We start from the raw sequence: 922,746 nt of genomic DNA, 5'->3' as shown, positions 1-922,746 counted from the left end.
GGTCCGCATAGCACGGCCACTCGCCGCCGTGGAGAGGGGCGGGGTCGATGCGCAGGCCGTCGGCAAGCTCGGTGACCTTGCCACCCAGGGCGTTGATATTGGTTGCCAGCGCCTTGAGGCGGTCGGTCTCGTGGCCGCGCAGGTGGGCAATGCCGGTGAGCGTGGAGCGGGTTTCTGCCAGGGCACACAGCGCCGCGACGGTAGGGGTGAGCTCACCAATGTCACCCATGTTGCGCTCGATGCCCTGCAGCGCGCCGCCCTTGGCGCCCTTTGCGGTGACGAAGCCCGGCTCTTGGGTGACCATAACACCCATATCCACCAAGATATGGCGAATAGCGTCACCCGGCTGGGTGGTATTGGCGGGCCAGCGCTTAATGGTCACGCGGCCGCCGGTGACAGCAGCGGCGGCAAGGAAAGGCGTGGCATTGGACAAATCCGGCTCGATGGCCCACTCCCGGCCGGCGATCGGGCCAGGGTGCACGGTCCACGTATTCTCGCCGGAATCTACGCGCACGCCGGCTTGCCGTAGCATGCCCACGGTCATTTCCACGTGCGGCAAAGAGGGCAACGGAGCGCCCTCATGGGTTAGGGTGATGCCCTCATTAAAACGTGCGCCGGCTAGCAGCAGTCCGGAGACGAACTGCGATGACCCAGAGGCATCGATGGTGACCTCGCCGCCTTCTGGCACCCCGTGCGAGCGCACGGTAAAGGGCAGGCTATCGCCGTCCACCTCTACGCCAAGCTGGCGCAGCGCATCGAGGGTGGTGGACATGGGCCGGGCGTAGGCCTGCTCGTCGCCGTCGACAAGCACGGCACCATCAGCCAAGGCCGCAACCGGCGGGATAAAGCGCATCACCGTGCCTGCTAGGCCGCAATCTACCGTTGCGCCCTTGAGCGGGCCTGGGGTGACGTGGATGTCCTCGCCGTCGTGCTCGAAGCGCACGCCCATAGACTCCAACGCCTTTTCCATCAGCTGCGAATCCCGCGAGACCAGCGGAGCGCGCAGGGTAGAGGGGCCATCGGCCAACGCGGCCAAGATGAAGGCGCGGTTGGTAATAGACTTCGAGCCCGGCACGTGCTGGGCCCACGTAATGGGGCCTGCCGCTTGCGGGGCGGACCATGGTTGAGACATATCGTCCATAATAGAGGGCATGTGCGGAAGATTCGTTCTTTTTACCGAGTCCCTCCTTGATGAGGTGGGAGAGCTGCCCGGAGTCACCGAGGTACATGCCCCGCAAGGAACCCCAGGACCCCGCTACAATATTGCGCCCACCCAGCCGGTGGCCATCGTGCGCGTGCGCGAAAGCCTTGCTCAAGTCGATCCTGCGCGGTGGGCGCTATTGCCGCACTGGAAGAAAGATCTTGAAGGCCCGCCGCTGTTTAATGCGCGGGCGGAGACCGTGGCCTCCAAGCCTTCTTTCCGGCACGCTTTTAAGGGGCAGCGCTGTCTCATCCCGATGAATGGTTACTACGAGTGGCGCCAGGAAAAGGGCGGCAAACAGCCCTACTTCGTGCGCGCGGAGGAAGGCCTGTTGTGGGCCGCAGGCCTCTGGGACACCGGCTTAGACCGCCTGTCCGCCACGATCATTACCACTGCAGCCACGGAAGAAATGGAGTGGCTGCACCACCGCCTGCCGCGCTTTTTGGCGGCCGAGGAAATGCGCACCTGGCTAGAGGGCAGCCCCGAGGAGGCCGCCGAGCTGCTCTTGCCGACGCCCCTGCGGGGCTTCCACACCCACCCCGCCGACAAGGCCGTGGGCACTGTATCCAACGACTATCCAGAGCTACTCGGCGAGTAGATCGGCAAAGCTGGCGTCACACAGCTGCGCGAGGTCCTCCGCATTGAGTTCGATATCTAGCCCGCGGCGCCCGCCAGAGATGAAGACGGTATCGAAAAGGATGGCGGTTTCCTCGATAATGGTGGGCAGTGGATTCTTCTGCCCGAGCGGGGAGATGCCGCCGGGAATATATCCGGATGACTTAGAGGCGTCGTGCGGATCGGCCATGGCGGCTTTGGAAACATTGTGTGCGACTGCGGCTTTTTTCAAGCTCAGGTGGTGGGTAGTAGGGATAACGCACACCGCCAATTTGCGCTTTGGTCCCTTGCCCGCGGTTAAATCGATGACCAGGGTTTTGAGCACGCGCTCCGGCTCTACGTCTAGAGCTGCGGCGGCGTGATCACCGAAGTGATCGGTGCCCGCTTCAAAGGTGTATACGTGGTGCTCGATACCGGCGTCTTCTACAACTTTGAGCGCTGGGGTGGCTGCGTGCGGGGACTTTTTAGACATGACTGGGATTCTAACGCTAGGCGTTAGTATGGAAATTGTGGCTAAAGAAACAATCAGCGAAAAGGAGCTGCAGCGCCGCTTTGAAGCGGAAGCGCTGCCCTTGCTAGATCAGCTCTACGGTGGTGCCTTGCGCATGACGCGCAATCCCCAAGACGCTGAAGACCTAGTGCAGGAGACCTACCTCAAGGCCTATAAGTCCTTCCATTCCTTTACTCCGGGTACGAATCTCAAGGCATGGCTTTATCGCATCATGACCAATAACTACATCAACTCCTACCGCAAGGCGAAGCGCCGGCCAACGGAGTCCTCGGCTGATGACTTGAGTGATTTTCAGCTCTATACCACCGCCGGACATGATTCCACCGGTCTGGAATCCGCCGAGGTAGCCGCGCTCAAGGACATGCCGGATTCCACCATTTCAGAGGCCATGAATGACCTGCCCGATGATTACCGCATGGTGGTTTACTACGCGGATGTGGAGGGCTTGGCATATAAAGAAATTGCGGAAATCATGGACACTCCTTTGGGCACAGTGATGTCTCGGTTGCACCGGGGAAGAAAACTACTCCGAAAAGCGTTGAAAGACGTGGCACGAGAACAAGGTATTGGATTAGAACACCCAGACATGGAGGAGAAGTAATGGAACGCGCAACGGAACACAACTGTGGTGCGTGTAGCTCCCCAGAGGTACAGGCCCTCCTGTGCGAGCTTCTCGATGAATCCACCACCTATGCCCGCGCGCTCGCCATCCGCGAGCACATCGCCCAGTGTGATTTTTGTCAAAAGCGCCTCGAGAGCGAGGAGATTATTCGTTCGCTGGTGCGCAACTGTTGTAACGGACAGGCCAAGGCGCCGCAGGCGTTACGCCGCCGCATCTCGGTTGAAATCACCCGCATCGAGACCACCTGGTAGTGCGGACATACGGCACGGGCTGCTAAGCGGCCTGCGCCGATTCGGCAAAGCAAAAGCCCGGCTCCTACGGTCTGTGATGACCGAGGGCCGGGCTTATGTGCTGTGCGTTATGCGCCAGGACGCTTGCCGTGATTAGCGGACTTCTTGCGGCGATCCTTGCGCTTGCGACCACGCTTGCTCATTGCGCACTCCTTCGTTGAGGGTAACTGAACTTTATTCAACTTTAGCGGCTAAGGGCGCCGAAACGAAAATTGGGGGCCGATGATTAAGCGGAAACGCGGGCGCGTCCACGGCCGCGGTTACGGCGGCGCTTGAGGGCGCGGCGCTCCTCTTCAGATAGACCGCCCCAGACGCCGGCGTCCAAGCCGGACTCCAGTGCCCACTTCAGGCAGGAAGAGGCAACGGGACAACGGTTGCAGACCAACTTGGCCTTAGCGATTTGGGTAAGTGCAGGACCAGAATTGCCTACTGGGAAGAACAGCTCGGGGTCTTCGTCGCGGCAAACAGCTTCGTGGCGCCAATCCATGATTGATATCTCCTAACAAAAATTCGACAGCAGAAAGCACAAGCACTTTTCATAAATGAAAAGCAACCAATGCCATGGGTGGGTGGTTGTGTGAACTGGTCTGCGCGCAGTGGGGCCCGGTCTCGAGGTCGGGCCAGCGTCGCCGCCGCCAATGGTCCACATTGTGGTTACTTGAAGTTTCCTTCAAGTTAAGAAGAGGTTTACGTCCTCTTTCTTTTTGCTACCCAAGAATCATGACATGTTTACTCAGGCTCCGCTAGGGGTAGAGGCGAAAATGTGGTAAACATCACTGAATGGAAAGTGATGTGGGGGTCATTTAGATAGACGCTGGAGTTGAAAGAAGCCTGTGAGAAACGCGCTGAACTGGCGCATTGACTGAAACTACTTGAGTGTGGTGACTGGAGAAGCGTCAAATCTGTCCGGTTAGCCCTTGCCCCCGCGAAACCTGAGTGGCGCACAAGAAAATGGCGTTGCCCGTGAGTAGACTGTGGGCTTGTGTCCAAACAAAACAAGAAGGTAAACACAAAGCAAAATGCTGCCTCCACGCGGTCGATTAGTGGGGAAAAAAAGACCCAGCACGGGGCGCCGCAACCAGTCCTCGTGGCCGCAGCACTCGCCGTGATTCAGTCCATCGCCGTAATCTGTTTTGGCATCTTCCTGATCGTGCGCGAATTGACCGGTGCGGAAAACGGCTCCATGGTGTCGGATTCGGGCTCTGGAAGCTTTGTGGGGCTAGGCACCGCACTCTTTATCTTTATCGTGTTTGGTTTTGTCATCATTGGCGCTTGGGCCATGGTCAAGGGAAAGCGCTGGGGTAGGGGAGCCATTATTTTGGTGGAGCTAATCTTGGCGGCTAGCTCCTTCCAAATGTTTAGCGGTGGATCGCCGCTACTGGGCGCGGTGACATTGCTGAGCGCCGCAGTGGTCATCTTCTTGCTGATGTTCGTACGCGCCTCCACTGAGTGGGCGGCAGCAAACTTCTAAAGTCATCTTCACGTGTAAAAAGGCCGCGCCCGGGAAAACCCGGAATGCGCGGCCTTTTTATGCGATGGTGGGGTACTAATCGGCGCTAAGGCCCACTACCTTATCGCCGCGGGCTTCCACAATGGTCTCGCCCGCTAAAGTGAGATAAACGGCACCGTGGTAGGCGCCGCGGTCAACCGGGATGGTTCGCAGGGTCTTGCCAGTGGACCAGTCCATGACTGCAATTCCTTCTTTGGTAGGCACCAGCATCTGCTCGTTGACAGCGATGGGGGTGCCGATGGCCTCTTCCACGATGCGATCAACCGAGAGGTCGCTCGGCTTAAAGAGGTAAAGCCGGGAGCCATCAAACCAGGTCATATGGTGCGGCAAGTCCGCAGTTGCCGGCGCGAAGGGGGAGTCGCCGGTGTCTATAGCCGGAGAAGGCTCTGCTGGGGAAGAGTCGAGCTTTTTACCTTCATTGTTATATGACTCGATGGAGGGGTGTGGTCCTGGCCGGTATACGGCGGCGGCCTTTTGGCCTACGGCGACAAGGCGGGCGCCATCGGTAGCAATGTCCACATCGGCGGCGATGTCCGGTTGACGGGAATCATCGGGGGTGGTGTCTTGGAAGCGCAACCAGGTGGTATTCGGCTTATCGGGGCAGGACTCGGTCAGGGCTAAGTTCTCGGTACGGGTAAGGGCCGAGCTGAGCGTGCAATCCTCATGCGGTTGCTTGTCCGGTTCTTGTTTTGCCTCCACGTCACCGTATTCCACGGTACGCACCATATCCGAGCGCCACAGATCGATGCGGTCGGTGGAGGCCGTTCCTACCCGGTCATTGGAGGATATGGGTACTACCTCGTCCGAATTTATGGCACTACGGGTGCTGTCATACTCACCAGTCGCGGCATCAATCGCCACGGTATCTCCGCAGCCCACACCGGTCTTATAAGTAGCTACTATCTTGCCCCATGCAGCAGACAGTGAGCACAGTTCGGCGTCAGTGCGCTCATAGGTCCATGCTTCGGAACCGTCCGGATTGGTAGCCGTGAGCGTGTGATCCGCATGCGTGATGGTCAGGCCGTGCGCCGAAACCGCCCGGTATTGGCCAGGCACCGGTTCATTGGGGAGGCTGAAGGACTCGTGGAGGTTAGTCGGAACTGTGGAAAGTGCGGGTGCATCCTTTTCCCCAGGAACGGCCGCCTGGCTCAAATGTGCCTGATTGATATTGGCAGTGACGGCTGCACCGCCTACCGCGATGGCGCAGACCACGGCAATGATGCCGGTGGCCTTCCAATCAGAGAGCGTGGAACGCAAAATGGGAGCCTTAGTCATCGGCGGCCTCCTCGTCGGCGCCGGGAGCTGCCGCGGCGCGCAGTGGTACGGGTGGGGGATTTCTCGCGGACTGAAACCTGGCCTACAACCTTGGTCTCGGGGCCTACGGTCTCCTCAGCATCCGCGGGGATGTCTAGCGCTTGGGCCAGCTCTGGGGAAGTAGAAAACCATTGTGGCGGCTCCGGCTCTCCCAAATCCAGCTCATCGTTAATGACTTGCCATTTGCCCAGCTCATCGTAGCCCACCAAGGTGATGGCGGTACCGGTATGCCCGGCGCGACCCGTGCGACCAATACGGTGGACAAAGGTCATTGGATCATCTGGTACCTGGTAGTTGATGACGTGAGTGACATCATCGACGTCGATACCGCGGGCAGCAATATCGGTGGCGACCAGGATGTCTACCTGGCCGGAGCGGAAGGCCTGCAGGGATTTCTCGCGGGACTTTTGCCCAAGGTCGCCGTGGACGGCTCCCACGCGGAAGCCGCGCCGGGCGAGATCATCGGCCAAATGGGCGGCCGCTCGCTTGGTACGGGCGAAGATGATGGTGCGCCCGCGGTCGGCAGCCTGCAGGGCGTGCGCGACGATGGCAACCTTATCCATGCGGTGAGCTTGGAAGGTGACCTTGCGGGTGGAGGAATGAGTGAAATCCTGCTCGCCCGATTCGGCGCGGATATGGATGGGCTTATCCATAAAACGGCGGGCCAGCGTTAAAATCGCGCCCGGCATCGTAGCGGAAAAGAGCATGGTCTGGTGCGCATTGCCATCCAGAGCCTGCAGGATGGCCTCCACCGAGGGTAAAAAGCCCAAATCTAGCATCTCGTCGGCTTCATCGAGTACCAAGATGGCCACGCGGTCTAGTTGCAGATTGCCGCGCTCGTGGAGATCGAGCAGGCGGCCAGGTGTACCGATGATGACATCGGCGCCCTTATTGAGCTTTGTGATCTGTGCCTCGTAGGGCCGGCCTCCGTAGATGGAAACCAAACGCACCGGTATGTCAGCGGCGGCTACCTGCAGGTCTTTGGTGACCTGCTGGGCAAGCTCACGGGTGGGGACCACCACGAGGGCGCGCGGGGTGCCATCGAGCTCTTCGATATCGGCATCATCAAAGACACGATCCAAAAGCGGCACGCCAAAGCCGTAGGTTTTGCCCATGCCGGTGCGCGCTTGGCCAATCAAATCCTGACCGGACAAAGCGATGGGCAGGGTTAATTCCTGGATTGCAAAAGTACGCGTGATGCCACGGGTGGCGAGTCCATCGCAGATTTCGGCCGCAACGCCGAGTTCCGCGAAGCTCGGTGGCTGGGATTTTATGTCAGACACACCTTGATAGTAGCCGGGATGGTTATAGTGGGGCCATTGACAATAAAACTCTAGTTAGAGGAGGAACCCTCATGGATATCAAGTTTGGCTTCGCAGACACCGCTCGCGAGCTGGTCATTAGCGCTGCAGGTGACCAGGCTGACCTGACGCAGAAGATCAATAGCGCCCTGGCGGATAACTCCACCTTGGAACTGGAAGATGACAAGGGCCGCAAGTACCTCGTGCGCACTGACCGCGTGGTCTACGTTGAGGTGGGCATTGCGAAGAAGCACGCCGTGGGATTCGCCGGCGCCTAAAGACGAGCGCACCGGTCTGCTGATTCAGATTTTTAAAAATAAACGGGTAACCTAAGGCCCCATGGAAGACAGGGAGACTCGCCACGCTCACCGGAGCCAGGGCCATTCGCCGGACCACCCTAATGCGGTGGTCCGGTTTGCGCGTCAATATGGCTGGTGGCGCGTGGTGGCTATCCCTTTGATGATCGCCTTGACCATCTGGTTCATTGTCGATATCGCCACCGCTTCCTCCTCTGAAGAAGGGGCGGAAGAAACTACCACAGCTGCCCCGACGAGTGCCGAGAAAATCGGGCCTGATCCGGCTGATGCGGAAGCGGTCAAACGGGAAATTAGTGAGATGCCGCCCGGTGGGGCGTTTACCAAGCAGGGAAGGGGCACTTTCCATGAGGTGGGCGAGCCCGGCGCCGTAGCCGGTAAGGGTGGCGCGCAGAAGGTGCGCTATTCCATCGAGGTGGAAGATGGCCTCAATACCGCACCGTATGGCGGCGATGATTCTTTTGCAGCCATGGTGGAGGCCACCCTTTCTGATCCGCGCGGCTGGACCGCGCACAAGGACTTCGAGTTCGAGCACGTGGCCTCTGATGCGGATCCAGATACCCGTATCCAGCTGACCTCCTTGGGTACCGCCGCGGAGCGGTGCGGGGAGAAAATTGAAACGGAAACTTCCTGCCATACCACCATTACTGGCGAGTCCACCACGGTTATTAATGAGGCTCGCTGGGTGCGCGGTGCGACGCCGTTTGAAGGCGATATGGGTAACTACCGCCAGTACGTTATTAACCACGAGCTGGGCCACGCCATTGGCTATGCGGCCCACCAGCCGTGTGGTGGGCAGGGCAAGTTAGCTCCGATCATGATGCAGCAGACCTTGGATCTCAATAACAAGGCATTGCACGATCGCAAGCCCAGCGAGGTCTATCCTGATGAGGACGTGACCTGTGCAGCTAACCCGTGGCCTTTCCCCAACCCGGATAATAAGGATCCCCACCAACCCGAATAGGAGTTAAGGATGCCGCTTCCCCCAGAGCATGTTTTAAGCGCCTTTCACGCGGAAACTGGTGCTACCGGTACTCGCCGCGCTCAGGGCGATCAATTAGGCCCGGTGTGGGATAACGGCATCAAGGTGGGGGACGTGGTCTATTCGCAGGCCGGTCCTTTTGCTGCATGGTCCGCCAAGACGCGCGAGCGCCTAAGCGTGCAAGGCGCCCGAGTTTCCCGGCCATTTTTATCTAGCGATGGCCGTCATACGGCCGCTGGCTGGAAGGCCACGCAGTTTATTCCGGGGCAGGTCCGGGGGCGCATTGATGAAACCGCACAGATGGCGCTGCGCCTTGATACGGCTATGGCCGAGGTGGCACTTCCCACCGGGCAGCGTGACGATGTCTTTGCTCGCGCGGAGCGCGCCGCGTGGGGAGAAACGGGGGAAGCCTATCGCCCAGCTCTGCTTGCCGACGTCCCTCTTATCCCCGCCCACACCGCTCTTCTCACCACCACGGTCTATCACGGCGCCAACCCGCCGGGAATCGTGGACATTGTGCCGAGCGAATTTCCGCGCCCAGCCGGTTGGAGCGCCGCCCTAGTCATCGTCGACGGGCTTATTGCTCAGGCGGTTGATGATGAGATCTGCCAACGCTTTAGCCACGTGCCGGGCATGCAGGAGCTGCTCTTGCGTGCAGTGTCGTATCGTCGTCATATCAACGATCTGCATCCTGCTTCGCGTTCAAACACGCGTTCGCACATTGAACGGGTGGAGCAATATCTGGTGTCGCGGGCATCTGCCATACTGGAGCGGTGAGTTACGACCCCCATTCCACCGCGCGTGCGGGAGTGGTCCTCCCACCGTCCCCGCAAGTGCGCCTCGTTCCCCGTACCCCGTCCGCCACGGCCCGCAGCTGGCCGGTTGACCTGCCCGAATCCGGTTCCTGGAAAGTAACCGGTGCGGCAGGCAGTGGCGTGTCGAGCTTCCTTATCGATACCGTCATTCATGCCCTGGACAGAGCCCAGGAAACTGGCGCGGATCCCTCCGGCATTCTCGTTATTGCGCCCTCGAAGGAATCCGGTGCCCGATTGCGCCGCGAACTTTCTGAACGCCTCGAGAATTACGCCGCACAGACCTCAATGGTGCGGTCTGTGCACTCCTTGGCTTTTGCGTTACTGCGCACGGCGGCCGAGGAAGAGTTGCGGCTCATTACCGGTGCGGAACAAGATGCCGTCATTCGGGAGCTACTTATCGGTCAAGCAGAGGACGGCCACGGATCCTGGCCAGAAGAGATGCGCCCCGCGCTGGAATATGTGGGCTTTGCGCGGCAGTTGCGCGATTTCCTTTTGCGCTCCATTGAACGAGGTCTGGGCCCAGGAGACCTGGAGCGCCTAGGCCACGAATATGGCCGCCCTATGTGGTCCGCCGCGGGCGAATTTCTGCGCGAGTATGAGCACGTGCAGCTCCTCTCCCGTTCCCATTCATACTCTGCTGCAGAGTTGGTTACCGCGGTTCTCCAACGCCCTGAATTACTGCGCGATCATCCCTTCCACACCATTGTCGTCGATGATGCTCAACTGCTCGACCCCACCGCAGGAAAGCTCATTCTTGGGCTAGCTGCGCAGGCCAACCTCGTAGTTGTGGGTGGAGATACAGCCCAATCTGTCTTTGCCTTTCGTGGTGCTAGCTCGCGCTTTTTGCAGGACTTTCCAGCCGAGCATGACATTGAGCTCACCGAGTCCTACCGCAGGCCCACACCGGCGTGCATCTCTATCGTGGATTCGGACGGTCGGCTGCGCGACGTCGTAGCTAATACCGTGCGCCGCCGCCACTTGGAAGATGCCGTGCCCTGGCGCGACATCGCTGTCATTGTGCGCTCTACTAGTGACATTGGCCAAATGCGCCGCACCCTCCTAGCCGCCGGTGTGCCCGTACATATCAATCCCACCGACGTTGTCTTGGCCGAACAGCGTTTGGTCTCCGCTGTGTTGCTTGCGCTGCACGCCTTGGAGGAGGAACTATCTAACTCTGAGTTGGAAGAACTACTCACCGGACCTGTGGGTGGCGCCGATCCTGTCACCCTGCGCCGACTGGTCCGTGGCTTGCGCCGCTGGGATTCCACCACTCGGGGCATCGATAGCCTCCGGGGCCTTCTCTACGGCGAGCTCCCAGACTTCAACGGACAGCTCACTGAACGGGAATATTCGATCCTCGAACGCGTTCGTGCAGTGCTCAGTGCCGGCCGGGAAGCGCTCACTTCCGGCGCTTCGGTGGAGGAGATTCTGTGGGCTGTGTGGAGTGCTACCGACCTGGACAACCGTCTACAGGCCTCGGCCTTGCGCGGTGGTGCAACGGGCTCGCAGGCCGACCGCGACCTAGATGCAATGATGGCGCTTTTTGACGCTGCTGGAGACTACGTAGAACGCCGCCCGGATTCTTCACTGAGCGCGTTTTTGACCCATATCACTGAACAAGAACTTCCCACCGGCGTGCGTGACCGCCGTACCGCCATTCCGCAGGCCGTAGAAATCCTGACCGCGCACGGTGCAGTGGGCCGCGAATGGGATACCGTCATCGTGGCCGGCGCCCAGGAAGGCAGCTGGCCTTCGCTAGGAGAGACTGGCTCCATCTTCGGGCAAGAAGATCTTATCGATCTCCTCGACCACGATATTGTTCCCGATACTCCCGTCAGCCACATCGCCTCCCGCTTGGCAGAGGAGCGTCGTCTCTTCCACGTCGCTACCACCCGCCACCGAAAGCGCTTGCTCATTACTGCCGTGGAGAATCCAGAGGGCGATACGGTCTCCGAGCCTTCTCGGTTCATCGACGAATTCGCCGGACGTGGTGTCGATGTTCCCGGTCAAGCTGCGCGTCGCCAAGCAAAGCGGGCGCTGCGCCGCGCCCAACTCCCGCGCGAATTGGGCCTCGATGTGCCCGAACCCGCACCCGTTTCTTTGCGCGATGGTCTGGAGATTGATCCACTCGATGTTGCGGTGTTGTCCGTGCCGGCCTTTGTCGCGCAGCTGCGCCGGGTAGTTAGCAATCCGGAATCTGGTGAGGTTGAACGCAAGCAAGCTGCCCGCCAGCTCGCGCGGTTAGCGGCGGCCGAGATCCCCGGCGCCCACCCGGAGCAGTGGTGGTCGGCGCGTTCCGTTGCGGCTGAACTGCCGTTGCATACCAGCGGCAGTTTGTCGCCCTCCCGGGTAGAAGCGTTGCTCAACTGCCCGCTCAAGGCTGTGCTGGGCAATGTGGCTGAGGATCCAAGTACCGAGGAACACCTGCTCCGCGGTACGTTGGCCCACGCCTTCTTTGAAGCCATTGGCCGCGGTATGGATGCGGAAAAGGCCAAGCTTTTGGTGATGGAGGCTTTCGAGCGCATTCAGGACGTGCCGCAGTGGCAATTGCGATTCAAACTCGATGAGTTTTCCGCCTTGTTGGACCGCGCCCGCGAATGGGCGCGCCAATCTGAGGTCAATCAAGAACTAGTGGGCGTGGAAATTCCTGTGGGCGTACGTGTCCGTGAAGGCGTGCGCATCGGCGGCTATATGGACCGTCTCCTTCGCGATGAAGAAGGAAACTACTTGGTCGTGGACCTCAAGACCGGGAAAAACCAACCGGCCAAGAAAGAAGCCGAAGACCATGTGCAGTTAATGACCTATCAGCTCGCGCTTGCCCACGGTGCATTCGACGGCCATCAGGTCCACGACGGTGAAGGAATGCCGCGCCAGGGAGGAGTGCTGGTTTACCCGGGCGCAACCACTAAGAAGATTGGCGAGATTTGGCAAAGCGATAAATCTCCGGAAGCACTCGAAGAATTCGCCGCACTTCTGCCCCCGCTGGTGGAGGAAATACGTGGTCCGCGCATTACTGCGCGTACCAATAAAGACTGCGACAAATGCCCAATTCGCTCCATCTGCCCCGTGCAGGAAGAAGGAAGGATGACCACCGATGCCTAAGAGCAACTTTTCCCCACAGCAAATCGCTGCGGCCTTGGGCAAGGATTTCCCGCCTACCGACGAACAAGCCCATGTCATTGAAGGCCCATTTAGCCCTAAACTCGTGGTTGCCGGCGCTGGTGCTGGCAAGACAGAAACCATGGCCTCGCGCGTGGTGTATTTGGTGGCCAATGGTTATGTGCGACCTGAACAGGTTCTTGGCCTGACCTTTACCCGCAAAGCCGCGCAACAGCTGGAGCAACGCATTCGCAAGCAGCTGATTCAACTGCGCGATTCCGGTCTCATCCCACCAGGCAGCGATGTGGCAGAAGCATTAGAAAACATTGCGCCGAAGGTATCCACCTATGACTCCTACGCCGGAGAACTCGTTCGTGAATACGGCCTATTAGTTCCGGTTGAGCCCACCGCGCGCATCATTACTGAGGCCGAGCGCTATTCCTTAGCCTACGATGTGGTGCGCAATTACACCGGCCAACTAGAAGACGATCGCACCCTAGCCACAATCACCGAGACCCTGCTGAGCCTCAGCCAAGATATTGATAACGGTCTCAAAGACACGAGCCATATCGCTGAGCATGCGCGCGATTTTCGCGCAGATATCGATAACCTTGACAAATCGAAGAAGAATGGCCCCGAATACTCTCAAAAACTGCTGGGCTATATACAGACACAGGAACGCCGTGTGCAGTACGTACCGCTGCTGGAGGCCCTGAAAAAGGAACAATCCGAGCGACAAGTCATCACCTTTGGCGAGCAAATGTCTGTCGCCGCCCGAGTAGCGCGTGATTATCCTGTTGTGGGCAGGCAACAATCCCAGCGCTACAAGGTTGTCATGTTGGATGAGTACCAAGACACCTCCTATGCCCAGCGCGTTCTACTTCGAAGCCTTTTCGGCGGCGAGAAAGATGAACTGTCTGTTACGGCTGTAGGCGATCCAATGCAGGCCATCTACGGCTGGCGCGGCGCGACCTCTGAAAACCTCACCGCCTTCGTGGAGGATTTTCCAGTCGCGCCGGGCACACCTGCTCCGAAGGACCAATTGACCACCTCGTGGCGCAACCCTTCGGGTGCGCTGGATTTGGCTAACTCAGTGGCGGAGAGGGTATTTGAAGGCGTTGAGCGTCCCGTGGATGAACTTTCTGCCGCCCCACATAAAGGCGAGGGTGAAATCCAGCTGGCCTACTTTGAAAGCGAAAATCGCGAGCGCGAATTTATCGCCGAGCATTTGAAAAAGCAGTGGGACAAACGCGAGGGAGACACCTTCAGCGCAGCGGTTTTGGTGCGTAAAAATAGGCAGTCCGCGCCAATCGCTGCGGCCTTAGACAAGGCGGGCGTACCTAATGAAATCATCGGTCTCGGTGGTTTGTTGTGGCAGCCAGAAATCCAGGATCTCGTGGCCATTGCCACGATGCTCGTACGCCCAGAAGATCTGTCTGCAGCAGTGCGGGTACTGGCTGGCCCTATGTGCGGTTTGGGGATTAGCGATATTCAAGCCCTCGCTTCGCGTCAACGAAACCTCGCCGGAGCAAGGGAGGAGCGCTTGCGTTGGGAACCAGGAATGGACCCGGAAGATTACCTGCGAGCGCAGTTGGAAGATGTCACCGCAGAAGAACCGGATCAGCGCGTTGGCCTTGCCGACGCCCTGGCTGACTTGGGGGAGAGGGACCGCTATACCCCACAGGGCCTTGCCCGCATGGAAGAGGTATCTGCCAAACTGCGGCACTTGCGCACCTATTCGCTATCCAAGCCGCTGGTGGACATCTTCGCTGATATTGAGGCATTGTTTAATATCCGTACCGAAGTCTTGGCGCGCGGAAGCGCGGGGGGAACGGCCCACTTGGATAAATTTGCCGATATCGTCGCTAGCTTCCACGGTGATTCTTTGTACGCACTCTTGGACTATTTTGCGCTTGCACTCGAAAAGGAAGACGGTTTGGACATGGGCGAGGTGCCTGCCGCAACGGACCGTGTGCAAATTATGACTGCGCATAAGGCCAAGGGCCTGGAATGGGAGCATGTCTGCGTGGTGCATGCTGATTCTTCTAGCTATAACGCGCAAGCGGAGACCTTCCTTAGCAGGATCGAAAAGGTCCCGGGGGAGGACGACTATATTGAGGTCCCAGAGGATGCCGAAAAGCGCTCGCAGTTCCAAAACGCCTGCGAAGAATTTAAGAAAGCAGATAGTGCCCTAAAGGCGGAAGAATCTGCGCGCCTTTTTTATGTTGCATTGACCCGTACCGAATCCACGCTGACCGTTACTGGCTCGGGAACCAATAACGCTTCTGGGAAGAGCAAGAAGGCGCCCTATGAATACCTAGAGCGCCTGAAAGAGCAATTCCCGCAGTACGTGGTGGAATGGTCCGTGCCAGATGAACCGTCCGAGGAGGACTTTGGTGAGAGCGCACAGTTCCCAGCGCTGAAGGCTAACCCTGAGGCAGTTGCCGGTGCCGATGCGGTGCTTGAGGCAATGGAAGAACTTCCAGACCTCAGCCACGGTGAAACCTTTGAGTTGTGGGAGCAGGAAGCTGGCGCTCTTATTGAAGAATACAGGGCTCTGCAACAGCCGGTGGTAGACGTTGAGCTACCCAGCGAGCTGACTGCTTCTGACATGGTTGCGCTGCGGGCAGATCCACTCCAGTTCGCACGCAGGCAACGCCGTCCAGTGCCGTTTAAGCCGAATGCTTATGCCAAGCGCGGTACCGCCTTCCACGCGTGGTTGGAGGACCGCTTTGGCAGCCCTGCACTATTGAGCGAGGAAGAGCTGCCGGGTACTGATGAGGCGGCGGACTATGACTTGGAAGAGCTGAAAAAAGCTTTCTTGAGCTCGGAGTGGGCGCAACGTCAACCGGAATACGTAGAAGCGCCCTTTGAAATCACCATCGGTGAGGCCGTGGTGCGCGGGCGCATGGACGCGGTATTCCGCTTGGACGACGGCACGTGGATGGTGGTGGACTGGAAGACAGGCCGCCCACCCCAAGGGGAGGCTATGGACGCCGCCAAGATACAGCTTGCGGTTTATGCAGAGGCATGGCGGCGTATCCATGGCGGAGAGAAGATTCGCGCTGCTTTCTACTATGTGCACGATGGTTATACCTTTGAGCCAGCCCGCCTTCCACGTGGGGAAGAGCTAAAGAAACTCCTTGAATCGTCAGTTGAGCACCAAAAGGGCTAAGGTATGTGAGCGGTTGCGTAAGCACGCAATCTCTTGAGCAATCATTCGAGACCAGAAAAGGCGGGGCTAGTGGGCAAAAATCGTGCGCGAGCTATGAAGTCGCACTTTAAGAGTCGCTTCTTGCCGCAGGTTGAGCTGTCCTCGCAGCCGGACCACGCGCTCATTGACGTCATTACGGTGCCGAGGGATGAAAATTCCAGCCCGTGGCGTCAGTTGGGCAAGCGTGTGCTGTGGGCTTTAGGCATTGTTGTCTTCGTGACAGTCGTGGTCTATTTGGACGGCGGTGGATATAGCGAGGACATGTCGCTTTTGGATTCCGCCTACTATGCTGCGGTGTCGCTAACTACAGTGGGCTACGGCGATATCGTTCCTGTGTCCCCGCAGGCCAGGTTCATTAACTTAACGCTTATTACACCTGCCCGCCTGATCTTCCTTGTTTTATTGGTTGGCGCGACCTTGTCCGTGCTAACGGATAAGGCCCGACGTACTTTCCAAATCCAGAACTGGAGAAAGCAATTGCGTAACCACACCGTCGTTATCGGTTATGGCACCAAGGGCGCCGGAGCGGTGGCCGCGCTGCTGGCCGATGATGTTCCGTCCTCCCAGATCGTGGTCATCGATACCAACCGTGCGTCCCTCGCTCACGCCGAGCACCACGGATTGGTCACCATCTTTGGTTCCGGCACCAAGCAGGACGTGCTAAAGATCGCTGGGGTAGAGCACGCCAGCTCCGTCGTCGTTACCCCATCCACGGACGATACTGCGGTGCTGTGCTGCCTCTCCGTGCGAGAGCTTGCGCCCAAGGCCAAGATCGTGGCGTCGGTGCGCGAGTCCGAAAACCGTCACCTGTTGCTCCAATCCGGTGCGGATTCCGTGGTCACCTCCGCTGAGACGGCCGGTCGACTGCTAGGCCTGGCCACCGTCACCCCGACGGTGGTGGAGATGATGGAAGACCTGCTTTCACCTAATGAGGGCTTCTCCGTAGCCGAGCGCGCCGTGCGCGAATTCGAGGTTGGTTCTAACCCACGCCACCTGGCAGATATCGTGCTTGCTGTCCTGCGCAATAATGAGCTGCACCGAGTGGATACCGCGGACGCCTCCGCGTTGAAGCCGGGAGACCGATTGCTGTATATCAAGCATGAGATGGAACAGCCCATTGAGGTCATGGACGATGATGACGAGGACTAAATGTTCCTCCCAGTAACTCCTAGTGGCCTCGTTCCGGTTACGGGGGTGGGGGAGCCGGTGCTGGTGAAAGAGGTTCCCGGGGGCGTCGGCAAGCAGGTCGTGGTGGACCTAGGCACCTTGCAGGCATGCTTGGTCTCGGAGGATAGCGCCGGGAAGTTAGGCCGTTTGGAAAGTGCAACCTTTTTTGCAGACCAGCCGGTTATCCTGCAAGCCATTGCGCTGATCCGCAATCGGCGCGAGCAGCGCTTTGATCCGCGCACCGGTAACAAGCTGGACTACCCAGCACCGGGAATCGTGGGGCGCGATCCTTTGGACGAGCGCCGGATGGTCTTCCCGCGCCTAGATCCTGCCGTTATCGGGCTTATTCGCCTCAGCGGCGCCGACCGAATTTTGTTGGCGCGCAATCGCCGCCGCAATAGCTTTTTCTCCCTGATCGCCGGTTACGTTGAGCCGGGCGAGACCGCAGAGGCTGCTTTTGCACGCGAGACCCTGGAAGAAACCGGGCGCAGGGTGGACGATATTCGCTATTGGGGCTCGCAGGCGTGGCCACCGAGTGGCTCCCTTATGCTGGGCTTTTGTGCACGCACGGCTGATGTCCACCCCACCTGCCATACTGATGGGGAACTGGAAGAGATCCGGTGGGTGGAGCGCTCCGAGCTGCCTGAGCTTTCGCTTCCTCGTCCGGGTTCAATTGCACACACGATGATTATGGAGTGGTATCACGGTGACTAAGCCGGATTTGTCCCTGCTGGATGAAGATCAGCTGCGCGCGGCCACGGCACCGCGCGGGCCCGTGTGCATCTTGGCCGGCGCGGGTACGGGCAAGACCCGCACTATTACCTATCGCATTGCCAACTTGGTGGACCAGGGTTTTGTGAGCCCGCAACGCGTGCTCGCGGTGACCTTCACGGCGCGGGCAGCCGGAGAGATGCGCGATCGTCTGCGCACAATGGGTGTGGCCGGCGTACAAGCGCAGACCTTCCACGCCGCGGCGCGTCGCCAGCTGAAGTATTTCTGGCCCCAGGTAGCGGGGGACCTTCCGTGGCAGTTGCTGGATAATAAATTCCCGCTGGTCGCTCGCGCGGTGCGTTCGGTGGGGTTGGATAATTCCAAGGATATGATCCGTGACGTCCTAGCGGAGATCGAGTGGGCTAAGTCCGCGCTGGTGAGCGCCGAGGATTATGAGTCTGTGATCGCCACTACGGACCGCAGCGCTCCGGCTGATCCCGCCAAGGTGGCAGAGGCCTTTCGCCGCTACGAACAGTCCAAGGCCACACCGGACATGATGCACCTGGATTTCGATGACCTGCTCATGCACATCGCGGGTGCCATTGAAAATGTGCCGGCAATTGCAGAAACCTTCCGGGAGCAGTATCGCACCTTTGTGGTAGACGAGTATCAGGACGTAACCCCGCTGCAGCAGCGGGTGCTCAATGCCTGGTTGGGCGAGCGTGACGATCTCACCGTGGTGGGTGATGCAAATCAGACCATCTATTCCTTCAACGGCGCCTCCCCGGACTACCTGCTCAATTTCTCCCGCACGTACCCGGATGGCACCGTGGTCAAGTTGCAGCGTGACTACCGCTCGACGCCGCAGGTAACGGACTTGGCCAATCGGGTCATTGGCAAGGCCACAGGGCGTGCAGCTGGCACACGCTTGGAGCTGCAGGGCATGCGCGAGCCTGGTCCGGAGCCCACCTTTAAGGCCTATGAGTCTGAAGAGACTGAGGCCCAGGAGGTTGCCGGCCAGGTTCTCACACTGCTGGATCAGGGCGTGCCGGCCTCTGAGATTGCCATCCTCTACCGCATTAACGCTCAGTCAGAGCAGTTTGAGCAGGCGCTTGCTGACGCCGGAGTGGTCTACCAAGTCCGTGGCGGCGAGGGCTTCTTCCGTCGCCCGGAGATCCTAGAGGCCATTCGCGTTCTCATCGCCGCGACCCGTCGTGAGGACTTGCCGGATGATCCGGTGGCAATTGCTCGCGCAGCCTTTGTCGAGTTGGGGCTAAGCGCCACCGAGCCGCAGGGCGCGCAGGCCCGCGAGCGCTGGCAATCCCTCAACGCATTGGTAGGGCTCATCGAGAAGATTGTGGAATCGGCTCCTGGCATAGATCTCAACGGGGTGTTGGGGGAACTGCGCCGGCGCTCCACCGATAAACAGGCCCCAGCTATGGAAGGCGTCACGCTAGCTACTGTGCACGCTGCCAAGGGCTTGGAATGGGATGCGGTGTTTCTCGTGGGGCTGACAGAAAAGCTCATGCCTATCAACCACGCTATCAAGGCGGGCGATGAGCAGATTGAGGAAGAACGTCGTTTGTTCTATGTCGGCATTACCCGCGCCCGCGCGCACCTCGCACTGTCGTGGGCGTTGGCGAAGACCACTGGTTCACGAGCCTCGCGCGAGCGTACCCGCTTCCTCGATGGAATCGTGCCGGCGGCCGAAGACGCCTATGGCAAGGGGACTCGCTCGCGACGCCCGAAACGCTGCCGCGTATGTTCAGGTCTGCTGGGAACACCGGCCGAAAAGGTTATCGGCCGCCACGAAGACTGCGAGGGAGGCGGAGATGAAGAGGCCTTTTCTGCCTTGCGCTCGTGGCGTTCCCAGGTTGCGCGCGAGGAAAAGGTGCCGGCCTATGTTATTTTTTCCGATGCCACCCTGCAGGCCATGTCGGAGGAGCTTCCTGCCGATGAGGCAGAAATGCTGTCCATCTCTGGTGTAGGCCCCAGCAAGCTGGAGCGCTATGGCGCCCAAGTACTCGAGGTCATTCGTTCGGTGCGCAGCTAGCCAGGTTGGTTTTCCCGCCAAAACATACTGGGCAGCGCGGATGCGCAATGATGGTGCGCTGCTGGTGGTGACCGTAGACATCGACCTCCCACTGCTGCCCAGGGCGCGGCTTCGCGGTCGGCGCTCCCGGCGGCAGCGGCCGCCCCATAAGCCGCCGAATGATCACCTGCGTATGCGCCGCGACCGCATCGAGCACTACGGCTTCTGGCGTGCGGCGCACGCGGGGTAATTGGGTGCTGATGATATTCCAGCGCGGGTCCGTATCCACGCGGGACAGGTGCGCACACAGTGGGCACGGGCCTCGGCCCTGCACGCGTACCGGCCCAATGATGCCACGATTGTCCAATAAAGACACCGGAAGCCACGTGGTCTCCGTTCCCGCCAGCGCATTGGCGCAATCCAGCGGGCAGTGCAGCTGGTCTACGGCCAGGACCGGATACATGCCGTCGAGGTCGTGGATATAGGAAAAGATATTGTCGTCCTCTAACGGGATGCGAACTTGGAATCCATCTGCCTCCAGGCGTGCGCGTAAGCCTTGCGCCAGTGCGGATTCTCCCATTAAGACAAGAGTGTCCGATTTCTCTACGGCATCTTTATAAGGCCAAAGGATGCCATAGTCCAGTGCGTCCTCGATAAGGCTAAGCGCTGCGGCCTCATCTAGACCTGCGGCGCATAGTCTCCCAGACAAATCTTCTGGCCTCACTGGCTCGTGAGCGGTATTGAAGGCCGCCGCGACGGAAAGCGCGCTGCCCGTTTCTGCCACTCCAACGCGGGTGGCATCCATGCCAAATTGAACCACCGTTTCCTCGCGGCAAAACACTGCGCTGCCCGGCGCCAAAACTACCTGGGTGACACAAGCCCCCACGCCTATACCCCTTTCCCGATGCATGTGGATTCCATTGCACCACAGGTACAATCACCTGTCATGTCGAGCACGCAGCCCCCCGCACCACAAACCCCAGAGGTCAAAGTCATTCGTTCCGCCAAGCGGAAGAAAACCGTGCAGGCTCGCATGGTCTCCGGGGTACTCGAGGTACGCATCCCCGCCTGGATGTCCGCTCGCGATGAACGCGAGGCAGTGGCGGATATGTTGGCGCGGGTAGAAAAGAAACAGGGCAGTAGCCGCCGCTCGGACGCGCAATTAGAAGAGCGTGCTCGGCGGCTTAACGCGGCTTTCTTAGACAGCCGCGCTACCATCGGCTCTATTCGTTGGGTAAGCAATCAAAATACGCGGTGGGGTAGCTGTACTACCTCCACCGCGAATATTCGGCTGAGCGACCGGCTACAACACGTGCCGGACTATGTGCTGGATTCGGTAATCATTCACGAGCTCACCCACACCTTCATCCCGCGCCACGGGCGGGATTTTTGGCAGTGGGCGGACAGGGCGCCCCACGCTGAGCGGGCGAAGGGCTATCTTGAGGCCTACCAGCGCTGGGGCTGCTAGTTTTCGTCGTCCTCGTTGCCCTTTTCTTTCTGCTCGTCTTGACCATCGGCTTCCCCGGTCTCATCGCCCTGAGTAGCAGAGGAATCCTCACCGTTTTTGAGCATTTCCTCCAGCTTGGCAAACTCTTCCTCAAAGCCCTCATCAGGGCCGTCATCCAATAGGGAGTCGATAAAGGCGGCAGGGTTATCTAGGTGCTCTGCAGTTGGCAGGAAGTCCGGGTGGTCCCACGCCTTATCGCGTTTTTCCGCACCCACGGCAACGGTAGCGCGGCGCCACAACTCAGCGGCCTCAGAAACCTTGGGGGCGTTGAGCTCGATACCAACGACCTTGCTGAAGGCGTTTTCGGCAGAACCACCAGTGCTACGGCGGTGCGCCCATGCCTGGGTTAGCTTCGAGGTGGATGGGATGCGCTCGCCCAGTGCCTCTGTGACGACGTGCTCGGCCCAGCCTTCCACCAATGCCAGTAGGGTTTCTAGGCGAGAGGCTGCCGCAGTGTTCTTGGACGTGATGCGTGGGGAAAGGTCCATGCCTTGCAGCTTGCTCATCGCATCCTGGATTGCCTGGGGATCGCCGGACTCTAGGTTGAGCTCGCGGGTGACTTCCTCCAAGTGGGAGGTGTCAATGACCAGACCGATGGCATATTCCTCCACAGAGGAGACGATGCGCTCTACCAACCACGGCACGTGCTTGAACAGGCGCTGCCGCGCGGCCTCGCGCGCTGCAATATAGACCAGCACCTCTTGGCCAGGAATATTGAGCTCCCGGGCGACCTTCTGAATGGTCTGTGGCAATAGTGCCACGGTATTGGCCGGGGCGATGGGAAGACCGAAATCAGAGCCGGTCAACGCCTGCGCAGCCAAATCACCCAAGGCGTGACCGAGCTGCATGCCAAAGTTCATGCCAGACATCTGACTCATCATCTTGGTCATCGGGCCCATCATCTCGCGGGCTTCTTCCGGCATCGATTCCATCTGGGCATCATTCATATGCTCCGCCACCGGAGTGACCATGCGCTGCCAGGCCGGCATGGTTTCTTCCAACCACTGCTTGGAATCCCACGCCTTGGCCGTGCCGGAGGCGGTGGGCAGGTAGGTGGCGTCATCGAGCCACAGCTCCGCTAGGCGGACGGATTCCTCCACTGCCTTGGTATCGTCCGCGCTCACACCCTTTGACTGGGAGATTTGCTGCAGGGCGATGCGCTTGGCCATGTCGTAGTTAACAGGGCCGGAATTTTCCGGCGAGTTCATAGAAGAGCCCATGCCGGACAGCATCTGACCGAACTGGTTCAGCATGTCACCGAGGCCGCCACCATTAGCGCCGCCGAATGCGCCGAACGGGTTCTGGTCACGACGTCCGTCATTATCGTCGTCATCATTATTGGGGAAAGAAAAACCGAATCCGTTGCTCATGCGTCCTAATCTACCGACACCATCCGGCTAGTTTCCATGATCCCTGCTACGCTGACAGCGAACACGACGGCAAAGGTTGTAGGGTAGTGATTCGTGAATTCTCCTGCTAGCCGTCGCGTCCGCACCATCGCCTGGGGTGCTATCCCCGTCGTCTTAACCGGTGCGTTGGTATCGCTTGACCATATTCCCGGCACCGATGTGTCTTTGACCGTCCCCTATGCTGCCGAAGGCCCAGGCCCCACGGTAGACACATTGGGGGAGGTAGACGGCACCCAGGTCGTTGACGTTCAAGCCCCGAAAACCTATGACACGGATGGTCACCTCAACATGACTACGGTCTCCGTGCGTACCAATATGACCTTGGCCCAGGCGCTGGGACGCTGGATGATGACCGATGACACCATCGTGCCCATCGATACCGTCATCCCACAGAACATGAGCGATAAAGAAGTAGAAGAGTCCAATAAGCAGGCCTTTACTCAGTCCGAGTCCGCAGCGACTCTGGCAGCCATGGACTACCTGCATTTGCCGGTAAAGATCTCCATCGCAGAGGTGCTGGATAAGGGTGCTGCGCAGGGCAAACTGAAAAAAGATGATGTCATTACCGCCGTGGCGGGCAAGGAAGTCTCGGAGCCGGGTGAGGTTCAAGACATCATCAAGGAAAAGAGCCCCGGCGATAAGGTCACGATGACCGTGGAGCGTGGCGGCAAAAAGCACGAAGAAGAAATAGAGCTAGGGGAAAACCCCCACCAGAAGGGGCAGGCGATGCTGGGCATCGCCATGCTCTCGGTCCCTAAAGACGATATAGAGGTCACATACAACCTGCAGGATATCGGTGGTCCATCCGCTGGCATGATGTTTACCCTGGCGGTCATCGATAAGCTCAGCGAAGAAGACCTCACGGGCGGCAAATTTGTGGCCGGTACCGGCACCATTCAAGAAGATGGCAAGGTGGGCCCCATCGGCGGCATCCAACATAAAATCGCCGCCGCCCACGCAGCCGGCGCGGAACTCTTCCTGGCGCCACAAGATAATTGCTCCGAAGCCGCGGCGAGCGACCACGGGGACATGCCCATCGCGGAAGTGTCCAACCTGGATGAAGCGGTATCCACGATGAAAGACTTCGCGGACGGCAAGGAAATTAAAACCTGCCAATAAGCGGCCTACTTAGCTAGGCCCAGTTCCTTGATCTTCTCTTCCGGATCTTCCTGGTCTGAGGAGATCATCTGCTGCATGACCATGCCTTCTTTATTGTCCACCACGGTAATAACCGCCGTGGTGCCCAGCGTGGACCAGCCCACAACGCGGTCGCCGCTATCCTCAATGACCTGCGAGCTGCGCAGCTCAGTAAGCACCTGCGTGGTCTGCTTTGCCTTGGAGTGTGAGCGGAAGAACTGGAACTGGCCTACCTTCGGCCCAGAGCAGTTATACGAGTCATCCCCGCCCGTGGAATCGCAGCGATCGAAGTGCGCGAAAAGCTCTTGCGGTGCCACGGGCGCGAAGATGTCATAGGCCTTGGACACAGACTTTTCCATTTTTTCGCTCCCAGGCTCTGTGCTTTCCGACGCCGCCTCCGAGCTCGCCGCCGCACTCGACTCGATGCTGGATTCAGCGGCGGACTTGGAGCTGGATGCGGTGCTGGTTTCCTCAGTGGCATCCGCCGCAGTGGGAGCGGACTCGGCGCTGGCAGTGGTGGTATCTACGGGGACGTCGGCAGGCGCGGCATCATCCGAGGAACAGCCGGCAGCGCTCACGCCTACCCCCAGCAGGAGTGCTGCTGCGGTAGCGCGGGTAGCGGTCAGGCGAGTGAGAGTAAAGCGTCGCACGGTAGGAAACTGCTCCTTAGTCGCAAGCGAGAATTGTCTTTCCAGTCTAATCTAGTTCATCCGGGTCCTGGCTCAGCCCATAGCGCAGGGCCGCGATAATCCCGGGTGCTACCTGGGGGCCGCCGCGCAGCTGGATGTCATCCTCCGCGAATGGCCCGGCTGCTTCCAACTCCTCTTCGGTGGGGCGCAGCTGCAGCAATGTGGTTTCAATCCCTTCCTCACGCAGCGCACCGGAAAACAGGCGCGCCGGGCGAGGGGAGGGGTCCTCGCTGGAGGTATCGCGGAACCTAATCTCTTGGGCCAGGATGACGCCGGCCACCTCCCGCGGCCAAGCCAAGCGGGAGACATAGTCGGCCAACTGCTCAGAACCGGGCTCAATGTTTTCAGGCACATTATCCTGCACGATAAGGGTAAGCGGCGCCGCATCTTCCTCATCGAGGGCGGCAAGCTGGTCTGCTACCAAGTGGGTAGGAACGAGCGCGAAGATAGTGGGGCGGGCGTCCCAGCCCTCTGCATGGACGAATTCCACGGCTTCGGTCATCGCGCGGTTTAAAGCTGGCTGTGATAATTCGGGGGAACTCATAAACATCCTTATTCGTTATCTGTGTATTGCTTCCTTAAGCTGGAAGAAGTCTACAGGTTTTAAATTTGCACTATTTGATTGGAGCTGGCGTTGTCCTTAGGGTCATCCACACCAGCCGCCCCGTTGAAGCGGCCCCCGCGGGTCGCGACAATCATTGCGGCCATCATTGCCCTCCTTTTGTTCATCGGCCCCATGTTTGTGGGCCTGTACACGGATTGGAGGTGGTTTGGTGCGATTGAATACCGGAACGTCTTCACCACCGCGATTATTGCGCGGATAGTGCTCTTTATCATCTTCGGCTTCATCGCCGCTGCCGTGGTGTGGGCCGCGGGCTTCTTTGCCTGGCGCGGGCGTCCGGATTCGCTCGACCTTGGGGACTTGAACTCGCCGGTGTATCAGTACCGCAAGTCCATTGAAAAGTCTATGGGCGTCTTCTTCAAGGTCATCCCCGCCATCGTGGGCATCATTGCCGGTTTCATCGGCCAGGCTAATTGGCGCACGGTCCTGCTATTTTTAAACGGCCAGGAATTCGGCCAACAGGACGCCCAGTTCCACCACGACCTAGGCTTCTATGCCTTCACGTTGCCGGTTTTGAAGATGGTGGTCAGCACCCTATCTATCCTGTTGATTTTGGCGTTCCTCATCGCGCTTTTCGGTCACTATGTGCTGGGTGGCATCCGCATTGGCAATAAGGCCGCAGGAGTTCGCGGCTCCATTTCCCACTCGGCTCGCCTGCAGCTGGCGATTACTGCCGGCCTGTGGATGGTTGTTCAGGTCATCGGCTACTGGTTGGAGCGCTACGAGCTCCTATATGCCCAGCACGATCTCTTTACCGGTGGTTCCTATACCGATATTCATGCCTACCTGCCGGCGAAAATCATCTTGATGATCATTGGCGTCTTTGTGGCGGTGGCGTTGTTTATGGCCATCGTCATTAAGGACCTGCGCATCCCGGGTCTGGCCGTGGTGTTGATGTTGCTGTCCTCGCTGGTTATCGGCCAGGCATGGCCGCTGCTGATGGAACGTTTTTCCGTGCAGCCAAACCGTCAGGCAAAGGAAGAAGAATCCATCGCCCGCAATATTGAGGCCACGCGCTATGCCTATGGGCTTACCGATGACCACGTCACCTATGAAGACAACTGGGGTGGGGACGAGGTCTCTGATGACAAGGTGGCTTCTGATAACGCCACCATCAATAACCTCCGCCTGCTGGATCCGGAGATTCTTTCTCCTACCTTCACCCAGATGCAGCAGCTGAAGAATTTCTACGGCTTCCCAGAGACGCTATCGATGGACCGCTATGAGATCGATGGTAAGAAGCGTGACTTCGTCGTTGCTGCGCGCGAGCTGGATCCAAATGAGTTGCGGGAGAATCAGTCCGACTGGATTAACCGTCATACCGTCTACACCCACGGCAATGGCTTTGTGGCAGCGCAGGCCAATAAGGTCGATGAGGTAGCCCGCGATGCGGGCTCTGCCCGCGGAGGCTTCCCCATCTTTACCGTTTCTGATCTGCAGACCCAGGCCGGTGAGTCGGAGGGCGAAGGCGAAACCCAAGACGCCGAGAAGTCTCTGGGCATCAAGGTAGACCAGCCGCGCATCTACTATGGCCCGGTTATTGCTGGCGCTGCCGATGGCATGGATTACGCCATTACCGGCAAGACTGGCGATAACCCGGTGGAATATGACACCGATAGCTCCACCTATACCTATGACGGCAAGGGTGGCGTCGGCATTGGCAATATCTTCGACCGCACTATGTACGCCGCCAAGTACCGCGAGCTGAACTTCTTGCTTTCTGACCGCGTCGGCAGCGAGTCAAAGCTCCTCTACGACCGCGACCCGCGCGAGCGCGTGGAAAAGGTTGCTCCGTGGCTGACCACCGATTCTGCTACCTACCCGGCCGTAGTGGATGGCCGCCTGAAGTGGATCGTCGATGGCTATACCACTTTGGAGTCCTTGCCTTATTCCCAGCGCGCTTCGCTTTCCGACGCCACCCAGGACACCCTCAATCCTGATGGCACGACCCAACGCCTTGTCAATGACAAAGTGGGCTATATCCGTAACTCGGTAAAGGCCACCGTCGATGCCTATGACGGCAGCGTGGATCTCTACGAGTTCGATAAGAATGACCCAGTGCTCAAGGCTTGGGAGGGAGTCTTCCCGGACGTCGTCAAGCCAGAGGCAGAAATCTCTGACGAGCTACGCCAGCACTTCCGCTATCCGGAAGATATGTTCAAGGTGCAGCGTGACCTGCTGGCGCGCTACCACGTGGATGACCCGAATGTATTCTTCAACAACGATGCCTTCTGGTCCGTGCCGAATGACCCCACTGCGGAGGAATCTCGCCAGCTCAACCAGCCGCCTTACTACGTGATGGCCGCAGATCCAGAGACCGGCAAGCCCAGCTTCCAGCTGACGACCTCTTATCGCGGCTTGAACCGCGAGTTCCTGTCCGCACACATGGCTGTCTCCTCCGATCCGGAAACTTATGGCGATATCACCGTGCGGGTGCTGCCGACCAATACGCAGACTCAGGGCCCGAAGCAGGCGCAGGATGCGATGATGTCTTCTGACCAGGTCGCCCGAGACCGCACCCTGTGGGAAGGCACTAACGACTTGCACAACGGTAACCTGCTGGCCCTGCCAGTAGGTGATGGCGAAATCCTGTACCTTGAGCCGATTTACTCGCAGCGCAAGGACCAGGCCTCTGCCTTCCCGAAGCTGCTGCGCGTACTCGTGTCCTATAAGGGCCGCGTAGGCTACGCCCCCACTATCGGTGATGCCCTTGAACAAGTTGGAATCGATGCCAAGGCTGCTCAGAATATTGAGGAAGTCGACGGCGATTCTGGCGAAAAGACCGACACCAAGGACGACAAGAATAAGAAGGATGCCAAGGAAGATAAGCAGTCGGCCCCAGCCTCCGCTCCTTCCTCTTCCGACCAGGCAGGCGCCATCGATGACATCAACAAGGCTTTGAAGGGCCTAGAGGATGCTCGCGATGGTTCCTTCGAGGAATACGGCCGCGCCCTGGATGAACTCGATAAGGCAGTTGAGTCTTATCAGAAGACGGAAAAGTAGTTCTTTCACTCTTTAAAAGCAGCGATTAAGGCACCTGCCCAGCGGATTTGGGTAGGTGCCTTTCCCTATGTATAGTTACATGAGTCGCCAGGACAGAGCGAATACACTTAGTGTTAACGTACTGTTCAAGCGCAGATGATGGAAGTCATCTCGACGCGGGGTGGAGCAGCTCGGTAGCTCGCTGGGCTCATAACCCAGAGGTCGTAGGTTCGAATCCTGCCCCCGCTACCAACTTCCAAGCCCCTACCAGTGGAAACGCTGGTAGGGGCTTTAGTTATTTCTCTTAAGGAGCACGTCCTGGGACTCAAATCGGGACTTTAGCGATGGCATTTTGTCACTTAAGCCGGTTTGGAAGTGATGCTGCCTTGCTGTGGAAGCTTAAAAATAAACGAAGGATCCTTGCTTCCACAGCAGGACAGCATAACCACTCCGGCACCATCGAAGAACGCAGGAACAAAGACAAAGTTAATAGAGCGCGAAGATGGCAACCAGCTAGTTAGCACTAGTGATGGAGACGCCCCTTTGGAACTTTCTTTTGAGTTCTCAGATTCCTTTCTTGAAAAGCTTCCAAGCGGACACATTCTAGTACGTCCAGCAGAAGGTGAGGAACCTAGCGCATACATTGAACCTGCCTGGGCCAAAGACGTAGATGGAAACCAGGTAAATACTCATTTTTCAGTTGATGGAGATAAGATAATCCAGCACATCTCGTCGAGCCCTGCCGGCAAGCCGGTTATTTCAGATCCCTATATCCGAGACGTTCATGGCTGGGGAAAGAAACTCGGACAAGAGCTAGTCTTTTCCAAGGACGAGACGAGCGGGATCGTCATAGGAACTGCTTACTGCGCCGGTAAATTAGCAGGAGTTGGCCTAGGCTCTTGGCTAGCCAAAGGTGCGTGGGCAGGCGTTTCCGCAGTAGCAGGTCACGCCACTAATACAGGTCGATGCCTTACCATCCGAGCCCTCGGAGGAAAGTACTCCCCAAACATCGTATTCCCGTATGCAACTCGATGCTAGAATCTAGAATCAAGAAATACAGTTGCGCATTTCACCGTAAGTAGACATGGAAAATAGCCGAGTTCTAGTTTTAATTGGAATCACCCTAATTATTTGGTGCGCGCTATACAGGTACAGAAAAACTACCGCTAAATGGGTTTTTATTGCAGCCTCTTTAAATACCTGTCTAGCGTTTGTCCTAGGCCTATCAGGATTTTTAGGTCTAGGACATGATTCCATCGATTTGTTGTCTCTAGTAAACGTATTTTTAAACACGTTTATATTGTTGGCCATAGGCCAGTCCCGCAATCGAAGTAAATCGACCCGCATTAAGGATGTATAAATCGATGTTCCCCGATCGCGACATTAACCCGCGCCAATTTTACTAACACACACCTAGCACCTGTTGCCGCCAAGCCAAGGAGATTCTCTGAAAGTATAGGTTTGGATGCAAGTAATATGATCTTTTATAGTTCCTGATTGTGCCCACATAGATTCCGTCCCAAACCTACCGTGTATCGGGCATTGAAGGTGCTATAGGTATACAAATCGTCGTGCTGGTGTAAAGTTGGGTGGAGAGCAGTGAAGACTCAGTTTCTCGTTCCCTGATGGCCGCTGCGTGTGGGCGTTGTTAGGCCGTCTCGAAGACCTGGTTGACGATTACCGCGTCCGGGTTCGGTTGCCTGTTGGCAAACATCGTGCCTTGCCCTTTCCGCACTGAGTGCATCGCCTCCCATCCCTTTCAACGTCCGATATACAGATGTCCGGTTCTTAAACGCGCCTTTCGGCCCGAGGATCCGCTTCAGCCGACCATGGTCGCCTTCCAGGATGTTGTTGAGGTATTTCACCTGCCGGTGTTCCACTGTTGGCGGGCAGATTCCCTCTGACTTCAACTCGACGATTGCCCTGGCAAGGGAAGGTGCTTTATCGGCGTTGATCACTCTGAGATACCCGGCTGACGCATTGGATTTGAGGGCCTTGGCCAGGAAACACTTCGCTGCGGCCACGTTCTGATTCGAAGAGAGGTAGAAGTCCAGGGTCTGGCCACCGGCGGTGATCGCCCGATAGAGGTAGCATCACCTGCCGCCGACCCGGATATAGGTCTCATCCACCCGCCAGGAACTAGCTTGCCAGTCAGGTACCTGTCGGTACCGCCGTGTTTGCTTGTCCAGCTCAGGGGCGTATTTCTGGACCCAGCGGTAGATCGTGGTGTGATCGACCGGCACGCCCCGCTGAAGTCATCATTTCCTCCAGAGCGCGGTAGCTTACCCCGTAGCGGCAGTACCACCTACTGTCCACAGAATGATGCCACGGGGGAAATGACGACCGGAGAAGATACCTGTGGCTGTGATTATTTCACGTCGCTCTTCCTACTACCCCAACTTTGCAACAACGCCGTTTCGAGGAAGTGCATGGTGCTGAAGTCGATGGCGGCACCGATGACTCCCACGATGCACAACAACACCACTGCCCGGGCGTTTTTCGTGCACCTGCCCGTCGGCCGTGGTCTATCTTGGGAGTCGTCGACTGTCTGGCTTGGGATGAGGTGCGTCTGCGGGGGTCGGGTAGGCCAGCTGGGGCTTTTTATAAGGTGAACTAGATGAGGCCATGAATATGGGCGAAGGGGTCGACAGTGCTGTCTGTTTGTGGCTGATATTCCGCTAGCGTGGTCGCTTCTTCAAAAGCTTCTGCACCGAAGAGGTGCTGGATCAGCGAGGCGGTCATGTCCAAACCCGCCGCAACGCCCGAGGATGTCCATATTTTTCCATCCTCCACCCAGCGGGCTTGAGATTGCCATTCAACATCATCATCCAAGGAAGAAACCCAACCGAATGCCCTCTTGTTGCTCGTTGCTCGGCGCCCTTTAAGGAGACCCGCGGCTGCCAGTAGGGCTGAACCAGTACAGACCGATGCCACTATCTCGGCACGCTGTCCCGTTTCCTTTAACCAGGACAGGAAGGTGGTGTCTTGAACTAGGGTTCGCGTACCCGCACCCCCGGGGATCAGGAGAATATCCGGATTCTCGAGGTTTGTGTAAGGCAGATCTGTCAACACACGTACGCCCTGGGCGCTCTGGACGGGCTCTTTTTCCTTTCCTAAAAAACTTATACGCATGTCCGGAACCTGACTCAAAAGCTCCACCGGCCCAAAGACGTCTAACACCTCGAATCCTTCAAAAAGGATGACGGAAACATGTCGCTCCCCAATCAGCTTTCCCATAGTCATAGATTACATGGTAGAGGGTGTGTCAGTGTGGTACACCTTACTTGTATCACCTGCGGCTAGCCGTGAGCGTTTTTAAGAGTATTAATTTTTTGGCGCTTTAGAACGACGGTTATAGCCACTATCAAAAAAATAACTGCTGTAACACAGCGAGTAAAGGTACTTGGATGCCAAACTGCTGCGCCAAAGGAGAGGAGGCTAAGCAGAATCCCGTAGGCGTAGGAAGTTACGACCTCGTGTTTTACGGTGCAATATATCAGCCCTAATCCCCCAAGGACGGAAGGTGCCGCCCATATAACGAAGTTCTCTGGAGAAAGAGCCGAACTCTCTTCATGAAACTTCGACAACAGGACGGATCCGCTTAAGATTAGCGCAAGCGAAAGGATACTGGGCCAAGTAATGTTCTGTCTTGTCAAGATTCCCTCTTTTGTTAACAGTAGTCTGCGTATACTGGCGGATAATCCGCATGTACACCAATTTTCAAGCCTCGCCCTGATACTGCAGCCTTAGCTGCTCGTCCTCCTATCTCAATTAGAGAAACTGATAAGGCAATGCGCCGGCGCATTGCCTGACACAAGCGACCTGCTATCTGGTCACCAGTGTTCACACCCTCTGACCATGACCTATGGTCGCTGGTGCACCTAGTTTCATGGAACAAAGAGCAGGTCGATGAGTAGATTGAATTATACTGGGACGACATAGCTGAGCTGCGTAACGAATTTTCTGAACTAAAAGAGGAAAATAGTCTTCTAAAGAAAAAGGTAGATTAGTCGAGTTAGTATTAGCTTTGTTTATGACTTCATTCGGTATGTGATATGTGTCTTCTATAGTGAATAGAAGGTTTCGTATATCTTTTGGTCCTTGGAAGGCGTGATGATATCTGCGCTGCGCCTGGGAGGTTGAATATGAATTATAACCTTGAAACCTTAATTGTTGCCATACCGATGATGATAGCAATGGTTGCAATGATAAATGATATGCGGATTGAGTTTGATAACAGTACTCCAATGGCCGCCGGGCCGACGACTTGCCCTAGGCTATACCAAGTCGTTAGACGTGCAGCTCCTCCGTTTATTCTATAAGCGACTCCCGTTGAAATAGTAAGCATCGTAATTCCCATGAAAGTAGCACCAAAAAGAATGGCAGCAACCATCAGTAAAACAGTCGAATTGCCAAAAGTGGCGGCAATTGCTCCAGCTATTTGGAGTGTATAGCAGCCAAGTAATGCACGACGTCGGCCAAAACGCTCTGCAAGTGCTGACCAGAAATAGGGAGAGGGGATTGCTGCGACACCAGCTACGGCCCATGTGATGGCAGCTGCTGATGAGCCGAAAACAGGGCCGGCCAGCACAACGAGATATGTGCCAATAATAATGTATCCGAAACCTTGAAAAAAGTATCCCGCATTCAGTAATCGAAAAGCTTGATGAAGTTCTGGGGTGGATCGTTCCGTAGAACTGGCCAGTACCTTGCGATCCTTAGTCTTCTCTTCAGAGCCAATGGGCCAAGTCCAAGCGATGATGCTAAATAGCGCACTGATTAGGGTAGCGATACCCCACAAGTGTGTCCATGCCAAGGTTTGACCTAGTGACCACACCGTTAGTCCAGAAACGGTAATGCCTAAGCCAACACCACCATAAACAAAGCCAACTAGAGAGGGGGACTGTACATTCTGGGTAACAAACTGAGTGATGCATACAAAAATGAATGCAGACGCTATGCCGGCTAAGAACCGTAGTAAAACATGCATTCCTGGACTATCTGTCAACGCCATTGCAGCAAGCAGTAGAGTTGAAAATATTAAGGAACTGCGATAAAGAGTTCTCGTTTTAGATAGCCAGTTTTTAGAAAGAGTCAAAGACCCGAGCAGATAGCCGAGATAATTTGATACTGCAATCCAAGACGAGATGGAACTTGACCAGTGTAAAGCTGCCATCATGAGGGGAAGCAGTGGCGTATAGAAGAACCTGCCGATCCCCATTGCCACTGCAAGTCCAAGTGTGCCTTGAATGCTTGAATACGTTGCTCTCATCTATCTGAATCCGGTTACTTATGAAGTTACTTATTGCTCGGGCCTGACCCCCGACGTGTCCACTTTCTGGGGGTCAGGCCCTATGGTACGAGTTCGTCAATGATTTGTTTGGCAGTTGCTTCTCGGCAATTAGCGAATCCTTCGCCTGCCCACAGGTTAAGATATTCGGGATCCTTTGCGTTATTGGCCTCAGCTCTCATTCCCGCAGTTAAGTAGTGGATTTCGGGGTAGATGTAGGGCGCCTGTGGTGTGAATGTTTTGGTGAATGTATTGGAAATTGCTCGAGCCGGTTTCCCGGAGAAAGCATGGGTAATAACAGTGTTTCGGTGAGTTAGCTCCAGAAGTGCATGCCGGTGTGTGTCTTTTGTGCCTGCTTCCTGCGCAGTGAGGAAACGAGTCCCTACGATTACTGCGGTTGCGCCGGATCTGAGTAGGTCTAGTGTATCTTCTGCTGTACCTACGCCCCCGCCGGCAAATACAGGTTTTTCTGTCTTCGCTACTGCATGGTGCAGGAGAGTTTTTGCATCGTAGGAAGATCCCTCTATGTTATTGTCTAGGACTGTTGCCCGGTGACCGCCAGCAGCCTTTCCTTGAAGAGACAGAATATCGCAGTCGAGCTGGATGATGTGATCAATTTCTCGTGGAGTTGTGGCATTGAGAACTACTTTCTTGCCTGCTCGACGAATCGTTTTTAGCGTATTTTCGTCAGGGTATCCGAAAGTTAAGGAAATGAACTTAGCGTTGGACTTCAGCGCAATATCGAGCTTTCGATCGTAATGATCATCTGACCACTTAGGGCGTGAAGGAAAATCGGAGTAGCTTACGCACTTTTTAGTCAGTGCCTGATGATACTTAGAGTATTCGGCGTACTGGTCAGAATTGGGATGGGAAGGGTAAAACAGGTTAATCCCGAACGGCTGAGTAGTTAAAGACTCAACAGTGCTTACTTGTTCTTCAAGCTTCTCTGGAGTGAGGTAGCCGCCGGCGAGAAAGCCTAACCCGCCCGCATTGGTTACTGCTGCGCATAGCTCAGGAGTTGACGGCCCTCCTGCCATAGGCGCAAGAACGATAGGTTTTTCGAACAGAGTCACTGGAGATCCTTTCCAAGTGAATGTGGTGCGATGTGCATGGGATAAAAGCGAGCAGTGGTGGTGCTTTGAGCGCTTCTAGCAGTTTGCTATCTTGCTTGGATAGAGGGATTGGCTTTTGGATGTAAAGTTTTCACCTTGGCCTGACGGCGGAATGGTGTTAGTTCCCTGTGAGAGGGTTTCGACATCCGCTGTAATCAAGGCGCTGTTGCTATCTTTACCATAGATCCATGTTCTTAGCAGAGAGTGAGAGAAATAGGCTCTCTGCTGTGTCTCGTTTGGGCCTGGTGCACGTTTAGGCGGCAGATGCTTTAGGCAATGTATATTGCCTCATTGACCCTCATGTACTCTAGGACCTGACCCCCTGGTGGTGGACACGCTGAAACCAGCATGTCGCTGGGGAAGTGAGGTACCTTTCCACCATGCCACGCAAGACCTACACCGAGCGGTTCAAGCATGACGCAGTCTCGTTGTACGAGTCGACTCCCGGAGCAACGATCAACGCGATCGCCTCCGATCTCGGGGTCACCCGCAACTCGCTGCGCAGCTGGCTCGATGCCTTCGGCACACGCACCAAAACCAATGCCAACGGTGAGAAAGTCGCCAGCCTCATCGCCGCGTCGGACTCCGCCACCGCTGCCTGACTCCGCCACCGCTGCCTCAGGACTGTCGGACGCCGAGCGCATCCGCGTACTGGAACGCGAAAACGCCAAACTCCGCGAGGAACGAGAAATCCTTCGTAAGGCGGCCAAGTATTTCGCGGAAGAGACGAACTGGTGAACCGCTTCCGGTTCGTTGACGACCATCGAGACCTCTACGAGGTCAAGCGGTTATGCCAGGTCCTGAAAATCAATCGGTCCTCTTACTACGCCTGGAAATCAGCTGCCCCTGCCCGCCGGCAACGCCTCGTCGATGACGCGGTGCTGGGAGCGCAGATCAAGACCACCTTCAACGCCGAGAACGGCTGCTACGGCGCGAAACGAGTGACTGCGGCGATCAACTCCGATCCCGTCAACGACCGGGGCAAGGGCGGCCGTCTCAATCACAAGCGCACCGCCCGGCTGATGCGGCAGATGGGCCTTTTTGGTTTCACCAGGAAACGCCGGGTGAAAACGACGACGTCGAGTAAACGGGCCCCGAGGTTTCCGGATCTGCTGCAACGCCGGTTCACTGCGGACAGGCCGAACGCGGTCTACGTCGGCGACATCACGTACCTGCCGATCGCGGACGGGTCGAATATGTACCTGGCCACGGTTATCGACTGCTATTCGCGGCAGTTGACGGGGTTTGCGATCGCTGATCACATGCGCACCGAGTTGGTTGAAGAAGTCCTGACGATGGCCCGGAAGGTTCGCGGGAGCCTAGACGGGGCGATCTTCCACTCGGATCACGGCAGTGTTTATACCTCTGATCAGTACCGGAGACTATGCGTGCGCTTCGGTGTCACCCAGTCGATGGGCGCGATCGGGACGAGTGCGGACAACTCGTTGGCGGAGTCGTTCAACGCCTCGTTGAAGCGGGAAGTCCTGCAGGATGAGTCTGTTTTCACTAGTCAGTTGGCCTGCCGCCAGGATGTGTTTCGGTGGTGCACGCGGTACAACACCAAACGATTGCATTCATGGTGAGGTTACCGCTCACTGAACGCCTTCGAAGACGCCGGGTTAGCTACACTTACTATCGCATCGTGATTAAATCCCCGTGTCCACTTTCCTGGGTTCGGGCCCATTGAGGGAGATCCCCGCGTCGTTGAGCGCTGCCCGCCCGGCGGGAGTGAGACGCACGGCCCGGGTACGACCCCTGCGGGAAAGCCATTCCTTATCCAGCAGAGTCTTGCAGATTCCCGTGCCGAGAGGGCCGGCGAGGTGGAAGCGGCGTTCGGTGGAGTCCATGCACGACCTGCCCGTGTCGAGCATCTTCGGGGGCACACCCCACTGTATGAACAAGCGATGACCTTGATTAGTGACCTGACAGTGCGAGTCGATGAACTCGTGCTCTTCCAGTTGTTCAGCCAGGCGCACCCCGAGCTTACCGGCGAGGTGCTGATAACAGGTGCGGCCTTCACGTAGGTTCGCATTCGCCCGTGACGCGCTGAGGCTGTGAGGAGTGGGCAGGGGCGAGCGGGCGACCACGCCAAGGCTCTCGACCACTCGTGCGATGTCTTCCCCGGCCAGGCGAATGTAGCGGTGCCGGCCCTGCCGAATGTCGTGGACGAGACCGTGGGTGACGAGCACGTCAACATGCTCGCTCGCCGTCGACCGGGCCAGGCCCGCGTACCTGCCCAGTTCACCAACCGTCCAGGCCCGCCCGTCCATGAGCGCAGCACACATGGCCGCCCGCGACGAGTCAGCCAGAGCCGACGCGACTGTCGAGATATCCGGGACCGCTTCAGGAAACACGCGCGCAACCATGCCTCCAGTGTGCACCCGGAACTGTTCGGTGACGACCGAACAATCGCAGGCATAGTCTGAACTCACCAGATTCATTGCATCAGGAGACGAAGGGAGCGATCGCGATGAACGGGGACCGCCAACGGCTACGCGGGCACTACGATGAGGACTTCTACTGGGAACGCGTTGACCGCAACCTGGGTTGGCTCGGCGACACCACCGAGGAACAGCGTGAACGCCAAGCACGGTTGCGCGATGCCGTGATCGGCATCGTCGGCACCGGGGGCATCGGCGGTGCCGCAGCCGCCCGCCTGGTGCGCATGGGCGCACTCAACCTGAAACTGGCCGATCCCGACCACTTCGACCTGACTAACGTGCAACGCCAGTACGGCGCCGGGCGAGACACGATCGGCCGCAACAAGGCCGAAGTCGTCGCGGAGCAGGTCTTCGCACTGACCGGGGATGCCCACATCGATGTCTTCCCCGAGGGCATCACCCCGGACACGGCTGAAGAGTTCATGGACGGCTGCGACTATGTGATGGACCGGTCCTACCGGACCTGGGATCAAGACCTGAGCAAGCGCACCTACTTCGGCCACCCGCCCGCCGAGGCTTCGCTGGAGTCTCGCGTATGACCGCGCATCGGCGCACGGCGCTGGTCGCGACCCTCCTCGGTTTCTTCATCGTCATGCTCGATACGACCATCGTCAATGTCGCCCTCGCCGAGATCGGCACTGACCTCGACACGACGGTGGGCTCACTGCAGTGGGTCGTCGACGCTTACACCCTCGTGTTCGCCGCGTTCCTTCTCACAGCTGGGGCCGCATGCGACCGTCTCGGGGCCCGCAGGGTCTACCTCGCTGGCCTGGTGGTCTTTGCTGTACTCTCGGCCGTGTGCGCCCTCGCTCCCACAGGCGGGTTCCTCGTCGCTGGTCGCGCCGTCCAGGGCGTGGGCGCGGCAGCGATCGTGCCGGGCTCTCTGGCATTGCTGTCGGCTGTGTACGACGATCCGAAGGAACGAGCACGCGCCATCGGGCTGTGGGGCGGCGCAGGAGGTGTTGCCGCCGCGATCGGACCGGTCCTGGGCGGAGCGCTGGTGTCGACGATCGGGTGGCGGGCGGTGTTCTGGGTCAACCTCCCCATCGTCGCTATCGGCTGTCTGCTCACCTTGTGGGCAATTCCCGCGCTCACGGGCAGTCGCGCGAGACGGGTGGACCTACCCGGACAGGTGCTCTCCGTGCTCACGCTGGTGGCAGTAACCTATGCAGTCATCACCGCAGGCGAACACGGATGGTCACCCTGGCAGGTAGCCGCGCTGATCGCCGGGGGCGTCTTCCTCGCCCTGTTCATCATCGCAGAGCGACGACACCCGGACCCGATGCTGCCGATGGCCTCGTTCACTCGTGCCCGGTTCTCCGTGGCCGCAATGGTAGGGCTCGCGCTCAACATCAGCTTCTTCGGACAACTCTTCGTGCTCTCCCTCTTCTTCCAGCAGTACCTGGGATACGAGCCGTGGCTGGCAGGCCTCGCGCTGGCACCACAGGCGTGCAGCGCCGTGGTCGCGTCACCGCTGGGCGGCCGTGCCGTCGCCCGGTGGGGCGCGTTCCCCACCATGCTCACCGGCCTGGTAGTCGGCACGATCGGCTTCAGCAGCCTCGTGCTGCTCACCGCAGAAACCCCTTACGTGGTGGTCGCGGTGTTGACCTTCACAGCTGGATTCGGGATGGCCTTCGCGATGCCGGCCGCGACCTCGGCCGCAGTGGCCTCGGCCCCGCCGGAACATGTCGGCATTGCAGGAGGAGTCATCAATGCCGCCCGCCAGACCGGCAGCGTCGTCGGCGTCGCAGTCTTCGGCGAAATGGTCGCCAGTGGAGCGTTCCTCACAGGCTTCCACACAGCCGTCGCGGTCGCCGGTGGAGTCTTCGGTGCCGCAGCGCTCGTAGTTACTGCCACCATCATCAGTCACCTACAGGAGCCAGTTACACCTGAAGTTTAGAATCATTGTGTGATGAAGCACCATCGGAGGAGGTCGAAGAAGCCGCCAGTCGAACGCGTACTGTGCTCCGAAACTGGTAAACGCGAATACGAGCACTATGATGACGCCGTGCATGTAGCACTGAAACGGTCGCGACGGGCAGGGCCGCTGCGGATCTACGAATGCCCCTCGTGCGGGTCGTGGCACCTAACCAAGCGCCCTGACTGGGGCAAACCACCGGCGAACTAATGACACTGTACGGGTCTGTCTCGGCGAGGAACGCTCCGGAGCGCGTCTTTCCTGGACGCTCCAGGAGTTTCGTTCTCATGCATAGGCAGCCGAGGCGCGCTGCAAGGCTTGTAGCCCTGAGGTCAGTCGCCTAGGGCTTTGTACAACGTGAGGGCCAAGGCTGTGCGGTCTCTCGCATCGAGTTTCCGCAGGAGGGCCGAAACATGGTTCTTGACGGTTCCTTCGGCGAGAACAAGAGTTTCGGCGATCTCGGGGTTCGTCAGCCCACGGGCGACGAGTTCGGCCACTATGCGTTCACCGCGAGTGAGTATCGCCAGAGGCTCATCTCGGGAGTCTTTAGTTCGCATCGCTGCCTTCGCGACGCGCGGATCGATCACCATCCCACCGTCAATTACCGCATGCAATGCAGCTGTGAGTCCCTCGACAGATGTGTCTTTCGCGGGGAAGTTCCTCACTGTCTATCCCAGCTCCGACGAGGAGTTCGCATTCGCTCTCGACGAACTTAACGGTCTCCTCGCTGGAGGTGAAGGACCGTATATCCTCTCAGACAAGCGATGGAGATCAGGGCCTGTCTACTTCCGATACGGTGCCTTCGTCCCGCCATCCGATGACGCACCCTTCGTCTCAACGTTGATCGACCCTGAAGGCAACGAAGTCGAAGATCCACGTCGGCCCACGTACACCCTATTGTTACGCCGGTCTGGGGCAGAGTGTTTCCTGTAAAATAGGGTCATTCCTAGCATTGTTTTACATGTGCATAGTGGGGTCTAGGCCTTATGTTTACAGAAAGTGGTGAGTATGGTGTTGTCGCCTGATGGTTTCCATATTGAAAGTCATATTGACGAAGTGCCCGCGTTGGCGCGGGTGAAAGATCTGCATGGTGGACTTTCGTCGGGGCAGCAGGCGTTGGGCAGGATTGTGAAGTCTTTACTTGCTGACGCTGACGCTGACGCTCTCGACGGCATTCAGCTTTATGCCCTCACGGATGCAATTGAGTCGTATCGTGATGCGGTCATAGAACAGGAGAATGCTGCCTTTACGCCCTCGCGGGGCGAAGACTAATGGCCAAAAGCTCTGGTTCGCGTGGGCAGCGGGTGGGCTATATCCGTGTCTCGACGGTGGAGCAGAATAATCAGCGCCAGAAAGAACTACTCAATGCTTCTGGCAGGATTGACCGGTTCTTTGAAGATAAAATTTCCGGCCGCACCAAGACTGCGCGCCCAGGGCTGGGTGAGTGTATGGCGTATGTGCGCGACGGTGACGAACTCGTCGTCTCATCGATTGACCGCCTCGCCCGATCGCTGACGGATCTGCGCGGGATTGTCGATGAACTTACCGGCAAAGGTGTAACTGTTACTTTCCTGCATGAGAATCTCGCGTTTGCGAAAGACACCACGGATCCACGCGCGGATTTAATGCTCGGTATTTTGGGTTCGTTTGCGGAGTTTGAGCGGGCCATTATCCGCGAGCGGCAGGCGGAGGGGATTGCGCTGGCGAAAAAGGCAGGCAAGTACAAAGGCCGCAAACCAGCTCTAAGCACAGAACAGGTAGCGGAGATTAAGCGGCGCACACTGGCGGGGGAGTCGAAAGCAGCCTTGGCGCGGGAATTCGGGGTGACTCGCCCTACGGTGTATCGGGCGTTGAAAAACGCCTAGGGCGGTGCAGTCGTATCGGTAAATCTGCGCACCTGTCAGTCCCGCCATACGGCAGAAAATACGCTAAAACACCCTCTTGGCACATGCCCGATATGTAGGGAAGTTATTCCGCACAGATTGTTCTCCTGTTACGAAACTCTCGCGATACAGATTGGCCACTCATCCAGTTTGTATTTCATATCACGCATATGAGCATTCCCTTCGTTAATTAGAGAAGGTACTTTTAGGATAAGTAATTTTCTACGAGTGGGAGACTCTATCATGCGGAAATACTGGACCAAAAACGCACTAGGCAAGACAATGGCTGCTCTACTTCTAATGGCTAATTTGTCTTAACCAGCTGCCAATGCATCTACCTCTGCCCCTACAGAAGATTTCGGGGTAATCCCAGGAACAGTGGAAAGCTATGACTCTACAGCGGAGGAAATCTTGTCAGAAGCTGCCGCTTCGAAGAACTTCGACACTTCTGTCGACTCGGAATTATCTTTCTTTGGAAATAAAGGCCCTTACACTATCGTGTCGCAGTGGACGGATAAGAATGGAAAGCTGGTTTACCTTCGGGAGAAGGCTCGGGCGAAAAACCAGAACAAACACGGTCTATCCATTCGTGCTTCACAAGCTTCAACAAAATATGCGCCAAAAATTAAGCGCTCCGGCGACCGCTATGAATATCGCCTGCCCATGGATCATATTTCCTGCTCAGGTTGGGGACCTTTTAAGAAGTGCCGGAAAGTTGAAACCACAGACATATTAACGGTGGTTGGTTTCAACAAGATAAGGGACGGCAAACCTTACGGAGTTGTAACCACCCACTGCCTTGGCTACCAAGGCCGTTGCCCGCAATGGATTATCAATTCACCGCAGATTAAATAGCAAATGTACAAAACGATGCCTCAATCGTGGGCCACGGAGCTCGCTGGGAAAGACATTTCCGGGAAAGATATGTCCAACTATGACCTGACGGATATCAATCTCGAAGGAAGCATATGCAAAGGATGCTCGTTTCGCGGCTCCATGGTGGCATGGGCTAACTTGAAATCGGCAGATTTCACCGACGCAGATTTTACGAACGCAATTCTTAGCGAGTCAGACCTTCGTGGAGCGACATTAACGCGCGCGAATTTTACGAACGCATATCTGGTACCTGTTACCGCCAGTCCAAGGCAATTCTCTGAATGTACAGGTTTGGATGCAAGTAATGCGATACTTTATAGCCCCTGATTGCGCCTACACGAATTCCGTTCAAGCCCTACGGTGTATCGGGCGTTGAAAAACGCATAGCTACCGCTGTGGGGCGGGTGAATATACGCCCCACAGCGCTTGCCATATGTTTAACCATATGGCAATACATATGTTTTAGCATATGTACGACAGAACTATCTCTACCTGCTTATCCTTTCAGATAGACCGGCGGCAAACATGAGAACCCACAAGGCCAGCAAGCCGAGGGACACGATAAGTGCGGTAACAATTAACGGCAGCTCCGCGAGGGTGAAGATGAGATAAGCACCCAGGATCATTACCGCGCTGGTTCCGCCTCCAATCGCAGCGAAGCGCATACGGTTTTGCGGCTGTTCGCGGCGGACGGTCTGGACGGCCAGGACGGCGGCACACACCAATGCAGCCAGGACGATGATTATATACATTCCTCTTCTCCTTTCTCGGGCTGGCGCTCATCTTATCGGGAGGGCGCGCACGGCTTGTGTACTGCACAAGAGTTAGGGTGTGTTAGTGTTACCTCTCGTAAGATCCTGATGCGCAAAACGCACAGTCTCAGTAGGAAGTCTGAGCGATAGCACTAGCTAGTGCTATCCGTCGCTTTAGCTCTTGCTCTCATGAAAGCTAAGGAATCCAGCGTCGTCAGGTCCGCTTTAGCGTACCTGGAGACAACTTTGCCTGCTCAATTCACCCTTTTCCACGATGGTCAATTTTGGTGCGGAGTCTACGAGACTTCCAGCAACAACCAGCTCCGCGCCGTCCGTGTAGTTTTCGGTCCAGAACCTAATAATGCCGAACTCTATGAGTGGTTACTCGTCAATGGTTCTTCCCTAGTCAAACGGGCCCATCGTTCCGTACCTATACCTGGCGCTATTGAAGAGCCACAGCGAGGAAATCCCAAACGCCTGCAGCGGAAAGTCAATAAGGAGCAACGCAAGACCGCAGGGGTGTCCTCGAAAGCCCAAGAAGCAACAAAATTAAATTTCGAATTAGCTAACGCAAACAAGAAGAAAGCTTCGCGGATCGCTCGGCGCGAAGAAGCACAACGGAAATTTCAGATCCGTGCCGCTAAAAAGAAGGCCAAACATAAAGGCAAGTAACCGAAGGCGTCAAAGCGAAGTTGCCATACTGCGGGAGTAAAGCCGCCTATCAAGCTATACGCAGTCGTCAGGCCTGCCTTGTGGCGCAACATATGTCCCGCCGTATGCCTCAACATATGCTTTAGCATATGTTTAATTACATATAGTTCTACCGAGAAATAAGAAGCGCTCCGCGAGAGGGATACGCGCGTTTCCCACTACGCGCATAAAGTAGAAAATCAGGTCTCTGAGGGCGCTTTTAGGCTTGGAGGAGATTTCTTCGAAAACGGGGAAACTTCCCGCGCGATTGGGTTTTATTCTGAATAATGGCGCTATGGATAAAGTGCAGAAGATAAAAATCGGCGTTTTGCTCGCCTTGGCGGTCATCTTCATAATTACCCTGACTGCTGCTTCTGTGGGAGTGCGTGTGAGGGCAGAAAACGCAGGGCGCCAGCCGGAGTAAGCGAGATACTGTAGTGGTAGTAGATGCGCCCCTTTTTCTTCTACAACCACCAGAAGACGTGGGGTGTGGGCGCGGCAGCTCCGCAGGCGACCACACCCCTTTTTCTAGTTGTCCTCGCCCAGAAGGGTTTTCACGGCTGTGTTCATTGGCTCGGTGATCCCGGCCTTGGCGAGAGCGTCGCGCACAAGTCGGCGGTGTTTCTGGAAACCGTAGGTTCCCGCGTCCACCCCGGCTGTGACTTCCTCGGCTTTGGCTGCGAGGTCAACCAGCTGCATGTGTAGTGGGTCAGCTGGGTCGAATTTCGGGATTGGCAACCGCCACACGTTCTTGTCGAAATCACGTCCGCCGAACAAACCACGGGACTGATATACCGCCACCAACTCGGTTGTTACCGGCGCGTTAAGAATCGCGGTAAGGTACCTCGCTTCTTCCTTGCCGTTAGCGGGCATCCAGTACAGCTTGTGTTCGATTACTGCTCGGGGGTCAGCGATTCGAGCAGCAGCGACAGTGTTTCCGGATGCGCTGTAGAGCACGCGGTGTTTGACGGCGTCGAGCTGTTTTGATAGCTTGCGCTGGTAGTCCAAGTTCTCCAGCAATGACAGCTTGGATTGCTTGGTTTTGTTGTCCTCCCAGCGTTGGGAGACGTCACGCCACCAGTCCCGTATGCCGTTGTCCGCGTTGTTGATCTGCTGCTCGTCCATCAACTGCTGTCGATCAATAGGCAATACGGCTCGCCACGGCTCCAGTAGGCCGAAGGGGACAAGCGTGGAGCCAAGGTGAACGTCGAAGATGTACCTGCTGGGCAGGGTCGCTGACCAGGATGGTTGGGACTTCCACGGTTCTTTTTCCAGCGAAGTGCGGTAGGACTCCACTGTGGTGGTTCCCTGGGAGCGGCCAAGACGAGAAGCTTTTTGATCCTGTTCCATGACCATAAACACCATTCGTGGAGTGATAGTGGCCCCCTGCGTTACGGTGGCGTTGTAATCAGAGTTTTTTGCATCCGCCGAGCTGATTTCAATGTTTTTCGCTTCGGTGACGGTCAATGCTTCGTAGGTGGCCGACCAGTCGTTGCGGACTCGCAGGCCTGACAGCACCTTCTTGGTGGGAGGGAACCCGCAAGCGGGTTCCTCGCTGCTCTTGGTTGGGTCATGAAAAGTATGCCTCGTGCCGAACACCACTGCCGAGGGGACGGGGAAGAACCCGCGTGGGCGCATCTTGTCCAGGTCCCAGGTTTCGGTGAACTCACCGCGTAGATACGTCCCCCATCGACCGGCCCGGAAGCCTTCGTAGGCTTTCCGCGACAGGACAGCCAGTGGAGTGACGAAGCCGAAGGTTCCACCGTCGTTGAGGTACTTGGCGACACTGCGGGTGATGAACAGTCCCACCAGGTCTTGTTGGGTAGCGACTTCACCGCCGTGCCATAGGTTGTAGCGGTTGGCGAAGGCTCGGTATTTCTCCTGAAGATCCGGGGTCATGTACCGGTAGGCCACCCACGGTGGGTTGCCGATGAGTACATCGACTCGCCTGCTGGGCATGGATAGCCACAGGGGGCGGACTTGGTTGCGGATGTAGAAGCCCCAGATACTGTCGCGGCCTTCGGCATTGAGGTCGCAGAGGGTAGTGAAAGTTTCCGCCAGTAGGCTGTAGTCCTTGCTGCTCGGGGTGATTCCGAACTTCTTGAGGACCGAATTAATCTCGGGTCGCGGTGCTGTGGGGTCGGTGTGTTCTTTCGCCCGATCGGTCATGGCGGTGACCAGCTGGTCGAAGGTGTCCGTGTCGCCCATTGAGTCTAGGGGGAAGGTCAGGGTGCGGGCGATGGAGAACAAGGTGGCGTTTTGAACATCGGCTAGGTCAACGCCTTCGGTGTTGATGGTGACGACGTTTGCCTCGTGGTCGCCGGGTTGGTACCACTGCATCGAGTCCCCCAGGTGTACCGGTACCCACACGTCCCCACGGTCGTGGAGGTGCTCGCCGAGCGCAAGCAAGTAGGTTACACGGGCCAAAAGTACGGACACCGGGTGGATGTCGAGGCCAAAAACGTGGCTTTGGACGTGCTCGACGATTGTGGGAGAGTCCCACCCGGAGGCTTCGGCGGCAGTGATAATCCGCCGGATTGCCTGGAAAAGAAACGTGCCTGAGCCGCAGGCCGGGTCGAGGGCGGATTGTTCCAACGGTTTATCCAGCACCTTGGCGGTGACACCTTCAGCCAACCAGTTGGGGGTGTAGTACTCGCCCATACCTTTACGCACATCGGCGTTGATGACCGACTCGTAGAGGATTTTCAGCGCATCGTGGTCAATGTCTGACCAGTCGAACATTTGAATGCGTTTCACGATGCGGGAGAGGTACTGCTGGCCTCCTTCGGCAAGAAGAATCCAGTCGAAGAAGCCGGACTCGATAACGTTGTAGATCCCGGCCTGCCGGAACTCGTCACCGCTAAGCAAGCGCTCGGGGTGTTGGAGCAGATCGTCGAGGGGAAGCTCCATCACGGCGTGACCGATCACGGAGGCTTCAACCACTAGCAGGGTGTGGTCGATGAACAGTTTGTCGTTGTCCGTATCGAAGCCGGTACCCAGCGCACTGCGTAGCAGACGTGCCCACAGGTCGCGTTTTAGTCCCACCGTGGGGTTGGTGCGAACTTGGGCATACAAATCCAGCAGGTAGGCCACGTCCTGTCCGTAGGCGGGGGAGGAGGCTCCGAGCAGGCTTTCGATGTTCGCGTGGGTGGGGGTGATGTTGCTCCGAGTAGCCAGCACGGCTTGGAGCCATTCAATAAGTCCGACCCCGGTTGCTCCGGGGGCAAGCTCGAAGGTGCTGCGCCGGGCGAAGGAGCCATCGGCGGGGGATTGCTCGAATAGCCACCAGGTTTTCCCGTCGGTGAGGATTCCGTTGTAGCGGGAACCATCCTGGCTCATGCGAGTGGTGACGTAGCCAGCGAGTTGGTCGATGTAGTCCGCGTCGGCGGTCTCATTGGTGAGCCGTTTCTTTACTTCGATGACAGTGGCGCCAGTGGCGATGTCGATTCGTCGGCGAGAACCGTCACCGACCTGTTCTTCCAACCGTGGGGTGTCTAGGTCGAAGTCGGCGGTAGTCAGCAGGGTCTTGATGTCGGACTGAATATCAGCTTCAGTGCGTCCAGTGGCGTCTGGAGACGCCAGGCGAGTAATTAGAGACTGTGGTGTGGTCATGGCTTTCTAAGATGGGTAGGTGAATCTTAGTTGTTGATTCTTTCACAACGCACCCGTAATAAGGATTGTTTGGTGGCAACCAAATCTTTGATTTGGGCGGCAGCCCAACGAGTCGCAAGGCGAGGCGGGAGTATAAACCGTAACCCACAATGTGCCGGTTCTGTTGGTTGATCGACTGGGGATATAGATTTACAGGGATATAATTATAAGCCACCAGGGAAAATAGGTAAACCCGCAGGTAAACCCCTGTGGGTAACTAGCAAGATGATGGTAGATCAGCGCAGCCTGACCTGGTCTTTTAATTTGTGATGGTAGATCAGCGCAAAGTGGTTTCAGGTAAAAAGAAAGCGCGCTGGAGGGCGCTAGTCTTCTGTGTTCTGTCTAGTCGAGTTCTGGACGAGACGGCCGCTGTCGGACTGAGGTGAATGTCTTGATCAACGTGACACCGGTCAGCATCGGAGGTAATTCCAGCGTTAGGCCACACACAGAATGTCATGAATGGCCTTCTTGATGTCGTTGCGAAAGTTTCTTCGCTCTACCGCAGTAGTCAATTTTTGTCGAAAAGTTGTCGGCGATCATATTCCAGGTGAAGGTGTCGGCTTCCCGATTGTTTTTAGCGGTGCTGTTGTAAAGTTGGGCGGAGAGCAGTGAAGACTCAGTTTCTCATTCCCTGATGGCCGCTGCGTGTGGGCGTTGTTAGGCCGTCTCGAAGACCTGGTTGACGATTACCGCGTCCGGGTTCGGTTGCCTGTTGGCAAACATCGTGCCTTGCCCTTTCCGCACTGAGTGCATCGCCTCCCATCCCTTTCAACGTCCGATATACAGATGTCCGGTTCTTAAACGCGCCTTTCGGCCCGAGGATCCGCTTCAGCCGACCATGGTCGCCTTCCAGGATGTTGTTGAGGTATTTCACCTGCCGGTGTTCCACTGTTGGCGGGCAGATTCCCTCTGACTTCAACTCGACGATTGCCCTGGCAAGGGAAGGTGCTTTATCGGCGTTGATCACTCTGAGATACCCGGCTGACGCATTGGATTTGAGGGCCTTGGCCAGGAAACACTTCGCTGCGGCCACGTTCTGATTCGAAGAGAGGTAGAAGTCCAGGGTCTGGCCACCGGCGGTGATCGCCCGATAGAGGTAGCATCACCTGCCGCCGACCCGGATATAGGTCTCATCCACCCGCCAGGAACTAGCTTGCCAGTCAGGTACCTGTCGGTACCGCCGTGTTTGCTTGTCCAGCTCAGGGGCGTATTTCTGGACCCAGCGGTAGATCGTGGTGTGATCGACCGGCACGCCCCGCTGAAGTCATCATTTCCTCCAGAGCGCGGTAGCTTACCCCGTAGCGGCAGTACCACCTACTGTCCACAGAATGATGCCACGGGGGAAATGACGACCGGAGAAGATACCCATGGCTGTGTCTATTTCACGTCGCCCTTCCTACTGCCCCAACTTTGCAACAGCACCAGAGAGAGCATAAAAGAAACGTAGCGGTTAACCGCTACGCTGTGTTGTGGGGCTTTTACTTTTTTACGGTGCACTAGTGGTTCGTTTCTTTCCTCGGGTGATTGCGACGATATTCCTCGACCAAGTGAGCAATACCCGGCGCAGCCTGGGACAACATCCAACCCATAAGCCCTATAACAAACCCTATAACGATAAGGGTGAGCAGCAGCCAGCCCAGTGTTGGGCCGATGCCGTTGGCCTCCTGGACGTGACCCCACAAGGCAGACACGCCGTCGGGTATGCCGAGCATACTCAGTAGCCCCTTCCCTAAGGCTCCGACAGCAACGAGTGCAGTAGCAACGACGAGGACACTGGCTGCAATCCACGAAGCAGACTGGCAAGCCTTGATAAAGTTCCTGTTCGACTTTTCCATGTCGTCGTTGTACTTTTTGCGCTCTGCACGTATCTTTTCCAGCAGCTTTTCGTTGGCCTCCTTCTCCTGGAGCAGGTCGTTGCGAGCCTTCTTAGAGGCTTTTGCTGCCTCGCGCAGGCTTTCAGACTCTTTCGACATTGCCTCAGATACAGCCACCTCTACCAGCGGTTCCAGGCTAGAAGTCAGGCTGGACGTCATCTGAGCATTCAGGCTCTGGGCTACTGCTTGGCTGGAATCCTTGTCGAGATGGATGGGGCTTTCGGCTGCTTTGAGTACCAGCTGTTGCATCCTTGTGAGACGCGACATCTGCTCGCTTATCTCGATTAGGTACCCTTTTACCCCCTCCAGGCCGTTGGGCAGATCCTCGATGTTCTTTATCAGACCCAGGATCATCTGCTGCACGTCCACCATCGCTATCTGGAAGTGACTGCTGCTCACGTAGTTCTTGTTCGCGGCGAGATTGCTTTTTACGTTCCTTAATTCGCTTTCCGCTTGCGTCAACCTCGTCGAGAAGTCGCTGGGTAGAGAACTGAGAATATCCCCTGTATTCTCCGGCAGACTCTTCAGTTTCTCCTGCAGCGTCTTGATAGACTTCTCCACCGTGTCCAGGCGCGGGCTGAGAACCTTCCAGGCGCTGTCCATCTTGCCCTGTGCTGCTTCTTTGGCTATCTGTGTAATCTGGGTCACTGAAACCATAATTGGGTTCCTCCTGTGCATAGTAGTTTTCCTCCTCGTCATCGAGGAGGCTGGAGCCGTATTTCGCCTCCAGGTCGTCATCATCGGTTGCATTAGCTTGAAGTGCTGCAAGCTGCCGCGCAATAAGGGCTGATTGAGCCTCGTTAACGCGCTCGGTCACGCCCTCTAGCGAGTAGCTGCGGCCCAATTTTGAGCCGGCCTTAGCTGCCTTACGCTTTCGAGTACGCCCGGCCTTCGTGGTGTTCGTGAAGTAGGCATCCTCTCCGTCATCGTCGACCAGGGCCACGGTTAGCGACTCACCCTCGGTTTTTGAGTTGGGCTGCACCTTTAGAGACAGGTTGTATTTGCCAGCAATCTCTACTGCCTTCTCCAGTGGGTCGCCAGCATCTGCCACCCGTTCATCCGCGCACAGCTCATCCATGCGCTTGCGGGCAAAATCAGCCCACGTGGCTGCGGTCAGCTCATCCACGCCCAGGCCCGTCGAGTCTGTGGACTTGCCCTCCTTGCGTGCCCTGCGCTCGGCAGGAAGCAGCGATATTTCCGGCTCCCGCTCCAAGGCACGCATCCCCAAATCGCGCATCAGCTCGTCGTTGATATTGCGCAGCTTGTACCAGTTGCGCATATCCCGAGGTGCAGCCTTCTTCGTCTGCGTATCGTGGTTGGCAAAGACGATATGGTTGTGGACACAGCCGCTTTTACTGTCGGTGTGCGTAGCTACGGTAAACGGAACTCCCGTGCCCTGCGTCAGCCGCATCGCCAGCTCTGAGCCAGCCGCATTAGCCCGAGCTACATCAGCCGGGTCATCCTTATCCAGCTCGTCTTTAGCCCACGATTGGATATAAATAATTGCTTCGTCAGTGCGCTGAGCCGGAGCATAACGCTCCATTTCTTCCACACTGGCTTCCATGAAGTCCACACCCGACCAACGGCCAGCTGTAGCCTGTGGCGAAAAAGATTCAGCGTTAGGTTGAACCGTGCATAAAGCATCAGCTCGCACCTCACCCTTGCGGGCATTGTCTGCCGTTCCATAGACGGCGTAGACCGTTGCCGCGCGGATGTCCTGGCTGTAGTTAATCTTGATTGTGGACAAAGTCCTTCACCTCTTTACGAAGAGAAGAAACCTCGGAGCCAATCGTCTCTACAGCCTCAGACACGGGGGCCACGCCGTCGATATTCGCGCGGCGAGCCAACTGGTTTAGATTGACGCCAATCCGCCGCAGTTGGTCGTTCATCTCGTCAAGGCGGCGCAGCGTGTCCGGGGCCAAGCGCTCTTGCGTCAGCACACTCTCCTCCTCTGCGAGGACGTAGAGAGCTTCCCGGAACACGACGGCCTTTTGCACCCCTACGACCCGTGCGACCTCCTCGACAAATCGGTCTAAATCCTTATCGAGGCGCACGGTGGTGCGCGAATATGTCGAGAACTTGTCTCGCATATCCACCTCCTACTTATCAGGCTTACTGTGGCAGGGTGGCCCCAACTGCTTGTCGCAGCCGGGGCCACAGTCTGTTTGTAAGGGTCACGCTTCTCCGGTGTCGGCCCCCTGAATCTGCTGCGCATCTTCAGGCGTACTCGCCACCGTCAAAGACGGCCCTCACAAACAGGCGGCCAGCAAGCCACTCGGGCACCTCCGGTGCCTCGTGGCGCTGGCGAGGGAGATTCTCTCCCTCGACCCTCTGGCCCTACGCTTGCGGGCCATTCTGGCCCGCGTGCTTCGGGCCTGCGGGGGATTCCTCTGACTCTGTAGAGTCAGAGGAATCGACTTCGAAGCCTTCATCGGCTCCTTCGTCCGCCCCGCGATGTGCGCTCTCGTGTTCCTCGGACGCTTCACAGGAGGTTTCCTCCCGTATACCGATTTCTGCGAACAGTTCCCTTACGGAACCGCCGCGAAATTTGGACCACTTGCTTGAAGGCTCATAAGCGCAGGCGTAGAGAACTTCGCCTAATTGACGCTTAAACTCCTCAACCTTCTTGGCTTCTTCGGCTTCTTTTTGCTCCCGCTCCTGGCGGAGAGCTTCAATCTTTTTTACCGACGAAGCGGTCTGAGACTTCGTAATCATAGTTCTGGTTCCCATCCTTTACTGGTGTCTTTTTCTTCTGGTTCATTCTGGAAAAGTGGGGTGAATCGCGGGTTTTTGACCCGAGGGACACGAGGCTTCTTTTCCCGCGGCGGCTGCGGTGGGTAGCCACCTTGATTCTGCTTTTTCCGCCGCGACTGAGCGCGCTCATCGAGGGTTTGCTCTAGCTGATCAAGCTCAGCGTCAACCTTTTCTCCCTCCGCTTTAAGCTGCTCCAAAGACACTTCTTCTTTTGGGGCGTGCTGGGCAAAATCGTCCAGAATCTCCTGGACTCGGTTGGAACGACGGATAATATCGGCGCGGTCTAGACCAACCAAACCGGCGATAAGCCCCTTCGCAGACTCCTCCGCGGCGTACCTGCTCTCCTCCATTTCCGCGCCTGTTTTAGCTCCACTGCGCGGCGCTCGTGGGGCGCTCGGCATCCGTGGTGCTCGGGGCGATTGTGGCTCCATATGTTCCTCCTTATCTTGGGTTGCGGTGTATTGGTGCCATCGGGAACTCGGTCTAAGCACCCGATGGTTCAAGACTTAGCTGGGGTGCTGTTGCTTGCATGGTTAGCGTCTCTGTGACGATAAAAGTGCCTATAGGAGGGCCGCGAGAAAGCTTCATACCAAACCGACCAGGGGGAGGGGTGCTAGACATAGCCATCACCGCGATTCAGCTCATCGGCAAAGGCACGAACAGCATCCATATCGGCATCGCGTAGCACCGTCGAACGCCGAACCTTCTTGCTCATGTGATCCCACTGCGCCCGGGTGAATTCACCCATCCCCAAAGAGGACAACCAACCCACCTTCTGAGCCACGGAAACGCGAACAGCCAAACGGTCAACGACGACAAGACCAGCCTTATGCGCGGCAACGAGTTCGGTGAGTAGGGCACTGTCAGCCGTACGGATACGACGACCCCGAGCAGACTCAAAACGCTTAAACCAGGTCTCCCAATCATGACCCGTGCGCAGACACCCAGTAGGACGGTCAACACCTGTGGTCCCATACCGAACCAACTGCATGTGACCAGCGATCCCACGTGCATGCTTATAGTCGTCGACTGAGTCCCACGCGCAAGTGTCGAACCCCGCCATTTCGTTGCCGTCAATCACATCAACCCGGAGCGTGCCACGTAGAGGCTGCCGTTTTAGGTCAAAGTCCACCGTTGAGACCTCAGGCGTGCGATCCACCGGGTGGAAGTCCAACCGGTTTACGGACCGCGACAACTCCCGAAATGTTGGGAAAGACGTGTAGGGGTTAGGTATCTTTCCCCGGCGTGAAAGAGCGGTATCGCGAAACCAGCGACGCTCCGCGACGGTCCCACGTTCAACCTCCTCAGGAACTTTCAACCCAGCCTTAGCGAGCACACCGTGTTCCAGCAAGGACACATTGCCACGCGTCGAGAAATTCACTAGATCGTCCTGGTAGTGCTTGATCTCCCAGACCGTCGGATCACCTACCAACGCACGACGAGCGGCACGGAACACATTCGCGATGCCAAAGCAATCAAAGTGCTCAATCTCTTCAACAGGCGTGATGAAGCCGTCAGTCGTGACAGACAGAATCGGAATCGTATTGGCCATCGCCAGAAGAAGAGCGCGAACAAGCGACGTTGTCATCGACGCGTGATAGGGAGAGGTTACGGACGACCCACCAATAGACTCCATCTCCTCAGCCCATGCACCCCACCCGTTACGCTCGGAGACGTCCTGGGCCAGCTTCCCGTAGACCGAGTTTGTCGCAACCTTGACGGTCTGCTCTTCCAGCGACCCCTTGCCGAAGATCTTCTTCGCAGTCGCACGGTCTTCAACCATCTGTCGGAGGGCGAAGCGCAGTGATCGGGACGGAGTACTATCAGACTGCATGCGCAACCTCATGCGGTAGCCAATCTGAACACGCACCGTCGCCCCCAGCTTCAACGCAAGGTACAACTCAGGTCCAGCGCACCAAGCACCATGAAACCCGTCATACCCCCCAACATCGTCACCTTGCGCGGCTCCAGCACCGTCAGACGTTCGTGGATATAACACGCAGTCACCGACGACCACCGGCAAGCAAGGCGCAACAACATCATCCGGGAAATTCCAACTCACATAGGCAACTAACGGGGTGATGGGACCTAACGGAAAGTCGTCCAGTGTAAGTACCCGGTCCTTCACAACCTCCTCGATACAACCGCCCACATAATCCACATCAATCACCGATGCCATCGCAGATGGGTACGCAGATTGGATATCGTGATCGAAGGTCGGGTAAGGGTGGTGACCAGGAGACAGACAACTGTTCCAGCCTCCGTGAAACGCCATTTTCCACGCAGTGTGGGATTGATTGGCATCGCCGTCCACGGGTACCAACTCTCGTGTGGTGTAATACGAAAGTTGGTCATGGTCTAAAAACGGTTCAGGGTCCGTCAACCGCACGAGACCGCGAAAGTTGATGAGGAAGTCCTTCACCACCTTGTCGCCCATGTAGCGCATGATTCCGTCGCGGACAGCACTGGCACCCGCACCCGAAAGGGTGACAGGCGGAACGATGTTGAGACCCCACAGCATCGCCAGATACTCAACAACGATGACCGCGTCATTCACCCCATATTCGAGGAACGACGTCAGATCGTCACGACGCATTGAGGTCATATTCTCGATTGAGGAACCAACATCAAGCTTAGGAACACCGCAAACATCGCCAAGAGCAGCGAGACTCTTATGACCGGGTGCAGCCTGACACATCGTGTCACGAACGGTCACAGAGAACGGCAACCAGCGATAGCTGTTGGAGCCTTTGCCAGACTTGCGCATGAAGCGGGCAGGTTGCAGCGAAACTAAGCCCCCCGAAGCAGAGGTCACGCGGCGGAGGATGTCATAATGTTTTTCCCCACCATTGCGCTGCTCGGGAGGGCGCCGAAAAGCGGTCAGATCGGCGTTGCCGAAATGACACGCCAGGACGACGGCAATGCGAGCCTTGAACGCCGCATCTCGCGTGGCGGAGTAGTCAAATTTTCCCCGAGGGTTGAGTTTCCTTACATCGCGGACGAGCACGCCACGAGGATCGATAGGCTCCCGAGAGGGTGACAGGACATGCAGACCGCCTGCAAGACTGACGATGTAGAGAGCATCCTCAAGGTAGATGCGATCACCCGCCAGAGGCAACACAACCACCTGTACGAGAACACCATCATCGAGAGCATCAGTACAGGCGAACTGATAGCTATCGATGACGCGCTTAGCGGGGTCATCTTCGCGGTAGGTGAACTCAGTATCAAACCCGATCACTTGAGCCCGGCGACCGCCACTACCCATCGACCTCACAGTTGGTAGCTGGCCGAAACTCTTAACATCGACACCGGCATCAACCCCTGCAACCGCAGCGGCTTCCACCGCTGCTGCTGCTGCGGAGTCACGGTGGCCGGAGTCACGATGGCCGGACTCTCCGGTCCGGCCATTCTGCCTCTCCCCTAGGGGATTTTGGCCTGAAACGACTTTAGGGTCTTGACCAGCAGGAACGTCCGTAGAACTGCCTGAAATCGTGGCCAAGGTCTCCGAGACCTTAGCCACAGATCGAGGTTCACGACGTACCAAAACGGTGAAGTACGACGGGTCAGAACGCCCAGGAACGTCGACGGCAGTGTCGACGAGGCGTGATTGCCACTCGGTGCCATTCACGTCAAGCTCGATGAGTTCATGCTCATGACGCACCGTGTCGGGCGCGTCCTTGGGGGAGATCTCTATGCTCCACGCCTCGTTCGCTGTCGTCATGGCTTCTCACCACCGACAACATGCTCATCTAGCCACGCCTCAATATCAGCGATTCTGTAGACGACGAGGTTGGTACCCACGCTGGCGTATCTGGGCCCTTTGCCCTGAACACGCCAGTTGTTGAGAGTTTGAGGGGCAATTCCGATCAGGGATGCCGCTACCGAACTTTTAACCGCAATAGGCTCGGCATGATCGACCAGTTTTAAATTAGAAACACCTTTCAAGGTTTGCTCCAGACATGCTGAAAGGGCCCCGGCCTAGCGGTTATCCGCTTTGGGGGCCTGCATATCCGAGTTGCAAACCTTGGGTTCTTATTGTACCCGGTGCCTCGGTGGCCAACCGTCGCAGGTACGGCTGGTTATATTTTAGCCTACTTGTGAGGGAAAATCAAAGACCGGCGGAAACATCGTAGCCACGACACTGTCCGGTACAGGGTCGATAAGATCCATCGTCAGTCCTTCACCTGCGGCGAAGCGTCGTCCTGCGTTAGGCCGATAAAAGGTGAACGGCAACGTTCGATCAGCTTCGTTCTCCAGAAACTCGAGTCGTGCCTGGAGGTGTTTGCGGACAGCGTGCAGACGCGGGTGTCGCTTCTGACGACCTTTCGTATCATTTTTCACAATGGGGTCCAGATACCTTAGTTCACGAGCTACCGCGCGGATTTCACAGTAGGTTTCAAGGGCGGTAAGCAAGAGCTGTGTGACCTCCTCGCGGGAAAGTGGGGGAGTGAACAATTCGCGAGCGTCAACATAAAGCGGGTGATTATCGTCAACCAACGTGCACAACACTTCCTGGCGTCTGCGCGCGACGTCATCGGTAGACCAAATTGGAAGACGTTCTGAAGGATCCATACCAGCAATGATAACAAATTCGAACCTATTGCAAAAGTGGGTCTATAGTGGTGTGTATGTCCAAGCAAATACGTGCCGCCAGAACGAAACTAAGCCTTGGGGAAGATTCCATCGACCGCGTCGTTGATGCTTTACCGCCGCGAGGTCCATACGAAGCGAAAATCACGGTCCGACTATGGGACGGAACGACTTACCGCCCGACAATCCGGGCAAGGACAAAGGGGGAATTCCGGCGAATTGCCGTCGAGAAGCGGGATAGCAAGCTCAACTCGACGTCGACCAATTGGGATAAGAGCAAGAACTTCTCGGCGTTCATTACCGACGTCTCTAAGCCGGCCATCCGGGCGGCACGTCTGCGACCGAACACGCGCGCCCGGTATGAGCTCGCATTAAAGCAGGCCGAAGCACAGCTAGGAAAACACGCCATTGGCGAAGCTGTGAAATTCCGAACTCTCGAACACGCATTGCAGGCCATCGCCACCGCAAACGGGTCGGAATCTGCACGGCAGGCCCGCACCGTCGTGAGCAAGTACATTCTGGATCAGCTCATCCGCGAGGGTGTTATCGACCACAACCCGTTACGCGGAATCAGCATCGACCTCGGCGAGGTCAAGAAGGGCAATAAACCACAAGGTGGTCACGCCCTGACGAACGCCCAATACGACGCCGTTGTAGACCATCTCATTGCACGCGATACCGCCAGACCGTTACCACCGGGCACGGACAGACGAGCAAGCTCCATCGCAAAACATGACAACGTGGTCGCGCTGGCACTACTGCAAGCGGGGACGGGACTTCGCATCTCCGAGGCACTGGCAGTGACGAGGCATTCTGTAAAAGTCGCTAATGGGCAGATCGCTATCAGCATTACATCTGAGCAATCCAAAACGCACAGAGGCCGTTCTATCCCGTTCCTGGACAAGCGTGTCGAAAAGTTTTGGTTAAACCGGCTCGACGGACTAGGAACGGCCGACCCACTGATCCCTTCGCCAGGAGACAAGCAGGCGCACTGGCGCACCGACAACGCCGTGAAAGCGTCAGCGACTCTGTTTAAAGATGTCGGCGCGCAGGTCCAGGACGACCACATCGCTTTAATGAGATCCCATGACTGGCGCACGGTGCTCAATAACCGGGCCATCGCGCGAGGGGTGCCCGCCCAGGTGCGTGCAGCCTACTTCGGGCATGACGTCGACGTGAACGCGCGCAACTACACGGATTGGACTGATGTCGACGCTATGCGGGGAGCCTTGAATCTCGGTGAAGAAAGTGGGACTCAAAACGGGACTTAAGAGTCGGTAATCCGCGGTAAGGCGCAGTAAGGCCCAGTATGCTTATACCTCTCTAATCAGCAGGTAAAAGGGTAATAACTGCAGGTGGCTCGAACTTGAGGGTGAGAACCCAGAGGTCGTAGGTTCGAATCCTGCCCCCGCTACCAACTTCCGGGCCCCTACCAGTGGAAACGCTGGTAGGGGTCTCTTTCGTTTTATGCTGAAATCGCCATTTGGTGCACTAGTCTCAAAATCCTGCACCGCGCAATCCCGCAACCGGATCTGCGCTTCACAAAGAGATCACTGCAGCACAACGACGCGGATATGATGATTTTGCCAAGAATTTCGGTCCTGACGTCGATACCTATACTCGGAACGAAGTGAGAGCCATCGAGGTAGAGGCGCACACCTCGGTCGGATTCAGCCAATCTGAAGCGGAAGCACTAACCGATTATGGTATCGAGAAGCTCAAGCAACAAGGCTTGTCTCAACCTACAAATATCCCGTGGAACCCTGGAGTGTTATAAGAGTGTTAACGCAGCCCACCAACGAACAGCTGACGCAATTTCAATCGGACCTCGAAGACATCGTCACGCCAACCATGGAACAGCTTCACACGCGAATCCAGGAAACAGGGCCCCTGTCATCTGATGACGCAATCAGATTCGTTGCAGATATCACTGCGCTGACAATATTCGAGCTGGCCGAGCGACTTGACGGAAACGCTGACAAACCCGGCGCCCTCAGCTACAGGTTCGCTGCAGCAGAAGGGGAAGAAGTGCGCCTGCCTGCCGAAGTGCTCAGCGCCATCACCGGATGGCTTTCCGCTCTACAGGATCGAAACCCCCTCGCCGGGAAGATCAGCCACCCGTACCCCTTCGACTTTTACGGAGCGAAAGACTATGCATAGCGATTCCGCACTGCTGCTCATCGGACGACTGTATGCGAAAGTTTACGACCAATCCATGGACTCGGATGCCGCTGAGCACCTCCACCACCTGCTGAGCAATATTCATGACACCACCGCCATCGATGAGGCCATCTACGCCTACCAAGGCGAAATACTCGGCATCCTGCTGGATTCAGTGAATCAGTCCGACTCGCTCGAGTTGTACACGGCGAGTACGTCGCAGCGCGAGTCTCTTAACTTGGCCATCACCGCCCTCGAAGATACACCTCAGTCTATGGTGGCACTCGACGCAATTGCGCAGTTGGCGCAGGTTGAACCACCAGCTCCCGGCCAAGCCAAAATCGACATCCCCACGGAAAATCTCTCGAGCGACGCCCGAAAACTTTCAGCGCTCGGCCTCCACCAGGGCATCGCCATTTCGGTCCCGCATTTGGGCATTCCGATCTTGGAAGGCGACGAAACCACTGACATCTCCACCTCGTCTACCGTATTGGGCGAGCAACGTTACGCCTCTGCCAAAGCCGTACCCAAGTGGCTGACTCACTTGTCGGAGGCTCCGTCCGCTAGCTTCGTTACGTACCAGAATTCGCACGGCGAGACCCTCCAGGTCAAGTTTAATGCCAAGGGAAACTACTTCCCGCTTCTTCTCACGAACCATAACGGAGACCGCCGCCTCGACAAACTACCGTCCGCGAGACAAGCCGAAAACCACATCGTGGCCTGGCTAGACAATTCACAATCACCGATCATCTAGCTGCCACTCAAAAGCGGTTTGGGTCTGTTTACTTTGGAGATAGAAAACTGGGGCCTGACCCCCCGACGTGTCTAATTTCCGGGGTCAGGCCCATGAATGTCATGCGCAGGCTAAAAACGGTGGCCTGATTAAGATAAACTGATTGGTAAGGAATTTGTTGTGAAAGAAAGAACGATCATTCCGGGAATACTTTTTGGAATTGTCTTGGGCGTCGCAACCCTTTATGGCGGAGTGCTCCTGTCCACATGGCTTCCAATACCTTTCGTCTTCTATGGGCTACCTCTACCTTCATTGGTGGTGTTGGGTGTATTAGCCATATCTGTCTACATGTTGAAAAAGGATCGGCTTAGCGACCGATCATGGCGTGCTTTTGCCTTCACATTCGCCGCGGCTTTCGTCGTATCAGCGTTCTTATGGGTGAGCACCATTTCTGGCTATGGAAACTTCGCATAGCCTATAGATATGGAACCGTTGTAAGGCCAATGACAGTTAGCCCCTCTAGATTGATGAACTGCTCCCCATTCGCCGATGAGGGCCATTTTCGTTTTCTTCGGCGGCCAGCGGCAATGGGCACGGCTTGCACTGGCTCTGGCTCAGGGCGCGCCGGTGCCGCTGCTCGACGAGCCTACGACCTTCCTTGATCCCGCCCACGCGATTAGTGTTTTGGAGCTCGTTCGCAAGCAAGCCCGCGCTGGTAAGACAGTCGTTGTTGTGCTGCACGACCACATGTTGGCTGGTCAGTACTCCGACACCAGGGCGGTTATGAACAACGGCGAGGTCATAGCCCGGGGGACTCCCAAGGAAGCACTGCGGAAGGATATTTTAGCCGCAGCCTACGGTATCGATGTAGAAATCTGGGACGATCCTTTCAGCGACGCCCCCCGTCATCGTTTCCCGCGCTGTGCTCAAGGGCTAGAGCATTCGAAAGATGAACACCAAAGACCGCAGTTTGGAGTTCGTTCGCAGAGGCTGTAGATGATCGTGGCTAGAGCGGATTTCGGTTTCCGCTCCTCACCGCTATCCCTCATGGAACTCATCCTGTGGCTGCATGGTCCGTCATGGAGAGGGAAGCAATCAGGCTCTAGACAGTAAACCCTTATAAAGCTAAGGTAAGCCTATGCAAAAGAGAGACTTCATGAATGTGCGTGCAGTTATCGCACTTGTAGCCACCCTAGCCCTAGGCGCAGGCCTTGTTGCGTGTTCTTCTGATTCTTCTCAGGGACCGGGTGAAGATAGGAAAATCGAGCGAGTTGTGGCGCTCGATTGGCGCTATGAGGAAATTCTCAAGGCCCTCGATGTGGACCCAGTGGGAATCGTGGAAATCGGCAAGTCGGAGGCACCAACTACGTTGAAGGGACAGTTAGGTCAGGCGACCTCCGTGGGCCAAGCCAAGCAGCCGAACCTAGAAGTTATCCAGTCTTTGGAACCAGATCTGATTTTGGCTAGCCCTACCCGTCAAGCTGATATCATGCCGCAACTGGAAGAGATTGCGCAGACGGAATCCTACCCAGATGAAACTTACTCGGACGTGCTGGACTCGATGGATGAGATCGCGGCCAAACTCGGCAAAGAGGAAAAGGCTAAAGATGTCCGTCAGCGCATCGAGGACAAGATTGCTCAGACCAAGGACACGGTAAAGCCGGGTAGTCGTGCTGTCGTGGCTGGCTGGTCCAGCGAGATGCTCTATACCTGGGTCAACCCCTCTTTCTCTCAGTCGCTACTGAGTAAAGTGGGCTATGACTATGCCTTCGAAGGCGAGAAGTCTTCTATCGAATCTAAGACTGATGTAGCGGAACTGACCGGTGATAAGCTCCCTGGAATGAAGGCTGACCGAGTCTTTATGTACAAGGACGTCGAAGCGTTTAAAAAGACGCCCTATGCCAAGGGCAGCGGTGACATCGTAGAGGTAGACCAAGATATCTGGTCGCGCGCCCGCGGGCCATTATCTGCCGAGCATATGCTCGATGACATTATCGCCGCTGAAAAGTAGTGGCACCTCGAACTAAAGCCAGCGTCTGCTTGGTCCTTGCAACCGCTGCCGCTGCCTTTGTGTGGTGGTGGCGGCTCCGCCATGTTCAGGTGCCAGTTGATACCCCGTGGTTAGAAGAAGAGCTGCATAGCGTGGCTTTTGACCGTCTCCTTGCTACCACGGTGGTCGGTATTGCACTAGGTGTAGGTGGGTTATTGCTGCGCACGGCAACCGCGAATCCGCTCGCCGATCCGTCCATCACTGGTGTGAACTCCGGTGCGGCACTCGGTGCAGTCGCAACCGCAATGTTTTTAGGAAGCGAAACCTCGAGCGTTGACCAGCTGCCCGGTGCGCTGCTGGGTGCGGGGATTGCTGTGGGGGTGACGGTGGGCGTCGGCAAGAGCGGTGCGATCCAGCGCATGGTACTCGTTGGCGTTGCCGTTTCCGCACTGTGTAGCGCCTTGACCTCCATTTTCCTGGTGGTGGATGAAGCTCAACTGGCGACGGTGATGTCGTGGCTTTCTGGCCGGCTTGCCGGTGCACGCCTAAGCGATACTATGCCCGCGCTGATCGCTGTGCTGGTCGTGGTTCCCTTGACCTTAATCGGTGCGAAAACGCTGGACTTGCTCGTAGCTGGCGATGCCGTGGCTGGTGCTGTGGGGGCGAAGCCGGAGCGCATTCGGTTGGCTGCCATTGTGGCGGCGGTAGTGCTCGTTGCTCCTTCGGTAGCCGCAACCGGGCCGATTGGATTTTTGGGGCTGATGGCCGCGACCGTAGCGTGGCGGGTGTGCGGCCCGCACCATCGCATGGGGCTATGTGTGGCTGGAATTGTAGGAGCAGCGGTGCTTCTGGTGGCCGACTCGGTTGGGCAGGCAATCTGGGCGCCAGCCGAGACCCCAGTGGGCATCGTGACTTCTTTGGCTGGCATGCCCTTAGTGCTGTGGTCCGTCCATGCGCTAGGGAGGAGGAGACATGCGGCATAAGAGAATTGTAGGGGTTCTAGTAGGACTCATCCTGGCGTTGATATTGAGCGCAGTTATCGGCATGGGCGTCGGTGCGGTGATGAAATCGCCGGGCGAGGTGACCACTGGCTTCTTTACCGGAGATCCGCTCATATGGAAGTACCGCGCACCGCGGATCTTGGTGGGTATTTGCGCGGGCAGTGCCATGGCTGTTTCTGGCTGTATATTGCAATCCGCGCTACGCAATCCCTTGGCCGCACCAGATACGGTGGGTATTACCTCCGGCGGTGGGCTCGCGGCCGTTGCGGTACTTATGGGAGCAGGCGCCCTGCCGGCCCACCTGCTGACCTTTATCGCCTTTATCGGCGCGTTGGCTGGAACTGGGTTGGTTCTCCTTCTCGCCGGACGCGGGGCAAGCGATCCGGTGCGCCTGCCCCTTACCGGGGTGGCGGTATCTTTTGGGCTGGGTGCCATCACCGAATTGCTCCTGGTGCGCGCCGCGCCAGAGGCAGGAGCGGCCATGACATGGCTGAAAGGTTCGCTTTACGCCCGCTCGCTTGGCGACGCCACTATTGTCGCCCCCTTTATCCTTCTCGCCCTAACCGCCGCGATGGTGGTGGCAAAACACCTGGATATGCTCGCACTGGATGGTTCCACCATGGCCGGCATTGGAGTGAACGCCAAGATGTGGCGCCTCATAGCAATAGCTTTGGCCGTTATCCTCGGCGCAGCGGGAGTCGCCGCGGCTGGGGTCTTGGGCTTCGCCGGGCTCATCGTCCCACATGCTGCCCGCTTGATGGTTGGTTCGAACCTGCGCCGGCAAATGCCCGTGGCGGCCCTAGGCGGCGCGACCCTCGTGACTGTATGCGATACGTTCGGTCGCTGGGCCTTCGCCCCCACGGAAATCCCCGTTGGCGCGCTCATCGCGCTGATTGGCGCACCCTATTTCATTTTCCTATTGACTGGGCTAACCCGAGTGCGAAATGGAGGCTAGACATGACATTGACATGTAGCGGATTGACCGTGGGTTACGGTGGTCCCGATGTGGTCAAAGATGTAAATCTCCGCTTATCTAGCGGTCAAGTAACGGCTCTGATCGGGCCGAATGGCTGCGGCAAATCGACGCTTCTCAAAACATTGGGGCGCCAACTTACGCCCAGCGCAGGCGCGGTGTACCTCGCGGACCAAAAAATTAGTGAGTATTCCTCGCGTGCCTTTGCCCGTGAAGTTTCTTTTCTGCCACAACACCCTGCGGCTCCGGAAGGGGTACTAGTGCGCGACGTTATCGGCTACGGCCGCTATCCCTATACAGGGGCGCTAGCGACGATGCGGGCCGGAGATCATGCAGCGGTTGAGCGTGCTGCCTCGCGTGCTGGGGTGAGCGAGCTTCTCGACGTCCCTGCTGCAGACCTTTCCGGCGGTCAACGCCAGCGTGTTTTCCTCGCCATGACCTTGGCCCAAGAAACACCAATTACCTTGCTTGACGAGCCGACTACTTACCTCGACCCTGCGCACCAACTGTCCATCTTGGAGCTCATCCGAGACCTCAATGGTGCCGGGACCACAGTGGTCATGGTGGTTCACGATATGGTCCATGCTGCGCGTTACGCCGATCGAATCGTAGCCATGCGTGAGGGGCGCATTGTGGCCGAAGGGCCTACCGAGGAGGTGATGACCGCTGAACTCGTACGCGAAACCTTCCAAGTTGAGTGTTTAGAGATGACTGATCCATCCACCGGTAGACGCTTTCCTATCCCCATTTCCGTGCACGCTCCTGAACTTTCTGGAACCCTAGAAGGAAGAAGATAAATCTATTAAAAGGAGTAAGTAGCAATGGCGAACGAACTAGGCCACGAGGTCGACTTGGACCGTAACGAATACAAGTACTTAGCTTCTGAGGATTCTGTGTCTTCAGCTGCTAAGTCTGACAAGTCCTCCGGGGCGGCTACGGGTGTCGCTGCTGGTGCAGCTGCTGCGGGCGCCGCAGGTGCTGCCGGCCTGTCCAAGCCGGTCGGTAAGCCATCTGCGGACGGAGATGAGCCCACCGCAAGCAAGTATGAGCCGCAGAACCACGTTGTCGCTGGTGCGGAGGAAGAACATGTTGGCAAGGCCGCAGAGCAGCCGGACCTGCAGGAAGCGCTGGATGAGAACAACGCGGACTATGCACCGAGCCAGCACATCGTAGGTGAGGCAAAGGAAGAGCACATTGGTTCTGCCCCACAGCAGCCGGACCTGCAGGAAGCGCTGGATGAGAACAACGCGGACTATGCACCGAGCCAGCACATCGTAGGTGAGGCAAAGGAAGAACACATTGGTTCTGCCCCACAGCAGCCAAACATTGATCTGGAAGCCTCGGGCGAGACCCCAACCTCTGTCAATGATCTGGATGTAGATCCAGAGATGTCTGGCGATGACCGAGACGAAGCAGATGACGTCACCGGCGAGGCTGGCAATGAGCGTTTGGACCAGCTGAAGGGTAAGGCATCGGAGGCAGGTAGCGCCGTAGGTGATGCCTTCCAGCGTGCTAAGGGCTTTGTGGAAGATAAGGCTCACGAGTACCAAGAAGAGACCACGAAGAAGGGCGGATTCTTCGATCGCGTCAAGGGCGCTGTTCGTGACGCACGCGAATCCATCGAAGATAAACGCAAGAATTAGATCCACGTTTTCTTCGGATTAAAGGGCCGTCTCCTTACAGGGAGGCGGCTTTATTTGATCGAAATATACTCGGCAATCATCCGATCTTTTGTGGATACCGTAGAGGAAAAAGTTCTCTTAACGTGATGGGGGAGAAGAGGTTGCACCCTTAGTAGAGGATCCACAGGTGCTGCTTGTCAACGAACCCACGGCTGTCCTAAGCTGCTGCCGCTCCCAGCATGACCTGATGTTCAATTCCTGGTGAGCACCACAAAAAGGTAGAACGGACAGCTTAAAGGCGAGATGAATGCGGCTATCGTTGCCGCTTAGTCCAGCGCGTGGAGATATAGCCTGCTGATAAGCAGGCGCCTCGGCACGTCCACAAGGGGGCGCAGGAAGGGTAGGAAGGGCTCTGAGGCGGCGTCGATAAGCAATACCGTGCGACCATCGCGCAGACGCTCTAGGGTGAAGGTCTCTTCGCCGCGCTCGAGGTGTCCAGGGAGGGTGCCATAGGTGAATCCGCAGCGGCCATCCTCATGGAAGACATCGACTACGCGGCAGTGAAAATCCCATGGACCCAAGCCGAGGGTGACCTCCGCGCCGAGCTCCACAACCTCATGGGTCGGGCGGACACGGAAAAGGCCGCTGCGTTGTACTGACCAGCGGAAAAGTCGGTGTGCGGCGGCGTCAAAGTCAGCATCGATAACCCGCGACATATGCAGCTGTGGAAAGTCGGAGACATCAGAATAGGACAGCGGTGTGGGCATGTTCTCCATGATAGGGGAGGGGTGATCACCCCCGAAGTCTGGAAGAAATATAACGGCTTGGACACAGTCACAAGAGTTTGCTGTTTCCACAATTTTTTCGTGCCACTATCGAGTTTGCACGATGTTGACAACTGAAAGTAGGTACCTTGATGCTTCGCATTCCGCACCTCAAGAAAGTCCTAGTGGGCTCGGCTTTCGCTGGTGCGTTTTTCCTGGGTTCCCCGGCCGCAGGCGCCCAGGAATTGCCCCAACCGGATTTCGACTCCGCAGGGATTATTAACCAGGTCCGCGATAACCTAGCGGGGGTCGGCATCCAGACCCCGCAGGTGGATAAGAATGTTACCGATGCCGTGGATTCCTCTGTGCGCAACGCGCAGCAAGCCGTGCAGCAGAACCTGCAGCAAGGACAGTACGCGGAGCCGATGACTAATCCGAATCCCATCGGTCTAGCGGAGCAGGCTACCCAGCCGGAGTTTAAACCGAAGGGAACCAATCCGAACTATAAGTGGAAAAACGATGGATTTTCCAAGGTAGCCGCCGGAAAGCCACAGGCTGATTACGTCCTGCACCGTGTGCCGGGTTCCATGTTTGATGCCCCACGCATTCCAGAAGAGTCTGTTGCAGCCATGAATCAGGGTGACTCCCTCTATGGTCCAGGCACCCCGCTCTACGTCAATGACAAGACGATGTGTACTCTGACCGCGGCAGGCAACGATAATGGTGGCCGCAAGGTGGGGCTGACCGCTGGCCACTGCGGCAATGTGGGCGATTCAGTTACCTCCGCTGATTCGGAGCAAATCGGCCCGACGGGCACCGTGGTGTCTAAGAACGAGGACTTGGACTACGCCGTCATTGAGTTCGGCTCCAAGGCTAAGGTGTCCCGTTCCTACAATGGCGTAACTGTCAATGAACTAGGCGGTGGCGTCAAACCGGGCCAGCAGGTGTGCAAGCAGGGCGTTGCCACCGGCAAGACCTGCGGTATTACCTATCAGCAGGCAAAGAAGATTCAGGTAAACCAAGTCTGCGCCATGATGGGTGATTCTGGTGCGCCGTTGCTCGTCAATGGCCGCCTCATTGGTTCCATTTCCGGTGGATTCCTGCCGGTGAATTTCCCGTGCCGTACCCCATTGCAGGGGCCGGTTCATAACCCGACTGCTGCCACCAATATGGATGCGGTCTTGGCGGATATGAACCGCCGCGGTGGCGTAGGTGCCGGTTTCACGCTGCCTGAAGACTAGCTGTACTGAGGCATTCGCCCGCTCCCCAGCTCGGGGAGCGGGCTTTTTGCGTCCCTGCCCGGTGCCGATAATCACAACTAATCGGAGCTTGTGTGAAAAGCTTAGGCGGACTAAGGTTAGCCTTATCTAGTAGCTACTTAGGTGTGGCTAATATCACCGGCATGGTCCGGTCAGAGAGAACTGAGGTAACCGCGCGATGTTGCAGCTGTCCTTATTGTCCCGCACCCGGCGCAAACCGGGGTGCGAAAAATCCGAGTGTATGCGCGCCGATCAGGCACCGGTAGACGCTTTGGTGGAACTTCCTGAGTGCTGCTTGCAGCACGCCATCGACGAGCGGCCGGCGTTGGCGCTGCGCTTGCGGGAATTAGGTTTCCGCCCAGGTGTGCGCGTACAGATCGGCCGCAAGGTAGCCGGCGGCGCGCGCCTAGTTACCGTAGGCACCGCCCACTATGCGGTGGATGCGGCTACTCTTCGCCAGCTCGAAGTCATCCCGGTGGCAGCATAATGGCACGGAAAACCGCTGCGCCGAGCTGCCATTCCACCTCCTCGATGCGCATTGCGAAGGAGGGAACGCCGGTCCTCGCATTGGTCGGGGCTCCAAATTCCGGCAAATCTACCTTGTTCAATGCGCTAACCGGAGCGAAGGTGCAGACCGGAAACTGGCCAGGTACCTCCGTTGAGATAAGCCGTGGCTTGTGGAATGCGCAGCCAGAGGCCTTTGACATCATTGATCTTCCTGGTGCTTATTCATTGGATCCAATGAGCCCAGACGAGGAATTTACCCGCGATATGCTCGTGGAGGCTCCGCCGTGTGAGCGCCCCGATGTGGTTGTGGTGCTCGTGGACGCCACTGCGCCGGCGCGCGGACTGAACCTCGCTTTCCAGATTGCGGAGCACCCATACCGGGTAGTGATTGGGGTGACCAAGGAGGACATCGCCAAGCAGCAGGGCATAAGCATCGATACGTCCGCGCTTTCACACGAGGTGGGCATCCCGGTGGTCAGCGTTAACGGTCGGCGGCGTGAAAACTTGGATGCGCTCGAGCGCGAGGTTGCCCGTGCAATGCACACTGATCCGCGGACCATCCGGCCCAATGCTGACCTAGACCAGCGCTTTGTGGATTTGGACGCGGCGGAAAAGGCTGCCGTTTCACGGACGGATACTGGCGAACCGCTCAGCCACCGCGCGGACCGCCTAGTCTTGCACCCAGTGCTCGGGCCGATTCTGTTTCTGGCGGTGATGTGGGCGGTCTTCTTCATCACCACTACTGTCGCGGGTCCGCTACAGGACGGATTAGAAGCATTCATCACCGGCCCGGTCTCCGCCGCTGCGCGCAGCATCCTCCCGGATAACTGGCTGCTCACAGGCTTGTTGGTGGATGGTCTCATCGGTGGTGTAGGCATGGTGCTCACCTTCGCGCCGCTTCTTGCGCTGATGTTTTTGTGCTTGGCGGTGCTGGAGGATTCCGGCTATATGGCGCGCGCGGCCGTGGTCACTGACCGCGTGATGCGCGCCATCGGCCTGCCGGGTAAGGCTTTTATCCCCATCGTGGTGGGCTATGGCTGCAATGTACCGGCTATCTCAGCCACGCGCGTGCTTGGCGACGTCCGCCACCGCATCCTCACCTGCCTGCTTATTCCCTTTACTTCATGCTCTGCGCGTCTCATCGTATTTATGATGCTGGCACAGGTATTTTTCCCTGCTCATGCCGGTTCCGCGGTATTTGCCATGTACGTGCTGTCCATCGCTTTGGTGGTGTTGGTAGGCCTGGCGCTGCGCCGCACGGTGTGGCGGGCCATGCCGGCCGAAGCCCTCGTTATCGACCTTCCGGCCTATCAGCTGCCCACCTTTAGACTCACCATCTCAGTAATGTGGGTGCGCCTCAAGGGCTTCTTACATACCGCCGGCGGCATCATCGTGGCCACGGTGGTAGTCATCTGGCTGCTCATGTCCATCCCGGTCACCGGCGGGCACTCCTTTAACGAAGAGGCAGTGCCGCCACAGGATTCCGCCTATGGTGCCGTTGCTCAGGCAATGTCTCCCGTCTTTGCCCCGGCAGGCTTTGGTTCTTGGTCGCTGACCGGACCCTTGGTCACCGGATTCGTGGCGAAGGAAACCCTCATTTCCACGTGGGCACAGACGTACGCAGTCGAAGACGTCACTGACGATGCACCGGAAGAGCAAGCAGAATCCCCACTGGCCAGCCATATCCGCGCTGATTTTGATGCGGCCTCTGGCGGGCACGGGCTCGCGGCAGTATGGGCGTACATGGTATTCCTGCTGGCCTACACCCCGTGCGTAGCCACGGTAGCCGCGCAGCGGCGAGAAATAGGCTGGAAGTGGACACTCATCGGCTTCGCCCTACAACTCGGCTCCGCCTGGATCCTGGCGGTGGGAGTTTTCCAAGTCCTCAAGGTCTTCCTATGAGCCCCACGGAGCAGGTCAAGGAGGCCATTAAACAGGGAAAATCCAACCCGGCTGACATTGCAAAAGCTACTGGGTTAGGGCAGGGGACCGTGGAAATCATCCTCGCCCACCTCGAACGCACGGCGGAGCTGGTGCGTGAATCGCTCACTTCGTGCCCCACCGGCGGCTGCGGCAGTTGCGCGCAGGCGGGTGGTTGTTCCGCTGCAGCTACCGAGCACCGCGGTCCGGTGCTGCTCCAGCTGCGGAGAAGACCCTAGCCCTGTAGCGCGGCGAGGGCGTGCTTATGAAGCAGTCCGTTGGAGGCTACGCCGGATCCGCCATGCGGGCCGGGGTTTCCTTCAAGGTCAGTGAAGGTACCGCCGGCCTCGGTCACGATGAGCGAGGGCGCAGCGAGGTCCCACAGGGAAACCTCCGGTTCGGCGGCGATATCTACTGCGCCTTCGGCGACGAGGCAATAGGACCAGAAGTCTCCGTAGCCGCGCAGGCGCCACGTTTTATCCGTTAGCGCGAGGAATTTATCGCGCAATCCGCGCTCAGCCCATCCGGTAAGCGAGCTCATCGCCAGCGAAGAATCGGAGAGCTTTTCTACGTGGGAAACGCTCAAACGCTTCGGCTCGCCGCCGAACACGCGGAAGGCACCCGCGCCCTTGGCCGCGTACCAGCGGCGGCGCAGGGCGGGAGCGGAGACGACGGATACCACCGGTTCGCCGTCTTCCAAGAGGGAAATGAGCGTGGCCCATACGGGCACGCCACGCACGAAGTTCTTGGTGCCGTCGATGGGATCGATGACCCACTGGCGGCCTTTATAACAGGCCTCGCCGCCGTATTCCTCGCCCAGCACCTCATCGCGCGGGCGGGAGCGCTTGAGGGATTCGCGGATTTGCTTCTCACAGGTGAGGTCCGCATCCGATACGGGAGACATATCCGGCTTTTCCTTAACGGAAAGATCCGAGGCCTCGAAACGATGCATGGTTACCACATCGGCATGGCCCGCCAGCTCGAGCGCGAGGCCCAAGTCTTCTTTGAACTTACCCACGGAGCCAATCCTCCATCTGATCCACTACCAATTTATTGCCGGCGAGGCACCATTCGACACCGCCGGCTTCTACCTTGCGGGCGGCACCACCGGCTGCTTCAACGAGAGCTTTGCCGGGGAACCAATCCCAATCCGCTACCGAATGCTGCATCCATGCGCCCCACGTGCCATCGGCTACGGAGGACAGGTCAACAGAACCGGCACCGAGCATACGGACTGTAGCAAAGTTTTCCGCCACGCGCTGCCATGCCCCGCGGATATCCGCATCCATCAGCGAGGTCGGGTGCAAATAGGTAGATAGCGAAATCTGCTTGGCTGGCTGAGCCGCAAGGCGGGAAACTTCTTTGCCGTCCAGAGAAGTGGGGTAGTCGCGGCCACCGAACCACGTATAACCCATGGCGGGGCGGTGGACGGCGCCGAGGGTGATCCCGGTGGCGTCGGCAAGCGCGAGGGCAGAGCACCAATAATCGGAGCCGGAAGAGAAATTGTAGGTGCCATCGACTGGGTCAATGACCCAGGTGCGGCCGGACTGGGATTCGCGGGCGGCGCCCTCCTCACCCAGGATGCCGTCCTCCGGGCGCACGGCCTCGAGCACGCCCGCGACGAAGCGCTCGGCCGCGCGGTCTGCATCCGTGACAACGTCCGAGATGGAAGTCTTTTGCTCCACGTCAACGCCCATCTCGCGCAGGCGCCACGCCAAGCGTCCGGCGTTATAGACGAGGGCCTGCGCAAGGTGCGCATCCCCGTCATCCGCATGCGCGACAATAAAGGTCTTGATGACCGCGTCGATCATCTCCTGCAAGCTCGGCTTTTGATCCATGCCCACCATTGTCACCCTAAACGCGGCCGATGGCTAATTGTGATGGCCCGGTGGGTAGGATTGGGGCCTATGCGTCCCGAAGTAACAGCACGGCTCAAGCAACTAGAATCCACCCTGACCACCATTGAGAAGGTCATGGACCCAGAGGCTTTGGCTGCCCGCATTCGGGAACTAGAGGCCCAGGCCGGGGATCCATCCCTGTGGGACGACCCCGTACATGCCCAAAAGGTCACCTCTGAGCTTTCCGCAGCGCAGGCGAAGGTTCGCAAGCTAGAAGCGCTGCGCGGGCGTCTCGAGGACATGCCCGTCATGTACGAACTTGCGGAAGAGGAAGGGGATTCTTCCCTGGCAGACGAGGAGCTCGATTCCCTGGAGTCCGCCATCGAATCCCTAGAGGTCACCACCATGCTTTCCGGTGAGTATGACCCGCGTGAGGCGGTTATCAATATTCGCTCTGGTGCCGGCGGTGTGGATGCGGCGGACTGGGCTGAAATGCTTATGCGCATGTATACCCGCTGGGCAGAAAAGCACGGCCACAAGGTGGATGTATATGACATTTCCTATGCGGAGGAAGCGGGCATCAAGTCAGCCACGTTCGTAGTCCATGGTGAGTACATGTACGGCCAGCTTTCCGTGGAACAAGGCGCGCATCGCTTGGTGCGCATCTCGCCTTTTGATAATCAAGGCCGACGCCAGACCTCCTTCGCCGAGGTGGAAGTCCTGCCGGTGGTGGAACAGACCGACCACATCGATATCCCGGACAATGATGTGCGCGTCGATGTTTATCGTTCTTCTGGTCCGGGTGGCCAGTCCGTCAATACCACCGACTCGGCGGTGCGTCTAACCCATATTCCCACCGGAATCGTGGTCACCTGCCAGAACGAAAAATCGCAGATTCAAAATAAGGCCTCGGCTATGCGCGTGCTGCAGGCAAAGCTCTTGGAGCGCAAGCGCCAAGAAGAACAGGCGGAGCTCGATGCGCTGGGCGCTGGTGGTAACGCGTCCTGGGGCAACCAGATGCGCTCTTACGTGCTGCACCCGTACCAGATGGTCAAAGACCTGCGCACCAACTTTGAGGTGGGTGATCCCTCCAAGGTGCTTGATGGCGATATCGATGGCTTTCTTGAATCCGGCATCCGCTGGCGCATGCAGCAAGAGCAGGACTAGTTAGGAAAACAACGAAGGCCGAACTGAGAGGATTGTCTCTGCAGTTCGGCCTTTGTCTTGAGCTCGCGGCGAAATCTTATGCGGGGAAGTGCATCGGTGCACCTGGTCCCAGCGGGAGACCGATGAGGTACCAGATGACAAAGAAGATGAACCAGCCCACCAGCATGCATAGCGAGTAAGGAAGGGCGAGCGACATCAAGGTACCCACACCCGTGTGCTTGTAGTAGCGCTGCAGGAAGGTCAACGCCAGCGCGAAGTAGGGCGACATTGGGGTGATGATATTCGTCGGTGAGTCACCGATACGGAAGAGCATCTGGGAGACCTCGGGTGAGACGCCAACATACATCATCATCGGTACGATGACCGGGGCCATAAGCGCCCATTGGGCAGAGCCAGAGGTAATGAATAGGTTGAGCAGTGCCACCATGGCGACCAGCGCGGCGAACATGAGCAACGGCGGCAGGGACCAGTGCTGGAGTAGCTCGGAGCCCTTAATAGCGGTCCATACGCCGAGGTTGGACCACTCGAACCAAGCGAGGAACTGGGCGACGGCGAAAAAGAGGACCAGCATGGGAACGAGAGTCTCGATGCCCTTGGCCATAAACGTCGGCACATCAGCAAAGGACTTCACGGTGCCAGCCGCCAAGCCATAGGCAATGCCGCATACCAAGAAGGCCAAGGCAATGGGCACCGCGATGGCGCTGATGAGCGGCGACTCCATAAAGCTGTCTTCTTGGCTCGCCAGCGGGGAACCAGGGATAAACAGCAGGGCGAAGAAGGCGGCGAGGAAGATCGCCAGGGTGACGCCGGACGCTATCAAACCACGCTGTTCATTGGGTTTGATGCGCATGGCCTCTTCATCATCCGTGAAGTCGTATTCTTCCTTTTCCCCTTCCGCGTTGGAAGGGCCGCCAGCGGCTTTGGAAAAGGAGACTTCTTCGTAATTGATGTGGTCATGGTCTACCAATTCGCGGGCCTTTTTCACCATGAGGAATTCCGTGACCGCGGTATTGATGAGCGAAAGCACCACGGCGGAAGGGATGACGAAGAAGATATTCGCCAGCGGGCTGACCTCATACTCGGCATCGACGAACTGCGCGGCTGGAGTAGAAATACCAGCCAGCAGGAGGTCGGTGATATTGAGAATCAGCGAGGCATTAAATCCGGCTGACGAGGCGGCAAAGGCCACCATTGCACCCACGATGGGGGAGCGGCCCACCGCGTGGAAGGCCATGGCTCCCAGCGGAATCAGGATGACGTAGATGGCATCGGAGGCCACAGAGCCGGTCACACCGGCCAACGCCACGACGAAGGTAAGCATTTTGGCACTGACCTTGGTGACCATGCCGCGCACCAAGGCGGAAAGCAGGCCGGACTGCTCTGCTACGGCCACGCCGAGCATCACGGCAAGGATGACGCCGAGCGGTGGGAAGCTGGTGAAATTCTCCACGGCGTCTGTAACCATGCGCGAGATATTCTCGGTGGTCAGCAGCGATTCAACCTCAATGGTCTCGCCTGTCTTAGGATCCTCGGCGCTCATGCCAATGAGGTGCCCCAGCCAGGATGTCACAGCAACGATTGCCGCGAGGATGACGAAGAGCCAGAACGGATCCGGCAGCTTATTGCCAATCTTTTCTACAGTGCCTAGGAAGCCGCTTGCAGAACGTGGTTTTTCTTTAGTTTCGGTTTCGGCCATAGTATCGGCACTTTCTGTCGATTGGGTCGGAACAAATTAGTGTCTTAGACCACATTACTTAAATATAGTTCACAGCGCGGTGTCAACTTTGGTTGCTACAGTGATTCGCGTGATTAGATTCGACAACGTGACTAAGGCCTACTCCGCCGAGTCCCGCCCAGCGCTCGATGGGGTGTCTTTCGAGATTACGGATGGTGAATTCGCTTTCCTGATCGGTCCATCCGGTTCCGGTAAGTCCACCTTCTTGGAGCTTATGGTGCGCTATAGCAATGTCAGCGAGGGCGATATTTACTTTGATGATTTCCACGTCAATGAGCTTTCTGGCAAGCAGATCAACGCGCTGCGTCAGTCCATTGGGTACGTCTTTCAGGATTTCCGCCTGCTGCCCAAGCTGACGGTGTATCAAAACGTGGCCTTTGCACTGGAGGTCATTGGCAAGAGTAAGTACCGCATTTCCACCGCGGTCCCGCAGGTATTGGAGCTGGTGGGACTCCACGATCGCCACAACGCCTATCCGCATGAGCTCTCCGGTGGTGAGCAGCAGCGTGTGGCCATCGCTCGTGCGGTAGTTAATCGGCCAAAGCTCTTGCTTGCCGACGAACCCACGGGCAACCTCGATCCCGCCACCGCTGACGAGATCATGGACTTACTGCTGGGCATCAACCGCCGCGGCACCACCGTGGTCATGTCCACTCACAATGCCCGCGCCGTCAATAGGGCGCGCAAGCGCGTGCTGGAGCTGCGCAATGGAGTACTCGTGCGCGATGAGCACGAGGCAACCTATGAGGGGGAAGCATGAAGCTAGGGTTTATTTTCCGCGAAGCCACCAAGGGGCTTGGCCGCAACCTGACTATGACCATTGCCATGATTATCACCACCGCGATTGCGGTCGGGCTCGTTGTCGCCGGCATTATGGTGACCAACCTGACCAAGGACACCAAGGATATCTACCTCGACCGCGTCGAGGTCATGGTTCAGCTCAATGAGGATATTTCTGCCGGAGACCCAGACTGTACGAGTCCGGCCTGCGCGGATATCAAGGATAAGTTGGAGGCGGATGATTCCGTCGAGTCCGTGGAATACCGCAACCGCGCAGAATCCTATGAGCGGTTCAAAGAACTTTTTCAAGACACCGACCCTGTGATGGTGGAGCAAACCTCCCCTGATGCGCTGCCGGCTGCATTCCACGTGCGGCTTGTAGACCCAGAGGATGCCTCCGCAATCGATGCGATTCGGGATAACCCAGCGGTAGAGGACGTCGTCGACCAGCAGCAAGAGGTGCGCAATGCCGCTAGCAACCTCGACTCCATCCGCAATGCCACCTTCATCCTAGCCATCGTGATGTCTGTGGCGGCCATCTTCTTGGTGGCTAATATGGTGCAAATTGCTGCATTCCACCGCACTCGCGAAACGGAGATCATGCGCATGGTGGGCGCAAGCCGGTGGATGACGCAAGCGCCATTCGTCATGGAAGCAGTCTTGGCTTCCCTCATCGGTGTACTCCTCGGCGGGGCCGGCATCTTCTTGGGCAAGTCCCAAGTGGTAGACCCGTCCCTGCAGGGACTTTATGAATCACAGCTGCTTGCTCCTATGAAATCCGGCGATCTCTGGATTGCCCTCCCGCTCGTTGGCCTGCTAGCGCTGGTGGTTACCGCCGTTACGGCCCATATCACCCTGCGGTCATATGTGCGCAAATAGTCTGTTTGCCGGGCCAGTCAAAAGGGCACTACACTGGCATAACTATGGCTAAGAAGGGCAAGAAAAACAAGAAGGCGGCATCCGGCGAGGCTACGCTTGCGACCAACCGCCGGGCCCGGCACGACTACAAAATTCTCGAGGAGTACGAGTGTGGCATCGTCCTGCTCGGCACCGAGATTAAATCCCTGCGGGAGGGCAAAATCTCGCTCAATGATGCCTTCGCCACCATTGACGATGGCGAAGTGTACTTGCGGAACCTCCACATTCCGGAGTACTCCATGGGCTCGTGGACGAACCACAGCCCGCGGCGCACCCGCAAGCTTTTATTGCACCGCCGCGAGATCGACAAACTTTATGGCCAGGTGCGCAATGGCAATAAGACCCTGGTTCCGCTCAAGGTTTATCTCAAAAATGGTTACGCCAAGCTTTCGCTTGCGCTGGCCCAAGGCAAGCAGGACTATGACAAGCGAGAGGATATTAAGCGCCGCGACCAGGACCGCGAAATCTCCCGCGAGCTCGGTCGCCGCGTGAAGGGCATCAATGTTTAAAACAGCGAAAGTCCACGACGTCATCAAGGGTGAGGACACCATCGAAGGCGTCGGGGTGCTGGTGGATCGGATGTGGCCCCGGGGCGTCGCCAAGAGCGATGTGGACTACGAGAAATGGTTCAAGGACGTCGCACCAAGTCCCGAGCTGCGCAAATGGTGGAACCACGACGAGGAGCGCTTCGACGAGTTTGCCCGCCGTTACAAGGCCGAGCTGGATGACAATGACTCCGAAGAGCTCACCCAGCTGCTTGCGCTTGCCGACGCCACCCTTCTCTTCGCCGCCACCAACCGCAAGGTCAACCACGCAGTGGTCCTCAAAGAGTGGCTGGAGGAGCACTTGAGGAAATAAAAGTGGGTGGGGTAGTGTTATACGAACCGTAGGGAAGATGCACTATCCCGTCCCTACCGCATGGGGTTGATTTGGTTTCGACTTCGTGCACTGAGCCAGGGGAAGCGTGCCGGTGCAGGCTAACGACCACCGTATAAGCGTCGTAGCAACCAATAAACGCAGAGAAGAACTCTCAGCGTGACTACGCCCTCGCTGCCTAATTACAGCGACGCGTGTCTGTCAGCCTAGGTTTCGTTCCTGACCTAGAACCTGGCATCGACTAAGGAACTAGCCGGCTGGCCGGGTCATCAGGACCAGTCGGGACTCTTACTGGTGACTGGGCCCATCATCCGGACGTGTTCGCCCGATCCGGAGGGCCGAGGAGAGATCCTGTGCGAACTGCGCACGGAGAAGCCCTGGCAAGGTGACGAAGGACCCGGGTTCAATTCCCGGCAGCTCCACCGATAGGCCCCCGAGAAATCGGGGGCCTTTTTCCATGCAAGGAGCCCGGTGGTCATCTTGCTGTTAATTGTCCGCCCTCCCCAATCCATTTTTGGGATCGCCCACCTAAAGGGGAGCGGTCCACCAGAGAGGCCTTTCAAATATGGGAGAAAGCATCTCGATTGCAGGCTTCCTTGAGGCATTAGTAGCTATGGGGCCACTTAGCCAGGTAAGACTCTGTCATAGTGCCCGTTATCCTGGGGATTTGTGTTGTTTGGTTGTGGTGGGCTAGATTAATCCAAGTCGCCGAGAGGTAGCCGGGAGGTTACTTGATGGTGACATTTTGTACGGACTTGGTTCGATGATTTGACTTTGTTCTTTGAGTTGAGTAAGTTTGTACGGGCTGCCGATGAGAGGTTAACGGGAAGTTAATTTTTTGTTGGTTGGTGGTGATGTTTGAGAACTCAATAGTGTGCCAATGTACTTTTTATTTTTTGTGTGCATGGTTGTGTGTTGATTGGTTTGTCTGCCAGCAGGCTTAGTGGTTTGTTGGTTGGTGTGTGCCGGTTGGGTATGTGAAACACGTACCTTTTTGAATGCTGTTTGGTGTTTCGGCTGCATTGAGATGGATTGGTTGGCATGTGATTGTGTTTACCTTTTTTGGTTTCCTCTTTTTGACCCCGTCGGGTTGAGGGGACTGTTTATTTTTCTTTGTAGTAATTTTTTGGACGCCAGCATGAGCTGCATTTTGTGTGGTTTGTGGTGGTTTGTTCTTTTGTTGGGTTTCGGGCTTTTCACGGCCTGTTTCGGATTTGTTCTGAAATTTTTTTGTGGAGAGTTTGATCCTGGCTCAGGACGAACGCTGGCGGCGTGCTTAACACATGCAAGTCGAACGGAAAGGCCCTGCTTGCAGGGTACTCGAGTGGCGAACGGGTGAGTAACACGTGGGTGATCTGCCCTGCACTTCGGGATAAGCCTGGGAAACTGGGTCTAATACCGGATAGGAGCCATTTTTAGTGTGATGGTTGGAAAGTTTTTTCGGTGTAGGATGAGCTCGCGGCCTATCAGCTTGTTGGTGGGGTAATGGCCTACCAAGGCGGCGACGGGTAGCCGGCCTGAGAGGGTGGACGGCCACATTGGGACTGAGATACGGCCCAGACTCCTACGGGAGGCAGCAGTGGGGAATATTGCACAATGGGCGCAAGCCTGATGCAGCGACGCCGCGTGGGGGATGACGGCCTTCGGGTTGTAAACTCCTTTCGCTAGGGACGAAGCTTTTTGTGACGGTACCTAGATAAGAAGCACCGGCTAACTACGTGCCAGCAGCCGCGGTAATACGTAGGGTGCGAGCGTTGTCCGGAATTACTGGGCGTAAAGGGCTCGTAGGTGGTTTGTCGCGTCGTCTGTGAAATTCCGGGGCTTAACTCCGGGCGTGCAGGCGATACGGGCATAACTTGAGTACTGTAGGGGTAACTGGAATTCCTGGTGTAGCGGTGAAATGCGCAGATATCAGGAGGAACACCGATGGCGAAGGCAGGTTACTGGGCAGTTACTGACGCTGAGGAGCGAAAGCATGGGTAGCGAACAGGATTAGATACCCTGGTAGTCCATGCCGTAAACGGTGGGCGCTAGGTGTGAGGGTCTTTTCACGACTTTCGTGCCGTAGCTAACGCATTAAGCGCCCCGCCTGGGGAGTACGGCCGCAAGGCTAAAACTCAAAGGAATTGACGGGGGCCCGCACAAGCGGCGGAGCATGTGGATTAATTCGATGCAACGCGAAGAACCTTACCTGGGCTTGACATACACCGGATCGGGCTAGAGATAGTCTTTCCCTTTGTGGCTGGTGTACAGGTGGTGCATGGTTGTCGTCAGCTCGTGTCGTGAGATGTTGGGTTAAGTCCCGCAACGAGCGCAACCCTTGTCTTATGTTGCCAGCATTTGGTTGGGGACTCATGAGAGACTGCCGGGGTCAACTCGGAGGAAGGTGGGGATGACGTCAAATCATCATGCCCCTTATGTCCAGGGCTTCACACATGCTACAATGGTCGGTACAACGCGCAGCGACACTGTGAGGTGGAGCGAATCGCTGAAAGCCGGCCTTAGTTCGGATTGGGGTCTGCAACTCGACCCCATGAAGTCGGAGTCGCTAGTAATCGCAGATCAGCAACGCTGCGGTGAATACGTTCCCGGGCCTTGTACACACCGCCCGTCACGTCATGAAAGTTGGTAACACCCGAAGCCGGTGGCCCAAACTTGTTAGGGAGCCGTCGAAGGTGGGATCGGCGATTGGGACGAAGTCGTAACAAGGTACCCGTACCGGAAGGTGCGGGTGGATCACCTCCTTTCTAAGGAGCTTTATTATTCGGGCACAGTTGTGCCTTGTCCTGCCACTTTGTGGTGGGTGTTGGTTGAGTGTGCGAGTGTCATGCTGCCAACGTTGTTTGTTTGAAAATTTCCGGGTGGAAGATACACCTTTAAGACAAAGACCGAGTGTTTGAATGGCGCTTTGTGACACACAGTGTCGTGCACAGTTTGAAAAAAAGTATTTGTTTGTATGTTGGTGCATTGTTGGGTGTCTGGGGCATTATCCCCTTTTTTTGGTGCCTGACCATATGACTGGTGGACACAGTGTGTGTGCTGGTTGATGGTTGGGGTGTTGTGTGAGAACTGTATAGTGGACGCGAGCATTAAACACGTATGACGTGCTGCGCTTTGTGTGTGGTGTGTTGTGTGTGTTTGTGTGATTTCTTTTTTGTGTTTATTTTGTCAAGTTCACTTGTGTGGCCGCCCGCGCTTTTTGTGTGTGGTGGTTTGTGTGTTCGTTATTAAGGGCGCATGGTGGATGCCTTGGCATGCTGAGCCGATGAAGGACGTGAAAGGCTGCGTTAAGCCTCGGGGAGTTGTCAATTAAGCGTTGATCCGAGGATGTCCGAATGGGGAAACCTGGCCCTGGTTATGTGGGGTTACCCTTCAGTGAATTCATAGCTGTTGTGGGGGTTTACGCGGGGAAGTGAAACATCTCAGTACCCGTAGGAGAAGAAAATAATAATGATTCTGCTAGTAGTGGCGAACGAACGTGGATGAGGCTAAACCGTGTGCATGTGATACCTGGTAGGGGTTGTGTGTGCGGTGTTGTGGGCCCTGATGTGCGGTGACTACCATCATCGTGCTTGCGCATTGTTGTTAGGTGAAGTGGTTTGGAATGGCCTGCCGGAGTAGGTGAGAGTCCTGTAGCTGAAGATGATGATGTGTGGGTTGTTGGGTTGCCCGAGTAGCAGCGGGCTCGTGGAATCTGCTGTGAATCTGCCGGGACCACCCGGTAAGCCTAAATACTCAGTGTGACCGATAGTGTATGAGTACCGTGAGGGAATGGTGAAAAGTACCCCGGGAGGGGAGTGAAATAGTTCCTGAAACCATGTGCTTACAATCCGTCAGAGCACCGTGTGTGTGTGATGGCGTGCCTTTTGAAGAATGAGCCTGCGAGTCAGCGGCATGTCGCGAGGTTAACCCGTGTGGGGTAGCCGTAGGGAAACCGAATCCTAATGGGGTGTCAAGTGGCATGTCCTGGACCCGAAGCGGGGTGATCTACCCATGGCCAGTGTGAAGCAGCTGTAAGAGGTTGTGGAGGCGCGAACCCACGTAGGTTGAAAACTGCGGGGATGAGCTGTGGGTAGGGGTGAAAGGCCAATCAAACTCCGTGATAGCTGGTTCTCCCCGAAATGCATTTAGGTGCAGCGTCGTATTATAGCTTGGTGGAGGTAGAGCGACTGGTTGGTTGAGCGGGACTACAATCTTAGCAATGTCAGCCAAACTCCGAATGCCACTAATTGTGTTGTACGGCAGTGAGACTGTGGGGGATAAGCTTCATAGTCGAGAGGGAAACAGCCCAGATCGCCGGTTAAGGCCCCTAAGGGTGTACTAAGTGGAAAAGGATGTGGGATCGCGAAGACAGCCAGGAGGTTGGCTTAGAAGCAGCCATCCTTGAAAGAGTGCGTAATAGCTCACTGGTCGAGTGGTTCTGCGCCGACAATGTAGTGGGGCTCAAGTACACCGCCGAAGCCGCGGCAACAATTTTTTTGTTGGGTAGGGGAGCGTCGTGCATGGGTTGAAGCGTTACCGTAAGGAGGCGTGGACTGTGTGCGAGTGAGAATGCAGGCATGAGTAACGAATTGATAGGTGAGAATCCTATCCGCCGGATGACTAAGGGTTCCTGGGTCAAGTTCGTCTTCCCAGGGTGAGTCGGGACCTAAGGCGAGGCCGACAGGCGTAGTCGATGGATAACCAGTTGATATTCTGGTACCCGTACATGCGCGCCCATGATAAAGCACTGATACTAACCACCGCGGATGCATTGCTGGTCTTCTTTGAAGTCTGGTGGTGTTGATGTCGTGGGGCCTGATGTGTGGTTCAAGTGATGGGGTGACGCAGTGAGGTAGCCACGCCACTTATTGGATTGGTGGTGTAAGCGTGCAGACCGTGTGGTAGGTAAATCCGCCGCACATTTTGGTTGAGGCGTGATGCGTAGACCCATTGGGGTTGATGGTGGTGATCCTGTACTGTCGAGAAAAGCCTCTAGCGATGTGTGTGTATGGCCCGTACCCTAAACCGACACAGGTGGTCAGGTTGAAAATACTAAGGCGTTCGGGTGAACTGTGGTTAAGGAATTCGGCAAAATGCCCCCGTAACTTCGGGAGAAGGGGGGCCCTACGATGTGAGCATCCTTGCGGTGTTAAGCGTTGTGGGGTCGCAGAGAATAGAGGGAAGCGACTGTTTATCAAAAACACAGGTCCATGCGAAGACGTTAAGTTGATGTATATGGACTGACGCCTGCCCGGTGCTGGAAGGTTAAGAGGACCGGTTAGTCAACTTTGTTGGCGAAGCTGAGAATTTAAGCCCCAGTAAACGGCGGTGGTAACTATAACCATCCTAAGGTAGCGAAATTCCTTGTCGGGTAAGTTCCGACCTGCACGAATGGCGTAACGACTTCTCTGCTGTCTCAACCACAGGCCCGGTGAAATTGCACTACGAGTAAAGATGCTCGTTACGCGCGGCAGGACGAAAAGACCCCGGGACCTTCACTATAGCTTGGTATTGGTGTTTGGTTCGGTTTGTGTAGGATAGGTGGGAGACTTGGAAGCTATCACGCTAGTGGTGGTGGAGTCGTTGTTGAAATACCACTCTGATCGGATTGAGCATCTAACCTTGGCCCATGATCTGGGTTGGGGACAGTGCCTGGTGGGTAGTTTAACTGGGGCGGTTGCCTCCCAAAATGTAACGGAGGCGCCCAAAGGTTCCCTCAGCCTGGTTGGCAATCAGGTGGTGAGTGTAAGTGCACAAGGGAGCTTGACTGTGAGACAGACATGTCGAGCAGGGACGAAAGTCGGGACTAGTGATCCGGCACCTACTTGTGGATGTGGTGTCGCTCAACGGATAAAAGGTACCCCGGGGATAACAGGCTGATCTTCCCCAAGAGTCCATATCGACGGGATGGTTTGGCACCTCGATGTCGGCTCGTCGCATCCTGGGGCTGGAGTAGGTCCCAAGGGTTGGGCTGTTCGCCCATTAAAGCGGCACGCGAGCTGGGTTCAGAACGTCGTGAGACAGTTCGGTCTCTATCCGCCGCGCGCGTTGAAACTTGAAGAAAGCTGTCCCTAGTACGAGAGGACCGGGACGGACGTACCTCTAGTGTGCCAGTTATCCCGCCAGGGGTATCGCTGGTTGGCTACGTACGGAAGGGATAACCGCTGAAAGCATCTAAGCGGGAAGCCTGTTTTAAGATGAGGTTTCGTTAAGGTCCCCTAAAGACGATAGGGTAGATAGGCCAGACCTGGACGCACTGTAAGGTGTGAAGGCTACTGGTACTAATTGACCACAACAAACACCAACACACACTATGTGTGCTGGCAAAAAGCAACAAAACAAGAAACAGTCACTGTAGTGACCGCGTCCACTATGCAGTATCTGACACAACACCCGAACACCCATTAAAAAGAGAGGGTAGATGTTCTGAAGGTTTGTCGGTGGTCAATAGCTGCAGGGAAACGCCCGGTCCCATTCCGAACCCGGAAGCTAAGCCTGCACACGCTGATGGTACTGCAACCGGGAGGTTGTGGGAGAGTAAGTCACCGCCGACACCAAACAACAAAAACACAACAAAATACAAACAAGAAGAAGAGGACGGTATACCACCGCCCTCTTCTTTCGTCGTTTTGCTAGTCTCAAACGCATGGACCAAAGGCAGATTTCTACTGTGGTGGAACAAGTAGAGCAAGGAATTCAAGGCTTGCAAGACATCGATAAGCTTCTGGCCTATTTAGACAGCTTGCATCCGGATGATCTGGGCGGTGTAGAGTTCCTCGTTGATCGCATGTTTGAAGACGAGCGTAACCAAATATGGGATCTGACGGAATCTCTCAAGGAATTCCTCGCGGATTTAAAGGAATGCCAGAAGTAAGGCAGACGCTTGCCGAAGCAACCATTAACTTTGTAAAGCCCACCGGACTAAACTTGGCTGACCCCGACGATTCGGGCCAGTACGCCGACCAGGTGTGGAAGGCCGGCGAGCTGCTCCAGACCGCCATGTTTGAACCTCATCTTCTAGCCGGCTATGGAATTGAGCCAATAGAGGTTCACGATATCTTCCTAGTGGCACAACGCGCAGTTGACGAAGTTCTGCAACTGTTGCCGCATATTGAGGATGTCAACGACGCCGTGCGTTGGAGTGCCGAGCGCTTGGCAGAGGAACTACCTCATGCAGCTCAACTATCAAAGATTGACGCGCTGTACTTGGCCCAGTGGCTCTTGGGCATTCTTGAGTCGCCGTATGCGGAACTAATAGATATTGACCCCGTGCAGTACGAGGAATCTTTAGGCGTAGAGGGCGTGAAGGAACTTCGCGAGCGGGCGCATGGCGCGTATGCGAGGCGTCGGCTCGCGGTGCTTTCTGGCTCTGTCGAGGACGTATATCGTACTCATACGGACGGATACGAGCAGCTGATTCGCGGCCTTTCGGAGATAGGTCAGTTTGACCTCGCCTATAGGTACTCAGAGAAGGCCATGCTGGCGTTGCCCACGGAGGATACTTTCCAGATCGTTACTTTTTGGGCCGCGCTTTGCGACGCCCACTTTCCCCACCGCAGCCCCGCCGTGCACCGGATAGCCTTCGATAGTTTTCCAATGCTATCGACTGCGCGTGGGCTTTTTGCGGCCGTAGGGGACACCGCGTCAGTACTCATCCAGACTCGCCTGCGGGATAAACCATGGGACCTAGCGATGTTCCAGTACCTGTGCCTAAATGATCCGGAGGGTGCTTGGGCAACAGCCTCAGACGCTGGAATTGAATGGAGCTTGGCAGAACGGCTTCTTCCGGACTTGCCGGACGAGACCATTCCCATTCTGATGCGAATAATCGAGGAGCAGTTGGAAAACGAGTGTGGTTGCGACCAAGCGTGTGCGTTGCTCGGGAAGGTCCAAAAGGTTGCTGAACCAACTTCTTTTGAAGAATTCTTGGGTCGACTAAAACGGAAGTTTTCTGATTGCCCCGAAATTCGATCCCAGCTTGCCGACGTCGACGAACTCTAAACCATTCCTTTTACCCCCGCCGGTGTGTGGGGTGTGACTCTGGAGATCCCTGCAGGTTTAGGTCACCCTATTCGAACATAAACACCCCCATCAAGAGCATATGTCCGAAAGCCGGGATACTATAAGGCCACTGGTTAGAAACCACGTACGAACCCCTACTTTTTGTTGGAGTACACCCCGTGACTGCCACACTATCCCCACCTCAACCCGATACCGCCCTCGACTATCCCGACACCCTCCTCATTTCCGGCCATCCCGATACTGATCCTCTAGATGAAGGTGATGTGCCCGAAGCGTTCTACACCACCAACGCACCCGGCAACCACATCGGCCAAGCCGGCACCTACACCCGCAAAACCTCCTGGTTCCTCTACCGCGCAATCCTCCCCCAACTAGACGAAGATGTTGATTTAAGCCTGACCAGTCTCGCCAAAGACCTTGGTATCTCCTACTCGAAACTCCAAGGCTTCCTGCGCGCCCACTTCCGCATGCGCCAATTACCTCTAGTCACCGAAGTGCAAGGCCTCCACTGGATCCTCGATCTGACCAAATTGCGCATCATCGACCGCGAACTACACCGATTGGAAAATAACCTAGATGACCTCGAAGCCATCGACGCCGCACTCGCAGACTTCCTCACGCCCACCGCACCGAATCAAACAGTCCCCACTGATGCTGAACTACGCCGCTTCATCCGCGGCTTCATCGACACCCACTTGCGCCCCGGAGACAAAGAAGAAAAGCCGCAACCCACACTCCGGATAAACTACAACCCCGATAACACCACTACACTATCTTTGACCTGCGATAGTGCTACCGCCACAATCATCGCCCGCCATATCGATGTGTACACCAACAAGGCACACACCACCGCAGCGCAGGGCCTTATCGATCTCATCCTCGAAGACACCCATACCAGCGTCGCTATAAACACCTTCACCACCAACGAAGACACCAATATCGTCTTTCATCCCGGCGCAGGTTGGATAAATCTCAACCATGCCCCCACAGACAACACCTTCATCCGCCGGCTTAACGCCGACGAAGTAGACTCCTACATCCCTGACGCCGACATCCGCGCCTACACTCAAGGCAGAGACGCCACCTGCCGCTGGCCCGGCTGCACCGTACCCGCCACACAGTGCCAACTAGACCACCGCATTGAATACCACCAAGGCGGACCGACCAGCCCAGATAATTTAGTAAACCTCTGCCAACACCACCACAACATCAAAACCGACCGCCGCGTCCACTACATCCTCGACCCCATCACCGGCACCATCGCCTGGCTCCACCGAGACGGCACCTACCAACTAGACCACGCCACCGGGCCCCTAGCCACACACCAAACACACTGGAACCACACCTGGGCACAATACCTCGCACTACAACAACAGCGATCAAAAAGAGAGAAAGTGAAAGGATAAAGACGCCCGCCTCGCGGTTTAATTGTGATTGCGCGGGTTGCATATTTAGCGCGTAACTCGGTTTCTCGTTGAGGGCTACCGAGGCGTTGATCTTGCCTCGTGTGCTCACAGGACGAGGCAAGATGACGACCAATCCCTTGCCTAGCGTGGAAGTTTCAGTTGGGTCTGTGAACGGACCTGTATCCGACGTAGCTTATGCAGCTCTAGAGAACCAGCAGGTCGAACTTAGTAGCCTTGACGTCGGAAAGGCGCTTGCGGGCGCGCTCGAGGCGCTGCCACTGGTCTTGGGGGATGGATTTGCGAGCGATGGTGACGGTCTCGGCGTCGGGGGTGCCCCAAGCGATGGGCATCGGGGTGATTTGCTGCCAGTGGTTGTTGTCCGCGCGGCCAGAAACAGCCGCAACGGGAACCTTGGTGCCTACGGTCCGTTGGGTGCCGGGGATGGCGGTCACAGTGCGCAGGCACGCAGCCCAGCGGGGAGGCAAGGAGGGATCCACGTTGGTATTAACCAATGCGAGCAAGACCATATCGCGCTCATTTACTTCGGCGATGACGGCCGGAGCAAGGGGATAGGAGTCATAGAGTTGCTGGGCGGTGCCAACTTTACGAGCGGCGGCAAAGCCGACGATGGCCACCATGATTCCGAATAGAATCATGCCCAGGCCGATAGTGATGCCCCAGGAAAATCCCCACCAGATGGCCGCGCCGCCGATGATGAGCAGGATGCCCAGTACGAGGCCGGAAAGGCGAAGGCGGTTGGAATCGCGCAAGAGCTCGTTATTGGCCTTGGCAAAGGACTCGTCTACGTCGAACTTGAAGATTTTCATTGTTCTAAGTCTAGTGCGTCGATAAGCCGGTAGGCATATCCTTGTTCGGCGAGGAAACGCTGGCGGTGCACGGCGTAGTCAGCATCGAGGCTATCGCGGGTGACCAGCGAATAAAAGAGCGCCTCTTCTTCCTTGGGGCGGAGTAGCCGGCCAAGGCGCTGAGCCTCTTCCTGGCGGGAACCGAAGGTGCCGGAGACCTGGATGGCTAGGGCGGCCTCGGGGAGATCGATGGAGAAATTGGCGACCTTGGACACCACCAGAACGGGAAGGCTGCCATCCCGGAATTGCTGGAAGAGGCGTTCGCGCTTAGCAGTGGAGGTGGAGCCATCGATTACGGGGGCGTCGAGATGCGCGCCAAGTTCTTTGAGCTGGTCGACGTAGCCGCCGATGATAAGCGCCTGCTGCGGGTGGCGGGCCAAGATTTTGTCGACCGCGCGGAGCTTGGCGGCAGCCTGGGCAGCGATGCGGTAGCGGTCGCGAGGTTGGGCGGTGGCATAGAGCATGCGCTCCTCGGCGTCCATGTCTACGCGGACCTCGATGCACTCGGCGGTGGCGATATAGCCGGCCATCTCGAGCTCTTTCCATGGGGCGTCGTAGCGCTTAGGTCCGATGAGGGAAAAGACGTCGCCCTCGCGGCCGTCCTCGCGCACGAGGGTGGCGGTGAGCCCTAGTCGACGCCGCGATTGGAGGTCCGAAGTCATGCGAAATACCGGCGCGGGCAGGAGGTGGACCTCGTCGTAGATGATGAGGCCCCAATCGCGGGAGTCGAAGAGCTCGAGGGCGCGGTATTCGCCTTTGGTTTTACGCGTGACCACCTGGTAGGTGGCAATGGTGATGGGCTTGATTTCCTTCTTCTCGCCGGAGTATTCGCCGATTTCATTTTCCGTCAGCGTGGTGCGGCGCAGGAGCTCGTCGCGCCATTGGCGGCCGGCGACGGTATTAGTGACCAAGATGAGCGTGGTGGATTCCGCCTTGGCCATGGCTGCCGCACCGACGATGGTTTTGCCAGCACCGCACGGCAGCACCACGACGCCAGAGCCGCCGGACCAAAAGGCCTCGGTGGCGTACTGCTGATAATCGCGCAGTTGCCATCCATCATGATTGAGGGCGATGGGGTGGGACTCGCCATCGACATAACCTGCGAGGTCTTCTGCCGGCCAGCCCGCCTTGAGGAGGGCTTGCTTGAGGCGGCCGCGCTCGGAGGGTGGGACGGCGATGGAATGCTCGTCGATGCGAGCGCCAAGGAGTTTTCCGGTTGCGCCGCGGGAGAGTTCTTCCAGGATAGGCGGCTCTTCGGACTCGAGAATGAGGCCGTGGGCTGGGTGGGCGTGCAGGCGAACGCGGCCGTATCGAGACATGGTTTCGGCGACGTCGATAAGCAGGGCTTGGGGGACCGGAAAGCGCGAGTAGTTTTCGAGGACGTCGACGACCTGCTCGGCGTCGTGTCCGGCCGCGCGGGCATTCCACAGCGCGAGCGGAGTAATGCGGTAGGTGTGCACGTGCTCGGGAGCGCGCTCCAGCTCTGCAAAGGGAGCGAGCGCGGCGCGGGCCTCTGCGGCCTGGGCGTGATCCACCTCGAGCAGGACGGTCTTATCCGACTGCACAATTAATGGTCCATTCATGGCTCCAGCGTAACGGAGGTGATCCGGTGCAAGGGAAATCGGATAGTGGAGCCGTCGGATGCGCGGGCGTCGATTTGCCCACCCGCGACCGTCAGCGGGGTAACGGTGCGGTGCTTTTCGTTGCCGTTCTTATCTGCATAGCCAATGGTGATCGGCCGGGCAGTACGAGCGGCCGCGTGGACTATATCGAGGCTGGGAGTGGAAGGCGCGGAGTCATCGCGCAGGTTGCGCATGGCCTTCGCAATGTCCGGGGAAGCGGGGGCCCGACGCGCGGTGGGGGTCGGCAGGGTGGCTGGCTCCGGCGCAACCGTGAGGCTCGCGCCGTTGTGGTCCTCGGCCGCGGGAGAAAGACCGTGATCGCGCAGCCGCTCCAGCAGGTCGTGTACCGGCAGTTGAGAAATAGCGACGGTGGGAGCGAGCAGACGCAAAGGCGCGGCCTTGAGCGCAATCTGCAGGAGGGCTGGGTCCTCGCTGCGCAGGTAGGACAGTGCCGGGCCGGAGCGCAGGGTGCCATGGCGCTTGGCGACGTCCCCAATATGGAACTCCAGTGTCTGCGGCACCTCGCCGTGTGCCGCGAAAAAGGCGTGGATTTCCTCCCCGGTCATCCCGCGATCAAGGCCGCGGCGCAAAGAAGCGTCCGAGATGCGGTAGACACTGGCCAAGCCGGGGGATTCAAGGTCCGCGACGGATTCGAGCCGTTGGTGGGTCTCTGGATCGAGCGGGCCAGGAACTAATACGGTCATATCTGCCTGAATTAGGAAATAGTCAACCGTACCTGGGGTCAGGCGGGCGGCGGCCTCGGGGCCCTCGATAAGCACACTGGTGGGGCGATCGAGGGCGATTGCGCCGATCCACTCGGCTTCCGCGCGGAGATCGGCGATAGTCTCGTCCGCGGTATGCGTGGCAAAGAGTGGGAAGTGGAAGCGGAGGGCTTCTTCGAAGGTGGGTTTCGCCCCACGCAGATAGACCTGCAGGACCTTTTCCCTGAAGCCCGGCAGGCGGTCATTGGTGTGCGCCAGTGTGCGGCCTTCGTTGGTCCACGTGGAGGTTGTCCATGACTCGAGCAGGAGCTGCCATTTTTCGGCGAGGCTGGCGTCGAGCCAGGTTTGGGCGAGCTCCGTTGGGGCGAGGAAATTGCCCTCCATGTTTTTCGGCTCGCCGCGGCTTAGTAGGCGGGCACTCATGCCGAGTTCGATGAGGCGGCGCAACTCCTCCTCGCCAATGTTAAGGGGCTTGCTTAATCCGGTGAGCTGGCGAACGCCGACGGTCTTGTCTTTGAGGAGTTTTATCGGACGTGCGCCTAGGGAGTCAATGACACGCTGCATGCCGCGCACGACGGATAACCCGGCTGCAGTGCCAGCATCATCGGCCTTGGAATCGGGGGAGGGGGATTCGGTGATTCCTTCCATAGGGATAGTAGCGGTGGCTTTGCCGTTCAGCGCAAGATGCACGGCGCGTGGCAGGCGGACGGTGGTTGAGTCAACGCGGTGGAGCAGCTGCTTGGCGATGAGCCGCGAGATCGGCCGGGTCGGATCCGCATCAACGGCTGCGTCCCGCGTGGTGCCGAGGCCATTGGACCGGGACAGAGTCTCGAGGACCTTGCGCTCTTCAGCTGGCAGCTCGGCGATGTCTGCTGGGCTTACTCGGATTTGTTCGAGGAGGGACCAGCCCGTAGGTAGGGCAGGCATGACCTCGGGCGGAATGAGGACGTTGCCGTATGTTAGTCCGCGCTCCTTGAGCTGGCGGGTTATCTCTGGATGCAGGTCTTCTACCTCCTCGAGCTCCCCACCACGGCGCGCGATGTCCTCGATTTCCGCGAGCAGTTCCGCGGAGCAGTCCATAAGGGCTCGTGCGATAGAGGTGCGCAGCAGGAGCCGAGTGGCGAGCGCGGCGATACTTGGGGGTAGTGGATTGAGCACATCCGGTCGGTTGCGGAGGACTGTTGCCAGCTCTTCTTCGTCAAGGGAGGCAAGCCACGTGCGGAAATGCGGAAGATGGGAAGACTGAGTCATGATGACTTCCCAGTTTAGCTATCGATTGAGTTACGTTTTTGCGCAAGGTTTGAAATAATAGGGACTATGTCGAATGAGAAGAAGGGTCACGTTTCCCCGGCTTGGCCGAAGAACGAAAATCGCGAGCACGCAATCACGGAAATCTCTGCGCCTTTTGCTGGTGCATCCAGCCCCTACGGCGATGATCTGATTTTGCCGATGCCGGCAGAGAAGCTGAACTACGTTCACCCTTATACTCGCATCAACCGCTAAAGCATTCCCCCGCCTCGGTGCGGGGGAAGATTTGTATCTAGCGTTCCCTCACGCAGAAAAGGCCCCTTGCATGAGCAAGGGGCCTTTCAGCGCTGTGTCTTAGCGGGTGATGTTCTCAATCATCTGCGCAATCGGGTCGATGACGTTGCGGTTGGCAGAGTAGAAGTTGTTGAAGTCGTGGCGGTTAGCCTTGTACAGCTCGGTGAACTGTGGAGGCAGAGCCAGGCCGTAGGAGTTAGCGGCGTTCTTGATGGTGTTGTACAGGGCATCAACGGCCAGCTCGTCGGACTTCTGGGCAGCAGCCTGCTTAACCGGAGCCGGTGCCTGGGCCGGAGCCTTAGGCGCAGCGGACGGAGCGGTGCGCTGGGTAGGAGCGGAGTTCAGGCCAAGGGAAGCGGAGCAAGCCGGCCATGCGCCCCAGCCCTGGGAAGCAAGCACGCGCTCAGCAACAACGATCTGCTGCTCGCGGGAAGCCTGGTCAGCGGTAGCTGCGAACTCGCCGCCGCCATTAGCCTGCCAGGTCTGCGGGTTGAACTGCAGTCCGCCGTAGAAGCCATTGCCGGTGTTGATGTGCCAGTTGCCGCCGGCCTCGCACTGTGCCAAGCGGTCCCAGTCGGAATCCGGGGCAGCAGATGCGGTTGGTGCCATGATGGCAGCAGCGGCGCCGAAGGCGACGGTGCCGGCGGTGAACTTAGCGGCCATGCGGTTCTTAGCGGAGTGGCGTCCCATGTAGTTAGTCCTCTCTGTGTGCCCGCATTAAGTGCAAAGAATATGTACCAAAAAGAAAGGGCGGGCGAGGGTAACTTTCTTAACGGCTCTTAAATGTCTGGGGGACAGCGTAGCGGTTTATAACGAAAGTGTCACGTTATGGGCACTAAATGGGAAAGGAATGGGGCGAATGTGGCACGTGCGAGGGTATTTGTGCAGGTGAGTGGCCACATGTGATCTGTGGCACATGGCGGAGGTGTGTCGCGTTAGCGTGCGCGACTTCTGTTGTTTTGACCAGGCAGCTAAAATAAAGATTTTCCCCTAGAGAAGAGGTGGGTACCTATGCCTATTGGCAAAGTGAAGTGGTATGACGCCGAGAAAGGTTTCGGTTTCGTCAGCAACCCGGGCGATGAAGACGTCTATGTCGGCCGCAACGTGTTGCCTAAGGGAGTAGAGGAACTGTTCCCAGGCCAGCGCATCGATTTCGATTTCGCGGCTGGCCGCCGTGGTCCGCAGGCGCTGCGGGTCAAGGTATTGGATAAGCCGCGTCGCCGCACGCCGGCCCGCAAGCCCGAGGAACTCGGCAGCATGGTCTCTGATGTAATGACTTTGCTGGAGTCACAGATTCAGCCGGTGCTCAATTCCGGCCGCTACCCGGAGCGCAAGACTGGCCGCCAGGTAGCAGAAATCCTTCGCGCAATTGCGAAGGATTTGGATAGCTAGTCAGAAGCCTTCGTGGATTCCTCCGCGGAGGCTTCTCGTTCTTTATCGGTCATCGTGGTGAGCGACCACACGGTGGCCAAGGGGGTTTCGTCACCGTTGTCATCGGTGCCGATCATCATGGAGGAAATCTCTACCACCTTGAGGCGGGGGCGCTTGCCGGTGGAGGCCTTGATGGGCTCTACGGAGCCGGGGATTGATACCTCAGAAGTTTCGTTCGCGCCGTGTGCGGTTTCATCATTGGCGGCGGGGTCATCGTAGATGGAAAGAATCTTCCATTCATGATCAGAAATTTCTTCGGGGATATCCAACTTGAGAGTGTCGTCTTCTCCCACGGTGAGGTTCGGGACCTCGCCTTCTGGGCAATCGGTGCCGGGCTCGCACGCGATATAGGGGCTGACCTCGAGGGAATTATCGCCCACGGTGGCGGTCACCTTGATGTCGCGCGGATCTGGGCCTGGACGCTGGTTCCACCAGTTCTGGAAGATCACTACGGCCGCGACGATGACTGCCACGACCACGATGAGGGCCAAGATCTGCAGCAGCGACTTTTTCCTTGCTTCCTTACGGGTTGCCATGGGCCTTTACCTTACTCGAACGTGGAAGAGTTCTTTCCACCGCTTGCCGGTAAGCCAGAACTCATCGTCTTTGATGTGCGCGATGCCGTTGAGGACGTCATCGGGGTCGGTATAGCGGGATTTATCTATGGCGTCGGTGGAAATGACGGCGGTCACGCGGCCGGTGGAAGGATCGATGCGGTAGATATTGTCATCCATCCACACATTGGCATAAACGGAATCGCCCACGCACTCCAGCTCATTGATGTCCTCGAGGGGTTTTCCTTCCAAGCTGACGTCGGTGGTCGAGCGCTCGGCAAAAGTTTCCGGATCCATATGCCGCAGGGTAGCGGAGCCATCGGACATGAGAAGATCCTCGCCGTTATTACAGAGACCCCACCCTTCACCGGTGTAGGAGGCGGTATCGATCTGGCGCAGGTCCTGGTCGTATTTCAGGGCCTGGCCGGACTTCCAGGTTAGCTGCCAGATGGAATCTCCGGCCTGAGTGATGCCTTCGCCAAAGTAGCGGTTATCCAGGCGCGTTTTGGCCAAGGTTTCGCCGGTTTCGGGGGAGAAGCGCTCCAGACGAGATTCGCCCCATTGGCCGGTGCCAAGGAGCAGGTTGCCGTCCGGATCCGTCTCAAGGCCTTGAGTAAAGGAATTGGCCGGCAGGGAAGCGGTGCCTAAGACCTCGACGGCGAGGTGCTCAACTTCGGGTTCTGCAGGGGTAGAGGAACAGGCGACGAGGGCGCAGGGCAGGAGAATGCAGGCAGTGCGGGAAAGAAACGACATGCACCATATGTACCACCGTGTACGCCCCATAATGAATAATGAGGGGCGTGAGTAAGCGAAAAGCAAATCCGTTGATCGATTCCCGCGCCGTGCGCATTGCGCGCGAGGCGCTGGATGAGGTGGGGGAAGGGGGCGTCGGCAAGCATATCGGCGTCGCTGGGATGGGCCGAAACGTTGCTACCCACCGATTTGAAGCAGAGATGCCTGGCTACCCCGGCTGGGAATGGCAGGCGGTGCTCGCCTGTGCGGAGGGATCGCGCTACGTCACCGTCAATGAAGTGGCGCTGGTGCCAGGCGGGGAAGCTCTGCAGCCGCCGGAATGGGTGCCCTATGAGGATCGCGTGCGGCCGGGCGACCTTGGGCCGGGCGACCTCATGCCACCGGCCGTAGATGATTCCCGCCTGGACGGCGACAAGCTTTCCAAGTCCGGCATGGAAGACGCCAAGAAGCGCTGGCGCACCGAGCGTGGCCCGAATACGGATATGGCGGCCAAGGCGCGCCTGCAATGCCGCACCTGTGGGTTTTATGTAGAGCTGATGGAAAACTACGGCGTCTGTGCCAATGAGTATTCTGCGGATGGCCGGGTAGTGCACTCGCGTTATGGTTGTGGCGCGCATTCCCAGACACGGGTGCGGGAAGAAAAGAACCCCGAAGTTGCCTTCGATGATGAAAAACCCATCTTCCAGGATTTTGATTTCGAGGATTAAGGCAGCACACTTATGGCGTAAGACTCGCTGTACGTGAAAGGCGCAGGCGTTGAAAGCCACTCTCGATCGCTATTTCCATATCTCTGAACGTGGTTCCTCCATTGGAACCGAGCTACGCGCGGGAACGGTCTCGTTCTTCGCCATGGCCTATATTATTCTCTTGAACCCACTTATCCTCGGCACCACCGAGGACGCAGATGGCTACGCGCTGGGCGTGCCGCAGGTTGCCGCCGCCACCGCGCTGGTCGCGGGCGTAATGTCTATCCTCTTCGGCGCGATTGCCAAATACCCCTTCGCCATGGCCGCCGGCCTGGGCATGAACACCTTCGTGGGCGTGAGCATGGTCGCCACCAGCGGGCTGACCTGGCAAGAATCGATGGGCCTGGTGGTTATCGAGGGCATCATCATCGTTCTGCTGGCCATTTCCGGTTTCCGCACCGCCGTCTTCGACGCCATCCCGCAGTCCATGAAGGCGGCGATGGGCGTAGGCATCGGCATGTTCATCGCCATGATCGGCCTTGTGGACGGTGGTTTTGTCACCCGCGTGCCGGACGCTGCGCATACCACCGTGCCGGTGGGCTTGGGCATTAATGGATCGATTTCCACTTGGCCGGCGCTGGTCTTTGTCATCGGCCTTATTATCTGTTCCTTCATGGTCATCCGGAACGTGCCGGGTGGGCTTTTTATCGCCATCGTGCTCACCACCATCATCGCTTTTATCGTGCAGGTATTTACCGGCTCCGAGGACTGGGGCATGGCCGCGCCCGTCAAACCAGAAGCGCTCGGTGGGATTCCGGACCTGTCCATTGTGGGCGATGTGAACCTGGTAGGCGCATTCACGAAAATCGGCGTGGTTTCCACCGTCTTGCTCATTTTCACCCTGTTGCTTACCAACTTCTTTGATGCGATGGGCACCATGACCGGCCTGGGCAAGCAAGGCAAGCTTGTCGACGCCGACGGCAACCTCCCCGATATGAAAAAGGCCCTCGTCGTAGAAGGCTTTGGCGCAGTGGCCGGTGGCCTAGGCTGTGCTTCTTCCAATACCGTCTTCGCGGATTCCTCCGCCGGCATTGCCGATGGCGCCCGCACCGGTCTGGCCAACCTGATGACCGGCCTGCTGTTCCTCGCCGCGATGTTTTTGACCCCGCTTTATGAAATCGTGCCTATCGAGGCCGCCTCCCCGGTGCTAGTCATCGTCGGCGTGATGATGGCCGCGCAGCTGACCGAGATCCGCTGGACCAAGATGGAAATCGCCATTCCGGCCTTCCTGACCATTGTGACCATGCCCTTTACCTATTCCATTGCCAACGGTATTGGCGTAGGCTTTATCTCCTTCGCGCTCATGTCCACCTTTGCCGGTAAGGCCAAGGAAGTGCACTGGATCATGTGGCTCTTGGCCGGCCTCTTCGTGATTTTCTTTGGCATGGATCCGATATCCAATGCCATCGGCTAGCCTAAAGGCATGCTGATTACTGACCCTGCGGACCCTCGCCTGGACGATATTCGGAACCTCAACAAATCCGATAAATCCGGCGAGGGTCTCGTCATTGCAGAGGGCCCGCTGGTGGTCTCCCGGCTGGCCGAATCCCGGTTCCCCATGCGTTGCTTGGTGGGCTTTCCTAAGAAGCTGGAAGCATACGTTTCCGAGTATGGCGAGCCTGAGTGCCCCATCTACGAGGTCTCCCGCGAGACCCTCGCAGAGGTAGCGGGCTTTGATATGCACCGCGGGCTTGTCGCCGCCGCGGACCGCGCCCCAGAGCCGGATCTGGGAGAGATTTTGAAGACCGCGAAAACCATCGCAGTGCTGGAGGGCGTGGGCGATCACGAGAATATTGGCGCAATCTTCCGCCACGCCGCCGGCATGGGGGTGGACGCGGTGCTGCTCGGCTCAGGGGCCGCAGATCCGCTCTATCGACGCTCGGTGCGCGTATCCATGGGGCACGTGCTGCGCTTGCCCTTTGCCCATTTGGAAGGCGGGTTCACCACGTGGCAGCGTTCCTTGCAGGCGCTTGCCGACGCCTCCTTTACCCTCATTTCCTTAACCCCCAACCCCCAAGCGGTGCATTTGGCCGAGGCCATGCATGGCTTGGATAAGGTGGCCATGCTCGTCGGTGCGGAAGGCCCTGGCCTTACCGAACACGCAATGAAGGCCACCGATGTGCGCGCACGCATACCGATGGCCCCGGGTACGGATTCCCTCAATGTGGCAACGGCCGCCGCCATTTCCTTTTATGAACGCCAGCGCTCCTTGAGCGACCTAAACGTCTGAGCGCCCCAATTGCCGATGAGGGAACCCAGATGCTTCGCAGTGGAGATGATCTCCTCGCCAGTGGATTCCGGCTCGGCGCTGTGGTCCTCGTAATCATCATAATCGTTCAGACCCAGCTTATTGGCCGACTGCGCAGCTAATTCGCCCACGGTCCGCTTCGGCTTCGGCGGGTCGATCTTCGGCTCTGGGCGGCCGTCAACCGCGTAACCCACGACGTCCAGATCCGGGCCATCGTGTCCTACCTCGATGCCGAGCCAGTACTCCTGGGCCGCCTCCATGATGCCCTGCGGCTCGAAGGGCAGGGAAATGCCACCGATCGGTTCGTACTTTTCTCCTGCCCAGTAGGGCGCCTCGAAAGGCTCTGGCAGGCCGGTGTCTTCATAAAGGTGCTCGCGCGTAGCGCACAGGCAGCGCTTGAGCTGGCCACCCTCCCACAGGGCGAAGCCGGCATAGCCTTCCTTTTCATTACTCGCCAGCGCAATGACGCGCTGGGCGGGGACCGCATTGAGTAGGGTTTCCGGCAGCTGAGAGAGGAGGACAGAGTCTCCTTCGCACACCGTCTGTACCACGGTGATGCCGGGGTAGCCGCCGATATAGTACTCATGTGGATCCGTCTGCGCGGAGCGGTTAAGCGGGAATTGCCCAATCGGGGTGACCGGGAATGTCGGGTCTAATTGGGCGAGGAATTTTCGCCCAAAGCCGCGATCCGCCTTGGGCTCGGTCTTTAGCACCTCTTCTGCGTTGGGCTTAGAGATGTACCAGAGAGTGAGTACTGCGTGAGAGATGTCCACGATTAGTCCCTAGGGCGCTTGGTATTGGAGCGAACGCCGAGTAGTACGTCCTCCCAATGCGGAGTGACGGCCTTGCGGCGGCGCTTGGCGGGCTTTTCTTCCGGGGAGGGGTTCTGTAGGAACTCCTCTTCCTCGGGCTCTTCCGGCGGGGTGGTTGGCGCAGTGAGGTCAGTGACGTTGCTGGGCTGATCGCCGTCGATAGCTTCGTCGTAGCGGCCACTGCCCAACGAGGTCAGCGAGCGCACCGGCTGTACGAAGTCCGGGTCCGTTAGGTCTGCGGCCACCGAGTTGCGGGCCTCCACCGTGGCGGGCGAGGACATGGACTGCTTGAAGTACCACTCGGCTTCGTTCTCGGACAGGCCGGCCTTCCACGTCACGCGCACGATCCAGGCCTCGCCCTGGTGGCGGTAGGCGTCCCAGGTGGACTCGGACAGTGAGTGTCCGCGAGCGGCAAAGGCGGTAGCAAGAACCTCCCACAGGGTGAGCTTGGCTGGGCCGTCCTCGCGTACCGGGTGAGCCTGCTTGGCAATCTCCGCGATGCGGTTGCGCTCCAGCATGACCGGGTAGGCGAAGGGTTCAATGCGGGACTCGGGCACGCCCATTTCTTCCGCCACTTCCGCCGCGGAGGCACCGGCGCGGATGCGGTTTTGGATCTCCGCCGGGCGAATCTTTGCCTCTTCAACCGGCTCCGGTTTGGCGGGCTTGGCAAGGCTGATGGCGGGAGCCGCCGGCTCTTCTTCCGGGGTTTCCTGCTGCTCACCCTGCAGGACCTCGCGCAGTTCATCGGTGATGGAGAGGAAAAACTCTTCGCCGTCTTCGGTGCGCAGCACCAAAGAGGTTTCAGTCGATTCGCTGTCAACTGGGAACAGCTCGCGCATAATAGGGCGCTCCTTTTGCCTATCGACGGCGGACAATTCTGTGATGCATTCAACTATAACGTGAAAAGCCCCACGGCCTGCGAGGCGGCGGGGCATGTTGAGTGAGTGATGCGTTACTTTGCATCCAAGACGTAGTCAATGCACTGGGTGAGCTTAGCGATATCCTCCGGATCAATGGCGGGGAACATGCCGATGCGCAGTTGGTTGCGGCCCAGCTTGCGGTACGGTTCCACGTCCACGATGCCGTTGGCGCGCAGGGTGGCGGCGAGCGCTGCGGCATCGACGGAGGCTGCAAAGTCGATAGTGCCCACCACGAGCGAACGAGAAGCAGGATGTGCGACGAATGGAGTGGCCTCTGGGCGGGATTCGGCCCAGCGGTACAGGTTAGTAGAGGACTGCGTGGTGCGCTCTACCATGCCGTCCAAGCCTCCGTTCTCATTCATCCACTGGATTTGGTTATCCAGCATGAGCAGGGTGGCAATCGCCGGGGTGTTATAGGTCTGGTTCTTGCGCGAGTTATCCACTGCGGTTTGAAGGTTGAGGAAATTAGGGATATAGCGCTCAGAGGCGTTGATCCTTTCAATCCGCTCCAGGGCGGCGGGGGACATGGCGGCTAGCCACAGGCCGCCGTCAGAGGCAAAGCATTTCTGCGGCGAGAAGTAGTAGACGTCCGTGTCGGCGATATTTACCGGCAGGCCGCCTGCCCCAGAGGTGGCGTCTACAACCACCAATTGTTGGTCGTTGCGCGGGTGTGGGCGGGTGACCTCTGCCATCGCACCGGTGGAGGTTTCATTATGCGCCCAAGCAACCACGTCCGCCTCCGCGGAGAGATCGCCTACGTCGGGCACGGTGCCCGCGGGAGCCTCCACGATGGACGGGGCATCAAGCCAAGGGGCACCCGCGGCAGACTTTGCAAACTTAGTGGAAAACTCGCCAAAGGTAAGGTGCGCGGAGTGGCGTTCAATGAGTCCGAAAGTGGCGGCATCCCAGAAAGCGGTGGCGCCGCCCACAGAGAGGACAATTTCGTAGCCTTCTGGCAACGAGAAGAGAGCGCTTAATCCTTCCCGTACCGAACCTACGAGGTTTTTGACCGCTGGCTTGCGGTGGGAGGTGCCCATGACTGCAGGTTCTATGGCTGCAAGCTGGTCGGGGCGAACCTTGGAGGGGCCACAGCCAAAGCGGCCGTCGGCAGGCAGGAGATGGGCGGGCAGCGTAAGTTCTGGAGTGCTCATGAGTGTCAGTGTAGGACAGTTCCGGTCGAACGGCAGTTATTTTAGTCGACCGAAACTTGTAGGCGGCGTCACAAAGTTTGCTAAACTGTGAAGAGCTATCCAACTAGCTTCTTTAAGTTAGTGCCTAATAATGACTCTCACAAAGAGAAAGGAACTTCCGTGGCTTCTGAAGACAACAAAGTAGTGCTCCAGTACCCAGGCGGCGAGTACGAGATGGACATCAAGCAGTCCACCGAGGGTGACTCCGGCTTTGACATCTCCAAGCTCCGTAACGAAACCGGACTTGTTACCTTCGACCCTGGTTACACCTCCACCGGTTCCACCGAGTCCAAGATCACCTTCATTAATGGTGAAGAGGGCATCCTGCGCCACCGTGGCTACGACATTGCAGACCTTGCAGAAAATGCTTCCTTCAACGAAGTTTCTTACCTCCTGATCAAGGGTCACCTGCCCAACGAGGAAGAGCTCAGCCACTTTAATAAGGAAATTCGCCACCACACCCTGCTGGATGAGGATTTCAAGGCCGCGTTCAACATCTTCCCGCGCAACGCACACCCGATGGCGGTGCTAGCTTCCTCCCTTAACATTCTCTCCGCTTACTACCAGGACCAGCTCAACCCGCTGGACCCAGAGCAGCTGGATAAGGCAACCGTTCGCCTGCTGGCTAAGGTGCCAATGCTGGCCGCCTATGCCTACCGAGCTTCCCAGGGTAAGCCTTATATGTACCCGGATAATAGCCTGAACGCCCGCGAGAACTTCTTGCGCATGATGTTTGGCTACCCAACCGAGGAATACGAGGTTGACCCGGTCGTAGCTAAGGCCCTGGATAAGCTGCTCATTCTGCACGCTGACCACGAGCAGAACTGCTCTACTTCCACCGTGCGCATGATTGGTTCCGCGCAGGCGAACATGTTCGTCTCTATTGCTGGCGGCATTAACGCTCTGTCCGGCCCACTGCACGGTGGTGCAAACCAAGCCGTTCTGGAGATGTTGGAAGATATCCAGAACAACCACGATGGTGACGCTACCGACTTCATGAACCGCGTGAAGAATAAGGAAAAGGGCGTTCGCCTCATGGGCTTCGGCCACCGCGTGTACAAGAACTACGACCCACGCGCTGCCATCGTCAAGGAGACCGCACACGAGATCATCGATCACTTGGGTGGCGACCCGATGCTGGATCTGGCCATGAAGCTGGAAGAGATTGCGCTGAACGATGACTACTTTGTCTCCCGCAAGCTCTACCCGAACGTGGACTTCTACACCGGCCTGATCTACCGCGCCATGGGCTTCCCGACGGACTTCTTCACCGTCCTCTTTGCTATCGGCCGCCTGCCGGGCTGGATTGCTCAGTACCGCGAGCAGCTGGAGATCAACACCAAGATCAACCGTCCGCGCCAGATCTACACCGGCGAGTCCCTGCGTAAGGTTACCCCACGTAACGAGCGCTAAAGCGCCCCGCGGGTTCGCCGAATTAAGCCGAATCGGGTGGTAGCACCTATAATAGGTGCAGCTCGGTTCGGTTTTTAATGCGACCGCACGAACAAACTAGATTTCCCAAGGAGAATAATCCCCATGGATAAGCCTGTTATTGAAGCCCAGTCTGGCCCAGCGCCGACGGACCTTGTCGTAGAAGACATCGTCGTCGGCGACGGTGCTGAGGCACAGCCTGGTGCCGTAGTGGAGGTCCACTACGTCGGCGCTGAATACGAGACCAACCAAGAATTCGATTCCTCGTGGGACCGTGGCCAGTCCATCGAGTTCCCACTGACCGGTCTCATTGCCGGCTGGCAGGAGGGCATTCCGGGAATGAAGGTGGGCGGCCGTCGCAAGCTCATCATTCCGCCGGAAAAGGCCTATGGTCCTGCCGGCGGTGCGCACCCGCTATCCGGCCGCACCTTGGTCTTCATCATTGACCTCATCCGCGCCGACTAAAAGCGCTCAACCCCAGGTTCGCCCTGGGGTTTCGTCGTTTTCGGCGCGGCTTTAAAAACTGCGGCACAATGGAGGGCATGACTGTGCCAACCGTAACTTTTAATGATGACCGCGAAATGCCCCAGCTGGGCCTAGGTACGTACAAGCTCTATGACGAGGAATGCATCCGCGTTATCCGTGAGGCCATCGATTTGGGCTACCGCCACTTCGATACCGCTACGCTGTACAAGAATGAAGAGGCGGTAGGCACCGCCCTCAAGCAGGCAATGGATGCCGGCGATGTCACCCGTGATGAGCTCTTTGTTACTTCCAAGGTCTGGCATTCCCACCACGGTGCGCACAAGGTAGAAGAGGCATTCCAGCAGTCGCTGAAGGATCTGCAGCTGGACTATCTTGACCTGTATCTCATCCACTGGCCGTGGCCGCAGGGTGGCCTATACAACGAGACCTTTGAGGCTATCGCCCGCCTGCAGGGTATGGGTCAGATTGCGTCCATCGGCGTGGCCAACTTCTACGAGGACGTGCTCAAGGACTTGATTTCCACCACCGGTATTTCTCCGGTGCTTAACCAGGTGGAGATTCACCCGGGCTTTACGCAGTCCGGTTTGCGCGCTTTCCATCACGATAATGACATCGTCACCGAGGCATGGGCCCCGTTGGCACGCGGGGTAGTGCTCAATAACCCAGTGATTGAGCAAGCTGCCGCTGACCATGAGGCCACCGAGGGACAGGTTGTGCTGGCTTATCTCATGTCTAAGGGGATGTCCGTGATCCCGAAGTCCGCGCGCACCGAGCGGCTAAAGGAAAACCTCGCTTCCACCGAGTTGGAGCTTACGGCGGAGGAAGTATCCGCCATCGATGCCCTGGAAGGCCAGGAGGGCTTTGGTCGCATGTTTAATGACCCGCGCGAGTTCCCTGGCGACGAGGAATAGTCTCACCCGCAGTTTAAGCCCCCTCACCGGGGGCTTTTCTTTTGTCAAGCGGCTGTTAACAATCTTCGCAAAAGGGGGTTGTTTCCACCGATGGGGGTAGTTGGCTAAAGACGTTGATCCAGCTCGGCGGAACCTATCAGCTTGAAAGGGTGGAGAGGTGAGGTGTTTTCTTGGCAGAGTTCACAACCTTGCAGAAAATGTTCGGTAACTTACATGGAAACATGGATAGTGATTAATAACACATTATCTCGTGTGACCTAAGTTCCTCTCACCCAAGGAGACGAAGCTCTATGAGTGACGTAGCTGCAACTCCTGTCTCGCGCCGCGAACCCACCGGTAGCGAGTTCATCGCGATGCGCGACTCCGCCGAATTCGGCGAGCTGCGCCGTACCTACCGGAGTTTTACTTTTCCCATGACCGTGGCCTTCTTTGTGTGGTACGTGGTCTACGTTCTAGCTGCCGTGTTTGCCCCTGGCTTTATGGCAATCGAGCTTGGTGGCGGCTGGAATATCGGACTGGTTTTCGGCCTAGCCCAGTTCCTCACCACCTTCATTATCACGTGGATCTACGTGAAGTATGCCAATAAGAATATCGAGCCTAAGTCGGCCGCCATCCGTGAAGAGCTGGAGGGCATGTAATGATTACCACCACCCTCGCCGCCGAATCTTCCGCTGGCAATCCCATCTTGAATATCTCCATTTTCGGCATCTTCCTTTTCATCACCATGGCGGTGGTGCTGCGCGCCGGAAAGACCACGAAGAAAGCCTCGGACTTTTATACCGGCGGCGGCACCTTCTCCGGCCGACAAAACGGCCTAGCCATCTCTGGTGACTACCTTTCCGCGGCATCGTTCCTGGGCATCGTTGGTGCTGTGGCGCTCAATGGCTACGACGGCTTTTTGTACTCAGTCGGCTTCTTTGTTGCCTGGCTGGTAGCACTCATGCTCGTCGCTGAGCCCATGCGTAACGTGGGCCGCTTCACCATGGCGGATGTCTTGTCTTTCCGTTTGAAGCAGAAGCCCGTGCGCGTAGCGGCGTCCATCGCCACCCTCTTTGTCACGCTCTTCTATCTCATCGCACAGATGGCAGGCGCTGGTTCTCTAGTGGCCGTGCTGCTGGATATCCACGATTTTAAGTGGCAGGCGGTCGTCGTGGGCATCGTTGGTGTGCTCATGATTGTCTATGTATTGGTCGGTGGCATGAAAGGCACCACCTACGTTCAGATGATCAAGGCTGTGCTCCTAGTAGCCGGCGTAGTCATCATGTGCTTCTTGGTATTCATTGCACTGCGCGGTGGATTTAGCGCGCTGTTTAACAACGCCATTGATATGCACGCCGCCTCTGAACAGATTAAGGAGAAGGGCTATGAAGCTAAAGACATCATGGCCCCTGGCCTGAAATACGGCGCCACCACCGCCACCAAGCTGGATTTCATCTCCTTGGGCATTTCGCTGGTGCTTGGTGTGGGCGGCCTGCCGCACGTGTTGATGCGCTTCTACACCGTGCCTACCGCTACTGAAGCCCGCCGTTCTGTTACCTGGGCGATTGTCATCATCGGCGCCTTCTATCTGATGACCTTGGTCCTGGGATACGGCGCCGCCGCCTTGGTCGGTCCGGACCGCATCCTCGCCGCGCCGGGCGGGGCTAATGCCGCGGCACCACTGCTTGCGCTGGAGATTGGCGGCTCTATCTTCATGGCGGTTATTTCCGCAGTGGCCTTCGCCACCGTGCTTGCCGTGGTTGCTGGCCTGGCCATTACCGCCTCGGCATCCATCGCGCACGATATTTACCATGCGGTCATCCGCAATGGTAAGTCCACAGAAGCCGAGCAAGTTCGCGTTTCCCAGGCCACCGTGGTGGTCCTTGGCATCGTGGCTATCATCTTGGGCATTCTGGCCATGACCCAGAACGTGGCGTTTTTGGTCTCCTTGGCTTTCGCGGTTGCGGCTTCTGCCAACCTGCCGACTATCTTGTACTCCCTGTACTGGCGTCGCTTCAATACCGCAGGCGCGGTGGCCTCCATGTATACCGGCGTGGTGTCCTGCTTGGTGCTCATCTTCTTCTCCCCAGCAGTCTCCGGTTCTGAGACCTCCATGTTCCCGGGCGCGGACTGGGCTATCTTCCCGCTTTCCTCGCCGGGCTTGGTATCCATTCCGCTGTCCTTCTTCGTCGGCTGGTTGGTCTCCATCATGACCAAGCCAGACGACTTGGAGGAGCTTTCTGCAGAAATGGAAGTCCGCTCGCTTACCGGCGTAGGGGTGGAGGCACCCGTCCAGCATTAATTGCCTAGATAGTGCACTCAACCGGTAACATGTATCGACGTGTTTAGAACGTCGTTGACTCGCAAGGCGGCATCAGCCAAGGCTGGTGCCGCTTTAGCCGTATGTATGCTCGCCTTGACCGCCACCGCGTGCAGCACCAGCGAAAGCGATAGCGGCGCGCTTGCCGACGCCCCTTCGGGATTAACAGACACCAACCGCGACGTCCCACCAGAAATCAATGAGTTTCTAGAAGGCGATGAGGGGCGCTCTGTTACCTATATTCGGCTGCATGATGGCATGCATATGGGTTCTGCCTCGGAGCACGAGGCTCGCCCGGCGCTCAGCCTCATCAAGCTCTATATCGCCACCTACGTCATGGAAAAGGGCGAGTACGAAGATAAGTATGAGGCGCTGGATATGATCGCTAGCTCCTCCGATAAGTCCGCCGAGGATCTCTTTGAAAAGTACCCAGAGTCCATCGACACCATTGCCGATGAATTCAAGTTGGAATCCACCAAAGCCGGCGAGAAATGGGGTTACTCGCAGACCTCTACGTATGACGTTGCCAGCTTCATTTCGCAGCTCATCGAGCGCGATGAAACCCACCCAGTGCTCGTAGCTATGGCACATGCCGATCCCATCTCTGAGGATGGCTACCGCCAGGACTATGGCACCGCCAAGCTCTCTAACGTGGTGGGCAGCAAGTGGGGCTGGTCCAATGATAAGTCCATCAACTCTTCCGTCTCCTTTGGTGAGAACTTCGTAGCCGCAGCCTCAATCAATGGCTCGTCCGATGAGCTTACTGATTACGTAAAAGATGAGGTCACCGGAAAGAGCCTGGGCAAGGCTACCGAGCGTTTCCTCAAGTACAAAGACGGCGAGGGCGTGCCGCCGATTGAAACCACTACCTCGGAGACCTCCACGACGTCGTCTAGCAAGAAGGATAAGGACGAAAAACCCGGCACAGGGAAGAAGGATAAATCCGCGTCGAAGGAACCTACCAGCGAATCCACTACGTCCGAAAAGAAGGATAAAGGCAGCTCCGATAAGAAGTCCACAGATAAAAAGAAAGGCTCAGAGAAAACCTCCGAGCCCTCTAAAAAGTAGTACTACCGCGCCTTAGCAACCGTTTCTGCGACGATCTTCGCTAGCTGGCGAATTTGATCGTTGCTCAACGTTTTACCATTGAAAGTGACGCCATCCGCAGTTACCTGCGGTAGCTCTGGCAGCTCTGGATGTTTGCTCTGTAGCTGCGAGCTCAGCTGATTTACCAGGTCGGACGAGCCATTGCTCGGCGCCGTGGCCTGCGGCTGAGTCTTTGGCTGTGTTTTCTTAGTGGTTGGCTTCTTCGCCGGTGCAGGTGCTGCGGACTTGCCCGGTGTCCACTGGCCCCAGTCATCGGCGTAGACCTCGTTAACGTCTACGATGACGCCACCAATGGTCTGCTGTTTGCCGTGCGGCAGCTGGTGAATAGTGGTGCGCGGGTGAATCTTGCCATTAGAGCCCCAGTCATGCATCCAGAAATACTTGCCGATGCCATCCTGGATTGCCCACTCGATGGTGTTGTAATTGCCGTAGACACCTGTCTGGTAGCCGGCCAGCTCCAGCGTCTTGGAAAACGCCTGCAGGTATGGGCGGATTTGGCGGGTGTACTGCTCGCGGGTGGGGTTATCGTCGATAGCAATGTAGATGGGGCGGTTTGTTGGGCCGCCTGCCTTCTTGTGTAGTGCAATCGCCTTCGGTGCGTGAAATGCAGCACCTGCTGCGCCCTGCTTCCAATCCGCGGTTTCCGCGCGGCCAAACTGGTATACGGAAGCGGTGGGCAGGCCTGCTGCCGCATTGGCCTTGGTCTCTTTCAGGGTTACCGGCTTGCCGGCCATCCACGCTGCATCGGGGCGCTTGTCGGAGACGTACCGAATCGCACCCATATGGCCGGCCTTCTTAATTGCCTGCGGGGAAGGAACGCCGGCAGAATAATCGATGATGGTGCCGCGCACCGGTCCGAGCGCCGCCGCATGGGGAGCGGCAGCACCGATGGCGCATGCGGTCAGGGCGAGAGCGCCGACCTTAAAGAGGCCGCGACGGGAGAAAGATGGTGACATGTTGAGCTCCTGCAGTAATCACATTTGTCACAGTAGTTAACAACTGCACCATAGCAGGAGGTCTAAAGCCCCAGAGGCAGCGAAAGCGCATGTCGCGCATTTACTTCGTAGTGCTATTTCGAGTCATTGCTAAACAACACTCGTGTGGGATTCTCAACCGTGCGCGACACCGTGCAGTCCTTCTCATGGGAGATGCGAATCAGATTGTCCACCAGCTCGCGTGCTTGGTTACCCTCGGACGTATCTGGGAAAGAAAGATTGAACCCCACGCGAACCTCCGACAGGCGCGATGCGCCATCCTCGTTTACGCGGTCGCCTTCTACATGCACATCAAAAGACTCCGGCTCAGCGCGCCGGGAGGTCACCACGTCCACGTCTACTGCGGAGCACCCCGCAACGGCCGCAAGCAAGAGTTCAACAGGGGAGAGGAGCCCCTCGCCACTGCCAAACTCAATGCTTGCTCCCGCGGAATTGGTAGCTCGGTATAGGGCGGTGTCGAGGCGGGTGAGGTCTACGGCGTAGTGTTTAGTACTTTCACTCATGACTTAGAGCTTAAGCAAGAAGCGAGAAACGCAGAAGGAAATGGCGGTGAGGATCGTTCGATGGTCAACGGTCCTCGCTACTTGTGGTCAATATGAGCATAGGATCTTGTTCCAGAAAGCGGGGCAGCTGTCATGGAAAACGAGATCACAGTGAAACCGCCGAGTTGTTAAAAGTTCGCGGAACGTGACGAATTAAAAAATCAAGGGCGGCGAAAAGTGAATCCAAACCGATTGTCCCAATGCGGGTTTGTGGTCCGCAGTGGTGCGGAATATGGTTCCAGATTCATGAGTGGCGGTAACGGAGTAGTGGTCGCCTTCGAAAATTGCGGAGTCCACTATTGCTGGAACCGTGGTGCCTAGATAGTCTTCGTCCACAATCTTTGCGTGGTGCGGCAAGATAGCGGCTTTAGTACCTTCCTCTCGCACGGTTACTTGGCTCAGAGGCCATGAAACACCAAGCGTGGGACACTCGACGCAGCTTCCTGTAGTGGTGGTTTGAACAATTGTCGCGTCCGAAATAAACGCCGCGACCGCCGGGCTAGCAGGATTTTCCAGCAGCTGTTGCGGGGTAGCGATTTGTTGGATTTCGCCGCCGTCTAGGACCACGACTCTATCTGCAATTGCCAGCGCTTCGGCGCGATCGTGGGTCACGTGCACCGTGGTTAGACGTTGTTTTTCCGTCAGCGCCACTAGTTCGCGACGCAAATTATCGCGCAATGGTTCGTCAAGAGCTGAAAGAGCCTCATCCAGTAACAAAAGTTTGGGACTTGCGACGATCGCTCTGGCAAGAGCCACGCGCTGGCGCTGTCCGCCAGAAAGACTGTTCGGAGACCGGTCTTCGAATCCCGGCAGCCCTACGAGGGCCAAAGTTTTAGAAATGTGCTCTTCGCGTTTAGCCTTAGATACTTTCGCTCGGCGTAGCGGATAGCCAACATTCTCTTTAACAGACATGTGTGGCCAAATCGCGTGCTGTTGGAAAACCATACCAATGCCGCGCTCTTCGGGAGGAGTTGAAGTCATCTGTCTGCCATCGATGTCGAGCTCGCCCGATGATGGGGAAATAAAACCAGCGATGGTGCGAAGGAGGGTGGATTTACCGGAGCCTGACGGTCCTACAAGTGCGATGAGTTCTCCTGGCTCGATGGAGAGGTTGATATCGCGTAGGCCAGTGGTGCCGTCCGGAAAAGTGACCGAGAGGTGTGAAGTTGCAATTTTCGCCATTTTAAGTCCTTACCTTAGGGGACTGAATAGTCAGCGCGAGGGCAACGATGCCGACGATCGCGAAGAGTAGGGATAGAGCCGATGCCTGGTTATAATTTCCCGCCTGCTGAAGATTGAACACTTGGACGCCCAGCGTTGTCGTCCCGGGAGCGACAAGTAGTACGGAAATAGTTAGCTCTCGAATCGCAGTCACCGCCACTAGAACTGCGCCGGAAATCGCCGCTGGAATGCTCATTGCACCGACGGTTGAAAAGAGCGCCTTGAGGGGCGTGGCACCAGAAATGCGCGCTGCTTCTTCTATTGTGGTCGGGGTACTTATTAAAGGAGCACGCACGGATTGAACAACGAGTGCGGTAAATGCGCAGACGTAGGCAATAAGTATTATCCAAATCGTGTTATACAACCCCGTATAACGTCCGGCGATAAGCCAGGCTACACCGATGATGAGTCCTGGCAGGGCGCTCGGTAACAGCGTAGAAAGCATTAGAAGCGTATTTCCCCGTGCATGGGTCCGGGAAACTAATATTCCGATGACCCAGCCAAGAATGCCGCAGATTAACGCTGCGGTTATTGAGAGAAGTGCGGAATTGGTTAGCCCGTCGATGACGCGCGGGTTGGACAAAGCATTGGTGAAGTTCGCCAGCGAAATGGTTTCTAATGTAAACGGAATCCCAGGGGCTGGTAGCAATGCGCGGTAGGCCAAACCGAGGATTGGGCCAATGGAAATGGCTAGTCCGCACACCCACATGATGATTGTGACCGGCCAACGCGCTGAATGCAGCGAAAAGCGCGCCGGGCTACCGGAGTCATGGGTAGAAGGTGAGTTTCTTAATGAGGTGAGATAGTCCATGGTGACGGCGCCGATTCCCAAGAACAAGAGAACAACTCCGATGGTGGAGACTACCTGCAGGGGGTTGGATACGGTGCCAGAATCGATGAACCGGTAAATCATCGTTGCCAGGGTTTCGAACCTAGCTGGCGAGCCGATAATCGCGGGAATCCCGAAATCGGCAAGATTAGCAATTGCCGTGAGGGTAAACGCTGACAACAACGCAGGGCGAAGGAGGGGAAGGGTGACCGTACGCAGAACCGTTATTACGGAAGCTCCTGATACACGGGCGGCGAGTTCAAAATCTGGTGAGATTGAGCGCAGGCCCGATGAAATGATTACGTATGCTGTGGGAAAAGAGTGGATAGTCATCAGCGCAATGACCCCATCTGCGCCGTAGATATTCCAAAGTTCGAACCCAATGAGTCTATTTAAACCTTGATTCGGACCGAAGAGCTGAGTCCAGGCAATCGCTCCGATAAAAGGGGGAACCAAGAGGGGCGAAAGTAGGAAGAGCCGCAGTACCGAAGAGCCATAGATATCTGTGCGGTCTATTGCGATGGCAATAACGGTTCCAATGATGACGGCAGCAAGCCCCGAAAGCGCCGTGGTGAAAAGCGAATTCCATGTAGCAATGCCGAGCCCTTGTTCCAGAAGGGTGGGAATTTGGTTTCCTCCCAGTGCGAGGGAGACAACCAGGACCAAAGGCGTAATGAACAGACCAACAGCGATGAACCACACACCAACGCGCAGCGCGGATACGGAGGGATTTTTCAACAAGTGAGCCATCAAGAACTAGGAGGGATTAGAACAGACGGGGACTAGGAAGAAACTGCTTTTTGAAAAGCTTCGACGGCGGCGTTTTTATCCTTGGTAATTTTCTCTAGGTCTTGGTCCATGAGTTCAATGTCTTCAAGTTCTGGGGTGGCTGCTGGAGTTCCCACGTCCTTGCGCACTGGAAGATACGACTGCTCGACTGCGATTTTTTGTGCCTTTTTCGAAAGTAGGAAGTTGATGTACTTTTGTGCTGCTTCTTGTTCTTTGGAATCTTTGAATACACCCGCAGGTTCAGAAATATACGGTGCTCCCTCGGAAGGGTAGGAAAGAGCGACAGGGGAACCCTTGTCCGCTAGGTCTCGCACTAGATAATCGACGACTACACCTACGGGCCGTGACCCGGAGGCGATTTCTTGGGAAGTGGGACCATTGGACTCTGCGATCATCGGGGAGTTCTGGCCGAGATCTTCGAGCCAAGTTTCGCCGAGATCTGAATTGTTCTTCCACGCCGAGGCATTGAATGCCGCCGCGCCAGAGACCGCCGGGTTCGGCATGATGAGTTTGTCCTTATATTTCGGATCAGTTAGATCTGCCCACGACCTCGGGGCTTCGCCTTCTGCAAGTTCGTCGGTGTTATAGGCAATTACCGTAGGGATAATGCGCGTACCGACATAAAAATTCTCGTCGTCCTTGGCCTCGTCGATGATGTTGTTGGAATCAACATCGGCAAGCTGGATGAGGTCACCATCGTCGGCATAGTTTTCAAAGGTAGGTGCATCGGCTGCCCAGAAAACATCCGCTTGGATGTCACCAGATTTTTTCTCTGAAGATATGCGTGCGTTCAAATCTCCGGTGCCCGCGCGGTACACCTTGACCTCGATATCAGGAAACTCTTCATTGAAGGCCGCATTGATCTCATCGGCCTTTTCTTCCGGCTCTGAGGTGTAGACGGTGATCGAAGTTGAACCGCTTTCTGCCTGCGTATCTTCATTCTTGGATGTAGGCTCACCGCACGAGGTAAGAAGTACAGTTGAAGCAAGAACTACAGCAGTAAGAGAAGAGTGCCTAGGCTTCATTTGGGGAATTTCCTCCAGAGAGAGTAGTGATCAGGAGTCTTTATCTAACTGTTCCGAAGTTAAGGAAACTTGGGATCGACGTGAATTCGCAGTTAATTTTTGACTCCCTGAGCGGGTGATTTGGAGGGCGGCGCGGTTAAAAATCCTCATACAAAACTGAATGAAACGTGCTGTCAAGGGGTGAATGCGCCACTTCGACCGGGAGGTAGTTGTGACGCGTTGGACTCCGAAGGATGTTAAGGATGCTGCTGTTGAGCGCGTGGTGGCAGGCGAGGCAGTTAGCCTGGTCGCGCGTGATGTGGGTGTAGGCCCCGAATCGGTTTACGGTTGGTTGAGGGTAAGAGGTGTCGAACCTCCAGGCAGGCGTGCGAGTCGTTTGCGTGATCCGTTTGTCCGTGAGGCTGTTGGGTTGGTGCGTGCAGGTATGTCGATCAGTCAAGCAGCACAGACTGTTGGAATATCGACTGGCTTGCTTCACAGCAGGTTAAAGAAAGCTGGTGTAATCGAAGTGCGGCCTAGACGCGCCCACTTGTCACCTGATGAACGTGCCTAGGCCGTGGAGCGAGTGCTTGCTGGTGAGAGCTGTCAGACAGTGGCTGATGCTATCGGTGTGCATCCTTCTACCGTGTATGGGTGGATAAGGAAGCAGCGGTATGCGAAGTTACGCCGGCAGCGACATCGTCGAACGCCTGATGAGGCGGTGGTGTCTTTGCCAGATACAGGCAAGAAGCTGGGTAAAGATTCTGTTATGCCAGCACCGATGAAAACTCAAGCCGTTGATGGATTTCCTAGCGGCGTATTCGACAAACACGCCTTAGTAGGGCGTGGTCGCAGGCTTACTGTTGAAGACCGTGTTGCTATTGAAGCGGGATGTCGTGTCGGTGATTCGGCACGAGCCATCGCGCAGAAAATAAATAGGCACCACAGTGTCGTCGCTCGTGAAATCACCCGTAATGGTTGGAAGATCGTCGATGAGGACGGCACAGAGCAGCTGCGGTATAACGCCCACAACGCTGCTGTTTCTACTGCTGGTCGGATGGTGCGGCCAAAACTACGCAAGCTCGATGAAAGCCCAACGCTTCGGGGTGTAGTAGTCGATTGCCTTGCCCGCAGGTGGTCACCTGGGCGCATTAGTGCATGGCTTGAGCATGCTTTCAGCGATGATGAAAGCATGCGTATTTCCCACGAAGCGATCTACAGTGCCTTATACATTCAAGGCAAAGGCAGCCTGCGAGCCGAGCTTGAAGAAGTCATGAAGACTAAAGACGTACTTATCCGCGGCGGCTCAACACGCAAGCGTCGTGCCCGAAACGCTGGCGTGTTAACCGGTCGCCCTTGGATCAAAGGTGCTGAGATCACCCACCGCAGCCCGGAAGCTGATGACAGGGCTATTCCCGGGCACTGGGAGGGCGACCTTGTTATTGGTAAAGGTGGCAAAAGCGCGCTGATTACCCTAGTAGAGCGCACCAGCCGTTACACCCTGCTTGGACACCTTCCCGATGAGCACAGTTCACACACCGTGGTCGCAACCCTGCAGGACATGGTCAAAGACCTCAACACCGAGCAGCTAAAGACCATCACATGGGACCAAGGCGCAGAAATGGCTGTCACAGCACAAGTCCAGATTAAAGACGGCTGCCAGGTGTTTTTCTGTGAACCGCACTCACCGTGGCAGAGACCAACCAACGAGAACACCAACGGCGAGATCAGGCGCAGGTTCTACAAAAAGGGCACCGACTTTGCCACCGTCACACCCGAACATGTCGCGTGGGTGCAAAATGAGCTCAACGAAACACCCCGACAAATCCTCGGCGGCGCAACCCCACGTGAAATACTTAACGAACTATTCAAGCGTGGCGCATCCACCGCTTGATTCCGCCCCCCTGGCTTGAACATATGGCGATGAAAACTAGACTTCAAGTAGTTGAACTTTTGGTATGGAGATGCCTATGCGTAAGACCTTAATCAGCCTCACCGGCCCCGCCTTCGTTGCTGCAGTGGCTTACGTCGACCCCGGCAACGTAGCCGCCAACATCAGCGCCGGCTCCCACTACGGCTACCTCCTGGTGTGGGTACTCGTCGTGGCCAACCTCATGGCCATGTTCATCCAGTACCACTCCGCCAAACTGGGCCTAGTCACCCACCGCTCCCTGCCGGAAATCATGGGCGAGCGTCTCTCCCGCCGCGCGCGCCTAGGCATGTGGGCCCAGGCCGAGCTCATCGCCGCGGCCACCGACCTCGCCGAAGTCATCGGCGGCGCCATTGCCCTGCAACTCCTCTTCAACCTCCCCCTGTTCGCGGGCGCGCTCATCATCGGCGCGGTCTCCATCATTCTCCTCATCTTCCAGAAGAAGAACCAGTGGTTCGAGGGGCTTGTCATCGGCCTGCTCCTGGTCATCTGCATCGGCTTCCTTGCCGGCCTCGCCATCGCCCCGCCCGACCCCGCCGACGTGGCCGGCGGCCTCATCCCCCGCCTAGAGGGCAAGGACAGCATCCTGCTGGCCGCCTCCATGTTGGGCGCCACCGTCATGCCGCACGCCATTTACCTACACTCCTCCCTGACCAAGCAGCGCTACCCCGACCTGGAAATCCCCCACGTGCTGGCCGGCACCCGCGCGGACATCGCCGTGGCGCTGTCCATCGCCGGGCTCGTCAACGTGGGCCTGCTGGTCCTGGCGGGCTCGGCCCTCTACGGCGTGGACGGCACAGAGACCATCTCCGGGGCCCACACGGCGATTGCCAGCCACCTCGGCCCGCTGGCCGGCGTTCTCTTCGCCATCGGCCTGCTGGCCAGCGGCCTCGCCTCGACGTCAGTGGGCGCCTACGCCGGCTCCGAAATCATGGACGGCCTGCTTCACATCAAGGTCCCCCTACTAGTCCGCCGCCTGGTCACGCTCATCCCGGCGCTGGTCATCATCGGCTGCGGGGTCGACCCCACTATGGCACTGGTGGTCAGCCAGGCACTTCTTTCCCTGGGCATCCCCTTCGCCATCATCCCGCTTTTCCGCTATGCCGGCTCCCGGGACGTCATGGGTGAGTTCGCCGCGAAACCCTGGTCTATGGCCGTGGGCTGGACGCTTGCCGCGCTGGTCATCGCACTCAATCTCGCCCTCGTGCTCCTGCCGCTGCTCTAGGCCGCCTACAATCAGCAGCCATGATTGAAGTAGCAGCCGTCGTCATCCGCAACCCACAAGGCCACGTGCTTACCGTGCGCAAGAAGTCCTCCACCAAGTACCAACTGCCCGGCGGCAAGCCCGAGGCGGGCGAGGCGCTTGTCGACGCCGCCCTGCGCGAAGTTGCCGAAGAAGTAGGCCTCACCCTCGACGCCGAGAGCCTCAACAAACTCGGCACCTTCGACGCTCCCGCCGCCAACGAACCGGGCGAGGTCGTCGTCGGCACCATCTTCACCTACACCCGCACCGTCACCGCCGACGAACCCCATGCCGCCGCCGAAATCGGCGACACCGCCTGGGTCAACCCAGCAGCCCCCGACCGCGAGCTTGCACACCTGCTGCGCGACCGCGTCTTCCCCACGCTGGCCTAGCGCCAACTGTCAACACTTCGGCGTCATTGACCTCGAAACCATCAAGAGCTACCCTTTTGAACATGTTCACTGAACACGTTCACTCATCGCGCTCGGCCGCCAAAGCTGGCACCGTCAGCAAGGTCCTAGCCACCGCCTACGAACTCTTCCTCACTCAGGGCTACGCCACCACCAGCATCCGGACTATCGCATCCGAAGCTGGCGTTAGCGTGGGAACCGTCATGGGAGTCGGCGACAAACAAACGCTGCTCATCCGCACCATTGGCCAACACATTTCAGAACTCCACGATGACATCCGGGGACAATCCGATAGCCTTCTCGATGTCCTGAGACCTTTCCTCCAGATGTTTACCGGCCACGAAGAGCTCTCCCGCGCCTTTGGCGCAGCACTCATCCAACAAGGCAATCAAGGCGAAGCGCTCACCGCACTCAAAACGCTCCTGACCGATGAAATCACCCTGCGACTCGGCACCAGGCTCAGCAGCGCCGATGCGGCCGAGTACGCCGACCTGCTGTACAACGTCTACCTCGGCTTACTCATCGGCTGGGCCGCCGGAATCTACGACACCGAGCACCTCACATCCCAAGCCGCCTCATCGATCGAACGCCTCAACACCGCATTCGGAGTAACCCAATGATCCTAGAATCTTCCCCAGCCTGGCCCTCCCTTCTACTAGCAGCCATTCTGCTTGGCGACGCCGCCCTCTCCCTCAAACCAGTCCCCTTCATCGAAGCCTGCCTCAGCGGCGTCAAACTCCCCAAGGACTGGTGGTGGGCGCTCATTGTCATCAAGTGCCTCGCCGCCGTAGGACTCATTGCCGGCCTCTGGTTCCCCGGCGTAGGAATCACAGCCATGATTGGAGTCATCGCCTATTTCTGCGCGGCCGCAGCAGCCCATGTCCGCGCCCACTTCCTCGGTAGCGCATTCTGGATCAACTGCTTAGGCATGCTCGCATTCTCCATCGGAGTACTGATCCTGACGCTCGCACTGAATTAAGACACCAGTCAACCTTTCACGGCTTCCTGAAGGCAGATACATCATTGCACCTCTTGAATGATGACTTGATGCTTTCTACCCTAAAGGTATGCGCACGACGATAAACCTCCCGCCGAAACTCCTTGAAGAAACGAAGGTCCAAGCCAAAGCCAACAATGTCACTTTGAGCTCATACGTCGAAGAGGCGGTCCGCGCTGCCCTCAAGAAGGAAGCCCGCATCAGTACCGAAGACACCCCCGTTAACCTGCCCTCCTTCGATTGCGGCGGACCGGCTCTAGTTGATCTCAGCAACAAAGAAGCTGTGTGGGCGGTACTCGATGATCATTCCTGATGTCAACATTCTCGTTTATGCCTTCCACTCCGCTGCACCGCAACATAAACCCGCTCAACAATGGCTAAGTAGTGCTCTAAATCGGCATGAAACAATTGGACTCCTGGATGTTGTGGCAAACTACTTTCGCGTTTTGATCCTGTAAATATGAGCATCACGGCGAATGGATTGGTGCACTTTCGGCACACGCGGTTGCGTCTGGAATCCACGCTGTACCGTCCAACGGCGCCGTTTTGAGGACAACTAGCAGTGCCGACGTTGGTACTGACGACCCCCAGGGAATACCAGATCTCAGCAGTGGACCAAGCGCGAGCTGATGACCACAACCGTTCCGCGCTCACTTCGCTAATGCTGTGGGGCTTGGCGGCCCCCTTTAGATCGGCATGCTTCTCGCCGAGCTTTCCACCGTGGTATGGGATAGTGCGCTCTGAGGGCTACTCCCAAGTCAGTTATGGAGCAATTCCAATCAGAGGCGGGCAAGCGTTTGCTATTCCGCAGGTGTGATTGGAGAGCCATGGAGTTTAAAAGCTCTGCTAGAAGATTAAGGATTCAAAGAACTCGTTCAACTTTTTCCACGGGTCGTTTTGTCTGTAGACATTCTGAAATCGTCAATGTATTGCAGGGAATTGAAAAAGGCACGGTGCGTGGAGGTGGGTTTCGATAAAACTTATAACGGGAAAATCCCGAAACGATCTCTGTTCGAGGGTAAATTTGGCCTATTTGTTAATACTGGGCTTGGCGAGGGACTGGGGAATGCTTTCGTTTTCATTTGCGTCTGTGGTCAACCAACTGGTTGATTGCAGTTTCAACCAGCCCTGCGATTCAAAGCCGGAACAGATGTAGAAAGATGAGTCCTTGGAGTATTTGATTCGTCGCTAATCCGGCCGTGGCAGCGGTTGGGAAGGAGAATGACCATGAAAGCTTTGTATTGGGCATCCATTTTCTACCTTGTCTTGGGATTGGGAGCCGGGGTCTTCTACCGCGAATTCACGCGTGCCAATGATTTCCCCGAGGGTGAGTTCACTCAGTTGAGCGTGGCGCATACTCACTTGCTGGCGCTCGGTTTCACGATGAGCCTTATCTTCTTGGTATTGGAGAAGGTCTTTGGTCTGTCACGCAGTCGTGGTCAGTTCAATGCGTTCTTTTGGCTGTATAACGTCGGCGTGGTCGTCACCGTCGGCGTCATGATCTGGCACGGATGCCTGACCGTAATGGGGGAGGAGTCCACTGCAATGATCTCTGGGATCGCTGGTCTTGGTCATATCCTCATTACGATTGGCCTGATTGCATTCATTGCGGCACTAGGCAATGCCATCAGCGAGGCTCAAGAGGCTTAGGCCCAACCCGTAGCAGGTGACTAATGATGAGCGAGATGGTTACTAAATAGGCGCAGTGTCTCCACGGCGAGACTGGATTTAGCTAAGGCGCGATGGGGCAGGAGTTCGTTTATCGTCCTGCCTGCAGCGCTGTTGTAGGCCTCAGGAAAGATTACCGATAGCTGGGGTCGCAAACGTTCATTTCTGGCGTGGCTGCGGTTGGATCATTGACTTGCCATTGACGCTCTACGGCTTGGGCTTTGTGCCTGTGTAGTTGATGGGTACGCTGCTCAGCGAGATTCCGGTGAATAGTTTCGGTCAGGCTTCGGCTACCCAGAGTACGGTCCGCCAAGTCGGTTCCGCGCTGGGCACTGCGGTTTCTGGGTCGGTATTTTCCATGGCACTTGGGCTAACGCTGCCCAAGACGCTGGAGGCGGCCGGCATCATGGGGCCGGGTGCCGCTGGCATAGCAGAAGCAACGCGCCAATCAGCTGGTTCCGCTATTGCAGAACTGCGCGTTCAAGGCGGGCATAGTCCCTTTAGCGAGCAGACCAGCGTTGTGGTGCAGGCGCTTAGCTACGGCATGACCGGCGCCGCCCGCTACTCCCTTCTTGCTGCAACGGCATTCCTGGCGCTGGGCTTTGTTAGTGCGATGCGGGTTCGCCGTGCCGCGAACGAAAGCAGTTCCATGGAGCAATCGAACTGATTTATTGCCAGAAAGTTAGTGTAAGTCTGTTGTTTTCCTGGGCGGATTAGATGAGCAAAGTTTTTCTGCCTTCAACTAAGAGGGCTTGCCCATCCCTCAGCAGTAGGAGATTCCAATCTTGTCCGTACTGCGCAACAGTTTCACTGATGACGTTTATAGAATAAGGACCAGTCGTTCCTTGGGCGTGGGGAATAATGACATACGGAGTGAGATTTAGTCCTGTGCGGTCGGTGAGCTGCGGTGCCGTCCGCGGATCGTCCATGATTGATGCCGGTTCGATTGAAGGTCCTGCAACCATTGCGCCGGCAGAACTTCCAGCGTAAAGCGTGCCGTTCTGGACCGCTTCAACTAGCAGGTGGTCGGTACCAGTGAGTCTCAGCGCATCAAGGAGACGGAATGCCTCGCCGCTCGCAACATAGATACAGTCGGCTAAGTTGATTTCATTGCGTATGTCGCTCGGTTGCGCCTGCGCCACGGTTAAGGGGATTAGTTCCTCTGCCGCATTGCGAATGGTTGTCAACTCTGTTTGGGCGAACGGGGCTTGGCTCATTCCCGCGGCAGCATCATCGATGTACAGCACTCGACCCGAAATGTATTTGCTGATTTCTGGGTGTAGGTATGAGGCGAGGAGTAAGTGCATAGGCTTAGTCTACGTGAGCGCCTTATATGCTTGGGGCAGCTAGATCGGAGTATTGAATAATCGGAAAAGTCTCGAGACGCCGATCGGAACGATGTCTCGAGACTTCACATTGTGCCCCAGAGTGGATTCGAACCACCGACACCGGCTTTAGGAGAGCCGTGCTCTATCCCCTGAGCTACTGGGGCTGGGAGTTGCTAGTGCAACTTGGCTAATCATAGCAGTGGGGCAGGGGCGCCCCGAAATGGCTGGGGCTTGGATTAGCTCTCGGCCAATTCCTTCTGCTTATTGCGCACGGAGGAAGCTGGTGGGTTGGTCTCGTGGGTACCGTCGGAGTAGAGGACGGTAGGGATAATGCGGTTGCCGTCGTTGACGGATTCAATCCAAGCGTTGATGTCCTCGGTGTTATCGGCCTCGACGTCGACAAGCTCGTATGGGGTTTCGGTGCGGTCCAGGTTTTTAATCAGCTTGGCGCAGAATGGGCACCAATCGGCGTAGAAGATGGTGACGTCGGAGTTGGTTTCTGGGGTAGTAACAGACATTAGGCTGCATCCTTTCGGTCGTAGGTTAAAAAGCGGTATTTGATGGGGAGATCGCTGGCCTCTTGGTCCGGAAGCTCTAGGTGACCGTTGTCGGAGGTGAGCCAGTCGGTGCTGTGGGCGAGGCCGAATTCCTCGGGGATTTCGGGGGCGTAGATGGACCTATCGCCATAAGCATCCCCGATATTGACGCCCATGAGGGTGACCTCAATGCGGTCAACCTGATCCAGGGTGGCGGTGTAGATTTGGCCGCCGCCGATGACCCAGGCGTCGGAAAGCGGGGGCATAGCGGTGATGACCTGGGCGCCGGCGGACCACTGGCCGGGCGTGCGGGAGGAGAGCACGTAATTCTCCCGGCCAGGAAGGGGGCGGAATTTAGGATTGAGCGACTCCCAGGTCTTCCGGCCCATGATGACCGGCGCACCCATGGTTACGTCTTTAAAGTGCTTGAGGTCTTCCGGCACGTGCCAGGGCATTTGCTCGCCATCGCCAATAATTCCGTCCAAGGACTGTGCCCAGATTGCGCCCAACATTAGACGGACACCTGCGCCTTGATGGTGGGGTGGGGGTCGTAGCCTTCAATCTCAAAGTCGGCGAAGTCATAGGAGAACATGTCTTTCGCCTTGTGCAGGTTGAGCTGCGGGTACGGGCGTGGCTCGCGGGAGAGCTGCTCTTTGACCTGCTCTACGTGGTCGTTATAGATATGGCAATCGCCGCCGGTCCAGATAAGCTCGCCCACCTTGAGCCCGGCCTGCTGGGCAAACATGTGGGTCAGCGCCGCATAGGAAGCGATATTGAACGGAACACCTAAGAACATATCGGCCGAGCGCTGGTAGACCTGCATGGATAAGGTGCCATCGGCCACGTAGAGCTGGAAGAGCAAGTGGCAGGGCATCAGCGCCATCTTGTCCAGCTCCGCGACGTTCCATGCAGAGACCAAGTTGCGGCGCGAGTCCGGATTGTCCTTGAGGGTATCGAGCGCCTGCTGGATTTGATCAATGTGCTCGCCATCCGGGGTAGGCCAGGAGCGCCACTGCACGCCGTAGACCGGCCCTAGCTCGCCATTGTCATCCGCCCACTCATTCCAGATGCGGACCTTATTGTCCTGCAGGAACTTGATATTGGATTCGCCTTTGAGGAACCACAAAAGCTCGCCCAATACCGCGTGGAAATAGACCTTCTTGGTGGTCAGCAGCGGGAAAGACTCGGCCAGGTTATAACGCAGCTGCGCGCCAAAGATGGAGCGCGTGCCGGTGCCGGTGCGGTCGCCTTTGGGCGTGCCGGTCTCTAGGACCTTCTTCAGCAGATCCTCATACGGGGTCTCAATCATGCGCACTAGTTTAGAATCCGCCGTGCTCCTCGGCAAAGGCCTGGGCGTGCTCCAGGATTTCATCCTTGAGCTCGGGGCGGCAGATGAGGATATCCGGGATGAAGGTGTCCTCATTATTGAACCGGATTTCGGAGCCGTCGAGGCGGCAGCAGTGCAGACCGGAAGCTTGTGCGACGCCCACCGGGGCGGCCTGATCCCACTCGTACTGGCCACCGGCGTGGATATAACCGTCATAATCGCCGAGCAGCACGTGCATGGCCTTGGCACCCGCGGAGCCGACGCCCACGATTTCATAGCCCATTTTCTCGGCAATGTAGCCGGCTACCTTGGGCGGGCGATTGCGGGAGACGACGAACTTCTTAGATAGCGGGCCGGTGACCGCCCGAACGTCCGAGGACTTGAAGGTAACGCCGAGATCCGGCAGGCCCACCGCCGCGTGGATAGGAATACCATTTTCTACCAGGGCGATGTGCACGGCCCAGTCTTGGCGGCCGGTGGCAAATTCCTTAGTGCCGTCGAGCGGATCCACGATCCACACGCGGTCCTTCTTGAGGCGAGTGAGGTCATCGGAGGCTTCCTCAGAGAGCATGCCGTCCTGGGGGCGGTGCTGTTCAAGCACGCGGGCGATCCATTCTTGGGCGGCTTCATCGCCGGCGTCGCCAAGCGAAAGGCCCCGTAGCAGGCCCCCGTTGCGCACGCCTTTAAGGATCTCACCGCAGCCCTGGGCGAGGGAATTGGTCAGGCGGGAATCAGAAATCTCGACGGTCATGGTGCCCACATTACAACGCGGACTAGAGTGTGGGCATGCCAGAAAACATCCTCGACCGCTTCCGGCCCCAAGTAGCGCAGTGGTTTCGGGATGTATTTGCCGCCCCCACCGCCGTGCAGGCGCAGGCCTGGGAGAAGATTTCCCGCGGTGAGCACGCCCTTGTAGTGGCCCCTACCGGTTCCGGTAAGACGCTCGCTGCGTTCTTGTGGGCGCTGAATAATTTGGTTGAGCGCGAAGGCCAGCTGGCGCTGCCGGTGGGCTCTGGTGCATCGGGATCCGCCGCTGGAGTGAAGGTGCTGTATATTTCCCCGCTTAAGGCGCTGGGTGTGGACGTGGAAAATAACCTGCGCGCCCCGCTGACAGGTATCGCGCGCACCGCGGAGAACCTAGGCCTGGATGTCCCGGATATTTCGGTGGGCGTGCGCTCGGGCGATACGCCCTCCGCGGAGCGTGCGCGGCAGGTGCGCAAGCCGCCGGATATCTTGATTACCACCCCGGAGTCAGCCTATTTGATGCTTACCTCTAAGGCAGCGGGGATTTTAAAGACGGTGGATACCGTCATTATCGATGAGATTCATGCCCTGGCTGGCACCAAGCGCGGCGTGCACCTGGCGCTGACCTTGGAGCGCCTACAGCAGGTGGCAGGGGACTTCCAGCGCATTGGACTTTCCGCCACCGTGCGTCCGCTGTCTGCGGTATCGAATTTCTTAGGCGGCAACCGCCCAGTAGAAATTGTCGCGCCGGCCGCGGAGAAGAAGTGGCAGCTGGACGTGCATGTGCCGGTAGAGGATATGTCCGATTTGCCCACACCGGAGCAAGGCTCCACCATCGGGGAGATGACGGTGGATGATGCGATTGGCATCAGCTCTCCTTCCGTGGATGAGTCCGCGCTGCCCACGGCCAAGTCCATCTGGCCGTTTATTGAAGATGACCTCTATGCGGAAATCATGGCGCATCGCTCCACACTGGTATTTGTCAACTCTCGGCGCACGGCCGAGCGGCTGACCAGCCGGCTCAATGAGCTCTATGCGCAAGAGCATGATCCGGATTCGCTGTCGCCCGAAACCCGCCGGGACCCAGCCCAGCTGATGAAGCAGGTCGACGTCGCCGGCAAGGCCCCGGCGGTTATCGCCCGCGCCCACCACGGCTCGGTGTCTAAGGATGAGCGCGCGATGACTGAAACCATGCTGAAAGAAGGCACGCTCAAGGCCGTGGTGGCCACGAGCTCGTTGGAACTGGGCATCGATATGGGTGCAGTGGAGCTAGTCGTGCAGGTGGAATCGCCGCCTTCCGTGGCCTCCGGCTTGCAGCGCGTGGGCCGCGCCGGGCACTTTGTGGGCGCGGTCTCGCACGGGTCCTTCTATCCCAAGCACCGCGCGGATCTGGTGCAGTCCACGCTCACGGTATCGCGGATGCGCGCCGGGCTCATTGAGGAAATGCATACCCCGCGCAACCCGTTGGATGTGCTAGCACAGCAGACGGTGGCGGCCGTGGCTGCGGCCGGCGAGGACGGGCTCGATGCCGATGAGTGGTACGAGATGGTCCGCCGCGCTTGGCCCTACCGCGATCTGGCGCGGGAGGTCTATGACTCCGTACTGGACCTGGTAAGCGGTGTGTATCCGTCCACGGACTTTGCGGAACTTAAACCCCGCGTGGTCTATGACCGAGTGACGGGAGTGATGACCGCGCGGCCTGGCGCCCAGCGGGTGGCCGTGACCAGCGGCGGCACGATTCCGGATAGGGGCATGTTTGGAGTATTCCTCTATACAGGCTCGGGCGAGGGCTCCGGTGGCGCTCCGCGCCGAGTAGGCGAGCTGGACGAGGAGATGGTTTATGAGTCCCGGGTAGGTGATGTATTTACCTTGGGCGCTACCAGTTGGCGCATCGAAGACATCACGCGCGACCAGGTATTGGTCACGCCCGCGCCGGGGCATACCGGGCGCCTGCCGTTTTGGAATGGTGATGGCGCGGGCCGACCCTATGAGTTAGGTAAGGCGCTAGGTGAGTATCGCCGCGAGGTCTTTTCCTCGCCAGATATCATTGCGGATGCCGACGACAATGCGCGCTCCAATATCGTGGCCTACCTGCAAGAGCAGAACGAGGCCACTGGTGTCATCCCGGATGAAAAGACTTTGGTGCTCGAGCGCTTCCGCGATGAGTTGGGCGATTGGCGCGTGGTGCTGCATACCCCGTTTGGCCGGCCGGTCAACTCCGCATGGGCGCTAGCGGTAGGCGTCCGGGTAGGCGAGCGCACCGGCATGGATCCGCAGGCCGTGGCCGGTGATGATGGCATCGTGCTGCGCCTGCCGGAAGCAGAATCCGAGCCCGATGGGGCCATCTTCGCCTTCGATGCCGATGAGATCGCCGATATCGTGGCCGAGCAAGTGGGCAACTCCGCGCTCTTTGCCTCCCGCTTCCGCGAGTGTGCGGCCCGCGCGCTGCTCTTGCCTCGGCGCAATCCCGGCAAGCGCGCGCCGTTGTGGCAGCAACGCCAGCGCGCCGAGCAGCTTTTGGACGTTGCCCGTAAGTATCCGTCCTTTCCCATCATCTTGGAGACGGTGCGCGAGTGCGTGCAGGACGTCTACGATGTTCCCGCGCTTACGGAGGTCATGCGAGAGTTAGGCCACCGCCGCATTCGCATTGCGGAGGTCACCACCGAACAGCCCTCGCCTTTTGCCTCTTCGCTGCTGTTTAACTACACCGGCGCGTTTATGTACGAGGGAGATTCCCCGTTGGCAGAAAAGCGCGCGGCCGCCCTAGCCCTCGACCCGGCGCTTTTAGCCAAATTGCTCGGCACGGTGGAGCTGCGCGAGTTGCTCGATCCAGAGATTATCTCCGAGGTCCACGCCCAGCTCCAACGCACCGATCCCTCGCGCCGGGCCCGCACCACCGAGGAGGTAGCGGACCTGCTGCGCGTGCTCGGGCCGATTCCCATAGACGAGCTGGGCGAGCACACCGACGTGCCGCTTTCCGCCCTGGACCAGCTGGGCACACGGATAATGCAGGTGCGGATTGGCGGTCGCGAGCACCTGGCTCAGGCCCAAGATGCACCCCTGCTTCGCGACGCCCTCGGTATCCCCATTCCTCCCGGCATCCCCGCCCAAGTGGCAACCATTTCTGATGCCTTGCCGCAGCTGGTCTCGCGCTGGGCGCGCACCCGTGGGCCCTTCGTGTTGCGCGATCTCACCGCGGCCTTCGGCATTTCCGTCTCTGCCGCGCATACCGTCCTCGGCGCGCTTGATGGGGTAGTAGAAGGCCGCTACCGCCAGGGCGTCGACGAGCAGGAATACTGCGCCGCAGCGGTGCTCAAGACCATCCGCTCGCGTTCGCTCGCCGCCGCGCGTGCTGCTACCGAGCCGGTATCAGGTGCCACTTTTGCCCGCTTTTTGCCGGAGTGGCATAGCATCGCACCGGCCGGAAAGCGCCCGGCCCTGCGCGGGGCCGATGGCGTCTTTTCCGTCATCGAGCAGCTAGCCGGGGTGCGCCTGCCGGCCTCCGCGTGGGAATCGCTCATCCTGCCCGCGCGGGTGGGAGATTATTCGCCCACCATGCTCGATGAGCTCACTTCCAATGGCGAGGTGCTCATCCTCGGCGCCGGCAAGGCCGGTGCGGCAGACCCCTGGATCATGCTGCTGCCTTCTGACTACGCGGCCCAGCTAGCCCCGGAAACCGATGGCGAGGGCGTGAGCATGCTGCAGCGCGCCATCCTTGATGTCTTGGGCCGCGGCGGCGGCTTCCTCTTTGCCGATATCGCCGCCGAGGTCCCCGGCACTACCGAGGAAACCCGTGAGGCCCTCTGGGGTTTGGTGGAGATGGGCTTGGTAAGCCCCGATTCCTTCGCGCCGTTGCGTACCCGGTTGTCTTCCGGCGGTTCGCGCTCAGGCCGCACCGCGCATCGCTCAAAGCGGCGGCCCACCCGCTCTCGCCTGCGCATGGGGCGCACCTCTTTTGCCCAAGCACACAATGCTGCGGCCGCGCAGACCCCGCCCGATGTCATGGGCCGATGGTCGCTGGCTGTGTCTGCCGCTACCGATGCCACCTCGCGGTCTGTGGCACACGGCGAGGCTTGGCTCGACCGCTACGGCGTGCTCACCCGCGGCTCCGTCGTGGCCGAAGACGTGCTCGGTGGCTTTGCGCTGGCCTATAAGGTGCTCTCCGGCTTCGAAGAATCCGGCAAGGCCATGCGCGGCTATGTCATCGATGGGCTGGGCGCCGCCCAATTTTCTACCCCCGCCATCATCGACCGCCTGCGCGGCCTGGCCGATTCCCCGGATGTTACCGGCTGGCCGTCTGGAACCACCGAGCCCGAAACCTTTGTCCTCGCCGCCTGCGACCCGGCCAATCCCTACGGTGCGGCCCTGCCGTGGCCGCAGCGCGACGATGCCGACGGCAAAGCCACCGGCGGGCCTACCCGTGCGGCCGGCGCGCTGGTAGTGCTTATCGACGGCCTACCCATCGCCCACCTCACCCGCGGCGGGAAAACCCTCACCACCTTCCTGGAATCGCTGCCGGGAGGCATCGACCCGGCGGAGGTATATCCCCGCCTGGTAGGCGCGCTCACGGATATGGTTGCAAGGGGAGTGCTGTCCCCGTTGGTTATCGAAAAGTGCAATGGCAGCCCCATTCATAAAACCGATGCGGCGGCCCACCTGCGCGACGCCGGCGCCGGCATAACGCCTAAGGGCGTGCGCATCTCTGCCCGCGCCGCCGCCCCGCGCACCCCACGTGCAGGACGCCGCGCGAGCGAGGCCATCGAAGAACTCAGTTTTGATGACCCACCACCCGCTCCGCGCAATAATGGTGGCTTCCGCCCGCGCGGCGGGTACCGTCGCTAAAGATCCACTGGAGGTGTTATGCCCGAAGGCGATTCCGTCCTGCAGCTATCCAACCGCCTGCAGTTCATGGCCGGCCGCGAGGTCACCGGCTGTTCCGTACGCGTGCCGCGCTACGCCACCGCGCACCTAGACGGCATGGTGTGCGAGCGCGTCTGGCCCTACGGCAAGCACCTGTTCATGCAATTCGACCAGACCATCGTGCACACCCACCTCAAGATGGAAGGTACCTGGGCCATCCACTACGCAGGCGATCGCTGGCGCAAGCCCGGACATACCGCGCGCATCGTCCTGCAGCTAGCCAACGCCCCGCGCGATATTGAGGTCGTTGGTCACCAGCTAGGCTTCGTGGATATCTATCCCGCCGACCAATACCACCAACGCATCGCCCACCTCGGACCGGATATTCTCGACCCCGACTGGGACCGCGAAGAAGCCCTGCGGCGGCTCAATAACCGTCCCCAACGCGCCATTGGCGCGGCGCTGCTCGACCAAAAGGTCGTCGCTGGCATCGGCAATGAATACCGCGCCGAGGCCTGTTTCCTAGCAGGGGTGCACCCGGCCACACCAGTATCCGAGGTGGATACCGCCCGCATCCTCGACATCTCTCGGCGCATCATGTGGGCCAACCGCACCTCCCCGGTGCGCGTGACCACCGGCGTGCGCCGCGCCGGGGAGACCACCTATGTCTTCGGGCGCAATCGCAAGCGCTGCCGCCGCTGCGGCACCTTCATTACCAAGGGCGCACTCGGCGGTGTGGATGCCGGCGGCGATGAAGGCGAACTCGAGCGCATCATCTGGTGGTGCCCACATTGTCAGCCACTTCACCCCGCGCACTAAGACTCCCGCGCTAGTGTGGGGGACATGCGTACCTTTCTTAACATCGTTTGGTTTATCACCGGCGGGTTCCTCCTAGCCCTTGCCTATTTCCTCTTTGGCATCATTGCCTGCATCTTCATCGTCACCATCCCCGCGGGCGTGGCGTCGTTCCGCATGGCTAACTTCGCCCTGTGGCCATTTGGCCGCTCGGTGGTGCAGCCGGTGAAGGGCAGCGGCTCCATGTCCACCTTCTCCAATGTCGTGTGGTTCGTAGTCGCCGGCCTGTGGCTGGCCATTGGCCACGTCACTACCGCAGCGGCGCAGGTAGTGACCATCGTGGGCATTCCGGCCGCGCTGGCCAACCTGAAGATGATCCCGGTGACCTGCTTCCCATTTGGCCGCCGAATTGTGAACTCGGAGGACATTCCCTTCGGCTGGGAGCCGATGGTCAAGCTCTAAACCGCATTCCGCTGACAAAACAAGCACGTTCTGCCCAATTTCGCGCTGATTTAGGGCAGAACGTGCTTGTTTTACATCTCCGTGGGGCGAGCGAGGCCATAAAGCAGCCGCGTTATCCGTTCCGCCGAGTGGGTGGGAGGGGATAAGGCGGCTCAAAGTGGGCGTTAGCGGTTGGAGCGATACCAACCGATGAGCTCGTCGGTGGATTGGTCGCCGGATGCGGCTTCTTCCTTGCCGGAGACTGCCGGTGCCAGGTTATTGGCCTGCTGCTTGCCCAGCTCTACGCCCCACTGGTCGAAGGAGTTGATATCCCAGATAACGCCCTGGGTGAACACGATGTGCTCGTAGAGCGCGATGAGCGCGCCGAGGGTCTGCGGGGTGAGTTCCTCGGCCAGGATGGTGGTGGTCGGGCGGTTGCCTGGCATGACCTTGTGCGGCACGACGTCTGCGTCAACGCCTTCGGCGGCGATTTCTTCTGCGGTCTTGCCAAAGGCCAGGACCTTGGTCTGGGCAAAGAAATTGCCCATGAGCAGATCATGCATGGAGCCGGAGCCATCGGCGGTGGGGAAGTCCTGCTTCGGGCGGGCAAACCCAATAAAGTCCGCCGGGATGAGGCGGGTGCCTTGGTGCATGAGCTGGAAGAAAGCGTGCTGGCCGTTGGTGCCTGGCTCGCCCCAGTAGATTTCGCCGGTGGACGGGACGGTGACCGCGGTGCCGTCGCGACGCACGGACTTACCGTTGGATTCCATGGTCAGCTGTTGCAGGTAGGCCGGGAAGCGGCCGAGGTCCTGCGAATAGGGCAGAACGGCGTGAGTCTGGGCGCCGAAGAAGTTGGTGTACCAGACACCAAGGAGGCCCATGAGTGCGGGGACGTTTTCTTCCAGCGGGGCGGTGCGGAAGTGCTCGTCCATGGCGTGGAAGCCTTCGAGGAAGCGCATGAAGTCCATCGGTCCAATGGTGCACATAAGAGACAGGCCGATGGCACAATCCACGGAGTAGCGGCCGCCAACCCAATTCCAAAACGGGAACATATTCTCGGTATCGATGCCGAATTCGGCTACCTTTTCCGCATTGGTAGATACGGCGACAAAGTGCTTGGCCACGGCGGATTCATCGCCATCGAATTGCTCGATGAGCCAGCGGCGCGCGGCGTGTGCGTTGGTCAGCGTCTCTTGGGTGGTGAAGGTCTTGGAGGCGATGATAAATAGGGTGGATTCGGCATCCAGGCCATCGAGGGTGGCGGCCATATCGGCGGGGTCGATGTTGGAAACGAACTCTGCGGAGATGCCAGCGACCTCGTAGGAGCGCAATGCCTTAGCTGCCATGGCCGGACCAAGGTCGGAGCCGCCGATGCCGATATTGACTACCTTTTTGATGGTGTGGCCGGTGTGTCCCAGCCAGGAGCCGGAGCGCAGCGCGGTGGCGAAGTCACGCATGCGGCCTAAGACCTCGTGGACATCGGCGGCAACGTCCTGGCCGTCAACAGTCAAGTCATCTTCGACCGGGACGCGCAGCGCGGTATGCAGCACTGCGCGATCCTCGGTGTTATTGATGTGCTCGCCGGCGAACATGGCATCGCGGCGGGACTCTAGATCGGCAGCCTTGGCTACTTCCACCAGCTGCTTGACGACGTCCCCGTCGATCAGGTTCTTCGACAGATCAACGTGCAAACCGGCGGCGTCGAAAGTGAAGTTGCGGGCGCGGTCTGCATCGGCGGCAAAAAGCTCGCGGAGGTTGAGATCCTTTTTGGTCTCATATGCCTTCGCGAGATCGCTCCACTGGGCAGATGCGGTGATATCCATGATGGTTGGCCTTTCTGGCAACTAGCGCATTGGCAACATTTACCTCTCCCACCGTAGTCCAGAAAGGGCAACCGCGTCGGGCCCTTCTAGAGGATGAGTGCGCCTGCCCAACCGGCGATGAGCAGCGGAATATTGAAGTGGATAAAGGTGGGAATGACCGAGTCGCGGATGTGGTCGTGCTGGCCATCCGCACCCAAGCCGGCAGTGGGGCCGAGGGTGGAATCGGAGGCGGGAGAGCCGGCGTCGCCAAGCGCGCCTGCAGTGCCAATGAGCGCAACGGTGGCCGCGGGGCTAAAGCCTAGCGACATGCACAGCGGCACGTAGATAACGGAAATGATGGGCAAGGTGGAAAAAGACGAGCCGATGCCCATGGTGACTACCAAGCCCACCACCAGCATGGCACCGGCGGAAAGGACCTTATTGGTGCCAAAGAGGTTAGCGGTGGCATCCACCAGTGGGCCGACCTCGTTGGTGGCCGTCATGACCGAGGCAAAGCCCTGGGCGGTGATCATGATGAAGCCGATGAGCGCCATCATCTTCATGCCATTGGTGAAAACGTCATCGGCATGCTTCCAATCCACCGCGCCGGTCAGCAGCAAAATACCCAGGCCGGTCAGTGCGCCGACCATGAGGCCATCGGATTCGAAGTCGAGCGCCTGCATGATAATCTGCACCGCAAAGGTGGCAATGATGGCCACGACGGAGACCCAGATCTTATAGGTAGAAGGGGTCTCTTGGTGCTCCTCAGCGGTGATGGGGAGGTCCTTATAATCACGCGGCTTGCGGTAGCTAAAGAAAATAGCGATGAGCAGGCCTGCGAGCATGCCGAGCGCCGGAACACCCATAACCTGCATGATATTTATATCCGAGGTATCCAACCCCGCCTGCTGGATATTAAATAACAGGATGTCGTTTAAGTAGATGGAGCCAAAGCCCACCGGGATGAACATGTAGGTGGTAATAAGGCCAAAGGTCAGGCAGGTGGTAATGAGCCGGCGGTCTAAGCGCAGCTTATTCATCACCTTAAGCAGCGGGGGAACGATTAGTGGAATGAAAGCAATGTGAACCGGGATGAGGTTTTGGCTCATCACGGACATGGCAATGAGCCCGAGGATGAGCATCCATTTAGTGGCCAGGGCCGCCTTGGGATTTGCTTCGCCGCTGCCGCCGAGCTTGCGGATGAGGAAATTAGCCAGGACCTGGGGCAGCCCGGCCGAGGCCACGCCCATCGCAAAAGCGCCCAAGAGGGCATAGCTCAGCGCAATCTTGGCGCCGCCGCCCAAGCCATCTTGGAAGGCAACCATGGTGGCATCGAGTCCCATGCCGGACATGAGCCCGCCGACGATGGCACCCAAGAAGAGAGCCACCACCACATGCACGCGCAAAAGGGCGAGCACGAGCATGACTATGACGGCGATGAGAACTGCATTCATGCTTAGCCAGGATACTGCATAGTATCGGCTGGCCAGTAATTATTCGGCTAGCCCAACCGGCCGCGGCCCATGCGCAGCAGCGCAGAGGCGATGGTGGGGCCTTCTTCGCCGAGTTCATCGCGGAACTGATTCAAAATTGCGATCTCGCGCGTGTGGACGAGGCGGGTGCCGCCGGAGCTCATGCGGGTGCGGCCAATAGCCTGAGAGACTTCCGTGCGGCGCTTGGCAGCATCCAGGATGATGCGGTCCATGCGGTTGATTTCTTCGCGATACTGCTGGATCTCCGCATCAGATAGGGGATCATCCGTGCCCGAAGGCGTGCGGATGTCCAGGCCGTTATCGACGATGTCCTTGTTATCTTCTGCGGTCATAAGACCATATTGTGCCACCCGCCCACGCAAAAGGAAATAGCAGCTCGCACGGCGGATACGGGGCGTGTCCGGTGGGGCTAGTAGGTTGGAAGGCACTATGAACGAAAACTCTCCTTTTAGTCCTTCCCCGTCTACCGGCGGCGCACCCACACCAAGCCCCTTTGGCGGCTTCGGCGCACCGCGCGCAGCGAGCCCGCAATCCGAATCCCCCGATGCCTTGACCGAGGGCCTCAACCCACAGCAGCTAGAGGCCGTTACCCACTCGGGCAGCCCGCTGCTCATTGTCGCCGGCGCTGGTTCCGGTAAGACCGCCGTGCTTACCCGGCGTATTGCTTATCTCATGCGCCATCGCGGGGTAAATCCGTGGGAGATCCTCGCCATTACCTTTACTAATAAGGCCGCCGCGGAAATGAAGGAGCGCGTGGGCGGGCTAGTTGGCCCTGTGGCCGAGCGCATGTGGGTATCTACCTTCCACTCCATCTGCGTGCGCATCCTGCGTCAAAATGCGCAGCTCGTGCCGGGGCTTAATACCAATTTCACCATTTATGATGGCGATGATGCCCGCCGGCTATTGTCCATGATTGCTAAAGATATGCAGCTGGATCTGAAGAAGTACACCCCGCGCGTGCTGGCTAATCAGATTTCTAATCACAAAAATGAGCTCATCGGCCCCGAATCCGCACTGGAAAAGGCGCAGCAGACCAAAAACCCGTTTGAGACCACCGTGGCCCAGGTCTATGCCGAATACCAGCGCCGCTTGCGCGCGGCCAATGCCGTGGACTTTGATGATCTCATCGGTGAGGTGGTGCGGATCTTCACCCAGCACCAGCAGGTGGTGGAATTTTATCGGCGGCGCTTTAAGCACGTGCTTATTGACGAGTACCAGGACACCAACCACGCCCAGTATGCGCTGGTTGCTGCGCTCGTGGGCAGGGGAGAGCTCGGCCCTGACGCGCCCGAGCTGTGCGTGGTGGGCGACTCCGACCAGTCCATTTATGCCTTCCGTGGTGCGACCATCCGCAATATCCAGGAATTCGAGCGCGACTACCCGCAAGCACATACCATCCTGTTGGAGCAGAATTATCGCTCTACCCAGACCATTCTCAATGCGGCCAACGCCGTTATTGCTAAAAATGAGAACCGACGCGAGAAGAACCTGTGGACGGCCCACGGTGAAGGCGAGCAGATCGTGGGCTACGTTGCCGATAACGAGCACGATGAGGCGCGGTTCATCGCCTCCGAGATTGATTCCTTGGCGGATAAGGGGCGCAGCTATTCCGATATCGCGGTCATGTACCGCACCAATAATGCCTCCCGTGCGCTGGAAGATATCTTCATCCGCTCCGGAATTCCCTACAAGGTGGTCGGTGGAACGCGCTTTTATGAGCGGCGTGAAATCCGCGATATGGTGGCCTACCTGCGCATCCTGGATAACCCGGACGATACGGTGAGCCTGCGCCGCATTATCAATGTGCCCAAGCGCGCCATTGGGGATAAAGCACAAGGGCACATTGCCCTCCATGCAGAAAACCACGGCATTAGCTTTGGCAAGGCGCTTGCCGATGTCCCTCGTGGCGAAGTGCCTGGCCTAGCCACCCGGGCCATTAACGCGGTCACCAAATTCAACGAGATGATGGAGGGCATCCGCAATCAGATCCCTTCCATGCGCGATGAGGTTACTGGCCAGCCGGATTTGGGTGAGCTGCTCACCGCCATTTTGGATGCCACGGGATACAAGGCGGAATTGGAAAACTCGAACGATCCGCAAGATGGCGCGCGCCTCGATAACTTGAATGAGTTGGTATCGGTGGCACGCGAATTTACCTCAGAGGCCGCGAACCAGCTGGCTGCTTCGGGTGCAGATGCAGTGGATCCTTCCGAGTTAGTGGAGGAGGGTGAGGCCGCGCCGGGCTCGCTGCAGGCCTTCTTGGAAAAGGTGTCGCTGGTGGCTGATGCTGATCAGATTCCTGACTCGGAGACTGGCGTGGTCACCATGATGACTCTGCACACCGCAAAGGGCCTCGAGTTCCCCGTGGTCTTTTTGACCGGCTGGGAGGATGGCCAATTCCCGCATATGCGCTCTCTCGGTGACCCGAAGGAGTTGAGCGAGGAGCGCCGCTTAGCCTATGTGGGCATTACTCGTGCCCGTGAACAGTTGTATCTCACCCGTGCCATCTTGCGCTCGGCTTGGGGCAACCCGGTGACTAATCCTGCCAGCCGCTTCCTCGGCGAGGTCCCTGCAGACCTCATCAACTGGCAGCGCGAAGACTCCGATAGTTCCCTAACCGGTGCGTGGGGTGAGGACGATTACCAATATGGTCGTTCCTACGGCCGCGACTGGTCTGGGTGGGGCAGAGGTGGGGCCCGCGGTGGCCAGTGCGCTGCGTCTTCCCCATCGCAACGCACTAGCAAGCCGGCGGCAACCTCAATGCCTAAGAACAATAACTTCAACCTGGCCGTGGGTGACCGTGTCAATCACGCTAAGTACGGGCTCGGTACCGTTATTGAGACGTCGGGCTCCGGTAAGCGTGCCACGGTCACCGTGGACTTTGGTTCTTCCGGTAAGGTCCGGCTGATGCTCATCGGCGGAGTGCCGATGGAAAAGCTCTAGACCGAAATGCCGCGCTCGTTGAACCAGGAGACTGGGTCAACGGGTGCTCCACCACCTGGGTGAATCTCAAAGTGGAGGTGCGGGCCCGTGGAGTGGCCCTCGTTGCCAATGCCGGCGATCTCTTGACCCGCGGTCACGTGGTCGCCCACATTTACCTTGAGCTGGTCTGCCGACATGTGGCCGTAGACGGAGATGGTGCCGTCATCGTGCTGGATGCGGATCCAGTTGCCAAAGCCCTGTGCTGGCCCGGAGTTGATGACGGTGCCGTCCATGACCGCCACAATCGGGGTGCCCACGGAGTTTGCTACGTCGATGCCGTTGTGCATGGTGCCCCAGCGCTGGCCGAAGCCGGAGGTAAGGGTGCCGGAGGTAGGAAAGACCACTGTATTGCCCGCGGAGTCCTTGCCGCGCTTCGTGGTGAGTCCAGAGTGATTTCCCTGGGGAGCGAATGCTTCTTTCAATCCCGGTACAGAACCCGGATCCAAGACGATATTTACTCCGCCGGATTCGTTTCCATCTACCTGCGGGGTAGCCTCGCCGTTGAGAACGCCTACGGTAGTGGTGGCCAAGCCCACGAGGGCGTCGACCACACCGGCGTCATCTACGTTCGTAGCGGTGGGCTCGGAAGAGCCGTCCGATACGTCCACGCTAGCCACTGGCTCTGCAGCAAAAGCGGTGGTGCCGGTAGCAAGTACGGTACCGAGCGTAACGATGCTCAGCGCCACGTTCTTGCGTGCGCGGTTCATGCGCTTCATATCTTAAGTCCTTTTCATGGCTTGCATGGTCTCGGGACGCTTGCGCCCTAGTGAGGGCGGCGTCTTGCAACTGCCAACCGCGACACGCCGAAAGCTGAAATGCTTGCGTTCGAAATCGCTCGTGGCAACGAGTTAAAAGTTAGCCCGCCTGAACGGCCCGCGCAATCTTAAAAAACGCTGGTAGCGGCGGAAAAAATTCGAAATTATTCGAACATGCCAGCTTGTTGCGCGTGTTACGAATGTGACTAGAGTGGCGTGTGTGAAGTGTTGGTTTAGGGACTGGGGGTAGACTTTGGGGGTGGGTATGCCGCTCTGGAAATGGCGTGTTGCGTTCAAACCCAGTGATTAGCGGAAAATGTGTATTTACCTGCGACAAGGCTGAGCGCTGGACTTGCCTGTGCGGCGCAATTTGTGTCTAGGTCCGGTGGTGGAGCGCTTGTCTCGACGGGGCTTGCCATTTGTGGGTTAAGGGTCAAAAAGTGTGTCCGGAATCGCGGATTTTCACGGATTGACCTGTAGGTTTCCGGAAAGTATATGCTCCGGAAGCATATATCTAGCCCCCGACGGGAAATCCTCGGTGTGGCAGCCGTGATGTGCTATGCGCGGCGTGGTGTGGTGTCGCAATGTCGAAGAACCAACCACGCTGCCACTGCGGCGGTGAAATGAAACGCAACGGCACCACCAGCAAAGGCACCACCAGATGGCGCTGCAAACAATGCGGCGCCTCCAGCGTCAAACGTCGAAACGACATCACCAACGCGGCAGTGTTCACCCAGTTCATCGAGCATTGCACCACCGCAATATCACTCGACGACCTAGCCAAACGAAACGGTGTTAGCCGCGCCACCATGAAGCGGCGCTTCAAGTGGTGCTGGCTCGTTGATGTGCCTGACCCCACCGCCGGCCACCACAAGCGGATCTACGACCAGGTATTTCTCGATGGCACCTACACCGCCGGTGGCTGCCTGATCGTCGCGGCGACCATCGACCACGTGATCGCCTGGCACTGGTGCAAACACGAAACCACCCGCGACTACCAACTGCTGCTTGAACGCATCGAAGCCCCACTCATCGCCGTCATCGACGGCGGCCAAGGCGCATACAGCGCAATCAAAAAGTGCTGGCCGACTACGAAAATTCAACGCTGCCTCGTCCACGCCCAACGCGTGGTCCGCCGCTACACCACCACCAACCCACGCACCGATGCCGGGCGCACCATCTACCGACTTGCGCTGAAACTGACCCGGATCACCACACTGGATGAAGCCGCCGCGTGGGGTGTGCAACTGCACGAGTTTTCAACGATCTACCGGGAATGGATGAACGAGAAAACCATGATCAAAGACCCCAAAACAGGTGCATGGACCCGCGTGTGGACCCACCACAACGTGCGCAAGGCCTACAACAGCCTCAACCATCTTTGGCGGTCCGAGATGCTGTTTGTCTACCTCAACCCGCCAGCAGGAGTCCTTGCGCCCGAGCGGATCAAATCCACCACCAACAGCTTAGAAGGCGGCATCAACGCCCAGCTCAAACTGCTCGCCAGAACCCACCGCGGCAGATCAGGCGAACGACAACGCCGCATGCTGGATTGGTGGCTCTACTTAAAAACGGAACTGCCTGACGATCCAGTACGAATCGCCAGGCAGTCCGACTGGGGCCAGGGCCAACTCGCCAAAGTATCCACCCTGACCCAAACCGAGAACCAAGCCGACCACGAAACAGGACGCCCAGCCCTCTACGACAACGCTATCGACACCGACTACACCCACTCAATCGGCATTCAAAAAGGCCAAATCTAACCCCCGCGACACGCCGAGCCAGACACACATTTTGACCCTTAACCCCCATTTGTTGGAGGCGCAATGGGAAGGCTGCGACGCACTTGAGTCGTCTTGGGGAAGGTTGGCTGCAGCCGCGGTGGTCGGGAGCCGGCGCTGGTGTCTTTAGGGGCAATTGTGGACATGAAAAAGCGCCGCAGGAAAGCCACTGCGGCGCTTAACAAGAAGGTGTTTGGGTGGGAGCCTTAGAGGTCGATGCCTCGCTCAGCCAGCCAAGGCTGCGGATCGATTGCCTCGCCACCGTTCGGGTGAACTTCGAAGTGGAGGTGGGAGCCGGTGGAAAAGCCCATCGAGCCCATGCCGGCGATCTTCTGGCCGGCATGCACGTGCTCGCCAACGGCCACGTCAAGGGTCTGCATGTGACCATAAACGGTCATGGTGCCGTCGTCGTGCATGATGCGGATCCACTGGCCAAAGCCGGAAGCTGGACCGGAGTCGATGACCGTACCATCCATGACGGCAAGGATGGGGGTGCCGGGAGAGTTGGCGATGTCGACGCCCTTGTGGAAGGTGCCCCAGCGCATAGCGAATGGGGATGTGAATGCACCCTCGGCTGGGCGGGCTACGGACGGTGCGCGAGCGGCTTCGTCAGCGGCGGCGCGCTCCTCGGAAGCCTGGATGGCCTTGTTGAGCTGATCGGATAGATCTGCAACCGGCTTTGCTTCAGCTACATTGAGGATCTGCGGAGTGGTATCAACGGGGGCCTCAGCAGCGTCCTCAACCTGGGTGGAATCAGAAGCGAGCTCGAAGTCAACGGACTGCGTCTTGGTAGTGGCCGCGTCATCAGACTGGATGTTTGCAGCGGCTGCGCCACCTACGCCGGCGGTGGATACGGCACCTGCCGCAACCGTCATTACGGCGATGCGGCCCTTCGCGGTCTGCGAGGTGACAATCTTGCGATGGCGACCGGCGCCACGCTGAACTTTGCTTCGCATTAGGTCTTCTTTCGTCTTTTTCACAATCTGCGCAATCTGAGTGTTACGTCCCCACCGAGTTAGTTACGAGATTGTGACCTTCTTGTTACCAACGAGATGTAACAGTAGCGTCTCGAAAAGATAACAGCAACCCAAATTAAGAAATTTTTAGGCGTTGCTCGAGGGAATTGCCCACGAGCAGGCAACATAATCCGAATGGCATATTATTACTGCGACCAAGATCCCACTCGGGCTGCGTGTGGGTCGTATAAAACCGATAACTTTCCATTCATGTTACTGTAGCCAGAGTTAAAGGTGTGAAACCGGGGTAGATTTTATACTCCTAATATATATGTGTGGTCAAGGTGCAGGGGTGTCGCCGGTGATTTTATGGCTACCTCGTCGCGCCACCCCAGATCTGCTGCCGGAAAGTGGCAAAGTGGACGCCGATGAACAAAAACACCAGCCCCCATTCTCGGTCAACGCCCCGCCCGCGTAGCCAGGCGCGGGGCAGGACGGTGCGCACGGAGCGCACCCCACGCGCGCCCCATCCCAGCGGGGCCCGCCAGCCCTCTGGATCGGCGCAACGTGTCGCCCGAAAGGCCGGATCTAAAGCCAAAGCGCGCCGTACTCCTGCGCCGCTGACTAGGGCCGGCCGCATCCGACGCATGCTTATCACGGCGGCAGTGCCCAACGTGGTCATTGTCCTTATCATTATGGCCATTGCCCTCGGTGGTCTTATGCTGGCCGGCTCACCCATGGCGTGGTGGTACACCATCGTGGCGGAGTCATGGATGGTCTTTAACCTCGCGCCAGTCTCGGCGGCCGAAGTGCACATGTCTTTCTTGCCCGCCTTACCCGCGCTCATCTTGGCTGCGGTCGTGGCAGTCCGCGTGCGTAACGCGGTTAAGCACAAGGTCAGCGTCAAAGACTTGCTTATTCTTCTTAGCTGCGTCCTTGGCGTGCCAGTGGTATTTACCATCATCGCCTGGCTGATGCTGTGGGACGCGGGCAAGGTCTATGATGTCTCCCCGCCAAACCTGGCACAGGCTTTGCTGCGGGTTATTGTTCTACATCTTGCTGCTATGGCAGCCGGCATGGGCTCGCGCTTGTGGCGGGCATTGGCCAAGCGTTATGGGGTGCCGCGCCAGATTGTCGACGCCACTCAGATCGCCCTTCGCTACCTCGGCTACCTAGCCATTGGTGCCGCCGTAGTCTTTGCGGTGGTTTTCCTCCTCAATATTTCTCGCCAGGGCGAGATGATGGATGAATATCCCACGGTCTCCGGTTTAGGTGTGGCCGGACTAGTGCTAGTGAGCCTGCTATACATTCCCAATGCCATCGTCAGCACCGCTGCGGTGGTGGTGGGCTCAGAGTTTTCCATCGGCGAAGGTTCGGTCAGCCTTTTTAGTGCCCACCTCGTGCCGTTGCCACCGCTGCCGATTACCGGTGGAATCCCGGCCTCCGCGCCTAGCTGGGCCGTAGTGCTTCTAGTTGTCCCGCTCGGCGCCGCAATCTACGCCCTATATAAAAAGCGGCCAAGCTTCCAGGACGTACTAGTAGCTACGGTGGCCTCCGCGGTAGTGATGTTTATTGCCTGCTACCTTGTCAGCGGCGACCTTGGCTACTACGGCGCCACCGGTCCGATTCTGTGGACCGCCGCAGGCCTAACCGCCCTGTGGATGGCCGTTGTCGGCAGCGCCGTTGCCGCAGGTTTTGCCTTTGTGGCATGGCGCGCGGCGCGCACGGCACGTGTCACGGCCCCTGATACTCCCGATTCGGATGCCGCTGAAGACGACGCCCCTGAGGCCGCCGCTGAAACCGACGAGACCCCAGTTGAACCGGAGCGCGAGCCCATCACCGATCCAGAGATCGTTGACGCCGAAGTAGTTGAGAACGAGCCCGATGACTCCGCCCCTGACGCAGCCGCGGATGGGGAAGAAGGCACCCCAGCTGAGGATGCGGCGAAGCAGCAGGAGGAACCGGAGGAATCTGAGAAACACGAGGAATCGGACGAACCTGAGGACGCTGAGGAGAAGAAAAGGGGCGTCGCCAAGCCGGTTAGCCAACAGCTCAAGGACCAAATGGGGGAGAGCGAGCAGGCTTCCTCGAGCGAAAATTCCTCCGCGGAAGGGGAGAGAGACTAGGCTATAGCGCGTGACTTCACCGATGCCTCCGCGCTATACCGCTGACCCTGAACGCCTCCGAGTGGTGGTGCTCGTTTCTGGAACGGGTTCACTGCTGCAAGCCATCGTGGATGCCCAAGCAGGGCACTACCAAGTGGTGAAGGTGGTGGCGGATAAGGAATGCCACGGTATTTCGCGCGCACAGGACCACGGGATCGATACCGAGGTCGTGGCGCTAGGTGCCGATCGCGCCGAATGGAATCAACGTCTGGTTGACGCAGTAGATGCTGCGCAGCCAGACGTTGTTGTTTCTGCGGGCTTTATGAAGATCCTGGGAAAGGAATTTCTTGACCGCTTCGAAGGCCGCACCATCAATACCCACCCGGCGCTGCTGCCAGCTTTCAAGGGAGCGCACGCCGTGCGCGACGCCCTAGACTATGGCGTGAAGATCACCGGCTCTACCGTCCATTTTGTGGATTCGGGAGTGGATACCGGACCCATCATCGCGCAGCGATCCGTAGCCATCATGGCGGACGATGATGAGTCCACTCTCCACGAGCGCATCAAACAAGTAGAGCGCGATCTCATCGTGGAGGTGCTGCGCGCAGCAGACGTCCACAATGAGGAACTTATTATTCAACTCGCAGACTAAGACTTTTCGAAAGGCTTAATCCTCCTCATGAGCGAAGACCGCAAGCAGGTAAAGCGCGCTCTTATCAGCGTGTACGACAAGACCGGGCTGGAGGATCTGGCCCGCGCCCTCGATAAGGCAGGCGTAGAAATCGTCTCCACCGGCTCCACCGCGAAGAAGATCGCGGACCTAGGCATCGAGGTCACTCCGGTAGAAAAGCTCACCGGCTTCCCAGAGTGCTTGGAAGGCCGCGTCAAGACGCTGCACCCGCGCGTTCACGCCGGCATCCTGGCCGATACCCGCAAGGAAGAACACCTCAACCAGCTCGCCGAGCTCGAGGTAGAGCCTTTCCAGCTCGTCGTGGTCAACCTGTACCCCTTCCGCGAGACCGTCGCTTCTGGCGCGGACTTCGATGGCTGCGTGGAACAGATCGATATCGGCGGCCCGTCTATGGTGCGCGCGGCCGCTAAGAATCACCCGTCTGTTGCCGTGGTAGTAGATCCCTCCCGTTATGACGAGGCTGTGGAGGCCATCAACAACGGGGGCTTTACTCTAGAGCAGCGCCGCGGCTTGGCCCGCGACGCCTTCCTGCATACCGCGGATTATGATGCGGCCGTCTCCGCCTGGTTTGTGGACCAGCTGAGCGAGGAAGGCCAAACCACCCCGCTGCGCTATGGCGAAAACTCCCACCAAAAGGCCACCATCACCCGCATCGGTTCTACGGGCCTTGCCAATGCCACCCAGTTCAACGGCAAGGAGATGAGCTACAACAACTACCAGGATGCGGATGCCGCCTGGCGCGCCGCTTGGGACCACGAGCGCCCCTGCGTTGCAATTATTAAGCACACCAATCCTTGTGGCATTGCCGTTTCTGAAGAGTCCATCGCCGCCGCCCACCGCGCGGCGCATGCGTGTGACCCGATGTCCGCCTTCGGCGGCGTCATCGCCGTCAACCGCGAGGTCACCGTGGAGATGGCCGAGCAGGTCAAGGAAATCTTTACCGAGGTCATCGTCGCTCCTTCCTACGAGGACGGCGCCATCGAAGTCCTCAAGGCCAAGAAGAACCTGCGCGTGCTGCAAGCAGAACACGAAGACCAGCACGAAGAGCGCAAGTACATCTCCGGCGGCGTGCTCACTCAAGAGCCAGATACCTACCAGGCCGAGGGCGATGACCCAGCAAACTGGACCCTGGCCGCAGGTGAGGCCCTCAACGAGTCCGATATGGCTGAGCTCGAGTTCGCCTGGCGCGCCGTGCGCGCGGTGAAATCTAATGCGATTTTGCTGGCTAAGGACAATGCCACTGTGGGCGTGGGCATGGGCCAGGTCAACCGCGTTGACTCTGCCAAGCTCGCCGTCGAGCGCGCCAATACCCTGGCCGATGGCGCCAACCGCACCAAGGGCTCTTTCGCAGCTTCCGACGCCTTCTTCCCATTCGCCGATGGCTTGCAGGTGCTTCTCGACGCCGGCGTGAAGGCCGTAGTCCAGCCCGGCGGCTCCATCCGTGACGAGGAAGTCATTGCAGCGGCCAAGGAAGCCGGCGTTACGCTGTACCTGACTGGCACCCGCCACTTCGCCCACTAGCCTAAGCTAGTTTTCATGACGTTCCCTATCCGCCGGGCCTGGGGCCCGGCAGCTGCCCTCAGCGCCTGCGCACTCTCCCTGGGCGCGTGCGCAAGCGCTGAGGATGCAGCGGATAATTCCCCTACTTTTGTCAATACCGAGGCACGCGGCACGGCCGATCCCTTGTACGGAGAGACCACGTCTGCAACGACTGCGTCCTCATCCGCAGCCCCTGCTGCCGAGCGCGCCCCGTCCGACTCCACGGAACCTCCGGTCGCAGCCCCTGCCGATGACGTTCAAGCCGTACTTGATCGCATTGTGGCAGAACACGGAAATGTGGGCATTGCGGTCTCCGATGGCACCTCTACCGTCGAGGCTGGGCGCACCGCTCCCGAAGCCGCGTGGTCAACCTCCAAGGTGCCCGTGCTTATTGCGGCGCATCGTACGGGTGTTGCCGATAGCCAGCTGGTGTCCTCTGCAATTACTTACTCCGATAACGAGGCCGCCAAGGCCGCGTGGGCAGCATTAGGGGAGCCGACCGTGGCCGCACACGCCGCCCAAAGCGTTATTGCGGAGGCAGGCGATACCGCCACCCAAGTCCAATCCCAGGTCACCCGCCCTGAATTTACGGCCTTTGGTCAAACCATGTGGAGCGTGGGCAACCAGGCTAAGTTTATGGCTGGGTTGCGCTGCGTGGCCGGAGCTCAGCCGATTATAGACGCCATGGGAGTCGCCGATCCTGCACAAAGCTATGGCCTACGCACCCAGCCGGGCGCCTTGATGAAGGGCGGCTGGGGGCCGAACCCCGCTGGTGCTTACGATGTGCGCCAGATGGGTATCGTCCGGTTGGGCGGGCACGATGTCGCCGTAGCATTAATTGCCTCGTCTCCTGATGGGCAGTACGCCTCCACCCAGGCGGTCCTTACATCCATTGCCGAAGACCTCGCTCAAGCCAATACGCAGTGGCCCAGCTCGGCCTGCTAAGTCCTAGCACTAGAAAGGAAAGCTAATGTCTTATCGCTCTCGCCTCCGCCCGCTTATCGCCGCGGGGTTCGTCCCACTCGTGGCCGCCAGCCTCGCGCTCAGCGGCTGCAGCAACGCCAAGGATGAAGCTGCCCCTAGCTTTAAAGGCCAGGGTAGTGGAATGACCACGGTCGACAACGCCGATAAAGAAGAGAAGAGTGGCGAGGAAACCACGGCTGCGCAAGAGACCGCAACGAAAGATGAGGAAACCCCCGAGGAGCCACCGGTAGTTACGGGCACGCAGACAGAAAAGCAGGAGTTACCTTCCTCTTCCGGCGGGGGTCAGAAGAGTGGTGTGGGTAACTACATTTCCAACTTCAACGAGTACGGATGGCTGGATGGCGGCTACGCCGACTGTCAGCGCTTTGAGCGTGCCTTGTTCGCCGGCTCTGGTCCCGACGGCAGGGTCATCATTTGTGAAACCGGCGGTGGAGTCAAATTCTATCGCTCGTCGATGTTTGATGGTCAGTTCCAAACGGACGACGTTACCCAAGACGGGAATAACTACTACGTCAATGCGGATCCCTCGATTATCGTGGTGACCCCGAGCGGCGTCAGCGTGCGCGAGGGAGGCGGATTGGCTGCCACGGGAGAGTTCACGGAGTCGTGGCAGCGCTAGTGAGGGGTTAGCGCGACTTCTTCTTGCGGTCGGCTGCTGCGGCGGCGGCCGCAGAGATGGAGTCGTTGCGATTCTTCAATAGCTCGAGGGTGGTTTCCTCGGCGTTATCGGGAACGGAGGCGCCGAGGACGGCTAAGGCGGCGTCGGCAAGCATGGCTGCAGTCTCTGGTACCGACTGGGAAGCATCGAACGGAGGGGTGCCGTTATTGGGGCGCATTTCGATGACGGATAGCGCAATGTGGAAGGGAAGCTCCACTCGGGGATCCTCCTCGCCCACAATGGCGGCGGCGGTAGAGCGGAAATGATTCTGCAGGCGGTCGCGCGATTCGTGGTATTCGGAAAACTCCGGAGAATTAGCCACCGGCAGTTGATATAGGCGTCCCACGTTCCAGCCGCTGGTGAGCAGTAGACGTGATTCCGCGGCGACCAAAGACCACAGGCGTTGAGCCGGATCGGCATCAGTGCCGGCCAACTCATCGGCCAACTCCAAGGATGGTTCGATGGTGGAATTGAGCAGCGTAAGGAAAATCTCCGTCTTGGACGGGAAATGGTAATACAGCGAGGCCTGGCGGATGCCAACCGCATCTGCAATCTGGTGCGTGGATGTAGTAGCAAACCCTTGAGTAGTGAAAAGCTCGGAGGAGGCGTCCAAGATCTCCTCTCGGGCGCTGTTTCCCCTGCGCCGCGGGCTGTGTTTACGCGGCCTACCGACAGTGCCTGCCATGCGGTGGGACGCCTCCTTTCACAAGAAGAAATTGCTTTTAATTACCAACTGTACAATCTTATGCCCGACTAGGTACTGCTTCCGAATCCGCACCTTAGGGACTATTTATATTCTTCTGTCTGCTGGGTAATGGACTCAAATACGGCCGAGACAATACGGCACGCCGAGCCATAAGCAGTGCGGTCCAACGGCGGAAGATCCCGCAGCGTGGCTGGGCGGTCACTGACGCGCTCGTACCAACGGCGCAACTCTAATGCATAGCCGGTACGCCACGCTAGATCCAAAGACTCTGCGTCGGTGGCGGTGAGGACAGCGCGCTCAACGCCAATCGCCAGGCGATCTACCGTCGGGCGAGGCCCCGGCGCTGCCCAGCGAGCGATAGCTGCAATGGGGGAGAGCAGTGTCGCCTTGATGTCCACAGCTGCATCTCGGTCCGGCAGGCCGTCCACCATTTTCAGAGTAGGCGGGCGCTTGGTCAAAGCTTCTTCCAGGAGTGCTTGTTCGCCGCCGTTTCCTAGGGGGAGGCCGGCATCGACGCGCGAGGCAATCGAATCGGCGGCCTCGTGAGCCTGGAGGCCGACATCAGAAAAGACTTCCTGGAGATCGGAGTCCTGGCCAATCCACTCCACAGGCATAGATGGCAGCTGGTCGCCCCGAGCGGCAGCACCGGTAAGGCGTACCGGTGAGTTGACCCCAGGGGAGCGAACGATATCTACCAACAAGTGGGAATACCAGTGAGCCAATTCAATCTCATTATCTTGGTGAGCGACCGCATTGCGCAAGATATCTTGGGCCTCTGCGAGCAGCCCGCGGGCCGTAGCGCGGGACTGGCAGTGCGGGGCAAGCTCGGAGAGATCGAGTAGGGATTGGTGTAGGGCCATTGCTCACTGCCTTTCACTAGTGCGAAGCCGGTGCTTCCCCCAGCGGCTGCGGGGCGCACGAATGCTTTAAATCTAACACCTTGGCCGCGTGGGCTGAATATCTGGGTGCAAAGGCGGGAGTAAGAGGGAGAAAACGACTATCGCCGCCTGCCCTCGAGGAGGGAGGCGGCGATAGTCTATGGATCTTTTACCGTGTCACACTTGCCAGCGGCAAAAGTGCGCTGTTGATACCCAGCTACTGTTTAGCGGGTGGTGAACGGCAGGAGAGCCATTTCGCGTGCGTTCTTGACTGCGGTAGCAACCTGACGCTGCTGCTGCGGGGTCAGACCGGTGACGCGACGGGAACGAATCTTGTGACGATCCGAGATGAACAGACGCAGAGTCTTGGTGTCCTTGTAGTCCACCTTCTCGATGCCCTCAGCCTTCAAAGGGTTCTTCTTCGGGCGACGGCTCTGCTCCATACGGAACTTCTTTTGGTTATTGCGCTTATTAGCCATTGTGCAATTACCCCTTTACCAGCTGGACTTACGAACGCCCGGCAGCTCACCACGGTGAGCCATGCCGCGCATACGGACACGGGACAGGCCGAACTTGCGGAGGTAACCGCGTGGGCGGCCATCGGCAGCGTCACGGTTACGTACGCGGGCTGGGGAAGCGTCACGAGGCTGGCGGTTCAGCTCGAACTGAGCCTCCAGGCGCTCCTCATCCGGGGTGTTCGGGTTCTTGATGATCTTCTTGAGCTCAGCGCGACGCTCCGCATAGCGGGCGACGATTTCCTTGCGCTGCTCGTTCTTAGCGATCTTGGACTTCTTAGCCATTGATTATCGCTCCTCGCGGAATTCGACGTGCTTGCGGGCAATCGGATCGAACTTCTTCAAGGTGATGCGATCCGGGTTGTTGCGCTTGTTCTTACGGGTCACGTAGGTGTAACCGGTGCCCGCAGTGGACTTCAGCTTAATGATTGGGCGGATATCGTTACGTGCCATACTTAAATCTTCTCCCCACGTGCGCGAATCTTAGCCACAACGGACTCGATGCCATCGCGGTCGATGATCTTCATGCCCTTGGTGGAAACATTCAGGGTGATGGTACGGCCCTCAGAGGGCAGGTAGTAGCGACGACGCTGCACGTTGGGGTTCCAACGGCGCGAAGTGCGGCGGTGCGAGTGCGAGACCTGCTTGCCGAATTCCGGCTTGCGGCCCGTTACCTGGCAAATAGCCGACATGGGTCTTCTTTCTCCTAGCCGCCCACATCATGGCTATGGACAATGAAACGCCGACTGCCGAGTGAGGGTGGCAGTGCTCAAAAGTGAGGTGTGAGCGGGTGCGGCGCCATCGTCGAACGCCAGTAGACGGGGCGTAAAACGTATATTTTGACAACAGCAAGGGAAAATCTTACAGCCTTGGGCGCGAATTACCTAATCGCTACCTTGCTGTGGTTAGTGGGGCTGTTTGTGGTTTTGGGGTGGCATTTGGCTGTGGCGTGCCGCCATGCGTAATACAAGAAACTGGTGTGAAATGAGTGGTCGGAGCGGGAAGGGGATTTCGCATCTGGGGTAGTTGACTGTAGGATAATTCAGGTTGTTGACCCGTGCCGCACGGCACGCGGTTAGCAGAGTGAAATTTGTACGTCCCAACTCGGGCACGATCCGCTCCATAAGTGGGTGGAACCGACCTGTAGTCCAACCCTGAGGGAATATATATGAAGAAAGATATTCACCCGGATTACCACCCGGTAGTCTTCCGTGATGCTGGTACCGGTCACTCCTTTTTGACTAAGTCCACCGCTTCCTCCGACCGCACCGTGGAGTGGGAAGATGGCAACGAGTACCCACTGATCGTTGTTGACGTTACCGCTGAGTCCCACCCGTTCTGGACTGGTGCACAGCGCGTTATGGATACCGCCGGCCGCGTCGAGCGCTTCAACCAGCGCTTCGGTGGCATGGCTCGCCGTAAGAAGAAGAACGCGTAAGGAGGAGAATAGAAAATGGCAACTCCTAAGTTTAAGAAGTCCCGTGCGAACACCCACGCACGTCGTTCCCAGTGGAAGGCTGACAACGTGGCCCTCCAGGAAGTCACCATCGACGGACAGACCGTCCGCATCCCGCGCCGCTTGGTCAAGGCTGCCAAGCTGGGCCTGGTTGACGTAGAGCAGTTCTAAGCTCGTTTCGCACTTTCCCCGTTCGCTCTCTGTAGGAGGGTTGAGCGGGGATTTTTGCTACCTTAAGTATTATTTGGGGGGCTATGGGGGTAAATATTTCTCATAACTTCATGAAGTTGCGTTTCATCAGTAATAATTAGGATCATGAAAATCCTTGTGGTGGATGATGAACAACCCGTCCGTGAATCGCTACGCCGTTCCCTACGTTTCAACGGCTACGATGTGCTGACTGCTAGCGACGGCTTAGAGGCAGTGGAGGCGGTGCGCTCTGAGAATCCAGAATTGCTGATTCTGGACGTCATGATGCCAAACATGGATGGACTTGAGGTGTGCCGCACCCTGCGTAGCGAAGGCTGGGACCGTCCGATTCTCGTGCTGACCGCGCGCGATGGCGTATCGGACCGCGTAGCTGGTCTCGATGCTGGCGCCGATGATTACTTGCCAAAGCCATTCGCACTGGAAGAGCTCTTGGCGCGCGTGCGTTCCTTGGTTCGCCGCGCTTCCGCAGATTCCATCGCTGCTGAGGCTCCGGTGGAGAGCAAGCTTAGCTTCGAAGACCTAGAACTCGACGCTGATACTCGTGAAGTAAGCCGCGGTGGCCGCTCAATTTCTTTGACGCGTACCGAATTTTCCCTACTGCAGCTCCTTATGGAAAATCCCCGCAAGGTGCTTTCTCGTAGCAAGATTCTGGAGGAGGTATGGGGCTATGATTTCCCTACCTCTGGCAATGCGCTCGAGGTCTATATTGGCTACCTACGTAAGAAGACGGAGGGAGACGGCGACTCGCGTCTTATCCACACTGTCCGTGGCGTTGGTTATGTCTTGAGGGAGTCTCATCCGTGATCTTAAGGAAGCCCGCTTCCCCTGCAGTGGCTTCCGGGAAAGCACAGCCCACACCTCTTACTGAGTTCTCTGAAAGTCAAGGGAGCTGGGCTTCACGGGCGCCACTGCGGTGGCGCCTTGCTACTGTTACTGGCCTTGTGGTGGCCGTAGCCGTTGCCGTAATGACCTTGGCAACGTACTGGGTAGTATCTATGTCCCTGACTGCCTCCGTAGATGACCGCTTGGAGGCCAAAGCGGATGCCTTGTTGCGCAAGAGCCAGGACCCGCGGTTTATCGACAACGTGGATCAGGAAATTGAAGAATTTAAGTCCTATAACCCTGATACGCGCGTTTCCTTATCGCCGCCCTCAACGAGCTTGTCCTATGGCGATACTATTCCCCTCGGTGGAGACTTCCATCGGACGGAAGACTATACAGACACCTCCGTGCGTACGGTCGGCGGCGAACGTGTTCTGGCCAAACGCCACGATCTAGGCTCTACCGTTATCGTTGCGCAATCTCTGGCTCCGACCCAAGAATTCATCGCCATCCTCGGCACAGTTTTGCTGATTATTGTTGCGCTTGGCATTTTGCTCGCCATCTTTGCTGGTCTCATCGTGTCCAAAACCGGCATGCAACCCATTGCGCGCTTGAAACGCGCAGTGGATTACGTGACGCAGACCAATGATCTGCGCCCCATCGAAGTATCCAATAATGACGAGATGGCTCAGCTGACCACATCCTTTAACCAGATGCTGGAAGCTCTGCAAGAGTCTCGGTCGCAGCAGGCCCAGTTCGTCGCCGATGCCGGGCACGAGCTGAAGACGCCGTTGACCTCAATGCGTACCAATATTGAGCTTTTGATGATGCTTAATCGCGCCGGTGGCGGCTTTGGCATGAGCGATGAGGACCGCAAGGACCTTGAAGATGACGTCATGTCCCAGATGAACGAACTCTCCACCTTGATTGGTGACCTCGTTGACTTGGCGCGTGAGGATGGCAACGAACGAGAACCGGAACCGGTGGACCTGTGCGAGGTCATGATGTCTTCCTTAGAGCGTGCCCGTCGCCGCCGCCCGGACGTGGAATTTCTGGTGCGCTTTATCCCGTGGGAGCTGGATGGTGACCCCTTCGCATTGGGCCGCGCTACGTTGAATCTGATGGACAATGCGGCTAAGTGGTCGCCGGCTACTGGCACGGTACGCGTGTCCATGGAACAGCTATCTTCCCACGAGGTGCGCTTGCGCTTTGATGACTCCGGTCCGGGCATTGCGCCGGAGGAGCGGGAGAAGGTTTTCGAGCGCTTCTACCGTTCGGCAGAGGCGCGTTCTATGCCTGGCTCTGGTTTGGGCCTGGCTATCGTGAAATCGGTGATTGAGCGCCACGACGGCACGATTAAGATCCGTGAGTCTAATGATGGTGGCACGCGCATGGAAGTAGTCCTGCCGGGCAAGCCCGTGTCCGGAGAAATCTTTGTCGATGGTTTGGCAGAACCGCATGAGGGGCAGCCGGGCGGCAATGAAGATTCCAGCGATCGCGGTGAAATCTTTGCTCAACGCTGGTTTAACCAAGGGTAGGCTGCGGCCTTTTATACTGGTGATCGCATACAGCTACCTTTCAGGAATTCCTAGTAGGTTGGCAGATCAGTAACAGTCTTGACTAAGCGAAGTGAGGCATAGTTTTCTCATGAACATGAGGAATGACGATTACCGCGGCTTTGATGGTTCCTTCCCGGAGGGAGCGTCCCAAGAAGGGCCGGGTAAGGCCGAGCCGGTACACGGTGGTCCGAACTTTGGAGACATCGGGCAGCCAAACCCAAACGCTGGCACCGCCGGCCCCTATAGCAGCGACGCCGACGCGCAGGAATATGGGACTGGCTCGTATTCACAAGGCTGGAATCAACCACGCGGCGGTGCAGAAGGAGCTGATCCCAGCGCGCTAGGTTCACAGGCGCCGTACCCGCAGGGCCCGCAGACCCAAAGCTTTAATACTCAGGGCCAGGAAGGTCCGATGGTCACCCCGCTGCCCCCGCAACCGGAACAAAAGAAAAAGATTGGCCTCGGCGCCGCAACTGCCTTGGCTGCCGTAGCCGCAATCGCCGCGGGTTCAATCGCTGGAGCCGTGGTCGGTATGAATTCTGGGGGAGGCAACAACGATACGTCAGTGGTCAATGAGGCGCTCAAGGCCCAGCCGGCCAATAACAGCACCGGCAAAGAACCAGAAAAGGGCTCCGTTGAAGAGGTAGCCTCCAAGGTTTTGCCGGCGGTGGTTTCTATCCAGACGATGACCCGGACGGGCGGGGCAGAAGGCTCCGGTTCCGTTATCTCCCCGGACGGCTACGTGCTGACCAATTACCACGTGGTTGCAGGCGCTGAGCACGGCGGCATGATGCAGGTGACCATGAACGACGGCAGCAAGCATGATGCTGACGTGGTGGCTTCCGATGCGAATACTGACGTGGCCATTGTGAAGATAAAGGATGTCAAAGACCTGCCGTTCTTGCAGTTCGGTGATTCTGATTCCGTCGCCGTGGGACAGGAGGTTGTGGCCGTGGGCTCTCCTCTGGGCCTTAATGCGACCGTGACTTCCGGTATCGTTTCTGCCAAAAACCGCCCAGTGCGCGCCTCCCAAGAAGGCGGCGAGTCTTCCTTGATTGACGCCATTCAGACTGATGCCGCGGTCAACCCGGGCAACTCCGGCGGTCCACTGGTGGACCGGGACGGAAATATCGTGGGCATGAACTCCATGATTGCTTCGCTGTCCAGTAATTCCACCGGGGAGGGCGGATCCATCGGACTGGGCTTCGCCATCCCGTCGAACTTTGCCAAGCGCATGGCGGACGAGCTCATTAATGATGGCAAGGTCACTCACCCGACCCTAGGCGTGAAGGTGCTGGCGCGTGACGACGGCAATGGTGCCCGTATCGCCGGGGTTGAGCCAGGTGGCCCAGCAGATAAGGCGGGCCTGAAGGAAGGTGACATCGTCACCCGCGTCAATGATCGCTTGATCGAGAATGCCGATGCCCTGATTGCGGCGGCGCGGTCGCAAGATTTTGGCGCGACAGTGACCTTGGAGGTTACACGCGAAGACTCGGATGAGTCTCGTCAGGTAGAGGTAACCCTCTCAGGCGAGTAAATTACTGTGCAAGACCTCATTAGGTGCTGAATGCACCGTACCTCACACCGCCGAAAGGCCCTACTGCCTTAAATTAAGGAGAATAATGCCAGATTTGCAGCAGGACTTGACCGACTCCGCGCAACCGGAAGGCGAAGGCAAGCACGATTCCTTGATGGATGTTGCCGAACCCGATGATGCCTTCCTGCTAGCGAGCGAGCAGGAGGATAGCCTAGCCGCGCCACGCCGTGCTCTCATCGTTATTGTCACTGATCACCCTGGGGAGCAATCCGATAGCACCTCTCAGTTGGTCAGTGAGTTGCTCGCGGAAGCTAACTTCCGTGTCGATGGCGCCATCGTGGTGCGTTCCAAGAAGTCCAAGATTCGCCAGGCCATTGAGACCGCCGTGGTCGGTGGCGTGGATTTGGTGCTGACCGTAGGCGGCACCGGTGTAGGCCCGCGCGACAAGACCCCGGAGGCTACCCGCTCCGTCATTGACAAGATGGTTCCGGGCGTGGCCCAGGCGCTGCGTTCTTCCGGTCAAGCCTGTGGCGCGGTGGATGCTTGCACGTCCCGCGGCTTGTCGGGCGTTTCTGGTTCGACTGTAGTGGTCAACCTTGCCTCGTCGCGCGCTGCGGTTCGCGATGGCATGGCTACCTTGGCACCGCTGGTGCACCACCTCATTGAGCAGCTGCAACAATCCAGCGTTCAGTAATCACAAGGCATAGTCTATGACGTTCCGGAAAAATCGTCGGAGAGTCTTCCGTCAATCGGAAGCTGCCGATTATGACCGTAGTGCTGATAAGCCCGGCACATCGGCTGCCCACGGGGTCGATGAGGATCGAATTGTTAACGTTGATGACGCGGAATCGGCCACCGCAGCAGAAGGGGAGTCTGGTCAGCGCGATGAGCAGTTCTACCGCGAGAACCAGCCCCCACACTATGGCGGCTAGTGCGAAGGAGAAGAGTGCAATCACGCACTCAGTAAAGGGATAGATAAAAGCCCGCGGTTCCTACTTCCTCGGAAGCGAAACCGCGGGCTTTGTGCTGCGAACAGCGACAGGCGTATAGCGAAAGGCTACTTGGCCTGGTGGCGGCCGCCGCCGGTGGAACCGTAGTCTGCGTCCTCTGCGGCGTGGGAGGAACGGCTAGTGCCGGTTCCCGGGATGTCCGTATCGGAGACATTCTGGGCTTCGAGCAGATCGCGGATTTCTGCCAGGAGCTCCTCGGAGGTTGGGGCGGGAGCCTCAGGGTCGACACCGTGGCGGCGCTTAGCGGCCTCGGTGAGCTTATTAATCGGCATCACGATGAGGAAGTAGACTACTGCGGCGATAATGAGGAAGTTGATCGCCGCGGAGATGACGGCGCCGAAGTCCACAAAGGTGTTTTTCGCCTCCGTGATCTGGAAGCCAACGGCCCCAACCTCGGCGGAGCCGAGGGAGTTAATGATCGGCTGGATAATAGAATCCGTAATGGATTTGACGATTGCGGTAAAGGCAGAACCGATGATGACTGCGGTGGCAAGTTCGATGACGTTGCCACGCATGATGAAGTCTTTGAAGCCCTTGAGCATGGTGATAAGCACCAACCTTTCTGGGAATAACTAACGGTAGGTAAAAACCATGGACACTGCGAAACCTTAATGGAGCCGGTAACCGACCACAACTGTTGTGGCTGAAAAGGTCTAGTGTTGCTGCGGGTGAGCGCGATCACCAACTATGACCACCGTGAGCGGCTGGCTTAACGACGCCGCGGCAACATCATTAGCGTGATCTTGGGGCAATGCGAGTAAAACGGTCGACGAGGAAGCCTCGCCTTCCGGGCTGGAGGTAGACACCACGCGTCCGCCTGAGGCGATAACGCGTGCGGTAGGGGTTGCGGCGGCCGCCCCCGCCTCAACTGCGGTCACCACGTCCACGGTGTCGCCGTGATGCAAATGGGGGATGATATCGGGCTCGGCAAGTTTGACCGGAATCATCCGCCCGGCCTCGGCCCCTGTGCCACCCACCAAGCTGGAGACAAGATCTTCTCCTAGAAGGCGAGCACCGGTAATCACTTCGCCCTTGTTGGCGGCGGCGGTAATAACGCGGCCACTTAGTTCTTCTGGCTTTTCCGTTAGCGTAGAATCGGGGATAGAGGAGGCAGGAAGCCGGGCTAGGTCGACGTCGGCAAGCGCAAGCTCTGCTCCCGCCGGCAGATCGCGGCTAAAAACGGGAACGCGCGGTAGCTCCTTGGCCGCCGAAAGGGCCGAGGCTAGCGCGGCAATAAGGAGGGCCACCGCAATGGCGCGGCGCACTAGTACGCCGCGGCGGTGGCCAGGGGTGCGGAGGGTATCAACGAGGCGGGGAAAATGAGAAGTGGGCATACTTTTTTAGACTGTCCAAAACCGCTCATGGTTCCCGTACCCCGGAAACTAGAAGCGAGTGATGCCGTGGGCGGTGACGACGGCATCGACCTTGCGGTCGTGGTCCTCGGTAGGTAGCTCATCTAGCAGCTCGGTGGGGTAGACCATGGCGAAGACCGGTGGCTTGCCGTGGGGAAGTGGCTCTAGTGCGCGGTCATAGTATCCGCCGCCTTTGCCCATGCGGTTGCCCTTGGCGTCTACGGCCATGGCTGGGGCGAGTACCAGATCGCACTCGGCCAGGACGCTGCTATCAAAGCTTGGGCCTTGGGGCTCATTCAAACCCATCGCGCTTTCGTGCATTGCTTCTTTGCCGCGGTATTCAGCAAAGGTCAACGTGCCATTCTCGCCGGAAATTGGCAAGAGGACGCGGGAGACATGCTCCTTGAGCCACGGCACAAAATCGGCGCCGCCCGGCTCCGAACCCAAAGGCCAGTAGGCAGCCACGGTCATGGACTCGGTGAGTTCGGACTCGAGATGCTTACGCACGCCAGCAGTAAAGGCGTCGTGGTCTTCGGCGGAAAGTTCGCGGCGGGCCTGGACCAAGCGGGCCCGCAGCTCGTTTTTAGCAGTCATGGAAGAGGTCATAAATTAATCATAACCCCGCGGCGTAGCGGTGCACGGGAAAATAATGTGGCGTTGTACGCTATTACGCATGGCTATAGAACGCGAAGATTCCGCCCGCGGAATCACCACGGTTGTAGTTCCAGCGGCAGGTATGGGCACCCGATTTTTGCCCGCCACCAAGACGGTTCCCAAAGAACTGCTTCCCGTTGTTGATACTCCCGGCATTGAACTCATCGCAGAGGAGGCGGCCTCTGTAGGCGCCCGCCGCCTTGCGGTGATTACCGCGCCCGATAAGCAAGAAGTCATGCGCCACTTCGAAGCTTTCCCAGAACTGGTAGACACCCTTGAATCCCGCGGCAAGGACGAGCAGGTTGCCAAGGTTAAGCGCGCTAATCAGCTCATTCACCCTGTTGCGGTGGAGCAGGAAAAGCCACTGGGCTTGGGCCACGCGGTGGGCCTGGCAGAAGAGGTACTCGGCGAAGATGAGGATTCTTTTGCCGTCATGCTTCCAGATGACATCGTGCTGCCTGCCACCGTCATGGCAGACATGGCTCGCGTGCGCGCGGCTTTGGGCGGTAGCGTGCTGTGCGCCTTCGAGGTCCCGCGCGAGCAGACCTATAACTACGGCGTCTTCGACGTAGAAGATACCAATGCCCCCGGCGTTAAGAAGGTCGTGGGCATGGTGGAAAAGCCGGCGGTGGAAGATGCCCCGTCTAATCTCGTGGCCACCGGTCGCTACCTATTGGATCGCAAGATTTTTGATGCCCTCCGCCGTATTAAGCCAGGCAAGGGCGGCGAGCTGCAGCTTACCGACGCCATCGAGCTCCTCATCGAGGAAGGCGAGCCCGTGCACGTGGTAGTCCACCAAGGAAAGCGTCATGATTTGGGAAATCCCGGTGGGTATATCCCCGCCAATGTGGATTTTGGTCTGCGCGATGAAAAGTATGGCCCCACGCTGTATAAAGCGATTAAGCAGATTGTGGCCGAGTATGAGGATGAGCACGGCCTAAACTAGGGAGATTTCCCAAGGGCAGAGGACATGAAAGCGAAGAAAGGGCTGGCATAGACCTTATGCGTTCAGTTGATGACCAGTTGGCGCTGGTAACGGATGCGGCGAACACGCCGGAGCCGGTGCGCATCGGTATTTCCAACGCGTTGGGGTTAATGTGCGCCGAGGAGGTGCAAGCAAACCAGCCCCTGCCGGGCTTTCCGCAGGCAGCCATCGACGGCTATGCGGTGCGCGCCGTTGATATTGGAGGCGAGCGCGGCCTAAGGCTCCGCCGTCCCAAGGAGCAGGAGGAGCAGGCTGCGGAGGGGGAAGAAGAGAAGGCACCCCAGCAACCGGAGGTCGAGCGTTCCTTGCCTGTGGTGGGCGAGGTTCCGGCCGGCTCCAAGCAGCCGTTGCGCCTGCAGCCCAAGCAAGCCGTGCGTGTGTATACGGGTGCGCCTTTGCCCACGCTTGCCGACGCCGTCCTTCCCCTCGAGTGGACCGACCGCGGCCGCAAGCGCGTCACCGCCCATCGCCCGGTGCGCTCCGGTGACTTTGTTCGCCGGGTAGGCGACGATATCCAACCTGGCGATGTGGCTGTATCTTCCGGCACGGTTTTGGGCCCCGCCCAGATCGGCCTGCTGGCCGCAGTTGGCCGCTCTAAGGTATTGGTCTATCCGCGCCCGCGCATCACCATCATCTCCTTTGGCCGCGAACTGGTTGATTTGGACCAAGAACCGGCACTGGGCCAAGTCTTTGACGTCAACTCTTATTCCCTCGCCGCCGCGGCTCGCGAGGCTGGGGCAGAGGTGCATCGCGTTGGCATTGCCGAGGGGGAGCCGCGCCGCATCCGCGAAGCGCTGGAAAAGCACATCGCTCGCAGCGAGGTCCTGGTCATCTCCGGTGCGGTTGGTGGAGCCGGCGCCGAGGCCATCCGTGAGATTCTTGATGACCTCGGTGATATCGATACCTCTCGTGTTGCCATGCATCCCGGCTCCGTCCAGGGGTTTGGTCTGGTGGGCGAGGAACGCATTCCTACCTTCTTGCTGCCGTCTAATCCCGTATCCGCGCTCGTGGTATTCGAGGTATATATCCGCCCGCTCATTCGTTTGGCACTGGGCAAACGCAATGCGCACCGCCGTGTGGTGCGTGCCCGCGCGCTGAACCACATCGATTCCCGCCCCGGCCGGCGCGGCTTCATCCGCGCTCGTTTGATGCGCGATGCGGAAACCGCGGATTATCTGGTGGAAGGGCTGGGCGGTGCCGCGGGTGCCCCAGCGCACCTATTGGCCGGTCTTTCAGAGGCCAATGCCATGATTCGCGTGCCGGAAGAGGTAACGGAAATCCGCCCGGGCGATGTGGTCGATGTGTTGTTTTTGACCCAGCGTAGCTAATGCTCGATCCCTTCGGTACTGCGGCGGATAGGTTCCGCCTTCCCGCTACCGGCCCCACGGATGACATGCATCCGGGATGGCCGGAATCTACTCCTTTTGTTAGGCTTCCCGCTTCTGCTGTCTTCCCTTCTGGGGCGCGGATGCGCCTGCGGCCGCTGCTGCGATCTGATGGGCATGAGTGGCGGCGCCAACGTATCGAAGATGAAAGCTTCCTCCGCTCGGTCGAGCCGACCCAAGCAGCACCTTGGGCGGCGGCGCATAGCCAGCAGGCGTGGTGGAATCATCTGATGTACCTGCGTACCGCCGCCCGTGAGGCACTGGTGGTCCCACTCGTCATTGAAGTGGAGGGTCAATTCGTAGGCCAAATTACCTTGGGGAATATTCAGCATGGCAGCATTCGCGATTGCTGGATTGGTTACTGGGTTTATTCCGCGATCCACGGCGCCGGGGTGGCTACGGCTGCCACCGCCTTAGGCGTGGACCACGCCTTTGGACGGGTGGGCCTACACCGGGTGACCGCTACCTATCTAGAGAGCAATCCTGCCTCTGGTCGCGTCTTAGCCGCCAATGGCTTTCGACACGAGGGATACTTGCGTCGCAATCTGCATATAGACGGTGCCTGGCAAGACCACCATTACGTGGCTTTAGTCAAAGAAGACTATGCCTCCACGGCTGTCGAGCGCCTGCGCCAGGCTGGCCGGTTGGCGTGAAATAGCTCCACAGTTGCTGGGATTTCGACCTCAATTTTCACAGAAGTCACAACATTGTAATTTGTGGGAATTTGGGGTGCTATGGTGCGGTTTCACCGTTTAGAGTGGAGTAATCATCTGTATTCAAGGGGAAGGTCCTTTTCGTGTCGACAGCTGTGCCGGTTATCGCGATCATCGTGGTGTGGCTCTTCGTCCTCGCACCATGGATTCTGGGTAGGAATAACCGCCCAATGAGCCATACTGGTGAGGCCTTTGAAGATACTCGCGTCCTTTTTGAAGGAGATTCTGGCAAGGTCGCTGGCCGCCGGCGTCCACGCCTGCGTGCCGATGATGTGCACCGCCGCGAGGACCAGGACGAGGCGGACTATGAAGTAGTAGAGGCCGCAGACACCGGCGTGGATGAGTCGGATGCCGAGGCTACTAAGCCCTCTTCGCGCTCCGTGACTATTGCCGGTGCTGCCCGCCGCGCTAAGTCCCAGCCTTTCGGTACCGGCAGCCGTGCGTTTTCTGCGGCGTCTTCCTCCGCAGCTGGTGAGGACACTCAGCCAGAAGCAGATACTATCGACGGCGAACTGGTCGAGGAAGCGACTGTAGAAGGCGACGATTCTGCAGTTCAGCCCCAAGCAGTCGCGGTCCCAGCCTCCCAGCAGGCTGATACGGCGGCAGTTGGTGACGACACCGAATTCGATGATGCCGATGACGTACTTCTTGAGGACGAGGAAGACGCCGCAGACCAGGCCGCAAAAGATGACTCTACCGATATTGCTGCCGCCGAGTCAGAGGTCTTTAGCGCTCCCGCAGTCTCTACCGTGGCGAGTGATGCCTATGACTACGACGAGACTTATACCTCGCCGGTGGACCTTATGTACCCCGGTGCCGTAGATAAGGCCGAGGTCGCTGAGAAGGATTCTGCCGATTCGGAAGGCACGGCTGACGCTGAGCCGGTATCCGTGGACAAGGCAGAGGCCGAGGACTCTGGGGAACTCATGGAAACCGCTGCAGCAGACGACGCCGGTATGGATACCAACCTGTCCGAGGATGAGGTGGAATTCGCGCAGCGTCGCATGGGCCGTGGCGGCTGGGACCCGGTAGCAGAAAAGGAAAAGTCTGTTACTCGTTACCAGCGCCGTCAGCGCACCCTGCTGGGCCTAGCCGTGGCCGTGGTACTCACGGTGGCCCTGGGGATCGTGGCCGGCGGCTGGACCTGGTGGTTGGCTGCGGTGGCCGGTGCGCTCACCGTTGTCTATCTGATGGCTCTTCGCGCTCAGGTCCGTCAGGAGCGAGCCCTGATGCGCCGCCGTGTGCGCCACTTGCGCCGCGCCCGTTTGGGCGTGCGCAACGCAGAGGATGAAGCTTTGAAGATTCCGCGCAACTTGCGCCGCCCAGGCGCTGTGATCGTGGAGATCGATGACGAAAGCCCTGACTTTGTGCACCTTCCGCTGCGCTATAACGATGGGGAAGACGGCGATTTTGATGGCCCCCACGCCGGGCCCGACGGCTATAGCCGGCGCGATGACCTAGCAGCCCGTCGCGCTGGATAGGAACTGGTGCCGACTTAGCAGGCCGCGTTCCGGAGTTCAGTGGAAGGCGCTGACCGCGGGTTCGTGAGCGCGTTGTATTCCTGCGCTAGGCCATAATGCGGCACACCGCTGTCGTGCCATACCCCGGAGGTTCCGCGGCGGTGAGAGCCGATGAGATGGGTATCAATCATGCCGATCGCCTCCATGAGTGCGAAACAGGTGACGGGGCCGACAAAGCGGAAGCCCTTCTTCTTGAGTTCGCGTGACATCAACTTGGATTCGTAGCTCTTTTTCGGAATATCTTCCATTGCGGTGGGGTAGAGGTTCTCCGGCGGTTGGAAGGACCAAATGAACTCCGCCAGCCCGCCCTCTTCGCGTAGGGCGATGGTGGCTTTGGCGTTTGTGATGGCGGCGCGGATTTTGGTCTCGTTGCGAATAATGGAGGCGTCGCCAAGCAATCGCTCAACATCCGGTTCGGTAAATTGAGCGACTTTTTCAGGATCGAAGTCGCAAAAAGCCGCACGGAAGGCCTCGCGCTTTTTCAAAACCACCGCCCAGGAAAGCCCGGACTGGAAAGACTCGAGGCTCAAACGCTCGTAAAGAGCTGCTTCATCAAAAATAGGCAGGCCCCATTCGGTGTCGTAATACTCCTTCAACATCGGCGAGGACATTGCCCAAGGCGGGCGGCCAAGTCCATCATCGTCATAGACTAAGGCGGTGCGCTCTGCGGACTGCGTAGCTGGTTTGCTCATGGTGTTCTCCTTTAATCTTTCTGCCTGGTTCCCATTGAAACAGTCCGCGTGACTATATGCCGTTCCTTCCCCGGCAAAGGGCGAAATTCCCAGCAGTATGGGCGTAGGCCATTGCCTTCGCATCGGGTGAGGGGTTCAGGGTAATCTGTTCAGCATGAATAGACCTGCCGTACGCGATGCCGCTTTGCTTATTTTTCGAGCGGTCCTCGGATTAATCTTTATCGCACACGGCGTGGACAAGATGTTTATGACCGGCATGGACGAAACCGTGGGGCAATTTTCCGCCCTTGGGGTGCCGCAGCCACAGCTTTCCGGCTATATCGCCGCCATCGGGGAGATGGTTGGGGGCGCCTTCCTCGTCGTCGGTTTGCTCACCACTTTTGTGGCCGGCGCGCTTGCCCTGCTGATGGGGTGCGCACTGTACTTTGTGCATTTGGGACATGGTCTTTTTGCTGCCGAAGGCGGAATCGAATACCCACTGGTATTGCTGATGTCCTTATTGATGATCGTGATTTTTGGCTCCGGTCGAGCCAGCATGGACGGGGTGCTCAGCAATGTTGACGCATAGCCAAGTCCAAGCGGCGATTTCTGCGCAGCTGGACGGTGAGCACTCAGATCTGGCAGAGGACGTAATCGATGCACACTTGGAAAGCTGCGCCGAATGCCGCGCCTTTCGCGATAAGGCGGCCGCGCTTTCGCGATCATTGCGTTTTGTGGAGCCTGCGGAATCCGGTATGGCGCCGCCAACGGATCTCTCCGAAGTCATTTTGGCCGGTGTGGAGCCGGAATGGCGGCGCACCTCGAGCGCTCGCCAGGCCAACCTGACGGTTGCGCGTGCCGCCATGGTGCTCATGGGCGCCATCTTTGCACTCTGGGCAGTAGCGCTCATCGTCCATTCCTCCGGGCTCGTACCGTTGGGTGAGGAAGGAAAGGTTTTAGATCCCACGGCGGATCCGGAACGAGCCAACCTGTTGATGGAAGGCGCAGCCGTACGCTTTGGCATGGCCTGTGGCCTATTTTTTAGTGCCTGGCGCCCCGCAGCGCTTACCGGCCTGCTCCCGGTCTCGGCCACGATGTTTGCTTTCCTCTTCGGGTTCGGCATGCGCGATATTGCGCTGGGCACCGTAACCATCGAACAGGTATATTTTCTTATCGCTACCGCGCTGGCGACCTTCAGCTTGGCGTGGGCTTGGGCGGCAGAAAAGGGCTACTTGGTGCGCGCCTGGTGGAAGTCCCTCAACGCACAACCTCAATAAGCCCCGCTTTCGTGCGGCTAGGTCCAGCTAGGCAGCCACATCATGGAGTGGTACCAAGAATCTGGAATCTTGTAGCCGTACAAAATGGGAGAGAAATAGAAGAACATCGCCACTACCAGGGCTAGGTAGAACACGGCGGCGATTGTTCCCCAGCGTACAGGGCCGCCTGCCAAACTCTTGAGCCATCCCCACTGCACTGGCCTGCCATGGCCGATGAGCTGGCCGAGTGCTAAGGCAATGAGCACGATGACAAAGGGGATAAACGCAGTGGCATAAAAGAAGTACATCTGGCGGTCAAAGGCTGCAAGCCAGGGCAAGAAACCTGCCCCAAAGCCCACCAAGGGGATGAGGAAGCTGCGATTGCGACGAATGATAAGTGACCACAGTCCCCACAGGACGGCCGGGATGACCAGCCACCAGATAGCCGGCGTGCCAAAAAGGTAGAGCATCTTGCGGCACTCGTTGCTGCCATCACCGCATTGCAGGTCGGTGGAGGAGTAGTACAAGATGGGGCGGGCGGCTACCAGCCACGCCCAAGGCTTAGAATCCCACGGGTGGTGGTGGCCACCGGAGGAAGTCAGGCTGGCGTGGAATTCTAGGACAGAGGAATGGTAGTAGAACCAGCCTGCCAGGGATTCAGGCAGGTGCATCAGCCACGATCCATCCTCGATCGTTCCATCTACTTTGGCGTGGCGGTACACGGCGGTTTCGGAGGAAAACCACGCTCGCCAGGTCCAGGCGTAGAGCAGCACCGGCACCAGTACGAGGGAGGCTAGGGCAGCAGGAGTATCGCGCACGAGGGTGCCCACTATGTAGCGGCGTACGCCATAGCGCTTGCGCAGGGCAAGATCGCTAAAGACGGACATGAGGCCAAAGAACATGATGAAGTACAGGCCGGACCACTTCACCCCCAGGGAAAGGCCAAGACAGACGCCCGCGAGGAGTCGCCACCAGCGGAATCCAAAGCGTGGTCCGAAGGCGGAGGAGCCCAAACGATTTTTAAGGAAAGCGCTGTGGAGGCGCTCGCGCATCTGATTATGATCGCGAGCAAGTGCCCAGGCGGCCGAGACAACAAAGAAGACCTGGAAAATGTCCAACATGCCGAACTTGGAAGAGACCAAAAGCACACCATCAAAGACGGCGATGAGGCCAGCCAGGGTTGCTACCTGCCAGGATAAAGAGACACGGCGGGCCAGGGACATCGTCAAGAGCACGGTGGCTGCGCCGAAGAGGGCAGTCATAAAACGCCAGCCCAGTGGGGAATAGCCAGCGACCCATTCGGACAGCGCCACAATCTGCTTGCCCAGCGGTGGGTGAACCACCAGGCCATAACCGGGGTTGGATTCTATACCTCCGATGAAGAGGTTATCCCAGCTTCGCACCATGTCCCAGGCTTGCGGAACGTAGTGCTTTTCATCAAAGACAGGAGTGCCCTTTGATACGGGCGCGGTCAATCCGGCAAAGCGGGTAATGAGCGCGAGTACGCCAACGACGCTAGTGCTTATCCAGTCAGCCTTGCCCCACTGATAGGTGCGGGGCGCTGGCGGGGCCACAGTGTCGTGCGTGGTGCGCGATGGGGCAGCGGTAGCAATAGTCACTTGGTTGAGTCTAGGCGACAAGGCACCGCGCCCGCGCATTAGAGAGTATGGAATGCTAGAGATATGTCTGTTTCAGGTCTGGATCCATTACCGCGCGGGGTCATCCTCGCCGCCACGCCGCTGGGAAACGTGGGAGATGCCTCCGCGCGTTTAATGCATGCCTTGCGGCATGCGGACGTCATTGCGGCCGAGGATACGCGGCGCGTGCGGAACTTGGCGCAAGCTTTGGGCATCGAGATTTCTGGGCGGGTGGTGTCCAATTTTGATCACAATGAAAAGGAGCGAGCCCAGCAGCTTATCGACGCCGCCGCAGCCGGCACCGTCCTCGTCGTTACGGATGCCGGCATGCCCATCATTTCTGATCCAGGACTGTCTATTGTGGCTGCAGCAGCTGACCGGGATATTCCCGTGACTTGTTTTCCTGGCCCTTCTGCCGTCCCAACGGCCTTGGCGCTGTCCGGCCTCGGCGTGGGTCACTTCCTCTTCGACGCCTTTCCTCCCCGCAAGCCCGGACCTCGCAAGGCCTGGTTAGAGTCACTGCGTAACGAAAAGCGCGCCATCGTCTTTTTTGAATCCCCACACCGGGTAGCCGAAACTCTAGCCGAGGCCGCGGATATCCTCGGCGCCCAGCGCCCGGCAGCGGTGTGCAGGGAGCTTACTAAAACCTATGAGGAAGTCCGGCGCGGCAGTTTGGAAGAGTTGGCCGAGTGGGCGGCTGAAGGGGCACGGGGAGAAATCACTGTGGTGATCGAGGGCGGAACCGCCGCGGCCGCTACCGCCGCAGATTTGGTTCCCCAGGCGATGGAATTGGCGGCGGCGGGGATGCGGCTAAAGGATGCTTGTAAGCAGGTAGCGAAAGACACCGAGGTTTCCAACCGCGAGCTTTATGACGCCGCTTTAGCAGCTCGCAAGGACTAGCCCCTATCGACGTGCTGATTAAGTCACAACTTTTGGTACCCGCAGATGGCTTCACTAAAGCAAACTTTGTAACTGAATTGTTATAGTGCTCGGGCGTGTGGGTGGCTTAAAGCGCTATTTACATGGGGAAATGAAGCGTAAAAACTGTTCAAATTAGCGTGGAAAATTCCTGGGAAATGGCGCTGAGCAGCGAAGTTTCTTACTGCTTCGTTTGATAATTGAGTAGTTCCGCACCACTGTATAGTTCATGACAAACTCGGAAAATATGGGCACAGGCGTGCCAGAAGAAGGAAAGGAACCGGTCGGCGCACATGCGCAGCCGGCTTCGGCTTCTTCGAGCGAGCAGCCTATTGAGAATTATCAGACTGTAGACGAACAGCTGGACGCACAATCTGCCACCGGCCAGCTGCAGGATATGATTCACTCCGACGGTTTCCACCCGGAGCGCTACGACGATCCTGAGGTAGAAATTGCGGCCGATCGTGACAATATGCCAATCGATTGGTCCATCGTCGGCATCGCCGGCGTGCTTGTTGCCGCGATCGTCGTCTGGGGTTTGGCTGCCCCGGATAACTTTGCCAACTTCTCCGCTTCGGCCCTGACCTGGGTAGTCGACAACTTTGGTTGGGCATACATTCTCTTCGGCACCGTCTTTGTGGTGTTCGTTGTCTTCATTGCCGCCTCCAAGTTCGGCTCCATCAAGCTGGGCCGCATTAATGAGGAGCCGGAATTTTCCACGCCCTCATGGATCGCCATGATGTTTGCCGCCGGTATGGGCATCGGCCTGATGTTCTATGGTGCCTCCGAGCCGCTAGCTAACTACCGTGACGGCACCCCAGGTGAGGGCACCGGCAACGTTGGATCTTCCATGGCCTATGCAATGTTCCACTGGACGCTGCACCCTTGGGCGGTCTATGCCATCGTTGGCTTGGCCATTGCATACTCCACCTTCCGCATCGGCCGTAAGCAGTTGTTGAGCCAGGCTTTCGTGCCGCTGATTGGCGAGCGTAATGCTAATGGTGCAGTGGGCAAGCTCATTGACATCCTGTCTATCTTCGCCACCGTCTTCGGCACCGCCTGCTCCCTGGGCCTGGGTGCCCTGCAGATTCAGGCCGGACTGAAGGCATCCGGAATCATCGATAATCCCACCAACTCCGTGGTTATCGGCATTGTGTTGGTTCTGACCCTCGCGTTCATCCTGTCTGCGATGTCCGGCGTGGGCAAGGGCATTCAGTATATCTCCAATGCGAATATGGTCCTCGCCGCAGTGTTGGCGATCTTCGTGTTCATCTTGGGCCCGACCGTTACCATCCTGAACCAGATTCCTGGCTCCATTGGTAACTACCTCAACTACTTCACCGAGATGATCGGCCGCACCGCCGAGTCCGAAAACGGCGCCGCCGCTGAGTGGCTTTCCGGTTACACGATCTTCTACTGGGCTTGGTGGGTTTCCTGGTCCCCGTTCGTGGGCATGTTCCTGGCTCGTATTTCCCGCGGCCGTTCCGTCCGCGAATTCTGCTTGGGCGTCCTGCTCATCCCAGCCGGCGTATCCACCCTGTGGTTCGCTATCTTCGGTGGCACCGCCATCCACATGGAGCAAAACGGCGAATCCATCACCGGCGAATCTGCCGAGGAAGAGCTGTTTAACCTCCTGCAGTCCATGCCTGGCGGTTTCGTTGCCGGCATCGTTGCAGCAATCCTGTTGGCTACCTTCTTCGTTACCTCGGCAGACTCCGCGTCCACGGTGATGGGCTCCATGTCCCAAAATGGTGCCGCTACTGCTAAGCCGTGGCTTTCCGCCGCGTGGGGTGGATTGACTGCCTTGGTAGGCCTGACCCTGCTCTTGGCCAATGAGGATGCACTGTCTAACCTGCAGAACGTCACCATCGTTGCTGCACTGCCATTCCTGTTCATCGTGGTTGGACTGATGTTCGCCATCTACAAGGCGTTGAGCGAGGATGTTATCTACCTCGAATACCGCGAGGCACAGCAGTTCCAGCGCAAGATGGCCCGCGAGCGCCGCCTGCACCGCGAGTACCAGCGCACGCAGGTTCTGAAGAAGCGCCGCAACGAACGCCTGAAGCACCCGATGAAGCGGAAGTAAATCGCTTTCTTCGCGGCTGCTCTAAAGCGCCCATTGTTTCCTTAGTGGTAGGGAAGCGGTGGGCGCTTTCTGCTGAAAATGCAGTTCACCTGCGGGAGAAATGTCTGCCCTAATCGTGTGTATAGGAGTCGGCTTCGATAAAGTAGAACCCATGACTGAGTCTGTAGTAGTTAATGTTGCTTGGCCCTACGCCAACGGCCCGCGCCACATCGGACACGTGGCCGGTTTTGGTGTTCCTTCCGACGTCTTTGCACGTTTCCAGCGAATGCGTGGCCGCAACGTACTCATGGTCTCGGGTACGGATGAGCACGGCACTCCGCTATTGGTACAGGCGGATAAAGAGGGCGTTTCCGTTCGTGAGCTCGCAGACCGCTATAACCGTCAGATCGTTACTGACTTGGCCAACCTTGGCCTGTCCTATGATCTCTTTACTCGCACCACCACCCGTAACCACTACTCCGTGGTGCAGGAGCTGTTCAAAGGCCTGTATGCCAACGGTTACATGCTCAAAGAGACCACCAAGGGCGCTATTTCGCCGTCTACCGGACGTACCCTGCCGGACCGCTATATCGAGGGCACCTGCCCAATTTGCGGTGCGGATGGCGCCCGCGGTGACCAATGCGATGAGTGCGGCAATCAGCTCGACCCCGTGGACCTTATCAACCCCGTATCTAAGATCAACGGTGAGACCCCGAAATTCATCGAAACCGAACACTTCCTACTGGATCTGCCAGCCATCAAGGATGAGCTGCAAAAGTGGCTTTCTACCCGCGAAGATTGGCGCCCGAACGTACTGAAGTTTTCCCTGAACCTGCTTGAAGATATGCGCCCGCGCACCATGACGCGCGATATTGACTGGGGAATTCCTATCCCCGTCGAGGGCTGGCAGGACAATAACGCCAAGAAACTCTACGTGTGGTTCGATGCGGTCATCGGCTATCTGTCTTCCTCCATCGAATGGGCGTACCGCACCGGTCAGCCCGAGGCCTGGAAGGACTTTTGGCAGAACCCAGACGCCCGCCACTATTACTTCCAAGGCAAGGACAATATCACCTTCCACTCCCAGATCTGGCCGGCCGAGCTATTGGGCTATGCCGGTAAGGGCAACAAGGGCGGGGAACTCCACAAGTACGGCGAGCTCAACTTGCCTACGGAAATCGTCTCCTCCGAGTACTTGACCATGTCTGGATCCAAGTTCTCCTCGTCCAAGGGTGTTGTCATCTATGTCAAGGACTTCTTGGCGGAGTTCGGCCCTGACGCCCTGCGCTACTTCATTGCCGTGGCTGGCCCTGAAAACAATGACACGGACTTTACCTGGGATGAGTTCGTTCGCCGTATCAATAATGAGCTGGCAAATGGCTGGGGTAACTTGGTCAACCGCACCGTATCTATGGCCTTTAAGAACTTCGGAGAGGTTCCCGCACCAGCAGCATTAGAAGAAAAGGACAAAGAAATCCTGCAGCTGGCGGAGGAGACCTTCGACACTGCCGGTGGTTTGCTGGAGCAGTCCAAATTTAAGCAGGCGATTACCACTATCATGCACGTCGTCGGCGAGGCCAATGCCTATATTGCAGACCAGGAGCCATGGAAACTAGCCAAGGATGAGTCTCAGCGCGAGCGTCTAGCCACCGTGCTGTGGACCGCCCTCCAAGTCGTTTCTGACTGCAATGTCATGCTCACGCCCTACCTGCCGTTTACCGCGCAGAAGGTGCACGAAACCTTGGGCCGCAGCGGCGTGTGGGCCGCCCAGCCGGAGGTACACGACGTCAAGGACGATATTCCGGTAGAACTCGTGGGCGCTGGTTTACCGCCAGAGGGCCACGAATATCCGATTATCATGGGTGACTACACCCAGCAGCAGGCGAAGTGGGAGCGCATCCAAGTAGAGCCGGGCACCGCTTTGACAAAGCCTAAGCCGCTCGTCTCCAAGCTGGACCCAGAGCTGGGTGAAACCGGTCCAGAGTGGGCGCCTGTCTCCAAGTAACACCATATAAATAGCCGCGTTATCGCCCGATTTTTAGGAAGTTAAGGGCATAACGCGGCTATTTGTGTGCTCCAGTGCTGAGGGGCGCGGAGCGGCGGGGAAAAACCTGGCGGTTAGCGCTGGAAATCGCGCTGGAGGTGTACCAGGCCGAGGCGGACGCCGTCTTTGGTATGGATATTCGGCATACGGCCGGTCTCGGTAAAGCCGAACTTTTTATGCAAGGCGATAGAGCCTTCGTTGGTATCGACGATATAGGTGATCATCGTCTGTACGTAGCTGTCATCAGCGGCGTAGTCCATGAGGGCGTCGAGAAGCTCGGAGCCTACGCCCTTGCCCTGGGCGGAGGGAGCAATGTAGACGGAATCTTCGACGGTGCCGTAATAGATGGCAGGGGTCACGAACTGGAAATAGGCGGCCCAACCAATGATTTCATCATCGTGTACGGCTACGAAGACCGGGGAGCCGGCCTCAAACATCTCCTTGAGCCACTTTTCACGGTCAGCCACATCTTCTTGCCAGGTGACCAAGTTGGCGGCGGGTTTCGCTGCGGAGCCGGCGTTGTAGATGGCGGTGAGCGCGGGGGCGTCGGCAAGCTCGGCAGGGCGGATATGCATAGAAATTCCTTTACACCAGAAGTTGTAGGTGGGTGAGGCTCAGCCAACGATCGAACTTGTAGCAAACCTCTTTAAGAACACCCACGTTTTCAAACCCAAACTTTTCATGCAACTTAAGTGATGCCGCATTGGTGGAGACGATGAGGGCGAGCAGCGAATGAACCTTTTTATCGGCGCGCGCCGCCTTTACCAAGGCGCCAAGTAAAGCAGTGCCTACGCCTTGGCCCTGAGCGGTGGGGGAAAGATAGATGGTGGTTTCATAACAGCCTGTCCATACCTGCGGATCGCGGTAGGGGTGGTAGAGCGCCCACCCCAGGTAGTCGCCAGAATCGGACTCCGCGACGAGACATGGGCAGTCCTTTTCCCACAGCTCGCGTTGGTAGTCTTCGCGCTCTGCGATGCTGGCCGGGGTAGCGCGGAAGATGGCGTCGGTGTGTGCGATGGCCCAGTTGAGGGTTTCGGTCATGGCGGGCACATCCGCAAGGCCGGCGGGTCTGATCAACATGGCAGCCAATATTACAATTGCGTGCATGGCTAAAAAGAAGCGACGACCCACTCCCGTTCCGGCACCGGGCCTCAGTGGCCTTATTGATGCGCACACGCATCTTTTCTCGCACAAGGACACCGATGAAGTGCTGGTGAATCGCGCACGCACCGCCGGTATCAGCCGCATGGTGACGGTTGGTGATGACCGCCGCGAATCGGCAGCGGCTCTGGCGACTGCACATGCCTTCCCGGATGTTTATGCTGCCTGTGCCATCCACCCAGTGCGCGCTAATGAGTTGGATGCGCCGACCAAGGCAGCGCTGGAAGAGATGGTGGCGGATCCGCGCTGCGTCGCGGTGGGGGAGACAGGACTGGATGCGTACTGGGTGCAGCATGAGCCAGAGACCACCGCGACCATGGCCCAGCAAGAGGAATCCCTGCGGTGGCATATTGACCTTGCAGTGCGCCATGGCAAGACGCTGATGATCCACAACCGCGAAGCGGATGCGGACTTGCTGCGCATCCTTGCCGACGCCCCCGCTCCCCACACCGTCATGCTGCACTGCTTCTCCTCGCCGCTGAAGGTAGCAGAGGAGGCCTTGGAGCGCGGCTACGTGTTGTCCTTTGCCGGCAACGTAACCTTTAAGCGCAACGCCGAGCTGCGGCGGGCGGCTGCCAAGGCGCCGGCCGGCCAGCTGCTGGTGGAAACTGATGCACCGTATATGACGCCAGAACCCTTCCGCGGCCAACGCAATGAACCGGCTCTTATCGGGCACACATATGAATGCATCGCCCGTGTACGCCACCAGACGGTGCAGGCGCTAGCGGCGGAGGTTAACGAAACCTTTGACCGCGTCTACGGCCTGGGCTAACTCCTGGGTGATGGTTTTCACAATTTCAAAACCCGCTGGCCAGGGGTGGCGTGGGTGTTTGGTGTGGCGGTTGTGTGCTCAGTGAGGCATGTGGCGGATTGGTTCTCGACTTTATGTTGCTGTTATCGTATTGTTATTAATCGTTCGTTTAGGTTTTAGGGATCCGCAGCGCCGCCCACGGTGCGGCAGCAGCAGATCTGAGCAATGCAATTGCCTGCGCGGAAATTCTTGCTGGCCTAAACTCTAATAATTGTTGAAACCTGCACTATCGGAGATTCATTCAGCATGTCACCTCATCAAATCAAGCGCATCAATAACTCCCGCTCGCTGCCACTGCGTCTGGCAACGGGTGGCGTCTTGGGTACCTTGGCCGTGGGCGGCGTCGTTGCCGTTGCGGCACAAAAGGATGTCACCGTCGACGTTAACGGCGACAAGGTGGAACTGGCTACCTTTGCCAAAGACGTTGACGGCGCGCTGGAGGCAGCTGGCGTTCAGGTGAGCGAGGAAGACATCGTCTACCCGGCACCGTCCGAGTCTGTGGGCGATGGCGATGAGATCTCCGTTCGCACCGCCAAGCCGGTGGCCGTGACTATCGACGGCGTGCAGCAGCAGTTGTCCACCACCGACCTCACCGTTTCTGACCTATTGGGTAACTTGAGCGGCGTGGCCAAGGGCGCTTCCGTCAAGTCCGGTGACGCTGACGTGGACCAGGATGCCCAGCTGGAAGAGGGCATGGACCTAGAGGTCGTTTCCCCGAAGATCGTCAAGATTAATGATGGTGGCAAGGTAACTTATACCAAGATTGCTGCTAAGACCGTCGAGGACGTTCTTAAGGCGCGCAATATCGACGTTGATGACGATGATCGTGTCTTCCCGTCCAAGGACACCAAGGTTACCGATGGCATGTCCATCAAGGTGGATCAGGTTTCCACTACGACCTATGACTCTGAGGAAGAGTTCGAAGCCGAGCCTAACTTTGTTGATGACCCGGAGCTGGAAGAGGGCACCGAAGAGGTCCGCGAGGAAGGCGTTAAGGGCAAGCGCGTTATCACTCGCAAGCTGGTGATGAAGGACGGCGCCAAGGAATCTAATGACGTCATCAAAGAAAAGGTGACCGTAGAGCCTAAGGCTGCCACCATCGCCCGCGGCACCAAGAAGGCCGAAGAAGAAAAGCCAGAGGAGGGCGGTAACTCTGGTGCTGCTGCTCCGGCTGTCGCCGATGGCTCCGTCTGGGATTCCATCGCACAGTGCGAGGCTACCGGTAACTGGGCTATCAATACCGGCAATGGCTTCTCCGGTGGCCTGCAGTTCACTCCATCCACTTGGGCCGCATTCGGTGGCACCGAGTACGCACCGGAGGCATGGCAGGCTTCCCGCGAGCAACAGATTGCCGTGGCACAGAAGGTGCAGGCGGCGCAGGGGTGGGGCGCTTGGCCGGCATGTACTTCCAAGCTGGGCCTGCGCTAGACTGAAGCGCTTTATCGCCGCACACCTAAGTGGTGTGCGGCTTTTTCATCTCTTCTACTAAGTTAGAAGGCATGACTGATTCCACCGGCGCCGCGCTTTTGGGCCCCGTAGAGATCCGCGCCCTCGCGGAGAAGCTCAACATTGCGCCCACGAAGAAGCTAGGGCAGAACTTTCTGCATGATCCGAATACCATTCGGCGCATCGTCGCTGCGGCCGAGTTGGATCCCGCAGACCGCGTCCTCGAGGTGGGGCCGGGCTTGGGCTCGCTAACCCTCGGCCTGGTAGAGGCTGTGGAAGAAGTTACCGCGGTAGAAATCGACTCACGCCTGGCTGCACAGCTGCCCGATACCGTGGCTGAGCGCGCCCCGGAATATGCCCAGCGCCTTCGGGTGGTGGAAAAGGATGCACTGCGGGTAACAGAAGCTGACGTCACTGAGCCGACCGCTCTGGTAGCCAACTTGCCGTATAACGTCGCCGTCCCGGTGCTGCTGCACCTATTGGAGACTTTCCCTTCCATTCGTCGCGTGCTGGTTATGGTCCAGCTAGAGGTGGCGGACCGCCTAGCTGCGCAGCCGGGCAGCAAGGTGTACGGCGTGCCTTCGGTCAAAGCGGGATTTTATGGCAAGGTCTCCAAGGCGGGCACTATTGGTAAGAACGTCTTTTGGCCTGCGCCCAATATTGAGTCTGGGTTGGTGCGTATTGACGTCTTCGACTCTGCTCCTTGGCCCGTCACTGACGAGTCGCGTGCTAAGGTCTGGCCGGTTATCGACGCCGCCTTTGCCCAACGCCGCAAGACCCTGCGTGCGGCATTGTCGGGTCACTTTGGTTCGGGAGCAGCCGCCGAGGAAGCATTGCGAGCTGCGGACATCGATCCGAAGCAACGCGGCGAAAAGCTCGCCGTGGAGGACTTCGTACGATTGGCAGGAATCTAATGACCGCCCCCATCGATAACGAACCATTCGTCTACACGGCGCGGGCTCACTCCAAGGTCAATATTCACCTGGGAGTGGAGGAACCGCGAGAGGATGGGTTTCATGAGCTTGCCAGTGTTTTTCAGTCCTTAGAGCTACATGACACAGTAACGCTGACTGACTTGGGGAACCCCGAGGTAGATAAGCCACGCATTCAGGGCCTGAAGGTTACAGGCCCTCACGCGCAGGGCGTGCCAGAAGACTATACGAACCTAGCGTGGACCGCGGTAAACCGTATCATGCAGTACCTGTACAGCACCCATGGGCCGAAGGCGCTGCCGGAGGTAGCGCTGGAAATTCACAAAGCCATTCCTACCGCCGGTGGCATGGCAGGTGGTTCGGCGGATGCGGCGGCCGCGCTGCGATTGGCCGAGCGCTGCTATGGCGGCTATTACGGCATCGATTCGGTGGGGGAGCCAATCCTAGACGCGCTGGGCGCGGCATTGGGCTCGGATGTTCCCTTCACCTTGCTGGGAGGCACCGCGCTCGGCACGGGGCGCGGCGAGCAGCTGACCCCGATGATGACGCGCGGTACCTACGATTGGGCGCTCATCGCCTCGGACCGTGGGCTTTCTACCCCGCAGGTCTTTCATAAGCTCGATGAGATGCGGGAAAAGGGCCGCGGAGGTGAGCCACACATGGACACCGCGGCGGTATCGCAGGCGCTCATCTCGGGCGATCCGCACCGAGTGGCGCAGCACTTGCATAACGATTTGCAGCCGGCAGCGCTGTCGTTGCGCCCAGACCTGCGCAAGACCCTGGAGGCCGGTGTGGCCGCCGGAGCCCTAGCAGGGATTGTCTCCGGCAGTGGTCCGACCTGTGCCTTCCTTTGCGCTGGGGCAGAAGAAGCTCAGGAAGTAGTGTCCCAAGTGACGGTGGAGATTCCCGGAACCAAGGGAGTGGCTACCAAGGGGCCAGCTAGCGGCGCCGTGGTGCTGTAGCTAGAGCACCGTCATTTCGGTGGGCTCGATGTCGAGGTCGAAGCGGTTGACTTCCTTTTCCTGCAGGAGGTCAATGACTACGAGCTGCTTCTTCTGGGCGTCAGTGATAAAGGCATAGCCATCGGCAGCCTGAAGGATAGGTCCTGGTTGCTGCCATTCCTTGTTTTCCTTCCACCGGGAGATGGCATCAATCTGCTTGGTGATTTCACCGGAATCTGGGTCGATGACGTTGAGTTTGCCGTCGGTGGTCAGCACAAGTGCCTCGCCCAGCGGGCCGCGGGCTAGGGAGCGGAACCAATAAGAAGCATCGAGGTCTACCTTCTTGGCCGAAAAATCCTTGGTATCTACCAAGGTTACGGAGGTAGGGCGTTCGAGCTCTGCGTCTTTGTCGGTCTTATTATCGGCCAGGATGACATCGGATTCTTCCGAACCGGCGGCATTGCCAGAGCGCTGGTAGCCGCCTGCACCGGCATAAGCAGAGGCGTCTACCTTGTGAAACTCCTTGCCATCAAAGACCACCGGGCCGTCCTCGCAGCCAAAGAAAATATTGCCGTTTCCAGCGGCAGCCTCGCCGTGGACACCAGGGCATTTGGTGGTCTCAGTAAGAACTTTGCCCTCCTTATCCAGATGCTGGATGGTGTGGCGCTCGTCCTCGGTGCCCTTAGTGATGACCACCGAGCCATCCTTCAGCGGTACGGCCACGCCGTGGTGTGCGGCCCCGGTGTCAACGGTATTGACTGGCTGGGCGTCCTTTTTGCCAATGTCTTCGGTCTTATAAATCTTTGCCACGCCATCACCATCGGAAAATAGTGCGGTAAAGCCATCGTGGTGGACCACGTGGCCGGCATGCGGTGCCTTAATGGGGGCGTCGCCAAGCGCGGGCTCAGCGGTGTAGTAGTGGTTGTGATCGCCATGGCCCTTGGTGATGCGCCCAGTGTCGTAGGTGAGGAAGCTATCGCCCTTAGTCACCATGACGTGGCGATTATCGCCGGCATCGCTGAGACGAAGGAAGGCATTCATCTTGTCCTCGCCGATTACTTTGCCCGTTTTGGCGTCATAGGCGGTTAGACCATCCGCATGGGAGATAACGATGCGGGTGGGCAGCTGGGCTACCTCGGTTTCTCCCTCTTCGGCTTCAAAGCCTTCGTGTGAGTGTCCGGCGTGGTCATGGCCGTGCTCGTGGTCATGGTCATGGTCGTGTTCATGGGCATGCTTGGCCTCGCTATGTGCGTGGTCGTGGGAGTGCAGTGAGTCCTTTTCTTCCTCGGTGGGGGCAGAGCAGGAAGCGATGGCTATCGCCGCAGTGGAAAGCACGGCGCAGAGAGAAAGTGTGTAGCGTTTCATACATTGGCAGAGTATTGGACTTGAAAATCAATAGCAATAGGTTGCAGAAATGCGGGGGTACAGGCAGGGAGGTATTAAGATGGACACTCGTTATGGCAAACCTGATTAACCTCGAGCAAGTCAGCAAAACTTATGGATTAAAAACCCTTTTAGACGGGGTGTCCCTAGGTGTGCAAAGCGGCGATCGCATCGGCATCGTCGGCGTTAATGGCGGTGGCAAAACCACCTTGCTGGAGGTACTTACCGGCATCGAACCACCCGATGCCGGCCGCGTATCCCATACCTCTGATCTACGCATGGCCGTGGTCACCCAGCGCTTCGATCTACCCGATGAACTGACCATCGCCCAAGTCATTATCGAACCCCTCGAACTGGAAACCTATGAGTGGGCATCAAATGCCAAGGTGCGCGATGTCTTGGGCGGCCTGGGCATTGTGGATTTGGGATTGGATACCCCAGTTGGCTCACTCTCCGGTGGCGAGCGCCGCCGCGTGAACCTAGCCGCCGCGCTGGTACAGGACTTGGATCTCGTGGTGCTCGATGAGCCCACCAACCACCTTGACGTGGAGGGAGTGCAGTGGCTCGCAGATCACCTCCTTAAGCGCAACTTGGCCGTAGTCGTGGTCACCCACGATCGCTGGTTCCTCGACACCGTAGCCACGTGGACCTGGGAAGTCCACGATGGCGTGGTTGATACCTACGAGGGCGGCTACAACGATTGGACCTTCGCCCGCGCCGAGCGCGCCCGCCAGGCCGATGCCATGGAACGGCGACGCAAGAACCTCGCCCGCAAAGAGCTGGCATGGTTGCGTCGTGGCGCGCCTGCCCGCACGTCCAAGCCGCGCTACCGGATTGAAGCTGCCGAGGCGCTCATCGCAGACGTGCCGGAGCCGCGCAATAAGGTCGAGCTCATGGCCTTTTCTAAGCAGCGCCAAGGCCGCGTGGTCATCGAGCTTGAGGATGCCACCGTGAAGTCCCCAGACGGTCGCACCTTGGCGGATCACCTTACCTGGCGCCTAGCCCCCGGCGAGCGCATTGGTTTGGTAGGCGTCAATGGCTCCGGCAAGACCACGCTGCTGCGCACCCTGGCCGGCGAATACGAGCTGGCGGCCGGCAAGCGCATCGAGGGCCAAACCGTGCGCCTTGGCTGGTTGCGCCAAGAGCTCGATGACTTGGATCCGCAGCGTCGGCTTATCGACGCCGTCGAGGACGTTGCCACCTATGTCCAGCTCGGCAAAAAGGAACTTTCTGCCTCCCAACTTGCTGAGCGCCTAGGGTTTTCCGCCAAGCGCCAGCGCACCCCGGTGGGGGATCTCTCCGGCGGCGAGCGCCGCCGCTTGCAGCTCACCCGCGTACTGATGGCCGAGCCCAATGTGCTGTTGCTCGATGAGCCCACCAACGACCTCGACATCGATACCCTACAGGAACTGGAGTCTCTCCTTGACTCTTGGCCGGGCACGATGGTGGTTATCTCGCACGATCGCTACCTCATTGAGCGCATCGCGGACAATACCTATGCGCTCTTTGGCGATGGCAAACTCACCAACCTTCCCGGCGGCATCGATGAGTACCTGCGCAAGCGCGCCGCACTTGAGGCGCAACACAACTCCGGCGTGCTCAACTTGGGCGAAAAGAAGCCAGACAGCTCTGCTCCTAAGCCGGAAAAGAAGCTCTCTTCCCAGCAAGAGCGCGAAATCACCAAGAAAATGAACGCGCTGGAGCGCAAGATGCACAAGCTCGAGAAGGCGGCCGCGCAGATTAATGAGAAGATGGCGACTGCCGCGGAAAAGGTCGACACTCAAGCCTTGACCGAGCTAGACGGAGAACTAAAGGACAACCGTAGCGCCTACGAGGAACTGGAGATGGAATGGCTAGAGTTGGGGGAGAAGCTCGAAGGGTAGAAGCCCGCATCGCCGATATCGTCGGCCACCTTGACCTGTGGGGCATTATCGGCGCTGCGGCGCTTTTTACCCTAGGCCTTACCCCATCCCTCCTGCCGCGTGACTGGCTCTACCAAGGGCTGGTCTCCGGCATTGCCGCAGGACTTGGTTATACGCTGGGTATTGCCCTCAAACACGTGTGGTACCGCCTCGTAGTGCGTTATGCGGCACCACGGTATTCCTGGCTCGATGCCACCACGTGGCCGCCCCGGCGCTACCGCCTTGCTTCTCGCATCGCCACCGGAGTTTTTGTGCTGTGGATGGTGGGCTTTGCGGTCTTCGCCGTGCGCTGGCAGCGTCAACTTGCAGATGCCCTAGCCGCCCCAGCGCCGACCATTGCCAGCTATCTTCTTGTGGTTCCGCTCGCTCTTGCAGTATTCACTGCTTTCCTTTTTATTCTGCGCGTGCTGCGCTTTTGTGTGCGTTGGCTCTCCAGCCACTTTCCCCACCGCTTTCGCGCCGCCTACCGCGTCGTGGGTGCGGTGCTCATCGTTGCCCTAGTGGGCACGTATACCGTGGAAAACCTCATCCCTGGCGCCATCGTTGGCGTGGGCGAGAGGATCTTTACCGCTCAAAACGCCGACCCCGATCCCGCCATGAAGCGGCCCATGTCCGCAGAGCGCAGTGGTTCCCCGCAGTCCCGTGTGGACTGGAACGGCGTGGGCCTGCAGGGCTCGCGTTTCCTTTCTTCCGGTGCGCACCGCGCGGAATTGGAGAAGGTAAGCGGAAAGCCTGCCAAGGAACCCATCCGCGCCTATGCCGGATTGGGCAATCGTGACTCGAATGAGGAGCGAGCGCAGCTGCTTATCGACGAACTCGAGCGCACCCACGCCCAAGACCGCAAAGCCCTGCTTCTCATTATGACCACCGGTACGGGCTGGGTGTCTTCCTATTCTGCTCAAGCCTTCGAACTACTCTACGGTGGCGATACCGCCATTGCGGCTGCCCAATACTCCGCTATGCCTTCCGCCCTGCACTTCCTATCGGGCGGCGGCCAGGTAGAGCGCGCCGGGGAAGAGTTCATCAACCCCATCGTGGACTGGTGGAACGGTCTGCCAGAACGCAAGCGCCCGAAGCTCTACTTATACGGCGAATCCTTGGGTACTACGGGCATCGAAGCAGCGTTTTCTGGAGTGCGTGATATTGCCAATTCTGTGGACGGAATCCTCCTTACCGGCCCGCCGCACTTCAATCGCCTGCGCACGCAATTTGTGGAAAGGCGTGATCCCGGATCCTCCGAAATTTCCCCCGAATACGCCGGGGGCCTCGTGGTGCGTTTTGCTAACGATGACGCGCAGGTACGCCAGTGGGGACCGGTGCCGGAAGAAGAGTGGGGACGCACCCGCATGCTCTATATCCAACATCCCTCGGACCCAGTGGCCTGGTGGTCTCCACAGATGGCTTTCAAAGAGCCGGATTGGATGCGCGAACGGACGCCGTATTCTGCCGAGCGCGTGATGCGATGGATGCCCATCATCTCCTCTCTCCAAGTGGCGGCCGATCTGCCCGGTGCAAAAGACGTTTCCGATGGGCACGGTCACAACTATGGAGCATCGGTACTTGATGGCTTTGCCGCCATCGCAGGTCCAGACGTGGCAGGAGCCATCGACCCCGATGAGCTACAGCACGAATTCGCCGCGCTCGACGTCGGCGTTTACTAGGTGTTTAGCCAAACAGGGCCGCGATCGCCAACATCGCCGGCAGCGAGAGGAAGGTCGTGAGAAAAACCGTATCCCGGGCTACGGTTTCTCCTACCTCATAGGTGGCGGCATAGTTGTACACGTTCTGTGCCGTGGGCAAGGCAGCCAGAATTAACGCAGCATACAACTCCGCGCCGTCAAGACCTAGCGCTGCACCAACGGCCAGCGCGATAGCGGGCATTCCCACCAACTTCAATACCGTCGCGGTAATGGTGGGCAGGCGGTCTTCCTCCAGCAGCGCGTCGCCCTTTAAAGAGGCACCAAAGCTCATGAGAATCATGGGGATAGAGGCGCCGCCCAGAATCTCCAGTGGCTTCATTACTACTTCCGGTACCTGCCACCTTGCCGCGGAGACTATGAATCCCGCCACCGCTGCCAACACTACGGGCGCGGTAACCCCTGAGACTACGGAGCGCCATATAGATTGCAGGCTTGTACCCTGCGCATTGAGCCCCGCGATGATAAACGGAGAAAGCACCGCCATTTGCAGAACTAAGGCCGGGATAGCATACGTGGCATCACCAATGACATAGGAAGCGATGGGCAGACCGATATTGACTGAGTTGTAATAGCTTGCCGCTGCGGCACCGGCCATGGTTTCGGCACCGCTGCGGGAAAAGAATAGCTGGCTACACAGCCAATACAACGCCATGGTGGCGATGGATGCAGCAGCTATAACAGCCACCACTGGGGACACGAAGGCAGAGGTATCGGATTTAGCCACGCTGGAGAAAATGAGTGCCGGCGTGGCCGCCCAAAAGGCCGTTCGATTGAATTGCAATCGTGCCTCGCCTTTGCCAATAACGCCCCTGTGCGCCAGCACAAATCCCACACCGATGACTACGAAAATGATTGCAAAACCGGTCAATACGTCCAGCAACAGTCAACAACCTTTCGCAGTACTAAAGAAAAATTCGCTGTGGGCAATTGTCCCATTATCTCTGTCGGTCATAAGACACGGGGGACCATAACAAAGTTGTATCGAAATGCCTGAGCACCACGGAAACGCCTTCCACACTGCTTGTGCTTTATGGCACGGTGGAGGGCATGAAGCTTTCTCACCGCGCAATCGTAGCCACCGTATCCACCGCTCTTGTCGTCACCGGTACTTCCACCGTGGCCTCTGCTCAGCCGGCCTTGCCGCCACAGATCCAGCAGGCTTCTTCGCAGGCTCAGCAGCTTTCTTCTGATCCCTTCGCCGCTTTAGAAGATTTCCGCCTCACCCTGCCGCCGCAGGCCTATGAGCTGGCTGAGAAGTACAATATCCCGCTGCCAGAATTCCTCGCCAAACCGGTGGGCCAGGCGCCCAAGGTTGCCGGCCAGCTAGGCGCCGCCACCACCGCCCACCTCGAAAAGGCTGGGCACCATAAAGATGCGCGTGCAGCGGCTATCGCCCAGGAATGGGCCAATCAAGGTGCTGCCGGCAAGCTTGAGTACAAGGGCGGCATTGCTCACGGTTTGAATCACAAGGACGAGGGCCAGGGCACAGTTCGTCGCCTTAGCGAACAGCAGGCGCAAGATCGCCTGAACTGGTTCAACCGCGATGTCCCGGTCAACGCTGCTCCCCAGCACGGCTTTGGCGTGGCAACCGCCTACGACGGGACCTACATCTATGTTGCGGAGTTCTTCCTCAACTAAACTTTTCCCCAAGCCTCGATTCCGCCGCGTTCTTAGCATTCATCTGCAACGATGACGAAGCCGCACGGCGCCGGTAGAATCGGGGCATGATTTTGATCAACGTACAGTTCCACGTCAAGCCCGAATACGCAGAGACCTTCCTCGATGAAATCAACTGGTACACCGAGGCCTGCAATGCAGAGCCGGGCTGCATCGACTTCAAGTGGTTCCGCGATCCAGAAGATCGTCAGCGTTTCTTGCTTCTGGAGTCCTACGCCGACGGCAAGGATGTCGAGCACGTCCAGAGCGAGCACTTCCAGCGCTCGACCGAGGAGTTCCCGAAGTACCTCGTGGAAACCCCAGACATCATTAACGTCCATATTGACGGCCGCACCGGCTGGGACAAGATGGGCGAATTTTCCGTCGACTAATCCTAAAGAGAAAAGGCTCGTCCTCTACCACGTGGTAGAAGACGAGCCTTTTCTCTTTAGCTCACTACCCTTCGCGCTCACTGTGGTCGTTGCTATCCGTGGAGCACGAGCCCTCCGTGAGCGCGAAGGGCGGGGGAGGGGCTAGGCGCTTGCCGACGCCGTTACCTCCCCATATTGCCTTTGCCTTACTGCGGCACGCACTGCGAGGACACGGTCTTGTCGTATTTCGAGTACTGCTGCAGAGCATCGTAGAATGCGTCCGAGTACTCGCCGGTGCGCTCTGGCATTGGGTGAACACCATCGGAATAGAGGATTGCGGGGTCGCTCTGAGCGTGTCCGCACCAGTCAGCGACGTATACATTGTCGTATTCTTTGGCTGCGTCGAGGACATCCTGCTGGGACTGGGACATCCATTCACGGTCACCATAGGGTACAGCCATGACAACGGTGCGGTCTTTGCCGATGATATCGAGAGCTTCCTTGATCTGATCCGGGAAGGCAGGGCCATTGGTACCGAACCCGAGGAAGACGGTATCGCGCAGCTTTCCGGAATCCTTGAGCTGCTGCAGAATCTGAATGCCTGCAGTGTAGTGGCGGGATACGTCTGCGTCGACGTAAATCTGCGGGAAGCGTTGTTTGAGGGCGCCGCTAGAAGCCAGCATCACTGAGTCACCGATGGCGGTAATGTCCTTGCCCTGCGGCATGGGGCGGGTCTTCGTATTCTTCGAGTCATCCTTGTCGGCGTCGCCCGCGACAGGCGGCTGCGGGGCAGCATCATTAGGTTGAGCCGGAGCATTGTTGCTGCTCTGGTTCTGCTGCTGAAGCTGCTCTAATTGCTGCTCCAACTCGGTCTTATCGCTGGAGTTAATTACGCCGTAGACTACCCCGGCCACCGAGGCGATGACGAGGAACGGGACTACCGGCCACATGGTTTTGCCAAATCCGTCGCGCAATTCGCTAAAACCTGGGCGGGACGACCAGTAGGTGTTCCATGTCTTCTTATAGCCGCCGCGGCGGAAAGGATTCTCAATGAACTGGTAGGAAATCTCGGACAGTAGCAGCGAAATAGGTACGGCCACCAGGCCCAGAATCCACGATTTATCGGAATTCTGGTTGCCCTCGAAAAGCGCCTTGAGCATCATGATGACCGGCCAATGCCAGAGATATAGCGAAAAGGACCGCTGACCAAACCAGCGCATGACCTTGGTCCTAAATAGCGGGGTCATAGGACCGTATTCGCGGACCACGCCCCACACCATAAGGACACCGAGCACGCTGGTGAGGAAGAGCCCACCGCGGTAGGTGAACTCCGCGTCATCCGGCATGAGGAATAGCTGCGCACCGTAGCCGATGAGAGCCAAAGTGCCGATGACTCCAGCGATGCGGGATTCAGCCTTGCCCGCCGCGGCCCAAGAATCGGCCTGTGGATTCGATTGGGTAGAAGTCATCAGGAGAGACAGCACGGCGCCAGTGAGCAGGCCAAAAGCGTGGGTGTCTGTGCCGTAGTAGACACGCGTCGGGTCCTCACCGGGCACGAAGATAAGCGCCATGGCCACGGCGGATCCGAGGGCTAAAAGCGTGGACACGAGGATAGGAAGTCGGCGCGGCTTATGGCGAGAAATGAGGAAAATGCCCGTGATAAGGAGCGGCCAAATTACATAGAACTGCTCTTCCACGGCCAGCGACCAATAGTGGGCAAAGACCTGAATCTCATTGTCCGCGAAGTAGGACTGGGAGGTCGCAATCTGTGTCCAGTTATTGACAAAGAACAAAGTGCCCAAGAACTGTTGGCGCAAGCCCACCGCTAAGTCCCCGCCGATCCATGCCACCAGTGCGGTGCACATGACGAGAACTGATACTGCGGCTGGGAGGATACGCCGGAATCGTCGCACCCAGAAGTCCTTCAAGCTAATCCTGCCGGAGGTACGGAATTCACGCACCAGCAACGAGGTGATGAGGAATCCGGAAAGGACGAAAAAGAGGTCAACGCCCAAGTAACCTCCGGGAAGGAGGGCAGGGAAGAAGTGATAGAGCACCACGGCAATGACCGCGAGGCCGCGCAGTCCGTCAAGCCCCTTGACCTGGCGGAGGCGGGCATGGCGCTTCTTCTTGACTACCTTGCTCTCCGGCGGTGTCGCCAGCGCCTCAGGGTCCTTGGTCTGTTTTTGAAGCGGATATTTGGACTTGCCTTCTGACTGCCCAGCCGGAGCCTTCTGAGGTGCAGGTTTATTCGCAGCCGCTGGTGCCTGCGTCGCCACAGCTTGGGCCTTTTTCTTATCGGACGCTGGTTGCTGTGACTGGGGCGACTGCGCGTTTTCGCGCTTCTTCTCTGCGGCGGTAGCGGCTACCGCACCCGAGCCCGCGATGGCGCCCTCAGCCGCGGACTTGCCTGCCTTGGCAGATGCTCCCTTAGAAGCAGCTTGGGGCTTTACCTGCTTCGGCTGAGGCTGTTCAGGCTGTTGCTTATCCTTTGACTTCTGGGCAGCGCGTGCTGGATTTTGCTGAGCCGGGGTGGGAGTGCCTACCTGTTGTGACTTTCGGGCCAATCCGCGGCTGATATCGTTTGGCTTTACCTGTGGACGCAGCTTTGTAGCCTTCTTGGCCTTGCCCTGTGGCATAGACTCCTTGGGCCGTGGCTGCTGTCCCTGCGGCTGCTGCTTGTGGAGGTTGGTTTGTGAAGGGCTGCCTTGCTGAGGCTTTGCTGGCGCTGCCTTCTCCTCCTTGGCGGCGGATTTATTCTGAGCCGGCTTAGTTTGCTTTTGGGGAGCGTTCGCTGCGCCCTTTGGGGTGTTTTCCTGTGGCTTTGGGGCAGTGGTGCCCTTCTTCGGCGCTGGGGCGTTCGATGATGCTGCTGGGGCAGACTTCTGCTGTGGTGCCGTAGGCGTGCGCGATGAACTTTTGCCTTGAGATGGCTGGGAACGATTAGAAGGCTGAGCCTTCTTCTTAGGTGATGATGGCTGTGGCTTGGACTGTTCCTTTGTCGGGTGTGTCTGTACGCGTTTCTGTGGGCCTGGCTTGTGCGTTTGCTGTTTACTTGGGGACGGTTTGGTGGTGGCAGGCTTGGGCTGTTGCGGATGGGATTTTTGTTGTGCGGCCGGTTTAGAAACCGTCTTTGCTTCAGTTGCGGACGAGCGCGGTGCCGCCGCTTTCTGGGAAGCCTTTTTTGCGCTAGGCGGAGTGGATGGCTTGGGAGGCTGCGCTGGCTTTTGCGTGGCAGGCCGAGCCTGCTGTGAGGGCCTTCCGGTCTCTTGCCGAGAAGGCTTTGCGGCAGGTTTAGGGGAAGCACCACGGGCAGAGTCGTCTTTTGAGGCGGCCTGGGTAGGCGGGGTACTAAAATTCGCACCGCGGCGTGGACGCTGAACCGGCTCATGTGCGTTGCGCTGTGGCTTCTTTTCCGGCGCGCGCGATTCTGCCTGCTTCTTTGTAGCTGCTTTAGGAGAAACCCCTGGCGCGTCTTGCTTGGCGCCGGCAGGCTTAGGCGCAGACTTTTGAGTGGCAGGCTTGGCCTTTGGCTCCTTGGCTGCAGGTGTCTGCGCGGACCGCTTAACCTGTTGCGGTTGAGCGGAATTGGTCTGAGAAGCGTGCGGTTTCGCGGTGCTGGGGCGGGGGGTGCCCTCAGCCGCGGGTTTGGCCTCGGGGGCCTTTGTAGGCTTCTCCTTGGCTTGGTCCTTGGACTTGCCTTGCGGCGTCGTGGGCTTTGCACCGGTGGTGGACTCGGTGTTGTCTGATTTTTGGGGCGCGGAGGCCTTGTTCTCAGAAGGGCGAGATGTACTGGTGGAGCCAGCTTTGGGCTTTACTGCCTGATAGACCGATGGGCGTGGTTCATCTGAACGCCCAGGTTTCTTCTTGCCCAGCAGTGAGCGCAAAATCTGCTTCACAAAAACTCCCAAAGCACTACGTATATTTTCTAAACGGACTATTTTAGCCTGCGTACGAGGTTTTCTCCCATGAGGGTGAAGTAAAGAAGCGGCACGCGGGCCGGAGACGAAAATTCGATTCTAGGACTCTTCGCTGTCAAAAAGCTGACGCAGGACTGTCATGACACCAAATTCGGTATTGGGTGGGGCTATGAGATCGGCGATTTCTTTCAATTTTGGGTGCGCATTTTCCATTGCGATAGCAGTGCCGGCCTCGCGGAGGAGCTCGTAGTCATTCAGGAAATCGCCGAAGGCGGCGGTGCGAGACATGGGAACCGCGAGGAGCTCGGCCATGGTGTGTAGCGCTTCGCCTTTATTGACGCCCGCGGCCATGACGTCGAGCCAGACGGCGCCGGAAATGGCGATATTGTGCTCCGGAACGGCCGCGAGGAGAGGCTGGTGGAGGTGCTTTTCGCTGCCGTCGGCGCAGTAAGCCGCGATTTTGATGATGTCCGCGTCGAGAAGGGCACCGAGGTCATCTACCCATTCCACTGACCTGTAGTACTTGGAAATTTCTGCGCGGGCCTGCTCATCGGCGCCCTTGTGGACAAAAGCGGTATCTGGGGTACACAGCACGACGGTATGCGCGGCGTCGACAGTGCGGAGAGCGGCAACGGCAGCGCGGACTGCCGCGGTGGGCAGGGTAGTAGCGCTAATGACCCGATTATCGTGCACGACGACGGAGCCATTTTCTGCAATGAAGGTATCTTCATGCGGAAACATTTCTTGCAGGGTGGCAAGCTGGCGGCCCGAGGCAGGGACAAGGGTGACGCCGAGCTGGCGGGCGCGGGTGCTGATCGCGGAAAAATCTGGCGGAAGTTGGCCGTTGCCGTCCAGTAGGGTGCCGTCCATATCCAGGGCGATGAGCTGTGGGAGCAAAATCCGAACCTATCTGTGAATCAATCAATGGTGGCTAAGGGGGTGAGCTGTGTGTCACACTAGGGGGTATGACCAACGCTTCACCCATCGTGTCCTCAATCCGTAACCATACCGGAGTGATTGAACTCAACCGTCCCAAGGCTCTCAATTCCCTCACCCCGGAGATGGTAGAACTCATCGCGGCGTCGCTAGCGCAGTGGCGTGAAAACGATGAGGTGGAGCAGGTGCTTTTTCTCTCGGCCAGCCCAAAGGCATATTGCGCCGGTGGTGACGTCCGCTATGCCCGCGAAAGGGTCCTGGAAGGAAAATTAGGCGAAGTCGACACGTTCTTTGCGGATGAATACACCTTAAACGGCGATATCGCGGAGTATCCCAAGCCAGTTATCGCGCTCATCGATGGCATCGCTATGGGAGGTGGCCTGGGTATCTCCACCCATGGATCCCATCGAGTAGTTACGGATAAGACCTTTGCTTCTATGCCAGAGATGAATATCGGCTACGTCACCGACGTAGGCATGGCCTATGCCGCCCAGCGCGCGGTGGGAACGCGCGGAAAGGCCTCGCCCGAGCTAGCGAAGTTCTGGGGTATTACCGGGTATCGCATGTACGCCGCAGACCTCCTGTGGAGTGGGTTGGCCACTCACTATGTGGCAGACGCAGAGGCTTTTGCTCACGCGGTAATTGAGCAGGGCATGGCCGCAGCGCTAACCCAGCACGCCACCGAACCCGCGGGTGAGCCCGCTTTGATTGAGCTTATTGATTCCATCGAAGACGCCTTCTCCCACGAGACCTGGCAGGATATCACCGCGGCCTTGGATAGTCACCCAGAGCTCAAGCAGCTGGTAGGGGAGCTGACTGCGCAGGCCTGCCCCACCTCTATCGTCGCAGCCATGGAGCTATTCCGCGCCGAGCAGGAGTGCAGCAGCGTGCGGGAGGCGCTGGACATGGAAACCAATCTGGGCGCCTTTATGTATCGGCGGGCGGACTTCGCCGAGGGAGTGCGTGCGGTTTTGGTAGACAAAACCAACGATGCAGCGTTTGAGCCAGCTGCGCTTGACGACGTCGACGTGGACGCCATCCGCAGCGCCCTACACGTCCACCCCGCGAAATGACGCGTAGGCGGCGCGGGCACGATCTGCATCGAGCCAATCGGGAGGGCTAACTTCTAACGTTGCCGCTGTGGCGGTGGGCGTAGGCTTGGGCAAGTGCAGCTCCGGCGCATCGAGGAGGACGAGGCCCACGCGGCCGTCGGAAAGCGTAGTGCCAGCCAGCGTCCAGATGCCAAGGATAGGCAAAGCCAGGTGGGGCAGTTGTTGCCTGCGCGCCAGCTGGAGCGGAAGGTGTGGGCGAACCAACTCGGGGACGACCTCGTTCATGCCAAAGCGTGCCAAACTGCCTGCCCACCGGGCGGCCGCAGAGTCCTTAAGCGAAGGATCGGCCCAAGCCCAGGTGAATTCCTCAGCGGATATGGTGGCTATAAGCACCGCCTTCGCCGCAAACTGCCCACCGCGATAGGACACGGTAGCGGTGGCCTTGTCTACATCGAGGTCAATTGTGGCGGCGGGGAAACGGCCCTGGAAATAGAGTTGGTTCTCCACACCGAGATAAAAGGCATCCTCGAGGATGCTGGTGGCGCTAAAACCCGGGGTGATGCTGGAAATCTTGTGCACGCCGTGGTCGGCTGGTTCGAAACACACCGTGGTGCCATCGGAAAAATGCACGTACGGCTCTTCCTCGGTGGAGTCCATGTCCAAGTAACGAGCAAGGGTGAGGGTAGGGGCCTTTTCATCCTCGTCCGCTCTGCTGTGCCGCAGGCCGTGCAGCAGGGCCTGGCGAAACTCCAGGCGAGGGTGAAAATCTACCGCAACGATAGCCACGTGCTCACCCTGCTGGGCGGGAAGTATCGGCATATTGCCCACGATGAGGGAAGCTAAAGCAATCATGCTTTCAGGGTCTCTCGTCATCGAGATACTCTGTGGCAAATCAGCACAATTCTCGGTGGCCGTGGTGGTCCAGTGCCAGGTGTCGGCAGAAATGACGGCTAGCCGCACGCCACGGAAATCAGAAACCTGCTGCGTGGAACTTATCCTCGCCTCCACTAGCTGATCGGTGACAAAATCGCCTTTACCATCCGTGGAGGGGCCGAGGAAATTAAATTCCACGTCGGTCGCCTTCCCAATGCGGTCTTGAAATGCGGCATTAACGCCCGCCTGAATGAAGCGGGCGTTATGCGCGGTGCTCGATATAGGGGCTTTCTTATCCATAACTACTGCCGAGCATACGGATTAAAGCGCCCATTAGGCTAGCTAGTCGATGGCGCGCACGGCAGCAAAGGCCGTGCGTACTATCTCATGCTTGGCGTGAGCACTCAGTGATTCTTCGGCCTGGGAGCGGCGGTGGATTTCTTTCATGCTCACCGCGGCGGCGCCCGCACAGGCCTGGAGGATGACCGCGACCTCAAAGCGCGATTTATCCGGAACGCGTTGGTGGAAAGCTTCCAAAACCTGCTCGGATACGACCTGGAATTGTTGGCGCTCTTCGGTGGTATGGCTCAAGTTTTCTAAAGCCTCGCCGATAGTGAAAAGAGAGGTGATGGAATGCAACTCTTTTCCTTCATTTTCGGTGGCATCGAGCGTTACCTGTTCGAAGAATTCAGAAATGGATGAGTTAGGAAAGACGGTGGGCACTTCCTTAGAAAACTCGGCAAGCACATTGGTGCCAAAGGACAACAGCGCATCAGAAACCGAGGAGAAGTAGTTATGGAAGGTGCGCGGGGAAACCCCGACGGCGGCAGTTATGCCCGAAACCGTGGCAGCTTCAGCGCCACCCTCGAGGACGAGGCGCGCTGCCGCATCGGCCATGGCCTGACGAGTAGCTCGCTTCTTTTCTTCGCGCAGACAAGTCACGGTGTGTTTCGCCTACCTTTTCTCGTTGGGTGCGCAAGAGCTCCTCGCGCTCTGAGTGCAAAGCCTCTCCCTCAATATCCATGTTTGGGGTGATCTTATCCAACCAACGCGGGAACCACCATGCCTTCTTATCCAGCACGAACATGGTGGCTGGGATGATCATCATGCGGACCACGAAGGCGTCGATAAGCACGCCAGCAGCCAGGGCAAAGCCCATGGTCTTAATAAACGGCTCGTCCATCAAAATGAAGGCGGCGAAGACCGAAATCATAATCAGGGCCGCAGCGGTTACCACGCGGGCGCCGTGCTTAAAGCCATTGGAGGTAGCGTTGCCAGCCGTTTTGCCATTGACAAATCCCTCGCGCATGCGGGTGACCAAGAAAACCTGATAGTCCATGGCCAGGCCGAAGGTAAGGCCGATGAGCATGATGGGCAGGAAGGAAAGAAGCGGCTGCGGGTCATCGACGATGCCGAACATACCCTCCTGCCAAATGGCTACGGTGATGCCGAAGGTCGCGGCCATCGACAAAGCGAAGCCGGCTGCGGCGATAAGCGGTACCCAGATGGAGCGGAAGACCAGCATCAAGACGATGAAGGCCAAGCCCAGCACGATGGCTACATAAGGAATGAGCACGTTATTGAGGCGCTCAGAAATGTCATCGAAGATGGGGGTGATGCCGGTGATGCCATAAGAGCCGCCGGTCTTTTCAAACTCACCCTGGTAATCGCGCAGGTGGTTGAGGGTCTCGGTGGTTTCTTCATCGGTGGCGCCAGTGGTTGGCGTGATCATGATCTGTGCAGCATCACCGTTGTCAGTGGTCTGCACGATCTGGGCGTTTTCTACACCCGAAGTGCCATTGAATTCCTGCAGCAGGTCCTGGAACGCCGGCATGCGATCCTGTTCGGACACGTTAGCTACGTCAACGAAGGCGATCATTGGCGCATTGCGGCCTGGGCCAAAGGCATCTGCCGTAATCTCATAGGCCTCGCGCTGCGGGGTACCCGGCTTCGCGGTGCCATCGGTGGGCATGGCCAAGCGCAGCTGGGCGAATGGTACAGCCAGGATGCCCAGCAAGATGACGCCGGCGATAAGATGCAGCCACGGATGGGCGCGCACACGGCGCACCCAACGCAGACCCATGGTGGGCTTTTCGTCCTCTGGGTCCGGCACCTTGGGGCCGGGGACGCGGCCGGCAAAAATCTTGGTGCCCAAAAGTCCCAGCAGGGCAGGGATAAAGGTATTGGCAACGAGCACTGCGATGATGACCGTTGCTGCCGCGGCGATCGCCATGGTGCCCAGGAACGGAATGCCGATGATGGTCAGAGCGGCCAAGGCAATGACCACGGTGGTGCCGGCGAAGACGACGGAACCGCCCGCGGTACCCAGCGCCATGCCCATGGCGTGAGCACGGGTGGCCTTATCCATCTTCTTGAGCTCTGCGGCTAGTTCCTTAGGCGAAAGATCATTGAGGCCAGAAGAGGTAATGAGCTCATTGCGGAAACGGTTAACAATAAATAGTGCGTAATCGATGCCGACCGCCAAGCCGATCATGGAGGCCAAGGTCGGGGTCATATCGGAAATGGTATCCGTGAATACGGTGGATACCTGCACGCCAAGGATGCCGATGCCCACACCAATGATGGCGGAAATAAGCGGCATGCCGGCGGCGACGAAGGAGCCGAAGGTAATCAGCAGCACGATTGCGGCAACGATAAGGCCGATAATTTCGGCGCTGCCACCCATCTCTTGACCAGCGGAGTTAAAAGCATTGCCCTGGTACTTGACCGTGAGCTCGCCCTCGTCGTACTTGTTCAACACATCCGTTACCGCAGTCATATCCTCTTCCGGGATGTCCATGACAGCATCGGCGTCGAAGGTAATAGTGACGGTACCGGTAGTTTTATCCTCGCTGAGAGGGGAGAGCTGTTGCAGGTTCTTCTTCACCTGCTCCTCCGGCATGTGCTGGGCCTTCATTTTTTCGCCCATTTGCTTTTCCATGCCAGCGGCGGCCATAACCGGGCTGATCAGCTTGTCTTGGTCCTTGAGCGCACTGGTGTCCTTGAGGTCACCGAGGAGGTTATCCACCTCGCCGGCCACCTGCTTATCGGTGAGGTCTTTGCCCTCCGGTGCTTGGATAACCACTGTGCCCTCGGGAGCGCTCATGGCATCGGTGTCTTGGCCAAAGCGTTCCATCATCTTGTCTTGGGTGGTGGTCGAATCCATCTCCGGCATGGAGAAGTTGGGGTTCGGCGACTTGGCAAAGCCGGCGGTTAGGCCCACCATGGCCACCAAGACGATAAGCCAAAAGGCCAGGAAGGGCCATACCTTGCGGTATGACCAACTTCCTAGTCGGTAGAGAAATTTAGACATATGCGTGCTTTCTAGTCGAGTGAACGGGCAATGTTATGCGCGCGGATAAGCGCGGATATGCGATCCGCGAGCAAAGATTGCATTTCATAAGAAACATTGCACAGTCTATGCAAAATTACTGAGTGTACGCAAAGGTACGTGTGGTGCATCATAAATTGACGCTCTCGAGAGATAAAACATTCAATCTCTGCAGCGTCGGAGATTTCGGCGTGGAGCGGTAGACTATCCGGTATGCTCCATGCCGTTAGTTTCGCCCTTTTGGATTCCGTTAATGCCTTGCTTATTGGCATCCTTGTGGCCATCGGCATCATCTTGCCCCGCGGTAAGTACCGGCGCATCGCCGCATTGGTGGTGGTAGGAGATTGGGTCGGGGTGCTCGTTGCAGCGGCCGTGGTCATGTTTTTGCTGCTTGGGGTAAAAGATCAAATTGAGGCCATTTTGAGCTCGCCCATTGCCGGCTGGGTGCTGGTCGCAGTTGGCATCGCCGTGGCTATCGGCTCGTGGCGCTCCAAAGGGAAACCCAACGCCTTGGTCAACCGGCTACTAGAGCCGCTCCGCACGCCGTCGCTGATTACGGCACTCATCGGCTTTGTGATGGGTGTGGTGCAATCACTGACCTCGGTGCCTTTTTATTACGGGCTCATGCACTTGGCCACAGAAGATATCTCTCCAGCAGCACAATATGGAGGCCTAGTGTGGTATGCCAGCCTAGCTCTATCCTTGCCTACCATCTGCGGCCTATTTATCGCTGTGGTGCGCGCACATCCCGATTCGGCGGCGGGCAGGCTTTTTGCCGCTGCCCGTGCCAATAGCACCCAAGTGGCGCTCTTTGGTGGTTACCTCGTGGCGATCTTTCTTATCCTCATGGGCGTATTGTCGCTCTAATCAAAGAGGACTTCATCCAGGCTTAATGCCTCATTAGATTGGCGCTGGGCGCACTCCACGTAGCGCGCCGCATGTGGGATGAAAGCTTCCGACTCCTCTGGGCTGAGTTCGCGGCGGACCTTGGCCGGCACGCCGACGGCGAGGCTGCGCGGCGGGATTTCTGTGCCCTCCAGTACCACGGCACCGGCGGCGATAAGCGAGCCCGCACCTATAGTGCAGCGCGAAAGTAGCGAGGAGGACATCCCAACTAAAGAACCTACCTCCACGTGTGCGGCGTGGACCATTGCCATGTGCCCCACCGTGACATCATCTTCCAGTACGCAGGGGGTATCTTCTTCCACGTGGAAGACACAGTTGTCCTGAATATTGCACCGCGCACCGATCCGAATTTCCCCAACATCACCGCGCAGCACGCTGCCATAAAACACGGAGGATTCCGGGCCGATTTCAACGTCTCCAATGATGGTGGCATTAGGGGCAATCCACGCGCTGCGATGGATGCGTGGCTTCTTTCCAGCAAAGGGCAACAGGAGCATGTGCGGATTCCTTTCAAAAGTTATTCGACTACTAAAGCCAAGGCGGGGGAGAGCTCATATTCGCCGGGGCGGGGAAGGTGGTCTAAGAGGGCGTCGGCAAGCGCGGGCGTAAGCGGAATAACCCAGCCGCGCCGGGGATCCTTGATGGGCAGGGCATCCTTCTTCGCAGCCGGGAAATGAACCGTTGCGGTGGGAGAAACCAGGGTGGCCGACTCGCGGGAGCGGGCTATCTCGCGCAGAACCTCCGCGCCGGGCTGATTGGTGACCACTATGATCAATGAGCCGGCGGTGTGGATTTCCAGCCTTTCCACCTGGGCAGTGGGGGCAGTGGAATCGGGGTGCGCTAAGCGCGGGGACTGCGTGCCGGTGAGCCGAGCAAGTGCATCTTTTAATCCCATAAGCCTCTAGCCTAGTGAGCGCGCACGGTAACGGTGTGGCCGCGCTCTAGATCGAAGTAGGTGCGTTGTCCCGTGGCGGCAACGTGCTCGCGAGCGAGAGATTCGTCTTGGGTAACCGACGTAGCAAAAAATACTAAAGGGCCGCCTGGGTGGCGCCAGGTACTGAAATAGCGTGCGCCCTCTCGCCTGGCTCGTGCGAGGGCTGTGCGTATCGCGTCCGGAGTGGGCTCATCTGCTTTCAGTAGCGCCGTTGCGGTAGGGGCGTAGGCAAACCCGGTGCGGGGTTGCTGGCCGGTTTCGATATCGAAGGTGCCTTCCTCGTCCGCGAGTAATTGCCGGAAAATGCGCTTCATTGGGTCCAGCGTAGTATGGGGCACCATGATTGATGCCAGCAACACCGCACTCGTTATTGAAGGCGGCGGCATGCGCAATTCCTATACGGCAGCCTGTATGGTCAAGCTCCTCGAAGAGGGCGTGGACTTTGGCTGGGTAGGTGGCGTCTCCGCCGGGGCTTCCCACACCATCAATTACCTCTCGCGCGATGCCCAGCGCACAGAAGAGTCTTTTACGGACTTTGCTCAAAGCCCCAGCTTCGGCGGCGTGGGTTCGCTGGTGCGTGGTAGCGGGTATTTCAATGCCGAGTACATTTATGAGCGCGCCGCGGACAAGGATTTTCCCTTTGATTGGCAGGCTTACCGCGACCATCCGGCCGATATGGTGCTCGCTGCAGCGCGCGCCGATACTGGCGAGTCTGTCTACTGGACGCGCCAGGACATCCACACCCCGGAAGATCTCCTCGTGCGTGTGCGCGCTTCTTCCACGCTGCCGTTGATTATGCCGATGCGATTTATCGACGGCGCGCCGTACGTGGACGGTGCTTTGGGCTCTTCCGGTGGCATTACCATTGCGCAAGCAGAAGAGGCCGGATACGAGAAGTTCCTGTTTATCGGCACTAAGCCGCGTGGGTATGTGCGCCCTGAAGTGGCGCGCCCAGCCTTTGTCCGCCGCGTCTTCCGCAGGTACCCCGCTATTGCCGACGCCCTCATAGCCCGCCCCGCCCTCTATAACGCAGCCAAAGACCGGCTTTTGGAGTTGGAGCGCCAAGGCAAAGCGCAATTATTTTTTCCGGAAGATATGCAGGTGTCCTCTACCGAACGCAATGTGTACAAGCTGCGGGCGAACTATCAAGCGGGTAAAGCCCAGACCTATACGGAGTGGCCGCGGTGGAAGGAATTCCTCCTCGACTAGTTCACTTTGGATAGTTGCTGTGAGATGTACCGCTGCTGGGGGTGGTCGGTCGACGGTGAAACTGGTCTAAGCAGTAGCGATGCCGAGTGCAGGCTTTGAAGAAAGTGTCTTTCACGTGGCACTTTGCTGGAAAATGCCTAAACTATTCCAGCGTGTTAGCAATTTTTGATGGAAATATATGGCTGAGCATCTTTTTCATAGTGCTGCTCGGCACGTTATTTGGCATGATTCCTTTCGGGCCGCTGCGCTTTGGCGCGGCCGGCACGCTTTTTGTGGGTTTGGCCTTCGGCTCGTTTATTGACCTGGACAAAGACATCCTAAGCTCCCTGCAAGAGCTGGGCTTGGGACTCTTTATTTATATGCAGGGGCTCTCCGCTGGTGAGCGCTTCTTCAAGGGCTTTTCCAAGCAGATGAAGCACATGCTCACGGCGGCCATTGCGATTGTGGTGGCTGCGGGCGCAGCCCTCCTCTTTGGTGGCATGCTGGGGCTGGATACCTTGGCTTCCGTTGGTGTATTTGCCGGCGCCACGACCTCGACGCCGTCGCTGGCAGTTGCCCAGCAACAAACCGGTGAAGAGCTACCCGCCGTGGGCTACTCGCTGGGCTATCCCGTGGGCGTGGCGGTGGCCATTTTGGTCGTGGCATTCCTGCTCAAGCAGAATTGGCCCGCCAAGCACGATAAGGACAATTCTGCCTCCAAGATCTTCCGTTCCCGCACCATTCGCGTTACCAAAGACGTGAACTACGATGATTTGGAAGAACAGTTCAAGGATCACTTTGTTATCGCTACCATTCGCCGCGGTAATAAGGTCCGGGTTGCCGGCGATCGCCCCGAATTGCACAAGGGCGATATCCTGCGCGTGATGGTCACCAAGGCTAAGGCCCGTGAGCTCACCCAAATGCTGGGCAAGCGCCAGCCGCAGACTCCGTTCGTGGATAAGCGCCTGGTCATCGAAACCGTGGCTGTATCTAACCAGGATATTGCCGGTCGCACCGTAGAGGAGTTGAACCTGTTTTCTCGCTATGGCGGCCGCATCGTGCGCGTACAGCGTGGCGACGAGGAGTTCCTAGCCAATAATGAAACCCACTTGGCCTCTGGCGATACGCTGGAGCTCATCGTGAAGTTTGACCGTTTGGGCGATATCCGGGATTACTTCGGTGACTCCGTTAAGTCCTACTCCGAGTTGAACTGGGTGGCACTAGGCGGCGGTCTTTTCTTGGGCTACCTGCTCGGCCAGGTCGTAGTACCGATGCCGGGAGGCGCTTCCTTCGAACTGGGCTTTGCACTCGGACCGCTGATTACCGGCCTGATCCTCGGCGCGCTGCACCGCACCCGCCGCATCCCGTGGCAGGTTCCGGCCTCCATTAATACCGCCTTCCAGCAGTGGGGCCTCGTCATCTTCTTGGCATCCGTGGGCCTATCTTCTGGTGAGGCATTCCTGTCCACCGCATTCTCCTGGATGGGGCTGAAGTGCATGATCCTTGCTGCCATTGTTACCTCGGTGGCTGCTGTGTTGTTCGCCGTGGCGAATCGCTTCATGGGGCAATCTGAAACTCGCACCGTCGGCGGACTCTCCGGCATTTTTGCCCAGCCAGCCGTAGTCAATTACGCCACGGGGCTTAGCTCCGACTCGCGTATTATGATCGGCTACGCCGCCACGATTGTGGTGGCACAGGTGGTCAAAATCGCCGTTGTCCCAGTGATGTTGATGCTTTAACCGGGCAACCGAGAAAGGCTGCTTCCCAAGAATGGGAAGCGGCCTTTTGCTTGTCTTGTAGAGAAAAGAAAGCAGTGCTGCTTTAATCCGCCACCAGCGTTTCCATGGTCAGCTCTGGGTGTTCTTTCTCAATGAAGGCGAGCTTCCACTTATCACCAAAGAGCGCGATGAGCTCGCCATCTTGGCGAGTAAAGATCTCCACTCCGCGCTGACGGCCTAGTTCCGGGGCGGATTCAGCATCGGTGCGCCGGGCCACGGAATAGGGGATGGGTTCGGTGACGGTTTCTACGTTGTATTCGAACTCCATGCGGGCCTGCATGACCTCGAACTGCATGGGGCCAACCGCCGCCATGACCGGCGAGGCATCGCCACGGGCCTCGTTCTTGAGAATCTGAACCACGCCCTCGGCTGCTAGCTGATCCAGGCCCTTGCGGAAGGCCTTGTACTTGCCCAGCGACTTCGCGCGCAGAATCTGGAAAGCCTCAGGGGCGAACTGAGGCATCGGCTTGAATTGGACCTTTTTGCCGGAGTAGATGGTGTCACCAGGCGCGAGTGAGCCGGCGTTGACCAAACCTACGATATCGCCCGGATAGGCGGTATCCACGGTATCGCGCGTGCGGCCGAAGACGGTCAGCGCATACTTGGTGGAAAAGCTGCGGCCAGACTGGGCGTGGTGCACCTGCATGCCGCGCTCAAATTCGCCGGAGACCACGCGCATGAAGGCCAAGTTATCGCGATGCTTTTGGTCCATGCCTGCCTGAACCTTAAAGACGACGCCGGAGAATTCATCGCTTACTTCGCGGACCTCGTCGATAGCACTGGTGGCAGCCTCAACCGCCTTAGGATCAGATTCGCGCGAGTGCGGGGCCGGGGCAATGGCACACAGCGTATCCAGGATTTGGTGCACACCAAAGTTCAGCATCGCAGAGGCAAAAATGAGTGGGGAGGTCACGCATTGCTCAAAAAGCTCCTGATCATGCAGGGCACCATCGGCGGCGAGGAGCTCGGCCTCTTCGACCGCGGTTTCCCACACATCTTCTTCCTTCTCACCGGCGGAATCCGGGTCGAAGTGTTCCTCTGGAGCAATGGTGGAACCGCCAGCGGTGCGGATGAAGTGGATATACTCATCGGCCTCGCCATCCTCGTTGATGTGTGCCAGGCCGCGGAAGTCGCCGGCTATGCCCACCGGCCAGTACAGCGGGGTGGGCTGCAGCTGGATTTCGTTGACGATCTCATCAACGAGCTCCAAGGGCTCGCGGCCCACGCGGTCCCACTTATTGATCACAGTGACGATGGGCAAGCCGCGGGCCTTGCAGACGCGGAAGAGCTTGAGGGTCTGGGGCTCGAGGCCCTTGGCGGCGTCGATAAGCATGACTGCCGCATCTACCGCGGTGAGCACGCGGTAGGTGTCTTCCGAAAAGTCCGCGTGGCCTGGGGTATCAACCAGGTTGATCATGTAGGGCTCGCCCTCGTGTCCCTCGGGCGCATACTCGAACTGCAGCGCTGAGGAAGCCACGGAAATACCGCGGTCCTTCTCCATGTCCATCCAGTCAGACACGGTGGACTTGCGGTTGCCCTTGCCGTGGACCGCGCCGGCCTCATTAATAACGTGTGCGTGTAGCGCCAGCGCCTCCGTCAGCGTGGACTTACCAGCATCCGGGTGGGCGATGACGGCAAACGTGCGGCGGCGTGAGGCCTCAGAAACGACAGAACTCATGCGGCATAGTCTAGTGGGTTTGCGCTACCACTCCACATTGAGGCGGCGCCCCAAATCATCAAAGACGCGGCGGGCCACCGATAGCTTCTTCGCAATGGGGCGCTGCAGCCCGGGTTTGCGCTTGTCGTTGTAGTATTCGCCGGACTCAAAATGGATTCCCTCAGTGCCGGTCAGGTAGTAGGCGAGGTTATCGCCGCCTTCGGCAGGCTTGCCAAAGGTTTTGCCTAGAACCCCTGAATAAATCTTGGACATCATGCCCGTCGAGGACTTGGAAAAGTCCGTGGCCAGCACGCCCGGGTGGAAAGAGACTGCATTAAGCCCGTGGGCATCGAAATAGCGGGTAAGCAGGATATCTCCCAACTTGGCGTTGCCATAAGCACGCTCGGGGCTAAAGTGCTCCACGGTATTGGGATCGTCTGGGACAAAGTTGGACATGAGAAAATTGGCCAGCGAAGCGGTCTGGACCACGTTCGCGTTATCCTCGCGCAGTTTGTCCCGAAGCAGGGAAGTCAGCAGAAAGGGCGCAACCACGTTGACTTGCCAGGTGCGCTCAAATCCATCAGCAGTGGTGGAGGGGCCATCGAAAATGCCGCCAGCATTATTGCCTAGCGCATGGATATGCTCCAGCTCGCTCAACTCTCCAGCCAGGCGGCGCACCTGCCCCAAAGACTCGAAATCGGCAAGGAAGTACTGGCCGCCCACTTCCTGTGCCACCGCGCGAGTCTTTTCCGGGTTGCGGCCAATAATAACCAGGTTGTCTTGCAGGCGGGTGCGGTGCAACTGGCGTGCGGCCGCGGCGCCCAGCCCGCCCGATGCGCCCGTAATCACAATCGTCTTGGCAGTGCTATGTGGCGAAGTCATAGCCCCAATCTTAACTTCGCGGCGGGGGTGGTGCTTGCTAGCAGTTTCCTTGCACCCCAAGCAGGTCTATACTTCCGCTCGTGAAACATCTGCTTTCCATACGGCAGTGGGGACCGGCGCGCTTAACCGCCGCCGGCTTTCTTTTGCTCATTTTGCTGGGAACGGTTTTGCTCATGCTACCGTTCGCCGAGGCCGGCACCGCCCGCGCTTCTTTTCTGTCTGCGCTTTTTACCGCTACGTCTGCGGTATCGCTAACCGGACTTATCGTGGTGGATACCGGTAGTTTTTGGAGCCCGGCCGGCCAAGTGGTCATCTTGGCACTCATCCAACTGGGTGGCTTGGGCATCATGTCCCTGGCCTCGCTATCCGGCCTGCTTTTTACCGGCCGGATTAGCTTCAAAGCACGCAAGACGGGTGCCTATGAGGGGCGCCCCATTGCTCCTGGCGGAATCCGCAAGACGCTGATTTTTACCTTTGCCTTTACCGCGGTAGCAGAGATCATCATCGCTCTCATCGTGGCTGCGCGGTTGATGATTGGCTATGGTCATTCCTTTCCGCGCGCGGTATGGGAAGGCATCTTTCACGCCATTTCTGCGTTCAATAACGCGGGTTTTAGCACCAATAGTGATAATCTGGTGCCCTTTGTTGCAGATGCCTGGATTCTGCTGCCCCTGGCCGCCGCCCTGATAGGTGGTGGCTTGGGATTTCCGGTATGGGCAGAGCTGGTACGCCTCGTGCGCCGCAACCGTTTCGTGGTCCACCGCATCTCCATTACCGCGCGCATGACTCTGGTTGCTACGACCGTGCTCTTGGTAGCGGGTGCGGTCTTTTTCGCCTGCATGGAATGGACCGGACTGTTGTCGTCCATGTCGCTGGGAGAAAAACTGCTCAACTCTTTCTTTGCCAGTGCATCTCCGCGCACGGCCGGCTTTAATGCCATCGATTACGGGCAGGCTCACCCCATTACCCTGATGGGCACCGATATTTTGATGTTTATCGGCGGCGGGTCTGCCGGTACCGCCGGCGGCATCAAGGTCACCACCGCGTGCGTGCTCTTGGCGGCGATGGCGGCTGAGTTCACTGGGCGCGAAACCACGACCATCGGGCACCGCAGCCTTCCGCGCTCGGTAACCCGCCAGGCCCTGGCTTTGAGCTTTGCCGGAGTCATGGTGGTCACACTCGGCGTGACGGCCCTGCGCTTTTTTGATCCGGAATTCAGTGGTGACCAAGTCTCTTTCGAAGTGCTCTCCGCATTCGCTACGGTGGGTTTGTCCACCGGAATTACCGCCAGCCTATCTGCACCCTCGCAGATAGTGCTGTGCCTCATCATGTACCTGGGCCGTGTTGGCCCAACCACCTTGGTAGCGGCGCTGGCGGCAAAAACCGTAAGTCGGCGTTTTAGCTATCCCGAAGAAAGGCCGTTCCTTGGCTAATATTCTCAAGGCGCTGGGCCGCACCCGCGCCGGCATCGATATTCCACCCGTCGTCGTCATCGGCTTGGGACGCTTTGGCTCCTCGCTAGCCCATGAGCTGATGGCCAATGGCGTTGAGGTCCTTGGCATTGACTCCAGCGAAAAGCGCGTGCGCGAAGAAGCGCCTTACCTCACTGAGACCATTGCGGCAGATACTACTGACCCGGAAGCCTTACGTCAGCTGGGCGTGGAGGAAGTCGAGCGCGTCATCGTCGCTATCGGCTCCCACCTAGAAGACTCCATTCTTACCGCGTCTAATCTGGTGGAGTTGGGGGTGAAAGATATCTGGGCCAAGGCAGATTCGGAGGCGCATGCGCGCATTTTGAGCCAGATTGGCACCCACCATGTCATCCGTCCGGAGCGCGATACCGGCCGCCGTGTAGCCTACCTTTTGGGCGGGCGCTTTCGTGATTTCGCAGAAATCGCTACCGATTACGGCGTGACCCAAATGGCCGTTCCTAGCTCATTGGTGGGCCGACCGCTCGACCTTTCCGCCATCTGGCGCACCCACCGCGTGCAATTGGTTTCGGTGCGTTGTGCGGAAGGGCAGTGGGCCCCACTTGCCGACGCCACCGAACTTGCCCCCACCGATTTCATCGTCGCCGCCGGCAGCCCGCAGGCCCTAGAGAAATTCTCCCAGTGCTAGCGCGAGTGAATCTGGTTTTGGGCTTTGCTTAGCCCTTCGGTCACGATGAGCCGAGCCGCCTTAGCTGCAGTGGCAATGGCGTCGTCAAAGTCCGCGCCGGTATCCACCGGGCCTAATACATAGTCTGGAATCGACGAGCCCTTGGGCGGCCGTGCAATGCCAATTCGTACACGCAAGTAGTCGCGCGTGCCTAAGCGCTCGGTGAGGGACTTGAGTCCGTTGTGCCCGTTTTCATTGCCACCCTGCTTGAGCCGGACCTTATTGGCCGGCAGATCGAGCTCATCGTGGAGGACAATCACATGGTCTGGAGCGATACCTAATTGCTGCGCTAGCGGTGCCACAGGATCCCCCGACAGGTTCATAAAGGTGCCCGAACGCACGGCAAGTACTTTATGGCCCTCCCAATTAAGCGGAGCTGCCTGGACATCCATCCCGCGCACCGGTTCGAGGACATCTCCACCGGCTGCGAGGAGATCATCGATGGCCATATAGCCCACATTGTGGCGGGTAGCGGCATACTTCGCGCCGGGGTTGCCCAAGCCTACGACAAGCCACTCCGCCTCAAGCTCGGACGGTGTGAGTCCTAGTTGCGGCTTATCCTTCGAGCCAAAGATCCGCGCGAAAAAATCTCCTAAAGCTGCCACTGCGCTAGCTTCCTCTCTCGGTAGGGTGGGGTGTTATGAGTCAGGTTATTAGCTCCCTTTCCCGTAGCGTAATTCCCGCGCCAATGGCCGGTGGCCCCACCACCCCGGAACTGGTGCACGCAGCTTATGCGGCTGGGTCTTTCGGCACCCTAGGTTTGGGCTCTGCCAGCATCGACTCTGCTCGCACACAGATAGAACAGTGCGCCGGAATTCCGTTCGGGGTGAATCTCTTTTGCCCACAGGAACCACTTACCGAGCCGTACTTGGCAGCCGCACGCGAGCTGGCTCAAGCAGAAAACCAGCCGCTACCCGAGCCCGACTACTCCTTTGGCTATGAAGAAAAGCTGGAGCTAGCCCTTCGCGGTGGCGCCCGGGTGGTGTGGTCCATGTTTGGAACCTTTACACCCGAACAGATAGAGCGAATCCACGCTGCGGGCGCAGAGGCGTGGACCACCGTTACCACCCCTACGGAGGCAATTGCGGCCGCACGTGGCGGCGTCGACGTGCTCTGCGTCCAAGGTCCGGCGGCTGGTGGACACCGTGGAACCTGGGAGCTTTCCGCAACCCCGGATTCCCGGGACTTAGAAGAGCTAGTAGCCGATGTGCGCGCCGCTTCTCCAGAACTTCCCCTTATCGCAGCCGGTGGCCTGCGCACCGCGGCTGATGTAGCCAACGCTATGTCCTGGAGCGGAGTTGCCGCCTGCTCTTGCGGGTCCGCCTTTTTGCTCGCTGCCGAGGCTGGCACGAGCGACTATAACCGGCAGCTTCTTCGCCGTGGTGGGAAAACCGTGTCCACCCGTGCATTCTCAGGCCGCTTCGCCCGCGGTTTGGAGACCGAGTACACCCGGAGACACCCTGACTTGCCCCCGGTCTACCCACTTTTGAATCCGGTCCTAAAGAAACGCCGTGCGCAGCACGATGATGCCGTATCCTACTGCCTCGTAGGTACAGAGGTAGGCAAAATAAACGGGGGTACTGTGGCCGACATCCTTAACCGACTATGCCAAAACCCACACTAGTAGGCGCTAATATTTAGGTTTGAAGATTTAATGCCACCCCCGTGACAGAAAAGGAATGAATTTCGTGACTGCGAACGCACATGTTGGCCATGATGATTGGAACGAGCGCCTCGAGCTGGCGCAGCAGATGATTCCACTCATCCACCAGCTGCACCGCAACAATAACGTTGTCACCACCATCTTCGGCCGCCCGCTGGTGGGCCAGACGGATATCGACATCATCAAGTCCCACCGCTACGGCCGCCGCATTGCGCAGCGCCACCTGTCCACGGCGGAGACCCTGCCAATCCTGGTGGAATTGGCGGACATGAACCTAGGCGCCGCCAGCGTTGACCTCGGCCGCTTGGTACTGGGCTGGGAGGAGTCCAACGAGGAAAACCTCCGCATGTACCTGGAAGGCGAGCTATGCGAGATCGTCGGTGCAGGCGTGGATTTGGAAACCACCGACGTCGTCCTCTATGGCTTTGGTCGCATTGGCCGACTGCTTGCCCGCCTGCTCGTCGCCCGCGAGGCAGCCTATGGTGGAGTCCGCCTGCGCGGCATCGTCCTGCGCAAGAAGGGCGATGGGGACATCCTCAAGCGCGCCTCCTTGCTGCGCCGCGATTCCGTCCACGGCGCCTTCAACGGCACCATCTCCGTGGATGAGGAAAACGAGGTCATCTGGGCCAACGGCACCAAGATCCAGATGATCTACGCTAACGATCCCTCCGAGATTGACTACACCTCTTATGGCATCAACGATGCCATCTTGGTAGATAACACTGGCGCGTGGCGCGACCGCGAGGGCTTGTCCCAGCACCTCAAGGCCAAGGGCATCTCTCGTGTGCTTTTGACTGCACCGGGCAAGGGCGATATCAAGAACATCGTCTACGGCATCAATAACGAAAAGATCACCGATGAGGATCAGATCCTCTCCGCCGCGTCCTGCACCACCAACGGCATCACCCCAGTACTCAAGGTCATCAATGACCGCTACGGCGTAACCCACGGCCACGTGGAAACGGCGCACTCGTTTACCAATGACCAGAACCTCATCGATAACTACCACAAGGGTGATCGCCGTGGCCGCGCCGCGGGCCTGAACATGGTGCTTACCGCCACCGGTGCAGCTAAGGCTGTGTCTAAGGCCCTGCCGGAGTTCGAAGGCAAGCTCACCGGCAACGCCATCCGCGTTCCTACCCCGGACGTGTCTATGGCCGTGCTTAACCTTGAACTGGAAAAGGAAGTAGACCGCGAAGAGGTCAACGACTTCCTGCGCAACGTTTCGCTGCACTCTGACTTGCGTCAGCAGATTTCCTATATCGCCTCCCCAGAGGTTGTTTCCTCTGACTTCATCGGCAATACCCACGCTGGCATTGTCGACGGTGTTGCCACCATCGCCTCCGGCAAGCACCTCGTGCTTTATGTGTGGTACGACAACGAGTTCGGTTACTCCAACCAGGTAGTACGCATCGTAGAAGAGCTGGCGGGTACCCGCCCGGTTGTTCTGCCGAAGCGCGTTTCTCCTGCTGAGCTTTAAGGCTCAATGATTTTAAGCCCGCGGTTACCCGCGGGCTATAGTCGTTTTAAGGGCTAAGGGCTTATACGTTTGTGACTCGGCGTGTTGGTGGGGCTAGATTTGACCTTCTTGGATGCTGATTGAATGGTTGGGGCACCCCTAGCCGGTGTAGCTGAAGTCTCGGTTTCACCGCCTTCAGGCGATCGGATTGTCAAAGACTTTCCTATTGCGCAAGACTCCACGCTTGAGGGTGGTATTCAACGATTCTGCTAGGGGTCAGGCCCGGTATTGATGGTGTCTTTGGCTATATGTCGGCCAAGTCTGTCGTAGGTATACCAGTAATAATGCGCAGCACCATTCCAGCCAGCTGACTAGTTTTTAACGTGTCAGGATAAAGCTTCTTTTTAGTCGTCGAAGTCTATTCCTGCTGCTTCGGCTTGCTTGAGCCTTTGTTGTAGGTCGTTTGTGTTGTTGAAGAGTTCTGTGAGTTGGTCGTGGAGTGGTTGCAGGATCTTGGTGGTGCCAATGAGGCTGAACATGCCTGCTTCGCTGTCGAATTCGATGCCGTTGGTGGTTACGTTTGCTTGTCGGAGTAGGTACTTGGCGAGGTTGTCGAGGAAGTAGCCGTTGGGTGTGTGCCCTGCTTGTTCTATGACGCCGGCTGCTTCTTCTGGCATGGTGTCCATGGCGGCGAACAGGGTGGTCATACCGTCGATTTCTGCGAGGTGGAAGAGTGGCTGGTCTTCCTGCTGTGAGTCGGTTTGCATAGTGTCGTGTTCCTGGCTTTCAATGAAGTCGGGGCGCGTGGGGCGCGGGGTATCGATTAGACCGTAGTAAGCTAGTGCGTCTTCAAGGGCATATTCGATTTCGCGGTGCCCGCCTAGGACATCGGTCATAAAGTAGGTGCCTTCTGGGGCTTCATCCGTGGTGCCGCCTTGCGGCGGGTTTGTGTCGTGGATCGTGTAGTTGATGATCCGTCTTTCCTTTGGCATCCATTCATCTTCTTTTGTTGTGGGGACGAATGCTTGCTCCTCTGGTGACCATAAGTCCGCGAGTGTGTAGTGGAAGTAGTTGTCAAAAGGGATGGTATTAGGATGGCTTTTCGCTGGGATTCTCTGAAAAGGTCCGCCTTTTCTGAAGTCACTCTTGACGATCTGAATTGGCGGAATAAGCAGTTCGTTCTTTTCGACGAGTGGAAACCAGGTTGTATCTGATGGATCGCTGATGAGCGCGCGATAAGGGTGGAGCATTGCGGCCGCACCAAAGAATGCTTCGGTGGAGGCGACGCCAACAGGGATGTAACCGAGGGTGGTTTTCATCAGGTAGAGCTGTCCCGCTTTAGGGCGGCTGCCTTTAGGGCTGTCTAAAGAGAATTTTAGCATCTAGGGGGCCTGACCTCCGGAAAGTAGACACGTCGGGGTTAGCTATGCTGCTTGGATCAGCATAGCTGATGTGAGTGCTTCGAAGTCATCGGGAGCTAGAAGGTTGCATCAGGAGTGTCGTCTGCGCGTGTTGTAGCGCATGCACCGAGCGTGTCAAGTTGTTTGGGTCCTGACCCCTGTTTGGTAGATTACCTTTCTTCCCAACCCAACCGGGCTGGATATCAGGTGTCTACCAAACAGGGGTCAGGTCCGCCTGTTTATCCGTAGCTATACACCCACTGCTCGAATGTCTTGAAGGGGCCTTCAACGTAGTCCTTTTCTTGAAAATCGTACATTCCACATATAACCGACCCATTGGGCTTCTGTTCGAAGACGCCCCAGACAAAACCGTCATCATAGGCTACTGGGAAGAAGCGTTTTGAATCGACAAGATCGGCTGACCGGAAATCCTCTAGAAACCCTTCGAAGGCGTTTTCATAGACTCCATATGGGGCAGGTGTGAAGAAATTTAACGATGGCGGAGAAAAGGCCGTGTAATGCTTCCAGAATTGGAAGTATTGTTCGGGAATCCAAGATGGAGCCACCGATTTCAGCTGAGACAGTTCACTTTTACTTAGACCGTGGCCGTACAAGTATGAGAGTAGCTTATCTGAGAGTTTTTTCTGACCGGTCATAAATAGTCCAATGCCTTTTCTTTCCAGTATGTGTGTCTCCACTCCCTAAAGAATGCGCGGTAGACAGGGGGACATCTGTTGGAAACTCGCTCCTATTCATTCCGTGGAATATATGGAGAAATTTAGCGTTTTCTGTGTGTATCTGTTTTGTAATTTCTACCACGGCTGATCGATCATCTTGTCCGATATGGTGCAAATTCACTGTGTTTCCATCTACCCCTATTGGGGCGCGCCCATGCCTCATTAAATCGACATTGGTGCCAATTCCACTACCAATTTCCCGAGGAAGGTACACCTCTTTGTGCGGATTGAATACCTGTCTACCAGTCTGTTGATATACAACCTTCCCTTGAACTTCCTTGGCCGCCCAACAGCCGTGCAGTCCCAGCACGTCGACCCAGTGTGCTGCGTGGTCGACATACCCCTGTGCGGAGGCGAGCCGTGGTGCAAGTCCGAGTGGGTCTTGGGCGTTATAGGTACCCAAGGTGGGACTGTAGTAGCGGAACCGGTTGTACGCCCAGTCTGATTCAGCATCTTCATATTGGCTGGCAAACAGCAGGGGACTGGTGCACCGACCAGATCATGTGCGTGTGCCGTAGAGGGTTTGGGTGGTGTGTACCTCTAAGACTCCAGTGGTGGTGTTGATGGTGCTTTGGGCCACGCGTCGGACGAGTCCGTCGTAGGTGTAGGAAAGGAAGAGGCTTCGGTCGCTGACTCTGCTAGAAACTCACTAGACTTAAGTCTCTGATGCGGGGCTAAATGTTAAGTGCAAACTAAGCGGCACTAACTCGCCCTCACTATTTTTCGTGAAACCTTTCGGGGCACTTAATGCGATTTCTGTGGAGCCGGACCATGGTAAGGAGTAAAGAGCTCCGACAAATCCCTCCGAGCCTGCAACCTGGCTTTCAACTACATCTGATATTTCTATTTTCCCATCAAAAGTATCAATGACATGCTTGGAGAAAGCGTTTTGCTCTTCGATGGGTGTATCGGTAAAGCAAACAGTGGCTGAAAACCTCTCGCCTATCTCTAGATCTGGAAGCGCTACTGCAAATGCGCCCTTGGCTCTACCGACCGGCGGATTATCCGACCAATGAAGTTCGGTTCCAGTAGATTCGTCGCCAAACACTTCAAAAATGTAGTTTGTTGGCTCGATCTTAATGAGAAAGGATTTCAATCGTATACTCCTAATCAGTTAATTTTTCTCTAAAACAGCCACCGTCGCCATTTTTGTTAGAACGGTAGAAACTGGACGATGATCCTCTACTTCTCTGCACAGAACGTGACACTCCTTTTACGGTTGCTCTTGCACCTCCCTGTCTACTTGGTGCGTACGGAAATTCATCGGGGCGCTTCATTGTGCTGATGCGAGGCGTAGGGCGAGCCCGAGTGGGTCTTGAGCGTTCTAGGCGCCCAGCGTGGGGTTGTAGTAACGGAGGCGGTTGTAATCCCGCTCGGATTCAGTATCCCGATACTGGCCGGCGAACAACGGGGGCTCGTGCACCGGCCACTTCAGATGCTTGAGCCTAACCCCTGGCGTGTCCACTTTCCGGGGTCAGGACCCAAAGCAGTTGTGCCCCTGGCGGTAGCCCTATTGATGGTTAATTCTACTGCTTATGCGATAAAATAGACGATCTAGTAGGAAAGATTGGGGGAATTGATGAATTTCTTGCGATTTAAAAAAGGCTTTATTGTTGCAATATAAGCATCTAGATAAAAGGTTCGGTAAGCGCTCTTTCAAGTAGGGTATCGATCAAGATGTATTAGTGGAATTAATCGATAGGAAATAGAGTTGCTGCGACTACTTTTAATGTTCTAGATTGGCATTTGAAAATTCTATATTTTTGACAGTCTTGCTTGGAAAAAAGAATTTTCCAAACTTCTCTGATCGCCTTTGCGGTGCCTTGGGTGCCTTCCCTCGGCTATTGATTAGAAGCGATATGAAGGATGTAAAATCTTTTGATACTTGGAAAACTTTCCCTTCGTCTTCATATAGTATGCTTCCGATTGAAAACTCTTCATTGGAGAGGTTAATTAAAAACTTGTCCTCGGGGGGATTGCTTGCTTCGCAAAAGTAAAATCCCCAGTCATGGAGCCAAGTAGGGTCCAGTTGAATGGCATTTTCCCATATGTCGATTGGTGTCGCGTTTCCAAAAATCATGGTTGCTTCAACTTCGAGAGCAGTTGAGTCGTTTGTCCTGAGCTGTACATGTGAGTAGGTCTCGGAAATGACTCCACCTCCATGAAGGGATAAAAATTCTAGATAGTCTTCAGGCAGAGATGAATCTACGGTTCGCTTTAATTCTGAAATTTCCTCCTCAGTAAACGGATCGCCATTAATTGAGAAAAAGTCTGACGGAAGTTTCATTTATTTATCCTTTCTTGCCCCAAAGCCTAAATCCACCTTTGTGAGATGCTCTGTGTGCGCCTTTTTCAACTAGCTGCATTCTTCCAGTCTCCTGATGGTGGTGCCAGGTCAACCCGTCAGCAGAGCGATACTCTTGCGAGGCTTAGTTTGCCGGCCGCAGCGCTTTAGTTTTAAGCAGCCGGATGACCATCCACGTACCAGCCGTGGCGAAGATTCCTGTCAGCACCACCGCAAGAAAATAGCGGGCAGGGGAATCCGCGTTCATGGGCCATGCGGGGAAGGCGATCAACCACAGCGGGGTTCTAGCGAGGATGTCTCCGCCCAGGGTCACGGAGACGATAGTGCAGACGATGCACAGTGCCAGGCCACTCATGATGCCCAGACGAATCACGATGAGAAGAGAGAATACCGAAATCACATACCCCACCCCAATGGCTAGAGGCAGTTGGATGATCGTCGTTGAAGCCGGGCTGCCAGAAGCACTAAGCGCGAGCGAAGCGCCCATGCATACTGCGGATACTATCCCGAAAAACCACCAGAGGAGGGCGCTGGAACAATGGCGGGATTCCATGTGGCTGAGCGGCCATACCGGCGCGAGTAATGGCCACACCACAACCGGTAGCACACCTGCCCCTACAGGGAGAAGCAGAAAAATAAAGAAACCCTGGACATAAGTCGGAGGATAGAAAAGGGCAAGAAATAGCAATGCCAAGGCACTTAACGCCACGCAGGCGATAACCGCTGGGCTGCACGCCGCCCGGTGGAGACCAACTAGCGCGCCTGCAAAGCGGGGGCGGGCGGTGGCACGCGGTGCTGTGGCTGGGCGCCACGTGGCAGTGGCGCCGCTAAAGGCAGGGGTCGTCTGGCCGCGGCGAGGTAAGGCGAGGCGGCGCAGGCGGCGCGAAGTGACGATGGCCGCATAGATGCCCATTACTGCGAGAAGTAGCGTCAGAGCGAGGGCCGGCAGCGGACTTTCTTGCAGGAGCGGATCGCCTGGATCCAAGGGCACGGAATTTTGATGAATATGCAGTGAATGAAGCAAGAGCCGCATGGGCCAAGCTGGTGGAAAAACCCACCACGTAGGGCCTTCGACGACCTTGGAAGTCACGCTTAAAACCTGCCAGATAACGCTGAGTATTAGTGTCGCGCCAAGGCCATAGCGCCGCGAGCAGGCAGAGGCAAGGCCAGCAATGCCAATAGCACCGAGGAAAGAATAGAGCCCGGCGAGTGCCACAAGGTGGTGCTGTTCGCGGCCTTGTGCGAACACTACTGCCCAGGACACCCCAAAGTTGAGGAGATGGAACGCGGCTAAGCTGGCGAGCACTACCACCAAGCGTGCAGTGTGTTCGTAGCGAGTAGTGAGGCGGCGCCACCAGGTGCCGCCGCCACGGGCGAGAACCTCTCGGCGCTCTGTAACTGCGGCAAATACCGCAATGAGCGGCGCGTACATGCCGGTGACAAACATAGATTGCCAGCCGAGAACACCGGTAGCATCCTTAGCCGGGGAAGCGAAAGCAGAAAAGACTATGGTCATTAGCGCAAGCGGTAAGGCGAGAAGAGGTAGCCACTGCACAGCGCTGCCGCGGCTGCGTATCAGCTCTGCCGAAAGGTAGCGCTTAAACATCGGCCTCACCACCCGGAGAGGTGAGGCGGAAGAACTCGGACTCCAATTGTCCGCTGGGGGCAAGCTCCTGCAAGGACCCGGAGTAGCGAATGGTGCCCTGAGACAAAATGGTGATGTCGTCGGCCAAATGAAGGACCTCGCCAAGCTGATGAGAGCTGACCACAACAGTGTGGCCGGCTGCTGCCAAGTCTCGCAGCAAAGTACGCAGCTCCACTATGCCCTGTGGATCAAGACCATTTTGAGGTTCATCCAGTAACAAGATTTCCGGATCACCTAGCAAAGCCTGCGCCAATGCCAAGCGGGCCTTCATACCAGTGGAAAAGGACTTGGCCTTCTTGGAACCGACCTCGGTGAGCCCCGCAATGGCTAAAACACGCTCTACCTCAGACTCCGGCAGACCTAGCAAGCGGGTATGTACGCGCAGGTTGGCAGCGGCGGAAAGATGCCCGTAGAAGGCGGGTCCATTCACGGATGCCCCCACATGGTCGAGTACTTCACGTGACCACGGGGCACCAGCCACGCGTACTATTCCGGAATCTGCCGGCAGCAGGCCAAGGAAGATGGAAAAGAGAGTGGATTTTCCGGCCCCGTTGCGTCCAAGCAAGGCGTGGACGCGGCCAGGGGCAATGCGAAAGTCCACATCCCGCAGCACCGCGTGGGAACCAAAGGATTTGGTGACGTGTTCAAAGGAGATCTCAAAACTCATACCGCCCAGTCTCGCGGCAGAGCGCCGCAATAACCTCCGCCTAGGCTATGGACCTTAGCGCGAAGTTCTCCTACCACGGTAGGAGGCTTAGGCGATGCCAGCCTTTTGCGCCAAGAGCACTAGAGCTACGCGGTCGCGTGCAGCCAGTTTGGAAAGCAGAGAGGAAATATGTGTCTTGACAGTCGTATCCGCGATGACCATTTCACGGGCAATTTCCGCGTTGGTGGCACCGCGGGCGATGAGGGCTAAGACTTCTCGTTCGCGACGGGTGACAAGGCTTAAGCCTTGGCGCTCTCGCGCGCTCAGCTGTCCGCGCGCAATTGCGGCGCGGTAGGTCTGCAAGACTGGGCCGGTTACCTTAGCAGCTAGGACCGATTCGCCCTTGGCGACGTCCCGCACAGCCCCCACCAGTACATCTGGGTCGGCGTCTTTGAGGAGAAACCCATGCGCGCCAGCGGCGATAGATTGAGCCACCAAATCATCTTCATTAAATGTAGTGAGCATGATGATTCGGCAGTCAGGCACCCGAGAAAGGATGGCTTGAGTCGCGGCAATGCCGTCCATTCCGGGCATTCGGATATCTAGAATCGCGACGTCAATGCGGTGGCTTATCGCCGCGGTAACGGCTTCGTTGCCGGTGTGCGCGGTGGTAACGACCTCAATATCCTCCTGAGCATTGAGGATCGTGGACAAAGCCGCGACGAGCAGCGCTTGGTCATCGGCAAGCAGTACACGAATCTTAGACACGGTTTTCCTTCTGCAACGGAAGTTCGGCGAGCAGGGTGAATTTTGTGGCATCGCCCCAGCTCTCTAGCTTTCCACCCAATGCGTTGGCACGTTCTTCCACACCGATCAGGCCCACGCCGCTACCTGGGACTTCGCTGGGAGTCGGGGAGGGCGTGGAAGAAATTAGGGTGAGTCGGGCGACGTCGGCAAGCGCAAGCTCCACATCCACCTGGGTTCCTGGGCCCTGGTGGCGCAACGCGTTGGTCAAACCCTCAGAAATGATGCGCACCAACGCCAATTGCGTAAGTGCTGGAGCCTCGTAGGCCTCAGGTATATGCGCGTTAATGTCCAAGCCTGCCGCTCGGAAGCCATCGATAATGCCCTCGATGTGCTCTAGCTGCGTGGTGGGCTCCAGTGAGGTAGGTCCGGTGCTTCGCAGTGCAGTGACGATGCCGCGGACCTCTTCCAAAGCAGAATCCGCGCCATCACGAATACTGGCCAGCGCATCGTGGGCAGCCTCAGTGTTTGCACGAGCGGCAATGATCCCGGCGTTTGCCTGAACCTTGATCAACGTGAGGGAATGAGCGAGTACATCATGCAGCTCCCGTGCGATGAGCAGGCGTTCTTCTTCTTGGGCTTGGCGAAATCGCTCTTGCGCTAGCTGCTCGCGCTGGCGTGCTAAATCGAAGTAGCGCGCAGCTATAAAATATGTGCTGCCTAGAACCGCCCAGTGCACGACCAACATGGCCAAGTAGCGGCGGTCCAGTTGGTAATGCAAAAAGAAAGACTCCGGATCTATGCGCCACATGAATGGCGAAATGAAGGAGCCAAGAATCGTTAGAGCCAGTACCGTGCGGGGAATGGCGCGGCGCGTGACATAGCGGGAGGTGGCATACACCGCCATGGGTGCAGTAAGCGCCCACGGGGTAATTCCCAGGTTAGTGGGAAGCTGGCTCATCCAAGCCATCGCCCAAGCCGCGAGAAGCACGATAAAGCCCGTGGCGCTGAGCACGGGACGGCTCCGCCAGACCCACATAAATGGCAGGAATAGTAACGATAGACCTGCCTGAATAATCTCAATTATGCTGGGATTCTTCGCGGCAGAAATGACATAAAATAGCGCAATGAGCACCGCCACCGCAGTGAGGATTTTATCTCCTAAACGCGCTTCCGCGACGGTGTCAGTGCTCATGATTGAAGATAGTAATACGGCCGGTGCTGCTACTTCTTCTTATCCTTCTTCTTGCCCTTCTTTGAGGTTTTCTTCGCCGTCTTCTGCTCGGACTTGCGCTCCAGCTTGGCTGCTACATCAGGCACATAGCGGAACTCTTCGCGGGCGGGGCGCTCGTAGGTCTCGCCATCAGATTCAGGGCGCTGCGGGATTTCAGGCATCTTGCGCTCGATCTTCTCGTAGGGAATGGTGCTGAGAAGGTGCGAGATGACATTGATACGCGAGCGCTTCTTGTCTTCCGATTCCACGGTGTACCACGGGGCGGTTGGGGTATCGGTGTGAATGAACATGGCATCCTTCGCGCGGGAATAGTCCTCCCAGCGGGTAATGGATTGCAGGTCCATAGGGGAGAGCTTCCAGCGGCGTAGCGGATCATTGCGGCGGGACTCAAAGCGCTTAATCTGCTCCTCATCGGAGACAGAGAACCAGTACTTGCGCAGCATGATGCCGTCTTCTACCAGCATCTGCTCAAAGGTAGGTGCCTGGTGGAGGAAGCGGACGTATTCCTGATCGGTGCAAAAGCCCATGACGCGTTCGACGCCGGCGCGGTTGTACCAGGAGCGGTCAAAGATGACAATTTCGCCCTTCGTTGGCAGCTTTTCCACATAGCGCTGGAAGTACCACTGGCCCTGCTCACGGGAGTTCGGGGCGGGCAGCGCCTCGACGCGGCACGTACGTGGGTTGAGGTACTGGGTGATGCGCTTGATAGCAGAGCCTTTGCCGGCGGCGTCGCGGCCTTCCATGATGATGACGACGCGGGCCCCGGTTTCAACGACCCACTGCTGCATGTCCACGAGTTCTGCCTGAAGGCGCTCGAGTTCCTTCTCGTAGGCCTTCTTGTTGAGTTTCTTAGGGGCTTTACTGCTCTTTGTGCTCATTACCCCAGCTTAACTGTCGTTGATAGCAGGGGAGAAAACGGCAACGCCCTCGTTGGAGTGAGAATCTGGGCACAGTCTAAGAGCAGGTACAGCCTGGACCGCAGCCTGGTTCGCCGAAAAAAGTTGTATTGGAAATATGCCCCAAGCCCTCAATAGCAATGGTGACATTTTGACCATCTTGAATAAACTGCTGCGGCTCCCGTGCAAATCCAACGCCCTCTGGGGTACCGGTAATGATGACGTCTCCCGGATTGAGCGGGTAAAGCTGCGAGCAAAACTCGATCAGCTCAGCAACTGAAAAGATAAGGTCATCGGTGTTATCGCGCTGCCTTTCTTCGCCGCCCACGGTAGTAGTAAGTAAAGCACCAGAACCAGGTGCCCATTCCTCCGCGGTGGTGAGCCACGGGCCGAAGCCTGCGGTGCGATAGAAGGACTTACCGGCATGGAACTGGCTCGTCTGACGCTGGAAATCGCGCAGCGTGTAGTCATTCATGATGGCATAGCCGGCGACATAGTCGAGCGCCTCATTCCGGTTCACGCGGTGGGCGCGCTCGCCGATGATGACCGCCAGCTCGCCTTCATAATCCAGCTTCTGTGTGGCAAATTCTGGAATGAAGACATCATCATAGGGGCCGGTGAGGGCATCGGCGAACTTGATGAACAAGGTGGGGTGTTCGGGGAATTCGCGTCCCATTTCGCGTATGTGCTTGGCGTAATTGAGCCCAACGCAGATAATCTTGCCGGGATTCGGGACTACGGCCTCCAAGTCGGCGTGGTCGAAGACCACGGGTTCGCCGGAAAGCTGCGCGGCCTTATGCCAATCTTCGCTGCACAGCAGCTGGCCCACATCTTCATAATCCAGTTCGACACCCACATTGTCCCCATCAATGCGGATAGCGGAGGTGCCAAAGCCAGTGCGTAGAGTAGCCAGTTTCATGGCGACTATCCTACGCGCAGGATCTCATCCACCGCGTTGGCGCAGATGATGGGGATTTCTGCCCGTTCCTGCTTGGCCCAAGGCTTGAGCACAAACGATGCCGGATCCATACGGCCCGGTGGGCGCCCAATTCCTATAGAGAGGCGTTGATAGTCCTTTGTTCCCAGGGACTTGGTGGTGGAGCGCAAACCATTATGGCCGTGGTCGCCGCCGCCGTCGCGGAGTTTAATGGTGCCAAAATCGAGCTCCAGTTCATCGTGGACGACGATGATATCGGCGGCGGAGAGATGAAAATATTGGCTTAGGGCTTTGATCGGCCCGCCGGAGAGGTTCATGAAAGACCGTGGCTTAGCACAGATAATCTTGCGGCCACCTGTCATGCCCTCGGCGACCTCGGTATTGGTCTTCTTGTGCACCGAAAAGCTGCTCTTGAGCTCGCCAGCGAGTTCTACAGCTACATCGAAGCCGATATTGTGGCGGGTTCCTGCGTACCTGGGGCCAGGGTTACCAAGGCCTACTACGAGAAGTGGAGTCACGCGCTCAATTGTCTCATACAGCGAAGGAAAAACGACGAAACCGCCGCGAGATGCACTTCTCACGGCGGCTTACGTGCAGGAGGGGGAGGGGGATTACTCCTCGTCGGAGTCGGAGGACTCTTCGCTCTCCTCTGCGGACTCGGCGCCAGCGTCAGCGCCGCCTTCCTCAGCAGCCTCGGCTGCTTCCTCGAGCTCCTCATCAACCTCAGGCAGGGAGATGGAGACGATAACGGTGTCTTCCTCTGCCACCAGGGTGGTGTCTTCCGGCATGGTGACATCGGCGGCGGTGATAACCGCGCCCTCCTCGAGACCCTCGATGGAAACCTCGAGCTCCTCCGGAATGTTCAGTACGTCTGCCTCAACCAGCAGTACGTCAGCATCCTGGATGTGCATGGTGCCTGGGGCCGGCTCGCCGGTCAGGGTAACCGGAACCTCAACCTCAACCTTCTCGCCACGCTTAATAGCAAGCAGGTCAACGTGGTCGATGTCGAAGGTCAGGACGTTCTGGTCAACGTGCTTAACCATGGTCAGGTACTGCTCGCCGTCGATCTCCAGCTCCAAAACGGCGTTGACACCGTTGTTGCGGACGAGGGACTGGATGTCCAGCAGCGGAACTGCGAAGTGAACCGGCTCCTGGTGGGCACCGTAGATGACGCCTGGGACCTTCCAGTCGCGGCGCAGGCGGCGTGCGACACCCTTGCCAAACTCGGTACGTGCTTCAGCCTTGATTACTGGGCGCTGTGCCATGCTTCATTCTCCTTAGTCAAAGTAGTGCGGCGCGGCCAACGCGATAAAACGACGAAAGCCTGCCGATGGACGTCTTGGACGAGTCATCGCAGGCGTATATAAAAGCAACGTGCTCTAACTTCAATCGCGTCGATAACGGCTTCCTCATCCTGAGGTCGCCCTCGCCGAGACTGGGTTAGATTAGCACGCGTACCGTTAGCAAATCAAAAGCCGCCGAAGTAAATTCTCGGCGGCTAGTGATAGTAGATCATGTTTAGGCGCGGTCAAACAAGGTGGTGACAGAACCATTCTCGAAGATCTCGTGGATGGTCTGTGCCAAAAGCGGTGCGATGGACAGCACCGTGAGGTTGGACCAGCCCTCGGTGGACTGCGGCAGGGTATCGGTGGTGATAACTTCCTCCGCACCGCATTCAGACAGACGCTCGCGGGCGGGATCGGAAAAGACGCCGTGGGTGCAGGCAATGATGACCTTCTTGGCGCCGGCGTCCTTCAGCACGCGCACGGCGCCAGCAATGGTGCCGCCGGTATCAATCATGTCGTCGAGAAGCACGCAGTCCTTGCCCTCAACATCGCCTACTACGCGGTTGGATACCGTCTTATTGGCCTCGGTATTGGAGCGGGTCTTGTGCACGAAGGCCAGCGGGGCATCGCCCAAGTCATGGGCCCACTTTTCCGCAACCTTTACGCGGCCGGCATCCGGGGAGACAACCGTGATGTTATCGGTGGCGTACTTGGACTTGATGTAATCGGTCAGGATGGGCTGAGCATGCATGTGATCAACCGGGCCATCGAAGAAGCCCTGAATCTGATCGGTGTGCAGGTCCACGGAGACGATGCGGTCCGCGCCGGCTGCCTGCAGTAGGTCTGCCACTAGGCGAGCGGAAATCGGCTCGCGGCCCAAGTGCTTCTTATCCTGGCGTGCATATGGGTAGAAGGGCAGGATGGCAGTGATGCGCTTCGCGGAGCCGCGCTTGAGAGCGTCAATCATGATGAGCTGCTCCACCAGCCACTTATTGAGCGGCTGAGTGTGCGACTGCATTACGAAACAGTCTGCACCACGCACGGACTCTTCAAAGCGGATGAAGATTTCGCCGTTAGCGAAATCGCGGGCGGTAGTAGGAACCAGATCCGTCTTCAGCTCCTTAGCCACAGCCTCCGCCAGCTCTGGGTGTGCACGCCCAGAGAAGAGCTTCATGTTTTTGCTGCTACCAGTTACCTTGCCAGTCATGGGAGAATATGCCCCTTACTTTTCGTTGTCCTGCGCACGGGCTGCGGCCTCAGCCGCGGGAGTACCCGGACGCTTCTTTTGAACCCAGCCCTCGATGTTGCGCTGTTTGCCACCGGAGACTGCGAGTGCTCCCGCAGGAACATCGTCCTTAATTACTGTACCCGCACCGGAGTACGCGCCATCACCGACATTGACCGGAGCGATAAACATTGTGTCAGAACCGGTGCGCACGTGGCTGCCGATGGTGGTGTGGTGCTTGTTTACTCCGTCGTAGTTTACAAAGACGGAAGAGGCGCCAATATTGGACTGCTCGCCCACGGTGGCATCGCCGATATAGGTCAGGTGCGGCACCTTGGAGCCGCGACCAATTTGCGCATTCTTTGCCTCTACGAAGCCGCCGAGCTTTCCGTCCTCGCCCACCACGGTCTTCGGGCGGATATAGGTAAACGGGCCGACCTTAGCGTTGGTGCCGATGACAGAATCGCTGCCATGAGTGCGCACGACGGAAGCACCTTCGCCCACTTGCATATTGGTCAGGGTGGTATCGGGGCCAATCTCGGCATTATCGGCGATGCTGGTCGCTCCCCACAGCTGGGTGCCGGGGTGAATGATGACATCGGAGCCCACGGTGACATTGACACCAATCCAGGTGGTCTCCGGATCTACGATGGTGGCTCCGCCGCGCATCGCCTTTTCCACCATGCGTCGGTTGAGCTCGCGGCCGGCAGCGGCGAGCTGCACGCGGTCATTGACGCCCGCCAGTTCGGCCGGATCCGCTGCCACATGCGCGCCGACGCCGTGTCCAGCGGTGCGGGCGATCTCGAGCACATCGGTGATGTATAGCTCGCCTTGGGCGTTATTGGAGTCGAGCTTCTGGAGGGCGTCGGCAAGCACGCGGCCGTCAAAAGCGAAGACGCCGGAGTTGACCTCATCGACTCGGCGCTGCTCTTCGGAGGCGTCCTTTTGCTCGACAATGGCGGACACGCTGCCGTCCTCAGCGCGGATGATACGGCCGTAGCCGGTGGGATCCTCTAAGCGCATGGATAGCACCGTTACCGCATTGCCCTGCTCGGTGTGGGTAGCGCGCAGGCCCTCGATGGTCTCTGGGGTAAGTAGCGGTACGTCGCCATTAGTGACGATGATGGTGCCCTCAAACTCCGGAATCGGCTCCAAGCCGCAGGCCACTGCGTGGCCGGTGCCCAGCTGTTCTTCCTGTACTGCCTGCAGCACCTCGCAGTCCAGCTCCTGGGAGATGGCATCCACAGCGGGGGAGACCTGGTCGCGTTGGTGGCCTACCACCGTGACAATGCGTTCCGGATTAATCCCGGCCGCGGCATGCAGAGCGTGGCCGAGCAAGCTGCGCCCGCCAATCTCGTGCAAGGTCTTTTGCTTGGTGGATTTCATGCGGGTGCCGGCACCAGCCGCAAGGACGACTACGGCACACGGGGTTGTTGCTACCACGGGTTATTGAGCTCCTGGGGGGTCGAGTCTGATTCTTATCCGGACTACATCCTATAGCCCGAGTGCGATTTATGTGTGAGAAACCTCTTTCAGGCCGCGGGCGCGCCACACCCCGAGAAAGCCGATGAGGGCGAGGAATAGCAGGGCCGCCTCTGGCCCGGCCAGCGCCACCACGGAGGAAATGCCACCGACGATGAGCAAGATGATGCCCATCATCGTATTGGCGGCACCTACATACTGGGTGCGCTTATCGCCACCGGCCATATCCACCACGTAGGTCTTTCGCGCCACTCGAATGGCCGTGTGCGCCAGATTCACGGCGAAGAAACCAATCGGCATGACCCAGGCATTGACCCCATCTGGGGCCCAATGTGAGCTGGCGACCAAGAGCACCAGCACGATGGAAGCCACGGCCGCTCCCACCGCCATGGTGTTTTTGGAGGACTTATCGGAATACACCCCGGAGATTCGCCCGCCCACCAGCGAGGCTAGCCCCGAGGCAAGCACGAATCCGTAGAGCCCGGACAGGTTGGTGCTAAGCAGCACGATAAAAGAAGTTGAAAGCGCCGATACCAACAGCAGCGCGCGGACGATGACAAAGTTGCGAAATTGTCCGTCGCTAGTAAAAAGCTGCAAGGTATCTTTCCACCACTGCTTATCGATGCCCCCTTCGGTTTCCTCTGGCACCGGCTCATCCACGCCCGAAAATACCCACGCGGCGATGGCCCACGTGGCCGCGCCAACGCCGAGGACCGTGCCCATCACGGGGATACTGAGCTCACCCAAAAAGTAAAGGATAACGCCGGTCAGCAAAGTGGCACCGCCTCCGAGTGCTGCCGCGCTACCGGTTACTCGGCCGCGCGCACCCTTGGAAATCGTGCGCGCCTGTACGTCCTTGCCCGCAATCGAGCACAGTGCGCGGAAAAGGGAAAGGGCCGCCAAGGCCAGCAGTGTTACTACACCCAGTGCCGTTCCGCGAATAAAAAATGCCGCTAGCGCGATGACCGCGGCGGACAGTGCTTGACCCAGTGAACCGATGATCCACAGGCGCTTGCGGGCCCTATGCGTAGTCACCCACGGGGTCAGCGCCGCCTGCGGCAGCATCGAACCAGATTCGCGAATAGGGGTGAGCAAACCGGTAAAGAAGGCAGGCACGCCGGCTGCACTAAAAAGCGCTGGCAGCACCGTCTTGGCTGCCACAATCTGATCGCCCAAATTTTGCAGGCCATTGGACCAGATGAAATACCGGGCATTGGATTGAGACATGAGAAATTCGATCTTTCAGAGAAACGAGTTGGTTAAATTAAAGCCATGTTGACACGCCGGAGACTAAAACACGGCCGCAGTCACGCCGAAATTCTACCCGCGCGGCAGGAGGCCTAAGAATCATGCATGATGTTGATCCCCTCATCAATTCCCTCTATCAAGCCTTTGACCTCCTTGGCGTGGTGCTAAACGGCATCATTGGTGGCACCATTGCCCGCCGCCGCGAATTCGACATCGTGGGTTTTGTATTCCTCGCCCTCTTTTCTGGGCTGGCCGGTGGCATGATTCGTGACATGCTCATCGCAGATGGGGCAGCGGCTGCGATTTCAGATCCGTGGTACCTCGGACTCGCCTGTGGAGGAGCCCTCGTTGCGTTTCTTATCGATCTTAAGGGCAAGGCATGGGAGCTTTTCCGCGAACATGGTGATGCCATCATCCTCGGCGTGTGGTCCACTACCGGTTGCGTCAAAGCACTCACGCACGGCATGCCACTTATTCCCTGCGTTTTCCTTGGCGTGCTTACCGCGGTGGGCGGCGGAATGGTTCGCGACGTAGCTTCTGGGCAAATCCCCTCTATCTTCGGCGGCAGCCCTCTTTATGCCGTGCCGTCCATCCTGACCGGCATCGTTATGGTGACCTTCGCCCACAACGGGCAATTTGCCCTCGGCATGATCATTTCCCCCATCGTCGGAAGCGGCATGGCCATCTTGTCTTATTGGCGCGGCTGGGTGTTGCCCCGCGCTGGTGTAGCCCCCGTTAATTACACCGCGGCCCAGGTGGCTGCGATTGCGAAGAAAGCCGAGCTCAAAGGCTTTCGACGCGGCAGGAAGAAAAACTAAAAAAGCTTCCCCACCAGGACTCGAACCTAGAATGACGGTACCAAAAACCGTAGTGTTGCCGATTACACCATGGGGAAACACAGCAAATTGCTGTAGGCATAGCGTACCTGACGCACCCGGGTAAATCACAAATTGCGGGGCGGGGGATAGGGTAGAAGGTATGGCTCGACAAAGGATGACCGGCCGAGAACGGCGCGAACAACTCATTTCCATCGGACGCACCGCATTTGCGGAACTAGGGTTTGAAGGGGCCAGTGTCGAAGAGATCGCGGCTCGCGCCGGGGTATCCAAGCCCGTTGTCTATGAGCACTTTGGGGGTAAGGAAGGCCTCTATGCAGTCGTCGTTGACCGCGAGATGTTGGCACTGGAAAAGGTCATTACTGATTCTTTGGAAAATGGCAGCTGGCGCGAGCGCATCGAGCAGGCCGTGATGGCCATCTTGACCTATGTTGAGGAAGAAACCGATGGATTCCTCATTCTGGTGCGCGATGCCAAGCCAGGCGATGAACGCAGTTTCTCCACGCTGTTAAATTCCGCGGTAGGCCAGGTGTCTTATATTTTGCGAGAAGCGTTTGAACACCGTGGTATCCAGCCGGATTTGGCGGATATTTATGGCCAAGCGCTGGTAGGAATGGTATCTACCACGGCGCAATGGTGGTTAGATGAGCGCAACCCGGGCAAGGAAGTCGTCGCCACGCATATTGTCAATCTATGCTGGAATGGTTTGTCCGGTATGGAACTAAAGCCCAAGCTAGGAGGCAAATAGATGGCGACCCCAATGCTGGCCGGCTTGCTCAAGGTAGCAGCCTCGGACCCCAAGCTTAAGGGCATGATTTCTCATGTGGGGGAAGACCTCCACATCACAGGTTTGGATCAGTCTCGGCCGTGGGCCTTGGGAACTTTGGCCCATCACGCCCCGGTGCTGGTGGTGACCGCCACCAGCCGCGAGGCGGAAGACCTTAGCGCAGAGCTTACGGCGATGCTGGGGGAAAAGGTGGCCATGTTTCCGGCATGGGAGACACTGCCGCACGAGCGTTTGAGCCCTGGCGTCGACATCATCGGCCGCCGCGCCCAGGTTTTGCACAACTTGGACAATGTGCAGGTCATCGTCACCGCTGCCCGCGGGCTGTCCCAGCCTATCCTCAAGGAAGTGGAAGGTCGTGCTCCCATTCACATCGAAGAAGACCATGAGTATGACTTCGATGAGGTGGTCCGTGAGCTTGAGTTCCGCGCCTATAAACACGTAGACATGGTGGCCAAGCGCGGCGAGTACGCCACTCGAGGTGGCATTATCGATATTTTCCCCACCACGCTGGACTATCCGGTCCGCGTTGAGTTCTGGGGCGATGAGATTACCGATATTCGCCAATTTTCCGTAGCTGACCAGCGCACCATCCCGGAAATCGAGGTCGGCCGCGTAGATATTTTCCCTGCCCGCGAGCTTCCTATTACGGATGCTATTGCTCAGCGTGCGGCCGACCTTGCCGTCAAGCACCCCGGTAATCCCGCCTTGGTGGAGCTTTTGACCAAGGTGAGCGAGCACATTCCGGCCGAAGGCATGGAGGCGCTTTTGCCCGTGCTTTCCGACGCCCCCATGATCACCCTCCCCGAATTCCTCCGCCCCACCACTCACGTGGTGATGGTTGGCCCGGAGAAGATTCGCCGCCGCGTCGCGGATTTAGAAAAGACCGATGCTGAATTCCTGGCCGCTGGCTGGGAAGCCGCGGCCATGGGTGCTGATGGCCCATTGGCCACCGAAGGACTCGATACCGAGGCCTCGAGCTACCGCTCCTATGAATCGCTCGAGGTTTCCATCGGCGAGTCCGACCTGCCGCTGTGGACTTTCTCCCCACCGGGAATGCTTGCCGCCCCAGAAGAGGAGACCCTCCCACTCGAATTCGAGCCAGGGCCCACCCCGCGCGGCAATATCGAAGAAATCGATGCCATGATGGCCCAACTCCTCGCGCATACCAACGCCGGGGGCCGTGCGGCCTTCATCGCTCCGGCACAGGGCGCTATCAAGCGCATGGTGGATCGCTTCGCGGAAAAGGGCATCCGCACTAAGGTTGCTACCCCTGGCTGGGAGCCCACCGCCGGAGAAGTCACCCTCTATCAGGCGCTAAGCCATGCTGGATTGGTGTTCCCCAAGGTGAAAAAGCCCAAGGACGCCGAGGCCCTCCCGTTGGTCGTTGTCACCGAAACCGATCTGACCGGCAACCGCGTAGGCGATATCGCCGAAGCGAAGCGGCGCCCCGCCAAGCGCCGCAATAAGGTCGATCCGCTTGCCCTAAAACAGGGCGATTTTGTGGTGCACGAAACCCACGGCATTGGCAAATTCTTAAAGATGGCCGAACGCACCATCCAGTCCGGCGATGAGACCAGCCGCCGCGAATATATCGTGCTCGAATACACACCCTCGAAACGTGGCCAGCCCGCCGACCAGCTCTGGGTCCCCATGGACTCTCTGGATTTGCTGAGCAAGTACACCGGCGGCGAATCGCCCCACCTGTCTAAGATGGGCGGCTCCGATTGGAAGAACACCAAGAAGAAGGCGCGCGCCGCAGTACGCGAAATTGCGGGCGAACTCGTTGAGCTTTATGCCAAGCGACAAGCAGCACCCGGCCACCAATTCGCCCCTGACAATCCGTGGCAGGCGGAGATGGAGGATAATTTCCCCTTCGTCGAAACCGAAGACCAGATGCTTGCAATCGACGCCGTCAAACAAGACATGGAATCTACGGTGCCGATGGACCGCGTCGTCGTCGGCGATGTGGGCTATGGCAAGACCGAGGTGGCCATCCGCGCTGCTTTCAAGGCCGTACAAGACGGCATGCAGGTGGCCGTTTTGGTGCCTACCACGCTGTTGGCGCAGCAGCACTTTGATACTTTCAGCGAGCGCATGACCGGCTTCCCTGTCAAGATCGAGGTGCTCTCGCGCTTTACCTCGAAGAAAGAAGCCAAAGACATCTTTAAGGGATTGGCCGATGGCAGCGTCGATATCGTCGTTGGCACGCATCGCCTCCTGCAGACCGGTGTGCACTGGAAGAACCTTGGTCTCATCGTCGTAGACGAGGAGCAGCGCTTTGGTGTGGAGCACAAGGAACATATCAAGGCTCTTAAAGCCAGCGTGGACGTGCTCACCATGTCCGCTACACCTATTCCGCGCACCTTGGAGATGTCCATGGCGGGCATTCGCGAGATGTCTACCATCCTTACCCCGCCGGAAGACCGCCACCCCGTGCTGACCTACGTCGGTGCCTATGAAGACAAGCAGGTCGCCGCGGCCATCCGCCGCGAGCTGCTGCGCGATGGTCAAACCTTCTTCATCCACAATAAGGTCTCTGATATTGAAAAGAAGGCCCGCGAGCTGCGTGACTTGGTACCTGAGGCTCGCGTCGTCGTCGCGCACGGCCAGATGAACGAGGAAGTGCTGGAGCAGACCGTCCAAGGCTTCTGGGACCGCGAATATGATGTCCTTGTGTGTACCACCATCGTGGAAACCGGCCTGGACATTGCTAATGCCAATACCCTCATTGTGGAAAACGCCCACCATATGGGCCTGTCCCAGCTACACCAGTTGCGTGGGCGCGTGGGTCGTTCCCGTGAGCGCGGCTATGCCTACTTCCTGTATCCGAAGGGCGCTACGCTTACGGAAACCTCTTATGACCGCCTAGCCACCATCGCCCAGAACAACGACCTTGGTGCAGGCATGGCAGTAGCCATGAAGGATTTGGAGATGCGTGGTGCCGGTAACGTGCTCGGTGCCCAGCAGTCCGGCCACATTGCCGGCGTTGGCTTCGACCTTTACGTCCGCCTTGTTGGCGAGGCGGTAGAAACCTTCAAATCTCTCGCTCGCGGCGAAGCTCCTACCGTGACGGATGAGGGGCCAAAAGAAATCCGTATCGATCTCCCCGTGGACGCGCATATCCCGGAGGCTTATATCGATTCCGAGCGCCTGCGCCTAGAGGTCTACCGCAAGCTTGCAGCCTCGCAAGATGACGATGATCTCAAGGCCGTTATTGAGGAAATGGAAGACCGCTTTGGCCCGCTGCCACAGGAGGTCTTACGCTTACTGTCCGTCGCCCGCCTGCGTCACCAAGCGCGCCGCGCCGGGGTATCGGATATTACTGTGCAGGGCACTCGTATCAAGTTCCACCCAGTGGAGCTGCCGGATTCCAAGCAGGTGCGCCTCAAGCGTTTGTATCCAGGATCCAGCTTCCGCGCGGCGGCGAAGGCCATCAACGTGCCATTCCCCAAGGCGGGGCGCAATGTCACCTCGCCCAAGCTGCGCGACACGGAGCTTATTCAGTGGGCGGCGGACTTTTTGAGCGCGCTTTTCGATGTCGAATCGATCACCGTCACCGGCGAGAAATCCGCCGCAGGTAGCGTCATCAGCGTAGGGGAATAGCCACTACACCGTCGACTAGGAGCGCGCCGACGAGGACGTCGGCGCCCTTGTCGGCGCGCTTAGGAAAAATCGAGCCCGATGTCTAGCACGCGTACCGAGTGGGTAAGCGCGCCCACCGCAATATAGTCCACGCCGGAGGTTCCGTACTCGTCGGCTTGGTCGAGGGTTAATCCGCCGGAGGCCTCCAGGGCCGTGGATGGGCTGCGCGCGTCGCGGCGGTGGACGGCGGTGAGGACATCGGCAAGCGCGAAGTTATCCAGCAGCACCATATCCGGGTGCAGCGGGAGCACCTCTTCGAGCTGGTCCAAGGTATCGACCTCGACCTCGCAGGCAATGTCAGGGGTATGCTCGCGCACGCGGCGCAGGGCCGTTGCCACGCTGCCACCCACGGCGAGCACATGATTGTCCTTAATCATGGCGGCGTCGCCCAAGCCCATGCGGTGGTTCGCCCCGCCGCCGGCGCGCACGGCGTATTTCTGCAGCGCGCGCAGGCCAGGCAGGGTCTTGCGGGTATCGCGCACCTGGGCTTGCTTAACGCTATTCGGGGTCCCTGTGTCCGCTGCTGCTGCGATGGCATCGACCCAACGCCGGGTCTGCGTAGCGATGCCGCTTACGTGCGAGACCATATTGAGCATGGTGCGCTCAGCGGCCAGCACGAGGAGGGTAGGCGCCTGCACCGTGGCGATGACCTGGCCTGGGGCAACGCGGTCGCCGTCGGTGGAGTGGAGGGTGATGGTAGGGGCTGGGGCATCGGCAAGCGCGGAGCCCGCGGTATCCACGCCCCACTGGGCTAAGCGCTGGGCGGTGGCCTCAAGGACCTCTTCGATAAGGCCCAAGCCTGCGATGGTGCCGGCCTCGCGCGCGGTGAACTCCGCCGTGCAGCGGGCTTCACCCGGCACCGTGGCAAGCGAGGTGTAATCCGGCCCAAAGGCGAAATCCTCCTCCAGGGCCGTGGCAATGAGCGCGGAGCAGTCCGGCAGCAGCAGGCGCTCCATCTACTCGCCCCCGCCGGGGTTGCCAATGGAAATCATGGCCTCGAGGGACTTGCGTGCCGCATTCGCGATATCTTCAGGCACAGTGACCTCATCGGTCTCTTCTACCAGGCAGCGCTCAAGGGCCGCTGGGGTGATCATCTTCATGTACTTGCACTCGGCGTGGTCATTGACGGCCTGAAAATCGATGTCCGGCGCGGCCTGGCGCAGCTGGTGGAGCATGCCGGTCTCGGTAGCAACAAGCACCTTATTCTGCGGCTGCTTCTGGGACTGGGTGATCATCTGCCCGGTAGAAAGCATGTGCACGCGATCTTGTGCCACCAAGCCTTCGTTGGCCAGGTACAACGCGGAATTGGAGCACCCGCACTCCGGGTGGATATACAGGTCCGCGTCCGGGTTATTTTGGGTCTGTTGGGTTAGCTGCTGGGCGCTAATGCCGGCGTGTACGTGGCATTCGCCGGCCCAAATGCGGATATTTTCCCGGCCGGTCTTGCGTTTTACGTAGGCACCCAAGAACTGGTCGGGGCAGAAGAGGATTTCTTTATCCGCCGGCAGTGAGTTGACCACATCGACGGCATTGGAGGACGTACAGCAGACATCGGTGAGCGCCTTGACCTCTGCGGTGGTGTTGACGTAGCTGACTACCAGGGCATCGGGGTGCTCGGCCTTCCACTCGCGCAGCTCCTCGGCCGTGATGGAATCCGCCAGGGAACACCCCGCGCGCTCATCGGGGATGAGGACCTTCTTATGTGGCGACAGGATCTTGGCGGATTCCGCCATGAAGTGCACGCCGCAAAAGACGATGATATCTGCATCGGTTTCCGCCGCCTTGCGGGACAGCGCCAGGGAATCGCCGGTGTGGTGGGCAACGTCTTGAATCTCCGGGATCTGGTAATTATGCGCCAGAATCACCGCATTGCGTTGCTCCGCTAACTCTTTGATCCGCTCCGCCCAGGCCTTTCCTGCCGCGGGGTCCGAACCGGTATGAGTAGCAGATGGCATGACGCTAGCATTGGTTTGAGTCACAAGTGCTCCAAAGAAGTGATAGTCACAGGAATTAGTGGGGTGTTATAACCGTACTAAACTGTCTGTGCGCAAGACCACTTGCGATGGCGGGGTGAGGGTATCGACCTGGCCCGGCTGGCGGGGCAGGTGATTAGAGCTCCAGCGATCCTTGGGCGAGGCCGACCGCGGCGACGGTGGCGGCCACCAGCACCACGATGACGATTGACCACTCAAATCCATTAAAAAGCTTCTCGCGGCGCGATAGGCGGGTGAGCACGTACGGGATAATTCCCGGCACGACGGCGAGGGCGCCAAAGAGAATATAAACCGGGTCGGCGGCATAAATGAGCCACAGCGAGTACACGAAGGCCACCAGCGCGATGCCAAAGTGGCGCCGGTTTTCGCGTCTGGGAATATCCGGCCCAGAGAGATCGAACCGCGTTCCGGCGTGCGGGTGGGTCACACCCTTGCCCCGTATCGCTAGCAGCAGCAGATACAGCGAAGAGAAGATATAGGGCAGGAGGTACATGATGGTGGCGAGCTGCACCATCGCGGCATAAGAAGCCTCGTTGACGTAGAAGACGACGATGAAGATCTGGATGGCAGAGGTGGAAATCAGCTGGGCTACCCACGGGGCGCCGGCCACATTGATGGTGCCGATACGGCGGGGGATAAGGCCATCGATGGCCATCATGACGATGGGCTCAGCGCACAGCATTTGCCAGGAAACGTAGGCGCCGAGGACCGAGAGGCACAGGCCGATGGAAATCAGCGCGCCGCCCCAAGGGCCGACGACCTCTGTGAGCACCGAGGCCATGGAATTATCCGGCAGCGCGGCCAACTCCTCCTTCGTCATTACGCCAAAGCTCAACGTGGAAACCGAGACCAAGAGCGCCAGCACGGAGACGAAGCCAATGACGGTGGCGCGGCCAACATCGGTGCGCTTAGCGGCCTGCTTGGAATAGACGGAGGCGCCCTCAACACCGATAAAGACCCAGACTGTAAAGAGCATGATGCCTTGGACCTGCTCAAAGACGCTGGCCTCGGAAGCGCGTCCCCAGAAATCCACGGTGAATTTATCCCAGCTGAACCCGAGGAAAGCAATGAGCACCACGAAGGCCAGGATGGGCACGATCTTGGCAATCGTGGTGATGAGGTTCATGAAGGCGGCCTGCTTGATGCCGCGGGCGAGTACCGCGAAAATTCCCCACGACAAAAGGGAGACGGCGATGGCGGAGGACCAGTAATGGTCGGCGTCGAAAAGCGGCAGGTAATGGCCCAGCGTATTGAAAAAGAGGGTGGCATACCCCACCTGCGCCATAACGGAGCCCAGCCAGTAACCCCAGCCCGAGGTAAAACCAATAAAATCGCCGAGGCCGGCGCGCACATAGGAATAGACGCCAGAATCAAGGTGCGGCTTGCGGCGGGCCAAAATCTGGAACACAAAAGCCACGGAGAGCATGCCGACGCCCGCTACCAGCCAGCCAATGAGCATCGCGCCTGGGCCGGCAACGGAGGCAATGTTTTGCGGCAGCGAGAAAATACCCGCGCCAACGGTGGAACCGATAATGAGCGCGACGAGGGTCCACAACGTCACGGAGTGGGATTTATTCTGGCTGGAGGTCATTGGCCTAAAATACCTTGAATAGCCCCATAATGGGAACTCGGGCTAGACTTTGTGCACATGACTGTGCTGTTGCTCGATGAACGCTGGCCCACCATGATCCCCATGCAAGCACACGGGAAGCTACGCGGCCCCGTTTACTTCACCGGTGAAGTTCCGGTTTCCGTGCGGTGGAACTTTTCCGATCTCCTCGTAGGGGAGGATGCCATTGGAACCTTGGTCAGCACCGACGAATGTGATCCTGAAACCCGTGCTCGCATAGCTACTGGGGAGACGGTCATTCGGGCCGAATCCCTCGCGGATCCCGTCATGCAGGCGCGCCAGACTATGGCCACTGCGCGGCGCATTGGTGAATGGGAGCGTGAGCAAACCCATGCCTCCCTTTTGCCCTACCTTGAGGAAGAATCCGCCGAATTCGCCGCGGCCGTGCGCAATCGTGAGCCGGAAAGCGAGATTCTCAAGGAACTGGGCGATATCTTCCTGCAGATCCTTTTCCATGCGGAAATCTCTGCCTTTTCGCTTGACGACGTCGCCCAGAGCTTCGTCACCAAAATGCGCGCCCGCGCCCCTTACCTTTTTGATGGCACCACTGAGATAGTCGATGTTGACACGCAAGAGCGGCTGTGGCGCGCCGGCAAGGAGATGTAGGATAGCTTCCCATGAAGAGGCTGCTGCAGATATTCGGGGGCTGCGGGGTAGCCGTAGTCGTGATCATCGCGCTAGTAGCATGGCTATTGACTGGGCACGGTACTTCTCAGCAGCCCGTACCTGAAAACATCCCGCCCGTTGAAGGTAAAGAGGTCGCGCACATTGACGTCAATGCGCCCGGGCGCACCGCAGATAAACTCACCTACTGGGCCTCTGACTTAGCTGATCGCACTGGCATCCCGCCGGCCGCCCTGCGTGCCTATGGCAATGCTGAGCTCATTGCTCAGCAAAAGTGGCCCAATTGCCACCTGCGTTGGAATACCCTTGCCGGCTTGGGCTATGTAGAAACACGCCACGGTACCTATAACGGCAATTGGTTTAAGCACTCCAAGCTTGACGACGCCGGCTACCCCCAACCCCCCATCAACGGCATCGCCCTCGATGGCCTGAACAACACGGCCCACACCCCAGACACCGATAACGGCGATATTGATGGAGACTCCGAATACGATCGCGCCGTAGGCCCAATGCAATTTATCCCCACCACGTGGGAAGCGGTGGGCGCTGATGCCAATGGTGATGGGAAGGCTGATCCCAACCAAATCGATGACGCCGCTGTTGGGGCGGCCGGACTTTTGTGCTTCGGTGACAGAGATCTCTCTAATCCAGATCAGTGGAAGGAAGCAATCCTAAATTACAATCAGTCCAGCGACTATTTGCATAAGGTTGCGCACGCCGCCAATGCTTACTCAGTTCCACAAAGTGCCAAGTAGTGTCACACGGCTACGTTTTCTGCAACAATTGAGAACGTGGCTGGGCCGGCTGGTCCAGAGCGAACATTTTGATGAGGAGTGAAGAACAGCATGGCTGATATCATCCACACTTTCGCCCGCGAGATTCTCGATTCCCGTGGCAACCCAACCGTTGAGGCAGAGGTATTCCTTGACGATGGCGCCCGTGGCGTAGCAGGCGTTCCTTCCGGTGCCTCTACCGGCGTGCACGAGGCTCACGAGCTGCGCGACGGCGGCGAGCGCTACCTGGGCAAGGGTGTTTTGAAGGCTGTTGAGAATATCAATGAGAAGATTTCCGATGAGATTGCTGGCTTCGAAGCTGACGATCAGCGCCTCATTGACCAAGCATTGATTAGGTTGGACGGTACCGATAACAAGTCTGAGCTGGGCGCTAACGCTATCTTGGGCGTTTCCATCGCCGTAGCCAAGGCCGCCGCAGAGTCCGCTGCATTGCCGCTGTACCGCTACATCGGTGGCCCTAATGCTCACGTACTGCCAGTGCCGATGATGAATATCCTCAACGGTGGCGCACACGCTGACTCCGGCGTTGACGTCCAGGAATTCATGATCGCCCCGATTGGTGCTGAGTCCTTCGCTGAAGCTCTGCGCATGGGTGCCGAGGTCTACCACGCACTGAAGGCAGTGCTGAAGGACAAGGGCCTATCTACTGGTCTGGGTGATGAGGGTGGCTTCGCTCCTTCCGTTGATTCCACCAAGGCTGCTCTGGACGTCATCGTTGACGCCATTAAGAAGGCTGGCTACGAGCCGGGCAAGGACGTAGCCCTCGCGCTCGATGTTGCTTCCTCCGAGTTCTTCAAGGATGGTAACTACCACTTTGAAGGCGGCGAGCATACCGCCGAAGAAATGTCCAAGGTTTATGAGGAACTCATCGATGAGTACCCGATTGTCTCCATCGAGGATCCGCTGCAAGAAGACGATTGGGACGGCTACACCGCTCTTACCGCCGCTATTGGCGAAAAGGTACAGATTGTTGGCGATGACTTCTTCGTTACTAACCCTGCCCGTCTGCAGGAAGGTATTGAGAAGAAGGCTGCCAACGCACTGCTGGTGAAGGTAAACCAGATCGGTACCCTGACCGAGACCTTCGATGCTGTCGAGCTGGCTCACCGCAATGGTTACCGCACCATGATGTCCCACCGCTCCGGTGAAACCGAGGACACCACCATCGCTGATCTGGCTGTCGCACTGAATTGTGGTCAGATCAAGACCGGTGCTCCAGCCCGCTCCGAGCGCGTAGCTAAGTACAACCAGCTGCTGCGCATCGAGCAGGAGCTGGGCGACGGCGCAGTCTACGCTGGCCGCTCCGCATTCCCACGCTTTAAGGCTTAATCGCCTCCTTGTGTAGCGCCCTCGTATTACCGCGGGGGCGCTTTCGCATGTCCAGATATTGTTGCCAAGTTTGCTTCCAGTTCACGGTGCGCGGTGCCAAAGGTCCTTGGGCGCGGTCAACCTCGAAGGTGCCGTCCGAAAAGAGCCAGACGACGTCCCCAGTGATCGGATCCATGATGTACTGCGCTCTTCCATCGGTCTTCACGTTGTGGTGGTGCTGACACAGCGTTACCAAATTATCGACGCTCGTCGGTCCACCGTCGGCATACTCCACTCGATGATCGAGCTGGCAATAATGCGCTGGCATTGAGCACCCTGGCCAGCGACATGTGGCATCGCGACCGTGGACCCATGTTCTGATTTGTTCGGTGGGAACGTAAGAAGAAGTTTCTTGCGGGCACAGCTCACGAGTCATGGAGTAACTATTTAATTGCTCCGTAAGTACGCACCACCCCGCCGAAGGGATATACACCCGAGATGCATCATCGCCAGATGCATAAGTATTAATTACTACCTTTGTCTGGGTTCGGTTAAAGATTAACGCCTCCAAAGCCTCTGGTTTGGTGATGTTTTTCTTTCGCGCTGCTTTGTCGATATGGCGGGATATAGCGCTGGCGGTGGCTTTATCCGTTTTTAATGTGATGGTGGCTTGGCCTTTGGAATAGGAGATGGAAACGGATCGCTCGATTTCCTTTTCAACATCTGGCATGAGTATCCCGTCGATATAGTCACGCAAGAACCTCCGGATTTCGGATTCTGTGGGGACATGCTGAGCAGGTTCCTTTGGGGTAAGGAAGTCCGCGAGGGCGGCATCGACTAGTTGGATGCTTTCTGCGTCGTCGCCAAGCGGGGCAAGTTCGGCATCAATTACGTGCAGCCGCGGGAGGTCTAGGATCCAATGTTCGGTTTGCACCGCTGTGGTCAATGGCAATTCCTGCATGCGTAGGTGGGAGCGGAGCGCGGATAGAACTCGCCAGTAACTCAGACCCACACGCTTAGATAGAGCGGCGGTGGTGCATTCGACATCGTCCTCTAATCGTGGAAGCACAGATTGGTACAACTGCCAAGATTGAATGCGCTGGAGCAAGGCCAGGAGGCAGACGGTGTCGTCGAGGTTATTGGTGGAAAAATAGGCCTTCTTTGACGGTGTGTCGGTAGCTGTCACAAAATAGTCCCCCTGAAATAAATCGCACACCTAATCGAATTTACGTCCCTTAGTCTAAAACACTCATTCGAGTCCTGCAAGGTCAAAAGCGAAATTGTGTGCGAAATTGCAGGGGAGGGCTAGAGGCTGAAGATAGCGTCAGCGACTGCTTCGAGTTCTTTATCGGTGTATTTATCACCGCATGTTGCCAGAGAGCCAACACTGGCCATGTATAGGCTGAATAGCCTGTCTTCAGGAGGGGCATCGGCTGATATATCAAGCGCTTCGTAGGCGGGGGCGTATTTCTGATCAAACTCTTCGGGCTTGGCGGCAAGCTCCGCAAGTGCGCCTTCGCCATGGGTTAGCAAATACTTGGCGTCGTCCAGGATCTGATCATTGTTGCAAGCAACAGCACCCGCCTTCTTCAGGGTCGTGGCATTGACCTCGTAGCTGGTGGGGCCTTCTTCGGCCTCGGAAGCTCCGGAGGCGAACACATTCAAATAGTAGTCCGGAATCGTCCCATGCTCTTTGATGTGGTAGATGAAGCCGCTCTTGGTATTGAGATCGTAGCTTCTGCTTGTGGTGGTGGGAACCTCGCTGCTGGTAGTGCTGTTGGGCGTGGAGGATTTAGTCTGGGCGGTAGATTCTTCCTCTTGGTCGGAAATGCTGCAGGCGCTCAGTAGAGTGCCGACGGCTACTAGTAGAAGAAGGCGCTTGAGGGGCATGACTATTCCTTAAGTGAGGGGAATATGATTCGAGCCTTTAGCTCGTGTGCATGGACGCCGCGACCTTTTCCAGTTCTTCATCGCTGAACTCATCGCCACAGGACATAACAGCCCCCAGCGGGGTCATCGCTGCGGCCATATACTTGTCATTATCAGGTGCGTCATCGGGGATGTCGAGGGCCTCAAAAACGTCACCATATTTTTCATCGGGTCCGCCTGCTGACGTTACAGCTTTACCTAGCTTGTCCGTATCGCCTTGGAAGAAGTCCTTTGCGATTTGCAGCAGTTCGTCATTCTTACAGGTAACTTCGCCGGCCTTCTTGACGGACGCTGCGTTGGCTTCAAAGCTCTCCGGCTTATCGTTCCCGTCTAGCTCCTTAGCATCGTGGTCGATGTAATCATCTGGCAGGGTCTTATATTCCTTGAGGTAGTCGGCCATGCCGTCTTGGGTGCTTAGATCGTAATCGTCGCCGTAGACGGGATACTCACCGTCTTGGGCAGAGGGACTGCAGCTGGCGAGAAATAGGCTTGCGGTAAGTACGGGTAGGAGGCGCTTGAGGGACATAAAAATTCCTTACTGGGAGGGAGAATTTCTTTTAGTGTACCCAAAATGCGCGTGCCAAGTCTCTGTTACAGGAGTGACGACGCTAGGATTGGAAACCTATGGCACGCGAAAGAAAGATGCAGCGAAACCGGAGCCGCACTAGGGTTCCGGTAGCCTCGCGTGCTGCAGATGTCCGTAAAGCTCAGCACGCACAACTAAAGCAGAAGCAAAAGCCAGACCGGATGAGTATCGCCGGAGTAGGCGTGATCATGGCTATCGTGCTGGTTGTATTGCTGGTTATCGCTGTTCCCCTGCGCAATTACTATCATGGCCGGTCCGAAATTGCCCGCTTGAATGAGTCAATCGCTGCCAAGCAAGATGAAAAAGCTGCTTTGCTGGAAAAGATTGATAAATATAAATCCGATGAGTACATCAAGCAGGAGGCGCGGCGCCGATTCGGGGTTGTTGATGAGGGCGAAACTGCCTATCGCATCATTGACCCGCAGATTAAGCCGGAAGACCAGCTCACCACAGACGGTCAGAAGGAAGAAGATTCCCGCGACTGGTATGAGGTCTTGTGGGATTCCGTGGCTGAACCCCCTAAAGAAGAAGCGCCATCCGAGCAGGTAAATCATCTTCCGATTGAGCCGGCACCGGAAGAGAAAGCGGATGTGCGATAATTGTCCGCATGACCGTCACTGATGCAGACATCGCTGTAGTAACTGAGCAATTGGGCCGCACTCCGCGCGGAGTGCTGGCGATTTCTTATCGCACGCCAGATGGCCAGCCTGCGGTGATTAAGACAGCGCCCAAGCTTGCCGACGGCACTCCATTCCCCACCCTCTATTACCTCACCGACCCACGGCTTACGGCCGAAGCTTCACGCTTGGAAGTTGCCCACGTCATGAAGTGGATGGAATCCCGACTGCGTGAGGATGAGGACTTGGCTGCTGATTACCAGCGTGCACATGAATACTTTTTGTCCAAGCGCAATGACATCGAAGATCTCGGCACCGATTTCTCCGGTGGAGGTATGCCGGATCGCGTGAAGTGCCTGCACGTGCTCATTGCCTACGCCCTGGCTGAGGGGCCGCAGCATTTCCGGTTGGGAACTGAAGCGGTAGCTATGGCCGCCGACCATGGCAAGCTTCGAGGAAGTGCTATCCCCCAGGATTGGCCCACGGTAGAAGATTTGGGAATTGACCTAGCGCAGTTCGATTTTTCTAACGCGGAATAGGAGGAATGCTATGACTCGCGTTGCTGCGATTGATTGCGGAACAAATTCGATTCGCCTGCTCATCTCTGAAGTTCAAGATGATGGCAAGGTCCGCGATATTACTCGTACGATGGAAATCATCCGTCTGGGAGAGGGCGTGGATGCCACAGGTGAAATCGCCCCTGCGGCTCTTGACCGTGCACGCGTGGCCCTGGAGGGCTATGTTCGCCAAATGAAGTTTGAAAAGGTCTCCCGGGTGCGGATGGTCGCTACCTCTGCTACTCGCGATGCTAAGAATCAGCAGGAATTCTTCGATATGACCGCTGAGCTGCTCGGCCAAATCCAGCCAGGTGCTCAGGCAGAAGTTGTTTCGGGTGAGGAAGAGGCCCTGTTGTCCTTTAATGGCGCTGTGGCCGATTTAGAGCCAGACCGCGGTCCCTTTTGCGTGATTGATCTGGGCGGCGGCTCGACTGAGTTCGTTGTAGGAACGGCGGATGGCGAAATCTTGGGTACTCATTCGGCGCGCATGGGGTGCGTCAGGCTGACCGAGCGCATCATGCGCACCGATCCACCTACCGAATCGGAGATCGAGATCGCTTCGGAGTACGTCGGTGAGCGAACAGCCGAGGTCGAGGACATAGTACCTATTTCTAAGGCTCGTACCATCGTCGGCTGTGCGGGCACTTTCACCACACTGTCCGCACTGGCGCAAGGCCTCGAGCGTTACGATGCCGATGCCATTCACGGCTCTGAGCTCCGTTTCGGTGCCCTGCGCGTGCTCTTGCAGCAGCTTATTGCCCTGCCTTCCGACGTCCGCGCCCTCAACCCCGTCATTCACCCCGGCCGTGCCGATGTCATCGGCGGTGGGGCAGTAGCAGTGGAAGGTATCATGCAACTAATCGAGCGAAATTGCGCTGCGCGTAGTTTCTTCATTAGTGAAAAGGACATTCTCGACGGCATTATTGCAGGTCTCGCTGAAGAGGGTACCCCTCGTTAACTCTTGCGGGGGAAGGTAGCCTAAAATATTCCTTGCCTTGCCCCCATAGCCCAATCGGCAGAGGCAGTCGACTTAAAATCGATTCAGTGTGGGTTCGAGTCCCACTGGGGGCACCGTGTGAAGTCTCGAGACATCGTTCCTATGGTGTCTCGAGATTTTGTTTTGGTAAGTCTCCACAGCCTTTATGCGGAAACTGTTCGCAAAACTTTTAGCTACATGGAAAGACTGCGGAACTTTATAGGGCGGTGTCTCGTTGAACAGGATGAGATAGCTAAATTGCACCTCTCTTAGAAAGGACAACCGTGCGTTCAAGCAATCCGGTAATGAGTTCTCTGACCGAAAATAGTACCCGCCAAAATTCTGGATACGGGGACGAAGCTGCTCGTCCAATGACCGTGGATGACGTCGTCACCAAGACAGGCATCACCCTCGGCGTCATCATCGTCGCCGCAGCCATCAATTTTGGGCTGGGAATGGTAAATCCAGGTATTGCCATGGCTTTGACTCTGGTCGGTGGCATCGGTGGCTTCATTACTGTGCTGGTTGCTTCTTTTGGCAAGAAGTGGGGTTCTGCTGCGGTCACACTGATTTACGCCGTATTTGAGGGACTATTCGTTGGTGGCTTCTCCTTCATGTTTGCCAATGTGAACTTCCAAGGTGAAGGCGGAATGGCAATCATCGGCCAGGCAATCGTTGGAACCATTGGTGTATTCATCGGCATGTTGATCGTGTACAAGACCGGTGCAGTTAAGGTGACCCCGAAATTCACCAAGATCCTCTTCGGCTTGGTCGCCGGAGTTGCTGTCATGGCGTTGGTTAACTTCCTGGGTGCAATCTTCTTCGACTTCAACCCTTTGCGTGATGGCGGCCCGATTGCCATCATCTTCTCGCTTGTTTGCATCGTTCTTGGTGCGCTGTCCTTCCTGACTGACTTTGATCAGGCTGACCGTATGATCCGTGCCGGCGCTCCCGCTAGCAATGCTTGGGGCGTAGCTCTCGGCCTCGCTGTGACCTTGGTCTGGCTCTACACTGAGATTCTTCGTTTCTTGAGCTATTTCCAGCGAGACTAATCAACTTTTCACGTAGGCCCGCACTGAGATGCGGGCCTTTTTGCTGCCATAAAACGCTTACAAGCGTGTAATTAGTGGGGTAGTTCGGGGGATAAAGTGAGGGTTTAGGCTTTATTTGGTCTAGAAGGGCGGTCTCAGGAGTAGTACAGCTAATAAGCAGGAAACTTCGCCTTTTAGGCGTTATGGATGTGACATATGGGGCGAATAATTTTGTTAAATCGCCGTTAACCTTCTTGGTTGCGTAGAAAATTTTTGGAGTTCCGTGCATGCTGTGTACCGGAACAGGAAAACGAAGTGAAGAGTTCTCTTCTTCACTATCTTGTTCCTCTCGTCAGAAAGTGAGTGCGCGAAGGATTGTTGTGAAGCGTCAGGTAACCGTAGCAACGTTGATGGTCAGTAGCTCCGTTGTGCTGGGTAGCTGCGTTGCGGACATCGGTACGAGGAGCGCGTCAGAGGAAACCACGAATGTGGACGAGACTGGCGGCATTAGTTCGGCCGACGGTGCAGGGGGAACCAACGGGGACCTGGGGGATGACGCGGACAGCAATCGGGGGGAATCGGCACGCACCGACGGCGAGAAAAATGTGAAAGGCGCCGGCCAATCGGGGGAGGCCGGCGCCACGGGGTCGAGGGAATCTTCCGGCGTCCTACCGCCACTGGGGGAATTCGATCCGGCTGATCCAAGTTTCGAGCTTTTCGATCCGTGTACGGAGATTCCCGGGGAGTATCTCCAAGCTGCCGGGCTCGGCGAACAGATAGAAGAGTCAGAAAGACAATCTGGATTTTCTTTTTGTGCTTTTAGAGGCATTGGAGGTGCGACGGGGTCTGTCATTGGTTTAACTTCGTCACAGCAAGCCTTTAATGCCTCAGCAACACATATTTCTTCACTATCTGACGGTGAAGGACGCAGTATGCCGATAATGCAGATTGAAAGCGAAATGTTTGGGGAAATGTTTTGTACTGTCGGCGTTTCTACGTCGCGCGGGATTCTAAAAGTTAGTCACTCTGGAGAGCAGCCCGAGGACGATGGCCAAACAAAATGTTCGAAGGCCGAAGAAACGCTAAACAACTTTTACTGAATTAAACATCGGGGGAATTATGGAATTGCGACCGGACAACATCATGGCTACGGCTATGATGACTGCGAATTTAAAGGAAGATATTGCAGCATTTGGAGGAGGTACATATTCACCTCTTAATGCTGGGTTTTCTCCTATTACCGGAATTGACCATGTGGGATCAGTACATCAACGAGTTCTTGAAACTGATCCGGGCTCTGCACGGAACTCTATGAAAGCATTTTCAGAGCAGTTGGAATGGCTTCACGAAAGCCTAGGGAGGGAAGCGCGGGGCTTTCAGGCGCAGGAGGACGCGAATAGTAGGGGAATGGAGATTGCGGATGCGGGTGGGGACATAGGCATTGAGTCTATGCCGATTATGAACCAGCCGGAGCCAGGGTACAGTCCCTTCGGGTTTTCTATGCCGGTGGTGAATGTGGGTACAGACATCGTGAAGCTTGCGACGGACCTGATGTCGACACAGATTTGGAATGTGTCGGAGGCAAATGCGCGGTGGAGCTCATTGGCGTCGGAAGTCGACGATATTGTCAGCGGGTTAGAAGAAGCAGCCGGGTCTTTGGAAAGCGAGAATGATAGCGAGGCTACGTCGAGGGCTGCGGCGAAGATTCGGGAGGTGGCGGCGTCGGGAAGCCATTTTGTGGCAAATGCAAAGGTCATGGGGGAGAAGCTAACCGGATTCCATGCCAAGCTCATGGGGATGCAGCCGGCGGCGATGGCTATGGCTATGGAAGTGATGGCAATCCCAGAACCGGTGGAGCGTGAAATTGCGGAAAAGGCCGCATTGGCCATGCTGCAACCAGACCTGCAGCGGTTCGCCATAGAGGCCATGCCTTACCAGCATGCATTGATGGAGCGATCGCCGGCGTCGGGAGGCGGAGGCGTCGATGCGGGACTCGTCGGAGTAGAAGGTGATGGTCAGCGCTACACTACCGAAGCAGTGGTGTGGCCGAAAAAGATTGCTGAGGCGATTGCGCGAGGCGATTTGGGCCCCGGAAACTTTGACGTTGTCAATGGAAACGTGAACGGGTTGGATGCTGTGGGGATGAGCCCGCAGGAAATCAGCGATTTTCACCAGCAGATGCATACTAGTGGCAGAAATGCGCTGGAAGGGCTGGGGCTGGGAGAACAAGTAACCATTGGGGGCAACGAAGTATCCACCCAAGGGGCATCGATGCCGGGGGCTGTCGCAGCGAATGGGGTGATGGGGCAGGTTCCTAGTGGCACAGCACATCCCGTTGGTGCTGGACTGAGTACGGGGGCGCTCAACGGTAGCGGCCCGGTTGCGCCACCAGCTAATGCGCATTCCGCGAGCGGGAGTATGGCACCGATGATGGCATCCGGAAGGCCTGCAGATGCCGGTCGCGGTGCTCTTGGTAAGCAACAGCCACTGCGTGGTGGGTTCGGAGCCGGCCCGGGAATCTTAAGCAGTAGCGCCGATATAAGGCATGCCGGAAGAGGTGCGCAACTGGGCCAAAGCCTTGGACGCGGAACTGGCGCGGCAATTTCCTACGCTGGAGTTGGTTCGCGCGCAGGTCTTGGCGCCAGTACAGGAACCGTAGGAGGACCCGGTATGCGTGCCGGTGCGGGCGGCAGCCTTGGTATTGGAACCGGAAGCGGCGAAAACAGCGCGGCAACGCGCGGGGGCAATGCCGGTCGTTCTACTGGCGGGGCGCGGGCTTATGGCCCGATGATGGGGATGCGCGGTAAGGATAGTGAGAAAAAGCGCGTAAAGTCCGTGACTACGCAGGTCGAAAGGGACCCCAATAAACGCGACCTATTAGGCGAGCCGCCCGCTGTAGTGCCCGGCGTAATCGGGGACTGGGTGCGGGAAGTAAACGTGGAAAAATAACATGAAAAAGGGCCGAGGAAACCCTCGGCCCTTCCGTCTTTTTACTGCTGCGGCAGCTCGGTGGCGGTACCATTCAGGTGCGGCTGTGCTGGCTCCTCAGGGACACCGGACTCAACTACAGGCTGCTGCTCTTGAACAACGGACTCAGGTGCGGAAGAGCTGGTGTCAGCGTCCTTTTGCATTGGGGCCTCACCAGTGAAGGTAGAAGCATTTTCTACCTTGGAATCAGAGTCCTGCTGGTTGGGTGGGTGGCAAGCAGCGAGGGAGAGGCCGGCGGTGAAGACGAGACCAGCGGCAGCGTAACGGGAGAACTTCTTCATGGGGATATGCTCTTTCTCCAAAGTGGTAATTGGCTTAAAGTTTAGGACTCGCGCGGAGTAGCGGCCTTAGCAGAATCATACGGCGCAGCGGATTCGATGGTGACGGAAATGGTCTTGCCATTCGGAGCGGTGTACTCGCGGGTCTCACCTTCCTGCGCGCCGAGGATGGCAGCGCCCAGTGGCGACTGCTCCGAATAGGTTTCCAAATCCTTGTTGTCAGAAGCAGCGGCGCGGGTACCGATGAGGAAGGTCTCCTTATCGTCCTTGTTGCCGTTGTAGTAAACGTGAACTACGGAACCAGTGTGGGCTACACCCTCCTGAACAGCACCGCGCTCGGTGGTGGCATTCGCGAGGACCTCAGAGATCTGCTTGATGCGGGCCTCTTCCTGGTCCTGCATTTCACGAGCAGCATCGTAACCGGCGTTCTCCTTGAGGTCGCCTTCCTCACGGCGCTCGTTGATCTCAGCCGCGACTACTGGGCGATGATCGATAAGCTCCTGCAGCTCGGCCTCGAGCTTCGCCTTGGTTTCTGGGGTGATGTACTGCTTTTGCTGCTCAGCCATTCTGCAACCTTCCGTAGATAGGAATTGTGGTCAAAGCCCCTAGTTGTCCCTGGGGCCATAAGTAAAAGTGGAACTAGGCAAATGCCCAGTTCTAGGCGCTACAAATCCTAGCACACGCGGCTAGCGGCTTTCCGCGTAGTCAGGGTTATCCATATCCAAGTATTCGGGGATATTGCCAGAGCAACCATAAGCGCCGCCAGCGACGGCGCGGGCGTTGGTCGGGACGTCAACAGCGATACGCTGGGTTTCATTTCCGCCAGCGGGAACAGGAAACTCGCGTCGGCCTACTTCGGACTTGGAATAATCAAAGGCTTGGACAATGCAATAAGCCTCTTCATCGGTGTGGTTACGGGTGACGTCGACCCAGACGCGGGTGGTGTCATCGCTCAAAACCTCTTGGGTCACGATGGAAACCTGCGCGTTCACGCGCTCCTTTTGTTGAAAGTACCGGAAGCCAAAGAAGATGAGCGCGATAAAAATGGCGATAAAGATCAGCACCAGCGCCTTATTAGTCCAGCTACCTGAGTTCTTTTCAGAAGGCCCCCGAGAGCCATAGCGGGCGGCTGAGCGAGATTTTCCGGCGGAAGTCATGCTTCCCACTCTAGCCGAGGACCACTGTTTTCCAATTATCTACTAGGATAATCATCTGTTCAAAGAACCTAGATTTATAAGGGGATGGATTTTCAGTGAGCGATTTTCGCCTACTAGCTATCCACGCGCACCCGGACGATGAGTCTTCCAAGGGGGCTGCAACCACCGCGCGCTATGCCGCAGAAGGCAACGAGGTTTTGGTGCTGACCTGTACCGGCGGCGAGCGCGGCGATGTGATTAACCCCGCCATGGACCGCCCTGGGATCAAGGAACATATGGGCGAGGTTCGTCGGGAAGAAATGGCTAAAGCTGCGCGTGCGCTAGGCGTGCACCATCGCTGGCTGGGCTACGTCGACTCCGGTTTGCCGGATCCGGTTGAAGGCAAGTCTATGGAAGAGCTGCTACCGGAGGGCTGCTTCGCGTTGCAGGGAGACGACACCGTTGCGCAGGAATTTGTCCAGGTGATCCGCGAGTTTCGCCCACACGTCATCATCACCTATGACGAAAATGGCGGGTATCCGCACCCAGATCATTTGATGGTGCATAGGGCCTCGATGATTGCGTGGGAAAAGGCCGACGATGCCGAGTATCACCCAGAGTTGGGTGAGGCGTGGACGCCGCTAAAGCTGTACTACTCGCATGGCTTCGTCTATCAGCGCATGAAGATGTTCCATGATTTGCTCTTGGAGGAGGGCAAAACTAGCCCCTATGGGCCGATGCTGGCGCGCTGGGACACCGCGTTTGGAGATATCATGGCGCGTGTAACGACCCAGGTGGAATGCGCAGACTATTTCAGCAATCGCGAAGAGGCTCTGCGTGCGCATGCCACGCAGATTGATCCGGCTGGTGCTTTCTTGGCGACGTCGGTGGAGGTACAGCAACGCCTGTGGCCCACCGAGGAGTTTGAGCTGGCGAAAACCCGCGTTTCTACCTCCTTGCCAGAAAACAACCTTTTTGCAGGCATCGAAGAAAAAGAGGAGGCTTAAGACATGAGCGTGTATGGCTCTTTCGTTCTAGCCACAAATGATGCATTTGTACTTGCTCAAGGCACCCAGGGCGCCGAAGGCGGTCCAATGGGTCCTGAATTTGGCAAAGCTTCGCCCATCGGCTTGCTGATCTTGGCCCTAATGGGAGTTGCAGTGTTAATCGCGGGATGGAATTTTCACCGCCGTTACTCACGCTTCCGCCGCCGCATGATGTTTGCGGAAGACCACGGTATCGATCCATTTGATGAGGAAGCCGTGGATGAGGCGATGAAAGAAGCTGGCATTTACGATAACCGCAAAAAGTCCATTTTCTAGGCGGATAGACTAATGAGCGTGAGTTCTCTCAAACAGCTGGCTTACCCGGTTTATGAAGCCCGTCTGGCGCGCCTTATTAAAGGCAAGCCGCAGCCCAAACACATTGCCATCATGGCCGATGGCAATCGCCGGTGGGCGCGCGAGGCTGGTTTTACCGATATCAGCCACGGTCACCGCCAAGGCGCGAAGAAAATTGGAGAGATGATCTCATGGTGCAGCGATACCGATATCGAAGTAGTCACCATCTATTTGCTGTCCACGGAGAATCTAAAGCGCAGCGAACAAGAAGTAGAGCTGCTCTTTGACATCATCTCGGATGTGGTTACGCACCTATCCCACAGCGATGTCGGTTGCCAAGTCCGCCTTGTCGGCCACCTTGATCTGCTCCCGGATGATATTCGCCAGCGCATGGTGGCGGCGGCAGCGGAAACTAAGGACAATACCGGAGTCATCGTCAATGTGGCAGTGGGATATGGCGGACGCCAAGAAATCGTAGACGCAGTGCAGAACTTGGTGCGCGCGGAAGCCGAGAAGGGAACCTCTGCTGCGGAGATGGCGGATCGCGTTACCGCGGATTCCATTGGCGAGCACCTGTACACTAAGGGGCTTCCGGACCCAGACCTGGTTATCCGTACCTCTGGTGAACAACGACTTTCGGGCTTTCTCCTATGGCAGGCCGCGTACTCGGAGATCTGGTTTACAGATACCTACTGGCCGGCATTCCGCAAGGTGGATTTTCTCCGTGCCCTGCGGGACTATTCCCAACGTTCGCGCCGCTTTGGTAAATAAGCGCTAGAGCTTGCGCATCCGCACTTGTTCCACCAAGTGATGCGAGCCCTTTTTGAGTACGAGAGAGGCTCGTATGCGGGTGGGCAGGATATTTTCTACGAGGTTGGGCAGGTTGATGGACTGCCAAATTTCACGGGCTTGGGCGCGCGCTTCCTCATCGTCCATATCTGCAAAGGCAGAGAAGTGGGCATTAGGTTCGCGGAAAGCGGTGTGGCGCAGGGTGAGGAAGCGATTAATATACCACTGCTCGATATCATCGGTGCGGGCATCAACGTAGACTGAAAAGTCAAAGAGATCCGCCACGGTGAGCGTAGGGCTTGTTTGCAACACATTGAGACCCTCTAGGATCAGGATGTCAGGTTGATGGACTTCCTGGTATTTTCCGTCCACGATGTCATAGCTGATATGCGAATACAGTGGAGCCTTGACCAGTGGCTTTCCTGATTTTACGTCGGTGACAAAGCGGAGCAATGCGCGCCGGTCATAGGATTCCGGAAATCCCTTGCGCTGCATGAGTCCGCGTTCTTTTAAGGTCTTGGTGGGGAAGAGGAAGCCGTCGGTAGTAACGAGCGCGACCTCGGGGTGAGAATCCCAACGCTGCAGCAGCACCTGTAGGAGACGGGCAGTGGTGGATTTTCCTACCGCCACCGAACCTGCCACGCCGATGACAAACGGAACGTGCGTTGGAGGATTTCCTAAGAAGGATTCAGTAGCTGAGGTGAGCTGCTGGCGCGCTGTGACCTGCATGTGGATAAGGCGGGAGAGAGGGAGGTAGACATCAGCCACCTCATCTAGGTCAATGCGGTCTCCTAGGCCGCGAAGTTTTTCAACCTCGGTCTCCGTGAGCACCTGGGGCATGGATTTACGCAAACCACGCCAGGTCTCGCGGTCAAAATCTAGGTAGGGACTCGAATCCAATGTGCGCGCCATGGCTCTATTGTCGCACTTGCCTAATCCATGGGTAAAAGTATGCCCCCTTCGGGTGCTGGGCACGATAAGATATGCAGCAGCCCATACCGCTTGATATTGAGAAGGGGACCACACTTTATGGCTTCTTTTACCTCTGACCTCCGCGACCTTGACCCGGACGTATTCGGCGCTATCCAGGGAGAGATTTCCCGCCAGCGCGAAACTCTGGAAATGATCGCTTCTGAGAACTTTGTGCCTCGCGCCGTGCTCCAGGCGCAGGGCTCCGTGCTCACCAATAAGTACGCTGAAGGCTACCCAGGCCGCCGCTACTACGGAGGCTGCGAGCATGTCGACGTCGTGGAGGACCTGGCTCGTAACCGCGCGAAGGAGCTTTTTGGCGCGGAATTCGCCAATGTTCAGCCACACTCCGGTGCGCAGGCGAACGCTGCGGTGCTGTCCACCATTGCTGAGCCAGGAGACAAGATTTTGGGCTTGTCCCTCGCTCACGGCGGTCACCTGACTCACGGCATGAAGTTGAACTTCTCCGGCAAGCTTTATGATGTTGCCGCCTACGAGGTGGACCCAGAGACCATGCGCGTGGACATGGATAAGCTGCGGGAGCAAGCGCTGAAAGAGAAGCCAAAGGTTATTATTGGTGGCTGGTCTGCTTACCCGCGCACCATGGATTTTGCGGCCTTCCGTGAAATTGCTGATGAGGTCGGCGCTTACCTATGGGTAGATATGGCTCACTTCGCTGGCCTCGTGGCCGCCGGCCTGCACCCGAGCCCGGTGCCGCACGCTGATATCGTGTCCACCACCGTGCACAAAACCCTGGGTGGCCCACGCTCCGGCATGATTTTGGCCAAGCAGGAGTATGCCAAGAAGATCAATTCCAACGTCTTCCCAGGGCAGCAGGGCGGACCGCTGATGCACGTAGTCGCTGCGAAGGCCATTGCCATGAAGATTGCCGCGACCGAGGAGTTTAAGGAGCGCCAAGAGCGCACCTTGGAGGGTGCTCGCATTCTGGCGGAGCGCCTTACCGCGGAGGATGCTAAGGCGGCTGGCGTGGACGTGCTCACCGGCGGCACCGACGTGCACTTGGTCTTGGCTGACCTGCGAAATTCCGAGTTGGATGGCCAGCAGGCAGAGGATCTGCTGCATGAAGTAGGCATCACTGTTAACCGCAATGCCGTCCCGAATGACCCTCGTCCGCCGATGGTCACGTCTGGCCTGCGCATTGGTACCTCTGCGCTGGCAACCCGCGGTTTGGATGCTGAGGCCTTTACCGAGGTCGCAGATATCATCGGCACCGCCTTGGTACAGGGCAAGAACGCCGATGTGGAGGCCCTCCGCGCACGCGTGGACAAGATTGCCCAGCACTACCCGCTGTATGAGGGCCTCGAGGACTGGAAGCTGGTCTAGTCCTTTACCTCATGTCCACGGGCCTGCGCCATGGTGGCGCGGGCCTGCTGGAGCCATTCTGGTTGCTCTTGGAGGAGCTGATTGATTTCCGCTGTGGTTAGCGGCTTATCCATATCGTTTTTCTTGAGCGCGGTAACAGAGATGCCTAGCTTATGGGCGACTTCCGGGCGGGGGTGAGGACCCTCGCGACGCAAGGTTTGCAGCCACTCGGGCGGGTTATGCTGCAATTCGCGCAGCTCTTCGTGGCTAATGGCACTATTTTGAAACTCGTCCGGCGCAGCGGGCAGGTAGATGCCAAGCTTCTTCGCTGCGGTCTGGGCACGCATGGCGGTGCCGGATGGTTGCTTATGTTCTTCAGTCACGCTTTTACCGTAGCACTTTCAGTAGACTGTCCTCTATGCTGCGCTTAGCTTTTGCCACCGGTACGGAGCCTGGAAAGTGGTTCCGCCGATTCGAAGAAAATACTGCTCATGGTGGTTTATACACCGTTGATGCAGACGATGCGCTAGCTCCGCTGCTAGGTGGAGAGGTGGATGTGGCCCTCGCGCGTCTGCCGGATGCCCGCGTGGATGACTCCTTTCATGTGGTGCGCCTTTATAAAGAGGCTCCAGGAATTGCGGTTCCGAAGGACTCGGTCTATGCCGAAGTAGGCGAGGAACTCACGCTTGCCGACGTCGCAGATGAACACCTCAACTACCGCCTCGCCGATTCCGGGCTCGTTGATGTCCCCGCGGTCCGCGATGCCCTCCAAGTGGTGGCAGCCAATGTGGGAATCGCGATTGCACCGCGCCCCCTGCTCAAGGTGCTCAGCAAGAAACAGGTGGTGCCACTCGGGCTAAAGGATGAGTCCGTGCCGGTGACGGAGATTGCGCTGGTATGGCGCAAGGAGGATGACGGAGAGGCAATTCAGGACTTCGTGGGCGTCGCCAAGGGCCGCACCGCACGGTCCTCACGGCAGGAGAAACCGAAGCGAAGCGCCAGGGAAAAGGCGAGGGCTAAGCAAGCGCGAAGAAACGTTAACAATTCGTTACAAAATAAAAAGAAGGCTTTTAAGCAGCGCAAACGGAGGTAGTACTTTAGTATTTGCTGTCTGCTTCCTGTCCGTGTGGGTGGCGCCCGCTGGGTGGTGTCATTACGGTGGGTTTCGTTCGTCATGAAGGGCGATTTAATAAAAATTAGAATTAACTTACTTTCTTGATGAAAGGATGATGCAGAAATGCAGAAGATGACTCGTCGTATCGTAGGTGGCTTTGCTGCCGCAACCCTGTCCGTTGCTCTCGTAGCTTGCTCCGATGCCGAGGATGCAGCTAACGACGCTAAGGACACCGCCGGTTCCGTAGCAGCTGATGCTTCCGACGCTGCTGGCTCCGCCGTTGATGAAGCTACCTCCGAAAAGGATAAGGACGCGGAATCCTCCGAGTCTGAGGATGCGGATGGTTCCGAGTCTGAGGATGCTGATTCCAAGGACGGCGACACCAAGACCGTCTCCACCGCCAATGGCGACCAGGAGGTTCCGGCAGCTCTGGCGTCTGCCATCGAGGAGAAGAAGGCTGAGTGGGGCGACGTACAGAGCGTAGAGTCCTCCGATAAGGGTTCTTTGGCAACCTTCGATGGCGGCAACCTGCTGGCTATGGCTAAGGATGGCGATGAGGCTCAGCCAATCGTCGGCAAGATCGCTGAAACCTGGAAGGAGCAGGGCGGTCTGGACGCAGAGGTAGGCCTGCCTAAGGCTGCCGAGGAGAAGGCTACTGAGGGCAAGGGCTGGACCCAGCAGTTCGACAATGGCGTTATCTCCTGGCTCCAGGATGAGAGCGGCAAGTTCACCTCTTCCGTAGAGAAGTAAAAAGCTCTTTTTGAGGTAATCCCTTCGCAGCATCTGCTGCGGAGGGATTTTTCGTTTTCTTAAAGTTCATCTTGCACCCATGTAATTTCAACCTTCGGTGCCTACGTTGGGTGGCAACCCCGGAATTTGGGGCTATACGGAAGAAGTTTGATCTACCGCATTTCAAGGGAGAACCCTGCCACCATGACTCGTCCCTCTGTACTTTCTACTCCGCTTGCCACAACCGATAACACCGTCGCTACCAAGACTTATGTAGTGGATACCTCGGTCTTGCTTTCTGACCCTTGGGCTCTGCGCAAATTCGCAGAGCACGATGTGGTCCTTCCCGTTGTGGTTATCTCTGAACTGGAAGGAAAACGTCATCACCCAGAGCTTGGCTGGTTCGCCCGCCAAGCTCTTCGCTTTTTGGAGGAACTGCGCGCTACCTATGAGGCGCTAGACCAGCCTGTCCCCGTGAACGTAGATGGCGGCACCCTGCGCGTGGAATTGAACCATCAAGACCAATCCTTGTTGCCCTCTGCCTTCCGTGGCCCAGAGGGGGACCACCGTATCTTGGCCTGCGCCCTCAACCTTGCACACGAAGGTAAAGATACCGTGCTAGTCACCAAGGACGTGCCACTGCGCGTGAAAGCCGGCGCAGTGGGTGTACAGGCGGATGAGTACCACGCCCAGGATGTGGTTCTGACCGGCTATACCGGAATGGCAACCGTGCAAACCAGCTCGGATGTCATCGACGCCCTCTACCGTGATGGGGAAGTCATGCTAGACGGCATTCACACTGAAAAGGGCACTGCCGTGGAGGAGCTACCAGTCCATTGCGGACTTACCCTAGTAGCGGGAGCGCAGTCCGCGCTGGGGCGCATCACCGCGGAAGGTGTGGTGGAGCTCGTGCGCGGCGATAGCAATGCCTTCGGCCTGCAAGGACGCTCCGCGGAGCAGCGCATAGCTTTGGACTTGCTGATGGATCCAAATATCGGAATCGTCTCCATTGGCGGACGCGCCGGCACTGGTAAATCGGCACTCGCCCTGTGCGCCGGATTGGAAGCTGTACTCGAGCGCGGCGAACACCGCCGTATCGTAGTCTTCCGCCCGATGTATGCGGTAGGTGGGCAGTCGTTGGGATACCTTCCGGGCACCGAATCGGACAAGATGAACCCATGGGCGCAGGCAGTCTATGACACCTTGGAAGGCTTGGTGTCTGAAAACGTCATGGAAGAAATCCATGAGCGCGGCCTGATTGAGGTCTTGCCCTTGACGCATATTCGCGGCCGCTCCCTGCATGATGCCTTCGTCATTGTGGACGAGGCACAGTCCTTGGAGCGCAATGTCTTGCTCACCGTGCTCTCTCGGCTGGGCAAGGGCTCGCGGGTGGTGCTCACCCATGACGTAGCGCAGCGCGATAACCTGCGCGTGGGCCGTCACGATGGCGTCCAGGCAGTGATTGAAAAGCTCAAGGGGCACGAGCTTTTTGCGCATATTACGCTGCAGCGCTCTGAGCGTTCCGCCATTGCAGAGCTCGTCACCGACCTGCTGGAAGGCGGCGATTAGGCCAGGCATGTTCGCGTATGGCGATCGTGATGTGTACAGCGTGGCGAAGCTGGGCATTGCCCAGTAATAATGTTGCATATGAGCGAGAACGCCAAGCAGACGTCTTCGGACGAAAAGAAGAAAGATTTCCGCATCCGCCCCTTTACCGCGGCGGACTATCCCCAGATGCGAGAGATCTATGAACAGGGACTCAATACTGGGCACGCCACCTACGAGACCCGATCCCTGACCTTTGAAGAATTCAAAGCCGGCAAAATCATGCCCTCGGTGCATGTGGCTGTTGAAGCCGATGATGATTCGAAGGTCTTGGGATGGGTGTCTGCGGCGCCGGTATCTACCCGCACCGTCTTCCACGGAGTAGTGGAGGATTCTATTTACTTGGGCTCCGAGGCGCAGGGCCGCGGCATCGGCGGCGCACTTTTGGATCGCTTGATTGAGGTATGTAAGGACCTGCACAAGTGGGCTATCCACTCGTGGATCTTCCCTGAAAACGCCGGTTCTGCGGGGCTGCATAAGTCCCGTGGATTCGTGAAGGTGGGCACTTACTCTCACATGGCGAAGATGACCTACGGCGAGCTTGCGGGCCAGTGGCGAGATACCGATGTGTACGAGCTGCTTTTGCCCAAGCCGGAGGAAAAGAAGCGTTAGCTTTTCCCAGCGCACAGGAATAAAGTTAAGAGAGTATTCGTACGCTATCTCTCTAAGGCTTTTAAATGTCTGTGCGTACTCGTGCCCTTGCTTTGTCCACCGTTGCGGCTATGACGGCAGGGGCGCTTTCTGTTCCTACAACGGGAGCCGTGTCCTATCCCTCCGCAGGCTCGGTGCCTGTTGCCCAGTTGGACATCAACCAGGTTGATGGTGGTGTGGCCTATGTGTTTGCCACTCCTGAGCTACAGTCCCATATCGAGACGGTGACCCGCCAGTTGCATGAGTTGCGCGCCAAGTCCTGGGATGCCAATCTTCCGTTTGCTGGTGCTAGGCTTCGCGACGTCGCACCGGACCGCACCGCATATATCAACGGCATATCCTGGAGCAGGGGATTGGAACACTCCGCGATGCAGCGCGCTGCGGAGGAAAACTACGATTTTGATCATCGCCGTGGAGACGGGGAGGAGCCGTGGACGGTAAAGTCCGGCGCCTTTTTCGCAGAAAACCTCACCACTTCACCGATGGAACGCGCCATTGCTAACTGGTCTACTGATGGCGGTTCTGGCAGCGAGTGGAATCAGCTCATTCGCTCTAACGGTTCCTATTCTGACGGTGCGGGGCATATTTACAGCTTGCTTAACCCAGCCAACCACTATTTTGCCCAGGCACAGGTTGGCAGCACGACGGCCGGCCATTATTCCGAGCACGCGGTGTCGGGCGCCCCAGAGCGCCTCGAAGGACGGCACGCATTTCCCATTGCGGTACCGGAAGCCGCACTGGCAAGCGCGGCTATACGTTTTAGCGGCGGTACCCATGTGGGCGATTCCGGCAGCATTGGTCTCAGCATTGCGGGATGGGACGGTGCCCGGTTAGGGGGTGCCGGGGTCATCGCTAACCTCGTCCGATCCGGAGGTTCATGCGGTGCATCCTGACGGCACATATGAGGCTTTGCAGGAAGGCACGGCTGAGGTGCGTATTACTCCATACCTGCTGCGCAACGGCGAAACTCGCCCGGCCGGGGAAGCACTGAACCAGACGGTAGCGGTCACTAAGAGGCCAGCGATAAGCGGCAGTGGCGGAGGATCGAGCGCCGGCGCGGCAATCGGCATCATTGCCGCCATCGTTGCCATTTTGGGAATTGGGTCCCAAGTTCTGCGGCAGATGGGTTTCTGGCAATAAAAACACCCCGCCAAGGGCGGGGTGTGGGGGCCGCTACATCGTAGGAACGTCCCAGGGGCCGAACCAGCGCTGCGCCGATGAGCGCATGTTATCGCTCAAGCGGCTAAAGCGCGGGATCGGGATACCGTGTGCGCGGGCTAAGGAAACTAGATAGTCCCTAGTGCGCCATACCTCGATGGGGTTGGCATGAACATCCAACGCCGCCTGCAGGCCGCCAGGAGCATAGCCGAGGGCGGATTCAATGGGGGCGTTGGCAAGCGGGAGTGCATCGCGCAAGGCATGCAGTTCTTGGCTTGTAGCCTCAGTTTCTGCAGGTGTGCGCGACATTAGTCAATGGTTTCCTTCAGTCGCTCCTCGCGCAGAGGCAGGAGGAGAAGGAGCGCGACGATGACCAACGGAACCATCAGAGCGATAACCGGGGTCAGGCCGTCATTATAGGAATTGAGGATTGCTTCCTCGATTGGCTTGGGGAAGGACGCGACCAGATCTGGGGTGAGGCTATTGGCACCGCCGTCGGCATTGCCAAACTTTTCTGCATAGGCGGCGCCCTCAGGGCCCATCTTTTGGAAGGCTTCTGGCATGCGGGTGGCCATCTCATCCTTCATATTGTGGATGAACATGGAGCCAACCAGGGAAGCACCCAGTGCGGAACCGATTTGGCGGAAGAAGTTATTCGCCGCGGTAGCGGTACCCACCTGGGACAGTGGGAAGGAGTTCTGGACGATGAGCACGAGGACCTGGATAACCATGCCCAGGCCGATGCCGAAGACCAAGAACTCGCAGCCCAGCTGCTTCAGGGAAGTCTCTACGGTCAGGTGAGACATCCAGAACAATGCACCAGCGGTAATGGCTAGGCCGATGATGGGGTAGACCTTGTAGTGGCCGGTGCGGGCAATGATGAAGCCCACGCCAGTGGAGGTGCCGATAAGGCCCACCATCATCGGAATCATCATCAGACCCGCCTTGGTTGGGGTCAGGGTGTGCACCATCTGCAAGTAAGTAGGCATGTAGCCCAGAACACCGAACATTGCCAGACCCAGCACCACGCCGGACAAGGTGGTAAGGGCCATGTTGCGGTTTTTGAACAGGCGAACTGGAATGAGCGGTTCCTTGGCGCGCAGCTCCACCAGGATGGTGATGATGGCGCCAATGATGGTGATGGCACCCAAGGTGAGGATCATCGACGAGCCCCACTCGTACTCGGTGCCGCCCCAGGTGGTCATGAGGATAAGGGACGCGGTGGTAATAGCGATGAAGGTTGCGCCGAGCCAGTCGAAGCGCTTCATGTCGGCTTCACCGACGCGCAGGTGCAGCACCAAGGTGCAGACGATGATGGCGAGGATGCCCAGTGGGATGTTCATCCACATGCCCCAGCGCCAACCAGGGCCATCGGTGAACCAGCCGCCGAGAACGGGGCCGAGGACGGAAGACAGGCCAAAGACGCCGCCCATGATGCCCATGAACTTGCCGCGCTCACGGGAAGAGGTGACCTCGGCGATGATGGATTGCGAAGAGATCATCATGAATCCAGCGCCAAAGCCTTGCACGGCGCGGGCGATAATCAGCAGCGACATGGAGTTGGCAAAGCCACCGAGGGTGGATCCCACGACGAAGGTGGCGATACCCCCAATGTAGAGCCACTTGCGGCCCAACATGTCACCCAGCTTGCCGGAGATAGGCATGGCGATGGTCATGGTGACAAGGAAGGCGGAGATGACCCAACTCATGTGGTCGACGCCGCCGAGCTCACCAACGATGGTTGGAAGAGCAGAAGAGAAAATCATTTGGCCCAAGGAGCTCATCAGCATGGTGAGCATTAGGGCCGAGAAAATAAGCCCGAGGTTATCGGCGCGGGACTGGCCCTGGGAAGGGGCTTTAGCAGCCGTATCTACCATCGCATTCCTTTCATAAAGTCTGTTATTAGCGTGAGGGAAGTATCGAGACGCGCGCCGAGGTCTAGGCTGCAATCTGCATCCGGGGATGCCATCGCCAACCAGAGTGCCTCACGGACGAGGCCGGCGATGAGCATCGCCTCGGTGCTAGAAGAGCAGTTGTCAAGGACGCGAAGCTCCGGTTCTTTGTTAAGGCGCTCTTCAATGAGATCGATGAGCTCAATGGATTTTGCTCGCTTCCGGCTTATTGCCGCCGCAGCTGCATCTGGATCATTGGAGATGCGTTTGCGGCGATCCCGGATAGTCGGGTTGATGTGGTGGCCTTCCATATGCCGTCTGACCAACTGAAGGACGAGGTCTACCATGCTGGTCGTTGGCTCATTAAGGAAGAGTTCCCGCATCTCTTCCGTAAACTCGGTGCTTGGAGCGCCCAAAACGGCGGATTCCTTGGAATCGAAGTAATTGAAGAAGGTGCGCCGAGAAATACCGGCTACTTCGCAGATCCGCTCAATGGTGACTGCGCTAAAGGACTGTTCATCCACCAGTTTTGTGGCGGCATCCTCTATGCGCAGGCGCGTCTCGAGACGTTTCTGCTCGCGTAGTGATAGTTCTTCTTGCACGCCATGCAACGTTACACTCGGTGCAAACTTGCACCAAGTGCAAAAAGGGTGATTTTAGAGGTGCATCCTTCTTTATGTGAGATGTGCCATTGCTCTTGCCGACGTCCCCCTTACCCCAGGCATGCGAAACCCCGCCCGGGTCCTGCCCGGGCGGGGTAGCGGTGCGGCGGATACTTAGAAGTTATCGCGGTCGCGGTTAGTCATGCTCAGCACATCGAGGTGCTTATCCAGCTCTTCCTCGGTGAGGTTTTCGCCATCGACAAAGCCCAAATCAATGACGGCCTGGCGAACAGTGATCTTCTCATGCAAGGCATGCTTGGCGGCCTTGGCCGCGTTCTCGTAACCAATAGCAGAGTTGAGCGGGGTCACGATGGAAGTGGAAGACTCCGCAAAGTGCTTCATGCGGTCCTCGTTGGCCTCGATGTGATCGATGCACTTATCGGCGAAGACGCGGGAGGCATTGGACAGCAGGCGAGCAGACTCGAGCACGTTGCGTGCCATCATCGGGATGAAGACATTGAGCTCGAAGTGGCCCTGGGCACCGCCGAAGGCGACTGCGGCGTCATTGCCCACCACCTGGCCGGCTACCATGGTGACGGCCTCCGGAATGACCGGGTTGACCTTACCCGGCATGATGGAAGAACCTGGCTGCAGGTCCTTCAGGTGAATCTCTGCCAGGCCGGTCAGTGGGCCAGAACCCATCATGCGGAGGTCATTAGCAATCTTATTAAGGGACACAGCAACCGCGCGCATGGCGCCGGAGAACTCCACCAAGCCATCGCGTGCGGCCTGTGCCTCAAAGTGGTTCTCTGCTTCCTTTAGTTCCGCAACACCGGTGAGCTTCTTGAGCTCTTCGGTGACCTTAGCGCCAAAGTCCGCAGAGGTATTCAGGCCGGTGCCGGTGGCGGTACCGCCGATGGCCAGCTCGCCCAAGCGTGGCAGGGTGGCCTCGATCCGCTCGATGCCCAGCTCAATCTGGCGGGCGTAGCCACCGAATTCTTGACCGAGGGTAACCGGGGTGGCGTCCATCAAGTGGGTACGGCCCGCCTTGACCACGTCGGCGAATTCCTTGGCCTTCTTGCTCAGGGACTCGTGCAGAACCTTCAAGCCCGGAATGAGGTCATTAACGGCGGCCTCAGTAGCGGCAACGTGGGTGGCGGTGGGGAAAGTGTCATTAGAGGACTGGCCCATATTCACGTGGTCATTCGGGTGAATCTCCACGCCATTCTGGTGTGCCAAGGAGGCGATAACCTCATTGGTATTCATATTGGACGAGGTGCCCGAACCAGTCTGGAAAACGTCGATAGGGAAAGCATCATTGTGCTTGCCCTCGGCGATTTCAGTAGCGGCGGCGATAATGGCATCGGCCTTGTCCGCGTCCAACTTGCCGGAATCCTTATTTACCTGGGCGCAGGCTGCCTTGAGCAGGCCAAGAGCGCGAATCTGCGCATTTTCCAGGCCACGGCCGGAGATAGGGAAGTTGTCCACTGCGCGCTGGGTCTGTGCGCGCCACAGGGCATCTGCAGGAACCTTTACTTCGCCCATGGTGTCATGTTCGATGCGGTATTCAGTCATGTGAAGATCACCTCAGTTAATTGGGTAGTGTGTGCTTTCCAGTATGGCGGAGATCTACCAGGAGGGCCGCCTTCGGGGGTGCCCCCTAGTTTTTGGTCGGGGTGGTGTAATCCACTACGGAATATTCCTGCAGCTTGGATAGCTTATGGATGGAGTCGATGTAGCGGATGGTGCCGGACTTGGAACGCATAACCAGTGAGCGGGTAGTAGCGCCGGAATTGCGGTAGGAAACACCGCGCAGCATGTCACCATTGGTCACGCCGGTGGCAGCGAAGTAGCAGTTTTCGGAGGAGACCAAGTCAGTGGTCTTGAGGACGCGGTCCAAATCGTGGCCGGCTGCGCGGGCCTTTTCTGCTTCCTCTTCATCCTTTGGCCACAGCTTGCCTTGGATTTCGCCGCCCATGCAGCGCATAGCGCAGGCGGTGATGATGCCTTCTGGGGTGCCGCCGATGCCCATCATCATGTCGATGGAGTTGGAATCCTGGCAGGTGGCGATGGCGCCTGCAACGTCGCCATCCATAATGAGGCGTACCTTGGCATCTGCGGCGCGAATTTCCGAGATGAGCTGCTCGTGGCGCGGGCGATCAAGGACCACCACGGTCAGATCTTCGGGGCGAATATTCTTGGCCTTAGCCACGGAGTTAATGTTCCACTCCACTGACTCGTTGATGTCGATAGCGCCGACTGCTTCTGGGCCAACAGCAATCTTTTCCATGTAGAAGACTGCGGAAGGGTCATACATGGTTCCGCGCTCTGCGGCCGCGATGACGGAGATAGCGTTGGGGCGGCCTTCTGCCATCAAACGAGTTCCGTCAACGGGGTCCACGGCGATATCCATGGCGGCGCCCTCGCCGGTGCCTACTTCTTCGCCGTTAAATAGCATAGGGGCCTCATCCTTTTCGCCCTCACCAATGACAACGACGCCGTTCATTGCAACGGAGTTGATGAGCTTACGCATGGCGTCGACCGCCGCGCCATCGCCCTCATTCTTCTGGCCGCGGCCTACCCAACGGCCGGAAGCGAGCGCTGCTGCCTCAGTGACACGGACCAGTTCCATCGCCAGGTTGCGGTCAGGAAGATAAGACGTATTTTCGGACATGTGTAGTGGTTGCCTTCCATAGTTTTCTCATCGAGGGGTGTTCCCCTTGATGCTCTACCTTTCCATTCTCGCACTTTTTTGCTCTAATGGGTCTGATTTTGCGCCCCATTTGTGGGGGATTCATCAAACTTTCGGGGGAGAATGGGCCGTGTGGCTTTTTGGAAGCACACCGTGCGATACTAAGGCGCGTGGCTGCAGAAGAAAGACCAAAGATTTTTGAAGGCGCGAAGGATATCTCCCTGTCCCTCGCCGTCGTGGTGATCATGATGCTGCTGGCCGTAGGAGCGACCGGCCTATGCTCGATCAATTCCGAAACTCAACAGGGAGCGGTGCAGGAAGTGGATGAACAAACCTTCCTTGAAACCCAAGCTCGCGCAGGAATTGGCGCTATTCGCAATCCTGATATGCCAGAGGGCTGGGAGGCTAATGCTGCCCGCCGCGTTGATATGGGAGGAGAAAACGCCACCGTGGTCAGCTGGGTGACCGCTGACCAAGGGTTTGTGGAGTCTACTCAGACACAGGTGGCGGCCGATGATGCGGGTAAGGAATACGACGCCAACTACCGCGGCATCGAATCTGCCCGTGAGGTCAAAGGGCACCAAGTGCGGGTACTAGAAAGTGATGACGACTCCGTGCGCCGCCTGTGGGTGACAGATTTGGGCGACGCCCGCCTCATTATCTCCGGTGCCGCAGACGATAGCGATTTTGAGGCTGCTACCGCTGCGTTTATCGACGCCGCACCTATAGCCGAAAAATAACCTCGCCCAATCCTTCTGCCGCAGCGGTGGCGCTAAGACCGTCGCCGGCCTGGGCAATGACCTCTGCGAGGGATTCCTCATCTAAGCCGCTAAGGCGCGTCTTTCCTACAAAAACATCGATGCGCTCACGCTGGGAACGCTGCGGATAAATAGCGATTTCGCGTACCTTATCGCCTGTAAAGCGCAGCACCACGGATTGGGAGAAATAGCTCACCTCGTCATCATCGCGGGTATGTGCTGGGCCAAAGAATTCCTCTACGAATTCCCGGGAGTCTCCCGCCATGATGGAACCGGCGGCCGCAGACCTCGACACAAAATCCACCCGCTCACCTGGATACCCATAAATCTGCACTACTCGTCTCCTTCTGCGTCTGCTTTTTCGGCCCTCTCGAGCGCTGCTTCAACGCGCTTTGCTGCGCCGTCTAGATGTGCCTCGCACGTTCGGGCAAGGGCCTCGCCGCGCTCCCAATACTTCAATGACTCATCCAAGCCCATCTGCCCGAGCTCTAAGATCTTTACGGTTTCAATGAGCTCGTCTCGGGCTTGCTCATAACTCAATTTTTCTACTGGGGTAAAAGCATCCTGGCCTGGTTGACCGGTGCCAATGGTGTCCTCTGACATTGTTTTCTCCTTGTTCGGTGATTAATCGGCGGCCTGGGAGGCCATAGAAACAGCGGTAATAGACCCATCGCCCACGCGGATGCGCAGTTGCGCGCCGGGAGGGGATTGCTCATAAGAGGTGACAACTTCGGGGCCGGAGCCATCTTTGGGTACCACTTGGACGATGGAATACCCGCGGGCGAGAGTAGCTGAAGGTCCCAAAGCTGAAACGCGAGCACGCAGCGACTCCACGTGGCGGGTCTCGCGTTCTACCATGACCTCAATTTCCCGGCGCATGGTGGCACGAGTCCGCTCTATTTCCTCGCGGCGCGTACGAATGGGGGTCATGGGGTCTGCCATGACGGGCCGGGAACGAATATTGTCCAGGCCGCGTCGCTCCCTTTCCACCCAGCCGCGCAAGGCGGCAGCCATCCGGGAGCGTGCCTCTGCGATAACGGCACGCTCCTCGGCCACGGAGGGGACGACGCGCTTTGCGGCGTCGGTAGGCGTGGCAGCGCGCAGATCCGCGACGTTATCGAGCACCGGGCTATCCGGCTCATGGCCGATGGCGGAGACCACCGGAGTGCCAGCAGCCGCGACCGCGCGTTGCAGCGCTTCTTCTGAGAAGGGAAGCAGGTCTTCTACAGAGCCACCACCGCGGGCGATGATGATGACGTCTACCTCTGGATCCGCATCTAGCTGCTGGAGGGCATCGATAACCTCTGGAACGGTATTCGCACCTTGAACCGCGGTATTGAGAACTCGGAATTGTACCGCTGGCCAGCGATCATGAGCTACCGCCATCACATCTCGCTCCGCGGCCGAACCGCGGCCGGTAATCAGCCCGATTTTGTGCGGTAGGTAAGGCAGTGGCCGCTTGCGAGCAGGATCAAAAAGTCCCTCTGCCGAAAGCTGCTGGCGCAATTTCTCAATGCGCGCGAGTAGATCACCTATGCCCACATGACGAATCTCCGTGGTCCACAGTGAAAAAGAACCGCGGCCGGCATAAAAAGCCGGCTTGCCATGGACAATGACGCGGTCGCCGTCTTTTAGCGGTGCTGACAATGACTGCAACATTGATGATGGGCAGGTCAGCTGCACGGACTTTTCCTGCTGTACATCACGCAGCGTGAGATAGGACAGCTTCCAGGTGGGTTTGAAATTAATTTGGGTTAATTGACCCTCTACCCACAGGTAGCCCAGGCGCTCGATCCAGCCCTTGACTTGGTCGTTGACTTTACCAACGGGCCAGGGAGTATCCGGAGTATTTGCCGGTTGATTCACACAGCCTCCCTTTCTTCAGTCTGCCGTATTCTTCCGCCTAGTTTAGGGGCCAGCGCAGATGATTGCCCCGCTCGGGGTAGCCGGAATGGTGGCGGTGGGCCCCACTATTGTTTTGGGTGCTGTTTCGATACTCTGGGAGCCATGACTGAAGGTAAAAATGTTCTCCTCGCGGCGCCGCGCGGATACTGCGCAGGCGTAGATCGCGCGGTTGAAACCGTAGAAAAGGCGCTGGAAAAGTACGGCGCGCCCATTTATGTACGCAAGCAAATCGTGCACAACCGCTACGTCGTAGAGTCTTTGGCAGAACGCGGCGTCATCTTTGTTGACGAGGCCTCTGAAGCCCCAGAAGGTGCCCACCTAGTCTTTTCCGCCCATGGTATTTCCCCGGCCGTTCGGGCAGAGGCAACGCAGCGCAAGCAACTAACGTTGGACGCCACGTGCCCATTGGTAACCAAGGTGCATAAGGAAGCCCAGCGCTTCCAGCGCGATGGCTATCACATCCTCTTGGTTGGCCACGAAGGACATGAGGAAGTGGAAGGAACCGCCGGCGAAGCACCGGAGGTTACCCACCTTGTGGATGGCGTCGAGGGCGTTGCTAAGCTGCCGGATTTCCTGCAGGACGAGAAGCTTATTTGGCTGTCCCAAACCACGCTCTCGGTGGATGAGACGATCACCATCGTCAATAAACTGCGCGAGCGTTTCCCGCATCTGGAAAATCCGCCTTCAGACGATATTTGCTACGCCACCCAAAACCGCCAAGAATCCGTCAAAGCCATTGCCCCCAAGTGCGACCTGATGATTGTGGTGGGGTCTAAAAACTCCTCTAACTCGGTGCGCCTGGTCGAAGTCGCGCTCGAGGCTGGTGCTAAGGCTTCACACCTCGTAGATTTTGCCAAGGAGATCGACGATGCCTGGCTGGAAGGCGTGCGCACCGTCGGAGTCACCTGTGGTGCATCTGTACCAGAATTGCTGGTACGCGAGGTATTGGAATTTCTCGATGCGCGTGGCTATAGCGACGTAGAACAGGTAACTACCTCTACGGAGACGATTACCTTCGCCCTGCCGCGCGACCTGCGCCCAGCACGCACTTAAACAGGCGCGCGCTTAAACTACATCTAAAAAAGAAAGGCCCGTTTCCGGGCCTTTCTTTTGTTTTAGTCCTCGTCATAGAGGTTATCGTCCCAACCTTGCTTGGGCGCTTGCTTGTGCTCCTTAGACGCCGGTACCGAATCGCCGGCGCGCCGGGTTGGATCCGGGCGCATTGGATTTGCGCGTTCCTCTTGCTGGAGGCGGCGGCGTTCCTCTCGGTCGCGCCCACGCAGGCGATCTTTGGGCGTGGGGCGGGACTTCCTTAACGTGTGAGAAGCGCGGGCGCGCTGCGGAGTGGCTGGAGTTTTAGTAGGTTCCTTTGCCAGCCTATCGCGCGCCATCAAGTCAGCGACCGATAAACGCTCAGCGCGATTGCGGCGGTCTTGCTCAGCATCGGAACGGCGGGAGGAAGTTTCCATTTTAGCGGTGCGACGTGCCGTCTTACGGTAGCGGACCCATCGCAACCAGCCGATGATTCCTGCGCCTACTAAAGCGATGAGGAGCCAGAGAAAGCTTTGGACAAGGGGGAAAGCTGCGGTTACGGTAGCCGTCTTGGAAAACGGTGATGCTCCCTCTGGCAAGTTGGCCTTGGTAATAAAGAATCCGGCCAGTACCACCGTGATGGCATACAAGATGGGGATGGAAGCCACCGTGAGGAAGAGGCCGCGTTCTTCTACGATGAGCGCCACCAGCAGCGAGCCGATGACGAGGAAGGCGAGGTAAGCCCACCCGATGGTACCCATCAGGATGGAAATCAACGCGCCGGTGAGCAAAATTGCCGCGAGCAGCCCAAGGCCCGTGCCCAGCGTGATGCTGGGGAGTCCAGAGCTTTGGGCGGCGGAAGACTTTCTTTGCTTGGCTTGTGACACGTCGGAAGATCCTACCGGTTCGTGCCTGCCCATGGCTATTTCCACGCACTAAGTCGCCGGATTTATAGTGGCGAATGCCCGCGCGGCCACGTATCGATGGCTATGGGCTCCCGTGGCGTGCGGTCCGTGCGGCCTGGGATATCCATCTCGTGCAATTTGCGGGCGGTGACGCCGACACGGGAATCTAGCGAGGACAGTGTGGCATTGTAGGCTTCGACTGCCTTTTCCAAGTTGTGGCCCACCCTGCCATAGTGATCAGAAAGTGTATTCAGGCGCGTGTACAGTTCGCGCCCTAGGCGCTGAACCTCCTTTGCCTTGGCTGAGATGTCTTCTTGGTGCCACCCCATAGCCACCGTGCGCAGGAGGGCGAAAAGCGAGCTGGGGGTGGCAATTACTACATTGCGTTCAAAGGCATACTCGATGAGTTCTGGGTCCACTGACAATGCAGCATCGAGGAAAGGATCTGCAGGGACAAACAGGATGACGAATTCGGGTGTAGGTTGAAACGCTTCAATATAGTCTTTGTGCGATAGTGCTTGGACGTGGCCACACATCAAGTGTGCGTGGCGGCGCAAGAAGCCGGCGTGTTCTTCTGGGTCATCGGTCTCCAGCGCGTCGAGGTAAGAAGTAAAAGGCACCTTGGCATCGACAATGATATGGCGGCCACCAGCCAACTTGATAACCATGTCTGGGCGAACGATGCGACCACCCAGCGGAGCAGAAACCTGGCAGTCAAAGTCCACATGTTTGGTCATGCCGCCTATTTCAACCACCCGCTCCAATTGCACCTCGCCCCAACGACCGCGGGTATTGGGCGAGCGCAAGGCACTAACAAGTTTGTCAGTGCGTTCAGTCAGACGAGAGGAGGTACGGGTTACCGCCTGGACCTGGCTAGAAAGGGAAGCGAGCAGCGCGGTGCGGTCTTCCTCAATTTCTTGGAGCTGAAACCCCAAGCGGTCCATGGCCTTTTCCAGCGGCTGGAGCTCAGCTTGGCGACGCTGCGATTCTTGCAGCGCGCGGTGTTCGGCACTTGGCGCCGAACGAGCAGCGGAGTAGGAATGGGCCAACCAACCCATTACCGCGCCGAGGGTGAGGCCGATAAAAAGTAGCAGCACGGGCAATGTGGAAGTCATGGAACCCAGCATGGCACGTACAGCCGACACAGCCCCCTATTTTTTCGAATCTCCGTTCAAAAGGCCCTCGAAGGCATCGCGGGCACGGCGCAGGTTGGAGCGCACGCCGGGCTTCTCATGCTCTTTCGGGGTGGATTCCACGTTGAGGGCAGCGTCGAGGGAATTGGAGTTGCCGTCCGCGGCTACGTCCGCCACTGCGCCTTCTGGGGCTGCGTAGTCCGGCATTTTAAGCCACGCCTCGCGCTTATAGCGCCCTTGTTCCTCCGTATAACGGCCGATGAGGTAGCCAGCTACGGTGGAAAAGTCCAGCTCCGCGGCGGTCTTTTCGCCCGACTGGAGCTTCATCATATCTTGGCTGTAGCGATAGGCCACCGCGAACATCGCGGCTGCCGGAACCGCGAGGAAACCTCCCACCAGGCCAAATAGCGCAGAGCCTACGGTCACAGAAACCAAGACGATGACGGGGTGCAGGTCCATGGCCTTGGACTGCAGCCAAGGGGAAAGGACATTTCCCTCCAGCTGTTGGACCAGCAAGACCAGTCCAAGAACGAGCAAGGCCTTGGTAATACCAAGGGACACCAGTGCGATGGTGACGGAAAGGGCACCGGCCACAATTGCACCGACGAAGGGGATAAAGCCGGCGATGAAGGTGATGATTGCCAAAGCCATGGCCAGGGGGACGCCGATGAGGGCGAGGCCGATGCCGATAAAGACGGCGTCGACAAGCGAGACAACTGCCTGCGCACGAATAAAGCCTCCAAGCGTGGTCCATGCGCGGGTGAGTAGCTCAGTAAGGTGCCAGCCGGCGCGTTTACCGGTGGCATCGCGCAGCCAGGGGAGGAACTTGGCGCCGTCCTTGAGGAAGAAGAAGGTCAGCACCAACACAATGAAGAGGGTGACCAAGATGGAGGTAGCGGTGCCGATACCGGTAAAGACGGAACCCGCGATGGCGCCAGCGCGCTGCTGCAGCCAGGAAGCCGCTTCATCGATGTAGCTGCTCATATCCTCGCTATCGAGGTTGAGGGGTGGGCCCTGTGCCCAGAGCTGCAGGCTTTGGATGCCGGAGACCGTCTGCAAGTACAAAGAGCGGGATTGGCGCATGAAGTCCGGGGCAACGAAGGAAATGAGTCCACCCACTGCCGTGAAAGAAACCAAAATGGTTACGGCAGCCGCCAACGCGGCGGGGAGGCCAATGCTGCGCAACTTCTTAGCCACTGGGGCTAGGACGGTGCAGATGATGAGGGCCAAAAGCACTGGCAAGATGCCCTGCCAGAAATTGCCGAGCAAGCGGTAGAGGGCGTAGAGGAAAACGCAGATGATGAGCAGGCGGACCGCCCATAGGGACGCAGACTTAACTACCTCGCCGGCAATGACAGAGCGATCTACCTGATCGCCCGGCGGATGTGGCGATACATCCTCCAGCTTGCTGGTATCGAAGCTTTCATCAAACTTATCGCCCAGGCCCGTCTTGGGAGCCTCGGGCAGCGGTTGGTTATCAGAACTCACCCCACCATCTTGCCTTAAAAGAAGGTGGGTGAGTTAGGATTGGCCCCGTGAGTCTTACACTAGGAATCGTCGGCCTGCCCAACGTGGGCAAGTCCACATTGTTTAATGCCCTGACCCGTTCCGAGATCCTGGCGGCGAACTACCCGTTTGCCACCATCGAGCCCAACGTGGGCCTGGTGGAGCTGCCGGACTCCCGCCTGACCCACCTGGCGGAAATGTTTAACTCGGAGCGTATCCTGCCCGCTACCGTGTCCTTCGTGGATATTGCCGGTATCGTCTCTGGCGCTTCGCAGGGTGAAGGCATGGGTAACGCCTTCCTAGCCAATATCCGTGAGGCAGATGCCATCTGCCAGGTGGTGCGCGCTTTTTCCGATGACAATGTCATCCACGTTGATGGCAAAGTTGACCCGCGCAATGACATCTCCGTTATTAATACCGAGCTCATCCTCGCGGACCTCCAAACCATCGAAAAGGCTCTGCCGCGCCTTGAAAAAGATGCGCGCAAGAATAAGGACCTGGCTGCTGAGGTGGAAGCCACCAAGAAGGCGCAGGAGATTCTAGAAGATGACCGCACCCTCTTCGCAGCAGCTAAGGAGGGCGAGATTGACCTCTCGCTCGTGCGCGATCTGCACTTGATGACGGCAAAGCCTTTCCTCTATGTCTTTAACTCGGACGAGGCCGTGCTTACCGACGACGCAAAGAAGGAAGAGCTTCGCCAGCTCGTCGCCCCGGCCGAGGCCGTGTTCCTTGACGCCCAGACAGAAACTGAGCTGCTTGAGCTGGAAGTAGACGAAGCGCGCGAATTGCTTGAGTCCGTGGGCCAAGATGAGCCGGGGTTGGCTACTTTGGCCAAGGCGGGTTTTGCCACGCTGGGCCTGCAGACCTATCTCACCGCCGGTGAGAAGGAAGCCCGCGCGTGGACCATCAAGCAGGGCTCTGCCGCCCCGCAAGCTGCCGGCGTTATCCACACTGACTTTGAAAAGAAGTTCATCAAGGCCGAAATCGTTTCCTATGATGACCTAGTAGCCGCTGGCTCTATGGCCGAAGCTCGCGCTCACGGCAAGGTCCGCCAAGAAGGCAAGGACTACATCATGCAAGACGGCGACGTGTGCGACTTTAAGATCGGCGGTTAATTCCGCGTCTTCTAAGTCTTGGGCCTCCTAACGGAGAAGGCACTGCCCGCGCAGGCGGAGAAATTGTAGCGATTGAGAATCTTCCGCGTTATTGTGGGCGGCATACTCAAATAATAGGAGGTCACATTATGGCTGAACTAGACAACAAGATTATTGCTGTTATCGCTACCGATGGTTTCGAAGACTCTGAGCTGACTTCTCCGCTGGAGGCCGTGAAGAACGCTGGCGCCACCGTGCGCGTTATCGCCCCTAAGTCCGGTACTATCACCGGCAAGAACGGCACGGAGATTTCCGTTGACGCCGCTACCGCTGACTCCACTGGCGAGTCTTTCGATGGCATCATTTTGCCCGGCGGTACCGGCAATGCCGACCTGCTGCGCTTGGACAAGGCCGCAGTAGAAATTGTGCGCAATCACATGAGCAAGGATCTCCCGCTTGGTGCCATCTGCCACGGTGCCTGGATCCTGGCTGATGCTGAAGCTCTTAAGGGTCGTACGTTGACGTCCTTCCCCTCCCTGCAGACCGACCTGCGCAATGCAGGCGCTACGTGGGTAGATGAGGAAGTCCACTGCGATCAGGGCCTGGTGTCTTCCCGTACTCCCGATGACCTGCCAGCCTTTAATGCCAAGCTGGTTGAGGAATTCGCAGAGGGCCAGCACTAAAGCTCCTCGCTTACACGCCACGGGTATTACCCGTGGCTTTTTTATCTTGTACCAGAGTCTCGTCCCCTATAGACTTAAACTTTCCTGAAGGGGAGTAGTTCCCTCGGACTATCCGAGATGCCTGGTCGACATACTGGCGTTTAGCCCGGCCAGCCAGCGTTCGCAATTTACGCGGGCGTGAACGAGACCTTCGGTCAGCAACCGCACCGAAGGGAAAGACTATGTCTTCAATTGCCTCTGAACAGCGCATTCTTGAGCGCTTTATGCAGCTTTCCATCGCTGCCGCTGTGGCTACCATCATCCTTAAGGCCTTGGCCGCGTGGTTTACCGGCTCGGTGGGCTTCCTCTCCGATGCCTTCGAATCCATCGTGAATCTCGTCGCGGCCGTCGCCGGCTTTTATGCCCTCCGGATTGCTGCCAAGCCGGCCGATGATAACCACCAGTTTGGCCATGGCAAAGCGGAGTACGTCTCCGCCTTGGTGGAGGGCGCGATGATTTTCATTGCGGCCGGCATGATCATCTATACGGCCATCCAGCGCTTCTTTATTCCGCAGCCGATTGCTGAGGCAGGCTGGGGCTTGGCATTATCTACGCTCTCGTCTGTGCTTAACCTGGCGGTGGGTATCGCGCTCATCCGCGCCGGCAAGCGCTACCGTTCTGCCACCTTGGATGCGGATGGGCATCACCTGCTTACCGACGTCTGGACTTCCGTCGGCGTCCTTGTCGGTATCGCCGCCGTTTATTTAACTGGCTGGATGTGGCTAGACCCTGTAGTAGCCCTCGCTGTGGGTATCAATATCTTGTGGACTGGTTACACCCTCCTGCGCGATTCCGTGAGCAGTTTGCTTTCTGAAGCACTTCCCGCGGATGAGCGCCAGCAGATTCGCCAGCTGCTGGCCCGGTTGGAAAAGGAGCAATCGGTTACCTTCACGGACCGGCGTACTGTCGCTTCCGGCCGTCAGCGCTTGGTCTACCTGACCATGGAGGTGCCAGGAGAGTGGAGCGTTATGCATTCCCACGAGGTTGCTGACGTCGTGGAAATCGCCCTAGATGAGCTGTATCCAAGCTGCAGTGCGTTCATTCACGTGGAGCCGGCGGGCGTGGAAAACCGCCGCCCGTACCTATTTCGCTAGGCCTTAATTTTCTAAGTTTTCGGGCGGTCACTGTGGCTGATTTTTTAGACCGACATGTGTGTAGACCCGTTCGAGTGAATAGGGCCTGTACATAACCTGTGCTTTTCCGCAGAAAGCATACACCCTTCTGAAAGGACTCTGTGGGTTTAGTGGCACCGCCTTTTGGGGGTGGGGTAAGTCTTGAATGATTTGGAGAAAGTCGAGGGTGTTGACTAGGGCGCTGCGGGGTCGTGAAACGACATCTATTTTTTAGATTCGGGCCATTTATGGTGCAGAATTCTTAACGTTATGAAAATGTTATTGATTGCTCTGAGCTGCATGAAGTCTTCTCTGGGTGAATAAAACGGCAAAAATTTCTTGCTGGCGGTCGAAAAATTTTGAATTCTCCGTATGGTGGTTGTCACACCAAGCAAATAGCGATTCTCACCCCCGCATTCCACATGTGGGGGCAAGAATATGTCCTTTTGATTGGCTGAAGAGAGCTATACCAATAGCAGAAAGGATTTACTGACAATGGGTAAGAACATTAAGGATCTGTTTAACGCAACCGCATACGACAAGGACGGCGAGAAGCTGGGCAACGTTAACGAGGTATTCGTTGATGACCAGTCCGGCCAGCCTACCTTCGTTGAGGTTAACCACGGCCTGTTCGGTATGAACTCCAGCCTCGTTCCGCTGCGCGGTCACGACTTCTCCGGCGATGACCTGAAGCTGGGCTTCTCCAAGGACCGCATCAAGGACGCCCCAGACTTCGATTCCGATAAGCCGCTGACCCCAGAGGCACAGTCCGATATCTTCAAGCACTACGGCCTGGATAATGCACAGGACGTTACCGATTACAAGGACTCCAACCTGGACTCCAAGCGCGACGTTCAGGCTGGCGCTGACAAGGACCACAACTTGGCCGCAGGTGCCGGCGTTGCTGGCGCTGGTGCAGGCGCTGCTGGTGCACACGCTAACGAGAAGAAGGAAGCTACCCACACCACTGATGCGGCTGCTGCTGAGCGTAAGGCTGGCGTTGCCGATAACGCTGCTTCCAAGAACACCGCAGCTGCGCACACCAACAATGACGGCGAGCTCATCCGTTCTGAGGAGCAGATGAACGTCAATAAGGAGCGTGTGGCTACCGGCGAGGCTCGCCTGCGCAAGTACGTTGTAACCGACACCGAGACCGTTGAGGTTCCGGTTGAGCGCGAAGAGGTCAGCGTTGAGCGCACTCCGATCAGCGCTGAAGATGCCAAGAACTACAACGGCACCATCTCCGGTGACACTGAGGAAGCTTCCGTCACCCTGCACGAGGAGCAGGTTAACGTGAACAAGGAAACCGTTCCGGTTGAGAAGATCAACCTGAAGAAGGACACCGTTCGCGACACCGAGACTCACACCGAGGAGCTGCGCAAGGAGCAGATCGACACCGATGGTGTTGATGGCCTCAAGAAGTAAAAGCGCATAGCTAAACGCCCGCAAGGTTTTCCTTGCGGGCGTTTATTATGTTTGAGGGCTTATTTAAGCCTTGGCACCGATGGCTGCGGCCGAGTCAGAATCCATAATGTCTTTGACGCCGCTTTCTGCTGCGTCCCAGGTTGCCTTGTCTTGGATGCCGGCACGTTTAGCAACGACGGTGGCGCACAGTACCTGTCCGGTGACGTTGAGTGCAGTGCGTCCCATGTCAATAATCGGCTCAATGGCCAGCAGGAGACCGACACCAGCCAGCGGAAGGCCAAGTGTAGATAGCGTCAGCGTGAGCATAACCGTTGCGCCTGTGGTGCCTGCGGTAGCAGCGGAACCAATGACGGAAACAAAGATGATGAGCAGGTATTGGGTGAAGTCGAGGTTAATGTCGTAGAACTGGGCAACAAAGATGGCTGCGATGGCCGGGTATACGGAGGCGCAGCCGTCCATCTTGGTGGTCGCTCCTAGCGGAACGGCAAAGGAAGCGTATTCAGAAGGAACACCCATGGCCTTTTCGCTAAAGCGCTCGGTAGCTGGCATGACACCCATGGAAGAACGGGTAACAAAGCCCAGCGAGGTGACCGGCCAAACGCGCTTATAAAAGCCCATGACTGGAATCTTGTTGAACTTCAGTACGGCGGGGTAGACCACGACAAAAACCAGACCAAGGCCCACGTACATGGCCAGCACAAACTTGCCCAGCGAGCCCAAGGCGTCCCAGCCGTAGGTTGCTACTGCCTTACCGATAAGGGCGGCGGTGCCAATCGGTGCAAGGCGGATGATCCACCACAAGATGACCTGGATGACCTTGAGGAAGGACTCGGTAAAGTGCAGGAATGGCTCGGCGGACTTGCCGGTCTTGACCGCGGCGATACCGATGGCCAGGGAAATGACAAGCAGTTGTAGCGCGCCAAAGCTGAGGGATACTTCGCCGTCGGAAAGCGAGGCAGAAAGGCCTACGAAGTTCTGCGGCAGAAGCTGCTCAAAGAACGCGGTCCACGAGCCGACGTGGGAAGGATCCTGTGCAGTGGCGGCATCGACGCTCGTGCCGACGCCCGGCTTCATAATGCCGGCAACGAAAATGCCCATCAAGACAGAGAAGAATGCGGTAATGGCGAACCACACCAGTGTGGAAATCGCCAGGGAAGCAGCGTTAGCTACCTTGCGCAAATTGGCGACAGAGGTAACAACAGCGGCGAAGATCAGCGGCGGGATCATCACCTTGAGCAGCTGGACGTAGGCGCTACCGACTCCCGTGAGCAGGGTGGTCAACCAACCGGGATTGTCTGGGTCGGTATCCATGCCGGAGGCGATGAAACCCAAGATGAGGCCGATGATAAGGCCGGCAATAACTTGCGCGCCGAATCCTGTGGCCCAGCCTGGGAGCCTAGAGCGCGGAGATTCCTGTTGAGACATAAAGGTTCCTTTGAAAATAAAAATGGACAGATCGGACTAGTTTTCAGATACTGTCCTGTTCAACTTCAACTTCGCTCAGTTTATTCCTTCGACGTCTTTAGGCACAAGACGTGGGGATTCTCCCGTGGCTGCGACCTCATCCTTCGCGCTCACCGGGTGGCTTCTTAATACCTGGGGTTCTTTTCCCACTGAGCGCGAGGGGGAGGAGGAATTGCGGTGTGCGCCCTCGGCGCTCACCAGAGCGGGGTGGAAGCATCACCTTTACGCTGCTGGTGAGCGCGAAGGGCGGAGGGGGGGAAGGGCGGAGCGCGAGGTGCAGAGCGAGGAGGGGCTGCGATTTCTGGAATACTGGCGGCATGAAAATCCTCGTGACTGCATTTGACGCCTTCGGCGGAGAAAGCATTAACCCTACAGAACAAGCGCTGGAGCTATTACCAGAGGAGGTTGGGGGAGCGGAGCTTGTCAAGACGGTGATTCCGACCAAGTTTGGGGAATCCCTGCGCCGAGTAATTGCACTCGCAGAGGAATCATCAGTCGATGCAATTGTGTGCTTGGGACAGGCAGGCGGCCGGAAACATATCACCCCGGAGCGAGTCGCCATTAATGTGATGGATGCCGAGATTCCTGATAACGCGGGTTATCAGCCAGTGGATGTACCGGTCGTGGAGGGTGGCCCAGCGGCGTATTTTTCCACGCTACCGGTAAAGGAAATGGTCGCGGCGATGGATGATTGTCCGGCGCGGGTGTCGAATACGGCGGGGACTTTCGTGTGCAATCAGCTCCTGTATGGTCTCCTGCATCACTTCGCGGGGACGGAAGTGCGCGCGGGATTTGTGCATGTTCCCTATATTCAGGAGCAGAACAAAGCGGATAAGCCCATGATGGCGCTAGCTGAGATAGTCGAGGGGATAAAGCAGGCACTCTGGGCGGTGCAGGCTAGTTAGGGTAGCCTTTGTGGCTTTTTGAACCAGCGAAATATAGATTTATGGATATGTCTCGCTTTAGCCCTCTCAACTGGCCGGTTGTGCGCCAGCTGCGCAGCGGCGATCCCTTTGGCAGGGACGTCAATACGCAGTCTCAAAAGAGCAAGGATAAACATGGACGCACCGTGGAAGCGGACCGCGTGGTGCAGTCAGTGTGCCCGTACTGCGCGGTCGGTTGCTCGCAGCGCGTGTATGTCAAAGATGACCGTGTCATCCAGGTAGAGGGTGATCCGGATTCGCCCATTTCTCGTGGGCGATTGTGCCCGAAGGGATCTGCGTCGGAGCAGCTCATTAACTCCGCTACGCGCCTGACCAAGATTAAATATCGCGCGCCTTATTCTTCGCAGTGGCAGGACCTTGATGAAGATACCGCGATGGAGATGATTGCGGATCGTTTCTTGGAGGCGCGTCGCAACGGTTGGCAGGATGTCGACGATGAGGGCCGCACCCTCAATCGCACGATGGGCATCGCCGGTTTGGGCGGTGCGACCTTGGATAATGAGGAAAATTACCTCATTAAGAAGCTGTTTACCGCGGCCGGTGCGATACAGCTTGAGAACCAGGCGCGCATATGACACTCCGCCACCGTTCCTAGTCTAGGAACTTCGTTTGGCCGCGGCGGCGCAACCCAACCGCTGCAGGATATGGCGAATGCGGACTGCATCGTCATTGAGGGTTCTAATATGGCCGAGTGCCACCCAGTGGGATTCCAGTGGGTAGTAGAGGCCAAAAAGCGTGGGGCACGCATCATTCACGTGGATCCGCGCTATACGCGTACGTCCGCGTTTGCGAATCGCCATATTGGTATTCGCGGCGGCACGGATGTAGTGCTATTGGGTGCAGTGATTAATTATCTGCTGGAAAATGAGCTGTACTTCCATGACTATGTGGTGGCGTATACCAATGCGCCGATGATTATCTCGGAGGACTACCAAGACACCGAGGATCTAGATGGTTTGTTCTCTGGCTATGACCCAGAGACCGGAAAATACGTCACGGATTCGTGGCAGTACGTGCAGAAGCCCGAGGGTGCGTCGTGGAATGTGGAACGCGATGAATCGCTGGAGCATCCCAATTCGGTTTTCCAGATTCTCAAGCGCCATTACGCACGCTATACGCCTGAGATAGTGGAGGAGACCTGCGGTATTGCGCAAGAGGACTTCTACTACCTTGCGGAGTCGATTGCGCAGAATTCCACGCCGGATCGCACCACGTGCTTTGCTTATGCTTTGGGCTTTACTCAGCACACTCTGGGTGCGCAGTTCATTCGTACCGCGGCAATTTTGCAGCTGCTGACCGGTAACGTGGGCCGACCAGGCTCGGGCATTATGGCGTTGCGTGGACACGCGTCTATTCAGGGTTCTACTGATGTTCCGACCCTGTTCCACTCCCTGCCGGGGTATTTGCCGATGCCAAGCGTCGACAAGCAAAGCTGGCCTGAGTATGTAGATGGCATCCGCAATGAGTCGCAGAAAGGCTTCTGGCAGATCGGCGAGAACTATGCGGTCTCGCTGATGAAGTCCTACTGGGGCGATGCAGCGAGCAAGGAAAACGGGTGGGGTTATGACCTCATGCCGCGTATTTCTGGTGCGCATTCGACCTATGAAACGCTCATGGCAATGCTGGATGAGCAGGTGGAAGGCTATTTTGTCTTCGGCCAGAATCCGGCAGTGGCGCAGTCTAATGGCGGCATGCAGCGCCGTGGCTTGGCGGCGCTTAAATGGCTGGTTGTGCGCGATTTCCAGGAGATTGAGACTGCCTCTTTCTGGAAGGATTCACCGGAGATCAAAAACGGCGAGCTTAAGACCGAAGATATCGGCACCGAGGTTTTCTTGCTGCCAGCGGCAACCCACGTGGAAAAGGCCGGTACCTTCACCCAAACCCAGCGCATGTTGCAATGGCGTTTCCAGGCGGCACCGCCGCCAGGTGACGCCAAGAGTGACCTGTGGTTCTTCTACCAGTTGGGCAAGAAGATTAAGGAGCGTCTGCGCGATTCCACTGATCCCCGTGATCTGCCTTTGCAGAAGGTCACCTGGGATTACGTGGAAACCGAGGAAGGCGAGCCGAATTCTGAGGACGTCCTCAAGGAAATCAACGGCTATTACCTTGAGGGCCCGAAGAAGGGCGAGCTTTTGCCTGCCTTCGTGGAGATGAAAAATGATGGCAGCACCTCGGGTGGCTGCTGGATCTACACTGGCGTGTTTAAGGATGGTATTAATCAGTCCGCGCGCAAGGTTCCTGGTTCGGAGCAAAATGAGGTTGCTCCGGAGTGGGGCTGGGTGTGGCCGGCAAACCGCCGCCTGCTCTACAACCGCGCTTCGGCGAAGCCGGATGGCACTCCGTGGTCGGAGCGCAAGAAGTATGTGTGGTGGGATGCTGACCAAGGGAAGTGGGTTGGCGATGACGTGCCGGACTTCCCGGTTACTAAGGCCCCTGACTACAAGGCTCCGGTCGACGCCGTGGGGCCGGACGCCCTCGATGGCACCGATGCCTTCATCATGCAGGCTGATGGCCGCGGTTGGCTCTTTGCGCCGACCGGGCTTTCCGACGGCCCTTTGCCCACCCACTATGAGCCGCACGAGTCCCCGGTACACAATGTGCTGTACAAGCAGCAGCAATCGCCGACGCGTCTGACCATTAAGCGTCCAGATAACCTGTCGCGCCCCGAGCCGGGCGAGCCGGGCTCTGAGGTTTTCCCGTTCGTCTTTTCCACGTATCGCCTCACGGAGATGTACACCTCGGGTGCGATGTCACGCCGCTTGCCGTATCTGGCGGAGTTGCAGCCGGGCCTATTCTGCGAGGTTGATAAGGCCTTGGCAGAAAAGCGTGGATTGGAAAATGGTAAGTGGGCCACCATCGTCTCGCCTCGCGGCGTGATTGAGGCGCAGGTCTTGGTCACTGACCGTATGCAGATGATGAAGATCAATGGTGAGGAGTTCCACCAAATTGGTTTGCCGTATCACTATGGCGAGTCCGATTCCACAGCCGTAGCTGGCGATGGTGCCAATGATTTGCTGGGCCTCACGCTGGAGCCGAACGTATTCATTCAGAATTCCAAGATCGGTGCCTGCGATATCCAGCCGGGGCGTCGTCCTCGTGGTGAGGCCCGTGTGGAGATGCTCAAGGAATACCAGAAGCGTGCGCACCTGAACCTAGATTCCGGCAATGATCTACTCACCGTGGATGATTCCTTCACCTATAACCCAGAGCCGCAGCAGCCCGTGGATGCGGACACGCCCGGCGAGAAGGGCGAGGAAAGCGAAGAAGGTAAGTAAATGACAAATCTACTGACCGAGAACGCGAGCCGGCACGGCTACGATAAGTACCGCCGCATGGCCTTTTTTACCGATACCTCCATTTGTATTGGTTGTAAGGCCTGCGAGGTGGCGTGCAAGGAGTGGAACCGCAATCCGGTCGAAGGCTATGACGTCACCGGTGATTCCTATGACAACACCGGTGCGCTGGGCGCTAATACTTGGCGGCACGTGGCCTTCGTGGAACAAAATAATGACCGTATCGAGCACGCCCGCGAGGAGGGAAAGAAGCTCATTTCTTTGGGCATGCCTTCGGTCGGGGCGCAGCCGCAGGAAGTTGATACCACTCCGCCGGATACCGATACCTTCCGGTGGCTGATGTCCTCGGATGTCTGCAAGCACTGCACGCATGCAGGTTGCCTTGATGTCTGTCCTACCGGCGCACTGTTTCGCACCGAATTTGGCACTGTGGTAGTGCAAGATGACGTGTGCAATGGCTGCGGGACATGCGTAGCCGGTTGCCCGTTCGGTGTCATTGAACGCCGCGATGATGGCGGTGTGGCGCTGAAATATGACAAGACCGCCACGGTGGATTACGTCGATAATTCCCATGCTGGCGTCAACGTGTTGAAAAAGCTCAAGCAGCTTGCCCCGCAAGGCCCGGACCATACACCGGGCGAGGCGATGCCGATCAAGAACTTGGGCGTGGCCCAGAAGTGCACTATGTGCTACGACCGGCTGAAGCAGGGCGAGCAGCCAGCGTGTTCTAAGACCTGTCCGACGGATTCCATCCAGTTTGGCCCTTATGAGGAGATGGTGGCAGCCGCCAAGGAACGCGTGCGGGTACTGCACGAGCAGGGGATTACTGAAGCCCGGCTTTATGGTGCTAATCACGATGATGGTGTGGGCGGAACCGGATCCATCTTCTTGCTTTTGGATTCGCCAGAGGTCTATGGACTTCCGCCAGATCCACGCGTGCCGACGGCGGATTTGCCGCAGATGTATAAGACCGCAGTGAAGGCCATCGGCGGCATGGCGCTGGCCGTGGCCGGTTCCTTCCTGATTGGGGGACGTAAATGAGCAACTTTGATGAGTACCGCCCGCCGCAGCCGGAGCGTCGTAACCGCTACCGGAAATTTGATGGCACCAAACCTAAAAAGAAGCGCAAGCGCCCGGGCGCGGGCGCGCAGGATGGCTCCAAAGAAGAGCGCATGGCGCAGGATTTCGAGTTCTCGTCCTACTACGGCCGCCCAGTAGTTAAGGCGCCGCCGTGGGAATGGCCAATCGGTGCGTATCTCTTCTTGGGCGGCGTCAGTGGCGGATCGGGGCTTTTGGCCGCCGGCGCACAGGCCGTAGGCAATGCACCGCTGCGTCGTACCACCCGCCTTTCTGCCTTTGGCGCGGCGGCCGCGGGATCAGTCTTTTTGATTCTAGATTTGGGCCGCCCGGAGCGCGCGCTGAATATGTTCCGCGTCTTCAAGGTGACCTCGCCGATGTCTCTGGGATCGTGGATCCTGTCGGGCTTTGCGAGCGCGGCCGCGCTGCCGGCCGCAGCGGAAGTGGATGCAGCGACTGGACATAAGCTGCCCCTGCCTAAGTTCGTGCGCACGGCGCTGCAGAAAGCTGGTGGACCGGCAGGCGCAGTCGCGGGAGTGCTCGGTGGTCCGCTAGCGGGATATACCGCGGTATTGCTGTCGAATACCTCGAACCCGGTGTGGAATGACATGAAAAAGCACCTGCCGTATGTCTTCGTTTCCTCGGCAGCGGCGGCGTCATCAGGAATGGCTATGGTGACCACCCCGGTCGAGCACGCAGGTCCTGCCCGCGTGTTGGGCATGGCCGCCGCGGCCAGCGATCTAGCGGCGACCAAGGTCTTGGAAGAAGGCATGGAGCCGGAGCCGCGCGAGGAGCTGCACGAGGGAAAGCCGGGCATGCTGATGAAGGCTTCGGAATACCTCATTGCGGCCGGTGGCGTGGGGAGCATGCTGGCTGCGGCCACAAAGTCCCGCGCGGTATCGGTGGCCGCGGGGCTATCGCTATTGGCGGGATCGGCGTGCACCCGCTTTGGTGTGCTCAACGCCGGCCTAGAAGCAGTGAAGAATCCGGAGACTACCATCGGGCCGCAAAAGCGCCGGGCGGAAAAGCGCCGGCGCGAGCAGGGCCTCGACCACGATGTGGTGAGCCCGGACTAGTCCACCTCCTGTAGGGCGGGAGCGAGTTCCGCGCCGATATCTTTCCTGCGTTGTTGCTCGGCTGCGGAGCAATAAAACTGCCGGTCGGTGGACCCGAAGGGGAGGGGAGCATGCGCTTGGCGATGCTCCCTCCGGTTGCACACCCCATCAACCCCAGCGCGGCTAGGGGCGCTGGGGAGGAGAAAATTTAGGCCTTGATATAAGCATCGCCCGTGCACTCGGTGGTGTGGCCGATGACGGGGTAGCCGGGGACCTCGCCGATGAGGAGGAGTCCGCCGGAAGTTTGGGCGTCGGCAAGCAGCACCAGCTCTTCCTCGCTCAAGGAGGTTTCCAGGTGTGGGCGTACCCAGTCGAGGTTGCGGCGGGAGCCACCGGGGATGAATCCTTCCGCCAAGGCCTCCTTCGCGCCGTCGATGGTGGGCACGGCGGAAAAGTCGAGCTCCGCGGCGATGCCAGAGGCGCGGCACATCTTATAAAGGTGGCCGAGCAGGCCGAAGCCGGTGACATCGGTGGCCGCACGCACGCCCGCCTCCACCGCGGCACGGGCGGCCTCGCGGTTCAAGGTGGTCATGGAATCGACTGCGGCTTGGGATACCTCGCCGGTGGCCTTGTGTTTATTGTTAAGGATGCCTACGCCGATGGGCTTGGTGAGGGTAATGGGCAAGCCGGGCTCGGCGGCGTCGTTGCGCATGAGCTTTTCGGGCGCGACGATACCGGTGGCGGCCATGCCATAGAGCGGTTCAGGGGCGGTAATGGAATGGCCGCCGGTAACAGAGATGCCGGCTTCGGTGGCTACGTCCATGCCGCCGCGCAAGACCTCGCGCAGCACGTCGAGTCCGAGCTTTTCATTGGGCCAGCCTACGAGGTTGATGGCGGTAACGGGGGTGCCGCCCATGGCATAGACATCAGAAAGCGCGTTGGCCGCAGCCACTCGCCCCCAATCGTAGGGGTCATTGAGCATCGGGGTGAAAAAATCCGCGGTGGAAATAACTGCTAGACCATCCTGGATTTTGACGGCCGCAGCATCATCGCCGTCATCTAGGCCCACCAGTACATTAGGGTCGGCCTTGCCTATCAGGCCCTCGACGGCAGACTCAAGCTGTCCAGCGGGAATCTTGCAGGCGCAACCGCCGCCTGCGGCGAAAGAGGTGAGTTTAATTTCTTCGGTCATAGCGCCATTTTACTCATCTCCAGAGAGTATCTGGCTGCAAAGCTAGGGCGGGAACCCGCTTGCGGCGGCGTGTGGCGATAGGACAGAGGGCGCCGAGGTTTCGCCTTCGAGGGGCTTGGTGGACGTAGGGATGACAGGTGTATTGGCGCCGGGGAATGCGCGTGTAAGGTGAGCACACGGAGGCGTACGTGTCCTGGTGGGCGCCCCGGTCTTCAAAACCGGTGAGGCCGAGCATCTCGGTCTGGCAGGTTCGATTCCTGTCCGTCTCCGCCATTCGCGCGCAAGGAGGAATGCCACAGTGCCCACGCCCACCCCTGCAGCCAGCCCCGATCCCCGTCGGAATATTCCCCGCATGGATGAGCTGCTCCAGCTGCCAGAAGTAGAAACCGCGCGACAGCGCCTTGCCGAGCACACCATTCGTGCAATTGTTCAGCGCACAGTTGCCCAAGCACGCCGCGGCGAGCTGCCTATCAACGATATCCCCACAGAAATTGCGCAGCGCCTGGGTCAGCAGAGGGTGCATTCCCTGCGGCCGGTCATCAACGCCACCGGCGTCATCATCCATACCAACTTAGGGCGCGCCCCTCTTCCGAGAGCCGCAGTAGAGGCCCTTCATGACGCCGCCTCTTATACCGACGTGGAAATGGACCTTGACTCCGGCAAGCGCTCAAAAAACCGCGGAGCTGGCGCCACGGCTGCGCTGCTTGCGGCCTGTCCCGGTGCAGAAGATGCCCTCGTGGTCAATAACGGCGCCAGTGCCTTGCTCTTGGCCACTGCCGCACTCGCCCCGGGCAAAGACGTCATCATTTCGCGCGGCGAACTTATTGAAATCGGTGCGGGCTTTCGTTTGCCGGAGCTCATCGAGTCTACGGCCACGCGCCTCAAGGAAGTCGGCGCGACTAATCGCACGCATCTGGCCGATTATGAGCGCGCGCTGGGGGAAAATACTGGCGCCATTTTGAAGGTGCACCCTTCTAACTTCCGCATTGAGGGCTTTACCTCCGCAGTCGGCGTGGATGAGCTGCACCGCCTAGCAGCGCAGCACCATACTCGGCTCATTGTGGACTTAGGTTCTGGCTTGCTGAACCATGATCCCGCATTGCCGGAGGAACCAGATATTCAGGCCCAGCTGCGCGCCGGCGCCGATATCGTCATTGCCTCCGGCGATAAGCTACTCGGCGGCCCGCAGGCAGGAATTTTGCTCGGTACCAAGGAGGCGATTGCTGCGGTGAAAAAGCACCCACTTGCGCGCGCCGTGCGTATAGACAAGCTGCGCCTCAACGCCTTGGAGGCTGCCATTTCCACGCCTTCGAATGCGGTGCAAGATGCATTGCATCTGGACCGGGAGACCCATCGCGCGCGCACGGAAGCGATAGCGGAGGCAGTCGGTGCGCATGTAGTGCCCCACGATGGCCGCGTGGGCGGTGGCGGGGCGCCCGAATACCCGCTACCCGGTTATGCAGTTAGCCTGCCAGAACACTTTGCGGAAGCACTTCGCCACCACGAACCACCGGTGGTAGCCCGGGTGCATCAGGGCAACTGCTTAGTGGATATACGCTGCGTTCCCGCAGACCAAGACGCCGTGGTCATTGCCGCGATTAAGGCGGTGGGCTAGGTGTACGTCGTTGCTACCGCCGGCCATGTAGACCATGGCAAGTCCACCTTGGTGCGCGCACTTACGGAGATGGACCCGGACCGGTGGGAAGAAGAGAAGCGCCGCGGGCTCACCATTGACCTAGGATTTGCCTGGACCACCTTGCCCTCTGGTGCAGATGTGGCTTTCGTGGACGTGCCTGGCCATGAAAAATTCTTGGGCAATATGCTTGCCGGCGTAGGCCCGGCCCCAGTGGTCCTTTTCGTGGTGGCAGCTGATGAGGGGTGGCAAGCCCAGTCCACCGATCATCGCGATGCCTTGCGGGCACTGGGCGTAGAGCATGGAATTATCGCACTTACCCGCAGCGACCGCGCCACCGTAGATCGCACCGCCGAGATCCGTGCGGAGCTGGCAGATACCCCGCTTGCCGACGCCCCCATTATCCCCGTCTCCGCCCCTACCGGCGAAGGCATTGCAGAGCTGCGGCGGGCGCTGGATGATGTGCTTGCTGAAGTACCTGCTCCCGATCCGACAGCCCCAGTGCGCCTGTGGGTCGACCGGGCGTTTAGCGTGAAGGGAGCGGGCACCGTGGTCACCGGAACACTCGCCGCGGGCAGCTTGCGCGTAGGCGATAGCCTGCAGGTGGTGACAGCTGAGGGCGAAAAGACGGTGGAAATTCGGGGACTGCACAGCGAAAATAGCGCACAGGAATCCCTTGGCCCTGTCACCCGCGCTGCCGTCAACCTGCGGGGAGTAGATGCCGCCGAGATACACCGCGGCGACGTAGTGCTGAGCCCAGGCGCATGGCGACTAGTGGAGCACCTCGATATTCGCCGCACCTTTGGCGCCGAGCTCGATGGGCTGCCAGATAACCTCGTCGTCCACACCGGTACCGCCGGGGTAGAGGGCCACTTGCGGCCCCTTTCGCCCGATTTCGCGCGCCTTAGCTTGGCTCATCCGCTGCCCCTTCAGCTCCTCGACCGCTTCGTCGTCCGCAGCCCCGGCGGCCGCCACGTCGTCGCCGGGGTAGAAGCAGTAGATCTTCGCCCGCCAGAGCTTAACCGTCGCGGTGCCGCTCGCCGCCGCGCAGAAGAACTCAGCGCGCAGGAGTCATTTAGGGATCCTGCCTCCTATCTGCGGCGCGTCGGCTACGCCCTCCTAGAAGACCTCGCCCGCGATGGCTTCGATACTGCCGCGCCACCCGCAGGCATCATCGCCTTCCGCGAGTGGTGGATAGCCGCTTCCCAGGTAACACGGTGGAAGGAAGCACTCAACGATGCTCTGCATGCCCACGCTGCCGCACATCCCTTGGCGCAGGGAATGCCTCGCAAGGCGGCCATGGATGCCCTCGGCCTGCGCGACGAAGGATTGCTAGGGCTTGCGATCGCCGCTGCGAAAGCAGAAAGCAGTGAGGGAGTGCTTCGCTTGCCTGGGCAACGGGTGGATCTCGGCGCGGCTGAGCAGGGCATTGCTGTTATCGAGAAGAGACTTAAAGCGTCACCCTTTGCGGCACCAGAGGCAGATGATTTAGCGGAGCTGGGTCTGGGTACCAAGGAGCTTGCTGCCGCTGAGCGCGCTGGGCGCCTGTTGCGTCTTCAGCCCGGCATCGTGCTTTTGCCCTCGGCACCAGAGGAAGCGCGTCGGAACTTGGCCGAGCTGGAACAGCCCTTCACGCTTTCTGCTGCCCGCCGGGCCTTGGGGACGACGCGACGGGTAGCCATTCCGCTCCTGGAATATTTAGATGCCCAGCGGATTACTCGCCGCGGGGAGGGAGGCTGCAGAACCCTGCGCTAGCAAGGACACTTTGGCTGGGGCCAGTAGCTATTTGCGGTGGTTTCCTCCGCGGTGGTGGGAAGTCTCGCGTGCTACGCGCCGAGCCCGCACGCGCGCGGATTCGGAAGAAAAACGGCCAGGTTCCTCAGCTACCGGGAGCACGCGCCAACTAAAACTTTGCTCGCCTGGGACAGAGGAGACCAATTCTGCAAGCTTGGCGCTGGCTTTAGGCGGCGTGGCCGAGTGAGCAGTTTGTTGTAGCGAAGCTGGCTGGGAAGGCGCAGCGGGTGCGGCTGGTTGCGCGTGCGGTCCTTGCGGACGACGCGAGCCCGTGGGAAGTGCAGTGACGATGGTCTCGCCGGATACTGTGTGATCCCAGACTTCGGGCTGTGTGGGCATGGATGCAGGTGCGGCGGCAGGAATTGCAGGTTGGGGAGCAGGCACGCGCAATGGTGGGACGGCGGGGGAGAAGATTTCCTCGGTGGTGGCCGTATCAGCGGGGATATCGACTGCAAGCATGCCGTGGCTCGTGTAGGCACGGGCGGACAGCCCCGCTCCGGAGGCACTAGCAGCCTCGAATGCGGCACGCAGACCAGGCAGCGAGGCGATATCGCCGCAGGGGCCGAGAACCATATCGTCGCAGGTAGCCACAGCCGTACCGGAAAGGTCTTCCAGGGTAACGAAGAATTGTTGCGTACCCATGCACTGAAGCTGGGGTGAGGAAAGGTCGCCGGCGGCGACGTCGATAAGCACGCCTCGTCCACCGGCTAGCAGCGCGGTTCCTTGGGGCTGGTCATTGACCGGAACCATCCACGGCCACATGCCGAGGGACACGGCAACCTCCACCTTGCCGTCTACTACTTCCACTGTGGCACTAGTCTGTGGCTGGGCAAACGAGTTTTTCAAACGCTCTAGGGCGGGATATTCCGCGGCTTCTACCTCATCCAAAAAACCTAAAAAGCCGAAGTCTGAGCGGATGCGCCAGCCGTTGGTGTAGGTATCGGGCTCTAGGGAGACATCGACAAGCGCTGCGTGCTCGGCCACGCCGGGGATGCTCAACGCGGTGCCCAGCACGGGGTGCTCAAGGACTGCGACATGCTCCACGCCGAAGTAACTAGTCGCGAGCGGGTAAAGCGCCATAGAAAGTCACTCCCAAGGTTTAAGGCCGGTAAACAATGCTGGACCTATTTTACGCATATGGGGGTAAGGCTGATGCCAGCTTTATATCCAGCGAGTTTTTATTAATGTGTAGACAGCTCTTTCAAAGTGACGCCTGAAAATAGAATAGGAGTAGAACCATCTCTTCTTCACCGTCTTCTTCATCCCGCCCTGTGCGCGGGGTAAATAGCTCGGAAGAAAGTAAAAAACGCACCCGTAACGCAAAGCGCATTCTCAAAGACATTATGTACCCGCATAATATCCACCCTGCGCTGGTGCCGGGCGTTTCCATTGAGGATCAGAAGGTTAAATATGGAGTGGATAAGCCGATCCTTGTGGCGGTCGGCGGCCTGGTCATGGCCTTCGTCATTTGGGGTGTGGTTGCGCCCGAGCAAGTCTTTGATGCCTCTTCGGCCGCGCTGGATTGGGTAATGCGCAACTTGGGTTGGATTTTTACTGCCTTGGCTACGTTCCTGATGTTTTTGCTCCTCATCTTGGCCTTTTCCAAGTACGGAAAGATTCCACTGGGGCTCGATGGGGAGAAGCCAGAGTTTTCCACGGTGAGCTGGGCTGCGATGCTCTTTGGTGCTGGCATTGGTATCGGCATTATTTTCTTCGGCCCCTTCGAACCGCTGAGCTACTACCTTTCGCCGCGGCCAGGCGCGTACGAGGCAGCTAGCGATAAAGCCGTGCTTGGGGCAATGGCTCAGGCCGCAATGCACTGGGGATTTAATGCTTGGGCAATCTATGCCATCGTGGGCTTGTGCGTGGCCTATGTGTCTTTCCGCCGCGGCCGCGTTCCCCTGATGAGTTCCATCTTGATGCCGCTTTTTGGCAATCGTTCTACGGATTCCCTGCCGGCGCGCATCATCGACGGCCTGGCCATTATTGCCACGCTCTTTGGTACCGCCGCGACCTTGGGCATTGGTGCGCTGCAGATCGGCCGCGGCGTGGAATTGGTTAGCGGCTGGTCCACCACCGGCAATACTGCGGCGCTGATCATTATCGTGGTGCTGTCTATCGGCACGATTTTTTCGGCCGTTTCGGGCGTGGCTAAGGGCATTCGTTGGCTCTCAAATATCAACCTGGTGCTAGCGCTTGCGCTGGCGCTGTTCTTCTTCGTGGTAGGTCCCACCGCTTTCTTGATCAACATGTTGCCGGCAGTGGTGATTGAGTATCTCGATGAAATGCCGCAGATGCTCTCTGCCAATATGGGCGAGGGCGAAGATATGGTGGCATTCCTCTCCTCATGGACCACCTTCTACTGGGCTTGGTGGGTATCGTGGTCACCGTTTGTGGGTGTTTTCGTAGCCAAGATTTCGCGCGGGCGTACCATCCGCCAATTCGTGCTTGGCGTGCTGCTTATTCCATCGGCCATCATTGTTGCTGCCTTTACCATTCTTGGTGGCACCACCATTTGGCTGCAGCGCCGCGATGGCGATATCGCCCCGGACGGCACTATTGACTCTATGCCGGCGGCAGAAGATATCTTCTTTAAGGTCCTGGACCATTTCCCAGGTGCGGAGTGGATGGCACCCATTGTCATTCTCATGCTGGTTGTCTTCTTCATTACCACGGCGGACTCCGCATCCATTGTGAACTCGCAGCTCACGCAGCGGGGTAACCCCAAGCCAAACCCTATTGTTACCGTCTTTTGGGTGGTGTGCATGGCCGGCATCGCCGTGGTCATTTTGCTCGCTGGCGGACGCAATGCGCTGCAGGGCCTGCAGAATCTTATTACGATTACCTCTCTGCCATTTGCGGTCATCATTGTGCTTATGTGTATCGCGCTGGTGCGCGAGCTGCGCCATGATCCAATCTCTATCCGTCACTTCTACGAGGATGAGGCGGTTTCTAATGCGATTGTGCGTGGCGTGCGCGATTATGGCGATAATTTTGCCTTGTCCATTGAACCGACGGAGGGGGACTATGCAACGGGCGCGCACTTTAACTCCACTGCAGCAGAGGTGACCGATTGGTACGCGCGCACGGACGAGGAAGGCCACGCTGTGGGCTATGACTACGAGACAGGCGAGTACGTGGATAATGATCCTTCTATCAAGAATGGCGAATTTATCTCTCCTGTGCCTGAGGACAAAGATGAGGGTTAATACCTGATAATTATTATCAGGTAGGGTGCCAGCTATGACTCTTAGTACCTTTGTTTTCGCCTTCGCCTTGGTGCTGCTTTCGGGGCTATCGACCTCGATTGGCGGAGCCTTGGCGGTGGGAAAGCGCCAGCCGGGCTCGGCTTTCATGGCTGCAGCTCTAGGTCTTTCGGCCGGTGTGATGCTCTACGTCTCCTTCATGGAGATTCTCCCCGAAGGCATGTCCCAGCTTTCCGACGCCCTCGGGGGAGAAACCGCTGGCACCTGGGCCGCCGTCGGTGCCTTCTTTGCTGGCATTGCCGTTATCGCCATCATTGACCGGCTCGTGCCGGAAGAGATCAATCCCCATGAGCCGGCTACGACGGCTGAAGAAGCCCGCCGCAAAAAGCTGATGAAAACTGGCGTATTTACCGCCTGTGCGCTGGGGCTGCACAATTTCCCCGAGGGGTTTGCGACCTTCCTATCCGGCCTGGAATCTAAGGAAATCGCGGTGCCGGTGGCGGTGGCAATCGCCATTCACAATATCCCAGAAGGCATCGCGGTGGCCGTCCCGCTGCGGGAGGCAACCGGATCACGCACGAAGGCCTTTTGGTGGGCCACCTTGTCTGGACTGGCAGAGCCGATTGGCGCACTCATTGGTTTCGGCCTTCTCATGCCGGTTATTGGGCCGGCCACGATGGGAATCAGCTTCGCCGCCATCGCCGGCATCATGGTCTTTATCTCACTGGATGAGCTTTTGCCCACCGCCGAAGAAACCGGCGAGCATCACCATGCCATTTATGGCCTGATCGCCGGCATGGCCGTAATGGCGGTATCGCTCATGCTATTTATGTAGCTGCTGGGCTGTGGTGATTTAAGCCTAAGCCTCCGCCTGCTTGGCAGAGGAGGCCGAGGACTCGCCAAAGGAGGCCTTGACCGCCATGACGATGGTGGCGATGACCGTGCCGAGAACCAGTCCGCAAACCATGGACATGCCGGTCTCTGCCAGCCAAGCCAGGGCGCCATTAGAAATCTTTTCGGTCACGGAAACGATGAATTCGTGCGGCTGATTCATGCCGAATTCGTGCAGGCCCTTGACCACGATATGGCCGCCGACCCATAGCATCGCGGCGGTGCCGATGATGCCGATAATATCGAGCACAATGGGCATGCCTTTGACAAGCGCGTTGCCCACCGTGGACTTGCCATTGTGGCGCTCATTTAAAGCCATGCCAATATCGTCCATCTTGACCAATAGGCCCACGGCGCCGTAGACACCCAAGGTCAATAAGATGCCGACGAAAATGAGGGCCCCGAGTCGCATCCAGAACGGCTGGTCGATGACCTCGTTCAAGGAAATGACCATGATTTCAGACGACAAGATGAGGTCAGTGGTAATCGCGGACTTGACCAAGCTGTCTTCGGCGTCGGCACCCTTTTCCTGGACTGATTCGGTTTCTTTTTCTCGGTGGGGAAGAAGGTGGTGCAAGATCTTCTCGGCACCCTCGAAGCAAAGGTAGGTACCGCCGCACATCAAGATAGGCGTGAGTGCCCACGGCGCGATCCAGGAGAGGATCATCGCGATGGGCAAGATGATAACGAGCTTATTGATAAGCGAGCCCTTGGTGATGCGCCAAATCATCGGCAGCTCGCGCTGCGGCTTAATACCTTCCACGTATTGCGGGGTTACCGCGGTATCATCGACTACGACGCCAGCGGCTTTCACCGAGGTCTTGCCCGCGAGTGCGGCCACATCGTCGACGCTGGAAGCTGCGGAGCGGGCGATCAAGGCGACGTCGTCAAGCAGTGCAAATAGGCCACCGGCCATAAATTATCCTTCTGGGGCTAGGGTAATGTCATTGGACCACGTCAAGTTTATCCCTTGATGTGCCAACCAAGCCATCGCATCGTCACCACTGCGAGTAATGCCTTCCACTGCGGTTAGGGTGGTGTCGATCGCTTTTTCTGCATCCTCGGCAGTAATCAAGCCAGCGGAGGTGGCGGCAGAGAGCTCATCAATATCGAGCACGGAAATGGGCTCGCCGCGCGTTGCGACCAGGTCCACATAAAGATCGCGGGTGGTCCAGAGCGCACCATCGCGCTGGATTTCGGCAACGTCGATATAAAAATCTTGGTGGACGTCTACGCCCGGACGGAAGTGAAAGATATTGGCACGCAGGTTAAGGCCGGGGAGCAGCCACGATTCTAGGTAACCAAAGCGTGGGTGATCGGCACCGCGCGCCATGTACAGACCAAACTCGGTTTCGGTGTAGGTATCGACCTCGCGCAGGAAACCTTTGGGGTCGGTATTGGTGTAATCGGCGGTATTAAAGGTCTCGCGCTTGACCGGATGGAGGTCCGCCGCCATCTACTTCACCTCAAGGAAAGCAGCAGTGGGGGCGAATTTGCAGTGGGACTCTTGGGTATTAACGCCGCCGGATAGCAGCGCGATAACGGTGCCTTTGCCGGTCTGGGCGGTGCCGGACAAGGTAGTGGGGCCATCCTGGTTGATGCCGTTGTTATTCAGCGGGGTGATGCCGCTGCGCAGGTTATCCAGGTTGAACCACTGCACATTCATTTCGCCCTGCTCGCGCGCGGCCGGAGGGGTACCAAGAGCAGTAAAGAGGAAGACGGTTTCGCCCGGTTTTGCGCCGGGTGCCGGCATTTCCGTGGGGCCAGGTACGGCAATGGCCGAGCCCATGGCATCGCTGGTGCCGCCTATGCAATGCGCGGAGACCGTGGGCCAATAAAACTGCCGGAAATTCGGGTTATTGCCTTCCGGCATAGCCACGCCGCCCTTGCCATCGCCGCCGCCGGCGAAGAATGCGAGGCCGGATAGGATGGCGTTGCGGGCATCCTCTGGAATCCACGGTTGAGCCGCGAAGGCGCGGATGCGATCTTGGGTTTCCTGATTGGGGCGGCCGAGCTCGTCCAGCGGGCTATGGGTCGATGCCTGCTGCACTAAGGAAGAAAGATCCGGTGCGGATGCCTGCGCAGGGGCGACGAGCGGAGAGGCGAGGCCGATGAGCGCGGCCGTGGCAGCGGCGATATAACCGGTACGGCCGGACAGGCGCCAAGTGGTGCGGGCGTGGCTCACGTTATCAATTCCTTGGGTGCGGTCTCGGGAAAGGGAGTTAAACCCCAGTTGTCACATTTGTAACAATATTACCTACAGTAACGATAGTGATGGCAGGGACAGTGTCAAGTATTTTGGCAATCTATAAGAATTCTCGCTCTCCCTATACGGTGCGTTACGGGGTAAAGCCATCCCCAATGCTGCACTTGGCCCTTTAAGGGGGTATCGTGGGAGCTCGTTCAAGATCAAATTCGCGCGCGCAAGCGCTGTAGATCCTCCGAAGGAGAACCCCACTAGTGAGTAATACCGAGTTCCGTAATGTTGCCATCGTCGCGCACGTTGACCATGGCAAGACCACCCTGGTCAACGGCATGCTGGAGCAGTCCGGCGCCTTTGGTGACCACGGTGAACACACGGACCGCGTCATGGACTCCAATGATCAGGAGCGCGAGCGCGGCATTACCATTCTGGCCAAGAACACGGCCATTCACCGCAAGGGCCTAGGCAAGGACGGCCAGGACCTGATTATTAACGTCATCGACACCCCAGGCCACGCCGACTTCGGTGGCGAGGTCGAGCGCGGTATTTCCATGGTGGATGGCGTCGTCTTGCTCGTCGATGCCTCCGAGGGACCGCTGCCGCAGACCCGCTTCGTGCTCACCAAGGCACTGGAAGCCAAGCTGCCGGTTATCATCTGCGTGAACAAGACTGACCGCCCGGATGCCCGCATCGACGAGGTTGTCTCCGAGTCCCAGGACCTCCTGCTGGAAATCGCCGCCGGCCTGGAGGATGAGGAAGCTGCAGCCGCCGCCGAGGAGCTGCTGGACCTGCCGGTTCTCTACGCTTCCGGCCGCGCCGGCGTTGCCTCCACCGAGAACCCAGGCGATGGCAACGTCCCTGCGGGCGAGGATCTGCAGCCGCTTTTCGACGTCATCTATAACGTCCTCCCAGAGCCTTCCGCTACCGTCGACGCCCCACTGCAGGCGCACGTGACCAACCTGGACGCCTCCGACTTCCTAGGCCGTATCGCGCTGCTGCGTATCTACGCCGGCCGCATTAAGAAGGGCCAGCAGGTGGCCTGGATCCACTACGACGAGGATGGCAACCAGCACACCAAGACCGTGAAGGTCGCCGAGCTGCTGCGCACCGTCGGCTTCGAGCGTCAGCCGGCCGAGGAAGCCATCGCCGGTGACATCGTGGCTATCTCCGGCATTTCTGACGTCATGATTGGTGACACCATCGCCGATCCGGAGCACCCTGAGGCTTTGCCGCGCATCACCGTAGACGAGCCGGCCATCTCCATGACCATCGGCGTGAACACCTCCCCGATGGCAGGCCAGGGCGGCGGCGATAAGCTCACCGCGCGTATGGTCAAGGCCCGCTTGGAGCAAGAGCTCATCGGTAACGTTTCCCTGCGCGTGCTGCCCACCGAGCGCCCCGACGCTTGGGAGGTACAGGGCCGTGGCGAGATGGCGCTGTCCGTGCTGATTGAGTCCATGCGCCGCGAAGGCTTCGAGCTGACGATTGGCAAGCCGCAGGTTGTGACCAAGGAAATCGACGGCAAGACCTACGAGCCATACGAGATCCTCACCATTGACTCCCCGTCCGAGCACCAAGGTGCTATCACCCAGCTGCTGGCCGCCCGCAAGGGCCAGATGCAGGCCATGGATGTGCGCGAGGGCGACTGGGTACGCATGATCTTCCGCGTTCCTGCCCGTGGCCTCATCGGCTTCCGCACCCAGTTCATGACCGAGACCCGCGGTGCCGGTATCGCTAACTCCATCTCTGACGGCCTGGATGTCTGGGCCGGCGATATCAAGTCCCGCCCGACCGGTTCCCTGGTGGCTGACCGCACCGGCCAGATCACCCAGTACGCGCTGACGCAGTTGGCTGACCGCGGCAACTTCTTCGTCGAGCCGGGCGCCGAGGCTTATGAGGGCATGGTCGTTGGCGCCAATAACCGTGATGAGGATATTGACATCAACATCACCAAGGAAAAGAAGCTGACCAATATGCGCTCCGCTACTGCGGAGGCCACGGTCACCCTGGCCAAGGCACACACCCTTTCCTTGGAAGAAGCACTGGAATTCTGTGGCAACGACGAGTGCGTCGAGGTCGCCCCGGACGTCCTGCGCGTGCGCAAGGTAGAGCTTTCCGCTACCGACCGCAAGCGTGCGGCTGCTCGCGCGAAGCAGATGAATAAGTAGTGAGCACCGCCTTAGGTGGTAGTGATTGCCGCTGAAGTGGCAACCACTGCCGCTACTGCTGCCGCCTCCTCTACTACGGCCTTAACCGCTGAGGAGGCGGTTTTGTCATATGTCACCTCCTTTTTGATCTCCTGAATGCGTGCCCGCATTTCCCGTCGCTTCATACCCTCCGCATCATTTTTGAGCAGAGTATAGGCACCGGAGACTTCGCGGAGGATATCGAGGATGATGACGTCATTAACCTCGGCTGGACGTTGTGCTTCCAGCACCGCGACCAGCCGCTCGCGCAGTTGGTGCTCTAATTCCAAGTCCGTCATGATGTAGCGGTCGCCGCCCCATTGCCACCACTTGGCTTTTTCTATGTCGAGCTGGCCATTCGCGTGGAAATCCAAGGCGATGATTTCCCGTGGGGTAAACCAAGAAGCTTCCAAGAGCTCCTTCGTACTGGCGGTCTTGCGCTGCTGTAACTCCTCCCAGGCCCAGGCCAAAACTGGGTTCTTCGGGCGCTGGGTGGTAGTTACTACCTTTTTCTTTTCCGCAAGTTCGACGTGCCCGCCCAGCAGTAGGTCCGCGAGGACGGTAGCGCGTAGGGCGGCCTCATTATTGGACACCCAGTCTTCTTTCTTGCCATTGTCTTTAGTTAATAGCAGGAACATTTCTTGGCAAATCAGCATGGTGCCTCCCTCAAAGTTGCGGTCTGAGCCTGAGTCTAGCGCCGAATATCTTCGTTCCGGCGGGGTAGAGGGACTAAAGTAGTCCGCGATGAAAAAGAATCCGGCTTCAACAAGGCGCGCGGCGTCGGCAATGGCGGCGGTGCTGAGCGCCGCTAGCCTTGTTTTCTTAAGCGCTTGCGCGGCTAACCCTGGCCCTCCACCGGTGGTGGAGGATAATGCCTCCGCGCTGCAAGAGGATCAGGCCACCACCACTGCAAAACAGCAAGAAGAGCCACCCCAAGACACCGATTCCGCCAAGCGTCCTACTATCTCAGTGGGCGTAGATCCCTTGCGCGCGGGATTAAACCCGCACTTGGTGGCCAATAATTCCGAGCTGGTGGACCAGATTGCGGAACTGGTGTTGCCTTCAACCTTCCACGGCGGTCAGAGGGACGCCGATATCCTGGAATCCGCCGCCGAGGTAAATGCCCCCAAGGGGGTAGCGCAGCGAGTGCGCTACGTTATTGCTTCACCTGCGCAGTGGTCAGATGGTACGCCTATCTCTGGCGCGGACTTTAGCTACTTGTGGAAGCAGATGACCACGACCGCCGGTGTGCGAGATCCCGCTGGCTACCACGCCATCTCGGCCGTGAATACCTCTGATGGTGGTCGCGTAGTCACGGTGGATTTTTCCCAGAAGGTTAAGGACTGGCACCTGCTCTTCCATAACCTACTGCCTTCGCACTTATTGCAAGATGATAATTTCGGCTCCGCATTAGCGGATAAGATTCCGGCATCGGCCGGACGCTTCCTTGTCGATAGCGTGGACCGCGGCCGCGGAGTCATTACCTTGAACCGAAATGATCGGTTCTGGGGCGCTAATCCGGCCCAAGTGGATGTCATCCAGCTCAGTGAGGTGCGCGATAGCACCCAAGCGCTGAATATGCTGCGCTCCGGACAGATCGGATTCGCGGACTTTACTCCGGACCAAACCTCAGAGGAGGCGTTGGGTCTTTTAGGACATGTCTCTGAAAAAGCACTTACTCGCCCACGCCAATTGCGCCTGCATATGTCTACTGCAGAAGGCGCATTGGAAGAAAGGGCAGAGCGCCGCGGATTAGCCTCACTGATTGATACGGATCAGGTCGCCCGCTTGGCCACCGGCCGCGCTTCCAATCTGGAGCCCGGACATAACCCTATAAGCAAAGACACGGATCTTACTGCGTTGCGCGCACGCGCCAGCAAAAAACCGATTCGCTTTGCGGTAGATCCTACTAGCCCCACTGCCTTGGCCGCGGCAAATACCCTCTACGATGTTCTGGAAGCCCACGGGATAGATGCCGAGGTGGTTTCCGAGCGCCTGACCACAATAACCTCCAAGCTTTTGCCAGAAGGCGATGTGGATGCCGTGGTTACTTGGGAAGATATCTCCTTGAACTCGTTGGCCGCGGCAAATATCTTTAGCTGCGATAATAAACAACCACTGGCAGGCGATTTGTCCGGAATCTGTCCGGAGAATGCGGACGAGATTCGCGAGGAAATCTTGTCCGGGACCATGAGCCCGAAGGAGGCGCTCGGCCGCATTCGAGAAGTGAACTCTAAAGAAGCGCTCTACGTGCCGTTGATGGATGAGACGCGTATCCACGCGCTCGGGAAGGGTATTGTAGGCCCCGGCCAAAGCATTGATGATTGGGACGGGGGTCTTATCACCGCGCCCCGCTGGAGGATAGATGAAGACTAAGGATTTAACCGGCTATCGCGTGGTGGCAGTCCATGCCCACCCGGATGATGAAACCCTTTTTATGGGCGGTACCCTGGCGAGCCTCGCCGCACGCGGCGCCGAGGTCACCGTTATTACGCTCACCTTGGGCGAGGACGGCGAGGTTATTGGTGAGCCCTACCAGGGCCTGGCCGACCATGATCAGCTCGGCGGCTTTCGCGCTCGCGAATTGGCTAACGCACTGGAGGCTCTTGGAGTAAAGGGAATCCAGCTCGGCGGCTTCGGTCACTTCCGTGACTCCGGCATGGCGGGCTCACCCTCCCACGAAGATTCGCGCGCGCTGGTCAATCGCATCGAGGAGGCGGCCGATTTCCTGAGCGACGAGCTCGAGACGATTAAGCCCCACGTCATCTTGACCTACGGGCCTGATGGCGGTTACGGCCACCCGGACCACATTGCGGTGCATAAGGCGGTAATGAAGGCGGCGTCGCCAAGCACACGCATTTGGTACGGCATTTTTGAACGCGCCGCTAACTACGGCGGCCTGGAAACCCTCGATGCCCCAGCTGGATGGACCAAGCCCAGCCAGGAGTACTTGGACAATTTCACCAACGAGGGTGCTGATGTCACTGTCGCTCTTTCTGACGCCGCCTTGGACGCCAAAGGCCGCGCCATGCGCGCTCACGCCTCCCAAATTTGGTTGGCCGATGGCTCCACCACCCGCACCAATCCCGCGTCCGCTGTGGCCGCGCTCCATGAACCTGAGCGCGTGCCCGGCGCCTTTGGCCTGTCCAATCTGCTAGTTATGCCGCTGCTGCCTGCCGAATACTTCCAACTGGGTCAAGGCGAGCCGGCCGATGATTTGCTCGGTGGGCTGTGATGCGCACGGATTTTAGCCGCGGCGAGCAGGTAACCGGCCTGGTGTGGTTGGCTATTGGCGCGTTGCTTTCGGTATTTCTCGAGGTCATTTATCTCACCGCCCGCATCCCGCTATCGAATGGGGCGAGCGTAGCCTTTCCCATTACGATTGTGATCGCGTGGTGGTTCAACTCCGTGCTTACCCGCACCGCCCGCTTGTGGAGCCGCACGCCGGTAGTCAGCGCCATCCCGCTCATCGTATGGTGCTTGGGCTTTTTCGCCTTCATGCTGATGGTGCCAATGACTGGAGACATGCTCTTGGCCAATAATATTCTCAGTCTGCTCCTGCTTTTGGCGGGGATAGGCGGCGGCGTTTGGCCATTTTTTAAGCAGAAGTGACATACTATTAATCACCCCAAATCCTAGACATCAGGAAGTTTCAAGGAATCTCCATGACTTATACGATCGCACAGCCTTGCGTTGACGTAATGGACCGCGGCTGCGTTGAGGAATGCCCTGTTGATTGCATCTACGAGGGCAAGCGCATGCTCTACATCCACCCGGATGAGTGCGTGGACTGCGGCGCCTGCGAGCCGGCTTGCCCGGTCGAGGCCATCTTCTACGAGGATGACGTTCCCGATGAGTGGCTGGACTATAACGACGCTAATGCAGCCTTCTTCGATGACCTGGGCTCCCCAGGCGGCGCTGCGGCCCTCGGCCCGCAGGACTTTGACGTCCCGATGATTGCCGCGCTTCCGCCACAGAATCAGGAGTAAGACATGGCTCGCACACCGCTAGGAAAGACGCTTCCAGACTTCCCCTGGGATTCACTGGCCGGCGCCAAGAAGAAGGCCCAGGCCCACCCGGGTGGAATCGTTGACCTCTCGGTGGGCAACCCCGTTGACCCAGTAGCCCCAGGCGTGCAGCTTGCGTTGACCGCAGCCGCGCAGGCCTCCGGCTACCCGCAGACCGCCGGCACCCCGGAGCTGCGCGAGGCCATCGCCGCCGCGCTGACCCGCCGCTACAACATGCAGGTAGATCGCGTACTGCCGGTAGTTGGCACCAAGGAGGCCATCGCCTGGCTGCCTACGCTCTTGGGCATGCGCGGCGAGACCGTTGCCTTCCCCTCGGTGGCCTATCCCACCTACGAGGTAGGCGCACTACTCGCCGGAGCCACTCCGCTGCGTGCGGATTCCGATTTCCAAGACGCCTCTTTAGTCTTTTTGAATTCGCCTTCTAATCCCACGGGCCGTGTGCTCGGGGTAGAGGAGCTGCGCCGCATCGTGGCGTGGGCGCGCGAGAACGACGCCATCATTGCCTCCGATGAGTGCTATATGAGCTTGGGCTGGAATGACGATAATCCACCGGTGTCCATCCTCGATCCGCGCGTGACCGATGGCGATAACACCGGGCTCATTGCCATGCATTCGCTATCCAAGACCGCGAATATGGCTTCCTACCGCGCTGGCTTCTTCGCGGGCGATAACGACCTCATCGACGAGCTGCTGCTGCTGCGCAAGCACGCCGGCCTCATCGTTCCAGGGCCCATTCAGGCCGCCATGGTCGCCGCGCTTAACGACGACGACACCGAGACGCTTCAGCGCAACCGCTACGCCTCCCGTCGCGCGGTGCTCATGCACGCGCTTGTCGACGCCGGCTTTACCATCGACCACTCCGATGCCGGCATGTATCTTTGGGCCACCCGCGGCGAGAACTGCCGGGAGACCATCGACTGGCTTGCCGAGCGTGGTATCCTCGCCGCCCCCGGCGACTTCTATGGCCCAGCAGGCGAGAAGCACGTGCGCATTGGTCTCAACGGCACCGATGAACGCATCGATGCTGCAGTAGACCGCCTCGCCGGTGCCTAATTCCGGCAGGCCTCCCGCACGCGAGGGCATATCCCCGCGCAAGACGGTCCTGCGCGGCTACGTGCCCGAAAAAGGGGAGTACTTCGCCGCTCGCGCCGGCGATTCTCCCTATCCGCCTGGGGCTTTGCTGCCGGCTGGGGCCGAGCTGCCGCGTCCCGTGCCCGCCTGGTATCACCCCACTGTGCCTGCCGAGCGCCCCATTCCTTTCGACTACTCAGTCATCTACGCCGACCGCGACCTCATCGTGGCCGATAAGCCGCACTTTCTGCCCACGACCACCAATGGCCGATTACAACGCGAAACTCTGCAAACCCGGCTGCGCGTGGACTTCGGTGAAGACGATATTGTGCCTCTCCATCGTCTAGACCGTCTGACCGCCGGCCTTGTGCTTTGTTCTCGCAATCCCGCCACTCGCGCCGCTTACCAGCGCATCTTTGGGGAGGGGAGTGCGGTGAAGAGGTATCGGGGCGTCGTCAAGCGGCCGCTTTATGTGGACCGGGAAATCACCCTGCACATGCACAAGCCCCGCGGCTCGCGCCAGGTGCTCGTTGCTTCCGATGGCACACCCACCTCTACGTATGTGCGCGCCGCCGGCCGAGAGGTGACCATGTGGCCGCGCACCGGCCATACGCACCAACTGCGCGTGCTACTCAATCATCTGGGGCACCCGCTTCTCGGGGACGACACGTATCCCGCCCCGCGCAAGCTCGACCTGTATGATTTTCGCGCCCCGCTCGCCCTACTCCATGAGGCTATCTCTTTTATAGATCCTCTATCACAATCCGAGCGTCAATTTTTCAGTTCGCAGGACTTAAGAACTACAATCGAGTAGTTATTAAATCACTGGCTAGAAAGGCGGCCCATGGCAGACCTCAGCGTCGCGCGCTTTGTGTCCAATTTTGGGCAGTTTCTCAAATTCGGCATTGTTGGCGGCTCCGGTACCGCGGTTAATCTCTTTGTGGTCTATTTGTGCAGAAAGATTACTTGGTGGTCTGGCGGCATCGAGGCGGATGATCCCTTCATCAATCTCTTCGGCTCTGTTTTCCATATCCGTTGGTACCATGTGTTTTTGACCATTGCGTTCTTGGTCGCCAACACTTGGAACTACCAGCTGAATCGCATGTGGACTTTCCGATCGGTGGCGAAGGTGTCTTGGCTGCGCGGTTTCTTCCCATTCCTTCTCGCTGGAATTGGAGCTTTTATCGTAAGTCAAGTTGTGGCGACACTGTTAATGAATCCGACTTCGCCGCTGCACTTGCCCACAGACATTCTGGATGATTCGACCGGTTTGCGTACAAAGGTGTACTGGGCATCAGCCATTTCTATTATTGTCGCTATGCCGATTAACTTTATCTTGAACAAGCTGTGGACCTTCCGCTCGCAGCCGAAGACGCCTCAACTTGTCGAGGAAACCGAGCCGGCCTAGCTAGGTCCCGTGTTCATTTTCATCCCCGCCGCCCTTCGCGCTCACCAGCGCAGGTTGGCGGGGATTTTTCTTTCTCCCAGTGAGCGCGAAGGGGACAGTACCTCCCGTCGCGCTCACGGGGAACGAAATCAGAGAAACCCCGCCGTCCGCGGTGAGCGCGAAGGGCAGGTTGAAGTGCCGGAGTGAAACTAGTCTTCTAACTCGGCATCGAGGCGAGCTTGGTCGCGGCGGTGCTGGCGGCGACGAATGAAGGGGGTCAGGGCGAGCACGGTAATGGCGCCGACTGCGGTACCGATGAGGTAGGAGACGGGGTCGTGGCCGTCGGCTGGCGCATAGGCGTTATAGGCAATGCCGGCGAACATGACTATAAGAGGGATGAGGTAGACAGCGATAGCCGTCCAATTGCGGCTAACAATTGGGGTGGCCACGCGCTGGCGCATCCAAGCAGAACCGATGGAGTTGCCCACGATGGACGGCACGAGCGCGAGAAAGCACAGCATGGACATTTGGCCAGGAAGGACCCAGGCGAGAACTGCGGCGACGACGAGTTCGAGGAACGGGATTGGGGTCATTCCGATTGCGCAGGCCTTGTAAAGAGTGTCGCGTTCGAATTCATCGCGAGTCGCGCGATCGATTTCCTTGAGGGAGTAATTGGCGATGGCGTTAATCATGTTGTTCAGCTCCAAAAATTTCTTCGACGGTTTTTCCTAGTTCGTGGCAAATATCCAGTGCGAGGTGCACGGAGGGCGAGTAGTTGCCGCGTTCGATATTGGCGATGGTTTGGCGGGAGACGCCAACTCTTCTGGCGAGTTCAGCTTGTGATAATTCGAGCCAGCGGCGCCATTTGCGGACCATGTTGGGGTGCTCGGCCACCTGTTCTCCTTTACGGGCTGTCGTTCTTGCATTACCGAGTGTAAAGGAAATTTGTCACCAAGGCAAGGTTTATACGCACAGATGTCACCGCCAATAGGGCACAGTGGCTGAGGTAGGGAGCTGCGGACTACCGCCTTTTAGCACTTCCAACGTGGCCTTGACGAGCAAAACGGCTTGGCTGAGGTGGTGGATGATGTCATCGGCAGTAAAACGCAAAACGGTATAATCGTGAGCTACAGCCGCGTTCTGCTTGGTACGGTCAGCTTGAAAGGTCACACTGTGCTTGTGGTATTTCCAGCCGTCAACTTCCACCAGCAACCTGCCAATCTTCAGGTCAAAGCGGTAGCCGGCGATGAGAACATTGTGCTTGGGGAAGATTCCTTCTGCGCGCAGCTGCCTGCTTAGTGTGCGTTCCGGCGGGCTATCTGCGCCTATAGCAGCGTGTCGTATAGCCTCTTTAAGAGGCTTCGGGACGCGCCTCATTCGCCGACGGTCCTCTTCTAGGCGGTTGGGGCCGTGCTTTCCTTGGTAGTAGTCTTCCAATAAAGGCCTGCATGCACGCGAAATCTTGCGCGCAGCCCATAGCGGTTGCACCACCGGTAGGCCGTTGACCTTGTGTGTGGCCCGGAGGCGCGAGTGCGAAACGCGGAAGCATTTTCCCTTCAACGTGCGGGGTCCCTCTGCTTCCAACGGAAATGTTATTGGCCGGCCCAGATAAATCTCCTGCGCGGTCTTTCCAGTGAAATGGATGCGGCTGAGCCCATGCGCCAAGGCCCGCGCTACTGCCAGGGGCGTCCACGTATCGGTATAAATCCCCCGATGCACGCGGTACAGCTTGCCCTCACGCACCTCGCGGCGAATCGCCTCTTTGCTCAAACCTTGCTCGCGTAGTTCCGCGGTTGTCCATTCCCCCCATGTGATTGAACGTAAACGGCCGCAGTGCGTGATGGCTACGCTTCCCGCTGCAACCTGTGGATAACTCAGGGACGGGGCTCGATTTTCCGCCGCTGGGGCTGGAGCGCTGTGGATAACCGCCCCTCGCGCTCACCGGCAGCCACCCTTTGGCAGAGATCCGTGTTCACAGTGAGCGCGAGGGGAGCGGTGGAAAAGGCTACGACCTTTGCGCTCACCGGCAGTGCTTTCCGACGTCCCCATTCGTTCCCCGTGAGCGCGGCGGGCGGAGCGTAGGGCACCTCACCCCCTCGCGCTCACTGGGAGACGAAATGAGACGTCCATTCTCGCGCCGGTGAGCGCGAAGGGCGGGGCGGGAGGGGGACTAAGTCAGCGGCAGGGTGGAGGTGGGGTCAATCCCGCGAACCTTGGAGTTGATGACACCGGCGACGGCGAGCACCGCGAACATAGCGGCGGCGGAGAGGAGTTGGGTGCGGGCGGTGGCGTCGGTAAGCATGAGCACCGCGATGGCCGCAAAGAGCGCGAGGGCGAACCAAGTCAGGTAGGGGAAGGCCCACATGCGGATGGGAAGGGGATGGAGTGCTTCGAGCTGACGGCGCAGGCGCAGCTGGCTGACGGCGATGAATACCCACACGATGAGCAGGGAGGCGCCGGCGGCATTGAGCATGAAGGTAAGAAGCCAACCCGTATCGGCGTAGTTGAGCACCACCATGACGGCCGAGAGTAGGACGGACAGGGCAATAGCGGTGGTGGGTACGCCGTCTTTATTGGTGGTGGTGAAGATGCGTGGAGCCTCGCCACGGGAGGCCAGCGAGTGCATCATGCGAGAGGAGGCGTAGATCTGCGAATTGAAAGCGGAAAGCAACGCAAGGACGATGACAACCTCCATGATGCCGGCCGCACCCGGGATGCCGGCGCGCTCGAGGACCATGGTGAAGGGCGATTCTGCGGCCGTGGAGGCACCTCCCAAGATGGAATAAGGCAGAAGGAACGTGATGACGAGAACGGAGCCCAAGTAGAACACGGAGATGCGCAAGATGGTGGAGCGCACGGCGTTGACCAGGGATTTTTCGGGGTCCTCGGATTCGGCAGAGGCGATGGCGACGACCTCGATGCCGCCGAAGGCGAAGGCTACGGCCAAAAGGCCGGCCGCGACGCCGCCGAGGCCATTGGGCATGAAGCCGTCTTCGAGGAAGACGGAGGTGCCGATGAAAGAATGGCCAGGCAGGAGGCCCAGGATGAGCAGCACGCCGATGATGAGGAAGGCCACGATGACGACGACCTTGATAAGCGCGAACCAATACTCGAATTCGCCGAAACTACGCACGCGCAGCAGGTTGATGACGCCGAAGAGGACCACGCAGATAGCTGCGGGGATCCACGGCGAGACGTCGAACCAGGAGCCAATGAATCCGGCCGCGCCGGTGATTTCGGCGCCGAGTACGGCGACGGTGGCTAGCCAATAAATCCAGCCCTGGGTAAAGCCCGCCCAGCGGCCGATGCCATGTTCGGCATATTCGGAAAAAGAGCCGGAGGCGGGGATAACGGTGCCCATCTCGCCCAGCATCTGCATCACCAAAATGGCCAGGAAGCCGGCGATGATATAGGCGAGGAGCACGGCGGGCCCAGCGGCGGAGATACCGACGCCGGTGCCGAGGAATAGCCCGGCACCGATGGTGGAGCCAAGCCCCATCATGGTTAGGTGGCGGACCTTCAGACCAGAACCGAGGGAGGAGGAGTTATCAGTCACTCCTCCATCATATTTTCCCCGATTGGTCTATAGGAATCGGGGGTATTAATTCTTGTGCAGCTCGTCGTTCAGCGCGACGGCCTCGGCCTTCCACTCCACGGCCTCAACCGCACCGGAGACGGAGTTGCGGCGCAGCAGCATGCCGGAGGCACCGGAGAGTTGGGAACCCTTGACGTTCTCGCCATTATCAACGCCCAGTGCTTCCGCGACCTTGCCAAAGACGGTGACCTTGGTGCCGGCGGTGACGTAGAGGCCGGCTTCGACCACGGCGTCGTCGCCAAGCGAAATGCCAATGCCGGAGTTGGCGCCGAGCAGGCAACGCTCGCCGATGGAGATGACCTCCTTGCCGCCGCCGGACAAGGTGCCCATGATGGACGCGCCGCCGCCGATATCGGAGCCATCGCCCACGACGACGCCCGCGGAGATGCGGCCCTCCACCATGGAGGCGCCCAAGGTGCCGGCGTTGAAGTTCACAAAGCCCTCATGCATGACAGTGGTTCCCTCAGCAAGGTGGGCGCCCAAGCGCACGCGGTCCGCGTCGCCAATGCGAACGCCAGACGGCACAACGTAGTCCACCATGCGCGGGAATTTATCAACGGAGTAGACAACGACCGGGCCGCGGGAGGCAAGGCGGCCGCGCACCATCTGGAAATCGGAGACGGCGCAGGGGCCATAGTTAGTCCAAACCACGTTATTGAGGTGGCCGAAGATGCCATCCATATTCAGGCCGTGCGGCTTGACCGCGCGGTGAGAAAGGAGGTGCAGGCGCAGGTAAGCATCGTAGGTATCGACGGGGGCGTCATCCAGATCTTTGATGGAGGTCTCGACGGCAACGCGGGCCACGCCGCGCTCCTCATCTGGGCCTGCCAGCGCGGAGAACTGCTGAGGGACCTCCTCCAAGCGCTTGGTCTCGGTGGTCTCTACGGTCTTATCGGTATAAACGGCTGGGAACCAGACGTCCAAGACGCTGCCGTCATGGGTAATGGTTGCCAGGCCACGTGCGGATGCAGAAGTCATGCCCGCTAGCTTAGCAACTACCTCCGCGCCTCTGCGCGCTGGCCGGTGGGTAATACGAAGGACAAGACGACGAGTATCGCAGCGAGGATGAGTACCGAGATGACCTGGTTGCGTGCATCCGGGTCAAAGAGCATGAGCAGGGTGAGCCCGCCCAGCGCCGCGGCCGTGACCCACGGCAGCCACGGGAAGCCAGGCACGCGCAGTTCGGTCAACTCGCCATTTTCGCGCATTTGGGGATGCAGCTTGATAAAGGAAGCCACGATGAAAAACCAGATGACCAGCAGGCACCCGCCCACTGCATTGAAGAGAAATGCTAGGAGCCCCGGAGGGTTCCAAAATTGCAGGCCTACCGAAGCGAAGGCGAAGACCATGGACAAAATGACCGCGTTGATGGGGGAGCCAGCGCGATTTTGCTTGAGGAAGAATCCCGGGGCGCAGTGATCCTTAGCCATGTCAAAGACCAAGCGGGAAGTGGCGTAGATCTGCGCGTTGAAGGCGGAGAGCAGGGCGAGGGCGATAATCGCTTCCATGAAGCCGGCCGCGAAGGGAATCTTGGCGGCCGCAAGCACCAGGGTGAAGGGAGAATCGGCGGCTACGTCGGCATCCTGGATGGAACTAAAAGGCAGAGCCATGGTGATAACCACGATGGAGCCGATGTAGAAGATCATGATGCGCACGATAATGGCGCGGACCGCGGTGGCCACGTTATGTGCTGGGTCCTCGGATTCGGCCGCCGCGATAGTAACCAATTCGATACCGCCGAAGGCAAAGGCCACGGCGAGCAATCCGGCGGCGAAGCCGGGCATGCCATTGGGCAGGAAATTAGCGGTGAAATTGGTCCCGGCCAAGGAGAGATCCATGCCGGGCAGGACGCCCAGCGCCATGAGCACGCCTATGGCAAGGAAGGCGACAATGACGCCGACCTTGATGATGGCGAACCAGAATTCGAACTCGCCAAATCCGCCCACGGCCGCGAAATTGACCACTGCGAAGAATGCCACGGCGATAAGTGCCGGAATCCACGGGTCAATACCGAACCAGCTGGAGATGATGGCGGCCGCGCCGGTGATTTCGGCGCCCATGACCATGATTAGCATGAACCAATAAATCCATCCCATGGTAAAGCGTGCCCAGTGTCCGAAGGCCTGACCGGCGTAGGTGGAAAATGACCCCAAAGAGGGGCGGGCGGCGGCCATCTCACCGAGCATCCACATCACTAGCGCAATGAGCGCGCCGGCCACGGCATAGGAAATGAGCACGGAGGTGCCGGAAATCTGGATGCCGAGGCCTACTCCGAGGAAGAGGCCGGCGCCCACGGCAGAGCCAAGGCCCATCATCGTGAGATGACGGGATTTCAATTGAGCGGTTTCGGCCATTGTTATCACCTTAGGGAGGACGAAATATTTACAGTGAAGTGAACTTTACACAATGCGGGGAGCTACGCGGGGCGCTAGCATGGCGCTTTGTGACTTTAGATCTATATGCAGACCCCATCGAACTAACCAAGGCGCTCGTGGATATTCCGAGCCCCTCCCACCATGAGGAGGCCATCGCAGACGCCGTCGAAGAAGCGCTGCGCGGTTTGGACGTCGAGGTTGCCCGCTACGGCAATACCGTGTGCGCCCGCACGAACCGTGGGCTAGATTCCCGCGTGGTGCTCGCCGGACACATTGATACCGTTCCGTTGGCAGAAAATGTACCGCATCACATGGAAACCACTAAAGACGGGGTGGAGATTATGTGGGGCTGTGGCACCGTGGACATGAAGTCAGGCATGGCCATCTACCTTAATGCCTTTGCCCAGCTGCACGAGTCGGAGGAGTTGAAGCACGATCTCACCGTCATTGCCTATGAGGGTGAAGAAGTAGCCACTGAATTTAATGGCTTGGGCCATCTGCAAAAGGACCACCCGGAGTGGCTCGAGGGGGACTTCGCGCTTCTGGGCGAGCCCTCCGGCGCCATGGTGGAGGCCGGTTGCCAGGGATCCATCCGCCTGCGCGTGACCGCACACGGCACCCGCGCGCACTCGGCCCGCGCCTGGCTCGGCTCCAATGCCGCGCACAAGCTCGCACCGATTATGAGCCGCATCGCCGCCTATGAGTCCCGCGACGTCACCATTGACGGCTGTACTTACCGCGAGGGCCTCAATATCGTTCACCTCGAGTCCGGCGTGGCCACAAATACGCTGCCGGATGAGGCTTGGATGTTTGTGAACTTCCGCTTCGCCCCGGACCGCACGAGCGAGGAGGCGCTGGAGTACATGAAATCCATCATCGGCGAGGAAGAAGATGTCACCATCGACATCGACGACATTGCCCCGGCCGCCCAGCCTGGGTTGGGCCAGCCTGCAGCCAAAGCTCTTATCGACGCCGTCGGGGGCAACGTCCGCGCCAAGTTTGGCTGGACCGACGTCGCCCGCTTCTCCGAAATGGGCACCCCGGCCGTGAACTTCGGCGCCGGTGACCCAGGGTTTGCGCATAAAAAGGACGAGCAGGTCCCCACCGCGCAGATTAGTGAAGTATCCACCGCCCTCCTGAAATACCTGAAGGGATAGACCATGACTCCTGAGCAGATGCGCACTCTGCGCGGCCCGATGCTGCTGCGCACCGAAGGCGAACAGGCCTCCACCTTTGACCAGCGGCTCTTGGAGTCCGGTGCAGACCACGAGTGGCAGCATGCCGATCCGTGGCGCGTGCTGCGCATCCAAGGCGAATTCGTCGCCGGCTTCGATGCGTTATCCAAGTTGCCGAAGGCCGTCACCGTCTTCGGCTCCGCACGCACCACGCCCGAGGACGCGAGCTACCAGCTGGGCGTCGAGGTCGGCCGCAAGCTGGCCGAGCACTCCTATGCCGTCATCACCGGTGGCGGCCCCGGCATCATGGAGGCAGCCAACCGTGGCGCCCACGAAGCCGGCGGGCTGTCCGTGGGCTTGGGCATCGAGCTTCCCCATGAGCAGGGCCTCAACGAGTACGTCGACCTGGGCCTGAATTTCCGCTACTTCTTCGCCCGCAAGACGATGTTCTTGAAGTACTCGCAGGCCTTCATTTGCCTACCTGGCGGCATGGGCACGATGGATGAGTTCTTCGAAGTCATGTGCATGGTGCAGACCGGCAAGGTGACCAATTACCCCATCGTGCTCATGGGCACCGAGTACTGGACCGGCCTTTTGGAATGGATGGACAAGACGCTAGCAGCGGGTGGATTTATCAACGAAAGCGACCGGGAGCTTTTCCTGCTTACCGACGACCCCGATGAAGCCGTCTCCCACATCATTAAGCGTCACGAGGTTATGAGCGATAAGCGCATCAGGGAGCCGCGTTGAGCCTCGCGCGTGTGATGGCGATTGTCAATCGCACCCCGGATTCTTTCTATGACAAGGGGGCAACCTTTGACCTCGACCCGGCGCTGCGCCGCTGCGATGAGGTGATCGCAGCCGGTGCTTCGATCGTCGATATTGGTGGCGTGAAGGCTGGCCCCGGCAAAGCTGTGGACGCGGCGGAGGAAATCGACCGCGTGGTGCCGACCATTGAGAAGGTGCATCAGCGCCACCCGGATGTCCTCATTTCCGTCGATACGTGGCGCAGCGAGGTGGCAGAGGCAGCCATTGCAGCCGGTGCCGGGCTCATAAATGACACCTGGGCGGGTTGGGATCCCGAGCTCATCGAGGTCGCCGGACACTACCGCGTGGGCTATGTCTGCTCTCACACCGGTGGTATCACCCCGCGCACCCGGCCGCACCGTGTCCATTTTGATGACGTGGTGGCCGATGTCATCGCGGAAACCACCCAGCTGGCCGAGCGCGCTGCCGCTCTCGGTTGCCCGGAGGACCTGACCTTCATCGATCCGACCCATGACTTTGGCAAGAACACCTTCCACGGTCTCGAGCTTTTGCGGCGCATAGACGAGGTCGTGGCCACCGGCTGGCCGGTGCTCATGGCGCTATCAAACAAAGATTTTGTGGGCGAGACGCTAGACCGCGGGGTAGGAGAGCGCGTTGCGGGTACCCTAGCCGCCACCGCGTGGTCCGCTGCCCGCGGAGTGGCCGCTTTCCGCGTCCACGAGGTGGCAGAAACCGCTGATGTCATCCGTATGACTGCCGCCATCCAAGGCGAGGTCGCCCCGCTAGCAACCACGCGAGGCCTTGCATGAGCGTCTCCGTTATCATTCCAGCGCTCAACGAGGAGGGCACCGTCGCAGACGTCGTGCGCGCCTGCCTTGCCGATAATCCGCTTGAGGTGCTGGTAATCGACGCCGACTCCTCAGACGCCACCGCGTCTCGCGCTGCGGCAGCTGGAGCCGACGTGCACAATTGGCGCGATATCCTCCCGGTGGAGCCGCGTCCCGGGAAAGGAGAATCCCTCTGGCGTGGGGTCGCCGCAGCGAAGGGAGACATAGTCGTCTTCGTCGATGCGGATCTTGAATCCGCCGCGCCCGGCATGGTCACCGCGCTGGCCGATCCCTTTGCCGACCCCGCGGTGGAAATGGTCAAGGCCCGCTACCGCCGCAGCCTCAACGGACAGCCCACCGGCGGCGGCCGCGTCACCGAGCTGACAGCCAAACCGCTCATTAAGCAATTTTTCCCAGAGCTCGCTCATATCGACCAGCCGCTCGGAGGCGAATACGCCCTGCGCCGCACCACCGCTCTCACTCTGCCCTTTGTAGAAGGCTACGGGGTGGAAGCGGGGCTATTGGTGGACGTCGGCAAGCGGGGCACAATAGCGCAGGTGGACTTGGGAACTCGGGTGCACCGCAACCGGCCGCTACATGAACTCGCGCCGATGGCCGAGGTAGTCGCGCGCACACTGCTCTCCCGCGCCGGGGTTACTGCGCCCGTTGCTCAACGCCCGCCGCTAAAAGGTAAGGTTTAAGCCATGCTGTCTTGGATTATGCTCCTCCTCGTCCTTTTCTCCCTGACCGTCATCGGGACCTGGGTATGGGGGTCGATTTTTGGCCGCGGCGAGGTTATGCACCCGCTCGATGAGCCGGAGAAGGTGCGCGAAAATAACCGCGCCGCTGCCCGCGAAGGGCGCCTTGACCAGGTGAAATTCGAGGTTGTGCCCCGCGGGTACCGCCAGGACCAAGTAGATGATCTCCTCGCACAACTAGAAGAGCAACTATCTTCCGCGCCGAAAAGGTCTAAGCTGGAAGGAAAAGAAGTTAACTAAAGGAGACTCACTATGGCAGCAATGAAGCCGCGCACCACGGGCGGAGAAATGGAAGCAGTAGAGGAGTCCCGCAAAATTGTCATGCGCATCCCCTCCGATGGCGGCGGGCGCATCGTCATCGAGCTGAGCAAGGACGAGGCCGCCGAGCTTGGTTCTCTGTTGACCGAGGTTTCTAGCTAGTCTAGATACATGCTTTCTCATATCGTCGACATTCTGGCTGATCCCAATGATGGCACCGCGCTTTCTGGTGCCGATGATTTCTCTCGCTTGGTCTCGGAATCCGGCCACTCTTTTGATGTGGCCAAGCAGGGCTACGTCACCCTCGCGGCCGGCGCCGGACTCAAGCACAAGGGCGATGACATGGACATGGTCAACGCCCGCGAGACCTATTTGGCCATGGGGCACTTCGCGCCCTTCGTGGAGGCCGTGACTGGGGCAGTCCAAGGTGCGCTGGATTCCGCATCGTTGGCCGAATCTACGCCCGCCTCTCTGCTTGAGGTGGGCGCTGGTACGGGCTACTACTTGGCCCACACCCTCGACTCCATCGCTGAGGCCCGCGGCGTCGGGCTCGATATTTCCCCGCACGCCGCGAAGCACTTGGCTAAGTGCCACCCGCGCGTCGGTGCCGTCGTGGCCGATGTGTGGGAGCGCCTGCCCATTCGTGATGAGTCCGTCGACGCTATTTCCGTCGTCTTCGCCCCACGCAATCCGGCCGAATTCCAGCGCGTGCTCGTCCCAGGCGGCCAGGTCATCGTCTTGACCCCTGATGCCGGCCACTTGGACGAGCTGCGGGAGCCTTTGGGCATCCTCGGCGTGGAAGACGGCAAGGTGGAGCGCATGTACGAGCAGGCCGAGGGATACCTCGAGCAGGCGGCCGATCCGGTGGATATTTCGTTCCCCATTGAGCTCGATAAGGCCTCCGTTGCCGCGCAGGTTGGGATGAGCCCGTCCGCGCGTCACATTAGCGCCGGAGAACTCGCCGAGCGCATGGCAGCGTTGCCCCCGACGCTCACGGTTACCGCCCGCGCTCGACTGGACCGCCTCCGCGCAGTTTAGCCTCGGCCCTTCTGCCTCATCTCCGCCCTTCGCGCTCACTAGCAGCGCGTGGGGCGGTTCTTTTCGTTGTTCCGGTGAGCGCGAGGGGTGGTTCCTCGCCCTTGCCGCTCACCGGGAGCAGCGCAACCGCAGTGGGCGGCTGTGCCGGTGAGCGCGAAGGGCGGGGTGGAGAACCGAGCGGGGCGTCGGGTGATGTTTAGAGCTTGGAGCCGGAGCGCTGCCAGTCCTGCTCGATAACGGCATCGCCGGAGGTTTCGACGCGCAGCCCAGAGCAGCCGCCTTCGAAGTAGACGCGGGAGGCCATGGCGATGAGGCCACCATCGACGAATACCTCGACGGTGGAACCGTCTTGGATAATGGTGAGGGTGTCGGAGTCGCCCTCGGCAAGCGTGGCGGTGGCGGGCTCAGAATCGGCAAAGCAATGATTGAAAGCCTTGTTCATTGAGCGATCGAGGCTGATGTCATCGCCGGAGTGGCGGATGGTGGCGGCGGGGTCACCGGCGCCGTCGAGAAGCGTGACGGTGACGCAGGAACCGGAAGGCACCTCCATGACGCCGGTCCATGAGCGGGCGTAATCGGAAAGCTTAACGGCATCGGGCAAGCCCCGGGCGGGGGCTTGGTAGAGGACGCCGCCCTCGAGGGTAACTCGGCGGGGTAAGGAAAGGGCATTGGCCCAGCCTTCGGCTTCCCACGAGGCGTGCTTGGTGGCGTCATCGCCGCGGCCGTTGCCGTTGAGGAGGCCAACGATAACGGCGCGCTCATAGCGCTGCTCGGGGGTGAGCGTGCCGGTGGTGGTGTTGGTACTGCGTGGGCGGGAGAAATCGTGGCCGAAGTCTACGCGGCGGAAGCCGGAGACCACGGTAAAGGTGGTGCCTTCCAGCCGGCCGACGAGGTAGCCGGAGACGTCGCGGCCGCCACGCTCCAAGGTGACAAAGAGGACGTCGTAGACATTGCCGTCAACCTCATCGCGCAGTCGGACTAGGCGCGGGGAGACGACCGGCGGAATGGGCGAGGTAGCGGGGACCTCGCCCTCTAGGAAGCCAGGGTCGCCGTCGAACTTGAGGCTGCCGCGCAGGCGCCAAGACACGCCGTCGGCGGATTCGAGGATGACGGGAACCGGGGCGTCGGAGTGGCCGGTGAGAGCCAACATGAGCCAACCGTCGTGGCCGTCATCGCGGTCCTCTGAGGCCCAGTCGGGCACCACGGAGGGGGAGCGGAAATGATCGAAGTTGCGGGTATTGCCCACGACTTCGCCAAAACGAACGACATTGGGGTCGAGCGCCTGTGGGTCATCGGAGACCTCGCAGATTTCGTCCACGTTGGCGTAGCGGGCGAGGTGAACGGCGATTCCGGCGGCGGTCACGGAGGTGAAGTAGAGATGGATATCGTCTGGGCCTTGGGCTACGGAACCTGCGCGCAGGGAGAGCTCGCCGCCGACGGGGGCGAGGGCATCGTCACAGTCCAACCAGTCAAAGGGAGACTCTTCGGAGTAGGTGTGTCCCCAGCGCGCCGGGGAGTCCGCGGTGGGGCGGTACTGGTAGAACAGATGCCAAGTATCGCCATCGCGCAGGATTCCGGCGGGGGCGTCGAGGACGCCGTCTTCAGGGACAAAATGCAGTTCGGGGCGGTGGGTTGTCACGGCTATCCTTCCTTAAATCAGACTGCGGTAAATATCGACGGTCTGGGCGGCAATCGTAGCCCAAGAAAAATCACGAATGGCACGCTCGCGGCCGGCGCGCCCAAATTCGGCAGCGCGCTTTTTATCGGCGGCGACGTCATTGACTGCAGCGGCGAGGTCGGCCTCGAAGGCTGCGGTATCGGTGGCGTCGTAATGCACTAGCACGCCGGTCTCACCATCGACTACTACCTCGGGAATGCCGCCCACGTTGGAGGCAACAACGGCCGTGCCACAGGCCATTGCTTCCAAGTTCACGATGCCCAGCGGTTCGTAGATGGACGGGCAGACAAAAACATCGGCACCGGTGTAAATCTGCTGGACCTCGTTGCGCGGGAGCATATCCTTGACCCAGAAAATGCCATCGCGCTGGGCGCGCAACTCATCGACCAGTGCCTCGGTCTCGGCCGCGATTTCGGGCGTATCAGGGGCGCCGGCACACAAGACCAGCTGGATGTCTGGATCGAATTTCTGCGCCGCCTGCAGCAGGTGCTTTACGCCCTTTTGCCGGGTGATGCGTCCGACGAAGGCAGCGATGGGGCGCTGCTTATCGACGCCCAGCTTGTCCAAAACATCGCCCTCTCGCGGCTGCCATAGCTCGGTGTCGATGCCGTTGAGGACGACGTGGACCTTGGAGGCATCGATGCGCGGATAGGCATCGAGGATGGAGTCCTTCATACCGGCAGAGACGGCGATTACGGCATCGGCATATTCCATGGCGTTCTTTTCGGACCATGAGGAGATGTCATAGCCGCCGCCAAGCTGCTCGCGCTTCCAAGGGCGGTGCGGCTCGAGAGAGTGGGCGGTGACCACATGCGGAATATCATAAAGCCGGGCGGAGAGGTGGCCAGCAAGGCCCGTATACCACGTGTGGGAGTGGGCGATGTCGATATCGGAGGCGGCATCGGCCATGCGCAGCCCAGTGGACAAGGTCTGCAGCGCGCCGTTGGCACCCTCGAGTGCGGGATCTACGCCGTGGACAAAGACGTCTTTTTCTTCGCGCGGGGAGCCCATGCAGTGCACGGAGACATCGATGATATCGCGCATGAAACGGGTGAGCTCAGCTACGTGAACTCCGGCTCCGCCGTATATTTCCGGCGGGTATTCTTTGGAAAAGATTCCGGCTCTCATGCCCACCCAGAATACGTATCTCTGCTGTCATGTGCAGAATTCCGATATGGGGGTAAAAATGTGCAAAGTTCTGCTGCGGAATGTGGGATTTGCGGATAGGTTTGAAAACGTGAGAAGCCTGCCGAATGTCCTAGCCATTGTCCTCGCCGGCGGTGAGGGAAAGCGCCTTTTCCCCCTGACCGAAGACCGCGCCAAGCCCGCCGTACCCTTCGGTGGTTCCTACCGCCTCGTTGATTTCGTTTTGTCCAATCTGGTCAATGCCGGTTATCTCAAGATTGCGGTGCTGACCCAGTACAAGTCCCATTCTCTGGACCGCCACATTTCCCAGGCGTGGAACTTGGCGGGGCCGACCCCGCAGTATATTGCCTCGGTGCCCGCCCAGCAGCGCCGCGGCAAGCGCTGGTACAACGGCTCGGCAGATGCAATTGTGCAGTCGCTGAACCTCATCTATGACGAGAATCCGGATTATGTCATCGTCTTTGGTGCAGACCACGTATACCGCATGGATCCGGCACAGATGGTAGAAGAGCATATCGCCACCGGATTGGATTGTTCGGTGGCAGGTATTCGCGTACCGCGCTCGGAAGCGACGGCCTTTGGCTGCATCCAAGCCGATGGCATGGGCACGATTACGCAATTCGTGGAAAAGCCCGCGGACCCGCCGGCTACTCCGGATGATCCGAATATGAGCTATGCCTCGATGGGCAATTATGTCTTTACAGCGCAGGCGCTTATCGACGCCCTTTTGGAGGACGAAAAGAACGAGGACTCCGCCCACGATATGGGCGGTGATATTATCCCGTACTTTGTGGAGCGGGGACAGGCGCATGTGTACGATTTCATGGCCAATGAAGTGCCAGGGGCTACTGAGCGTGACCACGGCTACTGGCGCGACGTCGGCACCATCGATTCCTTCTACGAGGCGCACATGGACATGATTTCGGTGCACCCGATTTTCAACCTTTATAACCAGAATTGGCCGATCCACTCGACGGATGATTCCAATTTCCCACCGGCCAAGTTCGTGCAAAACGGCATCGCGCAGTCGTCGATGGTGGCCCCAGGCTGCATCGTCTCTGGCGGCACTGTGCGCAATTCAGTGCTGGCGTCCGATGTCCATGTGGCCGACGGAGCTACGGTCGAAGGATCAGTGATCCTGCCTGGCGTGCGTATCGGGCGCGGTGCAGTGGTGCGCCGCGCGATCCTAGATAAGAACGTCGTCGTTAGTGATGGCGCGATTATCGGAGTGGACCGCGAGCGTGATGAAGAGCGCTTTAAGGTTTCTGACGGCGGCGTGGTCGTCGTCGGCAAAAACCAAAAGGTCTAGAGCTTCGTCACGAGGGTGAGCCCGGAACCCAGCGGCAAGCGGGTTACGCTCGCCCCCTCGAGCTCGCGCAGGTACTCGTCTGCTTCGCGGGCGGCGGCGGTGTCGCGGTCGGTCCGGGAGGCGTCGGCAAGCGTGCCATCGAGCAAAGAATTAGCCAAGACTAGGGTGCCGCGCTGGTGCAGCAGTGGCCAGGCGGCCTTGATGATGGCTGGTAACTCGAGCGCGGCGACGTCGGCGTAGATCACCTGATAAGCATCGTTGGCAAGGCGACCCATGACTTCGAGTGGGCGCGATGGCAAAAAACGGCCGCGGGATGGCGCGTAGCCGGCCTCGCGGAATGCGGTCTTGGCGCTGCGCTGGTGCTCCGCCTCGGGGTCGATGCAGGTCAAAATGCCGTTATCGGGCATGCCGGCGAGCACATAGAGGCCCACTACATTGGCGGCCGGGGTAATGGCCACAGCTTGAGGACGCTCGGTGGAACCAGTGGAGGCGGCCGTCAGGGTGGTGAGCAGCTGGCCGGTGGATTCATCCGGGACTGGCAAGCCGTACTCTGCGGCGTGGTCGCGTGCGCCACTTAGGGCCGGGGATGCTTCGCTGTTGGTCTCGATATAAGAACGCAGTGCTTCGTATGCGGTATTAGTCACGTAATAAACCATAGGGAAAAGTGTCCGCCAATGTGGCAAAAACGCGCTTAGCCAGCAAGGTTGTGGTCGGTGGGGATAATGTGACGGGTTCACAGGATATTATCAGTACTATGGCTGGAGTTTCTGTGCTGAGTGTAGAAAGATGACATGCATGACAAAGATGAAGCGCGATGCCGAATCCCTTCAACCTGCAACCTCTGAGGCAGAGTTGACCGGTACCGCAGCATTCGATGCTGGCACGGGCGACATGCCCGCTTGGGGTGACCTCGTGGCCGAGCACGCCGATGGGGTCTACCGCTTGGCTTATCGCCTGTCTGGCAATCAGCATGACGCCGAGGATCTCACCCAGGAAACCTTCATGCGCGTCTTCCGCTCCTTGGACAAGTATCAAGCCGGAACGTTTGAAGGCTGGTTGCACCGTATTACCACTAACCTCTTTTTGGATATGGTTCGTCACCGTTCCAAGATCCGCATGGAGGCCCTGCCAGAGGATTATGAACGCGTTCCTGGTACGGATATGACCCCGGAGCAGGCTTATTCCGTGGCTAACCTGGATCCAGCTTTGCAGTCCGCGCTCGACGGGCTGGCTCCCGATTTCCGCGTGGCCGTGGTCCTGTGCGATGTCGTTGGGATGAGCTATGACGAGATTGCAGAGACCCTTGGTGTCAAGATGGGTACGGTGCGCTCACGCATCCACCGCGGCCGCTCCCAGCTACGTGCGGCGCTAGAAAAAGAGGCGCAAACCAATGCGGAAACGCGCATGCTGCTGCGTACGCGCTAAACTTTAGAGAAACTGCATAGTCCCCGCTGCCGGCGGGGACTTTCCGCGTCAATGAAGGCCGAGCAACTAGTGGAGGAGGGATCGATGGACTCGCTGCGAGGACGCCGAACCTTGTCCACGCTGAGCGTGCACGGCGGATTTGATGCCGCCCAAGCAAAGGCTCGCGATAGGGCGAAGGCCAAGGCGCGGCGTAGCGATACCATCGGGCATTTGGGCCCAGAGGCGGTTGTTGCCTTTGTGGACGGCGAGATGGAGCCAAAATTTATGCACCGTGTGCGCATTCACCTGGTGCACTGCGCTGAATGCCGCGCGGATGTGCATCAGCAGCGTCGTGCCTCGGAATGGGTGCGCCACTGCGCGGAGTCCGCAACGGTCAAGGCGCCGCAGTCCTTGCTCGCGAAGCTCGCAGGCATTGCCACGGAGGGGGTAGCGCCCGGGCCTGATGCAGCAACGCCGGCGCACCGGCCCCAGCAGGACTTCTTAGACAAGGTGGAGATGGTGGTTCGCGCAATCAAGCACAATCAGCGCGGCTAAGAGCGAAGGACTAGTATTTAAGCGTGTTTTCTTCCATTGGTTGGCCCGAGATTTTCGTCATTGTGCTCTTGGGCATCATCGTCATCGGCCCAGAACGCATGCCTGAGGTGATTAAGGACGTGCGCGCAGCCATCTATGCGGCGCGGAAGGCCATCAATAATGCCAAGGCGGAGCTCAATGGGGAGATGGGCTCTATTACCTCGGAATTTGATGATATCCGTGGCCCGCTTACCCAAGCCGCGCAGTGGACGCGTCTGGGGCCGAAGGGCGCAATCACCAAGGCGCTTTTCGACGGCGACGAATCCGCCTGGGATGACTTCAATCCCCAGAAGATGGCAGAAGATATTAAGAGCAATACCGCTCCCAAGGAGCCGGAGCAGCAACAACCGCAACAGCGCCCAAGCTTCGACTATTCCCAGGTTTATGCCGAACAGCCGCAGCAGCCACAGCCACAGCCGCACCAGCGCGCCGCAGCTTCGCAACCGCAATCGACGGAGCAACCCGCGACCGAAAAGAAACCGCCGCGCGGTGGGGAAGAATCCACCGGCGGCGGCATGTGGGAAGATGTAACCTAGGGGCTAGTTCACGCCCAAGTTCAGATTTTTGCCCACTAGGGAATCGGAGCGGATGGCCAGTTTATCGGCCACCGCCTGGATCTGTTGGGCGGCGGGGGACTCGGGGGCATCTATAACGATCGGAGTGCCGGCATCGCCACCGCTGCGCAGGGTGGGATCCAGAGGCACCGAAGCCAGCAGTGGAACCTCATGGCCAAGAATGACGCCGAGGCGATCGGCCACAATCTGTCCGCCGCCGGTACCAAAGACATCCATGGTGGAGCCATCCGGCATGACCATAGCGCCCATATTCTCAATCACGCCGGCCACGCGCTGGCGCGTCTGCTGGGAGATGGACCCGGCACGCTCTGCCACCTCGGCGGCCGCGGCCTGCGGGGTGGTTACGATAAGTAGCTCCGCATTAGGGATGAGCTGGGCCACGGACAGGGCGATATCGCCCGTGCCTGGAGGAAGATCCAGCAGGAGAACGTCTAGGTCACCCCAGAAAACGTCGGCCAAGAACTGCTGCAATGCACGGTGGAGCATAGGTCCGCGCCAGACCACAGGGGCGTTGCCTTCGACGAATTGCCCGATGGAGATGTGCTTAATGCCGTGGGAAATCGGGGGCAAAAGCATCTCATCATCGAGAACGGTCGGGCCATCGGTGCAGCCCAGCAAATTAGGAACAGAGTGGCCGTAAATATCGGCATCGACGATGCCGACTTTAAGCCCCTTGTGCACCAGCGCCGCGGCGAGATTTACCGTCATCGAGGACTTGCCGACGCCGCCCTTGCCAGAAGCCACCGCAAAGACACGCGTGGTGGATTCTGGCTTGGCAAACGGGATTTCCGGCTCAGCTTGGCCGCCACGAAGCTTCTTTTTCAGCTCGCGGCGCTGCTCATCACTCATGGCTTCCATCGTCACGGTGACGTTTCCTACGCCCTCAATATCCTCTACTGCTGCGCGAGTATTGGACTCGATGGTGGACTTCATGGGGCAGCCAGCGATGGTGAGGTAAATTTCTACGGCTACATCGTTTCCGGTGACAGAAACTGATTTCACCATGTTGAGCTCGGTGATGGGACGCCCGATTTCGGGATCTTCAACGCGGGAAAGTGCCTCGCGTACGGCGGATTCAGTAATAACGCTAGACATAACCCTTGCCATCTTAGTCGGGCCGCAACAGGAGGTAAACACGCCCTCGGTGTAGAATCATCTAGACGCTCGATCGCCGCCAATCTGAAGGAGAATAGTATCGCCATGCGCAGCTGTGCCCGCCCTGCCCACGCCATTGCTGGCGTGGTGCTCTCTGCCATGCTGCTTACCGGCTGCTCCTCCCAGTTTGATGGAGATCCTTATGCGGATAATGCTAAGCGTGCCCCCGTTGGCATCATGGTAGATGCTAGTGAGACCGACCAAGTAGTGCTGGCGGAGATCTTTCGCCAAGAGCTGATCAGACAGGGGCGTGAGGCCTCCCTTGTTAGGGAGGATATTTTCCAAGAGTCTAAGTCCGGTCGCTATTTGAACCCCAATGGTAATTTTTATGTCGGGTGCACGGGGGCTTTTCTCAGCGTTCTCAATCCCGGTGAGGCGCGGGAAATATCCAAGGACTATAGAAAAGCTCAGCACTCCTCCCAACCAGGCGGTGAGGACTACCTAGCGCGTACTCACATCGCTTTAATGTCTGCACTTCCAGGCGACCTAGGCGCGGTGGAACCATCCAGCGCCACTGGCTGTGAGGACGCGGAGCCAAAGCTCCCCGAGAATTTTGTGGCGCTCTACCAGGATGATCTCTTGGACCGCGAGGAACGCCAATCTATAGCTTCATTGACGAAGTTCATCACGCGAAAAGACATCTCTGAATTGGCGCAAGAGGCAGAGCAAAAAGGCGACGTGGCAAAAGTGGTTCGCACGTGGCTGCACGGCTCCGGCACGAAAATGCTCGATGAGGAAGGCGACTCAGATTCTTCCGGTGGGTCTGATCTCACCGGAGGCTCCAAATAGTTTTTCTTTGGCGGGTAGGCGAAAGTTTCCAGGCGTCGACAACTCGGAAACCACCAAGTCAAGTAAAACCAACGGGCCCGACAGCTCGTGGTTATCTGAACGGCGCCCAAAGCCTTCGAGCTTGACGTAGATGCCAATTCCCGAACATTTCAGCAGATCCGATCAACGGTGCTGGTGCGAACGCGGTCGGCCATAGCACAGCAATACCCTCACCCCCTCCCTTCGCGCTCACCGGTAACGCACCTTTCTCGCAGCGGTCACTCCCCGTGAGCGCGAAAGGAGTGAAGTCTGCGCTAAGAACGTGAGAGGAGAGGAGAATCGAGTAAGAAGAGAGTGCTAGTTGAGAAGCAAGCCGAGTCCGTAGTTCCTGAGGAACGTTGGCCCGCATGAGTAAACCCCAGTGAGGAGTCCTCACTGGGGTTTAAACATTTCGAAGAGCTTTAGATGTCAAAAGCCTCTTCCAGCAGGTTTTTCTGCTCAATCTGGTGCACCTTGGCATTGCCGGTAGCAGTCGAGGACTGGGCACGGCGGGAAACGCGAACCATTTCAGGCATATCTGGGATCAGGGTGCGCAGGTGCTCATTGTAGAACGGCCATGGACCCTGGTTGGCCGGCTCGTCCTGTACGAAGCGAATCTGGGTGGCATTCGGGTAAGCCTCAAATGCCTCGCGCAGGCGGTTGAACGGAATCGGGTGGAGCATCTCCACGCGGACGATGGCGATGTCATCGCGGCCGTCGGCCTCGCGCTTCTTCTCCAGATCCCAGTACAGCTTGCCGGAAACCAGCATGATGGTCTTGACCTTGTCGGTATCGCCAACCTTCTTGCCGTCAACGTCAACGTAGTTCGGATCGTTGATAACGGACTGGAAGCGCTTGACCTCGGTGAAGTCCTCCACGGCGGAGGTGGCCGCCTTGTTGCGCAGCATGGACTTCGGGGTGAAGACGACCAATGGACGCTTCATCTCACCGAGAGCCTGGCGGCGCAGCAGGTGGAAGTGGTTAGCCGGGGTGGAAGGCTGAGCCACGGTCATGGAACCCTCAGCGCACAGCTGGAGGTAGCGCTCGATGCGGGCGGAGGAGTGGTCCGGACCCTGGCCCTCGTAGCCGTGCGGCAGGAGGAGTACCAGGCTGGACAGCTGGCCCCACTTGGCCTCACCGGAGGAGATGTACTCATCGATAATGGTCTGGGCGCCGTTGGCGAAGTCACCGAACTGTGCCTCCCACGCCACGAGGGCGTCTGGGTTGCCCACGGTGTAGCCGTATTCGAAGCCCATGCCAGCGTACTCGGTCAGCGCGGAGTTGTAGACCATGAACTTGCCGCCATTGCCCTTGGAGGTGGCGATGGCGTGCATCGGGTTGTACTCATTGCCGTTGCGTGGGTCGAATGTAACGGCGTGGCGCTGGGTGAAGGTACCGCGGCGGGAATCTTCACCAGCCAGGCGGACGACCTTGCCCTCGCCGGCCAGGGAACCGAAGGCGATGAGTTCGCCCCAACCCCAGTCGATGCCGCCCTCGCGGGAAGACTTCTCGCGATCCTTGGCTACCTTGCCCACGCGCTTGTGGTACTCGAAGTCCTCTGGTGGGTTGCCATAGGCGGCACCCAGCTCGGCGAGTTCCTCGGCGGTGATGGAGGTATCCAGGCCGCGGGTGAGCTCCTGGGAGGAGGTGATGCCAGTCTGCTCCTTCGGGCGAGCCTTGCCAGCTTCCTTGTGCTCAGCAAAGACGGACTCCATCTGATCATGGAAGTCGCGTGCGGCTGCTTCGGCGTCTTCGGCGGAGAGGTCACCACGGCCGATGAGGTCGTTGGTGTAGCGCTCGCGCACTGCCTTGTGCTCGTCGATGACAGAGTAAAGCTCTGGCTGGGTCATGGATGGGTCATCGGCCTCGTTGTGACCGCGCAGGCGGTAGACCATGAGGTCGATGAAGACATCCTTGCCAAACTGGCGGCGGTACTCGGCAGCCATCTGGCCCACCCAGACAACTGCTTCTGGGTCGTCGCCATTGACGTGGAAGACCGGGCAGTCGAAGCCCTTGGCCAAGTCGGTGGCGTAGTGGGTGGAACGGCCGGAATCCGGGGTAGTGGTGAAGCCCACCTGGTTATTGACCACGATGTGGACGGTGCCGCCGTTGGTATAACCGCGCAGCTGGGACAGGTTGATGGTCTCCTGGACAATGCCCAGGCCGGTGAAGGATGCATCGCCGTGGAGCATGACCGGAACAACGGTGTGGCCCTCTGGGCCCTTGTCCAAAATGTCCTGCTTAGCGCGCGCGATGCCTTCCATGACTGGGTCCACGGCCTCGAGGTGGGACGGGTTGGCAGCAAGGGTGACCTTGATTTCGCCATCGCCGAACATCTGGAGGTGGTGGCCCTCAGAACCCAAGTGGTACTTAACGTCACCGGAGCCGCCGAGCTGGCCGCCCTTGTAGTTGCCGTCGAACTCGCCGAAGATATCGGCCAGCGGCTTGCCCACGATATTGAAGAGAACGTTCAGGCGGCCGCGGTGCGGCATACCGATGACGACCTCGTCCAAATCCTGGCCAGCGGCAGTATCGATGATGGAATCCAGCAACGGAATGAGGGTCTCAGCGCCCTCGAGGGAGAAGCGCTTCTGGCCCACGTACTTGGTCTGCAAGAAGTTCTCGAATGCCTCGGCGGCATTAACCTTCTGCAGGATGTACTTCTGCTCCGCGTTGGTGGGCTTCGGCATGCCAGCCTCGAGGCGGTCCTGCAGCCAGCTGCGCTCATCGCGGTCCAAGATGTGGGTGTACTCGGAGCCGACCTTCAAGGTATAGGCGGCGCGCAGGCGAGACAGCACCTCGCGCAGAGTCATCTGCTCCTTGCCGCCAAAGCCACCGACGTTGAAGGTGCGGTCCAGATCCCAAATGGTCAGGCCGTGGGTCGCGATATCGAGGTCGCGGTGATCCGGGTTAGGCAGTCCCGGCTGTACCCAACCCAGCGGGTTGGTATCGGCAAGCAGGTGGCCGCGGGAGCGGTAGGACTCGATGAGCTGCATGACGCGGGTGTTCTTGTCCACGCCGGAGTTTGGCACGTCCTGTGCCCAACGGAATGGCTCATAAGGCACGCCCATGGAGGAGAAGAGGTCGTCCCAGAACGCGCCGTCGACAAGCAGCTGGCCAATGGTGCGCAAAAATTCGCCGGACTCTGCACCCTGGATAACGCGGTGGTCATAGGTGGAGGTCAAGGTAACCAGGCGGCCTACACCTAGGTCAGCCAAGCGATCTGCGGAAGCACCGGCGAACTCGGCCGGATAATCCATAGAGCCCACGCCGATGATGGAGCCTGCGCCCTTAGTCAGGCGGGCGATGGAGTGGCGGGTGCCGATGCCGCCCGGGTTGGTGAGGTTAATGGTCACACCAGAGAAGTCATCCATGGTGAGCTTGTTCTTGCGGGAACGGGTAACAATATCCTCATAAGCCGCAACAAACTCGGAGAAGGACTTGGTCTCGCACTCCTTGATGGCGGCAACGACCAGCGCGCGGGAGCCATCCTTCTGCGGGAGGTCAATGGCTAGGCCCAGGTTGATGTGCTCGGGCTGGATGACATAAGGCTTGCCATCCTTGAGCTCGTAGCGCACGTTCATATCTGGGTGCAGCTGCACGGCCTTGACCATGGCGTAGCCGATGATGTGGGTAAAGGAGATCTTGCCACCGCGGGTGCGCTTGAGGTGGTCATTGATCATGGAACGGTTTTCCCACATGAGCTTGACCGGCATATCGCGCACGGTGGTAGCGGTAGGAATTTCCAGGGATTCTTCCATGTTCTTAGCAATGGCCTTGAACATGCCCTTGAGCTGGCGCTCTTCGCCGCCCTTGTAGTCCGCAATATGGTCCAGCGGGGACTCAGACTTCTTTACGGACTGCTGTGCCTTAGCGGACTTCTCCTGTGCCTTGGACACGGACTTATCCACGTTGGTTTCGCGGACCTCCTGCTTGCGGGCGGTAGTAGTACCCTCAGTCTTCTTCGCGGCTGGCTTAGACGGCTTCGCGGCCTCCTTGGCTGGGGCCTTAGACTTAGGCGCGCCGTTTGCCTCGAAGTAGTCGCGCCACTCCTTATCTACGGAGCTCGGGTCCTTGGAGTACTGCTGGAACTGCTCGTCTATCAGCCACGCATTGGGGCCGAAGATATTCGATGTGCTCACGGCAGGTATTCGCCTCATTTCTCTGCTTTAAAATGGTCGTTTATTCGACTTTAGTGCGGCCTTTGTACGAGCGCATACGTCACCCGCCAAAGAGTCTGCCTACATGATACGGGGCATACCCCTAAACTCACTATGTTAGGGGTATCAATAGCCCCACTTTCCGGTTTCTGGCTACCCCTAGCCTTAGGTAAGGGGGGAAAGCTGCTCGCCGGCGTGCTCGATGACCTGCTTGGCCAGCTTGCGATTGGCGGTGGTGCCTAATACCGCGCCAATGCCCATGGGCATCAGTTTGCTTACCCACGCCCACTTGAGGCGTTTGGTGACTTGTTTGGTAAAAAGCTTGGTCAGGCGGCCGTTGATGCCAGATAGAGTGGGGCCGGAGAATCGGGACAGGCTAGCGGCCGAGCGCATACCAGCAACGCTATTGAGGTCCCCGACAAAGGTATCGACCAAAGCGGACCCCTTCGAGCCGGTGAGCACGACGAGTACAAGGGCGCGGCGGCGCTCGGGGGACTTGATGTCATCGCCACGCAGGTAGGCAGAAGCCAAGATGTACCAAGCTGCGGCCTCTAAGAAAACCACGGACTCGCCTGCGATGGTGGCAGCGCCGGTTACCAAACCAATACCCGGGATGGCGGCGGATGCACCTGCGGCCGCACCGGTACCGGAGGTGATATTAAGGAAGTGCTTGTCAATGAGCTCCTGCAGCTTCTGTGGGCTTGCGCCCTTATTGCGCTTTTTCAGGCTCTCGACATACTTGATGATGACGCCAGATTGTATCGATACCGCGCGGTCCAAAGAGTTGAGCAGGGCAGAGGTAAAGCGGTTGCTGTCCTCCGGATCGATGTCATAGGTATCGACGGTATCCACCTCGGTGGAGTTGTCCTTTTTATCTTTAGTGAATAAACCCATGTGTCCTTCTCTTTCGCTAAAACTTATCCGTGCCCAGCATAGTAAAGGCTGCATTAATGTGCCGCCGCGCCGCAATCAGATCGCCCTGGGCGTGCAGGCCACCTAAGCTAGTGGACATGGTTAGGCCGCACGAGAATTACCGCGATTCCGGGGATGTCTTCCCGGAGGAGTCCTCCGCGGCGGCGCGACTGAAGGCGGAGCAGGCGCACGAACGCGCCCGCCGCGCCTACGAGGAAGCTCGAAACGCCCTGGCAGATGAGCTGACGGTGCGCACCACCTCTGGTTGGGTGCGCGGTGTTATTGAAGAGGACCTGCGCCCCGATCGCCCCATTAGCGCCGGGCCGGTGTTGACGTGGCGCGGTATCCCGTTTGGAGATACCACCGCTGGGGACAATCGCTTCCGCGCCCCGCAGCCCGCGCCGGCGTGGGAGGGCGTGCGCGATTGCAGTCAGTTCGGCCCGCCGGCCCCGCAGCCCACGTACTCCTGGACCGACCGCATTATCGGCTCCGAGGACTGCCTGTACCTCGACATCGTGCGCCCGCGCACCGAGGAGAAGCTTCCTGTGGTGGTCTATTTACATGGCGGCAGCTTCATTATGGGTTCGTCTCATATGCTCATGCTTCGTGGTTTCGAGCTAGCCACCCGCATGGACGTGGTCTACGTATCCATCAATTTCCGCCTTAACTCTTTGGGTTATTTGGACCTGCGCAGCCTAGGCGGCGACTGCAGTGCCAACCCGGCGGTGGCTGACCAGATCTTGGCATTGCAGTGGGTGCGCGATAATATCGCCGCCTTTGGCGGTGACCCTGACTCTGTCACCCTCATGGGCGAGTCTGCCGGCGGTGCGGCCGTTTTGACCTTGATGACGAGCCCGCCCGCGGAGGGCCTATTCCATCGCGCCATCGCCCAGTCCCCGCCGATCGCCATGATTCACTCCCGGGCTCAATCCACCTTGTGGGCGCGCGAGCTGGTTCACCGGTTGGCCTTGCCGCGCCGCACCTCGGTAGAGGATCTGCGGCAGGAAAACTTTGCTGATTTGGTGCGCTCCGGCCAGTCCATGATGTGGCGGGCTGGCGAGCTCATTCACCTTAATTCTTGCTATGCGCCCACGGTGGATGAGGAGCTTATTCCAGAACACCCCATTGCCGCCTTTGAAAACGGCCACCAGCATCAAGTTCCGCTGCTCATCGGCACGAACTCGGACGAGGCTAGCTTTGGCAAATTCCTCTTCCAGCGCCAAAGCTCCCGTGAGCGCGCTGCCTTGCGCCTATTGGCCTCCTTCGATCCCCAGCATGCCCCTGAGGTGGTTGCCGCATATGACGGCGCAGTGGCTCGCGAGGACTTTGCGCACCTGCTTGCCGACGCCCTCTTTTGGGCACCCTCCACCCGCATCGCCGCCGCCCACGCGCAGGTGGCACCGACGTGGATGTACCGCTTTGACTTCGCCTCTGCCGTACTCAAGTGGTTGGGCCTAGGGGCCATGCACTCGATGGAGCTGGGCAACGTCTTTGGTGACCCACATTCTTCGCGCGCGTCCTTCCTTACTAATTGGGGCTCGCGCGCGGAGATGGAAGAACTTACCGCCACCATGCAGCAGCACTGGTCCGCCTTTATCCACGGTGGCCGCCCGAAGATGAGCTGGCCGCGCTACGGGCTCAAGCAGCGGGCCACCATGATCTTTGATGCGGAAGCCTATATTGAAAACGCCCCGCACGAGCTCAAGCGACAAGCGTGGGAGGGATACCACATGTTGGAGTGGGGAAGTGGGCGCCCAGAGCTGGTGAAATCTTTGGGCTTCCAACCATACGGGTGGGAATAGCGGTAGACTCCACAGTGACCGCGGGCGGCGGCTTGCCTACCGTGGGGACCTCTGCTTCCGAAGGATGGATTTTAAACCACCATGAGCTTTTTCGAAGATATTGCTTCTGCATTGGATGCCGAGGGCATCGAGTCCCGCGTCAATGATGACGTCATGTTCGTTCCAATCACCTCTGATCTGGAAATTCAATTTATTGAAATCGATCCGCTCCTGCCTGCAGCAAATGTCTATATCGCTGCGGCAGACGTTGATGAAGACGATGAGGAATTTGAGGCAGTCTTGGTCTCCGTCGCCTTCTCTGTAGATGACGCCGTGGAGGCGGTTTCTCGCCACATCGCTACCGACCAGGTGGTCACCGTCCTGCGCGACCTGCTGGAGGGCACCGATGAACGCATCGCGGAATTAGAATTTTCCCAAGATGAGCTCAACCCACACCTTGTCGTGGCTGAAGTAGCCAATGACTCGGAGCTGCGCGTGCTTGTGGAAACCATAGACGGTGTCCCTTCTGCCATCGTCCGCTTCCTCGCTTTCGACTTCGACGAAGACGATCTAGATGACATGGAAGATGAGGCCGTCACCCTCGCCTGGGAAGTTGATGAAGAGGATGAGGATCTCGATGAGGCCGACCGCCTCGCCCTCTTTGATAACGCCGACTTTGATGATGTCCCCATCGTGGAGGTTCCTGCCGAGGCCCTCGAGCTTGGTACCTACACCGATTTCGATCGCCTCTTCGACGTCCTGGGGCTTGTCTCTGAGCAAGCTTTGGACTGGGAAGCGCAGCTCGTATCCTTCGATGACGAAGACTATGAAGAACCGGACGTCTACGACATCTTCGGTGAGGATGATGGGGACGAAGAGGAGGACTACTTCGACAACGATGATGCCGACGTGGACGATGAATCCGAGGCCGAAGCAGCTGAAGATAAGTAAACCCTACCTCCCATAGCCCAGCTCACCGCCTTCTTGCGGTGGGGCTGGGCCTTTCTCTTTTTCAAAGCATTATTGCAGGTAGGGGTATAGATTATATATTCCTTATTGTCTTGCTACTTTCACGCGCCGGCAACTAGGCTTTAGAAGGTTCCCGGCCTGGGACTGAAAATCCGCCCCAGGCCAAACCTTATGAGGAGTAGAAAACCATGGCAGTGAACCGCGATACTACGTGGCGATACGTTCTTGTCGTTGTCGCCGTAGCACTCTCGCTTGCCGCGTGGTTTTGCACCGTCCTTGGCGTGTACTCCACGGTGACCGAGACTTTTGAGTCTTATCTGACCGCCAGCGTCTGGGTGCTGCTCTTGGTGGCCGCGGTGCTGTTATACACCTCGCAGTATGGGTTGGTGCCCAATTGCATCCTCTTGTATCCCATCTTCGGTGCCTCGATAAATTTATTGCTGGGCTCATTGACGGTGCGCTCGCAAATCCCGTTGTTTTTCGATGCTGTGGGTACCTCCATCGTGGCAATCATCGCCGGTCCTGTGCTGGGCATGGCCACGGGCTTGACCACCACGGTGTTGGGAGGAGTGTACTTTGCCTATGATCTCGCCTTTGCTCCTGTGGGCATCTTTATCGGCGCCGCCGTGGGTTTGATGGCCCGCCGAGGGGTATTTAATAGGCTCTCGTCGATCATTTTTTCCGGACTCGGTATGGGCATCGGCTCCGGCGTGATGAGCGTATATGTCCTGATCTTTTCGTTCAGCGGGCGTCCACGCCAGGAACCGCAAAACCTTACCAAGTTCTATGAGCTGATCTTTCAAGATGAGCGCCTGGCCATCATCCTGCAAGGCCTTACCTCTGACATCTTGGACAAGGTCTTTACCGTTCTCATCGCCTGCTTGGTTTTGCGTTTTATGCCCAAGGCAATCGCTCGACACTACACGGTGACCTTTAACCGCGAAGTATTGAAAAAGATCCTGCACGCGCCTGACCCGCATGCAGCACCGGATGTGCCGGGGCAGCAGACAAAACAGCCCGCGACCGCTTAGGCGGCTTGGGTCAAGCCGACGAATAGCGACTCGGGGGAGCGGACCGGCTGATAAGAGCTATCCACTAGCCACACATAGGTGGCATTGGGGCCGCGAGAGACCTCGTGAACAGCATCCACCATCTCCGCCGGCACAAGCGTGCGTACCCAGCCTTCGGCCACGGCAGGTTCCACCGTTTGGCCAAAGTTCTCGGTTATGCGGATGGTGATGAGGTATGCGGGAATGCGGTCTTGCCCAAAGCCGCGCACTCGGGCCTTTACGCGTGAACCCACGCGGTGGCGGGTAATGCTCATGCAGTAGTCTCCGCCCGGTCCACCCGCGGCCGTCGGCAGCTGCTTGAGTGGTGGGCGCCAGGTGGGAGTAGGGCGGGCCAGGGAACGTGGGTGGTGCAGGATAGCGGTAATGGACTCGATGGTGTCGTATTCGTGGTAGAGCAAATCTGCGGCAATCTCGCTGGCGGAACGTGGGAGGAACATCGGGGTGGACTGGGGAAAGTTCTTTTGTGCTTTGTACATGGCCATCACCTTAGGGTCCCGTGCGGACACAAGCCCGCATCATTAGAACGCACGTGCGACGGGCGATCGAAAATGGCTTTCCCGTAACTGAAGGATTAGAGTTGCAGCCGATATGATGAATACGAAGAGTGGGGAAATAAGCCCAGAACAAAAACCGCACATTCCACGCGAGATCTGGGTTATGGTCACCGCCGCATTCATCATCGCGTTGGGCTACGGTCTCATCGCTCCGCTCTTGCCGCAGTTTGTGGTGAGCTTCGATGTCTCCATGGCCGCCGCGGGCTTGGTGGTTTCCATCTTCGCTGCCTCGCGCCTCCTATTTGCGCCGATGTCCGGTTCATTGGTGGATCGCGTTGGCTCACGCCGTGTTTACCTCATCGGGCTCATGACAGTCGCGGTAACCACAGGACTCGTTTCCATTGCCCAAAGCTACTGGCATATCGTGGCCCTGCGTGCGCTTGCCGGCATTGGTTCGACCATGTTCACGGTCTCGGCCATGGGGCTAATTGTGCGCATGTCTCCGCCGTCGATTCGCGGCAAGTGTTCTGCCACCTATGCCACAGCCTTCCTGCTAGGTAATGTTGCTGGCCCGGTTCTTGGCGCCAGCCTGTCCTTCCTGGGCTTTCGTTGGCCATTTTTCATCTACGGCGTGGGCGTCGCGCTCGCCGCATTCGTTGTCTGGTGGCAAATGCCCCGCGTCAACCACAAACAGGCCAATAAGGATAAATTGCCGCCCATGCGCCTGCAGGAAGCCTGGGGCGATACCGCCTACCGCGCGGTGCTGACCTCCAACTTTGCCCATAGCTGGATCAATATGGGCGTGCGAGTTTCCGTGCTGCCGTTGTTTGCCGTCTCGGTCTTTCATAACGGCGCCGCTGCCTCCGGCTTTGCTCTAGCTGTATTCGCTACGGGTAACGCTGCAGTTTTACAATTTTCTGGAAGATGGGCCGATACTTATGGTCGACGCCCTATGATTCTCATCGGCCTCGTGGGAACTGGTCTTTTTGTGGGCCTTATGGGCTTGGCCGATACTATTCCAACGCTGCTTGTGGTTTCGGCTTTTGCCGGCGCCGCCTCCGGGATTATCAATCCGGCGCAGACCGCTGCCATTGGCGACGTCGTGGGCAACAAGCGCTCCGGCGGTCAGGTGCTTTCCACCTTCCAGATGGCCGGTGACTTTGGCCAGATTCTTGGCCCCATCGTGGTTGGTGGCCTGGCGGATTACTTCGGCTTCGCCAAAGCTTTCGCGGTATGCGCGGGCGTTGCCGCCATGGGCGTTGTGGCCTGGCTGTGCGGACGTGAGACGCTACAAGAGCGTCGCGCTATCGTCCGCCGAATCCCGCTGCGCAAGAAGAAGCGCCTTTAAAACTCACCAGTGTGAGCCTCCCAGATTTCCTCGACTCGTGCGTCGAGAAGGGCGGCGTTGGCAAGCGCGGCGGCATCGCCATCCGCGATGGCCTCGACGATGTGCAAGTGTTGTGCGTTGACCTCTGTCAGAGAGCGCTCGCTACGGACCGTTGAATGGGTAAGTATTCGGGTATGCATGCGCAGTCTTGCCAAAGTATCTTGCGCTCGGGTGCTGCCTCCGGCTTCTAAGATGACGTCATGCAGGCGCTTGTCCCACGAGAAGAAGACTGCTTCATCGCCTGCCTGCGCATGGGTTTGCATGGCTTGCAGGATTTCGCGCATCTGCTCAATTTGTGCTGGAGTGCGAAACTTGGCGGCGCGTGCGGCAATTCGTGGCTCTAATGCCAGGCGCATGTCGAAGGTTTGCGCGACGTCAGAAAGCTTGGTCTCCACAATTTGGACCCCGCGGTTGCGGGAGAACTCAATGAGGTCTGCTTCTTCCAAACGGAGCAACCCGTCGCGAACAGGGGAGCGGGAAATCTCTAGCTCCTCTGAAAGTTAGTACACGCTGTAACACGTACCCGGTGTCATTTCCCCGGCTTGGGCTTGGTCGCGAACATAGTCCATGACCTCGCGTGCGAGGTTCTTCTGTGGTTTTGCGGGAGGGCGTGGCATGGCCGGCTGGGTATACAGCGGGTGCGTCAATTTTTCGACGCGTTCCAGCGGCGGTGCTGAAGCCGCACACGGTGGAGGAAATCTGGGACGGTATCGACGTGGCCAAGGTGCGTGGGTGGAGCGTGGTCGGCCGCGGTGGTGGCACTTCGGTGGCCGGCAACGCTATTGGTGATGGGGTGGTTATCGATACCTCCCGCTACTTCAACCGAAGCCTCGAAATAGATGTCCAGGGCCGGACGGTCACCATCGAGCCTGGCGTCATCGCAGATGGCTTTTCCTGCCGCACTCAGATTGAGCAGGGAACAGGAAGCGATGCCAAGCATATCGCGGAATTAGTCCGCGGAATCTTGGATGACGCGACCTATTACGATTAAAGGATGGTGACGCACAGATGGTGTTCTCAAGCTAGTTCACCATCCAACGAAGATTATAAGTTTTTAATTAGAAACGAGGTGTTTCCGAGCCATAAGGTTCGTGCGGACGACGGCGCTTGAAACCGGTGCAGCGGACCCAAAGATGTTTCGGTGCGATACGCGAAGGGCGGAACCCGATTTCGCGAAAAGGCGTGTAAGCACGCTTAGATGAATGAGTCTCTTTCCTCGACGGTGAGAGAGATTGTCATTTAGGTGGCATATCTCAAATCACGGAAACCGCTAAGTTCTCCAACACTGCCAGCCACAAGAACACATTAAGTTTTCCCAGAAATACGATTGGAGTGACACAACCGACATTCGGATAAAACTATTCATCCTTCTGGTGGGATCCATCAGTGGAATTGAAAGCGTCGGAAGTTGAAGTATTAACGAGGTATTGATCTGTGGTTTGCAAAGATTGCGGGCTACTGATGGGGGTATTGCACAAGCGCTCGCGTGACAAAGCGCCAGGTCTTCGCTCTGTTGTCTGGATATGGGTGTAGATATTGAATCTAGATTGGTGGGAGAGGCCTTTGACTAGCTAAATTATTCATGTGAAAACTGTCGACGAGTACGCCGTCAAACAAATCCGCGGCCCTTATGTGAAGCTTCCGAAGCATCCGGATCACTGCGAGACAGTCGAGCAGCTTTTGGAATACGCCAAGAGGAGGAAAGCAGAGGGAGCAGTCCTCGGCGTCGATCTTTTTGCTGGCGCCGGAGGCTTGAGCCAAGGGCTAACTAACGCGGGCATAGAAGTTGTGCTCGGAGTCGATCACTACGACTACGCAGTCGAGACTCACGCTGCTAGATTCCCCGGAATTTCAGCAAGTTGGGATTTATCAACTCCTGAAAGCCTTGAACGAGTTGCTTCTTTGATGAAAGAAGCTGACATCGATGTCTTAGCGGGCGGACCGCCATGTCAGCCTTTTTCTAAAGCTGGGCGTAATGGCATTCGCTATCTTGTTGAGAAAGGTATGCGTGATCCTGACGATCAGCGTCGAAACCTTTGGCGTGCGTATTTGGAAGTAGCCCTCCTTGCTCGTCCGAAAGCTGTTGTCATGGAAAACGTTCCAGATATGGCTTTGGACGATGAAATGTTCATCATGCGAAGCATGATTGAGGAACTGGAACAAGCCGGTTACAGCGTTGAAAGCCGTGTTATTGATACATGGCGTTACGGGGTTCCTCAATTCCGCCAGCGCTATATTCTTGTAGCTCTTAGAGACAGCGTAAAATTCGATTGGCCAGAGGAAGTGACGAAAAAGGTTACTGTCTGGAATGCAATTGGCGATATGCCTGAAGTAGAAGGTGGTTGGCGTCCTGAGGGAGGCGCTGATGGATGGATTACATATTCAGGTCCGAAGACTGAGTTCCAGAAGTATATTCGCCGAGGTGTTTCGAACGCGGACGCTAGTAGGCTCTACGACCACATCACACGACCTGTGCGTGAGGATGACAAGCTCGCTTTTGAGATGATGACATCAGATACGAAGTACTCAGATCTTCCAGCTCATCTTCAGCGCTATCGATCAGACATCTTCAACGATAAGTACAAGCGGCTAGACGAAAATGATCTTTCAAGGACGATCACTGCGCATATCGCTAAAGATGGCTATGGGTTCATCCACCCACGCCAGTCTCGGACTTTAACCGTACGTGAGGCTGCGCGACTGCAGACCTTCCCAGACGACTTCCGCTTCAGCGGTCCACCGAGTGCTGCTTTCAAACAAATTGGTAACGCCGTCCCAGTTCGATTGGGCGAAAATATCGGAAAGTCTGTACTCGATTCTCTAGAGCGAAATACGAGTAAGCCCTATGACTCAATCGCGACCTCGGAAACCCTTTCTAAGTGGTACAACGAACAGTCCGAAGCTAACCTCGTGTGGCCGTGGATTCGAGAAGGAAATCGTTGGCACGTTCTGGTCTGTGAAATCTTCCTGGAACGAGCAACGCGCGGTCAAGTCCAAATGTTGTGGCCATTGATTCAAAATTTGGAAGGACCAACGCGGGAATCTGGCGTCCCAGAAAGTTCTTTTAGGACGGTCTTGGGTGTGTTCCAAGGCGAGCGTTTTGAGAAACGTCGTGAGAAGTTCTCACAAATCGTAGAGAAAATTAACGAAAAACCTGCAGAGTTTTGGAAGCCAAGCATCGATCCTGACGTATTTCCTGCGACTAATCCTGCGCTACGAAATATCCTTGAGCTTTCCTCGCCTGAAACCGGTGTGGAAGGTAAGAGCGAAGAACCGGTTATCGTCGCGAAGGGTATTTTGCGTGTTACGTCGCGTTTTCAGGGAACTGATACAGAGTCACGTAACAAACAATCCGATGGGCGAATCAGCATCGCAAGATTGCTTGGCCTAAATGAAAATTCTCGCAGTGCTCATTTGGCTCTGTTCGAATTAGGTAGAACCGTGTGCGTAAGCGAAGGTCCGCGGTGCAGCTCGTGTCCGTTGCAGCGGTGGTGCGAATACGCACACACTGCATCGGGCTCAGCTGACGTTCTCTTTTAATCGAAACCGAGGTGCTTCGCTAGTTCCGGCATTTCAGCCTTGAGGAGCTCAGAGATTGCTTCCAAAGCCTTGAAGTTACCGGTTCTAGCTGCCGCGGTTCGGAGAGCTAGGCCGATAGATTCACCGGATTCACTTCCACCAAAGTCAGGTTTGAATTCAGGCAGTTTTTCCTCGTCTACAAGTTTCCGCGCGTTCTCACGACGGTAAGCAGCGTCTGCTGCAATGCAAAGCTCATTGACTGGCCTTGCAAGCATTTTGCGTAACTGGCCTGGAAGATTCACCCGCATTTTGGCGACATTGATGTTGAATGCGTCGTCAAGGGTGGTGCCGAAATCGACAGATGCCCGAGCCAACTTGGTGTGCTCATCAATCGTGCGGATTTTGGACCATCCGCCCCATTGGACCAAGCGGTCAGCTCGATAGATATATAGACCTTGCTGTTTGTTCCATTTGTCAATACCGGAGGCAGCATCGAAAGCTTCGCGAGAACTAAATTCGCTTCGCTGGGGTAGAAGGAATCGCCTGACCGTGACGGTGCCTGTGATGTCACCGTGTTCGATTTCAAATTCGTCTGAATCGAGCTCCTGAGTGTGAGGCTCGGAGCGTGCAAAAGGATCCCAAGGATTCAGCGATTCTCCGTTAACTTGAATGTCCACCTTTGCGTAGGCTTCGCCGGAAAGGAATCGGTGGAAAACCATCGACAAGTAGGAAGAAAGTTTTGGAGCAAGGTTTTCGATACGGCGCCTTGCCCAACCACTGTCAGGAGACTTGGCTGGCAGCAGTCGGTCTAGTTTGTTCCAAATGACTAACGTTCCGCTTTCATCGAAGTGCTCCGCGGCGAGAGCAATTACTTCTTCCTCTTCACTGTGATCAAGTGTGACCCAGTCGTCGACTGTCTGGATGAAATCCAGATCAAGAATCCTTGCTTGGAGTGGAGCGGCGCTCGACTTACTGATGACTGAAAGACGCTTGCATTGCGAGAGCGATGCTGTCTTCAGGCCAAGGCCGTAACGGCCTAGTTCCTGGTCGGCATAGCTACGTCGGCTACCAAATCGCATAGCTTCGTCGATTGCTTGCGCAGTCATTCCATCACCGTCGTCTTTAATGATGACTGAGGAATCTTTGCCATCGAATTCGATATCGATTGCTATCTTTGTGGCGCCGGCAGCAATTGAGTTATCGACAATATCTGCAACTGCAGATTCAAAGCTGTATCCGATATCTCTCAGGGAGGTAGTCAATCGGCGTGCAGAGGGAGCGATAGAAATCTGATTCATTAGTCCTTTGTCCGCCTTTCGTTTTCGTATTCAACGCAGGAATTTTCGATCACTGGAATTAGTAACTCTCGCAGTTCGTCTTCCTTGTAAAAATCGAAGTCTATCAATGGCACTAGGCGCCGGACGTGTAGAGTGGCCAGACGCATGACCTCGGAGCGAGCAAGTTGCGTGTGGTGCTTGTAAACCTCATCGAAAGCCGAAATGATTGCGCGCGCAATAATCGGATTGGCAGACAAGCTCGGACGCTCCATGACGCCTACGGCTTCGTCTTCACCGATCTTTTCGTTAAGGGTTTTCCCTAGCGTGGCTTGTCGCCACCAGAGTTTACGGAAAACATTTCGATCACCGCCGAGCCATCGCTCGAAATCATACTTTGCATCGATATTTGGGTAGCGCCAAGCAGCGATGTCAGGGAGCAGCACTAGAGTTAGAAAGTTCCAGATCTCTCCGTTCGCTGCTTCGGCTGGAACCAGGTCAATACTGTTGTAGAGAATGTCAGCCGCTGGTTGGTCGAAGTTTCTTACCGCCTGACGCCCCAATTGCTCTGGAAAACCAAGTTCGTTTGCGAGCGCAACAATTTTCTTTCTTACCTCCGACAGCTCCGACTCTTCGACGAGCAGGGTCGCAAGTGGATCGTGATACTGCATTTCATGTCGCGTGGCGGCAAATTGCGTAAGTTCACTCGGGTCGCTAAAACGAGAGAAATCCCCGATTAACGAAATGGCGACCGAGTTGGTGAGTCGCGGGAAATACGTGATTGCCATTTATTTGGATTCCTTGAAAGTAAACGCTTGAACAGTCGCGAAAAGGGTGGATGGATCGTTGACGATGTCGGCGTATGGTTTCTCGGGGAATAGTGCTTGGGCGAGATTGAAAATACTTTCTGCTAGCGAGCCAGAAAACAGGCTATGGCTTTCTAAGTTTTCGATTTCGTCCAAGCTTGGAGCGCGTAGGAGAAGCTGCGTAACAATGTCGGTTTGGAGATAACGCTCCCACATCTGTTTTTCTTTGCCAGAACCCTTTTCAAGCATTCTGCGGCTAGTGGGGTGAGCTGTGTTGATGAGGATCCTCAGACCTGCTTGAACAGGCAGGAGAACGTCAGGAGAAACCTGTACTTTCCACATTGCCAGTTGCGGGCGAATTCCGGTTTCTTTGAAATCCAGGGGAGTGATGGACATTTGTGACCCATCGCCCTCTAACCGAATCCGAAGTGGATAGCTGGCCCATAGACGCGCCCCAGGACGCTCTGGCGGAATTAAGTCCTCGTAAGCTACGCCTGGAGTCTCGAGGTCTACGTTGATTGCAATCTGAAGCTCTCCGCCGAGCAACAAACTGTCCAGCTCAATGTGCAACGTATTCTTGCCATCATGAAGCGATTGGCGAGGGCTTGCACCGCGTTGCCTAGTCTTGTTGCAGGACCAAGAGATCAGCCCCGAATATTCCGGTAAGTCTTCATCGGCAGCGAAAGAAATGAACCCCGATTCCTTGGTAAACCGCTCGAAGTCGAAATCTAATTCTGCGAAGACTTCCACTTTGGATTCATAATTCCAAGTCGGGAGCTCTTCCGTTTTGCTGTCGAATGCTTCTCCGTCGATTACGACCTTGAAATCAATTATTTCGATGGAGTCTTGGGAAGGACGGTTGTAGCCAAAACTGACTGCGTTACTCATCTGAATTTTCTCCAATCACAGACGAATTAGGTTTTAGGTTGTACTCGAACTCAAATTGAAGTGAGACGGCGGTGTCGTTTGGTTGCCAAACGTCGACTAGTAACGAAGCCTCTGGCGATTCGTGCAGGATCGGTTCATCAGCGGAAGCTAATGCATTTGATGCTGTATTTTCTTCGTCTGCGGTAAAGGTGATCTTTTCAATCTTCGGAACAGGTACGCCTAGTTTCGACAACTGTTCGTAAAGGTCACCTTTATCGGAGTTTACTGCGGGTCGAATCGTCAATCCCGCGGGCAGTTTATTAGACGGAATTTGTACATCGACGCTGAACGTTGTGCGCTTTCCGCCTTCTGCCTTTCGAATGGAATCGATTTTAGAGTTTGCAGTCGCGCGCGAGGAGGATTTCTTGCGTTGAACAGTTTTCGGCTTTGGCTTGATATAGCGGTTGCTGGTACCGCCTTCTGCGTTAGAAATTAGCGTGCCTAGGGAACTAGACAGTTCCGCCGCCGAGCGGAAATGTTGGCTTCGAGTGGGACGGGCATTCTCAAGTCCGACTGATTGAAGCATTTCTCGCAGTCTCGTGAAGAAGACACTGACAGGGTTGTTTGTGCTTCCCCAAAACTCTTTTAGAAGCTCTACATCGTGGGCAATCGTCTCACGGTTCCACTGGTGGTGCGCAGCCGGCTCGCTTCGGGCAAATACGCGGTCAGCCTCGGGGTCTGCCAAAAAGACTCCACAATACGGTTTTCCGTTTGCAGCTTCTGGAGCTTGGTAATATTCGACGATCATTCGGGGATTTCGCAGCGTGGCAACGTGGTTGGAAATATCTTGCCCGATGACAGTTTGCTCAGAGGAGATTGCATCGTTCAAATTCACGATCGACAACGTGCCTAGATCCTTCTTAGGGCGCTTGCCGGAAATCGTCGTTAGACGACCAAAGTAGCTGTTATTCCAGACATTTGACGGCGGCTTTGGATTAGAAACTGCCTCTGAGTAGGCCATTACGAAAGGACGGAGGCCTTGATCCTTCTTTGGGTCGGGAATCTTCATTTGCTCACGCTTGTAGGAAACACTGAATTCGATCGGATCCATACCCGTGTCGATATCAATCATGTGTGGCCAAGCCCAACGAGTTAGGGAACTTGCGATTTGTTGAAGAACAATGCGGCCGCTGTCTAGGCCGGATTCAACCTGGTCTTCTTGGACAGAGAGATTAGGATTCAAAATCATGATTGAAGTACCGGTCTGCCGATCTTCAGTGAAGTAGCTGTCGAGCCCCAAAACTGCTGCAATTGCATCGGCAACTTGGCCTGTATAGGGTTCAGCAAACTCGGTGCGGTCCGTGCCGGTTTCCTCAACGGCGTGCTCTCCCCACCAGTGCCGGCCGGTGTAAGCGATATTGTCAGCTTGGAAATCATCGGCATTAGACATGGCGATGAGTCGATTAACACGCTGACCATTTTCATCGCTGGTTCGCGTGTAGATGACGATAGTCTTAACCTCGCTGGCGATGAAGAAGACGCCTTTGCCGAAGCCGTAAGTACCTCCGGCTACTTTCTTGGTGTCGCTTCGACCGATGTTCCTAACGAATGAGTTGAAATCGGTAGGTCCGTCTACCGCAGCTGTGGCAATACTCGGGCCGCGAAGCCCGTACGTTCCAGAATCGCTAACAGTCAGTGCGGACAGACCGCCAGACTCAAGCGCGGATTCAAGCTGCGGAATTCCGACAAAGTCGTTGCCAAAGACATCGTTCTTTAAACAATCGATTTGATGTTGGTTCAGCTCTACAAAGTCGATCGCGAAAGTGACGCCGTCATCGTGGGATGCACGATCGCGGGCATCCCAACTGTTTTGCAAAGTCTCGCGGGTGAACATGTCCCAAGCAGAGAGAGCCTGGCTTTTCATCGTTCGAGTCACCGAGTTTGCGTAGACATCGCCGGAAGGATCGAACGGCTTTTTGTGGTGAAAAGGCATGAGTTACTTAATGAAGGAGGGGATTGGTCGGTACCCAGGGATAGAACTTGGGCCGGCTAGGTCAATTTTGTATTGGAGGTCGGAGATTCGGTTCGCGGGGTCTTTGACCTCCACTCGTGGGAACTCCTCAGTGATTTCAAATTCATGGACGTCAACCGCGAAATAGCTATTGAAGGCTTTTGAATGTGCTTCATCGAAAACATCTATCCCGAGGAGATGCATCTTTTCAGTGAAGCTTTCAATATTGAAAGCAGGGTATGTTTGAAGCTCCTCAACGAGGGACGGAATCGATAGCGCTCCGTCAGGATGGCGATTGTATCGACGAAATACGAGGTATAGCGGTTTATTGTTAGGGGTTTCCAGCTGGTTTCTGCCGTGGATAGATAACAACATTCTGTCCGCAGATGCCGTTCCCTTGCACTCAATCGCGCAGTCGTTAAGCAGGAAGTCGTGACGCGTCTTTTCTGGGCCGTACCAAGATTCGACGGCATTGGGCACTTCATCACGAAGCAAACCGAGCAGCACTTCTAGTTCGCAGAGGAGCCCAACTTCAACCTGCGGATCGATAACGAACTGCTTATCGCTGGAGAAGAAGTGACGCCACTTCGCAAGAAAAGCCGACACGTCAGTGATTGATGCGTTTTCTTTCCCGTCGAGGAAACCTAGAAGCTCATCTACAAAGAAATAGAAGATGCTTCGTTGATTCAAATCTCGAAGAATCAGTCGTGCTTGGAAGTCGGTGTCGATTCCATTGTTGACGACCTTTCGACGAGTCAGATGAATTGCCTTGCTCTTCCTGTCATCGACGAAGGTGTCGAATTCCTCCTGGGAAGTAGGTATAATCAGGCCAATTTTTCCTGCGTAACCGGAAAAGCATTGAACGGCGCCGGCAGGAATTTCTACACCAGTACTTAGTGCCCATTCCTCGCCATTGTTGAGATTCTGATCCTTCGAAACCGCCTGAAATAGAAATTCTGATTTGCTCAAAACTGACATTTCTAGACCTCCTCACTTTCGATAGCCTGGAGAACTTCGCTTTCAGCTTCGGCGACTTGTTCCATGGTTTCGGCATCGAGGAAGTCTTGGGCGCTTACATATTCAGCGTCAGGATCTGGGTTGCTCGAAGTCGGGAAGAAGAGACCGATGCCGATCATTACGTCCTCAGCATTCAAATCCTTACGTCGATTTCTCGGAGTGATGAGTTTTCCAACGTTTTTGCCGGACTTGTGTACGAAGTCGGACGACTGACTTGTCTTTGAATCTGGATCGATGGCATAGATGCCTAAATGGGCGACGTCAGTGCCTACAGCTGCTTCGTACGCTTTCAGGAGTTTAGTTTCAGCCTTGGTCGACTGTGTTTCAAACTCGCCGATTAGTTCCTGCAACGCCGGCTTATCCAGATCGGCACTATTCAAGCGATCCAGCGAACCGACGAGGGTCTTAATGTTAGCGACATCTGGGCTTGCTGAAACCACCATCTGGGAACGATTAAGCAAGTTGAGTTCGCTGGTCAGTCCTAAATCGATGGATTTAAGACTGTCTGAGCCAGACCTACCGAAGAAGGAAATATCCCATGCTCGGATAGAGCCTGTTGAGTGTTCCTTCTTGATATATGCCTTGAGCAGCTCCGCATTGTTTCGTCCAAGAGTGGATTCCTCGTAGATGACATATTCGTCGAGGAATTTTTCAACGACGCTTGCAGGGACTTGTTTGAAGAACTTAGTACCGTTCTTCTTTTGATGCTCTTTTAGACCCTTGCCTTGAATGTCCTGGACCAAGGATTCCGTCGCTTGAATATTTTGGGATAACCAGTCTTTATTCTTGTGGCGGAAGAGAATCGTCTGGACTTTCTGGCCGGAATAACTGACTACTGCTGGGCGACTATTCTGCTGCTTTGCACGAGCCGTAACTTCCATCGACGGATGCGTGCGGATTCGCGCTTGGAATGTAAGCGGGGTTTCGCCGTCATCGGCGTAACGTGCTAGGTCTTTTCGCAAGTCCGCTTCCACCAAAGCAAGGTCATGGAACCAATTCTCGAGATCTTCGGTCATCCAAATTCGTGGAAGGTCACCGTATCCGTTTCTGAAACCGAACCAGCGTCCCATCTGAAGAAGGGTGTCGTAGGCAGTAGCGTTTCGAACGAAATAGCTGCAGACGAGGCCTTCTAGAGTCAGACCTCGGGACAAAGTATTGCCGCCGACTGCAATAACAGTCTTCGGCTTCCCGTCTTCGTATTGAAGTCGTTGCTCGGACACACCATTGTCCATTACTACTTCAATTGCTTTGAGGACGTCTGAAATATGTGGCTTGATTTCCTCAAATGTCAGAGTCTCGTATCCCAGTGCTTCTGCGGAAACTTGCTCGGTCTCGTAAACCCATTGTGCTTCGAGAAGCTTAAGCATCTCTGGGGCGTCCTGCTTGCGCGCGAGGAACTTCACTTGTTCTTGAACTAATTCGTGCAAGATCTCATGGGCAGCGGTGCGTACTGCAGTGTGAATCAGCATCGATGAATGCGCATCTTTTTGCCCACGCGCACGGCGAGCTGCAGTGGCGAGGATAAACCAGCGAATTGCTTCATCGAGGGACTTAGGAATTTCAGGCTCCCAGTTTTCGAAGCCTTTCTTTCCACTTGGAGGTCGTGTCGCGCCAATTTCATCTTCGTCGATCGTCCGCACCATAGACAGACCATCCAGCTCTTCGGCGTCTTCGCCATTTAGTGGCTCACGGCCAAAGATAGTCTCTGTGCCGAAATATCCTTCCGGTTTGGGGAGGACATGGATGAAGTCTTTTGGATAGAGATCTGTGGTGTCATTTGGATCGATAAGGATATTTGCAAAAGGAGTCGCTGTATACGCGACGTATGCCGTCTTAGGATTCCGCAGAAGCGTTTTGATCTGGGCGTTGATTTTTGAGGTTTCGGCTTTGGCTTTGGGGGATACATTGATAGAAGCCTGATCAGATTCGTCGTCGATGACGAGAATAGGAAGATCTTTAGTAGCAATTGTTGCGCCCTGGAGGAAATTGTTCAGAGCAGTAAGAATATGGCCGTTCTTCTTCACAACTGCGATATGTCGGTTCGCCGGAGCCCCAAGAAGGGTATCCGAATTCCGATTGTTCGCGTTGAACTGCGAAGCATTGAAGTCGCTATCGATATCGGTGAGTTTTACCCAGTTCGGTGTTTCATCGATGAGTTGTTCATTGATACGTTTCTGAGTCTGAATACGGAGATTATCCGTCATACCTGCCAGGACAATGATGAGCCTGTATCCGATATCTGCGGCTTTAGAAATCAAAGATATGAAGTTCGTAGTTTTACCGCTTTGAACGAAACCGAGTACTAGGCCACGGACATCGAATGCATCTTCAGCGGGCGGTCGAAGTGAGCAAAGCACTTTGCTCGACGCTTTGTCGACGTCGTCGAGCGCGCTGCCGAGTTTGGGTTGAAGCACTTCCTTTACATGAGGCCAATAAATGTGGTTGTCGTAGTCTGGGCCGTCATACCAATCACCGGAATCCACTTCATCCTGAATTAGGGAGTCGACAGCCTTAAACTTTGAGATTTGCCCGGCATTCTGGAGAAAGATGATTCGTGCTTCGTTGAGGAGGTCTTCTGGGGGCTTGACGAAAGGATTGTTGGAAATCCTTTCTACTGCCGCATCTACAGAAACTCCCGTACGGACGGCATTTCGAATTTCTTCTAAAAGCCATTCGATTTTGAGGTTACGGGTAGTAGTCGAATTATCAGTCATTTTTTCTCCAGGGAATTGGGGAGCAAATTTAGCAAACTTGGTTTAAGACTATTCAAGAATAGCGATGGTTTAAATTGCCCACCGGCAATTATTCAAAGTATTTTGTGGCCTTTCCTACATAATTATTTGCTAAATAAACACTGTTTGCCTGGGCGGCGTTGCCGAGAGCTGCTCTACCGCAGGCACGTCTGCCGGAGCCCACTCGAGCTCGAGGGCGTCAGCGATGTTGACCCAGCGGGTGGCGTCGTGGTCGGTGAGACTGAGGTCGTCGGCTAGCAGGGAGGCGGTGGTGGTGCAATAGAAGGTGGTGAGCTCAATGGTGGCGAAATCGTAATGGTGAACGGTTGTCGTTACCTTTTCGCCGACGGTGGCTGAAATGCCGAGTTCTTCCTTAAGTTCGCGCGCGAGTGCTTGCTCTGGTGTTTCGCCGGGTTCGATCTTGCCGCCGGGAAATTCCCACATGCCGGCAAGGGGAGTGCCGGGCTTCTTGCGGAAGGCTAAATGCTGTGTGCGATCTTCATCGACGAAAACGGCGCCGACGACGCGAATGGGTTTAGACATGACTCTATTGTGCCTTGGATCTCGAAAACGTCTAGACAGTGAGCTGTTACTTAGATAACATGTCCCCAATGTTCGCGTAAGGCTGTCACGCGGGCTTGATTTTTGTAGGCAAGCTTGAGGAGACGGTTTTACTGTGACTTCTACCGAATCGGTTTACTCCTCCATCCAGAGCCATGACGGGGAAATCCCGCAGCCTGGGGGACGGTGGAAACTCTTTTTATATAGCGCGATTGGCGCGTTCGTATTCTTCCTGCCGGTGACGTATCAGGATAAGCGCTCCATTCCTTTGGACCACATGGTCACCATGGTGCGTGAGGGGATTCCGCAGGCGGTGCCGTGGATTATCTTCGCCCTGGCCGTGTACGGAACGGTGCGCAGTTTTACTACCGGCGCGTTTAAAGAAAGCGTGCTTCAGGCAGTCTTCGCGGTGCTCAATATTGTGGGCGCGGTGGTGTCGTTCCTGATGGTCATCGACGCGCTGCCGTGGGTGCTCGGTGACGAGGACCTAGTGCCATTCTTGTGGAACTCCATTGCCACTCCGGTAGGCCTTATCGTGCCGATTGGCGGTGCTTTCCTCGCGTTTCTCATTGGCTTTGGTTTGCTGGAATTTGTTGGCGTGCTTATGCAGCCCATCATGCGGCCACTGTGGAAGACTCCGGGGCGCTCAGCAATTGACGCGGTGGCCTCGTTTGTAGGCTCGTATTCGCTCGGAATTTTGGTCACGGACCGCGTCTACCAAAAGGGCAGCTATACCGGCCGCGAGGCAGCGATTATTGCCACAGGCTTTTCGACGGTCTCTGCGGCCTTCATGGTCATCGTGGCCAAGCAGCTTGACCTGATGAAGGTCTGGGGCACCTACTTCATTGTCACGCTCATCGTGACCTTTGTGGTTACCGCCATTACCGTGCGGATTCCGCCGCTGCGGACGATTCCGGACGAGTATTTTGCGGATGCGCACCCAGATCCGGAAAAGCCGGTAGAAGGCTCGCGCATCAAAAACGCGTGGCGCGAGGCGATGCTGGCGCTACAACGCGCACCATCGTTGTGGGAGTCCATCTGGGAGAACTTGCGCGATGGCGTCCGCATGGCGGCGGCCATTGTGCCTTCCATTATGTCGGTGGGTCTCATTGGCCTGTTGCTGGCGCGCTTTACACCCATCTTTGAGTGGATTGGTTACCTGTTCTACCCATTCGCGTGGGTAGTGCAGCTGCCGGAGCCGGTACAAGCCGGCAAAGGTGCGGCCATGGGAATTGCAGAAATGTTCCTGCCCGCCACCGCAGTGGCAGGCAGCGACAGCATGGTGCTCAAGTTCGTCATCGGCGTGGTGGCAGTCTCTGCCATTATCTTCTTCTCCGCGCTGGTGCCCTGCATCCTGGCTACCAAGATTCCGGTGAAGCTGACCCACCTGGTCATCATTTGGTTTGAGCGCGTGGCGCTGACCATTCTTATCGCCACGCCGATTGCTCACCTGCTGTTTTGATTTAAGAGCTAGGCCTTGATGTGGGCCGTGACGATGTCATCGATAAGCCGCGCCGCCGCTTTGGCGGTGCGGTTATCTATGTCGAAGGTGGGGTTAAGCTCGACGACGTCCACCAAGGCTAGCTTGCCCGTCCGTGCAATAGCTATGGCCATGGCCCGGATGCGCTCATAGCTCACGCCCAGAGACGCCGGGGCGGATACGCCCGGCGCGGTGGATGCCGGCAGGACATCGAGGTCGATGGACAAGTGGACCTTGTCCTTGCCCTCGGTGGCGCGGGCGGCAAGCTCGCCGCACTCGGCTGGGGTGAGATTGACTAGTTCCTCGTCCAGGGTGATGGCGACGTTCAGGCTCTCTGCCTCGTCGAAAAGCACAGCGGTGTTATTGGGGCGGGAGATGCCCAGCACGGTGTAGTCGAAGTCATCGGTGAGCTCCGAAATCTGCTTGAACGGGGTGCCGGAGGTAGCTTGGTTCGCGCGGCGCAGATCGAAGTGAGCATCCAGGTTGATGATCTTGGTGGCGCCTACCGCGCGGTAGAGACCACGGTGGGAGCCAAAGGCAGTCTCGTGCCCGCCGCCCAGGATGATGGGGAGGGTGCCGGCCCCGACGAGTTCCTCCACTTTATCGGAAAGAGCATCGTGGGCGCCGTCGAGGTCGTCGGACTGGGTGGTGATCGTGCCGGCGTCGGCAAGCGCATGCTCATGGTGGACTGCCAAGGAACCTAGGGCAGCTCGCAGCGCGGCCGGGCCTGCGGCTGCACCTTGGCGGCCGCCATTGCGCAGCACGCCCTCATCGGAGGCAAAACCCAGAAGGGTTACGGGGGCGGGGGAGTCGGTGGATTGATTGATAACGCTATGCCAGCGCGCGTGCTCTGGTCCCGGGCCATCGGAGCGGCCGGACCATTCGGGGGCGGGGGTGAAAAGTTCAGCTTTTTCAGTGTTCATGGTTTTCGATGTTAGGCGGAAACGACGAGTTCTTCTGGCTCTTCGGTGGGTTCATCCTCATGTGTTACCTCGTGCCGGTTGGTGAGGAAATAAACCGCCGTCATAATGGCGATGAAGGCGACACCCACCACGAGGGAAATGCGGTACTCCTGTTGCCAGACCATGATGCCGAAGGTCATGAGGATGAACGCGATGGACAGGTACTGCCCATAGGGCCAGAAGGGAACTTTGTATTTGAGGTTCGCTACGTCTTGTGTGCTCATTCCGCGCCGGGAGTACAGGTGAGCCAGCAGAATCATAAGCCAGACAAACACGGTGGCGAAGGTAGCTAGCGAGGCGATGACCTCGAAGACATTCTCCGGCAGGAGGGCATTGAGTATGGTGCCAATGATCATGGTGGCGATGAGGATGATGGTGGTCATTACGGGTACGCCACGCACTACCTTGGACATGAACTTAGGGGCGTGCTTTTGGTGGGCAAGGCCAGTGATGACGCGTCCTGCACCGAAGAAGTCGGCGTTGATGGCCGATAAAGCGGCGGTAATGACCACGAAGTTGAGCAAACCTGCAGCCCAGGAAACGCCGAGGGTATTAAAGATTTGGACGAAGGGGGACTGCTCGCCGGTAATCTCGCGCCATGGGGTGATCATGAGAATGACGGCGATGGCAAGGACATAGAAAAGCAGGATGCGCATGGGCACCGTATTGATTGCTTTGGGTACGGATTTTTCTGGGTGCTGGGCGGCGCTGCCGGCAACACCGATGATTTCGGTGCCGCCAAAGGCAAAGAGAACGAGGATGAAAGAAGCGATCATGCCCGTGGGGCCGTTGGGGAAGAAGCCACCGTCGTTGACGAGGTTGACGGGGCCGGTGGTGTGGGCATCAGAAAGCCCAAAGGCTAATACCGCAAGGCCGCCGGCAATCATGGCGAGTACGGCGCCGACCTTGATGATGGTAAAGGCAAATTCCAGTTCACCGAAGGCCTTGACGGTGGCGAGGTTTGCGCCGCCCACGATGAGCAAGGTGGCTGCAACCCAAACCCACTGCGAGACGTCTGGGAACCAAAAGCGCATATAAACGCCGATGGCGGTGAGGTCCGCAAGCGCTACGATGACCATCTCAAAGGCGAACATCCAGCCGGTGATGTAGCCCGCCCATCCGCCCATGAACATGCGGGCGTAGCCGGCGAAGGAGCCGGTGATGGGGTGGCGCACGGCCATTTCGCCTAGGGCGCGGAGCATGAAATACACCACCGCGCCGGCGAGGAGATAGACGACGAGGACAGAGGGGCCAGCGGCTTGGATGGCACCGGCTGAACCATAAAACAGTCCGGTGCCGATCGCGGATCCGAGGGCGATGAAGTGCAGGTGCCTGTGTTTAAGGCCGTGTTGGGACATGGCATCTCCTAGCGTATGAAAAGTTTTATGTAGTCTAAGTCTCTATTTGTCCAAGGTGTGTCATGGAACATATTTATTTGTCTGGAATTTCAGACTTGGTGCCGTGTGCTGCACTGATAAGCGCCACAGTGGTGCTTAAAATTGCCCTCCGTGAGTACCAACAGAGTCCCAGCGGCGCGTCATGCGATGGAGATCCTCAGGCTTTTGTCCACCATCGACGTCCCTATATCCGCCGCCCGCATCCAAGGTGAGCTCAACCTGCCACGCTCGTCTACATACCACCTGCTGGCGGAGATGGTTGATGCTGGTTTTGTAGCCCATTTGCCGGAGCACAAGACGTATGGACTGGGCCTGGCGGCGTATTCCATGGCTTCGGCCTATGTAACGCAGCAGCCCTTGGTGCGCATGGCCACTCGGGATTTGGAACAGTGTGCGGCGCTGGTGGGTGGATCGGGGCACCTGTCACGTATGGCAGGCTCGGAAATCTTGTATTTGCAAGAGGTGCGTGCGGTGGGTGCTACCTCCTTGGTCACTGAGGTGGGTGTGCGCCTGCAGGCACATAAAACGGCGTCCGGGCGCGTGATGCTGGCGCATCTGCCTGATGCGGAGGTGCGCGCCGCCTTTGATACTGCGGGAGGTAGCGGCTTTGCTGCATTGAAAAAGCGCTTGAGTTTGGTGGCTGCACGCGGGTGGGATCAAGAGATCGAAGAGATTACTCGCGGTCAGGCCTCTGTAGCGGCGCCCATCCTGGATCACTTGGACCGCCCTGCAGCGGCGGTGGCGGTGACGTATCCGGTTGGGACGCCGGATGTGAAGGTGGACGCCGCTATTCGGGCCTTGCTAGAGGTATCGGACAAGGTCGCGGCCAAAATGTACCGCAATCGCAAAAAGTGAGGTAGCATACATTCATCGCGTTAGGCTGTCGCGCGACACATCACAATTGTTGATCCCTTATTTAGAGGAGTATTTGCCATGCCTAACGCCTACCCAACCACCGTGACCGTAAACGTCGGCGCGCTGAGCATCGAGGATGTTGTTGCCGTTGCCCGCTATGGCGCGCAGGTGGAGATTGCGCCTGCAGCCCTAGAAGAGGTAGCCGCTACCCGCGAGCGCGTGGAAGAACTAGCACAAGATCCCACCCCGGTCTATGGCATTTCCACCGGCTTTGGCGCGCTCGCTCGCCGCCATATCCCAGAGGAGATGCGCGCCCAGCTGCAGCTTTCCCTGGTGCGTTCGCACGCTGCGGGTACCGGCCCGGAAGTGGAAGAAGAAGTCATCCGCGCACTGATGCTGCTGCGCCTGTCCACCTTGTGCACTGGCCGCACCGGCGTGCGCCCCGTAGTGGTGGAAACGTATGCCAAGGCCCTTAATGCCGGCATTGTGCCGGTGGTGCGCGAGTATGGCTCGCTGGGCTGTTCCGGCGATTTGGCGCCGCTTGCTCACTGTGCGCTGGCCTTGTTGGGAGAGGGCGAGGTGCGCGTGAACGGCGAGCTGCAGGATGCGGGCGAAGCCTTGGCCGCAGCTGGCATCGAGCCGCTGCAGCTGCGCGAGAAGGAAGGCCTAGCGCTTATCAACGGCACCGATGGCATGCTGGGACAGCTCTGCTTGGCCATCACTGACCTGCGCGCGGCCGCAAAGACCGCCGATATTGCCACCGCCATGACCGTGGAAGGCCTGCTGGGTACCCTCGTGGTCTTCGCGGATGACCTGCAGCTGCTGCGGCCGCATCCGGGCCAGGCCGATGCTGCGGCTAATATCCTCCAGGTGGCCGAAGGCTCTGAGATCTTGGAGGCCGCGCTCGAGGAGTTTAAGAAGAACCAAGTGCAGGATGCCTACTCCGTGCGCTGCGCCCCTCAGGTAGCTGGCGGATTCCGCGATACGTTGACCCACACCGCCCAGGTGGCCGAGCGCGAGCTGGCTGCCGCGGTGGACAACCCGGTGGTGACCAAGGATGGCCGCGTGGTCTCTAACGGCAACTTCCACGGCGCGCCGGTGGCCTATGCGCTTGACTTCCTGGCAATTGTCACCGCGGACTTGGCCTCCATTTCTGAGCGTCGCACCGACCGCTTCCTGGACCCGGCGCGCAACCGCGGGCTGAACGCCTTTCTTGCCGACGACCCCGGTGTTGACTCCGGCCACATGATCGCCCAGTACGCCCAAGCCGGCATCGTGAGCGAAATGAAGCGCCTAGCCAACCCCTCTTCGGCCGATTCCATTCCTTCTTCGGCCATGCAGGAAGACCATGTATCCATGGGCTGGTCCGCCGCCCGCAAGCTACGCAAGGCCGTCGATGGCCTGCAGCGCGTGCTTGCCGTAGAAATCCTCACCGCCGCCCGCGCTATCGACATGCGCGAGGGCACCCCAGCCAAGGGAACCGGCGCGGTCATCGCCAAGCTGCGCGAGACCGTCAAGGGGCCAGGTGTGGACCGCTACCTGTCGCCGGAAATCGAGGAGACCGTGCGCCTGGTTAAGGAGGGTGCGCTTGTCGAAGCCGTTGAGAACGCTACCGGAAAGCTGCGTGATTAATATGGCGACCATTTCTTGGCACCCACAATCTGAGCCCAACCCCTTGCCGTTTTCCCCTTTTAAAGCCAGCACAGTGCCGCGCCCCATTGGCTGGCTTTCCAGCGTGGACGGTGAGGGCCGCGAAAACATCGCGCCTTATAGCCAGTGGCAAAACCTCACTTTCGATCCACCAATGGTGATGTTTTCGGCCAACCAATACCCGGATGGTCGCCGCAAGGACACGGTGCTTAACGCGGAGGAAACCGGCTGGTTTGTGTGGAATATGGCCACCTATGACCTGCGTGAGGAAGTCAATAAATCCGCCCAGGTGCTTGACTATGGCGTCAGCGAGTGGGACCGCCTTTCCGTTACTAAGGAGTATGCGGACAATCACCGCATTCCCATGGTGAAAGAATCGCCGGTGAAGTTCGAGTGCCAGTACAAAACCACGCTGCGCGTGCCCGGTAATTCCAAGGTGGGCAGCATCGACCTCGTGGTAGCGGATGTAAAGACCATCCATATCGATGAATCCGTCATCGATGAGGAAGGCAAGCTCGACATCCTCAAGATCAAGCCCATCGCACGCATGGGCTACTTTGACTACACCGTGGTCACAGAAAAGTTCGAGATGCGCGTGCCTGGTTCCGACGACGCCGCGCGCGCCGGGTTAGAGGGCAGCGCGTAGTGCATCGGCCATGGCCTGTTGGCCCGCGTGGGTGGGGTGCATTGGAAAGGAATTAGTCTCCTGGCCCGTGAAATCCACCCACGGTGAGGAGGAGCAGGCGGTGTGGTCTAAGGCGGCGTCGGCAAGCACGTATATAGCCCCATTGCGCTCGGCGGCCTCGCGCACCGCCTGGTTGATGCGCTCGATGGAGCGTGCCAACCATTCCCGGTCACTGGCCGGGATTTTTTCTATGTAGGGGCAGGTCTCGCCGCGCTTAATTAGCGGAAGATAACCAGTAGCCAGGACTTTCGCGTCAGGGGAGCGGCGGTGGATCTCCTCGTAGACCTTGTCTAGCCGGCGGGGTAGATCGCGGATTTCCAGGTCTATCTGCGGGCCGGATTCCGTCTGGCAGATATCATCCGTGGCGCATTGGGTAAGGCGTACGAAGCTGGCGTCATTGCCGCCGATGGACAGGCTCACTAGGTCGGTGTCTTCCCGCAGGGCGTCGACCTGGGCGGGGTGTTCGCCGGCCGAGGAAAGCACATCGAGGGTGCTAGCGCCCTGGCAGGCTACGTTGGTGAGCTCCGCGTCCATTTCCTTGGCTGCAAGCTCGGGGTAGGAATCCTGCGCACGCACGCAGGTATTGGGCGGATCCAGCGGCAGCGTGGTTGAGCCCATGGCCGCATAGGAATCCCCCAGGGCGACATAGTGGGGTGGCTGCGGCTCCTCGGCGGGGGTGGAACAAGCGGCGACGAGGGCCACGGAAAGGAAGGGGATGAACCGGCGCATGCAGGCCATCGTAGATCATCCCGCCTGTGTCTCATATACGAGACAGTTAGGGTTCATGTGGCATGGTACACAGAGCTGGGTCACAGTACTTTATGACATGTGACGCCGAACAAGTCCTCGGGGACAGCCCCGGGACACCGGCCTAGGGGACTTGGGAGGGCGTCGAAAAAGCACGAAGAAAGGAAGCCATGTCTCAACCACGCGAAGTACGCGCCCCGCGCGGAACCGAACTGTCCGCCAAGTCTTGGCAGACCGAAGCGCCCTTGCGCATGCTCATGAATAACCTCGACCCCGAGGTTGCCGAGCGCCCCGAGGACCTCGTGGTCTACGGCGGCACCGGTCGTGCAGCGCGCAGCTGGGAAGCCTTTGACGCCATCGTAGAATCCCTCAAGGACCTCGAATCCGATGAAACCCTGCTGGTGCAGTCCGGCAAGCCGGTGGGCATCTGGAAGACCAATGAGTGGGCACCGCGCGTGCTTATTGCTAACTCCAACCTGGTGGGAGACTGGGCTAACTGGGAGCACTTCCGCAAGCTCGAGGATGAAGGCCTGATGATGTACGGCCAGATGACGGCCGGCTCCTGGATTTACATCGCTACCCAGGGCATCCTGCAGGGCACCTTCGAGACCTTCGCAGCCGTGGCCAAGAAGCGTTTCAACGGCACCCTGGCCGGCACCTTCACCCTGACCGGCGGCTGCGGCGGCATGGGCGGCGCACAGCCGCTGTCTGTCACCCTTAACGGTGGCGCCTGCCTCATTGTGGACGTTGATGAAACCCGCCTGAAGCGCCGCCAGCACAAGCGCTACCTGGACGAGGTCGTCACCGACCTAGATGAAGCACTCAAGCTGGTTCTTGACGCTAAGGAAAACAAGAAGCCGCTCTCCGTAGGCCTGGTAGGCAACGCCGCCGAGGTATTCCCAGAGGTCCTGCGCCGCCAGCGCGCCGGGGAATTTACCGTCGACATCGTCACCGACCAGACCTCGGCCCACGATCCATTGTCTTACCTGCCCTCTGAAATCACCATGGAGGACTGGCATAACGAGGCCAAGGCAGACCCGACCACCTTTACCAAGAAGGCTCGTGAGTCCATGGCGGCCCAGGTCCAGGCCATGGTCGAATTCCAGGATGAGGGCGCCGAGGTCTTTGACTATGGCAACTCCATTCGCGATGAGGCCCGTAAGGCTGGCTACCAGCGCGCTTTCGAATTCCCAGGCTTCGTCCCGGCTTATATCCGCCCACTCTTCTGCGAGGGCCTAGGACCGTTCCGCTGGGCCGCTCTGTCCGGTGACCCAGAGGACATCAAGGTCACCGACCAAGCGCTCAAGGAGCTCTTCCCGGATAACGAGCACCTGCACAACTGGCTCGATGCCGCTGAGGAGTACGTCGAATTCGAGGGCCTGCCGGCACGCATTTGCTGGCTCGGCTATAACGAGCGCCACAAGGCCGGCCTGCTCTTCAATGACCTGGTGCGCGAGGGCAAGATCAAGGCTCCTATTGTCATCGGCCGCGACCACCTGGACTCCGGCTCCGTGGCCTCCCCGTACCGTGAGACCGAAGCCATGCTCGATGGCACCGATGCCGTGGCCGACTGGCCGCTGCTCAACGCCATGACCGCTGTGTCCTCCGGTGCTACCTGGGTATCTTTGCACCACGGCGGCGGCGTAGGCATGGGCCGTTCCATCCACGCCGGTCAGGTTACCGTTGCGGACGGCACCGAGCTTGCTGCGGCTAAGCTGCGCGCGGTGCTGACCAATGACCCGGGCATGGGCGTTATCCGCCACGTTGATTCCGGCTACACTCGCGCAAAGGAGGTCGCCGATGAGCGCGGCGTCCGCATTCCAATGGAATTCAAGGCAAGGGACTAGATGAGCACACTTTTTACCGGAATTTCAGAACTCCGTACGGTCAGCGAGCGCGGCACGCTTAACGACGCCGCCCTGGTAGCCGAATCCGGCACCATCTCCTGGATTGGCCCGGCATCCGAAGCGCCGGCCGCCGATGAGAAGGTGGACCTGGGTGGCCGCGCCGTCCTGCCGGGATGGGTCGATTCGCACACCCACATGGTCTTCGACGGTGACCGCTCCGCTGAGTTTGAGGCCCGCATCTCCGGCGGTTCCTATGAGGCTGGCGGCATCGCCGTAACCATGGACGCCACCCGCCAGGCCGGCACCGACCGCCTAGACAAGCTGGTGGCAGATCGCGTGGCCGCTGGTCGTCGCGGCGGCACCACCACCTTCGAGACCAAGACGGGCTACGGCCTCAACACCGAGTCCGAGGTAGAGGCCGCTAAGGTCGCGTCCCGCCACGTAGATGACGTGACGTTCCTTGGCGCCCACTTGGTGCCGCCAGGGGCAGACGCGGAAGACTACCTCGACGAAGTCGTTGGCCCGATGCTCGAGGGCGTCGCTCCCTATGTGCAGTGGATCGACGTCTTCTGCGAGCGTGGAGCCTTCAACGAGGAACAATCCCGGCGCGTACTGGAAGCCGGTAAGAAGCTAGGCCTTGGCCTGCGCGTGCATGGCAATCAGCTGGGCGAAGGCCCAGGCGTGGCCCTAGCCGTGGAGTTGGGTGCGGCCTCGGTAGACCACGTCAATCACTTGAGCGACGAGGACGTAGAACTGCTGGCTAACTCCGATACCGTGGCCACGATGCTGCCGGCTTGCGATCTGTCCACCCGCGAGCCGCTAGCCCCAGGCCGCAAGCTTCTCGACGCCGGCGCAATCCTCGCCATCGCCTCCAACCTCAACCCCGGCACGTCCTATACCTCCTCGATGAACTACTGCGTGACCACCGCGGTCCTCCAGCAGTACCTGTCCGTCGATGAGGCTATCCACGCGGCGACCACCGGCGGGGCGACCGCTCTGCGCCGCCACAACGTGGGCAATGGTCTCGACCCGCAGGGCCGACCCGCTAAGGGCACCATCGTGGAAGGCGCCGCCGCCGACCTGCACGTGCTCGACGCCCCCAGCGCCGTGCATTTGGCCTACCGCCCAGGCATGCCGCTGAGCTATCGCACCTTTATCGCCGGAGCCTAGCGCTCTTCTAGAAAGGTCGCCGCTATCTGATATAGCCGGCGGCCTTTTTCTTTTGTCATATGTAGCCACGCATCCTTCTTGCCGATAAAGACTGCGCGCGATCCATCCGGATCTTCCACCATAAAGAGGGTTTCTTCGTCTTGTGCACCGTGGACAGTCCACGACTCTGGGTCGTAGAGGCGACGAAAGCGCCCTAGCTCTATCTCTACGTCCCTGCGGGTGATAGCCGGTGGCCGGTAGGGGAGGTTGTCGGGCCCATAGTCCTTTCGCGGTCCTTTTCTTTCTCCGCGTTCAAAATCGCTATAGACCTCGCTCACTTGGGCACGCACCAGCCCATTTTTGTCCTCCGTGGATTCTATGCGCAGGCATAAAGGGTGCCGAGGCCGTGAAGTAAAGCAGGAGTATAGGTGGCCTATCTTAGGCTTATCGACGGCACTAAAGGTCACAAACTTGCCACGGGGTGCGAAATCAAACTCCACCGGAAAGTAGGTTGTGTTCTCGTTGTCCACCACGCTGCCGAGGCTAAGAAGCTTTGGGCGTGCGGCGTATTCCGTGCGGTGAAAGCGCACTGGATCTAGCTCCACCACATAAAATTCAAAATTATCCTCCACCCCGGTTATGCGAAAGACGGGGTTTAGATGAAAACGCCGGTCTGTAATGTGTACATACCCTCCGCTCTGTGGCCGAGGGCTGCGCCTAGGGGGATAGATCAGGCCCGTAGACAGCGAGGACAGATAAAGGTCTACCGGCGGGTCCAGTTCCGTGCTGAACCCTGGATAAGAACTTAGCTTGGCACGGATACGTGCTTGGTCGTCAAGGAATCGTGGGCGTGGATGACTCATAGGCTGCACAGTAGAAGACCGCCCCGACACCACACTTCGGTGTTTTCGAACTGCTTCGAACAGGGCAGGAAATCTGGGCTAGGAAAATCTAGGAGCTGCGCAATGGAGTTTATAGCCGCAATCGCGTAGGGTTGGTGAAGCAATGAGCATTACCGATAACGCCACCGGCGGCGTCAACGAGCCGGAAGATTTTAAAAAGTCGGAATCTCAGGACAACTCGCAAGGTGTCACCAAGGACACCAGGGCTGCGAATACTTCTGAGGACACCGGCGCTGAGTCTCAAGACTCGGCCAACGACAATTCCCAGGGGTTCGCGCATCTTGGCCTGCCAGAGAAGATTCTGGAAGCCGTTGCGAAAGTAGGCTTTACCAAGCCGTCCCCCATTCAAGAAGAAACCATCCCGATCTTGATGGAAGGCCGCGACGTAGTCGGCCTTGCCCAGACCGGTACCGGCAAAACCGCGGCCTTCGCGCTGCCGGTTCTGTCGCAAATTGATGCCAAGGCCCGTCACCCGCAGGCACTTGTGCTCGCGCCAACCCGTGAGCTGGCCCTGCAGGTGGCAGACTCCTTCCAGTCCTTCGCCGAATCTCTCAAGGGCGTCGAGGTACTGCCTATCTACGGCGGCCAGGCCTACGGCATTCAGCTGTCCGGGCTGCGTCGCGGTGCGCAGGTCATCGTGGGTACCCCAGGCCGCGTCATCGACCACTTGGAGAAGGGCTCGCTGGACCTGTCTCAGCTGCAGTTCCTTGTCCTTGATGAGGCCGATGAGATGCTGAACATGGGCTTCCAGGAAGACGTTGAGCGCATCTTGGAGGATACCCCGGACCGCAAGCAGGTGGCGCTTTTCTCGGCCACCATGCCGAACGCTATCCGTCGCCTGTCTAAGCGCTACCTCGACAACCCTGCCGAGGTCACGGTGAAGTCCGAGCGCCGCACCAATGACAACATCACGCAGCGCTTCCTTCTTATCCCGCATCGCGCGAAGATGGATGCCTTCACCCGCATCCTTGAGGTCATTAATTATGATGCCATCATCGTCTTTTGCCGCACGAAGCACGAGACCGAAGAGGTAGCCCAGACCTTGCGGGACCGCGGTTTTAGCGCCGCCGCCATCAACGGTGATATTGCGCAGGCGCAGCGCGAGCGTACCGTCGATCAGCTCAAGGATGGCCGTCTGGACATCCTCGTGGCTACCGATGTTGCCGCTCGTGGCCTCGACGTCGATCGCATCACCCACGTGGTTAACTTCGACATTCCTAACGACACCGAGTCCTACGTGCACCGCATCGGCCGCACCGGCCGTGCTGGCAGGTCCGGCGAGGCGATCCTATTCGTCACTCCTCGCGAGCGGCGCATGCTGCGATCCATTGAGCGCGTTACTAACGCCCGATTGGAAGAGATGGATCTGCCGTCTGTCGACGAGGTCAATGAAAAGCGCAAGGAAAAGTTCGCGCAGTCCATTAGCAACTCCATGGACAATAAGCAGGCGGACTTCTTCCGCTCCTTGGTGCGCAAGTACTCCGAGGACAACAACGCGGCCATGGACGACATCGCCGCAGCCCTCGCTGTCATGCTGCAAGGCGGCAAGAACTTCCTCATGGAGGATAAGCCGCTACCAAAGCCCAAGCGTGATCGCCGGGACGATCGTAAGCGCGACCGTGATTTCAAGGGCGGCGGCAAGGGCCGTGGACCGAAACGACCCGATGGGGATTTTGAGACGTACCGGTTGGACGTCGGCAAGCGGCAGAATGTGCGGCCTGGCGCTATCGTTGGCGCCATTGCCAACGAAGGTGGCTTGTCCGCTAAGGACTTCGGCCGCATCACCATCGCGGTAGGCCACACCTTGGTGGACCTGCCGAAGAATTTGGATCCAGATGTGCTCAAGCGCCTAAAAGATACGCGCATTTCCGGCCAGCTCATCAATATTCAAAAGGACACCGGCCGACCACCACGCCGTGATCACGGCGGTGGACGCAAGCGCGGCGGACGCTGGCGCGACTAAATTTTTCGACTCAATGGGCCTCTTCGGAGGCCCATTTTTTCGTGCCCTGTGACCAGCAGTTTTACTATAAACGGGGGTAGCGTGTCGGAGCGATTTTATATACTAAAAGCGCAAACATGTTCTAGGGAAACTTCTGCGGGGGAAGTCTATGAATGCGCCCTACTTTGCCAATACCAATTCACAAAATTCAACCTCACGAGCAGCTACAACCATACGCAAGGCCGAATACTTGTTATGGAGGCGCCTGCATCCAGATCCGGATGAGGATATCGAAATCATCAGCCAATCGTTGTCGGACCTTACTGGTACGCGGCAGTCTCGAATTAGAAATATTATCTTCGCCTTTGAGCGCTTAAAGGAGCTACCACACCTTCAAGCGCGGCAGGAAGAGCTCTACCACCTAGATTTAGACCGCTTAATTACTATCGACCAGACACTTTCCAAGCTAGGGGAGATTGACGCCGATAAACGGCTGCTTATCGACGCCGAATTAACCACCTACCTCACCCCCAAGCGCCCCAACCAAAAATTGCCGTCCCATCGCAACCTGCGGCGTAAGTTGCGGGAGCTTATTGTCCGCCTCGATCCCACTATCGCCGCGCGCGATCCACGTCGGAAGGAGTCCTATAATCTCGAGCCCACGGGAGGGGAGTGGGCCGCAGTATGCCTCGACGTGGGCCTAGAAACCGCCGAAATCATTGACCGAAATATCCGCAGCGTGGCTACGGAGAAGGACATTTCCTTGGCCCAAGCGGCAGTTGCTCTGCTCACCGGCAAGGCTGAAGCCAAGGCGAAGGTGGTGCTCAATATGTACCGCTGCGATCTTCCTGATGCGCCAGCCTTCGTTCAAAGTTTGGGTTGGGTCTCGCCAGAGGTTGCCGACGACATGCAAAAGCGGGCGACAACCGTCCGCGATATGGAAAAGGCAGCACAGGACGAAAGTGGAAACTACGTAACGCCGCCCCATATCCGTGCCTTTGTGGAAGGACTCGACGGAACCTGCCGATGGCCCGGCTGCACGCGGCCAGCAATGGCTTCCCAGATGGACCATCGACACGACTTTGCCGAAGGAGGGCCTACGGCGGCGGCCAATCTTGCGTGCCTATGCCAACATCACCACAACATCAAGACTGATGGGCGGGCCTTTTATATAAAGGATCCGATTAGTGGGGACATAGTCTGGCTTTTTGAGGATTCCACGTGGGTCTATGACGAAGCTAGCGGGCCACTCGCAGCGAAAAATCGGAGGTGGGCGCAGACGGTGGCGCAGGCGACACAGCGGCGTCGGCACAATGCGCACGAGGATGCACAGAGATTGAAAGAAGAGCTGGAAAACGAGAAACGGGACAGCGAAGAAACTGTCCCGGAAGAGTAGATGGCCTTCTAGAAGACCAATTAGAAGTGGACGTACATCAGGATTAGGCAGATGATCCATAGGAGGTTAAATACGCCACCGAACGCGGACAGTGGCTTCTTTGCCGCCGCGTAGTCAAAGGTTTCGTTTGACTCGAGGGAGGCCATTGCCTTCTTCTGCTTAGGGATGATGACGAAGAAGAGCAAGCACCACGCGACGATGGCAACCAAGATGGCGATGTGGAAGTTTACCTCGGACTTGTAGGCGCTGATATCGGAGAGAAATACGCCGAGCCCGAGGATAGGCACAATAGCGGAAATGTAGCCATAGGTATTGGTTATGTTATGCAGAACGAGGGCGGAGCCTAGTGCTGCGTGCTCACCTTGTGCTGCCTTTGCCATCTGCGTCTGGAAGCTGGAGGTAGATACGCAGACTGGACCGATTAAGAGAATAGCTGCAGCCACGTGGAGGAATACAAGGAAAGTAGTCATTGAAAGAACCCTTCAATCGCGGAAAGTTGCCACATTTACCCTAATCAATTTCCGGTGAGTAGGGCTATCCGACATTGCCTTTGCATGGCGCGCACGTCCGCGGAAGGGAGCGGAAGCGAGTACTTGCGGGCGATGTCTGCGAGGCGGCGAGAATATTCGCAGCGGTTGGTCGGCGGAAGCCATTCGGCAGGAAGAGCATCTGACTTTTCTTGGTTGAGCTTGCGGCTGGTGGCTACGAGATTGAGCGGATCGTTGCCAAAGCGCACTTTGGTCTCGCGGTCCCACTCGGAAGCGCCCATGTCATAGGCCGCGGAGAGCGGAAAGATGTGGTCGATCTCTATGGGTGAAGTGGCAGGAATGGTGGTGCCACTATAAGGGTCATAGACGGTCCCACTGCGGGCATGGCAATCGTGGAGGGGATCGCTGGCCTGGCTTTCCAGAATGGCCTCGCGGGTGCTACAGGCACCGTGGGGCTGCCAGATGCCGAAATCATCGCGATTGTAACCAGCGGCGTTAGGGCGTGCAGCTACGGTATCGACCTCAAAACGTGGAAAAGGCCACGCATACCATGCGCCGATAAGGACGGTGACGCATGATAGCGCGGCCAGATAATAGGACTTCATGTCCTATTGGACTGCGTGGAGTCCGTGATGGTTCCGATTATTTATCGGTGACCTTTTCCGCGGCCTCCTCGAAGTCGAGGCTGGAGTCATTTTCCACGAGCTTGGCCAGCTTGGTGGCCTCTTCAAACTCGCTAACAACTTCCGGTGCTGGCTCCTTGGTGAGCTTGGTGACGATGACCGCCACAATGAGGGCCAGGAAGAAGCCAGGAACCATCTCGTAGAGGGTATCGGAAAGCGGAGACATGCCCCAGCCGATGGCTACGATGGCGCCGGTGAGCATGCCGGCAATCGCGCCGGTGGCGTTGAAACGCTTCCAGTACAGGGACAGCAAGATGATTGGGCCGAAAGCGGAACCGAAGCCTGCCCACGCAAAGCCCACAAGGCCAAGGATGGAGTCAGACGGGTTGATCGCCAAGAGGGCGGCAATGACCGCGATGGCAACGATTGCGGTGCGGGAGAGGTTGATGAGGACCTGTTCGCCTGGCTTCTTCTTGGCAAAGATGAGGAAGAGGTCCTCGATGAGGGAAGTAGAGACGACGAGCATCTGGGAAGACATGGTGGACATGATGGCGGCAAGAACCGCGGTCAGGACGAAGCCTGCGGGCAACGGGTGCATCATGGCCTGTGCCATGTCCAGGAAGATGGTTTCGAAATTGTCCTGGTCGGTGATGCTGTGGCCGGTTTGGGTGAAGTAAACGGTGCCAGAGAGCGCGACGAAGATTGCGCCGATGACGGACAGGCCCATCCAAGTCACGCCGTAGAAGCGGCCTTGGCTGGCGTCGGAAGGCTTACGCAGCGCCATGAAACGGACAACGATGTGCGGCTGGCCAAAGTAGCCCAAGCCCCAGGCCAGGTTGCCGATGATAACGCCGGCGGATACGCCTGCGAACATGGAGAAGTAGCTGTCATTTTCTACTACGCCATCGGTGCCATAGGGATTATTGGCGGCAAACGAGAAGATCGAGGATGGATCGCTGAGAGAGACAATGGCCATGATCGGCACGATCATCAGGGCGACGAACATAAGAACGCCCTGGACGACGTCCGTGTAAGACACCGCCAAAAAGCCGCCGACGAAAGTGTAGAAGATGGTCACCGCAGCGATGACGAGCATGCCGGTGAGGTAGTCGCCACCGAAGGTGGACTCGAAGTAGCGGCCACCGGAAACCATGCCGGAGGAGACGTAGAAGGTAAAGAAGAAAATAATGATGGCTGCGGAGATGATGCGCAGCAGGCGGGACTTATCGTGCAGGCGGTTTTCAAAGAAGGACGGCACGGTAATGGAGTTGGCCGCGATTTCCGAGTAAGAACGCAGGCGCGGTGCGACCCACTTCCAGTTAGCCCAGCAGCCGACGAGCAGGCCGATGGCCATCCACAGCTCGGACATGCCGGAAAGGAATAGAGCTCCGGGCAGGCCCATGAGTAGCCAGCCGGACATATCGGATGCGCCAGCGGAAAGAGCCGCTACGAATGGGTGCAGGCCACGGCCGCCCAAAACATAATCGTCATATTGGTCGGTTTGTTTGTAGCTCCAGTAGCCAATGGCTGCCATTGCGAGGAGATACACGATCATCGCAATGACGTACCAAGTTGAATCTTGCACGTTTTACTCCTTGTAGTGATATGTAGGACATATTCACGTTAACGGGGTCACAAGGTTAACCCAAGCGAAAATACAGGTGTGACGCATGTCTCCGTTTGGATTTTCTATCGTTCAACTGGGGAAAGAGGGAAATATAACGAGCGTGTAACAAACTTGGAAGGGCTGCTATGCTGGCGGTTATGGCTTCTTACCTCGTGCATGGACTGTGGCTCCCCGTTACGGGGCTTGGTCTGTGGATTGAACAGGTAGAAGGGCACAAGATTGTCATGCCCAATGCCGTTCCTGAAGGCACCTTCCCGCCGGCGGTAGAGTCCATCCTGGGGAAGAAATCTTTCCGCAACCGGGCGCGGGTCTCGCTGCGCACGCCCAAGGGCAAGGACGTGTCCTTGATGGTGCCGATGGCAATGTTCGGCCCAGAAGAGGCCGTCGCGGCGCTTACTCAGATGGAACACCTGAATCACAAGCCGCCTGCCACCATCGCCCCTGACCTCCAGTGGCTGCTCCATGCCTACAGTGGCCTATGCAAATTCGTGCGCGCCGGGCGCGTGACGTTCCGGCTGGCCTACCAGGCCAATGAGTGGTTCCCCATGTGGCAGCTGGCCTCCGGCTTGGGGGAGCGCGGGTGGCTTGCAGAGATGATGGCAGCCGCGCCCGGCATCTTGCATGTTAATAATCGGGCACTGTCGGATGACATGGCCGATGAGCTCACGCACTGGATCGCGTTTCGAGAGCTGCGGCCCGTGGCGGAAGCACCGCGGCCGATGCCGTGGCACGAGTTCGCCCGCGCCCTGCTCGATACGCGGCCGATCCGGCGTGGGCGCGCGCAGCTTTTGCGCGGGCTCAATGAGTGGAAGAATTCCATCTACGAGGTGGAACTCCAATTGGTCTACATCGTGGAAGAACCGGCAGAAGATGACCCGGATGCGGCCAAGTGGCCGGTGCGCGTGCGGGTGCGCTCGGGCACGGATGCTCCGCGGCCGGTGTCAGCGCAGAGTCTGGATAGGGCGAGCGTCGAAAAGCTGCGGGAAGCCCACCGCAAGGCTGTGCGCATCGCGCCCACGCTGGGGGAGACCGCACAGCTGCCGCAGCCCGGCGACGGCGACTGGGATGTCTACCTAGAAACCCACCAACTTACCCATTTTGTTACGCACGAGGTGGACAAGCTCAAGGCCAGTGGCGTGACTGTCATGCTGCCCAAGGCCTGGGCGCAGATGGAAACGAAGGCCAAGCTGGAAACCCACGAGGCCCGCGATCCGGCCGAGGCCGCCACTAAAAAGCACATTGGCATGAATAAGCTGGTGGACTATAACTGGCGCATGTCCGTGGGCGATGTGGAGTTGACCGAGGAAGAAATGGAGGACTTGGTCAATTCCAAGTCCGGACTTATCCAGTTACGCGGCAAGTGGGTCATGGCCGATAAGCAGGTTGTCTCCCAGGTCTCCGGATACATGGATGCGCTGCGGGAGAAGTCCCTGGCGCGCAAGAAGAAGGAACTTGAGCAGCTGGCCGCTACCGCGGAGATAGCCAAGCAGCTCGGCGAACCCGGTTGGGAAGCCTTAATGGCGGACGTGGAGCAGCGCCGCCAAGAGTTCAACGAGGGTGGCGAAGAACACGAGCAGGTTACCGTGGCTGAGCTGCGCGAGCTGGCGCTCGAGTCCATGACCCAAGAACCCATCGAGTTCACTGGCAGTACCTGGCATACGGCCCTGCTCGGCGGGGTGGACAAGGTCGCCCCAGAGCGCGTGGACATTCCCAAAACTGTCCATGCGGAGCTGCGCGAGTACCAGCGTCGCGGCGTCGACTGGCTGTATTGGATGTCTCGCAATGGCATAGGCGCCGTGCTTGCCGACGACATGGGGCTCGGCAAAACCCTCCAACTACTGTCCCTTCTCGCGGTGGAAAAGGAGCGCGGTGAGCAGACTGGCCCCACGCTCGTCGTGGCGCCAACCTCCGTGGTAGGAAACTGGGCGCGCGAGGCGCAGCGCTTCGTCCCGGATTTCAAGGTTATGGTGCAACATGGTCCAAGCCGCCCGCGGGGCGAAGACTTCGCTCAAGCCGCTACTGAGTGCGACCTGGTTATCACCACATATGGCACCGTGGGCCGCGATTTTAAGGACATGGGCGAGGTAGGCTGGCAGCGCGTTGTTCTAGATGAGGCCCAGGCCATCAAGAACTCCGCGACGCGATCATCCAAGGCCGTGCGCTCGCTGCCCTCGGAGCACCGCGTGGCGCTGACCGGTACCCCGGTGGAAAATCGCCTCTCGGAGATGCGCTCCATCCTGGACTTTTGTAATCCCGGAGTATTGGGCTCCGCCTCGTTCTTCCGCAATCACTTTGCTAAGGCCATCGAGCGCAATGATGACGAAGAGATGTCTGAACGCCTGCGCCAGCTCACCGCGCCGTTTATCCTTCGCCGTGTGAAGACGGATCCGAATATTATCGACGATCTGCCTGAAAAGTCCGAGCAAATCCTTACCGTGTCCATGACCACCGAGCAGGCCGCCCTGTATAAAGCACTGGTCAACCAGGTGAAAAAAGACCTGCAGGAAGCTACGGGAATGAATAAGCGTGGGCTGGTGTTGTCCTCGCTCACCCGTATCAAGCAGATTTGTAATCACCCCGCGCATTACCTGGGCGATAGCTCGCCGGTGACGCTCAAGGGCAAGCATCGCTCCGGCAAGGTTAAAGAACTCATGCGCATCGTGGACGAGGCCACTGAATCCGGCGAGCGCCTCTTGGTCTTTACCCAATACAAGGCCTTTGGCGATATCCTGCAGCCATACCTTAGCGATCAGCTCGGCCGGGAGATCCCCTTCCTCCACGGCGGGGTGAGCAAAAATAAGCGCGACCAGATGGTGGAAGACTTCCAGTCCGAGGATGGTCCGCCGGCGATGATCCTTTCGCTCAAGGCCGGCGGTACCGGCCTGAACCTGACGGCTGCTTCCATCGTCGTCCACATGGACCGCTGGTGGAACCCGGCGGTGGAAAACCAGGCGACGGACCGCGCCTTCCGCATTGGCCAGCGCCGCAATGTGCAGGTATATAAGATGATCACCGCGGGTACGCTGGAGGAATCTATCCAGGACATTTTGGATGGTAAGACGCAGCTGGCCGGCGCCGTCGTGGGCGAGGGCGAGGGTTGGCTCACCGAGCTGGACCCAGATCAGCTGGCCGCACTCATGAGCTACCGGGGGAGGGAGTAATCCATGGCTGTTAAAGGCGATGACAACGTTATCTATGCCAATTTTGGTACCCGCAAGCGGGTAAGCACCCCGGCTGAGGTCAATCACGTCGACCGCAGCGGGCGCATCCTGTCCACGACGGCCTCGCGTATCGCGGCCTTTACCTCCCACGGTGCGGATCGCGGCCGGATTACCCGCGGCCGCCAGTATGCCGAGGGCGGCCACGTCGTGGGACTGGAGGTGCGCAACGGCGCCATCCACGGCCGCGTGGCCGGCTCCCAGAATGAGCCCTTCGCGGTGCTCATCCAGTTGCCCTACCGCAATAATGACGATATTGCCCAGCTGGCCACCGAATTCGCCCGCACCCCCAACTCCATTGCCAATGCACGCAAAGGCCTGCTTGCCGACGCCGCCCTAGACACCCTTTTCGCCCCCGAGGCCGAAGACCTGCGCCTGACCTGTGACTGCCCGGACGGCGAGTACGTGTGCAAGCACATCGTGGCGGTGGGCGATAAGCTCGCCACCCGGGCGGATGCGGACCCGGCTGTCGTTTTTAATATGCGTGGCTTGGACTTTGCCCGCCTGGAGCGCATGGTCCTCGAACAGGCTAAGACAGTCAGCCGCGAAAGCTTTACCCCAAGCGGGCTGTCCGAGGAAGAAAAGAATGAGATCTTCTGGAACGGCCGCGAGCTGCCGAAGCTGCCGCAGCCCAAGGTCGCCCCGGCCATCGATGACTCCGATCCGGACCTCTTGCGCAAGGCCATGCGTTCGGTTTCTCATACCAACCTGGATCTCTTGCGCGCGGTATCCGATATTGAAGACCTCTACTACCACCTCACGCACTAATGACTGCTACCACGTTTATCCATACCTCCGATTTTCAGCTGGGCATGACCCGCTGGTTCTTGAAGGGCGAGGCCCAGGGCCGATTTAATGATGACCGCGAGGCCGCGATCATGCGGCTGGGCGAGCTGGCCGAGGACACCGGGGCGGATTTCATCGTCGTAGCCGGCGATGTCTTTGAGCACAATTCCCTCTCCCGCGAAATCCTCGCCCGCGCCACGGAAATGTTTAAGCGCCTACCTGTACCGGTCTACGTCCTGCCCGGCAATCATGACCCGCTGGTGGCGGACTCGGTCTTTTATAAGACCAGCGCCGATAATGTTCACGTTATTGCGGACTCCCAGCCGATTGAGGTGGCCCCCGGCGTGGAGCTGGTTGGCGCGCCTTATCTGTCCAAGCGCGCGAACCACGACTTAGTCCGCCACGCTCTCGAGCCGCTGGAGCCGGCCGAGGGCATTCGCATCGCCGTTGGTCACGGGCAGGTGGATTCCCGCTCTGGCGAGGATGACGCCGATACCATCGATCTAGCCTTCGTTGAAGACTGCCTGGATCGCGGGGTGATTGATTACCTGGCGCTCGGCGATACCCACTCCACCGAAAGCCTCGGCACCACCGGCCGAGTGTGGTTCTCCGGCAGTCCAGAAACCACGGATTTTAAGGAAACGAGCACCGGCGGCGGCGAGTCGGATTCTGGCAATGCGCTGGTGGTGCGCGTGGGGGATGAGGTGGACGTCGAGAAGCGGCGCATCGGCCGCTGGACTTTTGAGGCCGTCGATGCCGCCGTGGATTCCGCCGAAGACGTGGACCTGTTCTTGGCACGCTTGGGCGAGTACCCGGACAAGGTGCGCACGGCCGTGAAATATAGCCTGCGCGGCACGCTCGGCATCGAGGCCCACGCCCGCCTGCAGCGCGGACTAGATGAGTACGAGGCCGTATTTGCCTCCCTGCGCCCGCGCGAGCGCACCATGGATCTCTACCTTGAGCCCAGCGATGAAGAACTAGCTAGCCTTGATATTTCCGGCTACGCGGCCGAGGCCCTGCAGGAGCTTCTGGATAACCGCGAGGATCCCGTCGCCCGCGACGCTGCCAACTTGCTATTCCGCCTGGAGGGACAGTCCTAATGCGCATTCACCGCCTAGAACTTAATAACGTCCGCGGCATTGAGCACCTGGTCCTGGATGAGTTGCCAGAAACCGGCGTCGTGGTCATCCATGGTGAGAACGAGGCCGGTAAGTCCACCATCGTGGAGGCGCTCGACGTGGTGCTTACCGAAAAGCACAGCGGCCGGTCCAAACGCATTCGTGCCTTGCAACCGGTGGGCAAAGACGTGGCCCCGGAAATCACGGCTGAACTTAGCGTAGGCGACTACCGCTTTAGCATTGCCAAGCGCTGGCTTTCCAAGAAATCCTGCGAGCTACACATTTCTTCGCCGCGGCCGGCGCAATTTACCGGCAGTCAGGCCGATGATGAGTTGGAGCGTATTCTCTCGGAGCACTTGGACCGCTCGCTTGTCGACGCCCTCTTTATGCGCCAAGACGACACCGGCGAGGCCATCTCGGCCGTCGGCATTCCTAGCCTCACCCGCGCCTTGGAGCGCGAATCTGGCCTGGCCGAGGAAGAGGTCTCCGGCGATGATTCCGCGCTCCTTGCCCGCGTGGACAAGGAATATCAGCGCTACTTCACCGCGGCGAAGGGTAATCCGGCCGGCGAGTACAAGGAGTCCGCTGCAGCTCTAGCGCGCGCCGAAGAAGAATACGCAGAGGCCACCCGCGTGCTGCGGGAGCTGGACTCCGTGGTTGAGCGTTACGAGCAACTCCAGCGCGACCAATCCGCCGCCGAAGCCGAGCTTCCCGCCGCCCGAGCCGATCTCACTGAAAAGCAGAACCAGGCGGAGGAAGCCGCAACCGCGCAGGCCACACTGGATTCCCACAAAGCTACGCTCGAGCGCGCCATCGAGGATCTTGCCCGCGCCCAAGCAGCGGTTACCGAGCGCGCCGGGCTCGTCGCCACAGCCGATGAATCTGCCACGGCTGCCAAGGACGCCGAGAAGAAGCTCACCGGCGCGCAAGAAAAAGCTCAAGAAGAAGCTGCGGAAAAAGAGTCACTGGACAAGCGCCTGGCAGAGGCAAAAGAAGACTATGCCGCGGCCCGCAGCACTCTCAAACAGGCTCGCCGCCTGCAAGATAGGCAGAGATTTGAACAGTTAAGCGCCCGGTTGGAATCACTCGACGCCCTCGCCGCCGAGGTAGACCAAGCCCGCGCGGCCATTGCCCAGCGTGGACGCGAGATCACCGCGGCCGATATCAGCAGCCTGCATAAGGCGGACTCGGCGCTGTCTGTGGCCACGCGCCTGCACGAGGCTGCGGCCGCCAAGGTGCACTTTTCGGGTCCAGATGGTTCTAGGATCCGTGTTGATGGGGAGGACGTCGAGATAGGCGAGGACACCGCCATCGAGCTTGTCGACGCCCGAGTTATCACCATCGGAAAAATTACCGCTCGCTTCTCCGCTGGGGCCTACTCAGCCGAAGACACCCTGCGCGATGTGGAACAGGCTCGCATACGACTGCAGGACCTGCTCGATACCCTTGGCGTGGATTCTGTCGAAGCGGCCGAAAAGACCCATGAGGAGCACCGCGCGCTCAACGACACTCTGGATGCCGCCACCCGGGCTCTTGCCGTGGAACTGGGGCCGGATGATTTAGGTGACCTCCGCGCCCAGCATTCCGCTTTGTCCGAGAAGGTGGCGGACCTTGAAGATGCGGGTGAGGTCGATCTCGCTGCCGCCGAAGCCGCGGAAGAAGCAGCCAGCGAAAAAGTCAATGCGCTCGACCGCAAGCTTGTGCCGTATCGCGAAAGCCGTCTTGCCCACGAGGTAGTGCGCTTAAACGCCGAGCTGACCGCCGCCCGCGAGAATGCACAGCGCGTGACCAGGGAGCTCTCCTCCGCGCGAGAGCATGCCGCCGACGAGGCGCTCCATGCCGAGGTCACCCGTTTGGAGACCGTCGTGGCGGAGCTGCGCGGGCAGCTGGAGCAGATGGAAGCGGTTGATCTTGATACCGCCAATTCGCTGGTAGAAGGCGCGAAGTCCCACCTGGAATACCTCACTGGACGCATCCAGCGTTGTGAGGTGGACCTTGGCAGGCTGTCGAGCGAAATCAACTTCCACTCTGGTGCCGCCGAGCGCGCCCAGCAGGCCACCGCAGCGGTAGAGATGGCTCGCGCGGTGTACGAGAGCGTAGACAAGCGCGCGCAAGCAGCTCGCTATCTGCGCGAACTTTTACTCAAGCACCGCGATGCCGCCCGCCAGCGTTACGCCGCGCCCTTCGTGGACGCACTCTCACAGCTGGCTCGCACCGTTTATGGTGGCGATATCACCTTCGAACTCGATGAAGATCTCCGCGTGACCGCCCGTACCCAGGATAAAGAGACGGTGAACCTGGCCAGCTTGTCCGGCGGTGCTCGCGAGCAGTTGGCCATCCTCACCCGCTTTGCCATTGCGCAATTGGTAGGGGCGGAGTCGGTGCCGGTCATCGTGGACGATGCGCTGGGTTCTACCGACGCGCACCGCCTGCAACTCATGGCTACGCTCTTTTCCCACGTGGGACGGGATAACCAGGTATTGGTCTTCACCTGCATGCCGGAGCGCTATTCTCGCGTGCCGGGGCGCAGCGAGCGCGCCATTGCTTCCCTCAAAGGGGTAATCTAGTGCCATGCCTTCTCAAACTCGCTGGTTAGACGACGAGGAGCAGGAACTATGGCGCCTGCTCCTTGGCGCTGTGCGCAAGATTAATAGGGGAATGGATGAAACGCTCAAGGCCGGCGGCGAGGTATCTGCCTCCGAGTTTGCTGTCCTCGTTGCCTTGTCTGAGGCACCGGAGCAGCACCTGCGCCTGCACGAGTTGTGCACGCAGCTAGAGTGGGATCGCTCCCGCGCCTCCCACCAAGTAACCCGCATGGAAAAGCGCGGCCTGCTTTATAAAGAACCAGACGCGGTAGATGCCCGTGGGATCAATGTGTGCGTTACTCACGTGGGCCTAGAACACTTGCGGCGCGCCGCCCCCGAACATGTGGAATCAGTCCGCCGCATGGTTTTTGACCACCTGCAGCCCGAGGACGTGCCTGCGCTGCGGCGCTTTTTTAACGGCGTTTTGCAGGCCAAAAACCTCCCAGGCTATGAGGGATACGTGCCAGATTCGCTACTACACGGAAGGGATTAAGCTCCATGATGGGACAAGAGCTCTTTGAGCACCCAAAGAAACAATATAAGACCTACGGAATCACCGCGTTGGAGGAGCTTAGTCCACGCATCGGTGACCCCGAAGCGCACCTGGATGATGCCGCCAGCGAGGAACAAGTCTCCGCTATGGAAGAGGCCCTAGAGGCCTACCCAGACTCCGTGTTGACCTATGACCAAGACACCGAGCTATGGATTGTCGGCGCGGAAGAGGACATCGAGCGCATGCTCGCGGACCGCGAGTCTTTCGTAGAGGCACTGCTCAATAACGAGGACCCCGGAATCTAAGGGCGAAATTTCGGCGTCAATCAAAAGTGCGAGGAATGCGGCCTTATAAGCACTTAACTGTTAAGATATCCGTAGTTAATCCTCGGTGGATCGAAAGGTTTTATCATTATGAACGAGCGTGAGGCTCAGGAACAGCGCGAAGCAGCAGCTCGCGATAAGGGCAAGGGCTGGGTTCCCGTATTCCTTCAGTGGATTCCTTCCATGCTGCTAGCCGTAGTGATGCTGGCAGCCATGTTCTTCGGTATGTACTACATCGAGCACGGCACCTTGGACATCACCCAGCCGATCACCAACGAGTTCATTACTCAGTAGCTTCGGCTCATAGAAGAATCCGGCTCCCCCTTGCACACGGCAGGGGAGCCGGATTATTTTTATTTGCCCACCGCCTGGCGCCAGGTCATCTTGCGTCCATTATTCAAAATGGCGCGGCGGTAGATGCGACCGACTAGCACGATAATCAGTGCGGTCACCACAGCCATGAGCACGTAGCTAGCCAGCAAGCCTAGCCAGCTGAGGTTTCCTCCGGCCACCTGCATCGGAGCGACCAGCATGGAAACCGGCGGCAACCAGGTCATGACCTGCATCCACGTGGCATCCAGATGCATCCAGCCGAACATTGGTACATACATGGTGGCAAAGACAAGGAATAAAATAGGTGCCTGCGTGGACTGGAGATCCTCGGTGCGCTGCACCATGGAGCCGGCTGCAGCGTAAAGGCTGCCAAAGAAAAGCAGGCCTAGAATCTCGCCCACAAGGAGGACGGCTACCAAGCCATAATCTAGCTCGAAATCACTAGCCAGGCCGGATGCAGTAAGCGAGATTGCGCCACCGCCCAGAATGAGGAGGGTAGCCAAGAAACCGATGATGGTATTGCCCAAAATCTTGCCGGCCAGGAAGTCTACTGGGCGCACGGAGGACAAGATAATTTCCACCACGCGGGAGGACTTTTCCTCCGTGACGCGGCCGCCAATCAGGCCAGCGAAAGTCATGATGGAAAAGACCACCGCCATTGCGCCAATGAGGACCGTGGCCACGCCGGCCATCTTTTGTTCAGTGCCATCCTCTTCTTCTAGGTTCACCTGATTTACAGCGGTAGAAGGGGTAGCCTTTTCTAGCTCTTGCGGGTCAATATTGAGCCTATCCAGCGCCGTTGCTTGTGCTTGAGAAGAAACGATTTGGTTGACGGTGGTCGTTACCGTGGCAGGCGTATCACCCTTGCTCAAAAGATCCCAGCCGTCGTTTTCTGCCGGAACGAGCGCGGCATCGGCCTCGTCATTTTCTACCAATTGCTGGGCTTCCGCGCGGTCTTTCGCCGCGGTGGCATCGATGCCGGAATCTTTGAAGGCAGTTGCTTCCATCCCCACGACGGCTACGGAATCAGGTTCATCATCGCCGCTGAAGAAGCTGATAGCAATCGGGGCGATAATGGCGCCGAGAATGAGCAGCAGCATTGTGCCCACTACCATCTTCGACTTCAGTGCGACTGCCATTTCGCGCTTGGCTACAACTCCGATGGTCTTCATTGCGGAATACTGCATGGCTTAGGCCTCCTCATTCTGGTTGCTGGTGACGACGTCCTGGAAAAGCTCGGTCAGGTCTGGGATCTTGCGGCCGAAGGAGTGGACTGGGCCAGCGGCTAGGGCAGCCTGCAGGATCGTCTGGTCATCAACGCTGGGATCTGCTTGGACTACCACGGCGTCGGGAGTTTCGGCCACCAGCTCCGTGCCCTCCGGGTACCAGCCGCGTGCTGGGGTAGCGACCTCAAAGCGCGGCGGGCCCTGGCTGCGCAGCTTATCGACGCCCCCTTCGGCCACCATGTGCCCCTTCGTCACAATGCCCACGCGGTCACATAAGCGCTGCACCAAGTCCAACTGGTGCGAAGAAAATATAACCGGTACGCCGCGGGCGGCGCGTTCACGCAGCATGTCAGACATCACGTTGACCGCTACCGGGTCGAGTCCAGAGAAAGGCTCATCCAAAATCAGCATGTCCGGATCGTGGATGAGGGAGGCGGCCAGCTGCACTCGCTGCTGGTTGCCTAGGGAGAGATCATCGAGCTTATCGTCCATGCGCTCACCGAGCCCCAGCTGTTCTAGGAGTTCAGTGCCGGCCCGCTTAGCAGCCGACTTATCCATGCCATGCAGCGTGCCGAGGAAGACCAGCTGGCTCAGCAGGGGCTCTTTGCCGTAGAGTCCGCGCTCTTCTGGCATATAGCCAATGCGGCGGCGATTATCGTCATTAATTGGGGCGTTATCAAAGTAGACTTCGCCGGAGTCTTTAGACAGCACGCCAAGCGCGATACGCATGGTGGTGGACTTTCCGGCGCCGTTGGAGCCGACAAACCCGAAGATTTCGCCCTCGCCAACGCTAAAGGTCATATCCCGCAGGGCTTGCGTCTCCCCGAAGGATTTATTGAGGTGGTCAATGGTCAAGGTGGGCATATTAGTGCTCCGTGTTCTGGTTGAAGGTTAGTGCGTAGCCGACGGCGGGCAGGGTGGTAGAGATGAAGAAGCTAAAAAGCAGAAAATAGCCGGCCCCAAGTAAGTATTTGGTACCAATAGTGCCGGTAATCCCTCCTCCGAGGAACCAATTTCCCACGAGGAGCGTGGCGAAACCGCCGACAAATAGCAGGAAAGTAGACAGCTTGAAGGCCCTGCGGCGCCACTCATCCAGGACCTGGGCTTCATATTCATCGAGAAAAGACAGCGGCTTGCTGTCCTTGGAATCGATGGTTATGCGCAGAATGGTCCACGGGACGCACGAGAGGACCATTGCTACAGACATGGCCAAGAGAGACCAGTAGGAGGAAAACGCTAGTGCGCAGATGAGGGAAATCGCGGAAATGGCTACGCACAGATACATAGACGCGATTAATCCACGGGTGGGGCCTGGTCGGCGGAACCGCTCGGCACGGACCTTTGTAGAAACAGGGTTGTCGTTTGCTGTCATGCACCCAAGTGTTGCATAAACCCAACACTCTGGCAAGAGATTCTGCAGATTTTCTCTGGGTTGACCCTGACGTAGCGTAAGGCGCGACAATAAAATCATGGACGACATCGATGAAGTTCTTTATACCGTTGGCGAGGTAGCTGCGCTCTTCCGTATTACGGTGCGCACGCTGCATCACTGGGAGGCGCAAGGTTTGCTGTCACCCACGTGGCGCAGCTGGTCCAACTACCGGCTATATACCGAGGAGGACTGTGCCCGGGTGCAGAAGATTCTGATCTACCGCGCTACTGGTATGAAATTGACCGATATTAAACAGCTGCTAGATGGCGCTGCCTCCGATATAGAACATTTGCAGAGGCAGAGGGAAAGCTTGCTTGCCCAGCGCGACAACCTCACTGAAATGCTGGCAGCGATTGACACCTTGATGGAGGATGCAATGAATAAACGAAAGCTCACTGTGGAAGAAATTGGACAAATTGTAGGTGATGGAAATTTCGCCGCATATCAGCAAGAGGCGGAAGAGGCCTATGGATCGAGCGAGGACTGGGCAATGTATCAGCAACGCACTGCCGACTGGTCGAAGCAGAACTGGAGCGAAGCTCAGGCGGCAGTTGCTGAGGTGGAAAAGGAGCTGGCCCAGGCTGTAGCCAGTGGAGTGGCACCGGACTCGGAGGAGGCCCAGGGGCTCGTCGAAAAGCACCGCGCAGCACTCAGCGCCTTCTTTCCTGTAACGCCGGCAAAGCACTTCTTAATCTCCCGCGGCTACGTTGCCGATGAGCGCTTCCGTGCGCACTATGAGGCGCAGCAGGAAGGGCTGGCCCAGTGGTTGGCGGACGCGATTGAGCATGCGGCTAAGGCACAAGGGGTGGATACCGCCAATCCGGAGTGGAAATAGCTAGCGGGCCGGAAGATAAATAAACCGCTGGCCACCGGAAAGTACTGGTGGCCAGCGGTAACCGTGTCCCCGACAGGGATCGAACCTGCGACCTTCGGTACCGGAAACCGATGCTCTAATCCGCTGAGCTACGGAGACATCGCTGGGAAAATTCCCAACGATGTGATTTTAGCGCATGGGGTAGTGGGGGACTAAATCAACCCGGGGGCGTCGGTGGTAGTGACTTCACCGGTGCGCAAGTAGTGCACGCCGATGTCATCGACAACCTTATTCCCAGAGGCAAAGTGCGCATGGCCGGGGCCATGGACGGTGACCACACGGGACTGCATCGGCTTGGAGAGGCTCGTGTGGTATTGGTACGGCGTTTGTGGGTCGCCGGTTGCTTGAATCTGGAGGGGCTTGGTGGCGAGCTTGGAGCCGTCGAGAGGCGCCTGGCCCGTGACCGGCGCACGTCCACCACAGCCTGCGCCGGAGCCGTAGAGAGAGTTGACTTGGGTGAAGGGATCAAAGCTGACGAAGTTGGACCACAGGTAGCTCGGGTACAGCAGCGGATTTCCGGGCACGGTGTTTTCATTGCAAACGATGAGGTTTTGCATATTTATTGCTTGCGCGAAGGACTCCTGTTGTTTCTGCACGGCGTCCGGATCGGCCTGCTCCGCATCGATAGGTTCGCTACCGTTGAGGTGCTTGGCAAAGGCATCCCATCGTGAAGGGGTCGGTACAACAAGGAGGCGCGTCATGTTCAGTAACGGGGAGGCTGCCTGCACGGCGTTGGGGTTGTGAATCTTCTGGCTGAGGAACTCCGCCTGCACGCGCAATGGGCCGGTGGCAGTCATGATGTTCGCACCAGGCTGACCGGCAAACTCGAGTCCTGGAGGTAGGTCACCAATCTTGGCGTTCGGTGGCAATACGGTAGGGCGTACACCTGCCTCACGAGCTACCTTTTGAGACCACTTTTCATAGACCTGCAGCGGGGTGGTGCCGAGGTGGTACTTGGCATCATTTTTGGCAATGAACCCGAAGAGATCGTGCAGTGCCTTTTCATAGCCGCGTTGTTGCGAAGCAAAGATGCCATTCCACGCCAGCTTGGGGCTCATTCCGGAATCCAACAAGACCTTGCCGGTGTGCTCCGGATATTTGGTGGCATAAGCGGAACCGAGGTAGGTGCCATAAGAAGTACCAGCGATGTCAATCTTGTCCTCGCCCAAGGCGCGGCGAACCATCTCCCAATCTTCCAAGGTATTGGCGGTGGTTAAAGAATTGGTATAGCCCGGGGTGTTCTTCTCGCAAGCATCGCGAGTGAGTTTTCCTATCTGCAGGCTATCTCGGAGTGGGTCACTAGCAGCCGAAGCATCGCACTTGACTGGAGTGGAGCCAGGCAGGCCACGCGGTTGCACACCAATGGTGTCCCACTCATCGCGTACGGCCTGTGGCCATGGAACGGCGGTATTGCCGGCCCATCCATAGGCATCGCCACTTGGGCCACCAGGGTTGGTAAACAACGCGCCACGGCGGGCGCCTGGGTTGGCGGCGGGAACGCGCACGAAGCCGACGCTAATGGTGCCGGCCTCTGGGTTGTCGTAGTACGTAGGAACCTCGATGCGTCCGCATTCGGCGTTGTCGATGTCTACCTGTTCAGGGCAGTCTTCCCAGGAAATGGTGGGCTTGGCTGCCTGTGGTGCAGGTGCAGGCGCGGCCGTGGCAATCGGTGCAGTGATGCCCATGGTCAGTGCGGCAGCACCAAGCGTGGCCGCCAGCTTCGAAGAAAAAGAAAGCATAGGTTAGGTCTCCAGAATAAGAATTATTGGTAGACCTAGCCTATGCTTTTTTGATGCTTTTGGCATCATATTCACAGTAGGTGGGTGCCCTCACCGGCCGGGGCGAGGGCTATGCACCTACTTGACGATGAGGACGATGAGATCGCGCGGGCCGTGTACGCCCTCGACACGAGTGAGCTCGATATCAGAGGTGGCGGAAGGGCCGGAAATCCAGGTTGCAGGCTTCTCTGGATCCATGCGGGAAATGACCTCGGGGATGCCGTAGACGATCTCATCTTGGTGGACGATGCACAGGTGGCGATCCGGAACCAGGGTGAGCGCGCGACGACCGCAACGTTCATCAGACTCGAGCACGATGGTGCCGGTCTGGGCGGAGGTGACGTGGGAATAAGTGACCACTGCGTCGGTCTCATTGAGGGTGCGCGGATCGACACTCTTATCGTCCGGCTTCGCGTCGAAGCCTTCGAATAGGCTGGCATCTATGCCCTCGGCATAGCGGATGTCGTTGCACTTGCGGTCCTTGAGGATCTTGGCGATGGCCTGCTTGAGCTCGCCTTCCTCGGTGACGTGTACCTCGGCCTTGTAGTCCTCGAGTCGGTCAATGAGCATATCGCGCAGTTCGTCCGCGTTCAGGGTGCCTTCGCGCTGGTAGTCGCGCGGGGCATCAACGTGGTCGGGAAGACCAGCCTGCTTTTGGGCGGAGCGGATGCGGCTTAGGATTTCCTGCTTTGCGTTCACTTTTTGGACTCCTCACGGGCCTCGGCAAGAAGTTCCTTGCCTTCTTCGGATTCAAACCACTGGCGGAAGGACTTCTTCGGCGGAACCGCGGTATCGCGGCCCTCAGACCAACCGGACATAAACAGTGGCAGGGATTCGATGGTCTTGTTGGTGCCACCCAAAATGCGGCCCAAGGCGACCATGTGTGTTGCCTTGTTCCACAGCTTCGGGTTGCTCCACAGCAGCTGGATGGTCTTGAAGAGCTTCGGCTCGATTGGTGGGGTGGCGTGGGTGACCTTCTGGTGACGGTTTTCCAAAATGACGTCAGAAAGCGGAATCTTAACCGGGCAAACCTCGTCGCAGCGGCCACACAGCGAGCAAGCATAAGGCAGGCTGGCGGAAGGATCGTTGTGGTCCTTCATGCCGGTGAGCTGCGGCGTCAGGGAAATACCAATTGGGCCAGGGTAGACCGAGCCGTAGGCGTGGCCGCCGGCGCGCTCGTAGACTGGGCAAACATTCAAGCAAGCCGAGCAACGGATGCACTTGAGGGCCTGGTGGCCAATCGGGGAGGACAGGGCCGCGGTACGGCCGTTATCCAGCAGCACCAAGTGGAAGTTCTGTGGGCCATCGCCCTCAGTAACGCCGGACCACATGGAGGTGTACGGGTTCATACGCTCCGCGGTGGAAGAACGCGGCAGCAGCTGGAGGAAGACCTCCAGGTCCTGGAAGGTAGGAACCAGCTTTTCAATACCCATCACGGTAATGAGGGTTTCTGGCAGGGTCAGGCACATGCGGCCATTGCCCTCGGATTCCACGATGTTGATGGTGCCGCTTTCTGCCACGCCGAAGTTGGCGCCAGAGATAGCAACCTTGGCCTTCATGAATTGCTCACGCAGGAACTGGCGGGATGCCTCTGCCAGCTCGGCCGGCTCGGCCTGCAGGGAGTCATCGGTATTCGGCATCTTGTTGACGAAGATATCGCGAATCTCGGCGCGGTTGCGGTGGATAGCCGGAACCAGAATGTGGGATGGCTTATCTTCACCCAGCTGCACGATGAGCTCCGCGAGGTCGGTCTCGCGAGCGTTGATGCCGGCCGCCTCTAGGTGCTCGTTCATGCCGATTTCCTGCGTGGCCATGGACTTAACCTTGACCACATCGGTCTCGCCGGTGGCGCGAATCAGACCCTCGATGATCTGGTTAGCTTCCTTGGCATCGCGTGCCCAGTGGACAGTGCCACCGCGCGCCTTAACTGCCTCTTCGAACTGCTCGAGCAGTTCTGGCATGCGGGCGGCGACATCTTCCTTAATTGCGGAACCAGCGGCGCGCAGCTCCTGCCAATCATCCAGCTCTTCTACAGCGCCAGAGCGCTTCTCACGAATGGAGGTAGTGGCATGCTGCAGGTTGTGGCGCTGGGTGGCGTTGTTTAGGCCAACGTGTGCGAGGGGAACAAAGGCCTTGCTGCCGCGCAGGTTACCGTAACCTTCCGGCGCACGCGGTGGGGTGGTATCGAGGAAAGAGGTCATTAGAGCATCGTCTCCTTGGAGTAGGCGGCGGAGGTAGGAGTCCATGGGTGCTCCTTGGTGGAAGCCAAGATCTCAGCCATGTGAACGGCGCGGACACCGGAACGCTGGCGGCTCAGGGCACCACCGATGTTCATCAGGCAGGAGGAGTCACCGCCGGTGACGAATTCTGCTTCGGTCTCCTTAACGTGGCGGGTCTTATCCGTGACCATCGCGCGGGATACTTCCGCATTCTTGATTGCGAAGGTACCGCCGAAGCCACAGCATTCTTCCTTATTAGGAAGGGTGACCAGGTCGATGCCCTCTACTTCTTGGAGCAGCTGCAGCGGGCGGTCGCCCAGTTTCAGGAAGCGCAAGCCGTGGCAGGAGGGGTGGTAGGTCACGCGGTGCGGGAAGAATGCGCCCACATTGGTCACGCCGGCAACGTCGACCAAGAATTCGGGTAGATCCAGGGTCTTTTGGGTGGTCTTGCGGGCGCCGTCGACGTCGGCGGAGTTGCCGAAACGGTCGGCGATGCGCTCGTGCTGTTCACGAACGGCGCCCACGCAGGAACCGGAGGCCGCAACTACGTAGTCAATAGAGGGATCTGCGAAGGCATCCGCATAAGAGCGGATCATGCCCAACGTTTCCTTTTGGTAGCCGGTATTGATGTGCATCTGGCCGCAGCAGGTCTGTTCTTCCGGGAAGACCACCTCGTGGCCCAAGCGGGAGAGAACCAGTGCCGTTGCCTTTTGTACGTCCGGGAAAAGGGCGTCACCAATGCAAGTGGAAAATAGCGCAATGCGCATACGGTGCTCCTCGTTGATTTTTGACATGGGGTAGCCACAACCTTACTCCCTTTAAGCAGTACGTGCGTAATGCGTCTCCTCGTTGACCAGCGATTATTTTGCAATATTAGTGTTGCAGAAAGTCTCTATCAGCCGTTTGTGCAGTAAAGGGGACTTTTAGGGCACGGCCCTTTTCACACTTGACTTTTCAGTCCACTAGAATCGTGCGACATGACACCAGCTGATTTGGCCACACTGATTAAAGAAACTGCCACCAAGGTCATGGAAAGCCATGACCTTGACTCCTCCGTCTTGCCCGAAACGGTAACCGTCGAACGCCCTCGCAATCCTGAACACGGCGATTATGCCACCAACGTGGCACTGCAGGTGGCCAAAAAGGCCGGAGCTAACCCGCGCGAGCTAGGAGGCTGGTTGGCAGAGTCCCTGGCGGAAAATGACGCCATTGCGGAGGCCGACATTGCCGGTCCTGGTTTCCTTAATATTCGCCTTGCTGCCGATGCCCAGGGGGAGATCGTCGCGCAGATTCTCCGCGCCGGCAAGGAGTATGGCTCTAATGATTCCTTTGCAGGCAAGAAGGTCAATCTAGAATTCGTCTCCGCTAACCCCACCGGTCCGATCCACCTCGGCGGTACTCGTTGGGCCGCAGTAGGAGATTCCTTGGGTCGCGTGCTGGAGGCATCCGGCGCGGAGGTTACCCGCGAGTATTACTTCAATGACCATGGCGGCCAGATTGACCGTTTCTCCCGCTCCCTCGTGGCGGCCGCGAAGGGTGAGCCAACTCCGGAGGATGGCTATGGCGGAGCCTATATCCAAGACATCGCTGCGGCCGTGGTAGAGAAGAATCCATCCGCCTTGGAGGGCAGCGATGAAGAAGTGCAGGAAGCCTTCCGTGCAGACGGTGTAGAGATGATGTTTGCGCAGATTAAGCAATCTCTGCATGAGTTTGGCGTGGACTTTGATGTCTACTTCCACGAGAACTCCCTCTTTGAGTCCGGTGCGGTCGACGCTGCGCTGGACAAGCTCAAGGCTGAAGGCAATATGTATGAGGCCGAGAATGCGTGGTGGCTCAAATCCACCGACTACGGCGATTCCAAGGACCGCGTGGTGGTTAAGTCCGATGGCAATGCAGCCTATATCGCAGGCGATATTGCCTATGTAGCTGATAAATTCGACCGCGGCCATGATTTGAATATCTACATGTTGGGTGCGGACCACCACGGCTATGTGCCGCGATTGAAGGCGGCGGCAGCCGCCCTGGGCTACGATGCCGATGCTGTCGAGGTACTGATTGGCCAGCTGGTCAACCTTTTGCGCGATGGCAAGCCAGTGCGCATGTCCAAGCGTGCGGGCACGGTTATCACCATGGAGGACCTCGTGGCCGCCATCGGCGTGGACGCCTCCCGTTACTCCCTGGTGCGTTCCTCTGTGGACCAGAGCATCGATATCGACCTCGGTCTGTGGGAATCCCAATCCTCCGATAACCCGGTCTATTACGTGCAGTACGGCCACGCCCGCCTGTGCTCTATCGGCCGCAAGGCAGCCGAGCTGGGCGTTGATGCCGAAGGTGCGGACCTTTCCCTGCTCACCCATGAACGCGAGGGAGATCTCATCCGTACGCTGGGTGAATTCCCGGCCGTAGTGGAAGAGGCAGCGCAGTTGCGCGAACCGCACCGCATTGCCCGCTACGCCGAGGACCTCGCTGCGGTATTCCACCGTTTCTATGACTCTTGCCAGGTCCTGCCCAAGGCCGGCGAGGAAAAGGCTCCTATCCATGGCGCCCGCCTGGCATTGGCGCAGGCAGCCCGCGTGGTCCTGGCTAATGCCTTGACCATGGTGGGCGTAAGCACCCCGGAGAAGATGTAAATGGCGGATTTTAATGAGTTGCCCGCCCATGTCTGGCCGCGCAATGCGCAGCGCGAGGAAGACGGCGTAGTTACCATCGCCGGCGTTCCGTTGCCGGACTTGGCGGAGGAATTCCACACCCCGCTCTACGTTTTCGATGAAGATGACTTCCGGTCCCGCTGCCAGGACATGGCGCGTGCCTTTGGCGGCCCGGAGCATGTGCACTATGCCTCCAAGGCATTCATTTCCAAGAAGATTGTCAATTGGGTCAATGAGGAAGGCCTGTGCTTGGATGCGGCCTCCCTTAACGAGCTCAAGATTGCACTGGCTGCAGAGTTCCCAGCCGGCCGCATTACTACGCATGGCAATAATAAGGACGAAGAGTATCTGCAGCTGTGTGTAGATGCCGGCGTGGGTCACGTCGTCATCGATAATGAGCACGAACTCGAAGAACTCAATCGCATCGCTGGGGAAGCGGGCAAGGTGCAGCCGGTCATGATCCGCGTCAAGCCGGGCGTGGATGCGCATACGCATGAATTCATCGCTACAGCGCATGAGGATCAAAAGTTCGGCATTTCGCTAGCCACCGGTGCGGCTTTCGCCGCAGCTAAGCGCTGCTTGGAAGCCGAGAACCTGCACTTGAGCGGCCTGCACTGCCATGTGGGCTCCCAGGTCTTTAATGCGGAGGGCTTCAAACTAGCTGCCGAGCGCGTCATGGGCCTGTACCGCCAGATTTACACCGAGCTGGGTGTAACTCTGGCAGAGCTTGATTTGGGCGGTGGCTTCGGCATTCCCTATATGCCTTATGAGGAGGCACTGGATATCGAGCGCGTGGCCAGCGATATGCTCGGTGCGGTCAAGCACACCGCAGAGGAGTTGGGCATCGAGGCGCCCTTCCTCCTAGTCGAGCCTGGCCGTTCCTTGGTCGCCGGCTCTGCGGTGACCGTCTACCGAGTGGGTACCGTCAAGGATGTAGAAACCGGCAAGTCCGATCTGCCCCTGCGCCGCTATATCTCTGTCGATGGCGGAATGTCGGACAATATTCGCCCAGCGCTCTACGGTTCGGCGTATGACGTGCGCGTGGTCAACCGCTTTAGCGATGGGGAAGAGGTGCCCTCGCGTGTGGTGGGTTTCCACTGCGAATCCGGAGATATCCTCCTTGAGGATGGCGAGCTGCCCAATGATATCCAGCCGGGAGACTTGATTGCCTTTGCGGCTACGGGCGGTTACCAGTACATGATGTCCTCGCGCTATAACGGTGCGGTGCGCCCCGCGGTCGTCGCCACGCGCGTGGGACATACCAAGCCAATGCTGCGGCGCGAGACCATCGAGGATCTTCTCTCCCTCGAAGTGGACTAGCTGGCACGCGAGCCCCGCCACAAAACCTATTTTAATTCAGGCCTTGTGGCGGGGCTTTTTCTATCTATGGGTCTATTTAGGGCGAAAGTAGACAGCTTGTTCTGTATAGTGTCCTGTATCCGCACTGAGCGGGAACGACACGTTAACCCCAACTTCAATATGGAGACGGACTATGGCTGCATCGACTAGCGAGCTTCAGGCACAAAAGCATTCCGGCAAGGGCGAGGGTGAGACCGTTGGTATCGCGCTGCTGGGCTTTGGCACCGTTGGTGCTGAGGTCTTCCGCTTGCTGGGAGAGAATGCTGATGCCTTTGCTCACCGCATTGGCGGCCCAGCCGAGATTCGCGGCATCGCCATCCAGAATAAGAATAAGCTGCGCCCAGGGGTACCCCAGGAGCTATTGACCGATGATGCCAAGGCACTTGTCGCCCGCGACGATATCGACCTTGTAGTCGAGGTCATCGGCGGCATTGATTTTCCGCGCGAGCTGGTCCTCGCCGCGCTTAATTCCGGCAAATCCGTGGTTACCGCTAATAAGGCGCTGGTGGCCGCGCATGCGGATGAGTTGGCAGAAGCCGCCGACCGTGCCGGCGTGGACCTTTACTTTGAGGCTGCCGTGGCCGCCGCTATCCCGGTGGTGGGCATGTTGCGCCGCTCCTTGGCCGGCGATCAGGTAGAGCGCATCTCCGGCATTGTCAACGGCACCACCAACTTCATCTTGGATGCCATGGAGTCCACGGGTGCCTCTTATGATGAGGCACTGGCCGAGGCCACCCGCCTAGGCTACGCCGAGGCTGATCCCACCGCGGATGTTGAGGGCCACGACGCCGCCTCCAAGGCCGCCATTATGGCATCTTTGGGCTTTCACACCCGCGTGAAGTTTGAAGACGTGCACTGCGAGGGCATTACCAAGGTCACGGCCGCGGATATCGCGGCGGCTAATGACGCTGGTTATTCCATCAAGCTATTGGCCATCTGCGAGCGCCTCCAGCGAGAGGACGGCTCCGAAGCCGTCAACGCCCGCGTACACCCCACTTTGGTGCCCAAGGAGCACCCGCTGGCTTCTGTCAGCGAGTCCTATAACGCCATCTTCGTCGAGGCCGAGGCCGCAGGTTCCCTGATGTTCTACGGCAATGGCGCGGGTGGCAATCCTACGGCTTCTGCCGTGCTTGGCGACGTCGTCGGTGCAGCCCGCAATATCGTCCACGGCGGCCGCGCACCGGGTGAAAATACCTACGCCAATCTTCCTATCGCCGACTTTGGTGAGGTGGAAACCCGCTATCACATCGATATGGAGGTACAAGACCGCACCGGTGTGCTCGCGGCTATCTCTACGGCCTTTGCCAATAATGGCGTATCCCTGCGCACGGTACGCCAAGAGGACGGCGAAGATACTGCTCGCCTCATCGTGGTCACTCATGCTGCCAAGGAAGCCACCCTGGACAAGATCGTGGCTGACTTGGATGAGCTAGATGAGGTCAAGGCCGTCCATTCCGTAATCCGCCTCGGCAGCTAGCCCGACGCAATAGACTGAATAGCTATGAGTATCGAAGTTGAAGTCGGCACCAAAGCAATCGTGACCGTTCCCGCTTCTACGGCGAATCTTGGCCCCGGTTACGACACCTTGGGCATGGCGCTAAGCCTTTATGACACCGTCGAGGTAGAGGTCACCACCTCTGGGCTGGAGGTAGAGATTTTTGGTGAGGGCGCAGAAGACCTGCCGCGCGATGGCTCCCACCTAGTGGTTAAGGCGATTCGCTCCGCGCTTTCGACAGCCGATGCTACCGTGCCGGGCCTGCGGGTGGTTTCGCATAATAATATTCCGCAGTCGCGTGGCTTAGGCTCTTCCGCCTCTGCCGCTGTGGCGGGCGTGGCCGCTGGCAATGCACTGGCGGGAAGCCCCCTTACACAAGAGCAGGTGGTGCAGCTTTCTTCCGCTTTTGAGGGCCACCCCGATAATGCGGCCGCCTCCGTGCTGGGTGATGCCGTGGTGTCGTGGACCAATGTCCCCGTCGATGGTCACTCCTTGCCGGACTATCGCGCTGCTTCCATCAAGGTGCATAAAGATATTCGTGCCACCGCGCTCGTGCCGGATTTCCACGCGTCTACCCAGGCGGTGCGTCGCGTTTTGCCGTCGCACGTGACGCATTCGGATGCGGCGTTTAACGTCTCGCGCACCGCGGTGCAGGTGGCTGCATTGCAAAACTATCCGGACCTTTTGTGGGAAGGCACTCGCGATCGCCTGCACCAGCCGTACCGAGCGGATGTGCTTCCTGTGACCGCGGAGTGGGTCAACCGTCTGCGCAACCGAGGATACGCAGCCTACCTCTCCGGCGCCGGTCCGACCGTAATGGTGCTGCATACCGAGGACATCGATGAGAGCATTCTTGCCGACGCCCGCGAGCAAAGCCTCCGCGTCCTCGACCTCGCCATCGCCGGCCCAGTCAGCGTGGAGCTTACGCAGGCTTAATTTCCAGCCTGCATACGTTGTGCGGCTGGCGCGGTACCAGGTTAATGGTGGTGCCTTCATCGGTAGTTTCTTGCAGGAAGCCAGCGTGTACCGCGCAGAGGAATGGTGAAGGCTGGAGTCCCGAAGACACAAACGGGCAGGCACGGAGCTCCATGTCGGTAGAGTCTGGCTGCATGGCGGGGTCAAAGCCCATATCGCGCAGCGTGGAAAAGAGCGTATCGAGTGCGCGATCGGAGCCCTCCGCGCCTGCAGCGCGTGCCCAGCGGCGCCCGATCTCGATGGCCTTGGCTGACGCGGCGTCGTCAAGCTCTTCCTTGCCCGCCAGCATGGTGGTCAGCACTTCTACCAGGGTGATGTATTCCTCTGCCACGGTCTTATTGTCTGGGACGCGGACTTGGAAAATCAGGGAAGGGCGTCCCCGGCCCTTACTCGGCGCGGATAGCACGTTTATAGCTCCGGCGTTGACCAGCTCATCGATGTGGCCACGGGCGGTGTTGACGTGCATGCCAAGCTCCTCGGCCACGGTGCCAGCTTTGGCGCCATTGGGGTGGCGTTGTAAGGCTGCGAGTACCTCGCGTTGCTTTGGCGAGAGATTGAGGGCCTCGGGGAAGAGTTCGGTGGTGGGCCGGGGTAGTGAGTCAGGCATGGTAGGAAATCCGCCTTGGGGTCTGCATAACAGAGATTTTATTTGGGGTGGACAAAAACGTTTGCTGTAGATATTGCCAAGGATACGGTGCTACCCACCGCAAAACCTAAAGCAGACTCGCGGTCTACCGGTACGGTGGCCTCGTAACCGCCCAGATCCACGCGCAGCTGAGCGGCTGCGAGGCTGGTGGCCTCGACCGCTAGGACTCGCACAGCCCACTGGTTGCAGGCTTCCGGCACGGCACCGATGGTGACCGCATGCGGATCGAATGTCACCGCCACCTCCTGCCCGGGCTGAACAGGCGCGTATTCCGTCGTTGCCAAAATAGTAATCTCCCCGCAGGCGACCTCCACAGTGGAGGCATCTGTGGCGGTCACCGTTCCTTCAATGCGGTTAAGCCCCGCGAGTGCCGCAACGAAGCCAGTCGGCGGGGCATCAAGGAGCCGCGCGGTAGCGCCGTGCGCTCGCACCTGTCCGGCTTCCATGACCAGCATGTCTTGCGCCAGGTTCGCAATGTCGAGCGCGTTATGGGTAACGAGCAGGGTGGTCCTATCCTCGCGGGCAGCGTGCAGAAAGTGGCGCCACCTCTCAGCCGATTTCACGTCGACTGCGGCAAGTGGCTCGTCCAATATGAGAACGGCTGGTCGTGCGGCTAGCGCGCGCACCAGGGCCACGTGGGCGGCCTGGCCGCCGGAGAGGGCTGTTACTGGGACGTCGGCAAGCTCGTGCAATCCTGCTGCCGCGAGAAGCTCATGCGCACGGGTCCTATCGCGGGTAACCATGGCGACCGCTTGCTGGGCCGTCGAGCGCGGCGGCAAGCCCGGCCGCTGGGTGAGTAAGACGATGCCGGTTGCGCCTGGAGAAACCTCACCGCCGCTTAGGCGCCCAGCAATGCGTCCCATGAAAGTGGTCTTTCCGGAGCCGTTCGGGCCCACCACGGCCGTAATGGCTCGCGGAGACAAAGCCGTGCGCACGCCTTCGACCGTCACGGATACCGCCTGCGCATTCGTGGGCTGGGTGAGCTCGCGGAGCTTGTCCACGTCCAGTGAATGCAGCTGCCTTGCCTGCGGCTGGTAGCGCCGCCTGCGCAGGGCCGGCAAGCCCGCAAGCGCCAGGCAGACCAAGGCCAGCCCGATAAGCAGGGCGGAGAGCACGTAGGCGCCGTCCGCGTCGACCTCGCGCTCTAAGTAGATGCCCAGCGGCATCGTGCGGGTAACCCCTGGCTGAGAGCCGGCAAAGGTCAGTGTCGTGCCAAATTCGCCCAATGAGCGCGCGAAGGCCAGCGCCGCGCCGGTAGCCACAGCCGGCGCGATAGAAGGAAGGGTGATCTTGCCGAGTATTTCCCAACGCCCCAAGCCCACGCCCCGCGCAGAAGCGAGGATTTCCTGGTCTAGTTGGCGCAGTGCCGAATCGACCGCTACCACCACAAAGGGCAGTGCCACGAAGGTTTGGGCCACCACGACTCCGGGGAAAGCGAAGGCGAGGTGGATGCCCAGGGCGTCGAGAAGCGGGGCGAGGTAGCCCTTGCGACCAAAGGCTGCGGTAAGGGCCAAACCGCCGACCACCGGTGGCATAGCCAGAGGAAGGTAGACCAAAAGACGGATGATGGTGCTGCCGCGGCCGAGCTGCTGGACCCATAATGCCAGGCCCAAGCCCATTACGAGCGCGAGCAGCATGGATTGGAAAGCCGCCGCCACGGAGATGAGCAGCATGTCTCGAATCTCTTCGCGGCCAAGGTAATCGCTGATGCGCGCCCATGGCACCCGCAGCCCGAGAGCTGCCACGGGAACAATGATGGTAGCTACCGCAATGAGACCAATGAGGCCGATAAGCAGCGGGTACTTGGGGCGGACAGGCTGAGGGGCGGACATAGACTACTTCGCTGGGCTGAAGCCAAGGTGGTGCCAGGTGGAATCAAAGTCGCTGGCCAACAAATTGAGCACCGCGCGAGCCTGGTCGGGATGAGAGGCGTCCGTGGCAACGGCGCCCAGGATCTGATTAGAGAATTTCTCCGCCCCAGGAATATCAATCACCTCAACATCATTGCCGGCCGCGGCGGCATCGGTGGAGTAGACCCATCCAGCATCGGCTTCACCCGAGGCCACCTTTCCTAAAACATCCGCTACCTGGCGCTCCTGGGAGGAGGGGTGCACGTCCAAATGCTGGTCATCGATGATCTGGGAGGAAATATCGCCGCAGGGTACTTGCGGATCGCAGAGTACGAAGTGATGGGAGTGGGATAGATCGTGCACGGAATGGATTCCCGCCGGGTTTCCTTTAGATACCACCATGACCATGACATTCGTGGCGAGCACCTCGGGGGCGGTCACGGTTCCATCCTGGACCGCCTTATCCATGGTCTTTTTGGAAGCCGTGAGGAGAAGATCGGCCGGGGCACCCTCGCGCAGCTTGCTCACCAGATCGGAAGAGCCGCCATTTTCAAAGCTCAAATTCACCGGAGATTCGAGCTGGCCGGCGCGTTCGGTAAGTTCATCATTGATAACGCGGGTGGATGAGGCCGCCAGTACAGTGAGCGTGGTATCCGCCGTATCCTGTGACGACGTTACTGACGTGTGTGGAGCGCAGCCTGAAAGAGCGATTCCCAAGGCAACGAGGAGTGCGGTGACGCGTTTGTGCATCTGCGGAGAGCTCCTTTTCGGCTTCTTTGGCGGTGAGTATGACCTACCTAGAATAGCCCTCCACCGAACAAAGGTTTAGCTCACGCGGGTGAACTTGATGTGGAAGTCGTTTTCTTCCTCCTGGAGGTAGTCGAGCTCGAACTTCTCCTCGCGGGACTCGACTTCTTTGAGCAGCGGAATGGGGTTGTGCGGGGCGATGAGGATCATAGACTCTCCCACGTTAAGGGTGCCCAATGCGCCATGGATGGCACCGTGGCGAACGGCGTGCGGAATTTCTGAGGCGTTGAGGGTGGGGATGGAATGCGGCCTATTGGCATCGGAAATGGGCAGCTGCATGGCAAGTAGTCCTTTCTACTGGGGTGCTAGTTTCGCTCTGACCCCAATATTAGTACGATAAAACTCGTGCAAAATAATAGCGTGGCGCATCGCCTTATTTTTCTCGCCTGTGCAGGGGTATCCCTGCTGGTTGGGCTGGGTGCGGGCGCCTCCCTCCTGGGTTTGAACGCCACCCCGGGAGCATCCTTTGCTGCCGACCACGGGCCGCTAATGGTCTTTGGTTTCGTAGGCGGAGCCATAGGCCTCGAACGCGCCGTCGCCGCGCGCACCACGTGGGCCTGGGCGGGGCCCGTGTGCCACGTCGCTGGCGTGCTCAGCATTCTCGCCGGCCTACCGCGTGGGGTCGCAGCCATGTTCTTTGCCGCCGGATTCCTTTGCCTTGGCTGCATCTATGCCACTATCTACCGCCGTCAGGCGAGCCTCGCGATTCTGGTGCAAGCAGCCGGCGTCATTGGGGGAGTAACTGCCGCAGCCCTCTGGGCCATTGGGCCGGGCTTTGCTACCGCGATGCCATTGTGCGCGCTTTATGCCGTGGCCACCATCATCGGCGAGCGCATGGAATTAGCGCGCATAACCATGGCCGGAACGCGCGCCGAAAATCAGCTCACCCTCTTAGTGCTGGGGCTGGCGGCAGTAAGCGTTATCTATATGCTTTCCCCGGCGGTGGGCTATCGCGCTATGGGGCTGGTGCTGATCGCTATCGCCGCGGCCACCGCGCGGGTGGATGTGGCCAAGAACTTGGTGCGCTCACAAGGATTGCCGCGCTATTCGGCGGCATGCATGCTGGCCGGCTACGCCTGGCTCGCGCTCGGCGGCTACTTGTGGCTGATCCATGGCGAGGCCACCGGCTTTGTCTATGATGCCTCGGTGCACACCATCTTCCTGGGCTTTGTCATGTCCATGATCTTCGCGCACGCGCCCATCATTTTCACCTCTGTAATTCGCCGCCGCTTGCCATACCACAAAGTGCTCTGCGTACCTGTGGGGCTCTTGCATGGTGGCCTTGCGCTGCGAGTCCTTGCAGATTGTGCCCAGCACACCACAGCGCTCCAAAGCGGCGGGGTGGTTACCATTATTGCGGTAATAGGCTTTCTTGCCTGCGGCATTACCTTGACCAGCAAGGAGGCGCGACGTGCGCATTCATGACATTTCACTGGCCGCACGCGGCCGTTGGCATATCTTGACCGCAGCCCTTATCGCAGGATGGATCCTTGTCGGCCTCGGCCTGCTCATCGCTAGCTCTTTGGGCGCACCTGTGGTGTGGTGGGATATCATCCACCCCTTCACGATTGGCGCGCTGACCACGGCGATCATCGTCTTTTCCACCCACTTCACTGAGGCCTTGACCCGGACGGCGGGTGGGGACTATCGGGGCGTCGGCAGTCGCGTGGGGCTGGTACAGCTTGGCCTTATCTTGCTACTCATCGATAGGGCGGGGTATGACTGGGGCCCGCTTGCCGACGCCGCCTCTGCCCTCATCATCGTCGCCCTCGCCTGGCACCTGTGCTTCGTGGCGCGGCGCCTACGCGGCTCATTGTCTGGTTCTTTTGCCGTGACCGTGCCCTTTTATATCGCCGCTAGCGTGTTCATGATTGTCTCCGTAGTACTCGTCATCCTCAGCGGCAACAGGGTAGGCGAGTACTCCCTCCTCATCGGCGCGCACTCGCGCGGTATGATCTGGGGATTTGCCTGGCTGACCGTCATCGGCACGGTGGTCACGCTGCTTCCCACGTTGTCTGCCACTGCGATTTCCTCCACCGCCCGTGCAAGATGTACCCGTGCGCTCATCGTGCATTGCGTGGGGCTGGGATGTGCGATGGCACTATACGCGGTAGGCCTCACCCGAGCTGCAGGCGTGGCCCAGCTGCTCGTGGTCTTGGCAGCCCTGCTCATCATCCAGCCGGTACTCGCTACCGTCATGGGGCGCTCACCACGGCTGACCACCGCCACCGTTGCCGTCATCGCCGGCCTGCTGTGGATGCTGGCGTTGTGCGCCGGTGATGCCATCTCCGCAGCCGTCGGAGCCTACCCGCGCACCATCACCTTGGTTGTGCTTCCCGCCTTCCTCGGTGCTGGCCTCTTGCAGCTGGTGACCGGTGTCCTACACCACCTGCTGCCCATACTTACCGGGGCGCGCCCCAATACCGCCGAGCGCACCGGTTACGCCCGCCTGCTGCTTATCAACGTAGGCGGACTACTTAGCTTGCTCGACGCTACTGCGGCCGGGCTTATCATGATGGGGATAGGGATTGCCGCCAATATCTTCGCCGTCGGCCGCGCCCTCTACTTACAGAAAAGACTGGAGAACTAAATGCTGAGCGTTTCTTCCTCGCAACCCGCGGACAAGCCCGCCTCCAAGGACTCATCTTGGGCTTCGTGGCTACTCATCGGTATCGCGTTAGCGGCAGTTATCGCACTCGCGGTGGTCAATTCCACTGGCAAGAGCTCTCAGTCCGCTACGCCTGTAGCCTCTGGTGAAACGCAGACCATTGACGTTGGTGTGGATGGCATGGCCTTTACGCCCTCGTCTATCGATATCGACCCTGGAACCCATCTGGTGGTCAACTTCACCAACTCGGGTGACCAAGTCCATGACCTGAAGATAGGTGATGCCGAGACCGGCCGCGTCGATCCCGGCGAGACCGTCCAACTTGATGCCGGAGTCATCGACTCCTCCGAGGAAGGCTATTGCACCATCGCCGGCCACAAGATGCAGGGCATGACTTTTAAGGTCAACGTCGGAGATGGCGCCGCCGCAGGGCATGATCACACGGTGGCTTCTGCAAGCAACCCCCACGTAGACGTGCCCACCGCCGCCGAACTCGGCCCCCAGCGCGATGGCTTTTCTGCCTTCGACGCCTCTGTGCAACCTGCCGCCGAAACGAAGACCCACAAAGAGACCTGGACGATGACCGAAGAAGTCGTAGAGGTCGCCCCCGGCATCAAGCAAATGCGTTGGCTCTTCAACGGCCAAGCCCCAGGCCCGACCCTGCGCGGAAAAGTGGGCGATAAATTCGAAATCACCATCAAAAACGAGGGCTCCATGGCCCACTCCATCGACTTCCACGCCGGCGAGGTCAACCCTGATGAGACCATGAAATCCATCCAACCGGGTGAGGAATTGACCTATAAATTCACCGCGCATCGCTCCGGCATTTGGATGTATCACTGCTCTACGATGCCCATGTCCCTCCACATCGCTAATGGCATGGCCGGCAACGTCATCATCGATCCGCCGAACCTGAAGCCCGTGGACGCGGAATACAACTTCATGGCGACCGACGTGTTCCTCGGTGAGGAAAACACTGGTGCCGATGCCCAGCGCGTAGCCGACGGCCGCTTCGACCTCATGGCCTTTAACTATTATCCCGGCCAGTACGACGCAGAACCCATCAAGGCCAAGGTGGGCGATACCGTTCGCCTGTGGCTGACTAATCTAGGCCCCGACCAGCCGCTGAGCTTCCACGTTGTGGGCGAACAATTCGATACCGCCTACAAAGAAGGCGCTTACCTCATCAAGAATGAGGACTCGACCGGCTCGCAAGCCCTGGACCTCCTCCCGGCGCAAGGCGGATTCGTCGAGATGACCTTCAACGAGCCCGGTACTTATTCCTTTGTCAATCACATCATGACTAACGCCGAGAAGGGGCAGCACGGCAAGTTCATCGTCACGGAGTAGGCCAGCCTCGCTCGATACACCCTTCGCGCTCACCATGAAACAAGTTTCATAAATCCGCGGCTTCACGGTGATCGCGAAGAGCGGGGTAGTTCTGCAGCTTCCCCTTCGCGCTCACCGGGACGGTGATTTCGTGCTACCCGCGGCTGCTAGTGAGCGCGAAGGGTGGTGGGAAGAAGACCCTTACCCTTGCCGCTCACCAGTGCGGTGCCGTGGCCTAGTTCAGCGAGCTGCGGTGAGCGCGAAGGGGGAGGGCAGGGTCCGGGAAGCGGAGCAGGGGGAGCTCGCGCAATTCCGCGTGTGTGTCGTAGTCGCGTTCGGCGCCGGTGCCAGGGACCTCGACAAAATTCACACCGCGGATGAGGCGGCGGACGGAGACGTTCCTAGCCGTAGGAAGGGATTCGAGCTGAGTGTGGAGCGCGGGGGCGTGCCAGAGGGAACACAGCGGCTGGAGGTAGCCGTCGGCGGCGCGGGTGAGTACGGCATCGGCCGTGGAGGAGGCGAGGGTCGAGCGCAGACGGGGAAGCAGTAGCGGCGAATCGGGGGCATCCACGGCGAAGAGGGCAAGTTCGGTGCAGTGGGATAACGCTTGTGCGCCGGCCGCGATGCCAGCGACGGGACCACCGTAGAGCGGGGACTCGCACACCTGGGGTAGGCCGAGATAATGCGGTGAGACGGCCACGGCCGGGGTGCCGTAGGGGAGCTGGGCGAGCAGGCGGTCTATAAAACGTGTTCCGTGGGCGGAAAGAGAGGCTTTATCTGTGCCACCCATGCGTCGGCCGTGGCCACCGGCGAGGATTATCGCGCCGAGCATTAGGCCTCCGGCAGGGTGCGGGACCAGTCTCCGGAGCGGCCGCCGGATTTCGCCACGATGCCGCAACGGCGGATATAGGCGGAGCGGTCCACGCCCTTGACCATGTCGATGATGGCGAGCGCGGAAACATTCACGGCCGTAAGCGCTTCCATCTCCACGCCAGTGCGGTCGGCGGTGCGGACGGTGGCGGAGATGAATACGTGGTCGTCGTCAAGCGTGAGCTCCACAGCGCAGCCGTGCACGCCGATGGTATGCGCTAGTGGAAGCAGCTCGGGGACCTTCTTGGCAGCGGAAATGCCGGCGATGCGGGCTACAGCTAGGACATCGCCCTTGGGCACCGTGCCGTCGCGCAAAGCGGTCATGACCTCGGGAGAGCAAGCGACTTCGCCCTCGGCCGTGGCGGAGCGCACGGTCGGTTGCTTCTCGGTGACATCGACCATGTAGGCGGCGCCGTCAGAGTCAAGGTGGGTAAATTTCATGGCTGCTCCTTAATACAGATAAACGGTGATGTCCTCGCCCACGGCGGGCGGTTCGGAGTAGATGAGACAAAAGCCATTGGTACCGGCGAGCGATACAACGCGATGGCTGCCGTGGGGCAGGTGCGAAGTAATGGCGGGCTCCGGCTGAAAGTCTACGGTCACGGGGACAATGGTCGGCCGGCCGCGGGAGGCAGGAAGAGGCGAGTCTACACGGGCGCGCAGGTTGACCCGCTCCCGTGGCGCAGGGTGCCCGGAAAGTGCGGCGATGAGGGGACGAGCATAAAGCTGGAAATCCACGAAGGCAGCCACGGGGTTGCCAGGCAAGCATAGTACCGGGGTGCCTTTCCAATTGGAGTAGCCCTGTGGGGCGCCCGGGCGCTGGTCGACGTGCCCGAACCACGCGGAATCCGTGCGCCCCAGCACAGTGTGGACCACATCGAAGGCGCCGGCTGACACGCCACCGGAGGTGATGATGAGGTCGTGGGAGGAGGCAAGCTCATCCAGTGCAGAGGCCAAGTCTGCGGGGGAATCGCCAACATGGAGGCGCGTGTGTGCGCCCGCGAGCGCGGCGAGCATGGGGCCGTTGGAATCCGGCAGCTGGCCGGGAGCGAGTTCTGTTGGGGAAGAGACGAGTTCTTCGCCAGAAGAAATGATCGCTATGCGCGGGCGGCGGTGGACCGAGACGGAATAAACGCCAGCGGAGGTGAGAGCGGCGATTACGGCGGCGTCGACAAGCGTGCCTGCTGTGGCCACTGGCGCGCCGGACTGGATATCCTCCCCGGCGGCGCGGATATGTGACTTGGTGGGAGCATCGGTGATGGTCACCTCGTCTGGAAGCGCTACGGGGCCGGCCGGGGTGGTGGTATTTTCCACGGGCACGACAAGCATTCCTGCGGTATCAGCTACCGGTGCGCCGGTCATGATGCGCACCGCGTGTCCCGCGGGGACCTCGGTAGGGGCGGCACCGGCTGGTACATCGCCGGCGACGGGGAGGGTCCATGGGCCGGGGGAGGGAAGATCCGCGGCGTGGACGAGGAAGCCATCCATCGCCGCGTTGGCGTGGGGCGGCACGGGAAAGCGCGCGGTGGCATCGGCGGCGAGGACGCGGCCGATGAGGGAGGCATCGACGGCGGCTGACTCGGCCGGCAGGGGGGATGCCAGGGTGAGGACGGCATCGAGGTGCGCGGAGATGCTGCGGGGCGTGGACATAAAAATAAGGTTAGCCGCCGATGGCAGACATCGGACGGTCCGGTTGCAGAAAGCCTTCGTCATCGATGCCATGGCCAGGCTTTTTGCTCCACATTTCCTCAGCCCAGGACTCCATGATCTCCTCATCGCTGGCCCCAGAGCGCAATAGTTCCCGCAGCGGGGTTTCGGAATTGCCAAAGAGGCAGTTGCGCACGGCGCCGTCGGTAGTCAGCCGCGTACGATCGCAGTCGCCGCAGAAGGGGTGGGTGACCGAGGCAATGATGCCCAGTGTGCCGCGCGTTCCATCCGGAGCAGTGGCCTCCCACAGGGCGGCGGGGGCAGATCCCCGCGGTTCGTGGGCGGGCTCCATGGAGAAGTGGGTGCGCAGGCGGCCAAGGATATCTTCGGCCGTTACCATGTCCTCGCGGCGCCATTGCTCGCGGGGCCCAAGCGGCATCTGTTCGATGAAGCGCAGCTGAGCACCGTGGCGGACGGCATAGTCCGCTAGCGGGACGATGTCTTCTTCGTTGACCCCGGGCATGACCACGGCGTTGATTTTGATGGGGTGGAGGCCTGCGGCATCCGCAGCGGCGATGGCCTGGAGCACGTGATCAAGGCGGTCGCGGCGGGTGAGCGCGGCGTAGCGCTCGCGGTCGATGGTATCGAGCGAGATATTGATGCGATCGAGTCCGGCTGCGGCGAGGGCGCCGGCGCGCTTTTCTAGGCCAAGCCCGTTGGTGGTTAGCGCGGTGGACGGGGATCTCCCCTGGTCGGTGCGCAGCTCTTTAGTGGCGGCAATAATCTTTTCCAGCGACTTACGCAGCAAGGGTTCGCCGCCGGTAAAACGCACTTGGCGGATGCCCAGCTTGCCGACGCCAATTCGAATCAGTCGGATGGTTTCCTCATCGCTCAAGGTCTTCTCTGTGGGCATCCACTCTAAGCCTTCGGCCGGCATGCAATAGGTGCAGCGCAAGTTGCAGCGATCCGTGAGGGAGACGCGCAGGTCGCGGGCTTGGCGGCCATAGCGATCCAGCAGTGCGCGCGTGCCATCAGCAGCCGGGGCGGGCAGATCCGCTGGCGACTGCGCCCGGACCACGGTGGGCAGGGGCAGGGAAACTACGGGTCGCTGCGTGGAAGAGGTCATCGGTGCCAGTCTAAGAGAGGGGATGAGGTACACCAAGCTGCAACGGCTTAGAGAAGGATATTATTCCTAGTTTTCCCGGCTTAAATCGGTGGCTTCGGTGGCAGCGAGGCGCTGCGATTCGCCTGGACCCTTGAGCCGGATGATGTTGTACTCGCCTTCTGCCAGGTGGGTGCGCAAATCCTTCTTATCGAATTTGCCCACGGAAGTTTTATCGATGGACTTTACAAAGGTCCAGTACTCCGGCAGCATCCAACTCGGCAGCTCCTTGCGCATGCTGGCGCGCAGGCGCTCTGCGGTTTCGATGGTGGGAGAAGCACCTTCTGCCAAGACGGTAACGGCCAGTGGGCGCTCGACCCATTGCTTATCGGGATAGCCGATAACGGCGGCTTCGACGACGAGTGGGTCAGACATGATGAGGTTTTCGAGCTGGACGGAATAGATCCACTCGCCGCCGGAGCGGATGACGTCTCGGGCGCGGTCCTCTACGGTAAGGAAGCCGTCCTTGGTGACCGAGCCGACATCGCCAGTGCGCAGCCAGCCATCCGCGGTGAACTTGCCCTCTGCAGCCTCGACCTGCTTGCCGCGAAATTCGGAGGCGATTTCGCCCGGCTCAGCGGTAGGCGAGTGGTAGTAAGAACCGGTGACCAGGTTGCCGCGTACCTGCAGCTCGCCCGCGTTGCGGTCGGTTCGGGCCACAACTTGGCCGTCATTGACCACGCGGTATTCCAGCGAGGCGGGGATGCGACCTTGAGAAATGCGGTAGGCCCACCGGGTATCGCCCGAAGCGCCCTGAGGAGGGCGGGCGACGCTGCCGACGGTGGAGGTTTCTACCATGCCCCACACGTGAACAACGTCGACACCGTAGCGTTCCTCCCACATCTTGATAAGAGTTGGGGGAACAGGGGAGCCGCCGGCATAGATCTCCGTGAGGGTCATGCGCTCCGGCGGGTGGTGCATGTAGTGCACAAAGAGTTGGATCCAGATGGTGGGAACGCCGTGGGCCACGCGCGGAGAAGTAGCGGCAATGGCCTTGGCAAGGGTGGGGGCGGATACGTCGGCGTCGGGAAGCACGAGCGGGGTGCCCGTCATGAAGCAGGTAAAGGGAACGCCCCAGCTCAGCACGTGACAGATGGGGATGCAGCACAGGAAAGTCTCGCCGTGGGTGATGCACAGCGAGTCCGAGGAGCGCAGCTGCATGGCCTCCAGATACAGCGAACGGTGCGAATACAGTACGCCCTTGGGGGCACCCGTGGTGCCTGTGGAATAGCACAGTGCCGCGGCCGTGCGCTCATCTAGTTCCGGCCAGTCATAGACGGTGGAGCGGCCATCAATTAAAGCTTCATAGGAATACACTTCAATCCCACGGGGGAAGAGATGGGCAAACTGCTGCGCAGGCTGTGCGCCGGTAATGATGACGCTTTTCACGGAGTCGGTACCCACAAGCACCTTGCCTAGTTGCTGCGCCAGCCGGGGATCGCACACGATGGCAGATATTTCCGCGTGATTAATAATATGGCGAATCTGGTCATTCATCAGCTGCTTATTCAGCGGCGCAAAAATCGCGCCCTTGCAAGCAGTGCCAAACATGACCTCGAGGTGTTCGGCGCAGTTCCACATAAAACTGCCCACCCGCTCATCGCCGGTAATACCCAAATCATCATGAATAGCGTGGGCGAAGGCGGCTGCGCGAGCGGCGATATCGCGGAAGGTAACTTCTTCGGCCGGATCAAATTCAGAGCCGGTGCCCTCACCGTGCCAGGTTGTCACCGTGGTGCTGCCGTGCACCGAGGCGCCGTATTCCAAAATGCGGGTCAGGGAGAGGGGGATATCCATCATCGTGGAAAGCATGCCTCTACTGTAGCGGTGTCATGGTGCGGGCGTTGCGGTCTATGCGTTATACTTGTTCGCGACTGGTAGGAAACCGGAATTTTTAGCTCCCCTTTCCTATGGATTCGGGCCCAGAGAAGTTTTGCCCGCAGTCGTTTCTTGATTTCTTCCGGTTCGTGCACCCGCTGTGCGAATTCTCCTTGAGAACATGGAAGAGGCCTCATACTTATTGCCCGGCAGGACGCGCATGCGCCTTGGCACGAGGGCGAGAAGTCCTAGAAAAATACACATTGGCTTCCAGTGCAACGCCGTGAGCCTAGGCTACGGCGGCTCCCGCATCATCGGACCTGGTCAAGCAACGAAAGGATATCCGTGAGCGAAACGGACAACACCGCAGCACAGGATCTTGCATCCCTGAAGCTGCCGGAATTGCGCAAAATGGCCGCAGAGCGCGGCCTACGTGGTGTCTCTGCCCTGCGCAAGGGGGATCTCATCACCGCCATCAAGACTGGTCAAGTTCCGCCAAAGGCCAAGGCCAAGGTGGAAAAGGCCGCTCGGGTAGAAAAGGCGGAAAAGGCAGAGAAATCTGATAAACCAGAAAAGCCACGCGCGCAGGCGCAGGACGATGCGCCGCAGAAGGCGGAAAAGCAGGAAGAATCCGGCGAGAAGCAGGATAACCGCCAGCAGAACTCTGGCGACGAGCAGCGCTATGAGTCGCGTTCTCAGGCACGCCGCGCTCGCCGCAACCGCGCCCGCCGGCAAGAACGCCAGGAGCGGCAGGAACGTCAAGAGCGCGAGGAACGCAGCCACAACGAGGAGCAGGGCGGCAATAAAGACAACCGCGAGAATAACTCCCAGGATGGCTCCGATAATCAGGGCGATAAGAATGACCGCGGCGATAATAAGCAGCGCGGCAATCGCCACGATGACAACAATAATCACGAGCGCGGCAACCGTCGTGGGCGCCGCAATCGCCGCAACCGCCGTGGCCGCGGAAACAATAATGACAATAACGGCGGCAACGATTTGCAGGTCCGCGAGGGCGATGAGCTGCAGGCCGTCGGTGGCATTTTGGACGTGGTAGACAATAACGTCGCCTTCCTGCGCACCACCGGTTACCGCGCCGCGGCTTCCGACGTCTTTGTCAACAACGGCATTGTCCGCCGCCTGGGCCTGCGCTCCGGCGACGCCATTACCGGCCAGGTTAAGGTCTCCGGCCCGACGCATACGCATGGCAACGGTCGTAACCGCCGCAAGTACAACCAGCTGGTTCAGGTCGATACCGTCAATGGCATCGATCCGGAAAACGCAAAGCAGCGTCCGCACTTTAATAAGCTGACCCCGCTGTATCCGAATAAGCGCCTGCGTTTGGAAACGGACCCGAAGATCCTCACCACCCGCGTGATTGACCTCATCATGCCCATTGGTAAGGGCCAGCGCGCGCTTATCGTCTCCCCGCCAAAGGCCGGTAAGACGACGATTTTGCAGAATATCGCCAATGCGATTTCTACCAATAACCCGGAGTGCTACCTCATGGTTGTCCTCGTAGATGAGCGCCCTGAGGAAGTTACGGATATGCAGCGTTCCGTCAACGGTGAGGTTATTGCTTCCACCTTTGATCGCCCGCCATCAGAGCACACCTCCGTAGCCGAGCTGGCTATCGAGCGTGCCAAGCGCCTTGTGGAGCAGGGCAAGGACGTCGTTGTTTTGCTCGACTCCATTACCCGCCTAGGCCGCGCCTACAATAATTCCTCCCCGGCATCCGGCCGCATCCTCTCTGGCGGTGTGGACTCCAACGCGCTCTACCCGCCAAAGCGCTTCCTCGGCGCCGCCCGCAATATCGAAGAGGGCGGCTCGCTGACAATCATCGCCACCGCCATGGTGGAGACCGGTTCTACCGGCGATACCGTCATCTTCGAGGAATTCAAGGGCACCGGCAATGCCGAGCTGAAATTGGACCGTGGCATTTCCGAGCGCCGTGTATTCCCGGCCGTGGACGTTAACCCGTCCGGCACCCGTAAGGATGAATTGCTGCTCGTACCAGAGGAGGCGCGCATCATGACCAAGCTGCGTCGCATCCTTTCTGCCCTGGATTCCCACCAGGCCATTGACCTGCTCATTAAGCAGCTAAAGAAGACCCGCTCCAATGGCGAGTTCTTGATGCAGGTGGCCTCCTCGGCCCCGATGGCTGCGGATAAGGATGAAGAAGATTATGTCTAATCAGGTTTCCCTCGTTGATGACATTGTGTCCGAATACCAGGGCATTGAGATGCAGATGGGCGATCCGGAGGTGGCCGGCGACCAGAAGCAATTCCGCAAGCTCTCCAAGCGCTATGCGGAACTGCGCCCCATCATCATGGTTAATGATGAATTAACCCAGGCCCGCGAGGATCTCGCGGACGCCAAGGAGATGGCCTACGAGGACCATGACTTCCAAGAAGAAGCGGACCGCCTCGAAAAGTCCGTGGAGAGCTTGGAAGAAAAGCTCGCTGATCTGCTCGCGCCGCGCGATGAGCAGGACTCCGAGGACATCATTATGGAAATCAAGGCCGGCGCGGGAGGCGAGGAGGCGGCCCTCTTCGCCGGTGACTTGGCCCGGATGTACGAGCGCTACGCGGATAAGACCGGCTTTAACTGGGAGGTCCTGGGCCTCAACGAGTCGGATCTGGGAGGTGTGAAGGATATGACCATTTCCTTCCGCTCCAAGTCTCCTTCGCGCGATGGTGCCTGGTCCGTCTTCAAGTTCGAGGGCGGTGTGCACCGCGTGCAACGTGTCCCGGTCACCGAGTCCCAGGGCCGTATTCAGACTTCTGCCGCCGGCGTGCTGGTCTACCCAGAGCCAGAAGAGGTGGAGTCCGTCAATATTGATGACAAGGATATTCGCGTTGACGTTTACCGTTCTTCGGGTAAGGGCGGCCAGGGCGTGAATACCACCGACTCCGCGGTGCGCATTACCCACCTGCCAACTGGGCTTATCGTTACCTGTCAGAAGGAACGTTCCCAGATTCAGAACAAGGCGCGTGCACTGCAGGTCTTGCAGGCCCGCTTGGACCAGATGGAGCGTGAAGCTCGCGAGGCTGAGGCCGGCGAGCAGCGCGCCTCCCAGGTGCGCACCATGGACCGTTCGGAGCGCATCCGCACCTATAACTGGCCGGAGAACCGCATCACGGATCACCGCATTGGCTACAAGGCTAATAACCTGGACTCTGTTTTGAACGGCGATATGCATGACCTTATTAAGGCCCTGCAGGACCAGGAGCGTGCCGAGCGCCTCGAGGCTGAGGGCTAAACGGGCGTGGATAACACGTATGGACAGGCGCTGCGCCGTGGGGTGCAGCGCCTTCGTGCTGCCGGGGTACCAAGCCCCGAGTGGGATGCGCGCATCATTGCCACGCACCTTATTCATTGCGGCCACATGGATATCCCGCTGGACCAAGCTCCTATGCCCGGTTTCGATATGGCCTATGATGCGCTGCTACGTCGCCGCGAGTCCCGCGAGCCCCTACAGTACGTGCTAGGCAGCGCCTGGTTCGGTCCGCTGGAGCTCAAGGTGGGCCCTGGCGTATTTATCCCGCGGCCGGAAACCGAGGTGTTGGCGGACTGGGCGGTGCGCAATGCGGACGGCCCGCGGCTGGTGGACTTGTGCACTGGCACAGGGGCGTTGGCACTATATCTGCACCACTACTTACCTGAGGCGCAGGTGCGGGCAGTTGAGCTTGCCGACGCCGCCTTGGCCTACACCACTGCCAATACCCGCGGCAGCGGGGTAGAGGTCATTCAGGCCGATGCTACGGATGCCACTACCTTGGCGGAGTGGAACGGGACCGTGGACCTTATCGTGACCAACCCGCCGTATGTACCGGAGACGCCGAACCTCGATCCGGAGGTCTACCATGATCCACACGACGCGGTCTTTGCCGGTGAGGATGGGATGGGCGTCATCACCGGCCTCATCCCGACGTTCGCCCGCCTTTTGCGCCCGGACGGCAAGGTGGCCATCGAGCACGATGACTCCACGAGCGAAGCCGTACAAGCCGCAATGGCCCGCCACGGCGGCTTTGAAAGAATTTCGGCGCTGCAGGACATGACGGGAACGCCCCGCTTTGTCACTGCGGTGCGCGCGGTAGACTAAGACACCACTTAGGGCAAGAAGGGGAAAGACTATGCAAGGAAAGATTTTTAACTGTGCCGATGAGGCCGAGCGCGAAGAGGGCCTGAACATTGCGGTCAAGGCTGCACAATCCGGTCGCCTCGTGGTCATGCCCACCGATACGCTGTATGGCCTTGGCTGCGATGCCTTTGATAATGATGCCGTAGCCAATCTCTTGGCTACCAAGCAGCGCGGTCCGGATATGCCGGTACCGGTTTTGGTTGGTTCCTGGGATACCGTTCGCGGTCTCGTGGCTTCCTATACCGATACTGCGCGTGATTTGGTCGAGGCCTTTTGGCCGGGTGGCCTGTCTATCGTTGTTCCTCAGGCGCCATCCTTGCCGTGGAACCTCGGTGATACCCGCGGCACGGTAATGCTGCGCATGCCGCTGCACCCCATTGCAATTGAGCTTTTGCGCGAGGTTGGTCCGATGGCTGTGTCTTCCGCCAATATTTCTGGCCACCAGCCACCAACCACCGCGCTTATGGCTAAACAACAGCTGGGTAAAGCCGTAACGGTTTACTTGGATGGGGGAGAGACGGCCGTCGGTAAGCCTTCCACCATCATCGATCTCTCCGGTGAGCGCCCGTATCTACTCCGTGAAGGCGCGCTCTCGGCCGAGGAAATCGGCAAGGTCATCGGCCTCGATGCCCAAACCCTGCGCACCCGCCCCCAGGCTTAAGGAGGTATTCGCGTGAGCGGCAGTGGTGTCCCGCTGCGCGAGTTGGCCCTTGTCATCCTCGTCGCAGCAGCATTTACGTATCTGACCACCGGTGTGGTGCGCTCCTTTTTAGTGCGCACCGGCCGGGTGGCGGAAATTCGCCTGCGCGACGCCCACACTCAGCCCACTCCCCGCATGGGTGGTGTGGCCATGTTTACTGGCTTCGCGGCGGCAATATTCCTCGCAGCCCAGCTTCCAGCCTTGACTCGCGGCTTTATGCCCGTCACTCCGGAAATGAATGCGGTGCTATGGGCGGCCTTGGCGCTGGTGCTCGTTGGCGTGGTCGATGACCTAGTAGAACTCAGCGCCGTCGTGAAGCTTTTTGGCCAGCTTTTCGCTGCCACGCTCATGAGTGGGTTGGGCCTTACCTGGACACTACTTTTCATTCCGTTTGGCGGCGGCACCACCGTTGTGCTGGACCAATTGCAAAGCACCCTGCTCACCGCATTCTTTACCGTCTTGCTTATCAATGCCATCAACTTTGTAGACGGGCTTGATGGCCTGGCAGCAGGCCTTGGAATGATTGCAGGAGGGGCAATTTTAGTTTTTTCCTTGACCGTCCTCCATGACCAGGGCGGCGCTGTATCGGCCTATCCGCCAGCCATTATTAGTGCCGCACTGGTGGGAATGTGCGCCGGCTTCTTACCCCATAACTTCGAACCATCCCGCATTTTTATGGGCGACTCCGGCTCCATGCTTATCGGCCTTTTGCTCGCTGCGGCCTCAACTTCTGCGTCCGGCAAGATCAACATGTCTCTGTATGGCACGGTGGATATTGTCGCGTTGATGTCACCCATTATCGTGGTCGCCGCAGCGGTATTTATTCCAGTCCTCGACCTTGTCTGGGCTGTTATTCGCCGCCTATCGCACGGCCGTTCACCGTTTTCTGCGGACAAGGCGCACATTCATCACCGCCTCCTCAAGCTTGGGCATACTCATAGGCGTACCGTGCTAGTGCTCTACTTGTGGGTTTCCGCAGTGGCATTTGGTGCGGTGTCCTTTTCCATCGTTCCCGCGCCGGAGGCCATTGGCGTGACTATTGTGGCCCTGCTTCTCGCGTTTGCAGCTACTCTCGTGCCCTTGCGGCAAGGAAAGATTGGCCCTGCTGCTCGAGAGACCGTCGTGGTGGCGGAAACCGAGCCCTCGTGAGGTAGGCTCGGTCTCCGTGAATGATCCTAAAGTAAACTCTGATTTTGATGATCCGCGTCTGCCCCTCAAACGCGCCGTGCAGTTAGGTGTCAAAGCGTTGCTTGTCATTATGTTGGTATCACTTGCCATTTGGGGGGGATTGAAAGGCCTTCCCGGAATTTGGGGCGTCTTAATTGGTGCAGCTCTAGGCGGAGGATTCGTATTGTGCACGGCTCTTTCAGTCCTATTTACAGCCAAGTCAACCCCCTCGACAACAATTGCAGTGGTGCTCGGTGGGTGGCTGCTTAAGCTAGTTTTGCTCTTGGGGGTTTTGGCAGTAATTAGGGAAATGGATTTCTATGACACGTGGGCCTTGTTTCTTAGCGTAGTTGCAGCTCTTGTTGTAACCCTCGGAACTGAAGTCTGGGGGATAGTTACTTCTAAAGTGACGTACGTGGCTTAATCGGCGTCCAAAGAATGCTGCCAAAAGCTTGGGGCAGCTCAGCATCATGGGGGATATCGAGCAGCTCTATTTCATCTGTTACTTGCGGTTATGAGAGATTTATACCCCCGACGAGGGGCGGGTGAGATGTGGTGTGATGAATTCCACGCTTATGAGTTTGGCCAGCAAATCGCAGGTTTATAGCTTAATTACTTACTTTGGAATTGAAGAGTAGCTTCTATGGGGCCCCCACGTGCAAAAACTCAGGATCCAGCTGATACGATTCACTTCGGGTTACCGTGGAAGTAGGCACGTGCTCTCTTCCGGTATTGGTAAATCCCTGTCTTGTTCATGCTGATGTGCGACGGAGTCCGTGAACAGGACAGAAAGTTTGAGACGTCCATCGCACCACAAAAGCTTTTACAAGCTGTGTGGCCCGAACACGGGAGAGAACGCTGAGCGTTACAACATTGGCTATGAAAGGGCACTTCCACACGCCCGATCTAGGTGAAGAATTCTTCCCGGGGCAAATTGATGCCGACCATCTTTTTTTCGGTGACTTCGCCGGCGGATGGTTCGCGCTTGATCGCCTGATGCTGATTCGAATCTTGATGACGCTAATTGTGGTGATCCTTTTCTGGGCCGCCTTTAAGAACCCTAAGTTGGTTCCTTCTGGCATTCAGAATGTGGGCGAGAATGCGGTCGACTTTGTCCGTATTCATATCGCTGAGGACATTTTGGGTAAGAAGGAGGGAAAGCGATTTCTGCCAATTATCGCTAGCATCTTCTTCGCGGTTCTATTCATGAACGTTGCGACCGTTATTCCGGGGCTTAATGTCTCGCCGAACGGACGTATTGGTATGCCAATTGTCTTGGCCGCGGTTTCGTACATTGTGATGATTTACGCGGGTGCCAAGAGGTATGGCCTTGGTAAGTTCATTCGCTCCTCGGTAGTGATTCCGAACTTGCCACCGCTATTGCATCTTTTGGTGGTACCGATTGAGTTTTTCTCTACGTTCATCTTGCGGCCGGTTACCCTTGCTATTCGTCTCATGGCGAACTTCCTTGCTGGACACATCATTCTGGTTCTTCTCTTCTCTGCTACGAACTTCTTCTTCTGGCAGCTGAATGGTTGGACCGCACTGTCTGGATTAACCATTATTCTGGGCTTGGCTATGAGCCTGTTCGAGATTCTGGTTATCTTCCTACAGGCGTACATCTTCGCTCTTTTGACGGCGGTGTACATTGAGCTGTCCTTGCACGCTGATTCGCACTAAGGACGAGGTCGACGAGCGCGACCGAGTAAACCACCTAATTTAAACCATCGACATTCAGTCTTGAGACAGACTGAAATTCTACGAAAGGGAACGACTTTCACCATGAACGAAATCATTCTGGCAGCGGATGCCGCTTCGAAGTTTGAAGGACTGGGCACCATTGGTTATGGCCTGGCGGCTATCGGTCCAGGCATCGGTATCGGTATCGTTGCCGGCAAGACCGTTGAAGCTATGGCCCGTCAGCCAGAAATGGCTGGCCAGCTGCGTACCACCATGTTCCTGGGTATCGCCTTTACTGAGGCCTTGGCACTTATCGGCCTCGTTGCCGGCTTCCTGTTCTAAGAGCTCGAGTTTTCACACCGAATCTTTTAAGACGGGAGACCAATGAATAACGTCGTTTACTTGCTTGCAGCAGAGGGCGGAGATAACCCAGGTTCGGGTAGTTTCTCTGTTCTTCTGCCCAAGAACTATGACATTTTCTGGTCTTTGCTGTGCTTCATCGTAATTCTGTTGCTGTTCTGGAAGTTTGTAATTCCTATGTACAGCAAGATGTTGGCAGAGCGTGAAGACCGGATCGAGGGCGGCTTGAAGCGTGCCAAGGCTCAGCAGGCCGAGGCCAAGGCTGCTCTGGAAAAGTACAATGCTCAGCTGGCTGATGCCCGTGCAGAGGCAGCCGAGATTCGCGAGCAGGCGCGCGAGCGCGGCAAGCAGATCGAGGCCGAGGCCAAGACCAACGCGGAAGAAGAGTCCCGCCGCATCGTCGCCAACGGCGAGAAGCAGCTGGAGGCTTCCCGTTCGCAGGTTGTTACTGAGCTGCGTACCGAAATGGGCCAGAACTCCATCAACCTGGCGGAGAAGATTCTGGGCGGCGAGCTTTCCGACGCCTCTAAGAAGTCCTCCACCATTGATGGCTTCTTGTCCGAGCTCGACTCTGTGGCACCGGCCGGAAAGTAGGCAACTATGAAGGCAGCTAGCCGCGAAGCACTCGCAACCTCGCAATCTCGCTTGGATGAAATCCTTGCTGGCGAGAATAACGTCGCCACCGCCGCACAGGCGGGCTTGGACATCTTTGAGGTTGTCGATGTCTTGGATGATGACCGCGAACTGCGCGTTGCATTCACCGATATCGCCGCCCCGAGCGAGGCACGTAAGTCCCTAGCGGAGAACCTTTTTGGCTCCAAGATTTCTGGTGGTGCGCTGCGCATCATTCAGGAAGCTGCGGCCGTACAGTGGTCCACTCCGAAGGACTTTGTCAAGGGATTGGTTTCCTTGGGCCGCCGCGCACTGCTGCGTGGCGCTGAGGCGCAGGACCAGCTGGGCCAGGTAGAAGACGAACTCTTCCGCCTTTCCCAGATCCTTGACCGCGAGGGCGAGCTCACCCAGCTGCTTTCCGACCGAACTGCTGATTCCGCCCGCAAGCGCGGATTGCTGGCAAACGTGCTCTATGGCAAGGTCACGATGTTTACTGAGGCACTGGTGCTTCAGGCCATCTCCCGCCCAGAGCAGAACCCGATCGATGATGTGGCCGCTTTGGCTGATTCTGCAGCAGACCTGCAGGACCGCACCATTGCGCGTGTTACCGCAGCGGGTGAACTAAACGAAGGCCAGCAAGCAGTACTCGCTGAGAAGCTGGGCAAAATTTATGGTCGTGCGATGTCCATTCACTCTGAGGTTGACACCAGCCTCCTCGGTGGCATGCGCATCCGCGTCGGCGATGAAGTCATTGACGGTTCTACGGCAGGCAAGATTGCTCGCCTGCGTGCCCAGATGGCGTAGCCGAAACGACAGAAACGATTTAAGTAAGTGCTGGAAGATACTACCGAGAGCAGGAAGAACATGGCGGAGCTGACGATCTCCTCCGACGAGATCCGTAGTGCGATTGCGAACTACACCTCGAGCTACTCCGCGGAGGCCTCCCGTGAGGAGGTCGGCGTGGTCATTTCGGCAGCTGACGGTATTGCGCAGGTTTCTGGCCTGCCGTCCGTTATGGCGAATGAGCTGCTCGAGTTCCCAGGCGGCGTGATTGGCGTCGCACAGAACCTTGACACTAACTCCATCGGTGTCGTGGTCCTGGGCAACTTCGAGTCCCTCAAGGAGGGCGACGAGGTTAAGAGGACCGGCGAGGTTCTCTCCATCCCAGTGGGCGAGGAATTCCTCGGCCGCGTAATTAACCCTTTGGGTCAGCCGATTGACGGCATGGGCCCAATCAACGCTGAAGAGGAGCGCGTCCTCGAGCTGCAGGCACCGTCCGTGCTGCAGCGCCAGCCGGTTGAAGAGCCAATGCAGACCGGCATCAAGGCTATCGACGCAATGACCCCGATCGGCCGTGGCCAGCGTCAGCTGGTCATCGGTGACCGTAAGACCGGTAAGACCGCGGTGTGCATCGATACCATTTTGAACCAGAAGGCTAACTGGGAGTCCGGCGACAAGGATAAGCAGGTACGCTGCATCTACGTCGCAATTGGCCAGAAGGGCTCGACCATCGCTGGTGTGCGCCGCACCCTTGAGGAGCACGGCGCACTCGATTACACCACCATCGTGGCCGCACCGGCTTCCGATTCCGCCGGCTTCAAGTGGTTGGCACCGTTCTCCGGTGCAGCGCTGGGCCAGCACTGGATGTACCAGGGCAACCACGTCCTGGTTATCTACGATGATCTGACCAAGCAGGCTGAGGCCTACCGTGCCATTTCCTTGCTGCTGCGCCGTCCCCCGGGACGCGAGGCATACCCGGGCGATGTGTTCTACCTGCACTCCCGCCTGCTGGAGCGTGCTGCCAAGCTTTCCGACGACATGGGTGCTGGCTCCATGACCGCACTGCCGATCATCGAGACCAAGGCAAACGACGTCGGCGCCTTCATTCCGACCAACGTCATTTCTATTACTGACGGCCAGGTCTTCCTGGAGTCCGACCTGTTCAACCAGGGTGTTCGTCCGGCTATTAACGTCGGTGTTTCCGTCTCCCGTGTCGGTGGCGCTGCACAGACCAAGGGCATGAAGAAGGTTGCCGGTAACCTGCGTCTGGACCTAGCCTCCTACCGTGATCTGCAGGCCTTCGCGGCATTCGCATCTGACCTGGATGCTGCCTCCAAGGCTCAGCTGGAGCGCGGTTCCCGTCTGGTTGAGCTGCTGAAGCAGTCCGAGTCCTCCCCGCAGCCGGTGGAGTACCAGATGGTATCCATCTACCTCGCCGAGGCTGGCATCTTCGACGTCGTTCCCGTTGAAGACGTCCGCCGCTTCGAGGACGAGGTACACGAATACCTCAACGCCAACACCCCAGAGGTCTTTGAGCAGATTTCCGGCGGCAAGCCGCTAACCGATGAGTCCAAGGACGCATTGGTTGCGGCAGCTAAGGATTTCCAGCCGACCTTCCGCACCTCCGAAGGCCATAACTTGGGCTCTGAGGCACCGGTAGAGCCTTTGGATGAAAGCGACGTAAAGAACACCGAGCTCAACGTCTCCCGCAAGACGGCTAAGTAGAGTTCAGAACTCATAACTAACCGTCTAGATTAAAGAAGGGAGGAGAAACGATGGCTAATCTTCGCGAACTACGTGACCGCATCCGGTCCGTTAATTCGACTAAGAAGATCACCAAGGCCCAGGAGCTTATTGCTACCTCGCGCATTACCAAGGCGCAGGCCAGGGTAGAAGCATCTCAGCCTTATGCGACTGAGATGACCAGCATCATGAATAAGCTGGCTTCCGCCTCTACGTTGGAGCATGACATGCTGCGTGAGCGCGAAGACGGAAACGTCGCAGCCATTCTCGTGGTCACTTCTGACCGCGGTATGTGTGGCGGCTACAACAACAACGTCTTCAAGAAGGCCGCACAGCTGCAAGCTCTCCTGGAAAGCAAGGGCTACGAGGTAGTTCGGTACGTTACCGGCAACAAGGGCATCGGCCACTACAAGTTCCGCGAGGACGAGGTAGTTGGCAGCTGGGGCGGTTTCTCTCAGGACCCAACCTGGGAGGCCACCCACGATGTGCGCCGTCACCTGATTGATGGCTTTATTGCTGGTTCCAACGGCACTACCAAGGGCCGCGACGGCCTGCATGCGCAGGGTGAAGGCGTAGGTGTACGTGGCTTTGACCAGGTACACGTTGTCTACACCGAGTTTGAGTCCATGTTGACCCAGACTGCGCGCGCACAGCAGCTGTTGCCAGTTGAGCCGGTTATTCAGGATGAGGAGTACCACCTCGGTGACTCCGCTCTGTCCGACGCCGAATCTGCGGAGGATGTTGCCGCCGGATTCGAATTCGAGCCGGACGCAGATACGCTGATGGAAGCTCTGCTTCCGCAGTACGTCTCGCGTATCCTGTTTGCTATGTTCTTGGAGGCTTCTGCCTCCGAGTCCGCTGCACGCCGTACAGCTATGAAGTCTGCTACTGACAACGCAACCGAGATGGTCGAAGACCTCTCCCGCGTGGCTAACCAGGCCCGTCAGGCACAGATTACCCAGGAAATTTCAGAGATCGTCGGTGGCGCTGGCGCGCTATCTGACAGCGCAGAAAGTGACTAGATTATGACTACAGCTCTGCAAGAGCAGAATGCACAGTCTTCGGCAGTCGCCGGTCGTGTCGTGCGCGTCATCGGTCCGGTTGTGGACGTGGAGTTCCCACGTGAGGCACTGCCGGCCCTGTACAACGCACTGCACGTCGACATCAAGCTCGAAGCTGTTGCAAAGACCGTCACCCTCGAGGTCGCTCAGCACCTCGGTGACAACCTTGTCCGTACCGTGTCTATGGCACCGACCGACGGCCTCGTCCGCGGTGCCGAGGTCATCGACTCCGGAAAGCCAATTTCCGTGCCGGTCGGCGACGTCGTCAAGGGCCACGTCTTCAACGCCCTCGGTGATTGCCTCGATGAGCCGGGTCTCGGCCGCGATGGCGAGCAGTGGGGAATCCACCGCGAGCCGCCAGCGTTCGACCAGCTCGAGGGTAAGACCGAGATTCTGGAGACCGGCATTAAGGTCATCGACCTGCTGACCCCGTACGTCAAGGGCGGCAAGATCGGCCTGTTCGGCGGTGCAGGTGTGGGTAAGACCGTTCTGATTCAGGAGATGATTACCCGTATCGCCCGCGAGTTCTCCGGTACCTCCGTCTTCGCCGGCGTCGGCGAGCGTACCCGTGAGGGCACCGACCTCTTCCTGGAAATGGAAGAAATGGGCGTGCTGCAAGATACCGCCCTTGTCTTCGGCCAGATGGATGAGCCGCCAGGAGTCCGTATGCGTGTGGCTCTGTCCGGCCTGACCATGGCGGAGTACTTCCGCGATGTGCAGAACCAGGACGTGCTGCTGTTCATTGACAACATCTTCCGTTTCACCCAGGCCGGCTCTGAGGTTTCGACCCTGCTGGGTCGTATGCCTTCCGCCGTGGGCTACCAGCCGACCTTGGCTGATGAGATGGGTGTTTTGCAGGAGCGCATTACCTCGACCAAGGGCCGTTCCATTACGTCCCTGCAGGCCGTTTACGTTCCTGCCGATGACTACACCGACCCGGCTCCGGCTACGACGTTCGCTCACTTGGACGCCACCACCGAGCTGGACCGTGCTATTGCCTCCAAGGGTATTTACCCGGCAGTGAACCCGCTGACTTCTACCTCTCGTATTCTCGAGCCAGGTATCGTCGGCGAGAAGCACTACGAGGTTGCACAGCGCGTCATCGGTATTCTGCAGAAGAACAAGGAACTCCAGGACATCATCGCCATCCTTGGTATGGACGAGCTGTCTGAGGAAGACAAGGTCACCGTTCAGCGTGCCCGTCGTATCGAGCGCTTCTTGGGCCAGAACTTCTTCGTTGCGCAGAAGTTCACCGGCCTGCCGGGCTCCTACGTACCGCTGTCCGAGACCATCGACGCCTTCGAGCGCATCTGCGATGGCGAGTTTGACCACTACCCAGAGCAGGCTTTCAACGGCTTGGGCGGCCTTGACGACGTCGAGGCTGCATACAAGAAGTTGAACGAGAAGTAGGGAGAGGCACATGGCTGACATCACCGCCGAATTGGTTTCCGTCGAGCGCCTGCTGTGGTCTGGACAGGCCTCCATGGTCACGGCTGAGACCACCGAGGGTGAGATCGGCGTGCTTCCCGGTCACGAGCCAATGATCGGTCAGTTGATCGATAATGGCGTGGTGACCATCCACCCAGTGGACGGCGAGCGCCGCGTCGCCGCCGTGCAGGGTGGTTTCCTCTCCGTTACCCAGGACAAGATCACCGTCCTCGCTGATTGGGCCATCTGGTCCGATGAGGTGGATGAGGAGAAGGCTCAGAAGGACTTTGCTTCTGAGCACGAGCTCGCCAAGTCCCGTGGCGAGGCCGCACAGCGTGCTGTCCGCCGCGCCAAGGCTTAGTACCTTGGATTGATAGGAGAGGGCAGCAATAGCCGCCCTTCCTGCTCTCTAAAGGCGCCCCGGTTTAAACCGGGGCGCCTTTTTGCGTTTTCTTTGCCTTTTCTTATTGGCGTATAGGTCCTGCCAAGCGCTACAATTCAAGAATCAGTTTCTCCACAAAGCGAGGATGGCGTGAAGGCCCATGAATTCAACGGTGGTTACAGTGCTTCTGTGGGCCCTTGGCGTGGCCCTATTGCTGGTTATTTTTCTGGCTGCGCTTCGCTTTTTTACCGTGCGTGCCCGCGGCACTGCCGTCTTGCTACGCCGAGTACCCGCTAGAAATTCCCTTTCTTGGCGCCATGGTTCGCTGCGTTATGAAGGCGAATTTGTGGAGTATTTCAAGCTCCGCTCCGTTTCTCCGCGCTGCGATCTGCGTATCAACCGCCTCGACATCGAAGTAGTAAGCACCCGCTCGCTCGATGATGCCGAGGCTTCTTTTATGTCTGCCGCCACCGAGGTTGTGCGCTTTCGGGTCAAGGGCCGGGAATATGAGTTGGCATCTGATGCCCACGGCATTATGGCCTTCGGGGCGTGGGTAGAGGCCGCACCATCCAAACGTCAGCAGCGCTTCGACTTCCGGCAACTTCGCCAGCGCGCTACCCGTCAATCCAAGCGATAAGGTTACCCGCTAGGGTAGAGGGCATGCGTTTAGTAATCGCCCGATGCTCCGTAGATTACGTGGGCCGTTTGGATGCCCACCTTCCCATGGCAGACCGTCTACTCATCGTCAAGGCTGACGGCTCTGTATCCGTGCATGCTGACGACCGCGCGTATAAGCCGCTTAATTGGATGACCCCTCCGTGCACGTTAAAAGAATCCGCCATTGAGGACCTAGACGGTGACGATACCGGCGAGGTTTTGTGGTTGGTGGAAAATCCTAAAGGCGAGCAGTTGCGCATTACAATTGCTGAGATCCATGAGGAAATCTCCTATGACATGGGTGAAGACCCAGGCCTAGTCAAAGACGGCGTGGAGGCTCACTTACAAGAGCTTTTGGCAGACCAGATCGATACCTTGGGTGATAGCTATACGCTGGTACGCCGCGAATACCCAACGGCGATAGGCCCGGTAGACATTATGGCGAAAGATGAAAACAACAATAATGTTGCCATCGAGGTGAAGCGCCGTGGTGGGATTGATGGCGTGGAGCAGCTGACGAGGTATCTGGAGTTGCTTAACCGTGATGAGCTTCTGGCCCCAGTATCTGGTGTATTCGCGGCCCAGGAAATCAAACCGCAGGCCCGCACGCTAGCAGAGGACCGAGGCATTCGGTGCGTCGTACTGGACTATCAGGAACTCCGCGGACTTGAGTCTAACGAATTGCGATTGTTCTAATGCCACGGCGGAATAGACGCAAACCGCTCGAGCTTCGATCCTTGCCTAAAGATGGGTCGACTTTTCTCGGCTCGCAGACGGTCGAGGGGCCTAGCTGGACGCACGGTGAACCCTATGTTATGCGGCATATCGGTTCTGCGCGTGCCCAAAAGTACTATGTGTGCCCAGGGTGTAATCAAAATATTCCTCCCGGGGTGGCTCATATCGTCGCGTGGCCGCGCGACGTGGGCCGCCAGGGAGACGATCGTCGGCACTGGCACCGCCACTGCTGGGAGCGTAGGTAGACTAGCGGGCATGATTGTTGCATTCTCTGTAGCCCCCGCAGTAGTCAATAATGACTCCCAAGAAATGGCTGACGCCGTCGCTGAGGCCGTGCGCGTAGTCCGCGAATCTGGCCTTCCTAACGAGACCAATGCCATGTTCACCCTGCTTGAAGGCGAGTGGGACGAGGTCTTTGGAACTATTAAGAAGGCCACTGACGCGGTGCGTGCGGTATCCCCGCGCACATCTTTGGTGGTCAAGGCTGATATTCGCGAGGGCGTAACCAATCAACTGACTGACAAGGTAGATGCGGTTAACCGCCGCCTTGCAAAGGAGGACTAGATGACTTCAGCAAATAACGCTTATGTAGGACGCGCGCTCGACCTCAGCCAAGTAAAGGCGCGGGCCGAGGCACGGCAGAAGGCGCAGGAATCTCCGCAGACCACTGCTGGCGGGATCCAGCCCTTCTTCACTGTGACGGAAGCTAACTTCGACCAGGACGTGGTGCGCCGTTCTACGGAAGTTCCGGTGATTGTACTCATTGGCACCGCCCGTTCCACGCAGTCGGAGCAGCTAAAGACCGATCTGCAAGGTTTGGCAGCGCAAGGAAACCGCAGCTTCCTAGTTGCCTACGTGGATGCAGATGCTACCCCACAGGTTGCGCAGGCCTTTGGCGTGAAGAACCTCCCCACTGTGGTGGCCCTGGGCGCTGGGCAGCCGCTGACGAATTTCGAGGGTGCACAACCACTAGATGCGCTAAAACAATGGGTAGATGCCCTGGTGCAGAATGTTGGCCCACAGTTGAAGGGCCTACAGAGCGATGCGGGAGAGCCCCAGACCCAAGAGGAAGAAGAGGATCCGCGTCTCCAAGAAGCAGAGGGCTTCTTAAATGCTGGCGACTTTGATGGTGCTCTTAAGGTCTATAACTCCATCTTGGAGGCTGAGCCCGAAAACGTGCAGATTAAGCAGGCCCGCGATACAACCGTACTGCTCAAGCGCCTTGATCCTGCCAACCAGACTGAGGATCCGATTGCGGCTGCGGAAGGGGACAAGGGGGACGTCGATAAGCAGATGCGTGCTGCCGACGCCGAAGTGGTTGCCGGCGCCCCAGAAAAGGCCTTTGATCGCCTCATCGAGACGATGAAGGCAACGGCCGGTGATGAGAAAGCTCGCGTGCGCGAGCGCTTGCTGGAGCTTTTCGGGCTCTTTGAGGGCAATGATCCGCGTGTGATGGAAGCTCGAACCAAGCTGGCGAGTGCCCTGTACTAGCTTGGGTAGGATGGGAAAGCATGACTTCAGTGCTTTTCCTGTGCAATACAAATCGCGGCAAGTCGCAGATGGCTGCGGCGCTTGCCGCCAAGCATGCGCCTGAGTGGGATATTTACTCGGCTGGGGTGCAAACTACCCCGGAGCATACCCAGCAGGGCATCAATCAAGAGGCCAAAGCTTCCCTCGCGAAGGTGGGGGCAGAAATGACTGGTACTCCTGCTCTAGTGGATCCCCACCTTGCTGCCGCTGTCGACCACGTCATCGTGGTAGGTGATGCGGAATATGACGGGCCAGCGCAGAGGTGGGCCATCGAGGATCCTTCGCTGCGTGGTCTGGAGGGTGAAGAGCGCATGGATGCGCTTCGCGATGATATCGAAGCGCGCGTGGTGGAGTTCCTACGCACGCAGCGATAGGCGTTTTATTGCTCCAGTACGTACCACTGCACCGAGTTGGCCGGTAGGTGAAGCGTGGCGGAATTATCCGCCACGTGAATATGCTGAGGAAGCGGGTTCCCAGCGCCCTCATAAACGGCATCATCGGTGTTAAGTACCATTTTCCAAGCACCATCACGTGGAACCCAGAGGCCGTAGTCGGGAATGGAAGAACCCGAAAGGTTGCACACGGCGAGCAAGGCAGAGCCGTCTGCGCCATAGCGGACGTAACCCAGCACGTTATTGTTCGAGTCATCGGCCTTGACCCATTGAAAGCCGTCTTGGCTGAAATCCTGGCTCCACAAAGCTGGAGTGTCGCGGTAGATGAGGTTGATATCGCGCACGAGGCGCTTAATGCCCCGGTGCCACTCATTGCCCCAACCATCGAGGTTGCCCCAATCCACGGAATGCTCCTCGGACCACTCGGTGGTTTGTCCAAATTCCTGGCCCATGAAGAGCAGATTCTTGCCAGGGTGGGAGAACATGTAGCCATACAAAGCGCGCAATCCGGCGGCCTTATTCCAGTCGTCGCCAGGCATGCGCTGCCACAGTGAACCCTTGCCGTGGACTACTTCGTCGTGGCTAAACGGCAACACGTAGCGCTCAGAATAGGCATACACCATGGAGAAGGTGAGCTCGCCATGATGATAGGAGCGGTGGATAGGCTCGTGCTTGAAGTACTCCAGGGTGTCATTCATCCATCCCATATTCCACTTCAGGGAAAAGCCCAGCCCGTTCTCGGAAGTAGGAGCGGTAACGCCCGGCCAGGAGGTGGATTCCTCGGCGATGGTGAGTACGCCAGGATGGGTGCGGTTGAGGGTGGCATTGGTTTCCTGCAGGAATTGGACTGCTTCTAAATTCTCGCGCCCGCCAAACTGATTGGGTAGCCATTCATCGCGGGAGTAGTCCAGGTAAAGCATGGAAGCGACGGCGTCTACGCGCAGGCCGTCAATGTGGAATTCTTCAGCCCAATACAGGGCGTTGGCTACGAGGAAATTGCGCACCTCATTGCGGCCAAAGTCAAAAACATAGGTACCCCAGTCGGCTTGCTCGCCGCGGCGGGGATCGGGGTGCTCATAAAGCGCTTGACCATCGAAGCGGCCTAAGGCCCAGTCATCTTTGGGGAAGTGGGCTGGCACCCAGTCCACGATGATCCCGATGCCGTTTTCATGCAGTGCATTGACTAATGCGCGGAACTCATCCGGCGAGCCCCACCGCGCTGAAGGCGAGTAATAGCCAGAGACTTGGTAGCCCCAAGAGCCGCCGAAGGGGTGCTCGGCCACGGGCAAGAGCTCGACGTGGGTAAAGCCATGCTCCTTGAGATAAGGGATGAGCTCCTCGCGAAGTCGGTTATAATTCGCCCCGACCTTCCACGAGCCAACGTGGACCTCATAGATGCTCATCGGGACATCTAGGTTGCCGGTGCGCTTGTCCATCCACGCGGAATCAGACCAGCCGAAGCTGGTGGAATCCACGATCGAGTCAGTTTCCGGCGGGCAGGCGGTGCGCTTGGCCAATGGGTCGGCCTTGTCTTTGCGGCCTTCCTGGCTAAAGATGGCGAACTTATAGTGCTCGCCAGCACCGATGCCTGGGACAAAGACCTCCCATACGCCGGTAGAACCGAGCGAACGCATCGGATACTGGGTAGGATTCCAGCCGCAGAAATCGCCCACGACGGCAACACCTTGGGCATTGGGGGCCCATACGGCAAAGGACACACCGCTTACGGGACCCATCTCTGTGTCATAAGAACGTAGGTTGGCGCCGAGGACATCCCAAAGGCGCTCGTGGCGGCCTTCGCCGATAAGGTGCAGATCTAGGGATCCGATGGTGGGCAGGAAGTGATATCCGTCTGCCACGGTGCGGGTAGGGGCGCCGGGGTAGGAGATTTCGAGGCGGTAATCGCAGTTCTCGCCTACTTCCGCTTCCCAGATATCGTCGCCCACCAAATTCATAGACAAGGATTGCGTGGGGGTATGAAGCTGTACCGCGGTGGCACCAGGCTGGCGGGTACGGACGGTACCTTCATGCCAGCCGTAGAATCCGTGTGGGTCATGGTGGCGGCAGTCATTGAGGCGAGCGAGGTCAGCGGCCGGGATGTTCATATAATCAGGGTACCTAGATTGGGCGCGTTCCGGTGGACAAATGTTTACGGGCGATAGTCGGTGACCTCGCGCCAGGTGAGCTGCTCCTGCAGGGCGTGGTCGGCAGGGGGAAGGACGAAGACATGGGCGACGTCGCGAAGCGGCTCTAAGCGCACAAAATTGCGCTCGGACCAGTGATAGGCAGAGCCGGTAATCGTGTCTTGGACGGTATAGGACTCGCCGGGATGGCGGCCGATAGTGCGCATATCTACCGTAACGGTCGCTTCTTGCGCATTGCGCGGATCCAGGTTGACCACGACGAGGACCACATTGCCAGTGGCTGGATCAGCCTTGGAATAGGCAATGATGGCGTCATTGTCGGTGTCATGGAAGCGGAGGGTACGCAGTTGTTGCAATGCGGGGTTATCGCGGCGAATCTGATTGAGCAGCCGGATATAGGACTCTAAAGAGTCTCCTGACGCAACCGCAGCAGCAAAGTCGCGCGGCCGCAATTCGTACTTCTCCGAATCGAGGTATTCCTCGGACCCTGGGGCTACCGGGGTGTGCTCATAGAGCTCAAAACCGGAGTACACGCCCCATAGTGGAGACATGGTGGCAGCGAGGACAGCGCGTATGGCGAACATGGCGCGCCCCCCGGTTTGTAAAGATTCATGCAGGATATCCGGGGTATTGACAAAAAGATTAGGCCGGCAAATATCCGCCTGCTCTACGTGCATCTGGCCAAATTGGGTGAGCTCATGCTTCGTGGTCTGCCAAGTGAAGTAGGTATAGGACTGGGAAAAGCCTGCTTTTGCTAGCCCGAAAAGGCGAGGGGCGCGGGTAAAGGCCTCTGCCAAGAAGATGACGTCTGGGTGGGTGGCGTGTACGCGGGTAATCAGCCAATCCCAGAAGTTGGCGGGCTTGGTGTGTGGGTTATCTACGCGGAAAGTGCTCACTCCGGCTTCGACCCAAATCATGAGCGTTTCATAGATTTCGTGGTAGATGGCATCAGGTGCGTTATCGAAGTTGAGTGGATAGATATCCTGATACTTCTTCGGTGGGTTCTCAGCGTAGGCGATGGTGCCATCAGGAAGGACCGTGAAAAATTCTGGGTGGCTGGTGGCCCACGGGTGGTCGGGCGATGCCTGCAGCGCGAAATCAAGCGCTACTTCCAGGCCAAGCTCCTCGGCGCGAGAGACCAGCTTCTTGAAGTCTTCTATTGTGCCCAATTCGGGGTGGGTGGTGGAGTGGTCCTGGATGGCCCACGGGCTTCCCACATCACCGGGCTCAGCAACGACCGAGTTATTTTTTCCCTTGCGGTGCACCTTGCCAATGGGATGAATGGGTGGAAAATACACCGTATCGAAGCCCATATCGGCCACGCGCTCTAGTGCTTGGGCAGTAGTGTCGAAGGTGCCGTGCACAGGATTTCCCTCTTTGTCCCAGCCACCCGTGGAACGGGGGAAGAGCTCATACCACGAGTTATAAAGCGCGGCCGGGCGCTCCACGTAGACCTCGTGAATGGCGCCTTCTACTAGGAGATCGCGCAGGGGATGGGAGTGCAGGATGTCTGTGACCTCGTCCGAGAGCGCTACCTGCACGCGCTTATCGACGTCCAAGGACTCATCCTCCAAGTCCCGTGCAGCAGCAAAGAGGGGCGCCACAATATCCGAGGGGGTCTGGAGAGCCGCCCGAGAAAATAGATCCGCACCATGCTGGAAGTCATTGGCCAACTCGGCAGCGGATTGCCCAGCCGCCATCTTTTTAGTAACCGCGTTCTTCCACGTAGCAATGGGATCGGACCAGGCATCGACGCGGAAGTACCAGGTGCCTTGGGTGCCTGGGGTAAAGACGCCGTGCACTCGATCTTGGTCTTTGGGGTCTACCTGCATGGTGACAGAGGACGTAGCCGTGGACCGCGCCGCCCAGGCAGACAAAGTGGCTGAGACCGCGTCGTGGCCTTCGCGCCAGACCAGTGCGGTGACAGGAATTACCTCGCCCACAACGGCTTTAGAAGCTACAGAACCGGCGGAGATAAGCGGGCGGACATCGTCAATACCAAGGCGAGTAGTCATGCCCATAAGACTAATGCAGCTGTGTCAATTTCACCGGGCAAAGAATAAATCAGTCACAATGGAGGGCGTGAACGACGTAACTCCTACAGATCAAGATTGGCTCGTAGATTTTCGCGGCGTCGAGTTGCGCCGCGGCGGCAAGACCCTCGTTGGTCCTGTGGACTGGCAAGTGGAGCTCGATGAGCGCTGGGTCATTATTGGCCCCAATGGCGCGGGTAAGACCTCGCTAGTGCGCATGGCCGCGGCCGAAGAATTCCCGTCGAAGGGCACCGCCTTTTTGATGGGGGAGCAGATCGGCAAAACTGATATGCGCGATCTGCGCGCGCTCATCGGCATCTCCTCCGCTGCAGTGCAATCGCGAATCCCCGAAAATGAGCGCGTGGACGATCTCGTCGTCTCCGCAGGCTATGCAGTGCTGGGCCGCTGGCGGGAGGAATATCAGGACATGGACTTCTCCCGCGCTGATGAGATTTTGGCCCAGGTAGGTGCAACCCACCTGAAGGAGCGCACCTGGGGAACATTGTCAGAGGGCGAAAAGAAGCGCGTCGTCCTCGCCCGCGCACTCATGACTAACCCAGAGCTGCTCATCCTAGACGAGCCTTCCGCCGGAATGGACCTGGGAGGCCGCGAAGACCTGGTGGGATACCTCGGCGATCTAGCCATGGATCCAGATGCCCCAGCCATCGTCATGATCACCCACCACGTGGAGGAGATCCCATACGGATTTACCCACGCCATGCTGCTGGATGAGGGTAAGGTAGTGGCAAAAGGTCTGATTAATTCAGTCCTCACCTCAGAAAACCTGACTCGCGCCTTCCACCAGCCCATTCAGGTAGACCGCATTGGACAGCGATACTTCGCCCGCCGAGCTTCTCTATGACCAACCCTTTTCATGACCGTATCGATGCCGTTGACGCCAGCGATACCACCGGCTTTAACGGTGGGCGCTTGGCGGCAACCGTCCTGCTTCTACGGGACGGCACCGACGGTCTTGAAGTATGGGTACAAGAGCGCGTGCACACCATGCACAATTACCCGGGGCATTCGGTCTTTCCCGGCGGCGGCGTAGACCCACGCGACTTTCCGCCGCGTTCCTGGGACTCGGGCGAACTATGGGCCGGAAAATCCGTCATCTCCATGGCCCGACGGATGGGCGTAACAAAGTACAAAGCCCACGCGCTAGTATTCGCCGCTGCCCGGGAGCTCTTTGAGGAAGCCGGCACCCTCTTTGCCATCCGCGAAGACGGAATTGTCTCCAATGCACGGCGGTATCACAAGGAGCGAAAACTACTCGAGAGCCACACCATTTCCTTTACCGAATTCCTCAGCAATAACGGCATGCGTGTCGACGCCGATATGCTCCTTCCCTGGGCACGGTGGGTAGGAAAGGGAAAAAGCCACTGGTTCGACACCTTCTTTTTCGTCGGGGTGCTGCCCTCTGGCCAAGAACCCGATGGGGATACCGACGAGGCGGACGATGCCGGATGGTTTTCTCCCCAGCTCATCCTGGACGGCTGGCGCGCCGGGCTGGTGCGCCTAGTCATTCCTACTTGGGCGCAGATGCAGAGGCTGAGCAGATACTCCTCGGTTCAAGAAGTCCTCGATGATGCGTCCTTTTCTGACCTGCGCCCTGTTATCGGGGATCCGCGCGAGGACCCTCGTTACCGCGAATTCTTTTCCACCACCCCTTTAGACCGCATATGAGTTATACCCCCGCAGAAGTCAGCTTCTTGATTGAGCACCACGAGGAAATTGCTCACCTCGATCTCACCTTGACCAAGGCTTCTCGGCTTAAAGACACCGAAGTCTTGAAAGAGAAGTTCGGCGACTATGGCCGCGCAGTCATGGAGCTGGTGACCGCACGTAGTTCGGGCAAGCTTCCCAGTGATTGGCTGATGGACGCCGACTCAGCCCAACAAGCAACCCCCGTCGAGGTTGCGGCATACCGGGCGGCATTTCTTGCAGAGCAGGGGGTGGGCAGCGTCCACGACATCACCTGCTCCATCGGTACGGAAGGTCTAAATTCTCCGCTCGACTACTTTGGCTCAGACTTGGACGAGTCGCGCGTGAGAATGGCGAGGCACAATCTTTCTTCGACCAAGATCTTTCGCGCTGATGCGCTCACCACTACAACGACTGCCGATGTCCTCCTTGCAGATCCCGCCCGTCGCGCCGGAGGTAGAAGAATCACCCGGCCGGAGGATCTCGTGCCACCGCTTCCAGAGGTCGTCGACAAGCATCGAGACAAGGAATTGGCCATTAAGTGTGCACCCGGCCTTGATTTCAGCGAATGGAACGGCCTTGTTACCGTCGCAAGCGTCGACGGCGGAGTAAAAGAAGCCTGCCTTTATACCCCAGGCCTAGGAACCGGCCGAAGGGCAGTAATGATTCGTGGACACAAGCTAGACGTCCTCGATGATCAAGAAACAAACCTGCCCGAGGCCGGAGACATTGGTAGCTACCTCATTGACCCGGACGGTGCCATTGTGCGCTCCGGCTTGGTGCGGCATTACGCGGCACGGGAAGGGCTGCACCAAATCGATGAGCGCATCGCGTACCTGACAGGGGAGAGGATTCCGGAGGGAGCCTCGGGATTTCCATTCATAGAAAAAGTACCCCTAAAGAGATTAAAATCCGTACTTAAATCCTATGACGCGGGGAGCTTGGAAATCCTCGTGCGCGGGGTAGAAGTGGACCCTGACCAGCTGCGGAAGAAGATGAAGCTCAAGGGGAAGAAGCCTTTTGCGGTAATCATTACGCGAATTGGCGCACAAGGAATCGCCTTGCTGTGCAAACCCCGAGTATCATCGTCCGAGGATAATTACGCAACATAAATATATCGGAAAGGTGAGTGCCCAATGCCAACTATCGTGGCTCTGGTCAAACACGTGCCGGATACGTGGTCTACCAAGTCTTTGGAAGATGACCACACCCTGGATCGCACCTCCGTGGATAACGTCATTGATGAGGTTAATGAGTATTCCGTGGAACAAGCCCTGCGCCTGCGCGACGACAACCCGGATGCGGGTTATAAGGTAGTAGCGCTGACCATGGGGCCGGCCCAGGCAGACGAAGCATTGCGCAAGGCACTGGCTATGGGTGCCGATGACGCGGTGCTTGTCTCCGATGATTCGCTGGCGGGAGCGGATGCGCTGTCGACCGCATGGACTCTTAACGCTGCGCTGAACAAGCTTGACGACGTCCAATTGATCACCGCTGGCACCGAGGCCTCCGATGCCTCGACCGGCCTACTTACTGGATTGCTCGCCGAATACCGCCAGCTGCCTGCCCTTACCGGGCTGCACAAGGTAGAGCTGGCGGGCGGCACGCTGCGTGGCACGCGAGATGATGCGCGTGGCACCTGGGAACTAGAAGCGCCGCTGCCTGCAATTGTTTCTGTGAACGATAAGAGCGACAAGCCGCGCTTCCCTAACTTCAAGGGATTGATGGCCGCTAAGAAGGCGGAAATCACTACTTTCTCCTTAGCTGATTTGGGAATTGAGGCAATTGCGCCCACTACCTCCGTTTCGGCCGCCGAAAAGCGCCCACCGCGCACCGCTGGCGAGGTTATTTCTGAGCCCAACCCGCAAGACGCAGCGAAGAAGATCGCTGACTTCCTAGCCGCAAAGAACTTGATTTAGGAGTCGATATGTCTCACGTTTACGTATTAGTTGAGCACGATGCGGAAAAAGTCCTTCCCGTTACCGGAGAACTGATTACGGCCGCGCGCGAATTGGGTACGGTGTCTGCAGTGGTCGTCGGCAAGCAGGCAGATAAGTTCGATGCTGACCTTGCCGCCCTTGGCGCCGCGCAGGTGGTCCAAGCAACGGCCGAAGACTATGACCAGCGCCTCCTGATTCCAGAAGTCGATGCCTTGCATGCTCTCGGCGCCGCGAACCCCGCACCTATCGTGCTGGCCGCAACTCCCGCCAATAACGAGATTGCCGGCCGCCTAGCTGCCCGCCTCGCTTCCGGCGCACTGGTCAATGTCAGCGGCATCGCCGCTGATGGTTCCGCCCAGATGACCATTTTTGGTGGCTCCTATGAGACTACCTCTACCGCTACCGGCCAGTGCCCGATCTATACGCTGCGCCCAGGCGCGGTAGAGGCCGCACCACAGCAGGTGGAAGCGCAACCAGCCCCGATGCCGTTGCCGGCCGCTACTGGCAAAGATGTCAAGGTAACTTCCTTTACCCCTGCCCAGAAATCTGCACGTCCGGAAATTACCGAAGCCAAGGTGGTCGTCGCTGGCGGCCGGGGCGTGGGTGATGAATTTGGTGATGTTGTCGAGCCGCTTGCCGACGCCCTCGGCGCCGCAGTCGGCGCTACCCGCGATGCGGTAGACGAAGGCTTCTATGACGCTGCCTATCAGATCGGCCAGACTGGCGTTACCGTTTCGCCTGAACTCTATATCGGTTTGGGCATCTCCGGCGCTATCCAACACACCTCCGGCATGCAGACCTCTGGCACTATTGTGGTGGTCAACCAGGACCAGGATGAGCCATTTTTCCAGATCGCTGACCTTGGCGTTGTGGGTGACCTCCATGAAATCGCCCCGGCCTTGACCGAGGAACTGAAGGCACGCAAATAATGCCGCATTATTTTGACTACGCTGCTACCCAGCCGATGCGCCAGAGCGCGATTGACGCGTGGGTAGCTGCGGCTGGCTCCCTGAACTCCGGCGCGCAGTATGGTTCCGGCCGCAAGGCTCGGTCTGTGCTCGATGATGCCCGCGAGAAGGTTGCTTCACTCCTCGGCTGCGAGCCAATCGAGGTGATTTTCACTTCTTCTGGCACAGAGGCAGACAATATCGCCATTCAGGGACTTTATGCGGCCGGTAAAACAAACCGCATAGTTTCCACCGATATTGAGCATCCCGCCGTGCGCGATACCGTGGCTAAGCTGCACAATTCGGGTGCTGCCGTCGAGATTCTTCCTGTCGATCGCTCCGGACACATAGCAGACCTGTCGGCTCTAGACACGCTTGCCGACGTCGCTACCTGCATGTGGGCCAATAACGAAACCGGCGCCATTCAACCCATCGAAGATATTGCCGCCCGAGCCAGCGCAGTGGGTACACCGGTACACGTTGATGCCGTGCAAGCGGTAGGAAAGGTTCCCATCGACTTTTCCCACCTAGGGATCACCAGCCTTGCAGCTAGCGCCCACAAGTTCGGCGGTCCCCGCGGCATTGGCCTACTTCTAGCCAAGCGGAGTCCCTCACCCCAACCCATTGCCTATGGCGGTGGGCAGGAGCGCGGAATTCGTCCTGGAACTGTCGACGTCGCTGGTGCTTCCGGTCTAGCTGCGGCTTTGGAGGAATCCGTCGCGGAAATTTCTACTCAAGGTGAGCGGATTTCCGCGCTTCGCAATAAGCTCCGCGATGGAATTCTCGCCACCATTGACAATGCAGTCATCAATTCCACTGAACCGTGTTTGCCTTCTCACTTGCACGTCTCTTTCCCTGGTGCAGATGGCGATAGCCTCATCATGCTGCTAGATTCCCTGCAGATTGAGGCCTCAACCGGCAGCGCCTGTAGCGCAGGTGTAAACCGCATGTCTCACGTTCTGGAAGCGATGGGAGTAAGCGAGGCTGAAGGAATCGGTTCCTTGCGCTTTACGCTAGGCCGGCTTACTTCGGAAGAAGATGTCGATTACGTGTTGGCTCATCTTCCCGAGGTAATCTCCCGAGCCCGATCCGTCTAGCTTTCATTCCTTTCCTTCGCCGCTGCCCGTCGGGCGGCGATAGCTTGGCCCACCGTTAGCGCCCAGTTCTTGTTCTTGGGTGCTAGCGGTCCTTGGGGCTCGTCATATTCCCAGCGCCCATCATCAAACAGCCACACAATGTCCCCAGTGTGCGGATCCATGATATAAAAAGCACCGCCGTCAGTCTTGACGTTATGGTGGTGCTGGCATAGTGAAGCCAAATTGCTCCCTGCAGTTTTCCCTCCCCGAGCATGGTCAATGCGGTGGTCTTTCTGGCAGCTTTCCGCAGGGCGGTAGCACCCCGGCCAGCGGCACACCCCATCGCGGCCTTCCACATAGGCGCCTATGAGCGGGGGAGTAACGTAGCTTTCGCTTTCCATTTCTTTGGCTAAGTCCATGTCTCGCGTCTGAGCGGGGCGCAGGTTATCCGCGGTCTCTGGGCTTACCCATCCGAATCCCCGGATAAACGCGGGTGCAGACTCCTGATCATGGGCGCGATACATATGCAGAACTACCTTAGTCCGAGACTCAATTTCACCCAGAATCAATTTGGCCAGTGCTTCTGCCTTGGAAAGGCCATGTTCCTCGGCGGCTTTGCTGATGTGTTCGTCGATAGCTATAAGGGTAGTTTCGTCAAATTCAACTGCTAGCCCGGCTTTGCCACCGAAGCTGGAGTAGGTGAAATAGGAGTTATTCTTCGTGGGAGCCTCTTTATTTTCTTCGGTGGATGGGTTTTCAATAGCAATGAGGCCATTGAGTTTTCGCCGTAAATTCGTGTTGGAGGGCAGTACCTGTCCCGGCTTCGAGGGGGTCAAATAACGAGATAGTTCTTGGTCTATCCTCTCGAGGGTTTCCGCAGGGACATCACCGAGCTTGCTAAGTACGGCGTCGATAGTAATGAGGCGAGAGAAATCCAGGAAGTAGTAGGTTTCCTGCAGGGTCATTGTTAGAGGTAACTCAGCCAGCCGGTAGAGCGCCATGGTTATATCGCGCGTGCGCCGCTCACTCAATCCCGTACGGGTGGCAAGGGTATGGCAAGAAATGTCGAAATCGTCTTCTAAGTCTGGTTTGGCATCTTTCCAGAAAAGGTAATCTTGCTTTCTGATTTCGGTAGCTTTAACTGCTAATGGATCTTTAGGATCATTGACTATGTAATAGGCTTCCAAAATTATTTCCCCCGAATATTAGAACTGCTGAACTAATCTTCACGGTGTCTATCTTACGCTGTGGGTGCGCCCGCCACAAGAGGGGGGCAAAAATATGTTCTAAATGGTGAAATTGCCTACGGTGACAGAAATAGAAGAAAAGAAAATTATCTCAAGTGGTGCGTGTTAAAGATGTTGATAGAGTGAAACCATTGTTAGACTCACGCGCATGACTTCAAAGAAGGCACTCCGAAAGAGTATTACTGCGGTAGTTACCGTGGCTGCACTAGCTATTAGTGGTACCGCTGTTGCCCAGGCGGTGAGCTTTGGCGCCCCTAAGGGCGTGGACGTTGCGGCACACCAGCACCCGGGCGGCACGCCCATCGATTGGTCTAAGGTACGTACTGACGGTCAGTCTTTTGCATTTGTAAAAGCAACTGAGGGTGGGGATTGGGTAAATCCGCACTACGTCGAAGATGTTCAGGCCGCCCACGCTGCCGGCCTTAAGACAGGCGCATATCACTACGCTCGTCCATCGACTGACGCCAAAACGCAAGCGGCGAACTTTGCCGCGCAGATTGCGCTGGCGCCAGATCAGACATTGCCTCCCGCACTCGATATCGAGGTGGATGAAGGTAAATCCGCGGCCCAGTTGGAGCAGTGGATCGAAGAATTTACCAGCGAGCTCAAGCGCCTTACCGGCCGCACTCCCATGATCTACACCTACAAGTACTTCTGGATGGGGCAGATGAATAACTCCCAGAAGTTCTCGGATATGCCGTTGTGGCTTGCGGCCTATCAGGATCAGGCGCCCGAGGCCGTGGGTGGCTGGAAGAAGCTATCCTTCTGGCAGCGTTCTGGCTCCGGCAAGGTGGCAGGAATTCCTACCGACGTTGATATGAACCTTTTTAATGGTTCCAAGCAGCAGCTGCAGTCCTTTAGCGATGGAAATTATGTGGATGTCGGCGGCGCGCTCGAACAGCTCGTGGTGGGCGATGGCGTTGACCTAAGCTCGGACAGCACGCCGCTTATCGGCGCTATCCTAGCCCTCGCAGCAGGACTGATTGCGATACCACAGCTTGTCGACGCCGCCGAAAAGTCCGGCCTTGACCCCCAAGCAGCGCAAGGTCTAGCAGGCTTCGTGAAGACCTTGCAGGACAAGGATGCCCTCCCAGTAGAAGATCTGGGTGATATGGCAAAGGGGAACTTCTCTGTCAGTGACCTAGCAATCCTGTTGGACAATGCCGGTCACGTGAACAACGTTAAGTCTGGCAATGTCTCCGAGTCCGAAGTTTCGGAGGCTAAGAACGCGGCCAAGAAGGCTGGCGCTGATGTTCCCGATTTCGATGCGGGCCAAGTAGCCACGCTACTTAATCGCGTGCTGCAGTAGCACCAGCGAAAAACGCGCGGGTCCACGCCTCGTCCTTGTAGTGGGCAGGCACCGCCCCGCCAAGGAGTGCCTTAGCCAGCTGAGCGGCTTCAATGGAGCCCTCGGCTGGCATTTCTGTATCCGAGGCTATAAGGATGATGTTTCCGTAGCGCCGGCCTTTAAGCATTGGTGGGTCCGCGATGACCGCGAGGTGGTCAAAAACCTTGCTTAGTCCGGCCAGTTCGCTTTTTGCTAGCTGCAGATCAGAATGGTCTCCGCAATTGGCAATATAGAGTCCACCTGGCTCTAGTGCCTGCTTTGCAGCCTGGAAGAACTCCACGGTGGTGAGGCTAGCCGGAGTCTTATCGCCAGCAAATACATCACGGATGATGATGTCACGGCTGGCGGGCAGGAACCCCTCGGTTTCTTTGCGTGCTTCGCCGGCGCGGATCTTCACGGTAGGGGAACGGGGGACGTCGAAAAGTGTACGCACCAATTCCCCCAGTTTGGCGTCGAGTTCGACCACCGTGTGGCGGCTACCCGGGAGCTTGCTGGCAAAATAGCGTGGAAGGGAGCAGCCTGCGCCACCTAGGTGGGTGGCACGCAGCTTATTCGCTGGCCGAGTATTGAGGCGTTCGACGGCAGCTGTAATCCAGCGCATGTATTCGAACTCCAATTCTTCTGGCTCGCCCAGCACGATGTGGCTACTCGGCACGCCGTTAACGTTGAGGATATAGGCTCCATCGCGGAACTCATCCGCCACAACCTCGGCTGTTCCGGTCGAGATTTCGTAGGTGCCGGTGATTCCTTGTTCGGTGGAGGCTCGCTTTCTTCCCATGTGACACAAGCTTAGGGAATGGATTCGATTTAAACCGCGTTGGGGCTAGGGAGTAGACTTTCGGGCCTGTAGTCAAGGTGAATTGGGGAGCAAGATGCGAGTATTGGTTGCCATGTCCGGCGGCGTGGACTCATCTGTTGCCGCCGCCCGGGCGGTAGAAGCTGGCCATGAGGTGATTGGCGTTCACCTCGCCCTGCACAAGGACGCGCAGCAAACCAGAGAGAAAGCGCGCGGTTGCTGCTCGCTAGAGGATTCCGCTGATGCTCGCCGCATCTGCGATAAGTTGGGCATCCCCTTCTATGTGTGGGATTTTTCGGAGGAATTTAAAGAAGAAGTCATCACGGACTTCGTGGATTCCTATGCTCGCGGCGAGACACCTAATCCTTGCTTGCGCTGTAACGAGAAGATTAAGTTCCGAGCACTGCTACAAAAGGGCATGGCGCTCGGCTTCGATGCTGTGGCGACAGGTCACTATGCCACCATTGACGAAAACGGCTACATGCGCCGTTCTTTGGATGAGAATAAGGACCAGTCTTATGTCTTGGGCGTCATCTCGGCCGAAGAGCTGGAGCACTGCTTTTTCCCCATTGGCGATACTCCTAAGCCGCAGATCCGTGAAGAGGCCGCGGCGTATGGCTTTTCCACCGCGAAGAAGCCGGATTCCTATGATATTTGCTTCATTCCCGACGGCAACACTCAGGCATTTTTGGGCGCTCGCATCGGGCTTCGCCCTGGCCTGATCGTGGATCAGGAGGGCACGGAGCTTAAAGAGCACGATGGTGCATGGAACTACACCATCGGTCAGCGAAAGGGCCTAGACATCAAGGCGCCGGCTGCCGACGGCCGTCCCCGCTACGTCACCGATATTGATGCTGCTACCGGCACGGTTACCGTCGGCGCCCGCGAGGACTTGGCCGTGACCTCGATTCACGCTGATCGCCTAAAGTACCTCCACCCAGGCATGGATGGGGACTTCGAGTGTGAGGTTCAGGTGCGTGCGCATGGTTCCGTGGTGCCTTGTGTCGCGCACGTCGACCGCGAGGCGGATGAGATGCGCCTTGAGCTCAAGGAGCCGCTTTCCGGCGTGGCTCGTGGCCAGGCGGCGGTGCTGTATTTGCCTTCGCCGGATGAGCTGGGAGATATCGTTATCGGCTCTGGCACCATTTGCGGGACGGCCTAGATGACCGGCTTTGCACTTGGCCCCATGCCCGGCACTTCCGTAGCGGAGGCGGCGGACATCATAATCAGTGAGACTGACCTGCCCGCTATCCCGCAGCTTCCTGATAGGGGACTCGGCTCCGATGCGGTTGGGCGTACGGCCAGCATGCTCGAGGCCATCAATATCGATCGTGGTCCGCGGTCGTGGCGCATGACTGCGCGTCCGCAGCTTTTGACGCGGCGCACCTGGGATCGCTTAGAACGCGACCTCGATGAGGTTCAGGGGGTCTGGGGCGAGACGGTTTCCCACATTAAGGTGCAAGCCTTGGGGCCCTGGTCTTTGGCGGCGAGCATCGAGCTCTCCGATGGCCACCGCGTGTTCACTGACTCTAGCGCTTTCGCAGAGCTTTCCGACGCCCTCTTACACGGCCTCCACACCCATGCCCACGATGTGGCACGCCGTTTCCACGGCGAGGTGCACGTACAACTCGATGAACCGCTACTGGCAGATATCATTGCTGGCCGGATTCCCGGGACTACTGATTTCGACTCGATACCAGCGGTCCCAGAGGAAGTCGTCCTAGAAAGCCTTTTAGCGTTTGAGGCCGACTATGTGCATGCTGCGCCTATTTGGTCGGTGGCGCGCGCAGCGAAGACTTTTTTGGTTGATTCGCGCTTTCGCCAGCAGCTTTCCACCCCACAGCACTATGACGGATTGGGCGAGCACCTCAGTGCGGGCTACCGCATCGGCTTGGGCATTCCCGGCAAAGATGCGAGGGAGGAAGCAATCGCCTTAGCTTCCCACCTTGATCGCATAGGTATGCCGCGCGAGCTATTGGTCGACCACTTCGATGTTTTCCCCAGTGCGGCTTCGGCTAGTTCGCTTCGTTCTGTCACTGAGACCGCCGACATCCTCGTCCGGGACGCCGGCGATCTTTAATCGACACGCCCGCGGCTATCCGTGGCGGTGAAGTATTCGCCCATATAAGGGATGACGTAGCGCAGTTTGCCGTGTGCGGTGGGTTCGATCAGGTCGGCGTCGATAAGCCGCTGGCGAGTGGCGGACAAGGATCGTACAGTGCGGTCCATGTGTCCTGCTATGTCGGCGATGGTGGCCACGCCGTCTAGCTCCACTGCGGCCATTGCTTCCAAAAACTCCCGCTGTGCCGGTGGCAAGGTCAACGTCGCAGGCTGGTGCACCTGCGCGCCCATAATTGAAATCGCATCTGCAGCTATCGAGGCAATCGTCTCCTGAGAAATGCCACTTTCTTGGTTCTGGCGACTGCGCTCCCATGCCAGCGAGCCAACCAATTGCACGAGGTACGGGTAGCCGCGGGTAAGCGCCGCGGCGTCCCTAGTCGCCTCGGGGCTAAACTCTAACCCCGAGCCAGACGCTGTGTGCTCTAGAGCCTGCTGCGAATTGGCCGGAGACAGCGGTCCTAAGACGAACTTCTGGGCCCTGCGCAGAAACGTTACTCCAGGAAGATCTAATAAGTGGTTGACCCCTTGGGGAAGGCCGGCGGCTACCAAAGCGATATCAATTTCATCGCGCACTAGGTCTTGGTAGGCCACGGCGATGGTGGTGAGCTCTTCGACATCGGCGTCTTGCACCTCGTCGATGGTAAGCAGGATTCCGGTGCCTTTTAGCTCTGCGGAAAGCTCACGCAGGCGAGTATTCAGCGTGGGGGTGAAGCGATCTTCCTTTTGATGATCAAAGCCGATTGACCCTACGCCGCCGATGCCGATGCGGCTGACCTTCTTCTTGTCGCTCGGAGAGAGTTGTTCAAGCAGCCTGGGGATGGTGGTATTGACCAGTTCCTCGACCATGGTGGAGCGCCCTGAGGCGCGTAGCGTTACCCACCCTCGGGCCTCGGCGATGTCCTCCAACTCGTTGATGAGAACAGTCTTGCCGATGCCCCTTGCACCGCTGAGCACCATGGAGCGGGAAGCATTGCCTGCCGAGCCATCGAGCGCAGTGCGGAAGCTATCGAGCACGATACCGCGCCCGACCCAGAACAGGGGAGGAGCACCGAATGTAGGGCGGAACGGATTTTCCATATGGCTAGTGTAACCCTTGTTATCGGAGATTTGGGAGACTTTTAGCCGTACTTGGAGATTTAGGAGAATTGGGAGACTTTATCCGATGAGGGGCCATGCAGTCGAGACATCCGAGGCATCGCGGCCCTTGCCCTCTAGGTATTTCTTAAATGCAGTCCGATCCTCGTACCACTTGACCGCCTGGAATTCCATGAGCTCGTTTTCATCCATCTGCGCCAAGTTGGGGTAGTGCTGGCGTACCTGTTTCCAAGCGACGCGGGCGGCTGCGAGGGCGTCGGCAGTAGCTTCGTGGGCGTTGCCCAACTCGACGCCGTAGTGCTCGCACACTGCGCCAAGGGTGCGCTTGCCCTTGCGCCATTTATCGCTGACGCGGTCGATTACATAGGGGTCATAGACCGGGCCAGTGACCGTGAAATCGCCGGTGAGGCTCCGCAGCACGGTGAGATCAAAAGCAGCGTTGTAGACAATGAGCGTTAGACCATCCTCCCAGGCGGCCTTGATGGCCGCGACCGTATCTTTCAGAACCTCTTCGTGCGGTCGGCCCTCGGCGCGGGCTTTTTCGGTAGTGATGCCATGCACGTTGGTCGCTTCCTCCGGGATCTCGATTCCGGGATCGGCGAGGTGCTCCACCTTTTGTACATCGCGGCCATCAATGCGGACTAAGGCAGAGGTGACGATGCGGGCTTCTTTGGGATTGGCCGAGGTGGTCTCAAGGTCGAAGGCGAGCATGCGGGAGGCGTCGAAAGTCATGATCAATACCTTAGTAGCTAGCCCCGACACGAGGGATAGCTACACTTGAGCAGCGTGACTAATCCAGTTGATCTGCACCGTGAATGGAATGACCTTGCGCAGGAAGTGCGCCGCCACCGCAACCTGTACTACAACGGTGAGCCGGCTATTCCCGACGCCGACTTTGATGCCCTCTTCCAACGCCTTCTTGCACTCGAAGAAGAACATCCTGAGCTTGCCGTGCCTGATTCACCTACCCAGCAGGTGGGTGCTGCACCGAGCGCCGGTGAGGATATTGAACACCTTGAGCGCATGATGAGCTTGGACAATGTCTTTAGCGCTGGCGAGATGCAGGATTGGCTCGATAGAACCCCAACAAAGACTTATCTGACTGAGCTCAAGATTGATGGCTTGTCTATCGATTTGGTCTATCGCAATGGGCGCCTGACTACCGCCGCGACCCGTGGCGATGGCACAGTGGGCGAAGACATCACTGCTAATGCACGCGTGATTGAAGACATTCCGCATGAGCTCAAGGGGACAGATGAATACCCGGTCCCAGAGCTGATCGAGATTCGCGGCGAAGTCTATATGCGCCCCGAGGATTTTGAAGAGATCAATGAGGAGCGCGCGGCCGATGGCAAGGAAAAGTTTGCTAACCCGCGCAATGCCGCGGCAGGTGGACTGCGCATGAAGGATCGCGCCGAGGTGAAAAAGCGCCGCCTGAAAATGGTGTGTCACGGGCTAGGCGCGCGCGAGGGATTTTCACCCACTTCCCAACATGATGCTTATAAGGCAATTGCGGCTTGGGGGCTGCCCGTTTCCCCATATACCAAGCAGGTTTACTCGGCTGAGCAGGTCCAGGACGAGGTGGCACATTGGGCAGAACACCGCCACGATGCCATCTTTGAGATGGATGGACTCGTCGTCAAGGTAGATGATTTGGGCTCGCAGCGCGCACTGGGTGCGACTTCCCGCGCCCCGCGCTGGGCCATTGCCTATAAGTATCCACCGGAAGAGGTGACTACAAAGCTTAAGGGCATTGAGGTGGGTGTTGGGCGTACCGGGCGAGTGACCCCGTTTGCCATTATGGAGCCGGTCTTTGTCTCCGGTTCCACAGTGTCCATGGCTACCTTGCATAATCAGTCCGAGGTAAAGCGCAAGGGTGTGCTTATCGGGGATACCGTCATCATTCGCAAGGCGGGCGAGATTATCCCGGAGGTGCTCGGACCAGTGCGCGAGCAGCGCGATGGTAGCGAGTATGAGTGGGCATTCCCGGAGAACTGTCCGGCATGCGGCACGAAGTTGGCCCCACAAAAAGACGGCGACGCGGATTGGCGGTGCCCCAATACCCAATCGTGCCCAGCACAGCTTTCCGCGCGCTTGGAGTATTTGGCCTCGCGCAAGGCACTGGACATTGAGGCCCTGGGCGAGAAGGGGGCAATGGACTTAATTGAAAATGGTATTCTCGTCGACGAATCAGAGCTTTTCGAGCTCACCGAGGAAAAGCTCCTAGCCTCGGACGTCTACACGGCGAAGAAGGATACAAAGGACAAGCGCACCAAAAAAGAAGGAAATGTCAAGGTCAATACGGCCGGACAGAACTTGTTAAAGAATCTGGATGAGGTCAAAGGCCGTGACTTCTGGCGCGTCCTGGTCGCGCTGTCTATTCGTCACGTGGGACCAATTGCCGCTCGGGCGCTGGCCTCCCGCTATGGATCCATGGAAAAGCTACGCGCAGCCAAAACGGAGGAGCTGGCAGAAGTCGATGGCGTGGGTATGACCATCGCACAATCTTTCCATGATTGGTTCGAAGTGGACTGGCACCGCACTATCGTGGACAAATGGGCTGCCGCAGGGGTGGCTATGGAGGTAGCGGTGGAAGACCACAAGGAGCAGACTCTAGAGGGTCTGACCATCGTGGTGACCGGCAGTTTGGAGAACTTCACCCGTGATTCCGCGAAAGAAGCTATTGTTTCTCGTGGCGGAAAGGCTACCGGTTCGGTCTCGAAGAAGACCTCCTATCTCGTGGCTGGCGAAAACGCCGGTTCGAAGGAGGATAAAGCCCGTGAGCTGGAAATCCCGATTCTCAATGAAGCGGAATTCCAGCAGCTACTAGAAACAGGTGAAGCCTAAATCGGTCCGGCTACTTGAGGAAGCTGCCCAAGATAGTGCCGATGTGACCTAGGTGCTCCACCTCGGAGGCTAGGTAGTCAGGGCCGCCGGTGCGGCCCATGGCTATAACTAGGCCGGTATCGCCGAGCGGGGCGGCGGCCAGGGCGGAATCGAGAAGCGACCAACTCTCCGGGAGCCATTCATCGCGCTCGGGGCTGAGCACGCGGGCGCTTTCCACCTCAATATCGTGAGGTACGGTTCCATCATCTTCGGGGGCGGCATTGGAAGAAGCTACGCGGTGGATGGGCTCGTTATTGTCGATGACGATGCACCAGGTGGAGGTTAGAGCCCTTGGGATCGCGGCTACTACCTCTTCCATAGCGGCAGTGACATTCGTGGCATGGGCAACTCGTGCAAGGAGCTCGATTTGCCCGCGGCGGTCTACGCGGCCGCTGAATGGGCGGATGGAGTCGACCTCCACGCCCTCGACAGAGGAGGCGGCGGTAATGAGGACATCGGCCATGGTGCCTTGCGGCAACTCAATGACAATGTCATCCATGACCGTTCCATCGGGAAAGTTTTCTACGATATCGACCGATTGGATATTGCCATCGACGAGTCCAAAGGCGTCGGCAAGCTGGCCCAAGCTGCCAGGAGCATCGGGGAGCAGTACGCGGATCAAAAAGGACATGGTCTTGCACGCTTTCGGTAGTTTGTAGTCCCAGACATGATACGTGCGTCACAATGCGGGCTTCAAGCAACGCAAATTTGGGGTGACGCGGCAACCGTCGTGGTCGGTGCAGTACCATGGGTCGTTAGCAATTCACATAGTACATGCTGTCGGTGAATATTTTTCACCCGCGTGTCAATTATGCAGAAAAAGGATGGAGTTCGCGTGTCTGAGATTTCGCGTGATGAGGTAGCCCACCTCGCCAAGCTTTCCCGCCTAGCCCTGAGTGAGGAAGAGCTAGCCCAGTTCGCAACGCAGATTGATGAAATTGTTGATTCGGTTTCCGCGGTGGGAAACGTTGATACCGAGGGCGTGGAGCCGATGAGCCACCCGCACTCCGTGGACGCCCCGATGCGCGAGGACGTTATTGTGCGCACCCTTACTGCAGAACAGGCCTTGGACCAAGCACCGGCCGTAGAAGAAGAGCGCTTCGTTGTGCCACAGATTCTGGGAGGAGAATAAATGTCTAACCTGACCGTTCCCGCGGAGGGCCTGACCTCCCTGACTGCTGCCGAGCTGGCGGAGAAGATTCACGCCCGTGAAATTACTTCCCGCGAGGTAACCCAGGCATTCCTAGACCGTATTGCGGCAACCAACGAGGAGCTCAACTCCTTCCTACACGTGGGCGCGGAAGAAGCCCTCGCGGCTGCCGACGCCGTGGATAAGGCACTCGATGCCGGCGAAGAGCCTGCTTCCGGTCTGGCCGGCGTGCCGCTGGCTCTGAAGGACTTGCTGGTTACCACCGATGCGCCGACAACCGCCGCTTCCAAGATGCTGGAGGGATACGTTTCTCCCTATGACGCCACCGTGACCAAGCGCCTGCGCGAGGCTGGAATCCCCATCCTGGGCAAGACCAACCTGGATGAGTTTGCTATGGGTTCTTCCAATGAGAACTCTGCTTTTGGCCCAGCGCATAACCCTTATGACACGGAGCGCACCCCGGGTGGCTCCGGCGGTGGCACCGCTGCCGCACTCGCCTCTGGTCAGGCGCCGCTTGGCATTGGTACCGATACCGGCGGTTCCATCCGCCAGCCAGCTGCGCTGACCAATACCGTAGGCGTAAAGCCGACCTACGGCACCGTGTCTCGCTACGGTCTTATCGCTGCTGCCTCGTCCCTCGACCAAGCGGGCCCGTGCGGCCGCACTGTCCTCGATACCGCGCTCCTGCACGAGGTCATCGCTGGCCACGATGCTTTCGATGCCACTTCCGTTGATAAGCCGGTAGCGCCGGTTGTCGCCGCTGCACGCGAGGGTGCTAAGGGTGACCTCTCTGGCATCAAGGTCGGCCTGATTAAGCAATTTGAGCGCGATGGCTGGCAGGAAGGCGTGATGGAGAACTACCATGCCGCCGTTGAGCAGTTGCGCGAGCAAGGTGCGGAGATTGTCGAGGTAGATTGCCCGCACTTCGATGACGCACTGGCTGCGTACTACCTGATCATGCCGTGCGAGGTGTCCTCTAACCTGGCGCGTTTCGATGGCATGCGCTACGGCCTGCGCGCCGGCGATGACGGCTCCCACTCCGCCGAGCAGGTTATGTCCCAGTCCCGTGCAGAAGGCTTTGGCCCAGAGGTCAAGCGCCGCATCATGCTGGGTACTTATGCACTGTCCGTGGGCTACTACGATGCCTACTATCTGCAGGCGCAGCGCGTGCGTACGCTCATTGCCCAGGACTTTGCTCGCGCCTTCGAGCAGGTTGACGTACTTGTTTCCCCGACCACCCCGACTACCGCGTTCAAGCTGGGGGAGAAGGCCGAGGATCCGATGGCAATGTACAACTTTGACCTGTGCACTCTGCCGCTGAACCTGGCTGGCCTGTGCGGCATGTCTGTGCCATCCGGTATGGCAAGCGATACCAATTTGCCCACCGGTCTGCAGATCATGGCGCCAGCCTTCCAAGATGACCGCCTGTACAAGGTCGGCGCTGCCTATGAAGCTGGCCGCAATAAATAAGCCACTTCCTGTGGGGTCCCTGGCGATTCCATAAAGGTTTATCTACCCCCGTTGAATTTATATTCGGCGGGGGTAAAATTATTGGGTATGCATTTCAAGAAGACCGCAATTTTTTCGCTGTCCGCCGCTGCACTCATGGGCGTGGGCGTTGCCAATGCCGCGCAGGTGCCCTCCATCGATCCGGGGTTCAGCATGACCGCGCCGACCAACTCTGGGCTTATTGCCCCGCTGCCGAAGGGCGCGGAGAAGCTGGAGCCTCACATCGAGGGTCAGACCATCACTGGAACTCTCCACTCCATTAAGGAAGAAGGAAAGTTTAGCGTCGAATTTGCCAAGGACCACTCCTTGGTGATGAATGATGGCTGCAATACTTACACCACCACCTACAAGGTGGCTGCGGATGGCACCATCAGCGTCGGCGAGTTTAACTCCACCCGCGCGGCGTGCGATGAGCATACGCAGCAGCTTTCCGACGCCCTGCTCGGCCTCCTTGAGTCCAAGCCTTCCTTCTTTAACCTCCCTGGCGGCACCGTCGCCTTGGGTAGCAAGGAAGCTGCGGCCGAGTTTAGTGTTTCCAAGTAAAAACTCGCAGCACACTAAAACTAAAAATGCGCACCATGTCCTCGGGCATGGTGCGCATTTTGTGTGTGTGGGGGGGATTACTTGGCGTCGGAAAGCGCATAGGCTGCGCCCGCCGAGGCCGCGGTCACGCTAAGGACGGCTGGCCAGGCGCCAATCTTCTTCGCCAACGGGTGGGAGGCGCCGAATGCGCCCACGTAGAGTGCGCACAGGCCAGCAGTGGTAGCCGGAGTGGTTTTCTTTGCCCAAGAGCGACCTGCCCACACGCCAGCGGCGGCGAGGATAACGCCGCCGAGCGGGCGGATTCCGGTTTCGCGGGCGGTCACCCACCCGCCGATAAGGCCGAGGGTGACAGTAGTGGCGGTAGAAACGTCTTGGGGCTTTTTGATATCAATCATGGACATGCGGCCAGTCTAGGCCGATAATTCTGGCCCCGCTAGACTTTATGGCTATGACTGTGGAGACGCACTTGCCGCCTGAGCGCCAAGCATGGCGCGCCATGTTTGCACTGTCCCTCGGATTCTTTGTGTCTCTTCTGGACCAATCCATGGTGGCGGTCGCGCTGCCGAACCTGCAACGCGATCTTGGCGCGGGTGTGAACCAGGCCATGTGGGTATCCGCGTCTTATTTATTGGCCGCAGTGGTACCGCTGCTCTTCGCCGGCCGCCTAGGCGACGTCTTGGGCCAACGCCGGATGTTTTGTCTGGGCGTGGCTATCTTTGGCGTCGGTGCGATTGTTTGTGCCATAGCTCCCCAAGTAGAAGTACTCATTGCCGCGCGTGCCGTGCAAGGCGTTGGGGCATCTCTCCAGATGCCGCAAAGTATGTCCGTCATCAACCGAATCTTCGCACGTGAGCGCCGTGGGCGCGCGCTGGGTGTGTGGGGCGTCATCGGCTCGATTGCAGCACTTGTCGGTCCACTCGCCGGAGGCTTCTTAGTGGGGAACTTCGGTTGGCAGGCCGCTTTTTGGGTACACATTCCTTTCGTGGGGCTGGCCATCGTGCTGGCGCTGTTGTGGGTGCCCGAGTTGCCTACTACCGCGCAGTCTATCGATGCGCCATCGGCCGTCGTTTCTCTGATCGCGTTGGCGGCGATTGTCTTTGGCATCCAACAGGGACCAGTACTGGGGTGGGGCTGGACCATTTGGCTTATTCTGCTCGCCGGAGCAATCGCTAGCGCAGGGTTTATTCGATTGCAGGCTACCGCCGATGCCCGCGGGGCGAGCCCGCTGGTGCCGCTGACGCTCTTTCGCGATCGCAACTACCTTGCCGGCTCGGTGGGCATCATTGCTATGGGGTTTATGGCGGCTGCGGTGATGCTACCCATCATGTTGTGGCTGCAGGCCATGCAGGGCATTCCAGCAGGCGAGGCCGGCATTATCGTGGCGCCAATGGCTCTGGTTTCTCTACTGATATCTCCGCTCGCGGGAGTTATGGCGGATTATGTGAATCCGCGAATTCTTGGGGTGGTGGGATTTTCCCTCCTTATTCTTTCGCTGCTTGCGGCATGGTGGGTGATGCATGTAGACGCCCTGCCGTGGGTGCTCGGGCTGCCCATTGCAGGCCTTGGCGTGGGGCAGTCCTTCATCTGGGGTTCCAACGCAGCGACCACCCTGCGCGATGTGCCGCCGGTCCTCATGGGTGCTGCTTCTGGCGTGTATAACACCTCCCGCCAAGTGGGATCCGTAGTGGGCGTCGCCTTAGTGTCTGCCGTTATGCAAACAGGTGACCCAGCAGTGGCACTTATTAATTCGCTCCTTGTCATCGTGCTTGCGCTGGTGGTGGGCTTGGTTTCTGCTCTCTGCTTTCGGGACACCCTGCAGGGCTAAAAGTAGCGCGCTAGATTGGTAGGTATGCGTCTAGGTGTTTTAACGTCCGGTGGCGATTGCCCCGGCCTCAATGCTGTAATTCGTGCGGTTGTGCGTACCGCATCCAATGAATTTGGAGATACCGTCGTAGGTTATGAAGATGGTTGGGTGGGACTGATGGAGGACCGCCGCCGCGATCTCTATGATGATGCAGAAATCGACCGCATTTTGTTGCGCGGTGGCACCATCCTAGGCACTGGCCGCCTGCATCCGGATAAGTTCAAGGCGGGTCTTGATCAGATTAAATCCAATATGGCCGATGCCGAGGTGGATGCCCTCATTGCCATCGGAGGAGAGGGCACCCTCAAGGGGGCAAAGTGGCTATCTGATAATGGGGTGCCGGTAGTAGGTGTTCCAAAGACCATTGACAACGACGTAAATGCCACCGACTACACCTTTGGTTTTGATACCGCAGTATCTGTAGCTACCGATGCTATTGACCGCTTACATACCACCGCGGAATCCCATAACCGTATTCTGATTGTGGAGGTTATGGGCCGCCATGTGGGGTGGATTGCCTTGCACGCGGGCATGGCCGGTGGCGCGCACTACACGGTGGTGCCCGAGGAGCCTTTCGATATCGCAGAAATCACCAAGGCGATGGAGCGCCGCTTCCAAATGGGTGAAAAATACGGCATCATCTGCGTTGCAGAAGGCGCCCTCCCAAAGGAGGGGACGATGGACTTTGAAGCCGGCGGCGTGGATCAGTTTGGTCACCAGACTTTCAACGGTATTGGTCAGGTCATTGGCGATGAGATCAAGGCGCGCACTGGATATGACGTGCGAACGACGGTGTTGGGACACATCCAGCGCGGCGGTACACCGACTGCCTATGATCGCGTTCTGGCAACTCGATACGGCGTGCACGCAGCCCGTGCTACCCATGAGGGCAAGTCAGGTATGTGTGTAGCTCTCCATGGCGAGGATATTGATCTAGTTCCGTTGGAGGAGGCCGTGGGAACCCTTAAGACAGTGCCGGAATCGCGTTACCGCAATGCACAAGCGCTCTTTGGGTAGAGACCGCGCACATTTCGAATATTAGGATAGCGCTCCCACTGCGTGGGAGCGTATTCTTTTGTCCATGAGTATCGATAGTATGACAGATAATCGGATTGTGGCGGCTACCGGGCCCTCCGCAGCTCAAGACCGCCAAGCATTTATCGCAGCGCTAGGCTTTCCCGTGCTTGTGATTATCGGTGGAGTGATTGGATACTTCGCACCGAATACCGCAGCCTCCTTTGCTCCGCAGGTCACCCCGCTGCTGGGCATCGTCATGTTCGGGATGGGACTTACCCTCAAGCCAGTGGACTTTGCCTTGGTGGCCCGCCGGCCGCTTCCCGTGCTCATCGGAGTAGTTGCGCAGTTTGTCATCATGCCGCTGGTGGCATTGGCGGTGGTAGCAATCATGGACCTCCCAGAAGCGGTAGCGGCCGGGGTCATTCTTGTAGGCTGCGCTCCCGGTGGAACGAGCTCTAATGTGGTGTCTTATTTAGCGCGTGGTGATGTAGCCCTGTCGGTGACCATGACCTCGATTTCCACCCTATTGGCACCGGTGCTTACCCCGTTGCTGACCTTGTGGCTGGCAGGGGAGTATATGCCGGTTTCCGCTTCGTCTATGGCATGGTCCATTGTGAAGGTGGTGCTCATTCCTGTCGTCGCCGGCATCCTCATGGGCATGCTGGTTCCACGTGTAGTGGCAAAGATTAACTCGGCATTGCCTTGGATTTCGGTTGCGGCGATTTCCGCTATTGTGTGCATCGTGGTGGGCGGAGCGCACGACACCATCGCTAGCGCCGGTGCGCTGGTCTTTGCTGCCGTGATCATCCACAACGGGTGTGGCTACGGTCTGGGCTACCTAGCCGGATTGATAACCAAGCAGCCAGTCGCCGCTCGGCGCACGATGGCCGTCGAGGTGGGCATGCAAAACTCCGGATTGGCCACCTCCTTGGCATCGACGTATATGAACCCATTGGCTGCTCTGCCAGGAGCCGTCTTTTCCGTGTGGCACAACCTTTCCGGTGCGGTGCTGGCTGCCATCTGCCGCTATGTGGATTCCCGTAGGCAGGAGAGTACTAGCTAGAAACTAATCGTGACCGCTGGGAGAGACTCGTCTACAAACCAGGGTTCTTCCTGTGCGGTCAGGGGCGGCTGACCTTCTTCGAAGCTTAAGGTGTCGCCGTCCTTGACGGTGGCGCCTTGGAGAACGTGGTCTGCGATATTAGCCAGCTTGTAATAGAGATCGGTGGGATCCATCGATTCGGTGGCCGCCTGGACTTCGGGGTGACCTGCTTGGACTAGCCCCACGGTATAACCCAGAATCTTGTTTCCCTTTTGGGTGAGCCATACTGGCGCAATGTGCATCGGGGCAAGGTTGTCCCGAACGGCCTCGAGGAACGTATTCGGAGCGATAGATACGTTTCCTCTGGGATTGTGGACGATGAGGCATTCTGGGTGATCAGCTACCACAGCGGTGGCTTTGGAGAGCAGCTCTAGGTGCTCGCGGCGAGCCTCACGAAACTGCTTGGCACGGTTCTCCTCTGCATCCCGGGGAAGTACGGAGACGAGGATTTGTGCGGTGGCAGAATCGAGACCGCGTGCGTCCGCGCTCAAAATGGGGTGGAGACCATAACTATCGCGGGTGGGAGGGGTGTCGATGGCTTGGTAGTGCAATAAGAATGAATCATCGAGCTCGGCCATGAGGCTACCGGGATTCTTGCCCGGAGTGATGTCTCCCAAGCGATCGCCAAAAGTGGTGGTCAGACGCTCGCTTACCTCCTCGGGTGTGGGGGCAGTGCGAAAGACTGCGATGTTGATCAAAGGGGCATCGATAAGCTGAGCATCAACGCTATGTGGTGTAGTCATAATATTCAGCTTAGGGGCGTGAGCGCGCGGGTGCATGGACGTATTAAGATGGCACGCATGACTGCTGCGATGTATGACCTGATGGACTTTGATGAGGTCCTAGAAAAGTTCGAGCCGGTAATGGGCATGGAAGTCCACGTAGAGCTGGATACGGAAACCAAGATGTTTTCTACCTCTCCTACGAACTTCAACGCAGCGCCTAACTCCAACGTTGACCCGGTCTCACTGGGTCTGCCCGGTGCGCTGCCGGTAGTAAATTCCAAGGGCGTGGAGGGCGCCATCAAGATTGGCTTGGCGCTTAATTGCTCCATTGCCGAGTCCTCTCGCTTTGCCCGCAAGAATTATTTTTACCCGGACCAGCCAAAGAACTACCAGATTTCCCAGTATGACGAGCCGATTGCCTACGACGGCTACCTGGACGTAGTGCTGGAGGACGGCACCGAGTGGCGGGTGGAAATTGAGCGCGCGCACATGGAGGAAGACACCGGCAAGCTGACCCACTTGGGCGGCGTGGACGGCCGTATTCACGGTGCTACGGCTTCCTTGGTGGATTGCAACCGTGCGGGCATTCCTCTCATTGAGATTGTCACCAAGCCGATCGTCGGCGCCGGCGAGCGTGCACCGGAGGTGGCTAAGGCCTATGTTTCCGCTCTGCGTGAGCTTGTGGCAGCCCTAGGCGTTTCCGATGCCCGTATGGATCAGGGCTCGATGCGTGTGGACTCCAACCTGTCTCTGCGCCCAGTGGGGCAGGAAGAATTCGGCACCCGTACCGAGACCAAGAACATCAACTCCCTGCGTTCTGTGGAACAGGCGGTTCGCTTCGAGATGCAGCGCCAGGCACAGGTACTTGAAGATGGCGGCACCATCGATCAGGAAACCCGCCACTACCAAGAGACCGACGGCACTACCTCCAAGGGGCGTCCGAAGGAGACCGCGGAGGATTACCGTTACTTCAATGACCCGGATCTTCCACCGGTCATCGCCCCACGCGAGTGGGTAGAAGAACTGCGCCAGACCCTTCCGGAGCTGCCATGGGTTCGCCGTGCGCGCATTCAGGAAGAGTGGGGCATCAAGGATGAAGAGATGCGCGACTTGGTCAACGCCGGCGCACTCGACCTCATCGTGGATACCGTTGAGGCCGGCGCGAAGCCGGACGAGGCGCGCTCTTGGTGGGTTTCCTATCTAGCAGGCAAGGCCAACGAGAAGGAAACCGACCTTGCAGGTTTGTCCATTACCCCGCAGCAGGTGGCGCGCGTTATCGCGCTCGTCAATGAAGGGAAGCTGACTACCAAGCTGGCGCGTAAGGCGGTAGATGGCGTGTTGGCGGGCGAAGGCGACGTCGACGAGGTCGTCGAAAAGCGCGGCTTGGAGGTCGTGCGTGACGATGGAGCCATTGAAAAGGCCGTGGATGATGCGCTGGCAGCTAACCCGGACATCGTGGAGAAGTACCGTGCCGGCAATAAGAAAGTAACCGGTGCCATTGTGGGTGCGGTCATGAAGGCCACCCAGGGTAAGGCCGATCCTGGTCAGGTCAATAAGCTCATCGCAGAGAAGCTGAACTAAGCACCACGTTAAGCCAGCCGCGCTCGCACTTCCTCGAACTGGACGCGTGGCTGGCTTTTTTGTGCCCTCATTTCCTGTCAAAATTGGTGATTATTTTCGTTAGGCGAGGTCAGTAGGGGTGGGCGTAGGGTTGTGGGCATGTCAATCAAGAGCAAAGTTTTGCAAAAGGAAAGCCCTGACGCACCCTTTAAGGTCGTAGAAATCGAGCGCCGCGATCCGCGCGAGGATGACGTAGTTATTGATATCAAAGCTGCGGGCATTTGCCACTCCGATATCCACACCATTCAAAACGAGTGGGGCGAAGCCCACTTCCCACTGACGGTGGGCCATGAAATCGCTGGTGTTGTAGAAGCCGTGGGCGATAAGGTCACTAAGTTCAAGGTGGGCGACCGCGTTGGCGTGGGATGCTTAGTAAATTCCTGTGGCGAGTGCGAGCAATGCCGCAATGGACAGGAGCAGAACTGCCTAAACGGCAATGTAGGAACCTATAACTCCGAGGACGTGGACGGCACCATTACCCAAGGTGGCTACGCTCAGAAGGTAGTCGTCAACGAAGGATTCGTATGCACCATCCCAGAGGACATCGATTTTGACGAAGCGGCCCCGCTGCTGTGCGCGGGAATTACCACCTATTCGCCGCTGGCACGCTGGCAGGTCAAGGAAGGTGACAAGGTCGCTGTAGTGGGCCTAGGCGGATTGGGCCACATGGGTGTCCAAATCGCGGCGGCCAAGGGAGCAGAAGTGACCGTGATTTCCCGCTCCTTGCGCAAGGAGAAGGAGGCCTACGAGCTTGGTGCGAAGCACATTCTGGCCACCGGTGAGGACGAGGACTTCTTTGCCAACCACCGCGGCGAATTCGATGTCATCCTGTCCACCATTTCTGCACAGTACTCCCTCGATGACTACCTGCAGCTGCTCAAGCCGCGCGGCATCATGTCCGTGGTAGGGCTGCCACCAGAGGAGCTGGGAATCCATATGGGCAGCCTCGTCAGCGGCGGTAAGGTGCTTACGGGCAATAATATCGGCGGTATCGCCGAGACCCAGGAGATGCTGGACTTTTGTGCCGAGCACGGCATTGGTGCCGTCATTGAGAAGATCGGCGTTAACGACGTCGATGCCGCCTATGAGCGCGTGGTAGACGGCGATGTGAAATTCCGCTTTGTGATTGATACCGCAACCTTCGAAGACTAAGGCGTTTGGTTGATTTCGCTGAATCGGTTTGATGTGATTTAGCACAACATCGGTCTGCCCCAGTAGGTGTTTAGTGGGTCACTTACGTACCATTCCTTATGGAACGCATGCTTGTGATGTGTGGCCCACGTGCTGGGGGCCGGGGGACAAGGGGCCGCGCGCACCAGTATGCGAGAGATATTCGCTACAAAAGTTAGGCAACTGTGTCTTCTAAAAACATTATCGCCATCGCAATGTCCTTCGTGGGCTTGCTGGTCGGTGCAGGCTTTGCCACGGGACAAGAGGTGGTGCAGTACTTCACTGCCTTTGGCACCTGGGGCATTCCTGGCATCATTATCGCCGCACTCGTCATGACCCTCGCGGGTACAGTGTTCTTGCAGCTGGGAAGCTATTTCCACGCCTCGGAACACAATACTGTTTTCCGCAATGTCACCCACCCGATCGTCTCCAAATTGCTGGATGTGGCGGTCATCATCACCCTCTTTGCTATTGGTTTTGTGATGCTGGCCGGTGCCGGCTCTAACATGGAGCAGCAATTTGGCTGGAAGACGTGGATTGGTTCCACGCTCATGCTGGTCTTGGTCTTGCTCGTCGGCATGCTCGACGTGGATAAGGTTTCCAAGGTTATCGGTACGGTCACACCGTCCATCATCATTGCGGTCATTGGCGTAGCCATCTACACCGGACTCAATATGCCGGATGACATTGGGGCGGCCCTAGACGCTTCGAGTCAGATCGATACTCCGATTGGCAACTGGCTGATTTCCGCACTGAACTACAACGGCCTTGCTCTGATGCTAGCCGTATCTATGTCCCTGGTTATCGGCGGCGATAATATTAGCCCGCGCGAGGCCGGCTGGGGCGGCGTCGTGGGCGGCATTATCTACTCCGTCATGATGGGTCTTGCCGGTTTCTCTTTGCTGATGAACTCGGATAAGGCACAAGGCTCCGATATTCCGATGTTGTCTCTGGTCGATGACGTCAATCCCACATTGGGCGCTGTCATGGCGGTCATCATTTACTTGATGATCTTCAATACCGCCATCGGCATGTTCTACGCGCTGGGTAAGCGCCTGTCTGCCGGCCATGAGAAGCGCTACCCGGTCATCTTCGTCATCGGCTGCTTGGCTGGTTTCGCTGTTTCCTTTGCCGGCTTTAAGACCTTGATGAACTACATCTACCCAATCATTGGCTACATGGGAATCCTCATGGTCGCCATCTTGGTTTTTGCGTGGTTCCGTAGCCAGTCCCAGATCCAGGACGAGGCAGTGCGTCGCGAGCGCGTACGTGCCCTCATGCACCTGAAGCTGCACCCGGACAAGGAATATGACGCCGAGCGCTACGACGATGAAATTGGCCAGCACATCGAGGACTCCAATATGGATAACGAGGCCCTCTACGATGAGCTGGTGGAGGAAGTCACCGAGAAACTCGACGGTGATGATGATGTGGACTTTGACAAGGAAAAGTACGAAGAAAAGCGCCACGATTACTCCTACTACACCGAGCGCGATGCGGTAGAAACCGACCGCACCCCGGAGGAGATTGAAAAGTGGGTCGAAGAAACCGGTGCATCCGGCGACCCTGAGGAAGATGAGGAGCGTCCGCAGGCTGACAAACCGAAGAATTAAGCGGACAATGGGTGCCATGAGTTTCTATGCACCCGCACCTGACCGTTATGATTCGATGGAGTACCGCCGAGTAGGTAACTCTGGTCTGAAGTTGCCGGCCATTTCCCTTGGCCTATGGCAGAACTTCGGTGACGATCGTCCCCTGGCCACGCAGCGCGAGATTTTGCGCGCGGCGTATGACCGGGGGATTACTCATTTCGATTTGGCCAATAACTATGGTCCGGAACCTGGCGCCGCCGAAGCTAACTTCGGCCGCATCTTCGCCCGCGATTTTCGTCCCTTCCGTGATGAAATGATCATCTCTTCCAAGGCTGGCTGGGTGATGAATGATTCCCCTTATGGCTTTGGTGGCTCCCGCAAGTACCTGGTGAGTTCCTTGGACGCGTCTCTCGAGTGCATGGGCTTGGATTACGTGGATATCTTCTATCACCACCGCCCGGATCCAGATACCCCGCTGGAAGAAACCCTTTATGCACTGCGCGATATCGTAGCTTCCGGCAAGGCCCTCTACGTGGGCATTTCCTCCTACGGGCCAGAGCTTACCGCGGAGGCCGTGGAATTTATGGAAGAGGAAGGCTGCCCATTGCTGATTCACCAGCCAAGTTATTCCATTCTCAACCGCTGGATTGAGCGTCCGGGCGAAGATGGCGAGTCGTTGCTTGACGTCACCGGGCGTAGCGGATTGGGAGTTATCGGTTTCGGGCCACTGGCACAAGGAATGCTGACCGATCGCTATATCGATGGCATTCCCGCCGATTCCCGCGCGGCACAAGATAAGACCTTGGAAAAGGGCTGGCTCAACGAGGAGAACCTGTCCATGATTCGCGCCCTCAACGATATTGCGCGTAAGCGTGGGCAGTCTTTGGCTCAGATGGCTATTTCGTGGGTATTGCGCGACCAAGGCGATCGCACGCTAACCTCGGCTCTTTTGGGCGCTTCTTCGGTGGAGCAGCTCGAGCATAACCTAGGGGCACTGGACAATCTCGACTTCAGTGCAGAGGAGCTGGGCGCGATTGACGACGTCGCCCATGACGCCGGAATCAACCGGTGGGCCGGTGCGACCGCGTCGCGCGTTCGCGGCAATTAGGCGGCCCTTTGAACCCGGCCCCTAGAGCAGGAGCAACTTGAGCGTTAGGCCAATCATGATGACGCCGATACCGAAGTTGATCCAGCGCCATACCGTGGGTCGGGACAACACATGGGAAAAACGTGCGGCGCCAAAGCCGATGAAGGGGAACCAGGTGAAGCTGGCGCAGATAGCACCCACGGCGAAAAGCCAGCGCCCTGATTCGCCGTATTGGTTGGCGATGCTGCCAAGCATGACAACCACGTCTACGTAGGCGCCTGGGTTCAGCCACGTTAAGGCCAGGGCGGTCAATAGTGGTTTAACCCAGGAGGGGGAGCGCTTTATCTCCACCCGAGTTTTAGTCTTCGTCGTGCTGCGTGAGGTGGAACCATCGAAGGTGGCTACTTCCTGCGGGACCTTAGGCTGTGTGGATTCGACCTCAATGGCCTCACCCTTGGTCTTCAACGCATCGCGGAAGCAGGTAAAAGTAAAATAGGCCAGGTAAGTCGCGCCAACGTATTTCAGGACTTGCAGGGCGTTGGGAAACTTTTCTACCAGGTAGCCCACGCCGGCTGTGCCGGAGGTAATCAGGATGACGTCGGAAAGCGCGCAGACGGCAATGATGAGGCCAATATGGTCGCGGCGGATGCCGAATTTAAGCAGCATGGCATTTTGCGGGCCGACGGCCACGATGAGCGATAATCCCAGAAAGAAACCAGCAAGCACGATGGACATGCCTTCTAGTGTGAATTCTTAGGCTGGATTAGTCCAGTTAATGCTTCTTCAGTTGGTTTAGAATAGCTTCATGAACCCGGTGCACCTAGAAACCTTGCTTGCGATCGTGGACGAAGGCAGCTTCGATGTTGCCGCGGCCGTGCTCGGTATATCGCCGTCTGCGGTGAGCCAGCGTATCAAGGCCTTGGAGTCGAGCACCGGACGAGTACTCCTTCGCCGTGCCACCCCGGTAACCGCCACGGAAGCGGGCGAGATCCTTGTTCAGTCCGCGCGCCGCATGGCGTTAGTGCAGGCAGAAACGGATGCCCGCCTAGGCCATCGCCTGGCCCGGGTCCCGCTGTCTGTCGCAGTAAATTCGGATTCTTTGGCGACGTGGTTTAGGAGGGTTCTAAGCGATACCGCGCGGCGGGGCGACGTCGCCTTGCGCATCCGGATTGAGGATGAAGCACGCACCTTAGCCATGTTGCGGCGTGGCGATGTGCTGGGCGCAGTAACGAGGGAGGCCACACCAGTTTCGGGTTGCGAGTCTAGCTTTTTGGGCACTATGCGCTACTTTCCAGTCGCGGCGCCGCATATTGCAGATAGCTTTCATAGCGGTCGGCTAACCTGGGAAACCATGCCTTTGGTGGGATATGGTCCCAACGATCAGGTATTGGATGATGCCATGCGCGAGCGCTTCATTGATTCGGCCGTGGTGCGTGCCCGGGTGTCGCAGATTCCCTCTTCCGAGGGCTACCTCGAGGCGGTTCGCGTCGGCCTAGGGTGGGGATTGCTGCCCCAAGCCCAGGCACTGCCGCTTTTGGAGGCGAAAGAGCTGGTGCTTCTCGACGGCTCCCCGCTCGATATCGACCTCTATTGGCAGCGTTGGCGTTTGGAATCGGAGGTTTTGGGTGAGCTCACGCGTTCGGTGATTGAGGCCGCAAGCGGCTTGGAAGCACTCTAGCCAGTTTGCTGCAACGGCGCGCCGTGGCGGGTACCACAAAAGCGCAGGCCCGTGCCTTAAATTGGAGCTATGAGCGATAAACAGCCGGATAAAGCCACACCGTTAGATGAAGACATGGGCGTGCCTACCTACAACGCCAAGCCCGCGAGCAAAGATTCCGTTTCCAGCGAGAAGAACTCGAAGCCTGGCCTCTTCGAGCGCGCCGGCCGCGCTGAGCCGCAGGAGATCAAGCCTTCCCAGGCGCGGCAAGACCACCCTGAAACTGAGGTAATGTCCTACTCCAGCGCGAACGAAGCCGCGCGTCAGCAAAGCGGCGCCAGCGAGGAAACTGTAGCGTTTGCGCAACCGGAGTCGGCCACGCCGGTTAGTGCCGAGGAAGAATCGGCACTTGCTACTGCCGACGCCCCTGAAGAAGGTGCCGCCAGCGCAGAAACCGCAGAGGAGCGCGAGGCCCGCCTGCAGGCGGAACAGGAAGAAAAAGAAGGCTACCACCGCTATGGGCGCCGCGGCACTATCGACTTTGGTCTGCTATTCATTCGCATCGCACTGAGCGCCTACCTAATCATTGCCGGTGCAAAAACCTTCTTCGAGCTCGGCGATAGCCAGGGCTTGTCCGGTCTAGAGGGTGATTTTGCCAACTATGCTTGGGATGCCGCGCTGTCGATTGCGGTTCCGACCATGCAGCTTATCGCTGGTGTATTCCTGTTGCTGGGACTCATTACGCCTCTGGCTGCCATGCTGGGCTTGGTAGTGACCGGCTTTAGCGCTGTCCACGAGCTAGCGCAGACCGATGCCGGTTTGGACGTCTTTAGCTGGCCAGATTCCGTCTGGCTTTCTTTGGTCCTCTTCGTTATCGCTGTGGGCCTGCAGTTTACTGGCCCGGGCTTTATCTCCCTAGACTTCAAACGCTCGTGGGCACGCCGCCCGCTGGGCACCTCCTGGGTCTTTGTGCTTATCGGCGTAGCGATTCTCGTAGCACTGTGGTTCTTCGGTGCGGGAGTTAATCCGCTGAGCTAATCGCCAAAAGATTATCCGTCGCGCACGCGGCGGATTTTCTTTTACCCCTTGCTTTCCGGGAGGGAAAGTATGATACTTTCTAAAGTGGAAAACAACGAAATTCGAGGGTGAAAGGGATAGAGACGATGGAAGACAGCGTGCACGAGGCACTGGCATTTAATGAAGAAATGGAGCAAGACCAGAGCGCAGGGCGGAAGACCGCGCTTAATGCATTGTTTGCTGCGGCGTTAGCAGGACTGTGGTTTGGCCTGAGCCAATTTGGGGAAGGTATGCCGCTATGGTTATCTCTCGGAGTCATAATTGCCTGCGTGGGTGTAGGCCTTTGGGTAGGCGCTAAAAAGCGTGACGTACGTGCAGGCTATAGACAAAATCCCTTTGACCAGCCGCAGCCGGATAAGAAATACTATTTCGGATTTTTTCTAATATTTGCCCCTACGTTTTTCCAGACCTTTCTCGAAGGGCACATGGTGATTGCGGCCACCGTATTCACGCTGTGGGGCGTGGGCGTGTTTTGGGCTCTCAATTCGGGAGCAATGGATATGTCCACGCGTGGCCATAGAGACGACAAGCAGGCGAGCGGTGATGAGTGAGCTTGATCCAGTAATTCACCCGCTTAACCGGTTTAAGATTTGTGCGGTACTTAATGCTGCCGGGGCAGTGGAAGGTGCCATTAATAAGGAGATGCGCTTTGCGGCGATCCGGGACAAGGTGAATCAATCCGATGCCACGCTGTCTAAGCAGCTAAGCGCACTGGAAAAAGAGGGGTATGTCAGTCGCTTTCGTGAGTATGGATCCTCACGTGGCAAGGACACGGTATGGGTAATGCTCACAACTAAAGGTAAGGCCGCATTCGATTCGCACCTTGCAGCGCTTAAGACGCTAGCGGGACAGGAGTAGCGGTATTCGCGTTCCGGTTATTGCGCTGGGAGGCATAGAAAGCGGCTGCGAAAAGCGCGACGGACAGTATGGTTAGCCAGACGAAGTCATCTACCCAAAACTTTTGGTAGCGCTCCATGGCGTGGACATCGACTTGGTCGCCCCACCACCATTTGGGTGGAACAGTCAGAAGCATGCCTGCCCAGGCAACGAGAACGGTCAGGAGGCTGCCTGCGGCCCATCCCGTAGAAAGCCAGCTCCAGGCGCGGTAAAGAAAGACTGGGATGATGAGCGTGAGCCAGACCCAGTGGTGTGACCAGGAAACGGGGGAGATGAGCAGGAGGGTAAGGGCGGTGACCAATTGGGCGTCGACAAGCAAATGCTCCTCGCACAGGCGCTTAATAAGCCACGCCGCGAATGCAATGACCACGAGGGAGGCGGCGATCCACGCGATGTTGATGGCCAGACCATTAGCGTCCATGGCCTCGGAAGAAGAATACATGCGCTGAATGGCGCCCTTGATAGAGCTATTGGACTGGTAATCAGTCCCCACGCCGAAGTCGCCGCCAGAGCCCATATCGAGCAATTTGGAACTGAAGAACTCCACGAACGCGTCCCAGCGGAAGGCTGCGGCAAGGAGGGTGGCCGCAACAGCGGAAAGGAGCGCTGTGGCAATCTGCTTCCACTCCTTGCGCACGAGGAAGTAAAGCAGCATGGCCAGAGGGGTTATTTTGATCGCGGCCGCTAAGCCAATCAGGATTCCTTGCGGTAGGAAGCGCCGGCGCGGAACGAGGTCGAGGACAACGAGCGTCATGACCACGATATTGATTTGGGCAAAGCCGTTATTGAGGTCAACCGGCTCAAAGCGCAATACAATTGCCCAAGTAATGGCGGTGATGGGCAGGAGGAACTCTGGCTTTTTCAGCACTGCCTTGAATGCAAGGTAGAGGCAGAGGGGCACGAGAAGGTCAGAGAGGACGACCACGATGTCGCCTGCCATGTCGTGGTCAATGCCATCGAAGGCCGTCAGTGGGACCATGACCAGCGCGCCAAAGGGCGGATAAATAAAGGGCAATTGAATATCGCCAGCCAGCATGGGTTCGCTGTAGACAGAGCGGTGTTCAAGGAAAGCCTTAACGCCTTCGCGGTAGACCACCATATCGATGGGGAAGTCCGTAATGTGGATGTCTTGGACGATCTTCCGAGCGCCAAGAATGAGCCCTAGTAAGGTCAGGGCATAGCGGAATAACGGGGTACGCGCGAATTTCATCGCAGGATATCTTATGCGATTTGCAGGCAAAAGGCGCGCACCCCACCGAGGCACAGCAATTTAGCAGCTATCTCCCGCTAATTCACATAACCGTCAACCACGCGAACCGCGCCGCGGTCAGCTGAGGTTGCCATTGCCGCATATGCACGCAGTGCCTTAGTGATCGGGCGGTTGCGGCTTACGGGGGTCCAAGGGGATTCGCGCTGTTCTTGGGCGGCGCGGCGGCGCTCCAGTACTTCCTCATCCACGTCTAGGGTGAGTTCGCGCTCGTGGATATCAATAGAGATGGTGTCGCCGTTTTCGATCAGCCCGATAAGTCCTTGGTGAGCAGCCTCGGGGGAGATGTGTCCGATGGATAGGCCGGAAGTACCGCCGGAGAAACGGCCATCGGTAATCAGGGCGCATGCCTTGCCCAAACCGGCACCCTTGAGGAAGGAAGTCGGGTGGAGCATCTCTTGCATGCCAGGGCCACCGGCCGGGCCTTCATAGCGGATGACCACGACATCGCCCGGCTGAACCTCTTTATTGAGGATGATAGATACCGCTTCCTCCTGGGACTCTACGACTCGTGCAGGGCCGGAGAAGGTCCACAGCTCCTCTTCGACGCCCGCTGCCTTGACGATGGCCCCGTCGGGAGCGAGGTTGCCGCGCAGGACAACGAGGCCACCGTCGGAAGAAAAGGCATGCTCGGCGTCGTGGATGCAGCCATTGGCGGCGTCGGTATCGAGCTCGTCCCAGCGGTTGGATTGGGAGAAGGGCTCCGTGGTGCGCACGCCGCCGGGGGCGGCGTAGTAGAGTTCGCGGGCCTCCTCGGTGGCGTGAGGGTTGCGGATATCCCAGTCATCGAGCCACTGTTCGGCGTTGTCATATAGCGCTGTATGTACCTTGAGGTTGAGGTGCCCGGCGCGGCGAAGCTCGCCCAAGATTGCGGGAATGCCGCCAGCGCGGTGAACATCTTCAATGTGGTAGGTCCCGTTGGGCGCTACCTTGGACAGGCAGGGTACGCGGTAGGAGATGTCGTTGATGTCATCCAGCGTGAAGTCCACCTCGCCTTCCTGCGCGGCCGCCAAGGTGTGCAGGATGGTATTGGTGGAGCCACCCATGGCCATGTCTAGGGCCATGGCGTTAGTGAAAGCTTCCTTGGTAGCGATATTGCGCGGCAGTACGGATTCGTCTTCTTCGCCGTAATAGCGACGGCACATATCGACGATGGTGGTGCCGGCCTTTTTGAATAGGCCGCGGCGGGCCGTGTGGGTGGCCAAGGTGGTACCGTTGCCGGGCAGTGCAAGGCCGAGGGCCTCGGTCAGGCAGTTCATAGAGTTGGCGGTAAACATGCCGGAGCAGGAACCACAGGTGGGGCAGGCAGATGCTTCGACCTGGGTTAGTCCTTCATCCGAGACCTCATCATTGGCGGAGGCCGTAATGGCCGTAATGAGGTCGGTTGGGGCGTGGGCTACGCCATCTACAACGACCGCCTTTCCTGCCTCCATTGGCCCACCAGAGACAAAGATGGTGGGGATATTCAAGCGCAGGGCGGCATTGAGCATGCCGGGGGTGATTTTATCGCAGTTGGAGATGCATACCAGGGCGTCGGCAGTGTGGGCATTGGCCATGTACTCGATGGAATCGGAGATGATTTCGCGGGAGGGAAGCGAGTACAGCATGCCGCTATGGCCCATGGCAATGCCATCATCGACTGCGATGGTGTTGAATTCCTTGGGCACTCCGCCGGCCTCACGTACGGCATCGGCGACAATATCGCCGACGTTTTTGAGGTGCACGTGGCCGGGGACGAATTGGGTATAGGAGTTGGCGATGGCCACGATCGGTTTACCAAAGTCATTTTCCTTGGTGCCGGTTGCGCGCCACAGGGCCCGGGCGCCAGAGGCCTGGCGGCCGACGGTAGTTACTTTTGAGCGCAGCGGGAACATGGTTTAAAGTCACCATTCCTTCAAGGGATGTGGGGGAGAGCGTCGGTGGCGTATTTAGTTTTCGGCCGAGGGCTTGAGCTCGGGGTGGCGCTCAAGGTAGTCCGCATACTCTTCTTTGCTGAGCAGGACTTGCTGGCCGTCGCGGTGGACGATAACCACCTTTTCATCTGCCGCTTCACGGCCCTGGGTAAGGGCGTCCGGGATGCGGCCGCGGGAGGCCTCTGAAAGGCGTGGGAGCGAGTTAAAGGTGATACCGGGCAGGTTGTGCTCTGCGCCGCTTCTCGTACGAGCAAAGGCGCGGGAGCGTTGGAACCCGATACCGGCAAAATCGCCCCAAGGGATCTGGACCTTTTTCCGGAAAGCATAGGAAATGTCGATCCCTGATTCGGAGACCTTGGTGCGGGATTTTATGACCCACCACAGCCCAAGGGCGGGGATGATAAACAGCCATGCGAGGTATTTGGGGGCCCACCCAATGCTCAATAGCGCAATGGTGGACAGGATAAGGATGCCCAAGATGTGGTCACGGGATGGCTTGAAAACCTCTGCCTGGGTGGTGGACTGATGAGGTTTATTGTCCTTAGGTGGTGGAGTCATAGTGTGCAAGCCTAATTCACAGGGGTGGGTGAGGGCTAACCTATTTTCAGGAATGTCTCACCATGTGGGAAACCGATCCCAAATGGGGGTAACTGTCATAACCGTAATACCTATCGGTGTATAGTCATGCTCATGATCATTATTCGACTTCAGGTAGTACCAATGCGGCGGTGACCGCGGCGCTCATGACGTCGACGCTTTTCGCCCCCGCAGACACACCAGCCCGCGGGGGCTTTGTTCATATCTAAAGGCGTTAACGATGATGATCACGACCAGTATTAGAGCAATCCAAGGAGCACATTAACCGTGGTTACGACAACTTCGCCCACGCCCGCTTCGGTGGCTGCAGCCTCACGCGCCCACGCTCCGGAGCGGATGAGTGGTGCCCACGCCATTGTCCGCACTCTTGAAGATTTGGGAACCGATCTTGTCTTCGGCATTCCAGGCGGTGCCGTGCTTCCGCTCTACGATGCTTTGCATACCTCGACCAAGCTGCGGCATGTGCTCACCCGTCATGAACAGGGAGCTGGACATGCTGCGGAAGGCTATGCGCAGGCTTCTGGCAAGGTGGGGGTGTGTATTGCCACCTCGGGGCCGGGTGCGACTAACTTGGTGACAGCGCTTGCCGACGCCAACCTGGACTCCGTCCCCATCGTCGCTATCACTGGCCAAGTGGGAAGCAATCTTTTGGGAACCGATGCCTTCCAGGAGGCCGATATCCGTGGTGTGACAATGCCGATTACCAAGCATAACTACATCGTGACGGATCCTAGGCAGATTCCCGCTGCTATTGCTGCAGCATTCCATTTGGCTTCTACAGGGCGCCCAGGACCGGTCCTAGTGGATATTCCGAAAGACGTTCAAAATGGCCACTTGGACTACTCTTTCCCAACCGAATTCGATTTGCCTGGATATAAGCCAACGACCAAGCCACACCACCGTCAAATCGCGCAAGCGGTTGAACTCATCGCGCAAGCAGAAAAGCCGGTTATTTATGCCGGAGGCGGTGTCATCAAGGCGGAGGCAGCACAGGAGCTGCGTGCGTTTGCGGAATTTACCGGAATTCCAGTTGTGACCACACTCATGGCCTTGGGATCTTTCCCGGAGTCTCATCCGCTGCATATGGGCATGCCGGGCATGCATGGCACCGTTCCGGCGGTCGCGGCGATGCAACGTGCGGATCTGCTCATTGCCATCGGCGCGCGCTTCGATGATCGAGTAACTGGGGATACCTCAACCTTTGCCCCTGAGGCCCAGGTGATTCATGCGGATATCGATCCTGCTGAAATCGGCAAAATCCGTGAGGTGGACGTGCCTATCGTGGGTGATGCGCAAAAAGTACTAGCGGGACTTTTAAAGGAATACCGTAAAAACTCCTCTCTGGATCTGCCGCAGACAGGTCCATGGCGGGACTACCTTGACGGACTCAAAGAGCGGTTTCCCCGTGGTTATGATCCCACTCCGGATGGGCAGCTAAATCCTCAATTTGTCTTGGAGAAGCTCAGTGAAACCGTAGGCCCCGAGGCAATTTATTGTGCCGGAGTGGGGCAGCACCAGATGTGGTCGGCACAGTTTATTGACTTTGAACAGCCGCGTTCCTGGATTAACTCCGGCGGGGCTGGAACCATGGGCTACGCGGTACCGGCAGCCCTTGGCGCTAAAGCAGCATGCCCAGATAAAGAGGTATGGGCGATTGACGGTGATGGCTGCTTCCAGATGACCAATCAGGAGCTAACCACCGCAGCTTTGGAGGGCTTTCCATTCAAGGTTGCCGTTATTAATAACGGCAACCTAGGTATGGTCCGCCAGTGGCAAAACTTGTTCTTTAATGAGAACTACTCCCATACAAAGCTGCGAGAGCGCGATGTCTATACCCCGGACTTTGTCCGCTTGGCAGAAGCGCTGGGGTGTGAAGCCATCCGGGTCACCTGCGAGGAAGAAGTGGTGCCAGCGATTGAACGGGCCCGTGCAATCAATGACCGCCCTGTGGTTATTGACTTCATCGTTGGAGAAGATGCCCAGGTGTGGCCGATGATTGGCGGTGGGGCGTCTAACGAAGAGATTCAATACGCCCGCGGTTTGCGCCCGCTATTCGATGAAACTGAATCGGCAGCAGAAAGTCCTGCCGATATCGACGAGACCATCCAGGAGGTATAGGCATGGCACCCACTGACGTTTCCCGGCATACCTTGTCGGTCCTGGTGGAAGACGTAGAGGGAATCCTGTCGCGGGTGACCGGAATGTTTTCGCGGCGCGGTTATAGCATCATTTCCCTGGTTTCCGCCCAAACGGAAAATCCGGGTATCAACCGGCTGACTATCGTGGTTGATGCATCCGAGACAATCATGGAGCAGGTAACTAAGCAGCTCAATAAAATTGTTCCGGTCATCAAGATAGTTGAGCTTGAGGCTGACGCAACCGTGGCGCGAGCTCTGATGATGGTCAAGGTGGCTGCAAATAATACCAACCGGCCCCAGGTTGTCGATGCCGTCAATATCTTCCGCGCTCGCGTGGTAGATGTGGCGCAAGAATCCGTGGTAGTAGAAGCGACTGGTACCCCGGGAAAGCTGGCGGCGCTACTGGATGTATTAGAACCTTTTGGTGTACTCGAGCTGGTGCAGTCGGGCGACGTGGCCTTAGGGCGTGGGCCCAAAGCATTGGCTCCGCCCCGAAATTAATGTCTCACTAGGTGGGCATTAAATCCCATACACTGATACAATAGTGGGTGGGACGTTGATTCATTGAACTTTCAATCACTACAGAATTGAGGATTAGGACATGGCAATTGAGACCTTTTATGACGATGATGCGGATCTGTCCATCATTCAAAACCGCAAGGTAGCCGTCATCGGCTACGGTTCCCAAGGTCATGCACACTCGCAAAACCTGCGTGACTCCGGCGTTGAGGTTGTTATCGGCCTGCGCGAGGGTTCCAAGTCGGCGGATAAGGCTGAGGAAGCAGGTTTTGAGGTTAAGACCGTGGCAGAGGCTGCTAAGTGGGCAGACGTCATTATGCTGCTGGCGCCAGATACCTCTCAGAAGCAGATCTTTGAAGAGGAAATCGCCCCTAACCTGGAAGATGGCAATGCACTGCTGTTTGGTCACGGTTTGAATATTCACTTCAAGCTGATTGAGCCGCAGGCCAGTGTCACCGTCGGAATGGTTGCTCCTAAGGGGCCTGGTCACTTGGTTCGCCGACAGTTTGTAGATGGCAAGGGAGTTCCGTGCCTCATTGCTACTGAGCAGGATCCGAAGGGTGAAGGCCATGATTTGACCTTGTCCTATGCCGCAGCCATCGGTGGTGCGCGTGCCGGCGTTATCCCGACTACCTTCGAAGCAGAGACGGTTACTGACCTCTTCGGGGAGCAGGCTGTCTTGTGTGGCGGTGTGGAATACCTGATTCGTACCGGCTTTGAGGTTCTGACTGAGGCTGGATACGAGCCAGAAATGGCCTACTTTGAGGTTCTCCATGAGATGAAGCTGATTGTGGACCTGATGTTTGAAGGCGGCGTCGCCAATATGAACTACTCGGTATCTGATACCGCAGAGTTTGGCGGCTACATTTCCGGTCCCCGCGTTATCAATGCCGATACCAAGCAGCGCATGAAAGACATCTTGTCTGATATTCAGGATGGCACCTTCACCAAGCGCCTGCTGGCCAATATTGAGGGCGGCAACAAGGAATTGGAGGACCTGCGCGAGGAATTTGCACAGCACGAGATTGAAAAGACCGGCGCTAAGCTGCGCGATTTGATGAGCTGGGTCAAGAACCCACTGGATGCTACGGCCTAGCACATAAGGCCACGCGAATAGCGCCAAACCCACGGTGAATTAGGGGTGTTCACCGTGGGTTTTTCTGAATTATCGGCAGGAAAGAATTAATCCTTGGGGGTAGGATGTCGGGCATGGGCTTTACGACGCCAAGTTATGATCTCAAAGACCTCTTTGCACGGATTAATCGCGGGGACATCCAGCTACCTGATTTCCAACGCAGCTATGCATGGGACGAAGATCGCATCCGTTCACTCATTGTTTCTGTGCTGCGCGGCTATCCCATCGGGGCGCTTATGGCACTTGATACTCGAAACGAAAAGATGCGCTTTCGCCCCCGCGCCCTCGCCGGCGCGCCGGATACCGGCGTTGACCCCGGCTTGCTCCTTTTAGATGGACAGCAGCGTTTGACCACGCTGTATCACTGCTTCAACGGCGAGGGCTTTGTAGACACAACTGACTTCCGCAAGAAGAAAATTCATCGCCGTTTCTTCATTGATATTCGAGCTGCCGTGCGGGGCGAGATTATGCCGGATGACGCCATCTTTGCAGTCGATCACAAAGGAAAAATTCGATCGCACTTCGCACCGACGATTGAGGGGGACATTCTTTCACGGGAAGACGCCCTAGAGAATATGTGCATTCCTGTTGCTTCACTATTGAGTGAAGATGGCGTTGGCATGCTCTTTGAGCTTGCATCGACCAAACAGGAATACAGCGCGGAGCTAGCAGCGTTTAATAATCGCATCGTTAGACCATTGTCCGGCTATGACCTGCCGATGATTCGGCTTTCCCGAGAAACAGAGCGAGCCGGCATCGGGTCAATTTTCGCGCAGGCAAATTCGGCAGGCCTGCAAATGGACGTATTCGATTTACTCACCGCAGTATTTGCTTCCGAGGATCCCACGTTCCACCTGGCCACTGATTGGCAAGAAGTGGAAAAGGATCTGCGTACGTCCCCAGCTTTGGACGGAATTGGGCGCACAGAATTTCTTTCTGCAGTATCGCTTTTAGTCTCCGGAGAAAAGGGCCGTGCTGGTGGGCAGCGCGAGGACATCTTAAAGCTGTCCCTAACGGAGTATAAGGCGGCGGCCAATGATTTACGCATTACTTTCCGTGAGGTATCTGAGTTTTTGGCGGAACGATGCATCCTTAATACGGATCAGGTTCCGTTTAATGAACAGATTGTTCCTCTAGCCGTCATCATTGCCCGCCTGGCTAAACGCGGGGGAGCGCTGTCTACCCAGCAATCGTGGGACCGCATGAACCAATGGTTCTGGTGCGGCGTCTTCGGCGAGCTTTATGGCTCGTCTGCAGTGCAGCTGCGCGCCGCTCGCGACGTGGATGAGGTCACCGAGTGGGTAGCGGGCGCAACGGATGAGGCCCCGAAGACTGTCACCGATGCCACCTTCCGGGAATCCCGTTTGCTCTCTGTGGATGATAATGACGGTGTATGGCATGGTCTCTATGCCCTCCTTATGGCGCGCGGCGCAAAGGATTGGCGCACAGGAAAGGCGTTTAATAGGCGCACATTTGAAGAGCTCAAGCCGGGCTTTTTCCCGGTGTTCCCGCTGAATTGGTGCAAGCGCCACGGAGTGGACCCCGTTTTGGCGGAGTCCGTGATGAACTACACCCCAATGGGCAAGCGAACTGAGGTAGTACTCGATGGCTTCGCTCCCGATCGCTACCTGCCGCGCGTTCAGTCCAAGTCCATCATGGAAGACAGGCAATTTGATGAGGTACTAGCGTCCCACGATATGAATTTGAATTACCTGCGGGCGTCACAGCCGCGAGAATTCCTAGCAGACCGTCGTCAACGGTTCCTTGACATCGTGGAATATGCTTTAGGTAAACCTGTCATCCGTGATGTGGATGAAGCAAACCTGTTTGGTGGAGAGGAAGGCCCGCAAGCTTTTGATCGCTAATTCTGTGCGCCTGACTGCCACAGTGCTTGTCGCATCGCTTGCATTAGCTGCCTGTGGCACGCCAGTTACTGAAACCAAACTGGTCAGGCGGGGATTGTCTGATTTGGATGAGTCTGAAATTGACCTCAATAAGGCCAAAGCGGAGAACCAAAACCGGCTGATTGACCCGAAATTTGACGGCAGATTCGTCATTGTCAATGACCCCATAGGCATCGAGGCTAGCCGCCTATTTTTTGAAGATTCCGATTCGCTCGTCCTCTTTACCGCGGATGATAAATCTATTCTGCGTGCAGCAACGTTGGCGGTAAACCAGCATTTGCCTGCGGTGCAGTATGACGACGCTAGGCGTTTGGAAATCCATAAGCTACTCACGGACCTGGGAGTACGACGCTTGGTGATTGTCGGCGATGTGCCGTGGACACAAACATCTGGGGACTTCGAGGTGATTAAGGATCCAGGTACGCACAAAGCGCTGGGAGAGTTTACGGCCTTCCAATACGGCTCCAAGGTGGTAGCTTCCCCTGAGCAAATGGTCAAAGATATTGCGCGATTGGACAAGACTCCCCAAGTGGAGCTGCGGCCCGCATGGGTGCCGTATGAAGGCGAACCTGAGGCTGATGGGAAAAAGAAGAAACCTGTCCCAGCACAGTCCCGCAGGGATGCCCAGATGGCGCCGAATATCATCGCGACAAAAGACAGTCCCATCGCGAACGTCATTACGGCTGCAGCCTATGGCGGCAAGGTGTTGGTGGTGCCGACTGTTGATCCATTGGAGGATAAGCACAGCATGGCCGCTGTTGCTGGCCTTACAGACGGTTCCTTAGTAGCCCTTGGACCGGAATTCGGTCGAGTGAAAGAATTTAAGGCAAAAATCAAGCAAGGCACTCCTTCCTGAACTACACTTCCTTGACACGCGGGAATTCCGCGTGCACCGCATCACACTTAAGCGAAGGAAGATATGTCGAAGCCGGTAGTCCTTATTGCCGATAAATTAGCTCAATCCACAGTTACGGCCTTGGGGGATTCAGTTGAGGTTCGTTGGGTGGACGGTCCAAACCGTGCGGAGTTGCTCGCCGCAGTTCCGGATGCAGAGGCTTTGCTGGTGCGTTCTGCAACTACTGTTGATGCAGAGGTTTTAGAAGCAGCTCCAAAGCTAAAAATTGTGGGCCGCGCAGGAGTAGGCCTAGATAACGTTGATATTCCGGCGGCTACGGAAAAGGGCGTCATGGTGGTAAATGCACCTACGTCTAATATTCACTCGGCGTGCGAACAGGCCATTGCATTGCTCTTGGCGACGGCGCGTCAGGTACCAGCAGCCGACCAGTCGCTGCGCGAGGGGGAATGGAAGCGTTCTTCTTTCAAGGGCGTGGAGGTATATGGAAAGACCATCGGTATTGTTGGTTTTGGACACATTGGTCAGCTCTTCGCACAGCGTCTGAAGTCTTTTGAAACGACCATCATTGCCCACGACCCCTATGCCAACCCGGCTCGTGCGGCGGCACTGGGCGTGGAACTGGTCGAATTGGAAGAGCTCATGTCTCGTTCCGATTTTGTGACCATTCACCTTCCGAAGACCCCAGAGACTGCCGGAATGTTTGATAAGGAGCTTTTGGTTAAGGCGAAGAAGGGGCAGATTCTCATTAATGCGGCTCGCGGCGGATTGGTGGATGAGGAGGCCTTGGCCGAGTCTATCGAACAGGGGCATCACCGAGGTGCGGGATTCGATGTTTTTGCTACGGAACCATGCACTGATTCTCCGCTCTTTAAGCTGCCGCAGGTCACCGTTTCCCCACACTTGGGAGCCTCCACTGTAGAGGCCCAGGACCGAGCAGGAACCGATGTGGCGGCTTCGGTGCTCAAAGCTCTCGCCGGTGAGTTTGTCCCAGATGCGGTAAACGTCTCCGGTGGGGCTGTAGGAGAAGAAGTTGCTGGCTGGCTGGATCTCGCACGCAAGCTAGGACTTACAGCTGGACGTCTGCTGGGGCAGGCACCCGTTGCCGTTGAAGTAGAAGCTTGCGGTGAGCTGTCTACCGAGGATGTAGAAGTTTTAGGTCTTTCTGCTGTCCGGGGTCTGTTTAGCGGCGTGACTTCGGAACCGGTGACATTTGTCAATGCCATGCAGATTGCGCAGAGCCGTGGGGTAGAGGTGGAGGTATCTACCAACGCGGAATCCAAGGGGCACCGCTCCTCCTTGCAGGTGAAAGTTATCGGTGCTGATGGAGAAACTTCCTCGCTGACCGGTGCGCTTATCGGCATCGATGGAACCGAAAAGTTTATCCGCATCAACGGCCGCGGCGTCGATATGCGCGCTACTGGCCGCAATCTCTTCTTCCGTTATGCGGATGCTCCGGGCGCGTTGGGAACGGTGGGCACCAAGCTAGGTGCTGCTGGAATTAATATCGTGGCGGCGGCGCTTACTCACGCTAAGCAAGAGTCTGACGCTGTCCTTATTTTGCGCGTGGATACCGAGGTGCCGGAGTCTCTCATTGCTGAGATTAATGCGGCATTGGGTGCAGAGTGCGAACAGTTAGATATGGACGCATAAAGCTGCTGGTGCAGAATCCGTGGAGCATATCCCGCGTAGTGTCAGGTAACTTCCTGCGCTGCGCGGGTCCTTTTTGATAGAGTTGGTTAAATCCACTCTATGAGAAGGGAATCCTACATAATGAAACTTGCGGTAATTGGTGGGGATGGTATTGGGCCCGAGGTAACGGCTGAGGCTCTCAAGGTGCTGCATGCCGTTCGCTCCGATATTGACACCACCGAGTATGACCTTGGTGCCCGGCGCTACCTACGCAACGGGGAGCTTCTCACGGATGCGGATTTAGCTAGTCTCTGCGAACACGATGCCATCTTATTGGGGGCTATTGGTGCCCCGGGTAAAGTGCCTCCAGGCGTATTGGAGCGAGGGCTATTGCTCAAGATGCGATTTGCGCTGGATCATTACGTAAACCTCCGTCCTTCCAAGCTGTATCCCACTGCTTCTTCGCCGTTGGCCGATCCTGGAGACATTGATTTTGTGGTGGTGCGCGAGGGCACCGAGGGGCTGTACTGCGGAAACGGTGGTACCTTGCGCGAGGGCACTGAGCGTGAGGTGGCTAGTGAGGTATCACAAAACACCCGCTTTGGCGTGGAGCGCGTAGTGCGCGATGCCTTTGCGCGGGCTGAGCAGCGCCGCAAGCACCTGACCTTGGTGCACAAAACCAATGTATTGGTCAATGCGGGTGGGCTGTGGCAGCGCACTGTCGATGACGTCGCCGCTGAGTTTCCAGAGGTTCAGGTGGACTACCAACATATCGATGCTGCGACCATTTATATGGTTACGGATCCGGCGCGATATGACGTAATAGTCACCGATAACCTTTTTGGAGACATTCTTACCGATCTTGCCGGTGCCGTAGTGGGTGGAATTGGCCTTGCTGCCTCCGGAAATATTGATGCTTCAGGAGTGAATCCCTCGATGTTCGAGCCGGTCCATGGTTCTGCACCGGATATCGCTGGGAAGGGGATCGCGGATCCGACAGCGGCTATTTTATCGGCGGCCATGCTCCTTCGGCACGTAGGCGATGAAGCCAATGCGCAACGGATAGAGGATGCGGTAGCGCAAGACGTTGCCCAACGCGGCGATGGGTCGGTGAAGACCACTGACGTCGGCGACCGAATTTCGCGCGCCCTAGCTACATAGGAGCAAACCTGCCCTGCACGATGCGCTTGCCGACGCCCCCGGATCCGAACGGTTGCTTTCATCCCCTCTTCCAAGGGCTTGCAATGGCGTTTGTAAGAACACCGCAATTTACTCAAATTAACTAATTAACACCGTAACCTTTGCACACATGTGAAGGTAACGATTGAGTAGGATTACCGCTATGCGTTTAGGACGAATTGCACACCCAGAAGGAATCTGTTTCGCCATTATCGATGGGCCGAAAGACGCCCCGATGCAAGAGCTAGTAGCAAAAGAAATTGCTGGCACGCCTTTCACTCCGCCGGAGCCAACCGGACGCGAGTGGAAGCTTAACGAGGTTCGCCTCTTGGCACCGACCCTGCCTACCAAGGTTGTGGCGCTGGGCCGCAACTATGCGGACCATGTTGCGGAAGTCTTCAAGAAGTCTGCCGATAGCTTGCCGCCCACCATCTTTATCAAGCCGTCCACCGCGGTCATCGGCCCGGATGCCGCGATCAAGATCCCAGACTATGCCACCAATGTAGAGTTTGAGGGTGAGCTTGCCGTAGTCATTTCCAAACCGTCGAAGAATATCAAGGCCGAGAACTGGCAAGACCACGTACTGGGCTACACCATTTGCAATGATGTTTCCTCCCGTGACCTGCAGTTCAAGGACGGACAATGGGCTCGTGCCAAGGGGATCGACACTTTCTGCCCGCTCGGCCCATGGATTGAGACGGATCTGGACAGCTTGAATCTGGATGACCAGAAGATTAATGCCTACCTGACACACGAGGGCTCTCGTGAGCAAAAGCAGGATTCCAATACGGACCAGATGATTGTGAAGATGGGCGGCATCTTAGAAGAGATTTCCGCCGCCTATACCTTGCTTCCCGGCGATGTCATTACTACTGGTTCACCGGCGGGCACCGCTCCGATGGTGCCGGGGGATACCATCGAAATCGAGATTCCAGGGCTGGGAACCCTGCGCAATTCCATCGACCGTGCATAACTCCCACCAGAGCGAGCATCGCCCCTACGTTCCCACTCCCGCGGAAATGGAGGAGCGGTACCGCAGCACTGATCGCGTGTGGTCAGGAAAGCCGAACTCCACCCTTGTCGATTATGCTGCGGAGCTTGCGCCTGGCTCTGCCCTGGACATTGGCTGCGGAGAAGGCGCGGACGCGCTCTGGCTTAAAACCACGGCTAGGATGTGTTGGGCATTGACTTCGCCCCGACGGCCGTAGCCCGCACTCGCGCCCTCGGCGTTGCCGCACAGGTTGCTATGTTTAGTGGCTTTAGCCATGAGCCCTTTGACTTGGTAAGCGTCCACTACGGTGGGATACGCGCAACGTCGGAAGAGGTCGAAAAGCTTGAGCACTTGGTAGCTCCAGGGGGAACACTGCTTTTTGTTCACCACGATATTGAGTCCACAGAACTGGCGATGCCGGAATGGTTGGCGCACAACCTGCAGGAATTAAAAACTATTACCCTAACTCGCCAGGAGCGCCACCTGGCTGAAGGTGCAGGTGCGCACCACCGCACCGACGTCGTGCTCGTCGCCAAGCGCGTGGGCTAGAGGCTTAGCGCCTTCAAAATGGTGCGCAGCTTAGCGGTGGTTTCTTCCAACTCCGCTTGGGCATCAGAATCGCCGACGATGCCTCCACCAGCCCAAGCGCGTGCGGAGAGTCCATCGCCGGCAACCTCTGCGCAGCGAATGGCTACCATAAATTCGCCGTCACCTGAACTATCGCACCAGCCGACCGCGCCGGCATAGAAACCACGGTCAGTCTCCGCAGTCTCAATAAGGGCTTGGGCGGCTTCGGCCGGGGTGCCACAGATAGCCGGTGTGGGATGGACCGCTAGGGCAAGCTCGAGCGCGGTCAAGTCTTTATCCTTGAGCGTTCCGGAAATCGGCGTGCCAAGGTGCCACATTTCATTGGTGCTTATCAGTTGTGGGACGTCCGGAATATCTAGTCGCTCGCACAATGGGGTGAGCGCCCGGCGCAGGTGGTCGACCACAAAAGCGTGCTCGTGGAGATCCTTGGAAGAATGCAAGAGGTCCTGTCCTGCGAGGTGATCCTCGGCCGCCGAGGCGCGGCGCGGAGACGAACCCGCCAAGGGAAAGGCTGACACAGTCGAGCCTTGACGCTTGACTAGAACCTCCGGGGAGGAGCCGACAAGCATCGCGCCCGGCCTTCCAGCGGGGGAGAGATCAGCAATGAACCCGTCACGGTTGGCAGAGAGATCGATAAGGCGCGCCGCCACGAGGCGCGGATCGATAGCTTCAGGGAATTCGATGTCTACCGCGCGGGCCAGAACTACCTTTTCTAGTTTGGAGGTTTCAATCGTGCCGATGGCTGCCTCCACGCGGCGAAGGTGTTCCTCAGGCTCTGGATCGAAGCCAACTACGCGGGAGCTTAAACTCTGGTTGCGATAATAGGCGTGCGGTTCCAGCGGGCCCTCTTCGCGGATGATGGCCTCCGGTACGGTTAGTGCCGCGGGGGTGTCCGAATCGAAGGGGATCGCACCGACGACCATCTCTACATCCTTGCTGCGGAGAGCGGAAATTGCCGCATCGGCGTCATTAAAAGCGTGGCGCGCACCTTGGGTACGGACAGACCCCGTTGCCCGTGAGAGCAAAAAATCGGGGGCGGTGCTTGGTCTGTCTTCGTGCATGAAAATATAGCTTAATGCCTTGGGCTTTTCTTACAGAATTGAGTGTGCACTGGGCGTGTAAACAGTGTCTTTAGTGAAAAATGTGGTTAGTTTTAACCTTGTGGCTAATGTTACTAATTTTCTTCGCTATTTCCTTTACCTGATTGTTGTTGGTGTGCTGGCTTGCGGGGCGCTGCTGAGCGTGTCTCCTGCCCACGCGCAAGAAGCGCCTGCACCTGCACCTGCGCCGGCCCCAGCGAACGCACCACAGCCAGCACCGGCACCAGCACCGGTACCGGGGCCGGCACCCGAAAACGCGAAGCCGGTTATCCCGCAGCCAGATGGATCCCACCTCGTTCCAGAAGGCGTGAAAGAATCCACCCCGGCACCAGCAGATAAAGGTGCTGACCAAGACAACCCGGCACCTGCTCCAGAGGGATCATCGCTTCCGGAGCCGGCGCCGCGGCCAGCGATGGTAGATGCCAGCATCAACCCCAACCCGCCATTTAAGCCGGGCTCCATACAGTCGCTCACTATGGAGCACGAGGGAAAGACCCGCAGGTATCTATTGCGCATTCCCAATAACTATTCGCCGGAAAAGGCTGCGCCTGTACTTTTCGGCTTCGGTGGATGGGGAGATTCCCCGGAAAACTATTCCAGCTACGCACGCATGCAGACCACTGAAGCCAATAACGAGGCAATCATCGTCTACCCGGAGGGTTTTGAGCGTGCTTGGGAGGCAGCACCTTATGCCAAGACGCGCGATGGTGAGGACATCCGCTTCATCAAACGCATTCTTGACTCTGTGGACAAGGACTACCACGTTGACCGCAACCGCGTGTACGCCATGGGTATGTCCAATGGCGGCGGCTTTACCTCAGTGCTGGGCTGCCACGCCCAAGATACCTTCGCCGCTGTAGCCATGGTCTCGGGTGCTTTTTATAACCCGGTCGAGGTCAACTGTGCCGATGCGCCGATGAGTACCCTCATCATGCATGGCGTCAATGACAAGATGATGACCTATGAAGGCGGTGACCGGCACGAGGCTGGCTACTTGCCGGTGCGCACCGTGCTTGGCGGCTACCTGAAACGCAATCGATGCGATATGACCTTCCAGGCGACTCCAGAGGCTGGCGGTTCCGAACGCCTGAACTTCAACGGTTGCCAAAAGGACGTACTGCTGGTCAAGGTTCCAGAAGACCACACCTGGTTCTGGCAGCCAGATACTCCAAAGGTGGTCTGGGACTTCCTCTCGTCCAAGACCAGGGTATAAAAACAGCGGCTCTTAGCCACGGATGAGGCCCAGAGGAGAGATCCTCCGGGCCTCGTTCTATGGTTGGCCGATAACTAGCACTGCGCTAGTCGACGCGCGGCAAGTGGGCCGTGGCATCATCGGCCGGCTGCTGCGCTGGGGCCTTCTTCTTGCGGAAGAACCGGACATAGACCAGCAGGCCGATTCCGAGCACCAGAGCGAATGCGCCTAGTCCGGCTAAAAGGCCCGCCCAGAAGCTGCTTTTAGCCAGGGTGGCGGTATACGCAGCGGCATTAGTCAGTACATTTCCAGTGTTTTTGCCTTCCGCAGCGCCGGCATCCGGCACCCTCTTTGCACCAGCGGTGCCTGCGGCCTTGCCCTTGGTACGCTTTGCGGACTTTGCGTCCCGAGAGCCGGTGGACTTTTTGGCCGTCGAGTGGGAAGAACCGCTGGTGGAAGCAGAACGGTGCGAGCCCGTGCCAGCGCCTCCGCTTTTTCCGGATTTCGCAGTGGAGGCAGAATCATTGACACGGCTAGTCGAATGGTGGGTCGTAGCCCCAGAACCAGCACCAGACTTTCGCGTAGTACCAGAGGCGTGAGCCGAACCCGTGGACGGCGTCTTATGTGGCGCTCCATCCTTCCCAGCGTCTTTTTCCTTGGTGCGGGAGGGCTGCTTGCGCTTGCCCGCGCTGTCCTCGTCAGAACCCTTCTTGTCTTCTTGTGGCTTGCCACCTTCTAGGAATTTCTGGCCCTCCTGCAGGGTATTGTCGAGTTCTTTGTCTAGCCCGGCGATGGCTTTGTCTACGTCTTTGACGTCTTTTTCCAGTTGCTTGGGGCGGCTATTTGAGTCGCCACCGTTGCCGGAAGCACCATCCGCATCGGTATAGTCCACGCCGCATAGATCTTTCGCATCTGCCTGCTCTCCGACGAGGAAGCCAGTATGCAAGTGGTGTCGGGTGCCGTCGGGAAGCTCAAAGGTAAAACTCACCGCGTAAGTACCCGGCTCGGTAAAGGCAAAGGCCGGGTGGGAATGGGAGTTGCCGGGGTAGTCCCAGGCAGAGCCATCGGCAGTGTCCATAAGCACCTTGGGGTCACCAAGATTCACCTGGTAGGCCAAGATGCGGCCATCCTCGGGGCCCTGTGCGATAGCCATGCTCAAGGTAGCGGTGTCTCCAGCGGCGAGGAGATCCTGAGACAGCTCTTGGGTATTAAAACCTAGCCAAGGAGCATCGGGGTCTTGCGTTTGCGGCAGAATCCAACCTTCATCGGGCAGGGAAGAATCACCGAGCTCTGATAGCGGTTGTTTAAGGTCATCAGATACCTCAATGGCAAAGGACTCAGAGTCATGCTCGACGCCCTTATCATCATCTTTCACCGTGAAGCTGAGATCACCGGAATCGCCGCTGAGCGCCATGTCCTGGTGGCCCTTGGTGATGAGGTCGAAGTCGCTGGAAGAGCATTCCGCGGTGGATTCTTCGGCATATGCGGTGGCGGGCTCGAAGGGTTCTACTCCCGCTCCCGGAAGGGCGCCGAGGCTAATAAGTCCGGCGGCGCCAAGGGCCACCGCGGTGCGGCAGACAGGTTTCATGAGGAGACGGATTCCTTTCGTGGGGTGGGGTGTGGGGCGTCGGAAAGCGAGGCACCTGCGTGCTTGCGGGCGCCGAGCAGTGGGTGGATAGCCCAAACGCCCAAGAAAATGACGGTGAGGGTGAGCACGATGGTGGCGCCGGCCGGCAGGTCAATGGCCCATGCTAGGTAGATACCGAGGAAGCTAGATAGCGCGCCAATGAGGGCGGATAGCCACATCATGGTCGTGAGGTTTGCGCTAAGTAGGCGTGCCGTCGCGGCCGGAGTGATAAGCAGTGCGAGGACCAAGATATTGCCGATCGTGCTTACGGAAATGACCACTGCGGCCGTGACGCACAGGTACAAAATGATATCCAGCACAAAGACGGGCAAGCCCATTGCGCGAGCGGTTTCCCGGTCCAAGCACGTGGCATTGAGCTGGGGGCCAAAGGCTATAACGATGGCGATAACCACGGCACATACGCAGGCCGCGATGATGATATCGGTGCGGGATACGCCGGTGAGTGAGCCGAAGAGGAAGCTTGTCAACGAGGCACTATAGCCATCGGTGCGCGAGATGATCACCATGCCCAAGGCGAAGGCCGCGGCGAAGAAGATACCGATGATGGAATCCGCTCGTACGTGGCGACGCTGCGAAAAGGCGGCGATGAGCAAGGCCACAACCGCACCGGCGACTGCGCCACCCACGAGCACCGAGGCTTGCAGGGCGAAGGCAATGGCTAGGCCAGGAAATACCGCGTGGGAGACGGCATCGCCAATAAAGGCCATGCCGCGCAGCACGACATAGCAGCCGATGACGCCGCACACGATGGCCGCCAGCAAGGAGATGCCTACCGCGCGAGCGAGGAAGTCAAGGTGGGGATTGACCAGGTCGCGCAGGAAATCGAGGAAGGAAATTTCTATCATGCGGAGACTCCAATGGCAGAAAGCAAAGGCGAACCGGCACGCACGCCAAAGGTGTGCGTCCACGGATCCGTCTGGCGAAGAAGGCGCGAAGCGGAATCATCGGCTACCACGGTGCCGTTAAAAAGAATGAGGCGGTGGCAGGAATGTGCGGCTTCAGAAAGGTTATGAGTGGACATAATGATGGAGGTGCCGCGGTGGGAAAGCTCTTCAAAAAGCTCGAGAAGCGATTCGGTATTGGGCGCATCTAGCCCGGTAAAGGGCTCATCGAGCAGCAGCACGTGTGGTTGTGTGGCGAGGGCCCGGGCGATGAGCACGCGCTGGCGTTGACCACCGGAGAGTTCTTCGATGGGGCGGGTAGAAAATTCTTCCATGTGAACCAAACGAAGCGCCTCTGCCGCCGCGGCGTGGTCCGTGGCGCGCGGTCGCTTGAGCCAGCCGATAAGGCCGGTGCGGCCGCTGAGAACGGTGCGATAGACATTGATGGGAAAGCCCCATTCCACCTCGTGGCGCTGGGGAACATACCCCACAGTGCCGGAGATGCTGCGAGTTCCGGAGGAAGGAATAAGCCCTAAAATCGCGCGCATGAGAGTGGTCTTACCAGCACCATTGGGCCCGAGGAGCCCGATGAATTCGCCCGGGCAGACGGTGAGGTTGGCATCGGTGATGACGCTGCGATGCGAGAGCGAGACGTTGAGATCAGCAACGGAAATAAGCGGTTTAGCCACGGTTATCGCCCCGCTTGGCTGAACGCAGGGCGAGTCCCAGGGCCAGTAGCAGTACTACGGCGCCGACACCGGCGAGGACAAAAACCCAGGTGGGAATAGAGGAGCCCGCGGTCTGGGCATCGTCTGGATTCCAGGTGGTGTCCTGGGCCGCTTGGACGTCGGCATCATCACCCACGGCGAAGGTGAGTACGCCATCGGTGCTGAAATCAGCACCGTCCTTGGTCTTGCCCTTTACCCTGATGCCTACCTGATGGGTGCCTGGCTCCGTAAACGTCCAGTTGGCGTGGGTGTGGGTATTGAGGTCTACCCAGAAGTCCTCGTCGCTCTTCTGCGCGGTGGACCACAAGAGCTGTGGCGCTTCGAAGCCGCCGTTTTGCAGGAAGAGGGAGAAATCGCCTGGCCCGGAATGGCCGAGGAATTCCATGGTGACTCCACGATCGGCGGCGTCGACAAGTGAGGGCGCCTGGGTATTCCACCCCAGCCAGGGAACACCGACTTGTTCGGTTTGGGGAACTACCCAGACCTTATCGCCGGATTCAGCGCCAACGAAGCCAAAGTCATCTGTATCGGGAAGGGTTTGCTGTGCCTTATCGCCCACGGAAAACACGAGGTCATCCAGGTGACGCCAGACTGGCTTATCGCCGGCATCATCGCGGGCCATAAGTTCAGAATCCGTGCCATCAAGCAGGGCACCAACGTCTACGTGACCGGTATCGATGACCTTTTCCTCGCCCTGTGGGGCAACGCGTTCATCGGCGCCGACCACCTGGGCGAGGTCGCCCGCCCAAGCAGGACTGGTAGAAAATGCCAGGCCTGCAGTAAGGACGCAGGCGGCGGTGCGGGTGGCGGTACGAGTAGCGAATTTAAGCATTTTTATCTCCATCGGTGGGGTTGGGGGTCAGGCAGCGCTGAAGGGAATCAGCGTTAAATTTCATAAGGTCGATATAGGAGCTGACGGTGTCATCGAACGTGTCGCCGTAGATGGGGCACAGCTCCACGCCTTGCTCCGCTGCAGCCTGCTTCAATGTCTCGGCGCTTGCCTGCTGCACGGGTTCTACAAACACGGCTGGCAGATGTAGGTTCTCCAGCGTGCGACGCAAGGAAATGACCTCGCGCGGGGAAGGCTCGATGGCCGGATTGGGAGTGACGAAGCCGGCCACCGACATGTCATATCCTTGCTCCAGATAGGCGTAGCCGTGGTGGGTGGTCACGAGGTGCCGGTTTTCTTTAGGGATAGAAGAAATGGCGCGGTCAACATAGGTATCCGTATTCCGCAGGCGCTGGGTGTAGGCCTCCGCCCGTTGGCGGTAGGACGCCCCGTGAGAAGGATCTGCTTGCGCCATTTCCTCGGCAATGACATCGACGTAGGCGATGGCGTTGTCCACGTTGTGCCATAGGTGCGGGTCCACCTCGCCGTGGATGTGTTTTCCTAGGACCGCTTGCGGCAATAGGTAGGTATCCGCGCCCGGCCTGCCCAGGAAGCGGTAGGCAGGATCAGGCGGAATGGGCTGCAGCACTGAAGAGGAGATGGACATCACGGTGGTGGCAGGGTCGAAACGCTTGTCCTGATCGCGCAAGTCAATGCTGTGTTTGGCTAGGTCACCTGCAATATCCAGGTGTCCGGAATCTATCACTTGCATGCCTTTAGGTGGGTTTACTCCCACGGCCACAGTGAGGTGTTGGACGTCGGTGCCCTCTGCTTGGAACCCGAGGTGATAGATCCCTGGCTGGGAAAATCCCCAAGAGACATGCGTGTGAGCGTTGGCCGGCAGGGTCACTGAGTCTTCTTTTTCATCGATGCCATCGGCCGAGTTAAAAAGGACCTCCGGGGTGCCGAAGGTAGAGACCACATAGGCGGCGACGTTACCTGGTCCGTCGGCAGAGACCATGCGGAAGTCCACTCCGGAAGAGCGCTGTTGTGCGCCGCTGATACGCAGGCCCAGCCAAATTGCCTCGAGCGAGACATCTTCTACCAGCGGCACGAGAGTGGCACCGCGGGTGGAGGCAGCATCGGCGACTTCCACCACGGGGGCATCGGTGGATTCGTGCAGTGTATCGATGAGAGACTGCGGCTCCAGCAAGTAGCCATTGCTCAGCGCCAAATCGGCATTGGCAACATCGCGGACCGTGCGCAGCGTTGGCTCAAAGGTATGCGGATCTTTTCCACTGGGGATAAGGTTTTGTACGCGGGCATCTTCTCCCGCAATGTTGCGCGCGAGATCCGCGAGGATCGGGGTGGTGGCCACCACGGTGAATTTCTCTCCGTCTCCAGCATCCAACGCGGCCGAGGGGGCACAACCAGTGGCTAGCAGGCAGGAGCCCAGCAGCGCGCCTATGGTCCGAAGCCTGCCTCTATGGGAAAGCGCACGCGCCATTAGTCCGCTGCCTTAGCTACAGCTAGGCGGGCAATGCCTAGGCCGAGGAAAAGCATGCCCAAGCCCAGTGCTCCGATGCCAAAGGGAACAATGGGAGTCCCCGTATTGGCTAAAGAACCGCCCTTGCTAGGGGCCTGCGCGGCCTGGCCAGTGCTTGTTCCGGTGCTTGTGGTAGAGCCACCAGCGCTTGCCGACGCCCCACCTGCTGCAGCACCATCCCCGCAGTCTCCGCCCTCCGGATTTACCGCAGCGCCTAGGTCGAAGTGCCCGTTGTCAAAGGCTTCCGCCGGCTTGTCGCCGCCGACCACGAAGTGAAGTGTCGCTTCGCCGGCGACTTGCTTGCCCTCATCGGTCTTGGCCACCTGGCGGATGGTGACGTCATAGGTGCCCTGCGCACCAAAGACCCAGTTGGGGTGCACGTGCGTATTGGGGGCAATCGAATAGGTGCCCTCCGCCGCATCGGCATTGCCTCGGAACCACTCATCGCCCACAATCTTTCCCAGTCCGCCCTGGGAGTAGACCATCATCGGGCCAGGGCCCTTGAAGCCTGCTAACTCCCAGGTGACATCGCCAGGGATATTCTCGCGCATGGTCGGACTTTGGGTATTAGCACCGAGCCACGGCACGCCATCGACCTGGGTAGAACCAATCATCCACGCCTGACCAGCTGGCACTGGGCCTACCTCTTGGGGCAGATCGACGCTGGATTTATCGGAGAGATAAAAGGTAGCGCCATCAGCATCGCGCCACTGGGAAGGAGAGACAGTATCGTCCTTGATTTGCGGCGTCATACCCGGGGTGCACTCTTTATCCGTAGCTGCACCGGATTTATCTGCGGCTGCAGCGCCGCCCTTGTCTGCTGAACGCGGGGTGCTCGTAGCTTCTTGGTCATTGCTAACCTCGCCAGTATCAGCCGATCGATCCGCTGCGGATGCATCGCCGCCGTCGCCCACCTCCCAGGTGTAGGTCACAGCATTGCTGGATTCGCCGTTGGAATGGGCTTGCACCGTCATGGTGTACGTGCCGGCCTCGCTAAAGGCCCAGTTGACGTGCCGGTGAGCAGGATTGGGCTGGTTGATGACCTCGCCGCTGGTGAGCTCCATTGAGCCGGAATCGGTCACCGTCTTCACATCGCCAAAGCCGCTCGTTTCAAAAACATACACTGAACCAGGTCCAGAGACTTCGGCGAATTCTAGGTCAACGTTGTCAAAGCCGCCATCGCGTGCAGGCTGGGTATCCCAGCCCGGCCAAATGATGCGTTGATCCTGGGTCTGCGGCAGGAAATAGGTGGGCTGGCCGATCTCCGGCACGGCCTCGGTGGCATCGGACCAAGCGTCCTCCACAACCTTGAGCACCACATCATCGCCGGAGCGTGGAACGCCCGATCCAGTGATGTCTTCCTTCATTGATAGGTGTAGCTGACCGTCTGGGGCCGTGACATAAAAGGCGTCTACGTGGCCAGAGTCGAAGACCTCATCAAAGGCAAGTGCCGCGGCGGGGGAGAAGAAGGCCAGTGCTGTGGCAAAGACGGCGGCGAATACGTGAATGAATCGGCGCCGCAGCGGGACGCGCCGAGGGGCAAAGGAGGGTGAATGATGCATTGTGGTTTCCCGTCTAGTTGGTGGGGTAGAAGAGGCTTAGAAGTTGAGGCCGAAGCGTTTGCGGATGAGGTCCTCGTTATCGCGGAAGAAGTTATAAAAGGCCTTGAAAACCACCACGAGAACCGCTGGGAGGACCAGACTCCACGGGCTAAACGAGGACCCTGTGGGCTCTTCTGGCCTTCCGGGGTGAGCTGGCTTGTCCGGCGTATCTGGGGTGGATGGTTGGGTGGAAGGCTCCTGGGAAGGCTCCGCGGAAGGCTTATCCGTTGGATTTTCGCTGGGCTCTCCGCTTCCGGCCGTGCCCGGCGCGCGGAAGGAACAGGAATCCAACGTCTTATCGCCCACGGCAAAGGTGAGGGTTTGGGGCGCGGACTTTAGCTCCTTGCCGTCTGTGCCCGTGGCCGTATAGGTGGCCTCAAAGGTGTACAAGCCAGGCTTGGAAAAGGCCCAGTGCGTATGGGTATGGGCCGGAAAGTTGGTTTCGATGGTGTAGTCTTTAGCCGCAGAATTGGCGAGGACCGAAAAGCCCTTGCCATGGGTGCCATCGATGAATGCGCCCCACTCGGCGCCGTCCGGCGTGGAGGTGGGCTTCAAGTTGAGATTGACGGCATTGTCCTTGGTTAAGGAATAGTCCAGATCCTGGGTGTTATAGCCTGGCCAAATGATGTTTTGGTCCTGGGTTTGCGGCAGGTGATAGAAGCGCTCACCGGGCTTTCCTAGAAAATCAAACTCCTTGCCCGCGAGCTTCTTATTGCGTGGGGTAAGAGCATTATCGTGTACACCGAGTACAACGTCATCGAGTTTGCGGTCAACAGATTTCTTGTCTACCTGCGCCGTGTCATCGCGCAGAACGGTTGCAAAGCCTCCCTCGGCAGGCTGGGCCTTGATATCTACATGCCCACGGTCTAATAGGTACTTCTCGCTGCATTGTGCATTGCCGGTTTGCGGTTTTTCGGTGCCTGGCTGCGGCGCTGAAGACGGAGTACCTTGCTCGCCGGGAGTAGTCTCCGGTTCGTCAGTGGAAGTAGAAAACTTCCCATTGACTTCATAATTTTCGCCGAAAGCAAAGGACTCGGTGATTACGCTGCTGGCATGTCCGGCCTTCAGAGTGGAATGGGGGAAGAGGTCAACCTTGGCAAAATAGCCCTTGAAGTACTCGCCCTCATCAAAGGAGACCTCGCCGTGGCCATTAGTAATAGGGGTTTCCAGATCCACGGTGGGGTATTTCGCCCCTTTGGTGTCATAGAGCCCGCCGGTGAGTAGGCCGTTGAAGTTTTTATCTTCGGTATCCACCACGATCTTGGTGCCGCCATCGCCCTGCTTGCGCATGCGGATGGTGTAGCCCAGTTCCTTTAGCTCGGTTTCCTGGGTGGGGGCAAGCTGGCGCGGCTGGGAGGTTTCCTGCCACGTATCAGCGGCGGCAGAAGAATCGGTGTGGCTGGATTTACCGGGTTGGAAGTCAAGAGGTTGGGATATCCAGCGTGGGGCATCACCCTCTGGGGTAAATACAGCCTGCACCTGGGAAGGGTCGGGGCCCATGTATTCGTCCCACTGAGCATGCCCATCCTTAACGGGAAGGTCGGTGAGGAAGTAGCCGTCGATAAGCAGCGTAAGGGTGCCTTGCGCCTTGTTCTTGGCATCGAAGGAGATGGTGGTGAGCTTGTCATCACCGTCTTTTTCGGGATTGGACTTCGGCGCCATGCGCAGGCTGTAGCCTGCAGCAGCGGCGTTACCGGCTGCGGATTGTGCGAAGCGTTCCTTGAGGCTCGGCGTCTTTTCTTCTTTGGGTTTCTGCCCGCCCACTTGGATGGTGGTGGTCTGTGGCTCATTGGCTATGAGCTGGCCGTCCTTTCCGCGCGCACTAGTGCGGTAGGTCAGGCGGTATCGTCCGGGCTTGGTAAACAGCGTGGAGTTGTGCGTATGCGTGCCGGCAACAAGGTAAGCAGAGTGCGGCGAATCCGGGAAGGAACCGAGCATGCGGTGCAGCTGGGTGCCGGCCTCATCATCTTTATTGGTAAAAAGCTCTACCTCGCCGGGGCCATCGACGCTGAGCAAATCAAGGAACGCGACCCCGTCACGGAATTTGTCCGTGGGCAAGGAGGTATCGGCGCCAAAGCCCAGCCAAATGGGTGAAGTATTGCCGGATACTTGGTGCGGCGCTGTGTAGTAGGTTGTACCAGGTGCCCCAATGTAGTCTTGCGTCCCGTTTGCCGGAAGCGTATAGAGATACTGGTTGCTGTTATCCGTGGCGCTGTAGCCCTTGCCCACCCAGGCAACGGTGTCGGCTATCGGGGGCTCTTGACCGCCAAACTCGGACTTTAGGACGAAATCGTTGTTCTCCCAGAAAGACTTGGGGGAGTCAACGTGGGTATTGGTAGCGATGTGCTTGCCATCATCCGGGCCCGCGACAGCCGTGGCGGGAGCGATTAGCGCCAACGTGCTCAGCGTGGCAAGGAAACGGGTGCGTGGGGAAGCCACAGTTGGGAAGGCCTTTCTACAGTTCTCACAAGTTCACCAGAAACTATAGAAAATGATTCCCATAACCTGTTAGACCTAATGGAAGTCAGTTTCATTGACCTGTGGTTTTGTAGTGAAACCTGTTTCCAATTACCCCAATTTGCGTGTAGGAATAAACTGCAAACCGCTACGCGCCGGGCAGGTTTCAGGGGCGCCTGGGCTGGTGCGGACTGGAATCGGCGGCTCCACTACGATGGTGGGCATGACTGAAGTACGCGTTAGATTCTGTCCATCCCCAACCGGCACACCGCACGTAGGCATGGTGCGCACCGCACTATTCAACTGGGCCTACGCCCGTCATACCGGCGGAAAGCTGGTATTTCGCATCGAGGACACCGATGCCGCCCGTGACTCTGAAGAGTCCTACCAGGCCATCATTGATTCCCTGACCTGGCTCGGGCTGGGCTGGGATGAGGGCATCAATGTCGGTGGCCCGCACGAGCCTTACCGTCAGTCCCAGCGCATGGACATCTACAAGGAAGTCCTAGACAAGCTCATCGAAGGTGGCTTTGTCTACCCGGCATATTCCACCGCCCAAGAGGTAGAGGAGCGCCACAAGGCGGCTGGCCGTGACCCGAAGTTGGGCTATGACAACTTTGACCGTGATCTCACCCAGGAGCAGATCGACGCTTTTGAGGCCGAAGGCCGCAAGCCGGTGTGGCGCCTACGCATGCCGGATCAGGACTGGACCTGGACTGACTTGGTCCGCGGGGAAATGACCTTCAAGTCTGAAACCCAGCCGGATTACGTGGTTGCTCGTTCCAACGGTGCGCCGCTCTACACCCTGGTTAACCCGGTGGATGATGCCCTAATGCGCATCACCCATGTGCTGCGCGGTGAAGATCTGCTGTCTTCTACTCCGCGGCAGCTCGCGCTTTACGACGCCCTGCAGAAGATCGGCATTGCCGAGTTCACTCCAGAGTTTGGTCACCTACCGTTCGTGATGGGCGAGGGTAATAAGAAGCTCTCTAAGCGTGATCCGCAGTCCAACCTGTTCAACCACCGTGATAATGGCATTATCCCGGAGGGCATGCTTAACTATCTCTCCCTGCTAGGGTGGTCGCTGTCTGCAGACCAGGATATTTTCAGCATGGAAGATTTGGTGAAGAACTTTGATGTCCACGATGTGCTGGGGAATCCGGCCCGCTTTGATCAGAAGAAGCTCGAGGCTATCAATGCCGACCATATCCGCCAGCTGGAACCAGAAGAGTTTGCCTTCCGTCTGCGCAACTACCTGACGGAATACACCGACTTTCCGGCCGACTATGACGGCGAGAAATTTGCCTTCGCGGCAGATCTGGTACAGACCCGTATCAAGACGCTTTCCGATGCTTATGGCCTCATGAGCTTCTTGGTTACCCCAGATGCGGAACTTCAACTCGATGAGAAGGCAGCGAAGAAGAACCTCAAGGAAGAGGCCGTGCAGCCTCTGGAGGTAGGTATTGAAACCCTCGAAGGCGTTGCCGAGTGGAAGACCGAGAATATCGAGGCGGCCCTTTCCCAGGCGCTTATTGAAGACCTAGAGCTGAAGCCTCGTAAGGCTTATGGTGCGCTGCGCGTAGCTATTTCTGGTGCCCAGGTTTCCCCACCGCTCTTTGAGTCCATGGAGCTGCTGGATAAGGAATCTACCTTGGCCCGCCTGCGTGCCGCACGCGAGGTGACTCCCTACGTCCCGGCGGCGCAGTAGGTAACGCTGCGGCAAGCGCTGCAGTCAACGCTGGGATTAAGAACTCCTCTCGCGTTAGCGCGGTGGATGACGGCTGAACTACAGCACTGTCATTCACCGCATTTTTAATGCCGCCTTTATGGGCTGAAAAAGCGTTATGCGCTGGCGATTTGGCAGTTTACGCGAAGATCATTATAGTTATTACACGTTGCAGCGAGCAAGGGAGAACGGCTGAAAGGCAGTTAGCTTCCCTAGCGAGTTAGCAAATGGCCTATGGTGTAATTGGCAACACAGCGGTTTCTGGTACCGCCATTCTAGGTTCGAGTCCTGGTAGGCCAGCAGTGAAAATGCTTTAAACGGCAGGCTCACTAGTTCTATGCCCCGTTCGTCTAGCGGCCTAGGACGCCGGCCTCTCACGCCGGTAACACGGGTTCAAATCCCGTACGGGGTACAAAGACCTCCAGCTTAGCGCTGGAGGATTTTTCATATCCGAGTCGGTATCCTTTCGGGGCTTAAAGGGGAAGGTATCGATTGTGAGGTGTCGTCTAAAGGCCACGTGGAGATGTGGTCAAGCATGGGGGACTGGTTATAACCTAACCCCGGACCATTGGTAGCTTTCGCGCAGGCAGCGACGCGCCGCCGATAAGACCAGGGTTAAGACCACCGCGAAGTTGTGCAAACCCCTTCCAGTCCTGCAAGTACAGGCATAGACTGCAAGTACAGCAGAAAACAGACAGAAAGGAGAGCGGGTGACAGAAATCGAAACGCACCACAGCGAAGGCGCACAGGCCGAAAGCATAGCCAGGTAGTAACGCTATAATCCACAACTTCCTTCCCACCAACATTTGTACGAAGTATAGGAGCCTGCAGTATATGCACTTCGACGCACAGCGCCATCCCGAGTCCTACTAGCACAGCGTTCTCGGCCACGGACTATCCACAGATTGCCTGCGGAATAACCACTGATTCGATCCGCACCTCGGCCATGAAGAAACCTCACTGCAGTAGAAGACTCGGGACCCTTTTCGTTTTCCTAGCCTCCGCCCTCAAAACCGCCCCTAAGCGTGCGATTTGTGCTCAGTTAACCCATCGTTTACTCTTAACGAGTCCGCAACGCACAGTGTGTGCTTGCTGCGAACGCGCCCCGTTCGTCTAGCGGCCTAGGACGCCGGCCTCTCACGCCGGTAACACGGGTTCAAATCCCGTACGGGGTACCACTACCAAGCTGCGAGCCTCATGGCTCGCAGCTTTTGTTTTCCCTAGTTCCCAAAGCGCATTCCTTGAGACTGTTGGGGCATATAAGTCGGCCTTTCAGGCGCCTGCATTCTTCAATTCTCGCTCGATTCTCGTCGATCGCCCTAACAGTGCAGCAGGCGGCGTTGCACCTCCCTACAGTGAGTTCTGAGCGGTCAGCTGCGCCCTGCGCTAGACCGCAGCAAGAAAGAAGCCCAACGGGCCGTGAAACGGCTCGCTGGGCTGTGTAGAGGAGGGCGTCGCCAAGCGCTGGCTATGCCATCACCTTCGTCTTCTTAATCGCCTTTTGTAGGCGCTTATGGTAGGCGTCCATGGTGCGGCGTATAAGGAGCCCGACGAGCAATGCTGGGATGGTAAACAGCAGCAGCATGCCCAGCTCACGCCAAATATCGCCATGGTAGATGCCCGCGATGGCGCTGCGGAAGGCATCGATAGCATAAGTAGCTGGCAACCAAGGGCTCACGTTCTGGAACCATTCAGGCAGCAATGGCAACGGGTAGGCGCCGCCGGAACCAGACACTTGTATCACAAGCAGCAATACCGCCAAGGCCTTGCCGGCACTATCGAGTGTGATGACCAGTGAGTAAATGATCAACATGAATACCAGCGAAACTACCCATGCTGCGAACATGAGCATGAATGGATGTGCAGGCTCGATTTGGACGAAGAAAATGAGGCTAAGCACCACCAAGGTGGCTTGAGCCAGACCGACCAACGCAAGCGTGGCAAAGCGACCGAAGAATGCCTGGCCACGGGTGAAATCGCTTTCGTCGTACTTGCCGTTCTCGTCTTTTCGCAAGTACTTGCGCTCGGCGTTGGTATGGACCAGCACGCACGCTAGGAGAGCACCTACCCACAGCGACAGGGTCAGGTAGAACGGTGTCATGCCTACGCCGAAGGCGGCCACAGGATAGACCGGTTCACGGTCCACAGCCACAGGAGCAGCAATGCGGGAGGCGAGTAGCTCTGGGTCAGAGCCAACGATATCGGCCAGTTTGCTTAGGTCGCCGCCATGGCGAACCTCGTCGATCTTGCGTCCCATGTCCGCGAAACGGCCGCTTTGCTCCCGCAGGGTGCCAGCGAGGCCAGCAGTAGTATCGCGGGCGCGGGCCAGGCTTTGTTGTGGTGACTCGTTATTGCGAGAAACCGAGTCGCGAATACCAGCTATGTCCTGCTTAACAGCATCAATATCGCCGGCCACCACAGAGACGCTTTGGTTGAGCTGATCCAGCTGGGGCTTGAGGTTCTCGTTATAGGAAGTGCGCGCCTTCTCTGCGGCGTGCTTCGCATTGGCGATGGCATCCTTGGTGCGCTGGCGCGATTCTTGCGAGGTACCACGGCCCTGCTCAATATCATCGGCGGTCGAAACCAACGAATCATGTAGCGCGTTGCTCTGGGCGATAGAAGCATCAATCTGGCCCATCAACGCCTTATAGCCGCCAGCGACTGGAGCCGGCAGCGCCGCTTTATCGGCTTGCTCCTTGATGGAAGCGCGTACGCCCTCAAAGGCGCTCGTTTGCTCATCTACACGTTCAGCTGCGGTGCGGTAGGTCTGCGCCGTTTGTGCGGTGGCGTTACTTGCGTTATTGAGCAACTCATCCACCTGGGCAGAAAGCGCATCGTAGCTTTGCGTAGTAGCCGCTAAGGAAGCGTCTAATGAACCTGCAGAGTCATTGAGGGTGGAGCGCAGAATGTCGATGGGGTTTTCGCCTTGGGCATTGTCCGTCTCCGTGGCCTGGCGGCCGGCCTCGGCGAGGATATTATCCGCTGCCTGCGTAAGCGGCAGGGTGGAATCGACAAGATTGCTTAGTGCACCTACAGTGCCTGAAGCCGCATCGAGGCGAGTGCTGACATTATTGATGCGGTTGTGAAGGTTATTGAGTGCCGTCTGGGTGTCGTCTTCGTTGAGGTATTTATCTAAATCGGATACGACGCCGAGGCCAACATTGGACACCACGCGGGTGAAGGACTCGTCGATTTTTTGAATGACGCCGTCCGCACTCTTTTGCGTGATGGTGGTAGACAGCGCGTTCTTCTTCTCATTGGTATAGAGATTGAGCTTGCTGGGCTCGGTTCCTTCTACATAAAAGGTAAGCAGATCCGCGCTGAAATCCTTTGGCAGGACGATGCCGGCATAGTATTCACCGGATTTTGTTCCCTCGACCGCATCGGCGCTGTCGGTAATGACCCAATCAATATCGTGATTGCGGCTGAGCTGCGAGAGTACTTCATCGCCCAAATTAAGCTTCAATGAGGCTAGGTCGCTTTCGTGTCCCTCATCTTCGCTGGCAACAGCAATCTTGAGCTGGTTGGTATTGGCAAAAGGATCCCAGCTGGCGAGCACGTTGAAGGAGGTAAAAAGCAATGGAATGATAGCAAGACCGAAGATAATGACTGCGGTCATGACATTGGTGCGAATGGCGTGGAGGTCATCGCGGAGAATGGTCAGAACGTTTTTCATGACTTACTCGCCGCCCTTTCCGGAGTCATCGCCTTCAACGGCGGGTATTTCTTTGGTCTCGGTGGTATCAGCAGGTGCGGATTCCTCGTCCAAATCTTCCAGGAGGTAGCGGTTTGGATGTTCCTGCTGGTGCTCGAGGTTCTCCTGGATTTCCTCGTCGCTAAGATCCGCCAGGCGGTTATCATGTGCGATGCTCTGCTTGACGTACTCGAGGGAACAGATAACACCCACCGCGATGAGCGTAACCAGGCAGGCTAGGCCGAAGATGATGGCCTTTTCTCCAGGGTTAATGCGTGAGTAGATACCCAAAGCGACAACCAGCGCCAGGCCCACCGCCACGGTGATTTTCATCAACTGAGAGTAGTTCCTGCGCACCATGCCCCACTTATTCTCAAGGCTTTGTTGATAAGCCTCGCGGTCGTTCAAGGCATAGAGGAGATCGGTGAAACGGTAGCGGCTTCCTACAAGGTGGACCTGTTCATTGATAACCAATCCACCCTTGCGCAGTTCGTCGTTGACCAACATATTGACGTTGGACAAGCCACGGCGCATCACCGAACCGATGAGGTAAGCAATCGCCGCCATGCCGATGAGGGCGCAGAGGTCACGTGCGTAATGGTTACCGTAGAAACCTCCGACGGTTTCTCGCATGGCGTCAATGCCGTAGGTAAAGGGGAGGAACGGGTGTACCGCACGGAAGAAATCTGGCGTCATCTCAATCGGGTAGAGGCCGGAAGCGCCAGGAATCTGGATGAAGGCAAAGACCACCGCGATGCCTCGGCCCACGTGGCCAAACGTAGACACCAAGCTATAGGTAATGCTCAGATAGCACAGGCCGACGATGACTGCGGTACCGACATAAGCCACTGCATTGGCATGCTCCACTCCAATGGCAAGGTTGCCGATGGACACGATGAGCGCCTGGGCGATGGCAAAGAAGGAGAGTAGGAGGAAGCGGGCAAGGTACGCCTTGGTGATGGTGAGGTTCTTGCGGCCCTGCGGGTCTACCTCAGCGCGGAAGATGATGAGCAGCATGAAAGCGCCGATCCACAACGTGAGGTTGATAAATAGGGAGGACATGCCCGAGCCATAGTGCTTCACCGGGAAGACGGCGTGGCTTTCCATCTCCGCAGGGGAGGCAAGGAAGGAGGAAACCTCGTCGGTATTTAGGCCCTTGACTGACTGCAGGATGGAATTGTTATTGGCGGTATTACTCAACGCCAGCACATCGCTGCGGGAGGCCCGGAGTCCCTGTTCAATGCCATCGAGGTCTACAGAAAAGCGCTCGACCACCTGTTGGGCTTGGTTGAGCTGCTTGTCGACGCCGCCTAAGAGCCCATCGGTCTGGCCCACCAGTGCCTTTTGGCTTTCGAGCGAGGCGGAAAGTTTTCCGGTGGTAGCTGTGACGTCGGAAAGCGCGGCATTGAGCTTGGGCAAGCCTTCGGCCACATTATCGCGCAGCGCGTGGGAGTCATCGCGCGTTTGGGCAGCCATCTTATCCAGCAAGCTCGTTGTCTTATTGAGCGAATCGATGGTGTCGTTGGTATCGCCGTTGAGAGAGTCCAGGTCACCGAGGACTGCGCGGTTCTGATTATTGCGTTCACGCAAATCTCCCACCTGATCTTTAATCTGCTGGGAAACCTGCGGGGGCAGGGCTGGAGATGAGGCGAGCTTATCGAGCTGGTCAATAGCCCGATCCGCTTCACCAACGATGCCTGCTGCGCCAGCAGAAGCGGCATCGACGCGAGTGAGGGCACCGCGTAGCTTGCCAGATACCGAGCCCACGGTAGCGTTGGCAGAAGCAGTGCCGTCTGCCAACGCGGTCGTTCCTTCCACATAAGCGGCCGTGGCGTCATCGGAGAAAGAAGTGACCTCGCGCTGGACCTCGGCGGTAATTGAAGTAACTTCGTTCAACGCGGTCTGCGCGTCATCGACGGTCTGTTGGACTGTACCGAGTGATTCGCGGGCTTGCGCGATAGTCGGGCGTGCGTCATCGATGGTGGCGTGAACGTCGGCCAACTGGCTGCGCGAGTTGGCTACAGTGTCTGCGGTTTCCGAAAAAGAATCCGCGGTATCGCTCGCGGTACGGTTAATCTTCTGGCTTAAATCACCACCGGAATTTTTAAGCTCCGTCGCCACTGAATCTGCCACTTGCTCATTGAAAGTAGTGCTAATAGTGGTATCCAGAGTCGAAGCACCGGTATCAGTAATCTTCGGCGCGATTGCATTGAGCTTTTCGTTAACGTGGTATTCGAGCGTGGGCTGAGAATACGTACCTTTAAACAGGCTGACGAAATCGGCCGAGAAGTCCTCGGGCACTATTACCGAGGCGAAGACGTCGCCCTTCTTAACGGCGTCCTCGGCTTCTTGCCTGTCCATGAATTGCCAGCCAAGCCTGTCGTTATCATGCAGCTTGTCAATCATTTGTCCGCCGACGTCTAAGTGGCCGGTCATCTCCGAGGTGGCGCCCTTGTCCTCATTTACAACGGCGACCTTGAGGTGTTCTGTGTTTCCGTAGGGATCCCAGAAACCGGAGATGTTTACCCAGGAATACAGGGCTGGGGTGATCATCAAACCAATAAGGATCACCCAGACCTGCGGGGTCCGCCACAAGCGGACAAAATCTTGGAGAAAAATCTTCCAACTAGTAATCACTCGAAGAACCGTAGCACCCAACCGGAAAGAACTAATAGTCTGACTGTCAGTTTTAACAGAAATGAGAGAGTGTGTCCTGTCGAGCTCGCAGATATGTTTCTGGTGTGAATTTCGGGGCGCTCTTTAGCGGAAGGGTAGACATAGAAATGGCCGCCGGGACCCACAAGGTGAAGGGCCGAGGCGGCGCATAATGAGGGGCTAAGCCCCGAGCTGCAACTAGTGCTCGTCGTAGTGATCGCCGTGTGCGGCGTGGCGGTGGCCGTCGTGCAGGTAGTCCACATGGTCGCCGTGCGGGATTGCTACGTGGCCGCAGCCTTCACCATGAGTGTGGTCGGTGTGAGCCTCGGCTTCTACGTGCTCGGTGGTCTCGCACTCGTCCCAGTGGCCATCGTGCTCACGGTGGATATGACCTTCGTGGAGGTAGTCGGTGTGGTCGCCGTGTGGGAAGGATACGTGGCCGCAATCGGTGCCGTGGGTGTGGGTGTGGTTCTCGTGGGTGGTGTGGGTCATGATGACTGGTCCTTTCTGGCGGGGATTAGTCCCCGTTGTTTTCAACGTATTTTCATTAAATCGTATTTTCAGTTTGGTTTCAATAGCTGGAGGCGAGTTTCCTCAAATTTTTTTAAATGAGTAGAAAAAGGCAATGCCCGTCTCTGCAACGATTGGGCAGAGACGGGCATGGTGGGGGGGCGAGGGGAAGCTTAAAGCTGGCTGCTCAATTCGCGAGCGGCTGCCGTGAGGGTATCCGCGTACTTTTGGGCGGGTGATGGCTGGAAGCGCTCGACAGATCCGGAAATGGACAAAACTGCCAGGAAAGTTCCGGCTTCGTCGAAAACCGGTGCAGAAATAGAGGCTAGCCCAGCTTCGCGTTCTTCAATGGACTCCGAATACCCTTGGCTCCTTGCCGCTTCGATGTCCTGGAGAGTAAACGAGGCGTCTTCGATATTGACATCTACATAGGCGGCAATGATGCGCGCTGCGGAGCCGGAGCTAAGTGGTAGCTGGCGTCCTACGGGGACGACATTATGAAGGCCAGACTCGGGTTCCCTAGTGGCAATACAGGTGCGGGTATTTCCAGTGACCTCGTAAAGCTGGATGGACTCGCCGGTGTCTTCGCGCAGCTTCTCCATAATTGGTCCCGCCACTTCCAGTAGGTGGTCACGGTTGCCAGGGAGGGCTGGACCGGCCTTCCACTTTCCTTCGGGGGTGCGAACGAGGATGCGGTGCGCTTCCAGTGCGGTGGCTAGCCGGTGTGCCGTCGCCCGAGGTAGGCCCGTGGTTTCACATAGTTCGTTGAGGGTGGAGGGGTGGTTGGCGGCGGCCATCATGATGGCCATTGCTCGATCCAACACTTTAATTCCGGAAACTGCGCTATACTCTCCCATACAATGAAATCTACGTCCCAAATTATGAGATTTCAAGTGTGGAGAGATGTTTATGAACCAGAAGCTGACATTGGCGGAAAAAGTGTGGCGCGATCACGTCGTCCAACCCGGTGATGCTGGGGCACCAGACCTCATCTTTATTGACTTTCAGCTACTACATGAAGTTACCAGTCCACAGGCCTTTGATGGTCTGCGGCTGGCTGGGCGCACACTGCGCCACCCTGAACTGCACTTGGCAACCGAGGACCATAACGTTCCCACGCAAGGCATTAAGTCTGGCAACCTCTTGGAAATCAAGGATGAGGTTTCTCGCACCCAGGTATCGACCCTGCGTAAGAACTGCGAGGATTTTGGTGTGCGCTTGCATTCCATGGGAGATGCACAGCAAGGCATTGTCCATACAGTTGGCCCACAATTGGGTATCACCCAGCCAGGTATGACCATTGTCTGCGGCGACTCGCATACCTCCACCCATGGTGCCTTTGGCTCAATCGCAATGGGCATCGGCACCTCTGAGGTGGAGCACGTCATGGCCACGCAGACGCTTTCCTTGAAGCCTTTTAAAACGATGGCGATTGAGGTGACGGGCGAATTGCAAGAGGGAGTCTCCGCCAAAGATCTCATCCTGGCCATAATCGCCAAAATCGGTACCGGCGGCGGACAAGGTCACATCATTGAGTACCGTGGTGAGGTGATCCGCAGGATGTCCATGGAAGAGCGCATGACTATCTGCAATATGTCTATTGAGGCAGGAGCCCGCGCCGGCATGGTCGCCCCAGATGAGACCACCTTTGAATATGTGAAGGGACGCGAGTTTGCTCCCAGCGGGGCGGACTGGGATGCTGCGGTTGACTATTGGAAGACGCTTCCCACCGACGAGGGGGCGGAATTCGATACCGTCGTTGAGATTGATGGTTCTGCCTTGACCCCGTTTGTTACGTGGGGAACCAATCCTGGACAAGGTCTGCCATTAGGGGAGAGTGTTCCAGATCCAGAAGACTGCGGTGACGACAATGAAAAGGCCACTGTAGAAAAGGCCCTCCAGTATATGGACCTGCAGCCGGGGACTCCGCTGCGCGATATCAAAATAGATACCGTATTCGTCGGCTCATGCACCAACGCTCGCATTGAAGATTTGCGCGCCGCTGCCGGTGTGGTCAAGGGCCGCACCATCGCCGAAGATACGCGGATGCTGGTAGTGCCGTCTTCAGCAGCTGTCAAGGCCCAAGCAGAGGAAGAAGGCTTAGATGAGATCTTCCGCCAGTTCGGCGCCGAATGGCGTACCGCTGGTTGCTCGATGTGCCTAGGAATGAATCCAGACCAACTAGCGCCGGGAGAGCGCTCAGCTTCAACCTCTAACCGCAATTTCGAAGGCCGACAAGGCCCAGGTGGGCGCACACACCTAGTCTCGCCCCAGGTGGCTGCCGCTACAGCCGTGACCGGATACCTGTCTAGCCCTGCTGACCTGAATTAAGCGCTTAGAAAGGCATTGATAATGGAGAAATTTATAACCCATACCGGAACTGGCGTACCGCTGCGCGTTACTAACGTGGATACTGATCAAATCATTCCGGCGCGCTACCTGAAGTCGGTTAAGCGTACAGGCTTTTCTGAAGGGCTGTTTTCTAATTGGCGCTCCGAAGAAAGCTTCGTGCTTAACCAAGAGCAATTTAAAAATGGGTCGGTGCTTTTTGCAGGAAGAGACTTTGGCACCGGTTCCTCCCGGGAACATGCAGTATGGGCGTTGAGTGAATATGGATTCCGTGCCGTGTTTTCTTCCCGCTTTGCAGATATCTTCCGCGGTAACGCAGGAAAGTCCGGCCTTATTACCGGTTTGATGGAACAAGGGGACATCGAGCTTATCTGGAAGCAGCTGGAGGCAGGAGAAACCCAGGTCACCGTTGACTTGGAGGCGCGAACGGTCACGGTGGGAGAAAATACCTACCGCTTTGACATCGATGACTACACCCGTTGGCGGTTGATGGAGGGACTCGATGACATTGGTATCACCCTCCGTAACGAGGACGATATTGCTGACTATGAAAAGCGACGCCCCGGCTTTAAGCCCTCTGTTATCGCCCCATAAATGGGAGCGCGGTTGGGGATGAACTTGCGCCAACACCCCTACAGTCCTTTCTAAAGAAGGGGCGGTGGGGGTGCTTTGCATTTGGGTATGAGTCTTGAGCACAAACCTTGGGGGAGCTGCGGGGGTAAAAATTGGTAACGTAAGAGTAACAATCACCTGCTCCAGTTTCCTGTAACAAAGTATGCCCCTAGCTTTAACTCTATGAGCAATCCCTATTCGAATAATGATTCCTTTAATTCAGGAAACAATGGTCCAGGTACTCCCGGACCTGCCAGTGAATCTGCGCCCTACGGAAACGGCGCGAACGGCCAACCAGGCTACGGGCAGCAGTACGGTCAGCAACAGTTCGGGCAACCCGGATACGCTGGAAGCACCTACCAAGGAGAAGATTCCCCTATTGGTCGTGACGTAGACGCCATTCAGGTCATCGCGGATAGCTTCCGCTACTTCGGCCGCAATTGGGCGCAGTGGATTTTCGGTCCACTGGTGCAGATGGTAGTTCTCTCCATCCTCTATTTGCTGTTGGTCGCCGTCCTAGCAGGCAGCGGTACATCCATTGACGCCCTAGCCAAAAGTGGCTCAGGTTCTGACGCGCTTACCGGTGGCCTCATTGCAGTAATGTTCTTAGCCATTATCGCCATGTTCCTCGTGTTTATTTGGGCAGCTAGCACCTGGTACAAGGCTGCTAATAAACAGGTTGATACCGGGATGCTGGAGATAAAGGACTTTCTGAGCTTTAAAAATGTCGCCGGTCTCATGGCGGTGTATGTGCTTTCGACCCTGGTTATTTCCCTGGGCTTCATTCTCCTGATTATTCCGGGACTCTTCGCCGCCTTCTTCTTTACCTGGATGCCGGCTGTTAAGGCCGCACGCCCTGAGCTATCCGTTGGCGAGACCTTTGGGGCTTCCATCGAAGTGGCGAAGAAGAATGTCGGAGTGACCATCCTAGTAGCCGTCTTGATTGCCGTCCTGTACGCAGTGTTGAGCTTTACCTTCGTCGGCATGCTTCTGTTCCCAGCACTGAACACCCTCATTTTGGTCCTCTTCGTCCGTCGCACGCTTGGCTTGCGCGGTTAGAAAACCCCGCAGCCGCACGATAGTTGCGCAAGTAAGGCCCTGCTCGTCCGCCGCATGAGATGGAAGGCAGGGCCTTAATTGTTGGTCGGGGAGGAACTAGGAAACTAGCGCACCGGCAGTGGGCTAGCCAGGTAATCGGCGCCGGTGAGCTCGCCGTTGTTGAAAGACAAGACCCACACAGAAGACTTCTTGAACTTCAGCTTGTCCACCGGCTTTTTAAGGAACTTTGGGGCGAGGTCCTCGATGATGCCGGGGATGGTGCCGCCTTGGCTGACGATAACGGGCACCCCGCCTTCGTTTACCACGCGGCGGAAGGCCTTCTTGGCTGCTTCTGGGTCGTTTTCCCAAGCCTCGTCGCCAAAGTTTTTGTTGATGGAGATGTCCTTGCCCAGTTCGTCGGCAAGCGGGGCAGCTGTCTGCTGGCAACGTTGGGGCAGCGCAGAGTAAATGGCAGTGGGCTGATAAGCGCTGAGCATCGGGACCAGCATTTCCGCTTGGCGACGCCCCTTCTTATCAAGCGGCCGCAGGTTATCATCGCCTTCCCAGCTGCCGCTTTCATGCGCGTGGGCGTGGCGGACATAAAGAACGCGCGTGGCCGGCGCGATGCGCAGGCGTTTGGCGGCTTTAGCCACCACTGCGGTATCTACGTCGTAGGACAAGAGATTTTGCGCCTCGTCGATAGGCAGCCAGCGCAACTCATCGGTCTCACTATTGGCGGAATAGGTGCCGCCCAAATACTTAGCCACCCAGTAGTAGACGACCTTGGTCCGCCCCTGGACCGGATAGGTTACCTTGCCAATGAGCTTGCCTAGCCGGACGCTGAATCCGGTCTCTTCCAGGATTTCCCTGGCTGCGGTGGTAGGAAGAGACTCGCCGGGATCCACCTTGCCCTTGGGCAGGGACCAATCATCGTAATGGGGACGGTGGATTAGCGCGATTTCCGGTTCCTGCGGAGAACCACGCCAGATAACGGCGCCGGCGGCAAGGGTAGTGCGGTGGAATTCTTTGGCTGGATCTACCGGGATTACTTGATGGCGGCCGGAGATAAATTCCTCGTGCTGTTGATCCTTGTCGGTTTCGTGCATCTTTTTAATATTGGGCATCGTCTGCCTCCACGGGGCCTTTCCACAGTAATTGGCTTCATTTAAACAACGTCTAAGCGCCCATTGTCCCACGGGTTAGGCGCGGTGTGCATCCCTGCCACACGGTCGGACAGACATGCTTTAAAGTTGAGGTTATAGCTTTGCACGTTTGGAGGAGACACCATGGTTAATGTTGCGGTGATGGGTGCCGGTTCTTGGGGCACTACCTTGGCCAAGGTCTTTGCGGATGCCGGAAATGACGTTCGCCTGTGGGCCCGCCGCGCAGAGTTGGCGCAAGCTATCAACGAGACCCACACTAATCCGGACTACTTGCCGGATACCCGCCTACCGGCGGCTGTGCGGGCGACTCATGATGAAGTGGAAGCATTGTCATGTGCCGAGGTCGTCGTATTCGGCGTTCCCTCCCAAACCTTGCGCGGCAACGTGGAAAAGTGGGCCCCGCATCTGCCTCAAAACGCGACCTTGGTCTCCATTTCCAAGGGTGTGGAGACCACCACGCTCAAGCGCATGAGCGAGGTCATCATGGATGCGGCGGGAGTGCCAGCAGACCGCGTGGCGGTACTTTCTGGCCCGAACCTGGCTAAAGAGATTGCCGCAGGCCAAGTGGCCGCCACAGTAATCGCCTGCCCAGATGAGGAACGCGCAAAGCGCGTCCAGGCGGCGGTGGCCGCGCCGTACTTGCGCCCGTATACCAACACCGATGTTATTGGTGCGGAAATCGGCGGCGCCTGCAAAAACGTCATCGCATTAGCCTGCGGTATAGCCTCTGGCAAGGGATTAGGCAATAACACCATGGCCACCATCATTACCCGCGGTTTGGCAGAAATTACCCGCCTCGGCGTGGAGTTGGGGGCGGATCCATTTACCTTCTCCGGCTTGGCTGGCTTGGGTGACTTGGTGGCAACATGTACCTCGACATTGTCGCGCAACCGTACTTTTGGCTATCGCCTGGGCCAAGGCGGCACCATTGAAGAGGCCAAGGCCGCCACCAACGGGCAGGTTGCGGAGGGCGTCTACTCCTGTGATTCTATCTACCGCCTAGCCCAGCAGGCAGACGTAGAGATGCCGATTACCCACGCGGTTTATGGTGTCTGCTACGAGGGCATGGCGGTGGAAGATATGCTCATCGCTCTGATGGGTCGGTCCAAGAAGTCGGAGTAGGTCAAGGGTAAAATCTGCGGGCATGACTGAAAAGACCCGCGTGGCCGTTATCTATGGCGGCCGTAGCACCGAGCACTCCGTATCCTGCGTCTCTGCAGGTGCGATCATGAATCACCTCGATCCTGAAAAATTCGAGGTGGTGCCTATCGGCATCACCCGCGAGGGCACGTGGACGCCCGGCACCACTGAGGGACTAGAGATTGTCAATGGTGTCATGCCAGAAGTCAGGCGAGGGGCGGAACTAACGCTTTCCCTGGATCCTAATGCCAGGGGCCAGTTCCATAACGTCACCGATGGCACGCTCTTTGCTGAGGTTGATGTGGTATTTCCCATCCTGCACGGGCCCTTTGGTGAAGACGGCACCGTCCAAGGTCTCTTTGAGCTCTCCGGCCTGCCCTATGTCGGGCCGGGCGTATTGGCTTCCTCGGTGGGGATGGATAAGGAATTTACCAAGAAGGTGCTGGCAGCGGCAGGCCTGCCGGTCGCGCCCGAGGTAATCCCCAAAGGTCGCACCGAGCTCAGCGAGGAAGAAAAGCAGCACCTAGGGTTGCCCGTCTTTGTAAAGCCCGCCCGGGGCGGATCATCAATCGGCGTATCCAAAGTGAATAGCTGGGAAGAATTCCCCGCAGCCGTTGACCTTGCTCTAGAAGACGACGAGAAAATCCTGGTGGAGCCAGAAATCGTAGGCCAAGAGGTAGAAATCGGTGTTTTGCACTATGCCGACGGCACACTGTTGGCGTCTGTTCCAGCACTGCTGGCGGGCATTGATGATTCTGACGAGGGCTTTTATGGCTTTGACACAAAGTACCTCGATAATGTGGTTACCGCGGAAATCCCTGCGCCTTTCACGCCTGAGTTGACCGAGAAGCTGCGCGACATGGCTGTTCGCGCATTCGAGGCCCTAAATTGTGAGGGCCTATCCCGGGTGGATTTCTTCGTTACCGAAGATTCCGTGTACATCAATGAAATCAATACTCTGCCGGGCTTTACCCCGATTTCGATGTATCCCCAGGTGCTCGCCGCTTCGGGTGTGGAGTACCCCGCTTTGCTTGAGGCCCTCATTGAGCAGGCGCTAGCAAAGTAGGGACGGAGTACTTTCTACTTTTCAGCGGTGTGCTTGGCGAGTACATCGCCAATCTCCACCAGTGCCGCTTGCGCGGCATCCTGTGGGGCGTGCAGGGCTAGGTAGTTTTCGCGGCCGAGGGCGAACCACGTGCCGGCTGTGGTGCCGTGGGCCAAGGTGGTGTCCTCGAACCACGGAATCTCGTTGACTTGCTGCAGCTTGACCCCAGCACGATAGTTTTCGGGCTTGGCCACACCGCAACGGGCCACGATGTCTTCGCGGCCATCGGCGCTCCACACAAAGGTATTCTTCTCCGCAACCTCGCGGCGGTGGTAGCCCTCGGCCACCGAATCAGGCAGGGCCTTTGCGATATCGGCGCACCTTTGCTCATCGCCCGCCTTGAGCTCCTTGAGCGGGGCCTTATGAGCGGGGGCAGGCTTTTCTTTGAGTGCTGAGAGGGCGTCGTTAAGCTCGCCCGGCTCGGCGTCGGTGGGGGCAGTAACGGCGACGATAGGGAAGCGCTGCGCCGCATACCAGGTGGTTAGGTTGGATCCCGGCGTGGCATCGCGCACCTTGTACCACTTTTCTCCCTCTAGGTCTTGGGTCTGGGCATACTCGGTGTACTGGAAAGGCATGTCCACGCCGCAGCGCACGGTGACCTTATCCTCAGAGTTAGCTGCCCATGCAGCGACACCGGAGGGCACAGGCTCGGCAATGTCTGCGCGCGGCTTATCCATGACCTTATCCGGCAGGGAATTGATAAAGCTATGGCAGGCTTGTGAATCTGCTTCCTTGGATTCCACGGGGGAGACCGCCACGGGTGCTTTGGCGATGTTATTGAATACGTACTTTGCGCCGAAGATGACCGCCAGAACCATCACTATGGACAACCCAAGTGAAATGAAGATCGCGGTGCGGTTAAATTGGGATGTCATAAGGGCTCATAGTATCGAAAGGACGCTGGTGAACTTAACTCAGACTCTCGCAGAGGTGGGAGAACGCAACGCCATTCGGGAAATTACCTCTGTGGCCTCGAGCAGGCTCAACGGAGATGACGCGGCGGTATTGCCTAGCGCACCACCGAATTCCCGCACCGTGGCAGCCACGGATTTGATGGTGGAGGGGCGTCATTTCCTGCGCGAGTGGTCTACCCCGCGCGAGATTGGTAAGAAAGCCATCTTGCGCAACTTCGCCGATGTTGAAGCCATGGGGGCGCGACCCGTTGCTGCCCTTTTAGCCATCGCCGCGCCAGGTGATACCCCAGTGTCCTTCGTGCGGGGCATCGCTGAGGGCATTGCGGAGCATAGCTCTTTCTATAATGCCGAGTTGGTGGGCGGTGACCTCACGAAGTCTGATCTTTTGGTCATCAACATTTCGGCCGTGGGTTTCCTCGGCGGCAGCCTTCCTGCCCTGACCTTGGACGGTGCGCGGGCAGGCCAGCACGTGGTAGCGCACGGCAAGATCGGCCACTCGGCCGCCGGCCTGGCCTTGTTAGAGCGCTTCGGCCGACAACTCCCCGCTGGGTACGAGCACCTCCAGCCGCTTATTGACGCCCATTGCGCACCCTGGCTCAATCCCGGTCGCGGTGTCATTGCCCGCGCCGCTGGGGTTACCGCCATGACGGATAACTCCGACGGCTTGATCCAAGACTGCACCACGATGTCTGAACACTCTTGCGTGCATATGGATTTGGATCCGCAGGCTTTGCAGCCGGAAGATTTGCTGTGCCAGGCCGCAGACCTTGTGGACTGTGACCCGTGGGAATGGGTACTAAGCGGCGGTGAAGACCACACCTTAATAGGCACGACCGCGAAAGACACCCCCTCCGGATTCCGGAAAATTGGCACCGTAACTCGGGGCTGCGGGGTTACGGTGGGAGGAAAGACACCGAGCTATCAGAAAGGCTGGCGAAGCTTTTAAATATGCACCCCACCTATCACCCTTCATGGGAGCCGGTGCTGGCGCCGGTAATAGAAGAGCAATGGCCACGGATTTCTCACGCCCTTGAGGGCCAGGAATATCTGCCCCCAGCTGAGGATGTTTGTCGCGCGCTGCGCATGCCACTAGATGAGGTCCGTGTGCTCATCGTGGGCCAAGACCCGTATCCCACCCCAGGGCATGCCATGGGCATGGCCTTTTCTACTCGCCCCGGCGTGAAGCCCCCGCGTTCTTTGGTCAATATTTACCGTGAACTTCACGATGATGTGGGGATCAACGGCCGAGAGGACGGCGATTTGAGTGCTTGGGCTGACCAAGGCGTATTGCTACTTAACAGGGTGCTGACCGTAGCCCCAGGCCAAGCAGGCTCGCACCGTCGCATCGGATGGGAAGAAATCACCGAGGCTGCCATCCGCGCGCTCAACCGCAGCCCCATGGTGGCGATCCTCTGGGGCCGCGATGCGCAAGCGTGTGAGCGCTTTCTTTCCGACGTCCCGTGTATCAAGTCTCCACACCCCTCACCGCTTTCTGCCAGCCGTGGCTTTTTCGGTTCTAGGCCCTTTTCCCGGGCAAACGCCCTTTTGCGGGACCAAGGCGCGCAGGAAATAGACTGGCGCTTGTAAACTATTGCGCATGTCATATCCCAGCACGCTGGATTCCTGCGGCCTGCGCAATTGGGCTACCCGCGCCGTGGGGGAATTAGCCCATCGCCGCGAGGAAATTAACGCACTGAATGTCTTTCCGGTACCGGATTCGGATACTGGTTCAAATATGGCGCACACCATGGAAGCAGCGGTTGCGGAGCTCGACAAAGGTGGCGATGTAGCTGATTCCCTCGCGCGTGGGGCGGTGCGTGGGGCACGCGGAAATTCGGGCATGGTGTTGTCTCAGGTTCTGCGCGGCGTAGCGGAGTCCACGGTGGACTCAGTTATTGACGGCTCCGTTTTTGCCCGTTCTTTGCAGCAGGCCGTGGAGTTGGTGGACCGAGCCATCGCCGAGCCAGTGGAAGGCACGGTTATTACGGTTTTGCGTGCAGCAGCGGAAGCCGCCGACGACTCCGCGGCGCGTCCTGGCGCGACCTTGCACGGCATCGTCAGCGGCGCAATCTCGGCCGCTCGGACTGCCCTAGAGCGCACCCCATCGCAATTGCCAGCCCTGCAGGAGGCTGGAGTAGTGGATGCTGGCGGAGCCGGCCTCGTGATTCTCTTAGAGTCCCTTCTCGCGGAGATTGAGGGCTCTACTGGGCATGCAGGTCTACCCGCCCCAGAGGAGGTCACCGTGCTGGAAGTGGTCTTTTTCTATGAAGGAGATATCGACGCGCTGCAGGCGGCAATTGCACCGATGGGAGATAGCTTGGTCATCGCTCGCGCTACCGAGGACAGCGCTAATGTGCATATCCACTCTCCGCAGGCGGGCGCCGTCATTGAAACCGCCTTTGCTAAAGGAAAGGTGACCAACTTGCACCTTGAGGTGCTGCCGGCTCCCACCGAACCCGCCGCCGAAGAATCAGTTGCTCGCCGAGTATACGCAGCCGCGCCGGCCGGGCCTATTACCGATCTTTTGGAATCTGCGGGCGTTACCGTTGTGCCACCGGAGAAACCCATTGCGGCCGAAGATGAGGACATTGTCCTAGTTACGGGGCTGAGTTCGCAGACTGGTGCCGGGCGAGTAGTGCCTGCACAGTCGCTAGTTGCTGCCTTGGCCGCTATCTCTGTCAATGAACCTAATAACCCAGATACGGGTGCTGTGGTCGCTGCTATGCGCGATGCAGCCAATTCCATGCGCGTAGCTCATCCCAGCCAGGAAACCCTTGCGTCAATCAGCGCCACCTGTCGCGATCTCTTGGCAGAAGGCGGGGAGCAGGTCACCATCTTAAGTGCCCTTGACGTAGATGAGGAGGATTTGGGCCAACAGCTACATGTGGATGTGGTGGCGCTTAACGTTCCGGATATTGCAACCGAAATCGGAGTGGAGTAGCAATGCTCGGCTGGCAGGACAACCGACCGTTGACGGAGGTTCTTGCGGCGAAAGACGCCGCGAAGATTACCAAGGCGTTGGGGTATGAGACCTGCGGTGAGCTTTTGGCTCACTATCCGCGAGACTATATTCGCCACAACAAGGACGTTGGCCTAGGAGACGCTGCGGAGGGCGATATCGTCACCGTTACCGGGACTATTACCGGCTTCAACCGGCATGACAGGGGCAAGACCACCATCATCAATGTGCAGCTCGATGACAGCATTATGGCGACTTTTTTCAATGCCAATTACGTCATGCGCATGCTGCATCGCGGACAGCGCGTCATGATGAGCGGCAAGCTCAAATTCTTCCGCAACCAACCGCAGCTGCAACAGCCAGACTTTGTGGAAATCGATGCGTTCGGCCGTCCCGATGGTGAAGTGGATGGCTACCGCCAGCCGGCGGCCGAATCTGGAAAGAAGAATCGGCCCAAGGCCACCGGCTCATTGCGGAACCTCTCACAGTTTGGGAGGCTCGACCAGCTCCTTTTGGAACGAGAATGGATCCCGGTGTACCCAGCCACGTCCAAGGTGACCTCCTGGTACATCATGGGGGCTATTCACTACGTCCTATCAAAGACCCCGCCCATCGAAGAGCCACTGGATTATCAAATGATAATCAGCCTGGATAAAGCGGTGCGGGAAATTCACGAGCCTGGTAAGGCAGGGCCTTATCGTGCTATCCAAAGGCTTAAATATAACGAGGCTTTGTCAATTGGCTTGGTGATGGCATTGCGCCAGCGCGATGCGGAAGCTCGAACCGCTCCGACCATGCCGGCAACCTTAGGCGGCTTCCGCGAAGAACTGCTAAGCCATTTGCCTTTCGAGCTCACCCAAGGGCAGCGGCGTGTTATCAGTGAGATTGAAGATGACCTAGCCCGCCCATTGCCCATGATGCGTTTGCTGCAAGGCGAGGTTGGCTCGGGCAAAACCATGGTGGCTACCTGCGCTATGCTGCAGGCTGTTGACGCAGGAACTCAAGCGGCGTTGCTAGCGCCTACTGAGGTGCTGGCTTCCCAGCACGCTGCCTCCATCGGAACCGCAGTTCCTGAAGGCGTCACGGTGGTACTTTTCACCGGCTCGATGCGCACTGCGGATAAACGGCAGGCATTGCTGGATATCGTTTCCGGAGATGCGGACATCATTATTGGAACCCATGCCATCATCCAAGACACAGTGGAGTTCTTCAACCTTGGACTAGTGGTAGTAGATGAGCAGCACCGGTTCGGCGTAGAGCAGCGCGATAGCCTGAGACTGAAGGCTAACGAGGGGCTAAGTCCTCACGTACTGGTGATGACGGCTACGCCGATTCCTCGCACCATCGCGATGACCGTCTTCGGCGACCTTGCCGTATCGACCCTTACTGAGCTGCCTGGTGGCCGCAAACCTATTCAGTCAGCGGTGGTAGCTGAGTGGCGCCCTACCTGGGTATTGCGCGCCCTTGAGCGGATTCGCGAGGAAGTGGCCCACGGCCACCAAGCCTATATCGTCTGCCCGCGCATTGAAGGAAAAGGCGGAGTGCTAGAGCTTGCGGAGCAGCTAGAAAACGGGCCGTTTAAAGGGCTGCGCATAGCAATCTTGCATGGAAAGATGCCCAATAAAGACGAGGTTATGACGTCATTTGCTAGGGGAGAGATCGATGTCTTGGTCTCTACCACGGTCATCGAGGTGGGTGTGGATGTTCCCAATGCTACGGTGATGCTCATCCGTGAGGCCGAGCATTTCGGCGTCTCCCAGTTGCATCAGCTGCGTGGGCGTGTGGGACGAGGCGGCAATGCCTCTATTTGTCTTCTGCACACTATGGCAGGCGATAACACTCCGTCCTTCCGCCGCATCAATCAGATTGCCCAAACCTCGTCCGGATTTGAGCTGGCCGAGCTCGACTTGCGTCAGCGCCAAGAGGGAGACATTTTGGGCACCATGCAGTCCGGAACACACCGTACGCTGCGGCTATTAAATCTGGCGGATGACCAAGACATTGTGGAACGCACCCATACGGATGCCCGCGCAATGGTGATGCGCAATCCCGAGTTGGCCGAGGAACTCACGCGCAACTTGAGTGAAAGCGAACAGGAATACTTGGAGAAGAACTAAGACAGGTTAACCTAGAAGCATGAACGTCCTTGTCCCCTTTGCAGGCATCTTCCGCTGCCAGGTGAATGGGGGAGGCACCGTTGATATCGGCGTCGCGCCCGCGATCGTCGACGCCACGGAACTAGTCGCTTCCGTAGCGAGCCCAAGACTAAGCAAGGCATACCGCATTGTAGTCGCTGGCTTGAGGGACGTGGTAGCCGGAGACCTTTTGATGGAGATTGGAGAAATATAAATGACGCGCATTATTGCCGGCGAGGCCCGCGGCCGCACCATTAAGGTGCCTGCCGAAGGAACCCGGCCTACTGCAGACCGTGCCCGTGAAGGGCTTTTTTCATCCCTCGCGGCACGGTGGGGCTTTGCCGGTTCTTCGGTTCTCGACCTATTTGCTGGTTCCGGTGCACTCGGCCTTGAGGCAGCTAGCCGTGGAGCAGAAGAAATTGTACTAGTGGAATCTTCGGCGGATGCGGTGAAGATCATTCGGCATAACATGGGCGTCGTCAAGCACCCCGGCGTGCGCGTGCAAGAGATGAAGGTAGGCACCTACCTGGCAAGTGCCCCGCGGCGGCACTTCGATCTGGTGTTGGCGGACCCGCCCTATGCTTTTGATGAGGTAGATGAACTCATCGCCGCCATTGAACCGGTGTTAAGTGATAACGCCATGGTAGTCATTGAGCGCCACGTTGATTCCGCAGCAACTGCGTGGCCTGCAGGTTTTGAGCCCACTGGTCAGAAACTGAAGAAGCGTACCTTTGGCATCGCGCGCATGGATATGGCGGTCTATACCCGCCCTGGCAGCGAGGAAACCGAAGACTAAACCCCTGAAGAAAAGGAAGCGACAAAAGCATGACTAAGGCCGTGTGCCCAGGATCATTCGACCCCGTGACCTTAGGTCACGTCGACATCATTAACCGCGCTAAGCAAATGTTTGATGAGGTCACCGTATTGGTAACCGGTAATCCTGACAAACCCTCCGGGCTCTTTAGCGTGGATGAGCGTATGGAACTAATTCGCCAGAGCGTGGATTCTTCCATCAAGGTGGACTACTGCTCTGGGCTTTTGGTGGACTACACCACTGAGCATGGGGTGGATGTTTTGGTGAAAGGGCTGCGCAGCTCCCTAGATTATGAATATGAGCTGCCTATGGCGCAGATGAATCGGCGCCTTTCCGGCATTGATACCGTCTTTTTGCTCACGGACGAAAAATACGGCTATATCAGTTCCTCACTGTGTAAGCAGGTGGCGAAGTTTGGCGGGGACGTGACCGGCATGTTTCCTGAAGCCGTAGGCCGTGCGGTAAAGGAGAAATACCGAAAGTGAGCCTAGCACTGGTCATTTTTCTCGTTGTGGTCGTAGGCTCGACCCTCCAGCGAGTATCTGGAATGGGCCTCGGTCTCATCGGCGGTCCTATTCTCATGCTGATTATGGGCCCGGTAGAAGGAATCTTGGTCATCAACGTTTTAGCCTGCATTAATGCGGTGCTGACCACTTATTCCGTGCGCGAGAATGTCAGCTGGAAGAAATTTGGACTCATAGCCCCGGTCATGGTGATTGGTTCCTTAGCCGCGGCGCTGCTCATTAGGCGCATGGATACAGCAGGTCTTATGGTCGTTGTGGGCCTTGCGCTTTTGGCCGCGCTGACGGTAGTGACCTTTGGCAAGAAGTTTGTCCCGGCAATGGAAGGCAAAGGCCCAGCTATTTCCGCGGGCATCCTCGGCGGCTTTACCAATACCTTGGCCGGTGTGGCAGGCCCAGTTATTACCGTCTACGCGCAAGCGGCAAAGTGGCCTCAGCAAGTGTACGCAGCTACGCTGCAACCCATTTTTGTCGTAGGCGGATTCTTTTCTGTCATGACAAAGACGCTTACGGGGGCGGCACACTTTGATGGTTTGCCCTGGGTAATGTGGCCCGCCGGGGTTATGGGAATGTTCGTCGGGATTTGGGCCGGCACCCGCATCGCGCAGCGTGTGCCCCGGGAGAAAGCCCGCGTGCTCTCGCTTAGTGTTGCCGGACTGGGCGCAGCGAGCGCATTGGTTCGCGGCCTGGTGAGCCTCGGTTAAACACCTCCACCATGAACAAGGCCCGTCGCCTCTGCAGAGACAGAAGCTGACGGGCCTTTGCACAGTCAATCATGTGCTATGGGCTTAGAGTAGATTGGCCAAAAAGTCCTTGGTACGTGGCTGTTGCGGATTATCCAGCACTTCAGCGGGGCTACCAGACTCGATGACCACGCCGCCGTCCATGAAGAAGACTTTATCTGCCACCTCGCGGGCAAAACCCATCTCATGGGTGACTACGAGCATGGTCATGCCCTCGGCCGCGAGATCCTTCATTACGCGTAGTACTTCGCCGACAAGCTCTGGGTCAAGGGCTGACGTGGGTTCGTCGAAAAGCATGAGCTTAGGATCCATGGCTACCGCACGAGCGATGGCAACGCGCTGCTGCTGGCCGCCGGAGAGCTGTACGGGGTAATTATTGGCCTTGGAGGCTAAGCCAACATCCTCGAGCAACTCCATCGCGCGGGCGCGGGCAGTTTCCTCTGGGATCTTCTTCACCTGCACCGGTGCCTCAATGATGTTCTCAATCACCGTCCGGTGGGGGAAGAGATTGAAGGATTGAAAGACCATGCCGATATCGGAGCGCTGCTCGGCGGCTTCCTTTTCGCTGATCTCATAGAGGGTCCCGTTTTTCTCGCGGTAGCCAATCAGCTCGCCGTCGACGTACAAGCGCCCGGCCGTTGCTTTATCCAAGTGGTTAACGCAGCGCAGGAAGGTAGACTTGCCGGACCCCGAAGGTCCTAATAGGCAGGCCACCTCGCCGGCTTGGACCTCGAGGTTAATGCCTTTGAGGACCTCAAGCTGCCCGAAGGACTTGTGGACGTTCTGGGCAGAAATCATGGGAGTAGCCATTATTTTTGAGCCTCCGAAATCACGGATACGTTGCGGGGAATGGTTCCTTCAGCATCTGCAAGAGCAGCAAGCTGGCGGCCGGTGAGTTCGCGGGTTGCACCGCGCTCAAAGCGGCGCTCCAAGAAGTACTGACCCACCATAAGTAGGGAAGTAACCACGAGGTACCAAGAAGCCGCGACCAATAGTAGCGGGATGGGCTGGAAAAGGGCGGCGGAAATATCCGTGGTACGGCCGAAGATTTCCTCTGTATAAGGAATGGCCACCACGAGGGAAGAGGTCTTGAGCAAGGAAATAAACTCATTGCCCGTAGGCGGAATGATAATGCGCATGGCCTGCGGAAGGACGGTGCGGCGCATGGTCATCCACCACGACATGCCGAGTGCCTTGGAGGCCTCCTTTTGGCCCTCTGGAACGGAAGTGATGCCCGAGCGCACAATCTCAGCCATATAGGCCGCTTCATTAAGTCCTAGGCCCATCACCGCAAGGAAGAAGGCGTTGGTGAGGATGGTCTGCAAAGACACCTCGGTAAAGCCTAGGTTGATGGACTGGTAGATGGCAGAGAGCAGACCCCAAAACACCAGCTGGACATAAATCGGCGTGCCACGGAATACCCAGAGGAAAATCCAGGACACGGCGCGCAGCACCGGGTTAGGTGACATGCGCATGACCGCAAGCACGGCACCACCGATAACGCCGATGATCATCGACAAAATAGTGATGGCGATGGTGTGCAGGGAAGCGAGCGCGATGCGCTTATCAAAGAGGTACTGGAAATAGGTTCCCCAGCCAAAAGCCTCGTTGCGGGCGGAGGCAATGATGAACCACACTCCCAGCACGATGAGTAGACCAGCGAAGACCCAGCGCCATGGATGGCGCAGCGGGCGGGCCTCGATCTGCGCGGGTTCTTCTTTAGGCTTGGCCGTAGCCGGCGTCGCCGCATTCTCATTAACCATTGATCGGCCTTTCATTAATCATTGCCTGGTCTATTAATCCATCCTCGATGCCCCAGCGGGACAAAATTTCTGCATACTCGCCGGTTTCGATGAGGTGCTGCAGCGCTGCGGCCGATGCCTTGCCCAAATCGGAATCTTTAGGAACTGCGAAGCCATACGGCGAGGCTTGGAACATATCGCCTACCTGCTGCATTTTTCCCTCAGAGCGATTGACCGCCCACGCTGTGACCGGGGAGTCCGCAGACAGGGCATCCGCGCGCCCCATCAGGACGGCCAGTGCGGCGTTATCCCCGGTGTCATAAGACAAGACGGTGAGATCGCCATTACAAGCTTCTTGCTTAGGGCGAACATCATCGGTTTCGGAGACCGTTGTGCGCTGCACTGCGACTGTCAATCCGCAGGGGTTATCGGGGTCGACCTTCCTAGGTCCGTCCACGCGCTCGGCCCACTGGATACCGGCGTAGAGGTGGTCTACAAAGTCGAATTCATTCCGACGGTCTGGGTTATCCGTAAAACCGGATACACCCATATCGATCTGGCCCGATTGCACGGCCGGCAGAATCATGGAGAAGTCCTGCTCCAAGGGCTGGAAATCGAGGCCCAAGACACCTGCTACAGCGCGAGCTAGGTCAAGCTCGACGCCTTGGAGGGCTCCGTGGGAATCCTTAAGCTGAAATGGCGCGTAGGGCGGGTTAGTGCCAGCGGTGAGGACACCATCATTGTCGTCATACATGGCGGCAATCTCCGGTACTACAGAGGTGTGGGGTTCTTCCCAGCCCTCTGGAGTGGAATCTTCCTCGTTGGTGACGCAAGCGCTTAAACCCAAAGTTGGGATAAGGACCGCGGCGATTGTAGCGCGGCGAGACAACGTGCGCGGCATTATTTCTGCGCTGTCCTTTCATTTATGGCGCGAGCTTTCTTCAGGTCAATGAAAATGAACGCGGAAACGATAAGAGCGCCGAGGATGAACATGCCGATGATAATGCCGCTGGAGGCATCCTGGTCAGCACCCCACGGCCACAGTGCACGCAAAGAACCGAGCATGAAACCTGCCATGGCCATCAGCGTAGGGGCTCGGTGATGATCCAGTAAGAAGTTCAAGACCTTGATAAACGCGGCGAGGCCGCACAAGGCACCCAGCGCAAAGACGGCTATGGTGCCGAGATCTCGATCCGATACAGCGCCGATGATGGGTTGGTAGAGCCCCATGGTCAACAAGATGAGCGAGCCGGAAATGCCCGGCAGGATGAGTGCACACACAGCAATGGCGGCGGCAAAGAAAACCACGATAAGGCTGGGGTTCTCATGCGGCTCGGAAGTAAAGCCGGTGATAAAGAAGATGGCAATAGTGGCGATCACAAACGCAATGATGGAAGAAGGGCGCAACCGCTCCTGCTTGGACAGCATAGACAGTGGTACGAAAATAGACACGGCAACCATGCCCAAAAATAGTGCCCCGGACGCGGATACGTGATTTTCCACGAAGTTAGATAGCACGGTGGACATTGCGAAGACTGCGATAAACATGCCGACTGCTACGGAGACAAGGAAGCTCCACTCGACTCTCTTGAAGCGACCAGAGATGAGGTCATTGGCATTGTGGACTGCGCGTTCATAAATACCCACGATGAGCGCCACGGTGCCACCGGAGATTCCGGGCACAAGTTCGGCCATGCCGATGAGGGCACCGCGGATAGCGTTCAAAATGTATTGCATAAATTTAAAATCTACCTGGGAGAGGGCTGGAGTGGCGGGCGACTGGCCTAGGCGGGCGGGGAGAAAGTGCTTCCCGGTGGTGGCCATGTGGACCGCTGTTAATAGTGATGCATATCTTTCATTGAAAGGCGATTGGTTATCCGTCACGGAAAGGGACGTGATTTCTCTAACCGTAGAGGTGAAACAATCATTGAGGCGAATCCTCGTTCATGAATATTCTGTCAGAATAATACACTTAAGTGCAACTATGCAGTTTGGGGCATGGTAGGCGCGGCCTCCTGCAGTCAGGGCTGTTTTATATGGAAGAAACTATAAGTTTCCCATTATTCAGTCTGGTGTTTACGTAGGCGTCAACTAACTGAAAGATTGACTGCCTACTATTTCCTGCGTATTCCCGTCTTTCTCCCGTGCAAATATTCCTTTTCAGTGACCAAGGACTCTCTATGAAGAATCGTTTTGTCCTGCCCGCGGTGACTGTCACCGCGGTGGTGGGAAACCTCATTTTTGTGCCGGCAGCAAGTGCTGCGGAGGGGGCGCCCGAGGGGGCGTCGCCAAGCGAAGGCTCTCGTTTTAGCATCGGTGTACTGCCGGATACCCAGTTCTATTCGCGCTATTCCACCCCAGAGACCGGCAACCTGGCCCAAGCTCGCTACGGCAGCGAACCCTACTTGGCGCAAACCCAATGGTTAGTGGACCATCAAGACGAGTTGAACATGGACTTCGTCACCCACCTGGGTGATGTTGTAGACCAGTGGAACGTGGAGGGCGAATGGCAGGTGGCTGATAAGGCCATGCAGGTCCTCGACGATTCGGACTTGAACTATTCGATCCTGCCAGGCAACCACGATATGGACGTGGAGGGCGCGGCAGCCCACCCGTATGACAAGTGGTTTAGCGCCGACCGCGCTAAGGCCGCCAACTCGGAGACTTTTCAAGAGCGCTACACCGCCGTCAATAATGACTCCGAGGCGCATATCTTTGAAGCCGAAGGCCAGAAATATCTCAATCTAGCCCTGGGCTGGCGCGCTGATGAGAAGGCTATTGCCTGGGCACAAGGCATCATTGATAAGCATCCAGGCCTTCCGGTCATTGTGACCACTCATGAGGCCCTCAATATTGATGGTGAAGGAAACGTCTTCTATTCCGATGACTATGGCAAGGGATTGTGGGATAAGTTCATCAAGAGCAATGATCAGATCTTTCTCGTGATGGGCGGCCACCACCACGGTGCCGGATACCGCGTGGACAAGAACGATGCCGGACATGACGTCGTTTCCATCTTGCAGGACTATCAGATGGCCTACCAGGGCGGCAATGGTTTATTAGGCGTGCTCGAGTTTGACCTTACGGGCAAGCAGCTGGAGATGACCGCGCTTTCGCCGTGGGTGGCGCAAAAGCCGCATGAGGAGCTCACGCAGTTCGATAAGCTCACCTTGGATGATAAGGGCGATAGCTATAGCATTCCGTTCGATTTTGAACAGCGTTTTTCCTCTTTCGCGCCGGAATTCACCGTGGGTGAGGGGCACCAGCCGGACTTAGCGCAGCGCGCCCGCGACATCGCCGCTGAGGGCTATAGGCCCTACACCATTGCGGAGGACGAGCTTCCTAAGGGCGCGGACGATTTTGCCACAAACGACCACACGGTATTCCACTGGCGCCCGGGCGAAGCGCGGGACAAGGATGGGCATGCGCTTGTCGATGGCGCCCCTGCCGGCCGTGGCACCACCATCCCCGATATTGCCAGCGATTCTGGCAGCAACCTGCATCGCGCTGGCGCCATGCTCGGAGACAGGGTGACCTATAGCACCGACCATCACCCGTTGTCCTCTGATGCCGGCTCCCTCTTCTGGTCTGACCCTGCCGGCAAAGTTGGCAATGCCGAGTTCCGTACCGATAAGGGCGCGGCTGCCAATAGCGTCGATACCACCAAGGGATATACCTTCGAATCCTTTGTCAAGATTCCGGAGGATTTCAACGGCGCACAGCATGGTTGGGGAAGTGCGCTCAGCCGTGACTCTGCCATCAATAAACTGGTAGACGGCTCCGAGGACACGGACCCAACCGTCATGTTCGGTATCTCTAACCTCCGCGAGCTGCGCTGGTGGGCGGAGCCGAAGCAGGGAAGCGGCTCTACCGTGTGGTCCCACGAGGTTCCCAAAGACGAGTGGATGCATATCGCCGTGGTCAATGATCCCGAACGCGATAGCGTCGAAATGTTCATCAACGGCGCGCCCATCCTGCGCAATGCCGTAGGCGCCGAGGGACTCCTCCCGCGCGACCTGCAGTGGGTCATGGGTGGTGGCTTTGACAACCAGCGCCCACAAGACCCGTGGTATGGCTGGATCGGCGAGACCCGCCTGACTCAGGGCGTCCTGGGCAAGGACCAGTGGCTTACCGCCCGTGCACACAACGATGGCAAGCCGGCCGATACCGCGCAACCTGCCACGGATGGCTCCGCGTTGAGCTCTAGTACGAGTTCGAAGCCTGGCATCTTAGGAGCAATCCTTGGTATCGCAGGGGTGGCTGGCCTCATTGGACTAGCACTGCCGCAACTGAAGGCTTCCATCCCGCAGATTAACGCGCTCCTGCGTAAGTATCACCTCCCGACTCTGCCCGAGTTGGGCTAAAGCACTGGGTAGAGGGATTTTGCAGTATCAGGCTTTAAAGCTTTAGCTGCACCAAAGCGCTTAGGTTCTTCGCCATAAGGGGAGAGAACCTAAGCGCGTTTTGGTTTTAATCTTCGCCCTGCTTGGAGAGATAATCCACCTTCCACCAAAACCAAGCGGAGGCTCCACCCAACACGACGGGTATCCAGGCTAGGGAAGGGGATTGCACGGCCATCATTGCCAACAATGTAATGAGCGTCAATGCAGTGAAAACTATCGCTTTAATTCTTTCCACTCGCAATCGGTTCATGAAATCTCCTCAATGTGGAAGGTATGCCAAATTTACACAGCCCAAAATAGGAGACTCTTGTCAGAGTGTCAATGATAGTTTACGGTATGTAACGTGAAATGTGCTTAAATTTTGGAATCGATGTCCTAGATTGTTTCGCTGGCGGCTGAAAGGCGCCTCGAGCACAAGGCGGCGAGATGTGAGGTTTGGGAAATGTCTAGTGATCAAACACAGAAGTCTGGGGACAACCTAGGGGATAAGGTCGAAGGAATGTTCCTGGCGGTTGTTGCGTTCGTTCTCATGCTTTCCGTACTTGGCTTAGTTCTGTGCATAGTTCGGTTCGACGATTATGTCGACGCTTTTGTCGTTATTCACCGCAGTTCATTCGACGGAATCGAGGATGCACGCGTGAGGCGGTGGATAATGGGTGTACTTCTACTTATTCGCTCCCTAGCAGCCCTTTCGTGGGTTACATCCTTTTTCCACCTTAAAAAGACGTTAGCTAAGGCGACTAGAAAGAGATTTCTGTTAATGGGGGTGTACTCCATCGCCTCTGCCTGCGGCTTTGGCTATCTCGCGTTGAGGGCGGAGCTGGCGAGCTTGGAAGCCATACGGGTCACACAGGCTAGTATTTGCGGCTTTTTGACGGCCTATCTATGCTTCCAGAGCTTGAAATCCTGGCAAGCTTCTACCCGTTCAACTACACGTCGGTAGGAGGGGCGAACATGAAAAAGACCCCGCATTCCGATTTACCGTACATGCGAGGTCTTTTCTATCTGTGCCCCTGGTGAGACTCGAACTCACACTGGACGGGTTTTGAATCCGTTGCCTCTGCCAATTGGGCTACAGGGGCGCACAGTGCCAAGGCTTGCTGCCTTTGACTGTGAAAATAGTAGCGCAGGGACTAGGGGAATTCCTAATTGGGTAGGGGAAGCGGGGGAATGCCCACGTCATCCAATAAATGTGCACCGGGGTGTTCGTATGTCGGCTCGCTTCTCTAGGATGGGGCAGGTGACTACTAAACAGCCTCGAATTCTGCTCATTGACGGCCACTCTATGGCCTTTCGTGCCTTCTACGCCCTGCCGGTGGATAACTTTTCTACCTCGGGCGGCCAGCACACCAATGCCGTATATGGCTTTTTATCGATGCTTTCCAATATCGTGGCGGAGGAGAAGCCCGATGCCATCGCGGTGGCATTCGATGTAGGGCGAAAGACCTTCCGCACCGAAATGTTCCCGGACTACAAGGCGCAGCGTGAAGCCGCGCCGGAGGAATTTAAGGGCCAAGTTGACATCATCCGCGAGGTGCTCGAGGTGCTGGGGATTACCACCCTCTCCCGCGAGAACTTCGAGGCCGACGACATCCTCGCCACGCTGGCGACCGAGGCGCAGGCTTATGAGACCCTCATCGTCACCGGTGACCGCGATTACCTGCAATTGGTAAACGATTCCACGACGGTGCTTTATCCCATGAAGGGCGTATCCACTCTCCACCGCTTTACGCCCGCCGCGGTGGAAGAGAAGTATGGTCTCACACCTGCGCAGTACCCAGATTTTGCTGCATTGCGCGGTGATCCGTCCGATAATTTGCCGGGCATTCCCAAGGTGGGCGAGAAGACGGCGACTAAGTGGATTGTTAAATACGGGGACTTGGCATCACTGGTTGAGCACGCCGAAGAAATCAAGGGCGTGGTGGGCAATAATTTCCGCGAGCGCATCGATCAGGTGCAGATGAATCGCAAGCTCACCCAAATGATCACGGATATGGACCTAGAGGTTGGCCCTGACGATCTGGCTTTCCAGGAGGCGAAGGTTGCGGACGTTGCCGCTAAGTTCGATGACCTCGAGTTTGGCACCAACCTGCGCGATCGCGTACTGGCCGCCATTCCCAATGACGGCGCTGAGGCAGCGGAGCAGACCGAGGAAATCCAAGAGTTAGAGACAGTCATCGACGATGAGCCATTGTCCCAGTGGCTGCCAGGCCGAGAGCATGTTGCGGTCTATGTCCAAGGCGAGGGAAACCCAGGACAGGGCGATGCTTCTGCCATTGCCTTCGTAGACCAGGAACGCCACGGGCTGCAAGTGGAGTTGGGCGACCTTTCTGCCGCGGACGATAAGGCCCTAGCGCAGTGGCTGGCCTCCGATGCGCCGAAGTATTTCCACGAGGCGAAGGCCGCCTTCCATATGCTTGCCGGTCGGGGTATTGAGCTAGCCGGCATTGCCCACGACACGGCCATTGCCGCCTACCTGCTGCGGCCCGGTCAACGCACTTACGCGCTTGCCGACGTCTACCAACGCCACCTCCAAAAGACCCTCGGCGCCGCCACGGAGCAGCTTTCCCTGTTGGATGATTCCACCTTGGTGGACCAAGCCGCAGCCATTATGGAATTGGCGGAAAGGCTCACTGCAGAGCTCCAAGAGATTGATTCTTTCGAACTTTATACCGACTTGGAGCTGCCCCTGGTGACCATTTTGGCGCGCATGGAAGCTACCGGCATTGCTGTTGACGTAGACATTCTCGAAACACAAAAGGATGCCTTCGTAGAGCAGGTCGCCGAACAAGAGCGTGCCGCCCGCGAGCTTGCCGGTGACGATAAGCTCAACCTCAACTCACCCAAGCAGCTACAAACCGTACTCTTTGAGACTTTTGATCTGCCCAAGACCAAGAAGACAAAGACCGGCTATTCTACCGCGGCTAAGGAGATTGAACAGCTCGCGGTTAAGAATCCCCACCCATTCTTAGACCACCTTTTGGCTCACCGTGAGTACCAAAAGATGAAAACCACCCTCGAAGGTCTAATCAAGACCGTGCAGCCGGACGGTCGCATCCACACCACGTTTAATCAGACAGTGACGTCGACTGGCCGCTTGTCCTCGACGGAGCCAAATCTGCAGAATATCCCGGTGCGCACCGAAGCTGGGCGACAGATTCGCTCCGCGTTTATCGTAGGCGAGGGCTACGAAGAACTCATGACCGCGGACTATTCGCAGATTGAGATGCGTGTGATGGCACACCTCTCGGCAGATCCCGGGCTTATCGAGGCCTATAAGGACGGCGAAGACCTGCATAACTACGTCGGCTCCCGAGTCTTCGACGTCCCCGTCGACCAAGTCACGCCGGAGCTGCGCCGCCGCGTTAAGGCAATGTCTTATGGTTTGGTCTATGGCCTGTCCGCCTTCGGCCTATCCCAGCAATTGGGCATCCCGGCTGGGGAAGCGAAGTCCATCATGGAAAGCTACTTCGAGCGTTTTGGCGGGGTAAAGAAATACCTCGATGAAGTTGTGGTCCAGGCGCGTAAGGATGGGTATACAGCCACCCTCTTCGGCCGCCGCCGCTACTTGCCCGAGCTCAACTCCGATAACCGCCTAGCGCGCGAGAACGCAGAGCGAGCCGCATTAAATGCACCGATTCAAGGTACCGCGGCAGACATTATCAAGGTGGCAATGATTCGCGTTGACCGCGCATTGCAGGGCATGAAGTCCCGCGTGCTGCTACAGGTCCACGATGAATTGGTAGTTGAGGTCGCTCCTGGCGAGGCTGACCAGGTACGTGAAATTCTCGAGCGGGAGATGGACTCTGCTATCGAGCTCAACGTGCCGCTGGAGGTCTCCGCTGGTTCAGGCAAGGATTGGGATGCCGCAGCCCACTAGCGCAGCTTCTTTCTCTCGCCGAGAAAAGGCGCGCCTTAGGCTTGCCTCGCAAGGCTTAACCGTTCAGCGGTGGGAGAGTGCGGAGGAAGTGATCCGGGCTTTCGGCGTTATGCAAGGCCAAGACCTGCACTCCGTGCGCCGATCGCTGGCCTTGCGGGCGCAAGACCACTCAGATGCCGGAAATATTGTGCGTGGGTATCCCATGCGTCATACGCTTTTTGCGGCTTCTGTCAAGGACATAGGCTGGATAACTGAACTCTGTGCTAAACGGCGCAAGGGCGACGCAGAGTTAGTGGCAAAGGTAAACAAGCTCATTGATCGTCCGCTTTCGCGTGCCGAGCTGAAAGAACGTGCTGCCACAGCGTTGCCGGGTGTGCCTTTCTGGCACGTTGTGCGTGTAGCAATGGAAGGCGGTCACGCCGTTTACTCCGGAGCTGATCAGCTGATTACACCGGTCGATTTGCCGGGGTTAGAGGAGATTTACAACGGCAACAAAGTCGCCGCTACCACAGAGTTGATGACTCGGTATTTTCGCACTCATGGCCAAGTCACGTTGGGGGACTTTGCTTGGTGGACAAAGCTACCGCAAAAACTAATTAGACCAGCGGCTGAAAACCTCCCGCCGGACATTGTGCGGTGTGGAGAAGAATCCCCGGACTTTGTCTCGATAGAGGTAATTGATATGGCCGAAGCACGAAAGAAGCGCTCGGTGCTCTTATTGGGAGCCTTCGACGAGTACATCCTGGGATACCGAGATCGGTCATTTGCGATGACTTCAGAAGTTCACGAGATACTTGCCCCTGGAAACCGCGGTGTATTTCGCCGCGCCATTGTGGTGGACGGCCAGGTTCGTGGGACGTGGAATAAACAAGCTATCGAGAATCTGGGTATCCCCGGCTACGCCGAGCCCAAAGTTCAGAAGTTGTGGCGAACTGCGCAATAAGTTTTTAGGTAGCCTTCTCTGTGCGGAAAAAATTATGCGTGCACATGGAGAAACTAGGAAGGGAAATACTGCGCAGTGACTCTGGAAGAGAAAATAAATAAATGGAATCTCCGCTTTTTTGAAAGTTTGTGGGCCATGCAAGTGAATTTCCTTGCAGCCGATATCAATGACCTCGGGCTAGACCAATTCCTTGAAGAGCATAGGGCCTATGGAATCGGGTATGGACTCTTCGCAGTAGCGTATTTTGTGGCAGCCATGAGCATCGCCCGTGTGGCGCCAAACCCTAAGGTCAGGAGATTAACGGCCGCTGGGGTGATGGTCGTTTCCACGGCGCTTGCGTTCCTCTTTCCATCCGAGTGGATGTTTGCTGCGTTGGTTATTTTCGCCCTTGTTTATTACCTCTGGCCACGAAAAGAAGGCGTGTCTATCTGAGGTCGGCGCTCCACCAGGCAATTGGCCAGCATATCGAAGGGAGTTTGGCCAAAAGCGAGCATGCTGATGCTTAAAATTGCCAGTAGCAGGGGCATAACACCCGACCAACCTGAAAGCGTCAGCATTGTTAGCAATAGCCAGGAGTTTCGCAGGCAAGCGGTGAAAAATCCTGGGTGGGTGGCAATGATTTCTAGCTGGAGGGACCACTTACCTAGCGAGGTGGATTTCGCGGCTTCCACCCATACCCGATAGACGTAAAAGACCACGGCGGCGGCAATGGCATTATAGAGTTCTAAGGTCTCTCCAGTAAGCGGATGGTCGGCTGCCGCATTTACTACCCACCGCACCACCATGACGATGGCAGCGGCTAGGAAACTGTCAATCCACCAGGCAATGCCACGTCGTATCAATAAGCCAATCCGGTCCAAAACCATGCCCATAGGTTAGCGGGAATTGCTGCAGACGAAAATAATCGTGCCGGGAAAGATTTCGCCGCGCTCCGGAGACCATTGGCCCCAGGTGATCCTAAGGTCTTGCGGCCACTCGGGTTCAATTATGTCCTCGATAAGGAACGGGCCTTTACTCTGCAGGGCCTGGAACCAATCGGCGATGGTGCGATGAAACTCCGCATACGTGAGGTTGCCATCGCGGTCTTGTTCCAGATAGGCGCGGTCGAAGTAGCTAATATCAGCCGTTAAATCGGTAGGATCATCGGGGAAGATCCAGCGCATGGGATGGGTGACTGAGAGGACAAAACGACCGCCTGGTTTAAGAACCCGGGAGACCTCCTGTAGCGCTAAGTCGAGATTAGCGAGGAAGGGAAAAGCGCCGAACGCAGAGAAAGCAGCGTCGAAGGACTCTGTAGCATAGGGTAGCGACAGCGCATCGGCTTGCGTCAAGGGAAGTGCACCAGCAGCGTGGTTGAGCATGCCGCGAGAGATATCGAAGCCAGTGGCAAAGCGGGCACGCTTTTGGAGCCACTCGGTGCACGGTGCGGACCCGCAGCCAATTTCGAGGACGGAAGAATCCGAGACGTCGCCAAGCAGGTGCACTTGGTCCTCATGGAGCATCTCTGGGCACCAATAGAAGGAAGAAAGATAGTCGGGGTGCTCGGCATGGTAGCTAGCGGCGTCGCCATCCCAGTAGACCTGATTTGCTTGTGATGGGGAAATCACGGTGGGGGAAGAACTCCTTGGAGAAAAAGTTGCGTCTTGTATTTGCCCTTTAAGCTGGACAGATGTAGGGTTGAACGGGCGTGTCTATGCCACGGGTTGTTCTAAGCCGTTGTAGGAAGGCTTTAAGCAATCACGAGGCGGGATCGAATACTTTTCTTTTGCTGCTTTGGGCAGCTTAGCAAGCTTTTTTCGAGAGACGCGCAGTTGTCCAATTTCGATTTCCTACATTTATTCGGAGCATTTCTTAATATGCCATCTTCTAACACCCCGCAGGTTGCGATCAACGATATCGGAACCGCAGAGGACTTCCTCGCAGCTGTAGATGCCACCATCAAGTACTTCAACGATGGTGACATTGTCGAGGGTACCGTCGTCAAGGTTGACCACGACGAGGTACTGCTGGACATTGGATACAAGACCGAAGGCGTTATCCCTTCTCGCGAGCTGTCCATCAAGCACGACGTCAACCCAGATGAGGTTGTCGAGGTCGGCGATGAGGTTGACGCACTTGTTCTCACCAAGGAGGACAAGGAAGGTCGCTTGATCCTGTCCAAGAAGCGTGCGCAGTACGAGCGCGCTTGGGGCGCCATCGAGGAGCTGCAGGCCAAGGAAGAGCCTGTCACCGGTACCGTTATCGAGGTTGTCAAGGGCGGCCTCATTCTGGACATCGGCCTGCGTGGCTTCCTGCCTGCATCTCTGGTTGAGATGCGTCGCGTCCGCGACCTGGAGCCGTACATCGGCCAGGAGCTGGAAGCAAAGATCATCGAGCTGGACAAGCAGCGCAACAACGTTGTCCTGTCCCGCCGTGCATACCTGGAGCAGACCCAGTCCGAGGTTCGTTCCGAGTTCCTGCACCAGCTGCAGAAGGGTCAGGTCCGCAAGGGCGTTGTTTCTTCCATCGTCAACTTCGGTGCCTTCGTCGATCTCGGCGGAGTCGACGGCCTGGTTCACGTTTCCGAGCTGTCCTGGAAGCACATCGATCACCCATCTGAGGTTGTCACCGTTGGTGACGAGGTAACCGTTGAGGTTCTCGACGTTGATCTGGATCGTGAGCGCGTTTCCCTGTCCCTGAAGGCTACCCAGGAAGATCCGTGGCGCGTATTCGCCCGCACCCACGCTGTGGGCCAGATCGTTCCGGGCAAGGTCACCAAGCTCGTTCCATTCGGCGCCTTTGTTCGCGTCGAGGAGGGCATCGAGGGTCTGGTTCACATTTCCGAGCTGGCTCAGCGCCACGTTGAGGTTCCGGACCAGGTTGTCACCGTTGGCCAGGAAGTCATGGTCAAGGTCATCGACATCGACCTCGAGCGTCGTCGTATCTCCCTGTCTGTTAAGCAGGCAGACGAGGACTACACCGAAGAGTTCGATCCGTCCAAGTACGGCATGGCTGACTCCTATGATGAGCAGGGCAACTATGTCTTCCCTGAGGGCTTCGACCCTGAGACCAACGAGTGGAAGGAAGGCTTCGACGAGCAGCGTCAGGCTTGGGAGGCACGTTACGCAGAGTCCGAGCGTCGCTTCAACCTGCACACTGCTCAGATCGAGCGCAACCGCGCCGCAGCCGCTGAGGCTGCTGAGTCTGCAGAGTCCTCCAACTACTCCTCTGATTCCTCTGATGCAGCTCCGGCATCCGAGACTCAGGCAGAGGTTGGCGGCTCCCTGGCTTCCGACGAGCAGCTCGCCGCACTGCGCGACAAGCTCGCTGGCAACTAAAGCTTCCGCTTAGTTCCCTGCTGAGTTTGGAGCTAAGCTTCAAGGCCGCGTTCACTTCGTCATATAGACGGGGTGGGCGCGGCTTTTGTGATCTTTGAGACAGGCCCTGCAAACGTTTGCTGAGCCATTTGAGGTTTTTAAGTGGCTGACCAGCGCAGTTAAGAAGGGGGAGGCAAAAATCTCCTGGCAAGCCCACAAAACGGGCTTTTGTTCATGTGGGAATCCTCTTATACTCAACTATGACGTTATAGCCAGTGCTGCACTGGTTATAAGTGGTATTTGAACTGAGGAGTAAGAAGTGGCATCTACCAAGGACACTTCCGCCCACATCGTTGAAAGTATCGGCGGCGCTGACAATATTACGTCGCTGACGCACTGTGCGACGCGCTTGCGTTTCCAACTTGCTGATGCGGGGAAAGTTGATAAAGGAAAGCTCGACAGCGACCCAGCGGTGCTAGGCACCGTGCCACAAGGCGCCCACGGCTACCAAGTAGTCATGGGTGGCGGCGTTGCTGACTACTACAACGAAATCATCAAGCAGCCCGGTGTACACGCTTCCGGTGAGAAAACGGCGTCCTCCAAGAAGGAGTACGACGGCGTTCGTGGCAAGTACGACTGGGTAGATTACTGCTTCGAGTTTCTTTCTGATACCTTCCGCCCAGTTCTCTGGGCACTGTTGGGCGCCTCGCTCATCATCATGCTGCTGATCTTGGCGGACACCTTTGGTATTCAGGACTTCCGTGCGCCGCTGGATGAGCAGCCGGAAGGCTTCCGTTTGGCTCACGCCATGTTCCAGTCGGTCTTTTACTTCCTCCCGGTAATGGTGGGTGCGACCGCGGCTCAGAAGCTGGGTGCGAACATGTGGGTCTCCGCCGCTATCCCAGCGGCACTTCTTACCCCGGAGTTTTTGTCCCTGGGCGAAGCAGGAGATACCGCTAATGTCTTTGGCCTGCCGTTGGTTATTAACTCCTATGGCTCCCAGGTATTTCCCCCGATTCTGGCTGCAATCGGCCTGTACTGGGTGGAAAAGGGACTGAAGAAGATTATCCCAAGTGCGGTACAAATGGTTTTCGTACCATTTTTCTCCCTGCTAATTATGATTCCGGCAACGGCCTTCCTCCTTGGCCCGTTCGGCATTGGCGTGGGCAACGGCATTTCCTGGGTCCTTTATCAAATCAATGATTTCTCTCCATTCATCTTGGCTATAGTTGTTCCGCTGCTTTACCCGTTCCTCGTTCCCATGGGCTTGCACTGGCCGCTGAACGTCATCATGATCCAGAACATCGCCACCTACGGCTACGACTTCATTCAAGGACCGATGGGCGCATGGAACTTCGCCTGCTTCGGCGTCGTCGGCGCGGTCATGGTCATCTCCTTCAAGGAGAAGAACAATGCTATGCGCCAGGTTTCCATCGGTGCGTTTGCAGCGGGCATCCTAGGTGGCGTGTCGGAACCTTCCCTGTACGGCATCTTGTTGCGCTTCCGCCGCAGCTACTATCGGTTGCTGCCAGGTTGTGCCTTGGGTGGCGCAATCATCGGTCTTTTCGACGTCCGTGCAGAAGCCTTCGTCTTTACCTCGGCGTTGACCACCAGTGCCATGACCCCGCATTTGGGCTATGTCCTTGGTATTACGACTGCATTCCTTACTTCTTTCTTGCTCACCTTGTTCTTCGGCTACCGCACGGCAGAAGAAAAGCAAGCTGACTTGGAGCGCATTGCGCGCGAACAAGGCGAGACTGTTGACGATGCAGCTGCTCGCGCAGAGATGAAGTTCCTTAAGGGCAATGGTACAGACTCCGCGATCGAGGGCGGCGCCGTTCCCGCCAGCTCCGCAGGCGCTGCTGCTGCCGGCGTGGCCACTAAGCAGGCTGGGAAAGATTCTATTGCGCTGGAATCTCCCCTCGAGGGCGAGGCGGTCGCTCTATCGGAAGTTCCGGATCCCATTTTCGCCGCGGCAAAGCTGGGCCCGGGTATGGCGGTCCAGCCGGCGGGCAATGCGGTCTTTGCGCCTGCCGACGGCAAGGTGCTCACCGTTCAAAAGTCTGGCCATGCGGTAGGACTGAGCTTGGACAACGGCGTACAGCTACTCATTCACGTAGGTCTCGACACCGTGGAGCTGGGAGGCGAAGGTTTTGAAGTCCATGTGGAAAAGAAGCAACGCGTTTCCGCAGGCGATAAATTGATTTCCTTTGACCCGGAATTTATCCGCTCCAAAGGCTATAACCTGATTACCCCTGTGGTAGTTACTAACGCCACCAAGTTTGGAACTGTCACCGGCGAGCCTGGCCAGGTTTCCTCGAGCGATGTGTTGCTGCACATTTCTCCAAAGGCGGAGGACGCAGAGTAAAAGAGACGCTTTCTCCTGAATTGCAATGAAGAGCCCCACCATCGCGTATGGTGGGGCTCCTTTTCGCGTAGGGTGGCGACCATGAAACTCATTGGCCTTACAGGTGGCATTGGCAGCGGTAAGTCAACAGTTGCATCCTTGTGCCGTGAACGCGGGTGGCGAGTGGTCGACGCCGATGGCATTGCACGCGACGTTGTGAAGCCTGGGAAGCCTGCTTTATCCGAGTTGGCCGCAGCTTTCGGAGAGGAAATCCTGCTGTCGGATGGCAGCCTTAACCGCAAGGAATTGGCACGCCGGGCCTTTGCGGACAAAGAGCACACTGAGTTGCTGAACTCTATTACCCATCCACGCATCCAAGAGGAGACACAGCGGCAATTTGCGACGGCGCGTGGAGATGGCTGTGACTTCGCCGTTTATGATATGCCGCTGTTGGTGGATAATGGCCTGGACAAAGACATGGACTACGTCATTGTGGTCGATGTGGATCCTGAAGAGCGCGTTCGTCGGCTGGTGGCTTTTCGAGGGATAGAAGAGGAAGATGCGCGCCGTCGCATTGCGGCACAGGTACCGGATGAGGTGCGGCTTGCCGCGGCCACGCACGTCATTGATAATAACGGCACGCTTGACCAGCTACGTGTGCGAACGACTGAGGTCCTGGACCGCATTGAAGCGGAGTCACCGAAGGTTTAACCATTGGGTAGCTAAAGTTTACGCCATTTCGAAGTCTTGTTAACCTGGGCAGCTTAAGCTACCCGCCGTGGGAACGTGGGATACTGGGCCTTTTGATAATCACGCGGCGCGAGAACTACTCGCGAGCTTGCGGGATGGTTCCTTCGATCTCAAAAGCTTTCAGCAATCATGTTCCACAGAGCCTATCGACTCGGATGACGCAGAAACTATGATTGCACTCGGCGCCTTGTTGAAATTAAAGGCTGATGCACTGCCGGAAGGCATCGAGCGCGAGGATCTCGCGCCCCTGTACACGCCGCAGTCAAAGGCTTGGCTGCGCCGCCGCATCAATAGTGCGATGCGGCCCGAGACGTCTTCCGTTTATGCGCTGTGGGAGACCACTGGCGAGTTGGAAGAATGGCTTCGCACCGCGCAGAACTCCTTGCCCTGAACGTAGCTAGGCGCGCCACCTAAACAGTAGAGTAGTGGGTATGGCTTTTGCTGCTGAACATCCCCTTATTCCAAATTCCGAGCACCGCGTTGTCAGCGAGGTCGAGCGCACCCCGGGCGAGTTTCAGGTCGTTTCTGAATATGAACCGGCTGGTGACCAGCCCTCCGCCATCGCAGAGCTCAATGACAGACTCAACCGTGATGAGCGCGATGTTGTGCTGATGGGTGCTACCGGTACCGGTAAATCTGCCACCGCCGCGTGGCTCATCGAAAAGCAGCAGCGGCCCACGTTGGTGATGGCGCCCAATAAAACCCTGGCTGCGCAGCTAGCGAACGAGCTGCGCCAGCTCTTGCCGCATAACGCAGTAGAGTACTTCGTTTCTTATTACGACTACTACCAGCCAGAAGCATATATTGCGCAGACCGATACCTATATTGAAAAGGATTCCTCCATCAATGAGGACGTAGAGCGCCTGCGCCACTCGGCTACGTCGGCACTATTGTCTCGCAGGGACGTGGTTGTAGTCTCTTCCGTGTCCTGCATTTATGGCTTGGGCACTCCACAGTCTTACCTGGATCGCTCGGTAATCATTTCTGTTGATGAGGAGCTGGACCGCGATCGGTTCCTGCGACTGCTGGTGGATATCCAATATGAACGCAATGACGTGGGGTTTACCCGCGGCACCTTCCGCGCCAAGGGCGATACGGTAGATATCATTCCGGCCTACGAGGAACGTGCGGTGCGCATTGAATTCTTCGGCGACGATATCGATTCCCTGTATTACATTCACCCCGTGACTGGCGATGTCATAGAGGAAGTAGATGAGGTTCGCATCTTCCCGGCCACGCACTACGTGGCCGGGCCCGAACGCATGGAAAAGGCCGTGGCAGCGATTAAAGAGGAATTGGCTGAGCGCTTGGAGGATCTAGAAAACCGCGGCAAGCTGCTTGAAGCGCAACGTCTGCGCATGCGCACCGAATACGATCTGGAGATGATCGAGCAGGTAGGTTTCTGCTCCGGTATCGAGAACTACTCCCGTCACGTCGATGGTCGTCCGGCTGGCTCAGCGCCGGCTACGCTACTCGATTACTTCCCAGAGGATTTTCTCACCATCATCGATGAGTCACACGTTACAGTTCCACAGATTGGCGGCATGTTCGAGGGCGATATGTCGCGCAAGCGCAACTTGGTCGAATTCGGTTTCCGTTTGCCGTCCGCAGTGGATAACCGCCCGTTGACCTTTGATGAGTTTGAACAGCGGGTCGGACAAACCGTATACATGTCCGCCACCCCAGGCGATTTCGAGCTTACGTCCTCGGATGGCGAATACGTAGAGCAGGTAATTCGCCCGACTGGTCTGGTGGATCCGAAGGTTACTGTCAAGCCCACCAAAGGGCAGATTGATGACCTCATTGATGAGGTGCGCACTCGCATATCGAAGCAAGAGCGTGTGTTGGTGACCACGCTGACTAAGCGTATGGCAGAGGACCTTACTGACTATCTGTTGGAGCAGGGGATAAAGGTGCGCTACCTGCACTCGGATATCGATACCTTGCAGCGCGTCGAATTATTGCGGCAATTGCGCTTGGGAGAATTCGATGTTCTCGTGGGCATTAACCTTCTGCGCGAGGGCCTTGACCTTCCTGAGGTCTCGCTCGTTGCCATTTTGGATGCGGACAAAGAAGGCTTCCTGCGCTCTACAACTTCGCTCATTCAGACCATTGGCCGTGCTGCCCGTAACGTGTCTGGCGAGGTCATCATGTATGCCGATAAAATCACCGACTCTATGCAAGAGGCAATTGAGGAGACGGAACGGCGCCGTGAGAAGCAGATTGCCTATAACCGGGAACATGGCATTGATCCGCAGCCGTTGCGTAAAAAGATCGCGGATATCCTTGACCAGGTCTATGAAGACGGCGGAGACGAGGAGGCTAATTCCGATCCTTCCGCCATGGTGGAAAAGCGGGATATTTCTAGTATGGCTACCGATGAGGTGCAGGCGCTTATCGACGACCTCTCGGCCCAAATGGGTGCAGCCGCGCGTGAGCTCAAATTCGAGCTGGCCGGCCGCCTACGCGATGAGATTGCCGATTTGAAGAAGGAGTTGCGCGGCTTGAAAGAAGCGGGGATTTAGTTTTCTCCCCCTAAAAGTGTGCTGATTGATTCTGCGGGTGCTTCTCTAAACGGCTGCGCTAGTTATACTGAATAGGTGCCAGAAGCGCCGTTTAGTTGTCACTGTGAAATGGTTCAACTGCAAGGAGAATGATGCTTACCTATAAAAACATTGCCGTCGGCACCGATGGCTCTGAAACCTCCCTGCGCGCGGTTCGCGCAGCGGCGTCCATGGCACGGGCGTACGACGCCAAGCTGATTATTATCTCAGCCTTTTATAACCACGCTGGATCCATGCTTGGCGCTCCGAGGGGCGACGAAGCCGGTCTGCCCGTTGTAAGTGAGGACATGGCTGGGACCTATTTGACCAATGCCACCCGTATCGCCGAATCGGAAGGTGCGGAGCACATTGAAATCGTAGGAAAATCTGGAGACCCAGTAAAAGCCTTGTTAGAAGTAGGCCAGGACTATGATGTGGACCTGTTCGTTGTGGGCAACCGCGGCGTGAATTCCGTCCGTGGTCGAGTCTTCGGTTCTGTGCCAACGGAACTAACCCACAAGTCAACGGTAGACGTCGTCGTAGTTAATACCACCGAGGAACGTTAATCGTTTCTCGTTGTTACACTGGCAGTAATGCCCCTGTAGGCTAAATAAACACACCGGGTACATTCCCACAAAGAAAGGTCATCATGAGCGACTACAACTCGATCGTTGTCGGTACTGACGGTTCTAAGTCTTCCCTCCTCGCTGTAGAGCGAGCAGCAAAGATTGCCGCCGCATTCGATTCCAATCTGATCATCGGTTGTGCTTACTACGAGAACCAGGAGCAGGCTTCCAAGACCCTGCGCCAGGATTCCGTTACCATTTTGGGCGATGAGAAGGCCGAGGCTAACCTGAAGGACGCCAAGGCTCACGCCGAGAAGTTCGGTGCTTCTAAGGTCGAAACCGCTGTTCGCCCTGGTACTCCGGTGCAGGCCCTGATGTCCATCGTCAATGACAACGATGCTGACCTGCTCATCGTGGGTAACCGCGGCATCAACTCCCTGACCGGCCGCCTGCTGGGCTCCGTACCTGCAGACGTTGCTCGCCAGTCGGACTGCGACGTGATGATCGTTCACACTGTCAGCTAAATGTGGTGATTGAACCCGCCTTGGTCTTGTTAAAGAGGCCAAGGCGGGTTTCGTCGTTAAGCGCTGCTTACTCCGTGGGGTGCGCGGCGTTGAAGGCTGCGGCAAGGGCACTGCCGTTTGCGCCCTGAATCAGTGGGATTGTGAAATGGCCCTCTTCATTGGCATCTGCCAGGGGGCTCAGGGAGCCATGCGAGAGCAGCTGCTCCTGCGGGCTTAGATTGCGGATGATCACGGAGTGAATCCGGTCCGGGTGCTCGTTAGCCACATCGCCGTAAGTCAATGGATCGTGCTGTCCGTCATCGCCGATCAGGATCCATTGCATGTCCGGGTAAGCAATGAGTAGATTGCGTAGCTGAACCCGCTTATGTTCTTGTCCGCTGCGGAAAAGGCCCGTCTCAGTTGGGCCCCAGTCCGTGAGCAGCATGGGGCCTGCGGGGAAATTATGATGGGACAGGAATTTTTTCAGCGAGCCAAAAGTATTCCATGCTCCCGTAGAAAGATAGAACACTGGGGCCTTTGGGAATCGCTGTTGCAGCTGAGCATAGAACTCGGCCATTCCAGCAACGGCCTGTCGCTTGCTGGGGCGCTTAGCCCAAGAGTTCCACGCCGCTGTCAACGCACGTGGCAGCCACGTAACTAAAACCGTGTCATCAATATCGCTGATGATGCCAATCTTGGCGCTCGGATCCACGATGAGCACCTGGACTTCCACGGCTTGCGCGTTGGCGGCCTCGATCGTTGCCGTATGCCAACCAGGTTCTAACCCATGTTCGTGAACGAGGATGTCAACGTACCCGTTGCTATTGGTTGTGCCCGCGACGGTCTTTTCACCAATAGTCACTGAAATGTCGTGGTTTCCCACCTGAATAGTAAGAAACTGCTGGTAGCCGCGTTCACCCCAGGAATCCTTTTTGCCTTCATCAGGATCGTGCATGAGTACGCGGCCAACAACCCTTACTTGCTCGGTGGTGCCATACCCGGTATAGCCCACAATCTGGGGCTTCCATCCCCGCCGTAGAGAACGCTTCAAAGTAAAGGTGTTCAGCGAGCTTTCAGTTTTGCGCGCAATGTCAGATAAGGCCATGGCCTAAAGCTTACGGGAGCCTAAAGAACTTCGCCGCAGTCACCGACGAGGGTAAGCGACTGGGTAGCACGAGTGATGCAGACATAGAGATTCTGCAAACCCTGCGGGGAGGCATCGACGATCCTCTGCGGATCGAGTACCACCACATGGTCAAACTCTAAGCCTTTAAAGCGTTCTGCCGTGGCGGCGTCAATAACTGCTGTGAGCCTGCCGTCTGCCTCCCTGTGTACACCAGGGGTGTAGCTGCCCTGTGCAAGTCGGCGCACCTGCACGCCATCACGGATGGCTGTAGCCGGGATGGCATCAGGGTTAATCATCTCTAATAGTCCATTAGCCAGCTCAGTGATGGGCTGCGGGGTGCGATAGTTGACGGTGAGAAAATGGTGGCGGAAGCGCTGCGCCACGAACGGCTCCAGAGCCTCGCCCCAATCATCAACACCCGCCGGTGAGCCGGTCTGGGAAGTATCGCCCACCAAGGTCATCCACCGTGAAGGGCAACGACGAAAGAGCATCCGCCACTCCATGGGAGTTAATTCCTGGGCTTCGTCCACGATGATATGACCATACGCCCACGTATGGTCTTCGCGGGCGCGTTGGGCAGTGGTGCGCTTATCGCGTACCTCCTGACGGTGTGCCAAGGTCTCGGCGTCGATGACATCATGGGCAGAAAGAATTTCCGCTTCAAACATGTCATCGTCATTATCTGTGGACTCGGAAGAAGACAAGATATCTAGGGCGTCTTCTGCTTCTGCCACTTGTTCGCGCCACGCAGCATCATCGGCTGCCTTCTTTTCCTCAGGGTTGGGCAGGCCGATGAGGACGGCTAGCTCATCTAGGAGGGCGGCATCCGAATCTGTCCATGCTCGCCCTTGTTCTCGGTAGAGCGCCTCTTGAGTTTCATCGTCGTACCCGCGGGCAGCAGAGGCAATGCGCTCAGGTGAGGAGAATAGGCCAGCAAGCACGTCGGTGGGGTGGAGCTCGGGCCAGAACTCATCGATCAATGCAGTAACGGCCGTATCTTCTGCAAGGTCATCGTGGAATTGATCGATATCGGCGCGCGAAAGGAGGTTCTTCCCGCCGAGCGGATCCGCCCCGACCTTTTCAGCCATCTGCAATGCAAGGTCTTCTACGAGGTGCTCAATAAAGGCACCGCGAGCCTCATTGTGTGGCTTTCGCGAGCGCCGGGCCCGAGTGCGGGCTCTTTTCACCATGCCGGGCGTAACGCTTAAGCTGAGGCCATCAATTGCCAGCTCGCATGGGGCGGCAGGAAGAAGCTGATAGTCCTTGACCGCGGTGGAGAGAATCTCCACCATGGCGGCACTACCTTTGATTTCGCGAGCGACGAGGTCTTCCTCGTGTTCTGGTTCGATTCCGGGGAAGAGCCCGCCGATGGTTGATAGCACCACGCCAGTCTCGCCCAGTTCTGGCAGCACCCGTGAAATATAGTCCAAAAAGCTGCTATTAGGGCCCACGATGAGGACACCCGTGGCAGAAAGTAGTTCGCGGTGGGTATAGAGCAGGTAAGCCACACGGTGCAGAGCAACAGCGGTCTTACCCGTACCTGGGCCGCCTTCTACTACCATGACGCCGCGGGTGTTATCGCGGATAATCTCGTCTTGCTCTCGCTGGATGGTCTCCACGATTGACGCCATGTGGCCGGTACGTGCCCGTTGCATGGCGTGATAGAGCGCCGATTCGCTCGCGACGCCTGCTTCTTCTTCTCGCACACCGGGGCCGGAAAGTACCTCATCGTGTATTCCGGTGACGGTGCGTCCCTTGGTGCGAATTTGGCGACGGGTGTGGACGCCTTCCGGCTGGGCCGTGGTAGCGAGATAGAAAGGCCGCGCCATGGGGGCACGCCAGTCTAAAAGCAGTGTGCGATAGTCATCTTCGCGTGCATCTAGTCCCATGCGGCCGATGTAGCGGCGGTCTAGGCCTTCGGGGGTGGGATTATCGCCGGGGGCGTCGATATCAATGCGGCCAAAGACCAGGCCCATTTGGGCCACATTGAGACGATCAAGTTTCGCCTGCAGCCCGTGGTATTCGGTTTCTCGGCGCACCAAGGCGTCCGCGTCCGGCGTGGAGGGATCTACATCCGCCTGTACCTCATTAAGCCTTTTATTGGCTGCCGCCACCTCATCGTCGAGGCGCGAAAATAGTCCGTCCACATAATCTTGCTCAGTAGCGATGGCTGTGCGCTCCGAGGAACCTGCAGCCGCCGCGTGCCTATTGGATGCTGAGTTCACGTGACTCCTTGGTAATTGGACGTTGATGGGGATGGGCCGGGCACGCTGTCCGGCAAGGGGAGAGATGAGTTTAGACCCTGCCATGACAAAGAACAACGGCCCAGCATAAGGCTGGGCCGTGTGTCACTGCCGAGTTATTCGGCCGCAGAAGTTGTGGCTACTTAGAGCGCTTTTCCAGCTTCTTGATTGCTGCCTCAATCTTCTTATTTGCCTCTTTTTGCAGCTTCTCAGCATGCTTGGAAGCCTTCTTGCTTGCGCGCTTGGACTTCGCACCATCCAGCTTGGCGACGGCCTTATCTGCACGTGCCTGAGCCTTGGTAGCGGCCTTTACAGCACCGGTACGGGCGGTGTCGCGATTGGCTTGTGCGGCCTCAAGCCAGTCACGCTTGTTATCTTCAACATAGGTCTTGGCATTATCGACAGAGTCCTCAATGAAGGACTTTGCGTTGCCCAGCAAATCGCGGCCAGACTCCTGCCAATCGTCCTTATTGTCTTCAACATAAGTCTTGGCATCGTCAACGTAAGACTTTGCGGTATCGAGCAACCCGCGGCCGGTGGACTGCCAGTCATCCTTGTTGTCATCTACATAAGCCTGTGCCTTTGCAGAGGTTTCGTTGATCCAGTCGCCGGCCTTGGTGGAAACCTCGTTGGCACGGGCGGAGAGCTCTTCGCGCTTCTGCTCGGACTCAGACTTGGTAGGCAGCGCCTGCTGAATTTTCTTGTTCGTGCGCTGACCAGCCTTTTGTGCGCGCCAACGAAGGGAAGGCTTGCCCTCGGTGTCCTGGGTAGCGATAAACAAGGCGCCGAGCAAAGCGGTATTGGTAAGGAAGCCGTTGCGGCGAGTTTCCTTGTCTTCCTTGTTATCTGCAGCCCAGAAGTTGTTCTTAGCAATCAAGTTGGGCAGAGTTGCGGCGGCCAGAACCGCAGCGGAGGTGCGCGGTGCCTTGCCCAGAGCCAAGGTGGAGCCGGCGCCTACCTTAGCGCCGCCAATAGCGCGGGTAACCAGTTCCGGGTCATTGGGAATATAGCCCTGGTACTCAGAAGGAACGGCCTTGCGCACGCTCTTGAGGAAACCTTCGGTTTCCTTTACATGCTCGGACGCGTTGCGCAGGTTGTCTACGCCTTCCCATACAAATACAGATGCCAGCATGGGGCGGGCAAGCTTGCGAATCATAGTCCTTAAAGCTCCTTAGCTCGTTGTTTTAGACCTATCGTGTGCTAGACCATTGTACGCGGAAATTGGCCACTGGATCACCAGCGGCGCTCCCACCAGTCTTCCAGCTTGGGGCGCTCCTCGCCCAAGGTAGTGGACTTGCCGTGACCGGGGCGCACGATCGTATTGTCCGGGAACTCATCAAAGATGCGCGCGGTGACGTCCTTATACAGGCGTACGAAGTCACCTTCAGAGGTGGTCTTGCCCAAGCCGCCCGGGAAGAGTGAATCGCCCACGAAAAGATTAATTACGCCATCGATGTTTGTAACTAGTGCGGCGCCGCCTGGGGTGTGGCCGCGCAAGATGATGATGGGGAGGTCGAGGCCCGCGAACTTGATGGAGTCGCCTTCGCGGAGCTCAACGTCTACCTCGGCTGGGATAGCCGGAGAATCAAGGAAGGACGCGTAGTGGATAGCGCCGGTCTCAGAGAGAACCTCTTTGAGTGCGCGTACGTGGTCCCAGTGGCGGTGGGTGGTTAGTACCGCGGTGATTTTAACGCCGGCCTTCTGGGCCATGTCGAGGAGTGCGGGGGCGTCATCGGCGGCGTCGACAAGCAAGCCTTCTTCGCCCGCCTGCAAAAGGTAGCAGTTATTGTCCATCTCGGACACAGAAATCTGATGTAACTGAAGCTCGTTAGTCATGTGTCCCAGCCTACGGGTACATTCGAGGGAAGATTGCAATCCCTAGTACTGGAGGTCTGAGCACAGTGGCTGATCGTTTGGTGGTGCGCGGTGCCCGCGAGCACAACCTCAAGGGCGTGGATATCGATATCCCTCGCGATAAAATGGTTGTTTTTACTGGTCTTTCCGGATCTGGTAAATCTTCGCTGGCTTTTGACACCATCTTCGCAGAAGGCCAGCGCCGCTACGTAGAATCCTTGAGTTCTTATGCCCGCATGTTTTTGGGGCAGATGGACAAGCCTAATGTGGAGTTTATTGACGGTCTGTCACCCGCAGTGTCTATCGATCAAAAGTCCACCAACCATAATCCGCGTTCTACGGTGGGCACGATTACGGAGATCTATGATTACCTGCGTTTGCTCTTCTCCCGTGCCGGAACGCCACACTGCCCAAAGTGTGATGCCGTAATCGAGCGCCAAACGCCACAGCAAATCGTCGATGCCGTGCTGGCGCTGGAAGAGAAACTGAAGTTTCAGGTGCTCGCACCGGTGGTGCGCAAGCGCAAAGGCGAGTTTGTTGATCTCTTCCAGGATTTGTCCGCTCAGGGCTATTCCCGCGTCCGAGTGGACGGGGAGACCTATCAGCTAAGCGATCCGCCCAAGTTGAAGAAGCAGATCAAGCACAATATTGAGGTAGTGGTTGATCGCCTGCAGGTAAAGGCCTCACAAAAGCAACGCTTAACGGATTCGGTGGAAACAGCGCTGCGCTTGGCAGATGGTCTAGTCACCATTGAGTTCGTGGATAGGGAAGAACTCACCCATACCTATTCGGAGAAGGCGGCCTGTCCGAATGGCCACACGTTGACCATTGAAGAATACGAGCCCCGTGCCTTTTCCTTCAATGCTCCGTTTGGCTCCTGCCCGGTGTGTGATGGCCTGGGTACCAAATTGGAAGTTGATGTTGATCTGCTCATTCCGGATCCAGATGCTCCAGCTGTAGATGCCATTCAACCGTGGCACTCCAGCCCCAATTCGCGCTACTTTGTCAAGTTAGTAGAGGGTTTAGGCAAGGCTATGGGGTTTGACCCCAAAACTCCGGTGAGTGAATTAACCGAGGAACAGCGCCACGCGCTGATCTATGGCACCGATGAGGAAGTCCAGGTTCGATATAAGAACCGTTACGGGCGCCAGCGTAATTGGACCGCCCCATTTGAAGGCGCTACCGGGTTTATTCACCGCAAGCTGGAAACTACCGATTCTCAATCCCAAAAGGATCGCCTGCTGCAATATACCCGCCGCGTGCCGTGTAGCACCTGTAAGGGCACCCGGCTGAAGCCGGAGATCTTGGCCGTCCGCTTGGCCTCTACGACTCACGGTGAGCAGTCCATTGCCGGGCTTTGTGCGCTCTCTATTGAAGACGCCTCTGAGTTCCTAGACTCCCTGGTGCTGGGGAACCGTGAGGAAATCATTGCCGGGGCAGTGCTTAAGGAGACTCAAGCCCGCCTGCGTTTCCTCCTGGACGTCGGTTTGAATTACCTCACGCTCGATCGCGGCGCGTCCACGCTTTCCGGCGGTGAGGCGCAACGTATCCGTCTGGCTACTCAGATTGGCTCCGGCTTGGCAGGGGTTCTGTACGTGCTCGATGAGCCATCCATTGGTCTGCACCAGCGTGATAACCAGCGACTCATCAAAACCCTGCAGCGGCTGCGCGATATCGGAAACACCCTCATTGTGGTCGAACATGATGAGGACACCATCCGTGAATCAGATTGGCTCGTCGATGTAGGCCCGCGTGCGGGCGAATATGGCGGCGAAGTGGTCTACCAAGGCGAACCATCCGGAATCGAACAGGTAGAAGAGTCCCTCACCGGACAATACCTTTCCGGCAAGAAGGGGCTCGCCGTACCGGACCAGCGCCGAGAGATTGATAAGGACCGCACCCTAAAGGTGGTTGGTGCTCGGGAGAATAATCTCAAGGGTATCAACGTGGAAATCCCGCTGGGAGTGCTGGTATGTATTACTGGTGTGTCTGGCTCGGGTAAATCCACCGTGGTCAATGAGATTTTGGCTAAGACTTTGGCCAATAAACTTAACCGCGCCCGCCAGGTTCCCGGCCGTGCCAAGCGCGTCGAAGGTGTGGAGCACCTAGATAAGCTGGTGCAAGTTGACCAAAGTCCGATTGGCCGTACCCCGCGTTCTAACCCGGCGACCTACACGGGTGTCTTTGACAAAATCCGTAACCTTTTTGCCGAAACCCAGGAAGCAAAAGTCCGCGGCTACAAGGCTGGACGCTTCTCCTTTAATGTCAAGGGCGGGCGCTGTGAGGCGTGCCAGGGCGATGGCACCATCAAAATCGAGATGAATTTCCTTCCAGATGTTTATGTGCCGTGTGAGGTGTGTGAAGGAGCACGCTATAACCGCGAAACCTTGGAGGTGCACTACAAGGGCAAAAACATTGCCGAGGTTCTAGACATGCCCATCTCTGAGGCAGCGGACTTCTTTGAACCCATCAACTCCATTCACCGCTACCTTGCCACGCTTGTCGACGTCGGCTTGGGTTATGTACGCCTTGGCCAAGCTGCTACTACGCTTTCCGGCGGCGAGGCGCAGCGCGTCAAGCTAGCTTCCGAGCTGCAAAAGCGTACCAACGGTAGGACGATTTACATTCTGGATGAGCCGACTACTGGACTGCACTTTGAGGATATTCGCAAGCTGATGCTGGTTATCCAAGGCTTGGTGGACAAGGGTAATTCGGTGCTTGTTATTGAACATAACCTTGATGTCATCAAGGCAGCGGACTGGATTGTTGATATGGGCCCGGAAGGCGGTGCGGGCGGCGGTACCGTTGTGGCGCAGGGAACCCCTGAAGACGTTGCGCAAGTAGATGGCTCCTATACCGGTGGCTACCTAAAGGGCATGTTGAAGTAGGGCAAAGCGTGAAAAATATCCGCCTTGTAGTTAGCCTGCTCGCAGCTCTCGGTCTGTGTACCATGAGTGCCTGCTCTAGCGACCCCAAGATAGAAGATGCCCCAGTGTCAACGACTACCTCTGCGGTGCCGGATCCAGCTGAGGTGCGTGCTCAGCTTGACCGTGCGGTGGACAAAACCGCAAAGAAGTATCATGCAAAGGTAGGGGTCGCCATTTCCGCAGGTGAAGACACTTTTGCGTCGGGCGATAAAGGCGAGGGGCCAGTGTGGTCCACCATCAAGGTGCCCATCGCCATTGCGGCGCTTAAAGACGGTGCGGATAAAAGCTTGGTGGACTTGGCTATTAAGGAATCTGATAATGATGCCGCTTTTGCCTTGTGGTCGCAGGTGCAATGGCGCGAGGGTTCGGCAGAAAATGCGGTCAAAGCTTTACTCGACGACTACGGATCACACGCAGATATTCACGACTCCGCTTTTGGCTATTCCACGTGGCCGTTAAAGGACCAAGCAGTATTTGGCGCTGAACTGCCGTGCATTCCAGAAGCGGACTACGTCCACAAGGTACTCAAAGACATTGTGTCTTGGCAAAGGGTAGGCCTGTCTGCGCAGCCGCGAACCCGTGCGAAAAGCGGTTGGGGCTTGGACGAGGAAGAAAACGAGTACACCTACCGTCAATTCGGAGTTCATGAGGTAGATGGAAAGCGCGTGGGAGTAGCGCTATCTGTGGTGATGGACGGAGAGGACTACGCCGATGCCGAACCAGCGGTTAAGTACCTCGCCCATCAGCTGGTAGACATCGTGGATACTGGGGTAGATGCAGGGGACATTAAAGCAGTCACCCATTGTAAAACCCGCTAGGAGCGTAGCAATTTGGTAGGAGTGGAAGGAGCTGCTATTGTCAAAGGCACTACCGCCCATGACGCCTTGTCGAGGTTCGTGGGTCACAAGCGGAGTTTCTCCCACCCGATGCCACGAACACGCTTCGTAGGATAAAGGTAAAGGTAACCAAGCATTCACGCTTGGCACTGTGAGAACTCCCGGCTGTCTATGGCAGACCGGGTTTGCCTCGTTTGTGGTCCCGGTAGGTGAACTACTTACTCATACACCCCCTAATCGAGGAGAACCACAATCAGCGCTGAAGCTCGCATCAATGAGCGTATCCGAGTACCCGAGGTCCGTTTGGTAGGCCCCGGTGGTGAACAGGTGGGCATCGTCCGTACCGATGATGCTCGCAAGCTTGCATACGAGGCTGACCTTGACCTAGTCGAGGTAGCTCCGAAGGCAAAGCCCCCAGTGGCCAAGATCATGGACTACGGCAAGTTCAAGTACGAGCAGGCTCAGAAGGCTCGCGAGGCCCGTAAGAACCAGCAGCAAACCGTGGTGAAGGAACAGAAGTTCCGTCCGAAGATCGATGATCACGATTATGAGACCAAAAAGGGTAACGTAGTCCGCTTCCTCGAGAAGGGATCCAAGGTCAAGGTGACCATCATGTTCCGTGGTCGTGAGCAGTCGCGTCCGGAGCTCGGTTTCCGCCTCTTGGAGCGTTTGGCTGATGACGTTGCTGAAGTTGGCGTCGTTGAGTCGCGCCCCAAGCAGGATGGTCGCAATATGACCATGGTCTTGGGTCCGGTTCGCAAGGGCAAGAAGTAGACCAGATTCCACGTAGGATTTAAGGACTTAATACTCATGAAGCAGAAGACCCACAAGGGCACCGCAAAGCGTATCAAGGTGACCGGTTCCGGCAAGCTGCGCCGTGAGCAGGCTGGCCGCCGCCACCTGCTGGAAGGCAAGCCGTCCAAGCGTACCCGCCGCCTGAAGGGCACCGAGGCAGTCGCAAAGCCTGACACCAAGCGCGTAAAGCGTCTGCTCGGCCGCGCTTAGTAGCGCCGAATCAACCCACATCCGCCATCACAATCTGAATTAAGGAAGTATCACTGTGGCACGAGTAAAGCGCTCAGTTAACGCCAAGAAGAAGCGTCGCGCGATTCTGAAGTCCGCTAAGGGCTACCGCGGCCAGCGTTCCCGCCTGTACCGTAAGGCGAAGGAGCAGTGGCTGCACTCCATGACTTACGCTTACCGCGATCGCCGTGCCCGTAAGTCTGAGTTCCGTAAGCTGTGGATCCAGCGCATCAACGCTGCTGCCCGCATGAACGACATCACCTACAACCGCCTTATCCACGGCCTGCGCCTGGCTGAGATCGAGGTTGACCGCAAGATCCTCGCTGAGCTTGCTGTTAATGACTTCGAGGCATTCTCCGCACTGTGCGAGGCTGCCAAGGCTGCTCTGCCTGAGGACGTAAACGCTCCTAAGGCTGCCTAATCATTAGAGCTTTCGTGCCCGCATTCTCCGGCCTTGTTAACCGGGGTATGCGGGCATTTTGGTTTTCGTTACCTTTGTTTAACTAGGGTGCTCGGCCTCACATGCTAGATTTATCCCAGACCCCGTGAAAGCCGAGACCCAGGAGAACATTTCCTATGACGAATCCAAACGGAGACTACCAACCTGATAATGGCGAGTACTCTGGCCCGTCCGATTACAATAACCAGGGTCAGCAGTACAACCCTTATAACCAGCAAGCTAACTACCAGCCGCAGTATGGCCAAGGCTATGCACCGCAACCCAACATGGGTGCTTACCCGGTGCAGCAACAGTATGTGGCTCCGGGCCAGCAGAAGTCGTGGATCGCCACCTTGCTATTGTGCTTTTTCCTAGGCTCTTTCGGCGCACACAACTTCTACACTGGCCGTACGACTTTCGGCGTGTCACAGTTGGTGCTCAATATCTTGGGCTGGGCTACCTTCTGGTTCTTGCTCGGATTCGCCTTCTGGGCCATCCTCGGTCTTTGGGTGTTTATTGAGTTCATCATGATCATCGCCGGTGCCGGTGATTACGACAAGGACGCCCGCGGCGTCCCGCTCGCTAAGTAGAACTCGCCTATACAATCCTGTTGCCGTGCGGCAGCAGGATTTTTCGTTCCTATAAGGGACTCAGGGGCGAGTCTGAGAAGAGAGAATTGGCAGGTAGGGTAGTAGCCATGAATTTGGATTTTGACTCTGCCTTTACTGAACGCACTCCGCGCATTGTTAACGCAGCTAAGCTGCACCGTGCGGCTAACCGGAAGAAGGCGAAGCAATTCCTCATTGAGGGAGAAAATGCGGTAGACGCGGCGGTATCTACCGGCGCTGCAGTCGACGTTTTTGTTACTGAGAAGGCGGCAGATCGTTTTGGTGACATCATCACTGCATGCGGTTACATGGGAGTGTACGTCCATCCCATCACCGATAAGGCGGCTAAGCATCTTTCCGATACAGCCACGACTACGGGACTCTTTGCGCTTTGCAATCCGGTGCTCTGGTCCGCGGGCAAAATCCTGAACGGCAAACCAAGCCTCGTTTCCGTTCCCGTGCTGACTTCTGAGCCGGGCAATGCCGGCACCTTGATTAGAACCTCGGATGCAATGGGCGCCGATGGTGTCATCTTCGCGGGTGAGACCGTTGATCCCCTCAGCTGCAAAGTAGCGCGCGCTTCGGCCGGCTCGCTGTTTCACGTACCTGTAGCGCGGGACCCCAATATTAAAGACGTGTTGGGTCAGCTGCGTAAGTCGGGCATGCAGATTGTGGCAACTGCTGCCGACGGTGAAGTGGACCTAGCGGAGGCAGACCTGTCTCAGCCAACAGCGTGGCTATTTGGCAATGAGGCACACGGGCTCGGCGAGCTGCTGGAGGAAGCAGACATGCGGGTCCGGATTCCACTGCGTGGACGCGCAGAATCTCTTAACCTCGCAACTGCCGCAAGCATTTGTCTTTATGAGTCGGCTAAGGCGCAAGCGGATAACTAGTGTGACCCGAATGAAAAGGGGGTCCCTGGCGCGGTCGCGCTAGCCGCAACAGAGTAAGATTGCACGCGTTAGTTTTCGCGCGAGAAGAAGGTACGAAATACGTGTCCGATACACCGCAGATCGAATTGACCGAAGAGGCTCTTGGGGCCGCGGCCGATAAGGCTATCGCAGCCTTCGACGCAGCCGAAACACTAGATGAGTTGGCTGCTGCCCGCCGTGAACACCTAGGAGACGGCGGCTATATTCCGCAGGCTCGCCAATCGCTGGGGCAGCTGCCCAAGGACCAGCGCAAAAGCGCCGGCAAGGCCGTCAACATGGCCCGCGGCAAGATGGAAAAGCGCTTTGCTCAGGTTAAGGATGTCTTGGAACAACAAGCTCGCGAGGAGCAGTTGCGAGCCGAGACCGTAGACGTCACGATTCCTACCACCCGCACCCAGACCGGTGCCCTTCACCCGATTACCGCGTTGTCTGAGCGCATCGCTGATATTTTCGTCGGCATGGGATGGGAAATTGCGGACGGCCCAGAAATCGAGGCAGAGTACTTTAACTTCGATGCTCTGAACTTCAAGCCGGACCACCCAGCACGTACCTTGCAGGATACGTTCCACGTCTCGGGCGAGGGTTCTAGGCAGGTGCTGCGTACCCATACCTCCCCGGTACAGGTGCGCACCATGTTGGAGCGCGACGTGCCGCTTTATATTGCCTGCCCGGGGCGCGTATTCCGCACAGATGAGCTGGATGCCACCCATACCCCGGTTTTCCACCAGGTAGAAGGATTGGCCGTGGATAAAGGCCTGACCATGGCTCACCTGCGCGGCACACTAGAGCACTTGGCCAAAGTACTCTTTGGGCCGGAAACTACTACGCGTATGCGCGTGAACTACTTCCCATTTACTGAGCCCTCGGCCGAGGTCGATGTGTGGTTCCCCAATAAAAAGGGCGGCGCTGGCTGGATCGAGTGGGGCGGCTGCGGCATGGTCAACCCCAATGTTCTTCGCGCCGTAGGCGTAGATCCAGAGGAATACACGGGCTTTGCCTTTGGCATGGGCCTTGAACGCACACTGCAGTTCCGCAATGGATTGACCGATATGCGCGATATGGTCGAAGGCGATGTTCGCTTTACTCTACCGTTCGGCGTACAGGCCTAAACCCAGAAAGGATAGACACACTAATGCTTATTTCCCAAGACTGGGTTACCCGCATCCTCGGTGCTAAGAACCCCGGTTGGAGCGTTTCCGCTGCCGATATGGATTCTGGATTCGTGCGCGTAGGTTTTGAGACCGAGGGATACGCAGCTGTTCCAGAGAGCACGGGGCCTCTGGTTATTGGCCAGGTCGTAGAGATTGAAGAGCTCACTCAGTTTAAAAAGCCCATTCGCTACTGCCAGGTTAATGTAGGCCAGGCTAATGGCACGGGCGAGCTGCAGGGCATCATTTGTGGCGCTCGCAATTTTCGCCTGAATGACTATGTTGTTGTCGCGCTTCCCGGCTCGGAGCTTCCTGGTGGCTTCAAGATCGCGGCGCGCGAGACCTACGATCATATTTCAAACGGCATGATGTGCTCCGGCGCTGAACTCGGCTTGGGCGCGCAAGCCAACGGCATCATCGTCTTAGGCGATGAAGTCGCCGATAAGGTGGGCGAGGATGCGCGCCCGATTATCGGCTTGCACGATACCGACTTTGACGTAAACATCACCCCAGATCGTGGTTATGCACTTTCCGCACGCGGTTTGAGCCGCGAGATTGCCTCCGCTTTTGATCTGGAGTTTGCCGATATTGCCCAGGATCCTTCCGCGGCTGGCATAGATACCTCCGCTGTGCCGGAGGCGCAGGGCTCGCTTATCGACGTCACTGTGGCCCCCGAAACCAAGGCACAGCGCTTTGGCCTCCGCAAGGTCAGCGGCATCGACCCGCAGGCACGCACCCCGTTTTGGCTGGAGCGCGAGCTAATGCTCTGCGGCCAACGCAGCGTCAATCTGCCAACGGACATTACTAACTATGTGATGCTGCTTTTGGGCGCACCCATGCATGCCTTTGACGCCAACGTGATTCAGGGGAACCTCGTTGTCCGTAACGCAGCGGAGGGGGAGAAGTTTGAGACTCTGGATCATGTAAAGCGAGAACTTTCTGCAGAAGACGTGGTCATCCGTGATGACAATGGCATCCAGTCCTTGGCCGGCGTGATGGGCGGGACTACCTCTGAAATCTCGGCGGAAACCACAGACGTTGTCTTCGAATCTGCTATTTGGGATCCGATTACCGTCGCGCGTACCTCTCGCCGCCATAAGTTGTCTTCCGAATCCTCTCGCCGGTTTGAGCGTGGCGTAGATCCGGCGATCGTAGAGGTCGCCCTAGACACCGCATGTGCGCTGCTCCAGCAGCTAGCAGGCGGCACCATTGAAAAGGGTCGTACGCTTATCGGGGACGTCGCCAAGCGCGAGCCCATTGCTCTGCGCACCGCAAAGGCCAGTGAATATGCCGGCGTTGACTACTCCCGTGAGACCGTTATTTCCCGTCTGGAAGAAGTCGGCTGCACCGTCGCGGATGAAGGTGAGCAACTGCAGGTAACACCAGCAACCTGGCGCACTGATATTGCAATGGATGTTGACCTCGTCGAGGAGATTCTGCGCCTTGAGGGCTTGGAGGATATTCCTGCCGTGCTGCCTACCCCGGCCGGCGGCCGCGGGCTAACCCCTGCGCAGAAGCGTCGTCGGGCTATCGGACATGGTCTTGCCTATGCCGGCTATGCCGAGGTATTGCCTGCACCGTTCGTGGCTAATAATACGTTTGATGTGTGGGGCCTCGACAAGGATGATGCTCGCCGCCGCACCGTAGAAGTGCAAAATCCGCTTGAGGCGGATAAGGCCATCTTGTCTACGACGCTGCTGCCGAACATGTTGGAGGCGATCGCCCGCAATGTGGCTCGTGGCCGCAGCGACCTCGCACTGTACGGGCTGCAGCAAGTGGCGGTCAAGCGCGCCGAGGCATCCCCTATGCCTTCCGTAGAACAGCGACCTTCTGCAGAGGTGGTTTCTCAGCTCCTTGATACCCTGCCTGAGCAGCCGCTTCACGTTGCTACGGTGGCTACGGGCAATATTGAACATGAAGGCCCGTGGGGCGAGGGCCGTGCATATACCTACGCCGATGCTATCGAATCCGCCCGTCAGGTCGCTCGCGCCGCTGGTGTGGATATTGAGCTGGAGGCAGCACAGGTTCTGCCGTGGCATCCTGGCCGCTGCGCGGCCGTGAAGGTGGCTGGCACCGACGTAGTACTGGGCCATGCTGGTGAGCTGCACCCGCAGGTCTTGGAGGCCCTGAACCTACCTGCGCGTACGTGCGCTATGGAGCTGGACATTAGCGCCATGCCGTTGGAAGAAAAGTTCCCCGCACCGGTGTTGTCCTCGTTCCCCGCATTGCACCAAGACATTGCCTTGGTAGTGGATGAAGACGTACCCGCCGAGCGTGTACGCGCCATCGTGGAAGAGGGAGCAGGAGAGCTCATCGAGTCCGTCGAACTCTTCGATATTTTCCGTGGTGAGCAGCTAGGAGATGGCAAGAAGTCCTTGGCCTTCCAGCTTCTATTCCGTGCCGCGGACCGCACGTTGACGGATGACGAAGTCAACGAGCACCGCATGGCGGCGGCGGAATTGGCTAAGCAGCGCTTGGGCGCAGAAATGCGCGCGTAGTTAAACCCTGCTCAGGGGCGGTGAGATTTAACTCACCGCCCCCTTTTTTCATACATTATTTTCATTACTCGACGTTCATTTACCTGCGGAATCGGACAATCTGACTGAATAACATACGGTTGGGTGTATTTATTGCTATAGTCCCTTCTATGACGATTTCAGTAGCAATAGCAGGTGCGACCGGGTACGCGGGAAGCGAAATCCTTCGCCTGCTGCTGTCGCACCCGGCGTATCTTGGCGGTGAACTACGCATTGGGGCGCTAACTGCCTATTCCACCGCAGGGAAGAAGGTCGCTGAGCTTATGCCGCACCTCCCGCAGCTGGCAGACCGTGCCATTGTGGGCACGACCGCTGAAAATCTTCGCGGGCACGACATTGTATTTTTGGGCCTTCCACACGGTCATTCTGCGGCGATTGCTCAGCACGTGGGGCCGCAGACCACAGTGATCGATTGTGCGGCCGATTTTCGCCTTCGCAATAAGACGGACTGGGACGCCTTTTATGGCGGAGAGTACGCCGGGCATTGGCCTTATGGAATTCCCGAGATTCCAGGCAATAGAGAAGTGCTGCGCCATGCCAACCGGGTAGCTGTGCCGGGGTGTTTTCCCACGGCGGTAACCCTCGCAGGTTTGCCGGCTGTTGCCCACGAACTCATTAAGCCGAGCCTCTCGGTGATTGCTATTACCGGTGTTTCCGGAGCCGGGAAGAAGGCCTCCGTGGCACAACTCGGCGCGGAAACTATGGGAAACCTGAAGGCATATAAGCCCGGCGGCACGCACCGACATACCCCGGAAATCGTGCAAAATCTGCAGTCGTTTGCGCAGGAAAAAATTGACGTCAGCTTCACCCCGGTTCTAGCTCCCTTACCCCGAGGCATCTTGGCGACCATAACGGCGGGGATGAAAGAGGGCGTCAGCAAGCGGGAAGTAGAGACTGCATTCGGTGAGTTTTATGCCCAAGAGCCCTTCTGTCACGTGCTTCCCGCCGGTCAGCAGCCCGAGACCCAAAACGTTGTAGGTACCAATATGGTGCACCTCCAAGCCCATGTGGATGAACGCGCCCGACGCCTCGTGGTTACCGCAGCACTGGACAACCTGTGCAAAGGAACAGCCGGCGCCGCCGTGCAATGTATGAACCTAATACTCGGCTGGGATGAAACCTTGGGCTTGCCGCAAGCGGCCGTGGCCCCATAAAAACTAGGAGAAAATTATGACTGCAGCAGGAATTACCGGCCCGGCCGGCTTTAGCGCCGGCGCTACCACAGCGGGGATTAAACCCTCAGGCAAACCCGATATGGCATTAGTTGTCAATAATGGACCACGCTATGATGCGGCGGCGGTATTTACCCGTAACCGTGTTGTGGCCTCGCCGGTGAAACTCTCCCGCAAGGCGGTGGCCGATGGCCAGCTTGCCGCTATTGTTTTTAACTCTGGAAACGCCAATGCGTGCAATGGCCCGCAGGGTGATGCGGATGCCTCCGCGCTGGTAGCCGAGGTTGCGCACTCCTTGGCCCTTCCAGAAGGAAAAATTGCCGCATGCTCGACCGGGCTTATAGGGGAGCCTTTGCCTATGGAAAAAGCGTTGGCTGGTGCAGGCGCTGTGGCGAAGGCCCTAGGCGGCAGCACGGACCATGCTCACGCAGCGGCCGAGGCTATTTTGACCACCGATACCGTAACTAAGGAAGCCGCCTATGTTGGGGCCGGCTGGTCCGTTGGGGCCATGGGCAAGGGGGTGGGCATGATGGCCCCCTCGCTGGCGACGATGTTGGTGTGCCTTACTACCGACGCCGCCGCAAGCGCCGCTGCCCTCCAGAGCACCCTGGACAAGGCCGTGTCGCAGACCTTCAACACTCTCGACGTCGATGGATCAACTTCTACTAATGACACGGTGATCCTCATGGCCTCTGGGGCCTCGGGTGTTTCGCCCAGCCAAGAAGAGCTTGAAACGGCGGTGCTGGCGGTTTGCTCAGACATTGCGGACCAACTGCAAGCAGATGCAGAAGGTGTAACCAAGCGCGTCAAGATCACTGTGGAAGGCACTGTCACCGACTACCAGGCCCTCAACGCCGCGCGCACCTTGGGCCGCGACAACCTGTTCAAGTGCGCCATGTTCGGCTCTGATCCGAACTGGGGGCGCGTCCTTGCGGCGGTGGGGATGGCAGATGCAGAAATGGACCCGGAAAATATCTCGGTCTATTTCAATGGCCAGCCGGTGTGTCGCACCTCGACGGGTGTACCCGGCGCGCGCGAGGTGGACCTTAGCGGGACTGATATCGATGTCTACGTGGACCTTGGAACGGGAGGTACTGGGTCTGCGTTCGTGCGGACCACGGATCTCTCTCACGCCTACGTGGAAATCAATTCGGCGTATAGCTCCTAGGGAGGAGATGAAAATGTTTAGTGGGCTTAGTGATCAAGAGCGCGCCACCGTCCTAGCGGATGCCCTCCCGTGGCTCCAACATTATCGGGACACCATCGTAGTGGTGAAATACGGCGGCAATGCCATGGTGGACGAAGAACTTAAAGCTGCCTTTGCTGCGGACATGGTCTTTTTGCGCACCGTGGGCGTTAAGCCGGTGGTGGTGCATGGTGGTGGGCCACAGATCAACTCCATGCTCCACAAGCTTGGTATAGAAGGGGAGTTTCGAGGCGGCTTTCGCGTGACCTCTCCGGAGATCGTGGAAGTAGTTCGCATGGTGCTTTTTGGGCGGGTAGGTCGCGGATTAGTCAACCTCATCAATTCGCACGGCCCATATGCGGTGGGGACCTCTGGCGAAGACGCGGGACTATTTCGGGCCACCAAAAGGTTGGTGGAAGTCGATGGAAAACCTACCGATATTGGGATGGTCGGAGACATCGTAGAGGTCAATCCCACGGCCGTGATGGACATTATCGACGCTGGGCGCATCCCAGTGGTCTCGACCATCGCACCGGGAGAGGACGGCGCAATTTATAACATCAATGCCGATAGCGCGGCTGGGGCTTTGGCTAGCGCAATCGGGGCAGAGCGTTTGGTCATTCTCACCAATGTGGAAGGCCTATACACTGACTGGCCAAACCGCGAATCCCTCGTGTCCAAGATCGAACGTGGTCAACTTTCCAGGCTTCTTCCCCGACTGGACTCTGGCATGATTCCCAAGATGGAATCTTGCCTCAAGGCAGTAGAAGGCGGGGTATCGGCCGCGCACGTTATCGACGGCCGGATTGGCCACTCGGTGCTGCTAGAGCTTTTAACCCCGGGTGGAGTCGGAACCATGGTGCTGCCAGATGATTATAAGCAACACGACTACCCCGAAGGGACCATCTTCAGGAAGGATGATGCAGCATGAACAAGCCACAGAGCTTGACACAGCGGTGGTCGGAGACGGTCGTTGATACCTATGGCACACCGTCCATAGGTCTCGTCTCCGGCCAAGGGGCGACGCTTAACGATGAGCACGGTAAGTCCTATATTGATCTACTAGCAGGCATTGCGGTTAATTCCTTGGGATACGGCAATGAGCACGTAGCACAGGCGGTATCCCACCAGGCGCGCACTTTGGCGCATACCTCGAACCTCTTCGCCACTCAGCCAGTGCTGGATGCGGGAGCGAAGCTGATTGAGCGGGTGGGAGACGATAGCGCCCGAGTGTTCTTCTGTAACTCTGGCGCCGAAGCCAATGAGGCTGCATTTAAGCTTGCTCGCCTGACCGGGCGCCGGCGAATCCTCGCTGCCGAGCACGGCTTTCATGGACGAACCATGGGGGCACTGGCCTTGACCGGTCAGCCCGATAAACAGCGCTCTTTCCGCCCGTTGCCGGGAGGAGTGGAGTTCTATCCGTTCGGGGATGTGGAGTATCTGCGTCAGCTGGTGGAACAAGATCCCCAGGACACTGCGGCCATAATCCTGGAACCTATTCAGGGAGAAACTGGCGTCATTCCGGCCCCTGCGGGGTTCATGAAAGAGGTCAGCGAGCTGTGCGATGAATACGGAGTCCTATTAATCGTTGACGAGGTACAAACAGGCGTAGGCCGTACCGGGACGTTCTTTGCCCACGAGGTAGAAGGAATTCAACCGGACGTTATCACTATGGCGAAGGGCTTAGGTGCCGGACTACCCATCGGCGCAACGATTACCCGAGGGCGTGCCAAGGGTCTTTTTGGGCCCGGCTCTCATGGCACCACCTTTGGCGGGAACCCCGTGGCGTGCGCTGCGGCAAACGTAGTTCTTGACACCGTAGATGCGGAATTGCTCGCAGAGGTGACCCGCAAGGGGGACTATGTGCGGCAGAAATGTGAAAAATTTTCAATTGTAGATCGTGTGCGCGGCCGAGGTCTTATGCTGGGCCTTGTATTAAGCGCACCGGTGGCTAAGCAGGCCGTGCGGGACGGGCTCGCACACGGGCTTATTCTCAACGCTCCCAACGAGAATGTTCTTCGACTAACCCCACCTTTGGTCATTTCCCAGCATGAACTCGACACAGCACTATCAACTCTCGGAACCATATTGGAGGAACTGGCATGAGCTTGCGGCACTTCCTAGCTGACGATGATCTCAGCCCACAAGAACAAGCGACGGTTTTAGATTTAGCTGAAAAGCTAAAGAAGGAGCCCTTTGCAGAGCGCCCCTTAGAAGGCCCCAAGACCGTGGCGGTTCTCTTTGATAAAACGTCTACGCGCACCCGCTTTTCCTTTGAAACCGCGGTAGCGAATATGGGCGGCAGGGGTATTACCGTCGACACTTCTACAACCCAGATGGGCAAGGGGGAATCTTTTCAAGATACGGCGGCGGTGCTTTCAAGGTACGTGGAGGCCATTGTGTGGCGTACGTTTGAGCACGACAATCTGCTCCAGATGGCAGAGACTGCTACCGTACCTTTGATTAATGCGCTTTCTGATGACCTACATCCCTGCCAGATCCTGGCTGATTTGCTGACCTGTCGCGAGAATCTAGGTGATCTGCCGGGTAAAAAGGCCGTCTACCTAGGCGATGGCGATAATAATATGGCCAACTCGTACATGATCGGTTTTGCCACGGCCGGTATGGACGTCTCCATCATTGCGCCAGAGGGATTTCAGCCTCGCCAGGAATTCATTGACCGCGCGCGTCAGCGGGGCAATATCACCATTACTGATGATGTCAATGAAGTAGAAGGCGCAGACGTCGTGATTACGGATACCTGGGTTTCTATGGGACAGGAAAATGATGGTCGTGATAGGCACACGCCGTTCCTGCCTTATCAGGTTGACTCGACCATAATGAGCAAAGCACATAAGGATGCAATATTCTTACATTGTTTGCCGGCGTACCGTGGAAACGAGGTCACGACTGAGGTGATCGATGGTCCGCAGTCGCGAGTCTTCGATGAAGCGGAAAATCGCCTGCATGCGCAGAAGGCGCTTCTCGTCTGGTTGCTCGAAGTAAATAAGGAGATCAACTAAGTAATGAACACCCCGACCACCCGCAATGCTCGGCAGGCCAAGATTCTAGAGATTTTGGACCGCAATCGCGTCACCAGTCAGGTGCAGCTATCCGAGCTGCTTCTCGCAGACGGCATTGACATCACGCAGGCCACTTTGTCCCGTGACTTGGATGAGTTGGGAGCGAAGAAGGTAAAGCGTGATGGCGGCCGTTCCTATTACATGGTCGGCGGTGAGCTGGAGCAATTTGAAGATCAGGTGGGAGGGCCCCGCGAAAAGCTGCGACGCATGCTCGATGAATTGGTGGTATCCCATGATTCTTCCGGCAATATTGCGATGCTGCGCACGCCAGCGGGCGCGGCCCAGTACCTGGCTAGTTTTATTGACAGGGTAGGGCTGCACGATGTCATTGGTTGTATCGCCGGTGATGACACCATTTTCGTCTTGGCGCGCGAGGGTGTCACAGGCGCAGATTTGGCCGTGACGCTTACCACGCGGAATCTTTAGACGGTGGGAGTGGAAATTCTTACCACCGTCGTATATTATGTACTTAAATGAATTGTTTCCAATAGATCGAGGAGATTTACCATGTCCGCACGCGTAGTCTTGGCCTACTCCGGTGGCCTTGATACTTCTGTTGCTATTCCGTATCTGGCAAAAATGACCGGCGGCGATGTTGTTGCCGTTTCCCTGGACTTGGGTCAAGGTGGCGAGGATATGGAATCGGTGCGCCAGCGTGCACTTGACTGCGGTGCCGTAGAGTCCATCGTTATCGATGCCAAGGATGAGTTCGCAGAGGAGTACTGCGTTCCCACCATTCAGGCAAACGGCATGTATATGAAGCAGTACCCGCTAGTATCGGCCATTTCCCGTCCGCTCATTACCAAGCACCTTGTTAAGGCTGCCCAGGAATTTGGCGGCACCCACGTCTCCCACGGTTGCACCGGCAAGGGCAATGACCAGGTACGCTTTGAGGTTTCTTTCCGTGCCCAGGATCCTTCTCTCGAAATTATCGCTCCTGCACGTGATTATGCGTGGACCCGCGATAAGGCCATCGCCTTTGCGGAGGAGATCAACCTGCCAATTGAGCAGTCCGCCTCCTCGCCATTTTCTATCGACCAGAATCTGTGGGGCCGCGCCGTCGAAACTGGATTCCTAGAGGATCTGTGGAATCCACCGACAAAGGACCTATACGCCTACACCGAGGACCCGGGTCTGGGCAATGCCCCGGATGAAATTATCCTCTCCTTTGAAAAGGGCATCCCCGTGGCGGTAGATGGCCAAAAGATGTCCCCGCTGCAGATCATTGAAGAGGTCAACCGCCGCGCAGGTGCACAGGGTATTGGTCGCCTAGATATGGTCGAGGACCGTTTGGTGGGCATTAAGTCCCGTGAGGTCTACGAAGCTCCGGGTGCAATGGTCCTTATCCAAGCGCACGAAGCGCTAGAGGATGTCACTGTGGAGCGCGAGTTGGCTCGCTACAAGCGCCTCACCGATGCTCGTTGGTCCGAGGAGGTCTACGACGGCCTCTGGCATTCGCCGCTGAAGCGTTCCCTGGACGCTTTCATTGCGGAATCTCAGGAAAACGTCACCGGCGATATTCGCCTAAGCATGCACGCCGGCACCGCCACGGTGACCGGGCGCCGCTCTGGCCAGTCGCTGTATTCCTTTGATCTTGCCACCTATGACACCGGCGATTCCTTCGACCAAACCGCCGCAAAGGGCTTTGTTCAGCTGCACGGCCTGTCTACCCAGATTTCCAATCAGCGCGACCGCGATGGCGGTTTCCCGACCAGCGCCCAGAAGTAGAAGCATATGGAATCACATAAGACTAATGAAGGTGCCCTGTGGGGCGGCCGCTTTTCCGGCGGACCCTCCGAGGCAATGTTTGCCCTCTCTGTATCCACCCACTTTGACTGGGTCCTCGCGCCTTATGACGTATTAGCCTCCAAGGCGCATGCCAAAGTGCTGCACAAGGCAGGCTTGCTATCCGACGCCGACCTGGACACCATGCTCGCCGGTCTCACCGAGCTAGGGGAGAAGGTGGATTCTGGCGAATTCCGCCCGGCGCCGACAGATGAGGACGTCCACGGTGCGATGGAACGCGGGCTCATTGAGATTGTCGGGCCGGAAGTAGGCGGTCGCCTGCGTGCTGGCCGCTCGCGTAATGACCAGGTAGCGACGCTGTTTCGCATGTGGGTACGCGATGCCATTCGTGATACCGCCGCCCAGGTGAGCGACTTGGTGGATGCCTTGGCCGATCAAGCCGCATCCCATCCCGATGCCATCATGCCGGGCAAGACTCACTCGCAAGCCGCGCAACCAATTCTGCTAGCTCACGAACTTTTGGGCCATGCGCAGCCGCTTCTGCGCGATATCGAGCGCCTGCAGGATTTGGACAAGCGCCTAGCCGTGTCTCCCTATGGCTCTGGCGCGCTTGCTGGTTCATCTTTGCAGCTCGACCCAGAGGCGATTGCAGAAGAGCTAGGGTTCGACTCCGCTGCTGAAAACTCCTTGGACGGCACTGCGGCTCGTGACTTCGCATCCGAGACTGCCTTCGTTTTGGCGCAGATCGCGGTGGATATGTCCCGCCTCTCGGAAGAAATCATCTATTGGTGCACACCGGAATACGGCTATGTCACGCTTGATGATGCTTGGTCGACGGGTTCGTCCATCATGCCGCAGAAGAAGAATCCGGACGTGCCGGAACTTACCCGCGGCAAGACTGGCCGCCTTATTGGCAATCTCACTGGGCTTTTGTCCACGCTGAAGGCTCAGCCGCTGGCCTATAATCGCGACCTGCAGGAAGACAAGGAGCCTATCGTTGACTCGGTGGCGCAGCTAAACCTGCTGCTGCCGGCGATGACCGGTCTTGTATCGACGCTGACGTTTCATGAGGACCGCATGCGCGAGTTGGCTCCGCGGGGGTTTACGCTGGCTACCGATTTGGCCGAATGGATGGTCCGTCAAGGTGTTCCTTTCCGTGAAGCGCACGAAGCCTCCGGCGCCTGCGTACGGATTGCTGAGGAACGTGGGGTGGACCTAATCGACCTCAGCGACGAGGACCTAGCGGGCGTCGACAAGCGGCTAAAGCCGGGCGTCCGCGAAGTGCTCACCATCGATGGAGCAGTGGCTTCTCGTGACACCAAGGGTGGCACGGCCGGCGCTCGGGTGGCTGAGCAACGGGAAAAGGTACGTGAACGGGCCGCCGCTGCCCGTACCTGGGCGCAGACTCCACTGCGCTAACTAGTTTTCCCTCGGAATACCGCATGGCCGTAGGCCATGCGGTTCTTTTGTGCCTAGATGTGGGGGTAGGGGATTAGCCCCTATTCCCAACCCCCCAACTGCATTGTTGAACACAATGGGGGTGCCGGTGACGTGGGTTACAATGTGGTGCGGTACTATCCTTGCAGAGAATGTGACCTAACAGACGCATTCATGTCAATGAAAGGACGATCTCTCCCATGACAGTAAATTCGCCGCCGCCCACAGCGGGGCCGCACGAGCACGAGAAGGCGGTCTACGCTTCGGAAGACCACGGCCTGCAAAAGGGGATGGGCAATCGCCAGCTCCAGATGATCGCCATCGGTTCTGCCATTGGTACCGGTCTTCTTTTGGGTACCGGTAGCCGCTTGCAAGACGCCGGACCGTTCCTAGCGGTGCTGTACCTTATTTGTGGCTTCTTTGGCTATATCATCCTGCGTTCTCTTGGCGAGCTCATTGTCTATCGCCCCAGCTCCGGTTCCTTCGTCTCCTATGCCCGTGAGTTCTACGGTGAGAAGACCGCTTTTGTCACAGGCTGGTTGTACTGGGGAAACTGGGCGATGACCTTGGTGGCGGACGGCACAGCCGTAGCTATCTACATCAAGTGGTTTAGCCAGTACACGTCGTGGCTCGACGCCGTTCCGCAGTGGGCACTGGCCCTCGTTGTTATCTGCGGCATCCTTGTATTCAACATGCTCTCGGTGAAGATCTTCGGCGAGCTGGAGTACTGGTTCTCCCTCATCAAAATTGTCGCGTTGATCATCTTCATGTTGGTGGCCATCGGTGTCCTTATTCTTGGCCACCCGAGCGGCGATCCCACCGGCTTTAGCCTCTTTTCTGATAACGGTGGCTGGCTGCCCAATGGCCTCATGCCTGCCGTCATCGTTGTCCAAGGTGTCGTCTTTGCCTACGCCGGCATCGAGCTTGTTGGAACCACCTCCGGTGAGACTAAAAATGTAGAAAAGCATATCCCGCGCGCAGTCAATAATGTGCTGCTCCGCATCTTGATTTTCTACTTCGGCTCCGTGCTATTGCTGACCTTGGTGTTGCCATACACTAACTATGTCGCAGATGTTTCGCCGTTCGTGACCTTCTTTGAGTCCCTGGGCGTTGGCGCGGCGGCTCCGATTTTCCAGCTTGTCGTTATCACCGCTGCGATTTCCTCGCTCAACGCTGGCCTGTATTCCACCGGCCGCATTATGTACAACATGTCCACCTCCGGCTCCGGCCCGAAGTTTGGCGCTCGCATGTCCAAGTCTGGTGTTCCCTACGGCGGCATCGTCATGGCGGCCATGGTGGGCTTGGTAGGCGTCTTCCTCAACTATGTGGTGCCGGAGATGGCGTTTGAAATCGTGCTCAACCTGGCAGCCTTGGGTACATTGGCGTCCTGGGCGGCAGTTGCGCTCTCGCACCTCAAGTTTGTACACCTGGCTAAGAGTGGACGCTACACGCGGCCGGGATACCGATCACCATTCGGTCAAGGCGGCGACTGGGCCGTACTCATCTTCATTGGCCTAGTCATTATCCTGATGGCCTTTGACTATCCAATCGGAACCTATGCGCTTGCTTCCACTCTGCTCCTCGTTCCGGTCTTTATGGCAATGTGGTACGCATGGCGCGACCGTATTCGTACAATCGCGGAAGAGAGGAAGGCCAAGCACCTGCCAACCTCCAGCTTCCCGGCCGCACCGCAAACAGACCTTCACCCGAAGAATTAAAACTAGGAAAGGAATTCTTATGAACCACGCTGTTAAGTTCGTAGACGTAGAAAATATGGCGCGCTGGATTCAGCGCGAGGGCGTTGAAAACATCATTACCGGAATGGTGGATTACCTCGAGGCTGACTACCGCGAGTGGGAGCGCTTTGACAAGATTCCGCGCGTTGCCTCCCACACCCCATTCGGTGTCATCGAGCTCATGCCGACCTCTAACGGTAAGGAGTACTCCTTCAAGTACGTCAACGGCCACCCGTCCAATCCGGCCCGTGGTTTCCAGACCGTTACCGCCTTTGGCGTGCTTGCCGACGTCGACAATGGCTACCCCACCTTCGAAGCCGAGATGACGCTGCTTACCGCACTGCGTACTGCCGCAACCTCCGCCATGGTGGCAAAGCACCTAGCACGCAAGGACTCCAAGCGCATGGCCATGGTCGGTGCCGGATCCCAGTCTGAATTCCAGGCCTTGGGCTTCCGTGGCGTGATGGGCATCGAGGACATCACTATTTATGACATTGACCCTGAGGCGGTAGAGAAGTTCAAGCGCAATCTGGAGCCACTGGGCTTTAATATCACTGCCTGCTCTAGCGTCGACGAGGCAGTTCTTGGCGCAGACATTATTACCACCTGCACTGCAGACAAGGCACAAAACCAGATTCTGGCCGAGCGCCACGTCGCCCCAGGTGTCCACCTCAACGCTGTTGGCGGTGACTGCCCAGGTAAGACCGAGCTGGAAAGCTCCATTCTGGACAAGTCCAAGGTCTTCGTGGAGTTCCCGGAGCAGACTCGCATCGAGGGCGAAATTCAGCAGAAGCCCGAAGACTTCCCGGTTGTCGAGTTCTACCAGGTGCTCACCGGCCAGGCCACCGGCCGCGATGACGATGAGCAGATCACCCTCTTCGATGATGTCGGATTCGCAATCAACGACTTCTCCGCGCTGCGTTACCTGCGTGATTCCGTCAAGGGAACCGACTTGGAGTCCGAGATCGACATCATTGCCAACCCGGACGATCCTAAGGATCTGTTCTCCTTGGTTGCTAACGTTCCGTCCTTGCTTTAAAGCAAAGGTGGGGTAGAGGGATTTTACTTCTCCCTCTACCCGCTGGGATTAGATGTAAGAGTCTTGACCCAAAGTTGCTCGAGGTACTTGTCCGTCCGCAGGACAAGGGCCTGTTGATATATCCGGAAGATAAGCAAGTCCTTGTCAATGAGCGTTCCTAGCATTGCCTATCCCATTGAAGATGACGTTCCAGTAATTCTGGTAGGCCACGCGATGAAATGGCCCTCCTGAATCTGGATTCTATGTAAAGTCTGGATACTCTGTGCTAAACAGGTGACTCCCCAGCACCTTTTTATGAATCCAACGCGAAGTTCAAGGTGGACCTACCGGAAAACCCGAATCACCTTGTCATCGACATCATTGTCTAGCTAGTGCTTAGGTATTCCGTGGAACGCTGCGGGCTGGCTTGTTATGCCGCCTGCGACGTTTAGCATATTAATACCACGCTGTTTTGCATCCGCGGCGAAGGTCGAGATGAAGTTGGCCGATCGCTTGCCGGAAGCACAGTATACCCACGCTTTGCGCTGCCCTTCGGCCTGCAGGGAATCGAGCAGGCAGCGCGCCACCTCTGGATCGTCCTGCCACACGGAGGTTGGTAAATGGTAATGCTCTGTGCCGGCAGCAAAAAAGAAATCATCTATGGCAGCCTCCCCGGCCTCGCGCACGTCGATGGCCGTGGCACCGTCGCGCAGATCTTCGAACATCTCGGGGGCAGTGGCAGCGGCAGCGGCAGCATCGGCATCCGGCACGGCACAAGCTGCGCTACCGTAGTCTTGCTGCAGCTGTATGGTTAGCTCGCGTGCCGGGTCGTGGGGCACGCGGAAGTGAGTGATGGAGGCGGTCAGGGCATCGTAGATGCTCAACAAGCCCACCCGGTCGTGGTTCATGCCGGTTGCGAACTGGATTAGCTCGGTGGACATCAAGCCCGCGACCACGCTGGTGGTTACGCCCAGCACACCGGCGGTGGCGCAATCCGGCACGGAATCTGGGTCGGGTTGCAGGGGATAGAGGTCGCGCATGCCCACGCCGGACTCGGCGCCGGGCCCAGACCACCACACTGCGCAGTCGCCCCGGTAGCGAAGCACCGAGCCCCACACCAGCGGGGTGCCTGTGATCTCCGCAGCATCCGCTGCTAGGAACTTGGTGGCAAACGTGTCAGAACCATCCACTAGGATGTCCACCCCACGAAGGTAGCCCACGGCATTGTCGACGGTAAAACGGTCGCGAATCGCATGTACTACGATGCCGGTCTGCAGCTGCCGGAGCTTTTCGGCGGCGACGTCCACCTTGGGCCTTCCCACATCGTGGGTGCCGAACAGGATCTGGCGGTGGATGTTAGTGAGATCCACCGTGTCGTCATCGATCACAGAGATTTCGCCAACACCGGCGGCAGCTAGCTGCTGCATCAGGGGGCAGCCCAATCCGCCAGCGCCGATGACGAACACGTGGGTGCCGTGCAGCGCCTCTTGCTGGGGGATGCCGAAGCCAGGCAATAGGGTTTGGCGGGCTACTCTGTACAACTCTTCACGGGGCAGTGGGCTCATTACAGGACTTTGTCTTCCCAGCTAGCCAACCCCTCGAATGATGACGAGGCCACGGCGTGCTGCCGTTTCGGAATGCGGCCAGCTTGCCGGGCCAACCGGCCACCTTCCACGGCGTATTTCATTGCAGTGGCCATCGCCATGGGATCCTGGCAGCGGTTAATAGCACTCGCTAAAAGCACGCCATCGCAGCCCAGCTCCATGGCCAGTGCAGCATCGGAGGCCGTGCCCACACCGGCATCCAGCAGCACGGGAACATGGGTGCGCGAACAGATCAGCTCGATGTTGTGCGGGTTCAGGATGCCTAGGCCCGTGCCGATGGGCGAGCCTAAAGGCATCACCGCTTCCACGCCCACGTCTTCTAGACGCTTGGCGACGATCGGATCGTCGCTGGTATATGCCAGCACCACAAATCCTTCAGCAACCAGCATCTCGCAGGCATCCACGAGCTCTACCACGTCGGGCAGAAGCGTATGGTCATCCGCGATAACTTCCACCTTCACCCAATTGGTGCCCAGCGCCTCGCGGGCTAGCTTGGCGGTTGTTACTGCGTCCCGAGCGGTGCGGCACCCAGCAGTGTTGGGCAGCACGTCAATGCCCAATCGCTGCAAGAGCTCGAAGATGGATTCCCCACCGGTGCTAGCGCTCGTGGCACTGTGCCTACGCATGGCAACGGTGGTCAGCTGTGTACCGCTGGCAACTAAGGATTGTTCCAACATAGCCTGGCTACTTGCCCCGCCGGTTCCCATCACTAGGTGCGAATCGAATTGTTTATCTGCGATAGAAAGCATGAGTAAAGCCCTACCCGCCCTGCACGGCGATCAGGATATCCATTTCATCGCCGTCGGTAACTTCATAAGACCAGTCGCTGGCTGGGATCACGTCGCCATTGACGGCCACGGCGACGCCTTTCGGCGAGGCATCGCCGGTCTCTGCTTTTACGACGGCAGCCACGGTGATATGCCCCTCGCTGCTGCGGCGCTTTCCATTAAGCGTGTATTCCATGGTGCTTATTCCTTTCTTTTGTGGCTATCGGGGTGGGCTGTATCGGGCGTGGCGTAGTGGATCGCAGGCAGAGATGTCTATCTCCAACCCGTTGGCGGGGTAGGTGCCCAACCCCAACTGGGCACCTACCTTAGCCCCAAAGGCGGACAACAGGATTCCGTGGCGGAAGTAGCCGGTGGAGATCACCAGCCCGTCGCGCACCTTGCCAAGGTAGGGCAGATCATCTGGTGTGCCGGGCCGGGCGCCGACGATGGCTTCGATGAACTCGCAATCCTCTAGCCCAGGAACTACGCGGATGGCGTCTCGAAGAAGCGTGTGCACACCGTCTACAGGAGGACCTTTGCGGTTGTCTTCGCGGCTGGTTGCACCGACGGCGATGGTGCCATCGGTGCGGGGGATGACATAAACCGGCCGGTCCTCCACGAATGCGCGCACCACTCGGGTAAGCGGTTCGCCACTGGTGTGCACCAGCGCGTCTGGGACCCGCAGCCGCAGCATGTCACCGTGCACCGGCCGTAGCGCTAGGGGATTGACACCCTCGAACCAGCCGTCTACGTCTTTGGCACCTAGCCCGTTGCAGAGATAGACCGTGTCGCCGGTGGCCACTCGGCCATCGGTGAGCTGTACATCGTGCCCGTTGATGCGCGTTGCGGCCGTCGCCACGAAGCGAACTCCGGCTTGCTGCAGGTAGTCCAACAGGCACGCGCTGAACATGCGCGGGTTGATCTGATGGTCGCCCGGGATTTCCACTGCCGCCGCCAACTGGGGGCTTAGCCCCTGCTCTAGCCTTCGGGCTTGCCGTAGTGTCAGCGCCTGGGCATCCATACCGTGTCTTTGCTGCAGCGCCAGCAACTCGCGGATATGGACGCCATCGGCGCGGTCGGCACCCACCACCAGGGTGGATTCACTGCGGTGCCCGGTCGGTGCGGTAGTTTTCTTACCCAACCTGGCCAGCAGGTGGGGGAACATCTCGCCCGAAGCCACCATCAGCGGGTACAGCGGCTCTTGCCGGTATTGCACCTCCGCAACCGGCGCCAGCATGCCACCGGCCACGAACGTGGCACCGCTAATGGGCTGGGGATCGACCACGACAATTTCTTGTGGGGATACGCCCGCTTCCACCAATTCGAATGCCGTGGCCAGCCCGATGATTCCCGCGCCAATGATGGCGTGCTCCGCGCGTAGCTTCTGACTATCGGGGTGGTTGCCCGGGCTGAGAACAGTGTTATTCATGTGAACCGATTGCTGCATTCCCGTTCACCCGATCGAAAGCTTGCACAACCGTGGTCGCCAAGGTAGTCGGATCATCGGAGTCCATGAAGGCGCGCACAATCGCCACACCAGACACACCGGTTTGGGCCAGTGCTGCGGCATCGGTGGCCTGTACATCACCGATTGCCACGACCGGAACGGCCGAGGCCGCCACGAGTGGGGGATAGCCTTCCAACCCCAGCGGAGTGCGGCCGGAGATTTTCGTCGGGGTGGGGCGGAACGGACCGGCACCGATGTAGTCGATCACATCTGCGTACTCGTTAGCGTCCTGCACTAGCTCTAGGGTTCCGGTGGTCAGCCCGATGATCGCATCCTCGCCAAGAATCTGCCGCGCCAGGTGCGGGTTCAAGTCGTCTTGGCCGATGTGTACGCCGTGGATGTGGTGATCATCCATTAGGGCGGCCGCTACATCCACTCGGTCATCGATAAGCACCTTCGTTGCCGGATTGGCTTCCTCGACTGCCGCGGCAACGTCGATAGCTAGGGCGGTCAGATCGCGCACGCTGATGGGCTTGCTGCGCACTTGAATCACGCCCGCACCACCGGCGGCCGCTGCCGCGGCAACCTGGACGACCTTTTCCTGCGGTGCTCCCGTAACGTGGTAGCACCGCAGATCCAGGTGGCTACCCTGCGCAGCAGGGCGAGGCTTAGCGCTCACTGGGGATCGCTGCTTCCTTCTCCAGATCCTCGGCCACTTCCTTGGCCTCATTGCGGTCTAGATACAGCTTGGATCCCGCACGGCGGAACTCCTCGGCCATTTCTTCTTCGCCTTCGGTATTAGTGACGCGTTCTCCGTCTACACTCTGGCGCCCGAAGCCTGGCAAGCCGAGGTCCTTGACTAGCGTTTGCTTCTGGTCGGTGGCCAGAGCCTCATCGATCTTGTCACCGAATGCGTCGCGGATGTCCTGGCTGATCCGCATGGAGCAGAACTTAGGTCCACACATCGAGCAGAAGTGAGCGGTCTTTGCCGGCTCCGCGGGCAGAGTTTCGTCGTGGTAGGACTGGGCAGTATCCGGGTCTAGGGACAGGGCAAATTGATCGTGCCAGCGGAACTCGAAGCGCGCCTTGCTCATCGCATCGTCCCACTCGTGGGCGCCAGGGTGGCCCTTGGCGACGTCGGCGGCGTGGGCGGAGACCTTGTAGGTAATTACACCGGTCTTCACGTCGTCCTTGTTCGGCAGGCCAAGGTGCTCCTTCGGGGTGACGTAGCACAGCATTGCGGTACCTCCCATGGCGATATTGGCCGCACCGATGGCGGAGGTAATGTGGTCGTAGCCAGGCGCAATATCGGTGACCAGCGGCCCCAGGGTATAAAACGGTGCGCCGCCGCACCATTCCTGCTCTTTTTCATTGTTAACCTGCACCATGTTAAGCGGCACGTGGCCTGGGCCTTCGACCATGACCTGAACGTCGTACTCCCAGGCGCGGTGGGTTAGCTCGCCGATGGTCTTCAGCTCAGCGAACTGGGCTGCGTCGTTGGCATCGGCGATGGAGCCTGGGCGCAGGCCGTCGCCCAGAGAGAACGCAACGTCGTACTTGGCGAAGATCTCGCACAGCTCGTCGAAGTTCTCGTACAGGAAGGACTCCTTGTGATGAGCCAAGCACCAGCCGGCCATGATGGAACCGCCGCGGGAAACGATGCCGGTTACGCGCTTGGTGGTCAGCGGCACGAAGGGCAGGCGTACGCCGGCGTGGATCGTCATGTAGTCCACACCTTGTTCGCATTGTTCGATCACGGTATCGCGGAAGATTTCCCAGGTCAGGTCCTCGGCCACGCCGTCGACTTTCTCGAGTGCCTGGTAAATCGGCACGGTACCGATCGGTACCGGGGAGTTGCGCATGATCCACTCGCGAGTGGTGTGAATGTCGTTACCGGTGGATAGGTCCATTACGGTGTCTGCACCCCAGCGGGTGGCCCAGCGCAGCTTGTCTACCTCTTCGCGGATGGACGAGCTCACCGCGGAGTTACCGATATTGGCGTTGATCTTCGTATTGAAGGCATTGCCGATGATCATCGGCTCAGATTCCGGGTGGTTGATGTTGTTCGGGATGATCGCCTTGCCGGAGGCAACCTGCTCGCGCACCTTTTCTACGTCGCAGTGTTCGCGCAGTGCGACGTATTCCATCTCCGGGGTGATAATACCCTGGCGGGCGTAGTGCATCTGGGTTACGCGCTTGCCCTCCTTGGCCCGCAGCGTCTGGCGGCTAGCGCCTTTCCATTCGTCACTGGCCTCGCCACGTTTGAGGGCGCGGTTACCGTCATCCAACAGGTTGCGGCGCCTGCCCTCGTAGGCTTCTACATCACCGCGGGCTTCGATCCACTCACTGCGCAAAGCCTCCAGGCCCTCGGTCGGTTCGGCCCAGGGGCCGCGAGTGCGGTAGAGCTTCTGCGGTGGATTCGGGCCCGTTGGGGAATCGTCCAGCTGAACTTCGGTTTCCGGCACCTGTAGGGTGAAGGTCTTGCCGAAGGATTCCACCTGCTTTTCGATGGGGGCGAAGCTGTGCTTCGGGTGGATTTCCGCACCATAGTCGTCATTCGGGATGGTAGTGCGGGTGTGCTGTGTAGACGGATCCGTCATAAAAGTCTCTCCTCATTCTTCCTTCGCTGGTTCTAACCAGGCAGGTTCTAGCGGTACTCGCGCGGGGATTACAGCGCGATCTCAGCTCGATACCTCGAGCGCCCGTGTTCGGTTGCACTTCCTACTGTAACGCACAGCACCCGCGTGTTAAGTCCTAGGGCGGACGGTTGATTGGACAGCCTCAATGAGCAAAGTAGAAAAGCGGTAAACAACTACAGAGAGTCACTCGGTGGGATGGCTGGGGCACGGGTTAGACTTAACAGCATGATTGATCAGAAGCTCCTAGAGATCCTCGCGTGCCCGATCGACAAGCAACCGCTGGAGGATCACGGCGACTATTTGGTTAACCCTAGGCTGAACAAGGCCTATCCGGTGCAGGACGGCATTCCGGTCCTGCTGGTGGACGAGGCTAAGGACTGGCCCATTGGGTCCAAGTAACTAAAGCCACACGCTCTGGAAAAGCAGACACTTAGATAATTAGGGAACAGGGGAGCACCTACGTATGACTAACAACACGAACATTGTTGACGAACTGGAATGGCGCGGGCTCATTAACCAGTCCACGGATTTGGAGGCTTTGAAAGAGGCCACAGAGAACCCGATCAGCTTGTACTGCGGTTTCGATCCGACGGGAAGCTCGCTGCACGCTGGGCACCTAGTACCACTGATTATGCTGAAACGCTTTCAGCAATTCGGCCACCGTCCAATCGCGCTGGCCGGCGGTGCGACGGGAATGATTGGTGACCCACGTGATGTTGGGGAGCGTTCTATGCTCACGGAAGAGCAGATCGCAGAGAATATGCAGATGATCAAGACACAACTTGAATCTTTCGTGGACTTCACCGATGAGAGTGACGTTTCAAGCCCAGCGGTGATGGTGAACAACGCGGACTGGATTAGCCAGATCAACGTCATCGAGTACCTGCGCGATATCGGTAAGAATTTCTCGCTGAATACCATGCTGGACCGCGATACGGTTAAGCGCCGCTTGGAGTCCGATGGCATTTCCTACACCGAGTTTTCCTACATGCTGCTGCAGGCTAACGACTTTGTGCACCTGCACAATGAGTACGACTGTGTCCTGCAGATTGGCGGTGGCGACCAGTGGGGCAACATCGTTTCCGGTGTGGATCTGAACCGGCGCGTGAATGGTGCGAAAGTCCACGGCCTGACGGTACCGCTGGTGACGGACGCCGAGGGTAATAAGTTCGGCAAATCCACCGGCGGCGGCAAGCTATGGTTGGATCCGCAGCTGACCAGCCCATACTCCTGGTACCAGTACTTTATTAATGCTGGAGACGCGGTGGTTATCGATTACCTGCGTTGGTTTACATTCTTGACTCAGGAGGAGATCGCGGATCTGGAGCGCAAGGTAGAGGAGGAACCCTACAAGCGTGAGGCGCAGCGAGTGTTGGCGCGAGAAATGACCACACTGGTCCACGGCGCACAAGCCACCGAAGCAGTGGAGCTGGCCTCTCAAGCTTTGTTCGGTAAGGCGGAGTTACAGGATTTGGACGAGGCCACCCTGTCTTCTGCATTGCAGGAGACCGAGGTAGCGGAAGTCAGCTCGGATGCCACGATCCTGGATCTATTGGTAGGTGCGGGATTGGAGAAATCGAAGGGTGCCGCGCGCCGCACTGTGGGTGAAGGCGGTGCATACGTGAATAACCAGCGCATCGAGGACATCGAATGGTCTCCGTCTTCCCAAGACCTCCTGCATGGCTCGTGGCTGGTATTGCGCAAGGGCAAGAAGCGCTTCGCTGGGGCACGGGTTGTGAATCCTTCCTAATGCCGTCACGCTTCGTGTCAATAAGGTAGCTACATGATCCCTTGGTAACGGTTATTGGCCATTTACCAGGGGATTTGTGTGTTTCTAGGTGTGGGGTGTAGCTTTATCGAAGTCGCTGAGAGGTAGCCGGGAGGTTACTTGATGGTGACATTTTGTACGGACTTGGTTCGATGATTTGACTTTGTTCTTTGAGTTGAGTAAGTTTGTACGGGCTGCCGATGAGAGGTTAACGGGAAGTTAATTTTTTGTTGGTTGGTGGTGATGTTTGAGAACTCAATAGTGTGCCAATGTACTTTTTATTTTTTGTGTGCATGGTTGTGTGTTGATTGGTTTGTCTGCCAGCAGGCTTAGTGGTTTGTTGGTTGGTGTGTGCCGGTTGGGTATGTGAAACACGTACCTTTTTGAATGCTGTTTGGTGTTTCGGCTGCATTGAGATGGATTGGTTGGCATGTGATTGTGTTTACCTTTTTTGGTTTCCTCTTTTTGACCCCGTCGGGTTGAGGGGACTGTTTATTTTTTCTTTGTAGTAATTTTTTGGACGCCAGCATGAGCTGCATTTTGTGTGGTTTGTGGTGGTTTGTTCTTTTGTTGGGTTTCGGGCTTTTCACGGCCTGTTTCGGATTTGTTCTGAAATTTTTTTGTGGAGAGTTTGATCCTGGCTCAGGACGAACGCTGGCGGCGTGCTTAACACATGCAAGTCGAACGGAAAGGCCCTGCTTGCAGGGTACTCGAGTGGCGAACGGGTGAGTAACACGTGGGTGATCTGCCCTGCACTTCGGGATAAGCCTGGGAAACTGGGTCTAATACCGGATAGGAGCCATTTTTAGTGTGATGGTTGGAAAGTTTTTTTCGGTGTAGGATGAGCTCGCGGCCTATCAGCTTGTTGGTGGGGTAATGGCCTACCAAGGCGGCGACGGGTAGCCGGCCTGAGAGGGTGGACGGCCACATTGGGACTGAGATACGGCCCAGACTCCTACGGGAGGCAGCAGTGGGGAATATTGCACAATGGGCGCAAGCCTGATGCAGCGACGCCGCGTGGGGGATGACGGCCTTCGGGTTGTAAACTCCTTTCGCTAGGGACGAAGCTTTTTGTGACGGTACCTAGATAAGAAGCACCGGCTAACTACGTGCCAGCAGCCGCGGTAATACGTAGGGTGCGAGCGTTGTCCGGAATTACTGGGCGTAAAGGGCTCGTAGGTGGTTTGTCGCGTCGTCTGTGAAATTCCGGGGCTTAACTCCGGGCGTGCAGGCGATACGGGCATAACTTGAGTACTGTAGGGGTAACTGGAATTCCTGGTGTAGCGGTGAAATGCGCAGATATCAGGAGGAACACCGATGGCGAAGGCAGGTTACTGGGCAGTTACTGACGCTGAGGAGCGAAAGCATGGGTAGCGAACAGGATTAGATACCCTGGTAGTCCATGCCGTAAACGGTGGGCGCTAGGTGTGAGGGTCTTTTCACGACTTTCGTGCCGTAGCTAACGCATTAAGCGCCCCGCCTGGGGAGTACGGCCGCAAGGCTAAAACTCAAAGGAATTGACGGGGGCCCGCACAAGCGGCGGAGCATGTGGATTAATTCGATGCAACGCGAAGAACCTTACCTGGGCTTGACATACACCGGATCGGGCTAGAGATAGTCTTTCCCTTTGTGGCTGGTGTACAGGTGGTGCATGGTTGTCGTCAGCTCGTGTCGTGAGATGTTGGGTTAAGTCCCGCAACGAGCGCAACCCTTGTCTTATGTTGCCAGCATTTGGTTGGGGACTCATGAGAGACTGCCGGGGTCAACTCGGAGGAAGGTGGGGATGACGTCAAATCATCATGCCCCTTATGTCCAGGGCTTCACACATGCTACAATGGTCGGTACAACGCGCAGCGACACTGTGAGGTGGAGCGAATCGCTGAAAGCCGGCCTTAGTTCGGATTGGGGTCTGCAACTCGACCCCATGAAGTCGGAGTCGCTAGTAATCGCAGATCAGCAACGCTGCGGTGAATACGTTCCCGGGCCTTGTACACACCGCCCGTCACGTCATGAAAGTTGGTAACACCCGAAGCCGGTGGCCCAAACTTGTTAGGGAGCCGTCGAAGGTGGGATCGGCGATTGGGACGAAGTCGTAACAAGGTACCCGTACCGGAAGGTGCGGGTGGATCACCTCCTTTCTAAGGAGCTTTATTATTCGGGCACAGTTGTGCCTTGTCCTGCCACTTTGTGGTGGGTGTTGGTTGAGTGTGCGAGTGTCATGCTGCCAACGTTATTTGTTTGAAAATTTCCGGGTGGAAGATACACCTTTAAGACAAAGACCGAGTGTTTGAATGGCGCTTTGTGACACACAGTGTCGTGCACAGTTTGAAAAAAAGTATTTGTTTGTATGTTGGTGCATTGTTGGGTGTCTGGGGCATTATCCCCTTTTTTTGGTGCCTGACCATATGACTGGTGGACACAGTGTGTGTGCTGGTTGATGGTTGGGGTGTTGTGTGAGAACTGTATAGTGGACGCGAGCATTAAACACGTATGACGTGCTGCGCTTTGTGTGTGGTGTGTTGTGTGTGTTTGTGTGATTTCTTTTTTGTGTTTATTTTGTCAAGTTCACTTGTGTGGCCGCCCGCGCTTTTTGTGTGTGGTGGTTTGTGTGTTCGTTATTAAGGGCGCATGGTGGATGCCTTGGCATGCTGAGCCGATGAAGGACGTGAAAGGCTGCGTTAAGCCTCGGGGAGTTGTCAATTAAGCGTTGATCCGAGGATGTCCGAATGGGGAAACCTGGCCCTGGTTATGTGGGGTTACCCTTCAGTGAATTCATAGCTGTTGTGGGGGTTTACGCGGGGAAGTGAAACATCTCAGTACCCGTAGGAGAAGAAAATAATAATGATTCTGCTAGTAGTGGCGAACGAACGTGGATGAGGCTAAACCGTGTGCATGTGATACCTGGTAGGGGTTGTGTGTGCGGTGTTGTGGGCCCTGATGTGCGGTGACTACCATCATCGTGCTTGCGCATTGTTGTTAGGTGAAGTGGTTTGGAATGGCCTGCCGGAGTAGGTGAGAGTCCTGTAGCTGAAGATGATGATGTGTGGGTTGTTGGGTTGCCCGAGTAGCAGCGGGCTCGTGGAATCTGCTGTGAATCTGCCGGGACCACCCGGTAAGCCTAAATACTCAGTGTGACCGATAGTGTATGAGTACCGTGAGGGAATGGTGAAAAGTACCCCGGGAGGGGAGTGAAATAGTTCCTGAAACCATGTGCTTACAATCCGTCAGAGCACCGTGTGTGTGATGGCGTGCCTTTTGAAGAATGAGCCTGCGAGTCAGCGGCATGTCGCGAGGTTAACCCGTGTGGGGTAGCCGTAGGGAAACCGAATCCTAATGGGGTGTCAAGTGGCATGTCCTGGACCCGAAGCGGGGTGATCTACCCATGGCCAGTGTGAAGCAGCTGTAAGAGGTTGTGGAGGCGCGAACCCACGTAGGTTGAAAACTGCGGGGATGAGCTGTGGGTAGGGGTGAAAGGCCAATCAAACTCCGTGATAGCTGGTTCTCCCCGAAATGCATTTAGGTGCAGCGTCGTATTATAGCTTGGTGGAGGTAGAGCGACTGGTTGGTTGAGCGGGACTACAATCTTAGCAATGTCAGCCAAACTCCGAATGCCACTAATTGTGTTGTACGGCAGTGAGACTGTGGGGGATAAGCTTCATAGTCGAGAGGGAAACAGCCCAGATCGCCGGTTAAGGCCCCTAAGGGTGTACTAAGTGGAAAAGGATGTGGGATCGCGAAGACAGCCAGGAGGTTGGCTTAGAAGCAGCCATCCTTGAAAGAGTGCGTAATAGCTCACTGGTCGAGTGGTTCTGCGCCGACAATGTAGTGGGGCTCAAGTACACCGCCGAAGCCGCGGCAACAATTTTTTTGTTGGGTAGGGGAGCGTCGTGCATGGGTTGAAGCGTTACCGTAAGGAGGCGTGGACTGTGTGCGAGTGAGAATGCAGGCATGAGTAACGAATTGATAGGTGAGAATCCTATCCGCCGGATGACTAAGGGTTCCTGGGTCAAGTTCGTCTTCCCAGGGTGAGTCGGGACCTAAGGCGAGGCCGACAGGCGTAGTCGATGGATAACCAGTTGATATTCTGGTACCCGTACATGCGCGCCCATGATAAAGCACTGATACTAACCACCGCGGATGCATTGCTGGTCTTCTTTGAAGTCTGGTGGTGTTGATGTCGTGGGGCCTGATGTGTGGTTCAAGTGATGGGGTGACGCAGTGAGGTAGCCACGCCACTTATTGGATTGGTGGTGTAAGCGTGCAGACCGTGTGGTAGGTAAATCCGCCGCACATTTTGGTTGAGGCGTGATGCGTAGACCCATTGGGGTTGATGGTGGTGATCCTGTACTGTCGAGAAAAGCCTCTAGCGATGTGTGTGTATGGCCCGTACCCTAAACCGACACAGGTGGTCAGGTTGAAAATACTAAGGCGTTCGGGTGAACTGTGGTTAAGGAATTCGGCAAAATGCCCCCGTAACTTCGGGAGAAGGGGGGCCCTACGATGTGAGCATCCTTGCGGTGTTAAGCGTTGTGGGGTCGCAGAGAATAGAGGGAAGCGACTGTTTATCAAAAACACAGGTCCATGCGAAGACGTTAAGTTGATGTATATGGACTGACGCCTGCCCGGTGCTGGAAGGTTAAGAGGACCGGTTAGTCAACGTTGTTGGCGAAGCTGAGAATTTAAGCCCCAGTAAACGGCGGTGGTAACTATAACCATCCTAAGGTAGCGAAATTCCTTGTCGGGTAAGTTCCGACCTGCACGAATGGCGTAACGACTTCTCTGCTGTCTCAACCACAGGCCCGGTGAAATTGCACTACGAGTAAAGATGCTCGTTACGCGCGGCAGGACGAAAAGACCCCGGGACCTTCACTATAGCTTGGTATTGGTGTTTGGTTCGGTTTGTGTAGGATAGGTGGGAGACTTGGAAGCTATCACGCTAGTGGTGGTGGAGTCGTTGTTGAAATACCACTCTGATCGGATTGAGCATCTAACCTTGGCCCATGATCTGGGTTGGGGACAGTGCCTGGTGGGTAGTTTAACTGGGGCGGTTGCCTCCCAAAATGTAACGGAGGCGCCCAAAGGTTCCCTCAGCCTGGTTGGCAATCAGGTGGTGAGTGTAAGTGCACAAGGGAGCTTGACTGTGAGACAGACATGTCGAGCAGGGACGAAAGTCGGGACTAGTGATCCGGCACCTACTTGTGGATGTGGTGTCGCTCAACGGATAAAAGGTACCCCGGGGATAACAGGCTGATCTTCCCCAAGAGTCCATATCGACGGGATGGTTTGGCACCTCGATGTCGGCTCGTCGCATCCTGGGGCTGGAGTAGGTCCCAAGGGTTGGGCTGTTCGCCCATTAAAGCGGCACGCGAGCTGGGTTCAGAACGTCGTGAGACAGTTCGGTCTCTATCCGCCGCGCGCGTTGAAACTTGAAGAAAGCTGTCCCTAGTACGAGAGGACCGGGACGGACGTACCTCTAGTGTGCCAGTTATCCCGCCAGGGGTATCGCTGGTTGGCTACGTACGGAAGGGATAACCGCTGAAAGCATCTAAGCGGGAAGCCTGTTTTAAGATGAGGTTTCGTTAAGGTCCCCTAAAGACGATAGGGTAGATAGGCCAGACCTGGACGCACTGTAAGGTGTGAAGGCTACTGGTACTAATTGACCACAACAAACACCAACACACACTATGTGTGCTGGCAAAAAGCAACAAAACAAGAAACAAATTTGTCACTGTCGTGACCGCGTCCACTATGCAGTATCTGACACAACACCCAGACACCCATGAAGAGGGAAACAATGTTCTGAAGGTTTGTCGGTGGTCAATAGCTGCAGGGAAACGCCCGGTCCCATTCCGAACCCGGAAGCTAAGCCTGCACACGCTGATGGTACTGCAACCGGGAGGTTGTGGGAGAGTAAGTCACCGCCGACACCAAACAACAAAAACACAACAAAATACAAACAAGAAGAAGAGGACGGTATACCACCGCCCTCTTCTTTTTGCGTTTTACCAGCCCTCCCGGCCGGTGGAAGGCCTCATCTGCAAAGCCAGGAGTACGGCACTAGGGCGTCCGCGGAGCGTTCAGGAACGCAATGAGCGATTAAGCCTCCTAGTGTCCTTTTGCACGCTCGTACAACTGCGCGGCCGGTCGGCGGTGAAGAGTTGTGGGGCGTTACGGGGCAGAGTGGCTTTCCACTGTGGGTGGTCCTGGCAATGTATTTGCGTCTAGTAGGATCGATCGCCGTCTCATTGAACCGGTCTGGGCGAGCGTTTGGCCTAGCGCTGTATGGCTCACGCTGCGGCAGCGCAAGAGGATCTAAATTCCGGCTTTTTCGCTTGGGGTTGTAGAATAGGGCCGGTATTTCTGTGCTAGTTCCAACCAAGAAAGGGTAGGGCTGAATGTCGGAGCGCAATCACAACGGGCGAGGTGGACGTGACCGTAAGCCACGCAATAACAAAGGCCGTGATTTTAAGGGTGACTCTCGCAAGAAGAAGTCTTTTTCGCCGCAACGCTCCGGTTACCGTGAGGAACGCATCAATCGTCGCATGAGTGATCCAGACATCCCGGCAGAGGTGGATGTCAACGATTTGGATCCCATGGTTCTGCAGGACCTAAAATCGCTCTCGAAGGAGAACTCCGAGGCCGTCGCCAAGCATATGATCATGGCTGCGACCTGGATGGAAGACGATCCCAAGCTTGCCTTGCGCCATGCACGTGCTGCTAAGGACCGTGCCGGCCGCGTGGCTATCGCCCGAGAGGTCAATGGTATTGCCGCATATCGTGCTGGCGAGTGGAAGGAAGCGCTCGCTGAATTGCGTGCATCCCGGCGTATTTCCGGCGGGCCTGGGCTGCTGGCCGTAATGGCTGACTGTGAGCGCGGCTTGGGACGCCCAGAAAAGGCGCTCGAGCTTGGGCGCACGGATGAGGCGGCCGACCTAGATGATGAATCTAAAATTGAGCTAGCGATTGTTTTAGCCGGAGCCCGCTTAGATATGGGCCAAGCCGAGTCTGCCGTCGTAACTATCCAACGCGCTCATCCTGATCGCGATGCACGCGGTATAGGTGCATGCCGCCTGGCTTATGCCTACGCCAACGCACTGCTGGAAGCTGGCCGGAAAGATGAGGCCAAGGATTGGTTTGAACACGCAGTGTCGATTGATGAGGGCGACTGGACCGATGCAGCGGAGCGCTTAGAGGAGTGTAAGTAGTGACGGTTCTAAGCAAACACGATGCTCTTCTGCTCGATCTAGATGGCACCGTGTGGGAAGGCGGCCGCCCACTTTCTAACGTGGTGGACGTCATCAATACCTGTGGTGTGCCGGCGGTGTACGTGACCAACAATGCTTCGCGCAGCCCAGAAGCAGTGTCGAAGATGCTGGCAGATATAGGGCTCGAGGCGACCACGCAGCAGATTGTTACTTCTGCCCAAGCAGTCCTTCAATTAGTGGCGGATGAGGTGCCAGCCACCTCGAAACTCCTCATTATTGGTGCTGATTCCTTCCGTGATTTGGCCCGCGAGATGGGCTTTGAGGTGGTCTCCAGCGCTGATGACAAGCCTGCCGCTGTTGTGCAGGGTTTTGACCGTTCTGTTGGCTGGGAGCAATTGACTGAAGGGGCTCTGGCCATCCGCCAGGGAGCGAAGTTTTTCGCATCGAACCTAGATACTTCCCTGCCTATCGAGAGGGGATTTGCCGTGGGCAATGGTTCCCTCGTGGCCGCCATCCAGTCCGCCACCGGGGTAGAGCCGGTGTCTGCTGGAAAGCCTGAGCCGGCCATGTTTACTTTTGCGGCGAAGCAAATTGGTGCGAAAAAACCGCTTGCTGTAGGCGACCGTTTGGATACCGATATTGCCGGTGGTAATTCTGCTGCCATGAATACCTTCCATGTGCTTACCGGTGTTTCTGGGGAACTAGAACTTATTGAGGCACCTGTGGAGGCGCGCCCCAACTTTATTGGTGCAGGTATGCATGAACTGGCTTTGCCGGTCTCTGTTGCCCGACCTGGAGCACAGGGTGGATTTACTGCTCGGTGTGATGGACATGATCTTCTGCTCGAGGGCGGTGACGAAAAATCTACCTCCGTTCAGGCATTGCGCACCGTGTTGGAAGTTGCATGGGCCATGCCGTCACCGCCCCGCTATATTCAGCCGCGAAGCGAGCGTGCGGAAAGGGTTGTTGCGCAATGGCGGTAAAGCCGCATGATTTTCGGGCTGTCAAGGAGCCGGCAGAGATCGATGCGGAAGTAGCAGAGATCCTTGGAGAAGACGCAGCGGATTTGGCCGCTGAAGTAGATCAGCTTGATCGCGCCCACAATGTGTTGCGCGATGCATTGCAGGAGAATTAATGCCCCCTCAACGTCGTAGGTTAGACGCGGAGCTGGTGCGCCGGAAGATTGCGCGCTCTCGTGAGCAGGCCCGGGAAATGATCAAGTCCGGCCGTGTCACGGTCGGTGGTTTCAAGGCACAAAAGCCGGCGTCGATAGTAGAACCAGAGGTCTCCATCAAGGTGGAGGAGTCCGAGGAAGATAAGTGGGCCTCCCGCGGTGCGCACAAGCTTTTGGGCGCCTTGGCGGCGTTCGACGTCGATATGAATGGTCGCATTCTTGATGCCGGCGCGTCTACCGGTGGCTTTACTGATGTGTGCTTAGAATACGGCGCGCAGGAAGTTCTTTCTGTGGATGTCGGCTACGGACAGCTGCTCTGGCGCCTCCAAAACGACGATCGAGTAAAAGTTCTCGACCGTACCAATATCCGGAATCTGACGCTCGAGCTTACCGACGGCCCTTGTGACGGCATGGTTGGAGATCTGTCCTTTATCTCCCTCCGGCTCGTATTGCCAGCCATTGTGGAATGCCTAAAGGATGGTGCCTGGTTATTGCCCATGGTGAAGCCGCAGTTCGAGGTGGGCAAGGACCGCCTTGGCAGCGGTGGTGTCGTTCGTTCACCGGAATTGCGCAAGGAAGTAACCAAGGAGGTCGCTCAGTTTGCCCTGTCGCTCGGGTTGAGCATGCACGGTGCTGTAGCGTCCCCGCTGCCTGGGCCAAGTGGCAACGTGGAGTATTTCCTGTGGCTGAAAAAGGACGGCGCGCCCACGGATCTGGCTAGAGTAGAAGAAATGATTGACCGTGCAGTCGAGGAAGGCCCGCAATGACCCGTGAGATCCTGTTGGTGCCTCATGCCAACCGCGAGCAGAACCTGCAGGCAACGTCGCGAGCAGCGGAGCTGCTACAAGATGCCGGGATTACTGTTCGAGTGTGTGCGGACGAGAAGGTCTTGCCTGGGCTAAAGCACGTCCCCCACACCGAAGACGCGGCTTCGGGGTGCGAATTAGTCCTGGTACTCGGTGGAGACGGAACCTTCCTCCGTGCAGCGGATATGGCACGTTCTGTGGATATTCCGGTGCTAGGAATCAACCTCGGGCATGTGGGATTTCTGGCTGAGTGGGAAGTCGAATCCCTAGATCAGGCCTTAGTGCGGGTCATAGACAAAAGGTACCGCATTGAGGATCGACTCACCATCGATGTCACCATCTTTGACGAGGAAGGAACCCTTCTCAATCGCAGCTGGGCTCTGAATGAGGCTTCGGTAGAAAACCAAAATCGCTCTGGAGTATTGGACGCAATTTTGGAAATTGACCGCAGGCCGGTGTCTTCCTTCGGTTGTGATGGGGTGCTCATCTCCACGCCTACTGGGTCGACCGCCTATGCGTTTTCGGCTGGCGGGCCGGTGCTGTGGCCCTCGCTCGACGCGATTTTGGTAGTACCGAATAATGCGCACGCTTTGTTTACTAAGCCCCTAGTCGTCTCGCCCAATTCTTTAGTAGCCGTTGAATCAACCATGCGTACAACTCCGGCGACCGTGATTTTGGATGGTTTCCGTGAGCTCGCCATGCCTCCAGGAGCTCGCGTGGAGGTAGTGCGAGGCGCGCGTCCGGTGCGATGGGTACGCTTGGATGACCAACCTTTTACTGACCGTTTAGTCTCGAAGCTGCGCCTGCCCGTAGAAGGGTGGCGCGGGCCGAAGGAGAAGTAGTGCTCGTCGATATTTCCATTAATGACTTGGGCGTTATTAGCCAGAGCTCCGCGGAGCTCTCTACTGGTCTAACCGTGCTTACTGGTGAGACTGGCGCGGGCAAGACCATGGTGGTTACTGGATTGCGGCTTTTAGCAGGTGGACGCGCGGATGCCTCCCGGGTGCGGGATGGGGCGAAGAAAGCAGCAGTAGAGGGGCATTTTTCCTCGGGGAAAGATTCTATCCGCGAGTTGGTCGAATCAGTAGGTGGGGAGCCCGATGAAAATGGAGAATACATCGTCTCCCGGACGGTTTCTGCCGCGGGCAGGTCGAGGGCCTATTTGGGTGGTCGGGCGGTGCCTGCGGCAACCCTAGGCGAATTTGCGCGCGAACTTATTACGGTCCACGGGCAAAATGATCAGCTGCGTTTGCTTGCTCCCGAGGAACAATTGGGTGCAGTAGACCGTGCGGATCCTACGTTGGCCGAGGTACGCCGTCGCTATACCGAGGCTTTTAAAAAATGGCGCCGCTTAGCAAAGGACTATAAGCGGCGTACAGAGCAGCGCCGCGAACTCGCGCAAGAGGTTGATCGTCTGCAGTTCGCGGTGGATGAGATCGACGGCGTTGCGCCGGAGCCGGGTGAGGATGAGGAGCTGGTGCAGCTGGTTCGCAAGCTGCAAGACGTCGACGGTCTTCGCGAATCCGCGGAAGTTGCACTGGCTTCTATCGACGGCACCGAGGAACTGGAAGAGGCTGCCTCGGCGTTGCTGGGCCGGGCGGTTTCGGCATTGGCGGGGACTACCGACAAGGAATTGGCCGCCTTGGGCGAACGGCTCAGTGAGATTTCTTCACAACTGGGCGATATTTCCGGCGAGCTGGGAGGGTATCTGGCTGGGTTGCCGGCGGATCCGCAGCTTTTAGAAAAGTCCTTGCAGCGCCAGCAGGAGCTTCGTACACTGACCCGCAAATATGCCGGGGATATTGACGGAGTTATAGCTTGGCGGGATGAAGCTGCAGCAAAGCTCGAATCCATGGATACCTCAACTGAAGCCCTAGAGGAATTGAAAAAGCAGGTCAAGGACGCTGAATCGGTGATGGTTGAGCGGGCTGGGGAGCTGACAAAGGGGCGTCGGCAAGCGGCGAAGGCTTTGGGGGAGCAGGTCACGCAAGAGCTGCACGGCCTAGCCATGCCGAATTCAACGTTGACAGTTGAGCTAACGCAGGCGAAATATTCTAAAACTGGCGCGGACGCGGCCGAGCTGCAGCTGAATGGAAAGCCGATTGCGTCTGCAGCTTCAGGCGGCGAGCTTTCCCGTGTCATGTTGGCCTTGGAGGTGGTGCTGGCGGATGAAGACGGCGCCACCCTGGTCTTCGATGAGGTAGATGCTGGTGTGGGCGGACGCGCGGCGGTGGAGATTGGTCGCCGCCTGGCACGCTTGGCCGTGCACAACCAAGTCATCGTGGTAACACACTTGCCGCAGGTAGCAGCGTATGCCGATGCACACCTGCATGTTTCGAAGGAAAAATTCACTTCTGGTGTGGCCGAGCTTTCGCAGAACGAGCGCGTGGAGGAGTTGGCGCGCATGCTGGCAGGCCTGGATGATACGGAGACTGGTCGTGCGCACGCGCAGGAGCTTTTTGAGCGGGCACAGCAAGAAGCTTCCGCGCGCCTAACCCACTAGAATCAATAATCACGTCACAATAGGGGTCATGGCTCTGTTTTCCCGTAAACCCGAGCAGCCTGGTGCACTGCGCGATTGCACTCCGGGCGCTAAGGGGATGAAAAAGTTTAGTGAAGGCGATGTCGCCGTAATTGATGCGGCTAATATCTCTCGCCACGAGGCCCAGACCCTCGTAGACCTTAAACCCTCCGCCGTGATTAACGTGGCGGAGTTTTCTACCGGTACGGTCCCCAATTATGGCCCGCACATTTTGCTTGACGCCGACATTGCCCTCGTTGAGGGCGTTGGCCAGTCCTTCGTGTCCGAGTTCAAGGATGGAAAGAAGGCGCGAATCGGGGAGGATGGCACCGTCTTTAGCGGTGATAAAGCTCTTGGCACGGGCCGCGTGGTTACTCGCGAGCGAGCAGAAAAGAACTTTACCGCGGCACAGGGTGCGCTGATTGACCACATGGAATCCTTCTTTGGCAACTCCATTGATTTTATTAACTCTGAGGGGCCGCTGCTTATCGACGGCCTCGGGGTTCCCGCTTCTGGCTCTGAGATCGCAGGCCGCAAGGTCGTGCTGTTTTCGCCAACAGACAGACACCGCGAACAGCTCAAGCAGCTGCGGAACTTTATCCGCGAGTATGAGCCGCTGCTGATTGCGGTGGGAGAGGCTGCAGATTCGTTGCTAGCACAGGGGTATAAGCCAGATTTCATCATTGGTGATCCCAATGGCGTCAGCGATGAGGCCCTGCGTTGTGGCGCCCGTGTGGTTGTTCCTGCGGATCCAGAGGGCGAGGTAGAAGGCCTTGACCGCATCCAGGACCTCGGCATCGGTGCCATGACTTTCCCGGCAGCGACGCATTCAGGTACCGATTTGGGTCTGCTTTTTGCTGATTATCACGGCGCAGACCTCATCGTGCAGACAGGCGGTGGGGTAGACCTTGATGATATTTTTGCGGATCGCACCAACCCGTCGGCGGTGCTTTCCCGGCTTAAGGCCGGCACCAAGGTGGTTGACGCGGATGCGGTGATTAACCTCTACAGTGCACCTTCGTCCAACCTTGGCTGGCTGTGGGCACTGCTGGGAATCCTGGTAGCCATTGCGGCGGTTATCCTCATCGTCGGTTTCGGCGGAAGTCAGGACTTTGCAAGTAACCTCAGCGAAACCTGGTCCAGGCTCTTTGGGGGCGCATAGAGCATGGCAAAGACTGAGCTAGTAGCAGGCTTGGGCTTCGGCGCCGCGGTAGGCGTGGCGCTGGGTGCCCTGGTCATTGCTCCCAATCTGACCACCGGCATGGCCGATGATGATCCGATCCGTGAGGAGCACCGCAAGGTCGTCCAGGACAATAAGATTTTGCAGACCCAAAATGAGGCGAGCGATAAAATCGTGGCTGATTCCGGGGCGGAACTAGTAAACGGGGCATTGTCTCAGCGGCCCGTGCTCATCGTCACCACCGATGATGCTAATGGCGGAGATGTAGACGCAATCAGGGAACTCTTGGAGACTTCCGGTGCCACGGAGGCCGGCGAGATTAAGCTGACCAAGGACTTTTTGCGCCCCGAAACTAAAGACAAGCTTTTGCCCATCCTGAAAGACACTGCGCCTAAGAAGGCAGATACCAAGGATTTGGATTCTGCGGGAGCGCTCAGCGGTGAGGTGCTCGGCACTGCATTGTCTATGGATCCTGAGAGCACGAAGCCCATGGCATCAGTACAAGAGCGTGCGGATGTGCTCCATAAGCTGCGCGACGAAGGCTTCATTGACTACGAGGATGGGACCATCGTTCCCGCCCAGGCCATTATCGTCGTCTCTGGCAATGGCCTGCGCGGCTACCCTTCCGATGCTTTGGCGGAATTTGTTACCGGGTTGGATGATGTCAATGGTTCTGTAGTGTTTAGCGGGCGTACCAAACAAACTCAGGACGATAAGGCACTTGCCCAGGTGCGCGACCAGGATGCGAAGCTGTCCACGGTCGATGGCACCGAGCGCGCAGTGGAGCGCATTGCCGTTATTTTGGCCACCGAGGAGCAGCTCGATGGTGGTCAAGGCGATTATGGTGCCACAGAGACCGCGGATTCTGCCCTACCGGGAAAGGAATAGCTCATGGCGCATGATTTCAAGGTGCTTGACTCGCAATTGCTTGTCGACGCCCCCATTCTCGCTCTCCGCCGCGACGAGGTTGTCATGCCCGGTGATGTTTCCGCCTTCCGCGAGGTAGTAGAGCACCTAGGCGCGGTGGCAGTGGTGGCACTGGACTCGGACGAACGCATTGCCATGGTGTATCAGTATCGCCACAGCGTGGGCAAGCGCCTGTGGGAATTACCGGCAGGTTTGCTCGACGTACGCGGCGAAGATGAGCTAACCGGCGCGAAGCGGGAGTTACAGGAGGAAGCTGGTCTGAGCGCACAGACGTGGTCAGTGCTGACGGATTTGGTAACTTCACCGGGGTTCTGCGAAGAAGCGGTCCGTGTTTTCTTAGCCTCCGACCTTTCTGAGGTGCCGCGTATGGAGGCTACCGGGGATGAAGAAGCTGATATGGAGGTTGCTTGGGTCCGGCTCGAGGACGCCGTCGACAAGGTAATGCGAGGCGAAATCGTCAATTCCATCGCCTGCAGCGGCATTTTGGCGGCTTATGCAGTGCTGCGCGGTGGCAAGGCGACCCGCAGCGTGGATGAGCCTTTCACGTTGCGGCCGACGTCGATGAGTGCCCGGCGCACGGGCGCGGACCTGAAGCAGCTGTGAGCGCGGTCGAAGATATAGCGCAGACGTGGCTTAACCATCTAGCGGTTGAGCGAGGCGTTTCTGCCAATACGTTGAGTAATTATCGCCGTGATGTTCGGCGCTATGTCACTTGGTTGGAGGACAACGGGGTAGAGGACCTGCGCGCGGTAACGCGGCCTATGGTGGAGGCTTATCTCAAGGATCTGCGGTCAAAAATGGCTGCGTCCTCGGCTAATCGTGCTCTCATCGTAGCCCGCGGGTTGCATAAATTTTCCGTGGCAGAAGGCGTTGTAGACGTCGATGTTGCGGTGGAGGTTACCCCTCCATCAACTGGACAGCATTTGCCGGAGACATTATCGGTGGACGAGGTCAGCGGCCTTATTGAGGCAATTCCCACTGAAACCCCGGTGGATGTGCGCGACCGTGCCCTGCTGGAAATGCTCTACGGTACTGGCGCGCGAATCTCAGAAGTAATCTCCCTAAACGTTGATGACGTTTCCTCCGCGCAAGAGGTAATCCACCTGCACGGAAAGGGCGACAAAGAGCGGATTGTGCCCTTGGGTTCGCATGCCCGCCAGGCCATTGACGCCTATTTGGTGCGGGCTCGTCCGGTGCTGAGCAAAGGCACAACGCCGGCGTTGTTTCTCAATACCCGCGGCGGAGCTTTATCGCGCCAAAGCGCGTGGGCGGTGTTAAAGACAGCTGCACAGCGTGTAGATCTGGGAAAGTCCATTTCTCCCCACACCTTGCGGCATTCTTTTGCGACGCACCTGCTTGAAGGCGGCGCAGATGTGCGCACCGTGCAAGAATTGCTGGGACATTCATCCGTGACGACAACGCAAATATATACTCACGTCACTGCCGACTCCTTGCGTGAGGTGTGGCGCACTGCTCACCCCCGTGCCTAAGAAAGGACATATATGTTTTCTACTCGTGTAGCCGGCGCGGTACTTTCTACCGCGTTGCTTTTCCCCGCGGTGGCGCAGGCACAGCTGCCACCGGAGGTAGAAGCCGCTATAGCCGCGCCTATCCCGGTTCCGGCCGGCGAAACCACGACCGTGAGCCTGCCAGTGCCGGCCGAGGCGAGCTACTCGGGTGATGGGTGGAACGTTTCTGCCTCTGGTACCTCTGCTACCATCACCGCCCCACCAGAGGGCGGCCAAATCTCTGTTCCCGTCTCCGCCCAGGGTATGAATGCAACTCTCACGCTGGTAGCCGATGGTTCGGTGGAGCAGGAAGACATTCAGGAAGAAATCGACGGTGCAGAGGGTGCTCCAGCGCCGAGCCCGGCACCGAATAGGCCGGATGACGGCGGCAATCCGCCGGCAGACAAGGGGGCCGAAGGTGGGGCGGAAAAGCCCGCGCCGGCGAAAGAGAACGAAAATCTCCCGGTAGTCCCAGGCGAAAAACCGGAACGTAAGTCGGCAGGGGAAGCCAACCTTGAAGGTGCGGAATACGTCAACCTTGAATCTCATATCGAAGGCAATACGATTACCGCGAAGATGGGGCTCAAGCAGGCCTACGACCTCTACCAGCAGTTTAAGGACACGGAGGAAAACGACGTTAAGCTGCGCTACCTTGATGGTGAAGGCAATATTATCCAAGGCGTAAAGCGCGACGTGGATGCTTCATCACGTACCCTCACTCTGACGTATCCAGAGGGGGAAGCGCCTGATAATCCCTTCATTATGCAGTTGCTGCGCAACGATGGCTCTGGTGCCGCCCTCATCGTCACTTTGCAGGACCCTAATTATCAATCTGCGTCAGAGAACCTCGATAAGCGGCAACAGGAAGAACCCAAAGATGATAATGAGAGCTCGCATATGGGCTGGATTATCGGAGGGGCAGCTGCGGCGATACTTATCGTTCTGATCGCTCTAGTGGCCGCAATCAAACGACGTTCTAGTCAACGCTAAAAGCTTGATATAAACTAAGTCTCGGTACCTTCTTGCTGTAGCGGGTACGCTTTAATGACAACGTTGTAATCAACCCTAAGCCAAGTGTCATGGTCCAGAACTTGGCGTCAAGGAAGCAGGTGTGACTGTGAGCGAAGAGGGTCTCTTTTCTGCCTCTGATGTAGAGGTGGGGCTGACCGGTCGTCCTATCCGCGAGTTGCCAGAACCCGCACCCTTGGAAAAGCATGGGCCGGCCACCATTATTTCGATGTGTAACCAAAAGGGCGGCGTGGGTAAGACCACCTCCACCATTAATATGGGAGCCTGCTTGGCTGAGTATGGCCGTAAAGTCCTCTTGGTTGACCTTGACCCGCAGGGTGCGCTTTCGGCAGGTTTGGGGCTCACACATGATGATATCGAGGACACTATCTATGACGTCATGCTCGATAGCCATACCTCTATTCACTCCGCTATCCAGCACACTGGGGTAGCAGGCCTGGATTTGGTACCGGCGAATATTGACCTTTCTGCTGCGGAAATTCAGATGGTCAATGAAGTAGGCCGCGAACACACGCTAGCTCGGGCCCTGCGCCCAGTGCGGCGCGATTATGACTTCATCATCATCGACTGCCAGCCCTCCTTGGGGCTGCTTACCGTCAACGCGCTTGCCTGTTCCCAGGGCGTGATCATCCCAATGGAGTGCGAGTTCTTCTCCCTGCGTGGTTTAGCGCTATTGACTGACACGGTGGAAAAGGTCTCTGACCGTATCAACTTTGATCTTGAGGTCATGGGCATCTTAGTGACGATGTTTGATCGCCGCACGAAGCATGCTCGGGAAGTTATGTCCCGTGTGGTGGACTATTTTGGCGATAAGGTCTTTGACACCGTAATTACTCGGACCGTTCGTTTCCCGGAAACGTCAGTGGCCGGAGAGCCGATTACTACGTGGGCGCCAAACTCTCCTGCTACGCAGCAGTATCGCAACCTGGCCAAAGAGGTCATTGAGCGCTCGACCGTTTAAGGTATCGTGACCCAGCCGGAGATTACGGGCTTTCGCATTGCACTGCGAAATTTTGAGGGCCCATTTGACCTGCTTTTGCAGCTTATCCAGTCCAAAAAGATGGACGTAACTGATGTTGCGCTTTCAGAGGTAACGGACGAGTTTGTCGCCTATACGCGGCAGCTGGGCGAGTCTGCGGATTTGGATGAAACCACTGATTTTTTGCTGGTGGCAGCGACGCTTTTGGACTTAAAGGCGGCGCGGCTCCTGCCTCGCGGTGATGTCGACGAGATTGAAGACTTGGAACTGCTGGAGTCGCGCGACCTTCTTTTTGCTCGTCTTTTGCAATATAAGGCCTATAAACTAGTAGCGGACCAATTCGCGGAGTGGCAGCGCGAGGCCCAGCGGAGCTATCCGCGGGCGGTAGCTATCGAGGAGAAGTTTGCGGAGCTACTGCCTCCTGTCTCCCTCGGCCATACGCCAGCCAGTTTCGCAGAGCTCGCCGCGGGAGTCTTCCGCCCAAAGCCGCCGGAAGAAGTGGCCACCGGCCACGTGCACTCCGTGGCGGTATCGGTACCAGAGCAAGCCGGCAAGATCCTGGAAACCCTAAAGCTACTGGGCGCCGGTCAATGGATGAGTTTTGGTTCCCTGACCCGCGATTGCACGGTTTCTATGCAAGTTGTGGGCCGTTTCTTGGCTCTTTTGGAGTTGTACAAGGCCAAGGCGGTTGACGCACAACAGGAAGAAGCGCTGGGCCAGTTGGACCTTTCGTGGACGGGTTTGGACGTTGACCCAGCGGTAGTTGCCGCCGCGAACTGGGACTAAGGACGCTGCTGGATAAACTTCAGCGTCTCGGGTGTCAGCTCGCGGTCAGAATAAACGCGTACGTCAGGCTCATCTGGGTTGTCCTCGGTGCCTACGCGGCGGCCTTCCCACACTTCTTGGAGTCCTTGCTTTTCAATGACCCGGATCGCTGCTGGGTGGTTGGTCGTCACTCGGGCGGTGATGGGGGATTCAGGATCAACCTGGTGAATGCTCTTTAGCGTCGCCGAAGTGATCTCTGTAGCAAATCCTGAGCCCCAGTGAGCAGGGCGGAGGCGGTATTTGATGTCCCAGAAATTTCCGTCTTCGACAAAAATGGCCCCACCAACTCCGACGAACTCAGAAGGATTATGGCGCATGTAGGCGGCCCATGGTCCAAAATGGTGGGCTTCCCACGACTGGGAGGAGGATTGCGCGAATGCACGGGTGGTGCGGATATCGGCAAAGCGCCCGTTGGGTCGGTGGCTCCAAATTCGCCCGTCGCTGTAGACCTTGTGGGTCTCTTCGATATTGGCAGCGGATAGTGGGATGAGAATGAGTCTGTCGGTGCGTGTAATAGTTTCCATGGCAATATGTTATCCGACTCACAATAGGAAGTGAAAGTGATTTAGGAAATCTCAGGCATCGTTTTACGCTGCAGTAAGCTTGGCTTCTATGGACCTTCCCCTCATCTCGCAGCTTCGTTCCCGCCTTGAGTCAATCTTGCTCGTGCTCGATTCCCCAGCTTCGGTGGAGTCCTTGGCGCGTGCTTTGGGGGCGGAAAGGGACGTCGTCAGTGATTGCCTGCGCGCTGTCCAGCGCGAGCTGAATGATCGTGGTTCTGGTATCGAGTTGCGCGAGACCCAAGAGGGGTGGCGCTTTTATACGCGTTCCGAAAACGCAGGCGCGGTAGAAGAATTCCTATTGGATGGCGCCCAGACAAAGCTCTCGCGTGCGGCCCTGGAGACGTTGGCGGTGGTAGCCTACCGCCAGCCCGTAACCCGCCAGCAGGTTGCCGCTGTTCGCGGCGTCAATGTCGATGGTGTTATGCGGACCCTAGGCCTGCGCGGATTGGTGCGGGAGCTGCCGCAGGATGATTTTGAAGGTGCCGCGCACCGCTATGAGACGACGGAATTGTTCCTCGAGTTATTAGGGATTGATTCTTTGGAGCGCTTGCCGGACTTGGCGCCGCTATTGCCTGACGTGGAGGCGATCGACGAGGAGTACTAGCGTGGGGTAAGATTGCCCAGGTAATTTCATATCTTCGAGAGAAAAGGACACGTACGTGACTCCTCCCGCTCGCCGTGACGGCACACCGGATAAGAAGCAGCGAGACAGTGACATCATTGTCTCTAATGCTAAGCCGGCCCGTCACCAGCATGTGTCAAAGAAAAAGCAGAAGGCTACTGCAGAATCCGTAGCCCGAGAACTGGGCGCCGATTGGCTGGTCGATGAAGACAAGCCTAAGGGGGAACGTCTCCAAAAGGTGCTCGCTAAGGCAGGCGTTGCTTCTCGTCGCCACGCTGAAATCCTCATCGATGCCGGCCGTGTTGAGGTCAACGGCAAGATCATTTCCAAGCAGGGCGTTAAGGTAAACCCCTCTGTTGACGTCATCCGAGTAGATGGTGTGCGCGTTAATGTCAACGAGGAGCACGAATATTTTGTGCTCAACAAGCCGCGCGGCATGCAGTCCACTATGTCTGATGACTTGGGCCGCCCGTGCGTAGGCGACGTGGTTTCGGAAAAGGTTGCTGCTGGCCAGCGTCTTTTTCACGTAGGCCGCCTCGACGCCGATACCGAAGGTCTGCTTATTCTCACCAATGACGGCGAGTTGGCTAACCGTTTGATGCACCCTAAGTATGAGGTGACGAAGACCTACCTCGCCACTGTTTTGGGTGAGGCCGATCGGAAGCTTGTGCGACAGCTCAAGGAAGGAATCGAGTTGGAGGATGGCCTGGCAAAGGCAGATTTTGCGCAGGTTGTAGATACCAACCAGGGATATTCTTTGGTTCGTCTTGAGCTGCACGAGGGGCGCAAGCACATTGTGCGCCGCATGTTGAAAGAGGCGGGCTTCCCCGTGCAGCGTTTGGTGCGTACCAAACTTCATACGGTGCAGTTGGGCGATATGAAGCCCGGCGGCCTACGTGCTCTCAATTCCAGCGAATTGACTAGTTTGTATAAGGCGGTGGAGATGTAATGATTTCTAATATGCCGAATCAGGGCCTCATCTTAGCTGTGGATGGCCCTTCTGGGACTGGTAAGTCGACCACGTGCCGCGCCCTAGCCAAACAACTCGATGCAAAGTACATCGACACTGGTGCCATGTACCGTGTAGCAACTCTTGCAGTGTTGCGTAAGGGAGTGGACCCTGCGGATACGTCCGCGGTGATTGCCGCTACAGCCGATCTGCCATTGGAAGTTTCCGATGATCCAGATTCCACCGAGGTTCTTCTCGGCGGCGAGGATGTCGCGCGCGTTATTCGGGAAGACGAAGTCACTCGCAATGTCTCCGCCGTATCTGCCATTCCGGAAGTTCGGGAAAACCTGGTAGCCCTGCAGCGCAAGCTAGCCCGCGAGGCACACCGGGCTATTGTAGAAGGGCGCGATATTGGCACCGTTGTGCTTGCTGATGCCCCTGCTAAAGCATTCATGACCGCCTCTGCTGAAGTCCGAGCCCGCCGACGTCAGGCGCAGAACGAAAGGGCAGGAATCGCTTCAGACTACGAGACGGTACTCGCAGACGTGCAGCGCCGCGATGCGGCAGATTCTTCACGCAAAACCTCGCCATTGCGCCCAGCAGACGATGCAACCTTAGTTGATACCTCGGATATGAGCCCTGAGGATGTCATACAGGCTTTGATTAACGTGGTAAAGGAGTCGGTCAATGACTAAGCACGATCCCCAGGAAGAGTCGGAGACTCAGTTCCATTACCCGGCCGGAAAGTTCGATGATGAGGTGGTAGAAGCCTCTCCTGGTTGGGCCGCTGATGACTTCAATGCCGAGGAGTTTGACTATGAGTTCGATGACTCGGAATTCGGCGAGGCCGATTTTGGTGAAGAAACAGAAGGGGAAGAGCCGCTAAGCGAAGAGGAATGGGAGGAACTCTCCCGTGCTTTTGGTGTTGAGTCCGATGATCACACCGAAGAAGCTCTGTGCACGGTAGCCATCGTGGGTCGCCCTAATGTGGGCAAGTCTTCTTTGGTCAATCGTTTCCTTGGCCGTCGCGAAGCAGTGGTAGAAGACCACCCGGGCGTTACCCGTGACCGAATCTCCTATGTAGCGGACTGGAATGGGCAGCGCTTTTTGGTACAAGATACCGGCGGTTGGGATCCGAACGTCAAGGGCATCCATGGCGCAATCGCTCGCCAGGCAGAGGTGGCGATGGAAACCGCTGACGTCATCGTCATGGTGGTAGACACTAAGGTGGGAATTACTGCGACGGATGAGGTCATGGCCCGCCGCCTGCAAAAATCCCCCGTGCCGGTGATTCTGGTATCGAATAAGTTTGATTCCGATAATCAGTATGCGGATATGGCCGAGTTTTATGCGCTGGGCCTGGGCGATCCGTGGCCGGTATCTGCTCAGCACGGCCGCGGCGGCGCGGATGTGCTCGATGAGATTTTGCGGGTATTTCCGGAAGAGCCGCGGCAGACCGCGATTACTTCTGGTCCGCGCCGCGTCGCTTTGGTGGGCAAGCCTAATGTGGGTAAATCCTCCCTGCTCAATAAGCTGACCAGTGAAGAGCGCTCCGTGGTGGATAATGTCGCGGGCACCACCGTGGATCCGGTGGACTCTTTGGTACAGCTGGATGAGCAGCTGTGGAAGTTCATTGATACTGCCGGCCTGCGCAAGAAGGTCAAAACCGCGCAGGGACATGAGTACTATGCCTCCTTGCGTACGCGCGGCGTTATCGATGCTGCCGAGGTCTGCATTATGCTTATCGACGCCTCTGAGGAGATTTCTGAGCAGGATCAGCGCGTGCTTAATATGGTGCTAGAGGCAGGCAAAGCCCTCGTTATCGCATTCAATAAGTGGGACCTCATGGATGAGGACCGCCGCTACTACCTTAACCGCGAGATCGATCAGCAGCTGAGCCACCTACCGTGGGTTACGCGTGTGAATATTTCCGCCGAAACGGGCCGCGCCCTGCAGAAGCTGGAACCTGCCATGATCGAGGCGCTGGAAAGCTGGGACCAGCGCGTGTCTACGGGTCAGTTGAATAACTGGTTGCGTGAGGCCATCGCAGCTAATCCTCCGCCGATGAAAAATAACCGCCTGCCGCGCGTTTTGTTCGCCACGCAGGCATCCACGCAGCCGCCGACGATTGTCTTGTTCACGACAGGATTTTTGGATGCGGCCTATCGCCGCTACCTTGAGCGCAAGTTCCGTGAGCGTTTTGGCTTTCATGGAACGCCCATCCGCATCGCAGTGCGAGTGCGGGAGAGGCGCGGCAAGAAGCGCTAGCAGTATGCCCGTTACGCTGGGATTATAGCATTCAGGCGAGCGATTTTTGCACTGAAAACGGTGTGAGAATTAGCTCGCCTGTCCGTTTATGTCCGTTCATGTGGGGATCGATAGGATATAACCAGTTATAGATCCTCTCGTGATGGAAGGCTTTGTATGTTAGCCAGCGTAATCGCGCCAGATTCAATTCTGGCCATCGTGCTCCAGATCATCATCATCCTTAGCGCCCTGCTCTTGGGCACTCGCTATGGTGGCATCGGGCTGGGACTAATCTCCGGCATCGGTCTGATGCTCATGGTCTTTGTTTTCGGCCTCGCCCCGGGCGAGCCTCCGGTGTCAGTGATGCTGACCATCATCGCAGTCATTGGTTGCGCGGCTACCTTGCAACAGGCCCGCGGGTTGGAAGTGATGATGCAATTTGCCGAAAAGTTCCTTCGCGCCCACCCAGAGCGCATCACCATCCTCGCGCCGCTTACTACCTGGTTCTTGACGGTCCTATGCGGTACGGGCCACGTGGTGTACACGATGTTTCCGATTATTGAGGACATTGCGCTGAAAAAGGGCATCCGCCCAGAACGCCCGATGGCTGTCGCCTCGACGTCGGCGCAGATGGGTATTACGGCCTCTCCAGTGTCTGTGGCCACCGTGTCCTTGGCGTCTATCATCGCGGAAAATGCCGGCGCTATCGACCACGCCTATTCCATCCCGCAGATCCTGATGGTGGCTCTTCCAGCGTCACTTTCTGGCGTCATTCTTGCCGCACTGTGGTCGCTGCGCCGCGGCAAGGACTTGGACGAGGATCCGGCATTCCAGGAGCGAATGAAGGATCCGGAGTTTGCCGAAAGCATCAACCAATCCACTGGGTCGCTTATGGATGAGGAATTTTCGCCGGAAGCAAAGCGTGCGGTAGTTATCTTCCTCGTCGCTATCGCCAGCGTTGTCGCCCTCGGTGCCTTTGAATTCCTTCGCCCGCTTGTTCCGGGAGATGATGGCGAGCTAAGCCCGCTGTCTATGAACCTGGTTATCCAAATGGTCATGCTGGTAGCCGGCGCAATTATCTTGCTCAGCTGCAAGGCAGACCCAAAAAAGATCGCTTCCACCCCGGTGTTTAAAGCCGGCATGACCGCAGTATTCTCCGTGTTCGGTGTGGCCTGGATGGCGGATACCTTCTTCGAAGCCCATATCGACGCTTTGGAATCCAACCTGGGCTCCGTAGTGGAGGCCGCCCCATGGGCCTACGCCGTGGTGCTGGTCATCGTGTCTAAGCTGGTGAACTCGCAGGCCGCGGCCTTGGTTGCAATTGCTCCGATTGGCCTGCAGCTGGGCATCGACCCTGCCATCATCGTCGGTTTCTACGGCGCGGCCTACGGCTACTTCATCTTGCCCACCTACCCCTCGGACCTTGCCTGCATTGGCTTTGACCGCACGGGAACGACGCACATTGGCAAGTTCGTCATCAACCACTCCTTCCTGATTCCCGGCGCCATCTCGGTATTTACTTCCTGCGTCGTGGGCTCGCTCCTAGCGCAGATCCTGCTTTAATCCGACTCCCGTACCAGCACAAAGGCATCCGTGCGGTACGGGATGTGCAGTTTTCGTCCGGGCGTATATCCCAAGTGCTCGTAGAGGTACCAGTCCAGGTTGTGGGTCATGCGCTCATGGATGGCTTCGCCGTTGCGTAGCCAGTAAGACCGGGTATGCATTAGCTGGTGAAGTTGTTCCGGGGTAAGTTCGTGCTCCCAGGTCAGGCGGAGTTCTCGCTCTAAAGACCACGGCGCCGTATAGTCCGGGTAGAAACCCGGTTTATGTACATCGCCAGAGTGCATAATGCGAGAAAGCCGCAAAACCCATGGGTCGGCATTGACATCGAGCGTATTCCAGACCAAGAGGATTTTTCCGCCCGGCGCGAGGACGCGGTCAAGCTCTGCGCAGGCGGCTGCCACATCAACCCAGTGCCAGGTTTGGGCGAGGCAGGCTGCGTCTAAGGAGGCGTCGGCAAGCGCGGTGTTTTCGGCCGTAGCACGCAGGACCGGCAGGTGTAGACGGGAAGCGAGAACTCCCGCCATATCGGCGGAAGGCTCCAAGGCTATAACCCGCTCATTGGGAAGGGACTCAGTGAGCTTTCCGGTACCTGCACCTATATCAGCTACGGTGTGGGCAGGGGCGATAAGGGCAGTGACTTCGTCCGGATAGCCAGGGCGTACATCGTGGTACGTGCTAGCGCCGCGGCGGAAGGCTTGGGCGGAGGCGGTGCGTTGCGCGGCAGTGCGGAAACCGGGGCCTTGCTTCGTGGAGGCCTTGCGGTAGCTAGGAAAGTGACGGGGATCTGGGCGGCGAGTCGACATAGCTCATCTAACCTACCGCGAATTAGAATGGCTGCCTATGAGGACACTTCCCGCAGCATCAGATCCCAGGTGGCTGCTGAAGACGGTCTTTTCCCGCCCTGCTCTTACTGTGCCGGCAGCGCTATGCATGGTTGTGTCCTTTCTGCTTAACGCCACCACCCCAGTGATAGTGGGCCATGCCATCGATGAAGCCGTGGAGCAGGGATCCATCCACCGGCTGGGGCTATGGCTAGCGGTATTAGTAGCCGCATTCGGTCTTAATGCCCTAGCCGCCTGGTACGGGCGCGGGCTGAATGCCCGAGCCATGTTGGTAATTGGCCACGATGTCCGCATGGCCATCACGGATAGGATTCAAGACCCGCGTGGAATGGCGGGCAAGCCCCGCAGCGCCGGCGAGTTGCTGGCTATTGCCTCCACGGACGCTAGGCGGGTGCAGAATGCGGTGATGATGACGGTATTCCCCGTCGCAGAGATTAGCGCCATTGTGTATGTGGCTATCATGACCAGCCGCATCAATCTACCCTTGGGCATTGCCATTTTGTGTGGCGGCCCGCTCGTGGTGTCGGGCTCGGTGCGCGCGGCACAGCCACTGCGCGCCCGCTCAGGAATCCGCCAGGCGGCGTTGGCCAAAGCCAGTGCAATGGCCACCGATCTGGTGCACGGCCTTCGGATACTCAAAGGCTTGGGTGCGGTAGCAACGGTGAGTATGCGCTATGCCCAGGCCTCTGACACTGCCTATGAGCGAACGGTAGACGCCAATGCCTCCCAAGCGCGCCTCAATGCTGCTACGGAGATTTTGGGCTCGGTGTATGTCATTGCGGTGGGCCTTGGGGCAGGTGCGCTGGCAATGCATTCCACTATCAGTGTGGGTGAGCTTATTACGGTTATTGGTCTGACGCAGTTCGTCATCACGCCGATGACGATGTTGGGACGAAATATTGCCTCGCGCTGGGCAGCCGCGCAGGCAAGTGCTGCCCGCATTACGGACGTCCTTGCCGCTCCCAGCGTGGAAGGCAAGAAACCGCAGCTTCCGGCCCTCGCCCCTGGAGTGAGCGTGGTGGCCGAGCCTGTCCCAGGTGATCTAGTTTTTCTGCCGCGGGAGCGTTTCCTTGTTGCTCCGCACGATACGCTGCTTTTTGAGGGAACCGTGCAGGAGAATATTTCTTCCGATAGCGCGGTTGCCAAACGGGCGCTTTACACGGCCGCGGGGGAAGATATCCCGGGTGGTTTAGATCGCGAGGTGGGGGAGGGCGGCCGGAATCTTTCCGGGGGACAACAGCAGCGCGTGGCGCTAGCACGAGCAATTGCGGCGGACCCTGCGGTCCTTGTTTTAGCCGATCCCACTACCGCCGTGGACTCGGTGACTGAGCAAGTCATTGCGCAGCGGGTAGCACACCACCGCGGTATAAAGCCAACACTCGTTTATGCCGCTTCGCCGGCATGGACTGCTGTGGGATCGAGGCTATGATGCGGTTTCCTACGGCTTCTTGGCGCCAGGTGCGCGAAGAAATTAGCCGGCAACTTTCCGACGTCCCCGGTTCGCGGCTGCAGGCTGCCGTGGCCCTTGCCTTACTCACCGCGGGCGCAAGCGCCAATGTAGCGATCCCGATCCTGCTGGGAAAGATTGTTGATGCCGTCATCACCAAAAGCGCAATTTCTACTATTGGCCTTTCGTTGATAGTGGTAGCCGTCGTCTCCGCAGTGCTCTCCGCAGCGGGGTTCTTTCTTCTCTCCCGCCTTATAGAGCGGGTGATTTCGGCTTTGCGTGAAGACATGCTGTCTACCGCTTTGCGCTTGCCCACACATCGTGTGGAGGAAGCGGGCACCGGGGATTTGGTCTCTCGCTCTACCGATGATGTAGCAGAGCTCTCGGCAGCGGTCACCGAGACCGCACCAGTGTTGGCCAAATCTGCTTTTGCCATCACCACCACCGGGGTGGCGCTGCTTAGCCTCAATTGGCAATACATACTGGTAATAGTTGCAGTTACGCCGCTATATGTAGTCGCCGCTTGCAGGTACCTGCACCGAGCCCCTGGCCGCTATGCCGACGAGCGTGCGGCCATGGCTGAGCGCGCGCGCAGGCTTCTTGAGGCGATACGAGGGCGAAAGACCGTGCGCGCCTTTGGACTGGAAGGGCAGATGCATGCCGGCATCGAACGTGCCTCCGCGCAAGTGGTAAAGGATGGCTACGCAGCACGTAAAACCATGATGGTTCTACAGCTGTGGATGACTGGCATCGAGCTCACCATGCTGTGCTGTGGTCTTGGGGTGAGTTTTTGGGCGGTGCAAACGGGAGCACTCACGGTTGGCGCCGTAACCTCAGCCATGCTTCTGCTCATCCGTTTGCGGGGCCCACTCATGGGATTGATGCGGGTAATCGACACCGTACAATCCGGCTACGCCTCGCTGTCTCGCATAGTCGGGGTCGTCGTTGACCCGCCGCGGGCGGTGCCGGATTACGGCGCTCCAGCCCCATACGGAGAAGCCGAAATGCGAAATGTGAGTTTTAGCTACGGCAACGGTGGCTGGGCTGTACGAGACATCAGCCTCAATATTCCTGCCGGGCATACGGTGGCTTTAGTCGGAGCCTCCGGCGCGGGTAAGACTACCGTGGCCGCACTTTTGGCTGGCTTGCGGGTTCCTGAGGAAGGAAAGGTCTTGGTCGACGGGGTAGAGGTAGCACTTCTTTCGGACGCTGAGCGCGTGGCGCGATTAGCCATGATCTCCCAAGAGGTACACGTTTTTTCAGGCACCCTCCGCGAGGATCTTTCTTTGGCTGCCCCTCAGGCAAGCGACGCACAGATGCTTCAAGCACTCGACCGGGTGGGCGCACGCTGGTTTGCGCAACTAGACGAGGGCCTAGATACGGTTATCGGCTCACAGGGAGTCCAATTAGATCCTGTGGCGTCCCAACAACTCGCGCTAGCACGAATATTGCTTTTGGACCCGAAAATCGTCATTATGGATGAGGCCACTGCGGAGGCGGGTTCGGTGGGAGCCGAAGCCCTCGAAAAGGCCGCCATCGAAGTCACCCGTGGGCGTTCGGCGTTGGTCGTGGCGCATCGGCTCGACCAAGCAGCACGGGCGGATAGAATCATCGTGATGGATAATGGCCGCGTGGTTGAACAGGGAAGTCACCACGACCTGCTAGATTATGGTGGCCGTTATAAGCACTTATGGGACGCATGGCAGAAGGGAAGACAAGGATGAACGCGAGGTCACTTCGGGCCGTGCTCGGTGCGGTAACTGTGTGTTTCCTTGCCGCTGCTGGCACTTCGTGTTCTAGCGAATCAACAGAGTCCCCGCACGCGGCAGAGACCACCAACACCGTTAACCTAGGAATCCCTACCTCCGCACCCTTGAACGGCCCTGAGCCGGGCTCTTTTAGGACGATCAACCTGCCTTCCGGGCGTTCCTTTATCCTCAGTGTGCCCAAAGACTATTCTGGGGATAAAAAATGGCCTATCGTCCTCGCCTTTCACGGGTGGGGTCAGTCTGCCGAAAACCTCCGTGGTTATTCTCGTCTTGATGCTGCAGATGCCATCATGATTTTCCCAGAAGGCAAGAAAAAGGCGTGGAGCCCCGCTCCATATGCCAAGACCTCGACAACGGAAGATAAGAAGTTTGTGCGGGAAATAATTGATGCGGTCCGCGCTACTTACCGCGTAGATGATGGTCGAATTTTTGCCACCGGTATGTCTAATGGCGGCGGATTCGCTGCCTATCTGGCCTGCCAGATGCCCGATACCTTCAAATCCGTTGCCACCGTTTCCGCTGCCTATTATGAAGACATTCTGAAAAACTGTGCGCACTCTCCCGTCGGGCGGCTGGATATGCACGGCACCGTAGACCCTGTGGTGGGCTATTACGGAGGCACTCGCCACAAGACCAAGTACTACTCCGTGGAGTCCGTGCTGGAACAGGACCGCAAACGCAATGGTTGTTCGACCAAGGTCGATACCACCCGCTTGGTCAATAATGCGCTCGATATGAGGTGGAGTGGTTGTACCGCACCGCTCGAACATATCCGTATCGCCGGGGGTTCGCACGTGTGGCCTGGAGGCACGGCGGACGCGCATAACGAGGTAGGTAGGTTCTTCGCTACCGATCGCGTCTTAGATTTCTTCGGAATTCCTGGTCGTCCTGCCGGTACCGCACAAACCTAGCTCTGCTTAAAGACCTGAAAGGTAGCACCTGGAACCTTGCGCACCCTTTCCATGCAAATATCTGCAACGGTAGAAAAACCAGCGCGGTGAGCCGTGCTACGCGGGGAGGTAGGCTCCGGAATTTGCGCTAGATGGAAAGTCCTGGACCCCCCATCTTCGGCGTTGAGCTCTATAACCGCCTGCGCTGTGGTGCCGGACCCAGCAAAGAAGTCTAAGACGCGAGCATCCTTGCCACCACCAATGGACAGAAGGTGTTTAATCAGGCGTACCGGCTTTGGAAAATCGAAGATGCCCTCTATACCCATTGCTTCTTCCGCATCGCGTCGGCCGGTGCGGGTCACTCCAAAGCGCTCGCCGTCCAGGATCGAACGTGGGCGTGCTCCTACCTTCTGGTAGTTCTTGGTGTAGACAAACCCTCGACGGAAAACCAGCTCATCGTAGAACTGTTCCACCTTGTCGAGGCTCCATCGCCAGCGAGCGACCTTTTTCTTTCCCACCGGTTGGTCTGGCCAATACTCCTTTCCATCGGGCCCTGAAATAGGAAAATCTAGAGAAGGAAGGTACCCAAGGGTTTTAGAATCTAGGCGTACCAAGGAGTATTTTCCCTTGTCATCCTCATGGTTATATTTAGTGGAGGTATGACCTTGGATATCGATATTGAAACCGGGGTTGTCTGGAGTTCGGGCGTAACACAGGATGTATTCGTGCTCTACCACGGCGTATTTTGCATCATTTTTGCCAGTACCGGCCTTCTTCCAAATCAATTGGCCGGCAAAGCATCCCTCGCCAAACACCTCATCGAGCACCTTGCGGGTATTGGCTACCTCGTCTTCACCAATGGAGACGAAGATGAACCCCTCAGGGGACAGTACTTCACGAGCCAAAATTAACCGGGGGAGCATCATCGAAAGCCATTCCGAGTGCCATTCCGCATAGCTACCTGAACGCATCTGGCGACGTAAACGATAGTTATCGCGGTAGACGAAGTCTTTGCCCGTGTTATAAGGGGGATCGATATATATGACGTCGAAGACTTCCCGGCGGGCGGCTAGCTCTTTTAAGACTGGAAGGTTATCTGCGGCAAAAATCCTATTGAGGGAGTCACCCGGTGTACTAAGAGTAGAATCGAGCGGGAAATTCCGCGCCAAGGGCGTATGTGCGGCTTCTCGGGCTGCGTCTTTGCCTGGCCAAACTAAGCCAAAAAATTCCCCGCCCGTATCCGGGTGTGATGGGCGCGGTGGGTTAGCAGTAGCCATGGTGCAAAGCCTTTGTCAGGGGAGGAAACGTCAATATCGTCTAACGCTAGCATTCGCAAGAATCTGGGCATTTGGTATTAGCCAAAATGCTGCCGCTGCCTAATAGCATGGGGCTTTGGAGTGCGGCTAAGCCAGTGGCCTGACATGGTCGTCAGGCTGTGGGGGCCTCCATTTGTCATTCTGAGAAGAACTCCGTTACAGAGCGGAATTGCTTTTGGTTTAGCGGAAAAGAATATTTGGTCTAGTGACTCAATCGCTCGATTTGGTGGCATGGAGCTAGAAGTATCGGTACGTTGGGATGTGTTGCCGGACACGGCAATAATTAGACAAAGCTAGAACTAGAAGAAAGGATAACCACATGGGTATCTTCGATAAGGCCAAGGATGCACTGAACTCCGACAAGGGCGAAGAGCTCACCGATAAGGGCTTGGACAAGGCTGCTGACGCAGCTAAGGGCAAGCTGGGCGAGGACAAGGCAGACCAGATCGACAAGGCTCGCGACGCTGCTGATGGCAAGCTCGGCAACGAGTAAATAGCGTTCACCTGCTAGACGGGTGAACAGTTAGTTTTTATTTTGGCCCCAACCCGTCAGGGTTGGGGCCAAAATTGTATCGGGCTTGAACGCAGTGATCTGCAATAGGTCTATCCCAGTGATGTCACCTTTTTGTGGGTGAATTGAACTATAAAATGGGCGAATCGGGCTGAATTTTTGCAGGAAATCGCTAGGATTATTTGTGTGAACAATCTTGAAGGCTCCGTCTCCCACGCGGGCTCCGCTAAGCAGCGCTTGCTGGAGCAGAGTGCTCGTATCCTGGCCAAGGGTGGGCGCGACGCTTTACAGGTTTGTGCTGTCGCGGAGCAAATCGATGTGCCAGTCGATGAAGCTAAGTCCTTTTTTGAAGACGACCACGACCTATATATTCAAACCAGCCGATTCCTGGATGAAAGAATCCGTGTGGCAGCGTTTAAGGCACTAGATAGGTTGCCGGATGATGCTGCGGCTATTGAGAAACTTCGTGAAGTAGCCAAGGTTTACTTTAACTTAGCTATTGAAAACCCGATCTATTTCGCTGCTTATAATAACTGTCAGACGGCGACGAGCTTTCCCAACTTTGAAGACGGCATTGAGCAGGCGGAAAGCTTCGACGCATTTCCTCCCATCTTCCGCTGGGTACTCGAGCACATGCGGGATGCGGCAGTTGCCGCACGGGGCGAGTTTAAGCACCGGCTGGTAGTTATCCAGTCGCTCTCTTTCTTGTGTGAGCTGCAGGGAATTACCCACTTGGCCACGTTTGGAATTATGCGACACCTTTCGCCGACGGCGAAGAAGCAGACCTTTAATGCTTGTCTTGAGACGTTGTTTTCCGGCTTGGAAATTTGCTTGCGCGACGGGCAGATAGCCCCCTTCGAACCAGAGGCGCTTTCTGGGGAACCGCCGGTCCCGTTTACTACTGCTGCAAAGGACATGCCAAAGTGCACGGCGGAGGAAAAGCGCGCAGCCATTTTCCGAGGTGCGGCGGAAGAAATCGTCTACAATGGGCTTCCTAATCTGCATCTGGGCTCAGCAGCTGCACGGGCGGGCGTAGATCTGCCAGATGCCGAGCATCTCTTTGACGGCGATTCTCACCTGTTGCGTGCTTTGGAAGAATCCTTGGATGAAGCTAATACGCTGGCAATCATGCGCCAAAACCAGGTTCTGCCTGAAGGCTCCCACGGACTTGCTTATATCAAGGCAACCGGCTTTGGGTACTTGGAATATGCGCTTGAGGATCCCATTGGGTTTGTTGCCCTCATTGAGGTCTCTAGCCGCTCAATCGTCCCCGTTTCTTTCGACGAGACCGGCGAAACTGAGCAACCATTTGATATGGGCAAGGCATTTACCTTCATCATGAATTTGGTGCGAGATGCCATTTCTGAGTCTAATGGACCACGTTCGCCGTGGATTCTTTTTACTCAGATTGCAGCTTTGTGGGCTTCCATCCACGGCCTCTCGCAGCTAAGTACCGTAGGGGCCTTGCGCTATCACTCGGCTAATTTCTACTTCAACCTGGCTTCTAAGGTGATGGATATAATCCTTCAGGGCATGGTCAATGTGCTCGAGCTAAAAAGGCCCGATTAGGCATATACAAGCAACAGGGGGATTTCAGCACTGGGGCCGCGTTTTATTAAAGCCAACCTTGTGCTTGCGCAATGGTCGCTGCCTCAAAGCGATTTTCAGCCGCGGTTTTAGCGATGAGCGAAGATACAATATTGCGTACCGTGCCATTGCTCAGGTGTACCTTGCGGGCGATCTGGTGAGTTCCGCTACCTTTCAAGACAAATTTTGCGACTTCCTGTTCGCGTGTGTTCAGTGGATTTTCCTGAATGAAAATGGTCTCTTGGGCGAGTGCTGGGTCAATGACCTTGAGCCCGGAGTGCACCCGCCGAATGTCTTCGGCTAGTTTTTCTGGCGGGGTATCTTTGACTACGAACCCGGAAACTCCGGTCTCCAGCGCCCGTTTCACGTAGCCACCGCGGCCGAAGGTAGTGACTATGAGGCTGCGGCAGCCCGTGCCTTGCAGTTCAGCGGCGGCATCTAGCCCGTTCTTGCCGGGCATTTCAATATCCAGCAGAGCAACATCGACGCTATGCTTGGCGACGAGCCCCGCAACCTCCGCACCCGTTGCACACTGTGCCACAACGCTAATGTCTGGCTCTGTTTCCAAGAGAGCAACTAGCGCGCCTCGCACCAATGATTGGTCCTCAGCAATGAGAACTCGAATGGTTTCAGGCATCGCCTACACCTCCGTCGGTGCTAAGAGGAAGAAAGTCGTTGTCTCCGTCCATAGTAACCAAGGCGAGCGTGCAGTCATTGCGGCGCGTAAAAAGCAGCTGCCCGCCAGCTTTTGTCACGCGTTTGCGCAGACCATTAAGCCCTCCTTGGGGACGGAACAGGCTTTCTTCTGCACCGAATCCGCAGCCATCGTCTGCTACCTGCAGTTGGTGGTCTGTCACTTGGACCCAGCAATGGGTGGCACCGGAGTGCCGGACCACGTTGGTGGTCAATTCGCGCAGCGCCCAGGAAAATTCGGCGTCATAAAGACCAGTGGCCTTGGTAGCCGAAGGCAAATAGGGCGCAATACCCGCGGTTTCGAGCGCCCTCCGAGCGGCGTGGATTTCGCCTTCAAAGGTGGGCATACGCATCCGAGTCACTGTGGAGCGGACTTCCGCCAGACCTCGGCGAGAAAGCTCACTTACCTCTTGCAGTTCCTGCCTTGCCCGCTGTGGATCCGTATCTATTAGCCGGCGCGCCAGCTCGGACTTAAGATTAATCACGGTAAGAGAGTGCCCCAAGAGATCGTGAACATCGGTCGCAATATCCTCGCGCTGGCGTGCCAGCTCCAATCGGCGTTCTAGCTCTGCGCGACTATCTTGACGCTGGGAAAAGGTGCCGAGCAGCACTAAAAATATTGGCCAAGCGAAAAGGACGATGAGGACCCAGCCGATATTTTTGGGCGTAAGGTACCAAGTGGCAGCAGCCACCACAGTCCCTGTAAGAAGGGTGAACGCTAAGCTGTGGCGCAAAGGAAGGTTAAAGCCGAGCAATGCCGCCAAGTACGGCGCAAAAATGACGGCAATGCTCCCGAAGAAGACAGTCGACAATACCGCGATGGCTGCAAGTGCAAACCAATACAGCCCGATTCGCTGCTCTACCCGCCATCCGCGGGGGTAGTAGCCTCCAGCGCCGAAAGCGAAGAAATAGACAAGACCGAACACTAGAGCGCACGAAAGGGCCCCGGTTTGATTAGTAAGGGTCATCCCCGGCGCGGCAAAAGTGCTCCCCAGTCCGGGAATGAGGAAGACTAACCACACACTGGCAAAAAGCGCACTTTTGAGGCTGAAACCGCGGAATGGCTCTCGGAGAGATGACATCAGCGCCGAGCTTTGTCGCGGGAGCGTAGCAGGAGACACGCGGTCAGGAAGATTGTCGTCCATACCGTGAAGTTTAGCCACGCCATCCACAACGGGTGCGTAATCGTGCCTTCATCCCCGTTGAGAAACTGGCTTCCTTCTGCCAGAGGCCACTGGGCTAGTACAGCTGGACCGAAAAGGGGAGTGAAGCGGCCCCACTCCATTAGCGGCTTGGTCAGCGGTGTGAACACATTCGCCGCGAAAAGAAAAAGAACGACAGACGTCGAGGCGATTGCGACGGAGTTGTCGGTGGGCAACGCCATTGCCCACACCAAGCCATAGAAGCCCAAGGGAATGGAAACTAGGAGGCAGGAAATGAAGCTTAAGATCCACTGGTGTGGCTGCATTTCCGCATGTGTAGCGGCGCCAGTCAAATATACTGCCGTAATGGGTAGCAGGGCTTGAAAGCCGATGGATATGAGGTTTGCCCATAGCAGCTGGCGTGAGCGTAATGGAGTAAGCGCTAGTTGGCGTGCCCACCCAGTCTTGGCATCGGTGACGGCGGAGCCAGCGGCTGCAACGGAACCAGCGACGCCGCCGTAGAGTGCCATGCTGATCATTTCTAAGGCAGCATAATTACCTCCTTTAAAGGGGGTATCGCCAAAGTCCATCATGGCGCCGAAGAGGAGATAGAAAAACACCGGCAAAATGGTGCTGAAAAATATCGGGGTGAAGTTTCGACGCAGGCGCAGCAGGTTATGGGCAGCAAACCGCAGGGTTCGTGCAGTGGTGGTTGCAGGTTTTATCGTCATGGGAGATTCCTTGTGCAAAGGTTTACTAGAAGTGGCTGGTTAAGGTTGGGGCGCAGTCATCGCTAAAAATGCGTCCTCTAAGGAGCGGTTCCGAATTGTGATGTCGCGCGCCGAGGTGTGGTTAAGGAGGTATCTTGCAAGCGCATCAGAGTCACTGGTTACCATGCGGGCGTAGTCGCCGGATTGGTAAATCTCGGCAGAAATCGGTAGCTCGTCTGTAGAGGGGACTGGCCCTGCGAACCTCGCCTCGACAATGCGCTGGGCCGAATGCTCGCGAAAATCCTGGGCGCTTGCATCCGCACGTAGTTTGCCTTCATGAAGGAGAATAATCCTTTGCGCAAAATTGTCCGCCTCCTCCAGATAGTGGGTGGCAAAGACAATAGTTCGTCCCAACTCTGCCTGGCGGCGCATGGTGGTCCAGAACTCGTGGCGAGCATTAGCATCCATTCCTGCAGTAGGCTCATCGAGCAAGAGAACGCGGGGATTGCCTAAAAGTGCGAGGGCGAAGCGTACACGCTGTTGCTCGCCGCCAGAACATTTGCCCACCTTTCGGTGAAGGATCCGTGTGAGGTCGGCTTGTTCGGCTATATCCCCGACTGGCAGGGGATGCGGAAAGGTGGCGGACATCATCTGCAGGGTGTCTAGGATTGTGAGTTCGGGTAGGAGGCCGCCGGTTTGCAATACGGCACCGATTTCTGAGCCTTGGACGGCGGCCCGTGGGGTGCGGCCAAGCACGGCAATGTTGCCTGCGGTGGGGGTGGTGAGCCCTAGGATGAGGTCAAAGAGGGTGGTTTTACCTGCACCATTGGTGCCTAGGAGCCCTACGATCTCGCCTTGGGAGATGCTAAATGAAACCTCGCTCAGCGCACGGACCGGCTCTGAGCTCCTCGTGGCGAAAGTTTTACTGACTCCGGATACTTTTATGGCTGGCGTGTGTTTAGCCCTAAGGTCTGTCGTGCTCATACCTAAAAGGTATTCGGGGCCAGCAAGAATGGTGAATAGGATCTGTCATGAAATTTTCATGACAAGTGTCATGGCGCGATAGGCTGGGTGAGTGCTTACTACTCTCGCAGCGGCCGCTGGGCTATTTGTGGCCACCAATATCGATGACATTATAGTGCTATCCCTCTTTTTCGCCCGCGGTGCTGGGCGCAAGGGAACAACTGCCGCGATACTGATGGGCCAGTATCTCGGTTTCCTTGGCATACTGGTGGCCTCTTCCGTTGTCGGATTGGGCTTCAACGCCGTTATACCGACCGATCTCATTCGCTACTTTGGCCTCATCCCGTTGTTGCTGGGCCTGTGGGCGGCGTGGCAGGCATTCCGAGGTGAGGATGACGATGAGGATATTTCCGGCAAAAAGCTGAGCACGCTGGCGGTCGCCGGAGTCACTTTTGCCAATGGAGGGGACAATATCGGCGTATACGTGCCCGTTTTTACTACCTCTACGCCGGCCGAAGTAGCAGTTTATTGTGCCGTCTTTCTCGCGCTTGTAGCTCCACTGGTTTGGGCGGCGCGGTTTGTGGCAACTCGGCCTGGAATAGCCGAAGCGCTGGAGAAGTGGGAGAGTGTGCTCTTTCCCGTGGTGCTCATTGCGCTGGGAATCTCGATTTTGCTTGCAGTATAAGAAAAGCCAGCACCGTGTAGGTGCTGGCCGCTATTTGTCGGGCTAACAGGATTTGAACCTGCGACCCCTACACCCCCAGTGTAGTGCGCTACCAAACTGCGCCATAGCCCGCCGTCGCACTGTGCGACTCATCTAGATTACATCAGTAGGATTCTACTGTGAAATTTGGGGTGTAACCTGCGTTAAAGCTCGCCGGTGGAATACACCCACGTACCGTCGAAGCGGCGGAACGAGGAACGTTCGCGCTGCGAACCGACAGCTGCTCCCTTATAAAACGCCTCAAATTCCACTACGCCGGAACTATCCATAAGGCCGCCGCCTTGGGTATCTAGGATATCGAGGCGGTAGAACCTAATGGGGGAGTCTGCCAAGTCGAGGGCCTCAGGTCGAGTGACAGGATCCCACGTGCGCAGCAAGTACTCCTCGTCGCCGGTAACAAAAGCGCTAAACCGGGAGCGCATGAGCGCTTCTGCGGTGGGCGCATTGCTACCGGCATGGTACTTGCCGCAGCACTCGCCGTAGGAAAGGCCGGTGCCACAAGGGCAGCGGCGCGAGGAGTCATAAGCAGGCATTAGTGTGCGTCCACGATGGTGACGTTGCCTAGCATGCGCTCGACATCAGTATCCTTCGCGGCAGAGTGCAAAATTGATACCTCTTCCGCTGAGAGGTTACCGGCGAGTTCGATACGGCGCTCGAAGCTGGCAGGGCCGGTTTGGATGATGCTCACATGGACGTCGTCAAGCGCGAGCTTTTTGCCAGCCTCCTTGATAGCTTGGGTCGACGCCGCAGCGAGGGCAGACATAAGAAGGCCCTCGGCGGTAAAACCCTTGCCCTTGCCGCCGTTCTTTTTAGTGCGGTCGGCGCTAAGGCTATGGTCATTGTGGCGCACGACCACGCCGAATTTGGTGCCGGTAGCCGGCTGCGCAACAGCGGCGTCGGTACCTACTTCTTCCGGCGTGTAATCGGGAACGATAAACTGCTCGGCCCACGCCCCGATGAGATCCGCTGCACGAGCGGCCGTACCTTGCTTGGTGAGCAGGTGGTCGGCCTTGTCGAGGGAGACCAAGGACTTGGGGTAGCGCGTGAGGAGGAAGATATTCTGCGCATTATCGATACCCACGGTTTGGTCGATGGGAGAGTGCAACACCATCAAGGGCTTGCGTAGCTTAGGCAGATATTCCTCGGGGTTGGTATCTGCCAAGTCCTCCAAGAACTTGCGGGAGATGATGAGCCCGCGGCCGCCGAGGACGACTTCTACTTCACCATTGGCGTCGACCTCGCCAATCTTATCCGCGTAGTGAAGCACGGAGTGGGCTGGATCAAACGGGGCGCCGAGGGTAGCTACCGCTTTGAGGGACTTCATGGTCTTAGCTGCCTTCAAAGCGGCGGCTCCGCCCAGCGAGTGGCCCATCAGCAATTGGGGTGCAGAATAGTGTTCCGTCAGCCACGCGGCTGCGGCGTGGATGTCATCGACGTTTTGGCTAAAGGTAGTATCGCCGAATTCACCGGCGGACTGGCCCAGGCCGGGAAAATCAAAGCGCAGCGTGGCGATGCCGAACTCGGTGAGCTGCTTCGCGGTGCGGGCGGCACCAGGGGTATGGCGGGAGCCGGCGAAGCAATGGGCAAAGATGGCGTAGGCGATCGGGGGAGAATCCGGGAAGTCGATGGTTCCAGCCATCTCAGTACCCCGGCTCGAAGGCAGCTTTACATTGACGGATTGCATGAGAACTAGAATAACGGGCCTCTTTCCCGCAATCCATACGAGGTTGACTACAGTCGATAGGAGCAATCCATTTAAGGAGGATGAGTCATGGGCGCGTTTGATTGGTTCTGGAAGGCAATGGGCTCGCAAAGCGAGCGTAATAATAAGAAATCCAAGGCCATCGTGGGTTCGGCAGACGAAGCTGCCCGGACATTGAGCCAGCACGATGACGCAGCTGTGGCCCAGGCCGCGCGCGATGCCGTTCAGTCCGGTGAGATAGTGGACAAGGCGCAGTTCCTCGCGGCCCTGGCAGTGGCCTGCGAACGCACCCTGGGCATGAACCCCTTTAACGTGCAATCACAAGCGGTCCTGCGCCTACTCACCGGAGACGTCATCCAGATGGCCACCGGTGAGGGCAAGACACTGGTGGGTGCCATGGCTGCCACCGGCTTTGCGCTGACCGGAAAGCGCGTCCATGTAGTTACCGTCAATAACTATCTTGCTGCTCGCGACGCCGAATGGATGCGCCCCGTAGTGGAGTTCTTTGGCCTGAGCGTTGCCTCGGTAACAGAGGGCATGACTCCGGACGAGCGCCGCGTTGCCTACGCACAGGATATTATCTATGCGCCCGTGAACGAGCTAGGCTTCGACCTGCTGCGCGATAACCAGATCACTGACCGTTCCCACACCGTGCAGGCCGCCGGGGATGTTGCCTTGGTGGACGAAGCCGACTCCGTCTTGGTAGATGAGGCCCTTGTGCCGCTGGTACTTGCCGGAAACCGACCGGGCGAAGCACCCACCGGACATATCACCAATGTGGTTTCCCACCTGCGCGAAAAGCTGGACTACATCATCTCTGAGGACGGCCGCACCGTTCAATTGACCGAAGATGGTGCGCGCCGTGTGGAGCAAGAATTGGGCATTGATTCGCTCTATTCCGAGGAGAATATCGGCACCATTTTGGTGAAGGTTAACCTTGCCCTGCATGCCAAAGCGCTGCTTATCCGAGACATTCACTACATTGTGGTTGACGGCAAGCTGCAGCTTATCGATGCCTCGCGGGGCCGCGTTGCCGACCTGCAGCGCTGGCCCGATGGCCTGCAAGCGGCGGTAGAGGCCAAGGAAGGCCTGGAAGTCTCTGAAGGTGGGCGCATTCTCGATACCATCACCTTGCAAGAACTTATGCGGCGCTACCCACTGGTGTGCGGGATGACGGGCACCGCGGTGGAGGCAACCGATCAGCTGCGCCAGTTCTACGGTCTGCACGTCTCTGTTATTGACCGTAATAAGCCTCTGCAGCGGTTTGACGAACAAGACCGTATCTTTGCGACGGTCGAGGATAAATCTGCCGCTATCGTGGAAGAAATCGCCGCCATCCACGCTACGGGGCAACCCATCCTGGTGGGCACGCAGGATGTCGCCGAATCGGAGGATTTGGCAGATGCACTGGGCAAGCGGGGCATTGAGGTCAATGTCCTCAACGCCAAAAATGATGAGCAAGAGGCGCGGATAGTCGCCGAGGCCGGAGATATCGGGCGCGTTACCGTTTCTACCCAGATGGCCGGTCGTGGTACTGATATCAAGTTGGGCGGCGCTAGTGAGGCCGACCATGACGCAGTAGCGGAGCTTGGCGGCCTAGCGGTCATCGGTACCTCGCGGCACCGCACCGCCCGCTTGGACAACCAGCTGCGCGGGCGTGCGGGCCGGCAAGGAGATCCGGGGCTTTCCCTCTTCTTTGTCTCCTTGGAGGATGACGTGGTTCAGCAAGGCGGCGACGGCGAAACTGTCCGCGCCCAACCGGCCGAGGACGGACGTATCGAGTCCAAACGGGTCAGTGACTTTGTAGCGCACTGCCAGCGCGTGACCGAAGGGCAATTGCTCGAGATCCATGCCCAGACATGGAAGTACAATCAGCTCTTAGCTGATCAACGCATCATCATTGATGAGCGCCGAGCCAAGCTTTTGGATACCGATCAAGCCTGGCAGGAGCTTTCCCAACGCGCCCCAGAGCGCGCAGCAGAGCTTGCGGAGGTTCCCGAGGAAGCTCGCGTTAAGGCCGCACGCGAAATCATGCTTTATCACTTGGACCTTGCATGGGCCGACCATCTGGAGCTCATGGACGATGTCCGTGAGTCCATTCACTTGCGCGCTATCGCCCGCGAGACGCCGATCGATGAATACCACCGCATTGCGGTAAGGGAGTTTAAGGACTTGGCCCAGCGGGCCGTCGAAAAATCGGTGGAAACCTTCCACACAGTGCTTATCGACGCCGCCGGGGCGCACCTTGATGACGCCGGCCTAGCCCGCCCGAGTGCTACGTGGACCTACATGGTTTCCGATAACCCCCTTGCGGGCAAGGGAAATTCCGTGCTAAGCGGTATCGGAAACATTTTCCGGTGAAATAAATCTCCACCAAAGGGTCGCGGACCCAAATAAGTCGCTAGTATTGTCATAAGTAACTCGTAACTAATCCCCGGAGGTAACAATGAGCGAGAACACCGGAACCCCGGAACCACAGGTAGAGACCACATCTGTATTCCGCGCAGACCTGCTCAAGGAGATGGAAAACGGCGCGAATGGCAACGAGACTGCCGTTGCCGGTACCGATAACCTGGCAGAGGGCCAGGCACTCTTGGTGGTCAAGCGCGGCCCGAATGCGGGTGCCCGCTTCTTGTTGGACCAGGCGACTACCACCGCTGGCCGCCATCCCGAGGCGGACATCTTCCTCGATGACGTTACGGTATCCCGCCGTCACGCGGAATTCCGCAAGAATGATGATGACAAGTTTGAGGTAGTTGACGTGGGATCCCTCAACGGAACCTACGTGAACCGCGAGCCACGCAACTCCCAGGTGCTCGAGGTGGGAGATGAAATCCAGATTGGCAAGTTCCGTTTGGTTTTCATCGCTAACCAGAGCTAATTCTTTCGTAGACCAGCCGCGCTTCCGTTCGAGGAAGGGCGGTGTAGTCTACGTATGGCACGATAAGAACTTTTTTCAGGACCCCTAAGAGATAGACACAGTGAGCGCAGCAGATTCTTCGGCAGCAGCAGTACGCCGTACCAGCCCCAAAGCTAAAAAGGCTAAGACTATGTCCATTGGCGTGGTTTTGGAGACGCTGAATCAGCAATTCCCAGACGTCACGGTGTCCAAGATTCGCTTCCTTGAATCAGAGGGGCTTATTAGCCCGCAGCGCACGGCCTCGGGCTACCGCCGCTTCACCCAAGAAGACGTGGACCGGCTGCGTTATATTCTCACCACTCAGCGCGATAACTATACGCCGCTAAAGGTTATCCGTGAGCAGCTAGAGGCCATGGATTCCGGTCAGGTCACCGCCATTGTTTCTGCGGGCCATGCCGAAACCCTCCTGTCCCCGCAGCAGTTTAAGGCCCCTGTCGTCACGCGTTTGACTGATGTAGAGGTAGCCACGCAGGCGGGGTCCAGTGAAGATGACGTCGCATCCTTAGTGAAGTACGGCCTCATTCGCCCAGATGCTGCTGGGTTTTTCAATACCGATGACGTGGCTATTGTCTCAGCCGCCGTGGCCCTCAAGGCTTTTGGTTTCGGTGCCCGTGAGCTTAAGTCCCTGCGCAATAACGCGCGCCGGCAGGCTGACCTGATTTCCCAGGCCGCAGCTCCAGTGGCACACTCAAACTCTGATACTGCACACCAGAAGGCGGAAGAAATCTCCCAGCAGATGACCGCGCTCGTGGTGTCTTTGCATGCGACCCTGGTGAAATCAGACCTACGTGACGAATACCAGGCTTAATACACCACCAATTCCATCTTTGTGGGAGAGTGGTAGTCATGAGTGATGTAACCCTAGAGTTCCACGGAATCCACCAAGTCGGTCCTGAAGATGATGTCTGCGCATTGTTGCGCTGGCCAGAGGAAAATCGCTTGATCCCCGTGTGGATTTCTCCCATTGAGGGCATGCAATTGGCCGCCGCTTTAGATGGGCACCAGCCAAACCGGCCCAACTCGCACGATCTGATCTGCGAGATCCTTGAGGCAACAGGCGGGGTGGAATCCATAGACGTTGCCAACTACCACCAGGGAACGTTCATGGTAGACATTAAGGCTGCGAACGGCGAGGCTTATGATGCTCGGGTTAGCGATGCGCTAGCTGTATCCGAATTTTTCAATGTCCCCATTTCTGCCGAGGCGGAGCTCCTCGCGCAGGTATCCGTTTATGCCAGTGATGCGGATCTGAAAGAATATTTCGACTTGGAGATTTCTACCCCTTCTCAAGATGATTCGGAAACTGGCAGCGAAAACGCGGAGTCTTCCACATCGGCATCAGGGAATGCGCAGGCAGATGCGGATTTCGAGGCCATGATGAGATCTTTGGGAATGGAAGAAAAGGATTTCCTTTCGGGGGATGATGAAGAAAAAAATTAATGACACGCGTGTGACTAATGGTGACAATGTGGTTCTAGAAGTCTAAAGTTGTACTTGAAAGTTGAGCAGGCAGCGCTTGACGGGTGCATGCGCTTGGCTTTTAATTGATCTTTAGAACTTCCAACAAACCCCATTGGAGTAATTACGTGAGCATTATCGAGGACTCCCAGTCCGAATCCACCTACGTACAGGAATCACTTTTTGATGTCGGACCTGATGAGGAAGTGGGCTACCGCGTGCCTATTGCCTGCCAGGTTGCCGGCATTACTTATCGCCAGCTGGACTATTGGGCACGCACCAACTTGGTGAATCCGTCCATTCGAACGGCACGTGGTTCTGGTTCCCAGCGCCTGTATTCCTTCAAGGATGTATTGGTACTCAAGATTGTTAAGCGCCTGCTAGATACCGGCATTTCCCTGCAAAATATCCGTTTGGCCGTTGAGTCCCTGCGGGATCGTGGTGTCAATGATTTGGCAGAGCTCACCCTCGTATCAGATGGCACCACCGTGTATGAGTGCCGTTCTAACGATGAGGTAATTGACTTGCTTGCCGGTGGCCAGGGCGTCTTTGGCATTGCAGTTCCTGGTATCTTGAAGGAACTGTCCGGTACCATTTCTTCTTTCCCTTCGGAACGCATCGAAGACTTCGCCGAGGACAACGTCGTCGGGCTCGACGAGCTTGCTGCCCGTCGCAAGCGCAAGAGCTCCTAGGCTTTGAACATAAGAATCCACCCTATTTCCCGGCTCACGGGGAAATAGGGTGGATTTTTGATCTCCAAACAACGAGCAGCCTACGTTAAGCGCCCCTCGGAACCTTGTATCTCTTCGCGTCGCTGGGCCCTAGCCCAAGGCGCTTCAATCCGGCTTTTAACACGGGCTCGAGTATTGAAGTGCCACCTGTGCCTAGCTGTCGGTACCTCTATGGAGATAGAAATAAAGGCACCCAACATAATCGTTTGGTGCCGAGGGAAAGGGCGGTTGGATATTAAACGCCTGCGGCCTTAGTTATAGCGCCAGTAAGCTTGGCTTCCTCCGCTGAGTCAACGGTGGTGAAACTATCGGCTGCGGACTTTAGAGCTGCATCCACGTTGCCTTCACCTACGTGCACGACACTGAGGGAAACGTCCTTCGAAGCAGCGTCCTTAAGTGCAGCCGTAAATTGAGCATCATCCATGTCTTGCTCGGTACCTGTAGTCACCACGAGCACCCGCGCCTTGTCGCCGCTACCTGCAGCTTGGTCGGCAGCGTTAGCTACAGCCGCTACAACAGCGCTGCGCGTTTGTGGAACACCGCCGGTACCAAAGCCGCCGAGGGTGCCGGATACGGCATTGCCATCCCCAAAACCCAAGTTCTGGCGGTAGCCAACCGTTGCCGTCTCAGAGATGGGTGAAGAATAATTCCACAAGGACACAGCCCCGCCGTCAGCAGCTAGGTCAGACGCGGTGGTGCCCAAGGCCTGGGAGACAGGACCGTAGATGGGAGCCATTGAGGAGGAAGTATCCAAAAGAAGTAGGGTATTTGCAGCCATCGTTAGATCGGGTTTGGGTTGTGCTGCGGAACTAGGAGCTGGGGCGGAGCTCCGTGGAGAGGAAGAACTGGTAGGCGCGGCGGAAGTGGGGACACTGGAGGTCGTTTTCGTGGTCATCTCCGTTGTAGCCTCGCTGCTGCTTTCAACAGCTGCGGGAGCAGCGGCATCGTTCTCATCGGCGTTGTCCATACCTCGCACGAGGAAGGTCACCAAGGCGATGATGGCCAGAAGCGCGATGACAGCCACTGCAATAACCCATCCCGCTACTGCGAAGGTATTTTTCCCATTTGAATGCCGTGCCATGTGGTGTGTTCCTCCCAAGCAAACTGCCGTTGTTAGTGGCTTATTGTAGCGGGGCGAGTGCCTGATCTATCACAGCGACAAGCCTGGCTCGCAGCGGTTCGGCCTTCTGCGCCAGGGAACGCTGCCGAGAGACATATTCGGCTTTGCCTTCAGGGGTTTCGATGGGCACTACCCCGAGACCCCAATCACGGCAGTCATAAGGAGAGGCCTCCATGTCTAGGATGCGTGCTTCAATCGCCAAATCTAGGCAGTCAAGGAATAGCTTGCCGGGAACCAAAGGGCCTAGCTTCCACGCCCATTTATAAAGATCCATCGTGACGTGTACGCAGCCCGCTTGGTCATTTGCGGGCTGGTCTTCGCGGTGCAGCACGGTGAGGTTAAGCGGACGAGCTGGTGGGGTGAAGAAACGGAAGGCATCGTAGTGGGAGCACTTAATTGAGTGTTCATCCACAACGCGGTTTGTGCCTTCTGCACCTAGGCGCAAAGGAAGCGAATGGCGCGGGGTGTCTGTGTGGTAAACCATCGCCCATTCGTGCAGGCCAAAGCAGTCAAAGTGGGCGGGGTTGCTTGCAGAGTGGCGAAGAAGATTCGAGATATAACGAACCGAGCTACCGCGGCGTTGTAGAAAGCCAGCCACATCGACGGTTACGCGGTCTGGGGTGGCGTGGTAGTCGCGCCATTCGGCGTGTGGGGGAGTGCCTTCTAGCGCTATTCCTACACCCGGGTGCCAACGCTTCAAGTGGGAAGGCCGGACGGGATAGTACTCAAAGAGAAAATCGAAGACAGGGTGATAGCTGCCAGGGTGGCGGAAACGCTCTAAGCGGTCGGTGGCTTGCTTTTCGTGTTGTTGCAGCTGAGCTTGCCAATCATCCGGGCTCAAAGTGTGCACGAGGGCATTCCTCCTTGTCTTAGCGGCCGCGGCGACGGGTGTTTCTACTACCTGGGCGGCGGCGTTGAGATGGGGATTTCTTCTTTGCGGGCTTCGCTTGGTTCTGGGGCGTGGCCTGCCCAGGCGGGGGAAGGGCGGGACCATTCGGTTTGCGAGCACCCGTTACCTCCTTGAGTACAGGTGCACCTGCAGGATTATCGCGGCTAGAAATATCGTGCTCAGTAGCCGTGACCCCTGCTTTGTTAATAAGCGCTGATACTTCCTTGCGTTGTTCATCCATGACCAAAGTAACGACGGTCCCCGCCGCGCCGCCACGTGCCGTGCGCCCAGCGCGATGGAGATATGCCTTGTGTTCTGCGGGTGGATCGATATGAACGACGAGGGAAACATCCGCAACATCGATACCGCGCGCGGCAATATCTGTGGCAACCAGCACGGGGACGCTGCCATCGCTAAAGCCCTCGATGGCGCGGGTGCGCGCGCCTTGCCCCTTATCTCCATGTAGCGGATAAGCATTGATGCCAGCACGGCGCAGCTTTTTGACTTGCCTATCCACCCCGTGCTTCGTACGCATGAACATGATGGTTTTGCCCTGGCGAGCAGCAATTCGCAAGGCTACTTCATTCCGCGCCGGACGGTCACCGACGAAAAAGAGATGATGGGACATGGAGTCCACCGCAGCTTGAACCGGAGCAGTGGAGTGGACAATAGGATCGTGGAGGAATTGCTCCACCAGCTTATTGACGTCCCCGTCGAGGGTCGCCGAAAACAGCAATCGCTGACCTGTTGCTGGGGTCAACCGCAGGAGTTTGCGTACCTGGGGTAGAAAGCCCATATCGGCCATTTGATCGGCCTCATCAAGGGTGGTGATGCGGACCGCATCCAAATACAGCTTTCCCTGGTTTATGAGATCTTGGGCGCGGCCAGGGGTGGCGACGAGAACATCGACGGGGCGTGCCAGCGAGCGGATATGGTGATTGATATTTACCCCACCCACCACGGCGAGAACTCTCAAGCCAAGCGTTGCCGCAGGTTCATCAAGACGCTGGTAAATCTGGGTGGCCAACTCCCGGGTTGGCGCAAGAATGAGCGCACGGGGATGAGCGGGCTTGGAAGCACCCGTTCCGGCAAGGCGCGCGAGCATGGGTAAACCGAAGGTAAAGGTTTTTCCGGAACCGGTAGGGCCGCGGCCGAGTACATCTTTGCCCGCGAGGACGTCGGGAATCGCGGCGCTTTGGATGGGAAATGGTTCGGTGATGCCTTGGTCACGCAATACGTGCACTAGGCGCTGGGGTAAGCCGAGATCGGCAAAGGTAGTCATTGTTTACCCATACTATCGGCAGTAAGGCGGATCGCCGCATTCGTGTGGAAGCGCCTGCTAAATATGGGAAAGGGCCCCGAAGGGCCCCATCAAAGAAATACGAATCTAGTCGATTTGGGTCAAGCTGCGGTCGCCAGACCACTCGATGTGGAAGGCACCTGGCTTATCGGTGCGCTTGAAGGTGTGTGCGCCGAAGAAATCGCGCTGGCCTTGAATCAGGGCGGCGGGAAGGCGCTCGGCGCGCAGGCTGTCATAATAGGAGAGGGAAGAGGCAAAGACTGGGGCCGGTAGGCCCAGCTGAGTGGCAGCGACGACTACTCGGCGCCACGGATCGATGAGGTCTTCCAGCTCACCCTTGAAGTAAGGATCGAGGATGAGGGCAGGAAGGTCTGCATTATTGTCGTAGGCTGCGCGGATGCGATCCAAGAACTTGGCCCGGATGATGCAGCCGCCACGCCAGATAGTAGCTAGGTCGCGAGGGTCCACATCCCATCCGAATTCCTCGGATCCAGCCTTGATCTCATCGAAGCCTTGGGAGTAAGCAATGAGCTTGGCCGCATAAAGGGCGCGGCGCACGTCTTCAATAAACGCGGCTTTGTCCACGTCCAGCTCCTTGATAGTGCCGGCAGGCAGCTGGCCTTCTTGGGCAGCGCTGCGCTGCGCGGTGGAGGAGGAAAGCGCGCGGGCGAAGACCGATTCGGCGATGCCGGTAATGGGAACACCGAGCTCCAAGCCATTGATGGCAGTCCAGCGGCCGGTGCCCTTTTGGCCGGCGGCGTCTACGATGACGTCGACAAGCGGGGCACCAGTCTCCGGATCCTTTTGGGCCAAAACCTCGGCGGTAATTTCAATGAGATAGGAGTCAAGGTCGCCGGAGTTCCATTCGCGGAATACCTCTGCGATCTCGGCCGGCGCCATGCCTGCACCGTAACGCAGTAGCTGATAAGCCTCGCCGATGACCTGCATATCGGCGTATTCGATACCATTGTGGACCATCTTTACAAAGTGGCCGGCGCCATCTGGACCAATGTGGGTAACGCATGGAGTGCCATCAACATTAGCGGCGATGGACTCAAGAATCGGGCCAAGAGTCTCCCAGGATTCCTTCGGGCCACCAGGCATGATAGCCGGGCCATTGAGCGCACCCTCCTCGCCGCCAGAGATGCCAGCACCCACAAAGTGCTTGCCGCGGGCGGCTACGTCCTTCTCGCGGCGAATGGTGTCCGTGAACAGCGCGTTACCGCCATCAATAATGACATCGCCCTCATCCATGGCCTCAGCCAGCTGATCGATGACCGCATCGGTGGCCTTGCCAGCCTTAACCATGATGATTGCCTTGCGTGGGCGCTCCAAAGAAGCCACGAAGTCCTCGATGGTCTCCGAAGGCACGAAATTGCCTTCCTCACCGTGAGCCTCAATGAGCGCATGGGTCTTTTCAGGGCTGCGGTTGTAGACCGCTACGGTATTGCCGTTGCGGGCAAAGTTACGGGCCAAATTAGATCCCATGACCGCCAATCCCACGACGCCAATTTGAGCAAGTTCATTCTTATCAGTCATGCTGCCTATCCTACGTCACTGAGATGCGGTGCTGGCATCAATGGCTAGGCTGGTGGACTATGTCGGATACGCAGAAACTCAATGACTTGCTTCACCTCGCTCATACGCGGGTACTCACTGCAGAAGAATTGGCGTCACTTAATGCCCTCAATGGCGGCCTTGCGGAATTGATAGGGCTGCAATTTACCCATATAGGCCCGTGCGAGGCGCGTGCGAAACTGCAGGTTAAGCCCGAGCATCATCAGCCCTGGGGAGTGGCCAATGGCGGGCTGTACTGTTCCATTGCAGAAACCGTGGCCTCCATCGCGAGCGTGGTGGCTGCCGACGCCCCCGCAGTAGGAGTGAATAATTCCAGCGACTTTATCCGCTCTACGGGACAGGGGGAACTGGAGGCTGTGGCTACACCAGTGCAGCTTGGCGGGCGCACCCACCTGTGGAGCGTTGAGATGCGCCAGGGCGGGGAGCTCATTGCCCGCACCACTTTGCGCACCATGATTTTGCGTTAGCTCACCCGCTTGGCAGTAAAGGACATCCCGTGGGAGGATAGCCGTTCCAAATACGGCTCAGCTAGTCCGGTGGCCGGGGTAAGCACGCCTCCTGTGCGGTCAGAGTCGGTGCGCGATTCGAGTAGGCAGAGTGCAGCCTGGCTCAGCATCATGGCGGTAACCTCGTAGCCGGGGTCCCCCTGCGCTGAGACGGTTGCAAGCCAGCGCTCGCCGTCCTCAGTCACACCGTGGTGGCTGATGTGGAAATGTGCGCCCTCAAGCCCAGGCGTGGGCAGGACCTTTTCCACCACGGGGCGCAAGCGTGATTGGGTGCCATCAAAAAGCAGCTTGGTGGCGAGTGCCAGTCCATAGGCCCGTGCACGACCGGCTAGCCCAGTCCCTGCAAACCACGCTTCCTTATAAAACAAGCGCTTGCCCCACGCCCGCCCAAGCAGAGCGTTGGAGCGGCGCACCACGCGGGTATTAAACATGGACATGAAAAATGGACCCACCCAGCCCACGCCGTCGACTTCTTTGATTTCGAAGTCATTTTGAAGGCCGTCTAAGCGTGGCCCGGCCTTGGGATCCGGGTCTAGTGAGTAAGGATTGTGCAGGTTGCGGGCCACATCTTTATCCGCGTGCGCGGCATGCGAGACCTGCAGGGAAGACTCTATGGTGCCCGGTGAGATTCCGCCTTTGAGCTTGTCGACGACCATCTGCACCCGTGCAAACGGCTTTCCTGCCGCCTGGTAGAGATTGAGCATGCCAATATCCGAGGGGACGGAATCGAAGCCGCAGGAATGAACGATGCGCGCACCTGTAGATTCGGCCACGGCATGGTGGGAATCGATGCTGCGGCGAATAAAGGGAACCTCACCGCACAGGTCAACATAGTCTACGCCATGGCGCGCGCAGGCGGCAACGACGTTATCCCCATAAAGGCTGTAGGGTCCGATCACGGTGATTAGTACCTTGGTATGTTCCACCATGTGCTCCACAGCGTCGGCATCATCGGCGGCGGCGATGGCGATGTCCCAGTGCTGATTGAGTTCATCGCGCAGCGCGGCTAGCACCGGTCGGTTCCGGCCGGCCAGAGTCACAGAGGGCGCGTTAATCGAGGCAAGGTAGCGCGCCACCAATTGCCCGACAAGCCCGGTGGCACCATAGACAGTGATATCGCTCATAGTATACGAGCGTACCGCAGTTTTTAGAGCCAGTGGTTCTTTCGGAACCAAGCCCACAGGCCCACAACGACCAAAATCATAATGATAATCGCCATGGGGTAGCCCAAAGCCCAATGCAGTTCCGGCATGATGTCGAAGTTCATACCGTAGATACCGGCCACCAGGGTGGGCGCAGCCCACATGCCAACGACCGCAGAAATGGTGCGCATATCTGAGTTTTGCTGCATGGTTACCTTGGCCACCGAGGCATCGATAAGCGAGGTAAGGCGCTCATCGAAGCTGGAGACCTGGTCTTTGACTACGAGCTCGTGGTCGTTGACGTCGCGCAGATACGAGCGCAATTGCTTAGAAATCAGATCCTTGTGGTCAGAAACCATGGATTTCAGTGCCACCGAAAGTGGGTCGATGGCATGCTTCATCTCCAGCACCTCACGCTTGAACATGTAAATGCGGTCCACATCAAACTTGAGGTTAGGGGTAAAGATTTCTTCTTCCAGCTCATCGACCTCAATGCTGATGAGACGAGAGATCTCCGAGTAACGGTCCACCATCATATCCAGGATCTTCCAGGCCATAGCCACTGGGCCAAGCTCCACCAGATCCTGCTCATCTTCCACCGTGTAGGCCAAGTTGGGAAGCTTTGCCCCGTGGCGCACGGTAATGATGAAGTTGGAACCCATGATCATCTGGATCTCACCGGTAGAAATGATCTGGCGCTTATCCGTTACTTCATCATGGTCGCGATAGTTCACGGAGCGGGCGACGACGAAGAGCTGGTCATCGTAGCGTTCGAGTTTGGGACGCTGGTGAGCCATAACTGCGTCTTCCACGATGAGTTCGTGGATGCCAAACTGTGAGGCTACCTTGGTCATCTGAGACTCATAGGGCTCGTGCAGGCCCACCCAGATAAAACCACGGCCATATTCTTCGATAGCTTCCAAAGCAGAGCTGGTGGAGTATTCACCGGGAAGCGACTCGCCATCAACAAAAACGCGGCAGTGTTCAATCGCGCGTTCCGGCGGTACCGGCAGGGAGGTGGGCTTACTTAGAGGCTCGGGTTTCTTGCGGCCCCTAAAGGGTGAAGGTACGGATGGCATCGTTTCAGCCTCCTTTGCGCGGTAGTGCGGACAAGTTCGCAAAAATTCGACGGCGATTTTATGCAGCGGGTAAATCTTACACCGAAGGCGGGTAATATAATCGAATCTATGCCCACGTGGAAAGAAGTAACCGAAGCTAATCCCGAGCACTCCCATAATTTTGCCCGCAAATGGAAGCTGCTTGCCGCACAAGGCAAGGACATCAATGGCGAGGCCCGGCTTATTGATGCCATGGTCGAGCGCAACTCCACCATCCTCGACGCCGGCTGTGGCACTGGCCGAGTCGGTGGCGAATTGCTTCGCCGCGGCCACAGCGTCGTGGGAGTCGACGTAGATCCCATTCTTATTGAGCACGCAGAGCACGACTTTCCGGACGGCCACTGGTTCGTTGGAGACCTGTGCGAGGAAGAGGTGCCGGAAGGCCCCTTTGATATCGCCGTGTCTGCCGGCAATGTGATGGGCTTTCTAGCAAAAGAAGGCCGCGAGCCCGCTTTGCGCAATATCTTTAATTCTCTCAAACCAGGTGGTCGCCTGGTCACCGGCTTCGGCGAGGGCCGGGGCTGGGAGTTCTCCGACTTTCTTGATATGGCGCAGAAGGTGGGCTACCGAGTCGACTTCACCTTCTCCTCGTGGGACATGAAGCTATTCTCGGAGCATTCCACCTTCCTCGTCGCCGTCCTTTCGCGTCCGGGGTCGGACCTTCTGGCCTAAAAGCGCCTATCGGCTTGGTCGAAGAAATCTACCTCATGGTGGCTCGCTGTGATGTAGGCGCGCTCGGCCCGTGTACGAGTGCGCTCATCCGCCCCGCTGAGAGCCTGCTCGACAATGTCGAGGCTGGCGCGGACTCCGTTGAGGAAGTCTTCACCGCCGTACATGGAAAGCCAGGAGTGATAGGGATGTTCTGGGGAATCGAAATCTGCGAGGTGTAGGCCTACCTCTGCATAAAGCCAGTAGCAGGGCAATACTGCCGCAGCGCCTACCACGTAGTCATCCGTATGAGTTGAACGGATAAGGAAGTCCGTATAGGCGCTAGTAACCCTAGAAGCTGCGGTAGTGATGCCCTCTTGGAGCCAGCCGCGGTGCAGCTCGGCCTCAACCGCCAAGCAATCATGCGCTCCTTCGGCCCAGTGCAGTTGCTGTGCCGCTGCAGGGGCTAGGCTGGCTAGGCGCGCCAAGGCCTTGGAGTAGGCGTTGAGGTACTGGGCATCTTGGTCAAGATAGAACCCAAAGGCTTCTTTATCCAAAGCGCCCGTTCCCAATGCCCGAATAAACGGCAGAGCCTTGATAGCCTCCCAGTGATTTCCCGCCAGGTTCCACAGACGTTGCGTGTGTGGTCCGGCCGCAGGAACGCGGGGCTGCTCGACGTTTTCTGGTTCCTTCAAGCTGCCGGACAGGTAGGGCTGCGGCAGGGTAGAGGCCGCCCGCATGAGGCGCTGCGAGCGGTGCAGGTGGTCCACGGGACCGTGCCCTTTGCCCACCTGGAGCGCATCCGCGTGCACAATGGCTTCGTGCAGCCAGTGGGTGGACCACGTAAGCGCTGCGGTGTGGCTATCGCCGGCTCCAAGCCGGGTAGCCAGAGCAGAGGAGAGGGAGCAACCTGTGCCGTGCGTATTCTTCGTGTCCACCCGGCTCGAGGAGACGCGGTGAACGGACCCATCCGGATTCACTACCGTATTGTCTGCGATATCGGAATCGAGGTGACCGCCCTTGACCACAACTGCAGTAGAAGCTTCCTTCGCCCATTGTTTAGCGGTGGCGATGGCCTGCTCGAGGTCGCCTGCCTCCTCGGTGTTGGTGAGAACAGCCAATTCTTTCAAGTTTGGGGTGATGATATCCACCCGGGAACACAGATCTCGCACGGCCTGTTCGGCTTCCTGCTCCAGCAGCCTATCCCCGCTGGTAGCCACCATGACCGGATCCAAGACCACGGGAACATCCTCCGGCAGGCGACGTAGGAAATCTGCGACCTTGGCGGTAATGGCGGCGTCTGCAAGCATGCCAATCTTTACCGCGTCTATCTCCACATCGTCAATGACTGCGTCTAGCTGCTCTTGCAGAAATTCTACTGGCGGGACATGTACGCTGCGGACACCCTGGGTGTTTTGGGCTACCAAGGCTGTTACCACATTCATGCCATATCCGCCCGCAGCGGCAATGGACTTTAGGTCAGCCTGGATGCCCGCTCCGCCCGTGGGGTCTGTACCCGCGATGGACAGTACGCGGGGATAGTTGCCCTTAGCCATGGAAAGCCTCCTTTAATCGGGCGGCTGCTGCTGCAGGATCCTTGGCCGCCATGATGTCGCTGACTACGCAAATGCCGGCAAAGTCGCTTCCCGCCAGCTCGTGCGCGTTATGGTCTTTAATGCCGCCGATGGCGACGGAATCAATGCCGCGTTCCCGTGCGGCGCGGGCGAGGGCTGCTGCTGCATCTGGCCCCATCCCCGCCGGGGCGTTCTTCTTCGTGTTCGTAGAATACACAGGGCCGATACCGATGACATCCGGGCGGGCGTCATCCGAAATGGCAGCAAGTTCGGCGTGGTTGCCAATGGACAAGCCGATAAGTTGCTCATCGGACAGCATCCCTCGGGCTTCACGAAAGGCCATGTCATTTTGACCAATGTGTAGATGGCAGCCGAGTTTTGCTGCTACCTCCACGCGGTCATTGATAAAAAGCGGAACATTGCCGAGCACGGCCAGCAGCTCGCGGGCGGTGTGTTCAATCTGCTCATCACTAGCTTCCTTATCCCGCAGCTGGACGACGCTAACCCCACCGCGTACAGCTTCCTTCACGATGCGAACCACGTTTTCTCGCCCGCCTGCCAGATCTGGATCTGTGACAAGGTAAAGCGACCAGTCGATTGCCATTTAAACCCCTTCGACGTCTGTGAGCTTGATTAGTCCCTCGATGTCCGCCGTCGGGACATCGTAGAGCGCGTCCAGCCAAGCAACGGCAAAGGAGCCTGGCGCGTGGTGCTTTTCAGCTGCCACGCTGCCTGCGGCTCCCACGTGTGCGTGGGCCGCGATGATTGCTTCGAAAGGATCCTCCCACGCCGCCAAATATGCTGCGCAGATAGCACCGAGTGAACAACCAGTACCAATGACGTTTTGGAGCATCGGATGACCGGAGCGCAGATAGGCAGCGCGCGTGGTTTCACCGGCGTGGACGATAAGATCGCGTGGGCCGGAAATGGCTACTACAGCGCCAGTGTCCCGGGAAAGCGCTAGTGCGGAATCTAACGCGGCTTCCACTTCATCAGTAGATTCGACACCGCGGCCGCCCTGTCCGGTACCTGCGAGCGCAATGATTTCTGAAGCATTGCCGCGGATTGCCCCTGGGCCAAGGGGCAGCACTTCGTGCATGAACTTGGTGCGGTTGGAGAGACCGCCGGCACCTACCGGATCGAGTACCCAGGGGGTCTGTGCGGCATTCGCACCCGCGATGGCCTCGCGCATGCCGCCGTATTGTTCGGAGCTAGGCGTGCCACAGTTGATGAGAACACCGCCGGCTACCTGTGCAAACTCGCGGGATTCCTCCGGAGTATCAACCATCGCCGGGCTGGCGCCAACGGCCAAGAGGGCGTTGGCGGTGACGTTGGAAACGACCTTATTGGTCAAACATTGAATAAGTGGTGTGGACTCGCGCACGGCATCGTGCGCGCGGAGAAAACTATATCCCACAACTATCCCTTCGCTAGTTCTAACTGAGTGCAGGTTCGATGGGTATTTCTCAGCCGCACTGTGTGCGGCACCCCATGTTGCGTTTCTCAGCCTAACAAAGGTCACGGAAACTATGTGCGAAAATCGGCGCTCCAGTGCCCAGTTGGGGTGGTGCTATCGCTATCAATGAGTAACGACAGGAAAATAGAAAATCGCCGCCCTTGCCCTGCATTGAGGCAGGAGAGCGGCGATGCGATCGAGGAGTAATTACTTCTCGTTCTTGTTAATGATGTTGCGCGCGATGCGCTGCTGAGTGGTGATTTCTAGGTTGCCGCGGTCACGGGAAAGAATATTGGTTGCCCAGTTCACCAGCACTGCCAGGCGGCTGCGCAGGCCAATCACATAAGTCAGGTGCAGGCCCAGCCAAGCTACCCAGCCAGCGAAGCCACCGAACTCGGTCTTGCCCAGCTTGACGACGGCGTTGAAGCGCTTGACGATTGCCATGGAGCCCTTGTCAAAGTAATCAAAGGCTTCCTTCTCATTGGCGGTAGACTCCTCGTCCACCTTTGCCTGAATGAGCTTAGCGACGTGCGCGCCACCCTGGATAGCAACCTGTGCGAGGCCAGGCAGGCGGTTGAGGGAGATCATGTCACCGACCATGTAGACGTTATTGTGCTCGCCCACGGTCAGGTCCTCATTCACGGAGACACGACCAGCGCGGTCTGCCTCGACGCCAGCCTGCTCGGCCACCATCTTGCCCAGTGGGGAAGCGGCCACACCGGCGGACCAGATCTTGGTAGCGCCCGTCAGGGTGGTCTCTTCCTCGGTTTTCATGTCCTTATAAGTGACGGTATCCGCAGTCACATCGGTCACCATGGCGTTGAGGTGAACCTGTACGCCTTCCTTTTCCAAGGTGCGCTGTGCCTTGCGGCCCAAGCGCTTGCCAAATGGCGGCAGTACCTGTGGGGCGCCGTCAAGCAAGTAGATCTTGGCGGAGGTAGTCCCGTAGTTGGAATAGACATCGTTGAGGGTGCGGTTTGCTAGTTCGGCAATCTGGCCGGTCAGCTCGACGCCGGTTGGCCCAGCACCAACGATGATGAAGGTAAGCAGGCGCTCGCGCTCCGCTGGGTCATCGGTAAGCTCAGCCTTCTCAAACGCGGAGATGATGCGAGAGCGCAGCTCGAGGGCATCGTCCAAGGTCTTCATGCCTGGGGCGAACTCGGCAAAATGGTCGTTGCCAAAATAGGACTGACCGGAGCCCGCTGCAACCACCAGGGAATCATATGCGTAAGTACGGGAGAACTCATCCTGCTCGGCAGTGACGGTCTGGTCAGCCAGGTTGATATCTGTAACCTCGGCGTTAACGAAGTGAACATTATCCTGATCGCGCAGCAGCTGGCGGGTGGACGGGGCCACCTCACCGGCGGAAATCATGCCTGTTGCTACCTGGTACAGCATCGGCTGGAACAGGTGGTGGTTCTTCTTATCGATGAGAGTGATTTCTACATCGGCGTTCTTTAGCTTCTGGACGGTGTTGAGACCACCGAAGCCAGCGCCAACCACGACAACGTGGTGACGGCCACCATTGGGACGATAAGCGGTATCAGTCATGGATTTATTGCGACCTTCCTCAAGAAAGCTAATGTTTTGTACCCATTCAGTGTAAACACTTCTAACAGAACGTGCATACTCATTGACTGATAAACTTCCGTGCATCGTTATTATTTTCGCGGCAGGAACCAATGCGCCTGTGCGGAGCGCCTAAGCCGAGGTGCGTGCCAAGCTGACTAAGGTAATTGCCGATAGTGACTTCCTCCGCCCACCAAGGAGCGCACCTGGCATTATGAGTTTTATCCGCCCCGAGCATTTGAGCTCCATCGATGCAGATTCCTGGCCCAATGTGGCTACAGTCCCTTCACCTCGTTGGCCTGGTTTAAAGGCTCGCCGTGCAGAGGCTGAATTTGCCAAGGCTTGCGATGACGCCGGATTGGAACTCGACTTGGAAGTAGAGGGCGGACCAGATCTCAAGGTCGGACACGATGCCTTGTTTGAACGAATCGCCGCCAGTGGATGGCTGGGGTTCGCAGAAAGCTTTATGGCAGGAGAGTGGTCCGTCAGCTCGTCCTCCCAGCTGGTAAAAGTGCTTGGGCGGTTGCTGGGGGTGGGATATCTTCCCAAGGCCAAGATGCTAGACACCGGCAATTCGGAGCCAGGGGAGTTGCCGATGGATTTGGTCCGGCTCTATTCCGGTGATGGTTTAAGCCATGTGGGTGGCATCTTTTCTAGCGGTGTGCCGACGACCATTAGGGAGACAGTAGAAAGCTATAGCCCCAAGGCCGGCCGCAAGGAACCGAAAAGCCACTTCGTGGATGTCACGACGCTAAGCGAGCCCACGAGTGTGGACAGAGATGATTTGGGCGATGCCCAGCGTCGCGCCGCTGATTGGCTTCTCGACGTCACTCGCACCGGCGCCGGAACCCACCTATTGGTGTACCCAGCCGCTGGAATGCAGCCTGCCATGCGCGCAACCAAGCGGCGCGCAACGGTAGACGTATTGACCAGCGATGTAGAGCAGATAAGTCACATGCGTGAGGCGCTCGTGCTCGAGGGGGCAGATGATTCCATCCATGTGGAACGCATTCCCGGGGTTGTCCCAAATCCCAAGCAATGGCGCGGACACTATGACGCAATCGTCACCGTGGAAAAGATAGAACAGCTTAGCCCACAGGAGCGCAAAGAGTATATTCGCGCAGTCGACCGGTTCTTAACCCCTAATGGCCGGGCAGGAATTCAGTCCCTTGTGGCGACCGAAGCAATGACCGACGCCGGAAAGGCCTCGATTCAGGCCTTGCGGGCATATGTGTGGCCTGCACTGGACTATCCGCTTACTGCGGAGCTGCACCAGCTCGTCGATAAGAACTCGAACCTGCGCATCGTATCGGAAACACACGTGGGGACGCACTACCTAGAATCTTTGCGTCAGCAACGATCCTTTTTTGATGGGCACCTGCGGGAGGCCGCGGCGGCTGGGTTCGACCCAGTATTCCGCCGCCTGTGGAACTTCCAATTTGCCCTCCGCGAGGCCTTAATGACGCTCGGAATGATTGATGCGGTGCAATTTGGATTGGTCCACCGCAACCGTGGGGGACGCCGCTAGGCGGGCGGTAGCTCGTCGAAGTTTTTCATCAGGTCCGCGCTGGGCACAAAGAAGTTGGTGCCAGTAAGAGCGGTGGAGAAGTCTAGAATGCGGTCGTAATTTCCCTCTGGCTTGCCGATGAACATATTGCGCAGACGTTCCATGACGTTTTCTGGATCCTTTGCATAGCCGATGAAGTAAGTACCCATCTCACCAGCAGCAAAAGAACCAAAGACCATATTCTCGCGGTAGATATCTTCCTCAAGGTCGTTGAGAGCAACGTGAGAATTGGAAGGCTTGATATCATCGTCGAGCTCGATATCGTCAGCCTTGGTGCGACCAATGACCTTTTCTTGCTCTTCGGTGCTCAGCTCGTTCCACTTGTCGAGGTCGTGGATGTATTTTTGTACGGTGACATAGGAGCCACGGGGGTAATCGGCGGCGTCGTCAAGCAGCACGGTATCCAAAGCTTCCTCGGCGAGGGGATTGGCGGTGCCGTCTACAAAGCCAAGCAGGTCGCGCTGGTCAAGGTATTTAAACCCGTGGGTCTCATCGATGACCGTTGCAGCATCACCCAGTTGGTCTAAAACCTGCCGGGCCATTTCGTGGCAGAGATCGTAGCTATTAGCGCGGAAGTGGAACAGAATATCGCCTGGCGTTGCTGGGGCCTTGTGCGCTGCGTCAATTGCCTCGAATTCCTTTAGCCGATTAGGAAGGGGTGCGCTGGTCAAACGCGGCCACATGGAGGCGCCAATGCCAACTACGGTATAAAGCTCGCCTTCGTTATAGCGGAAGTTCACGGACTTGAAGAGTCCGGCGAACCCCGTCAGCATGTCGCGGGTGGCTTGCTCGCAGCCGTCCTTGATTTCGAGAACTAGAAAGAGGGCTGCGCGGGAAGGCTTATCTACTACATGCTGAATCGTCATAATGCCGATTTTACGCACCCAGTAGTGATCAGGTCCGTTCGCCGACTTGGAATCGCCCCTGATAGAGACCTGCTTGGCCTTTATATGCGCTAGTGTGCATTTTAGTTGAAAACTAACCGATAGCCGGGTGAGAAGATGTGGGGCATGGATACGAAGAAGCAAAAGAAAAGCACCGCGCGGATCTTCGTATTATTTGCGCGGAAAGACGATTCACTTGATGAGTCCTTTGCAGGGGTTGCGCTGACGCGCGCCCAAGAAGAAGCCATGGGGCAATGCGTAGACCGCTCAGGGGTGACCTGTTGGACTGAAGAGACATGCCTGCGTGGGTGGAACGGTCCACTGGATGAAGAACACCATCCGGAAGTGGTTTACATCGTATTTAGAGGTGGACACGCGCAGGGATCGGATCCGTCGAGCGCAGAATTCGATCCAGAGCTTAAGGCCGCATGGGCTACGAGAGACCAAGCCGAGAAAGAAGTCGCCCGCGGCAAGAGTAATGACGAGAGACCAATCTTCGTGAAGGAATGTCATATTTGGAAAGCTTCATTCGGGCGCGTGTTGTCAGGAGCGAACAATAGAGGCGGGGTCCAGGTATCAATGTATGGAGTCAGGAACTAAAAGGGGGGAATGCCACCCCTAGTTTAAATGACATAATGTACATTATCGGACATTTATCCATGGTTAGGCAGTTCCTCATTTATACCTTGGCATACCTCGAGCCTTCTGGTCGGTCTTATCAGAATCCCCGCTTGCTCCTTTTATTGCGGCGATTATCTTCGCTCCGCCTTCTGCTGTGAAGCTCTGCTTTGCGATGTCGCGCAGTTGCCGCGATACACTCCAGTGGCCACTGGTCCGCCAAGCTGGCTGACTAATCCTATTGAGGGCCGCCGGTATGCAGTCTGCCTCTGCGACGCCAGGCGCCTTAACTATTAAGCACTATTGAGCCCCTCCGTGCCACGGGCGCCAGCCATCTATGGCGTGTGGCTCCCGATGGGTGGCCAGACGGGTGGATTTTGGCAAAAATGCACCCCCACTGGAGTATGCAACCACACCACCATATAACGTCACATTGACGATATTCGGGGCAACTACCGCTCGCTTTGGATGTCTTATTTAACGATTACGGTAAGCACTCCACAGCTGCCATATAGTCAAAAGCGCCAAGCAGGCAGAAATCGCTACGATGACCCACATGTGTTGAACGGCTACGAAAATGGTAAAGCCGATGACTATAAGAAGGCGCAGCCACATAAACGGGATCATTTGGCGGGTGTTCATAGGCTCGTCCTTATTAGTCCTTCTTGAAGGAAATGCGAAGATTGACCTCGCCCTTTTCCTCAACCTTTGCGGCCAACATTTCCGGGGTTTCTACGCCATAATCAAGGCGATTAACTGGAACGGTGCCGCCGATGACGATGTTATCCCCGTCGCGGAGAACGTCAAAGTCTTGGGAAACCTCGTGTGTCTCATCCTTGATGGTCAAGTCACCGGTGAGCTTTACCGTGCCAATGGTGCCGTCATCTGGGACGTCGGCAAGCGAAGCGGGTTTGGTGAGCTTAAAGGAAGACTCTGGGAAAAGTTGCGTCTCAAAGAGTTTGGACTTCATATTTTGGTCGCGGACCTTTTTATCCGTAGACAACTCATCCATATCCACGGTGACCGTCGCGGTTTTGAGGGTGGAATCAGAAATTTCTGCTTGACCGGTTACCTCAGTAGTCGAACCAGATGTAGTGGTCTTTTCTGCAGGTAGGATCTCATTGAAGGTAAAACCAACCGAGGTATGATTATCAGCACGCCCCTTGGCAACCTGCCAGGATCCATCTAGTTCCGTAGACGCAGCCTTAGCTCCATCGGCGGAAATAGGCTCTGTTTTTACACCGGCGCCCTTGAGAAGCGAATACACCATAGGGCCAATGGCCACGGCGGTGAGCAATACAATGAGCACCACAAAGATGGTAATGACGAGCTTGCGGTTATAAAAAAGCTTTTTCATCTTCTATCGAAGTCCTTCTAGGCGTCGGGCCAGGGCTACAAGCTCTTCGCACAAACCGGCAAGCTCCTGCGCACTAGCACCTTCCTCCGCGGCGGTATTGATATCTTCTGCGGAACAACGTAGTTCAAAAAGTCCGTCGCGCAAACTTTCTGCCTTCTCCGGAGTAAGGATCACAGCGTTAGCGGGAATACCCGTGCCACTAACATTATTTCTTTGCTCATACGCCCGCTGTTTGCACGAGGCGCTGCAAAACTTCCGTGGCCGCCCTCTACCGCCTTGATCAATGTCCTTCCCACACCACTGGCAGGAACCGACGTTGCGTTCACGACTAGCTGTACGGATCACCCGATACACTTTAGTCCATTTTGGGCGGGCTGGGAACAAAGGCGCGAGGGTGTTCGTTATAATTAGTAGCTCTTAGGCGAAGTTTTGCTTCGCACTCAATCAGGGATCTCTTTGAAAAGGATGATGTTGCATGGCAGATCGCGTACTCCGTGGCAGCCGTATGGGCGCAGTCAGCTACGAAACCGACCGCGACCACGACCTCGCACCGCGCCAAATGGTGAAGTACCGCACCGAAGACGGCGAGATTTATGAGGTGCCTTTTGCGGATGATGCTGAAATCCCTGAGGAATGGATGTGCAAAAACGGCAAGCTAGGCCACCTTGTAGAAGGTGAAGGCGTTGAGTCTAAGCCGGCTAAGCCGCCACGTACCCACTGGGATATGCTGCGTGAGCGCCGCTCCATTGAGGAGCTGGACGAGCTCCTAGAAGAGCGCATTAACCACCTGCGCTCCCGTCGCCGTTCCGCAGCCCGCCTGCTAAAGGAGCAGCAGGAACAGCAGCAAAAGAACTCATAAGGTTCTGCCGCAGACAAAGGCCCGTACCTCCTTAGTTTTACTAAGGGACGGTACGGGCCTTTAGCGTTGAAGCATGGGCTACTTCTTCAACTGTGCAATCTGGTGCTTTGCTAGGTGAGCAATTTCCCCGGCGAAGTCAGATGCCCAGCCGGCGCCCTTGCGGGCCTGCACGCCTAGATCGTGAATGGAGCCATCCTTGACCTCACGATTGACCAGCTTGGATACGGCGCCGCCGAAATCCTGCAGCTGCTCCGTGCGGTGGGCAACGCCCCACTTGGTTACCTCCAGCAGGGAATCTTTCACGAAGGAACCATCAAGCTTGGACTCGCCGTATTCGCGCTCGGTGAAGGTAATAGGAACCTCGCGGACATCGAAGCCGGCCTTAACCGCGCGGAAAGCCAGATCCACCTGGAAGATATAGCCCGCCTTGGATAGCTCGTCGAAATCAATGGATTCGAGGAGTTCGCGGCGGAAGGCACGATAACCGGCGGTCATATCGGACAGGCCAGCGCCCAGCGCCACGGAGATGTAGATATTACCCAAGCGGGAAAGGTACTCGCGAGAAGCCGGCCAGTTGACGGTCTCGCCGCCCGGAATATAGCGGGAGCCGATCACTAGGTCCGCACCCTTGTCTACCTCTTCTAGCAGCAAGTGGAGCTGTTCCGGCGCGTGGGAGCCATCTGCATCCATCTCGCACAGTACCTGGTAATCACGCTCCAAGCCCCACTCAAAGCCAGCGATATAGGCGCCTAGCAGGCCACCCTTGCCTTCGCGGTGGAGAACGTGGATATGGTCATCCTGCGCTGCGAACTCATCGGCCTTGTCGCCGGTGCCATCGGGCGAGTTATCGTCCACGATGAGGATATGCACCTCTGGGACCGCCGCGCGGACGCGTCCAGTAATGAGAGGGAGGTTTTCGATCTCGTTATAGGTCGGGATGATGACCAAGGTCGAGGCTTCAAGCGTGCTCACAGTGTTTATGCTCCTACGTATGTATCTGTGCCGGAGCGGCGCGGGGTGCGTCGCAGGCGGTTTGTGCGCAAAGCTACCAGTGCGCAGACTGTTCCAATAATAACCATGAGCCATTGCAGGGGCGAACCAAACCTAACGGAAAAGGTCTCGCCGCTACGCAAGGGCAATTGCTCCACGAGAGCGGCCGGCGTGAAAATTTCCGTGGACTGGCTGACGCGGCCATCGGGGTGAACAATGGCAGATACTCCAGAGGTCGCCGCCACCACCACGGCTCGGTCTGTTTCCATCGCACGCAACCGGCTCATGGCCAATTGCTGGTAGGTCATTTCAGAGTAGCCAAAGGTGGCGTTATTGGTTGGCGTAGTAAGCAATTGTGCGCCATTTTTGACCGATTCCCTAAAGGCGTTGTCAAAGGAGACTTCATAACACGTCGCCACGCCTACCGGCACGCCCCCCATGGAAACCACACCTGGACCATCGCCGGGTTTGAAGTCCCCGGCAAGGTCCACATAGTCAGAAAATTTGGCAAAGAAATCCCGCATGGGCATGGTCTCACCGAAAGGCTGCAGGTACTTCTTATAGTGGTGGTCCCCTACCGCGTGGCCAGGAGCAAAGACCTGCATTGTATTGCGGGCGCCCACGTCATCGCGCGTAGCGGTGCCAACCAGAACGGGGGCATCAATCGCATCAACGGCACCACTGATTGCCGCGGCTGCCCTACCGTCATGGAAAGGATTGATATCGGATGAGTTTTCAGGCCAGATGACAAGGTCGATGTCCTTGTCGCGCGCGGCCAGCCTCTTCGTTTCGGCCACATGATTATTGAGAACCGCTTGGCGCTGCCCAGCAAAATCTAGGCCCATGCGAGGTACGTTTCCTTGAATGGCAGCAACCTTTGCTTCACCGACAATGGAGTCGTCGCGGTTGATGCTCAAGCCCGCTACCGTCGCGGTCGCAAGGGGAAGAATAACTGTCACCAGTGCGACGGCCTTGGCCTTCCACCCGCGTTGAATCACCAAGGCGGCGATTCCGCAGCCACACAGTACTGTGGCGACGGTGATAAGCGAGGTGCCACCCCACGGAGCTAGCTTGGCTAGCGGCCCGTCGATTTGCCCCCAGGCCAGTTTGACCCAGGAAAAACCACCGAAAGGTAGAGAAGAACGCAGTGCCTCCACCGCGAGGTAAACGAACGGGAAAGCAATAAAACCGTACTTCCACCGTGCAACCGCGGCGCCGCCAAAGCCCAGCAGGATGGCGTAAATCGCAAGCCATACTGCCAACGCAATATACGGCCCGCTTCCCACCAATTCACCGATCCAGGGCAAGGTGAGAAGATAGAGCACGAGTGAATGCGCTACCGCGAGTAGTGCGCCCAGACGGGCGGAGACGTGCCTAGTTCCCCAAGGCATCAAACTCACATAGAGCAAGCCCATGCCTGCGACTGCGGCCCACCACCAGCCGCGGGGCTCAAGGGCGGCATAAGTAAGCAGACCAGAAAGGCCCGCCACTAAAAGGCGGGCAAGGATAGGCAACACTAGCTCTTGCCGCCCTTAGTCTCGCCACCGGCAGGGCCAAAGTCATCCGGATCTAGGTTTTCAGTCCACCGGCGAATCTCTTCCTCATCCAAGACCTCATGTGGGCCAGCGTCCTGAGTACTCGGGTGCCCGCTGTGTGCGGCTTGTCCGCGGCCGAAGGAGCCAAAATCGCCATACGTGTCATGCTGCTGCGCCATCGGGGTTGCCTCGTAGATCTTGACACCCATATTCTCGATCTTGCGGTACAAAGACGCTGCCATAACTGTGCGGATGATTGCACGGGTGGGCGAGAAAATAAGTAGGGCGCCGAGAATCGTGGTTAGGAAGCCAGGCAAGGAGAGCAACATGCCGCCTACCAAGGTAAGACCTACGTTGCTGGCAGTCTTGCCCATATTGCCGCCGCGGACAACGTAAGTGCCGTCTCCTGTGCGCTCGACCTGCTTTCCCATCAAGCGCCGGACTTCAATGCCGGCGATGGACATTCCGAAAAACATGGTGACAAAGAGCGCGATTAGCGCCCAACCAACACCGATCCATGTGGATACGGCCCAGAAAGTCAGGGTTTCTGCGACCATGTAGAGAGCAAAATAGAAAAACGGCATGGCCTCAGTTTAACGAGGCAGACTGAAAATGCGCTGGCAACACTCGTGAACTATGCTGCAGCCGCGGCAGGTTAAACTGGTGCGCATGTTTACTCCTGCGCTTTTCGACGCCCCTCAGTACGGCACGTGCACCCGCATCCACGTTGCCGGCGGCAGCACCCACGCCCCAGATTGGGCAACTTTGGCAGAATGCGCCAGTGCTTGCGCGGATGGATTTGTGTACATCGACCGGTTTTCTGCCATCGAGCTGCGCGGAATTACGGATGCGGAGGCGCTTAAGCGGCGGCTCCAGGGCCTGCATCTACATGCCGCCACGGTGCCGGTGCTGGCCTCACCCCTATCGGCAGCGGCCAAGCAGGCGGCCCAAGACATTGCGGCTGAACTGGGTGCGGTAGAAGGTGGGCCAGGTCTTGCAGTCATCGCGGAAGAGGATAACTTGCCCGCGGGTGCCGCTGGTGTGAGCTTAAACATCGACAAGGATGGTTCTTTGTACCTTGGGCGCTCCCCGCTTGTCGACACCCCTACTGCCCCACTTACCCCACACGCCGCCGCCCGTCATTATGAGGAAGCACTCCAGTGCGCGGAGGCCGAGGAACACACAAGCTCCGCCCTGGCAGAACCCGGCCCCATTGGCTGGCTGGATGAGCATCTGCCTGCGGGCATCGTTGATCTGGGCGCAGGCGTTCATAAAGGCGCAATTCCAGCCGAGTTTGCACAGCTCATTGGGCAGCTGGAAGTAGACATCACCGTCACCCCTTGGGGCGGATTAGTCTTTCACAATATCGCTGAGGGCGATGCCGAGGTGGTTCTGCGCGTACTCGCCCCGCGTGGATTCATCTTCGACATCAACTCCCCACTGCTCCGCGCACACTAGCAGGATCGCAGACTCTAGCGTGGCATGTGCCGCCAGATTGGGCGCGGCACGAGGCGCATGATCCACGCTAGGCCCTGTAGAGCTCTGGGGATCCAGATGGTGCGCGAACGCGGTCTCCCGCGCCGTGCATCGTGGTCTATGCAGCTGACCACGGCCTCGGCCACATCCTCTGGACGCACCGAAAGCGGCGCCGGTTTCATTCCTTCTGTCATGCTGCCAATCACGAAGCCGGGGCGTGCGGTAATGAGTCCTAGCCGACTGCCGTGCAGCTTGTCGGCCAAACCTTGACAGAAGGCGTCAAGACCAGCCTTGGTAGAACCGTAGACGTAATTCGCTCGACGGGCCCTCCACCCTGCGATCGAAGAAAACGCGATGATGTGACCGCGCTGCATGCGCTCAGAAACCAAGGTGAGCAGGGAAATCTGCGCCGCGTAATCAATTTTGGCGATGTCGACCGCGTGGGAAGCATCGCGTTCCGCTCGCTCCTGGTCACCCAGGATGCCAAAGGCTACAACCGCAATCTCCAGAGGTCCTGCTAGCTCTATCGCGCGATCGACAACGCCAGCATGGGACGGAAAATCTGCGGCGTCGAAATCAAGCAAGTGCACGCTGCGCGCGCCCGCCGCCCGCAACTGCTGTTCTCTACCGTCCATTCCATGGGTGCCACGAGCAGCGAGCACGATGTCCTTACCGGGAGCCACCCGCCGAGCTATTTCGCCGCCGATATCACTGCGGCCACCGAGGATTAGTACGCCAGCCATTTAACGGACTTCACGCGGAGCTAGGTTAAGGGACTCGTAGCCATCGCTAGTAAGCACCACGATATCCTCCAAACGCATGCCCCACTTGCCTTCCACGTAGATGCCCGGCTCAATGGAAAAGGCCATGCCTTCTTCCAATGTGAGGTCATTGCCTTCCATAATGAACGGCTCTTCGTGAGTGGATAGGCCGATGCCATGGCCAGTGCGGTGGACAAAGTTGTCGCCCCAGCCGGCTGCAGCGATTGCCTTGCGGGTAATGGCATCGATCTCTGCGGCGATGCTACCGGGGTGGGCTGCAGCGCGGGCGGCTGCTTGGGTGTCGGCAAGCACGGCATAAGCATCCTGAAAGTCCTGCGGTGCCTTGGAAACGTCCCCGCCGACCACGTAGGTGCGGGTGCAATCGGAGTGGTAACCGGAAGGCAGAGTGCCGCCGATATCGACGACGACTGGCTCGCCCTCCGCTAACACACGGTCCGAGAAACTATGGTGCGGGTTGGCGCCGTTCGGGCCCGAGCCGACAATCACGAAATCGATAACGGTGTGCTCTTGCAAGATGAGCTCTTCCAATTCCTGAGCCACCTCCGCCTCGGTGCGGCCCGGCTGGAGGAGTTTTGGTACCTGTGCGTGGACCGCATCGATGGCCTGGCCAGCCTTGCGCAGCTCAGCAATCTCAGCTTCATCCTTGCGGGTAAAAAGCTCCGCCAGCGCGTAGGTAGCCAACTGATAATTGGCTTGTGGGATTAGATCCTGAAAACGCAGGACGTGGTCTGCAGTCAGCGACTGCCCCAGGGCCACATTGTTTAGAGCAGCGCCTGCACCATCTAGTGCTAGCTCATAGGGATTATCGCCGTCGTTCCAACTCCTTAGCTCTACATCCAGCTCTCCTACTGGAGCCGCCTTGATATCGGTGATATCGGTATTAGGCGCTGCGATCCACGCATTGCCTTGCTGCGGCACGACCAAAACGGTAAGGCGCTCGTGCGAGGAAACCCAGGAGCCAGTGAGATAGGCAAAGTCTGGACCCGTACCGATGAGGAGTAGATCGATGTCCTTGTCCTTAGCGGCCTGTTGGGCGGCCTGCAGGCGCTGGGCGTAGACATCAGCGGAAAAAGTCTGAGTAACAGTCATGTCCCAGAGTCTACTCGCCCAAGCCGCGGCCTCTAGGCGCCGATGGCTACCACACCGCGCTGAATGGCATCGATAGCCCGACGGGCATTGCGCTGAATCTCGCCGTCATAACCGGTCTTCGCCACCTGCTGCAGGAGGTCAATGACCTGCCGGCACCAGCGGACAAAATCACCGGGGGTAAGTTCGGCGCCGGCTTCATTAGCGGCAGCCATGCAATAGCCCAAGGGGGCACCGGCTGCCCATTGGTGGACGGCCAGGGCGAAACCAGCCTCCGGCTCACGGGTAGGCGGCAGACGGTGGCGCTGCTCATCGGCGGTGAGTTCGGTATAAACGCGCCACGTGCCATTCATGGCATCGGCCATGCGCTCGGTAGCTGCTTCTGGCTGCCCACTGGTAGCCTTGCGGTTTTCGAAACAGCACAAAGAAGCAACGCCGGCAAGCTCGGCAGGATCCAGCTCATCCCAAATCCCGCGCTTCAAGCACTGTGCCACGAGCAGATCGGATTCGCTGTGAATCTTGGCTAGACGCTCGCCTTCCTCAGTAATTACGGGCGTGCGTTCGGAACCTACCCCGGTGAACTCGACATAGTCCATTTCTGCCAGAAGGTCAACGATGCGCTCGAAGGTGCGGCCCAAAGTATCTGTAGCCTTATTTACCTTGGACTGGAGCTTGTCTCGGTCACGCTCGCGCCGTGCGAGCTTTTGTGCCAAGCCCGCCAGCTGCTCGCGATCAGTAGCCGGCCACTCGTGCGCGGGATGAGCGCGTAGCTGATCGCGCAACTGCCCTACCCGCTTATTGGGCCGAGTACGGGGCTGCGACTTCATCCGCTTGGGGCGATCGAAGTGCTCACGGCGCAAGACATCCTGCACGTAACGGGTATTGCGCCGTGGGTTCTTGCGTACCGGCTTCGGCACTTTAATGCGCCCCACCTGAATGGGAGGATTATTGATCCCGGCGGCGTCGATCCGACCAGACCACCCAGATTCCGTGGTAATCCACGGGCGGGGATCCGCGGTCTGGTTAGCGGGCGTGACAACCGCAGCGAGAATAGGGCGCTTCTTGCCGGGCATGGCGATAACATCACCTAGCTGCAGACGCCCCAGAACCGCAATAACCTCTTGGTTGCGTTGGTTAGCGCTATCGATTTTGGACTGCTTTTCTTCAGCGCTGAGTTCGCGGCGCAGGCGGACGTAGTCCATCAGTACCTCGGCGGGATCTTCCCCGTCTTTGGCAGGAGGTGCTAGCGACGCCACGGCATCATCCAGCTGGCTGCGCAGCTCGCGTACTCGATGTTCCGCGCGCTCAATTTCACGGGTTTCTTCCACCACCGAGCCATCCGCTTGGAACTGGGCAAACGACTTCTCTAACAACCGAAGAGAGTCTTCGAACCCAAGCATGCCCAGCAAGTTGATTGCCATATTGTAGCCTGGAGCGAAGGTAGAAATGAGAGGGTAAGTGCGGGTGGAAGCAAGGCCGGCTACTTGACGCGGATCCATGGCGGGGGCCCATTGCACGACTGCATTGCCCAAGGTATCGATGCCGCGACGCCCCGCGCGGCCAGTTAGCTGCGTGTACTGGCCGGGGGTGAGATCAACGTGGGCCTCACCATTGAATTTGATGAGTTTTTCTAGCACCACGGTGCGCGCCGGCATATTGATGCCGAGAGCCAAGGTTTCGGTAGCGAAGACGGCGCGGACGAGGCCGCGTACGAAGAGGTCTTCCACGATGTGCCGGAAGGCCGGCAGCATACCTGCATGGTGTGCCGCGAAGCCCCGGGAAAGGGCTTCGCGCCAGCGCTTGAAGTCTAGGACCTGTAGATCTTCTTCGGGGATACCTTCTACACCAGCATCGACGATTTCTTTGATCTGCTGCGCTTCTTCTTGGGAGGTAAGCACCATGCGGCTGCGCAGACACTGATAGAGCGCGCCATCGCAGCCAGCGCGGGAGAAAATGAAGGTAATGGCCGGCAGCATGTCTTGGGACTGGAGTACTTTCAGTACCTCCGGACGGCCCAAGGGGCGATAGCGATCCTGCTGGCGAGAAGCACCGGAGCGTCCCCTTCCCCTTCCACGGAATTCACTACGACCGCCGCCCTTGTGGCGGGCGCGGGCGCGAAAGCCCTTGCCGGACTTATAGTCTGCGCGACCGTCATCGGTATCGCCGGCCTCAAGGCGCTGGATTCTACGCTCTAGCTCGGCGTTGACTTGTCCGCCGGATTCGGGCTCGAAAAGCGGATAAATCTTACGTCCCAGCATCATCCACTGGTCGAGCGGAACTGGGCGGTGTTCGGAAACGATGACGTTGGTATCGCCACGCACAGTGGAAAGCCAATCGCCGAATTCTTCCGAATTGGACACTGTGGCAGATAGACCAATGATGGAGACATGGTCTGCCAGGTTGAGGATTACCTCTTCCCACACTGCGCCGCGCGAAGCATCAGCCAAAAAGTGGATTTCATCCATGACCACATGGGTAAGGCGATCTAGTGCTGCGTATTCTGCGTAGATCATATTGCGCAGCACCTCGGTGGTCATAACGACGATCTCTGCATCGGAGTTGATCGATACATCACCGGTGAGCAAGCCGACGGCTTCCTCACCGTGCTCTTCCACCAAGTCGTGATACTTCTGGTTGCTCAACGCCTTAATGGGAGTTGTATAAAAGCACTTGGTACCTCGGCTTAATGCCAGCGATACTGCGAACTCGCCCACAATGGTTTTGCCGGCGCCGGTCGGCGCGCACACCAGCACACCGTGCCCGTCTTCCACGGCTTGGCATCCCTTAACCTGGAACTCATCCAAGGGGTATGGCAGGGCTGCAGAAAAATAATCCAGATGAGTTTCAGTCATGACTCCCCAGGCTACCCGTGCCTAGAGGACATCGTCGAAAAAGCCGCCGCTGTTCGACGAAGTCCCGGTGCCGCCGGTGGTCCACGTCTGCGGCTGCTGTCGCTGTGCCTGCTGGACTGGTTGAGAAACCGGCTGAGAAGGAGCGGGCGAAGGGTGTACCTGGGTTGGCGCCGCGACGGGAGTAGGCCCTCCAACAGCGTCTGGACCGGCACCAAGCGGTGAAGCAGCCTCGTCGTCAAGGTCCATCCACTCGGGGCGCTGGCGTTGCATGCGCTTATCGTGGATGCGGCAGAACTGGAATGCAATCTCGATGAGAAGGATGAGCGATCCAGCCAAAACCACCATTGAGAAGGGATCCTGGCCCGGGGTAACAAAGGCGGCGAAAATCATCACGACGACAATAATGATCCGCCGCTTGTCCTTGACATGCTCATATTCCAGCACGCCAATAAGATTGAGCGACACAATGAGCAGGGGAATTTCAAAGCTGATGCCGAATATCAGCAGCAATGCCAAAAGGAAGTAGAAATAGCGTTCACCTGTCAGCGCTGCTGTTTGGTACTCTTCACCGATGCCCATGAGGAATTCCAGCCCAACGGACAGGATGAAATACGCGAGCACGGCGCCAGCAACGAATAGTCCCACTGCGGCAGAGACGAAACTCAAGGTGTAGCGACGCTCATTTTTATGGAGGCCAGGGACTACGAAGGCCCAAATCTGATATAGCCACACCGGCGAGGACAATACGGTGCCCGCCAGAGCGCCTACCTTCAAGCGCAGCAGGAGCATTTCAAAAGGGCTGGTGGCCAAAAGACGGCATTCGCCATCCGCACTGAAAGAGGCGCGCTTGTCTGCTGGCAGCGCACAATAGGGCTCGCGGAGGATCTCACCCAGCGGGGAGATACCGAACGGTGCGCGTTGGTACCAGATAAAGCCAATGATGGCGCCGACGACCACCGCTAAAACGGCGATGATGACGCGGTGGCGCAGCTCCTGCAGGTGCTCCACCAAGGTCATTTCCCCGGTAGGGTTCTTCGGCTTACGGGAAAACCGCAGCTTCCCCTTCACGTTCTTGCTTGCCTTCGGGGCAGAAACAGGCTGTGACTGTGGCGACATCAGTGTGGCTCTTTCAACGCAAAGAAGCGAACACTTCCCTGCTACGCGGATTGCGAGGGCATATCCGCGCGCTGTAGAGGTGTTCGCGCAACGACGGGCTGGGGGCGTTTACTGCTGAGGGTTGGTGTGGTTCTGCTGGCCCGGCTGCATGTCTGGTCGGTTCCAGAATTCCTCATCGGACTGCTGCTTCTGGTTCAGCTGTGCCTGCGCCTGGGAACGCTGGGTATCCTCGGACTGCATCTCATTAACCTCAGATTTGAAGATACGCATGGAACGGCCCATGGAACGTGCCAGATCCGGCAACTTCTTTGCACCGAATAGCAAGACGATAACGAGAACGATTAGGCCGATTTCCATAGGTCCTAGGCTCATGGAGAAACCTCTTTCAACTAGTGCGCCAGCATGCCGGGCAGCGGTACTTCCGGAAAATCTTCCAGCGGGCGGGCGCAGTTAACGGGCAAGTAACTGGCTATTGAGTATAGCCGCTCAAAGCGGTGTTTCCTCGTTCCGCAATGAGCTTAACCACGGATTGAGGAGCCACTACCCGCAACCTATCAGCTTGACCCAAGGCAAAGCGAATAAGCCAATCTACTGATCCCATAGGCATCGTTGCAGCTATTTCCCCATTTCCCAGGTCTTCGCCCAGCCGCATATCGTAGTATTCGGCCAGCCACGTGAATTCTTGGTGAATTGCTAATTTCACGGTGTCCGCGTTGCCCAAATTAAAGGGTGAAGCGGCATCAAAATCGAGGTCCTTCAGGTGCGGCTGCGCCTGCTCTTTTTCCATATGAGCGTTCCTAATGCGGTCGATCCGGAAGGTGCGATGGGCTTGCTTTGCTTCTTCCCATGCCGCCAGGTACGGCTCAGAATCAACGATGAATATGCGCGCCGGATCCACTAGCCTCTCGGATTCTGCATTAGACGAAGCACTCCAGTAGCGCAGCCGCACCCGCTTTCGTTCATTGACCGCTTGGGTCAAAAGCGCCTGAATATCCGTTTCTTCAGGGGCTGGAGTAGACAGCGAATCGTAGATAGCTGCAGTCTTTTCATCCATGATGCCGCGCAGTTTAGCAGCGGCGGATTCGACCGCGTGGGCATCGATAAGCCCCGGCATGGCCTGCAGGGACTCTAAGGTAAGGAGCAAGGCGCCGGCCTCGGTGGGGGTAAGGCGCAGAGCTTGGCTTAAGCCTTGATCATTGTGGATGGTTACCCCATCGCGGTAGCTGAAGCTGAGATCAATGAGATCTTCAGTATTGCGGCCCGTGCCGGAACAAAATAGACGATCGAGGGCCTCCTTCAGCTCACCGGGCTCCATTCCCAAATCCGTAGCCGCTTCCATGGGCGTTTTGTCGGGGTGATTTTTAAAGTAAGGAATCAGGTTCAAAGAGCGCACGAGCGCCTGGAGCTTTTGCGATGCATCGGCCATAGCTAGCGTCCTTCCTGCCGTTGCGCGGCGGCGCGCAGAAGAGAAATGACCTCCTGGCGCACCCCGCCAGGTTCGACCACCTGTACCTCTGGCGCGTACCCGGCCGCTGTGCGCACGAGCCAATCCTTATCCACGTTGCGCAGCATTACTGTGCCATCAGGCTGCTTCTCGCCCGCATCCATTAACTCCTGTGCCTTTCCCACCGGAATAATAAGCCGCGCGTCTACCTTTTCTCCGCGCTGCAATGCGCGCTCTACCAAGGCCTGCAAGGTCTCTGTTGGGACGGTGTGTTCTGCGGGATGATGTGAGCGTTTGATATCGGAGACACGAAGCGCACGAAAGACACGTGGGGCGCCGCGGTCCACATCGAAACCCACGATGTAAATGTGGCTATCACGGTTGACCACTCCCCAAGGATCCATCACGCGGCGTACTGGCTTAGCGGCCGGGTTTGCGCGGTAGGAAAAAGTAATGCGCAGTCGGTTGCGCACCGCAGCCAGGACAGAGGTAATAACTTCCGGGGCGAGGCGGGTGATGTCATTGACTGCTGTGTACACCGGCGCGCCGGAAAGGTTGCGCGAGGCGCCGCTGGCGGCAATCTTGGTCCACCCAGATAAAGAGAAATCGCTTAAGCCTCCCGTGGTACCCATTCCCCCTGCTATGCCTAAAACCATGGCCTCTTCCGGAGAAAATTCCACCGGCGGTAGCTGGTAACTACTCGCGTCAAGACGGTAGCGCGCGCCATCCTCACCACCGGAATGCACAATGGGCACCCCAGCGCGTTGGAGGGTCGCTATATCGCGCGCCAAGGACTTGGCAAAAGCCTCGCCCGACTTATCGCCGTACCCGGCAACGTGGCGACGAATCCATGCAGCGCTGCGATCAGGGCTACCGCCGGAGTTTGCCGCGCCTTGTAGCGCGAAGGAGAGGTTGGTGAGCCTTTCTACCGCCTCATCATGCCGTTTGGGCGTGGGGTTGTGTGCTGCCACGTGCTGTGTTGTCTCCCTGATATGACTCTATGGTGGATCTAGCTGTGGTGTGAACGCATATAGTCTAGCAATGCATCGACTCGTTCATCGTGGGCAATGAAGGGATCCAAAAGTTCCTCGGTTCGCGGTTCGGGCCGATTGACTTTCAGCCGCGTCCAATCAACGGTGACATTGGCGCCACAGTTACGCGCGGTAGCCAAGAACTGGCCGCGCAGCGCAGCGCGCGTGGTCGCCGGCGCTGTGTCCATCGCGCGTTCAATATCAGAATCCTCAATCCAGCGATCGATAAGACCTTTGCGCAGCAGTACATGGTAGAGCCCGCGTCCAGGACGGATATCGTGATAGGTCATATCAATCTGGGCCAGCTTAGGGTGGTCCCACTGCCCACCGAGCCGCGCACGGTAGCGCTCAAGCAGGGCGAGTTTAATGACCCAGTCGATTTCCCTGTCCACTTCGGAAAAATCTTGGGTCTCAATGGCGCGCAGGGTGCGTTGCCAGAGATCAACTACGCGCCGCATTTCGGAGGTAGGGGTACCAGCGTCTTCCCTTTCTTCCAGCCATTGGCTTGCGCGCATACAGAGCTGCTGTTGCACCTCCAGCGCGGTGACTGATCCACCTCCGCTAAGTGGTAGTTCGGTCGATCCCGTCATATCGCGCGCAATAGCGCGGATATGGTGAATCGGCTTTTCGATCTCATATTTCGGCAGCTCAAATCCGGCCTCCAACATTTCCAAAATGAGCAGCGTTGAACCTACTTTCAGCGCCATAGTTGGCTCGGCCATATTGGAATCTCCCACGATGACGTGCATGCGGCGGAAGCGTTTGGAATCGCCATGCGGCTCGTCGCGGGTATTGATGATGGGACGCGAACGGGTGGTAGCAGAAGAAACGCCTTCCCACACCTGGTCCGCACGCTGCGAGAGCAGGAATTGGGCGGGCTTATCGCCCTTAGCGGGTTGGACCATGCCGGCGCCGCAGATGAGCTGACGGGTGATGAGGAACGGCAGGAGCTCAAGGCCCAAGTCCTTGAGGACCATATGGCGGCTGATGAGATAGTTTTCGTGGCAGCCGAAGGAATTGCCAGCCGAGTCCACGTTGTTTTTAAAAAGGTACACCGCACGCGGGTGGCCCTCAGCGGCGAAAGTTTGCTCTGCTTGCTCGCCAAGCCGGTTGACAATGGCATCGCCGGCGCATTCATAGGCTAAAAGCTGGCTTAAACTATCGCACTCGGCGGTGGCTACCTCGGGGTGGGAACCGACATCGAGGTAGAGGCGGCTGGCATTGGTAGAAAAAATATTGGAGGAGGAATGCTCTTGGACAATGGGCCGGAAAAGCACGCGCGCTACCTCATCGGGGCTCAGAGTCCGTTCCTTCGAGCCCGCGCTGGTAGTTAGGCCATATTCTGTTTCAATGCCCATGATGCGTCGGGCAAAGACAGGGCGCTGGTCACTCACCCTTACTGCCCGCCCTTTTGGACATAGGAGCGCACGAATTCCTCGGCGTTATTTTCTAGTAGCCCGTCGATCTCATCGAGGAGTTCATCGGTGCCGGTTGTATTGATGCTGAGCTGCGTGGAGGTAAATTCCTCGTCGCCAGCGGAGTTATCGCCGCCATTACCGCCGGTGACCTGAGACTGGTGAGTGGACATAGGTGGGAAATCCTTTCTGTGGATCCTGCTTTAATTCGTGGTTGTTAATTACGGTACTCGGGGTGGATCTCGCTGTCAGTGAGTCTTTGGAGAAGATCCTCGACCGTGTCGGCGGCGTCAATCATCTCTCCACATTCAGCCTGAGTGAGACCAGTGGCGATATCCATGGGGACTGTGGCCCACGGTGCGTCGGTGCCCTCCCCTACTCGTACGGTGAGGCTTTGCCAGCTTGCGGCAATGATGTTCTCGCCGAATTTCTGCGTTACTCGGCCGCGGAAATAAGCGCGGGTGTCCTCCGGCGGACAGCTGGAAGCACGCTCAATTTCGGCGGCGCTAAAAAGCTGCCGCATCTGGCCTTTGCGCACTAGAGCGTGGTGAAGCGATTTGGCTGGGTCAATCTCCGCGTATTGCAGGTCTATGAGCCGCAGCTTGGGGTCGTCTGGATTGACGCCGCGGTCGAGATAGCCCTTAATCAGGCGATACTTTGCCACCCAGTCCAGCAGGTGTGCGGCCTGCATCGGGTCTTTCTCCAGTAGCGAAACTACCTCGTCCCAGGCCGCGAGGACCTTGTGATCGGTGGGTGTGCGTGGGGTGACGCGTGCGCGATATTCGGCAAGGAGCTCTAGGGCGGTGAGCTGGCGGGCGTCGGCAAGCGTGAGCCGATGCTGAAGCCTAAGATCGCGGCTCACGCGTGGGACTTCCGCCACAGCATCCTGCAGGCGGAGGTCGCTGAAGTCCACGCCCTCTTCGATGGCATCGAGCACCAGAGAGGTCATCCCCAGTTTGAGCAATGTAGACGTCTGCGACATATTCGCGTCCCCAATGATGACGTGGAGGCGGCCGAAGTCAGCATGGACCGCATGCGGCTCATCGCGGGTATTGATAATGCCGCGGTTGAGGGTGGTCTCCAGCGAGATTTCTTGCTCAATATAATCAGCGCGTTGGGAGATCTGGAAACCTGGCTCTTCACCAAACTCGCCGCGTCCCATGCGCCCGGCGCCGATGACTACCTGGCGAGCAACGAAGAAAGGGATGAGGGCCTGCGCCATGGTGTCGAAGTCCGTTTCACGGGAGTACTGATAGTTCTCATGAGAGCCATAAGAGGCGCCTTTTCCATCCACGTTATTTTTATAAAAACGCAGGGCTGGGCAGGGCTCGTGGTTGGCAAGAACGGACTTTCCTTGCGCGCTCAGCCCCGCCACGGCCGCAGCCGCTTGCAGGAGCGTGGCGTCCCCTGCGGCGTCATAAAGCGTAGCTTCCCAGGCATTAGTGCATTCCGGTGCGGAATACTCCGGGTGCGCGTGGTCAACATAAAAGCGCGCGCCATTAGCCGTGACCACATTGGCTACTCCGATGGCATTCGGGTCGACTACGGGCACCGTCTGGTAGCGCTTGAGATCAAAACCGCGGGAATCGCGCAGCGGGTGTTCCTCGGCAAAATCCCAGCGTGAGCGCGCCCCTGTGTGCATCGCGGCATAAGCTACTACCGCGTGAGTGGAAGAAATAATAGGTGAGTACTCCGGTAGCTCTGGGGTCGCAATTCCGTACTCGGTTTCGGTACCTACAATGCGGCTCATGCGCTCCTCCTTGTGGTCAATAACTCCACCCGTTCCACGCGGGCACCGGAATGGTCTTGGGAAATGATCTTGGTCCATTCCTCCGGGTTGGTGGAGGTAGGTACATATTCGGACTCGGCGCGCTCGGCTGCGATGGCATCGAGCAAGTGTTGCTTGGCGATGCCCTCGTGGTCCCCACCTGCCGCCTGCTCGCTGCCTGCACGCAACCGGAGAGCGTCCTTGATAGCCAGCTTTTTGGCCCGCGAGAGGATATTGGCAATCATTGCGCCGGAGACAAAGTCGCGGTAATGCAATATTTCCCGTTCCCCGCTGGAAAAGTGCAGCTGTACGAAGGGGCGATCGGCATAAAGCTCATCCACCGCGGCGATAATGAGTTCGTCCAACGCGCCCTGGTGCGGGACGGATTCGGTGAAGTGCCGGGCGAAAATTTCTCGGGCCCCCTGTTTATTCGGGCGGTTAACCCGGATCTTGATGTCAAGCCGGCCGGGGCGCATGATGGCGGGATCGATGAGTTCTTCGCGGTTGGTAGCGCCAATGACGATCACATTGGACAGGCTCTCAACTCCATCGAGCTCCGTGAGCAGCTGGGGAACAACCGTGGTTTCCATATCGGAGGACACACCCGAGCCACGAGTGCGGAAGATCGATTCCATCTCATCGAAGAAGATGACCACTGGCCGGTCAGCGCTGAGCTGGGCCAATTCGCGGGCCCGCTCAAAAATGAGGCGGATGCGGCGTTCCGTCTCCCCCACATACTTATTGAGCAGCTCTGGGCCCTTGATATTGAGGAAGTAGCTCGTGCCGTCGCTGCCTAATTGCTGGGCTAAAGAGTGGGCTACTGCCTTGGCAATAAGCGTCTTACCGCACCCTGGAGGGCCATACAGGAGCACGCCCTTAGGCGGCTGTAGCTCGTATTGGTGATAGAGGTCGGGATGGATAAACGGTAGCTCTACGGAATCGCGGATCTGGGAAATCTGCTCGTCCAGCCCGCCGATATCCTCATAGCGCACATCCGGGACCTCTTCCAAAGAAAGCTGGGTGACTTCAGTCTTTTCCACCTTTTCTAGTGCGATGGCAGCTTTGGGATCCACGAGTACTACCTCGCCTGCCGACACCCGGGTATCCTCGCGCAGTGCTTGGGCTAGCAGCACTACCTTTTCCTCACCAGAGGAATTTGCCACTATCAGGCGGTCTTGACTGAGGCGCTCCACCACCGTTGCTAGCTCGCCTGTACGCTCAGGCGGGCACCCTTCCACGACCACGAAGCCATCGCCCAAGCGAACCTGCTGGCCGGCCGAGAGACTGCCTGGTTCCACGTTAGGCGAGACCTTAAGCTGCATAATGCGGCCATTGGTATAGACGTCCGCGGTGGTTCCCACCTCGCTGTGGTTCGGCGAATAACCTAGAAAAACACCGTAGGTCGATGCCGGCTCAGCCAGCGCGTTGAGCTCGGCAAAAAGCTGCTCCAGCTTCACGCGCGATTCTTTTAATAAGCCCGCCAACTTCTGATTGCGGGCGGCAAGCTGGCTTACCTGCCGCTTATAGTCCGTGGCTTCATCCATGCCCACTACTCTAACGCGGCGCGGGCAGCGAAAGAGGGCACTTCCGCTTTAAATTCTGGGCGTTAAAGCGGCCCTACTTCCGGGCACGGCGCTGCGGGCGTGGTGGGGTGACACCATCGGCCAGGCGGCGAGTCCAGATGAGGAAGGCGGTGTGCGCATTCATGCGGTGCTCTGGGCGGGTAGCTAGGCCTTCGACCTTCCATTCACGCACCAGCGATTCCCATGCCTTGGGCTCAGTGAAGCACTTGAGTTCACGAATGCCTTCCATGACCTTCATTAGCTGTGGCACCGTTGCCACGTAGGTCATAAACACGCCACCTGGGATGAGGAGATCGCGCACGGTCTCCAAGTGTTCCCATGGTTCGAGCATGTCGAGGATAACGCGGTCTACCGGCCCACCCAGGTCTGCAGCGGTAACGTCTGCCAGATCACCAAGGCGCGGCGACCACCACTCCGGCTGCTCGCCAAAATATTCCTTCACGTTATCCACCGCATACTCAAGGTGATCATCGCGCACCTCATAGGAATACACATGGCCTTCTGGGCCGACGGCACGCAGCAAAGACATGGATAGCGCACCGGAACCGGCACCGGCCTCGAGCACGCGCGCGCCCATGAAAATATCGCCCTCTACCAAGATCTGTGCCGCATCCTTGGGGTAAATCACCGCGGCACCGCGCGGCATGGACAGCACATGGTCCACCATCAGGTGGCGGAACAGCAGGAAGGAGGAGCCAAGGGTGGACTCAATAACCGAACCCTCATCCATACCCACGATGTCATCGTGGTTAATTATGCCCTTGTGGGAGTGGAACTGGCCTCCCTCTTCAAGGATGACCGTGTAGTGGCGCCGCTTGGCGTCAGTAAGCTGCACGCGGTCGCCATAGGCAAAGGGGCCGGAATAAGCCATGTCTCAAGACTCCTCGAGGTTGCGATTACTATCCCACCAAGTATGCCTCAAGCGCTTGTGCAAGCCATACTTGGTCCCGCTCGCCCACCATTTCACGCGCCGAGTGCATCGACAGCATGGGCACGCCCACATCCACGGTGTCGATGCCCAAACGGGTTGCGGTGATGGGACCGATGGTCGATCCGCACGGCACGTCATTATTGCCCACAAAGCGCTGCACCGGCACGCCAGCCTTGTCGCACGCTGCTTCCCACAACGCCACTGTGGTGGCATCGGAGGCATAGCGCTGGTTGCCGTTGATCTTGGTCACTGGGCCCTTGCCGATTATCGGGTGGTGCGTGGGATCGTGCTTGTCCACGTAATTGGGATGCACCGAATGTGCCGCATCGGCCGACACACAACTCGAGCGGGAAAACATCTGGAAGCGTTCCTCCTCGTTAGCTCCCAGTGCCCGGGCCGTTCGAGTAATGACGTCCGCCAGAATAGGCCCGCCCGCACCGTAGCGGGAGCTGGAACCTACCTCTTCGTGGTCAAAGGCCATCATGACCAAAATATCCTTGCCCTGATAGTCCTTGGCAGCATTCTTCATCGCCGCCAAGGAGGCATGTACAGAAGAAAGATTATCCATGCGCCCGGCTGCAATGAACTGCTCTCCTGCCCCAAAGACCTCACCTCGGGCGGCATCGGCCGTAATCAAGTTGAAGGATGCAATATCCTGCTTGCCGACGCCCGCCTTCTCCCCCACTACCTGCAAGATCGATGCCTCTGGGTCACCGACGCTTAAGACAGGCTGCATATTGTGCTGTCGGTCTGGTTTGAACTCATCCTTGCGGTACAGGTGGATGGCCAAAGACGGCAGGCGCAGGACAGGGCCAGTATTTACCACATGCCGCGTGCCGTCCTTAGTCACAATCTGGCCAGCGACGGTCAACTCTCGGTCAAACCAGGTATGCAGTAGCGCCCCGCCGTAGACCTCTACTGCTACTTGCTGCCAGTCCGCCGCCGAAAAGTCCGGCGTGGGTTTGAGCACCAGGCCCGGCGAGTCCGTATGTGACCCCACGATGCGAAAACCAGAATTCTTATCCGCCTCCTGTGGTACATACCAAGCCGCTACCGCGCCACCGCGCACCATCACGTGGCCACCTGGTGCGGCCGACCATTCCTCACTCTCATCCTGTAGATCAAATCCCACCTCGCGCAATTGGCGGGATACCTCCTCCGCAGCGTGATAAGAGGAAGGAGAAGCGGCGATGAAATTAAGGAATTCTTCGGTATAACTCATACCTCCTAGCTTGCCACGAAACGCCCGGCGATAGGCTAGATACACCATGGCTACTTCATCGACACCCCGCCCGCTTGCCCTGTCACCCTCGCGCGCTTCCGATTACAAGCAGTGCCCACTGCTCTATCGCTTCCGGGCCATTGACAAGCTGCCCGAACCCAAAACCATTGCACAGGTCAAAGGAACCCTAGTGCATGCCGTACTGGAAGAAATGCATAAGCTACCGCGCGCAGAGCGCACCTATCCTGCCGCAGTAAAGATGATTAAGCCCTCGTGGGCAGACATGACCGCAAAGGACGCGGAACTGCTCGAGCTCGTGCCAGAAGAAGACACCTATGACTTCTTCGTTTCCGCCAGAGAACTGCTCAAAGGCTATTTCCAGATGGAAAACCCACAGGGCTTTGATTGCCAAGAAACCGAGATGTACGTCAACACAGTTCTTCCCAATGGCGTTCCCGTTCGTGGCTTCATCGACCGAGTGGATCGCGCGCCGACGGGCGAGGTCCGCGTCGTTGACTATAAAACCGGCAAGAAACCACTGCCCCGCTATTCACAAGATGCCCAATTCCAAATGCGTTTCTACGCGCTAGTCTACTGGCGCATTCTAGGCACTATCCCCCACCAGTTGCGGCTTATGTACCTCAAGGTCTTGGACTCGATGTTTCTTAGCCCAAACCGAGAGGAGCTGGAGTACTTCGAGCGCGATCTCGGCGAGTTGTGGGCCAAAATTGAAGCCGATGGGCGCGCCGGGGATTTCCGCCCCAAGCCCTCCAAGCTATGTGGCTGGTGTGCCCACCAGGATCTCTGCCCCGAATTCGGCGGCACGCCGCCGCAGTATCCAGGGTGGCCTGGTTCCGCGGCGGATAACAAGGACTAGGTCCACGCGGCCTTAGAAAAGTCCGGAGATAGTGCCGTCCTTATCGACGTCTATGTTGTTGGCCGCTGGCTTCTTTGGCAACCCCGGCATCGTCATAACATTGCCGGTAAGCACAACGATAAAGCCTGAGCCGGTGCGCGGCAGCAATTCACGGACATGCAGCGTATGGCCTTCCGGCGCACCCAATTCAGATGCATCATCGCTGAAGGAATACTGAGTCTTGGAAATGACCACGGGTAGCTTGTCCCAGCCATTGTCCTGGATGTACTTCAGATCTTTAAGCGCCTTTGCTCCATACTCCACGCGGTCGGCGCGATAAATCTCGCGAGCAATGGTCTCGATGGAGGCTTCAATTCCTTGCTGCGGATCGTAGAGCTGCTTGGCACCGCCCTGCAGGTTCTCCAGCAAGGTCTCTGCCAGCTTAGTCGCACCTGCACCGCCCTCGGACCAGACGTTGGCTTCTTCCAAGGCCACTCCAAAGTCCTTGGCCCACTGCCGCATAAACTCGCGTTCCGCCTCCGTATCCGACCAAAAGAGGTTGAGCGCTACCACTGGCTTGATACCGAATTTGCGCAGATTTTCTACGTGGCGCTCAAGGTTGACAATGCCCGCCTTGAGCGCATCTAGGTTCTCTTCCGTTAGCTTATCTTTGGCTACTCCGCCGTTGTACTTTTGCGAACGAATGGTGGCAACAACAACCGCACCGGCAACATCCAGATCGCCAAAGCGTGCCTTGATATCGACGAACTTCTCCCCGCCCAAATCGGAGCCGAAGCCAGCTTCGCTCAGGACAATATCGCCGAATTGCAGAGCGGTTTGGGTTGCTAATAGGGAGTTGCAACCGTGGGCAATATTAGCGAATGGTCCTCCGTGTACCAAGGCTGGCACCCCGCCGAGGGTCTGTACGAGGTTCGGATTAAGGGCATCACGCATCAGTGCCGTGAGCGCGCCTTCTGCGTTCAAGTCACGCGCAGTAACTGGGCGTTGATCGTAGGTGAATCCGATGGTGATATCGCCAAGACGCTTCTTCAGGTCTTCAAGATTCGTGGCCAAGCACAAAATGGCCATGATTTCAGAAGCGGCAGTAATGGTGAAACCGGTTTCAGCGGGCACGCCGTGGGCTGGGCCGCCCAGTCCAGTGACCACGTTGCGCAAGGCACGGTCGTTGACGTCCATGCATCGCTGCCACGTTACTCGTCGTGGGTCGATACCCAACGCGTTTCCTTGATGTATGTGGTTATCAATGATGGCGGCCAAGGTATTGGTTGCGGAGGTAATCGCGTGAAAATCCCCGGTGAAGTGCAGATTGATGTCCTCCATGGGCACAATCTGTGCATAGCCGCCACCAGCCGCACCGCCCTTAATGCCCATCACTGGTCCTTGGGAGGGCTCTCGCAGGGCAACTATCGCTTTCTTGCCCAATTGGTCTAGGGCATCGGTCAAGCCGATGAGAACGGTGGATTTTCCCTCGCCGGCGGGGGTGGGTGATACGCCGGTGACGAGCACCAACTGGCCCCGGTTTTCCTTGGAATAGTCAACCTTGGTGATATCTACCTTGGCTTTGGTGGTGCCGTAGGGAATCACGGCGTCGGCAGGAATGCCCGCCTTTGCTGCTATCTCTGCAATCGGCTGCAATTGGTGGGCTTGGGCAATTTCAACATCGGATGGCTGAGTAGTCATGACCTAAGCCTAACGAGCGGTTGAGTTAAATAGGGCTCATTTAGGCAAGAAAGTGAAATGGATTAAGTTGCTCGCTGATGCAGCAACCAAAAAGGCGCCCCTGAAGGGCGCCTTGGGGATGTTTTTATCTTCCTCTAGTTATAGGAGGACGAAACCGAATGCATAGCCCAAGAGGACCGAGAGCACGATGCTGACCGTACCTGGGATCAGGAATGGGTGGTTGAATACGGCCTTGCCGATACGAGTCGAGCCGGTATCGTCCATCTCCACTGCTGCCAACAAGGTTGGGTAGGTCGGCAGGATAAACAGAGCGGACACCGCCGGGAAGGCAGCGACTGCGGTAATGGGGCTTACTCCCAGGGCAAGGGCTGCCGGCATAAGGGCCTTGGTCGTAGCGGCCTGCGAGTACAGCAACGCTGCAGCGAAGAATAGCACCACTGCGAGCAGCCACGGCGAAGATTCAATGACGCTGCCAGCCATAGACTGAATATCGTCCATGTAGTGGTTGATAAGGCTGGTGCCCAGCCAAGCCACGCCTAGCACACAAATACATGCGGACATACCGGACTTGAAGACCGGCGTATTCAAAACATCTCCAGCCGGGACCTTGGTCATCATAACGATGATGGTGGCAGCGGTGAGCATGACCGTCATAATGGCTTCATTACGTGGAAGGGTCGGGTCGGCGATAAGCCCGACCTGCTCCGAGGTCAGGGTGGCCCACGCCATCACGATGACGATGGCTACCAAGAACACGAGAACAGAAGCCTTGGCACCCTTCTGCGGAGAGTAGTTCCCTGCGCCCAGTGGTTCCTTGACCAGGCCTTGTGCCTTGCGCTCCAAGTAAACCGGATCGTCCTCAAGCTCTTTGCCAAACTTATTAGCTACCCAGGCAGCTGGGAAGATAGACAAGAACGTTGCTGGGATAACGACCGCCAGTACCTGCAAATAGCCCACCCCAGTCGGCTCTAGCAGGCTAGCGAGCAACACCACGGCTGCCGAAATAGGCGAAGCACAGATTGCCATCTGAGAGGCAACTACCGCGATGGATAGCGGGCGTGAAGGACGAACCTTACCTTCTTTGGCCACCTCGACGATAACCGGCAAAGTTGAAAACGCAGTGTGCCCGGTGCCGGCGAGAACCGTCATTAGCCACGTAACAATTGGCGCGTAGAACGTGATCCGCTTTGGGTTTTTGCGCAGGAACTTCTCCGCAATGTGCACCAAATAGTCCATACCGCCAGCTCGCTGCATTGCTGCGATAGCGGCGATGACGGTCATGATGATGCCAATGACATCAAAGGGGATGTCTTCCCTAGTAATGGGAACACCGGTGAGACCAAGTGCCAACACGCCTAGGCCGCCGGCCATACCGATGCCAATTGATCCGATTCTCGCACCCAAAACGATGGCGGCGAGAACGATGACTATATGAACAATAACCATGGACGTACTCCATACGCTCTCTATGCAAACTATGGGCACGCATCTCCATAGAGAGTGCATGCCGTCCTCAACATCTTCTATTTTGCACCCGCTGTGGTGATTTATTCATTCAAATTGCCTGTTTGTGTTGATTCCCACATAAAATAAGGATTCCGCTATAAAATGACCGGTATTCTAAGGCGCATTGTCCCTGTACAGAGGGATAAAAGATGAATGTGAATAGTGCTCCTTCACCATGCACAAACCCCCGCAGCCTCCGCCTTCTTTTACTTCCATGTGAAGTAAAAGTGGCGGCAACTGCGGGGGCCTACTGCGCGGGCACTTTGCCCTGCTGCTCCAAAAGCGCTGTGGGCTTAGTCTTCGTCGATGAAGAGCTGGCCTCGGAACTCTGGGTGCATGAGGTTTTCTACGGACAGAACCTTGTTCAAGGTTGCTTCATCCAGCAGGCCCTTCTCCAGGACGAGTTCCTTGACGCCCTTGCCGGTCTCCAAGGACTCCTTAGCGATCAAATCACCATTGTGGTGGCCGATGAACGGATTCAGGTAGGTGACGATACCAATGGAGTTTTCTACGTAGGCGCGGCACACATCCGCGTTGGCGGTGATGCCCGTGACGCACTTTTCGTGCAGTGCATCGACGGCGTTGCCCATGATACGAATGGACTGGAACAGTGCTTCGCCGATGACCGGCTCCATGACGTTTAGCTGCAGCTGGCCTGCCTCAGCGGCCATGGTGACGACGTGATCATTGCCGAAGATCTTGAAGCAGGTCTGGTTGACAACCTCCGGGATAACCGGGTTTACCTTACCCGGCATGATGGAGGAGCCAGCCTGGCGGGCTGGCAGATTAATCTCAGCCAGGCCAGCGCGAGGGCCGGAGGACAGCAGGCGCAGGTCATTACAAATCTTGGCGAGCTTCATCGCTGCGCGCTTGATGGTTGCGTGCAGCAGCACGTAAGCACCACAGTCAGAGGTTGCTTCAATGAGATCGCGTGCGGTCTTCATTTCCAAGCCCGTAACCTCAGACAAGGCTGCGGTGACCTGGTGGCGGTAGCCGGCAGGAGTATTAACGCCGGTGCCAATCGCGGTTGCGCCCAGGTTGATCTCCAGCAGTCGGCGCTGAGCATCACGCAGCAATGCTTGTTCCTCGTTCAGGTTATTGGCAAAGCCCTTGAACTCATCGCCCAAGGTCATCGGAACAGCGTCCTGAAGCTGGGTACGGCCCATCTTTAGGATGTCCTGGAATTCATTGCCCTTGTCCTGGAACGCGGCGCGCAGGCCATCCATGCGCTCAATGAGGTGGTCAACCGCTGCATGCAGACCCAGGCGGAAACCGGTCGGGTAAGCATCGTTGGTGGACTGGGACATGTTCACATCATCATTGGGGTTGATGATGTCATAAGAGCCCTTCTCCTCACCAAGGTATTCCAGAGCGAGGTTGGCAACGACCTCGTTGGTATTCATGTTCAGCGAGGTACCAGCACCACCCTGGAAAACGTCCAGTGGGAACTGGTCCATGCAGCGGCCCTCTTCCAGGATCTGGTCACAAGCCCAGATGATGGCTTCGGCCTTCTTCTTAGGCAACACGTGAAGGCGACGGTTTGCCATGGCAGCCGCCTTTTTGACCTGGACCATGCCGCGAATGAAGTGCGGGATGGTGTTGATGGTCACGTAAGAAATCTGGAAGTTTTCCATAGCGCGAACGGTGTGCACACCGTAGTAAGCGTCCGCTGGAACTTCCAAAGAGCCAAGAAGGTCGGTCTCGGTGCGAGTCTTCTTGCTGGAATTCTTAGGTGCCTTCTGTTCGGCCACCTTCTGCTGTGCAGCGTGAGTGGAAGTATCAGCTTCCTTCTTCTTCACGTCCTTTGCTGCAGACTTGGTGTCCTTTTCTTCTTTCTTAGAGGACTTTGCCATGATGGCTCGGCTCCTTTGCCTGTCGAGACTTATATTCGGATGAGTAACCTCAAGCGCTAATGTTAGCCACGACTGAATCTATTTGGGCCGACCCAGAAAATTCGCTCCCCCTAAAAGCGGGCGATGCGTAAATCAGAAGCCAAGATTGCCTCCGCACCGAGTTGGGAAAGTCGGTCCATGACTTGGTTGGCGTTTTTCTTGGGAACCATCGCGCGCACCGCCACCCAGCCCTCACGCGCTAAGGGCGAGACCGTAGGACCCGTCAACCCGGGAGTAGTACCAGTGGCCTCATCGAGATTAGATTGAGCGATGTTGTAATCGATCATCAAATAGGTGCGAGCGTGCAAAATTCCCTGCATGCGGTCGAGCACCACCTGCTCTTCTTCGCTAACGTCCACCCCTGTGCGCTTGATTACTACCGCCTCGGACTCAATGATCGGCTCGCCGAACGGCGCCAACCCTTGTTGGCGCAAGGTAGTACCAGTTGACACGACATCAGCAATGACATCGGCAACGCCTAACCGGATGGAGATCTCTACCGCTCCGTCTAGCCGAATAACATCGGCCTCAATTCCATGCTCGGCAAGGTTCGCACGGACAAGATTGGGGTAAGAGGTCGCGATCCGGCGACCATCCAGTTGAGAGATATCCCACTCCTCCCCCTGCGGGGCTGCATAGCGAAAAGTAGATCCTCCAAACCCTAATGGCAGAACCTCATCAAAGCTCGCCTTTGAGTCGAGAGCTAAATCGCGACCGGTAATACCCAGATCCAAAACACCGCGGGCGACATAGATGGCGATATCTTTGGGCCTTAAGAAGAAAAACTCAACCCCGTTATCCGCATCAACCACGTTGAGTGTTTTGGAATGTCCACGCCCCTTGTAGCCGGCCTCTGTAAGAATCTCCACGGCGGATTCTGACAATGAGCCTTTGTTCGGTACAGCAATCTTTATCATGTGGATCCTTCCGTCCCGTGGGGCGCTGTTTAAAGGTAGTTGTAGATGTCTTCTGGGGTAAGCCCCCGCTTGAGCATCATGACCTGAATCCAATAGAGCAGCTGAGACATTTCTTCTGCTAGCTCAGCATCAGACTGATACTCTGCGGCGATCCACACTTCCCCGGCTTCTTCGATGATCTTTTTGCCTATGTGATGCTCGCCTTTATCCAATGCGGCAACGGTGCCAGAACCAGCGGGGCGCTGGGCAGCTTTTTCGGATAATTCAGCAAAAAGGTTCTCAAAGTTCTTCACGGCTACCTATTGTTCCACAGGTAGTTAGGGAATGTAGTAAAACCCTGAAGTCCTACCGCTATTCCGAAATCTTGCTAAACCACTCATAGACCTCGGAGGCCCGGGCACCGGCGAGGTGCCGCGAGTTGCGGAGCTGGGAGACCTCGGTGACCTCCGGCGGAACCTCCACCTCGTCATCTTCGGGCAAGCCGATGACTACACAGCCAGCATCAACTGCGGCGCGCATTCCGTTGGCGGAATCTTCAAATACCAAGCAATCTGCGGGCTTAGCTCCGATGCGGCGGGCCGCTTCGCGGTACATATCCGGTGCAGGTTTCCCGGCAGGCACTTCATCCCCGCAAATAGTATCGACAAAGTACTGCCACCCCAACGCGCTAATGGCGGCATCGGCGACGTTGCGCTCGGTATTAGTCGTCACCATCATTGGCACGCGATCCGCCTTCAGCTCATGCAGCAACGCAGGAATGCCAGGGAAAATCTCCAGCTTGCGAGCGAAAAGACCTTTGACATAGTCAAACATCCGAGCGCGGTATCGATCGCTGTCACCGGGCCGCAGTGTCACCCCCGCATTATCTGCGCAAATCCCCAAGGTCGTCTCAAAAGTCGCCCCCACAGTGGCAAGGCGCTGGGTGGGAGTTAAACGCTTCCCCAGGAGCTCCGAGAGATAGAACGTTGCCTCCGCCCAAAGCGGCTCCGAATTGGTGAGCGTGCCATCCATGTCCCAGAAAATGGCGGCGGGCTTTGTCAGACCAGAAACGGCATCGGGGTGCTGCACGAGAATAAAACTAACTTTCTCTTTAAAAAGGCTGTGGGGTGAAACCGACCATGCGCTAAGGGCACAGAAGTAAGCGCCTGGCTGCGAATATGCCGCGGGCCGGCGCTCAAAAAGCGGGAGGACAAGAACTAAAAGTCTAGTTCTGGAATGTGCGATAGAGCTTCGTCATCTGCTCCAGTTGCCGCGCAGGCATTGTAGATAAGCTCAGATAGCTCTTCCTTCTCTTCCGGCTCGAGGACAGCGTCGTGCTGGGCACGATTAAAATCGGCCAACGCACGAACGGTCTTGGACAACACGGTTACCAGCTGCGGGCCATCTGGATCATCCGGAAGGGCATCCAGCCCATCGAGCATATTCTCAAGGTGACCGCGCAGCTCCGGAAGCACGCTGGCATCAAACGGAGCCTCCCAGAACTCCTTTTCCTCCTCTTTGAGGTAATCGCCGGTGGCAAAGGACTTCAGATCACTTATGAACTCATCTACGGTGGGCTGGAAATCGGCGCGAATGCTCATGCTGTAGATACTGCCCTATCTTGGCTAAACCTGCACGCCGAGGAGTGAATTTAGTGCAGTGCGAACCAAATCGCCCGCTCCTTCTTCGTCTGTGCCTCGCTCAGCCTGCGACCACTTATCCACAGCAGCCAGCGCCGCCGGGGTATCGAGGTCATTGGCGATCGCCGCGCGCAGCTTGGCGACGACCCCTTGTGCCCCCGCCATGCTTCCTGGCGTAGCCACTGCTTCCCGCCACGCGGACAGACGGTGCTTTGCCTCTTCGAGCACTTCATCCGACCAATCCCGCTCGTCGCGGTAATGCCCAGCGAAGACGCCGAGACGGATAGCGGACGGCTCCTCGCCTGCTCCTACTAACTTGTGGACGAAGACGAGGTTGCCCAAGGACTTAGACATCTTGACCCCGTCGAGGCCGATCATGCCTGTGTGTACATAAAACTTTGCCATGCGGTCCACACCCAGGGCCGCCTCGGCGTGGGCGGCGGAAAATTCGTGGTGAGGGAACTTCAGGTCGCTGCCGCCACCTTGAATATCAAAGGTCGAACCTAAACGATTGGTGGCAATAGCGGAGCATTCAATATGCCAGCCCGGACGGCCAGGACCAAAGGGCGACTCCCAAGCGGGCTCTCCCTCGCGGTGAGCGCGCCAGATGAGTGCATCAAGTGGGTTCTTCTTTCCTGGGCGGTCTGGATCGCCGCCACGCTCGGCAAAAAAGGTCTGCATCTCTGCCGCAGAATAATTGGACTCGTATCCAAATTGCGCAGTGGCCTCGATGGAGGCGTAGATGTCTGGGTGTTCGGGATCATCTACGACGTAGGCCGCACCAGCGTCAAGAAGCTTCTGGACCATCTCCACGATTTCATCAACGGCCTCCATGGCGCCGACATAATCTTGCGGCGGAAAGACGGAGAGCAACTCCATATCGGAGCGGAAAAGGTCAGTCTGAGACGTACCAAGCTCGCGCCAATCCACGCCATCGCGTTCGGCGCGCTCAAACAGTGGATCATCGACATCGGTGATGTTTTGTACGTAGTGGACCTTCTTTCCGGCGTCCAAAAAGGCGCGGTAGATAAGGTCAAACGTCAAGTATGTCGCGGCATGGCCCAGGTGGGTGGAGTCATAGGGCGTAATGCCACACACGTACATGGTGGCGGTATCCCCTGCGACCTCTACGGGAGCGATGGTTTGATTCGCGGAATCGTACAAGCGCAGCTGCGCCGCATCACCGGGCACAGGGCGGAAAGAAGGTATTGGCCAAGATTGCATAGCCACCATAGTAACGCGGTGCTTGTTAAAGCGGCTGTAGGACTCCCAATGCCAAGAGAAGCATTACCAGTACACCAACGGGTATGCGGTATGCGGCAAACCACGAGAAGGAGTGGTTACCTACAAACTTCAGCAACCATGCAATGGAGGCGTAACCCAAGGCAAAAGCGATGCCAGTGCCAACCAAAAGCTGCAGACCGGTAGCGGATTGGCCGGCTGCGGGGGAAAAGGCGTCGGGAAGCGAGAAAAGCCCCGAAGCTAGGACTGCTGGAATGGCAAGCAAAAAGCTAAAGCGCGTGGCCACCTCGCGGTCCAGCCCTAAGAACAGACCACCAGAGATGGTGCCGCCGGAGCGAGAAACACCTGGCATGAGCGCCAGGCACTGACACAGGCCCATCACGATGGCGTCTTTCATAGTCAACTGCTCAAAGCCACGCTCTTTTTTCCCCAACTTTTCTGCGGCGATAAATACAAAAGAGAAAACAATCAGCATGGCGGCGGTGATCCACAGGTTGCGCAGGGCTCCGCGGATTGCATCTTCGAAGGCGTAGCCGATGATTCCAATAGGAATAGAGCCAACGATAACCATCCAACCCATGCGCCAGTCCTGGCCACGAGAGGATTTATCGGTCCAGCCGCGGAACCAACCGGTAAGTATCTGCCAAATCATGGGAGCAAAATAAACCAGCACCGCTAGCTCGGTGCCAAGCTGAATGACTGCGGTAAAAGATGCGCCAGCATCCTTGCCCCAAAAAAGTTCGGAAACAATGCGCAGGTGACCAGAGGAACTAACCGGAAGGAACTCGGTCAGACCTTGCACGATGGACAAAACAATGACCTGTGCCCAAGAGACGGCGTCTGTTGCGGTATTTGAAATCACCCGCTTCACACTACAGCGGAACAAGGCTTCGGGTTTTTATAACGCGCGCTGTTAGGATTAGGAGTCGTGAAATCTCAATCCGGCTCCGCACTGATCTTTTCTAGTTTGCTGGCGCTTAGCGCCACCGCACTGGCCGCCTGCCAGCCCGATGTGGGCGTGGGCGCCGATCCGGAAACCGCGGTCAAGGGCAATGCCACCCCGGCGGCCTCCCCTGTCAAGGCGGACCCGGAGGGCACCGTCGTAGACCTTAAGGAAGACATCACAGACCTTGCTGCTGTCGATAACTCGCTTGCGGTGCGCACTAAGGACCAGCTCCTTATCGGCAGCCAGAAAGAGTTTGCGGGCCATAAGGCAACTGCTTTAGACATTTCTGCGGAGTGCGGTGATCTAAGTTCATCGTCGTCGGGCTTTGTACTGGCCTGCCCGGAAAAGGTCCTGCTCATCGATCCCTCCTCCCCGGATTCTCCCGCGGAGGTCCGTATGGAGGAGGAGACTCCTGTTACTGTTGCCACCCAGCTTTCCAGCGGCGAGATCTTTGCTACCTCAGCCGATTCCAGCACCGTTGGCATTTATAAAGACGGCAAACGCGAAGGTGACATCGAGGTCGAAGCCGGCTCGGACCAGCTACTAGCCGTGCCCAATTCCACGGGTGACGATGGAGTGGTACGCATTCACCGCGAGGATTCCACCATTCAAAACGTGGATTGGACTAATGATCGCGCGGGCGGTCGACTGCGCGTTGGCCAGGGTGTAGGAAGCATCGCGGTGGGCGACAATGGCGTTGTTCTTGCCTCCGATACTGAGGGCGGACGCTTGGCTATCTACACTTCCGATGATGTCGTTCGCCTGCACCAATACGGCAACGTCAATGGCACCCCATGGGGCGTAGCTTGGGACAAGGAGCACAACCTGGCGTGGGTCAGCGCCACGGATACGAACAAGGCTCATGCCTATGAGTTAAATAAAGGTGTTCCGGAACTGCGCGGAGATATCTCTACCGTGCCAGATGCACAAAACATTGCCGTACTTAACAATGGCACCTTCGTCGCCGCCTCTGCCACCGGCCACGGCCTCCAGTTCGTGGACACCCCGCACCTGAAGAAGGAGTCTTAACACCATGACCAGCACTATCGATCGACTGCGCGCGCAGGCCTACCAAGTGGCATTGCGTGGCATGTTTCAGCTTAGCCCGGAGCGCATCCACGGAATTATCAACACCGCACTGCGTGGACTCCAGGCGGTTGGTCCGGCCAACCGGGCCTTGGCAAAGGTGCTGCCGGTCAACGATCCGGTGCTCCGCCAAGAGGTCTTTGGCGTAGAGTTTCCCCGCCCACTGGGACTAGCCGCTGGGTTTGATAAGAATGCCGCCGCTGCTGATACCTGGTCCCCGATTGGCTTCGGCTTCGCGGAGTTGGGCACCGTCACCGCCCAAGCACAGCCGGGAAATCCTGCACCGCGACTTTTTCGCCTAAAGGCCGATAAGGCCATCTTGAACCGCATGGGGTTTAACAATGAAGGCGCAGCGGCCGCTGCAGAAAACCTCCGCAAGCGCCGCTACAGCGATGTTATTGGCATCAATATTGGCAAGACTAAAGTCACCCCTGCCGAGCACGCTGTGGAAGATTACCGCCGCTCTGCTTCCGTATTGGGCGACTTGGCTGACTTCCTTGTAGTCAACGTTTCCTCGCCGAATACCCCGGGCCTGCGCGACCTACAAGCAGTGGAGTCGCTGCGACCCATTCTTTCTGCCGTGCAAGAGTGCACCGCCGTTCCAGTGTTGGTCAAAATCGCTCCCGATCTTTCGGATTCCGACGTAGATGCAGTGGCAGACCTAGCCCTTGAACTCGGTCTCGACGGTATCGTAGCGACCAATACCACCATTTCCCGCGAGGGGCTCAAGACCCCTCCTGCCGAGGTAGCGGAAATGGGGGCCGGTGGCGTATCTGGTCCCCCGGTAGCCGAGCGCTCTCTGGAGGTGCTGCGCCGTCTCAATGAGCGTGTCGGCGGCCAGCTCACCCTCATCTCCGTCGGGGGCATCTCCACGCCGGAGCAGGCGTGGGAACGCATCACTTCCGGCGCTTCCTTGTTGCAGGGCTACACCGGCCTCATCTATGGCGGTCCAGATTGGATCCGCGATATCCACCGTGGCATTGCCGCCCAAATCCGCGCCCACGGCTTGCGCAATATTTCCCAAGCGGTTGGCTCTGGCCTGCCATGGAAACCCGTGGATTAATCCCTATAGAGACTCTTGGTTGAACAAGAAAGTCCGCCCCCACCTGCTCTACCCTAAGCAGCTGGGGGCGGACTTTCATTGATTAAACACGGTACTGGCTAGGCTTGCGCCATAGCGCTGCGCCTGAGAATAAGTGCGCACAGGACTGCGAAGCCGGCGTAGAACACCACCCAAAACTGCGCTTGGGTGAATAAAATCCCGCCGGGTAAGAAGCGGCTCGCCGCAATGACTACGATCGCAACCACTAATGCCACAACCTGGGCGCGGCTTCCCGCCTGGCTTCTACTCATGGTACTAAAGGCCCCGACGAGGAACGCGGCGGCAACAATAGCCACCTTCGAATACGTCCATGCGAAGTCGGCTCCCCAGCCATCCGAAAAGACAGAGATTAGCGCGAAGAGAGCCAGCACGAATGCGACCACCATGAAGGTGCCGCCGACCCGCAGGGTCGCCGAAGGGCTAGCCTGCGATGCACTAGAGCTACTTGCCGTTACTTTGCCTCGCACCAGCCCCACAAAATGGAACGGCCGAGCGCGTGGAAATGCAGGTTGAAACCGAGCACAGTCGGGGTTGCATCTGGGTCGATATCGAGCTTCTCCACGTCTACTGCATGGACTGCGTACAGATAGCGGTGAGGTGCGTGACCTGCAGGCGGGTTAGCGCCATAGTAGGTGCGCTCGCCCGAATCGTTGCGCAAGCTAATAACACCGTCAATGCCCAGGTCTTCTGCAGCACCAGCATTGGTAGGCAACTCGCTTACCTCAACGGGGATATTGAAGGCCGCCCAGTGCCAGAAACCAGAAGCGGTGGGAGCATCCGGGTCGAAACAGGTCACAGCCAGGGACTTAGTGCCTTCAGGCAAACCGGACCACGCAAGTTGAGGGGAAACGCTTTCCGGAGCGCGAAGCTTTTCTTGCAGCTCATCGCCTTCGACCACGTCGGTGGAAGAAAGAACAAAGGAAGGAACATCACGCAGCGGTGCGTAGGGATCTGGTCCAGGGAAGCGGGAGTCATCTGCATAAGAAGTCATAGACCCATTTGTACCCCACCTCACAAGGTGATGTCGATGTGGTGTAACCGCACGCCATGGTCGCACTACAGTCGTACCCCAGTACGACGCTTAGGCAGGATTACACCCATGTATTTCACCGCCCTTCACGCATGGACTTTTCGGCGCCCTACGCTGGCGATTTGTAAAGCACACCCCACGCAAGATACAGTATCGGAGTGCCCAGCCGAGAGGCTGACAAACACCCTGCCCGGGTGGCGGAATGGCAGACGCGCTAGCTTGAGGTGCTAGTGTCCTATTAACGGACGTGGGGGTTCAAGTCCCCCCTCGGGCACAGACTTCCGGCGGCTACCACGAGGTAGCCGCCGGATTTTTCTATCCTGCACTCCCTCAAGGACTACGATTTCCCCATGACCACATTTCTGAGTTGGGTGCGCAATTTCGGCCACTTCCTGCTTTCGCTCGCTCGGTCCGCTTGGCGCTCAATCCAGCGGTGGACCGTGCAGCGGTGGATAGCCGTTCTCGCTGCAGTAATCGCCCTCCTCGCCGTGCTTTATTTCTACGATCTGCCGGATGTGGCTCACCTGCGTGATGCCTCCACCCGATTTGGCGCATGGTCCCCTTTCATCTTCACCCTAGGTTATGTCATATTTACCCAGTTTCCCTTTCCTCGAACGTTCTGGACGGTAGCCGCAGGACTCTTATTTGGCCCGTGGAAGGGACTCGCGCTTTCCCTGTGCGCCTTGACGGTATCAGCGGCTTTGTCCTTTCTTATCGTCCGCAAGCTCCTCGGAGCCTGGATCCGCCCGCACCTGACCCATCCCGCAGTGTTCACAATCAACGCGCATCTCGAGCGGCGCGGGTGGCTGGCCATCGCTTCCCTCCGGATGGTAGCCGGCGTCCCGTTTAGCCTCCTGAACTACGTTGCTGCCCTTACTCCGGTAAAGCTCAGCCACTTCACCTTGGCCACCCTTGTCGGTTCTATTCCTACTACGGCTTTGGGCGTGTTCTTCGGCGATACCCTCACCGGACATACCTCTCCCGGCATCGTCCTCGCTATGGTGGTTTTCGCTGCGATTGGAGCGAGCGGGCTTTATATGGATTCGCGGCTTCCCACTCGCCCTTAAGTCAAGTTCGAGCGGTAGACTATTTCGCATTAGGTTCTTAGAGGGAGGTTTTCCATGCTTGCTGTCCACGCCCGCTACCGTGGCCGTTCCGTGCGTCGTGCAGAGTTGGTCCAGCGTTCTGCGTCGGCCCTATCAACTCTTTCTGGCGTTGGAGAGTTCCATGTGCTTGGCGTGGAAGATATTTGCGCCGTAGTTGATTCAGCAACGGCCGTCTGCGACGTCGTCATGGCCTTGCTTGCCGACGGCGACTGGGCCATCGGCATCGGTATAAGCCCCGGCAACCAAGAAGATGAGGAGGGGGCACGCCAAATAGCTACCGCCGCGTTGCGGAAGTCCGCCCGTATGGGCCAGGTCTACGCCAAGATCAACAAGCGTGGCCGCGCTTCCGAGGCAAGCGATATCGCGGCCACCTTTGCCCTGCTGGGATATGTTTTGCACAAGCGCACTATCGAGGGGCGCGAGGCTACCTCACTCGTGCGTGCTGGGCTGAACCAAAATGAGGCCGCCGAAGAGCTAGGGATTTCTAAACAAGCCATGTCGCAGCGCCTCCAGGCGGCCGGCTGGAGCGCGGAGTTGGCTGGATGGCAGTTGGCCGTCAACCTGATTGAACGCGCGAATCTTACCCAGCCTTAGAGCAAATCAGACTTGCTCAGTTCGGGCGTCGTAACGAAGTCCACGAGCCGCTCCACCGCGCCAATCAGACTGGAATCTAAGTCACGGAAAGAATGCACGGCGTTATACACATGACGCCAACCGTCCTTAGGGTCGCTCCACCCCACGCGCCTGCACATTCCGGTCTTCCAGTCCTCGCCATAAGGTACTTCTGGCCATGCACGCAATCCCACGCGCTGCGGCTTCACCGCTGCCCAAATATCGATGAATGGATGACCAGTGACTAGGACATGCTCTCCCACGGTTTCCGTTAACCGGGTTTCCTTGGAACCTTGAACGAGGTGGTCAGCCAACACACCTACCCTGCGGCCGGGTCCGGGCTGAAATTCCGCCAAGCGGTCTTCCAAATTGTCCAGGCCTTCAAGGTATTCCACCACTACGCCTTCCACGCGTAGGTCGTGGCCCCACACCTTTTCCACAATAGCGGCGTCGTGGACACCTTCCACCCAAATGCGCGAGGGCGCGGCGACCTTAGCCTCCACGTTTTCTACGCGGCGGGAACCGGAGTTGGACTTGCGGGGTGCCTGCTTTTCGACGTACCGGGTAAGCGTAACCGGCTTACCCTCCACTAGGAACCCGCCTTTGACCAAATTAAAAACGCGTTCCACACCGTGGCGATCCTCAAGGCGAACTACCTCACCGAAAACGGTCTTATCCACCCCCATGACAGCACCCACAAATTCGTCACCACGTACTTCCACTACCATTCCGGGCTCAGCTGGCACCTCAGGATATTGACGCGGCTTCGACCGCGAGTGGCCAGCAAATATGTCTCCGCCATAAGGATCAAAACTCATGGCCCGTTAGTCTATCTATTAGACTGGCTCGTCATGGATATGCGCGCCGAAGTATGGTCACCTTTACAAAACACCGCTGTCTGGCTGGGCTCGTGGCTGTGGGGACACGAAACCACCGATGATTTGCTAGATGCTCTTAAAGAACTGGGCGGGCGTCCGGAGAGTGTGGATGAAGCACCGTTCGTCGATGTGCTAGCGATGCTGCGCGCAGAGACCGCTGAACTTACCGCGAAGCGCGGTGAGCGCGCGGAACCCGTTGTACGCCTCGCGCTTTCCGGGCCGGGAGAGCCCCCTGCCCTACCCGCAGGATCGGAGTCCTATCACGCAGCTATCCAAAGTTCCGCCGGAGCAATCATAGTTCGCACCAATAATCCCACGCGCAACTTAGTCCTCATACCTCATATCCACCACAGCCACACCGCGTGGCAGGTGATCGTCGAAAAGCAACAGCTCCCCGCCCCCGCCTGGCTGAGCCCTGGGGAAGCCGACGCACTGCTTGCTCAAGCAACCAATGAATCCGCTGACCTTATCGCCGCAACTGGGTATAGCACTGAAGCGCTGCCCAACCCCCGCCTCACCGTGGGAACTTTAAGCGACTTTTATGACACCCCCGGCCTTCCCCAATCAACGCCGGCCCGAGCAGCCAAACTCTTCACCCGCGCCGACCGAGTGGCCGCGATCATCGAAACGGTTACCGACCGCATCAACGATCACAGCCTTGACCCGCAGTTACTCCGCTTGTGGCGCCACATCCGGCAGGCCCGCATGACGGGCGTTGCCTATGCACTCGGGGAGTTCGCGCGTTAAAGAGACCAAATATCGCAACATCCCGCGGCACACGGCGCACCATTGAGCGTGCACCCTTGCACGGTCACCTGCCCGCTGGTTTCCTTCTCGCGGCCATGCTCCAGCTCTTCTATAAGGTCAACCACCATTTCTGCAAACCGAGGGGTCGGGCCTGCAGTACGGGTACGCACGACCCTGACCCCCATATCCTCGGCCGCCTTCTGCAGCTCGGAATCGAGATCCCAAATAACCTCCATATGGTCGGAGATGAAACCAATTGGGCAAACCACAACCGTGTCGACGCCTTCGTTGTGGTGAATCTCAGTGGTGTGATCAACAATGTCGGGCTCTAGCCACGGAGTGCGTGGATTGCCTGAGCGTGACTGCCATACAAGGTCATAATCGGAAATACCGGCCTGCAACGCCACCAACCGCGCCGCCTCGGCCACCTGGCGGGAGTAGAGGTTTTTATCGCCTTCCGCGCCGCCAACGTTATCGTGCGCAACCGGGACAGAATGCGCGGTGAACAAAAGCCGGGTAGTCCGCTTCTTATCAGCTGAAACTTGTTCCCAGACCTCCGTTACGGCAGTGGCCATTTCGGCCACAAATTTCGGATGATCAAAGAATTGACGAATCTTCGTAAATTCAATCTCCGGCAGGCCTTGCTGCGCGAGATGTTCGCGCATGCGCTGAATATCTTCGTCATATTGCCGGCACGCGGAGTACCCACCCCATGCGGAGGTGGCAAACACAGCTACTTTACGGATACCGTCCCGAGACATCTGTTCTGCGGTCTCGTTGGCAAAGGGATGCCAATTCCGGTTGCCGAAATAAACCGGTAGATTATGTCCGCGTTTTTTCAGCTCACCTTGGACATGTTCGATAATTTCACGGTTGAGCGCATTGAGCGGACTTACGCCTCCGAAGTGATAATAGTGCTCACCCACTACTTCAAGCCGTTCGCGAGGAATGCCTCGACCACGGGTAACGTTCTCCAAAAACGGAACGACCTCCTCGTTTCCTTCCGGGCCACCGAAAGAAAGGACGAGGAGGGCGTCGAAGTTTTGGGCATTCTGTTGTGCGTCAGTCATGCCCTAAACAATACCAACCAAAAGTTGGAGATTAGAGAAGGCGCACGACGTCGGGAGTAGCGCCACCCCAGCGAACTGGAACTACTGAAACAGTCTGACCAGACTGTGGCGCCTCAATCATTTGGCCGTCACCTAGGTAGATAGCTACGTGCTGGTTGCCACCAGGACCGTAGAAGATAAGGTCACCGCGCTTCGCGTTGTCGCGAGGAACCTTCTTGCCCTGCTGGTACTGTGCGCCAGTGTAGTGAGGCAGGTCCAGGCCAGCTGCCGCGTAGGCGTACTTTACGAGGCCAGAGCAATCGAAGCCCGACTGGTTGAAATCACCGAAAGAGTCAGCCACTCCGCCATCTCGGAGCCCACCGGTAGGACCATTGTTATCGCCGCCGCCCCAAACATAAGGCACACCAACCTGAGATTCAGCACGGGAAATGACGGCCTCAATCTGAGCATCACGCCCAGCATCTGCGCCCGCAATAGCATCGTCAGACTCCGTCACCTCGTCCACCTCAGGCGCATCAGCGCTAGCAGCGGGTGCAGTGTTCGGGCTTCCCAATCCAAGCAAGTCAGATGAGCCCTGCATGAGGGTGCGCACATCGTCCTCATCAACTGCAGCAGCGATATCATTCGCAAGTCCGAGCGCATCATCTACAGAGGACCCAGTTGCGAAGTCGACGTTCTGAAACCTCGGGGTAGCACCCTGATTGAGGGCGTTTCCAAATTCAGCTTCCGGAGCGGTACCACCCTGGTTGATAGCGCCTCGCTCTTCCGAATTATTGGACGCGTTCGGGCCAGCAGAAACCTGCGGGACCCCCTCCCCAACAACCTCATCGGTAAAGTTTTCTGACTTGATTTCTTCGGTCAAGTTTTCAGGGTTGACCGTCGCGGCGTCGGAAGCCTTTTGATTGTCAAGCTCATTAACTGGATTTAGGCCGGTATCAAGCGTGTCCTGCTGAGAGAGCTGAAGACCGCTTTCGTTTGCCTCCTGGGATTCCGCTCCCTGCTGGCGAGCAAAAGTTGCCTCCGCAAACCGTTGGGTAGCGTTCAGTCGAGCCTCATCTTGTGCTAACTCTCGACGCTCTTGCACCACACGATTCTCGGCGTCTCGCTTGTCTTTGTCTGCCTGATCCAACTCGCCCTGCAGGCTAGCAAGGTACTCTTCATTCGCCCCTGGATCGTCGCTAACTTGTTCCATTTGGCTCTGGATCCGAGCGATACGATCCTCGGCTGCAGCGACATCAGCTTCCGCTCGACTTAGCTCTGCACGCGAAGCCTCAACAGCCCCCTGCAAAGAGTCTGCGTTGTTAACCGCGCGGTCAATTGCCGCACGCTCTGAGTCGTGTGCTTGGATTACACCAGCATTGTCCGCCGGTGAATCATCGGCGCCTGCTGGCGCTACGGTAGAAAGAGTTGATACGGCTGCGGTACCTACTACCGCAGCAAGGAAAGCGCGAACATGTCGAATGCGCGGAAGGCGAATGGTGGCCACTGAAATACTCCTAGATTGGACCCACACAGTTCCTTTAAGAAGTGCCCATCACCGCTTCCGGGCATAGGAATGCCCGGGCTCCCCGCCTGCCTATTTCGCACAAACGCAGGCGTTATCGCATGTCTAACCGGGGTAACTAGAAAATCGCCTCGAGACGATAAAGATAGGTACGCGAAGCTATTCTCAAGCGCCCGTAGACACTAGAGGGGTAAATGGTTATGGACTGCCTCAATTGGCTGAGACTTCACTCCGGGCGTGTTGTTTCTATGGACCACCCAACAGTCCAGGGACTTTTCGTGCTGTAACTGGAAAACCTGACCATTATCGCTTTCCAGCCGACTGCCTTAAATCGCTACTGTTTCCCCACAACAGCGAAAATCAGACACCTTTGGATCCGGCTGAATTGATTAAAAGCCTACTCGCCCAAAATCAACAGGCTGGCGCAAAAGGTCTACACATATCCTTTGTTCACATGTTCACAGCAGAAATTCCCATGACTGCGAAGTCCACATTCTCGTTCGCGATATTTGCGACATACGTTCCAGGATGCGTTTTACAACCCAAGATTCCGCATGCCCCGATCACGTTCTATTGCACTGAGCGCCGTGAGAACTGCTCTACGGGTTCTGGCATGACTCGCCGCGGCGCCGGCTGACTTTGTTAAAAGGTCTAGCCCCTTAACAATCCTGAGCCGTCGAGGGCAAGCAGCCACAAACCATGAACAGGCCACACGAAGCTGGCCCTGGCGGAGTGAACAGGAGTTCCTAGACCCAAAACCCTATGGACCTATCCGTGCACCCCTTTCGTGGCTCTGAGCTTCGCGCTCTGCCCTATCGAAAGATTCGCACCAAAAGTTCCACACGGTGGAGTTCTAATGAACCCGTCTCACCTCATAAACGGAAGGTGGGTTGATGTTTAATTTTTTCGAACATTGCAATCGCTCAAGTTTTTAACTTGCATCCCCAACCTCTTTCGATGGAGCCCGGTTCATTGACTTCCAAGAACGGCCACTCGATGTTCCATCATTCGCTCGAGGCGTGCTTCCCCACATACCCGTGCGAGTTCTCTCGTGACAGTCAAGGCTAAGCCCATGAACCCAGGAAGCAAGAAATGTCCCCTGAGTCGACATCCGAACCTTACGTCACGACACGCCCGCTTCGCACAATTTTCCCGCAATTCACGTGAGTCAAGTTAATTCACATGACTCAACATGAGCACCTAACCTGCAATGATTTTGTTACCATCCCGTTATTGTGATTTTAATCACACGGCACCTGGATGGACACACGCTTCAAACCGGCCCCTGTGGACAGCATGGAAGCAAACCGACCACTCCCCTACCCCGAGTCAACCCCTAAGGGTTTACTTTGCCCCTCCCCTGCCCTTCCCGTACCTTTCACCGACACCCCTAATCGTTTTGTCATCGGATACGGGCCCTGCTTCGGCACCCAATTTTAGACGCCTTCAGCACTCCTACGGATAAACGAGACAGCAACTTGTTCATCGCCGCCCGGCACCTCTACCCCACCCCCTGGTGGTCTTTACGTAAATTACTTTCCTCCTAAAACGGTTCGCAAAAGTTTCAGCTACTTATCTAAAACTTTTTCGAACAAACCTATTTTCCTACAGTCTCCACCTTGTTCAAGAGGCGTTACTTGGAATCTCGGATCCAGCGCTCAATGTCGAGGCGCCCTGCCTTTCATACCCCTGGGGTCCGCTTACAGCCCTTCAGACTTGCGTCGGCTTGCCACCATAAAAGAGCTAACCAAGACAAGCACAGCAATCACAGCAACCGCTCCCACGACTGTTGCCACCGGGAAGCTGATTTGGTCTAGTCCTCCGTAGTACTTAGTCAGAAGGTCCACCTGGTCAAGCCCGGGCGGCAGTTGCGCCTGTACTGACTCAATATCGGCTCGACTATAAGTATCACTAACCGAAGAGACATGTTGTGGGGTCTGGACAATGACCGTGTTCAACCCCGTGGCATCTTGAAGCTCTTGGGCAATGTCGCGGACGTCGGGGGTCCGAACATCGATTACATCAACTACGGCCACGCCGTCGCCGTCCCGCAACCCCTTGCTCACATCCGCATTGAGTGTGGCATTGTGACTAAGCGCCGCGGCCGTATAGGCCACCCCATCCTCTTTGAGCTGATTCGCCAAGTCAGATATATCTACCCCTGCGGGAACCATGCGAATCCCTTCCTTATATATAGGGCCACTAAACTACTTCTCCCCCAAGATACGGGCAGCTAGAAGCGACCCAACTCCTCAACTCGCCGGTTTTCCCTAAAAGGTGAAACAGAACGCTTGTACTGTTACAATGGCAGCGACCGAAGGTTTTAGCCTCTACAATATCTAGGTGAACCATCGCGTTCTTTGTCGCCTTCAGCACTGCGGGCCCCATGGTCGCGTCCTGTCACATTAGTGACCGAAGACGCAGAGCACCGCCCCGCGGTAACGACAGACGACGAGTACCAAACAGAACACACTGTTTATCAACAAGGAATGGAGCTCCCTGTGACTGAAAGCTTGAACTCCTTCGAGGCCAAGAAGACCCTTGACGTCAACGGCAAGTCTTATGACTACTTTGACATCAACACCGTCTCCGGCTTGGAGAAGTTGCCTTACTCCCTCAAGGTGCTAGCAGAGAACCTGCTGCGCAATGAGGACGGCAAGAACGTAACCAAGGACCACATCAACGCCCTGGCAAACTGGGACCCGGAAGCGGAGCCAGACACCGAAATCCAGTTCACCCCAGCACGCGTGCTCATGCAGGACTTCACCGGCGTTCCTTGCGTTGTTGACCTTGCCACCATGCGTGAGGCGGTCTCTGCCTTGGGTGGTACCCCGGATCAGGTCAACCCGCTCAACCCAGCCGAGATGGTTATTGACCACTCCGTCATCGTTGAGGCCTTTGGCTCCACCGATGCACTGGAAAAGAACGTCGAAATTGAGTACCAGCGCAACGAAGAGCGCTACCAGTTCCTTCGCTGGGGTGCTGAGAACTTCTCCAACTTCCGCGTTGTACCTCCAGGAACCGGCATCGTCCACCAGGTAAATATCGAGTACCTGTCCCGCGTTGTATTCGACAACGAGGGCCTTGCTTACCCTGATACCTGTATCGGTACCGACTCCCACACCACCATGGAAAACGGCCTAGGTATTCTTGGCTGGGGCGTCGGCGGCATCGAGGCAGAGGCTGCGATGCTCGGCCAGCCGGTATCCATGCTCATCCCGAAGGTCGTTGGCTTCAAGCTGACCGGCGAGATTCCAACCGGTGTTACCGCAACCGACGTTGTACTTACCATCACTGAGATGCTGCGCGAGCACGGCGTTGTCCAGAAGTTCGTAGAGTTCTACGGCAACGGCGTCAAGTCCGTTCCGCTGGCTAACCGCGCCACCATCGGCAACATGTCCCCTGAGTTCGGTTCCACCGCGGCGATCTTCCCAATTGATGAGGAGACCACCAAGTACCTCGAGCTCACCGGCCGCCCACAGGAGCAGATCGACCGCGTTGAAGCATACGCCAAGGCGCAGGGAATGTGGCTGGAAGAGGATGCCCCGGAGGCAAAGTACTCCGAGTACCTCGAGCTGGACCTGTCCACCGTTGTTCCTTCCATTGCTGGTCCAAAGCGCCCGCAGGACCGTATCCTGCTGACCGAGGCCAAGGAGCAGTTCCGCAAGGATTTGGCTAACTACACCACCGACGAGGTTTGCGTCGATGAAACCTCTGTTGAGGCAAAGCGCATGTCCGCAGAAGGCGGCGCTCCGGAATTGGAGGACGTCACCGGCGGTTTGAATAAGGCCCGCGAGGGCCACGGCGAGTCCTCCGCTATTGGTGCAAAGGGCCGTCACTCCAACCCGATTACCGTTGAGTCCCAGAATGGTGGCGAGTTCACCTTGGACCACGGCATGGTCGCTATCGCCTCCATCACCTCCTGCACGAACACCTCCAACCCATCCGTGATGGTGGGCGCAGGTCTTATTGCCCGCAAGGCAGCAGAAAAGGGCCTCCAGTCCAAGCCGTGGGTTAAGACCATCTGTGCCCCTGGTTCCCAGGTTGTTGATGGTTACTTCCAGCGTGCAGACCTCTGGAAGGACCTCGAGGCAATGGGCTTCTACCTCTCCGGCTTCGGTTGCACCACCTGTATCGGTAACTCCGGCCCATTGCCGGATGAGGTATCTGCAGCCATCAATGAGAATGACCTAGCTGCCACCGCGGTTCTTTCCGGTAACCGCAACTTCGAGGGTCGTATCTCCCCAGACGTCAAGATGAACTACTTGGCCTCCCCAATCATGGTCATCGCCTACGCCATTGCCGGCACCATGGACTTTGACTTTGATGCACAGCCACTGGGTCAGGATATGGAAGGCAACGATGTCTACCTGAAGGACATCTGGCCATCCCCGCAGGAGATTGAGGACACCATTCAGTCCGCTATCTCCCGCGAGATGTACGAGGCTGACTACGCCGACGTCTTTAAGGGCGACGAGGCTTGGCGCAACTTGGACGTGCCGGAAGGTGAGACCTTCAAGTGGGATGAGGATTCCACCTACATCCGCAAGGCTCCTTACTTCGATGGCATGCCTACCGAGCCAAACCCGGTTGAGGACATCAAGGGCGCTCGCGTTCTTGCGAAGCTGGGTGACTCCGTCACCACCGACCACATCTCCCCTGCTTCCGCTATTAAGCCGGGCACCCCGGCTGCGCAGTACCTTGATGAAAACGGCGTTGCACGCAAGGACTACAACTCCCTGGGCTCTCGCCGTGGTAACCACGAGGTCATGATGCGCGGTACCTTTGCGAATATTCGCCTGGCTAACCAGCTGGTCGATGTCACTGGTGGCTACACCCGTGACTTTACCCAGGAAGGCGGCCCACAGGCCTTCATCTTCGATGCTTGCCAGAACTACAAGGAAGCCGGCATTCCACTGGTAGTCATCGCTGGTAAGGAGTACGGCACTGGTTCCTCCCGTGACTGGGCTGCAAAGGGCACCAACCTGCTTGGCGTAAAGGCTGTAATCACTGAGTCCTTCGAGCGCATCCACCGTTCCAACCTGATCGGCATGGGCGTTATCCCACTGCAGTTCCCACAGGGCGAGTCCCACGAGTCCTTGGGGCTGGATGGCACTGAAACCTTCGATATTGAGGGCATCACCGCCTTCAATGAAGGCTCCATCCCGAAGACCGTCCACGTCACCGCCACTAAGGAGTCCGGCGACACCGTCGAGTTTGACGCTGACGTCCGCATTGACACCCCGGGTGAGGCTGACTACTTCCGCCACGGCGGCATCCTGCAGTACGTCCTGCGCCAGATGGTCAAGAGCTAGGCGCTTTTCGCACAATCCTTAAGCCCCTGAAGGGGCTAAGGGCCTAGGTTCGGTCGATAACGCGGGGTTGCACCGCCCTCCCCAGTAGAGGGCGCTGCGGCCCCGCGTTTCGTCGCATAGATTTTATTCTTATTCAAAATTACTGATTTATTATTCTTTAGACGTTCCCCATTAAGGAGAGTTGCCTACTATGCCAATCGTCAGCGAATCTGAACTCAGCCGCCGTCGGCACGACATTCTCGTAGGCGCTCGCCGGTGTTTTGCAGAGCACGGGTACGAGGGAGCTACAGTTCGTCTACTAGAACAGGCAACGGGCAAGTCCCGCGGCGCAATCTTTCACCACTTCGGTGACAAAGAGTCTCTCTTTCTTGCATTGGCGCAAGAAGATGCCGCCCGTCAGGCCGAGGTCGTAGCCCACAATGGCTTGGTTGAGGTTATGCGTGAGATGCTCCAGCATCCTGAGCGTCACGATTGGCTAGCCACTCGCTTGGAAATCACTTCCCTCCTCCGCACTGATCCTTCCTTCGCCGCTAGGTGGAAGGAAAACCAGTCGGTTCGTGGCGAGGCCGTGCGCGCACGCTTGGCGTCCAATGCGGACAAGGGCCGCCTGCGCGATGATGTTAATATCGACACCTTGGCTATCTATCTAGAGGTGTTTATGGATGGGTTCATCAACCGGCTCGCCTTGGGCGAAACCGCAGAGCTGGAAAAAGTCCTTGACTTAGTAGAGCAATCTATCCGTGGCGGTCAGGCGGATCTGTCTTAATCCCGTCTGAACAGTCCTGCTCCCGGCTGCTTGTTACTTGAAACGCGCAATAGCCGGGAGCTTTTCGCATGTGCTCAGCGGTGCGGTGACGGTAATTTCTTTTCCGTGACTTGGGCGTAGGTCGATATTTCCGCCACAAACTGCGGATCATGGCAAGTAACCACTAAGGCACTGCCGGACTGTAATCCGTAGTGGATTAGTTGGTGCATAAGCCATCGGTCCGCGGCGGAAAGCAAGGTATCTGGCTCGTCGAGCAGCACCTTCTGGCGGTGCTGCCCAATAACGTGGGCCACTTGCGCAAGCCGCAGGCGTGATGATGACAAATCTAAGGGATGATCAGCAGGATTTAATCCCAGCAGGTTGCGCAAAGCTTCATTGGGTACAAATTCCTCCACTGTGGAAAATGCCGCCTGGTCAAACGGCGACTGCATAGCAAGGGCGGGAAGATTTCGTACAACTCCCCCGCCATCAAGCCCGGCGGCGGCGCGCAAGAGCGACGTTTTACCGCTACCATTATTGCCGCGCAACCATGTCACCCCGGCTTCCACGGTGGGGATTTCTACGGGGCCGACGCTAAAAGTTGTTCCGGTGGGCTGGGAAAATTGCCACCACCTTTTCTTCTTTGGTCCTCGCTGGGCAATTAGCGGGCCTATGCTCCCCTGCCGCCCGCGCGCATATACCCGCGGCAGGTTGAGGGGTGCTACGAGTGGTTCTGTTCCTATGATTTCTCCGCCTAGCTCTGGCCAGGTAGTACTCGAGACGGCAATAACGCAGGTATGCGGCATTGCCTGCAGAAGGTTAATCACTTGTGCGCGCGACTCTGAATCGAGGCCAGCTGCGGGTTCACAAATGATCATGATCGCAGGCTCGCGGATGGCCACACAGGCTGCGGCTAATCTGCGAGTTTGGCCGCCAGACAGCTGCGCGGGGTCATGTTCACAGTAGGCCGAAAGGCCCACTGCGCTAAGCATATGGTCCCCGCGGACTTGCATCTCCTCCGCAGGCACACCCGCGTTTTCCAGGCCTAGTACTACTTCTTCAATGCAGGACTCGCGCAGGAAACTAATTTGTGCGGAAGCATCCGTGCCGATGATTGCTGCGGTGGACAGAGATTCCGCTAGCTGCGCCGCAACATCTTCCACTGCTTTATCAGGATCGACGAGAACCTGAACGATGGTCCCAGGGGTGGGGCGAAGGTGGGCTAGATCCATCTAGCAATCACCACCGCAAGGCACACTAGCGGGATAAGGAAGCGTAAGACTCGGGACAACCTGGAATCGGCAACGGGCCGCAATAAGCTGCGTTTCCCTTCCTGGTCGAACCCGATGGCGGCCAGGGCTTGGCCGCGTTGAGTTCCTTGGATGAGGAGGCGAGCGATGACAGGAATAATGACGCGAGAGATGGTATTGCGCCAGGTTATGGTGATTCCGGCTAATTGGTTGGCTTCACGGACGCATCGCCAGGCATGCGCACCTTGGGGCAAGGTCTGTAGGGAGGAACCAACCACATACGCGACCTTGTGTCCGACGCGGGAGACTTGCAGCCATTTGGCGATATCCGCGATGCGCAGCGCCGCCATTGCCGCGATGAAGCAGGCCATGAGCGCACAGAAGCGGAGGCTGAGGCTACCGGCGAGTATTAGGCCGTCGGCAGTAAGCAGAGGCGCAACTGGGGTGTCACCGTAGGGAGCATGAATGACCAGCATGGAAAGGGCCGCGGGCACGCTCAGTGCAATCGTAGTCAAAATCACGGAGGCGTTGCGGGTAGATACAGTACCGCAGGCAAGGGCAACGAGCATGACGCTTGCCGACGCCACTGGGGTGTTTAGCGCCAAGGTAAGAAGCCAGCCGCAGGCCGCAATGGTGACGACGGTGGCAGGATGGAGGCGGCTCATCAGCGTGGTTGCAGCGATTCACGGGTGCGTTGCGGCAAAGCTTTTACCGCTGCCCAGACGATGAGGAAAACCAGCGTTTTATCCAGGGGATCTGAGATGAAGGACTGCAGGGTAACCGAGGCGATAAGGGAATTGCCCAGCTCGCGAAAGAGCGAGACAACCGCGCCCGTACCAAGACCCGCAGTACCGCCATAAACAAAGGCAGCGACAGGGGCGGCGAGCATGCCGGAGACAATGCCAATGACGGCGCCACTGAGAATGACCCACCATACCTTGGTAAATGCGCCCTTCTTGATGACGAATCCGGATAGGAATCCCGTGGCGGCGGACACTGCAGCGAAAGGCAAAGCAGCGGGGTTGAGCAAGCCCCAGACGACAGAAGACAGCGTGCCGGTAGCCAAGCCAGCAATGGGACCGGCAAGCGCGGCTACCAGGATAGTTCCCACGGAATCGATATAGAGAGGTATGCCGATTGAACCAATGATTTCACCAACGACAATATTAAGGACGAGCGCCACCGGGATGATGGCGATGGTTCGCGCTGGTAAAGCCGGCACGGTGCCGGCAAGCAGGAGCGCGGCGCCGATAAGATAGCCGCTCAGGGTAACGAGCGCTTCAGTCGAACCAGCAACAGAATGCCAGTCCGTGGGGCGCAAAAGCACCAGGTAGATCCAAGTCGCGGCTACGACTAATGCACCCGCGATGACCATGGCCTTGCGGGCGGGGGTGAGAGAAAGCTGTGACACAATAAAAGTCCAAATCCATATACAGAAAAAAGGCATAGAAAACGCCGACCGCGGATAGTGCTGCTTTCCTATGTCACCTCGGAAAGCGATCCCGCACAGCACGTGCGCCGCGGATAATAGTAGAGGTTCTGCTCTTTAAAAGCCACTAGCGTGAAGCCAATAGTGTAAACCCCCGCAGACATTCTTGATGCGCGGCTTCCATATCTGCGCTCGTAACCAGTCGTGCGTTGCGGGCCCGGCCCCAGTGATTTCGCAAGTCCGCAACGCTCGTCCCCCGCAATAGCGGCGATTCCGCTTCGACATCAACAGTAGTCTCTACAACCTCAAAGTCGATCTGCCCCAAGGCGATCATGCACGTCAAAAGGTCGTGGATTTGGGCCTGATAGCCTTCCCCCTGCGCCTGGTGGAATTCAAAATAGTAGCGCAACACATCCGGCAGGATGTGCGCCATAGGGTGTCCGTGCAACAATTCCATGACCGCTTCTAGGCGCTGTGGGGTAATGAGAAACTGCTCTGTTAGCTCAAGCGAACATAGTGTGGTGGGAACGCGCGGGGCAGATGAATGAAAGTGCTGGGCGGCGGCGTGCGGATCAACCCAAAAGTTCCATTCCGCGGTCGGGGTGGTATTTCCCCGGTAGTTAACCGCGCCACCCATGATGGTAATGGCGCCAAACTGCGCGACGGCTTCACTATGGGCTTTTTCAAATGCTGCAAGATTGGTGACCGGCCCGGTAACAATCAACTGCAGATCGTGATGAGCGGCTAGTGCTTCTTTCCATAGACGCTGCCAATCGCTGTGGTGCAGCGTGGTAGTAGGTGCAGTGGCATAGCCCAATCCCGTCGGACCATGGGTCTCAGGGGTTGTCGTGAGACCCACCTTTAAGGGGTGCGGCAAGCCGGGGGCTACGGGGACATCGGCAAGCGAGCACAAATCCAGAATCCAGCGGGCATTGGCCGCAGTCTGATAGGCCTCGACGTTGCCGGCTGTGGTGGTAACTCCCACCAGCTCAATATCCCCGGCATGATGAAGGCCCGCCAAATACATCAGGGCGAGGCAATCATCTATGCCGGGGTCACAATCAATTAAAATAGCTGGAGGCGTGGCAATCATAGTGCCAGCCAGTCTAACGCCTTACTTGATGGAGCTCACTGGATTATCGCCATCTACAAAGGCGAGCGGGGATTCCGGCAGGGTTTCGCGGCCGAGGGCCTCGACGATGACATCGGCGACCAGCTCGCGCGAAGAAGTCATGGACTCCTGTAGCGCCTTATCCTCGATCTGCTCCAGCCCCTGTGCTGGTTCCTCGGTCAGCATTGCTGGCTTGAGGATAAGGTGCGGAAACTCTGCCTGAGCAAGGCGATTGTCCACTTCCTTCTTGGACTCAACGTAGGCATACCACTTCTCGTCGGCGGGATCCGTGGTGGCTTCCTGGGAACCGACATAGGAAATCATGAGGTAGGCAGGCAGGTTCTTTCCCTCCTGCTGCAGCGTCTCCATAGCATCGAGGGTGGCGAGGGTACCATCGCGGTCAACGGCCCACGTAAGGTCTGCCCCACCGCGGCCGCCGTTGCCAGCGCCCCACACTACGGCGTCATAAGCGGCGAAAAGCTCCGCCCACTGCGCAACGGTCTGCTCAGTAATATCGGCCAATACTGGGGTCGCGCCGAGCTTTTCAATCTCAGACTTCTGCTCAGGGTTGCGGATAAGGGAGTGGACCTCGTGTCCGGCCTCCACCAGCTTTGGGGCGGCCAACAGGCCGACCTTGCCATGTCCACCGATGTACAGAATCTTCTTTTTATCAGTCATACCTCCCCACCGTAACAACGACGCCTCTTGCCCGCAGCGACCCCGGCCAGTACCGGTGGCAAAATGGCGGCGGTGGCTGCAGCGAGCAGATAGAATTGCTTGCATGTATGCCATTATGACCGTCACCGGAGCCGATAGCACCGGCATTATCGCCGCGGTGACCACTACCCTTGCCCAACTCGATATCAACGTCATTGACGTGTCCCAAACACTCATGGGCGGTTACTTCACCATGATCCTCCGCGTCGAATTTGATGCGGATAAGGTCTCCATCCAGACCATCAAGGAGCATATGCGCCCCGTGGCGGAAGAAAAGCACCAGTCCATCCGCATTCAGTCCGAAGACCTCTTCACCGCCATGAATGAGATTTAAATGAGCACGCGTTTTAATACCACTAATATCTTGGACACCATCGAGATGATTGAGAACTATCGTCTCGATATCCGCACCGTAACCATGGGCATCTCCCTCCTTGGATGCACCCGATCCACCATGGACGCTACCTGCCAGGCCATCTATGACCGCGTCACGCAGCAGGCCGGGCGCCTAGTGGAGGTATGCGAAGGCATCGAAGGCGAGCTGGGTATCCCCATCGTAAATAAGCGTATCTCCGTGACCCCAATATCCTTGGTGGTAGCCGGTGTAGAAGGAAACCCCGTCGACGCCGCAAAGGCACTGGACAAGGCAGCCAAAGAGGTAGGAGTCAACTTCGTGGGCGGCTATTCCGCTCTGGTCGAAAAGGGCGCTACCACCGCGGAACAAAAGCTCATAAGTTCCATTCCAGAAGCGCTGGCTACGACTGACGTCGTGTGTTCCTCCGTCAATATCGCCAGTTCCCGCGCCGGTATCAACATGGATGCGGCAAGGAAGATGGGCGAGGTTATCAAGGAAGCTGCCGAGCTGACCAAGGACAATTCCGCCATTGCCTGCGCCAAGCTGGTGGTCTTTGCTAACTCTGTGGGTGACAACCCATTTATGGCCGGCGCGTTCCACGGCATCGAAGAACCCGATTGCGTAGTCTCCGTCGGCGTTTCTGGCCCAGGTGTTGTCGACCGCGCCTTGGGATCACTTGAAGGGGCAAGCCTGGACCAGGTAGCGGAAGAAGTGAAGAAGGCCGCTTTCAAGATCACCCGCGCCGGGCAACTGGTGGGCACCATGGCCTCCGAGCGCCTTGGCGTGCCCTTCGGAATCATCGACCTTTCGCTTGCCCCTACTGCCGAATTGGGAGATTCGGTGGCCCACATCCTTGAGCACATGGGCCTAGACCAGGTAGGCACGCACGGTACAACCGCTGCTTTGGCTCTGCTTAACGACGCCGTAAAGAAGGGCGGCATGATGGCCTGCTCCCGCGTCGGCGGTCTGTCTGGATCCTTCATCCCAGTCTCCGAGGATAAGGGCATGATCGATGCGGTTAAGTCCGGCTCTATCTCCATGGACAAGCTGGAGGCCATGACCGCCATTTGCTCGGTGGGTTTTGACATGATTGCGCTGCCGGGCGATACCTCGGCCGCGACCATTTCGGGCATGATTGCTGACGAGGCCGCCATCGGCGTGATGAATCATAAGACCACGGCGGTACGCGTGATCCCGGTTCCTGGCGCCCAGGTGGGCGACGAGGTGAGCTTCGGCGGCCTCCTGGGCTACGCACCGGTAATCCCGGTCAATAAAGTGGGTAATGCGCAGTTCATTAACCGCGGCGGCTTCATCCCCGCCCCAGTGCATGGATTCCGCAACTAAGGAGAGCGGCAACCGCGCCGCGGCCTAGTCCGCGGCGTGCTCTTCGCCAGGTTTTTCCGACTCCGCCCTTTCGGCGAGGTTGTCCTGGAAATGCTGGTAGGAAGATTCCAGCTGTTTTAATTCCACCTCGCCGCCAACTTGGCGGCGGGCATCAGAGTAGATGGCCCGGGCGGCGTCGGCAAGCACGCTCCGGCGCTCAGCAGTGCGCAAAAGGGCCACTACCTTGGCCAGGTTATCCAGCAAACTGAGGTAAATCTCCGCGTTATCGGCGGCGTCCCGCCGAATCTGCGTGAACATCGCCTCCACAATTTCCTCATAGCTGAACGTTTGGTAATCGAGGCGAAACTCGCCGTTAACGTGCACAATGCCCTGCGGAAGCCGCTTATCCCCGATGACGGTGAGGATCTGGGTAAAGCGGTCAATGATATCGATGACCGTGTACGGATCATTGACACCAGTACTCAATGCGCGGGCAGCAATCTCCGCCAGGTGCCGGGCGGTAAAACGAGGGTCGTGAGCTGAGGCATGCTCCCTGTACTGGGTGAGCACGATATGGCGCTCAACATTTTCCGGCAGGCGCGGCACACCGTGCGCGATAACCTCGCCTTCCAGTACCAAGTCACCCGGCGCCACGCCGAGGTGCACCGCGCAATTCTCCCGTGCCGCTGCCTGCGCAATGGCGTCATAGTCGACGAACTTGAGGTAGCCAGTTCCACTGCTGCGCCGCTTTTCCGCATCCACGTAAAATTCTGGCCCAGGAGCCTTGGCCGCTTTTTCCTCTTCGCCCCGCCGGATGAGCCGGCGCATGTGGTCCTCTACGTCTTCGGCCACCACGTGAACTACGTGAGACATACTGATCGATTGGGCAATATGGACGATGAAATAAATGAGGAAGATTACGCAGGCGATGGCCAACAGCACCGTTACTGCTACGTTCAAGGAAGGAACATATTCTTCTTTCCCATTACCGCCCGTTTGCACCGCACGTAAAGAAAGAAGGGCAAAAATGAAGGTTGCAAGATAGATCGCCAGGGTCGATTGTATAGAGCGATCTTTTAGAAACTCATGCAGCAGGCGCGGCCCCATTACTGTGACAACACCAGAAAGTGCGGTCAGCGTGATGAAGAAAAGGGTGCCAGCAAGGGACAGCGACGAGGTAGCTACCGCGCTTAGAATCCCTTGGGCACTATCGGCGCTGCCATCATAAAAGGGGGTGGCTGCCACGCGAAAACGGCTACCGACCGCGATGAGCAACTCTGCGCTGACGGCGGCAACGGCCACCGCCACTGCAGGGATTAGCCAAAACTTTTCCCGCCAGGCAGGCATCCTCTCCAGTAGCGTCTTCATGTTTTCCTAAGCTAGCTCCACGATTTCCATGTAGTCATCGGACCACAAATCTTCGTCACCATCGGGCATGATGATTACGCGTTCCGGGTCCAAAGCCTTGACCGCGCCCGGATCGTGCGTAACCAGCACCACGGCCCCCGTATAGGTTTTTAGCGCATCGAGTACCTGCTCGCGCGAGATTGGATCCAGGTTATTCGTCGGCTCATCCAGCAGCAGCACATTCGCGCGGCTAGAGACCAGCGCGGCCAAGGCTAGGCGCGTCTTCTCACCGCCGGATAGAGTGCCCGCGGGTTGTTCCAACTTCTCGCCGGAGAACATGAAGGCACCAAGCAGACTACGCAGTTCCTGCTGATCCGCGTCTGGGCAGGCGTCAATGGTGTTTTGCCATACAGACTTATCCGGATCGATGGTGTCGTGTTCCTGCGCAAAATAGCCGATCCGCAAGCCGTGGCCGCTGACGATGCCACCTTCACCGTCGGTGCGCTCCACTCCGGCCAGCAATTTCAACAGCGTGGTCTTACCCGCGCCGTTATAGCCCAGCACCACTACTCTTGACCCTTTATCGATGGCCAAATCCACCCCGGCGAAGACCTCTAGGGAGCCGTACATCTTGGTCAGCCCCTTGGCATTCATGGGTGTCTTACCGCACGGTGCCGGCTCGGGGAACTTAATATTGGCCACCTTATCGGCCACCCGCACCTCATCGAGCTGGCTCATCATGCGCTCAGCGCGGTGGAGCATTTGCTTGGCCGCAGCGGCCTTCGTTGCCTTAGCACCCAACTTAGCAGCCTGCTTTTGCAGGGCGGATGCCTTCTTTTCCGCATTGGCCCGCTCTCGGCGACGGCGCGCTTCATCGGTAGCACGAGCATCGAGGTATTTCTTATACCCCATGTTGTATACATCGGCCTCGCCGCGAACCGCATCGAGGAACCACACCTTATTACACACGGCCTCAAGCAGCTCGACGTCGTGAGAAATCATAATGAGCCCGCCCTCATGTTTGGACAGAAATTGGCGGAGCCACGTAATAGAATCCGCGTCCAAGTGGTTCGTCGGCTCATCGAGGAGCAGGGTGGTCTGGGATTTTCCGGACCCCTCGGTAGCGGCAAAGAGAATTTGCGCTAGCTCCACGCGGCGGCGCTGACCACCCGAGAGAGTTTTGAGTTGCTGGTCTAGGACGCGCTGCGGCAGACCCAAATTATCGCATATTTGCGCGCACTCGGAGTCGGCTTCATAGCCGCCAAGCGACTCGAATTGCTCCTCCAAGCGGGAGTATTTCCGGATGGCCTTATCCCGGAACTTATCGTCAGTGGCCGATTCCATAAGCTCTTGTTGCTTGGCCATGCGGCGCTTGAGATCATCCAAACCGCGGGCGGAGAGAACGCGCTCTCGCGCGGTCTGTTCAATATTTCCTTCGCGGGAATCCTGGGGCAAATAACCAATGGGGCCCGAACGAGTAACTGAGCCGCCATAGGGCTCGGTCTCCCCTGCCAAAATGCGCATAGTCGTCGTCTTGCCCGCGCCGTTGCGGCCGATAAGCCCGATGCGGTCACCGGGTTGCACACGCAAGTGCTGCCCTGGGGCTTCGAGAAGCGTGCGCGCTCCTACCCTGACTTCGAAATCATTGGTTACAATCACGAAGAAACAGTCTAGCAATTGACGCTGCCGACGCTAAGACGCGCTAACGCCCCCAACAACTGTCTCCCTAGACCGGGAAATGCGCTGCTGGAGGCGTGTGCGTAGGACGCGATTTAAACCGCGAAGCCGAGGGCCTGAAGTTGCTCGCGGCCCTCTTCCGTAATCATCTGCGGACCCCATGGTGGCATCCATACCCAGTTGATACGGACGGCATCGGCCAATTTATTGGCCTTGACGATGTCTTCCACCTGCTCAGCAATGACATCGGTCAATGGGCAGGCCGGCGAGGTCAACGTCATATTAATCATGACGATCTCCTTGCCATTGTCCTCTTCGAACCACAGATCATAGACAAGGCCCAAGTCAACAACGTTGATCCCGAGCTCAGGGTCAATGACGTCTCGCATAAATTCGGTGACGTCAAAGGCTTTGGAAATCTGCTCTTCGGTTTGCTCCGGTCGCTCGCCGCTGCCGGAGAAAGAGGAATTCTCGTTCTGATAAGGATCTACGGGATCAGTCATCTAGCTCTCCACTTCTGTTAGTGCATCGGCGGAAGCAGCCTGGAAGGCCTTCCATCCGAGGAGCGCACACTTTACGCGCGCTGGGTACTGGGACACTCCGGCGAAGGCTACGCCATCACCGATGAGGTCTTCATCGCCCTCGTCCTGGCCGCGAGAGGTGATCATCTTTTCAAACTCGGCCAGCTTCTCATTGGCTTGCGCGAGCGGTAGCCCAACGATTTCTTCAGCCATAACCGAGGTAGAAGCTTGCGAGATGGAACAGCCTTCCGCGTCATAGGAGACGTCCTCAACGGTCTTGCCGTCATCGGAAAGACGCACCCGCAGGGTCAGCTCATCTCCGCAGGACGGGTTCACATGGTGAACCTCAGCCTGATAAGGCTCCCTCAGTCCGGCGTGCTGCGGGTTCTTGTAGTGGTCCAGGATGACGTCCTGGTACATGGAATCTAGGTTCATGAGGCAACTCCAAAGAATTCGCGGGCGGCCTTGATTGCTTCCACCAGCTTATCTACTTCTTCCTCGGTGTTATAGAGGTAGAAGCTGGCTCGGGCGGTGGACTGTGCCCCGCAGGCGCGGTGCAATGGCCACGCGCAGTGGTGGCCAACGCGAATGGACACGCCGTGGTCATCGAGGACCTGGCCCAAGTCATGCGGGTGAACGCCGTCCACGGTGAAAGAAATGGCACCGCCGCGGTTTTCAGTGGTTTCCGGGCCGATGATGCGCAGGCCCGGGATTTCCTTCAGCTGGCGCAGTGCGCGCTCCGTAAGTTTCTTTTCGTGCGCGTGGATATTATCCATGCCCACTTCTTCCAAAAACTTCACCGCGGCGCCGAGGCCTACTACCTGGCTGGTCATCTGCGTGCCTGCCTCAAAGCGTGTCGGCGGCTCGGCAAAGGTTGTCTGTTCCATCTTGACAATCTCAATCATGGAGCCACCGGTCAAGAAAGGCGGCAGCTTTTTGAGCAGCTCCTCCTTGCCGTAGAGGACACCAACGCCGCTGGGGCCACACATCTTGTGACCGGAAAACGCCGCGAAGTCCACATCCAAGGCGTGGAAATCTACCGCCATGTGCGGCACCGACTGGCAGGCGTCGAGTACAACCATGGCGTCAACCGCGCGGGCGCGGCGTACCAGCTCATCGACATCCGCCACAGCACCGGTCACATTGGACTGATGGGTAAACGCAACGACCTTGACGGATTCATCGAGTTCGAGCGAATCGAGATCGATGCGACCGTCTTCGGTCATGGAGTACCACTTCAACGTAGCGCCGGTACGAGCGCAAAGCTCCTGCCACGGCACCAAGTTAGCGTGATGCTCCAGTTCGGTGATCACAACGGTATCGCCCTCGCCTACGTAGAGGTCCCCCGCGCGTTCGTCGCTAAGCACATAAGCAACCTCGTTCAGGGCCTCGGTGGCGTTTTTGCTAAAGGCGATTTCATCGCGGTCCGCGCCTACGAACGCGGCGATAGCCTGCCGTGCGGACTCATAGGCATCATCGGCTTCTTCCGCCAACTGGTAGGAACCGCGGTGAACAGGGGCGTTCGTATGCAACACAAACTCCTCTTCCGCCTTCCACACCGACAGCGGGCGCTGGGAGGTAGCGCCTGAATCCAGATACACCAGAGGCTTATCGCCTCGGACGGTGCGCTGGAGAATCGGGAACTGCTCCCTGATTGCGTTTACATCAAATCCAGACATGAATCTTCTTAGGATAGTCTCGGTTGACCGGCCGGTGGCCGGTCCTTACTTGAGGAACTGGTCGTAGCCGTCAGACTCGAGCTGATCGGCCAATTCGGCGCCACCGGTCTTGATGACGTGGCCATCAGCGAAGACGTGGACAAAGTCCGGCTTCACGTAGTTCAGGATGCGCTTATAGTGGGTAATCATCAAAATGCCACCATTGGTTTCCTTCTGGTAGCTGTTGATGCCCTCAGAAACGATGCGCAAGGCGTCAACGTCCAAGCCGGAGTCCGTCTCATCCATCACTGCGAACTTTGGCTTGAGGATATCCAGCTGCATAACCTCATGGCGCTTCTTCTCGCCACCGGAAAATCCCTCGTTAACGGAGCGAGAGATGAAGGACTTATCGATCTTCAGGTTCTCGCGGGCCTGGGTAAGCTCCTTATTCCATTCACGCAGCTTCGGTGCCTCACCGCGGATGGAGGTGACGGCGGAACGCATGAACTGGGAGACCTTTACGCCCGGGACCTCAGTGGGGTACTGCATTGCCAGGAAAAGGCCGGCACGAGCGCGCTCATCGACGGGCATGTCCAGTAGGTTTTCGCCGTCGAGCAGCACCTCGCCCTCGGTAACCTCATACTTTGGGTGGCCGGCGATGGTGTAGGACAAGGTGGACTTGCCGGAGCCGTTCGGGCCCATGATGGCGTGGATCTCGCCAGAGTTGATCGTCAGGTTGACGCCCTTGAGAATTTCCTTCGGCTCGCCGCCTTCTTCCGTCGGCAGCACTTGAGCGTGGAGGTTCTTAATTTCCAGAGTAGACATAATGTGTGTGGTTTCCTTCTATGAAAGCTTTAGGCGGAGATCTTTTCCAGTTCTTCGGAAATGCGGTCTTCCAATTCCTCAGACAGGGACTGCACCGGGATGCGGTGGATGACCTCATTGAAGAAGCCACGGATGATGAGGCGGCGGGCTTCAGCCTCTGGAATGCCGCGAGACATGAGGTAGAACAACTCAATGTCATCGAAGCGACCAACGGTGGCTGCGTGGCCGGCGCCGGTAATTTCACCAGTCTCAATCTCCAGGTTAGGGATTGCATCCGCGCGAGCGCCCTCGGTCAGGATCAGGTTGTTATTGGTCTCGTAGGTATCAGTGCCCTGTGCATTGGAGCGAATGAGAACATCGCCCACCCAGCAGGTGCGGGCCTCATTTTGCTTAGTACCCTGCAGCGCGCCCTTATAAAGAACATGGGAACGGCAGTTAGGAACGGAGTGATCCACGAGCATGCGGTTCTCAAAGTACTGGCCTTCGTCCGCGAAGTACACGCCCAATAGCTCTGCGTCGCCACCTTGCTCGGTGAAGTTCACGCGCGGCACGATGCGTACTACTTCGCCGCCAAAGATGGCGGAGTTATGGCGTAGCACGGAATCGCGGCCGAGCTGGGCAACGTGGTTGGACAGGTGAACCGCATCGTCTTCCCAGTCAACGTCAACGACAACGGTCAAGTGAGCACCATCGCCCACGATGAACTCGACGTTATCCGCGTGGGTGCCGGAGCCGACATACTTCAAAATGACGGTAGCTTCAGCGTGGTGGCCTACCTCGATGGAGGTGGCGCCAAAGGACGTTACGCCCTCGCCCTTGCCGGTATAGGTAATGACGACGGGTTCTTCGACCTGAGCCTCTGCATCGATGGTGACAACCTGGCCTTCTGGCATGGAGGTCCATGCCTGTGCCGCGACACGATCAGACGGGGTACCTACACGGCCCAATCGTTCATCATCACGAGCGACGGTCTCGGAGCTTACGCCCGGGTGCTCGCTCACGGTGACATCCTGGGCTACAGCCTCAGCAAACTCGCCATTATGCAGGCCACGGAGCTTGCGCAGGGAAACAAAGCGCCAGACCTCGTCACGGCCGTGTGGCACCGGGAAGTCCTCCACGTTGGTGGAGGTAAAGACATCACCCTTGGTGATCTTATCCGGATTGAATTCGTTCGAAGCGACCATTTTCTTTAGCCGACCGATCCTTCCATTTGCAGTTCGATGAGGCGGTTGAGCTCGAGGGCGTACTCCATCGGCAACTCCTTAGCAATCGGCTCAACGAAGCCACGCACGATCATCGCCATTGCTTCTTCTTCCGCAATGCCGCGGGACATCAAGTAGAACAGCTGCTCCTCAGAAACCTGGGAAACGGTTGCCTCATGGCCCAGCGTGACGTGGTCATTGCGGATGTCGTTATACGGGTATGTATCCGAACGCGAGATATTGTCGACCAACAGTGCATCGCATTCGACATTCGACGTGGAATGGTGCGCGTTCTGATTGACCTGCACCAAGCCGCGGTAAGCGGCGCGACCGCCGGCACGAGCCACCGACTTGGAAACGATATTGGAAGAGGTGTGCGGGGCCATGTGGGTCATCTTGGCACCGGTGTCTTGGAACTGGTCCTCACCAGCAAAGGCAACGGAGAGGACCTCGCCCTTTGCATATGGTCCGGTCATCCACACTGCCGGGTACTTCATCGTGACCTTGGAACCAATATTGCCGTCGACCCATTCCATGGTGCCACCCTCTTCTACCTTGGTGCGCTTGGTCACCAAGTTGTAGACGTTGCTGGACCAGTTCTGAATGGTGGTGTAGCGGCAACGGCCGCCCTTCTTCACGATGATCTCTACTACTGCAGAGTGCAAAGAGTCGGATTTATAGATAGGTGCGGTACAGCCCTCGACGTAGTGCACATAGGCGTCCTCGTCAACGATGATGAGGGTGCGCTCAAACTGACCCATGTTTTCCGTGTTGATGCGGAAATAAGCCTGCAGCGGAATATCCACGTGCACTCCCTTTGGCACGTAAATGAAGGAGCCACCCGACCACACGGCGGAGTTCAGCGCGGAGAACTTATTATCGCCCGCGGGAATGACGGTACCGAAATACTCCTTGAAGAGCTCTGGGTAATCACGCAGCGCGGTGTCGGTATCGACGAAGATAACGCCCTGGCTTTCTAGGTCCTCACGAATCTGGTGGTAGACAACCTCAGACTCGTACTGGGCTGCCACACCTGCAACGAGGCGCTGCTTTTCGGCCTCTGGAATGCCCAACTTATCGTAGGTGGCCTTAATGTCATCCGGGAGGTCTTCCCACGTCTGGGCCTGCTCCTCGGTGGACTTCACGTAGTACTTGATCTGGTCAAAGTCGATGCCAGATAGGTCCGCACCCCACGTGGGGATGGGCTTTTTATCAAAGATATTGAGAGCCTTTAGGCGCTGGTTAAGCATCCATTCTGGCTCGCCCTTCTTGGCGGAAATATCGCGTACTACATCTTCGTTTAAGCCGCGGCGAGCAGAAGCACCAGCCGCGTCCGAGTCGTGCCAGCCGTACTCATATGCACCAATGGAATCAATGATTTCATCATCGGTCATCTTGTTATCGGGTGCCGATTGTGCCTGGGTCATGACTCGCTCCTTTCAGTATTTGTATTAACGGGTGTCAAGGGGATGTTAGTGGTACAGATTCCGTGACCTCCAGCAATGGAAGCCAAAGGCTGTACGTGTTTGCCTAATAAAGCAGAAAAGACTTCCTGTTCCGCCTCACACAGCTCTGGATGCTCGGCCGCCACGTGGGAGACCGGACAATGGTGCTGACAGATCTGCACTCCCTGGCCGGCGCGGTCCACCGTGGCGGCATACCCGTGCTCATCCAGCACCTCGGCCAGCTTGCGAGCCACGTCTTCAACAGACTCGCCCTCTTCTATCAGAGGCCGAACATCTGCCACGAGGCGCTCAAAGCGGACTTTGGCAAAGTGTTTGACGGCCTCAGACCCGCCGACCGCGCGTAAAGCTGTCAGGGCCTCTGAGGCCAGATCATCATAAGCGTGACCGAATTGTGCGCGGCCACGATCGGTGAGGCGGAAGTATTTGGCTGGTCGCCCGCGACCAGAACCGCTGCCCGCAGAGCCGCGGGTAGCGGGTCGGCGGCGCACGACCTCCGTCAGTTCCTCTTCCACCAAGTTGTCTAAGTGCCGGCGAATTCCGGCAGCAGAAAGGCCAAGGCGTTCACCCAAGTGGGAAGCGGTAACGGGCCCGTCTTTCAACAGCAACAGCATAACTTGACGGCGGGTATCACCATCCGTGGTGCGGGATTCCTTCGCCGGCTTCGGCGTAGCCACACTACGTTGCGGACTGCTCATGCTGGGACCTCCCTTCGCGCTTCAGACACTTACTGCCGCCCCGCAACGTCCTCCCGTAGCTCCGGGATGCTCGCCGCAGTTCAACAGCGCCTTCAATATTAGACAACACTAGTGTTCCTTAATTCATTCCGGAATGCCACCATTGGCCAAACTTCGGCGTGGCACGGGGGTGGCAACACTCCCCTAACGGCCCGACTCGACCGTGCTGCCCACGATGTGGGCGGGCCCGCTGGGGTTTAAGCAATTGATTCGCGTAAAGTCATATGCCATGACAGGCAAAATCCGCGGCTTATTTTCTGGCGTGAAGGCAGAGCTGCCGCAGCTGGGTACCGCTGGTTCCCGGTCGGCACGGTTACACGCCGAAGACACGGGGGCCGCCGAACCCGATTCTCGGTTTGATTTTGTCCCCGCCAATGCGGATGGCCTCAAGCGCACCACCACAGCACAGTGGCGGACATTTTTCATTCTGCGCTGGGTAGGCACGGTAGGCTCCCTGCTCATTGCGTTCGGCGCCCTAGGCGCCGGCGCACTCCCCGTGGTGGGCAATCCCTACGACAACGTGCCCTTCGGCTCCTTGATGTCCCGCATGCTGCAAACTTCCTCCGCCATAGTAATGGTGGGAGTAGGCCTATTGGTCTCCGCTTGGGTGTTCCTCGCCCCCTTTGTCGGAACCCCCTTGCGCCAACCTCAGGACAAGGCCACCGCCCCAGCGGGTGCTCGCCGTCTGGTGACCACGCATCAACTGTGGCAAACCTGGGCGGGGTGGGTCATCCCGTTGATTTTTACCGCCCCGCTATTCACCCAAGATATCTACTCCTACTTGGCTAATGGTTCCATCGTGGCACAGGGCATGGATCCATATTCTGCCGGGCCCGTTCAATTGCTAGGGGCAGGTAATAAGCTCGCCCGCTCCGTGCCGTTTATCTGGGCTAATTCCCCTTCCCCTTATGGCCCGGTAGCACTCGGCCTCGCAGCTGTGGTCAGCGCGGTTACTTCTAACTCCATCCTCTTGGGCGTTATCACCCATCGCCTATTGTCCATCGCCGGGATTATTGTTGCTGGTTGGGCCATAAGCTGTCTCGCGCAGCGCTGCCGGGTATCTCCAGAATCTGCACTGTGGCTCGGCATCCTCAACCCGCTGACCATCTTGCATCTAGTGGGCGGAATCCATAATGAGTCCATCATGTTGGGTTTGCTATTGGTGGGCATGGAACTGGGTCTCCGCGGCGTCGACAAGCTGGATGCCTCCCGACGCAGTGCCTACCTAGCCCTGGTAGCTTCCGGTTTTTGCCTTTCCTGTGCCGGAATGGTCAAGGTTACTGGCTTTATTGGGCTGGGCTTTGTGGGCATGGCCTACGCTCGCCGCCTCATCAACGCACACGGTACGGCACGCTGGAAGGCCCTGGCCTACGCCATCGCTTTGCAAATAATCGTTTTAGTAGCAACCGTTGCTCTTATTAGCGTCTGCACCGGCATTAGCTTGGGGTGGATTACCGGGCAAGGCGGGGCGGCGTCCATTCGCTCGTGGCTTTCTACGTCCACCGTCGTAGGCGTAGGTACCGGTTTTATCGGAATGCTCCTAGGCCTTGGCGACCACACCGAAGCCATTCTCACAGTCACCCGCACCTTTGGTGTTCTCGTGGCGGTAGCCTTCATGGCCCGCATGCTCTTTGCCACCTTGCGCGGCCACATCCACCCCGTGGGAGGACTCGGCATCGCCTCTTTAGTACTGGTTATCTTTTTCCCCGTCGTCCATCCGTGGTACATCCTATGGGCCGTACTACCTTTGGCCGCGTGGGCTAATAGGCTCATTTTCCGCTTCAGCGTCGTAGCCTATTCCGCAGCGATGAGCTTCTTTGTGCTGCCGCGCGGTCTCGGCCTTCCCCCCAGCACCATCATTGTGGTCTACGTGTCAGCCGCCTGTGCCTTCACTGCTATCGCCACCCTGTGGTGGGTTGCAGTGCGGCGCAGCGGAATCCGTGTCCTAAACTAATGCCACGTGAATTCCATTTCAGCCGACCGCCCAGCCCTAACCTTGGACAACGTGGTGAAGAAGTTTGGCTCCACCACTGCCGTAAATGGCCTTAGCCTCAGCGTTGCCCAGGGCGAGGTCTTTTGTCTCCTTGGCCCCAATGGTGCCGGAAAGTCCACGACGATTGAAATGTCAGAGGGCTTTCTCCATCCCACCAGCGGCACCATCGACGTCCTAGGGCTAAACCCAAGTACCGAACCAGATAGGGTGCGAGAAAAGGTCGGTATCATGCTCCAAGGCGGCGGTTCCTATTCCGGCATCCGCGTGCTAGAAATGCTGGAGCTTTCTGCCCGATACAGCGCCCGGCCTCTCTCCCCGCAGTGGCTACTAGAAACGTTGGGGCTTGAGGGGGTGGCTCGCACCCCTTATCGCAGGCTATCTGGAGGACAACAGCAACGCCTGTCCCTCGCCTTGGCTATCATCGGACGACCCGAGTTGGTTTTTCTGGATGAACCTACGGCAGGCATGGATGCACAATCCCGGTTGGCGGTCTGGGACCTAGTCCGAGCCCTGCAGCGGGATGGCGTAACCATCGTTCTAACCACCCACCTGATGGATGAGGCGGAGTCGCTGGCAGACCGCTTGGCCATCATGGATCATGGTCAGCTGGTAGCTCACGGCACCCCCGCAGAACTTACCGCCCAGACGGAATCGGCAGGGCTTAATTTCAGCACCGACATCGACGTAGATATGGAGGCCCTAGCTGCGGCGGGGATTAATGCCACCAAATCCCGTCCCCTGCATTACCGCTTGAGCCAAGCCGGCACTCCCGAGACCATCGCCACGCTCAGCGCTGAGCTCGCCCGCCAAGGAGTCTTACTGCGGTACTTAGATGCGGCCCACCGCAATCTGGAAGAGGTATTCCTTGACCTCACGGGCCGCCACTTGCGCAGCTAGCTGCAATCCCATCTTGGGAAAATATTCAATTCATTGTGTCGAGGAAAGAAGCCATTTATGAGCACCACCTTTAACCCCGGGACCTTTACTCCCGCCCCCAAGCGGACCAGCGCCGGCGCTATGCTGCTCGCGCAAGGCACGATGGAAGCTAAGCTCATGCTGCGCCACGGCGAGCAGCAACTGCTCAGCGTCATCATTCCACTGGCCATCCTCATTGGTGCGGCCCACTTGGAGTCCGTTACCAAGCACGGCCTGCACGAGGTTTTCCCCATGGTGCTTGCAGTTGCGGCCACCTCTGCGGGCTTTACCGGTCAAGCTATTTCACTTGCCTTTGACCGACGATACGGGGCCCTCAAGCGCACCGGGGCATCCGGGGTGCCGGCGTGGGCCATTATCGGCGGCAAAATCCTCGGCGTGCTCACGATGGTGGTATTCCAAATCCTTGTCTTGGGTATAGCCGCCTTCATTTTGGGTCTGCGTATCAGCGCGGGTGGGGTGTTGCTCATGCTCCTCTCCCTTTTCTTTGGCGTCGCGGCTTTTACCGCCATGGGGCTACTGCTTGGCGGCACGCTTAGTTCAGAGATGGTGCTCGCGCTGGCCAACCTCATCTGGTTCCTGCTCCTCGGCGTGGTCGGGTGGACCCTATACTCCCAGGGATTGGGCGATAATGGCATCCTCAACGTGGTCCCCACCGTCGCTCTGGCAGGCGCACTTACCGACGCCTCCAATTCCACCTTCCCCGGCCTCGAACTTATTTCCTTGGTAGCTTGGCTCGCCGTGGCGTCGTTCGCAGCGGTCCGTTGGTTCCGCTTCGAGGGCTAAATGTGACTTTTGTCCGGTTCCGCCCGAAACAAGAGGAATTTTTATGCCCAAAATCTCCCGACTAGTAGGATGCTATGCGTGAATTACTGGACAAAAATCAAGCGCTTCTTTAAAGAAGCCGCCCCTACGCTGCAGCAACAGCGCCTCATCGCGCTCATCCTTCTCTTATGCCAGGGTGGCATTACCGTGTCTGGGTCCATTGTCCGCGTGACCGGCTCGGGACTCGGCTGCCCTACCTGGCCCGAGTGCCAGCCTGGCTCCCTTGTCCCCATGGAAGGCGCCGCTCCTGCACTGCACCAGGCCATCGAGTTTGGTAACCGCCTGCTCACGTTCGTCGTCACCGCTGCGGCGGTAGCCGCCGTCATCGCCATGCGCATGGCACGTCGGCGCACAGAGCTTAAGGTGTATGCATGGCTCAATGTCGCTGGCATTGTGCTGCAGGCGGTCATTGGCGGAATTTCTGTCCATCTCGACCTGCGCTGGTGGTCTGTAGCACTGCACTTCCTGCCATCAATGCTCTTGGTATGGCTGGCGGCAATGCTCTATTCCCGCATCTTGGAACCCGATGACGGAACGCCACGAGCACGATTCCCCCAGGCGATTCGCTTGCTCGCTGCAGTCGCAACAATTGCCCTCAGCATTGTTCTTATCACCGGCACTATGGTTACCGGTTCGGGCGTCCACTCTGGCGATTCCGGGGTCGGAATGGAAGGCCGCTTGCAGGTGGATACCGAAGCCATGGCCGTCACCCACGCCATGTGCATGTACGTCTACCTGACGCTTACCGTTATTACCATCTTCCTGCTCTATAAGAACCGTGCCCCACAGGACGCGAAGAAGGCGGGCTGGGTCCTCATCGCCTGCATCCTTATCCAGTGGGCCGTAGGCGTCTACCAGTTCTATATGAGCATTCCGCGCTGGACTGTTCCTTTCCACATTGGGCTATCCTCCTTTGTCACGGCCTATACCGCACTACTGTGGGCACACGGCGTACGCCGTACCGATGGCACCGCGGATCTCATCACCGGCTCCCCTAGCGGCGATGAAAAGTACGCCGCACGCCAAGCCTCGCTAGAAGCAGCACGCGCGACGGCTTAACACGCAGCGCAACCAGCCGGCCGAAGTCCTGCACTCGGCCGGCTTTTTGCGCTAGCCTGGCTATATGCACGCAATTCAGGTCACAGAAACCGGCGGACCAGAAGTACTTCGCTATACCGAAGTTCCCGCCCCCACCCCGAATGACGATGAGGTCTTGGTAGACGTCATCATGGCCGGCGTCAACTACATCGATACCTATTACCGTGAGGGTATCTATAATGCGACCGCCCCTTTCATTCCCGGATTCGAAGGTACTGGGCGAGTCGTCCACGATCCAAAGGGAGAAATTGCGGAAGGCACAATGGTGGCGTGGAACCAGGCCTTCGGCTCCTACGCCGAGAAGGTCTGCGTCCCGCGCGAGGGACTGGTGGCAGTCCCAGACGATTTCCAACCTGAGGTTGCAGCATCCATGTTGCTCCAAGGCATTACCGCGCACTATCTGGCGCACGGGGTCTATCAATTGGGCGAAGGTGCTTCTTGCCTGATTACCGCCGGTGCCGGCGGCGTGGGGCAAATCCTCACCCAGATGGCATCGTCGCTAGGCGCTACCGTTTATACCGTCGTGTCCACGGACGAAAAGGAAGAACTATCCTACGCGGCCGGGGCGGATAAGGTTTTTCGCTACGGCGAGGGACTCGCCGAGCAAGTTCGCCGCTACAACAGTGACAAGGGCGTCGACGTGGTTTATGACGGCGTCGGCAAAGCTACCTTCCAGGAATCGCTAGAGGCAGTACGTCCACGCGGCACCGTCGCGCTTTTTGGTGCCGCCTCTGGTCCGGTTGAGCCTATCGACCCACAGCTGCTGAACAAGCATGGGTCCATCTTCCTGACGCGGCCTTCCATCGGCGCATGGACGGCACAAGAAGGCGAGTTTCAAATGCGCGCCCAAGCAGTCGTCCAAGCTGTCATGGACGGCGACCTACGCTTTAACGTCACGGCCTCCTATCCTTTGGCAGAAGCCGCTGCGGCTCACCGCGACCTGCAGGAGCGCAAGACTACCGGCTCCATCGTTCTGCGCGTCCAAGACGGCGACGGAGACGGGGACAAGGACTAGGTTTCACCCACCTACACCTAGAGCGCGGGAGAAAAGCAGCACTGCTTCTCCCGCGCTCTTTTTGCCCCGCTCTTGGAATGGGGCACAGTTAGAATAACGTGGCCGACCAGCCCAGCATCCGGCCCAAGGGCTCCCAGCCTAAGACTGCGTCGATGGACAAACCGATAAAGAGCACCGAAAGGTAGTTATTGGAGTAAATGAACAAGCGCATCGGTTTAACCTTGGCGCCATTTTTAACTCCCTTATGCAAACGGATAGCCATCCACAGGAATACCGCACCCGAAGCAAGCGCTGCGACCAAGTAGATCCACGATGCTGCGGGGACGATGAGTAGGGTCACGATCACCGTTCCCACGGTGTACCACACGATCTGGCGAGTGACTTCCGCTTCGCCTGCCACTACAGGCAGCATCGGCACGCCGGCTTTTCGGTAGTCTTCCTTGTACTTCATGGCCAGCGCCCATGTGTGCGGCGGAGTCCAGAAGAAAATAATGAGGAAGAGCACCACTGCCTGCCACCAGCGGTCAGGCTCTCCGGCTGGGGCGTTATCCCGAATTACGGCCCAGCCAACCATGGCCGGCATACAGCCTGCGAGGCCGCCCCAGACGATGTTTTGCGCATTGCGCATCTTCAAAAACTTGGTGTAGACGAAGACATAGAAGAAGTTCGTCAACACGACGAAGAAAGCTGCGAGCCAAGAATGGGCAAGGAGGCCCAGCCACAGCACGGAAAGGATGAGCATTACCCAGGCGAAAATTGCTGCGTTCCGCTTCGAAATCTTCGCTCTTACGAGCGGACGAGCCCTCGTGCGCTGCATCTTTTGATCCAACTCGTAGTCCACGACGTTATTGAACGTGTGGGCGGCGCCAGCGCCCAACCAGCCGCCGAAAATGGTCGACACGATGAGCCAAATATTGTCTGACACAGCCTCCACGCCGCGCTGCGCTTGGAGCATCGCCGGAATTGCGGCCACGAGGAGGAGCTCAATGATCCTCGGTTTCGTTAGCGCAAAATAGGCCTTGATGGTCTCCAAGGAATTCCTCCACTATCTGAACGTTGGTGAACTGTGCCTCGCGCATCTCCTGCGCGCGGTCACCCCTAGCGGTCGCACATGCCCGTGAAAAAGTTCCAGTTCTCTCACTCACATTTTTCGGCGCAGGCGCGAGAGGTTACAGACCCATGTCCGCTAGATTTGGCACACGCTTTTGCGTGCTCGCGCGCACCGCTTAGCCATGCCAGCATACCGGTTATGCCTGGCTTTCTATAATTGCGCACCGCCGGTTAAAAAATTACTAGACTGAATAAAGTTAAGTACTTTTTGCCTAGACGTAAGCGAGGCTTTTCGTGTCGAAAGATAAGTTGTCCCCAGAGCTCCAAACTATGGTTGAGCGCCGTTACCCGGAGGATTGGTCGGAGCTTGACACCCGCGCTATCGACACCGTGCGAGTACTAGCCGCCGACGCGGTACAAAAGTGCGGTTCCGGTCACCCCGGCACGGCAATGTCACTCGCTCCCCTCGCCTACACGCTCTACCAGCGCGTCATTAACCACGATCCCGCTGACGTGCACTGGGCCGGCCGTGACCGCTTCGTACTTTCGGTCGGCCACTCTTCTCTTACCCAGTACATCCAGCTCTACTTGGGCGGCTTTGGCTTGGAAATGGAAGACCTCGAGCAGCTGCGCACGTGGGGGTCACGCACCCCAGGCCACCCCGAGGTCCACCACACCGACGGTGTTGAAATCACCACTGGCCCCCTCGGCCAAGGTCTAGCATCCTCCGTTGGCATGGCCATGGCGGCGCGTAAGGAGCGCGGCCTTTTCGATCCAGAAGCCCCCGCTGGTGAATCCCCCTTCGATCACTACATCTACACCATCGCCTCCGATGGCGACCTACAAGAAGGCGTTACCGCGGAGGCTTCTTCCCTGGCCGGCACGCAAAAGCTGGGCAACTTGATCGTCTTCTGGGACGATAACCGAATCTCTATTGAAGACGATACAAATATTGCCTTCAATGAAGATGTGGTGGCCCGATATGAGGCCTACGGCTGGCACGTCCAAACGGTGGAATCCGGAGAAGATGTCGTAGCCATTGAGGCTGCTGTCAAGGCTGCTCAAGCAGAAACCGATCGTCCGTCCTTCATCCGCGTAAAGACGGTTATCGGCTACCCTGCCCCGAATAAGATGAATACCGGCGGTGTCCACGGTGCTGCGTTGGGCGATGACGAGGTAGCTGCCACCAAGGAAGTCTTGGGCTTTGATCCGGAGCGCAGCTTCCACATCGATGATGAGGTCATTGCGCACACCCGCATGTTGCGCGAGCGCGGCACAGAAAAACACTCTGCGTGGCAAGAAAAGTTCGACGCATGGGCTGCAGCTAATCCGGAGAGTAAGGCACTTTTTGACCGCATGAATGCGCGCGAATTGCCGCAAGACTTCAGTGCTGATCTACCGGAATGGGAACCAGGCGAAACTTTGGCAACCCGCAAGGCTTCTGAAGCCGCCATCCAGGCCTTGGCTGCTTCTCTGCCGGAGATGTGGGGCGGTTCTGCCGACCTTGCCGGTTCTAATAACACCGTGATCAAGGGCGCGGATTCCTTCGGCCCCGCGGCCATTACTACCGATATGTGGTCGGCTCAACCCTATGGCCGCAACCTGCACTTCGGTATTCGCGAGCACGCAATGTCTGCGATTATGAACGGTATTGCCCTGCACGGTAATACCCGCGTCTACGGCGGCACCTTCCTTATCTTCTCCGAGTACCAGTACCCGGCTGTGCGCTTGGGTTCCCTGATGTCGACCGATACCTACTACGTGTGGACCCATGACTCCATCGGTTTGGGCGAAGATGGCCCTACCCACCAGCCAGTAGAGACTCTTTCTGCCCTGCGTGCCATTCCCAACCTGTCCGTTATCCGCCCTGCGGATGCCAACGAGACTGCACAGGCATGGGCGGCAGCCCTTGAGTACAAGGCCGCGCCTAAGGGCCTGGCGCTGAGCCGCCAGGGACTACCAGTGCTGGAAGGCACCAAGGAAAAGGCGCATGACGGCGTCCGCCGCGGTGCCTATGTTCTGGTGGAAGAGTCCAAGGAGACACCAGAGGTCATCCTTCTTGCTACAGGCTCTGAGGTGCAGCTCGCTGTCGCTGCCGCGAAGGAGCTAGAGGCAGCTGGAACGGCGACCCGCGTTGTGTCCGCACCCTGCCTCGAGTGGTTTGATGAGCAGGATGACGCTTACCGCGAATCTGTGCTCCCCAGCAAGGTGCAGGCGCGCGTTTCTATTGAGGCCGGTATTGCAATGCCATGGCATAAGTACACCGGTTCCTTTGGCCGCAGCATCTCCATTGAGCACTACGGCGCATCTGCTCCTGCAGGCGAGCTCTTTGAAAAGTTTGGATTCACCACTGCAGCGGTAGTTAAGGCGGCACAGGAGTCCCTAGCCGCCGCGAATAAGTAACCCCTAACAGGACTGGATAAGGATAAAGCATGAACCACATCTCGGAACTTGCCCAGCTGGGAACCTCGACCTGGCTAGATGATCTTTCTCGCGAGCGTCTCGTTTCCGGCAACCTCAAGGAAATCATTTCGACCAAGTCCATTGTGGGCGTGACCACCAACCCAGCGATTTTCGCTGCGGCGATGACCAATGGCACCGCCTACGACGCCGAGCTGGCAACGCTAAAGGAGTCAAAGGCCAGCGCCGATGAAGCGGTATACGCCCTTGCCATTGAAGACGTTCAAAATGCGTGTGACCTCTTTGCGGATATTTACTCCTCCACTGATGGGGCAGATGGCCGTGTATCCATAGAGGTCGATCCGCGAATTTCGGATGACCCTACCGCCACACTCGAACAGGCCCGTGAGCTGTGGTCGAAGGTAGATCGCCCTAATGTCATGATCAAGATTCCAGCCACCACCGGCTCCCTCCCAGCAATTGAGGATGCCCTGGCGGAAGGTATCAGTGTCAATGTCACCCTCATTTTCTCTGTGGAACGCTACCGCGCTGTCATCGAGACCTTCCGTACCGGTCTCAAGCGTGCCGCCGAGTCCGGAAAGGACGTCGCAACTATCCACTCCGTAGCGTCCTTCTTCGTTTCCCGTTTGGATACCGAAGTAGACAAGCGCTTGGAGGCCATTGGCAGCGAGCAAGCCCTAGCGCTGCGGGGCAAGGCGGGCGTCGCCAATGCACGGCGCGCCTATGCCCTCTTCCAGGACACTTTGCTTGACGACGCCGACTTGCCAGAAGGCTCCCACCTTCAGCGTCCATTGTGGGCTTCGACCGGTGTGAAAAATCCCGATTACCCAGCCACCTTGTACGTATCTGAGCTGGCCGGTCCGCATACGGTCAACACTATGCCGGAAAAGACCATCGATGCGGTTCTCGACCAAGGCAATCTTCACGGAGATGCCCTATCGGACAGCCGCGAGACGGCAGAAGGCGTCTTTGCCCAGCTAAACGAGGTTGGCATTGATTTCGACGATGTCTTTGCCGTGCTAGAGCGCGAGGGAGTAGAAAAGTTTGTTGCCGCTTGGAATGAACTACTTGCTTCCATCGAGGAACGACTCGCGTAAACTAGCCGTGTGACTTGTGCCCCGCCGAAAATTCGGCGGGGCATTCTGCCGCTAGAATATTAGCGAGCTAAAAGCCCATAAACTCAGGAAGGATTCTTCGTGACCGACTCAGCCGCTTGGGTCAACCCCTTGCGCAATGCCAGCGACAAGCGATTGCCGCGAATCGCAGGACCCGCGGGCATGGTCATCTTCGGCGTTACCGGTGACCTAGCATATAAAAAGCTTCTGCCCGCAATCTACGACCTAGCGAGCCGAGGTCTCTTGCCCGCTGGTTTTACCCTGGTGGGTTATGGTCGCCGAGACTGGGACAAAGTCGCATTTTGTGACTACGTTCGGTCAGCTGTAGTGGCGGGCTCGCGCACCGAATTTAATGAAGATGTCTGGCAGCACCTGTCGCAGGGCATCGAATTTGTCCAAGGTTCCTTCGATGATGCCGGCTTCGATCGCCTCTCCGCCCGCTTGGGCGAGCTAGACCGAGAGCGAGGAACCGGCAGCAACTGGGCATATTACCTTTCCGTTCCACCGGAGTTTTTCTCCAATATCTGCCACCAGCTGGAGCGGGTGGGCATGGCCAACTCCGTTGCAGACTCATGGCGCCGCGTCATCATTGAAAAGCCTTTCGGCCATGACCAGGAATCTGCGCGCAAGCTCAATGAGATTGTCAACGCTGTCTTTCCTGAGTCCGCGGTGTTCCGCATCGACCACTATCTGGGCAAAGAAACGGTACAAAATATCTTGGCTTTGCGCTTTGCAAATCAGATTTTTGAGCCTATGTGGAATGCCCACTATATCGATCACGTCCAAATCACCATGGCTGAAGACATCGGCCTAGGCGGTCGCGCTGGCTACTATGATGGCATCGGCGCGGCTCGAGACGTCATCCAAAACCATCTTTTGCAGCTCTTGGCCCTCGTCGCGATGGAAGAACCGTCGTCCTTCGAGCCGGAGGAATTGCGGGCTGAAAAGGTAAAGGTCTTGCGCGCTACCCACGCGGTTCACCCTCTGAATAAGACCACTGCTCGCGGCCAATATTCCGCGGGGTGGCAAGGCTCCGAGTTTGTCAAAGGGTTGCGCGAGGAAGAAGGCTTCGATCCGGAATCCACAACGGAGACCTACGCTGCCTGCACCTTGGAAGTCAACTCCCGCCGCTGGGGAGGAGTACCTTTCTACCTGCGAACGGGCAAGCGCTTAGGCCGCAGAGTGACCGAGATTGCGCTAGTTTTCAAGGCGGCTCCTAACCAGCCATTCGTGGATGGTCAAACCGATGCGCTGGGCAGAAACGCGGTCGTTATCCGCGTGCAGCCGGATGAGGGTGTCACCATGCGCTTTGGTTCCAAGGTGCCCGGCTCCACTATGGAGGTGCGCGACGTCAATATGGACTTTGCCTACGCTGAGGCCTTTACCGAGGAATCCCCGGAGGCCTATGAGCGATTGATCTTGGATGCCCTCTTGGACGAGTCTTCGCTATTCCCCACCAATGAAGAGGTAGAACTTTCCTGGTCGATTTTGGACCCCATCATCGACTACTGGGCCGAAGCAGGACAGCCCGAGGAGTACCGCGCTGGCACCTGGGGACCAGAATCCGCCGATAAAATACTGCGTCGCCGGGGTCACTCCTGGCGCCGCCCATAGGAGGGACGCAGACAATGATTATTCCATTGCCCAATACCACTACGCGTGAAATCTCCAAGAAGTTAGTAGAGGCGCAAGAACATTACACCCTGACTACCGGCCGAGTGCTCACTCTAATCGTGGCGGCCCGTGAGGATGATGACCTTGAAAGCATTCTCGCTTCCGTGCGCGATGCCTCCCACGAGCACCCGTCACGTGTGTTGGTCGTAGTAACGGGAGACCCGCAGGTCGAAACCCACCTTGATGCACAGCTACGCGTGGGCGGCGAAGCAGGTGCCTCCGAGATGGTCATCATGAAGTTGCACGGTGCTTTGGCAAACCAAGACGAAGCAGTAGTCACGCCGCTGCTACTACCTGATACCCCGCTGGTCGCTTGGTGGCCTACTCTGTGCCCACCGGACCCTGCCTCCAGCTCGGTGGGAAAGTTGGCGCAGCGCCGCATAACTAACGTTGCCTTTGACGGACGCGTGACCGGCGAAGATCTTCGCACCTTATCTGCCGGGTACACGCCGGGTGATTCCGATATGTCTTGGGCTGCCATCACCTTGTGGCGCGGTGTCGTTGCCTCCGCCTTGGACCGTCATCCCCACGAGCCGGTGAAGTCGGTAGAGGTAGCAGGTCCGGCCGGCCACCCAGCCCCGGATTTCGCCGCTGGATGGTTGCTCGACCGCTTGGCAGTTCCCGTACATCGCACAGTGGCCGACTCCGAGGAGGACCACTTCCCGGTGACTCATTTGCGGTTCAATCGGGAGACAACCCACGTAGACGTCGATGTCATTGATGAGCGCACGGTGCGTGTGTGTGTTCCGGGTTCGCCGGAATCCTTGGTGAGCCTCAATAAGCGGTCACAAGCTGAGGTGCTTTCTGAAGAACTGCGCCATTTGGATGCCGATAAAACCTATGCACAAGCGCTCCGTGCACTAGCCCAGGTAGACTACAGTAATCAGTAAACGGCTTTAATCTGAATCTTTGTAAAGGATAGCGATACATAATGGTAACTCTTCACCGCGTGAGCGATGTGGATGACCTTATCTCCCAGGCCGCACTGAAATTCGTGGATACCGTAGCGCGTATCCAAGCATCGGGTGGCGGCCTCCACGACGATGGTGTCGCGCGTGTTGTCCTCACTGGCGGCGGAGCCGGAATTGGCGTTCTCCACGAGTTGGCCCGTTTGGATTTCGCCGCACAGCAGCAAGGTGAAAATTTTCCTGCTCAGCGCATCGATTGGTCGCGTGTTCACGTTTTCTTCGGCGACGAACGCAATGTACCCGTTTCCGACGCAGATTCTAATGAGGGCCAGGCGCGCAATGCGTTGCTCAACCACGTAGATATCCCAAACCAAAATATTCACGGTTTTGATCTGGGCGCGGTGTCTATGGAAGCAGCGGCAAGCGCATATGAACCAGAGTTGAAGGAATTTGCCCCTCATGGTTTCGACCTACACCTACTAGGCATGGGTGAGGAGGGCCATATTAATTCCTTGTTCCCGCATTCCTCCGCTATTCGGGAGCAAGAAGAACTAGCTGTTCCCGTCCACGATTCCCCAAAGCCGCCCAGCGAGCGTATTACCCTCACCCTTCCGGCGGTCAATAAATCCGATCGCATTTGGCTCCTTGTGGCCGGCGAAGCCAAGTCGGAAGCGGCCAAGCACGTGGTAGAGGGCGCTGCGGCCGAGGAATGGCCGGCAGCCGGCGTACACGGTAGGAAGGAAACCGTTCTCTTCCTTGCCGATGACGCTGCTTCCGAGATATAAGCAGGCAATCCGCAGTATGCGTGCGGGCACATTGCTTTTAGCGCCTGACGCCAATCGAAAAGCGCCGGCACCGCTTCCCCACTTTCAGATCCCCTAGGAAAATTAGTGGTAGGAAGCTAGTGCCGGCGCTTTCGCTATCCTGGCTTTTCGCTTAAGCGAAGGCTTGGATCAGGTTTAGGCCCACAATGCAGGCCAGCCAGATGATAACCATCACCACGGTGTAGCGATCCAAGTTCTTTTCCACGACGGTCGAGCCGGAAAGGTTCGACTGCACGCCACCGCCGAAGAGGCTGGACAGGCCGCCGCCTTTACCTTTGTGCAGCAGCACGAAGATGGACATCAAAATAGCTGCGATGACCAAGATGATTTCCAGTGCCAAGACCATGAGGATAATCCTTATTTCTAACGTGCGCCTTGTGGTTGACTCTTGCCACCCACTAGCGCGGAATCGTACTTTTAGGCTTTGCGTCCAGCAAAGCAGTCACACCGGCCCACTGTACACGATGGCGCGGGCCGGAACCATTCCAACCCGCGCCGAACGCGAACCTGTGACAGGTGATATCTCCTGTTAGTTCAGGGCATTAGCTGCGTTGGCAGCCAACTTGGCAAACTCTTCGCCCATCAGGGAGGCGCCACCGATGAGGCCGCCGTCTACGTCTGGCTTGCTGACGATCTCCGCAACGGAATCAACCTTGACGGAACCGCCGTAGAGAATACGAATGCCTTCCGCTACCTCGTCACCGGCGAGCTCTTTCACGAGCTCGCGGATGGCGGCACAAACCTCTTGTGCGTCGTCTGCGGAGGCTACCTTGCCGGTACCAATGGCCCAGACCGGCTCATAAGCAATGACGGTCTTGGCAAGCTGCTCAGCGCTAAGGCCAGCCAAAGAATTACGGGTCTGGTTAACCACGTAGTCCACGTGAGTACCGGCCTCGCGAACGGCCAGTGGCTCGCCTACGCACACGATGGGGCTAATGTCATTATCCAAGGCTGCGGCGGCCTTTTCTGCGACGAGCTTATCGGTCTCGCCATGATACTGACGGCGCTCCGAGTGTCCCACGACTACCCAGCTGCAGCCGAGCTTGGCTAGCATTTGACCAGATACCTCGCCGGTGAAGGCGCCAGACTCATGCTTAGAGATGTCCTGCGCGCCGTAGGTGATCTGCAACTTGTCGCCTTCTACCAGCGTCTGGATGGTGCGAATATCGGTAAACGGGACCATATAGGCCACGTCGACCTTTTCGTAGTAGTCCTTAGGCAGGGAGAACGCAAACTTTTGAACGGAACCGATAGCCTCGACGTGGTCGAGGTTCATCTTCCAGTTACCTGCGATAAGTGGCGTACGTGCCATGATTTTTCCTCTCTTTTAGCAAGTGACTCAGCAGATTTTAGGCTTCAAGGACGGAGACGCCCGGAAGCTCCTTGCCCTCTAGGTACTCAAGGGAGGCGCCGCCACCGGTGGAGATGTGGCTAAAGCCATCCTCGTCCAGGCCGAGCATGCGCACGGAGGCCGCGGAATCGCCGCCACCGACAACCGAGAAGGAGCCGTTGTTTTCGGTGGCGTCGATAATAGCCTGCGCGACGCCCGCAGTACCCTTGGAGAAGGCCTCCATTTCGAAGACACCCATCGGACCGTTCCAGAAGACGGTCTTGGAAGAAGCAAGCACCTCTGCGAAGTGCTCCACAGACTTTGGCCCGATGTCTAGGGACATCCAGCCCTCTGGGATGCCGTCGAGCTCGACAACCTGGTGTTCCGCATCCGCTGCGAACTTGCTTGCGGCAATGAGATCCACAGGAAGGACCAGCTTGTCACCGAAGCGTTCGAGCAGCTCCTTGCAGTTATCAATCTGGTCTTCTTGCAGGAGGGACTCCTGGACGTTGTAGCCCTTGGCGGCCAGAAGGGTGTAGCACATGCCGCCACCGATAATGACCTTGTCTGCCTTATCTGCTAACGCCTCAATTACGCCGAGCTTATCCGAGACCTTGGCGCCGCCAAGTACTACTACGTATGGGTGCTCCGGCTTCTGGGCCACGGTGGAAAGGACGGAGAGTTCCTTTTCTACGAGCTTGCCTGCGTAAGCCGGCAGGCGCTTTGCGACGTCATACACAGATGCCTGGGCACGGTGGACAACGCCAAAGCCATCGGAGACGAAAGCGCCATTATCGGCTGCCAAAGCAACGAGCTCATCAGCAAATGCGCCGCGCTCCGCTTCATCCTTGGAGGTCTCGCGAGAGTCGAAGCGGACATTTTCCACCAACATGACATCGCCATCGTTGAGCCCGTTCGCACGCTCATGAGCGTCCTCGCCGGTGACATCGCCGGCCAAGGCAACGTACTGGCCAAGAGCCTCGGACAGAGCTTCAGCGACTGGGGCCAAGGAGTACTTAGCGTTTACCTCTCCCTTGGGGCGGCCAAGGTGCGCGGACAGAATGACCTTAGCGCCGCCTTCCACCAAAGCCTTGATGGTGGGAAGAGAAGCGTTAATGCGACCCGGGTCAGTAATGTTTCCTTCTTCATCAAGGGGAACATTGAAATCAGAACGAACAAGGACGTGACGAGATTCGACGCCTTCCTTGAGAAGATCATCCAGAGTCTGGAAAGCCATTATTTTCTCCTTCTTAAATTCGGATTGTTCACAAGGCTGTAGATATAAGAATACCGACCGCGACACAATGCCGTTTAGGCTTGCATCGGGGCCGGACTCTCATTATTAAAGCTCTATTAAAGCTCTAAGTTTAGAGCTTGTCTGCCACCAGGCAAGTCATACGTACAAGCTGGGAGGTGTATCCCCACTCATTGTCGTACCAGCCCAGAACCTTAACGAGGTTGCCGTTGGAGACCTTGGTCATGCCGGAGTCAAAAATGCAGCCGTGCGGGGAGGTTACGATATCGGTGGAAACCAGCGGGTCCTCGGTATAAGCGAGGGTGTCCTTGAGCTCGCCTTCAGCAGCTTCCTTCAGGGCGGCGTTAATCTCTTCAACGGTTACGTCGCGGGAAGCGGTAAACGTCAGGTCGGTAGCAGAGCCGGTGATAACTGGAACACGCATGGCGTAGCCATCCAGCTTGCCTTCCAGCTCAGGCAGTACCAGGGAGACAGCCTTAGCTGCGCCGGTGGAGGTAGGCACCATATTTACAGCAGCGGCGCGGGCGCGGCGCGGATCCTTGTGCGGTGCGTCTTGGATGCGCTGGTCGCCGGTGTAGGCGTGGACGGTGGTCATCAAGCCCTTTTCGATGCCGAACTTGTCATTGAGGACCTTTGCCATCGGCGCCAGGCAGTTGGTGGTGCAGGATGCTGCGGAAATAACATTGTGGTTTGCCGGATCGTAGGTGTCAGAGTTAACGCCATAGACGAAGGTTCCGTCTACTTCCTTGCCCGGAGCAGAGATGATGACCTTCTTGGCGCCAGCCTCGAGGTGAGCCTTGGCGTCATTGCCATTGGTGAAACGGCCGGTGGACTCGATCACGAGGTCTACGTCGTATTCGCCCCACTTGAGCTGCTTCGGGTCCTTCTCCGCGGTGACCACGATGCGGTGACCATTAACCGTAATGGATTCATCATCATGGGTAATCTCGCCATCGAAGCGGCCCAGTACGGAGTCGTACTTGAGCAGGTTAGCCAACGTACCGTTATCGGTCAGGTCGTTTACTGCAACAACTTCGAGGTTGTTGTCGCCCTGAGCGACTGCACGGAAAAAGTTGCGGCCGATACGGCCAAAGCCATTGATACCTACGCGGATAGTCACTGTATTTCTCCTCAAAGAGTCGAGTAAATGTGCGTATGGGTATGTGCGCGGGCCCTTCGATATATTCGGTGCTTGAGAAGCGCCCGAGCGTTTTCCCTTACAGTGCCGATACTACCGAGCGTTTTTTAACAGTGCAGTGCCCTAGCAGCCTTGAGAACTATCGGATGACAGATTATCCAAAAGAGCGTACACTTTGCCGATCCTTTTTATTTCTCCGCCATAAACCCGCTGGATACGCCCGAACGCGTGGGTTTATGTGGCCTTGACGCTGTTAACGTGAAATATGTCACTGTATAGCTTCCAGGATTACGCCCGCCTCTGTCCGGTCGGACATTTCCGAGCCTCAGTCCTGATGGCAATCAAGTCGACCGAATTGTTTTCGCCTCGACCATCACACGATATGCTTTCAATACTCACTGGCTCACATTCGCGTTTCAGTCCACTACATCTGTTCCAGCGCAATCGTTGGTCACCGTGAGAATGCTTCAGGTGCTCGTTATTCTTCAACGGGCAGGACCACCGTAGAACCCAAGGACGTCTCTTGTTCGAAATTAATACCTCTGCTGTGGGTGACAGCCTCGGGCTTACCGCCCTGGTGGCGATTCTCCCTCTCATCGCATTCTTTATCATGCTGCTCGGCGTCAAAGCGCGCGCACACACTTCTGGCGCCGTCGCCCTCGCAGTATCCCTTCTTATCGCCATCGTAGGCTTTTCTATGCCGGTAGATATGGCCTTGTCCTCCGCCGTGCGCGGCGGCCTTTTCGGACTACTTCCCATTGTCTGGGTAATCATTACCGCAATCTGGTTTTATGAAATCACCGTCGCTTCAGGACGCTTCGAGGACCTTCGTAAAACCTTCGACCTTCTAGGCGATGGCGATATTCGCATCCAAGCAATTCTTATCGCCTTTTGCTTTGGCGGCTTGCTAGAGGCCCTCGCCGGCTTCGGCGCACCCGTAGCCATTACCGCGACCATGATTATGGCACTCGGTGTAAAGCCCCTACGCGCAGCAATCGTAGTGCTCATTGCTAATACGGCCCCGGTTGCTTTCGGCGCGGTGGGCATCCCAGTGACCACCGCTGGCGAGGTCGCTGGACGCAGCGCTGAACAAACCCATGATATTGCCGCACTTATCTCTTTGCAGGTGCTCATCATCGCCGCCGTCGTGCCTTTCTTGATCGCCTTTATTTTGGACGGTGTCCGCGGCGTCAAGGAAACTGCGCCGGCAGCCGCAGTGATTGGCGTTTCCTTTGCCTTGGCACAGTGGCTGGCCGCAACGTTCTTTGCTTACCAGCTCACCAATGTTATCGCCTGCATCGTTTCCCTGGGCTGTGCCTTTGCCTTCCTCCGAGTGTGGAAGCCTAAGGGTGTTAAGGAGCTGCGCGAGCGCCTCGAGCTGCCCGCCGCTGAGTCGACCACTGACCTGAATGGTCGCCGCATTTGGATGGCGCTACTTCCCTACGCTGTAGTAACTATTGTTTTTGCTGTTGCTACTGCGGCCCCAGCCATCTTTGGTTTCCTCAAGCTCCACTTTGCTTGGCCTTTGCTGGATGACGCGATTATCGACGCCGACGGCAACCTTATGGACACTAGCTTCAGCTTCAATGTCTTTGGTAACCCAGGTACGCTCCTGCTGCTCTCGGGCATTATCGTTGCGGTTGTCTACCACTTCTTTAATGAAAATGGCCGCTACAGTCTCAGCTTCGGGCAGCCGGTCAGCGCTTTTGGGGACGTCGCCAGCCGCATGAAGTTCTCGGCCCTCACCATCATTCTGGTGCTGGCATTGGCTTATACGATGAACTACTCCGGCCAAACGATTGCTATTGGTGAGTTCGTCTCTTCTGCGGGCGGCATCTTCGCACTCTTCGCTCCGGTACTGGGCTGGATTGGTACAGCGGTCACCGGCTCCGATACCTCCGCCAATGCCCTCTTCGCCAACCTGCAGGTAGCAGCGGCCGAGCGTATCAGCGTGAACCCGGACCTCATGCTGGCCGCTAATACCGCAGGCGGCGTTGTGGGCAAGATGATCTCCCCGCAGTCCCTCGCTATTGCGGCCACCGCTGTAAAGATGGAAGGCAAGGAGTCTGTCATCCTGAAAAACGTAGTGGGCTACTCCGTGGTCTTCTTGGCCGTTGTGTGCATCATCGTGTTCTTGATGACCAACGCCCTCGGATTCCTCGTTCCCTAGGCATTTAATTCTCCGCGGCTAGCTGGTTTCCCCACCAGCTAGCTATCACAGAGGAAACTCCCCGCAGTAGCGGCTACCGCTTAGGTATCCGCGCTGCGGGGAGTTGTGTATGTGCCGGTGATTGCGGCGTTTAGGACTCTTTGAAGAGGTCGTCGGTGATCGCTTGGTTAGTATCGGGGATATCAAGCTCTTCCGCTCGCTTATCGGCCATAGATAGCAAGCGGCGAATACGCCCGGCTACCGCATCTTTAGTCATGGGAGGCTCAGCCAAGCGGCCCAATTCTTCCAGCGAGGCCTCACGGTGCTGCACGCGCAGGCGTCCTGCATCAGCAAGGTGCTCGGGGACGTCATCACCAAGGATCTCCATCGCTCGGTCAACGCGGGCCGCCGCGGTGACTGCAGCACGAGCCGAGCGACGGAGATTTGCATCATCGAAATTGTCCAAGCGCCGGGACGTATCGTGCGCCTCTCGCTTGACGCGCTTCTTTTCCCAGCTTAATCGCGTCTCCTGAGCGCCCATACGGGTCAACAGTGCCCCAATGGCATCGCCATCGCGGACGACGACGCGGTCTTCCCCGCGAGTTTCCTTGGTTTTGGCAGAAATGCCCAAGCGGCGGGCGCAACCCACTAGGGCCAATGCCGCCTCCTGGCACGGGCACGTAACTTCAAGCGCAGAAGAACGACCCGGCTCCGTGAGGCTGCCATGGGCTAGGAAGGCTCCGCGCCACGCTGCTTCGCTATCAGCGACGGTGCCGGAAATGACCTGCGGGGGCAAACCCACTACCGCGTGGCCGGAGCGGGTAATAAGGCCGAGACGGCGCGTAAGTTCCTTCGCCCCGGTGGAAATGCGCACCGTAACTCGGGATTTCTTCGTGGTTCCTGCTGGGCCCGCTACGTGACTATCAGCGGAAATCCCATAAAGCTCATCGAGTGCAGCGATCACGCGCCGCGCAATAGCGTGGCTTTCTAATTCCAACTCATAGGCCATGTTGTCGCCGGAAATATCTAGCTCGCCGGCGAATCGCAGCATCGCGGCTAGTTCGGCAGCGCGAGCGGACTGGCGTGGCACAACGACAGCCGTCAATTCTTCTTTGACCTGGTCGGTCAATGGTGTGGTCACCTAGTTCGCCCCATTTCTTTTCTCACAGTCACAAGATATACGCACAGGCCAGGGCCACTATGCAAGGCCCGGTGCGGTGAAAGGATTTCTGCCATCATACCGCGCGCGCTCAGGCACCGCGCAGTCGGCCGAACCCGAACGACGCGAGCGATGGGACTTTGCCGAGATGTATCAGCTCCGGTTGGGATCGCCAGTGTTGCGATAGTCCGAATACAGGTCGAGGAGTGCCGCAGACAGCTTCTCCGGATCGTGTTTATTGATGCTCCGGCCATTGTCATCAACTTCGCTCACATCCGCGAACGTGGCACGGGCACCAAGGGACTGGGCGGCGCGCTGGATATACACGCGCTCACTATCAGTAGGCAAAGCCGCCCCGTCCACCAGAATGCGATCAATGCGCAAATCCGGAGCGTGCTGAGAAAGCACATGCAAATGGCGCTCTGCGGAAAAACCATGCGTTTCGCCCGGCTCGGCGGAAAGGTTTAAAACAACTACGCGCAGCGCATCAGACGCAGAAATGGCTTCCACGACCTCAGGCACGAGAGTATGTGGCAATACCGAACTAAACCAAGAACCCGGGCCAATAGTAATTAGGTCCGCGCGCTCAATGGCATCGAGGACATCCGGATTTGCTTTGGGGTTTTCCGGCACGATACGCACACGCCGGACTTGCCCCGGTGTGGAGGCAACCGCGACCTGCCCCCGGACTTGGCGCATGACACGGGGGTCGTCGTCAAGCCCGGCTACTTCCGCCTCAATCTCTAAGGCTTGGTTGACCACAGGGAATACCCGGCCCTGGGAATTAGTAAGCTCTGCGATGGTATCTAACGCGGCCTGGTAATCACCGAGCACCTCGGTCAACCCTGCAATCATTAGATTGCCCACCGCATGCCCCGCCATTGCACCGGTGCCTCTAAAACGGTGCTGCAAGGTACGCGCCCAGAGGTCACCCACCGGATCACTATTAGCCAACGCAGCTAGCGCCATGCGCAGATCTCCAGGCGGGATTATTTCTAGCTCGCGGCGCAATCGGCCGGAGGAGCCACCATCATCTGCAACAGTAACAATGGCGGAAATGTCGCCTGCTCCGCTCAATCGGGCGGACAAAAGAGTCTGATAAAGTCCATGGCCGCCTCCTAGGCAGACCATGTGTGAAGGATTGGTCATAAAAGCGTTAAAACTCCTGCGCTCTAGCCTCGAGCAATATCCCTGTGCAAGGTGCTGACGTCCAAAGTGTCATTGTCCCGCAACCGTGCCGCAATAGCCTCTGCTACGGCAACGGAGCGGTGATGGCCACCCGTACAGCCCACGCCTAAAGTTATGAAATTCTTCCCTTCGTGCCGGTAACCATCCAGCATGGTGGAAAACATCCTTATGAAATTATCCACGAATTCCTGTGCCGCTGGCTGTGAGAGCACATACTGAGCAACCGGCTCATCCGTGCCACGGTATCTACGCAGCTCCGGTACCCAATAGGGATTGGGTAGGAAACGCACATCAACCACCAAATCTGCATCGCGGGGTGAACCATTTTTAAACCCAAAGGATTCAACGGTCACATGCTGCTTTTCATTTTGCATCTCACCAAACGCCGCCTCAATAGCACGGCGGAGATCATGAATGGATAGGTTGGTGGTGTCAATGATGATGTCCGCATGAGCTCGCACGTCTGCTACTGCTTGACGTTCGCGTTGGATGCCTACTTTGAGTGTGTCGCCCTCTTGCAACGGGTGGGTGCGGCGTACTGAATCAAAACGACGAATGAGCACGTCATCACGAGCATCCAAAAAGAGCACGGTGGGCTTCATATTTAATTCCGTGAGCTCTTCCATAATCTCTAGCAGAGACCCTGGAAACATGCGCGAGCGCACATCCGTTACGGCAGCAACCTTACCCACCGGAGTTTCTTCCTGATTGCACAGCTTAAGCAGATCCACAATGGCGCGAGGCGGAATATTATGGGCCACATAGTAGCCCTTATCCTCAAATACTTTGGCAGCGGAACTCAACCCGCCGCCGGACATGCCGGTTATCAAAATGGGTGGAGTTTCGAAATGCGTCATGACTTTCAGTCTAGCGCTTTAGGATTCGCCGCTTCTAGGAGAATGCCGCTTATTTAGCCGCAGAACCGTGCAAATTCTCGTACACGGTCTGGGCAAGCTTTGGCCCAAAGCCATCAACCTCACAGATCTCTTCCACCGTGGCGGCCTTGAGCTTTTTCACCGAGCCAAAATACTTCACCAGATCGGTGCGCCGCTGCGGACCTAGGCCCGGAACTGAGTCGAGTACTGAAGAGCGCATTCGCTTAGAGCGCTGCTGCCGGTGATATGTAATGGCGAAGCGGTGCGCTTCATCGCGAATTTGCTGCAGGAGAAATAGAGCTTGCGAGTTTCGCGGCAAAATGACCGGCTCATCATCGCCGGGAACCCAGATTTCTTCGAGGCGCTTAGCCAGGCCCACCAAGGTCACATCCACGATGCCTAACTCATCGAATACTTCTTGAGCTGCGGCAACCTGGGGTGCGCCGCCATCCACAATGAAAAGCTGCGGTGGATACGCAAAGCGACGGCCTGCCTCGGCAGATTCTTCCGCCACTTTTTCTTCCGCGAAAGAGGACTCTTCTACTTCCTCATCCGGTTGGGCCAGCTTGTCTTCCTTATAGCGCTTAAACCGACGGCGAGTGACTTCTGCGATAGATCCGACGTCATCAGAGCGGCCATCGCCCGCTGCCTCTTTAATGCGGTAGCGCCTATAGTCCGACTTCTTGGGCAAACCATCTTCAAAAACAACCAAAGAAGCAACCACATCTGTGCCCTGAATATGGGAGATATCGGTACATTCGATGCGCAATGGGGCTTGCTCCATGCCCAAAGCCTCTTGAATATCTTGCAAAGCCGCCGACCGGGCGGTGAGGTCTCCCACCCGCTTGAGCTTGTGCTGGCGCAACTGCTCCTTGGCGTTTTTCTCCACCGTGGCCATGAGCTGCTTTTTATCGCCGCGCTGGGGAACGCGCAGGTCCACCTGGGCGCCACGCAGTTCCTCTAAGAGGGCGACGACCTGATCGGGTTCATCCGGCAGGGCCTGCACCAAAATTTGGCGTGGGATGACTTGGACACGGCGGGACTTCATGTGCGATTCCTGGTCCACCCCGCGCCGTTTTACGTCCGCAGCAAGCGCGGCGTCCTCGCGCGCCTCCTGCTTCTCTCGCTCCATTGCATCCGAATAGAACTGGATGAGGAAGTTTTGTACCAATGCCGGCAGCGCGGGATCAGGCTGGCCTTCTTCCAAGGGCTCAGAGCTAGCTTGGTCACCGGCTCGTTCTACTACCCACCCGCGCTGCCCGCGGATGCGTCCGTCACGCACATGGAAGATCTGCACCGCTGCTTCGAGTTCATCCGAGTTAAAAGCAATGAGATCGGCATCTGTACCGTCGGTGAAGACCACGGCCTGTTGCTCCATGATCTTGTCAATAGCGCCCAAGTCATCGCGTAGGCGTGCGGCGCGTTCGAACTCTAGATTCTCGGCGGCCTGCTCCATGTCATGGGTGAGTTTGCGGCGGACTGCACCGGTGTTTCCATTCATGAATGAAACGAGTTCATTGACGGTATCCCGGTGTTCTTCCTTGCTTACCCTGCCGATGCAGGGGGCATCGCATTTGCCGATGTAGCCCAATAAACACGGCCGCCCAAGGCGCTCGTGCCTGTTATAAACGCCCTTCGAACAGGTGCGCATGGGGAAGACGCGGGTGAGCAGGTCTAGGCTTTCGCGCACGGCCCAAGCATGGGAATACGGGCCGAAGTAGCGCACGCCCTTGCGGCGAGGGCCGCGGTAGAAAAAGGCGCGAGGAACTGTTTCTCCGACCGAAACCGCGAGCATAGGATAGGTTTTATCGTCGCGGTACATGACGTTGAAGTGGGGATCAAAGCGCTTAATCCACGTGTACTCCAACTGCAAGGCTTCTACCTCGCTGGCCACTACCGTCCATTCCACGGAATTGGCCGTGAGCACCATTTGGCGTGTGCGCGGGTGCAGCTGAGTAATGTCCTGAAAATAGTTCGATAGTCTCGCGCGCAGATTCTTGGCTTTGCCCACGTAGATTACGCGGCGGTTTTCATCGCGGAACTTATAGACGCCCGGGTCAGTGGGAATGGTTCCCGGAGCCGGGCGGTAGGTAGTGGGGTCAGCCAATTGTTAATCCTGTGGCATGTACTTAGCTTCCACGTCGCGGAAGCGGCGGACGTTGTCGATGACGGTGTCTTTATCACCAGACTGCAAAGCCCAGACGGGAACGAACTCGAACTCGGGAAGCTCAAGACGCGCCATACGTTGGCCCACGGGGAAGGACAGCCCATAGACCACCTGCCAGGGATAAAAGCGGGTACCCACAATATTGCGGACCTCTACCCCATCCTCATTGGCGCGCAGGCGCGGCCGGTTAAGGGCAACCCAAGACAAAATGGAAATAAGGAGGCCCACGCCGGGAAAGGCGAATTTGTCAATGGTGGTGACATGCGCGCCGGTAAAAGACACATCCAAGGTGATTCCCATGAAGATATGGATAGCCATAACGAGGATCACCCAGCCGATTGCCACCTTACGCAAAAAGGGCGAGGTCGCCTTAAACTCCCACGGCTTAGACGTTGTTTGGGCAAAGGGATCGGCACTGGTATAGGCCAATACTTCGGCGTCGCTAAGCTGCCGGCTTCGCTGCGGATTCTTTGGGGCCTGCGCCTCGTTCATGTGCATACTCCTCTGGAACGCCCCATATTCCACCATGGTGGTCTAGCGTGGGGCGCTGACGCATTGCTAAAGGTTACTTTTCTGCTGCGTTTAGTCTACGCAACTGCAGGGCGGTATCTAAAGCCGCCATCATTGCCTCGGCGCCCTTGTTTTCTGCTGAGTCTGCAAAGCCGGCGCGATCAATTGCCTGCTGCTGGTCATTGACGGTAAGGACGCCGTTCGCTACCGGGGTGGATTCATCGAGCGCGATGCGGGTAAGCGCCTGGGTAACCGAGTCACAGACGTAGTCAAAATGCGGGGTTCCCCCACGGATAACGCAGCCCAATGCCACCACTGCATCGTATGTGCGGGCGGCCGCCTGGACAACAACGCCAAGTTCCAAGGCGCCAACTACGCGGTACTCGGCAACCTCGGCGCCATTTTCCGTAGCGGTCTGAACCGCCTGGGCGTGGAGCTGATCGCAGATCTCCGCGTTCCATGTCGCAGTCACCACGGCAACGCGCAGTCCACTGCCATCTACCTGGGCAATTTCGGGTAGGCCTTCTTTACTCATTTCTTTCCTTTCGCGTGATCTCCACAGAGCTACTAAAGATTTACTTATGCGCCTCATCCCACTGGGCAACCTGCGGAAGATCGTGGCCCATGCGGTCGCGCTTCGTACGCAGATATTCAATATTATCCGCATGCGCCGGGGTTGCTAGCGGGGTGTGATGACTTGCATCCACACCAAAACCGCTCAGGCCTTCGCCCTTATGTGGGTTATTAGTCAGTAGGTTCGCGGACTCTATTCCAAGATCACGCAGGATCTGGCCGGCTACGGAATACTCGCGTGCGTCTTCGGGCAGGCCTTGTTCTAGGTTGGCATCGACGGTGTCCATGCCAGCATCCTGCAGCCGGTATGCCTCCAACTTATGCAACAGACCAATGCCACGGCCTTCCTGACCGCGCAAGTAGATAACCACGCCGCTGCCTTCCTGACTGATACGGCGCATGGATTCATGCAGTTGCGGACCGCAATCGCAGCGCCGCGAGCCAAAGGCATCACCGGTTAGGCATTCCGAATGGACTCGCACCATGACCTCACGCGCGCCGCGCAGCTGGGCGGGATCGCCTGCCACCAGCGCGACATGCTCCTGTCCATCTATTTCATGACGGTAGCCAATGGCGGTGAAATGACCATACTCGGTGGGAAGCTGGGTGCTTACCTGGCGAATGACCTGGTTCTCATTATGGCGGCGCCACTCGATGAGCTGTGCAATAGAGATCATAGACAGGCCGTGCTTATCTGCGAAGCGGCGCAGCTCTGGCGACCGTGCCATGTCCGTGGGGTCATCCTCAGACACGATCTCACACAGCACACCGGCCGGTCGCAGGCCCGCCAATCGGGCAAGGTCAATGGAAGCCTCCGTATGGCCATCACGCTCTAGAACACCACCAGGGCGCGCGCACAACGGCACCACGTGACCCGGGCGGGTGAATTCTCCCGGCGTGGTATCAGGGTTTGCTAGCCGGCGAATAGTTTCTGCCCGCGAGGTCGCAGAAATACCGGTACTACCCGTAGCTGCGTCCACCGTCACCGTATAGGCGGTGCCGCGCACATCCTCGTTGACCGCCAACATCGGCGGTAGATTCAGGCGGTTACAATCTTCTGGCAACAATGGTGCGCAGATATATCCAGAAGAGTAGCGCACCATAAAGGCCACCAGTTCCGGGGTGGCTAGCTCAGCGGCGAAAATCAGGTCGCCTTCATTTTCGCGATCCTCGTCATCGATAACAACTACCGGCTTACCAGCGGCGATATCCGCTATGGCCTGCTCAATGGAATCAAGACGGATACAATTATCACTCGCGCTCATAAGGTAGCAGTCTAGTCCTTGCCCTCAGGGGTTAGCGCTTCGGGGTGAAGCATCTTTTCTACGTACTTGGCCAGCACATCCACCTCGAGGTTGACTTCTCCTCCCACTGGCAATGCACCGTGAATGGTATCCCGCAAAGTGGTGGGGATAAGGGATACCTCGAACCAGTCCGGCCCCACGCCGCTAATAGTCAGCGAGGTGCCACTAACGGCAATTGAGCCTTTTTCTACGACGTACCGGGCAAGCTCGGCGGGCAAGCTAAACCGGAGGATATCCCAGTTCTCGGAGGTAGTCCGGCTCTGCAGCGTCGCGGTGCCATCCACGTGTCCTTGCATGATGTGACCGCCTAGCCGGGTGGTAGGCAGCAATGCCGGTTCCACATTGACCGAATCGCCCTCAGCTAGGCGGCCCAGAGCTGTCCGGTCGAGGGACTCCTGCATCACATCTGCGCAAAATATATCTCCAGATAAATCCGCCACGGTGAGGCATACGCCGTTGATAGCAATGGAATCCCCCAGTGCAGCCTCCGCGACGGTGCGCGGGGCGCGAATGCTCAAGCGCAAGGCGTCCGCGTGCGGTTCCATACCGGCTACGGTGCCCAACTCTTGTACTAGCCCAGTAAACACATCCAGCCTTTCTCGTTATCTGCTAATCCGCGCGTCTAGCGCACGTATTCAATTAGAACGTCATCACCCAGCGCCTTCATTCCCACGCGCTGGAATCGGGTGGCCCCCGCCAGAGTCTGGGACATGGGATGGGCGAGCACGCCACGGCCTTCCCCCAGCAACAGGGGCGCAATATAGGCAGAGATAGCATCGACCAAGTCGGCCTTGAGGAAGCTACTGGCGAGTCCGGCGCCGCCTTCTACAAGGACGTCGCGTGCCCCGCTGGCGTAGAGCTCGTATAACGCTTCCTCGATGCTGTCGTAGTGCTCGTACCCCAACTCGCGCAGGTTGCTGGCCGCATCACCGGCCGATTCCAAATCACGCTTGCCAATAATCACGCGGCGCGGCTGGTGTTCCCGCAAACTGCCGTCGCTAAACCGCGCGGTAAGTGACGGGTTATCAGCAAGCGCAGTGCCGGTGCCGACGATGATGGCGTCGCGGTGAGCCCTATCTGCATGCACCCAATCGCGCGCCGCTTCGCCCGTAATCCACTGGCTTGACCCATCCGCTGCGGCAGTAAAGCCATCCAGCGTCTGGGCGAACTTTAAGGTTACGTGCGGCCTGCGTGCTTTCATGGCAAAGAGCCAAGGCACGAGCGCATCATCGGCGTGCGGGGGCTTTTCCAGCTTGGCGACGTCCACCCCAGCCTCCGCCAACACGCGCGCTCCACCGGCGGCCTGCGGAGTGGGGTCTGCATGAAGGTAGTACACGCGAGCCACGCCGGCATCGATAAACGCCTGTGCGCACGGACCCGTGCGACCGGTATGCGCACACGGCTCCAAGGTGACCACGGCGGTGGCTCCTCGCGCCCTATCGCCAGCCTCGCGCAACGCCATGACCTCGGCATGCGCGCCTCCCACGGGCTGCGTAGCACCGACGCCCACGATGTCACCGGCAGTGGACACGATGACCGCGCCCACTGGCGGGTTGGGGCTCGTGGTTCCACGCACCTCAGCTCCCGCGGCCATTGCCCGAGACAGCGCTGCGGAAAGGGTACTCTCCTCTAGCTCCGCGCCCACTAGGCACCAGCCGCCAATTCACGCAGCTGATGTACGATCCCGGCGGGATCTTCTGCCTTGAATACGGCCGAGCCAGCTACAAAAGCATCGCACCCAGCCGCGGCGGCTTGGGCGATGGTGTCTGGCGAAATTCCGCCATCAATCTCGATGACGGTGTCGAGCCCCTGCTCATCAATGCTTTGGCGCAGCACCCGGACCTTTTCCAGCATCTCTGGCATGAATTTCTGCCCGCCAAAACCAGGCTCCACGGACATCACGAGCACCTCATCAAAGTGATGCAATTTATCCAGCCACGGTTCGATAGCCGTACCCGGCTTAATGGAAAAGGCAGCACGCACCCCTAGTTCTCGAATGCTCTGCGCCACATCCACCGCCGCCTGCTCATCGGCGACAGCCTCCACGTGGAAGATAATGGTATGCGCACCCGCCTTGGCATAGGTCTCCACCCATTGCTCGGGTTCCTCGATCATGAGGTGGACATCCAATGGTTTATTGGTAAGCCGATGGACCGTTGCCGTGATATCCGGGCCGAAGGACAGGTTGGGCACGAAGTGCCCGTCCATAATGTCCACATGGACCCAGTCTGCGGTTTCAATCGCCGCTAATTCCTCGCCCAAGCGAGAAAAATCAGCGGCCAAGATGGAAGGGGAAATAATCGGTGCGGACATGCCCACTAGTCTATCGCGATTAGTCAGCAGCGCGGCGCAGAGCCGCAAAGAACATAGCATCGGTACCGTGCCGATGTGGCCACATTTGCACGGATTTTTCGTGCCCCACATCGCCCATATCAGGAATGAGCCCATGTGCGTCTAGCTCTGTGGCACCGAGCTCGCGTACGGCGCGGTCGACGATGCCACGAGTCTCGCGCAAGTCTGGCGAACACGTGGAATAAATGACCACACCGCCTGGGCGCACCAGGTTTAAGGCCGAGGATAAAAGCTCAAATTGCAGCTGAGTAAGCTCGGCAATGTCGGACTCAGACTTGCGCCACCGCGCCTCGGGGCGGCGACGGAGTGCGCCGAGTCCGGAACACGGGGCATCGACAAGCACTCGGTCAAACCCCTGACCCACGCCCGGATTGCGTCCATCTGCCACATGAACGTCCACAGGTAAATCACTTACCGTTTTTTCAATCAGAGCCGCACGGTGCGGGGATACCTCCACCGCGTCCACGTGCGCGGAGTCGATGCGGGCAAGCGCACCCATTAAGGCCGCTTTACCGCCGGGACCGGCGCAGAGATCCAGCCACCGACCAGTGTCTTCGCCCTCCACCGGCGCTTCACATACCGCGCGGGCGATAAGCTGCGAGCCTTCATCTTGGACTGCAGCCAAACCCTGACGTACCGGCTCCAATTGGCCGGGATCGCCGGACTCCATATACACGGCGTAGGGGGAAAAGCGCCCTTCCTCATTGCCGGTCACAAGTGCTAATTCTTCGGCCGAGATTTCCCCGGGACGGGCCACCAGATGCACCGCAGGCCTATCGGAGTCCGCAGCCAGGGCGGCCTCTAGCTCGCCCAGCCCCAGCACACGACTAAACGATTCCGCGATCCAGGTGGGATGGGCATGTTTGAAGGCAATGCCGGCGATTTCTCCCTCCGGGGCAAGCTTGTCCAGCCACGCCTTGGCCGACGTGCGGGTAATGGTGCGCATAATGCCATTGGCAAAACCCTTGGCCTTGACCTCACCGCTGGCTTCCACCAAGCGCACGGTGGTATCAACCGCCGCATGGGCCTCCACGCGGGTATAGAGAACCTGATACGCGCCCAAGCGCAAGGCATCAACCACAGCTGGAGAAATGGCTTCGAGGCTGCGCGAGGAGCATTCTGCGATGACGGCATCTACTACGCCGAGGGTGCGGAGGGTGCCGTAGGTGATCTCGGTGGCAAAGGCGGCGTCTCGCCCGGTGAGCTTTTGCTTACGCAGTGCTGTGGGCAAGATGAGGTTGGCAAAGGCATCGTCATCGCTCACCCGACGCACGACGTCGAAAGCCACCGCACGCGGCGCGTCCACACCAGCGGTCAGTGCAGCCTGAATCAGACTGCCTTCCTGGCGCTTGCCGGAACGCTGACCAGAAGCATGAGCCTGTCGACCTCTGCGGTGGCCGTTACGTCCACCATGTTGCTGCTGGTGCGGGCGGCCACCACGGCCTTTCGCTCCACCGGATTTCCGGGGGTCCTGCGGCTTGCCTTCCGGCGACTTATCACCAGATTTACTACGGGAACGGAAACCACCACTCATTGGAACTTCACCTCGGCATCCTTGCCTAGTCCGCGGGCCCAGTCGGCCGCATTCATCATTTTCTTGCCTGGTGGCTGGATTTTACCCAGCTGGACCGGCTGCGTTGCGGTACCAACAAAAACGGCGTTCTTTGCAATGTAGAGCTGCCCAGGCTCTAAGTGCTCCGGTACCGCGGCTGCTGCCTCCACGGGGCTTACTGGTCCCACTTTTACCCGGGCCTCGTCCCACATGGTCCATGCGCCAGGACCTGGGGTGTGCGCACGAATATGCCGGTCGATGGCAAAGGCAGGCTGGGACCACTCCACGCGAGCTTGTGCGGTAGAGATTTTCGGGGCATAGGTGGCCTCGCCCTGCTGCGGTTGTGCCTCCAACTGACCCGCCGCTAGGCCATCCATGGTGGCGACGAGCAGATCGCCGCCGGAATAGGCAAGGCGAGTGAGCAGGTCATCGGCAGTATCGGTGGTGCGGATTTCCTCCGTCACGGTGCCCAGCACCGGACCGGTATCTAGGCCTTCTTCAATGCGGAACGTAGATGCGCCGGTAATCTCATCACCGGCAGCTATGGCAGCTTGTACCGGTGCCGCGCCACGCCATGCCGGGAGCAGGGAAAAATGCAGGTTCACCCAACCATGCTGCGGCAGCTCCAGCAGGTCCTTGGTGACCAGATTGCCATAAGCCACCACCGGAATTGCCTCGGGTTCGAGCTCCCGCAGGCGGGCACGCAGGGCCTGCCCGTCCTCCGTGTCTGGACGCAAGCTGCTAGGAGTTAGCACTTCGATGCCATGTTCTTGGGCTACTGCTTTCACCGGGCTGGGGTGAAGGCTACGGCCGCGGCCCTTCCTAGCATCTGGGCGGGTAATTACCGCCACCACCTCATGCGAGGAGGCAATTAGCTTTTCCAAGGCCACAACAGCGGGCTCAGGGGTACCGGCAAAAATAATCCGCATGCGGGGAAACTCTCCTATTAATCTCGTTCAAACTACTAGGCTACAACGCCGTAGCGCTGCCGCCACAGTAAGCGGGCTATGAGGCGTTAAACCACTCGGATTCACGGATGGCGCGCATAACGTCTTTTCGGTCCACGGCATCGAGGCGCTGCAGGAAAAGCACTCCATCGAGATGGTCTGTTTCATGCTGGATGCACCGAGCCATCAGCCCCGCAGCCACCATGGATAAGGGGCGGCCCTCTATATCCTGACCGCTGACAAAGACGCGGTTGAAGCGGGTGGTTTGCGCGCTAATGCCGGGAATAGAAAGACATCCTTCCGGGCCTATTTGCTGCTGCGCGCCCAACGGCGTCCAGACGGGATTAACAATCGCGCCACGCAAGCCAGATTGGGTATGCGAGCAGTCATAGACAAAAATCCGTTTGAGTATGCCCACTTGATTGGCCGCCAGCCCTACTCCCCCAGCTTCGTCCATGGTCTCGAGCATACCGTTGGCCAAAATGCGCAGTCCGCGATCGAACGTGCTTACTTCTTCTGCGCGACTGCCCAGGACAGGGTCGCCGTAGATACGGATTCCGCGAAGAGACATGGCAATCACACCTTTCTGATGCGCCGAAATAAAGCCGGACTGACAATGGAGGGTTTCCCCGTCGAGACTAGCGCATAAGCCCTAGCCACCCGATACGGCTAACCCACGTGGATAGGATCAACCACGATACGCAGTGGCAAGTCATCCTTGCGCGCGCTACGCGCCGCGTTTGCACTGCGCAAGGCGCGCCCTAATTGGGAACGAGGCCCCAGTGGGGTGCGGATCACCAGCCGCTGCGCGGGACCAAAGCGCTGGCTATCGTAGTCGCCGGGCAGGCTATGGCCCGGGGGAAGAGGAACTGGGCCCAAAACCTCCGCATGCTCAGGAAGATCCACAAGCTCAGCAAAGCCATCCAGGGACGCATCCGCACCATCAATGGCGGCAAAGTGCACCGCAGGTGGGAATCTTACTTCTCGTCGGGCAGCAAGCTCGGCTGCGGCCGCGCCAACCATATCCCAGCGCAAGAAATGCTGAACCACGCTAAGAGACTCATCGGCAGCCACAATTACCCGGCCGCCCTTGAAATGCGGCTGCACTAGCGTGGCCGCCTGCGCCCACTTCGATAACGTGTCTTCAGTAGCACGCAGATCTTGGCGGTTGAGCAATGCACCAGCGTCCAAGAGCAGCGCCGCACCGTAGGCGCCATCTCGTACATTCGGTTCGGCGCCAGGGGTGGCGATGACAAGGGCCGGCGCATTATCCACTGCCTCGAGGATCTTATTTCCGCCAGAGACCACTACCCGGGTATTAGGAAAGGCACGGCCCAATTCCTCCGCGGTGCGCTCTGAGCCTAAAACGATGGCGCGCAGGCGCGGGGATCCGCATTCACTGCAGCGATGGCGCGCCTCGATGCGACCGCACCAGCGGCAGGTGGGCATTCCTGTCTCCTCCGCGCCGCCCTTGCTTGGCGACGCCCCCGTCGGCGGCAGCCCCAATGGCCCGTTGCAGTGCCGGCAGCGCGCCGGCGCGCGGCATCGGCCGCAGGCCAAAATTGGTGCGTATCCCTTGCGCGGTACTTGCACCAATACCGGCTCTCCCCTATCCAGCGCCTGATGGGCGGCTTGGAAGGCCTGTGCCTGAACTGAAGTGGTGCCGCCTTCTAAATCGCGAGCAATCGATAGACCGAATGGGCCTACCGCCTCAATGGCTGGGCAACGCGCCCCGATCGTTTGTTCTTTGGCGACCACATCGTGCGCCCAGCCTGACTCCACGAGGAGCTGCGTTTCCGCAGTCCGCGAATGGTTTGCCAAGACCATGCTGCAACCTTCAAAAGCAGAACGGGTGGTTAGCACTTCCCTGGCATGGACATAAGGTTTGAGGTTATCTACCAAATTATCGTTGCCATCATCGAGGATAACCGCCAGCTGTAGATGTTTTACTGGGGCGAAGGCGGCGGACCTAGTACCAATTACGACGCGCGCCTGGCCTACCAGGGCTGATAGGTAGCGGCGGTAGCGGGCCTGCGGGCCCATACTATTAGTCAGCACTGTAATCTGCTTCGCCCCTAATACCTGGCGAAGGGCGGCTTCTACCGCATCAACGCTCTTCTGGTCCGGGGCAACTAAGAGCACCCCGCCTCCGTCTAACGCCACCTTGGCCGCGAGCGCAGCTAAGGCATGCGCCCAATCATCGCCCGGGGCGATTTGCCATGCGGCACGGGCGAGCTTGCCAGACAGGATTGAATCAACGAAAGCCTCACCATGCTCATAAGCAGACCACCCCGAAAGGTCAGGCTCGCTCGTGGTACCGAGCTCCTCCCACGGGGTTTCCAAATCGGATTCCTCCGCCTTGGCGTGCCTAGGTGGAATAGCAGAGCGGATAATATCTGAGCGCACTCCGCCATAGCGGTCCGCTAGGGCGTCGATAAGCCGGGCAAGCTGCGGCGGATACACCTGGAACGGTGAGATGATGCGCTCGATAAAGCGCAGGTTACCGCCAAATTCAGAATCATGCAGCCGCTCTAGCACTATCGCATCAACCAAGCGTCCATTAAAGCGGATGCGGACCTTAATGCCCGGCTGAACGTCCTCCGAATCTGCCTCTTCTACAAGGTAATCAAAACCCCGGTCAAGGTGCGCGACCCCTAAAAGAGGCAACACCCGCACAACCGGTTTCCGGGTGGCGGGTGTTTTCTTAGGCATAAGCCCCGATTCTACAGACCGGCGGCCGCGCGCAGTGCTTCTACTCGGTTCAACTGTTCCCATGGCAGCTCAACATCGGTACGGCCAAAGTGACCATAAGCCGCAGTCTGGGCATAAATGGGCCGTAGCAGGTCGAGTTCGCGGATAATCGCGGCTGGACGCAGGTCGAATACCTGATTTACCGCAGCCTGAATATTCGCATCGCTCAGGCCTTCCTTAGCAGTGCCGAACGTCTCCACGTACAAGCCCACCGGCTTAGCACGACCAATTGCGTAGGCAACCTGAACTTCGGCGCGATCCGCCAAACCAGCGGCGACGATATTCTTAGCCACCCAGCGCATTGCATAAGCAGCGGAGCGGTCTACCTTGCTGGGGTCCTTACCGGAGAAGGCGCCACCGCCGTGACGAGCCATACCACCGTAGGTATCGACGATGATCTTCCGGCCGGTAAGACCGGCATCACCCATGGGTCCACCGAGAATGAAAGACCCTGAAGGGTTGACCAACAACGTCGTGTCTTCGGTGTAGTACTTCTCCAAGCCCGCGTCCTTAATGACCCATTCAAGGACCTCGCTGCGCAATGGGCCCTCCAGCCAAGCGCTATCAACCTCAGTATCGTGCTGAGTAGAAATCACCACGGTATCTAGGTGGGAAGGCTCATTGTCATCGGTATAGGCGAAGGTCACCTGGGTCTTGCCATCCGGACGCAGGTGATCCACGATGCCCTCCTTGCGCACCTGCGTCAGGCGGCGAGAAAGCCGGTGTGCCAAGGCGATAGGCAGGGGCATATACTCGGCGGTCTCATTGGAGGCATAGCCGAACATCAAGCCCTGATCACCTGCACCAGCGGTGTCATTTTCCTCGTCATAGTCCTCGTCATGGGCGCGGGCTTCGGTGGAGTTATCTACGCCGGCGCCGATCTCCTGGGACTGCTCACCGATGGCAATATTGACACCGCAGGTATTGCCATCAAATCCCACCTCAGAGGAGGTAAAGCCAATGGACTTTAGGGTATCGCGCACGAGCGCCGGGATTTCTACATATGCCTCGGTGCGTACCTCTCCCACCACGTGAACCTGACCGGTGGTAACCAACGTCTCAACGGCGACGCGGGATACGGGATCCTTTTCCAGCAGGGCATCGAGGATGGCGTCCGAGATGGCGTCACAAATCTTATCGGGATGGCCTTCCGTAACGGACTCGCTGGTAAAAAGACGAGTTGCCACTGCAGCGTTATCAGTCACAAAAACTTCCTTCGTTCTCACTGTTGATTCGATGCTGTGGGTTTTCTACGCCCAAGCCTAATACCTCGCAATCCTAGACCAAGCGGTCTATAAATGCAATTTTAGCTGTCTACACCCGAAACATTTCATTCACAGCCGCCAAAATCTGTGCGGCGACTACTTGTTTCGAGCCATGTTCCACCCGTTGCGGCGCGGAATCTGGCCGCAAAATCCATCCCTCATTCGACTTTTGGCCAAAGGTCTTGGCCCTACCGACCTCATTGGCCATAAGCACATCGCAGCCTTTGCGAACAAACTTTTCTTGGGCATATTCCAAGGCAGACTTGTGGGCGTCACCCGTTTCGGCGGCAAACCCCACAATCACACACTCCGCCGGAATCTCCGAGCGCTCTCGTGCGGCCACAAGCCCTTTGAGGACATCCGGGTTTTCTACCAAATGTAGGGCCGAGAGTGCGTCGTCTGCTTGCCCCTTCTTCATCTTTGACTCAGCTGCCTCCGCGGGGCGGAAATCAGAAACTGCGGCAGCCATAATGATCACGTCCGCATCACGGGCCTCTTCGTGCATCGCTTCCTCCAGTTCCCGGGTGGAAACAATGTGGCGCACCTTCGTACCGCTGGGGACAGGCAGCTGCGCAGTATTCCCAGCCACAAGGGTGACCTGAGCCCCCTTCTGGGCGGCCCATTCCGCGAGCGCGAATCCCTGCCTACCAGAAGATCGATTACCCAAGTACCGCACTGGGTCCAGTTCTTCCTGGGTGCCTCCCGCTGATATGACTACCCTTTTGTCTTGCCAGGTATGTTCAACCCGGTAACCAGCCAATTCGGTGCGCACTACCTCAGCAATCTGCTCCGGCTCCGGAAGGCGACCAGGACCTGAGTCCTTGCCGGTCAAACGGCCATGGGCGGGCTCAATAACCGTAATACCGCGCCGCCGCAAAGTAGCGACGTTGTCTTGCGTGGCGGGATTGTGCCACATCTCTGTATGCATGGCCGGAGCAATGATGACCGGGCACGTCGCCACCAACACGGTCGCCGTAAGTAGATCATCAGCCCGACCGGCGGCCAGTCGCGCGATTAGATCCGCAGTTGCGGGCGCAATTACCACAGCATCCGCCCGCTGCCCGATGTTAACGTGCTGCACCTCATCCACAGCCTCAAAAACGCTGGTGGAAACCGGGTGGCCGGACAGGGCTTCAAACGTTGCAGCGCCAACAAAGTTTAGTGCGCTTTCCGTAGGGACAACGCGCACATCATCGCCCGCCTCCTTGAGATTGCGCACAAGGTGGCACGCTTTGTAGGCGGCGATGCCGCCAGCAACGCCTACAACAATATTGCGAGAGCTATCTTTTTCAATCACACCGCACGATGGTACCTGGCGGCACAAAGAAAGGCCCCACTCGCCGCCCCGGGAAGGTGCACCCCTAGCCGGGGATACACGTCCGTGGCGACGCGTGGAGCCTACAAGCTATTGCACGCTTGTGCGCTAGCTACTTGCCTTCCTCGTGGTCCAGCAAGCCAGCGTCAATTTCGCGCAATGCGATGGACAAAGGCTTTTCGCCTGGCTCTGGAGTAACCAGTGGGCCTACGAATTCGAAGACACCTTCATCCTGCTCTTGGTAGTAGCTATTGATCTGGCGGGCGCGCTTAGCAGCGAAGATGACCAAAGCGTACTTAGAGGAAACCTTGTCCAAAAGCTCATCGATCGGGGGATCAGTAATGCCGATCGGATCATCAAATACTGGCTCCGCCTTTGCGGCTTCAGTGTTAGAAGGGGTGGTCACGTTAGTCACATGCACCTTTACATTGATTGAAGATGGTCAAAAAGGAGGTCTATGCCTGCAGGATATCACTGATGGCAGCCACTGCCTGGTCCAAATCCTCGTTAACAACGACGTGGTCGAACTCATCCTGTGCGGCTAGTTCCTCATGCGCAGTTTGCAACCTACGGTCAATGACGTCTTGCGGCTCGGTACCGCGGCCGGTGAGCCGCTCCACAAGCACGTCCCATGATGGGGGTGCCAAAAAGACCAAGTCTGCCTCCGGCAGTGCTTTCTTAACACTCCTAGCGCCCGCAAGATCAACCTCAACGAGCACTGGGCGTCCTGCGGCCAAAGCTTCCTCTACCGGCTGAGCAGGGGTTCCAGAGCGCTGCAATCCACCGTGAATATCAGCCCATTCGAGCATTTCCCCGGCGTCGATTCGCTGCTGGAAGGCTTCTGGGGTGACGAAGAAGTAGTCGACACCATCCTGCTCCCCGGGACGGGGCTGGCGCGTAGTCATCGACACGCTAAAGTACAGCCCCTCGACGTCACTGCGCAGACGCGAAACCACGGTGGATTTTCCCACTGCGGATGGCCCCGCCAGAACGACGAGGCGACCGCGTGCAGTTGCGTCAGCCATGGTTGTAACTATTCGCCGTAACCGAAACGCTCGAGGAGAGCACGACGCTGACGCTCACCCAAGCCGCGCAGACGACGGGTCTGAGCGATCTCCAGGTCCTCCATGATTTCCTTAGCCTTGACCTTGCCAACCTTCGGCAGAGCCTCGAGGAGTGCAGAAACCTTGGTCTTGCCGATGATCTCATCGGTCTCAGCCTTTTCGAGCACGTCCTTCAGGTCGGTCTCGCCGCGCTTGAGCGCAGCCTTGAGCTCAGCGCGAGCCTTACGGGCCTCAGCGGCCTTTGCGAGAGCTTCCTTGCGCTGCTCATCAGTCAACTTTGGAAGGGCCACGGGTTTCCTCCGATTCATTAGATTGATTCTGTTACGTCTAGTACTTGGTACCAGATTACGGTTGCCTAACGCAGTTTATACACCGCGGAAAGTTATCAATAACTTTCGGGCAAACCGACTTCTGGTAATCCTAGCACTGCTCATTGAACGGTGACGATTAGCGGGTCCAAAAGCACGCCTATTTTAGCACGTCACCGCACATACCTTAAACAAAGTACCAGGTAAGCAGCGCGGCCAGTAATCTGCCACGCCGCCCCTTTTAGTCCCGGAACTCCTGAGCCACGCGATTCACCGCTTTGCGCAGGTCAGCGAGAGCAGGTCCTTGTTCCAATACTGCTCGGGACACGTTCGCGAATCCCAGCGATGGCCGAGCAGAGACAATGCTGTGCACCTGCTCTGGGCCAGCACCTTGGGCGCCAACGCCTGGCAGAAGAACCGGGCCATTGAGCGCATCCAGGCGAGGCGGATTGTCCAAAGTAGCCCCAACGACTACCCCGATGTCTCCCGGCTTGTCGGCCTTGTGCGCAGCTACATTGAGCGCGGCACATTCATCGACCACTCCTTGTGCGATGGTGCTCTCCTCGCCTACTGGGACGGCTTGGATGGCACGTGCCTCCGGGTTGGAGGTAGCCGCCAAGACGAATACGCCGCGTCCGGTTTCTTCGGCCTTGCTAAACACCGGGCCTAACGCACCAACGCCTAGATAGGGAGACACGGTCACCGAATCTGCGCGCAGGGGTGAGCTATCACCTAGCCAAGCATCTGCGTAGCCGGCCATGGTCGAGCCAATATCGCCACGCTTGGCATCGGCCACGGTCAGGCATCCCACCTCGCGTAGGGACGCCAAGACGTCCTCGAGGACCGCAAACCCCTGGGAACCGAAGCGCTCGAAGAAGGCAACCTGCGGCTTTACCAAGGCAGCGGTATCGCTGAAGGCTTCTACGCAGCGCATGCTGAAGGTCCGAAGACCATCAGCGGTGGGCTCCAGTCCCCACTTTTCCAGCAGATACGGATGCGGGTCTATACCCACACAGAGGCGACCACGCGCCTGGCCCGCTGCCTCAAGCAGCTCACCAAATCCCTTAGTTTTGTGGGCCATGCTCAAGCTCCTGAAGCGCGCGTACCTGCAGGTTGCCAATGCGCATCGCTTCGATACCTTGGACGGCTGCGGTTACGCCCTGCACGGTGGTTACCAGCGGGATTTCCATGTGGACCGCGGCAGCGCGGATATCGTAACCGTCGTGGCGCGCGCCTGCAGAGCCCGCAGGGGTGTTGAGAATCCAGTCGATTTCACCGTTGAAGATCTTATCCACGATGGACTCTTCGCCTTCCTTAGCCTCAGAGACCTTGGCGGCAACCTCACATTCGATGCCATTGCGGCGCAGCATCTGCGCCGTACCGGCGGTAGCGACGATGTTGTAACCCATGTTCGCCAAGCGCTGGATCGGGAAAATCAAGGTGCGCTTGTCCCGGTTGGCGACGGATACGAAGATAGTGCCCTCCGTAGGCGGCACGGCGAAGGCAGCGATTTCGCCTTTGGCGTAGGCCGCACCGAAGTTGGTAGCCAAGCCCATAACCTCACCGGTGGACTTCATTTCCGGCGACAGCAGCGTATCGAGCAGGCTGCCATCGGTCCGGCGGAAGCGGTTAAACGGCAAGACCGCTTCTTTGACTGCGATCGGGTGCTCCAGCGGCAAGGAACCACCGTCATATTCAGAAGGAATCATGCCTTCGGCGCGCAGCTCCGCGATGGTAGAGCCCATCATGACGCGAGAAGCTGCCTTAGCTAGTGGAACGCCGGTCGCCTTGGAGACAAATGGCACGGTACGGGAAGCACGTGGGTTGGCCTCGATGACGTAGAGGATGTCGTCCTTCAGGGCGAACTGAACGTTCATCAGGCCGTTGACGCCAATACCCTCCGCTAGAAGTCGGGTGGAGGTGCGGACCTTTTCGATATCCTCTGGTCCCAGTGTCATAGGCGGCAGTGCACAGGAAGAGTCACCCGAGTGGATGCCGGCTTCCTCGATGTGCTCCATCACACCGCCCAAGTAGACCTCGTTGCCGTCGCAGAGTGCGTCGACGTCGATCTCGATCGCGGAATCTAGGAAACGGTCCACCAGGACCGGGTGGTCCGGGGAAAGCTCGGTAGCACGCTCGATATAGTCTTCCAGCGCCTTTTCGTCGTAGACGATCTCCATACCACGGCCGCCCAGGACATAGGACGGGCGGACCAATACTGGGTAGCCGATAGAGGAGGCAACCTCGCGCGCCTCAGCAAAGGAGGTGGCGGTGCCATACTCTGGTGCTGCCAATTCGGCTTCGTCGAGGACCTTGCCAAACTCGCCGCGGTCCTCAGCGGAGTCAATAGCTGCTGGGCTGGTGCCAACAACTGGTACTCCTGCCTCCTCCAACCGGGCTGCAAGGCCCAGTGGAGTCTGGCCGCCGAGCTGAACAATGACGCCGGCAACATCACCGGAAGCGGCCTCCGCGTGGTAGACCTCCATAACGTCCTCGAAGGTCAACGGCTCAAAGTAGAGGCGGTCCGCGGTGTCATAGTCAGTGGACACGGTCTCTGGGTTGCAGTTGACCATGACGGTCTCATAGCCCTGCTCCGAGAGCTCGAGAGCTGCGTGCACGCAGGAGTAGTCAAATTCGATACCTTGACCGATGCGGTTCGGTCCGGAGCCCAGAATAATGACCTTACCCTTGGAGCCCTCCGGTGCGGGGCGAACCTCGGTCTCGGCTTCCGGATCAAGCTCATAGGAGCTGTAGTGGTATGGGGTCTGTGCCTCGAACTCGCCGGCACAGGTGTCAACGGTCTTGTAGACAGGGCGGATACCCATGCGCCAGCGTAGGCTGCGTACGCCATCTTCGCCGTTGAATTCGGGGCGAAGGGCGGCAATCTGGGCGTCGGAAAGCCCAAAGAACTTGGCCTCGCGCAGCAGCTCCTCGGTGAGCACTGGGGCATCGATAAGCTCTTGGCGGAAGGCTACCAGCGTGGCCAGCTCAGCGATGAACCACGGGTCAACGCCGGAAGCCTCATGGACCTCGTCCACCGAGGCGCCGAGGCGCAGGGCCAATTCAATGTCGTACATGCGGCCCTCGGTCGGGCGCTCAAGATCCTTGAGTACCGCCTTGAGGTCACCAGCGCGCTCGCCGGCGAAGTACTCATCCGGCTTGGTCCAGAAGCCATTGGGCTTGTTTTCCAAAGAACGCATGACCTTATTGAGGCCCGCGATGTAGTTGCGGCCGATGCCCATGGCCTCGCCCACAGACTTCATGGTGGTCGTCAGGGTATCGTCTGCGCCCGGGAACTTCTCAAAGGCAAAGCGCGGGGCCTTGACAATGACGTAGTCCAAGGTCGGCTCGAATGCGGCCTTGGTTTCGCCGGTGATATCGTTTTGCACCTCGTCCAAGGTATAACCAATGGCGAGCTTGGCAGCCAGCTTAGCAATGGGGAAGCCGGTGGCCTTGGACGCCAGCGCGGAGGAACGGGACACGCGCGGGTTCATCTCGATGACGATGATGCGACCGTCTTCCGGGTTGACGGCGAACTGGATATTGCAGCCACCGGTATCGACTCCGACCTCGCGGATAATCGCGATACCGAGGTCGCGCATCTTCTGGAACTCACGGTCGGTCAGGGTCAGCGCTGGGGCAACCGTAACGGAATCGCCGGTGTGCACGCCGAGGGCGTCAACGTTTTCGATGGAGGCCACGACCACGACGTTGTCGTCGCCATCGCGCATAAGCTCGAGCTCATATTCCTTCCAGCCGAGAATAGACTCCTCAATAAGCACGTTGGCCTCAGGGGACGCGGCCAGGCCGCCGCCAGCAATGCGGTCTAGGTCCTCATTATTGAAGGCCAGACCAGAGCCCAAGCCACCCATGGTAAAGGAGGGGCGGACCACTACGGGCAGGCCGAGCTTGTCGACGGTCTCGTGTACCTCATCCATGTTGTGGCACACCGCGGAGCGAGCGGACTCGCCGCCAATGGAGGCGACAATATCCTTGAATTTCTGGCGGTCTTCACCGCGCTCAATGGCGTCAATATCGGCGCCGATGAGCTCAATGCCGTACTTGTCCAAAATCCCCTTGCGGTCCAGCTGGACTGCCGCATTCAGCGCGGTCTGGCCACCCAAGGTGGCGAGCACAGCGTCAATAGGGTGTCCCTCTTCGCGCTCCTTGACCAAAATCTTCTCGATGTAGTCCGGCTCAATGGGCTCGACGTAGGTGTGGTCCGCGAACTCAGGGTCGGTCATGATGGTGGCCGGGTTGGAGTTGACCAGGGTTACCCGAAGGCCTTCTTCCTTGAGCACGCGGCAGGCCTGAGTGCCGGAGTAGTCGAACTCGCAAGCCTGGCCGATGACGATCGGTCCGGAGCCGATGACCAGGACGTGGTTGATGTCGTTGCGCTTTGGCATAGTTTTTCTTCCTTTTCCTGGTTGTTTACTTATTCGGGGTGTGGTTAGCCATCAGTTCTTCGAACTGATCAAAAAGTGGATTGGCATCGTGCGGTCCAGCTGCGGACTCGGGGTGATACTGCACGGAATAGGCCATGCCATTCTTCAAAGCAACGCCCTCCACCGTGTCGTCATTGAGGCAGATGTGGGTGACCTGCGCGGGACCGAAGTCGGTGTCAAACTCGGCGTCTTTACTCTCTAGGTCATAGCCCTCCGGCGCCTTGAGCGCGAAGCCGTGATTCTGCGAGGTGATGTCGATCTTGCCGGTTAAGTTATTGCGCACCGGCACGTTGATGCCACGGTGGCCGAACTTCATCTTGTAGGTATCCAGGCCCAGCGCGCGCCCGAGGAGCTGGTTGCCAAAGCAGATGCCGAAGAACGGAATCTTTGCCTCAAGCACCTGCTTGATGATGCCTACCATCTCATCGGCCGTAGCCGGGTCGCCCGGGCCATTGGAGACGAAGACGCCATCCGGGTTATAGGACTTCACCTTGTCAAAGGAGGTATTTGCAGGCACAACGATGGTCTCAATCCCGCGCTGCGAGAAGTGGCGCGGGGTCGCGGTCTTCACACCCATATCGAAGGCAACGACGGTGTACTTCTTCTCCCCCACGGCCTCAACCGTGTAGGGCTCGTTCGTAGATACCTCTGCGGCAAGGTCAGCGCCCTCCATGGAGTCTTGGGCTTTTACTTCCTTTAGCAGCTCCTCTACTGGACGCTGCGCATCCTCGCCGGAAAAAAGACCGGCGGAAATAGAGCCGTAGTTGCGCAGGTGGCGTACCAAGGTGCGGGTATCAATACCGCGAATACCGATGACGCCTTGCTTTTCCATCTCCTCGCTCAAGCTGCGCTCTGCGCGCCAGTTGGATACGCGCTGGGCGAGGTCGCGGATAACGAGGCCAGCAACCCAAATACGGTTGCCGTGGGACTCATTGTCCTCGTCATTCCACCCGGTATTGCCAATATGCGGCGCTGCGGAAACCACAATCTGGCGGTGGTAGGACGGGTCCGTCATGGTTTCCTGGTAGCCGGTCATCGCCGTGGTGAATACGGCCTCACCCAAGGTGGTGCCGGTGGCACCAAAGCCATAACCGCGGAAGGTGCGCCCGTCCGCGAGAACGAGGATTGCTGGGGTTCTATCAGTCACGTCGTGGCCTTTCTCTGCCATATAGGTGGTCTCAGTGTGCAAGGTTAGTCTTCTTCGGAGGCTGCCAAGTCAAAAGTGACGGCTCCTCGCAAAATGGTGTGGGTAACGCGGGCGCCGAACTCTTCACCTGCATACGGGTTGTTTTCGGACTTGGATGCCAGCTTGGAGGAATCAGACACCCAGTGGTGGGCTGGGTCCACAATGGTCAAATTCGCGGGCTCGCCTTCTGCGATGGGGCGACCGTGACCCGGCAGGCGGGTGATTTCCGCCGGGCGCTCGGACATGACGCGGGCGACAAAACGCCAATCGGCCAGTCCGGTCTCAACGAAGATTTTGGCGATAACGGCCAGGGAAGATTCCAGGCCCAGCATGCCTGGTCGGGCATTTTCAAACTCCACGCACTTGTCTTCGGAGCCGTGCGGGGCATGGTCAGTGGCCACGCAGTCGATGGTGCCGTCGAGCAGCGCCTGGCGCAGGGCTTCGGTATCGCGCTTCTCGCGCAACGGCGGGTTAACGCGGAAGAGGCCATCGTAGGTGCGCAGCTTATCGTCAGTCATCAACAGGTGGTGCGGGGTGACCTCAGCGGTCAGCGGGATTTCCTGCTCCTTGGCCCACTTGAGCAGCTCCACGGTTCCCTGAGTGGATGCGTGACAAATGTGCACGCGATTGCCATAGTCGCGCGCCAAGAGTGCATCGCGGGCCACGATGGATTCTTCCGCCACGCGCGGCCAGCCGCGCAGGCCTAGCTTGGCTGCGGTCTCGCCTTCGTGCGCCGAAGCACCGCCGGTCATGCGGTCATCCTCGGCGTGCTGAGCCAGCAGTACATCCATACCCTTGGCGTACTCCAAGGCGCGACGCATCAGCTGCGGATCCTGGACGCACTTGCCATCATCGGAGAACATGCGGACCTTGGCATCCGAGCGGGCCATCATGCCGAACTCGGTAAGGGTCTTGCCCTCCAGGCCCTTGGTAATAGAGCCCACTGGGTGGACGTCGCACAGCGCTAAGGCCTGGGATTTAGCCCACACGGATTCCGCGATGATCGGCTGATCGGTCACCGGGTTGGTATTGGCCATAGTAAACACGGCGGTGAAACCACCCTTAGCGGCAGCCTTGGAGCCGGTCCCGATGGTTTCGGTGTCCTCACGGCCGGGCTCGCGCAGGTGCACGTGCATATCTACGAGCCCCGGTAGAAGAACGTTGCCCTCGCCGTTGATGACCTTAGCGTCTTGTGCCGCAACGTCACCGCCAATGGCTGAAACAACGCCATCTTTAACCAGCACATTGGTGGGCTCGCCTTCGCCATACAAGCGCACATTCTTAATCACAAGTGGGGATTCCGCCGGCGCGGAAAGGCGACCGGTTTCTGGGTAAGTAGTCATTTTCTCTCCCTAAGGTTGATTGCGGGTCGCGATATTAAATGCCGGCGTTTTCGCCATTGGTCAGCAGCGTAAACAGCACGGCCATGCGGGCGTGCACGCCGTTGTGTACCTGCTGCAGGACGGCGGTTTTATCCAGATCAGCCACGCCATAGTTGATCTCCATGCCGCGCAGCATAGGGCCAGGGTGCATGACAACGGCGTCTTTGTGCATTGCCGCCGCGCGGTCCTTGGACAGGCCGAAGAGGTTGGCGTATTCGCGGTGGGACGGGAAGAAACCGCCATTCATGCGCTCTTGCTGCACGCGCAGCATCATGACCACATCGGCCTCGGCGATCTCTGCATCAAAGTCATAGGACACGCGCACCGGCCAATTCTCCACCCCGAAGGGCATGAGCGTAGCTGGCCCCACGAGGGTTACCTCTGCCCCCAGCGTGTTAAGCAAATCCACGTTAGAGCGCACCACGCGCGAGTGCAGGCAATCGCCCACAATTTTCACTTTGAGACCGGCAAAGCCTTGCTCGCCCTGCAAGCCGAGTCGTTGCCGCATGGTTACCGCGTCAAGCAGCGCCTGCGTTGGGTGCTGGTGGGCGCCATCACCGGCGTTGATAACGGAGGGGCCCTTGCCCTCAGGGGCTACCCACTGGGCCAGCTGCTGCGGTGCACCAGAGGAAGGGTGACGCATGATGATCGCATCGGCGCCGATGGCGGCCAAGGTAAGGCCCGTATCCTTCAGGGACTCGCCCTTCTTTACCGAGGAGGTAGAGGCGGATAGGTTGATGACGTCCGCCGACATCCACTTGCCGGCCGTTTCAAAGGAGGAACGGGTGCGAGTGGAGTTTTCATAAAAAAGCGTATAGATGGTGCGCCCGCGCAAGGTAGGAAGCTTTTTAACTTCGCGGCCTTCGAGGGCCTCGCGGAAGCGATCCGCTTCATCCATCAGGCCGATAATTTCAGACTTATCGAGCTCCGCCATATCGATGAGGTGCTTCATGGTTATGCCTCCCCCTTCTCAGTGCCTGCGGCATCGAGGTTGACGGCAGCTCGGGTCAGCACGACTGCGTCTCGACCGTCAATCTCATTGTTATATACGGTGACGTCTTCTTCTCGCGCGGTAGGCAGGTTTTTGCCCACATAATCTGCGCGGATGGGAACTTCGCGGTGGCCGCGGTCTACCAGAACTGCGAGCTGGATAATATCGGGCCGGCCAACGTCGCTTAGCGCATCAAGGGCGGCGCGAATCGTGCGGCCGGAATACAAAACATCATCAACCAGGATGACAATCGCGTTATCGATACCGCCGGTAGGAATGGTGGTGGGTTGCAATGCGCGATGCGGCTTATTGAGCAAATCATCGCGGTAGAGGGTGATATCGAGGGAGCCCCATGGGACTTCTACCCCGGAAAATTCTGCGATCTTAAGTGCAAGACGCTGTGCTAGCGGCACGCCACCAGAGGGAATGCCAAGCAGAATGACCCGCGGAGCCTCCGCGGAATCGAGCGCCGTTTTTTCAATGATCTGGTGCGCGATGCGTGCAACGGTACGCGAGACATCATCGGAGCTTAAAAGCTCCAATTGTTTCGCGGTAGCGTTAGTTTCACTCATCGTGACCTCCTTCCCCGCCTCACGGTGCGGTCTTTAAAGGATGCCGATAGATGGTCTCAAAAGTGTCTATGGTGTTAGACACAAGATACTTTAGCACCCCACCCGCCATTCGGGTGAGGCAACCCAGAAAGGTACTTCGACGGTGAGTTTTTCTGCACAACACGTAGTCCCTGCACCCCGCACAGATGTCTGGGCCTGGCATACCCGCCCAGGTGCTCTCACCCGGCTCAACGCCCCGTTCGCCTTTATGACCCCAGTGCAACAAGCACAGAGCCTGGGTGATGGCACTTCGATTCTGCGCTTGCCTGGTGGCCTGCAGTGGAAGGCACAACATGTGTTGTCCCGTTACCAGGAGGGCTATTCCTTTAGTGATGAGTGCGTCAATTCCCCACTGCGCCAGCTGACTCAGTGGCGCCACACCCACGCCTTCGCCGAGGACCCAGCCGGTACCCGGGTGACGGATGAGGTGGACACGCGCGTTCCTTCCGCCGCATTGAAATCAGTCTTTGCTTATCGGCAGCATCAGCTGATTGAAGACTTTGCCTTCTTCAAACGCCTGCGCGATGCAGGACTTAATACCCGACCATTGACCATTGCGATGACAGGTTCGCGCGGCAGTGTCGGCACGGCGCTTACCGCGCAGCTACGTACCGCCGGCCATACAGTGATCCAGCTCGTGCGTGGTAAGGCGGGCAGTGGCCAGCGCCACTGGAATACCAACCTCCCCGATCCGCACTTGCTAGACGGCGTGGACGTCCTTGTCCACCTGGCGGGCGAGCCCATCTTCGGCCGTTTTAATGAGGAACACAAGGCTGCCATTCGGGATTCCCGCGTGGGCCCTACCCGGAGCTTGGCTCGCATCGCCGGCGAAACGCCATCCGTAAAGGCCATGGTGTGCGCCTCTGCTATCGGCTTTTATGGCGCAAACCGGGGCGAGGAAGTCTTAACTGAGGACTCCGAACCGGGAGAGGGATTCTTAGCCGATGTCGTGCGCCAGTGGGAGGACGCCTGCGAACCCGCCCGCGCAGCGGGCACCCGCGTAGTCAATATCCGCACCGGCATTGCCATGTCAGGCGGCTCCGGCCTACTGCCGCTGCTGCGAGCCCTCTTCTCCACCGGACTGGGTGGCCCCTTTGGCGATGGCAAATTCTGGTTTAGCTGGGTTGCTATCGATGACCTTACGGATGCCTATTTCCGCGCCATCGTGGATGATTCGCTTTCCGGCCCAGTCAATGCGGCCTCCCCCAACCCGGTCCTCAATAAGGAGTTCGTTGCTGCATTGGGCAAAGAGCTCCACCGGCCGGCTATTTTGCCTGTGCCCTCCTTTGGTCCTTCGCTCTTGCTCGGGCGCGAGGGCGCCCAGGAATTAGCCTTGGCAGAACAGCGCGTAGCACCCACCGTGCTCACCGAGCTCGGTCATAGCTTCCGCTACCCCACTATCGACGCCGCCTTGGCGCATGAACTGGGTGGCGAAAGCCTCTGCTAGTTGCGGGCCACTCCCCGTGGACGCCCCAGACATTTTTGGCGCAGCGCCACCGGAGTGCGACGCAATTTGTCGGTCAGCCAAAGGTTTTGGGCAGTGAATCACCATCGCAGCTCGTTGCGGCAACGCGCACGTACTGCACCACCCCGATATAACTTCCGAGCAAGACCTGCGGTGTTCTTCTCCTGCCGGAAAGCACGGGTGTAGTTAGGTAGGCTAGGAAGGGTTGACCTTAACCCCGATTAGTACATGGATTGAGACTGTTTAAGTGTCTGAAGAACCAACCCTGTATCCCGATACGCCGGTAGAGCCCGTTACTCTCGAGCGTATTGGTGAGATCTTTGAGTCCGAAAACCTCGAGTACCGCCTAGAAGAGCAGCCTGTAGGCGAGGACGAGACCGTACGTATACTGCGTACCGGCTTTTCCAATGTTGCCATTGCTATGCAGGTTCGCGATGACGTCCTCGTCGCCGATTCTGTGTGGCGCGGCAACGTCCCTTCTTCTGAGGGACCGAGCCTGCTGATGGTTCTCAACCAGTGGAACCAGCAGCACTTTGCACCGACCCTGCGCTTTTTCGAGTCCGCAGAAAACAACCTCGCGGTCTCCGGTGTACGCGAAATTAATGTGGCACACGGCCTATCCCGGAACCAGATTGGTTCCTTTGTGATGTCCACCCTGGACTCTATGCTGCAGTCCTTCGCCTTCGTCGAGGAACATTACCCACAGCTCGTGACCTGGGAGGAGCACAACCATGACTAATGCATCTACGGAAAATAACCTGCCAGAAATCAGCCTGGACCGCGTTATCGAGGCAATGCGTACCTTCGATATTGAGCTGACCACAATGGACGCTGATATCGACGCAGCCACCGCTAACCTCAATGGCCTGCCCACCATGTTCGCGGTACTAGACTCCGTCGTTATCGTTCGTTGCGACGTGCCTACCGACGCCGCCTATTCCAAGGCCGACGCTGGCCTATTTCTGGCTGCAAACCAGATCAACTCGGTAGCTTTCGGAGCGCGCGCGGTTATCTCAGAGCACGATGACATGCTCGTCGTGCGCACCGAGCGCGATATCCCCGCTGCCGCTGGTATGAATGACGAGCAGCTGCAGGCGGCCTTAAAATCTGCAGTAGACGGCGTAATCCGCGGGCAGGACGCCATGGTCTCTGCTGCAGAAGAGATGGCCAAGCTTGGCTCCGAAACTGCTGGCAAGGCCGGCGCGGAAGGCGATAACTCGGGTGCTGGAGATGCCACGAGTTAGCTAAGCCCGCCAAAGAACCAAGCTCCCTGAGCCCGCCGTTCCTCACATGGAAAAGGCGGCAGAAAGGGAGCTTTTTGTGCACAATTACTCGGCGTCGAGAATGCGTTGGCGTTCTTCTTCCGGATCAAAATCCGGTGCGGGCCAAGAAAGCTCTAGGTGGCGCAGCGCGTCCACGATGAGGAACTTCAATGCCATGCGGGCGTACTTCTTATTATCTGTGGGGATGACGTACCACGGTGCCCAGATCTCATCCGTTCGGCGAATGGCATCTTCATAAGCAGCCATGTACTCGTCCCAGTATCCGCGCTCCTCAATATCGGAGGGGTCGTATTTCCAATATTTGTCCTCGCGTTCGGTGCGCTCCAGCAAGTTTTCTTTTTGGAACTGTGGAGAGATATGCAGGAATATCTTTAAAATCTTGACGTTGTTGCCGGCCAGTTCCTGCTCATAGTCCCGTATGGCTGCAAAACGGCGGTCCACTTCGTCTTCGTCTACCCATTTATGCACCCGCTGGATGAGCACATCTTCATAATGGGAGCGGTCGAACGCCACGATTTGGCCCGGCACGGGGTCATGTTTGCGAATGCGCCACAAAAAGTCGTGCTCCAGTTCCTCGTCTGTCGGTTTGCCAAAGCCGACAGTTTTGGTGCCTTGCGGGTCAAAGACCGAAAAGACATTACGGATGGCACCGCCTTTGCCGGAGGTGTCCATTCCTTGTAAAACTACGAGCAAGGAAGGAGCGCCTTCTTCGTGGGCGCGGCCATTGGCAAAGAGACGCTCCTGAAGGTCGTAAAGCTCTTCATCGTAATGCCCGAAACGATCAGCTAGGTCAGATTTGGAGCCACTGAAGCCCGGTGTAGTGGTGGGGTCCACATCAGCGAGGCGGAAATTCCTCCCTGCCCTCAGCCCCAGTGCATCATGAATCTTAAATTTGCCCATGCCTATCATGGTACAAAAATACCGCCCGCAGCCAGCCTGGTATTTCAACCAAGCCAGCCGCGGACGGAAAATGGCTCACGCTAAAGGGCGCGGCTACTACTCGCCGGTAATTACTGGGCCGAGTCTTCCGCTGGTGCGGAGGCCTCATCAGTTGCGGCTGCGTTGCCCGCAGTCTCTGCTGATTCGACCGGGGACACGGTATCCGTCGTGTCTTCATCCGCAGCAGTATCGTGCCCGTCTTCTTCTAGGCCCTGGTGTTCTGCAGACATTGGGCTTTCGGCGGAGCGGGACTGCGCCACATCGTCCAATACCGCGTGGATATACGGTGCCGCCTGCTCATTGGAGTACTGAGAGGCGATTTCGACGCCTTCTACTACAGCGGTAGCAGTAGGAATATCGGGATTGAAGAGCAGTTCCCAGACCGAAACGCGCAGTATAGCACGATCTACTGCAGGAATGCGGTGTAGCTCCCAGTCCTCGGAAAGGTAGCGAGAGATAGTCTCATCGATGACATCAAGCTCTTCCGCTGCCCCCTTGATAATGACCTTGGTGTACTCGGCAATCGGCGCTACCGCATTGCGATCCTCGCGCGCCAAAGCGATGCGGTCCTCCACGATGGCTACGGGATCGATGTCTCGATTCTCAGCTTCGTATAGGATGTCCGCGGCGCGGCGACGTGCGCGATAGCGCGCGGTGTGCCGCTTGTAGTTAATGTCGCGCTTAGGGGTGTTATCAGACACAGCCAGATGCCCTAGTTGTTGACGCGGGAGAGGTACTCACCGGTGCGGGTATCGATCTTGAGAACATTGCCGATCTCGATAAACAGCGGAACCTGGATCTCCGCGCCGGTCTCCAAGGTGGCAGGCTTAGTGCCGCCGGAGGAACGGTCACCCTGCAGGCCAGGCTCGGTGTGCTCGACCTTGAGGTCTACGGAAATAGGCAGCTCTGCGAACAGCGCCTCATCCTCGTAGAAGGAAACCTGTACGCGCATGTTCTCCAGCAGGAAGCGAGCGGCATCGCCAAACTTCTCCGGCGGGAGCTCGAACTGCTCAAAGGTCTTCTCATCCATGACGACGTAGCTGGTGCCATCGTTGTAGAGGTAGGTCATATCGCGCCGGTCCACGGTAGCGGTCTCTACCTTCACGCCTGCGTTCCAGGTCTTGTCCACGGTCTTGCCGGAGACAACATCCTTAAGCTTGGTACGCACGAAGGCTGGGCCCTTGCCCGGCTTTACGTGCTGGAACTCAACGATCTGCATCAGTTTGTTGTCGATCTTCAGAACGAGGCCGTTCTTGAAATCAGTAGTATCAGCCATTGCGGTTAAACTCCCGAAATTGTGGACTAAAGGTTGAAAACAATGATCAAGCCTACCGGACAACTGCCTTTCGGGGTATTACTGGTCCCCCATTTCCGCCCCGCACTTCTGCCCTATCTTGGCTAAAAGAGAAACTTCCGCAGCTTGTGACCATACGCAGCAGGTGGAGAACAGACACGTAATGGTTTTTATCCAACGATAACTGGCTGTACGGTACAGTCTTGCCGTATTAATTTTTCACATTTCTACCAAGGATTTTTGCGATGCCTTTCAATAAGCTTTCTGCTGTGGCTACCGTGACTGGCGCAGCTTTAGCAGCACTTAGCGCTCCCCAAGCACTGGCGGCGGATGCCCAAACCGTGATGTTCGGCGATTCTATCTTCGCTAACCCTACCTATGGCCAGATCGGGACCACCTCCAGCCTGTCCCCCGCAGCAGACACTGCTCTCTCGTCTGCTACCCATGGCATTGAAGACACCCCGGGTGCACCTTCCCCGCAGGGCTGCCCGCAGGGTCACAGCAATGTAGGCCGCGAACTGGAGCGGGTTTCTGGCCAGCACGTAGCCAACTACGCCTGTTCTGCCGCGAAAGCCGCCGGCCAGTCGCACCGCAAGGACTTCGAGGAGCAGATAAACGGGGCCATTGCCAATAACGATCTCAATGGTGCAACCAAGAATGTTTTGATTCAGTTTGGCGCCAACGACCTCCAGGAAATTTTGCGGCCATCGCTATCTTCCGCCAATCCTTATTTTGACGGCATGAAGCGTTCCATCCAGCGTGTCCGTCAGGCCGCGCCTCATGCGCACATCACCGTCGTAGGGTATCCCGCCATCTCCGCCCGTAACGGCGCCGTATGCCCGGTACGCACGTCCGCGCCGGGCTCCACCGACGCCGGTTTCAATCTGGACTACGCGGGCCTGGTACACACCGGCGAGGACCAAGTCAATAGCGCGATGTACAAGGCAGCACGTGCCAGCGGTGTCCAGTACTACGACCTACGCGCCGATTCCATTGATCATGGCATGTGCGCACCGGACAGCACGCGCTGGATTTCCGGCAAGTGGGAGTACTCCGTACCGCACAACCTTTTCAACCACCTCACGCACCTGGGCAACCGCAACGTCGCCCAGCTGCTCAACTCCAAGGTGCTCAGCCACTAGGCAGGTAGCTCGGTGAGCTCCTTCGTCGCGGCGGTGATGATCTTCGGTGCGCCATCGGTAATGATGAGGGTATCTTCGATGCGCACGCCGCCCTTGCCAGGCACGTAAATGCCCGGCTCGATGGTCAAGGTCATGCCCGCGGCCAGTTCGCCCTTCCCGGTCTGGGCGGCGAAGGGCGCCTCGTGTACGTCGAGGCCTACTCCGTGGCCAGTCGAGTGCACAAAGTAATCGCCATAGCCGGCGGCGGAAATAATGTCGCGGCAAGCTGCGTCGACGTCGGCAAGCTTAGCGCCCGGCACCGACGCTGCCACGCCCGCTTTCTGGGCGCGTAGCACCACATCATAAATTTCTTTAGCAAAGTCATTCGCCGCGCCCACGACGTAAGTGCGCGTGCAGTCGGAGTTGAACCCCCGCAGATGCGCACCGAAGTCGATGGTCACCAAATCTCCGTCCTCGATGACCCGATCGTCCGCACCATGGTGTGGCATGGCCGAATTGGGACCGGAAGCGACGATGGTATCGAAGCTCACCCGCTCCGAGCCGAGCATGCGCATCCGGTACTCCAAATCGGCAGCCACCTGGCGCTCCGTGCGGCCGGCACGCAGCTCGCCTGCGGCCAGGAGATCCTCCAGCGCCTGATTAGCCAGCGCGGCAATTTCCTCCAGCTTTTCCAGCTCGAGTGGGTCTTTAAACAGCCGAATATCTTCAATCACGCCAGTAACGGGGACCAAGGTGACTGACTCTGGGGCCGAATCTTCGAGTTCCTTCAATTCAGATACCGTCAGGTAGTCTGCCTCAAAGCCCACGCGGACCGGTCCTTGCACATCGGCGAATTGCTGCAGGAGCACCTTGCCTACAGCGCGCCCCTGAATAGCTTCCAGATCAGGGACCTCGCGGGAAATCTGCGTGGTGTAGCGGCCATCGGTAGCAACCTGTGCGGAAAGATCCTTGCGCAAAAGCAGACCACCATTGGATCCGGAAAACCCCGAAAGATAACGCACATGCGTGAGGTGGGTTACTAAAACGGCATCGATGCGCTGGCTGGCCAGTGTCGCGGCAAGCTTGCGGCGCCGGTCACTAAAGCGGGTATCTGCCAAAGCCATGATTTAATCCTCCTGGGTTGACTGCGGTGTTGAAAGTATTCACCCAGTATATCGACCTTGCCACCGCGGTCGGGCCGTTTTCTTTCCGCCCGGACGCCACGAAGCCCAGTGGGACGCTTCTATTGGCAGAGGTAGTCCACTGCCGCAACATAACCAAAGACCCCCAAGCCAGCAATCACACCGCGGGCAATCGGACTGAGATAGGAGTGATGGCGGAAGGGCTCGCGTGCATGCACATTGGAGATATGCACTTCGACGAATCCGGCTCCCTCCGCCACTTCAGCCAGGGCATCGCGCAAAGCCACCGAGGTATGGGTAAACCCGCCAGGGTTGATAATCACGGGATAGCCCGCATCCGCGGCGGCATGTACCTCTTCAATGAGCTCGCCCTCATGGTTGGATTGAAAACATTCCACCTCTACCCCGTGTTCGGCGGCACGCGAGGCAATCATGCGCTCCACATCGGCCAAGGTGGTTGAGCCGTAGACATCCGGTTGTCGCTTTCCCAAGCGGTTTAAGTTCGGGCCGTTGAGAACAATAATCTTCATCTTCTACTCCGAAATCGCGGCGTAGGCCGCCTCGAGCTCGTCCAAGTCAGGGCCTTCCAGGCGGGTGGTCTCACCCACCCCAGTCAAGGCCACAAACCGAATTTGGCCGTCCCTGTTCTTCTTATCATGGGTCATGGCCTCATACAGGTCGGCGAAATGGCCTGCCTTATACCGCGTGGGAAGCCCAATGCTGTGCAGGATCCGGCGGTGCTTTTCCACCAGTTGAGCATCAATGAGGCCGCGGGAATGCGACAGGTGGGCGATAAACATGATGCCCACTGCCACCGCGTTGCCATGGCGCCATTCGTAGTTCTCATGGCGCTCTACAGCATGGCCAAAAGTGTGGCCGTAGTTCAGCGTTTCGCGCATACCTGACTCTTTCAAGTCTTGGCTTACCACGGCGGCTTTTACTGCGATGGAGCGTTCTATTAATTCTGGCAAGAAGCCCTGCGGGTCCACGCAGGCCCCAGGGTTGTCCTCATAGCGTTCCAGAATTACCGGGTCATGGATGAAACCAGTTTTGATGATCTCCGCCGAACCGGCAACGATTTCCGCCTCGGGCAGGGTGTCAAGGCGCTCTAGGTCCACAAAGACGGAATCCGGCTCGTGAAAGGCGCCGACAAGATTCTTCCCGGCCGCCGTATTGATGCCGGTTTTGCCGCCCACGGCGGCATCAACCATGGCCAATAGCGTTGTAGGCACCTGGATAATCTTGATGCCACGCATCCACCCAGCCGCCACAAACCCCGCCATATCGGTGGTGGCACCACCGCCTAGGCCGATGATGACGTCACGCCGGTTAAAGCCGTTCTCCCCCAGCTTGTCCCATACACCGCCAACGACGCTGAGCTGCTTGGCCGCCTCAGCATCGGGAACCTCAATGAGCACGGGCACGACCCCCTGGGTCCCAACGAGTTCCGCTAGGTGCTCGGCGGCGGCGCGCAGCGGCGGTTGGAAGACAATGCCTGCCCGGCTAGCGCCAATCTCCGCGCAGCGCTGCGCGATGTCTTCATTGAGACCGGCGCCAATGCGAACTTTATAAGGCTGCGGTCCATTAACGGCAATGGTGGGCATGGTGGTCCTTTCCGTTCGCCGCCGAGGCAGTGTGGCGAGGAACAAGTACGAGCGCAGCGGGCAGCTAAAGGGTATCGAGGAAACCGAGAATATCGCCTACTACCTGCTGCGGGGTTCGGGTATCTGTGCGCACTCGATAATCGGCAACCTCCTGGTAATACGGGCGCCGCACGTCCACTAGGTTTCGGTAATGTTCGAGGGGGTCAGCGGCTGCAAGAACCGGCCGATTGCTATCACCGGAGGTGCGCCTTGCTCCTTCTTCAGGGGAAATATCCAAAAAAATTACCGTGTGCCGCTCCAGGAGGTCACGAGTGGACTCCGTGAGCACTGCCCCGCCGCCGAGACTTACGACCCCATCGGTACGCAACGCGGCCGCAACGTGTTGCGCTTCAAGCGCACGGAAGTCCTGCTCACCGAGCTCGCTAAAGACTTCCCCGCAAGGCTTTGCTTGTGCCTGTTCAATAAGGTGGTCAGAGTCAGTAAATTCACAGCTCAGGGCATGGGATAGGCGGCGGCCAAGTGTGGATTTACCCGCGCCTGGCGGGCCAACCAAAACAACGCGTGGGCGGGGTTGGCCCGTAACGGCGGTTGGGGTGGTCATAACTTACTCCTGGTCAAAAGCAAGGCGGTCCGAAACGTATCTATCATACGCGGCAATAGCCTGAGAGGTTTCTTCGAGGCTATCTCCGCCGAATTTCTCAAGCACAGCGCGCGCAAGAACAAGGGCAACCATGGCTTCTGCTACGACGCCGGCCGCCGGAACCGCGCAGACATCGGAGCGCTGGTGAATGGCAGTTGCCTCAGCGCCGGATTCCATATCAACGGTGCGCAATGCGCGCGGGACGGTAGAGATTGGTTTCATCGCCGCCCGGACACGAAGCTGCTGCCCATTAGTCATGCCGCCTTCGAGGCCACCTGCGCGATTGGTGAGGCGGGAAATGCCCTCAGCGGTACGCACCATTTCATCGTGAGCAGCGGAGCCGCGCCGACGAGCCTCTGCGAAGCCATCACCGATTTCCACTCCTTTGATAGCCTGAATGCCCATCAAAGCGCTGGCTAATTGCGCATCCAAACGGTCATCGCCGGAAATGTGCGAGCCCAGTCCAATAGGCAGGCCATCTACCACGACTTCGACGATGCCGCCCAAGGTATCGCCTTGTTTCTTGGCGGTTTCGATTTCTGCAATCATGGAGGCCTCTGCCTCCTTATCACAGGCGCGCACGGGTGAATCATCGATAGCCTCGATGTCCGCGAACGCCGGCGCAGGGCCCTCATAAGGCTCAGAAGCCCCAATAGAAATGACGTGGGAGAGTACCTCGATGCCGAGGGTCTCGCGCAGGAAGTTGCGCGCGACGGTAGCGGCAGCCACACGCGCTGCAGTCTCACGCGCGGAGGAACGCTCTAGAATGGGGCGCGCTTCACTATGGCGGTATTTCACCATTCCGGCAAAATCCGCGTGGCCTGGACGCGGCCTAGTCAGGGCTGCACCTCGTCCAGAATTCATGGCCTTTATATTTTCTTCATCGTCCATATCCAGTGGATCGGCCGACATGATGGTGGTCCACTTCGGCCACTCCGTATTGCCAATCATTATGGCAATAGGACTACCCAGAGTCAGCCCGTGGCGGACTCCGCCCAGCACGGTAACCTCATCAGCCTCAAACTTCATGCGGGCGCCACGGCCGTAGCCAAGGCGGCGCCGGGAAAGCTGATGCGAAATATCGGCGCGGGTAATTGGGACCCCGGCGGGCATGTGCTCCAGCAGAGAAATAAGAGCCTGGCCGTGGGATTCACCTGCAGTAGTCCAACGAAGCATGCGGGTATTATCGCACGATGAGGCCAATCCGGTATGAACTTGGCCCCGCAATATATTCTTCCACCCCCTCAAAAAGGGTAAACACAAGCCACGATGAGTGCCGCCGCCAATAACATCGCGGGGCCATGCGCGCTTTCTTTCTGCCCAGCACACACAGACCAGACGAACGTTAACAGGGACGCGCAGCCGCTCGCCGCCACCACCCCTATGAACCCAGCAGCATGCCCTACCAGCATCCCTAAGGGCACGGCCAGCTTAATATCGCCGCCGCCCACCCCTGTATGGGCCAGCCCAAGCACGAGATATATCCCCGGCCACCACAGCCCGCCCCAGTTGGCAAGTACAAGTGACAACGCAGCGGCTGGCAGCGTCAACCAGTCGGGCAAGCGGCGATGCCGAAAGTCCCACCAAGACAGTGCCGCGGCCCAAAGGCAATAAACAATTCCCCCAAAGATCAACACGGGACTTAGAGTAAAGCGAGGTACCGCCTAGCGCTCGAGGCTTCCACTCAGAGGGCGAATTGTGCAGCGTGAGCCAGACGCGAAGGATAGCCCGCACTTGTCCAGGCCTCGTTTTATTTGACAGTTTGCGACCGCCGCTGCAATTCCTTATTCAATGCATTTAGCATCTCTTCCCGCGGTGCGGCCACGCCGGTAAATTGCTCAAACTGGCTAAATGCTTGATATGCGAGCATGATATGTCCGCCGACGGACTTGTACCCGTTGGCCGCCGCGCACGTGGTCAGCGGCGTGGGCCAGGGATCATAAATAACGTCGAGCACCGGTGCGTGGGCGATGTCGAAGACATAGTCCTCCACCGCAGCGGCGGGAACGGTGGATACAATGACATCGGCTGCGCGAGACAGTGCAGATAGGTCACCATCGAAACCGGTGAAAGAAAGCTCCAGTCCCAACTCTTGGGCAAGTGGCCGTAGCTCGGCGCTACGGTCCGAGCGATTGAGCACGGTGACGGTAGACACTCCGCGCTCAGCCAGCGCCCACAAAGCTGGACGCGCTGTGCCTCCAGCTCCAATGAGCATCGCGTGCCGTGCGGGGGAATCCCCCAAAAGTTCTATGAGCGCGCCACGCACGCCTTCGGTGTCGGTATTGTCTGCAAACCACCCTTCTTCTTTACGCACCAGGGTGTTTGCGGAACCTATCAGCTGTGCGCGCTCGCTTACGGTATCCGCAAAGCGGAGGGCGGCGAACTTACCCGGCATGGTGACGGAGAACCCTACGAACTCAGGGGTACTCCGCCTCACCAGATCCGGCAAGGCCTCCGCAGCCGTTTCAAAGCGGGTGTAGTCCCAACCTTCGAGCCCGGCAGCCTCGTAGCCAGCATTGTGGAGCACCGGAGACAGTGAGTGCTCGATGGGGCTACCAAGGACTGCCGCACGTGGCATCGGTTCTACCTCTTCGTGGTTTTGCGACTTTATTGGGCGGGCTGCTCGGCAGCGGCGTCGCCGTTGCCGGAACCAGCGCCCTCCCCTTCGCGCTTGGAGTCAAGCACGCCGGAGCGGATGGCGTCATCAACGCGGCCCAAGTGCTCATCGTAGGTATCGGAGAAGACGGTGGTGCCTTCCTCGTCCACGGTGACAAAGAACTTCCAATTGCCCTCAGCAGGCTGCTCCATGGCCTTGATTGCATCATCCGAAGGAGAAGCAATCGGGGTATCCGGCAGGCCCTCCTTTGCGTAGGTATTCCACGGAGTCTTCTCCTCACGGGCCTTATCGGTGGTGGCCAGCTCAACGTCTTCCAAGCCATAGTTCACGGTGGAGTCAAACTCCAAGCGCATCGGCTCGTCCAGACGGTTGAGGATGACGCGGGCGACCTTGTCGAACTCACCTGCTGGCGCCTCGCGCTCCACTAGGGATGCGGAAGTAAGCAGCTCATAAGGGCTCAGACCGATAGCCTGGGCGCGTTCTTCGATCTTGGTCTCGTTGTAGCGCTTGGTAGAGCGGGTAATGAGGTCCTTCAGAATATCCTTGGCCTCCATATTGGGGTCCAGGACGTACTGGCCTGGAGCGATAAGGCCCTCAATGCGCTTAGGATCGTTGCCGCGCTTGTTAATGGCCTCGAGTGCCCACTGTGGCGCACCCAGCTCAGCAGGATCAGTTTCCGCAGCGACCTTTTCTAGGTCTTCCTTCTTCAGGCAGTTGCCATCGTTGCAGCTGACCTCAGAAATCAAGGAGTAGATGCCATAACGAACGTCTCCACCAACAACCTTGACGTCCTCCAAGGTTGCGCCGCCTTGGACTTCGAGCATGTCGACGCGGTTATTCTTATCCAATAGCGCCTCTACCGCGGCGTTGGCACTCATCTCTTCCTGCAGGCGGTAGAAGCCAGGTTGGATTTGGCTTGCGCTATGGTTCATAGACGCAGCAGAGTCAAAGGCGTCTTGGGTCTTGACCACATTCTTTTCCACCAGTGCAGGACCGAGCTCGGACATCGACGAGCCTTCCGGCACCTCCACCAGCTGGGTGGTACCGTTGCCGGTTCCCTCATAATCGGCAGAGGTATTGCCGAGACGGAATCCGATGTAGATAAGGGCGCCAAGGATAACGATGATCGACGCAATGATAACGGCAATGCCGCGCTGGCGGCGCTTGACGTGTTTCGGCTCCATCGATCGACCGAGACGTTCTTGATTACGGCTCACTTGTTTTAGTCTCCTGAGTTTGAAGGCTGATCTATTGCATCCCTTGGACGGAGAGCGTTTGCACGCCCGTCCAACCATGTCTGCAATATCTCCACCGCTGCTGCTTGGTCGATGACTTTACGGCCCTTCTTCTCGGACACGCCTGACGCGCGCAGCGCGGTGGTCGCTGCCACGGTAGTCAAACGCTCATCAGCCAAACGTACTGGTGGTGGAACTTTATCCATATTTGCATTTCGATTCAACCGACGGCGGATCCGAAACGCAATTTCTTTAGCATGTTTTACGCTTTTTGAGCCATTTCCCTGCAAATCTCGTGGCAGCCCCACGATGACCTCGACCGCCTCATAAAAATCAATCAATTCTAGGATCCGGTCGATATCACCCTTATCGCGGTCCTTAAACCCGGTTTCGCGGTGAACGGTCTCCACTGGGGTGGCAAGCGTTGCTTCCCTATTGGACACTGCTACGCCGATGCGTACAGTACCGACGTCAAGCGCGAGCCGGCGGCCCTGCCCCGGATCATCAACCCCGGGGATATCTGGTTCCACTTGTGCCACGTTCGAACTCCTACAGGGACTCGAGCATATCCTCGACGGCGGCAAAGCCGCGCTCTGCACCTGCAGCTGAAGAACCGGAGCCCTGGGCCATGTCCGGCTTACCGCCGCCGCGGCCATCAACGTACTGGCCAAATTGCTTGACGACGTCCCCGGACTTCACACCGCGTTCGACGGCCTTGTCGGTGGCTGCCACGATGAACGGGAACTTGCCCTTGTCCTGGGCGCCCAAGACGATGACGGCTTCTTCCTCGCGCAGGCGGTTACGCAGGTCCGTAGCCACGGTGCGCAGGTCCCCACCGGTGGTTCCATCCGGCAACGTCAGCGCAATAACCTTGAAACCATTGATGTCCTTGGCGGCGCCGACAAACTCGGAGGCACGCGCAGCCAGCTGCTGCTTGCGCAGGGTTTCGATTTCCTTTTCTGCTGCCTTGAGCTTCTCAGATAGCTGAGCAATGCGCTCAGGCAGGTCCTCGGTCTGTACCTTAAGCTCGCGGGAGACTCCTTCCACCAAGGCGGTTTCCTTGGAGTAGTAACGGAAGGCATCCATACCGGAGTAAGCCTCAATGCGGCGAGCGCCAGAGCCTACGGAAGATTCACCCAGCACGGAAACCGGGCCGATTTCAGCGGAGGATCCCACGTGGGTACCGCCGCATAGCTCGATGGAGAACGGTCCGCCGATTTCTACCACGCGGACTTCCTTGCCGTAGTTCTCACCAAAGAGCGCCATGGCGCCCATGGCCTTAGCCTCTTCCAAGGAGGTCTCGATGGTGTTGACGGCAAAATTGGAGTCAATTGCCTGGTTGGTAATCAAGGCAATTTCTTCCAGCTGGGCCTGGCTGAGCTGTTCGGTGTAGTTGAAGTCAAACCGTAGGTAACCCGGGCGGTTCATAGAACCAGCCTGGACCGCGGTGGGGCCAAGCACCTGGCGCAGTGCGGCGTGAATGAGGTGCGTAGCAGAGTGAGCCTGGGTAGCGCCGTGGCGCCACTGCTCGTCGACGCCCGCCTCAACCGACATGCCCAGGTCTAGGCCGCCAGCCGTAACCGTGGCTTTGTGGACCCACAGCTTCTTGCCAATCTTTTGGACGTCATTGACCTCCAGCAAGGACTCGCCGGCCACAATGCGCCCGCGATCAGCCATCTGGCCGCCCGCCTCGGCATAAAGTGGGGTGTGGTCCAAAATGACCTCGACCTCTTCACCCTCGTGGACTTCATCGACCTTTTCTCCGCCGCGGACAAGGCCGATCACGCGGGCGTCGGAAGTAAGCTCCTCGTAGCCGGTGAAGACGGTGGGGTTATTGTCTACCCAGTCGCGGTAGAGGGAAAGGTCAGTGTGCCCGTGCTTCTTGGCCTGGTTATCGGCCTTGGCGCGGCGGCGCTGCTCACCCATGGCATCGTTGAAGCCATCCATGTCCACCTCAAGGCCCGCTTCCTGGGCCATTTCCAGCGTCAAGTCGATGGGGAAACCATAGGTATCGTGCAGCTCAAAGGCCTTCTCACCAGGCAGGACCTTTGCGGTCTTCGCGCGAGAGGTGGACTTGAGCTCCTGCACGGCATCGTCGAAGAGGCGGGTTCCGGACTCCAGAGTCTTGAGGAAGGCCTTTTCTTCGTTGACGGCCACGCGCAGAATGCGCTCACGGTTGTCCGCAATCTCCGGATAAGACGGAGTCATGGTATCCATGACCGTGTTCATGAAGCGCTCCATGGTGGCACCGGTAGCGCCCAGCAGCTTGGCGGAACGGATAATGCGGCGCAGCAGGCGACGCAGGATATATCCGCGGCCCTCATTGCCCGGGGTTACGCCATCCAAGATGAGCATCATGCCGGTGCGGGAGTGGTCCGCTACCACTCGGAAGCGGATATTGTCTTCCTGAGAGGCTTTATCGCCGTAGGTGGCACCGGTAAGTTCCTCAGCTACGTCAATGACTGGACGCAGCAGGTCTGTTTCGTAGACGTTGTCTACGCCCTGCAAAATGCAGGCCACGCGCTCGATGCCAAGGCCAGTATCGATGTTCTTCTTGGGCAGCTCGCCAACGATTTCAAAATTGCCCTTACCAATGCCCTCGCCGCGTTCGTTTTGCATGAAGACCAAGTTCCAGATCTCCATGTAGCGGTTATCATCGGCAATGGGTCCGCCGTCCTTGCCGTACTCAGGACCGCGATCGAAATAAATCTCGGAGCACGGGCCACATGGTCCAGGGATACCCATGGACCAGTAGTTATCCTCCATGCCGAGGCGCTGAATGCGCTCTTCAGGAACGCCAATCTTATCGCGCCAGATTTCGGCGGCCTCATCATCATCCAGGTACACCGTCACCCACAAGCGTTCTGGGTCTAAACCAAAACCGCCCTCCTCAACGGAGCGGGTAAGCAAGGTCCAGGCATTGGTGATGGCGCCTTCCTTGAAGTACTGGCCAAAGGAGAAGTTTCCGGCCATCTGGAAGAAGGTGTTGTGGCGGGTGGTAATGCCCACCTCTTCAATATCAAGGGTGCGCACGCACTTCTGAATAGAGGTGGCTAGCCCCTTGGCAAAGGGCGGATTCTGCTGGCCCAGGAAGTAGGGCTTGAATGGAACCATGCCCGCGTTTACGAAAAGCAGGTTAGGGTCATCCAGGATCAGCGAGGCACTTGGTACCGCCTCGTGACCAGAATTGACGAAGTGCTGGGTAAACCGTTCCCGGATCTCATGAGTCTTCACGAGCAACAATCCTAACTGTATGAGCTTTCATCTTCTATCGAGAAGTTTCTAACCCGCCCAACTTTACCCTTCGCCGCACCGCAATTTCCCTTGGGTAGGTATCAGCGCGGCCGGCGAGCGTTTTTACCGAGAGAACGCTTGCCGCGAATAATGCTGCGCAAGCGGCCTATATAGTCATAAACGCGCTTTTCAGCTCCATGATCGGTGGGTTCATAATATACGGAGCCTTCCAACTCATCGGGCAGGTATTGCTGTTCTACTACGCCGCGGGGATCATCGTGGGGGTAAACATAGCCCACGGCATTTCCCATCCGCTTTGCGCCCTCGTAGTGTCCATCGCGCAGATGCGCCGGCACGTGGCCCACCTTGCCGGCGGCCACATCTGCCTGGGCCTGCGTGATGGCGGAGATTACTGATGGAGACTTCGGCGCGGTGGCCAGATGGATGGTGGCCTGCGCCAAGGGAATTCTCGCCTCCGGCATTCCGATGAGCTGTGCGGCCTCGGCCGCCGCCACAGCTACCTGGAGCGCAGTGGGATCGGCCATACCGATGTCTTCGGAGGCATGCACTATGAGCCTGCGCGCTATAAAGCGCGGATCCTCTCCCGCTTCCACCATGCGGGCTAGATAGTGCAGCGCAGCATCAACATCGGAACCACGAATGGATTTAATAAACGCAGAGACCACATCGTAGTGTTGGTCGCCGTCGCGGTCATAGCGCACGACCGCCTTATTGACGTTGTCTGTGACCGTCTGTGCGGTAATTTCCCCGCCGTCGGCGACCGCCTCGGCCGCCGCCTCCAGGTAGGTCAATGTGCGCCGCGCATCACCGCCGGCCAAAAGAACTAGCTGCTCCAAGGCCTCGTCGGCGATCCGAATCTTGCGCTCGCCCAAGCCTCGATCGCTTTCTAGCGCGCGTTTGGCGACGCCCCTTAGGTCGTCGTCGCTTAGCGAATGCAGCTGCAAAAGCAGCGAGCGCGACAGGAGCGGCGCCACAACGGAAAATGAGGGATTTTCCGTCGTCGCCGCCACGAGCAGTACGGTGCGGTTTTCCACGGCCGCGAGCAGCGCATCCTGTTGGGTTTTAGAAAATCGATGTACCTCATCGATAAAAAGCACCGTCCGGCGCCCGTGAATGAGCTCTTGCCGGGCGTGGGTGATGACCTCGCGGACCTGCTTCACGCCCGAATCGAGCGCGGATAGACCCACAAAATTCTGCCCCATCTGGCTCGCAATAAGAGAGGCAATCGTGGTCTTGCCAGTACCTGGCGGGCCATACAAAATGACAGAGGCCTCCCCTGAGCCTTCCACTAGGCGGCGCAATGGCTTGCCAGGAGCCAAAAGGTGGTCTTGTCCGACCACTTCATCCAAGCTCTGCGGGCGCATGCGCGCCGCCAGCGGCGATCCTGCGTGGGTGGCAAAGAGGTTCTTCCCAGGCAAAGACGCGGCATTGTCCCCGGGAGTGGGCCCGCCAAAGAGTGAGTCTTGAGACACTAAAAACCTACCTCCTAGCAGTGTGCGGGCACATCAAAGTTATCTATTCATCATCCAAGCGACGCGCAATTGCGCTGCCAAACTCTGCGATGGGTGCGCAGGCGGGGCCGTCGCAGCGCGCGGCATAGCGCGACAGCGCCTCAAAGGTTTCGTACAGATCGCGGCGTACCAGCAATTCATCTTCCGTAAACGGCCCGTGATCGGCCGGGCGCAAGATCGAATGCTGCGGATCGTGGAAGACCTCGGCTTCTCCCCTGACCAAGGCCACCAGCCCTTCAATGCCGCCTGCTTGCATGGTGGTCACGCTCGACAGCGCCCAGCCGATAAGTGAAGCCACGATGAGTCCATGGATCTCTTCCGGATCAGAAAACAACGGCCACACGTCTGCTACCGCACGAGACCAGGCGGAGATAAAAATATCTGCCTCCTCGTCCGTAATCGGCTTAGAGAAGAGGAATTGTGGGAAACCGGCAATAACGCAGGCCACGTCGAAGCCTACATTGCGGAACCCCGCCCATTCATAATCCAAGAAGTGCAGGTGCTGCGAGACGATAATATTATCTGGAGAAAGGTCAAAGGGGGTAAAGGCCCGGTCCTTGCCGGAGGCCAAAGACCTGGCTGCTTGACTAGCTAGCTCACGGAAGCTTTCGGGGGCTTCGAGCCCCGCCGTATCCAGCAAATCAAGGCCGATTCCGATGGAGCCTTCCAATGCCTCATCACGCACGGATTGGTGCGGGGCCAATTCCGGGTTCTTGCGCAACATGCGGCTAAGCAAGGTTTCATAATCCTGCTCATGCCCGGCGGTCCCCGCATGCATGTGGCCCAGTGCGCTGCCCAGCGAGCGCAGCACTCGGACGCGGTCGGCATCGGTGGACTGAACCAGGACATCGGCAAGCGTTTCGCCCTCTCCCAAGTCCGTCAAAACGATAATGCGCTTATCTAAATCATGGGCGAGGAGCACCGGGCCGGGGCGCACATCTTCAGATAGCGCGGTAGTAAATTGATAAGCCACAACCTCACGCAGCATTGCGGCATCATCAACGCCATAGCCTGTGACCGGGTTGTATTTAATGACTACCGAGCGGTGAGGCAGGAAGGCGCCGGGGGCAATCCTTGCGCGCAGGACCATTGCATTGCCGGAGCCATCCAAGCGCTCGACGCTCGACATCTCCGGGGTGCCACCAAAACGGCGCGACAACATCTCCGAGGCGGCCTTGATGACGTCCTCGGGCGATAGCACAGTATCGTTTTCATCCATAGTTCTATCCAGTATGCCCCCTCACACCAAAGCGGGGCCACAAGTTCGCCCGCAGCGAAAATGGCCACGGCCTACGATGTGCCCCGCACGGTGTGCCTCAGCGGCTGAGGTTCAAGCTATCTGCTTATTTCTCCTCAGCAGTCTCTCCCGCAGTGGAACCGGCCTTGTCCTGTTCCTTCTTCTTTTCCGGCTTGTAGTCTACGCCGGTTTCCTTGCGCTGTGCGGCAGGGATTGGCGCAGGGGCGTCGGTAAGCGGGTCTACGCCGCCGCCGGACTTCGGGAACGCAATGACGTCGCGGATGGAGTCGAAGCCGCCCAGCAGGGAGACAATGCGGTCCCAGCCAAAGGCGATGCCGCCGTGTGGCGGGGCGCCATAAGAGAAGGCATCGAGCAGGAAGCCAAACTTCTCCTGAGCTTCCTCGTCCCCAATTCCCATGACATCAAAGACGCGCTTTTGCACGTCTTCCTGGTGGATACGGATGGAACCGCCGCCAATCTCATTGCCGTTGCAGACAATGTCATAAGCGTAAGCGGTAGCCTCGCCCGGGTTCTGGTCAAAGGAATCAATCCACTCCGGCTTCGGGGAGGTGAAGGCGTGGTGGACCGCGGTCCACTTGGAGTGACCCAAAGCGACGTCGCCGGAAGCGGTTGCATCGGCAGAAGGCTCGAAGAGCGGGGCATCAACAACCCACGTAAAGGCCCAGTCGCCTTCCTTGATAAGGTCCAGCTTCTTTGCAATCTCGCCGCGCGCAGCACCCAGCAGGGCACGTGAAGACTTGGTGTCGCCAGCGGCAAAGAAAATGGCATCGCCTGGCTTAGCGCCAACGTGCTCTGCGATGCCCTCGCGCTCGGCGTCGGTAATGTTCTTAGCTACCGGGCCACCCAATGTGCCGTCCTCACCCACGGTGATATAAGCCAAGCCCTTCGCACCGCGCTGCTTAGCCCAGTCCTGCCAAGCATCAAACTGACGGCGTGGCTGGGAGGCGCCGCCCTCCATAACCACAGCGCCCACGTATTCATTCTGGAAGACGCGGAAGGTGGTGTCCTTAAAGAACTCGGTGCACTCTACAATCTTGATGTCGAAGCGCAGGTCTGGCTTATCAGAGCCGTAGTACTTCATCGCATCAGCGTAGGTCATGCGCGGGATAGGAGTCTTAATCTCGTAGCCAATGAGCTTCCACAGCTCGGTAACGATCTCTTCTGCCAAGGCGATGACATCGTCCTGGTCTACAAAGGACATCTCCACGTCCAGCTGCGTAAACTCCGGCTGGCGGTCGGCGCGGAAATCCTCATCGCGGTAGCAACGAGCAATCTGGTAGTAGCGCTCCATGCCAGCGACCATGAGCAGCTGCTTGAACAGCTGCGGGGACTGTGGCAGTGCGTACCACGTGCCTGGCTTCAAGCGCGCCGGCACCAGGAAGTCACGCGCACCCTCCGGGGTGGAACGAGTCAAGGTTGGAGTCTCAATTTCTGCAAAGTCATGAGAATCCAGCACCTTGCGGGCTGCACGGTTAGCGGCAGAACGCAGGCGCAGGGCCTTCGCCTGGCGCTCACGGCGCAGGTCCAAGTAGCGGTACTTCAAGCGAGTCTCCTCGCCTACCTCACCCGAGGTCGAAGGATCATCAACCTGGAACGGCAGCGCTGCGGATTTATTGAGCACCTCAAGATCCGCGACATTGACCTCAATCTCGCCGGACGGCAGGTTGGGGTTCTCAGAGCCTTCCGGGCGGGGCTCTACGGTACCGGTAACCTTCACGCAGTATTCGGAGCGCAGGTCGTGGGCGCGTTCTGCCACGTCAGATTCACGGAAGACAACCTGGGCGATGCCAGAGCGATCGCGCAGGTCAATGAATATCACACCACCGTGATCGCGGCGGCGGGAAACCCAACCGGTTAGGGTGACGGTCTCTCCTGCGAGTTCTTTGCGGAGCTCACCAGCTAAGTGGGTACGCAGCACTGTTGTTCAATCCCTTCTGAAAATTGTGTCACTTGCGGGTCCCGCCACGCGTAAACAGCGCGCGCCAAACCAAGCACAAGACTAGGAACGTGCACAATCCTACATCCCTACCGGTACATGCAGCGTAGTAAGGTAGACGCAGCGACGCCCCGGAGGCCTACAAGGCGCGACACTCCCCCTGTTTCCTTGCCCCCTTGTGCACCCATCTTCATCCTGTGTTTTAAGGGGCCATGTGGCACCATTTAGACATGACTTTTAGATCTGGTGCCGATTTCGGCGGCAAGGAAGCTCGTTCCGGTGGCGGCGGCGGTGGCATCGCCATCGGCGGTGGCGTCGGCTCGATTGTTTTGGTTGGCCTTTTCCTCCTACTTGGCGGTAACCCCTCAGACTTGGGCGCGATTTTAGGCAATGAACAGTCTCAGTCCGATGGCGCCGCGCAGGGCGATAGCCCAGAATGCAAAACTGCAGAAGATGGCAATACCAAAGATGAATGCCTGGTAGAGTTCACCGGCCGCAGCGTGGACAACGTTTGGTCCAAGGTACTGCCAGAACAGGCAAATATCCAATACACCGAACCGGAGCGCGTGGTCTTCCACGGTGGCGTTAATACCGGATGTGGCGCGGCATCCTCTTCTACCGGCCCCTTCTATTGCCCACGCGATGAGTCCGCCTACTTCGATACCGAGTTCTTTGATTCCCTGCGCAATTTCGGCGCGGAAAATGCCCCTTTGGCCCGCATGTACATCGTGGCCCACGAGTTTGGCCACCACATTCAAAACCTGGAGGGCACCCTCGGTTTGTCGGACTATAACAACCCTGGCGCCGATTCCAACGCTGTGAAGATCGAGCTGCAGGCTGACTGCTACGCCGGGCTGTGGGCCTCCTACGCCGACAAGGGTGACAACCCCTTGCTAGAGCCCATTACCAAAGAACAGGTCTCGGATGCTGTCGCCGCTGCCCAAGCGGTGGGCGATGACAATATTCAACGCCGTTCCGGGGGCCAGGTCCAGCCTGACTCCTGGACCCATGGCTCTTCTGAACAACGCGAGAAGGCATTCCTCGCTGGCTATAACTCCGGCAAGATGTCCCAGTGCGACACCTTGGAGCGCGGGGCCTACCGCGGCTAAAACTACTTTTGGCCGCCGCCTATCCTCTAAGAGCCTAGACGGACTCGCCACCTCCGCTAGCCATACCGACTGTGCCGGGGCTAGCGGGTTTTCTTATCCCTATCCCAGGGCGCTGCAAGCAGTCCGCGCTTGGCGACGCCCTCCCTTTCCACCCTTCTCCACACTGGCACCTATCACTATTCACCTAGCTAGTGCATTCTTGGCCGCTTTCATGACCTTAAAACCCTGCGCTCCATTGTGAACGCAAAGAACTCCTTTCCCACGCCCGCTATTACAAATCAGAGCTCATCGCTCAGCCGCACGCAGCAGTGGTACAGCAGATTTCCACCCTCCGGGACATAGTGGTGTCCCCTCCCGAGACCCTTCGCGTCCTGCAGCCGCATCGATGGGTCGCCGCGGATTTCAGCGATAAGCACAAACTCGATGCCGCCGACAGTGCGGATAGAGCGAGGTATCAAGAGCCCAGCGATCGCGCCATCTTTCTGGCCCGCACGGTAAGTGTGCAGGAACCGATGGATTGCCCATCAGAAACCGATAGCCTGGGGAACCGCCCGTGCGCAGCCGTCATCACAGAACACGGCAAAGTAAATGAGACTCCGCTGTGGTTGGTTGCACCGGCGGACCTACCGGTACTAATGGATGCCCTAGAATGGGAATGATTCGCCAGCCGTTCACACTGCGTCTTTTACCCCTGGGCACCGCAGAGAAAGGTAACCATGCAATTCGGCATCTTCAGTATCGGGGATTTAACCACTGACCCCAACTCAGGAAAAACTCCCTCTGAGGCCGAGCGCATCCGCAACTTAACGGAGATTGCACTCAAGGCCGAGGAGGTAGGCCTTGATGTCTTTGCCACCGGCGAGCACCACAACCCGCCCTTCGTGCCGTCCTCACCTACCACGCACTTGGCCTATATCGCCGCGCAGACTAAGCGCTTGCAGCTCTCGACTGCAACGACTCTTATTACTACAAATGACCCGGTCAAGATCGCAGAGGACTATGCCTTCCTGCAGCACCTTGCACAAGGACGAGTAGACCTCATGCTGGGCCGCGGAAATACGGGCCCGGTCTATCCGTGGTTTGGCAAGGATATCCAGCAGGGCATTTCCTTGGCTATTGAAAATTATCACCTGCTGCGCAGGCTCTGGCGCGAGCCAGTTGTTAATTGGCAAGGAAAGTTCCGCACAGGCTTGGAAGGGTTTACCGCCACCCCGGCGCCGCTGGATGGAATTCCACCCTTTGTCTGGCACGGCTCAATTCGTTCGCCGCAAATTGCCGAGCAAGCTGCTTATTACGGCGATGGTTTCTTCCATAACAATATCTTTTGGAATAAGGAACACACTGCTCAGATGGTAGATCTCTACCGCCGTCGTTTTGCAAGCTACGGCCACGGCCAAGCGGACCAAGCGATTGTAGGCCTTGGTGGCCAGGTCTTTATCGGCGATACCGAGCAAGAGGCTAAAGATTTCTTCCGCCCCTACTTCGACAATGCCCCGGTCTATGGACACGGCCCCAGCCTCGAAGAATTCACGGCCCAGACCCCATTGACCGTTGGCACCGTGGAGCAAGTAATTGAAAAGACCCTCAGTTTTGCTGACTGGGCCGGGGACTACCAGCGTCAGCTTTTCCTCATCGATCATGCCGGGCTACCGCAAGAAGTAGTCCTCGAGCAGATAGAAATCCTTGGCACCCAAGTAGTCCCCGAGCTGCGACGACGCTTTGAACAACGCCGTCCCAGCCACGTTCCTTCTCACCCGCCGACGCACGCTGGCTTGCTCGCTGAGCCCAATTCTTCTCACCTGCAGGTCAGCCCTGGAAAGGAACACTAGTTATGCGCTCCCTACTCGTTATTTCAGCTGGCTTATCGCAACCGTCTTCCTCTCGCCGGCTGGCAGACATGCTTGCAGAGGCTACCCGCGCCAAAATCTCCGCGCGCGGTGAAGGGACCCAGATCGACGTCATTGAGATTCGCGATCTGGCTTTCGAACTAGCTACTGCCATGACAGATCGGACTGCGTCGACGCCGGAGTTGGCCCGGGCCCAAGAGTGCATTGCTCAGGCCGATGGACTTATTGCCGTCACCCCTGTATTTCAGGGAAGCTACTCAGGCCTCTTCAAGATGTTCTTTGATACCTTGAAGCCCCATGCACTAGACGATCTTCCCACCATTATCGCAGCTACAGCTGGTTCTTCGCGCCACTCCCTAATTTTGGATTACGCGCTTCGCCCACTGTTTAATCAACTCCACGCAAATATCGTGCCAACGGGAGTTTTTCAGGCTGCGGAAGACTTGGGCACTCCAGAAGGAGAACGCATTGTCACCCGCATTGAACGCTCTGCCATTCAGCTAGCTGACCAAATGGTTGCCCCCAGGGACAGGGTGTCTGGAATCGCTGGCGAGCTGGAGGGGTTGGGTGGCCGTTCTACTGTGCGGCTAGCCAAGGAGAACTTCATCCCCTTGGGAAAGCTCCTGAATGGATACGGCGACTAGGCCACAGGCCGCGGTCTGTACTTCGCATAGGCGGCGATTGATAGAAGGTGTGACTTTCGCTACGCTGGGCACAGAAAATTTGCCTCTCCCCTCGCTTCCGGCTTTGCCCCTTGATACGAGAAAAGCCCCTAGGAGCCAAACACATATCCACCCAGAAAGGTTCGGCACAGCTTAACTATGACAATTAGCGTCACGGACATCTTCTCCATCGGCATCGGCCCGTCCTCTTCGCACACCGTTGGGCCTATGCGCGCGGCTAAGCAATTCCTCGATTCCCTCGAGAAGCACCCGGCGAAGGTGTATACCGAGTTGCGTGGTTCTCTTTCCGCCACTGGCCGCGGGCATGCCTCTGACCGCGCGGTCATCCTCGGTCTCGCTGGCTGGGATCCACTGAGCGTGCCTATCGACGCCGAGCCGCACGCAGGTGGATTTATCCCCAGTGAAGGATCCATTTCTGGCCCCCGCGGCACGGTGGACTATGAGATCGTCTTTGATAACGAGCCACTTCCTCAACACCCCAATGGCATGATTTTTAGTGCTTGGGACGAAAGTGGCAACCTCATCGCAGAAAAAGAAGAGTACTTTTCTGTCGGCGGCGGCTTTATTCTCTCTCGCTCCGAGCTTGATGCAGAAGTCGCCGAAAGCAATGAGGTGCCCGCTGGCGTAGCCGCAGCGCAGGTTGATGACACCGTTCCTTATCATTTCACCACGGGCGAAGAATTGCTCAATCTGTGCGAGGCTCATGACAAGGCAATCTGGGAGATTGTGCTAGCCAACGAAGAAGCCTTGCACCGTGACGAGGGCGGCGCCGAATTCGTTTTGCGGCACCTTGATCTGGTCTGGGACATCATGCGGGAGTGTGTGACCGAAGGTATTTCCACCAAGGGCCTACTACCGGGAGGGTTGCGTGTGCCGCGTCGCGCCCCAAAGATGTACGCCCAGTTGCTGGAAAATCAGGATGACACCAGCTGCGGTTTCTCCGCCATGGAGTGGGTTAACCTCTATGCCCTCGCAGTCAATGAGCAAAACGCGGCCGGTGGCCGCGTCATTACCGCACCGACCAATGGTGCGTGCGGCATCATTCCAGCGGTACTGCATTACGCGCGCGATTTCCGCGCAGACTTCACCCGTTCTACCGCCCGGCGCTACCTATTGACCGCCGGTGCTATCGGCATGATCATCAAAGAAAATGCGTCCATCTCGGGAGCTGAGGTGGGCTGCCAAGGCGAGGTAGGTTCCGCCTCCGCTATGGCCGCTGCGGGTATGGCAGAGCTGCTCGGCGCTACTCCGGCGCAGGTAGAAAATGCCGCGGAGATCGCATTGGAGCATAACTTGGGCCTGACCTGCGACCCAGTTGGCGGATTGGTGCAGATTCCGTGCATCGAACGCAATGCGATCGGTGCGGTTAAATCCATCAATGCCGCACGCATGGCCAAGATGGGCGAAGGCACTCATCATGTGACCTTGGATAATGCAGTGCAAACTATGGCAGAGACCGGCCGCGATATGCTCTCCAAATACAAGGAAACCTCCCTGGGCGGATTGGCTAAGACCATGGGCTTTAGTGTGTCCCAGGTGGAGTGCTAAAACAGACTCCATGCGCGCAGATGCCCTTCACCGCCGCACAGCTATTATTGCCGCGGCGTGTCAGTTATTCCGATCCCACGGCGATAATGTCGCTTTGGATAAGGTAGCCGCACAGGCCGGGGTGAGTGTAGCCACCGTCTATCGCAACTTCCCTAACCGCGCGAGCCTTATCCGCGCTTGCGCAGAATATATGGGCGATGCCTTTGCGAGGTTCCAACAGCGTCTCATCGCTGACTTTGAGGATCCTAAGCATTCCGGCAATGATTATGTCCGCGCCTATGCCACCCATATCCTTACCATGGAGCTTAATACCCTTATCCCTGCCTTCATCCCCCAGGATTTGGATTCTCTGAGCCCCGAGCTAACCGCTCAGCGTGATCTCTTGGAGAGCAATGGGCGCAGGTTTATTGAGCTTGGGCAACAGCACGGCGAGATCGGACCCGGAGTCACCCACCTCGAATTCATTGTGGGACTCCTGAGTCTGGCGCGGCCCCGCGAGGTCGATGTTGAGGCCTACCAACCCGACCTGCAAGAAAAGATTATTGATCTTTACCTGGCGGGCATTAAAAGAGGGCACCGCGCCTAAGCGCGATGCCCACCAGCTACAGAAACTTAAGCCTCGCCGTGCATTTCGCGTGTAAGGACGGAAACTAGGTCAGAGACATTGACGTCGTGCTGCTCGTGCGCGGCTAGGTCCTTGAGCGCAACGGTGCCGTTTTCTAGCTCCTGCTCGCCCAGTACCAGAGCGAAGCGCGCACCTGCGCGGTCCGCACCCTTCATCGCGCCCTTGAGGCCACGGTCTCCAAAAGACATATCCGCGGAAATGCCGGCTTTGCGGAGATCATTGATAAGAGTGGTCATGGTGCGCTTTGCAGAGGCACCCAGCGCCACGCCAAAGACGTCCACGCGAGAATCTACGCCTTCTAGGGTGATGCCCTCGGCTTCAAGAGCCAGCAGGGCGCGGTCGACGCCCAAGCCATAGCCGATGCCGGATAGGTCTTGGCCTCCTAGCTGGGCCATCAGTCCGTCGTAGCGTCCACCGCCACCGATACCTGACTGCGCACCAAGGCCGTCGTGGACGAACTCGAAGCAGGTCTTAGTGTAGTAATCCAGTCCGCGCACCATGCGCGGATTAATCTCATAAGCTACGCCCATATCATCCAACATGCCGGTTACGGTCTCGAAATGCTCGCGGCATTCCGCATTAAGGTGGTCGAGCATCAAGGGGGCATCGACAAGCTGCTCTTGGACCTCCGGACGCTTATCATCCAGCACACGCAGAGGATTGATCTCAGCACGGTGGCGGGTCTCTTCATCCAAATCGAGCTTAAAGAGGAACTCCTGCAGCTTCTCCCGGTAAGCTGGGCGGCAATTGCGATCGCCTAAGCTGGTGAGCTCGAGGCGGAAGCCGCTGAGCCCCAGCGCGCGGAAGGAACGGTCTGCCAAAGCAATGACCTCGGCGTCTAGCGCGGGATCGTCGACACCAATTGCCTCCACGCCCACCTGCTGGAGCTGGCGGTAGCGGCCGGCTTGCGGGCGTTCGTAGCGGAAGAACGGACCAAAATAGTTAAGCTTCACGGGCAGTTGGCCACGGTCCAAGTTGTGCTCGATGACAGAACGCATCACGCCGGCGGTGCCCTCTGGGCGCAAAGTAACGGAGCGGTCACCGCGATCGGCGAAGGTGTACATCTCTTTAGATACCACGTCGGTGGACTCGCCTACGCCACGAGCAAAGAGTGCGGTGTCTTCAAAAATGGGCAGCTCAATGTGCTGGAAGCCGGAGAGATGTGCCTGCTCCACCATGGTCTGGCGCACCTTATAGAATGCGGCCGACTGCGGTGGGAAATAGTCTGGGACACCTTTAGGAGCGGACAGGGCCTGAAACTGCTTTTTATTACTCACGGGTATTACAGTACCTCCCTCAATGTAGCGAAGAAGGGATTGGTCGCCCTCTCCTTACGCATGGTTGTGGTGGGACCATGGCCGGGCAGAATGTCGAGGTTATCCGCCAAACTCCATACTGGTCCCGCGAGGGACTTCTGCATGGCTTTGGGATCCGAGTGAGGTAGGTCGGTGCGACCAATGGCACCGGCAAAGAGCACATCACCAGTTAAGGCAAAGTCCTCAGCGACGATCATGGTGCATCCCGGAGAATGCCCGGGTGCGTGCTTCAAGCTGAAGGTGTGGCCGAGGAGTTCTAGGGTTGCTCCGTCTTGTAGCTCGCGCACGTCGTTGATGGGGGTCATATGGGCGGCGTCGAAAAGCTCCTGTGCCTGGGGCGAAACACCTTCGCCGCTGGCGAGCATAAACTTGTCAGCGGGGTGGATATAAACAGGGATATCGAGCTTTTCGGCAAGGGATCCGGCGTCGCGGGTGTGGTCAATGTGGCCGTGGGTAAGCACGATAGCCTCATAGTCCAAGTCATGCTCTAGGACTTTTTCCATCGCATCCATGCCGGGATCGACGATAAAGGCGCGACGGCCCTCCGCAATCACATAGGTATTGGTCTGAAAGGGACCGGCAGTAAAACCGAAAATTTCCATACCCACCACCCTAGCTGCCCAGATAATAAAGAGCCGTCCGGCCCCGTCTTCGTAGATGAACCTCGACCAGCAACGCCGTGAGGCCTAGCTCAAAACATCCCACACCTTCTCGTAGTCAAGCTGGGTGACAACACCTGGAACCATTTGTGTGTGCATCACCCGGTGATTTTCATCGGCCACGACCACGGAGCGGGCAAGGAGGCCTTCCAATACGGAATCGCGTACGGTCACGCCGAACTTCTCTCCAAAATCCGATCGAAATGCGGAGGCGGCGATGACATCAGCAATGCCTTCCGCAGCGCAAAAACGCTTGAGGGTAAAAGGCAAGTCACGAGAAACGCAAAGAAGCTTAGTGTTATCTAGCTGCGCAACCTGCTCATGGAAACGGCGCAGTTGCTCCTGGCAGGAAGGGGTTTCGATAGAGGGAAAGATGGAGATAATAAGGCGCGTGCCCGCGAAAGTCTCATTGTTAATCTGACTCAGGTCCGTACCGATGAGTTCGAATTCGGGCAGCGGGTCTCCCACTGCGGGAAGTTCACCAACGGTGGGTGTTGGCGGGTCGATAAAATCTGGTTCAACCATAGAAACCAGAGTACTTATGACTTGGCTCAATAGCCATTGACTAGCCCGATTTACGTGCCCACGCTTTCTTCGAAGTATGGAACCGCTAAACTCGGTCAGGTTGAATCATGCCACCGAAAATCGCTAGAAAGGTTGACTCCCGGTGCCAAATAATAAAAAGCGCGGCGAAGAGGCGCTGAGCAAGCTCGAGCGCGAGCTAAAATCCCGCGAACGCAAGCAAAAGACACGCCCGCTGGGCGTTGTCTTCGCGTCCCTCGTAGTAATCCTCGCCCTGGTAGGCGGTATTTACTACTTGTCGACCCGCGAAGGCGACGATGAGAAGGTACAGGCTGAGGAGTCCTCCGCAGCTGAGACCTCGCAGCAAACCCCACAGGCACAGCCCGTTGCAGATAAGCGTGCAAAGGCTCTGCCGGATACCGTGACCTGTAAGTACGAGGACACCGGTCAAGATTCCAATGGTGCGACTAAGCCGAATGGAAAGGATATTTCCACCAAGGGCACCGTTACCGTTTCCTTTGAGACTTCTCAGGGCACCATTGAGATGGAGATGGATCGTGCCAAGGCGCCGTGTGCCACCAACGCAATTTCTGAGTTGGCAAAGTCTGGCTACTACGACAACACCGTTTGCCACCGTATGACCTCGGGTGGTCTCAACGTCTTGCAGTGTGGCGATCCGACCGGTTCCGGTTCCGGCGGCCCTGGCTTCAGCTTCGCTGATGAGTACCCCACCGACGAGGTGGATGAGAAGGATGCCCAGAACCCCGTTATCTACCCGCGCGGCTCCGTCGCCATGGCAAATAGCGGTCCAGACACCAATGGTTCTCAGTTCTTCCTCAACTATGACGATTCTGAGTTGACCCCGAACTACACCTACTTCGCCACCATTACCGATGAAGGTATGAAGACGATGGACAAGATTGCCAAGAACGGTGTCGAAGGCGGCCAGCCAGACGGCAAGCCAGCAAAGGAAGTCAAGATCAAGAAGGCAACCGTCAAGGCCTAGGCGCTTTAAAAGCCCTGCTTGGCGACGCCTCCCCCTGCCACCACCGCACACCCCCTAACGGGGGCAAGGGTTAAGCCCCGCGCATTCGTCACTTTCACAACGTACGGACGCGCCGGGGCTTTTACTTTCCTTAATTTAACCTGAGCCTGAATATGAGCCCTTAGCTGCAGAAACACTAAGCCTCTAAAATTCCCCTAGTTCACACTAGCCACAAGAGTAAACTTGCAGCACACAGCAGACTTTCAGATATTTCAGCGAGTAAACAGAGACCTGCCAATACTGTTGCGGAAGCCTGTCAGCCTGTCTAGTATTTGAAACGTCTTTGAACGCACCAAGCTTGTTAGGAATCAAAAATGAAGCTTTTCTCCCGCAAGGCACTCGTTGCCGGCGCAACCGCTCTGTCCATGACCTTCGCTGGCACCACCGTTGCTACCGCTGCCGAGACCACTCCAGCGTCCTCCACCGAGAACAAGGAGTCCGCCGCTGCGACCACCACCAATGGCGCTGAGCCGACCGAGGAGGGTTCCTCCATCAAGGATATGGATCCTAAGGAAATCAAGGCTTGGATCGGCGTTGTTACCTCCGTCATCGGCGCTCTGGGCACCCTGTTCGCCTTCGCAAACAAGTACCTCGACCTGCCTTTCGGCAACAAGTAAGGTCACCGCTTCATAGCGCTTCTTAAGCCGCTGCATTCCAAATGGGAATGCAGCGGCTTTTTTGTAGGCTTTTGAGCAATCGGAAGAACTGCTCGACGCTAGTGCTTTCGAGTCTTAGGAATGCTTCTAGGACTCTTTGGCGTCTTCAATGTACTCGGACCCTACGAGGTCTTTGAAAAGCTCTGGATCGATTGTTTGACCGACCCTGATGACAGAGATATGACCCGTGGGCTCCAGGATCATAATCTGTACGTCCTGCATACGGCTAATGCCTGCCTTGCGGGCAGCAGAATAGATATCTGACTTAGTAATATGTGCCAGGTTCAAGTTATCCTCAACCATTTTCCCGCGAAATACTAGGAGAACTGGGCGCCGGTCAAGAAAGCGAGTCCACTTCACCACTTTGCGGATAGTACCGAACGCGGCCTCTAGAGCCATCAGAGTAGTCAAACCGATTACGCCGGCGGCCAGGGTCGGTGGATTACCCACAATGACACGGCCTGCAACCGCGCCGAACATAATGATGATGATGGCATCTGAGGCCGTCATGGAAGTAAGGACCCGGGAGCCAAATATCTTCACTAGGACCATGAAGGATAGATAAATGCCCAAAGTGGCCAATACGACAACGGGGATACGGTGCCATTCAATGCCTAGTTGATAGGTAATTTCGCGCAGGAAGAGGTCTAGAGTATCCACGGTTGATTAGGTTACCTGGCTGCTGCACGGCATACAGAAAAGGCGGAGCTATACTCCCCCGTTCAGGAAGAACCGCTCCGCCTAGCGCCGTGATGGCTTAGAGGTGGAATTGCTTGCGCAGGTCCTCAATCATCTTGCGCGCTGGGGCAGGAAGAATCTGCGGGTTCATACCCACAACCGCAACACCAGCTACCAGCGCCGCAACAATGGCAAATACTGCGCTGCCCATGGAAGAACCGTTAGAGGACAAGGAGGAACCCTTCGGCTCGGGCTTAGCACCCGGCTCCTGGGAGCCCTCGCCGCTTACCTCGATAGGCAGAGTTGCCTTTGTGCCGGCGTCAGTGGTGATTTCGAGGTTTTGCTTGCCGCTGAGGTTTTCTGGAACGGTGAGCTTTACCGTTGCACGTCCGCGCTCGCCAAATTGCGCATCGCCTTCCTGGGCAGCGTTGTCGATGTCGACGGTCTGCTCAGCGTCACCCAACTTCACGGTTGCCTTCTTGGCAATCGGCTCACCCTCGGTGGAGTAATTAAGGCTAGACAGATTGACGGTAATTTCCTTACCCGGCTTCACCTCACCTTCAACGTGGGCACCGATTTGACCTTGTCCGGTGCGGACCTCAGATTCACCCGACTTGATGTAGTCAATCATGGCCTGAGTGTCCATGTAGCCCACATCGTTTTTGTCCTTGATGGAACCAGCGTTGAAATAGCCATCGCCGCCGGCTTCTTCGTCACTAGAAGCAAGGAAGGACGACAACGCGATGGAATAATCCTTCTTCGGGTCAATCTGTTCGCCGTTGATGGTCACGGACTTTACCCGCTCACCCTTATTGGCCTTCTGGTCGTAGACCACCTGCACATTATTGGAAAGCCCCATGGCCAAGCGCGGACGGCTGCCTTCCTGCCACTGGTTTTCCAAAGCATTGATGAACTCCTCGCCGGAAATCTTTGCGGTAATCACGGAGTTACCAAACGGCTGCACCTCAAAGATGTCCTTGTAGGTAACGTCGCCACCCTTCAGGTCAGCACGCACACCACCGGCGTTCATGACACCGATCTCGATATCCTTACCTACCTGCTTGCTCATGGCATAGCGTTGGCCATCTGCGATGAAGTTATTGAGGGTGGATTCTACGCCACGGTTGGAGCCTGCCTCTGCGCCTTTGTCAGAGCCACGGAACAGGTCCTGCTTGACGTTTCCTGCAGTCTTGGAGCCTTCTACCTCGGCTTCCTTTTGTGCCTTTTCCACCACAGCTGCAATGCCAGCGTCCGGCTCGACAGCGGTAGCGTCGGTAGCATCGTACTGGCTGAGTTTGATGTCGGTTACCTTCTTGGCGGACTTGTCAAAGGTAATGTCGACGTCGTTAAGCAACTTGCCATACTCATGCCCCTGCGCCCATTGCAACGGGAGTGCACCTTCGCGCGGGACTTCGCCCTTGGTGCGCTGGTGAGTATCGCCGCCGAAAAGCACGTCTACGTCTTTACTGAAGCCCTCGGCATATTCTTGGGCATCCTCGTGGAAAAGGGCGACAACAACGTCCGCTTCGCCGGACTCCTTTAGCCGGGCGGCCTCTTCATTGGTTGCCTTTACTGGATCCGTGAAGGTAACGCCCGGGATCTTGGCCGCAGATACCTTGTACTTGGTATTTTCCGTCACGGTTCCGACATAGCCCACCTTGACGCCGTCCACGTCTTCAACGTGAGAAGGCTTAAGCAAGGGCTTGCCGTCTTTCAGCACGTTGGCACCCAAGATGGGATACGTGGAGTTCGGCTGAATGCGCTCGGTTAGATCCTCGGTGCCCTTATCAAACTCGTGGTTGCCCACTGCGGATACCTTCATGCCCATCTGATTGAGAGCCTCAAGGGTGTACTTGTCATCAGAAATTGCAGATACAAAGGCAGAGCCGCCTACGTTATCGCCCGAAGAAGTCAGGTTGAATTCCTGACCTTCATTCACCTGCTTGATTAGGGACTGCAAACGAGCCACGCCAATTTCATCGCCGGCCTTTGCTGGGTCGCCGATCTTGTCCTCCAAGTGACCGTGAATATCGGTGATATTGGTGACAGAGATGGTGGTCTTGTTTTCTTGTGCGACCGCCTGCGCGCCGGAGAGAGCTACAGCGGATACGGTAGTGGCGGCCACAAGTTGGCCGATGCGGCGAAACTGCATTGAAATACTCCTAGATTGTAGAAAGCAACAGGATAATTTATATCGCTTTACTAACAACTTGGCAGGAGAAACTAAGCTCGCTTGCTGGGGATTTACCTGGCAGAAGCCGAAAATTCATACACTGGTAACCAGCCCGAAGCCTTCGCGTTGCTTGCCCCGCCCCTCCTTGAGGGTAAGGAGAAAGCGCGCTAAGCAGTTACTCGGTAAACGTCGAAGACGCCTTCCGTATTGCGCAAGGTCGTCATTAACGTGCCCAGCTGCTTGGTGTCTGACACCGAGAACGTAAACCTAACCGTCGCAATGTGGTCATCTCCCCGGTTGGAGTTCATAGTCAAAACGTTGATGTTCTCATCACTCATAACGCGGGTGAGCTCTGAAAGAAGGCCTTGCCGGTCAAGGGCTTCCAATTGCAACGTCGCAGAGAAAGCACCGGTAGCGGAGGTCCCAGAAGACCAGGCCACCTCTAGCATGCGCTCGGGTTCTGCTTTGAGCTTTTCCGCGTTGGTGCAGTCGGCTCGGTGCACTGATACTCCGCCGCCTCGGGTTACGAAACCAAAGATGGTATCGCCTGGTACAGGCTGGCAGCATTTGGCGAGCTTGGCCATTACATCAGGGCTGCCCTCCACCAAGATGCCGGTGCCCGATGCGGAGTCCTCGGTGTGCTGGGCACGGGAATTTTCAATCTCAGACAGCGGCGTGCGCGAGGCCAAAGTGTCAATTGCATCGTCCTGGTCCCCAAACATGGCAACCAATTGATTGGCAACATGTTGCGCAGATACTTGGCCCGCGCCGATGGCGGTATACAGCGAATCGACATCAGCGTGGTGCAGCTGCTCCGCCACCTGCTTCATAGATCTGGCGGTAAACAGGCGGTGCATCGGCAGGCCGCCTCGCTGGACCTCAGTGGCTAGGGCATCTCGCCCTGCCTCCAAATGTTCTTCGCGGCGCTCTTTGGCAAACCACTGCCGTACCTTGGTCTTAGCGCGTGCAGATACCAGAAAGTCCTGCCAATCACGGGACGGGCCTGCGTTAGGGTCTTTAGAAGTAAAGATCTCAACCTTGTCACCGGATTTTAGCTTCGATTCCAGTGCTACCAGCTTGCCATTGACCTTGGCACCGATACACCTATGCCCCACTTCGGTATGTACTGCATAGGCAAAGTCCACCGGAGTAGAACCTGCGGGCAGATTTACTACGTCACCCTTAGGGGTAAAGGCAAAGATTTGCTTAGCGGTAAGGTCATAGCGCAAGGAGTCTAGGAACTCATTAGGGTCAGCTGCTTCCTTCTGCCAGTCCAGAAGTTGGCGCATCCACGCCATCTGGTCCACTTCTTCTTGGTGGCCCGAGTTTTTGCCCTTGGTTTCCTTGTAGCGCCAGTGAGCGGCCACGCCGAATTCGGCATTGTAGTGCATCTCGTGGGTGCGTACCTGGACCTCCAGCGTGGCACCACCATCGCCTAGCACTGTGGTGTGCAGCGATTGATAGACACCAAATCGCGGCGAAGAAATATAGTCCTTAAAGCGCCCGGGCAGAGCTTGGTAGATCGAGTGAACCACGCCAATTGCGGCATAACAGCTATTGACATCCTCTACTAGGATGCGGATACCCACTAGGTCAAAAATCTCTGCAAAGTCGCGGCCACGTACGATCATCTTTTGGTAGATGGACCAGTAGTGCTTTGGCCGGCCCATAACCTCAGCTTCAATGCCGTTTTCCTTCAATGCCGCACTAACTTGGCTAATGATCTCTTTGAGCGCGCGGTCACGCGAGGGGGCGCGGTCTGCCACCATGCGCACAATCTCGTCGTACTTTTTGGGGTACAGGATGGCAAAGGATAGGTCCTCCAGCTCCCACTTCACACTGGCCATGCCTAAGCGGTGAGCTAATGGAGCGATAACCTCGAGGGTTTGGCGCGCCTTTTTGGCCTGCTTTTCGGGCGGGAGGAACCGCATCGTACGCATATTGTGCAGGCGGTCGCTTACCTTAATGACCAAGACGCGCGGGTCAGTGGCCATGGCTACGATCATCTTGCGGATGGTTTCCGCCTCTGCGGCCGAGCCCAGCGCCACCTTATCCAACTTCGTCACACCGTCAACCAGCCGGGCCACCTCGGGGCCGAAATCCCTGGTGAGGTCGTCTAAGGAGTAGTCCGTATCCTCCACCGTATCGTGCAAGAGCGCTGCCACGATGGTGGTGGTGTCCATACCAATTTCCGCAGCGATCGTAGCAACGGCAAGTGGGTGGGTGATATAAGGTTCTCCAGATTTGCGGAAAACCCCTTCATGCAGACGCTCGGCGGTGTTATAAGCACGATTGAGCAGGTCTGAGTCGGCCTTAGGGTGAAACTTGCGGTGGATGGACATCAGCGGGTCCAGCACCGGATTCACCCTGACTCGGCCGCCTGTGAGCGAACGGGCAAGGCGAGCCGACATGCTACGCATACCGCCGCCGGTCTGGCGCTTTACGGGTTTATCCATGGCCATTTCTACCGCCCTTCACAGTGCCACGGGCCATATTGGCCTCATATTCGTCTAGATCGTGGGATCTAGCTTAGACACTTCATCTTAGTCTGTGGCATTTAGCACAATGAGCGGCGGGCCGGATAAACGCTCACGCCCATTGAGGCCTTTGACTTCCAGCACAACGACGTTGCCGGCAACCTCGGCACCCGCGGACTCGAGCAGAAGTTTCGCACCATGGAGGGTGCCACCGGTGGCTAGGACGTCGTCGACAAGCACTACGCGCTTGCCCTTGATGTCGACGCCGCTGGCCGGAATCTCCAGCGCCGCCGAGCCGTATTCCAGCTCGTATTCCTCGGTGTATACCGGAGGAGGAAGCTTGCCCTTCTTGCGGATGGCTAGGATACCCAGGCCCATCTTGTAGGCCACGGCCGAGCCGAGGAGGAAGCCACGGGCATCTAGGCCACCGATCATTTCCGCGCCCAGTTCCTCGCAGGCGGCCGCTAAGCCGTCTACGACGGTGCGAAAAGCCTCTGGGTCTGCCAAAACTGGGGTGAGATCTTCGAAGAGGATACCCTCCTCTGGGAAGTCTTGAACGAGGCGAACCTTATCCTTGAGAGCCTGTGCTGCTGATTCGTAGTGCGAACTCATAATCTTCCTTGAGAAATAATTGCGAGAGGTCGTTAACGGCCGCTGTTGCGGGTCCTACTTCTTTTCGGTTGGAGCGGTGCTACGCCAGCGATCCATATTCCAACCGATGCCCGAGACGCCAGTGTACGGCAGGACACCTTCCACGTCGCGGCGGACGAGGAAGACACGCGGCTGCGCGGAGAGCGGAATGGACGGAATATCCTTCCACAAAGCTTCTTCTGTCTTCTTAAGCTCCGCAGAGTTTTTCATACTAGCTTCGACCGCGGAGTACTCCGTCTGAGGATCTACCGGTCCAAGGAAAGCGTCGACGGTAGGTGCCCAGGTTTCTGGATCCATTTCCAGGTAGTGCTGAGACATAAACTCCGCAGACGCATCCTCGATGGTGATTCCGGCCGGCTCACAGGATGCACGGAGCTGTTCCACCATAGCTGCGTAACGCTTATCCGGTCCTAAGTAGCCGACCTTGATGGTCGTTCCATTCAGATTCCCCGCCTGCGCCAGATCGGTACCCTGGTGCTCCTTACCCACTTTGTCGAGGCCGCCGGCAACCGGGTTGGTGACGGAAACGGTGCGCACATAAGCCGGTGGCACCTCTACGCCAGAGGCCGCGGAGCTTGCCTGAGCCACCGCCTGCTGATCGACGCACGCAGCGAAGCTCTCGCGCGCCCACGGCTCGGCGAATACCCCAGCCTCAGACAGCGTCAGCGTATCCGTTAGCTCGCCTACCATTGGGGTAGCTTCATAGGAGTCCTCCCCTGACTCACTTTGATTCCGGTCAAGCCAGTCAGGGGTTGCATTGGCGGCGTCGACCACGCGCAGTGCCCCCTTATCTACCAGCTTGTGCGCGTCAGCATCCGCTGGCCACACCACAACGTGGTCCTCGGCTGGCGCATCCCCAAAGTATTTTTCGTTCGCTTTGAGGATAACCTCGCCCTCATCGCCTATCTTGTCGATGACATAGGGGCCAAAAGACACTTGCAGTTTTGGATCGAGTTGATCCTTTGCCACGGAAAAGCCATACCGCCATGCCTGAGCAACTGGATCTAGCGCCTGCATATCTTCGGCTGCCAGCGCCGCATTAAGCTCCTCAAGGCTCAACCCAGCCTTTTCTGCCAGCGCATGGGCGGGCATGACCGTTCCGGCGCCAAACATATGGCGCCAGCGCTGCCCCTGATCCTTATTAAAGGTCAACGTAAACGATTTGCTGTGGGGTTCGCAGCTGAAATTCGCAATGTCATTCATCAGCGGCATATGGGAGGCGAATTCAGCCGGATGGGTGCCGGCAACGTAAGTCAAATAGTAATCATCACAGGTCACGGGAGTGCCATCGGAAAAGACGGCATCCTCGGCCAAGGTCAGCTGGACGCTGCGCTGGTCGCTGCCCTCAGCGGGCGGGAGCTCTTCCGTTTCTACTAGGTCTGCATTGGGGATCAATTCGCCCGCGGGACCAGGTACGAAAAGGCCAGGATATAGGCGCGTGGACAACAGTCCGGCGGAGCTGGCAGAACCAAAGGAGGTGCCTGCGTTGGTAGTGGCCAGACGGGAATTTACCTGGTACCCAAAGTATCCATAGGATTCTGGTTCCTGGGGCGCAGCCGAAGACTCATCCTCGCCACCCTGCCCGCTGCAGGCAGATGCAGCCAGGGCGAGTGCGGATACGCATGAAGCAAGGGCCCGCCTCCCCCTATGACGTCCTCCAGAACTGCTCTTTTCCTTAAGCATGGTTATGTGCCCTCACTTCAGCTAGCGATCCGCCTGAAATTTACTACCGGAAGTTACCTGCCTGGCCGCCACGTTGCGCCAGGGTGTCCGGTGGACTCCGCCGATTCGGCCTCATTGCCAGCCGGGGTGGACTGAGCACTTACTGGCGAAACCACGGTGCGCCCCGCTGCGGGTGCGTCATCTTCTGCAGCACCCTTCTCATCCTTACCAGCACGGTAGTCCGCTACTCGCTTATTGTGGCGCTTAGTCTTCTTGGACATATTGGCGAAGGTGACAACCAATGGCGTAGCGAAGAAGATGGAGGAGAAAATACCCTCAACCACACCGATGAGCTGGATGAGTGCCAAATCGCGCAGGGTACCAATGCCCATGAGCCACACGGCCACCACGAAGAGCGCGATAATCGGCAGCGCAGAAATCACCGAGGTAGAAATCGAGCGCATGACCGTCTGGTTAATCGCCAGGTTCGTCAGCTCAGCAAAGGTCTTCTTGCGCTGTCCCTCCAGGCCTTCCGTGTTCTCGTTGATCTTGTCAAAGACGATGACCGAGTCATACATGGAGAAGGTCAGGACGGTAAGCAGACCGATAATGACAGCAGGGGAAACCTGGAATCCGAAGAGCGCATAAATGCCGGCAATAATCACGCCGTCTGCAATCAGGGCGATGATAGCGGCAAAAGCCATGTTCTTCTGCAAGCGAATGGCCACATAAACGGTGGCAGCTACCAAGAAGACCAGCATGGCGATAAGCATGCGCTGGGTAATGGCAGAACCCCAAGACTCAGATACCGTGGACGAACCGATGGCATCCGGGGTGGCCTTACCTTCTTCATCCTTCGGCTTAAAGTCCTCGTAGATAGCGGTACGAGCCGCATTCACCTCTTCTTGGCTGAGGCGTTCGGAGACAATCTCCAAGGTCTCGGAGTTGCCGGAGCCTACGATATGTACCTGCTCGGGTTCTACGCCGGTGGAATCTTCAAAGACGCGTCCTACTTCTTCTTCCTTAAGGTCCCCTGCCGGCATGGACAGCGTAGTGCCGCCTTCGAAGTCAATCGAGAGGCTGAAGCCGCGAATTAGGATTGCGGCCACGGCCGCCACGATCAGCGCGGCGGTGATGCCGTACCACAGCTTGGTGCGGCCAATGAAGTCATAACCGCGCTCATCCTCGTAGAGGCGGTCCATTCGGGAAATCTTGTGCTTAGTCGAAACAGCCATGCTTATTTCTCCTCATCTTCCGCAGCATCAACGGGACGTGCGGTTCCTGCGGCAGTATGTGCTGCCGTTTCTGTGGTGGCTGCCTCCTTGGTTGCGGAGGTTTTAGTGGAGCCTGCTTTGCGATGCCCCGAGCCGAAATAGCCGCGTTCACGACGCTCTTCCACCAAGGCGTAGATACCGCCAAGGCCGTTCATCGAAGGCTTGGCTGCAGCTGGACGGCGGCCCACCAACTGCATCAGTGGTGCCATAACCAAGAAGGATACGACAAGGTCGAAGACCGTGGTCAGGCCCATGGTAAAGGCGAAGCCCTTAACCTCACCGATGGCGAGGAAGTAGACCACTACGGAGCCGATGAGGGTCACCGCGTTACCGGTCACGATGGTCGCACGAGCACGCTCCCACGCCTTTTGCGTAGCGGAGCGGAAAGTGCGTCCCTCTAGCAGCTCATCCTTGATGCGTTCGTAGTAGACCACGAAGGAGTCAGCCGTTGCACCCACACCGATGACCAGACCGGCAATACCGGAGAGATCCAGTGAGTAGCCGATCCAACGACCCAGCAGCACCAAGGCACCATAGGTCAACAGGCCAGAAGAAATGAGGAAGACGAGGGAGACGCCGGCCAGTGCGCGGAAGTAATACAGCGAATAAGCCATCACGAGTACCAAGCCGACTAGGCCCGCGATAAGGCCGGCCTGCAGGGCGGCCTTACCCAGTGTCGGCGGAATGGACTCAATGGTACCGCCCGGCTCGCCATTTTCACCGGCGAAGGACAGCGGCAGTGCGCCATACTTCAAGTTATTGGCCAGGTTCTGTGCTTCCTCTTGGCTGAAATCACCAGTAATAGAGGTTGCGGAGCCAACTGGAGTTGCGCCCTGGATGACCGGTGCAGAGATAACTGCGGAGTCAAGGGTAATGGCGACTTGGTCGTTGAGGTGTTCCTTGGTGAGGTCCGCCCACGTCTGGGAACCATTTGGTCCATCTCCGGTCTTGAAAGAGAAGTTGATCTCCATTTGGCCGGTTTTGTTGTTCATACCGCCTTCGATAGGACCATTGGTATTGATCTCATTGCCGGTTAGGCGGGTGCCATTTTCATCCTTGATGCCGTTAAGAAGTGGCGCGGGCTCGAGGACGTACGGGTTGCCCTTGGAATAATCACAGGTAACAAATGGCTTAGCCGGATCGTCCGCGCCAGCCAGCGGATCGGTATCGCCCTGACAGGTCATCAGCATCGAAGCTGCGGCTTGGGTCGTCGGATCCTCGGACTGGCGGTCCTTGAGCAACATCTCCGTGATTTCATCACGGCGCTTCGACTGCTCAATGGAGTTGCTTGGCCCATCTAGGGGCTTAGCGCTGACCTTTGGAGCCTTCTTCTCCTTTGGCTTCTGTCCGGTCATCTGCGCTTCCTGCGCAGAGATGGCCTTGACGCCTTGATCCATCTGCTTGTTCGCTTCGTCTGCGCTCAGCACGCCATACTTTACCCAGCGGTTGGCCATGTCTTCTAGTTCCTTATTGAGCTTGCCCATATCCGGCATGGATGGCTTAGCCACTGGGCGGAAGAAGAGCTGCGAGGTCTTACCTACGGCCTGTGCTTGGGAAGCGTCCTCTCCTGGCACGGTAATAACCAGGGTATTGCCGTTAATGACAACCTCAGAGCCAGAAACGCCCATACCATTGACACGCTGTTCCAAGATGGTGCGTGCTTGTTTGAGCTGGTCCTGAGTGGGTTCCTCGCCTTGCGGAGCAAGCGTTACGCGAGTACCGCCCTGCAGATCAATGCCGAGCTTCGGCGTGCTTTGACGGCTACCAGTAAGAAAGATAAGCGCATAGATAACAACCACAATGAGGACGAATAACGCGATAGCGCGCTTCGGCCATTGGCGTTGGCTATTTTTCATAGCGCGACGGGGTGATGCGGACAACGATAATCTCCTGTGCTGCTTATAACAGGGTGTTTAGACAATAAATACGGCCCGACCGAATGGCGCAGGCACGTCAACAACGCACAATCGTACGTCATGAGACGGAATTTTCCTTAACGAGGGCCTGATAAGACCCAAAGTGTGATGGGGTCTACGCTCCACAAAGTTCCCACCACCTAGCAAACGCTAAGATAGTTCTCAGGAAAGGCGGGGTTAGTTCTTCCCCTCGCCGTCGAACGGAGGGATATTCTCATCAGGCAGGTTATCTTTCGTATCGCCTTGTGCTTCCTCAGCAGCCGCAGGGCGCTCGAGCTCATTGGCCTCCTGCTCGGTGCGAATCACGGCCATCTTGTCAAAAGTAACCACCACTCCTGGGGCAATTTCTAGATCCACATCCTTGTCACTGGTGTTACGCACCACGCCGTGCACACCGCCCGCGGTAACGATGGAATCGCCCGGCTTGAGGGAATTTTGTAGGGCCTGCATATCATTTTGGCGCTGGCGCTGCTTTCGCATAGCCATGAAAGAGGGAATGACGAACAGGATGCCAATAATGATGAGAATGATGATTTCCATAGCTTCCTAGTGTGCCAGACGGAAGTGGACACAAAAACCAGAATGCTTAACCAAGTAGGCTGGCGCCTGGAATTAAAACAGGCCGGCTGCCCCCTCAGGAGGAGTAAGCCCCAAGTGACGCCACGCGGCGGCGGTAGCTACGCGGCCGCGTCCTGTTCGCGCAATCATCCCGGCACGCACCAGGTAGGGCTCACACACCTCCTCCACCGTCGAGGGTTCCTCGCCCACCGCAATGGCAAGGGTGCTCACGCCGACTGGTCCGCCGCCGTGCCCCTTAATTAAGGCATCGAGTACCGCCCGGTCCAAGCGATCGAGGCCCATTTCATCCACGTCGAAGACCTCGAGCGCCCCCTGGGCCGCGCTAAGATCAATCAGACCCGAGCCGTTGACCTCGGCATAGTCGCGAACGCGGCGCAACAGACGGTTAGCAATACGCGGGGTGCCACGCGAACGAGAACCAATTTCTACCGCTGCATCATGGTCAATATGTACGTCTAAGATGTGCGCCGCACGCTTAATCACCTGAGTTAAGTCAGCCGTGTCGTAGTACTCCATTTGCGCAGTAAAGCCGAATCGATCACGCAGGGGGCCAGTAAGCATGCCGGCGCGTGTTGTAGCCCCTACCAGGGTAAAAGGCGGGATTTCCAGCGGAATGGAGGTAGCACCAGGCCCCTTGCCTACGATGACGTCAATACGGAAATCTTCCATCGCCATATACAGCATTTCTTCCGCCGGACGAGCAATACGGTGGATCTCATCGATGAAAAGCACGTCACCCTCCATCAGATTAGAAAGCATGGCGGCCAAATCGCCGGCGCGCTCTAAGGCAGGCCCCGAAGTCATACGCAGTGAGGTCCCCAACTCCTGGGAGATAATCATCGCCATGGTGGTCTTACCCAGACCAGGCGGGCCAGAGAGCAGAACGTGGTCCGGCGTAACTCCGCGATTCTTAGCGCCTTTGAGCACCAAGGAAAGCTGCTCGCGCACCTTGGGCTGGCCTATAAACTCATCTAGCGACTTCGGGCGCAATGACCGCTCAATATCATGTTCCTCGGAGTGTGCGGTCGCTTCGACGTCGCTATTGCGCTGCGAGGAATGCGCCGCGTCGACGCCGTCGGGGAGGTTAAATTCGGTGCGCTCAATATCGGACATGATTGTTCAGCCTTCCTACCTGCCGTTACTTTTTCTTGCCCAGCTGCGCTAGAGCCGCACGCAAGAGGGAAGACGTATCGGCATCAGGGTTCTCCGCGTATGCCGCTTCCACCACAGGCCGCGCTCCCTTATCAGTAAACCCAAGACCAATGAGCGCTTCCGTCACGCTTTCTACCACGGCCCCGCCGGCTGGCGCGACGGCGGTATCGCTGGCACCTGCAGTAGAGGGCTCGCTTGGCGCAAAGGCAGCCACCTTATCTTTCAGCTCCAATGCTAAGCGCTGAGCCATACGCTTGCCGACGCCCGGGATAGATTGCAGCGCCTTCACGTCTTCCGCACCAATTACAGCTGCGAGCTCCCCTGCGCCCATGACCGAAAGCGCCGCCAAAGCAAGCTTTGGTCCGAGCCCCGACACGGATTGCAGAACTTGGAACATCTCGCGGTCCTCATCAGCGCTAAAGCCATAAAGAGTCAGGGAGTCTTCCTTGACCACCAAGTTGGTGAGAACCGTAGCTGGTTCCCCGCGGCGCAAAGTGCCCAGCGTTTTTGGGGCGGCCAAGAACTTGTATCCCACACCTGCACAATCGATGACCCCATGGTCGAGCCCAATATGGATTACCTCTCCACGCAGTGCAGCAATCATTGGCTTCCTATCCTTTTCTCTCAGTAAATTTCTCTACCGCTTCTTAGCTTGTCCGCGCACGCCACTTGTCTTGGCTCCAAGCCCAAGACCATTCTGGTCCATCCGCGCAATGGCAGGGGCGCGCCAGCAATGACACACCGCCAAGGCGAGTGCATCGGCGGCGTCGGCAGGCTTGGGCGGCTCCGTCAACCCCAGAATACGGGTGATCATAGTGGTCATCTGCTTTTTATCGGCGCGTCCATTTCCAGAGATTGCCTTTTTCACCTCGGATGGGGTGTACATATACACCGGAATATCGCGCTCAGCTGCAGCCAGCACCAACACCCCTACCACGTGGGCAGTTTGCATGACCGTGGAGACCTGGCCGCGTTCGAAGACTCGCTCGATCGCTACCACATCCGGCGTATAGTCATCCATCCATTCTTTCGCTGCCACTGAAAGACGCAGGAGGCGCTCCGTTAAGTCTTTATCGCTAGGGGTACGAACCACGCCTACAGAAACCGGGAGGATTGCTCGGCCGCGACCAGCTTGAACCACGGAAAGTCCGCAACGCGTCAAGCCCGGGTCAATCCCCATCACGCGCATTCCTTCTAGGTTCATCTCTCCCCCATTGTCATGTCAGCGCCTTATCGCACCGCCTACTGCCCCCATTATGGACTACACACAGGTGTTCTACAAACGTAGCAGTCCACCCCACCATAGCGAAGCGCCGGCAGCGCCTCCGGCGAGCAATTCTCGCGGAGCGCTCCCGGCGCTACATAGCCGCCGCTATTGCGGCGAAGAGGTGATTAACCCTCGTTCAACTCGGCTAGTACCTCATCGGACAGGTCCATGTTGGTGTAGACGTTTTGCACGTCATCGGAGTCTTCCAAAGCATCAATGAGGCGGAAAATCTTCTTGGCATCGTTGGCATCAAGCGGCACCTCAACAGAAGCGCGGAAGTCATTATCAGAGTCATCGACCTCAATATCGGCTTCCTTGAGCGCGTCCTTAACGGCCTGCACATCCGTCGGAGCGCAGACGATTTCGAACTTCTCGCCCTGGTCCTTTACCTCTTCCGCGCCAGCTTCTAGCACGGCCATCAAAACATCGTCTTCCGTCAGCTCGCCCTTTTCTATTAGGACGTAGCCGGTACGGGTGAACATATAGGCCACGGAGCCGGATTCGCCCAAGTTGCCGCCGTTTTTAGACATAGCGGTACGCACGTCGGTCGCCGCACGGTTGCGGTTATCCGTAAGGCACTCAATGAGCATGGCCACGCCGTTGGGGCCATAGCCTTCGTACATGATGGTTTCCCAGTCGGCGCCGCCGGCTTCCTCACCGGATCCACGCTTGCGAGCACGCTCAATATTGTCATTGGGGACGGAGGCCTTCTTGGCCTTCTTGATCATGTCATCAAGGGTTGGGTTAGCCGCTGGGTCACCACCGCCGGTGCGGGCCGCCACTTCGATATTCTTGATCAGCTTGGCAAATTCCTTGCCACGCTTTGCATCGTTGGCAGCCTTTTTATGCTTGGTAGTTGCCCATTTCGAGTGGCCTGACATGTAGTCCCTTTCTAATCGGGTGCTGAAACTGGTGGCAATTATACGTGTGCTGCATGAATGCGTGAAAGCGACCCCCTTATAAGCGGGGCATATTTACACGTTGTGCCAATTGCCATGGGCGGAGCCGCTGCCCAGCTTTTCATCCAAGAAGCGCGTGAGGCCCTCTTGATTGACCAAAGCCACCAATTCGCCCTCCTCCGTAAAGAGCTTGCCGCGCGCAATTGCCGTTCCTTGAAATGCTGAGGGTGATACTTGCTCATATAAGAGCCATTCATCCACGCGAATAGGACGCAGGAACCAAATGGCATGGTCGAGGCTGGCCAACTGCACTTTCTCTCCTTGATGCGGAAGGAGCGCGGAGCGGATGAGAGTCATATCCGACATGTAGGTCAGCGCGGCGCGGTGGAAAGCCGGATCCTGCGGAAGCTCAACGGTATTGCGAAACCAGATATGACGAAATCCTGCACCGGTGCGTTCCGCTGCCACAGGGTCTCGGCCTTCCTCTGGTACCAAGCGGATATCCCATTCCTCCCACTCTTTGAGGATGATGCGGGTGGAGTAAGGCGCACCGCCACCGGAACGAGCTGTTTCTTCGGGCCCAGGTACCTCCGGCATGGGATCTTGGTGCTGCGGTCCGCAGTCCCCATCGCGATGGAAGCTCGCCATGGCAGAGAAAAGTAGCGTGCCCCCTTGGTAGGCGCGTACCTGCCGGTTGGCAAAGGATCTGCCGTCCCGAATGCGCTCGACCCGCAACTCAATCGGCCGGCTCGCGTCACCAGGCCCCACAAAATAGCCGTGCAGGGAGTGAACCTCTTTCCCGGAAACGGTGCGTTGGGCCGCGGCCACTGCTTGGCCAGCAATATGTCCGCCGAAGGTACGCTCAATCCGCGACTCCACCGCCGGGCCACTAAAGACATCGTCCGCTCCCGTTTTCTCTATGTCCAAAATCTCGCGGATGGCCGCCATCTCCACACTCCCAATGTCCTAAATCACTACCGCTAGCAATTGTCGTCCACACTACTAAAAGGCCGAGCCGCCGATTCCTTTTCTCATTATCTCTCCCCCATTTTTTGGCATAAGTGGAAGAATTTTCTAGAAGAAACTATGTCCGCCACCGAAGTGAGCGCTCTTTGAATAAAGTCTTTTGGGTGAAACGCCTCGCTTCTGTTCCTGCAGTTTGGATTGGGTGGGTTATCGCCCGCCTGTGCCTTGTATATCTACTCAAGATTGACCACAGTCCCAGGGGCGATGTCGCATATTATTTTGCGGGTATCTACGGCGACGACCCAACTCAAATGACCGAGTACCCTCATGCAGGCACGTGGCCTACGGTGCTTTTGGGGTGGCTCACCGGTGAAAATATCACCGCTTTCTATATCGGCTTTACCATCATGACGCTGCTTGTCGACGCCGCGTTTTTAGCCCTGCTGCTGCGCCACCATCCCACCCAACCGCGCGCTTTTTGGGCCGCGTGGTTCTGGGTTTTCTTCGGCACCGCGGCAGGCCATGCCTTTGTGTGGCGCCTCGATATTTTCCCCTCCCTAGCCGTCGCCGGAGCAGCCGCCCTTCTGGCTACCCATCCCCTTATTGCCTCGGCGTTACTGGGCTTTGCCACCACCATGAAGCTTTGGCCCGGAGTGCTCGCCGCAGGCTTAGTGGGCCGCTTCAATAGGTCTGCGACCTGGCAACGCCTGCTCGTCTTCTTCTGCACCATCATTGCAGTCTGCGCCATAACGGTTGCCACCTGTGGCACCGAACGCTTACTTTCACCTTTAAACTACCAGGGCGTGCGCGGACTCCAGTTGGAGTCCATCCCGGCGACCTTCCTGTTGCTGCAAGCGCATCGCCACCCCGGCCGCTGGGATTTGGGCTACGCCGCTTCCAAGAGCTTTGAGATCTCCGGGCCCGGCGTGGATACCGCCATCAGGTGGAGCACCATAGCCATCATTATCATGCTGGTGTTTGCGGTGGGATGGGCGCTCTACCGGCTGTGTGCCGGCGGATGGACCACGCGCACCACCATGGCGTTCTTTAGCGTTATGGTCTTGCTCCTTATCGCGACCAATAAGGTTTTCTCCCCGCAATACATCGTCTGGCTCGGCCCGCTGCTTGCAGTGGTGATCCGCCAGCGACTTCCACAAGGGTTTACTACCTTGCGGGTAGTCCAGCGCCTGCTAGCGGTCTGCGCCATTATCGCCGCTGCGCTGGGTACTTTGGTCTATCCGTTTAACTACGACTACATCTGGCATTACGTGGGCGAGAATATGTTCCCCGTGTATCTCTTGGTGGCCCGCAATATTCTCATCGTGGTTATGGCCATCATTGGGCTTATATGGTTTGCGCTCGAGGTGGCGCTGGCTGGAAAACTGGAACGCGCAGGAATTCACCAGCCACACGCGCCAAGCGCCCTGGCACAGCCGGTTTTACGCCGCCGAGGCGGCCGGCACTCGCTTCGGTCATAAAACCGCTCAGCAGGCTACTCAGCCAGCATGTAGTCAAAGTATTCCGGCAGCTTTGCGGTGCCGCCCAGATGGAAAAGCCGCACCGCAGGGCGCAGACGCAAAGCACGAGTATCGCTGACCGCTTCGTTATAAAAGCGGTGGGCGAGCTGGATACGCCCTTCGGCGTCGGCAAGCGCAGCGGGGCGGCGCTCTGCGGGAAACTCCCGCACAATGGCGGCAGAAAGCTCCCGCTCGGCCAGCGTGCGCGGTTCGAAGTGGCCTTGGTAAAGCTCGGTGGATTCGGCTCTTTGGGCCAGGGCCGCCAGGCCCGGTGCCACTGCCGCTGTGACCGCTGCCCTGCGGTCTAGGGCCGCCTGTAGCTGTGCCAGCGAGGCATCGGTGCGAATGTGCAGTGAGTTGAGCCGCTGAGCGGTAAAAAGCGCCCAGGACCCCACGATGATGAGCAGAAAGAGGACTAGCGCAATTTCAATGGCCATTAGCGCTTCACCCTCACCTTGGTTCCGTCCTGGACGGTTTCATAGACCTGCATAACAGCTGCTGCCACATGGTCCCAGTCATACGTGCTGGCACGCTCGACACCATTGCGTGTCAGCCGAACCCGGTACTCGGCATCATCAAGCACCTCACTTAAGACGCGCGCCAGATCTTCACTATCCTCATTGCGGAAGAGTGCGCCGGCAGGCTCATCAGAATCGGCGTTGCACACCGCGCGGAAGGCTTCAAGGTCAGAAGCAACTACTGCCGCGCCGGCCGCCATGGCCTCTACTAACACAATGCCGAAACTTTCGCCCCCAGTATTTGGGGCCACGTATACATCGGCGCGGCCGAGGATCTCGGCCTTTTCGGCATCGCTGACTCGGCCGACAAAATCTACGCCTTCTACCTCGCGAGCACGGCCGCCACCCATGATGGTAACGCGGAGGGGGTGGTCTATCTGGCGGAGCGCACGAAGCAGGATATCCAGCCCCTTGCGCGGCTCGTCGAGCCTGCCTAAGAAGACTACTTCTAAAGGATCTCCGGGGGCCTTGGCTGGGCTGCGGCGCCGTGCCTGCGCGTATACCGATGTATCCACGCCGTTGGGAATGAGGACTGGGTCTCCGCCCAATTGCTCCACCTGCCAGCGGCGCGCCATATCTGAAACCGCGATACCGCCGCGGATCTTTTCCAAAAAAGGCGCGAGGAAAGGCTTGGCAAGGGTCAAGACCAGCGAGCTCGACGCGGAGGCGTGATACGTGGCCACCAACGGTCCCTGCGCTACGGCCAGCGCGGTCATGGAAAAGCTCGGGGAATTGGGCTCATGGATGTGCAAAACATCAAAGTCGCCATCTTTGATAAAGCGTTTGACCTTGCGCGTTACCTGAGGTCCGACGGACAGGCGGGCCACCGAACCGTTATAAGCAATGGGAAAAGCCGGGCCTCCCTTGACCACAAAATCAGGCAGCGGCGTGGAGTCAGAAGCGGGGCCGATGACTTGAACATAGTGCCCTTGCTCTATATATACAGTGGCTAGATCAAGGATATGGGCTTGAACTCCGCCCGGTTCATCAAAGGAGTAGGGGCACACGATGCCGATCCGCATTATTTCTCGCCTTCCTGCCGTGCACCAGCGTGGCGGCTATCACGGGCCTTGTGCGCGGCGCGCGCTTGCCGACGCCTCTCAATATCGACATTCCACTGCGGCTGCAGCATATGCCAATCCTCCGGATGCCGGCGAATATTGGCAGCGAAGCCATCGGCCATGCGTTGCGTAGTCTCTTGTACGTTTGTTACCTCAAGTTCCGGAGACACCGATAGGCCCCAGCCCTCTCCCTTAAACCATGAGTGCACCACATGGAGGGCGGCACCAGTCTCCAGCGCAAGGCGGGCGGGTCCGGCGGCCATATTGGCCTCCTCCCCCATGAAATCTACGCTCACACCACTTCGAGTCAGGTCACGCTCGGCCAGCAGGCACACCACGCCGCCAGCTTCTAATACTTCTTTGAGGCGAGCAAAAGGCGAGGCTTCGCCCCCGGTGAGGGGAAGGACCTCAAAACCGAGGGTTTCGCGGTAGTCCACAAAGGCGTCGAAAAGCACTGCGGGCTTCAAGCGCTCTGCGACAGTGGTGAACTGGCCATAGTGGCCCACGAGGAAGACACCCGCCATGTCCCAATTACCCGAATGTGGGAGGGCCAAAATAGTGCCGCGTCCGGATTGAGCGGAAGCATCAAAATGCTCGAGACCTTCCAAGCCGCTGAGTAAGCGCTCGTGCAGGCTGGCATCGCCGTGGATAGCCGGCAGGCGGAAGGCCTCCATCCAATAGCGCATATAGGAGCGAACGGAATCGCGTACCAGCGCGCGGGTAACGTTTTCTGGCCCCACCACGCGGGCAAGGTTGCGGCGCAAGCCTTCCATTCCGCGGCCATTGCTGCTGGCAAAATCTGCGCCCCACCGAAACAGCGTGCGCGCAATGGGCTCAGGCAGCCGACGCACCACCTTCCACCCCGCGAGGTAGCCCGCCGCGGAGAGGTCTTCTTTATCCCACATGGTGTTAAAACCTCCTGGTTTTTCGGTGGTGCTCAGCGAGCTAGTGCTGCTCCTGGCGGGCAGCGATGACCATGCGCTGGCACACGGTGAAGATGGAGCCAACGGCAAGGATCCACAGCGCTACCTCGATAGCATGCGGAACGCCAAGGCCCTCAAGGCCAATGCCGCCCAAGCCCAAGATAAGCCGCTCAGGGCGCTCGATGAGGCCGCCGACCATCTTGAACCCAGACGCCTCTCCCCTAGCCTTGATATAGGAAATGACCTGGGAACATACCAAGGTGACAAAGCAAGCGATGACCGTAATGCGGGAAGAATCCGCGGAATAAATCAGCCACCACGCAATAGCGCTAAACAAGGCACCATCGGTGATTCGATCGCAGGAAGCATCCAAGGTCGCGCCAAAGGCGGTGGCTTTGCCAGTCAGACGCGCCATGGTGCCGTCGAGCATGTCAAAGGCGGCAAAGAGGCCGGATAATACGGCAGCGGAAAACAGGTGACCGGTAGGAATGAGGATCACCGAAATAGCAATGGTGACAATGGTTCCCACAATAGTGACCACATTCGGGGTCAGGCCCAGCTTTAAAAAGGCCTTCGCTATAGGTTCCACCACCACGGCGGCGGGCTTTCGCCCATGCACGCTAAGCACGCGAATCCTCCTCTTCCATCTCGCGCCAACCTTCTGCCAGCACGCGGCGTGTATCCTGCAGAAGCTGCGGTAATACCTTAGTCCCATCAAGGACAGTCATAAAGTTACTATCCCCAGGCCACCTTGGCACCACATGCAGGTGCAGGTGATCTCCCACGGAGCCTCCTGAAGCGCGACCCAAGTTCAAACCTACGTTAATGGCCTCTGGGTGAGAGACGCGTTTGAGTACCCGGATAGCCTTTTGCGCAAACTCCATCAGCTCTTGAGATTCCTCTTGCGTTAGGTTCTCAAGCTGAGATTCTTTACGGTACGGCACCACCATGAGGTGTCCAGCGTTGTACGGAAAGAGGTTTAGCAATGCATAAACGCTCTTGCCGCGGGCGATGATGAGCCCGTCTTCGTCGCTACCCTGCGGGGCGGCAACGAAGGGGTCCTCAGAGCGCTTGGCTATATAAGCCATGCGATAAGGTGCCCACAGCCGTTCTAGACGGTCCGGGTCGCCCGCGCCTGAGTCAACGAAGGTCCCCTCCACCGCTCCATTGTCGAAAGCGGCGGAGCTTTCGGTCTCGCGCGTCTTTTTAGCGTCGGGCACTGATGAGCTCTTCAGTCGGCTGCTCGTTATTGCGTTCTGCGACCCACGCAGTGATGAGTTCCACAGCCTCATTCACTGGCACACCGTTGACCTGGGTGCCATCTAGGAAGCGGAAGGACACGGCGCCGGCTTCCACATCGCGGGCACCGGCGACCAGCATGAATGGGACCTTTCCGGTGGTGTGATTGCGAATCTTTTTCTGCATGCGGTCATCGGAGGTATCCACATCGGCGCGGATTCCCTTCTGGCGCAGCTGTGCGGCAACTTCTTCAAGGTGCGGGGAGAATTCATCTGCCACCGGGATACCCACCACCTGGTGCGGCGCCAGCCAAGCTGGGAATGCGCCAGCGTAGTGCTCCAGCAGCACACCAAAGAAACGTTCAATGGAGCCAAAGAGCGCACGGTGAATCATGATCGGGCGCTTCTTTGTTCCGTCCGAAGCGGTGTACTCCAGCTCGAAACGCTCGGGCAAGTTGAAGTCCAATTGCACGGTAGACATCTGCCAGGTACGGCCAATGGCATCGCGGGCCTGGACAGAAATCTTTGGACCGTAGAACGCGGCGCCGGCTGGGTCCGGTACCAGCTCCAAGCCAGACTTTTCCGCGACCGACTGCAAGATGGAAGTCGAGCGCTCCCAAATCTCGTCGGAACCGACGAACTTATTCGGATCCTTGGTGGAAAGCTCCAGGTAGAAATCAGACAGGCCATAGTCCTTCAGCAAGGAGATGATGAAGTCTAGGACCTTGGTGAGTTCTTCTTCCAGCTGTTCTTCGGTGCAGTAAATGTGCGCGTCGTCCTGGGTAAAGCCGCGGGCACGGGTCAGACCGTGGACCACGCCGGACTTTTCGTAGCGGTAGACGGTGCCGAACTCAAATAGGCGCAGCGGTAACTCGCGGTAGGAACGGCCACGGGATGCAAAAATCAGGTTGTGCATCGGGCAGTTCATGGGCTTGGCGTAGTAGTCCTGCGGCTCCTTGACGGTATTGCCTTCTTCGTCATACTCGCCATCGAGCTGCATTGGCGGGAACATGCCATCGGCGTAGAAGTCCAGGTGGCCCGACTTCTTGAAGAGATCACCCTTGGTGATATGCGGAGTGTTGACAAAGGAATAGCCGGCCTGGACGTGGCGGTTGCGAGAGTGGTTTTCCATCTCCATGCGCACGGTGGCACCATTCGGGTGGAATACCGGGAAACCGGAGCCAATCTCATCTGGGAAGGAGAAGAGGTCTAGCTCTTGGCCCAAGCGGCGATGGTCGCGCTTTTCAGCCTCTTCCACCATGGTCTGGTAGGCCTCCAGGGCCTCCTTGGACTCAAAAGCGGTGCCGTAAATGCGCTGCAGGCCAGCCTTAGACTGATCTCCGCGCCAGTATGCAGCAGAAGAGCGGGTTAGCGTGAAGGCCGGGATGTACTTGGTGGTTGGAACGTGCGGTCCGCGGCAGAGGTCGAACCACTCTACTTCCCCGGTGCGCGGGTTGATGTTGTCATAGTGGGTCAGATCGCCAGAACCAACCTCGGCGGCCTCATCGGAGTCAGGGTCAACGTTGCCCTTGTCCTGGACCAGCTCGAGCTTGAAGGGTTCTCCGGCAAGCGCCTGCTCCGCTTCTGCAGCGGATTCGTAAACGTGGCGCTCAAAACGCTGGCCTCCCTTAATGATCTTCTTCATGCGCTTTTCAATCGCCTTGAGATCTTCCGGGGTGAAAGGCTCCGCGGTTTGAAAATCGAAGTAGAAGCCATTTTCAATGGCCGGGCCGATGCCCAGCTTGGTGCCGGGGAATTCGGCCTGCACGGCCTGCGCCATAACGTGGCCGCAGGAGTGGCGGATTACCGCGCGACCGTCTTCCTCGCAGGCGGCTACCGGGGTGAAGGTGGATTCCGTGTCGGGGGTGTGCGACAAATCAAAGAGAGTGCCGTCTTCACCGCGAACGACTACGACAGCCTCAGGGCCCTTATTGGGAAGATTGAGCTCTCGCATTGCTGCGCCCACGGCCTGGCCGGCGGGCACGGTGAAGGAATCGTAATTGACCGGTACTGCGGGAATGAGTTCCGCCATAATCGCGCTCCTTTATGCGCTCGTGCGTCGGCGGCATACCTGGCCGCGTCCGCTATTTAAATTTACGGATAGCTATTCTACAACCCTGCATACTCGCAAAGCGATTTCGCCCACCAAGATTCACGCCCATCCGCGTCGAGGGTGCCCGGCGGGCAGAAATACATAGCGGAGCCGATATGGGTCAGCCACTCATTCATCAGGTCAGATTTATCCAAACGGGCCTGGATAGGCTCGAATTGCTTGGTGGGATCCTGCTGATAGCAGATGAAAACCTGGCCGATATTGGAAAGCTGCCCATCCTTGCCATCGGGGGCCAGCTCATAGTTATACGGCCGGCGTAGGATGCGTTGCTCCGGATGATCAGCAGGTGGCGCGGCCACGGCCATGTGCGAGTTTTTATCAATCACCGGCAAGCCGTAGTCATCTACCGCATCGAAATCTGCAGCATCAAATTCTTCTTCACCGGTAAGCGGGGCGCCGGTGTCAAGCTTACGGCCCACCGCATTTTCACGGGAGGAGCGATCCAGCTTCTCCCACGTATCCACGTTCATGCGAATGCGACGCACCACCATGGCCGTTCCCCCTTGCGCCCACTTCGGCCCTTCATCGATCCACACTTGGGCTGCAAAATCTTCCTCGCTGCGCGGGTTAACGGTGCCGTCCTTTTGCCCGAACATATTGCGCGCAGTAGCGCCCTTTTCGTGGCTGCCATAGGCATTAATAAATCCCTGCTGCAGCCACTTCACACTGGCATAGTGCTCACCGGCTCGCACCATGTGGCGCAGTGCATAAGTATTCATCAACGGGTCATCGCAACAAATCTGAAGGACAATATCGCTTTGTCCCCATTGTCGTTGCAGCTCATCACGCTTAAAGGAACGCACATCTCCCAACCAGTGTGGTTTCTCCACGCCGAGCAGGGAGAATACCTTCTGGCCTAGACCGCAGGTGATGGTCAAGTTGGCGGGCTGTTGCACCATTTCCGGTTCCAGGGTGCCCAGCGGCGGCTCCCCCGTACACAGCGCGCGGGCGTCCTCGGTCCACAATTTCATCAGGCTGGCAAACCCCCGCTTGTCGACGCCCCTTTTAAAGTCAAACCCCACCAGATTCAGGTGAGCCTGCTCTGCGGTAGCAATGCCCGCCTGATGCTCGCCGTCAAAAGCCACGAGGGCGTCGGCAAGCGCAGGCTGTTCCTGTGCCCCAGCATCCGGGGAAGAGCCCTGGTTATTGCAGCCTGCCAACGCGAAGGCGCTGGTCGATACCGCAGCGCCAGTGAGAAATCCCCTTCTGCTGAACCCAGACATGGTTAGTGGTCGTGGCCTTCCTTATTGTGGGACATATCTCCGTGCTCCATGTGGGACATATCGTGGCCTTCCATATCGCCGTAGTCCTCATCCCCGGAAGGCATGCTACGCGTTTGGATCTCGCCCAGATCGAGCTCTTCGCCGCCTTCTAGCTTCACCTTAAGGTCAAGGGATTCACCGGGAGCGATGTGGTTTCCCATTTCCATGAGCATGAAGTGGTCACCGCCTGGTGCAAGTTCGTGGGACTCGCCGGCCTTGACCACCAACGGGCTCGACATTTCCTGCATCTTGCCATCGACGGTCTCATGGATCTGGTTCACCTTGGCATTAAGACTGGTGGAAAAACCGGTGATAGCGATGTCCTTATCGGTGTGGTTCACCAAGGTGCCAAAAATAGCAGTCATGTCTTTATCTTCGTTGGCACGCACGACCGCGTCTTCGAAGGTCAGGTCCTCGGCTGCGGCGGGGGAGGACTTCTCCGCAGCGCTGGAGGTGGCATCAACCTTCGACTCGGTGGAGTCATTTTGGTTCTGCGGGGAGCAACCCGCCAGGGCAAGGCCGGCCACAGTTAACCCCACAAGGGCAATGCTAGAAATCTTGGACATTATTTTTCACCTTCCGAATCAATGCGACGAGACTTGCCAATAAATAGGGCAACTACTGCGGCAATTGCCAAAACGCCGCCCACGCCCAAAATGATTTTCAGCGACATCGGCAGCCCCTCGGTTGCTTCCTGGTCTGTCGCGTCAGACTCGCCAGCCTCGGGGTTTTCGGCCCCGTCACCTTTAACGGAAAATTCCACACCACCGCGAGTAGCGTGTCCATCCGAAGACGTGATTTGGAAACCCACCTGGTAGTTGCCCGGCCCAGGGTTAACCCCCTCAGGAGTCTCAATTGTGAGGTCTCGTTCATGGAGCTGCGGTTCCTGGCTAAAGAGCTTCTCACCGGTATCGGCGTTGGTTACGGCAAAGGTGTTGAAGTCCTCTTTGGGGATGCCAGAAAACTCAAGGGTGATTTCCTTAGGGAACTCATCGAGTAGATCGCCGTCTTTGACCGAACCGCCAATAACGGAGTCGTGCGCGAATGCGGCAGGCATCGACCCGCCCAAGACCAGTGCGGCTGTGCCCACTGCTGCGGCTGTGCGGCGCAGCCAAGGTACGCGGTAGCCCATAGATAGCTCCTTTGTGATGTTGGAAAAGCACAAGTTGAATTGTCAGACATACTAGCCCCGCGACTTGCCATAGCGGCAATCACAAAAGCAGCGCGTCGAGTCATATGTCGGCTTGAACTGGGCTCGAGTTCCGCTTCCTTAATAAAAAGAGGTATTTATCACTATTTAAGCCAAGTTGACTCAATTCCAGCGGACCTAGCCTTAGGACCTCTCCCCCTGCCGGGCATTAAAAAACGGACCAGAAACCATCAGAGCAAAAATAACCAGGGCGACGCCAACACCGATGAGCGTCAAAGGCCACGCCCCGCTGCCACTGCCTCCAGCCGCATCTGCCGCAGTAAGGCCCATAAAGAAAAGCACAGTCCCCGAAACAAAAGACGCGAAGCCGCAGGCTCCAACCAATAGCGGTACCACTAGTGCGCGTGACATCTTTCCTCCTCCGCTTTGGGTTATGACTCTTCAAAGGCAAGCGTATCGCACAGCACACGGAAGGAGACAAGAAAAAGCGGGTTAAGGGTCAAAAAGTGTGTCCGGAATCGCGGATTTTCACGGATTGACCTGTAGGTTTCCGGAAAGTATATGCTCCGGAAGCATATATCTAGCCCCCGACGGGAAATCCTCGGTGTGGCAGCCGTGATGTGCTATGCGCGGCGTGGTGTGGTGTCGCAATGTCGAAGAACCAACCACGCTGCCACTGCGGCGGTGAAATGAAACGCAACGGCACCACCAGCAAAGGCACCACCAGATGGCGCTGCAAACAATGCGGCGCCTCCAGCGTCAAACGTCGAAACGACATCACCAACGCGGCAGTGTTCACCCAGTTCATCGAGCATTGCACCACCGCAATATCACTCGACGACCTAGCCAAACGAAACGGTGTTAGCCGCGCCACCATGAAGCGGCGCTTCAAGTGGTGCTGGCTCGTTGATGTGCCTGACCCCACCGCCGGCCACCACAAGCGGATCTACGACCAGGTATTTCTCGATGGCACCTACACCGCCGGTGGCTGCCTGATCGTCGCGGCGACCATCGACCACGTGATCGCCTGGCACTGGTGCAAACACGAAACCACCCGCGACTACCAACTGCTGCTTGAACGCATCGAAGCCCCACTCATCGCCGTCATCGACGGCGGCCAAGGCGCATACAGCGCAATCAAAAAGTGCTGGCCGACTACGAAAATTCAACGCTGCCTCGTCCACGCCCAACGCGTGGTCCGCCGCTACACCACCACCAACCCACGCACCGATGCCGGGCGCACCATCTACCGACTTGCGCTGAAACTGACCCGGATCACCACACTGGATGAAGCCGCCGCGTGGGGTGTGCAACTGCACGAGTTTTCAACGATCTACCGGGAATGGATGAACGAGAAAACCATGATCAAAGACCCCAAAACAGGTGCATGGACCCGCGTGTGGACCCACCACAACGTGCGCAAGGCCTACAACAGCCTCAACCATCTTTGGCGGTCCGAGATGCTGTTTGTCTACCTCAACCCGCCAGCAGGAGTCCTTGCGCCCGAGCGGATCAAATCCACCACCAACAGCTTAGAAGGCGGCATCAACGCCCAGCTCAAACTGCTCGCCAGAACCCACCGCGGCAGATCAGGCGAACGACAACGCCGCATGCTGGATTGGTGGCTCTACTTAAAAACGGAACTGCCTGACGATCCAGTACGAATCGCCAGGCAGTCCGACTGGGGCCAGGGCCAACTCGCCAAAGTATCCACCCTGACCCAAACCGAGAACCAAGCCGACCACGAAACAGGACGCCCAGCCCTCTACGACAACGCTATCGACACCGACTACACCCACTCAATCGGCATTCAAAAAGGCCAAATCTAACCCCCGCGACACGCCGAGCCAGACACACATTTTGACCCTTAACCCCATTTTGACCCTTAACCCGAAAAAGCCGCCCCGTCTCTGGGGCGGCTACATGGAGCGGATGACGAGACTCGAACTCGCGACCCTCACCTTGGCAAGGTGATGCGCTACCAACTGCGCTACATCCGCACAACAAACCGGAGTTTGCTACAGAGCCTAAAAAGAGACTCTCGTGCGCGATACTGGGATTGAACCAGTGACCTCTTCCGTGTCAGGGAAGCGCTCTCCCACTGAGCTAATCGCGCTTAATGCCCGAAGGCATTAAGAAGTTGAGGTGGAAACGGGAATCGAACCCGTGTGCACGGTTTTGCAGACCGTTGCCTCACCACTCGGCCATTCCACCGTGGCGATACCGCCTCACACAATACAGTGCTGGAGCGGATGACGAGACTCGAACTCGCGACCCTCACCTTGGCAAGGTGATGCGCTACCAACTGCGCTACATCCGCATGCGAAACCAGGCCCGGTTTCTAGGACAAAGTCCTTGTGCGCGATACTGGGATTGAACCAGTGACCTCTTCCGTGTCAGGGAAGCGCTCTCCCACTGAGCTAATCGCGCGCTATTCACTTAGAATCACTCTTCACAGGTAGCCCTTTGAAAAGCGTGGAGCGGATGACGAGACTCGAACTCGCGACCCTCACCTTGGCAAGGTGATGCGCTACCAACTGCGCTACATCCGCATTGCGCCGCAAACTTTTATTCCGTTGCGGTGCGAGAAGAAACATTATCGTGCTCCGCGCCAGTTTCCAAATCCCCAGCCCAGCGCCTTGCTTTTAACCGCCGATATTCCACGTTTGTACGTTCCCAAATCACACCGGTGTGATTCTTGTGGACCGCAGGCGCCCAGCCGCCTCCCGCTCATGAGTAGCCCTACGCAGCCAATTAGGTATTTGAATTTCAAGCGGTGTACATTTAGCCACCGCACGGTCCTATAGCTCAGTGGGAGAGCGTTCCGTTCACACCGGAAAGGTCACTGGTTCAATCCCAGTTAGGACCACCACTTCCCCGCCCAGCGCTCCTCTTCACAAGGAGCCTGGGCGGGTTACTTTGTGTGCCGGTAAAGTGTTCCGTCGTGTTGTGGATCCTTTTAGGCGTTATCGCTGGGCTCGTTTTGCCCGTACAGACCCTGGTTAATACGCGCTTGCGCTTGTCAACAGGCACCCCCTTTTCTTCTTCGCTTATCTCTTTCGCCGTGGGCACGGTGACCTTGCTCGTTATCGCCACCGCTGTCACCGGCGGTGAATTCGGCCTTTCCCGCACAGCTGGCCAACCACTGTGGATATGGTTCGGCGGTTTGCTCGGCGTAGTTGCGCTTACTGGGAATATTCTCCTATTTCCCCACTTGGGTGCCGTCCAGACCGTAGTTCTTCCCATCGCCGGCCAGATCATCATGGGGCTCGTCATCGATCACCTTGGGCTCTTTGACTCCCCTATATCCCCGCTGACCGTGGTTCGCATGCTAGGGGCTCTCATCGTCCTAGGCGGAGTAATCGCCATCGTCGCCGGCCCCGGCGCGCCCACGAAGCGTGAGGACAGTGCCACAGCGCTGTGGATGTGGCGCTTAGCGGGGTTTGTTTTTGGCTGTTTTACTGCAAGCCAATCCGCGATCAATGGTCACCTGGGCCAGATTACTGGCTCACCTGTTAGCGCGGCTTTAGTTTCTTTCAGCGTCGGGGTATCTGCCCTTGCCATTGTGAATATTGTTCTACGCTGGCGACCTCGCATTGAGCGCCCCGAGGGGAAGAACAATCCCTGGTGGATGTGGGTTGGTGGCGTCCTGGGTGCGTTGTTTGTTTTTGGCAACGCGGCTTTGGTACCACAACTGGGCACGGGGCTTACCGTGGTCGCGACTCTGCTCGGCTCCATGCTGGGGTCCCTACTCATTGATCGCTTGCGTGGCGCCCGCGTAACGCTGCGCCAGGTAGCCGGCATTGCAGTGATACTGGTCGGCGTGATTCTCATCCGTCTGGTGTAGCCCGTCTTGCTGAGGTTATGGCGCTGTTATTGCCATGCTGGGCACTCGCCGCTCTGGCTACACTGGGATGACATGGATATCTCTTCGCTTTTGGGTCCTGATTCCCGCGGCACATTCACCATCCGTACGAATATGGTCAGCACGTTGACCGGATCGGCGACGATGAACCATGTCTCAGAAGACATGGGAAATGACACCGATGGACAACTTTTTGCAGCTCTACGGGACTGGGCAGACGTGGTGTTGGTGGGCGCGCAAACGGTGCGCGCAGAAGATTACTCCGGCGTTGTTCCTAGCACCGATGGCTCGCGTCCAGCTCCTATTGCAGTGCCTTCTCGCAGCCTTGATTTCGATATCGACTCGGACTTTTTTACAGACTTTACTACCCCACCTGTCATCTTGGCCCCACACAGCAGCTGGGAGGATGAAGACATCGTTACCCGAATCGAGGCTATTGAAAGCACGGGGGCAGAGGTCTGCGATGCCGGTGAAGGAAGCGTGCGCGACTACATATCCGTCCTGAAGGATCGCGGGTTTAAGCGCGTGCTATGTGAAGGCGGACCAGGAATGATTGGGCAATTAGTGGACGCCGATGCGATTGACCAGATGTATTTGACCCTGGATCCGCATCTGTCTACCGGCGTAGAGACTCCGATGGCTACTTTTAAGGGCGAGCATTCCCACCGGCGCATGCAGTTGGAAAATGTCGCGGCCGATACGGATGGCACGGTGTTTCTGCGGTATTCCCGCACCCGCGAGGACGTAGACTAAGGCGCCGTGAATTCCCGAATCAGTGTTGCCGCTTGGCCCGTGGCCGTATTGCTCGTTGTGCACCGCGTATTCATCATTGCGCGCAACGGCACGCCAACGGATGATTTCACCACCGTGTATAACGCGGTGGCGCGCATGTCCAGCAGCCAGCCGGTCTACGAGCAGGCCTATAATCACGTTGACCCGCTGTATCTGTATACCCCGGGAGCCACGCTGCTGCTTGCGCCATTAGGGCACCTAGACTTCTCACTTGCGCGAGGACTATTCATCGTGGCGAATGCGGCCGCGATCATCGCGGCACTGGCGGTGCTTACCCTTATAGTGGACCGCAAGCTCACCTCGCCCGTGTGGCCGGTATCTATTGCGCTGGCGTTTGTCACGGAGTCAGTGACCAATACGCTTGCCTTTACCAATATCAACGGCGTTCTCTTGCTGTGTCTGGCCGTGTTTTTGTGGGCCTTTTTGCGGGCCGAGCGCACCCCGTGGTTGGGCTGGGTGGCAGGCGTGGTCATTGGCCTTGCCATCGTCATTAAGCCGCAGTTTGCGCCGCTGCTCTTCCTGCCCTTGGTAAAGCTCCAGTGGCGCAGTCTCGCCGAGGGCATCGGAGTTCCGGTGATTCTCAATCTACTGGCGTGGCCGGTGGTGCCGGGCGCCAGCGGCTTTTTCGAAAAGCTGCTGCCCTATCTTTCGGAAACTCGTGACTATGCCAATTCTTCCTGGGCGGGTTTCCACGCCTACGTTAATTTTGGCGCCGGGTTGTATTGGACCGTGTGGCTGATTTTTGCCGGTCTTACGGCCGCAGCGATTCTCGGGCTTTTACGCTGGCGCAACTCCGACCCAACCTTGTGGGCACTGACCACTAGCGGGGCGATAATGGTGGGAATTTTCTTCCTGTCTTCCCTAGGCCAGCAGTACTATTCCATGTGGCTTTTCCCGCTGATGTTTACCGTTGTGCTCCCGCGCTCGGTATTTCATTCCGCAGGAGCGTGGTTGGCGGCATTTCTCTTTTTGGCTCCGGTCTCGTGGGCGTCTACAGCGCACCCGGATGCTGGGCGGTGGATGAATTTTTTCACGGCCACGGCAGGATGGGCGCTGCTTATCGTCGCAATTTTCGCTACGGTCGCTGGCTGGTGGCGTGCCGCGCGCAGAGCGGTTTAGACTCGGCCCATGACCGATTTCAAGCTCATTGCTGATACCGAATGGCGCCAGCGCTTAAGCCCCGAGGAATACTATGTTCTGCGTGAGGCAGGTACGGAGCCGCCCCATGTAGGCGAGTACACCAATACTACTACCGAGGGTGTCTATTCTTGCCGCGCGTGTGGAGCGGAGCTTTTCCGTTCCACGGAAAAGTTTGAGTCCCATTGTGGCTGGCCGTCTTTCTTCTCCCCGCTTGCCGGAGACAAGATCATCGAGCGAGAAGATAACTCGCTAGGCATGCGCCGAGTAGAGGTCTTGTGTGCCAACTGCGAATCGCACCTAGGCCACGTCTTTGAGGGCGAGGGCTACGACACCCCTACTGACCTTCGCTATTGCATTAACTCCATTTGCCTTGACCTGGAGGAAAAACCGGTAGAAGGTGGCACCGCTTAAAGGGCCTCGACACAACTTACGCCCCGTCAGCAGCCTGGCTGCCAGGCTAGTGAAGGGGCGCAGCCCGGGACGTCGCCAAGCAGGGCTTTTGCTGGGCGACGCTTCTTTTAGGGCAGTACTGCAATGAGTTCTGCTACGTCCTTGACGCGACGGCCGGTGTGGAAAGGAATTTCCTCGCGCACGTGGTGACGGGCTTCGGTATAGCGCATCAGGTACATCAGGTCGACGATACGGTGGAGCTCATCCGCCTCAAAGGCCAGAATCCACTCGTAGTCACCCAACGCAAAAGCCGGTACGGTATTAGCTCGCACATCAGGATAATCACGCGCTTGCATGCCGTGCTCCATAAGGATGCGGCGGCGCTTTTCCTCGTCCATGGTGTACCAGTCATAGGAGCGCACGAAGGGATAGACCGAGATCCACTCCTTTGGCTCCTCGCCCATGATGAAAGACGGCAGGTGCGACTTATTAAACTCCGCTGGACGGTGCAAAGCGTTGCCTACCCAGGTCACTTCGCTAACCTGGCCCAAGGTGGTCTCGCGGCGAAAGTCCCCAAAGACCTTCTGCAGGTCAGAGAATTCCTCGGCGTGCCACCAGATCATAAAATCAGCAGAATCGCGCATAGCCGTGAGGTCATAGATACCGCGCACCGTCACTTTGCCAGCCTCTTCAACGTCGGCGAAGAACTTCTGCGCTTGGGCGATGATTTCCGCTCGCTCGGTGCCGAGCGCCCCCGGGATCACCTTAAAAACTGCGTGCTGGGAATATTGCTGAACCGCATTGAGTTCCTTGTAGTCTAGCTTCGCCATTGCGTTCTCCTTTGCCAAAGCCTCTGGGTAATCGGACATATCCATCATAAGTTGGATATGAAACCTTGTCACTTCCCCCGCCGCGGGGATGCCGACACGCTCTCGCATCGGCGCGCCTCCCCCAGCTAGAGGCTGGGAAACTATAGCTTGAACGTCGTGAGCAATTCCGAATCGACCACCCCACGCAGCGCCGAGGCTTCCGCCCCCACTCCTTTGCACAGGCAGGCGGAAAGCCACGAACCAGCTACCCCCGCCGCATTCACCCAAGCAGTGGAGTCAATGCACGCGGCCGACCTGCGCCCCGAGATAACCCTGGGCTCCATTCGCCCACCGCAGCGCCTTGCGCCGTTTAGCCACGCTATCGGCCTCGAGGTGGGAGGCGAAGACAACCCAGACATCGTGCCCACTGATGCGGAAGGCGATGCATTTGGCCGCCTTATCTTGCTCCACGATCCGGGTGCTGAGGAAGCCTGGGAGGGCGCTATGCGCCTTGTGGCGTATATTCAGGCCGATATGGATGATGCCGTAGCAGGAGATCCGCTCTTGCCCGATGTGGCTTGGCAGTGGCTCAATGAAGGCTTAGAAGAGGAAGGCGCCGACCACACCAACTTGGGTGGCACCGTCACCTCTACCGCGTCCGTTCGATTTGGGGAGATTGGTGGCCCACCGCGCGCCTATCAAATCGAAATGCGTGCTTCGTGGACCGCTGAAGGCCTCGATCTGGCGCCTCACGTGCAGGCTTTTGCAAAGGTATTGGCTAACGTTGCCGGCCTCCCTCCTGAGGGCGTTACCAAGCTCGGCCACTAGAATGCCAGAATTGCGCAGCCGGCCGGTAGAGGGCATCCCGGCGGTCCTTGCTACCCGGGATGGATTCACCGCTGCCGCCGCACGCCTAGCTGCAGGTACGGGCCCGTTTGCCATCGATACTGAACGCGCCTCTGGTTATCGCTACGATGACCGCGCCTTCGTAGTTCAAATTCGCCGCCGCGGCGCAGGCACCATGCTTTTTGCCCCTGAAGGCCATCGCGCGGAGCTCACCGCTGCCCTCGCCCCAGTACTCAACGGGGCGGAATGGATAATTCATGCCGCGCATTCGGATTTGCCCTGCCTAGGGTGGCTTGGGCTATTCCCCGGCTCCATCTTTGATACCGAGCTAGCGGCGCGGCTCGCTGGTTTCGACCGCCCGAATCTGGGCACAATGGTTGCAGAGCTTTTTGATATCGAATTAGAAAAAGGCTACGGCGACGCTGACTGGTCAACCCCGCAGCTCAGCGAGGAACTCAAGGCCTATGCCGCACTAGATGTGGAGCTGCTCCTCGAGCTAGCCGATTCACTACGCGATATCTTGGCCGAACAAGACAAAATGGATTGGGCGCTAGAGGAATTTTCCTCCATTGTCCGCGAGCATGCCGGTGATACTCACCCGCAGCCACCTACTTGGCGCGACCTAAAGGGAGTCTCCAACCTGCGCAACGGCAGCCAGCTTGCCGCCGCTCGAGCGCTATGGCTCAAACGGGACGCAATAGCTCGGCGCACCGATACTGCACCCGGCCGGGTTTTAGCGAATAAGACGCTGGTAGAAATTGCGCGCGCTCTCCCCACCTCTGGTAGCGATTTGGCCCGCATCAAGGGTTTTCCCCGCCGGCGCAAGGGGGCCACCGCCCGCTGGATGGCGGTGCTAAACCAGGCGCGCGCCATTCCCCCGCACCAGCGGCCTCGCGTGCACCGTACCCCGCATCCGGTCCCTTCCAAGACCATCTGGACCAAGGACTACCCTGATCTCTGGGAGATATATCAAACTATTCGCGCCGACATCGCGGAACTAGGCGATGATCTTGGAATGTCCTCCGAGCTTATTATCCGCCCCGCCACCGTGCGCGCCGCAGTATGGGCGAAGGTAGGGGTACGTGCTGATAAACGCCACCGCGGACCTGATTCTGTTGCCGGTTCCATCCGCCAGCCAGACGACGTCGCTGCGTTTCTCCGCGGGGAAGGCGCGCGCGAATGGCAAATAGAATTGACCGCCCCGCTTATCGTGGACGGTCTTTTCTAGAAGATATTTATCAGGACAGGCCTAGCCTTCATTTCCCAGCTCATTGGCATCAGCAGTGAAGTTTTCTACCCACTCGCTAATCGAGGCCGCCATAAGTTCAGGGGTAAGCCCGAATTCCTCTAGGACCTCGCCGCGCGAGCCGTGCTTAGGAAAGTATCCCGGAACGCCAAGTCGGCGCACAGGGGTATTTACCTCGGCTGCGCTGAGGGCTTCAGAAATCATGGAGCCAATACCGCCGCGTACAAGGCCGTCTTCTGCCGTAACCACCAGATCGTGGTCAGCGGCGAGTGCCACAATAGAACTTGGAACCGGCACAACCCAACGCGGGTCAACGACGGTTACGTTAACGCCTTGCTCTCCGAGCAGCTTCGCTGCCTCGATGCTGCGCGCGGACATGGCACCGATAGAGACGATAAGCACCTCTGGGGTGTCCTCGCCAGCGTCGGCTTCGCCGTAGTGGAGGATGTCGACGCCATCCCCCAAGGTTTCTACCGCATCCATATCCGGCAGCAGGTTGCCTTTAGGGAAACGAACTACGGAGGGGCCGGATTCGATTTCTAGCGACTCCCGTAAGAGCTCCCGCAGGCGCGCGCCATCGCGCGGGGCGGCAATGTGTATGCCCGGTACGATGCTCATCAGCGCCATATCCCACACACCATTGTGCGATGCTCCATCGGAACCGGTAACCCCGGACCGGTCGAGCACGATGGTTACTGGCAGCTTCAGCAGCGCAATATCCATAATGACCTGATCCACGGCTCGATTTAAAAAGGTGGAATATACCGCCACGACCGGGTGCATACCCCCGAGCGCAAGACCAGAGGCGGAGGTCATCGCGTGCTGCTCTGCGATTCCCACGTCAAAGAAGCGTTCAGGAAAGCGCTCTTGGAACGGCGTGAGCCCAGTCGGCCCTGCCATGGCAGCGGTAATGGCCACAATGTCTTCGCGTTTTTCAGCAGCGGCTACAAGCTCTTCTGAAAAAGCTGCGGTCCAGCCAGGCTGCTTAGTTCCTTTTGCCACACCGGTGACCGGATCAATAGCACCGGTTGAGTGCATCTGATCCTTTGGCTCATTGACGGCTGGGGCAAACCCATGGCCCTTTTCAGTAACCACATGCACAATGATGGGTCCGTCATAATCGCGGGCATAGGTCAGGGCATGCACCAAGCTATCGATATCGTGCCCGTTAATGGGACCGATGTACTTCATGCCTAGTTCCGGGAACATCTCGGTTGGCAAGACCGTAGACTTGACGCCTTCTTTCATGGCATGCAGGGCATCGAAGGCCCGCTCGCCTACCCAACCCATTTGTTTCAGGCGGCGCTTGCCCTGCTCCATAAGTTCGTCATAGCCGTGCTGAGAGCGGATACGACCAAGATTTTCCGAGAGGCCACCGATGGTGGGCGAATAGCTGCGGCCATTGTCATTGACCACAATCACCGCATTGCGGTCCTTGTCCTCGGAGATATTGTTGAGTGCCTCCCAGCACATACCGCCGGTCAGGGCGCCATCACCAACGACGCCGATAACGTTGCGGTGACCATCGCCGCGGATTTTAAAGGCCTTTGACAAGCCATCCACCGTAGACAGCGAGGCCGAAGCGTGCGAGGACTCGGTCCAGTCATGCTCGGACTCGCCGCGGTCCGTGTACCCCGAAAGACCATCTTTTTGCCGCAAGGTATCGAATTGATCGGTGCGACCGGTAAGCATTTTATGCACATAAGACTGGTGCGAGGTATCAAAAATAATGGGCTCGCGCGGGGAATCAAATACGCGGTGCAACGCTATGGTCAGTTCCACCACGCCCAAGTTGGGACCCAAATGTCCGCCTGTGACGGAAACCTTATCAATGAGACGCTGCCGAATCTCTGCCGCAAGCTCTTCAAGCTTGTCTGCGGACAGTGCCTTGAGATCCTGCGGCGAGTTAATGGTATCCAAGATAGTCATGGAGCGGCCTTCAACTCCTTCTGTGCTTAGTTCTTCTTTTCTACCGTACCCGCGGCGGGCGGTGAATATTATATTCCGGCTAGGGCGCGGCACCGTACCCGGCCGCGCCTGGGCACCTATGCGGCGCATTAGGCAGGGGTAATGAGCGCAATCGTTTCGAAGTGATGCGTTCCGGGAAACGCGTTAATGAGCGCCATTTTTTCAATCCCGTACCCGTGTTCGTCCCAGTAATGCAGATCGCGAGCAAAGGTGGCTGGGTCACATCCCACGTGCACGACCGCTTGGGGTGCAGCGGCCGCCACGGAACGAATCACGTCTTTGCCTGCGCCGGTGCGTGGGGGATCGAGGACTACAGCGCCTGGTTTAGGTAACTGCGCAGCAACCTGCTCCACCTTCGCGGATTTTAGTTCCACATCGCAGTCCGCCAGGCAGGGCTGCTCCGCTGCCGTTGCCGCTGGCGAATAATCCACGGAGATGACCTTGCCCTGCACGGCTGCTGCCAGTGCTGGAACGAAAAGCCCAACGCCGCCATAAAGATCCCAGGCGGTACGTTCCTGGTACTCACGTTGACCGAGCCACTCAGTTACCAGCTGGGTATACGCTGCCGGCGCCTGACTATGGGCTTGCCAAAAGGCAGTGGCGGGGAAGCTAAACGTCCTACTACCCACATGTTCTTGCACTTGGCCGCTGCCTTCTACCACCTCACGGATGGTCTCTACGCGGCGTCCGCGCGGGGCTTTGCGGGTTTCTACTACATGGCGGTCTCCCGCGCCATCGACAACAGCAATGACCTCTGCACCTGGGGTAAAACGACGTGCGCCTTCTCCGACGAGGCCGTCTGCCAATCCCGGAGCCAGCTGCGTACAGGCGGCTGCCGTAACGAGCTCATTGGACCGACGCTCACGGGTTCCAGCACGCCCTTGCTTGTCGACGCCCCACCGAACCCGAGTGCGCCAGCCCCTCACCGGCTCTAGGGTGTGTTGTTCAATGTCTAGGCCCGCACTGGTTTTAACGCCAGTGCGGCGCAGCTGCTCCGCTAAGATTTCTGCCTTAATCCCAGTTTCGGCCGCAGGATCTAGCTCTGCAAAATCGCAGCAGCCTGCCCCTTGTTCCGCAGCTGGGCACGACGATGGCACGCGCAGCGCACCCGGGGTCACTACACTGTCCAGGTCCGCCTTAATGAACGACTTCTTGACTCGGCCGGCCTTAGCCTTAACGACGTCTCCTGGAAATGCGCGTGGAACAAATACAACTCGCCCATCAGGCGCCTGGCCGATTCCTTCCCCGCCGTGTGCCATGCGGTCAATTCTCACCTCAAGAATATCGCCCCGGCTAATCGTAGGTTCAGTCATTTTCTACCTCGGCCTCTTGTAGTGGTTCTGGTTGTGCCTGCGTACGCTCACCCGCGCCTGTAGCTTCCTCCACAGCTGTGTCCGCGCGCCGCACCATCCACACGGTAAGCGCCGTTACCAGAAGGGTCAGGGGCCATCCCATTAGGATTCTGGTCACTCCCAATGCTGTAGTTGCATCGGCATCATAGATGGCGCGCTGGACAATAAAACGGGCGAGAAAGATTACCGCCCACCCACCGGTAGCTATGGCATAGGCCCGGCGCGCTGGGGTAATCTTCTGCCACTGCATTTCCTCGCCGTTAATCCCCTTCCAGATAACGCCCACCGCGGGCCACCGGAATAGGATCGAGAGTACGGCGGCAATGCATAGCGCCAACGACATCCAGATACCGTACAAGAAATACCCTTTGGCATCACCGGTAAACCAGGCGATTGCCGCACACAGAGCGACGCCCAAAAGCCCCGATATGGCTGGCTGAAGGGTCTCTTTGCGAAGCACCCTCCAGATAGCGATAGCAACGGCTACACCAAGCGCCGCTCCGAGGGCTGGGCCCAGCCCAAAAAAGTTATTGACTGGAATCAGCACAAGGACCGGCAAGGTAGCGGAAACGAGCCCGGATAGCCCACCCATTTGTTCCAATAGGGTGGGTTCGGCTTGAGACTCATTAGCGTCAAGGTTCTTTGCGTCCTGGGAGGACTGCGGCGAGGAAGAATGTGTCACGTGGTTTACTGCTTTGCCTAGTCTTTGGAAGTAGGTGCAGAACCCTCATCGGGGTCCTGCGGGGACGATCCATTCTCCCCCTCCTGTGGGGTGCCGCCCAAATCGCGCAAGTGCTGTTCCGCCTCTGCTTCTGCTGCAGGGTCTGGACCGCCAACGCCGTTTTCTGGGTGGTTCTGGGCATTAGCGGCTGCCTGCTGCTCCTGCTGGCGCTGGTCCATGGCCTGCTTGACTTGCTCTACGAGCTGCTCGGGCATGATGACCGGCAAAGCGTTTCCGGCCAAGATGGGGTCTTCTCCACGGTAGACAAAGGTGCGCGCGGCTACCTCGCGGGCCATTTCTGCCAGGTCAGCTTCCATTCCTGCCGGTGCCGCCAGCGTCATGCGCAGCATCCACCGTGGGCCATCTGCACCGATGACGCGAACCTGGCCATTGTCGTTTTTACCCACGACCTCAGCACCCCACGGGCCTGGCTCGGTAGTAACGGTGAGACCGTCGCGGCTCATGCCTTCCCTGATCTCCTCGACGGATTCTGCCCACTGGCCCGGCTTGCGTGGGGCGGCAAAGGCTACGGGGGTAATTCGGCCCACCTTGGTTACGATGTGCAGCATCCGCGGGCCTTGCTCGCCCATTTCTACTTGTACCTGGGATTCCTTTGGCAGTGGGATGCGCAGAGAGCCCAAATCTAAAATGCCGATGGAAAAGTCGCTGAAATCGAAAGTTTCGATATCTACGGAGTCACCATCAAAGGGGCCGGTCTGACCGTTGATAGCGTCATGGGCAAATTCGCGTGATTCATTGCCAGAAGCGGCCGCGGCATCGGCTGCGGTATCTTCTACCGGAGGATATGATTCCTGGGCATCTTTATCCACGGACTCGGGGCCCACCGGCTTTTCGCCCTTTGCTGCAGGCTTTGCCTGCTCCTTCTTCGCATCCTCGTTCTTCTTGCCAAAGGGCCAGATTCCCATGGTTGCTACATCCTTTCTAGAAGTTTCGTTAAGTCTCTATTGCTTTAGCTACACGCCGGTAGAGCCATAGCCACCGGCTCCCCGGTCGGTGTCATCCAATTCTTCGACCTCAGCAAATCCCACTAGTTCAACGCGCTGGACCACGAGCTGAGCGATACGCATTCCGCGTTCGATTTCGATTGGGGTATGCCGGTCGTGGTTGATAAGGCAGACTTTGATTTCCCCGCGGTAGTCAGCATCCACTGTCCCCGGAGTATTAACTACCGAAAGCCCTTGTTTAGCAGCCAACCCGGACCGTGGATGAATCAAACCGACTGTTCCTAGTGGCAGCGCAATTGCAATCCCGGTGCCTACAAGGGCGCGCTCGCCGGGTTGCAACGTAAGTGCTTCTGCTGCGTAGAGGTCCGCACCAGCGTCGCCGCGATGGGCGCGTTTCGGCAGCGGAAGCTCCTTGTCTAGACGCTTGACTTTAATATCGCCGAAAGGGCTTTCTGGCTGAGAATATGGAAACGAGTCAGTCACCTGGCCAATCCTACCTGCCTTAGCAGGTTCATTCTGCGGTGCGTGTGGACTAGACTAGCTAGACGTGTCTGATACATCTGCTTCTTCCGCAACTCCGGCACCGTCGAGCTCCGCTTCTGCGCAGGGCACGATGGCCCCTCAGGTGCTCTACCGTGAACGCCAATGGGTGCCTTGGTACTTTTGGCTTTTTGCCGCCGGCATCGTGGCACTTACTTCTGCTACCGCCGGGCTAAACCGCTCCATGTGGTGGACCATTATTCCTGCAATACTCCTTGGCGCCATCGCCGTGTGGGTACTTATTACGTGGTCCAATACGGTCATCGTGGTAGAGCGTGACCCAGACGGAACGCGTTGGCTCTCAGTCAAAGACGCCCAACTACCCAACGACGTGGTCTCGCGGTCTATCACGGTTCCTAAATCTGCACGGCGTAATGCGCTAGGCCCGCAATTCGATCCCGCGGCGTTCTTGGTCTCCCACGCTTGGATGGATGAGCACGCCATGATGGTGCTCAATGATCCTGAGGACGATACCCCTTATTGGCTCATCGCTTCGAAGGACCCAGAAGCTTTACTCCATGCCTTCCTGCCGGAACAGCACTAAATTTTAAAGACTTTGTAGGCATCCTCGAACCGGCAGATTCGAGGCGGCCACAACACCAAACCCCGCACTCGGCTTTAAGCAAGTTGCCGTGTGCGGGGTTTCTTTACTGCTGCGACTTCCTTTAAGCACAGTCCTTACAGATAGGCTGGCCATCCTCATCGTGGGAATAGCGCTTATTGGACTGCACTAGGAAACAAGAGCCGCAGGTAAACTCGTCTTCTTGGCGGGGAACTACCTCAACATTGAGCTCCTCACCGGTAAGGTCAACTGTTGGCGGCTGGAACGATTCGACGATTTCTCCGTCATCGTCCATGCCGTTGTTGTCGCTTTCAGCGGCTTTGAGCCCCTCTAGGGAGTCAGTTTCGAGTTCATCTTCCGCGCGCCGGCGCGGTGCGTCATAATCGGTGGCCATAATGCACGCCCCTAATGGTCAAATTGCTTTAAGGAATGGGTAATTATCGATCGCGCATAGTAAAGCACAAATGGCTAGATGTCATCTCACCGGCCGTTAGCGTGGAAAACTATTACCCCCGCAACGCGCCTGTGGCGTTGTGTGCTGCCAAAAGTTCCTCAAAGGCGGGGGCCAAATCTGCCCCCGCGGCCCAGGTAAGTTCGCCCTGAGCAGACCCCTTCTCAAAGCCTGGATGGTGCACCACCGCGCCTGCTTCGCGGGCAATAATTGCCCCGGCGGCAAAATCCCAAGCATTGATGCCGTGCTCAAAGTAGGCATCAACCGTGCCCTCAGCTACGCGACATAAATCCAGCGCGGCAGCACCGATGCGGCGAATATCTCGTACCTGGGGCAAGAGCTTGGTGAGCAGCTCGGCTTGCGCTGCTCTCCGTTGGGCATCGTATCCGAAGCCAGTGGCTACCAATGCCAACGCGGGATTTTTGGTGTGGGCGCACTGCAATGGGTGCGCCTTCCCGTCCGGGCCGGTGACCGTGGCGCCCTGACCGGCCGCGGCTGCATAAGTGCGCCCGCGGGCCACGTTGACCACCGCGCCAGCTACCAGGCGCCCCTGATATTCCGCACCGATAGAAACTGCAAAATCCGGCACCCCGTAGAGGAAATTTACGGTGCCATCAATCGGATCCACTATCCAGGTAACACCGCTGGTGGATTCCACATTGGCGCCTTCTTCCCCAAAGATTCCATCCCCTGGGCGTTGGGTACGAATGGTGGTGGCAATGAATTCCTCTGTGGCGGTGTCGACCTCAGTTACCGGATCCACATCACTGGACTTGGTGCTGGTATGCGCCGCGATGCCATCACCGGCGACAAGCTCTGCGCGCCGGGCGGCAATTAGTTCGGCCGCTCGCGTGGCGGTAGAGACGGCAAAATCCCGCAATTGGAGAAAATCGATGTGCTCAGTCATGCCAACTATTGTGCCTTCTTCTACACTGTCGGGCATGACTACTCTTTCTGGACATTCTTTTGGCGTCGATGTCGGCGGTTCGGGCATTAAGGGCGCAGAGGTGGACCTTGCCACCGGCGAATTCGTGGGCGAGCGTATGAAAATCGCCACGCCGCAGCCATCGACTCCGCACGATGTTGCCAAGGTGGTAGCCCAGATCATCCAGGAAAAGCAGTGGGAAGGCCCAGTAGGCATTACCCTGCCTTCCGTTGTCCGCAACCAAGAGGTAGAAACGGCAGCGAATATTTCCAAGGAATGGATTGGCATTAATGCTACAGAGCTATTCGCTGATTACTTGGATGCGGATTTTGCCGTGCTTAACGACGCCGACGCGGCGGGACTAGCCGAGGTTGCCTACGGAGAGGACATCGCCAAGCAGGGCTCCGTAATCTTTTTGACTCTGGGGACCGGCATTGGTTCGGCCTTCTTCTTGAATGGTCAGCTCTTTCCCAATACCGAGCTAGGGCACATGCTGGTGGGCGATGATGAAGCCGAAAGGATTGCATCTTCGGCCGTCAAGGACCGCGAAGGGCTCAAGTACAAGCACTGGGCTAAGCGGTTAAATAAGGTCCTTGCGGAGTATGAAAAGCTTTTTAACCCGCAGGCTTTCCTCATTGGGGGTGGTATCTCGCGCAAGTTTGAAAAGTGGGGCCCGCACCTTGACATTGCCACCCCCGTCATGCCTGCACAATTGCGCAATCGTGCAGGGATTGTTGGTGCCGCAATGGCGGCGGTAGAGGGCTTGAAACCATAAAATTTATGCACTGCTGGTGACCCTATCCACCGGCAGAGTAGAAAGATCCTCTATACTGGGCGGTCGATCCTAAGTTAAATAGCTCTAAGGCGTGTCTGGCCTGCATAAGGCCACAGCGCGTTAACATCACAGTGATGGACGAGCGCCCAGCTAGGGCGCACTGAGCTGTTTTAATCAAGAAGTAAGTCGAAAGGGCGTACGTGGCAGCCACTGAATCTTCAGACCAGGCACTCGGCGAGGGCGAAAACGCCGCCGGGGCATCTACTCCTGCAAAGAAGACCGCCAAGAAGACGGCAAAGAAAACCGCGAAGAAGACGGCTAAAAAGACGGCCAAGAAGACCGCTAAGAAAACAGCCAAAAAGACTGCGAAAAAGACCGCTAAGAAGTCGGCCAAGAAGACCACTAAAAAGTCTGCTAAGAAGGCCACGAAGAAGACGGTCCGCAAGTCCGCGGCGAAAAAGCAGGAATCCCCCGCTGAGTCCGAAAAGCAAGCACAGCCGGAGGTAGATGAAGAGCTCGACGAGGACGAGCACGACGAAGACGTCGACTTCGATCCCACCAATGCGGACATCGAGGAAGATGATGACTTCGCAGGCGGTGAAGACCTCGAGGACGAGGACCTCGAAGAGGACTTGGACGAAGACGATGAGGGCGATGACGAAGAGGAGGACTCCTCCTCCGTCTGGGACGAGGAAGAATCCGCTGCACTGCGCCAGGCACGCAAGGATGCGCAGCTGACTGCCTCTGCTGACTCCGTTCGTGCCTACCTCAAGCAGATTGGTAAGGTCGCCCTGCTCAACGCCGAGCAAGAGGTTTCCCTAGCCAAGCGCATCGAGGCTGGCCTGTACGCACAGCACCGCATGGATGAGATGGAAAAAGCCCGCGCCGAAGGCGATAAGGCTGCCAAGCTCTCCCCCATGGAAAAGCGCGACCTGCGCAGCATCGCCCGCGATGGCCGCAAGGCCAAGAACCACCTACTGGAGGCCAACCTGCGTCTGGTGGTTTCCTTGGCCAAGCGCTACACCGGCCGTGGCATGGCTTTCTTGGATCTCATCCAGGAAGGCAACTTGGGCCTTATCCGCGCGGTGGAGAAGTTCGATTACACCAAGGGCTATAAGTTCTCCACTTACGCCACCTGGTGGATCCGCCAGGCCATTACTCGCGCCATGGCTGATCAGGCCCGCACCATCCGCATCCCGGTCCACATGGTGGAAGTCATCAACAAGCTGGGCCGTATCCAACGCGAGTTGCTGCAGGACTTGGGCCGCGAGCCTACCCCGCAGGAGCTGGCAAAGGAGATGGATATCACCGAGGAAAAGGTGCTCGAAATCCAGCAGTACGCCCGCGAGCCCATTTCCTTGGATCAGACCATCGGCGACGAAGGCGACTCCCAGTTAGGTGACTTCATCGAGGACTCCGAAGCCGTTATCGCGGTCGATGCCGTCTCCTTCACCCTCCTGCAGGATCAGCTCCAGGACGTGCTCACCACCCTCTCCGAGCGCGAAGCCGGTGTGGTGCGCCTGCGCTTCGGACTGACCGATGGCATGCCGCGCACTTTAGACGAAATCGGCCAAGTCTACGGCGTTACCCGCGAGCGCATTCGCCAGATCGAGTCCAAGACCATGTCGAAGCTGCGCCACCCCTCTCGTTCCCAGGTACTGCGCGATTACCTCGACTAAGAGGCCAAGCTTGCCAAGGCAAGCGACAAGACGCACACGCTTGCCGACGCCGCCCTCGCCTCCCCCGTTAGCTCTAAGGTGCGGAGGGACGCGAGGGCATTTTGCATCTGTGGCACAAGCAAGAGTCCCAAGGATGAGTCCTAAGCCTTAACGTCATGGGTTCGCAGCCAGGCAACAGATGCAATCCAAGCTCCGATGACGAAACAGATAGAAACAGCCATCCTGAACGCGATACCGCGCACATCAGGAGTATCATCTGCGCCGAAGGCGGTACTGCCGAGCGAAATCGTCGACGTAACCATAGCCGGTGGCAGCAGCATCGGGATGAGCCGAATACCGCTATAGAGAATTCCAACTGAGACAATCGCGCCCACAAGTGAAATCGCCACGGGCGTGGCAAAGCTGCGAAAGATCATCGAGAAAAAGGATTGCCAGGCCCCGACTGCGAACGCCGGGATGATTGCTAAGAACAGCGCGCTCAAGTTGAGAGGCGAAATCTCTCCCTGTATTCCTAAGCCGCGTCCAATGCCTAAGGCCAGCGCGATGAACACCGTCTGCATTAGCGCGATGAGGACCATGATGGAGAAAAGCTTGGCCGCGACTACTTCTCCCGCCGAGCGCGGTGAGGTCAAAATAGTGTTCCAATTGTGGTTGCGGTGTTCCAGGCGCCAGGCAGCTGCAGCGATGATGGCCACTCCCACAGTCATAAAGATTAAGCCGTAGAACAGCGTTGCTTGGGAAAGATAGCTTGCCCATCCGGCATTAAGTGACGCCAAGTTAGCGTGATAATTCGCGGCACCAATGCCGACTGCTATAGACGGCACGAGGAAGATGACAGCCCATACGTAGGAGCGTCGAAATTTCAGCAGGTCGATAGCAAACATGAACTTATTCCTCCTGGGAGTCAAGCGTGCGACAAAGCACGGTGAAGATGACGGTTACAACGGCGATGAACAGTGCCCATGGAATCCACAGTGGTTCGATGCTCACCAGGCCTTCGGGGCGGAAGGTAAATGGGGATAAGACTGCGTAGTAACCGAAGGGATTAATGAGCGTGACCGCGGTTGGAGAAAGCATTCCTGCCACACCGAGGAAGCCGCCTACTACCCCAGTGCTGAGCACCACGAGCTGGGATTCCACGCGTGCTGCCTGCCACAAGAAAATCGCCATCAGTGCGCACGAGGTTCCATATAGACCAGCTGCTGTGAGAACCCATGTGCCGGGTGAATCAATCGACTGTGCGCCAAGGAAGAATGGAGTGGTCAAGACCGCGAGCAATTCAACTACCTTTACTGCGGCTAGGACAAGGGCTAAAGCTGCGAACTTCGCGCGGAGCAGACCACCGCGGCGGTATCCGGCGATGGAATTAAGCCGCCAGCCGCCGTGGAGATGCTCTACATCGGCTGCGCGGCTGGCTAGCAATGCCACCTGCACCGGAGTGAGGAAGGCCGTCACCATGATGTAACCAAGGAGATGTCCGCCCCATTGACTATGCGGATCTTGCTGAAATTGTTCGGCGGTGTGCTCACCCACCAGATTCATACTGGAAAAGGCAACGATGGCGAGCGTGACAGCAAGGGCTAGCGGCAGCATCCGGGTATGCCGCATCTTGGCATATTCATTCTGCAACATCATTGCAAGCCACCTCGTCCCGTAATCGAAATGAAGATCTCTTCGAGACTGCGGTGCGTTCTTAGCACCTGGTAGATGGGCACGCCATGGTTGACGAGCTGCGTACAAGCCCCCGCGACGTCGCGCTCGCTTAAGTTCGGGACCCGAATGCCACCTTCTACAAAGCGCACTGAGATACCCGCGAGTGCTTGCGCCGCTTCCTCGGGGTTCGGGGTTTCGATAAAGACTTCAGGCGGCTGGGAATGGAAAAGCTCCTGCTTTGTACCTTGGAAGAGCAACTGCCCGCGATTGATAATGGTCAGCTCACTAGCCATCTTTTCGATTTCCGAGAGAAGGTGGCTCGAAACCAATACCGTTCGCCCCTCATCGGCAGCGAGGCTGACGATGAGATTGCGAATCTCTTCGATGCCGGCAGGGTCAAGACCGTTCGTTGGTTCATCAAGGATCAGAAGCTGCGGGTTACGAATCATAGCCATTGCGATGCCGAGGCGCTGCTTCATGCCCAAGGAATAGTTCGCTACTTGCTTGTCCAGCTGCTTTTCCAGCCGCACGAGGTGCACTGCGCGATCGACGTCTTCTGCCTCAGCGCGTAGAAGCCGCGCAGCGATGCGCAAGTTCTCTCGCCCGGTGAGGTGCAAATAGGCCGAAGGCTGCTCGATGAGCGAGCCGGTGCGGGCCAAGGCCCGGCTGCGCGTCTTAGGCCCGAAAGGCTCGCCGAACAAACTGATGCTTCCCTCAGTCGGCTTTGCCAGACCCAAAAGCATTTTCATGGTCGTGGACTTGCCCGAACCATTCGGCCCCAACAAACCGTGAACGACACCGGGGCCGATTGCCATATCAAGGCCGTCGACGGCCTTGAATCCCTTATATTCCTTGGTCAAACCCTGAGTTTCGACAACATATTCTGTGCTCATAACTCAATCGTTGCCCGGCGCGCCTACGCCGCACATCGCCGCGAGGCACGATTTTGCGAGTCATACCGGGGTATTAGGAGCTAAGCAGGTCAGCACGGGAGACAACTCCTGTGCGATAGGCGAAAAGGGCTGCGTGTACACGGTCCCTAGAACTCGTCTTGGCGAGCACTCGTCCAACGTGCGTCTTGACGGTCGGCATAGAGATGAACATCCGCTCACATATCTCTGTGTTTGACCATCCCATCCCGATTGCTTCAAGGATTTCTTGTTCACGGGCAGTCAGCGATTCAAGTACCCGACGGTCTGCGCCGCTAATACTCAGCGTGTCCGTGGAATCATCCCTCATACTGTGGACAAGGCGCTTAGTGGCGCGGGGTGAGATTACCGCGTCTCCGCGATAGACAGTGCGCAACGCGCTTAGTAGCTCCTCTGGCTCTGCGTCCTTGAGCACGAAGCCACTCGCTCCTGCTCGCAGCCCGGCTACTACATAGTCTTCGTCATCGAAGGTTGTCAGAATGATGACCTTCGTCTCTGGAAGAGTGGATGCGATCTCAGCAGTGGCGCTAATTCCATCGCGGACAGGCATCTGTACATCCATGAGCACCACATCAGCAGGCGTGGCCGCGCATTGGGTCAGCGCATCTTCGCCATCGTTTGCTTGCCAGATAACATCCATGTCTGGCTGCGAACTAATGATCTGGGCAATCCCGTGCAGGAAGAGAACCTGGTCGTCTACCAATCCGACTTTCATTGCTTACTTCCTCCTACGGTGGGTAACTCTGCTTCTACTATCCATGTGCCAGCATCACTGCGCTGTTGGAAGGTTCCTCCAACCAATTCCGCTCGTTCCTTCATGCCAGCAATGCCATGTCCCTCGCCTCGAGCATCACCCATATATCCATTGCGCACCTCAAGGCGGACGATACCTTCAAGCCATTCGACTAGTACGTCCGCTTGCCCGCCACCATGTTTGTTCGCATTGGTCAAAGCCTCTTGGACAATTCGGTACAGACTTAGTGACGTCGCGGCGGAAAGTTCTTCAGGTGGCGTTCCTGTGCAGCGATATCCCGCAGCAATGCCAGCGCTTCTAACGCTGTTAATGAGTTCTGGAAGATCACCGAATCCCGCCATCGGTTGAGTGCCGCGCTTTTCCCCTGTGCGCAGCAAGCCCACGACTCCCCGCATCTCCCTCAAAGAGGTCCTTCCCACGCGGGAAATAGACTTCAAAGCTTCTTCTTGCGCTTCCGTGTCTTTGGTGTAGAGCGCCCCATCGGCCTGGGCAACTATGACCGATAGCGAGTGCGTGACGACGTCATGGATCTCACGTGCGATAAACGCCCGTTGTTCCGTCGAGCTTTTCTCGAATTCCAGGCGTTGTTTCTCTAGAGCACGCGAAATCTCCCGTGTGCGTTCTTCCTTTGCTCTCCTACGCAGTTCACCCACAAGCATGCATACCGCAAGGACCAGTAGGCTCCAGCCCACGACGAAAAGGCGCCGTGCAATATCCTGTGCTGCTTCCTGTACCGTTTGGCTCACCCAAAATACGCCGATAAAGTCCGCAGCAAGCATCCCTATAGTCATTATTCGACGCAGGGGATCTTCCAGCCTGCGGCGAATAATGTAGGCGACCTGCCCCGCAAGGATTATGATGCCTACAGTGAGTTCCACCTGGAAAAGGCTGGCGAAGAGCACCATTGATGCAACGAAGACCACCAGGCGCGGCCACCGCCTGCTTATAATTGGCATTAGCACGACCAAGGCGATAATCAGGTAGTCAAAGAGCGGCCGGGACATCAGGTCCCTACCGATGAGAGACGCCGCTCCGCACAAAAGCGACACCGCAAGGTCACGAATCATTCGCCTATCAGAAAAGACTTCCACGCCTCTACGCTATCCGGTTCGACGAGTTAAGTAGTCATGCCTGAGTACGATTCCGTCGGCCATTTTTATCCAAGGCCGGGTCTAGATAGACCTCCTTCCCCACAAATTCGGGAAGCCAAAGGTAGGAAAACTGCGCCCCGCTCTGGGGCACGAATACGCATCTACCTTTTAAAAAAGCACCCCCACTTCTACTAACCAAAAGTTAATTGAATTTCATCGCATGTAATCTGAGACACAAGCTGGCAGCTTGGGATACTGTGACACGAGCAACATTGTAGAACAACCTGAAAGGAACGCTCGTGAACGCAGTTACTCATGACGCTGAGCACCACTCTGATTCTCCGGTAGCGCAGCTTGCCCAAGTTGCCATCGATAACGTCACGCGTATCTACCCATACGCTTCCCATCATGTGCAGACCTCGAGCAGCGATAATAAGGCTCCGAATGAGCTCCACCCGAGCTTCGGTAACTCCTTCGACTGGCACTCGAGCGTCCACATGCACTGGCTGCTTTCCAGCCTCCTTTCCTCCGACGAGGATGCTTCCGGCGCTTGGCGCGCTGAGGCATTGCGCATCCTCGAGGACCACCTGAGCGCGGAGAACATCAAGACCGAGGCTGACTACCTGCCCGCTAACCCGACTTGGGAGCGCCCATACGGCTGGGCATGGGCAGTACAGCTGGCATCCGAGCTTAAGTTCTCCCCAGTAGTCGAGCTCCAGGCCCTGGCCGAGGGCGTAGCCCCACTGGCCGATGCCGTATTCGACAACACCTTGTCTTGGCTGGGCAAAGCCTCCGAGCCAGTCCGCCACGGCCTGCACACCAACACCGCGTTCGGCCTGAAGCGGATCATGAAGGCGGCGAAGGAGCTGGGCCGCGAGGATGTTGTGGAGGAAATCCTTGCGACTGCAAAGAAATTCTTCGCCGAAGACAAGGCCTGGGAGTTCGAGCAGGAGCGCAGCGGACAGGACTTCCTCTCCCCTGGCCTGTGCGAGGCAGACCTGATGCTCGACGTGCTTGACGACGCCGAGTTCGCGATCTGGGCAGAGGGCTTCCTGGCACGCTTGGATGCCGATTCGTGCATCCTGAAGCCTGCACGGGTTTTTGATCCAACCGACGGATACCAGGTCCACCTCTACGGCCTTGGCATGACTGTCCTGGCTAGCGCGCTGCGCATTTTCGAAGCTACGAAGGATACGCACCCAGAACTCGCGCACACCATCCGCGAGCGCAGCGCCGAGCTTCTCGCGCCAGGCCTCGAAGCCGCAATCACCGGTGACTACATGTCTTCGCACTGGCTTGCCACCTTCGCTTGGGAAGCACACCTGGAAGCCGAGCGCCTGAACGTCGCTCACCCGTGGGCACGCCAGTAGCCTGCAGCCACCATCTGCCTTCCATACCAACGGCTACCTCACCATCGAGGTTCTTGTTTACTTTTCTCCCCTCAGAAATCAATAGAGGAAACCCATGTACGTACTCATCGGCGTAGCGCTGGTCGTTATCGGCTTCGCGTTGCGCATCAACCCACTGCTTGTGGTCACCGTTTCCGGCATCGTAACCGCAGTCATCGGCGGCATTAGCCCGATGGATATTCTGAATATCTTCGGCGAAGGCTTTGCCGGCTCGCGCTCCGTGACTACCTTCGCGCTCGTGCTGCCTATCATCGGCACAATCGAACGCTTCGGCCTGCAGGAGCAAGCAAAGACGCTTATTGCCAAGCTCAAGAAGCTCACCGCAGGACGCATTTTGGCGCTCTACATGCTCATTCGCCAGATCACCGCCGCTCTCGGCATCCAGTCCATCGCCGGACCAGCACAGACCGTTCGTCCACTCATCTACCCAATGGCACAGGGCGCGGAGGAACAGCGCGTCGGCAATCCTCTGTCCGAGAAAGCAAAGGAGAAGCTCAAGGCTTATTCGTCCTCTGCTGACACGGTGGGCTTGTTCTTCGGCGAGGACGCATTCGTCGCCGTCGGTTCGATTCTGTTGATCACCTCCTTCGTGGATACCAACTACAACGTTGCGCTGGAGCCAATCGAACTCGCTCTGTGGGCTCTGCCTGTTGCCGTTGTTGCATTCCTTGTTCACGGCACCCGCCTGTTGCGCATCGATTCCAAGCTGAAAGCGATGGAAAAATCGGCACCTTCGATTCCAAACGAATCCGCTACCCCGAAAGAGGCTTAACTCAAGATGATTACTAATGAATGGCTGTACTGGCTCATTGGCGCCTTTTTCATTGCGGTTTCCATTCTGATTGCCACCAACCCCAAGCACGACAAGAAAGCACTCAGCAGCATCTTCTGGGGTCTGCTTGGTGTCTCGTTTATGTACGGCACTTTCGTCCAGGCCAAGACCGCCCCAGCGTGGATTCTCGGCCTCGCGGTTCTTGTCATGGCATTGATTGCCGGCTTCAACGGACTCGGAATGGGTGAAGAAAAGACCACCTCTGGGAAAGAACGCGCGGCGCTGGCACAGCGCTTTGGCAACAAGCTCTTCATCCCGGCTCTGACCGTTCCACTGGTCACAGTCATCGTGGCAGTGCTCGGACCAAAGCTGAAGGTAGGCGGCGAGCCGCTCCTCGCGGAAGGTTCCGCGACTTTGACGGGCTTGGGCATCGGCGCCATCGTCGGTCTCATCGTCGTCTTCATTGTTCTGCGCCCGAAGTCGCCGTCGGTTCCTCTCTCGGAGGGCACCCGCCTGCTTGAGGCCATCGGCTGGGCAGCACTCCTGCCTCAGATGCTCTCCACTCTCGGCACGCTGTTTACCAAGGCCGGTGTCGGCACTGCAGTCGCTGACGTCATCGGCGCCGTCATTCCGCAGGACGCCCTGCTCTGGAGCGTCATCGCGTACTGCTTGGGCAACGCACTGTTCACCGTGGTCATGGGCAACGCCTTCGCCGCGTTCCCCATCATGACGGCTGCCATCGGCTGGCCAGTCCTCGTTGAGAACTTCGATGGCAACCCTGCGGCGATCTTCGCAATGGGCATGTTGGCTGGTTTCTGCGGCACGCTGTGTACCCCAATGGCGGCGAACTTCAACATCGTCCCGGCTGCACTCCTGCAGATGAAGAACAAGTACGGCCCGATCATCGCGCAGATCCCCACCGCAATCATCATGCTGGTGGTCATCACAATCATGATGCGAGTATTCGCCTTCTAGCCAGCCAAAGCCACAAAAGAGAACACAGACATCGGCCTACAAAACTCTTTCCTATGACTTAGGAAACAGTTAGCATTGCGGAATGAAGTCGATTTTTATCTCCGGCGGCTGCGGCGGCTTCGGTCTCGCCGTAGCCCGCGTATTCCGCAATGAAGGCTACATCGTCGGACTGGGCGATCTCCGCCCACCAGCCGACGATTCGATCCTCGGTGACGGCATCACCTTCTACGGGCTTGACGTAACCAAACCAGAGTCCTGGGACGCTGCCCTATCCGAGTTCACCAAACTCACCGGCGGCAGGCTCGACATCCTCGACAACAACGCCGGCATCATCGACTCCGCCACCATCGCGGAAAGCGAACCCGCGCGCATCCGCGCCGTCATCGACGTCAACGCATTAGGCGTTACCCTCGGCGCACGCGCTGCTTACCCCTATCTGAAGAAGACTCCCGGCTCGCAGCTGATCAACATCGCCTCCATCGCCGGCTGCTACGGCATCCCCGACGTCGGCGTCTACGCTGCCACCAAGGCCTACGTCCAGTCCATGACCGAAACCCTCGACCTCGAGTGGCGCCGCGACAAGATCCGCGTGCTCGACATCAACCCCCTATGGGCAAAGACACCCATCTCCGACGTCAAGTCCAAAACCGTCACACGCCTCGGCGTAAACCTCACGCCAGACGACGTCGCGCAAGCCATCTGGCGCGCCGCCAACGCCAAGAACTGCTGGGACAAAGGCCGCCTCCACTGGGGCGTCGGCGCCCAAGACAAGGCAGCCCGCGTAGCCCGCAACATGGTGCCCGACCGCGAGGCCAAGCTCATCTACCAGGTGCTGTCGGCCTAGTTGTCAAGACCATCCGCAATGGCATCAGCGATTTTGTCGACAATCGGCTTATCCACTGAATTGCCAATGATCGTCACAGTGTCGCCTTGGGCAGCGCCCAAGGACATCAGCATCATGGCGGAATCTGCATCGGCCTTCTCACCGTCAAAAGCGATGAAAAGGTCTTCTTCTGCTTCGGCAGCCATCTCAGCAATCTTGGCAGCCGGTCGCGCGTGCAAACCAGAAGCATCTGCTACTGTCACACTGCGCTCATAAGAATCGGCTGCAGCGTCACCAGAGTTTTCTTTCGCTTGCTTTTGCACGAACACCTCGATGGCGCGCTCGGCAGCAACGGCAACTGCGTCAAGGTCGTCACCTTGCTGTGCCGCAGTAGCCGCAGCAATAGCAGCCTCCACGAGCGGCGCGTCCACGAACTTCACCGGCTCATCGTCAAGGAACTCCAGCACCGACTCAACGGTCATCGTTGCCGAACCTAAGTCGGTGAGAACAACAACTGCGAGGCCTTCACCGAGCAGGTCATTAATAGCCGTCTCGATGAGGTCATACGAGGTTCCGATTTCACCGGACTCCAGACCACCCGCGGCTGCAATACGCACGTCAGTGGCCATCTGCCCAGCCAGCTCAGCAAGGCCTTCGGCCAGCTTTGCGGAATGCGAAACTAGGACCAGGACCACTTTCGGTTCTGCCATGCCCTAGCCCTCCTTTTAGCAGAAGCAGCGTCAGCAGCTGCAGCGATAAACAGCGCGGTCGAAGCAGCACCCGGATCCTTATGGCCAGCAGAGCGCTCACCCAAGTAGGAAGCACGGCCCTTGGTTGCAACGAGTGGGATGGTTGCTTCGGCGCCTTCGGCTGCGGCTTCGGCTGCCGCGTGCAGAACGTCGGCAACTCCCGCCCCGGCATCAGCCTGTTCGCGGGCAGCACGCGCCGCCGGCGCCCACGCATCAACCATGGTCTTCTCCCCTTCTTGAGCCTTGCCGCGGGTGGTGATGCCCTCGAGTGCCGCCTCAATGAGTGCGGCCGCGCCAGCGCCATCAAGCGCTTCACCGCCGACTGACTTAACAGCGCGCAGGAATGCAGTTCCCAAAAGCGGACCAGATGCACCGCCGACGGTGGACATCAGGGTCTTGGCCGTCAGCTTCAGCACATCCACGATGCTTGCGGGAGCATCTGTTTCAAGCTTCTCAACGACAGCACGGAAACCACGGTCCACGTTTTCGCCATGGTCGTTATCGCCGATGACGCGGTCAAGCTCAATAAGCTCCTCGCGGTGCTCGTGGGCCTGCTCGGTGCAGCCCTTCATCCATGCCAGGGCCCATTCGGTGTTCAAAGTTTCAACAGAAGTCACGTTATTCTCCTTGGCGTAGTGCGGCGGTATGGCATGGTGCATCGAACAACTCGATGTCTTTATCGTCGGCGCGCATGACCGTGACAGAGCAGCCCGCCATGTCGAGGCTCGTTACGAAGTTACCTACGAGGGAGCGTTCAATAGTCACGCCCGCTTCTTCTAGGCGCTGAGCTACTCGGCGGTAGACCACGTAGAGCTCCGATGCCGGGGTGGCACCCATGCCATTGACGACGACGATGGTTCGCTCGCCTTCTGCCAACTTCAGGTCGGCAAGAATCGGCTCCATGAGGTGGTCAGTTACGTCGTCCGCGGAGACCAACGGGATCTCCTTACGGCCCGGCTCACCGTGGATGCCCACGCCGAGCTCGACTTCATCGTCTGCCAGGTCGAAGGAAGGCTTGCCCACGTGCGGCACGGTGCAAGCATTCAGTGCTGCGCCCATGGTCGCGGTGTTCTCCACGACCTTCTTCGCCACTGCCGTGACAGCAGCTAGATCATCGCCGCGCTCAGCGGCTGCACCTGCCAGCTTCTCCACGAGTAACGTGCCTGCTACGCCACGACGGCCTGCGGTGTAGTTGGAATCCTCCACCGCGACGTCATCATCTACGATGACCTGACCAACCTCAATGTCATCGAACTCCGCCAACTCAGCCGCGGTATCGAAATTGAGGACATCGCCGGTGTAGTTCTTCACGATGTAGAGCACACCCGCACCCGCATGGACCTCGTCGGTCCCCGCCTGGATCGCATCCGACGTCGGCGACGTAAACATCGCGCCTGGCACCGCCGCATCCAACATGCCATGGCCCACGAAGCCGGCGTGGAGCGGCTCATGGCCTGAGCCACCACCAGAGACAATCGCAACCTTGCCCTGTTCCTTCTTCTGCGCACGCGCCACAAACAGCGGCTCAGTAAAGCGCTTGACGATGTCGCCGTGTGCCAGCGCGAAGCCCTCCACAGACTCCGCCACTACGTTTTCCGGTGAGTTGATGAGCTTTTCATCACGTCTCTCCTTGGAGTTTTCCAAACCCCAGTGCAGCGACCCATTAAGCCCAAACCACACTGGCCATAACAAACCCAAGCCTACACACACCACGTACGCGAAATGCCATCTACATCACACCACAGCAAGTAAAGCAATCTAAGTCACCCATCGTGGACGCCCGCGCGAAAATGGACACGCTGCAGATTCCCTTGAAGGTCATTCCTTCGATTTTCGACACGCGGCAAAGTTATTTGATTCCCAGTACCCAAGCGGGATTTTGACGAAGTTCACAGTAGCACGATCAGGAAGCCAGCCATCACGCCAGACCATTCTATGACGTTGACTATAAAATGCCCCCGAAATTAAAGCGGCGATCACGCCCAGATTCCACACCGGAGACAAAGCCAGCGTTAAGAATCTGAGCAATCATTCAAAAAGACTATGTGCGAGTTTGCCACTGGGACTTTGATAGCGAGGGATCAGCCGACATCACCAACCTCCCCAGCCCCAGACAAAGGACCCAACTAAACTTCACCGATCCACGGATTCACCACCCCCTACTTCTCGAATGCGAAACCAGTACTCATTCCTCTAGAGAAGCCCTAGAAACGCCTAATTTCGAGCATGGAAATTCTGTTCAATGACTAGCCCAAATAGATATTTCGAACTGTTCAGAATGGTTGCGTCCGTTAGCGTGGTGTACGAGTTAGGTCCCTGTTTTTCGGCAAGCTCGCGCGCAACCTTCGCCTCGCCCTCCACCACGAAAACCTCGCCGCAACATGCATACATTTTAGCTAAACACTCGCACAAATAAGACCAATCGCCACCCAGCTGGAGTTCTATGTCTCATTAGTGGATCACGACGGTCCCCGATAGTTGCTCGACGTCATCACAGCCGCATTATTCAACATTCGCCCGGAGCTGATGTTAAGGGCGCTCCAATTTCTGCGATGACCTCGTCATCAAGCAACTTCTTAATCTTGACAAAACCGGCTTCGCCGTTGCTCAGACGCCCAGGAATATGCGCAGGAGAAATGATATGAATCAGACACAGCATTTCCCTTACATATCGTCGAAAATCTGGCTCTGAAAGAGTCGGAAGCAGCATAAAATCAAAGTTGCGAAGCTGAAATTCCGAATGAGAATCCGGGTTTAGAAAATTTCTTCCAGCATAATGATCTAAGAACTGAACATATTGTTCGCCACGTGAAGCGAAATAACTACGCACTGCCGGTGATGCTGCCGCCGTGGTCAACCGCTCGCCCAAATGAAAAGTAGTAAAAGCTTCCCAGACTCGGCGGACTTCGTTGGAAGTGGGCAGCACAATGGAGTTTTCGCCACCGATTGTTGCATCAAACATTCCTCGCAACGACTTCTTATACTGATCGATTCTGTCAAAATGAACGCTTTTTAATGTTCCTTCTTCTAGAGTCCAGCTCAATACTCGATCGTCCACAATATCTTTGAAGCATTGTGACAGATCATTAGCAACCGCGATGTCATGCGTAAGAACCAATAGTTTGGCTTCACTCATCTTCTCGAACATCTTAGAACCAATCTGACGAATCAATGACAACGCGCCATACTTGTTCTTGGAATCGAAGCTCGAAATAGGATCATCGAGCACATATAAGGAGTTTTGTTTCAGATTATCGCCAAATCGGTTATGTCGAGCAGTGCTGACAAAGAAGTAACATAACGCGAGCAGATTTTGCTCACCAGTAGAGAGATTTCCGGGTTGGAGTTCTCGTGAGCGATTTGACACTACATACCCTCCACCAATAACAGACTCCAGTTTAATGGTGTCCTTTCCAAAAGCCAGCTGCAGAAGCGCATTGATCTCTGTTGCTGCGTCTTCCGTATTGCTCAGCTTATGACGAAGCGCACCTAGACTTTCAGCCAGCTCTCTCGTCTTACATTTTGCCGAGGTGTAAGTCTTAGATGCAGCTTCTCGGTCTTCATCGGCTTTCTCATAGGCAATAATTTCAGCAGCAGCCTCAGCTCGCGCAATCTGCATATTAAGCTCGGCCGCTTCTGCTTGAAGCTTAGCAATGTTGTTGAACTGCTTATTATGTCGTTCCACAAGCAGCCCTACAGTTTCCAGAGCTTCATTTCTCTTTTTCCATGCATCGGTGTATTCCAACTCACTGATTGAAAACACGGAGGCAGGGTTGTCGATTTTCGCATCAATCGCTTCATTTATGAGCCGTAACTGGTCCTGATACTGTTCGTGAGCAGCAGCCGCGGACTCCAGTTGTTCGTCACCCGCAGAGGCGATTTCGGGAAGCACTAGACTTTCAAGCTGTTCCTCAACTTTGAGACTCTTCAGCTTCTCAATCGACTTTTGTTGATCGATTCGCTCAACTTGGGCCATCAATGAGGTCGCTAATTGTTGGCGAAAGTCGGAGGAAATATCTTGGAAGCAGTGTGGGCAATGTTCTGCACTAGCCTCAACCAATTCTTCAAAGCGCGCAATTAGGGTTTGCTTTCCCAAACTTGCTTCAAAAACCTTGGCGTCAAGTGCTCTTGCATCGCAATCAAGCTCAGGAGCCGAGATTTCTGATGCTACATTTTCGATCTGTTTTATGTTGATCTGCGGAGGTGCCTGAGGTACTACCCATGAAATTCGGTCAGAGGAATACAGTTTGTTTAGCTGCTCTACGAGGTCGGAAAATTCAACCTCCAACTCCCCTTGAGTCTTACCTTCAGCTTTATCTTTCCCAATTATCTTTTTAATAACTTTTGAACGCAGCTGCGTCGATTTATTGTCCAGTGCGATTAGTGATGTTCGCCCTTGCCAGGACTTCTTTGGTTCCTCGCCTTTGCTTGCTTGAAGTACTTTCTTCAGTGCTTTATACGCCGCATCGCCTTCCTTTTCCTTCGAATTCCAGCTCTCTTCGGCAATCACTTCCGCTTGCCGCGCACGAGCCAAAGCTGCTTCCGTTTCATCGATTTCATCTTGCAGGTTTGCCTGCGGACCTAGGAGGATGATCGGCTCAAGCTGTTCAGTGTCTCTAAACCGGAAATTTCTCTGAATGAAAGCGTCATCGAATACGTAAACGTTCTCTGGTGATTCAACGTCCAATCGACTTCCGCTTTGATCGCAAAACGTAACGTCTGCTCCTGGGGTTGTTAATTTTCTAGCGATTGTTGACTTTCCGCTCCCGTTTTCTGCATAAACAATCGCAGCCCCAGATTTGAAGGTTGTTTTCTTCTTGTTCTTATCTTCTCGTGTGAATAGTGGAAGAAGGACTCGTTTTTCTGGAGCATAATCAAACGACAACGTCAAAGACGACAATTTTGTACAGTCGACTACTGTTTGGTTTACCTCGGCCACGGCAGTACTCCGTCCTACGCTACAAACACTTCTCATTGAATATAGTTAATTGACGAGTCGATGTCTCACTCAACATCACAGCCAATTACACCATGGCCGACCTCTACCACTGGTCCCTACTGCGTGTGGAAATGGCTCTGCTCCTCGTAGCCCGCAAAGTCATGGCCAGTGGCTCCTTCCTCCGGTGCTTCCCACGCGTCCTCACCAGGTTCGTCACCTGGACTGACGAAGTCGCAGGACGCCCCGCCCACATCCGAAGGCAGCTTAACGGATTCCCTTCTCCCCACTGAGGACACCAAACTCAGCGCCCTAGCCCACGCCAAGCCAAAGCAATTTAGCTCGACCAACGCCACAGCGGAGCGCGGCGTCGCCGCACTTCTAATCGCGGTCTCCGAGATCATCGCCGTGCCATTCGTAATCGCCCAGATCCAACGTGACTTCGATTTACGCACCAGCCCCCGCTCTCGCGTACCGATACCCTCCACAACTATCTTTACGATGCCGCCATCCTCTCCGGCCGCCCTTTGAGCACCTACCTCATCTCTCAAACACGGCAGAGCATGATGAGGAATGCAGGGCTCTACTAATGACTCAAGTCATCCACCCCGGCTGTACAACATCGCCACCATTTGGAAGTGGAGAACTCATGTGTAGTCCATAATGGACACCATGCCTGCTTTTGGTGAAGTCCTAACCCAGCTCCGTGAAAATCAGCCTCAAGGCTCGTACGGCATTAAGTTCGAGAAATTAATGGTCAACTACTTCCGAACCGATCCCGTCCTCCAGGAGCAGTTCTCGGAAGTCAGCCGTTGGAGCGATTGGGAGTTCAACGGCGGTATGCAAGACACCGGCATCGACCTCGTTGCCCGGCGCGCCGATGACGACGCGTGGGTTGCCATCCAGTGCAAGTTCTACAAGCCGGATACCTATATTCAGAAGCGTCACCTCGATTCCTTCTTTGAGGCATCCGGACACTCGTTTACTACAGACAAGGGCACAGAATCCTTCGCACAGCGGATCATCATCTCCACGTCGGAGCGATGGTCAAAGAATGCTGAAGCGATGCTGGAGCACCAGCTCATCCCGACCAACCGTATCGGCACGGCAGCGATTGCAGAATCCCCTATCAACTGGGATGTGACCTTCCCGGGTTCTGAGATCGAAATTAACCTCACCCGTCGCGAGGTTTTCTCCCCGCGTCCGCACCAGCAAGAAGCGATCTCGAAGGCTATCGCAGGCTTTGAAACACACGATCGTGGAAAGCTCATCATGGCGTGCGGTACGGGAAAGACGTTTACCGCCCTGCGTCTGGCGGAGCAGTATGCAGAAAACAACGGCGGGCGTGCCCGAGTCCTCTTCCTCGTTCCCTCCATCTCCTTGCTCTCGCAGACGTTAAAAGAATGGACCGCACAGAACCAGGAGCACCTGCCTCTGAAGTCCTACGCAGTCTGTTCGGATACGAAGGTCTCCAAGAAGGCTGAAGACATTGCCTCCTATGACTTGGAGGTTCCGGTCTCTACCAACGGCAAGGACATTGCCGAGCGCACCGCGCAGGGCAAGCGCCGAAAAGGCCTCAATGTCGTCTTCTCCACGTACCAGTCCATTAAAGCCATCCACGAGGCTCAAACGCTCGGCATGGACGACTTCGATCTCGTCATCTGCGATGAAGCTCACCGCACCACCGGCGTCACCCTCGCAGGCGAAGACGCCTCAAACTTCGTGAGAATTCACGACGCAGACTACATAAAGGCAAACAAGCGCCTTTACATGACGGCCACTCCCCGACTCTTTGACGACACCGTAAAGGGCAAAGCCGAAGAGCACTCCGCCGAGCTCGCCTCCATGGATGACGAGGCAGTCTACGGTCCAGAGTTCTACCGTCTCGGTTTCGGCGAAGCCGTGGACAAGGGTCTACTCACCGACTACAAGGTCCTCGTCATGACGGTCGAGGAAGACATCGCCGCCGACGTCCTAGCCGCCAACCCCACCAACGAAATCAACCTCACCACCGCCTCCGCCATGATTGGCGCCTGGAACGGCTTGGCCAAGCGCTCCGGCGCCGAGCAAGACACCAAGTCCGGCTTTGAAGCGAACGCCCAACCCATGCGCCGTACCGTCGCCTTCGCCAAGGACATCAAGGCTTCGAAGACCATCCAGGAGACCTTCCCCACGCTCATCCGCCAGTACCAAGAGCAGCTCAAGGACCACGCGGCGAGCAATGACGTAAGCATGCTTAACATCGATCTTCAGGTCGCCGTTGAGCACGTCGATGGCACTATGAACGCCCTCGAGCGCGGCAACAAGATCTCGTGGCTTGAGTCCTCCATCCCCGAGGACGAGACCCGCATCCTCACAAACGCACGCTGCCTGTCCGAGGGCGTGGACGTCCCCGCCCTCGATAGCGTCATCTTCTTCCACGCGCGCAATTCCATGGTCGACGTCGTCCAGTCCGTCGGCCGCGTCATGCGCAAAGCCGAAAGCAAGGACTACGGCTACATCATCCTGCCCGTCGCCATTCCGCCGGGAGTCTCCCCGTCCCAGGCCCTCAACGACAACACGCGCTTCCGCGTGGTCTGGCAGATCCTCAACGCCTTGCGCGCCCACGATGACCGCTTCAATGCGAAGGTCAACTCGATTGCGCTCAACGAGAAGGTCGAGCTTCCCATCGATGTTCAGCCCGTGCCGAACCCGAAGCCAGATGACAAGCCTGCCGACGACGATCCGGCCACAACCAAGAAGAAGCTCAATGCTTCCGATGACTCCCCAACCGGCCAGTCCGAAAATTCCAGCGAGCAGGAACTCACCGCGGAGCAAATGACGCTGTTCTCCCTCGAGGCCTGGCAAGAGGCCATGTACGTCAAGCTGGTCGACAAGGTCGGCACGCGTACCTACTGGGAAGACTGGGCTGACGATGTCGCCACTATCGCCGAAGCACAAATCGCTCGCATCAAGGCACTCATCAATGCTGCGGACGACACCATCCGCAAGGAATTCGAGGTCTTCATCGAGGGACTACGCGGTAACCTCAACGACTCCATCACCGAGGACGAAGCCATCAGCATGCTCTCACAGCACCTCATCACCGCCCCGGTCTTCAACGCTCTCTTCACCGAGCACGACTTCGCCGCGCACAACCCGGTCGCCCGCGTCATGCAGCGCATGGTCGACGCACTCTCGGACGCCAAGCTCGAATCCGAGACCGAATCCCTCACCAAGTTCTACGAGTCCGTGCGCGTGCGCGCCTCCGAGGTATCCTCCGCATCCGGCAAGCAACAAGTCATCAAGGACCTCTACGAACGATTCTTCCGCAAAGCCTTCAAGAAACAGTCCGAGGCCCTCGGCATCGTTTACACTCCAGTCGAAATCGTCGACTTCATCCTCCGCTCCGCCGATCAAATCTCCCGCTGGCACTTCGGCAAGGGCCTTACCGACAAAGGCGTCCACATCCTCGACCCCTTCACCGGCACCGGCACGTTCATGGTCCGTCTCCTCCAGTCGGGTCTCATCGAACCCGACGACCTCGCCCGCAAGTACGCGACCGAGCTCCACGCCACTGAGATCATGCTACTCGCCTACTACGTCGCCGCAGTCAACATCGAAACGACGTATAACGCACTCCAAGCAGAGCGTGCCCAGCGCAACGAAGAACGAGATCCCGACTACATCCCGTTCGACGGCATCGCACTCGCGGACACTTTCCAGATCCACGAAGAAGGCGACATTCTCGACCTCAAGGTCTTCAAGGAAAATAACGCAGCCATCCAGCGGCAGATTGATGCGCCAATTAACATCATCATCGGCAACCCGCCCTACTCCGTAGGCCAGACGAGCGCGAACGATAACAACGCGAACCTGAAGTACCCGACGCTCGACAAGCGCATCGAGGAAACATTTGCCCGGAACTCCTCAGCCACGAACAAGAACTCTCTCTACGACTCCTATCTTCGTGCATTCCGCTGGTCCATCGACCGAATCGGTACACACGGCGTCATGGCATTCGTGTCCAACGGCGGATGGATCGATGGCAACACCGCCGACGGCGTGCGTCTTTCGCTAGACGACGAACTCAGCGACATTTACGTGTACAACCTTCGCGGTAATGCTCGTACTGTAGGCGACGTTCGCCGACAAGAAGCAGGCAACGTCTTCCGTGACGGCGGACGCACAACTATCGCGATCATCATTGCAGTCAAGCGGGAAATCCCCGACGATGTCTGTATCCACTACCGCGATATTGGCGACTACCTCAGTGCAGACGAAAAACTTGCGATTGTTGATCGCTCCACATTCGACAACATCGATTGGCAAATTATTGACCCCAATATTTACGGAGACTGGCTCAATCAGCGCGATGAAGACTTCGAGACGTGGCCTGTCCTAGGCGACAAGAACTCAGATGACATTCCAGCAATCTTCAAAAATTTCTCTGCAGGTTTAAAGACTGCCCGTGATTCGTGGTGCTATGGGTCAACGCCTTCAGCTGTCACCAGCCAAATGCAGACTTTAATAACGACCTACGATGCTGCGCGCGGCGAGTTTAGGGACTGGATTCAAAGCGCAAGAATTACCAAACCCCGCGAGACTGACGTCAATGCATTCCTTGCCAAACGTCCAGAATATGCTGACCTATCCAAGATCTCCTGGAATCGCAGTCTTAAACAACAGCTGGCGGGCAATAAGATCATCAGCTTTGATGCGAGCCGCATCATGAAATCGCTGTATCGACCTTTCCATGTTCAATTCGCCTATTTCCACCAACCCGTAAATGACATGGTCTATCAACTGCCGCATCTGTTTCCGACTCCTACAAATAGCAATTTTGGCTTCTACATTGTTAATCCCGGCAGCGCAAAACCTTTTTCGGTACTCGCAACCGATAAACTCTTCGACCTATCCATGTGGGGCTCCAATGCAGGCCAATTCTTCCCTCGCTGGACCTGGGAACCCATCGAGGCGCCGGAGGATGAGCTGGACTTTGGGATGGCGGCATCGGAAGGCTCGGAGCCCGGTACGGAAGGAGAAGTCCTCGATGGATACCGACGCGTGGACAACATCACGGACGAGATTCTTGGGATTTACCGCGAGGCGCTGGGCTCGGAGGTGACGAAAGACGACATCTTCTACTTCGTCTACGGACAGCTGCACGACCCCGGGTACCGAGAGAAGTACGCCGCGGACCTGAAGAAGATGCTGCCGCATATCGAAACGCCGACGTCGCGGGCGCGGTTCGACCAGCTGGCTGCCGCCGGCCGGGAGCTCATGGATCTGCACGTGAACTACGAGGACGTGGAGCCGTGGCCGGTCACGGTGGAGGTGAAGGCATCGGCGGACGAGAACGACCGCGAGACCTGGCGCGTGCAGAAGATGAAGTGGGCGAAGAAGAAAGCCCCAGAGACGGGTAAAAACGTCAACGACGTTACGACTCTCGTCTACAACAAGTCCGTGACCGTACGCGATATCCCGGCGGAGACGGACGAGTACATGCTCGGCTCGCGGTCCGCGCTGGCGTGGATTATCGACCGGTACAAGGTAAAGAAGGACAAGGCATCGGGAATCATCAACGACCCCAACGACTGGGCTGACGAGGTGGGAAATCCGCGGTACATCGTGGACCTCATTGCGAAGGTCACGCGTGTGGCGGTGGAGACTGTACGAATCGTGCAAGGAATCAGGGAGGTTGGCGAAGATAAGTAGCCCTGGGGGACGTGCCATCGATTTAACCGGGGTTGAGCCTGCGCCTCAGTACAGCGCGGGCGCTTCCTCTTTTAGTCTCTGAAAGAATCATTTCAAGGCCACCAAATCTGCTCGGCGAGACAGCGTATGTCTCGCACACGCAGGTGGCTGGCCGAGGCTAGCTGTATGTCGTAATGCCAGATAAAATAAGTTCTAACTTTTGACTCAGACCTTCGCCGATTAGGAAAGGTGGACAGAGCCATGAATCGTAAAGATGCAGCACGTAAGCGTCTTCTTGAAAACGCTCAAAAGTCTGCCGCCTCTGTCGAAGGACTTAGCGACAACGAACTTGCTACAGCAGCCTACCGTCGGCTTCTCCGCACAATCGATGCTCAATCTGAGCCCCTTGATCCCGATGCTGCGGAAGCGTTTGCTCATGAAGAATTCGCCACTATGCGAATGGAAAAGAGGATCCGTACCGCCTTGGGAGCAGGTAAGTGACCGAAGAGCTTCAGCAGATAGCAGCACACAGAAAGCTGCATCTGGTTGTTGATACTAACCTCTTCATATCGTCTTTGCTGTCACCTCGCGGCTCCGAGCGCGCACACCTTTCGTCACTTTTGTGACTCCTCCGGAAGAGCCCCTAAACAACGACCACCCCGCCTGACCACATCGGTGGTAAAGACCGAGGGCTCTTACTGGCGGGGCGGAACCTTTGAATTAAGGATACCCAATGGGGTTCTTCACGGATGACCTTGACGAGGTCGTCGAGCGCGATTGTCCTAGTTCTCGATCAAATTCCACTGGTCGAGGTAATCGATGAGCCCATTTATAATGGCGCTCTTTCGCTCGACGATGTTTTCCTCGGTGAAATCTTCCTGCTGGCTTGCGATCGATTGAAGCTCCTGATTCTTCGTTCCGGCCTTCTCGACGCCATTCGCTGTGGTGTAGCCGGTGTAGTAGCGAGTCTTGTCCTCAAAACGGTAGTCAGAAGCCCGAATATTGATATTCTTTTCGAGGAAGGCTTTATTGCCCAGCGACTCAAGCAATCCCTTCGACGAAAGGGAATTCTCCTTATTTGCTCGGGCCCGAGAGTAGATGTGTTCAATCTCGAGCTTCGTATCATTGTCCAGCACGGTCTGACTGGGCTGTTCAAACGCCCACCACAGGACCATGGACTTAGTGATCGGGCGATTGTTGCTGAACGTGAAGGAATTCAACTGCTCAATCAACTGCTGGCGATCAAAGCGATAATTTTCGAAAGTTACCTTTTCGTCGTTAACGATTGAAATCATCGCGGGGAACAGAGGCGTTCGAAGTGCGTTGACACCGGGGCGGTGAACGGCATAAGCAAATATGAAGCCAGTTATAAGAGCAAGGAAGTCGAAGAATTTTTCTTCTTCGAGATTCCCATTCTCGTCACGGTTCTTGAGGAAGTACACGGAGACGATATAGGTCCACATGCTGTTCGGGGCGTAGCTCAAGACATACAGGCGTTTATTGACGCGTTCCGAAAACTCTTCTTGCTGGTCGACTCTGTCCCAGAAGGCAACGAGGGATTCAAGGTCTTCAAGCGATTCTTCTTTCTTCAACAACGCATAGGAATCACGTTCATAGAAGTCACGCAGGCCTTCCGTTGTAGTTGTCCTGATTCCCTTCAATGCTCGCTGGTAATACATGTACCGCGTAAAAAGCTCATCCATGGGATTGTTATTTCCACGGGTATGCGAGAACACACGTGTAGCGGTCTCTTCAAGCGCTTTCCACCGCTCGATAAATCCCTCTTTCTCGTTCTTTGCGGTGAAGTACTTATAGAATTGCGACTTAAAAATATCAGCGTCTGCCAGTGGCAGGCCGCGATCATTCAGTGTCGAGAAAATCCGAAGAGCCGTGTCTTGTGACTCGGCCTCGATGGGCAGAAGAATAACTTTCTTGAGAATTCGGTTAGCCAACCGCGCTGTGTATGACGGATATTCGTTGATGAACCGATCAACACGCCACTCGAAATAGGAGTAGTTTTTCGCATACGCGCTGTGCGCACCGTCGGGAATTTTCCCCTCGTTGAGGATAAAACGGAATTCATCCTTATCGTCATCAGAAGCTACTTCTGAATCAATGCGCAGCTGATCAGGAATGCGATCACCAAACTCAGTAGTACGCCAAATGCATTGAGCAATCTCGCGGAAGGTGGTTTTCGAGTTCGGATCTTGCATGTACTGGAACTTCTCGTAGAACGCACGCAGCAAAAGCATAAGCGTCGTTAGACGCTGCTGACCATCAATGACTTCCAATTGCCCTGCATCATTGCGGAAAGTAACAATCGGCCCCAGAAAATATTCATCGCTGGGGTCAAACGCGTCTGCGTTACCCTCCGGAATGCAAAACGCTTCAATGTCGTCCCACAACGTTGCGCATTCGTCTTCAGTCCATGCATACGGGCGTTGGTAATCCGGAATGAGAAAGCTCGTCGTAGTGGTTTGATTAATAAGTGCCGAAACGGACTTCTGATCGACGCTGAGTTTAGACATCTAGGTTCCTCTGTGAATTAGATAGCGAAAAGGGAACTTACAGGGCAGAGAAAGTGGTCGCCTGTACTGGACTAAATATAACTTGTCACGGCTACGCCAGGGCGTGACCCCTGCAAAGTAGACAAGGTGAGGGCAGTTATGCCGCCTTGGTCAGTGTAATAGATTGGGCTTCAAAGACATCGGGCGATATCTGTCCGCACCATGAGTGCCGGAGCTGTGTGTTGTATCTGATGCACCACCGAAATACCTCCTGCCGGCATTGCAGCGGATAGGAGAAGACTTTGCGTCGTGCTTTTCGGGCACCGTCCCTCTCGTGAAATCCATGGTGCGTGAGCGCAAGACGCCAGGCTTCACGCAGTTTTCCATCCTCTTCCACGCCGTCTGCGCCATCGCTTTGCCGTAATAGTCGTAGCGCTGCTAACCAAAGAGTTTCTCAACATCTTTACCGCCCCAGGGTTTAGTGCCTCCGGCCATCACATCATCTGGCAGGCAGCACTGATGGAACTAACTCTCATCGTCATGGTTACTTTGTGGTGAGCGCCGCGGTCACACTATTGAGGCGCGGGGCCTACGGCATCGACAATGAGCGCAATATCACCCTCGGAGTAGTCGGCATGAGCTGTAAGTCTTAGCAAAGCCTGTCCGAGCGGTACCGACGGATAGCGGATCGGAGAAACAATTACTCCCCTTTCAGCCGCCTGTGCCGCACGTTCCATAGCTGCGTTCTCAGCGCCTACCGGCAAGACGATAATAGGCGCGGGTGAGTCCACCACTTTCCATCCGTTCGCCCGCAGACGCTGCCGAAGGTTGTGTACGACGCGGGCAAGCCGTTGCACTCGCGAAGGAACGAGAGCTAACGCCGCGCTAATAGCAGCCGCTTGCGATGGCGGCATGGACGTTGAGAAGATATAGCTACGGCAGCGTTGGCGGCATAGCTCGATAAGTGGCTCACTGCCCGCGACGAAAGCGCCCGCCACCCCTAAGGCTTTGCTCGCGGTACCGATATAGATATCCGGCAAGGGCAAATCGAAATGCTCACAAACGCCGCGTCCATTTCTGCCAAGTGTGCCGATCCCGTGCGCATCATCGATCATCAACCAGGCGTTGTAATCCTGAGCAAGTTCCTGAAGCGCATGGAGATTCGCAAGCTCGCCGGACATGGAAAATACGCCGTCACTCACAATCAATCGGCGCTCCGATGCATCGGCAGCAAGCTGCTCTTCTAAGGTTTTCACGTCGAGGTGCGGATAAACAGATGACCGGACCCTTTGGTAGCTCGACTTGGCCAGCCGGATGCCGTCGATGATGCTCGCATGATTATCAGCGTCAGAGAAAATAGAAAGTCTCTCGCCACAATCTCGCGCAGCTGCAGCAAGCGCAGGGATTACTCCCATGTTGGCGTGGTAACCCGAACCGAACACGAGCGCTGCTGGCGCACCGACAAACCCAGCCAGATCACGCTCGAGCGCGACGTGATAGTCACTCGTACCCGTAGTAAGACGCGATCCTCCTGACCCCACCCCGGCACGCAGCGTTGCTTCGTGGGCCGCGTCGGCAAGCGCGCGATTCGTCCCGAGCCCCAGGTAATCAGACGATCCCGCAAGCAGCGTTTCACGTCCATCGACCACGGTGCGCGGACTTTGACTACCGCTAATGACCCTTTCGGTTCTTTCCAGACTACGCTCACACCACGAAGCATTGGAACTGAATGCCCAGTCTTCCAGGCTCATTGCCAAGAACCTTCCACAAGGACAGGCTTTTCACGCAGCCACTGCTCTGTCTCCGGAAGTGCACTAAGTGCGCCTGAATAGAACAAGACACGTCCACCTTGTTTCCCGCCTTCAGCCTTGACGTTGCGCAAAGCCGTATAGGAACCTTCGACCGCGACATAACCGGTGGTGTAGCTCGGGTCATCGGAAATACAGACTTCCGCGACAATGCCCGGCGCAGCAAGAGCCTTGGATGCTAAAGCAACGGCATCAGCCCGATGGTTCTTCGACTCTGCATGAGGGGAATCAGCCCAATCAAATGTTCCCACCCGAACACCACGTTGCCCATGAGTGTCTAGACGCTCACCGGTTTCAGCGCAGACGATGCTCGCACCGCGCATATCGCGGGTGCGGTACAGAAGCTCGATACCTCGGCGGGCTGCGCTCTCGGAAACTCGGTTGTCCTTAGCGAGCACGTCCATCATCACCGTTTGTGCAGACTCCGGGTTCTCACAGTCCCGTGTACTAACCTTCAAGGCACTTACATGAGCAATGTCACTTACTGCAACCACCCTCGTAGCAATGTTGATGGAATCCGGCACGCCCTTCTCGTGCCGCAACGCACGAGTGGCAAGCTCTGAGCTCACGCGAGGAACAAGGTGTGGTTCCACGATGCGTTCAGCACCCGAGATATGCCTGCCCTCAAGGCTTGCACGCATCTTAATGCTCATCAGCACAGTCAAGGTTTCTGCCATACAGGTATCGTAGCCCAGCATCTTGAACACCGTTCAATAATTATCAAAACAGGGTTAATCCCCTCTCCTAGTTCCGCTTGGAAACGCCATTACCGATTCCAAGTGACAGTGCGACTTCCACGTGACACTAAGAACCCCACGTACCTTCCAACCACATATGTGGTCGGGGCTCGTGGGGGTTGCTTAGTGCAGTGTGTTGGGATTTCCCCTACTGCTGTGGTGCGGTGCCCAGGGTGTCCTCCATGCAGGCCTGCTGCTGGGCAGGGTCCTGCATGTTCAGGCACTTGTCGGCGCCAGTGTCACCGAGGATCTTCACGCCGAAGGCCATGATGGCGATGGTGCCGGCCAAGGCGAAGATAGAGGTAACCAGGCCGACGACGGACATCCAGGTGCGGCGCAGCTCCTTCGGGCGCTTGCGGCCGACAACCAGCGCGATGATGGAGACGATGATGCCGATTGGGCCAAGCAGCAGCGGCGGAACAATCAGCAGCAGGGACAGCAGCGCGATGATGCCGATGACCATCGCCCAGATAGCAACTGCGTTCTTCTTTGCCGGCTGGCTGTCGACACCAGCGTAGGCCGGGTAGTCGGCGCCAGCGGCGGTTGCGTTCGTGCCGTAAGCATCGTAGGAGGCGTGGTCGTGAGCGGTGTTGTCTACGCCGTAGTTGTTTGCGTCGTGGGTGTGCTCCTCGTTGGCCTTGGAGGTTGCCTCACCGTAGAAGGGCAGCTTGCCGGTGCTGTCGCTGCTAAATGGGTTATTCGCGTTGTCCGGGTTCTCTGGGTTGTTCGGGGTGGTCATGTGGTTGGCCTCCTTGAGGCAGCCCAAATTGCGTGCTCTTTATCGAATATGTGCGTCTAATAACTTATGCGTTTGTAATCGCTTTCGGCCAGGTTACTTACGGAACCTGTGAAATCACTGGCAACTACCGAGTGGCCGAGTTTGTGGGCGGTCGGGCCGCGGCAAGTCTTGCGCACCTCCACATGGATGGTGCCATGGGTGGACAGATGCGATATTCGGCGTTTGGGAAACGCCTAGTTTGAGTAGAACCGTTCAAGGAATCTTCCATGCAGGCTTGCTTTTGCGCTGGGTCCTCGATGGTCGCGCACATTTCAGGGTCAGGCGTCATCGTCCAACCAATGTGCGTATACAAGTAAATTAAGAAAGCAACGGACAAGATTAAAGCGATAATTGAGGTAATCAAGCCGGCGATGGACATCCAGGCGCGGCGCAGCTCTTTTGGTCGCTTCTTGCCTTTTAGCAATGCGATGATGGAGACGATGATGCCAATCGGCCCCAGCAGCAGCGGTGGAACAACTAGGAGCAAAGACACCAGCGCAATGATGCCGATAACGAGAGCCCACACCGCAATCACGCTTTTCTTTTCGGCCGGGGAATAGCCGTATCCGTCACCGCCACCGGCAAAGGCCGGGTATACCGCGCCTTCGGTACTGTCGGGATTCCTTCCGTTGCTCGGGGTGTGAGGATCGTTCGGGGTGGTCATACGATTGGCCTCCTTGAGTGCAGCCCAAAAGCCTTAATCGTGTTATTGCTAATCGTTCTATTGCTTTTAACTACGTTACCCACGCTGGCTGCGCATTGTACGGCGATCGCTTTCTGGTAGAGCGCAGAAAAGGCCGGGCTGGGTGCACTCCGCGCTAGGAGCGCACCGGGCTAGGAATGCACCGCACGAAAGGTACTGGAGTACTGTCCCAATCCGGCCTTGCTTGACCTTGACTTTGACCATGACCGTCTACCACGTCGCGACACCTACCACTTGCGCAGGTATTCTATGCGCTCGCGTAGCTGGTCGGCGTTGCACAGCGCGGTGGGCGGTCCACCGCAGGCCTTACGGACCTCGGTGTGAATCGCACCGTGCGGGCGCCCTGAGCGCTGCGCGGCAATGGAAACCACCGTGTTGAGCTCCTTGCGCAGCTGGCCTAGCTCATCGACGACTCCGGTATCGCTTGACTCAGCTTCCACAGCCTTTTTCCGCGAGGCCGGGGCATAGTCCATGCCATAGAGCTTGCGACGGTGAGCCTCCTCGGCCTCAGCCGCGCGCCGCGCCTTTTCCTCCGCCTCGCGGCGGTCCATTTCCTCAGATTGCTTCTTGCGCAGCAGGTCCTTGACTTGTTCCGCATCGAGCAATCCGGGAATACCAAGGAAATCGGCTTCTTCATCCGTGGTCATGTCCCCAGTGTTGAACTGAGAACCGTTATAAAGCAGGCCCGAGAACTCTGCCTCGGCACCAAGCGACTCATAAGACTTCTCCAGCATGTCCGGTTCGGTCTTCTTCTGATTCGCTTGCTCTAGCAGCTCATCGTCCCAGCCCTCCTTGTCCGGCTTTTCCTCACCCAAAACGTGATCGCGGGACTTTTCCATATTTTCGGCCAAGCCCAGCAAGACAGGCACCGAGGGAAGGAAAACGGACGCCGTCTCCCCCGGCATGCGCGAGCGCACAAAACGGCCAATGGCTTGGGCGAAAAATAGTGGGGTCGATGCGGACGTCGCATACACGCCCACTGCTAGGCGCGGGACGTCCACTCCCTCAGACACCATGCGCACCGCCACCATCCACTCATCGGTGGACTCAGAAAATTCCTGAATGCGGTCCGAGGAGCCGGGATCATCAGACAAAATCACCGACACCGGAGTATTGGACAGCTGTTTGAGGATCTTGGCGTACGCGCGTGCGGTCGTCGTATCCGATGCCAACACGAGGCCACCGGCATCCGGCATATTGCGCCGCATTTGCATGAGCCGGGTATGCGCTGCCTGCAGAACTGCAGGGATCCATTCGCCCTTGGGGTCCAACGCGGTGCGCCACGCACGGGCGGTTTGCTCCGCATTCATAATGTCACCCAAGCGCGCGGCATGTTCCTCGCCAGCCGAATCCCGCCAGCGGGCCTCGCCGGAGTAAGAGAGGAAGACAACGGGGCGCACGACGCCGTCGGCAAGCGCATCGCCATAGCCATAGGTATGGTCCGAGCGGGATACCTTGTGCCCCTCCCCATCGTCTACATACTGAACAAATGGGATGGGCGAGTCATCGGAACGGAACGGAGTACCCGTCAGCGCCAAGCGATGGTTAACGTCGTCATATGCTTCCTTGACACCATCACCCCAGCTCTTGGCATCACCGGCGTGGTGAATCTCATCCAGGATCACCAAAGTGCGCCGAGCAGAAGCCACCGCGCGGTGCTTAAAGGGGTGCATTCCTACCTGCGCATAGGTCACCACAATGCCATCCATCGAAGGATTGACCGCGGAAGAATTGCTAAACGCAGGATCCAACGCTAAACCTACTCGCGCGGCAGCGCTAGACCACTGGGTCTTGAGGTGTTCGGTAGGCACCACCACGATAACGCGTTCGACCGTGCGGTCTTCCATAAGCTCGGTTGCGATGCGCAGCGCGAAGGTAGTTTTGCCGGCGCCCGGAGTCGCCACCGCCATAAAATCCTGCGGCTTAGTGGCGAGGAATTTATCAAGGGCGGATTGCTGCCAAGCGCGAAGGTTAGTCTTTTTAAAAGTCCTCACTTGCGGCGCAGACCCTTATACACACGCTCACAATCGGGGCATACCGGAGAACCCGGCTTTGCCTGCTTGGTCACCGGGAAGGTCTCGCCGCATAGGGCAACGACATACTTGCCGTTGACCGCGGAATCGAGGATGTGATCCTTTTTGACGTAATGGAAGAACTTCGGCGTGTCATTATCCGTCGTCGAAGTGTCTTCACGAATATCTGGCCGTTCAATTGTCTTCGTAGTCGTAGTCACGCCCTCTATTTTGCCGCATCGGCATCGAACTTTGCGAGTCATGCGTCTACCCTTGGAGAACATGGACACCTCATGCACGCCAGCCACTGCGCCCCTTTCCCCATATCGAGGGATGACTACCGCGCGCGAGGGGAGCCGAGTTTAGGTTGTTTGGCAAAAAAGAGCGCTACCTCATCACAGATGCCAAGCTCACGCCTGGCCAGGACCGTAAGCGCCGCGAAATTCAGTACGGAATCTTCCAGTTCTTGCGCGTTCCTTCCTTGCTCATCGCCGGCTTTTTCCTCTATATGCATTGGTGGCTGCTAGCCGCAATCGTTGTGGGCGTGACTTTTCCCCTCCCGTGGATCGCCGTGGTAATTGGGAACGGCCGAGGAGAAAAGAAGGATAAGCGCGAAAAGAACGTGTACAAGCCAGCCATGAACCGGCAGCTTTATAGCCAAGCCCACGCCCCACAGGTATCCGGCGGCACCGCCCGGCCCATTGAGGCACACCACGACATCATCGATCACGAAGAAGAGTAAAGGATTCCTGCCCACATGACGACCGCTTTTGGCCCCGACTTTGATGCCCCCGCGCTAGCCAAGCTGGCCCCTGAGCTTTCCGACGTCTTTACCGCCGCCGGTTTTACTACCGATGGCGTGGCCGGGTACCTAGGGCCGGAGGTTACTGAAGCCCTATTCCGCGGCGAGCCGGCACCTGTTTCGCTAGCCGCGCACAGCGAATCTCAGATGGACTTGTTGATCCGCTTTTTCCTCCTGCACGAGCACCTGCCTGCCACGCTTTTGGGTGAGGCCGTAGGAGCGCGCCTGGCTACCCAGTTGCTGGATGCCAAGGTTGCGCTTGCCGACGCCCACGGCATGGCCTACATTGCCCTCGACATCCGCCCCCACACCATCGTGGGCGCTAACCGGCTCATCTTCTCCGACGTCGATGCCTCCCTCGTGGATCACGTACCCGGCCCTGACCATGTGCTGGGAGTAGGCGCGGCGAGTCTCTCTTTGCTGCAGTCCACGCCAGTAAGTCCAGTCAGCAGCGTTCTCGATCTGGGCACCGGCTCGGGTGTTCAATTGCTGGGGCAAATCGAATGCGCAGAAAAAATCACCGCGACCGATGTGCATGAGCGTGCCTTGGATTTGGCCACGGCCACCATCGCGGCCGCTGGTGAGGGCGACAAAGTGGAATTGCTCCCTGGGTCATGGTTTGAGCCCGTAGCTGGTCGCCGCTTTGACCGTCTAGTAGCTAACCCGCCTTTTGTTGTAGGCCTTCCCGAAGTGGGCCACGTCTACCGCGATTCCGGATTAAACCTCGACGGAGCCAGTGAATTGGTTGCCTCTCAAGCCACCGATCACCTGACGCCCGGCGGAACCGCTCACCTTCTGGCTGCATGGGTACACACCAGTGGCGAAACATGGCAGCAACGCGTTGCTTCCTGGTTGCCGGATAAAGGGATCGCCGCCTGGGTCATTCAGCGCGACGTTGCCGATCCCGCACTTTATGTGTCCACCTGGCTCGAAGATGAATCCCTCGATATTCGCTCCCCTGAGGGGCAAGAGCGCTCTCGCGCCTGGCTCGAACATTTCCAGGAACACGAAGTAAACGGCATTGGTTTTGGTTTCGTAGCTATTCAACGCATCGGTGACGATGAGCCTGCAGATATCTTGGCCGAAGAAATGCCGCAGGCCTTCAGCGATCCGCTTGGCCCCGAAGTGGAAGAATACTTTGCCCGTGTGGCGTGGCTGCGCGATCTTGTGCCGGGAGAACTGCAGGGAAAGCACTTCCAAGTAAGGCCCGGCTTGGCACGCGAAGATATCAGCACCCCAGATGAAGATTTGGGACAGGGATTCACCCGCGCCGCCTTGCGCCTAACCCGCACAGACGGCCCGCGTTGGAGCCACGAGGTAGATGAACACATTGCCGCAATTGTCGCTGGTCTCAACCCACAGGGTCTGAACCTAGAAGAGACAATTGGGCTGTATGCGGCGGCGCACGGATTCGATGAGGAAGAACTCACCGCCGCTGCCCTCCCTGCAGTCATCGATATGGTCCGCCACGGTCTGCTTATCCCAGCAGATCTCCTCTTGGACACCGGTTCAACGAACCTTAGCTGATACCGCATTTTCAACCCACTGGATAGATAAGGAGAAGTAAGCGGTGCGCGCAGTTTTGACTCGAGTTTCAGAGGCCACAGTAACCGTCGATGGAGAGACCGTCGGGGCCATTGATTGTCCCGATACCGGCGGTCTTCTCGCGCTCGTCGGCGTCTCGCGCGAGGATATGGATGATTGGCAGCCTCGAGCAGAGAAAATGGCGCGCAAAATTGCAGAACTGCGCATTCTTGACGGCGAGGTCTCGGTGCTCGATGCCGCAGCTCCGGTACTAGTAGTGAGCCAATTTACTTTGTATGGTCGCACTGCCAAGGGGCGACGCCCTTCATGGGCGGATGCCGCGCCAGGTCCGGAAGCTGAGCCGGTTGTTTCAACGATTATCAACCACCTCAAGGAACGCGGCGTGTCAGTAGAAACAGGCCAATTCGGGGCTAAAATGCGCGTCTCTTCTGTAAATGAAGGCCCTTTCACCGTTTTAGTTGAGACGTAATTTGCGCGCCCTTCTCCCGCCCCAACGATCCTCAAAACGTATTAAGCAGGACTTTCATTAGAGCACTTGTGACTGGTGCCACTCTCGGTGAAATTATATGGAACAAGCCATAAAGAACGGCAGATTGCAAATTTTTCGAGAGTGATAAATGCCCTACCTGTAGTGCAATAATTTATTATCATCCTGCAAGTTTCTGTTCTATACTGAAGGCACAGCGAAGCAAAAGGGCTGGACAAGCAGGATGAGAGAACTTTTCTCAAGGTCCTACTAACGCAAAGTTGAATGAGAATTTTTTTTCTCAGTCACGGTTGCAGAAGCCCAAACGCTTCGGCCGACCAACTAGATGTAGGAAAGAAAATGTCCCACTCACTCAAGCGGCGCAATTCAGCCCAGCACCCAGAAAACAGGGCAGAAATGCCCGAAACCCCCAAGACAGCCGCACCGGCTCCTGGCATCGACACCCCCTTCGATGGCCAGAAGGGCGCACCGAAGTGGAATAAGGAAGACACCGTATGGATGCTCTCCCTGTTCGGCACCGCCATCGGCGCCGGTGTCCTCTTCCTCCCCATCAACGCCGGTATCGGCGGTATCATCCCGCTGCTCATCATGACGGTCGTAGCACTGCCTATGACCTACTGGGCTCACCGCGGAATGACCCGCTTGGTACTGTCCAGCTCCAAGCCAGACGGTGACCTCACGGACGTCGTCGAAGAGCACTTTGGCAAGAAGGCCGGTGTTCTCATGAACATCCTGTACTTCCTGTCGGTCTACCCCATCCTGCTGGTTTACTCAGTCACCATCACCAACACGGTCAACTCCTTCCTGGAGCACCAGCTCGGCGTTACCCCGCCGCACCGCTGGCTAACCTCTCTCTTGCTCGTTGGTGGACTCATCTTGATTGTCCGCATGGGCAAGGACGTCGTGGTTCACGTCATGTCCTACCTGGTATACCCGTTCATCGGCATCCTGGTTCTCCTTTCCCTTTACCTCATCCCGAAGTGGAACACCGCACTCTTCGATTCCTTTGACCTAAACGTTGCTCGCGAAGCCTCTGGTCACGGCATGGGCGTTACCCTGATGCTCTTGGTTCCGGTTATGGTCTTCTCCTTCAACCACTCCCCGATGATTTCTTCCTTCGCCGTTGACCGCCGCCAGACCTACGGCAAGTTCGCAGAAGCCAAGTCCCGCAAGACCCTGCTCCGCGCTGAGATCCTCATGGTCGTCGTGGTTATGTTCTTCGTCTTCTCCTGCGCCCTGAGCCTCTCCCCGGCTGATATGGCAGAAGCTAAGGCACAAAACATCACCATCTTGTCCTACCTGGCCAACCACTTCGATACCCCACTTATCCAGTGGATTGCTCCTATCATCGCCATGATTGCAGTTGCTAAGTCCTTCCTTGGCCACTACCTCGGCGCAGCCGAAGGCTTCGAGGGTCTCATCGTCAAGGGCAGCAAGAACGCAAGCAAGGATGACGCACAGTCGGCTCACAAGCTCGACACCATCACCCTCATCTTCATGCTGGTTACCGCTTGGCTCGTCGCTTGGGCTGACCCGTCCATCCTGGGCATGATTGAAACCCTGTGTGGTCCAACGATTGCCATCATGCTCTTCATCATCCCGATGGTCGCTATCCACAAGGTTCCTGCTCTCCAGCGCTACAAGGGCAAGGCTTCCAACTACTTCGTCTTCTTCATGGGCCTCGTCGCCCTAGCAACCATCATCTACTCCATCGTCCACGCCTTCTAAGCACCGCCGTAGACGAGAAATTCGCAGAGGATTCAAGGAAAGAACAATGTTCATCAGCATCTTCGATATGTTCAAGATTGGTATCGGCCCCTCAAGCTCACACACCCTAGGGCCAATGAAGGCCGGCAAGGCTTTCGTAGACGAGCTCAAGGAAAAAGACCTCTTTGACAAGGTCACTCGAGTGCAGGCAAATGTCTACGGTTCCCTCTCCCTCACGGGTATCGGCCACTCCACCGACAAGGCCATCCTCCTCGGCTTGGCCGGTGAAGAGCCAGAGACCGTTGATATCGACGGCATCTCCGAATTCATGAAGAACGTCCGCAGCAGCGAGAAGCTCATGCTGGGCGGCACCCACGAGGTAGAATTCCCCAAGGACGGCGGCTTCTTCTTCCACGACGAATACCTCCCGATGCACGAAAATGGTATGTGTCTTATCGCCTTCGCCGGCGAAGAAAACATCCTGCACAAGACCTACTACTCGGTCGGCGGCGGTTTCATCGTCAAGCAGGAAGACTTTGCAAAGCGGCAGGACGTCAAGGTTGATATCCCCTTCCCATATGCCAGCGCTGCAGAAATGCTCGAACTGTGCGAAAAGAACGATATGACCCTCCCCGAGCTGGGCTTGGCCAACGAATTGGCACTGCGCTCTGAAAATGAGGTCAATGAGCACCTGCGCAAGGTTCGCGATGTCATGTACACCGGCATCAAGCGCGGTTCCTCCACCGATGGTCCGCTGCCTGGTTCCCTGCTCGTTCCGCGTCGCGCGGCTGCCCTTAAGCGTCGTCTTGAGCAGTCCGAACCGCACGATGGTTTGAACATCCTCAGCTGGGTAAACATGTTTGCACTGGCTATCTCCGAAGAGAATGCAGCCTGCGGCCGCGTTGTTACCGCTCCTACGAACGGCGCCTGTGGTGTCGTCCCCGCAGTCCTGGCTTACTACGACAAGTTTGTCGAGCCAGTTACCACGGAGATGTTCGCTGACTACATCTTCGCCTGCAACCAGATTGCTTCCCTGTACAAGATGAACGCTTCCATCTCTGGCGCTGAGGTCGGCTGCCAAGGTGAAGTTGGTGTGGCGTGCTCCATGGCTGCCGGCGGACTCGCCCAGCTCATGGGCGCTACCCCAGAGCAGGTATGCATCGCAGCTGAGATTGGCATGGAACACAAGCTTGGCTTGACCTGTGACCCAGTCCTCGGACAGGTTCAGGTACCCTGCATTGAGCGTAACGCCGTTGCTGCGGTCGACTCCATCACCAGTGCTCGCATGGCGCTAGAGCGTGAGAGCAAGCCGTGTGTTTCTTTGGACGAAGTCATCTGGACCATGTACAAGACTGGTAAGGATATGAATGCCAAGTACAGGGAGACCTCACAAGGTGGTCTGGCCCTAGCAGTTCACCCACCAGTCCCGGTGTGTGGATAAAGAACACCCTGTAATGAAGCGATGAGCCGGGTGAGCACAGCGCTAAGCCGCTAGTGTTCACCCGGCTTTCTTCGGACTATTCCCTTTCTTCCACCGAGTCGCTTCCATGTGGTACCTTCGCTATAACCTGACAGGAATTAAAGGACATGCTTCAGCTAATGAATTTTCCTAGCGGCAGTGCCTCCGAAGAAAACTTCCTCGAGCAGTATATTCCCCTCGTCGAATTCCTCGGTAAGGCAATGGGCCCCAACACCGAAATCGTCCTCCACGATCTCGACGTTCCCGATAAATCCATCATGGCCATCGCCAATGGGCACATCTCCGGCCGGCAACTTGGCGGCCCGGTGACCGACTTCGCTCTATGGTTTATGAAACAGGGCGATGCCGCAGCAATCCCCATGATGACCGGCTACCGCGCCGTCAATGCGGAAGGCAAGATTTGCCGCTCCTCTAGCTACTTCATCCGAGACGACTCCGGGCATATGCGCGGCATGCTGTGCATCAATGTTGATGTATCCGAATTAGTACACATTCGCGATGCGGCCGCAGCACTCATCGGCAAGGCCGATGATCCCGCATTCGATAAGTCAAAGGCTTTCGGCGGCTACCCAGGTGAAACTGAGCTACCCAACCGCCCCGTTGCAGTACCAGACCCAGTTCCAGATAAGGAACCGGTAGAGGAAGAAGCGGACAAGGAAGGAGTCAGCGAGTCTTTGCGTTCCAACGTGGAACACCTTCTGGACTCAATGTTGGACTCCGCCATTTCTAACCAAAACACCCCTGCCCCTCGCATGCAGCGCGAGGAGCGCCTCGAGGTGGTCTCAGATTTGGAGGATGCGGGATTCTTCCTTCTTAAGGGAGGAATTGCCGCAGCGGCAGAGCGGCTAGGTGTTTCCGAACCCACCATTTACCGCTATCTCGTACAGGTACGCGGATAGTACTCCTACGTACCTGCCCCATCGCAGAGCGCGGCGTTCTCCGTGGCACATCTCCCCCGAAAAGGTGGAGTCGTACCACGGGGAACGCCGCGTTTTATCAATTCTTTCCACATTGGGAACTAAATCTCTAAAGACTCCGTTGTACCTTGTGAAACCGGCGACAAATTCAGGAGGCTTCACTATGACGAAGACATCTGCCACCACCGCCAAGGGCGCTTCAGCTGCCACTACTAATGAAGAACAGGAAGTAGATCGCGGATCTCGCCGCAACCAAACCAACGACAACCCCTCTGCCGACCTCGTTCGTGTTTATCTCAACGGCATTGGCAAGACCGCATTGCTCAGCGCGGAAGATGAGGTAGAACTCGCTCAGGCCATCGAAGTTGGACTGTACGCGGAGTACAAGCTCAATAACGCTGAAAAGCTCACCCGTGCAGAAAAGCGTGACCTTAAAATCCTCGCCCGCGAAGGCAAAAAGGCACGCTCCCACCTGCTTGAAGCCAACCTGCGCCTCGTGGTCTCGCTGGCAAAGCGCTACACCGGCCGCGGTATGCCACTGCTGGATCTCATCCAGGAGGGAAACCTCGGCCTCATCCGCGCGATGGAAAAGTTCGATTACGCCAAGGGCTTTAAATTCTCCACCTATGCCACGTGGTGGATCCGCCAGGCAATTACCCGCGGCATGGCTGACCAGTCTCGCACCATTCGCCTCCCAGTCCACTTGGTAGAACAGGTCAACAAGCTGTCCCGCATTAAGCGCGAGATGTATCAATCCCTGGGCCGTGAAGCTACCAATGAAGAGCTTTCGGAGGAATCAGGCATTGACGAAAACAAGATTGAGATGCTGCTGCGCCAGTCGCGCGACCCAGTCTCTCTCGATATGCCGGTAGGTACCGATGAAGAAGCTCCTTTGGGTGACTTCATTGAAGACGCCGAAGCTACCGATGCAGAAACCGCGGTCGTAGCCTCCATGCGCCATTCCGATATTCGCGGAGTGATTGACACCTTGGAAAAGCGCGAGCAGGACGTAATTCGTCTGCGCTACGGCCTCGATGATGGTGTTCCGCGCACCTTGGATCAGATTGGTCGCCGCTTCGGTCTTTCGCGCGAACGTGTACGCCAAATTGAGCGCGAAGTTATGGCAAAGCTGCGCGATGGCAACCGCGCCGATCGCCTGCGCGAGTACGCTCTTTAATCTGGGCTGGCAGCGCTCCGCGCCCAGTCCCCCTCCCCGAGTCCATTCGGCACAATACTGCCACGGGCTCGGGGTTTGGCGTTAGAAAGGCAGCGGCTTAGTTCGACGCGGCGAGCAAGGGCTTAGGTAGGCTAATCTGGACTGCAGAGTCTAGAAAGCGCTTTCCCGTCCTTGGTCGGGAGATTAGCCGCGAAACTGTATTCACACAGAAAGGTATGCCCACGTGAGGGACCTAGTTGATACAACGGAGATGTATCTACGCACCATCTACGAGCTAGAGGAAGAAGGTATTACTCCCCTTCGCGCCCGCATCGCGGAGCGTTTGGAGCAGTCTGGGCCTACGGTTTCTCAAACTGTAGCTCGCATGGAACGCGACGGCCTTTTGCACGTGCGTACCGACCGCAGTTTGGATCTCACGGACAAGGGCCGCGACCTGGCTACCGCAGTCATGCGCAAGCACCGTTTGGCAGAGCGTTTGCTTACCGACGTCCTCGGGCTCGACATCGCAAAAGTTCACGACGAGGCCTGCCGTTGGGAGCATGTGATGAGCGAAGAAGTAGAAAAACGCATGGTCGCGGTTCTCGATGATCCAACCCGGTCACCATTCGGCAACCCTATCCCGGCGCTGTCTGCACTGGGCTTCGATGCTCCGCAGCCGGACCAGGGCACCCGCGCAGTCGATCTCCCCAATGGTGAGGAGGTCTCCGCCACCGTCATCCAGGTCAATGAGATTTTGCAGGTTGATGATGGCACCTTCCAGGAACTCACCGCTGCCGGAATCCGCGTGGGAGCAAAGGTATCGGTAGTCAATAACAGCGGCACGATTACGTTGTCGACACCGGATGGCGGCAGCGTCGTGCTTTCCGACGACTTGGCGCACGCAGTGCGCGTGGAGGTATAACCATGAAACTTCTTGTCACCGGTGGCGCCGGCTATGTCGGCAGCGTGTGCGCCGCTGTATTGGTCGAACAAGGCCATGATGTAACCATCATTGACAATTTCTCCACCGGAAACCGCGAAGCCGTTCCAGAAACAGCCCGCGTCGTCGAGGGCGACGTGGCGGATAAGGCCGCCGAGGTCCTGGGAGAAGGTGGTTTCGAGGGTGTCATCCACTTCGCGGCGCGCTCGTTGGTGGGCGAATCCGTGGAAAAGCCCGATGAGTATTGGCAGCACAATGTCGTTACTACCCTGACGCTGCTCAATGCCATGCGGGATAACGAGGTCAAAAATCTCGTCTTCTCCTCCACCGCTGCAACCTACGGTGAGCCGGACCAAGTGCCGATTACAGAGGATATGCCAACCCAGCCCACCAATCCCTATGGTGCAACCAAGCTTGCCATCGACTACATGATCACCTCTTTCGCCCACGCCTATGGATTGGGGGCGACCTCCCTGCGCTACTTCAATGTGGCTGGAGCCTACAGAAACATCGGTGAGAACCGCGAGGTAGAAACCCACCTCATCCCCATCGTGTTGCAGGTGGCCTTGGGCCACCGCGATAAGATCTTCATGTTCGGTGATGACTGGGATACCGCAGACGGCACCCCAGTGCGTGACTATATCCATATCCGTGATCTGGCCGATGCCCATGTGCTTGCTCTCGAATCCAATGAATCTGGTAGTCACCGCATTTACAACCTGGGTTCTGGTGATGGCTACTCCGTCAAGCAGGTCATTGAGATGTGCCGCAAGGTCACCGGCCACGACATTCCTGCTGAGGTGGCTCCGCGCCGCGCAGGCGACCCCGCCACCCTCATCGCTTCCTCAGAGAAGATCAAGCGGGAGCTCGGATGGAACCCCACCCGCACGGATCTGGAAACGATCGTTACCGATGCATGGAATTTCACCCGCCAGCTAGGCGATAAGGCACATTCAGCGAAGCGGGCCTAGCCTCCGAAGCTACTTTGCGGGGCATCGGCGCCAAGCCCCGCCGCGTCGCGGGCTAGCTCACAGCCATGGCAGAGGCTCGTGACCAACCGCCTTCCCATGCCGCTGCGATACCCCTGCGCTATGAGGCGCCCCAAATTATGATGGGGCGCCTCTTCTACTAGTACAGAAAGCGCCGGACCCGCATAAATTCCGAATTCATGGGATACCTGGCTAGCTGCGTATAAGGCTAGGGCGTTATAGCGGATGGACCCCTGGAATGTACGTGCCACCGCTAGGAGGAGGTCCCCTGCTTCCCGCGGCGCAGACACCAGCTCTGTGATGACCAGGTCACGGGTCCACGTGGTAGACATCCACATGGCTGCTGCACACAGCAATTCCTCATTTTCCAAAGTCTCCTCCAGCGATTCCACCTCACTGAGCACGAAGCGGACATCAGCGATAAGGCGCTTGACCACCTGCACTGGATCTGAAGTTTGGTAACCGCGCCCGGCGCGCAGTTGGCGGGCGATTTCTCTGCAGCATCGCTCCATTGCGCTAATTTCTTCTTTCCCAAAGTATGGGTTGTGGTCCTTAAAACGCTGAACCAAGTCATTGCGGCTGAGTTCAGGAAGCATGCCATTATTCACGCACTCACGCATGGAGTGGCTCGTCGATATGGCGGGAATGGTTCCTTCCACCCAATTCTGCAGCGGGCCCTCGCCGTCCTCGGACGCGTGACCAAAAATGAGGTCGTAGGCGGTATCAGTAGATAGCTCTTCGGCCAGCCAACAGGCGTCAATGCCCACACCAGAGCGATCCTGAAAGCGGTAGAGGGAGTGCATGATATCCCATAGATCTTCTTCTTGGCGTTGAGAGAGAACGAAACCAAAGATGCTTTCGGGGTTGCCGCAGTGAAATGCATCCATCACTTCTTGCAAGGCGGCAGGGACATCGTTCAGATTGAGGCGAGCTACCGGCCCCATACTGAATCCGCGTGGGCTGGGCTGGATGGAAATGAGGATGACTGATTCGGAGGGGAAGAATCCGAGAATTCCTGGGATATTGGCGAGGATATCGCCGGGCGTACGAATGGGCTGAGTTGGTGTTGAGATGTTCATGGCCCCAGCTTCAGCCACGCGCGCAACCATGTATAGGACAAGCATCGAGAAGTGGTAAGAATCTGGGGATAGGCGGGGTGAGGGGGCGTCGGCAGGCGGCTTGTCCACACCCCGCCCGGGATTGCGCTGGCAATGTGCGGCGGTTTGGGGCACAATCAGTTATTTAACCTCCCAGTGCGCGCGGGAATACTGAGCCCGCCTGCGGCGTTGGGGTAGGTAAGAAAGCAAGGAGGTAACACAACATGCACGAAGAAGATCGCCGCATGTATGAGCTGGAGTATCCAGCCCCGGTGATTAGGGATGATTCCGGTGACGGACAAGGCCCCACCATGATTGTTGCCATGCACGGCTATGCAGACGCCGGCCAGGCCATCGAGGCTAGTGCGGACCACTTGAAGGCAGCTTTGGAAGGCCGCCAACTGGCCTCGTTTAACTCTGATGAGCTGATTGATTACCGCTCGCGCCGGCCAGCTGTCACCATCGATAAGGATCGGGCGCTAGAAATTGAATCGATGGACCTGGGTATCAAGGTCCTGCGCGATAATTCCGGCAAAACCTTCCTACTACTGTCTGGCCCAGAGCCCGACATGCGCTGGGAGGCTTTTACCACTGCTGTGGTCAAGCTGGTGGAAAAGTTCAATATCAATGACACCATCATGCTCTATGCCGCACCTATGCCAGTTCCGCACACCCGCCCCACGGTGGTCACTGCGCATGGCACTTCCTCCCGTCTGACTGAGCATATGTTGTCGATGGATTCCACCATGATGGTCCCAGGCTCTGCTGCACTGTATCTGGAAAAGGCACTGGCGGAGAAGCAGCGCACCGTAGCCGGATATACCGTCCACGTGCCGCATTATCTTGCGGCTTCGCCCTACCCGCAAGCCACTTTCCAGTTATTGAATTCGGTAGCTCGGGCTGCGCACCTCAATATTCCTTTGGGCAGCATCGAGGCTGATATTTCCCGCGTAGAAAACCAACTGGAAGAACAAGTTGGTGGCTCGGATGAGATAGAAAGCGTGGTTCAGCAACTCGAGCAGCAGTATGACGCCTATATGGAGCGCTACCGCAAAGAACACCCGCAGGCTATCATGCCCGGCGAGGAAGCCGTGCCTACCGGCGAGGAAATCAGCGAGGAATTCCAAGCCTTCTTGGCTTCTTTGGATAAGGAAGAAAGCCAGCAGATCATTAACTCTGACATAGATGACCGCGAAGATTCCGCCGATGGCGAGGGCTCTCAAGCCGATAACGGCAAGGATGATCCAGATTCCGCTCAGGGCGATAGCGACTTAGGTGACGATATCTAACTAACCCACCCTCATCACCGCTAAGGTGGTGGGGGTGAACTTATCTCAGCTGCTGCCAGATTTATCGGAAGTGCCCGAGTCCCTCGTAGATGAGGCAATCTGGGATACCTTTACCTCGTGGACCACCGGCCGGGGCATTAATTTGTATCCAGCGCAGGAGGAGGCCTCGCTGGGGATCTTGGCCGGCGATAATGTCATCCTCGCTACCCCGACTGGCTCCGGAAAGTCCATGGTGGCCAATGCCGCACACTTTATCGCCTTGGCCCGTGGCCAGCGCAGTTTTTATACGGCACCCATCAAGGCTCTAGTAAGTGAGAAGTTCTTTGCTCTCTGCGATATCTTTGGCGCGGAAAATGTGGGCATGATGACTGGTGACGCCACCGTCAACGGCAATGCCCCCATAATCGCCGCTACGGCTGAGATTGTGGCTAATATTGCGCTTCGCGATGGCGCCGAGGCCAATATCGACCAGGTGGTGATGGACGAGTTCCACTACTACTCCGAACCGGACCGCGGCTGGGCCTGGCAGGTGCCGCTGCTGGAATTGTCCAACGCGCAGTTCTTGCTTATGTCCGCCACCCTGGGCGATACCACATGGTTGGAAGAAGACCTTAGCCGTCGTACCGGCCGCGCTACCGACCTGGTTGCTGGTACCACGCGCCCCGTGCCGCTGGATTTTTCCTATGTCTTTAGTGCGGTACACGAGACCATCGAAGAGCTCTTGGCCGATAAGAAGGCCCCCATCTACGTAGTGCACTTTTCCCAGCGGGAGGCCGCCGAGCGCGCCCAGGCGCTCACCTCGCTTTCGGGGATAATCACCAAAGAAGAAAAAGAGGCCATTGCCCAGGAAATCGGCGGCTTCCGTTTCACCACTGCCTTTGGCAAGGATCTATCTAAGTTGCTGCGCAAGGGTATTGGCATCCACCACGCGGGTATGCTGCCCAAGTACCGCCGCCTAGTAGAGCGTTTGGCACAAAAGGGCCTGCTCAAGGTTATCTGCGGCACCGATACCTTGGGCGTGGGCATTAACGTGCCTATCCGTACCGTACTCATGACGGGGCTGGCTAAGTTCGATGGACAGCGCCAGCGCATTTTGAAATCGCGCGAATTTCACCAGATTGCTGGGCGTGCCGGCCGCGCCGGCTATGACACCGAGGGCACCGTGGTGGTCGAGGCCCCCGAGCACGAGATCGAAAACGCTAAGGAACGCCGCCGCATCGGTGATGACCCCAAGCGCTTGAAGAAGCTAAAGAAAAAGTCCGCTCGAGAGGGCGAGGTTTCGTGGTCCGAAAAGACCTTTGCGCGCCTTACTGAGGCTGAGCCTGAGCAGCTGACGTCTCAATTCCGCGTCTCTAACTCGATGCTGCTTAATGTATTGGCGCGGCATGGCAACGGCTATGAACACATGCGCCATCTGCTGCGGGACAATCACGATAATCGCAGCAAGCAGAATAAGGACATTCTCACAGCCCTCGACCTTTTCCGCGGGCTGGTGGATTCTGGCGTAGTGCAAAAATCCACCAAGGGCTTGGATATCTACGGCCGACCCTATCATTTGGTGCGAGAACTCCCCCGCGATTTCGCGCTTAACCAACCGCTGGGACCATTCGCCCTAGCCGCGCTCTCGCTGCTGGATCCGGAGGCGGACACTTATAACTTGGACGTTATTTCCGTATTCGAGTCCATCCTGGATGACCCGCGTCAGGTGCTCATCGCCCAGCAGAAACAGCGCCGTGGCGAGGAAATTGCCGCGCTGAAGGCGGATGGAGTGGACTACACCGATCGTATGAATATCGTGGAGGATATCACCTGGCCCAAACCGCTCGAGGAGCTTTTGGAGCAGGCCTACGATACTTTTGCGGAGACTAATGCCTGGGTCAAGGAATTTGAGTTGCGCCCCAAGTCCGTAGTCCGGGACATGCTCGAAAATGCAATGACCTTCTCGGACTTGGTGGCCACCTACGGCTTAGCCCGCTCCGAGGGCGTGATTTTGCGTTACTTGACCGATGCCTGGCGTACCCTCAAGCAATCCATCCCCGATGAGTACAACACCCCGGAGCTCGAGGACATCGTCATCTGGCTGGGTGAGCTTATCCGCCAGGTGGATTCCTCGCTTGTCGACGAATGGGCGCAGATGGCCGGCGAAGACTCCCCCATCGACCAAGACACTGTGGACCGCGAGCTTGCCTTCGGCGTGGAGGACCCCACCGCTCTTACGGCCAATCGCCGCGCCTTTACCATTATGGTGCGCAATTACATGTTCCGTTTGGTGCAGCTTTTCGCGCTAGAAAAAGAAGACCGCTTGGCGGAGCTGCTCGATTACCTGGACGAGGTGCCGGGCTTCGGCGCTATCCTAGATGATTACTTCGATGAGTATGATGACATCGATTCCGGCCCCGAGGCCCGCGGCCCGGAGTTTTTCCGCCTAGGCGATACTGACTCGCGTGCGTGGTCCGTGCGCCAGATCATCAAGGACCCAGACGGCGACCACGCCTACCAGTTCGTCGCTACGGTAGATCTCGATGCCTCCGATGAGGCTGGCGAAGTCCGACTGTCGGACCTGCGCGTGGAGTACTAGCCAGCCAAAACGACAAAGCCGCCCTAGCTGCCACGCCCCGAGTGAGGGGGACGTCGGCAAGCGCGAGGGCGGCTAAAGGCCGGCTATTTTAGCGTGCGGCCTCAATCTGGACAGCCTGTGCCACAGCCTGAACCACGGCAGCGACCTTGACGGCCTCCCAGACCTGCTCCTTGCTCAGACCAGCCTCGTTGAGCTCGTGAGCGTGAGCACCCAGGCAGTGCTCGCAGCCATTGATGGCGGAGACTGCGGTATTCCACAGCTCGAAGTTGGCCTTGTCCACGCCTGGCTTGGAGATGATGTTCATGCGCAGGCCAAACTTTACCTGTGCGTAGTCATCGCCCAACCAGCCCTTGGCGCGGTAAGCAACGTTATTCATCGCCATGACGGTGGCTGCGCCGTAGGCTGCCTCGATAGCCTCCTCGGAGAGGTGCTCTTTTGCTTCCTCAGCGATTTCTGCCAGCACGGTGTCATTGCGGGTTGCTGCGGCCGATGCCAGCAGGCAGCCCCACAGCTGCTCTTCGTCCAAGTCCTTGGAACGGGTCAGCGCACCGAGGTTGAGCTTCTGGTCCTTGGCGTACTCCGGCAGTGCAGACTTCAGATTATCAATAGACATAGCTTTTCTCCTTTTAGGTTTTGATAGGAATTTACTGCGCTGGATTTAAAAGGAAACCCCGCCACGAAAGCGGGGTTAACCTGCATCTCAGTGAGATTTAGAGCGCGGACTGAACGACGTCCATCTTGTTGATGTTCTTGGTGGGGTCGTTCTTCTCCCAGTTGCAAGCGCAGACCTCTTCGGACTGCAGGGCGTCGAGCACGCGCAGAACCTCGTCTACGTTTCGGCCGACAGCATCCGGGGTAACGGAGACGAACTGGATAACACCATCCGGGTCGATGATGAAGGTAGCGCGGTCAGCAACACCATCAGCGTTTTCTACGCCCAGTGCGCGGATGAGGTCGTGGCGCACGTCAGAGAACATTGGGAATGGAACTTCCTTCAGCTCCGGGTGGGTTGCGCGCCAGTTGAAGTGAGCGAACTCGTTATCGGTGGAGCCGCCGAGGATCTGGGTATCGCGGTCCTGGAACTCCTCGTCCAGCTTGCCAAAGGCAGCGATCTCGGTCGGGCAGACGAAGGTGAAGTCCTTCGGGTAGAAGAAGACGACCTTCCACTTGCCCTCGTACTTGTCCAGGGATACCTGCTCGAAGTAGTCCTCCGGCTGGTTAGCGTTGACGTCGTGCAGATCGCCACCGGTCAGGGCAGTGAGGTTGAACTCTGGGAACTTCTCGCCGACGGTCAAAATAGGCATAGTCTTCAACTCCTTTAGCAAAGGCTTTTCCTCTAAGTTTCCTGCCGCTTGGCGTACAAGCAGCGGGGCCGGACCGTGTCCGGCCCAACACGATCAGTTATACCATCTTTTCGGCTCGCGTCAATAGCAAATCCTATAGGTGAGTGTTAGAGTGATAGGCATGCATAATAAAGAGTATCGCCCTACACTTGCTCAGCTGCGTACCTTCGTCACCGTTGCGGAAAACAAGCACTTTGGTACCGCAGCCGCCAAGCTCGAAATTTCCCAGCCCTCCCTCTCCCAGGGCCTCGTTGCCCTCGAGCAGGGCTTGGGCCTGCAGCTTATTGAGCGCTCCACCCGCAAGGTCATCGTCACCTCGGCTGGTGAGACCCTCCTCCCCTACGCCAAGGCAACGCTTGAAGCAGCCGATACCTTCCTCGCCCACGCTCGCGGCGCCAACGGCACCCTTGCCGGCCCACTAACGATCGGCGTTATCCCCACCATCGCCCCCTACATCCTCCCCGATCTGCTCTCCATGCTTGCCGAGGCCTACCCGGATCTCCAGCCGCGCTTCGTCGAGGAGCAAACCCAACACCTCATCACCCGCCTGCGCAACGGCAACCTGGACCTAGCCATCATGGCCCTTCCTTCCGAGGCCACCGGCATGGTCGATAGCCCGCTCTACACCGAGAAATTCTCCATTGTCTGCCCGCCCGATCACCCCATCGCCGGCCGTGAGGACGTCGAGCTTGCGGAACTCAAGGACCTGGATTTGCTGCTGCTTGACGACGGCCACTGCTTGCGCGACCAGGTAGTCGACCTTTGCCGCCACGCCAATATCAACCCGGCCGAGGCCACCAATTCGGTCACCCGCGCCTCCTCCCTGACCACCATCATGCAGCTGGTCATGGGCGGGCTGGGCTGCACCCTCGTCCCAGAATCCGCCCTGGCAACCGAATGCCACGGCAAGGATGTAGCCGTAGCCCACTTCGCCCCCGACGTCACAGCCGAACGCGAGGTCGGCCTCGTATTCCGCTCCTCCGCTGCCCGCGCCGAGGAATTCCGCGAATTCGGCACGCTCATCACCGCCGCCTATAACAAGGCGATTGAGCGCTCCCGGCAGTAATCGTTCACGGCAAGCCCCACGGGGGCGTCGCCAAGCACACCAAAGGCCACCGCCCCTAACTGGAACGGTGGCCTTTAACTGTGGTGCGCTACGCCTGCGGGAGAGTATTGCGCCCCGCGCACTGGCGGAACATGTGCGCCTGTGCCAAGAGCGTAACCGGATACGCCACGATAAGGCCGATGCCCAAAAGCAAGAAGCCGGCAACAATGATGAAAAAGTTCAAAATGGCAAGCAGCAACATCTGGCCATAGTTGTCCTTGCCTGCCTTAAAGCCATTCTTTACTGCTTCGCCAACGCCATCGCCGTCAGCCGCAAACCACTGCATCAGTGAGAAAAGTGGTTGAATAAAGAAACTAATCACCAAAAGTACGCCCATGATGCCCATGACGCTTAATACTGCCGCAACTGCTTCTTCCTCCGTGAGATTCTCGGCGTCACCAAGCAGCCCAGTGACGGTTCCACCTACTACAGAGAATACAATGAACATCGACACCGCCCCGATGACGAGCATGATGACCAGCGGCTGCCACCAACGCACGTTCTTAAACAGGTAGCCCCAACCGGTGCGAGAGTCATCAATCTGGAAAAGCGCCAGGCGCATAACTACCAGCGACAAAACAAGGCTTAGGACAGTCGAAATGAGTTGAGAGACCAAAGAGCCTGCGGTTGCCTGACCCGCGCCGGAGTCGCCCGCAGCATTGATGCCAGCTGCAATAACAACAAAAACAATGCCTAGCGCAAAAAGCGCTAGAGATCCCAAAATCCACAGCTTCCAATTGCTAAAGACGGTCCTAAACGCCCAAGAAACGGCGTCTACGGCAGAGACCTTGCCGGTATATGGGCGCTGGCCTGCTTGGTAGCCCATATAGCCTTGGGTATTTTCTTCATGGCTTCCGCCATAGGACGGAAGCTGTCCGTAGTTTGGTCGGTCCTCGGGGTGATCGGTCGGTTCGTAGCGCGGAAAATCATCATTTCCACCCGAATACGGGTTCGTCATAACCGGGGTTCCTCCTTAAGGAATGCGAATCAGTGCATGGATAAGTATTTTCACTTTAACAACTTTTCCTCATTTCAGGCGGGCAGGTAAAATCTGTGCCTAGTCATGACTATGAATGAAACCCCTTCCCGCGACGAGCTTTTCGCCGCACTCGAAAATGTCACCTTGGCCGAAGCCCGCTCCTTCCGCCGCCGCCTGAAAAAGGCCCGTGCCCCGAAAGCGCTCCAAGAAATCGGCGCTGAAATCCACGCTGCGGCTGAGCGCGTCGCGCTTACCGACGCCGCCGTCCCCACCATCACCTACCCCGACGCCCTCCCCGTCACAGCCCGTAAGGACGATATTGCCGAAGCCATCCGTGACAACCAAGTAGTCATCATTGCGGGCGAGACTGGCTCCGGTAAGACCACCCAGATCCCAAAAATCTGTCTTGATCTGGGCCGCGGCCGCCGCGGATTAATCGGCCATACCCAGCCACGCCGCATTGCAGCGCGCACCGTGGCCGAACGCATCGCCTCAGAACTGGACCAAAAGATTGGCGAATCCGTCGGCTACGCCATCCGCTTTGATGATCGCGTCTCTGAGACCACCGCGGTTAAGCTCATGACCGATGGCATCCTACTCGCCGAGATGCAGCGTGACCGCTTCCTCAACAAGTACGACACCATCATCATCGATGAGGCCCACGAGCGCTCCCTCAACATCGACTTTTTATTGGGCTATCTCAAGCGTCTTTTGCCCAAGCGCCCCGATCTCAAGGTCATCATTACCTCCGCAACCATCGATCCGGAAAGCTTCGCTGCCCATTTTGCCGACGCCGACGGAAACCCTGCCCCCATTATCGAGGTCTCCGGCCGCACCTACCCGGTAGAAATCCGTTACCGGCCCCTCGAGTTCGAGGCCGGCGGAAAGGTGGTGGACCAAGACCCGCTCGACGGTTTGACCGAGGCAATCGAAGAGCTGATGCACGAAGGCGACGGCGATATCCTTTGCTTCTTCCCTGGCGAACGCGATATCCGCGATGCCATGGAGGCCATCGAAGGCAAGAAGTGGAAAAACGTCGAGGTCACTCCCCTCTTTGGCCGCTTATCTAATCAAGAACAGCATCGCGTTTTCAGCGAACACCGTGGCCGCCGCATCGTGCTGGCCACGAATATTGCAGAAACCTCGCTTACTGTGCCCGGCATCCGCTATGTGGTTGATACCGGCACCGCCCGTATCTCGCGCTATTCCACGCGCACCAAAGTCCAGCGCCTGCCTATCGAGCCTATCTCGCAGGCCTCCGCCAACCAGCGCTCCGGCCGCTGCGGCCGCGTTGCCGATGGCATCGCCATTCGCCTCTATAGCGAACAGGACTTTGAAAGCCGCCCCGAATTCACCGACCCAGAAATTCTGCGCACCAACCTCGCCAGCGTCATCTTGCAGATGGTCTCGCTCAAGCTAGGCGACATCGAACAATTCCCCTTCATCCAACCGCCCGAGCACAAGGCCATCCGCGATGGCCTTAACCTCCTGCACGAGCTCGGCGCTCTCCACGACAAGCAGGATAAGCCCACGCTGACCGCCACTGGCCGCGACCTAGCGCGCATCCCGCTAGATCCCCGTATGGCACGCATGCTCATTGAGGCCAATACCAACGGATGCCTGGATGATGTCATGGTCATCGTCGCGGCCATGACCATCCAGGACGTTCGCGAACGCCCCCTTGATTTCCAGGCCCAGGCCGACCAAGCCCACGCCCGCTTCAAGGACAAGTCCTCGGATTTCTTGTCCATGCTTAAGCTCTGGGACTACATTAAACAAACCCGCAACGAGCAATCCGGCAATAAATTCCGCAAACGCATGAAGCAGGAGTTCCTCCATTACATGCGCATTCGCGAGTGGTTCGACCTGGTGCGCCAGCTCAAGGACGTCGCCAAGCAGCTGGGCTGGACATACCAGGAAGGTACCGAGCGCCGCGCCGATGATATCCACATGTCCCTCCTGTCAGGCTTGCTGTCCAATATCGGCGCCCGCGATGGCAACTCCAAAGAATTCCAAGGCGCGCGCAACACCCGATTCCTGGTATTTCCTGGCTCCGCCTTGGCCAAAAAGCCGCCGGAGTTCCTCATGGCCGCCGAGCTGGTGGAAACTTCCCGCCTCTGGGCACGCGACGTCGCCACCATCGATCCCGCCTGGGTAGAAAAGCTGGGCGCAGACCTGCTCAAGCACAACTATTCCGAGCCCACCTGGTCCCGCAAACGCGCCACCGCCATCGCTCACCAGAAGTCCACACTCTACGGTGTACCCATTGTGGCCGACCGCACCGTGCCCTACCACCGCGTCGATCCCACCGCCGCGCGCGATATGTTCATCCGCAACGCGCTCGTTGCCGGCGACTGGAATACCCACCACGCCTTCTTCAAAACCAATGCCCAAGCGCTTGACGACGCCGCCGCATACGAAGAAAAAGCCCGCCGCCGCGGCCTCATCGTAGACGAAGACACCCTCTTCGACTTTTATGACCAGCGCATCCCAGCAAATGTAACAACCGGCCGTCATTTCGACTCGTGGTGGAAAAAAGAACGCCGTCGCAACCCTGAATTGCTGGATTTTGATCCGACAAAGCTCATCGATGACTCCCACGAGGTCACCGAAGACTCCTTCCCCGACCACTGGAGAAAGGGTTCCATCGACTACGAACTAACCTATAAATTTGAACCCGGCGATCCACTCGATGGCGTTACCGTGATGGTACCCATCCCCATGCTCGCCGGCTTAGATACCGAAGGCTTCGATTGGCTCGTACCCGGCCTGCGTCTCGAGCTCGTAACCGAACTCATCCGCAGCCTGCCCAAGGCCCTGCGCCGCACTGTTGTTCCAGCGCCCGAATTCGCTGAGCGCGCCATCGACCGCCTCGTCCCTTATGAAGGCACCATCACCCAGCAGCTTGCCGACGTCCTCCATGAACTCGGCGGCCAAGGCATCAACGCCACCGATTTCCAGCCCAGCAAGCTACCGATGCACCTGCGGATGAACTACGGGGCCATCGACAAGCGCGGCAAGATCGTCGACTCCGACCGCGACCTCGCAGCGCTTATCCGCCGCCAGTCCGGGCATATCAAATCCTCTGTGTCCCGCGTCTCTCGCACCGCTGAGTCCACCGCTGTCAGCGAGTGGACCGACGATACTCTAGGTGCCATCGATGACACGGTTACCACCAACGTCGACGGCCACGAAGTCACGGCTTACCCCGCCCTCGTCGCCACAAAGGACGGCGTTGAACTCAAGGTACATCCCACCAAGGCCGCAGCCGATGCCGCTATGGTTACCACCACCCTTACCCTGCTTATGCGCGACATTGCGGTCAATACTGCACAAATGGTCAAGGGCCTGCCGCTGCAACAACGCGTCGCCGTCGATTCCTATCCCCACGGCGGTGCCGATGGCCTGGTCAACGACGCCCGCGTCGCTGCCATACGCGACCTGATGCTAGAGGCCGGCGGACCCGTCCGCACTCCTTCCGCTTTCCAGAAGCTCAAAGACACCATCAAGCCCCAGGTTCCGGGCCGTGTGCGTCAAGCGGTGGTGGCTATCGCCCCAGGACTCGCCGAGTATTCCAACCTGCGAGCCGAACTCGCCCACTGGGACGGTGCGGCCATCGATGACATGCGCGAGCAATTGGAGTTCCTCCTACCCCGTAATGCCATCACAATCCATGGCATGTCCCACCTGCGTCATCTACCACGCTATATCCAAGCCATGCGCATTCGCTTGGAGGACATGAACCTTGACCCTGACCGCGACGCAGACCGCCAGGCCGAGGTAGATAACGCCAAGGCCTACCTCGCCAACCGGCTGCGCAGCCTACCACCTGGCCGCGAAAAGACGCGCGAAGTCAAGGACATTCGCTGGATGGTGGAGGAACTTCGCGTTTCACTATTCGCCCAACGCCTCGGCACCGCTCACGCAGTGTCACTCCGCCGCATCCAGAAGGCCGTTGACAAATTGCGCTAGAAATCCTCTCGGTCGCGCCTTCGCATGAGACGAATTTCAGATTCGAAATCATCAGCGCTTTCAAAGGACTTGTAGACCGAGGCGAAGCGCAGATAGGCCACCTCATCAAGATCGCGAAGCGGTTCCAAGATGGCCAGGCCAATCTCATTCGCGTTGACCTGAGAGGAACCATGCCCGCGTACGGTCTCTTCCACTTCTTGCGCCAGTTTTTTCAGGGCATCATCACCTACATCTCGCCCCTGACAGGCGCGCCGTACGCCGCGAATCAGTTTATCTCGACTAAAAGGTTCCGCGAGCCCGTTCCGCTTGACCACCAACAACACGGCCTTTTCTACCGTGGTAAAACGCCCCTTACACGAAGCACACTCACGCCGGCGCCGAATCGACGCTCCAGCATCTACGACGCGGGAGTCAATGACACGAGATTGCTCATTATGGCAAAAGGGGCAGTACACAGAGGTCCTTTCACTGACGTTGTTACCCCAGTAGTTTACTCGCCCAGCAGTCCGCCCAACCACCGAGCATAAGGCCACCGCCTCCCTAATGCACTACAGCAGCCTCGACCTGTTGAATGTCTGAGGTCGGCGGTTGCGGTGCACTACTTCCTTCCGCCCCTGCCAATCCGCCTAGGAGCGTGCCCAAAAAGACCGCGATGCCAAACACGCCACCTAAAACGTAGTTACCTGTGTTCGACTTCACCGCGCTACGTTGAGCTCTCTGTGAAAGACCGTCGCCCCCGCCAGATTTCACTCGATTCGAACGATATGTCGTTCGATCTTCCACGCGGAGAGTTCGAACATACCGCGAACCACCGCCCCCTCGCGCTGCGCGAGGAGCATATCGATCCACATCCCATACAGATGCGGGAGAAACCACTAGAGCGTCTGCAGAATTACGCTTTGCCAGGTCATTTCGAGAATTAATAAGTAGAGACATGTTTTTCCTTTCGACGACCGAACTCACCATAGGCATCCCACTGGACACTTAATTTGAAACAGTCGCCATAATGTTCGATTTAGTTGGTACGTTCGATTTATAGCACCGCTTCGAATACTTGTCCACCCGTGGACACAAATCTCGAACATCTGTACTTTTCATGCTACAAATGACTTGTGGCACTCTAAATCCGCCCACTAATAGACCGACAACGAAGTCACCCGACCCTACGTAGGAGCCAGCAATGGGCCGCAAGCCAAAAAAGTCCGCCGAGAAGACCGATTACGCATCCCTATCCGACCGCCAACGACGAATCCTCAATGTCATTAGTGACGCCGTCATGCTGCGTGGCTACCCACCAAGCATTCGCGAAATCGGCGATGCAGCAGGCCTGCAGTCCACATCCTCAGTTGCCTATCAGCTGAAGCAATTGGAAGAAAAGGGATTTCTCCGGCGCGACCCAAATAAGCCGCGTGCCGTAGATGTTCGACATCTCAACACAGACGAAGGCACCAAGAAGCCTGGCCGCAAGCCCGCTAAGCCCGAACAGCAGGTTCCCGAGGACGCAGGCACTGTGTCTTATATTCCTGTGGTCGGTCGCATCGCTGCGGGAGCACCCATTACCGCTGAGGAAAACGTCGACACGTACTTCCCCATGCCTGACGAGGTTGTCGGCAGCGGCGACCTATATATGCTGCAGGTAGTCGGCGATTCAATGAAGGATGCAGGGATTCTCGACGGTGACTGGGTGATTATTCGCTCCCAGTCAGTTGCTGAGGAAGGCGAATTTGTCGCAGCGCTGCTGGACGGTTCCGAGGCCACCGTTAAGGAATTCCACCGCGATTCCTCGGGCGTATGGCTACTTCCCCACAACGATGCTTACTCACCCATTAATGGCGATGATGCAGAAATTATGGGCAAGGTTGTATCCGTGTTCCGCAAACTTTAAACACTCACCCAGCTTCACTCCGCCCCGCAACGGCCACCCCGGGCCGTGCGGGGCTTATTTGCGCACATTTAGCATTGAGATAGCTTCGCCGCCAGCCACCCCCATTTTGGCGCCATTTTGGACCCAGACAGCAAAGGAGACGAAAATCCCACTTTCCCACTTTTTGTCTTGACCAGCTATTTTCATACTTCGCGGCACGGCGATAGCTGTGCAAATTTTTGCTTTAGTCCGGTTATTCCCGATTTTTGAGACAATGGACTAAGAAAAACAACATCGCGGGACTTTCCTATCCACAAAATCCGGGAATTTTTACCCCCGCTACTCCCCGCGGTGTGCTTAAGTCCAAGGAGGAATAATGTACGCAGAAGAGCGGCGCCGCCAGATAGCGTCTCTCACCGCCGTTGAAGGTCGCGTCAACGTCACTGAGCTATCCGAGCGCTTCGAAGTCACGGCCGAAACCATTCGACGCGATCTAGCGGTGCTGGATAGAGAGGGCGTCGTCCATCGCGTGCATGGCGGCGCGGTAGCATCCCAGTCCTTTCAAACTGCGGAACTTACCCTAGACACCCGGCAGCGTTCCGCCTCCGGCGCGAAAGCCGCCATCGCCCGAGCTGCGCTGGATTTTCTTCCCCACGGCGGCGGCAGCATTTTCCTCGACGCGGGAACTACGATTAATGCATTTGCTGAGCTGATAGGACAGCAATACCCCCAAGGCCAGTTCAACATCGTCTCCAATAGTCTGCCCATCGCCTTGTCCTTAGCAGGCAGCGGAGTACCGGACGTCCAGCTGCTTGGCGGCACGGTTCGCGCGATCACCCAAGCTGTCGTCGGCGACACCGCCCTGCGCACGCTAGCGCTCATGCGCGCCGACGTCGCCTTCATCGGAACCAATGCCCTGACCCTGGATCACGGGCTTTCCACGGCCGATCCCCAAGAAGCAGCCATCAAGTCTGCCTTTGTCACCAACGCCCACAAGGTCGTAGTGATGTGCGATTCCAGCAAACTGGGCAATGACTACTTGGTAAGCTTCGCCCCCGCCGCTGATATCGATGTCGTCATCACTGACGCCGCAGCCCCCGATTCCTTTGTGGAGGCGCTGCGCGAGCACGAAATTGAAGTCGTACTCGCCAGCGAATAAATCCCGCTCCTTCGCCTCAAGCTAGGCGAAGGATGCCATGGTTTCTACCACTGCAGTACGGGCGGCATCAGGGCTTTCCGCATCCAATGCCACCTCAGCGAGCTGTTGGCACTGTTCCAAGGTAATTTCTGCCAACTGTGCGCCTACGCCTGCTACTGCAGTAGACGCTGCGGACAGCGAATTCACGCCCAAGCCCGTAAGCACGCAGGCCAGCATGGGGTCGGCCGCTGCTTCTCCGCATACGCCTACCGCAACGTTATTGGCCTGGCCCACAATGCAGGTGTGCTGGATAAGTCGCAGCACGGCCGGCTGCCACGGGTCGGTCAGGTAGGCCAACTGCGGGGACAGACGGTCTGCAGCCATCGTGTACTGAGTCAGGTCATTGGTGCCGATGGATACGAAGTCGAGGTGCGGCATGATTTTATCCGCCATAAGCGCTGCGGCGGGAACCTCAATCATAGCGCCAGCAGTCAGGCCGCGTTCACGACACAAGTTGGCAAACCACTGCGCTTCGGTAGAAGTGGCAACCATGGGAGCCATCACCCACGTAGAGGCTTTATCATCACGGGCTTCGGCAGCCTGCGCAATTGCATCAAGCTGCCGGGTCAGCAAAGCTTCATTGTCGCGCGCGATACGCAGACCGCGAACGCCCAATGCCGGGTTTTCCTCAGAGCTTAGCGTGGCATAGGAAATTGGCTTATCGGAGCCTGCGTCCAATGTGCGCACAACAACCTTGGATTCGGGGAAGGCCTTGAAAACCTTTCCGTAGATCTTTGCTTGTTCCTCCACGCTGGGCTCTTCGCTGGCCGAAAGGAAGGACAACTCCGTGCGATACAGGCCGATGCCTTCTGCCTGAGACTCCGAAGCGATGCGGGCGGCATTGCCATCAGCAACATTTGCCAGCAGCTGCACGCTGTGACCGTCCTTGGTCTTAGCTGGTCCGCGCCACTGAGCAACGCGTGCTGCACGCTCACGGTATTCAGCGACGGCCTTGGTGGAGGTCTCCGCATCAGCACCACAAGTCACGGTTCCTACTGCGCCATCGACAAATACCAGCGTGCCGCTTTCAATGTCGCCAAGCGAAGCGCCCACCGCCACGATGCACGGAATGTCCAATTGGCGTGCGATGATGGCCGTATGGCTAGTGGGGCCACCGAGCTCCGTAACAAGGGCTTTAATGTGTTTGGTATCTAGCGTTGCGGTATCGGCCGGGGCCAAATCATCTGCAAACAAGACGGCCTCGCCATCTACCAAAGGGAGGCCTGGCTCATCCTCACCACGTAGCTCAGCGATGACGCGGTCGCGTACGTCCTTCAAGTCGGTCGTGCGCTCGGCCATCACGCCACCAGCGGCTTCGAACATGGTGACAAACTTGTCAGTCGCGCCAACGGTGGCAAATTCCGCATTCCTACCGGTGCGGATATTCTTGCGCACTGTTTTGTGCCAGCCACGGTCTTTGACCATACCGGCGGTTGCAGTGAGAACCTCGGCCGCTTGGCCCTCTGCGGCTGCCGCGCGCTTCTCCAATCGATTAGCAACCGTATCTACGGCCGCAAGAAAGCGGTTGTACTCGGATTCACTCGCTTGCTCTGGGTCAATGCTTCCCTCGGTAGGCAGGGCCGGGCGAGGGCGGACCCACACGGCTTCGGCGTAGGCGACTCCGGCAACGACACCGGTGCCTTTGATTGTGGACTCAGACGCGTTTTCCATGAGCGTACTTCCTTCGAAGATAGCGGTTATTGACTTCCAGAACACCACAAAACGGATAGAAAAGCAATGTATACCACAGTTTTCTGTTGACTTTCGGACACATTCGGACAAGAATCAACATTAAGGGCGGGCCATTCCCAAAGGTTCTCTCCAGCGGCGTTCGGCCCCAATATATAACCTGCGAAAGGGACAACTTGATTCTCACGCTGACCCCCAATCCCAGTATCGACGCCACCCTCGTACTCAGCGGGCCTTTAACTTCCGGTGATGTCCACCGTGCCAGCGAGGTCACACAGGTTGCAGGCGGCAAGGGCGTAAACGTCACCCATGCCGTGCACCTAGCCGGCGAGCAAACCCTGGCACTTTTTCCGTCCCACGACTCCGATTCCTTCCTGAATCTCATCCACGCGGCCGGATTGCCTTCTTCGGCTACTGCTATGGACGGCTCCATTCGCGTCAACACCACCATCACCGAGCCCGACGGCACCACCACCAAGGTCAACGGCCCAGGCCCCGTGCTTTCCGACGCCGATGCCCAAGCCATTACCTCCACCCTCACCGCCCGCGCCCTCGCGGCCGACTGGGTGGTGCTAGCCGGTTCCTTGCCGCGCGGCGTGGACACCGATTGGTATTGCGAGCTCATCTCCGCTATCCGTGCGGCCGCACCACAGGCCCGCATCGCGGTAGATACCTCCGATGCTCCGATGCTGGCCATCGGGAAAAATCTCGAGTCTTCGGCACCCGATCTTATAAAGCCCAATGGTCTAGAGCTCGGCCAACTCACCGGCACCGACGGCCGCGAGCTGGAAGCACAAGCTGCACGCGGTGACTATTCGGGAGTGGTTAGCGCGGCACGCGACGTCGTCAAGCGAGGCATCGCAGAAGTGCTCGTCACCCTCGGTGGCGCCGGTGCCGTACTGGTTACGGCTGAAGGAGCATGGGCTGCCACTCCCCCTCCAGCCACCGTGAAATCCACCGTAGGTGCTGGAGACGCAGCGCTCGCCGGATACCTTCTCGGCCGCACCGCTGGTAAATCTCCGGCCGCAAGCCTTGCCCGATCCGTGGCCTACGGGACCGCGGCTGCATCCAAGCAAGGCACGCAATTTCCTCGTCCTGAAGAAATAGATATCGCTAATACCACCGTTAACTCGCTAGCCTAAGGAGCGCCCCAAAATGGCTTCCGAACTCATTACTACGGAACTTGTCGCCCTTGACGCCGACTTTGGCGACAGTGTTGACTCCGTCATTACCAACCTAGCCACGCTAGTCCACGACACCGGCCGAGCCACCGACGTCGCCGGATTGGCCCAACCCGCCATCGACCGCGAGGCTAAAGCCGGCACCGGCGTACCCGGCGGTGTTGCCATCCCGCACTGCCGTTCCGAGGCTGTCACCGAACCAACCCTCGCATTCGCCCGCCTAGGCCGCGGTGTAGATTTCTCCGGCCCTGATGGAGACGCCCAGTTGGTCTTCCTCATCGCCGCTCCGGCCGGTGGCGGCAAGGCTCACCTAAAGATTTTGTCCAAGCTAGCCCGCGCCCTTGTCCGAAAAGACTTCCTCGAGGCACTGCGCAGCGCCCCCACCAAGGAAGAAATCGTTCGCCTTGTCTTGGATGTAGTCAACGCAGAAAAGCCAAAGAAGAAACCGGCCACCGAGTCGACTGCCCCCGCCGCTGGTGCCGCCGGTACAGGCTCCTCCGCCGCCTCCAACGGCTCGTCCTCGGCCGCGACCCCAACTACCGCGGATTCTTCGGACAACGTCACCCGCATCGTGGCCATCACCGCCTGCCCTACCGGCATCGCCCACACCTACATGGCGGCCGACGCCCTCACACAGACCGCGGCCGAACGCGATGACGTAGCGCTGACCGTAGAAACGCAAGGTTCGTCGAATAATGAGTCCGTCTCCCAAGCCGCCATCGATGCGGCCGATGCGGTCATCTTCGCCACGGACGTTGGCGTACGCGACCGGGAGCGATTCGCTGGCAAGCCGGTAATTGAGTCTGGTGTCAAGCGCGCTATCAACGAGCCTGGCACCATGCTCGACGAGGCCGTCGCCGCCGCCCGAAACCCCCACGCGCACAAGGTATCCGGCACCGCTACCCGGGCCGATGCAGAAGAAGAGGGAAAGTCTCTCGGTTGGGGCAAGCGCATCCAGCAGGCCATCATGACCGGCGTATCCTATATGGTTCCATTCGTCGCGGCCGGTGGTCTTCTGCTTGCCCTTGGCTTCCTTTTTGGCGGCGCCGATATGGCAAACGGTTGGCAGGCATTGTCAACGGACTTTTCACTAGGCAATCTTCCTGGTCATGACGTAACCGTGGACGGCGAACTTATGCATTTCGAGCGCTCCGGGTTCTTGCTGTATCTCGGTGCTGTTCTTTTCGCCATTGGCCAAGCAGCGATGGGCTTTATCGTTGCTGCTCTTTCCGGTTATATCGCTTACGCGCTCGCCGGCCGTCCAGGCATCGCCCCAGGCTTCGCGGGCGGCGCGATCGCGGTTACCCTAGGTGCTGGTTTTATCGGTGGCCTGGTAACTGGTCTTCTGGCGGGCTTCGTCGCTTTGTGGATTGGCAATTGGAAGGTACCACGCTGGCTGGGCTCGCTTATGCCAGTTGTCATCATCCCACTACTGACCTCGCTCGTCGTCGGCCTTGCGATGTACCTACTGCTGGGCGCACCGCTGGCAGCCATCATGGATGGCCTGCAGGATTGGCTTTCGTCGATGTCCGGTTCCTCGGCCGTGCTCCTAGGAATCATCCTCGGCTTGATGATGTGCTTTGATTTGGGCGGCCCTGTCAATAAGGCGGCTTATCTCTTCGCTACGGCCGGACTTTCTACCGGCGACGAGTCCTCCATGCAGATCATGGCCGCGGTTATGGCCTCCGGCATGGTTGCACCGATTGCGCTCTCCCTGGCCACGTTCATCCGCAAGTCGCTGTTTACTCCGGCCGAGCAGGAAAACGGCAAGTCCGCTTGGTTGCTGGGCCTGTCCTTCGTCTCGGAGGGTGCCATCCCGTTCGCCGCGGCCGACCCCTTCCGCGTTATCCCTTCGATGATGGCCGGCGGCGCGGTGACAGGCGCGGTTTCGATGGCCTTGTCGGTCGGCTCCCGAGCTCCACACGGCGGTGTGTTCGTCCTCTTCGCCATCGACCCGTTCTGGGGCTATCTCGTCGCTATCGCGGCCGGTGTGGTTGTCTCGACCGCAGCGGTGCTGGCAATGAAGCAGTTCTGGCCTAGTAAAGCCGTCGAAGAAGCTGCTCAGAACGTGGCGGCATAAACCAAACACTCGTACACTGGATTGCAACAATCCCCATAAGAAAGGATCTTTTCCATGGCTTCCAAGACTGTAAAGGTAGGTTCCTCTGTAGGCCTGCACGCACGTCCCGCCTCCATTATCGCGGACGCAGCTGGCGAGTTCGACGAAGACATCTTCCTCAACCTCGTTGGCGATGACGATGAAGATGAGACCGATGCGGCCTCTTCTTTGATGATTATGGCTCTTGGCGCAGAACAGGGCGATGAGGTTACTGTTACTTCCGACAACGAAGAAGCGGTAGAAAAGATTGCTGCCCTCATCGAAAAGGACCTAGACGCTTCCTAAGCCCTAAAACGGTTCGCTTTAAAGCTCCCCGCCTGTGTGGTGGGGAGCTTTTCGCTTGCCGACGCCACCTATCCCCACGGTGGCACCCAGCTCACCTGCCCGTTTATCCGGGCCAGCCGTCCTCTGCGAGGTGGGGCATTGGGGGCATCGTCATTGACTCCATTATGGTAGGGACAACAAGTCGCGAGGTTGCTAATTGGTGGATTGGTGTAAACCCTTGTGGGGGTAGCACCTGTCCTGCCCGTCCCCGCCGCCAAAGGGTGCAAACATGCAGGTGGGAAATGCGATTTAAGGCGTTGAATGAGCGCCGGTGGTGTGTTGGTAGGGGCTAACGCCTCTCAAGGCCGCGTAGAACACCGCCTAGACATAGAACACCGCCCCGGCACTCGCACATTGAGCACCGGGGCGGTGAGGTCTTGACATGATAGTTGGCTAACCAACTACGCCCTTAACTTATCAGTAATCAAAGCCGGGCAGGCCGAACGTGCCTGTGACGTAGTAGTTCGTGTCTCGGTTATCTGCGGTCTTAATTCCCGCTACGCCGCTGCCCCCATTGGCGATACGGGCGCCGATAGCGTCGAGGTCGTCCTCTTGCCCGGCCTCGTCGAGGTGGTAGGCACCGGGGCCGGGGCGGGATTCGTCTAGCCGCCATGGCCGAGACTCCTCTGCTTCATCGGCGGGGTCGTCTTGTTGGTAGCTCACCACCTCCCCGTGGGTGGGGTTGTAGACGCGGTGGCCGAGGGCGTCCAATTCATCATTGTGGCCATAGACACGGCCGCCTAGTTGTGCCGAGTCTGTTTCGTCACAGCGACCATAAATGCGGGCGCCAAGTTGTCCTGTCTCGGTGTTGGTGCTGCGCCCATAGACGCGAGCGCCAATCTCGGTTAGTTCATCTCTGTAGGCCATTAGCTGTGTTTCCTTTCTCTTTCTTGCCCGGCGTTGATGTATTGGGCACAGACCCGCCTGCCAATTTCAGCCCGGTAGGCCTTTCGCCGTGCAATGAAGATGTCAAAGTCACGTTCATGCCGGGCGAAAAAATGGCCGGGGTGCCCACTCAAGTTGTCGATATAGCGCTTGGTAAGACCGCCATAGCTTCGCCCCGGTTTGAGCGCCTTCAACACGTCTGCCACTTCAACTCGGGAGGGCATGTCAGGGCCCCCTGCAACCCGGCGGGATAGTTCACGGCACCCCACGACCTCTCGAGGCCCAATATGACTACGGGCCGCGGCTGCCACACGTGCCACATATTGCCTGTGCTGTTTTATACGCGATTGCTTAACGTGGGCGTTCTTTCCCTCTTTATCCCACGCCGCTAGGGCCTTAGCGTCCTCGTCGTCTACAGGCAGCCCCATAGCTTTGTGAGCTAAGGCCCTCTGCCATGAGCCATGCGGGTGGCACGGCCATACGTTCAGGTCGAGGCCGTCCATGGCATTTAGTTCTCGTAGGGGTCGTCTACAGCGTCAAGGTCATAGTCGTCGGCGTTGTCGGTCTTGTACTCAAACACCGTCGGGTTGTATTTCTTGAGCGCCGCTAGTGACTCCTCGGGGGTGGCCATGCCATAACGGGTTGCGTCGCTGTGCCAGCCTTTTCCACGATAGGGGTCGCCAACAGTGCGCCTACGGTAGTCAAACCACGCGTCAACTGCATTAATAGCGCTAATGCGGTGCTCAAGCTCAGGCAGGTCGTCGCCAAGCGGATCGGCAAGCGGCGCGATATGTCCAAGCCCCTTGCACACCGCCTCAATTTCATACATGCCAAGCGCGCGTAGTGCACACGTCTGGGCGTCGAACATCAGGGCAGTGGAGCGCGCCCGGTTGCTAGTCATTTCTTCCAAGCGGTTGAACACGTCACGCTCGGGGTTAGGCGTATCGCTTACATCATGGAAAGCCATAGCGCGGGCTAGTGGGGTGTGTGCCCCGTTTTCATCGTCCACTATCTTCCATACTCGGGCAAACCTGCGATACGCCGTGATAGTGGCCTCGGGCGTGGTAGCCGGGTCGATTAGGTTGAGCACGTCCTTGGCAACGCCAGTGCTACCACCCGCGCGGATAGCGGCCTCACGGGCGTTGTCGTCTAGTGCTTCCAAGGCCTCGGTGTATTCCGTTGCCAGATTGTCGAACCATGCACGCACGTCAGGCTTGCACGATTCAATGAGCGCCTCGGTGGAATAGTCAGGCTTGTCATATTTTGCAATAAGGCCATTCAAGACGTGCTTGCGCGCTGTAGCTAGGCGGCGGGCCTCGGGAGTTGAGGCAACCTGCGGGCGCCACTCATGGCCCCACGAGGTCTTAACCGATACTGGCACAGTGGTGTTTTCGGTAGGGGTTGGGGAAAGAATGAGCTCGTCTAGGTCTTTGAAACTAGCCCTGTTGAGCTTCACCCACTTGGCGGCCGCGGCCTGTAGCTTGTCGTCGCTTGCCTTATTGGCGTAGTGGTCGTCAAAGTCGGCCATGCGGGCGGAAATTTTTTCGTCCGCTCGTGCCATAGCCTCGGCGGCGGCCGGGCGGGCACCCGTCATGCCTAGCGCGGCCGATACAGCGGCAACGCGATTAGAAAAATGCGTAACTGGCTCGGTAGCCATAGTGTCAATGTCCTTTACTCGTTAAGAAACGGTTGTTGGTCATGGCACTTTGGGTCGGGTCGGGTCGGTATCGGGGCGCACCACTTGCCTTTTATTGTGAGCTGCATTAGCGGCGTTGGCAAGAATTGAAAAGGTACTATCCATGCTGGAAATGGGTACCTTTTCGGCATTGTCCAAGGTTAAATAACATGACTGTGTTTATGTCGCTGGCACGACCGGGGGTAGCTAATGGGGGTATTTCACAGTCATGGCGTCAAGACAGGCACCGCGGGTAGAGGTACTACGCACCGCGGCGCGGCGTGTCTGCATAGCAAAATACGCTTGGGCAGCGGCCACCTCGGGCTTATTCGGGTCGCCGTTCATGGCTACAAGGTAGGCGGCCATGCGGTCAAGGTGTACGTCTTTTCGCTCGGTGGTGCCGCCTTGCAAGCGTGGTTTGACCTCACAGACGTCTGTGAACTGGCTGGTCAAGCCGATATTTTCGGCCGTCTTGCGTGCTCGGCCAATAGCGCTCATGTTGAACGTCTGCCAAGCGTTGCGGTGCGTGTACCCCATGAGCGGCATGAGGTCACGGGCAGACCAATAGGCATTGCCCTCGGCGTCGGTGCGTGCGATTTGGTCAAACGGGCTTGGGTTGGACAGTACCGCGTCGGTGGTGCGAACGCGCTGTGTGCCTCTCTCGCGCCTTGTAGGGGCGCGGCTGGATAAAAGTTATACCGCCAAGGCGTGAAAGGCCGTCCATGGCCACGTGAGGCGTTGATTTCGCGCTGTTTGGCCCTCGGCGCGGTCTACCAGTCCAACAAAGTGGGTGGATTAGGCCCGCGGCGGGAACGCCGCCCGTCGCCTCGAGCGGAATTGCACGAGCGGTGCGCGGGTTTTACCTCTCCCATGAGGTCACCGCCTTGGCTAAGGGGTACAAGGTGGTCGAGGGTGAACGCCCGGCCGTGCGTTGGCGGCAAGTTCATGTCGATAGCGCCACCGCACAACCAGCACACAGCCAAAGCCGGGTCGCGCTCAAGTTTGCGCCTCCACATGGTGACCTTTTTGCGCCATGAGTGGGAAAAGGCATAGGGGGCGTTGGTCTTATCGCGCTTTTTGCGGGGTGTCTGTGGGCTAGTCACGGCTGTTGTTCCTTTCGCGTTGGTGCTCTACGGCCATTTTATGCACGTTTTATACACTGCATGAGGGGGTTTATTGTGTATCGGTTCCGAGCATTTGGGTTACGCGGTACAAAAGTCTGTATACCGGGGAGATAGAGAGGCCGGGGCCGAGGGGAGACACCCCCCACCCCGGCAAGGGGCCGGAGACTAGGCCAATGGAAATTATACGCGAGGTTTCCAATTATTCATTTCCATTTTTCATTGGCGTTGCTCACTACGCGCGGCCGCGGCGCGAGACATGTTCACACAGCGGAAGCAATGAGTTGTCCACAGCCTTGAGGTGTCCACAGCCTTGCTTGGTTTCGTCTCGTCTCGGCTCATTGGTCTCGACTTGACTCCCCTGTTTTCTTTGTCTTGCACCATGTCCACACCGCCATAGCACCGTGGTGTGCGCCTTAAAAGGCGCACTGCACCAAGGCGTTGCTAGGTCAAAAGGGTTGTGCACTTTCACTATTCTGCACCCTCGTTTTGAATTGAGCGTTAAGCGGTGTGAGCTGCGTATATAGGGGGTAAAATGTGGTGCAAGTGGTCTAGCACTTGGGCGAAAGTGTACCAAAAATGCACCGGTGCAAAAGTGGGGCACCTGCTCCCTCGTGGTGCACCACTTTTGCGGACAAACTAGGGGGTGTCTTGGTTGGCCTCGGGGTCGTCTGCCGGGGCTTGTAGGCGGTGGAGCAACCCGGCCATAGCCTCGGTGAAAACGTCCGTATTGGCTTTGATTCTTGCGCCATTGCCGCCAAGCGCAATGATGGGCTTAGCCTTGTCTTTTCCGCCGCTTGCCCTGTTGAGGCGTTGGGTAAAGTTGCGCTTGAGGCCGTCAAAGAACTGCGGCGCGTCCTCCTTTAGCCGTGTGCGTAGTTCCTTGGTTGTCATGGCCTCACCTTGGCCGAGGTGTGCCAGCAACACCGCTATAGTTTCCGGTTGGCTAAGCCCGGCCGCGTTAACGGCTTGGTCAATGTCGCCCGCTTCGGCGGCAAGCACCTTGGCGGTCTCTCGTTTCTCCCACGCTTGAGCTGTGGCCGGGTTTTCAATTCCGGCGGTAATGGCGTTGTCATTCTTGCCAAAGACGTTGCCGCGCTCCCATACAAAATGACCGAAAAGGTGCCCCTCGCTGGTTAGCTCACTTTCCAGCACCACGGCGTCGTTGCGGTCTTTCGTGACATACAGCGCAAGGCGGTGTTTGTTGGGGTCATCGGTGTCGATAGCGTCGGCACGAAACGACGCGCCGGTGACACGTGCCAGCTTTTGCCCCGCGCCCATGGCGTAGCGTCGGTTGCCTGCTGCCTTGGTCACGTGGTCAACCATGAGCACGGCCGCGCCGCTATGGTCCGCTATAAACTCGGGAAGTTCGCGGCAAAAAGCTACCGCGTCGTCATTGCTGTTGTTGTCATACCCGCCTGCGCTCATGGCGCTTGCCACGCCGTCGATAACGGCCAGCGTGTAAGGGTGCGCGCCAATAAGCTCGGTGAACTTGGTGTAAATGGCCTCGGCCATGGTGTTGCCGTCGTGGGGCGTGTGGGGGTGCTCCAATGTGGCGCCGGGGTTAGCCGGGTCGCCCGTTGCGCCGCGGTAGGTCAAGCGCTCACGCATGGCGGCAACGGGCACACCGAGGTTGTAAAGGCGCTGCGCTACCTGCCTAAAGTTACTTTCGTAGTCTAGGTACAGAACGTGCCCGCCGCGCTTGAGTTGCTCGGCACAGGAAAATTGGGCAACCCATGATTTACCGACGCCGGGTTCGCCAAAGACCGTGTGCGTGCAGCCGGGGTAGAACATACCAACATTGTCGTTACGGTAAACAAGATCGGCAGTCGGCGGCTCCAAAGTACCGTTGTCAAGCATGGCGAGCACGTCGTTGTAAGCGTCCTCGTTTCCCTGCCAACCGTCGCCGGGCGTGATTCCAAGGCGTACGGCGCGCTGTTCAATGCGCTCTTGCTCGGCGGCCTCACGTGCCTCAAGGCGTGCGCGCTCGCGCTTGGTGGCCTCTACCCGTTCCCGTGCTAGGTCGTCGTCAAGCATTCCGCGACCGAACTCGTCGGGGGTCATGCCTTGTACGGCGGAAAATAGGGTTAAAGCGTCAACCCGCTCCCCGACCTCAAAGCGGATTACTTTTCCGGTCTTGGCAGCGGTAAAGCCGATAGGGGCAAGAACGTCATAACCGCCATAAGGGCTTTGACTTAGTGTTTGTTCGTCACTTTCGGGCGGGACAAGGGCGCTGCGGTAGGTTCCATCTTCCAACACGTCCGTTCGGCTCTCGAAACCAATATTTTGTAAGGCCTTTTGGAGTTCCGGACGTAGCTTCGAGTTGAGCGCTTGGCGTTCATGCTCGGTGAGCTTTCGCACTTTGTCGTGCTGTGCGGACTGTGCGGACTCAAAATTATGGGTTACCATAGTAACTGTCACTTTCTTTGTTGTTGGTGGTGGCATGGTGGCCCTCGCTGTGAGTCCTTTCGGCGGGGGTCTTTTCCATGCACTCTTGCTGGTTAATGATCTGCACCACGTCTAGGGCGGCCGGGCTAAACATGGTTGGCGTGTGCTCGTTTATGGGGCGCCCGCCTAGGCGCTTGGCCTCTCGCGGGGTGGTGAGGTAGCCGACAGGGCGCCACGTGCCGCGCGGCGTAACCACCGGGTTAACGTTGGGTAAACGCTTGGGAAACTCGGGGTTGTGCTCCCACAGGTGATTTTTGAACCGGCGGCCGCCAAGCCAGCGGCGTACGTCTCCATAACCACAGCTCGTTGGCAGCTCAAGGCCTATAGCGCGATAAGTTCCATCGGACTTGCCGAGCACCTTAAAGCGGTCAAAGCCTATGCCCGTGCCGTCGTGGGTCGTGACGTAGGTGCCGGGCATGAGATACAGCGGAATAAGCTCGGTCACCTAGACCACCGCCTTATTGGCCCGGTAAATGGAGGTCAAGCGGTCTAGGCGCTCGGGGCTTAAGGCAGGCGCGCGGCGGGCCTCGTGGGCAGCCTTGAGAGTGTCCACCGTGGCGAAAGAAAGACGGATATATTCCGCGCGCTGCGTAGGCGTCATTGCGGGTGCGGTCATGTCTTATGCACCCGCCTTGGCGAGTGGTGCCCATTCCCATACCCATGGGTCGATTGGCTCGTCAGACCCGGCGTACTCAACCACGGCCTCAAGGTCTGTCCATGTGACCGGTCGGCCGGGGCGAGTCTTAGCAAAGTAGCCAATTCCCACCAAAACCGGCATGAAGTCGTAAACGGAATCGAAATAGCGTTCCGTTTCGTCGCGGTCGTCAGACTTGAGGGTGACACAGAACTTTCGGGTCGTGTCGTCACCGCCGCGGGCGCTCTCAATGTCCACGCTAGTAACCAAACACTTGGGGTCGCCGTGGTCGATGACTCCTACAAGGTGTTTGTCAGTACAGGAGTGCGCCAATGGTTCGCCGCAGTAGCGGATTATTGGCACGCGAAGCCACTGCAAGACTTCGATAGCCTCACACACAAGGTCATTAGTGCGGTCGGAATGGTCATAGTGCCTACGCACGTGTTCAAACACCATGCCAGTGAGTGCACGCACTTGTTCACCGGGGTGCATACCTTCAAAGAAATTAGGTGCGGTCACGGCTATGCACCCGCCTTAGACAAAATGGCGGCTACATCGTCAATGTGAGCTTCGGTGAGGGCAGGCGCCTCGGCCATGATTTTGCGGGCGTACTCACTGATTCGGCACGCGGCTAGGTCTTGTTCCAGCTCGGTGGTGTCAGTGTCTGGGTGCCAGCGCTTTTGCGCGATAAGACGCCCTGTCAGGCGTTGAACGGGTGATTTTGTGGGGGCCATTTTCGGCATACCTTTCACACCTCTCTCGGGAGAGAGGTTATAAGGCCACCGTTTAGGCAGGGTATGGAGGCTCCCCGCGGCTTAATGTGGTGAATACCGTGTACCCACTCTCTAAGGTGGGGTTGGCTCGTTTAGTGGACCACGCCGATAAAGTTGTGCTTGTATTATAACTTGTAGTCGATTATAACTCAACCGAGGGGGTGCCCCCATTGAGATAATCGCCCCACCACTGCTCAAGCTGTGCCCCGCTCACTGTGTGTACGCGGTGGCATTTGGTGCACTCAATACGCTGCGTTTCAACCGTCCGTGGGAAAGACCCCGTCGTCGTGGACTCAACAACCACAGCGTTGCGCACTGCCATGGTGAACGTGCCCCCAAGCCCACGGTTGTCATGTGCAGATTGCTTAAGCCACATGAGGTTGGATACCGGCCGCGGCGCCCCCTGTGGCGTAGGCCGACACTTACATTTAATTTTCAGTACGCGAGAGGCCATGGCTACACCTTCCAATCTACGGTGACGTATTCGGGGTTGAACTTAGATTGCGGGCCGCCGGTGTGCTCTATGGTGATAGTCATTAGCGCCCGGATAAGTTCGCGCTTTAGCTCGAGCGTGGCTGTTGCCCACCACGCGCGAACGTCTGTCACCCCGGCCACCTCGGATAAGACACCGCCCGCGCCTGCCAGCTCTACAAGCTCGGCGTCGATAGCCTCAAGCTGGTCTGTTAACGCTTTGTTCATACGGCCAAACTGGTCCATGCTTACATTTCCTAGTGTGGCCTGTTGCTCAAGGTCGGCCATACGCCCGCGCACCATATCGCGTGTTGCTGTCAGCTCGGCGCGGCGGTCCGTATCCACACCGGCGGCTAAGTCCCCGATAATGTCTGCTTGATAAAGCCGGGCAAGGACAAGGTCGGTAATATAGCGCTCCAGCGGCTCGGCTATACGGGTTGGGTGCCCGCCACCGCGTCCCTTGCACCAATAGACACGCTTGGGCTGTCCCTCGCCTTTTTTCTTGTACCACTTTTTACGGCAGGACATGGGCGCGCCACACTTGCCACACAGCGCAATTCCGCTAAGCAAGTGTTGCGGGGCGTTGCCTACACGGTTGGTCGTGCGAGCCGGGTTGGTCAGATGTGCCCACAATGCCTGCCATACCTCGGGGTCGAGCACCGGCTCCCAATTGCCGCGGCCAATGATTCCGAGCTTGTCCCACGCGCTCAACTTCTCCCACTCGGCGGCGGTGTAATCCTTTTTCTTTAACCCGTAATGCGTAAACCCGCCCATTGTTGGCGTTAGCAAGCTTTTGCGTAAGTTCTGTGCATTGGGGCGCCCGCCGCTGGTTGTGGTAACGCCTTTTTCTTCCCATTCACGGGCAATGCGGCGTAGGGACTCCCCTGCCAAGATACGGGTTGCCGCGTCACGTACAAGGGCCGCCTCGGTGGGGTGAGGCTCACCGCTGCGGGTGTATCCAAACAGCCGGTTGGGCTTGGTGGGATAGTCCCCACGGCTGCGGTGCTGTGCAAAGGCCGCGGCTACACGGGTGGACTTAATCGCACTTTCCCACTGGCTCACACCCGACAACATGGTGCTAATAAGGTCGGCGTTGGGGTCGTCTAGGGCTTGCTCGCCGCCATTGACGTAGATAAGGCGGCAATGCGTGTTCTTAAGCGTGGCCTTGAATAGTTCGTACTCACCCACATTGCGGCTAATCCGGTCGGGTGCGAACGATAGCACCGCGCCTATCTTGCGTGCTTTAACGTCGGCTAAAAGGTTAATGAAGCCGGGGCGGTCTTTCCCTGAGTAGGCCGAAATTGAGTTATCGGAATATACGCGGGAGACCTCAAGGCCGTGCTCGGCGGCCAATTTACGGCACATTTCTTCTTGGCGCTCAACACCGGCGCCGTCGTGCTTGTCTAGGGAAATGCGCACGTAGATACCGGCGGGCAGCGTTGTGGTGGTGGTGGTCTTTGTGGTCATATAGATAGTTGTACACCAATTCACCCATGAGCTTCGCAGCGTTAGTCTCACCGCCGTGCTTCCACGCCTTCAGGTGGTGGACCTGGCATTCATCCGCGGGAAAATTACAGCTCTCCCACGGGCACACCGGGTTTAGCGCAGCCGCCATCAGCCGCTGCTTGTCGTTGGCTAGCCGCGAGGTTCGATAGAGGTTTACCGGCCCCTCGTGCGGGTGAACGAGTGTGACATAGCCGTGATCGCTTAGTGTCCGCGCCACGAGCTCCGCTCCCGTCATTTGAGCGCCATTGGTCAACTGCAGGGTAATTTCTTCGCCCCCACCGTCGACTATTCGGTCGAGCTCATCGAGGGTGAGCACTACCTGTGTCGTTACCGTCGTGCGTGCTGCATTCGCTTTCCCGAAAAAGAGGTCTTTGGCAGATTCCAGCGGCTTATTGGCATCCAATGCGGCGTGCATATCTGCTACATCGGCTGAATCCCCAGTAATGGTCAGCGACCACGGGCCGCCGGAACGACGGGTAATGCGCACGCCTTTTTCCGGTGTGCGGCGCGGGCGCAGCTCGCGGACCAAGGCCCGAGCACGCTTTTCTAGTGCTGTAGCGCTGCCGCGAAAGGCACACAGTTCGCAGCGTAGGCTCCAGGCATCTCGCTGCGTCGGCAAGCGCAGGGCGTATTTTTCAATGAGCAGCAGCACGTCGAGGGAATGAGTAGTCTGTCGCGCTGCTCGCTGTTTGGCAGAAAAGCCGCACTTGCCAAAGTAAGTATCGCACAGTCGTAGCAGGTCACGCGCGGCAATGTCGGAAGCACCTTGCGCGATGAGCTCGCGATCACTGAGCCCTTGAGCGGCGGCGACGATGTCCATTCCGGCGCTCATGGCGTCTAAGTATGCGTCCAATGCGGTCATGCCGCTGAGTTAAACAGCCCGCGCAAGCCCACGCGAGCCAGGTACAGGAGCGGTGTGGATAACCCGCGTTGCTCCGTCAACAAAATTGCCCGCCGCGGGCGCGCGGCGGGCAATTATCCACAGCAGAAAAATTAGTACTTGGCGGCGTGGCCTTCGCCGACGGAATCGTATAGCTTCTTCATGAGCGGATAGGCGATGATAATGCCCACTGAACCCCACGCGATGCCTTCCAGGGAAACCCCACCAACGCTGAGAGTCAGGTTGCCGATGCCCGCGATGAGCGCCACTGCGGCCGCGGTCAGGTTAACCGGGTTATTGAAATTGACCTTATTGTCCATCCAAATGCGCACACCCAACATGCCGATGAGCCCGTAAAGCACGATGCAGGCCCCACCGAGAACGCCGGTAGGAATGGTGAAAATCAGCGCGCCAAACTTCGGCACGAAAGCCAGAAGGATGGCGGTAAAGGCTGCTACCCAGTACGCGGCGGTGGAATAGACGCGGGTAGCGGCCATCACGCCAATATTTTCAGCATAGGTCGTGGTGCCAGAGCCGCCGAAGCCGCCAGCGAGGGTGGATGCGAGGCCATCGGCGATAAGAGCGTCACCGGCCAAGTCATCCAAGTCGCGCTTGGTCATCTCGGAAACGGCCTTGACATGGCCGACGTTTTCCGCGATGAGGACCACCAGCACGGGAAGCGCGACGGCAATGGCGGAGACGTTGAAGGAAGGTGCGTGGAATTGCGGCAGGCCCACCCACGGGGCGGCATCAATGGCCGCGACGGCGTCATCGCCGAGGTTGCCGGTGAGAGCGGCGAAAATCCAGCCCACGACCACGCCGAGGAGAATGGACAGGCGCGAAACCATGCCGCGGCCGGCGACGGTGGCCAGCAGGATTACCATCAGCGTCACCGCCGCCACGAGCGGCTGGGAGGCGAAGTTCTCGGCCGCATTCGGCGCTAAATTCAGGCCGATAAGTGCCACAATCGCACCGGTCACGGCCGGCGGCATGACGGCGTCCAACACGCGGCGGCCGGCGAACTTTACGGCGACGCCCACCGCGGCAAGGACAAGGCCAGTAACCAAAATGGAGCCGGCCTGCGCGGCGATGCCGTACTGCTGCGACGCCGAAAGAGGTGCGATGAACGCGAACGAGGAGCCGAGGTAGGACGGCAACCGGTTGCGCGTGATAAGCAGGAACAAGATTGTGCCGAGGCCGGAAAAGAGCAGCGTCGTATTGACGGGGAATCCGGTCAGGGTGGGAACTAGCAGCGTGGCGCCGAACATGGCCACCACGTGCTGCATACCGATGCCGATGGTGCGGCCCCAGCTGAGTCGTTCTTCCGGCGCCACCACCGCGCCTGGGGCAATCTTTTTACCGTCTCCGTGGACGGTCCAACCTTTTAAGCTCACGAGCCTTAATTATGGATCACCGGAGCTGGTTTAGGAAACTTCCTCCACGATGAATTCAGCGAGTTCACGGGCGGTGGGTGAGGGAAGGCGGACGTCGACAAGCGTGCCATCGGCCGTATACTCCTCGTGGCGCACCGTGCCCTCGGCATGCACGCGTGCCACCACATCCCCGCGCGTGAAGGGAACCTGCAGCTTAACGTGACTATCGCGGGAGTTGAGGAAGAGTTCCACACGCGCGGTAAGCTCGTCGATTCCCTCACCGGTACGGGCAGATACGTAGACGACGTCCTCATGGTCAAGAACGTGGCGCAGCTCAGCAAGCACCAGCGGATCGGCCTGGTCGATCTTATTGATCACGATAATTTCGGGCGGGGCCTGCTCCCCTGTCTCAGAGACGATGTCATAGATGACCTGATTGACCGCCTCAATCTGTTTTAGTGGGAACGGGTCTGAGCCATCGACCACGTGCAGCATAATATCGGCGGCTAGTACTTCTTCCAGGGTGGATTTAAAGGCCTCCACTAGCTGCGTAGGCAGGTGGCGGACGAAGCCGACGGTATCGGTGAAGACGACCTGGCGGCCGTCGGCAAGCGTGGCACGGCGAGTGGTGGGGTCCAATGTGGCAAAGAGCGCGTCTTCCACCAATACCCCGGCGCCGGTCATGGCGTTAATGAGGGAGGATTTTCCGGCATTGGTGTAGCCCGCAATAGCTATCTGTGCAATGGTTGAGCGTTGGCGCTTGGAACGCTTGACCTCACGTGCGGTCTTCATGGCGCGCAGTTCCTTGCGCAGGCGGGCCATCTCCGTGCGGATGCGGCGACGGTCTGTCTCAATTTTGGTCTCACCGGGACCACGCAGGCCCACGCCGCCATTGGAACCGGCGCGGCCGCCTGCCTGGCGCGAGAGGTTGCCACCCCAACCACGGGTATGCGTATACAAGTATTCCAACTGCGCCAATGAGACTTGGGCCTTACCCTCTTTTGATTTCGCATGCTGGGCAAAGATGTCAAGGATGAGCATGGTGCGGTCAATGACCTTGGTGTTAAGCGCACGCTCGAGTGCGGTGAGCTGGCCGGGGTTAAGCTCACCATCGCAGACCACGGTATCGGCACCGGTGGCCTCGACGATATCGCGCAATTCCTTCACCTTGCCGGAGCCGATGTAGGTGCCGGAGTCCGGCTTATCGCGCTTTTGGTAAATCATCTCCACTACTTCGGCGCCGGCGGTTTCGGTTAGCGCGGCCAGCTCGTCCATGGTGGCTTCCACTTCGGCCACGGTGCCTTCGGTCCACACGCCGACCAAAATGACTCGCTCGAGGCGCAGCTTTCGGTACTCCACCTCGTAGCCATCGGTAGTGTCCTCGGCGCGGATGGTGGTCTCACGGGTAACGCGGCGGAAGGCATTGCGCTCTGCCAGATCGAGGTCACCGGTGGTGGGCGTCGCCTCCGGCGTGGCCGGGGCGTCGTTATCGCGAAAGGCGCGGGCGAGGAGATCGTCGTTATTATGCTGGGAAAATTCGGTCATACTACCTTTCATTTTTGCATGTTGCGGCCGAAAGCGGGAATTTCGGATTCTTAGCTGGGTGGACAAGGCGATACAATGGCGGGCATGAACGTTAAGGACACTGGGGTGAAGCAGAATACCGAGATGCAGGCCATTGGCCTCAATTTCGAGCGCTGGCAGGATGCGGTCGAGGCGGCCATCGCCAGCGACCGCTTAGCCGTTACCGGTGAGGTGCGCGGTGGCCAGCTCATTCAGTTCACCGATCCGTCGGGCGCGCAGCTTAATATCCTCGCGGTAGAGCCTTTTGCCACCTTCATCGGCTTCGATGCCGTCACGCAAGGGTTTGCCCACGTGGAGATGGTCAACGATGTCCTGGCCCTGCTGGAAATCATCGATCCTTTCGGCACCACCATCGCCCAGGCCACCGCAAACCTGGCGCAGGGGCCTTTGCTTGTCGACGAACCCTTGCAGCAGTGGCAGCAAATTTCCCTAACCGCCATGGGGCTGGATGTGCGCACCTACGATTCCGCCGCTGCCTATGAGGCGGCCGAGGGCGAGTTCCCCGCGCTCTTCGAATCCGCGGGGGCCAAGGTTATTTCCTCCGGCTCCGGTGCCAAGGTCCCGACCCCTGCCGCCTCCTTTGCCGCACGCGTCATGGAATCTGAGTGGCGCACCAACGAGCTGACCGGGGAGAAATTCGCTCACCTCGTCATGGATGGACTATTCCCCTTCGACCTCTGCCTGCCAGTGGGAGCCGGCGAGCTGCCGGCGAAGGACTCTATCGTGGCCGGTACCGCGATGCTTACGGCGTCTATTGAGCTGCCCAGCGGCGGTTGCGGCGATGGCGCTGGCTGCGGTTGTGGCTCCGGTGGCTGCGGCTGCGGCGGCCATTAGAACGGACATAAAGGCCTAGTGAAATAGCTGTGTGGATGCCCTTCCCTGAAAATGCGAGGAACCGGCGGGTAATGGTTCTCGTGCTGATCCTGGTGGGATCAGTGGCGGTTGTGGCAACCCTGAAAGTCTCCGGGGTTTTCATTGCAGCGCTGCTCATCGCGGCGGCGCTGCTTATGCTGCATACCCGGCCGGATGCCTCAGAGCAGGCAGCCCTGCGCAGTTCTATTCGCCTTTCGGCGGAAGACATCGAAGACGTCGTGGCGGAATACGAGGACTTCCGCTCCTCCGCGGACGCAGAGAAAATGGCTGACCGCACGCTCTACCGGCCGGCGCTTTTAGATTTGGATTGTTCCGACCCCACCATCCAAGCCTTCCATTACGAGCTTTCCGGCGCCCGGCGGTTCCTGCGTCGGTTGAACTTGCGCGTTAATGCGGAAGAAATTAGCACCAACGAGTTGGAATCTTTGCTCAGGGTCACCGATGAGCGCGCCCGCGAACTGAAAGAAACGTGGTTGTCTGCCCGCCGTGCTGCCTTCGCGCTCGGGCCGAAGTATGAAAAGAACGAAGTAGAAAATCGCGCGCTGCGCCGCCAAGAACTCGAAGAGCAAGCCTTCGAGGAAGGCGAAGGGCGCAGCGCCTAAACACTAGCCAGACACGAGGCGGTCTACAGCGAGGTCTCGCCGGTGGCGACGATCGCGGAAGGTCCGGTCAAGCGCGAGCCGCCCTCGTAAATATCGACGATAACTTCCCCGCCCGGTACGTGTACGTGCACGGTGCCGTGGGGGGTGCTGGTGTGGTCAACGGCGGCGTCGGCAAGCGCGGCGGTCGCTGCCGCCACAGTGCCGGTGCCGCAGGAGCGAGTCTCTCCTACTCCGCGCTCGAAGACACGCATGTGCACGTGGCCGTCGCACAGTGGAGTCACCAGCTCGACGTTTACGCCATCCGGGAAGAAAGCATCATCGATGACGGGCTTTTCCAGAGTCTTTGCCGCAAGCTCCTTAGCCTCCAGCCCCGGCAACACGGCCGCCAGGTGGGGATTTCCCATGTCTACGCCCAAACCGGCATATTTTTCCCCCGCCATGGATGCGGTGGACACGCCAATTACTTCGGCCGAGCCCATCTCCACCGTGACCTCGGCCGCGTGTGCATCACACGAATGGACAGTAACGAGCTTGGCACCCGCCCGAGTGCCGATGGTGAACTTATCTTCGTCCACCAGACCGCGCGAGCGCAGCCAGTGGGCGAATACGCGGGTTCCGTTGCCGCACATTTCGGCCACGGAGCCATCGGCATTGCGGTAATCCATGAACCAATCATCGGGCGCAATGCCCTCGACCAGTTCGGCGATTTCACCGGCTGCGAGCAAAGCATCGGCGCGCACGACGCGCAGCAAACCATCGCCTCCGATACCGGCGCGGCGATCGCACAGCGCCGCTACGCGCTCGGGACTAAGCGGCGTGGCAGCCGCGTGGTCTTCCACGATGACGAAGTCATTTTCAGTTCCATGGCCCTTGGCAAATTTCATGTTCCCTACCCTAGCGCGCGCAACGCCTGGGCGGCCGTATCGCCTGCAGCATCCAGCCATGTAATGCGCTTATCGCGGTTGAACCAGGAGCGCTGACGGCGCACATACCGCCGCGTCCCGGTAATGGTGCGCTCTACCGCCTCATCCCACGTGAGTTCGCCGCGCTGGGCTTGAAATACCTGGGCATAGCCGATGGCGCGGCCAGCGGTGGAATCAGCCACCAAGCCCTGTGCTTGGAGAAGCTCGACTTCCTCGATAAGCCCACGCTCAAACATTTGGCGGGTGCGCAGTTCAATGCGCGGATTCAACCAGTCCGCGGTGGTGCGCAGCCCCAAGAGGCGGGTTTCCCACCGCGGCGGGGCATCCTTCGGCGGCTGGCTGGCTTTATAGGGCTTGCCGGTTAGTTCAATGACCTCGAGCGCGCGGACGGTACGGCGCGGGTCCTTATCCTCGATAATGGCGGCTGCGGCCGGATCCACCTGCGCCAGCTCCTCATGCAACGCGTCCGTGCCGATTTCCCTGCGTCGTGCCTCGTACTTGGCGCGCACGGCAGGGTCGGTGGGTGGGAACTGCCAGTCGTCGACAAGCGCTTGGGCATAGAGCATGGAACCACCGACCAGAATGGGCGTTTTGCCGCGGGCCATGATGCCTTCCACGTCCGCGATAGCATCGCGCTGGTAGCGCGCCACGGAAGCGGTCTCGGTCACCTCCCACACATCGAGCTGATGGTGCGGGATCCCCTCGCGCTCAGCCGGGGTGAGCTTGGCGGTGCCAATATCCATGCCGCGATATAACTGCATGGAATCGACGTTGACCACCTCTCCGTCTAGTTCATGCGCAAGCGCCAGACCTAAGGCAGATTTTCCGGAGGCGGTGGGACCAAAGACTGCAATCGGGTGCATTAGACCTCCCATCCTGCGACATAGCGGCCAACGCCCAAGGTGGCATCGGTGGCCAAAAGCTGTGCTTTCTTTGGCCGCAGGCCCGCCAATTCCTCCCACAGTGCGGGTTCTATGACGCCGCGCTGGGAAAGCCACTCACCTGCCCTGCTTGCCGACGCCCCCATCAGCACCTCCTCGCACCACTCGTGCGCCGCCTGGGCGTCTGGAACAAGCGCCAAGGGGGCGCGCTCGGTTAGGCCTGCACTGCCATCTGCCACGACGATGGTCAGCGCCGCTGGATCCGGCTGGCCGATAGCCTCCCGACTACCGCGGACGCTAAGCTGTGGCACGCTGTGTAGTACGTAGCGCGCCATTATCTCGGGCAAAAAATTGCCGCCGCCCAGGTCCGTGGCTGCTCCCCAGGCCTGTAAACTGCCGGTATGGGCGGTATACCAGCGCTGGTCTTGGCTGCCAACGATATCCACGGCTGTGATACCGGCCGCGGCAGCCTCCACCGCAAGGGAGCGAGCAGCGGCGAGCAGTGCACGAGAGGCAGCGTCATGAGCGGAAAGCTCCACGGCCAGCGCTGGTGAGGCTGGCATTACCATGAGATTGAACATTATTTCTCCATACTATCTACCCAAGTGGAGGTAATTAAATAGAATCTGGGCGCGCGCGAGATATTCGCGGTAATGTATCCAATGATTTTATCCGGCAGCCGTGACGCGCGGCGATCTATGCATAGGAGGGCTTGTCATGTCTCCCATCCCTACCCCAGGTTCCATGCCCAAAAAGGGCCCTCGCCCCACCGCAAAGCCTGTTCCCGTTCAGGCCCCACGCAACAATGACCCGGCCAAGTGGGGCCGGATCGACACAGATGGTTCCGTCTTCGTTTCTGCTCCAGAGGGCGAACGCAAGATCGGCGAGTGGAAAGCCGGTACCCCCGAGGAGGGCCTTAAGCACTACGGCGCGCGTTATGACGATCTATCTACCGAAATCGAGCTGCTCGAGGCACGCCTACGCGCCAATCCTGATGAGGCCGTCGGCATTAAAAAGACCGCAGCGCAGTTGCGCGAAACCCTAGCTACCGCTGCGGTCATCGGAGACATCGCTGCCTTGGATCGGCGCCTTAGCGCGGTGATTGAACACTCGGTAGAAGCCGGCGAGCAGGCGCAGGCCGATAAGGAGCGTCGCCGCGAAGAAGCAATCGCTGCCAAGGAAAAGCTGGCGTCTGAAGCAGAAGAAATTGCTGAAAACTCCACCGAGTGGAAGGCCGCTGGAGACCGCATCCGCGCGATCTTGGAGGAGTGGAAGCAGATTAAGGGTATCGACCGTAAGACCGATGATGCCCTGTGGAAGCGCTACTCTCGCGCCCGCGATTCCTTCAACCGCCGCCGCGGCTCCCACTTTGCTGAGCTGGACCGCGCCCGTGCGGTTGCCCGCAAAAAGAAAGAGGAGCTCGTCGAGCGAGCCGAGGCCATCCAGGATTCTACCGATTGGGGTCCCACCGCCCGCGCCTACCGCGATTTGATGACCGAATGGAAGGCCGCCGGCCGCGCTCCACGCGAGGTGGACGATAAACTCTGGGCCCGCTTCCGCGCCGCCCAGGACAAGTTCTTCAATGCTCGCAATGCCGTCAATGACGAGCGCGACCGCGAGTTCGCAGAAAATGCCAAGGCCAAAGACGCCTTGATTGCAGAATACGACGGTCAAATCGATCCTGCTAAGGGAATCGAGGGAGCTAAGGCCAAGCTGCGCGAGTTGCAGGAAAAGTGGGAAGAGATTGGCTTCGTTCCCCGCAAGCAGGTGCGCGAATACGAGTCCAAGATCGCGGCGCTGGAGCAGCGCGTTACCGATGCGGAAAAGTCTGAATGGCGCCGCACCGACCCAGAGGCGCAGGCACGTGTGGCACAATTCCAGGCCAAGGTCGATGAGTTTAAGTCTCAGGCCGAGGCGGCTGAAGCCAAGGGCAATGCAAAGAAAGCCGCTGATCTGCGCGCTCAGGCCGAGCAATGGCAGGCTTTTGCTGACGCCGCCGCAAACGCCGTCAACGATAAGTAGTGCACCTCGTCCACATTGCGCGTCCACCGCGGCCGCCGCACGCATCTCCCGTAGACGCACGGCCCAGCGAACCAGCGGATTGCATTCGCAGCTTCGTCTTTTGGGCCAACCTTGCGGCCCAAGAAGCCAGCGGCGATGCCGCGGCATCAACGTCGCCTAGGCGCGTGGTGCAGCGGCTACAAGGTTCTAGCGAATCACAGACCTACCTTTTTGCCGTAGTAGACGGCGACTCCACCCTGGGCGAGGTCTCTGAGCTTGGGCTGCCGCTAATACCTGCGGTGGAGCCCAGCCCAGAGCTGGACTACCTCGGATTCATCCACCTCAGCCTGCCGCTTTTAGAAGAGCGCGAAACCGCCGAGATCGAATGCGTGCTGTGCGATCTGCCTCTCCCTGGGCAAGAACTCGAGGAGGAAGGGCAGAAAGTAGCCGAGTGGATGGGGATAAAGGCGCTGGAGCTTGCCCGGAAGCTCGGCCGCACCATTGCGCACGTCGGTCTGCTGCATCCACCGGGGACGGACCCAGACTACGATGTCATGGGAAGCGTCTACCGCCAGCTGGGGTTTAAGCACCGGCATGCAGAACACCAACTCGTGATGGACATCCCCGAAAGCCCCGTGGCGGCACTCCTTCCAGCGGGAATCACCTCGCAAGCGTGGGCTGATTACGACATCCCAGAAAGCTACCTCGACGAGGTCATGCGGCTGCTTACCCTAGCCTCCCAAGACGCGGAGACCGGGGATTTGACGGTGGAGCCCATCGTCTGGACTCGCACGCGGTTGCGCGAAGCCCACAGCCGGCTGCGTTCTCGCCGCGGACATACGTTACTTATCGCACTCACCAGCGAAGAGGGGAAAATCCTCGCGCTGGCAGAAGTAGCCAGGCACGAGGATGCGAATCCTGAGGTAGCCGAGTGGACTTTGACCGTCACCGATCGTCCGCACCGGCGCCGCGGACTCGCGCAATTAGCCAAGCTCACAGCGCTTCACGCCGTTGCACGCCATTGGCCACAAGTACGTCGTTGCTACGGCTCCGTGGCGGACAAAGACGAAGCGATGAATGCCATCTACCGTAGATTGGGTGCCCGAGAGTTTTCCCGCTCTTGTGCATGGGAGTTGCGATTGCGAGACTAGAGCCGCAGGCGTCACAGATAAAGGCGCGGCGGCGCGCTTTTTACTCGCCGCGTTGGGCGCGGTGACGCTCAGCAGCTTGCTTGCGGCGATTATCCACAATTGGCACCTGCCGCGGCGCCGCGTTAATAGCAGGTTGGAATTCGCCCACCTCATCGAGCTGTCCGGCGGTGGCACGCACTTGAGCCTCGGCAGCCTTTTGCTCTGGGCTGCGGCGCAACGCCACTAAGCAATAGGCCAAAAATGCTAGGAAGGTAGCCAGCATTCCTACCCACATTCCCAGCGATGCCCCGTCAGCGGTAGACCCGCGGAACCAGAAACCCCACAGGTTGGCAAAGAAGGACACAGTCACCAGCATCCAAGCGACAAGTCCAGGCGTAGCTCGGCGGGTAAACAGTGTCACCGGGGTGAGAACGCCCAATCCAAGGAGAGCGAGCCACGCGGAGACGGTTTCCATGAGGGATATTCTGACTCCGCTGGACGTGGTACCGAAGGTCAACGCTTCCCAACCGTGTGAGGGGCCGGCGTAGGGCAAAACCAGGTAGAGGATATAAGCCACCACCGCGATGCACAGTGTGACTTTGTGGCCGCCGAGGTCCATTGTTTGTGCTGCGCGGCGCTCCGCGGTAGCTGCTTTCTGGGCGGCGGTGGTGGGCTTTTCCTCAGTCATGGGTCCCTAGCCTACTCCCCTCTTAGCAACCGCAAGAATCGCCGGATTCAGCGGCCGCTGGCTTTCCAATAGACGGCAATCCCAGACCCACGCCGATGGGCGCCGTCGTCGGGGTCTCACCGGCGGCCGACATGTCGCCGGCCTTGGTGCGGGTGTGGGAGGTAACGGCGGCGTCGGCAAGCAAGAAGAAAGAACCCGCACCGGTGACCTGAGTATGGACCACATCGCCCGGGCGAATCGCGGTGGAGATGTCCGCACCGTCAGAATCAACCGGGGTGAAGTGCACTAAGCGCCCATCACGAGCGCGACCAGTCATGCGGTGGGTCTCATCGTTCTTGCGGCCGCCCTCTGCCTGGACCAAAAGTTCAACGTCTGTGCCGATGAGCTTCTTGTTCTCCTCGGCCTGAATGCTATCTTGCAAAGCAACGAGGCGCTCGAAGCGATCTTGGACGACGTCCTTAGGAATCTGGTCCTCCATTTCGGCGGCCGGGGTGCCTGGGCGCGGCGAATACTGGAAGGTAAAGGCAGAGGCAAAGCGGGCGCGGCGCACCAATTCCATCGTGTCTTGGAAGTCTTCCTCGGTCTCGCCTGGGAAGCCCACGATGATATCCGTGGTAATCGCGGCGTGCGGAATCTTCTCCCGTACCTCGTCCAAAATCCGCAGGAATTTCTTCGTGCGGTAGGAACGGCGCATGTCCTTGAGAACCTTGTCAGAGCCGGACTGCAGCGGCATGTGCAACTGCGGGCACACGGACGGGGTCTCCGCCATGGCGTCGATAACGTCAGAAGTAAACTCCGCCGGGTGCGGGGAGGTAAACCGCAGGCGCTCAAGGCCTTCGATCTTGCCTACCTCGCGCAGCAGCTTAGAGAAAGCGAAGCGGTCGCGCGGCATCTCCGGATCGGCGAAATTAACGCCATAGGCATTAACGTTTTGTCCCAGCAAGGTGACCTCAGATACGCCCTGATCCACCAGCGCTTGGACTTCGGCCAAAATGTCGCCCGGCCGACGGTCCTCTTCTTTACCGCGCAGGGAAGGAACGATGCAGAAGGTACAGGTGTTATTGCAGCCTACTGAAACAGAAACCCAGCCGGCATAGGCAGACTCACGCTTGGCCGGCAAGACGGACGGAAACGCCTCGAGGGAATCGACAATCTCCACTTGGGCTTCATCGTTGTGGCGAGCGCGCTCTAGCAGGGTCGGAAGAGCCGCCATGTTGTGGGTGCCAAAGACGGCATCGACCCACGGTGCATTATCAAGGACAGTGTCCTTGTCCTTTTGCGCCAGGCAACCGCCCACGGCAATCTGCATGCCTGGGTGGTTTTCCTTGGTTTTCTTCAAAGCGCCCAAGGTGCCATAGAGCCGCTTATCGGCATTCTCACGCACGGCGCAGGTATTAAAGACGATAAGGTCTGGCTCTACACCTTCGCCGGCGGCCGAGTAGCCTGCCTCCTCCAAAAGGCCAGAGATGCGCTCGGAATCATGCACATTCATCTGGCATCCGAAGGTTCGGACTTCATAAGTACGGGTATCTGCGATTGTCTGCTCCACGTCGGCATAGTTTAGCCATGTAGTTAGGCATCTCATAACTGCCGGACTTGGCCATTCCGGCGCTACCCTTCCTTGGCCGTATCAGTCCTCTGCGCGCAGTTCCGCGCACCGCGCGTCAAGCGCTGCGATTGCGATCTGCAATGACATTCCTTCATTGAAGCCGCGGCGTGCCAGCACACCCACGATGCGGCGTAGGGCCTTGTCGCGCTCCTTGCGATCCGGCGGGACAGTCTTAATGGAGCGAGCCTTCTTTTCCGCAAGGGCCTGCGCCATGGCTTGTTCATCGGCAGGGTCAATTTGCTCGAGGGCCTCAGCACGGTCGGCCTCGCTCACGCCCTTTTCCCGCAATTCCCTGTTGAGAACCGAGCTGGACTTGCCGCGCCGCTTATGCCGTTGGCGCACCCACTCGTGTGCAAAGGCTGCGTCATTCACCAGCCCCGCGTGGGCTAAATCATCTAGCACGTCCTCAACGACATCTGGCTCAAACTCGGCCTTTACCAGACGATCATAGAGCTCTTTCCGGGACCTAGAACGCTGATCCAAAAGGCCCAGCGCCCGAGAGCGGACCTTGGCCTTGGCTTCCTCTGCCTCTCGATCAAAAAGCCCGCCCCCAGCTGCTCCATTCTCATAGGCCTCGAGGGCCTGACGGAGTTGGGCGAGCTTTTCGGGGGCGGGCTGATTCATGATGCAGATTCAAATGGTACGCGGTGTGCGGGTGCGGGTTAGACGATTCTAGTCGTCGTCAAAATCGACGTTTGGAACGAGATCAACGGACTCATCGGTCAATGGGTCATCGGCGCCAGGAACATCCATCGCGGCAGCCTCTTCACCCTCGGCCGCAGCCTCGCCGATGCCAAGCTTCTGGAAAATCTTCTGCTCGATTTCATTGGCAAGGTCCGGATTATCCTTCAGGAAATTACGCGCCTTCTCCTTACCCTGGCCCAGCTGGTCGCCTTCGTAGGTAAACCAGGACCCGGACTTGCGGATGAAGCCGTTTTCGACGCCAAGGTCGATGATGGACGACTCGCGAGAGATGCCTTCGCCATACATGATGTCGAACTCGGCAATCTTAAATGGTGGCGAGACCTTGTTTTTTACTACCTTGAGCTTGGTGCGGTTACCGATGGCATCCTGGCCATCTTTTAAGGTCTGGATGCGGCGGATATCGCAGCGCACGGAAGAGTAGAACTTGAGCGCCTTACCACCGGTGGTGGTCTCTGGCGAGCCGAACATCACGCCAATCTTTTCGCGCAGCTGGTTAATGAAGATAGCGGTGGTACCGGAGTTGTACAGGGCACCGGTCATCTTGCGCAGCGCCTGCGACATCAGGCGGGCCTGGAGGCCGACGTGGCTATCGCCCATTTCACCTTCAATTTCCGCCTTCGGGGTAAGTGCAGCAACGGAGTCAACGACAATGATGTCAATTGCGCCAGAGCGTACCAGCATATCGGCGATCTCCAAGGCCTGTTCGCCGGTATCTGGCTGGGAAACCAAAAGGTTATCGGTATCCACGCCAAGCAGGCGAGCATACTGCGGGTCGAGCGCGTGCTCGGCGTCAATAAACGCGGCAATGCCGCCGTCCTTTTGTGCAGATGCAATGGCGTGCAGCGCAACAGTGGTCTTACCAGAAGACTCCGGGCCATAAATTTCTACGATGCGCCCGCGCGGGAAACCACCAATACCCAGAGCAACATCGATTGCGGTATTACCGGAAGAAATGGCCTTAATCGGTGGGCGGTTGTCATCACCCAGGCGCATCACAGCGCCTTTGCCGTAATCCTTCTCAATCATGGCCATTGCGGCATCGAGGGCCTTTTGGCGGTCATCTCCCTTAGAGGCGGCAGAAGAAGACTTCTTTTTGGTTGCCATTAACTTTCATCCTTATCTTTAACGACGATGTACTAACGCATTATTAGACTGCCGTGGAACTCAAACGGTTCCCTCCGTCAACGCCATCCCACTGTAGACGACTGCATCGACACCTCCGCCATATTACATACATCTGTTCGAATTTTGAAAGTGAACACGCCAGTCCGCCAAATTCGACGGCGCTATAAAGTAGGGTAATCGACCCCCAACCTGCGCTCCTTCGGTACATCAAAGTCATCGCACAGGCTCAGCCAGACGCGACGCGGATCGACGCCGCGTTCGATAAGCTCATCGGGCGTTGCCCCGAGGTCGGGCAAGACATGGGAGTGACTAATCCACTTCCCCTTAGACTCGCCAAATTCATCCACAATGAGCTGGTGATACTCGGTCAATCTCATGCGCGCCATCCTACTCAGCACTAAAGCACGGGCGCCAGCGGTCCAGAAAGTGTCGATTGGGAGCCCGCCGCAATGGCCCCACCTCACAATAATCAGCCTCAGATGAACACCGTTCAAAACCCTCAATTGTCTGCAGTTTTCATGCAGTGCTAACCTCTTGAACATGAAAAAGAACTCTCTGGCAACGACCATTGCCTATGTTGCCGTGTTTACCGCTCTCGTCATCGTCCTTGCCTTCGTGTCCATTCCCATCGGTTCGGCCGGCGTGCCCATCGTGTTGCAAAACGCAGCGCTGATCCTCGCCGGCCTTATTTTGGGTAGCAAGCGCGGCGGTTACGTGGGACTCCTCTTTTTGTTCCTGGGCCTTGCCCTCCCAGTTTTAGCAGGTGGCGGTACCACGCTGCGTGCCTTGGCAGGCCCAACCGCGGGCTACATCATCGGCTATGTTCTCTCGCCAGCGGTTGCAGGTGCAATTGCCTACCGCTCCCCTAAGAACAAGGGTGGCATGGCGGTCATACTTGCCATTGCTGCCATTGTCGGCCTTGCCGTCCAATACATCTGCGGCGCCTTTGGTCTCATGATCCGCTCTGGCTTGGAAATTGGGCCAGCCTTCGCAGCCCAATTGCCCTTCATCCCTGTCGATGCCGGAAAGCTTGTCGTTGCCGTCATCATCGCTCTCGGTGTTCACTCGGCCTTCCCCGATCTGATGGGACGAAAGGCCGCCTAGTGCCCACGATCGAATTTTCCTCGGTTTCGGTAGCTTTTGATGACACCGTGGTGCTCGAGGACATTAACCTCACCCTCACCGAACAACGCATTGGCATCATCGGCCAGAATGGTGGCGGAAAATCCACCTTGACCAGGCTCATTAATGGGTTGGGCGAGCCTAGTGCCGGTACGGTGACGGTGGACCAGATGGACGTCGCCAAGCAGGGCAAAAAGGTGCGCGAAAAGGTGGGCTTTGTCTTTTCGGATGCCGAAAACCAGATTGTCATGCCCAATGTGCGCGATGACGTCGCCTTTTCGCTCCGCCGTTTTAAGCTGCCCAAACACGAGCGCCTCGCCCGCGTGGATGCTGCCCTCGAGCGCTTCGGACTCGCCGAATTTGCTGAGCGCTCACCGCATACGCTCTCCGGCGGACAAAAGCAGCTCCTCGCGCTGGCAGCGGTCATGGTCATCGACCCGATTCTCATCATCGCTGATGAGCCCACTACCCTGCTGGATCTGCGTAACCGCGATCGAATCAAAAGAGAATTCGCGCGATTGGAACAGCAACTAATTGTGGTGACGCACGATCTGGAATTTCTGCGCGATTTTAATCGGGTCATTTGCATCGATGACCACCGCATCGCCGCGGATGGCCGACCGGCGGAGGTCATAGATTTTTACCAAGACCTCATGGCCCAGCGGCCGCTGTAGGGAGAATTGTCATGCAACGACGCACGAATCTCCCACTTTCCGTCTATGTTGATGGCACCAGTTTTGTTCATCGCATCAAACCCAGTTGGAAGATCGCATTCCTCTTAGTCTTTATCCTTGTTACCAGCATCTTTTTCAAGTCCATTCCGTGGGCAGCAGGCGGGGTCATCTTCGTTGTCATCCTTTATGCTTGCGCTCGGATCCCACTGGGCATTGCGTGGAGTCAAATCTGGCCGCCTCTCTTTTTCCTAGTCCCGTTGGCAGGCTTTCAATGGTGGGCAAAGGACTTCGACTATGCGGCGGTGATGTTCCTCAATGTCTTCGCCGCTATGATGGCTGCCTTCTTGCTCACGCTGACCTCCACGGTAGATGAAATCATGGAGTCGCTGGAAGAGTCGCTGCAGCCCCTAAAGCGACTAGGAATACCGGTAGAAAACATCAGCTTGGCTATGTCACTGACTATTCGGCTCATCCCGCTGATGTTTGAAACCGTCTATGAAGTCCTAGATGCCCGCAAAGCGCGCGGTGCCGGGATGTCCCCGCTGGCGTTTGGCACCCCCGTTATTATTCGCTCCATCCGGCGAGCGCGCGCGATGGGGGAAGCGTTGCAGGCCCGCGGCGTCGGTGACTAGCAGCGTAAGTTATCGCCTCCCTTGCACCACCAAATGATGGCCAAGGGAGGCGATAACTTTTTAAAAGACAGTCGAGGGTTTTACTCCCCACGCAACTCACGCAGACGGGCCTGTACAGCATCGTTGTTGGCACTGCCTGGCTGGGCAGCGCTGTCGGCAGCAGAGCCAGAAGCTTTATTGCCCTCAATGGCCTGAGCCTTATTGGCTTCCACGGACTTAGAGGAGTTCATTTCACTGCGAATCTGCTCCAAGCGGGAATGACCGGCCATCTGTATGCCCGCCTGCTGAACCTCGGCCATGCGGTTTTCCACGGAGTTCTCAGCAAGCTCGGCCTGGCCTAGCGCCTTGGAGTAACGGCGCTCAATCTTATCGCGCACAGCATCCAGAGACGGCGTATTGCCATTGGCAGTTAGCTCGTTCATGGAGTTCAAAGACTCAGAGACCTTTTCCTGCATTTTTGCCTGCTCCAGCTGGGAAAGCAGCTTGGAGCGCTCATTGACCTTTTCGCGCAGCGCGGCGTTATTACGCTGAACCGCATTCTTGGCCTTTTCTGCCTGCTGTAGTGCCTGGTCGTGCAGCTTCTTGGTATCCTCCACGGACTCCTCAGCCGTAACCAGCTGGGCGGCGAAGGCCTCTGCCGCGTTCTCGTACTCCACGGCCTTATTTTCATCGCCCTTAGCACGGGCCTGATCAGCCAATTCCAGAGCCTGGCGAGCATTGCCCTGCAGCTTTTCTACCTCTGCCAAGCGGCGGTTAAGCTGCATTTCCAGCTGACGCTGGTTACCAATCACGGCGGCCGCCTGCTGAGACAGCTCCTGGTGCTGGCGCTGAGCATCCTCAATAGCCTGCTCGATCTGCACCTTCGGATCGGCGTTTTCCTCGATCTTATTATCGAAGAGTGCCATCAGGTACTTCCAGCCCTTAACAAATGGGTTCGCCATGGTGTGCTTCAACCTTTCTAGGTTAAAAATGTGCGTAATGTTCTGCTGTTTATACTAGCGAAGCGCTGTTTCCACCGCTTGCACTCCCCGCGGTCGCGGGCGCTTGCCGACGCCCCCTTAACCACCACAGCCGACCCTCCTCGCGAGAGAATAGGCCGGCTGTTGACATAGACCGCTGTGTGCTAGAGCTCTGATGCGGCAGGTGCCGTATGGGCTAGCTCCTCATCCATAGAGGGCAGGGCCATGTAACCGGCTGCTTCAATCAATACGTCAGAGACCGAGCAATCTAGCGCGTGGCACACAGACGCAAGGAGCTCAGAGGAGACCTCCTTGCGACCGCGTTCGAGCTCTGAAAGGTAACCCGGCGACACGCGGGCCACCCCGGCCAATTCGCGCAGGGTCACTCCCTTGTCCGCGCGGAAGGCGCGCAGCGTCAACCCAAGAGCCTCACGCAAAAGCGGCTCAGGAGTACGAGCAGTGGCGGGCGCCGCTGGTGCAGTAGCGCCGTTTACCGAGTGTTCGAGGACTGCAGTAGAAGTGTTCATCACTATGGTCAACGCTCCTTGTCTCGCTATTGTTCCCGCAGTGCCGGATTTTCTTCCACAGTTGCGCACAGTAGACGAAAGGCGGCTGCGACCGTGGCCTCTCTAATTTCGTTGCGCTCCTTGCCCAAACCGGATAGCAGCTGGGAGAAAGCGACTCTACCAGGAGAATAGATGCCGATATATACGGTGCCCGCCGGCTTGCCTTCTTGTAGGTCTGGTCCTGCCACTCCGGTAAGGCCTATTCCCCAGTCCGCAGCGGTTTCTGCCACCGCTGCGCGGGCCATTGCAAGGGCGGTCTCCCCAGAAACCACTCCGGCAGCTTCGATATCGGCTACCGGTTGGTGCAAAAAGTGGGATTTCACCTCGGTGGCATATGTTATAAGCCCTCCGCGCAATACAGCCGAAGCTCCAGGGACAGAAGCGACCGTGGCGCTGGCCAACCCAGCAGTAAGTGACTCACAAAAGGACAAAGTCTCGCCGCGCTCGGTGAGCTCGGACACGAGGCGGGTTGCCATGGTGCTCATGAACTACCTAGCTATTCTGCTTCTTGCCGTCAATGAGGTACTGGACGCCGGTAACTAAGGTCACCACTGCAGCCAACAGCATCACTAGGAAGGTAGGAACGTTCATCCACTCCGGCAACGGCCACAGATACAGCCCGACTGCCAAGGATTGCAATACAGTCTTCAGTTTGCCGCCCTTCGAAGCAGGTACCACCTTGCCGCGGCGCAACAACACCATACGCCAGATGGTGATACCGAACTCACGGATGAGAATGACCACGGTAATCCACACTGGCAGCACCCCGATGATGTTGAGGCATACCAGTGCGGTAGTCATAAGCGCTTTGTCCGCGATGGGATCAGCAATCTTGCCAAAATTGGTGATAAGGCCACGGGCACGTGCGATGTCCCCGTCGAGCTTATCTGTGAGCATTAAGGCCGTGAATAGGCCAAAAGCCCACCATTCATGGCCGGCAATGACCAGCCATGCGAAAACCGGAATGAAAAGAATGCGCAGGCTGGTGAGAATATTTGGCAGGTTCCAATTGGACACCTGCGGATTCACATCCGAGGATTGCGCTGACTGTGTTCCGGGTTGATTCACGTTATACATACTACCTGTTAGCACCAAGCACCTGCGCTTGGATGCCCCTGCATTTTAAAATGCCAAGCATGAAGTATTTTGCTGTTAGCTACGACTACAACCCCAATAATCCTGAGATTGCTAAGGCTCGCCCCGCGCACCGCGAGTTTACCGCGCAACTTTTTGAGGAGGGCACCATCATTGCCACCGGCCCCTTGACGGATTCCAAGGGCGGCGCGCTCATCATTGCGGGGCTTGCCGACGACGCCGTGGTCGCCGACGCCATCGCCCTCATGGACAAAGACCCCTTCTACCAAGCCGGCTGCATCACCGGCCGCAGCTTCCGCGAATGGAATCCCGTAAACGCCCGCTTCTAGTGTGGTAGCTCTTCCTTGGGCAGGTCTTCGGCCTTGCCCACGAATTCGCCCTTCTTGTTCCGGACGATCTTATTGCCCTCCTCGTCCCAGTCGAAGTGATTGTGCGATACCGGTACTCCGCCTTGGTTCTCATCGCGTTTGTTTTTAATAATCGAGGCGATAACCGTAATAACCAGGACGCCCACGATCACGATAAGTGAGGTGATGGTGGAAAATTCTGGGATCGACTCCACGTTCTCGCCGCCGTTGACAAACGGCAAGTTATTCTCATGCAGCGCATGGAACATGAGCTTTACACCGATGAAGCCCAAAATGATGCCCAAACCATAGGGCAGGTACACCAAGCGGTCCAGTAGGCCATCCAGCAGGAAGTACATCTGGCGCAAGCCCATGAGGGAGAAAGCATTCGTGGTAAAGACCAAGAACGCTTCCGAGGTAATACCGTAAATGGCCGGAATGGAGTCGAAGGCAAACATCACGTCGATAAGGCCGATGGACACCAACGCAATAAAAAGCGGGGTGAACGCGAATTTACGCTTGCCCGAAGAATCTTCCACGCGGTGCGTAAGCTTATCGCCGTGGTAGCGCGGGGTGACGTGGACTACCTTGCGGATCAGCTTGATGATGCCCATATCATTGGGATCGGTTTCGGGGGCGTCCCGAATCTCGTCGACGATGAGCTTGATTGCTGTGTAGATAAGAAATATCGCGAACAGGTAGAAGATATCGGACCATGCCGCGATGACCGCAGCACCCAAAAGGATAAACACCAGGCGGCATGCCAAGGCAATAACGATGCCGATGAGCAATACCTTTTGCTGGTACTTGCGCGGGATCTTGAAGGCGCCCATGATAAGCGCGAAAACAAAGAGGTTATCTACGGATAGCGCCTTCTCTGTCACGTAACCCGTGAGGTATTGGATGCCGTGCTCGTGGTCCCATATGGCCCATACGCCGGCACCAAAAAGTAAAGCAATACCGACATAGAATAGGGTCCAGAACCCGGATTCCTTCAGCGTCGGCTCGTGCGGGGTGCGCACGTGGGAGTAGAAATCAAAAACAAAGAATCCAAGAATGACGACGATGGAAATCGCCCAGATCCACAATGGCACATGCATTGGTACATCCCTCCGGTCGAAGATACAACAAAGTGACCGGAGGTCTCCCCCGCCCGGCTAGATAGCTGCAGCCGGGCCGGCACGACCGGGAGCATAACGCTTCCGTGCTGACGATCGGTGCCGAAGGATGGGGTACTCCCCTCCAAGACCCGTCCAACTTTACACGATCTTAGAAGGCACCTGTCGAAGGGTTATACGTTGCCTGGAGGGTACGAGTGTCGCCAGCATCGCCCTGCGGGGAGGAATCGGAGCCTGCGGAGGAGGCGTCGGAAGTAGCGGCAGCTTCGTCCTCCTCTTGCTGTTGCATCTCCTCCTGAATTTCCTTTGGCGCCTCGGCAGGGTCGGCGCCCTTGATCATCCAAATGATGGTATCGAGCTCTTCCGGCTTCACTAGGACCTCGCGGGCCTTGGAGCCCTCGGACGGTCCGACGACGCCACGAGATTCCATCAGGTCCATCAGACGACCGGCCTTGGCAAAACCGATGCGCAGCTTGCGCTGCAGCATCGAGGTCGAGCCCAACTGGGCGGTGACCACCAGCTCGACGGCTTCGAGGAGGTCGTCCATGTCCTTGCCAATTTCCTCATCGATTTCCTGCTTGGCCTCGGATTGCTTCTCTTCAGTCACGCCCTCGGTGTAGTTCGGCGCGGCCTGCGACTTGGCGGCATCGACAACCGCCATAACCTCATCATCTGAGACGAATGCGCCCTGCATACGCACAGGACGCTTACCCTGCGGAATGAAGAGGCCATCGCCCATACCAATGAGCTTTTCCGCGCCACCCTGGTCCAAGATAACGCGAGAGTCCGTCAGTGAGGACGTCGCGAAGGCCAAGCGTGAAGGCACGTTGGTCTTAATCAGACCGGTCACCACGTCAACGGACGGGCGCTGGGTTGCCAGGACCAGGTGAATTCCGGCGGCACGCGCCTTCTGAGTGATGCGGACGATGGAGTCCTCAATCTCCTTTGGCGCAGTCATCATCAGGTCCGCCAGCTCGTCGACGACACAGACGATGTACGGGTACGGGCGTACCTCGCGCTCGGAGCCTGCCGGTGCTTGGTATTCGCCGGAGACCACCTTGCGGTTATAGTCCTCAATCTTGCGCACGCGAGCAGCCTTCATATCCATGTAGCGCTGCTCCATCTCCTCCACCAGCCACTGCAGGGCTGCTGCGGCCTTCTTCGGCTGGGTAATGATGGGCGTGATCAAGTGCGGAATGCCCTCGTACGGGGTAAGTTCCACCATCTTCGGGTCCACCAGGATGAGGCGAACCTGCTCAGGGGTGGCTCGGGTTAGCAGCGAGACCAACATGGAGTTGACGAAAGCGGACTTACCGGAACCGGTAGCACCGGCGACCAGCAAGTGCGGCATCTTTTGTACCGAGAACGAGGTGTATTCGCCTTCGATATCCTTGCCCAATCCAATAAGCATCGGGTCAGGAGAGCTAGTCATGCTGGGCGCATCAAGCACCTCACGCAGGTGTACCATCTCGCGGTCTGGGTTGGGAACTTCAATGCCAACAGCTGACTTGCCGGGGATAGGCGTCAGCAAGCGCAGGTTGTCCGTGGCTACGGCGTAGGCGAGATTGGACTGCAAATTCGTAATCTTGGATACCTTGACGCCTGGCCCCAGCTCGATTTCATAACGGGTCACTGTTGGACCACGGCTGAAACCGGTGACTTGCGCATCCACCTTGAACTCTTCAAAGACATCAGTAATGGCCTCGATAATGCGGTCATTAATCTCGGTGCGCTCCTTGGCTGGGGTTCCCGGAGTCAACAAATCCGTAGAAGGAACCGCGTAATTCTCGTTGCCAAACTGTGCGGCGGGCGCGGCGGCGGGCGCCTCAGCTGGCGCGGGCGCACCGGCACTACCCGTTCCCGCTCCTGGTTCGGCCGTCGGTTGAGAGCTATCCACCTGCGCGCCGGTCGTTGCATCGCGTCCAGAACGTTCACGGAAGAGCTGGCGAGCCTTCTCGTGCGCGGACGATACTGCATCCGCGCCTCCTTGTGCAGCGGACCCAGCGGCACCTGCGGCAGCACCTGCTACCGCGGCTCCAGCGGCTCCGGCAGCACCGGCACCTGCAGCCTTAGCTGCGCCACGTGCCGCCCCTGCAGCTCCCGCAGCGCCAGCGGCTGCCCCCGCAGCCGATCCCACAGCGGAACCGGCGGCGGTACCCGCTGCTGAAGCAGAGCGAGCAGAGTCAAATGCGGAGCGCTGGCCAGCGGTGCCCAGAACGCGGGTCGGCTCCGAGTCTACGGAGTCTGGCTGGGCCGGCGAAGACGCAGCAGGACCTTCTACGACTGGAATCTCATCGGTATCCTCAATATCGCGCGAAACTGGCTTCTCCGCCGGAGTGGACACGGACTGAAAGCCGCCACGCGTTGGCGCGCTAAAGGTACGGGTTGCTTCGTCCTCCTCCGCCGCAGCGGGGGACTCTGTGGGATAAGAGGAACCACGCGGAGAGGGGCCTTCAGTGCGGCCTCGGAAAGCGCGCAGGCTTCCACCGCGTTCAGAGGTTCGGCGCTTGGCTGCAGGTCGGGCCGGGCGGGTGCTGCGCTCACGCCCTTCCGCAATATCATCGATATCGCCGGTGACGTGTCCATAGAGGTCATCGCCTTCGTCTTCGTAATAATCTTCATCCGCACCGCCAAAGCGAGAGAAAGCTGCAGCGATGGCATCAGCCACCAACTCATAAGCCTCGCGGATGGTGATTCCGGTGACCAAAAGGGCGCCGTAGATAATGACGAGGAAAAGCAACGGCACTGCAACGAAGGAGGTAAAGGCAGTCTCCAACAGGCCACCAATGGCATAGCCGATTACTCCGCCCGCGCCACCGGCACTTTCCGGGGTAAAGCCAAGTTCAGGGGTGCCAGCAAAGATATGGATCAAGCTGAGCATGGCCAATACAATGACGCTAATTCCGCCCACAATGCGCGGCTTAAAATGCCCCGCCGGGCCGGAGATATCCATCATCAAGGCAATGGCCAAAGCCACTAAGGCCACTGGCAGCACCCATGCGCCCGCACCAATGACATAGCGCACGATATTGCCCACCCAGGCACCTACTTGGCCAGCGACACCGAACCAGACCGTAGCCGCGAGCACGATGGCAATACCGATGAGCACGAGTGCCACCGCATCGGGATTTTTCACCTGAATGCCGCGCGACTCCGACTCACCCAATTCCATGGTCGAAGGGTGTTCTTCCGCTGCTTCATCATTGGCACGAGTAACCTTGCTTTTCTTTTTATTCTCCCCGCGTGCAGAAATTTCTTCCGGCTCCCTTGTCGTCTCGTACTCCTCGGTGTCATATACGTCTTCGCTCGGCTTCAGCCCGGCCATTCCATGGCTTACACCTCGCGCCATGTTTCCCATGCCGCGCGCCGTGGCACCAAACACTGCGCCCAAGCCCTTGCCGACGGCCCGGAACGCACTACCAGTGCGCTCCTGTGAGGTCGCTGCAGCACGCCGATGCGAGGACGTCATAGCCAAGGTTTCCGGCATGCCAGCACCGGACCGGCTGCGGCCAGATGGCCGTGAACGATTCGTCTTTCGGCGCGTCCCGCGCGAAGAGGCATTTTTGACAGACATGCCTCTACCTTAACCGTGACACCCCATAAATCACATTAGCCACACGCGTTTCCCCCGAGGCCTAGGGGCATAATCTAAAGTCACACCCCCAACGGCGCACGACGATTGCGATAATAGTACTAATTCAAGGCTAGAGAGTTGACCGTACGGCGGCTTTGGCATCTCCCTCGAGCGCGACTTCGGCAGCGTCACGTCCGAAGGACCACAGAATCAGTTCGCCTACCTCCCCCGATACTCGGACTACGGCATCTCCCTTATCTGCTACGCCGTGCTTATCCGCGGCGACAATGCGCGGTAATCCTTCGGGCTGCATAATGACCGGGCGAGTCGAGTTTCGCAGGGCCACCTTAGCTAAGAGCTTCAGGTAGCTATGCATCTGCTGTTTGATTCGTGCCGAGAAATCTCGCGGACCCATGCCATTAGCCCGGCGAATGTCCTCGTGGTGAACAAAATGCTCTACAAAGTTTTGCTGTGCATCCACGAAACGAACGGGGTTATAGGTAGCCGGTCCCCTCCCCCAGTCATCAACGAGCTCATCAAAGTCGCGTTCGGAAACCTTGCGCGATTCCTTTTCAAGGTGGCCGGACAATGCCTTGACAAAAATTCCAGCGGCTGCATCGGGGCGATTTTCCCGCACCCACAGATGTACGGCTAGGTCACGGGTAGTCCAACCCTCGCACAAAGTAGGGGCATCAGGACCAAGCTTATGAAATAGCGCGACCATTTTGGCGCGCTCAGCAGAACAAAACGACATAGGCCCCAGCATACCGAGCTAGCTAGCATGCTGGGGCTGCGTCTGCCTTTATACGAAGAACCCTGCTATTTACAGGGACTCACGAGAAGCATCTACGTCTTCATCATCGGTAACCAATGGGCCGGAGTTGGTCGGCACGATGGTCGGCAGAATGACCGGCTCGCGCTTGTACTTCGAATCCATAAGTTTAGATACCTTGCGGCGCAGTTTCTGCACCATGCGGTAGGTATCGTTCTCGCCCTCGGCGGCGAGATCATTCATGGTGTTTTCTACCATTTCTGCGACCTCCGGCACGATGCCGCGGTCATCATCGGAAAAGCCTGTGGTAGATACCGTTGGGTGCTCCAATAGGCGCGAGGTGCGGTTATCAATCACGCACGTGATAGATACCACGCCACCAGTTCCCAGGTTGGTGCGGTCGGCCAAGGTATCGGCATCCACATCGCCCATGGACACACCATCGACGTAGAGGTTGCCCACCTGCATCTGGCCTACGACCTCGGCGCGGCCCTTGCGCAAATCCACGACGACGCCGTTTTGTGCCAGCACCGTACGATCGCGGTCCACACCGGTGGAAATGGCCAGCTCCTTATTGGCACGAAGGTGGCGCCACTCGCCGTGCACCGGCATAGCGTTGCGCGGGCGCGCTGCGTTGTACAGGAATAGCAGCTCACCGGCATAACCGTGGCCCGAGGCGTGCACCTTGACGTCTTGGTTAGTAATGACGTTGGCGCCAATCTGAGACAGCATATTAATCACGCCGTAGACCGCTTCCTCATTGCCCGGGATAAGCGAGGAGGAGAAGATGATGGTATCGCCATCACGTACGGTAATTTGGCGGTGCTCGCGACGAGCCATGCGCGATAGAGCGGCCATTGGCTCACCCTGCGTACCGGTGGTAATGAGCATGGTCTTGTGCGGAGCCATCTTGGCAGCCTCATCAATGGGGATAATGGTGCCGCGAGGGACCTTCAAAAAGCCCATCTTTTCCGCGATTTCCATGTTGCGCATCATCGAACGGCCGTTGAAAGCCACCTTGCGGCCATTTGCCACGGCAGCGTCGATGGCAGCCTGCACGCGGTAGACGTTGGATGCAAAGGAAGCCAAGATAACGCGCTGCTTCGCGCCGGCAACGAGACGCTTAAAGTTGGCGGGGATATCTCCCTCAGATGCAGATACACCAGGCACGGTGGCATTGGTGGAATCACACAGCATGAGGTCGACGCCCTCATCACCGTAACGAGACAGGGCTGGCAGATCGGTTGGACGATTATCCAGTGGGGTCTGATCCAGCTTGATATCACCGGTATGGATGATATTGCCCGCTGGGGTTCCCAACATGATGCCCAAGGCGTCCGGTACGGAGTGGTTAACTGCCCAGAAGCGAACCCGGAATGGTCCATAAGTCACGTCGGATTTTTCATTAACCTCGACGAACTTCGGCTTCTGACGATGTTCCTTACACTTCGCGGCAATGAGCGCGATGGTAAAGCGGGAAGCAACAATAGGGATATCTGGGCGCAGCTTCAGCAGCCACGGAATAGCTCCGATGTGATCCTCGTGCGCGTGAGTAACGACGAGGGCCTTGACCTTGTGGATCTTCTTCTCGATGGGGCCAAAGTCAGGCAGGATAAGATCCACGCCCGGCTCACCGGAAGACGGGAAGAGCACACCGCAGTCAATGATGAGGAGGTCATCACCGTACTCGAAGACGGTCATATTGCGACCGATCTCCGAGATTCCGCCCAAAGCATAAATGCGGAGTGCATCCTTCGGCTGCTTTGGTGGCTCTGGCAAACGCTTGGTTAGATCCGCACCCTGCATCGACTTGGGCACGTTGCGGCGACCACGGTTATTGCGGCCGCGGCCCTTACCGTTGCCATTTTTGTTGTTGCCGCCATGGTTATTATTTCCACCATGGTTATTGCCGTTGCCGTTACCACCACGGCCACGGCCGCGGCTACCACGGGAACGGGAGCGGCGGTTGTTACCGCCGCCATCATGGTGGTTATCGGAAGAATTCTTTTTGCCAGAGTTGTCCTTATCGCCCTTAGCCGGCTTATCCTGTGCGGAATTGCCAGCATCAGTAGCTGGGGCTTGGAAAACTGGCGAAGCCGCCTCGTTGGAGGCGGTTTCGTTTTCCGCCGGTGGGCCCGCCTTGCGGGTCACCTTGCGGGAACGGTTACGGGGTTCATTCATTCTTAAAGGGCTCCAGATTGTTCCAGATCACGGCGAAGTACCTCGCGTTCCTCCTCGCTCGCAGCGGTAATAGGAAGACGGGTATCGCCAACTTCGATGCCCTGCAGGCGCAGGGCTTCCTTTGCAAACGTCGCTCCGCCCAACCGTGCTTGTGCCCGGGTAAGCGGAAGGAGCGTTGTGGTATTGATTTCTCGGGCGCGGGCCATATCGCTCGCGTCGAAAGCTTCATAAAGTTCTGCCAAGGCACGCGGCACAACATGGCCGATGACGGAGATGAAACCAGAAGCGCCGAGGGAAAGCCACGGCAGGTTAATCGGATCATCACCGGAATACCAGGCCAGACCGGTTTCTTGGATCAGTTCTGCGGCCGCAGGAAGGTCGCCCTTGGCGTCCTTCACGGCTTGGATATTCGGCAAATCCGCAAGGCGGCGGAGGGTATCCGGCGCCACTGGGATGCCCGAGCGGCCAGGAATGTCATAGACACAGATTGGTAGATCCGTGGCTTGCGCGACTGCGGCGAAGTGCTCATAAACCCCCTTTTGGGAGGGCTTCGAGTAGTACGGAGTCACCACCAATAGGCTATCTGCCCCCGCATCCGCGGTGGCCTTGGCCAACTTGATGGAAGCTGCGGTGTCATTCGTTCCGGCACCGGCGCATAGCTTTGCGCGGTCTCCGACTTCTTCCTTTACGGCTTTGAGCAGCTCCAGCTTCTCTTCAACCGACGTGGTCGGTGATTCGCCCGTGGTTCCACCTAGGATGAGCGAATCAACGCCATTGTCTACGAGATGAGCCGCTAGGCGACGACCTGCTGCAACGTCCAGCGCACCGTCACGGTCAAACGGGGTAACCATGGCGACGCCGATGCGTCCAAAGGTGTCGACGCCAGTCTTTGCTGTCATACCTGTGCTCATAGGCGTCAAGATTACCCTTTTGGCTAACAATTAGCCGCATCGGGGTCTCGCGCGTGTTAGGCGTAGGGGCTTGCCGCCATCTGGGTGCCATCAGCCAACGTGGTGATATTGAAGTCATTAAAGAGCACCGGCGCCTTGCTCTGCAGCAACTTCAAGCACTCTACCGCGACGTGGCGCAGCTCTTCATCGGCCTGTTCCGCGGCACGTGCACCGATAAAATGCCGCCACGCGCGATAATTGCCGGTGACAACGATGCAGGTTTCTGTTGCGTTGGGAAGCACGGCACGGGCCGCCTGGCGAGCCTGCTTTTTACGCAGGAGTGCATTAGGCTCATCCAGTTTCTCTTCGAGCGCGCTAAGCAGCTCGTCATAGACAAAGCGAGTTTCATCTACAGCCTGCATGACCAACCGGCTAAGCTGCTCGTCTTCGGCCACCAATTTAGGCAAAACCACTTCAGTTTCATCTGGGTGGACAAAGCGCTGGGAAAGCTGCGAGAAGGAAAAGTGCCGGTGGCGTACAAGCTCATGGCTCGCCGAACGCGACAGCCCCGTGATGTACATCGTTGCTGTGGCATGCTCAAGCAATGCGGTATGACCTACCTCCATGATGTGGTGCAGATAGGCTTCATTCGTTGCCGTGCGGGGATTTGGTTTGTCAAAAGACTCGTAGCACGCTCTTCCAGCAAACTCGACTAGAGCTTCCCCATCTGAGGCCGAATCATCCGCGGTCCAGTCCACAGTGCGCGGGGCGTGAAATTGCGTTGCGGCAATGAGCTGAATGTCTAGCTCACTTGCTTTAGCCATAGCTTAAAGCCCCAAGTACTTATCTAGGCCGACGACCAAACCTGGGTGTTGCGCAATCTGGCGCACGCCCACCAGTACGCCCGGGGTAAAGGACGCACGGTCATAAGAATCTTGGCGAATAGTCAGAGACTGACCTTGGGCACCGAAAATAACCTCTTCGTGTGCGACCATGCCGCGAGTGCGTACCGCGTGTACCGGGATGCCGTCGACATTGGCTCCGCGTGCACCGTCCAGTTGCTTTTCCGTGGCATCCGGCATCTCGCCTAGGCCTGCCTCCTTGCGAGCGGCTGCAATCCCTTCAGCGGTATGGATGGCGGTACCGGACGGCGCATCCAGCTTTGTCGGGTGGTGGAATTCAATGACCTCTGCAGTTTCAAAGAACTTAGCGGCCTGCTTTGCCAACACCATGGTGAGCACAGCGGAGATGGCAAAATTCGGCGCAATCAGGACATTGCCAGCACCGTCTTGCTTAGTCCACTCCTCTACCTGCGCCAAGCGTTCCTTATCAAAGCCAGTGGTCCCCACCACACAGTGAATGCCTTGGGCAATGCAGAATTCCAAGTTTCCCATGACGGAGTCCGGCTGAGTAAAGTCCACGATGACCTCCGCGTGGGCGTCGACAAGCTGCTGCAAATCATCACCGCGGTCGATTTCTGCCACCAGCTCTAGATCATCTTCTGCGTTTACACCTTCGACGATTGCTTGACCCACGCGCCCGTGAGCACCTAGTACGCCAACCTTGATAGCCATGGTGTGTTCTCCTTATTTCAGCCACATCGTTAATACTTTTCTCCCCATCCTAACGCGCATGATAGCTGCGCAATTCCTCGCCTGCTGCAAAGAACGTGTTCTCCTAAACGGTGCCCGAGCTTCATCACTAGGATGGCCTGCATGCAGATATATCGCTTCCGTTCCCGTAGATGACGTTGCACGCGCTCACGATTTCTATGTCAACACGCTAGGATTCCGCGTTAAGGATGACGTTACCCACGGCGATTTCCGCTGGCTTACCGTCACCAATGCCGATGGCGAGGGAGACACCGAGCTACTTCTCGAGCCGAAAGGCCACCCCGCAGCAAAAGACTATGCCGCGGCGCTAAAGGCCGATGGAATTCCGGTCACCCAATTTCTCTCCACGGACATAGAAAGCGAATACAAGGAGCTCAGCGACAAGGGCGTGCACTTCACCATGGAGCCCACCGATGTTGGCCCCTCCATCATTGCCGCTTTTGATGACACCGTGGGAAACCTTATTCAGCTCGTGCAGTTAAAGAAGTAGGCCTACTTCCCGCTTCCGCAACGTGCCTCTTAGGACGTTTAACAATTGCATCACTTTCTAACCCCTGCCCCATCAGCCTCAGTAGGATGAGGCTATAGCACGGTAAGCACCAAGGAAGTGATGAACTTGTCTCGTTCAATTTTCTCTCGCACTCTCGCCCTAGCCACCAGCGCAGGTTGCGCATTAGCGCTTGCCGCTTGTTCCGCAGAGGATTCCACGCAGCAAAGCTCACCGGCGCTTAGCGAGGTTCAGTCAACTGTCGACACGGCTGAAGCCGAGACCAACACCGCCGCACCTACTACTTCCGCCCCGCAAAGCACCTCAGCGGCGGATGCTGGCCAGCAATCAATCCCACAAGTCGCGTCCCCAGTTGCGTTTGCGGGCATGGGCACAGCCTCGCTCGAGGACCAACAACATATGCCGGAAGGACTTGGAAACCTCATCCCCACGGGTGTGCGAGTGGGAGCTCATGATGGGTTTACGCGCGTTGTTATCGACTTGGAGGGCGAAGGTGAACCGGGGTGGTTTACCTCCTATACCGATGCCCCCGCCCAACAGGCATCCGGCAAGCCAGTTGAGGTTCAGGGCACTACCTTTCTAAACCTAGGCATTGAGGGAACGCCATGGCCTTCAACCCCTGGGCTCAAGGAAAAATACATGTCCCCAGGCACTACTCTGGGTGCCGGGGTGGTGAGCGAAATCAACTACACCACCACATTTGAGGCACAAACCCAGCTCATTATCGGCCTTAAGAAAAAGACTCCCTACTCGGTGACTTTTCTGCAAGAACCATCGCGCGTGGTGATTGATTTCCAGAATTAAAGTTCTGACATCACCGCTCGGGGTACGCAAACATCAAGAAAGGCCCTGACTTCCAGTGGGTGAACTGGAGCTCAGGGCCTTTTAGGCTTGAGGATTAATCCTCAACCGGAACCAGGGAAATCTTGCCGCGGTTATCGATGTCAGCGATTTCTACCTGAACCTTATCGCCAACGTTGATGACATCTTCTACCTTTTCGATGCGCTCATCGCCACCCAGGTTGGAAATGTGAATCAGGCCGTCGCGACCCGGGGTCAGGGAAACGAATGCGCCGAACGGAACGGTCTTTACCACGGTGCCTAGGAAGCGCTCTCCTACCTTCGGCAGCTGCGGGTTAGCAATGGAATTGACCTTTTCGATGGCAGCATCTGCAGCTTCACCGGTAGCAGCGGAAACATAGACGGTTCCGTCATCTTCGATGGAGACATCTGCGCCGGTCTCCTCGGTGATCTGGTTGATGGTCTTGCCCTTTGGCCCAATGAGCTCACCAATCTTATTGACCGGGATCTTCACAGAGGTGATCTTCGGGGCGAGGCCAGACATCTCATCCGGCGTATCGATGACCTCAGCCATGGTTTCCAGGATGGTAGAGCGGGCATCACGAGCTTGCTCCAATGCCTGAGCCAAGACCTTAGACGGGATACCATCCAGTTTGGTGTCTAGCTGCAGGGCGGTGATGTACTCGGAAGTACCTGCGACCTTGAAGTCCATATCGCCAAAGGCGTCCTCGGCACCGAGGATATCGGTCAGGGCGACGAACTTCTCCTTACCGTTGACCTCACCGGAAACCAAGCCCATTGCGATGCCGGCTACGGGTGCCTTCAGCGGAACACCGGCGTTGTAGAGGGACAAGGTAGAGGCGCATACGGAACCCATGGAGGTAGAGCCGTTGGAGCCCAAGGCCTCAGAGACCTGACGGATGGCGTATGGGAAGTCCTCGCGGGAGGGGATGACCGGAAGCAGGGCGCGCTCGGCTAGTGCACCGTGACCAATCTCGCGGCGCTTCGGGGAACCTACACGGCCGGTTTCACCTGTGGAGTATGGCGGGAAATTGTAGTGGTGCATATAACGCTTGGATTCCACTGGGGTCAGGGAATCGATCTGCTGCTCCATCTTGAGCATGTCTAGCGTGGTAACGCCCAAAATCTGAGTTTCTCCGCGCTCAAACAAGGACGAACCGTGAGCGCGTGGCACCAAATCCACCTCAACGGAAAGGTCACGGATATCGGTAACGCCGCGGCCATCAATGCGGAAGCCCTCAGAGAGGATCTTCTGGCGCACGATCTGCTTCATCAGGGCGTTATACGCGCCACGGATCTGCTTCGAGGCGTTGTCCTCATCCAAATCTTCGAACTGGTCCAAGAGCTTTTCTTCGACCTGCTCCATGTATTCATTGGTAGCATCGTCGCGTTCCTGCTTGCCCGGAATAGTCAGCAGCTTCTCTAGCTTCTTGGTAGCAGCGCTTTCCACAGCTTCGAAGACGTCATCACTATAGGCTGGGAAGAGGGGGAATTCCTGAGTTTCCTTGGCGGTACGCTCCGCCAGACCGTTCTGGGCCTCACACAGGGTCTTAATGAATGGCTTGGCTGCTTCCAGGCCTGCAGCGACGGTTGCTTCCTGCGGCGCAGGGGCGCCTTCAGCAATGCGCTCTGCAACGTTGGTGCCGGCACCGGCCTCGACCATCATGATGGCCACGTCGTCCTTGCGGCCCTTCTTTACCATGCGGCCGGCAACAACCATCTCAAAGAGCGCGCGCTCGTGCTGCTCGTGGTTCGGGAAAGCCACCCACTGGCCTTCCGGGTGCTTATCGTCGGCGATAAGAGCCATGCGGACGCCGCCTACAGCACCAGAGACGGGCAAGCCAGACAGCTGGGTAGCGGCGGAAGCGCCGTTGATGGCAACGACGTCGTAGTACTCTTCCGGATCCTGGGACATGACGGTGACGACAACCTGGACCTCATTGCGCAGGCCCTTGACAAAGGTCGGGCGCAGCGGGCGGTCGATGAGGCGGCAGGCCAGGATAGCCTCAGAGGAAGGGCGTCCCTCTCGGCGGAAGAAGGAGCCCGGAATCTTGCCAGCGGCGTACATTCGTTCTTCTACGTCAACGGTCAAGGGGAAGAAGTCGAATCCCTCGCGCGGCTGGTTAGAAGCGGTGGTGGTGGCCAACAACATGGTGTCATCGTCCAAGTAGGTGGTCACGGAGCCGTCTGCCTGGCGGGCTAGCTGGCCGGTTTCAAAGCGCAACGTGCGGGTACCAAAGTCACCATTGTCTAGCGTGGCAATGGCTTCGGTAATGCCAAAGTCCTCGTCAATGTTGAACTCGACGGAGTTCTGAACGCTCATTAAAAAATGTCTCCTTGAGTGGTTTAGGCGATCGTCGGTGCCGCCTGGTCAATTTTGTCTACGACAACGCTGTCAAATTCTAACAGAAAAACCACAAAAAGCCCCGCCTAAGGGCGGGGCGAGAGGGCCAAAGCTGAGCCGAAATTAACGACGCAGGCCCAGGCGAGAGATCAGATCACGGTAGCGATCGACATTGTTCTCAGCCAGGTACTTCAGCAGGCCACGACGGCGACCAACCATCAGCAACAGACCACGACGGGAGTGGTGATCGTGCTTGTGGAACTTCAGGTGCTCGGTCAAGGTATTGATGCGGGAGGTCAGCAGGGCAACCTGTGCCTCGGGGGAACCGGTATCGGTTTCGTGCAGGCCGTACTCCTTGAGGATTTCAGCCTTCTTCTCAGTGGTCAAAGCCATGAGTATTTCTCCTTTATTTCAGTCCACATTATCGTGACGCATAAGCCTGCGCGGTGCGCGGGACTTGTACGTGCCGCAACTGCTGTGAACCGCAGTCGCTAAGCCAAAGAAACACCTTACAGCGTTCGGACACAGAAAATCAAAACCACCTGCCCCTTAAGTCTGGCTTGCTAGAGCTCGCTAAAGAGGGTTTCCAGTAGTTCTACAAACTCCCGCACAAAGCGCTCGCTATCTACACCCACAGCTACTTTCGCGGTTGCCGGTGTCGAAAGCCGGGTTTCGTCTGCGATTGTCCGACCGCGGGTAGGGCCGGTGGTATCGGTCTTGAGGTTTATCGAAAGGACGTCGACAAGCGAGGCATCTGCCGCCACCGCCACGGCCAGTGGATCGTGCAGGCCGCAACCGCCCAAATACGGCGACGTAGTGGCATAGGCACCAATATAATAATCGACCATATCCGCGAAGATGCGGCCGGCACGGGTACCCGAAGCGCGCCAACGAGCGGATTCCTCCGCAGTCAACAACGTGCGCAAAGTGACATCCAGGCCCACCATGGTGATATCGCCGGCATGGCGGAATAGGTAATCGGTAGCCTCCGGATCCTGGGAAATATTAGCCTCAGACCACGGGGTGACATTTCCAGGTACTGTGAGCGCCCCGCCCATCATCACCAGGTGCGCGTTCGCGGCAAAACTGGGGTCTTGGCGCATTGCGGCCGCAATCGTGGTGGAAGGACCGGTAGGAATAATGACCAAATCAGCGCCATGCTCATGGACGGCTTGGATGAGGAATTCTGCCGCGGGTTGAGACTGGACCTGCCCGGTTGCCGGCGGCAGGAGGACCTCGCCTACGCCGTTGCGGCCATGGATAAAAGAAGAAATCTCGCTCGGCCGAAAGCCATCCGGGCTGGGGCCGGCAAAAACCGGAATATCGCCTTTACCCAGCAGCTCCAGGAGGGCAAGTGTATTGCGCACGGCCAAGGGCACAGTCACGTTGCCGTACGTACAGGTCACACCGATTAGCTCCAAGTCTGGATGGGCTATGGCATACGCCAGCGCCAAGGCATCATCAATGCCGGTATCGAGATCGAGAATGGCCTTCATTTATTTCTCCCGTAGGAAATAGTCTTTGGCAGTCCAGCCTTGTGCCTTAGCATCGGCGGCAAGCACCTGGCGCGCCTTGGCTACGTCATTGGCCATGGCCTCTAGCAGCTCATCCACGGAATTAAATTTCACCATATCGCGAAGGTGACCGACGAAATGCACCGTGGCCTCATATCCATACAGATCCGCATCGCGGTCGAGCACGAAGGACTCGATGGAGCGCTCCTCGTCACCAAAAGTGGGGTTGGTGCCCACGGAAATAGCAGCCGCGTAGGCCACGCCAGGGCGCATGTCGCCGTCTATGGAAGCGTCAGAGTGAACAATAAACCACCCTGCATAAACACCATCGGCCGGGATGGCCACCGTATCCGGGAAGTACTGATTGGCCGTAGGAAATCCCAGTTCCTTTCCTCCCCGACCCGCGCCGCGTACCACGGGCCCAGTCACGGTGAAATGGCGGCCGAGCGCCCAATTAGCGGATTCAATGTCCCCGTTCGCAAGACACTCGCGAATATGGGTAGAACAAATCCGCACGCCGGCATCATCCAGCAACGGGACGATATCTACGCTAAAGCCAAACTCGGCACCAAAATCTTGCATGGCCCGGGCGGTTCCGGTGGCGCCAGCGCCAAAGGTGAAGTTCTCCCCCACCACTATGTGCTGCGCATTGAGCTTTCCCACCAACAGTTCTTCCACGTAGGGCCGCGGCTCCACGCCGGCTAGGTCTTTGGTGAAGTCGATGACAAGCACGGCATCAATGCCTAGCTCTTCGGCCAATTCCAGCCGGCGCTCAAAGCTGAGTACTGCCAGTGGGGCACGCTCCGGCAAGAATACCGACACCGGGTGCGGGTCAAAGGTCACCATGACAGGGCGCTCGCCATTGGCGCGAGCGTGCTCCACACAGGCGGAGATAAGCTGCTGATGGCCGCGGTGTAGGCCGTCAAAAACGCCGATTGTTACTGACGTTGGGCCTAATTCCGCAGGGATGTCATCGATTCCATACCAAATATCCACGCAGACCATCGTAGAGCATAGACTTAGAGGCTATGACTGATGCGCTCGCAAACTCCGGACTCGTCATCGTAGACAAACCCGCCGGTATGACCTCCCACGATGTTGTCGGCCGCCTACGCAGGTATTTTCACACCAAAAAGGTGGGCCATGCCGGCACCTTGGATCCCATGGCCACCGGCGTGCTTGTCCTTGGCCTGGAGCGGGGCACCAAGTTCTTGGCCCACATGGTTGCCTCCACTAAGTCCTACGACGCCACTATCCGGCTCGGCGCCGCCACCACCACCGATGACGCCGAGGGGGAATACTCCTGGGGCGCTAGCGCTGCAGGCGTTGACCGCCCTGCAATTGACGCTGAAATTACCAAGCTCACTGGCGATATCATGCAAAAGCCCGCGGCCGTATCAGCCATTAAGATTAATGGCCGCCGCGCCCATGAGCTCGTACGCGAGGGCCACGAGGTAGACATTCCCGCGCGTCCGGTAACGGTGGATACATTCGACGTTCTCGCACAGCGCCGCGAGGGCGACTATATCGACTTAGATGTCACGGTAGATTGCTCCTCTGGCACCTATATCCGCTCCCTGGCCCGTGATTTGGGCGAGGCGCTTCAGGTAGGCGGGCACCTTACTGCTTTGCGCCGCACAAAGGTGGGCCCTTTTACGCTTGCCGACGCCCTCTCGCTCGACGACCTTGCCGATTCCCCGCGCCTTTCCTTGAGCTTGGACGAAGCCTTGGCTCGCTGCTTCCCGGTTCTATCCGTCACCGAGGATGAGGCGGCGGCTCTAGCTATGGGCAAATGGCTCGAACCCCGCGGGCTTAAAGGCGTGCATGCTGCCGTGGCTCCCAATGGTCAGGCGGTCGCGCTCATCAAGGAAAAGGGCAAGCGCCTAGCCACCGTGTTTGTCGCACGGCCTTCTACCCTTTAATGGCTAAAGTCTAGGGCCGGAACCGATGTGGACACGATGACGTAGCCATCTCGAATCACCCAGCGCCCAGTGATAAACGGCACCGGAGTGGGCCGGGCCAAAATATAGGAAATGAGCGTGCCATCCTCGCGCAGATCAATTTCAGCTTGATCAAAGTCGAGCCAGCGGAAGGTCATGGGAAACCACGATTTATACGTGGCTTCCTTGGCGCAAAAGAGCAATCGGTCTGCGCAGTTAATCCCCGCCTTACTTAGCCGCAAGAGCTGCGGCATCTCCCCGGCTCGGGCAATCATGGCAAGAACATGATCCGGCAGCGGCTCGGCGGGTTCTGCGTCCAAGCCCACAGATTTTAGGGCGGAGGTTGGAGCAACCACCGCGGCCCGCATTCCCTCAGTATGCGTCATCGATCCGATAAAGCCTTCTGGCCATAGCGGCATGCCCCGCTCGCCGCGCAAAATCGGCGTCGCCGGGTTAGCACCCAATTCCTGCAAGGCTCGGTGCGCGCACCACCTAGCATCGCCGAACTCGGCCTTGCGCGCATCAACTGCCTGAGAAACGAGAGACTTTTCTTCAGCCTCAAGGTCTTCAAAGTTCGCCAAATCCGCGTAACTCGAATCCGTGCGCACATAGCAATATCGCGCACTGTCAGGAAATAGCTCTGGATACATCATGGTGTCCCCTCCTCCGCAAAGGAACGCAGTACCGGATAGGGCCACGCCTGGGCGGTCTCGCGGCCCTGCCACTCTCGGGGATACCCCAACGATGTCTCTATGTGGTCCACGCCGTCCACATTGATGCGGGAGGACATGTGCAAGTGTCCATAGATTACGGATTCGGCGTTATAGCGGCGCGGCCACGACCGTGTATGCCGCGTTCCGCACCATAAGGCAATCTCGGGAAAGCGCAACAGCATCGTCGGCTCTTGCACCAACGGCCAATGGTTGACCAGCACCGTAGGACCATTCACGCGGGAAAGACGTTTAATGGAATAGGCCAATCTATCCCAGCACCACGCCCGAATGTCTACATAGGGGGCAATGGCGAACTCATCCGTCATCATCAGTTGCTTTGCACGTGCCGCTGCAATAGCTTGGTCCACGCTAAGACCATGTGGACGGAAGCTATAGTCATACAACGTAAAAAGCGGCACGATAGTAGTCCCGTGGAATACCGGATACGGGTCTTCGGGAGTGATAACTCCGATTTCCCTACACCTATCTACCAGGTGCGTGTATTTGTCTCGGCCTTGATATTGCTCTTGTGAGCGCGAGAAAAGTTCATGATTGCCAGGCACCCAGATGACTCTGGCATAGCGGTCTTTGAGCTGCCGCAGAATTCGAATGATGAGATCGGTGCGCTCTGCTACGTCTCCAGCCACGATGAGCCAATCCGCGGGATCTGGCGGCGTGAGCTGAGCAATGCGCTCACTATTGGCGCTTACCGCACCATGCAGGTCAGAAACCGCCCACACTGTTGGCATAGGTTCTACCTGCCTTCCAAACAACTGCGCACTGCACGGAGACGTGCATCACCCGCGAATATCAATACGCCCACTTTAGCGCAGCTAGTTCTCTTGTACTACGGCCCATTTCATGGATCGGAACCGGTAGACCACGCCCACCATACGGAAAGCAATGAATGCAGCAAGGCCGCACCACACGCCAGTCAACCCTGTGCCCATAAAATGCGCCAAGATGACGCCTGGCAAAAATCCCACCAAGACCGAAGAAATGGTCAAAGTGCGCAAGAACGCAGCATCGCCGGCGCCCAGCAGGACACCATCGAGCGCGAAGACTACGCCACCGCCAATGACCATGGCTACCAAGATCCACCACGGCTGGCCAATGGCATCGAGTACCTCCGGAGCGGAGGTAAAGATGCGTGGAATAATTCCCGCGCCGGCAGCGAAAACGGCGGCCAGCAGTCCCGAAAAAATCGTAGAGTACAACACGACCTTGCTGCCTACACCGCGTGCATGCTTAGCAGAGCCAGCGCCTAGGGCCGCTCCCGTCAAAGATTGTGCGGCAATGGCCAAAGAATCCAAGATGAGGGACATAAAGTTCCACAACTGCATCATGATCTGGTGACCGGCCAGAGAAGCGGTACCCACCCGGGAGACCACGGCCGTGGCGGTGAGGAAGGCCACCTGGAAGCTAGCCGAGCGCAGAATAAGATCGCGGCCCAAAATCAACTGCTCCCGTATTACATGCCATTGAATGTGCCAGGAGCCGGTATGTTCCTTGTGTAATTCGCGGACAAATAGCGCAGCAATAATGCTCATCCCCAGTACCGTGGCTATAGCGGAGCCGGCCAGCCCCCAGAAATGGACAAAGATGGGCACTGCAATCGCGCCGGGAATCATGCCAGCCAAGGTGAAATACAGCGGTTTCTTTGTATCTTGGACTCCGCGCATCCACCCGTTGCCAGCCATTTCCACCAATGTAACGGGAATGGCAAGTGCCGCGATGCGCAGCCACAACGCCGTTCCGGCAGCCGTGGCGGGATCACCAGTTAAAGCACGAGCAAATACGCCGCCGAAAATCCACATGATAACCGCGAGAAGCCCGCCTACTCCCAAGGCCACATAGGTAGCTTGTACGCCCTCAGCAACCGCAGCCTCGCGTTTTCCGGAGCCAAAGAGGCGAGCAGAGCGAGCGGTCGTGCCGTAGGACAAAAATGTCAACTGCGTAGTCACCACGGAGTGAATCGTGGTCGCTGCGGCCAGAGAAGCTAGCTCTTGCGCGCCAAGGCGGCCGACCACCGCGGTATCCAACAGAAGATAGAGTGGCATCGCCGCTAGCACGCCAAGCGCAGGAAACGCGAGGCCAAAGACCTCGCGTGCGGTTACTGTGCCGGCGGTGGAGCGATCCTGGGTGTTCAATCCATCCGTCTGCCCTGTACTCATTGAATAGCGGCCACCAATTCCTTAATGATTTCTTCTGGAGCTCCGTGAGCGGTATACCCTGCGGCTGGAACATGCCCGCCGCCGCCAAAGTTAAGCGCAACGGAGGAGCAATCAATCCTAGAGGAACGCAGGGATACCGCCCATACCTCCGGAGCTTGCTCTTTAAACACCACGCCTATGGTGGTTCCTTCTAGCGCACGGACGAATTCCACCAGTGACTCCACGGCCGAATCTGAGTGGCCGTGGATATCATCCCTTCGCGCGACAAGGATGCCTAGGGTGTGCTCCCCTGCTTCCTCAATACGCAGACCAGCCAGTACCCTACCAATCATCTGTAGATCGTCCGGTGTGTTGGAATCCAAGAGGTCAGCGGCGATCTGCTTGGTATCGAGATCATAATGCATAAGGCGGGTGGCAATATCGTGCATTGCCGGCCTACCCCAGCGGAAGCTGCCGGTATCAGTCATCAAACCAGCATAAAGGCAATGCGCGATATGACGGTCAACTTGAATTTCTAGAGAATCCAGGATGCTCAGCAAGACCACGGTGGTGGATTCACATTCGGTATCCACCACATTGATGGCACCGAATCCTGGATTAGAAGAATGGTGGTCAATGCACAGAACCCGGCCTTGCTGGGCTAGCTGCTCAATGTGGTCTGCAAAAAATCCCGTCCGGTCCAAGGAACCACAATCAACGGTGACATAAAGGTCGTAGCCTTCGGGCAGTTCGCGGCTGACGATGACGTCCTCGGCACCGGGAATGGTGTATAAGTTCCGGGAGATTTCCCGATCTTGGCCCACGACGGCGCACACGTCTTTGCCCTGTTGCCGCAACGCGAGCAGCAACGCCGCAGCAGAACCGATAGCATCGGCGTCCGGCCGCAGATGCGTGACAATGCAGATGCTGTGGGCATCCTGCAGGGCAGCAACGGCCGGCTGGTATTGCTTTTTAGTCACTTAAGCCTCGTCTTCATCGGAGGTCTTATATGGGTTTGCGTCCCCTGCGGGCTGGGCGTTTTCCTTCAGCTTCGCCAACTCCTCGTCGCGGGCACGGGCACGAGCTAATAGTTCTTCCATATGAGCTGAAGCTTCTGGGACGGTATCGACCTCGAAGGTCAGCGTCGGGGTAAAGCGCACGGAGAGTTGATCTCCTACAATCTTGCGCAGCTGCCCCTTAGCGCGCTTGAGAGCTTCTTCTGCTTGCTGGAAATCCGGCTCGGAGTCAATGTCTTTTCCGCGCACGGTATAAAAAACGGTGGCATCGTGCAGGTCGCCTGTGACTCGAGTATCCGTGATGGTCACCAGCTCAAGGCGGCGATCCTTAATCTGGCGTTCGATGGCGCTTGCCACGATTTCCTGAATGCGCTTGGCCATACGCGCTGCGCGTGCGTGATCAACCATGTGAACCTCCCAGCTCAAAAAGAATCCATCTTTAAAATTACCGCCAACCGGTATAGAAACCACCAGTTTAGTGCGCAATACCGGACAATGAAAACCCGTACCGCTTGCACAGGTACGAAGTGGGCCATGCAAAATCATCGCTATAAACAAGCTGCTAAAGCAAAAGGCCCACTTCCACTCTCCCCAATCCTCCCACCTGTGTGCTGGAAGCACATTCAGTGGAGAGACGGTGAGTGTAGAAGTGGGCCTTGCGGCGGCGTCATTTAGTCGCGCGGAACCTCGACCTCTTCGTAGGCCTGGATGATGTCGCCTACCTGGATATCCGGGTAAGAGAGCACCATACCGCACTCATAGCCGGCCTTGATCTCGGTTGCGTCGTCCTTCTCGTGACGCAGGGACTCAATCTTGGCGTCGGCAGTGATGACGTTGTTATCGCGCAGCAAGCGAACCTTGCCGTTGCGGACAACCTTGCCCTCGGTGACCATGCAGCCGGCGATGGTACCCACTGCGGAGGACTTAAACAGGGCACGGATCTCGGCCGCGCCGGTGTCGCGTTCCTCGTAAATCGGCTTGAGCATGCCCTTAAGCGCAGCCTCGACCTCTTCGATGGCCTTGTAGATGATCGTGTAGTAACGAATATCCACGCCCTCTTGGGTGGCCATCTCCGTCGCCTTGCCTTCCGCACGAGTGTTGAAGGCAATGATAACGGCGTCGGAAGCCGCAGCCAGGGAGACGTTGGTCTCGGTCACAGCGCCCACACCACGGTCGATGATGTTGAGCTCGACTTCGTCCTCGGTCTTGATATCCAGCAAGGCGTCTTCCAGTGCCTCGACGGAACCGGCATTGTCGCCCTTGAGGATGAGGTTGAGGGTCGAAGTCTCCTGCAATACCTTGTCCAGATCCTCCAAGGAGACGCGCTTGCGCTGCTTGGCCTGCAGGGCAGAGCGCTTGCGGGCGTCACGCTGATTGGCAATCTGGCGGGCAACGCGGTCGTCTTCCACCACGAGCAGGTTATCGCCAGCGCCAGGCACACCAGACAGGCCTTGGACCTGAACCGGGCGGGATGGACCGGCCTCTTCGACGTCGCCGCCGAATTCATCGAGCATGCGGCGCACACGGCCGTGTGCATCGCCCACGACGATGGAATCGCCCACGTGCAAGGTACCGCGCTGGACAATGACGGTAGCAACCGGACCACGGCCGCGGTCGAGGTGTGCCTCAATTGCCACACCCTGTGCGTCCATATCTGGGTTAGCGGTCAGCTCCAAGGCCGCATCCGCGGTCAGGATGACGGACTCGAGCAGCTGATCGATGTTCTTACCCTGCTTCGCGGAGATGTCCACGAACATGGTGTCGCCACCGTATTCCTCCGGAACCAAGCCGTATTCGGTGAGCTGGCCACGGATCTTGTCCGGCTGCGCTTCCGGCTTATCCACCTTGTTGACCGCCACGACTACCGGAATATCCGCAGCCTTGGCGTGGTTGATGGCCTCCACGGTCTGTGGCATGACGCCGTCATCGGCAGCAACCACGAGGATAGCCAAATCGGTGGACTTAGCACCACGAGCACGCATGGCGGTAAAGGCCTCGTGACCCGGGGTATCCAGGAAGGTAATGGTGCGTTCGCCGTCCACGTCTACCGTGGTCTGGTATGCACCAATGCCCTGGGTGATGCCGCCTTCCTCGCGGGCGCCCTCGTTGGTCTTGCGGATGGCGTCCAGCAGGCGGGTCTTACCGTGGTCAACGTGACCCATGACGGAGACGACTGGAGGACGATTCTCCAGCGCTTCCTCGCCGCCTTCGTCCTCACCGAACTGCAGGTCGAAGGACTCGAGGAGCTCGCGGTCCTCATCCTCAGGGGAGACGACCTCGACGTTGTAGTTAATCTCAGAGCCGAGCAGCTGCAGCGTATCTTCCGATACCGAAGCGGTCGCCGTCACCATTTCGCCAAGGTTAAACAGCGCCTGCACCAGTGCTGCTGGATCCGCACCGATCTTCTCAGCGAAGTCCGAAAGGGAAGCGCCACGACGCAGGCGGACGGTCTTGCCCTTGCCATCTGGCAAGCGCACGCCGCCTACGACATGCTTCTGCTGCTCTTCGTACTCATGACGCTTCTGACGCTTAGACTTCTTGCCCTTGCGTGGAGCGCCACCTGGACGGCCGAATGCACCTGCGGTGCCACCGCGACGTCCGCCGCGTCCGCCGCCACGGAAACCGCCTGGACGGCCGCCACCTGGCCGACCGCCGCCTGGTCCTCCGTGACCACCACGGCCACGGCCACCGCGTCCACCACCGCTCGGTGCCTTAGACGGCATCGATGCAGGATTCGGATGGGAAGGCATCATCGCTGGGGATGGACGACGACCGCCGCCACCCTGGCTATTGCCGCCCTGGCGGTTATTTCCGCCCTCGTTTTGGCCGCCGCGCTTGCCGCGGTTATCAGGCTTGTTACCGCCACGCGGGCCCTTAGAGCCGCCTGGACGTGGGCCCGGCCGGTTATCGCCGCCGCCCGTGGAGAACGGGTTATTGGCTACGCGGCGGGTACCGCCTGGCTTCGGCATCGGGCGAGGCATGGAATTGCCTGGGGTCGGGCGCTCGCCCGACTTCTTGCCACCAGCCTGGCCGGGCTTAGGTGCGCCCTGGCCTGGCTTTGGTGCGGCAGGCTTGGCCCCCGGCTTCGGAGCCTGTGCGCCCGGCTTCGGTGCGGCAGCCTTTGCCCCGGGCTTCGGTGCAGCCGACTGTGCGCCGGGCTTAGGAGCGCCCTGACCTGGCTTTGGTGCGGCAGGCTTGGCCCCCGGCTTCGGAGCCTGTGCGCCCGGCTTCGGTGCGGCAGCCTTTGCCCCGGGCTTGGCCGCAGCGGACTGCGCCCCTGGCTTAGGAGCATTTGCCTTGGCAGTGCTCTTAGCAGCACCCTTGGCAGGCTTTTTGTCTTGCTTCTTCTCGGCGGACTCATCGCCACCGGACTGTGCTTCATAATGAGCTCGCATCTTCTTAACCACCGGCGGTTCGATGGTGGAAGAAGCAGTCTTTACAAACTCACCCTGTTCTTTCAGGGTGGCGAGCAGTTCCTTGCTGGTTACTCCGAGCTGCTTTGCTAGCTCGTGAACACGTAGCTTTCCGGGCACTTGTCTCCTCTTGGTATCGACTAGGAGCCAAGGCCACGGAAACTGGCCTGACCCCTAGTTAGGTTTGTTGGACGTTCATCGCTGATGCTTCATCGTTGTGCGCTCATCAGTGTTCGGTCTTCCTTTGTAACTCTGGTTTGTACGAATCTAACGCGGTGTCTTCCGCCTTAGCTACTTGTCCGCGCTGCGCTTCCAAGTATTGACGTACCTGACCTGTGTCCACGGGTGCGGACGTGCGAAGCGCGCGCTTGAAAGCACGTTTGCGCTCCGCCAGCTCGAGTGCAGAAAGGGTGGGGCTAATCCACGCCCCACGACCGGGAAGCCGGCGGTGGGGATCTGCTACCAGACGGCGGCCATGCGGATCATCTCGGTCGATAACCACTCGTAGCAAGTCCGTATCTGGCAGGCGGCGGCGAGTAGCGATGCAGGTCCGGAGTCTTAGCCTCTCAGACATTCAACTCCTTACTTTTCGCGTCGCCACTATGCCCCATTCTGCAACTGGGCCATTTACTAGACTACGCTACAACCGCGCAGATCCTTAATTAGCGTCAGCGTCCGAGTGAATATCAATCTTCCAACCGGTCAAACGAGCAGCTAGTCGGGCATTTTGCCCCTCTTTACCAATGGCCAGGGAGAGCTGGTAATCCGGCACTACCACACGGGCGACCTGCGCCTCGTTGTCCACGACGGTGACCTTTACCACCTTTGAGGGGGCTAGCGCATTGCCTACATAGACCGTGGGGTCCTCACTGAAGTCAATGATGTCAATCTTCTCACCGCCGAGCTGACGCATGATGTTGTTGACGCGCTGGCCGCGGGGCCCGATGCAAGCGCCCTTCGCGTTCAGACCCTTCGCGTGGCCCACAACCGCTACCTTGGAGCGGTGACCCGCCTCGCGGGCGATGGCAATCATTTCTACGGTTTCATCGGCAACCTCTGGAACTTCCAGCTCGAAAAGGCCACGCACCAATTCAGGGTGGGTACGCGAGAGGTTGATCTGCACCTGGGCACCATTGCGATTCACGCCGACAACGTAGGCCTTAATGCGGTCACCGTGCTCCAGCTTTTCACCGGGAATCTGCTCGGCAGGCAGTAGAATGCCGTCCTGGGATTCCAGCTCAGAGCCCAACTGGACCACGACGATGCCGCGGGCATTAGCGCGGGCATCGCGCTGGACGATGCCACTGACCACGCGGCCGGTAAGCCCCGAGTAGGAATCATAGGTGCGCTCTGCCTCCGCCTCGCGCAGCTTGCGCAAGATGGCCTCGCGCACGGCCTGTGCGCCTACGCGGCCAAAGTTCTCTGGGGTGTCATCGTATTCGGTGGTTACTTCCCCAGTTTCCGGGTCGCGCTCCGAGACGATGACGCTGACTGCACCAGTGGTGGTATCGATATCGACGCGGGACTTGGCGCCTTCCACCTTGCCGCCAGCATTAGACTCGCGGTAATCCAGGTAGGAATACAACAAGGCACCCGCAATCGCTTCCAGCAAGTCCTTTACCGGGACGTTGCGTTCGGATTCGATGGTGCGAAGTGCCTGCAGATCAATATTCACTTGTCATTCCTCTCGGTTGCCGGTTAATTCTCGGCTTCTTCAAACGTCTTGTGCACCGCCGCTATTTCCTGTTCGGACGGCTGCGCAAATTCAATTTCTACCACTGCCCGGGCAATGTTTTCCAATCGCTCTGCGCGCGTCTGCACGTCCTTTTTATTTGCCGTGATGAGGATTACGGCATCGGCGGCGTCGTTAAGCGCGCCAATGCGAGCTGTCTGAGACTTGCCATCGCCAAGGTCGAAGGAAACCTTGCGCCCCCGATTGCGGCGCCAGTGGCGTGGAGCGGTCAACGGCAAATCCACTCCAGGGGTGGAAACCTCCAGGGTGTAGCCGGCACCAAAATTGAGCTCCCCTGCTTCTTCCTTGGCGTCAAAGAAAGCAGAAATCTCATTAGATACTTCCTCCAGCACGTCCGAGCTAGGGCGCTTATCACCATCAATACGGATAACCACCTGGGATTTCTTCCCCGCCTTGGTGGTCTTAATGTCTTCTACATCCAATCCCCGCTCAGCTAGCTTTGGCTGCAAGAGTTCGGTCAATTGTTGTGCATCTGGGAAAGCCATGCCCACTAGCCTACGTGCTACCGGGTACAGTCTTTTGCGTGAACCGCCGACGTATAGCTTTGATCCTCGTAGCCACAACCGCCACCCTGCCCGCCTTAACCGGGTGCCAGGCAGTTGATTCCGTCGTCGACTATTTCGGCCCCCGGCCGGAAAATAGGCTGCTCGCGCTTGCCGACGCCGCCGCAACCGACGCCCTTACTTTAAACGGCGTCGACGATCACGCCGCGGGGATCCGCAGTTCCCAGGCCGATGCCCTCTATGCCGAAATTACGCGCCTCTGCGGTACCGACGATGCCGGCAATCCCCCACGCTCGTGTGAGGTAGAGCGCCCCACTAAAGCTAACCGCGCCGCGGATTCTTCCGAAGTCATGGAAAATGCCGCCTCTGCTACGACAGCGGCAGCCGATGAAGTCACCGTTGAATCGCGCATCCTAGTGACCGAGCAAGCCATCGCACTCAATGCTTGGCTGCCAGGCGATGCTCCCGCTATCCCAGAGCTTTCCCAACCAGAGCAAAAAAGTGCTGCCGATCTCCTTGCCTGGGAGTATGAACAGGTTTATGCGCTGGATTTCGCGCGAGCCTACGTCGGCGCAGAGCACGAGGACAACGTGGACCACCGCTTAGAAGTCCACCACCGCCGCATCGATGCCCTGCAGGAGGCCTTAGGCCGGTATGGCACCGTGCCGCAACCCGAGCCGGCTTATTCTTCCGGCGACCAAGAACTTCCCCATGATTCCGCATCTGCGCTGGACTTTTTAGGCGGCCTCGCCGAACAGGACGGCCGGAAATGGTCCGCCGCCGCTGCGCAGGCGGCGCAAGAAGAATCACCAGATCAAGACTGGATCACCTGGCTCATCGGCATCGCGGCCGAATCCCACGGCATGCGCTAGAACGCGACGCCTGCCTGTCAATCCCCTGAACGCCGGACAGTGAAAATATAGCGAGCTCTACGACGCTATGCATTGCTTCTGCTCTACAAGCGTGCGTAGGTTGGTGCACCATGAGCTTGCAGGAGATACCGCGAGCCTAAAAGACACAAAGAGAAGGAGTTTCCTCTCAATGCGTTCTAAGAAGACCATTTTGACTGTATCCGCCGCCGCACTGGGCCTTGCTGGCCTTGCCGCCCCTGCCGCTACTGCCGCACCGGCTAGCGCTTGGGATCAGGTTGCCGCCTGCGAGTCCGGCGGTGACTGGCATATCAATACCGGAAACGGTTACCAGGGTGGCCTGCAGTTCAACGCGCAAACCTGGGCTGCCAATGGCGGCACCCAGTACGCTGCAACCGCTGACCAGGCAACGCGAGAGCAGCAGATTGCCGTGGCCGAAAACGTTCTGGCCACCCAGGGCGCTGGCGCATGGCCTAACTGCAGCGGCCCAGTTGCCGGCTAAGTCCTAGGCTCCGGCACGAAAGCGAAAACCGGCCCCTCCTCCCCACCCTGCGGCGTTTCCGCGGGGTTGAGGACGGGGCCGGCTTTTCTGCTGCGTCTTCCTGGCTAGCGCACAGCAATGCCAATTCCTTTTAAGCCTCGTGCTTGGCGATATTCCAGGCATACATCATAAGCAGCACCTGCAGCGGCTGACGGATGATGTGGTAGATCTTTTTCGGCCATCCTGCCTTGCGCTCAATCCAGGCGTGGTACATATTGGCTGGCCATACAGCGGCAAAGAGCGCAAGCGCAGAAGCACCGCCGAACCCACGGGTAGCGCGGCGCCGCAGCAACGCGCCAGTGACTATCTCCCAGAGACCAGAAGCAAAGTTATAAAACCGTGCGGGGCCGGGCAGCTGCGGCGGAACGATGGATTCGAAAGTTTGCGCCTTCACAAAGTGCAATACGCCCATGGCGGAAAGCACCGTGGAAAGTCCATTCTTTTGGAAATTCATGCCTTCCACGGTACCCCGACGCGAATCATTGCGCGCTTTTCTAACCGCGAACCAGCTCAAGAATCTTGTCCACGATTTCCTCCGCCGGGACCTCTAGGGTCTCTCCGCCGCGGATGCGCAGCTCTATCTTGCCTTCCTTGAAGGCACGGCCCAAGACTGCCACAAATGGCATGCCTAGCAGCTCTGCATCCTTGAACTTCACGCCTGGGGAGACCTTCGGGCGGTCATCAAAAAGCACCTCGATCCCCTTGGCGGACAGCTCTTCCACCAATGTGTCGCCGGCCTCCATGGCTGCGGCGTCCTTATTAGCCACTGCCACATGGACCTGGTACGGCGCGACAGCTACCGGCCAGTTAAGGCCCTTGTCATCATGGCGCTGCTCGGCTAGCACAGCCAGCATACGAGTGATGCCGATGCCATAAGACCCCATGGTGGGAACCGCACGCTTGCCGTTTTCATCCAAAATCTGGACGTCGAAGGCCTCGGTGTATTTGCGGCCCAGCTGGAAGATGTGGCCCAGCTCGATGCCGCGCTCCAAGGTCAACGTGCCCTGGTTATCCGGGGCAAGATCGCCTTCCTTGACCTCTGCGGCCTCAATGAACTCATCCACGGTGAAATCGCGGCCAGCCACGCAACCAACCACGTGGCGCTCGCTTGCGTCAGCGCCGGTAATCCACGCTGTGCCCTTGACCACGCGCGGATCGGCCAAGATTTTAATGTCATTGGCGTTCAATACGCGCGGTCCAACATAGCCCTTGACTAGGAAGTCATTGTCAGCAAAGTCCTTGTCCCCGGCCAATTCAAACTCCACCGGCTCGAGTGCAGCCTCGAGGCGCTTTTCATCCAGTTCACGATCGCCCGGGATGAGCACGGCGGCCAACTCGGACTCGCGCTTTTCGCTCTCAGCAGCTGGGTGGAAGAGCTTTACCATCATGCATTTGAGGGTATCTGCGGCCGTTGCCTCGCGGCCGTCGATAGTAATGCCTGCTTGCTTTGCCCAGGAAACGAGTGAATCAATGCTCTCTGCATTCGGGGTGTCGTATTCCTGCGCCTCTGGCTGGCCCTCGATGTCCTTCTCCGCAGGTGCTGGGGTAACTACGGCTTCCACGTTGGCAGCATAATCGCCTTCAGTAGAGCGCACGAAGGTATCTTCACCGACTTCAGAGACGGCGAGGAACTCCTCCGAGGCAGAACCACCCATCGCGCCAGAGGTGGCCTTACAAATGGCGTAATCAATCTCTAGACGGTTGAAAATATTTTGATACGCCTTCCGGTGGCGGCCATAGGACTCATCCAATCCTTCATCGGTCATGTCGAAGGAGTATGAGTCCTTCATGGTGAACTCGCGGCCGCGCAGCACACCGGCGCGGGGGCGTTCCTCATCGCGATACTTGGTCTGAATCTGATACAGCGTAACCGGAAAATCCTTATAAGAGGAGTACATGTCCTTTACTGCGCTGGCAAACATCTCCTCGTGGGTAGGGCCGAGTAGCATGTCTGCGTTCTTGCGGTCCTTCAGGCGGAAGAGATTATCGCCGTATTCAACCCAACGGTTGGTCTTTTCATAAGGCTCGCGCGGCAACAAAGCAGGAAAAAGCATTTCCTGACCGCCAATAGCATCCATTTCCTGACGGACTACGTCTTCAATCTTGCGCAGCGTGCGCAGGCCCAACGGCAGCCAGGTATAAACGCCCGGCGCAACGCGGCGGACATAGCCGGCGCGCACGAGCAGCTTATGGCTGGGGACCTCAGCATCAGCCGGGTCCTCACGAAGGGTACGGAGAAATAGTTCAGAAAGGCGGGTAATCATGCACAAAAATATACCTCGCTACCCTGTATATATGCTCATTATCCTCCCTCCTTCAGAAACTAAGGACCACGGCGGCACAGGCCACGCGCTTGATTTCGCGCAGCTTTCCTTTCCGGGACTAAACGAAACCCGGCGCGAAATTGCAGCTGAGCTGCAGTCTCTTTCGGTAGATGAGGCAATGAAGGTGCTGAAACTCTCAGAAAAGCTGCGCGGTGAAGCCGAGTCCAACCAGGGGCTTTTTACCACCCCCACCATGCCGGCCGTGTTGCGTTATACTGGCGTGCTTTTTGATGCCCTAGACGCTCCCACCCTCCCCACATGGGATCGCCTTGCCATTGGCGACGCCCTTTTTGGCATCCTCCGCGCCAGCGATCCCATCCCTCATTACCGGCTTTCGGGCGGGACAAAACTTAGCGGCCGCACCATGAAATCGCACTGGGGCAAGCAGATTACGCAGGCTCTCGAGGGGGTAGACGAGCTTATTGTTGATCTGCGCTCGGGTACGTACCAACAATTGGGCCGGGTGAAAGACGCGGTAACGGTGCGGGTAGAAAGCGTGCAAGAAGATGGCTCGCGCAAGGTAGTCAGCCACTTTAATAAGCACTACAAGGGCCTCCTCGCCCGCGAGCTAGCGCTCTCTCCTGCCGATGCCTATAGCGCCGCCGACGTTGCTGCTATCGCGCGCGCCGCAGGTATGACCGTTGAAGAACCGCGGCCGGGTTCGTGCGAGCTCACGCTCCTGGTCAGGCGCTGAGCCGACCACCGTTTGCCCAGCGCGGTCTGTTTAGCGCAACTGCGGGTTATATAGCAGGCTATTGCGTTGCACCGAGCACTCCGTCGCCACGCGTATTGAGCCGGAAACATGTCCGGATTCGCGCAGGGGGTAAAGCTGGCCTACTACCCTATCGCGCAGGTCCCAGGGCGAAATGGTGTTGAGGTAGATCTTGGTACCGCCTTCGAATCCAGCGAGCGTAGAAATACGTAACTTGATAAGAATGCGCCATGGTTGGGCAACATCGACGTCTGCGGGCTTGTGGTGCCATTCCTCATTGCAGGGCACCTCGCGGCCTACTGCGGCGTGGGCAGCGTGGACTAGATCGCTCATGGCACGAATTTCTTCTTCCGACTGCAGCCACGGCTCGCAGGTTGCGGACTTGGAGTACACCTCCAATGTGGGATAACGGTGTCCGAAGCCGGCGAAGAGGACAGCACGGTCGTTTTCCGCGATGACGAGATTGCGGCTAGCGGCATAATCCACCGCCCACTCGTTGTACATGTTCATATTGCTGCGCAGCATCTGGACCTCTCGGTGAGAAGCCATACCGCGATCATCAATAGCAACGAGCTGCTTGTGCAGGTGCTCGAAGGAAGCACCGGCTGGCTGCAACCAGTTTTGGAATGCCACCACGTACGGGGCGTAGCGGTTGCGCTCGTAGAGATCCCGCATGGCGTCGATAGTCAGCTGCATAAAGAGCAGGTGTTCTTCAGCGCTTAGCGTGCCCGAAGATGCCAACTGCGAATCATCCTGTGCGCCGCGCTCAAAATGGCGGCCAGCCACGATGACGTCGTGACCGCCGGCGAAGAATCCAGCAGCCTGGTCCACCAGTTCTTCTTCGCTTGTCTCAGGCAAGTGCGCTGCTTTGCGCTTCGTGCGCACTATCTTGAGCACATGTTCCCGGCCGACCGGATCGCTAAGGTAGTTCTCCATGCGCTGGCGGGTTTCGGCATCCATCTCAAAGCCGTAATTGGCATGCCAATAGTCATAAGAGACGATTTCAAACAGATTGGGGATGCGCCGAAAGGCCGGCACTGTGTGATCGTATTCCTGCAAGGGCAATCCACGCACAATCCCGCCGGAAGGCAGAATGCGTGCCTTTTCCGGCGGGGTATCGGTCAAGCGCCCAGAGCAAAAGGCGCAGCGATGGCTAAAGTCTTCCTCTTGCAGTGGCTGCGGGTTAGCTACTGGTACAGACAGCGGGCGGTTGCCGCGGCCTGGCACGGTCCATACCTCGGTTCCCGAGAACGGGTTGACCTGTTTGACCGTGCCATCCCGCATGGTTTGGATGGGCTCAATGCGGGCAAAAAGTGCATCACTCATGCCCACTAGGGTAGTAACGTCTAGTACCTATTTCGCAACAGAGCGACGACGCGCCACCGCACAGGACCCACCAACGGTGAGCACGATCATCACGATTAGAACGACAGCGGCGACAGCTCGAGATTGCTCATCACCACTGCGGTTGGCGCCCATTACTAGCCCCCAAGCGTTGGCATCAGGTAGCACGCGGAGGATAGCCTTAGCCCAAGGAGCGCTAACGGCATCGAGGGCGGTTTCAATGACGAAATACTCTGCCACGAGAATCATCGCTGCGAATGCACCACTGCGCAAAAGGTAGGCCAAGCTGGTAGCTAACAGGATAAAGACAGTCCACTCAACGTAGGCAAGGATGAACCCATTGTTATCCGGCCAATGCATAAAGCTGTCAAAATTGAAATCACCTCCGAAGGCAGTAATCAACAGCGTGGCTACCACCATGCCCAGTGTGGCCGCGAGCAGTAGCGAAAAGGTGATGATGAAAAATTGGCTCAGCACTATACCTACGCGGCGATTTGATGAGAGGTATGACCATGAAACTGTTCCTTTACTTTGGTCGCCGCCTACCATCATGGCGGCAGCAAACACCATCACGACAATGGCGAGTGAACCGGAAATAGACACATCGACAGCCTCGAACTTGCCGTCGACCGTACCATTGAAGTCATTCGCCCAAGCCAACAAGACAGCGCCGGCAGCCATGCCAGCTGAAACTACGGCGAGGTATATCCAAGTAGAGCGGAGCGAAAATAGTTTCCGGGATTCAGAAATCAGAGCGTTCATGTGAATCTATCCTTTGCAGATGGAGCGTGTTGTGCAGGTGAAAAACTATGCAGAGCGGTAGGCCACGTGGTCGGCTGTCGCGCCGAGGTAGGCCTCTTCCAGGGAGGGCTGCTTGCGTTCCAAGCTGGAGATGAGAATGCGGTTATCCAGACAGATGCGGCCGATGTCGGAGCCTTCGAGGCCGCGCACGCGCAGGACCTCACCGTCAAAGGAGGTCTCCGCATCGGTGCCGTGCAACAGCCGCAGGAGTGCATCGGGCTGGTCCACAATCACTTCGAGGCTTGCGCCTCCCGTGCCATTGACAAACTCCTCCACGGTGCCCTCGCCCAGCAACTTGCCCTTGCCGATGACCACGAGGCGGTCTGCGGTGAGCTGCATCTCCGAAAGAAGGTGGGAGGAAACCAACACGGAGCAGCCGGCCTCGGCGAATTCGCGGATGCGGGCACGCATCCAGTGCACGCCTTCGGGGTCGAGGCCGTTGACGGGTTCGTCAAGAAGCAAGTGCTTCGGCTCGCCGATGAGCGCACAAGCAAGGCCCAGGCGCTGCTTCATGCCTAGCGAATAGCCGCCCACGCGCTTGGTGGCTACCTGGGTCAGGCCGACGCGGTCCAGGGTGTCATCCACGTGGTTCATGGACACGCCCTGCAACGCGGCCATGTAGCCCAGGTGAGCACGGGCGCTGCGGCCTGGGTGGAACCAGGTGGCGTCCAACAAGGTGCCCACCGTGGTAGCGGGATTGGACAGCCCGCGGAAGGGCGTGCCATCAAAAGTCGCGGTGCCGGAAGTCGGATTCTCCAACCCCACGCACATGCGCATGGTGGTGGATTTGCCAGAACCATTCGGTCCGAGGAAGCCGGTGACTTGACCGTCTGGGACCTCAAAGGAGAGGTCATCTACTGCTTTAAAGGAACGGAAATTCTTGGAAAGGTGTGAAACTTTGAGCATGGTTTCCATCGTGCCGCCTGACCAGCACGAAGTAACCATCCTCGGGAGTGATTTAGCGGGTCATACCTAGGGATGAGACAGCAGCTCCTCCACCGAGACCACGCCATGAGTTAGGGCATACAGCACGGCATGCACACGGTCGCGCGAGCTGGTCTTAGTAAGAATATGGCGCACGTGGGTCTTGACCGTGGCCATGGACACGAACTCGCACTCCGCGATTTCGGTATTCGAATACCCCAGTGCCATCAGCTTGAGGACGTCCAGCTCGCGTGGCGTGAGATCTTCGGCCGGAGGGGCGGTAGCTGCTGCCGCAACAGGGGTGGCATGTAAATCGGGCTGTGCTGCAGACTGTTCGCTGCGCAGTTGCTGCAGCACCTGGGCGGTAATGCGCGGTGAAAGGACGGCCTCGCCGGAATGTACGGTACGAATAGCGGCGAGGAGTTCCTCCGGTTCGACGTCTTTGAGCAGGAATCCAGAGGCCCCAGCGGAAATTGCTCCGTGGACAAAATTCTGGTCATCGAAGGTGGTTAACATAATGACCTGGGTGTCCGGGAATTCCGGCAGCAGCCTTTCTGTGGCGGCGATGCCATTGACGCGGGCCATCTGGACATCCATAAGCACAATATCGGCAGGTTGCGCGCGGGCGAGGTCGAGGACTTCATCGCCATCGGAGGCCTGCCAGGCAACGTCCAAATCCTCTTGGGAGCCAAGGAGCATGGCGAACCCGGCGCGCACGAGGGGCTGATCATCGACTAGGCCGATACGGATGGGGCCAGCGGGCGCACCTGTTGGCTGCTCAGGGTTAGTCATTGGGTACCTCCACGGTAATAAAGAAGTGTCCATCCTCGGTGCGGGTAGCAACGCTGCCGCCATAGGCCTTGACACGCTCGCTCATTCCAATAAGTCCGTAGCCGGGCTTGTGATTATCCGGCATGCGTGCGGCCGGATTTTCGGCACTCAATACTAGGCCGTTTCCAGTAGAGCGGAAACGCAGTACTCCCCTTTTATCACGCGAATGCTTGATCATATTGGTCAAAAGTTCTTGCACCACGCGGTAGACGGTGAATTGGTAGAGTTCGTCGCTTTCGGTCGGCAGGTCCTCCAGCCCGTGCACGGTGATATCGAAACCGGTCCGGCGCGCTTCCGAGATGAGACCGGCAATATCGCTCGCGCCGGGCGCCTTGGTATCGGCGCGGGAATCACCATCTCGCAGCACGGAGAGCAAACCGCGCATCTGTTTGAGGGAATCGCGGGAGGTAGAGGCGATGGTCTCCAAGGCTTCTGTGGCCGCGGCGGGATTTTTGGCGGCGGCGAACCGGGCGCCGTCGGCAAGGGCAATAACGCCCGCTAAATTATGCGCCACGATGTCATGCATCTCGCGGGCAATGCGGTTGCGCTCTACCGCGCCGGCCATCTCCGCACGTTCAATCAGCAGCTGCTGGTCGTCGCGCTTTTTGCGGTCATTGGTGCCCAGCAAGAAGAAAAATCCCATGACCGGCCACGCGATGATAACGACGAAGCCGAAAGCAGGCAGAGGGCCGATGCTGTTGGCATCTTCCAGACCAAAGTCGATGCCATCCATGAGTCTCCGCCCATAAAGGTCCGCTGCAGTGGCCGCCAAGGTGCCTAAGGCAATCCACCCTATCCAGAACCGTTGTAAGCGCTTGGGTGAATGTGCACCTATAAGAAATACGCAGTATGCAACTGGGAAGAAGTGAGCGTTACCCATGGCAGCCAGCGGGGTAAAGATACACACCGTTAGTATTACTGCGATGAAGCCAATGGCGTACTCCTTGAGCTTGGGGTGCAGCCATAATGCTAGTGGAATACCGACTGCATAAAGCACGAGGACCAACATTTGGAAAGGCGAGGATCCATCAATAACACCTTCTGCCACCCGCACCGAAGAAGTCCAGAAAAACAGCGGAATGAGAATTCTCCACGGTGGGCCTACCCACGCGCGAAGTGCATCGGGCCATAGCTTCTTCATGACCTTATAGGCTAGCGCAGGCTTTAGGCTATAGTCCTCATCCCTGGGGCTGACTAGACTGGCGGGCATGCAGCACGAGTTCTTTGAGGTTGATGTTTTTGCCACGGGTGCCTTTAACGGCAACGCCCTTGCGGTGATAGCCGGCGCGGATGGGCTTAGCGCCCAGCAGATGCAAGCAATCGCGAACTGGACCAACTTTTCTGAGACCACCTTCCTGCTCGAGCCTCACGACGCCCGCGCGGACTACCGCGTCCGCATTTTCACCCCGTACGAGGAGTTTGACTTCGCTGGCCATCCCACCTTGGGCAGCGCCGCTGCATGGCGCGCCCTAGGCAATCACCCGCAGTCGGAGGGAAGTATCGTCCAAGAATGTGGTGTGGGCCTAGTTACCGTACGCGAAGAGGGCGATGTCTTATCCTTTGCTACCCCGCCGCTGCGCCGCGAAGAACCGCTAAGCCCGGCGGATCTGAAGGAGGCCTGCGGTGGGCTGGGGCTAGATAGCGCGGATATTGTGGACCACGGCTGGGTGGACAATGGCCCGGGCTGGCGCCTGCTCCAATTGCGCGATGCCGAGGCGGTGCGTGCGGTTAAGCCCCATGGCGAGCGCCCCAAGGTCGGCGTAGTGGGCCTTAATCCCAACGCCGCAGAGGGCGAGTCGGCCTATGAGGTTCGGGCCTTTACCACGCAATTCGAAGACCCAGTCACCGGTTCTTTCAATGGCGGCGCCGCGCAGTTTATGCGCGCGCGAAACCTGGTGCCAACGCGTTATACCGCAACACAAGGCAGCCAGATAGGCCGAGCGGGCGAAGTATTTATCAACGATGACGGCACGGATATCTGGGTAGGCGGGCGCGCCCATATTCGCGTGCGCGGAACACTGGAGGTTTAAATGCAGCTACACCACGATTTTGCCCAACGCCTTCCCCACTTGGTTCGCCCTACCGAGGGCGAAGAGCAGCCGAACCCAGAGATGGTCATCCTAAACGAGGAACTGGCCAGGCAGTTGGGCTTTGACCCGGACTGGCTGCGCTCCTCCGAGGGAATCGAGTTCCTCACGGGTCGCGCGGGCGGACACGCCATGGCCTATTCTGGCTTCCAATTCGGTGCGTTTAATCCGCAGATGGGAGACGGCCGCGCCATGCTCTTAGGGGAGTTAGAAAAGGACGGCCGGCTCTGGGACTTGCACGCCAAGGGAACCGGACTAACTCCTTATTCCCGCCTCGGGTCCGATGGCCGCGGAACGCTGTCTTCCATGCTGCGCGAGTACCTCGTCTCTGAGGCCATGCACGCCTTAGGTGTGCCCACCACCCGGGCGCTGGCGGTCATCTCCACCGGCCGGCCCATCCAACGCGGGCATGTGCAACCGGCCGGCATCGTGGTGCGCGTTGCCGCTAGCCATATTCGCGTGGGCACCTTCCACCTAGCCGCGCAGACGGATTACACACGTCAGCTGGCCGACTACGCCATCGCCCGCCATTATCCCGGGTGCGACTACCGGGACTTTTTCCTCCAGCTGATGGATGCACAAATTCGCACTGTATCCCAGTGGATGCGCTTAGGCTTCATCCATGGCGTGATGAATACGGATAACACCACCATCTCCGGCGAAACCATTGACTACGGTCCTTGTGCCTTTATGGAGGCATACTCCCCTGACACGGTGTTTTCCAGCATCGATAGGCAAGGCCGTTATGCCTTTGGCAATCAACCTTCCATCCTGGGATGGAACCTGGCCCGCTTGGCGGAATCCCTCCTGCCGCTATTTGATATGGACATGAAAAAGGCCATGGACTTAGCCCAAGAATCCATCAACGGCTTTACCGACCGCTTTGCGGACCAGCACAGGGCAGATTTAGCAAAGGCTTTGGATACCTCTCGAGAAGTCGCTTCTTCTTATGCGGCTGCCATGCAGCTCAACGGCCCAGATATTACGCTGGCCCACCGCGCTCTTGCCGACGCCGCCGCGGGCCACCCCACCCCCGCCCGTGAGCTTTTGCCCGAGGGAGACTTTTTGGATGAGTACCTAGCGTCCTCGCCCGATCCATCCCGCGTTAATAGCGCGATGCCGCGGGTTATCCCGCGCAACCTCGCGGTGGAAGCTGCCCTTAACGCTGCAGAACGCGGGGACATGAGCCCCTATCAAGAACTCCTCCACGCGGTAACC

845 protein-coding genes, 18 tRNA genes, 6 rRNA genes, 1 other RNA gene and 9 pseudogenes (2 of these 879 cut by a window edge) are annotated in these 922,746 nt (G+C 57.7%); 428 read left to right on the top strand and 451 right to left on the bottom strand.

Annotated elements, in window-relative coordinates:
- Positions 1–1,153: the 5' portion of a 3-phosphoshikimate 1-carboxyvinyltransferase gene (aroA, locus tag I6I12_RS09680; protein WP_200288056.1), read on the bottom strand. 149 nt of this gene lie to the left of the window's left edge; only the first 1,153 of its 1,302 coding nucleotides appear in the window; the start codon lies at positions 1,151–1,153; its stop codon lies off the left edge, out of view.
- Between aroA and I6I12_RS09675 the strand changes: the two genes are divergently transcribed.
- Positions 1,152–1,799, top strand: a complete 648-nt coding sequence (locus tag I6I12_RS09675) for an SOS response-associated peptidase (RefSeq protein ID WP_023020788.1) — start codon at positions 1,152–1,154, stop codon at positions 1,797–1,799. The two genes, aroA and I6I12_RS09675, sit on opposite strands and share 2 nt — an antisense overlap.
- Here I6I12_RS09675 and ybaK read toward each other — a convergent pair.
- A complete protein-coding gene (gene ybaK / locus I6I12_RS09670; protein ID WP_023020789.1) occupies positions 1,785–2,288 on the bottom strand; it encodes a Cys-tRNA(Pro) deacylase in 504 nt (167 codons plus the stop codon). The two genes, I6I12_RS09675 and ybaK, sit on opposite strands and share 15 nt — an antisense overlap.
- Before the next feature lie 28 nt (positions 2,289–2,316).
- Here ybaK and I6I12_RS09665 point away from each other — a divergent pair, with 28 nt between their 5' ends.
- Together I6I12_RS09665 and I6I12_RS09660 are read left to right on the top strand one after the other, a co-directional pair.
- Positions 2,317–2,928 (top strand): sigma-70 family RNA polymerase sigma factor, encoded by a 612-nt coding sequence (locus I6I12_RS09665; RefSeq protein ID WP_023020790.1) that lies wholly within the window; start codon positions 2,317–2,319, stop codon positions 2,926–2,928.
- Positions 2,928–3,200 (top strand): mycothiol system anti-sigma-R factor, encoded by a 273-nt coding sequence (locus I6I12_RS09660; RefSeq protein WP_023020791.1) that lies wholly within the window; start codon positions 2,928–2,930, stop codon positions 3,198–3,200. Before I6I12_RS09665 ends, I6I12_RS09660 begins: the two co-directional genes overlap by 1 nt.
- 107 nt (positions 3,201–3,307) lie before the next feature.
- Here the strand turns inward: I6I12_RS09660 and I6I12_RS12160 are convergent, their stop codons facing one another.
- Positions 3,308–3,382: a 50S ribosomal protein bL37 gene (locus tag I6I12_RS12160; protein WP_100067784.1), complete on the bottom strand. Its 75-nt coding sequence runs from the start codon at positions 3,380–3,382 to the stop codon at positions 3,308–3,310.
- 83 nt (positions 3,383–3,465) lie between these two features.
- The gene (locus tag I6I12_RS09655) at positions 3,466–3,726 is read right to left on the bottom strand and encodes a WhiB family transcriptional regulator (protein ID WP_005322377.1); all 261 of its coding nucleotides are present in this window, start codon (positions 3,724–3,726) and stop codon (positions 3,466–3,468) included.
- Positions 3,727–4,221: 495 nt separating this feature from the next.
- On the opposite strand from I6I12_RS09655, the gene I6I12_RS09650 reads away from it, so the two are divergent.
- Entirely contained in the window at positions 4,222–4,710 is a 489-nt protein-coding gene (locus I6I12_RS09650) for a hypothetical protein (RefSeq protein WP_023020792.1), read from the top strand.
- A 75-nt stretch (positions 4,711–4,785) separates the two neighbouring features.
- On the opposite strand, the gene I6I12_RS09645 is transcribed toward I6I12_RS09650, so the two are convergent.
- Together I6I12_RS09645 and I6I12_RS09640 are read right to left on the bottom strand one after the other, a co-directional pair.
- Positions 4,786–6,024 carry an Rv3212 family protein gene (locus I6I12_RS09645; RefSeq protein ID WP_200288054.1) on the bottom strand — a complete coding sequence of 413 codons (1,239 nt, stop codon included), beginning with the start codon at positions 6,022–6,024 and terminating at the stop codon, positions 4,786–4,788.
- Positions 6,021–7,346, bottom strand: a complete 1,326-nt coding sequence (locus tag I6I12_RS09640) for a DEAD/DEAH box helicase (RefSeq protein ID WP_200288052.1) — start codon at positions 7,344–7,346, stop codon at positions 6,021–6,023. The genes I6I12_RS09645 and I6I12_RS09640 overlap by 4 nt, the downstream gene beginning before the upstream one ends.
- Positions 7,347–7,417: 71 nt before the next feature.
- Here I6I12_RS09640 and I6I12_RS09635 point away from each other — a divergent pair, with 71 nt between their 5' ends.
- The 8 genes from I6I12_RS09635 (at position 7,418) to I6I12_RS09600 (ending at position 19,719) form a co-directional block, all read left to right on the top strand.
- Entirely contained in the window at positions 7,418–7,642 is a 225-nt protein-coding gene (locus I6I12_RS09635; protein ID WP_023020795.1) for a DUF3107 domain-containing protein, read from the top strand.
- Positions 7,643–7,703: 61 nt separating this feature from the next.
- Positions 7,704–8,642 (top strand): DUF3152 domain-containing protein, encoded by a 939-nt coding sequence (locus tag I6I12_RS09630; protein WP_200288050.1) that lies wholly within the window; start codon positions 7,704–7,706, stop codon positions 8,640–8,642.
- A 9-nt stretch (positions 8,643–8,651) separates the two neighbouring features.
- Positions 8,652–9,437 carry a hypothetical protein gene (locus I6I12_RS09625; RefSeq protein ID WP_200288048.1) on the top strand — a complete coding sequence of 262 codons (786 nt, stop codon included), beginning with the start codon at positions 8,652–8,654 and terminating at the stop codon, positions 9,435–9,437.
- A 32-nt stretch (positions 9,438–9,469) separates the two neighbouring features.
- Positions 9,470–12,577: an ATP-dependent helicase gene (locus I6I12_RS09620; RefSeq protein WP_200289058.1), complete on the top strand. Its 3,108-nt coding sequence runs from the start codon at positions 9,470–9,472 to the stop codon at positions 12,575–12,577.
- Positions 12,570–15,749 (top strand): ATP-dependent helicase, encoded by a 3,180-nt coding sequence (locus tag I6I12_RS09615; RefSeq protein ID WP_200288046.1) that lies wholly within the window; start codon positions 12,570–12,572, stop codon positions 15,747–15,749. The genes I6I12_RS09620 and I6I12_RS09615 overlap by 8 nt, the downstream gene beginning before the upstream one ends.
- Positions 15,750–15,842: 93 nt before the next feature.
- Complete coding sequence (locus I6I12_RS09610; protein ID WP_200288044.1) at positions 15,843–16,937, top strand: potassium channel family protein; 1,095 nt, start codon at positions 15,843–15,845, stop codon at positions 16,935–16,937.
- The gene (locus tag I6I12_RS09605; protein ID WP_200288042.1) at positions 16,938–17,669 is read left to right on the top strand and encodes an NAD(+) diphosphatase; all 732 of its coding nucleotides are present in this window, start codon (positions 16,938–16,940) and stop codon (positions 17,667–17,669) included. It begins immediately after the preceding gene.
- Positions 17,662–19,719, top strand: a complete 2,058-nt coding sequence (locus I6I12_RS09600; RefSeq protein WP_200288040.1) for an ATP-dependent DNA helicase UvrD2 — start codon at positions 17,662–17,664, stop codon at positions 19,717–19,719. Before I6I12_RS09605 ends, I6I12_RS09600 begins: the two co-directional genes overlap by 8 nt.
- Here I6I12_RS09600 and I6I12_RS09595 read toward each other — a convergent pair.
- A complete protein-coding gene (locus tag I6I12_RS09595; RefSeq protein ID WP_234288121.1) occupies positions 19,697–20,608 on the bottom strand; it encodes a hypothetical protein in 912 nt (303 codons plus the stop codon). The genes I6I12_RS09600 and I6I12_RS09595 overlap by 23 nt on opposite strands.
- A gap of 36 nt (positions 20,609–20,644) precedes the next feature.
- Between I6I12_RS09595 and I6I12_RS09590 the strand changes: the two genes are divergently transcribed.
- The gene (locus I6I12_RS09590) at positions 20,645–21,166 is read left to right on the top strand and encodes a M48 metallopeptidase family protein (RefSeq protein WP_023020804.1); all 522 of its coding nucleotides are present in this window, start codon (positions 20,645–20,647) and stop codon (positions 21,164–21,166) included.
- Here the strand turns inward: I6I12_RS09590 and I6I12_RS09585 are convergent.
- Positions 21,163–22,575, bottom strand: a complete 1,413-nt coding sequence (locus I6I12_RS09585; protein ID WP_023020805.1) for a zinc-dependent metalloprotease — start codon at positions 22,573–22,575, stop codon at positions 21,163–21,165. The genes I6I12_RS09590 and I6I12_RS09585 overlap by 4 nt on opposite strands.
- A gap of 93 nt (positions 22,576–22,668) precedes the next feature.
- On the opposite strand from I6I12_RS09585, the gene I6I12_RS09580 reads away from it, so the two are divergent.
- Positions 22,669–23,733 (top strand): YlbL family protein, encoded by a 1,065-nt coding sequence (locus I6I12_RS09580; RefSeq protein ID WP_023020806.1) that lies wholly within the window; start codon positions 22,669–22,671, stop codon positions 23,731–23,733.
- 5 nt (positions 23,734–23,738) lie between these two features.
- Here the strand turns inward: I6I12_RS09580 and I6I12_RS09575 are convergent, their stop codons facing one another.
- The gene (locus I6I12_RS09575; RefSeq protein WP_200288038.1) at positions 23,739–24,401 is read right to left on the bottom strand and encodes a beta-N-acetylglucosaminidase; all 663 of its coding nucleotides are present in this window, start codon (positions 24,399–24,401) and stop codon (positions 23,739–23,741) included.
- Positions 24,402–24,447: 46 nt separating this feature from the next.
- Positions 24,448–24,984, bottom strand: coding sequence for a PPA1309 family protein (locus tag I6I12_RS09570; protein WP_023020808.1), 537 nt, complete (start codon positions 24,982–24,984; stop codon positions 24,448–24,450).
- Positions 24,985–25,074: 90 nt separating this feature from the next.
- On the opposite strand from I6I12_RS09570, the gene I6I12_RS09565 reads away from it, so the two are divergent.
- From I6I12_RS09565 to I6I12_RS09555, 3 genes are all read left to right on the top strand, one after another.
- On the top strand, positions 25,075–28,065 hold the full coding sequence (locus tag I6I12_RS09565; protein ID WP_200288036.1) for a UPF0182 family protein: 2,991 nt from the start codon (positions 25,075–25,077) through the stop codon (positions 28,063–28,065).
- A 154-nt stretch (positions 28,066–28,219) separates the two neighbouring features.
- Positions 28,220–28,296: transfer RNA gene (locus tag I6I12_RS09560), tRNA-Met, on the top strand.
- A 168-nt stretch (positions 28,297–28,464) separates the two neighbouring features.
- Positions 28,465–29,082, top strand: coding sequence for a hypothetical protein (locus tag I6I12_RS09555; RefSeq protein WP_200288034.1), 618 nt, complete (start codon positions 28,465–28,467; stop codon positions 29,080–29,082).
- 610 nt (positions 29,083–29,692) lie between these two features.
- Here the strand turns inward: I6I12_RS09555 and I6I12_RS09550 are convergent.
- From I6I12_RS09550 to I6I12_RS09535, 4 genes and pseudogenes are all read right to left on the bottom strand, one after another.
- A pseudogene (locus tag I6I12_RS09550) lies at positions 29,693–30,413 on the bottom strand (IS6 family transposase).
- Positions 30,414–30,657: 244 nt separating this feature from the next.
- The gene (locus I6I12_RS09545) at positions 30,658–31,287 is read right to left on the bottom strand and encodes a DJ-1/PfpI family protein (RefSeq protein WP_349291116.1); all 630 of its coding nucleotides are present in this window, start codon (positions 31,285–31,287) and stop codon (positions 30,658–30,660) included.
- A 907-nt stretch (positions 31,288–32,194) separates the two neighbouring features.
- The gene (locus I6I12_RS09540) at positions 32,195–33,223 is read right to left on the bottom strand and encodes a YbfB/YjiJ family MFS transporter (protein WP_234288120.1); all 1,029 of its coding nucleotides are present in this window, start codon (positions 33,221–33,223) and stop codon (positions 32,195–32,197) included.
- Between the two features lie 173 nt (positions 33,224–33,396).
- Positions 33,397–34,407 carry an NAD(P)H-dependent flavin oxidoreductase gene (locus I6I12_RS09535; protein ID WP_234288119.1) on the bottom strand — a complete coding sequence of 337 codons (1,011 nt, stop codon included), beginning with the start codon at positions 34,405–34,407 and terminating at the stop codon, positions 33,397–33,399.
- 419 nt (positions 34,408–34,826) lie between these two features.
- On the opposite strand from I6I12_RS09535, the pseudogene I6I12_RS09530 reads away from it, so the two are divergent.
- Positions 34,827–36,092 (top strand): annotated as a pseudogene (locus tag I6I12_RS09530) (IS3 family transposase).
- On the opposite strand, the gene I6I12_RS09525 reads toward I6I12_RS09530, so the two are convergent.
- On the bottom strand, positions 36,093–36,887 hold the full coding sequence (locus I6I12_RS09525; protein ID WP_023025228.1) for an ArsR/SmtB family transcription factor: 795 nt from the start codon (positions 36,885–36,887) through the stop codon (positions 36,093–36,095).
- A 29-nt stretch (positions 36,888–36,916) separates the two neighbouring features.
- Between I6I12_RS09525 and I6I12_RS09520 the strand changes: the two genes are divergently transcribed.
- On the top strand, positions 36,917–37,426 hold the full coding sequence (locus tag I6I12_RS09520; protein WP_234288118.1) for a ThiF family adenylyltransferase: 510 nt from the start codon (positions 36,917–36,919) through the stop codon (positions 37,424–37,426).
- Positions 37,423–38,787, top strand: a complete 1,365-nt coding sequence (locus I6I12_RS09515) for an MFS transporter (RefSeq protein WP_200288030.1) — start codon at positions 37,423–37,425, stop codon at positions 38,785–38,787. The genes I6I12_RS09520 and I6I12_RS09515 overlap by 4 nt, the downstream gene beginning before the upstream one ends.
- Before the next feature lie 350 nt (positions 38,788–39,137).
- Here I6I12_RS09515 and I6I12_RS09510 read toward each other — a convergent pair whose 3' ends face one another.
- Complete coding sequence (locus I6I12_RS09510; protein WP_234288117.1) at positions 39,138–39,470, bottom strand: response regulator transcription factor; 333 nt, start codon at positions 39,468–39,470, stop codon at positions 39,138–39,140.
- Here I6I12_RS09510 and I6I12_RS12185 point away from each other — a divergent pair.
- The 5 genes from I6I12_RS12185 to I6I12_RS12155 all read left to right on the top strand — a co-directional run bounded on the left by I6I12_RS12185 (position 39,427) and on the right by I6I12_RS12155 (position 41,891).
- A complete protein-coding gene (locus I6I12_RS12185) occupies positions 39,427–39,738 on the top strand; it encodes a class III lanthionine synthetase LanKC N-terminal domain-containing protein (protein WP_489884470.1) in 312 nt (103 codons plus the stop codon). The genes I6I12_RS09510 and I6I12_RS12185 overlap by 44 nt on opposite strands.
- Before the next feature lie 75 nt (positions 39,739–39,813).
- A complete protein-coding gene (locus I6I12_RS09505) occupies positions 39,814–40,077 on the top strand; it encodes a hypothetical protein (protein ID WP_200289077.1) in 264 nt (87 codons plus the stop codon).
- Positions 40,077–40,670: a recombinase family protein gene (locus tag I6I12_RS09500; protein WP_200288028.1), complete on the top strand. Its 594-nt coding sequence runs from the start codon at positions 40,077–40,079 to the stop codon at positions 40,668–40,670. The genes I6I12_RS09505 and I6I12_RS09500 overlap by 1 nt, the downstream gene beginning before the upstream one ends.
- 396 nt (positions 40,671–41,066) lie before the next feature.
- Positions 41,067–41,543, top strand: coding sequence for a hypothetical protein (locus tag I6I12_RS09495; RefSeq protein WP_200288026.1), 477 nt, complete (start codon positions 41,067–41,069; stop codon positions 41,541–41,543).
- A gap of 3 nt (positions 41,544–41,546) precedes the next feature.
- Complete coding sequence (locus tag I6I12_RS12155) at positions 41,547–41,891, top strand: pentapeptide repeat-containing protein (RefSeq protein WP_049358518.1); 345 nt, start codon at positions 41,547–41,549, stop codon at positions 41,889–41,891.
- A 161-nt stretch (positions 41,892–42,052) separates the two neighbouring features.
- Here I6I12_RS12155 and I6I12_RS09485 read toward each other — a convergent pair whose 3' ends face one another.
- Entirely contained in the window at positions 42,053–42,316 is a 264-nt protein-coding gene (locus tag I6I12_RS09485) for a hypothetical protein (RefSeq protein ID WP_200288024.1), read from the bottom strand.
- A gap of 189 nt (positions 42,317–42,505) precedes the next feature.
- On the opposite strand from I6I12_RS09485, the gene I6I12_RS09480 reads away from it, so the two are divergent.
- Both I6I12_RS09480 and I6I12_RS12085 read left to right on the top strand, forming a co-directional pair.
- Positions 42,506–42,988: a YjdF family protein gene (locus I6I12_RS09480; protein WP_200288022.1), complete on the top strand. Its 483-nt coding sequence runs from the start codon at positions 42,506–42,508 to the stop codon at positions 42,986–42,988.
- Between the two features lie 313 nt (positions 42,989–43,301).
- Positions 43,302–43,430 carry a hypothetical protein gene (locus I6I12_RS12085; RefSeq protein ID WP_267908696.1) on the top strand — a complete coding sequence of 43 codons (129 nt, stop codon included), beginning with the start codon at positions 43,302–43,304 and terminating at the stop codon, positions 43,428–43,430.
- A 104-nt stretch (positions 43,431–43,534) separates the two neighbouring features.
- On the opposite strand, the gene I6I12_RS09475 is transcribed toward I6I12_RS12085, so the two are convergent.
- The 9 genes and pseudogenes from I6I12_RS09475 to I6I12_RS09430 all read right to left on the bottom strand — a co-directional run bounded on the left by I6I12_RS09475 (position 43,535) and on the right by I6I12_RS09430 (position 55,860).
- Positions 43,535–46,618: an N-6 DNA methylase gene (locus tag I6I12_RS09475; protein ID WP_200288020.1), complete on the bottom strand. Its 3,084-nt coding sequence runs from the start codon at positions 46,616–46,618 to the stop codon at positions 43,535–43,537.
- A gap of 696 nt (positions 46,619–47,314) precedes the next feature.
- Positions 47,315–48,026 (bottom strand): annotated as a pseudogene (locus I6I12_RS09470) (IS6 family transposase).
- A gap of 127 nt (positions 48,027–48,153) precedes the next feature.
- A complete protein-coding gene (locus tag I6I12_RS09465; RefSeq protein WP_234288116.1) occupies positions 48,154–48,690 on the bottom strand; it encodes a hypothetical protein in 537 nt (178 codons plus the stop codon).
- Positions 48,668–50,278 carry a relaxase/mobilization nuclease domain-containing protein gene (locus I6I12_RS09460; protein ID WP_200288018.1) on the bottom strand — a complete coding sequence of 537 codons (1,611 nt, stop codon included), beginning with the start codon at positions 50,276–50,278 and terminating at the stop codon, positions 48,668–48,670. The genes I6I12_RS09465 and I6I12_RS09460 overlap by 23 nt, the downstream gene beginning before the upstream one ends.
- Positions 50,259–50,621, bottom strand: coding sequence for a MobC family plasmid mobilization relaxosome protein (locus tag I6I12_RS09455; RefSeq protein ID WP_200288016.1), 363 nt, complete (start codon positions 50,619–50,621; stop codon positions 50,259–50,261). The genes I6I12_RS09460 and I6I12_RS09455 overlap by 20 nt, the downstream gene beginning before the upstream one ends.
- Before the next feature lie 247 nt (positions 50,622–50,868).
- The gene (locus I6I12_RS09450) at positions 50,869–51,246 is read right to left on the bottom strand and encodes a hypothetical protein (protein WP_115598892.1); all 378 of its coding nucleotides are present in this window, start codon (positions 51,244–51,246) and stop codon (positions 50,869–50,871) included.
- A complete protein-coding gene (locus I6I12_RS09445) occupies positions 51,243–51,635 on the bottom strand; it encodes a hypothetical protein (protein ID WP_005322336.1) in 393 nt (130 codons plus the stop codon). Before I6I12_RS09445 ends, I6I12_RS09450 begins: the two co-directional genes overlap by 4 nt.
- 263 nt (positions 51,636–51,898) lie before the next feature.
- Complete coding sequence (locus I6I12_RS12020) at positions 51,899–55,009, bottom strand: hypothetical protein (protein WP_005322334.1); 3,111 nt, start codon at positions 55,007–55,009, stop codon at positions 51,899–51,901.
- A 365-nt stretch (positions 55,010–55,374) separates the two neighbouring features.
- Positions 55,375–55,860 (bottom strand): hypothetical protein, encoded by a 486-nt coding sequence (locus tag I6I12_RS09430; RefSeq protein ID WP_141759381.1) that lies wholly within the window; start codon positions 55,858–55,860, stop codon positions 55,375–55,377.
- 56 nt (positions 55,861–55,916) lie between these two features.
- Between I6I12_RS09430 and I6I12_RS12015 the strand changes: the two genes are divergently transcribed.
- The 10 genes from I6I12_RS12015 to I6I12_RS09380 all read left to right on the top strand — a co-directional run bounded on the left by I6I12_RS12015 (position 55,917) and on the right by I6I12_RS09380 (position 64,378).
- A complete protein-coding gene (locus tag I6I12_RS12015) occupies positions 55,917–57,149 on the top strand; it encodes a tyrosine-type recombinase/integrase (protein ID WP_234288115.1) in 1,233 nt (410 codons plus the stop codon).
- Between the two features lie 508 nt (positions 57,150–57,657).
- Complete coding sequence (locus I6I12_RS09420; RefSeq protein ID WP_200288014.1) at positions 57,658–58,038, top strand: hypothetical protein; 381 nt, start codon at positions 57,658–57,660, stop codon at positions 58,036–58,038.
- Positions 58,031–58,792: a hypothetical protein gene (locus tag I6I12_RS09415; RefSeq protein ID WP_023020812.1), complete on the top strand. Its 762-nt coding sequence runs from the start codon at positions 58,031–58,033 to the stop codon at positions 58,790–58,792. Before I6I12_RS09420 ends, I6I12_RS09415 begins: the two co-directional genes overlap by 8 nt.
- A 159-nt stretch (positions 58,793–58,951) precedes the next feature.
- On the top strand, positions 58,952–59,245 hold the full coding sequence (locus tag I6I12_RS09410) for a hypothetical protein (protein ID WP_023020813.1): 294 nt from the start codon (positions 58,952–58,954) through the stop codon (positions 59,243–59,245).
- A gap of 75 nt (positions 59,246–59,320) precedes the next feature.
- On the top strand, positions 59,321–59,767 hold the full coding sequence (locus I6I12_RS09405) for an ATP-binding cassette domain-containing protein (RefSeq protein ID WP_023020814.1): 447 nt from the start codon (positions 59,321–59,323) through the stop codon (positions 59,765–59,767).
- 142 nt (positions 59,768–59,909) lie between these two features.
- On the top strand, positions 59,910–60,782 hold the full coding sequence (locus I6I12_RS09400; protein ID WP_023020815.1) for an ABC transporter substrate-binding protein: 873 nt from the start codon (positions 59,910–59,912) through the stop codon (positions 60,780–60,782).
- A gap of 29 nt (positions 60,783–60,811) precedes the next feature.
- Positions 60,812–61,744, top strand: coding sequence for a FecCD family ABC transporter permease (locus tag I6I12_RS09395; protein WP_200288012.1), 933 nt, complete (start codon positions 60,812–60,814; stop codon positions 61,742–61,744).
- Positions 61,734–62,717, top strand: a complete 984-nt coding sequence (locus tag I6I12_RS09390) for a FecCD family ABC transporter permease (protein ID WP_200288010.1) — start codon at positions 61,734–61,736, stop codon at positions 62,715–62,717. Before I6I12_RS09395 ends, I6I12_RS09390 begins: the two co-directional genes overlap by 11 nt.
- A 2-nt stretch (positions 62,718–62,719) precedes the next feature.
- Positions 62,720–63,532, top strand: a complete 813-nt coding sequence (locus I6I12_RS09385; protein WP_200288008.1) for an ABC transporter ATP-binding protein — start codon at positions 62,720–62,722, stop codon at positions 63,530–63,532.
- 24 nt (positions 63,533–63,556) lie between these two features.
- On the top strand, positions 63,557–64,378 hold the full coding sequence (locus tag I6I12_RS09380) for a kinesin (RefSeq protein WP_200288006.1): 822 nt from the start codon (positions 63,557–63,559) through the stop codon (positions 64,376–64,378).
- Positions 64,379–64,683: 305 nt separating this feature from the next.
- Here I6I12_RS09380 and I6I12_RS09375 read toward each other — a convergent pair whose 3' ends face one another.
- The gene (locus I6I12_RS09375; RefSeq protein ID WP_023020821.1) at positions 64,684–65,124 is read right to left on the bottom strand and encodes a DUF1990 domain-containing protein; all 441 of its coding nucleotides are present in this window, start codon (positions 65,122–65,124) and stop codon (positions 64,684–64,686) included.
- A 149-nt stretch (positions 65,125–65,273) separates the two neighbouring features.
- On the opposite strand from I6I12_RS09375, the gene I6I12_RS09370 reads away from it, so the two are divergent.
- The 4 genes from I6I12_RS09370 (at position 65,274) to I6I12_RS09355 (ending at position 69,046) form a co-directional block, all read left to right on the top strand.
- On the top strand, positions 65,274–66,362 hold the full coding sequence (locus I6I12_RS09370) for a S1 family peptidase (RefSeq protein WP_023020822.1): 1,089 nt from the start codon (positions 65,274–65,276) through the stop codon (positions 66,360–66,362).
- 259 nt (positions 66,363–66,621) lie between these two features.
- On the top strand, positions 66,622–66,867 hold the full coding sequence (locus tag I6I12_RS09365; RefSeq protein ID WP_084279013.1) for a FeoA domain-containing protein: 246 nt from the start codon (positions 66,622–66,624) through the stop codon (positions 66,865–66,867).
- The gene (feoB, locus tag I6I12_RS09360; RefSeq protein WP_023020824.1) at positions 66,867–68,789 is read left to right on the top strand and encodes a ferrous iron transport protein B; all 1,923 of its coding nucleotides are present in this window, start codon (positions 66,867–66,869) and stop codon (positions 68,787–68,789) included. The genes I6I12_RS09365 and feoB overlap by 1 nt, the downstream gene beginning before the upstream one ends.
- Positions 68,786–69,046 (top strand): hypothetical protein, encoded by a 261-nt coding sequence (locus I6I12_RS09355; RefSeq protein WP_023020825.1) that lies wholly within the window; start codon positions 68,786–68,788, stop codon positions 69,044–69,046. The genes feoB and I6I12_RS09355 overlap by 4 nt, the downstream gene beginning before the upstream one ends.
- Here I6I12_RS09355 and hisN read toward each other — a convergent pair.
- Both hisN and I6I12_RS09345 read right to left on the bottom strand, forming a co-directional pair.
- Positions 69,043–69,825, bottom strand: coding sequence for a histidinol-phosphatase (gene hisN / locus I6I12_RS09350; RefSeq protein ID WP_023020826.1), 783 nt, complete (start codon positions 69,823–69,825; stop codon positions 69,043–69,045). The genes I6I12_RS09355 and hisN overlap by 4 nt on opposite strands.
- Positions 69,818–70,654, bottom strand: coding sequence for an inositol monophosphatase family protein (locus I6I12_RS09345; RefSeq protein WP_023020827.1), 837 nt, complete (start codon positions 70,652–70,654; stop codon positions 69,818–69,820). Before I6I12_RS09345 ends, hisN begins: the two co-directional genes overlap by 8 nt.
- A gap of 60 nt (positions 70,655–70,714) precedes the next feature.
- On the opposite strand from I6I12_RS09345, the gene prfB reads away from it, so the two are divergent.
- A complete protein-coding gene (prfB, locus tag I6I12_RS09340) occupies positions 70,715–71,812 on the top strand; it encodes a peptide chain release factor 2 (RefSeq protein WP_200288005.1) in 1,098 nt (365 codons plus the stop codon).
- Between the two features lie 76 nt (positions 71,813–71,888).
- On the opposite strand, the gene I6I12_RS09335 is transcribed toward prfB, so the two are convergent.
- Positions 71,889–73,508 (bottom strand): AbgT family transporter, encoded by a 1,620-nt coding sequence (locus tag I6I12_RS09335; RefSeq protein WP_200288003.1) that lies wholly within the window; start codon positions 73,506–73,508, stop codon positions 71,889–71,891.
- A 109-nt stretch (positions 73,509–73,617) separates the two neighbouring features.
- On the opposite strand from I6I12_RS09335, the gene ftsE reads away from it, so the two are divergent.
- The 11 genes from ftsE (at position 73,618) to I6I12_RS09280 (ending at position 85,531) form a co-directional block, all read left to right on the top strand.
- Positions 73,618–74,307 carry a cell division ATP-binding protein FtsE gene (gene ftsE, locus I6I12_RS09330; protein WP_200288001.1) on the top strand — a complete coding sequence of 230 codons (690 nt, stop codon included), beginning with the start codon at positions 73,618–73,620 and terminating at the stop codon, positions 74,305–74,307.
- Positions 74,304–75,206 carry a permease-like cell division protein FtsX gene (gene ftsX, locus I6I12_RS09325; RefSeq protein WP_200287999.1) on the top strand — a complete coding sequence of 301 codons (903 nt, stop codon included), beginning with the start codon at positions 74,304–74,306 and terminating at the stop codon, positions 75,204–75,206. The genes ftsE and ftsX overlap by 4 nt, the downstream gene beginning before the upstream one ends.
- Positions 75,207–75,250: 44 nt before the next feature.
- Positions 75,251–75,754, top strand: coding sequence for an SsrA-binding protein SmpB (gene smpB, locus I6I12_RS09320; protein WP_005322310.1), 504 nt, complete (start codon positions 75,251–75,253; stop codon positions 75,752–75,754).
- Complete coding sequence (locus I6I12_RS09315; RefSeq protein ID WP_200287997.1) at positions 75,747–76,103, top strand: DUF488 domain-containing protein; 357 nt, start codon at positions 75,747–75,749, stop codon at positions 76,101–76,103. The genes smpB and I6I12_RS09315 overlap by 8 nt, the downstream gene beginning before the upstream one ends.
- A 62-nt stretch (positions 76,104–76,165) precedes the next feature.
- Positions 76,166–76,546, top strand: a transfer-messenger RNA (tmRNA) gene (gene ssrA / locus I6I12_RS09310).
- 804 nt (positions 76,547–77,350) lie between these two features.
- Positions 77,351–78,868: ribosomal RNA gene (locus tag I6I12_RS09305) — 16S ribosomal RNA — on the top strand.
- A gap of 470 nt (positions 78,869–79,338) precedes the next feature.
- Positions 79,339–82,407: ribosomal RNA gene (locus tag I6I12_RS09300) — 23S ribosomal RNA — on the top strand.
- 132 nt (positions 82,408–82,539) lie between these two features.
- Positions 82,540–82,657: ribosomal RNA gene (gene rrf / locus I6I12_RS09295) — 5S ribosomal RNA — on the top strand.
- Together the 16S, 23S and 5S rRNA genes form the textbook arrangement of a ribosomal RNA operon.
- A gap of 92 nt (positions 82,658–82,749) precedes the next feature.
- A complete protein-coding gene (locus tag I6I12_RS09290) occupies positions 82,750–82,977 on the top strand; it encodes a hypothetical protein (protein ID WP_023022027.1) in 228 nt (75 codons plus the stop codon).
- Positions 82,965–84,104 carry a hypothetical protein gene (locus tag I6I12_RS09285; protein WP_200287995.1) on the top strand — a complete coding sequence of 380 codons (1,140 nt, stop codon included), beginning with the start codon at positions 82,965–82,967 and terminating at the stop codon, positions 84,102–84,104. Before I6I12_RS09290 ends, I6I12_RS09285 begins: the two co-directional genes overlap by 13 nt.
- Before the next feature lie 179 nt (positions 84,105–84,283).
- Positions 84,284–85,531 (top strand): HNH endonuclease signature motif containing protein, encoded by a 1,248-nt coding sequence (locus I6I12_RS09280; RefSeq protein WP_200287993.1) that lies wholly within the window; start codon positions 84,284–84,286, stop codon positions 85,529–85,531.
- A gap of 203 nt (positions 85,532–85,734) precedes the next feature.
- On the opposite strand, the gene I6I12_RS09275 is transcribed toward I6I12_RS09280, so the two are convergent.
- The 3 genes from I6I12_RS09275 to I6I12_RS09265 are packed head-to-tail and all read right to left on the bottom strand — an operon-like array spanning position 85,735 to position 89,992.
- The gene (locus tag I6I12_RS09275; RefSeq protein WP_023022023.1) at positions 85,735–86,358 is read right to left on the bottom strand and encodes a DUF3239 domain-containing protein; all 624 of its coding nucleotides are present in this window, start codon (positions 86,356–86,358) and stop codon (positions 85,735–85,737) included.
- Positions 86,355–87,980 carry a DNA repair helicase XPB gene (locus I6I12_RS09270; RefSeq protein WP_200287991.1) on the bottom strand — a complete coding sequence of 542 codons (1,626 nt, stop codon included), beginning with the start codon at positions 87,978–87,980 and terminating at the stop codon, positions 86,355–86,357. Before I6I12_RS09270 ends, I6I12_RS09275 begins: the two co-directional genes overlap by 4 nt.
- On the bottom strand, positions 87,977–89,992 hold the full coding sequence (locus I6I12_RS09265) for a helicase-associated domain-containing protein (protein ID WP_200287989.1): 2,016 nt from the start codon (positions 89,990–89,992) through the stop codon (positions 87,977–87,979). Before I6I12_RS09265 ends, I6I12_RS09270 begins: the two co-directional genes overlap by 4 nt.
- 66 nt (positions 89,993–90,058) lie before the next feature.
- On the opposite strand from I6I12_RS09265, the gene I6I12_RS09260 reads away from it, so the two are divergent.
- On the top strand, positions 90,059–90,244 hold the full coding sequence (locus I6I12_RS09260) for a hypothetical protein (protein WP_023022020.1): 186 nt from the start codon (positions 90,059–90,061) through the stop codon (positions 90,242–90,244).
- A gap of 99 nt (positions 90,245–90,343) precedes the next feature.
- On the opposite strand, the gene I6I12_RS09255 is transcribed toward I6I12_RS09260, so the two are convergent.
- The gene (locus I6I12_RS09255; RefSeq protein WP_049360602.1) at positions 90,344–90,973 is read right to left on the bottom strand and encodes a resuscitation-promoting factor Rpf1 domain-containing protein; all 630 of its coding nucleotides are present in this window, start codon (positions 90,971–90,973) and stop codon (positions 90,344–90,346) included.
- A gap of 321 nt (positions 90,974–91,294) precedes the next feature.
- On the opposite strand from I6I12_RS09255, the gene I6I12_RS09250 reads away from it, so the two are divergent.
- On the top strand, positions 91,295–91,675 hold the full coding sequence (locus I6I12_RS09250) for a cold-shock protein (RefSeq protein ID WP_005323875.1): 381 nt from the start codon (positions 91,295–91,297) through the stop codon (positions 91,673–91,675).
- On the opposite strand, the gene I6I12_RS09245 is transcribed toward I6I12_RS09250, so the two are convergent.
- Positions 91,672–92,250, bottom strand: a complete 579-nt coding sequence (locus tag I6I12_RS09245) for a DUF2771 domain-containing protein (protein WP_200287987.1) — start codon at positions 92,248–92,250, stop codon at positions 91,672–91,674. The genes I6I12_RS09250 and I6I12_RS09245 overlap by 4 nt on opposite strands.
- Before the next feature lie 6 nt (positions 92,251–92,256).
- On the bottom strand, positions 92,257–93,021 hold the full coding sequence (locus I6I12_RS09240; protein WP_200287985.1) for a glutaminyl-peptide cyclotransferase: 765 nt from the start codon (positions 93,019–93,021) through the stop codon (positions 92,257–92,259).
- Positions 93,022–93,059: 38 nt separating this feature from the next.
- Between I6I12_RS09240 and I6I12_RS09235 the strand changes: the two genes are divergently transcribed.
- The 3 genes from I6I12_RS09235 to I6I12_RS09225 are packed head-to-tail and all read left to right on the top strand — an operon-like array spanning position 93,060 to position 95,997.
- Positions 93,060–93,728 carry a DUF3027 domain-containing protein gene (locus I6I12_RS09235; RefSeq protein WP_200287983.1) on the top strand — a complete coding sequence of 223 codons (669 nt, stop codon included), beginning with the start codon at positions 93,060–93,062 and terminating at the stop codon, positions 93,726–93,728.
- Positions 93,729–93,777: 49 nt separating this feature from the next.
- On the top strand, positions 93,778–95,181 hold the full coding sequence (locus I6I12_RS09230; protein ID WP_200287981.1) for an NCS2 family permease: 1,404 nt from the start codon (positions 93,778–93,780) through the stop codon (positions 95,179–95,181).
- 9 nt (positions 95,182–95,190) lie between these two features.
- Positions 95,191–95,997 (top strand): TrmH family RNA methyltransferase, encoded by an 807-nt coding sequence (locus I6I12_RS09225; protein WP_200287979.1) that lies wholly within the window; start codon positions 95,191–95,193, stop codon positions 95,995–95,997.
- Here the strand turns inward: I6I12_RS09225 and I6I12_RS09220 are convergent.
- From I6I12_RS09220 to serC, 3 genes are all read right to left on the bottom strand, one after another.
- On the bottom strand, positions 95,958–96,788 hold the full coding sequence (locus tag I6I12_RS09220; protein ID WP_023022013.1) for a DUF6928 family protein: 831 nt from the start codon (positions 96,786–96,788) through the stop codon (positions 95,958–95,960). The genes I6I12_RS09225 and I6I12_RS09220 overlap by 40 nt on opposite strands.
- Before the next feature lie 2 nt (positions 96,789–96,790).
- The gene (gene sepH, locus I6I12_RS09215) at positions 96,791–97,666 is read right to left on the bottom strand and encodes a septation protein SepH (protein WP_023022012.1); all 876 of its coding nucleotides are present in this window, start codon (positions 97,664–97,666) and stop codon (positions 96,791–96,793) included.
- 113 nt (positions 97,667–97,779) lie between these two features.
- The gene (gene serC / locus I6I12_RS09210) at positions 97,780–98,898 is read right to left on the bottom strand and encodes a phosphoserine transaminase (protein ID WP_200287977.1); all 1,119 of its coding nucleotides are present in this window, start codon (positions 98,896–98,898) and stop codon (positions 97,780–97,782) included.
- Between the two features lie 159 nt (positions 98,899–99,057).
- On the opposite strand from serC, the gene I6I12_RS09205 reads away from it, so the two are divergent.
- The 6 genes from I6I12_RS09205 to I6I12_RS09180 all read left to right on the top strand — a co-directional run bounded on the left by I6I12_RS09205 (position 99,058) and on the right by I6I12_RS09180 (position 105,132).
- Entirely contained in the window at positions 99,058–100,350 is a 1,293-nt protein-coding gene (locus I6I12_RS09205) for a citrate synthase (RefSeq protein ID WP_023022010.1), read from the top strand.
- A gap of 123 nt (positions 100,351–100,473) precedes the next feature.
- Positions 100,474–100,833: an FKBP-type peptidyl-prolyl cis-trans isomerase gene (locus I6I12_RS09200; RefSeq protein WP_005323855.1), complete on the top strand. Its 360-nt coding sequence runs from the start codon at positions 100,474–100,476 to the stop codon at positions 100,831–100,833.
- Positions 100,834–100,901: 68 nt separating this feature from the next.
- Entirely contained in the window at positions 100,902–101,765 is an 864-nt protein-coding gene (locus I6I12_RS09195) for an aldo/keto reductase (RefSeq protein ID WP_200287976.1), read from the top strand.
- Between the two features lie 290 nt (positions 101,766–102,055).
- On the top strand, positions 102,056–102,403 hold the full coding sequence (locus I6I12_RS09190) for a DUF485 domain-containing protein (protein WP_023022008.1): 348 nt from the start codon (positions 102,056–102,058) through the stop codon (positions 102,401–102,403).
- Positions 102,403–104,046, top strand: coding sequence for a solute symporter family protein (locus tag I6I12_RS09185; RefSeq protein WP_200287974.1), 1,644 nt, complete (start codon positions 102,403–102,405; stop codon positions 104,044–104,046). Before I6I12_RS09190 ends, I6I12_RS09185 begins: the two co-directional genes overlap by 1 nt.
- Before the next feature lie 39 nt (positions 104,047–104,085).
- Entirely contained in the window at positions 104,086–105,132 is a 1,047-nt protein-coding gene (locus I6I12_RS09180; RefSeq protein ID WP_200287972.1) for a hypothetical protein, read from the top strand.
- A 2-nt stretch (positions 105,133–105,134) separates the two neighbouring features.
- On the opposite strand, the gene I6I12_RS09175 is transcribed toward I6I12_RS09180, so the two are convergent.
- From I6I12_RS09175 to I6I12_RS09155, 5 genes are all read right to left on the bottom strand, one after another.
- Positions 105,135–106,127 carry a DUF1906 domain-containing protein gene (locus I6I12_RS09175; protein WP_200287970.1) on the bottom strand — a complete coding sequence of 331 codons (993 nt, stop codon included), beginning with the start codon at positions 106,125–106,127 and terminating at the stop codon, positions 105,135–105,137.
- Between the two features lie 113 nt (positions 106,128–106,240).
- Positions 106,241–106,669 carry an OsmC family protein gene (locus tag I6I12_RS09170; RefSeq protein ID WP_200287968.1) on the bottom strand — a complete coding sequence of 143 codons (429 nt, stop codon included), beginning with the start codon at positions 106,667–106,669 and terminating at the stop codon, positions 106,241–106,243.
- Between the two features lie 192 nt (positions 106,670–106,861).
- On the bottom strand, positions 106,862–107,890 hold the full coding sequence (locus tag I6I12_RS09165) for an ABC transporter ATP-binding protein (RefSeq protein WP_200287966.1): 1,029 nt from the start codon (positions 107,888–107,890) through the stop codon (positions 106,862–106,864).
- A gap of 1 nt (position 107,891) precedes the next feature.
- Positions 107,892–109,508 carry an ABC transporter permease gene (locus I6I12_RS09160; RefSeq protein WP_200287964.1) on the bottom strand — a complete coding sequence of 539 codons (1,617 nt, stop codon included), beginning with the start codon at positions 109,506–109,508 and terminating at the stop codon, positions 107,892–107,894.
- A gap of 32 nt (positions 109,509–109,540) precedes the next feature.
- A complete protein-coding gene (locus I6I12_RS09155; RefSeq protein WP_200287962.1) occupies positions 109,541–110,572 on the bottom strand; it encodes an ABC transporter substrate-binding protein in 1,032 nt (343 codons plus the stop codon).
- 653 nt (positions 110,573–111,225) lie between these two features.
- On the opposite strand from I6I12_RS09155, the pseudogene I6I12_RS09150 reads away from it, so the two are divergent.
- The 8 genes and pseudogenes from I6I12_RS09150 (at position 111,226) to I6I12_RS09115 (ending at position 117,466) form a co-directional block, all read left to right on the top strand.
- A pseudogene (locus I6I12_RS09150) lies at positions 111,226–112,445 on the top strand (IS30-like element IS1513 family transposase).
- Between the two features lie 76 nt (positions 112,446–112,521).
- The gene (locus tag I6I12_RS09145; protein ID WP_011272788.1) at positions 112,522–113,706 is read left to right on the top strand and encodes an Nramp family divalent metal transporter; all 1,185 of its coding nucleotides are present in this window, start codon (positions 112,522–112,524) and stop codon (positions 113,704–113,706) included.
- A 20-nt stretch (positions 113,707–113,726) separates the two neighbouring features.
- Complete coding sequence (locus I6I12_RS09140; RefSeq protein WP_005292595.1) at positions 113,727–114,116, top strand: NUDIX hydrolase; 390 nt, start codon at positions 113,727–113,729, stop codon at positions 114,114–114,116.
- Positions 114,117–114,178: 62 nt separating this feature from the next.
- Complete coding sequence (locus I6I12_RS09135; RefSeq protein ID WP_005292598.1) at positions 114,179–114,754, top strand: TetR/AcrR family transcriptional regulator; 576 nt, start codon at positions 114,179–114,181, stop codon at positions 114,752–114,754.
- Positions 114,751–115,113: a DoxX family protein gene (locus I6I12_RS09130; protein ID WP_005292602.1), complete on the top strand. Its 363-nt coding sequence runs from the start codon at positions 114,751–114,753 to the stop codon at positions 115,111–115,113. The genes I6I12_RS09135 and I6I12_RS09130 overlap by 4 nt, the downstream gene beginning before the upstream one ends.
- An 88-nt stretch (positions 115,114–115,201) precedes the next feature.
- On the top strand, positions 115,202–115,444 hold the full coding sequence (locus I6I12_RS09125) for a YlcI/YnfO family protein (RefSeq protein ID WP_005292604.1): 243 nt from the start codon (positions 115,202–115,204) through the stop codon (positions 115,442–115,444).
- A gap of 914 nt (positions 115,445–116,358) precedes the next feature.
- A complete protein-coding gene (locus I6I12_RS09120; RefSeq protein WP_200287959.1) occupies positions 116,359–116,781 on the top strand; it encodes a DUF2871 domain-containing protein in 423 nt (140 codons plus the stop codon).
- Positions 116,782–117,037: 256 nt separating this feature from the next.
- Entirely contained in the window at positions 117,038–117,466 is a 429-nt protein-coding gene (locus tag I6I12_RS09115; protein ID WP_023021999.1) for a hypothetical protein, read from the top strand.
- A gap of 46 nt (positions 117,467–117,512) precedes the next feature.
- Here I6I12_RS09115 and I6I12_RS09110 read toward each other — a convergent pair whose 3' ends face one another.
- The 6 genes from I6I12_RS09110 to I6I12_RS09085 all read right to left on the bottom strand — a co-directional run bounded on the left by I6I12_RS09110 (position 117,513) and on the right by I6I12_RS09085 (position 120,741).
- Complete coding sequence (locus I6I12_RS09110; protein ID WP_023021998.1) at positions 117,513–118,106, bottom strand: Type 1 glutamine amidotransferase-like domain-containing protein; 594 nt, start codon at positions 118,104–118,106, stop codon at positions 117,513–117,515.
- A gap of 112 nt (positions 118,107–118,218) precedes the next feature.
- Positions 118,219–118,291 (bottom strand) — tRNA-Arg (locus tag I6I12_RS09105).
- A 72-nt stretch (positions 118,292–118,363) separates the two neighbouring features.
- Positions 118,364–118,645 carry a glutaredoxin domain-containing protein gene (locus I6I12_RS09100; RefSeq protein WP_023021997.1) on the bottom strand — a complete coding sequence of 94 codons (282 nt, stop codon included), beginning with the start codon at positions 118,643–118,645 and terminating at the stop codon, positions 118,364–118,366.
- A complete protein-coding gene (locus I6I12_RS09095) occupies positions 118,645–119,175 on the bottom strand; it encodes a dihydrofolate reductase (protein WP_200287958.1) in 531 nt (176 codons plus the stop codon). Before I6I12_RS09095 ends, I6I12_RS09100 begins: the two co-directional genes overlap by 1 nt.
- Positions 119,175–119,972 (bottom strand): thymidylate synthase, encoded by a 798-nt coding sequence (locus tag I6I12_RS09090; RefSeq protein WP_200287956.1) that lies wholly within the window; start codon positions 119,970–119,972, stop codon positions 119,175–119,177. Before I6I12_RS09090 ends, I6I12_RS09095 begins: the two co-directional genes overlap by 1 nt.
- A 10-nt stretch (positions 119,973–119,982) precedes the next feature.
- Positions 119,983–120,741, bottom strand: coding sequence for a 3'(2'),5'-bisphosphate nucleotidase CysQ (locus I6I12_RS09085; RefSeq protein ID WP_200287954.1), 759 nt, complete (start codon positions 120,739–120,741; stop codon positions 119,983–119,985).
- A 35-nt stretch (positions 120,742–120,776) separates the two neighbouring features.
- Here I6I12_RS09085 and I6I12_RS09080 point away from each other — a divergent pair, with 35 nt between their 5' ends.
- The 3 genes from I6I12_RS09080 to I6I12_RS09070 are packed head-to-tail and all read left to right on the top strand — an operon-like array spanning position 120,777 to position 126,851.
- The gene (locus I6I12_RS09080) at positions 120,777–125,576 is read left to right on the top strand and encodes an ATP-dependent helicase (protein WP_200287952.1); all 4,800 of its coding nucleotides are present in this window, start codon (positions 120,777–120,779) and stop codon (positions 125,574–125,576) included.
- An 18-nt stretch (positions 125,577–125,594) separates the two neighbouring features.
- Positions 125,595–126,413: an Fpg/Nei family DNA glycosylase gene (locus I6I12_RS09075; protein ID WP_200287950.1), complete on the top strand. Its 819-nt coding sequence runs from the start codon at positions 125,595–125,597 to the stop codon at positions 126,411–126,413.
- 24 nt (positions 126,414–126,437) lie between these two features.
- A complete protein-coding gene (locus I6I12_RS09070) occupies positions 126,438–126,851 on the top strand; it encodes a YccF domain-containing protein (protein ID WP_200287948.1) in 414 nt (137 codons plus the stop codon).
- Positions 126,852–127,015: 164 nt separating this feature from the next.
- On the opposite strand, the gene pgi is transcribed toward I6I12_RS09070, so the two are convergent.
- From pgi to I6I12_RS09055, 3 genes are all read right to left on the bottom strand, one after another.
- Positions 127,016–128,653, bottom strand: coding sequence for a glucose-6-phosphate isomerase (pgi, locus tag I6I12_RS09065; RefSeq protein ID WP_200287946.1), 1,638 nt, complete (start codon positions 128,651–128,653; stop codon positions 127,016–127,018).
- A gap of 86 nt (positions 128,654–128,739) precedes the next feature.
- Positions 128,740–130,086, bottom strand: coding sequence for a Na+/H+ antiporter family protein (locus I6I12_RS09060; RefSeq protein ID WP_023021989.1), 1,347 nt, complete (start codon positions 130,084–130,086; stop codon positions 128,740–128,742).
- A gap of 47 nt (positions 130,087–130,133) precedes the next feature.
- Entirely contained in the window at positions 130,134–130,457 is a 324-nt protein-coding gene (locus I6I12_RS09055) for a chorismate mutase (RefSeq protein ID WP_023021988.1), read from the bottom strand.
- 97 nt (positions 130,458–130,554) lie between these two features.
- Between I6I12_RS09055 and pcrA the strand changes: the two genes are divergently transcribed.
- Complete coding sequence (gene pcrA, locus I6I12_RS09050) at positions 130,555–133,068, top strand: DNA helicase PcrA (protein ID WP_200287944.1); 2,514 nt, start codon at positions 130,555–130,557, stop codon at positions 133,066–133,068.
- Here the strand turns inward: pcrA and I6I12_RS09045 are convergent.
- Positions 133,065–133,823, bottom strand: coding sequence for a M23 family metallopeptidase (locus tag I6I12_RS09045; RefSeq protein WP_023021986.1), 759 nt, complete (start codon positions 133,821–133,823; stop codon positions 133,065–133,067). The genes pcrA and I6I12_RS09045 overlap by 4 nt on opposite strands.
- 623 nt (positions 133,824–134,446) lie before the next feature.
- On the opposite strand from I6I12_RS09045, the gene I6I12_RS09040 reads away from it, so the two are divergent.
- Entirely contained in the window at positions 134,447–135,625 is a 1,179-nt protein-coding gene (locus I6I12_RS09040; RefSeq protein ID WP_005323424.1) for an IS256-like element IS1249 family transposase, read from the top strand.
- A 224-nt stretch (positions 135,626–135,849) separates the two neighbouring features.
- Here the strand turns inward: I6I12_RS09040 and I6I12_RS09035 are convergent, their stop codons facing one another.
- Positions 135,850–136,599, bottom strand: coding sequence for a M23 family metallopeptidase (locus tag I6I12_RS09035; protein WP_023021985.1), 750 nt, complete (start codon positions 136,597–136,599; stop codon positions 135,850–135,852).
- 647 nt (positions 136,600–137,246) lie between these two features.
- Between I6I12_RS09035 and I6I12_RS09030 the strand changes: the two genes are divergently transcribed.
- From I6I12_RS09030 to I6I12_RS09010, 5 genes are read left to right on the top strand one after another with little or no spacing between them, the layout of a single operon-like run.
- The gene (locus tag I6I12_RS09030) at positions 137,247–138,725 is read left to right on the top strand and encodes a cell division protein PerM (RefSeq protein ID WP_023027763.1); all 1,479 of its coding nucleotides are present in this window, start codon (positions 137,247–137,249) and stop codon (positions 138,723–138,725) included.
- 22 nt (positions 138,726–138,747) lie between these two features.
- Positions 138,748–139,356: a phosphoribosylglycinamide formyltransferase gene (gene purN / locus I6I12_RS09025; protein WP_023021983.1), complete on the top strand. Its 609-nt coding sequence runs from the start codon at positions 138,748–138,750 to the stop codon at positions 139,354–139,356.
- 27 nt (positions 139,357–139,383) lie between these two features.
- Complete coding sequence (gene purH / locus I6I12_RS09020) at positions 139,384–140,916, top strand: bifunctional phosphoribosylaminoimidazolecarboxamide formyltransferase/IMP cyclohydrolase (protein ID WP_023021982.1); 1,533 nt, start codon at positions 139,384–139,386, stop codon at positions 140,914–140,916.
- Between the two features lie 15 nt (positions 140,917–140,931).
- A complete protein-coding gene (locus I6I12_RS09015; RefSeq protein ID WP_200287942.1) occupies positions 140,932–141,879 on the top strand; it encodes a hypothetical protein in 948 nt (315 codons plus the stop codon).
- Positions 141,880–141,904: 25 nt separating this feature from the next.
- Positions 141,905–142,537 carry a hypothetical protein gene (locus I6I12_RS09010; RefSeq protein ID WP_200287940.1) on the top strand — a complete coding sequence of 211 codons (633 nt, stop codon included), beginning with the start codon at positions 141,905–141,907 and terminating at the stop codon, positions 142,535–142,537.
- A gap of 7 nt (positions 142,538–142,544) precedes the next feature.
- Here the strand turns inward: I6I12_RS09010 and I6I12_RS09005 are convergent, their stop codons facing one another.
- The 6 genes from I6I12_RS09005 to rpmB form a co-directional block, all read right to left on the bottom strand.
- Positions 142,545–143,261, bottom strand: coding sequence for a TetR/AcrR family transcriptional regulator (locus tag I6I12_RS09005; protein ID WP_023021979.1), 717 nt, complete (start codon positions 143,259–143,261; stop codon positions 142,545–142,547).
- Between the two features lie 101 nt (positions 143,262–143,362).
- Positions 143,363–144,142: a putative nucleotidyltransferase substrate binding domain-containing protein gene (locus I6I12_RS09000; protein ID WP_023021978.1), complete on the bottom strand. Its 780-nt coding sequence runs from the start codon at positions 144,140–144,142 to the stop codon at positions 143,363–143,365.
- A gap of 242 nt (positions 144,143–144,384) precedes the next feature.
- Positions 144,385–144,639, bottom strand: coding sequence for a 30S ribosomal protein S18 (gene rpsR, locus I6I12_RS08995; protein WP_005279904.1), 255 nt, complete (start codon positions 144,637–144,639; stop codon positions 144,385–144,387).
- A 15-nt stretch (positions 144,640–144,654) separates the two neighbouring features.
- Complete coding sequence (rpsN, locus tag I6I12_RS08990; RefSeq protein WP_005279906.1) at positions 144,655–144,960, bottom strand: 30S ribosomal protein S14; 306 nt, start codon at positions 144,958–144,960, stop codon at positions 144,655–144,657.
- 3 nt (positions 144,961–144,963) lie between these two features.
- Entirely contained in the window at positions 144,964–145,128 is a 165-nt protein-coding gene (gene rpmG, locus I6I12_RS08985) for a 50S ribosomal protein L33 (RefSeq protein ID WP_005279910.1), read from the bottom strand.
- Positions 145,129–145,130: 2 nt separating this feature from the next.
- The gene (gene rpmB / locus I6I12_RS08980) at positions 145,131–145,367 is read right to left on the bottom strand and encodes a 50S ribosomal protein L28 (RefSeq protein WP_005279911.1); all 237 of its coding nucleotides are present in this window, start codon (positions 145,365–145,367) and stop codon (positions 145,131–145,133) included.
- 476 nt (positions 145,368–145,843) lie between these two features.
- On the opposite strand from rpmB, the gene I6I12_RS08975 reads away from it, so the two are divergent.
- The 7 genes from I6I12_RS08975 to I6I12_RS08945 all read left to right on the top strand — a co-directional run bounded on the left by I6I12_RS08975 (position 145,844) and on the right by I6I12_RS08945 (position 151,191).
- A complete protein-coding gene (locus tag I6I12_RS08975; RefSeq protein ID WP_005323793.1) occupies positions 145,844–146,113 on the top strand; it encodes a type B 50S ribosomal protein L31 in 270 nt (89 codons plus the stop codon).
- Between the two features lie 15 nt (positions 146,114–146,128).
- Positions 146,129–146,302, top strand: a complete 174-nt coding sequence (gene rpmF, locus I6I12_RS08970; RefSeq protein WP_005279913.1) for a 50S ribosomal protein L32 — start codon at positions 146,129–146,131, stop codon at positions 146,300–146,302.
- A 144-nt stretch (positions 146,303–146,446) separates the two neighbouring features.
- Positions 146,447–147,145 carry a response regulator transcription factor gene (locus tag I6I12_RS08965; RefSeq protein WP_023021977.1) on the top strand — a complete coding sequence of 233 codons (699 nt, stop codon included), beginning with the start codon at positions 146,447–146,449 and terminating at the stop codon, positions 147,143–147,145.
- Positions 147,142–148,701: a HAMP domain-containing sensor histidine kinase gene (locus I6I12_RS08960; RefSeq protein ID WP_023021976.1), complete on the top strand. Its 1,560-nt coding sequence runs from the start codon at positions 147,142–147,144 to the stop codon at positions 148,699–148,701. Before I6I12_RS08965 ends, I6I12_RS08960 begins: the two co-directional genes overlap by 4 nt.
- A 109-nt stretch (positions 148,702–148,810) precedes the next feature.
- Positions 148,811–150,259 (top strand): S1C family serine protease, encoded by a 1,449-nt coding sequence (locus I6I12_RS08955; protein WP_200287938.1) that lies wholly within the window; start codon positions 148,811–148,813, stop codon positions 150,257–150,259.
- A gap of 85 nt (positions 150,260–150,344) precedes the next feature.
- Positions 150,345–150,953, top strand: coding sequence for a MogA/MoaB family molybdenum cofactor biosynthesis protein (locus tag I6I12_RS08950; RefSeq protein ID WP_023021974.1), 609 nt, complete (start codon positions 150,345–150,347; stop codon positions 150,951–150,953).
- 16 nt (positions 150,954–150,969) lie between these two features.
- Positions 150,970–151,191 (top strand): hypothetical protein, encoded by a 222-nt coding sequence (locus I6I12_RS08945; protein WP_023021973.1) that lies wholly within the window; start codon positions 150,970–150,972, stop codon positions 151,189–151,191.
- A gap of 125 nt (positions 151,192–151,316) precedes the next feature.
- Here I6I12_RS08945 and mscL read toward each other — a convergent pair whose 3' ends face one another.
- From mscL to I6I12_RS08930, 3 genes are all read right to left on the bottom strand, one after another.
- Entirely contained in the window at positions 151,317–151,811 is a 495-nt protein-coding gene (gene mscL, locus I6I12_RS08940; protein ID WP_023021972.1) for a large-conductance mechanosensitive channel protein MscL, read from the bottom strand.
- 111 nt (positions 151,812–151,922) lie between these two features.
- A complete protein-coding gene (locus I6I12_RS08935; protein ID WP_023027832.1) occupies positions 151,923–152,603 on the bottom strand; it encodes an SAF domain-containing protein in 681 nt (226 codons plus the stop codon).
- Between the two features lie 48 nt (positions 152,604–152,651).
- Positions 152,652–153,227, bottom strand: a complete 576-nt coding sequence (locus I6I12_RS08930; RefSeq protein WP_023021970.1) for a 5-formyltetrahydrofolate cyclo-ligase — start codon at positions 153,225–153,227, stop codon at positions 152,652–152,654.
- A gap of 67 nt (positions 153,228–153,294) precedes the next feature.
- Here I6I12_RS08930 and I6I12_RS08925 point away from each other — a divergent pair, with 67 nt between their 5' ends.
- The 4 genes from I6I12_RS08925 to sepX all read left to right on the top strand — a co-directional run bounded on the left by I6I12_RS08925 (position 153,295) and on the right by sepX (position 157,839).
- On the top strand, positions 153,295–154,221 hold the full coding sequence (locus tag I6I12_RS08925) for a UTP--glucose-1-phosphate uridylyltransferase (RefSeq protein ID WP_034656428.1): 927 nt from the start codon (positions 153,295–153,297) through the stop codon (positions 154,219–154,221).
- A gap of 56 nt (positions 154,222–154,277) precedes the next feature.
- Positions 154,278–155,588 carry a molybdotransferase-like divisome protein Glp gene (gene glp, locus I6I12_RS08920; protein WP_023021968.1) on the top strand — a complete coding sequence of 437 codons (1,311 nt, stop codon included), beginning with the start codon at positions 154,278–154,280 and terminating at the stop codon, positions 155,586–155,588.
- On the top strand, positions 155,588–156,298 hold the full coding sequence (locus tag I6I12_RS08915) for a GNAT family N-acetyltransferase (RefSeq protein ID WP_023021967.1): 711 nt from the start codon (positions 155,588–155,590) through the stop codon (positions 156,296–156,298). Before glp ends, I6I12_RS08915 begins: the two co-directional genes overlap by 1 nt.
- Before the next feature lie 143 nt (positions 156,299–156,441).
- Entirely contained in the window at positions 156,442–157,839 is a 1,398-nt protein-coding gene (gene sepX, locus I6I12_RS08910) for a divisome protein SepX/GlpR (protein ID WP_023021966.1), read from the top strand.
- Between the two features lie 14 nt (positions 157,840–157,853).
- Here the strand turns inward: sepX and I6I12_RS08905 are convergent, their stop codons facing one another.
- A complete protein-coding gene (locus I6I12_RS08905; protein WP_023021965.1) occupies positions 157,854–158,570 on the bottom strand; it encodes a DNA-3-methyladenine glycosylase I in 717 nt (238 codons plus the stop codon).
- 154 nt (positions 158,571–158,724) lie between these two features.
- Here I6I12_RS08905 and I6I12_RS08900 point away from each other — a divergent pair, with 154 nt between their 5' ends.
- Positions 158,725–159,138, top strand: a complete 414-nt coding sequence (locus I6I12_RS08900; RefSeq protein ID WP_023021964.1) for a DoxX family protein — start codon at positions 158,725–158,727, stop codon at positions 159,136–159,138.
- Complete coding sequence (locus I6I12_RS08895) at positions 159,125–159,826, top strand: zf-HC2 domain-containing protein (protein WP_023021963.1); 702 nt, start codon at positions 159,125–159,127, stop codon at positions 159,824–159,826. The genes I6I12_RS08900 and I6I12_RS08895 overlap by 14 nt, the downstream gene beginning before the upstream one ends.
- 17 nt (positions 159,827–159,843) lie before the next feature.
- On the opposite strand, the gene pmt is transcribed toward I6I12_RS08895, so the two are convergent.
- Entirely contained in the window at positions 159,844–161,463 is a 1,620-nt protein-coding gene (gene pmt / locus I6I12_RS08890; RefSeq protein WP_023021962.1) for a protein O-mannosyltransferase, read from the bottom strand.
- 24 nt (positions 161,464–161,487) lie between these two features.
- On the opposite strand from pmt, the gene rsmI reads away from it, so the two are divergent.
- The 3 genes from rsmI (at position 161,488) to metG (ending at position 166,430) form a co-directional block, all read left to right on the top strand.
- Positions 161,488–162,342: a 16S rRNA (cytidine(1402)-2'-O)-methyltransferase gene (gene rsmI / locus I6I12_RS08885; protein ID WP_200287936.1), complete on the top strand. Its 855-nt coding sequence runs from the start codon at positions 161,488–161,490 to the stop codon at positions 162,340–162,342.
- Positions 162,343–162,589: 247 nt separating this feature from the next.
- On the top strand, positions 162,590–164,446 hold the full coding sequence (locus I6I12_RS08880) for a BCCT family transporter (protein WP_023021960.1): 1,857 nt from the start codon (positions 162,590–162,592) through the stop codon (positions 164,444–164,446).
- A gap of 151 nt (positions 164,447–164,597) precedes the next feature.
- Positions 164,598–166,430, top strand: coding sequence for a methionine--tRNA ligase (gene metG, locus I6I12_RS08875; protein WP_200287935.1), 1,833 nt, complete (start codon positions 164,598–164,600; stop codon positions 166,428–166,430).
- Positions 166,431–166,543: 113 nt separating this feature from the next.
- Here the strand turns inward: metG and I6I12_RS08870 are convergent, their stop codons facing one another.
- Together I6I12_RS08870 and I6I12_RS08865 are read right to left on the bottom strand one after the other, a co-directional pair.
- Positions 166,544–167,044 (bottom strand): GNAT family N-acetyltransferase, encoded by a 501-nt coding sequence (locus I6I12_RS08870; protein ID WP_023021958.1) that lies wholly within the window; start codon positions 167,042–167,044, stop codon positions 166,544–166,546.
- A 10-nt stretch (positions 167,045–167,054) separates the two neighbouring features.
- Positions 167,055–167,549, bottom strand: coding sequence for a GNAT family N-acetyltransferase (locus I6I12_RS08865; RefSeq protein ID WP_200287933.1), 495 nt, complete (start codon positions 167,547–167,549; stop codon positions 167,055–167,057).
- Positions 167,550–167,574: 25 nt separating this feature from the next.
- Here I6I12_RS08865 and I6I12_RS08860 point away from each other — a divergent pair, with 25 nt between their 5' ends.
- From I6I12_RS08860 to I6I12_RS08845, 4 genes are all read left to right on the top strand, one after another.
- Entirely contained in the window at positions 167,575–168,402 is an 828-nt protein-coding gene (locus I6I12_RS08860; RefSeq protein WP_232212582.1) for a TatD family hydrolase, read from the top strand.
- Between the two features lie 285 nt (positions 168,403–168,687).
- Positions 168,688–169,869: a resuscitation-promoting factor gene (locus I6I12_RS08855; protein WP_023021955.1), complete on the top strand. Its 1,182-nt coding sequence runs from the start codon at positions 168,688–168,690 to the stop codon at positions 169,867–169,869.
- Positions 169,870–169,940: 71 nt separating this feature from the next.
- Positions 169,941–170,801, top strand: a complete 861-nt coding sequence (rsmA, locus tag I6I12_RS08850) for a 16S rRNA (adenine(1518)-N(6)/adenine(1519)-N(6))-dimethyltransferase RsmA (protein ID WP_200287930.1) — start codon at positions 169,941–169,943, stop codon at positions 170,799–170,801.
- Positions 170,801–171,781, top strand: coding sequence for a 4-(cytidine 5'-diphospho)-2-C-methyl-D-erythritol kinase (locus I6I12_RS08845; protein WP_200287928.1), 981 nt, complete (start codon positions 170,801–170,803; stop codon positions 171,779–171,781). The genes rsmA and I6I12_RS08845 overlap by 1 nt, the downstream gene beginning before the upstream one ends.
- On the opposite strand, the gene I6I12_RS08840 is transcribed toward I6I12_RS08845, so the two are convergent.
- Complete coding sequence (locus I6I12_RS08840; RefSeq protein ID WP_200287925.1) at positions 171,782–173,125, bottom strand: hypothetical protein; 1,344 nt, start codon at positions 173,123–173,125, stop codon at positions 171,782–171,784. It lies immediately after the preceding gene.
- A gap of 92 nt (positions 173,126–173,217) precedes the next feature.
- Between I6I12_RS08840 and I6I12_RS08835 the strand changes: the two genes are divergently transcribed.
- Both I6I12_RS08835 and I6I12_RS08830 read left to right on the top strand, forming a co-directional pair.
- Positions 173,218–175,026 carry an ABC-F family ATP-binding cassette domain-containing protein gene (locus I6I12_RS08835; RefSeq protein WP_200287922.1) on the top strand — a complete coding sequence of 603 codons (1,809 nt, stop codon included), beginning with the start codon at positions 173,218–173,220 and terminating at the stop codon, positions 175,024–175,026.
- Positions 174,993–176,726, top strand: coding sequence for an alpha/beta-hydrolase family protein (locus I6I12_RS08830; RefSeq protein ID WP_200287920.1), 1,734 nt, complete (start codon positions 174,993–174,995; stop codon positions 176,724–176,726). Before I6I12_RS08835 ends, I6I12_RS08830 begins: the two co-directional genes overlap by 34 nt.
- Positions 176,727–176,730: 4 nt before the next feature.
- On the opposite strand, the gene I6I12_RS08825 is transcribed toward I6I12_RS08830, so the two are convergent.
- Entirely contained in the window at positions 176,731–177,645 is a 915-nt protein-coding gene (locus I6I12_RS08825; RefSeq protein WP_200287918.1) for an AEC family transporter, read from the bottom strand.
- Between the two features lie 167 nt (positions 177,646–177,812).
- Between I6I12_RS08825 and I6I12_RS08820 the strand changes: the two genes are divergently transcribed.
- Together I6I12_RS08820 and I6I12_RS08815 are read left to right on the top strand one after the other, a co-directional pair.
- Positions 177,813–178,403 (top strand): hypothetical protein, encoded by a 591-nt coding sequence (locus I6I12_RS08820; RefSeq protein WP_200287916.1) that lies wholly within the window; start codon positions 177,813–177,815, stop codon positions 178,401–178,403.
- Between the two features lie 86 nt (positions 178,404–178,489).
- Positions 178,490–178,813 (top strand): putative quinol monooxygenase, encoded by a 324-nt coding sequence (locus tag I6I12_RS08815; RefSeq protein ID WP_023021947.1) that lies wholly within the window; start codon positions 178,490–178,492, stop codon positions 178,811–178,813.
- 185 nt (positions 178,814–178,998) lie between these two features.
- Here I6I12_RS08815 and I6I12_RS08810 read toward each other — a convergent pair whose 3' ends face one another.
- Together I6I12_RS08810 and I6I12_RS08805 are read right to left on the bottom strand one after the other, a co-directional pair.
- Positions 178,999–182,691: an acyltransferase family protein gene (locus I6I12_RS08810; RefSeq protein WP_200287914.1), complete on the bottom strand. Its 3,693-nt coding sequence runs from the start codon at positions 182,689–182,691 to the stop codon at positions 178,999–179,001.
- A gap of 120 nt (positions 182,692–182,811) precedes the next feature.
- Positions 182,812–183,609, bottom strand: a complete 798-nt coding sequence (locus I6I12_RS08805; RefSeq protein ID WP_023021945.1) for a Cof-type HAD-IIB family hydrolase — start codon at positions 183,607–183,609, stop codon at positions 182,812–182,814.
- Positions 183,610–183,677: 68 nt separating this feature from the next.
- On the opposite strand from I6I12_RS08805, the gene I6I12_RS08800 reads away from it, so the two are divergent.
- The gene (locus I6I12_RS08800; RefSeq protein WP_200287912.1) at positions 183,678–184,721 is read left to right on the top strand and encodes a 3-hydroxyisobutyryl-CoA hydrolase; all 1,044 of its coding nucleotides are present in this window, start codon (positions 183,678–183,680) and stop codon (positions 184,719–184,721) included.
- On the opposite strand, the gene I6I12_RS08795 is transcribed toward I6I12_RS08800, so the two are convergent.
- Genes I6I12_RS08795 through I6I12_RS08785 form a run of 3 tightly spaced genes read right to left on the bottom strand, consistent with a single transcriptional unit; the run spans position 184,698 to position 188,886 of the window.
- Positions 184,698–185,873, bottom strand: a complete 1,176-nt coding sequence (locus I6I12_RS08795) for a DUF6882 domain-containing protein (protein WP_200287910.1) — start codon at positions 185,871–185,873, stop codon at positions 184,698–184,700. The genes I6I12_RS08800 and I6I12_RS08795 overlap by 24 nt on opposite strands.
- 42 nt (positions 185,874–185,915) lie before the next feature.
- Positions 185,916–186,515, bottom strand: coding sequence for a TetR/AcrR family transcriptional regulator (locus I6I12_RS08790; protein WP_200287908.1), 600 nt, complete (start codon positions 186,513–186,515; stop codon positions 185,916–185,918).
- On the bottom strand, positions 186,427–188,886 hold the full coding sequence (locus I6I12_RS08785; RefSeq protein WP_234288114.1) for an MMPL family transporter: 2,460 nt from the start codon (positions 188,884–188,886) through the stop codon (positions 186,427–186,429). The genes I6I12_RS08790 and I6I12_RS08785 overlap by 89 nt, the downstream gene beginning before the upstream one ends.
- A gap of 231 nt (positions 188,887–189,117) precedes the next feature.
- Between I6I12_RS08785 and I6I12_RS08780 the strand changes: the two genes are divergently transcribed.
- A complete protein-coding gene (locus I6I12_RS08780) occupies positions 189,118–189,771 on the top strand; it encodes a hypothetical protein (protein ID WP_200287906.1) in 654 nt (217 codons plus the stop codon).
- On the opposite strand, the gene I6I12_RS08775 is transcribed toward I6I12_RS08780, so the two are convergent.
- Genes I6I12_RS08775 through I6I12_RS08765 form a run of 3 tightly spaced genes read right to left on the bottom strand, consistent with a single transcriptional unit; the run spans position 189,768 to position 191,058 of the window.
- Positions 189,768–190,307 carry a gamma carbonic anhydrase family protein gene (locus I6I12_RS08775; RefSeq protein WP_200287904.1) on the bottom strand — a complete coding sequence of 180 codons (540 nt, stop codon included), beginning with the start codon at positions 190,305–190,307 and terminating at the stop codon, positions 189,768–189,770. The two genes, I6I12_RS08780 and I6I12_RS08775, sit on opposite strands and share 4 nt — an antisense overlap.
- A gap of 20 nt (positions 190,308–190,327) precedes the next feature.
- The gene (locus tag I6I12_RS08770; RefSeq protein ID WP_200287902.1) at positions 190,328–190,705 is read right to left on the bottom strand and encodes a hypothetical protein; all 378 of its coding nucleotides are present in this window, start codon (positions 190,703–190,705) and stop codon (positions 190,328–190,330) included.
- Between the two features lie 11 nt (positions 190,706–190,716).
- Positions 190,717–191,058 carry a hypothetical protein gene (locus I6I12_RS08765; protein ID WP_234288113.1) on the bottom strand — a complete coding sequence of 114 codons (342 nt, stop codon included), beginning with the start codon at positions 191,056–191,058 and terminating at the stop codon, positions 190,717–190,719.
- Positions 191,059–191,083: 25 nt separating this feature from the next.
- Between I6I12_RS08765 and I6I12_RS08760 the strand changes: the two genes are divergently transcribed.
- Together I6I12_RS08760 and I6I12_RS08755 are read left to right on the top strand one after the other, a co-directional pair.
- The gene (locus I6I12_RS08760) at positions 191,084–191,953 is read left to right on the top strand and encodes a patatin-like phospholipase family protein (protein WP_200287898.1); all 870 of its coding nucleotides are present in this window, start codon (positions 191,084–191,086) and stop codon (positions 191,951–191,953) included.
- 152 nt (positions 191,954–192,105) lie between these two features.
- On the top strand, positions 192,106–193,671 hold the full coding sequence (locus I6I12_RS08755; protein WP_034660315.1) for an aspartate-alanine antiporter-like transporter: 1,566 nt from the start codon (positions 192,106–192,108) through the stop codon (positions 193,669–193,671).
- Positions 193,672–193,753: 82 nt separating this feature from the next.
- On the opposite strand, the gene I6I12_RS08750 is transcribed toward I6I12_RS08755, so the two are convergent.
- Positions 193,754–195,388 carry a peptide chain release factor 3 gene (locus I6I12_RS08750; protein WP_200287896.1) on the bottom strand — a complete coding sequence of 545 codons (1,635 nt, stop codon included), beginning with the start codon at positions 195,386–195,388 and terminating at the stop codon, positions 193,754–193,756.
- A 24-nt stretch (positions 195,389–195,412) separates the two neighbouring features.
- Positions 195,413–196,249 (bottom strand): SDR family NAD(P)-dependent oxidoreductase, encoded by an 837-nt coding sequence (locus I6I12_RS08745; protein ID WP_200287894.1) that lies wholly within the window; start codon positions 196,247–196,249, stop codon positions 195,413–195,415.
- Between the two features lie 80 nt (positions 196,250–196,329).
- Here I6I12_RS08745 and I6I12_RS08740 point away from each other — a divergent pair, with 80 nt between their 5' ends.
- Both I6I12_RS08740 and I6I12_RS08735 read left to right on the top strand, forming a co-directional pair.
- Positions 196,330–197,682: a TrkH family potassium uptake protein gene (locus I6I12_RS08740; RefSeq protein ID WP_200287892.1), complete on the top strand. Its 1,353-nt coding sequence runs from the start codon at positions 196,330–196,332 to the stop codon at positions 197,680–197,682.
- Complete coding sequence (locus I6I12_RS08735) at positions 197,675–198,367, top strand: potassium channel family protein (protein ID WP_023021931.1); 693 nt, start codon at positions 197,675–197,677, stop codon at positions 198,365–198,367. The genes I6I12_RS08740 and I6I12_RS08735 overlap by 8 nt, the downstream gene beginning before the upstream one ends.
- Here I6I12_RS08735 and pth (I6I12_RS08730) read toward each other — a convergent pair.
- The gene (pth, locus tag I6I12_RS08730) at positions 198,364–199,011 is read right to left on the bottom strand and encodes an aminoacyl-tRNA hydrolase (protein WP_200287890.1); all 648 of its coding nucleotides are present in this window, start codon (positions 199,009–199,011) and stop codon (positions 198,364–198,366) included. The two genes, I6I12_RS08735 and pth (I6I12_RS08730), sit on opposite strands and share 4 nt — an antisense overlap.
- Positions 199,012–199,046: 35 nt before the next feature.
- Between pth (I6I12_RS08730) and I6I12_RS08725 the strand changes: the two genes are divergently transcribed.
- A complete protein-coding gene (locus tag I6I12_RS08725) occupies positions 199,047–200,030 on the top strand; it encodes a nitronate monooxygenase (RefSeq protein ID WP_234288112.1) in 984 nt (327 codons plus the stop codon).
- A 64-nt stretch (positions 200,031–200,094) separates the two neighbouring features.
- The gene (locus I6I12_RS08720) at positions 200,095–201,549 is read left to right on the top strand and encodes a glyceraldehyde-3-phosphate dehydrogenase (RefSeq protein ID WP_375545473.1); all 1,455 of its coding nucleotides are present in this window, start codon (positions 200,095–200,097) and stop codon (positions 201,547–201,549) included.
- A 383-nt stretch (positions 201,550–201,932) separates the two neighbouring features.
- Here I6I12_RS08720 and I6I12_RS08715 read toward each other — a convergent pair whose 3' ends face one another.
- The 18 genes from I6I12_RS08715 to I6I12_RS08630 all read right to left on the bottom strand — a co-directional run bounded on the left by I6I12_RS08715 (position 201,933) and on the right by I6I12_RS08630 (position 217,292).
- Positions 201,933–202,910, bottom strand: a complete 978-nt coding sequence (locus tag I6I12_RS08715; RefSeq protein WP_200287886.1) for an Imm51 family immunity protein — start codon at positions 202,908–202,910, stop codon at positions 201,933–201,935.
- 257 nt (positions 202,911–203,167) lie between these two features.
- On the bottom strand, positions 203,168–203,584 hold the full coding sequence (locus I6I12_RS08710; RefSeq protein ID WP_200287884.1) for a hypothetical protein: 417 nt from the start codon (positions 203,582–203,584) through the stop codon (positions 203,168–203,170).
- A complete protein-coding gene (locus I6I12_RS08705) occupies positions 203,556–204,140 on the bottom strand; it encodes an HNH/ENDO VII family nuclease (protein WP_234288195.1) in 585 nt (194 codons plus the stop codon). Before I6I12_RS08705 ends, I6I12_RS08710 begins: the two co-directional genes overlap by 29 nt.
- A gap of 180 nt (positions 204,141–204,320) precedes the next feature.
- Entirely contained in the window at positions 204,321–204,761 is a 441-nt protein-coding gene (locus I6I12_RS08695) for a hypothetical protein (RefSeq protein ID WP_200287880.1), read from the bottom strand.
- Between the two features lie 10 nt (positions 204,762–204,771).
- Entirely contained in the window at positions 204,772–204,942 is a 171-nt protein-coding gene (locus I6I12_RS12150; protein ID WP_432417958.1) for a NucA/NucB deoxyribonuclease domain-containing protein, read from the bottom strand.
- 449 nt (positions 204,943–205,391) lie between these two features.
- Positions 205,392–205,952 carry an SMI1/KNR4 family protein gene (locus I6I12_RS08690; protein WP_200287878.1) on the bottom strand — a complete coding sequence of 187 codons (561 nt, stop codon included), beginning with the start codon at positions 205,950–205,952 and terminating at the stop codon, positions 205,392–205,394.
- 4 nt (positions 205,953–205,956) lie between these two features.
- Positions 205,957–206,064 carry an HNH endonuclease gene (locus I6I12_RS12145; RefSeq protein ID WP_200287876.1) on the bottom strand — a complete coding sequence of 36 codons (108 nt, stop codon included), beginning with the start codon at positions 206,062–206,064 and terminating at the stop codon, positions 205,957–205,959.
- 30 nt (positions 206,065–206,094) lie between these two features.
- Positions 206,095–207,486, bottom strand: a complete 1,392-nt coding sequence (locus I6I12_RS08680) for an ABC-2 family transporter permease (protein ID WP_234288111.1) — start codon at positions 207,484–207,486, stop codon at positions 206,095–206,097.
- An 82-nt stretch (positions 207,487–207,568) separates the two neighbouring features.
- A complete protein-coding gene (locus tag I6I12_RS08675; RefSeq protein ID WP_200287872.1) occupies positions 207,569–208,282 on the bottom strand; it encodes an ATP-binding cassette domain-containing protein in 714 nt (237 codons plus the stop codon).
- Between the two features lie 87 nt (positions 208,283–208,369).
- The gene (locus I6I12_RS08670; RefSeq protein ID WP_200287870.1) at positions 208,370–209,029 is read right to left on the bottom strand and encodes a response regulator; all 660 of its coding nucleotides are present in this window, start codon (positions 209,027–209,029) and stop codon (positions 208,370–208,372) included.
- On the bottom strand, positions 209,022–210,200 hold the full coding sequence (locus I6I12_RS08665; RefSeq protein WP_200287868.1) for a sensor histidine kinase: 1,179 nt from the start codon (positions 210,198–210,200) through the stop codon (positions 209,022–209,024). Before I6I12_RS08665 ends, I6I12_RS08670 begins: the two co-directional genes overlap by 8 nt.
- A gap of 29 nt (positions 210,201–210,229) precedes the next feature.
- Positions 210,230–211,117: a polyphosphate kinase 2 gene (gene ppk2, locus I6I12_RS08660; protein WP_086588148.1), complete on the bottom strand. Its 888-nt coding sequence runs from the start codon at positions 211,115–211,117 to the stop codon at positions 210,230–210,232.
- A 76-nt stretch (positions 211,118–211,193) separates the two neighbouring features.
- A complete protein-coding gene (locus I6I12_RS08655; protein ID WP_200287866.1) occupies positions 211,194–212,054 on the bottom strand; it encodes a fumarylacetoacetate hydrolase family protein in 861 nt (286 codons plus the stop codon).
- Positions 212,055–212,059: 5 nt separating this feature from the next.
- Positions 212,060–212,590, bottom strand: coding sequence for an aminoacyl-tRNA hydrolase (gene pth / locus I6I12_RS08650; RefSeq protein WP_200287864.1), 531 nt, complete (start codon positions 212,588–212,590; stop codon positions 212,060–212,062).
- 93 nt (positions 212,591–212,683) lie between these two features.
- Complete coding sequence (locus I6I12_RS08645; protein ID WP_200287862.1) at positions 212,684–213,337, bottom strand: 50S ribosomal protein L25/general stress protein Ctc; 654 nt, start codon at positions 213,335–213,337, stop codon at positions 212,684–212,686.
- A gap of 253 nt (positions 213,338–213,590) precedes the next feature.
- On the bottom strand, positions 213,591–214,565 hold the full coding sequence (locus I6I12_RS08640; RefSeq protein WP_005323655.1) for a ribose-phosphate diphosphokinase: 975 nt from the start codon (positions 214,563–214,565) through the stop codon (positions 213,591–213,593).
- Between the two features lie 15 nt (positions 214,566–214,580).
- Entirely contained in the window at positions 214,581–215,969 is a 1,389-nt protein-coding gene (glmU, locus tag I6I12_RS08635) for a bifunctional UDP-N-acetylglucosamine diphosphorylase/glucosamine-1-phosphate N-acetyltransferase GlmU (protein ID WP_051138354.1), read from the bottom strand.
- A gap of 126 nt (positions 215,970–216,095) precedes the next feature.
- Positions 216,096–217,292 (bottom strand): MFS transporter, encoded by a 1,197-nt coding sequence (locus I6I12_RS08630; protein ID WP_200287860.1) that lies wholly within the window; start codon positions 217,290–217,292, stop codon positions 216,096–216,098.
- A 122-nt stretch (positions 217,293–217,414) separates the two neighbouring features.
- Between I6I12_RS08630 and I6I12_RS08625 the strand changes: the two genes are divergently transcribed.
- From I6I12_RS08625 to mfd, 3 genes are all read left to right on the top strand, one after another.
- The gene (locus I6I12_RS08625; RefSeq protein ID WP_023021917.1) at positions 217,415–218,131 is read left to right on the top strand and encodes a trimeric intracellular cation channel family protein; all 717 of its coding nucleotides are present in this window, start codon (positions 217,415–217,417) and stop codon (positions 218,129–218,131) included.
- 160 nt (positions 218,132–218,291) lie between these two features.
- Entirely contained in the window at positions 218,292–218,897 is a 606-nt protein-coding gene (locus tag I6I12_RS08620) for a TetR/AcrR family transcriptional regulator (protein ID WP_200287858.1), read from the top strand.
- Complete coding sequence (gene mfd / locus I6I12_RS08615; RefSeq protein ID WP_200287856.1) at positions 218,898–222,539, top strand: transcription-repair coupling factor; 3,642 nt, start codon at positions 218,898–218,900, stop codon at positions 222,537–222,539.
- A gap of 59 nt (positions 222,540–222,598) precedes the next feature.
- Here mfd and nadC read toward each other — a convergent pair whose 3' ends face one another.
- The 3 genes from nadC to I6I12_RS08600 all read right to left on the bottom strand — a co-directional run bounded on the left by nadC (position 222,599) and on the right by I6I12_RS08600 (position 226,163).
- The gene (gene nadC / locus I6I12_RS08610; RefSeq protein WP_023021914.1) at positions 222,599–223,534 is read right to left on the bottom strand and encodes a carboxylating nicotinate-nucleotide diphosphorylase; all 936 of its coding nucleotides are present in this window, start codon (positions 223,532–223,534) and stop codon (positions 222,599–222,601) included.
- On the bottom strand, positions 223,535–224,557 hold the full coding sequence (gene nadA, locus I6I12_RS08605; protein ID WP_023021913.1) for a quinolinate synthase NadA: 1,023 nt from the start codon (positions 224,555–224,557) through the stop codon (positions 223,535–223,537).
- Between the two features lie 130 nt (positions 224,558–224,687).
- Positions 224,688–226,163, bottom strand: a complete 1,476-nt coding sequence (locus I6I12_RS08600) for an amino acid permease (protein ID WP_023021912.1) — start codon at positions 226,161–226,163, stop codon at positions 224,688–224,690.
- Between the two features lie 57 nt (positions 226,164–226,220).
- On the opposite strand from I6I12_RS08600, the gene I6I12_RS08595 reads away from it, so the two are divergent.
- From I6I12_RS08595 to eno, 3 genes are all read left to right on the top strand, one after another.
- Positions 226,221–226,808: a MazG nucleotide pyrophosphohydrolase domain-containing protein gene (locus I6I12_RS08595; RefSeq protein WP_200287854.1), complete on the top strand. Its 588-nt coding sequence runs from the start codon at positions 226,221–226,223 to the stop codon at positions 226,806–226,808.
- 11 nt (positions 226,809–226,819) lie between these two features.
- Positions 226,820–227,581, top strand: coding sequence for a lytic transglycosylase domain-containing protein (locus tag I6I12_RS08590; RefSeq protein WP_200287852.1), 762 nt, complete (start codon positions 226,820–226,822; stop codon positions 227,579–227,581).
- A 90-nt stretch (positions 227,582–227,671) separates the two neighbouring features.
- On the top strand, positions 227,672–228,949 hold the full coding sequence (gene eno / locus I6I12_RS08585; protein ID WP_200287850.1) for a phosphopyruvate hydratase: 1,278 nt from the start codon (positions 227,672–227,674) through the stop codon (positions 228,947–228,949).
- On the opposite strand, the gene I6I12_RS08580 is transcribed toward eno, so the two are convergent.
- The 3 genes from I6I12_RS08580 to I6I12_RS08570 all read right to left on the bottom strand — a co-directional run bounded on the left by I6I12_RS08580 (position 228,939) and on the right by I6I12_RS08570 (position 231,383).
- A complete protein-coding gene (locus tag I6I12_RS08580; protein ID WP_200287848.1) occupies positions 228,939–230,114 on the bottom strand; it encodes an HNH endonuclease signature motif containing protein in 1,176 nt (391 codons plus the stop codon). The genes eno and I6I12_RS08580 overlap by 11 nt on opposite strands.
- A gap of 119 nt (positions 230,115–230,233) precedes the next feature.
- Entirely contained in the window at positions 230,234–230,818 is a 585-nt protein-coding gene (locus I6I12_RS08575; RefSeq protein WP_200287846.1) for a hypothetical protein, read from the bottom strand.
- Between the two features lie 37 nt (positions 230,819–230,855).
- Positions 230,856–231,383, bottom strand: a complete 528-nt coding sequence (locus tag I6I12_RS08570) for a hypothetical protein (protein WP_023021906.1) — start codon at positions 231,381–231,383, stop codon at positions 230,856–230,858.
- A 98-nt stretch (positions 231,384–231,481) separates the two neighbouring features.
- On the opposite strand from I6I12_RS08570, the gene I6I12_RS08565 reads away from it, so the two are divergent.
- The 7 genes from I6I12_RS08565 (at position 231,482) to I6I12_RS08535 (ending at position 237,573) form a co-directional block, all read left to right on the top strand.
- A complete protein-coding gene (locus tag I6I12_RS08565) occupies positions 231,482–232,042 on the top strand; it encodes a septum formation initiator family protein (RefSeq protein ID WP_200287844.1) in 561 nt (186 codons plus the stop codon).
- A gap of 8 nt (positions 232,043–232,050) precedes the next feature.
- Positions 232,051–232,599: a DUF501 domain-containing protein gene (locus tag I6I12_RS08560; RefSeq protein ID WP_200287842.1), complete on the top strand. Its 549-nt coding sequence runs from the start codon at positions 232,051–232,053 to the stop codon at positions 232,597–232,599.
- A 10-nt stretch (positions 232,600–232,609) separates the two neighbouring features.
- Complete coding sequence (locus I6I12_RS08555) at positions 232,610–233,575, top strand: Ppx/GppA phosphatase family protein (RefSeq protein WP_200287840.1); 966 nt, start codon at positions 232,610–232,612, stop codon at positions 233,573–233,575.
- A 39-nt stretch (positions 233,576–233,614) separates the two neighbouring features.
- A tRNA-Leu gene (locus tag I6I12_RS08550) sits at positions 233,615–233,688 on the top strand.
- Positions 233,689–233,877: 189 nt separating this feature from the next.
- The gene (locus I6I12_RS08545; protein WP_200287838.1) at positions 233,878–234,645 is read left to right on the top strand and encodes a Bax inhibitor-1/YccA family protein; all 768 of its coding nucleotides are present in this window, start codon (positions 233,878–233,880) and stop codon (positions 234,643–234,645) included.
- A gap of 266 nt (positions 234,646–234,911) precedes the next feature.
- Entirely contained in the window at positions 234,912–235,724 is an 813-nt protein-coding gene (locus I6I12_RS08540) for a DUF3558 family protein (protein ID WP_200287836.1), read from the top strand.
- A 307-nt stretch (positions 235,725–236,031) separates the two neighbouring features.
- Positions 236,032–237,573, top strand: a complete 1,542-nt coding sequence (locus I6I12_RS08535; protein WP_034656433.1) for a hypothetical protein — start codon at positions 236,032–236,034, stop codon at positions 237,571–237,573.
- A gap of 41 nt (positions 237,574–237,614) precedes the next feature.
- On the opposite strand, the gene I6I12_RS08530 is transcribed toward I6I12_RS08535, so the two are convergent.
- From I6I12_RS08530 to I6I12_RS08520, 3 genes are all read right to left on the bottom strand, one after another.
- The gene (locus I6I12_RS08530; protein WP_023021899.1) at positions 237,615–237,893 is read right to left on the bottom strand and encodes a hypothetical protein; all 279 of its coding nucleotides are present in this window, start codon (positions 237,891–237,893) and stop codon (positions 237,615–237,617) included.
- Positions 237,894–237,934: 41 nt separating this feature from the next.
- A complete protein-coding gene (gene greA / locus I6I12_RS08525; RefSeq protein ID WP_200287834.1) occupies positions 237,935–238,456 on the bottom strand; it encodes a transcription elongation factor GreA in 522 nt (173 codons plus the stop codon).
- A gap of 120 nt (positions 238,457–238,576) precedes the next feature.
- Positions 238,577–239,047, bottom strand: a complete 471-nt coding sequence (locus tag I6I12_RS08520) for a DUF4307 domain-containing protein (protein ID WP_023021897.1) — start codon at positions 239,045–239,047, stop codon at positions 238,577–238,579.
- Positions 239,048–239,142: 95 nt separating this feature from the next.
- Between I6I12_RS08520 and mca the strand changes: the two genes are divergently transcribed.
- Genes mca through I6I12_RS08505 form a run of 3 tightly spaced genes read left to right on the top strand, consistent with a single transcriptional unit; the run spans position 239,143 to position 241,137 of the window.
- The gene (gene mca / locus I6I12_RS08515) at positions 239,143–240,033 is read left to right on the top strand and encodes a mycothiol conjugate amidase Mca (protein WP_023021896.1); all 891 of its coding nucleotides are present in this window, start codon (positions 239,143–239,145) and stop codon (positions 240,031–240,033) included.
- A 3-nt stretch (positions 240,034–240,036) separates the two neighbouring features.
- Complete coding sequence (locus I6I12_RS08510; protein WP_200287832.1) at positions 240,037–240,348, top strand: hypothetical protein; 312 nt, start codon at positions 240,037–240,039, stop codon at positions 240,346–240,348.
- A gap of 12 nt (positions 240,349–240,360) precedes the next feature.
- Complete coding sequence (locus I6I12_RS08505; RefSeq protein ID WP_023021894.1) at positions 240,361–241,137, top strand: isoprenyl transferase; 777 nt, start codon at positions 240,361–240,363, stop codon at positions 241,135–241,137.
- 3 nt (positions 241,138–241,140) lie between these two features.
- Here I6I12_RS08505 and coaA read toward each other — a convergent pair whose 3' ends face one another.
- Complete coding sequence (coaA, locus tag I6I12_RS08500; protein WP_023021893.1) at positions 241,141–242,067, bottom strand: type I pantothenate kinase; 927 nt, start codon at positions 242,065–242,067, stop codon at positions 241,141–241,143.
- Positions 242,068–242,184: 117 nt separating this feature from the next.
- On the opposite strand from coaA, the gene glyA reads away from it, so the two are divergent.
- On the top strand, positions 242,185–243,468 hold the full coding sequence (glyA, locus tag I6I12_RS08495) for a serine hydroxymethyltransferase (protein ID WP_023021892.1): 1,284 nt from the start codon (positions 242,185–242,187) through the stop codon (positions 243,466–243,468).
- Here glyA and I6I12_RS08490 read toward each other — a convergent pair.
- Positions 243,465–243,794, bottom strand: a complete 330-nt coding sequence (locus tag I6I12_RS08490; protein WP_023021891.1) for a DUF5997 family protein — start codon at positions 243,792–243,794, stop codon at positions 243,465–243,467. The genes glyA and I6I12_RS08490 overlap by 4 nt on opposite strands.
- A 71-nt stretch (positions 243,795–243,865) precedes the next feature.
- Between I6I12_RS08490 and I6I12_RS08485 the strand changes: the two genes are divergently transcribed.
- The 6 genes from I6I12_RS08485 to I6I12_RS12010 all read left to right on the top strand — a co-directional run bounded on the left by I6I12_RS08485 (position 243,866) and on the right by I6I12_RS12010 (position 248,686).
- On the top strand, positions 243,866–244,540 hold the full coding sequence (locus tag I6I12_RS08485; protein WP_023021890.1) for a LysR family transcriptional regulator substrate-binding protein: 675 nt from the start codon (positions 243,866–243,868) through the stop codon (positions 244,538–244,540).
- 144 nt (positions 244,541–244,684) lie between these two features.
- On the top strand, positions 244,685–245,311 hold the full coding sequence (locus tag I6I12_RS08480; RefSeq protein ID WP_023021889.1) for an LGFP repeat-containing protein: 627 nt from the start codon (positions 244,685–244,687) through the stop codon (positions 245,309–245,311).
- A gap of 183 nt (positions 245,312–245,494) precedes the next feature.
- Positions 245,495–246,859, top strand: coding sequence for an RNA 5'-3' helicase PhoH2 (phoH2, locus tag I6I12_RS08475; RefSeq protein WP_200287831.1), 1,365 nt, complete (start codon positions 245,495–245,497; stop codon positions 246,857–246,859).
- A 69-nt stretch (positions 246,860–246,928) separates the two neighbouring features.
- The gene (locus tag I6I12_RS08470) at positions 246,929–247,507 is read left to right on the top strand and encodes a GNAT family N-acetyltransferase (protein ID WP_200287829.1); all 579 of its coding nucleotides are present in this window, start codon (positions 246,929–246,931) and stop codon (positions 247,505–247,507) included.
- A 65-nt stretch (positions 247,508–247,572) separates the two neighbouring features.
- Complete coding sequence (locus I6I12_RS08465) at positions 247,573–248,439, top strand: hypothetical protein (protein WP_234288110.1); 867 nt, start codon at positions 247,573–247,575, stop codon at positions 248,437–248,439.
- Complete coding sequence (locus I6I12_RS12010; protein ID WP_234288109.1) at positions 248,429–248,686, top strand: hypothetical protein; 258 nt, start codon at positions 248,429–248,431, stop codon at positions 248,684–248,686. The genes I6I12_RS08465 and I6I12_RS12010 overlap by 11 nt, the downstream gene beginning before the upstream one ends.
- Before the next feature lie 33 nt (positions 248,687–248,719).
- Here the strand turns inward: I6I12_RS12010 and I6I12_RS08460 are convergent, their stop codons facing one another.
- The 5 genes from I6I12_RS08460 to glpX form a co-directional block, all read right to left on the bottom strand.
- Entirely contained in the window at positions 248,720–249,013 is a 294-nt protein-coding gene (locus I6I12_RS08460) for a DUF2316 family protein (protein WP_200287827.1), read from the bottom strand.
- Positions 249,013–250,581 (bottom strand): MDR family MFS transporter, encoded by a 1,569-nt coding sequence (locus I6I12_RS08455; protein ID WP_023021884.1) that lies wholly within the window; start codon positions 250,579–250,581, stop codon positions 249,013–249,015. The genes I6I12_RS08460 and I6I12_RS08455 overlap by 1 nt, the downstream gene beginning before the upstream one ends.
- Positions 250,575–251,198, bottom strand: a complete 624-nt coding sequence (locus tag I6I12_RS08450; protein WP_086588121.1) for a TetR/AcrR family transcriptional regulator — start codon at positions 251,196–251,198, stop codon at positions 250,575–250,577. Before I6I12_RS08450 ends, I6I12_RS08455 begins: the two co-directional genes overlap by 7 nt.
- Before the next feature lie 174 nt (positions 251,199–251,372).
- A complete protein-coding gene (locus tag I6I12_RS08445) occupies positions 251,373–252,773 on the bottom strand; it encodes a class II fumarate hydratase (RefSeq protein WP_200287825.1) in 1,401 nt (466 codons plus the stop codon).
- Between the two features lie 85 nt (positions 252,774–252,858).
- Positions 252,859–253,872, bottom strand: a complete 1,014-nt coding sequence (gene glpX, locus I6I12_RS08440; protein WP_200287823.1) for a class II fructose-bisphosphatase — start codon at positions 253,870–253,872, stop codon at positions 252,859–252,861.
- 188 nt (positions 253,873–254,060) lie between these two features.
- Between glpX and I6I12_RS08435 the strand changes: the two genes are divergently transcribed.
- A complete protein-coding gene (locus I6I12_RS08435) occupies positions 254,061–254,630 on the top strand; it encodes a DUF4245 domain-containing protein (protein ID WP_034656435.1) in 570 nt (189 codons plus the stop codon).
- On the opposite strand, the gene I6I12_RS08430 is transcribed toward I6I12_RS08435, so the two are convergent.
- The 3 genes from I6I12_RS08430 to xseA are packed head-to-tail and all read right to left on the bottom strand — an operon-like array spanning position 254,614 to position 256,514.
- Positions 254,614–254,982 (bottom strand): hypothetical protein, encoded by a 369-nt coding sequence (locus tag I6I12_RS08430; RefSeq protein ID WP_023021879.1) that lies wholly within the window; start codon positions 254,980–254,982, stop codon positions 254,614–254,616. The genes I6I12_RS08435 and I6I12_RS08430 overlap by 17 nt on opposite strands.
- The gene (locus I6I12_RS08425; RefSeq protein ID WP_023021878.1) at positions 254,982–255,251 is read right to left on the bottom strand and encodes an exodeoxyribonuclease VII small subunit; all 270 of its coding nucleotides are present in this window, start codon (positions 255,249–255,251) and stop codon (positions 254,982–254,984) included. The genes I6I12_RS08430 and I6I12_RS08425 overlap by 1 nt, the downstream gene beginning before the upstream one ends.
- Positions 255,252–255,272: 21 nt before the next feature.
- Positions 255,273–256,514, bottom strand: coding sequence for an exodeoxyribonuclease VII large subunit (gene xseA / locus I6I12_RS08420; RefSeq protein WP_023021877.1), 1,242 nt, complete (start codon positions 256,512–256,514; stop codon positions 255,273–255,275).
- Positions 256,515–256,655: 141 nt separating this feature from the next.
- Between xseA and I6I12_RS08415 the strand changes: the two genes are divergently transcribed.
- The gene (locus tag I6I12_RS08415; RefSeq protein ID WP_023021876.1) at positions 256,656–257,606 is read left to right on the top strand and encodes a 4-hydroxy-3-methylbut-2-enyl diphosphate reductase; all 951 of its coding nucleotides are present in this window, start codon (positions 256,656–256,658) and stop codon (positions 257,604–257,606) included.
- A 62-nt stretch (positions 257,607–257,668) separates the two neighbouring features.
- Here I6I12_RS08415 and I6I12_RS08410 read toward each other — a convergent pair whose 3' ends face one another.
- The 3 genes from I6I12_RS08410 to I6I12_RS08400 all read right to left on the bottom strand — a co-directional run bounded on the left by I6I12_RS08410 (position 257,669) and on the right by I6I12_RS08400 (position 261,111).
- The gene (locus I6I12_RS08410; protein ID WP_051138352.1) at positions 257,669–258,472 is read right to left on the bottom strand and encodes a Yip1 family protein; all 804 of its coding nucleotides are present in this window, start codon (positions 258,470–258,472) and stop codon (positions 257,669–257,671) included.
- 62 nt (positions 258,473–258,534) lie between these two features.
- Entirely contained in the window at positions 258,535–259,605 is a 1,071-nt protein-coding gene (locus I6I12_RS08405) for a DNA recombination protein RmuC (RefSeq protein WP_200287821.1), read from the bottom strand.
- Between the two features lie 36 nt (positions 259,606–259,641).
- Positions 259,642–261,111: an AI-2E family transporter gene (locus I6I12_RS08400; protein WP_023021873.1), complete on the bottom strand. Its 1,470-nt coding sequence runs from the start codon at positions 261,109–261,111 to the stop codon at positions 259,642–259,644.
- A 47-nt stretch (positions 261,112–261,158) separates the two neighbouring features.
- Here I6I12_RS08400 and ychF point away from each other — a divergent pair, with 47 nt between their 5' ends.
- From ychF to I6I12_RS08380, 4 genes are all read left to right on the top strand, one after another.
- Complete coding sequence (ychF, locus tag I6I12_RS08395) at positions 261,159–262,244, top strand: redox-regulated ATPase YchF (protein WP_200287819.1); 1,086 nt, start codon at positions 261,159–261,161, stop codon at positions 262,242–262,244.
- Between the two features lie 128 nt (positions 262,245–262,372).
- Positions 262,373–262,906 carry a type 1 glutamine amidotransferase domain-containing protein gene (locus I6I12_RS08390; RefSeq protein WP_200287817.1) on the top strand — a complete coding sequence of 178 codons (534 nt, stop codon included), beginning with the start codon at positions 262,373–262,375 and terminating at the stop codon, positions 262,904–262,906.
- A 221-nt stretch (positions 262,907–263,127) separates the two neighbouring features.
- Positions 263,128–264,039 (top strand): cation diffusion facilitator family transporter, encoded by a 912-nt coding sequence (locus tag I6I12_RS08385; RefSeq protein ID WP_200287815.1) that lies wholly within the window; start codon positions 263,128–263,130, stop codon positions 264,037–264,039.
- A 513-nt stretch (positions 264,040–264,552) separates the two neighbouring features.
- On the top strand, positions 264,553–265,482 hold the full coding sequence (locus I6I12_RS08380; protein WP_023021869.1) for a PRC and DUF2382 domain-containing protein: 930 nt from the start codon (positions 264,553–264,555) through the stop codon (positions 265,480–265,482).
- Between the two features lie 63 nt (positions 265,483–265,545).
- Here the strand turns inward: I6I12_RS08380 and I6I12_RS08375 are convergent, their stop codons facing one another.
- Positions 265,546–266,907, bottom strand: a complete 1,362-nt coding sequence (locus tag I6I12_RS08375; RefSeq protein ID WP_200287813.1) for a dicarboxylate/amino acid:cation symporter — start codon at positions 266,905–266,907, stop codon at positions 265,546–265,548.
- Between the two features lie 356 nt (positions 266,908–267,263).
- On the opposite strand from I6I12_RS08375, the gene pcp reads away from it, so the two are divergent.
- From pcp to nrfD, 4 genes are read left to right on the top strand one after another with little or no spacing between them, the layout of a single operon-like run.
- Positions 267,264–267,851 (top strand): pyroglutamyl-peptidase I, encoded by a 588-nt coding sequence (gene pcp, locus I6I12_RS08370; RefSeq protein WP_200287811.1) that lies wholly within the window; start codon positions 267,264–267,266, stop codon positions 267,849–267,851.
- Between the two features lie 47 nt (positions 267,852–267,898).
- A complete protein-coding gene (gene fdnG, locus I6I12_RS08360; protein ID WP_234288108.1) occupies positions 267,899–271,165 on the top strand; it encodes a formate dehydrogenase-N subunit alpha in 3,267 nt (1,088 codons plus the stop codon).
- Positions 271,166–272,224, top strand: a complete 1,059-nt coding sequence (locus tag I6I12_RS08355) for a 4Fe-4S dicluster domain-containing protein (RefSeq protein ID WP_200287808.1) — start codon at positions 271,166–271,168, stop codon at positions 272,222–272,224.
- The gene (gene nrfD, locus I6I12_RS08350) at positions 272,221–273,336 is read left to right on the top strand and encodes an NrfD/PsrC family molybdoenzyme membrane anchor subunit (RefSeq protein ID WP_200287806.1); all 1,116 of its coding nucleotides are present in this window, start codon (positions 272,221–272,223) and stop codon (positions 273,334–273,336) included. Before I6I12_RS08355 ends, nrfD begins: the two co-directional genes overlap by 4 nt.
- A gap of 187 nt (positions 273,337–273,523) precedes the next feature.
- On the opposite strand, the gene selD is transcribed toward nrfD, so the two are convergent.
- Positions 273,524–274,507, bottom strand: a complete 984-nt coding sequence (selD, locus tag I6I12_RS08345; RefSeq protein ID WP_200287804.1) for a selenide, water dikinase SelD — start codon at positions 274,505–274,507, stop codon at positions 273,524–273,526.
- Positions 274,508–274,685: 178 nt separating this feature from the next.
- On the opposite strand from selD, the gene I6I12_RS08340 reads away from it, so the two are divergent.
- The 3 genes from I6I12_RS08340 (at position 274,686) to selB (ending at position 277,895) form a co-directional block, all read left to right on the top strand.
- Positions 274,686–274,780 (top strand) — tRNA-Sec (locus I6I12_RS08340).
- A 79-nt stretch (positions 274,781–274,859) separates the two neighbouring features.
- Positions 274,860–276,122, top strand: coding sequence for an L-seryl-tRNA(Sec) selenium transferase (gene selA, locus I6I12_RS08335; RefSeq protein ID WP_234288194.1), 1,263 nt, complete (start codon positions 274,860–274,862; stop codon positions 276,120–276,122).
- A complete protein-coding gene (selB, locus tag I6I12_RS08330) occupies positions 276,123–277,895 on the top strand; it encodes a selenocysteine-specific translation elongation factor (protein ID WP_200287800.1) in 1,773 nt (590 codons plus the stop codon).
- A gap of 27 nt (positions 277,896–277,922) precedes the next feature.
- On the opposite strand, the gene I6I12_RS08325 is transcribed toward selB, so the two are convergent.
- Positions 277,923–279,014: a hypothetical protein gene (locus I6I12_RS08325; protein ID WP_200287798.1), complete on the bottom strand. Its 1,092-nt coding sequence runs from the start codon at positions 279,012–279,014 to the stop codon at positions 277,923–277,925.
- A 191-nt stretch (positions 279,015–279,205) separates the two neighbouring features.
- Between I6I12_RS08325 and I6I12_RS08320 the strand changes: the two genes are divergently transcribed.
- The gene (locus I6I12_RS08320; protein WP_200287796.1) at positions 279,206–281,143 is read left to right on the top strand and encodes a BCCT family transporter; all 1,938 of its coding nucleotides are present in this window, start codon (positions 279,206–279,208) and stop codon (positions 281,141–281,143) included.
- Between the two features lie 34 nt (positions 281,144–281,177).
- Complete coding sequence (zupT, locus tag I6I12_RS08315) at positions 281,178–281,975, top strand: zinc transporter ZupT (protein ID WP_200287794.1); 798 nt, start codon at positions 281,178–281,180, stop codon at positions 281,973–281,975.
- A 24-nt stretch (positions 281,976–281,999) separates the two neighbouring features.
- On the opposite strand, the gene I6I12_RS08310 is transcribed toward zupT, so the two are convergent.
- From I6I12_RS08310 to I6I12_RS08300, 3 genes are read right to left on the bottom strand one after another with little or no spacing between them, the layout of a single operon-like run.
- Positions 282,000–282,947 (bottom strand): DUF808 domain-containing protein, encoded by a 948-nt coding sequence (locus I6I12_RS08310; RefSeq protein ID WP_200287792.1) that lies wholly within the window; start codon positions 282,945–282,947, stop codon positions 282,000–282,002.
- Positions 282,948–282,950: 3 nt separating this feature from the next.
- Positions 282,951–283,487 carry a ribonuclease FAU-1 family protein gene (locus I6I12_RS08305; protein ID WP_200287790.1) on the bottom strand — a complete coding sequence of 179 codons (537 nt, stop codon included), beginning with the start codon at positions 283,485–283,487 and terminating at the stop codon, positions 282,951–282,953.
- A complete protein-coding gene (locus I6I12_RS08300) occupies positions 283,488–284,216 on the bottom strand; it encodes an Rv1157c family protein (protein WP_200287788.1) in 729 nt (242 codons plus the stop codon).
- Positions 284,217–284,491: 275 nt separating this feature from the next.
- On the opposite strand from I6I12_RS08300, the gene typA reads away from it, so the two are divergent.
- A complete protein-coding gene (typA, locus tag I6I12_RS08295; protein ID WP_086588097.1) occupies positions 284,492–286,402 on the top strand; it encodes a translational GTPase TypA in 1,911 nt (636 codons plus the stop codon).
- Positions 286,403–286,413: 11 nt separating this feature from the next.
- Here typA and I6I12_RS08290 read toward each other — a convergent pair whose 3' ends face one another.
- Positions 286,414–287,076 carry a GOLPH3/VPS74 family protein gene (locus tag I6I12_RS08290; RefSeq protein WP_023021852.1) on the bottom strand — a complete coding sequence of 221 codons (663 nt, stop codon included), beginning with the start codon at positions 287,074–287,076 and terminating at the stop codon, positions 286,414–286,416.
- Positions 287,077–287,164: 88 nt separating this feature from the next.
- Here I6I12_RS08290 and I6I12_RS08285 point away from each other — a divergent pair, with 88 nt between their 5' ends.
- Genes I6I12_RS08285 through I6I12_RS08255 form a run of 7 tightly spaced genes read left to right on the top strand, consistent with a single transcriptional unit; the run spans position 287,165 to position 292,927 of the window.
- Complete coding sequence (locus I6I12_RS08285) at positions 287,165–288,796, top strand: ABC transporter family substrate-binding protein (protein ID WP_034656438.1); 1,632 nt, start codon at positions 287,165–287,167, stop codon at positions 288,794–288,796.
- Positions 288,786–289,655, top strand: coding sequence for a PIG-L family deacetylase (locus I6I12_RS08280; RefSeq protein ID WP_200287786.1), 870 nt, complete (start codon positions 288,786–288,788; stop codon positions 289,653–289,655). Before I6I12_RS08285 ends, I6I12_RS08280 begins: the two co-directional genes overlap by 11 nt.
- On the top strand, positions 289,655–290,032 hold the full coding sequence (locus I6I12_RS08275; RefSeq protein WP_049361462.1) for a hypothetical protein: 378 nt from the start codon (positions 289,655–289,657) through the stop codon (positions 290,030–290,032). The genes I6I12_RS08280 and I6I12_RS08275 overlap by 1 nt, the downstream gene beginning before the upstream one ends.
- 53 nt (positions 290,033–290,085) lie before the next feature.
- Positions 290,086–290,409, top strand: a complete 324-nt coding sequence (gene fdxA, locus I6I12_RS08270; RefSeq protein WP_005327491.1) for a ferredoxin — start codon at positions 290,086–290,088, stop codon at positions 290,407–290,409.
- Positions 290,410–290,412: 3 nt separating this feature from the next.
- Positions 290,413–291,501: a succinyldiaminopimelate transaminase gene (dapC, locus tag I6I12_RS08265; RefSeq protein WP_200287784.1), complete on the top strand. Its 1,089-nt coding sequence runs from the start codon at positions 290,413–290,415 to the stop codon at positions 291,499–291,501.
- Positions 291,494–292,333 (top strand): pseudouridine synthase, encoded by an 840-nt coding sequence (locus I6I12_RS08260; RefSeq protein WP_200287782.1) that lies wholly within the window; start codon positions 291,494–291,496, stop codon positions 292,331–292,333. The genes dapC and I6I12_RS08260 overlap by 8 nt, the downstream gene beginning before the upstream one ends.
- Positions 292,334–292,363: 30 nt before the next feature.
- The gene (locus I6I12_RS08255; protein ID WP_200287781.1) at positions 292,364–292,927 is read left to right on the top strand and encodes a GtrA family protein; all 564 of its coding nucleotides are present in this window, start codon (positions 292,364–292,366) and stop codon (positions 292,925–292,927) included.
- A 188-nt stretch (positions 292,928–293,115) separates the two neighbouring features.
- On the opposite strand, the gene I6I12_RS08250 is transcribed toward I6I12_RS08255, so the two are convergent.
- The 6 genes from I6I12_RS08250 to I6I12_RS08225 all read right to left on the bottom strand — a co-directional run bounded on the left by I6I12_RS08250 (position 293,116) and on the right by I6I12_RS08225 (position 298,855).
- Entirely contained in the window at positions 293,116–293,598 is a 483-nt protein-coding gene (locus tag I6I12_RS08250; protein WP_200287779.1) for a transcriptional regulator, read from the bottom strand.
- Entirely contained in the window at positions 293,591–293,800 is a 210-nt protein-coding gene (locus I6I12_RS08245) for a helix-turn-helix transcriptional regulator (protein ID WP_023021845.1), read from the bottom strand. The genes I6I12_RS08250 and I6I12_RS08245 overlap by 8 nt, the downstream gene beginning before the upstream one ends.
- Before the next feature lie 84 nt (positions 293,801–293,884).
- Entirely contained in the window at positions 293,885–294,676 is a 792-nt protein-coding gene (locus I6I12_RS08240) for an endonuclease domain-containing protein (protein WP_234288106.1), read from the bottom strand.
- 400 nt (positions 294,677–295,076) lie between these two features.
- Entirely contained in the window at positions 295,077–296,408 is a 1,332-nt protein-coding gene (locus tag I6I12_RS08235) for an amino acid permease (RefSeq protein WP_234288193.1), read from the bottom strand.
- A gap of 99 nt (positions 296,409–296,507) precedes the next feature.
- Positions 296,508–297,479 carry a 2,3,4,5-tetrahydropyridine-2,6-dicarboxylate N-succinyltransferase gene (gene dapD / locus I6I12_RS08230; RefSeq protein ID WP_200287775.1) on the bottom strand — a complete coding sequence of 324 codons (972 nt, stop codon included), beginning with the start codon at positions 297,477–297,479 and terminating at the stop codon, positions 296,508–296,510.
- Positions 297,480–297,496: 17 nt separating this feature from the next.
- Positions 297,497–298,855 (bottom strand): amino acid permease, encoded by a 1,359-nt coding sequence (locus I6I12_RS08225; RefSeq protein ID WP_200287774.1) that lies wholly within the window; start codon positions 298,853–298,855, stop codon positions 297,497–297,499.
- An 89-nt stretch (positions 298,856–298,944) separates the two neighbouring features.
- Between I6I12_RS08225 and dapE the strand changes: the two genes are divergently transcribed.
- Genes dapE through I6I12_RS08190 form a run of 7 tightly spaced genes read left to right on the top strand, consistent with a single transcriptional unit; the run spans position 298,945 to position 303,700 of the window.
- Entirely contained in the window at positions 298,945–300,033 is a 1,089-nt protein-coding gene (gene dapE, locus I6I12_RS08220) for a succinyl-diaminopimelate desuccinylase (protein WP_034656440.1), read from the top strand.
- Positions 300,034–300,036: 3 nt separating this feature from the next.
- Positions 300,037–300,801, top strand: coding sequence for an LOG family protein (locus tag I6I12_RS08215; protein ID WP_023021839.1), 765 nt, complete (start codon positions 300,037–300,039; stop codon positions 300,799–300,801).
- Between the two features lie 14 nt (positions 300,802–300,815).
- Complete coding sequence (gene folP, locus I6I12_RS08210) at positions 300,816–301,628, top strand: dihydropteroate synthase (RefSeq protein WP_034656441.1); 813 nt, start codon at positions 300,816–300,818, stop codon at positions 301,626–301,628.
- Positions 301,625–302,347, top strand: coding sequence for a glucosyl-3-phosphoglycerate synthase (locus tag I6I12_RS08205; protein WP_200287772.1), 723 nt, complete (start codon positions 301,625–301,627; stop codon positions 302,345–302,347). Before folP ends, I6I12_RS08205 begins: the two co-directional genes overlap by 4 nt.
- 3 nt (positions 302,348–302,350) lie before the next feature.
- Positions 302,351–302,644, top strand: a complete 294-nt coding sequence (locus I6I12_RS08200) for a DivIVA domain-containing protein (RefSeq protein WP_023021836.1) — start codon at positions 302,351–302,353, stop codon at positions 302,642–302,644.
- A 12-nt stretch (positions 302,645–302,656) separates the two neighbouring features.
- Positions 302,657–302,824 (top strand): DUF3117 domain-containing protein, encoded by a 168-nt coding sequence (locus I6I12_RS08195; RefSeq protein WP_005323535.1) that lies wholly within the window; start codon positions 302,657–302,659, stop codon positions 302,822–302,824.
- A 9-nt stretch (positions 302,825–302,833) separates the two neighbouring features.
- Positions 302,834–303,700 (top strand): methyltransferase domain-containing protein, encoded by an 867-nt coding sequence (locus tag I6I12_RS08190; RefSeq protein WP_200287770.1) that lies wholly within the window; start codon positions 302,834–302,836, stop codon positions 303,698–303,700.
- Positions 303,701–303,896: 196 nt separating this feature from the next.
- Here the strand turns inward: I6I12_RS08190 and I6I12_RS08185 are convergent, their stop codons facing one another.
- Positions 303,897–305,339 carry a GH32 C-terminal domain-containing protein gene (locus I6I12_RS08185; RefSeq protein ID WP_200287768.1) on the bottom strand — a complete coding sequence of 481 codons (1,443 nt, stop codon included), beginning with the start codon at positions 305,337–305,339 and terminating at the stop codon, positions 303,897–303,899.
- Positions 305,340–305,351: 12 nt separating this feature from the next.
- Positions 305,352–306,506 (bottom strand): glycogen synthase, encoded by a 1,155-nt coding sequence (glgA, locus tag I6I12_RS08180; protein WP_200287766.1) that lies wholly within the window; start codon positions 306,504–306,506, stop codon positions 305,352–305,354.
- Between the two features lie 109 nt (positions 306,507–306,615).
- Between glgA and glgC the strand changes: the two genes are divergently transcribed.
- Complete coding sequence (gene glgC, locus I6I12_RS08175; RefSeq protein WP_086588169.1) at positions 306,616–307,833, top strand: glucose-1-phosphate adenylyltransferase; 1,218 nt, start codon at positions 306,616–306,618, stop codon at positions 307,831–307,833.
- Here glgC and I6I12_RS08170 read toward each other — a convergent pair.
- Positions 307,830–308,477, bottom strand: coding sequence for an O-methyltransferase (locus I6I12_RS08170; RefSeq protein WP_200287764.1), 648 nt, complete (start codon positions 308,475–308,477; stop codon positions 307,830–307,832). The two genes, glgC and I6I12_RS08170, sit on opposite strands and share 4 nt — an antisense overlap.
- 151 nt (positions 308,478–308,628) lie before the next feature.
- On the opposite strand from I6I12_RS08170, the gene sigE reads away from it, so the two are divergent.
- The 3 genes from sigE to I6I12_RS08155 all read left to right on the top strand — a co-directional run bounded on the left by sigE (position 308,629) and on the right by I6I12_RS08155 (position 310,367).
- Positions 308,629–309,258, top strand: a complete 630-nt coding sequence (gene sigE / locus I6I12_RS08165; protein ID WP_034656442.1) for an RNA polymerase sigma factor SigE — start codon at positions 308,629–308,631, stop codon at positions 309,256–309,258.
- A gap of 84 nt (positions 309,259–309,342) precedes the next feature.
- Positions 309,343–309,792 carry an anti-sigma factor family protein gene (locus I6I12_RS08160; protein ID WP_023021829.1) on the top strand — a complete coding sequence of 150 codons (450 nt, stop codon included), beginning with the start codon at positions 309,343–309,345 and terminating at the stop codon, positions 309,790–309,792.
- A 23-nt stretch (positions 309,793–309,815) separates the two neighbouring features.
- A complete protein-coding gene (locus tag I6I12_RS08155; protein WP_200287762.1) occupies positions 309,816–310,367 on the top strand; it encodes a twin-arginine translocase TatA/TatE family subunit in 552 nt (183 codons plus the stop codon).
- 3 nt (positions 310,368–310,370) lie between these two features.
- Here I6I12_RS08155 and I6I12_RS08150 read toward each other — a convergent pair whose 3' ends face one another.
- Entirely contained in the window at positions 310,371–311,501 is a 1,131-nt protein-coding gene (locus I6I12_RS08150; protein WP_023021827.1) for an Mrp/NBP35 family ATP-binding protein, read from the bottom strand.
- A gap of 105 nt (positions 311,502–311,606) precedes the next feature.
- On the opposite strand from I6I12_RS08150, the gene I6I12_RS08145 reads away from it, so the two are divergent.
- Entirely contained in the window at positions 311,607–312,350 is a 744-nt protein-coding gene (locus tag I6I12_RS08145) for a hypothetical protein (protein ID WP_200287755.1), read from the top strand.
- Positions 312,351–312,790: 440 nt separating this feature from the next.
- Here the strand turns inward: I6I12_RS08145 and I6I12_RS08140 are convergent, their stop codons facing one another.
- Together I6I12_RS08140 and I6I12_RS08135 are read right to left on the bottom strand one after the other, a co-directional pair.
- On the bottom strand, positions 312,791–316,510 hold the full coding sequence (locus I6I12_RS08140) for a multifunctional oxoglutarate decarboxylase/oxoglutarate dehydrogenase thiamine pyrophosphate-binding subunit/dihydrolipoyllysine-residue succinyltransferase subunit (RefSeq protein WP_408910312.1): 3,720 nt from the start codon (positions 316,508–316,510) through the stop codon (positions 312,791–312,793).
- Positions 316,511–316,693: 183 nt separating this feature from the next.
- Complete coding sequence (locus I6I12_RS08135; protein WP_200287751.1) at positions 316,694–317,422, bottom strand: hypothetical protein; 729 nt, start codon at positions 317,420–317,422, stop codon at positions 316,694–316,696.
- Between the two features lie 116 nt (positions 317,423–317,538).
- On the opposite strand from I6I12_RS08135, the gene I6I12_RS08130 reads away from it, so the two are divergent.
- The 3 genes from I6I12_RS08130 (at position 317,539) to I6I12_RS08120 (ending at position 321,221) form a co-directional block, all read left to right on the top strand.
- Positions 317,539–319,242, top strand: coding sequence for a carboxylesterase/lipase family protein (locus I6I12_RS08130; protein WP_200287749.1), 1,704 nt, complete (start codon positions 317,539–317,541; stop codon positions 319,240–319,242).
- An 81-nt stretch (positions 319,243–319,323) separates the two neighbouring features.
- Complete coding sequence (locus tag I6I12_RS08125) at positions 319,324–320,172, top strand: DNA primase (RefSeq protein WP_200287747.1); 849 nt, start codon at positions 319,324–319,326, stop codon at positions 320,170–320,172.
- A 206-nt stretch (positions 320,173–320,378) separates the two neighbouring features.
- Complete coding sequence (locus tag I6I12_RS08120) at positions 320,379–321,221, top strand: hypothetical protein (RefSeq protein WP_200287745.1); 843 nt, start codon at positions 320,379–320,381, stop codon at positions 321,219–321,221.
- Here I6I12_RS08120 and I6I12_RS08115 read toward each other — a convergent pair.
- Positions 321,218–321,736 carry a hypothetical protein gene (locus tag I6I12_RS08115; protein WP_232212585.1) on the bottom strand — a complete coding sequence of 173 codons (519 nt, stop codon included), beginning with the start codon at positions 321,734–321,736 and terminating at the stop codon, positions 321,218–321,220. The genes I6I12_RS08120 and I6I12_RS08115 overlap by 4 nt on opposite strands.
- Before the next feature lie 112 nt (positions 321,737–321,848).
- On the opposite strand from I6I12_RS08115, the gene I6I12_RS08110 reads away from it, so the two are divergent.
- Entirely contained in the window at positions 321,849–323,102 is a 1,254-nt protein-coding gene (locus I6I12_RS08110; RefSeq protein ID WP_200287743.1) for an MFS transporter, read from the top strand.
- Here the strand turns inward: I6I12_RS08110 and I6I12_RS08105 are convergent.
- Positions 323,099–323,587: a GntR family transcriptional regulator gene (locus I6I12_RS08105; protein WP_200287741.1), complete on the bottom strand. Its 489-nt coding sequence runs from the start codon at positions 323,585–323,587 to the stop codon at positions 323,099–323,101. The two genes, I6I12_RS08110 and I6I12_RS08105, sit on opposite strands and share 4 nt — an antisense overlap.
- Positions 323,588–323,718: 131 nt before the next feature.
- On the opposite strand from I6I12_RS08105, the pseudogene I6I12_RS08100 reads away from it, so the two are divergent.
- Both I6I12_RS08100 and I6I12_RS08095 read left to right on the top strand, forming a co-directional pair.
- Positions 323,719–324,027: pseudogene (locus I6I12_RS08100) on the top strand (FAD-binding oxidoreductase); the annotation flags it as partial.
- 698 nt (positions 324,028–324,725) lie between these two features.
- Entirely contained in the window at positions 324,726–326,681 is a 1,956-nt protein-coding gene (locus I6I12_RS08095; RefSeq protein ID WP_023021816.1) for a DNA cytosine methyltransferase, read from the top strand.
- Here I6I12_RS08095 and I6I12_RS08090 read toward each other — a convergent pair.
- The 7 genes from I6I12_RS08090 to I6I12_RS08060 form a co-directional block, all read right to left on the bottom strand.
- Positions 326,678–327,958 (bottom strand): ATP-binding protein, encoded by a 1,281-nt coding sequence (locus tag I6I12_RS08090; RefSeq protein ID WP_023021815.1) that lies wholly within the window; start codon positions 327,956–327,958, stop codon positions 326,678–326,680. The genes I6I12_RS08095 and I6I12_RS08090 overlap by 4 nt on opposite strands.
- Positions 327,958–328,722, bottom strand: coding sequence for a DUF6339 family protein (locus I6I12_RS08085; RefSeq protein ID WP_023021814.1), 765 nt, complete (start codon positions 328,720–328,722; stop codon positions 327,958–327,960). Before I6I12_RS08085 ends, I6I12_RS08090 begins: the two co-directional genes overlap by 1 nt.
- The gene (locus I6I12_RS08080; RefSeq protein ID WP_023021813.1) at positions 328,723–329,628 is read right to left on the bottom strand and encodes a hypothetical protein; all 906 of its coding nucleotides are present in this window, start codon (positions 329,626–329,628) and stop codon (positions 328,723–328,725) included.
- Complete coding sequence (locus I6I12_RS08075) at positions 329,621–331,600, bottom strand: hypothetical protein (RefSeq protein WP_023021812.1); 1,980 nt, start codon at positions 331,598–331,600, stop codon at positions 329,621–329,623. Before I6I12_RS08075 ends, I6I12_RS08080 begins: the two co-directional genes overlap by 8 nt.
- 3 nt (positions 331,601–331,603) lie before the next feature.
- On the bottom strand, positions 331,604–332,596 hold the full coding sequence (locus tag I6I12_RS08070; RefSeq protein WP_023021811.1) for a PD-(D/E)XK motif protein: 993 nt from the start codon (positions 332,594–332,596) through the stop codon (positions 331,604–331,606).
- 2 nt (positions 332,597–332,598) lie between these two features.
- Positions 332,599–335,349, bottom strand: a complete 2,751-nt coding sequence (locus I6I12_RS08065) for a Z1 domain-containing protein (protein WP_023027840.1) — start codon at positions 335,347–335,349, stop codon at positions 332,599–332,601.
- Positions 335,350–335,478: 129 nt separating this feature from the next.
- Positions 335,479–335,910, bottom strand: coding sequence for a (deoxy)nucleoside triphosphate pyrophosphohydrolase (locus tag I6I12_RS08060; protein WP_023021809.1), 432 nt, complete (start codon positions 335,908–335,910; stop codon positions 335,479–335,481).
- A gap of 133 nt (positions 335,911–336,043) precedes the next feature.
- Here I6I12_RS08060 and I6I12_RS08055 point away from each other — a divergent pair, with 133 nt between their 5' ends.
- Positions 336,044–337,390 carry a YjiH family protein gene (locus tag I6I12_RS08055; RefSeq protein WP_200287737.1) on the top strand — a complete coding sequence of 449 codons (1,347 nt, stop codon included), beginning with the start codon at positions 336,044–336,046 and terminating at the stop codon, positions 337,388–337,390.
- A gap of 8 nt (positions 337,391–337,398) precedes the next feature.
- Here the strand turns inward: I6I12_RS08055 and hutG are convergent, their stop codons facing one another.
- Positions 337,399–338,331, bottom strand: coding sequence for a formimidoylglutamase (gene hutG / locus I6I12_RS08050; RefSeq protein WP_200287735.1), 933 nt, complete (start codon positions 338,329–338,331; stop codon positions 337,399–337,401).
- A gap of 11 nt (positions 338,332–338,342) precedes the next feature.
- Positions 338,343–339,728, bottom strand: a complete 1,386-nt coding sequence (locus I6I12_RS08045; RefSeq protein WP_200287733.1) for an amino acid permease — start codon at positions 339,726–339,728, stop codon at positions 338,343–338,345.
- Positions 339,729–339,914: 186 nt separating this feature from the next.
- Between I6I12_RS08045 and I6I12_RS08040 the strand changes: the two genes are divergently transcribed.
- From I6I12_RS08040 to I6I12_RS08030, 3 genes are all read left to right on the top strand, one after another.
- Positions 339,915–340,622 carry an IclR family transcriptional regulator gene (locus tag I6I12_RS08040; protein ID WP_200289048.1) on the top strand — a complete coding sequence of 236 codons (708 nt, stop codon included), beginning with the start codon at positions 339,915–339,917 and terminating at the stop codon, positions 340,620–340,622.
- 78 nt (positions 340,623–340,700) lie between these two features.
- Positions 340,701–342,254: a histidine ammonia-lyase gene (gene hutH / locus I6I12_RS08035; protein ID WP_200287731.1), complete on the top strand. Its 1,554-nt coding sequence runs from the start codon at positions 340,701–340,703 to the stop codon at positions 342,252–342,254.
- Between the two features lie 73 nt (positions 342,255–342,327).
- Positions 342,328–342,918: a flavin reductase family protein gene (locus I6I12_RS08030; RefSeq protein WP_234288105.1), complete on the top strand. Its 591-nt coding sequence runs from the start codon at positions 342,328–342,330 to the stop codon at positions 342,916–342,918.
- Here the strand turns inward: I6I12_RS08030 and I6I12_RS08025 are convergent.
- Positions 342,901–343,686: an SGNH/GDSL hydrolase family protein gene (locus I6I12_RS08025; protein ID WP_234288104.1), complete on the bottom strand. Its 786-nt coding sequence runs from the start codon at positions 343,684–343,686 to the stop codon at positions 342,901–342,903. The two genes, I6I12_RS08030 and I6I12_RS08025, sit on opposite strands and share 18 nt — an antisense overlap.
- A 188-nt stretch (positions 343,687–343,874) precedes the next feature.
- On the opposite strand from I6I12_RS08025, the gene hutU reads away from it, so the two are divergent.
- Together hutU and hutI are read left to right on the top strand one after the other, a co-directional pair.
- Positions 343,875–345,551, top strand: a complete 1,677-nt coding sequence (hutU, locus tag I6I12_RS08020; protein WP_086588060.1) for a urocanate hydratase — start codon at positions 343,875–343,877, stop codon at positions 345,549–345,551.
- Positions 345,552–346,721, top strand: a complete 1,170-nt coding sequence (hutI, locus tag I6I12_RS08015; RefSeq protein ID WP_200287729.1) for an imidazolonepropionase — start codon at positions 345,552–345,554, stop codon at positions 346,719–346,721.
- Here hutI and I6I12_RS08010 read toward each other — a convergent pair.
- Complete coding sequence (locus tag I6I12_RS08010; RefSeq protein WP_200287728.1) at positions 346,718–347,332, bottom strand: hypothetical protein; 615 nt, start codon at positions 347,330–347,332, stop codon at positions 346,718–346,720. The genes hutI and I6I12_RS08010 overlap by 4 nt on opposite strands.
- 373 nt (positions 347,333–347,705) lie before the next feature.
- Here I6I12_RS08010 and I6I12_RS08005 point away from each other — a divergent pair, with 373 nt between their 5' ends.
- Both I6I12_RS08005 and I6I12_RS08000 read left to right on the top strand, forming a co-directional pair.
- Positions 347,706–349,565, top strand: coding sequence for a DEAD/DEAH box helicase (locus I6I12_RS08005; RefSeq protein WP_200287727.1), 1,860 nt, complete (start codon positions 347,706–347,708; stop codon positions 349,563–349,565).
- 148 nt (positions 349,566–349,713) lie between these two features.
- Positions 349,714–350,940: an HNH endonuclease signature motif containing protein gene (locus I6I12_RS08000; RefSeq protein WP_023021797.1), complete on the top strand. Its 1,227-nt coding sequence runs from the start codon at positions 349,714–349,716 to the stop codon at positions 350,938–350,940.
- Positions 350,941–350,960: 20 nt separating this feature from the next.
- Here the strand turns inward: I6I12_RS08000 and I6I12_RS07995 are convergent, their stop codons facing one another.
- Genes I6I12_RS07995 through putP form a run of 3 tightly spaced genes read right to left on the bottom strand, consistent with a single transcriptional unit; the run spans position 350,961 to position 353,636 of the window.
- Positions 350,961–351,410, bottom strand: coding sequence for a DUF2269 domain-containing protein (locus tag I6I12_RS07995; protein WP_200287726.1), 450 nt, complete (start codon positions 351,408–351,410; stop codon positions 350,961–350,963).
- A gap of 44 nt (positions 351,411–351,454) precedes the next feature.
- Positions 351,455–352,033 carry an HNH endonuclease family protein gene (locus I6I12_RS07990; RefSeq protein WP_023021795.1) on the bottom strand — a complete coding sequence of 193 codons (579 nt, stop codon included), beginning with the start codon at positions 352,031–352,033 and terminating at the stop codon, positions 351,455–351,457.
- Positions 352,034–352,070: 37 nt separating this feature from the next.
- The gene (putP, locus tag I6I12_RS07985) at positions 352,071–353,636 is read right to left on the bottom strand and encodes a sodium/proline symporter PutP (RefSeq protein WP_023021794.1); all 1,566 of its coding nucleotides are present in this window, start codon (positions 353,634–353,636) and stop codon (positions 352,071–352,073) included.
- A 167-nt stretch (positions 353,637–353,803) separates the two neighbouring features.
- Here putP and I6I12_RS07980 point away from each other — a divergent pair, with 167 nt between their 5' ends.
- The 7 genes from I6I12_RS07980 to I6I12_RS07950 all read left to right on the top strand — a co-directional run bounded on the left by I6I12_RS07980 (position 353,804) and on the right by I6I12_RS07950 (position 362,495).
- On the top strand, positions 353,804–356,839 hold the full coding sequence (locus I6I12_RS07980) for a DEAD/DEAH box helicase (protein ID WP_200287725.1): 3,036 nt from the start codon (positions 353,804–353,806) through the stop codon (positions 356,837–356,839).
- A gap of 3 nt (positions 356,840–356,842) precedes the next feature.
- Positions 356,843–357,664, top strand: coding sequence for an SWIM zinc finger family protein (locus I6I12_RS07975; protein ID WP_200287724.1), 822 nt, complete (start codon positions 356,843–356,845; stop codon positions 357,662–357,664).
- Positions 357,664–358,782, top strand: coding sequence for a metallophosphoesterase family protein (locus tag I6I12_RS07970; protein ID WP_023027841.1), 1,119 nt, complete (start codon positions 357,664–357,666; stop codon positions 358,780–358,782). Before I6I12_RS07975 ends, I6I12_RS07970 begins: the two co-directional genes overlap by 1 nt.
- On the top strand, positions 358,782–361,367 hold the full coding sequence (locus I6I12_RS07965; RefSeq protein ID WP_200287722.1) for an AAA family ATPase: 2,586 nt from the start codon (positions 358,782–358,784) through the stop codon (positions 361,365–361,367). Before I6I12_RS07970 ends, I6I12_RS07965 begins: the two co-directional genes overlap by 1 nt.
- Before the next feature lie 4 nt (positions 361,368–361,371).
- Positions 361,372–361,878 (top strand): MarR family winged helix-turn-helix transcriptional regulator, encoded by a 507-nt coding sequence (locus tag I6I12_RS07960; protein WP_200287721.1) that lies wholly within the window; start codon positions 361,372–361,374, stop codon positions 361,876–361,878.
- Between the two features lie 5 nt (positions 361,879–361,883).
- On the top strand, positions 361,884–362,183 hold the full coding sequence (locus I6I12_RS07955; RefSeq protein WP_023021788.1) for a hypothetical protein: 300 nt from the start codon (positions 361,884–361,886) through the stop codon (positions 362,181–362,183).
- Between the two features lie 108 nt (positions 362,184–362,291).
- A complete protein-coding gene (locus I6I12_RS07950; protein ID WP_023021787.1) occupies positions 362,292–362,495 on the top strand; it encodes a hypothetical protein in 204 nt (67 codons plus the stop codon).
- Positions 362,496–362,554: 59 nt separating this feature from the next.
- On the opposite strand, the gene I6I12_RS07945 is transcribed toward I6I12_RS07950, so the two are convergent.
- Genes I6I12_RS07945 through I6I12_RS07935 form a run of 3 tightly spaced genes read right to left on the bottom strand, consistent with a single transcriptional unit; the run spans position 362,555 to position 365,132 of the window.
- The gene (locus tag I6I12_RS07945) at positions 362,555–363,721 is read right to left on the bottom strand and encodes an ABC transporter permease (protein ID WP_200287720.1); all 1,167 of its coding nucleotides are present in this window, start codon (positions 363,719–363,721) and stop codon (positions 362,555–362,557) included.
- 3 nt (positions 363,722–363,724) lie between these two features.
- Positions 363,725–364,624: an ABC transporter ATP-binding protein gene (locus I6I12_RS07940; RefSeq protein ID WP_200287719.1), complete on the bottom strand. Its 900-nt coding sequence runs from the start codon at positions 364,622–364,624 to the stop codon at positions 363,725–363,727.
- 1 nt (position 364,625) lies between these two features.
- Positions 364,626–365,132 (bottom strand): hypothetical protein, encoded by a 507-nt coding sequence (locus I6I12_RS07935; protein ID WP_232212588.1) that lies wholly within the window; start codon positions 365,130–365,132, stop codon positions 364,626–364,628.
- A 97-nt stretch (positions 365,133–365,229) separates the two neighbouring features.
- On the opposite strand from I6I12_RS07935, the gene I6I12_RS07930 reads away from it, so the two are divergent.
- Positions 365,230–366,027: a MerR family transcriptional regulator gene (locus I6I12_RS07930; RefSeq protein ID WP_023021782.1), complete on the top strand. Its 798-nt coding sequence runs from the start codon at positions 365,230–365,232 to the stop codon at positions 366,025–366,027.
- 64 nt (positions 366,028–366,091) lie between these two features.
- Here the strand turns inward: I6I12_RS07930 and I6I12_RS07925 are convergent.
- From I6I12_RS07925 to I6I12_RS07905, 5 genes are all read right to left on the bottom strand, one after another.
- Positions 366,092–366,165: transfer RNA gene (locus I6I12_RS07925), tRNA-Arg, on the bottom strand.
- 53 nt (positions 366,166–366,218) lie between these two features.
- Positions 366,219–367,805, bottom strand: coding sequence for an alpha/beta fold hydrolase (locus tag I6I12_RS07920; RefSeq protein ID WP_023021781.1), 1,587 nt, complete (start codon positions 367,803–367,805; stop codon positions 366,219–366,221).
- A gap of 117 nt (positions 367,806–367,922) precedes the next feature.
- Positions 367,923–368,543, bottom strand: coding sequence for a LutC/YkgG family protein (locus I6I12_RS07915; protein WP_200287713.1), 621 nt, complete (start codon positions 368,541–368,543; stop codon positions 367,923–367,925).
- On the bottom strand, positions 368,540–370,045 hold the full coding sequence (locus I6I12_RS07910) for a lactate utilization protein B (protein ID WP_034656446.1): 1,506 nt from the start codon (positions 370,043–370,045) through the stop codon (positions 368,540–368,542). The genes I6I12_RS07915 and I6I12_RS07910 overlap by 4 nt, the downstream gene beginning before the upstream one ends.
- Positions 370,045–370,830: a (Fe-S)-binding protein gene (locus I6I12_RS07905; protein ID WP_049361528.1), complete on the bottom strand. Its 786-nt coding sequence runs from the start codon at positions 370,828–370,830 to the stop codon at positions 370,045–370,047. The genes I6I12_RS07910 and I6I12_RS07905 overlap by 1 nt, the downstream gene beginning before the upstream one ends.
- Positions 370,831–371,040: 210 nt before the next feature.
- Between I6I12_RS07905 and argS the strand changes: the two genes are divergently transcribed.
- The 4 genes from argS to thrB all read left to right on the top strand — a co-directional run bounded on the left by argS (position 371,041) and on the right by thrB (position 376,501).
- Positions 371,041–372,693 (top strand): arginine--tRNA ligase, encoded by a 1,653-nt coding sequence (gene argS, locus I6I12_RS07900; RefSeq protein WP_023021777.1) that lies wholly within the window; start codon positions 371,041–371,043, stop codon positions 372,691–372,693.
- Complete coding sequence (gene lysA / locus I6I12_RS07895) at positions 372,694–374,031, top strand: diaminopimelate decarboxylase (protein WP_200287711.1); 1,338 nt, start codon at positions 372,694–372,696, stop codon at positions 374,029–374,031. It begins immediately after the preceding gene.
- 172 nt (positions 374,032–374,203) lie between these two features.
- Positions 374,204–375,547 (top strand): homoserine dehydrogenase, encoded by a 1,344-nt coding sequence (locus tag I6I12_RS07890; protein WP_200287709.1) that lies wholly within the window; start codon positions 374,204–374,206, stop codon positions 375,545–375,547.
- Positions 375,548–375,571: 24 nt separating this feature from the next.
- Entirely contained in the window at positions 375,572–376,501 is a 930-nt protein-coding gene (gene thrB / locus I6I12_RS07885) for a homoserine kinase (RefSeq protein WP_200287707.1), read from the top strand.
- Here thrB and I6I12_RS07880 read toward each other — a convergent pair.
- The 6 genes and pseudogenes from I6I12_RS07880 to I6I12_RS07865 all read right to left on the bottom strand — a co-directional run bounded on the left by I6I12_RS07880 (position 376,488) and on the right by I6I12_RS07865 (position 380,122).
- On the bottom strand, positions 376,488–377,147 hold the full coding sequence (locus I6I12_RS07880) for a helix-turn-helix transcriptional regulator (protein ID WP_200287705.1): 660 nt from the start codon (positions 377,145–377,147) through the stop codon (positions 376,488–376,490). The genes thrB and I6I12_RS07880 overlap by 14 nt on opposite strands.
- Before the next feature lie 38 nt (positions 377,148–377,185).
- Positions 377,186–377,632: a TOBE domain-containing protein gene (locus tag I6I12_RS12140; RefSeq protein ID WP_369707479.1), complete on the bottom strand. Its 447-nt coding sequence runs from the start codon at positions 377,630–377,632 to the stop codon at positions 377,186–377,188.
- A 186-nt stretch (positions 377,633–377,818) separates the two neighbouring features.
- A pseudogene (locus tag I6I12_RS12135) lies at positions 377,819–378,064 on the bottom strand (ATP-binding cassette domain-containing protein); the annotation flags it as partial.
- A 246-nt stretch (positions 378,065–378,310) separates the two neighbouring features.
- A pseudogene (locus I6I12_RS12130) lies at positions 378,311–378,805 on the bottom strand (molybdate ABC transporter permease subunit); the annotation flags it as partial.
- A 216-nt stretch (positions 378,806–379,021) separates the two neighbouring features.
- Positions 379,022–379,786, bottom strand: coding sequence for a molybdate ABC transporter substrate-binding protein (gene modA / locus I6I12_RS07870; RefSeq protein WP_200287701.1), 765 nt, complete (start codon positions 379,784–379,786; stop codon positions 379,022–379,024).
- 75 nt (positions 379,787–379,861) lie between these two features.
- Positions 379,862–380,122, bottom strand: coding sequence for a DUF2249 domain-containing protein (locus I6I12_RS07865; RefSeq protein WP_086588034.1), 261 nt, complete (start codon positions 380,120–380,122; stop codon positions 379,862–379,864).
- Positions 380,123–380,188: 66 nt separating this feature from the next.
- On the opposite strand from I6I12_RS07865, the gene I6I12_RS07860 reads away from it, so the two are divergent.
- From I6I12_RS07860 to I6I12_RS07850, 3 genes are read left to right on the top strand one after another with little or no spacing between them, the layout of a single operon-like run.
- The gene (locus I6I12_RS07860) at positions 380,189–381,268 is read left to right on the top strand and encodes a DUF8744 domain-containing protein (protein WP_200287700.1); all 1,080 of its coding nucleotides are present in this window, start codon (positions 380,189–380,191) and stop codon (positions 381,266–381,268) included.
- Positions 381,255–382,433 carry a beta-carotene 15,15'-monooxygenase gene (locus I6I12_RS07855; protein ID WP_200287698.1) on the top strand — a complete coding sequence of 393 codons (1,179 nt, stop codon included), beginning with the start codon at positions 381,255–381,257 and terminating at the stop codon, positions 382,431–382,433. Before I6I12_RS07860 ends, I6I12_RS07855 begins: the two co-directional genes overlap by 14 nt.
- Positions 382,434–383,801 carry a multicopper oxidase domain-containing protein gene (locus tag I6I12_RS07850; protein ID WP_200287696.1) on the top strand — a complete coding sequence of 456 codons (1,368 nt, stop codon included), beginning with the start codon at positions 382,434–382,436 and terminating at the stop codon, positions 383,799–383,801. It begins immediately after the preceding gene.
- 214 nt (positions 383,802–384,015) lie between these two features.
- On the opposite strand, the gene mobA is transcribed toward I6I12_RS07850, so the two are convergent.
- The 5 genes from mobA to I6I12_RS07825 all read right to left on the bottom strand — a co-directional run bounded on the left by mobA (position 384,016) and on the right by I6I12_RS07825 (position 389,271).
- Positions 384,016–384,612, bottom strand: a complete 597-nt coding sequence (gene mobA / locus I6I12_RS07845; RefSeq protein ID WP_023021765.1) for a molybdenum cofactor guanylyltransferase — start codon at positions 384,610–384,612, stop codon at positions 384,016–384,018.
- Positions 384,612–385,091, bottom strand: coding sequence for a cyclic pyranopterin monophosphate synthase MoaC (gene moaC, locus I6I12_RS07840; RefSeq protein WP_023021764.1), 480 nt, complete (start codon positions 385,089–385,091; stop codon positions 384,612–384,614). The genes mobA and moaC overlap by 1 nt, the downstream gene beginning before the upstream one ends.
- Positions 385,092–385,100: 9 nt before the next feature.
- Positions 385,101–386,300, bottom strand: a complete 1,200-nt coding sequence (locus I6I12_RS07835) for a molybdopterin molybdotransferase MoeA (protein ID WP_200287692.1) — start codon at positions 386,298–386,300, stop codon at positions 385,101–385,103.
- A 10-nt stretch (positions 386,301–386,310) separates the two neighbouring features.
- Positions 386,311–387,423, bottom strand: coding sequence for a GTP 3',8-cyclase MoaA (gene moaA, locus I6I12_RS07830; protein ID WP_200287691.1), 1,113 nt, complete (start codon positions 387,421–387,423; stop codon positions 386,311–386,313).
- 66 nt (positions 387,424–387,489) lie between these two features.
- Positions 387,490–389,271, bottom strand: coding sequence for a long-chain fatty-acid--CoA ligase (locus I6I12_RS07825; protein ID WP_023021761.1), 1,782 nt, complete (start codon positions 389,269–389,271; stop codon positions 387,490–387,492).
- A gap of 351 nt (positions 389,272–389,622) precedes the next feature.
- Here I6I12_RS07825 and rho point away from each other — a divergent pair, with 351 nt between their 5' ends.
- From rho to I6I12_RS07730, 20 genes are all read left to right on the top strand, one after another.
- Entirely contained in the window at positions 389,623–391,470 is a 1,848-nt protein-coding gene (rho, locus tag I6I12_RS07820; protein ID WP_023021760.1) for a transcription termination factor Rho, read from the top strand.
- Positions 391,463–392,539, top strand: coding sequence for a peptide chain release factor 1 (prfA, locus tag I6I12_RS07815; protein ID WP_023021759.1), 1,077 nt, complete (start codon positions 391,463–391,465; stop codon positions 392,537–392,539). Before rho ends, prfA begins: the two co-directional genes overlap by 8 nt.
- A gap of 6 nt (positions 392,540–392,545) precedes the next feature.
- Entirely contained in the window at positions 392,546–393,382 is an 837-nt protein-coding gene (gene prmC / locus I6I12_RS07810) for a peptide chain release factor N(5)-glutamine methyltransferase (RefSeq protein WP_023021758.1), read from the top strand.
- 31 nt (positions 393,383–393,413) lie between these two features.
- Positions 393,414–394,082, top strand: coding sequence for an L-threonylcarbamoyladenylate synthase (locus tag I6I12_RS07805; protein WP_023027842.1), 669 nt, complete (start codon positions 393,414–393,416; stop codon positions 394,080–394,082).
- A gap of 12 nt (positions 394,083–394,094) precedes the next feature.
- The gene (locus tag I6I12_RS07800) at positions 394,095–395,270 is read left to right on the top strand and encodes a glycosyltransferase family 4 protein (protein ID WP_023021756.1); all 1,176 of its coding nucleotides are present in this window, start codon (positions 394,095–394,097) and stop codon (positions 395,268–395,270) included.
- Positions 395,271–395,286: 16 nt separating this feature from the next.
- Positions 395,287–395,712 (top strand): Cg1360 family ATP-synthase-associated protein, encoded by a 426-nt coding sequence (locus I6I12_RS07795; RefSeq protein WP_023021755.1) that lies wholly within the window; start codon positions 395,287–395,289, stop codon positions 395,710–395,712.
- A gap of 455 nt (positions 395,713–396,167) precedes the next feature.
- Positions 396,168–396,968 (top strand): F0F1 ATP synthase subunit A, encoded by an 801-nt coding sequence (gene atpB, locus I6I12_RS07790; protein ID WP_023021754.1) that lies wholly within the window; start codon positions 396,168–396,170, stop codon positions 396,966–396,968.
- Positions 396,969–397,070: 102 nt separating this feature from the next.
- Positions 397,071–397,310: an ATP synthase F0 subunit C gene (locus I6I12_RS07785; RefSeq protein ID WP_023021753.1), complete on the top strand. Its 240-nt coding sequence runs from the start codon at positions 397,071–397,073 to the stop codon at positions 397,308–397,310.
- Positions 397,311–397,352: 42 nt separating this feature from the next.
- Positions 397,353–397,922, top strand: a complete 570-nt coding sequence (locus I6I12_RS07780) for a F0F1 ATP synthase subunit B (RefSeq protein ID WP_200287689.1) — start codon at positions 397,353–397,355, stop codon at positions 397,920–397,922.
- A gap of 6 nt (positions 397,923–397,928) precedes the next feature.
- A complete protein-coding gene (locus tag I6I12_RS07775) occupies positions 397,929–398,744 on the top strand; it encodes a F0F1 ATP synthase subunit delta (protein ID WP_200287687.1) in 816 nt (271 codons plus the stop codon).
- Positions 398,745–398,804: 60 nt separating this feature from the next.
- Positions 398,805–400,445 carry a F0F1 ATP synthase subunit alpha gene (atpA, locus tag I6I12_RS07770; protein ID WP_023021750.1) on the top strand — a complete coding sequence of 547 codons (1,641 nt, stop codon included), beginning with the start codon at positions 398,805–398,807 and terminating at the stop codon, positions 400,443–400,445.
- A 50-nt stretch (positions 400,446–400,495) separates the two neighbouring features.
- The gene (locus tag I6I12_RS07765; RefSeq protein ID WP_023021749.1) at positions 400,496–401,485 is read left to right on the top strand and encodes a F0F1 ATP synthase subunit gamma; all 990 of its coding nucleotides are present in this window, start codon (positions 400,496–400,498) and stop codon (positions 401,483–401,485) included.
- A gap of 3 nt (positions 401,486–401,488) precedes the next feature.
- A complete protein-coding gene (gene atpD, locus I6I12_RS07760) occupies positions 401,489–402,934 on the top strand; it encodes a F0F1 ATP synthase subunit beta (RefSeq protein WP_049361377.1) in 1,446 nt (481 codons plus the stop codon).
- Between the two features lie 10 nt (positions 402,935–402,944).
- Positions 402,945–403,313 carry a F0F1 ATP synthase subunit epsilon gene (locus I6I12_RS07755; RefSeq protein WP_086588747.1) on the top strand — a complete coding sequence of 123 codons (369 nt, stop codon included), beginning with the start codon at positions 402,945–402,947 and terminating at the stop codon, positions 403,311–403,313.
- Positions 403,314–403,494: 181 nt separating this feature from the next.
- Positions 403,495–403,971 (top strand): DUF2550 domain-containing protein, encoded by a 477-nt coding sequence (locus I6I12_RS07750; protein WP_023021746.1) that lies wholly within the window; start codon positions 403,495–403,497, stop codon positions 403,969–403,971.
- 23 nt (positions 403,972–403,994) lie between these two features.
- Positions 403,995–404,687 (top strand): endonuclease NucS, encoded by a 693-nt coding sequence (gene nucS / locus I6I12_RS07745; protein WP_049361374.1) that lies wholly within the window; start codon positions 403,995–403,997, stop codon positions 404,685–404,687.
- Positions 404,687–404,971 (top strand): Rv1322 family protein, encoded by a 285-nt coding sequence (locus I6I12_RS12005; protein WP_080971253.1) that lies wholly within the window; start codon positions 404,687–404,689, stop codon positions 404,969–404,971. Before nucS ends, I6I12_RS12005 begins: the two co-directional genes overlap by 1 nt.
- 10 nt (positions 404,972–404,981) lie before the next feature.
- Entirely contained in the window at positions 404,982–405,290 is a 309-nt protein-coding gene (locus I6I12_RS07740) for a thiamine-binding protein (protein ID WP_034656448.1), read from the top strand.
- Positions 405,291–406,217: a tetratricopeptide repeat protein gene (locus I6I12_RS07735; protein WP_200287686.1), complete on the top strand. Its 927-nt coding sequence runs from the start codon at positions 405,291–405,293 to the stop codon at positions 406,215–406,217.
- 20 nt (positions 406,218–406,237) lie between these two features.
- Positions 406,238–406,630, top strand: a complete 393-nt coding sequence (locus tag I6I12_RS07730; protein WP_200287685.1) for an arsenate reductase/protein-tyrosine-phosphatase family protein — start codon at positions 406,238–406,240, stop codon at positions 406,628–406,630.
- A 5-nt stretch (positions 406,631–406,635) separates the two neighbouring features.
- Here the strand turns inward: I6I12_RS07730 and glgB are convergent, their stop codons facing one another.
- Together glgB and I6I12_RS07720 are read right to left on the bottom strand one after the other, a co-directional pair.
- Positions 406,636–408,753 carry a 1,4-alpha-glucan branching protein GlgB gene (glgB, locus tag I6I12_RS07725; RefSeq protein ID WP_200287684.1) on the bottom strand — a complete coding sequence of 706 codons (2,118 nt, stop codon included), beginning with the start codon at positions 408,751–408,753 and terminating at the stop codon, positions 406,636–406,638.
- Between the two features lie 44 nt (positions 408,754–408,797).
- Positions 408,798–410,807 (bottom strand): maltotransferase domain-containing protein, encoded by a 2,010-nt coding sequence (locus tag I6I12_RS07720; RefSeq protein WP_200287683.1) that lies wholly within the window; start codon positions 410,805–410,807, stop codon positions 408,798–408,800.
- A 58-nt stretch (positions 410,808–410,865) separates the two neighbouring features.
- Between I6I12_RS07720 and I6I12_RS07715 the strand changes: the two genes are divergently transcribed.
- Genes I6I12_RS07715 through I6I12_RS07690 form a run of 6 tightly spaced genes read left to right on the top strand, consistent with a single transcriptional unit; the run spans position 410,866 to position 416,513 of the window.
- Complete coding sequence (locus tag I6I12_RS07715; protein ID WP_049361370.1) at positions 410,866–411,687, top strand: ABC transporter ATP-binding protein; 822 nt, start codon at positions 410,866–410,868, stop codon at positions 411,685–411,687.
- Positions 411,684–412,511, top strand: a complete 828-nt coding sequence (locus tag I6I12_RS07710) for an NUDIX hydrolase (RefSeq protein WP_049361369.1) — start codon at positions 411,684–411,686, stop codon at positions 412,509–412,511. Before I6I12_RS07715 ends, I6I12_RS07710 begins: the two co-directional genes overlap by 4 nt.
- Positions 412,508–413,641, top strand: coding sequence for a THUMP-like domain-containing protein (locus I6I12_RS07705; RefSeq protein ID WP_200287682.1), 1,134 nt, complete (start codon positions 412,508–412,510; stop codon positions 413,639–413,641). Before I6I12_RS07710 ends, I6I12_RS07705 begins: the two co-directional genes overlap by 4 nt.
- Positions 413,642–413,665: 24 nt before the next feature.
- Positions 413,666–414,448: an electron transfer flavoprotein subunit beta/FixA family protein gene (locus I6I12_RS07700; RefSeq protein WP_023021736.1), complete on the top strand. Its 783-nt coding sequence runs from the start codon at positions 413,666–413,668 to the stop codon at positions 414,446–414,448.
- An 8-nt stretch (positions 414,449–414,456) separates the two neighbouring features.
- A complete protein-coding gene (locus I6I12_RS07695; RefSeq protein ID WP_200287681.1) occupies positions 414,457–415,398 on the top strand; it encodes an electron transfer flavoprotein subunit alpha/FixB family protein in 942 nt (313 codons plus the stop codon).
- The gene (locus I6I12_RS07690; protein WP_200287680.1) at positions 415,398–416,513 is read left to right on the top strand and encodes a cysteine desulfurase family protein; all 1,116 of its coding nucleotides are present in this window, start codon (positions 415,398–415,400) and stop codon (positions 416,511–416,513) included. Before I6I12_RS07695 ends, I6I12_RS07690 begins: the two co-directional genes overlap by 1 nt.
- On the opposite strand, the gene I6I12_RS07685 is transcribed toward I6I12_RS07690, so the two are convergent.
- Complete coding sequence (locus tag I6I12_RS07685) at positions 416,510–417,457, bottom strand: HNH endonuclease signature motif containing protein (RefSeq protein ID WP_234288103.1); 948 nt, start codon at positions 417,455–417,457, stop codon at positions 416,510–416,512. The genes I6I12_RS07690 and I6I12_RS07685 overlap by 4 nt on opposite strands.
- A 430-nt stretch (positions 417,458–417,887) precedes the next feature.
- Here I6I12_RS07685 and I6I12_RS07680 point away from each other — a divergent pair, with 430 nt between their 5' ends.
- Positions 417,888–419,048: a glycoside hydrolase family 25 protein gene (locus tag I6I12_RS07680; protein ID WP_023021732.1), complete on the top strand. Its 1,161-nt coding sequence runs from the start codon at positions 417,888–417,890 to the stop codon at positions 419,046–419,048.
- On the opposite strand, the gene I6I12_RS07675 is transcribed toward I6I12_RS07680, so the two are convergent.
- On the bottom strand, positions 419,029–419,865 hold the full coding sequence (locus I6I12_RS07675) for a spermidine synthase (protein WP_200287678.1): 837 nt from the start codon (positions 419,863–419,865) through the stop codon (positions 419,029–419,031). The genes I6I12_RS07680 and I6I12_RS07675 overlap by 20 nt on opposite strands.
- 94 nt (positions 419,866–419,959) lie before the next feature.
- Between I6I12_RS07675 and mnmA the strand changes: the two genes are divergently transcribed.
- Positions 419,960–421,045: a tRNA 2-thiouridine(34) synthase MnmA gene (mnmA, locus tag I6I12_RS07670; RefSeq protein ID WP_200287676.1), complete on the top strand. Its 1,086-nt coding sequence runs from the start codon at positions 419,960–419,962 to the stop codon at positions 421,043–421,045.
- 24 nt (positions 421,046–421,069) lie between these two features.
- Positions 421,070–421,963 (top strand): uroporphyrinogen decarboxylase/cobalamine-independent methonine synthase family protein, encoded by an 894-nt coding sequence (locus tag I6I12_RS07665; RefSeq protein WP_234288102.1) that lies wholly within the window; start codon positions 421,070–421,072, stop codon positions 421,961–421,963.
- Here I6I12_RS07665 and I6I12_RS07660 read toward each other — a convergent pair.
- Together I6I12_RS07660 and I6I12_RS07655 are read right to left on the bottom strand one after the other, a co-directional pair.
- Positions 421,960–423,081, bottom strand: coding sequence for an ATP-binding protein (locus I6I12_RS07660; RefSeq protein WP_200287672.1), 1,122 nt, complete (start codon positions 423,079–423,081; stop codon positions 421,960–421,962). The two genes, I6I12_RS07665 and I6I12_RS07660, sit on opposite strands and share 4 nt — an antisense overlap.
- A 78-nt stretch (positions 423,082–423,159) precedes the next feature.
- Positions 423,160–423,831, bottom strand: coding sequence for a 3'-5' exonuclease (locus tag I6I12_RS07655; RefSeq protein ID WP_200287671.1), 672 nt, complete (start codon positions 423,829–423,831; stop codon positions 423,160–423,162).
- A gap of 45 nt (positions 423,832–423,876) precedes the next feature.
- On the opposite strand from I6I12_RS07655, the gene ligA reads away from it, so the two are divergent.
- Positions 423,877–425,946 (top strand): NAD-dependent DNA ligase LigA, encoded by a 2,070-nt coding sequence (gene ligA, locus I6I12_RS07650; RefSeq protein ID WP_432417957.1) that lies wholly within the window; start codon positions 423,877–423,879, stop codon positions 425,944–425,946.
- Between the two features lie 10 nt (positions 425,947–425,956).
- Here ligA and I6I12_RS07645 read toward each other — a convergent pair whose 3' ends face one another.
- Positions 425,957–426,616, bottom strand: coding sequence for an ACT domain-containing protein (locus I6I12_RS07645; protein ID WP_200287669.1), 660 nt, complete (start codon positions 426,614–426,616; stop codon positions 425,957–425,959).
- Between the two features lie 204 nt (positions 426,617–426,820).
- Between I6I12_RS07645 and gatC the strand changes: the two genes are divergently transcribed.
- The 3 genes from gatC to I6I12_RS07630 all read left to right on the top strand — a co-directional run bounded on the left by gatC (position 426,821) and on the right by I6I12_RS07630 (position 429,187).
- Complete coding sequence (gatC, locus tag I6I12_RS07640) at positions 426,821–427,117, top strand: Asp-tRNA(Asn)/Glu-tRNA(Gln) amidotransferase subunit GatC (protein WP_034656449.1); 297 nt, start codon at positions 426,821–426,823, stop codon at positions 427,115–427,117.
- Complete coding sequence (gatA, locus tag I6I12_RS07635; protein ID WP_200287668.1) at positions 427,118–428,605, top strand: Asp-tRNA(Asn)/Glu-tRNA(Gln) amidotransferase subunit GatA; 1,488 nt, start codon at positions 427,118–427,120, stop codon at positions 428,603–428,605. It begins immediately after the preceding gene.
- An 87-nt stretch (positions 428,606–428,692) separates the two neighbouring features.
- Positions 428,693–429,187 (top strand): META domain-containing protein, encoded by a 495-nt coding sequence (locus I6I12_RS07630; protein WP_200287667.1) that lies wholly within the window; start codon positions 428,693–428,695, stop codon positions 429,185–429,187.
- 77 nt (positions 429,188–429,264) lie between these two features.
- Here the strand turns inward: I6I12_RS07630 and I6I12_RS07625 are convergent, their stop codons facing one another.
- Positions 429,265–429,588, bottom strand: a complete 324-nt coding sequence (locus I6I12_RS07625; RefSeq protein ID WP_005323344.1) for a hypothetical protein — start codon at positions 429,586–429,588, stop codon at positions 429,265–429,267.
- Between the two features lie 47 nt (positions 429,589–429,635).
- On the opposite strand from I6I12_RS07625, the gene I6I12_RS07620 reads away from it, so the two are divergent.
- The 3 genes from I6I12_RS07620 (at position 429,636) to I6I12_RS07610 (ending at position 433,131) form a co-directional block, all read left to right on the top strand.
- On the top strand, positions 429,636–431,012 hold the full coding sequence (locus I6I12_RS07620) for an MFS transporter (protein WP_200287666.1): 1,377 nt from the start codon (positions 429,636–429,638) through the stop codon (positions 431,010–431,012).
- A gap of 24 nt (positions 431,013–431,036) precedes the next feature.
- Positions 431,037–432,068, top strand: a complete 1,032-nt coding sequence (locus tag I6I12_RS07615; RefSeq protein ID WP_023021719.1) for an ATP-dependent 6-phosphofructokinase — start codon at positions 431,037–431,039, stop codon at positions 432,066–432,068.
- Positions 432,069–432,132: 64 nt separating this feature from the next.
- The gene (locus I6I12_RS07610) at positions 432,133–433,131 is read left to right on the top strand and encodes a bile acid:sodium symporter family protein (RefSeq protein WP_234288101.1); all 999 of its coding nucleotides are present in this window, start codon (positions 432,133–432,135) and stop codon (positions 433,129–433,131) included.
- Here I6I12_RS07610 and I6I12_RS07605 read toward each other — a convergent pair.
- Complete coding sequence (locus tag I6I12_RS07605) at positions 433,128–433,913, bottom strand: DUF4261 domain-containing protein (protein WP_200287664.1); 786 nt, start codon at positions 433,911–433,913, stop codon at positions 433,128–433,130. The two genes, I6I12_RS07610 and I6I12_RS07605, sit on opposite strands and share 4 nt — an antisense overlap.
- Before the next feature lie 57 nt (positions 433,914–433,970).
- On the opposite strand from I6I12_RS07605, the gene gatB reads away from it, so the two are divergent.
- The 4 genes from gatB (at position 433,971) to I6I12_RS07585 (ending at position 439,385) form a co-directional block, all read left to right on the top strand.
- Positions 433,971–435,476, top strand: coding sequence for an Asp-tRNA(Asn)/Glu-tRNA(Gln) amidotransferase subunit GatB (gene gatB, locus I6I12_RS07600; RefSeq protein WP_234288100.1), 1,506 nt, complete (start codon positions 433,971–433,973; stop codon positions 435,474–435,476).
- A gap of 138 nt (positions 435,477–435,614) precedes the next feature.
- Positions 435,615–436,667 (top strand): NAD(P)-dependent alcohol dehydrogenase, encoded by a 1,053-nt coding sequence (locus tag I6I12_RS07595; protein ID WP_200287661.1) that lies wholly within the window; start codon positions 435,615–435,617, stop codon positions 436,665–436,667.
- A gap of 203 nt (positions 436,668–436,870) precedes the next feature.
- On the top strand, positions 436,871–438,298 hold the full coding sequence (locus I6I12_RS07590; protein WP_200287659.1) for a YkvI family membrane protein: 1,428 nt from the start codon (positions 436,871–436,873) through the stop codon (positions 438,296–438,298).
- Between the two features lie 16 nt (positions 438,299–438,314).
- Complete coding sequence (locus tag I6I12_RS07585; protein ID WP_432417956.1) at positions 438,315–439,385, top strand: aldo/keto reductase; 1,071 nt, start codon at positions 438,315–438,317, stop codon at positions 439,383–439,385.
- A 21-nt stretch (positions 439,386–439,406) separates the two neighbouring features.
- On the opposite strand, the gene I6I12_RS07580 is transcribed toward I6I12_RS07585, so the two are convergent.
- Positions 439,407–440,099, bottom strand: a complete 693-nt coding sequence (locus I6I12_RS07580; RefSeq protein ID WP_200287655.1) for a LysE/ArgO family amino acid transporter — start codon at positions 440,097–440,099, stop codon at positions 439,407–439,409.
- Positions 440,100–440,169: 70 nt separating this feature from the next.
- Between I6I12_RS07580 and I6I12_RS07575 the strand changes: the two genes are divergently transcribed.
- The 4 genes from I6I12_RS07575 (at position 440,170) to I6I12_RS07560 (ending at position 442,956) form a co-directional block, all read left to right on the top strand.
- The gene (locus I6I12_RS07575; protein ID WP_200287653.1) at positions 440,170–441,042 is read left to right on the top strand and encodes a LysR family transcriptional regulator ArgP; all 873 of its coding nucleotides are present in this window, start codon (positions 440,170–440,172) and stop codon (positions 441,040–441,042) included.
- Positions 441,043–441,111: 69 nt separating this feature from the next.
- Positions 441,112–442,059: a DoxX family membrane protein gene (locus I6I12_RS07570; RefSeq protein WP_200287651.1), complete on the top strand. Its 948-nt coding sequence runs from the start codon at positions 441,112–441,114 to the stop codon at positions 442,057–442,059.
- A gap of 125 nt (positions 442,060–442,184) precedes the next feature.
- Positions 442,185–442,649, top strand: coding sequence for a hypothetical protein (locus I6I12_RS07565; protein ID WP_200287649.1), 465 nt, complete (start codon positions 442,185–442,187; stop codon positions 442,647–442,649).
- Positions 442,642–442,956, top strand: a complete 315-nt coding sequence (locus tag I6I12_RS07560; protein WP_200287647.1) for a transcriptional regulator — start codon at positions 442,642–442,644, stop codon at positions 442,954–442,956. Before I6I12_RS07565 ends, I6I12_RS07560 begins: the two co-directional genes overlap by 8 nt.
- Here I6I12_RS07560 and I6I12_RS07555 read toward each other — a convergent pair.
- The 3 genes from I6I12_RS07555 to I6I12_RS07545 all read right to left on the bottom strand — a co-directional run bounded on the left by I6I12_RS07555 (position 442,931) and on the right by I6I12_RS07545 (position 446,733).
- A complete protein-coding gene (locus I6I12_RS07555) occupies positions 442,931–444,205 on the bottom strand; it encodes a glycosyltransferase family 87 protein (protein WP_200287645.1) in 1,275 nt (424 codons plus the stop codon). The genes I6I12_RS07560 and I6I12_RS07555 overlap by 26 nt on opposite strands.
- A gap of 77 nt (positions 444,206–444,282) precedes the next feature.
- Complete coding sequence (ilvD, locus tag I6I12_RS07550) at positions 444,283–446,136, bottom strand: dihydroxy-acid dehydratase (protein WP_200287643.1); 1,854 nt, start codon at positions 446,134–446,136, stop codon at positions 444,283–444,285.
- A gap of 54 nt (positions 446,137–446,190) precedes the next feature.
- On the bottom strand, positions 446,191–446,733 hold the full coding sequence (locus I6I12_RS07545; protein WP_200287641.1) for a PH domain-containing protein: 543 nt from the start codon (positions 446,731–446,733) through the stop codon (positions 446,191–446,193).
- 306 nt (positions 446,734–447,039) lie between these two features.
- Between I6I12_RS07545 and I6I12_RS07540 the strand changes: the two genes are divergently transcribed.
- From I6I12_RS07540 to I6I12_RS07500, 9 genes are all read left to right on the top strand, one after another.
- Positions 447,040–448,890, top strand: coding sequence for an acetolactate synthase large subunit (locus tag I6I12_RS07540; RefSeq protein WP_200287640.1), 1,851 nt, complete (start codon positions 447,040–447,042; stop codon positions 448,888–448,890).
- A 2-nt stretch (positions 448,891–448,892) separates the two neighbouring features.
- A complete protein-coding gene (gene ilvN, locus I6I12_RS07535) occupies positions 448,893–449,411 on the top strand; it encodes an acetolactate synthase small subunit (protein WP_086589129.1) in 519 nt (172 codons plus the stop codon).
- Between the two features lie 100 nt (positions 449,412–449,511).
- Positions 449,512–450,525 carry a ketol-acid reductoisomerase gene (gene ilvC, locus I6I12_RS07530; RefSeq protein ID WP_200287638.1) on the top strand — a complete coding sequence of 338 codons (1,014 nt, stop codon included), beginning with the start codon at positions 449,512–449,514 and terminating at the stop codon, positions 450,523–450,525.
- Between the two features lie 113 nt (positions 450,526–450,638).
- Positions 450,639–452,429 (top strand): GmrSD restriction endonuclease domain-containing protein, encoded by a 1,791-nt coding sequence (locus I6I12_RS07525; RefSeq protein WP_200287637.1) that lies wholly within the window; start codon positions 450,639–450,641, stop codon positions 452,427–452,429.
- Between the two features lie 94 nt (positions 452,430–452,523).
- Positions 452,524–453,324, top strand: a complete 801-nt coding sequence (locus I6I12_RS07520; RefSeq protein ID WP_232212590.1) for a hypothetical protein — start codon at positions 452,524–452,526, stop codon at positions 453,322–453,324.
- 63 nt (positions 453,325–453,387) lie between these two features.
- Positions 453,388–454,974: a phosphoglycerate dehydrogenase gene (gene serA, locus I6I12_RS07515; RefSeq protein ID WP_023021699.1), complete on the top strand. Its 1,587-nt coding sequence runs from the start codon at positions 453,388–453,390 to the stop codon at positions 454,972–454,974.
- Positions 454,975–455,094: 120 nt separating this feature from the next.
- Complete coding sequence (locus I6I12_RS07510) at positions 455,095–456,114, top strand: 3-isopropylmalate dehydrogenase (RefSeq protein ID WP_200287636.1); 1,020 nt, start codon at positions 455,095–455,097, stop codon at positions 456,112–456,114.
- 181 nt (positions 456,115–456,295) lie between these two features.
- Positions 456,296–457,105, top strand: a complete 810-nt coding sequence (locus I6I12_RS07505; RefSeq protein WP_049360951.1) for a fumarylacetoacetate hydrolase family protein — start codon at positions 456,296–456,298, stop codon at positions 457,103–457,105.
- Between the two features lie 201 nt (positions 457,106–457,306).
- Positions 457,307–457,672: a class I SAM-dependent methyltransferase gene (locus tag I6I12_RS07500; RefSeq protein WP_413462063.1), complete on the top strand. Its 366-nt coding sequence runs from the start codon at positions 457,307–457,309 to the stop codon at positions 457,670–457,672.
- Here the strand turns inward: I6I12_RS07500 and I6I12_RS07495 are convergent.
- Positions 457,669–458,772, bottom strand: coding sequence for an isochorismate synthase (locus I6I12_RS07495; RefSeq protein WP_200287635.1), 1,104 nt, complete (start codon positions 458,770–458,772; stop codon positions 457,669–457,671). The two genes, I6I12_RS07500 and I6I12_RS07495, sit on opposite strands and share 4 nt — an antisense overlap.
- Positions 458,773–458,872: 100 nt before the next feature.
- Between I6I12_RS07495 and I6I12_RS07490 the strand changes: the two genes are divergently transcribed.
- Positions 458,873–460,024, top strand: a complete 1,152-nt coding sequence (locus tag I6I12_RS07490; RefSeq protein ID WP_234288099.1) for an alpha/beta hydrolase-fold protein — start codon at positions 458,873–458,875, stop codon at positions 460,022–460,024.
- Between the two features lie 85 nt (positions 460,025–460,109).
- On the opposite strand, the gene I6I12_RS07485 is transcribed toward I6I12_RS07490, so the two are convergent.
- The 7 genes from I6I12_RS07485 to I6I12_RS07455 are packed head-to-tail and all read right to left on the bottom strand — an operon-like array spanning position 460,110 to position 469,675.
- Entirely contained in the window at positions 460,110–461,591 is a 1,482-nt protein-coding gene (locus I6I12_RS07485; RefSeq protein WP_200287633.1) for a choice-of-anchor M domain-containing protein, read from the bottom strand.
- Positions 461,588–462,496, bottom strand: a complete 909-nt coding sequence (locus tag I6I12_RS07480) for an anchored repeat-type ABC transporter permease subunit (RefSeq protein ID WP_023021692.1) — start codon at positions 462,494–462,496, stop codon at positions 461,588–461,590. The genes I6I12_RS07485 and I6I12_RS07480 overlap by 4 nt, the downstream gene beginning before the upstream one ends.
- Positions 462,493–463,221 (bottom strand): anchored repeat-type ABC transporter ATP-binding subunit, encoded by a 729-nt coding sequence (locus I6I12_RS07475; protein ID WP_200287632.1) that lies wholly within the window; start codon positions 463,219–463,221, stop codon positions 462,493–462,495. Before I6I12_RS07475 ends, I6I12_RS07480 begins: the two co-directional genes overlap by 4 nt.
- Positions 463,214–464,092, bottom strand: a complete 879-nt coding sequence (locus tag I6I12_RS07470; protein WP_200287631.1) for a choice-of-anchor M domain-containing protein — start codon at positions 464,090–464,092, stop codon at positions 463,214–463,216. Before I6I12_RS07470 ends, I6I12_RS07475 begins: the two co-directional genes overlap by 8 nt.
- Positions 464,085–465,596, bottom strand: coding sequence for an anchored repeat ABC transporter, substrate-binding protein (locus I6I12_RS07465; RefSeq protein ID WP_200287629.1), 1,512 nt, complete (start codon positions 465,594–465,596; stop codon positions 464,085–464,087). The genes I6I12_RS07470 and I6I12_RS07465 overlap by 8 nt, the downstream gene beginning before the upstream one ends.
- Positions 465,596–467,197, bottom strand: coding sequence for a choice-of-anchor M domain-containing protein (locus tag I6I12_RS07460; protein ID WP_200287627.1), 1,602 nt, complete (start codon positions 467,195–467,197; stop codon positions 465,596–465,598). The genes I6I12_RS07465 and I6I12_RS07460 overlap by 1 nt, the downstream gene beginning before the upstream one ends.
- A gap of 36 nt (positions 467,198–467,233) precedes the next feature.
- On the bottom strand, positions 467,234–469,675 hold the full coding sequence (locus tag I6I12_RS07455; protein ID WP_200287625.1) for a choice-of-anchor M domain-containing protein: 2,442 nt from the start codon (positions 469,673–469,675) through the stop codon (positions 467,234–467,236).
- Between the two features lie 232 nt (positions 469,676–469,907).
- On the opposite strand from I6I12_RS07455, the gene gltX reads away from it, so the two are divergent.
- From gltX to I6I12_RS07435, 4 genes are all read left to right on the top strand, one after another.
- The gene (gltX, locus tag I6I12_RS07450) at positions 469,908–471,401 is read left to right on the top strand and encodes a glutamate--tRNA ligase (protein WP_200289045.1); all 1,494 of its coding nucleotides are present in this window, start codon (positions 469,908–469,910) and stop codon (positions 471,399–471,401) included.
- A gap of 246 nt (positions 471,402–471,647) precedes the next feature.
- Positions 471,648–471,719, top strand: a tRNA-Gln gene (locus tag I6I12_RS07445).
- Between the two features lie 39 nt (positions 471,720–471,758).
- Positions 471,759–471,831: transfer RNA gene (locus I6I12_RS07440), tRNA-Glu, on the top strand.
- A gap of 690 nt (positions 471,832–472,521) precedes the next feature.
- Positions 472,522–472,597 (top strand) — tRNA-Glu (locus tag I6I12_RS07435).
- 290 nt (positions 472,598–472,887) lie between these two features.
- Here the strand turns inward: I6I12_RS07435 and I6I12_RS07430 are convergent.
- The 4 genes from I6I12_RS07430 to I6I12_RS07415 form a co-directional block, all read right to left on the bottom strand.
- Positions 472,888–475,095 (bottom strand): YhgE/Pip domain-containing protein, encoded by a 2,208-nt coding sequence (locus tag I6I12_RS07430; RefSeq protein WP_200287623.1) that lies wholly within the window; start codon positions 475,093–475,095, stop codon positions 472,888–472,890.
- A gap of 3 nt (positions 475,096–475,098) precedes the next feature.
- Positions 475,099–477,750, bottom strand: a complete 2,652-nt coding sequence (locus I6I12_RS07425; RefSeq protein WP_200287621.1) for a YhgE/Pip domain-containing protein — start codon at positions 477,748–477,750, stop codon at positions 475,099–475,101.
- Positions 477,751–477,966: 216 nt separating this feature from the next.
- Entirely contained in the window at positions 477,967–478,260 is a 294-nt protein-coding gene (locus I6I12_RS07420; RefSeq protein ID WP_023021683.1) for a hypothetical protein, read from the bottom strand.
- Positions 478,261–478,451: 191 nt separating this feature from the next.
- Positions 478,452–479,135: an IclR family transcriptional regulator gene (locus I6I12_RS07415; RefSeq protein ID WP_200287619.1), complete on the bottom strand. Its 684-nt coding sequence runs from the start codon at positions 479,133–479,135 to the stop codon at positions 478,452–478,454.
- Between the two features lie 52 nt (positions 479,136–479,187).
- On the opposite strand from I6I12_RS07415, the gene leuC reads away from it, so the two are divergent.
- The 3 genes from leuC (at position 479,188) to I6I12_RS07400 (ending at position 482,298) form a co-directional block, all read left to right on the top strand.
- Complete coding sequence (gene leuC, locus I6I12_RS07410; protein ID WP_200287618.1) at positions 479,188–480,609, top strand: 3-isopropylmalate dehydratase large subunit; 1,422 nt, start codon at positions 479,188–479,190, stop codon at positions 480,607–480,609.
- A 21-nt stretch (positions 480,610–480,630) separates the two neighbouring features.
- Positions 480,631–481,221, top strand: coding sequence for a 3-isopropylmalate dehydratase small subunit (leuD, locus tag I6I12_RS07405; protein WP_200287616.1), 591 nt, complete (start codon positions 480,631–480,633; stop codon positions 481,219–481,221).
- Between the two features lie 201 nt (positions 481,222–481,422).
- A complete protein-coding gene (locus I6I12_RS07400) occupies positions 481,423–482,298 on the top strand; it encodes a hypothetical protein (protein WP_200287614.1) in 876 nt (291 codons plus the stop codon).
- A 104-nt stretch (positions 482,299–482,402) separates the two neighbouring features.
- On the opposite strand, the gene I6I12_RS07395 is transcribed toward I6I12_RS07400, so the two are convergent.
- The gene (locus tag I6I12_RS07395; RefSeq protein WP_200287613.1) at positions 482,403–483,401 is read right to left on the bottom strand and encodes an NUDIX hydrolase; all 999 of its coding nucleotides are present in this window, start codon (positions 483,399–483,401) and stop codon (positions 482,403–482,405) included.
- 162 nt (positions 483,402–483,563) lie between these two features.
- On the opposite strand from I6I12_RS07395, the gene I6I12_RS07390 reads away from it, so the two are divergent.
- Positions 483,564–484,562, top strand: coding sequence for an NAD(P)H-dependent glycerol-3-phosphate dehydrogenase (locus tag I6I12_RS07390; protein ID WP_200287611.1), 999 nt, complete (start codon positions 483,564–483,566; stop codon positions 484,560–484,562).
- A 22-nt stretch (positions 484,563–484,584) separates the two neighbouring features.
- Positions 484,585–485,646 carry a D-alanine--D-alanine ligase family protein gene (locus I6I12_RS07385; protein ID WP_200287609.1) on the top strand — a complete coding sequence of 354 codons (1,062 nt, stop codon included), beginning with the start codon at positions 484,585–484,587 and terminating at the stop codon, positions 485,644–485,646.
- A gap of 14 nt (positions 485,647–485,660) precedes the next feature.
- Here the strand turns inward: I6I12_RS07385 and I6I12_RS07380 are convergent, their stop codons facing one another.
- Positions 485,661–486,560: a DUF3515 domain-containing protein gene (locus tag I6I12_RS07380; protein WP_234288098.1), complete on the bottom strand. Its 900-nt coding sequence runs from the start codon at positions 486,558–486,560 to the stop codon at positions 485,661–485,663.
- Between I6I12_RS07380 and I6I12_RS07375 the strand changes: the two genes are divergently transcribed.
- Genes I6I12_RS07375 through I6I12_RS07340 form a run of 8 tightly spaced genes read left to right on the top strand, consistent with a single transcriptional unit; the run spans position 486,508 to position 493,732 of the window.
- Positions 486,508–487,545 carry a thiamine-phosphate kinase gene (locus I6I12_RS07375; RefSeq protein ID WP_200287607.1) on the top strand — a complete coding sequence of 346 codons (1,038 nt, stop codon included), beginning with the start codon at positions 486,508–486,510 and terminating at the stop codon, positions 487,543–487,545. The two genes, I6I12_RS07380 and I6I12_RS07375, sit on opposite strands and share 53 nt — an antisense overlap.
- Before the next feature lie 2 nt (positions 487,546–487,547).
- Entirely contained in the window at positions 487,548–488,186 is a 639-nt protein-coding gene (locus tag I6I12_RS07370) for a uracil-DNA glycosylase (RefSeq protein ID WP_200287605.1), read from the top strand.
- A gap of 10 nt (positions 488,187–488,196) precedes the next feature.
- The gene (locus I6I12_RS07365; RefSeq protein WP_200287604.1) at positions 488,197–489,540 is read left to right on the top strand and encodes a DAK2 domain-containing protein; all 1,344 of its coding nucleotides are present in this window, start codon (positions 488,197–488,199) and stop codon (positions 489,538–489,540) included.
- Positions 489,541–489,542: 2 nt separating this feature from the next.
- Complete coding sequence (locus I6I12_RS07360; RefSeq protein ID WP_200287602.1) at positions 489,543–491,675, top strand: ATP-dependent DNA helicase RecG; 2,133 nt, start codon at positions 489,543–489,545, stop codon at positions 491,673–491,675.
- 19 nt (positions 491,676–491,694) lie between these two features.
- Positions 491,695–491,907 carry an acetyl-CoA carboxylase biotin carboxyl carrier protein subunit gene (locus I6I12_RS07355; RefSeq protein WP_200287600.1) on the top strand — a complete coding sequence of 71 codons (213 nt, stop codon included), beginning with the start codon at positions 491,695–491,697 and terminating at the stop codon, positions 491,905–491,907.
- Positions 491,908–492,489: a 16S rRNA (guanine(966)-N(2))-methyltransferase RsmD gene (rsmD, locus tag I6I12_RS07350; protein ID WP_200287598.1), complete on the top strand. Its 582-nt coding sequence runs from the start codon at positions 491,908–491,910 to the stop codon at positions 492,487–492,489.
- A 29-nt stretch (positions 492,490–492,518) separates the two neighbouring features.
- Positions 492,519–492,992 carry a pantetheine-phosphate adenylyltransferase gene (coaD, locus tag I6I12_RS07345; protein WP_023021668.1) on the top strand — a complete coding sequence of 158 codons (474 nt, stop codon included), beginning with the start codon at positions 492,519–492,521 and terminating at the stop codon, positions 492,990–492,992.
- The gene (locus I6I12_RS07340) at positions 492,989–493,732 is read left to right on the top strand and encodes a sulfite exporter TauE/SafE family protein (RefSeq protein ID WP_023021667.1); all 744 of its coding nucleotides are present in this window, start codon (positions 492,989–492,991) and stop codon (positions 493,730–493,732) included. Before coaD ends, I6I12_RS07340 begins: the two co-directional genes overlap by 4 nt.
- 84 nt (positions 493,733–493,816) lie before the next feature.
- On the opposite strand, the gene I6I12_RS07335 is transcribed toward I6I12_RS07340, so the two are convergent.
- From I6I12_RS07335 to I6I12_RS07320, 4 genes are read right to left on the bottom strand one after another with little or no spacing between them, the layout of a single operon-like run.
- On the bottom strand, positions 493,817–494,581 hold the full coding sequence (locus I6I12_RS07335) for an amino acid ABC transporter ATP-binding protein (RefSeq protein ID WP_023021666.1): 765 nt from the start codon (positions 494,579–494,581) through the stop codon (positions 493,817–493,819).
- Positions 494,581–495,534 (bottom strand): amino acid ABC transporter permease, encoded by a 954-nt coding sequence (locus I6I12_RS07330; RefSeq protein ID WP_023021665.1) that lies wholly within the window; start codon positions 495,532–495,534, stop codon positions 494,581–494,583. Before I6I12_RS07330 ends, I6I12_RS07335 begins: the two co-directional genes overlap by 1 nt.
- Positions 495,527–496,414 carry an ABC transporter substrate-binding protein gene (locus tag I6I12_RS07325; protein ID WP_200287596.1) on the bottom strand — a complete coding sequence of 296 codons (888 nt, stop codon included), beginning with the start codon at positions 496,412–496,414 and terminating at the stop codon, positions 495,527–495,529. The genes I6I12_RS07330 and I6I12_RS07325 overlap by 8 nt, the downstream gene beginning before the upstream one ends.
- Positions 496,414–497,250, bottom strand: a complete 837-nt coding sequence (locus tag I6I12_RS07320) for a DUF368 domain-containing protein (RefSeq protein WP_200287594.1) — start codon at positions 497,248–497,250, stop codon at positions 496,414–496,416. The genes I6I12_RS07325 and I6I12_RS07320 overlap by 1 nt, the downstream gene beginning before the upstream one ends.
- A 443-nt stretch (positions 497,251–497,693) precedes the next feature.
- Here I6I12_RS07320 and I6I12_RS07315 point away from each other — a divergent pair, with 443 nt between their 5' ends.
- Positions 497,694–499,877, top strand: coding sequence for a LamG-like jellyroll fold domain-containing protein (locus I6I12_RS07315; protein ID WP_200287592.1), 2,184 nt, complete (start codon positions 497,694–497,696; stop codon positions 499,875–499,877).
- A 106-nt stretch (positions 499,878–499,983) separates the two neighbouring features.
- Here I6I12_RS07315 and I6I12_RS07310 read toward each other — a convergent pair whose 3' ends face one another.
- Positions 499,984–500,166 (bottom strand): hypothetical protein, encoded by a 183-nt coding sequence (locus I6I12_RS07310; protein WP_200287590.1) that lies wholly within the window; start codon positions 500,164–500,166, stop codon positions 499,984–499,986.
- 758 nt (positions 500,167–500,924) lie between these two features.
- Positions 500,925–500,998 (bottom strand) — tRNA-Leu (locus I6I12_RS07305).
- Positions 500,999–501,147: 149 nt separating this feature from the next.
- On the opposite strand from I6I12_RS07305, the gene polA reads away from it, so the two are divergent.
- The 3 genes from polA (at position 501,148) to I6I12_RS07290 (ending at position 505,171) form a co-directional block, all read left to right on the top strand.
- Entirely contained in the window at positions 501,148–503,796 is a 2,649-nt protein-coding gene (polA, locus tag I6I12_RS07300; protein ID WP_200289043.1) for a DNA polymerase I, read from the top strand.
- Entirely contained in the window at positions 503,780–504,739 is a 960-nt protein-coding gene (locus I6I12_RS07295; protein WP_200287589.1) for a DNA glycosylase AlkZ-like family protein, read from the top strand. Before polA ends, I6I12_RS07295 begins: the two co-directional genes overlap by 17 nt.
- Before the next feature lie 75 nt (positions 504,740–504,814).
- Positions 504,815–505,171 (top strand): hypothetical protein, encoded by a 357-nt coding sequence (locus tag I6I12_RS07290; protein WP_200287587.1) that lies wholly within the window; start codon positions 504,815–504,817, stop codon positions 505,169–505,171.
- Here the strand turns inward: I6I12_RS07290 and I6I12_RS07285 are convergent.
- Both I6I12_RS07285 and I6I12_RS07280 read right to left on the bottom strand, forming a co-directional pair.
- Positions 505,135–505,605, bottom strand: coding sequence for an RDD family protein (locus tag I6I12_RS07285; protein ID WP_200287585.1), 471 nt, complete (start codon positions 505,603–505,605; stop codon positions 505,135–505,137). The genes I6I12_RS07290 and I6I12_RS07285 overlap by 37 nt on opposite strands.
- 9 nt (positions 505,606–505,614) lie before the next feature.
- Positions 505,615–506,346, bottom strand: a complete 732-nt coding sequence (locus I6I12_RS07280) for a class I SAM-dependent methyltransferase (protein WP_200287583.1) — start codon at positions 506,344–506,346, stop codon at positions 505,615–505,617.
- A 249-nt stretch (positions 506,347–506,595) separates the two neighbouring features.
- On the opposite strand from I6I12_RS07280, the gene rpsA reads away from it, so the two are divergent.
- From rpsA to I6I12_RS07245, 7 genes are all read left to right on the top strand, one after another.
- A complete protein-coding gene (rpsA, locus tag I6I12_RS07275) occupies positions 506,596–508,056 on the top strand; it encodes a 30S ribosomal protein S1 (protein WP_023021654.1) in 1,461 nt (486 codons plus the stop codon).
- A 298-nt stretch (positions 508,057–508,354) separates the two neighbouring features.
- Positions 508,355–510,403: a glucose PTS transporter subunit IIA gene (locus I6I12_RS07270; protein ID WP_200287581.1), complete on the top strand. Its 2,049-nt coding sequence runs from the start codon at positions 508,355–508,357 to the stop codon at positions 510,401–510,403.
- A gap of 81 nt (positions 510,404–510,484) precedes the next feature.
- Positions 510,485–511,093 (top strand): dephospho-CoA kinase, encoded by a 609-nt coding sequence (coaE, locus tag I6I12_RS07265; RefSeq protein ID WP_200287579.1) that lies wholly within the window; start codon positions 510,485–510,487, stop codon positions 511,091–511,093.
- A gap of 67 nt (positions 511,094–511,160) precedes the next feature.
- Positions 511,161–511,523 carry a DUF4259 domain-containing protein gene (locus I6I12_RS07260; RefSeq protein ID WP_051138343.1) on the top strand — a complete coding sequence of 121 codons (363 nt, stop codon included), beginning with the start codon at positions 511,161–511,163 and terminating at the stop codon, positions 511,521–511,523.
- Positions 511,524–511,563: 40 nt separating this feature from the next.
- Complete coding sequence (gene uvrB, locus I6I12_RS07255) at positions 511,564–513,657, top strand: excinuclease ABC subunit UvrB (RefSeq protein ID WP_200287577.1); 2,094 nt, start codon at positions 511,564–511,566, stop codon at positions 513,655–513,657.
- A gap of 131 nt (positions 513,658–513,788) precedes the next feature.
- A complete protein-coding gene (locus I6I12_RS07250) occupies positions 513,789–514,241 on the top strand; it encodes a universal stress protein (RefSeq protein ID WP_023021649.1) in 453 nt (150 codons plus the stop codon).
- Between the two features lie 83 nt (positions 514,242–514,324).
- A complete protein-coding gene (locus I6I12_RS07245; RefSeq protein WP_005323273.1) occupies positions 514,325–514,765 on the top strand; it encodes a universal stress protein in 441 nt (146 codons plus the stop codon).
- 67 nt (positions 514,766–514,832) lie between these two features.
- Here the strand turns inward: I6I12_RS07245 and I6I12_RS07240 are convergent, their stop codons facing one another.
- The 4 genes from I6I12_RS07240 to I6I12_RS07225 form a co-directional block, all read right to left on the bottom strand.
- Positions 514,833–515,849 carry an App1 family protein phosphatidate phosphatase gene (locus tag I6I12_RS07240; RefSeq protein ID WP_023021648.1) on the bottom strand — a complete coding sequence of 339 codons (1,017 nt, stop codon included), beginning with the start codon at positions 515,847–515,849 and terminating at the stop codon, positions 514,833–514,835.
- A gap of 20 nt (positions 515,850–515,869) precedes the next feature.
- Entirely contained in the window at positions 515,870–518,095 is a 2,226-nt protein-coding gene (locus tag I6I12_RS07235) for a HelD family protein (protein WP_200287575.1), read from the bottom strand.
- 157 nt (positions 518,096–518,252) lie between these two features.
- Positions 518,253–519,269: a DoxX family protein gene (locus I6I12_RS07230; RefSeq protein WP_200287573.1), complete on the bottom strand. Its 1,017-nt coding sequence runs from the start codon at positions 519,267–519,269 to the stop codon at positions 518,253–518,255.
- Positions 519,270–519,346: 77 nt separating this feature from the next.
- On the bottom strand, positions 519,347–519,949 hold the full coding sequence (locus I6I12_RS07225; RefSeq protein WP_200287571.1) for an MBL fold metallo-hydrolase: 603 nt from the start codon (positions 519,947–519,949) through the stop codon (positions 519,347–519,349).
- Positions 519,950–520,014: 65 nt separating this feature from the next.
- On the opposite strand from I6I12_RS07225, the gene uvrA reads away from it, so the two are divergent.
- The 20 genes and pseudogenes from uvrA (at position 520,015) to I6I12_RS12000 (ending at position 542,047) form a co-directional block, all read left to right on the top strand.
- Positions 520,015–522,855 (top strand): excinuclease ABC subunit UvrA, encoded by a 2,841-nt coding sequence (uvrA, locus tag I6I12_RS07220; protein WP_200287569.1) that lies wholly within the window; start codon positions 520,015–520,017, stop codon positions 522,853–522,855.
- A gap of 8 nt (positions 522,856–522,863) precedes the next feature.
- Entirely contained in the window at positions 522,864–523,712 is an 849-nt protein-coding gene (locus I6I12_RS07215) for a serine hydrolase (RefSeq protein WP_234288097.1), read from the top strand.
- A 270-nt stretch (positions 523,713–523,982) separates the two neighbouring features.
- Positions 523,983–524,504: a translation initiation factor IF-3 gene (infC, locus tag I6I12_RS07210; RefSeq protein ID WP_080970442.1), complete on the top strand. Its 522-nt coding sequence runs from the start codon at positions 523,983–523,985 to the stop codon at positions 524,502–524,504.
- A gap of 36 nt (positions 524,505–524,540) precedes the next feature.
- Entirely contained in the window at positions 524,541–524,735 is a 195-nt protein-coding gene (gene rpmI / locus I6I12_RS07205) for a 50S ribosomal protein L35 (RefSeq protein ID WP_023021641.1), read from the top strand.
- A 55-nt stretch (positions 524,736–524,790) separates the two neighbouring features.
- Positions 524,791–525,174, top strand: a complete 384-nt coding sequence (rplT, locus tag I6I12_RS07200) for a 50S ribosomal protein L20 (protein WP_005323264.1) — start codon at positions 524,791–524,793, stop codon at positions 525,172–525,174.
- Between the two features lie 155 nt (positions 525,175–525,329).
- On the top strand, positions 525,330–525,782 hold the full coding sequence (locus I6I12_RS07195) for a TM2 domain-containing protein (RefSeq protein WP_200287567.1): 453 nt from the start codon (positions 525,330–525,332) through the stop codon (positions 525,780–525,782).
- A gap of 107 nt (positions 525,783–525,889) precedes the next feature.
- The gene (locus tag I6I12_RS07190; protein ID WP_200287565.1) at positions 525,890–526,693 is read left to right on the top strand and encodes a TrmH family RNA methyltransferase; all 804 of its coding nucleotides are present in this window, start codon (positions 525,890–525,892) and stop codon (positions 526,691–526,693) included.
- Positions 526,694–526,794: 101 nt separating this feature from the next.
- The gene (gene pheS, locus I6I12_RS07185; RefSeq protein ID WP_023021638.1) at positions 526,795–527,841 is read left to right on the top strand and encodes a phenylalanine--tRNA ligase subunit alpha; all 1,047 of its coding nucleotides are present in this window, start codon (positions 526,795–526,797) and stop codon (positions 527,839–527,841) included.
- A gap of 23 nt (positions 527,842–527,864) precedes the next feature.
- Positions 527,865–530,378 carry a phenylalanine--tRNA ligase subunit beta gene (gene pheT / locus I6I12_RS07180; RefSeq protein ID WP_200287563.1) on the top strand — a complete coding sequence of 838 codons (2,514 nt, stop codon included), beginning with the start codon at positions 527,865–527,867 and terminating at the stop codon, positions 530,376–530,378.
- 149 nt (positions 530,379–530,527) lie between these two features.
- Positions 530,528–531,571 (top strand): N-acetyl-gamma-glutamyl-phosphate reductase, encoded by a 1,044-nt coding sequence (gene argC / locus I6I12_RS07175; RefSeq protein WP_200287561.1) that lies wholly within the window; start codon positions 530,528–530,530, stop codon positions 531,569–531,571.
- A gap of 16 nt (positions 531,572–531,587) precedes the next feature.
- Entirely contained in the window at positions 531,588–532,757 is a 1,170-nt protein-coding gene (argJ, locus tag I6I12_RS07170; RefSeq protein ID WP_200287559.1) for a bifunctional glutamate N-acetyltransferase/amino-acid acetyltransferase ArgJ, read from the top strand.
- A 13-nt stretch (positions 532,758–532,770) separates the two neighbouring features.
- Positions 532,771–533,706 (top strand): acetylglutamate kinase, encoded by a 936-nt coding sequence (gene argB, locus I6I12_RS07165; RefSeq protein WP_200289041.1) that lies wholly within the window; start codon positions 532,771–532,773, stop codon positions 533,704–533,706.
- Positions 533,703–534,881, top strand: coding sequence for an acetylornithine transaminase (locus tag I6I12_RS07160; protein WP_200287558.1), 1,179 nt, complete (start codon positions 533,703–533,705; stop codon positions 534,879–534,881). The genes argB and I6I12_RS07160 overlap by 4 nt, the downstream gene beginning before the upstream one ends.
- Positions 534,878–535,798, top strand: coding sequence for an ornithine carbamoyltransferase (argF, locus tag I6I12_RS07155; protein WP_200287557.1), 921 nt, complete (start codon positions 534,878–534,880; stop codon positions 535,796–535,798). Before I6I12_RS07160 ends, argF begins: the two co-directional genes overlap by 4 nt.
- Before the next feature lie 3 nt (positions 535,799–535,801).
- The gene (locus I6I12_RS07150; RefSeq protein WP_049358438.1) at positions 535,802–536,284 is read left to right on the top strand and encodes an arginine repressor; all 483 of its coding nucleotides are present in this window, start codon (positions 535,802–535,804) and stop codon (positions 536,282–536,284) included.
- 81 nt (positions 536,285–536,365) lie between these two features.
- Positions 536,366–537,586, top strand: a complete 1,221-nt coding sequence (locus I6I12_RS07145) for an argininosuccinate synthase (RefSeq protein ID WP_023021630.1) — start codon at positions 536,366–536,368, stop codon at positions 537,584–537,586.
- 6 nt (positions 537,587–537,592) lie between these two features.
- The gene (argH, locus tag I6I12_RS07140) at positions 537,593–539,023 is read left to right on the top strand and encodes an argininosuccinate lyase (protein ID WP_200287556.1); all 1,431 of its coding nucleotides are present in this window, start codon (positions 537,593–537,595) and stop codon (positions 539,021–539,023) included.
- 218 nt (positions 539,024–539,241) lie between these two features.
- Positions 539,242–540,759, top strand: coding sequence for an amino acid permease (locus tag I6I12_RS07135; protein WP_200287555.1), 1,518 nt, complete (start codon positions 539,242–539,244; stop codon positions 540,757–540,759).
- A 19-nt stretch (positions 540,760–540,778) separates the two neighbouring features.
- Positions 540,779–541,816, top strand: a complete 1,038-nt coding sequence (gene ocd / locus I6I12_RS07130) for an ornithine cyclodeaminase (protein WP_005323253.1) — start codon at positions 540,779–540,781, stop codon at positions 541,814–541,816.
- A gap of 47 nt (positions 541,817–541,863) precedes the next feature.
- Positions 541,864–542,047 (top strand): annotated as a pseudogene (locus tag I6I12_RS12000) (Trm112 family protein).
- Positions 542,048–542,184: 137 nt separating this feature from the next.
- On the opposite strand, the gene I6I12_RS07125 reads toward I6I12_RS12000, so the two are convergent.
- Genes I6I12_RS07125 through thiC form a run of 6 tightly spaced genes read right to left on the bottom strand, consistent with a single transcriptional unit; the run spans position 542,185 to position 548,213 of the window.
- A complete protein-coding gene (locus I6I12_RS07125; RefSeq protein ID WP_200287554.1) occupies positions 542,185–543,360 on the bottom strand; it encodes a ThiF family adenylyltransferase in 1,176 nt (391 codons plus the stop codon).
- Positions 543,360–544,148 (bottom strand): thiazole synthase, encoded by a 789-nt coding sequence (locus tag I6I12_RS07120; RefSeq protein ID WP_023021625.1) that lies wholly within the window; start codon positions 544,146–544,148, stop codon positions 543,360–543,362. The genes I6I12_RS07125 and I6I12_RS07120 overlap by 1 nt, the downstream gene beginning before the upstream one ends.
- A gap of 10 nt (positions 544,149–544,158) precedes the next feature.
- Positions 544,159–544,362: a sulfur carrier protein ThiS gene (gene thiS / locus I6I12_RS07115; protein ID WP_200287553.1), complete on the bottom strand. Its 204-nt coding sequence runs from the start codon at positions 544,360–544,362 to the stop codon at positions 544,159–544,161.
- 24 nt (positions 544,363–544,386) lie between these two features.
- Positions 544,387–545,595 (bottom strand): glycine oxidase ThiO, encoded by a 1,209-nt coding sequence (gene thiO, locus I6I12_RS07110; protein WP_200287551.1) that lies wholly within the window; start codon positions 545,593–545,595, stop codon positions 544,387–544,389.
- Positions 545,588–546,253 carry a thiamine phosphate synthase gene (locus tag I6I12_RS07105; protein WP_034656487.1) on the bottom strand — a complete coding sequence of 222 codons (666 nt, stop codon included), beginning with the start codon at positions 546,251–546,253 and terminating at the stop codon, positions 545,588–545,590. Before I6I12_RS07105 ends, thiO begins: the two co-directional genes overlap by 8 nt.
- A gap of 28 nt (positions 546,254–546,281) precedes the next feature.
- A complete protein-coding gene (gene thiC / locus I6I12_RS07100; protein WP_023021621.1) occupies positions 546,282–548,213 on the bottom strand; it encodes a phosphomethylpyrimidine synthase ThiC in 1,932 nt (643 codons plus the stop codon).
- A gap of 264 nt (positions 548,214–548,477) precedes the next feature.
- Between thiC and I6I12_RS07095 the strand changes: the two genes are divergently transcribed.
- The 18 genes from I6I12_RS07095 (at position 548,478) to I6I12_RS07010 (ending at position 568,135) form a co-directional block, all read left to right on the top strand.
- Positions 548,478–548,651: a Trm112 family protein gene (locus I6I12_RS07095; RefSeq protein ID WP_034656461.1), complete on the top strand. Its 174-nt coding sequence runs from the start codon at positions 548,478–548,480 to the stop codon at positions 548,649–548,651.
- 64 nt (positions 548,652–548,715) lie between these two features.
- On the top strand, positions 548,716–550,002 hold the full coding sequence (gene tyrS / locus I6I12_RS07090; RefSeq protein WP_023021619.1) for a tyrosine--tRNA ligase: 1,287 nt from the start codon (positions 548,716–548,718) through the stop codon (positions 550,000–550,002).
- 637 nt (positions 550,003–550,639) lie between these two features.
- A 16S ribosomal RNA gene (locus tag I6I12_RS07085) occupies positions 550,640–552,158 on the top strand.
- A 470-nt stretch (positions 552,159–552,628) separates the two neighbouring features.
- Positions 552,629–555,695: ribosomal RNA gene (locus tag I6I12_RS07080) — 23S ribosomal RNA — on the top strand.
- 134 nt (positions 555,696–555,829) lie between these two features.
- Positions 555,830–555,947 (top strand): 5S ribosomal RNA (rrf, locus tag I6I12_RS07075).
- Between the two features lie 468 nt (positions 555,948–556,415).
- Positions 556,416–557,225, top strand: coding sequence for a tetratricopeptide repeat protein (locus tag I6I12_RS07070; RefSeq protein WP_234288096.1), 810 nt, complete (start codon positions 556,416–556,418; stop codon positions 557,223–557,225).
- On the top strand, positions 557,225–558,208 hold the full coding sequence (locus I6I12_RS07065; RefSeq protein ID WP_200287549.1) for an HAD-IIA family hydrolase: 984 nt from the start codon (positions 557,225–557,227) through the stop codon (positions 558,206–558,208). Before I6I12_RS07070 ends, I6I12_RS07065 begins: the two co-directional genes overlap by 1 nt.
- On the top strand, positions 558,199–558,360 hold the full coding sequence (locus I6I12_RS07060; protein WP_005324658.1) for a hypothetical protein: 162 nt from the start codon (positions 558,199–558,201) through the stop codon (positions 558,358–558,360). The genes I6I12_RS07065 and I6I12_RS07060 overlap by 10 nt, the downstream gene beginning before the upstream one ends.
- Entirely contained in the window at positions 558,360–559,166 is an 807-nt protein-coding gene (locus I6I12_RS07055) for a TlyA family RNA methyltransferase (protein ID WP_023021615.1), read from the top strand. Before I6I12_RS07060 ends, I6I12_RS07055 begins: the two co-directional genes overlap by 1 nt.
- On the top strand, positions 559,163–560,047 hold the full coding sequence (locus I6I12_RS07050) for an NAD kinase (RefSeq protein WP_200287547.1): 885 nt from the start codon (positions 559,163–559,165) through the stop codon (positions 560,045–560,047). The genes I6I12_RS07055 and I6I12_RS07050 overlap by 4 nt, the downstream gene beginning before the upstream one ends.
- Positions 560,047–561,708: a DNA repair protein RecN gene (gene recN, locus I6I12_RS07045; protein WP_200287545.1), complete on the top strand. Its 1,662-nt coding sequence runs from the start codon at positions 560,047–560,049 to the stop codon at positions 561,706–561,708. The genes I6I12_RS07050 and recN overlap by 1 nt, the downstream gene beginning before the upstream one ends.
- Positions 561,709–561,736: 28 nt before the next feature.
- Complete coding sequence (gene steA, locus I6I12_RS07040; RefSeq protein WP_200287544.1) at positions 561,737–562,888, top strand: putative cytokinetic ring protein SteA; 1,152 nt, start codon at positions 561,737–561,739, stop codon at positions 562,886–562,888.
- Positions 562,889–562,891: 3 nt separating this feature from the next.
- A complete protein-coding gene (locus I6I12_RS07035) occupies positions 562,892–563,794 on the top strand; it encodes a copper transporter (RefSeq protein WP_200287542.1) in 903 nt (300 codons plus the stop codon).
- A 3-nt stretch (positions 563,795–563,797) separates the two neighbouring features.
- Positions 563,798–564,436 (top strand): NUDIX domain-containing protein, encoded by a 639-nt coding sequence (locus I6I12_RS07030; RefSeq protein ID WP_200287541.1) that lies wholly within the window; start codon positions 563,798–563,800, stop codon positions 564,434–564,436.
- Entirely contained in the window at positions 564,433–565,323 is an 891-nt protein-coding gene (gene xerD / locus I6I12_RS07025) for a site-specific tyrosine recombinase XerD (protein WP_049360922.1), read from the top strand. Before I6I12_RS07030 ends, xerD begins: the two co-directional genes overlap by 4 nt.
- 12 nt (positions 565,324–565,335) lie before the next feature.
- Positions 565,336–566,331, top strand: coding sequence for a hypothetical protein (locus I6I12_RS07020; protein ID WP_200287540.1), 996 nt, complete (start codon positions 565,336–565,338; stop codon positions 566,329–566,331).
- Positions 566,332–566,458: 127 nt separating this feature from the next.
- The gene (locus I6I12_RS07015) at positions 566,459–567,331 is read left to right on the top strand and encodes a ParA family protein (protein ID WP_034668724.1); all 873 of its coding nucleotides are present in this window, start codon (positions 566,459–566,461) and stop codon (positions 567,329–567,331) included.
- 6 nt (positions 567,332–567,337) lie between these two features.
- A complete protein-coding gene (locus I6I12_RS07010; RefSeq protein ID WP_200287539.1) occupies positions 567,338–568,135 on the top strand; it encodes a segregation and condensation protein A in 798 nt (265 codons plus the stop codon).
- Here the strand turns inward: I6I12_RS07010 and I6I12_RS07005 are convergent.
- The gene (locus I6I12_RS07005) at positions 568,132–568,698 is read right to left on the bottom strand and encodes a GNAT family N-acetyltransferase (protein ID WP_200287538.1); all 567 of its coding nucleotides are present in this window, start codon (positions 568,696–568,698) and stop codon (positions 568,132–568,134) included. The genes I6I12_RS07010 and I6I12_RS07005 overlap by 4 nt on opposite strands.
- Positions 568,699–568,786: 88 nt before the next feature.
- On the opposite strand from I6I12_RS07005, the gene scpB reads away from it, so the two are divergent.
- The 5 genes from scpB (at position 568,787) to I6I12_RS06980 (ending at position 574,118) form a co-directional block, all read left to right on the top strand.
- A complete protein-coding gene (gene scpB / locus I6I12_RS07000; RefSeq protein WP_023021604.1) occupies positions 568,787–569,341 on the top strand; it encodes an SMC-Scp complex subunit ScpB in 555 nt (184 codons plus the stop codon).
- Positions 569,342–569,396: 55 nt separating this feature from the next.
- Entirely contained in the window at positions 569,397–570,308 is a 912-nt protein-coding gene (locus I6I12_RS06995) for a pseudouridine synthase (protein WP_005329503.1), read from the top strand.
- Complete coding sequence (cmk, locus tag I6I12_RS06990) at positions 570,308–571,003, top strand: (d)CMP kinase (RefSeq protein WP_200287537.1); 696 nt, start codon at positions 570,308–570,310, stop codon at positions 571,001–571,003. Before I6I12_RS06995 ends, cmk begins: the two co-directional genes overlap by 1 nt.
- Positions 570,996–572,576 (top strand): ribosome biogenesis GTPase Der, encoded by a 1,581-nt coding sequence (gene der, locus I6I12_RS06985; protein ID WP_200287536.1) that lies wholly within the window; start codon positions 570,996–570,998, stop codon positions 572,574–572,576. The genes cmk and der overlap by 8 nt, the downstream gene beginning before the upstream one ends.
- Before the next feature lie 156 nt (positions 572,577–572,732).
- Entirely contained in the window at positions 572,733–574,118 is a 1,386-nt protein-coding gene (locus tag I6I12_RS06980) for an anaerobic C4-dicarboxylate transporter (protein WP_049360916.1), read from the top strand.
- Here the strand turns inward: I6I12_RS06980 and I6I12_RS06975 are convergent.
- Entirely contained in the window at positions 574,115–574,921 is an 807-nt protein-coding gene (locus tag I6I12_RS06975; protein WP_200287534.1) for a class I SAM-dependent methyltransferase, read from the bottom strand. The two genes, I6I12_RS06980 and I6I12_RS06975, sit on opposite strands and share 4 nt — an antisense overlap.
- 37 nt (positions 574,922–574,958) lie before the next feature.
- Between I6I12_RS06975 and I6I12_RS06970 the strand changes: the two genes are divergently transcribed.
- The 3 genes from I6I12_RS06970 to I6I12_RS06960 are packed head-to-tail and all read left to right on the top strand — an operon-like array spanning position 574,959 to position 579,087.
- On the top strand, positions 574,959–576,389 hold the full coding sequence (locus I6I12_RS06970; RefSeq protein WP_200287533.1) for an ABC transporter transmembrane domain-containing protein: 1,431 nt from the start codon (positions 574,959–574,961) through the stop codon (positions 576,387–576,389).
- Positions 576,389–578,131, top strand: a complete 1,743-nt coding sequence (locus tag I6I12_RS06965; protein ID WP_023021597.1) for an ABC transporter ATP-binding protein — start codon at positions 576,389–576,391, stop codon at positions 578,129–578,131. The genes I6I12_RS06970 and I6I12_RS06965 overlap by 1 nt, the downstream gene beginning before the upstream one ends.
- Complete coding sequence (locus I6I12_RS06960) at positions 578,128–579,087, top strand: CE1 family esterase (RefSeq protein WP_200287532.1); 960 nt, start codon at positions 578,128–578,130, stop codon at positions 579,085–579,087. The genes I6I12_RS06965 and I6I12_RS06960 overlap by 4 nt, the downstream gene beginning before the upstream one ends.
- Here the strand turns inward: I6I12_RS06960 and I6I12_RS06955 are convergent.
- Positions 579,084–580,343 (bottom strand): site-specific DNA-methyltransferase, encoded by a 1,260-nt coding sequence (locus I6I12_RS06955; RefSeq protein WP_200287531.1) that lies wholly within the window; start codon positions 580,341–580,343, stop codon positions 579,084–579,086. The two genes, I6I12_RS06960 and I6I12_RS06955, sit on opposite strands and share 4 nt — an antisense overlap.
- Positions 580,344–580,701: 358 nt before the next feature.
- Here I6I12_RS06955 and I6I12_RS06950 point away from each other — a divergent pair, with 358 nt between their 5' ends.
- Both I6I12_RS06950 and I6I12_RS06945 read left to right on the top strand, forming a co-directional pair.
- Positions 580,702–580,875 (top strand): antitoxin, encoded by a 174-nt coding sequence (locus I6I12_RS06950; protein ID WP_005324698.1) that lies wholly within the window; start codon positions 580,702–580,704, stop codon positions 580,873–580,875.
- A 204-nt stretch (positions 580,876–581,079) separates the two neighbouring features.
- A complete protein-coding gene (locus I6I12_RS06945) occupies positions 581,080–582,462 on the top strand; it encodes a hypothetical protein (protein WP_200287530.1) in 1,383 nt (460 codons plus the stop codon).
- A gap of 46 nt (positions 582,463–582,508) precedes the next feature.
- On the opposite strand, the gene I6I12_RS06940 is transcribed toward I6I12_RS06945, so the two are convergent.
- From I6I12_RS06940 to I6I12_RS06925, 4 genes are all read right to left on the bottom strand, one after another.
- Positions 582,509–583,117 (bottom strand): response regulator transcription factor, encoded by a 609-nt coding sequence (locus I6I12_RS06940; RefSeq protein ID WP_200287529.1) that lies wholly within the window; start codon positions 583,115–583,117, stop codon positions 582,509–582,511.
- Entirely contained in the window at positions 583,110–584,099 is a 990-nt protein-coding gene (locus I6I12_RS06935) for a sensor histidine kinase (RefSeq protein ID WP_234288095.1), read from the bottom strand. Before I6I12_RS06935 ends, I6I12_RS06940 begins: the two co-directional genes overlap by 8 nt.
- A gap of 155 nt (positions 584,100–584,254) precedes the next feature.
- Positions 584,255–585,046 (bottom strand): ABC transporter permease, encoded by a 792-nt coding sequence (locus I6I12_RS06930; protein ID WP_200287528.1) that lies wholly within the window; start codon positions 585,044–585,046, stop codon positions 584,255–584,257.
- 39 nt (positions 585,047–585,085) lie between these two features.
- A complete protein-coding gene (locus I6I12_RS06925; protein WP_200287526.1) occupies positions 585,086–586,009 on the bottom strand; it encodes an ABC transporter ATP-binding protein in 924 nt (307 codons plus the stop codon).
- A 91-nt stretch (positions 586,010–586,100) separates the two neighbouring features.
- Here I6I12_RS06925 and I6I12_RS06920 point away from each other — a divergent pair, with 91 nt between their 5' ends.
- Positions 586,101–586,673, top strand: a complete 573-nt coding sequence (locus I6I12_RS06920; protein WP_200287524.1) for a cadmium resistance transporter — start codon at positions 586,101–586,103, stop codon at positions 586,671–586,673.
- A gap of 37 nt (positions 586,674–586,710) precedes the next feature.
- Here I6I12_RS06920 and I6I12_RS06915 read toward each other — a convergent pair.
- The 3 genes from I6I12_RS06915 to I6I12_RS06905 all read right to left on the bottom strand — a co-directional run bounded on the left by I6I12_RS06915 (position 586,711) and on the right by I6I12_RS06905 (position 588,396).
- Positions 586,711–586,784: transfer RNA gene (locus I6I12_RS06915), tRNA-Pro, on the bottom strand.
- Positions 586,785–586,855: 71 nt separating this feature from the next.
- Entirely contained in the window at positions 586,856–587,245 is a 390-nt protein-coding gene (locus I6I12_RS06910) for a YchJ family protein (protein ID WP_023021590.1), read from the bottom strand.
- Entirely contained in the window at positions 587,245–588,396 is a 1,152-nt protein-coding gene (locus I6I12_RS06905) for a bifunctional alpha/beta hydrolase/OsmC family protein (RefSeq protein WP_200287522.1), read from the bottom strand. Before I6I12_RS06905 ends, I6I12_RS06910 begins: the two co-directional genes overlap by 1 nt.
- 87 nt (positions 588,397–588,483) lie before the next feature.
- Here I6I12_RS06905 and secA2 point away from each other — a divergent pair, with 87 nt between their 5' ends.
- From secA2 to I6I12_RS06880, 5 genes are all read left to right on the top strand, one after another.
- Positions 588,484–590,775 (top strand): accessory Sec system translocase SecA2, encoded by a 2,292-nt coding sequence (gene secA2 / locus I6I12_RS06900; RefSeq protein ID WP_200287520.1) that lies wholly within the window; start codon positions 588,484–588,486, stop codon positions 590,773–590,775.
- Positions 590,776–590,860: 85 nt separating this feature from the next.
- Entirely contained in the window at positions 590,861–591,295 is a 435-nt protein-coding gene (gene odhI / locus I6I12_RS06895; RefSeq protein ID WP_023021587.1) for an oxoglutarate dehydrogenase inhibitor Odhl, read from the top strand.
- Positions 591,296–591,395: 100 nt separating this feature from the next.
- A complete protein-coding gene (gene ftsR, locus I6I12_RS06890) occupies positions 591,396–592,142 on the top strand; it encodes a transcriptional regulator FtsR (protein WP_034655346.1) in 747 nt (248 codons plus the stop codon).
- A 38-nt stretch (positions 592,143–592,180) separates the two neighbouring features.
- Positions 592,181–592,774 (top strand): bifunctional nuclease family protein, encoded by a 594-nt coding sequence (locus I6I12_RS06885; protein ID WP_200287518.1) that lies wholly within the window; start codon positions 592,181–592,183, stop codon positions 592,772–592,774.
- A 146-nt stretch (positions 592,775–592,920) separates the two neighbouring features.
- The gene (locus tag I6I12_RS06880) at positions 592,921–593,484 is read left to right on the top strand and encodes a MerR family transcriptional regulator (RefSeq protein ID WP_023021584.1); all 564 of its coding nucleotides are present in this window, start codon (positions 592,921–592,923) and stop codon (positions 593,482–593,484) included.
- A 274-nt stretch (positions 593,485–593,758) separates the two neighbouring features.
- On the opposite strand, the gene I6I12_RS06875 is transcribed toward I6I12_RS06880, so the two are convergent.
- The 4 genes from I6I12_RS06875 to gndA form a co-directional block, all read right to left on the bottom strand.
- Positions 593,759–594,604, bottom strand: a complete 846-nt coding sequence (locus I6I12_RS06875) for a hypothetical protein (RefSeq protein ID WP_200287516.1) — start codon at positions 594,602–594,604, stop codon at positions 593,759–593,761.
- Between the two features lie 40 nt (positions 594,605–594,644).
- On the bottom strand, positions 594,645–595,493 hold the full coding sequence (locus tag I6I12_RS06870; RefSeq protein ID WP_200287514.1) for a 3-methyladenine DNA glycosylase: 849 nt from the start codon (positions 595,491–595,493) through the stop codon (positions 594,645–594,647).
- A 19-nt stretch (positions 595,494–595,512) separates the two neighbouring features.
- Positions 595,513–596,814: a DEAD/DEAH box helicase gene (locus I6I12_RS06865; RefSeq protein WP_023027850.1), complete on the bottom strand. Its 1,302-nt coding sequence runs from the start codon at positions 596,812–596,814 to the stop codon at positions 595,513–595,515.
- A gap of 105 nt (positions 596,815–596,919) precedes the next feature.
- Complete coding sequence (gene gndA, locus I6I12_RS06860) at positions 596,920–598,371, bottom strand: NADP-dependent phosphogluconate dehydrogenase (RefSeq protein ID WP_023021580.1); 1,452 nt, start codon at positions 598,369–598,371, stop codon at positions 596,920–596,922.
- 59 nt (positions 598,372–598,430) lie between these two features.
- Here gndA and I6I12_RS06855 point away from each other — a divergent pair, with 59 nt between their 5' ends.
- Positions 598,431–598,877 carry a PaaI family thioesterase gene (locus I6I12_RS06855; RefSeq protein WP_200287512.1) on the top strand — a complete coding sequence of 149 codons (447 nt, stop codon included), beginning with the start codon at positions 598,431–598,433 and terminating at the stop codon, positions 598,875–598,877.
- Here the strand turns inward: I6I12_RS06855 and I6I12_RS06850 are convergent.
- On the bottom strand, positions 598,874–600,040 hold the full coding sequence (locus I6I12_RS06850) for a saccharopine dehydrogenase family protein (RefSeq protein ID WP_200287510.1): 1,167 nt from the start codon (positions 600,038–600,040) through the stop codon (positions 598,874–598,876). The two genes, I6I12_RS06855 and I6I12_RS06850, sit on opposite strands and share 4 nt — an antisense overlap.
- A 23-nt stretch (positions 600,041–600,063) precedes the next feature.
- On the bottom strand, positions 600,064–601,137 hold the full coding sequence (locus I6I12_RS06845; RefSeq protein ID WP_023021577.1) for a magnesium and cobalt transport protein CorA: 1,074 nt from the start codon (positions 601,135–601,137) through the stop codon (positions 600,064–600,066).
- A 108-nt stretch (positions 601,138–601,245) separates the two neighbouring features.
- Here I6I12_RS06845 and I6I12_RS06840 point away from each other — a divergent pair, with 108 nt between their 5' ends.
- The gene (locus tag I6I12_RS06840) at positions 601,246–601,848 is read left to right on the top strand and encodes a class I SAM-dependent methyltransferase (RefSeq protein WP_034655351.1); all 603 of its coding nucleotides are present in this window, start codon (positions 601,246–601,248) and stop codon (positions 601,846–601,848) included.
- Here I6I12_RS06840 and I6I12_RS06835 read toward each other — a convergent pair.
- The 4 genes from I6I12_RS06835 to I6I12_RS06820 form a co-directional block, all read right to left on the bottom strand.
- Positions 601,845–603,380, bottom strand: coding sequence for a bifunctional hydroxymethylpyrimidine kinase/phosphomethylpyrimidine kinase (locus I6I12_RS06835; protein WP_200287508.1), 1,536 nt, complete (start codon positions 603,378–603,380; stop codon positions 601,845–601,847). The genes I6I12_RS06840 and I6I12_RS06835 overlap by 4 nt on opposite strands.
- Positions 603,373–604,002, bottom strand: coding sequence for a thiamine phosphate synthase (gene thiE, locus I6I12_RS06830; RefSeq protein ID WP_023021574.1), 630 nt, complete (start codon positions 604,000–604,002; stop codon positions 603,373–603,375). Before thiE ends, I6I12_RS06835 begins: the two co-directional genes overlap by 8 nt.
- Positions 604,003–604,815, bottom strand: coding sequence for a hydroxyethylthiazole kinase (gene thiM / locus I6I12_RS06825; protein WP_200287506.1), 813 nt, complete (start codon positions 604,813–604,815; stop codon positions 604,003–604,005). It lies immediately after the preceding gene.
- A gap of 246 nt (positions 604,816–605,061) precedes the next feature.
- Entirely contained in the window at positions 605,062–606,405 is a 1,344-nt protein-coding gene (locus tag I6I12_RS06820; protein ID WP_023021572.1) for an NAD(P)/FAD-dependent oxidoreductase, read from the bottom strand.
- A gap of 232 nt (positions 606,406–606,637) precedes the next feature.
- Between I6I12_RS06820 and I6I12_RS06815 the strand changes: the two genes are divergently transcribed.
- Positions 606,638–607,951, top strand: a complete 1,314-nt coding sequence (locus I6I12_RS06815) for an SAM-dependent methyltransferase (protein WP_200287504.1) — start codon at positions 606,638–606,640, stop codon at positions 607,949–607,951.
- On the opposite strand, the gene I6I12_RS06810 is transcribed toward I6I12_RS06815, so the two are convergent.
- The gene (locus tag I6I12_RS06810; RefSeq protein ID WP_200287502.1) at positions 607,948–608,856 is read right to left on the bottom strand and encodes a Dyp-type peroxidase; all 909 of its coding nucleotides are present in this window, start codon (positions 608,854–608,856) and stop codon (positions 607,948–607,950) included. The genes I6I12_RS06815 and I6I12_RS06810 overlap by 4 nt on opposite strands.
- A gap of 144 nt (positions 608,857–609,000) precedes the next feature.
- Between I6I12_RS06810 and I6I12_RS06805 the strand changes: the two genes are divergently transcribed.
- The gene (locus I6I12_RS06805; protein ID WP_200287501.1) at positions 609,001–609,474 is read left to right on the top strand and encodes a hypothetical protein; all 474 of its coding nucleotides are present in this window, start codon (positions 609,001–609,003) and stop codon (positions 609,472–609,474) included.
- Positions 609,475–609,969: 495 nt separating this feature from the next.
- Here I6I12_RS06805 and I6I12_RS06800 read toward each other — a convergent pair whose 3' ends face one another.
- From I6I12_RS06800 to I6I12_RS06790, 3 genes are read right to left on the bottom strand one after another with little or no spacing between them, the layout of a single operon-like run.
- Complete coding sequence (locus I6I12_RS06800; protein ID WP_023021569.1) at positions 609,970–610,134, bottom strand: hypothetical protein; 165 nt, start codon at positions 610,132–610,134, stop codon at positions 609,970–609,972.
- A 13-nt stretch (positions 610,135–610,147) separates the two neighbouring features.
- On the bottom strand, positions 610,148–610,849 hold the full coding sequence (locus I6I12_RS06795; protein WP_023021568.1) for a YceI family protein: 702 nt from the start codon (positions 610,847–610,849) through the stop codon (positions 610,148–610,150).
- Between the two features lie 3 nt (positions 610,850–610,852).
- Positions 610,853–611,194, bottom strand: a complete 342-nt coding sequence (locus I6I12_RS06790; RefSeq protein ID WP_034655353.1) for a hypothetical protein — start codon at positions 611,192–611,194, stop codon at positions 610,853–610,855.
- A gap of 130 nt (positions 611,195–611,324) precedes the next feature.
- Between I6I12_RS06790 and I6I12_RS06785 the strand changes: the two genes are divergently transcribed.
- Complete coding sequence (locus I6I12_RS06785; protein ID WP_023021567.1) at positions 611,325–611,708, top strand: RNA polymerase-binding protein RbpA; 384 nt, start codon at positions 611,325–611,327, stop codon at positions 611,706–611,708.
- 78 nt (positions 611,709–611,786) lie between these two features.
- On the opposite strand, the gene I6I12_RS06780 is transcribed toward I6I12_RS06785, so the two are convergent.
- From I6I12_RS06780 to I6I12_RS06770, 3 genes are read right to left on the bottom strand one after another with little or no spacing between them, the layout of a single operon-like run.
- Entirely contained in the window at positions 611,787–612,680 is an 894-nt protein-coding gene (locus tag I6I12_RS06780; RefSeq protein WP_023021566.1) for a polyprenol monophosphomannose synthase, read from the bottom strand.
- Between the two features lie 5 nt (positions 612,681–612,685).
- Positions 612,686–614,215 carry an apolipoprotein N-acyltransferase gene (gene lnt / locus I6I12_RS06775; RefSeq protein ID WP_200287499.1) on the bottom strand — a complete coding sequence of 510 codons (1,530 nt, stop codon included), beginning with the start codon at positions 614,213–614,215 and terminating at the stop codon, positions 612,686–612,688.
- Positions 614,215–614,817, bottom strand: coding sequence for an FxsA family protein (locus I6I12_RS06770; protein ID WP_023021564.1), 603 nt, complete (start codon positions 614,815–614,817; stop codon positions 614,215–614,217). The genes lnt and I6I12_RS06770 overlap by 1 nt, the downstream gene beginning before the upstream one ends.
- A gap of 85 nt (positions 614,818–614,902) precedes the next feature.
- Here I6I12_RS06770 and I6I12_RS06765 point away from each other — a divergent pair, with 85 nt between their 5' ends.
- Complete coding sequence (locus I6I12_RS06765; RefSeq protein ID WP_152687336.1) at positions 614,903–615,691, top strand: precorrin-3B synthase; 789 nt, start codon at positions 614,903–614,905, stop codon at positions 615,689–615,691.
- A gap of 14 nt (positions 615,692–615,705) precedes the next feature.
- Here the strand turns inward: I6I12_RS06765 and I6I12_RS06760 are convergent, their stop codons facing one another.
- From I6I12_RS06760 to I6I12_RS06700, 13 genes are all read right to left on the bottom strand, one after another.
- Positions 615,706–616,452 carry an SDR family oxidoreductase gene (locus I6I12_RS06760; protein WP_023021562.1) on the bottom strand — a complete coding sequence of 249 codons (747 nt, stop codon included), beginning with the start codon at positions 616,450–616,452 and terminating at the stop codon, positions 615,706–615,708.
- Positions 616,453–617,580 carry a M24 family metallopeptidase gene (locus I6I12_RS06755; protein WP_023021561.1) on the bottom strand — a complete coding sequence of 376 codons (1,128 nt, stop codon included), beginning with the start codon at positions 617,578–617,580 and terminating at the stop codon, positions 616,453–616,455. It abuts the gene before it with no gap.
- A 32-nt stretch (positions 617,581–617,612) separates the two neighbouring features.
- Positions 617,613–620,429: a DEAD/DEAH box helicase gene (locus tag I6I12_RS06750; protein ID WP_049378138.1), complete on the bottom strand. Its 2,817-nt coding sequence runs from the start codon at positions 620,427–620,429 to the stop codon at positions 617,613–617,615.
- A gap of 21 nt (positions 620,430–620,450) precedes the next feature.
- Positions 620,451–621,545, bottom strand: coding sequence for a twin-arginine translocase subunit TatC (gene tatC, locus I6I12_RS06745; RefSeq protein WP_049378139.1), 1,095 nt, complete (start codon positions 621,543–621,545; stop codon positions 620,451–620,453).
- A gap of 108 nt (positions 621,546–621,653) precedes the next feature.
- The gene (tatA, locus tag I6I12_RS06740) at positions 621,654–621,917 is read right to left on the bottom strand and encodes a Sec-independent protein translocase subunit TatA (protein ID WP_023021558.1); all 264 of its coding nucleotides are present in this window, start codon (positions 621,915–621,917) and stop codon (positions 621,654–621,656) included.
- Positions 621,918–622,014: 97 nt separating this feature from the next.
- Positions 622,015–622,971: a helix-turn-helix transcriptional regulator gene (locus I6I12_RS06735; RefSeq protein ID WP_049378140.1), complete on the bottom strand. Its 957-nt coding sequence runs from the start codon at positions 622,969–622,971 to the stop codon at positions 622,015–622,017.
- A gap of 2 nt (positions 622,972–622,973) precedes the next feature.
- Positions 622,974–623,960 carry a helix-turn-helix transcriptional regulator gene (locus I6I12_RS06730; RefSeq protein WP_023021556.1) on the bottom strand — a complete coding sequence of 329 codons (987 nt, stop codon included), beginning with the start codon at positions 623,958–623,960 and terminating at the stop codon, positions 622,974–622,976.
- A gap of 38 nt (positions 623,961–623,998) precedes the next feature.
- Entirely contained in the window at positions 623,999–625,378 is a 1,380-nt protein-coding gene (gene pafA / locus I6I12_RS06725) for a Pup--protein ligase (protein WP_193393080.1), read from the bottom strand.
- Positions 625,379–625,416: 38 nt separating this feature from the next.
- Positions 625,417–625,608 carry a ubiquitin-like protein Pup gene (locus tag I6I12_RS06720; protein ID WP_023021554.1) on the bottom strand — a complete coding sequence of 64 codons (192 nt, stop codon included), beginning with the start codon at positions 625,606–625,608 and terminating at the stop codon, positions 625,417–625,419.
- Positions 625,609–625,652: 44 nt separating this feature from the next.
- On the bottom strand, positions 625,653–627,185 hold the full coding sequence (dop, locus tag I6I12_RS06715) for a depupylase/deamidase Dop (RefSeq protein WP_049378141.1): 1,533 nt from the start codon (positions 627,183–627,185) through the stop codon (positions 625,653–625,655).
- Positions 627,182–628,747 carry a proteasome ATPase gene (gene arc, locus I6I12_RS06710; RefSeq protein ID WP_049378142.1) on the bottom strand — a complete coding sequence of 522 codons (1,566 nt, stop codon included), beginning with the start codon at positions 628,745–628,747 and terminating at the stop codon, positions 627,182–627,184. Before arc ends, dop begins: the two co-directional genes overlap by 4 nt.
- A 73-nt stretch (positions 628,748–628,820) precedes the next feature.
- Positions 628,821–629,657 (bottom strand): tRNA (adenine-N1)-methyltransferase, encoded by an 837-nt coding sequence (locus tag I6I12_RS06705; RefSeq protein WP_023021551.1) that lies wholly within the window; start codon positions 629,655–629,657, stop codon positions 628,821–628,823.
- A gap of 28 nt (positions 629,658–629,685) precedes the next feature.
- Positions 629,686–630,939, bottom strand: coding sequence for a M18 family aminopeptidase (locus I6I12_RS06700; protein WP_049378143.1), 1,254 nt, complete (start codon positions 630,937–630,939; stop codon positions 629,686–629,688).
- 46 nt (positions 630,940–630,985) lie between these two features.
- Here I6I12_RS06700 and I6I12_RS06695 point away from each other — a divergent pair, with 46 nt between their 5' ends.
- On the top strand, positions 630,986–631,816 hold the full coding sequence (locus tag I6I12_RS06695) for a RecB family exonuclease (protein WP_049378144.1): 831 nt from the start codon (positions 630,986–630,988) through the stop codon (positions 631,814–631,816).
- A gap of 12 nt (positions 631,817–631,828) precedes the next feature.
- On the opposite strand, the gene I6I12_RS06690 is transcribed toward I6I12_RS06695, so the two are convergent.
- From I6I12_RS06690 to I6I12_RS06650, 9 genes are all read right to left on the bottom strand, one after another.
- On the bottom strand, positions 631,829–633,496 hold the full coding sequence (locus tag I6I12_RS06690; RefSeq protein WP_049378145.1) for a formate--tetrahydrofolate ligase: 1,668 nt from the start codon (positions 633,494–633,496) through the stop codon (positions 631,829–631,831).
- Between the two features lie 138 nt (positions 633,497–633,634).
- Entirely contained in the window at positions 633,635–634,942 is a 1,308-nt protein-coding gene (locus I6I12_RS06685) for an anaerobic C4-dicarboxylate transporter (RefSeq protein ID WP_049378146.1), read from the bottom strand.
- A gap of 353 nt (positions 634,943–635,295) precedes the next feature.
- On the bottom strand, positions 635,296–636,855 hold the full coding sequence (gene aspA, locus I6I12_RS06680) for an aspartate ammonia-lyase (protein WP_023027852.1): 1,560 nt from the start codon (positions 636,853–636,855) through the stop codon (positions 635,296–635,298).
- Between the two features lie 110 nt (positions 636,856–636,965).
- Complete coding sequence (gene hisG / locus I6I12_RS06675; protein ID WP_049378147.1) at positions 636,966–637,811, bottom strand: ATP phosphoribosyltransferase; 846 nt, start codon at positions 637,809–637,811, stop codon at positions 636,966–636,968.
- Positions 637,812–637,840: 29 nt separating this feature from the next.
- Entirely contained in the window at positions 637,841–638,104 is a 264-nt protein-coding gene (locus I6I12_RS06670; protein WP_023021544.1) for a phosphoribosyl-ATP diphosphatase, read from the bottom strand.
- 58 nt (positions 638,105–638,162) lie between these two features.
- Positions 638,163–638,822: an HAD family hydrolase gene (locus I6I12_RS06665; protein ID WP_049378279.1), complete on the bottom strand. Its 660-nt coding sequence runs from the start codon at positions 638,820–638,822 to the stop codon at positions 638,163–638,165.
- Between the two features lie 185 nt (positions 638,823–639,007).
- Positions 639,008–639,391, bottom strand: a complete 384-nt coding sequence (locus I6I12_RS06660; RefSeq protein ID WP_023021542.1) for a hypothetical protein — start codon at positions 639,389–639,391, stop codon at positions 639,008–639,010.
- Positions 639,392–639,415: 24 nt separating this feature from the next.
- Positions 639,416–640,654 carry a cysteine--1-D-myo-inosityl 2-amino-2-deoxy-alpha-D-glucopyranoside ligase gene (mshC, locus tag I6I12_RS06655; RefSeq protein ID WP_034655822.1) on the bottom strand — a complete coding sequence of 413 codons (1,239 nt, stop codon included), beginning with the start codon at positions 640,652–640,654 and terminating at the stop codon, positions 639,416–639,418.
- A 25-nt stretch (positions 640,655–640,679) separates the two neighbouring features.
- Entirely contained in the window at positions 640,680–641,534 is an 855-nt protein-coding gene (locus tag I6I12_RS06650; protein WP_049378148.1) for an undecaprenyl-diphosphate phosphatase, read from the bottom strand.
- 66 nt (positions 641,535–641,600) lie between these two features.
- Between I6I12_RS06650 and I6I12_RS06645 the strand changes: the two genes are divergently transcribed.
- Positions 641,601–642,647 carry a YncE family protein gene (locus I6I12_RS06645; RefSeq protein WP_049378149.1) on the top strand — a complete coding sequence of 349 codons (1,047 nt, stop codon included), beginning with the start codon at positions 641,601–641,603 and terminating at the stop codon, positions 642,645–642,647.
- A 4-nt stretch (positions 642,648–642,651) separates the two neighbouring features.
- Positions 642,652–643,767: a quinone-dependent dihydroorotate dehydrogenase gene (locus I6I12_RS06640; RefSeq protein ID WP_049378150.1), complete on the top strand. Its 1,116-nt coding sequence runs from the start codon at positions 642,652–642,654 to the stop codon at positions 643,765–643,767.
- Positions 643,768–643,865: 98 nt separating this feature from the next.
- On the opposite strand, the gene I6I12_RS06635 is transcribed toward I6I12_RS06640, so the two are convergent.
- Positions 643,866–644,192, bottom strand: a complete 327-nt coding sequence (locus I6I12_RS06635; protein WP_023021537.1) for a hypothetical protein — start codon at positions 644,190–644,192, stop codon at positions 643,866–643,868.
- 65 nt (positions 644,193–644,257) lie between these two features.
- Positions 644,258–644,797 (bottom strand): YbhB/YbcL family Raf kinase inhibitor-like protein, encoded by a 540-nt coding sequence (locus I6I12_RS06630; RefSeq protein ID WP_200287495.1) that lies wholly within the window; start codon positions 644,795–644,797, stop codon positions 644,258–644,260.
- A 227-nt stretch (positions 644,798–645,024) separates the two neighbouring features.
- On the opposite strand from I6I12_RS06630, the gene I6I12_RS06625 reads away from it, so the two are divergent.
- The 3 genes from I6I12_RS06625 to I6I12_RS06615 all read left to right on the top strand — a co-directional run bounded on the left by I6I12_RS06625 (position 645,025) and on the right by I6I12_RS06615 (position 646,536).
- Positions 645,025–645,110: transfer RNA gene (locus tag I6I12_RS06625), tRNA-Leu, on the top strand.
- 76 nt (positions 645,111–645,186) lie between these two features.
- The gene (locus I6I12_RS06620) at positions 645,187–645,903 is read left to right on the top strand and encodes a TVP38/TMEM64 family protein (protein WP_023027855.1); all 717 of its coding nucleotides are present in this window, start codon (positions 645,187–645,189) and stop codon (positions 645,901–645,903) included.
- Between the two features lie 54 nt (positions 645,904–645,957).
- Positions 645,958–646,536, top strand: a complete 579-nt coding sequence (locus I6I12_RS06615) for a hypothetical protein (RefSeq protein ID WP_023021534.1) — start codon at positions 645,958–645,960, stop codon at positions 646,534–646,536.
- Here I6I12_RS06615 and I6I12_RS06610 read toward each other — a convergent pair.
- A complete protein-coding gene (locus I6I12_RS06610) occupies positions 646,533–647,372 on the bottom strand; it encodes a DUF3097 domain-containing protein (protein WP_034655356.1) in 840 nt (279 codons plus the stop codon). The two genes, I6I12_RS06615 and I6I12_RS06610, sit on opposite strands and share 4 nt — an antisense overlap.
- Positions 647,373–647,405: 33 nt before the next feature.
- On the opposite strand from I6I12_RS06610, the gene I6I12_RS06605 reads away from it, so the two are divergent.
- Positions 647,406–648,179 carry an Rv1486c family protein gene (locus I6I12_RS06605; protein ID WP_049378154.1) on the top strand — a complete coding sequence of 258 codons (774 nt, stop codon included), beginning with the start codon at positions 647,406–647,408 and terminating at the stop codon, positions 648,177–648,179.
- On the opposite strand, the gene I6I12_RS06600 is transcribed toward I6I12_RS06605, so the two are convergent.
- From I6I12_RS06600 to I6I12_RS06590, 3 genes are all read right to left on the bottom strand, one after another.
- Positions 648,176–649,249 carry a ferrochelatase gene (locus tag I6I12_RS06600; RefSeq protein WP_023021531.1) on the bottom strand — a complete coding sequence of 358 codons (1,074 nt, stop codon included), beginning with the start codon at positions 649,247–649,249 and terminating at the stop codon, positions 648,176–648,178. The two genes, I6I12_RS06605 and I6I12_RS06600, sit on opposite strands and share 4 nt — an antisense overlap.
- A 31-nt stretch (positions 649,250–649,280) precedes the next feature.
- The gene (locus I6I12_RS06595) at positions 649,281–650,735 is read right to left on the bottom strand and encodes an NlpC/P60 family protein (protein WP_023021530.1); all 1,455 of its coding nucleotides are present in this window, start codon (positions 650,733–650,735) and stop codon (positions 649,281–649,283) included.
- Positions 650,736–652,453: 1,718 nt separating this feature from the next.
- Positions 652,454–652,927, bottom strand: coding sequence for an Rv1476 family membrane protein (locus I6I12_RS06590; protein ID WP_023021529.1), 474 nt, complete (start codon positions 652,925–652,927; stop codon positions 652,454–652,456).
- Between the two features lie 327 nt (positions 652,928–653,254).
- Here I6I12_RS06590 and can point away from each other — a divergent pair, with 327 nt between their 5' ends.
- Both can and I6I12_RS06580 read left to right on the top strand, forming a co-directional pair.
- Entirely contained in the window at positions 653,255–656,068 is a 2,814-nt protein-coding gene (gene can, locus I6I12_RS06585) for an aconitate hydratase (RefSeq protein WP_023021527.1), read from the top strand.
- A gap of 190 nt (positions 656,069–656,258) precedes the next feature.
- Complete coding sequence (locus I6I12_RS06580) at positions 656,259–656,834, top strand: TetR/AcrR family transcriptional regulator (protein ID WP_023021526.1); 576 nt, start codon at positions 656,259–656,261, stop codon at positions 656,832–656,834.
- Positions 656,835–656,908: 74 nt separating this feature from the next.
- On the opposite strand, the gene I6I12_RS06575 is transcribed toward I6I12_RS06580, so the two are convergent.
- From I6I12_RS06575 to I6I12_RS06555, 5 genes are all read right to left on the bottom strand, one after another.
- Positions 656,909–658,045, bottom strand: a complete 1,137-nt coding sequence (locus I6I12_RS06575; protein ID WP_023021525.1) for a hypothetical protein — start codon at positions 658,043–658,045, stop codon at positions 656,909–656,911.
- Complete coding sequence (locus tag I6I12_RS06570; protein ID WP_023021524.1) at positions 658,036–658,728, bottom strand: energy-coupling factor transporter transmembrane component T family protein; 693 nt, start codon at positions 658,726–658,728, stop codon at positions 658,036–658,038. The genes I6I12_RS06575 and I6I12_RS06570 overlap by 10 nt, the downstream gene beginning before the upstream one ends.
- Entirely contained in the window at positions 658,728–659,438 is a 711-nt protein-coding gene (locus tag I6I12_RS06565; protein ID WP_198010473.1) for an ECF transporter S component, read from the bottom strand. The genes I6I12_RS06570 and I6I12_RS06565 overlap by 1 nt, the downstream gene beginning before the upstream one ends.
- Before the next feature lie 181 nt (positions 659,439–659,619).
- On the bottom strand, positions 659,620–660,585 hold the full coding sequence (locus I6I12_RS06560; RefSeq protein WP_023021522.1) for a nucleoside hydrolase: 966 nt from the start codon (positions 660,583–660,585) through the stop codon (positions 659,620–659,622).
- Positions 660,586–660,606: 21 nt separating this feature from the next.
- Positions 660,607–661,281, bottom strand: coding sequence for an NAD(P)H-binding protein (locus tag I6I12_RS06555; RefSeq protein WP_200287494.1), 675 nt, complete (start codon positions 661,279–661,281; stop codon positions 660,607–660,609).
- 103 nt (positions 661,282–661,384) lie between these two features.
- Between I6I12_RS06555 and I6I12_RS06550 the strand changes: the two genes are divergently transcribed.
- Positions 661,385–661,654 (top strand): ACT domain-containing protein, encoded by a 270-nt coding sequence (locus tag I6I12_RS06550; RefSeq protein WP_023021520.1) that lies wholly within the window; start codon positions 661,385–661,387, stop codon positions 661,652–661,654.
- Positions 661,655–663,019: a PFL family protein gene (locus tag I6I12_RS06545; protein WP_023021519.1), complete on the top strand. Its 1,365-nt coding sequence runs from the start codon at positions 661,655–661,657 to the stop codon at positions 663,017–663,019. It abuts the gene before it with no gap.
- 24 nt (positions 663,020–663,043) lie between these two features.
- Here the strand turns inward: I6I12_RS06545 and I6I12_RS06540 are convergent, their stop codons facing one another.
- From I6I12_RS06540 to I6I12_RS06500, 9 genes are all read right to left on the bottom strand, one after another.
- Entirely contained in the window at positions 663,044–664,366 is a 1,323-nt protein-coding gene (locus I6I12_RS06540; protein WP_200287493.1) for a DUF2254 domain-containing protein, read from the bottom strand.
- Positions 664,367–664,372: 6 nt separating this feature from the next.
- Entirely contained in the window at positions 664,373–666,004 is a 1,632-nt protein-coding gene (locus tag I6I12_RS06535; RefSeq protein WP_023021517.1) for an ABC-F family ATP-binding cassette domain-containing protein, read from the bottom strand.
- A gap of 113 nt (positions 666,005–666,117) precedes the next feature.
- Positions 666,118–666,525: a metal-sulfur cluster assembly factor gene (locus I6I12_RS06530; RefSeq protein WP_023021516.1), complete on the bottom strand. Its 408-nt coding sequence runs from the start codon at positions 666,523–666,525 to the stop codon at positions 666,118–666,120.
- On the bottom strand, positions 666,526–666,978 hold the full coding sequence (gene sufU, locus I6I12_RS06525) for a Fe-S cluster assembly sulfur transfer protein SufU (protein WP_023021515.1): 453 nt from the start codon (positions 666,976–666,978) through the stop codon (positions 666,526–666,528).
- Positions 666,975–668,222, bottom strand: a complete 1,248-nt coding sequence (locus I6I12_RS06520) for a cysteine desulfurase (protein ID WP_049378170.1) — start codon at positions 668,220–668,222, stop codon at positions 666,975–666,977. Before I6I12_RS06520 ends, sufU begins: the two co-directional genes overlap by 4 nt.
- A 45-nt stretch (positions 668,223–668,267) precedes the next feature.
- On the bottom strand, positions 668,268–669,026 hold the full coding sequence (gene sufC / locus I6I12_RS06515; protein WP_023021513.1) for a Fe-S cluster assembly ATPase SufC: 759 nt from the start codon (positions 669,024–669,026) through the stop codon (positions 668,268–668,270).
- Between the two features lie 29 nt (positions 669,027–669,055).
- Positions 669,056–670,210: a Fe-S cluster assembly protein SufD gene (sufD, locus tag I6I12_RS06510; RefSeq protein WP_023021512.1), complete on the bottom strand. Its 1,155-nt coding sequence runs from the start codon at positions 670,208–670,210 to the stop codon at positions 669,056–669,058.
- A gap of 5 nt (positions 670,211–670,215) precedes the next feature.
- A complete protein-coding gene (gene sufB / locus I6I12_RS06505) occupies positions 670,216–671,655 on the bottom strand; it encodes a Fe-S cluster assembly protein SufB (protein ID WP_023021511.1) in 1,440 nt (479 codons plus the stop codon).
- On the bottom strand, positions 671,652–672,389 hold the full coding sequence (locus I6I12_RS06500) for a helix-turn-helix transcriptional regulator (RefSeq protein ID WP_023021510.1): 738 nt from the start codon (positions 672,387–672,389) through the stop codon (positions 671,652–671,654). The genes sufB and I6I12_RS06500 overlap by 4 nt, the downstream gene beginning before the upstream one ends.
- Positions 672,390–672,657: 268 nt before the next feature.
- Between I6I12_RS06500 and mptB the strand changes: the two genes are divergently transcribed.
- The 5 genes from mptB to I6I12_RS06475 all read left to right on the top strand — a co-directional run bounded on the left by mptB (position 672,658) and on the right by I6I12_RS06475 (position 678,292).
- Entirely contained in the window at positions 672,658–674,382 is a 1,725-nt protein-coding gene (gene mptB, locus I6I12_RS06495; protein WP_200287492.1) for a polyprenol phosphomannose-dependent alpha 1,6 mannosyltransferase MptB, read from the top strand.
- Positions 674,383–674,388: 6 nt separating this feature from the next.
- The gene (locus I6I12_RS06490) at positions 674,389–675,318 is read left to right on the top strand and encodes an ABC transporter ATP-binding protein (RefSeq protein ID WP_023021508.1); all 930 of its coding nucleotides are present in this window, start codon (positions 674,389–674,391) and stop codon (positions 675,316–675,318) included.
- 57 nt (positions 675,319–675,375) lie between these two features.
- On the top strand, positions 675,376–676,140 hold the full coding sequence (locus tag I6I12_RS06485) for an ABC transporter permease (protein ID WP_200287491.1): 765 nt from the start codon (positions 675,376–675,378) through the stop codon (positions 676,138–676,140).
- Positions 676,141–676,209: 69 nt separating this feature from the next.
- Positions 676,210–677,238 (top strand): COX15/CtaA family protein, encoded by a 1,029-nt coding sequence (locus tag I6I12_RS06480; RefSeq protein WP_034655361.1) that lies wholly within the window; start codon positions 676,210–676,212, stop codon positions 677,236–677,238.
- A gap of 64 nt (positions 677,239–677,302) precedes the next feature.
- On the top strand, positions 677,303–678,292 hold the full coding sequence (locus I6I12_RS06475; protein WP_200287490.1) for a quinone oxidoreductase family protein: 990 nt from the start codon (positions 677,303–677,305) through the stop codon (positions 678,290–678,292).
- Positions 678,293–678,380: 88 nt separating this feature from the next.
- Here I6I12_RS06475 and I6I12_RS06470 read toward each other — a convergent pair whose 3' ends face one another.
- A complete protein-coding gene (locus tag I6I12_RS06470) occupies positions 678,381–679,325 on the bottom strand; it encodes a heme o synthase (protein ID WP_200287489.1) in 945 nt (314 codons plus the stop codon).
- Between the two features lie 347 nt (positions 679,326–679,672).
- Between I6I12_RS06470 and tkt the strand changes: the two genes are divergently transcribed.
- The 5 genes from tkt (at position 679,673) to pgl (ending at position 686,245) form a co-directional block, all read left to right on the top strand.
- Positions 679,673–681,745 (top strand): transketolase, encoded by a 2,073-nt coding sequence (gene tkt / locus I6I12_RS06465; RefSeq protein WP_200289038.1) that lies wholly within the window; start codon positions 679,673–679,675, stop codon positions 681,743–681,745.
- Positions 681,746–681,774: 29 nt separating this feature from the next.
- On the top strand, positions 681,775–682,860 hold the full coding sequence (tal, locus tag I6I12_RS06460; protein WP_200287488.1) for a transaldolase: 1,086 nt from the start codon (positions 681,775–681,777) through the stop codon (positions 682,858–682,860).
- A 99-nt stretch (positions 682,861–682,959) separates the two neighbouring features.
- Positions 682,960–684,492 carry a glucose-6-phosphate dehydrogenase gene (gene zwf, locus I6I12_RS06455; protein ID WP_023021501.1) on the top strand — a complete coding sequence of 511 codons (1,533 nt, stop codon included), beginning with the start codon at positions 682,960–682,962 and terminating at the stop codon, positions 684,490–684,492.
- A gap of 14 nt (positions 684,493–684,506) precedes the next feature.
- A complete protein-coding gene (locus I6I12_RS06450) occupies positions 684,507–685,442 on the top strand; it encodes a glucose-6-phosphate dehydrogenase assembly protein OpcA (RefSeq protein ID WP_023021500.1) in 936 nt (311 codons plus the stop codon).
- 41 nt (positions 685,443–685,483) lie between these two features.
- A complete protein-coding gene (pgl, locus tag I6I12_RS06445; protein WP_023021499.1) occupies positions 685,484–686,245 on the top strand; it encodes a 6-phosphogluconolactonase in 762 nt (253 codons plus the stop codon).
- A gap of 151 nt (positions 686,246–686,396) precedes the next feature.
- Here pgl and secG read toward each other — a convergent pair whose 3' ends face one another.
- The 4 genes from secG to gap all read right to left on the bottom strand — a co-directional run bounded on the left by secG (position 686,397) and on the right by gap (position 689,989).
- Positions 686,397–686,630, bottom strand: coding sequence for a preprotein translocase subunit SecG (secG, locus tag I6I12_RS06440; protein WP_005324856.1), 234 nt, complete (start codon positions 686,628–686,630; stop codon positions 686,397–686,399).
- A gap of 183 nt (positions 686,631–686,813) precedes the next feature.
- A complete protein-coding gene (gene tpiA / locus I6I12_RS06435; protein WP_200287486.1) occupies positions 686,814–687,596 on the bottom strand; it encodes a triose-phosphate isomerase in 783 nt (260 codons plus the stop codon).
- 37 nt (positions 687,597–687,633) lie between these two features.
- The gene (locus tag I6I12_RS06430) at positions 687,634–688,851 is read right to left on the bottom strand and encodes a phosphoglycerate kinase (protein WP_023021497.1); all 1,218 of its coding nucleotides are present in this window, start codon (positions 688,849–688,851) and stop codon (positions 687,634–687,636) included.
- 130 nt (positions 688,852–688,981) lie between these two features.
- Positions 688,982–689,989 carry a type I glyceraldehyde-3-phosphate dehydrogenase gene (gap, locus tag I6I12_RS06425; protein WP_200287485.1) on the bottom strand — a complete coding sequence of 336 codons (1,008 nt, stop codon included), beginning with the start codon at positions 689,987–689,989 and terminating at the stop codon, positions 688,982–688,984.
- A gap of 541 nt (positions 689,990–690,530) precedes the next feature.
- Between gap and I6I12_RS06420 the strand changes: the two genes are divergently transcribed.
- A complete protein-coding gene (locus I6I12_RS06420) occupies positions 690,531–692,177 on the top strand; it encodes an L-lactate permease (protein WP_200287483.1) in 1,647 nt (548 codons plus the stop codon).
- 130 nt (positions 692,178–692,307) lie between these two features.
- Here I6I12_RS06420 and whiA read toward each other — a convergent pair whose 3' ends face one another.
- From whiA to pyrR, 25 genes are all read right to left on the bottom strand, one after another.
- Positions 692,308–693,297: a DNA-binding protein WhiA gene (whiA, locus tag I6I12_RS06415; protein WP_023021494.1), complete on the bottom strand. Its 990-nt coding sequence runs from the start codon at positions 693,295–693,297 to the stop codon at positions 692,308–692,310.
- A 171-nt stretch (positions 693,298–693,468) separates the two neighbouring features.
- Positions 693,469–694,464: a gluconeogenesis factor YvcK family protein gene (locus I6I12_RS06410; RefSeq protein WP_200287481.1), complete on the bottom strand. Its 996-nt coding sequence runs from the start codon at positions 694,462–694,464 to the stop codon at positions 693,469–693,471.
- Between the two features lie 23 nt (positions 694,465–694,487).
- Positions 694,488–695,369, bottom strand: coding sequence for an RNase adapter RapZ (rapZ, locus tag I6I12_RS06405; protein WP_200289037.1), 882 nt, complete (start codon positions 695,367–695,369; stop codon positions 694,488–694,490).
- A gap of 40 nt (positions 695,370–695,409) precedes the next feature.
- Positions 695,410–697,485 carry an excinuclease ABC subunit UvrC gene (gene uvrC, locus I6I12_RS06400; RefSeq protein ID WP_200287479.1) on the bottom strand — a complete coding sequence of 692 codons (2,076 nt, stop codon included), beginning with the start codon at positions 697,483–697,485 and terminating at the stop codon, positions 695,410–695,412.
- 3 nt (positions 697,486–697,488) lie between these two features.
- Entirely contained in the window at positions 697,489–698,037 is a 549-nt protein-coding gene (locus I6I12_RS06395; RefSeq protein ID WP_023021490.1) for a PH domain-containing protein, read from the bottom strand.
- Positions 698,038–698,110: 73 nt separating this feature from the next.
- Positions 698,111–698,590, bottom strand: coding sequence for a 6,7-dimethyl-8-ribityllumazine synthase (ribH, locus tag I6I12_RS06390; protein ID WP_200287477.1), 480 nt, complete (start codon positions 698,588–698,590; stop codon positions 698,111–698,113).
- A gap of 40 nt (positions 698,591–698,630) precedes the next feature.
- Positions 698,631–699,893 (bottom strand): bifunctional 3,4-dihydroxy-2-butanone-4-phosphate synthase/GTP cyclohydrolase II, encoded by a 1,263-nt coding sequence (locus tag I6I12_RS06385; RefSeq protein WP_200287475.1) that lies wholly within the window; start codon positions 699,891–699,893, stop codon positions 698,631–698,633.
- 11 nt (positions 699,894–699,904) lie between these two features.
- Positions 699,905–700,519 (bottom strand): riboflavin synthase, encoded by a 615-nt coding sequence (locus tag I6I12_RS06380; protein WP_200287473.1) that lies wholly within the window; start codon positions 700,517–700,519, stop codon positions 699,905–699,907.
- 35 nt (positions 700,520–700,554) lie between these two features.
- A complete protein-coding gene (gene ribD, locus I6I12_RS06375) occupies positions 700,555–701,526 on the bottom strand; it encodes a bifunctional diaminohydroxyphosphoribosylaminopyrimidine deaminase/5-amino-6-(5-phosphoribosylamino)uracil reductase RibD (protein WP_282438334.1) in 972 nt (323 codons plus the stop codon).
- 50 nt (positions 701,527–701,576) lie between these two features.
- On the bottom strand, positions 701,577–702,245 hold the full coding sequence (gene rpe, locus I6I12_RS06370; protein WP_034655367.1) for a ribulose-phosphate 3-epimerase: 669 nt from the start codon (positions 702,243–702,245) through the stop codon (positions 701,577–701,579).
- 19 nt (positions 702,246–702,264) lie between these two features.
- A complete protein-coding gene (locus I6I12_RS06365) occupies positions 702,265–703,818 on the bottom strand; it encodes an RsmB/NOP family class I SAM-dependent RNA methyltransferase (RefSeq protein ID WP_023021484.1) in 1,554 nt (517 codons plus the stop codon).
- Positions 703,815–704,765: a methionyl-tRNA formyltransferase gene (fmt, locus tag I6I12_RS06360; RefSeq protein WP_023021483.1), complete on the bottom strand. Its 951-nt coding sequence runs from the start codon at positions 704,763–704,765 to the stop codon at positions 703,815–703,817. Before fmt ends, I6I12_RS06365 begins: the two co-directional genes overlap by 4 nt.
- A gap of 76 nt (positions 704,766–704,841) precedes the next feature.
- Complete coding sequence (gene def / locus I6I12_RS06355; protein ID WP_023021482.1) at positions 704,842–705,354, bottom strand: peptide deformylase; 513 nt, start codon at positions 705,352–705,354, stop codon at positions 704,842–704,844.
- 98 nt (positions 705,355–705,452) lie between these two features.
- Entirely contained in the window at positions 705,453–707,495 is a 2,043-nt protein-coding gene (locus I6I12_RS06350; RefSeq protein WP_200287471.1) for a primosomal protein N', read from the bottom strand.
- An 11-nt stretch (positions 707,496–707,506) separates the two neighbouring features.
- On the bottom strand, positions 707,507–708,739 hold the full coding sequence (gene metK / locus I6I12_RS06345; protein ID WP_023021480.1) for a methionine adenosyltransferase: 1,233 nt from the start codon (positions 708,737–708,739) through the stop codon (positions 707,507–707,509).
- Between the two features lie 109 nt (positions 708,740–708,848).
- The gene (gene coaBC, locus I6I12_RS06340) at positions 708,849–710,096 is read right to left on the bottom strand and encodes a bifunctional phosphopantothenoylcysteine decarboxylase/phosphopantothenate--cysteine ligase CoaBC (protein ID WP_200287469.1); all 1,248 of its coding nucleotides are present in this window, start codon (positions 710,094–710,096) and stop codon (positions 708,849–708,851) included.
- 130 nt (positions 710,097–710,226) lie between these two features.
- On the bottom strand, positions 710,227–710,529 hold the full coding sequence (gene rpoZ, locus I6I12_RS06335; protein WP_005324891.1) for a DNA-directed RNA polymerase subunit omega: 303 nt from the start codon (positions 710,527–710,529) through the stop codon (positions 710,227–710,229).
- 40 nt (positions 710,530–710,569) lie between these two features.
- Positions 710,570–711,139, bottom strand: coding sequence for a guanylate kinase (gene gmk / locus I6I12_RS06330; RefSeq protein ID WP_023021478.1), 570 nt, complete (start codon positions 711,137–711,139; stop codon positions 710,570–710,572).
- 8 nt (positions 711,140–711,147) lie between these two features.
- Positions 711,148–711,468: an integration host factor, actinobacterial type gene (gene mihF, locus I6I12_RS06325; RefSeq protein WP_005328460.1), complete on the bottom strand. Its 321-nt coding sequence runs from the start codon at positions 711,466–711,468 to the stop codon at positions 711,148–711,150.
- Between the two features lie 259 nt (positions 711,469–711,727).
- Positions 711,728–712,567: an orotidine-5'-phosphate decarboxylase gene (gene pyrF / locus I6I12_RS06320; RefSeq protein WP_023021477.1), complete on the bottom strand. Its 840-nt coding sequence runs from the start codon at positions 712,565–712,567 to the stop codon at positions 711,728–711,730.
- The gene (gene carB, locus I6I12_RS06315) at positions 712,551–715,892 is read right to left on the bottom strand and encodes a carbamoyl-phosphate synthase large subunit (RefSeq protein ID WP_200287467.1); all 3,342 of its coding nucleotides are present in this window, start codon (positions 715,890–715,892) and stop codon (positions 712,551–712,553) included. Before carB ends, pyrF begins: the two co-directional genes overlap by 17 nt.
- A gap of 25 nt (positions 715,893–715,917) precedes the next feature.
- Complete coding sequence (gene carA / locus I6I12_RS06310) at positions 715,918–717,099, bottom strand: glutamine-hydrolyzing carbamoyl-phosphate synthase small subunit (RefSeq protein WP_200289036.1); 1,182 nt, start codon at positions 717,097–717,099, stop codon at positions 715,918–715,920.
- A 23-nt stretch (positions 717,100–717,122) separates the two neighbouring features.
- Complete coding sequence (locus tag I6I12_RS06305) at positions 717,123–718,460, bottom strand: dihydroorotase (RefSeq protein WP_200287460.1); 1,338 nt, start codon at positions 718,458–718,460, stop codon at positions 717,123–717,125.
- 34 nt (positions 718,461–718,494) lie between these two features.
- Positions 718,495–719,451, bottom strand: coding sequence for an aspartate carbamoyltransferase catalytic subunit (locus I6I12_RS06300; protein WP_200287458.1), 957 nt, complete (start codon positions 719,449–719,451; stop codon positions 718,495–718,497).
- 2 nt (positions 719,452–719,453) lie between these two features.
- Entirely contained in the window at positions 719,454–720,062 is a 609-nt protein-coding gene (gene pyrR / locus I6I12_RS06295; RefSeq protein WP_049360744.1) for a bifunctional pyr operon transcriptional regulator/uracil phosphoribosyltransferase PyrR, read from the bottom strand.
- A gap of 142 nt (positions 720,063–720,204) precedes the next feature.
- Between pyrR and I6I12_RS06290 the strand changes: the two genes are divergently transcribed.
- From I6I12_RS06290 to I6I12_RS06280, 3 genes are all read left to right on the top strand, one after another.
- On the top strand, positions 720,205–721,548 hold the full coding sequence (locus I6I12_RS06290; RefSeq protein WP_200287456.1) for a TIGR01777 family oxidoreductase: 1,344 nt from the start codon (positions 720,205–720,207) through the stop codon (positions 721,546–721,548).
- Between the two features lie 265 nt (positions 721,549–721,813).
- Positions 721,814–722,305: a YbjN domain-containing protein gene (locus I6I12_RS06285; protein WP_023021470.1), complete on the top strand. Its 492-nt coding sequence runs from the start codon at positions 721,814–721,816 to the stop codon at positions 722,303–722,305.
- The gene (locus I6I12_RS06280) at positions 722,298–722,810 is read left to right on the top strand and encodes a YbjN domain-containing protein (RefSeq protein WP_200287454.1); all 513 of its coding nucleotides are present in this window, start codon (positions 722,298–722,300) and stop codon (positions 722,808–722,810) included. Before I6I12_RS06285 ends, I6I12_RS06280 begins: the two co-directional genes overlap by 8 nt.
- Before the next feature lie 84 nt (positions 722,811–722,894).
- Here I6I12_RS06280 and I6I12_RS06275 read toward each other — a convergent pair whose 3' ends face one another.
- From I6I12_RS06275 to efp, 3 genes are all read right to left on the bottom strand, one after another.
- Complete coding sequence (locus tag I6I12_RS06275) at positions 722,895–723,749, bottom strand: PPK2 family polyphosphate kinase (RefSeq protein ID WP_200287452.1); 855 nt, start codon at positions 723,747–723,749, stop codon at positions 722,895–722,897.
- Between the two features lie 110 nt (positions 723,750–723,859).
- Complete coding sequence (gene nusB, locus I6I12_RS06270; RefSeq protein ID WP_200287450.1) at positions 723,860–724,489, bottom strand: transcription antitermination factor NusB; 630 nt, start codon at positions 724,487–724,489, stop codon at positions 723,860–723,862.
- 11 nt (positions 724,490–724,500) lie between these two features.
- A complete protein-coding gene (gene efp / locus I6I12_RS06265; RefSeq protein WP_023021466.1) occupies positions 724,501–725,064 on the bottom strand; it encodes an elongation factor P in 564 nt (187 codons plus the stop codon).
- Positions 725,065–725,327: 263 nt separating this feature from the next.
- On the opposite strand from efp, the gene I6I12_RS06260 reads away from it, so the two are divergent.
- Entirely contained in the window at positions 725,328–726,224 is an 897-nt protein-coding gene (locus I6I12_RS06260) for a GDSL-type esterase/lipase family protein (protein ID WP_200287449.1), read from the top strand.
- On the opposite strand, the gene I6I12_RS06255 is transcribed toward I6I12_RS06260, so the two are convergent.
- The 13 genes from I6I12_RS06255 to aspS all read right to left on the bottom strand — a co-directional run bounded on the left by I6I12_RS06255 (position 726,221) and on the right by aspS (position 741,383).
- A complete protein-coding gene (locus I6I12_RS06255; protein WP_200287447.1) occupies positions 726,221–727,327 on the bottom strand; it encodes a M24 family metallopeptidase in 1,107 nt (368 codons plus the stop codon). The genes I6I12_RS06260 and I6I12_RS06255 overlap by 4 nt on opposite strands.
- 119 nt (positions 727,328–727,446) lie before the next feature.
- Entirely contained in the window at positions 727,447–727,875 is a 429-nt protein-coding gene (gene aroQ / locus I6I12_RS06250; protein WP_200287445.1) for a type II 3-dehydroquinate dehydratase, read from the bottom strand.
- Positions 727,876–727,878: 3 nt separating this feature from the next.
- Complete coding sequence (gene aroB, locus I6I12_RS06245) at positions 727,879–728,949, bottom strand: 3-dehydroquinate synthase (RefSeq protein ID WP_200287443.1); 1,071 nt, start codon at positions 728,947–728,949, stop codon at positions 727,879–727,881.
- Between the two features lie 64 nt (positions 728,950–729,013).
- Complete coding sequence (locus I6I12_RS06240; protein ID WP_023021461.1) at positions 729,014–729,550, bottom strand: shikimate kinase; 537 nt, start codon at positions 729,548–729,550, stop codon at positions 729,014–729,016.
- A 3-nt stretch (positions 729,551–729,553) separates the two neighbouring features.
- Entirely contained in the window at positions 729,554–730,765 is a 1,212-nt protein-coding gene (gene aroC, locus I6I12_RS06235; RefSeq protein WP_200287441.1) for a chorismate synthase, read from the bottom strand.
- A 68-nt stretch (positions 730,766–730,833) separates the two neighbouring features.
- Positions 730,834–731,226, bottom strand: a complete 393-nt coding sequence (locus I6I12_RS06230; protein WP_200287439.1) for a prepilin peptidase — start codon at positions 731,224–731,226, stop codon at positions 730,834–730,836.
- Between the two features lie 113 nt (positions 731,227–731,339).
- Entirely contained in the window at positions 731,340–732,167 is an 828-nt protein-coding gene (locus I6I12_RS06225; RefSeq protein ID WP_200287437.1) for a shikimate dehydrogenase, read from the bottom strand.
- A gap of 29 nt (positions 732,168–732,196) precedes the next feature.
- Positions 732,197–733,390, bottom strand: a complete 1,194-nt coding sequence (mltG, locus tag I6I12_RS06220; RefSeq protein ID WP_034655375.1) for an endolytic transglycosylase MltG — start codon at positions 733,388–733,390, stop codon at positions 732,197–732,199.
- Between the two features lie 38 nt (positions 733,391–733,428).
- Positions 733,429–733,980 carry a Holliday junction resolvase RuvX gene (ruvX, locus tag I6I12_RS06215; RefSeq protein ID WP_023021457.1) on the bottom strand — a complete coding sequence of 184 codons (552 nt, stop codon included), beginning with the start codon at positions 733,978–733,980 and terminating at the stop codon, positions 733,429–733,431.
- A gap of 10 nt (positions 733,981–733,990) precedes the next feature.
- Complete coding sequence (gene alaS / locus I6I12_RS06210) at positions 733,991–736,675, bottom strand: alanine--tRNA ligase (RefSeq protein ID WP_200287435.1); 2,685 nt, start codon at positions 736,673–736,675, stop codon at positions 733,991–733,993.
- 101 nt (positions 736,676–736,776) lie between these two features.
- Entirely contained in the window at positions 736,777–738,168 is a 1,392-nt protein-coding gene (locus I6I12_RS06205) for a replication-associated recombination protein A (RefSeq protein ID WP_200287433.1), read from the bottom strand.
- A gap of 43 nt (positions 738,169–738,211) precedes the next feature.
- Positions 738,212–739,426, bottom strand: a complete 1,215-nt coding sequence (locus tag I6I12_RS06200) for a protein kinase family protein (RefSeq protein WP_200287431.1) — start codon at positions 739,424–739,426, stop codon at positions 738,212–738,214.
- A 124-nt stretch (positions 739,427–739,550) separates the two neighbouring features.
- Positions 739,551–741,383, bottom strand: coding sequence for an aspartate--tRNA ligase (aspS, locus tag I6I12_RS06195; protein WP_023021453.1), 1,833 nt, complete (start codon positions 741,381–741,383; stop codon positions 739,551–739,553).
- Positions 741,384–741,631: 248 nt separating this feature from the next.
- On the opposite strand from aspS, the gene ypfJ reads away from it, so the two are divergent.
- From ypfJ to I6I12_RS06170, 5 genes are all read left to right on the top strand, one after another.
- Positions 741,632–742,510, top strand: a complete 879-nt coding sequence (gene ypfJ / locus I6I12_RS06190; protein ID WP_200287429.1) for a KPN_02809 family neutral zinc metallopeptidase — start codon at positions 741,632–741,634, stop codon at positions 742,508–742,510.
- 716 nt (positions 742,511–743,226) lie between these two features.
- A complete protein-coding gene (locus tag I6I12_RS06185; RefSeq protein WP_200287427.1) occupies positions 743,227–744,339 on the top strand; it encodes an LLM class flavin-dependent oxidoreductase in 1,113 nt (370 codons plus the stop codon).
- 2 nt (positions 744,340–744,341) lie between these two features.
- Positions 744,342–745,001, top strand: coding sequence for an FMN reductase (locus tag I6I12_RS06180; RefSeq protein WP_023021449.1), 660 nt, complete (start codon positions 744,342–744,344; stop codon positions 744,999–745,001).
- 177 nt (positions 745,002–745,178) lie between these two features.
- Entirely contained in the window at positions 745,179–746,588 is a 1,410-nt protein-coding gene (locus I6I12_RS06175; protein ID WP_023027859.1) for an L-serine ammonia-lyase, read from the top strand.
- Positions 746,589–746,598: 10 nt separating this feature from the next.
- Positions 746,599–747,174, top strand: a complete 576-nt coding sequence (locus I6I12_RS06170; RefSeq protein ID WP_023021447.1) for a TetR/AcrR family transcriptional regulator — start codon at positions 746,599–746,601, stop codon at positions 747,172–747,174.
- Between the two features lie 26 nt (positions 747,175–747,200).
- On the opposite strand, the gene hisS is transcribed toward I6I12_RS06170, so the two are convergent.
- From hisS to tpx, 3 genes are all read right to left on the bottom strand, one after another.
- Positions 747,201–748,490 (bottom strand): histidine--tRNA ligase, encoded by a 1,290-nt coding sequence (gene hisS / locus I6I12_RS06165; protein ID WP_049360699.1) that lies wholly within the window; start codon positions 748,488–748,490, stop codon positions 747,201–747,203.
- A gap of 5 nt (positions 748,491–748,495) precedes the next feature.
- Positions 748,496–749,131: an MBL fold metallo-hydrolase gene (locus tag I6I12_RS06160; RefSeq protein ID WP_200287425.1), complete on the bottom strand. Its 636-nt coding sequence runs from the start codon at positions 749,129–749,131 to the stop codon at positions 748,496–748,498.
- Positions 749,132–749,215: 84 nt separating this feature from the next.
- Entirely contained in the window at positions 749,216–749,713 is a 498-nt protein-coding gene (gene tpx, locus I6I12_RS06155; protein ID WP_200287423.1) for a thiol peroxidase, read from the bottom strand.
- Between the two features lie 142 nt (positions 749,714–749,855).
- Here tpx and I6I12_RS06150 point away from each other — a divergent pair, with 142 nt between their 5' ends.
- Both I6I12_RS06150 and I6I12_RS06145 read left to right on the top strand, forming a co-directional pair.
- Positions 749,856–750,716 carry a peptidylprolyl isomerase gene (locus tag I6I12_RS06150; RefSeq protein WP_200287421.1) on the top strand — a complete coding sequence of 287 codons (861 nt, stop codon included), beginning with the start codon at positions 749,856–749,858 and terminating at the stop codon, positions 750,714–750,716.
- 353 nt (positions 750,717–751,069) lie between these two features.
- Positions 751,070–751,372, top strand: a complete 303-nt coding sequence (locus tag I6I12_RS06145) for a hypothetical protein (RefSeq protein ID WP_200287419.1) — start codon at positions 751,070–751,072, stop codon at positions 751,370–751,372.
- Between the two features lie 126 nt (positions 751,373–751,498).
- Here the strand turns inward: I6I12_RS06145 and I6I12_RS06140 are convergent, their stop codons facing one another.
- The 13 genes from I6I12_RS06140 to I6I12_RS06080 all read right to left on the bottom strand — a co-directional run bounded on the left by I6I12_RS06140 (position 751,499) and on the right by I6I12_RS06080 (position 767,087).
- Positions 751,499–752,071 (bottom strand): DUF421 domain-containing protein, encoded by a 573-nt coding sequence (locus I6I12_RS06140; protein ID WP_200287417.1) that lies wholly within the window; start codon positions 752,069–752,071, stop codon positions 751,499–751,501.
- A 97-nt stretch (positions 752,072–752,168) separates the two neighbouring features.
- On the bottom strand, positions 752,169–754,241 hold the full coding sequence (locus I6I12_RS06135; protein ID WP_023021440.1) for a bifunctional metallophosphatase/5'-nucleotidase: 2,073 nt from the start codon (positions 754,239–754,241) through the stop codon (positions 752,169–752,171).
- 188 nt (positions 754,242–754,429) lie between these two features.
- Complete coding sequence (locus I6I12_RS06130) at positions 754,430–756,718, bottom strand: RelA/SpoT family protein (RefSeq protein ID WP_156900699.1); 2,289 nt, start codon at positions 756,716–756,718, stop codon at positions 754,430–754,432.
- Positions 756,719–756,805: 87 nt separating this feature from the next.
- Entirely contained in the window at positions 756,806–757,351 is a 546-nt protein-coding gene (locus I6I12_RS06125; protein WP_023021438.1) for an adenine phosphoribosyltransferase, read from the bottom strand.
- 54 nt (positions 757,352–757,405) lie between these two features.
- Positions 757,406–759,073, bottom strand: a complete 1,668-nt coding sequence (locus I6I12_RS06120; RefSeq protein WP_200287415.1) for an ABC transporter substrate-binding protein — start codon at positions 759,071–759,073, stop codon at positions 757,406–757,408.
- A gap of 53 nt (positions 759,074–759,126) precedes the next feature.
- Positions 759,127–760,287, bottom strand: coding sequence for a protein translocase subunit SecF (gene secF / locus I6I12_RS06115; RefSeq protein WP_200287413.1), 1,161 nt, complete (start codon positions 760,285–760,287; stop codon positions 759,127–759,129).
- 2 nt (positions 760,288–760,289) lie between these two features.
- A complete protein-coding gene (gene secD / locus I6I12_RS06110; RefSeq protein WP_200287411.1) occupies positions 760,290–762,182 on the bottom strand; it encodes a protein translocase subunit SecD in 1,893 nt (630 codons plus the stop codon).
- 237 nt (positions 762,183–762,419) lie between these two features.
- On the bottom strand, positions 762,420–762,782 hold the full coding sequence (gene yajC, locus I6I12_RS06105; RefSeq protein ID WP_200287409.1) for a preprotein translocase subunit YajC: 363 nt from the start codon (positions 762,780–762,782) through the stop codon (positions 762,420–762,422).
- A gap of 72 nt (positions 762,783–762,854) precedes the next feature.
- Complete coding sequence (gene ruvB, locus I6I12_RS06100) at positions 762,855–763,934, bottom strand: Holliday junction branch migration DNA helicase RuvB (protein ID WP_200287408.1); 1,080 nt, start codon at positions 763,932–763,934, stop codon at positions 762,855–762,857.
- Between the two features lie 25 nt (positions 763,935–763,959).
- Positions 763,960–764,577: a Holliday junction branch migration protein RuvA gene (ruvA, locus tag I6I12_RS06095; RefSeq protein WP_200287406.1), complete on the bottom strand. Its 618-nt coding sequence runs from the start codon at positions 764,575–764,577 to the stop codon at positions 763,960–763,962.
- Positions 764,578–764,610: 33 nt separating this feature from the next.
- Positions 764,611–765,177, bottom strand: a complete 567-nt coding sequence (ruvC, locus tag I6I12_RS06090) for a crossover junction endodeoxyribonuclease RuvC (protein WP_200287404.1) — start codon at positions 765,175–765,177, stop codon at positions 764,611–764,613.
- Between the two features lie 188 nt (positions 765,178–765,365).
- Positions 765,366–766,121 (bottom strand): YebC/PmpR family DNA-binding transcriptional regulator, encoded by a 756-nt coding sequence (locus tag I6I12_RS06085; protein WP_023021430.1) that lies wholly within the window; start codon positions 766,119–766,121, stop codon positions 765,366–765,368.
- 93 nt (positions 766,122–766,214) lie between these two features.
- Positions 766,215–767,087, bottom strand: a complete 873-nt coding sequence (locus I6I12_RS06080) for an acyl-CoA thioesterase (RefSeq protein ID WP_200287402.1) — start codon at positions 767,085–767,087, stop codon at positions 766,215–766,217.
- Between the two features lie 182 nt (positions 767,088–767,269).
- Here I6I12_RS06080 and I6I12_RS06075 point away from each other — a divergent pair, with 182 nt between their 5' ends.
- Positions 767,270–768,583: a glycosyltransferase 87 family protein gene (locus tag I6I12_RS06075; protein WP_200287400.1), complete on the top strand. Its 1,314-nt coding sequence runs from the start codon at positions 767,270–767,272 to the stop codon at positions 768,581–768,583.
- Positions 768,584–768,597: 14 nt separating this feature from the next.
- Here the strand turns inward: I6I12_RS06075 and I6I12_RS06070 are convergent, their stop codons facing one another.
- The 9 genes from I6I12_RS06070 to I6I12_RS06030 form a co-directional block, all read right to left on the bottom strand.
- Positions 768,598–769,059, bottom strand: coding sequence for a hypothetical protein (locus I6I12_RS06070; protein WP_086587568.1), 462 nt, complete (start codon positions 769,057–769,059; stop codon positions 768,598–768,600).
- Positions 769,059–770,162, bottom strand: coding sequence for a glycosyltransferase family 4 protein (locus I6I12_RS06065; protein WP_200287399.1), 1,104 nt, complete (start codon positions 770,160–770,162; stop codon positions 769,059–769,061). The genes I6I12_RS06070 and I6I12_RS06065 overlap by 1 nt, the downstream gene beginning before the upstream one ends.
- Positions 770,162–771,106 carry a phosphatidylinositol mannoside acyltransferase gene (locus I6I12_RS06060; protein WP_200287397.1) on the bottom strand — a complete coding sequence of 315 codons (945 nt, stop codon included), beginning with the start codon at positions 771,104–771,106 and terminating at the stop codon, positions 770,162–770,164. The genes I6I12_RS06065 and I6I12_RS06060 overlap by 1 nt, the downstream gene beginning before the upstream one ends.
- Before the next feature lie 40 nt (positions 771,107–771,146).
- A complete protein-coding gene (pgsA, locus tag I6I12_RS06055) occupies positions 771,147–771,752 on the bottom strand; it encodes a phosphatidylinositol phosphate synthase (RefSeq protein ID WP_049360666.1) in 606 nt (201 codons plus the stop codon).
- Positions 771,745–772,344, bottom strand: coding sequence for an HIT family protein (locus I6I12_RS06050; protein WP_408918441.1), 600 nt, complete (start codon positions 772,342–772,344; stop codon positions 771,745–771,747). The genes pgsA (I6I12_RS06055) and I6I12_RS06050 overlap by 8 nt, the downstream gene beginning before the upstream one ends.
- Positions 772,331–774,394, bottom strand: coding sequence for a threonine--tRNA ligase (thrS, locus tag I6I12_RS06045; RefSeq protein ID WP_023021422.1), 2,064 nt, complete (start codon positions 774,392–774,394; stop codon positions 772,331–772,333). Before thrS ends, I6I12_RS06050 begins: the two co-directional genes overlap by 14 nt.
- Before the next feature lie 77 nt (positions 774,395–774,471).
- Positions 774,472–775,698 (bottom strand): Dyp-type peroxidase, encoded by a 1,227-nt coding sequence (locus tag I6I12_RS06040; protein WP_200287396.1) that lies wholly within the window; start codon positions 775,696–775,698, stop codon positions 774,472–774,474.
- Positions 775,699–775,700: 2 nt separating this feature from the next.
- On the bottom strand, positions 775,701–776,303 hold the full coding sequence (locus tag I6I12_RS06035; protein WP_200287394.1) for a copper chaperone PCu(A)C: 603 nt from the start codon (positions 776,301–776,303) through the stop codon (positions 775,701–775,703).
- Positions 776,303–776,869: a copper resistance CopC family protein gene (locus I6I12_RS06030; protein ID WP_200287392.1), complete on the bottom strand. Its 567-nt coding sequence runs from the start codon at positions 776,867–776,869 to the stop codon at positions 776,303–776,305. The genes I6I12_RS06035 and I6I12_RS06030 overlap by 1 nt, the downstream gene beginning before the upstream one ends.
- A 668-nt stretch (positions 776,870–777,537) precedes the next feature.
- Here I6I12_RS06030 and I6I12_RS06025 point away from each other — a divergent pair.
- Positions 777,538–778,716 carry an IS256-like element IS1249 family transposase gene (locus tag I6I12_RS06025; RefSeq protein WP_005323424.1) on the top strand — a complete coding sequence of 393 codons (1,179 nt, stop codon included), beginning with the start codon at positions 777,538–777,540 and terminating at the stop codon, positions 778,714–778,716.
- A gap of 95 nt (positions 778,717–778,811) precedes the next feature.
- Here the strand turns inward: I6I12_RS06025 and I6I12_RS06020 are convergent.
- The 6 genes from I6I12_RS06020 to I6I12_RS05995 form a co-directional block, all read right to left on the bottom strand.
- Positions 778,812–778,887 (bottom strand) — tRNA-Gly (locus I6I12_RS06020).
- A 44-nt stretch (positions 778,888–778,931) separates the two neighbouring features.
- A tRNA-Val gene (locus I6I12_RS06015) sits at positions 778,932–779,003 on the bottom strand.
- Between the two features lie 27 nt (positions 779,004–779,030).
- A tRNA-Cys gene (locus I6I12_RS06010) sits at positions 779,031–779,101 on the bottom strand.
- Between the two features lie 30 nt (positions 779,102–779,131).
- Positions 779,132–779,207: transfer RNA gene (locus tag I6I12_RS06005), tRNA-Gly, on the bottom strand.
- A 38-nt stretch (positions 779,208–779,245) separates the two neighbouring features.
- Positions 779,246–779,317 (bottom strand) — tRNA-Val (locus tag I6I12_RS06000).
- Positions 779,318–779,363: 46 nt separating this feature from the next.
- A tRNA-Gly gene (locus I6I12_RS05995) sits at positions 779,364–779,439 on the bottom strand.
- A 245-nt stretch (positions 779,440–779,684) separates the two neighbouring features.
- Here I6I12_RS05995 and I6I12_RS05990 point away from each other — a divergent pair.
- The 5 genes from I6I12_RS05990 to msrB all read left to right on the top strand — a co-directional run bounded on the left by I6I12_RS05990 (position 779,685) and on the right by msrB (position 783,095).
- Positions 779,685–779,759, top strand: a tRNA-Val gene (locus tag I6I12_RS05990).
- A 72-nt stretch (positions 779,760–779,831) separates the two neighbouring features.
- Positions 779,832–780,734 carry a DMT family transporter gene (locus I6I12_RS05985; RefSeq protein ID WP_200287391.1) on the top strand — a complete coding sequence of 301 codons (903 nt, stop codon included), beginning with the start codon at positions 779,832–779,834 and terminating at the stop codon, positions 780,732–780,734.
- A gap of 72 nt (positions 780,735–780,806) precedes the next feature.
- Positions 780,807–781,505: a pyrimidine reductase family protein gene (locus I6I12_RS05980; RefSeq protein ID WP_023021416.1), complete on the top strand. Its 699-nt coding sequence runs from the start codon at positions 780,807–780,809 to the stop codon at positions 781,503–781,505.
- Between the two features lie 6 nt (positions 781,506–781,511).
- Positions 781,512–782,663: a glycosyltransferase family 87 protein gene (locus I6I12_RS05975; RefSeq protein ID WP_200287389.1), complete on the top strand. Its 1,152-nt coding sequence runs from the start codon at positions 781,512–781,514 to the stop codon at positions 782,661–782,663.
- 9 nt (positions 782,664–782,672) lie between these two features.
- Positions 782,673–783,095, top strand: coding sequence for a peptide-methionine (R)-S-oxide reductase MsrB (gene msrB / locus I6I12_RS05970; protein ID WP_023021414.1), 423 nt, complete (start codon positions 782,673–782,675; stop codon positions 783,093–783,095).
- 107 nt (positions 783,096–783,202) lie between these two features.
- Here the strand turns inward: msrB and hemQ are convergent, their stop codons facing one another.
- Complete coding sequence (hemQ, locus tag I6I12_RS05965; RefSeq protein WP_034655844.1) at positions 783,203–783,904, bottom strand: hydrogen peroxide-dependent heme synthase; 702 nt, start codon at positions 783,902–783,904, stop codon at positions 783,203–783,205.
- A gap of 213 nt (positions 783,905–784,117) precedes the next feature.
- Between hemQ and I6I12_RS05960 the strand changes: the two genes are divergently transcribed.
- Together I6I12_RS05960 and I6I12_RS05955 are read left to right on the top strand one after the other, a co-directional pair.
- Positions 784,118–784,711, top strand: coding sequence for a DUF3000 domain-containing protein (locus I6I12_RS05960; RefSeq protein ID WP_232212620.1), 594 nt, complete (start codon positions 784,118–784,120; stop codon positions 784,709–784,711).
- Position 784,712: 1 nt separating this feature from the next.
- Complete coding sequence (locus I6I12_RS05955; RefSeq protein WP_200288993.1) at positions 784,713–785,957, top strand: HRDC domain-containing protein; 1,245 nt, start codon at positions 784,713–784,715, stop codon at positions 785,955–785,957.
- 21 nt (positions 785,958–785,978) lie between these two features.
- Here the strand turns inward: I6I12_RS05955 and dxs are convergent, their stop codons facing one another.
- The 5 genes from dxs to dut form a co-directional block, all read right to left on the bottom strand.
- The gene (gene dxs, locus I6I12_RS05950) at positions 785,979–787,904 is read right to left on the bottom strand and encodes a 1-deoxy-D-xylulose-5-phosphate synthase (protein ID WP_023021410.1); all 1,926 of its coding nucleotides are present in this window, start codon (positions 787,902–787,904) and stop codon (positions 785,979–785,981) included.
- 128 nt (positions 787,905–788,032) lie between these two features.
- Complete coding sequence (locus tag I6I12_RS05945) at positions 788,033–789,256, bottom strand: class I SAM-dependent RNA methyltransferase (protein WP_023021409.1); 1,224 nt, start codon at positions 789,254–789,256, stop codon at positions 788,033–788,035.
- A complete protein-coding gene (locus I6I12_RS05940; protein ID WP_023021408.1) occupies positions 789,249–789,977 on the bottom strand; it encodes a DUF3159 domain-containing protein in 729 nt (242 codons plus the stop codon). Before I6I12_RS05940 ends, I6I12_RS05945 begins: the two co-directional genes overlap by 8 nt.
- A 17-nt stretch (positions 789,978–789,994) precedes the next feature.
- Positions 789,995–790,942 (bottom strand): DUF3710 domain-containing protein, encoded by a 948-nt coding sequence (locus I6I12_RS05935; protein WP_200288992.1) that lies wholly within the window; start codon positions 790,940–790,942, stop codon positions 789,995–789,997.
- Between the two features lie 48 nt (positions 790,943–790,990).
- Positions 790,991–791,464 (bottom strand): dUTP diphosphatase, encoded by a 474-nt coding sequence (gene dut, locus I6I12_RS05930; RefSeq protein ID WP_086587552.1) that lies wholly within the window; start codon positions 791,462–791,464, stop codon positions 790,991–790,993.
- A gap of 64 nt (positions 791,465–791,528) precedes the next feature.
- Here dut and I6I12_RS05925 point away from each other — a divergent pair, with 64 nt between their 5' ends.
- Positions 791,529–792,065: a DUF3093 domain-containing protein gene (locus tag I6I12_RS05925; RefSeq protein ID WP_200288991.1), complete on the top strand. Its 537-nt coding sequence runs from the start codon at positions 791,529–791,531 to the stop codon at positions 792,063–792,065.
- 121 nt (positions 792,066–792,186) lie between these two features.
- Here the strand turns inward: I6I12_RS05925 and I6I12_RS05920 are convergent, their stop codons facing one another.
- Together I6I12_RS05920 and I6I12_RS05915 are read right to left on the bottom strand one after the other, a co-directional pair.
- Complete coding sequence (locus I6I12_RS05920; protein WP_023021404.1) at positions 792,187–792,477, bottom strand: DUF4193 domain-containing protein; 291 nt, start codon at positions 792,475–792,477, stop codon at positions 792,187–792,189.
- A gap of 112 nt (positions 792,478–792,589) precedes the next feature.
- Positions 792,590–793,477 carry an inositol monophosphatase family protein gene (locus tag I6I12_RS05915; RefSeq protein WP_200288990.1) on the bottom strand — a complete coding sequence of 296 codons (888 nt, stop codon included), beginning with the start codon at positions 793,475–793,477 and terminating at the stop codon, positions 792,590–792,592.
- Between I6I12_RS05915 and ppgK the strand changes: the two genes are divergently transcribed.
- Entirely contained in the window at positions 793,476–794,234 is a 759-nt protein-coding gene (gene ppgK, locus I6I12_RS05910; protein ID WP_023021402.1) for a polyphosphate--glucose phosphotransferase, read from the top strand. The genes I6I12_RS05915 and ppgK overlap by 2 nt on opposite strands.
- A 200-nt stretch (positions 794,235–794,434) precedes the next feature.
- A complete protein-coding gene (locus tag I6I12_RS05905) occupies positions 794,435–795,913 on the top strand; it encodes an RNA polymerase sigma factor (protein WP_200288989.1) in 1,479 nt (492 codons plus the stop codon).
- Positions 795,914–796,053: 140 nt separating this feature from the next.
- Here I6I12_RS05905 and I6I12_RS05900 read toward each other — a convergent pair whose 3' ends face one another.
- The 5 genes from I6I12_RS05900 to I6I12_RS05880 all read right to left on the bottom strand — a co-directional run bounded on the left by I6I12_RS05900 (position 796,054) and on the right by I6I12_RS05880 (position 800,340).
- Positions 796,054–796,797 (bottom strand): ABC transporter permease, encoded by a 744-nt coding sequence (locus I6I12_RS05900; RefSeq protein WP_005325029.1) that lies wholly within the window; start codon positions 796,795–796,797, stop codon positions 796,054–796,056.
- Positions 796,798–796,801: 4 nt separating this feature from the next.
- On the bottom strand, positions 796,802–797,548 hold the full coding sequence (locus tag I6I12_RS05895; protein WP_005325030.1) for an ABC transporter permease: 747 nt from the start codon (positions 797,546–797,548) through the stop codon (positions 796,802–796,804).
- Entirely contained in the window at positions 797,545–798,459 is a 915-nt protein-coding gene (locus I6I12_RS05890; protein ID WP_005325031.1) for an ABC transporter ATP-binding protein, read from the bottom strand. Before I6I12_RS05890 ends, I6I12_RS05895 begins: the two co-directional genes overlap by 4 nt.
- 73 nt (positions 798,460–798,532) lie before the next feature.
- Positions 798,533–799,210, bottom strand: coding sequence for a response regulator (locus I6I12_RS05885; RefSeq protein ID WP_005325032.1), 678 nt, complete (start codon positions 799,208–799,210; stop codon positions 798,533–798,535).
- On the bottom strand, positions 799,207–800,340 hold the full coding sequence (locus I6I12_RS05880) for a sensor histidine kinase (protein WP_234288185.1): 1,134 nt from the start codon (positions 800,338–800,340) through the stop codon (positions 799,207–799,209). Before I6I12_RS05880 ends, I6I12_RS05885 begins: the two co-directional genes overlap by 4 nt.
- A gap of 299 nt (positions 800,341–800,639) precedes the next feature.
- On the opposite strand from I6I12_RS05880, the gene I6I12_RS05875 reads away from it, so the two are divergent.
- The 4 genes from I6I12_RS05875 to I6I12_RS05860 all read left to right on the top strand — a co-directional run bounded on the left by I6I12_RS05875 (position 800,640) and on the right by I6I12_RS05860 (position 804,340).
- Positions 800,640–801,710, top strand: coding sequence for a DUF2891 family protein (locus tag I6I12_RS05875; protein WP_200288988.1), 1,071 nt, complete (start codon positions 800,640–800,642; stop codon positions 801,708–801,710).
- Positions 801,711–801,804: 94 nt separating this feature from the next.
- On the top strand, positions 801,805–802,521 hold the full coding sequence (locus I6I12_RS05870) for a DUF969 domain-containing protein (RefSeq protein ID WP_200288987.1): 717 nt from the start codon (positions 801,805–801,807) through the stop codon (positions 802,519–802,521).
- A 6-nt stretch (positions 802,522–802,527) separates the two neighbouring features.
- Positions 802,528–803,496, top strand: coding sequence for a DUF979 domain-containing protein (locus tag I6I12_RS05865; protein WP_200288986.1), 969 nt, complete (start codon positions 802,528–802,530; stop codon positions 803,494–803,496).
- Between the two features lie 82 nt (positions 803,497–803,578).
- Positions 803,579–804,340 (top strand): SDR family NAD(P)-dependent oxidoreductase, encoded by a 762-nt coding sequence (locus I6I12_RS05860; protein ID WP_200288985.1) that lies wholly within the window; start codon positions 803,579–803,581, stop codon positions 804,338–804,340.
- On the opposite strand, the gene dhaM is transcribed toward I6I12_RS05860, so the two are convergent.
- From dhaM to I6I12_RS05835, 5 genes are all read right to left on the bottom strand, one after another.
- A complete protein-coding gene (gene dhaM, locus I6I12_RS05855; protein WP_200288984.1) occupies positions 804,337–805,029 on the bottom strand; it encodes a dihydroxyacetone kinase phosphoryl donor subunit DhaM in 693 nt (230 codons plus the stop codon). The two genes, I6I12_RS05860 and dhaM, sit on opposite strands and share 4 nt — an antisense overlap.
- On the bottom strand, positions 804,999–805,640 hold the full coding sequence (gene dhaL, locus I6I12_RS05850) for a dihydroxyacetone kinase subunit DhaL (RefSeq protein WP_200289033.1): 642 nt from the start codon (positions 805,638–805,640) through the stop codon (positions 804,999–805,001). Before dhaL ends, dhaM begins: the two co-directional genes overlap by 31 nt.
- A gap of 46 nt (positions 805,641–805,686) precedes the next feature.
- Positions 805,687–806,712, bottom strand: a complete 1,026-nt coding sequence (gene dhaK / locus I6I12_RS05845; protein ID WP_200288983.1) for a dihydroxyacetone kinase subunit DhaK — start codon at positions 806,710–806,712, stop codon at positions 805,687–805,689.
- Between the two features lie 862 nt (positions 806,713–807,574).
- Positions 807,575–810,007, bottom strand: a complete 2,433-nt coding sequence (locus tag I6I12_RS05840) for an AAA family ATPase (RefSeq protein WP_200288982.1) — start codon at positions 810,005–810,007, stop codon at positions 807,575–807,577.
- Positions 810,008–810,123: 116 nt separating this feature from the next.
- On the bottom strand, positions 810,124–810,459 hold the full coding sequence (locus I6I12_RS05835) for a hypothetical protein (RefSeq protein WP_200288981.1): 336 nt from the start codon (positions 810,457–810,459) through the stop codon (positions 810,124–810,126).
- 217 nt (positions 810,460–810,676) lie between these two features.
- Between I6I12_RS05835 and I6I12_RS05830 the strand changes: the two genes are divergently transcribed.
- Together I6I12_RS05830 and I6I12_RS05825 are read left to right on the top strand one after the other, a co-directional pair.
- On the top strand, positions 810,677–815,701 hold the full coding sequence (locus I6I12_RS05830; protein WP_200288980.1) for a DEAD/DEAH box helicase: 5,025 nt from the start codon (positions 810,677–810,679) through the stop codon (positions 815,699–815,701).
- Positions 815,702–815,941: 240 nt separating this feature from the next.
- Complete coding sequence (locus I6I12_RS05825; RefSeq protein WP_200288979.1) at positions 815,942–816,181, top strand: hypothetical protein; 240 nt, start codon at positions 815,942–815,944, stop codon at positions 816,179–816,181.
- 281 nt (positions 816,182–816,462) lie between these two features.
- On the opposite strand, the gene I6I12_RS05820 is transcribed toward I6I12_RS05825, so the two are convergent.
- The 7 genes from I6I12_RS05820 to I6I12_RS05790 form a co-directional block, all read right to left on the bottom strand.
- Complete coding sequence (locus tag I6I12_RS05820; protein ID WP_200288978.1) at positions 816,463–818,208, bottom strand: DUF262 domain-containing protein; 1,746 nt, start codon at positions 818,206–818,208, stop codon at positions 816,463–816,465.
- Positions 818,209–818,759: 551 nt separating this feature from the next.
- Complete coding sequence (locus I6I12_RS05815) at positions 818,760–819,938, bottom strand: aminotransferase class I/II-fold pyridoxal phosphate-dependent enzyme (protein WP_200288977.1); 1,179 nt, start codon at positions 819,936–819,938, stop codon at positions 818,760–818,762.
- Entirely contained in the window at positions 819,935–820,672 is a 738-nt protein-coding gene (locus I6I12_RS05810; RefSeq protein ID WP_234288184.1) for a 6-carboxyhexanoate--CoA ligase, read from the bottom strand. The genes I6I12_RS05815 and I6I12_RS05810 overlap by 4 nt, the downstream gene beginning before the upstream one ends.
- 208 nt (positions 820,673–820,880) lie before the next feature.
- Complete coding sequence (locus I6I12_RS05805) at positions 820,881–821,471, bottom strand: hypothetical protein (protein WP_200288976.1); 591 nt, start codon at positions 821,469–821,471, stop codon at positions 820,881–820,883.
- A 124-nt stretch (positions 821,472–821,595) separates the two neighbouring features.
- The gene (locus I6I12_RS05800; RefSeq protein WP_200288975.1) at positions 821,596–822,174 is read right to left on the bottom strand and encodes a hypothetical protein; all 579 of its coding nucleotides are present in this window, start codon (positions 822,172–822,174) and stop codon (positions 821,596–821,598) included.
- 266 nt (positions 822,175–822,440) lie between these two features.
- Complete coding sequence (locus tag I6I12_RS05795) at positions 822,441–824,207, bottom strand: DEAD/DEAH box helicase (RefSeq protein WP_200288974.1); 1,767 nt, start codon at positions 824,205–824,207, stop codon at positions 822,441–822,443.
- Positions 824,204–824,488, bottom strand: coding sequence for a DUF3039 domain-containing protein (locus I6I12_RS05790; RefSeq protein WP_049361236.1), 285 nt, complete (start codon positions 824,486–824,488; stop codon positions 824,204–824,206). The genes I6I12_RS05795 and I6I12_RS05790 overlap by 4 nt, the downstream gene beginning before the upstream one ends.
- A 104-nt stretch (positions 824,489–824,592) precedes the next feature.
- On the opposite strand from I6I12_RS05790, the gene I6I12_RS05785 reads away from it, so the two are divergent.
- The 9 genes from I6I12_RS05785 (at position 824,593) to galE (ending at position 834,230) form a co-directional block, all read left to right on the top strand.
- Positions 824,593–824,967: a DUF3099 domain-containing protein gene (locus I6I12_RS05785; RefSeq protein ID WP_200288973.1), complete on the top strand. Its 375-nt coding sequence runs from the start codon at positions 824,593–824,595 to the stop codon at positions 824,965–824,967.
- Between the two features lie 15 nt (positions 824,968–824,982).
- Positions 824,983–826,554, top strand: a complete 1,572-nt coding sequence (locus tag I6I12_RS05780; protein ID WP_200288972.1) for a DUF7782 domain-containing protein — start codon at positions 824,983–824,985, stop codon at positions 826,552–826,554.
- Between the two features lie 43 nt (positions 826,555–826,597).
- The gene (gene dtd / locus I6I12_RS05775) at positions 826,598–827,041 is read left to right on the top strand and encodes a D-aminoacyl-tRNA deacylase (RefSeq protein WP_200288971.1); all 444 of its coding nucleotides are present in this window, start codon (positions 826,598–826,600) and stop codon (positions 827,039–827,041) included.
- A 357-nt stretch (positions 827,042–827,398) separates the two neighbouring features.
- Entirely contained in the window at positions 827,399–828,787 is a 1,389-nt protein-coding gene (locus tag I6I12_RS05770) for an SLC5/6 family protein (protein ID WP_200288970.1), read from the top strand.
- Positions 828,788–828,833: 46 nt separating this feature from the next.
- Positions 828,834–830,207 carry an L-serine ammonia-lyase gene (locus I6I12_RS05765; protein ID WP_023021394.1) on the top strand — a complete coding sequence of 458 codons (1,374 nt, stop codon included), beginning with the start codon at positions 828,834–828,836 and terminating at the stop codon, positions 830,205–830,207.
- Between the two features lie 146 nt (positions 830,208–830,353).
- Positions 830,354–831,145 (top strand): helix-turn-helix transcriptional regulator, encoded by a 792-nt coding sequence (locus tag I6I12_RS05760; protein ID WP_023021393.1) that lies wholly within the window; start codon positions 830,354–830,356, stop codon positions 831,143–831,145.
- 181 nt (positions 831,146–831,326) lie between these two features.
- On the top strand, positions 831,327–832,340 hold the full coding sequence (locus I6I12_RS05755; protein WP_023021392.1) for a sigma-70 family RNA polymerase sigma factor: 1,014 nt from the start codon (positions 831,327–831,329) through the stop codon (positions 832,338–832,340).
- A gap of 223 nt (positions 832,341–832,563) precedes the next feature.
- Positions 832,564–833,241 carry a metal-dependent transcriptional regulator gene (locus I6I12_RS05750; protein ID WP_023021391.1) on the top strand — a complete coding sequence of 226 codons (678 nt, stop codon included), beginning with the start codon at positions 832,564–832,566 and terminating at the stop codon, positions 833,239–833,241.
- A gap of 2 nt (positions 833,242–833,243) precedes the next feature.
- A complete protein-coding gene (gene galE, locus I6I12_RS05745) occupies positions 833,244–834,230 on the top strand; it encodes a UDP-glucose 4-epimerase GalE (RefSeq protein WP_200288969.1) in 987 nt (328 codons plus the stop codon).
- Here the strand turns inward: galE and I6I12_RS05740 are convergent.
- Entirely contained in the window at positions 834,227–835,327 is a 1,101-nt protein-coding gene (locus tag I6I12_RS05740) for a DUF4192 domain-containing protein (RefSeq protein ID WP_200288968.1), read from the bottom strand. The two genes, galE and I6I12_RS05740, sit on opposite strands and share 4 nt — an antisense overlap.
- A gap of 242 nt (positions 835,328–835,569) precedes the next feature.
- Between I6I12_RS05740 and I6I12_RS05735 the strand changes: the two genes are divergently transcribed.
- Positions 835,570–836,634: a proteasome assembly chaperone family protein gene (locus I6I12_RS05735; RefSeq protein ID WP_049361226.1), complete on the top strand. Its 1,065-nt coding sequence runs from the start codon at positions 835,570–835,572 to the stop codon at positions 836,632–836,634.
- A gap of 34 nt (positions 836,635–836,668) precedes the next feature.
- On the top strand, positions 836,669–839,212 hold the full coding sequence (locus tag I6I12_RS05730; protein WP_200288967.1) for a DEAD/DEAH box helicase: 2,544 nt from the start codon (positions 836,669–836,671) through the stop codon (positions 839,210–839,212).
- Between the two features lie 88 nt (positions 839,213–839,300).
- On the opposite strand, the gene ahpD is transcribed toward I6I12_RS05730, so the two are convergent.
- Together ahpD and I6I12_RS05720 are read right to left on the bottom strand one after the other, a co-directional pair.
- Complete coding sequence (ahpD, locus tag I6I12_RS05725; protein ID WP_049361224.1) at positions 839,301–839,825, bottom strand: alkylhydroperoxidase, AhpD family; 525 nt, start codon at positions 839,823–839,825, stop codon at positions 839,301–839,303.
- 97 nt (positions 839,826–839,922) lie between these two features.
- Positions 839,923–840,516 carry a peroxiredoxin gene (locus I6I12_RS05720; RefSeq protein WP_023021385.1) on the bottom strand — a complete coding sequence of 198 codons (594 nt, stop codon included), beginning with the start codon at positions 840,514–840,516 and terminating at the stop codon, positions 839,923–839,925.
- Between the two features lie 160 nt (positions 840,517–840,676).
- Here I6I12_RS05720 and I6I12_RS05715 point away from each other — a divergent pair, with 160 nt between their 5' ends.
- The gene (locus I6I12_RS05715) at positions 840,677–841,621 is read left to right on the top strand and encodes a hydrogen peroxide-inducible genes activator (protein WP_200288966.1); all 945 of its coding nucleotides are present in this window, start codon (positions 840,677–840,679) and stop codon (positions 841,619–841,621) included.
- 88 nt (positions 841,622–841,709) lie between these two features.
- Here I6I12_RS05715 and I6I12_RS05710 read toward each other — a convergent pair whose 3' ends face one another.
- The gene (locus tag I6I12_RS05710) at positions 841,710–842,618 is read right to left on the bottom strand and encodes a hypothetical protein (RefSeq protein ID WP_200288965.1); all 909 of its coding nucleotides are present in this window, start codon (positions 842,616–842,618) and stop codon (positions 841,710–841,712) included.
- A 105-nt stretch (positions 842,619–842,723) separates the two neighbouring features.
- On the opposite strand from I6I12_RS05710, the gene hrpA reads away from it, so the two are divergent.
- On the top strand, positions 842,724–846,611 hold the full coding sequence (gene hrpA, locus I6I12_RS05705; RefSeq protein ID WP_200288964.1) for an ATP-dependent RNA helicase HrpA: 3,888 nt from the start codon (positions 842,724–842,726) through the stop codon (positions 846,609–846,611).
- On the opposite strand, the gene nrdR is transcribed toward hrpA, so the two are convergent.
- Complete coding sequence (gene nrdR / locus I6I12_RS05700; RefSeq protein WP_049361220.1) at positions 846,608–847,066, bottom strand: transcriptional regulator NrdR; 459 nt, start codon at positions 847,064–847,066, stop codon at positions 846,608–846,610. The two genes, hrpA and nrdR, sit on opposite strands and share 4 nt — an antisense overlap.
- A gap of 725 nt (positions 847,067–847,791) precedes the next feature.
- Between nrdR and lexA the strand changes: the two genes are divergently transcribed.
- Positions 847,792–848,496 (top strand): transcriptional repressor LexA, encoded by a 705-nt coding sequence (lexA, locus tag I6I12_RS05695; protein WP_200288963.1) that lies wholly within the window; start codon positions 847,792–847,794, stop codon positions 848,494–848,496.
- A gap of 355 nt (positions 848,497–848,851) precedes the next feature.
- Positions 848,852–849,634 (top strand): DeoR/GlpR family DNA-binding transcription regulator, encoded by a 783-nt coding sequence (locus I6I12_RS05690; protein WP_023021379.1) that lies wholly within the window; start codon positions 848,852–848,854, stop codon positions 849,632–849,634.
- A 21-nt stretch (positions 849,635–849,655) separates the two neighbouring features.
- On the opposite strand, the gene ptsP is transcribed toward I6I12_RS05690, so the two are convergent.
- Positions 849,656–851,344 carry a phosphoenolpyruvate--protein phosphotransferase gene (gene ptsP, locus I6I12_RS05685; protein ID WP_200288962.1) on the bottom strand — a complete coding sequence of 563 codons (1,689 nt, stop codon included), beginning with the start codon at positions 851,342–851,344 and terminating at the stop codon, positions 849,656–849,658.
- Between the two features lie 194 nt (positions 851,345–851,538).
- On the opposite strand from ptsP, the gene I6I12_RS05680 reads away from it, so the two are divergent.
- The 3 genes from I6I12_RS05680 to I6I12_RS05670 are packed head-to-tail and all read left to right on the top strand — an operon-like array spanning position 851,539 to position 854,947.
- The gene (locus I6I12_RS05680) at positions 851,539–852,504 is read left to right on the top strand and encodes a 1-phosphofructokinase family hexose kinase (RefSeq protein ID WP_200288961.1); all 966 of its coding nucleotides are present in this window, start codon (positions 851,539–851,541) and stop codon (positions 852,502–852,504) included.
- A 13-nt stretch (positions 852,505–852,517) separates the two neighbouring features.
- Complete coding sequence (locus tag I6I12_RS05675) at positions 852,518–854,623, top strand: PTS fructose transporter subunit IIABC (RefSeq protein WP_200288960.1); 2,106 nt, start codon at positions 852,518–852,520, stop codon at positions 854,621–854,623.
- A 54-nt stretch (positions 854,624–854,677) separates the two neighbouring features.
- A complete protein-coding gene (locus I6I12_RS05670; protein ID WP_023021375.1) occupies positions 854,678–854,947 on the top strand; it encodes an HPr family phosphocarrier protein in 270 nt (89 codons plus the stop codon).
- 68 nt (positions 854,948–855,015) lie between these two features.
- Here the strand turns inward: I6I12_RS05670 and I6I12_RS11995 are convergent.
- From I6I12_RS11995 to hflX, 15 genes and pseudogenes are all read right to left on the bottom strand, one after another.
- Positions 855,016–855,144, bottom strand: a pseudogene (locus tag I6I12_RS11995) (HNH endonuclease signature motif containing protein); the annotation flags it as partial.
- 259 nt (positions 855,145–855,403) lie between these two features.
- On the bottom strand, positions 855,404–855,853 hold the full coding sequence (locus tag I6I12_RS05665; protein WP_200288959.1) for a hypothetical protein: 450 nt from the start codon (positions 855,851–855,853) through the stop codon (positions 855,404–855,406).
- Positions 855,853–856,095 carry a hypothetical protein gene (locus I6I12_RS05660; RefSeq protein ID WP_200288958.1) on the bottom strand — a complete coding sequence of 81 codons (243 nt, stop codon included), beginning with the start codon at positions 856,093–856,095 and terminating at the stop codon, positions 855,853–855,855. The genes I6I12_RS05665 and I6I12_RS05660 overlap by 1 nt, the downstream gene beginning before the upstream one ends.
- 284 nt (positions 856,096–856,379) lie before the next feature.
- The gene (locus I6I12_RS05655) at positions 856,380–857,528 is read right to left on the bottom strand and encodes a hypothetical protein (protein ID WP_200288957.1); all 1,149 of its coding nucleotides are present in this window, start codon (positions 857,526–857,528) and stop codon (positions 856,380–856,382) included.
- Positions 857,529–857,753: 225 nt separating this feature from the next.
- Positions 857,754–858,044, bottom strand: coding sequence for a hypothetical protein (locus I6I12_RS05650; RefSeq protein ID WP_200288956.1), 291 nt, complete (start codon positions 858,042–858,044; stop codon positions 857,754–857,756).
- Between the two features lie 272 nt (positions 858,045–858,316).
- A complete protein-coding gene (locus I6I12_RS05645) occupies positions 858,317–858,649 on the bottom strand; it encodes an HNH endonuclease (protein ID WP_200288955.1) in 333 nt (110 codons plus the stop codon).
- Positions 858,650–859,306: 657 nt separating this feature from the next.
- Positions 859,307–861,076, bottom strand: a complete 1,770-nt coding sequence (locus tag I6I12_RS05640; protein ID WP_200288954.1) for an AAA family ATPase — start codon at positions 861,074–861,076, stop codon at positions 859,307–859,309.
- Positions 861,063–861,560 carry a hypothetical protein gene (locus tag I6I12_RS05635; RefSeq protein WP_200288953.1) on the bottom strand — a complete coding sequence of 166 codons (498 nt, stop codon included), beginning with the start codon at positions 861,558–861,560 and terminating at the stop codon, positions 861,063–861,065. Before I6I12_RS05635 ends, I6I12_RS05640 begins: the two co-directional genes overlap by 14 nt.
- Positions 861,561–861,731: a hypothetical protein gene (locus tag I6I12_RS05630; protein WP_005328615.1), complete on the bottom strand. Its 171-nt coding sequence runs from the start codon at positions 861,729–861,731 to the stop codon at positions 861,561–861,563.
- Between the two features lie 3 nt (positions 861,732–861,734).
- Positions 861,735–862,268, bottom strand: a complete 534-nt coding sequence (locus I6I12_RS05625; RefSeq protein ID WP_200288952.1) for a hypothetical protein — start codon at positions 862,266–862,268, stop codon at positions 861,735–861,737.
- Between the two features lie 2 nt (positions 862,269–862,270).
- On the bottom strand, positions 862,271–862,483 hold the full coding sequence (locus tag I6I12_RS05620) for a hypothetical protein (RefSeq protein ID WP_200288951.1): 213 nt from the start codon (positions 862,481–862,483) through the stop codon (positions 862,271–862,273).
- Between the two features lie 495 nt (positions 862,484–862,978).
- On the bottom strand, positions 862,979–864,460 hold the full coding sequence (locus tag I6I12_RS05615; protein WP_200288950.1) for a recombinase family protein: 1,482 nt from the start codon (positions 864,458–864,460) through the stop codon (positions 862,979–862,981).
- Positions 864,372–865,361 carry an HNH endonuclease signature motif containing protein gene (locus I6I12_RS05610; RefSeq protein WP_234288183.1) on the bottom strand — a complete coding sequence of 330 codons (990 nt, stop codon included), beginning with the start codon at positions 865,359–865,361 and terminating at the stop codon, positions 864,372–864,374. Before I6I12_RS05610 ends, I6I12_RS05615 begins: the two co-directional genes overlap by 89 nt.
- Before the next feature lie 131 nt (positions 865,362–865,492).
- Positions 865,493–866,773, bottom strand: a complete 1,281-nt coding sequence (locus tag I6I12_RS05605; protein ID WP_200288949.1) for a uracil-xanthine permease family protein — start codon at positions 866,771–866,773, stop codon at positions 865,493–865,495.
- A gap of 30 nt (positions 866,774–866,803) precedes the next feature.
- Entirely contained in the window at positions 866,804–868,297 is a 1,494-nt protein-coding gene (hflX, locus tag I6I12_RS05600) for a GTPase HflX (RefSeq protein ID WP_023021372.1), read from the bottom strand.
- A 75-nt stretch (positions 868,298–868,372) separates the two neighbouring features.
- Between hflX and I6I12_RS05595 the strand changes: the two genes are divergently transcribed.
- The gene (locus I6I12_RS05595) at positions 868,373–869,170 is read left to right on the top strand and encodes a hypothetical protein (protein WP_023021371.1); all 798 of its coding nucleotides are present in this window, start codon (positions 868,373–868,375) and stop codon (positions 869,168–869,170) included.
- A gap of 35 nt (positions 869,171–869,205) precedes the next feature.
- Positions 869,206–869,811, top strand: a complete 606-nt coding sequence (locus I6I12_RS05590; protein WP_034655392.1) for a hypothetical protein — start codon at positions 869,206–869,208, stop codon at positions 869,809–869,811.
- A 23-nt stretch (positions 869,812–869,834) separates the two neighbouring features.
- Here I6I12_RS05590 and dapF read toward each other — a convergent pair whose 3' ends face one another.
- From dapF to I6I12_RS05575, 3 genes are read right to left on the bottom strand one after another with little or no spacing between them, the layout of a single operon-like run.
- The gene (gene dapF / locus I6I12_RS05585) at positions 869,835–870,695 is read right to left on the bottom strand and encodes a diaminopimelate epimerase (RefSeq protein WP_023021369.1); all 861 of its coding nucleotides are present in this window, start codon (positions 870,693–870,695) and stop codon (positions 869,835–869,837) included.
- Positions 870,696–870,700: 5 nt separating this feature from the next.
- The gene (miaA, locus tag I6I12_RS05580) at positions 870,701–871,597 is read right to left on the bottom strand and encodes a tRNA (adenosine(37)-N6)-dimethylallyltransferase MiaA (RefSeq protein WP_200288948.1); all 897 of its coding nucleotides are present in this window, start codon (positions 871,595–871,597) and stop codon (positions 870,701–870,703) included.
- Positions 871,597–872,196 (bottom strand): hypothetical protein, encoded by a 600-nt coding sequence (locus tag I6I12_RS05575; RefSeq protein WP_200288947.1) that lies wholly within the window; start codon positions 872,194–872,196, stop codon positions 871,597–871,599. The genes miaA and I6I12_RS05575 overlap by 1 nt, the downstream gene beginning before the upstream one ends.
- A gap of 136 nt (positions 872,197–872,332) precedes the next feature.
- Between I6I12_RS05575 and I6I12_RS05570 the strand changes: the two genes are divergently transcribed.
- Positions 872,333–873,637, top strand: coding sequence for a DUF349 domain-containing protein (locus I6I12_RS05570; protein ID WP_200288946.1), 1,305 nt, complete (start codon positions 872,333–872,335; stop codon positions 873,635–873,637).
- A complete protein-coding gene (locus I6I12_RS05565; protein ID WP_234288182.1) occupies positions 873,637–874,767 on the top strand; it encodes a GNAT family N-acetyltransferase in 1,131 nt (376 codons plus the stop codon). The genes I6I12_RS05570 and I6I12_RS05565 overlap by 1 nt, the downstream gene beginning before the upstream one ends.
- Positions 874,768–874,807: 40 nt before the next feature.
- Here I6I12_RS05565 and I6I12_RS05560 read toward each other — a convergent pair whose 3' ends face one another.
- The 5 genes from I6I12_RS05560 to I6I12_RS05540 form a co-directional block, all read right to left on the bottom strand.
- The gene (locus tag I6I12_RS05560) at positions 874,808–875,434 is read right to left on the bottom strand and encodes an Rv2732c family membrane protein (protein ID WP_023021364.1); all 627 of its coding nucleotides are present in this window, start codon (positions 875,432–875,434) and stop codon (positions 874,808–874,810) included.
- A 22-nt stretch (positions 875,435–875,456) separates the two neighbouring features.
- Positions 875,457–877,019, bottom strand: a complete 1,563-nt coding sequence (gene miaB, locus I6I12_RS05555; protein WP_200288945.1) for a tRNA (N6-isopentenyl adenosine(37)-C2)-methylthiotransferase MiaB — start codon at positions 877,017–877,019, stop codon at positions 875,457–875,459.
- 45 nt (positions 877,020–877,064) lie between these two features.
- Complete coding sequence (gene recX, locus I6I12_RS05550) at positions 877,065–877,667, bottom strand: recombination regulator RecX (protein ID WP_023021362.1); 603 nt, start codon at positions 877,665–877,667, stop codon at positions 877,065–877,067.
- 48 nt (positions 877,668–877,715) lie between these two features.
- On the bottom strand, positions 877,716–878,852 hold the full coding sequence (recA, locus tag I6I12_RS05545; RefSeq protein ID WP_200288944.1) for a recombinase RecA: 1,137 nt from the start codon (positions 878,850–878,852) through the stop codon (positions 877,716–877,718).
- Between the two features lie 182 nt (positions 878,853–879,034).
- On the bottom strand, positions 879,035–879,250 hold the full coding sequence (locus I6I12_RS05540; protein WP_005325117.1) for a DUF3046 domain-containing protein: 216 nt from the start codon (positions 879,248–879,250) through the stop codon (positions 879,035–879,037).
- A gap of 163 nt (positions 879,251–879,413) precedes the next feature.
- On the opposite strand from I6I12_RS05540, the gene I6I12_RS05535 reads away from it, so the two are divergent.
- Genes I6I12_RS05535 through I6I12_RS05525 form a run of 3 tightly spaced genes read left to right on the top strand, consistent with a single transcriptional unit; the run spans position 879,414 to position 881,301 of the window.
- Positions 879,414–879,977 (top strand): biotin transporter BioY, encoded by a 564-nt coding sequence (locus tag I6I12_RS05535; protein ID WP_023021360.1) that lies wholly within the window; start codon positions 879,414–879,416, stop codon positions 879,975–879,977.
- Positions 879,977–880,669 (top strand): energy-coupling factor ABC transporter ATP-binding protein, encoded by a 693-nt coding sequence (locus tag I6I12_RS05530; protein ID WP_023021359.1) that lies wholly within the window; start codon positions 879,977–879,979, stop codon positions 880,667–880,669. The genes I6I12_RS05535 and I6I12_RS05530 overlap by 1 nt, the downstream gene beginning before the upstream one ends.
- Positions 880,670–880,680: 11 nt before the next feature.
- A complete protein-coding gene (locus I6I12_RS05525; protein WP_023021358.1) occupies positions 880,681–881,301 on the top strand; it encodes an energy-coupling factor transporter transmembrane component T family protein in 621 nt (206 codons plus the stop codon).
- Positions 881,302–881,381: 80 nt separating this feature from the next.
- Here the strand turns inward: I6I12_RS05525 and I6I12_RS05520 are convergent, their stop codons facing one another.
- From I6I12_RS05520 to pgsA (I6I12_RS05505), 4 genes are all read right to left on the bottom strand, one after another.
- Entirely contained in the window at positions 881,382–882,242 is an 861-nt protein-coding gene (locus I6I12_RS05520; protein WP_200288943.1) for a PspA/IM30 family protein, read from the bottom strand.
- 182 nt (positions 882,243–882,424) lie between these two features.
- A complete protein-coding gene (locus I6I12_RS05515) occupies positions 882,425–882,787 on the bottom strand; it encodes a helix-turn-helix domain-containing protein (RefSeq protein WP_023021356.1) in 363 nt (120 codons plus the stop codon).
- 26 nt (positions 882,788–882,813) lie between these two features.
- Positions 882,814–883,311 carry a CinA family protein gene (locus I6I12_RS05510; RefSeq protein ID WP_200288942.1) on the bottom strand — a complete coding sequence of 166 codons (498 nt, stop codon included), beginning with the start codon at positions 883,309–883,311 and terminating at the stop codon, positions 882,814–882,816.
- A 7-nt stretch (positions 883,312–883,318) separates the two neighbouring features.
- Complete coding sequence (pgsA, locus tag I6I12_RS05505; protein WP_023021354.1) at positions 883,319–883,903, bottom strand: CDP-diacylglycerol--glycerol-3-phosphate 3-phosphatidyltransferase; 585 nt, start codon at positions 883,901–883,903, stop codon at positions 883,319–883,321.
- 59 nt (positions 883,904–883,962) lie between these two features.
- Here pgsA (I6I12_RS05505) and I6I12_RS05500 point away from each other — a divergent pair, with 59 nt between their 5' ends.
- Positions 883,963–884,250: a YciI family protein gene (locus tag I6I12_RS05500; RefSeq protein ID WP_023021353.1), complete on the top strand. Its 288-nt coding sequence runs from the start codon at positions 883,963–883,965 to the stop codon at positions 884,248–884,250.
- On the opposite strand, the gene I6I12_RS05495 is transcribed toward I6I12_RS05500, so the two are convergent.
- The 7 genes from I6I12_RS05495 to dapB form a co-directional block, all read right to left on the bottom strand.
- Complete coding sequence (locus tag I6I12_RS05495) at positions 884,247–885,368, bottom strand: TerC family protein (protein WP_023027867.1); 1,122 nt, start codon at positions 885,366–885,368, stop codon at positions 884,247–884,249. The genes I6I12_RS05500 and I6I12_RS05495 overlap by 4 nt on opposite strands.
- Positions 885,369–885,537: 169 nt before the next feature.
- Positions 885,538–888,873 carry an FtsK/SpoIIIE family DNA translocase gene (locus I6I12_RS05490; RefSeq protein WP_200289029.1) on the bottom strand — a complete coding sequence of 1,112 codons (3,336 nt, stop codon included), beginning with the start codon at positions 888,871–888,873 and terminating at the stop codon, positions 885,538–885,540.
- Between the two features lie 217 nt (positions 888,874–889,090).
- Positions 889,091–889,726 carry a TIGR03085 family metal-binding protein gene (locus I6I12_RS05485; protein ID WP_034655396.1) on the bottom strand — a complete coding sequence of 212 codons (636 nt, stop codon included), beginning with the start codon at positions 889,724–889,726 and terminating at the stop codon, positions 889,091–889,093.
- 57 nt (positions 889,727–889,783) lie between these two features.
- Entirely contained in the window at positions 889,784–891,913 is a 2,130-nt protein-coding gene (locus tag I6I12_RS05480) for a ribonuclease J (protein WP_023021349.1), read from the bottom strand.
- A gap of 2 nt (positions 891,914–891,915) precedes the next feature.
- Positions 891,916–892,824: a 4-hydroxy-tetrahydrodipicolinate synthase gene (gene dapA, locus I6I12_RS05475; protein WP_034655398.1), complete on the bottom strand. Its 909-nt coding sequence runs from the start codon at positions 892,822–892,824 to the stop codon at positions 891,916–891,918.
- 56 nt (positions 892,825–892,880) lie between these two features.
- Positions 892,881–893,627, bottom strand: a complete 747-nt coding sequence (thyX, locus tag I6I12_RS05470; RefSeq protein WP_200288941.1) for an FAD-dependent thymidylate synthase — start codon at positions 893,625–893,627, stop codon at positions 892,881–892,883.
- Positions 893,628–893,630: 3 nt separating this feature from the next.
- Positions 893,631–894,377: a 4-hydroxy-tetrahydrodipicolinate reductase gene (dapB, locus tag I6I12_RS05465; protein ID WP_049361192.1), complete on the bottom strand. Its 747-nt coding sequence runs from the start codon at positions 894,375–894,377 to the stop codon at positions 893,631–893,633.
- A 58-nt stretch (positions 894,378–894,435) separates the two neighbouring features.
- Here dapB and I6I12_RS05460 point away from each other — a divergent pair, with 58 nt between their 5' ends.
- Complete coding sequence (locus I6I12_RS05460) at positions 894,436–894,906, top strand: VOC family protein (protein WP_023021345.1); 471 nt, start codon at positions 894,436–894,438, stop codon at positions 894,904–894,906.
- 126 nt (positions 894,907–895,032) lie between these two features.
- Positions 895,033–895,728, top strand: coding sequence for an AMIN-like domain-containing (lipo)protein (locus I6I12_RS05455; protein ID WP_427846918.1), 696 nt, complete (start codon positions 895,033–895,035; stop codon positions 895,726–895,728).
- A gap of 94 nt (positions 895,729–895,822) precedes the next feature.
- Here I6I12_RS05455 and I6I12_RS05450 read toward each other — a convergent pair whose 3' ends face one another.
- The 4 genes from I6I12_RS05450 to I6I12_RS05435 form a co-directional block, all read right to left on the bottom strand.
- Positions 895,823–898,069 carry a polyribonucleotide nucleotidyltransferase gene (locus I6I12_RS05450; protein WP_023021343.1) on the bottom strand — a complete coding sequence of 749 codons (2,247 nt, stop codon included), beginning with the start codon at positions 898,067–898,069 and terminating at the stop codon, positions 895,823–895,825.
- Between the two features lie 144 nt (positions 898,070–898,213).
- A complete protein-coding gene (rpsO, locus tag I6I12_RS05445) occupies positions 898,214–898,483 on the bottom strand; it encodes a 30S ribosomal protein S15 (protein ID WP_005278802.1) in 270 nt (89 codons plus the stop codon).
- A gap of 170 nt (positions 898,484–898,653) precedes the next feature.
- Positions 898,654–899,586, bottom strand: coding sequence for a nucleoside hydrolase (locus I6I12_RS05440; protein WP_023021342.1), 933 nt, complete (start codon positions 899,584–899,586; stop codon positions 898,654–898,656).
- Positions 899,587–900,609, bottom strand: coding sequence for a bifunctional riboflavin kinase/FAD synthetase (locus I6I12_RS05435; protein ID WP_023021341.1), 1,023 nt, complete (start codon positions 900,607–900,609; stop codon positions 899,587–899,589). It lies immediately after the preceding gene.
- A gap of 23 nt (positions 900,610–900,632) precedes the next feature.
- Between I6I12_RS05435 and truB the strand changes: the two genes are divergently transcribed.
- On the top strand, positions 900,633–901,526 hold the full coding sequence (gene truB, locus I6I12_RS05430; RefSeq protein WP_023021340.1) for a tRNA pseudouridine(55) synthase TruB: 894 nt from the start codon (positions 900,633–900,635) through the stop codon (positions 901,524–901,526).
- Here the strand turns inward: truB and I6I12_RS05425 are convergent.
- The 9 genes from I6I12_RS05425 to rimP form a co-directional block, all read right to left on the bottom strand.
- Entirely contained in the window at positions 901,523–902,197 is a 675-nt protein-coding gene (locus I6I12_RS05425) for a 4'-phosphopantetheinyl transferase family protein (protein ID WP_023021339.1), read from the bottom strand. The genes truB and I6I12_RS05425 overlap by 4 nt on opposite strands.
- Positions 902,194–903,006 carry a metallophosphoesterase family protein gene (locus tag I6I12_RS05420; RefSeq protein WP_023021338.1) on the bottom strand — a complete coding sequence of 271 codons (813 nt, stop codon included), beginning with the start codon at positions 903,004–903,006 and terminating at the stop codon, positions 902,194–902,196. The genes I6I12_RS05425 and I6I12_RS05420 overlap by 4 nt, the downstream gene beginning before the upstream one ends.
- Before the next feature lie 84 nt (positions 903,007–903,090).
- A complete protein-coding gene (locus tag I6I12_RS05415) occupies positions 903,091–904,431 on the bottom strand; it encodes an MATE family efflux transporter (RefSeq protein ID WP_023021337.1) in 1,341 nt (446 codons plus the stop codon).
- On the bottom strand, positions 904,428–905,390 hold the full coding sequence (locus I6I12_RS05410) for a DHH family phosphoesterase (protein WP_023021336.1): 963 nt from the start codon (positions 905,388–905,390) through the stop codon (positions 904,428–904,430). Before I6I12_RS05410 ends, I6I12_RS05415 begins: the two co-directional genes overlap by 4 nt.
- The gene (gene rbfA / locus I6I12_RS05405; protein WP_023021335.1) at positions 905,391–905,834 is read right to left on the bottom strand and encodes a 30S ribosome-binding factor RbfA; all 444 of its coding nucleotides are present in this window, start codon (positions 905,832–905,834) and stop codon (positions 905,391–905,393) included.
- Positions 905,835–906,097: 263 nt separating this feature from the next.
- A complete protein-coding gene (gene infB, locus I6I12_RS05400) occupies positions 906,098–908,959 on the bottom strand; it encodes a translation initiation factor IF-2 (RefSeq protein ID WP_200288939.1) in 2,862 nt (953 codons plus the stop codon).
- 106 nt (positions 908,960–909,065) lie between these two features.
- Positions 909,066–909,413 carry a YlxR family protein gene (locus I6I12_RS05395; RefSeq protein ID WP_200288938.1) on the bottom strand — a complete coding sequence of 116 codons (348 nt, stop codon included), beginning with the start codon at positions 909,411–909,413 and terminating at the stop codon, positions 909,066–909,068.
- An 84-nt stretch (positions 909,414–909,497) separates the two neighbouring features.
- On the bottom strand, positions 909,498–910,514 hold the full coding sequence (nusA, locus tag I6I12_RS05390) for a transcription termination factor NusA (RefSeq protein ID WP_023021332.1): 1,017 nt from the start codon (positions 910,512–910,514) through the stop codon (positions 909,498–909,500).
- 23 nt (positions 910,515–910,537) lie between these two features.
- Complete coding sequence (gene rimP / locus I6I12_RS05385) at positions 910,538–911,077, bottom strand: ribosome maturation factor RimP (protein WP_023021331.1); 540 nt, start codon at positions 911,075–911,077, stop codon at positions 910,538–910,540.
- Positions 911,078–911,115: 38 nt separating this feature from the next.
- On the opposite strand from rimP, the gene I6I12_RS05380 reads away from it, so the two are divergent.
- Entirely contained in the window at positions 911,116–911,967 is an 852-nt protein-coding gene (locus tag I6I12_RS05380; protein WP_200288937.1) for a DUF4439 domain-containing protein, read from the top strand.
- A gap of 169 nt (positions 911,968–912,136) precedes the next feature.
- Positions 912,137–912,466 carry a transglycosylase family protein gene (locus I6I12_RS05375; protein WP_023021329.1) on the top strand — a complete coding sequence of 110 codons (330 nt, stop codon included), beginning with the start codon at positions 912,137–912,139 and terminating at the stop codon, positions 912,464–912,466.
- A gap of 130 nt (positions 912,467–912,596) precedes the next feature.
- Here I6I12_RS05375 and I6I12_RS05370 read toward each other — a convergent pair whose 3' ends face one another.
- The gene (locus tag I6I12_RS05370) at positions 912,597–912,959 is read right to left on the bottom strand and encodes a DoxX family protein (RefSeq protein ID WP_034655866.1); all 363 of its coding nucleotides are present in this window, start codon (positions 912,957–912,959) and stop codon (positions 912,597–912,599) included.
- Between the two features lie 40 nt (positions 912,960–912,999).
- Complete coding sequence (locus I6I12_RS05365) at positions 913,000–914,769, bottom strand: proline--tRNA ligase (RefSeq protein ID WP_023027868.1); 1,770 nt, start codon at positions 914,767–914,769, stop codon at positions 913,000–913,002.
- A 31-nt stretch (positions 914,770–914,800) separates the two neighbouring features.
- Here I6I12_RS05365 and yaaA point away from each other — a divergent pair, with 31 nt between their 5' ends.
- Positions 914,801–915,523 carry a peroxide stress protein YaaA gene (gene yaaA, locus I6I12_RS05360; RefSeq protein ID WP_023021326.1) on the top strand — a complete coding sequence of 241 codons (723 nt, stop codon included), beginning with the start codon at positions 914,801–914,803 and terminating at the stop codon, positions 915,521–915,523.
- 30 nt (positions 915,524–915,553) lie between these two features.
- Here yaaA and I6I12_RS05355 read toward each other — a convergent pair whose 3' ends face one another.
- The 5 genes from I6I12_RS05355 to I6I12_RS05335 form a co-directional block, all read right to left on the bottom strand.
- Complete coding sequence (locus I6I12_RS05355) at positions 915,554–916,867, bottom strand: DUF4921 family protein (RefSeq protein ID WP_023021325.1); 1,314 nt, start codon at positions 916,865–916,867, stop codon at positions 915,554–915,556.
- A gap of 27 nt (positions 916,868–916,894) precedes the next feature.
- A complete protein-coding gene (locus I6I12_RS05350; protein ID WP_023021324.1) occupies positions 916,895–917,647 on the bottom strand; it encodes an ABC transporter permease in 753 nt (250 codons plus the stop codon).
- A 45-nt stretch (positions 917,648–917,692) separates the two neighbouring features.
- Positions 917,693–918,592: an ABC transporter ATP-binding protein gene (locus tag I6I12_RS05345; RefSeq protein WP_034655868.1), complete on the bottom strand. Its 900-nt coding sequence runs from the start codon at positions 918,590–918,592 to the stop codon at positions 917,693–917,695.
- A gap of 66 nt (positions 918,593–918,658) precedes the next feature.
- Entirely contained in the window at positions 918,659–919,402 is a 744-nt protein-coding gene (locus I6I12_RS05340; protein ID WP_023021322.1) for a response regulator, read from the bottom strand.
- On the bottom strand, positions 919,395–920,582 hold the full coding sequence (locus I6I12_RS05335; RefSeq protein ID WP_023021321.1) for a sensor histidine kinase: 1,188 nt from the start codon (positions 920,580–920,582) through the stop codon (positions 919,395–919,397). The genes I6I12_RS05340 and I6I12_RS05335 overlap by 8 nt, the downstream gene beginning before the upstream one ends.
- Positions 920,583–920,649: 67 nt before the next feature.
- Here I6I12_RS05335 and I6I12_RS05330 point away from each other — a divergent pair, with 67 nt between their 5' ends.
- Positions 920,650–921,471 (top strand): PhzF family phenazine biosynthesis protein, encoded by an 822-nt coding sequence (locus I6I12_RS05330; RefSeq protein WP_200288936.1) that lies wholly within the window; start codon positions 920,650–920,652, stop codon positions 921,469–921,471.
- Positions 921,472–922,746, top strand: the 5' portion of a protein-coding gene (locus I6I12_RS05325) for a protein adenylyltransferase SelO (protein ID WP_200288935.1). It continues 81 nt past the right edge of the window; 1,275 of the gene's 1,356 nt are visible here — the first part of the coding sequence; the start codon lies at positions 921,472–921,474; its stop codon lies beyond the right edge, outside the window.

The sequence above is a fragment of the Corynebacterium kefirresidentii genome, assembly GCF_016599755.1.
Taxonomy (GTDB): domain Bacteria; phylum Actinomycetota; class Actinomycetes; order Mycobacteriales; family Mycobacteriaceae; genus Corynebacterium; species Corynebacterium kefirresidentii.
Note: the sequence above shows the minus strand (reverse complement) of the source record. Positions and strands in the feature narration are given on the sequence as shown.

Excerpts from the sequence above, each read along its gene's own strand:
- I6I12_RS07095 (WP_034656461.1), top strand. The coding sequence starts at position 548,478 with ATGATTGATCAGAAGCTCCTAGAGATCCTCGCGTGCCCGATCGACAAG.
- pyrR (WP_049360744.1), bottom strand. The coding sequence starts at position 720,062 with ATGAGTGAAACTAACGCTACCGCGAAACAATTGGAGCTTTTAAGCTCC.
- I6I12_RS09095 (WP_200287958.1), bottom strand. The coding sequence starts at position 119,175 with ATGTTGGGCGCAATCTGGGCACAGTCCTTGGACGGAATTATTGGCGAT.
- I6I12_RS09265 (WP_200287989.1), bottom strand. The coding sequence starts at position 89,992 with ATGACTCAGTCTTCCCATCTTCCGCATTTCCGCACGTGGCTTGCCTCC.
- I6I12_RS08195 (WP_005323535.1), top strand. The coding sequence starts at position 302,657 with ATGGCAGCAATGAAGCCGCGCACCACGGGCGGAGAAATGGAAGCAGTA.
- I6I12_RS06965 (WP_023021597.1), top strand. The coding sequence starts at position 576,389 with ATGCGGTTTCCTACGGCTTCTTGGCGCCAGGTGCGCGAAGAAATTAGC.
- I6I12_RS08625 (WP_023021917.1), top strand. The coding sequence starts at position 217,415 with ATGCATGATGTTGATCCCCTCATCAATTCCCTCTATCAAGCCTTTGAC.
- I6I12_RS08380 (WP_023021869.1), top strand. The coding sequence starts at position 264,553 with ATGGGTAAGAACATTAAGGATCTGTTTAACGCAACCGCATACGACAAG.
- I6I12_RS08290 (WP_023021852.1), bottom strand. The coding sequence starts at position 287,076 with ATGCTGATTTGCCAAGAAATGTTCCTGCTATTAACTAAAGACAATGGC.
- efp (WP_023021466.1), bottom strand. The coding sequence starts at position 725,064 with ATGGCTGATACTACTGATTTCAAGAACGGCCTCGTTCTGAAGATCGAC.
- I6I12_RS09455 (WP_200288016.1), bottom strand. The coding sequence starts at position 50,621 with ATGCGAGACAAGTTCTCGACATATTCGCGCACCACCGTGCGCCTCGAT.
- I6I12_RS06560 (WP_023021522.1), bottom strand. The coding sequence starts at position 660,585 with ATGATTGCCACGCCTCCAGCTATTTTAATTGATTGTGACCCCGGCATA.
- I6I12_RS09315 (WP_200287997.1), top strand. The coding sequence starts at position 75,747 with ATGTTTAAAACAGCGAAAGTCCACGACGTCATCAAGGGTGAGGACACC.
- I6I12_RS06640 (WP_049378150.1), top strand. The coding sequence starts at position 642,652 with ATGACCAGCACTATCGATCGACTGCGCGCGCAGGCCTACCAAGTGGCA.
- I6I12_RS06500 (WP_023021510.1), bottom strand. The coding sequence starts at position 672,389 with ATGAGCAGTCCGCAACGTAGTGTGGCTACGCCGAAGCCGGCGAAGGAA.
- I6I12_RS08935 (WP_023027832.1), bottom strand. The coding sequence starts at position 152,603 with ATGCCCACTTCTCATTTTCCCCGCCTCGTTGATACCCTCCGCACCCCT.
- I6I12_RS09055 (WP_023021988.1), bottom strand. The coding sequence starts at position 130,457 with ATGACCGCAGAAGATAACAAGGACATCGTCGATAACGGCCTGGACATC.
- I6I12_RS05860 (WP_200288985.1), top strand. The coding sequence starts at position 803,579 with ATGAAGTCGATTTTTATCTCCGGCGGCTGCGGCGGCTTCGGTCTCGCC.
- glp (WP_023021968.1), top strand. The coding sequence starts at position 154,278 with ATGCGTTCAGTTGATGACCAGTTGGCGCTGGTAACGGATGCGGCGAAC.
- yaaA (WP_023021326.1), top strand. The coding sequence starts at position 914,801 with ATGCTCATTATCCTCCCTCCTTCAGAAACTAAGGACCACGGCGGCACA.
- ilvN (WP_086589129.1), top strand. The coding sequence starts at position 448,893 with ATGGCACCCACTGACGTTTCCCGGCATACCTTGTCGGTCCTGGTGGAA.
- I6I12_RS06200 (WP_200287431.1), bottom strand. The coding sequence starts at position 739,426 with ATGGATGAAAACGATACTGTGCTATCGCCCGAGGACGTCATCAAGGCC.
- I6I12_RS09060 (WP_023021989.1), bottom strand. The coding sequence starts at position 130,086 with ATGAATGCAGTTCTCATCGCCGTCATAGTCATGCTCGTGCTCGCCCTT.
- rpmI (WP_023021641.1), top strand. The coding sequence starts at position 524,541 with ATGAAGCAGAAGACCCACAAGGGCACCGCAAAGCGTATCAAGGTGACC.
- ftsX (WP_200287999.1), top strand. The coding sequence starts at position 74,304 with ATGAAGCTAGGGTTTATTTTCCGCGAAGCCACCAAGGGGCTTGGCCGC.
- dhaL (WP_200289033.1), bottom strand. The coding sequence starts at position 805,640 with ATGAAGGGCTGCACCGAGCAGGCCCACGAGCACCGCGAGGAGCTTATT.
- I6I12_RS08600 (WP_023021912.1), bottom strand. The coding sequence starts at position 226,163 with ATGACCTCCAGCCAGAATAAATCCCACTCCGTGACGTTGTGGACCCTC.
- I6I12_RS07805 (WP_023027842.1), top strand. The coding sequence starts at position 393,414 with ATGCAAGGAAAGATTTTTAACTGTGCCGATGAGGCCGAGCGCGAAGAG.
- I6I12_RS05540 (WP_005325117.1), bottom strand. The coding sequence starts at position 879,250 with ATGAGATTGACCGAGTATCACCAGCTCATTGTGGATGAATTTGGCGAG.
- I6I12_RS09480 (WP_200288022.1), top strand. The coding sequence starts at position 42,506 with ATGAAAGCTAAGGAATCCAGCGTCGTCAGGTCCGCTTTAGCGTACCTG.
- I6I12_RS06240 (WP_023021461.1), bottom strand. The coding sequence starts at position 729,550 with ATGACCACCCCAACCGCCGTTACGGGCCAACCCCGCCCACGCGTTGTT.
- msrB (WP_023021414.1), top strand. The coding sequence starts at position 782,673 with ATGACCGATTTCAAGCTCATTGCTGATACCGAATGGCGCCAGCGCTTA.
- I6I12_RS08565 (WP_200287844.1), top strand. The coding sequence starts at position 231,482 with ATGGCACGCGAAAGAAAGATGCAGCGAAACCGGAGCCGCACTAGGGTT.
- atpB (WP_023021754.1), top strand. The coding sequence starts at position 396,168 with ATGAAAGGGCACTTCCACACGCCCGATCTAGGTGAAGAATTCTTCCCG.
- I6I12_RS06180 (WP_023021449.1), top strand. The coding sequence starts at position 744,342 with ATGCGCTCCCTACTCGTTATTTCAGCTGGCTTATCGCAACCGTCTTCC.
- I6I12_RS08640 (WP_005323655.1), bottom strand. The coding sequence starts at position 214,565 with ATGACTGGCAAGGTAACTGGTAGCAGCAAAAACATGAAGCTCTTCTCT.
- dapC (WP_200287784.1), top strand. The coding sequence starts at position 290,413 with ATGGCTCGCACACCGCTAGGAAAGACGCTTCCAGACTTCCCCTGGGAT.
- I6I12_RS07910 (WP_034656446.1), bottom strand. The coding sequence starts at position 370,045 with ATGACCTCTTTCCTCGATACCACCCCACCGCGTGCGCCGGAAGGTTAC.
- I6I12_RS08840 (WP_200287925.1), bottom strand. The coding sequence starts at position 173,125 with ATGAAACGCTACACACTTTCTCTCTGCGCCGTGCTTTCCACTGCGGCG.
- I6I12_RS08880 (WP_023021960.1), top strand. The coding sequence starts at position 162,590 with ATGACAAACTCGGAAAATATGGGCACAGGCGTGCCAGAAGAAGGAAAG.
- I6I12_RS06120 (WP_200287415.1), bottom strand. The coding sequence starts at position 759,073 with ATGCTTAAGGAAAAGAGCAGTTCTGGAGGACGTCATAGGGGGAGGCGG.
- I6I12_RS07605 (WP_200287664.1), bottom strand. The coding sequence starts at position 433,913 with ATGACTACACCACATAGCGTTGATGCTCAGCTTATCGATGCCCCTTTG.
- I6I12_RS06070 (WP_086587568.1), bottom strand. The coding sequence starts at position 769,059 with ATGGCCATTGAAATTGCGCTAGTCCTCTTTCTGCTCATCATCGTGGGG.
- I6I12_RS06635 (WP_023021537.1), bottom strand. The coding sequence starts at position 644,192 with ATGGTGGTCGCATTCGTGCTGGCTCTCTTCGCGCTAATCTCTGTCTTT.
- I6I12_RS07120 (WP_023021625.1), bottom strand. The coding sequence starts at position 544,148 with ATGCTTTCTATCGCAGATAAACAATTCGATTCGCACCTAGTGATGGGA.
- I6I12_RS06810 (WP_200287502.1), bottom strand. The coding sequence starts at position 608,856 with ATGACGATTCAGCATGTAGTAGATAAGCCTTCCCGCGCAGCCCTCTTT.
- I6I12_RS07950 (WP_023021787.1), top strand. The coding sequence starts at position 362,292 with ATGAACGAGCGTGAGGCTCAGGAACAGCGCGAAGCAGCAGCTCGCGAT.
- I6I12_RS09665 (WP_023020790.1), top strand. The coding sequence starts at position 2,317 with ATGGAAATTGTGGCTAAAGAAACAATCAGCGAAAAGGAGCTGCAGCGC.
- I6I12_RS07735 (WP_200287686.1), top strand. The coding sequence starts at position 405,291 with ATGACTTCAGCAAATAACGCTTATGTAGGACGCGCGCTCGACCTCAGC.
- gatB (WP_234288100.1), top strand. The coding sequence starts at position 433,971 with ATGACTGCTGCGATGTATGACCTGATGGACTTTGATGAGGTCCTAGAA.
- I6I12_RS09145 (WP_011272788.1), top strand. The coding sequence starts at position 112,522 with ATGCGTAAGACCTTAATCAGCCTCACCGGCCCCGCCTTCGTTGCTGCA.
- I6I12_RS12150 (WP_432417958.1), bottom strand. The coding sequence starts at position 204,942 with ATGAAGCGCCCCGATGAATTTCCGTACGCACCAAGTAGACAGGGAGGT.
- I6I12_RS08385 (WP_200287815.1), top strand. The coding sequence starts at position 263,128 with ATGTCTTCAATTGCCTCTGAACAGCGCATTCTTGAGCGCTTTATGCAG.
- I6I12_RS09590 (WP_023020804.1), top strand. The coding sequence starts at position 20,645 with ATGTCGAGCACGCAGCCCCCCGCACCACAAACCCCAGAGGTCAAAGTC.
- glgA (WP_200287766.1), bottom strand. The coding sequence starts at position 306,506 with ATGAGAGCCGGAATCTTTTCCAAAGAATACCCGCCGGAAATATACGGC.
- I6I12_RS07620 (WP_200287666.1), top strand. The coding sequence starts at position 429,636 with ATGACTGTGGAGACGCACTTGCCGCCTGAGCGCCAAGCATGGCGCGCC.
- I6I12_RS08255 (WP_200287781.1), top strand. The coding sequence starts at position 292,364 with ATGGCAGACCTCAGCGTCGCGCGCTTTGTGTCCAATTTTGGGCAGTTT.
- ruvB (WP_200287408.1), bottom strand. The coding sequence starts at position 763,934 with ATGTCCGATATTGAGCGCACCGAATTTAACCTCCCCGACGGCGTCGAC.
- I6I12_RS08070 (WP_023021811.1), bottom strand. The coding sequence starts at position 332,596 with ATGTCAGTTTTGAGCAAATCAGAATTTCTATTTCAGGCGGTTTCGAAG.
- I6I12_RS05520 (WP_200288943.1), bottom strand. The coding sequence starts at position 882,242 with ATGGCGAACCCATTTGTTAAGGGCTGGAAGTACCTGATGGCACTCTTC.
- argJ (WP_200287559.1), top strand. The coding sequence starts at position 531,588 with ATGACTGCAGCAGGAATTACCGGCCCGGCCGGCTTTAGCGCCGGCGCT.
- I6I12_RS09120 (WP_200287959.1), top strand. The coding sequence starts at position 116,359 with ATGAAAGCTTTGTATTGGGCATCCATTTTCTACCTTGTCTTGGGATTG.
- I6I12_RS08455 (WP_023021884.1), bottom strand. The coding sequence starts at position 250,581 with ATGGTAGATACGGCTGCTAAAGCCCCTTCCCAGGGCCAGTCCCGCGCC.
- I6I12_RS05720 (WP_023021385.1), bottom strand. The coding sequence starts at position 840,516 with ATGCCTATTTTGACCGTCGGCGAGAAGTTCCCAGAGTTCAACCTCACT.
- I6I12_RS09595 (WP_234288121.1), bottom strand. The coding sequence starts at position 20,608 with ATGCATCGGGAAAGGGGTATAGGCGTGGGGGCTTGTGTCACCCAGGTA.
- I6I12_RS07225 (WP_200287571.1), bottom strand. The coding sequence starts at position 519,949 with ATGACTAACGAGCTTCAGTTACATCAGATTTCTGTGTCCGAGATGGAC.
- I6I12_RS09155 (WP_200287962.1), bottom strand. The coding sequence starts at position 110,572 with ATGAAGCCTAGGCACTCTTCTCTTACTGCTGTAGTTCTTGCTTCAACT.
- I6I12_RS07995 (WP_200287726.1), bottom strand. The coding sequence starts at position 351,410 with ATGACTACTTTCCTTGTATTCCTCCACGTGGCTGCAGCTATTCTCTTA.
- serA (WP_023021699.1), top strand. The coding sequence starts at position 453,388 with ATGTCGAAGCCGGTAGTCCTTATTGCCGATAAATTAGCTCAATCCACA.
- purN (WP_023021983.1), top strand. The coding sequence starts at position 138,748 with ATGCCTCCGCGCTATACCGCTGACCCTGAACGCCTCCGAGTGGTGGTG.
- I6I12_RS07330 (WP_023021665.1), bottom strand. The coding sequence starts at position 495,534 with ATGGTTAATGAGAATGCGGCGACGCCGGCTACGGCCAAGCCTAAAGAA.
- I6I12_RS08590 (WP_200287852.1), top strand. The coding sequence starts at position 226,820 with ATGAAGAGGCTGCTGCAGATATTCGGGGGCTGCGGGGTAGCCGTAGTC.
- I6I12_RS09260 (WP_023022020.1), top strand. The coding sequence starts at position 90,059 with ATGTCGAATGAGAAGAAGGGTCACGTTTCCCCGGCTTGGCCGAAGAAC.
- dapB (WP_049361192.1), bottom strand. The coding sequence starts at position 894,377 with ATGGCTATCAAGGTTGGCGTACTAGGTGCTCACGGGCGCGTGGGTCAA.
- I6I12_RS08865 (WP_200287933.1), bottom strand. The coding sequence starts at position 167,549 with ATGTTGATCAGACCCGCCGGCCTTGCGGATGTGCCCGCCATGACCGAA.
- truB (WP_023021340.1), top strand. The coding sequence starts at position 900,633 with ATGACTGATGCGCTCGCAAACTCCGGACTCGTCATCGTAGACAAACCC.
- coaE (WP_200287579.1), top strand. The coding sequence starts at position 510,485 with ATGAAACTCATTGGCCTTACAGGTGGCATTGGCAGCGGTAAGTCAACA.
- I6I12_RS06280 (WP_200287454.1), top strand. The coding sequence starts at position 722,298 with ATGACTAATGCATCTACGGAAAATAACCTGCCAGAAATCAGCCTGGAC.
- gltX (WP_200289045.1), top strand. The coding sequence starts at position 469,908 with ATGGTGGGCATGACTGAAGTACGCGTTAGATTCTGTCCATCCCCAACC.
- I6I12_RS06800 (WP_023021569.1), bottom strand. The coding sequence starts at position 610,134 with ATGAACACCCGCCAAATGATCCCGTTTATGTGGCTGCGCCTTCTTATA.
- I6I12_RS09630 (WP_200288050.1), top strand. The coding sequence starts at position 7,704 with ATGGAAGACAGGGAGACTCGCCACGCTCACCGGAGCCAGGGCCATTCG.
- I6I12_RS08965 (WP_023021977.1), top strand. The coding sequence starts at position 146,447 with ATGAAAATCCTTGTGGTGGATGATGAACAACCCGTCCGTGAATCGCTA.
- I6I12_RS08575 (WP_200287846.1), bottom strand. The coding sequence starts at position 230,818 with ATGCCCCTCAAGCGCCTTCTTCTACTAGTAGCCGTCGGCACTCTACTG.
- I6I12_RS08045 (WP_200287733.1), bottom strand. The coding sequence starts at position 339,728 with ATGTCCCAACACGGCCTTAAACACAGGCACCTGCACTTCATCGCCCTC.
- nadC (WP_023021914.1), bottom strand. The coding sequence starts at position 223,534 with ATGGAGCGCCTGCTGCTGCCGGACTGCTCCGCGCTCATTGCCACGGCC.
- I6I12_RS08955 (WP_200287938.1), top strand. The coding sequence starts at position 148,811 with ATGAACATGAGGAATGACGATTACCGCGGCTTTGATGGTTCCTTCCCG.
- I6I12_RS08075 (WP_023021812.1), bottom strand. The coding sequence starts at position 331,600 with ATGCCTTTTCACCACAAAAAGCCGTTCGATCCTTCCGGCGATGTCTAC.
- I6I12_RS09485 (WP_200288024.1), bottom strand. The coding sequence starts at position 42,316 with ATGTATATAATCATCGTCCTGGCTGCATTGGTGTGTGCCGCCGTCCTG.
- cmk (WP_200287537.1), top strand. The coding sequence starts at position 570,308 with ATGATTTCTAATATGCCGAATCAGGGCCTCATCTTAGCTGTGGATGGC.
- argB (WP_200289041.1), top strand. The coding sequence starts at position 532,771 with ATGTTTAGTGGGCTTAGTGATCAAGAGCGCGCCACCGTCCTAGCGGAT.
- I6I12_RS06480 (WP_034655361.1), top strand. The coding sequence starts at position 676,210 with ATGCTATGCGTGAATTACTGGACAAAAATCAAGCGCTTCTTTAAAGAA.
- glpX (WP_200287823.1), bottom strand. The coding sequence starts at position 253,872 with ATGTCCGAAAATACGTCTTATCTTCCTGACCGCAACCTGGCGATGGAA.
- rpsR (WP_005279904.1), bottom strand. The coding sequence starts at position 144,639 with ATGGCTAATAAGCGCAATAACCAAAAGAAGTTCCGTATGGAGCAGAGC.
- aroC (WP_200287441.1), bottom strand. The coding sequence starts at position 730,765 with ATGCTTCGTTGGACTACTGCAGGTGAATCCCACGGCCAGGCTCTTATT.
- I6I12_RS06750 (WP_049378138.1), bottom strand. The coding sequence starts at position 620,429 with ATGACTGAAACTCATCTGGATTATTTTTCTGCAGCCCTGCCATACCCC.
- I6I12_RS06835 (WP_200287508.1), bottom strand. The coding sequence starts at position 603,380 with ATGGCTAAGGGCAACTATCCCCGCGTACTGTCCATCGCGGGTACAGAC.
- I6I12_RS06615 (WP_023021534.1), top strand. The coding sequence starts at position 645,958 with ATGCTTGCTGTCCACGCCCGCTACCGTGGCCGTTCCGTGCGTCGTGCA.
- I6I12_RS05895 (WP_005325030.1), bottom strand. The coding sequence starts at position 797,548 with ATGATGTTGCAGAATGAATATGCCAAGATGCGGCATACCCGGATGCTG.
- I6I12_RS09380 (WP_200288006.1), top strand. The coding sequence starts at position 63,557 with ATGGCGAACGAACTAGGCCACGAGGTCGACTTGGACCGTAACGAATAC.
- I6I12_RS08540 (WP_200287836.1), top strand. The coding sequence starts at position 234,912 with ATGCTGTGTACCGGAACAGGAAAACGAAGTGAAGAGTTCTCTTCTTCA.
- leuC (WP_200287618.1), top strand. The coding sequence starts at position 479,188 with ATGAACCAGAAGCTGACATTGGCGGAAAAAGTGTGGCGCGATCACGTC.
- I6I12_RS07625 (WP_005323344.1), bottom strand. The coding sequence starts at position 429,588 with ATGTCCATGATTGATATCAAAAAGCCCCAAGACGTTTCTACCGCCACT.
- I6I12_RS09240 (WP_200287985.1), bottom strand. The coding sequence starts at position 93,021 with ATGTCGTTTCTTTCCCGCACTGCCTGCATTCTCCTGCCCTGCGCCCTC.
- I6I12_RS05485 (WP_034655396.1), bottom strand. The coding sequence starts at position 889,726 with ATGCTGGGGCCTATGTCGTTTTGTTCTGCTGAGCGCGCCAAAATGGTC.
- I6I12_RS09500 (WP_200288028.1), top strand. The coding sequence starts at position 40,077 with ATGGCCAAAAGCTCTGGTTCGCGTGGGCAGCGGGTGGGCTATATCCGT.
- I6I12_RS05575 (WP_200288947.1), bottom strand. The coding sequence starts at position 872,196 with ATGTTCAATCTCATGGTAATGCCAGCCTCACCAGCGCTGGCCGTGGAG.
- I6I12_RS08280 (WP_200287786.1), top strand. The coding sequence starts at position 288,786 with ATGAAGACTAAGGATTTAACCGGCTATCGCGTGGTGGCAGTCCATGCC.
- I6I12_RS06620 (WP_023027855.1), top strand. The coding sequence starts at position 645,187 with ATGACCACATTTCTGAGTTGGGTGCGCAATTTCGGCCACTTCCTGCTT.
- I6I12_RS09135 (WP_005292598.1), top strand. The coding sequence starts at position 114,179 with ATGTTCACTGAACACGTTCACTCATCGCGCTCGGCCGCCAAAGCTGGC.
- I6I12_RS09290 (WP_023022027.1), top strand. The coding sequence starts at position 82,750 with ATGGACCAAAGGCAGATTTCTACTGTGGTGGAACAAGTAGAGCAAGGA.
- I6I12_RS06910 (WP_023021590.1), bottom strand. The coding sequence starts at position 587,245 with ATGCCTGCTTATGACTCCTCGCGCCGCTGCCCTTGTGGCACCGGCCTT.
- I6I12_RS06365 (WP_023021484.1), bottom strand. The coding sequence starts at position 703,818 with ATGAGTGGTGGTTTCCGTTCCCGTAGTAAATCTGGTGATAAGTCGCCG.
- rpmF (WP_005279913.1), top strand. The coding sequence starts at position 146,129 with ATGGCAACTCCTAAGTTTAAGAAGTCCCGTGCGAACACCCACGCACGT.
- steA (WP_200287544.1), top strand. The coding sequence starts at position 561,737 with ATGGCTCTGTTTTCCCGTAAACCCGAGCAGCCTGGTGCACTGCGCGAT.
- I6I12_RS07660 (WP_200287672.1), bottom strand. The coding sequence starts at position 423,081 with ATGGAAAATCCGTTCCGCCCTACATTCGGTGCTCCTCCCCTGTTCTGG.
- miaB (WP_200288945.1), bottom strand. The coding sequence starts at position 877,019 with ATGAGATGCCTAACTACATGGCTAAACTATGCCGACGTGGAGCAGACA.
- I6I12_RS05490 (WP_200289029.1), bottom strand. The coding sequence starts at position 888,873 with ATGCCGGAAACCTTGGCTATGACGTCCTCGCATCGGCGTGCTGCAGCG.
- I6I12_RS08800 (WP_200287912.1), top strand. The coding sequence starts at position 183,678 with ATGACCAACGCTTCACCCATCGTGTCCTCAATCCGTAACCATACCGGA.
- I6I12_RS06530 (WP_023021516.1), bottom strand. The coding sequence starts at position 666,525 with ATGACTGATCCCGTAGATCCTTATCAGAACGAGAATTCCTCTTTCTCC.
- hutH (WP_200287731.1), top strand. The coding sequence starts at position 340,701 with ATGCCTAACGCCTACCCAACCACCGTGACCGTAAACGTCGGCGCGCTG.
- I6I12_RS07005 (WP_200287538.1), bottom strand. The coding sequence starts at position 568,698 with ATGGAAACTATTACACGCACCGACAGACTCATTCTCATCCCACTATCC.
- I6I12_RS08745 (WP_200287894.1), bottom strand. The coding sequence starts at position 196,249 with ATGACTTCGCCACATAGCACTGCCAAGACGATTGTGATTACGGGCGCA.
- I6I12_RS09285 (WP_200287995.1), top strand. The coding sequence starts at position 82,965 with ATGCCAGAAGTAAGGCAGACGCTTGCCGAAGCAACCATTAACTTTGTA.
- secF (WP_200287413.1), bottom strand. The coding sequence starts at position 760,287 with ATGGCTGTTTCGACTAAGCACAAGATTTCCCGAATGGACCGCCTCTAC.
- rimP (WP_023021331.1), bottom strand. The coding sequence starts at position 911,077 with ATGGCTTTCCCAGATGCACAACAATTGACCGAACTCTTGCAGCCAAAG.
- I6I12_RS06855 (WP_200287512.1), top strand. The coding sequence starts at position 598,431 with ATGTCGGATACGCAGAAACTCAATGACTTGCTTCACCTCGCTCATACG.
- I6I12_RS05780 (WP_200288972.1), top strand. The coding sequence starts at position 824,983 with ATGACGACCGCTTTTGGCCCCGACTTTGATGCCCCCGCGCTAGCCAAG.
- selA (WP_234288194.1), top strand. The coding sequence starts at position 274,860 with ATGGATGAGCTGCTCCAGCTGCCAGAAGTAGAAACCGCGCGACAGCGC.
- I6I12_RS08120 (WP_200287745.1), top strand. The coding sequence starts at position 320,379 with ATGGCAGTGAACCGCGATACTACGTGGCGATACGTTCTTGTCGTTGTC.
- hrpA (WP_200288964.1), top strand. The coding sequence starts at position 842,724 with ATGACTATGAATGAAACCCCTTCCCGCGACGAGCTTTTCGCCGCACTC.
- I6I12_RS07055 (WP_023021615.1), top strand. The coding sequence starts at position 558,360 with ATGCCCCCTCAACGTCGTAGGTTAGACGCGGAGCTGGTGCGCCGGAAG.
- I6I12_RS12085 (WP_267908696.1), top strand. The coding sequence starts at position 43,302 with ATGGATAAAGTGCAGAAGATAAAAATCGGCGTTTTGCTCGCCTTGGCG.
- I6I12_RS06795 (WP_023021568.1), bottom strand. The coding sequence starts at position 610,849 with ATGAAAAAGCTTTTTTATAACCGCAAGCTCGTCATTACCATCTTTGTG.
- I6I12_RS08820 (WP_200287916.1), top strand. The coding sequence starts at position 177,813 with ATGAAGCTTTCTCACCGCGCAATCGTAGCCACCGTATCCACCGCTCTT.
- ocd (WP_005323253.1), top strand. The coding sequence starts at position 540,779 with ATGAACCACGCTGTTAAGTTCGTAGACGTAGAAAATATGGCGCGCTGG.
- I6I12_RS12140 (WP_369707479.1), bottom strand. The coding sequence starts at position 377,632 with ATGGAAGCCGGACAGGTGCGAGCGCACGGCGCTACCGCGCGGCTCCTT.
- arc (WP_049378142.1), bottom strand. The coding sequence starts at position 628,747 with ATGGATGAAGCCACGGACTATAAGCGGCAGGTAAGCCAGCTTGCCGCC.
- ptsP (WP_200288962.1), bottom strand. The coding sequence starts at position 851,344 with ATGGAAAACGCGTCTGAGTCCACAATCAAAGGCACCGGTGTCGTTGCC.
- I6I12_RS07880 (WP_200287705.1), bottom strand. The coding sequence starts at position 377,147 with ATGCCTGACTCACTACCCCGGCCCACCACCGAACTCTTCCCCGAGGCC.
- I6I12_RS05435 (WP_023021341.1), bottom strand. The coding sequence starts at position 900,609 with ATGGTCTGCGTGGATATTTGGTATGGAATCGATGACATCCCTGCGGAA.
- I6I12_RS07460 (WP_200287627.1), bottom strand. The coding sequence starts at position 467,197 with ATGCATCATTCACCCTCCTTTGCCCCTCGGCGCGTCCCGCTGCGGCGC.
- I6I12_RS06255 (WP_200287447.1), bottom strand. The coding sequence starts at position 727,327 with ATGGCTTTGGCAGATACCCGCTTTAGTGACCGGCGCCGCAAGCTTGCC.
- I6I12_RS08470 (WP_200287829.1), top strand. The coding sequence starts at position 246,929 with ATGTTGCATATGAGCGAGAACGCCAAGCAGACGTCTTCGGACGAAAAG.
- I6I12_RS06815 (WP_200287504.1), top strand. The coding sequence starts at position 606,638 with ATGAGTTTTATCCGCCCCGAGCATTTGAGCTCCATCGATGCAGATTCC.
- I6I12_RS05670 (WP_023021375.1), top strand. The coding sequence starts at position 854,678 with ATGGCTTCCAAGACTGTAAAGGTAGGTTCCTCTGTAGGCCTGCACGCA.
- tatA (WP_023021558.1), bottom strand. The coding sequence starts at position 621,917 with ATGAGCCTAGGACCTATGGAAATCGGCCTAATCGTTCTCGTTATCGTC.
- I6I12_RS09525 (WP_023025228.1), bottom strand. The coding sequence starts at position 36,887 with ATGAATCTGGTGAGTTCAGACTATGCCTGCGATTGTTCGGTCGTCACC.
- I6I12_RS08950 (WP_023021974.1), top strand. The coding sequence starts at position 150,345 with ATGCCAGATTTGCAGCAGGACTTGACCGACTCCGCGCAACCGGAAGGC.
- I6I12_RS09385 (WP_200288008.1), top strand. The coding sequence starts at position 62,720 with ATGACATTGACATGTAGCGGATTGACCGTGGGTTACGGTGGTCCCGAT.
- I6I12_RS06850 (WP_200287510.1), bottom strand. The coding sequence starts at position 600,040 with ATGAGCGATATCACTGTCTATGGTGCCACCGGGCTTGTCGGGCAATTG.
- I6I12_RS06540 (WP_200287493.1), bottom strand. The coding sequence starts at position 664,366 with ATGAAGACGCTACTGGAGAGGATGCCTGCCTGGCGGGAAAAGTTTTGG.
- I6I12_RS05525 (WP_023021358.1), top strand. The coding sequence starts at position 880,681 with ATGCAACGACGCACGAATCTCCCACTTTCCGTCTATGTTGATGGCACC.
- I6I12_RS08815 (WP_023021947.1), top strand. The coding sequence starts at position 178,490 with ATGATTTTGATCAACGTACAGTTCCACGTCAAGCCCGAATACGCAGAG.
- I6I12_RS07390 (WP_200287611.1), top strand. The coding sequence starts at position 483,564 with ATGGTTAATGTTGCGGTGATGGGTGCCGGTTCTTGGGGCACTACCTTG.
- secG (WP_005324856.1), bottom strand. The coding sequence starts at position 686,630 with ATGGTCTTGGCACTGGAAATCATCTTGGTCATCGCAGCTATTTTGATG.
- I6I12_RS09505 (WP_200289077.1), top strand. The coding sequence starts at position 39,814 with ATGGTGTTGTCGCCTGATGGTTTCCATATTGAAAGTCATATTGACGAA.
- I6I12_RS07960 (WP_200287721.1), top strand. The coding sequence starts at position 361,372 with ATGCCTTCTCAAACTCGCTGGTTAGACGACGAGGAGCAGGAACTATGG.
- I6I12_RS05420 (WP_023021338.1), bottom strand. The coding sequence starts at position 903,006 with ATGCCAACAGTGTGGGCGGTTTCTGACCTGCATGGTGCGGTAAGCGCC.
- I6I12_RS07850 (WP_200287696.1), top strand. The coding sequence starts at position 382,434 with ATGCTGAGCGTTTCTTCCTCGCAACCCGCGGACAAGCCCGCCTCCAAG.
- I6I12_RS09675 (WP_023020788.1), top strand. The coding sequence starts at position 1,152 with ATGTGCGGAAGATTCGTTCTTTTTACCGAGTCCCTCCTTGATGAGGTG.
- dop (WP_049378141.1), bottom strand. The coding sequence starts at position 627,185 with ATGAGCCGCATTGTAGGTACCGAAACCGAGTACGGAATTGCGACCCCA.
- I6I12_RS09140 (WP_005292595.1), top strand. The coding sequence starts at position 113,727 with ATGATTGAAGTAGCAGCCGTCGTCATCCGCAACCCACAAGGCCACGTG.
- I6I12_RS06610 (WP_034655356.1), bottom strand. The coding sequence starts at position 647,372 with ATGAGTTTTGATCCTTATGGCGGAGACATATTTGCTGGCCACTCGCGG.
- I6I12_RS07060 (WP_005324658.1), top strand. The coding sequence starts at position 558,199 with ATGGCGGTAAAGCCGCATGATTTTCGGGCTGTCAAGGAGCCGGCAGAG.
- I6I12_RS05755 (WP_023021392.1), top strand. The coding sequence starts at position 831,327 with ATGACGAAGACATCTGCCACCACCGCCAAGGGCGCTTCAGCTGCCACT.
- I6I12_RS05760 (WP_023021393.1), top strand. The coding sequence starts at position 830,354 with ATGCTTCAGCTAATGAATTTTCCTAGCGGCAGTGCCTCCGAAGAAAAC.
- I6I12_RS07430 (WP_200287623.1), bottom strand. The coding sequence starts at position 475,095 with ATGAAAAACGTTCTGACCATTCTCCGCGATGACCTCCACGCCATTCGC.
- I6I12_RS06765 (WP_152687336.1), top strand. The coding sequence starts at position 614,903 with ATGTTTACTCCTGCGCTTTTCGACGCCCCTCAGTACGGCACGTGCACC.
- I6I12_RS05830 (WP_200288980.1), top strand. The coding sequence starts at position 810,677 with ATGCCTGCTTTTGGTGAAGTCCTAACCCAGCTCCGTGAAAATCAGCCT.
- I6I12_RS08125 (WP_200287747.1), top strand. The coding sequence starts at position 319,324 with ATGAGCTTTTTCGAAGATATTGCTTCTGCATTGGATGCCGAGGGCATC.
- I6I12_RS05675 (WP_200288960.1), top strand. The coding sequence starts at position 852,518 with ATGGCTTCCGAACTCATTACTACGGAACTTGTCGCCCTTGACGCCGAC.
- yajC (WP_200287409.1), bottom strand. The coding sequence starts at position 762,782 with ATGGAAATCATCATTCTCATCATTATTGGCATCCTGTTCGTCATTCCC.
- I6I12_RS09445 (WP_005322336.1), bottom strand. The coding sequence starts at position 51,635 with ATGGAGGAGAGCAGGTACGCCGCGGAGGAGTCTGCGAAGGGGCTTATC.
- pafA (WP_193393080.1), bottom strand. The coding sequence starts at position 625,378 with ATGGGCATTGAAACAGAATATGGCCTAACTACCAGCGCGGGCTCGAAG.
- aspA (WP_023027852.1), bottom strand. The coding sequence starts at position 636,855 with ATGGCAAAGTCCTCTAAGAAAGAAGAAAAGGACACCAAGTCTGCAGCA.
- thiE (WP_023021574.1), bottom strand. The coding sequence starts at position 604,002 with ATGGCAATCGACTGGTCGCTTTACCTTGTCACAGATCCAGATCTGGCA.
- I6I12_RS07935 (WP_232212588.1), bottom strand. The coding sequence starts at position 365,132 with ATGACAGCAAACGACAACCCTGTTTCTACAAAGGTCCGTGCCGAGCGG.
- I6I12_RS05665 (WP_200288959.1), bottom strand. The coding sequence starts at position 855,853 with ATGGCCTACAGAGATGAACTAACCGAGATTGGCGCTCGCGTCTATGGG.
- I6I12_RS09125 (WP_005292604.1), top strand. The coding sequence starts at position 115,202 with ATGCGCACGACGATAAACCTCCCGCCGAAACTCCTTGAAGAAACGAAG.
- odhI (WP_023021587.1), top strand. The coding sequence starts at position 590,861 with ATGAGCGAGAACACCGGAACCCCGGAACCACAGGTAGAGACCACATCT.
- I6I12_RS07240 (WP_023021648.1), bottom strand. The coding sequence starts at position 515,849 with ATGGCCTTATCTGACATTGCGCGCAAAACTGAAAGCTCGCTGAACACC.
- I6I12_RS05820 (WP_200288978.1), bottom strand. The coding sequence starts at position 818,208 with ATGTCTAAACTCAGCGTCGATCAGAAGTCCGTTTCGGCACTTATTAAT.
- sufC (WP_023021513.1), bottom strand. The coding sequence starts at position 669,026 with ATGTCTACTCTGGAAATTAAGAACCTCCACGCTCAAGTGCTGCCGACG.
- hutU (WP_086588060.1), top strand. The coding sequence starts at position 343,875 with ATGTCTCAACCACGCGAAGTACGCGCCCCGCGCGGAACCGAACTGTCC.
- I6I12_RS08200 (WP_023021836.1), top strand. The coding sequence starts at position 302,351 with ATGCTGTCTTGGATTATGCTCCTCCTCGTCCTTTTCTCCCTGACCGTC.
- mptB (WP_200287492.1), top strand. The coding sequence starts at position 672,658 with ATGACAGGCAAAATCCGCGGCTTATTTTCTGGCGTGAAGGCAGAGCTG.
- I6I12_RS08715 (WP_200287886.1), bottom strand. The coding sequence starts at position 202,910 with ATGCTAAAATTCTCTTTAGACAGCCCTAAAGGCAGCCGCCCTAAAGCG.
- I6I12_RS08855 (WP_023021955.1), top strand. The coding sequence starts at position 168,688 with ATGTCACCTCATCAAATCAAGCGCATCAATAACTCCCGCTCGCTGCCA.
- pyrF (WP_023021477.1), bottom strand. The coding sequence starts at position 712,567 with ATGGCCCACAAAACTAAGGGATTTGGTGAGCTGCTTGAGGCAGCGGGC.
- I6I12_RS07470 (WP_200287631.1), bottom strand. The coding sequence starts at position 464,092 with ATGCTTAAATTCGCTACTCGTACCGCCACCCGCACCGCCGCCTGCGTC.
- uvrB (WP_200287577.1), top strand. The coding sequence starts at position 511,564 with ATGGCTTTTGCTGCTGAACATCCCCTTATTCCAAATTCCGAGCACCGC.
- I6I12_RS09540 (WP_234288120.1), bottom strand. The coding sequence starts at position 33,223 with ATGATGGCAGCTTTACACTGGTCAAGTTCCATCTCGTCTTGGATTGCA.
- I6I12_RS07415 (WP_200287619.1), bottom strand. The coding sequence starts at position 479,135 with ATGGGAGAGTATAGCGCAGTTTCCGGAATTAAAGTGTTGGATCGAGCA.
- I6I12_RS05790 (WP_049361236.1), bottom strand. The coding sequence starts at position 824,488 with ATGACTCGCAAAGTTCGATGCCGATGCGGCAAAATAGAGGGCGTGACT.
- I6I12_RS05335 (WP_023021321.1), bottom strand. The coding sequence starts at position 920,582 with ATGAAGAAGCTATGGCCCGATGCACTTCGCGCGTGGGTAGGCCCACCG.
- thrS (WP_023021422.1), bottom strand. The coding sequence starts at position 774,394 with ATGGCGGAACTCATTCCCGCAGTACCGGTCAATTACGATTCCTTCACC.
- I6I12_RS06300 (WP_200287458.1), bottom strand. The coding sequence starts at position 719,451 with ATGAAGCACCTCATCGATATGGCGGAGCTCGATAAGTCTGAAATTATC.
- I6I12_RS06305 (WP_200287460.1), bottom strand. The coding sequence starts at position 718,460 with ATGACTACTTACCCAGAAACCGGTCGCCTTTCCGCGCCGGCGGAATCC.
- I6I12_RS05900 (WP_005325029.1), bottom strand. The coding sequence starts at position 796,797 with ATGTTTGCTATCGACCTGCTGAAATTTCGACGCTCCTACGTATGGGCT.
- I6I12_RS06085 (WP_023021430.1), bottom strand. The coding sequence starts at position 766,121 with ATGTCAGGCCACTCGAAATGGGCAACTACCAAGCATAAAAAGGCTGCC.
- tpiA (WP_200287486.1), bottom strand. The coding sequence starts at position 687,596 with ATGGCACGTACGCCACTTATCGCAGGTAACTGGAAGATGAACCTCGAC.
- nucS (WP_049361374.1), top strand. The coding sequence starts at position 403,995 with ATGCGTTTAGTAATCGCCCGATGCTCCGTAGATTACGTGGGCCGTTTG.
- I6I12_RS07480 (WP_023021692.1), bottom strand. The coding sequence starts at position 462,496 with ATGATAGAAATTTCCTTCCTCGATTTCCTGCGCGACCTGGTCAATCCC.
- hflX (WP_023021372.1), bottom strand. The coding sequence starts at position 868,297 with ATGACCGAATTTTCCCAGCATAATAACGACGATCTCCTCGCCCGCGCC.
- I6I12_RS09085 (WP_200287954.1), bottom strand. The coding sequence starts at position 120,741 with ATGACCGTCGAGATTTCTGATTCCCGCCTGACCAATTCCCTCGCCCAG.
- I6I12_RS08655 (WP_200287866.1), bottom strand. The coding sequence starts at position 212,054 with ATGAAACTGGCTACTCTACGCACTGGCTTTGGCACCTCCGCTATCCGC.
- ribD (WP_282438334.1), bottom strand. The coding sequence starts at position 701,526 with ATGGCCGCGGGAGCTGAGGTGCGTGGAACCACGAGCCCCAACCCGCCA.
- I6I12_RS07785 (WP_023021753.1), top strand. The coding sequence starts at position 397,071 with ATGAACGAAATCATTCTGGCAGCGGATGCCGCTTCGAAGTTTGAAGGA.
- rsmD (WP_200287598.1), top strand. The coding sequence starts at position 491,908 with ATGACGCGCATTATTGCCGGCGAGGCCCGCGGCCGCACCATTAAGGTG.
- I6I12_RS07715 (WP_049361370.1), top strand. The coding sequence starts at position 410,866 with ATGGAGGGCGTGAACGACGTAACTCCTACAGATCAAGATTGGCTCGTA.
- I6I12_RS09365 (WP_084279013.1), top strand. The coding sequence starts at position 66,622 with ATGCGCGCCGATCAGGCACCGGTAGACGCTTTGGTGGAACTTCCTGAG.
- I6I12_RS05865 (WP_200288986.1), top strand. The coding sequence starts at position 802,528 with ATGATTACTAATGAATGGCTGTACTGGCTCATTGGCGCCTTTTTCATT.
- I6I12_RS08415 (WP_023021876.1), top strand. The coding sequence starts at position 256,656 with ATGACTGAAGGTAAAAATGTTCTCCTCGCGGCGCCGCGCGGATACTGC.
- ribH (WP_200287477.1), bottom strand. The coding sequence starts at position 698,590 with ATGAGTAAAGAAGGCCTACCCGAAATTGCCCAGGTAGATGGCAGTGGA.
- I6I12_RS08690 (WP_200287878.1), bottom strand. The coding sequence starts at position 205,952 with ATGAAACTTCCGTCAGACTTTTTCTCAATTAATGGCGATCCGTTTACT.
- I6I12_RS09225 (WP_200287979.1), top strand. The coding sequence starts at position 95,191 with ATGCTGATTACTGACCCTGCGGACCCTCGCCTGGACGATATTCGGAAC.
- pcrA (WP_200287944.1), top strand. The coding sequence starts at position 130,555 with ATGAACGAAAACTCTCCTTTTAGTCCTTCCCCGTCTACCGGCGGCGCA.
- I6I12_RS07335 (WP_023021666.1), bottom strand. The coding sequence starts at position 494,581 with ATGGCTACTCCCATGATTTCTGCCCAGAACGTCCACAAGTCCTTCGGG.
- I6I12_RS07685 (WP_234288103.1), bottom strand. The coding sequence starts at position 417,457 with ATGACCCTGCAGGAAACCTACTACTTCCTGGATTTCTCTCGCCTCATT.
- sigE (WP_034656442.1), top strand. The coding sequence starts at position 308,629 with ATGACAAAGATGAAGCGCGATGCCGAATCCCTTCAACCTGCAACCTCT.
- glmU (WP_051138354.1), bottom strand. The coding sequence starts at position 215,969 with ATGAAATCCACCAAGCAAAAGACCTTGCACGAGATTGGCGGGCGCAGC.
- I6I12_RS07890 (WP_200287709.1), top strand. The coding sequence starts at position 374,204 with ATGGCTGCATCGACTAGCGAGCTTCAGGCACAAAAGCATTCCGGCAAG.
- I6I12_RS08285 (WP_034656438.1), top strand. The coding sequence starts at position 287,165 with ATGAAAAAGAATCCGGCTTCAACAAGGCGCGCGGCGTCGGCAATGGCG.
- mshC (WP_034655822.1), bottom strand. The coding sequence starts at position 640,654 with ATGCAATCTTGGCCAATACCTTCTTTCCGCCCTGTGCCCGGTGATGCG.
- I6I12_RS06760 (WP_023021562.1), bottom strand. The coding sequence starts at position 616,452 with ATGGCTGGCGTACTAATCCTCGGTGGCCGCAGTGATATCGGCGGCGAA.
- I6I12_RS08795 (WP_200287910.1), bottom strand. The coding sequence starts at position 185,873 with ATGGATAAGAAAGCCCCTATATCGAGCACCGCGCATAACGCCCGCTTC.
- I6I12_RS05375 (WP_023021329.1), top strand. The coding sequence starts at position 912,137 with ATGCGTTCTAAGAAGACCATTTTGACTGTATCCGCCGCCGCACTGGGC.
- I6I12_RS09370 (WP_023020822.1), top strand. The coding sequence starts at position 65,274 with ATGCTTCGCATTCCGCACCTCAAGAAAGTCCTAGTGGGCTCGGCTTTC.
- nrfD (WP_200287806.1), top strand. The coding sequence starts at position 272,221 with ATGAGCAACTTTGATGAGTACCGCCCGCCGCAGCCGGAGCGTCGTAAC.
- I6I12_RS08305 (WP_200287790.1), bottom strand. The coding sequence starts at position 283,487 with ATGGCGGCGGACCTCCATCCGGTCAAGCGCGAGACCTTTAATACCGCC.
- pcp (WP_200287811.1), top strand. The coding sequence starts at position 267,264 with ATGAAAATCCTCGTGACTGCATTTGACGCCTTCGGCGGAGAAAGCATT.
- I6I12_RS07720 (WP_200287683.1), bottom strand. The coding sequence starts at position 410,807 with ATGACTACTCGCCTTGGTATTGACGATGTCCGCCCGCTTATCTCCGCC.
- I6I12_RS05425 (WP_023021339.1), bottom strand. The coding sequence starts at position 902,197 with ATGATGTATCCAGAGCTATTTCCTGACAGTGCGCGATATTGCTATGTG.
- I6I12_RS08665 (WP_200287868.1), bottom strand. The coding sequence starts at position 210,200 with ATGAGCACTGACACCGTCGCGGAAGCGCGTTTAGGAGATAAAATCCTC.
- I6I12_RS08150 (WP_023021827.1), bottom strand. The coding sequence starts at position 311,501 with ATGTCTAGCGTTATTACTGAATCCGCCGTACGCGAGGCACTTTCCCGC.
- I6I12_RS08025 (WP_234288104.1), bottom strand. The coding sequence starts at position 343,686 with ATGCGCCGGTTCATCCCCTTCCTTTCCGTGGCCCTCGTCGCCGCTTGT.
- I6I12_RS08835 (WP_200287922.1), top strand. The coding sequence starts at position 173,218 with ATGGCAAACCTGATTAACCTCGAGCAAGTCAGCAAAACTTATGGATTA.
- I6I12_RS07965 (WP_200287722.1), top strand. The coding sequence starts at position 358,782 with ATGCGCATTCACCGCCTAGAACTTAATAACGTCCGCGGCATTGAGCAC.
- I6I12_RS07365 (WP_200287604.1), top strand. The coding sequence starts at position 488,197 with ATGTCATATCCCAGCACGCTGGATTCCTGCGGCCTGCGCAATTGGGCT.
- rsmI (WP_200287936.1), top strand. The coding sequence starts at position 161,488 with ATGTCTGTTTCAGGTCTGGATCCATTACCGCGCGGGGTCATCCTCGCC.
- lysA (WP_200287711.1), top strand. The coding sequence starts at position 372,694 with ATGGCGGATTTTAATGAGTTGCCCGCCCATGTCTGGCCGCGCAATGCG.
- I6I12_RS12005 (WP_080971253.1), top strand. The coding sequence starts at position 404,687 with ATGCCACGGCGGAATAGACGCAAACCGCTCGAGCTTCGATCCTTGCCT.
- I6I12_RS08215 (WP_023021839.1), top strand. The coding sequence starts at position 300,037 with ATGACTCCTGAGCAGATGCGCACTCTGCGCGGCCCGATGCTGCTGCGC.
- I6I12_RS06385 (WP_200287475.1), bottom strand. The coding sequence starts at position 699,893 with ATGAGCGCGAGTGATAATTGTATCCGTCTTGATTCCATTGAGCAGGCC.
- I6I12_RS05980 (WP_023021416.1), top strand. The coding sequence starts at position 780,807 with ATGGATATCTCTTCGCTTTTGGGTCCTGATTCCCGCGGCACATTCACC.
- I6I12_RS05655 (WP_200288957.1), bottom strand. The coding sequence starts at position 857,528 with ATGGCTACCGAGCCAGTTACGCATTTTTCTAATCGCGTTGCCGCTGTA.
- I6I12_RS08760 (WP_200287898.1), top strand. The coding sequence starts at position 191,084 with ATGATTGATGCCAGCAACACCGCACTCGTTATTGAAGGCGGCGGCATG.
- I6I12_RS05690 (WP_023021379.1), top strand. The coding sequence starts at position 848,852 with ATGTACGCAGAAGAGCGGCGCCGCCAGATAGCGTCTCTCACCGCCGTT.
- I6I12_RS06630 (WP_200287495.1), bottom strand. The coding sequence starts at position 644,797 with ATGACTTCTTATGCAGATGACTCCCGCTTCCCTGGACCAGATCCCTAC.
- I6I12_RS06135 (WP_023021440.1), bottom strand. The coding sequence starts at position 754,241 with ATGCAGTTTCGCCGCATCGGCCAACTTGTGGCCGCCACTACCGTATCC.
- I6I12_RS08785 (WP_234288114.1), bottom strand. The coding sequence starts at position 188,886 with ATGTCTAAATTTCTCTACCGACTAGGAAGTTGGTCATACCGCAAGGTA.
- I6I12_RS07585 (WP_432417956.1), top strand. The coding sequence starts at position 438,315 with ATGAGTTTCTATGCACCCGCACCTGACCGTTATGATTCGATGGAGTAC.
- I6I12_RS08225 (WP_200287774.1), bottom strand. The coding sequence starts at position 298,855 with ATGGCCGAAACCGCTCAATTGAAATCCCGTCATCTCACGATGATGGGC.
- I6I12_RS07920 (WP_023021781.1), bottom strand. The coding sequence starts at position 367,805 with ATGCTTTCTTTTTCTTCGAAGCTGGCGGCCACGCTTGGTGCTGCCGCA.
- I6I12_RS08725 (WP_234288112.1), top strand. The coding sequence starts at position 199,047 with ATGAGTCAGGTTATTAGCTCCCTTTCCCGTAGCGTAATTCCCGCGCCA.
- I6I12_RS06975 (WP_200287534.1), bottom strand. The coding sequence starts at position 574,921 with ATGTCGACTCGCCGCCCAGATCCCCGTCACTTTCCTAGCTACCGCAAG.
- I6I12_RS06820 (WP_023021572.1), bottom strand. The coding sequence starts at position 606,405 with ATGACTGATACCGCTTATCGTCCCAATGGTGGCCGTCACCACGTTGTC.
- I6I12_RS09400 (WP_023020815.1), top strand. The coding sequence starts at position 59,910 with ATGCAAAAGAGAGACTTCATGAATGTGCGTGCAGTTATCGCACTTGTA.
- folP (WP_034656441.1), top strand. The coding sequence starts at position 300,816 with ATGGCGATTGTCAATCGCACCCCGGATTCTTTCTATGACAAGGGGGCA.
- I6I12_RS07195 (WP_200287567.1), top strand. The coding sequence starts at position 525,330 with ATGACGAATCCAAACGGAGACTACCAACCTGATAATGGCGAGTACTCT.
- I6I12_RS07630 (WP_200287667.1), top strand. The coding sequence starts at position 428,693 with ATGCATTTCAAGAAGACCGCAATTTTTTCGCTGTCCGCCGCTGCACTC.
- thiC (WP_023021621.1), bottom strand. The coding sequence starts at position 548,213 with ATGACGGATCCGTCTACACAGCACACCCGCACTACCATCCCGAATGAC.
- I6I12_RS05885 (WP_005325032.1), bottom strand. The coding sequence starts at position 799,210 with ATGAAAGTCGGATTGGTAGACGACCAGGTTCTCTTCCTGCACGGGATT.
- I6I12_RS09195 (WP_200287976.1), top strand. The coding sequence starts at position 100,902 with ATGGAGGGCATGACTGTGCCAACCGTAACTTTTAATGATGACCGCGAA.
- zupT (WP_200287794.1), top strand. The coding sequence starts at position 281,178 with ATGACTCTTAGTACCTTTGTTTTCGCCTTCGCCTTGGTGCTGCTTTCG.
- I6I12_RS08480 (WP_023021889.1), top strand. The coding sequence starts at position 244,685 with ATGCAGAAGATGACTCGTCGTATCGTAGGTGGCTTTGCTGCCGCAACC.
- I6I12_RS07495 (WP_200287635.1), bottom strand. The coding sequence starts at position 458,772 with ATGCACGAAGACAGACCAAGCACCGCCCCCGATTTTTTGCTCTCACGG.
- I6I12_RS05620 (WP_200288951.1), bottom strand. The coding sequence starts at position 862,483 with ATGGCCCCCACAAAATCACCCGTTCAACGCCTGACAGGGCGTCTTATC.
- I6I12_RS09165 (WP_200287966.1), bottom strand. The coding sequence starts at position 107,890 with ATGGCGAAAATTGCAACTTCACACCTCTCGGTCACTTTTCCGGACGGC.
- I6I12_RS09345 (WP_023020827.1), bottom strand. The coding sequence starts at position 70,654 with ATGGTGGGCATGGATCAAAAGCCGAGCTTGCAGGAGATGATCGACGCG.
- I6I12_RS05935 (WP_200288992.1), bottom strand. The coding sequence starts at position 790,942 with ATGGGAATCTGGCCCTTTGGCAAGAAGAACGAGGATGCGAAGAAGGAG.
- I6I12_RS05330 (WP_200288936.1), top strand. The coding sequence starts at position 920,650 with ATGCAGCACGAGTTCTTTGAGGTTGATGTTTTTGCCACGGGTGCCTTT.
- ilvC (WP_200287638.1), top strand. The coding sequence starts at position 449,512 with ATGGCAATTGAGACCTTTTATGACGATGATGCGGATCTGTCCATCATT.
- I6I12_RS09635 (WP_023020795.1), top strand. The coding sequence starts at position 7,418 with ATGGATATCAAGTTTGGCTTCGCAGACACCGCTCGCGAGCTGGTCATT.
- I6I12_RS05825 (WP_200288979.1), top strand. The coding sequence starts at position 815,942 with ATGAATCGTAAAGATGCAGCACGTAAGCGTCTTCTTGAAAACGCTCAA.
- I6I12_RS07825 (WP_023021761.1), bottom strand. The coding sequence starts at position 389,271 with ATGCTTTCCACGATGATGGATATCCCCCTCTCCCTGACCCGCATTTTG.
- prfB (WP_200288005.1), top strand. The coding sequence starts at position 70,715 with ATGCGTCCCGAAGTAACAGCACGGCTCAAGCAACTAGAATCCACCCTG.
- I6I12_RS07310 (WP_200287590.1), bottom strand. The coding sequence starts at position 500,166 with ATGAACCGATTGCGAGTGGAAAGAATTAAAGCGATAGTTTTCACTGCA.
- moaC (WP_023021764.1), bottom strand. The coding sequence starts at position 385,091 with ATGAAATTTACCCACCTTGACTCTGACGGCGCCGCCTACATGGTCGAT.
- I6I12_RS08765 (WP_234288113.1), bottom strand. The coding sequence starts at position 191,058 with ATGAAGCGCATTTTCCGGCAATTACTCGCGGACGAGGAAGGCACCTTC.
- I6I12_RS07295 (WP_200287589.1), top strand. The coding sequence starts at position 503,780 with ATGCCGCAGCCCACTAGCGCAGCTTCTTTCTCTCGCCGAGAAAAGGCG.
- pgsA (WP_023021354.1), bottom strand. The coding sequence starts at position 883,903 with ATGTATAACGTGAATCAACCCGGAACACAGTCAGCGCAATCCTCGGAT.
- I6I12_RS06720 (WP_023021554.1), bottom strand. The coding sequence starts at position 625,608 with ATGTCCACTCACCAGTCTCAGGTCACCGGCGGTAATGGCGGCGATAAC.
- I6I12_RS07360 (WP_200287602.1), top strand. The coding sequence starts at position 489,543 with ATGCTCGGCTGGCAGGACAACCGACCGTTGACGGAGGTTCTTGCGGCG.
- I6I12_RS05515 (WP_023021356.1), bottom strand. The coding sequence starts at position 882,787 with ATGAACACTTCTACTGCAGTCCTCGAACACTCGGTAAACGGCGCTACT.
- I6I12_RS08830 (WP_200287920.1), top strand. The coding sequence starts at position 174,993 with ATGGCTAGAGTTGGGGGAGAAGCTCGAAGGGTAGAAGCCCGCATCGCC.
- I6I12_RS06160 (WP_200287425.1), bottom strand. The coding sequence starts at position 749,131 with ATGGAAATTTTCGGTTTTACTGCCGGTCCCTTTCAGACCAATACCTAT.
- I6I12_RS06410 (WP_200287481.1), bottom strand. The coding sequence starts at position 694,464 with ATGACCAATCCTTCACACATGGTCTGCCTAGGAGGCGGCCATGGACTT.
- I6I12_RS06590 (WP_023021529.1), bottom strand. The coding sequence starts at position 652,927 with ATGGTTCCCGCAGGGGTAGATATATCTGACTTGGCGAATCAGCTCAAA.
- I6I12_RS12020 (WP_005322334.1), bottom strand. The coding sequence starts at position 55,009 with ATGACGACAGCGAACGAGGCGTGGAGCATAGAGATCTCCCCCAAGGAC.
- I6I12_RS09415 (WP_023020812.1), top strand. The coding sequence starts at position 58,031 with ATGCATAGCGATTCCGCACTGCTGCTCATCGGACGACTGTATGCGAAA.
- I6I12_RS09075 (WP_200287950.1), top strand. The coding sequence starts at position 125,595 with ATGCCCGAAGGCGATTCCGTCCTGCAGCTATCCAACCGCCTGCAGTTC.
- I6I12_RS09005 (WP_023021979.1), bottom strand. The coding sequence starts at position 143,261 with ATGGCAGGCACTGTCGGTAGGCCGCGTAAACACAGCCCGCGGCGCAGG.
- I6I12_RS08900 (WP_023021964.1), top strand. The coding sequence starts at position 158,725 with ATGAATAGACCTGCCGTACGCGATGCCGCTTTGCTTATTTTTCGAGCG.
- I6I12_RS09515 (WP_200288030.1), top strand. The coding sequence starts at position 37,423 with ATGACCGCGCATCGGCGCACGGCGCTGGTCGCGACCCTCCTCGGTTTC.
- I6I12_RS09160 (WP_200287964.1), bottom strand. The coding sequence starts at position 109,508 with ATGGCTCACTTGTTGAAAAATCCCTCCGTATCCGCGCTGCGCGTTGGT.
- I6I12_RS05955 (WP_200288993.1), top strand. The coding sequence starts at position 784,713 with ATGCCAGAATTGCGCAGCCGGCCGGTAGAGGGCATCCCGGCGGTCCTT.
- gmk (WP_023021478.1), bottom strand. The coding sequence starts at position 711,139 with ATGGCTGACGCAACTGCACGCGGTCGCCTCGTCGTTCTGGCGGGGCCA.
- sufB (WP_023021511.1), bottom strand. The coding sequence starts at position 671,655 with ATGACCCAGGCACAATCGGCACCCGATAACAAGATGACCGATGATGAA.
- I6I12_RS07710 (WP_049361369.1), top strand. The coding sequence starts at position 411,684 with ATGACCAACCCTTTTCATGACCGTATCGATGCCGTTGACGCCAGCGAT.
- I6I12_RS05890 (WP_005325031.1), bottom strand. The coding sequence starts at position 798,459 with ATGAGCACAGAATATGTTGTCGAAACTCAGGGTTTGACCAAGGAATAT.
- I6I12_RS07285 (WP_200287585.1), bottom strand. The coding sequence starts at position 505,605 with ATGGTTTTGGACCGGATTGGCTTATTGATACGACGTGGCATTGCCTGG.
- tatC (WP_049378139.1), bottom strand. The coding sequence starts at position 621,545 with ATGTCGCCACAGTCACAGCCTGTTTCTGCCCCGAAGGCAAGCAAGAAC.
- secA2 (WP_200287520.1), top strand. The coding sequence starts at position 588,484 with ATGGGCGCGTTTGATTGGTTCTGGAAGGCAATGGGCTCGCAAAGCGAG.
- I6I12_RS05765 (WP_023021394.1), top strand. The coding sequence starts at position 828,834 with ATGTTCATCAGCATCTTCGATATGTTCAAGATTGGTATCGGCCCCTCA.
- I6I12_RS07645 (WP_200287669.1), bottom strand. The coding sequence starts at position 426,616 with ATGTCCTTTTTGATCCGCGTACTGCTCCCCGATGCTCCTGGCAGCTTG.
- I6I12_RS05630 (WP_005328615.1), bottom strand. The coding sequence starts at position 861,731 with ATGACCGCACCCGCAATGACGCCTACGCAGCGCGCGGAATATATCCGT.
- I6I12_RS08310 (WP_200287792.1), bottom strand. The coding sequence starts at position 282,947 with ATGGCCGGTGGCCTATTTGCACTGCTTGACGACGTCGCCTTGATCGCC.
- I6I12_RS08710 (WP_200287884.1), bottom strand. The coding sequence starts at position 203,584 with ATGACCGGTCAGAAAAAACTCTCAGATAAGCTACTCTCATACTTGTAC.
- I6I12_RS08595 (WP_200287854.1), top strand. The coding sequence starts at position 226,221 with ATGACTGTGCTGTTGCTCGATGAACGCTGGCCCACCATGATCCCCATG.
- I6I12_RS09130 (WP_005292602.1), top strand. The coding sequence starts at position 114,751 with ATGATCCTAGAATCTTCCCCAGCCTGGCCCTCCCTTCTACTAGCAGCC.
- I6I12_RS09475 (WP_200288020.1), bottom strand. The coding sequence starts at position 46,618 with ATGACCACACCACAGTCTCTAATTACTCGCCTGGCGTCTCCAGACGCC.
- I6I12_RS09030 (WP_023027763.1), top strand. The coding sequence starts at position 137,247 with ATGCTTATCACGGCGGCAGTGCCCAACGTGGTCATTGTCCTTATCATT.
- I6I12_RS08130 (WP_200287749.1), top strand. The coding sequence starts at position 317,539 with ATGGTTAGGCCGCACGAGAATTACCGCGATTCCGGGGATGTCTTCCCG.
- tpx (WP_200287423.1), bottom strand. The coding sequence starts at position 749,713 with ATGGTTGAACCAGATTTTATCGACCCGCCAACACCCACCGTTGGTGAA.
- rpsN (WP_005279906.1), bottom strand. The coding sequence starts at position 144,960 with ATGGCTAAGAAGTCCAAGATCGCTAAGAACGAGCAGCGCAAGGAAATC.
- I6I12_RS09250 (WP_005323875.1), top strand. The coding sequence starts at position 91,295 with ATGCCTATTGGCAAAGTGAAGTGGTATGACGCCGAGAAAGGTTTCGGT.
- ilvD (WP_200287643.1), bottom strand. The coding sequence starts at position 446,136 with ATGTTCCCGCTGCGCTCAAAAGTAACTACCGTCGGCCGCCAGGCCTCT.
- I6I12_RS06550 (WP_023021520.1), top strand. The coding sequence starts at position 661,385 with ATGTATGCCATTATGACCGTCACCGGAGCCGATAGCACCGGCATTATC.
- I6I12_RS06925 (WP_200287526.1), bottom strand. The coding sequence starts at position 586,009 with ATGAGCACGACAGACCTTAGGGCTAAACACACGCCAGCCATAAAAGTA.
- I6I12_RS07655 (WP_200287671.1), bottom strand. The coding sequence starts at position 423,831 with ATGACTTTCGACGCCTCCCGCATGCTCGCCTTCGACCTTGAGACCACC.
- I6I12_RS07755 (WP_086588747.1), top strand. The coding sequence starts at position 402,945 with ATGGCTGACATCACCGCCGAATTGGTTTCCGTCGAGCGCCTGCTGTGG.
- selD (WP_200287804.1), bottom strand. The coding sequence starts at position 274,507 with ATGACCGAAGAAATTAAACTCACCTCTTTCGCCGCAGGCGGCGGTTGC.
- I6I12_RS05495 (WP_023027867.1), bottom strand. The coding sequence starts at position 885,368 with ATGCATGTGCCATTGTGGATCTGGGCGATTTCCATCGTCGTCATTCTT.
- I6I12_RS08090 (WP_023021815.1), bottom strand. The coding sequence starts at position 327,958 with ATGAATCAGATTTCTATCGCTCCCTCTGCACGCCGATTGACTACCTCC.
- gndA (WP_023021580.1), bottom strand. The coding sequence starts at position 598,371 with ATGACTGATAAGAATGAACTTGCTCAAATTGGCGTCGTGGGATTGGCG.
- I6I12_RS08560 (WP_200287842.1), top strand. The coding sequence starts at position 232,051 with ATGACCGTCACTGATGCAGACATCGCTGTAGTAACTGAGCAATTGGGC.
- I6I12_RS08520 (WP_023021897.1), bottom strand. The coding sequence starts at position 239,047 with ATGACTTCCGCCGGAAAATCTCGCTCAGCCGCCCGCTATGGCTCTCGG.
- I6I12_RS09520 (WP_234288118.1), top strand. The coding sequence starts at position 36,917 with ATGAACGGGGACCGCCAACGGCTACGCGGGCACTACGATGAGGACTTC.
- I6I12_RS08405 (WP_200287821.1), bottom strand. The coding sequence starts at position 259,605 with ATGACTTCCACATTGCCCGTGCTGCTACTTTTTATCGGCCTCACCCTC.
- I6I12_RS06170 (WP_023021447.1), top strand. The coding sequence starts at position 746,599 with ATGCGCGCAGATGCCCTTCACCGCCGCACAGCTATTATTGCCGCGGCG.
- I6I12_RS08425 (WP_023021878.1), bottom strand. The coding sequence starts at position 255,251 with ATGTCAGAGGACACCATTGGCACCGGTCAACCAGGCCAGGATGCTTTT.
- I6I12_RS09615 (WP_200288046.1), top strand. The coding sequence starts at position 12,570 with ATGCCTAAGAGCAACTTTTCCCCACAGCAAATCGCTGCGGCCTTGGGC.
- I6I12_RS06175 (WP_023027859.1), top strand. The coding sequence starts at position 745,179 with ATGACAATTAGCGTCACGGACATCTTCTCCATCGGCATCGGCCCGTCC.
- I6I12_RS07315 (WP_200287592.1), top strand. The coding sequence starts at position 497,694 with ATGAAGAATCGTTTTGTCCTGCCCGCGGTGACTGTCACCGCGGTGGTG.
- I6I12_RS07955 (WP_023021788.1), top strand. The coding sequence starts at position 361,884 with ATGATGGGACAAGAGCTCTTTGAGCACCCAAAGAAACAATATAAGACC.
- I6I12_RS08000 (WP_023021797.1), top strand. The coding sequence starts at position 349,714 with ATGAATGCGCCCTACTTTGCCAATACCAATTCACAAAATTCAACCTCA.
- I6I12_RS08975 (WP_005323793.1), top strand. The coding sequence starts at position 145,844 with ATGAAGAAAGATATTCACCCGGATTACCACCCGGTAGTCTTCCGTGAT.
- I6I12_RS07560 (WP_200287647.1), top strand. The coding sequence starts at position 442,642 with ATGAGTGAGCTTGATCCAGTAATTCACCCGCTTAACCGGTTTAAGATT.
- I6I12_RS09335 (WP_200288003.1), bottom strand. The coding sequence starts at position 73,508 with ATGGCCGAAACCGAAACTAAAGAAAAACCACGTTCTGCAAGCGGCTTC.
- I6I12_RS07665 (WP_234288102.1), top strand. The coding sequence starts at position 421,070 with ATGCCCGGCACTTCCGTAGCGGAGGCGGCGGACATCATAATCAGTGAG.
- I6I12_RS08375 (WP_200287813.1), bottom strand. The coding sequence starts at position 266,907 with ATGTCTCAACAGGAATCTCCGCGCTCTAGGCTCCCAGGCTGGGCCACA.
- I6I12_RS06865 (WP_023027850.1), bottom strand. The coding sequence starts at position 596,814 with ATGACTACCTTTGCCGATCTCGGCTTACCCCAGCGCCTAGTGCACGTA.
- I6I12_RS08190 (WP_200287770.1), top strand. The coding sequence starts at position 302,834 with ATGCTTTCTCATATCGTCGACATTCTGGCTGATCCCAATGATGGCACC.
- coaD (WP_023021668.1), top strand. The coding sequence starts at position 492,519 with ATGACTAAGGCCGTGTGCCCAGGATCATTCGACCCCGTGACCTTAGGT.
- I6I12_RS07945 (WP_200287720.1), bottom strand. The coding sequence starts at position 363,721 with ATGCAGTATTCCGCAATGAAGACCATCGGAGTTGTAGCCAAGCGCGAA.
- I6I12_RS06785 (WP_023021567.1), top strand. The coding sequence starts at position 611,325 with ATGGCAGATCGCGTACTCCGTGGCAGCCGTATGGGCGCAGTCAGCTAC.
- I6I12_RS06805 (WP_200287501.1), top strand. The coding sequence starts at position 609,001 with ATGGATACGAAGAAGCAAAAGAAAAGCACCGCGCGGATCTTCGTATTA.
- I6I12_RS07145 (WP_023021630.1), top strand. The coding sequence starts at position 536,366 with ATGTCCGCACGCGTAGTCTTGGCCTACTCCGGTGGCCTTGATACTTCT.
- I6I12_RS07395 (WP_200287613.1), bottom strand. The coding sequence starts at position 483,401 with ATGCCCAATATTAAAAAGATGCACGAAACCGACAAGGATCAACAGCAC.
- dapD (WP_200287775.1), bottom strand. The coding sequence starts at position 297,479 with ATGACTTCTGCATCCGCACGTGGCCTGGCAACCATTACCCATGACGGC.
- I6I12_RS07325 (WP_200287596.1), bottom strand. The coding sequence starts at position 496,414 with ATGCCGCGCACGTTGTCTCGCCGCGCTACAATCGCCGCGGTCCTTATC.
- I6I12_RS08630 (WP_200287860.1), bottom strand. The coding sequence starts at position 217,292 with ATGTCTCAATCCAATGCCCGGTATTTCATCTGGTCCAATGGCCTGCAA.
- ppgK (WP_023021402.1), top strand. The coding sequence starts at position 793,476 with ATGACTACTCTTTCTGGACATTCTTTTGGCGTCGATGTCGGCGGTTCG.
- I6I12_RS09660 (WP_023020791.1), top strand. The coding sequence starts at position 2,928 with ATGGAACGCGCAACGGAACACAACTGTGGTGCGTGTAGCTCCCCAGAG.
- rsmA (WP_200287930.1), top strand. The coding sequence starts at position 169,941 with ATGACTGATTCCACCGGCGCCGCGCTTTTGGGCCCCGTAGAGATCCGC.
- I6I12_RS06125 (WP_023021438.1), bottom strand. The coding sequence starts at position 757,351 with ATGAGTTCGCACTACGAATCAGCAGCACAGGCTCTCAAGGATAAGGTT.
- I6I12_RS05660 (WP_200288958.1), bottom strand. The coding sequence starts at position 856,095 with ATGCCCTCCCGAGTTGAAGTGGCAGACGTGTTGAAGGCGCTCAAACCG.
- I6I12_RS07545 (WP_200287641.1), bottom strand. The coding sequence starts at position 446,733 with ATGACTCCACCACCTAAGGACAATAAACCTCATCAGTCCACCACCCAG.
- I6I12_RS08925 (WP_034656428.1), top strand. The coding sequence starts at position 153,295 with ATGGCTATAGAACGCGAAGATTCCGCCCGCGGAATCACCACGGTTGTA.
- I6I12_RS09390 (WP_200288010.1), top strand. The coding sequence starts at position 61,734 with ATGCGGCATAAGAGAATTGTAGGGGTTCTAGTAGGACTCATCCTGGCG.
- I6I12_RS08510 (WP_200287832.1), top strand. The coding sequence starts at position 240,037 with ATGAGCGTGTATGGCTCTTTCGTTCTAGCCACAAATGATGCATTTGTA.
- smpB (WP_005322310.1), top strand. The coding sequence starts at position 75,251 with ATGGCTAAGAAGGGCAAGAAAAACAAGAAGGCGGCATCCGGCGAGGCT.
- I6I12_RS07355 (WP_200287600.1), top strand. The coding sequence starts at position 491,695 with ATGAACGTCCTTGTCCCCTTTGCAGGCATCTTCCGCTGCCAGGTGAAT.
- I6I12_RS09570 (WP_023020808.1), bottom strand. The coding sequence starts at position 24,984 with ATGAGTTCCCCCGAATTATCACAGCCAGCTTTAAACCGCGCGATGACC.
- eno (WP_200287850.1), top strand. The coding sequence starts at position 227,672 with ATGGCTGATATCATCCACACTTTCGCCCGCGAGATTCTCGATTCCCGT.
- I6I12_RS08355 (WP_200287808.1), top strand. The coding sequence starts at position 271,166 with ATGACAAATCTACTGACCGAGAACGCGAGCCGGCACGGCTACGATAAG.
- I6I12_RS05800 (WP_200288975.1), bottom strand. The coding sequence starts at position 822,174 with ATGACCACCCCGAACGATCCTCACACCCCGAGCAACGGAAGGAATCCC.
- I6I12_RS07780 (WP_200287689.1), top strand. The coding sequence starts at position 397,353 with ATGAATAACGTCGTTTACTTGCTTGCAGCAGAGGGCGGAGATAACCCA.
- I6I12_RS06580 (WP_023021526.1), top strand. The coding sequence starts at position 656,259 with ATGCCAATCGTCAGCGAATCTGAACTCAGCCGCCGTCGGCACGACATT.
- I6I12_RS07905 (WP_049361528.1), bottom strand. The coding sequence starts at position 370,830 with ATGCGCATTGCGCTATTTTCCACTTGCATTGGTGACGCCCTTTTCCCG.
- fmt (WP_023021483.1), bottom strand. The coding sequence starts at position 704,765 with ATGCGGATTATTTTTGCCGGTACCCCTGAGCCCGCTGTTGTGGCCTTG.
- I6I12_RS06690 (WP_049378145.1), bottom strand. The coding sequence starts at position 633,496 with ATGACTACTCAGCCATCCGATGTTGAAATTGCCCAAGCCCACCAATTG.
- I6I12_RS07190 (WP_200287565.1), top strand. The coding sequence starts at position 525,890 with ATGAATTTGGATTTTGACTCTGCCTTTACTGAACGCACTCCGCGCATT.
- I6I12_RS07245 (WP_005323273.1), top strand. The coding sequence starts at position 514,325 with ATGAGCGACTACAACTCGATCGTTGTCGGTACTGACGGTTCTAAGTCT.
- I6I12_RS05740 (WP_200288968.1), bottom strand. The coding sequence starts at position 835,327 with ATGAACATCTCAACACCAACTCAGCCCATTCGTACGCCCGGCGATATC.
- I6I12_RS07525 (WP_200287637.1), top strand. The coding sequence starts at position 450,639 with ATGGGCTTTACGACGCCAAGTTATGATCTCAAAGACCTCTTTGCACGG.
- thiS (WP_200287553.1), bottom strand. The coding sequence starts at position 544,362 with ATGGAATACACGCTTAATGGAAAGCGCCGCAGCAGCGAGGGGCATATC.
- I6I12_RS06025 (WP_005323424.1), top strand. The coding sequence starts at position 777,538 with ATGTCGAAGAACCAACCACGCTGCCACTGCGGCGGTGAAATGAAACGC.
- I6I12_RS05870 (WP_200288987.1), top strand. The coding sequence starts at position 801,805 with ATGTACGTACTCATCGGCGTAGCGCTGGTCGTTATCGGCTTCGCGTTG.
- I6I12_RS08680 (WP_234288111.1), bottom strand. The coding sequence starts at position 207,486 with ATGACCATAGTCTTTTCTGCTTTCGCTTCCCCGGCTAAGGATGCTACC.
- I6I12_RS08845 (WP_200287928.1), top strand. The coding sequence starts at position 170,801 with ATGACCGCCCCCATCGATAACGAACCATTCGTCTACACGGCGCGGGCT.
- I6I12_RS06485 (WP_200287491.1), top strand. The coding sequence starts at position 675,376 with ATGAGCACCACCTTTAACCCCGGGACCTTTACTCCCGCCCCCAAGCGG.
- I6I12_RS06575 (WP_023021525.1), bottom strand. The coding sequence starts at position 658,045 with ATGGATCTAGCCCACCTTCGCCCCACCCCTGGGACCATCGTTCAGGTT.
- I6I12_RS06555 (WP_200287494.1), bottom strand. The coding sequence starts at position 661,281 with ATGACTGATAAAAAGAAGATTCTGTACATCGGTGGACATGGCAAGGTC.
- I6I12_RS05810 (WP_234288184.1), bottom strand. The coding sequence starts at position 820,672 with ATGGCAGAAACCTTGACTGTGCTGATGAGCATTAAGATGCGTGCAAGC.
- I6I12_RS09465 (WP_234288116.1), bottom strand. The coding sequence starts at position 48,690 with ATGACGTCCAGCCTGACTTCTAGCCTGGAACCGCTGGTAGAGGTGGCT.
- I6I12_RS08775 (WP_200287904.1), bottom strand. The coding sequence starts at position 190,307 with ATGCTCCTGTTGCCCTTTGCTGGAAAGAAGCCACGCATCCATCGCAGC.
- I6I12_RS08135 (WP_200287751.1), bottom strand. The coding sequence starts at position 317,422 with ATGGGTTTATTCACTAAAGATAAAAAGGACAACTCCACCGAGGTGGAT.
- I6I12_RS05915 (WP_200288990.1), bottom strand. The coding sequence starts at position 793,477 with ATGCCCGACAGTGTAGAAGAAGGCACAATAGTTGGCATGACTGAGCAC.
- I6I12_RS07765 (WP_023021749.1), top strand. The coding sequence starts at position 400,496 with ATGGCTAATCTTCGCGAACTACGTGACCGCATCCGGTCCGTTAATTCG.
- hisG (WP_049378147.1), bottom strand. The coding sequence starts at position 637,811 with ATGATAAAGATTGCTGTACCGAACAAAGGCTCATTGTCAGAATCCGCC.
- I6I12_RS09450 (WP_115598892.1), bottom strand. The coding sequence starts at position 51,246 with ATGATTACGAAGTCTCAGACCGCTTCGTCGGTAAAAAAGATTGAAGCT.
- glgB (WP_200287684.1), bottom strand. The coding sequence starts at position 408,753 with ATGAACATCCCGGCCGCTGACCTCGCTCGCCTCAATGACTGCCGCCAC.
- I6I12_RS06225 (WP_200287437.1), bottom strand. The coding sequence starts at position 732,167 with ATGCCACGTGCGGCAGTCCTTGGTAGCCCCATCGAGCACTCACTGTCT.
- I6I12_RS05370 (WP_034655866.1), bottom strand. The coding sequence starts at position 912,959 with ATGAATTTCCAAAAGAATGGACTTTCCACGGTGCTTTCCGCCATGGGC.
- I6I12_RS06130 (WP_156900699.1), bottom strand. The coding sequence starts at position 756,718 with ATGGATAAACCCGTAAAGCGCCAGACCGGCGGCGGTATGCGTAGCATG.
- I6I12_RS06770 (WP_023021564.1), bottom strand. The coding sequence starts at position 614,817 with ATGCCGTTTTTCTATTTTGCTCTCTACATGGTCGCAGAAACCCTGACT.
- thiO (WP_200287551.1), bottom strand. The coding sequence starts at position 545,595 with ATGAATAACACTGTTCTCAGCCCGGGCAACCACCCCGATAGTCAGAAG.
- I6I12_RS07835 (WP_200287692.1), bottom strand. The coding sequence starts at position 386,300 with ATGTCCACGCCCCGCAGCATCTCCGCGCACCTCGATGCCGTCCTCACC.
- I6I12_RS05415 (WP_023021337.1), bottom strand. The coding sequence starts at position 904,431 with ATGAGTACAGGGCAGACGGATGGATTGAACACCCAGGATCGCTCCACC.
- I6I12_RS07420 (WP_023021683.1), bottom strand. The coding sequence starts at position 478,260 with ATGACCCACACCACCCACGAGAACCACACCCACACCCACGGCACCGAT.
- I6I12_RS06840 (WP_034655351.1), top strand. The coding sequence starts at position 601,246 with ATGCCCACGTGGAAAGAAGTAACCGAAGCTAATCCCGAGCACTCCCAT.
- I6I12_RS05500 (WP_023021353.1), top strand. The coding sequence starts at position 883,963 with ATGAAGTATTTTGCTGTTAGCTACGACTACAACCCCAATAATCCTGAG.
- pheT (WP_200287563.1), top strand. The coding sequence starts at position 527,865 with ATGCTTATTTCCCAAGACTGGGTTACCCGCATCCTCGGTGCTAAGAAC.
- I6I12_RS09090 (WP_200287956.1), bottom strand. The coding sequence starts at position 119,972 with ATGATTGAGACCCCGTATGAGGATCTGCTGAAGAAGGTCCTAGAGACC.
- I6I12_RS06600 (WP_023021531.1), bottom strand. The coding sequence starts at position 649,249 with ATGACTGACGCACAACAGAATGCCCAAAACTTCGACGCCCTCCTCGTC.
- dapF (WP_023021369.1), bottom strand. The coding sequence starts at position 870,695 with ATGAAATTTGCCAAGGGCCATGGAACTGAAAATGACTTCGTCATCGTG.
- I6I12_RS08085 (WP_023021814.1), bottom strand. The coding sequence starts at position 328,722 with ATGGCAATCACGTATTTCCCGCGACTCACCAACTCGGTCGCCATTTCG.
- I6I12_RS07580 (WP_200287655.1), bottom strand. The coding sequence starts at position 440,099 with ATGTCCATCGTGCTTGCTGGTTTCTTTCTGGGATTATCGCTCATCGTG.
- def (WP_023021482.1), bottom strand. The coding sequence starts at position 705,354 with ATGTCTCTTCGCGGAATCCGTATCTACGGCGACCCTGTCCTGGGCAGT.
- I6I12_RS06060 (WP_200287397.1), bottom strand. The coding sequence starts at position 771,106 with ATGTGGGATAAAGAAGACCTCTCCGCGGCGGGCTACCTCGCGGGGTGG.
- I6I12_RS08930 (WP_023021970.1), bottom strand. The coding sequence starts at position 153,227 with ATGACCTCTTCCATGACTGCTAAAAACGAGCTGCGGGCCCGCTTGGTC.
- I6I12_RS05590 (WP_034655392.1), top strand. The coding sequence starts at position 869,206 with ATGCCCTTCCCTGAAAATGCGAGGAACCGGCGGGTAATGGTTCTCGTG.
- I6I12_RS08145 (WP_200287755.1), top strand. The coding sequence starts at position 311,607 with ATGCGCAGCTGTGCCCGCCCTGCCCACGCCATTGCTGGCGTGGTGCTC.
- I6I12_RS07555 (WP_200287645.1), bottom strand. The coding sequence starts at position 444,205 with ATGAAATTCGCGCGTACCCCGTTATTCCGCTATGCCCTGACCTTACTA.
- I6I12_RS07575 (WP_200287653.1), top strand. The coding sequence starts at position 440,170 with ATGAACCCGGTGCACCTAGAAACCTTGCTTGCGATCGTGGACGAAGGC.
- I6I12_RS08555 (WP_200287840.1), top strand. The coding sequence starts at position 232,610 with ATGACTCGCGTTGCTGCGATTGATTGCGGAACAAATTCGATTCGCCTG.
- I6I12_RS06970 (WP_200287533.1), top strand. The coding sequence starts at position 574,959 with ATGAGGACACTTCCCGCAGCATCAGATCCCAGGTGGCTGCTGAAGACG.
- I6I12_RS07070 (WP_234288096.1), top strand. The coding sequence starts at position 556,416 with ATGTCGGAGCGCAATCACAACGGGCGAGGTGGACGTGACCGTAAGCCA.
- I6I12_RS06035 (WP_200287394.1), bottom strand. The coding sequence starts at position 776,303 with ATGTCCAAGATTTCTAGCATTGCCCTTGTGGGGTTAACTGTGGCCGGC.
- I6I12_RS06695 (WP_049378144.1), top strand. The coding sequence starts at position 630,986 with ATGGCTACTTCATCGACACCCCGCCCGCTTGCCCTGTCACCCTCGCGC.
- I6I12_RS09275 (WP_023022023.1), bottom strand. The coding sequence starts at position 86,358 with ATGAAAATCTTCAAGTTCGACGTAGACGAGTCCTTTGCCAAGGCCAAT.
- mltG (WP_034655375.1), bottom strand. The coding sequence starts at position 733,390 with ATGGAGCCGAAACACGTCAAGCGCCGCCAGCGCGGCATTGCCGTTATC.
- I6I12_RS09100 (WP_023021997.1), bottom strand. The coding sequence starts at position 118,645 with ATGTCTGTTACTACCCCAGAAACCAACTCCGACGTCACCATCTTCTAC.
- I6I12_RS07975 (WP_200287724.1), top strand. The coding sequence starts at position 356,843 with ATGGCTGTTAAAGGCGATGACAACGTTATCTATGCCAATTTTGGTACC.
- rpsA (WP_023021654.1), top strand. The coding sequence starts at position 506,596 with ATGCCATCTTCTAACACCCCGCAGGTTGCGATCAACGATATCGGAACC.
- I6I12_RS05805 (WP_200288976.1), bottom strand. The coding sequence starts at position 821,471 with ATGACCACCCCGAACAACCCAGAGAACCCGGACAACGCGAATAACCCA.
- prfA (WP_023021759.1), top strand. The coding sequence starts at position 391,463 with ATGTCTAATCAGGTTTCCCTCGTTGATGACATTGTGTCCGAATACCAG.
- I6I12_RS05735 (WP_049361226.1), top strand. The coding sequence starts at position 835,570 with ATGCACGAAGAAGATCGCCGCATGTATGAGCTGGAGTATCCAGCCCCG.
- dxs (WP_023021410.1), bottom strand. The coding sequence starts at position 787,904 with ATGACTATCTTGGATACCATTAACTCGCCGCAGGATCTCAAGGCACTG.
- I6I12_RS06660 (WP_023021542.1), bottom strand. The coding sequence starts at position 639,391 with ATGAGCATTCGCGCCGATTTCCAGCCCACCGTAGATGAGTTCATAAGT.
- I6I12_RS09080 (WP_200287952.1), top strand. The coding sequence starts at position 120,777 with ATGCCAGAAAACATCCTCGACCGCTTCCGGCCCCAAGTAGCGCAGTGG.
- tal (WP_200287488.1), top strand. The coding sequence starts at position 681,775 with ATGAACCACATCTCGGAACTTGCCCAGCTGGGAACCTCGACCTGGCTA.
- secD (WP_200287411.1), bottom strand. The coding sequence starts at position 762,182 with ATGAAAAATAGCCAACGCCAATGGCCGAAGCGCGCTATCGCGTTATTC.
- I6I12_RS06475 (WP_200287490.1), top strand. The coding sequence starts at position 677,303 with ATGCACGCAATTCAGGTCACAGAAACCGGCGGACCAGAAGTACTTCGC.
- ppk2 (WP_086588148.1), bottom strand. The coding sequence starts at position 211,117 with ATGAGCACAAAGAGCAGTAAAGCCCCTAAGAAACTCAACAAGAAGGCC.
- serC (WP_200287977.1), bottom strand. The coding sequence starts at position 98,898 with ATGAGCACTCCAGAACTTACGCTGCCCGCCCATCTCCTGCCTGCCGAC.
- I6I12_RS06275 (WP_200287452.1), bottom strand. The coding sequence starts at position 723,749 with ATGGGCAAATTTAAGATTCATGATGCACTGGGGCTGAGGGCAGGGAGG.
- rpmG (WP_005279910.1), bottom strand. The coding sequence starts at position 145,128 with ATGGCACGTAACGATATCCGCCCAATCATTAAGCTGAAGTCCACTGCG.
- I6I12_RS06700 (WP_049378143.1), bottom strand. The coding sequence starts at position 630,939 with ATGAGTTATACCGAAGAATTCCTTAATTTCATCGCCGCTTCTCCTTCC.
- I6I12_RS06960 (WP_200287532.1), top strand. The coding sequence starts at position 578,128 with ATGAACGCGAGGTCACTTCGGGCCGTGCTCGGTGCGGTAACTGTGTGT.
- I6I12_RS09045 (WP_023021986.1), bottom strand. The coding sequence starts at position 133,823 with ATGAAGCGCATGAACCGCGCACGCAAGAACGTGGCGCTGAGCATCGTT.
- coaA (WP_023021893.1), bottom strand. The coding sequence starts at position 242,067 with ATGGCGCGCACATTGGATTCGAGTCCCTACCTAGATTTTGACCGCGAG.
- polA (WP_200289043.1), top strand. The coding sequence starts at position 501,148 with ATGGGGCAGGTGACTACTAAACAGCCTCGAATTCTGCTCATTGACGGC.
- I6I12_RS08505 (WP_023021894.1), top strand. The coding sequence starts at position 240,361 with ATGAGCGTGAGTTCTCTCAAACAGCTGGCTTACCCGGTTTATGAAGCC.
- I6I12_RS06520 (WP_049378170.1), bottom strand. The coding sequence starts at position 668,222 with ATGTCTGGATTTGATGTAAACGCAATCAGGGAGCAGTTCCCGATTCTC.
- I6I12_RS08860 (WP_232212582.1), top strand. The coding sequence starts at position 167,575 with ATGGCTAAAAAGAAGCGACGACCCACTCCCGTTCCGGCACCGGGCCTC.
- I6I12_RS07230 (WP_200287573.1), bottom strand. The coding sequence starts at position 519,269 with ATGATTCGCAAGCTTGCCCGCCCCATGCTGGCATCTGTATTTGTATGG.
- I6I12_RS07505 (WP_049360951.1), top strand. The coding sequence starts at position 456,296 with ATGCGTTTAGGACGAATTGCACACCCAGAAGGAATCTGTTTCGCCATT.
- I6I12_RS09585 (WP_023020805.1), bottom strand. The coding sequence starts at position 22,575 with ATGAGCAACGGATTCGGTTTTTCTTTCCCCAATAATGATGACGACGAT.
- I6I12_RS07570 (WP_200287651.1), top strand. The coding sequence starts at position 441,112 with ATGAGCGATAAACAGCCGGATAAAGCCACACCGTTAGATGAAGACATG.
- I6I12_RS08160 (WP_023021829.1), top strand. The coding sequence starts at position 309,343 with ATGGACTCGCTGCGAGGACGCCGAACCTTGTCCACGCTGAGCGTGCAC.
- I6I12_RS08460 (WP_200287827.1), bottom strand. The coding sequence starts at position 249,013 with ATGTCGCGCACACCTGCAGAAACTGAGGCTACAAGCCAAGAACTGCAT.
- rpmB (WP_005279911.1), bottom strand. The coding sequence starts at position 145,367 with ATGTCGGCTATTTGCCAGGTAACGGGCCGCAAGCCGGAATTCGGCAAG.
- I6I12_RS06735 (WP_049378140.1), bottom strand. The coding sequence starts at position 622,971 with ATGGCCGATGCATCGCAAAAGCTCCAGGCGCTCGTGCGCTCTTTGAAC.
- I6I12_RS07150 (WP_049358438.1), top strand. The coding sequence starts at position 535,802 with ATGAACACCCCGACCACCCGCAATGCTCGGCAGGCCAAGATTCTAGAG.
- I6I12_RS09610 (WP_200288044.1), top strand. The coding sequence starts at position 15,843 with ATGAAGTCGCACTTTAAGAGTCGCTTCTTGCCGCAGGTTGAGCTGTCC.
- I6I12_RS09605 (WP_200288042.1), top strand. The coding sequence starts at position 16,938 with ATGTTCCTCCCAGTAACTCCTAGTGGCCTCGTTCCGGTTACGGGGGTG.
- I6I12_RS08645 (WP_200287862.1), bottom strand. The coding sequence starts at position 213,337 with ATGGCACAGCGCCCAGTAATCAAGGCTGAAGCACGTACCGAGTTTGGC.
- I6I12_RS07385 (WP_200287609.1), top strand. The coding sequence starts at position 484,585 with ATGACTGAAAAGACCCGCGTGGCCGTTATCTATGGCGGCCGTAGCACC.
- I6I12_RS06755 (WP_023021561.1), bottom strand. The coding sequence starts at position 617,580 with ATGACTGTTACTCAGACTTTTTCCGCTGATGTCTACGCCCAGCGCCTG.
- I6I12_RS09355 (WP_023020825.1), top strand. The coding sequence starts at position 68,786 with ATGAGCCCCACGGAGCAGGTCAAGGAGGCCATTAAACAGGGAAAATCC.
- I6I12_RS08080 (WP_023021813.1), bottom strand. The coding sequence starts at position 329,628 with ATGAGTAACGCAGTCAGTTTTGGCTACAACCGTCCTTCCCAAGACTCC.
- I6I12_RS07595 (WP_200287661.1), top strand. The coding sequence starts at position 435,615 with ATGTCAATCAAGAGCAAAGTTTTGCAAAAGGAAAGCCCTGACGCACCC.
- I6I12_RS05615 (WP_200288950.1), bottom strand. The coding sequence starts at position 864,460 with ATGACCACAAAGACCACCACCACCACAACGCTGCCCGCCGGTATCTAC.
- I6I12_RS07700 (WP_023021736.1), top strand. The coding sequence starts at position 413,666 with ATGCCAACTATCGTGGCTCTGGTCAAACACGTGCCGGATACGTGGTCT.
- I6I12_RS09405 (WP_023020814.1), top strand. The coding sequence starts at position 59,321 with ATGAGGGCCATTTTCGTTTTCTTCGGCGGCCAGCGGCAATGGGCACGG.
- I6I12_RS05595 (WP_023021371.1), top strand. The coding sequence starts at position 868,373 with ATGGCGGGCATGAACGTTAAGGACACTGGGGTGAAGCAGAATACCGAG.
- I6I12_RS08445 (WP_200287825.1), bottom strand. The coding sequence starts at position 252,773 with ATGACTGAATACCGCATCGAACATGACACCATGGGCGAAGTAAAGGTT.
- atpD (WP_049361377.1), top strand. The coding sequence starts at position 401,489 with ATGACTACAGCTCTGCAAGAGCAGAATGCACAGTCTTCGGCAGTCGCC.
- I6I12_RS07930 (WP_023021782.1), top strand. The coding sequence starts at position 365,230 with ATGGACGACATCGATGAAGTTCTTTATACCGTTGGCGAGGTAGCTGCG.
- galE (WP_200288969.1), top strand. The coding sequence starts at position 833,244 with ATGAAACTTCTTGTCACCGGTGGCGCCGGCTATGTCGGCAGCGTGTGC.
- I6I12_RS09035 (WP_023021985.1), bottom strand. The coding sequence starts at position 136,599 with ATGCGAAGCAAAGTTCAGCGTGGCGCCGGTCGCCATCGCAAGATTGTC.
- I6I12_RS07035 (WP_200287542.1), top strand. The coding sequence starts at position 562,892 with ATGGCAAAGACTGAGCTAGTAGCAGGCTTGGGCTTCGGCGCCGCGGTA.
- argC (WP_200287561.1), top strand. The coding sequence starts at position 530,528 with ATGACGATTTCAGTAGCAATAGCAGGTGCGACCGGGTACGCGGGAAGC.
- I6I12_RS06565 (WP_198010473.1), bottom strand. The coding sequence starts at position 659,438 with ATGGTCATCGCGGGTGCATTAGTCGTAGCCGCGACTTGGATCTACCTG.
- I6I12_RS07370 (WP_200287605.1), top strand. The coding sequence starts at position 487,548 with ATGCACCCCACCTATCACCCTTCATGGGAGCCGGTGCTGGCGCCGGTA.
- carA (WP_200289036.1), bottom strand. The coding sequence starts at position 717,099 with ATGGCAGAGAAAGGCCACGACGTGACTGATAGAACCCCAGCAATCCTC.
- I6I12_RS07695 (WP_200287681.1), top strand. The coding sequence starts at position 414,457 with ATGTCTCACGTTTACGTATTAGTTGAGCACGATGCGGAAAAAGTCCTT.
- I6I12_RS06875 (WP_200287516.1), bottom strand. The coding sequence starts at position 594,604 with ATGGCACGGCATTCAAATGGGAAAAATACCTTCGCAGTAGCGGGATGG.
- I6I12_RS07020 (WP_200287540.1), top strand. The coding sequence starts at position 565,336 with ATGTTTTCTACTCGTGTAGCCGGCGCGGTACTTTCTACCGCGTTGCTT.
- I6I12_RS05560 (WP_023021364.1), bottom strand. The coding sequence starts at position 875,434 with ATGACTGAGGAAAAGCCCACCACCGCCGCCCAGAAAGCAGCTACCGCG.
- I6I12_RS05715 (WP_200288966.1), top strand. The coding sequence starts at position 840,677 with ATGCATAATAAAGAGTATCGCCCTACACTTGCTCAGCTGCGTACCTTC.
- I6I12_RS08915 (WP_023021967.1), top strand. The coding sequence starts at position 155,588 with ATGCTCGATCCCTTCGGTACTGCGGCGGATAGGTTCCGCCTTCCCGCT.
- I6I12_RS05650 (WP_200288956.1), bottom strand. The coding sequence starts at position 858,044 with ATGAGCGCTATTGGCCGAGCACGCAAGACGGCCGAAAATATCGGCTTG.
- I6I12_RS09070 (WP_200287948.1), top strand. The coding sequence starts at position 126,438 with ATGCGTACCTTTCTTAACATCGTTTGGTTTATCACCGGCGGGTTCCTC.
- aroQ (WP_200287445.1), bottom strand. The coding sequence starts at position 727,875 with ATGAAGATTATTGTTCTCAACGGCCCGAACTTAAACCGCTTGGGAAAG.
- ybaK (WP_023020789.1), bottom strand. The coding sequence starts at position 2,288 with ATGTCTAAAAAGTCCCCGCACGCAGCCACCCCAGCGCTCAAAGTTGTA.
- I6I12_RS06570 (WP_023021524.1), bottom strand. The coding sequence starts at position 658,728 with ATGAGCCGCCTCCATCCTGCCACCGTCGTCACCATTGCGGCCTGCGGC.
- tyrS (WP_023021619.1), top strand. The coding sequence starts at position 548,716 with ATGACTAACAACACGAACATTGTTGACGAACTGGAATGGCGCGGGCTC.
- I6I12_RS07865 (WP_086588034.1), bottom strand. The coding sequence starts at position 380,122 with ATGCAGCTGCCCATTTCCGATGCCAATAGGCCGCATTCCATCCCCACC.
- purH (WP_023021982.1), top strand. The coding sequence starts at position 139,384 with ATGAGCGAAGACCGCAAGCAGGTAAAGCGCGCTCTTATCAGCGTGTAC.
- I6I12_RS07250 (WP_023021649.1), top strand. The coding sequence starts at position 513,789 with ATGCTTACCTATAAAAACATTGCCGTCGGCACCGATGGCTCTGAAACC.
- atpA (WP_023021750.1), top strand. The coding sequence starts at position 398,805 with ATGGCGGAGCTGACGATCTCCTCCGACGAGATCCGTAGTGCGATTGCG.
- I6I12_RS05535 (WP_023021360.1), top strand. The coding sequence starts at position 879,414 with ATGAAAAAGAACTCTCTGGCAACGACCATTGCCTATGTTGCCGTGTTT.
- recA (WP_200288944.1), bottom strand. The coding sequence starts at position 878,852 with ATGGCAACCAAAAAGAAGTCTTCTTCTGCCGCCTCTAAGGGAGATGAC.
- I6I12_RS07940 (WP_200287719.1), bottom strand. The coding sequence starts at position 364,624 with ATGCCCACCTTGACCATTGACCACCTCAATAAATCCTTCGGGGAGACG.
- I6I12_RS06905 (WP_200287522.1), bottom strand. The coding sequence starts at position 588,396 with ATGCAATCCGTCAATGTAAAGCTGCCTTCGAGCCGGGGTACTGAGATG.
- ahpD (WP_049361224.1), bottom strand. The coding sequence starts at position 839,825 with ATGTCTATTGATAATCTGAAGTCTGCACTGCCGGAGTACGCCAAGGAC.
- I6I12_RS05710 (WP_200288965.1), bottom strand. The coding sequence starts at position 842,618 with ATGACGAACCCGTATTCGGGTGGAAATGATGATTTTCCGCGCTACGAA.
- hutG (WP_200287735.1), bottom strand. The coding sequence starts at position 338,331 with ATGAACACTGAAAAAGCTGAACTTTTCACCCCCGCCCCCGAATGGTCC.
- I6I12_RS06065 (WP_200287399.1), bottom strand. The coding sequence starts at position 770,162 with ATGCGGATCGGCATCGTGTGCCCCTACTCCTTTGATGAACCGGGCGGA.
- I6I12_RS06145 (WP_200287419.1), top strand. The coding sequence starts at position 751,070 with ATGAAGCTTTTCTCCCGCAAGGCACTCGTTGCCGGCGCAACCGCTCTG.
- I6I12_RS07775 (WP_200287687.1), top strand. The coding sequence starts at position 397,929 with ATGAAGGCAGCTAGCCGCGAAGCACTCGCAACCTCGCAATCTCGCTTG.
- I6I12_RS07375 (WP_200287607.1), top strand. The coding sequence starts at position 486,508 with ATGGACAACCCAAGTGAAATGAAGATCGCGGTGCGGTTAAATTGGGAT.
- I6I12_RS09655 (WP_005322377.1), bottom strand. The coding sequence starts at position 3,726 with ATGGATTGGCGCCACGAAGCTGTTTGCCGCGACGAAGACCCCGAGCTG.
- rpsO (WP_005278802.1), bottom strand. The coding sequence starts at position 898,483 with ATGGCTTTGACCACTGAGAAGAAGGCTGAAATCCTCAAGGAGTACGGC.
- I6I12_RS08945 (WP_023021973.1), top strand. The coding sequence starts at position 150,970 with ATGACGTTCCGGAAAAATCGTCGGAGAGTCTTCCGTCAATCGGAAGCT.
- I6I12_RS09245 (WP_200287987.1), bottom strand. The coding sequence starts at position 92,250 with ATGGCAACCCGTAAGGAAGCAAGGAAAAAGTCGCTGCTGCAGATCTTG.
- I6I12_RS08040 (WP_200289048.1), top strand. The coding sequence starts at position 339,915 with ATGGAGATCCTCAGGCTTTTGTCCACCATCGACGTCCCTATATCCGCC.
- I6I12_RS07030 (WP_200287541.1), top strand. The coding sequence starts at position 563,798 with ATGGCGCATGATTTCAAGGTGCTTGACTCGCAATTGCTTGTCGACGCC.
- I6I12_RS07980 (WP_200287725.1), top strand. The coding sequence starts at position 353,804 with ATGCTGGCGGTTATGGCTTCTTACCTCGTGCATGGACTGTGGCTCCCC.
- argS (WP_023021777.1), top strand. The coding sequence starts at position 371,041 with ATGACACCAGCTGATTTGGCCACACTGATTAAAGAAACTGCCACCAAG.
- I6I12_RS05345 (WP_034655868.1), bottom strand. The coding sequence starts at position 918,592 with ATGCTCAAAGTTTCACACCTTTCCAAGAATTTCCGTTCCTTTAAAGCA.
- I6I12_RS07740 (WP_034656448.1), top strand. The coding sequence starts at position 404,982 with ATGATTGTTGCATTCTCTGTAGCCCCCGCAGTAGTCAATAATGACTCC.
- aroB (WP_200287443.1), bottom strand. The coding sequence starts at position 728,949 with ATGCCCACCATTGCCGTTAATGGACCGCAGCCTTATAAAGTTCGCATT.
- I6I12_RS09175 (WP_200287970.1), bottom strand. The coding sequence starts at position 106,127 with ATGTCACCATCTTTCTCCCGTCGCGGCCTCTTTAAGGTCGGCGCTCTC.
- sufU (WP_023021515.1), bottom strand. The coding sequence starts at position 666,978 with ATGAACCTAGATTCCATGTACCAGGACGTCATCCTGGACCACTACAAG.
- I6I12_RS07750 (WP_023021746.1), top strand. The coding sequence starts at position 403,495 with ATGAATTCAACGGTGGTTACAGTGCTTCTGTGGGCCCTTGGCGTGGCC.
- mscL (WP_023021972.1), bottom strand. The coding sequence starts at position 151,811 with ATGCTCAAGGGCTTCAAAGACTTCATCATGCGTGGCAACGTCATCGAA.
- I6I12_RS08485 (WP_023021890.1), top strand. The coding sequence starts at position 243,866 with ATGCTGCGCTTAGCTTTTGCCACCGGTACGGAGCCTGGAAAGTGGTTC.
- I6I12_RS05920 (WP_023021404.1), bottom strand. The coding sequence starts at position 792,477 with ATGGCCACCGATTATGACGCACCGCGCCGGCGCGCGGAAGATGAACTC.
- I6I12_RS07565 (WP_200287649.1), top strand. The coding sequence starts at position 442,185 with ATGGAAGACAGCGTGCACGAGGCACTGGCATTTAATGAAGAAATGGAG.
- ruvC (WP_200287404.1), bottom strand. The coding sequence starts at position 765,177 with ATGAACCTAGAAGGAATGCGCGTGATGGGGATTGACCCGGGCTTGACG.
- I6I12_RS08490 (WP_023021891.1), bottom strand. The coding sequence starts at position 243,794 with ATGCGTGCCCAGACCGCAGCGAAGAAGCTTGGCATCTACCTGCCCGCT.
- tkt (WP_200289038.1), top strand. The coding sequence starts at position 679,673 with ATGGTTGAGCGCCGTTACCCGGAGGATTGGTCGGAGCTTGACACCCGC.
- I6I12_RS08905 (WP_023021965.1), bottom strand. The coding sequence starts at position 158,570 with ATGAGCAAACCAGCTACGCAGTCCGCAGAGCGCACCGCCTTAGTCTAT.
- ypfJ (WP_200287429.1), top strand. The coding sequence starts at position 741,632 with ATGACTTTTAGATCTGGTGCCGATTTCGGCGGCAAGGAAGCTCGTTCC.
- I6I12_RS07990 (WP_023021795.1), bottom strand. The coding sequence starts at position 352,033 with ATGAAGTCCTATTATCTGGCCGCGCTATCATGCGTCACCGTCCTTATC.
- I6I12_RS05610 (WP_234288183.1), bottom strand. The coding sequence starts at position 865,361 with ATGACCGCATTGGACGCATACTTAGACGCCATGAGCGCCGGAATGGAC.
- I6I12_RS05340 (WP_023021322.1), bottom strand. The coding sequence starts at position 919,402 with ATGACTAACCCTGAGCAGCCAACAGGTGCGCCCGCTGGCCCCATCCGT.
- I6I12_RS09200 (WP_005323855.1), top strand. The coding sequence starts at position 100,474 with ATGGATAAGCCTGTTATTGAAGCCCAGTCTGGCCCAGCGCCGACGGAC.
- thrB (WP_200287707.1), top strand. The coding sequence starts at position 375,572 with ATGAGTATCGAAGTTGAAGTCGGCACCAAAGCAATCGTGACCGTTCCC.
- I6I12_RS05350 (WP_023021324.1), bottom strand. The coding sequence starts at position 917,647 with ATGAACGCTCTGATTTCTGAATCCCGGAAACTATTTTCGCTCCGCTCT.
- I6I12_RS08570 (WP_023021906.1), bottom strand. The coding sequence starts at position 231,383 with ATGTCCCTCAAGCGCCTCCTACCCGTACTTACCGCAAGCCTATTTCTC.
- pgl (WP_023021499.1), top strand. The coding sequence starts at position 685,484 with ATGGTAACTCTTCACCGCGTGAGCGATGTGGATGACCTTATCTCCCAG.
- I6I12_RS08065 (WP_023027840.1), bottom strand. The coding sequence starts at position 335,349 with ATGACTGATAATTCGACTACTACCCGTAACCTCAAAATCGAATGGCTT.
- leuD (WP_200287616.1), top strand. The coding sequence starts at position 480,631 with ATGGAGAAATTTATAACCCATACCGGAACTGGCGTACCGCTGCGCGTT.
- I6I12_RS05640 (WP_200288954.1), bottom strand. The coding sequence starts at position 861,076 with ATGGTAACCCATAATTTTGAGTCCGCACAGTCCGCACAGCACGACAAA.
- ruvA (WP_200287406.1), bottom strand. The coding sequence starts at position 764,577 with ATGATTGCTGCACTGCGTGGAGAGGTAATCCATATTGGGCTCGACCAT.
- I6I12_RS08115 (WP_232212585.1), bottom strand. The coding sequence starts at position 321,736 with ATGTACAAAGCACAAAAGAACTTTCCCCAGTCCACCCCGATGTTCCTC.
- I6I12_RS07690 (WP_200287680.1), top strand. The coding sequence starts at position 415,398 with ATGCCGCATTATTTTGACTACGCTGCTACCCAGCCGATGCGCCAGAGC.
- I6I12_RS06885 (WP_200287518.1), top strand. The coding sequence starts at position 592,181 with ATGAGTGATGTAACCCTAGAGTTCCACGGAATCCACCAAGTCGGTCCT.
- argH (WP_200287556.1), top strand. The coding sequence starts at position 537,593 with ATGGAATCACATAAGACTAATGAAGGTGCCCTGTGGGGCGGCCGCTTT.
- I6I12_RS08770 (WP_200287902.1), bottom strand. The coding sequence starts at position 190,705 with ATGGGATTAAAAGATGCACTTGCTCGGCTCACCGGCACGCAGTCCCCG.
- I6I12_RS07510 (WP_200287636.1), top strand. The coding sequence starts at position 455,095 with ATGAAACTTGCGGTAATTGGTGGGGATGGTATTGGGCCCGAGGTAACG.
- I6I12_RS09270 (WP_200287991.1), bottom strand. The coding sequence starts at position 87,980 with ATGAATGGACCATTAATTGTGCAGTCGGATAAGACCGTCCTGCTCGAG.
- I6I12_RS06845 (WP_023021577.1), bottom strand. The coding sequence starts at position 601,137 with ATGCCATCCGTACCTTCACCCTTTAGGGGCCGCAAGAAACCCGAGCCT.
- mfd (WP_200287856.1), top strand. The coding sequence starts at position 218,898 with ATGGCGACCCCAATGCTGGCCGGCTTGCTCAAGGTAGCAGCCTCGGAC.
- I6I12_RS09040 (WP_005323424.1), top strand. The coding sequence starts at position 134,447 with ATGTCGAAGAACCAACCACGCTGCCACTGCGGCGGTGAAATGAAACGC.
- I6I12_RS07320 (WP_200287594.1), bottom strand. The coding sequence starts at position 497,250 with ATGCAATACATTTTGAACGCTATCCGCGGTGCCCTCATCGGCATGGCC.
- I6I12_RS05510 (WP_200288942.1), bottom strand. The coding sequence starts at position 883,311 with ATGAGCACCATGGCAACCCGCCTCGTGTCCGAGCTCACCGAGCGCGGC.
- I6I12_RS06450 (WP_023021500.1), top strand. The coding sequence starts at position 684,507 with ATGATTATTCCATTGCCCAATACCACTACGCGTGAAATCTCCAAGAAG.
- I6I12_RS08390 (WP_200287817.1), top strand. The coding sequence starts at position 262,373 with ATGGCTGAACTAGACAACAAGATTATTGCTGTTATCGCTACCGATGGT.
- I6I12_RS06395 (WP_023021490.1), bottom strand. The coding sequence starts at position 698,037 with ATGAACGAGGCGCAGGCCCCAAAGAATCCGCAGCGAAGCCGGCAGCTT.
- I6I12_RS08675 (WP_200287872.1), bottom strand. The coding sequence starts at position 208,282 with ATGAGTTTTGAGATCTCCTTTGAACACGTCACCAAATCCTTTGGTTCC.
- I6I12_RS07730 (WP_200287685.1), top strand. The coding sequence starts at position 406,238 with ATGACTTCAGTGCTTTTCCTGTGCAATACAAATCGCGGCAAGTCGCAG.
- scpB (WP_023021604.1), top strand. The coding sequence starts at position 568,787 with ATGGACCTTCCCCTCATCTCGCAGCTTCGTTCCCGCCTTGAGTCAATC.
- I6I12_RS06040 (WP_200287396.1), bottom strand. The coding sequence starts at position 775,698 with ATGTCTGGGTTCAGCAGAAGGGGATTTCTCACTGGCGCTGCGGTATCG.
- I6I12_RS06950 (WP_005324698.1), top strand. The coding sequence starts at position 580,702 with ATGGGTATCTTCGATAAGGCCAAGGATGCACTGAACTCCGACAAGGGC.
- I6I12_RS06605 (WP_049378154.1), top strand. The coding sequence starts at position 647,406 with ATGGATATGCGCGCCGAAGTATGGTCACCTTTACAAAACACCGCTGTC.
- thyX (WP_200288941.1), bottom strand. The coding sequence starts at position 893,627 with ATGGCTAAAGCAAGTGAGCTAGACATTCAGCTCATTGCCGCAACGCAA.
- I6I12_RS07675 (WP_200287678.1), bottom strand. The coding sequence starts at position 419,865 with ATGGGAAGAAAGCGAGCCTCCACCGAACAAGGAATCACCGGCACCTAC.
- I6I12_RS08250 (WP_200287779.1), bottom strand. The coding sequence starts at position 293,598 with ATGATTAACGCCATCGCCAATTACTCCCTCAAGGAAATCGATCGCGCG.
- I6I12_RS05480 (WP_023021349.1), bottom strand. The coding sequence starts at position 891,913 with ATGAATGAACCCCGTAACCGTTCCCGCAAGGTGACCCGCAAGGCGGGC.
- I6I12_RS08870 (WP_023021958.1), bottom strand. The coding sequence starts at position 167,044 with ATGCATATCCGCCCTGCCGAGCTTGCCGACGCCCCCGCGCTCACCGCC.
- fdxA (WP_005327491.1), top strand. The coding sequence starts at position 290,086 with ATGACTTATACGATCGCACAGCCTTGCGTTGACGTAATGGACCGCGGC.
- I6I12_RS06185 (WP_200287427.1), top strand. The coding sequence starts at position 743,227 with ATGCAATTCGGCATCTTCAGTATCGGGGATTTAACCACTGACCCCAAC.
- carB (WP_200287467.1), bottom strand. The coding sequence starts at position 715,892 with ATGCCAAAGCGCAACGACATCAACCACGTCCTGGTCATCGGCTCCGGA.
- I6I12_RS09170 (WP_200287968.1), bottom strand. The coding sequence starts at position 106,669 with ATGAGTGAAAGTACTAAACACTACGCCGTAGACCTCACCCGCCTCGAC.
- I6I12_RS06980 (WP_049360916.1), top strand. The coding sequence starts at position 572,733 with ATGTTAGCCAGCGTAATCGCGCCAGATTCAATTCTGGCCATCGTGCTC.
- recX (WP_023021362.1), bottom strand. The coding sequence starts at position 877,667 with ATGAATCAGCCCGCCCCCGAAAAGCTCGCCCAACTCCGTCAGGCCCTC.
- I6I12_RS07400 (WP_200287614.1), top strand. The coding sequence starts at position 481,423 with ATGAGCAATCCCTATTCGAATAATGATTCCTTTAATTCAGGAAACAAT.
- I6I12_RS05355 (WP_023021325.1), bottom strand. The coding sequence starts at position 916,867 with ATGAGTGATGCACTTTTTGCCCGCATTGAGCCCATCCAAACCATGCGG.
- gatA (WP_200287668.1), top strand. The coding sequence starts at position 427,118 with ATGTCTAACCTGACCGTTCCCGCGGAGGGCCTGACCTCCCTGACTGCT.
- I6I12_RS09235 (WP_200287983.1), top strand. The coding sequence starts at position 93,060 with ATGAGGGGCGTGAGTAAGCGAAAAGCAAATCCGTTGATCGATTCCCGC.
- I6I12_RS09625 (WP_200288048.1), top strand. The coding sequence starts at position 8,652 with ATGCCGCTTCCCCCAGAGCATGTTTTAAGCGCCTTTCACGCGGAAACT.
- I6I12_RS05815 (WP_200288977.1), bottom strand. The coding sequence starts at position 819,938 with ATGAGCCTGGAAGACTGGGCATTCAGTTCCAATGCTTCGTGGTGTGAG.
- hemQ (WP_034655844.1), bottom strand. The coding sequence starts at position 783,904 with ATGGCGAAGCTAGACTACAAGGAACTCAATGCGGTTCAGCAATATTCC.
- mnmA (WP_200287676.1), top strand. The coding sequence starts at position 419,960 with ATGCGAGTATTGGTTGCCATGTCCGGCGGCGTGGACTCATCTGTTGCC.
- I6I12_RS12155 (WP_049358518.1), top strand. The coding sequence starts at position 41,547 with ATGTACAAAACGATGCCTCAATCGTGGGCCACGGAGCTCGCTGGGAAA.
- moaA (WP_200287691.1), bottom strand. The coding sequence starts at position 387,423 with ATGACCTCTTCCACGCAGCGACCCGTAGTTTCCCTGCCCCTGCCCACC.
- I6I12_RS06260 (WP_200287449.1), top strand. The coding sequence starts at position 725,328 with ATGCCTTTCAATAAGCTTTCTGCTGTGGCTACCGTGACTGGCGCAGCT.
- I6I12_RS05570 (WP_200288946.1), top strand. The coding sequence starts at position 872,333 with ATGTCTCCCATCCCTACCCCAGGTTCCATGCCCAAAAAGGGCCCTCGC.
- I6I12_RS07135 (WP_200287555.1), top strand. The coding sequence starts at position 539,242 with ATGACAGTAAATTCGCCGCCGCCCACAGCGGGGCCGCACGAGCACGAG.
- I6I12_RS07380 (WP_234288098.1), bottom strand. The coding sequence starts at position 486,560 with ATGACATCCCAATTTAACCGCACCGCGATCTTCATTTCACTTGGGTTG.
- I6I12_RS09115 (WP_023021999.1), top strand. The coding sequence starts at position 117,038 with ATGGGTACGCTGCTCAGCGAGATTCCGGTGAATAGTTTCGGTCAGGCT.
- I6I12_RS07705 (WP_200287682.1), top strand. The coding sequence starts at position 412,508 with ATGAGTTATACCCCCGCAGAAGTCAGCTTCTTGATTGAGCACCACGAG.
- I6I12_RS08005 (WP_200287727.1), top strand. The coding sequence starts at position 347,706 with ATGAGCATTACCGATAACGCCACCGGCGGCGTCAACGAGCCGGAAGAT.
- I6I12_RS12015 (WP_234288115.1), top strand. The coding sequence starts at position 55,917 with ATGTCCAAGCAAATACGTGCCGCCAGAACGAAACTAAGCCTTGGGGAA.
- I6I12_RS09110 (WP_023021998.1), bottom strand. The coding sequence starts at position 118,106 with ATGCACTTACTCCTCGCCTCATACCTACACCCAGAAATCAGCAAATAC.
- greA (WP_200287834.1), bottom strand. The coding sequence starts at position 238,456 with ATGGCTGAGCAGCAAAAGCAGTACATCACCCCAGAAACCAAGGCGAAG.
- I6I12_RS07160 (WP_200287558.1), top strand. The coding sequence starts at position 533,703 with ATGAACAAGCCACAGAGCTTGACACAGCGGTGGTCGGAGACGGTCGTT.
- sepH (WP_023022012.1), bottom strand. The coding sequence starts at position 97,666 with ATGCGCGAGCTGTTCCCAGTTGACAGCGAATCGACTGAAACCTCTTTG.
- I6I12_RS08620 (WP_200287858.1), top strand. The coding sequence starts at position 218,292 with ATGGCTCGACAAAGGATGACCGGCCGAGAACGGCGCGAACAACTCATT.
- I6I12_RS05945 (WP_023021409.1), bottom strand. The coding sequence starts at position 789,256 with ATGACTGAACCTACGATTAGCCGGGGCGATATTCTTGAGGTGAGAATT.
- dapA (WP_034655398.1), bottom strand. The coding sequence starts at position 892,824 with ATGAGCACAGGTATGACAGCAAAGACTGGCGTCGACACCTTTGGACGC.
- I6I12_RS08895 (WP_023021963.1), top strand. The coding sequence starts at position 159,125 with ATGTTGACGCATAGCCAAGTCCAAGCGGCGATTTCTGCGCAGCTGGAC.
- I6I12_RS07970 (WP_023027841.1), top strand. The coding sequence starts at position 357,664 with ATGACTGCTACCACGTTTATCCATACCTCCGATTTTCAGCTGGGCATG.
- I6I12_RS06940 (WP_200287529.1), bottom strand. The coding sequence starts at position 583,117 with ATGCCTGAAACCATTCGAGTTCTCATTGCTGAGGACCAATCATTGGTG.
- I6I12_RS06350 (WP_200287471.1), bottom strand. The coding sequence starts at position 707,495 with ATGCCTAAGAAAACACCCGCCACCCGGAAACCGGTTGTGCGGGTGTTG.
- I6I12_RS09375 (WP_023020821.1), bottom strand. The coding sequence starts at position 65,124 with ATGCCCACACCGCTGTCCTATTCTGATGTCTCCGACTTTCCACAGCTG.
- I6I12_RS09185 (WP_200287974.1), top strand. The coding sequence starts at position 102,403 with ATGATTACCACCACCCTCGCCGCCGAATCTTCCGCTGGCAATCCCATC.
- I6I12_RS08530 (WP_023021899.1), bottom strand. The coding sequence starts at position 237,893 with ATGAAGAAGTTCTCCCGTTACGCTGCCGCTGGTCTCGTCTTCACCGCC.
- der (WP_200287536.1), top strand. The coding sequence starts at position 570,996 with ATGACTAAGCACGATCCCCAGGAAGAGTCGGAGACTCAGTTCCATTAC.
- argF (WP_200287557.1), top strand. The coding sequence starts at position 534,878 with ATGAGCTTGCGGCACTTCCTAGCTGACGATGATCTCAGCCCACAAGAA.
- I6I12_RS09000 (WP_023021978.1), bottom strand. The coding sequence starts at position 144,142 with ATGGCCCTACACCAATCCCTACTCGATCTCTCCGAGCTTGCCCCGCAC.
- I6I12_RS06665 (WP_049378279.1), bottom strand. The coding sequence starts at position 638,822 with ATGGATGGCACGCTCACCAATTCGGAGCCGCTTTGGGCGGAGGCAACG.
- I6I12_RS06705 (WP_023021551.1), bottom strand. The coding sequence starts at position 629,657 with ATGGCTTATTCCGGCCCCTTTGCCTATGGCGACCGCGTGCAGCTTACT.
- mobA (WP_023021765.1), bottom strand. The coding sequence starts at position 384,612 with ATGCTCGGCGCGATAATCCTCGCCGGTGGCCACGGCCGACGCATGGGT.
- I6I12_RS08060 (WP_023021809.1), bottom strand. The coding sequence starts at position 335,910 with ATGTCTAAACCCATTCGCGTCGTCGGCGCCGTTTTCGTCGATGAAGAT.
- I6I12_RS08750 (WP_200287896.1), bottom strand. The coding sequence starts at position 195,388 with ATGAGTTCTGTCGTTTCTGAGGCCTCACGCCGCCGCACGTTTGCCGTC.
- I6I12_RS05770 (WP_200288970.1), top strand. The coding sequence starts at position 827,399 with ATGTCCCACTCACTCAAGCGGCGCAATTCAGCCCAGCACCCAGAAAAC.
- I6I12_RS07615 (WP_023021719.1), top strand. The coding sequence starts at position 431,037 with ATGCGTCTAGGTGTTTTAACGTCCGGTGGCGATTGCCCCGGCCTCAAT.
- I6I12_RS09190 (WP_023022008.1), top strand. The coding sequence starts at position 102,056 with ATGAGTGACGTAGCTGCAACTCCTGTCTCGCGCCGCGAACCCACCGGT.
- rbfA (WP_023021335.1), bottom strand. The coding sequence starts at position 905,834 with ATGGTTGATCACGCACGCGCAGCGCGTATGGCCAAGCGCATTCAGGAA.
- I6I12_RS08780 (WP_200287906.1), top strand. The coding sequence starts at position 189,118 with ATGCTCCATGCCGTTAGTTTCGCCCTTTTGGATTCCGTTAATGCCTTG.
- I6I12_RS08235 (WP_234288193.1), bottom strand. The coding sequence starts at position 296,408 with ATGATGGGGCTTGGCTCCACCATCGGTGCCGGGCTATTCCTCGGCACC.
- I6I12_RS07485 (WP_200287633.1), bottom strand. The coding sequence starts at position 461,591 with ATGAAACCTGTCTGCCGCACCGCGGTGGCCCTTGGCGCCGCCGGACTT.
- I6I12_RS05395 (WP_200288938.1), bottom strand. The coding sequence starts at position 909,413 with ATGTCTGAGAGGCTAAGACTCCGGACCTGCATCGCTACTCGCCGCCGC.
- modA (WP_200287701.1), bottom strand. The coding sequence starts at position 379,786 with ATGCACAAACGCGTCACCGCACTCCTCGTTGCCTTGGGAATCGCTCTT.
- I6I12_RS05460 (WP_023021345.1), top strand. The coding sequence starts at position 894,436 with ATGATAGCTGCGCAATTCCTCGCCTGCTGCAAAGAACGTGTTCTCCTA.
- I6I12_RS05365 (WP_023027868.1), bottom strand. The coding sequence starts at position 914,769 with ATGATTACCCGCCTTTCTGAACTATTTCTCCGTACCCTTCGTGAGGAC.
- I6I12_RS09430 (WP_141759381.1), bottom strand. The coding sequence starts at position 55,860 with ATGGATCCTTCAGAACGTCTTCCAATTTGGTCTACCGATGACGTCGCG.
- metG (WP_200287935.1), top strand. The coding sequence starts at position 164,598 with ATGACTGAGTCTGTAGTAGTTAATGTTGCTTGGCCCTACGCCAACGGC.
- I6I12_RS06685 (WP_049378146.1), bottom strand. The coding sequence starts at position 634,942 with ATGGTTATTGTTCATATAGTCATCGTTCTCGCCGCCATCGTTTTGGGT.
- I6I12_RS09015 (WP_200287942.1), top strand. The coding sequence starts at position 140,932 with ATGACGTTCCCTATCCGCCGGGCCTGGGGCCCGGCAGCTGCCCTCAGC.
- sufD (WP_023021512.1), bottom strand. The coding sequence starts at position 670,210 with ATGGTCGCTTCGAACGAATTCAATCCGGATAAGATCACCAAGGGTGAT.
- I6I12_RS06545 (WP_023021519.1), top strand. The coding sequence starts at position 661,655 with ATGAGCACGCGTTTTAATACCACTAATATCTTGGACACCATCGAGATG.
- I6I12_RS08535 (WP_034656433.1), top strand. The coding sequence starts at position 236,032 with ATGGAGATTGCGGATGCGGGTGGGGACATAGGCATTGAGTCTATGCCG.
- I6I12_RS07680 (WP_023021732.1), top strand. The coding sequence starts at position 417,888 with ATGACTTCAAAGAAGGCACTCCGAAAGAGTATTACTGCGGTAGTTACC.
- feoB (WP_023020824.1), top strand. The coding sequence starts at position 66,867 with ATGGCACGGAAAACCGCTGCGCCGAGCTGCCATTCCACCTCCTCGATG.
- I6I12_RS06030 (WP_200287392.1), bottom strand. The coding sequence starts at position 776,869 with ATGGGCTACCGCGTACCTTGGCTGCGCCGCACAGCCGCAGCAGTGGGC.
- I6I12_RS06080 (WP_200287402.1), bottom strand. The coding sequence starts at position 767,087 with ATGGCGGCCATCCGCGAGATTTTGGACATAGAGAAAACGGGAGCGGAC.
- glyA (WP_023021892.1), top strand. The coding sequence starts at position 242,185 with ATGGCTTCTTTTACCTCTGACCTCCGCGACCTTGACCCGGACGTATTC.
- I6I12_RS07050 (WP_200287547.1), top strand. The coding sequence starts at position 559,163 with ATGACCCGTGAGATCCTGTTGGTGCCTCATGCCAACCGCGAGCAGAAC.
- I6I12_RS09645 (WP_200288054.1), bottom strand. The coding sequence starts at position 6,024 with ATGACTAAGGCTCCCATTTTGCGTTCCACGCTCTCTGATTGGAAGGCC.
- pmt (WP_023021962.1), bottom strand. The coding sequence starts at position 161,463 with ATGCGCGGGCGCGGTGCCTTGTCGCCTAGACTCAACCAAGTGACTATT.
- I6I12_RS05450 (WP_023021343.1), bottom strand. The coding sequence starts at position 898,069 with ATGAGCGTTCAGAACTCCGTCGAGTTCAACATTGACGAGGACTTTGGC.
- I6I12_RS06955 (WP_200287531.1), bottom strand. The coding sequence starts at position 580,343 with ATGGCTACTGCTAACCCACCGCGCCCATCACACCCGGATACGGGCGGG.
- I6I12_RS06430 (WP_023021497.1), bottom strand. The coding sequence starts at position 688,851 with ATGGCTTTCCAGACTCTGGATGATCTTCTCAAGGAAGGCGTCGAATCT.
- miaA (WP_200288948.1), bottom strand. The coding sequence starts at position 871,597 with ATGCACCCGATTGCAGTCTTTGGTCCCACCGCCTCCGGAAAATCTGCC.
- I6I12_RS08110 (WP_200287743.1), top strand. The coding sequence starts at position 321,849 with ATGATGAATACGAAGAGTGGGGAAATAAGCCCAGAACAAAAACCGCAC.
- I6I12_RS08275 (WP_049361462.1), top strand. The coding sequence starts at position 289,655 with ATGCGCACGGATTTTAGCCGCGGCGAGCAGGTAACCGGCCTGGTGTGG.
- rpe (WP_034655367.1), bottom strand. The coding sequence starts at position 702,245 with ATGTCCGCACCGATTATTTCCCCTTCCATCTTGGCCGCTGATTTTTCT.
- I6I12_RS08205 (WP_200287772.1), top strand. The coding sequence starts at position 301,625 with ATGAGCGTCTCCGTTATCATTCCAGCGCTCAACGAGGAGGGCACCGTC.
- I6I12_RS07125 (WP_200287554.1), bottom strand. The coding sequence starts at position 543,360 with ATGAGCCCACTGCCCCGTGAAGAGTTGTACAGAGTAGCCCGCCAAACC.
- I6I12_RS09010 (WP_200287940.1), top strand. The coding sequence starts at position 141,905 with ATGTCTTATCGCTCTCGCCTCCGCCCGCTTATCGCCGCGGGGTTCGTC.
- phoH2 (WP_200287831.1), top strand. The coding sequence starts at position 245,495 with ATGACTCGTCCCTCTGTACTTTCTACTCCGCTTGCCACAACCGATAAC.
- dhaM (WP_200288984.1), bottom strand. The coding sequence starts at position 805,029 with ATGGCAGAACCGAAAGTGGTCCTGGTCCTAGTTTCGCATTCCGCAAAG.
- I6I12_RS09545 (WP_349291116.1), bottom strand. The coding sequence starts at position 31,287 with ATGACTATGGGAAAGCTGATTGGGGAGCGACATGTTTCCGTCATCCTT.
- I6I12_RS06930 (WP_200287528.1), bottom strand. The coding sequence starts at position 585,046 with ATGACGATAAAACCTGCAACCACCACTGCACGAACCCTGCGGTTTGCT.
- I6I12_RS08325 (WP_200287798.1), bottom strand. The coding sequence starts at position 279,014 with ATGGCGCTTTACCCGCTCGCGACTAGTTACTTCGGCGTGGAGCATGTC.
- pgi (WP_200287946.1), bottom strand. The coding sequence starts at position 128,653 with ATGGATATCACCGCATCTGCCCAGTGGAGCGATCTCGCGAAGGCATAT.
- hutI (WP_200287729.1), top strand. The coding sequence starts at position 345,552 with ATGAGCACACTTTTTACCGGAATTTCAGAACTCCGTACGGTCAGCGAG.
- I6I12_RS09255 (WP_049360602.1), bottom strand. The coding sequence starts at position 90,973 with ATGGGACGCCACTCCGCTAAGAACCGCATGGCCGCTAAGTTCACCGCC.
- I6I12_RS07465 (WP_200287629.1), bottom strand. The coding sequence starts at position 465,596 with ATGGCGCGTGCGCTTTCCCATAGAGGCAGGCTTCGGACCATAGGCGCG.
- I6I12_RS07610 (WP_234288101.1), top strand. The coding sequence starts at position 432,133 with ATGAGTATCGATAGTATGACAGATAATCGGATTGTGGCGGCTACCGGG.
- lexA (WP_200288963.1), top strand. The coding sequence starts at position 847,792 with ATGGGCCGCAAGCCAAAAAAGTCCGCCGAGAAGACCGATTACGCATCC.
- I6I12_RS05440 (WP_023021342.1), bottom strand. The coding sequence starts at position 899,586 with ATGAAGGCCATTCTCGATCTCGATACCGGCATTGATGATGCCTTGGCG.
- I6I12_RS08465 (WP_234288110.1), top strand. The coding sequence starts at position 247,573 with ATGTCTGTGCGTACTCGTGCCCTTGCTTTGTCCACCGTTGCGGCTATG.